918 protein-coding genes, 1 tRNA gene, 1 other RNA gene, 4 pseudogenes, 12 riboswitches and 10 other annotated features (2 of these 946 only partly in view) are annotated in these 922,746 nt (G+C 41.0%); of the genes and pseudogenes, 201 read left to right on the plus strand and 723 right to left on the minus strand.

Annotation, left to right across the window (positions count from 1 at the left end; all coding sequences use genetic code 11):
• The 18 genes from aroC to NYE63_RS18190 form a co-directional block, all read right to left on the minus strand.
• Positions 1–274, minus strand: partial view of a chorismate synthase gene (gene aroC, locus NYE63_RS18105; protein ID WP_283897137.1) — the beginning only. Its footprint begins 899 nt before the window's first position; only the first 274 of its 1,173 coding nucleotides appear in the window; the start codon lies at positions 272–274; the stop codon falls past the left edge of the window.
• Positions 275–529: 255 nt separating this feature from the next.
• Positions 530–1,303, minus strand: coding sequence for a protein-glutamate O-methyltransferase CheR (locus NYE63_RS18110; RefSeq protein WP_342602169.1), 774 nt, complete (start codon positions 1,301–1,303; stop codon positions 530–532).
• A gap of 188 nt (positions 1,304–1,491) precedes the next feature.
• Positions 1,492–1,938: a nucleoside-diphosphate kinase gene (gene ndk / locus NYE63_RS18115; RefSeq protein ID WP_034308008.1), complete on the minus strand. Its 447-nt coding sequence runs from the start codon at positions 1,936–1,938 to the stop codon at positions 1,492–1,494.
• Between the two features lie 96 nt (positions 1,939–2,034).
• Positions 2,035–2,997, minus strand: coding sequence for a heptaprenyl diphosphate synthase component II (hepT, locus tag NYE63_RS18120; RefSeq protein WP_342602170.1), 963 nt, complete (start codon positions 2,995–2,997; stop codon positions 2,035–2,037).
• A 34-nt stretch (positions 2,998–3,031) separates the two neighbouring features.
• Positions 3,032–3,742 carry a demethylmenaquinone methyltransferase gene (locus NYE63_RS18125; RefSeq protein WP_063233212.1) on the minus strand — a complete coding sequence of 237 codons (711 nt, stop codon included), beginning with the start codon at positions 3,740–3,742 and terminating at the stop codon, positions 3,032–3,034.
• A gap of 3 nt (positions 3,743–3,745) precedes the next feature.
• A complete protein-coding gene (locus tag NYE63_RS18130) occupies positions 3,746–4,576 on the minus strand; it encodes a heptaprenyl diphosphate synthase component 1 (RefSeq protein WP_342602171.1) in 831 nt (276 codons plus the stop codon).
• Positions 4,577–4,823: 247 nt separating this feature from the next.
• Positions 4,824–5,072: a trp RNA-binding attenuation protein MtrB gene (gene mtrB, locus NYE63_RS18135; RefSeq protein ID WP_063233210.1), complete on the minus strand. Its 249-nt coding sequence runs from the start codon at positions 5,070–5,072 to the stop codon at positions 4,824–4,826.
• A 20-nt stretch (positions 5,073–5,092) separates the two neighbouring features.
• The gene (gene folE, locus NYE63_RS18140) at positions 5,093–5,659 is read right to left on the minus strand and encodes a GTP cyclohydrolase I FolE (protein WP_063233209.1); all 567 of its coding nucleotides are present in this window, start codon (positions 5,657–5,659) and stop codon (positions 5,093–5,095) included.
• 305 nt (positions 5,660–5,964) lie between these two features.
• Positions 5,965–6,237 carry an HU family DNA-binding protein gene (locus NYE63_RS18145; protein ID WP_034308023.1) on the minus strand — a complete coding sequence of 91 codons (273 nt, stop codon included), beginning with the start codon at positions 6,235–6,237 and terminating at the stop codon, positions 5,965–5,967.
• A 505-nt stretch (positions 6,238–6,742) separates the two neighbouring features.
• Complete coding sequence (spoIVA, locus tag NYE63_RS18150) at positions 6,743–8,221, minus strand: stage IV sporulation protein A (RefSeq protein WP_034308024.1); 1,479 nt, start codon at positions 8,219–8,221, stop codon at positions 6,743–6,745.
• Positions 8,222–8,453: 232 nt separating this feature from the next.
• A complete protein-coding gene (locus tag NYE63_RS18155) occupies positions 8,454–9,176 on the minus strand; it encodes a hypothetical protein (protein ID WP_342605818.1) in 723 nt (240 codons plus the stop codon).
• A gap of 16 nt (positions 9,177–9,192) precedes the next feature.
• The gene (locus NYE63_RS18160) at positions 9,193–9,390 is read right to left on the minus strand and encodes a DUF2768 domain-containing protein (RefSeq protein ID WP_048681698.1); all 198 of its coding nucleotides are present in this window, start codon (positions 9,388–9,390) and stop codon (positions 9,193–9,195) included.
• A 218-nt stretch (positions 9,391–9,608) separates the two neighbouring features.
• Positions 9,609–10,982, minus strand: coding sequence for a putrescine aminotransferase (locus NYE63_RS18165; RefSeq protein ID WP_342602172.1), 1,374 nt, complete (start codon positions 10,980–10,982; stop codon positions 9,609–9,611).
• Between the two features lie 302 nt (positions 10,983–11,284).
• Positions 11,285–13,390, minus strand: coding sequence for a sigma 54-interacting transcriptional regulator (locus NYE63_RS18170; protein ID WP_342602173.1), 2,106 nt, complete (start codon positions 13,388–13,390; stop codon positions 11,285–11,287).
• A gap of 933 nt (positions 13,391–14,323) precedes the next feature.
• The gene (locus tag NYE63_RS18175; protein WP_342602174.1) at positions 14,324–15,661 is read right to left on the minus strand and encodes an APC family permease; all 1,338 of its coding nucleotides are present in this window, start codon (positions 15,659–15,661) and stop codon (positions 14,324–14,326) included.
• A 386-nt stretch (positions 15,662–16,047) separates the two neighbouring features.
• Positions 16,048–17,100, minus strand: a complete 1,053-nt coding sequence (locus NYE63_RS18180) for an NAD(P)H-dependent glycerol-3-phosphate dehydrogenase (RefSeq protein WP_342602175.1) — start codon at positions 17,098–17,100, stop codon at positions 16,048–16,050.
• Positions 17,101–17,116: 16 nt separating this feature from the next.
• On the minus strand, positions 17,117–18,427 hold the full coding sequence (der, locus tag NYE63_RS18185) for a ribosome biogenesis GTPase Der (protein WP_342602176.1): 1,311 nt from the start codon (positions 18,425–18,427) through the stop codon (positions 17,117–17,119).
• 500 nt (positions 18,428–18,927) lie between these two features.
• Positions 18,928–19,548, minus strand: coding sequence for a hypothetical protein (locus NYE63_RS18190; protein ID WP_342602177.1), 621 nt, complete (start codon positions 19,546–19,548; stop codon positions 18,928–18,930).
• Between the two features lie 113 nt (positions 19,549–19,661).
• Between NYE63_RS18190 and NYE63_RS18195 the strand changes: the two genes are divergently transcribed.
• Positions 19,662–19,793 carry a YpzI family protein gene (locus NYE63_RS18195; protein WP_069981702.1) on the plus strand — a complete coding sequence of 44 codons (132 nt, stop codon included), beginning with the start codon at positions 19,662–19,664 and terminating at the stop codon, positions 19,791–19,793.
• Positions 19,794–19,858: 65 nt separating this feature from the next.
• Here the strand turns inward: NYE63_RS18195 and fni are convergent, their stop codons facing one another.
• The 19 genes from fni to NYE63_RS18290 all read right to left on the minus strand — a co-directional run bounded on the left by fni (position 19,859) and on the right by NYE63_RS18290 (position 38,485).
• Positions 19,859–20,905 carry a type 2 isopentenyl-diphosphate Delta-isomerase gene (fni, locus tag NYE63_RS18200; RefSeq protein ID WP_342602178.1) on the minus strand — a complete coding sequence of 349 codons (1,047 nt, stop codon included), beginning with the start codon at positions 20,903–20,905 and terminating at the stop codon, positions 19,859–19,861.
• A 19-nt stretch (positions 20,906–20,924) separates the two neighbouring features.
• A complete protein-coding gene (gene rpsA, locus NYE63_RS18205) occupies positions 20,925–22,064 on the minus strand; it encodes a 30S ribosomal protein S1 (RefSeq protein WP_342602179.1) in 1,140 nt (379 codons plus the stop codon).
• 215 nt (positions 22,065–22,279) lie between these two features.
• Complete coding sequence (locus tag NYE63_RS18210) at positions 22,280–22,861, minus strand: lysophospholipid acyltransferase family protein (RefSeq protein WP_342602180.1); 582 nt, start codon at positions 22,859–22,861, stop codon at positions 22,280–22,282.
• Positions 22,862–22,863: 2 nt separating this feature from the next.
• Positions 22,864–23,538: a (d)CMP kinase gene (gene cmk, locus NYE63_RS18215; RefSeq protein ID WP_342602181.1), complete on the minus strand. Its 675-nt coding sequence runs from the start codon at positions 23,536–23,538 to the stop codon at positions 22,864–22,866.
• 193 nt (positions 23,539–23,731) lie between these two features.
• Positions 23,732–23,917, minus strand: coding sequence for a YpfB family protein (locus NYE63_RS18220; RefSeq protein WP_342602182.1), 186 nt, complete (start codon positions 23,915–23,917; stop codon positions 23,732–23,734).
• 633 nt (positions 23,918–24,550) lie between these two features.
• Positions 24,551–25,906 (minus strand): germination protein YpeB, encoded by a 1,356-nt coding sequence (gene ypeB, locus NYE63_RS18225; protein ID WP_342602183.1) that lies wholly within the window; start codon positions 25,904–25,906, stop codon positions 24,551–24,553.
• Between the two features lie 14 nt (positions 25,907–25,920).
• Entirely contained in the window at positions 25,921–26,760 is an 840-nt protein-coding gene (sleB, locus tag NYE63_RS18230; RefSeq protein WP_342602184.1) for a spore cortex-lytic enzyme, read from the minus strand.
• Between the two features lie 125 nt (positions 26,761–26,885).
• Positions 26,886–27,572 (minus strand): glutamic-type intramembrane protease PrsW, encoded by a 687-nt coding sequence (prsW, locus tag NYE63_RS18235; RefSeq protein ID WP_095389678.1) that lies wholly within the window; start codon positions 27,570–27,572, stop codon positions 26,886–26,888.
• Between the two features lie 97 nt (positions 27,573–27,669).
• Positions 27,670–28,635 carry an asparaginase gene (locus tag NYE63_RS18240; protein WP_342602185.1) on the minus strand — a complete coding sequence of 322 codons (966 nt, stop codon included), beginning with the start codon at positions 28,633–28,635 and terminating at the stop codon, positions 27,670–27,672.
• 28 nt (positions 28,636–28,663) lie between these two features.
• On the minus strand, positions 28,664–29,632 hold the full coding sequence (locus NYE63_RS18245; RefSeq protein ID WP_342602186.1) for a YpdA family putative bacillithiol disulfide reductase: 969 nt from the start codon (positions 29,630–29,632) through the stop codon (positions 28,664–28,666).
• A gap of 152 nt (positions 29,633–29,784) precedes the next feature.
• Positions 29,785–31,062 (minus strand): Glu/Leu/Phe/Val dehydrogenase, encoded by a 1,278-nt coding sequence (locus NYE63_RS18250; protein ID WP_148358742.1) that lies wholly within the window; start codon positions 31,060–31,062, stop codon positions 29,785–29,787.
• 268 nt (positions 31,063–31,330) lie between these two features.
• Positions 31,331–31,906 carry a genetic competence negative regulator gene (locus NYE63_RS18255; protein ID WP_342602187.1) on the minus strand — a complete coding sequence of 192 codons (576 nt, stop codon included), beginning with the start codon at positions 31,904–31,906 and terminating at the stop codon, positions 31,331–31,333.
• 91 nt (positions 31,907–31,997) lie between these two features.
• Positions 31,998–32,891 (minus strand): MerR family transcriptional regulator, encoded by an 894-nt coding sequence (locus tag NYE63_RS18260; RefSeq protein ID WP_342602188.1) that lies wholly within the window; start codon positions 32,889–32,891, stop codon positions 31,998–32,000.
• A gap of 98 nt (positions 32,892–32,989) precedes the next feature.
• A complete protein-coding gene (locus NYE63_RS18265) occupies positions 32,990–33,805 on the minus strand; it encodes a metallophosphoesterase (protein ID WP_342602189.1) in 816 nt (271 codons plus the stop codon).
• A 95-nt stretch (positions 33,806–33,900) separates the two neighbouring features.
• Positions 33,901–34,359 carry a YpbF family protein gene (locus NYE63_RS18270; RefSeq protein WP_342602190.1) on the minus strand — a complete coding sequence of 153 codons (459 nt, stop codon included), beginning with the start codon at positions 34,357–34,359 and terminating at the stop codon, positions 33,901–33,903.
• A 144-nt stretch (positions 34,360–34,503) separates the two neighbouring features.
• The gene (locus NYE63_RS18275; RefSeq protein WP_342602191.1) at positions 34,504–35,322 is read right to left on the minus strand and encodes a LysM peptidoglycan-binding domain-containing protein; all 819 of its coding nucleotides are present in this window, start codon (positions 35,320–35,322) and stop codon (positions 34,504–34,506) included.
• Positions 35,300–35,926 (minus strand): CPBP family intramembrane glutamic endopeptidase, encoded by a 627-nt coding sequence (locus NYE63_RS18280; protein WP_342602192.1) that lies wholly within the window; start codon positions 35,924–35,926, stop codon positions 35,300–35,302. Before NYE63_RS18280 ends, NYE63_RS18275 begins: the two co-directional genes overlap by 23 nt.
• Positions 35,916–37,421 (minus strand): ATP-dependent DNA helicase RecQ, encoded by a 1,506-nt coding sequence (locus tag NYE63_RS18285; protein WP_342602193.1) that lies wholly within the window; start codon positions 37,419–37,421, stop codon positions 35,916–35,918. Before NYE63_RS18285 ends, NYE63_RS18280 begins: the two co-directional genes overlap by 11 nt.
• Positions 37,421–38,485 (minus strand): helix-turn-helix domain-containing protein, encoded by a 1,065-nt coding sequence (locus NYE63_RS18290; RefSeq protein ID WP_342602194.1) that lies wholly within the window; start codon positions 38,483–38,485, stop codon positions 37,421–37,423. Before NYE63_RS18290 ends, NYE63_RS18285 begins: the two co-directional genes overlap by 1 nt.
• A gap of 289 nt (positions 38,486–38,774) precedes the next feature.
• Here NYE63_RS18290 and NYE63_RS18295 point away from each other — a divergent pair, with 289 nt between their 5' ends.
• Positions 38,775–39,023: a ferredoxin gene (locus tag NYE63_RS18295; protein ID WP_034308087.1), complete on the plus strand. Its 249-nt coding sequence runs from the start codon at positions 38,775–38,777 to the stop codon at positions 39,021–39,023.
• A 140-nt stretch (positions 39,024–39,163) separates the two neighbouring features.
• On the opposite strand, the gene NYE63_RS18300 is transcribed toward NYE63_RS18295, so the two are convergent.
• Positions 39,164–39,745 carry an ECF transporter S component gene (locus tag NYE63_RS18300; RefSeq protein ID WP_063233170.1) on the minus strand — a complete coding sequence of 194 codons (582 nt, stop codon included), beginning with the start codon at positions 39,743–39,745 and terminating at the stop codon, positions 39,164–39,166.
• Positions 39,746–39,909: 164 nt separating this feature from the next.
• Positions 39,910–40,046: riboswitch (FMN riboswitch) on the minus strand.
• 339 nt (positions 40,047–40,385) lie between these two features.
• On the opposite strand from NYE63_RS18300, the gene serA reads away from it, so the two are divergent.
• Complete coding sequence (gene serA / locus NYE63_RS18305) at positions 40,386–41,960, plus strand: phosphoglycerate dehydrogenase (RefSeq protein ID WP_342602195.1); 1,575 nt, start codon at positions 40,386–40,388, stop codon at positions 41,958–41,960.
• 102 nt (positions 41,961–42,062) lie between these two features.
• Here the strand turns inward: serA and NYE63_RS18310 are convergent, their stop codons facing one another.
• From NYE63_RS18310 to NYE63_RS18395, 18 genes are all read right to left on the minus strand, one after another.
• The gene (locus tag NYE63_RS18310) at positions 42,063–43,286 is read right to left on the minus strand and encodes a hypothetical protein (RefSeq protein WP_342602196.1); all 1,224 of its coding nucleotides are present in this window, start codon (positions 43,284–43,286) and stop codon (positions 42,063–42,065) included.
• Positions 43,252–43,812 (minus strand): RNA polymerase sigma factor SigX, encoded by a 561-nt coding sequence (sigX, locus tag NYE63_RS18315; RefSeq protein ID WP_342605819.1) that lies wholly within the window; start codon positions 43,810–43,812, stop codon positions 43,252–43,254. The genes NYE63_RS18310 and sigX overlap by 35 nt, the downstream gene beginning before the upstream one ends.
• A 217-nt stretch (positions 43,813–44,029) precedes the next feature.
• Positions 44,030–45,823, minus strand: coding sequence for an ATP-binding protein (locus tag NYE63_RS18320; protein WP_342605820.1), 1,794 nt, complete (start codon positions 45,821–45,823; stop codon positions 44,030–44,032).
• Positions 45,820–46,536 carry a response regulator transcription factor gene (locus NYE63_RS18325; protein WP_342602197.1) on the minus strand — a complete coding sequence of 239 codons (717 nt, stop codon included), beginning with the start codon at positions 46,534–46,536 and terminating at the stop codon, positions 45,820–45,822. The genes NYE63_RS18320 and NYE63_RS18325 overlap by 4 nt, the downstream gene beginning before the upstream one ends.
• Positions 46,537–46,831: 295 nt before the next feature.
• Complete coding sequence (gene ccsB / locus NYE63_RS18330) at positions 46,832–48,010, minus strand: c-type cytochrome biogenesis protein CcsB (protein ID WP_342602198.1); 1,179 nt, start codon at positions 48,008–48,010, stop codon at positions 46,832–46,834.
• On the minus strand, positions 48,003–49,652 hold the full coding sequence (locus tag NYE63_RS18335) for a cytochrome c biogenesis protein ResB (protein WP_342602199.1): 1,650 nt from the start codon (positions 49,650–49,652) through the stop codon (positions 48,003–48,005). Before NYE63_RS18335 ends, ccsB begins: the two co-directional genes overlap by 8 nt.
• A gap of 18 nt (positions 49,653–49,670) precedes the next feature.
• Complete coding sequence (gene resA, locus NYE63_RS18340) at positions 49,671–50,201, minus strand: thiol-disulfide oxidoreductase ResA (protein WP_144478468.1); 531 nt, start codon at positions 50,199–50,201, stop codon at positions 49,671–49,673.
• A 208-nt stretch (positions 50,202–50,409) separates the two neighbouring features.
• A complete protein-coding gene (gene rluB / locus NYE63_RS18345) occupies positions 50,410–51,150 on the minus strand; it encodes a 23S rRNA pseudouridine(2605) synthase RluB (protein WP_342602200.1) in 741 nt (246 codons plus the stop codon).
• A 313-nt stretch (positions 51,151–51,463) separates the two neighbouring features.
• Positions 51,464–52,000: a spore maturation protein gene (locus NYE63_RS18350; RefSeq protein ID WP_342605821.1), complete on the minus strand. Its 537-nt coding sequence runs from the start codon at positions 51,998–52,000 to the stop codon at positions 51,464–51,466.
• A gap of 4 nt (positions 52,001–52,004) precedes the next feature.
• The gene (locus NYE63_RS18355) at positions 52,005–52,598 is read right to left on the minus strand and encodes a nucleoside recognition domain-containing protein (protein WP_342602201.1); all 594 of its coding nucleotides are present in this window, start codon (positions 52,596–52,598) and stop codon (positions 52,005–52,007) included.
• On the minus strand, positions 52,591–53,751 hold the full coding sequence (locus tag NYE63_RS18360; RefSeq protein ID WP_342602202.1) for a D-alanyl-D-alanine carboxypeptidase family protein: 1,161 nt from the start codon (positions 53,749–53,751) through the stop codon (positions 52,591–52,593). The genes NYE63_RS18355 and NYE63_RS18360 overlap by 8 nt, the downstream gene beginning before the upstream one ends.
• A 155-nt stretch (positions 53,752–53,906) precedes the next feature.
• Positions 53,907–55,553, minus strand: coding sequence for an FAD-dependent oxidoreductase (locus tag NYE63_RS18365; RefSeq protein ID WP_342602203.1), 1,647 nt, complete (start codon positions 55,551–55,553; stop codon positions 53,907–53,909).
• 177 nt (positions 55,554–55,730) lie between these two features.
• Positions 55,731–56,294: an alkyl hydroperoxide reductase subunit C gene (gene ahpC, locus NYE63_RS18370; protein ID WP_063233159.1), complete on the minus strand. Its 564-nt coding sequence runs from the start codon at positions 56,292–56,294 to the stop codon at positions 55,731–55,733.
• 708 nt (positions 56,295–57,002) lie between these two features.
• The gene (locus NYE63_RS18375; protein WP_342602204.1) at positions 57,003–57,878 is read right to left on the minus strand and encodes a superoxide dismutase; all 876 of its coding nucleotides are present in this window, start codon (positions 57,876–57,878) and stop codon (positions 57,003–57,005) included.
• Positions 57,879–57,999: 121 nt separating this feature from the next.
• On the minus strand, positions 58,000–58,488 hold the full coding sequence (locus tag NYE63_RS18380) for a YpuI family protein (protein WP_034308117.1): 489 nt from the start codon (positions 58,486–58,488) through the stop codon (positions 58,000–58,002).
• A gap of 22 nt (positions 58,489–58,510) precedes the next feature.
• Positions 58,511–58,927, minus strand: a complete 417-nt coding sequence (locus NYE63_RS18385; RefSeq protein WP_342602205.1) for a hypothetical protein — start codon at positions 58,925–58,927, stop codon at positions 58,511–58,513.
• 55 nt (positions 58,928–58,982) lie between these two features.
• Complete coding sequence (gene scpB, locus NYE63_RS18390; RefSeq protein WP_076365560.1) at positions 58,983–59,564, minus strand: SMC-Scp complex subunit ScpB; 582 nt, start codon at positions 59,562–59,564, stop codon at positions 58,983–58,985.
• Positions 59,551–60,318, minus strand: a complete 768-nt coding sequence (locus NYE63_RS18395; protein ID WP_063233155.1) for a segregation/condensation protein A — start codon at positions 60,316–60,318, stop codon at positions 59,551–59,553. The genes scpB and NYE63_RS18395 overlap by 14 nt, the downstream gene beginning before the upstream one ends.
• 215 nt (positions 60,319–60,533) lie before the next feature.
• On the opposite strand from NYE63_RS18395, the gene NYE63_RS18400 reads away from it, so the two are divergent.
• Together NYE63_RS18400 and NYE63_RS18405 are read left to right on the plus strand one after the other, a co-directional pair.
• A complete protein-coding gene (locus NYE63_RS18400; RefSeq protein WP_081108854.1) occupies positions 60,534–60,626 on the plus strand; it encodes a YjcZ family sporulation protein in 93 nt (30 codons plus the stop codon).
• A gap of 158 nt (positions 60,627–60,784) precedes the next feature.
• On the plus strand, positions 60,785–61,321 hold the full coding sequence (locus NYE63_RS18405; protein WP_342602206.1) for a DUF309 domain-containing protein: 537 nt from the start codon (positions 60,785–60,787) through the stop codon (positions 61,319–61,321).
• A 33-nt stretch (positions 61,322–61,354) separates the two neighbouring features.
• Here the strand turns inward: NYE63_RS18405 and NYE63_RS18410 are convergent, their stop codons facing one another.
• Positions 61,355–61,693 carry a GNAT family N-acetyltransferase gene (locus NYE63_RS18410; protein ID WP_342602207.1) on the minus strand — a complete coding sequence of 113 codons (339 nt, stop codon included), beginning with the start codon at positions 61,691–61,693 and terminating at the stop codon, positions 61,355–61,357.
• 581 nt (positions 61,694–62,274) lie between these two features.
• On the opposite strand from NYE63_RS18410, the gene NYE63_RS18415 reads away from it, so the two are divergent.
• Positions 62,275–63,144 (plus strand): DUF1002 domain-containing protein, encoded by an 870-nt coding sequence (locus NYE63_RS18415; protein ID WP_342602208.1) that lies wholly within the window; start codon positions 62,275–62,277, stop codon positions 63,142–63,144.
• Positions 63,145–63,181: 37 nt separating this feature from the next.
• Here NYE63_RS18415 and lysA read toward each other — a convergent pair whose 3' ends face one another.
• From lysA to spoIIM, 17 genes are all read right to left on the minus strand, one after another.
• The gene (gene lysA, locus NYE63_RS18420; RefSeq protein WP_342602209.1) at positions 63,182–64,510 is read right to left on the minus strand and encodes a diaminopimelate decarboxylase; all 1,329 of its coding nucleotides are present in this window, start codon (positions 64,508–64,510) and stop codon (positions 63,182–63,184) included.
• Between the two features lie 270 nt (positions 64,511–64,780).
• A complete protein-coding gene (locus NYE63_RS18425; protein ID WP_342602210.1) occupies positions 64,781–66,271 on the minus strand; it encodes a spore germination protein in 1,491 nt (496 codons plus the stop codon).
• A complete protein-coding gene (locus NYE63_RS18430; protein ID WP_098370826.1) occupies positions 66,252–66,833 on the minus strand; it encodes a stage V sporulation protein AE in 582 nt (193 codons plus the stop codon). The genes NYE63_RS18425 and NYE63_RS18430 overlap by 20 nt, the downstream gene beginning before the upstream one ends.
• 43 nt (positions 66,834–66,876) lie before the next feature.
• Positions 66,877–67,299, minus strand: a complete 423-nt coding sequence (locus tag NYE63_RS18435; RefSeq protein ID WP_148358836.1) for a stage V sporulation protein AB — start codon at positions 67,297–67,299, stop codon at positions 66,877–66,879.
• Entirely contained in the window at positions 67,289–67,912 is a 624-nt protein-coding gene (locus tag NYE63_RS18440) for a stage V sporulation protein AA (protein WP_342602211.1), read from the minus strand. Before NYE63_RS18440 ends, NYE63_RS18435 begins: the two co-directional genes overlap by 11 nt.
• A 152-nt stretch (positions 67,913–68,064) precedes the next feature.
• Positions 68,065–69,354 (minus strand): NCS2 family permease, encoded by a 1,290-nt coding sequence (locus NYE63_RS18445; RefSeq protein ID WP_342605822.1) that lies wholly within the window; start codon positions 69,352–69,354, stop codon positions 68,065–68,067.
• 294 nt (positions 69,355–69,648) lie between these two features.
• Positions 69,649–70,416: an RNA polymerase sporulation sigma factor SigF gene (sigF, locus tag NYE63_RS18450; RefSeq protein ID WP_342602212.1), complete on the minus strand. Its 768-nt coding sequence runs from the start codon at positions 70,414–70,416 to the stop codon at positions 69,649–69,651.
• 13 nt (positions 70,417–70,429) lie between these two features.
• On the minus strand, positions 70,430–70,870 hold the full coding sequence (spoIIAB, locus tag NYE63_RS18455; RefSeq protein ID WP_034308139.1) for an anti-sigma F factor: 441 nt from the start codon (positions 70,868–70,870) through the stop codon (positions 70,430–70,432).
• Between the two features lies 1 nt (position 70,871).
• On the minus strand, positions 70,872–71,222 hold the full coding sequence (gene spoIIAA, locus NYE63_RS18460; protein WP_251540867.1) for an anti-sigma F factor antagonist: 351 nt from the start codon (positions 71,220–71,222) through the stop codon (positions 70,872–70,874).
• A 131-nt stretch (positions 71,223–71,353) separates the two neighbouring features.
• Entirely contained in the window at positions 71,354–72,520 is a 1,167-nt protein-coding gene (locus tag NYE63_RS18465; RefSeq protein WP_342602213.1) for a D-alanyl-D-alanine carboxypeptidase family protein, read from the minus strand.
• Positions 72,521–72,727: 207 nt separating this feature from the next.
• On the minus strand, positions 72,728–74,032 hold the full coding sequence (locus NYE63_RS18470) for a pyrimidine-nucleoside phosphorylase (RefSeq protein ID WP_342602214.1): 1,305 nt from the start codon (positions 74,030–74,032) through the stop codon (positions 72,728–72,730).
• Between the two features lie 68 nt (positions 74,033–74,100).
• Positions 74,101–74,913, minus strand: a complete 813-nt coding sequence (locus NYE63_RS18475; protein ID WP_342602215.1) for a purine-nucleoside phosphorylase — start codon at positions 74,911–74,913, stop codon at positions 74,101–74,103.
• Positions 74,914–76,116, minus strand: coding sequence for a phosphopentomutase (gene deoB, locus NYE63_RS18480; protein WP_063233143.1), 1,203 nt, complete (start codon positions 76,114–76,116; stop codon positions 74,914–74,916).
• A gap of 297 nt (positions 76,117–76,413) precedes the next feature.
• The gene (xerD, locus tag NYE63_RS18485; protein ID WP_342602216.1) at positions 76,414–77,307 is read right to left on the minus strand and encodes a site-specific tyrosine recombinase XerD; all 894 of its coding nucleotides are present in this window, start codon (positions 77,305–77,307) and stop codon (positions 76,414–76,416) included.
• A 5-nt stretch (positions 77,308–77,312) separates the two neighbouring features.
• Positions 77,313–77,540 carry a YqzK family protein gene (locus NYE63_RS18490; protein WP_342605823.1) on the minus strand — a complete coding sequence of 76 codons (228 nt, stop codon included), beginning with the start codon at positions 77,538–77,540 and terminating at the stop codon, positions 77,313–77,315.
• A gap of 168 nt (positions 77,541–77,708) precedes the next feature.
• Entirely contained in the window at positions 77,709–78,158 is a 450-nt protein-coding gene (locus tag NYE63_RS18495) for a Fur family transcriptional regulator (protein ID WP_034311309.1), read from the minus strand.
• 119 nt (positions 78,159–78,277) lie between these two features.
• Positions 78,278–78,925 (minus strand): stage II sporulation protein M, encoded by a 648-nt coding sequence (gene spoIIM, locus NYE63_RS18500; protein ID WP_034308157.1) that lies wholly within the window; start codon positions 78,923–78,925, stop codon positions 78,278–78,280.
• Between the two features lie 138 nt (positions 78,926–79,063).
• Here spoIIM and NYE63_RS18505 point away from each other — a divergent pair, with 138 nt between their 5' ends.
• Positions 79,064–79,627 (plus strand): GNAT family N-acetyltransferase, encoded by a 564-nt coding sequence (locus tag NYE63_RS18505; RefSeq protein ID WP_342602217.1) that lies wholly within the window; start codon positions 79,064–79,066, stop codon positions 79,625–79,627.
• 37 nt (positions 79,628–79,664) lie between these two features.
• Here NYE63_RS18505 and NYE63_RS18510 read toward each other — a convergent pair whose 3' ends face one another.
• Both NYE63_RS18510 and NYE63_RS18515 read right to left on the minus strand, forming a co-directional pair.
• A complete protein-coding gene (locus NYE63_RS18510) occupies positions 79,665–80,846 on the minus strand; it encodes an endonuclease Q family protein (RefSeq protein ID WP_342602218.1) in 1,182 nt (393 codons plus the stop codon).
• Positions 80,847–81,398, minus strand: coding sequence for an NUDIX hydrolase (locus NYE63_RS18515; RefSeq protein WP_305162652.1), 552 nt, complete (start codon positions 81,396–81,398; stop codon positions 80,847–80,849).
• 75 nt (positions 81,399–81,473) lie between these two features.
• Here NYE63_RS18515 and mciZ point away from each other — a divergent pair, with 75 nt between their 5' ends.
• The 3 genes from mciZ to NYE63_RS18530 all read left to right on the plus strand — a co-directional run bounded on the left by mciZ (position 81,474) and on the right by NYE63_RS18530 (position 83,305).
• A complete protein-coding gene (gene mciZ / locus NYE63_RS18520) occupies positions 81,474–81,635 on the plus strand; it encodes a Z-ring formation inhibitor MciZ (protein ID WP_207439406.1) in 162 nt (53 codons plus the stop codon).
• A 56-nt stretch (positions 81,636–81,691) separates the two neighbouring features.
• Positions 81,692–82,600 (plus strand): aldo/keto reductase, encoded by a 909-nt coding sequence (locus tag NYE63_RS18525; RefSeq protein WP_342602219.1) that lies wholly within the window; start codon positions 81,692–81,694, stop codon positions 82,598–82,600.
• A 279-nt stretch (positions 82,601–82,879) separates the two neighbouring features.
• Entirely contained in the window at positions 82,880–83,305 is a 426-nt protein-coding gene (locus NYE63_RS18530; protein ID WP_342602220.1) for an Ohr family peroxiredoxin, read from the plus strand.
• 978 nt (positions 83,306–84,283) lie between these two features.
• Here the strand turns inward: NYE63_RS18530 and NYE63_RS18535 are convergent.
• Together NYE63_RS18535 and NYE63_RS18540 are read right to left on the minus strand one after the other, a co-directional pair.
• A complete protein-coding gene (locus NYE63_RS18535) occupies positions 84,284–84,721 on the minus strand; it encodes a MarR family transcriptional regulator (protein ID WP_342602221.1) in 438 nt (145 codons plus the stop codon).
• A 163-nt stretch (positions 84,722–84,884) separates the two neighbouring features.
• Complete coding sequence (locus tag NYE63_RS18540) at positions 84,885–85,145, minus strand: YqkE family protein (RefSeq protein WP_063233136.1); 261 nt, start codon at positions 85,143–85,145, stop codon at positions 84,885–84,887.
• 130 nt (positions 85,146–85,275) lie between these two features.
• Between NYE63_RS18540 and NYE63_RS18545 the strand changes: the two genes are divergently transcribed.
• Entirely contained in the window at positions 85,276–86,175 is a 900-nt protein-coding gene (locus NYE63_RS18545; RefSeq protein WP_342602222.1) for an alpha/beta hydrolase, read from the plus strand.
• A 44-nt stretch (positions 86,176–86,219) separates the two neighbouring features.
• Here the strand turns inward: NYE63_RS18545 and NYE63_RS18550 are convergent, their stop codons facing one another.
• The 3 genes from NYE63_RS18550 to NYE63_RS18560 form a co-directional block, all read right to left on the minus strand.
• Positions 86,220–86,543, minus strand: a complete 324-nt coding sequence (locus NYE63_RS18550; protein ID WP_342602223.1) for an iron-sulfur cluster biosynthesis family protein — start codon at positions 86,541–86,543, stop codon at positions 86,220–86,222.
• Between the two features lie 219 nt (positions 86,544–86,762).
• Positions 86,763–87,095, minus strand: coding sequence for a YolD-like family protein (locus tag NYE63_RS18555; RefSeq protein WP_342602224.1), 333 nt, complete (start codon positions 87,093–87,095; stop codon positions 86,763–86,765).
• A gap of 28 nt (positions 87,096–87,123) precedes the next feature.
• Complete coding sequence (locus tag NYE63_RS18560; protein WP_342602225.1) at positions 87,124–88,383, minus strand: UV damage repair protein UvrX; 1,260 nt, start codon at positions 88,381–88,383, stop codon at positions 87,124–87,126.
• 415 nt (positions 88,384–88,798) lie between these two features.
• Between NYE63_RS18560 and NYE63_RS18565 the strand changes: the two genes are divergently transcribed.
• Positions 88,799–89,458 carry an NlpC/P60 family protein gene (locus NYE63_RS18565; protein ID WP_057278768.1) on the plus strand — a complete coding sequence of 220 codons (660 nt, stop codon included), beginning with the start codon at positions 88,799–88,801 and terminating at the stop codon, positions 89,456–89,458.
• A gap of 87 nt (positions 89,459–89,545) precedes the next feature.
• On the opposite strand, the gene NYE63_RS18570 is transcribed toward NYE63_RS18565, so the two are convergent.
• From NYE63_RS18570 to NYE63_RS18580, 3 genes are all read right to left on the minus strand, one after another.
• Complete coding sequence (locus NYE63_RS18570; RefSeq protein WP_342602226.1) at positions 89,546–90,073, minus strand: DUF3221 domain-containing protein; 528 nt, start codon at positions 90,071–90,073, stop codon at positions 89,546–89,548.
• A 150-nt stretch (positions 90,074–90,223) separates the two neighbouring features.
• Positions 90,224–91,015: an SDR family oxidoreductase gene (locus tag NYE63_RS18575; protein WP_342602227.1), complete on the minus strand. Its 792-nt coding sequence runs from the start codon at positions 91,013–91,015 to the stop codon at positions 90,224–90,226.
• A 22-nt stretch (positions 91,016–91,037) separates the two neighbouring features.
• On the minus strand, positions 91,038–92,006 hold the full coding sequence (locus tag NYE63_RS18580; protein ID WP_342602228.1) for an MBL fold metallo-hydrolase: 969 nt from the start codon (positions 92,004–92,006) through the stop codon (positions 91,038–91,040).
• A gap of 509 nt (positions 92,007–92,515) precedes the next feature.
• On the opposite strand from NYE63_RS18580, the gene proC reads away from it, so the two are divergent.
• Positions 92,516–93,361: a pyrroline-5-carboxylate reductase gene (gene proC / locus NYE63_RS18585; RefSeq protein ID WP_063233182.1), complete on the plus strand. Its 846-nt coding sequence runs from the start codon at positions 92,516–92,518 to the stop codon at positions 93,359–93,361.
• 103 nt (positions 93,362–93,464) lie between these two features.
• Here the strand turns inward: proC and NYE63_RS18590 are convergent, their stop codons facing one another.
• Entirely contained in the window at positions 93,465–93,896 is a 432-nt protein-coding gene (locus NYE63_RS18590) for a VOC family protein (RefSeq protein WP_342602229.1), read from the minus strand.
• Between the two features lie 285 nt (positions 93,897–94,181).
• Between NYE63_RS18590 and NYE63_RS18595 the strand changes: the two genes are divergently transcribed.
• Entirely contained in the window at positions 94,182–94,733 is a 552-nt protein-coding gene (locus tag NYE63_RS18595) for a MerR family transcriptional regulator (RefSeq protein WP_342602230.1), read from the plus strand.
• A gap of 151 nt (positions 94,734–94,884) precedes the next feature.
• Here the strand turns inward: NYE63_RS18595 and NYE63_RS18600 are convergent, their stop codons facing one another.
• The 5 genes from NYE63_RS18600 to rnz form a co-directional block, all read right to left on the minus strand.
• Complete coding sequence (locus tag NYE63_RS18600; RefSeq protein WP_239858464.1) at positions 94,885–95,679, minus strand: ABC transporter ATP-binding protein; 795 nt, start codon at positions 95,677–95,679, stop codon at positions 94,885–94,887.
• Entirely contained in the window at positions 95,654–96,685 is a 1,032-nt protein-coding gene (locus NYE63_RS18605; protein ID WP_063233126.1) for an ABC transporter permease, read from the minus strand. Before NYE63_RS18605 ends, NYE63_RS18600 begins: the two co-directional genes overlap by 26 nt.
• Positions 96,686–96,718: 33 nt before the next feature.
• Positions 96,719–97,714: an ABC transporter substrate-binding protein gene (locus tag NYE63_RS18610; protein ID WP_076365486.1), complete on the minus strand. Its 996-nt coding sequence runs from the start codon at positions 97,712–97,714 to the stop codon at positions 96,719–96,721.
• Positions 97,715–97,921: 207 nt separating this feature from the next.
• Positions 97,922–98,740, minus strand: coding sequence for a phytoene/squalene synthase family protein (locus NYE63_RS18615; RefSeq protein WP_342602231.1), 819 nt, complete (start codon positions 98,738–98,740; stop codon positions 97,922–97,924).
• Positions 98,741–98,804: 64 nt separating this feature from the next.
• Positions 98,805–99,746: a ribonuclease Z gene (gene rnz / locus NYE63_RS18620; protein WP_342602232.1), complete on the minus strand. Its 942-nt coding sequence runs from the start codon at positions 99,744–99,746 to the stop codon at positions 98,805–98,807.
• 229 nt (positions 99,747–99,975) lie between these two features.
• Between rnz and zwf the strand changes: the two genes are divergently transcribed.
• A complete protein-coding gene (gene zwf / locus NYE63_RS18625) occupies positions 99,976–101,475 on the plus strand; it encodes a glucose-6-phosphate dehydrogenase (RefSeq protein ID WP_342602233.1) in 1,500 nt (499 codons plus the stop codon).
• A 44-nt stretch (positions 101,476–101,519) separates the two neighbouring features.
• Here zwf and NYE63_RS18630 read toward each other — a convergent pair whose 3' ends face one another.
• Entirely contained in the window at positions 101,520–101,681 is a 162-nt protein-coding gene (locus tag NYE63_RS18630; protein WP_342602234.1) for a hypothetical protein, read from the minus strand.
• Between the two features lie 303 nt (positions 101,682–101,984).
• Between NYE63_RS18630 and NYE63_RS18635 the strand changes: the two genes are divergently transcribed.
• Positions 101,985–102,158, plus strand: coding sequence for an asparagine synthase (locus NYE63_RS18635; RefSeq protein ID WP_342602235.1), 174 nt, complete (start codon positions 101,985–101,987; stop codon positions 102,156–102,158).
• A gap of 498 nt (positions 102,159–102,656) precedes the next feature.
• Here the strand turns inward: NYE63_RS18635 and NYE63_RS18640 are convergent, their stop codons facing one another.
• From NYE63_RS18640 to mce, 8 genes are all read right to left on the minus strand, one after another.
• Positions 102,657–103,109 (minus strand): nucleoside deaminase, encoded by a 453-nt coding sequence (locus NYE63_RS18640; RefSeq protein WP_342602236.1) that lies wholly within the window; start codon positions 103,107–103,109, stop codon positions 102,657–102,659.
• 121 nt (positions 103,110–103,230) lie between these two features.
• Entirely contained in the window at positions 103,231–104,706 is a 1,476-nt protein-coding gene (locus tag NYE63_RS18645) for a sodium:solute symporter (RefSeq protein WP_342602237.1), read from the minus strand.
• On the minus strand, positions 104,706–104,903 hold the full coding sequence (locus NYE63_RS18650) for a DUF3311 domain-containing protein (protein WP_342602238.1): 198 nt from the start codon (positions 104,901–104,903) through the stop codon (positions 104,706–104,708). Before NYE63_RS18650 ends, NYE63_RS18645 begins: the two co-directional genes overlap by 1 nt.
• A 359-nt stretch (positions 104,904–105,262) precedes the next feature.
• On the minus strand, positions 105,263–106,675 hold the full coding sequence (gene gndA, locus NYE63_RS18655) for an NADP-dependent phosphogluconate dehydrogenase (protein WP_342602239.1): 1,413 nt from the start codon (positions 106,673–106,675) through the stop codon (positions 105,263–105,265).
• A gap of 42 nt (positions 106,676–106,717) precedes the next feature.
• Entirely contained in the window at positions 106,718–107,992 is a 1,275-nt protein-coding gene (locus NYE63_RS18660) for a DNA polymerase IV (RefSeq protein ID WP_063233120.1), read from the minus strand.
• Positions 107,993–108,472: 480 nt separating this feature from the next.
• Positions 108,473–109,594, minus strand: coding sequence for a tripeptidase T (locus NYE63_RS18665; protein ID WP_342602240.1), 1,122 nt, complete (start codon positions 109,592–109,594; stop codon positions 108,473–108,475).
• Between the two features lie 235 nt (positions 109,595–109,829).
• A complete protein-coding gene (locus tag NYE63_RS18670; RefSeq protein ID WP_063233117.1) occupies positions 109,830–111,380 on the minus strand; it encodes a carboxyl transferase domain-containing protein in 1,551 nt (516 codons plus the stop codon).
• A complete protein-coding gene (mce, locus tag NYE63_RS18675; protein ID WP_342602241.1) occupies positions 111,377–111,802 on the minus strand; it encodes a methylmalonyl-CoA epimerase in 426 nt (141 codons plus the stop codon). The genes NYE63_RS18670 and mce overlap by 4 nt, the downstream gene beginning before the upstream one ends.
• Before the next feature lie 169 nt (positions 111,803–111,971).
• Here mce and prli42 point away from each other — a divergent pair, with 169 nt between their 5' ends.
• Positions 111,972–112,067 carry a stressosome-associated protein Prli42 gene (gene prli42 / locus NYE63_RS18680; protein ID WP_155726463.1) on the plus strand — a complete coding sequence of 32 codons (96 nt, stop codon included), beginning with the start codon at positions 111,972–111,974 and terminating at the stop codon, positions 112,065–112,067.
• A gap of 41 nt (positions 112,068–112,108) precedes the next feature.
• Here prli42 and NYE63_RS18685 read toward each other — a convergent pair whose 3' ends face one another.
• The 15 genes from NYE63_RS18685 to NYE63_RS18755 form a co-directional block, all read right to left on the minus strand.
• The gene (locus NYE63_RS18685) at positions 112,109–112,624 is read right to left on the minus strand and encodes a L,D-transpeptidase (protein WP_342602242.1); all 516 of its coding nucleotides are present in this window, start codon (positions 112,622–112,624) and stop codon (positions 112,109–112,111) included.
• Positions 112,625–112,656: 32 nt separating this feature from the next.
• Complete coding sequence (locus NYE63_RS18690) at positions 112,657–113,646, minus strand: aromatic acid exporter family protein (protein WP_342602243.1); 990 nt, start codon at positions 113,644–113,646, stop codon at positions 112,657–112,659.
• 191 nt (positions 113,647–113,837) lie between these two features.
• Positions 113,838–114,560 (minus strand): amino acid ABC transporter ATP-binding protein, encoded by a 723-nt coding sequence (locus tag NYE63_RS18695; protein WP_342602244.1) that lies wholly within the window; start codon positions 114,558–114,560, stop codon positions 113,838–113,840.
• A complete protein-coding gene (locus tag NYE63_RS18700) occupies positions 114,553–115,212 on the minus strand; it encodes an amino acid ABC transporter permease (RefSeq protein WP_342602245.1) in 660 nt (219 codons plus the stop codon). The genes NYE63_RS18695 and NYE63_RS18700 overlap by 8 nt, the downstream gene beginning before the upstream one ends.
• A 131-nt stretch (positions 115,213–115,343) precedes the next feature.
• Entirely contained in the window at positions 115,344–116,153 is an 810-nt protein-coding gene (locus NYE63_RS18705; RefSeq protein ID WP_342602246.1) for a transporter substrate-binding domain-containing protein, read from the minus strand.
• 596 nt (positions 116,154–116,749) lie between these two features.
• Positions 116,750–117,187 carry a BrxA/BrxB family bacilliredoxin gene (locus tag NYE63_RS18710; RefSeq protein WP_034308239.1) on the minus strand — a complete coding sequence of 146 codons (438 nt, stop codon included), beginning with the start codon at positions 117,185–117,187 and terminating at the stop codon, positions 116,750–116,752.
• Positions 117,188–117,404: 217 nt separating this feature from the next.
• Complete coding sequence (gene meaB / locus NYE63_RS18715) at positions 117,405–118,526, minus strand: methylmalonyl Co-A mutase-associated GTPase MeaB (protein WP_342602247.1); 1,122 nt, start codon at positions 118,524–118,526, stop codon at positions 117,405–117,407.
• Positions 118,526–120,718 (minus strand): methylmalonyl-CoA mutase, encoded by a 2,193-nt coding sequence (scpA, locus tag NYE63_RS18720; protein WP_342602248.1) that lies wholly within the window; start codon positions 120,716–120,718, stop codon positions 118,526–118,528. Before scpA ends, meaB begins: the two co-directional genes overlap by 1 nt.
• Position 120,719: 1 nt before the next feature.
• Positions 120,720–122,597 (minus strand): methylmalonyl-CoA mutase family protein, encoded by a 1,878-nt coding sequence (locus tag NYE63_RS18725; protein WP_342602249.1) that lies wholly within the window; start codon positions 122,595–122,597, stop codon positions 120,720–120,722.
• Positions 122,598–122,951: 354 nt separating this feature from the next.
• Positions 122,952–124,235: a dihydrolipoamide acetyltransferase family protein gene (locus tag NYE63_RS18730; protein WP_342602250.1), complete on the minus strand. Its 1,284-nt coding sequence runs from the start codon at positions 124,233–124,235 to the stop codon at positions 122,952–122,954.
• 26 nt (positions 124,236–124,261) lie between these two features.
• The gene (locus tag NYE63_RS18735) at positions 124,262–125,245 is read right to left on the minus strand and encodes an alpha-ketoacid dehydrogenase subunit beta (protein WP_063233107.1); all 984 of its coding nucleotides are present in this window, start codon (positions 125,243–125,245) and stop codon (positions 124,262–124,264) included.
• Positions 125,246–125,257: 12 nt separating this feature from the next.
• Positions 125,258–126,253 carry a thiamine pyrophosphate-dependent dehydrogenase E1 component subunit alpha gene (locus tag NYE63_RS18740; protein WP_342602251.1) on the minus strand — a complete coding sequence of 332 codons (996 nt, stop codon included), beginning with the start codon at positions 126,251–126,253 and terminating at the stop codon, positions 125,258–125,260.
• 24 nt (positions 126,254–126,277) lie between these two features.
• Complete coding sequence (gene lpdA / locus NYE63_RS18745; protein ID WP_342602252.1) at positions 126,278–127,699, minus strand: dihydrolipoyl dehydrogenase; 1,422 nt, start codon at positions 127,697–127,699, stop codon at positions 126,278–126,280.
• 131 nt (positions 127,700–127,830) lie between these two features.
• Positions 127,831–128,928 (minus strand): branched-chain amino acid dehydrogenase, encoded by a 1,098-nt coding sequence (gene bcd, locus NYE63_RS18750; RefSeq protein ID WP_063233104.1) that lies wholly within the window; start codon positions 128,926–128,928, stop codon positions 127,831–127,833.
• Between the two features lie 368 nt (positions 128,929–129,296).
• Entirely contained in the window at positions 129,297–131,354 is a 2,058-nt protein-coding gene (locus NYE63_RS18755; protein ID WP_342602253.1) for a sigma-54-dependent Fis family transcriptional regulator, read from the minus strand.
• Between the two features lie 205 nt (positions 131,355–131,559).
• Here NYE63_RS18755 and NYE63_RS18760 point away from each other — a divergent pair, with 205 nt between their 5' ends.
• Positions 131,560–131,796 (plus strand): DUF2627 domain-containing protein, encoded by a 237-nt coding sequence (locus NYE63_RS18760; RefSeq protein WP_101222519.1) that lies wholly within the window; start codon positions 131,560–131,562, stop codon positions 131,794–131,796.
• A 496-nt stretch (positions 131,797–132,292) separates the two neighbouring features.
• Here the strand turns inward: NYE63_RS18760 and spo0A are convergent, their stop codons facing one another.
• From spo0A to NYE63_RS18890, 26 genes are all read right to left on the minus strand, one after another.
• Positions 132,293–133,084: a sporulation transcription factor Spo0A gene (spo0A, locus tag NYE63_RS18765; RefSeq protein ID WP_342602254.1), complete on the minus strand. Its 792-nt coding sequence runs from the start codon at positions 133,082–133,084 to the stop codon at positions 132,293–132,295.
• A 329-nt stretch (positions 133,085–133,413) separates the two neighbouring features.
• A complete protein-coding gene (gene spoIVB / locus NYE63_RS18770) occupies positions 133,414–134,706 on the minus strand; it encodes a SpoIVB peptidase (RefSeq protein ID WP_063233098.1) in 1,293 nt (430 codons plus the stop codon).
• A gap of 162 nt (positions 134,707–134,868) precedes the next feature.
• Entirely contained in the window at positions 134,869–136,584 is a 1,716-nt protein-coding gene (gene recN, locus NYE63_RS18775) for a DNA repair protein RecN (protein WP_148358711.1), read from the minus strand.
• 22 nt (positions 136,585–136,606) lie between these two features.
• A complete protein-coding gene (gene argR / locus NYE63_RS18780) occupies positions 136,607–137,056 on the minus strand; it encodes a transcriptional regulator ArgR (protein WP_034308279.1) in 450 nt (149 codons plus the stop codon).
• A gap of 314 nt (positions 137,057–137,370) precedes the next feature.
• Entirely contained in the window at positions 137,371–138,198 is an 828-nt protein-coding gene (locus NYE63_RS18785) for a TlyA family RNA methyltransferase (protein WP_251431023.1), read from the minus strand.
• A 4-nt stretch (positions 138,199–138,202) separates the two neighbouring features.
• Positions 138,203–140,095 (minus strand): 1-deoxy-D-xylulose-5-phosphate synthase, encoded by a 1,893-nt coding sequence (gene dxs, locus NYE63_RS18790; RefSeq protein WP_063233180.1) that lies wholly within the window; start codon positions 140,093–140,095, stop codon positions 138,203–138,205.
• A gap of 249 nt (positions 140,096–140,344) precedes the next feature.
• Positions 140,345–141,238 (minus strand): polyprenyl synthetase family protein, encoded by an 894-nt coding sequence (locus NYE63_RS18795; RefSeq protein WP_342602255.1) that lies wholly within the window; start codon positions 141,236–141,238, stop codon positions 140,345–140,347.
• Position 141,239: 1 nt separating this feature from the next.
• Positions 141,240–141,473 carry an exodeoxyribonuclease VII small subunit gene (locus NYE63_RS18800; RefSeq protein ID WP_342602256.1) on the minus strand — a complete coding sequence of 78 codons (234 nt, stop codon included), beginning with the start codon at positions 141,471–141,473 and terminating at the stop codon, positions 141,240–141,242.
• The gene (gene xseA, locus NYE63_RS18805; protein ID WP_342602257.1) at positions 141,470–142,822 is read right to left on the minus strand and encodes an exodeoxyribonuclease VII large subunit; all 1,353 of its coding nucleotides are present in this window, start codon (positions 142,820–142,822) and stop codon (positions 141,470–141,472) included. The genes NYE63_RS18800 and xseA overlap by 4 nt, the downstream gene beginning before the upstream one ends.
• A gap of 150 nt (positions 142,823–142,972) precedes the next feature.
• Positions 142,973–143,848, minus strand: a complete 876-nt coding sequence (gene folD, locus NYE63_RS18810) for a bifunctional methylenetetrahydrofolate dehydrogenase/methenyltetrahydrofolate cyclohydrolase FolD (RefSeq protein ID WP_342602258.1) — start codon at positions 143,846–143,848, stop codon at positions 142,973–142,975.
• A 70-nt stretch (positions 143,849–143,918) separates the two neighbouring features.
• A complete protein-coding gene (gene nusB, locus NYE63_RS18815) occupies positions 143,919–144,311 on the minus strand; it encodes a transcription antitermination factor NusB (protein WP_342602259.1) in 393 nt (130 codons plus the stop codon).
• Positions 144,312–144,760: 449 nt separating this feature from the next.
• Positions 144,761–145,174, minus strand: a complete 414-nt coding sequence (locus NYE63_RS18820; RefSeq protein WP_034308298.1) for an Asp23/Gls24 family envelope stress response protein — start codon at positions 145,172–145,174, stop codon at positions 144,761–144,763.
• 28 nt (positions 145,175–145,202) lie between these two features.
• Complete coding sequence (gene accC / locus NYE63_RS18825; RefSeq protein WP_342602260.1) at positions 145,203–146,555, minus strand: acetyl-CoA carboxylase biotin carboxylase subunit; 1,353 nt, start codon at positions 146,553–146,555, stop codon at positions 145,203–145,205.
• Between the two features lie 14 nt (positions 146,556–146,569).
• Entirely contained in the window at positions 146,570–147,067 is a 498-nt protein-coding gene (gene accB, locus NYE63_RS18830; protein WP_342602261.1) for an acetyl-CoA carboxylase biotin carboxyl carrier protein, read from the minus strand.
• Positions 147,068–147,689: 622 nt separating this feature from the next.
• A complete protein-coding gene (locus tag NYE63_RS18835) occupies positions 147,690–148,283 on the minus strand; it encodes a SpoIIIAH-like family protein (protein WP_342602262.1) in 594 nt (197 codons plus the stop codon).
• Positions 148,284–148,297: 14 nt separating this feature from the next.
• Positions 148,298–148,969, minus strand: coding sequence for a stage III sporulation protein AG (gene spoIIIAG, locus NYE63_RS18840; protein WP_342602263.1), 672 nt, complete (start codon positions 148,967–148,969; stop codon positions 148,298–148,300).
• A gap of 7 nt (positions 148,970–148,976) precedes the next feature.
• Positions 148,977–149,585 (minus strand): stage III sporulation protein AF, encoded by a 609-nt coding sequence (spoIIIAF, locus tag NYE63_RS18845; protein WP_342602264.1) that lies wholly within the window; start codon positions 149,583–149,585, stop codon positions 148,977–148,979.
• A gap of 16 nt (positions 149,586–149,601) precedes the next feature.
• Positions 149,602–150,810, minus strand: coding sequence for a stage III sporulation protein AE (gene spoIIIAE / locus NYE63_RS18850; protein WP_342602265.1), 1,209 nt, complete (start codon positions 150,808–150,810; stop codon positions 149,602–149,604).
• A gap of 33 nt (positions 150,811–150,843) precedes the next feature.
• The gene (gene spoIIIAD / locus NYE63_RS18855) at positions 150,844–151,233 is read right to left on the minus strand and encodes a stage III sporulation protein AD (RefSeq protein ID WP_094246647.1); all 390 of its coding nucleotides are present in this window, start codon (positions 151,231–151,233) and stop codon (positions 150,844–150,846) included.
• A 14-nt stretch (positions 151,234–151,247) separates the two neighbouring features.
• Entirely contained in the window at positions 151,248–151,451 is a 204-nt protein-coding gene (spoIIIAC, locus tag NYE63_RS18860) for a stage III sporulation protein AC (protein WP_034308319.1), read from the minus strand.
• Between the two features lie 21 nt (positions 151,452–151,472).
• A complete protein-coding gene (gene spoIIIAB / locus NYE63_RS18865; protein ID WP_063233084.1) occupies positions 151,473–151,988 on the minus strand; it encodes a stage III sporulation protein SpoIIIAB in 516 nt (171 codons plus the stop codon).
• On the minus strand, positions 151,981–152,913 hold the full coding sequence (spoIIIAA, locus tag NYE63_RS18870; protein ID WP_342602266.1) for a stage III sporulation protein AA: 933 nt from the start codon (positions 152,911–152,913) through the stop codon (positions 151,981–151,983). Before spoIIIAA ends, spoIIIAB begins: the two co-directional genes overlap by 8 nt.
• Positions 152,914–153,081: 168 nt before the next feature.
• Positions 153,082–153,639: an elongation factor P gene (gene efp / locus NYE63_RS18875; RefSeq protein WP_034308328.1), complete on the minus strand. Its 558-nt coding sequence runs from the start codon at positions 153,637–153,639 to the stop codon at positions 153,082–153,084.
• A gap of 26 nt (positions 153,640–153,665) precedes the next feature.
• On the minus strand, positions 153,666–154,727 hold the full coding sequence (locus tag NYE63_RS18880) for an aminopeptidase P family protein (RefSeq protein ID WP_342602267.1): 1,062 nt from the start codon (positions 154,725–154,727) through the stop codon (positions 153,666–153,668).
• Positions 154,728–155,174 (minus strand): type II 3-dehydroquinate dehydratase, encoded by a 447-nt coding sequence (gene aroQ, locus NYE63_RS18885; RefSeq protein ID WP_342602268.1) that lies wholly within the window; start codon positions 155,172–155,174, stop codon positions 154,728–154,730.
• A 94-nt stretch (positions 155,175–155,268) separates the two neighbouring features.
• Complete coding sequence (locus NYE63_RS18890) at positions 155,269–155,781, minus strand: YqhR family membrane protein (protein WP_342602269.1); 513 nt, start codon at positions 155,779–155,781, stop codon at positions 155,269–155,271.
• A gap of 334 nt (positions 155,782–156,115) precedes the next feature.
• Between NYE63_RS18890 and NYE63_RS18895 the strand changes: the two genes are divergently transcribed.
• Together NYE63_RS18895 and NYE63_RS18900 are read left to right on the plus strand one after the other, a co-directional pair.
• Complete coding sequence (locus tag NYE63_RS18895; RefSeq protein ID WP_342602270.1) at positions 156,116–157,066, plus strand: DUF1385 domain-containing protein; 951 nt, start codon at positions 156,116–156,118, stop codon at positions 157,064–157,066.
• A gap of 136 nt (positions 157,067–157,202) precedes the next feature.
• Positions 157,203–157,577, plus strand: coding sequence for an SA1362 family protein (locus NYE63_RS18900; RefSeq protein WP_063233078.1), 375 nt, complete (start codon positions 157,203–157,205; stop codon positions 157,575–157,577).
• A gap of 22 nt (positions 157,578–157,599) precedes the next feature.
• On the opposite strand, the gene NYE63_RS18905 is transcribed toward NYE63_RS18900, so the two are convergent.
• The gene (locus tag NYE63_RS18905; protein ID WP_342602271.1) at positions 157,600–158,481 is read right to left on the minus strand and encodes a patatin-like phospholipase family protein; all 882 of its coding nucleotides are present in this window, start codon (positions 158,479–158,481) and stop codon (positions 157,600–157,602) included.
• Between the two features lie 85 nt (positions 158,482–158,566).
• Positions 158,567–159,592, minus strand: coding sequence for a spore photoproduct lyase (splB, locus tag NYE63_RS18910; RefSeq protein ID WP_034308346.1), 1,026 nt, complete (start codon positions 159,590–159,592; stop codon positions 158,567–158,569).
• A 137-nt stretch (positions 159,593–159,729) separates the two neighbouring features.
• Between splB and NYE63_RS18915 the strand changes: the two genes are divergently transcribed.
• Positions 159,730–159,915, plus strand: coding sequence for a hypothetical protein (locus NYE63_RS18915; RefSeq protein WP_342602272.1), 186 nt, complete (start codon positions 159,730–159,732; stop codon positions 159,913–159,915).
• 146 nt (positions 159,916–160,061) lie between these two features.
• Here NYE63_RS18915 and NYE63_RS18920 read toward each other — a convergent pair whose 3' ends face one another.
• Positions 160,062–162,632, minus strand: a complete 2,571-nt coding sequence (locus tag NYE63_RS18920; protein ID WP_342602273.1) for a vitamin B12-dependent ribonucleotide reductase — start codon at positions 162,630–162,632, stop codon at positions 160,062–160,064.
• A 378-nt stretch (positions 162,633–163,010) separates the two neighbouring features.
• A complete protein-coding gene (locus NYE63_RS18925; protein WP_342602274.1) occupies positions 163,011–163,847 on the minus strand; it encodes a biotin/lipoate A/B protein ligase family protein in 837 nt (278 codons plus the stop codon).
• 203 nt (positions 163,848–164,050) lie between these two features.
• Between NYE63_RS18925 and NYE63_RS18930 the strand changes: the two genes are divergently transcribed.
• Positions 164,051–164,434 carry a rhodanese-like domain-containing protein gene (locus NYE63_RS18930; RefSeq protein ID WP_076365383.1) on the plus strand — a complete coding sequence of 128 codons (384 nt, stop codon included), beginning with the start codon at positions 164,051–164,053 and terminating at the stop codon, positions 164,432–164,434.
• Positions 164,435–164,592: 158 nt separating this feature from the next.
• Here NYE63_RS18930 and gcvPB read toward each other — a convergent pair whose 3' ends face one another.
• Genes gcvPB through gcvT form a run of 3 tightly spaced genes read right to left on the minus strand, consistent with a single transcriptional unit; the run spans position 164,593 to position 168,555 of the window.
• Positions 164,593–166,050, minus strand: a complete 1,458-nt coding sequence (gene gcvPB / locus NYE63_RS18935; RefSeq protein ID WP_076365381.1) for an aminomethyl-transferring glycine dehydrogenase subunit GcvPB — start codon at positions 166,048–166,050, stop codon at positions 164,593–164,595.
• Positions 166,043–167,389, minus strand: coding sequence for an aminomethyl-transferring glycine dehydrogenase subunit GcvPA (gene gcvPA, locus NYE63_RS18940; RefSeq protein WP_342602275.1), 1,347 nt, complete (start codon positions 167,387–167,389; stop codon positions 166,043–166,045). The genes gcvPB and gcvPA overlap by 8 nt, the downstream gene beginning before the upstream one ends.
• Before the next feature lie 17 nt (positions 167,390–167,406).
• On the minus strand, positions 167,407–168,555 hold the full coding sequence (gene gcvT, locus NYE63_RS18945; protein ID WP_342602276.1) for a glycine cleavage system aminomethyltransferase GcvT: 1,149 nt from the start codon (positions 168,553–168,555) through the stop codon (positions 167,407–167,409).
• Between the two features lie 183 nt (positions 168,556–168,738).
• A riboswitch (glycine riboswitch) is annotated at positions 168,739–168,826 on the minus strand.
• A gap of 375 nt (positions 168,827–169,201) precedes the next feature.
• Between gcvT and NYE63_RS18950 the strand changes: the two genes are divergently transcribed.
• Both NYE63_RS18950 and NYE63_RS18955 read left to right on the plus strand, forming a co-directional pair.
• Positions 169,202–170,890 carry an SNF2-related protein gene (locus NYE63_RS18950; RefSeq protein ID WP_342602277.1) on the plus strand — a complete coding sequence of 563 codons (1,689 nt, stop codon included), beginning with the start codon at positions 169,202–169,204 and terminating at the stop codon, positions 170,888–170,890.
• Positions 170,868–171,665, plus strand: a complete 798-nt coding sequence (locus tag NYE63_RS18955) for a YqhG family protein (protein WP_342602278.1) — start codon at positions 170,868–170,870, stop codon at positions 171,663–171,665. The genes NYE63_RS18950 and NYE63_RS18955 overlap by 23 nt, the downstream gene beginning before the upstream one ends.
• Positions 171,666–171,711: 46 nt before the next feature.
• Here NYE63_RS18955 and NYE63_RS18960 read toward each other — a convergent pair whose 3' ends face one another.
• From NYE63_RS18960 to NYE63_RS19000, 9 genes are all read right to left on the minus strand, one after another.
• On the minus strand, positions 171,712–171,897 hold the full coding sequence (locus tag NYE63_RS18960) for a YqzE family protein (RefSeq protein WP_063233067.1): 186 nt from the start codon (positions 171,895–171,897) through the stop codon (positions 171,712–171,714).
• A gap of 118 nt (positions 171,898–172,015) precedes the next feature.
• On the minus strand, positions 172,016–172,402 hold the full coding sequence (gene comGG / locus NYE63_RS18965; RefSeq protein WP_342602279.1) for a competence type IV pilus minor pilin ComGG: 387 nt from the start codon (positions 172,400–172,402) through the stop codon (positions 172,016–172,018).
• On the minus strand, positions 172,395–172,874 hold the full coding sequence (comGF, locus tag NYE63_RS18970) for a competence type IV pilus minor pilin ComGF (protein ID WP_342602280.1): 480 nt from the start codon (positions 172,872–172,874) through the stop codon (positions 172,395–172,397). Before comGF ends, comGG begins: the two co-directional genes overlap by 8 nt.
• Positions 172,822–173,160 (minus strand): hypothetical protein, encoded by a 339-nt coding sequence (locus NYE63_RS18975; RefSeq protein ID WP_342602281.1) that lies wholly within the window; start codon positions 173,158–173,160, stop codon positions 172,822–172,824. Before NYE63_RS18975 ends, comGF begins: the two co-directional genes overlap by 53 nt.
• Entirely contained in the window at positions 173,147–173,590 is a 444-nt protein-coding gene (gene comGD, locus NYE63_RS18980; RefSeq protein WP_342602282.1) for a competence type IV pilus minor pilin ComGD, read from the minus strand. Before comGD ends, NYE63_RS18975 begins: the two co-directional genes overlap by 14 nt.
• A gap of 7 nt (positions 173,591–173,597) precedes the next feature.
• Positions 173,598–173,909: a competence type IV pilus major pilin ComGC gene (gene comGC, locus NYE63_RS18985; RefSeq protein WP_342605824.1), complete on the minus strand. Its 312-nt coding sequence runs from the start codon at positions 173,907–173,909 to the stop codon at positions 173,598–173,600.
• A gap of 77 nt (positions 173,910–173,986) precedes the next feature.
• The gene (gene comGB, locus NYE63_RS18990) at positions 173,987–175,021 is read right to left on the minus strand and encodes a competence type IV pilus assembly protein ComGB (protein WP_342602283.1); all 1,035 of its coding nucleotides are present in this window, start codon (positions 175,019–175,021) and stop codon (positions 173,987–173,989) included.
• Positions 175,005–176,081, minus strand: a complete 1,077-nt coding sequence (gene comGA / locus NYE63_RS18995) for a competence type IV pilus ATPase ComGA (protein WP_342605825.1) — start codon at positions 176,079–176,081, stop codon at positions 175,005–175,007. The genes comGB and comGA overlap by 17 nt, the downstream gene beginning before the upstream one ends.
• A gap of 104 nt (positions 176,082–176,185) precedes the next feature.
• Entirely contained in the window at positions 176,186–176,566 is a 381-nt protein-coding gene (locus NYE63_RS19000; protein WP_342602284.1) for a Spx/MgsR family RNA polymerase-binding regulatory protein, read from the minus strand.
• Positions 176,567–176,781: 215 nt separating this feature from the next.
• Here NYE63_RS19000 and NYE63_RS19005 point away from each other — a divergent pair, with 215 nt between their 5' ends.
• Positions 176,782–177,483 (plus strand): helix-turn-helix domain-containing protein, encoded by a 702-nt coding sequence (locus NYE63_RS19005; RefSeq protein WP_342602285.1) that lies wholly within the window; start codon positions 176,782–176,784, stop codon positions 177,481–177,483.
• An 85-nt stretch (positions 177,484–177,568) separates the two neighbouring features.
• Positions 177,569–177,811: a DUF2626 domain-containing protein gene (locus NYE63_RS19010; RefSeq protein ID WP_034308393.1), complete on the plus strand. Its 243-nt coding sequence runs from the start codon at positions 177,569–177,571 to the stop codon at positions 177,809–177,811.
• Positions 177,812–177,864: 53 nt separating this feature from the next.
• Here NYE63_RS19010 and NYE63_RS19015 read toward each other — a convergent pair whose 3' ends face one another.
• Complete coding sequence (locus tag NYE63_RS19015) at positions 177,865–178,965, minus strand: SAM-dependent methyltransferase (RefSeq protein WP_342602286.1); 1,101 nt, start codon at positions 178,963–178,965, stop codon at positions 177,865–177,867.
• Positions 178,966–179,320: 355 nt separating this feature from the next.
• Positions 179,321–179,947, minus strand: coding sequence for an MBL fold metallo-hydrolase (locus NYE63_RS19020; protein WP_342602287.1), 627 nt, complete (start codon positions 179,945–179,947; stop codon positions 179,321–179,323).
• 232 nt (positions 179,948–180,179) lie between these two features.
• Between NYE63_RS19020 and NYE63_RS19025 the strand changes: the two genes are divergently transcribed.
• Positions 180,180–180,353 (plus strand): DUF2759 domain-containing protein, encoded by a 174-nt coding sequence (locus tag NYE63_RS19025; protein ID WP_342602288.1) that lies wholly within the window; start codon positions 180,180–180,182, stop codon positions 180,351–180,353.
• A gap of 41 nt (positions 180,354–180,394) precedes the next feature.
• Here NYE63_RS19025 and NYE63_RS19030 read toward each other — a convergent pair whose 3' ends face one another.
• The 5 genes from NYE63_RS19030 to NYE63_RS19050 all read right to left on the minus strand — a co-directional run bounded on the left by NYE63_RS19030 (position 180,395) and on the right by NYE63_RS19050 (position 186,285).
• Positions 180,395–181,567, minus strand: coding sequence for a hypothetical protein (locus NYE63_RS19030; protein WP_342602289.1), 1,173 nt, complete (start codon positions 181,565–181,567; stop codon positions 180,395–180,397).
• Positions 181,568–181,742: 175 nt separating this feature from the next.
• A complete protein-coding gene (locus NYE63_RS19035; RefSeq protein WP_342602290.1) occupies positions 181,743–182,909 on the minus strand; it encodes a M14 family metallocarboxypeptidase in 1,167 nt (388 codons plus the stop codon).
• 142 nt (positions 182,910–183,051) lie between these two features.
• A complete protein-coding gene (locus NYE63_RS19040; protein WP_342605826.1) occupies positions 183,052–184,923 on the minus strand; it encodes an LTA synthase family protein in 1,872 nt (623 codons plus the stop codon).
• 166 nt (positions 184,924–185,089) lie between these two features.
• On the minus strand, positions 185,090–186,061 hold the full coding sequence (locus tag NYE63_RS19045; RefSeq protein ID WP_342602291.1) for an ROK family glucokinase: 972 nt from the start codon (positions 186,059–186,061) through the stop codon (positions 185,090–185,092).
• Positions 186,062–186,075: 14 nt separating this feature from the next.
• Complete coding sequence (locus NYE63_RS19050; protein WP_342602292.1) at positions 186,076–186,285, minus strand: YqgQ family protein; 210 nt, start codon at positions 186,283–186,285, stop codon at positions 186,076–186,078.
• 214 nt (positions 186,286–186,499) lie between these two features.
• Here NYE63_RS19050 and NYE63_RS19055 point away from each other — a divergent pair, with 214 nt between their 5' ends.
• Positions 186,500–187,357: a hypothetical protein gene (locus NYE63_RS19055; protein WP_342602293.1), complete on the plus strand. Its 858-nt coding sequence runs from the start codon at positions 186,500–186,502 to the stop codon at positions 187,355–187,357.
• Here NYE63_RS19055 and NYE63_RS19060 read toward each other — a convergent pair.
• The 5 genes from NYE63_RS19060 to NYE63_RS19080 all read right to left on the minus strand — a co-directional run bounded on the left by NYE63_RS19060 (position 187,352) and on the right by NYE63_RS19080 (position 190,967).
• A complete protein-coding gene (locus NYE63_RS19060; protein WP_342602294.1) occupies positions 187,352–188,890 on the minus strand; it encodes a rhomboid family intramembrane serine protease in 1,539 nt (512 codons plus the stop codon). The genes NYE63_RS19055 and NYE63_RS19060 overlap by 6 nt on opposite strands.
• Before the next feature lie 176 nt (positions 188,891–189,066).
• A complete protein-coding gene (locus NYE63_RS19065) occupies positions 189,067–189,255 on the minus strand; it encodes a hypothetical protein (protein ID WP_230303033.1) in 189 nt (62 codons plus the stop codon).
• Between the two features lie 76 nt (positions 189,256–189,331).
• Positions 189,332–189,904, minus strand: coding sequence for a 5-formyltetrahydrofolate cyclo-ligase (locus tag NYE63_RS19070; protein ID WP_342602295.1), 573 nt, complete (start codon positions 189,902–189,904; stop codon positions 189,332–189,334).
• A 177-nt stretch (positions 189,905–190,081) separates the two neighbouring features.
• Complete coding sequence (gene rpmG, locus NYE63_RS19075; protein ID WP_028391797.1) at positions 190,082–190,231, minus strand: 50S ribosomal protein L33; 150 nt, start codon at positions 190,229–190,231, stop codon at positions 190,082–190,084.
• A gap of 118 nt (positions 190,232–190,349) precedes the next feature.
• Positions 190,350–190,967, minus strand: coding sequence for a hypothetical protein (locus tag NYE63_RS19080; protein WP_148358701.1), 618 nt, complete (start codon positions 190,965–190,967; stop codon positions 190,350–190,352).
• Positions 190,968–191,373: 406 nt separating this feature from the next.
• Between NYE63_RS19080 and NYE63_RS19085 the strand changes: the two genes are divergently transcribed.
• Positions 191,374–191,754, plus strand: coding sequence for a hypothetical protein (locus tag NYE63_RS19085; protein WP_342602296.1), 381 nt, complete (start codon positions 191,374–191,376; stop codon positions 191,752–191,754).
• 2 nt (positions 191,755–191,756) lie between these two features.
• Positions 191,757–192,209, plus strand: a complete 453-nt coding sequence (locus NYE63_RS19090) for a hypothetical protein (RefSeq protein WP_342602297.1) — start codon at positions 191,757–191,759, stop codon at positions 192,207–192,209.
• A gap of 63 nt (positions 192,210–192,272) precedes the next feature.
• Here the strand turns inward: NYE63_RS19090 and phoU are convergent, their stop codons facing one another.
• The 9 genes from phoU to NYE63_RS19135 all read right to left on the minus strand — a co-directional run bounded on the left by phoU (position 192,273) and on the right by NYE63_RS19135 (position 202,407).
• Complete coding sequence (gene phoU / locus NYE63_RS19095; RefSeq protein ID WP_098187187.1) at positions 192,273–192,926, minus strand: phosphate signaling complex protein PhoU; 654 nt, start codon at positions 192,924–192,926, stop codon at positions 192,273–192,275.
• Between the two features lie 18 nt (positions 192,927–192,944).
• Entirely contained in the window at positions 192,945–193,772 is an 828-nt protein-coding gene (gene pstB / locus NYE63_RS19100; protein WP_342602298.1) for a phosphate ABC transporter ATP-binding protein PstB, read from the minus strand.
• Between the two features lie 15 nt (positions 193,773–193,787).
• The gene (pstA, locus tag NYE63_RS19105; RefSeq protein ID WP_148358697.1) at positions 193,788–194,666 is read right to left on the minus strand and encodes a phosphate ABC transporter permease PstA; all 879 of its coding nucleotides are present in this window, start codon (positions 194,664–194,666) and stop codon (positions 193,788–193,790) included.
• 3 nt (positions 194,667–194,669) lie between these two features.
• Positions 194,670–195,569, minus strand: a complete 900-nt coding sequence (gene pstC / locus NYE63_RS19110; RefSeq protein ID WP_342605827.1) for a phosphate ABC transporter permease subunit PstC — start codon at positions 195,567–195,569, stop codon at positions 194,670–194,672.
• A 138-nt stretch (positions 195,570–195,707) separates the two neighbouring features.
• Positions 195,708–196,673, minus strand: a complete 966-nt coding sequence (locus tag NYE63_RS19115; protein ID WP_342602299.1) for a PstS family phosphate ABC transporter substrate-binding protein — start codon at positions 196,671–196,673, stop codon at positions 195,708–195,710.
• 207 nt (positions 196,674–196,880) lie between these two features.
• Positions 196,881–199,049, minus strand: coding sequence for a penicillin-binding protein 2 (locus tag NYE63_RS19120; RefSeq protein ID WP_342602300.1), 2,169 nt, complete (start codon positions 199,047–199,049; stop codon positions 196,881–196,883).
• A gap of 193 nt (positions 199,050–199,242) precedes the next feature.
• On the minus strand, positions 199,243–200,463 hold the full coding sequence (locus tag NYE63_RS19125; RefSeq protein WP_342602301.1) for an MFS transporter: 1,221 nt from the start codon (positions 200,461–200,463) through the stop codon (positions 199,243–199,245).
• A 706-nt stretch (positions 200,464–201,169) separates the two neighbouring features.
• A complete protein-coding gene (sodA, locus tag NYE63_RS19130) occupies positions 201,170–201,778 on the minus strand; it encodes a superoxide dismutase SodA (protein WP_034308436.1) in 609 nt (202 codons plus the stop codon).
• Positions 201,779–201,921: 143 nt separating this feature from the next.
• The gene (locus NYE63_RS19135) at positions 201,922–202,407 is read right to left on the minus strand and encodes a DUF456 domain-containing protein (protein WP_342602302.1); all 486 of its coding nucleotides are present in this window, start codon (positions 202,405–202,407) and stop codon (positions 201,922–201,924) included.
• Positions 202,408–202,570: 163 nt separating this feature from the next.
• Between NYE63_RS19135 and NYE63_RS19140 the strand changes: the two genes are divergently transcribed.
• The 4 genes from NYE63_RS19140 to ispG all read left to right on the plus strand — a co-directional run bounded on the left by NYE63_RS19140 (position 202,571) and on the right by ispG (position 205,432).
• On the plus strand, positions 202,571–203,338 hold the full coding sequence (locus NYE63_RS19140) for a DUF1189 domain-containing protein (protein ID WP_342602303.1): 768 nt from the start codon (positions 202,571–202,573) through the stop codon (positions 203,336–203,338).
• A 187-nt stretch (positions 203,339–203,525) separates the two neighbouring features.
• Complete coding sequence (locus NYE63_RS19145) at positions 203,526–203,660, plus strand: anti-repressor SinI family protein (protein ID WP_342602304.1); 135 nt, start codon at positions 203,526–203,528, stop codon at positions 203,658–203,660.
• Between the two features lie 113 nt (positions 203,661–203,773).
• Complete coding sequence (locus NYE63_RS19150; protein WP_342602305.1) at positions 203,774–204,106, plus strand: hypothetical protein; 333 nt, start codon at positions 203,774–203,776, stop codon at positions 204,104–204,106.
• A 213-nt stretch (positions 204,107–204,319) separates the two neighbouring features.
• Positions 204,320–205,432 carry a flavodoxin-dependent (E)-4-hydroxy-3-methylbut-2-enyl-diphosphate synthase gene (gene ispG, locus NYE63_RS19155; protein ID WP_185116202.1) on the plus strand — a complete coding sequence of 371 codons (1,113 nt, stop codon included), beginning with the start codon at positions 204,320–204,322 and terminating at the stop codon, positions 205,430–205,432.
• A gap of 102 nt (positions 205,433–205,534) precedes the next feature.
• Here ispG and NYE63_RS19160 read toward each other — a convergent pair whose 3' ends face one another.
• Positions 205,535–206,002, minus strand: a complete 468-nt coding sequence (locus NYE63_RS19160; protein ID WP_342602306.1) for a DUF4190 domain-containing protein — start codon at positions 206,000–206,002, stop codon at positions 205,535–205,537.
• 167 nt (positions 206,003–206,169) lie between these two features.
• On the opposite strand from NYE63_RS19160, the gene NYE63_RS19165 reads away from it, so the two are divergent.
• On the plus strand, positions 206,170–206,754 hold the full coding sequence (locus NYE63_RS19165) for a hypothetical protein (protein WP_342602307.1): 585 nt from the start codon (positions 206,170–206,172) through the stop codon (positions 206,752–206,754).
• A 36-nt stretch (positions 206,755–206,790) separates the two neighbouring features.
• Here NYE63_RS19165 and NYE63_RS19170 read toward each other — a convergent pair whose 3' ends face one another.
• Genes NYE63_RS19170 through NYE63_RS19180 form a run of 3 tightly spaced genes read right to left on the minus strand, consistent with a single transcriptional unit; the run spans position 206,791 to position 208,851 of the window.
• Entirely contained in the window at positions 206,791–207,216 is a 426-nt protein-coding gene (locus NYE63_RS19170; RefSeq protein WP_342602308.1) for a Fur family transcriptional regulator, read from the minus strand.
• Positions 207,217–207,231: 15 nt separating this feature from the next.
• On the minus strand, positions 207,232–208,065 hold the full coding sequence (locus NYE63_RS19175) for a metal ABC transporter permease (RefSeq protein ID WP_342602309.1): 834 nt from the start codon (positions 208,063–208,065) through the stop codon (positions 207,232–207,234).
• 21 nt (positions 208,066–208,086) lie between these two features.
• On the minus strand, positions 208,087–208,851 hold the full coding sequence (locus NYE63_RS19180; RefSeq protein WP_342602310.1) for a metal ABC transporter ATP-binding protein: 765 nt from the start codon (positions 208,849–208,851) through the stop codon (positions 208,087–208,089).
• Between the two features lie 214 nt (positions 208,852–209,065).
• Here NYE63_RS19180 and NYE63_RS19185 point away from each other — a divergent pair, with 214 nt between their 5' ends.
• Positions 209,066–209,326 carry a DUF2624 family protein gene (locus tag NYE63_RS19185; RefSeq protein WP_342602311.1) on the plus strand — a complete coding sequence of 87 codons (261 nt, stop codon included), beginning with the start codon at positions 209,066–209,068 and terminating at the stop codon, positions 209,324–209,326.
• A 108-nt stretch (positions 209,327–209,434) separates the two neighbouring features.
• On the opposite strand, the gene NYE63_RS19190 is transcribed toward NYE63_RS19185, so the two are convergent.
• Positions 209,435–210,331 carry a deoxyribonuclease IV gene (locus NYE63_RS19190; protein ID WP_342602312.1) on the minus strand — a complete coding sequence of 299 codons (897 nt, stop codon included), beginning with the start codon at positions 210,329–210,331 and terminating at the stop codon, positions 209,435–209,437.
• Positions 210,332–210,343: 12 nt separating this feature from the next.
• Positions 210,344–211,657 carry a DEAD/DEAH box helicase gene (locus NYE63_RS19195; protein ID WP_137024001.1) on the minus strand — a complete coding sequence of 438 codons (1,314 nt, stop codon included), beginning with the start codon at positions 211,655–211,657 and terminating at the stop codon, positions 210,344–210,346.
• A gap of 401 nt (positions 211,658–212,058) precedes the next feature.
• Between NYE63_RS19195 and vrrA the strand changes: the two genes are divergently transcribed.
• A complete protein-coding gene (vrrA, locus tag NYE63_RS19200) occupies positions 212,059–212,745 on the plus strand; it encodes a VrrA/YqfQ family protein (protein WP_342602313.1) in 687 nt (228 codons plus the stop codon).
• 125 nt (positions 212,746–212,870) lie between these two features.
• Positions 212,871–213,815, plus strand: coding sequence for a 4-hydroxy-3-methylbut-2-enyl diphosphate reductase (locus tag NYE63_RS19205; protein ID WP_063233021.1), 945 nt, complete (start codon positions 212,871–212,873; stop codon positions 213,813–213,815).
• 48 nt (positions 213,816–213,863) lie between these two features.
• On the opposite strand, the gene NYE63_RS19210 is transcribed toward NYE63_RS19205, so the two are convergent.
• From NYE63_RS19210 to NYE63_RS19315, 22 genes are all read right to left on the minus strand, one after another.
• Entirely contained in the window at positions 213,864–214,982 is a 1,119-nt protein-coding gene (locus tag NYE63_RS19210) for a Nif3-like dinuclear metal center hexameric protein (RefSeq protein ID WP_342602314.1), read from the minus strand.
• On the minus strand, positions 214,979–215,686 hold the full coding sequence (locus NYE63_RS19215) for a tRNA (adenine(22)-N(1))-methyltransferase TrmK (RefSeq protein ID WP_342602315.1): 708 nt from the start codon (positions 215,684–215,686) through the stop codon (positions 214,979–214,981). The genes NYE63_RS19210 and NYE63_RS19215 overlap by 4 nt, the downstream gene beginning before the upstream one ends.
• A gap of 214 nt (positions 215,687–215,900) precedes the next feature.
• Positions 215,901–216,269 carry a cytochrome c550 gene (cccA, locus tag NYE63_RS19220; protein WP_342602316.1) on the minus strand — a complete coding sequence of 123 codons (369 nt, stop codon included), beginning with the start codon at positions 216,267–216,269 and terminating at the stop codon, positions 215,901–215,903.
• A gap of 338 nt (positions 216,270–216,607) precedes the next feature.
• Positions 216,608–217,030, minus strand: coding sequence for a hypothetical protein (locus NYE63_RS19225; protein WP_342602317.1), 423 nt, complete (start codon positions 217,028–217,030; stop codon positions 216,608–216,610).
• Positions 217,031–217,231: 201 nt separating this feature from the next.
• Entirely contained in the window at positions 217,232–218,365 is a 1,134-nt protein-coding gene (gene rpoD / locus NYE63_RS19230) for an RNA polymerase sigma factor RpoD (protein WP_034308477.1), read from the minus strand.
• A 35-nt stretch (positions 218,366–218,400) separates the two neighbouring features.
• The gene (gene dnaG, locus NYE63_RS19235; RefSeq protein WP_342605828.1) at positions 218,401–220,206 is read right to left on the minus strand and encodes a DNA primase; all 1,806 of its coding nucleotides are present in this window, start codon (positions 220,204–220,206) and stop codon (positions 218,401–218,403) included.
• A gap of 51 nt (positions 220,207–220,257) precedes the next feature.
• A complete protein-coding gene (locus NYE63_RS19240; protein ID WP_342605829.1) occupies positions 220,258–220,713 on the minus strand; it encodes a YaiI/YqxD family protein in 456 nt (151 codons plus the stop codon).
• Positions 220,714–221,226: 513 nt separating this feature from the next.
• Positions 221,227–222,036 carry a pyruvate, water dikinase regulatory protein gene (locus NYE63_RS19245; RefSeq protein WP_076366287.1) on the minus strand — a complete coding sequence of 270 codons (810 nt, stop codon included), beginning with the start codon at positions 222,034–222,036 and terminating at the stop codon, positions 221,227–221,229.
• A gap of 28 nt (positions 222,037–222,064) precedes the next feature.
• Positions 222,065–222,703, minus strand: coding sequence for a helix-turn-helix transcriptional regulator (locus NYE63_RS19250; RefSeq protein ID WP_063233015.1), 639 nt, complete (start codon positions 222,701–222,703; stop codon positions 222,065–222,067).
• Positions 222,704–222,865: 162 nt separating this feature from the next.
• The gene (gene glyS / locus NYE63_RS19255; RefSeq protein ID WP_342602318.1) at positions 222,866–224,935 is read right to left on the minus strand and encodes a glycine--tRNA ligase subunit beta; all 2,070 of its coding nucleotides are present in this window, start codon (positions 224,933–224,935) and stop codon (positions 222,866–222,868) included.
• Positions 224,922–225,818, minus strand: a complete 897-nt coding sequence (glyQ, locus tag NYE63_RS19260) for a glycine--tRNA ligase subunit alpha (protein WP_342602319.1) — start codon at positions 225,816–225,818, stop codon at positions 224,922–224,924. Before glyQ ends, glyS begins: the two co-directional genes overlap by 14 nt.
• 99 nt (positions 225,819–225,917) lie before the next feature.
• Positions 225,918–226,094, minus strand: a binding site (T-box leader).
• Positions 226,095–226,152: 58 nt separating this feature from the next.
• Entirely contained in the window at positions 226,153–226,905 is a 753-nt protein-coding gene (gene recO / locus NYE63_RS19265) for a DNA repair protein RecO (protein WP_063233013.1), read from the minus strand.
• Between the two features lie 33 nt (positions 226,906–226,938).
• Positions 226,939–227,082 carry a YqzL family protein gene (locus NYE63_RS19270; RefSeq protein ID WP_342602320.1) on the minus strand — a complete coding sequence of 48 codons (144 nt, stop codon included), beginning with the start codon at positions 227,080–227,082 and terminating at the stop codon, positions 226,939–226,941.
• A gap of 100 nt (positions 227,083–227,182) precedes the next feature.
• Entirely contained in the window at positions 227,183–228,112 is a 930-nt protein-coding gene (gene era, locus NYE63_RS19275; protein WP_262869625.1) for a GTPase Era, read from the minus strand.
• Complete coding sequence (locus tag NYE63_RS19280) at positions 228,105–228,503, minus strand: cytidine deaminase (protein WP_144479374.1); 399 nt, start codon at positions 228,501–228,503, stop codon at positions 228,105–228,107. The genes era and NYE63_RS19280 overlap by 8 nt, the downstream gene beginning before the upstream one ends.
• 39 nt (positions 228,504–228,542) lie before the next feature.
• Positions 228,543–228,920 carry a diacylglycerol kinase family protein gene (locus NYE63_RS19285; protein WP_063233011.1) on the minus strand — a complete coding sequence of 126 codons (378 nt, stop codon included), beginning with the start codon at positions 228,918–228,920 and terminating at the stop codon, positions 228,543–228,545.
• On the minus strand, positions 228,898–229,374 hold the full coding sequence (gene ybeY / locus NYE63_RS19290; RefSeq protein WP_342602321.1) for an rRNA maturation RNase YbeY: 477 nt from the start codon (positions 229,372–229,374) through the stop codon (positions 228,898–228,900). The genes NYE63_RS19285 and ybeY overlap by 23 nt, the downstream gene beginning before the upstream one ends.
• Positions 229,371–231,545, minus strand: coding sequence for an HD family phosphohydrolase (locus NYE63_RS19295; protein ID WP_342602322.1), 2,175 nt, complete (start codon positions 231,543–231,545; stop codon positions 229,371–229,373). Before NYE63_RS19295 ends, ybeY begins: the two co-directional genes overlap by 4 nt.
• A gap of 191 nt (positions 231,546–231,736) precedes the next feature.
• Positions 231,737–232,699, minus strand: a complete 963-nt coding sequence (locus NYE63_RS19300; RefSeq protein ID WP_342602323.1) for a PhoH family protein — start codon at positions 232,697–232,699, stop codon at positions 231,737–231,739.
• 3 nt (positions 232,700–232,702) lie between these two features.
• Positions 232,703–233,890 carry a sporulation protein YqfD gene (gene yqfD / locus NYE63_RS19305; RefSeq protein ID WP_342602324.1) on the minus strand — a complete coding sequence of 396 codons (1,188 nt, stop codon included), beginning with the start codon at positions 233,888–233,890 and terminating at the stop codon, positions 232,703–232,705.
• 15 nt (positions 233,891–233,905) lie between these two features.
• Positions 233,906–234,190 (minus strand): sporulation protein YqfC, encoded by a 285-nt coding sequence (gene yqfC, locus NYE63_RS19310; protein WP_034308511.1) that lies wholly within the window; start codon positions 234,188–234,190, stop codon positions 233,906–233,908.
• A 176-nt stretch (positions 234,191–234,366) separates the two neighbouring features.
• Positions 234,367–234,765 (minus strand): recombinase family protein, encoded by a 399-nt coding sequence (locus NYE63_RS19315; RefSeq protein WP_342602325.1) that lies wholly within the window; start codon positions 234,763–234,765, stop codon positions 234,367–234,369.
• A 160-nt stretch (positions 234,766–234,925) separates the two neighbouring features.
• On the opposite strand from NYE63_RS19315, the gene NYE63_RS19320 reads away from it, so the two are divergent.
• On the plus strand, positions 234,926–235,399 hold the full coding sequence (locus NYE63_RS19320) for a hypothetical protein (RefSeq protein WP_342602326.1): 474 nt from the start codon (positions 234,926–234,928) through the stop codon (positions 235,397–235,399).
• A gap of 379 nt (positions 235,400–235,778) precedes the next feature.
• Here NYE63_RS19320 and NYE63_RS19325 read toward each other — a convergent pair whose 3' ends face one another.
• Entirely contained in the window at positions 235,779–236,030 is a 252-nt protein-coding gene (locus tag NYE63_RS19325; protein ID WP_342602327.1) for a hypothetical protein, read from the minus strand.
• On the opposite strand from NYE63_RS19325, the gene NYE63_RS19330 reads away from it, so the two are divergent.
• Entirely contained in the window at positions 236,015–236,500 is a 486-nt protein-coding gene (locus NYE63_RS19330; RefSeq protein WP_342602328.1) for a hypothetical protein, read from the plus strand. The two genes, NYE63_RS19325 and NYE63_RS19330, sit on opposite strands and share 16 nt — an antisense overlap.
• Before the next feature lie 706 nt (positions 236,501–237,206).
• Here the strand turns inward: NYE63_RS19330 and NYE63_RS19335 are convergent.
• From NYE63_RS19335 to rpsU, 5 genes are all read right to left on the minus strand, one after another.
• Positions 237,207–237,704, minus strand: a complete 498-nt coding sequence (locus NYE63_RS19335; RefSeq protein WP_342602329.1) for a hypothetical protein — start codon at positions 237,702–237,704, stop codon at positions 237,207–237,209.
• A 22-nt stretch (positions 237,705–237,726) separates the two neighbouring features.
• Complete coding sequence (gene floA, locus NYE63_RS19340; protein WP_289327353.1) at positions 237,727–238,746, minus strand: flotillin-like protein FloA; 1,020 nt, start codon at positions 238,744–238,746, stop codon at positions 237,727–237,729.
• Between the two features lie 35 nt (positions 238,747–238,781).
• On the minus strand, positions 238,782–240,107 hold the full coding sequence (locus tag NYE63_RS19345) for a nodulation protein NfeD (protein ID WP_342602330.1): 1,326 nt from the start codon (positions 240,105–240,107) through the stop codon (positions 238,782–238,784).
• A 299-nt stretch (positions 240,108–240,406) separates the two neighbouring features.
• Entirely contained in the window at positions 240,407–240,850 is a 444-nt protein-coding gene (locus NYE63_RS19350; RefSeq protein WP_342602331.1) for a GatB/YqeY domain-containing protein, read from the minus strand.
• Positions 240,851–240,864: 14 nt separating this feature from the next.
• Positions 240,865–241,038, minus strand: coding sequence for a 30S ribosomal protein S21 (gene rpsU / locus NYE63_RS19355; RefSeq protein ID WP_028391853.1), 174 nt, complete (start codon positions 241,036–241,038; stop codon positions 240,865–240,867).
• Positions 241,039–241,274: 236 nt separating this feature from the next.
• Here rpsU and NYE63_RS19360 point away from each other — a divergent pair, with 236 nt between their 5' ends.
• On the plus strand, positions 241,275–242,207 hold the full coding sequence (locus NYE63_RS19360) for a Na/Pi symporter (RefSeq protein WP_342602332.1): 933 nt from the start codon (positions 241,275–241,277) through the stop codon (positions 242,205–242,207).
• 278 nt (positions 242,208–242,485) lie between these two features.
• Here the strand turns inward: NYE63_RS19360 and NYE63_RS19365 are convergent, their stop codons facing one another.
• The 14 genes from NYE63_RS19365 to gpr form a co-directional block, all read right to left on the minus strand.
• Positions 242,486–242,896, minus strand: a complete 411-nt coding sequence (locus NYE63_RS19365) for a hypothetical protein (protein WP_342602333.1) — start codon at positions 242,894–242,896, stop codon at positions 242,486–242,488.
• 312 nt (positions 242,897–243,208) lie between these two features.
• Positions 243,209–243,880 (minus strand): deoxyribose-phosphate aldolase, encoded by a 672-nt coding sequence (gene deoC / locus NYE63_RS19370; RefSeq protein ID WP_063233000.1) that lies wholly within the window; start codon positions 243,878–243,880, stop codon positions 243,209–243,211.
• A gap of 157 nt (positions 243,881–244,037) precedes the next feature.
• The gene (gene mtaB, locus NYE63_RS19375; protein WP_063232999.1) at positions 244,038–245,375 is read right to left on the minus strand and encodes a tRNA (N(6)-L-threonylcarbamoyladenosine(37)-C(2))-methylthiotransferase MtaB; all 1,338 of its coding nucleotides are present in this window, start codon (positions 245,373–245,375) and stop codon (positions 244,038–244,040) included.
• Between the two features lie 6 nt (positions 245,376–245,381).
• A complete protein-coding gene (locus NYE63_RS19380; protein ID WP_342602334.1) occupies positions 245,382–246,134 on the minus strand; it encodes a 16S rRNA (uracil(1498)-N(3))-methyltransferase in 753 nt (250 codons plus the stop codon).
• A gap of 139 nt (positions 246,135–246,273) precedes the next feature.
• Entirely contained in the window at positions 246,274–247,215 is a 942-nt protein-coding gene (gene prmA / locus NYE63_RS19385; protein ID WP_342602335.1) for a 50S ribosomal protein L11 methyltransferase, read from the minus strand.
• Between the two features lie 36 nt (positions 247,216–247,251).
• The gene (gene dnaJ / locus NYE63_RS19390) at positions 247,252–248,367 is read right to left on the minus strand and encodes a molecular chaperone DnaJ (protein ID WP_063232996.1); all 1,116 of its coding nucleotides are present in this window, start codon (positions 248,365–248,367) and stop codon (positions 247,252–247,254) included.
• Positions 248,368–248,666: 299 nt separating this feature from the next.
• Entirely contained in the window at positions 248,667–250,499 is a 1,833-nt protein-coding gene (dnaK, locus tag NYE63_RS19395; RefSeq protein WP_342602336.1) for a molecular chaperone DnaK, read from the minus strand.
• Positions 250,500–250,536: 37 nt separating this feature from the next.
• Positions 250,537–251,127 (minus strand): nucleotide exchange factor GrpE, encoded by a 591-nt coding sequence (gene grpE, locus NYE63_RS19400; RefSeq protein WP_342602337.1) that lies wholly within the window; start codon positions 251,125–251,127, stop codon positions 250,537–250,539.
• A gap of 99 nt (positions 251,128–251,226) precedes the next feature.
• Positions 251,227–252,255, minus strand: a complete 1,029-nt coding sequence (gene hrcA / locus NYE63_RS19405) for a heat-inducible transcriptional repressor HrcA (protein WP_342602338.1) — start codon at positions 252,253–252,255, stop codon at positions 251,227–251,229.
• Positions 252,256–252,379: 124 nt separating this feature from the next.
• Complete coding sequence (hemW, locus tag NYE63_RS19410; RefSeq protein ID WP_342602339.1) at positions 252,380–253,531, minus strand: radical SAM family heme chaperone HemW; 1,152 nt, start codon at positions 253,529–253,531, stop codon at positions 252,380–252,382.
• A gap of 89 nt (positions 253,532–253,620) precedes the next feature.
• Positions 253,621–255,456, minus strand: a complete 1,836-nt coding sequence (lepA, locus tag NYE63_RS19415; protein WP_148359206.1) for a translation elongation factor 4 — start codon at positions 255,454–255,456, stop codon at positions 253,621–253,623.
• Positions 255,457–255,631: 175 nt separating this feature from the next.
• Complete coding sequence (locus tag NYE63_RS19420; protein WP_342602340.1) at positions 255,632–255,955, minus strand: YqxA family protein; 324 nt, start codon at positions 255,953–255,955, stop codon at positions 255,632–255,634.
• A 21-nt stretch (positions 255,956–255,976) separates the two neighbouring features.
• The gene (locus tag NYE63_RS19425) at positions 255,977–257,176 is read right to left on the minus strand and encodes a stage II sporulation protein P (protein WP_342602341.1); all 1,200 of its coding nucleotides are present in this window, start codon (positions 257,174–257,176) and stop codon (positions 255,977–255,979) included.
• 86 nt (positions 257,177–257,262) lie between these two features.
• Positions 257,263–258,381, minus strand: coding sequence for a GPR endopeptidase (gene gpr / locus NYE63_RS19430; protein WP_342602342.1), 1,119 nt, complete (start codon positions 258,379–258,381; stop codon positions 257,263–257,265).
• A 274-nt stretch (positions 258,382–258,655) separates the two neighbouring features.
• Here gpr and rpsT point away from each other — a divergent pair, with 274 nt between their 5' ends.
• Positions 258,656–258,922 (plus strand): 30S ribosomal protein S20, encoded by a 267-nt coding sequence (rpsT, locus tag NYE63_RS19435; RefSeq protein ID WP_342602343.1) that lies wholly within the window; start codon positions 258,656–258,658, stop codon positions 258,920–258,922.
• 88 nt (positions 258,923–259,010) lie between these two features.
• On the opposite strand, the gene holA is transcribed toward rpsT, so the two are convergent.
• Positions 259,011–260,024, minus strand: a complete 1,014-nt coding sequence (gene holA / locus NYE63_RS19440) for a DNA polymerase III subunit delta (protein ID WP_342602344.1) — start codon at positions 260,022–260,024, stop codon at positions 259,011–259,013.
• A gap of 343 nt (positions 260,025–260,367) precedes the next feature.
• On the opposite strand from holA, the gene NYE63_RS19445 reads away from it, so the two are divergent.
• Positions 260,368–260,502 carry a YqzM family protein gene (locus NYE63_RS19445; RefSeq protein ID WP_034308559.1) on the plus strand — a complete coding sequence of 45 codons (135 nt, stop codon included), beginning with the start codon at positions 260,368–260,370 and terminating at the stop codon, positions 260,500–260,502.
• A gap of 76 nt (positions 260,503–260,578) precedes the next feature.
• Here the strand turns inward: NYE63_RS19445 and NYE63_RS19450 are convergent, their stop codons facing one another.
• The 3 genes from NYE63_RS19450 to NYE63_RS19460 form a co-directional block, all read right to left on the minus strand.
• On the minus strand, positions 260,579–262,885 hold the full coding sequence (locus tag NYE63_RS19450; protein WP_342602345.1) for a DNA internalization-related competence protein ComEC/Rec2: 2,307 nt from the start codon (positions 262,883–262,885) through the stop codon (positions 260,579–260,581).
• 17 nt (positions 262,886–262,902) lie between these two features.
• Complete coding sequence (locus NYE63_RS19455; RefSeq protein WP_342602346.1) at positions 262,903–263,463, minus strand: ComE operon protein 2; 561 nt, start codon at positions 263,461–263,463, stop codon at positions 262,903–262,905.
• A 78-nt stretch (positions 263,464–263,541) separates the two neighbouring features.
• Positions 263,542–264,177 (minus strand): helix-hairpin-helix domain-containing protein, encoded by a 636-nt coding sequence (locus tag NYE63_RS19460; protein ID WP_342602347.1) that lies wholly within the window; start codon positions 264,175–264,177, stop codon positions 263,542–263,544.
• A 110-nt stretch (positions 264,178–264,287) separates the two neighbouring features.
• Here NYE63_RS19460 and comER point away from each other — a divergent pair, with 110 nt between their 5' ends.
• Entirely contained in the window at positions 264,288–265,118 is an 831-nt protein-coding gene (comER, locus tag NYE63_RS19465) for a late competence protein ComER (RefSeq protein WP_342602348.1), read from the plus strand.
• Positions 265,119–265,221: 103 nt separating this feature from the next.
• On the opposite strand, the gene NYE63_RS19470 is transcribed toward comER, so the two are convergent.
• From NYE63_RS19470 to NYE63_RS19505, 8 genes are read right to left on the minus strand one after another with little or no spacing between them, the layout of a single operon-like run.
• Positions 265,222–265,965 carry a class I SAM-dependent methyltransferase gene (locus NYE63_RS19470; protein ID WP_342602349.1) on the minus strand — a complete coding sequence of 248 codons (744 nt, stop codon included), beginning with the start codon at positions 265,963–265,965 and terminating at the stop codon, positions 265,222–265,224.
• A complete protein-coding gene (rsfS, locus tag NYE63_RS19475; RefSeq protein ID WP_063232984.1) occupies positions 265,962–266,318 on the minus strand; it encodes a ribosome silencing factor in 357 nt (118 codons plus the stop codon). Before rsfS ends, NYE63_RS19470 begins: the two co-directional genes overlap by 4 nt.
• Positions 266,318–266,890 (minus strand): bis(5'-nucleosyl)-tetraphosphatase (symmetrical) YqeK, encoded by a 573-nt coding sequence (gene yqeK / locus NYE63_RS19480; protein ID WP_342602350.1) that lies wholly within the window; start codon positions 266,888–266,890, stop codon positions 266,318–266,320. Before yqeK ends, rsfS begins: the two co-directional genes overlap by 1 nt.
• Entirely contained in the window at positions 266,880–267,449 is a 570-nt protein-coding gene (locus NYE63_RS19485) for a nicotinate-nucleotide adenylyltransferase (RefSeq protein ID WP_063232982.1), read from the minus strand. The genes yqeK and NYE63_RS19485 overlap by 11 nt, the downstream gene beginning before the upstream one ends.
• Positions 267,450–267,460: 11 nt before the next feature.
• Entirely contained in the window at positions 267,461–267,751 is a 291-nt protein-coding gene (gene yhbY, locus NYE63_RS19490) for a ribosome assembly RNA-binding protein YhbY (RefSeq protein WP_098369748.1), read from the minus strand.
• The gene (gene aroE, locus NYE63_RS19495) at positions 267,745–268,587 is read right to left on the minus strand and encodes a shikimate dehydrogenase (protein WP_342602351.1); all 843 of its coding nucleotides are present in this window, start codon (positions 268,585–268,587) and stop codon (positions 267,745–267,747) included. The genes yhbY and aroE overlap by 7 nt, the downstream gene beginning before the upstream one ends.
• Before the next feature lie 20 nt (positions 268,588–268,607).
• The gene (gene yqeH / locus NYE63_RS19500; protein WP_061464132.1) at positions 268,608–269,732 is read right to left on the minus strand and encodes a ribosome biogenesis GTPase YqeH; all 1,125 of its coding nucleotides are present in this window, start codon (positions 269,730–269,732) and stop codon (positions 268,608–268,610) included.
• A complete protein-coding gene (locus tag NYE63_RS19505; RefSeq protein ID WP_342602352.1) occupies positions 269,714–270,235 on the minus strand; it encodes a YqeG family HAD IIIA-type phosphatase in 522 nt (173 codons plus the stop codon). Before NYE63_RS19505 ends, yqeH begins: the two co-directional genes overlap by 19 nt.
• A 465-nt stretch (positions 270,236–270,700) precedes the next feature.
• Here NYE63_RS19505 and NYE63_RS19510 point away from each other — a divergent pair, with 465 nt between their 5' ends.
• Positions 270,701–270,841 (plus strand): sporulation histidine kinase inhibitor Sda, encoded by a 141-nt coding sequence (locus tag NYE63_RS19510; RefSeq protein ID WP_342602353.1) that lies wholly within the window; start codon positions 270,701–270,703, stop codon positions 270,839–270,841.
• 52 nt (positions 270,842–270,893) lie between these two features.
• On the opposite strand, the gene NYE63_RS19515 is transcribed toward NYE63_RS19510, so the two are convergent.
• Positions 270,894–271,679 (minus strand): phosphatidylserine decarboxylase, encoded by a 786-nt coding sequence (locus NYE63_RS19515; RefSeq protein ID WP_342602354.1) that lies wholly within the window; start codon positions 271,677–271,679, stop codon positions 270,894–270,896.
• A gap of 136 nt (positions 271,680–271,815) precedes the next feature.
• On the opposite strand from NYE63_RS19515, the gene pssA reads away from it, so the two are divergent.
• Positions 271,816–272,355, plus strand: coding sequence for a CDP-diacylglycerol--serine O-phosphatidyltransferase (gene pssA, locus NYE63_RS19520; protein WP_342602355.1), 540 nt, complete (start codon positions 271,816–271,818; stop codon positions 272,353–272,355).
• Positions 272,356–272,421: 66 nt separating this feature from the next.
• On the opposite strand, the gene NYE63_RS19525 is transcribed toward pssA, so the two are convergent.
• Positions 272,422–274,212 (minus strand): M3 family oligoendopeptidase, encoded by a 1,791-nt coding sequence (locus NYE63_RS19525; RefSeq protein WP_342602356.1) that lies wholly within the window; start codon positions 274,210–274,212, stop codon positions 272,422–272,424.
• A 661-nt stretch (positions 274,213–274,873) separates the two neighbouring features.
• A complete protein-coding gene (gene sigK, locus NYE63_RS19530) occupies positions 274,874–275,596 on the minus strand; it encodes an RNA polymerase sporulation sigma factor SigK (RefSeq protein ID WP_034308596.1) in 723 nt (240 codons plus the stop codon).
• A gap of 190 nt (positions 275,597–275,786) precedes the next feature.
• Here sigK and NYE63_RS19535 point away from each other — a divergent pair, with 190 nt between their 5' ends.
• A complete protein-coding gene (locus NYE63_RS19535) occupies positions 275,787–275,975 on the plus strand; it encodes a sporulation protein YjcZ (protein ID WP_342602357.1) in 189 nt (62 codons plus the stop codon).
• 313 nt (positions 275,976–276,288) lie between these two features.
• On the opposite strand, the gene NYE63_RS19540 is transcribed toward NYE63_RS19535, so the two are convergent.
• From NYE63_RS19540 to NYE63_RS19565, 6 genes are all read right to left on the minus strand, one after another.
• Positions 276,289–276,429 carry a YrzI family small protein gene (locus NYE63_RS19540; protein WP_072273247.1) on the minus strand — a complete coding sequence of 47 codons (141 nt, stop codon included), beginning with the start codon at positions 276,427–276,429 and terminating at the stop codon, positions 276,289–276,291.
• Between the two features lie 487 nt (positions 276,430–276,916).
• Positions 276,917–277,183, minus strand: coding sequence for a YrhC family protein (locus NYE63_RS19545; protein WP_342602358.1), 267 nt, complete (start codon positions 277,181–277,183; stop codon positions 276,917–276,919).
• 113 nt (positions 277,184–277,296) lie between these two features.
• Positions 277,297–278,433 (minus strand): bifunctional cystathionine gamma-lyase/homocysteine desulfhydrase, encoded by a 1,137-nt coding sequence (locus tag NYE63_RS19550; protein ID WP_342602359.1) that lies wholly within the window; start codon positions 278,431–278,433, stop codon positions 277,297–277,299.
• Position 278,434: 1 nt separating this feature from the next.
• Positions 278,435–279,358 (minus strand): cysteine synthase family protein, encoded by a 924-nt coding sequence (locus NYE63_RS19555; protein WP_342602360.1) that lies wholly within the window; start codon positions 279,356–279,358, stop codon positions 278,435–278,437.
• A gap of 94 nt (positions 279,359–279,452) precedes the next feature.
• On the minus strand, positions 279,453–280,148 hold the full coding sequence (gene mtnN / locus NYE63_RS19560) for a 5'-methylthioadenosine/S-adenosylhomocysteine nucleosidase (protein ID WP_342602361.1): 696 nt from the start codon (positions 280,146–280,148) through the stop codon (positions 279,453–279,455).
• 16 nt (positions 280,149–280,164) lie between these two features.
• The gene (locus NYE63_RS19565) at positions 280,165–280,803 is read right to left on the minus strand and encodes a class I SAM-dependent methyltransferase (protein WP_063232971.1); all 639 of its coding nucleotides are present in this window, start codon (positions 280,801–280,803) and stop codon (positions 280,165–280,167) included.
• 154 nt (positions 280,804–280,957) lie between these two features.
• Here NYE63_RS19565 and NYE63_RS19570 point away from each other — a divergent pair, with 154 nt between their 5' ends.
• Entirely contained in the window at positions 280,958–281,170 is a 213-nt protein-coding gene (locus tag NYE63_RS19570) for a DUF2536 family protein (RefSeq protein WP_048682770.1), read from the plus strand.
• A gap of 67 nt (positions 281,171–281,237) precedes the next feature.
• Here NYE63_RS19570 and NYE63_RS19575 read toward each other — a convergent pair whose 3' ends face one another.
• From NYE63_RS19575 to mltG, 8 genes are all read right to left on the minus strand, one after another.
• A complete protein-coding gene (locus NYE63_RS19575) occupies positions 281,238–281,963 on the minus strand; it encodes a YrrS family protein (protein WP_342602362.1) in 726 nt (241 codons plus the stop codon).
• A gap of 87 nt (positions 281,964–282,050) precedes the next feature.
• Positions 282,051–283,802, minus strand: a complete 1,752-nt coding sequence (locus tag NYE63_RS19580; RefSeq protein ID WP_342602363.1) for a penicillin-binding transpeptidase domain-containing protein — start codon at positions 283,800–283,802, stop codon at positions 282,051–282,053.
• Positions 283,803–283,923: 121 nt separating this feature from the next.
• Positions 283,924–284,400, minus strand: coding sequence for a transcription elongation factor GreA (gene greA / locus NYE63_RS19585; protein ID WP_063232968.1), 477 nt, complete (start codon positions 284,398–284,400; stop codon positions 283,924–283,926).
• Between the two features lie 304 nt (positions 284,401–284,704).
• Positions 284,705–285,343 (minus strand): uridine kinase, encoded by a 639-nt coding sequence (udk, locus tag NYE63_RS19590; protein ID WP_144479404.1) that lies wholly within the window; start codon positions 285,341–285,343, stop codon positions 284,705–284,707.
• Between the two features lies 1 nt (position 285,344).
• A complete protein-coding gene (locus tag NYE63_RS19595) occupies positions 285,345–286,616 on the minus strand; it encodes a U32 family peptidase (protein WP_144479406.1) in 1,272 nt (423 codons plus the stop codon).
• A 32-nt stretch (positions 286,617–286,648) separates the two neighbouring features.
• A complete protein-coding gene (locus NYE63_RS19600) occupies positions 286,649–287,578 on the minus strand; it encodes a peptidase U32 family protein (protein WP_342602364.1) in 930 nt (309 codons plus the stop codon).
• The gene (locus NYE63_RS19605; protein WP_081395487.1) at positions 287,565–288,230 is read right to left on the minus strand and encodes an O-methyltransferase; all 666 of its coding nucleotides are present in this window, start codon (positions 288,228–288,230) and stop codon (positions 287,565–287,567) included. Before NYE63_RS19605 ends, NYE63_RS19600 begins: the two co-directional genes overlap by 14 nt.
• A 261-nt stretch (positions 288,231–288,491) precedes the next feature.
• Complete coding sequence (mltG, locus tag NYE63_RS19610; protein ID WP_342602365.1) at positions 288,492–289,628, minus strand: endolytic transglycosylase MltG; 1,137 nt, start codon at positions 289,626–289,628, stop codon at positions 288,492–288,494.
• Between the two features lie 336 nt (positions 289,629–289,964).
• Here mltG and NYE63_RS19615 point away from each other — a divergent pair, with 336 nt between their 5' ends.
• Entirely contained in the window at positions 289,965–290,120 is a 156-nt protein-coding gene (locus tag NYE63_RS19615) for a hypothetical protein (RefSeq protein ID WP_169803977.1), read from the plus strand.
• Between the two features lie 58 nt (positions 290,121–290,178).
• Here NYE63_RS19615 and NYE63_RS19620 read toward each other — a convergent pair whose 3' ends face one another.
• The 14 genes from NYE63_RS19620 to NYE63_RS19685 all read right to left on the minus strand — a co-directional run bounded on the left by NYE63_RS19620 (position 290,179) and on the right by NYE63_RS19685 (position 303,735).
• Positions 290,179–290,469 carry a DUF1292 domain-containing protein gene (locus NYE63_RS19620; RefSeq protein WP_063232962.1) on the minus strand — a complete coding sequence of 97 codons (291 nt, stop codon included), beginning with the start codon at positions 290,467–290,469 and terminating at the stop codon, positions 290,179–290,181.
• An 11-nt stretch (positions 290,470–290,480) separates the two neighbouring features.
• Entirely contained in the window at positions 290,481–290,906 is a 426-nt protein-coding gene (ruvX, locus tag NYE63_RS19625; protein ID WP_063232961.1) for a Holliday junction resolvase RuvX, read from the minus strand.
• Positions 290,906–291,175, minus strand: coding sequence for an IreB family regulatory phosphoprotein (locus NYE63_RS19630; RefSeq protein WP_034311358.1), 270 nt, complete (start codon positions 291,173–291,175; stop codon positions 290,906–290,908). Before NYE63_RS19630 ends, ruvX begins: the two co-directional genes overlap by 1 nt.
• A gap of 66 nt (positions 291,176–291,241) precedes the next feature.
• Entirely contained in the window at positions 291,242–293,878 is a 2,637-nt protein-coding gene (alaS, locus tag NYE63_RS19635; protein WP_342602366.1) for an alanine--tRNA ligase, read from the minus strand.
• 310 nt (positions 293,879–294,188) lie between these two features.
• Complete coding sequence (locus NYE63_RS19640; protein WP_144479414.1) at positions 294,189–295,265, minus strand: AI-2E family transporter; 1,077 nt, start codon at positions 295,263–295,265, stop codon at positions 294,189–294,191.
• A gap of 227 nt (positions 295,266–295,492) precedes the next feature.
• Complete coding sequence (locus NYE63_RS19645) at positions 295,493–295,708, minus strand: hypothetical protein (RefSeq protein ID WP_063233024.1); 216 nt, start codon at positions 295,706–295,708, stop codon at positions 295,493–295,495.
• Positions 295,698–296,162, minus strand: coding sequence for a PRC-barrel domain-containing protein (locus tag NYE63_RS19650; protein ID WP_342602367.1), 465 nt, complete (start codon positions 296,160–296,162; stop codon positions 295,698–295,700). The genes NYE63_RS19645 and NYE63_RS19650 overlap by 11 nt, the downstream gene beginning before the upstream one ends.
• A 141-nt stretch (positions 296,163–296,303) precedes the next feature.
• Positions 296,304–297,077, minus strand: a complete 774-nt coding sequence (locus tag NYE63_RS19655) for a TPM domain-containing protein (RefSeq protein WP_342602368.1) — start codon at positions 297,075–297,077, stop codon at positions 296,304–296,306.
• The gene (locus NYE63_RS19660; RefSeq protein WP_342602369.1) at positions 297,077–297,643 is read right to left on the minus strand and encodes a LemA family protein; all 567 of its coding nucleotides are present in this window, start codon (positions 297,641–297,643) and stop codon (positions 297,077–297,079) included. Before NYE63_RS19660 ends, NYE63_RS19655 begins: the two co-directional genes overlap by 1 nt.
• 90 nt (positions 297,644–297,733) lie before the next feature.
• Positions 297,734–300,139 (minus strand): ATP-dependent RecD-like DNA helicase, encoded by a 2,406-nt coding sequence (locus NYE63_RS19665; RefSeq protein ID WP_342602370.1) that lies wholly within the window; start codon positions 300,137–300,139, stop codon positions 297,734–297,736.
• A 36-nt stretch (positions 300,140–300,175) separates the two neighbouring features.
• Positions 300,176–300,841 carry a tetratricopeptide repeat protein gene (locus tag NYE63_RS19670; protein ID WP_144479424.1) on the minus strand — a complete coding sequence of 222 codons (666 nt, stop codon included), beginning with the start codon at positions 300,839–300,841 and terminating at the stop codon, positions 300,176–300,178.
• Between the two features lie 123 nt (positions 300,842–300,964).
• A complete protein-coding gene (gene mnmA, locus NYE63_RS19675; protein WP_063232954.1) occupies positions 300,965–302,080 on the minus strand; it encodes a tRNA 2-thiouridine(34) synthase MnmA in 1,116 nt (371 codons plus the stop codon).
• 29 nt (positions 302,081–302,109) lie between these two features.
• Entirely contained in the window at positions 302,110–303,255 is a 1,146-nt protein-coding gene (locus NYE63_RS19680) for a cysteine desulfurase family protein (protein WP_342602371.1), read from the minus strand.
• A gap of 60 nt (positions 303,256–303,315) precedes the next feature.
• Positions 303,316–303,735: an Rrf2 family transcriptional regulator gene (locus NYE63_RS19685; RefSeq protein WP_034308657.1), complete on the minus strand. Its 420-nt coding sequence runs from the start codon at positions 303,733–303,735 to the stop codon at positions 303,316–303,318.
• 400 nt (positions 303,736–304,135) lie between these two features.
• On the opposite strand from NYE63_RS19685, the gene NYE63_RS19690 reads away from it, so the two are divergent.
• A complete protein-coding gene (locus NYE63_RS19690; protein WP_342602372.1) occupies positions 304,136–305,407 on the plus strand; it encodes a replication-associated recombination protein A in 1,272 nt (423 codons plus the stop codon).
• Positions 305,408–305,913: 506 nt separating this feature from the next.
• Here the strand turns inward: NYE63_RS19690 and NYE63_RS19695 are convergent.
• Both NYE63_RS19695 and NYE63_RS19700 read right to left on the minus strand, forming a co-directional pair.
• Entirely contained in the window at positions 305,914–306,342 is a 429-nt protein-coding gene (locus NYE63_RS19695) for a hypothetical protein (protein ID WP_342602373.1), read from the minus strand.
• Between the two features lie 132 nt (positions 306,343–306,474).
• Positions 306,475–306,642 (minus strand): hypothetical protein, encoded by a 168-nt coding sequence (locus NYE63_RS19700; protein ID WP_342602374.1) that lies wholly within the window; start codon positions 306,640–306,642, stop codon positions 306,475–306,477.
• A 774-nt stretch (positions 306,643–307,416) separates the two neighbouring features.
• Here NYE63_RS19700 and NYE63_RS19705 point away from each other — a divergent pair.
• A complete protein-coding gene (locus NYE63_RS19705; protein ID WP_342602375.1) occupies positions 307,417–308,346 on the plus strand; it encodes a LytR family transcriptional regulator in 930 nt (309 codons plus the stop codon).
• Positions 308,347–308,953: 607 nt separating this feature from the next.
• Here NYE63_RS19705 and NYE63_RS19710 read toward each other — a convergent pair.
• From NYE63_RS19710 to NYE63_RS19730, 5 genes are all read right to left on the minus strand, one after another.
• Positions 308,954–309,262 carry a hypothetical protein gene (locus tag NYE63_RS19710; protein ID WP_342602376.1) on the minus strand — a complete coding sequence of 103 codons (309 nt, stop codon included), beginning with the start codon at positions 309,260–309,262 and terminating at the stop codon, positions 308,954–308,956.
• A gap of 113 nt (positions 309,263–309,375) precedes the next feature.
• Positions 309,376–309,858: a VanZ family protein gene (locus NYE63_RS19715; RefSeq protein WP_342602377.1), complete on the minus strand. Its 483-nt coding sequence runs from the start codon at positions 309,856–309,858 to the stop codon at positions 309,376–309,378.
• Complete coding sequence (locus NYE63_RS19720; RefSeq protein ID WP_286201242.1) at positions 309,855–309,986, minus strand: hypothetical protein; 132 nt, start codon at positions 309,984–309,986, stop codon at positions 309,855–309,857. Before NYE63_RS19720 ends, NYE63_RS19715 begins: the two co-directional genes overlap by 4 nt.
• Positions 309,987–310,905: 919 nt before the next feature.
• Positions 310,906–311,010, minus strand: a complete 105-nt coding sequence (locus tag NYE63_RS19725) for an anti-repressor SinI family protein (protein ID WP_082162823.1) — start codon at positions 311,008–311,010, stop codon at positions 310,906–310,908.
• Positions 311,011–311,028: 18 nt separating this feature from the next.
• Positions 311,029–311,112: riboswitch (cyclic di-GMP riboswitch) on the minus strand.
• A 538-nt stretch (positions 311,113–311,650) separates the two neighbouring features.
• Positions 311,651–311,788 carry a hypothetical protein gene (locus tag NYE63_RS19730; protein ID WP_328166278.1) on the minus strand — a complete coding sequence of 46 codons (138 nt, stop codon included), beginning with the start codon at positions 311,786–311,788 and terminating at the stop codon, positions 311,651–311,653.
• 400 nt (positions 311,789–312,188) lie between these two features.
• Here NYE63_RS19730 and purF point away from each other — a divergent pair, with 400 nt between their 5' ends.
• From purF to NYE63_RS19785, 11 genes are all read left to right on the plus strand, one after another.
• On the plus strand, positions 312,189–313,559 hold the full coding sequence (purF, locus tag NYE63_RS19735; RefSeq protein ID WP_342602378.1) for an amidophosphoribosyltransferase: 1,371 nt from the start codon (positions 312,189–312,191) through the stop codon (positions 313,557–313,559).
• A gap of 337 nt (positions 313,560–313,896) precedes the next feature.
• A riboswitch (cyclic di-GMP riboswitch) is annotated at positions 313,897–313,978 on the minus strand.
• A gap of 866 nt (positions 313,979–314,844) precedes the next feature.
• Complete coding sequence (locus NYE63_RS19740; RefSeq protein ID WP_342602379.1) at positions 314,845–316,020, plus strand: acyltransferase; 1,176 nt, start codon at positions 314,845–314,847, stop codon at positions 316,018–316,020.
• Positions 316,021–316,096: 76 nt separating this feature from the next.
• Positions 316,097–316,837 (plus strand): Wzz/FepE/Etk N-terminal domain-containing protein, encoded by a 741-nt coding sequence (locus NYE63_RS19745; RefSeq protein WP_342602380.1) that lies wholly within the window; start codon positions 316,097–316,099, stop codon positions 316,835–316,837.
• Complete coding sequence (locus tag NYE63_RS19750; protein ID WP_342602381.1) at positions 316,827–317,450, plus strand: CpsD/CapB family tyrosine-protein kinase; 624 nt, start codon at positions 316,827–316,829, stop codon at positions 317,448–317,450. Before NYE63_RS19745 ends, NYE63_RS19750 begins: the two co-directional genes overlap by 11 nt.
• A gap of 17 nt (positions 317,451–317,467) precedes the next feature.
• Positions 317,468–318,106 carry a sugar transferase gene (locus NYE63_RS19755; RefSeq protein WP_342602382.1) on the plus strand — a complete coding sequence of 213 codons (639 nt, stop codon included), beginning with the start codon at positions 317,468–317,470 and terminating at the stop codon, positions 318,104–318,106.
• Between the two features lie 21 nt (positions 318,107–318,127).
• Complete coding sequence (locus NYE63_RS19760) at positions 318,128–319,120, plus strand: NAD-dependent epimerase/dehydratase family protein (protein ID WP_342602383.1); 993 nt, start codon at positions 318,128–318,130, stop codon at positions 319,118–319,120.
• Positions 319,121–319,137: 17 nt separating this feature from the next.
• Positions 319,138–320,604 (plus strand): oligosaccharide flippase family protein, encoded by a 1,467-nt coding sequence (locus NYE63_RS19765; RefSeq protein ID WP_342602384.1) that lies wholly within the window; start codon positions 319,138–319,140, stop codon positions 320,602–320,604.
• On the plus strand, positions 320,585–321,805 hold the full coding sequence (locus tag NYE63_RS19770) for an O-antigen ligase family protein (RefSeq protein WP_342602385.1): 1,221 nt from the start codon (positions 320,585–320,587) through the stop codon (positions 321,803–321,805). The genes NYE63_RS19765 and NYE63_RS19770 overlap by 20 nt, the downstream gene beginning before the upstream one ends.
• Positions 321,783–322,586 carry a glycosyltransferase family 2 protein gene (locus NYE63_RS19775; RefSeq protein ID WP_342602386.1) on the plus strand — a complete coding sequence of 268 codons (804 nt, stop codon included), beginning with the start codon at positions 321,783–321,785 and terminating at the stop codon, positions 322,584–322,586. Before NYE63_RS19770 ends, NYE63_RS19775 begins: the two co-directional genes overlap by 23 nt.
• Before the next feature lie 5 nt (positions 322,587–322,591).
• Positions 322,592–323,638 (plus strand): glycosyltransferase family 4 protein, encoded by a 1,047-nt coding sequence (locus tag NYE63_RS19780; RefSeq protein WP_342602387.1) that lies wholly within the window; start codon positions 322,592–322,594, stop codon positions 323,636–323,638.
• A gap of 106 nt (positions 323,639–323,744) precedes the next feature.
• Complete coding sequence (locus NYE63_RS19785) at positions 323,745–325,286, plus strand: hypothetical protein (RefSeq protein ID WP_342602388.1); 1,542 nt, start codon at positions 323,745–323,747, stop codon at positions 325,284–325,286.
• Positions 325,287–325,456: 170 nt separating this feature from the next.
• Here the strand turns inward: NYE63_RS19785 and NYE63_RS19790 are convergent, their stop codons facing one another.
• The 15 genes from NYE63_RS19790 to NYE63_RS19860 form a co-directional block, all read right to left on the minus strand.
• Positions 325,457–326,380 carry a hypothetical protein gene (locus NYE63_RS19790; protein WP_342602389.1) on the minus strand — a complete coding sequence of 308 codons (924 nt, stop codon included), beginning with the start codon at positions 326,378–326,380 and terminating at the stop codon, positions 325,457–325,459.
• A 1,760-nt stretch (positions 326,381–328,140) separates the two neighbouring features.
• On the minus strand, positions 328,141–329,421 hold the full coding sequence (locus NYE63_RS19795; protein ID WP_230177075.1) for a nucleotide sugar dehydrogenase: 1,281 nt from the start codon (positions 329,419–329,421) through the stop codon (positions 328,141–328,143).
• A gap of 20 nt (positions 329,422–329,441) precedes the next feature.
• Positions 329,442–330,452, minus strand: a complete 1,011-nt coding sequence (locus NYE63_RS19800) for an NAD-dependent epimerase (RefSeq protein ID WP_342602390.1) — start codon at positions 330,450–330,452, stop codon at positions 329,442–329,444.
• Positions 330,453–330,464: 12 nt separating this feature from the next.
• Complete coding sequence (locus tag NYE63_RS19805; RefSeq protein WP_342602391.1) at positions 330,465–331,592, minus strand: glycosyltransferase; 1,128 nt, start codon at positions 331,590–331,592, stop codon at positions 330,465–330,467.
• A 223-nt stretch (positions 331,593–331,815) separates the two neighbouring features.
• Entirely contained in the window at positions 331,816–332,943 is a 1,128-nt protein-coding gene (locus tag NYE63_RS19810; protein WP_342602392.1) for a glycosyltransferase family 4 protein, read from the minus strand.
• Between the two features lies 1 nt (position 332,944).
• Positions 332,945–333,442, minus strand: coding sequence for an acyltransferase (locus NYE63_RS19815; protein WP_230176834.1), 498 nt, complete (start codon positions 333,440–333,442; stop codon positions 332,945–332,947).
• A 387-nt stretch (positions 333,443–333,829) separates the two neighbouring features.
• Positions 333,830–334,408: an acyltransferase gene (locus tag NYE63_RS19820; protein WP_342602393.1), complete on the minus strand. Its 579-nt coding sequence runs from the start codon at positions 334,406–334,408 to the stop codon at positions 333,830–333,832.
• Positions 334,408–335,916: a murein biosynthesis integral membrane protein MurJ gene (gene murJ / locus NYE63_RS19825; protein WP_342602394.1), complete on the minus strand. Its 1,509-nt coding sequence runs from the start codon at positions 335,914–335,916 to the stop codon at positions 334,408–334,410. Before murJ ends, NYE63_RS19820 begins: the two co-directional genes overlap by 1 nt.
• Positions 335,917–336,001: 85 nt before the next feature.
• On the minus strand, positions 336,002–337,099 hold the full coding sequence (locus NYE63_RS19830; RefSeq protein WP_342602395.1) for a glycosyltransferase family 4 protein: 1,098 nt from the start codon (positions 337,097–337,099) through the stop codon (positions 336,002–336,004).
• Positions 337,096–337,983, minus strand: coding sequence for an NAD-dependent epimerase/dehydratase family protein (locus tag NYE63_RS19835; RefSeq protein WP_342602396.1), 888 nt, complete (start codon positions 337,981–337,983; stop codon positions 337,096–337,098). The genes NYE63_RS19830 and NYE63_RS19835 overlap by 4 nt, the downstream gene beginning before the upstream one ends.
• Positions 337,984–338,026: 43 nt before the next feature.
• On the minus strand, positions 338,027–338,620 hold the full coding sequence (locus NYE63_RS19840) for a sugar transferase (RefSeq protein ID WP_342602397.1): 594 nt from the start codon (positions 338,618–338,620) through the stop codon (positions 338,027–338,029).
• Between the two features lie 52 nt (positions 338,621–338,672).
• Positions 338,673–340,496 carry a nucleoside-diphosphate sugar epimerase/dehydratase gene (locus NYE63_RS19845; RefSeq protein WP_342602398.1) on the minus strand — a complete coding sequence of 608 codons (1,824 nt, stop codon included), beginning with the start codon at positions 340,494–340,496 and terminating at the stop codon, positions 338,673–338,675.
• Between the two features lie 297 nt (positions 340,497–340,793).
• Positions 340,794–341,558: a CpsB/CapC family capsule biosynthesis tyrosine phosphatase gene (locus NYE63_RS19850; protein ID WP_342602399.1), complete on the minus strand. Its 765-nt coding sequence runs from the start codon at positions 341,556–341,558 to the stop codon at positions 340,794–340,796.
• Between the two features lie 137 nt (positions 341,559–341,695).
• Complete coding sequence (locus NYE63_RS19855; RefSeq protein WP_342602400.1) at positions 341,696–342,373, minus strand: CpsD/CapB family tyrosine-protein kinase; 678 nt, start codon at positions 342,371–342,373, stop codon at positions 341,696–341,698.
• 36 nt (positions 342,374–342,409) lie between these two features.
• Entirely contained in the window at positions 342,410–343,099 is a 690-nt protein-coding gene (locus NYE63_RS19860; RefSeq protein WP_342602401.1) for a Wzz/FepE/Etk N-terminal domain-containing protein, read from the minus strand.
• 475 nt (positions 343,100–343,574) lie between these two features.
• Between NYE63_RS19860 and NYE63_RS19865 the strand changes: the two genes are divergently transcribed.
• On the plus strand, positions 343,575–343,901 hold the full coding sequence (locus NYE63_RS19865; RefSeq protein ID WP_342602402.1) for a helix-turn-helix domain-containing protein: 327 nt from the start codon (positions 343,575–343,577) through the stop codon (positions 343,899–343,901).
• A gap of 214 nt (positions 343,902–344,115) precedes the next feature.
• On the opposite strand, the gene NYE63_RS19870 is transcribed toward NYE63_RS19865, so the two are convergent.
• From NYE63_RS19870 to NYE63_RS19880, 3 genes are all read right to left on the minus strand, one after another.
• The gene (locus NYE63_RS19870; protein ID WP_342602403.1) at positions 344,116–344,292 is read right to left on the minus strand and encodes a hypothetical protein; all 177 of its coding nucleotides are present in this window, start codon (positions 344,290–344,292) and stop codon (positions 344,116–344,118) included.
• Positions 344,293–344,636: 344 nt separating this feature from the next.
• A complete protein-coding gene (locus NYE63_RS19875; RefSeq protein WP_342602404.1) occupies positions 344,637–344,780 on the minus strand; it encodes a D-alanyl-D-alanine carboxypeptidase family protein in 144 nt (47 codons plus the stop codon).
• 99 nt (positions 344,781–344,879) lie between these two features.
• Positions 344,880–345,083: a hypothetical protein gene (locus tag NYE63_RS19880; RefSeq protein ID WP_342602405.1), complete on the minus strand. Its 204-nt coding sequence runs from the start codon at positions 345,081–345,083 to the stop codon at positions 344,880–344,882.
• Between the two features lie 221 nt (positions 345,084–345,304).
• Between NYE63_RS19880 and NYE63_RS19885 the strand changes: the two genes are divergently transcribed.
• Positions 345,305–346,528 carry a hypothetical protein gene (locus tag NYE63_RS19885; RefSeq protein WP_342602406.1) on the plus strand — a complete coding sequence of 408 codons (1,224 nt, stop codon included), beginning with the start codon at positions 345,305–345,307 and terminating at the stop codon, positions 346,526–346,528.
• Between the two features lie 41 nt (positions 346,529–346,569).
• Here NYE63_RS19885 and NYE63_RS19890 read toward each other — a convergent pair whose 3' ends face one another.
• Positions 346,570–346,761 (minus strand): hypothetical protein, encoded by a 192-nt coding sequence (locus tag NYE63_RS19890; RefSeq protein ID WP_342602407.1) that lies wholly within the window; start codon positions 346,759–346,761, stop codon positions 346,570–346,572.
• 759 nt (positions 346,762–347,520) lie between these two features.
• On the opposite strand from NYE63_RS19890, the gene NYE63_RS19895 reads away from it, so the two are divergent.
• From NYE63_RS19895 to NYE63_RS19905, 3 genes are all read left to right on the plus strand, one after another.
• Positions 347,521–348,699 (plus strand): MFS transporter, encoded by a 1,179-nt coding sequence (locus NYE63_RS19895; protein ID WP_342602408.1) that lies wholly within the window; start codon positions 347,521–347,523, stop codon positions 348,697–348,699.
• Positions 348,700–348,900: 201 nt separating this feature from the next.
• Positions 348,901–349,092 carry a hypothetical protein gene (locus NYE63_RS19900; RefSeq protein ID WP_048681418.1) on the plus strand — a complete coding sequence of 64 codons (192 nt, stop codon included), beginning with the start codon at positions 348,901–348,903 and terminating at the stop codon, positions 349,090–349,092.
• 483 nt (positions 349,093–349,575) lie between these two features.
• Positions 349,576–350,778, plus strand: coding sequence for a hypothetical protein (locus NYE63_RS19905; RefSeq protein ID WP_342602409.1), 1,203 nt, complete (start codon positions 349,576–349,578; stop codon positions 350,776–350,778).
• Positions 350,779–350,871: 93 nt separating this feature from the next.
• Here the strand turns inward: NYE63_RS19905 and NYE63_RS19910 are convergent, their stop codons facing one another.
• From NYE63_RS19910 to galU, 3 genes are all read right to left on the minus strand, one after another.
• Positions 350,872–353,838 (minus strand): CDP-glycerol glycerophosphotransferase family protein, encoded by a 2,967-nt coding sequence (locus NYE63_RS19910; RefSeq protein ID WP_342602410.1) that lies wholly within the window; start codon positions 353,836–353,838, stop codon positions 350,872–350,874.
• Positions 353,839–353,990: 152 nt separating this feature from the next.
• Positions 353,991–354,587: a DapH/DapD/GlmU-related protein gene (locus NYE63_RS19915; RefSeq protein WP_342602411.1), complete on the minus strand. Its 597-nt coding sequence runs from the start codon at positions 354,585–354,587 to the stop codon at positions 353,991–353,993.
• 144 nt (positions 354,588–354,731) lie between these two features.
• Positions 354,732–355,616, minus strand: coding sequence for a UTP--glucose-1-phosphate uridylyltransferase GalU (gene galU, locus NYE63_RS19920; protein WP_342602412.1), 885 nt, complete (start codon positions 355,614–355,616; stop codon positions 354,732–354,734).
• Positions 355,617–356,890: 1,274 nt separating this feature from the next.
• Between galU and NYE63_RS19925 the strand changes: the two genes are divergently transcribed.
• Positions 356,891–357,271 (plus strand): helix-turn-helix domain-containing protein, encoded by a 381-nt coding sequence (locus NYE63_RS19925; protein WP_342605830.1) that lies wholly within the window; start codon positions 356,891–356,893, stop codon positions 357,269–357,271.
• A 239-nt stretch (positions 357,272–357,510) separates the two neighbouring features.
• Here NYE63_RS19925 and NYE63_RS19930 read toward each other — a convergent pair whose 3' ends face one another.
• On the minus strand, positions 357,511–357,735 hold the full coding sequence (locus tag NYE63_RS19930; protein ID WP_342602413.1) for a peptidoglycan-binding protein: 225 nt from the start codon (positions 357,733–357,735) through the stop codon (positions 357,511–357,513).
• Positions 357,736–358,082: 347 nt separating this feature from the next.
• On the opposite strand from NYE63_RS19930, the gene NYE63_RS19935 reads away from it, so the two are divergent.
• The 3 genes from NYE63_RS19935 (at position 358,083) to NYE63_RS19945 (ending at position 360,256) form a co-directional block, all read left to right on the plus strand.
• Positions 358,083–359,261, plus strand: coding sequence for an MFS transporter (locus NYE63_RS19935; RefSeq protein WP_342602414.1), 1,179 nt, complete (start codon positions 358,083–358,085; stop codon positions 359,259–359,261).
• A gap of 204 nt (positions 359,262–359,465) precedes the next feature.
• On the plus strand, positions 359,466–359,669 hold the full coding sequence (locus tag NYE63_RS19940; protein WP_342602415.1) for a hypothetical protein: 204 nt from the start codon (positions 359,466–359,468) through the stop codon (positions 359,667–359,669).
• A gap of 116 nt (positions 359,670–359,785) precedes the next feature.
• Positions 359,786–360,256, plus strand: coding sequence for a VOC family protein (locus NYE63_RS19945; RefSeq protein ID WP_342602416.1), 471 nt, complete (start codon positions 359,786–359,788; stop codon positions 360,254–360,256).
• 44 nt (positions 360,257–360,300) lie between these two features.
• Here NYE63_RS19945 and NYE63_RS19950 read toward each other — a convergent pair whose 3' ends face one another.
• From NYE63_RS19950 to NYE63_RS20035, 18 genes are all read right to left on the minus strand, one after another.
• Positions 360,301–362,184 (minus strand): S8 family serine peptidase, encoded by a 1,884-nt coding sequence (locus NYE63_RS19950; protein WP_342602417.1) that lies wholly within the window; start codon positions 362,182–362,184, stop codon positions 360,301–360,303.
• A gap of 714 nt (positions 362,185–362,898) precedes the next feature.
• Positions 362,899–363,606 carry an ABC transporter ATP-binding protein gene (locus tag NYE63_RS19955; RefSeq protein WP_063232914.1) on the minus strand — a complete coding sequence of 236 codons (708 nt, stop codon included), beginning with the start codon at positions 363,604–363,606 and terminating at the stop codon, positions 362,899–362,901.
• A complete protein-coding gene (locus NYE63_RS19960; protein WP_034308746.1) occupies positions 363,606–364,388 on the minus strand; it encodes an ABC transporter ATP-binding protein in 783 nt (260 codons plus the stop codon). Before NYE63_RS19960 ends, NYE63_RS19955 begins: the two co-directional genes overlap by 1 nt.
• Positions 364,360–365,325, minus strand: a complete 966-nt coding sequence (locus NYE63_RS19965) for a branched-chain amino acid ABC transporter permease (RefSeq protein WP_251428924.1) — start codon at positions 365,323–365,325, stop codon at positions 364,360–364,362. The genes NYE63_RS19960 and NYE63_RS19965 overlap by 29 nt, the downstream gene beginning before the upstream one ends.
• 13 nt (positions 365,326–365,338) lie before the next feature.
• Positions 365,339–366,217, minus strand: a complete 879-nt coding sequence (locus NYE63_RS19970) for a branched-chain amino acid ABC transporter permease (protein ID WP_063232912.1) — start codon at positions 366,215–366,217, stop codon at positions 365,339–365,341.
• A 164-nt stretch (positions 366,218–366,381) separates the two neighbouring features.
• Positions 366,382–367,560, minus strand: a complete 1,179-nt coding sequence (locus tag NYE63_RS19975) for an ABC transporter substrate-binding protein (RefSeq protein ID WP_342602418.1) — start codon at positions 367,558–367,560, stop codon at positions 366,382–366,384.
• A 547-nt stretch (positions 367,561–368,107) separates the two neighbouring features.
• On the minus strand, positions 368,108–368,815 hold the full coding sequence (locus NYE63_RS19980; protein ID WP_063232910.1) for an ABC transporter ATP-binding protein: 708 nt from the start codon (positions 368,813–368,815) through the stop codon (positions 368,108–368,110).
• The gene (locus tag NYE63_RS19985) at positions 368,815–369,594 is read right to left on the minus strand and encodes an ABC transporter ATP-binding protein (RefSeq protein ID WP_048684384.1); all 780 of its coding nucleotides are present in this window, start codon (positions 369,592–369,594) and stop codon (positions 368,815–368,817) included. The genes NYE63_RS19980 and NYE63_RS19985 overlap by 1 nt, the downstream gene beginning before the upstream one ends.
• Positions 369,569–370,540: a branched-chain amino acid ABC transporter permease gene (locus NYE63_RS19990; RefSeq protein WP_342602419.1), complete on the minus strand. Its 972-nt coding sequence runs from the start codon at positions 370,538–370,540 to the stop codon at positions 369,569–369,571. The genes NYE63_RS19985 and NYE63_RS19990 overlap by 26 nt, the downstream gene beginning before the upstream one ends.
• Positions 370,541–370,553: 13 nt before the next feature.
• On the minus strand, positions 370,554–371,432 hold the full coding sequence (locus NYE63_RS19995) for a branched-chain amino acid ABC transporter permease (RefSeq protein WP_342602420.1): 879 nt from the start codon (positions 371,430–371,432) through the stop codon (positions 370,554–370,556).
• A 76-nt stretch (positions 371,433–371,508) separates the two neighbouring features.
• The gene (locus NYE63_RS20000; RefSeq protein WP_342602421.1) at positions 371,509–372,696 is read right to left on the minus strand and encodes an ABC transporter substrate-binding protein; all 1,188 of its coding nucleotides are present in this window, start codon (positions 372,694–372,696) and stop codon (positions 371,509–371,511) included.
• A 186-nt stretch (positions 372,697–372,882) separates the two neighbouring features.
• Positions 372,883–373,644: a tRNA threonylcarbamoyladenosine dehydratase gene (locus NYE63_RS20005; protein WP_328167945.1), complete on the minus strand. Its 762-nt coding sequence runs from the start codon at positions 373,642–373,644 to the stop codon at positions 372,883–372,885.
• Between the two features lie 111 nt (positions 373,645–373,755).
• Entirely contained in the window at positions 373,756–374,904 is a 1,149-nt protein-coding gene (locus NYE63_RS20010) for a M20 family metallopeptidase (protein WP_342602422.1), read from the minus strand.
• Between the two features lie 217 nt (positions 374,905–375,121).
• Positions 375,122–376,093 carry an NERD domain-containing protein gene (locus NYE63_RS20015; protein ID WP_342602423.1) on the minus strand — a complete coding sequence of 324 codons (972 nt, stop codon included), beginning with the start codon at positions 376,091–376,093 and terminating at the stop codon, positions 375,122–375,124.
• 334 nt (positions 376,094–376,427) lie between these two features.
• Positions 376,428–376,613, minus strand: a non-coding RNA gene (ssrS, locus tag NYE63_RS20020) — 6S RNA.
• An 86-nt stretch (positions 376,614–376,699) separates the two neighbouring features.
• Positions 376,700–378,469: an aspartate--tRNA ligase gene (aspS, locus tag NYE63_RS20025; RefSeq protein ID WP_342602424.1), complete on the minus strand. Its 1,770-nt coding sequence runs from the start codon at positions 378,467–378,469 to the stop codon at positions 376,700–376,702.
• Between the two features lie 12 nt (positions 378,470–378,481).
• The gene (gene hisS / locus NYE63_RS20030; protein ID WP_342602425.1) at positions 378,482–379,753 is read right to left on the minus strand and encodes a histidine--tRNA ligase; all 1,272 of its coding nucleotides are present in this window, start codon (positions 379,751–379,753) and stop codon (positions 378,482–378,484) included.
• A 97-nt stretch (positions 379,754–379,850) separates the two neighbouring features.
• Positions 379,851–380,087: a binding site (T-box leader), on the minus strand.
• A gap of 78 nt (positions 380,088–380,165) precedes the next feature.
• Positions 380,166–380,339 (minus strand): hypothetical protein, encoded by a 174-nt coding sequence (locus NYE63_RS20035; RefSeq protein ID WP_342602426.1) that lies wholly within the window; start codon positions 380,337–380,339, stop codon positions 380,166–380,168.
• A gap of 129 nt (positions 380,340–380,468) precedes the next feature.
• On the opposite strand from NYE63_RS20035, the gene NYE63_RS20040 reads away from it, so the two are divergent.
• Positions 380,469–382,238: an SH3 domain-containing protein gene (locus tag NYE63_RS20040; RefSeq protein ID WP_342602427.1), complete on the plus strand. Its 1,770-nt coding sequence runs from the start codon at positions 380,469–380,471 to the stop codon at positions 382,236–382,238.
• Positions 382,239–382,312: 74 nt separating this feature from the next.
• On the opposite strand, the gene dtd is transcribed toward NYE63_RS20040, so the two are convergent.
• The 6 genes from dtd to NYE63_RS20070 all read right to left on the minus strand — a co-directional run bounded on the left by dtd (position 382,313) and on the right by NYE63_RS20070 (position 391,076).
• The gene (gene dtd, locus NYE63_RS20045) at positions 382,313–382,756 is read right to left on the minus strand and encodes a D-aminoacyl-tRNA deacylase (RefSeq protein WP_342602428.1); all 444 of its coding nucleotides are present in this window, start codon (positions 382,754–382,756) and stop codon (positions 382,313–382,315) included.
• A gap of 15 nt (positions 382,757–382,771) precedes the next feature.
• Positions 382,772–384,970: a bifunctional (p)ppGpp synthetase/guanosine-3',5'-bis(diphosphate) 3'-pyrophosphohydrolase gene (locus tag NYE63_RS20050; RefSeq protein WP_342602429.1), complete on the minus strand. Its 2,199-nt coding sequence runs from the start codon at positions 384,968–384,970 to the stop codon at positions 382,772–382,774.
• 316 nt (positions 384,971–385,286) lie between these two features.
• On the minus strand, positions 385,287–385,799 hold the full coding sequence (locus tag NYE63_RS20055; RefSeq protein ID WP_061464220.1) for an adenine phosphoribosyltransferase: 513 nt from the start codon (positions 385,797–385,799) through the stop codon (positions 385,287–385,289).
• The gene (gene recJ / locus NYE63_RS20060; protein ID WP_342602430.1) at positions 385,790–388,165 is read right to left on the minus strand and encodes a single-stranded-DNA-specific exonuclease RecJ; all 2,376 of its coding nucleotides are present in this window, start codon (positions 388,163–388,165) and stop codon (positions 385,790–385,792) included. Before recJ ends, NYE63_RS20055 begins: the two co-directional genes overlap by 10 nt.
• A gap of 146 nt (positions 388,166–388,311) precedes the next feature.
• Positions 388,312–390,573, minus strand: coding sequence for a protein translocase subunit SecDF (gene secDF / locus NYE63_RS20065; RefSeq protein WP_342602431.1), 2,262 nt, complete (start codon positions 390,571–390,573; stop codon positions 388,312–388,314).
• A 197-nt stretch (positions 390,574–390,770) separates the two neighbouring features.
• Positions 390,771–391,076 (minus strand): post-transcriptional regulator, encoded by a 306-nt coding sequence (locus NYE63_RS20070; protein ID WP_063232895.1) that lies wholly within the window; start codon positions 391,074–391,076, stop codon positions 390,771–390,773.
• 170 nt (positions 391,077–391,246) lie between these two features.
• Here NYE63_RS20070 and spoVB point away from each other — a divergent pair, with 170 nt between their 5' ends.
• Positions 391,247–392,809: a stage V sporulation protein B gene (gene spoVB, locus NYE63_RS20075; protein WP_101222766.1), complete on the plus strand. Its 1,563-nt coding sequence runs from the start codon at positions 391,247–391,249 to the stop codon at positions 392,807–392,809.
• Positions 392,810–392,837: 28 nt separating this feature from the next.
• On the opposite strand, the gene NYE63_RS20080 is transcribed toward spoVB, so the two are convergent.
• A complete protein-coding gene (locus NYE63_RS20080) occupies positions 392,838–393,494 on the minus strand; it encodes a DUF421 domain-containing protein (RefSeq protein WP_342602432.1) in 657 nt (218 codons plus the stop codon).
• A gap of 193 nt (positions 393,495–393,687) precedes the next feature.
• Here NYE63_RS20080 and NYE63_RS20085 point away from each other — a divergent pair, with 193 nt between their 5' ends.
• Positions 393,688–394,059, plus strand: coding sequence for a TIGR04086 family membrane protein (locus tag NYE63_RS20085; RefSeq protein ID WP_174524159.1), 372 nt, complete (start codon positions 393,688–393,690; stop codon positions 394,057–394,059).
• A gap of 45 nt (positions 394,060–394,104) precedes the next feature.
• Here NYE63_RS20085 and yajC read toward each other — a convergent pair whose 3' ends face one another.
• The 11 genes from yajC to safA form a co-directional block, all read right to left on the minus strand.
• Positions 394,105–394,389: a preprotein translocase subunit YajC gene (gene yajC, locus NYE63_RS20090; RefSeq protein ID WP_342602433.1), complete on the minus strand. Its 285-nt coding sequence runs from the start codon at positions 394,387–394,389 to the stop codon at positions 394,105–394,107.
• Between the two features lie 42 nt (positions 394,390–394,431).
• On the minus strand, positions 394,432–395,571 hold the full coding sequence (tgt, locus tag NYE63_RS20095) for a tRNA guanosine(34) transglycosylase Tgt (RefSeq protein ID WP_251428974.1): 1,140 nt from the start codon (positions 395,569–395,571) through the stop codon (positions 394,432–394,434).
• Between the two features lie 38 nt (positions 395,572–395,609).
• Positions 395,610–396,638, minus strand: a complete 1,029-nt coding sequence (gene queA / locus NYE63_RS20100; RefSeq protein ID WP_072273319.1) for a tRNA preQ1(34) S-adenosylmethionine ribosyltransferase-isomerase QueA — start codon at positions 396,636–396,638, stop codon at positions 395,610–395,612.
• 38 nt (positions 396,639–396,676) lie between these two features.
• A complete protein-coding gene (locus tag NYE63_RS20105) occupies positions 396,677–396,883 on the minus strand; it encodes a DUF2905 domain-containing protein (protein WP_342602434.1) in 207 nt (68 codons plus the stop codon).
• The gene (ruvB, locus tag NYE63_RS20110; RefSeq protein ID WP_034308811.1) at positions 396,880–397,878 is read right to left on the minus strand and encodes a Holliday junction branch migration DNA helicase RuvB; all 999 of its coding nucleotides are present in this window, start codon (positions 397,876–397,878) and stop codon (positions 396,880–396,882) included. Before ruvB ends, NYE63_RS20105 begins: the two co-directional genes overlap by 4 nt.
• A gap of 11 nt (positions 397,879–397,889) precedes the next feature.
• Positions 397,890–398,504, minus strand: coding sequence for a Holliday junction branch migration protein RuvA (gene ruvA / locus NYE63_RS20115; protein ID WP_342602435.1), 615 nt, complete (start codon positions 398,502–398,504; stop codon positions 397,890–397,892).
• A gap of 174 nt (positions 398,505–398,678) precedes the next feature.
• Positions 398,679–399,179, minus strand: coding sequence for an intercompartmental signaling factor BofC (locus NYE63_RS20120; protein WP_342602436.1), 501 nt, complete (start codon positions 399,177–399,179; stop codon positions 398,679–398,681).
• A gap of 110 nt (positions 399,180–399,289) precedes the next feature.
• On the minus strand, positions 399,290–399,889 hold the full coding sequence (locus NYE63_RS20125; protein ID WP_342602437.1) for a YhcN/YlaJ family sporulation lipoprotein: 600 nt from the start codon (positions 399,887–399,889) through the stop codon (positions 399,290–399,292).
• Positions 399,890–399,991: 102 nt separating this feature from the next.
• Entirely contained in the window at positions 399,992–400,954 is a 963-nt protein-coding gene (locus tag NYE63_RS20130; RefSeq protein ID WP_342602438.1) for a phosphotransferase, read from the minus strand.
• Entirely contained in the window at positions 400,929–401,831 is a 903-nt protein-coding gene (locus NYE63_RS20135) for a hypothetical protein (protein ID WP_342602439.1), read from the minus strand. The genes NYE63_RS20130 and NYE63_RS20135 overlap by 26 nt, the downstream gene beginning before the upstream one ends.
• Positions 401,828–403,459 carry a SafA/ExsA family spore coat assembly protein gene (gene safA / locus NYE63_RS20140; protein WP_342602440.1) on the minus strand — a complete coding sequence of 544 codons (1,632 nt, stop codon included), beginning with the start codon at positions 403,457–403,459 and terminating at the stop codon, positions 401,828–401,830. Before safA ends, NYE63_RS20135 begins: the two co-directional genes overlap by 4 nt.
• 357 nt (positions 403,460–403,816) lie before the next feature.
• Here safA and NYE63_RS20145 point away from each other — a divergent pair, with 357 nt between their 5' ends.
• A complete protein-coding gene (locus NYE63_RS20145) occupies positions 403,817–404,662 on the plus strand; it encodes a neutral zinc metallopeptidase (RefSeq protein WP_342602441.1) in 846 nt (281 codons plus the stop codon).
• Positions 404,663–404,759: 97 nt separating this feature from the next.
• Here the strand turns inward: NYE63_RS20145 and nadA are convergent, their stop codons facing one another.
• From nadA to nadB, 3 genes are read right to left on the minus strand one after another with little or no spacing between them, the layout of a single operon-like run.
• On the minus strand, positions 404,760–405,866 hold the full coding sequence (nadA, locus tag NYE63_RS20150) for a quinolinate synthase NadA (RefSeq protein ID WP_342602442.1): 1,107 nt from the start codon (positions 405,864–405,866) through the stop codon (positions 404,760–404,762).
• Positions 405,863–406,714 carry a carboxylating nicotinate-nucleotide diphosphorylase gene (nadC, locus tag NYE63_RS20155; protein WP_342602443.1) on the minus strand — a complete coding sequence of 284 codons (852 nt, stop codon included), beginning with the start codon at positions 406,712–406,714 and terminating at the stop codon, positions 405,863–405,865. The genes nadA and nadC overlap by 4 nt, the downstream gene beginning before the upstream one ends.
• Positions 406,695–408,278 (minus strand): L-aspartate oxidase, encoded by a 1,584-nt coding sequence (gene nadB, locus NYE63_RS20160; protein WP_342602444.1) that lies wholly within the window; start codon positions 408,276–408,278, stop codon positions 406,695–406,697. The genes nadC and nadB overlap by 20 nt, the downstream gene beginning before the upstream one ends.
• A 103-nt stretch (positions 408,279–408,381) precedes the next feature.
• On the opposite strand from nadB, the gene NYE63_RS20165 reads away from it, so the two are divergent.
• On the plus strand, positions 408,382–409,509 hold the full coding sequence (locus NYE63_RS20165) for an IscS subfamily cysteine desulfurase (RefSeq protein ID WP_342602445.1): 1,128 nt from the start codon (positions 408,382–408,384) through the stop codon (positions 409,507–409,509).
• Positions 409,510–409,558: 49 nt separating this feature from the next.
• On the plus strand, positions 409,559–410,089 hold the full coding sequence (locus NYE63_RS20170; protein WP_101222780.1) for a transcription repressor NadR: 531 nt from the start codon (positions 409,559–409,561) through the stop codon (positions 410,087–410,089).
• A gap of 108 nt (positions 410,090–410,197) precedes the next feature.
• Here NYE63_RS20170 and NYE63_RS20175 read toward each other — a convergent pair whose 3' ends face one another.
• From NYE63_RS20175 to NYE63_RS20225, 11 genes are all read right to left on the minus strand, one after another.
• Entirely contained in the window at positions 410,198–410,839 is a 642-nt protein-coding gene (locus tag NYE63_RS20175; protein WP_342602446.1) for a hypothetical protein, read from the minus strand.
• A 390-nt stretch (positions 410,840–411,229) separates the two neighbouring features.
• The gene (gene pheA, locus NYE63_RS20180) at positions 411,230–412,105 is read right to left on the minus strand and encodes a prephenate dehydratase (RefSeq protein WP_342602447.1); all 876 of its coding nucleotides are present in this window, start codon (positions 412,103–412,105) and stop codon (positions 411,230–411,232) included.
• 130 nt (positions 412,106–412,235) lie between these two features.
• Positions 412,236–412,685: an ACT domain-containing protein gene (locus NYE63_RS20185; protein ID WP_063232841.1), complete on the minus strand. Its 450-nt coding sequence runs from the start codon at positions 412,683–412,685 to the stop codon at positions 412,236–412,238.
• A 40-nt stretch (positions 412,686–412,725) separates the two neighbouring features.
• A complete protein-coding gene (gene obgE / locus NYE63_RS20190) occupies positions 412,726–414,015 on the minus strand; it encodes a GTPase ObgE (RefSeq protein ID WP_342602448.1) in 1,290 nt (429 codons plus the stop codon).
• Between the two features lie 48 nt (positions 414,016–414,063).
• Entirely contained in the window at positions 414,064–414,603 is a 540-nt protein-coding gene (locus NYE63_RS20195) for a Spo0B domain-containing protein (RefSeq protein WP_342602449.1), read from the minus strand.
• A 539-nt stretch (positions 414,604–415,142) separates the two neighbouring features.
• The gene (rpmA, locus tag NYE63_RS20200; RefSeq protein WP_034308845.1) at positions 415,143–415,433 is read right to left on the minus strand and encodes a 50S ribosomal protein L27; all 291 of its coding nucleotides are present in this window, start codon (positions 415,431–415,433) and stop codon (positions 415,143–415,145) included.
• 12 nt (positions 415,434–415,445) lie between these two features.
• Positions 415,446–415,778 (minus strand): ribosomal-processing cysteine protease Prp, encoded by a 333-nt coding sequence (locus NYE63_RS20205; protein ID WP_101222784.1) that lies wholly within the window; start codon positions 415,776–415,778, stop codon positions 415,446–415,448.
• Between the two features lie 13 nt (positions 415,779–415,791).
• Positions 415,792–416,100, minus strand: a complete 309-nt coding sequence (rplU, locus tag NYE63_RS20210; protein WP_034308849.1) for a 50S ribosomal protein L21 — start codon at positions 416,098–416,100, stop codon at positions 415,792–415,794.
• 13 nt (positions 416,101–416,113) lie between these two features.
• Positions 416,114–416,197, minus strand: a sequence feature (ribosomal protein L21 leader region).
• Positions 416,198–416,272: 75 nt separating this feature from the next.
• Positions 416,273–417,745, minus strand: coding sequence for an Rne/Rng family ribonuclease (locus tag NYE63_RS20215; protein WP_342605831.1), 1,473 nt, complete (start codon positions 417,743–417,745; stop codon positions 416,273–416,275).
• 42 nt (positions 417,746–417,787) lie between these two features.
• A complete protein-coding gene (locus tag NYE63_RS20220; RefSeq protein ID WP_063232836.1) occupies positions 417,788–418,654 on the minus strand; it encodes a M50 family metallopeptidase in 867 nt (288 codons plus the stop codon).
• The gene (locus tag NYE63_RS20225; protein ID WP_342602450.1) at positions 418,647–419,396 is read right to left on the minus strand and encodes a M23 family metallopeptidase; all 750 of its coding nucleotides are present in this window, start codon (positions 419,394–419,396) and stop codon (positions 418,647–418,649) included. Before NYE63_RS20225 ends, NYE63_RS20220 begins: the two co-directional genes overlap by 8 nt.
• Before the next feature lie 257 nt (positions 419,397–419,653).
• On the opposite strand from NYE63_RS20225, the gene NYE63_RS20230 reads away from it, so the two are divergent.
• A complete protein-coding gene (locus NYE63_RS20230) occupies positions 419,654–420,097 on the plus strand; it encodes a S1 domain-containing RNA-binding protein (protein WP_034308861.1) in 444 nt (147 codons plus the stop codon).
• Positions 420,098–420,228: 131 nt separating this feature from the next.
• On the opposite strand, the gene minD is transcribed toward NYE63_RS20230, so the two are convergent.
• The 10 genes from minD to NYE63_RS20280 all read right to left on the minus strand — a co-directional run bounded on the left by minD (position 420,229) and on the right by NYE63_RS20280 (position 429,723).
• Positions 420,229–421,032 carry a septum site-determining protein MinD gene (minD, locus tag NYE63_RS20235; RefSeq protein ID WP_034308862.1) on the minus strand — a complete coding sequence of 268 codons (804 nt, stop codon included), beginning with the start codon at positions 421,030–421,032 and terminating at the stop codon, positions 420,229–420,231.
• 2 nt (positions 421,033–421,034) lie between these two features.
• A complete protein-coding gene (minC, locus tag NYE63_RS20240; RefSeq protein WP_342602451.1) occupies positions 421,035–421,718 on the minus strand; it encodes a septum site-determining protein MinC in 684 nt (227 codons plus the stop codon).
• 116 nt (positions 421,719–421,834) lie between these two features.
• Positions 421,835–422,353: a rod shape-determining protein MreD gene (gene mreD, locus NYE63_RS20245; RefSeq protein ID WP_342602452.1), complete on the minus strand. Its 519-nt coding sequence runs from the start codon at positions 422,351–422,353 to the stop codon at positions 421,835–421,837.
• Complete coding sequence (gene mreC / locus NYE63_RS20250) at positions 422,350–423,222, minus strand: rod shape-determining protein MreC (protein WP_309078061.1); 873 nt, start codon at positions 423,220–423,222, stop codon at positions 422,350–422,352. The genes mreD and mreC overlap by 4 nt, the downstream gene beginning before the upstream one ends.
• A gap of 136 nt (positions 423,223–423,358) precedes the next feature.
• Positions 423,359–424,378: a rod shape-determining protein gene (locus tag NYE63_RS20255; protein WP_034308871.1), complete on the minus strand. Its 1,020-nt coding sequence runs from the start codon at positions 424,376–424,378 to the stop codon at positions 423,359–423,361.
• A 149-nt stretch (positions 424,379–424,527) separates the two neighbouring features.
• Positions 424,528–425,202, minus strand: coding sequence for a DNA repair protein RadC (gene radC / locus NYE63_RS20260; RefSeq protein ID WP_053537324.1), 675 nt, complete (start codon positions 425,200–425,202; stop codon positions 424,528–424,530).
• A gap of 59 nt (positions 425,203–425,261) precedes the next feature.
• The gene (locus NYE63_RS20265) at positions 425,262–425,831 is read right to left on the minus strand and encodes a Maf family protein (RefSeq protein WP_342602453.1); all 570 of its coding nucleotides are present in this window, start codon (positions 425,829–425,831) and stop codon (positions 425,262–425,264) included.
• Positions 425,832–426,024: 193 nt separating this feature from the next.
• Complete coding sequence (locus NYE63_RS20270; protein ID WP_342602454.1) at positions 426,025–426,999, minus strand: hypothetical protein; 975 nt, start codon at positions 426,997–426,999, stop codon at positions 426,025–426,027.
• Positions 427,000–427,306: 307 nt separating this feature from the next.
• Complete coding sequence (locus NYE63_RS20275; protein WP_342602455.1) at positions 427,307–428,059, minus strand: A24 family peptidase; 753 nt, start codon at positions 428,057–428,059, stop codon at positions 427,307–427,309.
• Positions 428,060–428,433: 374 nt separating this feature from the next.
• On the minus strand, positions 428,434–429,723 hold the full coding sequence (locus NYE63_RS20280; protein WP_342602456.1) for a folylpolyglutamate synthase/dihydrofolate synthase family protein: 1,290 nt from the start codon (positions 429,721–429,723) through the stop codon (positions 428,434–428,436).
• Positions 429,724–429,821: 98 nt separating this feature from the next.
• On the opposite strand from NYE63_RS20280, the gene NYE63_RS20285 reads away from it, so the two are divergent.
• Together NYE63_RS20285 and NYE63_RS20290 are read left to right on the plus strand one after the other, a co-directional pair.
• The gene (locus tag NYE63_RS20285; RefSeq protein ID WP_342602457.1) at positions 429,822–430,763 is read left to right on the plus strand and encodes a RimK family alpha-L-glutamate ligase; all 942 of its coding nucleotides are present in this window, start codon (positions 429,822–429,824) and stop codon (positions 430,761–430,763) included.
• Positions 430,732–431,574 carry an ATP-grasp domain-containing protein gene (locus NYE63_RS20290; RefSeq protein WP_342602458.1) on the plus strand — a complete coding sequence of 281 codons (843 nt, stop codon included), beginning with the start codon at positions 430,732–430,734 and terminating at the stop codon, positions 431,572–431,574. The genes NYE63_RS20285 and NYE63_RS20290 overlap by 32 nt, the downstream gene beginning before the upstream one ends.
• A gap of 73 nt (positions 431,575–431,647) precedes the next feature.
• Here the strand turns inward: NYE63_RS20290 and NYE63_RS20295 are convergent, their stop codons facing one another.
• Positions 431,648–434,299, minus strand: coding sequence for a valine--tRNA ligase (locus NYE63_RS20295; RefSeq protein WP_342602459.1), 2,652 nt, complete (start codon positions 434,297–434,299; stop codon positions 431,648–431,650).
• 43 nt (positions 434,300–434,342) lie between these two features.
• Positions 434,343–434,571: a binding site (T-box leader), on the minus strand.
• Between the two features lie 226 nt (positions 434,572–434,797).
• On the opposite strand from NYE63_RS20295, the gene NYE63_RS20300 reads away from it, so the two are divergent.
• The gene (locus tag NYE63_RS20300) at positions 434,798–434,992 is read left to right on the plus strand and encodes a hypothetical protein (RefSeq protein ID WP_063232823.1); all 195 of its coding nucleotides are present in this window, start codon (positions 434,798–434,800) and stop codon (positions 434,990–434,992) included.
• A gap of 57 nt (positions 434,993–435,049) precedes the next feature.
• Here NYE63_RS20300 and ysxE read toward each other — a convergent pair whose 3' ends face one another.
• The 8 genes from ysxE to hemA form a co-directional block, all read right to left on the minus strand.
• Positions 435,050–436,120 carry a spore coat protein YsxE gene (gene ysxE, locus NYE63_RS20305; RefSeq protein WP_342602460.1) on the minus strand — a complete coding sequence of 357 codons (1,071 nt, stop codon included), beginning with the start codon at positions 436,118–436,120 and terminating at the stop codon, positions 435,050–435,052.
• 95 nt (positions 436,121–436,215) lie between these two features.
• A complete protein-coding gene (gene spoVID / locus NYE63_RS20310; RefSeq protein WP_342602461.1) occupies positions 436,216–437,625 on the minus strand; it encodes a stage VI sporulation protein D in 1,410 nt (469 codons plus the stop codon).
• Between the two features lie 390 nt (positions 437,626–438,015).
• Complete coding sequence (gene hemL, locus NYE63_RS20315; protein ID WP_342602462.1) at positions 438,016–439,305, minus strand: glutamate-1-semialdehyde 2,1-aminomutase; 1,290 nt, start codon at positions 439,303–439,305, stop codon at positions 438,016–438,018.
• A 42-nt stretch (positions 439,306–439,347) separates the two neighbouring features.
• Positions 439,348–440,340: a porphobilinogen synthase gene (gene hemB / locus NYE63_RS20320; RefSeq protein WP_072273336.1), complete on the minus strand. Its 993-nt coding sequence runs from the start codon at positions 440,338–440,340 to the stop codon at positions 439,348–439,350.
• Positions 440,337–441,134: a uroporphyrinogen-III synthase gene (locus tag NYE63_RS20325; protein WP_342602463.1), complete on the minus strand. Its 798-nt coding sequence runs from the start codon at positions 441,132–441,134 to the stop codon at positions 440,337–440,339. The genes hemB and NYE63_RS20325 overlap by 4 nt, the downstream gene beginning before the upstream one ends.
• Positions 441,134–442,066 carry a hydroxymethylbilane synthase gene (gene hemC, locus NYE63_RS20330; RefSeq protein ID WP_342602464.1) on the minus strand — a complete coding sequence of 311 codons (933 nt, stop codon included), beginning with the start codon at positions 442,064–442,066 and terminating at the stop codon, positions 441,134–441,136. The genes NYE63_RS20325 and hemC overlap by 1 nt, the downstream gene beginning before the upstream one ends.
• Positions 442,067–442,075: 9 nt before the next feature.
• Entirely contained in the window at positions 442,076–442,906 is an 831-nt protein-coding gene (locus tag NYE63_RS20335; RefSeq protein WP_342602465.1) for a cytochrome c biogenesis protein, read from the minus strand.
• A gap of 10 nt (positions 442,907–442,916) precedes the next feature.
• A complete protein-coding gene (gene hemA / locus NYE63_RS20340) occupies positions 442,917–444,263 on the minus strand; it encodes a glutamyl-tRNA reductase (protein WP_207436962.1) in 1,347 nt (448 codons plus the stop codon).
• A 253-nt stretch (positions 444,264–444,516) separates the two neighbouring features.
• Between hemA and NYE63_RS20345 the strand changes: the two genes are divergently transcribed.
• Complete coding sequence (locus NYE63_RS20345) at positions 444,517–444,999, plus strand: DUF5668 domain-containing protein (RefSeq protein WP_342602466.1); 483 nt, start codon at positions 444,517–444,519, stop codon at positions 444,997–444,999.
• A gap of 74 nt (positions 445,000–445,073) precedes the next feature.
• Here the strand turns inward: NYE63_RS20345 and yihA are convergent, their stop codons facing one another.
• The 20 genes from yihA to NYE63_RS20445 form a co-directional block, all read right to left on the minus strand.
• Positions 445,074–445,655, minus strand: a complete 582-nt coding sequence (gene yihA / locus NYE63_RS20350) for a ribosome biogenesis GTP-binding protein YihA/YsxC (protein ID WP_063232814.1) — start codon at positions 445,653–445,655, stop codon at positions 445,074–445,076.
• Positions 445,652–447,973: an endopeptidase La gene (gene lon / locus NYE63_RS20355; RefSeq protein WP_063232813.1), complete on the minus strand. Its 2,322-nt coding sequence runs from the start codon at positions 447,971–447,973 to the stop codon at positions 445,652–445,654. The genes yihA and lon overlap by 4 nt, the downstream gene beginning before the upstream one ends.
• Positions 447,974–448,226: 253 nt before the next feature.
• Positions 448,227–449,897 carry an ATP-dependent protease LonB gene (lonB, locus tag NYE63_RS20360; protein ID WP_342602467.1) on the minus strand — a complete coding sequence of 557 codons (1,671 nt, stop codon included), beginning with the start codon at positions 449,895–449,897 and terminating at the stop codon, positions 448,227–448,229.
• A gap of 183 nt (positions 449,898–450,080) precedes the next feature.
• Entirely contained in the window at positions 450,081–451,349 is a 1,269-nt protein-coding gene (clpX, locus tag NYE63_RS20365; protein ID WP_134782382.1) for an ATP-dependent protease ATP-binding subunit ClpX, read from the minus strand.
• Positions 451,350–451,777: 428 nt separating this feature from the next.
• The gene (gene tig / locus NYE63_RS20370; RefSeq protein ID WP_207437180.1) at positions 451,778–453,070 is read right to left on the minus strand and encodes a trigger factor; all 1,293 of its coding nucleotides are present in this window, start codon (positions 453,068–453,070) and stop codon (positions 451,778–451,780) included.
• 185 nt (positions 453,071–453,255) lie between these two features.
• Positions 453,256–454,290 (minus strand): tetratricopeptide repeat protein, encoded by a 1,035-nt coding sequence (locus NYE63_RS20375; RefSeq protein ID WP_342602468.1) that lies wholly within the window; start codon positions 454,288–454,290, stop codon positions 453,256–453,258.
• A 166-nt stretch (positions 454,291–454,456) separates the two neighbouring features.
• On the minus strand, positions 454,457–455,056 hold the full coding sequence (leuD, locus tag NYE63_RS20380; protein WP_342602469.1) for a 3-isopropylmalate dehydratase small subunit: 600 nt from the start codon (positions 455,054–455,056) through the stop codon (positions 454,457–454,459).
• Between the two features lie 28 nt (positions 455,057–455,084).
• Positions 455,085–456,494, minus strand: a complete 1,410-nt coding sequence (leuC, locus tag NYE63_RS20385) for a 3-isopropylmalate dehydratase large subunit (RefSeq protein ID WP_342602470.1) — start codon at positions 456,492–456,494, stop codon at positions 455,085–455,087.
• A 70-nt stretch (positions 456,495–456,564) separates the two neighbouring features.
• Positions 456,565–457,677, minus strand: coding sequence for a 3-isopropylmalate dehydrogenase (leuB, locus tag NYE63_RS20390; protein ID WP_144480413.1), 1,113 nt, complete (start codon positions 457,675–457,677; stop codon positions 456,565–456,567).
• A gap of 15 nt (positions 457,678–457,692) precedes the next feature.
• Entirely contained in the window at positions 457,693–459,228 is a 1,536-nt protein-coding gene (locus NYE63_RS20395) for a 2-isopropylmalate synthase (RefSeq protein WP_063232806.1), read from the minus strand.
• Positions 459,215–460,243: a ketol-acid reductoisomerase gene (ilvC, locus tag NYE63_RS20400; protein ID WP_342602471.1), complete on the minus strand. Its 1,029-nt coding sequence runs from the start codon at positions 460,241–460,243 to the stop codon at positions 459,215–459,217. Before ilvC ends, NYE63_RS20395 begins: the two co-directional genes overlap by 14 nt.
• Positions 460,244–460,298: 55 nt before the next feature.
• Positions 460,299–460,811 (minus strand): acetolactate synthase small subunit, encoded by a 513-nt coding sequence (gene ilvN / locus NYE63_RS20405; protein WP_342602472.1) that lies wholly within the window; start codon positions 460,809–460,811, stop codon positions 460,299–460,301.
• A 3-nt stretch (positions 460,812–460,814) separates the two neighbouring features.
• Entirely contained in the window at positions 460,815–462,530 is a 1,716-nt protein-coding gene (gene ilvB, locus NYE63_RS20410; protein ID WP_342602473.1) for an acetolactate synthase large subunit, read from the minus strand.
• Between the two features lie 114 nt (positions 462,531–462,644).
• Positions 462,645–462,903, minus strand: a binding site (T-box leader).
• A 314-nt stretch (positions 462,904–463,217) separates the two neighbouring features.
• Positions 463,218–463,400, minus strand: coding sequence for a hypothetical protein (locus NYE63_RS20415; RefSeq protein ID WP_342602474.1), 183 nt, complete (start codon positions 463,398–463,400; stop codon positions 463,218–463,220).
• 233 nt (positions 463,401–463,633) lie between these two features.
• The gene (locus tag NYE63_RS20420; RefSeq protein WP_342602475.1) at positions 463,634–463,909 is read right to left on the minus strand and encodes a GNAT family N-acetyltransferase; all 276 of its coding nucleotides are present in this window, start codon (positions 463,907–463,909) and stop codon (positions 463,634–463,636) included.
• A gap of 451 nt (positions 463,910–464,360) precedes the next feature.
• Positions 464,361–464,720, minus strand: coding sequence for a DUF202 domain-containing protein (locus tag NYE63_RS20425; RefSeq protein WP_342602476.1), 360 nt, complete (start codon positions 464,718–464,720; stop codon positions 464,361–464,363).
• Between the two features lie 43 nt (positions 464,721–464,763).
• The gene (locus NYE63_RS20430) at positions 464,764–464,937 is read right to left on the minus strand and encodes a hypothetical protein (protein WP_185152103.1); all 174 of its coding nucleotides are present in this window, start codon (positions 464,935–464,937) and stop codon (positions 464,764–464,766) included.
• Positions 464,938–465,224: 287 nt separating this feature from the next.
• Positions 465,225–465,347 (minus strand): 2TM domain-containing protein, encoded by a 123-nt coding sequence (locus tag NYE63_RS20435; protein WP_342602477.1) that lies wholly within the window; start codon positions 465,345–465,347, stop codon positions 465,225–465,227.
• A gap of 108 nt (positions 465,348–465,455) precedes the next feature.
• Positions 465,456–465,812 carry a GIY-YIG nuclease family protein gene (locus tag NYE63_RS20440; RefSeq protein WP_342602478.1) on the minus strand — a complete coding sequence of 119 codons (357 nt, stop codon included), beginning with the start codon at positions 465,810–465,812 and terminating at the stop codon, positions 465,456–465,458.
• An 18-nt stretch (positions 465,813–465,830) separates the two neighbouring features.
• Positions 465,831–466,586: a DUF2087 domain-containing protein gene (locus NYE63_RS20445; RefSeq protein ID WP_342602479.1), complete on the minus strand. Its 756-nt coding sequence runs from the start codon at positions 466,584–466,586 to the stop codon at positions 465,831–465,833.
• A gap of 319 nt (positions 466,587–466,905) precedes the next feature.
• Between NYE63_RS20445 and NYE63_RS20450 the strand changes: the two genes are divergently transcribed.
• A complete protein-coding gene (locus NYE63_RS20450) occupies positions 466,906–467,169 on the plus strand; it encodes a hypothetical protein (protein ID WP_342602480.1) in 264 nt (87 codons plus the stop codon).
• Between the two features lie 239 nt (positions 467,170–467,408).
• Here the strand turns inward: NYE63_RS20450 and NYE63_RS20455 are convergent, their stop codons facing one another.
• From NYE63_RS20455 to NYE63_RS20530, 16 genes are all read right to left on the minus strand, one after another.
• On the minus strand, positions 467,409–467,609 hold the full coding sequence (locus NYE63_RS20455) for a hypothetical protein (protein ID WP_342602481.1): 201 nt from the start codon (positions 467,607–467,609) through the stop codon (positions 467,409–467,411).
• A 199-nt stretch (positions 467,610–467,808) separates the two neighbouring features.
• Positions 467,809–467,882: transfer RNA gene (locus tag NYE63_RS20460), tRNA-Arg, on the minus strand.
• A 174-nt stretch (positions 467,883–468,056) separates the two neighbouring features.
• On the minus strand, positions 468,057–468,569 hold the full coding sequence (locus NYE63_RS20465) for a metallophosphoesterase (RefSeq protein WP_342602482.1): 513 nt from the start codon (positions 468,567–468,569) through the stop codon (positions 468,057–468,059).
• Positions 468,570–468,571: 2 nt separating this feature from the next.
• Entirely contained in the window at positions 468,572–469,183 is a 612-nt protein-coding gene (locus NYE63_RS20470) for an XTP/dITP diphosphatase (protein WP_342602483.1), read from the minus strand.
• Positions 469,184–469,399: 216 nt separating this feature from the next.
• Positions 469,400–470,521 carry a Ger(x)C family spore germination protein gene (locus NYE63_RS20475; RefSeq protein WP_342602484.1) on the minus strand — a complete coding sequence of 374 codons (1,122 nt, stop codon included), beginning with the start codon at positions 470,519–470,521 and terminating at the stop codon, positions 469,400–469,402.
• Complete coding sequence (locus tag NYE63_RS20480; RefSeq protein WP_342602485.1) at positions 470,518–471,993, minus strand: spore germination protein; 1,476 nt, start codon at positions 471,991–471,993, stop codon at positions 470,518–470,520. Before NYE63_RS20480 ends, NYE63_RS20475 begins: the two co-directional genes overlap by 4 nt.
• Positions 471,990–473,078 (minus strand): endospore germination permease, encoded by a 1,089-nt coding sequence (locus NYE63_RS20485; RefSeq protein WP_342602486.1) that lies wholly within the window; start codon positions 473,076–473,078, stop codon positions 471,990–471,992. The genes NYE63_RS20480 and NYE63_RS20485 overlap by 4 nt, the downstream gene beginning before the upstream one ends.
• A 191-nt stretch (positions 473,079–473,269) precedes the next feature.
• Entirely contained in the window at positions 473,270–474,349 is a 1,080-nt protein-coding gene (locus NYE63_RS20490; RefSeq protein WP_342602487.1) for a GerMN domain-containing protein, read from the minus strand.
• 101 nt (positions 474,350–474,450) lie between these two features.
• Positions 474,451–474,600, minus strand: a complete 150-nt coding sequence (locus NYE63_RS20495; RefSeq protein ID WP_342602488.1) for a hypothetical protein — start codon at positions 474,598–474,600, stop codon at positions 474,451–474,453.
• A gap of 282 nt (positions 474,601–474,882) precedes the next feature.
• Entirely contained in the window at positions 474,883–475,686 is an 804-nt protein-coding gene (gene racE / locus NYE63_RS20500; protein WP_063232784.1) for a glutamate racemase, read from the minus strand.
• 10 nt (positions 475,687–475,696) lie between these two features.
• Entirely contained in the window at positions 475,697–476,140 is a 444-nt protein-coding gene (locus NYE63_RS20505) for a MarR family transcriptional regulator (protein ID WP_063232783.1), read from the minus strand.
• Between the two features lie 222 nt (positions 476,141–476,362).
• Positions 476,363–476,587: a response regulator transcription factor gene (locus NYE63_RS20510; protein ID WP_028392149.1), complete on the minus strand. Its 225-nt coding sequence runs from the start codon at positions 476,585–476,587 to the stop codon at positions 476,363–476,365.
• A 122-nt stretch (positions 476,588–476,709) separates the two neighbouring features.
• On the minus strand, positions 476,710–477,174 hold the full coding sequence (locus NYE63_RS20515) for a thioesterase family protein (protein ID WP_342602489.1): 465 nt from the start codon (positions 477,172–477,174) through the stop codon (positions 476,710–476,712).
• A gap of 262 nt (positions 477,175–477,436) precedes the next feature.
• Positions 477,437–478,210: a succinate dehydrogenase iron-sulfur subunit gene (gene sdhB, locus NYE63_RS20520; protein WP_048689018.1), complete on the minus strand. Its 774-nt coding sequence runs from the start codon at positions 478,208–478,210 to the stop codon at positions 477,437–477,439.
• 17 nt (positions 478,211–478,227) lie between these two features.
• Positions 478,228–479,979, minus strand: coding sequence for a succinate dehydrogenase flavoprotein subunit (sdhA, locus tag NYE63_RS20525; protein WP_342605832.1), 1,752 nt, complete (start codon positions 479,977–479,979; stop codon positions 478,228–478,230).
• A 70-nt stretch (positions 479,980–480,049) separates the two neighbouring features.
• Positions 480,050–480,658 (minus strand): succinate dehydrogenase cytochrome b558 subunit, encoded by a 609-nt coding sequence (locus NYE63_RS20530; RefSeq protein WP_283897758.1) that lies wholly within the window; start codon positions 480,656–480,658, stop codon positions 480,050–480,052.
• A gap of 383 nt (positions 480,659–481,041) precedes the next feature.
• On the opposite strand from NYE63_RS20530, the gene NYE63_RS20535 reads away from it, so the two are divergent.
• The gene (locus tag NYE63_RS20535; protein WP_342602490.1) at positions 481,042–481,512 is read left to right on the plus strand and encodes a YslB family protein; all 471 of its coding nucleotides are present in this window, start codon (positions 481,042–481,044) and stop codon (positions 481,510–481,512) included.
• Positions 481,513–481,575: 63 nt separating this feature from the next.
• Here the strand turns inward: NYE63_RS20535 and NYE63_RS20540 are convergent, their stop codons facing one another.
• The 13 genes from NYE63_RS20540 to zapA all read right to left on the minus strand — a co-directional run bounded on the left by NYE63_RS20540 (position 481,576) and on the right by zapA (position 496,840).
• Entirely contained in the window at positions 481,576–482,808 is a 1,233-nt protein-coding gene (locus NYE63_RS20540; protein WP_342602491.1) for an aspartate kinase, read from the minus strand.
• Between the two features lie 88 nt (positions 482,809–482,896).
• Positions 482,897–483,073, minus strand: a riboswitch (Lysine riboswitch).
• Between the two features lie 61 nt (positions 483,074–483,134).
• Positions 483,135–484,907 (minus strand): excinuclease ABC subunit UvrC, encoded by a 1,773-nt coding sequence (uvrC, locus tag NYE63_RS20545; protein WP_342602492.1) that lies wholly within the window; start codon positions 484,905–484,907, stop codon positions 483,135–483,137.
• A gap of 107 nt (positions 484,908–485,014) precedes the next feature.
• Positions 485,015–485,329 (minus strand): thioredoxin, encoded by a 315-nt coding sequence (trxA, locus tag NYE63_RS20550; RefSeq protein ID WP_034308995.1) that lies wholly within the window; start codon positions 485,327–485,329, stop codon positions 485,015–485,017.
• A gap of 203 nt (positions 485,330–485,532) precedes the next feature.
• On the minus strand, positions 485,533–486,510 hold the full coding sequence (locus NYE63_RS20555) for an electron transfer flavoprotein subunit alpha/FixB family protein (RefSeq protein ID WP_342602493.1): 978 nt from the start codon (positions 486,508–486,510) through the stop codon (positions 485,533–485,535).
• Between the two features lie 69 nt (positions 486,511–486,579).
• Positions 486,580–487,353 carry an electron transfer flavoprotein subunit beta/FixA family protein gene (locus tag NYE63_RS20560; protein WP_342602494.1) on the minus strand — a complete coding sequence of 258 codons (774 nt, stop codon included), beginning with the start codon at positions 487,351–487,353 and terminating at the stop codon, positions 486,580–486,582.
• 122 nt (positions 487,354–487,475) lie between these two features.
• A complete protein-coding gene (locus tag NYE63_RS20565; protein ID WP_342602495.1) occupies positions 487,476–488,249 on the minus strand; it encodes an enoyl-CoA hydratase in 774 nt (257 codons plus the stop codon).
• Positions 488,250–488,374: 125 nt separating this feature from the next.
• Positions 488,375–488,962 (minus strand): TetR/AcrR family transcriptional regulator, encoded by a 588-nt coding sequence (locus tag NYE63_RS20570; RefSeq protein ID WP_342602496.1) that lies wholly within the window; start codon positions 488,960–488,962, stop codon positions 488,375–488,377.
• A gap of 198 nt (positions 488,963–489,160) precedes the next feature.
• Positions 489,161–490,858, minus strand: coding sequence for a long-chain-fatty-acid--CoA ligase (locus NYE63_RS20575; protein ID WP_342602497.1), 1,698 nt, complete (start codon positions 490,856–490,858; stop codon positions 489,161–489,163).
• A gap of 379 nt (positions 490,859–491,237) precedes the next feature.
• Positions 491,238–491,645 carry a DUF350 domain-containing protein gene (locus tag NYE63_RS20580; RefSeq protein WP_342602498.1) on the minus strand — a complete coding sequence of 136 codons (408 nt, stop codon included), beginning with the start codon at positions 491,643–491,645 and terminating at the stop codon, positions 491,238–491,240.
• A gap of 65 nt (positions 491,646–491,710) precedes the next feature.
• Positions 491,711–494,065 (minus strand): endonuclease MutS2, encoded by a 2,355-nt coding sequence (locus NYE63_RS20585; RefSeq protein ID WP_342602499.1) that lies wholly within the window; start codon positions 494,063–494,065, stop codon positions 491,711–491,713.
• 35 nt (positions 494,066–494,100) lie between these two features.
• On the minus strand, positions 494,101–495,819 hold the full coding sequence (polX, locus tag NYE63_RS20590) for a DNA polymerase/3'-5' exonuclease PolX (RefSeq protein WP_342602500.1): 1,719 nt from the start codon (positions 495,817–495,819) through the stop codon (positions 494,101–494,103).
• A 210-nt stretch (positions 495,820–496,029) separates the two neighbouring features.
• Positions 496,030–496,575 (minus strand): CvpA family protein, encoded by a 546-nt coding sequence (locus tag NYE63_RS20595; RefSeq protein WP_144480482.1) that lies wholly within the window; start codon positions 496,573–496,575, stop codon positions 496,030–496,032.
• A 4-nt stretch (positions 496,576–496,579) separates the two neighbouring features.
• Positions 496,580–496,840 (minus strand): cell division protein ZapA, encoded by a 261-nt coding sequence (gene zapA / locus NYE63_RS20600; protein ID WP_342602501.1) that lies wholly within the window; start codon positions 496,838–496,840, stop codon positions 496,580–496,582.
• 172 nt (positions 496,841–497,012) lie between these two features.
• Between zapA and rnhC the strand changes: the two genes are divergently transcribed.
• Positions 497,013–497,972: a ribonuclease HIII gene (gene rnhC, locus NYE63_RS20605; RefSeq protein ID WP_342602502.1), complete on the plus strand. Its 960-nt coding sequence runs from the start codon at positions 497,013–497,015 to the stop codon at positions 497,970–497,972.
• A gap of 111 nt (positions 497,973–498,083) precedes the next feature.
• Here rnhC and pheT read toward each other — a convergent pair whose 3' ends face one another.
• The 3 genes from pheT to NYE63_RS20620 all read right to left on the minus strand — a co-directional run bounded on the left by pheT (position 498,084) and on the right by NYE63_RS20620 (position 502,670).
• On the minus strand, positions 498,084–500,498 hold the full coding sequence (pheT, locus tag NYE63_RS20610) for a phenylalanine--tRNA ligase subunit beta (protein ID WP_342602503.1): 2,415 nt from the start codon (positions 500,496–500,498) through the stop codon (positions 498,084–498,086).
• A 28-nt stretch (positions 500,499–500,526) separates the two neighbouring features.
• Positions 500,527–501,567, minus strand: a complete 1,041-nt coding sequence (gene pheS / locus NYE63_RS20615) for a phenylalanine--tRNA ligase subunit alpha (RefSeq protein WP_342602504.1) — start codon at positions 501,565–501,567, stop codon at positions 500,527–500,529.
• A gap of 58 nt (positions 501,568–501,625) precedes the next feature.
• Positions 501,626–501,867, minus strand: a binding site (T-box leader).
• A gap of 44 nt (positions 501,868–501,911) precedes the next feature.
• Positions 501,912–502,670, minus strand: a complete 759-nt coding sequence (locus NYE63_RS20620; RefSeq protein ID WP_342602505.1) for an RNA methyltransferase — start codon at positions 502,668–502,670, stop codon at positions 501,912–501,914.
• Positions 502,671–502,792: 122 nt separating this feature from the next.
• Here NYE63_RS20620 and sspI point away from each other — a divergent pair, with 122 nt between their 5' ends.
• Positions 502,793–503,002 (plus strand): small acid-soluble spore protein SspI, encoded by a 210-nt coding sequence (gene sspI, locus NYE63_RS20625; protein ID WP_061464325.1) that lies wholly within the window; start codon positions 502,793–502,795, stop codon positions 503,000–503,002.
• 6 nt (positions 503,003–503,008) lie between these two features.
• On the opposite strand, the gene NYE63_RS20630 is transcribed toward sspI, so the two are convergent.
• From NYE63_RS20630 to NYE63_RS20660, 7 genes are all read right to left on the minus strand, one after another.
• The gene (locus NYE63_RS20630) at positions 503,009–503,401 is read right to left on the minus strand and encodes a general stress protein (protein WP_342602506.1); all 393 of its coding nucleotides are present in this window, start codon (positions 503,399–503,401) and stop codon (positions 503,009–503,011) included.
• A 508-nt stretch (positions 503,402–503,909) separates the two neighbouring features.
• Positions 503,910–504,728, minus strand: a complete 819-nt coding sequence (locus tag NYE63_RS20635; RefSeq protein WP_342602507.1) for a general stress protein — start codon at positions 504,726–504,728, stop codon at positions 503,910–503,912.
• Between the two features lie 181 nt (positions 504,729–504,909).
• On the minus strand, positions 504,910–505,839 hold the full coding sequence (locus tag NYE63_RS20640) for a YsnF/AvaK domain-containing protein (RefSeq protein WP_342602508.1): 930 nt from the start codon (positions 505,837–505,839) through the stop codon (positions 504,910–504,912).
• 256 nt (positions 505,840–506,095) lie between these two features.
• Positions 506,096–507,421, minus strand: a complete 1,326-nt coding sequence (locus NYE63_RS20645) for a (Fe-S)-binding protein (protein ID WP_342602509.1) — start codon at positions 507,419–507,421, stop codon at positions 506,096–506,098.
• Entirely contained in the window at positions 507,418–508,830 is a 1,413-nt protein-coding gene (gene glcD / locus NYE63_RS20650) for a glycolate oxidase subunit GlcD (protein WP_148357417.1), read from the minus strand. The genes NYE63_RS20645 and glcD overlap by 4 nt, the downstream gene beginning before the upstream one ends.
• Positions 508,831–508,948: 118 nt before the next feature.
• Positions 508,949–510,061 carry a sugar diacid recognition domain-containing protein gene (locus NYE63_RS20655; RefSeq protein ID WP_342602510.1) on the minus strand — a complete coding sequence of 371 codons (1,113 nt, stop codon included), beginning with the start codon at positions 510,059–510,061 and terminating at the stop codon, positions 508,949–508,951.
• Between the two features lie 73 nt (positions 510,062–510,134).
• Positions 510,135–511,823: a lactate permease LctP family transporter gene (locus NYE63_RS20660; RefSeq protein WP_342602511.1), complete on the minus strand. Its 1,689-nt coding sequence runs from the start codon at positions 511,821–511,823 to the stop codon at positions 510,135–510,137.
• A 255-nt stretch (positions 511,824–512,078) separates the two neighbouring features.
• On the opposite strand from NYE63_RS20660, the gene NYE63_RS20665 reads away from it, so the two are divergent.
• The 4 genes from NYE63_RS20665 to NYE63_RS20680 all read left to right on the plus strand — a co-directional run bounded on the left by NYE63_RS20665 (position 512,079) and on the right by NYE63_RS20680 (position 515,854).
• Positions 512,079–512,810, plus strand: coding sequence for a FadR/GntR family transcriptional regulator (locus NYE63_RS20665; RefSeq protein WP_342602512.1), 732 nt, complete (start codon positions 512,079–512,081; stop codon positions 512,808–512,810).
• Between the two features lie 175 nt (positions 512,811–512,985).
• Complete coding sequence (locus NYE63_RS20670; RefSeq protein WP_342602513.1) at positions 512,986–513,702, plus strand: (Fe-S)-binding protein; 717 nt, start codon at positions 512,986–512,988, stop codon at positions 513,700–513,702.
• A gap of 23 nt (positions 513,703–513,725) precedes the next feature.
• Complete coding sequence (locus tag NYE63_RS20675; protein WP_063232752.1) at positions 513,726–515,156, plus strand: LutB/LldF family L-lactate oxidation iron-sulfur protein; 1,431 nt, start codon at positions 513,726–513,728, stop codon at positions 515,154–515,156.
• Positions 515,150–515,854, plus strand: a complete 705-nt coding sequence (locus NYE63_RS20680; RefSeq protein WP_342605833.1) for a lactate utilization protein C — start codon at positions 515,150–515,152, stop codon at positions 515,852–515,854. The genes NYE63_RS20675 and NYE63_RS20680 overlap by 7 nt, the downstream gene beginning before the upstream one ends.
• A gap of 55 nt (positions 515,855–515,909) precedes the next feature.
• Here NYE63_RS20680 and NYE63_RS20685 read toward each other — a convergent pair whose 3' ends face one another.
• The gene (locus tag NYE63_RS20685) at positions 515,910–516,995 is read right to left on the minus strand and encodes a M42 family metallopeptidase (protein ID WP_342602514.1); all 1,086 of its coding nucleotides are present in this window, start codon (positions 516,993–516,995) and stop codon (positions 515,910–515,912) included.
• Between the two features lie 71 nt (positions 516,996–517,066).
• Positions 517,067–517,555: a dUTP diphosphatase gene (locus NYE63_RS20690; protein WP_342602515.1), complete on the minus strand. Its 489-nt coding sequence runs from the start codon at positions 517,553–517,555 to the stop codon at positions 517,067–517,069.
• Between the two features lie 109 nt (positions 517,556–517,664).
• Here NYE63_RS20690 and NYE63_RS20695 point away from each other — a divergent pair, with 109 nt between their 5' ends.
• Positions 517,665–518,045 carry a sigma-w pathway protein ysdB gene (locus tag NYE63_RS20695; RefSeq protein WP_342602516.1) on the plus strand — a complete coding sequence of 127 codons (381 nt, stop codon included), beginning with the start codon at positions 517,665–517,667 and terminating at the stop codon, positions 518,043–518,045.
• A gap of 54 nt (positions 518,046–518,099) precedes the next feature.
• On the opposite strand, the gene NYE63_RS20700 is transcribed toward NYE63_RS20695, so the two are convergent.
• From NYE63_RS20700 to NYE63_RS20825, 26 genes are all read right to left on the minus strand, one after another.
• Positions 518,100–518,669 carry a VTT domain-containing protein gene (locus NYE63_RS20700; protein WP_101222877.1) on the minus strand — a complete coding sequence of 190 codons (570 nt, stop codon included), beginning with the start codon at positions 518,667–518,669 and terminating at the stop codon, positions 518,100–518,102.
• A 60-nt stretch (positions 518,670–518,729) separates the two neighbouring features.
• On the minus strand, positions 518,730–519,005 hold the full coding sequence (locus NYE63_RS20705; RefSeq protein WP_307269333.1) for a DUF1294 domain-containing protein: 276 nt from the start codon (positions 519,003–519,005) through the stop codon (positions 518,730–518,732).
• Positions 519,006–519,073: 68 nt separating this feature from the next.
• Positions 519,074–519,433 carry a 50S ribosomal protein L20 gene (gene rplT, locus NYE63_RS20710; RefSeq protein ID WP_034309067.1) on the minus strand — a complete coding sequence of 120 codons (360 nt, stop codon included), beginning with the start codon at positions 519,431–519,433 and terminating at the stop codon, positions 519,074–519,076.
• 35 nt (positions 519,434–519,468) lie between these two features.
• Positions 519,469–519,669, minus strand: a complete 201-nt coding sequence (rpmI, locus tag NYE63_RS20715) for a 50S ribosomal protein L35 (RefSeq protein ID WP_034309070.1) — start codon at positions 519,667–519,669, stop codon at positions 519,469–519,471.
• 34 nt (positions 519,670–519,703) lie between these two features.
• Positions 519,704–520,204 carry a translation initiation factor IF-3 gene (gene infC / locus NYE63_RS20720; RefSeq protein ID WP_034309072.1) on the minus strand — a complete coding sequence of 167 codons (501 nt, stop codon included), beginning with the start codon at positions 520,202–520,204 and terminating at the stop codon, positions 519,704–519,706.
• Positions 520,205–520,302: 98 nt separating this feature from the next.
• Positions 520,303–520,439: a sequence feature (ribosomal protein L20 leader region), on the minus strand.
• Positions 520,440–520,567: 128 nt separating this feature from the next.
• On the minus strand, positions 520,568–521,062 hold the full coding sequence (locus tag NYE63_RS20725; RefSeq protein ID WP_342602517.1) for a GNAT family protein: 495 nt from the start codon (positions 521,060–521,062) through the stop codon (positions 520,568–520,570).
• A 53-nt stretch (positions 521,063–521,115) separates the two neighbouring features.
• Positions 521,116–521,289, minus strand: coding sequence for a hypothetical protein (locus tag NYE63_RS20730; RefSeq protein WP_342602518.1), 174 nt, complete (start codon positions 521,287–521,289; stop codon positions 521,116–521,118).
• 106 nt (positions 521,290–521,395) lie between these two features.
• A complete protein-coding gene (thrS, locus tag NYE63_RS20735) occupies positions 521,396–523,327 on the minus strand; it encodes a threonine--tRNA ligase (protein ID WP_063232745.1) in 1,932 nt (643 codons plus the stop codon).
• Positions 523,328–523,716: 389 nt separating this feature from the next.
• Positions 523,717–524,577, minus strand: coding sequence for a sporulation protein YtxC (gene ytxC, locus NYE63_RS20740; RefSeq protein ID WP_342602519.1), 861 nt, complete (start codon positions 524,575–524,577; stop codon positions 523,717–523,719).
• A 121-nt stretch (positions 524,578–524,698) separates the two neighbouring features.
• The gene (gene dnaI / locus NYE63_RS20745) at positions 524,699–525,637 is read right to left on the minus strand and encodes a primosomal protein DnaI (protein WP_342602520.1); all 939 of its coding nucleotides are present in this window, start codon (positions 525,635–525,637) and stop codon (positions 524,699–524,701) included.
• Entirely contained in the window at positions 525,624–527,033 is a 1,410-nt protein-coding gene (locus NYE63_RS20750) for a replication initiation and membrane attachment family protein (protein ID WP_342602521.1), read from the minus strand. Before NYE63_RS20750 ends, dnaI begins: the two co-directional genes overlap by 14 nt.
• 64 nt (positions 527,034–527,097) lie before the next feature.
• Positions 527,098–527,559, minus strand: a complete 462-nt coding sequence (nrdR, locus tag NYE63_RS20755) for a transcriptional regulator NrdR (protein ID WP_034309080.1) — start codon at positions 527,557–527,559, stop codon at positions 527,098–527,100.
• A 270-nt stretch (positions 527,560–527,829) separates the two neighbouring features.
• Positions 527,830–528,210 (minus strand): adenosylmethionine decarboxylase, encoded by a 381-nt coding sequence (gene speD / locus NYE63_RS20760; protein WP_034311443.1) that lies wholly within the window; start codon positions 528,208–528,210, stop codon positions 527,830–527,832.
• Positions 528,211–528,565: 355 nt separating this feature from the next.
• Positions 528,566–529,603 carry a glyceraldehyde-3-phosphate dehydrogenase gene (locus tag NYE63_RS20765; protein WP_342602522.1) on the minus strand — a complete coding sequence of 346 codons (1,038 nt, stop codon included), beginning with the start codon at positions 529,601–529,603 and terminating at the stop codon, positions 528,566–528,568.
• A 159-nt stretch (positions 529,604–529,762) separates the two neighbouring features.
• Positions 529,763–530,362: a dephospho-CoA kinase gene (gene coaE, locus NYE63_RS20770; protein ID WP_342602523.1), complete on the minus strand. Its 600-nt coding sequence runs from the start codon at positions 530,360–530,362 to the stop codon at positions 529,763–529,765.
• Between the two features lie 23 nt (positions 530,363–530,385).
• Positions 530,386–531,018 carry a sporulation membrane protein YtaF gene (gene ytaF, locus NYE63_RS20775; protein ID WP_063232739.1) on the minus strand — a complete coding sequence of 211 codons (633 nt, stop codon included), beginning with the start codon at positions 531,016–531,018 and terminating at the stop codon, positions 530,386–530,388.
• Between the two features lie 79 nt (positions 531,019–531,097).
• A complete protein-coding gene (gene mutM / locus NYE63_RS20780; RefSeq protein ID WP_342602524.1) occupies positions 531,098–531,928 on the minus strand; it encodes a DNA-formamidopyrimidine glycosylase in 831 nt (276 codons plus the stop codon).
• A gap of 19 nt (positions 531,929–531,947) precedes the next feature.
• A complete protein-coding gene (gene polA, locus NYE63_RS20785; protein WP_342602525.1) occupies positions 531,948–534,572 on the minus strand; it encodes a DNA polymerase I in 2,625 nt (874 codons plus the stop codon).
• A 128-nt stretch (positions 534,573–534,700) separates the two neighbouring features.
• A complete protein-coding gene (locus NYE63_RS20790) occupies positions 534,701–535,633 on the minus strand; it encodes a protease modulator HflC (protein WP_133349630.1) in 933 nt (310 codons plus the stop codon).
• Positions 535,630–536,664, minus strand: a complete 1,035-nt coding sequence (gene hflK / locus NYE63_RS20795) for an FtsH protease activity modulator HflK (protein ID WP_251429494.1) — start codon at positions 536,662–536,664, stop codon at positions 535,630–535,632. Before hflK ends, NYE63_RS20790 begins: the two co-directional genes overlap by 4 nt.
• Before the next feature lie 251 nt (positions 536,665–536,915).
• Positions 536,916–538,694: an ATP-binding protein gene (locus NYE63_RS20800; protein ID WP_342602526.1), complete on the minus strand. Its 1,779-nt coding sequence runs from the start codon at positions 538,692–538,694 to the stop codon at positions 536,916–536,918.
• The gene (locus tag NYE63_RS20805) at positions 538,691–539,410 is read right to left on the minus strand and encodes a response regulator transcription factor (protein ID WP_342602527.1); all 720 of its coding nucleotides are present in this window, start codon (positions 539,408–539,410) and stop codon (positions 538,691–538,693) included. Before NYE63_RS20805 ends, NYE63_RS20800 begins: the two co-directional genes overlap by 4 nt.
• 240 nt (positions 539,411–539,650) lie before the next feature.
• Positions 539,651–540,586 carry a malate dehydrogenase gene (gene mdh, locus NYE63_RS20810; protein ID WP_063232733.1) on the minus strand — a complete coding sequence of 312 codons (936 nt, stop codon included), beginning with the start codon at positions 540,584–540,586 and terminating at the stop codon, positions 539,651–539,653.
• 122 nt (positions 540,587–540,708) lie between these two features.
• Positions 540,709–542,025 (minus strand): NADP-dependent isocitrate dehydrogenase, encoded by a 1,317-nt coding sequence (gene icd, locus NYE63_RS20815; RefSeq protein WP_342605834.1) that lies wholly within the window; start codon positions 542,023–542,025, stop codon positions 540,709–540,711.
• Positions 542,026–542,120: 95 nt separating this feature from the next.
• Positions 542,121–543,236 carry a citrate synthase gene (gene citZ, locus NYE63_RS20820; protein ID WP_076364762.1) on the minus strand — a complete coding sequence of 372 codons (1,116 nt, stop codon included), beginning with the start codon at positions 543,234–543,236 and terminating at the stop codon, positions 542,121–542,123.
• A gap of 539 nt (positions 543,237–543,775) precedes the next feature.
• Positions 543,776–544,237 (minus strand): DUF441 domain-containing protein, encoded by a 462-nt coding sequence (locus tag NYE63_RS20825; RefSeq protein WP_034309113.1) that lies wholly within the window; start codon positions 544,235–544,237, stop codon positions 543,776–543,778.
• A 193-nt stretch (positions 544,238–544,430) separates the two neighbouring features.
• Between NYE63_RS20825 and ytvI the strand changes: the two genes are divergently transcribed.
• Entirely contained in the window at positions 544,431–545,555 is a 1,125-nt protein-coding gene (gene ytvI / locus NYE63_RS20830; RefSeq protein WP_342602528.1) for a sporulation integral membrane protein YtvI, read from the plus strand.
• A gap of 86 nt (positions 545,556–545,641) precedes the next feature.
• On the opposite strand, the gene aceA is transcribed toward ytvI, so the two are convergent.
• From aceA to dnaE, 10 genes are all read right to left on the minus strand, one after another.
• Entirely contained in the window at positions 545,642–546,925 is a 1,284-nt protein-coding gene (gene aceA, locus NYE63_RS20835; RefSeq protein ID WP_063232729.1) for an isocitrate lyase, read from the minus strand.
• Positions 546,926–546,971: 46 nt separating this feature from the next.
• A complete protein-coding gene (gene aceB / locus NYE63_RS20840) occupies positions 546,972–548,564 on the minus strand; it encodes a malate synthase A (protein WP_342602529.1) in 1,593 nt (530 codons plus the stop codon).
• 380 nt (positions 548,565–548,944) lie between these two features.
• Positions 548,945–549,337, minus strand: a complete 393-nt coding sequence (locus tag NYE63_RS20845) for an FxsA family protein (RefSeq protein ID WP_034309123.1) — start codon at positions 549,335–549,337, stop codon at positions 548,945–548,947.
• 81 nt (positions 549,338–549,418) lie between these two features.
• Complete coding sequence (gene pyk / locus NYE63_RS20850; protein ID WP_342602530.1) at positions 549,419–551,179, minus strand: pyruvate kinase; 1,761 nt, start codon at positions 551,177–551,179, stop codon at positions 549,419–549,421.
• Between the two features lie 122 nt (positions 551,180–551,301).
• Positions 551,302–552,261 (minus strand): 6-phosphofructokinase, encoded by a 960-nt coding sequence (pfkA, locus tag NYE63_RS20855; protein WP_342602531.1) that lies wholly within the window; start codon positions 552,259–552,261, stop codon positions 551,302–551,304.
• Between the two features lie 279 nt (positions 552,262–552,540).
• Positions 552,541–553,539, minus strand: coding sequence for an acetyl-CoA carboxylase carboxyl transferase subunit alpha (accA, locus tag NYE63_RS20860; protein ID WP_342602532.1), 999 nt, complete (start codon positions 553,537–553,539; stop codon positions 552,541–552,543).
• The gene (accD, locus tag NYE63_RS20865) at positions 553,536–554,399 is read right to left on the minus strand and encodes an acetyl-CoA carboxylase, carboxyltransferase subunit beta (protein WP_063232724.1); all 864 of its coding nucleotides are present in this window, start codon (positions 554,397–554,399) and stop codon (positions 553,536–553,538) included. Before accD ends, accA begins: the two co-directional genes overlap by 4 nt.
• Positions 554,400–554,489: 90 nt before the next feature.
• Positions 554,490–555,119, minus strand: coding sequence for a GntR family transcriptional regulator (locus tag NYE63_RS20870; RefSeq protein ID WP_342602533.1), 630 nt, complete (start codon positions 555,117–555,119; stop codon positions 554,490–554,492).
• Between the two features lie 5 nt (positions 555,120–555,124).
• The gene (locus NYE63_RS20875; protein WP_342602534.1) at positions 555,125–556,366 is read right to left on the minus strand and encodes a malic enzyme-like NAD(P)-binding protein; all 1,242 of its coding nucleotides are present in this window, start codon (positions 556,364–556,366) and stop codon (positions 555,125–555,127) included.
• Positions 556,367–556,478: 112 nt separating this feature from the next.
• The gene (gene dnaE / locus NYE63_RS20880) at positions 556,479–559,838 is read right to left on the minus strand and encodes a DNA polymerase III subunit alpha (protein WP_342602535.1); all 3,360 of its coding nucleotides are present in this window, start codon (positions 559,836–559,838) and stop codon (positions 556,479–556,481) included.
• Between the two features lie 182 nt (positions 559,839–560,020).
• Here dnaE and NYE63_RS20885 point away from each other — a divergent pair, with 182 nt between their 5' ends.
• Positions 560,021–560,356, plus strand: a complete 336-nt coding sequence (locus tag NYE63_RS20885; protein ID WP_063232721.1) for a YtrH family sporulation protein — start codon at positions 560,021–560,023, stop codon at positions 560,354–560,356.
• Entirely contained in the window at positions 560,353–560,856 is a 504-nt protein-coding gene (gene ytrI, locus NYE63_RS20890) for a sporulation membrane protein YtrI (protein ID WP_342602536.1), read from the plus strand. Before NYE63_RS20885 ends, ytrI begins: the two co-directional genes overlap by 4 nt.
• A 56-nt stretch (positions 560,857–560,912) precedes the next feature.
• Here ytrI and NYE63_RS20895 read toward each other — a convergent pair whose 3' ends face one another.
• Complete coding sequence (locus NYE63_RS20895) at positions 560,913–561,851, minus strand: bifunctional oligoribonuclease/PAP phosphatase NrnA (protein ID WP_342602537.1); 939 nt, start codon at positions 561,849–561,851, stop codon at positions 560,913–560,915.
• Positions 561,852–562,019: 168 nt separating this feature from the next.
• On the opposite strand from NYE63_RS20895, the gene NYE63_RS20900 reads away from it, so the two are divergent.
• Positions 562,020–562,322 carry a YtpI family protein gene (locus NYE63_RS20900; protein WP_034309143.1) on the plus strand — a complete coding sequence of 101 codons (303 nt, stop codon included), beginning with the start codon at positions 562,020–562,022 and terminating at the stop codon, positions 562,320–562,322.
• A 27-nt stretch (positions 562,323–562,349) separates the two neighbouring features.
• Here the strand turns inward: NYE63_RS20900 and NYE63_RS20905 are convergent, their stop codons facing one another.
• The 3 genes from NYE63_RS20905 to NYE63_RS20915 all read right to left on the minus strand — a co-directional run bounded on the left by NYE63_RS20905 (position 562,350) and on the right by NYE63_RS20915 (position 564,846).
• Positions 562,350–563,669 (minus strand): DRTGG domain-containing protein, encoded by a 1,320-nt coding sequence (locus NYE63_RS20905; protein WP_137018167.1) that lies wholly within the window; start codon positions 563,667–563,669, stop codon positions 562,350–562,352.
• A gap of 71 nt (positions 563,670–563,740) precedes the next feature.
• A complete protein-coding gene (locus NYE63_RS20910) occupies positions 563,741–563,965 on the minus strand; it encodes a hypothetical protein (protein WP_283897852.1) in 225 nt (74 codons plus the stop codon).
• 200 nt (positions 563,966–564,165) lie between these two features.
• Positions 564,166–564,846 (minus strand): metal-dependent hydrolase, encoded by a 681-nt coding sequence (locus tag NYE63_RS20915; protein WP_342602538.1) that lies wholly within the window; start codon positions 564,844–564,846, stop codon positions 564,166–564,168.
• A 118-nt stretch (positions 564,847–564,964) separates the two neighbouring features.
• On the opposite strand from NYE63_RS20915, the gene NYE63_RS20920 reads away from it, so the two are divergent.
• A complete protein-coding gene (locus NYE63_RS20920) occupies positions 564,965–566,062 on the plus strand; it encodes a Xaa-Pro peptidase family protein (RefSeq protein WP_342602539.1) in 1,098 nt (365 codons plus the stop codon).
• A 202-nt stretch (positions 566,063–566,264) separates the two neighbouring features.
• Here the strand turns inward: NYE63_RS20920 and NYE63_RS20925 are convergent, their stop codons facing one another.
• The gene (locus NYE63_RS20925) at positions 566,265–566,717 is read right to left on the minus strand and encodes a hypothetical protein (RefSeq protein ID WP_342602540.1); all 453 of its coding nucleotides are present in this window, start codon (positions 566,715–566,717) and stop codon (positions 566,265–566,267) included.
• A 250-nt stretch (positions 566,718–566,967) separates the two neighbouring features.
• Here NYE63_RS20925 and NYE63_RS20930 point away from each other — a divergent pair, with 250 nt between their 5' ends.
• Positions 566,968–567,402, plus strand: coding sequence for a universal stress protein (locus NYE63_RS20930; RefSeq protein WP_144480588.1), 435 nt, complete (start codon positions 566,968–566,970; stop codon positions 567,400–567,402).
• A 55-nt stretch (positions 567,403–567,457) separates the two neighbouring features.
• Here NYE63_RS20930 and argH read toward each other — a convergent pair whose 3' ends face one another.
• Together argH and NYE63_RS20940 are read right to left on the minus strand one after the other, a co-directional pair.
• Positions 567,458–568,837 (minus strand): argininosuccinate lyase, encoded by a 1,380-nt coding sequence (argH, locus tag NYE63_RS20935; protein WP_342602541.1) that lies wholly within the window; start codon positions 568,835–568,837, stop codon positions 567,458–567,460.
• Positions 568,834–570,039, minus strand: a complete 1,206-nt coding sequence (locus NYE63_RS20940) for an argininosuccinate synthase (protein WP_192206055.1) — start codon at positions 570,037–570,039, stop codon at positions 568,834–568,836. The genes argH and NYE63_RS20940 overlap by 4 nt, the downstream gene beginning before the upstream one ends.
• Positions 570,040–570,252: 213 nt before the next feature.
• Between NYE63_RS20940 and NYE63_RS20945 the strand changes: the two genes are divergently transcribed.
• A complete protein-coding gene (locus NYE63_RS20945) occupies positions 570,253–570,567 on the plus strand; it encodes a hypothetical protein (RefSeq protein ID WP_342602542.1) in 315 nt (104 codons plus the stop codon).
• A gap of 58 nt (positions 570,568–570,625) precedes the next feature.
• On the opposite strand, the gene NYE63_RS20950 is transcribed toward NYE63_RS20945, so the two are convergent.
• The 4 genes from NYE63_RS20950 to NYE63_RS20965 all read right to left on the minus strand — a co-directional run bounded on the left by NYE63_RS20950 (position 570,626) and on the right by NYE63_RS20965 (position 574,571).
• Positions 570,626–571,138 carry a MogA/MoaB family molybdenum cofactor biosynthesis protein gene (locus tag NYE63_RS20950; protein ID WP_342602543.1) on the minus strand — a complete coding sequence of 171 codons (513 nt, stop codon included), beginning with the start codon at positions 571,136–571,138 and terminating at the stop codon, positions 570,626–570,628.
• Positions 571,135–571,977, minus strand: coding sequence for an EcsC family protein (locus tag NYE63_RS20955; RefSeq protein ID WP_342602544.1), 843 nt, complete (start codon positions 571,975–571,977; stop codon positions 571,135–571,137). The genes NYE63_RS20950 and NYE63_RS20955 overlap by 4 nt, the downstream gene beginning before the upstream one ends.
• Positions 571,978–572,201: 224 nt before the next feature.
• The gene (locus NYE63_RS20960; protein ID WP_342602545.1) at positions 572,202–573,407 is read right to left on the minus strand and encodes an acetate kinase; all 1,206 of its coding nucleotides are present in this window, start codon (positions 573,405–573,407) and stop codon (positions 572,202–572,204) included.
• A 177-nt stretch (positions 573,408–573,584) separates the two neighbouring features.
• The gene (locus NYE63_RS20965) at positions 573,585–574,571 is read right to left on the minus strand and encodes a class I SAM-dependent methyltransferase (protein WP_342602546.1); all 987 of its coding nucleotides are present in this window, start codon (positions 574,569–574,571) and stop codon (positions 573,585–573,587) included.
• Between the two features lie 278 nt (positions 574,572–574,849).
• Here NYE63_RS20965 and NYE63_RS20970 point away from each other — a divergent pair, with 278 nt between their 5' ends.
• A complete protein-coding gene (locus tag NYE63_RS20970; protein WP_342602547.1) occupies positions 574,850–575,206 on the plus strand; it encodes a hypothetical protein in 357 nt (118 codons plus the stop codon).
• 161 nt (positions 575,207–575,367) lie between these two features.
• Here the strand turns inward: NYE63_RS20970 and tpx are convergent, their stop codons facing one another.
• The 5 genes from tpx to sppA form a co-directional block, all read right to left on the minus strand.
• A complete protein-coding gene (gene tpx / locus NYE63_RS20975) occupies positions 575,368–575,868 on the minus strand; it encodes a thiol peroxidase (protein ID WP_034309176.1) in 501 nt (166 codons plus the stop codon).
• Positions 575,869–576,044: 176 nt separating this feature from the next.
• The gene (gene ytfJ / locus NYE63_RS20980; RefSeq protein ID WP_342602548.1) at positions 576,045–576,545 is read right to left on the minus strand and encodes a GerW family sporulation protein; all 501 of its coding nucleotides are present in this window, start codon (positions 576,543–576,545) and stop codon (positions 576,045–576,047) included.
• A 15-nt stretch (positions 576,546–576,560) separates the two neighbouring features.
• On the minus strand, positions 576,561–577,253 hold the full coding sequence (locus NYE63_RS20985; protein WP_342602549.1) for a DUF2953 domain-containing protein: 693 nt from the start codon (positions 577,251–577,253) through the stop codon (positions 576,561–576,563).
• A 99-nt stretch (positions 577,254–577,352) separates the two neighbouring features.
• Positions 577,353–577,895 (minus strand): RDD family protein, encoded by a 543-nt coding sequence (locus tag NYE63_RS20990; RefSeq protein ID WP_342602550.1) that lies wholly within the window; start codon positions 577,893–577,895, stop codon positions 577,353–577,355.
• 11 nt (positions 577,896–577,906) lie between these two features.
• Positions 577,907–578,908: a signal peptide peptidase SppA gene (gene sppA, locus NYE63_RS20995; RefSeq protein ID WP_342602551.1), complete on the minus strand. Its 1,002-nt coding sequence runs from the start codon at positions 578,906–578,908 to the stop codon at positions 577,907–577,909.
• Between the two features lie 739 nt (positions 578,909–579,647).
• Between sppA and NYE63_RS21000 the strand changes: the two genes are divergently transcribed.
• Positions 579,648–580,448: an NAD kinase gene (locus NYE63_RS21000; protein WP_342602552.1), complete on the plus strand. Its 801-nt coding sequence runs from the start codon at positions 579,648–579,650 to the stop codon at positions 580,446–580,448.
• A 35-nt stretch (positions 580,449–580,483) separates the two neighbouring features.
• Here NYE63_RS21000 and NYE63_RS21005 read toward each other — a convergent pair whose 3' ends face one another.
• Genes NYE63_RS21005 through NYE63_RS21025 form a run of 5 tightly spaced genes read right to left on the minus strand, consistent with a single transcriptional unit; the run spans position 580,484 to position 584,075 of the window.
• Positions 580,484–581,254 (minus strand): TatD family hydrolase, encoded by a 771-nt coding sequence (locus tag NYE63_RS21005; protein ID WP_342602553.1) that lies wholly within the window; start codon positions 581,252–581,254, stop codon positions 580,484–580,486.
• A 14-nt stretch (positions 581,255–581,268) separates the two neighbouring features.
• On the minus strand, positions 581,269–582,012 hold the full coding sequence (locus NYE63_RS21010) for an ABC transporter ATP-binding protein (RefSeq protein ID WP_342602554.1): 744 nt from the start codon (positions 582,010–582,012) through the stop codon (positions 581,269–581,271).
• Positions 581,996–582,778 (minus strand): ABC transporter permease, encoded by a 783-nt coding sequence (locus NYE63_RS21015; protein WP_342602555.1) that lies wholly within the window; start codon positions 582,776–582,778, stop codon positions 581,996–581,998. The genes NYE63_RS21010 and NYE63_RS21015 overlap by 17 nt, the downstream gene beginning before the upstream one ends.
• Positions 582,775–583,059, minus strand: coding sequence for a thiamine-binding protein (locus tag NYE63_RS21020; RefSeq protein WP_034309193.1), 285 nt, complete (start codon positions 583,057–583,059; stop codon positions 582,775–582,777). The genes NYE63_RS21015 and NYE63_RS21020 overlap by 4 nt, the downstream gene beginning before the upstream one ends.
• Before the next feature lie 11 nt (positions 583,060–583,070).
• On the minus strand, positions 583,071–584,075 hold the full coding sequence (locus tag NYE63_RS21025; RefSeq protein ID WP_342602556.1) for an ABC transporter substrate-binding protein: 1,005 nt from the start codon (positions 584,073–584,075) through the stop codon (positions 583,071–583,073).
• Positions 584,076–584,209: 134 nt separating this feature from the next.
• A riboswitch (TPP riboswitch) is annotated at positions 584,210–584,319 on the minus strand.
• A 301-nt stretch (positions 584,320–584,620) separates the two neighbouring features.
• On the opposite strand from NYE63_RS21025, the gene NYE63_RS21030 reads away from it, so the two are divergent.
• Positions 584,621–585,448, plus strand: coding sequence for a protein-glutamine gamma-glutamyltransferase (locus NYE63_RS21030; protein WP_342602557.1), 828 nt, complete (start codon positions 584,621–584,623; stop codon positions 585,446–585,448).
• Between the two features lie 92 nt (positions 585,449–585,540).
• On the opposite strand, the gene rarD is transcribed toward NYE63_RS21030, so the two are convergent.
• The 7 genes from rarD to ezrA form a co-directional block, all read right to left on the minus strand.
• Positions 585,541–586,470, minus strand: a complete 930-nt coding sequence (gene rarD / locus NYE63_RS21035; RefSeq protein ID WP_207436851.1) for an EamA family transporter RarD — start codon at positions 586,468–586,470, stop codon at positions 585,541–585,543.
• 80 nt (positions 586,471–586,550) lie between these two features.
• Entirely contained in the window at positions 586,551–588,152 is a 1,602-nt protein-coding gene (locus tag NYE63_RS21040; protein ID WP_342602558.1) for an amidohydrolase, read from the minus strand.
• A 153-nt stretch (positions 588,153–588,305) separates the two neighbouring features.
• Positions 588,306–589,889: an acyl--CoA ligase gene (locus NYE63_RS21045; protein WP_342602559.1), complete on the minus strand. Its 1,584-nt coding sequence runs from the start codon at positions 589,887–589,889 to the stop codon at positions 588,306–588,308.
• Between the two features lie 135 nt (positions 589,890–590,024).
• Positions 590,025–590,231 carry an alpha/beta-type small acid-soluble spore protein gene (locus NYE63_RS21050; protein ID WP_207436848.1) on the minus strand — a complete coding sequence of 69 codons (207 nt, stop codon included), beginning with the start codon at positions 590,229–590,231 and terminating at the stop codon, positions 590,025–590,027.
• 82 nt (positions 590,232–590,313) lie between these two features.
• Entirely contained in the window at positions 590,314–591,525 is a 1,212-nt protein-coding gene (gene thiI / locus NYE63_RS21055; RefSeq protein WP_342602560.1) for a tRNA uracil 4-sulfurtransferase ThiI, read from the minus strand.
• On the minus strand, positions 591,522–592,670 hold the full coding sequence (locus NYE63_RS21060) for a cysteine desulfurase family protein (protein ID WP_342602561.1): 1,149 nt from the start codon (positions 592,668–592,670) through the stop codon (positions 591,522–591,524). Before NYE63_RS21060 ends, thiI begins: the two co-directional genes overlap by 4 nt.
• 229 nt (positions 592,671–592,899) lie before the next feature.
• Positions 592,900–594,594, minus strand: coding sequence for a septation ring formation regulator EzrA (gene ezrA, locus NYE63_RS21065; protein ID WP_342602562.1), 1,695 nt, complete (start codon positions 594,592–594,594; stop codon positions 592,900–592,902).
• A 169-nt stretch (positions 594,595–594,763) separates the two neighbouring features.
• Between ezrA and hisJ the strand changes: the two genes are divergently transcribed.
• The gene (gene hisJ, locus NYE63_RS21070) at positions 594,764–595,567 is read left to right on the plus strand and encodes a histidinol-phosphatase HisJ (RefSeq protein ID WP_342602563.1); all 804 of its coding nucleotides are present in this window, start codon (positions 594,764–594,766) and stop codon (positions 595,565–595,567) included.
• Position 595,568: 1 nt separating this feature from the next.
• Here the strand turns inward: hisJ and refZ are convergent, their stop codons facing one another.
• Positions 595,569–596,225: a forespore capture DNA-binding protein RefZ gene (gene refZ / locus NYE63_RS21075; protein WP_342602564.1), complete on the minus strand. Its 657-nt coding sequence runs from the start codon at positions 596,223–596,225 to the stop codon at positions 595,569–595,571.
• 154 nt (positions 596,226–596,379) lie between these two features.
• Between refZ and NYE63_RS21080 the strand changes: the two genes are divergently transcribed.
• A complete protein-coding gene (locus NYE63_RS21080; RefSeq protein WP_342602565.1) occupies positions 596,380–596,859 on the plus strand; it encodes a GAF domain-containing protein in 480 nt (159 codons plus the stop codon).
• A gap of 554 nt (positions 596,860–597,413) precedes the next feature.
• Positions 597,414–598,016, plus strand: coding sequence for a 30S ribosomal protein S4 (gene rpsD, locus NYE63_RS21085; protein ID WP_063232686.1), 603 nt, complete (start codon positions 597,414–597,416; stop codon positions 598,014–598,016).
• A gap of 96 nt (positions 598,017–598,112) precedes the next feature.
• Here the strand turns inward: rpsD and tyrS are convergent, their stop codons facing one another.
• Positions 598,113–599,369, minus strand: a complete 1,257-nt coding sequence (gene tyrS / locus NYE63_RS21090) for a tyrosine--tRNA ligase (protein WP_342602566.1) — start codon at positions 599,367–599,369, stop codon at positions 598,113–598,115.
• Between the two features lie 66 nt (positions 599,370–599,435).
• Positions 599,436–599,652: a binding site (T-box leader), on the minus strand.
• Between the two features lie 149 nt (positions 599,653–599,801).
• On the opposite strand from tyrS, the gene NYE63_RS21095 reads away from it, so the two are divergent.
• Entirely contained in the window at positions 599,802–602,843 is a 3,042-nt protein-coding gene (locus NYE63_RS21095; protein ID WP_342602567.1) for a transglycosylase domain-containing protein, read from the plus strand.
• A 129-nt stretch (positions 602,844–602,972) separates the two neighbouring features.
• Here NYE63_RS21095 and acsA read toward each other — a convergent pair whose 3' ends face one another.
• On the minus strand, positions 602,973–604,691 hold the full coding sequence (gene acsA, locus NYE63_RS21100; RefSeq protein ID WP_342602568.1) for an acetate--CoA ligase: 1,719 nt from the start codon (positions 604,689–604,691) through the stop codon (positions 602,973–602,975).
• 325 nt (positions 604,692–605,016) lie between these two features.
• Between acsA and NYE63_RS21105 the strand changes: the two genes are divergently transcribed.
• Genes NYE63_RS21105 through NYE63_RS21115 form a run of 3 tightly spaced genes read left to right on the plus strand, consistent with a single transcriptional unit; the run spans position 605,017 to position 607,500 of the window.
• Complete coding sequence (locus NYE63_RS21105) at positions 605,017–605,649, plus strand: GNAT family N-acetyltransferase (protein ID WP_342602569.1); 633 nt, start codon at positions 605,017–605,019, stop codon at positions 605,647–605,649.
• A 26-nt stretch (positions 605,650–605,675) separates the two neighbouring features.
• Entirely contained in the window at positions 605,676–606,326 is a 651-nt protein-coding gene (locus NYE63_RS21110) for an acetoin utilization AcuB family protein (RefSeq protein ID WP_063232682.1), read from the plus strand.
• Positions 606,319–607,500 carry an acetoin utilization protein AcuC gene (locus NYE63_RS21115; protein WP_342602570.1) on the plus strand — a complete coding sequence of 394 codons (1,182 nt, stop codon included), beginning with the start codon at positions 606,319–606,321 and terminating at the stop codon, positions 607,498–607,500. The genes NYE63_RS21110 and NYE63_RS21115 overlap by 8 nt, the downstream gene beginning before the upstream one ends.
• A gap of 90 nt (positions 607,501–607,590) precedes the next feature.
• Here NYE63_RS21115 and ccpA read toward each other — a convergent pair whose 3' ends face one another.
• From ccpA to NYE63_RS21140, 5 genes are all read right to left on the minus strand, one after another.
• The gene (gene ccpA, locus NYE63_RS21120; RefSeq protein ID WP_063232680.1) at positions 607,591–608,595 is read right to left on the minus strand and encodes a catabolite control protein A; all 1,005 of its coding nucleotides are present in this window, start codon (positions 608,593–608,595) and stop codon (positions 607,591–607,593) included.
• Positions 608,596–608,975: 380 nt separating this feature from the next.
• Positions 608,976–610,052 (minus strand): bifunctional 3-deoxy-7-phosphoheptulonate synthase/chorismate mutase, encoded by a 1,077-nt coding sequence (locus tag NYE63_RS21125; protein ID WP_063232679.1) that lies wholly within the window; start codon positions 610,050–610,052, stop codon positions 608,976–608,978.
• A gap of 559 nt (positions 610,053–610,611) precedes the next feature.
• The gene (gene ytxJ / locus NYE63_RS21130) at positions 610,612–611,043 is read right to left on the minus strand and encodes a bacillithiol system redox-active protein YtxJ (RefSeq protein ID WP_342602571.1); all 432 of its coding nucleotides are present in this window, start codon (positions 611,041–611,043) and stop codon (positions 610,612–610,614) included.
• 24 nt (positions 611,044–611,067) lie between these two features.
• Positions 611,068–611,640, minus strand: a complete 573-nt coding sequence (locus NYE63_RS21135) for a YtxH domain-containing protein (protein WP_342602572.1) — start codon at positions 611,638–611,640, stop codon at positions 611,068–611,070.
• Positions 611,641–611,687: 47 nt separating this feature from the next.
• Positions 611,688–612,197, minus strand: a complete 510-nt coding sequence (locus NYE63_RS21140; protein WP_034309251.1) for a DUF948 domain-containing protein — start codon at positions 612,195–612,197, stop codon at positions 611,688–611,690.
• A 229-nt stretch (positions 612,198–612,426) separates the two neighbouring features.
• Here NYE63_RS21140 and NYE63_RS21145 point away from each other — a divergent pair, with 229 nt between their 5' ends.
• A complete protein-coding gene (locus NYE63_RS21145; protein ID WP_342602573.1) occupies positions 612,427–613,539 on the plus strand; it encodes an aminopeptidase in 1,113 nt (370 codons plus the stop codon).
• Positions 613,540–613,594: 55 nt separating this feature from the next.
• Here the strand turns inward: NYE63_RS21145 and murC are convergent, their stop codons facing one another.
• From murC to NYE63_RS21180, 7 genes are all read right to left on the minus strand, one after another.
• Positions 613,595–614,899, minus strand: coding sequence for a UDP-N-acetylmuramate--L-alanine ligase (murC, locus tag NYE63_RS21150; RefSeq protein ID WP_342602574.1), 1,305 nt, complete (start codon positions 614,897–614,899; stop codon positions 613,595–613,597).
• Positions 614,900–615,183: 284 nt separating this feature from the next.
• Positions 615,184–618,030 carry a DNA translocase FtsK gene (locus NYE63_RS21155; protein WP_342602575.1) on the minus strand — a complete coding sequence of 949 codons (2,847 nt, stop codon included), beginning with the start codon at positions 618,028–618,030 and terminating at the stop codon, positions 615,184–615,186.
• A 424-nt stretch (positions 618,031–618,454) separates the two neighbouring features.
• Entirely contained in the window at positions 618,455–619,642 is a 1,188-nt protein-coding gene (locus tag NYE63_RS21160) for an amidohydrolase (protein WP_342605835.1), read from the minus strand.
• Between the two features lie 188 nt (positions 619,643–619,830).
• Positions 619,831–620,547, minus strand: a complete 717-nt coding sequence (locus NYE63_RS21165; protein ID WP_342602576.1) for a hypothetical protein — start codon at positions 620,545–620,547, stop codon at positions 619,831–619,833.
• 256 nt (positions 620,548–620,803) lie between these two features.
• Positions 620,804–620,907, minus strand: a riboswitch (glycine riboswitch).
• 179 nt (positions 620,908–621,086) lie between these two features.
• On the minus strand, positions 621,087–621,893 hold the full coding sequence (locus tag NYE63_RS21170; RefSeq protein ID WP_063232673.1) for a DUF1444 domain-containing protein: 807 nt from the start codon (positions 621,891–621,893) through the stop codon (positions 621,087–621,089).
• Positions 621,894–621,943: 50 nt separating this feature from the next.
• Positions 621,944–622,255 (minus strand): thioredoxin family protein, encoded by a 312-nt coding sequence (locus tag NYE63_RS21175; RefSeq protein WP_342602577.1) that lies wholly within the window; start codon positions 622,253–622,255, stop codon positions 621,944–621,946.
• A 108-nt stretch (positions 622,256–622,363) separates the two neighbouring features.
• Positions 622,364–622,870, minus strand: coding sequence for a hypothetical protein (locus tag NYE63_RS21180; protein ID WP_342602578.1), 507 nt, complete (start codon positions 622,868–622,870; stop codon positions 622,364–622,366).
• A gap of 122 nt (positions 622,871–622,992) precedes the next feature.
• Between NYE63_RS21180 and NYE63_RS21185 the strand changes: the two genes are divergently transcribed.
• Positions 622,993–623,442 (plus strand): YtoQ family protein, encoded by a 450-nt coding sequence (locus NYE63_RS21185; RefSeq protein WP_342602579.1) that lies wholly within the window; start codon positions 622,993–622,995, stop codon positions 623,440–623,442.
• Between the two features lie 139 nt (positions 623,443–623,581).
• Here NYE63_RS21185 and NYE63_RS21190 read toward each other — a convergent pair whose 3' ends face one another.
• The 3 genes from NYE63_RS21190 to NYE63_RS21200 form a co-directional block, all read right to left on the minus strand.
• Positions 623,582–624,445, minus strand: a complete 864-nt coding sequence (locus NYE63_RS21190) for an AraC family transcriptional regulator (RefSeq protein WP_342602580.1) — start codon at positions 624,443–624,445, stop codon at positions 623,582–623,584.
• A gap of 127 nt (positions 624,446–624,572) precedes the next feature.
• Complete coding sequence (locus NYE63_RS21195) at positions 624,573–625,085, minus strand: DUF84 family protein (protein ID WP_342605836.1); 513 nt, start codon at positions 625,083–625,085, stop codon at positions 624,573–624,575.
• A gap of 81 nt (positions 625,086–625,166) precedes the next feature.
• Positions 625,167–626,240: a M42 family metallopeptidase gene (locus NYE63_RS21200; RefSeq protein WP_342602581.1), complete on the minus strand. Its 1,074-nt coding sequence runs from the start codon at positions 626,238–626,240 to the stop codon at positions 625,167–625,169.
• Between the two features lie 178 nt (positions 626,241–626,418).
• Between NYE63_RS21200 and NYE63_RS21205 the strand changes: the two genes are divergently transcribed.
• Positions 626,419–626,736: a hypothetical protein gene (locus NYE63_RS21205; protein WP_342602582.1), complete on the plus strand. Its 318-nt coding sequence runs from the start codon at positions 626,419–626,421 to the stop codon at positions 626,734–626,736.
• 50 nt (positions 626,737–626,786) lie between these two features.
• Here the strand turns inward: NYE63_RS21205 and NYE63_RS21210 are convergent, their stop codons facing one another.
• Together NYE63_RS21210 and trmB are read right to left on the minus strand one after the other, a co-directional pair.
• Entirely contained in the window at positions 626,787–627,632 is an 846-nt protein-coding gene (locus NYE63_RS21210; RefSeq protein WP_342602583.1) for an MBL fold metallo-hydrolase, read from the minus strand.
• Between the two features lie 141 nt (positions 627,633–627,773).
• Complete coding sequence (gene trmB / locus NYE63_RS21215; RefSeq protein WP_207436817.1) at positions 627,774–628,412, minus strand: tRNA (guanosine(46)-N7)-methyltransferase TrmB; 639 nt, start codon at positions 628,410–628,412, stop codon at positions 627,774–627,776.
• 251 nt (positions 628,413–628,663) lie between these two features.
• Here trmB and NYE63_RS21220 point away from each other — a divergent pair, with 251 nt between their 5' ends.
• Positions 628,664–628,942, plus strand: coding sequence for a YtzH-like family protein (locus NYE63_RS21220; RefSeq protein WP_148357453.1), 279 nt, complete (start codon positions 628,664–628,666; stop codon positions 628,940–628,942).
• Here NYE63_RS21220 and NYE63_RS21225 read toward each other — a convergent pair whose 3' ends face one another.
• From NYE63_RS21225 to NYE63_RS21260, 8 genes are all read right to left on the minus strand, one after another.
• Positions 628,943–629,725, minus strand: coding sequence for a phosphotransferase family protein (locus NYE63_RS21225; protein WP_342602584.1), 783 nt, complete (start codon positions 629,723–629,725; stop codon positions 628,943–628,945).
• A 292-nt stretch (positions 629,726–630,017) separates the two neighbouring features.
• Entirely contained in the window at positions 630,018–631,049 is a 1,032-nt protein-coding gene (locus NYE63_RS21230; protein WP_342602585.1) for a diacylglycerol kinase family protein, read from the minus strand.
• Positions 630,961–631,968: an NERD domain-containing protein gene (locus NYE63_RS21235; protein WP_342602586.1), complete on the minus strand. Its 1,008-nt coding sequence runs from the start codon at positions 631,966–631,968 to the stop codon at positions 630,961–630,963. The genes NYE63_RS21230 and NYE63_RS21235 overlap by 89 nt, the downstream gene beginning before the upstream one ends.
• Positions 631,969–631,989: 21 nt before the next feature.
• Complete coding sequence (gene thpR, locus NYE63_RS21240) at positions 631,990–632,547, minus strand: RNA 2',3'-cyclic phosphodiesterase (protein ID WP_342605837.1); 558 nt, start codon at positions 632,545–632,547, stop codon at positions 631,990–631,992.
• A gap of 250 nt (positions 632,548–632,797) precedes the next feature.
• Positions 632,798–634,036 carry an Nramp family divalent metal transporter gene (locus NYE63_RS21245; protein ID WP_342602587.1) on the minus strand — a complete coding sequence of 413 codons (1,239 nt, stop codon included), beginning with the start codon at positions 634,034–634,036 and terminating at the stop codon, positions 632,798–632,800.
• A 214-nt stretch (positions 634,037–634,250) separates the two neighbouring features.
• Positions 634,251–635,105, minus strand: coding sequence for a D-amino-acid transaminase (dat, locus tag NYE63_RS21250; protein WP_342602588.1), 855 nt, complete (start codon positions 635,103–635,105; stop codon positions 634,251–634,253).
• 21 nt (positions 635,106–635,126) lie between these two features.
• Positions 635,127–636,539, minus strand: coding sequence for a dipeptidase PepV (gene pepV / locus NYE63_RS21255; RefSeq protein ID WP_342602589.1), 1,413 nt, complete (start codon positions 636,537–636,539; stop codon positions 635,127–635,129).
• A 155-nt stretch (positions 636,540–636,694) separates the two neighbouring features.
• Positions 636,695–638,032, minus strand: a complete 1,338-nt coding sequence (locus NYE63_RS21260; protein WP_342602590.1) for an MATE family efflux transporter — start codon at positions 638,030–638,032, stop codon at positions 636,695–636,697.
• A 459-nt stretch (positions 638,033–638,491) separates the two neighbouring features.
• On the opposite strand from NYE63_RS21260, the gene NYE63_RS21265 reads away from it, so the two are divergent.
• On the plus strand, positions 638,492–639,226 hold the full coding sequence (locus tag NYE63_RS21265; RefSeq protein WP_342602591.1) for an SDR family oxidoreductase: 735 nt from the start codon (positions 638,492–638,494) through the stop codon (positions 639,224–639,226).
• Between the two features lie 86 nt (positions 639,227–639,312).
• Here NYE63_RS21265 and NYE63_RS21270 read toward each other — a convergent pair whose 3' ends face one another.
• The 10 genes from NYE63_RS21270 to NYE63_RS21315 all read right to left on the minus strand — a co-directional run bounded on the left by NYE63_RS21270 (position 639,313) and on the right by NYE63_RS21315 (position 646,475).
• Positions 639,313–639,798, minus strand: a complete 486-nt coding sequence (locus NYE63_RS21270) for a DedA family protein (protein ID WP_034309313.1) — start codon at positions 639,796–639,798, stop codon at positions 639,313–639,315.
• Positions 639,799–640,058: 260 nt separating this feature from the next.
• The gene (lepB, locus tag NYE63_RS21275) at positions 640,059–640,610 is read right to left on the minus strand and encodes a signal peptidase I (RefSeq protein WP_342602592.1); all 552 of its coding nucleotides are present in this window, start codon (positions 640,608–640,610) and stop codon (positions 640,059–640,061) included.
• A gap of 90 nt (positions 640,611–640,700) precedes the next feature.
• The gene (locus NYE63_RS21280; RefSeq protein ID WP_342602593.1) at positions 640,701–640,859 is read right to left on the minus strand and encodes a hypothetical protein; all 159 of its coding nucleotides are present in this window, start codon (positions 640,857–640,859) and stop codon (positions 640,701–640,703) included.
• Positions 640,860–640,919: 60 nt separating this feature from the next.
• Entirely contained in the window at positions 640,920–641,087 is a 168-nt protein-coding gene (locus tag NYE63_RS21285) for a hypothetical protein (RefSeq protein ID WP_342602594.1), read from the minus strand.
• 189 nt (positions 641,088–641,276) lie between these two features.
• Positions 641,277–641,867, minus strand: coding sequence for an immunoglobulin-like domain-containing protein (locus NYE63_RS21290; RefSeq protein WP_342602595.1), 591 nt, complete (start codon positions 641,865–641,867; stop codon positions 641,277–641,279).
• Between the two features lie 309 nt (positions 641,868–642,176).
• Positions 642,177–643,631: a uroporphyrinogen-III C-methyltransferase gene (gene cobA / locus NYE63_RS21295; RefSeq protein WP_342602596.1), complete on the minus strand. Its 1,455-nt coding sequence runs from the start codon at positions 643,629–643,631 to the stop codon at positions 642,177–642,179.
• 13 nt (positions 643,632–643,644) lie between these two features.
• Positions 643,645–644,460 (minus strand): uroporphyrinogen-III synthase, encoded by an 816-nt coding sequence (locus NYE63_RS21300; protein ID WP_342602597.1) that lies wholly within the window; start codon positions 644,458–644,460, stop codon positions 643,645–643,647.
• 362 nt (positions 644,461–644,822) lie between these two features.
• Complete coding sequence (locus NYE63_RS21305) at positions 644,823–645,104, minus strand: hypothetical protein (RefSeq protein ID WP_342602598.1); 282 nt, start codon at positions 645,102–645,104, stop codon at positions 644,823–644,825.
• A gap of 130 nt (positions 645,105–645,234) precedes the next feature.
• Positions 645,235–645,945, minus strand: a complete 711-nt coding sequence (locus NYE63_RS21310) for a DsbA family oxidoreductase (protein ID WP_342602599.1) — start codon at positions 645,943–645,945, stop codon at positions 645,235–645,237.
• A 74-nt stretch (positions 645,946–646,019) separates the two neighbouring features.
• Positions 646,020–646,475 carry an Rrf2 family transcriptional regulator gene (locus NYE63_RS21315; RefSeq protein WP_063232644.1) on the minus strand — a complete coding sequence of 152 codons (456 nt, stop codon included), beginning with the start codon at positions 646,473–646,475 and terminating at the stop codon, positions 646,020–646,022.
• Positions 646,476–646,612: 137 nt separating this feature from the next.
• Here NYE63_RS21315 and NYE63_RS21320 point away from each other — a divergent pair, with 137 nt between their 5' ends.
• Positions 646,613–647,509: an EamA family transporter gene (locus NYE63_RS21320; protein WP_342602600.1), complete on the plus strand. Its 897-nt coding sequence runs from the start codon at positions 646,613–646,615 to the stop codon at positions 647,507–647,509.
• 58 nt (positions 647,510–647,567) lie between these two features.
• On the opposite strand, the gene NYE63_RS21325 is transcribed toward NYE63_RS21320, so the two are convergent.
• Positions 647,568–648,008, minus strand: a complete 441-nt coding sequence (locus tag NYE63_RS21325) for a ferritin-like domain-containing protein (protein WP_342602601.1) — start codon at positions 648,006–648,008, stop codon at positions 647,568–647,570.
• Positions 648,009–648,129: 121 nt separating this feature from the next.
• Between NYE63_RS21325 and NYE63_RS21330 the strand changes: the two are divergent.
• Positions 648,130–648,222, plus strand: a pseudogene (locus NYE63_RS21330) (hypothetical protein); the annotation flags it as partial.
• A 70-nt stretch (positions 648,223–648,292) separates the two neighbouring features.
• On the opposite strand, the gene NYE63_RS21335 reads toward NYE63_RS21330, so the two are convergent.
• From NYE63_RS21335 to NYE63_RS21345, 3 genes are all read right to left on the minus strand, one after another.
• Positions 648,293–649,057: a TIGR03943 family protein gene (locus tag NYE63_RS21335; RefSeq protein ID WP_342602602.1), complete on the minus strand. Its 765-nt coding sequence runs from the start codon at positions 649,055–649,057 to the stop codon at positions 648,293–648,295.
• On the minus strand, positions 649,057–650,073 hold the full coding sequence (locus NYE63_RS21340; protein WP_342602603.1) for a permease: 1,017 nt from the start codon (positions 650,071–650,073) through the stop codon (positions 649,057–649,059). The genes NYE63_RS21335 and NYE63_RS21340 overlap by 1 nt, the downstream gene beginning before the upstream one ends.
• Positions 650,074–650,188: 115 nt before the next feature.
• Positions 650,189–650,857 carry a YdeI/OmpD-associated family protein gene (locus tag NYE63_RS21345; RefSeq protein WP_342602604.1) on the minus strand — a complete coding sequence of 223 codons (669 nt, stop codon included), beginning with the start codon at positions 650,855–650,857 and terminating at the stop codon, positions 650,189–650,191.
• A gap of 700 nt (positions 650,858–651,557) precedes the next feature.
• Here NYE63_RS21345 and NYE63_RS21350 point away from each other — a divergent pair.
• The gene (locus NYE63_RS21350) at positions 651,558–652,061 is read left to right on the plus strand and encodes a DinB family protein (RefSeq protein WP_144526513.1); all 504 of its coding nucleotides are present in this window, start codon (positions 651,558–651,560) and stop codon (positions 652,059–652,061) included.
• Between the two features lie 159 nt (positions 652,062–652,220).
• Here the strand turns inward: NYE63_RS21350 and NYE63_RS21355 are convergent, their stop codons facing one another.
• The 13 genes from NYE63_RS21355 to NYE63_RS21415 form a co-directional block, all read right to left on the minus strand.
• On the minus strand, positions 652,221–653,033 hold the full coding sequence (locus tag NYE63_RS21355) for an ABC transporter permease subunit (protein ID WP_342605838.1): 813 nt from the start codon (positions 653,031–653,033) through the stop codon (positions 652,221–652,223).
• A 59-nt stretch (positions 653,034–653,092) separates the two neighbouring features.
• Positions 653,093–653,878 carry an ABC transporter permease subunit gene (locus NYE63_RS21360; RefSeq protein WP_342602605.1) on the minus strand — a complete coding sequence of 262 codons (786 nt, stop codon included), beginning with the start codon at positions 653,876–653,878 and terminating at the stop codon, positions 653,093–653,095.
• Positions 653,868–654,656 carry a phosphonate ABC transporter ATP-binding protein gene (gene phnC, locus NYE63_RS21365; RefSeq protein ID WP_141993957.1) on the minus strand — a complete coding sequence of 263 codons (789 nt, stop codon included), beginning with the start codon at positions 654,654–654,656 and terminating at the stop codon, positions 653,868–653,870. The genes NYE63_RS21360 and phnC overlap by 11 nt, the downstream gene beginning before the upstream one ends.
• Before the next feature lie 27 nt (positions 654,657–654,683).
• Positions 654,684–655,718 carry a phosphate/phosphite/phosphonate ABC transporter substrate-binding protein gene (gene phnD, locus NYE63_RS21370; protein ID WP_342605839.1) on the minus strand — a complete coding sequence of 345 codons (1,035 nt, stop codon included), beginning with the start codon at positions 655,716–655,718 and terminating at the stop codon, positions 654,684–654,686.
• A gap of 126 nt (positions 655,719–655,844) precedes the next feature.
• The gene (locus NYE63_RS21375) at positions 655,845–656,558 is read right to left on the minus strand and encodes an ATP-binding cassette domain-containing protein (RefSeq protein ID WP_342602606.1); all 714 of its coding nucleotides are present in this window, start codon (positions 656,556–656,558) and stop codon (positions 655,845–655,847) included.
• A 22-nt stretch (positions 656,559–656,580) separates the two neighbouring features.
• Complete coding sequence (phnM, locus tag NYE63_RS21380; RefSeq protein WP_342602607.1) at positions 656,581–657,759, minus strand: phosphonate metabolism protein PhnM; 1,179 nt, start codon at positions 657,757–657,759, stop codon at positions 656,581–656,583.
• Between the two features lie 31 nt (positions 657,760–657,790).
• Complete coding sequence (locus NYE63_RS21385; protein WP_342602608.1) at positions 657,791–658,636, minus strand: ATP-binding cassette domain-containing protein; 846 nt, start codon at positions 658,634–658,636, stop codon at positions 657,791–657,793.
• Positions 658,637–659,491 carry an alpha-D-ribose 1-methylphosphonate 5-phosphate C-P-lyase PhnJ gene (locus NYE63_RS21390; RefSeq protein WP_342602609.1) on the minus strand — a complete coding sequence of 285 codons (855 nt, stop codon included), beginning with the start codon at positions 659,489–659,491 and terminating at the stop codon, positions 658,637–658,639.
• Positions 659,484–660,620, minus strand: a complete 1,137-nt coding sequence (locus NYE63_RS21395) for a carbon-phosphorus lyase complex subunit PhnI (RefSeq protein ID WP_342602610.1) — start codon at positions 660,618–660,620, stop codon at positions 659,484–659,486. The genes NYE63_RS21390 and NYE63_RS21395 overlap by 8 nt, the downstream gene beginning before the upstream one ends.
• The gene (phnH, locus tag NYE63_RS21400) at positions 660,602–661,222 is read right to left on the minus strand and encodes a phosphonate C-P lyase system protein PhnH (RefSeq protein ID WP_342602611.1); all 621 of its coding nucleotides are present in this window, start codon (positions 661,220–661,222) and stop codon (positions 660,602–660,604) included. The genes NYE63_RS21395 and phnH overlap by 19 nt, the downstream gene beginning before the upstream one ends.
• A 14-nt stretch (positions 661,223–661,236) precedes the next feature.
• On the minus strand, positions 661,237–661,662 hold the full coding sequence (phnG, locus tag NYE63_RS21405; RefSeq protein WP_342602612.1) for a phosphonate C-P lyase system protein PhnG: 426 nt from the start codon (positions 661,660–661,662) through the stop codon (positions 661,237–661,239).
• A 278-nt stretch (positions 661,663–661,940) separates the two neighbouring features.
• Entirely contained in the window at positions 661,941–662,642 is a 702-nt protein-coding gene (locus NYE63_RS21410) for a GntR family transcriptional regulator (RefSeq protein ID WP_342602613.1), read from the minus strand.
• 250 nt (positions 662,643–662,892) lie between these two features.
• Positions 662,893–663,750: a PHP domain-containing protein gene (locus NYE63_RS21415; protein ID WP_342602614.1), complete on the minus strand. Its 858-nt coding sequence runs from the start codon at positions 663,748–663,750 to the stop codon at positions 662,893–662,895.
• 1,425 nt (positions 663,751–665,175) lie between these two features.
• On the opposite strand from NYE63_RS21415, the gene guaC reads away from it, so the two are divergent.
• Positions 665,176–666,159 (plus strand): GMP reductase, encoded by a 984-nt coding sequence (gene guaC / locus NYE63_RS21420; RefSeq protein ID WP_342602615.1) that lies wholly within the window; start codon positions 665,176–665,178, stop codon positions 666,157–666,159.
• A gap of 52 nt (positions 666,160–666,211) precedes the next feature.
• Here the strand turns inward: guaC and NYE63_RS21425 are convergent, their stop codons facing one another.
• A complete protein-coding gene (locus tag NYE63_RS21425) occupies positions 666,212–666,553 on the minus strand; it encodes a zinc ribbon domain-containing protein YjdM (protein WP_144477162.1) in 342 nt (113 codons plus the stop codon).
• A gap of 157 nt (positions 666,554–666,710) precedes the next feature.
• On the opposite strand from NYE63_RS21425, the gene NYE63_RS21430 reads away from it, so the two are divergent.
• The 4 genes from NYE63_RS21430 to NYE63_RS21445 all read left to right on the plus strand — a co-directional run bounded on the left by NYE63_RS21430 (position 666,711) and on the right by NYE63_RS21445 (position 671,199).
• Positions 666,711–667,400 (plus strand): response regulator transcription factor, encoded by a 690-nt coding sequence (locus tag NYE63_RS21430; RefSeq protein ID WP_342602616.1) that lies wholly within the window; start codon positions 666,711–666,713, stop codon positions 667,398–667,400.
• Positions 667,397–668,401 (plus strand): sensor histidine kinase, encoded by a 1,005-nt coding sequence (locus tag NYE63_RS21435; protein ID WP_342602617.1) that lies wholly within the window; start codon positions 667,397–667,399, stop codon positions 668,399–668,401. The genes NYE63_RS21430 and NYE63_RS21435 overlap by 4 nt, the downstream gene beginning before the upstream one ends.
• Before the next feature lie 100 nt (positions 668,402–668,501).
• The gene (locus NYE63_RS21440; RefSeq protein ID WP_342602618.1) at positions 668,502–669,263 is read left to right on the plus strand and encodes an ABC transporter ATP-binding protein; all 762 of its coding nucleotides are present in this window, start codon (positions 668,502–668,504) and stop codon (positions 669,261–669,263) included.
• The gene (locus tag NYE63_RS21445) at positions 669,253–671,199 is read left to right on the plus strand and encodes an ABC transporter permease (RefSeq protein ID WP_342602619.1); all 1,947 of its coding nucleotides are present in this window, start codon (positions 669,253–669,255) and stop codon (positions 671,197–671,199) included. Before NYE63_RS21440 ends, NYE63_RS21445 begins: the two co-directional genes overlap by 11 nt.
• A 108-nt stretch (positions 671,200–671,307) precedes the next feature.
• Here the strand turns inward: NYE63_RS21445 and NYE63_RS21450 are convergent, their stop codons facing one another.
• The 3 genes from NYE63_RS21450 to NYE63_RS21460 form a co-directional block, all read right to left on the minus strand.
• A complete protein-coding gene (locus tag NYE63_RS21450) occupies positions 671,308–672,372 on the minus strand; it encodes an NAD(P)/FAD-dependent oxidoreductase (protein WP_342602620.1) in 1,065 nt (354 codons plus the stop codon).
• 327 nt (positions 672,373–672,699) lie between these two features.
• Positions 672,700–673,011, minus strand: coding sequence for a helix-turn-helix domain-containing protein (locus NYE63_RS21455; protein ID WP_342602621.1), 312 nt, complete (start codon positions 673,009–673,011; stop codon positions 672,700–672,702).
• Positions 673,008–674,138, minus strand: a complete 1,131-nt coding sequence (locus NYE63_RS21460) for a PucR family transcriptional regulator ligand-binding domain-containing protein (RefSeq protein ID WP_342602622.1) — start codon at positions 674,136–674,138, stop codon at positions 673,008–673,010. Before NYE63_RS21460 ends, NYE63_RS21455 begins: the two co-directional genes overlap by 4 nt.
• 423 nt (positions 674,139–674,561) lie before the next feature.
• On the opposite strand from NYE63_RS21460, the gene NYE63_RS21465 reads away from it, so the two are divergent.
• Complete coding sequence (locus NYE63_RS21465) at positions 674,562–675,683, plus strand: alanine dehydrogenase (protein ID WP_342602623.1); 1,122 nt, start codon at positions 674,562–674,564, stop codon at positions 675,681–675,683.
• Between the two features lie 349 nt (positions 675,684–676,032).
• On the plus strand, positions 676,033–677,388 hold the full coding sequence (locus NYE63_RS21470; RefSeq protein WP_342602624.1) for an APC family permease: 1,356 nt from the start codon (positions 676,033–676,035) through the stop codon (positions 677,386–677,388).
• Between the two features lie 256 nt (positions 677,389–677,644).
• On the opposite strand, the pseudogene phnX reads toward NYE63_RS21470, so the two are convergent.
• A pseudogene (gene phnX, locus NYE63_RS21475) lies at positions 677,645–678,247 on the minus strand (phosphonoacetaldehyde hydrolase); the annotation flags it as partial.
• A 383-nt stretch (positions 678,248–678,630) separates the two neighbouring features.
• On the minus strand, positions 678,631–678,981 hold the full coding sequence (locus NYE63_RS21480) for a hypothetical protein (protein WP_207440067.1): 351 nt from the start codon (positions 678,979–678,981) through the stop codon (positions 678,631–678,633).
• Between the two features lie 533 nt (positions 678,982–679,514).
• On the opposite strand from NYE63_RS21480, the gene NYE63_RS21485 reads away from it, so the two are divergent.
• Positions 679,515–679,736 (plus strand): DeoR family transcriptional regulator, encoded by a 222-nt coding sequence (locus NYE63_RS21485; protein WP_034309346.1) that lies wholly within the window; start codon positions 679,515–679,517, stop codon positions 679,734–679,736.
• Positions 679,737–679,820: 84 nt separating this feature from the next.
• On the opposite strand, the gene NYE63_RS21490 is transcribed toward NYE63_RS21485, so the two are convergent.
• Entirely contained in the window at positions 679,821–680,543 is a 723-nt protein-coding gene (locus tag NYE63_RS21490; RefSeq protein ID WP_305162063.1) for a pseudouridine synthase, read from the minus strand.
• 121 nt (positions 680,544–680,664) lie between these two features.
• Positions 680,665–682,266 (minus strand): polysaccharide biosynthesis protein, encoded by a 1,602-nt coding sequence (locus NYE63_RS21495; RefSeq protein WP_342602625.1) that lies wholly within the window; start codon positions 682,264–682,266, stop codon positions 680,665–680,667.
• 205 nt (positions 682,267–682,471) lie between these two features.
• Here NYE63_RS21495 and NYE63_RS21500 point away from each other — a divergent pair, with 205 nt between their 5' ends.
• A complete protein-coding gene (locus tag NYE63_RS21500) occupies positions 682,472–683,737 on the plus strand; it encodes an NAD(P)/FAD-dependent oxidoreductase (RefSeq protein ID WP_342602626.1) in 1,266 nt (421 codons plus the stop codon).
• Between the two features lie 214 nt (positions 683,738–683,951).
• On the opposite strand, the gene NYE63_RS21505 is transcribed toward NYE63_RS21500, so the two are convergent.
• From NYE63_RS21505 to NYE63_RS21515, 3 genes are all read right to left on the minus strand, one after another.
• Positions 683,952–684,266, minus strand: coding sequence for an MGMT family protein (locus tag NYE63_RS21505; RefSeq protein ID WP_342602627.1), 315 nt, complete (start codon positions 684,264–684,266; stop codon positions 683,952–683,954).
• Between the two features lie 19 nt (positions 684,267–684,285).
• Entirely contained in the window at positions 684,286–684,846 is a 561-nt protein-coding gene (locus tag NYE63_RS21510; RefSeq protein WP_342602628.1) for an MEDS domain-containing protein, read from the minus strand.
• 235 nt (positions 684,847–685,081) lie between these two features.
• Entirely contained in the window at positions 685,082–685,252 is a 171-nt protein-coding gene (locus NYE63_RS21515) for a hypothetical protein (RefSeq protein WP_169803975.1), read from the minus strand.
• Between the two features lie 117 nt (positions 685,253–685,369).
• Between NYE63_RS21515 and NYE63_RS21520 the strand changes: the two are divergent.
• A pseudogene (locus tag NYE63_RS21520) lies at positions 685,370–685,600 on the plus strand (SDR family oxidoreductase); the annotation flags it as partial.
• Positions 685,601–685,715: 115 nt separating this feature from the next.
• On the opposite strand, the gene NYE63_RS21525 reads toward NYE63_RS21520, so the two are convergent.
• The 6 genes from NYE63_RS21525 to NYE63_RS21550 all read right to left on the minus strand — a co-directional run bounded on the left by NYE63_RS21525 (position 685,716) and on the right by NYE63_RS21550 (position 691,383).
• The gene (locus NYE63_RS21525) at positions 685,716–685,901 is read right to left on the minus strand and encodes a sporulation protein Cse60 (protein ID WP_048682016.1); all 186 of its coding nucleotides are present in this window, start codon (positions 685,899–685,901) and stop codon (positions 685,716–685,718) included.
• 64 nt (positions 685,902–685,965) lie between these two features.
• A complete protein-coding gene (locus NYE63_RS21530; protein WP_342602629.1) occupies positions 685,966–687,048 on the minus strand; it encodes a tartrate dehydrogenase in 1,083 nt (360 codons plus the stop codon).
• 268 nt (positions 687,049–687,316) lie between these two features.
• Positions 687,317–687,628 (minus strand): rhodanese-like domain-containing protein, encoded by a 312-nt coding sequence (locus NYE63_RS21535; protein WP_034309364.1) that lies wholly within the window; start codon positions 687,626–687,628, stop codon positions 687,317–687,319.
• Between the two features lie 295 nt (positions 687,629–687,923).
• Positions 687,924–688,952 carry an NADH:flavin oxidoreductase/NADH oxidase gene (locus NYE63_RS21540; RefSeq protein WP_342602630.1) on the minus strand — a complete coding sequence of 343 codons (1,029 nt, stop codon included), beginning with the start codon at positions 688,950–688,952 and terminating at the stop codon, positions 687,924–687,926.
• 198 nt (positions 688,953–689,150) lie between these two features.
• A complete protein-coding gene (locus NYE63_RS21545) occupies positions 689,151–689,993 on the minus strand; it encodes an aldo/keto reductase (protein ID WP_342602631.1) in 843 nt (280 codons plus the stop codon).
• 184 nt (positions 689,994–690,177) lie between these two features.
• Positions 690,178–691,383 (minus strand): MFS transporter, encoded by a 1,206-nt coding sequence (locus tag NYE63_RS21550; RefSeq protein WP_342602632.1) that lies wholly within the window; start codon positions 691,381–691,383, stop codon positions 690,178–690,180.
• 188 nt (positions 691,384–691,571) lie between these two features.
• On the opposite strand from NYE63_RS21550, the gene NYE63_RS21555 reads away from it, so the two are divergent.
• From NYE63_RS21555 to NYE63_RS21565, 3 genes are all read left to right on the plus strand, one after another.
• On the plus strand, positions 691,572–691,943 hold the full coding sequence (locus NYE63_RS21555; protein WP_063232600.1) for a winged helix-turn-helix transcriptional regulator: 372 nt from the start codon (positions 691,572–691,574) through the stop codon (positions 691,941–691,943).
• A 173-nt stretch (positions 691,944–692,116) separates the two neighbouring features.
• Complete coding sequence (locus NYE63_RS21560) at positions 692,117–692,428, plus strand: hypothetical protein (RefSeq protein WP_342602633.1); 312 nt, start codon at positions 692,117–692,119, stop codon at positions 692,426–692,428.
• A 30-nt stretch (positions 692,429–692,458) separates the two neighbouring features.
• Positions 692,459–693,610 (plus strand): CAP domain-containing protein, encoded by a 1,152-nt coding sequence (locus NYE63_RS21565; protein ID WP_342602634.1) that lies wholly within the window; start codon positions 692,459–692,461, stop codon positions 693,608–693,610.
• 90 nt (positions 693,611–693,700) lie between these two features.
• On the opposite strand, the gene NYE63_RS21570 is transcribed toward NYE63_RS21565, so the two are convergent.
• Complete coding sequence (locus NYE63_RS21570; protein WP_144477206.1) at positions 693,701–694,894, minus strand: nucleoside transporter C-terminal domain-containing protein; 1,194 nt, start codon at positions 694,892–694,894, stop codon at positions 693,701–693,703.
• A gap of 170 nt (positions 694,895–695,064) precedes the next feature.
• Positions 695,065–695,165, minus strand: a riboswitch (purine riboswitch).
• A 266-nt stretch (positions 695,166–695,431) separates the two neighbouring features.
• Here NYE63_RS21570 and NYE63_RS21575 point away from each other — a divergent pair.
• Entirely contained in the window at positions 695,432–696,136 is a 705-nt protein-coding gene (locus tag NYE63_RS21575) for a YetF domain-containing protein (protein ID WP_342602635.1), read from the plus strand.
• A gap of 152 nt (positions 696,137–696,288) precedes the next feature.
• Here NYE63_RS21575 and NYE63_RS21580 read toward each other — a convergent pair whose 3' ends face one another.
• Complete coding sequence (locus tag NYE63_RS21580; RefSeq protein WP_342602636.1) at positions 696,289–697,035, minus strand: alpha/beta fold hydrolase; 747 nt, start codon at positions 697,033–697,035, stop codon at positions 696,289–696,291.
• A gap of 311 nt (positions 697,036–697,346) precedes the next feature.
• Here NYE63_RS21580 and NYE63_RS21585 point away from each other — a divergent pair, with 311 nt between their 5' ends.
• Positions 697,347–697,667: a PadR family transcriptional regulator gene (locus NYE63_RS21585; protein ID WP_342602637.1), complete on the plus strand. Its 321-nt coding sequence runs from the start codon at positions 697,347–697,349 to the stop codon at positions 697,665–697,667.
• Positions 697,668–697,793: 126 nt separating this feature from the next.
• Here NYE63_RS21585 and NYE63_RS21590 read toward each other — a convergent pair whose 3' ends face one another.
• Together NYE63_RS21590 and NYE63_RS21595 are read right to left on the minus strand one after the other, a co-directional pair.
• Positions 697,794–697,943: a hypothetical protein gene (locus NYE63_RS21590; protein WP_155726451.1), complete on the minus strand. Its 150-nt coding sequence runs from the start codon at positions 697,941–697,943 to the stop codon at positions 697,794–697,796.
• A 21-nt stretch (positions 697,944–697,964) separates the two neighbouring features.
• Complete coding sequence (locus NYE63_RS21595) at positions 697,965–698,507, minus strand: VUT family protein (protein ID WP_342602638.1); 543 nt, start codon at positions 698,505–698,507, stop codon at positions 697,965–697,967.
• Between the two features lie 50 nt (positions 698,508–698,557).
• Positions 698,558–698,600: riboswitch (PreQ1 riboswitch) on the minus strand.
• Between the two features lie 241 nt (positions 698,601–698,841).
• Between NYE63_RS21595 and NYE63_RS21600 the strand changes: the two genes are divergently transcribed.
• Positions 698,842–699,315, plus strand: coding sequence for an SRPBCC family protein (locus NYE63_RS21600; protein ID WP_342602639.1), 474 nt, complete (start codon positions 698,842–698,844; stop codon positions 699,313–699,315).
• A 46-nt stretch (positions 699,316–699,361) separates the two neighbouring features.
• Positions 699,362–699,802 (plus strand): SRPBCC family protein, encoded by a 441-nt coding sequence (locus NYE63_RS21605; protein WP_342602640.1) that lies wholly within the window; start codon positions 699,362–699,364, stop codon positions 699,800–699,802.
• Positions 699,803–700,015: 213 nt separating this feature from the next.
• On the opposite strand, the gene NYE63_RS21610 is transcribed toward NYE63_RS21605, so the two are convergent.
• Positions 700,016–700,990, minus strand: coding sequence for an HD domain-containing protein (locus NYE63_RS21610; protein ID WP_342602641.1), 975 nt, complete (start codon positions 700,988–700,990; stop codon positions 700,016–700,018).
• Positions 700,991–701,036: 46 nt separating this feature from the next.
• Positions 701,037–701,321: a hypothetical protein gene (locus NYE63_RS21615; RefSeq protein ID WP_342602642.1), complete on the minus strand. Its 285-nt coding sequence runs from the start codon at positions 701,319–701,321 to the stop codon at positions 701,037–701,039.
• Positions 701,322–701,577: 256 nt separating this feature from the next.
• On the opposite strand from NYE63_RS21615, the gene NYE63_RS21620 reads away from it, so the two are divergent.
• The gene (locus tag NYE63_RS21620; protein ID WP_098373642.1) at positions 701,578–702,147 is read left to right on the plus strand and encodes a TetR/AcrR family transcriptional regulator; all 570 of its coding nucleotides are present in this window, start codon (positions 701,578–701,580) and stop codon (positions 702,145–702,147) included.
• A gap of 52 nt (positions 702,148–702,199) precedes the next feature.
• Positions 702,200–702,547: a DUF4260 domain-containing protein gene (locus NYE63_RS21625; protein ID WP_098373641.1), complete on the plus strand. Its 348-nt coding sequence runs from the start codon at positions 702,200–702,202 to the stop codon at positions 702,545–702,547.
• A gap of 54 nt (positions 702,548–702,601) precedes the next feature.
• Here the strand turns inward: NYE63_RS21625 and queE are convergent, their stop codons facing one another.
• The 3 genes from queE to queC are packed head-to-tail and all read right to left on the minus strand — an operon-like array spanning position 702,602 to position 704,458.
• Positions 702,602–703,330, minus strand: coding sequence for a 7-carboxy-7-deazaguanine synthase QueE (queE, locus tag NYE63_RS21630; RefSeq protein ID WP_342602643.1), 729 nt, complete (start codon positions 703,328–703,330; stop codon positions 702,602–702,604).
• Entirely contained in the window at positions 703,323–703,793 is a 471-nt protein-coding gene (gene queD / locus NYE63_RS21635) for a 6-carboxytetrahydropterin synthase QueD (protein WP_342602644.1), read from the minus strand. The genes queE and queD overlap by 8 nt, the downstream gene beginning before the upstream one ends.
• Positions 703,793–704,458 carry a 7-cyano-7-deazaguanine synthase QueC gene (queC, locus tag NYE63_RS21640; protein ID WP_141992897.1) on the minus strand — a complete coding sequence of 222 codons (666 nt, stop codon included), beginning with the start codon at positions 704,456–704,458 and terminating at the stop codon, positions 703,793–703,795. The genes queD and queC overlap by 1 nt, the downstream gene beginning before the upstream one ends.
• Positions 704,459–704,513: 55 nt before the next feature.
• A riboswitch (PreQ1 riboswitch) is annotated at positions 704,514–704,556 on the minus strand.
• 183 nt (positions 704,557–704,739) lie between these two features.
• Between queC and NYE63_RS21645 the strand changes: the two genes are divergently transcribed.
• The 8 genes from NYE63_RS21645 to NYE63_RS21680 all read left to right on the plus strand — a co-directional run bounded on the left by NYE63_RS21645 (position 704,740) and on the right by NYE63_RS21680 (position 712,750).
• Positions 704,740–705,771 (plus strand): methyl-accepting chemotaxis protein, encoded by a 1,032-nt coding sequence (locus tag NYE63_RS21645; protein WP_342602645.1) that lies wholly within the window; start codon positions 704,740–704,742, stop codon positions 705,769–705,771.
• 454 nt (positions 705,772–706,225) lie between these two features.
• A complete protein-coding gene (locus tag NYE63_RS21650; RefSeq protein WP_342602646.1) occupies positions 706,226–706,441 on the plus strand; it encodes a hypothetical protein in 216 nt (71 codons plus the stop codon).
• Between the two features lie 788 nt (positions 706,442–707,229).
• A complete protein-coding gene (gene pgsB, locus NYE63_RS21655) occupies positions 707,230–708,411 on the plus strand; it encodes a poly-gamma-glutamate synthase PgsB (RefSeq protein ID WP_342602647.1) in 1,182 nt (393 codons plus the stop codon).
• Between the two features lie 15 nt (positions 708,412–708,426).
• Positions 708,427–708,876: a poly-gamma-glutamate biosynthesis protein PgsC gene (pgsC, locus tag NYE63_RS21660; RefSeq protein ID WP_063232582.1), complete on the plus strand. Its 450-nt coding sequence runs from the start codon at positions 708,427–708,429 to the stop codon at positions 708,874–708,876.
• A 10-nt stretch (positions 708,877–708,886) separates the two neighbouring features.
• The gene (locus NYE63_RS21665) at positions 708,887–710,161 is read left to right on the plus strand and encodes a CapA family protein (RefSeq protein WP_342602648.1); all 1,275 of its coding nucleotides are present in this window, start codon (positions 708,887–708,889) and stop codon (positions 710,159–710,161) included.
• Between the two features lie 73 nt (positions 710,162–710,234).
• On the plus strand, positions 710,235–711,815 hold the full coding sequence (locus NYE63_RS21670; protein ID WP_342602649.1) for a gamma-glutamyltransferase: 1,581 nt from the start codon (positions 710,235–710,237) through the stop codon (positions 711,813–711,815).
• A 69-nt stretch (positions 711,816–711,884) separates the two neighbouring features.
• Positions 711,885–712,034, plus strand: a complete 150-nt coding sequence (locus tag NYE63_RS21675) for a CapE family protein (protein ID WP_342602650.1) — start codon at positions 711,885–711,887, stop codon at positions 712,032–712,034.
• A gap of 86 nt (positions 712,035–712,120) precedes the next feature.
• Positions 712,121–712,750: a poly-gamma-glutamate hydrolase family protein gene (locus NYE63_RS21680; RefSeq protein WP_342602651.1), complete on the plus strand. Its 630-nt coding sequence runs from the start codon at positions 712,121–712,123 to the stop codon at positions 712,748–712,750.
• A 5-nt stretch (positions 712,751–712,755) separates the two neighbouring features.
• Here the strand turns inward: NYE63_RS21680 and NYE63_RS21685 are convergent, their stop codons facing one another.
• The gene (locus NYE63_RS21685) at positions 712,756–713,958 is read right to left on the minus strand and encodes an NlpC/P60 family protein (protein ID WP_342602652.1); all 1,203 of its coding nucleotides are present in this window, start codon (positions 713,956–713,958) and stop codon (positions 712,756–712,758) included.
• 417 nt (positions 713,959–714,375) lie between these two features.
• Here NYE63_RS21685 and NYE63_RS21690 point away from each other — a divergent pair, with 417 nt between their 5' ends.
• Positions 714,376–714,657 (plus strand): iron-sulfur cluster biosynthesis family protein, encoded by a 282-nt coding sequence (locus NYE63_RS21690; protein ID WP_342605840.1) that lies wholly within the window; start codon positions 714,376–714,378, stop codon positions 714,655–714,657.
• Between the two features lie 489 nt (positions 714,658–715,146).
• A complete protein-coding gene (locus tag NYE63_RS21695) occupies positions 715,147–715,311 on the plus strand; it encodes a hypothetical protein (RefSeq protein ID WP_342602653.1) in 165 nt (54 codons plus the stop codon).
• A 90-nt stretch (positions 715,312–715,401) separates the two neighbouring features.
• Here the strand turns inward: NYE63_RS21695 and NYE63_RS21700 are convergent, their stop codons facing one another.
• From NYE63_RS21700 to NYE63_RS21720, 5 genes are all read right to left on the minus strand, one after another.
• Positions 715,402–715,599 (minus strand): hypothetical protein, encoded by a 198-nt coding sequence (locus NYE63_RS21700; protein WP_148357506.1) that lies wholly within the window; start codon positions 715,597–715,599, stop codon positions 715,402–715,404.
• Between the two features lie 177 nt (positions 715,600–715,776).
• Positions 715,777–717,027 carry an MFS transporter gene (locus tag NYE63_RS21705; RefSeq protein ID WP_342602654.1) on the minus strand — a complete coding sequence of 417 codons (1,251 nt, stop codon included), beginning with the start codon at positions 717,025–717,027 and terminating at the stop codon, positions 715,777–715,779.
• 589 nt (positions 717,028–717,616) lie between these two features.
• Positions 717,617–718,102: an SRPBCC family protein gene (locus tag NYE63_RS21710; protein ID WP_342602655.1), complete on the minus strand. Its 486-nt coding sequence runs from the start codon at positions 718,100–718,102 to the stop codon at positions 717,617–717,619.
• A gap of 24 nt (positions 718,103–718,126) precedes the next feature.
• Positions 718,127–718,639, minus strand: a complete 513-nt coding sequence (locus NYE63_RS21715; RefSeq protein WP_342602656.1) for a GNAT family N-acetyltransferase — start codon at positions 718,637–718,639, stop codon at positions 718,127–718,129.
• 34 nt (positions 718,640–718,673) lie between these two features.
• A complete protein-coding gene (locus tag NYE63_RS21720; RefSeq protein ID WP_342602657.1) occupies positions 718,674–719,198 on the minus strand; it encodes a YfiT family bacillithiol transferase in 525 nt (174 codons plus the stop codon).
• Between the two features lie 180 nt (positions 719,199–719,378).
• Between NYE63_RS21720 and NYE63_RS21725 the strand changes: the two genes are divergently transcribed.
• From NYE63_RS21725 to NYE63_RS21740, 4 genes are all read left to right on the plus strand, one after another.
• The gene (locus tag NYE63_RS21725; RefSeq protein ID WP_342602658.1) at positions 719,379–720,533 is read left to right on the plus strand and encodes an endospore germination permease; all 1,155 of its coding nucleotides are present in this window, start codon (positions 719,379–719,381) and stop codon (positions 720,531–720,533) included.
• Positions 720,508–721,992, plus strand: a complete 1,485-nt coding sequence (locus NYE63_RS21730; protein WP_342602659.1) for a spore germination protein — start codon at positions 720,508–720,510, stop codon at positions 721,990–721,992. The genes NYE63_RS21725 and NYE63_RS21730 overlap by 26 nt, the downstream gene beginning before the upstream one ends.
• A gap of 4 nt (positions 721,993–721,996) precedes the next feature.
• Positions 721,997–723,142, plus strand: a complete 1,146-nt coding sequence (locus tag NYE63_RS21735) for a Ger(x)C family spore germination protein (RefSeq protein WP_342602660.1) — start codon at positions 721,997–721,999, stop codon at positions 723,140–723,142.
• A gap of 317 nt (positions 723,143–723,459) precedes the next feature.
• Entirely contained in the window at positions 723,460–723,897 is a 438-nt protein-coding gene (locus NYE63_RS21740; RefSeq protein WP_342602661.1) for a GNAT family N-acetyltransferase, read from the plus strand.
• 59 nt (positions 723,898–723,956) lie between these two features.
• Here NYE63_RS21740 and NYE63_RS21745 read toward each other — a convergent pair whose 3' ends face one another.
• A complete protein-coding gene (locus tag NYE63_RS21745) occupies positions 723,957–724,241 on the minus strand; it encodes an AbrB/MazE/SpoVT family DNA-binding domain-containing protein (protein WP_318290458.1) in 285 nt (94 codons plus the stop codon).
• Between the two features lie 502 nt (positions 724,242–724,743).
• Here NYE63_RS21745 and NYE63_RS21750 point away from each other — a divergent pair.
• The 3 genes from NYE63_RS21750 to NYE63_RS21760 all read left to right on the plus strand — a co-directional run bounded on the left by NYE63_RS21750 (position 724,744) and on the right by NYE63_RS21760 (position 726,751).
• On the plus strand, positions 724,744–725,715 hold the full coding sequence (locus tag NYE63_RS21750) for a multidrug resistance efflux transporter family protein (protein WP_342602662.1): 972 nt from the start codon (positions 724,744–724,746) through the stop codon (positions 725,713–725,715).
• Between the two features lie 206 nt (positions 725,716–725,921).
• Positions 725,922–726,023: riboswitch (guanidine-I (ykkC/yxkD leader) on the plus strand.
• Between the two features lie 72 nt (positions 726,024–726,095).
• Positions 726,096–726,437, plus strand: coding sequence for a multidrug efflux SMR transporter (locus NYE63_RS21755; RefSeq protein WP_342602663.1), 342 nt, complete (start codon positions 726,096–726,098; stop codon positions 726,435–726,437).
• Entirely contained in the window at positions 726,437–726,751 is a 315-nt protein-coding gene (locus NYE63_RS21760) for a multidrug efflux SMR transporter (protein ID WP_063232560.1), read from the plus strand. Before NYE63_RS21755 ends, NYE63_RS21760 begins: the two co-directional genes overlap by 1 nt.
• A 190-nt stretch (positions 726,752–726,941) precedes the next feature.
• Here NYE63_RS21760 and NYE63_RS21765 read toward each other — a convergent pair whose 3' ends face one another.
• From NYE63_RS21765 to NYE63_RS21815, 11 genes are all read right to left on the minus strand, one after another.
• On the minus strand, positions 726,942–727,733 hold the full coding sequence (locus tag NYE63_RS21765) for a DUF817 domain-containing protein (protein ID WP_342605841.1): 792 nt from the start codon (positions 727,731–727,733) through the stop codon (positions 726,942–726,944).
• Between the two features lie 80 nt (positions 727,734–727,813).
• Positions 727,814–728,035, minus strand: a complete 222-nt coding sequence (locus NYE63_RS21770) for a helix-turn-helix transcriptional regulator (protein WP_063232556.1) — start codon at positions 728,033–728,035, stop codon at positions 727,814–727,816.
• 10 nt (positions 728,036–728,045) lie between these two features.
• Positions 728,046–728,528 (minus strand): DUF2975 domain-containing protein, encoded by a 483-nt coding sequence (locus NYE63_RS21775; RefSeq protein ID WP_148357512.1) that lies wholly within the window; start codon positions 728,526–728,528, stop codon positions 728,046–728,048.
• 253 nt (positions 728,529–728,781) lie between these two features.
• Positions 728,782–732,003 (minus strand): DEAD/DEAH box helicase, encoded by a 3,222-nt coding sequence (locus NYE63_RS21780; protein WP_342602664.1) that lies wholly within the window; start codon positions 732,001–732,003, stop codon positions 728,782–728,784.
• Positions 732,004–732,174: 171 nt separating this feature from the next.
• Positions 732,175–732,405, minus strand: coding sequence for a hypothetical protein (locus tag NYE63_RS21785; RefSeq protein WP_342602665.1), 231 nt, complete (start codon positions 732,403–732,405; stop codon positions 732,175–732,177).
• Positions 732,406–732,424: 19 nt separating this feature from the next.
• Positions 732,425–733,543: a GerAB/ArcD/ProY family transporter gene (locus NYE63_RS21790; protein ID WP_342602666.1), complete on the minus strand. Its 1,119-nt coding sequence runs from the start codon at positions 733,541–733,543 to the stop codon at positions 732,425–732,427.
• Between the two features lie 21 nt (positions 733,544–733,564).
• Positions 733,565–734,788, minus strand: a complete 1,224-nt coding sequence (locus tag NYE63_RS21795) for a Ger(x)C family spore germination protein (RefSeq protein ID WP_342602667.1) — start codon at positions 734,786–734,788, stop codon at positions 733,565–733,567.
• A complete protein-coding gene (locus tag NYE63_RS21800; RefSeq protein WP_342602668.1) occupies positions 734,778–736,415 on the minus strand; it encodes a spore germination protein in 1,638 nt (545 codons plus the stop codon). The genes NYE63_RS21795 and NYE63_RS21800 overlap by 11 nt, the downstream gene beginning before the upstream one ends.
• Positions 736,416–736,595: 180 nt before the next feature.
• Positions 736,596–737,207, minus strand: a complete 612-nt coding sequence (locus NYE63_RS21805; protein ID WP_342602669.1) for a DedA family protein — start codon at positions 737,205–737,207, stop codon at positions 736,596–736,598.
• Positions 737,208–737,290: 83 nt separating this feature from the next.
• Entirely contained in the window at positions 737,291–737,941 is a 651-nt protein-coding gene (locus NYE63_RS21810) for a phosphatase PAP2 family protein (protein ID WP_342602670.1), read from the minus strand.
• A gap of 292 nt (positions 737,942–738,233) precedes the next feature.
• Positions 738,234–739,472, minus strand: a complete 1,239-nt coding sequence (locus tag NYE63_RS21815; protein ID WP_342605842.1) for a cytochrome P450 — start codon at positions 739,470–739,472, stop codon at positions 738,234–738,236.
• Positions 739,473–739,858: 386 nt separating this feature from the next.
• Between NYE63_RS21815 and NYE63_RS21820 the strand changes: the two genes are divergently transcribed.
• Positions 739,859–740,092 (plus strand): hypothetical protein, encoded by a 234-nt coding sequence (locus NYE63_RS21820; protein ID WP_342602671.1) that lies wholly within the window; start codon positions 739,859–739,861, stop codon positions 740,090–740,092.
• 90 nt (positions 740,093–740,182) lie between these two features.
• Here the strand turns inward: NYE63_RS21820 and NYE63_RS21825 are convergent, their stop codons facing one another.
• From NYE63_RS21825 to pruA, 7 genes and pseudogenes are all read right to left on the minus strand, one after another.
• On the minus strand, positions 740,183–740,362 hold the full coding sequence (locus tag NYE63_RS21825; RefSeq protein WP_342602672.1) for a DUF4083 domain-containing protein: 180 nt from the start codon (positions 740,360–740,362) through the stop codon (positions 740,183–740,185).
• 132 nt (positions 740,363–740,494) lie between these two features.
• Positions 740,495–741,172 (minus strand): DUF975 family protein, encoded by a 678-nt coding sequence (locus NYE63_RS21830; protein ID WP_342602673.1) that lies wholly within the window; start codon positions 741,170–741,172, stop codon positions 740,495–740,497.
• Positions 741,173–741,562: 390 nt separating this feature from the next.
• Positions 741,563–741,745: pseudogene (locus NYE63_RS21835) on the minus strand (amidohydrolase); the annotation flags it as partial.
• 121 nt (positions 741,746–741,866) lie between these two features.
• Positions 741,867–742,121, minus strand: a complete 255-nt coding sequence (locus tag NYE63_RS21840; RefSeq protein ID WP_076364404.1) for a hypothetical protein — start codon at positions 742,119–742,121, stop codon at positions 741,867–741,869.
• A gap of 37 nt (positions 742,122–742,158) precedes the next feature.
• Complete coding sequence (locus tag NYE63_RS21845; RefSeq protein ID WP_342602674.1) at positions 742,159–743,424, minus strand: Glu/Leu/Phe/Val dehydrogenase; 1,266 nt, start codon at positions 743,422–743,424, stop codon at positions 742,159–742,161.
• A 22-nt stretch (positions 743,425–743,446) separates the two neighbouring features.
• Positions 743,447–744,640, minus strand: a complete 1,194-nt coding sequence (locus NYE63_RS21850) for an ornithine--oxo-acid transaminase (protein ID WP_251429775.1) — start codon at positions 744,638–744,640, stop codon at positions 743,447–743,449.
• Between the two features lie 18 nt (positions 744,641–744,658).
• A complete protein-coding gene (gene pruA / locus NYE63_RS21855) occupies positions 744,659–746,206 on the minus strand; it encodes an L-glutamate gamma-semialdehyde dehydrogenase (protein ID WP_342602675.1) in 1,548 nt (515 codons plus the stop codon).
• Between the two features lie 382 nt (positions 746,207–746,588).
• Here pruA and NYE63_RS21860 point away from each other — a divergent pair, with 382 nt between their 5' ends.
• Complete coding sequence (locus tag NYE63_RS21860) at positions 746,589–748,001, plus strand: sigma 54-interacting transcriptional regulator (protein ID WP_342602676.1); 1,413 nt, start codon at positions 746,589–746,591, stop codon at positions 747,999–748,001.
• Positions 748,002–748,074: 73 nt separating this feature from the next.
• On the opposite strand, the gene NYE63_RS21865 is transcribed toward NYE63_RS21860, so the two are convergent.
• The 16 genes from NYE63_RS21865 to NYE63_RS21940 form a co-directional block, all read right to left on the minus strand.
• Positions 748,075–748,761, minus strand: a complete 687-nt coding sequence (locus NYE63_RS21865; RefSeq protein ID WP_342602677.1) for an FMN-dependent NADH-azoreductase — start codon at positions 748,759–748,761, stop codon at positions 748,075–748,077.
• Positions 748,762–748,790: 29 nt separating this feature from the next.
• Complete coding sequence (locus NYE63_RS21870; protein ID WP_342602678.1) at positions 748,791–749,639, minus strand: VOC family protein; 849 nt, start codon at positions 749,637–749,639, stop codon at positions 748,791–748,793.
• 4 nt (positions 749,640–749,643) lie between these two features.
• A complete protein-coding gene (locus tag NYE63_RS21875) occupies positions 749,644–750,048 on the minus strand; it encodes a DoxX family protein (protein WP_342602679.1) in 405 nt (134 codons plus the stop codon).
• A gap of 141 nt (positions 750,049–750,189) precedes the next feature.
• The gene (locus tag NYE63_RS21880) at positions 750,190–751,008 is read right to left on the minus strand and encodes a nicotianamine synthase family protein (protein ID WP_342602680.1); all 819 of its coding nucleotides are present in this window, start codon (positions 751,006–751,008) and stop codon (positions 750,190–750,192) included.
• Complete coding sequence (locus NYE63_RS21885) at positions 750,986–752,323, minus strand: MATE family efflux transporter (RefSeq protein WP_342602681.1); 1,338 nt, start codon at positions 752,321–752,323, stop codon at positions 750,986–750,988. Before NYE63_RS21885 ends, NYE63_RS21880 begins: the two co-directional genes overlap by 23 nt.
• Before the next feature lie 73 nt (positions 752,324–752,396).
• Positions 752,397–753,161, minus strand: coding sequence for a dipeptide/oligopeptide/nickel ABC transporter ATP-binding protein (locus tag NYE63_RS21890; RefSeq protein WP_342602682.1), 765 nt, complete (start codon positions 753,159–753,161; stop codon positions 752,397–752,399).
• On the minus strand, positions 753,158–753,955 hold the full coding sequence (locus NYE63_RS21895; protein WP_342602683.1) for an ABC transporter ATP-binding protein: 798 nt from the start codon (positions 753,953–753,955) through the stop codon (positions 753,158–753,160). Before NYE63_RS21895 ends, NYE63_RS21890 begins: the two co-directional genes overlap by 4 nt.
• Positions 753,952–754,728, minus strand: a complete 777-nt coding sequence (gene nikC, locus NYE63_RS21900) for a nickel transporter permease (RefSeq protein ID WP_342605843.1) — start codon at positions 754,726–754,728, stop codon at positions 753,952–753,954. The genes NYE63_RS21895 and nikC overlap by 4 nt, the downstream gene beginning before the upstream one ends.
• 53 nt (positions 754,729–754,781) lie before the next feature.
• The gene (gene nikB / locus NYE63_RS21905) at positions 754,782–755,735 is read right to left on the minus strand and encodes a nickel ABC transporter permease (RefSeq protein ID WP_342602684.1); all 954 of its coding nucleotides are present in this window, start codon (positions 755,733–755,735) and stop codon (positions 754,782–754,784) included.
• Positions 755,736–757,265: a nickel ABC transporter substrate-binding protein gene (gene nikA / locus NYE63_RS21910; RefSeq protein ID WP_342602685.1), complete on the minus strand. Its 1,530-nt coding sequence runs from the start codon at positions 757,263–757,265 to the stop codon at positions 755,736–755,738.
• Positions 757,266–757,866: 601 nt separating this feature from the next.
• Positions 757,867–759,009 (minus strand): mannitol-1-phosphate 5-dehydrogenase, encoded by a 1,143-nt coding sequence (locus NYE63_RS21915; RefSeq protein ID WP_342602686.1) that lies wholly within the window; start codon positions 759,007–759,009, stop codon positions 757,867–757,869.
• 5 nt (positions 759,010–759,014) lie between these two features.
• Entirely contained in the window at positions 759,015–761,105 is a 2,091-nt protein-coding gene (locus NYE63_RS21920; RefSeq protein ID WP_342602687.1) for a BglG family transcription antiterminator, read from the minus strand.
• Between the two features lie 86 nt (positions 761,106–761,191).
• Complete coding sequence (locus tag NYE63_RS21925; protein WP_342602688.1) at positions 761,192–763,135, minus strand: PTS mannitol transporter subunit IICBA; 1,944 nt, start codon at positions 763,133–763,135, stop codon at positions 761,192–761,194.
• Between the two features lie 208 nt (positions 763,136–763,343).
• Complete coding sequence (locus NYE63_RS21930) at positions 763,344–764,636, minus strand: citrate:proton symporter (protein ID WP_342602689.1); 1,293 nt, start codon at positions 764,634–764,636, stop codon at positions 763,344–763,346.
• Positions 764,637–764,987: 351 nt separating this feature from the next.
• On the minus strand, positions 764,988–765,677 hold the full coding sequence (locus NYE63_RS21935; RefSeq protein WP_342602690.1) for a response regulator: 690 nt from the start codon (positions 765,675–765,677) through the stop codon (positions 764,988–764,990).
• Positions 765,677–767,275 (minus strand): sensor histidine kinase, encoded by a 1,599-nt coding sequence (locus NYE63_RS21940; RefSeq protein WP_342602691.1) that lies wholly within the window; start codon positions 767,273–767,275, stop codon positions 765,677–765,679. Before NYE63_RS21940 ends, NYE63_RS21935 begins: the two co-directional genes overlap by 1 nt.
• A gap of 178 nt (positions 767,276–767,453) precedes the next feature.
• Between NYE63_RS21940 and NYE63_RS21945 the strand changes: the two genes are divergently transcribed.
• Positions 767,454–767,795, plus strand: a complete 342-nt coding sequence (locus NYE63_RS21945; protein WP_342602692.1) for a hypothetical protein — start codon at positions 767,454–767,456, stop codon at positions 767,793–767,795.
• Positions 767,796–767,830: 35 nt separating this feature from the next.
• Here the strand turns inward: NYE63_RS21945 and NYE63_RS21950 are convergent, their stop codons facing one another.
• Both NYE63_RS21950 and NYE63_RS21955 read right to left on the minus strand, forming a co-directional pair.
• Positions 767,831–768,214, minus strand: coding sequence for a collagen-like protein (locus NYE63_RS21950; RefSeq protein WP_342602693.1), 384 nt, complete (start codon positions 768,212–768,214; stop codon positions 767,831–767,833).
• 674 nt (positions 768,215–768,888) lie between these two features.
• Positions 768,889–769,785 carry a DNA-3-methyladenine glycosylase gene (locus NYE63_RS21955; protein WP_342605844.1) on the minus strand — a complete coding sequence of 299 codons (897 nt, stop codon included), beginning with the start codon at positions 769,783–769,785 and terminating at the stop codon, positions 768,889–768,891.
• A 218-nt stretch (positions 769,786–770,003) separates the two neighbouring features.
• Between NYE63_RS21955 and NYE63_RS21960 the strand changes: the two genes are divergently transcribed.
• A complete protein-coding gene (locus NYE63_RS21960) occupies positions 770,004–770,600 on the plus strand; it encodes a bifunctional transcriptional activator/DNA repair enzyme AdaA (protein ID WP_342602694.1) in 597 nt (198 codons plus the stop codon).
• Positions 770,590–771,114, plus strand: coding sequence for a methylated-DNA--[protein]-cysteine S-methyltransferase (locus NYE63_RS21965; protein ID WP_342602695.1), 525 nt, complete (start codon positions 770,590–770,592; stop codon positions 771,112–771,114). The genes NYE63_RS21960 and NYE63_RS21965 overlap by 11 nt, the downstream gene beginning before the upstream one ends.
• Before the next feature lie 62 nt (positions 771,115–771,176).
• Here NYE63_RS21965 and NYE63_RS21970 read toward each other — a convergent pair whose 3' ends face one another.
• The 4 genes from NYE63_RS21970 to NYE63_RS21985 form a co-directional block, all read right to left on the minus strand.
• Complete coding sequence (locus NYE63_RS21970; RefSeq protein WP_342605845.1) at positions 771,177–771,620, minus strand: DUF2690 domain-containing protein; 444 nt, start codon at positions 771,618–771,620, stop codon at positions 771,177–771,179.
• Positions 771,621–771,704: 84 nt separating this feature from the next.
• Entirely contained in the window at positions 771,705–772,178 is a 474-nt protein-coding gene (locus tag NYE63_RS21975; protein ID WP_144477269.1) for a DUF2690 domain-containing protein, read from the minus strand.
• 325 nt (positions 772,179–772,503) lie between these two features.
• Entirely contained in the window at positions 772,504–773,130 is a 627-nt protein-coding gene (locus NYE63_RS21980; RefSeq protein WP_342602696.1) for an NUDIX domain-containing protein, read from the minus strand.
• Between the two features lie 38 nt (positions 773,131–773,168).
• On the minus strand, positions 773,169–773,435 hold the full coding sequence (locus NYE63_RS21985; RefSeq protein WP_286197555.1) for a transporter suffix domain-containing protein: 267 nt from the start codon (positions 773,433–773,435) through the stop codon (positions 773,169–773,171).
• Positions 773,436–773,724: 289 nt separating this feature from the next.
• Here NYE63_RS21985 and NYE63_RS21990 point away from each other — a divergent pair, with 289 nt between their 5' ends.
• Complete coding sequence (locus NYE63_RS21990; protein ID WP_342602697.1) at positions 773,725–774,405, plus strand: copper homeostasis protein CutC; 681 nt, start codon at positions 773,725–773,727, stop codon at positions 774,403–774,405.
• 729 nt (positions 774,406–775,134) lie between these two features.
• On the opposite strand, the gene NYE63_RS21995 is transcribed toward NYE63_RS21990, so the two are convergent.
• Together NYE63_RS21995 and NYE63_RS22000 are read right to left on the minus strand one after the other, a co-directional pair.
• Entirely contained in the window at positions 775,135–775,872 is a 738-nt protein-coding gene (locus tag NYE63_RS21995) for a MerR family transcriptional regulator (RefSeq protein WP_342602698.1), read from the minus strand.
• Between the two features lie 316 nt (positions 775,873–776,188).
• Positions 776,189–777,037: a pentapeptide repeat-containing protein gene (locus tag NYE63_RS22000; RefSeq protein WP_342602699.1), complete on the minus strand. Its 849-nt coding sequence runs from the start codon at positions 777,035–777,037 to the stop codon at positions 776,189–776,191.
• Between the two features lie 279 nt (positions 777,038–777,316).
• Here NYE63_RS22000 and yyaC point away from each other — a divergent pair, with 279 nt between their 5' ends.
• Positions 777,317–777,883 carry a spore protease YyaC gene (gene yyaC / locus NYE63_RS22005; RefSeq protein WP_342602700.1) on the plus strand — a complete coding sequence of 189 codons (567 nt, stop codon included), beginning with the start codon at positions 777,317–777,319 and terminating at the stop codon, positions 777,881–777,883.
• Between the two features lie 144 nt (positions 777,884–778,027).
• Here the strand turns inward: yyaC and NYE63_RS22010 are convergent, their stop codons facing one another.
• The 6 genes from NYE63_RS22010 to NYE63_RS22035 form a co-directional block, all read right to left on the minus strand.
• Positions 778,028–778,195 carry a hypothetical protein gene (locus NYE63_RS22010; RefSeq protein ID WP_342602701.1) on the minus strand — a complete coding sequence of 56 codons (168 nt, stop codon included), beginning with the start codon at positions 778,193–778,195 and terminating at the stop codon, positions 778,028–778,030.
• A gap of 58 nt (positions 778,196–778,253) precedes the next feature.
• A complete protein-coding gene (locus NYE63_RS22015) occupies positions 778,254–779,564 on the minus strand; it encodes a citrate:proton symporter (protein ID WP_342602702.1) in 1,311 nt (436 codons plus the stop codon).
• A gap of 182 nt (positions 779,565–779,746) precedes the next feature.
• Positions 779,747–780,451 carry a response regulator gene (locus NYE63_RS22020; RefSeq protein ID WP_342602703.1) on the minus strand — a complete coding sequence of 235 codons (705 nt, stop codon included), beginning with the start codon at positions 780,449–780,451 and terminating at the stop codon, positions 779,747–779,749.
• Between the two features lie 2 nt (positions 780,452–780,453).
• Positions 780,454–782,058: a sensor histidine kinase gene (locus NYE63_RS22025; RefSeq protein WP_283898152.1), complete on the minus strand. Its 1,605-nt coding sequence runs from the start codon at positions 782,056–782,058 to the stop codon at positions 780,454–780,456.
• Positions 782,059–782,250: 192 nt separating this feature from the next.
• Entirely contained in the window at positions 782,251–782,709 is a 459-nt protein-coding gene (locus NYE63_RS22030; RefSeq protein ID WP_342602704.1) for a VOC family protein, read from the minus strand.
• A gap of 144 nt (positions 782,710–782,853) precedes the next feature.
• Entirely contained in the window at positions 782,854–783,363 is a 510-nt protein-coding gene (locus NYE63_RS22035) for a GNAT family N-acetyltransferase (RefSeq protein ID WP_342602705.1), read from the minus strand.
• 295 nt (positions 783,364–783,658) lie between these two features.
• Between NYE63_RS22035 and NYE63_RS22040 the strand changes: the two genes are divergently transcribed.
• On the plus strand, positions 783,659–785,047 hold the full coding sequence (locus NYE63_RS22040; protein ID WP_072273439.1) for an L-cystine transporter: 1,389 nt from the start codon (positions 783,659–783,661) through the stop codon (positions 785,045–785,047).
• A gap of 53 nt (positions 785,048–785,100) precedes the next feature.
• Here NYE63_RS22040 and NYE63_RS22045 read toward each other — a convergent pair whose 3' ends face one another.
• The 3 genes from NYE63_RS22045 to NYE63_RS22055 all read right to left on the minus strand — a co-directional run bounded on the left by NYE63_RS22045 (position 785,101) and on the right by NYE63_RS22055 (position 788,156).
• The gene (locus tag NYE63_RS22045; protein ID WP_342602706.1) at positions 785,101–785,757 is read right to left on the minus strand and encodes a phosphatase PAP2 family protein; all 657 of its coding nucleotides are present in this window, start codon (positions 785,755–785,757) and stop codon (positions 785,101–785,103) included.
• Between the two features lie 230 nt (positions 785,758–785,987).
• Positions 785,988–787,337 carry an amino acid permease gene (locus tag NYE63_RS22050; protein WP_342602707.1) on the minus strand — a complete coding sequence of 450 codons (1,350 nt, stop codon included), beginning with the start codon at positions 787,335–787,337 and terminating at the stop codon, positions 785,988–785,990.
• Between the two features lie 59 nt (positions 787,338–787,396).
• Positions 787,397–787,633, minus strand: a binding site (T-box leader).
• 289 nt (positions 787,634–787,922) lie between these two features.
• The gene (locus tag NYE63_RS22055) at positions 787,923–788,156 is read right to left on the minus strand and encodes a hypothetical protein (protein WP_342602708.1); all 234 of its coding nucleotides are present in this window, start codon (positions 788,154–788,156) and stop codon (positions 787,923–787,925) included.
• 186 nt (positions 788,157–788,342) lie between these two features.
• Here NYE63_RS22055 and NYE63_RS22060 point away from each other — a divergent pair, with 186 nt between their 5' ends.
• On the plus strand, positions 788,343–789,506 hold the full coding sequence (locus NYE63_RS22060; RefSeq protein ID WP_063232496.1) for an MFS transporter: 1,164 nt from the start codon (positions 788,343–788,345) through the stop codon (positions 789,504–789,506).
• Positions 789,507–789,566: 60 nt separating this feature from the next.
• Here the strand turns inward: NYE63_RS22060 and NYE63_RS22065 are convergent, their stop codons facing one another.
• From NYE63_RS22065 to NYE63_RS22095, 7 genes are all read right to left on the minus strand, one after another.
• A complete protein-coding gene (locus NYE63_RS22065; RefSeq protein WP_342602709.1) occupies positions 789,567–789,866 on the minus strand; it encodes a hypothetical protein in 300 nt (99 codons plus the stop codon).
• A 148-nt stretch (positions 789,867–790,014) separates the two neighbouring features.
• Positions 790,015–790,644, minus strand: a complete 630-nt coding sequence (locus tag NYE63_RS22070) for a response regulator transcription factor (RefSeq protein WP_342602710.1) — start codon at positions 790,642–790,644, stop codon at positions 790,015–790,017.
• Positions 790,637–791,683, minus strand: a complete 1,047-nt coding sequence (locus tag NYE63_RS22075; protein ID WP_342602711.1) for a sensor histidine kinase — start codon at positions 791,681–791,683, stop codon at positions 790,637–790,639. The genes NYE63_RS22070 and NYE63_RS22075 overlap by 8 nt, the downstream gene beginning before the upstream one ends.
• Positions 791,680–792,426, minus strand: a complete 747-nt coding sequence (liaF, locus tag NYE63_RS22080; RefSeq protein ID WP_148357542.1) for a cell wall-active antibiotics response protein LiaF — start codon at positions 792,424–792,426, stop codon at positions 791,680–791,682. Before liaF ends, NYE63_RS22075 begins: the two co-directional genes overlap by 4 nt.
• 157 nt (positions 792,427–792,583) lie before the next feature.
• On the minus strand, positions 792,584–793,219 hold the full coding sequence (locus tag NYE63_RS22085) for a PspA/IM30 family protein (RefSeq protein ID WP_342602712.1): 636 nt from the start codon (positions 793,217–793,219) through the stop codon (positions 792,584–792,586).
• Between the two features lie 19 nt (positions 793,220–793,238).
• Positions 793,239–793,586 (minus strand): hypothetical protein, encoded by a 348-nt coding sequence (locus tag NYE63_RS22090; RefSeq protein WP_063232490.1) that lies wholly within the window; start codon positions 793,584–793,586, stop codon positions 793,239–793,241.
• A gap of 223 nt (positions 793,587–793,809) precedes the next feature.
• The gene (locus tag NYE63_RS22095) at positions 793,810–794,424 is read right to left on the minus strand and encodes a TetR/AcrR family transcriptional regulator (RefSeq protein ID WP_342602713.1); all 615 of its coding nucleotides are present in this window, start codon (positions 794,422–794,424) and stop codon (positions 793,810–793,812) included.
• Positions 794,425–794,597: 173 nt separating this feature from the next.
• Here NYE63_RS22095 and kynU point away from each other — a divergent pair, with 173 nt between their 5' ends.
• The 6 genes from kynU (at position 794,598) to NYE63_RS22125 (ending at position 800,314) form a co-directional block, all read left to right on the plus strand.
• Complete coding sequence (kynU, locus tag NYE63_RS22100) at positions 794,598–795,875, plus strand: kynureninase (RefSeq protein WP_342602714.1); 1,278 nt, start codon at positions 794,598–794,600, stop codon at positions 795,873–795,875.
• An 88-nt stretch (positions 795,876–795,963) separates the two neighbouring features.
• On the plus strand, positions 795,964–797,385 hold the full coding sequence (locus NYE63_RS22105; RefSeq protein WP_342602715.1) for an amino acid permease: 1,422 nt from the start codon (positions 795,964–795,966) through the stop codon (positions 797,383–797,385).
• A 50-nt stretch (positions 797,386–797,435) separates the two neighbouring features.
• Positions 797,436–798,290 carry a tryptophan 2,3-dioxygenase gene (gene kynA / locus NYE63_RS22110; protein ID WP_342602716.1) on the plus strand — a complete coding sequence of 285 codons (855 nt, stop codon included), beginning with the start codon at positions 797,436–797,438 and terminating at the stop codon, positions 798,288–798,290.
• Positions 798,291–798,339: 49 nt separating this feature from the next.
• The gene (gene kynB, locus NYE63_RS22115; protein ID WP_342602717.1) at positions 798,340–798,966 is read left to right on the plus strand and encodes an arylformamidase; all 627 of its coding nucleotides are present in this window, start codon (positions 798,340–798,342) and stop codon (positions 798,964–798,966) included.
• 223 nt (positions 798,967–799,189) lie between these two features.
• Complete coding sequence (locus NYE63_RS22120; RefSeq protein WP_305159617.1) at positions 799,190–799,822, plus strand: LysE family translocator; 633 nt, start codon at positions 799,190–799,192, stop codon at positions 799,820–799,822.
• 156 nt (positions 799,823–799,978) lie between these two features.
• Positions 799,979–800,314 carry a hypothetical protein gene (locus NYE63_RS22125; protein ID WP_342602718.1) on the plus strand — a complete coding sequence of 112 codons (336 nt, stop codon included), beginning with the start codon at positions 799,979–799,981 and terminating at the stop codon, positions 800,312–800,314.
• Between the two features lie 114 nt (positions 800,315–800,428).
• On the opposite strand, the gene NYE63_RS22130 is transcribed toward NYE63_RS22125, so the two are convergent.
• Together NYE63_RS22130 and NYE63_RS22135 are read right to left on the minus strand one after the other, a co-directional pair.
• The gene (locus NYE63_RS22130) at positions 800,429–801,280 is read right to left on the minus strand and encodes an MBL fold metallo-hydrolase (RefSeq protein ID WP_342602719.1); all 852 of its coding nucleotides are present in this window, start codon (positions 801,278–801,280) and stop codon (positions 800,429–800,431) included.
• Between the two features lie 131 nt (positions 801,281–801,411).
• Positions 801,412–802,839, minus strand: a complete 1,428-nt coding sequence (locus NYE63_RS22135) for a phospholipase D family protein (RefSeq protein WP_342602720.1) — start codon at positions 802,837–802,839, stop codon at positions 801,412–801,414.
• A gap of 221 nt (positions 802,840–803,060) precedes the next feature.
• Here NYE63_RS22135 and NYE63_RS22140 point away from each other — a divergent pair, with 221 nt between their 5' ends.
• On the plus strand, positions 803,061–803,507 hold the full coding sequence (locus NYE63_RS22140) for a hypothetical protein (protein WP_342602721.1): 447 nt from the start codon (positions 803,061–803,063) through the stop codon (positions 803,505–803,507).
• Between the two features lie 565 nt (positions 803,508–804,072).
• Here the strand turns inward: NYE63_RS22140 and NYE63_RS22145 are convergent.
• Positions 804,073–804,633 (minus strand): peptidoglycan-binding domain-containing protein, encoded by a 561-nt coding sequence (locus tag NYE63_RS22145; RefSeq protein ID WP_342602722.1) that lies wholly within the window; start codon positions 804,631–804,633, stop codon positions 804,073–804,075.
• A gap of 236 nt (positions 804,634–804,869) precedes the next feature.
• Positions 804,870–804,992 carry a hypothetical protein gene (locus NYE63_RS22150; RefSeq protein WP_342602723.1) on the minus strand — a complete coding sequence of 41 codons (123 nt, stop codon included), beginning with the start codon at positions 804,990–804,992 and terminating at the stop codon, positions 804,870–804,872.
• A 276-nt stretch (positions 804,993–805,268) separates the two neighbouring features.
• Here NYE63_RS22150 and NYE63_RS22155 point away from each other — a divergent pair, with 276 nt between their 5' ends.
• Positions 805,269–806,042 carry an alpha/beta hydrolase gene (locus NYE63_RS22155; protein ID WP_342602724.1) on the plus strand — a complete coding sequence of 258 codons (774 nt, stop codon included), beginning with the start codon at positions 805,269–805,271 and terminating at the stop codon, positions 806,040–806,042.
• A 74-nt stretch (positions 806,043–806,116) separates the two neighbouring features.
• On the plus strand, positions 806,117–806,740 hold the full coding sequence (locus tag NYE63_RS22160; RefSeq protein WP_342602725.1) for a DUF2238 domain-containing protein: 624 nt from the start codon (positions 806,117–806,119) through the stop codon (positions 806,738–806,740).
• A 141-nt stretch (positions 806,741–806,881) separates the two neighbouring features.
• Here the strand turns inward: NYE63_RS22160 and NYE63_RS22165 are convergent, their stop codons facing one another.
• From NYE63_RS22165 to NYE63_RS22180, 4 genes are all read right to left on the minus strand, one after another.
• Complete coding sequence (locus NYE63_RS22165) at positions 806,882–807,328, minus strand: DinB family protein (protein ID WP_342602726.1); 447 nt, start codon at positions 807,326–807,328, stop codon at positions 806,882–806,884.
• Between the two features lie 146 nt (positions 807,329–807,474).
• Entirely contained in the window at positions 807,475–807,624 is a 150-nt protein-coding gene (locus tag NYE63_RS22170; RefSeq protein ID WP_342602727.1) for an FbpB family small basic protein, read from the minus strand.
• Positions 807,617–807,784 (minus strand): Fur-regulated basic protein FbpA, encoded by a 168-nt coding sequence (locus NYE63_RS22175; protein ID WP_081112861.1) that lies wholly within the window; start codon positions 807,782–807,784, stop codon positions 807,617–807,619. The genes NYE63_RS22170 and NYE63_RS22175 overlap by 8 nt, the downstream gene beginning before the upstream one ends.
• Complete coding sequence (locus NYE63_RS22180; protein ID WP_342602728.1) at positions 807,705–808,316, minus strand: flavodoxin domain-containing protein; 612 nt, start codon at positions 808,314–808,316, stop codon at positions 807,705–807,707. The genes NYE63_RS22175 and NYE63_RS22180 overlap by 80 nt, the downstream gene beginning before the upstream one ends.
• A gap of 386 nt (positions 808,317–808,702) precedes the next feature.
• On the opposite strand from NYE63_RS22180, the gene NYE63_RS22185 reads away from it, so the two are divergent.
• Positions 808,703–809,341, plus strand: a complete 639-nt coding sequence (locus NYE63_RS22185; protein ID WP_342602729.1) for a hypothetical protein — start codon at positions 808,703–808,705, stop codon at positions 809,339–809,341.
• A gap of 165 nt (positions 809,342–809,506) precedes the next feature.
• Here NYE63_RS22185 and NYE63_RS22190 read toward each other — a convergent pair whose 3' ends face one another.
• The 12 genes from NYE63_RS22190 to kdgD form a co-directional block, all read right to left on the minus strand.
• Positions 809,507–810,157, minus strand: coding sequence for a DsbA family oxidoreductase (locus NYE63_RS22190; protein WP_342605846.1), 651 nt, complete (start codon positions 810,155–810,157; stop codon positions 809,507–809,509).
• Between the two features lie 224 nt (positions 810,158–810,381).
• Complete coding sequence (locus tag NYE63_RS22195) at positions 810,382–813,417, minus strand: efflux RND transporter permease subunit (RefSeq protein WP_342602730.1); 3,036 nt, start codon at positions 813,415–813,417, stop codon at positions 810,382–810,384.
• 726 nt (positions 813,418–814,143) lie between these two features.
• The gene (locus NYE63_RS22200; protein ID WP_342602731.1) at positions 814,144–814,842 is read right to left on the minus strand and encodes a polysaccharide deacetylase family protein; all 699 of its coding nucleotides are present in this window, start codon (positions 814,840–814,842) and stop codon (positions 814,144–814,146) included.
• 87 nt (positions 814,843–814,929) lie between these two features.
• The gene (locus NYE63_RS22205; RefSeq protein WP_342602732.1) at positions 814,930–815,379 is read right to left on the minus strand and encodes an ASCH domain-containing protein; all 450 of its coding nucleotides are present in this window, start codon (positions 815,377–815,379) and stop codon (positions 814,930–814,932) included.
• Between the two features lie 44 nt (positions 815,380–815,423).
• Positions 815,424–815,894 carry a VOC family protein gene (locus tag NYE63_RS22210; protein ID WP_342602733.1) on the minus strand — a complete coding sequence of 157 codons (471 nt, stop codon included), beginning with the start codon at positions 815,892–815,894 and terminating at the stop codon, positions 815,424–815,426.
• 66 nt (positions 815,895–815,960) lie between these two features.
• The gene (locus tag NYE63_RS22215; protein WP_342602734.1) at positions 815,961–816,284 is read right to left on the minus strand and encodes a hypothetical protein; all 324 of its coding nucleotides are present in this window, start codon (positions 816,282–816,284) and stop codon (positions 815,961–815,963) included.
• A gap of 122 nt (positions 816,285–816,406) precedes the next feature.
• Positions 816,407–816,859, minus strand: coding sequence for a GNAT family N-acetyltransferase (locus tag NYE63_RS22220; protein WP_144477365.1), 453 nt, complete (start codon positions 816,857–816,859; stop codon positions 816,407–816,409).
• Between the two features lie 156 nt (positions 816,860–817,015).
• A complete protein-coding gene (gene garD / locus NYE63_RS22225; protein WP_342602735.1) occupies positions 817,016–818,551 on the minus strand; it encodes a galactarate dehydratase in 1,536 nt (511 codons plus the stop codon).
• Positions 818,552–818,687: 136 nt separating this feature from the next.
• Positions 818,688–820,007: an MFS transporter gene (locus tag NYE63_RS22230; protein WP_342602736.1), complete on the minus strand. Its 1,320-nt coding sequence runs from the start codon at positions 820,005–820,007 to the stop codon at positions 818,688–818,690.
• Between the two features lie 239 nt (positions 820,008–820,246).
• Positions 820,247–821,596 (minus strand): glucarate dehydratase family protein, encoded by a 1,350-nt coding sequence (locus tag NYE63_RS22235; protein WP_342602737.1) that lies wholly within the window; start codon positions 821,594–821,596, stop codon positions 820,247–820,249.
• Positions 821,597–821,684: 88 nt separating this feature from the next.
• Positions 821,685–823,148, minus strand: a complete 1,464-nt coding sequence (gene gucD / locus NYE63_RS22240; protein WP_342602738.1) for an alpha-ketoglutaric semialdehyde dehydrogenase GucD — start codon at positions 823,146–823,148, stop codon at positions 821,685–821,687.
• Positions 823,149–823,165: 17 nt separating this feature from the next.
• Positions 823,166–824,098 (minus strand): 5-dehydro-4-deoxyglucarate dehydratase, encoded by a 933-nt coding sequence (kdgD, locus tag NYE63_RS22245; RefSeq protein ID WP_342602739.1) that lies wholly within the window; start codon positions 824,096–824,098, stop codon positions 823,166–823,168.
• Between the two features lie 320 nt (positions 824,099–824,418).
• On the opposite strand from kdgD, the gene NYE63_RS22250 reads away from it, so the two are divergent.
• The 3 genes from NYE63_RS22250 (at position 824,419) to NYE63_RS22260 (ending at position 828,032) form a co-directional block, all read left to right on the plus strand.
• On the plus strand, positions 824,419–825,780 hold the full coding sequence (locus tag NYE63_RS22250; protein WP_342602740.1) for an MFS transporter: 1,362 nt from the start codon (positions 824,419–824,421) through the stop codon (positions 825,778–825,780).
• Positions 825,781–825,811: 31 nt separating this feature from the next.
• Positions 825,812–827,170, plus strand: coding sequence for a glucarate dehydratase (gene gudD, locus NYE63_RS22255; RefSeq protein ID WP_342602741.1), 1,359 nt, complete (start codon positions 825,812–825,814; stop codon positions 827,168–827,170).
• 160 nt (positions 827,171–827,330) lie between these two features.
• Positions 827,331–828,032: a FadR/GntR family transcriptional regulator gene (locus tag NYE63_RS22260; protein ID WP_063232459.1), complete on the plus strand. Its 702-nt coding sequence runs from the start codon at positions 827,331–827,333 to the stop codon at positions 828,030–828,032.
• Between the two features lie 75 nt (positions 828,033–828,107).
• Here the strand turns inward: NYE63_RS22260 and NYE63_RS22265 are convergent, their stop codons facing one another.
• Both NYE63_RS22265 and NYE63_RS22270 read right to left on the minus strand, forming a co-directional pair.
• The gene (locus tag NYE63_RS22265) at positions 828,108–828,311 is read right to left on the minus strand and encodes a hypothetical protein (protein WP_342602742.1); all 204 of its coding nucleotides are present in this window, start codon (positions 828,309–828,311) and stop codon (positions 828,108–828,110) included.
• Between the two features lie 107 nt (positions 828,312–828,418).
• Complete coding sequence (locus NYE63_RS22270; protein ID WP_342602743.1) at positions 828,419–829,177, minus strand: SDR family oxidoreductase; 759 nt, start codon at positions 829,175–829,177, stop codon at positions 828,419–828,421.
• Between the two features lie 190 nt (positions 829,178–829,367).
• On the opposite strand from NYE63_RS22270, the gene NYE63_RS22275 reads away from it, so the two are divergent.
• Positions 829,368–829,991 (plus strand): TetR/AcrR family transcriptional regulator, encoded by a 624-nt coding sequence (locus NYE63_RS22275; RefSeq protein ID WP_342602744.1) that lies wholly within the window; start codon positions 829,368–829,370, stop codon positions 829,989–829,991.
• A gap of 52 nt (positions 829,992–830,043) precedes the next feature.
• On the opposite strand, the gene NYE63_RS22280 is transcribed toward NYE63_RS22275, so the two are convergent.
• Together NYE63_RS22280 and NYE63_RS22285 are read right to left on the minus strand one after the other, a co-directional pair.
• Positions 830,044–830,733 carry an alpha/beta hydrolase gene (locus NYE63_RS22280; RefSeq protein WP_342602745.1) on the minus strand — a complete coding sequence of 230 codons (690 nt, stop codon included), beginning with the start codon at positions 830,731–830,733 and terminating at the stop codon, positions 830,044–830,046.
• 135 nt (positions 830,734–830,868) lie between these two features.
• Positions 830,869–831,771 carry a LysR family transcriptional regulator gene (locus NYE63_RS22285; protein ID WP_342602746.1) on the minus strand — a complete coding sequence of 301 codons (903 nt, stop codon included), beginning with the start codon at positions 831,769–831,771 and terminating at the stop codon, positions 830,869–830,871.
• 121 nt (positions 831,772–831,892) lie between these two features.
• Between NYE63_RS22285 and NYE63_RS22290 the strand changes: the two genes are divergently transcribed.
• A complete protein-coding gene (locus tag NYE63_RS22290) occupies positions 831,893–833,896 on the plus strand; it encodes a YhgE/Pip domain-containing protein (RefSeq protein WP_342602747.1) in 2,004 nt (667 codons plus the stop codon).
• Positions 833,897–834,120: 224 nt separating this feature from the next.
• Here the strand turns inward: NYE63_RS22290 and NYE63_RS22295 are convergent, their stop codons facing one another.
• Positions 834,121–835,569, minus strand: a complete 1,449-nt coding sequence (locus NYE63_RS22295) for a DHA2 family efflux MFS transporter permease subunit (RefSeq protein ID WP_342605847.1) — start codon at positions 835,567–835,569, stop codon at positions 834,121–834,123.
• 254 nt (positions 835,570–835,823) lie between these two features.
• Between NYE63_RS22295 and NYE63_RS22300 the strand changes: the two genes are divergently transcribed.
• Positions 835,824–836,720, plus strand: a complete 897-nt coding sequence (locus NYE63_RS22300) for a TetR/AcrR family transcriptional regulator (protein ID WP_342602748.1) — start codon at positions 835,824–835,826, stop codon at positions 836,718–836,720.
• A 147-nt stretch (positions 836,721–836,867) separates the two neighbouring features.
• Positions 836,868–838,541 (plus strand): ribonuclease J, encoded by a 1,674-nt coding sequence (locus NYE63_RS22305; protein ID WP_342602749.1) that lies wholly within the window; start codon positions 836,868–836,870, stop codon positions 838,539–838,541.
• 46 nt (positions 838,542–838,587) lie between these two features.
• Here NYE63_RS22305 and NYE63_RS22310 read toward each other — a convergent pair whose 3' ends face one another.
• The 3 genes from NYE63_RS22310 to NYE63_RS22320 form a co-directional block, all read right to left on the minus strand.
• A complete protein-coding gene (locus NYE63_RS22310) occupies positions 838,588–839,925 on the minus strand; it encodes an amino acid permease (protein ID WP_342605848.1) in 1,338 nt (445 codons plus the stop codon).
• A 411-nt stretch (positions 839,926–840,336) separates the two neighbouring features.
• Positions 840,337–841,569 (minus strand): MFS transporter, encoded by a 1,233-nt coding sequence (locus NYE63_RS22315; RefSeq protein ID WP_342602750.1) that lies wholly within the window; start codon positions 841,567–841,569, stop codon positions 840,337–840,339.
• 199 nt (positions 841,570–841,768) lie between these two features.
• Positions 841,769–841,999 (minus strand): hypothetical protein, encoded by a 231-nt coding sequence (locus tag NYE63_RS22320; RefSeq protein ID WP_342602751.1) that lies wholly within the window; start codon positions 841,997–841,999, stop codon positions 841,769–841,771.
• A 262-nt stretch (positions 842,000–842,261) separates the two neighbouring features.
• Here NYE63_RS22320 and NYE63_RS22325 point away from each other — a divergent pair, with 262 nt between their 5' ends.
• Entirely contained in the window at positions 842,262–842,888 is a 627-nt protein-coding gene (locus NYE63_RS22325) for a LysE family transporter (RefSeq protein WP_342602752.1), read from the plus strand.
• Between the two features lie 233 nt (positions 842,889–843,121).
• Here NYE63_RS22325 and thrS (NYE63_RS22330) read toward each other — a convergent pair whose 3' ends face one another.
• Positions 843,122–845,041: a threonine--tRNA ligase gene (thrS, locus tag NYE63_RS22330; protein ID WP_342602753.1), complete on the minus strand. Its 1,920-nt coding sequence runs from the start codon at positions 845,039–845,041 to the stop codon at positions 843,122–843,124.
• A gap of 300 nt (positions 845,042–845,341) precedes the next feature.
• Positions 845,342–845,563: a binding site (T-box leader), on the minus strand.
• 122 nt (positions 845,564–845,685) lie between these two features.
• Here thrS (NYE63_RS22330) and NYE63_RS22335 point away from each other — a divergent pair.
• On the plus strand, positions 845,686–845,961 hold the full coding sequence (locus NYE63_RS22335; RefSeq protein ID WP_342602754.1) for a hypothetical protein: 276 nt from the start codon (positions 845,686–845,688) through the stop codon (positions 845,959–845,961).
• Positions 845,962–846,005: 44 nt separating this feature from the next.
• Here the strand turns inward: NYE63_RS22335 and NYE63_RS22340 are convergent, their stop codons facing one another.
• From NYE63_RS22340 to NYE63_RS22395, 12 genes are all read right to left on the minus strand, one after another.
• Complete coding sequence (locus NYE63_RS22340; RefSeq protein ID WP_342602755.1) at positions 846,006–846,605, minus strand: hypothetical protein; 600 nt, start codon at positions 846,603–846,605, stop codon at positions 846,006–846,008.
• A gap of 384 nt (positions 846,606–846,989) precedes the next feature.
• The gene (locus NYE63_RS22345; RefSeq protein WP_342605849.1) at positions 846,990–848,480 is read right to left on the minus strand and encodes an amino acid permease; all 1,491 of its coding nucleotides are present in this window, start codon (positions 848,478–848,480) and stop codon (positions 846,990–846,992) included.
• 121 nt (positions 848,481–848,601) lie between these two features.
• Positions 848,602–849,927 (minus strand): peptidase, encoded by a 1,326-nt coding sequence (locus NYE63_RS22350; RefSeq protein WP_342602756.1) that lies wholly within the window; start codon positions 849,925–849,927, stop codon positions 848,602–848,604.
• A gap of 11 nt (positions 849,928–849,938) precedes the next feature.
• Complete coding sequence (locus tag NYE63_RS22355) at positions 849,939–851,120, minus strand: thiolase family protein (RefSeq protein WP_342602757.1); 1,182 nt, start codon at positions 851,118–851,120, stop codon at positions 849,939–849,941.
• A gap of 19 nt (positions 851,121–851,139) precedes the next feature.
• Positions 851,140–851,802, minus strand: a complete 663-nt coding sequence (locus NYE63_RS22360; protein ID WP_342602758.1) for a 3-oxoacid CoA-transferase subunit B — start codon at positions 851,800–851,802, stop codon at positions 851,140–851,142.
• Positions 851,787–852,485, minus strand: a complete 699-nt coding sequence (locus tag NYE63_RS22365; RefSeq protein ID WP_342602759.1) for a CoA transferase subunit A — start codon at positions 852,483–852,485, stop codon at positions 851,787–851,789. The genes NYE63_RS22360 and NYE63_RS22365 overlap by 16 nt, the downstream gene beginning before the upstream one ends.
• Positions 852,486–852,495: 10 nt before the next feature.
• Entirely contained in the window at positions 852,496–853,863 is a 1,368-nt protein-coding gene (locus NYE63_RS22370) for an aspartate aminotransferase family protein (RefSeq protein ID WP_342602760.1), read from the minus strand.
• 70 nt (positions 853,864–853,933) lie between these two features.
• Positions 853,934–854,164, minus strand: a complete 231-nt coding sequence (locus tag NYE63_RS22375; protein WP_342602761.1) for a ferredoxin — start codon at positions 854,162–854,164, stop codon at positions 853,934–853,936.
• A 13-nt stretch (positions 854,165–854,177) separates the two neighbouring features.
• Positions 854,178–855,041 carry a putative beta-lysine N-acetyltransferase gene (gene ablB / locus NYE63_RS22380; protein ID WP_342602762.1) on the minus strand — a complete coding sequence of 288 codons (864 nt, stop codon included), beginning with the start codon at positions 855,039–855,041 and terminating at the stop codon, positions 854,178–854,180.
• A gap of 65 nt (positions 855,042–855,106) precedes the next feature.
• Positions 855,107–855,373, minus strand: a complete 267-nt coding sequence (locus NYE63_RS22385; protein WP_179891117.1) for a YokU family protein — start codon at positions 855,371–855,373, stop codon at positions 855,107–855,109.
• Positions 855,374–855,375: 2 nt separating this feature from the next.
• Positions 855,376–856,818, minus strand: a complete 1,443-nt coding sequence (gene ablA, locus NYE63_RS22390; RefSeq protein WP_342605850.1) for a lysine 2,3-aminomutase — start codon at positions 856,816–856,818, stop codon at positions 855,376–855,378.
• Positions 856,819–857,081: 263 nt separating this feature from the next.
• Positions 857,082–858,563 carry a sigma 54-interacting transcriptional regulator gene (locus NYE63_RS22395; RefSeq protein WP_342602763.1) on the minus strand — a complete coding sequence of 494 codons (1,482 nt, stop codon included), beginning with the start codon at positions 858,561–858,563 and terminating at the stop codon, positions 857,082–857,084.
• A 162-nt stretch (positions 858,564–858,725) separates the two neighbouring features.
• Here NYE63_RS22395 and NYE63_RS22400 point away from each other — a divergent pair, with 162 nt between their 5' ends.
• The gene (locus NYE63_RS22400) at positions 858,726–859,247 is read left to right on the plus strand and encodes a GNAT family N-acetyltransferase (protein WP_342602764.1); all 522 of its coding nucleotides are present in this window, start codon (positions 858,726–858,728) and stop codon (positions 859,245–859,247) included.
• Between the two features lie 146 nt (positions 859,248–859,393).
• On the opposite strand, the gene NYE63_RS22405 is transcribed toward NYE63_RS22400, so the two are convergent.
• The 7 genes from NYE63_RS22405 to NYE63_RS22435 all read right to left on the minus strand — a co-directional run bounded on the left by NYE63_RS22405 (position 859,394) and on the right by NYE63_RS22435 (position 868,268).
• Positions 859,394–860,332, minus strand: coding sequence for a peptidoglycan-binding protein (locus NYE63_RS22405; protein WP_342602765.1), 939 nt, complete (start codon positions 860,330–860,332; stop codon positions 859,394–859,396).
• Positions 860,333–860,851: 519 nt separating this feature from the next.
• Positions 860,852–861,505 (minus strand): 3-oxoacid CoA-transferase subunit B, encoded by a 654-nt coding sequence (locus NYE63_RS22410; protein WP_342605851.1) that lies wholly within the window; start codon positions 861,503–861,505, stop codon positions 860,852–860,854.
• An 11-nt stretch (positions 861,506–861,516) separates the two neighbouring features.
• Complete coding sequence (locus tag NYE63_RS22415) at positions 861,517–862,212, minus strand: CoA transferase subunit A (protein WP_342602766.1); 696 nt, start codon at positions 862,210–862,212, stop codon at positions 861,517–861,519.
• Between the two features lie 32 nt (positions 862,213–862,244).
• Entirely contained in the window at positions 862,245–863,630 is a 1,386-nt protein-coding gene (locus NYE63_RS22420; protein ID WP_063232438.1) for a GntP family permease, read from the minus strand.
• Between the two features lie 783 nt (positions 863,631–864,413).
• Positions 864,414–866,084 carry a sigma 54-interacting transcriptional regulator gene (locus tag NYE63_RS22425; RefSeq protein WP_342602767.1) on the minus strand — a complete coding sequence of 557 codons (1,671 nt, stop codon included), beginning with the start codon at positions 866,082–866,084 and terminating at the stop codon, positions 864,414–864,416.
• 64 nt (positions 866,085–866,148) lie between these two features.
• Positions 866,149–867,324 (minus strand): acetyl-CoA C-acetyltransferase, encoded by a 1,176-nt coding sequence (locus NYE63_RS22430; RefSeq protein ID WP_342602768.1) that lies wholly within the window; start codon positions 867,322–867,324, stop codon positions 866,149–866,151.
• The gene (locus NYE63_RS22435; protein ID WP_342602769.1) at positions 867,321–868,268 is read right to left on the minus strand and encodes a 3-hydroxyacyl-CoA dehydrogenase family protein; all 948 of its coding nucleotides are present in this window, start codon (positions 868,266–868,268) and stop codon (positions 867,321–867,323) included. The genes NYE63_RS22430 and NYE63_RS22435 overlap by 4 nt, the downstream gene beginning before the upstream one ends.
• A 255-nt stretch (positions 868,269–868,523) precedes the next feature.
• On the opposite strand from NYE63_RS22435, the gene NYE63_RS22440 reads away from it, so the two are divergent.
• Both NYE63_RS22440 and NYE63_RS22445 read left to right on the plus strand, forming a co-directional pair.
• On the plus strand, positions 868,524–869,300 hold the full coding sequence (locus tag NYE63_RS22440) for a 3-hydroxybutyrate dehydrogenase (protein ID WP_061464627.1): 777 nt from the start codon (positions 868,524–868,526) through the stop codon (positions 869,298–869,300).
• A gap of 316 nt (positions 869,301–869,616) precedes the next feature.
• Complete coding sequence (locus NYE63_RS22445; protein WP_342602770.1) at positions 869,617–870,459, plus strand: alpha/beta hydrolase; 843 nt, start codon at positions 869,617–869,619, stop codon at positions 870,457–870,459.
• Between the two features lie 54 nt (positions 870,460–870,513).
• Here the strand turns inward: NYE63_RS22445 and NYE63_RS22450 are convergent, their stop codons facing one another.
• Positions 870,514–870,693, minus strand: coding sequence for a YjcZ family sporulation protein (locus tag NYE63_RS22450; RefSeq protein WP_342602771.1), 180 nt, complete (start codon positions 870,691–870,693; stop codon positions 870,514–870,516).
• 342 nt (positions 870,694–871,035) lie between these two features.
• On the opposite strand from NYE63_RS22450, the gene NYE63_RS22455 reads away from it, so the two are divergent.
• Entirely contained in the window at positions 871,036–871,557 is a 522-nt protein-coding gene (locus NYE63_RS22455) for a hypothetical protein (RefSeq protein ID WP_342602772.1), read from the plus strand.
• Between the two features lie 130 nt (positions 871,558–871,687).
• Here NYE63_RS22455 and NYE63_RS22460 read toward each other — a convergent pair whose 3' ends face one another.
• From NYE63_RS22460 to NYE63_RS22480, 5 genes are all read right to left on the minus strand, one after another.
• A complete protein-coding gene (locus NYE63_RS22460; RefSeq protein WP_342602773.1) occupies positions 871,688–871,876 on the minus strand; it encodes a DUF4083 domain-containing protein in 189 nt (62 codons plus the stop codon).
• 401 nt (positions 871,877–872,277) lie between these two features.
• Positions 872,278–872,982 carry a hypothetical protein gene (locus NYE63_RS22465; protein WP_342602774.1) on the minus strand — a complete coding sequence of 235 codons (705 nt, stop codon included), beginning with the start codon at positions 872,980–872,982 and terminating at the stop codon, positions 872,278–872,280.
• Between the two features lie 782 nt (positions 872,983–873,764).
• Positions 873,765–874,220, minus strand: coding sequence for an SRPBCC family protein (locus NYE63_RS22470; protein WP_342602775.1), 456 nt, complete (start codon positions 874,218–874,220; stop codon positions 873,765–873,767).
• 153 nt (positions 874,221–874,373) lie between these two features.
• Positions 874,374–875,246, minus strand: coding sequence for an AraC family transcriptional regulator (locus NYE63_RS22475; protein WP_342602776.1), 873 nt, complete (start codon positions 875,244–875,246; stop codon positions 874,374–874,376).
• A 118-nt stretch (positions 875,247–875,364) separates the two neighbouring features.
• Complete coding sequence (locus NYE63_RS22480; RefSeq protein WP_342602777.1) at positions 875,365–875,811, minus strand: GNAT family N-acetyltransferase; 447 nt, start codon at positions 875,809–875,811, stop codon at positions 875,365–875,367.
• Positions 875,812–876,063: 252 nt separating this feature from the next.
• On the opposite strand from NYE63_RS22480, the gene NYE63_RS22485 reads away from it, so the two are divergent.
• The 3 genes from NYE63_RS22485 to NYE63_RS22495 all read left to right on the plus strand — a co-directional run bounded on the left by NYE63_RS22485 (position 876,064) and on the right by NYE63_RS22495 (position 877,876).
• Positions 876,064–876,243 carry a small acid-soluble spore protein H gene (locus tag NYE63_RS22485; protein WP_342602778.1) on the plus strand — a complete coding sequence of 60 codons (180 nt, stop codon included), beginning with the start codon at positions 876,064–876,066 and terminating at the stop codon, positions 876,241–876,243.
• A gap of 401 nt (positions 876,244–876,644) precedes the next feature.
• Positions 876,645–877,592: an IS110 family transposase gene (locus NYE63_RS22490; protein WP_342602057.1), complete on the plus strand. Its 948-nt coding sequence runs from the start codon at positions 876,645–876,647 to the stop codon at positions 877,590–877,592.
• A 5-nt stretch (positions 877,593–877,597) separates the two neighbouring features.
• Positions 877,598–877,876 carry a hypothetical protein gene (locus NYE63_RS22495; RefSeq protein ID WP_255264142.1) on the plus strand — a complete coding sequence of 93 codons (279 nt, stop codon included), beginning with the start codon at positions 877,598–877,600 and terminating at the stop codon, positions 877,874–877,876.
• Positions 877,877–878,206: 330 nt separating this feature from the next.
• Here NYE63_RS22495 and NYE63_RS22500 read toward each other — a convergent pair whose 3' ends face one another.
• From NYE63_RS22500 to NYE63_RS22545, 10 genes are all read right to left on the minus strand, one after another.
• Positions 878,207–878,731, minus strand: coding sequence for a hypothetical protein (locus tag NYE63_RS22500; protein ID WP_342602779.1), 525 nt, complete (start codon positions 878,729–878,731; stop codon positions 878,207–878,209).
• A gap of 55 nt (positions 878,732–878,786) precedes the next feature.
• Positions 878,787–879,425: a hypothetical protein gene (locus NYE63_RS22505; RefSeq protein WP_342602780.1), complete on the minus strand. Its 639-nt coding sequence runs from the start codon at positions 879,423–879,425 to the stop codon at positions 878,787–878,789.
• Positions 879,422–880,039 (minus strand): phosphate starvation-inducible protein PhoH, encoded by a 618-nt coding sequence (locus tag NYE63_RS22510; RefSeq protein ID WP_342602781.1) that lies wholly within the window; start codon positions 880,037–880,039, stop codon positions 879,422–879,424. The genes NYE63_RS22505 and NYE63_RS22510 overlap by 4 nt, the downstream gene beginning before the upstream one ends.
• Positions 880,040–880,051: 12 nt before the next feature.
• Positions 880,052–880,780 (minus strand): ATP-binding cassette domain-containing protein, encoded by a 729-nt coding sequence (locus NYE63_RS22515; protein WP_342602782.1) that lies wholly within the window; start codon positions 880,778–880,780, stop codon positions 880,052–880,054.
• Positions 880,755–882,269: an ATP-binding cassette domain-containing protein gene (locus NYE63_RS22520; RefSeq protein ID WP_342602783.1), complete on the minus strand. Its 1,515-nt coding sequence runs from the start codon at positions 882,267–882,269 to the stop codon at positions 880,755–880,757. Before NYE63_RS22520 ends, NYE63_RS22515 begins: the two co-directional genes overlap by 26 nt.
• Positions 882,253–883,242 (minus strand): ABC transporter permease, encoded by a 990-nt coding sequence (locus NYE63_RS22525; RefSeq protein ID WP_342602784.1) that lies wholly within the window; start codon positions 883,240–883,242, stop codon positions 882,253–882,255. Before NYE63_RS22525 ends, NYE63_RS22520 begins: the two co-directional genes overlap by 17 nt.
• Positions 883,239–884,822: an ABC transporter substrate-binding protein gene (locus NYE63_RS22530; protein WP_342602785.1), complete on the minus strand. Its 1,584-nt coding sequence runs from the start codon at positions 884,820–884,822 to the stop codon at positions 883,239–883,241. Before NYE63_RS22530 ends, NYE63_RS22525 begins: the two co-directional genes overlap by 4 nt.
• Positions 884,823–885,275: 453 nt before the next feature.
• Positions 885,276–885,788, minus strand: coding sequence for a DUF3189 family protein (locus NYE63_RS22535; RefSeq protein WP_342605852.1), 513 nt, complete (start codon positions 885,786–885,788; stop codon positions 885,276–885,278).
• Between the two features lie 345 nt (positions 885,789–886,133).
• Complete coding sequence (locus NYE63_RS22540; RefSeq protein ID WP_342602786.1) at positions 886,134–887,246, minus strand: D-alanyl-D-alanine carboxypeptidase family protein; 1,113 nt, start codon at positions 887,244–887,246, stop codon at positions 886,134–886,136.
• A gap of 440 nt (positions 887,247–887,686) precedes the next feature.
• Positions 887,687–888,658, minus strand: a complete 972-nt coding sequence (locus NYE63_RS22545; RefSeq protein WP_342602787.1) for an acyltransferase family protein — start codon at positions 888,656–888,658, stop codon at positions 887,687–887,689.
• Positions 888,659–889,049: 391 nt separating this feature from the next.
• Here NYE63_RS22545 and NYE63_RS22550 point away from each other — a divergent pair, with 391 nt between their 5' ends.
• Positions 889,050–889,442, plus strand: coding sequence for a thiol-disulfide oxidoreductase DCC family protein (locus tag NYE63_RS22550; RefSeq protein WP_342602788.1), 393 nt, complete (start codon positions 889,050–889,052; stop codon positions 889,440–889,442).
• Between the two features lie 91 nt (positions 889,443–889,533).
• Here the strand turns inward: NYE63_RS22550 and NYE63_RS22555 are convergent, their stop codons facing one another.
• The 6 genes from NYE63_RS22555 to NYE63_RS22580 form a co-directional block, all read right to left on the minus strand.
• Entirely contained in the window at positions 889,534–890,880 is a 1,347-nt protein-coding gene (locus NYE63_RS22555; protein WP_342602789.1) for a DUF3238 domain-containing protein, read from the minus strand.
• A gap of 164 nt (positions 890,881–891,044) precedes the next feature.
• Positions 891,045–891,389 carry a general stress protein gene (locus tag NYE63_RS22560; RefSeq protein WP_342602790.1) on the minus strand — a complete coding sequence of 115 codons (345 nt, stop codon included), beginning with the start codon at positions 891,387–891,389 and terminating at the stop codon, positions 891,045–891,047.
• A 156-nt stretch (positions 891,390–891,545) separates the two neighbouring features.
• Positions 891,546–891,701, minus strand: coding sequence for a YvrJ family protein (locus NYE63_RS22565; protein WP_057913045.1), 156 nt, complete (start codon positions 891,699–891,701; stop codon positions 891,546–891,548).
• A 52-nt stretch (positions 891,702–891,753) separates the two neighbouring features.
• Entirely contained in the window at positions 891,754–891,972 is a 219-nt protein-coding gene (locus NYE63_RS22570; protein ID WP_063235182.1) for a DUF2922 domain-containing protein, read from the minus strand.
• A 44-nt stretch (positions 891,973–892,016) separates the two neighbouring features.
• Positions 892,017–892,235, minus strand: coding sequence for a DUF1659 domain-containing protein (locus tag NYE63_RS22575; RefSeq protein WP_063235183.1), 219 nt, complete (start codon positions 892,233–892,235; stop codon positions 892,017–892,019).
• 205 nt (positions 892,236–892,440) lie between these two features.
• Complete coding sequence (locus NYE63_RS22580; RefSeq protein ID WP_063235184.1) at positions 892,441–892,722, minus strand: DUF2798 domain-containing protein; 282 nt, start codon at positions 892,720–892,722, stop codon at positions 892,441–892,443.
• A 209-nt stretch (positions 892,723–892,931) separates the two neighbouring features.
• Between NYE63_RS22580 and NYE63_RS22585 the strand changes: the two genes are divergently transcribed.
• Positions 892,932–893,798 (plus strand): LysR family transcriptional regulator, encoded by an 867-nt coding sequence (locus tag NYE63_RS22585; RefSeq protein ID WP_342602791.1) that lies wholly within the window; start codon positions 892,932–892,934, stop codon positions 893,796–893,798.
• Positions 893,799–894,266: 468 nt separating this feature from the next.
• Positions 894,267–894,914 carry a hypothetical protein gene (locus NYE63_RS22590; protein WP_342602792.1) on the plus strand — a complete coding sequence of 216 codons (648 nt, stop codon included), beginning with the start codon at positions 894,267–894,269 and terminating at the stop codon, positions 894,912–894,914.
• A gap of 45 nt (positions 894,915–894,959) precedes the next feature.
• On the opposite strand, the gene NYE63_RS22595 is transcribed toward NYE63_RS22590, so the two are convergent.
• From NYE63_RS22595 to NYE63_RS22605, 3 genes are all read right to left on the minus strand, one after another.
• Positions 894,960–895,217, minus strand: coding sequence for a sigma-G-dependent sporulation-specific acid-soluble spore protein CsgA (locus NYE63_RS22595; protein WP_342602793.1), 258 nt, complete (start codon positions 895,215–895,217; stop codon positions 894,960–894,962).
• Positions 895,218–895,323: 106 nt separating this feature from the next.
• The gene (locus NYE63_RS22600; protein ID WP_342602794.1) at positions 895,324–895,521 is read right to left on the minus strand and encodes a helix-turn-helix transcriptional regulator; all 198 of its coding nucleotides are present in this window, start codon (positions 895,519–895,521) and stop codon (positions 895,324–895,326) included.
• A gap of 28 nt (positions 895,522–895,549) precedes the next feature.
• Positions 895,550–896,044: a DUF6773 family protein gene (locus NYE63_RS22605; protein WP_342602795.1), complete on the minus strand. Its 495-nt coding sequence runs from the start codon at positions 896,042–896,044 to the stop codon at positions 895,550–895,552.
• 572 nt (positions 896,045–896,616) lie between these two features.
• Here NYE63_RS22605 and NYE63_RS22610 point away from each other — a divergent pair.
• From NYE63_RS22610 to NYE63_RS22630, 5 genes are all read left to right on the plus strand, one after another.
• On the plus strand, positions 896,617–897,987 hold the full coding sequence (locus NYE63_RS22610) for an MFS transporter (RefSeq protein ID WP_342602796.1): 1,371 nt from the start codon (positions 896,617–896,619) through the stop codon (positions 897,985–897,987).
• 73 nt (positions 897,988–898,060) lie between these two features.
• On the plus strand, positions 898,061–898,912 hold the full coding sequence (locus NYE63_RS22615; protein ID WP_342602797.1) for an aldo/keto reductase: 852 nt from the start codon (positions 898,061–898,063) through the stop codon (positions 898,910–898,912).
• A gap of 18 nt (positions 898,913–898,930) precedes the next feature.
• Positions 898,931–899,677 carry an SDR family oxidoreductase gene (locus tag NYE63_RS22620; RefSeq protein ID WP_342602798.1) on the plus strand — a complete coding sequence of 249 codons (747 nt, stop codon included), beginning with the start codon at positions 898,931–898,933 and terminating at the stop codon, positions 899,675–899,677.
• Between the two features lie 27 nt (positions 899,678–899,704).
• Positions 899,705–900,094, plus strand: coding sequence for a MerR family transcriptional regulator (locus NYE63_RS22625; RefSeq protein WP_342602799.1), 390 nt, complete (start codon positions 899,705–899,707; stop codon positions 900,092–900,094).
• Positions 900,095–900,156: 62 nt separating this feature from the next.
• Entirely contained in the window at positions 900,157–900,789 is a 633-nt protein-coding gene (locus NYE63_RS22630; RefSeq protein ID WP_342602800.1) for an NAD(P)H-binding protein, read from the plus strand.
• 214 nt (positions 900,790–901,003) lie between these two features.
• Here the strand turns inward: NYE63_RS22630 and NYE63_RS22635 are convergent, their stop codons facing one another.
• Entirely contained in the window at positions 901,004–901,573 is a 570-nt protein-coding gene (locus NYE63_RS22635) for a dihydrofolate reductase family protein (RefSeq protein WP_342602801.1), read from the minus strand.
• Positions 901,574–901,913: 340 nt separating this feature from the next.
• Between NYE63_RS22635 and NYE63_RS22640 the strand changes: the two genes are divergently transcribed.
• The 3 genes from NYE63_RS22640 (at position 901,914) to NYE63_RS22650 (ending at position 905,279) form a co-directional block, all read left to right on the plus strand.
• Positions 901,914–902,840: an NAD(P)-dependent alcohol dehydrogenase gene (locus NYE63_RS22640; protein WP_342602802.1), complete on the plus strand. Its 927-nt coding sequence runs from the start codon at positions 901,914–901,916 to the stop codon at positions 902,838–902,840.
• Between the two features lie 259 nt (positions 902,841–903,099).
• Entirely contained in the window at positions 903,100–903,567 is a 468-nt protein-coding gene (locus NYE63_RS22645) for a hypothetical protein (protein WP_342602803.1), read from the plus strand.
• A gap of 553 nt (positions 903,568–904,120) precedes the next feature.
• A riboswitch (purine riboswitch) is annotated at positions 904,121–904,224 on the plus strand.
• Between the two features lie 173 nt (positions 904,225–904,397).
• Positions 904,398–905,279, plus strand: a complete 882-nt coding sequence (locus tag NYE63_RS22650) for a 5'-methylthioadenosine/S-adenosylhomocysteine nucleosidase (RefSeq protein ID WP_283898345.1) — start codon at positions 904,398–904,400, stop codon at positions 905,277–905,279.
• Between the two features lie 181 nt (positions 905,280–905,460).
• On the opposite strand, the gene NYE63_RS22655 is transcribed toward NYE63_RS22650, so the two are convergent.
• From NYE63_RS22655 to NYE63_RS22665, 3 genes are all read right to left on the minus strand, one after another.
• On the minus strand, positions 905,461–905,850 hold the full coding sequence (locus tag NYE63_RS22655; RefSeq protein ID WP_342602804.1) for a hypothetical protein: 390 nt from the start codon (positions 905,848–905,850) through the stop codon (positions 905,461–905,463).
• Positions 905,851–906,062: 212 nt separating this feature from the next.
• Positions 906,063–906,788, minus strand: a complete 726-nt coding sequence (locus tag NYE63_RS22660) for a ZIP family metal transporter (RefSeq protein ID WP_207438902.1) — start codon at positions 906,786–906,788, stop codon at positions 906,063–906,065.
• 165 nt (positions 906,789–906,953) lie between these two features.
• Positions 906,954–907,292: a hypothetical protein gene (locus NYE63_RS22665; protein WP_057276953.1), complete on the minus strand. Its 339-nt coding sequence runs from the start codon at positions 907,290–907,292 to the stop codon at positions 906,954–906,956.
• 205 nt (positions 907,293–907,497) lie between these two features.
• Between NYE63_RS22665 and NYE63_RS22670 the strand changes: the two genes are divergently transcribed.
• Positions 907,498–907,992 carry a L,D-transpeptidase family protein gene (locus tag NYE63_RS22670; RefSeq protein ID WP_342605853.1) on the plus strand — a complete coding sequence of 165 codons (495 nt, stop codon included), beginning with the start codon at positions 907,498–907,500 and terminating at the stop codon, positions 907,990–907,992.
• 85 nt (positions 907,993–908,077) lie between these two features.
• Here the strand turns inward: NYE63_RS22670 and NYE63_RS22675 are convergent, their stop codons facing one another.
• The 3 genes from NYE63_RS22675 to NYE63_RS22685 all read right to left on the minus strand — a co-directional run bounded on the left by NYE63_RS22675 (position 908,078) and on the right by NYE63_RS22685 (position 911,685).
• Positions 908,078–909,679, minus strand: coding sequence for a sodium:solute symporter family protein (locus NYE63_RS22675; protein WP_342602805.1), 1,602 nt, complete (start codon positions 909,677–909,679; stop codon positions 908,078–908,080).
• Positions 909,680–909,820: a hypothetical protein gene (locus NYE63_RS22680; RefSeq protein ID WP_179085980.1), complete on the minus strand. Its 141-nt coding sequence runs from the start codon at positions 909,818–909,820 to the stop codon at positions 909,680–909,682.
• Positions 909,821–909,921: 101 nt separating this feature from the next.
• Entirely contained in the window at positions 909,922–911,685 is a 1,764-nt protein-coding gene (locus tag NYE63_RS22685; RefSeq protein ID WP_342602806.1) for a sigma 54-interacting transcriptional regulator, read from the minus strand.
• A gap of 337 nt (positions 911,686–912,022) precedes the next feature.
• Here NYE63_RS22685 and NYE63_RS22690 point away from each other — a divergent pair, with 337 nt between their 5' ends.
• Positions 912,023–913,981 (plus strand): FAD-dependent oxidoreductase, encoded by a 1,959-nt coding sequence (locus NYE63_RS22690; protein WP_342602807.1) that lies wholly within the window; start codon positions 912,023–912,025, stop codon positions 913,979–913,981.
• Between the two features lie 774 nt (positions 913,982–914,755).
• Positions 914,756–914,992 (plus strand): hypothetical protein, encoded by a 237-nt coding sequence (locus NYE63_RS22695; RefSeq protein WP_342602808.1) that lies wholly within the window; start codon positions 914,756–914,758, stop codon positions 914,990–914,992.
• A gap of 347 nt (positions 914,993–915,339) precedes the next feature.
• Here NYE63_RS22695 and NYE63_RS22700 read toward each other — a convergent pair whose 3' ends face one another.
• The 5 genes from NYE63_RS22700 to NYE63_RS22720 form a co-directional block, all read right to left on the minus strand.
• The gene (locus NYE63_RS22700) at positions 915,340–917,793 is read right to left on the minus strand and encodes a restriction endonuclease-like protein (RefSeq protein ID WP_342605854.1); all 2,454 of its coding nucleotides are present in this window, start codon (positions 917,791–917,793) and stop codon (positions 915,340–915,342) included.
• Positions 917,765–919,495, minus strand: a complete 1,731-nt coding sequence (locus NYE63_RS22705; RefSeq protein WP_342602809.1) for a DUF3578 domain-containing protein — start codon at positions 919,493–919,495, stop codon at positions 917,765–917,767. The genes NYE63_RS22700 and NYE63_RS22705 overlap by 29 nt, the downstream gene beginning before the upstream one ends.
• A 370-nt stretch (positions 919,496–919,865) precedes the next feature.
• Positions 919,866–920,738, minus strand: coding sequence for a hypothetical protein (locus tag NYE63_RS22710; protein ID WP_342602810.1), 873 nt, complete (start codon positions 920,736–920,738; stop codon positions 919,866–919,868).
• Positions 920,739–921,171: 433 nt separating this feature from the next.
• Entirely contained in the window at positions 921,172–921,795 is a 624-nt protein-coding gene (locus NYE63_RS22715) for a hypothetical protein (protein ID WP_342602811.1), read from the minus strand.
• A protein-coding gene (locus tag NYE63_RS22720) for an AAA family ATPase (protein ID WP_342602812.1) crosses the window boundary here: on the minus strand, positions 921,776–922,746 show its 3' portion. 517 nt of this gene lie beyond the right edge of the window; only the last 971 of its 1,488 coding nucleotides appear in the window; its start codon lies off the right edge, out of view; it ends in the stop codon at positions 921,776–921,778. Before NYE63_RS22720 ends, NYE63_RS22715 begins: the two co-directional genes overlap by 20 nt.

Raw genomic sequence — 922,746 nt, forward strand, 5'->3', positions numbered from 1 at the left:
CTTCACTTCCCATAATCTTAGTCCAATGCTTCCAGTCATCGTTCTCAACCACCAAAGCAACCGGTGAACCGAGTGTGTAGCCATGTCTGATTCCCGAAGAAATAAAAGCCTGATCTTTCTCGATCTGCATCCTTCTTCCACGTCCATGCCCTTTTTGCCGGCGTCCTAATTCTTGATTAATATCCTCATTCGAAATCGGCATTCCTGCCGGTAATCCTTCAATGATAGTAGTCAGTTGCGGACCATGTGATTCTCCCGCTGTTAAATATCTCATCTTCCAGCCCCCTTTTAGCACTTTAAAGTGTATATGTATCAATATACCACAATTTTATGAAATGTGGGTATATGTAAAACGTAAAAACCATATTGTTTGAATTTAATCACTTTTCATTCAATTTTACAAGTACTTAAACATTTTCGATATAGTTTAATCTTTCAAATTGAAGTTCTACTGTATTTGCTATTTACACGTCAAACGAAAAGGGACTGAATGCTCATGTGCAGAATCAGTCCCTTTTTTCAAAAGTATTTACTTTTTCTTATAAAAAAATGTGTCAATCGTTTCAAATTGATATTTTCCTGGTGTGAATATTTGCTCAGTACTTCCTACAAAAAAAACACCGCCGCTTCTTAGTGATGCACTGAATTTTTCATATAATAAATTTTTGGCTTCTTCAGTGAAATAAATTAAAACATTGCGGCAAACGATTAAATCGAGCCCCTGTTCGAATCGGTCTGCGAGAAGGTTTTGCTTTTTAAATGTCACCCTTCTCTTGATTTCATCATCGACACGATAAATATCCGCTTTTTTTTCAAAGTATTTCCTTTTGATTTCTTCAGGAACTTCATTTAAGGAGCGTTCAGGATAAATCCCCAATTTTGCTCGCGCCAATACAATTTCATCCAGATCCGTCGCCAATATCTCTATCTGGTTAAGTGGAACCAGATTGGATAATATCATTGCAATCGTATAAGGTTCCTCGCCAGTTGAACAGGCCGCACTCCAAATTTTCAACTTTTTTTTGCTTGCTAATAACCCAGGAAGGATTTTCCGCTCCAACACTTCCCATCTTTTCGCATTTCTATAAAATTCGGAAACATTGATTGTCATTCTATCCAAAAACTCATTTAAAACTCCGGGATTGGTTTGAATATCTTTATAGTATTCACCAAATGAGTGATATCCTCTTTTTTCATAAAGAGATGTTAGTCGCCTTTTCATTTGCCCTTCCTTATATAAGGCTAAATCAATGCCTGTCAACATTTTAATATTACGAATAAACTCTTCATATTCTTGAGGCATTCCTACGACTCCCCTGCACATAATTATTTTAAGTTGATCCTTCTCTTTATATATCGGAGAGTGCCATATTTTCTTTAAACTAAAATAATTCCTTACGTTGCTGCCCGAAACTAAAAAAGCAATACAAAAAAGCGGGTTCCATCGCATATTGACGATGGAACCCGCTTTTTATAAAGTGATCGTATTAATTAATAAACCCACTCGTTTACAAGTTTAGAATACTCAACAAGCTCTTCTTCTTTGAAGAATAAACCGATTTCACGTACAGCGCTTTCAGCTGAATCAGATCCGTGAATGATGTTTTTGCCAACAGTTACGGCAAAATCGCCACGAATTGTTGCTGCTGCTGCATCTTTAGGGTTTGTGGCACCCATCATTTGACGTGCAGTAGCGATTACGTTTTCACCTTCCCAAACCATTGCGAAGACAGGACCTGAAGTAATGAAGTCCACTAATTCGCCAAAGAAAGGACGTTCTTTGTGCTCACCATAATGTTGTTCAGCCAATTCCTGAGAAATGACCATTAATTTTGCTCCTGCAAGAAGGAAGCCTTTCTTTTCAAAACGGGAAACGATTTCACCGATTAAATTGCGTTGAACGCCGTCAGGCTTAACCATTAAAAATGTTCTTTCCATGAATGTCACTCCTAATATGTATCATTGTTATTTGCCTATATAAGGCAATACTTTTAGAATATTACCATTGTTTGATGAGTTTCGCAACTCCCATTATCAAAACTTTCTTTTTCCGATATTTTTCGCGATATCCGATAAAGTTTTTCTTGCTTTAATGGCCGGAAGACCTTTCAACTCAGTAAAAGCCTTTTCTAAATACATATCACTGATCCTCGCTGCTTGTTCAATGGCACCGGAAGTTTTTATCGCATTGATTATATGGGACATTTCGTCTTTTGGCGTATCTTCCTGAACTGTTTCGATAAGTTTTTTTAACTTTGGATCTTCCATAGCAATCAAAACGGGTAAAGTGATATTACCTTGAATCAAATCACTACCGGCTGGTTTCCCAAGCTCTTCTTCCGAAGCCGTAAAGTCCAATATGTCATCGGTGATTTGATAGGACATACCGACATAATATCCGAATTTAAATAGCTTTTGGTGAATCCTCTCTTCAACACCTGCTGAAATGGCTCCCAACTGGCAGCTGGATGCAATGAGCAAAGCCGTTTTCCGTTTGATCCTTCTAAAATATATCCGCCAATTCTGTTCGAAATTGTACTTATCTTTTATTTGTTCAATTTCCCCAAGACATAGTTCAACCATGGTATCAGCGAGAATTTGATGCGCAAGCGGAGACTCGATAACCGCCATCATTTCCAGTGCACGAGCAAAAATGAAGTCGCCTGTGTACATGGCGACACGATTATCCCATTTTGACTTAATGGTAGCAGATCCCCTGCGTAAATCCGCATCATCCACAACATCATCATGTACAAGGGAAGCCGTATGGATCAGTTCCAAAGTCGCTGCGACGTGCTTTACGACATGAATATCATAGTTGCCAAACTTCGCGCCCAATAGGACGAATACCGGACGGATCCGTTTTCCACCGGATTGCAGTAAATGCAGGGAAGCTTCCCTTAAAACCGTGGAATCCGCTTCAATTGCGGCTTCCAGTTCTTTTTCTATTAATTGCAAATCTGCATTCAAAAATGAATACATCATTTTAAATTTCATACATTCCACCCAGCTTTGTCCATTGCTATTATGCTTATTTTGAAGGCTTGTACCCGAAATGTGTTGCTGCTACACCACCGAAATGGGCCTTGTAACTGACATTTTCCATTCCTGCCTGCTTGAACATGTTTTCAAGCTTTTTCATGCCAGGGAAATCTCGAGCTGATTCCTGTAGCCATGAGTATTCGCTATAGCTTTTTGCGAATAATTTGCCGAACATGGGCATGATGAAACGGAAATAAAAATAATAGCCCTGTTTAAAGCCAAGCATCGTTGGCTGTGAAGTATCCAGGCAAACGACCATTCCACCCGGCTTGGCTACCCGGTTTAACTCTTTAAGCACTTTCATGTAATCGGGGACATTCCGCAGCCCGAAACCGATCGTGACATAGTCAAAGCTATTATCCTCAAAAGGAAGCTCCATTGCATTCCCGTGCATTAGGGACACTTGATCTAGATTGAGTTCAGTCACCTTTTGTTCGCCGATTTTCAGCATGTTCTTACTAAAATCCAGACCAACAACTTTTCCTTCTGGTCCTACTTCATTAGCAAGGGCAATGGTCCAGTCCGCTGTTCCACAGCATACATCCAGTGCATGGGCGCCTTTTGGGACATTCATGATGGCCATTGTAGCCTTCCGCCATTTAAGATGCTGTTTAAAGCTGATGAGGGAATTCATCTTGTCATAATTTCCATAGATCTTTTCAAAGACATGATGAACTTTTTGCTCTTTAGACTGCTCCATGATTTACCCTTCTTTCACATATGAATTTGCTATACTCTCTGTTTGTTCCAAGATGGCCTTCACTCTTTCCAGAAGTTCATCATCCAACTTTGCCAACTTCCGCATCGAGCGCTCTACGGATTGCCTTGCATCCCTCAGGCACTTGTCGAATTGGGTGCGTACCTGTTCTTCTTTTTCCGAAATGGGGACTTCCTCACTAATCAAGTCATCAAAAGGCATTTCCCTTAGGACATCAAAAACTATCGATTGCCCCGACTTCATATAACTGCTCTTCTCGGCATGCAACCGTTTTAAAAGCAGCAGATCTTCCGATATTTCTATCCAGGCAGGCTCATTATAGTAATCCGCCAGTTTATGAATTAGCGAAGCCTCGATTGCTTTTATCGTCATTAAAAGCGTTGGTACATCATTAATGGACCCTTGTTGGTAAAGAATGATTTTATTATCATTTATTTTTTTTATCGCGCTTGAAAGTATACGGATCATATCAACATTACCTACACTGGCAAGCCCTTGATAATATAAGCCACTATAGTAATCACCGGCAAGCACTTGTAATTGACGATTTTTCAATACCTCGGGCAACTCGATTCCTTCACCTGAATTCGAGACGATTTCATGGGTATCCAGAGCTACTTGCACTAACATGGTGGAAATGATGTATTGATTCCGTTTCTCGCTTGTAACGTCCAAATCGTTAAACAATCCCCAAAGCAATATCAGTTTATCTTCGTCCAAGCTTGGCTTTTGTATATGCTTCAATAAATATGGATGTTGAGCTTTCGTTTCTATTAATCGTTTTAATTGCCTTATGTCGTCCGTTATGTTTAACAATTGAGATCACCCTTGCATCCCCGAAAGATAATTTTTTTCATACATATTGGTTTCTGTCTGTGTATAATACACATTATTATACCATAAAAACAATCAGATGAAATGGTCAACGTTTATAAAATGAAACTTCCAAAAATAAGGAAACCATCGTCTTTTGCACTTCAAAAAATGGATGCGGGAAATTTACAGCTTGTTAAACGCGATATCAGATGATTGATTTACTAATTAACCATGCATTGAGAAGCTATCATTTATCAGGTGAATTCTTTTTGGAATCACTTTCTATCTCTCCGAATGGAGTATAGACTTTTGCATGGCCCCTGATTTTAATTGCCGAGGTATGCTCCGTGAATTGTGCGATCATCACTTCACCTGAGTCAAGTTTTTCGGAGTGATGAAACTTGGTGTCCGTTCCCCTTGTCAACCCGATAACATTCACACTATCCTCAATGGCTTTGATTACGACAAAATCATTCTGAATCTTTTTTTCATTCATTTTTTCCTGCCCCCATGTCCTTAGTCTTTAATGAATGCCAGCACTTCAGCTCTAGTGCGGTGATCCTTCGCAAACGTTCCCCTTACAGCTGAAGTCACTGTTTTTGATCCAGGTTTTTTTACACCCCGCATGGTCATGCACATATGTTCAGCCTCTACTACAACCATTACACCATGAGGCTCGAGCTTTTCCATTATCGAGTCAGCAACTGTAGAAGTGATGCGCTCTTGAAGTTGCGGACGCTTCGAAACAGCCTCAACCGCCCGTGCCAATTTACTTAAGCCAGTCACTTTCCCGTTTTTCGGAATATATGCTACATGGGCTTTCCCGTAAAAAGGGACTAAATGATGTTCACATACTGAGTAAAACGGAATATCCTTTACAAGTACGAGTTCTTCATGGTCCTCTCCAAAAACAGTATCGAAATATTCCTTTGGATCCTGATTAAGTCCGGAAAAAATTTCTTCATACATTCTGGCTACACGGCCAGGAGTATCCAGCAGTCCTTCCCTCGTTGGGTCTTCCCCTACAGCCTCAAGAAGCATTTTAACCGCTTCTTCTAATTTGGCATGATCAACATTAGCCATTTTTTGTACCTCCTAAAAGTCAATAATATTATGTATTCAGATAAAAAATCCAAGGCGTTGCACCCGGATATCCTTAATTGCAATTATTAAAGAAGACCCATTCCCCCATACATGACGCCTCTGAAAGTCAGTTTCGTCGGAAGCGGTTTTCGGATGGGTATTTCCTTGTGACGGATTTACCATCTGCAGCGTTTCTAAAATATTCACTGTCTTTTATATTATCACAGATGGAAATTAAGAAGCAAAAAAAGGGCCGCGTTTTCACGCGGCCCTTTTCGGTTAAGCACCCGTATGTAATGGTAGAATTACTTCACTGCATCTTTCAGCGCTTTACCGGGTTTGAAAGCTGGCACTTTGCTAGCTGCAATTTCGATTTCGTCACCAGTTTGTGGGTTACGGCCTTTACGTGCCGCACGTTCACGAACTTCAAAGTTACCAAAACCAATCAATTGTACTTTATCACCGTTTTTTAGAGCTTCTAAGATTGTATCAAAAACAGCATCAACAGCTTTTGTAGCGTCTTTCTTAGAAATTTCAGTTGCTGTAACAACTTCATTAATCAATTCTGTTTTGTTCATGCCATTCACCTCCTCCCAAAAGGAATCTTTATAAAAAATCATTATTACAACACTATAATAGTGATTTGATATTAGCTTCGGTTCAAAAAATTTCATTCCCTGGCAATCAAGGTTTACCAAGCCGAATTAATTTCCAAATAATTCATCCAGAAATTTATAAATAGGTTGAAATCGCTGATATAACGCGTTTTCTGTATGTAGATTATCACAAATCCTATTAGCTTAGCAAGGGAATTCAAAAAATAATGGGAATCTTTTCATTAATAATTGTATATATTATAAATTTTGTCTTTCGCTATTCATCATTTCCCTTTTTTATAGAAATTAAACTTATTATATTGCTGAAAATCGCTTAACCACAGGGTTTTTTCAAGATTATACTAAAAAACAGCAGATTATTTCAAATATTAGCGTTCATAAATGATATTTTTCTTGCGAACCTGACGTCAGTTGCATGCAAAAAGACCAATCCATAAATGGAGTTGGTCCAGCTTGTAAACGTTTTTTATAAGATGATGGCAATCAATCCGCCACTGCCCTCATTAATAATCCTCTCCAGTGTTTCTTTCAATTTATAGCGCGCATTGTCTGGCATCATCGCTAATTTTACCTGTATGCCTTCCCTTACGTAGGAACTTAGGCTTCTGCCAAAAATATCGGAGTTCCAAATGGAAAGTGGATTGTCTTCGAAATCCTGCATCAGATACCGGACTAATTCCTCACTTTGCTTTTCCGTACCGATGATTGGCGAAAACTCGGATTCGACATCGACTTTGATCATATGGATGGAAGGAGCTACGGCTTTTAGCCTGACACCGAACCTGGCTCCCTGACGGATGATTTCCGGTTCATCAAGACTCATATCGTTAAGGGATGGGGCTGCGACACCATATCCAGTTTGTTTGACCATTCTCAATGCATCGGCCACCTGATCATATTCTGCTTTCGCATACGCAAAGTCCTGCATCAAAGATAACAGATGATCCTTGCCCCGAATCTCCACACCGACAATTTCCTTCAGAATATCATCATAGAGTTCATCTGGGGCGTATAGGTCGATTTCTGCAACCCCCTGCCCCATCTCAATGCCTGCAAGCGCGGCACGGTCAATGAACTCGAATTCATTGAAATGACCGACTACACGATCAACATCCCTCAGGCGTTTAATATCCTTAACGGTCTCTTTGACCGCTTCCTGGTAACTTTCCCTTAACCAATGATCCTCGCGAAGAACCATTACCCAGCTCGGGAGATTAACATTGACCTCGAGAACAGGAAATTCGTACAGGGCCTCGCGAAGTACGCTGTAAACATCCGATTCTCGCATTCCTTCGACACTCATGGCCAATACAGGGATATCATACTTTTCCTGCAGGGATTCCCTTAGTGCTACCGTATTCGGGTGATGAGGCTGAACGGAATTGACAATCATGATAAATGGCTTGCCAACCTCCTTCAATTCTTCGACAACCCTTTCCTCGGCCTCTAAATAATCACTTCGCGGAATTTCTCCAATTGATCCATCCGTCGTAACGACTACGCCTAATGTGGAATGATCCTGAATTACTTTGCGAGTACCGATCTCAGCCGCTTCATTGAACGGAATCGGCTCTTCATACCAAGGCGTGTGAATCATGCGTGGACCATTTTCATCTTCATACCCTTTAGCTCCAGGTATTGTATAACCAACACAATCGACTAAACGGATGTTCACGTCGAGACCTTCAGCTACTTGAATCGATGCTGCCTGGTTCGGTACGAATTTGGGTTCCGTTGTCATGATCGTCTTTCCAGCTGCACTTTGAGGCAATTCATCCTGTGCTCTGGCACGGTCCGCCTCTGAAGGAATATTCGGAATGACAACTAGCTCCATGAATTTTTTAATAAATGTGGATTTTCCAGTCCTGACGGCACCGACCACCCCCAAGTATATATCGCCACCGGTCCGTTCAGCTATATCTTTAAAAATATCTACCTTTTCCAAGGTATCCCCTCCCGAATTAGAGTTTTGGGATTTCGTTTATCCATTTGCATTTATTTAGGACATTATATATCTATGATGTTGTCCTAAAAATTTATTCCAATTATTTCCCTGGTTCAATCCCTTCCTCCACCAGAAATTTTATATAAGGGTTGTTATTTTAAAAGTAAGATGAAATAAAGATAAAAGAAATAACCCTTCCCCTACAATATATTTTGCAGAAGAAGGGTTATGCCTATTTTGTAAGAAATATTGGATTATTTGTTTTTTCATCAATTGTATATGGTAATGAATAGGCAGGGACGAACTCCGAACCCTGAACCAGCAGTTCCCGGATATCTTCACCTGGCTTGATTTTCCCCTCATGCTTCTTCAATGCCTCAAGTAAGTCTGGGGTATAATCAACAAAAATGCTGCCTTGACCATCGACTACAAGATATAAGTCTTTTTGTGAAAATGGGCTCGTGACCGTCGGAGCTTCCTTCAGGCCCATTTTCTCATAATCAAGCGTGAAGACATTATCAGATAACCTTTCCTTAAATGGCGGGTATCCGTTGCTTTGCTGATAAGCAGTCAATCTCAAGGAAACATCCTGAATCTTCTGCGCCATCCTGACATCCAACAGCTTTACAGTCGGATCCTTTTCCACATTAACGAGGATGTATTGAAAGACACCTCCTGATTCAAAGGCATTGTCAGGTGGTTCAGCCATATACCTCGGTGAAATCTTAGAAAATTTTATGACATATTTTTGATAAATCGGTGTAACTGCATCTTTTGTAACGATGGGCAGTATGCCGCCTTCATCTTTCTGAAATTGGTCCACTGCACTTTGGACAGATTGTATTTGCTCTTTATAAGGCAGTTGGTTTTGCATTTTTTGCTTCTCCGGATATAAACAGCCAGATAATGATACAGAGATGCATAATAAACATAATATTTTGAAAAAATTTCTCATCATTTCTCCTCACCTATCAAGTGGTTGGCCCGCTAAGAACAACGATAAGGATGATCAAGCCGGCTAGAATCATAAGTATGTATGCGATAATTGCTGTCAAGACTCTCCAAAAACCTTTTAATTTATAACGGCTTAAGTAGATTAGAAATATAGAGATAACCATAAAGCCCATAGCTATAAAGGATATCCACATTTTTTGCAGAGCAGGTGTCATATCTTCATCACTCCTTTTTCCAGAAATTATTATAACATACCAAATTACGTTAAAGGAATTAAATCCTTGTCCAATCTGTGTAATTCCCGTTTTTCATGACTCATTTTCGCGAAAAAAATTTTTGAGGTACAGGTATATAACAAGAAATATGTATAGTAATTTCCATACCTTCAATCAACAAAAAAACAGCCCAAAGGCTGTTTTTCTGCTTACTTAAATTAAGATTGAAGCGTCGGCAAGACCTCTTTGAACGCTTTAATGACTGTATCGACTTCATCCAACTGAATAGTCAAAGACGGCTCAATCCTGATTGTTTTGGAATTTATAAGCGTACCTGCTACCAAGATGCCTTTATCAAAGAGGGCTTTTGAGAATTCATAACCCACTTCGTCTTTATGGAACTCAATACCAATCATCAAACCTTGGCCGCGAATCTCCAAAACCTTATCTTTGTGCTCATCAGCCACTTCCTTTAACCCATTTAAGAAGTATTCACCAACTTGTGCAGCACGCTGCGGTAAGTTTTCTTCCAAAAGAACATCGATAGTAGCAATGGCCGCAGCACAAGCTAGTGGATTTCCTCCAAAAGTGGTAGTATGCATGAATGGATTGTCGAACCAGCTTTTAAACACTTTCTCATTGGCTACGACAGCCCCTGCAGGCATTACTCCGCCACCAAATGCTTTCGCTAAACAAATAATGTCCGGAACAACATCATATAGCTCAGAAGCGAACATTTTACCTGTACGGCCCATTCCTGTTTGCACTTCATCCAAGATCAATAACGCATCATATTCATCACATAATGCCCTAACCTGCTTTAAATAACCTTGCGGAGGAAGGATGACCCCACCTTCGCCCTGGATAGGCTCCAACAGCACAGCAGCAACATCTTCACCGACCAACGCACAACTTTCAAACGTTTTTCTCATCATATCCAAATCACCGAAAGGTACATGACGCACACCTGGTATCAATGGAATGAACGGTTTTCTGAACATGCCCTTTGCCGTTGCCGACAGTGAACCAAGGCTTTTCCCATGAAATGATTTTGTCGTGGAAATGATCGTGTAACGGTCACTGTACATTTTAGCAAGCTTAAGTGCAGCCTCCACACTCTCTGTACCGCTATTCGTAAAGAACGAGTATTTTAGATCTCCCGGCGTGATTTCGGCAAGGATCTTGGCAAGCATTGCACGTAATGGATCAAGTAAGTCCTGGCTATGAAGGGCTTGTCTTTGCAATTGATCGGTTACAGCCTTTACTACTTTAGGGTTACGATGGCCAACATTATAAATACCAAAGCCACCTAAACAATCAATATATTTTTTTCCATTTACATCCGTAAAACAGGAATCTTGATCAGACCACTCCACCGAAGCGAATTGTGTGTCTTTAGTGACCGTCTTCCGGTATTCCAAAAACCCTGGGTTTACATGGTTACGGAAATTCTCGACCGTTTCTTTTGTTACCCACTGCGCATCTTCTTTTGAAATTTCTTTTTGTTCGATTAATTGAAGCACTTTTTTAATATAATCTTGAGTTGCTGATTGGTTAGCTTGAGTGTTTTTACTCTCTACGTTAATTGACATTTTAAAATCTCCTTTTTTTATAACTTTAGTTGATGGTTAATTTAAATTGCTTCTTTATGAAACTTTGATGCTTACCTCCCTTTTTTCTTATACTTACTATTCAAGCAAGAACCATGCCAAGTTAATTGACCAATAAAATCGCATTTTTTTTGAAAAATCACTCTAAAACTATGCAAATATGCATATCACTATTTCCCTTTGCATAATCATCCTTGGAATATCATAAAAAAAGCTTCCCAAATGCTTGCATAAAAACAAAAGCCGTTGACAAGTGAATTTCATCACTCGGCAACGGCTTTTATTCAATATGCATTTTTTTCGATTTTCTTACTCTGTTCAGCTAACACTTTTTGATACTTCCTGCTCACTGACGATTGACTTATCCCAAGCGCTTTTGCCGCTTTGGTCGTAGTTTTATACTGTTTCATGGCAAGCATGATCAATTGTTCTTCGACATGATCCTGTGCTTCCTGCAGTGGAAGGATTCTCGTAATGATTGGTTTCGTTTGTTTAAAGTCACTGCCCACAGGTATGAACCTTTGAATGAAGTCAGCATCGATCATCTCTTCATCTGCAGAAACAACCAATCTTTCAATCATGTTCTGTAACTCACGAATGTTCCCCGGCCAGGTATAGACTTCCAGTATATTTAACGCATCGGGGGAAAAGTGGTAATTCCGCTGATACCTTTCATTCAATTTTTGCAGGAAATGAAAGGCTAGCGGTGGTATATCCTCCGGCCTTTCCCTTAAAGGGGGCACATGTATGGGTATGACGTTCAATCGATAGAATAAATCTTCTCTGAACGTCCCCATCTCGACCATTTTTTCCAGACTCTTATTCGTGGCCGCAACAATTTGAACATCAATAGAAATGGGTGTAGTGCTGCCAATCGGAATCACTTCCTGTTCCTGGAGGACCCGCAGCAGCTTGACTTGCAGATGTATAGGCATGTCACCCACTTCATCAAGGAATAAAACACCTTTATTGGCCTGTTGAAAGTATCCTACCTTCCCATTTTTATCCGCTCCTGTAAAGGAACCCTTCGTATAACCAAACAATTCACTTTCGAGGAGGTTTTCGGGAATCGCCCCGCAATTTATCTTCAGGAAAGGTTGCTTGGATCGCCTGCCCATTTTATGAATGGCTTCGGCTATCACTTCTTTACCTACTCCCGACTCCCCGTTGATTAACACAGTAGATGAAAAATGTGCGATTTTCTTGACTTGGCTGATTATCTGCTCCATTTTAGGACTTGCAAAAACCAACTCTTTATAAAACTGATCCTGTTTTTTGAAAGAGTCCAGCTCTTTCCTCATTTCATTTAATTCCGTTTTCAATTGTGTCGTTTCCGTTATATCCCGTGATGCAATGACTATTCGATCTATATCCCCTTTTTCATTGAACACAGGGGTGCCGACGGAAAGGACTTTCTTATTCATTTTCGTATCTTGTACAATCGATACTTTCTTTTTTTGTTCAAGGACTAACCGGGTGACCGAAGGATTAAATATCCCTTCATCTTCTAATTGCAAGAGATTCTTCCCGATATAATCTTTTAAATCCTTCCCCCAGAATCCTGAGATGATGCTGTCACTATAGCGCAGCAGCTCTCCTTTTTGATTGACTACAAGTATTTCATCATAGATATTCGCTAAAATGGCATTCAAGTCTTTATTCGAACTTTTTATCAATTCTATTTCCATGGCCATTTCCTCAACCATCGGTAAATCCTGAACGATGATGATCAGGCCTTCGACTTCTTTTTCATGGTTCAGAATCGGGCTATAGTCGACAAGCACACTCATGACATCAGTAATCTCCAGCTGATTCAAAATACTGCTCCCGCTGGCAAACACGCTATGTATATGCTGCTTATTAAAGATGTTCGCAGCAGGTTCATTAAGGACTTGTTCTGAAGGCTTTTTTATCATCTTCAAGCCTGATTCATTGAAATTCACGATATTTTTATCTTTATCAGCCACAAAAATCCCCATAGGAATGGAGGTTAAAATAACATTTAGCAGGTCTAAATTTTGTTTGCTGTCCTGTTTGAATAATTCAGCTAACACATCTTCCCTTTTTACATAACCGGTAAGCAGGCCATCATCCATTTTTATCAGTACGATAGGTTCACCGATAATTTGAAACAGAAGCGGCAAGGAAATGTTAGGAGTTAATTTACAGACATTATCAATCGAAAAAGCATACTGTAAAAGCTGATCGACTGTCGTTATTTTTTCATTTAACGGGAGGTCATCCATGCGGATATACGCAAACACTTGATTTTCCTTCATAAGAAAGAAGAAAGGTTCCTGTATCTCATGAATTTTTTTGTCTGATAATGTAGGCTGATCAATTGTTATAGTTATGAATGGTCTTATTTTATCATCCGGAATAGATAACATAGTTTCACTCTCCTTTTGTAACCTAACCTATATTTTATCACAATTCTGAATTGCTAGATAAAAAATAACATGCACCATTATCCATATCCAGCATTTACCTTTATTCGATCCACAACAAAAGGGTCCTTTAACGGACCCTTTTAACCTAAAAACCAGATATGCACCTTATTATAGAGGACCGTTAACCTTTTCTTATAAATTCTAATCAGGTTAGCCTTTGCTTAACCTGATTGTTATGATTCGTGGATGGTCTTTAGTACTCGTCGCCCTAGGCTTTTTATTAAAGATAAGTCAGCTTTAACCATCAATACAGTTCCATACCTGTTTGCTATCCATAAAGGTTAATAAAACACTTTAAGGACCCAAGGGTACATGCCTTCAAAGCTTCTGCTACCGTCACTTTTACTTCTTCATTCATGTAATTTCATTGATAGATAAAACAATGAATATGACCATGAAAAGCAAGGCGACGAGCTTTAGTACAGCATTTGTTTTCGTAGCTATTCTCACCCTCATGACATAGATAAACGTCACAATAATCAGTAAACTCAATATCCATGCATTAGCCGGTACCGAAGGCAAAGCTACTGAAAAGAAAATGCTGAAAAATAAGGAATTGACCATTGGAATGAATAATTAATCCATCAGACTCGATTAACCTACAAGAAAACCGGTATATGTATTAATAGACTCTTTGCGTATACGCATTTACCTGCCATCAGTCCATAACTGTATGCAGTGAAAAGCATCACCATTATATCCGAGCTCGCAGTCTCCCGGAACCATTCCATGTGACATCTATGCGCAATCCCATAAACGTTAAACATCCTTACTAACGCCAGTACGATAGAACAACAGGCATGAGCATTATCGACCTCTTCACTTTCTCATCAGCCATATAACAACCTCCTTCGTTTCATGAATCGAGTACATTCACTGTGCTTCTTCAAAACGGAATAGCGGAGGGGATTCCGTAAACCATTTTGTTCGATACAGAAGATAACCAATCCCAATTACCGCCCAGACAATTCCTAAAATCAAGGAATTTATCTCGAGATTAAGCCAAAGGATGAACACCGAAGCCGCGCCTAAAACCGGGGACAGAATAGTTGAAAGAAATCCTTTAATCGTTCTGAAGCTTTTGTTTCTTATTGCATGGACGATTACGCAAATATTCACGAAGGTAAAAGCGATTAAAGCCCCAAAGTTTATGAGGGAAGTGGCCGTAACCAAATCAAGGAATAAGGCAACCAATGATATGGACCCAACAAATATGACATTAAAAAACGGCGTGTTGTATTTGGGGTGGACAAACCCAAATAGTTTTTTCGGGATCATTTGGTCACGCCCCATGACATATAGCAACCTAGAAACACTAGCATGAGATGCAAGACCGGAGGCAAGGGTACCGCATAAGGTTCCTGCAAGGAAGAAAGACTGAAATAACTTCCCGCCCACGAAAAGGGCAATTTCCGGAGAAGCTGCTTCAGGATCGCTAAAACGGGAAACATCCGGAAAAAATAACTGTGTAAAGAATGATGCCGTCACAAATAAAACCCCTCCGATAAGGGCAGTCAAAAAGATGGCCCGGGGAACCGTTTTGGATGGATTCGGTGTTTCTTCCGATAAAGTAGTGACTGCGTCAAACCCCAAGAAAGAAAAACAAAGGATTGTAGCACCAGCTATGAGCGTCGACATTTCCATATGAGGCCCGATGAATGGCTGAACCGATAAGACATCTCCAGTCCCTTCTCCACCCATGACTCCTTTAACGACAAGTGCCACAAAAATTACGATGACCAACATTTGAAAAAAAACAAGGAAGCTATTAAAGTTGGCTGCAAAATTAACATTGAATAAGTTAATGACTGTCATTAAAAGGACAAATGCCACCACCCATATCCACGGGTATACTTCCGGAAAAAGAGCAGTTAAGTATATTTTTGTTAAAATGCCATTCACCATAGGTAAAAATAAATAATCAAGTAAGGAAGACCACCCGACAAGGAAGCCTAAATGTGGATTGATCGTTTTTTGTGTGTAAGTATAGGATGAACCTGCCTGAGGATAAATTTTCACCATTTTCCCATAACTGGCTGCAGTAAATAACATCGCTAAAAGAGCGATGACATATGCGGTTGGCACATGCCCCCCTGTTTTTCCGGAAACTATCCCGAATGTATCAAAAACGACCATCGGAGTCATATATCCAACACCAAGCAATACGATATGCCATAATTTTAAAGACCTTTTCAGTTTACCTGTTTGCATGTATCATTCCCCTTCCTTTTTTAACGAGAAAAGTTAACCAACTTTTCTCGCCTCCCATATATTTTTTTGGTCATATTACACTACGCAATTTTCATACCAAAAAAAATAGTCGATTTTTAACAAAAAGCAAGGAAATATGTAGAATGCTTTATGCAATTTTGAATAACTTATTCAATTATTCATAAATCAAAAGAGAACAGATGATTTTTTGCCCATAAAAAAAAGCAGAAGATATCTAGATATCTTCTGCTCATTTGACTAAATCCCCCGTGCCGAGGTCAAATTACTAGTTTACTTTCGTTGCATTGTATGCTGATACACGGCAAGGCGCATCATCAAATGCCTAATTTAATGAAATTCTTTTATGAAAATCAACAGATTGGAGGTTAATCTTGCTGCCTGCTATCCAATATGTTAAAAAGTTCTTCCATCTCATTCGTTTTTGAACGATTCATCAAAAGGTCAACTGCCTTTTTCACTTCTTCCCCATTGAATAAAACATCGTACAAGGCTTCAGTGATCGGCATGTTCACTTCGTACTTTTGAGCTAGTTGATAGGCGGCTTTAGTGGTTCTGACACCTTCAACGACCATACCCATGTTTTCCAAAACTTCTTCAAGCTTTTGCCCTTTACCAAGCATATTCCCAGCTCTCCAATTACGGGAATGGACGCTTGTACAAGTGACGATCAAGTCGCCAATTCCAGCTAAACCTGAAAACGTTAGTGGGTTAGCCCCCATGGCCACCCCTAGACGGGATATTTCAGCCAATCCTCGTGTCATTAATGCAGCTTTGGCATTATCCCCGTAGCCTAAACCATCCGTAATGCCGGCAGCCAAAGCAATGATGTTCTTTAATGCCCCTCCGATTTCAACACCAATCAAATCCGGATTTGTATAAACACGGAAATTATTATTGATAAAGATGTCCTGAACCCTTTCGGCAGCTTTCATATTCTTTGAAGAAACGGCAACTGTTGTCGGGTGACGTAGACTGACTTCTTCTGCATGACTCGGTCCTGAAAGAACCACTATATCTTTCAGCCAATCCGCCGAGGAGACTTCTTCAATCATCTCCGATATACGAAGCAGGGAATCAGGTTCAATCCCCTTACTCACATGAACGATTGTCAATGGCTTATCATGAGCCTCTTCAATCTGACCAAGCACTTCCCGGTAGGCTTTGGTCGGCACAGCCAAAATTATTATTTCAATCCCGACCAATGCTTCCTTAATCGAAGAATAGCCTTTAATCCCCAAAGGTAATTCAATCCCAGGCAAGTATTTTTCATTCGTATGATTTTGATTTATTTCATTGATTTGTTTCTGATTATGTCCCCATAATCTCACTTCATGCTGGTTATCAGCGATTACGAGCGCTAAAGCAGTTCCCCAGCTCCCAGCTCCAATCACTGCGATACTTTCTTTATCTTTCACCATGTTATAACCACCTTTACTATTTCCTCTGGCGTCCAAAAATTCGTATTGGTGTTCCTTCAAAACCAAAGGCATCCCTAATTCGATTTTCTAAAAATCTCTCATATGAGAAATGCAATAACTCCGGATCGTTAACGAATACAACGAAAGTTGGCGGCTTGATCGCTACCTGAGTCGTATAATAAATTTTCAAACGGTTGCCATTATGTGTCGGTGTCGGATTCATCGCCACGGCATCCATGACCACTTCATTCAATACATTTGTCTGAACCCGGATAGCATGATTCTCACTAGCCTGATCAATGACCGGTATTAAGGTATGTGTCCGTTTTTTCGTTAAGGCAGAAAGATAAATGATTGGCGCATAATCCAAGAATAGGAAATGGGCACGGATCTTATCTTCAAAATCCTTCATCGTTTTTTCATCTTTCTCGATGGCATCCCACTTATTGACGACGATGATGACCGCCCTACCCGCTTCATGGGCATATCCGGCAATTTTTTTATCCTGCTCACGAATACCTTCTTCAGCGTTCAGGACCACAAGAACAACGTCTGAACGTTCAATTGCCCTTAATGCACGAAGTACGCTATATTTTTCCGTGCTTTCATACACTTTACCTTTTTTCCGCATCCCTGCTGTATCAATAATGACATATTCTTTGCCATTGTATTTATAAGGAGAGTCAATCGCGTCGCGAGTCGTACCTTCAATATCACTTACAATGACACGTTCTTCACCTAACAATGCATTGACCAGAGATGATTTACCTACGTTAGGTCTTCCAATCAAACTGAATTTAATGACATCATCACCATAATCCTGGCCGCTGAATTTAGGGAAATGTTTGGCCGCTTCATCCAGAAGATCACCAAGACCAAGTCCATGAGACCCAGAGATCGGGAATGGATCGCCAAAACCTAACGCATAGAAATCATAAATTTGATCTTTCATTTCTGGGTTATCGACTTTATTTACTGCAAGGACAACTGGCTTCCTCGATTTATAGAGTATCTTAGCGACTTCTTCATCAGCAGCCGTTACCCCTTCACGACCATTCGTCATAAAAATTATCACATCGGCTTCGTCGATGGCAATTTCAGCCTGCTGGCGAATTTGTTCTAGAAACGGCTCGTCACCGATATCAATTCCACCTGTATCAATAATGTTAAAATCATGTGTCAACCATTCACCAGAACTATAAATCCTGTCCCGAGTTACTCCAGGAACGTCTTCGACAATCGAAACCCGTTCTCCAACTATCCTATTAAAGATTGTCGATTTTCCCACGTTCGGACGACCGACTATCGCAATTACCGGTTTTGGCATTGCTATTCACCCTTTCTGCTACTATATCTCTGTCAAAGTCACGAAATTCATGAATGCATTTATTACGGTTGCTTTGCATTATTGATTTTCATTATTTCCTTTAAAAGGAAAAGGCTGTATCCATCATCATTTAAAGGAATCTTTCATCAGTATGAAAATCCCAACTGATGTTCAGTTAATCTCATCTAGTATTCACGGGCAGTTTGTCCACTTGACGCCCCAGTTCCTGAGGTGACGTGAAGCTGAACCCTCTGCATGCTCAAACTTGATTATAATCAGCCCAAAAAAATGAAGAAAGCTTCGACATACGGCTTCCTTTTTAATTGTTTAGAGCATTTTACGATTTATCTACAGACCTCTAACTATCCTATAGTAACAAATTTCTCGCCAATCAACAATGATTGTATGAATAAAAGCCTTCCAATTCCAATTGGTTCCATTTATACTTCTGCCTTTTGATAAAGCGGCTAATACCCCATACTTATTTTTCAGCATACACTTCATTGATTAAAATTCTCTTTTCCCTGTTTTGATAAAAATCTCGATTGGGATATTAAATAAATGTATTGGCCAACCAGTTCCAACATTCTCCACAGTATGTTTGCGCCCAATACCAGCACTGCATTATCATGCCATGCGTAAGCAAGGGCCACATAAGGTAAAGAGTGGTAAGCAAGCAATCCAGAATATATGATATCTCCCATCATCATCCCAATTAAAAGGACGAATAATCGATGTTTCCAATTTTTAAAAAGTAGTAGGATAAGATAATTCAGGAAAATACACAAAAGATAAGAGGGTTTCATAATAAGCCATATCGGATCAAGCAAAGAAAAAAGTTGAAAGCTTGCATAAGCGAGAGTGATAATAAGACTTCCGCTGATCAGTTCCATTATCTTGATGATTGATTTCTTCCTAATATACACAAACAGTATAAAGAAAAGATACGGACCGCTCAAATGCACGGAAACCAAAGGAGCCTCCAGTTTATAGCCCGCTAAAACCATTACGGCTAATAGATGAAAAATAAAATCAAAACGAAAGGGAACCGTTTTCGGAATAAAAAACATGACAATGACCCAAACTATCCATGAAATCCAATAAAATATAATTCCATCCATGCTGCCGTCCCCCTTTTAGGAACATTATGGCTTGTTTATTCAAAGTATAAACGTAAAGCACGGCATTTGATGAGGAAAACCTTCCCCTTACCATTTAAAAAGGAGGTGTGAACATGGGAAAAGATCGGCAAGAGAAGAAATTGAAAGAAAGTAAACGGGTGGAGTCCGACAGGGACCAATCACTGGATCATAAAGGGGCAACAAGAATGGAAAGCCCTGAAGAGGCACGAAAAAGGAATAGTTAAGTCTATTCCTGAACAAAAAGAAGCATCTCAATTCGTTTCAAATGAGATGCTTCTTTTGTAGTCATTCATTTAGCATAAGCCGAACAATCAATGCCTCTTTGAGACAACCAATGATAGGTATTTCCTTTGATGACTAATTTCGATTTCCTTAGCTCTGAGATATTAGCGCACCCGAGTGCAGTCATGATGACCTTCAAGTCTTCATGTATGTAATTTATTTCTTTAATCAATTTTTCCAGGCCCAGCTCTTTATAGAGCTTGAGGAAATGTCCGGCCAATCCGACACCTTTCGCTCCTAATGCTAGGCTTTTTGTAATTTCCAAAGGGCTTTGGATGCCACCCGACCCAATGACTGATAACTGTGGTGAAACATTAACTGCTTCGACAATCGAAGCGGCTGTCGGTATGCCCCATTCATTAAAATATCCGAGTATTTTTGCTCGTCTTTCATTCTCGATTTTAGCAAAATTCGTTCCGCCAAACCCGCCTACATCAATAATCGAAACACCCACGGAATGTAATTGCTGCACCGTTTCCATACTCATCCCAAATCCAACCTCTTTTACGATGACAGGAATTCCGATCGTTCTGCTGATTTTTTCTATTCTCGAAAGGGTACCCGCAAAATCCCTGTCCCCTTCAGGCATCGTCAATTCTTGGATGACGTTAATATGAATCTGAAGGGCATTGGCCCCGATCATTTCGATGGCCCGCTTAGCCTGTTCGACTGTTGCTTCACCACCTAGATTACCAATCAACACACCATCAGGATTTTCCCTCCTTACAACTTTAAAAGAAGCTTGCTGGCTAGAATCCTTGATGGCTGCCATTTGCGATCCTACCGCCATGGCGATTCCTGTTTCCCGTGCAGCAATGGCTAGGTCACCATTCAATTTTTCGGTTTCAGGGCCTCCGCCTCCGGTCATGGCATTTATAAAAATTGGCGAACTTAATTCAAGTTCGCCAACTTCTGATGTGAGGTTCACATTATTCAAGGAAATACCTGGTAAGCTTTGGTGAATAAACGAAATATCTTCTAGTCCGGTTTTATGCTGCTGTCCTGTCTTTAGCGCAAATTCTATATGATCTAATTTTCGTTGTTTTCTCTCCAAGGCCATCACCATTATAATCTTATTTTAGTTTTTTCAATTGATCACCGATCATTTCACCTAGCTGAAATCCCTTCGATTCTTCAGGGAGCTCATAATCTGATGTGTTGTAATTGGATTGAGGTTCTTCAAGTTCCTTAATGCTCAATGATAGACGTTGATCCGTTTCATTGACTTCCAGCACTTTCACTTCCACAGACTGGCCTTCTTTAAGTACTTCTTGCGGTGTGGCAATATGCTTGTGCGAAATCTGAGAAATATGGACAAGCCCTTCTACTCCTGGAAAAATCTCCACGAATGCACCGAAAGAAACAAGGCGTTTAACGATACCTTCCAGTGTTGAGCCTTTGGCCGCTTTTTCTGCAATGCCTGCCCAAGGTCCCGGAAGGGTATCCTTAATGGAAAGTGAAATCCTTTCATTGTCACGATCGATGGATAGTACTTTCACCTGCACCTTATCCCCTTCGGAAACGACGTCGGATGCCTTGTCGACATGCTGATGGGAAAGCTGGGAAATGTGGACAAGGCCGTCTACTCCTCCAATATCCACGAAGGCACCAAAATCGGTAATCCTTTGGACCACGCCCTCAAGCAATTGCCCGCTTTCAATCTTATCCAAAACGTTTGCTTTTTGCTTTTCCTTTTGGTCTTGGACCACTGCCCGATGTGAGAGGATTAAGCGATTCTTGTCTTTCTCAAGCTCAACGATCTTGAATGTTAAAGTTTTGTTTTTGTAATCAGAAAAGTCTTCAACGAAATAGTCTTCTACTAGAGAAGCTGGAACAAAACCACGTACGCCTAGATCTACAACAAGCCCGCCTTTGACGACATCTTTAACTTCAGCCTCAAATACGTCTCCATTTTCAAATTTCAATTCCAGGTCATCCCATGCTTTAAGAGCGTCAATTTTACGTTTTGATAGAATGAGAGCTTCTTCTTCGACTTTAATTACTTCCAGCTCCAATGCATCACCTTCCGAAACGGCATCTGACGCCTTTTCGACATGCAGGCTTGAAAGCTCGCTGATGGGTATGATTCCATCAGTCTTGCTGTTTTCCACATCGACAATGACCTGTTTTTCTTCTACCTTTGAAACGGTTGCTTTAACTTGATCCCCAACTTTGTAATTGTTCACTTCTACCTGGTTCATATCTTCTGTCATTACTAACTCCTCCTTAACCCATGACTGATCAGCAAACTTCCTCTTCATCGGCCACATATTTTATTTAAAGTGGTTCAATAAAAACACTTTCCTACTAAAGATAAAAACAGTTTTTTTAGAGTAATAAAAGTTATATTCCCATTCATCCGCAATAAGGAACAATACCCTTATTTTATAAATTCTAACAAAATCAGAAAATTGTCAAGTATGAACGACTATTTATGCTTGGAAATCAATTTCCCAATTTGGTCCATGATGATTTTTGTAGCTTCATCGGCTGATACTTTCTGTTCGCGATATTCGGTAAAATTTATCGGTGGACCGTAAACGACTTTCAACGGACGCAAAAATTTATATGGGCCGATGATTGCACAGGGTATGATAACGGCATCAGACCGCAACGCGAAAAATCCAGCACCCGCCAAACCTTCTCCCAATTCACCAGTCTTGCTTCTGGTTCCCTCGGGAAACAGACCAATCGCCTTGCCCTCCTTCAAAAGCTTTAAACCTTTTCTAAGGGATTCACGATCGCTATTGCCCCGCTTAACCGGAAAAGCATTCACTCTGGGTAATATCCCCTTTAAAACAGGTGCTTGAAACAACTCTTCCTTCGCCATGAAATGAATATCCCTTGGAGATGTCATGCCAACTACAGGCGGATCCAAATTATCAATGTGATTGGCACAGATCAATACTCCGCCATCTTTAGGGATATGTTCCTTTCCGAGCGTCTTAACCCTATACGCAGGCGTTAAAACGCCTTTTACGACGTTTTTGGCAAATGTGTAAAAATCCAATTTTATCTTTTCCTCTCTTCTATTAAAGACATGATACTTTCTGCAACTTCCTGAATCGATAAAGAAGTCGTATCAATTTCGATAGCATCTGCCGCCTTTTTCAGGGGCGATACCTCGCGTTCCGAGTCCAGCTTGTCCCTCGTTGCAATTTCTTCCCTTAATTTTTCGATATCTGATGGAAAACCTTTCAATATATTTTCCTGATGCCTCCGCTGTGCCCTTTCATCCACAGAAGCGATTAGAAATACCTTTACTTCGGCGTTTGGTAAAACATGCGTACCGATGTCCCTGCCATCCATGACGACACCGCCATTTTCACCAAAGATTTGCTGCCTGCGAACCAATTCTTCCCTGATGCTCCGGTGCTTTGCCACTTCCGAAACGGAACCAGTCACTTCATTGTTCCTGATTTGGGCTGTCACGTCCTCATTATCCAAGAACACCAACTGTCCATTTTCACTTGGTCTTAATTCGATTTCCGTATTGATGAGAACTTCTGATAATGCTTGTTCATCATCCAGGCGAATCTCTTGATTAAGGGCCTTATAGGTAAGTGCCCTGTACATTGCACCTGTATCCACATATATGTAATTGAACTTTTCTGCAACAATTTTAGCAACCGTGCTTTTTCCAGCAGCAGCTGGTCCATCGATTGCGACTGATAATTTTTTTTCCATAAATCCTCCCAAAAATCCTACAATCATGCTGATTATTTAGTACCCTTTCATTTTATCACAACTAGCGGGAAAATCATTAATAAAAGGGATGTGTACGTTCAAAATCACTTTTGTTCTTTTTTTTGATCACTACAGCCATCAAAAGTTATCCTTTACCTGAAAATCTTCATACAAAAAAAGCGGAACACCGCTTTTACTTATCGGTCCCATTGAATGTTTCAATGATTTTCGTATAATTATTGCTAGTGACACCTTCATACCTCGAGAGCTTGGTCAAATCAAAGATTTGATCCTCCATGCTCAAAAGGAACTGGAAAAAAAATAAGCAGGCCAATTGGATGATGATCACTTTAATTAATAGTCTTTCAAATGTTTTCAAAAGCCGCACCCTCCATCTGTTTATATTAGCAGTATGGATGGAATCGCTATTTTTCATTCAATCATGTTAAACATACAAGCCTTTTTTCTTTAAATCGACCTGCTTTTCAAATATAAATCTCATTAATGACTGTACATCATTTTTTGTAGGTTCAAGAAATTGGACGTGCAGAAGCATATCTCCATGTTCTTTCTCCGTTACGCGAATGACTTTGCTTTTTAACTTTTAATAATGAATCTCACCTGATTTTTAGCGTAAGCGCCATCCACAGGTATAATTGCGAAACCGATTGTAGATTAGTTCCTTTTATAAGCCTTATGGAAGCTCCGCCTGCACTGATATCCTCCGTTAATGCGCAAAAGGGGTAAACTCGGAATGTTCTGGATGATGGCAGTATCCAAGGTTACATGCAGTCCTTCTGTGATGGATATTTCGGTTCGAGCATTAATATATCACCAATTTTGAACATCGTCGTCCACGTCCTTTTTGATAGGAAGGAAAACACATAATATTACCCATGAATTTTCCCATATAATCCAATAATCATTTAAGGTATTATTTCATGAAATAAGAAAAAGGGAAAGTGACTAAGCACATTTCCCTACAATTAATGATTCGTGATAAAAATTTAAATTAAATTAAATTCTCGTATACAGGTTCGGAATTCTTTAATTTATCCACCTTTTCTTCTTGACCGGTATCTGCATTAATGAAAATACGGTAGGTATCATCTTTAATCGTACCGAGAAATTCATAACAAAGAACTTCTTCACCAATATCATTGGTGATTAACGCCTTTCCTTCTTCCATTATTTTTACATTACTGTTTATTTTGTCCTTGGCTTCTTTCTCGGATATGTTTGGATTCCCTATTTCCCTGGTTTTATGTGATTTTAAATACTCGTCGGCTGAAAACCCTATAACGGATCCATCATCCAAGGCGATTTTGACCTTGACTGAATCAGGATAAATCTTGACGCCATTTTCTGATGTCACGAAATTCAATAATGCGATATTATCGTACTGAGCACTTTCAAATAACTCAAGTGAACTGAAATCATGTTCCTTTAAAAAATCTTCGGCTTTTGTATAGGCTTGATTCAAATCAATATTTGTTTTGTTCACGTCCCTATTATTTATATACCAAATAGGATAACCGCCTTTTTTTGTCAAATCCATATTCAATTCGGTATTGGAATCTTTATCGAGGATGCTCACACTATAAAATCCATAATCGGAACCTTTTCCATTCTCTTCAACATTCACCTGCAAATTTTTGCTTTTTGAGTGTGCATAGTTTTTTGCCGTCGCAATTGCTTCTTCCTTTGTAATGGTTTCACCTTGCAAATTTTTGAAGTTCTCATCCCTCTGTTGTGCAGAAGTAAAAGTCGGATTCATCTCATTCGTTTCCCCGTACCCAGATACTTTTTTCTCTACCGTCTTTAATCCGTCGATGATCGTGTTATCCGAACTTTCTTTCCCTGATGCAAGAGCCATTTCGACATCCATCCATCTTAAATTGTTTTTAAGGACCAGATACTGCACTTTTCTTAACTCGCCCTGGATGTCCCCTGCCTGTGTGTACAAGGATTGTAGAGTCGCATATTCCTTATCATTCAGTGGTTCTTTTTCAAGGTCACGTACCGCTGTTTTATAACTGAAGTCCGCAATTTTTGATAAGAATTCCTCTGTCTTATTAAAAGGAAGCAATGTCAATGGCAACTGCCCGACATCACTTTGGGCTTCGGAAGTGATACGCCAAACATCTGTTAAAGCCGGACTTAATGAATAACGTGAATTCATAGCCAAAGTACTGCCGACCTTATCGTGCAATAAATCCACTTGATAGCTTAAATCATGAAAGGCTCGCTGATACGTATTTTCCGCGTTGATTAATACAGCATTTTTTTCCTTATGTTCTTGATAGCCCCAGAATGCAGTTCCCGCAACAACTACAACAAGCAGGGCAATCACTATATTCCTGATCATTTTCCTTCACCTCTTTACTTACAAAAGATATGTTTTCCGATTCTTTTAATTTGTTGTCTTGACCAGATCCATTTGCTTGTTGCCGTATCGGGATTAAAATAATATTCTGCATTACCGCTTGGATCCCACCCATTAATAGCATCCACCACGGCTTCTTTCGCCCTTTCGTTCGGTGTCAGCCAAATCTGTCCATCCGCAACAGCCGTAAAGGCCCCAGGTTCAAAAATCACTCCCGAAATGGTATTAGGAAAGGCAGCACTTTCCACCCTATTCAGTATTACTGCTGCGACGGCAACCTGACCTGTATACGGCTCCCCTCGTGACTCTCCATAAACGGCATTCGCCATCAGCTGTATATCGTTTTGAGAATATCCTCCTGGAAGATTGGCTGATGTCGTTGTTTTGGAAGGGGCCTTACCGGAAGTTGTCCCTCCAGACGAAGATCCCTTTCCTTTCGCTTTTACCTGTTTCTCAATGGGGACTCCCCCATAATAGGTGAACTCGTTCCCTTTATTGATCTGTTCATGAACAAATTGTTTATTGAAATTAGAGGCATTCGCCAACTTCTGTTTTGTTGTGGTCCCTGCCAAACCATCGATTGGAAGACCGAAATCTTGTTGAAAGTTTCGAAGAGCCCAATAGGTGCCCCACCCATAGACTCCATCAATCTTTCCATTATAGTAACCGATGTTTTGTAGGCGTGCCTGCATTTCAATTACATCATCACCAACCGCACCCTTTTGAATAACTTGGCTCGAAAAGGCATTTGTTCTTGTTTCCGGGTAAATTCCGAAACAAATAGTTATACACGAAAACAGCAAAAGCCATTTCCATTTTGACGAAATTCCTTTCATCAAAAACACTCCTCTTTTTCTTGAATTAATGTAATTCTATTTTCTTCTTTACTGGCTTTTTTATTCCAAACATAAAAAAAACGGAGCGGGCAAAATATGCCAGCACTCCGTTTTGATAATATTCGTCATTTACTAAGGTAATGATTTTGTGAAAGTTTTTCTGCGTGAAAGTCAGACAACAAACGTGCTTTCTTTACTTTTTTCATACCTAGCCACCATAGATAAATCATGAATGGCATGATAAAGTACACCCAAAATTTTTGGGAAACTAAAATATAATCGTAAACCCCATGTAAAGAAATTGGTATGATCAATGCCAATAATAAATAGACCCTATTATTCGAAGCCGAAAATTTCGCCTTGCCCAAATAATATCCCATGATCACACCGAACAAAGCGTGACTGGATACTGGGAGAACGGCCCTGAGAAAAGCGTGTTCCACCCCGTTGGCCAGCAGGTACAAAATATTCTCCATTGTAGCGAATCCAAGGGAGACTGCAGCTCCGTAAACGATACCATCATATGGCTCATCGAATGCCACATGCTGATAAATTACATATATGAGTATGAACCACTTGAAGAATTCCTCAAGAAGTGCAGCCCATAAAAAAGCATTTGCTAAATCAGTATTCAAGATATGTTCGGTTTCGAGCACATACTGTATGAACATAATCGGCAATACAAGAAATACACCGAATAAAAATGTTTTGACCACAACCGATATCGGTTCGGTTTCATATTGATCTTTCAAATAGAAATAGCTCAGTAGCGCCAATCCTGGCGCAATGGCCGCTGACAACATGACCAGCATTAGCTGACCCTCTTTTCATCTTCTTTTCCTTAATCGTACCATGGAATGAAGAAAAACTGAATCCAAGAATCAAGTCTTCCAAATTTTATTTAATCCTTCAGTACTTAAAGAAGGTCTCATCCATAGGGTTTTCGCTTGCCAGCATGACAGCTAATTTAATTCTAGCCTTCTTGCTGTCATAATCCGCGCCTAATATCACACCGCGTTGTTTTAAATCAAATGCACTGCCTTCATAATCGTAAGCTGGGTAAACTTTTCCTTCTTCTGCACTTGTAGTCATGATGATCGTTATGCCTTTATCGATTGCAGCTTGTATGGAATTTACCATTACAGGGGTAACTTGTCCCCTTCCTACACCCTCGAGCACGATACCTTTCGCTCCGTTTGCAACCGCAGCATCAATAAAGAGGCCATCAGCGCCTGTATGGCACTTGATGATATCCACCCTGGGGATGCTTTTCTGAATATCATAACACTCCCTATGTAAAGGTTTTTGATAGATGCTGACTACATCATTATCAATTATCCCCAAATATCCATAGCCAAAAGATTCGAACCCCTGCAAATTGGAAGCATGCACTTTTTTGACATACTTTGCTGAATAGATCCGCTCATTAAAAACGACCACTACGCCAACATCCCTAATAAGATCACTCGCAGCGCATAATATCGAATTCCTTAGATTGGAATATACATCAGTACCCACCTCTTGAGGAGACCGTTGGGAGCCGGTTACTACGATTGGACGTTGATCCTTACTCGTGACATCAAGGAAATATGCCGTTTCCTCAAGTGTATCCGTACCGTGGGTCACGACGATTCCCGTAACTTCAGGATCCTCCAGTTCCTTTTGAATGGCTGATTTAAGCTGTTGCATTTTCTCAAAGGACATGGACATGCTTGAAATCTGGAAAATATCAACCACTTTAACCTCGATATCGTTGGGCAATTCGCAAAGTGATGCCAACTCATGGCCAGTCAATGCACCAGAGGCCAACATACCATTCGCAGTTTCTTTACTGGCAATAGTCCCCCCAGTCGTTATTAATGATATTTTTTCCATACGGTCCCAGCTCCTCATTTATATAAAATTATTTTTCTTTAACAGCCAAATGATAAGCAATCAATCCACCATGAAACCTGCCGTTCTCGATGAAGATTTCGTTCGCATTATTTCCGGCTGCCAGAACTCCTGCAATATAAAGACCTTTAACGTTCGTCTCCATCGTTTCCTCGTTATATGCAGGCCTTCCAGTCTCCTTATCAATAGTAATGCCCATTGAAGCTAAAAAGGAATGGTCAGGATGGTAACCAGTCATTGCAAATACAAAATCATTTTTAATAACTTTTTCCTCATCACCTACATGATAGATGACACTGTCTTCCGTTATCCTGTCAACATTCGCATTAAATTCCATCTTGATCGTTCCATTGCGGACTAATGATTCAAATTCCGGAAGGATCCAAGGTTTGATACTTGAAGAGTAATCCGATCCTCTATAAAGGACTGAAACCCTTGCTCCTGATTTGACTAATTCCAGAGCTGCATCCACACTTGAGTTTTTGCCACCGATGACTGCAACATCACAATTAAAGTAGGGATGGCCCTCCTTGAAGTAATGAAACACTTTAGGGAGCTGTTCACCCGGTATGCACATATAGTTAGGATGATCATAGTACCCGGTCGATATGATCACATGTAGAGCTGTATAGTCACCTTTCGATGTTTTGACTAAAAACTTCCCGTCTTCCCGTTTTTCCACCTTTTCCACTTTTTCGAATTTATTGACCCGTAATTCTTTCCTTCTGACTACCTCCCTATAATAGGCTAGCGCCTGATTGCGGACCGGTTTACGGTTTTCGATTATAAAAGCGATATCACCAATCTCCAGTTTTTCACTCGAACTGAAAAATGTTTGATGTGTCGGATAACGGTAAATGGAATCAACCACATTGCCTTTTTCAATGATCAGGGACTGTATTCCCACTTCTTTAAGAGCGATTGCAGCAGCCAATCCACAAGGGCCCCCACCTATGATAATGACTTCTTCAACATTCATCTTTATTCCACTGCCTTTCCATGCACTATGTAATTCGTTCGTCTAAAAAATAAAAACTCCTATCAATACATGATAGGAGTTTTTACAAATCATTTCAATGATAATGCAATGAACATGATTTTAACTATAAATTTATACACGATTTGAATCTTTTAGATCCAACCACGGAAGCGAGAAGCTTCAGCCATTTTTCTTACGCCAATCATATAAGCCGCTAGGCGCATATCAACACGTCTTGATTGTGCAAGTTCATAGATATTATTAAAAGATTTAACAAGAATTTTTTCCAGCTTTTCGTCCACTTCTTCTTCAGACCAGTAATACCCTTGATTGTTTTGTACCCATTCGAAGTAAGAAACCGTTACACCGCCAGCAGAAGCAAGGACATCAGGAACAAGAAGGATTCCGCGATCCGTTAGGATTTGTGTCGCTTCAATTGTTGTAGGTCCGTTTGCTGCCTCGACAACGATCGATGCTTTGATATCAGCAGCATTTTCTTCAGTGATTTGGTTTTCAATTGCCGCCGGAACTAAAATATCACATTCCAATTCAAGCAGTTCTTTATTTGAAATTGTGCTTTTAAACAATTTCGTTACGGTTCCGAAACTATCTCTCCGATCGAGAAGATAATCGATATCCAATCCTTCAGGATCATGAAGAGCACCATATGCATCCGAAATCCCAATGACTTTAGCACCTGCGTCATGCATGAATTTAGCCAAGAAACTACCTGCGTTACCAAAACCTTGAATGACGACCCGTGCCCCTTTAATGTCGATGCCGCGTTTCTTGGCAGCTTCATTGATACAAATGGTTACACCTTTAGCAGTGGCTGATTCACGGCCATGAGAACCACCAAGCACTAGCGGTTTACCCGTAATGAAACCTGGCGAATTGAATTCATCCATACGGCTGTATTCATCCATCATCCAAGCCATGATTTGAGAATTTGTAAATACATCAGGTGCCGGGATATCTTTAGTCGGCCCCACGATTTGACTAATTGCGCGAACATAGCCCCGGCTCAGCCTTTCAAGCTCACGGAATGACATATTACGAGGATCACAAACGATACCGCCTTTTCCCCCGCCGTATGGCAAATCAACGATGCCGCATTTCAAACTCATCCAAATGGATAATGCCTTCACTTCACGTTCCGTTACATTAGGGTGAAAACGGATACCACCTTTTGTAGGCCCAACAGCATCGTTATGCTGTGCACGGTAACCTGTGAAAATTTTAACCGAGCCATCATCCATACGAACCGGTATCTTCACCGTTAATAAACGCAATGGTTCCTTCAACAGCTCAAAAACTTCTTCCGGGTAACCCAGCTTATCCAAAGCTTTATGTATTACAGTTTGGGTAGACCTCAGTACGTCGTGTTTTTCTTCTTCATTTACATGGCTATTGTCTTTTGCCGATTCCATTAAAAGTACCTCCTAGAAAATCTCATCCATATATAAAATTATAATGTACAAATAGTCCTCTTCATGTGCTAGTATACACCTTCGTTACATTTATGCAAGAGTAAAAATGGGAATTTAAAAGTTGGAAATATTCTAAAAATGAAAACGTTATCATATCAACTGTTTTCTTACTCTTTTACCGTTTATCTTCTTCGTCCGAAAGTTGAGACAAATAAGGCAAACCGCATTGTTTTACCATAATGTGGCTGCCTTGTCTCATTTGTTTTACTCAGCTAAAGTGTGTGAGCAAAACATGTATCGCTTCATTTTCGATTATACATGTTCCATATTCATTGATGCGGCTGAGTGTCAATGTAGATGCATGGCCATACTCAGCCGCTAAAGATATGACCGTGTCATAGGTCGTTTCTTTAACATTTTCGATAAGTAAATAGTATCTTCCCTCAAAATGATAAAGAGTACTCTTAAGCAAGCCTTGAAAAGATAATCTAAGAGATAATTGGACGATATCTTCAAAGTCATTGAAAACATACAGAATATGGGGGAAGTCATCAATTTTCACTTGTAAATCCAAGAATTCCTCTTCGTCAGTCAATAATTCCTCTTCATCCTTTGTCACAATGATTATCAACCCTTGAGCAGGCAAGGAGAAAATTTCGATTGCAATGGAACCACTCATTTTAAAGCTGAGTTCTTCGCACGCTTCTTCGACCATATCCTGAAATAGCTTGTGGACCTTTAAGGAATTACCTAAAATATCTTCTTTTGTTATACCTCTATCAATTAAATCATCAAGGGTCAAAAAAATCTTGATTTTATTATTAGTTAATCGCTCCAGCTTCATAAAAAAATGCCCCCTGGTTACCATCTTCATACATCATATGAAGCCTTGGTCGCAGGGTGCATATCCATTATTTCGCCTAAGCAGCGGGCCGCTAACCTTTCAGCCATTCCTCCCATTTAGATTGCGTGTCCCCCATTAAAACTCCGCTGAAGGCCGTACGGTATTCTTCGGAAATAAGGCTCAGCGCCGCACCGCCAAGACCCACCTTCAAATCCGGGAAATCCTTTATTAACGCTTCAACCAGCCTAAATGTTCCATCAAGATTCTCTTTCAGTGAACATGACATGAATAGGTAAGAGGGCTTTATGATGTTTAATACGGTGAAAAGGTCCTTATCAGCAATAGATTCACCTAAATAAATGGTTTCATACCCTTTTCGCTTCAAAAAAATGGTGAAGACCAACAGTCCAAATTCATGTTTTTCACCGGGAGCACAAACGGTAAGGGCTTTCGGAAGAAAACCATTAGTCGGAATCGTATGCATAACTGAACTGATCCGGGATTTTAGGATGTTTGACGCAAAGTGTTCATGAGCGGAAGTAATTTCGCCTCTTTCCCATTTATCCCCAATCTGAATCAATATTGAACCGAGGACATCAACTATGGTTTGTTCGATTGTATACATGCTGAATGCTTGGCTTATCAGCATATGGGCTTTATTTTCATTGAAATTCAATAGGGCTTCAATTAATTCATCCGATAACTTAATCGCTTGTTCATACTTACGGTTCGTTTCAGAAACTTCAGGCGCTAGAGTGCCGGTACTTTCGAGAAGTGAAACAGCTTGGCTTATTGTAAAACCTTGCTTTGTTTTATTAATGAGCCACTTAAGGATTTGCAGATGTTTTTCAGTATACAGCCGGTGCCCTGATTCATTCCTGACAGGTTCGATAAATTTATAGCGCCTTTCCCATGCCCTAAGGGTTCCCGACTGAATGTCTAGCAGTTTTGAAACTGCCTTTATATTATATTTACCTTCTTGCATGGTTTTACAAGGCCTCCAATAACTGTACGATCATTTGTTGAAATTATAGTGGATTTTTCAAAGTCTGTAAAATCCCGATATGCTCGATTAAAAGCAGCCTAATAGGTTTTTACCACTGCTTCGCCTATTTCAGTGTCTGTCCCCCTTTTCAGGGTGAAGAGGTGCGTTTCCGGCTTAGCCTCAAGCCTTAAAGGCACTGCGCTTGTCCCATAGCCGTTACTCGTCATATATAAACAGTTCCCCTCTTTTTTAATGCTGCCGATCTGATAGGGCCCGAATCCGAATATGCGAATCTGCCCGCCATGGGTGTGACCTGACAGGACGAGACTAATATGGTGTTCCGGAGTCAACTGTTTCTTGACCAATGGATTATGGCTCACCAAAATCCGAAAATCTTCATTCCCGCAATCCGACAGGGCAAGGTCAAGTCTATCACGTTCTTCCGATATATCATCAATGCCCAGAAGAGCGATTTTGCTGCCATTTTGAGACTCAAAAGAAACAGCTGTATTATCAAGGATTTTCACACCGTGTTTCAAAAGAGCCGCATCCAGTTCATGGAAGTCTCCTTCATAATCATTATTACCCCAAACAAAATATAGGGGACCAAGTTCTTTTAGTTTCAATATATTTTTTTCCACGCGTTCCAAGGGAACCCCGCTTTCCCTAATGTCACCGCCGATTATCACCAAATCTGCCTTGTCACGAGCTTCCTCAATTAATTTGTCCGTAACGATCCGTCGATGAAGATCGGATATGAAAAAAATCCGAACATCGCCAAAGCCTTCAGGAAAGTCTTTGAAATATAAGTCTTGAAAAATAACTCTATCTTGCATTGCCGTACGCCACATGTAAATGATCGTGGCAAATGACAGCAGAATGATGACTAAAAATAATCCAGATAACCATAACATCTTAGTTAAACCTTCTTTCCATCCTTATCCCAAACGTACTTTCATATAACCATAAATCCATATTACCCGCAATTAAATATGATTTAACGCGATCATCATTTATTTTCATGATATAAGTTAATATCATAATTCTTCTTCATCATTTCAAAAATCTTATGGCGACTTTTCCACTCTTCCTCTTTTTCCCATAACTGCTTGCTTTTATTAATGATTTCACAGCGTAGCAATTGAAACTCCTTTTCAGCCTTATCAAGCTTTTTTTTAATTAAAACCATATATCCATATAGACCAATTGCTGCCGCCAAAAAAAGGAAATGGCTAAAATGGTCGACGAAAACACTAAACATACTGAAAAAGGAATAGGAATAAGGTACAACGATATAAAAATAAAGATAAATCATAAAAAAGGCAGCAACAATCATGGTCGCCCATAAGCTTTGAAGGTGTTTCTTTTTAAGTGCCTCGAATTTTTTCTTTCGATCCACGACATTCTGCAGCATTTGTTTTGTTGCTTGATCCGTTTTCTCATCCAATAAAATGATTGTCGGTTCCATCGCATTTCCTCCTCTACTCTTTCAAATCATGATATGAAAGAGTAGAGGAAAAAATGATAAAGTACATATCACGTTTGCCTTGATACTGAACCAAGTCAAACAATTAAAAAACACCCTGCCTATAATAAAGACAGAGTGCCATCGTTATTTCTTGATCGGAATTTTCAATACCTGACCTTTGGAAATTTCATTGCCATTCAGCCCATTCCACTCCCTGATCAGAGCAATCCCTTCCTGTGATTTGTAGTAATTCATGGAAATGCGAAATAATGTTTCTTCACCTTGAACAGTATGTAAGACAACTTTATAACTCTCTTTATCCGATTTCGCTGTTTGAACATTCTCGGCAGCCTTTTTCTTTTCTGCTGCTGCCTTCTTTGCTTTTTCGTCAGCTATTTGCTGTGCTTTGGCTTTTTCCTCAGCTTCTTGCTCCGCTTTGGCCTTTTCTTCAGCTTCTTGCTCCGCTTTGGCCTTTTCTTCAGCTTCTCGCTCCGCTTTGGCCTTTTCCTCAGCTTCTTGCTCCGCTTTGGCCTTTTCTTCAGCTTCTTGCTCCGCTTTGGCCTTTTCTTCAGCTTCTTGCTCCGCTTTAGCTTTAGCCTCAGCTTCTTCTTTTTCTTTCTCAGTTCCAGCCTTTACCGATTCTTTTTCCTTTAAATCATCTGCCGTTGCTGTAGTTGGAATCGATTCTTTATCTTCAAAGACGACTTGGTCACTTTTCGTATTAGGTACAGGCCTATCCTGCAGATATGTATAAAGAGTGTAAAATCCAATTGGAAGTAAAATAAAAAATAACGCTAATAATTGTATCATCGGGAACTTAATCTTCACTTTACTTTTTTTCTTTTTATTCTGGTGGACTTTGCTCCGCTTGGGCAATGATGACTTAGCCTTCTGACGTTCAATTCGCGAACGAAGTTCACCAGCCTGATCGTTTTCTTTTTCATTCTTTTGTACTCGGCTCATTCAAGTCACCCCCTTTCTTGCTAAACCCTCTTTGTTTTTTGTTCCTGATTAAAATACCAAGGATAAAGTCAATCAAAAAGTGGGCCGTTATCGTCACGATGATATTATTAGTCATTTCAAATAGAAAACCGATAAAGAAGCTCAAAACCAAAACATTTAAAAATAAAAACCAATTAAAAAGGTAACGATAATGAACGGCTGCAAAAATGAGGCTGGTAAGTAGCAAACCAAAATGTGTTTGCAACACTCCACGGAATAATACTTCTTCACTTATCGCTACCACTAAAGCTACGACAAAAATCATCGGGTATGACAAATTACTGAAAATGCGTTCGTTAATTCCACCATCATCCTGATAGGAAGATGGCGTCACTTTCATAAGCAATAAGTCAATTAACACGACAATGACTCCAGCGGGAATTCCAATCAGTAAAATGTTCAGGTCATCAAAGATAAATAAGTCGAAAAAAGCAGAACGGTCTTTAAATAAAATAATACCTAAAAAGATGGCTAACGTTAAGAGAATAATTTGTGTAAGAAATAAATTATATAGCAACTGTTTATTTGTAAGTTGTTTAATTATTTCAGCTTGTTTATTTTTCATTGCCATTTTCCTTTTTTAATAAGATATAAGCCAATTCCTTTTTCCACGTGGTAAAGGAATTGACCGGATCCACCTTGACCTCCGGCCATACATCAGCCATTTTTTCGGCATTCATCCCACAGATATCACAGCAGATGGGGTTTACTTCCCGATGCTTTTCTCCAAAGTAGTCCAGTATCCCTAAACGGCGACATTCCTGTGCATATATCCAGTGAAGGAATTTATGTAGCTTTTCTTGATTCCTGGATTTTCTCTCTTGACAATACTCTTTCATCTCTGCCACTTGTTGTAAGTTATTGCCCGTAATAAATTGAGTAAAAAAACGTAGCTGGATTTCGTTCAACGAAAAGGATTGAGACAGCTGTTCTTTTTCTGAGAGGGTCAAATTCACCGGAATTTTTTGTGATGCATTAAGGAAAGTACATACACCTTCTATTTGCGAATCCGTAGGCAGCTGTTGCTCCATCAAATGAAGGGGGAGTCCTTCATCCCCTTCGCTATATAATAAGACAGCCACACTTTGCTTCCGATCCCGTCCCGCCCTGCCTATCTCCTGAAGATATGCTTCCATCGTCGATGGGAGGTGAAAATGTATAACATATCTGACATCAGATTTATTCACACCCATTCCAAAAGCACTTGTTGCACATATAATTTTTAACTGGCCGGAAATGAATTGCTGCTGAATGAGCATTCTTTGTTCCTGTTCCATTCCACCGTGATAATAATTGACACTATCGATCCCGTTTTCCTGTAAAAACCCAGTGACCGATTCAGCCACTTTTTTAGAGGAAAAATAAATAATCCCGCTTCCGGTAAATTTCCTGACAAGCTCCAGCACACGGGCTAGCTTCTCATCATAGCTGAACATTCGCTCGACAATAATTGCAATATTTTCCCGATCAACAGATGAAACTGTTTCCTTGACCTGCCCAATGTTAAGTTTACCAACGATGTCCCTCCGGACCTCATCGGTTGCAGTTGCTGTCAAGGCAAGAGTCAACGGATTGTTCAATTCACGCCTCACTTCTCCTAAATTCAAATAATCCGGTCGGAAGTCATACCCCCATTGTGAGATGCAGTGTGCTTCATCTATGACGAACAAACCTATTTCTATGGATTTTAAGGATTTTATCACACCATCCAGGCTTAGCATTTCAGGAGATAAAAAGATAAAACGATAACTATTTAACCGGTCGAAAGCTTTCCTTTTTTGATTTAGCGTCAAAAAAGAGTTGAGCGTCAATACACTTTTTTCGCCACTCATCTTCAGTTGATCTGCCTGATCCTGCATTAATGATAATAACGGGGAGACAATTAAGACGGTCTTATTTAAAAGATAAGCCGGCAGCTGGTAACATAATGATTTACCTGATCCGGTCGGTAGCATCGCTAAAGTATGACGGCCGGACATCAATGATTCAACCACTTCCTTTTGTCCAGGACGGAATTCATCAAATCCGAATTTTTCTTTGAGGACTCTTTCTATATTCATCATCCATCACCTATTTTCGCAAGTACAAGTCTTATTTGGAAAAAGCTTATCTGTTTATTATCGACCATCTGCTTGATTGCTTTAAGCTTTTTCGTTCCAAGTTCCTTAATAGCTACATCAATTTCCCTCTCATCCTCGATAGTCACATAATCTGAAATCGGAAAACTCTTGTCCGATAAAACAATTTCTACGAGGTGATCTTCAATGGTGTTGACTTTCAATCTACGGATTTCAGATATTTCGCCCAAATTTTTCCCTTCCTGGATGTATCGTAAAGTAGTCTGTGTAGATTGTGTCAAATGAGGATTCCCGCTTCTTTTCCAATCATTGGTTAATGTGGACAAGAGAGGGTAATCCTTTCCCGTTTCCATTTCTGCAAGCATTTGATGCAATGAGTCAAGGAATGTATAGCGAACATACTCTTCTTCTACATCTTTCCTTTTTGCAATCTGTTCAAATGTAAGTCCAATCCTGTTTATTCCGGTTAATTTCAAAATGAAAATGTCTCGTTTCATTTCACTTTGATTTTCTAAAAGGGATATCAGTTCATCATATAGATGTTGAGCAATCAAGGCTCGATCCTGACGATTAGCATGTAAAAATTCCTTTACGAAGATTTGGATTTTGGGATTTCGTTGTATCGGATAAAAACGTCTTTCATTGTGGACAATATGGGATATGGTTTGAATGAGTAAGTTTAACCTCCCCCAGAAAACCGGGGTGATATTGTGATACTTCCAACCATTTATATACGTCGGAAATGGATTATTATTAAAGTAATCGACTAACATTCCCTCACCTTGCATACTAATTTCATATGCATCTGATTTATCCGTTAAATTAATCAAGTCATGCTTAAGTAAATGTTCAATGTTTTGATTTAATTGCTGACGGGTAAATCGAGGTATTGTCCCAAAAATATCCGTTAACCCGAATAAATGGGCATCCTGGATTGTTTGTGACGATTTCTTTCCCTGCAGCATATGGTATATAGCATAAATGGAACGTTCGCCTTGAAATTTTTTTATTGCATATAGAATGATGGCCTGTAGATAATTATTCATGGGACTCACATCCTTGTTTCATTTAACCAATAAACCCATTGTAACAAAAAACTGCAAAAATCGCCGTTATTATTGCTGAATACAAGGGCAATTATGTGACTAAATGACGAATCAAGGAAAGAACAAAGTTAATTATTTCAATGTTTTTTGTTGACATTCCGCTACTGATAGTCATTATCAATACAATTTCTATTGAAAAGTTTGGCATTCGGTCTTACAATAAGAAAGAGATAATAATCTGAAATAAAAAGATTATCAGTTGTTAATCAACTTAGGAGGGGTTATATTCATGGCTAAATTTACTATTGTGGATAAAGAAACATGCATAGCTTGTGGAGCTTGCGGAGCAGCGGCACCAGATATATATGATTACGATGACGAAGGGATTGCATTTGTTACCCTTGACGATAATGAAGGAATCGTTGAAATTCCAGATGTACTTATAGATGACATGATGGATGCATTTGAAGGATGCCCAACGGATTCTATTAAAGTTGCTGACGAGGCATTTGATGGAGATGCACTAAAGTTCGAATAGAGGTACAAGCCATTTTCAATCGAGAATGGCTTTTCTTTTTGCCAAAGTCGCATTACATGCTCTCATACCAAAATTAATTAGAAATAAAAAACAACCGAATATGAATATCCGGTTGTTTTTTATTTCTATCGTAAATGCCATTAAGCATTTTTATATAATGTTTGCTTATTGATCCATGTCTGTAATTTAATGAACAGCAACATGAATACAGATGTGATGAGCACGCCTTTTATCACGTTGAAAGGCAATATTGCCGTCGTAACGAACTTTCTTGACTCGGGTGCCGACATTGCATCCCATCCCATAAAGAAGGTATAAGCCGGTAAGAAGACAAAATAGTTTAAAACACTCATAAATACTGCCATGGAAACTGTCCCCGCAAGTAAAGCGAACGTCATCCCTTTTTTTGAATTGATTTTCTGAAATACATAATAAGTTGGCAAGACAAACAGTATTCCGGCTATAAAGTTAGCGATATGCCCCACAGGTACAGCAGTCAAGGTCCCTGTCATGACTAAATCCAATAGGTTTTTAATGAACTCGACTAGAATTCCTGCCATCGGACCGAAAATCAATGCCGCCATCAGTGCTGGTATGTCGCTAAAATCAACATTGAGAAAAGGCGGGAATCCTGGAAACGGGAAATTTAAAAGCATCAATAAATAAGAAATGCTTCCCATCATGGCAAGTGTGACCGTTTTTTTCACTTTGTTCTTTTTCATAGTTCTCTCTCCTTCTTTTCCGATCTACCTGAAAAAGAGGTTAGGGTTCCAAAATATGTTGATGCTCAATAAAAAACCTTTAATTCCAATAGAATTAAAGGGATAAATTAAAGGTTACATCAAACAAACGTTCAGCAAATAACTGTTGAAACGCACTCAGGAACCTCCATCTTCTCCCATCCAGACTATACTGTCGGCTTTGGAATCACACCAAATCCTGCCTTGTAAGGCTCGCGGGCTTAGAAGAAGAAATTCCTTCATCACCGCCGGTGGGGAATTGCGCCCCGCCCCGAAGATAGACCTATAAAATTTTTTATACTTCCCATTATATCTGAAATTCCTTTTTTTTGATAGCATTTTTTCTCAGTTGATGCTTTTAGGATGAATATCGATCGTCACAGTGAATGGCTTAAAACACATAGCGGTATACTAATTGACAATTCTAAATAATGAAAATTATTTTTTGTATTACGTAAACGAAGACGAATCCTTTTATATCACGGCATTAAACAATTGATATGATGATAATTATTTTATTAAGCGCTTACATCCAGATAAGCCAAATTGACATAACAAGCTTTCCAATTGTAAAATTAACTGAAATTTAAGATAATTCTTTTCCCTAGGAAGGTGTTTAGACGTGTATCGGATTTTAGTAGCAGACGCCATTAAACCAGAAGGACTTGGACCGCTATCAGAGGCATCCAATATTCATCTCATTCAGAAGACCGTAGAGGAAGCTGCAAACGAACTTGATCAAATCGATGCAATTCTTGTGAGAAGTGCGACGAAGGTTTCGGAAGATTTAATGAATCGTATGCCGCAGTTAAAAATTATAGCACGCGCTGGTGTCGGTGTTGATAACATAGACATCCCTGCGGCAACAAAACGCGGGGTTGTCGTGGTTAATGCACCTGACGGCAATACTATTTCAACAGCTGAACATACATTCGCCATGATGGCTTCATTAATGCGCCACATTCCGCAAGCTTATGCTTCACTGAAAAATGGGGAGTGGAAACGTTCTTCATATACGGGAACTGAACTTCGTGGTAAAACATTAGGTATAGTTGGCTTTGGACGTATTGGAGGGGAAATTGCCAAACGTGCTAAAGTGTTTGGCATGAATGTCATTGTCTATGATCCGTTCCTGACTGTCGATCGTGCAAAGAAAATGTCCGTAACGGCCCTGCCATTAGATGAATTGCTTCCTAAAGCAGACATCATTACTGTTCATACACCACTAACGAATGAAACTAGAGGATTAATCAATAAAGAAAAACTGCTTACCTGTAAAAAAGGGGTTTATGTACTGAACTGCGCCCGTGGTGGAATTCTAGACGAAGATGATTTATATGAAATGTTAGTTGAAGGACATGTTGCAGGGGCTGCACTGGACGTTTTCGTCGAAGAACCTCCAATTGGCCATAAACTCCTTGAACTGGATAGCGTCATTGCTACACCGCATCTAGGTGCTTCCACAAAAGAAGCCCAATTAAATGTTGCCGTACAGGTTGCCCAAGAAGTATTGACCTATTTCGAAGGGAATCCAGTCTCAAGTTCAATCAACCTTCCAGCCATATCTAAAGAAGTGTTTGAAAAATTACAGCCATTCTATCAACTTGTTCAGCAAATGGGATCCATTGCTTCTCAGTGCATGAATGAAGGTATTCAGGAAATCTCCGTTACGTATGCAGGGGAATCATTGGATTTCGATACAGCGATTCTTACAAAAAGTCTAATCTCTGGCTTTTTCAGATCAAGAGTTGATGCATCAGTCAATGAAGTGAACGCCTTGTTGATCGCAAAAGAGCGTGGCATAACCGTTGGTGAAAAAATCTCTGCGGACTCTTTAGGTTACTCGAATTTGATCAGCCTTAAAGTAAAAGGTGACAACCGTGAATTAACAATCAGTGGGACCTATATCGAAAATTACGGTTCTCGGATTGTAAGTTTGAATGGTTTCAAAATCGACTTTCATCCAGAATCGAATTTACTTTATATCCAGCATACCGATAAACCTGGTGTAATCGGTAACGTAGGTAAGGTCTTAGGTGATCACGGAGTGAATATCGCCACCATGCAGGTTGGCCGAAAAGAAGCTGGCGGGGAAGCCATCATGGTTTTGAGCTTTGATTTACCATTAGAAGACAACATGAAACAATTTTTAATGGAAACAGAAGAAATTACATTCATGGCCCGTATTTCATTATAAGAAGAAAAAAGTGCCCGTAAGCGCGGGCACTTTTTCTATGAATGCAAGGGGCTTTTTCCAACCATTGACAGGGTGTTTACAACGCACCATCATATAGTTGCATCAATTCACTTGGTTCGGTGCTTTGGGCACCAATATATCTTCTGTTAAATTCAGCTGGCCAACCTCTTCAATAGGAGCATTTTCAAACTTCACTTTTTCAAAACCAAAATCCTTAGCTATGAAGAGTATGGCTTCTAATGCTTGAAGGGATTCCTCATTATTTTCAATGGCAGCTTGATCTGATAATTGAATGATCACAAGATCTCCATCAGAGCTTATCCTTTTCCATTTCAGGTCATGCGGGATTGCAGGTGAAATCCCCTCGATGTCCGCCTCCCCTTTTCCAGCTTGCAGCGCCTCCTCAAAGTCCTGATAACCCATATTGCTTGGAACAAGGAAACTTGGGGAAGTCTCATCCCTTTGGTATAGAAGGTATGTGCGATTTTTTTGATGAGGTATATCCTCTTCCTTTAAATATCCCGCATGCGCAAACATGGCACCCTGCTTACCACCTGTAGAAAATGTCATTTTCTCTATATTGGTATAGGAAAGCGTTTCCTCCATCGAATGGAGAAAAAGGGTATCTTCGTCCAATAATTGGCTTTTTTCTTGAAAATCAATATTAGCAGTGGTCATATCGTTTCCTTGGCTAATCTTTATATCAAGCGGAAAATAATCAGATAGCCCATATTGCTCCTCATCGATTTCGGACATTTGATTAACTAACTGATTCAGTGTATCACTTTCGTCATAATGTTTGAGTTTAATTGAAATGGGAACGATGAAATTCATTTGATCATCTGGGACACCCATCGTAATGATTGATGCATTTTTAAGGTCATCTTGATAGATTGCTTGTGCAAATGTTTTTTCCTTTCCCCTTTTTCGAGGTTCCATTTCTGTAACCTTGTCTTTAGATTCGATTTCTGCTTGCTTACTCGAAAACTCTTGATTATACTGTTTATCTTCTGAAGGATTTTCTTTCTTACTTGCATCCTGCCGTTCAAAATCTGCCATTTCCTTATTTTCAGATATGGATAATTTCCCACTACTGCCGCTGCCCTCTTGACTTGTCGTTCCTTTTTTTTCAATAATTATCGAAGATCCCAAAACAACCATTAAGAATAAGGAGGCAACACCCGCAATTAGAGGTATCCAGTGTTTCTTTCTCTTCTTTTCATGTATTCTCGCAAACACCTCTGCTCTGGTTCGGTCATCTTTTAATTTCGGAAGCTCGCGTAGCATGTCTTCAATTTCGTTTTCTTTCCAACGGGTTCTTCTCAATGCGGTGGCCCTCCTTTCCTGATAATTCTTCCATCAACTTTTTGATAGCCTTCAAAGCACGGTGCTGGGTCGTTTTCACCTTACTTTCACTCCAATTCAATACTTCAGCAGTTTCCGTAATGGACAATCCCTGAATATATCGTAAAATGATGACGGATCTTTGATCGACGGTGCACCGGTTTAAGCATTGATAAATATCTTGGATTTCATCGTTCATGATAGCCACTTCTTCGGGAATGGGCTCTTTATCTATTATCAATTGCCTATCCCAATCAAAGTTAGGAAAGATTTTGTCTTTCCACCCTTTTTGTTTCCGAAAGTAATCTATCGTCACATTTCTTGCAATCGAATACATCCACGTTTTTTCACTGCTTTTTCCTTCGAAGCGTTCATAGGCCTTCATCACCCGGATATAGACCTCCTGAACAAGGTCTTCAGCCGTTTCTCGATTTTTAGTCATATAAAAAATGAATTGATATATTTCCTGATGATATTTTTCATAAAGATCGTGGAAAACGGAATCCATCATTTCCCCACATCCGTTCATAAATATAGTCGTCAATCCTAAATAAAAGTTACATACCTCGGCTTCAATCTTATTATAACATTCCGTTAATTTCCACTTAACAAAGACTTCGTATCTTGTATCCTAAAAAAAACAAAGACAAGTTGGAAAGAAATCCAATTGCCTTTGTCTTCTCAGTTCCTTATGAAACAAGATTTTTTGGCATGCCACCCGTCATTCATTCAGCATTTTCCATAATTCGAGGCAGAATAAAACTGAACGTCGTCCCTTTATTAGGTAAACTGTTTACCGAAATGTAGCCATCATGGGCATTGATTATATTTTTTACGATTGCCAAACCCAATCCGGTACCCGAACGGCCGCGGGTCCTTGCTTTATCCGCTTTATAAAACCTCTCGAATACAAAAGGTAAATCTTCTTCGGGAATTCCAGATCCTGAATCCCTCACATCAATGATCAGACCCCTTCGATCACTTGTCCTCTGAATGACATCAATGTTACCGCCTGGAGGTGTATGACGAATCGCATTATCAATTAAATTGGTCAAAACCTGTTCGATACGGTCGGGATCGAAATGCCATTCGATTTGATTGTCTTGCAGACTGGCTGATATTGTAATCCCTTTTTCTTTGGCTAACCCGGAAAACTTACTTGTAATCCTCTTTAAATAAGGCGAAATAGGTACACATTCATAGCTAAGGTTCATTTTACCCGATTCCAATTTAGCTAGATCGAGGAGATCATTGACTAAACGTCCCATTCTCAAAGACTCATCATAGATGATGCGGGCCATTTCCACCTTTTCCTCTTCACTGCTCGCAATGTCATCCACGATCGCTTCACTATAACCTTGTAACATTGAAATCGGCGTTCTTAACTCATGAGAGACATTCGCTATGAAATCCGTCCTAAGTTTGTCCATACGCCGTTCATCACTCATATCCCGTATGATGGCCACCGCTCCGCGAATATTGTCGGCATTTGTATATAGCGGACTGACAATAAATCCCCAATCACGGCCCTGCAAGGTGATTTCACCGACTTGCTCCTTATCGAAGGACTCTGATTCATCAAATAGATTCATCAAAACCAAGGGGACATTCACGTCATCTTCCCGGTTAAAGCCCTTTTCAAAGTACCAGGATTGCAGAAACCTTTCCGCTGGCGGATTCGTTTCCAGAATTGTGCCATCTTTATTGAAGGTAATGACCCCATCAGCCATACTGCTAAGGATGCTTGAGAGATGTTCCTTTTCCTGACTAAGTGCATTCATATTGAATTTCAGTTGCTTCCTCATCTGATTAAACGCTATGGCCAGCTCACCGATCTCATCTTGAGTCAGAATCGGGACCTTCGTATCAAATTTCCCCCGGGCAATCGCTAGTGCTGCTTCCCTCATCTTCACCAATGGGGCATTGATTCTTGTAGATAAAAAGAAAGCAAAAATCGTTGTCAAAATAATGGCGATGCCCGCTGCCAATAAAATGAACTGTGTAGTGGATTTTGTGGTTTCTTCCATGGACTCCAACGATTGAAATAGGAAAACTTCATCCTGTTCCCCGTTCAATTCAAGTGGAATGCCTACAACGATTGCGGATAATTCCCCGTTACCTGCATCATCGGATAGTGCCATTTCCTTTTTTACAGTCTTTCTTTCCGTAAAAACCTTGAGCAATTCAGAATCATTTTTAATGGATTCCGGCGTGATTTCAAACTCATTATCTCCCCCGATGGATGAGAATACCATTTTGTCATCATTAAGAATGATCATTTTTGTTTCGTTGCCTATTAATTCCGAAGCTATTTGTAAAACCTCGTTGCTGGATCCCTGATGTTCATTGGTTACCTTAATGATTTGTTCAGCCGTTTTGGTTAAATCATTTTCAATATTTTCAATTTGGAAATTCTCAAAGAATTCGACCAGCAGTACGGTTAAAACGATTAATACAAACGACACGAGCAAAAGGATCGTTGCCCATAGCTTCCCTACAACACTACCCCATAGCATCAGTCATTAATGACTTCGAACTTGTAACCTACACCCCAAACGGTGACAATCATCTTGGCTGCGTTTTCGGATATGCGGTTTAATTTTTCACGTAAGCGTTTAACATGCGTGTCAACAGTTCGAAGATCTCCAAAGAATTCATAGTGCCAAACTTCTTTTAACAATTGCTCCCGATCGAAAACCTTATCTGGGGATTTCGCCAAGAAATATAATAATTCATATTCTTTTGGTGTTAATGAAACTTCTTTGTTATCAGCAAGTACACGGTGTGCATCATTATCTATGGTTAGATGCGAGAAGACGATCACATCTTTTGCCGTCGTTTCCGTCTGCATGTAACTTGTGCTTGAAGATCGACGTAATAAAGCTTTAACCCTTAATACGACTTCACGAGGACTGAACGGCTTCACGATATAATCATCGGTCCCCACTTCGAACCCTTGTACGCGGTTCACTTCTTCCCCTTTAGCAGTCAGCATGATAATCGGTGTCGTTTTCTTTTCCCTTAATTCACGGCAAACTTCGATTCCATCTTTACCAGGCATCATAATATCCAATAAAATTAAATCATAATCATTTTCAAGGGCTTTCGATAAAGCCATATCTCCATTTTCAGCTTCATCGATTATGTATTCTTCCCTTTCCAAATACATTTTTAGCAGCCGGCGGATTCTTTCTTCATCATCCACCACGAGAATTTTAATAGCATTATACATTATGTAATCAGCCTCCTATCATATATTCTACAAAATGAAAACTTCCATGACTAATAATTTTTCCTTACAAAGTACGATAAAGGGCCATTTTCACATAGCTTCCATGAACCTTTCACCATTTTGTCACAAAAAAAGACTTCGACCGTTCACTAAGAGTTCATACATGCTATTTCACCTAAATATTATTATTAAAGGGAGTGACGGAAAAAGGGATCATTCTCTAGAAAAATCGATAAACCAACTCCTCGACGTTTCTATCAAAAGACCCCCTTCATCTAAATATTACAATACAGAATCAAGCATATGAATGCAAACCAGCAATAACAAGATTAACGAATATCAAGTTAAACATTATGATGGCAAAACCGATGACGGCAAGCCAAGCTGATTTTTCCCCTTGCCACCCCTTTGACATGCGCAGATGCAAGAAAGCCGCATAAAACAGCCAAGTAACCAGTGCCCAGACCTCTTTCGGATCCCAGCCCCAGAATCGTGTCCAGGCCACTTGAGCCCAGATCATTGCAAAAATGAGAGCACCGAGTGTAAAGATCGGAAAACCGATAAGGACAGAACGATAACTAATCTCGTCCAATAAATTCAAATTCACATTTTTAACGATCGGTTTAATCAATGCTGCCACTCTTTTGCGAGCAATCAACCTTATTAGACCATACAGGACGAGTCCCATACCGACTGACCAAAGTACAGTATTCAGTTTCTTGGCATTGATCAGTGCAGGCATGTCCACCAGTGGTTCAAATCGATCCGTCTCGATAAGTTTCCCTTCATTGGGACCTACCAATGCCGGTAGGTTGAATTCCTGTTTGACCTCGGCACCTTTTTTATCGACCCAATCAAAATTCGCCTTATAATCCATGGCAGCAAAAGAAGAAGTGCTGATGACGAAACCGATGGTGCAGACTAATATGAACATAATGACTTCAAGCCAGAACGTTCTTTTGCTTGATTGTGTCTGATCGACAAATTTGATTAAATAAATGATGGCAGTAACGAAACTTATGGCAAGGATCGACTGTCCTGCCGCTGCAGTCGTTACATGAATATGAAGCCAATCACTCTGCAAAGCAGGAATGAGTGGCGAAATTTCTGTAGGGAACATACTTGCGTATGCGATTATCAATAACGCAATCGGTAAAGCGAATAGCCCAAGGGCAGGTGTTTTATAAAGAAAATAAATTAATATGAAAGCACCGACCAGCATCATTCCGAAAAAGGTCGTAAATTCAAACAGGTTACTTACCGGGGCATGGCCCGCAGCAATCCATCTAGTGATGAAATACCCAATTTGCGCCGCAAAACCGAGAATGGTGATCAAAATGCCCAGTTTAGCCCATCTGTTTTGTTTCTTTTCCTCCTCTCCGCGTTTATCCTTGATCGATCCCCCAAATAAAAAGGTAGCGATCAGATATAATAAGAAAGCTGCATATAAAAAGTTACTGCTTAATTCAGCCATTTAAAACTTCCCCCTTACTAGAAGATTTCTCCTCTTCAAGTTGATCCATTGGTTCGGAAAGTGATGTTGATTCTATCGCTTGTTTTATATCTCTTTTAATACCGTGCCAGTTTTTGTTTGTATGGCCGGCCATTAATATCTCATCATCTTTCCTCTTAATCCATATACGCCGGTGATTCCAATAAGACCCTTGGACAACGCCGATCATGAAAATGATACCACCCGTGAATAGGATCCAAAGCGTTAAATCCTTCCTGACGGTCAAAGCCGTGACATCTTGGGTTTCCACACCATTAAAAGCCATTTTATAAGTGTTTTCCCCTAAAGGCTCCACAGTCTCCTTAATCGCTACGAAACTGACTTCACCCTCTGGCTTATCCGGAGTATGCATTTTAAAGATAAATGCTGGATTATTCGGAATTTTCGATATCGTTCTAGGTTCGCCTTTTTCATCGAACTCGAAATCGGGGAAGTAACTGATCAAGTCAACGGAATATCCTTCTTTCAACTCGTATTTCTTTTGAGGATTATTCAAATCAACCTTTAAGCTTCCATATTTCTCTTCGGTTTTTTTATTTATCAAATTAAAAGACATCGTACTGAGCTCATCTAGTTTATAGTCTACTTGGTAGAGGGCATAATGATCATGTTTCAGAGGTTCATTGACTTTGATTTTATAATCTTTAAGCTTATCAAGGTCCACTTTTTCCCCTGGTAAGGTTTCTCCCTTGCGCTCATACAACGTAACATCGGATTGATAGGTTTTTGCGATCGTTCCGGTTTTATCAATTGCAGCACTGTACTGCTCATCTTCTTCATTCTCTTTGTCATACACTTCTAAGGTAAATTCATTATTCTGGAGGTAATATTCACCATTTGTACCCGGGATTTCTTTTCTCTCGCCTTCACGCAGCCAAAGTACTTTGTCGATATACATCCCAGGGACGGAACGCAATAATGCTCCAATTAAGAAAATGATAAGTCCAATATGGTTTACATAGGGTCCCCAACGTGAAAAACGACCCTTTTCGGCAAGTATATGACCGTTTTCCTCACGTATATGATAACGCTGCCTTTTTAGGCTATCCTTTACTTCTTCAAGGTTTATATCTTGGTCTTCAAGCTTTGTCACCCCATAAATCCGCTGACGTTTCATGAAACCGTCATGACGTGTGACCCCTTGTTTTTTTAACGATCGATATAATGGAAAGAACCGATCGATACTGGCAATCAATAGTGATATGCCAAGCATGCCTATGATAATCAAATACCACCATGAACTATACAAGTTATGAAACCCAAGTTCATAATACAACGTACCGAACCAGCCGTATTCCTGTTCATAATGCTCTGCAGGCGTCGCTGTTGAAGGGATGTACATTTCCTGAGGTAAAATCGTCCCGATAGCTGAAGCGATCAAAGCAATGACAATAAGCGTCACCCCTACCTTAACGGAAGAAAAGAAGTTCCATATTTTATCGATGATCGTTTTTTTATATGTTTGTGAACGCCTGGCACTTCCTTCATATCTCATATCAATAAGCTTGTTTTCTTTTTCGTTACCAAGCACCATCCCGCATTTCCCACAAATCTTTGTGCCAAACGGATTTATATGACCACAATCGCATTTTACTTCTTTCATGTCAAAAACTCCCCAATATTATGGTTTAATTCTCTCCATATGCTTTTGGATGCTCTCTTCTGTCAAAGCCCCGGTGATGATATCTATCACTTTCCCCTCTTTATCAACCAAAAAGGTGACAGGCAATATATCCACGCGATAAGCATTTTCCACTTCCCTACCTTTATCAATCATGACAGGAAAGGTTAGATCATGCTTTGTAATGAAATTATTGACAGCATAGTCAGATTCCCCGACATTAACCGCCAATATCTCAACGCCCTGATCTTTAAAGTTTTTATATTGATTTTCCATATAAGGCATTTCATATTCACACGGCTTGCAATATGTACCCCAAAAATTCAGGAAGACGCCTTTTCCCTTGTAATCGGAAAGTTTATGCTCTTTGCCTTCCATATCAGTCAAGACGAAATTGGGTGCATCGGATCCTTTTCTCAGGCTTTCATTCTTATCTTTAGTGAAGTTTGTATAAAGGGCAAACACTAAAGCTGCACCTAAAAGCAGGAGAATGATGGTTCTGCTAATTAGGCGTCGCTTCTTTTTATCCATAGAAATCCTCCTAATGCCACACTAAATTTAACCATACCATTATACCATTTAACGCCATGTCCTTTTTATTTACATTTCTGAAGGTTTTGTGACATTCTTTCCCGATTCATGAAAGAAAAGGTATTTACAGGTTGTTTTCCACCACCTATTCTTCCAGGGGAAGAATGGGGTAGTGGTTTCAACCTATTAATACAGGAAAAATTCTTACTTACATTCTCCGCTGTTTAGGTTCAGTCGTTGCTAAAGTCCGCATTAATTTAACTTCATGTGGAGTCAGCTCCCGGGAATCTCCTGCTGTTAAACCGTCCAAGGTCAAGAAACCATATTGTTCCCTCTTCAATTTAATGACGGGATGGCCAATTGCTTCGAACATCCGGCGGACTTGCCTGTTCCTGCCTTCATGTATTGTGATCTCAACTATCGCCGTTTCCTTTTTTTTGTCGGTAGACAATACCCTTGTCTTGGCTGGTGCAGTCTTGCCATCCTCCAACTTGATACCTTTATCCAACTTTTTCAAACTTTCACGCAAAGGCATCCCTTTCACTTTTGCCACATACACTTTATCCACTTCATGCTTCGGATGCATTAACGTGTTTGCAAATTCCCCGTCATTGGTTAAAATCAACAAGCCCGAAGTATCGTAATCCAAGCGGCCAACCGGATAAATCCGTTCATTAATGTAAGGGAAAAAGTCCGTTACGACTTTTCTATTCTTATCATCAGAAACTGCCGAAATGACGCCACGCGGTTTATAAAATACGAAATAAACCGGGGCTTCTTTTTCAAGCGGGACTTCATTAACCTCAACCTTATCATTAGGCCCAACTTTCACACCTAATTCCTTCACTACTTTGCCGTTCACTTTTACCTTACCTTCTAAAATCAACTCTTCTGCTTTACGGCGGGAAGCCAGTCCAGCATGTGCTATAACCTTTTGTAATCGTTCCATCTATCTTCACCCCATAGTATAATCATTCGTTTGTTATTGTCTATACATACACAATCATACAATTATTACATATTGAGAGGCAAAAACAAAAGGTTTTTCGCGATTAAGAGCTTTTCTTTTATTATTACACCAATAATGGGACGGTTAAATGGGTTGGTTTCCATAATGAGTGTAACATAGCTTATTTTTCCATACAAAAAAATGTTTCTTTTAGATGAAAGTTTGAATCCGCTTAAAAATGGAGAGCTTAACATAGCGATTGTTTAAGAAAAAAGACAAAAAAAAAGAAATGGAATCGCCCATTTCCCTACCTTTAATTCATGCCGAAAACCAGTGTGACGACGATAACGGCAGCTATGATTCCGATCAAGTCCGCCAAAAGACCGACCTTAAGGGCATCTCCCATTTTTTTGATCCCGACTGCTCCAAAATAAACGGTCAATACATAGAAGGTGGTATCCGTACTTCCCTGAATCGTGGCAGCCAAGCGCCCAATAAAGGAATCCGGCCCATAAACAGATATCAGGTCGCTGGTTATTCCTAAAGCGGCTGTTCCGGATATTGGTCTAATAATCGCAAGGGGTAAAACCTCAGACGGAAAATGAAGAAGGGAAAGCAAGGGGTTCAGTGATTGTACAATGAAATCCAAGGCCCCTGATGCCCTAAATACTGAAATCGCCACAAGCATCCCTACCAGGAAAGGGATGAGTGAAAAAGACATGCTGATTCCCTCTTTCCCCCCCTCAACGAAGGTCTCATAGGTGGGGACTCTTTTCAATGTGCCGTACAGTAATATACAGAGGATCAAAATCGGTATCATCCAAATTGAAATGGTGGTCATCCAGTGCAACATCCTATTCCCTCCCGTTCCTCTTTCTCCTGTAATAAAAATATCGATCTATCGCGATTCCTCCAACGGCAGAAATGGCCGTTGCTATAATGGTCGGAAAAACGATGTCCGTCGGGGAGTGGGAATCGTAATTCATCCGAATCGCAATGACAGTAGTTGGAATCAACGTTACGCTTGATGTATTGATTGCTAAAAAAGTGACCATCGAGCGGCTGACCGTTGCTTTTCCTCCATTTAGTTTCTTTAGCTGTTCCATGGCTTTTATACCAAGAGGCGTAGCTGCATTCCCCAATCCAAATGTGTTTGCCATCATATTGGAAAGTATATAACCCATAGCGGGATGATTAGCAGGCACTTCAGGGAATAGCCATCTCATGAACGGTTTAAACAAGTTGGATAGTTTATCTAACAGCCCCGATTCCTCCGCTATTTTCATCAAACCTAACCAAAAGACAAGTATGCTCATCAGTCCCAGGCAAAGAGTGACCGCTTCCTTTGCGCTGACAAATAGAGCTTCATTCACCTGATCCATCGTCCCATTAATCATGCCAAAGACAATACCGATCACAAACATACCGACCCAAATGTAATTAACCATTGCGTCCGATTCCCAATACCGCTTCAAATACATCAGCCCATGAAGATTGGAATGATTGTTGCTTGAAGCTTTCTTTTGATTCCCCATAAAAAATCGAACGCGTACCTATTTTCTTACCATCGAGATATATGGATGCTCTGCCGACCACTTCCGGGATCTTCCTTTTATCTTTCCAAGCCTTCTGGGGCTTCAACAATTTCATTTTCACATTGACCAATTCTCTCTCTTCTTTTGTTAGTGGGTACGAAAAATCATTTTTAATGTAAACATGTCCTTTATATATTTTATTTTCCATATTTTTCACCATGCCTTCAGGTAAAATTTCTGTCGGCTTGTAATCCTTAAAGGCTGATTCGTACATTTGTATATGATCATTCCAATCATCCGGACCATTCAATGTCACAGCAATCAGGTCATGCTCGTTTTTTGTTGCCGTCGTGACCAAGGTCCGTTTTGCTAGTTTGGTATACCCTGTTTTCCCCCCTGTGCAATACTCATATAATTGTGTAAGCAGGCGATTTTTGTTTTTCCATACATAATCCCATTGTTCTGTGGAATTAGGTGCCCTGTGTTCCTTTGTGCCGGAAATCTTTACATACGTTTCATTTTGCATGGCATAACGAGTGAGTATGGCCATATCATATGCGGTTGAATAATGGTTCTTCGTATTATCCAAACCATGTGGATTTGAAAAATGGGTATTTTTCATCCCGATTTCTTCCGCCTTTTGATTCATCATCCAGACGAACCCATCCAGGCTTCCGCCAACCTTTTCACTGATTGCGACTGCTGCATCATTACCTGAACGAAGCATCAAGCCATAAACCAAATCTTCGAGCTTAATTCTTTCTCCTTCTTTTAAATAAAGGGAAGAGCCCTCCGTCCCGAAGGCATTGCTGCTTACCTTCACTGTTTCATCCATTTGTCCCGATTCAATAGCCAAGATAGCCGTCATTATTTTCGTAATGCTTGCTATGCGATTCTTTTCATGGGCATTCACTTCATAAATGACCCTTCCGCTATCCTCATCCATTAAAATTGCACTATGGGCACTTACGGATACATTTGCTTTGGCGCTTTGTACAGGTGCCATAAAAGACAACAGGAGAATGACGATACACAAACTTGATAACCCTTTATATGGAAAACGCATGAGTGCCCCCTCGTCTCTATACTTGTTTTTGTACAAGTTTATGCAAAGGGACAAGGGTTATGAATAAAAGAATGTAACCCTCCATGATATCTACTGATTTTCATGGGCATAAAAAAATCGATAGGAGGACATGCCCCTATCGATTTAGTGTTCTATCATACTAATAATGCAGCGATTTCATCAATTTTCTTAGCTCCGAATACCACTTCTTCATCATTGATGATCATGGCCGGCACGCTCATGACTTTATATTTCTTCTTGATTTCCTGGAAATTGCTTATATCGACCATTTCAGCTTCAACGTTAGGGTTTTCAATCGCTATGCGCTGCGCACCCACTACAACATCTGGACAGTAGTGGCATGCCAATGAAACCATAACCTTAATGTTCGCTTTTTTACTGATTCCCTTAATTGAATTCAGTACGACTGAATCCAATGCTTGACCAGGTCCCGCCAGGTTATAGATAGCCAAAATGAAGGAATTCAACTCATGGCCGCCTGGTACACCGTGGTATTTGACGCCACTGTATTCACCATTCGCATTTAAGAGGGAAACGACAGGGAACTTATCTGCATTGATTTTTTCTTCAATTTCCGTATTTTCCCCCTTGTTGTATAACTCAAGATGAAGCTTATCTCCTAATTCCGCAACATCCAACAAGAAGTCTCGCAATTCGACTGATTTTGGCAAACTTTCATCGACGATGGACACCAATGTAACGTCGCTCTCCATCTTGCCGAAGATTCCCTTTAATTGGCCACGTAACGCATCACTTAATAAAGCGCTCTTGCCTGCTGGGACAGCGGCCTGTTCTTTTTTCGCCGGTTTTTCAACTTCAGGTTCATCTTTGATTCCTAGGCGATCTTTTTCTTCTTCAATATATTTACCGGCATCCGTTGCTGCAATCGCTCCATCAGATACAGCTGTGATAATCTGGCGTAAGGATTTTGGCCTTAGGTCGCCCGCCGCATATACACCATTCACATTAGTCTTCATATCATCATCGGTTAAAATGTAACCTGCATGATCCATTTCGATATGGCCCTTGAAAATCTCTGTTTTCGGCTCGTAACCTATGAAAACGAATACTCCAAACGTATTGTCTTCTTCCTTAGCCTTATATTCAAATTCTTCTTTAGTCGCGTTATTGATGAAACGTGCACTTTGAATCATCCCGTCCCCATATACCCCAAGGATTTCCGTATTGAATTTCACTTCAATCTTATCATTTGCCATTACTTTATCAACAATGGACGGGGCACACGAGAAGTTTGATTCTCGGGCGATGATTGTAACTTTTGTAGCAAAGCGTGTCAGGAATATTGCTTCTTCAGCGGCTGCATATCCTGCCCCGATAACGAAAACTTCCAATCCTTCAAAGAATTCACCATCACATGTTGAACAATAAGCTACACCGCGGCCAGTAAATTCCTCTTCACCTGGAAATCCTAGTGTTCTTGGAGAAGCACCCGTTGCAATGATGACCGCGCGTGCATGGTAGGCCCCGCCAAGGGTTTTAACGACTTTCACCTCACCGGAGAAATCCACGCCCGTTACATCTGCTTTGGCGAATTCAACGCCAAAATCTTCGTTTTGAAGCTTCATTTCTTCAACCAACCTAGGGCCCGATATATGACGGATACCAGGATAATTGGCTATTTCCGACGTAGTTGCAGCTTGTCCGCCGCCAGTTCCTTTTTCAAGAATTATTGTTTTTAACTTAGCTCTTCCTGCATAAACGCCGGCTGAGAGGCCAGCAGGTCCGCCACCAATAATTAATAAATCATATATTTTTTTCATCTTTTGTGCTCCTTGCTGAATGATAATACGTGCTAAACTGATTATTTTTGAAAAACAAAAGGCACTTATTTTAGTAAGTGCCTTTTGTCATAAGATCTTGTAGTAGGAATTGTCCCAGTAATCGTAATCAATGCTGGGTATGTCCATTACCTGTGGAAATGGACCATCCCATTAAAATTAAAGTTTACCTACAAGGTCTAGGCTTGGTTCAAGAGTAGCTTCACCTGGAGTCCATTTTGCAGGGCAAACTTTATCTCCATGTTCCGCTACGAATTGTGCAGCTTGAACTTTTCTTACAAGTTCTTCAGCATTACGGCCAATTCCTAGGTCATTAATTTCGTATGCTTTAATTTGTCCTTCTGGATTTACGATGAAAGTTCCACGTAGAGCCAATCCATCTTCTTCAATCAATACACCGAATTGACGGGATAAAACGTTTGCTGGGTCAGCTAACATTGGATATTGGATTTTACCGATTGTATCAGTAGCATCAGCCCATCCTTTGTGGCTGAAATGAGTATCTGTTGAAACTGAGTAAACTTCACAACCAATTTCCTTGAATGTTTCATAGTTATCTTGAAGATCAGCTAATTCAGTTGGACATACGAAAGAGAAGTCAGCTGGGTAGAAAAAGAATACTGCCCATTTTCCTTTAACATCTTCAAGTGTAACTTCTTTGAATTCTCCTGCATGGTAAGCTTGTACTTTAAAATCTTCAACTTGTTTATTGATCAATGACATAATAAATTCCTCCAATAGCTATTTTTTTATCTGCTCCTGTTTATAATAATTATTAAATAGAAACTAGTCAATAAATATACCTTAATAATTTTTAAGTTCACAAATTGGTCACAGTTTTTATATTGATATAAATTAATTATTTTTAAAAACCCATAGTACTTAAAAGTAGCATTTTTAAAACATTTCCAATGTTATTTCAAGGATTTAAATAAGACACATGCTCATTATTTCGTGAGATGATATCATCTCCTTTTCAATCTAATTATAATATCCAAATGAGAATCATAAGTCGCTTTCAAATAAAATTTGCTGCTCCCTCTTCATACCTTTCCCATATTTTGCCTAAAAAATTCTTGATACAAAATTTCAGGCAAAAAAAAACGAAACTTCACGGCTCGTGTCAGACTGTAGACAAATTCGATGAAAATCAACTTTGTTTTAACATTTTGATAAAACTCCTTTCACCTACACTTATTTGTTTTGAAATACAAGTATTAAGGTGATAAAGATACTTTTTTCAACGAGATCAACTTGAAATGATTAGTTTAGATCAACTGGTACCATCGTCGTAAAATGGAGGGCGCCATTGATTTCAAAAGGGTTTCGGAATGAAACAGTTCCGAAACCCTTGTCTACAAACTGAAACTAACCTTCACGGCTCGTATTTTTGTAATTGGCACTCCCAAAGACTTTCCTATATTTTATCAATTATTGCTTTTTCCAAATAAGCTTTTTCGCTTCGGTGAACCTTACGGCTGTTTTTGGCCAGTTTACAATGTCCCACCATTTGTCCACATATGCTGCCCGATTATTTTTATATTGCAGGTAATAAGCATGTTCCCATACATCAAGAACAAGGATTGGGATCGTATCCCACTGGGTCAAAACCATATGCAATTCCGATTGAAGTATTTCTAGCCGCCGCGCACGCGGAACCCAGACTAAAATCGCCCAGCCAACACCTTCTACTTGCTTGGCAGCTTCACTAAAATGACTTTTAAAAGCTGCAAAGCTTCCAAAATCCATCTCAATCTGTTTAAGTAAATCCCCTCTTGGCTGTCCGCCCCCTCCCGGAATCATAACTTCCCAGAACAGCGTATGGAGATAATGGCCTGATCCATGAAAGGCTGCTTCCTTTTCCCAATGTTTCAATAAGGAAAAATCATTCGTTTCCCTCGCTTTTTTCATCATCAATTCCGCTTTATTCAGACCATCGACATATGCTTGATGATGCTTATCATGGTGCAGATACATGATTTCCCTTGAAATCGTCGGTTCCAACGCATCATAGGCATAAGGTAACGGCGGTAGCGTATGTTTCCCAATCGGAACTGATTGCCTTTCCTGTATATTGAATTCCCTAGCAAGTTCTTCAATTTCCTCGTAGACCCGAGCCATCTCTTCTTCAATCAGGACCATATCCTCATAATCCATTTCTTCCTCATCCATATCTTTTGTCAACTCGGAAAGCCGTTCAATATTTGACAGCAATGGCGAATCGGTGATATCGATCTTCTCAAGATATTCCATCACTCCATCAACCCAATCACTTACCTCTTTAGCATAATCTCTTACTTCAGACATCTTGCAACCTCCTCTTAACCTTTATGCACATAAATCATCAAAGTATTTTATGTTTCGATTAAGCGGAGATTCCATTTATAGCTAAAAAAAACAGCAAGGCCTATTAAGCCTAGCTGTTTCATTATCTTGACTGTAACATTTTCGTCCGGTAATCCGTTTCATAAAACTCCAATTCTTCACGCATGGTCTGGAATCCACTTTCCACGGCCTTCAGAATGGATATTATGCTGTCAGGTACACTTTGGTGAAATTTAATCGAGTTTTTTCCTGTATAGGCAGATCTGCTGTCCTCAAACCACCGATCTGATTTTGGGGAAAAGTATTCTTCGATACATTGATGATAAACTCTATAAAGCGTCTTTTCAGCTGCTGCTTTATTGAAAACATCATTTTTCAGAACGATTTGGCAAGCCTCCAAGCCCTCTTCACAACTTACAAGCATTCTTCTTAAACTAGAAAGGATCCCTTTATAATAGGTTTCATCCCCGCTTTTTTCCTCTTGCAGCTTAGAATAGGTCGTCTCATTTATAAATTCTTCTAACTGAGCCACTGTCGTTTCTAAAAAGCCTTTTACATCCTCAAGCTGAGATTTTACCAATGTATTCCCCAACCGTGAACCCTCCTCAAAATGATTAAGATTGAATAAAATAGTCAACATGTGATTCTATATCATATGGTTTAGCTTGGTCAATAGATATAAACACTTTCTCCAATTTTTCAAAATCTATATTTTCGAAATAACCAGCCAGCTCTTTTTCTGCATTTATATATATACGTTTTCGGTTAACCAGGCTCGGGTCCTTGAGTAGACAGACCATGGCAATGATATCAGCCATATAAATATCTCTGTTAGGGCTTTTGAATATAGGATTGGCGGGATATGGGGTCCAACTAGTGACCATCTCATCAAAATAGCGAAGATACAGTACATTCAGCGTCTTTTCTTCTCCATCCTTTATGTATTGTATAACGGATCGATTAAAGAAGTCCTCAGGTGAATTTGACTTTTCCTTTTCAAGCCCAAATCCATTGCATGCTACAATTTGCACCCGCAATCCCCCCGCATTCATTTTTTTCTATATTATCACAATTTAATGAAAAATGTTATTCGATTGTTTGCTGAAATTTTTCAAAAAACAGATCGGCTTCACCATTTTCAAAGCTATCATCCGAATTATCGGCGAGAGGCGGTAATTCATCTATGGAATTCAGGCCGAAGTAATCCAAAAACTCTTTTGTTGTCCCATATAAATAAGCCCGGCCGGAGCCTTCAGCACGTCCGACCTCTTTGATTAAGACTTTTGTGACAAGTGTATGAATGGGGCGTTCCGTTTTCACTCCGCGAATTTCATCAATTTCAGCTCTAGTAATTGGCTGCTTATAGGCAATGATTGCGAGTGTTTCCAAAGCCGCCTGGGACAAGCCTTGAGTGCTTGATGTTTCCACTAATCTTTTCAAGTAATCCGAGTGCTCTTTCTTTGTTGTCATTTGATAAACACCCGCTATTTCAATCACCTGAATCCCGCGTACATCCGATATATATTCTTCCTTTAAACTTTCAACGATGTCCGTTGCTTGATATTCCGTAATTTCCAGGACAGAGGCAATTTGTTTGACGGAGAGCCCTTCATCTCCGGCAGCAAACAATAATGCCTCAAGAATCCCTTTCCAATTAATAACTTCCAACTGGTTCTACACCTTCCTTAGCAGCAATCATGATCTCCGAAAAATTATCTTCCTGTTCAACGATGATTTCATTCAATTTCATCAGTTCCAACACCGCCATAAAAGTGATGACGATATGCTCTTTAACCGGGAGCGAAAACAGTTCAAAAAAACTTTTCTTCCCTTTAATTGATTGTAACTCAATCATGATTTCATCCATTCGTTTCTCTATCGATATCTCTTGTTTCGTTACTTTTGTGTAAAGCGGCTTTTGAATTTTTTGCCTTCGCAGCAGTTTTTGCAGAGCTCCTAACATATCGTATAGACTTACGTTCAACTCTTGTTTATCACTTTCCGCTTCTTTAACATAAACAGATAAATCACTTGGAGGTTTAGTGAACATCAAGCTGCGCTCTTCTTCCATCCCTTTTAATTCTTCAGCTGCAAATTTATACTTTTTATATTCTAATAGTTTTTCCACAAGCTCATCCCGTGGATCTTCCTCAAATATTTCACCATCTTCATCAATCAATTGTTCATCCTCATGCTTTGGCAGCAACATTTTACTCTTGATGGCAAGCAGTGTTGCAGCCATCACCAGATATTCGCTGGCTACATCCAATTCCAGATGCTGCATCGTATGGATGTACCCTAGGTATTGATCTGTTATATCAGCCATCGGAATATCATATATGTCTATTTCCAGGCGATTAATCAAATGCAGGAGTAAATCCATCGGACCTTCGAAAGCGTCAATTTTTATATTATAACCCATTAAATTACCTCATTTAAATCTAATTGGCCGATAAAGGCCTATTTCTTTTACTTATCAAGTATAGTGGATTGCCGCCCTTTATCCAAATAATAATTTATTGTCCTCAGAAAAGTTATTTAAATGGATTTCCGACAAATGGGTTGATGCCCAATCACATTCCCAAATCCAACATAACCTAGAATTGTAAGAATAGCAGAACAAAGGAGGTACTCATTATGGGTGCAGGTGGTTTTGGACACGGCGGTGGATTCGCGTTTATTGTAGTATTGTTCATTTTATTAGTTATCGTCGGTGCTTCTTGGTGTTAATTGAAGACTGATGAATCAAGCTGATTGCCTTGCAATCGGCTTTCTTTATTTTCCAAGAAAAAATTCTATGCTAAACTTATTGAGTATACACAGCGTGTGTTAAGCTATGAAAAATTGCTTTTTGCCTTAGATTCCATCAAACAAAAGGGGTGCTCCTATTGAATTACGCGGAAGACTACCTTTCTTTCCTTTTCCATTTCCATGGGACAAGGGATTACTTCGAATGTCATGAAATTCTTGAAGAATATTGGAAGGAAACTGCACCAAAAGAGCGTGACTCTCATTGGGTCGGGCTCATTCAAATTGCGGTTGGCCTGTATCATGACCGCAGGGGAAACAAAAAAGGGGCTGCAAGGACCCTGTCTAAAGCCCTGGCAAATCTCCGTTCTAAAAAGACCGAGCTCCTGAAGTTGGGACTCGATCCAGAACGACTGTTCAAATTGCTCGAAACCACCCATGAGCGAATGTTATCACAAAAGCCATATGAAAGCATTAATCTGCCGATAGCGGATGAAAGCTTGATCGAAAAATGCCAGTCAATGTGTTTGCATGACGGGTACATATGGGGTGCAGATAGCGACATGGCTAATTCATCAATAGTCGATAAGCATCTAATGCGTGATCGTTCGGATGTCATTTCTGAAAGGGCTCGGCAGCTATCCCTTCGAAAAACAAGAATGGAGGACCGCCCTTAAAGGTGGTCCTCCATTCAAGCTTCATATTCAGAATTATTCACACCTGTCAAGAAAGCTTTCCGTAAACTCATTCGCTTTTAAATCTTTGTCAGGATATTGTTCCTTGATGGCCCTGACCATCGTTTTACCGATACCTTGCTTCCGAAAGGATGGATTTACAGATATATGTTGTATCTCAATGTGGTTTGGAGAGACTTCTATCCCGATCAAGCCAGTAATCTCTTCATCTTTCCATAAGAACAGCTGTAGATTTTCATCCGTTTCATAATTCTTCATCGTATTTCGAAGCGTTTTTATCTCTTTTTCATTTGGCATGAAAGATAATAATCCCATGGCAAACTTCTCATAACTTTTCTTATACTTAATCAACATAATATCCCTCGTTACTAAATAACGTTTTTATTATCTTCCTGTTTCCAATTAATTTGCTTTGAATAATAATCCTCACATATAACATTTACATCATACATAAAAACCTCGTTCGTTTCAACATCACTTTCAGCACTTGATTTATCGATGTGCTATGTGCTAAGCGATAAATAGCCAGTATACGATTCCCCACATCAAAGCGATAATAAGCATCATAAGTAAAAGAGCCTTATTACTTTTCCTCATCCCATACTCCCTTTATGAATGGTCCAAATATTTAAATAACGAATTCATTCTACTATAACTTAACACAATCTGACAAATATCCTTGCAATCTTGCTTCGATTTTACTACATTGGTAAAGTGATATAGGTTCATAGAGTGCCCTCTTAGGTATAAAAGACAAAGATACACCCAACTTCTTCGTTAAAAAAACGTAGCTTTCTTGGGCTATATAAATTTTTTTCAGGAAAATATGTATCTTTTTTATCCTTTGTTTCGTCAAATACTATGAATCTGATATAAAGTGCCGCCCTTTTATTGAAAGATTCCCAATTCAGCAGGAAAAGTTAAGGAGGATTATCATGAAAAAAATGAATAAATGGGTCATTGTAACCATTTTATTATGTCTATTATTGCCATATAAGGCTTTTGCAGATGCAGCTGTTGGTGAAATGATCGTCACACTTGGTGAGAATTTGACAAATGAACAAAAAAATATGATTTTATCAGAAATGAAAGCACCTAGTGATGTTGAGGTTCTAACGGTTACAAATGCGGAGGAACATGAATACTTAGGAGACTATATCGCTAGCCGTCTGATCGGTACAAAAGCGATTTCATCTTCTGCCATTACTTTGGAGGAAAAAGGTACCGGACTTAAACTGGAGTCGAAAAACATTAACTGGGTTTCCGATGAAATGTATATCAATGCACTGGCAACTGCTGGAGTAAAAGATGCTACCATTTATGTCACTGCACCTATACCCGTTTCCGGTACAGCGGCTTTGACAGGGGTCATTAAAGCCTATGAAATCTCTGCCGACAAGAAGATTCCCGAAGATGTGAAACAGGCAGCGAATGAAGAAATGGTGAAAACAGCAAAATTGGGTGACGAAATCGGTACAGAGGAAGCCTCTGCACTGGTTACGAAAATCAAAGAGGAAATGGCTGCAAATCCACCAGCCAATACTGAAGAGGTCCGCGAGGTTGTCGAGTCTTCAGCAAAAGACCTTGGAATCGCCTTAAATGATGATCAAGTCCAAAGCTTAATTGATTTATTCAATAAGTTAAAAGAGTTGGATATTGATTGGAACGCTGTCGGTGATCAGCTTACTGCAGCTAAAGATAAGCTTTCCAATTTTCTTGAATCCGAAGAGGGTCAATCGTTTCTTGATAAATTGAAAGAAGTCTTCAGTAGTTTAATAGACGCGATCAAATCACTTTTCAGCTGAATCAAATAAAAAAAGGATGGCCAATGCCATCCTTTTTTTATTCTTTATTGACGACTGCCGCTTCATGAAGGGCCAAATCCAAATGGATAAGATCTTCGTACGTCTCGCGCTTGATGACCAACCTGGCTTCTCCATTTTCCGCAAAGACTACAGCGGGTCTCGGAATCCGATTGTAATTATTAGACATGGAATATCCATATGCCCCTGTACAAAATACCGCCAAGACATCACCGCGGCCGGCTTTTGGCAATGGTAAATCCCAAATCAACATATCTCCGCTTTCACAGCATTTCCCGGCAATGGACACTGTCTCTTCTACAGGGTCAAGCGGCCGGTTTGCAAGAATGGCATCATACTTCGCTTCGTAAAGAGCGGGACGTATATTATCACTCATGCCCCCATCAACGGCAATATATTTACGGACATTAGGCACTTCCTTTTCAGACCCTACCTTGTACAGTGTCACCCCGGCGTCTCCGACTAATGAACGGCCTGGTTCAATCCAGATTTCTGGCATCACTAAATCAGAATCAGCAATCAGGTTCTGCACTTCCCTGACGATTTCCTCGACATATTGAGACGCAGGTAGCGGGTCATCCTCTTGTGTATACCGGATCCCGAATCCTCCTCCGAGATTCAATACCTTTGGTTGAAACCCTATCGAGCCATGCCAATCATTCAGCTTACCGATAATTTTTTGGGCTGCAAGAAGGAAACCTGTCGTTTGAAAGATCTGTGAACCGATATGACAGTGCAGTCCCAGAACTTCCAGAAATTCACTTTGGAGTGCTTGTCTAAGGGCTCCTTCGGCCTGGCCGTTAATAAGATCAAAACCAAATTTCGAATCTTCTTGCCCTGTCAAGATATAATCATGCGTATGGGCTTCGATACCTGGTGTTACACGAAGTAGGATTTTCACCTTTTGTTCACGGTTTGTACAAATTTCCTCCAACAGTGTCAACTCTGAAAAATTATCGACTACTATACAGCCAATGTCATTATCCAAAGCCATATGTAGCTCTTCTTCACTTTTGTTATTTCCATGAAAGTGAATCCGTTCAGTTGGGAAATTTGCCTTAATTGCCGTATACAATTCCCCCGCCGATACAACATCGAGAGAAAGTCCTTCTTGTTCAGCCAACTGGATCATGGCTATCGAAGAAAAGGCCTTACTTGCGTAAGCAACTTGAGCTGGGATCCCCAATTCCTCAAAAGTTCTCTTGAACCCTCTTGCCCGTTCACGAATTAGCTCTACATCATAAACATATAATGGTGTACCAAATTTTTCGATCAGTTCGATCGTGTCCACTCCGCCAATCTCCAGATGTCCACGTTCATTGACACCACCGGTTCCGTACAAATGCATATAGCCTCACCTTCCTGACTTAAAACTAAAGATTAATAAGAAATGAGGCAGCCTCAAATAAAGAAACCCTGCTGTAAGTGAAAAAGGGTCCTCTATATGAACAAGCCTCATCCGAATCCTAAATATTGTTCTCTATGACTGCTTAGTAGTTCGAAGGGAAAGACAGATTGGTTTAAACTCCAAAGAGTCATAGTAGCTCTATCTCTTTGTGAAGCCTAACATTACCGCTTTATCCGAATAAAATTAAATTACCACAACTTTTCGACAACATCAACCTTTAGATTTTCTCGGCTGCCTATATATATCCTGGGGATGTACAATACTCGGACGTTCTATAGTACCTGGATAAGGTCTTCTAAATATTATATGTGACAAGGCCTTCGGCTGAAATGGGAGAAGCGGCCATAAATAAGGTGTATTCAACGTTTTTATACTAGTAAGCATAATAATGTAGAGTGTGATGCCTATAATTAAGCCAGGCACTTTAAATAAAGCAACCAACACTAGCAGGACTAAACGGGAAATTTTATTTGCAACCCCTAATTCCAAACTTGGAGTGACAAATGTACCGATTGTCGCTACGGAAGCGTAGAGAACCACCTCAGGAACAAATAGGCCAACATCTATCGCTATCTGTCCTATCAAAACTGCCGCAACCAAGCCCATTGCCGTAGAAAGCGGGGTCGGGGTATGAACGGCTGCCATCCTTAAAAATTCTATCCCAATATCGGAAATGAAGATTTGGATCACAATGGGTATATGCGTTTTTTCATTCGGCCCGATATACTCGAACTTCTCCGGCAGGAGGGAAGGCTCTAAACAAAACAATAACCAAATCGGCAGTAAGAATAACGAAACGAAAATCCCCAAAAAACGTACCCAGCGCACCAAGGTTCCAACAGCAGGCGCCTGCCGATACTCCTCAGCATGTTGCATGTGATGGAAAAGAGTGGACGGGGTAATGATGACACTCGGTGACGTATCCACATAAATAAGGACATGCCCCTCAAGTAAATGTGTTGCAGCTACATCTGCCCGTTCCGTGTACCTGACAAGCGGGTATGGGTTATATTTTTGCTTGACGACGAACTCTTCGATCGTTTTATCAGACATCGTTATGCCATCAACCTCAATACTATTCAATTCCTTTCGAACGATATCTATCAAATCGGGATCGGCAATATCTTTAATGTAGCCGATGGATATATCCGTTTTCGATCGTTCCCCTACATGCAACATTTCGAAACGTAATCTTTCATCACGGATCCTCCGTCTTGTTATCGCTGTGTTAACGATGATATTCTCAACAAAACCATCCCTTGATCCACGGACGACTTTTTCCGTATCAGGCTCTACTGGCTGTCTCCCGGGATAACTCCTGACATCAACAACCAATCCTATTGGTTTACCATCAACAACAATGACGATTAAACCGGATAATACCTGATCAACAAGCTCATCCATCGTCTTTATTTCCTCAACGGATTGGTGTACGAGCAAGCCTTTGACTGCATCAAAAACTTTAGTAGTCACGATTTCAGCATTTTTGTTATGAATAAGAGATTCGAGGATTTCCATGATGAACTCTGTATCCGTCAGCCCGTTTATATAGTAAAGATGCACATCTTTTCTAAGGACCTTTATCCTTCTTACCCCTAAGTCGAAGCTGACGCCCAGACCTACTTTCTCTTTCATGTACGCGTCAACTTCCGCTACCCTATCCGGAATCGGTTTCATGTTTTCAGGTTTTTCTGAAGTCATCATGACCACTCCTTTCCAAAATGATTTCCACCGCTAGCTTCGTTATCGGTGCTCCTCTTTTAAAATCGTCCTGATGGGACATTTTTCCGATATCCCCTATCCCCACTACTATGGGAACATGTAATTGATCAATGCAATACACCGTGTCTCCTGTAATCTTACCCAGTTCGAATTCCTCGGCGCCGTATTTATCAACCCCGTTCGGTGTCAAATTACCATCACGGTCAATACAGATATCCACCTTGGTCCATTCTTCCCTTCTAGTCTTTGAAGCGACCGCTATCACTCCAAGGACATTAATATCAGGGTGACCGGCAACTACCTTCATTGCCTGTTCGCCGGATCCTTCACCGATAAAACCGCTATCATCAAACATGACCAATACAGGATCATACTTCGCCTTTTTTATTAATTCAACTAGCTCCAAGCCCGTATATCGTGATGGATTACCCTGGGACATGGAGATACATCTTCCCCCAATTTCCTTGGCTACATGCTCGACAGCCCGTTTCGCATACTCATCTCCATCCGTAATCAATATCACTTTTCGTTTGGTCACCATCTTGGGCCTACCTTTCATCATCAGGATTAGTTACCACATAAACCTATAAATCGACAAAATATATCCATTGGAATAATGATCCGGCTATTTTCCCCAATACGAGTGCCATTAACAGATAAATGATTTTCTCTTGAATTCCGATTCGCTTTGAAAGAACCGGAAATACATTCAGGACTTCAGTTAAGGCAGCAGCAAGCATCCCATTAAAGATCCCGTCAGCCAAACCGATCGGAATTAATAAAAAATGCGGAAGGGAAAATTCCGTTTCCTGTAATCCTAACCATGTTCCTGCGACAACGCCGGCAATGATAGCTCCTTCGTAGTAATGTATCATTTTCATTGTTTTTGTCAGCTGAGTCAGTCTCGGAATCACCCCAAGTACAGTTAAAAACGCTACAAAACCGGCACCTGTCGCAAAACCCCCGGCTAAACCGACAAAGATTCCGAAGATGATTTTACCGGTCATCAAGGCGGCGCACGTTCTCCTTATTTTCATTCATGATTACATAACGGTCCAAATCCTGCTGATAGTTGAACATTTCAACCTCGAGCGGACTAGGTTCCTCATTGAAGCGTTTTTTAAAGAAGTGATTAAAAAATAGAATCATGCCTATACCAAGACCGAAGCTGTATGGGATTTGGATCAATAACGGCTTATCTTCCACTTTTCCCGTTATTATAGTAAAGATTTTTTGATGCACTTCCCCCATGCTGACATCCACATGAAAATTCATGATCGTCATCCCGCCTCCGACAAATAACAAAAACCAAACTAAGGCGAATGTCAGGTATGACATTTTCTTTTTCGAGAGGATGATTTCGATGATCGTTTGGGAGGGCCCGAATGTCTCCACTTCAATAGTCTGATCCATCTTGCGGATGGCCATGATAACTTGAGCCAAATCAATGACAATAATATTCTTATCTTCCTTCTTGACCGTTAATAATATGATTTCTTCAATTGTGGTAATCACTTCTTCAGGTCCAATTATCCTTGCAATATCTTTTATCCTCACCGTTTGATTTCCCTTTACTTGTACACGGTTCCTCATCCTGATATATACAACTGCCACTATCATCACATCCCGACCTTTTATTTCCTTATGCTAGTAGTATGGATTGGAAACCAATTGAAAATGCAGGAAGTGAACCATGTCCAAATATTACTAAATTGAAAACAAAAAAAGACACGCTGCAATGACAGCATGTCTTTTTGATTTACATTCATACATTAATGAGTCGGGAAGAAAATCAGCTGAACCAAAAATATCAATCCAAAAATATAAATGAGCGGATGTACCGATTTTCCTTTTCCACTGAATACCTTCATAAGGGGATATGTAATGAACCCAATTGCAATCCCTGTAGATATACTTGAAGTAAGCGGCATCGTTAAAATGATCGCAAATGCCGGAAATGCTTCATCAAAAATTTTCCAATTGACTTTAGCCAGTCCTTCCATCATGAAACATCCTACGATAATCAAGACGGGAGCTGTAATTGCTTGAACTGAAGAAATTGCCGATATCAATGGAGAAAAGAAAATCGATGCAGCAAACAAGATTGCCACGACAGTAGCGGTTAATCCCGTACGTCCGCCTGCGGCCACTCCCGTGCTTGATTCAACATAGGCCGTTGAAGGGCTTGTACCAAACATCGAGCCGACTGTCGTCGCAATCGCATCACCTAAAAAGGCTTTCTTGGCACGAGGGATTTTCCCATCTTTCGTTAGTCCTGCCTGTTCCGTCACGCCAATCAAGGTTCCTGTCGTATCAAAGATCGTCACAAGTAAAAAGGCGAAAACAATTGAATATAAAGAATTCGTGAAGACTCCAGCAATATCGATATCGAAAAATACCGGTGTTGGAGGTACAGATAAGACCCCATCGAAGTTGAGCAAACCGATAAAGTAGCCAATGATTGCCGTAATGATCATACCAATGAAAATTGCCCCTTTAATATTACGGGCCATAAAAACCAAGGTAATAAATAAGCCTGCTAACGCTAAAACGGTTCCAGGCTGATGCAAATCGCCAAGCGTCACCATCGTTGATTCATTAGGCACTACGATTCCAGCATTTTTCAACCCGATAAACGCAATGAATAAACCAATTCCGGATGTGATGCCATATTTTAATGAGTTAGGAATCGCATCAATTATCATTTTACGCAAGCTCGTCACACTAATTAATAGAAATAGCAAACCAGCAATGAAAACCGTACCGAATACAGTCTGGTATGAGAGGCCCTGTGCCCCCACCACGCTGGCAAAATAAGCATTCAAACCCATACCTGGTGCTATCGCAATCGGGTATTTTGCAACGAGCCCCATGATAAGGGTACCAATCACCGCTGATATGACCGTTGCCATGAAAACTTGTTCAAATGGAATTCCGATTGAAGACAATAAAGCCGGATTCACAATAAGGATATAAACCATAGTTAAAAATGTCGTAACACCCGCCATGACTTCTGTACGGACATCCGTCCCATTTTCTTTCAGGGAGAAAAACTTTTCCATAAACATATTTTAGACCTCCAGATCTAAAGGAAACACCGACAACCGTTTGCACGAAAAGGCAAGGTGTCCTAAAATTGTACTGCATCGACGCTTTTCGTGATCATTATTCGTTGATAGTATGATAAAAAAAAACGAATGAAAAACGCGACCTTTACTATAATATTCGTTTTTAATCCTAAATTCAACTAAAAAATTTGGATCCCACCCATATTTTTATCCTGCCTGATAAGGAATCACTTTTACTTTTTCCTAAAATCAAGATTTATTTTCAGCTCAATAAAAAAACCACATGAATCACTGATTCATGTGGTTTTTCATTTGCTGAAGAATCTTCTTTTCCAGCCTTGACACCTGGACTTGGGAAATGCCAAGCCTTGCCGCCACTTCCGATTGCGTCTGATCTTTATAATACCTTAGGAAAACAATCAGCCTTTCACGTTCATTCAATTCATGTATGGCTTCTTTCAAAGCGATTTGATCGAACCAGGATGTTTCATTATGGTCGGCAATCTGGTCAAGAAGAGTAATCGGATCTCCATCATTTTCGTAAACCGTTTCATGGATCGATGAAGGGCTCCTGCTAGCTTCTTGGGCCATGATGATTTCCTCTGGCGACAGCTCAAGGTGTTCCGCCAATTCATTGACGGTCGGAACACGGCCATACGTCTTTGAAAGTTCCTCTTTGGCCCTGCGAATTTTATTCGCCATTTCCTTTATTGACCGGCTCACTTTAACCGTTCCGTCATCACGGATAAAACGTTGGATTTCACCAATGATCATAGGCACAGCATACGTTGAGAATTTCACTTCAAACGATAAGTCAAATTTATCCACGGACTTCAACAGACCAATACAGCCTATTTGATAAAGGTCATCCGGTTCGTAACCTCGATTGAGGAATCTTTGCACTACTGACCATACAAGCCTCAGATTGCTATTGACAATCAGATTTCTCGCATCTTGGTCACCGCTCTGGCTGCGTTGGATTAAATTCCGCAATTCCTCATCTTTTAAATGGGGCTGGCCTTTCTTGCTCTTCTCGTTTTTAACCTCCACATCCATATGCAAGTCTCCCTTAATTGCACAAAGCTCTGCTTGTAGTTAAGTGCTTTTTTAATCGAATGATCGTGCCTTCACCCTTATGAGAAATTATATTGATTTCATCCATGAAGTTTTCCATGATGGTGAATCCCATACCGGAACGTTCAAGTTCGGGTTTTGTCGTAAATAACGGCTGTTTAGCCTCCTCGACATCTTCAATGCCCAGTCCCTCATCTCGGATGGTCAATTCCACAGTATCTCCTTCGATGACCACTGAAATGTAGACCCAGCCTTCCGGGTCACTCTCATACCCATGAATAATCGAATTCGTAACGGCCTCCGACACGACAGTCTTGATCTCTGTCAATTCATCCATTGTCGGGTCCAGTTGGGCGATGAAAGCCGCAACAGTTACCCTGGCAAAAGATTCATTTTGGCTAAGTGCAGAAAATTTCGTTTCCATTTTATTTTTCATCTTAGGCAACCCCCAGTCTTTGCAAAGCGTTTTTTTCGGATAGTTCCATTTTAACAATTTTAAACAACCCTGACATCTCAAATAACCGCTTTACTGCTGGAGAAATTGCACAGACCACCATTTCACCTTGCTTTTTGTTTACCTGCTTGTATCGCCCTAAAATAACTCCGAGTCCTGAACTGTCCATAAAATCCAATTCTTTCATGTTAAGGATAATATGCTTGATATTATGCTTTTGAATGGCTGCCTCTGCCTGGTTTTTCAATTTTTCTGCTGTATGATGATCTAAATCACCTTTGAGACGAATGCACAATACGCGATTTTTCGCCTCCATATTAATCGTAAGACTCATTATATACAGCCTCCTTCACTGTCTTATAAAGAGTCAAATTCTCTTTTTCACCTGCCGATTCCTCCTTACTAGCAAAACTAGTGGAGTTTCGCCTAAATTAGTACGATTAACAGGCATTGCGACAATTTATTCTATTTCGCCTGGGTAAACATGCCGAAAGCCCGTTTATACAATTGCCACCAGCTGGCATTTTCAACAGTTTCCTTCGCAACAATCGGAGATTCGACATACACCTTACCATTTTTCTTCAATTCAAGCGTACCAATTTCATCACCTTTTTTAATCGGGGCATCCAAATCTTTATCAAGCGTGATTTTTTTTGTGAAGTCCTTTGCCGTTCCATTTTTGGCTGTCAAAACTGAAATAGGTTCACTTGTCACTCCAACCACGGTTTTCTTTTGACCTTTACTTACCTTGGCTTCACCTAACACCTCGCCGCGTTTATAAATCGGGTATGTGATGTATTGTGAAAATGCATAATCCAGCATCTTGGTGACCTGAGCGTTTCGTTCCTTTGGAGAAACAGCTCCGAAAACGACGGCAATGACGCGCATATTCCCTTTTTTGGCAGTCGCTGTCAAACAATATTTCGCTTCATTTGTGAATCCTGTCTTCAGTCCATCGACCCCAGGATAAAATTTCACCAATCTGTTCGTATTGACAAGCCAGAATTTCTTTTCGGTATTTTCACGGAGATAATCTTCATATGTACCCGTGAACCTTGTAATCGTATCGTATTTCAATAATTCCTTCGACATGATCGACATATCATGTGCAGAACTGTAATGATCTTTAACAGGAAGGCCTGTTGCGTTTTGGAACTTTGTATTTTTCAACCCGAGCTCTTTCGCCTTGTTGTTCATTTTCCTAACAAACTCTTCTTCCGATCCTTCAAGACGTTCAGCCATCGCTACCGATGCATCATTCGCTGAACCAATCGAGATGCCCTTGAGCATTTGTTCTGTGGTCATTTCTTCACCAGGCTCGAGAAAGATCTGGGAACCGCCCATCGATGCTGCATACTCACTAGTCCTGATTTTCTCCTTCATGCTAAGTTCGCCTTTATCGATTGCCTCCATGATCAGCAGCATCGTCATGATTTTCGTCATGCTAGCCGGTGAAAGACGAACATCTGCATTTTTATCATAGAGAACAGTACCTGTATCCCGTTCAATCAAAATAGCGGATTTAGCATTTGCCGCCAATTCGACTCCTTTTTCTTCAGCTGCTTTTGTATGCGGGATGCTAAAACCCATTGCTACCAATACGGTTAAAAATAGAGAAAGAATCCGCTTCATCTCCATACCCTCCAATCTTTATAGGTTTTATTTTTTCCATTAAACCCATTTTTATACAAATAAAGATGAATTTTGAACATATACTGGATAACAAGTAACAAAAGTTAACCAAATTAAAAGAGGATGCGCATGGGCATCCTCTTTTAAACATTCAATGAGATAGACGTAAAAAGGCCGCTCAAAAGCGCGGCCTTTTTTGGAAAATGTTTATTCCATGATCTCTTTATAGATCAATGTAGGTTTTTCTATTTTCTCTTTTGAAATCGCAATGCTCTCATACAATTTTTCTTTTACTTTTGAAACATCTTCAAAATTGCTGTAAATCGTCACAAGGGATTCACCTTTTGTCACGGTTTCCCCGATTTTTTTACGAAGTACCAGTCCGACTGCCAAATCAATCTCTGATTCTTTTGTCGCCCGCCCGGCACCTAACAGCATGGCTGCCGTTCCTACTTCATCAGCGATGATTTCCGATACATATCCGTCCTCTTTCGCTTCCAGCTCGAAAGTATGAGCAGCCTGTGGTAGTTTTTCCGGCTGATCTACAACCGAACCATCGCCTCCCTGCGCTTCCAGGAAAACTTTGAATGAGTTAAGTGCAGAACCATCCTTAATCGCATTTTCCAGCAAGGTTCTTGCTTCTTCCAGCGAGCTTGCCTTTTTGGCAAGGTATACCATATGGCTTCCCAGTGTTAAAGAAAGTTCCGTTAAATCTTCCGGTCCCTCTCCTTTAAGCGTATCGATGGCTTCCTTCACTTCTAAAGCATTTCCGATTGCATAACCCAACGGTTGGCTCATATCGGAAATGACAGCCATCGTGTTTCGCCCCACATTGTTTCCAATGCTAACCATTGCATGCGCCAACTCTTCGGAATCTTCGAGAGTTTTCATGAAAGCGCCTGCTCCCGTTTTAACATCAAGTACGATTGCATCAGCACCAGCGGCGATTTTCTTACTCATGATCGAGCCAGCAATCAGGCCGATACTGTTAACGGTAGCCGTAACATCGCGCAATGCATATAACTTTTTGTCGGCTGGAGTCAGGTTACCACTTTGTCCAATGACAGCTATCTTATTTTTATTAACAAGTCGAATGAACTCGTCATTTTCTATTTCGACATGAAATCCTTTTACAGACTCCAACTTATCGATCGTTCCGCCTGTATGGCCAAGACCGCGTCCTGACATTTTTGCCACTGGAACACCTACAGCAGCAACCAATGGTCCAAGCACCAGAGTTGTGGTATCGCCAACACCGCCTGTAGAATGTTTATCGACCTTAATTCCTTCAATCATCGATAAATCAATTTGATCTCCTGATTCGACCATTGCCATGGTTAGATCAGCACGTTCCTGCTCATTCATGCCTTTGAAATAAACAGCCATTGACCAAGCGCTCATTTGGTAATCCGGAATCGTTCCATTGGTAAACCCTTTGATGATGAACTGTATTTCTTCTGTAGTAAGAGCCTTTCCATCACGCTTTTTCTCGATTAAATCTACCATTCTCATATTAGAATCCCCACTTTTTTAAAGACACCGCTTCTCTTTAGGTGTACTTATATTTTTTTTGGTTCGTTTTATATGTCTTTAACGATATTCTTAACAAATTCCAGAAAACTGCTTTTCACTTTTTCCGTCGTTTCAATTACCTCTTCATGCGACAAAGGCTGATCCAGAATGCCTGCGGCCATATTGGTAAGGCATGAGATCCCGAGCACCTTCATATCACTATGCCTTGCTACGATAACTTCCGGAACTGTCGACATACCAACTGCATCCCCGCCAAGGATCCTTGCCATTTTCACTTCTGCCGGTGTCTCATAGGTCGGTCCTGTATTTCCGATATAGACACCTTCTTTAATATCCAATCCTAGTGAAGCTGCTATTTTTTTTGCTTGCGCCCGAAGGTCTTTATTATAAGCCTCCGACATATCAGGGAATCTAGGGCCGAAACGCTCTTCATTAGGACCAATCAATGGGTTTGCCCCCATTAAATTAATATGATCTGTAATGAGCATCAAGTCGCCTGGTTCATAGCTTTCATTAACGCTTCCGGCAGCATTCGTTACAATTAGCTGCTCAACACCAAGAAGTTTCATTACACGTACAGGAAAAGTGACCTTCTCCATGGAGTAACCCTCATAAAAGTGGAAACGTCCTTGCATCGCTACAACTTTTTTGCCACTTAAATGACCAATGACAAGTTGTCCAGCGTGTCCTTCAACAGTCGATACCGGGAATTCCGGAATTTCGTGGTATGGAATCGTTATGGGATTTTCAATTTCATCCGCCAATACTCCAAGTCCGGAACCAAGGATCAGGCCTATCTCCGGAGTGCCTTCAATTTTACTTTTTATAAATGACGCAGCAGTCTCTATTTTATTAAACATCTATTTAATCTCCCCTAAATTTAGATCGCCCAATATATTTTTCCCGAAGGCAGGCATTTTCACATCAAAATTAGCAGCGACCGTCGCCCCAATATCAGCAAATGTATCTCTTATCGGGAGTTCGGCACCTTCTGTAAATCGTTTGGAATAGACTAATAATGGTACATATTCACGTGTGTGATCGGTTCCTTCATGGACCGGATCATTCCCGTGATCTGCAGTGATGATCAATAAATCATCCTCTTTCAGTTTATCAAGGACTTCCGGCATCCTAGCATCGAATTCTTCCAATGCCTTACCGTATCCCTCGGGATCGCGACGGTGACCGTATAAAGCATCGAAGTCGACCAGATTAAGGAAACTTAACCCTTTGAAATCCTGTTCTACCGTTTGGATTAATTTATCCATTCCATCCATATTGGATACGGTCCTTAATGATTCAGTGACGCCTTCCCCATCAAAGATATCCGAAATCTTCCCGATTGCGAGCACATCATATCCAGAATCTTTCAATTCATCCATTACTGTCCGGTTAAAAGGCTTCAATGCATAATCATGACGGTTTGGCGTTCTTTTGAAGTTGCCTGGCTCACCTGTGAAAGGTCTGGCAATCACGCGTCCAACCTTGAACTCATCAGCCATTGTTACTTCACGGGCAATTTCACAAATCTTGTATAATTCGTCTATCGGGACGATATCTTCATGTGCAGCAATTTGTAATACGGAATCAGCTGATGTATAAACGATCAGCGCACCCGTTTTCATATGTTCCTCGCCAAGTCTTTCAATGATTTCCGTGCCGCTTGCCGGGACGTTCCCAATAATTCCCCGACCCATCTTTGCCTCGAGTTCATTGACTAATAATTCCGGAAAACCATCTGGAAATACACGGAATGGAGTCGATATATTCAATCCCATGATTTCCCAATGTCCAGTCATCGTATCTTTTCCTGTAGAGGCTTCCTTCATTTTCGTATAGTATGCGAGAGGTTGCTGAGCTTTATCAATTCCCTTGATTTCACGGATATTGCCTAAACCCAATTTTGCGAGGGTCGGCATGTTCAATCCATTCATTTTTTCTGCGATATGGCCGAGTGTATCCGCCCCTTTATCACCGAATAAATCAGCATCAGGTGCTTCGCCAATTCCAACTGAATCCATAACTATTACAAATATTCGTTTAAATGCTGAATTCCCTTTCATGAGTCATTCCTCCTAAAATAGTAAATCACTTTTTATACCCTCTATAATACCCTTATTCTGCTCAGTTACTCTTCATTTAAATGAAATCGCGAGAACGTCAGAAGTCTGACCTCTCTACATTGTAAACGATTACCATGATAGAGACAAATAATATATTTCGGAATGAATCAAAGTGCAATTAGACGTGGCAAGAATCATCGGCAGCCATTATAGCAGGAAAGTCCACAATGAAAAAAGGCTACTCCTTCAACTGCCTCGCAGTTAAATTCACAACCTCTCTATCATTCTACTATTCTTTTAAGCTCGCGGATGGAATTTTGAATATACATCCTTGATCCGTACGTTCGTAATATGTGTATAAATTTGAGTTGTCGAAATATCCGCATGACCAAGCATTTCTTGGACGGCACGTAAATCAGCCCCATTCATCAATAGATGTGTCGCGAAAGAATGTCTTAGTGTATGCGGTGTTATTTCTTTTTCTATTTGTGCCGATTTTACAAGTTTTTTTAGAATCTTCCAAAATCCCTGCCTTGTCAGCCTGTTTCCATGATGATTCAAAAAAAGTGAATCTGTCCTGTGCTTAGGGCTAGCCATTTTCCCCCGGGAACTTTCCATATAATGTTGAATCGCACCCAATGCAGTTTGTCCAATCGGAATGATCCTCTCTTTATTCCCTTTCCCTACACAACGGACAAAACCCATCGATGCATGGACATCACTCATATCCATGGATATCAACTCACTGACACGCATACCCGTCGCATACATCAGTTCTAGCATCGCCTTATCGCGTAAACCGAATTCATCCATTTTCTTCGGTGCTTCCAATAGTGCTTCAACCTCTTCCATGCTTAATACCTTTGGAAGGCTTCGTTCCGGTTTTGGCGTTTCTATATGTATGGACGGATCCTGATCGGTTACTTTTTCCCTTAGAAGAAATTGATGAAAAGACCGAATGGAGGCTATATGACGTGCCACCGTCTTTGATGATTTCCCTTGATCCTTCAAATGCACGAGAAAATGCAGGATGTTAACCCGGCGTGAATCATTCCATTCGTCAATGGTTTCAACATCTTTCAGATAGCTCCAATATGATCTTAAGTCACGCTCATACGAGACGAGCGTGTTCTTGGCAAGTCCTTTTTCGATGGTTAAAAAATGAATGAAATCCCTAATTTGATTCTCCATATCCATTACTCCCCGTTTAAATAAAACAACATTAAGCGTTCAAGCCATGCATCTTCACCCGTATCAACAGCCTTCGATACTTTTACAGCCATGCCTTTCGGTTCATCATAACGATGATAACTTTGATATTCCTGATTTAACCATACCATTCCTATATAAAAAAGAACAGTAAAGCTAACAAAGAGAACCATCACTTTAGCCGTGTGCAAAACAAGCGATAATGATGTTTTCATCATCTTTCCCCTCCCATTCGATCCTTTGTATCAATCTATGCCCAACAGGACAAGTTTTATACGTGTTTCGGAAAGGAGAAAACAAAAACAGCTCTTACTTGAGAAAATAGGCTTTTAAAATGCAGAAAACCTTCTCCATTAAATGGAAAAGGTCCAACTTCATTCACCTTAATTTTCTTCTTTGTCATGACATCGATGACAAATGCCATGAAAGGTTAATCTATGGTCTTTTATCTTGAAGTTCCAGTCGCGTTCCACAATGTCTTCTACGTCTTCAAGTAGGTCTTCCTGGATCTCATCTACCGCACCACATTCCACACAAACAAGATGATGATGGAAATGCGCAGCTCCTTCTTGTCTTAAATCATAACGGGAAACCCCGTCTCCAAAGTTAATTTTATCTACTATCTTCAATTCAGTCAGCAACTCTAGCGTACGGTAAACTGTTGCCAATCCTATTTCCGGCGACTTTTCTTTGACAAGGAGGTAAACGTCTTCTGCGCTTAAATGATCCTCTTCATGCTCAAGTAAAACGCGGACGGTCGCTTCTCGCTGAGGCGTTAATTTGTAGCTGGACGAGTGTAACTGCTTTTTTATCCTATCAATTCTGTTTTCTATTTCCATACCTAATATTCCCTCCCGCGCCGCTATCCTATCCATTATATCAAAAGAGGGAAAACTGTCAAAATAGATTTCTTGTTAATGATAAAAAAATTTCCACGAACGGTAAATTTTCATCAATGACCCAATAAACTTACGACATTTTTCATTAAAGAAGGGGATAGGTACGCTTCAAATGCAGCAGCTGTAATCAAAAATAACCCCGACAAAACCAATGAGAAAATATACCGTGAAATTATCGGCTTCAGCGGTTCACGAACCTGCTTAAGGAAAATCCGGCTGATCATTTTCATTGATAGCGAGACGGCAAGGACGGTTATTACGATGAATATCGGGACGATGAATATATTTTGGGGCAGAATAGCGACAAACGATAATAAGAACCCGCTCCACCCCATTTGATTGACTAAAAAGCCGACTGTGAATCCAACAACCATCCCTTTTATAAATAACAAAACTAGGATGACAGGCAAACCGATGACCGATATTCCGAGAATCCAGATGACCCCAATATACTTTATATTATGCATAATACTTTGGCTGAACATATCATGCGAAGATGCAAATTCACCTTTGGATACTTGTCCGAAAAATTGCGATAAATAATAGAACAAGTCTTCCTTTTGGGTAAAGCTCAAACTATTCACCAATATTGCCCCAAAAATGACACCCATCAAAAAAAGCACAGTGATAAAGACATATAATGAGGAATGTTCGTTAATATGTTTCATTACGGCATTTTGTACGACAGATTTTTTTTTCATCTTTCATCCTCCCAACTCCGCTTACTAGAATCTATGTTTTCACTCTCTCGTTTATGCTAAGAAAACTTACCCATCAGCCGAACACCTTGAACCTAATTCATGTTATAATTTTCCATACTGATGATATGGAGGCAGGATATGAAAGCTATATTAATGGATTTCCCCGAAAAAATTGAAACCCCACGATTATTTCTAAGACCTTGCCAGCCTGGCGATGGCCTGGACGTTCACGAAGCCATTGTCCATTCTAAACCTGAATTGAAACAGTGGCTGCCGTTTGCCCATCAAGATGTTTCTTTGGAAACTTCTGAACAGAACGTCCTTAAGTCCTTTGCGGACTTTATTTTAAAAGAGGATATTAGACTCCATATTTATAGGAAAGAAGACGATCAATTCATCGGTTCCACTGGTCTGCACCGAATTAACTGGGATATTCCTAAATTCGAAATTGGCTATTGGATTGATACGAGATACAGTAAACTAGGCTACATAACGGAGGCAGTGGAAAAGTTAACTAAATTTGCCTTTTACCATTATGGCGCAAAACGAGTCGAAATCCGCTGTGACCCTAATAATATTGCCAGCAAAAGTATTCCCGAGAAGCTGGGGTATACCCTTGAAGGAATTTTGCGTAATGACTGCCTTAGTGCAGACGGCAAGGAAGTACGGGACACCTCCATTTATGCAAAAACAACAAACTAAAAAAGCCCTGACAGATCTCATCTGTCAGGGCTTTTTTTCAGGTTAATTCCTTTTTGACCTTTCCGTACTTTCCTCCGCCCCCCACTTCAAAAGAAAGCGTTCCTTTTCTGGCAGAATCGATGTAGACCGCCAATTTTTCAGGAACGATTTCCATGAGCTGTTCAAGCGTAACTTCATGAAGGATATTCATCTCTGTTCCAAATGCCACCAGCAGTTTTTCCATGGATTTAGGTCCGAGTCCTGGAATGAAATCGAGTGGTACTTGATGGATATATGGCGGCCTTTCCCTTCCGTATCTTCCTTCTATCTCGGAAATGGAGAGTTCTTCGATCCTGGACGATACCCCTTTAATAATGGATTTATTACCACATTCGGGACATTGTTCACTTTCCCTCAATACCTGATGTAAACACCCTGAACATACGGTTTGATGATACTTTCCCAATAAGGGGTTCAATCCATAATTAACGGTCACCTTACGATTCCCTTTTTCTTTAAGGGCTTTTGCCAGCTCATTGAAACTTGGTTCTTCAAGCAGGACTTTTTGATATTCACGAGCGATTTTCCCAAGCGAATGCGCATCGGAATTTGTCACGAATACATAGGAGTCCAACTCCTCGATATCCTTGACCATTTCTGTATCTGAACTTAAACCAAGTTCGATGGCATCAATTAGCTTCGGATCGAATACTTCTGTCAGACTGGATCGCACCCCTTTTCCATACAAGCTTTTAAATGGGGTGAAAACATGTGCCGGGATAAATAGGCCGCCCAGTGACTTCACGATCTTTTGCAGCGTTCTTCCATCACAATAAATCCTTTGGGAGCTCAAGGTGATATTTTTAACATGTCTGCTCATCCATGAGGAGAATTCTTTCATCGCTTTTAAAGTGGGAAAATAGGCGAGGACATGGATAGGTCCATTACAATTCTGATCATAAATTTCAATCTCCGAGCCTGGAATGATGGTTGTATTCTTGTATTGAAGTCCGCCTTCAATCTTTTCCGTAATTTCGCCAACCAGAATCCCCGCTTCGATCTCTTCGATAACTTCAGGAGAATGGCAATCGATTATCCCGATTAGATCAAGACCCTTCCTTTCACTTGCCACTTGCAGCACATTGCTGAAGGTTAACGTTTTAGCACCTGTTATTTTCACGGCCCTTCCGCTTCTCGTTCTGCCTATATGGATATGAAGGTCAGCGTAAAACTCCTTCATTTATGATGTCATCGCCTTTTTCAACTGCAGATACTGAACTGCATATGCCGTTTTGGCATCCTGGATCTTCCCTTCATCCATGTAAGTTTGAGCTTCCTCCAACGTGAGTTCAAGCATCTCAACAAATTCATCTTCATCCAGTGGGGCCGCGTTTTCTTTCTTTTTCAAATTGTGGGCCACATACAGGTGGACCAATTCATCGGCGAAACCTGGGGATGTATAGAAGGATATGATATGCTCCATTTTTTCACATTCATAACCTGTCTCCTCTTCTAGCTCCCGTTCAGCAGACAGAACCGGTTCTTCGCCTTTTTCCAGCTTTCCTGCAGGAATTTCCACCAAGCTTCTCTCCAGCGCTTTACGGTACTGTTCAACCATAATGATTTTATTTTCTGCCGTGAGAGCTATGATGGCAACCGCTCCCGGATGTTTGATTATTTCACGTTTACCCGTTTTCCCATCAGGAAGCTCTACATCATCCACTTGCAGGCTGATTACCTTTCCTGTGAAGATTTTTTCCGAAGACAGCGTTTTTTCTTCAAATTTTTTCATCCTGACCACTCCTCTGTTCTAATTGCAGCATGATTCCTCATACATTTTACCATAATAGAGATGGAGGGCGATTTAATGAAAGTTTACGTATTGGAAAAAAGCGTTACTTTATCCGGAAAGAGTTGGGAAATTCTTCAAAAACTAAAACAATTACAAAATCAATATGTCTATATCAATGATTGGATTGCCGACATACACGATCAGGTGCCATCCACTCCTTTAAAACGGATCAAGTGAATTCTTTGAGTGAAATGGATTTCTCCTTTACAATGAATGTAAAGGGAGTGGATAACATGAAAAAACGCAGACTAGGAAATTCAGACTTGCTAGTTTCTGAAATCGGGCTCGGATGCATGTCATTGGGGACTGTTGAAAATCAGGCATCCGAAATCATACAGGCCGCTTTAGATGAAGGAATCAATTATTTTGATACTGCTGACTTATATGATTTCGGTATGAATGAAGAAATCGTCGGAAAGAATTTAAAATCTGTCCGCGATAAGGTATACATAGCCACCAAGGTCGGAAACCGCTGGAATGAAAGTAAAGATGCCTGGAGCTGGGATCCATCCGGCGCTTATATTAAAACGGCAGTAAAAGATAGCTTAAAAAGATTGGGGACTGATTATATTGATCTTTATCAGTTACATGGCGGCACCATTTCAGACAATATCGGAGAAACGGTAGAAGCATTTGAAGATTTGAAAAAAGAAGGCTATATCCGATATTATGGAATTTCCTCGATTCGTCCGAATGTAATCAAGGAATTTACTGAAAAGTCGGAGCTCGATTCCGTGATGATGCAGTTTAATCTACTTGACCGCCGCCCAGAAGAGTGGATGCCCCTTTTGGGCAACAAACAGATCAGCATCATCGCCCGTGGCCCCCTTGCCAAAGGGCTGCTCAGTGAAAAAATGCTTGAAAAGGCAAATGAGGATGGATACCTTGATTATAGCTATCACGAACTTAAAGATTTGCTTCCGCAAATAAAGGACAAACTTTCTGATAGGAAGTTGAATGAAACGGCACTTCAATATGTATTGTCCCATCCTAGCGTTGCTACAGTTGTACCAGGAGCAAGCTCAGTACAGCAGCTCCGTGAGAACTGCCAGGCCGCTAACAGCCCTTCACTGTCCAAAACCGAGTTGGATATCTTGAAGCAGTTGACCAAAGCGAACAAATATGAAAGTCACCGGGATTAAAAAGAATAGAACATAACTGAATAATGTCAGGACGACCTTTAGGCTGCACTATCTCCGTTTAACCAACGTGATAGGCAGCCTTTTTCCGTTCCATTTTTTCGCCATACTGCTTCTGTACCGCTTTCGAGTTTCCTATCATTCCAATCCCTCTCCAAACCAATTTTGATTGATAACTTCATACAAATGTTTTTTCAACTTTTTCATTGGACAATCTAAAGTTAATGTTGTACAATTCAGTTGTGCACAATTCAAAAATAAAAAGGTAAGGGAGAATAAATGATGACAAAAACATTATTTACAACGTCTGTAACAGTTGATGGCGGAAGAGAAGGAACGGCAATTTCTGCTGATGGCAACTTCACGGTTGATATTGTGATGCCTGGAACACCAAGGGCTAAACAGATGCCTGAAGCATCTAATCCGGAACAGCTTTTTGCAGCTGGATATGCTGCATGTTTTGATAGTGCTTTGCAATCAGTTGGTAAAATTGAACGCATTTCTTTCGATTCCAAAGTCACCGCAAGCGTCAGCCTATTGATGGGTGAGATGCATCAGTACAGCTTGGCTGTAACTTTGGCCGTGAAGGGATCCGGGGTCGACAAGGAGACATTCGAAACCCTTGTTCATAAAGCACATCAAATGTGCCCTTATTCAAAAGCAATCAACGGCAATGTTGACGTCGCATTTGAAATAGATGTAGATTAACGACCTTCTTCGTGAATATCCGACAAAAAGACGCTTGGGCTTACCAAGCGTCTCAAACTGTAGACAAACTCGAAGAAAAGCGAGTTTGCCTGCAGTTTTTTATTTGAAAAAGTTGCAGTTGATTTCAGCTGAGACAGGCATGTTCTATTGTCGGTCTACAGTTTTTTTAGGGTTATTCGTGTTCTATCTAAAAGAAAAACAAAGTTGATTGGAATGGAAGGTACGAGACTCCTGCGGGAAAAGCGCGTCCAGGGGAGACCCCGCAGGCGCAAAGGCGCCGAGGAGGCTCCCGGACCGCCCGCGGAAAGCGAGTGCCTGGAGTGGAAATCATTTCACAAACCCTCTTACGGAAATCCCCTTTCCACCGATTGTCTGCCAAGCCTCATCAAAGCAAGCGCCTTTGATGTCTCGGCTAGCCAGTTATTCGGCAGGAGTGTCGCAAATAATAAATCACGGAATATAACCAAGTCTGGGTTTAATGATTTGGTTATAATTACTTCAAACTGAGACTGACATGCTATTGTCGGTCTACAGTTTTTTTAGGGTTGGTTATTCGTGTTCTATCTAAAAGAAAAACAAAGTTGATTGGACTGGAAGGTACGAGACTCCTGCGGGAAAAGCACGTCCAGGGGAGACCCCGCAGGCGCAAAGGCGCCGAGGAGGCTCCCGGACCGCCCGCGGAAAGCGAGTGCCTTGAGTTAATCATTTCACAAACCCTCTTTCCTTTCAGAAATCCCCTTTCCGCCGACTGTCTGCCAAGCCTCATCAAAGCAAGCGCCTTTGATGTCTCGGCTAGCCAGTTATTCGGCAGGAATGTCGCAAATTTCTTCAATCCAACAAGGTCATTTCATATAGAAAGGTAAAAATTCTGAAGGATAACCAAGTCTTCTTTTATAGTCATGGTTCGGGGTACAGACCATTCAAAATCTCCTTTTGTCGACAAAAAGACGCTTGGGGTTACCAAGCGTCTTTTCTTTGCTAAAATTCCTGTAATGTTTTCAATAGTTGGATCAGTGAAGCCTTTAAATCCTCAACAACCTTCTTATCCTCACCCGACATAGCTGAAATGCGATCGGGAATGAAACAGGCCTCTTCCTGTAATCCAAGTCCCTTTTCCGTCAACTTAATCATGACAGACCGTTCATCTTCAGTCGAACGTTCACGAACAATCAAGCCATTCTGCTCCATTCGTTTCAACATGGGGGTAAGCGTTCCTGAGTCGAGGGCAAGGAGCTCCCCTAGTTTTTTTACTGTAAGTGTATCCTGTTCCCATAATAGAAGAAGAACAAGATATTGAGGATATGTCACTTCGAGTTTATCAAGGAGCGGTTTATATTTCTTCGTCATTTCCCTTGAACTTGCATAAAGCAGGAAACATAATTGGTCTTCCAGTACTTTTTCTATTTTACTTTGCATCATATCACCAGCTAATAGTAGTCCATCCGATATGAAAGCATATCGAACTTATCTTTAATATAATCGTTATACTTTATAAAATAAAGGAATATCAGCAAGGAATGGTCTTCCTGAACAGAAAAAGGGAGCCAGCCCTCTTAAAACTTAAACTGCTCCCTATTCTTCATTTATAGTTCTTCCAGTTCAGATTGCTTTCACCCAATAGCTCTTCGAATGATTTATTCTTCTCCCGCCGCTTTCTTTCTTCGCGTTTTTTTTCTTCTTCCGCTGCCCTTTTTTCTTGTTCAGCCTCATTAAGTTCCTTTTGCTTTTGACGAAGCTGGGACATGATATCTTGATTGATCATATCACCAAGTTTCAATGAAGATGAATCTTTATCTTGGCTTTTGCTTTGATTTTGATTTCGCTGCTGTTTCTTTTTCATCCTTAAAACCCCCTGGCCATTTATGAAATTATTATATCACGACTGCCGTTTTCCTCGTCATGGTTTTCAAACAGTGTTTTCCCATTTCCCTCATGGTAAAATAAAGAAAATCAACCGAGGAGGACCTTTCATGAAGAAATGGTGGTTTACACTGGCTGGAATCCTATCGTATATTATCGGCGTCGGCATTTATTTTTCCAATCGGATCATGTACATGAAAAAGAAGGAAGATGATTTTATCCAGAATCGTGAAATCATGGCTAAACGCCTGATCACGGAGGATTTTGATAATCTGCCTAAAACGGAAATTTGGGTATCGTCTCCATCCGGATATTCCTTGAAATGCTTGTTTATCGAACCGCATGATACCAATAAGTGGGTGGTCATTTCTCATGGTGTGACGGAGAACAAAGTCAATTCGATTAAGTACATGAATATTTTTCTTAAGCGGGGCTTCAATGCAATCATTTATGACCACCGCCGGCATGGGGATTCCGGTGGCAAGACGAGCAGTTATGGACATTATGAAAAATTCGACCTGAAGGCCGTAATCGATGAATTGAAAAGACGTAAAGGTCCCGACCTTCATATTGGCATTCATGGAGAATCCATGGGGGCCGTAACCCTGCTTTTATATGCCGGAATGCTTGAAGATGGTGCTGATTTTTACATTGCCGACTGTCCATTTTCGAATTTCGAGGATCAGATCAAACACCAGCTTAAGCATGTAGTCCCACTTCCCTCTTGGACCGTGTTTCCGCTTGGGCGTACGTTCATCAAACTCCGTGATGGATATTGGACCAATGAAGTGTCCCCAATCGATTATATGAAAAATATCCTAAACCCCGTGCTCTTCATCCATAGTGAAAATGACAGTTTCATTCCCGCTTCCATGACAGCGGAATTATATGCAGCAAAAGAGGGCCCAAAGCAGCTGTACATCGCTAAAAAAGGGGCCCACGCTCAATCTTATAATGAAAATCCAAAAGAATATGAAGATCAAATCGATCAGTTTCTAAAACTTGTCTGAGAAGAAAAGAGAGAGGGTATCCCAGATTCCCTCTTTGGCTTCATTTAGATTTTATTAAAATAGCTCATCCTCGGATTTAAGATTTGATTCGGACTTTTTAACTGAAAGCTGTTCGCTTCCGGAACAAAGTCTATTTTCATGACTTCATCAAGAAAAATCATTTTTGATTTCTCCACATATAGAGGAATTCCGTTTGTTTCCACTTTTTCGGCACCTTCTTCAGGTTCGTTGACCCACCATAGCGCCGTCACACCACTTACCACGCAGCCACAGCCATCAGTATCATATTTCAACTGTAAATATCCTTCTTGTCCCTGTACCTTATCGGCTATTTTCTCAGCCGCTGTTTCCGTCCATTCAATATACATGATTGCACGCCTCCCGATGTCTTTGCATTCCCCCATTATAAACGATAAAAACGCTTCTGTTAAAGAAACTGCTTCCTTTTGCAAGATCAGCCCATACGAATATCACATTCTTCATGGACTGTGCTAACAAATGCTGATTCTCTTATGTCACGTGATTCCTCCTTCACGATGTCGTTTCGAAAATGAAAGGCTGTTCCTTGGGAACAGCCCTTCCGCCCATCATTCCATTATCCTTACATCCGCTATATCGGAAAGCCTGATATAGTGAGCCTGATCAAACCGATCAACGATGTGAAGCTTTTGGTTAAGCTCATTATAATAATGGATCCTGCCGATTAACAGCTGATACCGGTTTCCTTCATAATGAGCAATCGTGACATCCTTTCTTTCCTCCATCGCTTCCCCCATTACCGCATTCATTTCTTCCAGTTGCTGCTCATCCAGGATGCGCTTCGTTTCATAGCCATCTTCCACCACCCAATCCCGAAGCATCTTCACATGCTCCGGCAACATCATCGATGTCCATTTGATACGGCCGCGATCACGAATCATTCTTTTTTCCCTCCCTTCAAAGTCACCCTTACGCCTTATGCCCACCAAGCAGCCTGCTTCGGTAAACGGCTGTACCCGCTTCCGTATATGAAACTGCACGTAATAACGATTTGGCTCCATATTTATGGCGGATTCGATCAACCGTGTAACTCAATTCCCGCTTCTTCCAGCGCGAAGCATCAAATAAAGTCAGCTGCATTTCGTTATCATCCACAATATTCGAGAGTCTGACCTCTATGCTCCGAACCGTTTTTTGCTTATAGTTCTCATGAAAAAGCTCCAGGCACACTTTATATAACTCCATCGTAATGTTGGTCGATTCGCTAATCGAACGCGAACGATGGAAACCTCCGCCAAACTCATCCTTGCTGTAACCAATGCTTAGGCTCACCGTCCTTCCTGCCTTACGATGGGTGCGTGCCCTTCTTCCAACTTCTTCGCAAATTTCCAGCATGACCTGCTTTACCTCATGCTCCTCCTTATAATCCCGCAGCAGGATTTGACTTTTGCCGAAGCTGACCTGCCCTTCGATGATCGCTGCCCCCATATCAGATAAATCTATTCCCCACGCATGGTGGTAAAGCTGATTGCCCATAATTCCAAACTTCTCTTCAAGTAATTCAAGATCATAATTGGCAAGCTGCCCAACCGTAAATATTCCCATTCCATGAAGGGTTTTTTCTACGCGCCTGCCGATCCCCCACATTTCACGAAGCGGGGAAATCGGCCAAAGTTTGCTTGGCACATCCTCATACTTCCATTCGGCAATCCCTTTATGTTTGGCTTCCAAATCAAGGCAAAGTTTTGCCATAAGCATGTTCGGTCCAATTCCAATGGCACAGGGGAGCTGTAATTCCCGTTCGATTTCATCTTTTATCTTTTCAGCTATCATCCGGGCATCTCCCCATAAAGAAGCGGCACCATCGACTTTCACAAAACTTTCGTCCACACTATATACGTGAATCGCTTCTTTGGGCACATAACGGTTGAACAAGCGGGTGATTTCCGTCGAGACCCTTAAATAGGTCGCCATTTTAGGTTCAACGACCACAATCCTTGGATCATTCGGAATCTCAAACATCCGCGAACCTGTCTTGATGCCAAATTCCTTCTTCATCTTTGGAGAAGCCGCAAGCACAATGCTCCCTGTCCTCTTCAAATCACCAACCACCGCCAGATAACAATCAAGCGGGTCCAGACCAAGCATGACCGCTGAACAGCTTGCATAAAAACTTTTCATATCGATACACATAATTGATTGTTTCGGCATCGTCCCATAATCCATCATTTCTTCACCCTAACAAGAATATACGTTCGCTTTTATTATATTCATAACTTTAACCGAATATACGTTCTTATTCAATGGAAGTTTTCATACAAATTTCTACTTTTTATCGTAATTCCCTTGAAAAATATAATAAATACTAAAAATGGGTATAATACCAAATTTATACTATAATTCCAAATAGTTTTTTTGGAAAAGAATCAATTGGTAGCTTGAATAATTCTTAATGAGTCCTTATGCTTAGTTTTTTTAATTTTTTTCACCATTTTCAACAGGCTTTCGTCTACTTAAACTTTAGTCTTAATACTCATTTTTTGTAATGAAACTGTAACCAAAATTATGTCTAATTGTCATAATGGTATTGTAGGATAATATTGTTAAGAATAATAGAGAGATAGATAGAGAGGAAATGAAAATTATGAAGAAATGGATCGCTTCAGCTGCTGTTGCATCTGCCATGATGCTAACCCCACTGCAAGCCTTTGCCAATATTGGAGACCAAACCCTCAGACCCGGAATGACACATAGTGATGTCAAACAACTACAACAACTTTTAAAAACCAAAGGTTATTTCACATATTCAGGTTCACTGACTACATATTACGGCACCTATTCTGTATCCGCAGTAAAAAAATTCCAAAAAGCTAAAGGGTTAACTGCCGATGGAATTGCCGGCCGTGGCACATTTAATGCGCTTGGTGTTTATAAGGTCAATAATACAAGCTTGATCAGCTATGCAAAGACGTTAATAGGCAAACCCTACAAATGGGGCGGAACAACACCAACTGGATTCGACTGCTCAGGCTTCGTCTATTACGTATTCCAGAAATCACAAGGAATTACCTTACCGCGTACAACATCCTTGCTATATTCCAATACAGGATTAAAAGTATCTTCACCAGCTAAAGGTGATCTTGTATTCTTTGATACTTCTTCTGGAAGAACAGGAGTATCCCATGTTGGGATTTATATCGGAAATGGTCAATTCATTAGTGCTACGTCTTCTAAAGGAATAACCATCACGGATATGGATAATTCTTATTGGAAACCAAAATACTTAGGTGCGAAAACTTTATAAAATCCAGGACATGAGCTCATCCTTGTGAGCGAAATCCCATAAAAAAAGCGGACTGAATTCATAATGATTCAGTCCGCTTTTTTTGATTTATTTTATAAATAATATTTCATCCGTTAAATCCTCTACAGTCACCATAAATGATGAATCCAAGTTGGAACGATTCATCATTTCGATATTATAAACATGCTCTGAGGGTAAATGGACGACATCGAGAACCATGAATCGCTGACTATCCGCTTTGCTGACATGATCGAGGGCAGCAGTGACCGCCCTTTGTTCGGCTAAGCTTTTTTCATCCGTCAAAACAAGAATCAATTCCGCTTCCGCTTTCCCAGGAAATGATTTTTTCACCCCGCCCCGATGCCATGGTTTCACTTTCATCCCGATCTCCAGGTCAGAGAAATCGAGGTCATTACCATGTTGATCTTGAATATATGTATTATTGGTCACCTTATAGTACGTCCCTTTAATCAAAATCCTTTTATCGTCAAGATCCGTAATGAAACCTTCTTCCCCCTTATCTATGGCTTCACGCATTTTCCAATCAGAGGATTGACAGCTAGCCAGAATAAAGGCAACAATTATATATATAAAAAGGTTTACAATCATCTTCATGAAAATCCCTCCTAAGAAATAGACGGATTCCCTATGAAATAGTTACCAATTTATTCAGAATAAAACTTCCGTTATTTCATAAAAAAGGGGAATGTCATCGACATTCCCCTTTGCCTATTATAGATCATCTTTCGCCTTTTTGAAACTAGCCTACTTTTTAAAAAATGCTTTTTTCCCTAATTTTTCGGTGATCTTTGGGAACATGTTATACCATTTCCCAGCTAAATTCATCCAGCCAGGGAGATTGATTTCCCTCTTATTGGTCAGCATCGCCGCTACGATTTTTGTAGCGACATCTCCAGGCTTAAGCATGAATTTTTCAACGTTCTTTAAGTATGTACCTGATTCATCTGCAATGTTAAAGAAATTCGTTTCTATGGGGCCAGGATTGACGGTGGTCACAAAAACATGATCTTCCATCAGCTCGAGCCGAAGTGCGTTTGAATATCCAAGAACTGCGAACTTGGTCGAAGAGTACAATGTTGATTTAGGAGTGGCGATTTTACCGGCCTGTGAAGCGATATTGATGATATGTCCCGATTTTCTCTGCTTCATATACGGAAGAACCAGTTTAGTGCAGGCCATTAATCCAATGACGTTGACAGCAAACATTGCTTTCGTTTCATTCAATTCCGTATCCTGCGCTTCTTTAAACGTGCCGAAACCAGCATTGTTAACCAACACATCCACTTCACCTATTTGCGCATGGATGTCATTAAATACATTTGTCACCTGATCAGTGTCCGCAACGTCAAGCTTATAGGCATATGCATCAATCCCATATTGGGTGATCAGTTCATTCTTTAGCAGCAATAATTTATCCATGCTTCTGGCCAAGAGGACGAGACGGCCTCCCTGCTTTGCACTTTGGATGGCAACTTCCTTGCCAATCCCTCCGGAAGCACCGGTAATAACAATAACTTTGCCTTGCAACTTATTCAAAAAAGTGGCCTCCTTGCGAACATTAAGCGATTGAATACAGAATGACCCCTGATTGGATTTCTGTTTGGACTTCACCCAAGTCTTCTAAATAGTCCAGCTGACCGACCGTTTCCGAAAGTGTCAGGCCCACTTCCTGAAGGTATACTTTCGGAAACAGCTGCTGACACACTTCAAAGGCCGATAAAGGCTTATCTTGAAGCATGCTTTTCACCTGCATGGCACGGTTATGCTGCCGCTCGAATCTATATTGAATCAAGTCGGCAACCGCATCTCCTTCCACTTCAGATCCATGTCCGGAGTAAACAGTGGATATGGAAAAATCCAATAATTTCTGAAGTGATGCATTATATTGCAGTAACGGACGAGGCCTCATCCCTCCGGGAAGTAAAGGTGGTTCCATTAATGGATTAGGTGAAATCTTGGCAAGCAAGTGATCGCCAGCGATCATGACCCCGTCACTTTCCCGGTAAAAGGATAAATGGCTTTGCGCATGACCTGGAGTCTCAATCACTTTCCAGCCTGGAAGACCAGGAAGCTCATCTCCCTCAGCCAAATATCCATGCAGCTCCCGTTCACTAAGGAAACTGATTTCGTCGCGGTTATGGATCAGTTTATTTTTCAGCTCTTCTGCCACTCCGAACTTTTTGGCATAATCAAGGAAAAAACGATTATGGGTTTCAAGGAAATCATCACTAATAGTCAGCCAGCGCTGATTATTTTTGTGTCCATAAACCGGGATTTCCTTTTCAAAGAAATCGAGTGCACCAGCATGATCAGGATGATGATGGGTTAAAATGATTTGTTCGATATCAGTCAGTTTCAGACCCAAATCCCCAAGTCCGTTAGTCAAGGCTTCCTTTGATCGTTTTGTTTTCACTCCGGTATCGATTAACGTTAAAGCATCCCCTTTAACTACATAAACATTCACATCACCCACTGCAAACGGTGTGGGCAAAGCAATTTTTGCAATATCTCCATTCCAATTCGCCATAATCTTTTCCACCTTAGAAAATTATATTTATATAAATCTTTTTATACACTAAACAGGATTCTAAGTATACTTATCATGTATAATTACCATTTTACATGTATTTTTAATTACTGTCATTATTTTCACATAATTCATGTCTATTTTTTATCGTTCGTGCATATATTATCATTGACAGAGTACTGATATATCCTTCATAATCACAAGTAATTAAAGACGGCGTGGCTTTGATTAAGGCCAAGTAAATTATTGATGGCGTAAAGAGAGTGAAGCTCGGAATGTGCTGAAAGGCTTCATCGCCCCCTCATTATTGAACCTACCTTATGAGCCTTCAGGAAAACCTGACGTAATTCCCGCGTTAGAGGAATCAAGTGCAGCTTTTCTGTTTTTATAATGGAAAAAGTTGAACAAAGGTGGTACCACGGAAGCAGACCTTTCGTCCTTTATTGGATGAGGGGTCTTTTTTGTTTTTCAAAAAAGGCCGAAATTTAAAAAAACAAGGAGCGGAAAATATGAAAAAAATCGCGTTTATCGGAGCTGGATCGATGGCAGAAGCAATTATTTCGGGGCTGGTGACCCAACAGGTAATTGAACCAGCAAATATTTTTGTAACAAATAAATCAAATGATGATCGGTTCGATTATTTAAAGAACCAATATGGTGTAACTGCCACAAGATCGCTGCAGCTATTGGTACAGGATGCAAACCTTGTCGTACTGGCTGTGAAACCGAAAGATATTTTAGAAACGATGCAATCAATAAAAGAATACATTCGTGAAGAAATGCTGTTCATTTCCGTTGTTGCCGGGGTTCATACAACAAGCTTGGAGGGAATCGCCAACAAGCGGTTCTCGATCGTCCGTGCCATGCCTAATACATCGGCAGCGGTAGGAAAATCAGCAACGGCCCTTGCAGCTAACTGTCATACGAAAGAATCGCAATTACAAACGGCGATTACCCTTTTCGAAACGGTAGGTACGGTGGCAGTCGTCGACGAAACCCAGCTAGATGCAGTAACAGGCTTATCAGGCAGCGGTCCGGCTTATATTTATTACTTGGTCGAGGCATTGGAAAAATCAGCAGAAAAAATAGGTCTCGATTCCGAAACCGCTAAGCAATTGATTCTTCAGACACTGATGGGTGCGGCCGATATGTTACAGAAATCACCTAAAACACCTGCCGTACTAAGAAAGGAAGTAACTTCACCAGGCGGAACGACTGAAGCAGGTCTGAAAGCACTTCAAGCACATCAAGTGGAAGAAGCATTCATTGCCTGTGTACAAGAAGCGACGGAGCAATCGAAGCGAATGGGCGATCAAATAAGTAAAGAACTAGCCAAATATGTAGTTTCACAGTAAGAGCGCATGCTGTTGCCTGGCCACTCCCGTACGGCTGTGGCCAGGCAACAGCCCTTTTTATGATCCGGACTTCTTATAAGGGGTAATCCTTCCGGCGTGAGCATTACTTTATAATCAGCATATCATTTTTATCGAAACTCCAATCCTTCGAATACGCAACTTCCCAATAATAACCATCGGGATCTGAAAAATATCCGCTGTATCCTCCCCAAAAAACACCCTGAGGAGATTTCTCGATTGTCCCTCCGGCCTTTTCAGCCTTGTTGATCACATCATCCACTTCTTCAATGGATTTAGCATTATAAGCGAGCGTAAGACCCGGAAAACCATTTTTCTTAGGCGGTTCTTTCTCATTGATGTCTTTTGCTAGCTCCTCTAAAGGATACAAAGCAAGTTTCGTTCCGGCATTATTAAAAAAAACGATTGCGGGTTCGTCCTCTTTAATCGATGTATGGAATCCCAACCCGTCCCGGTAAAACCTTAATGATTCAGTAATATCTCTGACACCTAAAGTTATAATGTTGATCCTGTTCATACTAGTCCTCCTTTTTCCATGTTTTAAGGGTAATTCGACATCTGGATCACTTTTCCCTTTTTAGCTTGATTGACCGTCAGCCACATCATCACAAATGCTTCTTAAAGTTCCTAACAACGCTCACCATTTGCAAAAAACGGCTCCAAGGGTCATTCCACCTTCGATTGCTCTCTATGCAAATTACGTAGGAATTCCACTTTCTTTGCCGAATGAATACATGTTTTGTCATCTGTAAAGGAATTCCCTCGTACTTATCGAATTCAACAACCAAAAGGGGGAATTTCGATGAATACAAGTGCAGTTGCCCGGTTACTGAATGTTTCCCATAGTACGATTCAACGCTGGGTCACCCAATTGAACATGGAAGTAGAACGGAATCAACTTGGCCACTACCAGTTTTCGGATGAAGACATTGCATTATTGAGAAAAATCCAAGATCAGCTGAACGAGGGCATCATTCTCCAAAAGGTCAGCATCTCAGAGAAAAAGATTAGAAAAGCAACCATCCAGAAACACTCCGAACCGAATAAAGAACATGATCAACTGCTTGAACGGATCCTCAGGCTTGAAAATGGACTGAAAACAAAAGCGGACGATGTTGTATCCTATCAGATTTTACAGCACAGAAGTGAAATGGAAGAAATGCACAAACTCGTTAAGCAGCTCGAAGCCCGTATCGAAGCGTTAGAAACACCAATGGGTCAGCCATTTGATTATTTCCTCGCGGCTGAAGAAGCTGCTGCCACTAAAAAGACGAAGAAAAGGCCATTCATAAAAATGATTTTTGGAAACAAAAAGAACGATAGTTCATCATGGAGTACAGCCGACAGCGATTAACATTCAAGATCGTTCAAGAGCACCCCACGAAAGCCATTTTTCTTATGCCAAGCATTTCTTCAGTAATAGAACCTGACCTGATTAATTACCCCAAAATAAAAAAGGCCCTGACCCAAGATTAATCTCAACTGGGTCGGGCCTTTTCATCATCTTAAATTAACACTGCACGGTCATTGAGCATTTTTTCGCCTTTGATGCGCTGGAATTCGTTAAGCAGTTTTTCAACGGTTAGCTTCTGCTTTTCAGCGCCTCTAGCTTCAAAAATGATCTGTCCCTTATCCATCATGATCAAGGAATTTCCAAGATCGATTGCCTGCTGCATATTATGAGTCACCATCAACGTCGTTAACTGGTTCTTTTCGACGATTTCCTTCGTCAGATTTGTAACGAGCTCTGCCCGTGAAGGATCAAGTGCTGCTGTATGTTCATCAAGAAGCAGGATTTTAGGGTCGGTGAAGGTCGCCATCAGCAATGATAGTGCCTGGCGCTCCCCTCCTGATAATAATCCCACTTTTGCAGTCATCCGGTTTTCCAAGCCTAAATGCAGGGTACCCAAACATTCTTTAAAAAGTTCTTTACGTTTTTTTGTCACCCCAAAGCCTAATCCTCTTCTATTGGTTCTGCCATAGGCAATCGCCATATTTTCTTCAATCGTCATATGTGGTGCCGTACCCAGCATGGGATCCTGAAAAACGCGTCCAATCATTTTAGCACGGGCATGTTCTTCAATTGCCGATACGTTTTCACCATCAATGATGACTTCACCGGCATCAGGGAGAATCTTACCGGAAATCATATTCATCAACGTCGATTTACCTGCTCCATTACTTCCAATGACTGTTACGAATTCACCTTTTGTCATCTGCAGTTCCAGATTTCCAAGGGCTAGCTTTTCATCTGGTGTTCCCTCATTGAAGACCTTATAAATCTGATTTAATCGAAGCATATTCTTCCCCCCCTTTCGATAAAGTCCCATCATGACGCATCTGTATTTCTTTAAGCCGCCTTTTCTTACGGCCTTTTTCCTTTTGTTTATCGGAAATTTTAGGAATGACAAGTGCCCCGACCACAATAAGTGCCGTAATTAATTTAACATCACCTGTTTCAAGGAATTCTACGCGAAGTGCCAAAGTTACGACGATTCGGTAAATGATCGCCCCTCCAATGACCGCAAGCGTCGCACGCGCAATCGTTTTTGCACCAAATAAAGCCTCACCGATAATGACGGAAGCCAACCCGATTACAATGATTCCAATCCCCATGCCTATATCGCTAAAACCGTTATATTGGGCAACCAAGGATCCCGAGAAAGCCACTAGTGCATTTCCGATTGCAAGTCCCAGGATCTTCATGTTGCCGGTATGGGCGGAAAAACTCTTGACCATGGCTTCATTATCACCAGTCGCCCGTAAAGCAAGACCAATTTCCGTTTTTAAAAAAGCTGACATTCCAGCTTGGATGACTACAGCCACAATCAGCATAACGATTAATATTGCCCACGTTTTTGGCAGGCTGTCACCGAGACCCACGAATGATAAAAGACCATTCAACAAATTGTCCAGCCCAGTGGCAGCCCAGGCATCCTGGATATTCGTGATAATGGTTGTTTGAGAAAGCAACGGAATGTTGGATGCACCCATGATCCTCAAATTGATCGAGTAGAGCGCAATCATCATTAAGATACCTGCCAAAAGAGGATTGATTTTCCCTTTCGTATGCAGGAACCCCGTTATCGTCCCAGCGATGAACCCGGCCACCATTGCACTTAACGTGGCAACGATCGGCGAGAAACCGTTAACGATCATAATGGCAGCAACAGACGCCCCTGTCACAAAACTGCCTTCCACTGTCATATCCGGGAAGTCGAGAATCCTGAATGTTAAATAGACACCAAGTGCCATGATCGCATAAATCATTCCCGACTCAAAAGAGTTGAATAAAGCTGAGAACATTTTTTTTCTTCCTTCCCCGAACAAAAGCAGAGTTTATTTTACAAACTCAGCATCTGCTTTCCATTCTTCTTTTATTTCAACACCCATATCTTTTGCTGCCTTTTCATTGATGACCAATTTCAGTTTTTGTGGATATTGAACTGCGATATCTCCAGGCTTTTTGCCATCCTTCAAGATTTCAACCGCTTTTTGCCCCGCTTCATAACCAATATCATAGTAACTGAAGCCATATGCCGCAAAACCACCAGCATTCACGGAATCAAGCTCACCAACAAACAATGGAATATCTTTATCATTTGCCACCGAAATGACCGATTCCAGTGCAGAGACAACGGTATTATCCGTAATGATATAGAAAGCATCGGCTTTTCCGATTAATGATTCCGTTGCCTGTTTAACCTCGGCTGAAGTGGAGACGGATGCTTCCACGACTTTCAATCCCGCTTTTTTCGCTTCCGCTTTCACGTTTTTTATTTGGACGACGGAATTTTGCTCCCCTGTATTATAAACGGTCCCAATTGTCTTGGCGCCAAGTTCTTCTGCCAGGAATTTCATTGATTTGGCAATGGCCTCAGGATGGGAATCCGTCGTACCCGTAACATTTCCGCCTGGCTTATCCAAAGATGTAACGAGCTCCGCCGCTACAGGATCGGTAACCGATGTAAAAACGATTGGTATATCCTTTGTCGCATTCAAAGCGCTAAGAGCACTAGGAGTAGAATTGGCAAAGATTAAATCCACTTTATCCCCAACAAAGTTATTGGCGATCGTTTGACTGTTATTTTGGTCACCCTGTGCAATTTGAAGATCATATTTGGCATTGATGTCACTATCCTTCAATGCCGCCTGGAAGCCTTCATAAGCCTGATCCAGCGAATCATGCTGAACGATTTGTGTCACCCCAATGTTGAAGGTATCCTTTTTGCTTTCATCCTTCGCCGTATCTTTTTCCTTGTCATTTCCACAGCCAGCCAATAATAATCCTGCGACCAATGTCATAGCTGCAGTTGAATATAATTTCTTTTTCATATTTTCCCCCCGCTTTTTTCTTATTTAAGATTAGGTTTTTTCTAGCGACGTCAACTTTTTCGCTTTTATTTCCTAAATTATAATCGTTTAGTCCCAATTATTCCAATATATTTTTTAACTTTTTAGAATTTTTTGAGTTCTGAATGTAAAACATGAAAAAAGCTGCTGTGAAAGGTATGGTAACTTTCACAGCAGCTTTATGAAAAATCAGTGTTCGACAACCTGGCTGACAATTTCGGTAACTGTAGCACGATCAATTTTTTCTTTGCCTTCTTTTAGGGCCTTCAATGTGGCTTTTGCCAATTCCAAGGGTATTTTACAGAATTGGATGATCTCTTTCGTTTCAATTTCTCCAATGTACGCATCCGCTAATGCAAGATTATGTTCCGTATGGGCAAGCATCTCGTCGAAACCCCAGCCATCCGGATAAAAGTTCACACCACGTTCTGCATCTTCCTCACGGTTACGCAGGATATTGACTGTTTGGAGTCCACGGCCAAATGCGATGGCAAGTTCACGGTCCGTTTCGGTTCCATCGTACCAGTTCCACATATCAGACAGCATGACTCCCACTAAACCTGCAACATAATATGTGTAATCATCGAGCTCTTCTTCATTATGGATTTGCCAGTCCTTAGTAACCCATTTTGCCATGCCTTCGGCCATTTCCTTTGTCGACTCCAAGACTTTGGCTTTTGCACCGGGAGGACAAAATTCAATCCAATCCGAAAGAAGCAGGGTCACTTCGGGCAGATCATCCTTATACGGTTCAAATAACGATTGAAGATCTTCTTCCCTGTAATCCGCATCAAGCATCCCACTAAGAGCTTGTAACAGGGAAACCTTATTATCTGCAGGTAGACCGGGGTGATCCTCGATTTCATCGATGGCTCGCATGCAAAGGTATGCAGCTCCAATGGCCTCTTGTAATCCCTTTGGAAGATAGCTGATTGGAATGAAAAAAGTCCGGCTAGTTTTTAAGAGAAAATCCATTGCTTTAGTATGTAGGGCGCTATTATCAGTCATATTTACACTCCTTTAAGTCTCCAATGAAACAATTGATTAATTATATCAAACATCGGCTTTGATTTCAGCTGCCCGATTCCTCTGAATATAAAGGAACTTTAATTGCCATTAGATCTTCACCCATTATCGTGTTTGAAAAGATCGCTTCGCTTTCCTTTCTTAACCTCTCAGCATCCTCCGGAGTATACCGTGAGCTGATATGGGTAAGGATTAGATGCTTGGCTCCCGCATTCAAAGCCGTTTCTGCAGCCTGAACGGTGGTCGAATGATAATAGGCTGAAGCCAATTCAGATTCTTCCGCCGAAAAAGTAGCTTCATGAACAAGGTAATCCGCCGATTCAGCAAGAATGAGAGCATTGCTGCACATTCTTGTATCACCAAGAATCGTGATGATCCGGCCTTTTTGCGGAGCACTGAGGTAGTCCTTCCCATTTAAGACACGGCCATCGTCGAGACAGACCGTTTGTCCATTTTTCAATGCTTTAAAAAGCGGCCCCGGCTTCACACCTTCGGACCGTAGCCGATCAACCAGTAAGCTTCCCGGACGATCTTTTTCCACAATCCGGTAACCGATGCTGTAAATGCCATGATCAAGCGACATGGCCGTCACTGTGAATTGGTCGTCCTCAAACACTGTGCCTTCCTCTATTTCGATGATTTCCAAGGGATATTTTAAATGAGTTCCACTCACCTGTAAGCTCGTCTTAATAAATGCATCTATGCCTTGTGGACCATATACGGTCAATTTCTCCACCCCGCCCTGAAAAGATCTGCTGCTTAAAAATCCAGGGAGTCCAAAGATGTGGTCACCGTGTAAATGGGTGATGAAGATTTTTTCAACCTTTCGCGGTTTGACCGCCGTTTTTAAAATTTGATGCTGTGTTGCTTCCCCACAATCGAATAACCAAACCGTCCCTCGCTCTTCCAATAATTGAAGGGCGATTGATGTCACATTACGCGCTTTAGCCGGAACGCCAGCGCCTGTACCCAATAAAACGAAATCCACGATACTACCTCCGTTGCAAATACTTTATGACTTAACTATAGCATAACCAAGGTGCTCTTTCATTTATGACCCGTTAAAACCAAAACCCAATTTAAACTTTTAATGAAATATGAGAAAAAATGCGCAAATTGATTGCTTTGAGGGAAAGCTAAACGTAAAATTAGAAATTGGTACACATAGGGGAATTCCAACTTTATAGACAGATTTAACGGAAAGTTGAGGTTTTAACATGACAGAAAATAATAAACCCACAGCATTGATCATGATTTTTGGTGCTACCGGAGATCTAGCGAAAAGGAAATTGTTTCCTTCCATATATCGACTATTTCAAAAAGAGAAAATCAATAAGTTCGCCGTCGTTGGAGTGGCAAGGAGGCCATTGACGAACGAGGAGTTCCAAGCAAGTGTAAAGGACTCGATACTTACGTTCGGACATGCGGAAGAAAGGGTCGATGAATTCATTTCCCATTTCCATTATCACTCCCATGACGTCTCCAGTTCGGAATCATACCTGCAATTAAAAGACATTGCCAAAAAATTAGACGGACAATATCAATTAGAAGGAAACCGGATCTTCTATTTGGCGATGGCACCTGAGTTTTTCGGAACGATTGCCGAACAGATTAAAGCTCAAGGCCTGACTGACACGAATGGATATAAGCGCCTGGTCATAGAAAAGCCATTTGGACACAGTTTCGAAACAGCGCAAAAATTGAATGAGCAGATTCGAACTGCATTCGCCGAAGATGAAATCTACCGTATCGATCATTATTTAGGTAAAGAGATGGTACAAAATATTGAGGTAATACGTTTTTCCAATGCCCTATTCGAGCCGCTTTGGAATAACAGATATATATCTAACATCCAGGTTACTTCAAGTGAGACACTTGGCGTTGAAGAACGTGGCCGTTATTACGAAACCAGCGGTGCCCTAAGAGATATGGTCCAAAACCATCTGCTGCAAATGGTGGCCTTGCTTGCCATGGAACCCCCGATCGCTTTGACGACAGAAGAGATTCGAAGCGAAAAAGTGCGGGCATTGCGTTCACTTCGACCAATGGAAGTGGACGATGTCAATCAATACTTCGTCCGTGGCCAGTATGGTGAAGGAACGATAGGCGGTCAAACACTTCCGGCCTACCGCAATGAACATAACGTAAATCCCGAATCCAACACAGAGACCTATGTTGCGGGTAAACTGATGATTGATAACTTCCGATGGGCCGGTGTTCCTTTTTATATCCGTACCGGTAAGAGAATGGATGTCAAATCAACGAATATCGTTGTTCAATTCAAAGATATCCCAATGAATCTGTATTATAAAACGGAAGAAACGCTGAACCCGAATCTTCTCGTTATCAATATCCAGCCTGACGAAGGTATCACACTGTATTTAAATGTTAAGAAATCCGGGACGACATCCAATACAAAGCCAATGAAGCTGACCGTCTCAAACAAAGGGATCGAACACATCAATTCTCCCGAGGCATATGAAAAGCTGTTATTTGACAGTATGCGCGGGGATGCTACAAACTTTACGCACTGGGACGAGGTTGCCCTCTCATGGAAGTTCGTCGATACCATTTCCAATGCATGGGAAAACACTAAAGACGAGTCTTTCCCTAACTATGAAGCGGGATCCACAGGTCCACTTGCATCCGATGAACTCCTGGCAGAAGATGGACATATTTGGTGGCAAGTCAAGAAAAACGAAAATAATGATGATTGAAATGAAGAAGGGACGCAGATTTGAATCTGCATCCCTTTTTTCATTCATGAAACACTCTTCCTCAGCAATTTATCAAGGATAATATCAAACATTTCCTTGGGCTTAGACTTTTCTTCCTCTTTTTCTGAATTAAGCCAAAATGAAACACCAGATTCTAAGGCAATGAAAAATATAAAAATGGCTACAGCCCACCAGACGATGAACATAAGTCATCCGCTCCTTCTCTCTTCTTTCTGCCTACTGTATCCTACAGTCCGTCCATCTCATTCAATGTTTATATTCCTTTTTCCGGAGGTGTTTAAACCTAAAAAGCAAGTATTAAGACATACATCATACTACATTTTCCCTAAAAAAGGTAAATTAATTGGCACTATTTACTACTAGTTCGTTTTTACCATTTTCACCCTTTTGATTTCTTTATTGAAAAAGAATGGTAAGGCCTGGCTGAGGTTACACTAGAAAAGGCGCTCGTGACGGCACCACTAACTTCGATGTGGAGGGATTAAACGATGGACATTCGTGAAGGATTAATTCCAACAGCGTTGGGCACAGCCGTGACAGTTGCGGGTTATGCAATGAAGCAGACCCGGGGCTCAAACAAAATGGTAGCTAATACGGTTTTTGGTTTCGGTTTGGCACATGTTGTATTAGGGGTCATTGACCTCGTAGAGCATCGGAGATAGTACAAAAGAGGGCGCATGGGAGCGCCCTCTCAGTTTGTAGACAAAAGGGTTTCGGAATGGCCTTGTTCCGAAATCTTTTGATTTTTTATCGAATTTGAGGCAGTTATAGAGAATAGTTGATTGTGTTTCCAAAAATCGGTATTGCTCTACAATATAGTCCTTACTCAACTAAGTAGCTCCACAGTAAATCCGCCTGGGCTTAAACATAGCATGTCCATCGATGAGCCTTTTGGGCAGTTTCACATCAAATCCATCATCCTTCAAAAAAGTAGATTCAGAAATCAATAAATGGAATGAAGTTCCCTTGCTTTAGATTGATGTTAAGACCTCGGTTATTGATCGAATTGTAGATTAAAAATAACCTAATTTACTGTTAAGGCTACCCTTATATGCAAAACGGGCTCTTATCTTTATTCAGAAAATGCGCCCGTTTGCTAAGAGAATCAATAAACTTATATTAACTTGTATTCTGATTCATAAACCTACAGTTTCCAAAGACTACGTTCTCTCCTTCCAAAGCTTCATTGGATTTTCTTGCCCTTCATCTAATGGCATTTGTATCATCGAAAGTGAGCGTTCTGCTTTTGTTTTTTGTAAATCCTCATATATAATTTTAGATTTACCTAATCCCACTTCAACCGCATTCTCAACTGAAGCACAATAAAAAACCTTTTCGATTCCAGCAAGGTACATTGCCGTTAGACACATCGGACAAGGCTCCCCACTTGCATACATTGTATAGCCTGATAGGTCATTCGTCTGTAAATGCTCTTGCGCGCGTCGGATAGCCAGTAATTCCGCATGTCCACTAACATCATAAGTTTTGTGCAGCTCATTAACACCTTCAGCTACAACATTGTTATTCTTCACAAGTACTGCACCAAAAGGTTGTCCACCCTCACGAACATTTTCTACCGCCAGTTCTACTGCTCGTTCCATGAATTTATCCATTTCAAACCTCCATTAATGATTAAAATAAATACTGTTAATGTAATTATAAGACATTAACAATGGCCTTTCTGAATCGTTGTTCACCTAAACACTGGTGCTCTTAAGAAATGGCTTATCAACATCACGATGCAACTTGTTCAGTCTTCTTAAAAGAAACACTATAATTCTTTGTGACCATGCTTACAACGGTCATAACTATTACATTTAAAGTAAGTGCTATTATCCCCACATTTATATCCTTCACCCACTGAGGAAATAAAGGAAACAGGGTTCCTATAGTGGTTTTCGAAAGCGTAATGTATGCTACCGTTGCTTCCCCCATGATGATTCCCGCGAATGCCCCATGCTTTGTCACGAAATTATTCCTCATTAAGCTAAATATCATAGCTGGAAACAACTGTGTTACCAAACTAGACCCCATTAATAATAAAGCCACAATCGTACCACTTTTAAACGTAAAATATAATGATACAAGAGCAATGACAGGTACTAAATACTTAGCTAAACTTACAATTTGCTTATCAGTAGCAGAAGGAACAAATACACCATATACATTTTTGGCCAGCAAGGTAGCAGCAGACATTAAAAGCATCGAACCCGGCACTAAGGCTGTGAGCACTCCTGCAGCACCAATCACTCCCATTACCCATGGATCGAATGCTAGTTTCGATAGACGTAATAAAGATAAATCAACCTCATCCCCCTTCAAACCGGGAATTTGAAGAATAGCGGCAAAACCGGTAAAGAATACAAAGAGTAAAATAAGTTGATATATCGGCATAATGATTGTATTTTTGCGGAACGATTTTTCGCTTTTTCCTGAATAAATAGCACCAAATACATGCGGATACATATAAAAACCAAGAGAAGTTAGCAAAACAGTTGAGATAAACCATGATATGCTTAATCCCTGACTAGGCAAAGTTAAAAAATCAGGCTTCACTTTATCGATCGCTTCAAACATGGGCTGATACCCACCATAATAATGGAACGGTAAATATATACCTAAAAATACGGTAACTCCCAGGATCAGAATATCTTTGACGACCGCTGTCCAAGCAGAACCATGAATTCCTGAGATCATCACATAAATTGTAATAACAATAACCGCAATCCATATCGCTATTGTAGGCGAAATCGCTCCGTAAGATGCCTCTGAAACAATACTCCCCAAACCTTTCAATTGAAGAACTAGATAGGGGATGACAGCGACTACACCCACAATCGACACAAGGACACCTAAATATGGACTATTATATTTACTAACGAAGAAGTCCGATTGTGACATTAGCTTCTTTTCTTTTGCATATCGCCATATAGCCGGAACATACCAATACGACATAATCATTGCCAATGTACCATATATTAATATATAAAAAGTAGGGCCGCCTTTGCCATATGCCCAACCGCTTCCTCCTAAAAAGGTAAAAGTAGAATACGTTTCACCTGCCATTAACAAAAATATAAAAAACGTGCCAAAACCGCGGCCTCCAACTGTCCACTGTTCAAGGTTCATATCTTTACCTTTACGCGCTCGAATACCAATGGTAAGTGCAAAAATTATAGTGGCAATTATTATAAGGAGTGATACATTCATTATTCATTTCCCCTCCTATTTTTAGGATCTAGTTTAAATATAATAGCCATAATTCCCGATGTAATAATCACCCATAATACAATCCAAAAAAGAAAAAAGGGCAATCCAAAAATATAAGGGTTAACTTTATTCACAAAGGGAATTCCTCCGATAAATCCAATAAAAGGGATTATCGCCAAAATACCAATAAACCTCAAAATTATTCCTCCTTCTATTTTCTAAAAAAAATAGATTCCTCTCATTAATTTACAAATCTTCTTATCGAAAGATATGAACCTTTCATTAAAAGGTTTTTTAAAAAATTTCATACTATTGATAGACTTAATAATAAGCAAGAGGTTCTCATTTTTCTCATTATAAAAAATATTAAGATAATTCACTTTAAAAATATTTACTAGTATTTAAATTATCTTTACTATATTGGAATCCTTTCCTTCCAAGTACTGCAAAACCACTTACTTTATTTCAAAAAATCTCCCCATAAAAAATACACCTCCAATTGCTAGACTTTTGTCTAACAATTAGGGTGCAGTTCACTTTTAAGCCGGATTGCTTTTTATTTTTCCATCCATTCGGTATGGAATGTTCCTTCTTTATCAATGCGTTGATAAGTATGAGCTCCAAAATAGTCACGCTGAGCTTGAATCAGGTTAGCTGGCAGCGTTTCTGTACGATAGCTGTCGAAATAGGCAAGTGCAGATGACAAGCAAGGAACCGGGATTCCGTTCATCACAGCCGTTGACACTACCTCACGTAAAGCTCCTTGATAGCTTTCGACGATTCCTTGGAAGTAAGGATCTAGAAGAAGGTTGTTCAAGTTCGCTTCACGATCGTACGCTTCCTTGATTTTTTGGAGGAATTGTGCACGAATGATACAGCCGCCACGGAAAATCATCGCGATTTCCCCATATTGCAAGTTCCAGTCATTTTCTTCTGATGCTGCTTTCATTTGTGCAAATCCCTGTGCATATGAACAGATTTTGCTCATATAAAGTGCTTTACGGATACTTTCAATCAATGCCTTTTTATCGCCTGTAAATGATTCGGCCTTTGGACCACGAAGGATTTTACTCGCTTCAACACGCTCGTCCTTAATTGCTGAAATAAACCGGGCGAATACGGATTCCGTAATGATTGGAAGCGGAACACCAAGATCAAGCGCACTTTGACTTGTCCATTTCCCAGTACCTTTTTGGCCAGCTTTATCTAAAATGACATCGACCATCGGCTTGCCGGTTTCTTCATCATATTTCTTGAAAATATCAGCAGTGATTTCAATTAAATAGCTATCAAGTTCCCCTTCATTCCATTCAGTAAAGACTTCATGGAATTCTTCAGCAGATAGTCCAAGGAGATTTTTCAGAAGGAAATAAGATTCGGAAATCAATTGCATGTCCCCGTATTCAATACCATTATGTACCATTTTAACATAATGACCTGCCCCATCCGGTCCGATATACGTGCAGCAAGCATCACCATCGACCTTAGCTGAAATATCCTTCAAGATCGGTGCAACCAGTTCATATGCTTCTTTTTGACCTCCAGGCATGATGGATGGACCTGTCAGAGCTCCTTCTTCCCCTCCTGACACGCCTGTACCGATGAAATGGATGCCAAGCTTGCTTAATTCATCATTGCGGCGCTGAGTGTCCTTGAAGAAGGTATTCCCCCCATCAATAACGATATCACCTTTTTCAAGTAACGGTTTTAATTGCTCGATTGTTGCATCTGTTGCTGCTCCGGCTTTAACCATCAATAAAATTTTACGTGGTGTTTCCAAAGAATTGACGAATTCTTCAAGCGTATAAGCAGCTGTTACGTTTTTGCCTTCCGCTTCCTTCATCATTTCGTCCGTTTTTGATCCTGAGCGATTATAAACGGAAATTGAATATCCCCTGCTTTCAATATTAAATGCAAGGTTCTTGCCCATTACGGCTAGTCCGATAACGCCAATCTGTTGTTTTGTCATGATTCATCTTTCCCTTCTCTATATCTTTACACAGCTTGTACGCTATTCTTTGTCAAAAGAAGAATCATTCCTCCTGGATTGCTCAAAGAAATCTTTACTGAAGCTAGTGTCTGTTCCAATAGAACGGTTTTTCAAGGGTAATCCCTTTTTAATAATATTTTCTCCGTACTTATTTTGCAAGTGTTCCATCGCTTCATACAGAGGTTCTTTTTCCGCATCCTCTTGAAAGGAGAAAATATCCAGTTGCTTGAAGGCCGACTCTTTTTCGATGACATCATAGGCAGTGACACCAAGAAGCCTGATTCCTTCCCCATTCCAATTTTTCATAAAGAGATCGATAGCTCCATCCAAAATATCCTTTTTTTCAAAAACTGGATTAGGAACCGTTCTGCTTCTCGTTATTGTGCGGCGGTCTTTGTAACGGATCGTCACACCTATTTTTTGACCAAGCAGGCGTTTATTTCTCAAACGGACGGCTACCTTCCCGGAAAGCTTTTCCAATACACCGATCAGTTCTTTTTGATTGGTGGAGTCATGCGGGAGAGTTGTCGAGTTCCCAATGCTCTTATGCTCAAAAATCGCTTCGGGATCCACTACCCTTGGGTCGATTCCATTAGCCCTATCTTTCAAACGGATGCCATTGATCCCAAGAAGCTGTTTAAGTTGACTATCATTGGCGTGTGCAAGATCCCTTATCGTCATTATCCCGATGGTTTGAAGCTTTTCCGAGGTCTTATCCCCGATGCCATGCATCTCACCCACTTGTAAAGGCCAGAGCTTTTCTGAAATGTCCCGTTTCCTTAACACGGTGATTCCCATGGGCTTCTTCATATCTGAAGCAGTTTTGGCCAAAAATTTATTAGGGGCAATCCCGATGCTGCAAGGGAGATCCATCGTATTAAAAATTCTTTCCTGAATGCTGTTGGCTATATCTAAAGGCGAACCCAATTCGGCGCATTCACTAATATCCAGATACCCCTCATCTATCGAAACCGGTTCAACCATCTCTGTATATTGCCTCAAAACATCGAAAATAGCCAGTGATGCCTTTCGATAGCGCTCGAAATTCGGTTTCTGAATGACTAATTGAGGACATAGTTTTTTCGCCTGCCAAATCGGCATGGTCGTTTTAACCCCGAACTTCCTCGCCTCATAGCTGCAGGTGACGATTATTCCCCTTCTCTCTTCAACATTGCCTGCAATGGCAAGAGGTTTGCCTTTCAATGAAACATCATATGACATTTCCACTGAAGCATAGAAACTATTCATGTCTACATGGAGAATGACCCTGCCATTTTTGGGATACATGTCCTTCATGTTTGACCGTCACATCCTTGTAAAAATAAAAAGCACCGGATAATAGGGCCAACAAAAAACCATTTCTATTAAGGTACCCCTATTTATCTTTGGTAACCACGGTGAAAGATGCTTCCACTCCAAGAAAAACAGCCATCATGTCATTGATGACTGTACATAAATTCCTTCAATACTTTGAACACCTTGGCAAATATATACGAGTTTTATTGCTGATCAATAATCAGTAATAAAACGGCAACACATTGAATATATTTTGTTTTTTTATAGCTTAATAAGACTCCGTTCAAAGGGTATTACAGTAAAAATCAAGGATTTCACGGGTTCCTGGACAATGGTCTGATGGAGAGGTTATCCGTCGTTTTTCGATGGAAGCACGGATTGAATCGGCAAGGCATATTCCTCGTCCTCTACAAGAAATACGACAACCTTTTGGATTTACTCAGGAAACTCCCCTCCATCTCCCTGTCATATTACGGGTGATTATTCCCCTGATACTTCTTTGATGATACTGACAACCATTTCAGCTAGCTTCGTTAATTCCTCAACTGGAATTCTTTCATTCGTAGTATGGATATCTTCATAGCCCACTGCGAGATTGACAGTAGGGATGCCAAAGCCCGCAATGACATTCGCATCGCTTCCTCCGCCGCTTTTAACCAGCTCGCATGGACGGCCGATTTTCTCTGCTGCTTTTCTTGCGATTTCGACTACATGATCACCAGCACCATATTTAAAACCAGGATACATCACGTTAACTTCAACTTCAGCACGTCCGCCCATTTCAATTGCTGCAGTCTCGAATGCCTCTTTCATTTTCGCTACCTGTATTTCCATTTTTTCAGGAATCAAAGATCTTGCTTCTGCAAGGATTTCAACATGGTCACAAACAATATTGGTTTGCTGTCCACCCTGGAAACGTCCGATATTTGCTGTAGTTTCATCGTCGATTCTGCCTAATGGCATTCTAGAGATTGCTTTGGCAGCGATCGTAATGGCCGAAACGCCTTTTTCAGGAGCGACACCAGCGTGAGCAGTCTTGCCTAAAATGGTTGCAGACACTTTCGCCTGAGTAGGTGCAGCAACAACCACATTGCCCACTTTTCCATCACTATCAAGAGCAAAACCGAATTTAGCCGTTACAAGGGAGCGATCCAATGCCTTTGCCCCCACCAAGCCAGACTCTTCACCGACGGTAATGATGAATTCGATTGTACCATGTTCGATGTTCTGTTCTTTTAACACTTTAAGCGTTTCTAACATGACCGCTAATCCAGCTTTGTCATCCGCCCCTAAAATGGTCGTTCCGTCTGACACTATGTATCCATCTTTGATGGAAGGCTTGATTCCATTACCTGGTACAACCGTATCCATATGGGAGGTGAAATAAATGGTATCCACGCCTTCTTTCGTACCTTTTAAAGTACATACTAAATTCCCTGCACCATGACCGGTAACTGCTGTTGTATCATCTTCAAAAACCTCTACACCCAGTGCCCCGAATTTTTCTTTCAGCACTTTGGCGATGGCTGCTTCATTTTTCGTTTCGGAATCAATCTGCACCAATTCCATAAATTCATTAACTAAACGTTCTTCATTAATCATAAAATAAAACCTCCAAAAAAGTTTTCCTCTTTAATTATACTTCTAAAAGCGGCGCCCCGGCAAATAATGTGAAAAGGAAGACCCCAGCTTTAAAAAGCGTGCTAGTCATTTCCCTGCCAGAAGGCCATTTTAAAAAGGTGAATGATGACTTATAAATGGTTTTCTTTAAAATGATATCTTCCCCAGTATGGAAAAGAGCCCAAAACAGATAGTTTGGGCTCCTTGCAATGTTGAATCACAACGGGATATTTCCGTGTTTTTTCCATGGTCGAGTTTCTTTTTTGTTGCGTAGCATATCAAGAGATTGAATGATCTTAATCCTGGTTTCACGGGGATCAATAACATCATCCACCATTCCAAGACTTGCGGCAACATATGGATTGGCGAACTTCTCACGGTATTCTTCAATTTTTGCTGCACGAGTCGCTTCCGGATTTTCGCTATTTTGAATTTCACGGGCAAAAATGATATTTGCCGCTCCAGCAGAACCCATTACCGCGATTTCAGCATTTGGCCATGCAAACGTAAGATCCGCGCCGATGGATTTACTATTAAGAGCCACGTAAGCTCCCCCGTATGCTTTACGCAGAATGATCGTCAATTTTGGCACTGTTGCCTCCGAATAAGCGTATAGCAGCTTTGCACCATGGCGAATGATACCGCCATGTTCTTGTTTAACACCCGGGAAAAACCCTGAAACGTCTTCAAACGTAATTAGCGGAATGTTAAACGAGTCACAGAAACGAATAAAACGGGCAGCCTTATCTGATGAATCAATATCAAGTCCCCCTGCCAACACCTTTGGCTGGTTACAGACAAGACCCACTGATTTCCCTTTGATCCGCGCCAAGCCGACCACTATATTTTTCGCAAAGCCCTCTTGAACTTCCATAAAGGAATCCTCATCAACAACCTGCTTCAATACTTTCCGAACATCATATGGACGGATCCCTTCATAAGGGACTACATCCGTTAAGTCCGGACGGTAGTCATCTCCATCATCGGCTTCCAAAACTGGCGGCTTCTCTTCATTATTTTGTGGAAGATAGCTCAGGAGACGTCTAACGTCCGCCAATACTTGCTCCTCAGATGCTCCCTTGAAATGGGCATTACCGCTTATGGTATTATGTACAGTCGCTCCGCCCAATCCTTCAGATGAAATCTTTTCACCCGTAACCGTTTCAATGACTTTAGGACCTGTTATGAACATTTGGCTCGTTTTTTCAACCATGAAGACAAAGTCGGTTATGGCTGGGGAATATACGGCTCCGCCTGCACAAGGTCCCATAATAACCGAAATCTGTGGAATGACCCCTGAATAAATGGAATTCCGGTAAAATATTTGGCCATATCCGTCAAGCGAAACCACGCCTTCTTGAATACGCGCACCACCGGAATCGTTCAAACCTATGAAAGGGGCTCCATTTTCTGCTGCCAAATCCATAACATTGGCAATTTTCAGAGCATGCATTTCACCGAGTGCACCGCCAAAAACAGTAAAATCCTGTGAAAACAGATAAATGTCGCGGCCGTTGACCTTTCCGTAACCGGTGACGACGCCTTCTCCCGGCCCTTCTTCCTTTTCCATGCCAAAATTGGTATTACGGTGTTTGATAAAAGGATTAAGCTCTATGAAGGTACCTGGATCAACTAAAAGTTCAATTCTTTCCCTTGCAGTAAGTTTTCCCTTTTCATGCTGCTTATCAATTCTTTCTTCACCGCCGCCCATTTCCACTTTGCGGCGTCTGTCATATAGGTCATTGATCGTATCATATATGTCTGTCATTCCTGCTCCTCCTTTGATAATGCTTGTTCACATAGCTCATATAATACACCCGCGGTAGACTTGGGATGAACGAACGCAACATCCGCATTGTGCGCTCCCTTTCTTGATGAATCATCAATCATGCGCAACCCAGCTTCTTTAATTTCTTTTATTCTATCCTCGATGTCATTGACGCCAAGTGCCACATGATGAATCCCTTCACCGCGTTTTTCGATGAATTTGGCGATTGGGCTTGCAGGTGATAACGCTTCCAACAACTCCAAACGGGTATTGCCTGCCAAGATGAAGGCCACTTTCACTCCTTGGCTCTCCACTGTCTCGATTCCTTCAAGTTTCAATTTCAACGTTTCCGTGTAAAGCGGCAAGGCTTCATCTAGTGACTTTACGGCAATACCGATATGATCGATATTTTTAATCATCATAAAAACCCCCATGCTATGTATTATTGGATGACTCCATTAAAATACTACTAATCTTGCATTAAAGCCTTTTAAGATTCGGAATAATATGAACATTATACTTTTACTTGTTTCTACTAAATGTTCAAGTTAAAATAAAATCAATTAAACTGTATTAAGGGAGAGAGAGCATATGGGAAACAAGAAAATCAGAAAGATCGTCGTGTATTTAATGCTTATCTCAATGTTATTAACTAGCTTATTATCAGGTATCGCATTTCTTCTGTAATAGACACCGTACTGGGGAGGGGAGCAAAAGCTTCCCTCTCTTTATTTTATCGCTCCGTTTTTCTTTGCCAACGTTTTGAAATCCTCGTTCGATATGGTGATCAACACCTTAGTGCCGATGGGGACTTTTTCGTACAAGCGCTCTACATCGGATTTATGCATCCGTACACAGCCATTTGAAATATATTTACCAATTGATGATGGCTGATTCGTACCATGTATGCCGTAAATCCTCCCATCGGTATTTCGTGCATCGAATCCAATCCACCGCGACCCCAGAGGGTTTCTGGGATCGCCGCCAGGAATATTTTTTTTCCGGTAATATGGATTGACCGCTTTTACTTTGACAGTGAAAATCCCTTCAGGTGTCAGTTCCTGACTTTTACCCGTACCGACCGGCATAATCTCCTTGACCTCGTTATCATCAATGAACGCCAATTTATTGTTGGCTTTATTGATGATGATAAACGGATCGCCTGGCTTAACCGATTGAGGTTGGGCTTGTACCTGCAATGGCCACAAAGATAGCATAAGCAACAAAGAAAGGATCCATTTCATTTGTATCAATTCCTTTTACTTTTTTGCTTAGTTTAAGCCAAGTGCCTCTTTTTCATTCGGTTGCTGGTTTGCTTGGGTAATCCCTTGAAGGAATGCTTCAACAATAAATAGCGCTCCATTTCCTTCATGAGCTGCAGTAATGCAGCCCTAGATTCGAACTCTTCCCGTGTCTGCGGCAGTGCCATTCCCCTAAAATGAATCTCCATTTCTTCAAGCTTCTTCAGATAAAGGATAGCCGTATTTTGTGGGTGGACGTTTTCTGCCAAATCTTCTATAAAATCAGCAACTATCCCGCTTTGCTTGACGACCAATGGAATATTCGTGACCAGGGGAAGAATTCGTTCAATTATTTCAAATTGCTTTTCACGCATTTTAAAATAATGGTAATACAGGTCTTCTTCCCTTAAAAAATGATTTTCCACGTCCCTGAAGGCAAGGCTTTTGGCTTGATTAAGAAGATTGGCTGTTTCGGTGATTTCCTTACCATCCCATGTGTGATCATTATCCCTTAAATAGCGGACAATTCCCATCAGGATCGCACTAAAGTTCGTTTCGATACTTTCCTGATAGGCCAGCAGTTTGTCATCGACACTGGGCATGTACAGATTCATGACAAGCGCCACTCCAACTCCAACTGCAATTAATATCGTTTCATTGATCAGCAGGGACAAAGTGATGTCACCCGCCCCGTATAAGTGCATGATTATGACGCTGCTCGTCACAATCCCCTCATTAATCTTCAAGGCAACTGTCGTTGGAATGAAAATCAAGAGGATCAAACCTATTATCAGCGGATGAAATGCGATGAACTGAAACAATAGGGATGCATAGGCCATAGCGATCAAACAAGCTAAAAACCGGTGCCAGGAGGCATACACCGACTTCTTTTTTGTAACTTGAATGCATAAGATCGCAATGATTCCCGCAGCAGAGAAATATTCGAGATTAAGCATTTGTGCAATAATAATTGCCAGGGTGGCCCCCAAAGCAGTTTTAATCGTCCTGTATCCGATTTTAAACATTGTTATGTATCACCTGGCTCTTTCTCTATCTATTATAATACTATCAGGAAATCAGATATTTTCACAGTCCTTTACGAGTTAAATTTCCAATTTTTCTACATACATTCACGCAAAAATACGTTATAGGAAAAAAATAAAAAAGGCAACCTAAACGTTACCTTTTTTCACAATTATATACTATTTTCTTTAGCTTATAAAACTTTTTCCAAGAAGTCTTTTGCACGCTGGCTTTTTGGATTGGAAAAGAATTCTTTCGGAGCACTTTCCTCAACGAGCAGACCCCCGTCCAGGAATAGTACCCGATCGGCCACTTCTTTTGCAAATCCCATTTCATGCGTTACGATCAGCATGGTCATCCCTGTATGTGCCAGTGACTTCATAACCTCGAGCACTTCTTTTACCATCTCAGGATCAAGCGCTGAAGTGGGCTCATCGAAAAGCATTACTTCCGGGTTCATTGCCAATGCCCGTGCAATCGCGACCCTTTGTTTTTGCCCGCCTGACAGACGATTCGGATAAGACGATTCTTTATCGGCCAAACCGACTTTATTCAAGAGCTCACGAGCTTGTTTTACAGCCTCAGCCTTTGATAATTTTTTCACCTTCATAGGTGCATATGTCAGATTCTCCAGAACTGTTTTATGTGGAAATAAATGAAAATGCTGAAATACCATTCCGACATTTTCACGCACTTTCATGATATTGGTCTTTTTTTCAGTGATGATTTGATCCTTAAACCTGATTTGACCATCAGTTGGAGTTTCAAGCATATTGATGCAGCGTAAGAAAGTTGATTTTCCCGAACCGGATGGACCGATGATCGCTAACACTTCACCCTGCCCTATCTCGGTGCTGATTCCTTTTAATACCTCGAGCTTACCATAATTTTTTTTGAGTCCATCAATTTTAATCACTGCGTCTCATTCTCCTTTCAATCACTTTGCCTATGATGGTGAGAACCATGACCATCACATAATAAATGAGGCCGGCAAATAATATCGGCTCGAAGAATTTATATGTCTCACCGCCGACAATATAAGAACGGCGCATGATATCCCCTAATCCAATAATTGTGACAACGGCTGATTCCTTCGTTAAGGAAATCAATTCGTTCACAAGGGACGGCAGGATATTCTTGATGGCCTGCGGAAGGATAATATTAAGCATCATCCCTGAATAGGGAACCCCAAGTGCAAGCGAAGCCTCTCGTTGGCCTTTATCGACAGCTAAAATGCCTCCCCTGATAATTTCAGAGATGTAAGCCGCTGAATTTAGCCCGAATGCTAAAAATGCTGCTTGGAACGCTTCGATTTGAATCCCTAATATTTGTGGTGAACCAAAATAAATCAGCATTAATTGCAGTACCAAAGGGGTACCGCGAAAAATGGATGTATAAAAGTCAGCAATCCAATTTAAGGGCTTGATTCTGCTGATTTTAAGTATAGATAATAATATTCCCAAAACAAATCCGATTACTGCCGCTACCGCTACAACCTTTAATGTAGTCGGTATTCCCTCCAGGATATATGGAAGGGAAGGTATAATCCTTTCAAATTCCAGATTCACTCCATTCATCCTCTCTTATGAAGGCCGTTATCTCAGGTCCTTCCTCCTGCTTTATTTTACTAACAATAAAGCGCGGAAAAACGTTCAGAAGGCACACTAAATCTCTTCTGAACGCTTTTCATCTCTCTGTATTATTCAGTTTCACTGCCACCGAACCATTTAATTATTAATTTTTCCATTTCACCATTCTCTAACATTTTTTTCAACTCGGCATTGAATTCTTCAGTTAACTTGCTTCCTTTTTGGAAAGCGATTGCCGAACCGGCATCTTGTTCACCTGACTCGATTAAATGGCCCACCAATTCTTTATTATCTTTCATGTAGCCTTTTGCCACAGTATCTTCCATGATCACGGCATCAAAACGTCCTGTTGACATTTCTTGAACAACCTCAGGAATACGATTCCGTTTTTCAACTTTCATCCCGATATCTTGGGATTTATTCAAGTCATTTGCCAATGTCTCCTGAATGGATGCAAGCTGTACGCCTACCGTTTTCCCTTTTAAATCTTCAACAGTTTTGATTTTACTGTCCTTTGTCGTGATGATCATGTTTTTAGCTGTATAGTAAATATCACTGAAATCGACTGATTGCTCACGTTTTTCTGTCGGAGTCATTCCAGAGATAACGAAATCGACCGATTTATTCTCCAGAGCAGGCACAAGACTATTAAAGTCAATGTCCTTCACTTGGACCTCATAACCTAATTTTTTTCCGATTGCTTTAGCGATATCAATGTCAAATCCTTTAATTTCATCACTTTTAGATGTTTCAACAAATTCAAATGGCGGATAATCCGCAGATGTTCCCATTACCAGGACCTTTTTGTCTTCTTTTTCAGCTGTGTTCTTATCTTCTTTTTCTGATGTTCCGCATGCCGCTAAAATACCTACTAATAAAACAGAAGTAAGCAACAATGCTAACTGCTTTTTCAACTTCATTATTATTCCTCCAAAATGATATTTTCAATTCTCTTGTTAATAAATTTGGTTTAGTTAAATTTCGAATAACTAATATTCATACACTAATGTGTATTTTAACACACTCTAATAATTATTCAATAACGTAAATAATAGATTTATTTTTCAGAATATTGCTATAATTTTATTTCTGAGATTCGCGCTTTTTCACCAAAGGGAATATTTCGACATCCTTATCTATCTTCTTTCCCAAATGTTCCTGACTTATACAATTTCATGAATAAAAAAAACCGCCGATTGGGCGGGTTTCAGACTGGACAAACTAGAAGAAAAGCTAGTTTGCATACGGTTTTTTTCTTGAAAAAATTCCAGTTGATTTCAGAAATCCACTCCCTTGCCGCAAACATCTAGCGGGGTCTTTGCTAGCCAGGTTATTCGGCAGGAGTGTCGCAAATTTCTTCAATCAAGTGAGGGTTTCATTCCATTTAAAAAGTAAAAATCATGAAGGATAACCAAGTCTTCTTTTATATTCTTGGTTCGGGATGTGACCCTTCCGAGCCCCTTTTTGTCGTCAAACTAAAACCCGCCGAATGGGCGGGTTTACTTATCGCTATAGGTTACACTTCTTCGCAATATTGATCGAAGTAGTCTTGTAATTTTTCTACTACAGACATCGGGTGGTGCCCTTCAATTTCATGGCGTTCTATCATGGTGATGATTTTGCCATCCTTCAGCAATGCAAATGATGGGGATGATGGCGGATATCCTTCGAAATAATCACGGGCCTTCTCCGTCGCCTCTTTATCTTGCCCAGCAAAAACGGTTACAAGCTGATCTGGACGTTTATCATTATGGATTGCATGAGCCGCTGCAGGTCTAGCTATTCCCCCAGCACAGCCACAAACGGAGTTTACCATAACAAGTGTCGTTCCTTTTTGTGCAAATACTTCCTCTACTTCCTCGGGAGTAGTCAATTCTGTATATCCAGCAGTCTTTATCTCATCGCGAGCCTGTTTGACTACGTCGTTCATTAAAAAATTAAAATCCATATTCATGGCATTTGCTCCTTCCAAGTTTTCTCTTCAATCCTATCATAACAATTGCCACTTCGTGATTCAATAAATTTACCTGTTAAAACCGCATAAACCGTTTCCGAACATGTTTAAAACGAAATGGAAGCGGGAATTATGTGTGTAACAACAAGACTTACAAAAGGATGGGGCATGTTTGGGAGACAATCCACGCATGCCCCATCCTATTTCTTTTTTATTCTTACTTAAAAGTATCGGTAAAAGATTGAAAGACCTGCTTAACAGCAGCAGTAACCGTTTTATTCCCTGACATCACTTGATTTTCGAGTATTGGGAGAAGACTCTTGACGGTTTCATTTTTATAAAACATCGTTTTAAGCTGGTGATCCATCAATGAATAAAGCCATTCCTTAGATTGCATTCTTCTCCGTTCTTGAAAAACACCTGATTCCTTGGTCATATCGGAAAATTCATTCAATACATCCCAAAGCTCAGGAATTCCTTTACCGGTTATGGCGGAACAAGTATATGCCTTTCCTGCCCATCCCTTTGTTGCTGGCTGAAGGAAGTGCAAGATTCTACTATATTCGGACTTAGTTCGATTGGCCAGCGGAATGTTCTCTCCATCGGCTTTATTGACCACAATTCCATCCACAAGTTCCAGAATCCCTTTTTTCATCCCTTGTAATTCATCTCCGGCACCTGTAAGGACAAGGAGCATGAAGAAGTCTACCATACTTCGAACTATAGCCTCACTCTGACCGACCCCTACAGTTTCTATCAGTATCACATCAAATCCTGCAGCCTCACAAAGCAACATCGTTTCCCTCGTTTTGCGGTGAACTCCTCCCAGAGTGCCTTCCGATGGTGAGGGTCTTATGAAGGCATGGGGGTTTTTTGCCAGCTCCTCCATCCTTGTCTTATCGCCTAGTATACTTCCGCCATTGATCGAAGAGCTTGGATCGACGGCTAAAACAGCAACCTTATGGCCCCTGTCACATAAGTAGGTTCCGAACGTCTCGATGAAGGTACTTTTTCCGGCACCGGGCACTCCAGAAATCCCGATGCGAATCGAGTTCCCTGTATGAGGAAGGATGGCATGCAATAATTCCTGTGCATGATCTAAGTGTTGGGATGCATTGCTTTCAACCAATGTAATCCCTTTAGCTAGCTTGGCCCTGTCCCCTTTCATGATTCCCTCTTTAAGTTCATGGACCGGTATGTTTACATTATGTTTTTTGACGAATTTGCTTTTAGAAGGTTTGTTATGGTTTGCTGCTAATTCCACACCTGGCTTTAATGAAGAAGCAAAACCTTCCTGATTGTTAAGATCGACCCATTCGGGCTTCTTGTCTTCACTCATTATTGGGCCACTTCCTCATATCCGAGGCGATTGTATATTTCCTGAAGCACTTTCTTTGCTGCCTGTGGAATGACCGTACCAGGTCCAAAAATGGCTGTAGCGCCATTTTCCATTAGGTAATCATAATCCTGTGCAGGGATGACGCCGCCTACGATCACTATAATGTCCTCACGGCCCAAGTTCTTCAGTTCCGTCATTAGCTGCGGCAACAATGTTTTATGACCGGCAGCAAGCGAACTCATTCCGACTACATGCACATCATTTTCCACGGCCTGGATGGCGGTTTCCTTCGGTGTTTGGAATAATGGACCGATATCGACATCATAGCCTAAATCCGCAAACCCCGTTCCTACTACTTTAGCTCCACGATCATGACCGTCCTGACCCATTTTAGCCATTAACAAACGCGGTCTTCTTCCTTCATTTTCAAGGAACTCTTCCGTCATGCGGACGACTTCCTCAATTTCCGCTTCTTTTGAGTATGCGGAGCTATATACGCCGCTGATAGAACGGATCGTTGCTTTGTGACGTCCAGCCACCTCTTCGATCGCATCGGAGATTTCACCTAATGAAGCCCGTACTCTTGCAGCTTGCACAGCCAGTTCAAGAAGGTTACCTTCGCCAGTTTTGGCAGCCATGGATAGCGCTTGAAGAGCTTCATCCACCATTGCCTGATCACGTTTCGCTTTTAATTCGCTCAAACGCTTAAGCTGACTTTCGCGAACTGCTGTATTATCAATCTCCAGTATTTCAATCGGATCTTCTTTTTTCAAACGATATTTATTGACGCCAACGATCGTTTCATCTTGAGAATCGATTTTAGCCTGACGCTTTGCAGCCGCTTCCTCGATCCTCATTTTTGGAAGGCCAGTTTCAATTGCCTTCGCCATTCCTCCAAGACCTTCGATTTCTTCTATGTGAGCCCAAGCCCGATCGATCAATTCATTTGTAAGCGATTCTACATAGTATGAACCCGCCCATGGATCGATTACTTTCGTGATCCCGGTTTCCTCCTGCAGATATAGCTGTGTGTTACGTGCAATGCGTGCCGAGAAATCCGTTGGCAGGGCAATGGCCTCATCCAATGCGTTCGTATGCAGGGACTGTGTATGCCCAAGGGCAGCCGCATGCGCTTCAATAAGGGTCCTTGCGACATTGTTAAACGGATCCTGTTCGGAGAGGCTCCAGCCGGAGGTTTGGGAATGAGTCCTCAATGCCATCGCTTTATTATTTTTCGGTTCGAACTGTTTCATCAGTTTTGACCAAATGAAACGAGCCGCCCTCATTTTCGCCACTTCCATGAAATAGTTCATTCCTACAGCCCAGAAGAATGACAGGCGAGGTGCAAATTTATCGATATCAATACCTGCTTTCATTCCGGTACGTGCATACTCAAGCCCATCCGCCAACGTATAGGCAAGTTCGATATCAGCCGGCGCCCCCGCTTCTTGCAGATGATAACCGGAGATGGAAATGGAATTGAACTTGGGCATATATTTGGATGTATACTCGAATATATCAGCTATGATTTTCATGGACATTTCAGGTGGGTAGATATACGTATTCCGAACCATGTATTCCTTTAAGATGTCATTTTGAATCGTGCCTGATAGCTTATCCTGTGTTACGCCCTGTTCTTCAGCTGTAACGATATAGAATGCAAGGATGGGTAATACAGCACCGTTCATCGTCATTGACACGGACATCTGATCAAGCGGAATGCCGTCGAACAAGATTTTCATGTCAAGAATGGAATCAATGGCAACTCCCGCCTTCCCCACATCACCTACAACGCGTGGATGATCGGAGTCATAACCGCGGTGTGTAGCTAAATCAAAGGCAACTGAGAGCCCTTTTTGCCCCATCGCCAGGTTACGTCTGTAAAATGCATTGGATTCCTCAGCAGTCGAAAAACCTGCATACTGACGTACCGTCCAAGGACGATTGACATACATCGAAGGATAGGGCCCTCTTGTAAAAGGAGCGATGCCTGGCACACTTTCCATATGCTCCAAGTCACGATTATCTTCCTCAATATAAAGCGGTTTGATTTTTATTTGTTCATTGGTTTCAAACAGAAGATCCTCAATGTTTTTCCCAACTGCTTTTTCAGCTTCCTTTTTCCATGCTTCCACCGTACCTTTAATCTCAGACTTAGCAGGATTTATAGCAGAAAAATTCGGTTTTTTCATTTTAGTTCACCCCCAGCTTCTGCAATAATTCCAGTAAAATGGCTATTGCATTCGTTTTAACATGGATAAAATCTTGGACTCCGGCTTCACTTAGTGTAATCTCCAATTCTTCTTCCTGCTTGCCGGCACTATAAATAGTGATTTCAGGGAATTGCTTTTTAATTTCTTTAATGGTGATTGGCGCTAATTCCGAGTAGTCACCATCACTGCCGCAGACACAATAGATCGGGAGCCTGGTCGCAGCTACATAATCGACTGCTTCCTCAACCGTTTGACACCCCTTACTGCCGATTGTTTCAATACCACCTGCTGCAGCAAGACTTTTAACGAAATCTGCACGAGGTTTATAGGATTTGAGATTTTTCAAATTAATCAAACCAATAGTTGGGGCCGTTCCACTTATTTCTTTATACTTTTCACTGCGAAGTCTTATCTGTTCAAACTGAATGGATACCCGATTCCTAGCAAGTGGGGTAATGCCAACCGGCTTATCAACTTTCATATATGACACATGGTTATCCTGTGTCGGGGTTTTAATCTTATCAGCCGGATTCGGATATACATTCGTTCCGATGATACTTTCTTTTCTGAAAGCCGCATTTTGAACTCTTCCTTGGTAAACTTCAGCTATTTCTTTCTGAAGGGTGCCTTGTTTAATTAGCTCTAAAATCCCTCCGGCTGCATCGATTTCAAGGAATTTCGCCCAAGCCTTTTCAGCCAATTCATCCGTTAATTGCTCCACATACCATGAACCGCCAGCAGGATCGACCACTGATGTGATATTTGTTTCTTCTTTTAAAATCAAGTGAGTATTACGGGCAATTCTTTCTGAAAAATCATTGGTTTCACCACTTGCATGTGTAAATGAATGAATTTGAAGATATTGAATGCCTCCAATAGCTGCAGCGAAAGCTTGGTTTGTGGTCCGAAGAATATTTACATGCTGATCATATAGCGTTTCAGTCAATTCGGACGTAACGGCGTGAATGGCCATTTTAAAATAGTCCGGAGCTGTATCAAAGGCTTCAGCTAGACCGGCCCATAGCCTCCTGGCAGCCCGCAGTTTAGCGATGGACATGAAGTAATTGGAATCCACAGCAAAAGAGAAAACTATTTTTTTGGAAACCGAATCAATAGAAAGCCCTTGTTTTTGCCCTTCCAATAGATATTGGACGGCTGCCGACAATCCGTACGCTATTTCTTGTACAGCATTGGCTCCTCCATTATGATAGACTGCCGTATTAATCAAAATAGTCTTTAAATCCCTGCCTACCTTCTGATAACCTTGGATCGTCTTCAGCCAGTCCGCAAAATAGTTATCCGTATCTTCTGGCAGCTGACCGCAAATGAGCCATTCTGCAATGGGATCCTCAGCAATAACACCTGTCAATTGAGTATTTTGTGCTTCGGCAACAGCTTTGAATTGAGGGAATGATCCTTTTTGTTTCCCCTTAAGGTCCATGAAAACCGGGATTTCTTTTAATGGGATATCCTTAAACAATTTTTCAGCCCTTGCTCCCTCAGCAAGCAAACGTGCAGGGTATGCCACGACATTTTGACCGCGCTTGAATGTTGCCTTCATCTTTTCATTTGCTTCTTCTGCCGTGATACCGCTTACAGGTTGAACGGCAAGCCAAGGTTTTTCATGATAACCCGTTGGGAACGTTCCTCTGGTGAAAGGGAAGAATCCTGGCAATTCAGCCACTTTTTCCGTTGAATCCGCCTTTTCTGTATAGAGCGGATATAAAGTGATGTCCTCATATGTATTCGTTTTTAATTTTTCTACACTTTTCCCTTTTAAACTTGCTTCCGCAGCTTCTTTCCACTCTTCAAAAGAAGGCTTAGGAAAGGTTATGTTTTTTACATCTTTCAGTTCCATCTGTAATCGCTTTCTTATCTTCTGCCGCCTCATACGCCCTGTCCTTTCATTGGGAGAACGAACGCTCAGTCAGTTTTGGATAAGAAAACCACCCTCCCGTCAATTTGATCTGGATTATACTAACATTCTACCATAATTTTCTTGAAATTTAAGACAATAGAAATTAGTAAACCTGTTATTAGGGAAACCACTAGCCTATTTCGCCTCTTTAGAAATCAAGTACAGCCCCTGATCTGTATTAGAACAGTTCTTAATAAAATAATAGCAAAAATAAAATTTTTGTCGATGTTTTTCTATGTAAAAGTGAAGTACAAAACAAAAAGGAAGGACCTACCGGCCTTCCTTTTCTTCATTTTAGTATATGGAAGTGTTATCTTTGGAAATCTTTTCGATGATTTCTTTAACCCTCGCGAGGAATCGGCCGCATACCAGTCCGTCCAAAACACGATGATCAAGTGATAAACAGAGATTCACCATATCTCGTACTGCAATCATGTCATTTATGACAACTGGGCGTTTTACAATCGTTTCAACTTGTAAAATGGCCGCCTGTGGGTAATTGATGATTCCCATGGATTGGACAGAACCGAATGAACCGGTGTTATTAACAGTGAACGTACCACCTTGCATATCCTCTGCTTTTAACTTACCCGCTTTCACTTTGGATGCGAGTTCCTGTATCTCCCTTGCTATACCTTTGATTGATTTTTCATCTGCATTTTTAATGACCGGTACAAATAAGGCATCTTCAGTTGCAACGGCTATTGATATATTAATTTCTTTCTTTTGTATGATTTTTTCGCCTGCCCACATTGAATTGATCTCTGGAAATTCCGTAAGGGCTTGAGCAACCGCTTTTACGAAAAAGGCAAAGTACGTTAAATTATAGCCTTCTTTTTGTTTAAAGTCGGATTTTAGATTATCACGCAACTTCACCATATTGCTTGCGTCAACTTCCACCATCGTCCAGGCATGTGGGATTTCGTGCTTACTTTTCAACATATTGGACGCAATTGCCTTTCGGATACCGGTAACAGGTATTTCCTTATCACCAGCCGCAGTAGTCACGTTTGTTACTGGACTGGTTTGTCGATTAACTTGAGGAGCAATCTCTTCAGTAGCCGAGTTGGATATTGCGGAAGGCTCATCCGCCTTAGGAAGATTCCCTGATTCAACAAGTTTCAGTAAATCTTTACGGGTGATCCGTCCTTCATTCCCCGTCCCTTTAACTTTTGAAAGATCGATTCCATGCTCCTGGGAAAGTTTTAACACAGCTGGCGAATAGCGAGCTTTCCTTGATGGTTCGGCCGCTTGCTGCACATCTCTTGTAACAGGTGCATCAACATTTTCCTCACTACGAGAAACTTGCCCAGCATTTTCGTTATCCGTCTTTGCCGTTTCAACTTCAATCGAGCAAATGACTTCCCCGACTGCCAATGTTTGATTCTCATCCGCTTTCAATTCCTTGATGATGCCGGTGAAGGAAGAAGGAACCTCAGCATTTACTTTATCCGTCATCACTTCAGCTAGCGGGTCGTATTTCGTGACATGATCTCCAGGCTTTACAAGCCATTTACTGATGGTTCCCTCTGTGACACTTTCGCCTAGTTGAGGCATCTTCATTAATTCCATAGCCATTATTCGTTCCTCCTTCTTAACAGTCATTAATACTCGGCCAATTCCCTCATAGCTTTTTCCACCTTATCAGGATTCACCATAAAATGTTTTTCCATCGTAGGCGCATATGGCATGGCAGGTACATCAGGTCCGGCCAATCGTTTTACAGGGGCATCCAAATCAAAAAGGCAATGCTCGGCAATGATTGCCGCGACCTCACTCATGATGCTTCCTTCTTTATTATCTTCCGTAACCAGTAATACTTTCCCCGTTTTAGAAGCTGCTTCTATGATGGCATCCTTATCCAAAGGGTAGACGGTACGCAAGTCAAGAACATGTGCAGATATTCCATCTGCAGCTAATTTTTCTGCTGCCTGAAGGGCAAAATGCACACAAAGGCCATAGGAGATGACAGTAATGTCTTCCCCTTCCCTTTTCACATCCGCCTTACCGATTGGAAGTACATAATCTTCAGTGGGTACCTCACCCTTGATCAAACGGTATGCGCGTTTATGTTCAAAGAAAAGCACTGGGTCTTCATCGCGAATGGCAGCTTTAAGCAAACCCTTTACATCATACGGAGTGGAAGGCATCACAATTTTCAAGCCCGGCTGATTAGCAAAGATTGCTTCAACCGATTGTGAATGATAAAGAGCTCCATGAATCCCTCCTCCATATGGAGCACGGATTACCATAGGACAGCTCCAATCATTATTAGAACGGTATCTAATCTTGGCTGCCTCTGAAACTATTTGGTTAATGGCAGGCATGATGAAATCGGCAAATTGCATCTCAGCTATCGGCCGAAGCCCATACATGGCTGCTCCAATTCCCACTCCTGCAATTGCAGATTCAGCGAGCGGGGTATCGATGACCCTGGCTTCACCGAATTGGTCGTATAAACCATTAGTGGCTTTAAAGACCCCACCTTTTTTTCCTACATCTTCTCCCAATACGAATACACGGGAATCTCGTTCCATCTCTTCCCTCATTGCCATTGTCACAGCATCTATATAAGAAATCACTGGCATTCTATTACCCCCTTACTTTTGTGCATACACATGATTCATAGCACTTTCAGCCTTCGGATATGGAGCATTTTCAGCATAATCGGTTGCTTCGTTGACTATCTTCATGACTTCATCATTCATTTGTTTCTCAAGGTCCTCACCCATGATTCCCACTTCTTTTAAATACGCTCCAAATGTCATTATGGAATCTTTCGTTTTGGCTTCGGCCACTTCGTCCGCTGTCCGGTAGCTTCGGTCATCATCATCACTTGAATGAGGTGTAAGCCTGTATGAAACGGTTTCTACTAGTGTAGGGCCTTCTCCCCTTCGTGCACGGTCAGCTGCTTCTTTCACCGCTGCATACACTGCCAATGGATCATTGCCATCCACCGTTATTCCAGGCATCCCATAGCCAATCGCCCTGTCGGAAACATTTTCACACGATAGCTGTTTCGAAATAGGAACGGAAATCGCATATTTATTATTTTCACACATAAAAATGACCGGTAGCTTATGCACACCTGCAAAGTTGGCCCCTTCATGAAAATCGCCCTGATTGGATGAACCTTCTCCAAACGTTACGAATGTTACCAAATCCTTACCTTCCATCTTCCCTGCAAGGGCAATTCCAACAGCATGAGGGACCTGTGTCGTTACAGGCGATGAACCAGTGACGATCCTATTTTTCTTTTGCCCAAAATGACCAGGCATTTGGCGCCCGCCGGAATTGGGATCTTCCTCTTTCGCGAAACCTGAAAGCATCAAGTCTTTTGCGGTCATTCCGAAGGTAAGCACCACACCTACATCCCGATAATATGGCAGTACATAATCCTTTTGCCGATCAAGCGCAAACGCTGCCCCAACCTGTGCAGCTTCTTGCCCCTGGCAGGAAATCACGAAGGGAATTTTCCCGGATCGGTTTAAAAGCCACATGCGCTCATCAATTCTGCGGGACAAAAGCATTGTCCGGTACATATCTAAAACCGTTTCCTCATTTAAGCCTAATTGTTCATGACGATTCTCTACCATCATAAAACCTCCTGACCTTATTCTTTATGAATGAATGGCACGTCCATCGACAGCAAGGGCTGCCTCTCCGATTGCTTCAGAAAGACTTGGGTGCGGATGAATTGTCTTGCCTATCTCCCAAGGTGTCGCATCAAGCACTTTTGCAAGTCCCGCTTCTGAAATCATATCCGTAACATGTGGCCCGATCATATGAACGCCCAGTATATCATCCGTTTTCTTATCGGCGATGATCTTGACAAAACCATCCGCTTCCCCGAAAACAAGGGCCTTACCAACTGCACGGAATGGGAATTTCCCTATTTTAAGGTCATAGCCTTCTTTATTTGCCTGTTCTTCCGTCAAACCGACACTTGCAGCTTCAGGGCTTGAATACACACATTTTGAAATGAGCGAATAATCCAGCCGTTCCGGTTTTTGGCCTGCTAAATGTTCAACGGCCGTAATACCTTCATGGGAGGCAACGTGAGCCAATTGCAGACCGCCGATACAATCACCGATCGCATAGATATGTGATTCCTTCGTTTGGAAGAAGTCATTGGTTTCAATAAAACCTTTTTCTTTCACAATTTCCGTATTTTCAAGGCCGATCCCTTCAACATTTGCTGATCTGCCTACGGAAACCAGCATTTTTTCAGCTGTGAATTCCTCTACCGAACCTTTGACTTCAGCAGAAATGTATACTGAAACATCCGTTTTCAGGGTTTCAGGCAATACCTTGGCACCTGTAACGAATTTGACTCCTTTTTTCGTTAGGAGACGAAGCATTTCACTGGAAATATCATCGTCCTCAGTCGGGATGATTCTATCTGCATATTCAAGTACTGTCACTTCCACGCCAAAATCATTAAGCATCGAAGCCCATTCAATACCGATAACTCCCCCGCCTACAATAATCATTGATTTTGGCAGGCTCTCTAGCTTTAGAGCTTCATCCGATGTAAGCACAAATTCCCCATCAATCGTCAAACCAGGCAGTGTCCTCGGACGTGAACCGGTGGCAATGATGACATTCTGAGGAATGAGCATTTCATTTTCACTGCCATTATTCATTTCCACGGAAATTGTTCCAGGCATCGGTGAAAATATAGATGGACCAAGTATACGTCCTAACCCTTCATAAACCGTTATCTTCCCTTGTTTCATCAAGTGCTGGACACCTTTATAGAGTTGATCGACCACTTTATTCTTTCTTTCCTGCACCTTAAGGAAATCTACCTTTACATCCCCGGTAACAACACCGAATTCCTCACTTTTCACTGCAGTCTGATAAACTTCCGCACTCCTTAAAAGTGCTTTTGAAGGGATACAGCCTTTATGTAGACACGTTCCGCCGAGCTTGCCTTTCTCCACGACAGCCGTTTTCAATCCTAATTGAGCAGCCCTTATCGCTGCCACATACCCGCCTGTTCCTCCGCCGAGGATAACGAGGTCAAATTCTTCAGCCAAAACCGCTCCTCCTCACAAATACATACTATTGTCACCATTTTTACTTGCCCTATGTTTATTACGTTATCCATGTTGAAAATTCCTGTGTTTATTAAAAAAAACACAGGAATCTATATCTTGTAAAACTACATTCATTTTCTTCCATTCAAGATATGTTTTTCATTTTGCAAGAATTGGCTCCTTGAATTCCTCATGCGAGCAATGCGCTCCTCTGCCATCCTATCCGCTGCTTTATAAGTTGGGATTTGATCACGTTTTGCAATCTCGATGACTCGTTCAATTGTATCATAAACCGTTTCCACTTTCTTAAGGGCTCTTTCCCGATTATACCCTAGAAGCTCATCGGCTACATTTATGACTCCACCTGCATTAATTACATAATCAGGTGCATATATAATACCTTTTTCATGAATTTGATCGCCATGAACAGGTTCCTTTAATTGATTATTGGCTGCACCTGCAATGACCTTCGCCCTGATTTGATTGATTGTATGATCATTAATGACCGCCCCTAACGCACATGGTGCATAGATATCACAGTCAACTCCATAAATTTCATCAGGATTCACTGCAGTCGCCCCAAAGGATTCAACCGCACGGGCCACGCTTTCTTTATTGATATCCGTAACGATCAGCTTGGCGCCTTCCTCATGAAGGTGACGGCATAAGTTATAAGAAACATTCCCGACGCCTTGGACTGCAATTACCTTGCCTTCTAAAGAATCAGTTCCGAATGCTTCTTTTGCAGCAGCCTTCATACCGCGATACACCCCATAAGCAGTTACTGGGGAAGGGTTACCCGAAGAACCGAATGCAGGGGAAATCCCAGTGACAAAATCCGTCTCCTCATGAATGAGATCCATATCCTCAACCGTTGTACCTACATCTTCAGCTGTTATATAACGCCCATTCAGCCCTTGGATATACCTTCCGAATGCACGGAACATTTCTTCATTTTTATCCTTACGCGGATCGCCGATGATGACGGTTTTCCCCCCGCCTAAATTCAAGCCGGCAGCTGCATTCTTATATGTCATACCTCTCGAAAGCCTTAATGCATCTTCAATGGCTTCTTCTTCAGATGCATACGTCCACATCCTTGTGCCTCCAAGCGCAGGCCCTAATGTTGTATCATGAATGGCAATAATCGCTTTCAAACCCGATTGTTTATCCTGACAGAATAGCAGTTGCTCGTAATCATACTTCTCAAGATATTTAAAAATTTCCATAAAGGAATCCTCCCTAGATGTTTTAATACATGTCAGATATGAGGACACTAAATTACTCCTCATTCTTACTTGTTCCTACGTTCATTTTAAATGAAATCCGCTACTCACATGATATTTTCCCCATGGGGAATGGTCCCTTGAAAAATCCATGCACTTTCTAAATATGCAAATAACATGCCAATAAAATACATTATGAGAGCCTTTTTATCCAAAAAAAGGAGATGCTGGTTAATATGTTGGGCAACTATAGCCTATAACAAATTCAAAAAAATTTCATGTTAGAAGTGGAGTCTCGCTTAAATTAAAATAAATCAGAAAATTCCGTGCAGTTTTTTTCATAGCGTGCAATTGTTTGCGTGCAACAATTTTCACAGTTTTAGTTTTTCCATTTTGTAATATAGATTTCTAACTGAAATCCCTAGTGCTTTTGCCGTAAGTGTTTTATTTCCCTTGTGGGTATGGAACGCTTGCTGAATGATTTCGGCTTCATACTGGTCTATTATCTCCGAGAGCGGTTTCCCCGATACGTAGCCAGAAGGCTTCATTACTAATTTCTCCTGTTTTAAAGGAACCTCTTCGATAAAATCCGGAATATGATGTATATCAATGATGGTCTCGTTCAATTTCATGAAAATGATTGCCCGTCCTAAGATATTTTCCAGTTCCCTCACATTACCTGGCCAGTTGTATATTTGCATCTTATGTATAGCTGCTGCTGTAATTCCCTCTATGCTCCGTCCATACTCTTGATTGATTTTATTAATCAAATGCTCCGCCAATTCTCTCAAATCTTCTTTTCGCTTTCTTAGTGGAGCAATAAAAATAGGCATGCGGTTCAGCCTGAAATACAAGTCTTCCCTGAATGATCCGGTTGCGATGGCCTGTTCAAGATTGATATTCGTAGCGGCTATGACCCGGACATTGATGGGAATCGGCTTCGTCCCACCCACTCTGATGATTTCCTTTTCTTGTAAAACCCGAAGCAATTTAGCTTGGATGTTTGCTGGTAATTCTCCAATTTCGTCCAAAAAGATACTCCCTTGATTTGCCTCTTCAAAAAAACCGACCTTTCCGCCCCTGCTTGCCCCTGTAAAGGCTCCTTCATCATAACCGAACAGTTCACTTTCAAGTAATGATTCCGAGATGGCCGCACAATTTACACGTACGAATTTATTGAATTTCCTATCGCTCGCATTATGTATGGCGTGTGCAAATAACTCTTTGCCAGTCCCTGATTCCCCTCTTAATAAGACAGTAGCAGGTGTTTTTGCCGATAACTTCGCCTGTTCAATTGGAAGCTTCATCTCTTCGGAAGCCCCAATAATATCATCAAAGGAATATTTAGCCTGTAATGTACGAATAATCTGTCTTGCCCGATTCAGTTCATGTGTCAAGGCTTGAATTTCCGATACATCATGAATGACGCCAACGCTCCCTTTCAGGCACCCATCCACGATGATTGGGGCAACATTCACGATCACTTCCTTATGTTTTGGGCCGACACGCATATTGACACCCCGAACAGGCTTTTTAGTCTGAAGCACTTTCATATGCATACTTTCACCTTCGTAAATATCGATGGAAGCCGGCTTACCAATCACTTGGGTCTTTGTTAAGCCAGTGATTCTTGTATATGCCGGATTGATCAAAAGCCCCCTGCCTTGATCATCGACAACAGATATGGCTTCATCACTGGATTGAATGATGGCCTGGAGCATCGTCTGTATCTCTTTTAAATCAGTGATCTGCTCCGCCAATTGTACAGCCTCCGTTTTATTCCTAAACACGGAAAAAGCCCCTATGATTTCCTTATCGGCATTCACCAGAGGTATCCTTGTCGTTATGAGTTCCATCCCATTGCTAAGGGTGATTTCCTGATTTACTTCTTTTTGGTTCGTCTGCATCACTCGCAGCAATCCAGTTGAAGGGATGAAATCTTTGATATGTCTGCCTATCACATCCTCGCGCTTTGTGTCAGAGGCACGTTCCGCACTATCATTGAACATGATGATGAATCCTTCATGATCAATCACCACCATCCCTTCACTGGTCGTATTAAGGATCAAGTCCATTTTTGCCGAGGTATTCTCCAATTTACTAATTAAGCGATTTTTCTCTTCAAACAACTTAGCCATAATGAGGGCGACACTTCCAGGAATAAGAATCGTTTGTTCGCCCATGTCCCTTTTTATCTTATTATAGACAGACGAGTCACCGGTCGTATCAAAAATGATGTCCAAATCCCGCTCCAATCCCATGCTCCAATTGGTCACTGTAGGAATCTTTCGTTCCTTTGCAGCAAGCATCCCTTCAGCGGATTCATTCGTATCAGCCATACAAACAATGGAGAATACTTCACTTTCCGATAGGAGTTTCAACACTGTTGTCCCTCCCACTCCTCCCCCTACTATCATGACCTTTTGCATGAGCCATCCCCCTTAAAATATAATTACCCCTTTTAATTGATCATTCCCTGCAATTTTTTTCATACTCCACACCATTTTACCATATCGGTACCCTTGAAAAACAGCCACCAACTCCCAGTCATTATCTAGATTCCCGAAACTTGACAAATAATTTATATCCTTTATCATTTTTTAAAGACGGAATTTTCAGAAGGGATTTGACCGCATGAAACGTTTAATCGCTTTTTTGATTCTTTTTATACCCGGTGCCTTTGCTGCCTATGGCATAAAAATAATGAGGGACATGGTGTTCGGTATTTTACAGCCTCCCTATCCAGTCCTTTGGCTGCAATTTTTAATCGGACTGCTCATTACGATTGGCGGAATAGCCTTTATCGCCGGCTTCGTCCTTCATCGAGATCGAAAACAAAATAAGGTCCAAAGCAGGTTCAATAAATTTTAAACGCAAAAAAGAAGGTGCCATGTATCATATGGCACCTTCTTTCTTTATCTGATCCTTACGGATGCCTCGGGAAAATCGGTTATGATGCCACTGCATCCCAATTCGAATAAACGCTTCATCTCGTCTTCTTTATTAATGGTAAATGGCCGTACTGGAACACCCATACTCACCGTATACCTATAATTATAATCTGAAAATTAAGAAAAGGAGCTATATAGCACAAAACTTCGTCTAAAATAATTTTGTGGCGCTGTTCAATCAAACAAAAACGCCTTTTATTTATGGGATTTCCTGCAAAATCCAATAAATAAAAGGCGTTTAATTTTTTTACCCGCAGCGTAAAAAATTTTGAAGTTGCCGATTAGAAAAAATCACGAAGCAACTTCTTCCTGTCCTTTACCTCCAGATGGAGAATTCCTATTTATATTTAGCGGCTCTAGCCTTTATATGGTCAATTGTTCCCCTAAATCTTAACAACCGGTGACCCCTACCCCTGTCAAGAAGCTTTATGTTCGAGACGCAGCTTATCAGCAACCATGGCAATGAATTCGGAATTTGTAGGTTTTGCCTTAGTCATGCTTACGGTATATCCGAAAAGTGATGAAATGGATTCTATATTTCCACGGCTCCAGGCCACTTCAATCGCATGCCGGATAGCACGTTCAACACGGCTGGCCGTAGTATTGTATTTTTTTGCGATATCCGGATATAAAACTTTGGTGATAGAACCCAATAGTTCGATATCATTATATACCATGGATATGGCTTCCCTTAAATACAAATAGCCCTTAATATGTGCTGGCACTCCAATCTCGTGAATGATGCTTGTGATGCTGGCATCAAGGTTCTTCGGTTTGGATTCATTTTGGGGACGATAGCTAAATTGACTATGATTTTTTAAAACCGCCTGCCCTTTACCGCTTACCTGACGTATGTGATTGGCCAGATTTTCCATATCAAATGGTTTCAGTATAAAGTAAGACGCGCCCAAATCAACAGCTTTTTTCGTTACATCTTCTTGACCAAAGGCAGTAAGCATTATCACATTAGGCATAGAACCCCGTTTTACTTCACGAAGTTTTTCAAGTACACCTAACCCATCTAAATGAGGCATGATAATATCGAGGATTAATATATCCGGATCAACGCTTTCAAGCATACCCAGGCAATCTTGACCGTTATGTGCCACCCCAATTACTTCCATGTCTTCCTGTGCAGAAATGTATTCTTCCAGAAGGCCAACAAGTTCTCTATTATCATCTACAACGCACACCTTAATTTTTTTCACGCTTGATTTCCTCCTCAACTACAATTGGTCTTTTTTTCTATATGACTAAATTCTATTGTAATTGAACTTTTCGACAATGGAAACTAAATTCCTTTTATTTTTGAAAAAATATAAGGAATTCAATATTATTCTCCGGATATCTCTTGTTTTCGACTTCGTTTGCTATTCAAATAAACCGTTTGTCGAAAAATCTTCATATCGTTTTCATTTTATCACATCGTTTCAAAAAAACCTCTATTTTTTGAAGAAATCAAATTTAATTCCTACCCAAACCTACGCTATTTATTAATTCCCATTAAAAAGGGGCATCCAAAAGGATACCCAGATTCTTAGCTTGCCTTTTCATAATTATCTTTGTCGTATATATTTATACCGGCTTCGTTTAACATCCATTCGATATGGACTCCATACCCACTTGTAGGATCATTAACGAATACATGGGTGACTGCACCGATTAATTTCCCATTTTGTATGATAGGACTGCCGCTCATACCTTGAACGATCCCACCCGTTTTTTGAAGCAATTCTTTATCCGTCACTTTTAAGACCATTCCTTTAATTGCAGGAAACTTCTGTGGGATGGAACTGACGATTTCGACATCGAATTCCTCCACTTCAGAACCATCCACCACTGTAAGGATTTTTGCTGGTCCTTCCTTTACCTCATGGGAAAGGGTGATGGGGAGTGGCTTTTCGTTAATTCCATTTTTAAAATCCTGATTTAATTTCCCAAAAATTCCAAAGGGGCTATTGCGATTGATATTTCCTATTTTTTCTTTATTGGAAGAAAAGCGTGCCAATTTTTCTCCCGGATCACCATTACTTCCCTTTTCAATGGATGTAACTGTCGATTGAACAATCTGTCCGTCCTTAACAACAATCGGCTTTTTTGTATCCATATCGGATATGACATGTCCCAACGCCCCATATTTTTTCGAATCCGGGTGATAAAACGTCATCGTTCCTATGCCAGCTGCCGAATCACGGATATACAAACCTAATTTGTAAGTTCCTTCATTCTTATCTTTTAGAGGTAATAGGGTACTATGAAGCACTTCATTATCACGGTTAATGACAAGATTCAACGCCTCACCCTTTTCGCCTGCCTGCTGAACAAAAGGGGTTACATCCCCCATCTTCTTTATCGTCTGACCATTGATTTCTGTAATAATATCACCGATTTCAATTTTCGCCTTTTCTCCCGGTGATTTTTTCCCCTGCGCAGTATCAATAAGATGATGACCTACTACAAGAACCCCAAGAGTATTAAGCTTTACTCCAATGGATTGGCCTCCAGGCATGACTTTAAAGTCTTTTAACACCCTGATGTCGACCTTTTTGGCAGGTAAGCCTGCTACATCGAGTAACACTTCATTCGTACCTGGTTTCTCAGCACCAAGCGTAATCGAAGCTTGTTCATCATGAAGTGAAATTCCATCACTAGATCCCGAAGTTTTTGCAGAAACAGGCAATGATTTGGAAATACTATATTGACTTCCTTCAAATAGTACAAGATGATTTGGAATTAAAAAATATTCACGAGATGGCTGGTATAACCCTAATGTTAATAGCGAAACAAGGAGAATTCCACCGATGATCCTGTTTATCCATACAAATTTCAATCCATTCACTCTCCTCGCTCTCTGAAACTTTATGGCTACACCTTTAATTTAGCCCTCATGACAGTCATTTATAACAGGTGCAAAAAATAAAAGCTATCCGTTTTTGGATAGCTTTACAATGAATGCTTATGATAATTTTAAATAATCTTTCTTACCGGCCCATCAAGATGTAATCTTCAGCCGTTTGGCCAGCTGGATTAATTCATTGGCATGCTGCTTCGTCAAATCCGTTATCTCTACTCCTGAAATCATCCTGCCAATTTCTTTTACTTTTTCAGTTTCAATGAGCGGCTTGACCGAGGTATTCGTGCGTCCAGCCCTTACATTTTTAGCTATGAAAAGGTGAGTATCCGCCATAGCTGCCACCTGTGGCAAATGGGATATGCACAGTACTTGTGATCCAGTTGCCACTTTATAGATCTTTTCGGCAATGGATTGTGCAACCCGTCCGCTCACACCTGTGTCCACTTCATCAAATATAATGGACGTTATGCCTTGGTGCTTGGAGAAAATGCTTTTCAAAGCCAGCATGATCCTCGACAGTTCTCCGCCAGATGCGATTTTAGAAAGAGGTTTTAACGGTTCACCTGGATTGGTGGAAATATAAAATTCCATTGAATCCAGACCTGACTGATTAATGCCCCTATCTGACAATTCATCGAAGGTATAGGCCGTTTGAAGGAAATGCGGTTCGAAAATTGTCTTTTCCATGTATAAATCTTTTAATTCCTGATGGATCTTTTTGGTTAACTGCTGAGCGAATTTCTGCCGAAGTTCAGAAAGATTCTTTGCTTCGACAATTAAATCTGCCTTGATGGATTTCATTTCCTTTTCAAGCTTCGCTATATGGGTTTCCCTATTTTGCAGTTTTTCTACTTCTTCTTCTATAGCGGCTCCATATTCCAGGATTTCCTCGATGGTCCTCCCGTATTTACGCTTTAATTGATTTATTTCATTAAGGCGACTTTCAATGAATTCCACACGTTCAGTATCATAATCCAAAGAGTCTAATTGGTCTCGGATGTTTGACACGGCCTCTTCAAGCAGGAAGTAGCTATTTGAAACGGTCTCAGAGCTGTTCTTTAAACCTTCATCTAGCCCTGCTGCTTCCTCCAAATTATTCATGGCTACAGAAAGCCAATCAATTGCATGCTGCTCACCATTTAAAGCATTATAACTGGTCTGCAGCGCTTCATGGATTTTTTCGAAATTATTAATTTTCTTCCGCTCTTCCATCAATTCTTCATCTTCGCGTAATTTCAAATCAGCTTTTTGGATTTCATCGAATTGAAATTGGATCAAATCAAGGCGGTGGACCATTTGCTGTTCATTTTGGCTCAAACCATTCAATTGTTTAGAAGCGGTTTCATAACGTTTATATAGCTTTTGGTATTCAGTGAGTGCAGATGCGATTTTTTCACCGCCGAATTGATCGAGTAGCGGGAGATGGAGTCGTTCATCCATTAATTCCTGATGTTCATGCTGACCATGGATATCTATCAATGTCCGTCCTATCTCTCGTAAAGTGGAAATCGTTACAAGCTTTCCATTTACCCTGCAAACGCTTTTGCCGCTCTGTGAGATGTCCCTTCGAAGTATCGCCATCCCATCATTCATATCCAGGCCAAATTCTTCCGCTTTGGCAAAGACCGGGTGTTTTTCATCTTCAATTTGGAATAATCCTTCTATTTCGGCCTTAGACTCACCATGCCGAATGAACTCTGCAGAACCACGCCCCCCAACCAAAAGATGAACGGCATCTATTATGATTGACTTCCCTGCCCCTGTTTCCCCTGTCAAGACCGTCAAGCCTTTCTCAAATGAAACGGACAGGCTGTCTATGATCGCAAAATTCCTAATCGATAGTTCTGTTAACAAGCTAGGTCACCTCACAAAATTATTAGAGCATGTCCAAGAATTTGCCGGAAATGATCTTTGCATCTTCCTCAGAACGGCAGATGATTAAACAAGTATCATCGCCGCCGATCGTCCCGAGTATTTCTTGCCAATTTAAATTATCGATCAATGCACAGATTGCCTGGGCATTACCTGGGAGCATCTTCATAACCAGTAAATTGTTGGCTGAGTCAATGCGTACAAATGCATCGACAAGGATTCTCTTTAATTTTTGAAGTGGGTTGAAACGTTGGTCGGCCGGCAGACTGTATTTATACCTTCCATCCGTTAAAGGAACTTTTACAAGGTGAAGCTCTTTAATATCCCTTGAAACAGTAGCTTGCGTTACATTGTATCCAGCTAATTTCAATTCTTCAACTAGCTCATCCTGAGTTTCGATATCATTATTCGTTATAATGTCCCTTATTTTTATATGTCGTTGTCCTTTATTCATAAGTAGAAGCACCTCTTCTCAACTGTTGCACATTTAATGGTAACGTATCACTTTCATTCCTTACTTAAGCAAGCTGCCCAAATATGGGATTGCTTCGGTATCATCAGTACGTGCAAATAGGCCGCTTTAGAAAGTGGCTAATATTAATGTTATCGGATTTTTATGCAATTGTACAACTTTTTCTCTAAAATGAATGAATACAAGTCTATTTTATGTATCCACCTATATATGATTCAAGTGCATGCCGCACAATGTATAGTTAAAAAGCTCCTTTAGCCAACCATTCAGCCAAAGGAGCCCATACAAATTTCTAGCTATTCTTTTTTAAATTGGGCATGAGCCTCTCCAACGATGTCATCAACCGTTTTCGAAAGCAATATCGCTCCATCTTCCTTCGACCCTTGCCAGTGTAAATGAAGTAAGAATTCAATATTTCCATCACCGCCGGTAATCGGTGAGAAGGAGGCATCCTTAATATCATAGCCTTCCTTTATGGAAAAAGAAATGATCTTATCCAACACTTGTTTATGGATTTTGGGATCACGAACAATCCCCTTTTTACCCACTTGATCCTTCCCAGCTTCGAATTGCGGTTTAACCAATGCAACCACATCACTATTCGGGACGAGCAATGTCTTTAGCACCGGTAAAATTAATGTAAGCGAGATGAAAGAAACATCAATGCTTGCAAAGTTTGGCATCTCCCCATCGAGATCGGCAGGTGTAACATAACGGAAATTGGTCCGTTCCATTACTTTAACCCGCTCATCCTGCCTAAGCTTCCAAGCAAGTTGATTATAACCCACATCAAGCGCATAAGACATTGTGGCACCATTTTGCAAAGCACAATCCGTGAACCCACCAGTTGATGAACCGATATCAAGCAGTATTTTTCCATTCACTTGCAAATCGAATTCCCTTAATGCCTTCTCAAGTTTAAGACCGCCCCTTGAAACGTAAGGCATGACTTTTCCTTTGATCGTAAATTCAAGATCGACCGGCACTTTTTCCCCCGGTTTTTCGTACCTCTCTTCATTCGCGTAGACAAGGCCAGCCATAACCATACGCTTCGCTTTTTCACGTGTATCGGCCAAGCCTTGTTCTACAAGTAATACATCTACTCTTTCTTTCATCACTTTCATATTGTCAGGCCCTTTTTTCTTTTTTGGGTGTTATCATTTTAATCTTTTTGATGGCTGTCTCAGTCGTTAAACCGATTTCTTCAAGAAGTTCATCGACACTTCCATGTTCAATGAAATAATCAGGTATTCCCATTCGATCTATAGTTGCCCCATAAAACCCTTGATCATGAGCATATTCAAGAACAGAACTACCAAAACCACCTTGAAGAACCGCTTCTTCTATTGTCAAGATAGGCATTTTTTCACCTAGGAGACTGCTTAGCATGTTCTCATCCAAAGGCTTAATGAACCGGGCATTGATCACCTTGACTGAATAATCCTCTTTCTCCAGCAGTTCTGCGGCTTCAAGAGCCATGGGAATCGTAGTACCGAACGTTAAGATGGCCGCATCCGTTCCTTCTTTAAGAACTTCCCACGAACCGATTGGAATTTGCTGTAATTCGGTATCCATCACAACTCCCCAACCATTCCCACGAGGGAAACGCATAGCAATCGGACCATCATTATATTTCAAGGCCGTATTGACCATATGCTGACCTTCGTTTTCATCTTTCGGCATCATCAACACCATATTCGGAACGTGGCGTAAGAAAGCAATATCGAAAACGCCTTGATGCGTTTCACCATCGGAACCAACCAAACCGGCACGATCGATCCCTATGAATACATTCAAATTCTGACGGCAGATATCATGCACCACCTGGTCATAAGCCCTTTGCAGGAAGGTTGAATAAATAGCCAGAAAAGGTTTCATTTTTTGCGTTGCCAATCCGGCTGCAAAAGTTGCAGCATGCTGCTCGGCGATCCCTACATCATAGAAACGCTCTGGGAACTCTCGGGAAAAGCCCACCAATTTCGAACCTACGGGCATTGCAGGTGTAATTGCGACAATCCGCTCATCGTCACGTGCTAGCCTGCTGACAGTATCACTTACAAGAGCGCTCCAAGCAGGACCTTTACTAGGCGATTTCACGAAATCACCTGTCTCGATCTTGTATGGGCCTGTCCCATGCCAGTTTCCTGTTGTATCCAACTCGGCAGGTGAATATCCCTTGCCTTTTTTCGTGATGACATGCAGCAGTACAGGTCCTTTCGTTTTCTTGGCATATCTTAAATTCTCCAGCAATTCCTCATAATTATGACCATCTACTGGTCCAAGGTATGTGAAACCGAGCTCTTCGAAAAAGATACCTGAGACCAATAAATATTTCATGCTATCCTTCAAGCGTTCAGCTGTAGCCGCAAGTTTACCACCGACTGCAGGAATTTTTTTCAAAAGCAACTCCAATTCATCTTTTGCCCAGTTATATTTACCTGCTGTCCGCAATCTTCCCAATATCGTGTGTAAAGCACCTACGTTAGGGGCTATGGACATTTCATTATCATTCAGGATAACGATCATGTCCTTTTTTTCATCACCGATATGATTCAACGCTTCAAGCGCCATTCCGCCTGTTAGGGCACCGTCCCCGATTACAGGCAAAATAAAACTGCTTTCACCTTTGATATCACGGGCAGCCGCCATTCCCATTGCAGCTGAAAGGGAAGTCGAACTATGACCCGTTTCCCAAACATCATGGGGGCTTTCAATCATTTTAGGAAAACCGCAAAGACCTTTATATTTCTTTAAGGTGTCGAACTCTCCTGCTCTGCCAGTCAGGATTTTATGGACATAGGATTGGTGTCCGACATCCCATAAAATTTTATCATTCGGACTGTCGAATTCTTTATGCAAAGCTATAGTCAATTCGACGACACCTAAATTGGGACCAATATGCCCACCGGTCACCGATAATTTTTCCACAAGGAATTTACGTACTTCCACACTTAACTCGACAAGCTCTTCATTATTCATCTTCTTCAAAAAAGAAGGGTCTTTTATAGATAGAAGATCCAAACAGGACCACTCACTTTCTGTCATCTTCGGTTGTAAGCATAAACAAAGCCTCATAAAAGAGGGCTATGGAAGACTTGACCGAAAAATTGGTTTTAAGTTAAAAAATAGCCGCCAACACCCAGGTGATTTCGGCGGCTTATTATACCTATTTTATCACGTTTCTCAATTAAAAAATTCATTTTGATTTTCACATATTTTTGCACAATGAGTATACCATAAAACCTCAATTGATAACAAATTTAGCCACAATCAATGGTTACGGTTCGCTATTAAATCAGTAAGTTCATTCAACAAACCCGTTTGTAAGTTTGTTTTTCCTAAAGCGGCATGGGCAAGTTCTATATGATGTTCCAACTTTTCCTTTGCCCCTTGAAGTGTAAGTAAAGAGGGATATGTGCTTTTATGATTCCCCACATCACTACCAACCGGCTTGCCGATCAACTCGACGGACCCTTCAATATCCAGAATATCATCGCGAATTTGAAAAGCAAGCCCCAGGTGGTATGCAAAGTCACGTAAATGCAGTTGCTGTTCTTCATTCGCTCCAGCTAATATAGCTCCAGAAAGGATGCTAGCAGTCAATAACTTCCCTGTTTTATGTTCATGGACATACTCCAATTCCTGAAGTGTCAACTGTTTATTTTCCCCTTCCATATCGGCAACTTGACCGCCAACCATTCCTTCGGCTCCGGCAGACTTCGCAATTTCACTTACAAGGTTCAGCTTCATTTCAGCCGTCACCTCGGGATCGATCATTTCCGTCACCAATTGAAAGCTATATGTAAGAAGCGCATCACCTGCCAGTATTGCTACCGCTTCACCGAACACTTTATGGTTCGTCGGTTTTCCGCGGCGGAGATCATCATCATCCATCGCCGGAAGATCATCATGAATCAAAGAATATGTATGAATCATTTCAATGGCAGCCGCTGCAGGAATCCCCATCCTCAAGCTTTTTCCAAAGGCCTCCAGAACCGCAAAGACCAATAACGGGCGAATCCGTTTACCTCCTGCCTCCAGTGAATAGATCATGGCTTCTTTGACCACTGCCGGGGCTTTAAGTTTATTGACATATTCCACGATTTCCCGTTCTATTACCGCCTTATATTCTTGAGAAAACATTTCAAAGGACGCCGTACCCATGTCATTCTTCCTCCTTTACAGCGAAGTTTTCAAGTTCCCCATCTTCGCGTAAAATTTGAGTCAACTGATCTTCAACAGCCTTAAGCTTTGAATGGCAAAGCCTTGATAAATCCATTCCTTGTTTATATATGGAGATGGCTTCTTCCAAGGGCACATCGCCTTCTTCCAACTGTTCTACAATTTTTTCGAGATTCTCCATCGCTTCTTCAAATGTAGCTTCCTGTTTTTTTGTCATGGTTCAATCCGCTCCTTTATTCCTTTAATTTCACATTCAAGGGTTCCATCTTTAATCGAAACCGCTATCTTATCCCCTTTGGATACTTGCTGTGTACTTTTCACTAATGTCTCATCCTCAGTAAAAACCAATCCATAGCCCCGTTCCATGATTTTTAGTGGACTGAGGGCAGACAAAGTGGCTGTAATATGGACGAACTGCTGTGATTTTTGCCGATAGATGGCTTCCATGGCCCTCCGTAAAACCTTTACATGCTGCTGCCATTCATCTTTCGCATTTTTCACCGCTTGTTCAGGATGCTGCTTTTTCAGAATATCGGTCAGCTGATTCAGCCCATCTCTCTTTTTCATGAAATATCGCGTGCTGGTCCTCCCTAGCCTGTCCATCGTCTTGTCTAGCTGTTCAAGCTTCTGTTCATACATTTTATGTGGGTAACGGAAAGCATAAGACCTCTCCATCCTGGTCAAACGGGTTCGTTCAAAATTGACCGCTTCTTGAATGGAGCGGGTCAATCGATTCTTGCGGTTCATAAGGCGTTCGAGTATTTCATTCAAGTGAGGAACCGCTAACTCTGCTGCACCAGTCGGTGTAGGAGCACGCATATCGGCGACAAAATCAGCAATTGTAAAATCGGTTTCGTGACCGACAGCAGAAATAACCGGTATATCGGAATCATAAATCGATTCAGCCACTATCTCCTCATTAAAGGCCCATAGCTCCTCGATCGACCCGCCGCCCCTTCCGACAATGAGAACATCACTTTCCGCCCTTGCGTTAGCCATGGAAATTGCCTTGGCAATCGATTTAGCGGCATTATTCCCTTGTACAAGTGCTGGATAAACGATGATCCTAGCGATTGGATATCTCCGCTTGATGGTTATCAGGATATCTCTTAGTGCAGCTCCGGTCGGCGATGTTATGACACCTACAGATTTAGGGTACTGGGGAATCGGCTTCTTATGTTCGGCCAAAAACAAACCTGCCTCCTCCAGCTTTTTCTTCAGCTGTTCATAAGCAAGATACAAATCCCCCACACCATCAGGGGCCATGCTTTTCACATAAAGCTGATACTGTCCCCCCGCTTCATATAATGATATATCGCCCTTAACAAGTACCTTCATACCACTCTCGGGCAGGAATTTCATCCCTTTATTATTGGCGGCAAACATAACGGAGAGGAGTCGGGCCTTCTCATCCTTTAAAGTAAAATACATATGTCCGCTTGTATGTTGTTTAAAATTTGAAATTTCACCTTTTATGTATACATTTTGCAAATGGGGGTCGGCATCGAACTTCCTTTTGATGTACTTTGTTAAAGCCGACACACTCAAATATTGTTGGTTGCTCATATAATGTCTCCTTCCGATGGAAATCGGATATAAAGAAAACTCGCCTATAGATTACACTTAAAACTTGATTAATCCATGAATGGAAAAAAAGCGGTCTCCCGTTATTATAAAACAAGAGGTCCGCTTCTTTAAAATAATTTAACGTTTTTTTCAGCTTTTTAATGCTTGCTTGTTTTGTTCAAGTGCTTTTTGAGCAGATTTGACCGTATTCTTCATAAGCATCGTAATCGTCATGGGACCAACGCCTTTAGGAACAGGTGTAATGTATGAAGCCTTATTTTTCACTTCATCAAACGCCACATCACCGCAAAGCTTCCCTTCATCATTCCTGTTCATTCCGACGTCAATGACGACTGCGCCTTCTTTAATATGGTCACTCGTGATCGTGTCCCTCTTTCCGACAGCTGCCACAACGACATCGGCTTGCTTGGTATAATATGCAAGATCCTTTGTCCGTGAATGACAGTAAGTAACGGTTGCATTTGCATTTAAAAACAATTGTCCGGCTGGTTTTCCGACGATATTACTTCTCCCAACGATGACAACATGCTTACCTTCAAGGTCATAGTCGATATACTCAAGCATCACCATGACGCCGTATGGAGTACAAGGTAAATATGCATCCTGTCCTGTCATCATCCGCCCAATATTAATCGGGTGGAATCCATCTACATCCTTTTCAGGGGAAATCGCTTCAATGATCGCTTTTTCCTGAATATGTCCAGGCAATGGCAGCTGCACCAATATACCATGAATGCTGTCATCCTGGTTTAATTCAGCAATGCTCTGAATTAATTCCTCCTGAGAGAGTTCCGCAGGCTTTTTAATTAATACGGAATGCATGCCCAAGTCCTCACAGGCCTTTTGCTTATTGCGCACATAAGTTTGTGATGCTTGATTGTCACCCACCAGGATTACAGCCAAACCCGGAACGATATTTTTTTCACGTAACTGTTGAACTTCCTTACTGATTTCCTGCCTAACTGACTCTGCAATTTCTTTACCATTAATGATTTGAGCTGACATGTGTTTATTCCTCCCAAGTTAATTTTTGCTAAAGAAATTGCTGAGAGAATCCTTGTTCAAGGCCGCAGCTTCAGCTGCCGCTTTTCACCTTTATTTTGGATAAAACGGCATTTACAAAGCTGCTCGATTGATCATCACCGAATTTCTTAGCAATTTCAATAGCTTCATTCATTGCAACACTTACAGGAACACCTTCACTGTGAACCATTTCATAAACCGCGATCCGCAGTAAATTCCGATCAATGTTCGCCAGTCTTTCCAACGTCCAATTCTCTAAATTGTCCCTGATCATTCCATCAATTTGTTCTCGATTTTCCGTTATCCCCATTACTAATTTCTTGAAATATTCATCAGTAGGAGCACCATCCAGTACGCTTTCCATTGCTTCTTCTGCATTCGAGTTGGCAATATCTATCTGATATAGTGCTTGAAGGGATTTTTCACGGGCTTCTCTTCTTTTCATAATCTTACTCCTTTAACATCTACTATTATATATGAAAATGCTAGAACAAACGAACATTAAATAACATTTTTTCAAAAATATTAAGATTTTCGCTATATTATTTAAAAAACAAGCTAAATCCCACTAAAATTAAGGCCAAAAGACTCAATATCTTGATTCAAGATAACATCTCAAGATTACTTTCCAATTAAACGGCCAACACAGTCCCATACTTTTTGAAAGTGTCAAAAAGCTCATGCCTAGCTTTCATGCTCATATTTCACCTTTTACACTCTAACAGAAATCACCCTTGAATTAAAGGGAAACTTCCAGACACCGCCTTATTATGTTCATTTAAATTTAATATTATAAGCAGGCTCCAAAAGCGGGGTATCATGAGGTATACATTCAAAAAAACAAAAACCCGGCTTTTTGCCGGGTTTTTGCAGGTGTGAATCGAATGAAGCCACTTACACTTCTTGTTCGTAATCCGCTTCTTGTTTAGCGTTTTCAAACGCAATGCCCACTACATGAATGTTCACTTCGCCAGCGTCGATAGCGGTCATATTCAACAAAGCTTCACGAATGTTATCTTGCACTTCCTGAGCAACTTTCGGAATTGAAACACCAAACTTCATGACACAATAAAGTTCGACCTTGATGGATTCTCCCGTTAAGTCCACTTTAACACCTTTGCCGTGGTTCTTTTTACCAAGCTTTTCAACAACACCAGTAGCGAAATTCCCGCGCATATGTGCAACACCTTCAACTTCCGATGCAGCGATACCCGCAATCACCTCTATCACCTCAGGCGCGATCTCCACTTTGCCAAGCCCACTATTATAATCATTCATTTCGAGTAATTGGCCTTCCATTTCACTCATTCAAAAGCACCTCCTGTCTTCCTTTACATTATGAGTTCATTACATCATATATTTCAAGGAATTTGGTATTAAATTCCCCGGAAACAAATTGTTCATGCTGAAGTAACTTAATATGGAAAGGAATTGTGGTACTGATCCCTTCAATGACAAACTCACCTAAGGCGCGTTTCATCTTCTCGATCGCCTCTTCTCTAGTCGGTGCATGGACGATCAATTTAGCGATCATGGAATCGTAATATGGCGGTATCGAGTACCCAGGGTATGCCGCGGAATCCACACGAACTCCGTAGCCGCCTGGCGGTAAATACATTTGAATCTTACCTGCGGAAGGCATGAAATTCTTTTCTGGATTTTCCGCATTGATCCGGCATTCGATAGACCATCCGTTAAAAGTGACATCCTCTTGCGAAAGCGATAGTTTGTTACCTGAAGCAACTTTGATCTGTTCTTTAATCAAATCCACGCCCGTTACCATTTCTGTAACTGGGTGTTCAACCTGGATACGTGTATTCATTTCCATAAAGTAGTATTTTCTATTCACATAGTCATAAATAAATTCTACTGTTCCGGCACCTGAATAGTTAACGGCAAGTGCAGCCGTTACTGCAGCCTGCCCCATTTCCGCACGTGTTTCACCATCCAATGCTGGTGACGGGGTTTCTTCAACAAGTTTTTGCAAACGTCGCTGAACCGTACAATCACGCTCACCTAAATGGATGGCGTTGCCATGATTATCTGCCATGACCTGTATTTCAACGTGACGGAAGTCCTCGATGAACTTTTCAATATACACGCCAGGATTCCCAAATGCCGTAGCGGCTTCCTGCTGCGTGATGTTAATGCCTTTAATGAGATCTTCTTCCGTCCTTGCGACTCGGATACCTTTACCGCCTCCGCCGGCAGTAGCTTTGATGATGACTGGATAGCCCATTTCATTAGCCAGGGCTACACCCTCATCCGTATCTTTAATTATGCCTTTAGAACCTGGAACGATCGGTACATCAGCTTTGCGCATGGTTTCCCTTGCTACGTCCTTTGTTCCCATTTTATTGATCGCTTCGGGGCTAGGACCGATGAAAATGATATTGCATTCACGGCATAACTCAGCAAAGTCGGCATTTTCAGCTAGGAATCCATATCCTGGATGAATAGCATCGGATCCCGTTTTCTTGGCTGTGCTGATAATGTTCGTTGTATTTAAATAACTGTCTTTTGATAATTTAGGACCGATGCAATATGCTTCATCCGCAATTTGAACATGTAATGCTTCTTTATCTGCTTCTGAATAGACCGCAACAGTCTCGATTCCTAATTCCTTGCATGCCCGGATGATTCGGACAGCAATTTCCCCACGATTGGCAATTAATACCTTTTTAATCATTTAGAAACAGCTCCTCATTCCGGCTTTACTAAAAATAATGGTTGACCATATTCTACAAGCTGACCCTCTTTTACAAGGACTTCAACGATTTCACCGCTTACTTCGGCTTCGATTTCATTGAAAAGTTTCATGGCTTCCACGATGCAGACGATGGAGTCCCCCGTTACTTTATCACCTGTTTTTACGTATGCAGGTGAATCCGGTGCAGGTGATTGGTAGAATGTCCCTACCATCGGAGAAGTGATTTTATGTAAATTTTCCTGTTCAATGACGGCAGCAGCCGGTTTTGCAGGTTCAACAGCTTTCGGCACTGCAGGCGCTGGGGCTGCTGCGGGCTTGACCTCTACAGCTGCATTGGCTTGAACAACTTCTGGAGCAGCTGCTGGGTGTAATACTGTACCCGTTTCAGTTTTTTTCAATTTAATTTTCGTTCCTTCATTTTCAAAAACGAATTCATTGATATTTGATTGATCGACTAGCTTAATAATTTCACGAATTTCTTGCACTTTCATTTTGTGGCACCCCTTGTCTAATTTAATATGAGTTTGTGAGGCAATAATATTTTATGTAACCTTACCCTTAGCTTATCCTACTTTGTCCAATACTGCACAAAGTAGCCGCTTTCTTTATGGGAATGCGAATAAACCGAATACAAACCTCATCTGTATTATAACAGATATTTCACTTTCTCAAAATATTGTTTCCCTTAGAGAATTGAAAAGTTTATGACCAGCTTCTAACATCATACAATATTAGCTTATACAAATTCAATGATAGATTAGTTGTGACTTATTATCCATACTTCTATCTTACACCTTTATTATAATATTGTGAATATTTTTCAACTGGGGCAGCATAACGCTTACTCTTGTATTTTGCATTTTACTAGTAGAAAAACTGCAATAATATCCATTATAAATACTTTTCTAGAATATTACGGTTAATCATGATCGCCATTTCTATTTGAGTTCCTGATACCAATTTACATAAAAAAACTTTTCCTCTAAAGTTTCCCGGTTGTAAGATGGTTAAAAAAATCATAATAAAAAGCCCCTCTTTTTTTATTAAGGGGGGCTTTCAAATTTTTATGATGTTGAACTGTTCTGTATCAGTACTTTTTTTCAGTATGTGTATTTACTTTTCCGGTTGGAAATCGACCACTACATTTTGTGCATCGCTCACTTCTTTCCTTACGAGGCGGATAATGTTATTGGCCTCTGTTTTCGTTTGTTTATCGGCCTTGACACTCACCTTTACATCCGTTCCGTCCACCCGGACCAGTGCAGCATTGTAATCCATGGCAACAATTAAGTTTTCGATGATATTTTCTTTTACTTTCGTTTCACTTAATTGTTCGATTTTTGCATAAGCCTCGTCTCTTTCTTCAGCTGATAGTTCTGTGTTGCCCATCTTTGCAGTCAATTCTTCATTCAGCTTCGCCCGTTCATCTTCAATCTGCATCCTTAACGATTCGAACTCATCTCCAGATGCAATGGTTACAGAGGAACCTTCTGTATTTTTGGACGTTTCTTTTTCACTTTTATTTTCACCTTTTGTATCCGCTTTGTTCTCTGTTTTACTTTCTGTTTTATTTTCTTCCTTTTCCATTTGCTCTGTTGCCGTCATATCGGCGGCATTTTCTTCAGGAGCGGTTAAATAATAGACTGAAAGCACAACGACCAGACTTAGCATAGTCAATAACCAAACGGTTTGTTTTTTTAATAACATGTAGATTTTCCCCCTTATTTTTTAGGCATGACAGAAACCCTGTGACTCGGTACATCAAGTGAGCGTGTGACAGCCTCGATGATCCACTTCTTTATTTGAATGTTTTCGGCCCCTTTAGCGACTACCAGGACTCCTCGTACACTAGGTTTTTTCGTTTCCGAAATGATCGGTCCTTCTTTTTCACCGCTCTTGACCAAAACTAGCTGTTCATCAACAGACGTGTCTTCGACCGTCCTTTTGCCGCCTTCCTGGTCGGTTTCTTCAGTGACTTGTTTTTGGGTGACTTTGTTTCTTTCATATACTTTTTTCTCGGATGCATCGACGTAAATTACGACTTTTACATCCTGGACGCCTGCGATGGACTCAAGCGCCTCCTTCATTTCATTTTGAAGATATATTTCATAGTCTTTTGTTGTCTTGAATTCAGATTTCTTCTGGCCGAATGTTTCAACATCCCCTTCATCATCCTGCTGTTTATCATTATTGAATACAGACTTCACTTCAGGTGTTTGTCCCGTCTGGTTGGTGGTTAACAAATTCCCGGCCATCATGATTCCCGCTCCCAAAAGGACAACTATTAGAGCATAGACATACAGGGAAGGTTTTTTTTCCTTAGGCTCTTTTTGGTCAGGGTCTTTATTTAATAGTTTTTGCAGCCAGGATAATGGACCTTTGTCTTTGTTCAATACTCAGTCACTTCCTTTCCCCGGCGATTTCAATGATCTCTTCATCTACAGACCAACTTGTTGCCAGAAACCTTTTGACAGCATCCAGATCGGCATCATTCGAAGTGGATGGGCTATCTGCATTGATATCAACCTTCGCTACTGCCTCTATCTCCGAGTTTTCTTCCCCTTCTGCTTTTTCCAATGAGATGGTTATGTTCTGCAGATCATCAACACCCGGTTCTTCCTCATCCTTGACCCCTACATCAATTGAACTAATCTTCATGTTATAGTCCACCATCAGCTCCTCTTCCACTTCTGCCTGTAAGTCAACAGCCATTTGTTTTAAAATATATGCACCCTGGGTAGCTTGTATTTCTTTTTTCTTCATTTCTGTCAAATTTCCTAAATCTTTTTTTTTCTGATCCTCAAATTCACTAGTGGCCGCAGAGAGGATATCGTCGAAATCCTTATTGAATAATCCCAATATAGGAGTGATGATGATCGCAATCAGTAAAAGTCCGATGACCATTTTGGCATACTTCTGTAAAGCTGAATTCGGAAGAAGCATATCGATCACAGTAGCCAGCAATACAAATATGATGATGTTGGATACCCAGCCAGCTAAAAAACTCACCAAGCCCTCCTCCTTTCTAACGAACCATCAGGGTAATGTTTCCAGAGGCGATAATTACCGTGATACTTAAAAAAAACATGAGTGAGACAATGGCCAATGCAGCGAAAATATAAATCATGCTTTTACTTATTATGTCAAGGCATTTTATTACAGGTCCTCCGCCCAGCGGCTGCAAAAGACTCGCTGCCAATTTATAGACAAAAGAAATCATCAAGATCTTTATGGCAGGAAATGTGGTGATGAGCAAAAGAATGATAACGCCTGACAAGCCCACTGTATTTTTCAAAAGGACAGAGGCACTAATGACCGTATCCGTTGCATCAGTAAACATGCGCCCTATTACCGGTATAAAGTTACCTGTCACGAATTTGGCTGTCCTGATCGTCACTCCGTCAGCTACAGCTGAGGATGCTCCCTGAACGGAGATCACACCAAGGAAAATGGTCATGAATGCTCCCAGGATACCGATGGCAAAATTACGGAGAAGTTGTGCCATCTGTGTCACTTTGTAATGTTCGGTCAGCGTGCTGACTATGCTTAAAATCGCTGCAAAGAATAATAAGGGAAGGACGACAAACTGGATCAAGATGCCGCTTGTATTCATCAAAAACATCAATACCGGATGAAAGAAGGCTGCTGATACAAGTCCGCCTGAAGCAGCTATCAAAGCCAAGAGTAAAGGGATTAGCGCCATTAAAAAGGAAATCATCAAATCTATCGTATCTTTTGTATATTCTATCGCCACATGAAAACTGTTAAGTGCCAAAATGATCAGCACCATATAAACGATTGCATAAGCGACCTTACTTACGGAGCTTTGCTCGAACGCATTCTGCAAAGACTGGAGGAACATGCTAAAAACGGTTAACAAAATGAGAGATCCCAGCAGCTTCCCATTCACGAGCAGTTCATGAAAAATGAATTTTGTCATTCCCTTCATCCATTGTTCAAAGGAAAATTTCTTATCACCGCTTACAAAATCCATGAAGCTCCCTTTCTGGCTTTCCGGTAAAAATCCTCCATATTCCGTAACGATGTCATCCCAATATTGTTTGAGCTCATCGACACCCAGCCTTTCTATTTGGGCTTGTACCAGTTCGGACTGCATGATCGGCTCTTGATCGATTTCACCATTTTCGGGATTTTCGGCAGCTTGTCCAATAGATGCATGCAAAAAAAAGAGTAAAACGAATAGAATGGATAAGTAAGGCATCCGCTGCTTCATACATTCACCTCATTGACTAGTAGGAGTAATCCGTTAACTTGGGAGCATCTGTAAAATCGTTTCGATAATGACCGTCAAAATCGGAATCGCCATGGCAAGAATCAAGATTTTCCCGCTCAATTCTATTTTGGAAGCGAGCGAACCTTGCCCTGCATCTTTTGTAATTTGAGACGCGAATTCTGCAATATAGGCAATTCCGATTATTTTTAAGATGGTCTCTAGATACACGGTATTTACATTCGCATTTACCGCAATTTTTTCTAACATTAAAATAATTTCGTATATTTTGTCAGCTAAAAAAAGAAAAATGGAGCATCCTACAAAAACGACAAGCAGGAATGCGAAATTTGGTTTTTGCTCTTTGACGATCAGTGCCAAAAAGGTGGCAACTAGGGCAATGGCCACGATTTTTATGATTTCAATCGCGAATCCCTCCCTTATTGAAATAGAAATACAGATTTAATTTTTTGAAATAAATCCTCTACTACAGAAGCTACCATGAATAAAATATAGATAAATCCGAAAAGTGTCACCCACTGGGCATATTCCTTCTTCCCAACCTGATCGAGTATCGTGTGAAGAAATGCCACAACTAGCCCCACACCCGCTATTTTAAATATGATGTCCACATCAATGCCCATTTTCATTCCCCCCACATATTCCTACATCAGCAATATGATCAATAATAGCCCTGATAAAAAACCAAGACTTTTCATCATTTTTTCATATTTCCCCTGTCGGTCGAGTGCATCGCTCTCTTCCCGTTCCAAGTGTGCCATGGTTAGCATGATTTGCTTTTGCTGATGATATTTATCGCTTTTTCCAAGCGTCTCCCCAAACTGTGAAAGAATCTCGAATTCTCCCTGTTTTAAAGCAAGGGATTGCCATATTTTCTTCAAACTATCATCCCATGCTTCTTTGACGGTGGTCTCTCCTGACTCGAGTCGATTCGCAAAAGTTTCGAAAAAGATGGATAAAGGTTTGGCCATCTGTTTAGAAAGTTTCCTTGCCGCTTCTTTCAATGGTGTATGACCATACATGATTTCAGCTTCAAGCGATTGCATGGCGACTTTCAGCTGTCTCAGTTGACGAGGCCTCATACTTAATTTTTTCGCGGCTTCGAAACCTGCCCATGTCGTTGCAATAATAATTATCGCTGCTCCTATTAACTTAAACATGCCGGGTCACACTTTCTCCCAAGAAAATGGGAACCCCTGCTGCATCAAGGACTTTGAAGCTCCTCTTACCGGATTTACTTTTCTGTAATTCTATAAAACGCTCAAAGATGTTTTGCTTTAATATTTCCGCGATAAAAGGTCGTTTCTTAACCTCATCCAGTGTATGGCCATGAGTAGTTATCATGAGTTTAATACCTGCGTTCACTGCTTCTAGCACAGCCTGTGTATCCGCTGCACGGCCTATTTCATCCACGATCAATACATCCGGGGACATCGAACGGATCATCATCATCATCCCTTCCGCTTTAGGACATCCATCGAGCACATCAACCCTTGTTCCAAATTCGAGCTGCGGCACTCCATGAACACATCCGGCAATTTCCGAGCGCTCGTCCACTATCCCCACCTTTTGAGGGGCAATGCCGCGTTTTTCATTACCACTGGATATCATTCTTGCGATATCACGTAATATGGTCGTTTTTCCCGTTTGCGGAGCACCGATCAACATTGTATGTTGCCATTCCCCGTCATATAAATATGAAGTGAGCGGTTCAGCTGCACCTATTTTTTCACGTGCAACCCGAATATTGAATGAGGAAACATCCCTGATCGCTTTGACTGCCCCATTTTCCAGGATCACCTTGCCAGCAAGCCCCACACGATGTCCGCCCGCTATGGTTATATATCCCCGCTTTAATTCTTCCTCAAGTGTATATAACGAAAATTGACCTATTTGATTCAATAATTGATCTGCATCCGAATGGGTCACTTCATAGGAAAAGAAAAATGGTTCCCCTCCTACAATGACCTCAAGCGGCCTTCCAACCCGAATTCGCAGCTCTTCCATCTTATCGATCATCATCGGTGTCATACCCCGGAGTTGCTCGTATAATTTTTTCGGTAAAAAAGAAAGAATCGTTTCCATTTTGACAATCCTCCTGTATACACCACTTTCAATAAAATATATGCCGACCAGCCCGCAATGATGACAGGCTATTAAAGAAACCGACCATTTATTGATTTTTTTTATAACTTCCTGGATCTAAAAAAGACAAAAAAAAAGACCGAGAAATTAATCTCGGTCTTCTTTCATTTATGCACGTGATACGTAAGAGCCTTCATTTGTATTGATCAATAGTTTGTCACCTTGGTTGATGAAGAATGGAACTTGAACCGAAAGGCCCGTCTCAAGTACGGCTGATTTCGTGCCGCCTGAAGATGTATCGCCTTTAATTCCCGGCTCAGTCTCCGCCACTTCAAGTTCCACTGTGTTTGGAAGCTCGACACCAAGTGTTTCCGCTTGGAAGGTCATGATATGCACTTCCATATTTTCCTTAAGGAATTTAAGTTCACGTTCAATACTTGAAGCAGGCAGTTCGATTTGGTCATACGTTTCGTTATCCATGAATACATGGCTATCTCCACTTGCATAAAGGTACTGCATCTTGCGGTTTTCGATATGTGCTTTTGCAACTTTTTCACCAGCACGGAATGTTTTCTCTTGGATTGAACCCGTACGAAGGTTACGAAGTTTAGAACGCACAAAAGCTGCACCTTTACCAGGTTTAACGTGTTGGAACTCGATAACCTGCCAAATTCCATTATCTACTTCAATCGTAACACCCGTGCGAAAATCGTTTACAGAAATCATAAATTTGTCCTCCTACATGTACATGTTTACAGAATGATTAACTCTTTGGTTGAATGAGTAAGTGCTTCGTTACCTTCAATTGTAACGATTGTATCATCTTCAATCCGCACTCCGCCTACCCCAGGTAAATAAATGCCCGGTTCAACGGTTACAGCCATACCTGGTTCTAAAATGATATCAGACCTAAAGGATAATGCTGGACCTTCATGAACTTCAAGACCGATTCCATGTCCGGTCGAATGTCCAAAATACTGCCCATACCCCTTTTCTTCAATTAGATTACGAGTTAGTGCATCCGCTTCCCTGCCAGTCATACCGGGTTTGATCCCAGCCATTCCTCGCAGTTGAGCTTCTAAAACAATGTCATAAATATTAATAAGTTCTTCACTCGGCTTGCCAACTGCTAATGTCCGAGTGATGTCAGACACATACCCGTTATAATATGCCCCGTAATCCAATGTAACAAAATCGCCTTTTTCGATGATTTTATCCGTAGCCACTCCATGCGGAAGTGCGGACCTTATACCGGATGCTACAATAATATCGAATGAAGAAGAAGTTGCCCCTTGTTTCCTCATAAAGAATTCAAGTTCATTGGATACATCCAGTTCAGAGATCCCTGGACGCAGGAAATCCAGAATATGTGTAAACGCAGCATCAGCAATAGCAGCCGCTTCCTTTAATATCTTAATCTCTGATGAAGTCTTTATCAAGCGTAAATTCTCAATAACCCCGGACACCGGCAAAAGTTGCCCATCAATGGCCGCTTCGTATGCCTTATATGTAGCATAAGTCAGGTGTTCTTGCTCAAAGCCTAGCTTGCCGATATTCATCGCTTCAGCCTGCTTACCGACTTCTTCGATGATGGTTCCTTTGTGCTGAACGATCTCATAGTCCGGTGCCTGCTTGCCCGCTTGTTCCACGTATCTGAAATCAGTGATGAATTTAGCTTCTTTTTGGGAAATAAGGACAACGCCTGCACTTCCTGTAAAGTTGGTCATGAATCGGCGGTTATATGTACTGGTGATCAAAAAACCGTCAATGCCCACCTTTTCCATTGAGGCTCTTAAGCGCATTAGTTTATTCATTTAATTTCTCCCCTTTGCAATCTTTGTGATCGCCTGCAAAGCCAATTCATATCCGTGTATCCCCAAGCCGACAATCTGTCCCGCCGATACCGCTGCGGTCACTGATTCATGCCGAAAGCTTTCACGGGCATGTATGTTCGAAATATGCACTTCCACCACTGGAACATCAATTCCGGCTATTGCATCACGAATCGCATAGCTATAATGAGTAAAAGCTCCAGGATTAATGATAATCCCGTCGATCCCATAATCCTCTGACCAATGGAGCTTGTCGATAATCGCTCCTTCATGGTTAGTTTGAAAAGAGGTTAATTCCACATTTAACCCTTCAGCTTGCTGCATTAATTGCGCTTCCACATCCGCAAGCGTCGAGGATCCATAATGCGTAGGTTCCCGCTTCCCCAAGCGATTTAAATTCGGACCATTGATTAGTAAGATTTTTGTCATCATAAAACACCTGCTCATGTTAAAAGAATGCTTTCCAAGAACATTCTATCATAATTACAAATTGTCTTACTACTTTTTTACAACCAAGAAGCAATCAGCTTTCCGATTGCTTCTCGGTTTTGTCTTTTTGACGTATATATTCCTGATGATCGTATGATATAGAAAACCCTACAAAAAGACCGTATATAATAAAAATGCATAAACTTGATACAACCGTATTTGCTGACATTTTAGAAAAGGTTGGCAAATCGATGAACATCGGTTTTAGGACAAATACCAGCAAAGCCCAGCAAACCACTCCCAAAAAAATACCCGTAAAAATACTCTTCATCCTTTTAAAAAGACTATAGTATATAAAAGCGATCCCCACGGATAGAATTCCGAATAAAATTATGGTCATTATCGTACCTAGCCAATGGTCGATCCAGGTCATATTTGACCATGAAGTTAGTATGAATTTTGGGCTAAAATCCATAAAGTTAAGATAATGGGCTATGATTCCGATAAAACTGGCTAAAGCCCCCCCAACAAAACCGACAGCAAGTACATTGTAGATCAACATGTTTTGATATTCCTGTTGAATTTGTCCATTTTCATTAGAAGACATATCAAACACCTCCGTTACGTAGTATGCCCTTTGTTAAATAGAACTATTTTTTTTTATTGTTAGGGAGGAGAATCACTAGAGGTTTTGTGATTTATTCTGTATGATTAAATCATAAATAATCTACTTTTTTCAGAGGAAAATACCCATCCTCTGTTGAAATTTATAATGTACACAGGATAATACCTTCCTGTGATTCAACATTCATAAAGTAATTACAGGGTTAAAGTCGCCATTCAACTTTGGAGGACCGCGTTTTAACCCTTGTGATGCTTGATAATAAACATGTTAGCACCCTTGAGAGAGCTACGTGAATAACTATTAGGTTGGTGTAGAAATGTCTGAGGTTCAAAAACCCGTTTATGGAGGGCAGGCTGTAGTGGAAGGCGTCATGTTCGGCGGCAAACATCACACAGTCACAGCGGTACGCCGCAAAGATTCGACGATTGTATATTATCATCTGCCGCGTGAATCGAAACCTGTTGTCAACCGCTTAAAAAAAGTACCGTTTCTACGGGGTATCGTTTCACTGATTCAGTCAAGTGCAACCGGCTCGAAACATCTAAACTTTTCAACTGAACAATATGAAGAAGAAGGGGAAAAGCAGGAAGAAAAGAAAAAAGAAACGAAGGAACCTTCTAAAATAAGTGTATGGCTTGGAGTTGCCGTAATCGGTGTTCTTTCCTTCCTATTCGGGAAGCTGCTTTTCACTTTGATTCCAGTCTTTCTTGCCGAATTGACAAGACCCTTCTTCAGCGGCCATATGGCCCAGGTTTTAATAGAAAGCTTGTTCAAGTTGATATTATTGCTGGTATACATTTATGCAGTATCCATGACGCCATTGATCAAGCGGGTCTTTCAGTATCACGGGGCAGAGCATAAAGTGATCAATTGCTTTGAAAGCGGAAAAGAATTGACCGTAGCAAATGTGCAGGCAAGTTCACGCCTTCATTATCGCTGTGGCAGCAGCTTTATTTTATTTACAGTCATTGTAGGTATGTTCGTCTATATGGTTGTTCCGACCGATCCATTATGGCTCCGTGTCGTGGATCGCATTTTGCTTATCCCCGTAGTGCTTGGCATAGCCTTCGAGGTATTGCAGTTGACCAACAAAGTAAGAGATACTCCACTGCTTCGTTACCTTGGCTATCCCGGCCTTTGGCTTCAGTTATTGACAACCAAAGCCCCTACAGATGATCAAGTCGAAGTCGCATTGGCATCCTTCCAAGAACTGTTAAGGATGGAAAAAGAGACTGAAAAAAGTTTAGAATCGGATGTAATTGTGTAAAACATCTATACACATTTTGATGATGAATAATCATATACTAACTAAGGGAATGATCTTCATTTTTTCAAATATTTTACATGAAGAATGTTTAAAATAAGCAAAAACTGCTTATGATGCTCTTAAGGAGGTGTCTTTGTTGAAACGTTTCATATCTTTCATGATATACGGAATCATCGCCCTCGGAGTCCTCGGACTAATGAGCCGACTATTTAATGACCCGATTGGCTTTTTTAGAAACATTCTCATAATAGCCATTGTCGCAGGGATTATTTATATGATTTATACCGGATTAACAAAGGGAAAACCAGTTAAAAAAGAGCAGCAAGCATTCCGAAAGGCTGCCCGCCAATCGAAAAAAAGGCTAAAAAACCGAACTTCGAAAAAAGATAATGTGGCTAGCTTCTCTGCAGCAAAATCATCAAAGAAAATAAAATTGAGAAAGAAAACCGATAGTCACTTAACCGTCATCGAAGGGAAAAAGAATAAAAAGAAAAATCGGGCTTCTTTTTAAGAGCCCGATTTTTTATTTATCATTAATAAGTCCATTTTTTCAGGAATTCTTTAGTGCACTGCCTGCCCCTATTCATCAATTCACCCTTTTTTTCATCATTCAGATTGAAATCCATTGCAGAAATTCCCTTCATCGGGATAAATACGATATTATGGACGTGTTTCTTGGAAATATACCGTGCATCATGGGAATCTTTCATCGTTTTGAATAGTGCGGAGAACAATTCAACCGCATTATCCACCTCATGCGGTTTCCATATCTCATCTACACTTAGCCGCAAGCCTATAACCGGCCTTTCCTTTCTTACATGATCTGAATTGAATAACCACATTGGAAAATTGCTTAACACACCACCATCAACAAAAAGGATTTTGCTTTTTCCGACATCTAGTTTGACTGGCTCAAAGAAATAAGGAATGCTACAACTCATTCTTACTGCCTTTGCCACTGGAAAAGTGCTCGGATCAATTCCATAGTTCGGTAAATCATCAGGCAGTACCACCAATTTCCCATTTGTAATGTCAGAGGTTATGATACGGAGGGATTTCGGTCGAACATCCTTAAAGGTGACAACATTCCTTACGGCTAGTTTACTGGCTACCCAGGCTTCCAAAGCGTCGCCTTTATAAAGACCAAGTTTCCAGTATAAAAGGAGCCATTTGGCAAACGGAATAGGCAAAAGACCACGCCTTTTGTCCAGCAGGCCGCTTAAATCTATATCAAGAAAAAGCTTTTCCATTTCTTTACCTGTGTACCCAGCTGCTACGAATGCTGCAATTATGGATCCTGCACTTGTACCGGCTGTTCGATGGAATACAAATCCCCGTTCTTCTAATTCCTGCAGGGCTCCCACTAAACCATAGCCTTTAATCCCGCCTCCGGAAAAAACGCCGTCAATAATCATAGCTGCCCTCCCCTAATCCGGTCTTTACATTTCTAAGCAGGATTAGAGCGATTTATGACAGTTTTAAATAGAAAATTGCCTTGATTCAGGTAAAATACTGAATTTCCGCTTTCGGGAAGAATTCCGCTATATACCCACGAATGGTCGTTTCCAGTTCTGCGGCTTCCTCGTTTTGATATACATATTTACCGATTCCGTATCGGCCCCATTTATATTTACGCTTCGTTTCGTCTAGTTCCAATTTTGTTTTTGGGTAGTTTTTTTGAATCACTTTTTTTGCTGGACCAGTAAACCGATGCTGGATTAATTCAAAAGTCAAGTCAGGGATATCCACCCCTTTTAACGCCTCACTCAACCGTTCGAATAATTCATGGTAGCCCTCCTTCCATGCTTCATGACGATATATGGGAGCTACGATAAAACCGAGGGGATATCCGGCACCTGCCACTTTACGTGCCGCTTCCATCCTTTCTTCGAAGCTCGAAGTGCCGGGCTCGAAATTCTTTATCACATAACGTGAATTTATACTGAAGCGAAATCTTGTTTTTCCATTATGTTCAGCATCCAATAGATGGTCGACATGATGAAATTTAGTTACGAACCTTAGAACCCCATATTCACTTTTGCCAAAATATTCTATGGCCCTTTTTAACGAATGTGTCAAATGGTCAATTCCGACGATATCCGATGTACAGGCTGCCTCAAAACGGGTAATTTCAGGCTTTCTCTCATTTATATATTTTTCGGCTGCTTCGAAAATCTCATCAAGATTCACATATGTCCTAATATATGGTTTTGATCCGAGTGTGGTCTGTAAATAACAATAGTGACAATGCCCCATACACCCTGTAGCAAGAGGTATGGCATATTCAGCAGATGGCTTTGAGGAATCGAATTTCAATGTTTTTCTGATTCCTACCACAAGCGTCGATTTGGCGACACGATATTTTTGCAGATCATTTTCTCCAGGAAGATCCCTAATTTGGTTATGCGATGTGGTCTCACGGATTTCAATGTTCAAATCTTCGAATTTCTTTTTTAACTCCCGGCCAAGCGGGTATTCCAGTGCCCTTGGCTCAATATATACTAACTGTGGCATAAATGGTTTCATTTCGATCTCCATTCTTTTATCGATTTGTTCATATTTTCAATCGAACTACACAATCTATTTTATAAGGATAGTTTTTCTTTATTCTGTTAGCCTCATGATTGTTTTTACTTGGAAATTCAAAATGAAGGAGATGCGATATGGTTAATAAACGAGATTTCTTGACAAATGGAATGGGGAAACAAACGATTACCGTCCAAACAGATAATAAATATCCAAATCCCAGGAATATACCTGGAGACTCGGTCGATGAATTTTCGGTATTGAAGGACGGAAATCAATATCTAGCCGAAAAGGAAATAAGGCAGCAAAATGAAAATGGTTGATTGAACGCAAAAAGAAGACCGATCTTCATGATTCGGTCTTCTCTAATCGTATATAATTGAACAGACTGTCACTAACCACTTTTAAGACACTAAAAAAGCCGTTAAGATAGCTTTGCAGCATACTTAACGACTTCCCTTACATCAGCTTATAGCCCGCATTTTAATTGCGCTCCGCAATTCGTGCAAGTATTGCATCCGCCCATTTCCTGGACTTCACCCTTACGGCAGACCGGGCAAGTGTTACCCACTTCCGACCCAATCGTAACATTCGTCGAACGCAGTTCATTTATGGTATCAACCAATACAACTTTTTTCTTTACTTCAACATCTGTCAATTCATCCATTTCAAGCTGCTCGTCCATTTGGTTTTCTTCCGCTTTGAGCGTAAGAACCTGACTGTCACGGCTGCCATCCACATATACAGTACCGCCTTTTGCTCCGCCTTTATATAGACGTTCATATACTTTTTCAACTTGTTCGACAGTATATCCTTTTGGAGCATTGACCGTCTTACTGATCGAGCTGTCAATCCAGCGTTGAATGATGCATTGAACATCAGCATGTGCTTCTGGAGCTAATTCCATAGCGGAAATGAACCATTTTGGAAGCTCTTCTGTATCGGCCTCTGGATGACGGTCCAAGTATTCCTGTACAATGTCAGCCTTAACTTCAATGAATTTACCCAGACGGCCGCTGCGGAAATACGTGAAGGAGAAATATGGTTCAAGACCTGTTGACACCCCAACCATCGTTCCTGTGCTTCCTGTAGGAGCCACTGTCAATAAATGAGAGTTACGGATGCCATGTGCAGCAACACTTTCCCTGATATCTTCCGGCATTTTTTCCATAAATCCGGTTTGTGTGAAGCGCGTTCTAAGCTCATCGGTTTCTTTGTCGGTTGACCCGTTCAAGAACGGGAAACTGCCTTTTTCTTTAGCAAGTTCCACGGAAGCCCTGTAAGCTGTAGTCGCAATCGTTTCAAACACCTTGTCAACCAGGATATTTCCTTCTTCAGAGCCATATTCCGTTTCACAGTAGATCAACAGGTCATGCAGACCCATTACACCTAGTCCAACCCGTCGCTCGCCCAGTGCCTGTTTTTTGTTTTCATCCAAGAAATAAGGAGTTGCGTCAATGACATTGTCCTGCATACGCACACCGACTTCGACGGTCTGCTTAAGTTTCTCGAAATTAACCGTTTTGCTATCTTTATCAGCCATTTCAGCCAGATTGACTGCCGCAAGGTTACATACTGAATATGGGGCCAATGGCTGTTCGCCACAAGGGTTCGTGGCTACGACTTGTTGACCGTATGCTTTGGCATTCGTCATTTCATTAGCATTATCGATAAAGAAAATACCTGGTTCAGCAGAATATGTTGCACAAATGTTTATTAAGTTCCAAAGCTCTTTAGCTCGGATTTTACGGTAAACACGGACTTTGTGACCCATTTTCTCCCATTCACGAACATCACCGACTTTATGCCATTCTTCATTGTAAATGGCCATTTCTTCGGCATTATAGCTTTCAACATCAGGAAAACGCAATTCGTATTCAGCATCTTGTTCCGCCGCTTCCATAAATTCCTTAGTCAGGCAAATCGAAATGTTGGCTCCAGTCAGGAAATCCGAATTATGGACACTGTATGTTCCCCCTGTACGGATCTTTTCCTCTGCATCCCTAATGATTTTCTCGCTGAATCCACCTTGGCCAGGAATCTCCTTATAATTGATGATCCCTTGATACATAGCAGTTTCCTGTTCAGTGTGCGGCGTGAATTTCAATTTATCCGTCGCATATTTCTTGATGGCTTCATCTTTAGTGTTTTCCACTAGGTAACGCAGAATCCTTGGATTTTGCATTTTAGAAATGATGAACTCTGCAATATCAGGATGCCAATCAGCAAGCATGATCATTTGCGCGCCCCGTCTGCTACCGCCCTGTTCAACAAGATGCGTCAATTTCGCAATATCGTCAAGCCATGACACTGAACCCGAGGATTTTCCATTTACGCCTTTTGCCAGAGTGTTTCTTGGACGCAGTGTCGATCCGTTCGTACCCACTCCGCCGCCGCGGCTCATGATTTCCATCACTTGTTTCCTATGTTCTGAAATCCCTTCACGTGAATCCGGTACGAATGGCATTACATAGCAGTTGAAATAAGTAACATCCGTATTGGAACCCGCACCGTATAATACTCGACCTGCCGGGACAAAATTAAGGTTCTTTAATTCTTCATAGAATTTATTGAACCATTCCGTTCTTTTTTCTTCCGTGGTTTCCACTGATGCCAAGCCCGTTGCATTACGTTTCGCAATTTGTTCATAGTATATTTCAAGCGGCTTTTCGATTATATCCAACGGACGGTTTACAATCCCCGTCTCCACTTCTTCCGGATTATCCAATACGCCACGGAATTCTTCATCCACCAATACCTTGGCTTTTTTTGTTTCCCAATCTATTTCAACGATGTAACCGAGACCCCTTGCCGGGAATTTCGGATCTTCCTTAATCGTCAACACGACGAAATCGCCTGCCGAGAGTGTGATTTTTTCAGTATCCTTAAAAGAGTAGCGGTCAAGCATGACTAGACGGGACACTCCCTTATGCGCCATTTTCATATCAGCAGTTACAGGGTGAACCTGGGGAAATAAAGAAATATCCTTATTCAACCTTTCTAGATCAACCTTTAAAGCTTCTTTTATTACAACCGACATAATTCCCTCTCCTTTATATGTTTCAAGATCCGTTCTTGCTGCCGCAAAAATCCTTATGTAGCCTTACATGTCCGTTTCGCTTAACAAGTACCCTAAATTTATCATAGCGAAACTCAAAAATCAATATATAGTGTCGTATTAAATATTTCAACTACTATATATTGTGTTTGTTTTGAATAACTTTTAATTTTGTCAAACGGTAAATCAATTAATATAGTTAGCAAAAGGGAGGAAAATGTCGATTTACAATAATTTTTCATCAGATTTCAATTAATTTGGACCTTGCTTTTTCCCCATCCCTTTCAGGGCTTATCCCTGCAAGGGATAGCTTATTTGGTCAAACAAATCTGAAAAATCTTTTTTATTATCCCGCTTCGTCTATCTCATGAAATTCCATTCATCGCTTTCATATTTGCTTTCTGCAATGGCTTTCACTTCCTGCAATTGCTTTTCGGTGAGGACGTATGGCTCTAAATCGATCGAGAGTCCTTCGGCAAAACCTTTTTCAAAAGCTTCTTTCGCTTCAGGGATGGTAACCTTTCTTCCGGCAACGTCATTTATGGCCACAGCTTTATTTTTTAAGCTTTTTTGCATTCTCTCTTTAACCCTGTCATTTGAGAATTTAAATACGCTAAAGAGCTTTTCATCATCAAGTTCAAGCAAAATGGCCCCGTGCTGAAGGATGACGCCTTTTTGCCTGGTTTGAGCGCTGCCAGCGACCTTTCTGCCCTCAACGACCAGTTCATACCAGCTTGGAGCATCAAAGCAGACGGAAGACTTGGGCACTTTTAAAGCCGCTTTTTCCTGCTCGGTTCGAGGCACGGCAAAATAAGCATCCAATCCAAGATTCCTGAACCCCATTAATATCCCTTCAGAAATGACACGATATGCTTCAGTAACGGTAGTTGGCATTCCCGGATAGGATTCTGGAACGATTACGCTATAAGTCAATTCATGCTCGTGCAGTACCGCTCGTCCTCCTGTTGGTCTGCGAACAAAACCAAGACCCTGCCTTTTGACCTCTTCCATATCAATTTCCGCTTCTGCCTTTTGAAAATAACCAATCGACAATGTCGCTGGATCCCAGCCGTAAAAGCGTATGATTGGCGGAATCTCCCCTTTGCTTTGCCAGTTTAACAGTGCTTCGTCCAGCGCCATATTAAAAGCCGGTGAACAATACCCCGAATCTATAAAACCCCATTTTTCTTTAGTCATCCTTACCCCTCGTTTCAATAAACTGTTTTTTAATACCCCACAAAAAACTCACATGTAGTAGTTTAACAGACTTTAACACTCTAAAAAAGAAAGTGCTATCAAGTCGATGAAGAATTTGATGAAAATTCTTTTTGATTATTAGGTAAAGCAATTATATAATAAAGATTGTCTGTATTCGTTAAGGTAGAAGGGAGTTTTTATGTTTGGAAATATTATATACACTGCTCATCATCTTAGGAGTGGTTATTGCGTATTCACTTTTTAATTGGTACCGCCAGCGTAAAATCGTTAAAACATTAACACAGGACGAATTTATCGCTAACTACAGAAAAGTGCAGCTAATCGATGTGCGGGAACCGAATGATTTCGATAATGGTCATATCTTAGGCGCAAGAAACATCCCTATGACTCAAATGAAAACCCGCTTGGTCGAAATTAGGCCGGACAAGCCTGTATATTTGTACGCTCAAAGCGAAATCATCAGCGGCAGAGCTGCAGCCATGCTATACAAAAAGGGCTACAGGGAACTTTTTCACCTAAAGGGCGGTTTCAAAATGTGGACCGGGAAAATCAAAGCAAAGAAATAAGACCCCATCTCCGCATGGGCTCTTTTTAATTAAAAAGCCTTCATGTACATCATGCGGGCTCTAGGAAAATGAAAGTTAATTGTTGGACTTAAATGAATTCTTACATAAAGAAAAATCCCCGCCGGCAGGCAGGGATTTTTTTCGTGTAAGCTATCAATCTAGGCTTGATAACGCAGAACAGGTTTTCTTGCAGCAAGAGTTTCATCAAGCCTCTTTATAACAGTTGTATGCGGAGCTTCCTGAACGATTTCCGGGGTTTCTTCCGCTTCCTTGGCAATCTGGATCATCGCATCGATGAACGCATCCAGAGTTTCTTTTGACTCGGTTTCAGTCGGTTCTATCATCATTCCTTCTTCCACGTTCAACGGGAAGTAAATGGTTGGAGGATGATACCCGAAATCCAGCAATCTTTTGGCTATATCGAGAGTCCTTACCCCCAATTTCTTTTGCCGACGGCCGCTTAATACGAATTCGTGCTTACAATGACGATTATATGGTAAGTCAAAATAAGGTTCCAACCTACGCATCATATAATTGGCATTGATGACCGCATTCTCGGTGACGGCTTTAAGGCCATCAGGACCCATTGAACGAATGTACGTATATGCCCTCACGTTTATCCCGAAATTACCATAATAAGGTTTTACCCTACCAATGGATTGCGGACGATCATAATCAAGAACGAATTGCTCACCTTGTTTGACCACAAGCGGTTTAGGCAAGTAAGGAATCAAGTCCGACTTCACCCCTACAGGACCAGAACCCGGACCGCCGCCGCCATGCGGGCCTGTGAATGTTTTATGGAGATTTAAGTGAACCACATCAAAGCCCATGTCACCCGGACGTGCTTTTGATAGTACTGCATTCAAATTGGCTCCATCATAATAAAGCTTCCCGCCTGCGTCATGGACAAGTTGTGCCATTTCCAAAATATTTTCTTCAAACAATCCCAATGTATTAGGGTTCGTCAGCATCAAAGCCGCCGTATCAGGTCCGACAACTCGCTTTAAGTCTTCAAGGTCTACTAACCCATTTTCATCGGATTTCACTGTAATCGTTTCAAGTCCGGCAACAGTGGCCGAGGCAGGATTCGTACCATGTGCAGAATCAGGTACAATCACTTTCGTCCGTTCTGTATCGCCATTGGCTTCGTGAAAAGCGCGAATCATCATCAATCCTGTCCATTCACCGTGAGCACCTGCTGCAGGCTGTAATGTCACTTGGTCCATCCCGGTGATTTCCGTTAAGTGCTCCTGCAAATCAAATAATAGTCCCAATGCTCCCTGAACAGTAGCTGGATCTTGATATGGATGGATATGGGCGAAACCGTTGAAACGTGCCACATTTTCATTTATTTTCGGATTATATTTCATCGTGCATGAACCCAGCGGATAAAAACCCGAATCCACCCCATGATTCCGTTTGGAAAGTGCTGTATAGTGACGCATGATATCCAGTTCGGACACCTCAGGAAGCTCTGCCTCTTCTTCACGGATGTAGTCGGCAGGAAGAATTTCTTCGAGCGGAATAGTTGCAACATCCATTTCTGGCAGACTGTATCCGATTCGACCGGAAGTACTGATTTCAAAAATGAGTGATTGATCTTGATTATTCATGTTGATCCCCCAATTCCTGCGCAAGTGCATCAATTTCTTCTTTTGTTCTAAGTTCAGTCACCGCAACCAGCATATGGTCTTTCAGCTCAGGATAAACCGTCCCTAAATCGAATCCGCCGATCATCCCTTTTTCAAAAAGGTTTTTATTGATTTCTGAAAACGAAGCAGGCAGTTTAATGACAAATTCATTAAACGAAGGACCGTCGAATATCACTTCCACCCCTTTTGCCATAATTGCTTTTTTCGCATAATGCGCTTTTTGAATATTTTGCACGGCCATTTCTTTGACACCCTTTTTCCCAAGCGCGGTCATTGCAACAGAAGCTGCCAAGGCATTCAAAGCTTGATTGGAACAAATGTTGGATGTGGCTTTGTCACGGCGAATGTGCTGTTCACGAGCTTGAAGCGTCAGCACAAATCCCCTTTTTCCATTTTCATCCACAGTTTGACCGACGAGTCGGCCCGGGACTTTCCGAACAAGTTTATTAGTAACGGCAAAATATCCACAATGAGGTCCACCAAATGCCGCTGGTATGCCGAACGGCTGAGCATCCCCCGTTACGATATCTGCACCGAGTGCACCAGGCGATGTCAAAGCTCCCAATGCAAGCGGATTACTTGAAACGATAAACATGGACTTGACGCCATGAATGATTTCTTCCATTTCCTTCAATGGCTCGATACGGCCAAAAAAGTTCGGATATTGCACGATCACCCCTGCAATGTCATCATTCGCCAATTCCCTTAAAGCAGCTAAGTCCGTCACACCGTCTTTAAATGGAATTTCGATTACTTCTACACGTTGCCCTTTTGCATATGTCTTGACAACTTCTCTTGATTCAGGATGAACCGCTCCTGAAATGAGAATCTTCTTGCGTCGTGTCTGGCCTGAAGCAAGCATGGCTGCTTCAGCTAGCGCCGTCCCGCCGTCATACATGGAGGAGTTAGCCACATCCATGCCCGTCAATTCACAAATCATTGTTTGATATTCAAAAATTGCCTGAAGCTCGCCCTGTGAAATTTCAGGCTGATAGGGTGTATAAGCCGTATAAAACTCAGAACGCGATAGAACATGATCGACGATGACCGGTGCATAATGGTCATAGACACCCGCACCAAGGAAGGAAGCATAGTTTTTAAGATCCGCATTCTTGGCAGCAAGCCTTGATAATTCTTTCATTAATGCAGGTTCTGATTTAGCAGGCTTGATATCGTATTCTCCTTGAAAACGAACGCTTTCAGGGATATCGTTGAAAAGTTCTTCTGCAGTAGATGCCCCTATAACTTTCAGCATTTCTTGTTTATCTTGCTCAGTCATGGGTAAATAACGATGTTTCATCTAATGACCATTCCCCTCTATTTACGTGGTTTTTTATAAAAAGGTGTTTGTATTATAACGGCTTTCAAACGTTTGGAACGGATTTCCACTTCGACTTCCGCATCCAGCACCGAAAATTCCTTATCGATAAGTACCAATCCCACGTTTTTCTTCAACGTTGGTGATTGGGTACCAGTCGTGACCTCACCAATGACTTTGTCACCGCTGTAGACCTTATACCCATGACGTGGAATGCCACGGTCAATCATTTCAATTCCCACAAGCTTGCGGGGAGCCCCTTTCTCCTTTTGCTCAGCAAGAACGGCCTTCCCGAAAAAATCAACTTCCTTATCCACTTTTACCGCAAAACCAATACCGGCTTCTATTGGGGTGATGTCCGCTGAAAGCTCCTGCCCATACAGCGGCAGTTTCGCTTCAAAACGCAGGGTATCACGAGCACCTAAACCAATCGGCTGAACCCCCTCATCCTTTCCGGCATCCATAATCGCCTTCCAAAGGGCAGGACCATTTTTACTGTCGCTATATATCTCAAAACCATCTTCACCAGTGTATCCAGTACGGGATACCATCGTGGAGATACCGCTTATCATGACATTTTCCTTGAACTTGAAAAATCCAATGTCACTTAGGGCAGTATTTTCCGATAGTTTTTGTAATATCTTCTCTGCAGATGGTCCTTGAAGTGCCAGCTGTGTATAGTCACTCGATACATTCGTAATTTGGACATCTTCCGTTAAATTAGCTTGCAGCCAATTGAAATCTTTTTCTGTATTCGCTGCATTGACCACGAGCAGGTAATCGTCCTCAGCCCTTTTATACACAATAAGATCATCAACCGTGCCTCCGTTTTCATAACACATGGCTGTATATTGGGCACCGCCCTGTTGCAACTTTGAAATATCATTAGTCAGCATCTTCTGTAAAAAGGAAAGGCTCCCAGGACCCTTAACATCGACTTCCCCCATATGGGAAACATCGAATAACCCCGCTTTTGTACGTACGGCTTCATGTTCGTCCTTTATACCCGAAAATTGGACAGGAAGTTCCCAGCCGCCAAAATCAATCGTTTTACCTCCGTATTCACGATAAACCTCAAATAGTGGTGTTCTTTTTAAATTGGTCAAAAAATGACCCCCTTCAGATTTTTTTAAATTAATTGGCTTCATTATCAAAAGCTTCTTGTCATTACGCATCAGATATTTCCTGATTCATGATGTGAAAAAAGCACAAAAAAGGACAGAGAAAGCCCGTTTGAGCTTTTTCTCTGTCCTGAAACCTGAAAGTTTACCTATATAATAGGTTTTCCCCTTTGGTGGCCGTCCCAAAACGGGCGGCGCTCTCCAGAGTTGCGTCCAATAAGAGTTCTTTTGCCTGAGAGATTCACTGCTAAGTTTGCTCCTTCGGCGCTACATCCGTAGTCTCTCCCCTTATCTTCACCCGCATATAAATGGTCTACCAATGAAAGTAACCGAATAAGCCCCAAGCATCGGTAAAACCTTTGAGCAACATGGAATGCATTCTCTGCCAATTCTCCTAAAACTCCAGAAACCGTTTGAGTGATCTCCTTCAGTAATCTTGGATAAATTAGGAGCCTATAGCCCATACTAAGAAAACGCGAACTGCAAAATCGATGTACAAAGATTCTTTGTAGCTTTTGGAAATTGGAATTTTCTAAATATACTTATATCCTACCCTAAGAAACTTAACTCTGCAATATCTTTTGAAGAGAAATATTTTTCTTACTTCACATATGAAATGTTCGGGTTTTGACCTTTTATTAAGGAATTTATGATTTAAGAGGGAGTTATTTCTATGAAAATCAATATATCCTTCAATTCTGAATGGAATGACGAGTTTCTGCAAAAGATGGAAAATGACGGTCCATGGGGAAATTGGGAGCTTTATAAATTGGCGGTTCAAATGGAGGAAAATCTTATCATCCCTGATTTTGAAGGTTTACAGGCGCCTAAACACCTTCCGCAGTTAACCCCGCTTCCCCATCAATTGGAAGCAGCCAAGCAAGTGGTGGAAAAGATGAATGGAAAGGCCATTTTAGCTGATGAGGTAGGTCTCGGAAAAACAATTGAAGCAGGCTTGATCCTAAAAGAGTATATGATTAGAGGCCTTGTAAAAAAAGTATTGATCCTTGTTCCGGCTTCCCTTGTCACACAATGGGCTTTTGAATTGAATACCAAGTTTCATATTCCGGCAGTCGTTCAGAGAAAAAGTTATGTTTGGGAATCCTGTGATGTGGTCATTTCATCCATTGATACAGCGAAACGCGCCCCACATCGAGATATCATTTTCAATCAGGAATATGATTTCATCATTATTGATGAAGCTCATAAACTTAAAAATAATAAGACGAAGAACTATGAATTCGTCCAAAATCTGAAAAAGAAATTTTGTTTACTCCTGACAGCGACTCCGATTCAAAATAAAGTCGAGGAAATCTTTCACCTCGTTTCATTATTGAAACCAGGTCACTTGGGAAATGCCTCACTCTTTTCTGAAAAGTATAAAGGGAAAGGCCGGAACATAATTGAAGATGAACACCTAAAGGAACTGGTCAACACTGTCATGATTCGAAACCGGCGGGCCGATACTGGTATTGAATGGACAAAACGACATGTGGAAACCATCACCATTGAATTTTCTCCAACGGAACAAGCATTGTACGATGCTGTTTCAAAATTCAAGCCTATTTCGGACGGATCAAAAGGAAGCGCCTTTTCTGCTCTCACTCTCCAAAGGGAAGCATGCAGCAGCAGAGAGGCGGTCTTTTATACATTAAAGAATATGAGAAATAAATATGATCAGCCTTCCCCTGACTTTTTGGCGAAGCTTGATGATTTATTTTCTAAAGTGAATGAAACCGTTCAGAACTCCAAGGCTGAAAAAGCTTTGGAACTGATCAAGAAGATTGATGACAAAGTAATTATCTTTACCGAATACCGGGCGACTCAGCTATATCTTCAATGGTATCTACAGCAGAATGGAATTTCTTCAGTTCCTTTCCGAGGCGGTTTTAAGCGCGGAAAGAAAGACTGGATGCGAGAATTATTCCAAAAGAATATACAGGTTTTAATTGCAACCGAAGCTGGCGGGGAAGGGATAAACCTTCAGTTTTGCCATCACTTGATAAATTTTGACCTGCCATGGAACCCCATGAGGCTCGAACAGAGAATTGGACGGATTCACCGCCTTGGTCAGGAAGAAGATGTGATGATTTATAACTTTGCCACGAAAAATACAGTAGAAGAACATATTCTGAAGTTGCTATACGAAAAAATTAATTTATTTGAAAAAGTAATTGGTGAATTGGATGATATTCTAACCAAACTGGATATTAACAACATTGAAGAATATTTAATTGATGTGGTCGGCGAGTCCAAAACAGAGGGAGAAATGAAAATCAAGATGGATAATTTTTCATCGTTAATCCAATTCGCACAATCAATGAAGGAAGGTGAGGTACATGCAGCAACAGGAAATTCATGATTTTTTATTAACTTACTTTAAAGCCAATGATTGTGAAATACTGGATAATACACCAAACCACCTTACAGTCCAATTGACAATCGAAATGGATAAAGAATTAATGAACAGACCCTTTTATTGGCACTATCTCGAAAAAACAGGTGGCGTTCCGAACCCGGCCCAGATGACGTTCATTACCGATCCCGAACAAGCTCCATCCGACTTAAAGGGAGAAATGATTCATTTTGGCTCCCCCCGCCTTCATCAAATTGTACAATCAACCAAAAAGCTTGCAGGGTATACTAGACTTTTTGAGGATACTCCTCCATCAAAAGGCGGAAATAATCCTTTGTTTCCTTGGCTGACCCTGAATGTGAAAATATCCTATCAATGCGACCGTAAAAAAGATACCTTCATGTCGATCGGATTGAATTTAATCTCGGGTGAAATCATGGAAGGGTTTCACCGTCGGGTTTTACCGATTAAGGTCACCCCAAAAATACCGGATTACTCCTTTACGCTTTCACCGCTCATCATGCCCAAGAGTGGATTGGCAAGACTGGATACATACATAAGAACCAGTTTCGAGGATGATGATCATACCTGGGCGGAGGAAGCAATGCTGCGCTGGCAGAATGACTTAAATTTATTGGAGCATTTTTACAAGGATATGGACGAAAAAAGTGAGAGCTATTTTACCGAAAAAGAAGCCTTAAAAGCTCAATATGAACCCAACATCCGAATATCCATCATCAACGGAGGATTATTTTACCTTTCAGATAGGGCGTTGGGATAAGTAAAGAACGATAAAAAAACAGATGTCCTAAGTTCGGACATCTGTTTTACTTTTTGATATTTTTCCTTACGAACATCGACAAAGCAAAAGGGACAATGCCAAACCAATGGGACATTCCATGATTTTTATCCTCTTTTCTATGACGGCGCTTTTCTTTTCGTTCTTTTTTCGTCAGATTAAAATACTCGACAAGCTGCTGCGTCAGATATTTAATATAAGCGTTTGTAGACATATAAAATCATCACCCTATGCAAAGTATGCCCGGTTTACGCTACTTTTATTCCTGCGCTTTTTCCCTAAACACACGTAAACCTGTCGTTTTCCGTTTAAAAGAGTGTTGATTTTTCGTTTTACACAGCCTGCTTTTCCAACCATTCTTTCACTTTCCCCGCTTCTTTATCGTATTGAATGATGACCCTGCCCTCACGGTCATTTTTAGTCGTGGCAGAAAACTCGATATAGACATAAGGACCTTCTTGCTTCATTAAGGAATACCGCACCTCACCATTGGGATATGAAATTTCCCCCTCGATGATTTTTGGGATCTCGTCGCCCCACTCTGCCGTCACATCCTTGATGGCCAGATGGACAAGATGGTCGGCCACAAGCGATTCTTCCACTTCTTTATAAAACTTTTTATCAATGATAAACTGATCGATCATTAGTATCGTGAACATGATGAAAACACTCGCTACAATCATGACCATCGGGAAAACGACTCCTTTTTGATTATTCATCGACTTTCGTAACATTCCTAAAGAAAGGATGAAATCTTCGACTGAAAGTAGTCCCTGCTTTATCCGTAATATTTATAACAATGACACTGCCATCCTTCTCAACCCGGAATTTCGAAATGTTCTGCAAGATGACCTCATGCCCCATACCATTCACTCGTCTTCGGACCTTATCTTCATATTGTTCAAACGATGATAATTGTTCACCTGTAAGCAAATATAATTTATTTTCCATTACATCCTGAACTTTGGAACTCCGGACCTCCTGCTTCATTTGCATGGTAAAGACCTCCCACTCTTTAGGATGCAATTTATCAACGGACCCCATCTGGGTGTTAATGATTGAAAAAAGCTGTAGAACAAAAAGGGACGTCGTCATTAAAATCATTAAAGAAAAAAGCATTTCGATCATCGTAAAGCCATCATTTTTTCGCAGCATCACAAATGGATTCCAGATTGCCCGATTCATCTTCATAACGTACACACCCTTCAATCATTCCCGGAAAATCCCCATGGTCCTTCCAAACCAATTCATAGGATCTTTTTTTGTATATGATTTCCTGACCAACTGCTTGTATCTCCCCTTCCATGAACGCCGTCAATCTTTCATATAATAAATGGTGGGCTTCTGTCCTTACGGCAATATCTTTCCGATGCGTCAATAACTCTTCAAGAATTGGTAAAATGGCAAGGACCAGGAATATACAAACGGAAAATGCGGCTATCAGCTCAAGGTAAACGTAACCTTTACAATTTCTCAATCCTGAACCTCCCTTTACCGATATTGAGGACCAACTTGTACTTTCCCTTTGAGGTGTCAATCATAATCGTTCCGGCTTTTGAAGCATTTCCATACTGATTAAAATGAAAGCTGAACCCCAAAGTACCACTTAAAAACTGTATATCCTTTGGGATGCTTCTCTCTAGAACGATCCCCTCCTTATAAGACGAAACGGTATAAACCTTTTTGGTATTATCAATATGGAGGTAAATCAAACTCTCATGACTGATGGCATACTGTTGTGCATAGAAAAGATCTTCATGGAATTGAGAAAGGAATAGCCTATTTTCCATTCCTTTAGTGAAGCTAGGATATAGATTAGGGCCGATGGAAATCAGAAGTACAAAAATAACGAGGACAATAAGGGTTTCAGATAGTGTATACCCCCCATTGGAATGCCGTATATTCACTTCTCTCCTACTCAACGACCGTTATCTTTCCTTTACTATCCAAACTAATATCATCCCCATTAGGACAGGATGTCTGTTTGAGGTAGCCTTGACTTTCCAATTCACTGATACTTCCGGGCAGTTTAGCATTGTCGATCTCATAAGCCTGTACCTGTGCTTGGGCCATCTTCACGAATGCTTCACATCCTTTAGACTGGATTGTGGATTGGTTCTTCGTAATATTGGGGATTGTTATAATCAAAAGGATGGAAATTACCAGTAAAACAATAAGCATTTCAATTAGTGTAAAACCACGTTCATTCATCACTTTCTTCAACATATCTTCATGCTCCTGAAACCATCTGAATACCAGATGAATTTCGAGCATTTTCACCTCCAGAATACAAAAGTAAAATCCTATATACCTTCGAGCAGTGAGAACATCGGCAGCAAAACTGCCAAATAAATGGATACAATCAAAAGACCTATAAATGAGAACATAAGAGGCTGAATGATTTTCAAGATTGCATTCATTCTCTCTTCAATTTTCTCCAGTAAAAAACGACTGTAATGAAGCAGCTCCGCATCAAGTCTGCCGTATTTTTGACCATTTGCAGCGACCACCGGTAAATTCCCATCAAAATATGGGAGCTCCCGAAAAATCATTTCAAGTGATCTGCCCTCGATCAAATCATCCTTAATGATATTGCATAGTTTTTGGTAAAAAGGCTGCTGTTGATTTATCGAGAATAATTTGATGCTATCGTTTATCGATAGCCCTCCGGAAAGTAAGCCACTGAATTGGCTAGCAAAAAAATAAGTTTCGTATAATTTGATGAAGGTCCCGAATATCGGAATTCTCATCAAAATCCTTCGCTGCCTTAATGGGCACAATCCGTTAAACCAAAATCGTTTGAGTATATACAAGAATAGGAGCAACCCGAGTAAAAAGAAGGGGAGTGCTGGAAGAATGAATGTGGAGGCTGCCATTAATTTTAAGAGTGTGTGCTGATCGACATCCATCGTGAAATAGATTGTCTGGAATTTGGGCAGAAGAACACTCTGAAGAATATAAAAAACGATGCTTACAAAAAAGACTAAGAATACGGGATACACCATTAACTTTTTTACTTTATCCATATCCTCGGTTCTTTTCTTCCAATATCGCCCTCCTTCTTTCAACGCCCGTTCCAGGTCGCCATATTGTTCTCCATAAAATATATAACTTACAAGCTGTGGATGAAAACCAAGATGGGTCAGCACCATGTGCAACGGGTAACCGTTCCTTAAATCGGCTTTAGCCTGAGTGAAGTCTTCCGCTTTCTTCTTTGATTCCTGAAACTCAAGAAAATGTAAAGCGTCCGCCAAAGGATAACCATGATTCAATAATTCACCTAGCTTCGAAATAAAGACCGCCTGCTCTTTTACCTTCCATTTACTTTTTGGTTTCATGGTATACCAGCCGTTCATATTCCCCGGAATCCACATAGCCCATCGCAACCGCTTTTCCGATTTCATCCTTCAATTGGCGGTAGCTGACCGTTGCCTTTCCTTTTTCATCTCCCATTATCCGGAGAACATCAGCCAGGCTTTTTCCATATAGCAATTCATATACACTTGCCCTTTTATTCCTGGCAGTCATTTTGCAACCTAAATCACAGTCCCCTTTACATGGAAGACATCGCAACTCAACCAGCCGCTGTGCTGTCACGCCAATTAAACTCTGTTCAACCTCAAGCAAGCTGACACCAAACTCCAGTAACCTGGAGATGGCGCCCTGGGCGTCCCTTGTATGCATGGTTGTTAGTATCAAATGACCGGTTAATGCGGCACGCACTGCGATTTTTGCAGTTTCTGCATCCCTGATTTCCCCAACCATGATCACGTCAGGGTCATGCCTCAGGACAGCTTTTAGACCAACAGAATACGTAATCCCCGCCTTTTCATTGATTTGGACTTGCAATACCTTTTGGGATACATTTTCAATGGGATCTTCAAGTGTAATAATATTTCGATTGATCATCTCATGCGCATGGTGAAGCAGGGAATATAGTGTCGTGGTTTTTCCACTGCCGGTCGGGCCGGTAAATATGAGCATGCCATGGGAATGCTTCAGGAGAGCAATCAATTTTTGAACGGTGCTTGGAAATAAGGATAACTGTTCGAGAGGAAGGATATTCTGTTGGGGTATTAAGCGGATGACCAAACTTTCGAGATGGGCAGTCGGTAAAGTGGAAAGGCGGAGTCCGACCACCTGGTTGGCCAAATTGATGGTGATGGCACCACTCTGGGGCCTCCTTTTCTCCCCTATATCCATCGAGGCAAGGAACTTCAAATGAGCGATCAGCCTCTCTGCTTCAAAGAATGATAATGTTTCTTTTGGAACAAGCTTATTATCTATCCTGAATTGGATGAGAGGACCCTCCTTGCGAAAAAAAATGTGGATATCCGATGCCGATTCCTGTACAGCACGGGTCAGTATTTTTTCTGCGGTCTTTTCAATCGATATCAATTCATTCATCACCTCCTATGATTCTTGTTGTATGGATTCGACAATCCACGACAAATTCCTGCTTCAGAATAAAAAAAATTCCCGAAAAAACTTCGAGAATCGTCTCACATGCTCATTTTCAAATCAATCTTATGGGAAACCAAATTCCTTAATGCGTCTACATTATGACCAATCACCAGTTTTTCCCCGTCTATGAGGATGGGTCTTCTTAATAACTTCGGTTCCTTTGTTAATAATTGGATTACATCAGAAAGCATCATTTCGTCAATATTAACTTGTAAGTCTTTGTAAGCTTCACTTCTTGTTGCTAAGACTTCATCAAGGCCTTCCGATGTCAATTCAAGAATTCTTTTTAACTCTGCTACAGTTGGAGTTTCTCTGAATAAATGCCGCTCATCGAAGGAAACTTGATTGGCCCTTAACCATTTTTTTGTTTTGCGGCAAGATGTACAACTTGGATACGAAAAGAAAGTTAACTGTGCCATACTAATCACTCCCCGTTCACATTTTGTATACATTAATAACCTATATAACTATTGTATAATATTTGTACAATCATTGTATAGATTTTTGCTTTATTAAACGGTTTTAATTGTGAACTTTTTTTAAACTAAAGGGAGTTTGCCCTTTCTCTTATTCCATTTTTTTATGCCTGCATTATAATGAACATAGGAAAACTATGGAATAGCAGGAGGGTGTAATGGAACAAACGTTAAAAATAACAAACGTGTTAGCTGATCCCACCAGATATTATATATATCAGCATATTGTGAACAACCATGGTGATGTATCGGTACAGCAAATCGCCGATTCATTTAACATCCATCCAAATGTTGCCCGTCTACATTTGTCAAAACTTGAGGATATCGATATGTTGACATCGGATGCCCGAAAGACCGGGAAAGGCGGTCGCCCCAGCAGACTTTATCGACTATCCGATAAAGTCATTCAGCTTCATTTTCCATATAGGAATTATCAGCTGCTTTCAAGGATCGCTATCCAGACGATGATGACATTAGGGGAACAAGGAAAACAGGCTCTTTACGAAACGGGAAAAGTATTCGGGGAGGAATTGATCAATCAGCAACTAGCCCTGAACTCGACGACGATCGATCGACTTGCTTTTGCGGAAAAAGTCAACATGCTTAAAAATGCGGCTACCATCGCAGGGTTATCTCCTGAAATACAAGCAAGCGAAGAAGAAAATAAAATATACTTCCGTATCTTCAATTGCCCGTTTAAGGAAGTTACTGAAGTGGAGCCAGGAACAATCTGCTCCATGCATAATTCATTTTTAAAAGGTATGTTCGAAGCCTTGTTTGAGAATGTCAATATTGTGGAATTAGAAAATATGATGTCCAATTGTGCAACATGCTCTTACCAGGCTTCGGTTCTCACATAGAAACAAAAGGCATCCTTTACATTACCTTACAATTTCATTTATAATTATTTAGAATGTACACGTCTAGACATAAGGAGGGATTCGGGTGGAACGCATGTTCAGAGTATGTGGATTTTGGACAGGAATTATGGCAATTTTCTTTTATCTTGGCCATATGCATCAAACGTCTTTGCTTTTCTTTGCACAAACGATCTTTTTTGTACTTTTAAGTTATTTGAAATTATCTGAGCGCATGTATATTTATGTTTTCGGCGCCTATCTTACCGTTTTCTTTGCAGGATTTTCCTACTGGAGCGTATTTATGATGACTCCGGGTGCTGCGCATTAAGAACAAGCAATATTACATAACCCATGAATTTTGGATTCATGGGTTTTTACTTGTCACCATTCAGGAAATATTCTTACATCTTCTGCTAAATTCCTCGATTGAAGCAACACTTTGAAATGTTCACTAAATCCCCCTGGAACGATTAGCCCTCGAATTGCACGATTACGCTTTGCCGTTTTCGAGAATGGATCAGTTCCTTGATGATCCTTCAATTCCTCTAATATCCCTGCTTTAAGCAAAAATTCATTTTGAAGAAAAAGCCCCTGATTGGAAAGATCCTTTCTTTTTCCAATCTCGATTAATGTGTCAAAATGGATATGTGTCGTCAAATCCATATCACCAGGATACATAAGTGCATCTTTAATCATTTGATGCTGATAATAGCCCCTCAAGCTCCCTTGAAGATGAGCTGGCTCCTTCCATTCCCTATCGGTATAGCCATAATCAATTGTAAGGAGAATGCCCGATTCGATACTGGAAACGATCTTCTCATATTCACGGACCATTTTTAATGGAACTTCATATCGTTGTTTTTCATTTAAGGTGATAGATCGTTCAGTAAGGTAAGATAGAATGTCAGGGTTGTCCAAAGGTTCCCTCTCTTCTACCAAATCGCCTTCCTTTTCAGTGACGAATACCTCTACCAGGGCCCCCTTATACTTTTCAATGACATGTACAGGCAACGCGTCGAAAAGTTCATTTGAAAAGACGATTCCATTTACATTCGTCCATTTTTCTAAACTGGCAGCAGAAACTGCCTGTTTGAACATCCCTATACGTTCCTGCTGAATCTTTCTATGAAATGGACTGCCATCCACAAGGATATAAGTCAGAGAGTCCCATATCTGCGGTTCCATTTCTTTTATGAAAACGAGGATGTCATAAGCCAGCTTACCGTCCCCTGCACCGACCTCGATGATTCGTGGTGATACTCCACACCTTTTTATCAAATAAACGAACCATCTGGCCAGTGATCTCCCAAATGCATCCCCAACATTGCCAGACGTATAAAAATCCCCTCTTGAGCCAATCTTCTCTTTTGCGCGTGCATAGTAGCCTATATTTGGCGTATATAAAACAGCATCCATATAGTCATGATAGGAGATTCTTTTTTGGTGGCTTCCTGCAATCAATTCCTTCAAGTGATTTTCCAACACAATGCCTCCGTCTCCATGATCTTCCATCATATTGAAAAATTAAGCTATCCTTTTTCTTTATAAAACTAGGTGCGCTGACATGAATAAGTTTTTTTTTCGCCAATCATACTCAAAACCAAATTTTAAAGATCACAAAAAATTTTCAACTTACAGTCATAAGAGTGCATCCTTACAAAATGAATATTTCCAACAAGTGTTAATATATGCCACTTAACTTCAGAGCAGAATCAGAAAAGTCATGCACACTAGGGAAGACCCCGGTTTTTTATATTCAGTATAGTTCCGGAAATGAATCATTTCAATATTTTTACATAATTAAGAAGCAGGTGCCATATGGCACCTGCAAAAGTCATTATCTCAAAAAGGGATTGGTATTCTTTTCATCTAGAATGGTCGTGACAGGCCCATGACCAGGAAAAACGATAGCATCATCAGTAAGTGTCAGCAACTTCGTTTCAATGCTATTTAACAGCACTGCCTCGCTTCCGCCTATTAAATCGGTTCTGCCAACGCTTCCTTGGAACAAGACGTCCCCTGAAAAGAGAAGACGTTGCTCCTTCGCATAATACGAAACGCTCCCTGGTGAGTGTCCGGGGGTTTCGAATACTTCGAAAGTGAATCCTCCAATAGTAAGTTCTTGCTCATTTGCTAGGATGTGATCGGCAGGCTTCATGCGCATTGGATTTTCAGGGAACCAGTTTTGGGAACCATTCAATGCGGGATCAAGTAGCCACTTGGCCTCTTTTTCATGAATATATGCCGGTATCCCATAATGATCCCGAATAGCATCAAGAGCACCGATGTGGTCAAAATGTGCATGTGTTAATAAAATCGCCAAAGGCTTTAATTTTTTTGTTTGTATGTACTGTATGATTTTCTGAGGCTCTTCACCCGGATCGAAAATGATGCAATCCTGTCCATCGGAAACTACATAACAATTCGTTTGCAGCGGGCCTAGAGGAATTTGTGTCCATTTCATTTCCATCAACTCCAATATGATTTTCTATCTTCATCTTACACTAATTAAGCTGCTAATGTTAATCCAGATTACTCAAGTCATAGAAGTGTCACCTTTTAAACCTCGACAAATAATTGAAAAAATATTAAGATATTAACAAATGCAATCTTTTCTACATATTTTTGGTAGTTGCTTTATTCTCTGGGTATATTATTAGGGATTAGGTATTCATTACGAAAAAGGGGGTTTTGACATGATATTAATGGTTGTTTTCGGACTTGTGGCTATTTTAGCAGTAGCAGCTGTGTTTACCTCATTAAAAAAGAGAAACTTCTTAGGATTCATTTTTGCAGCCGGCAGTGCAGTCGTGTTTGGCTGGTTCACTGTAATGACTGTCATCAACAGCGGTTTTCCTGTTGCCCATTGAAGAAAAAAGCTCGCCATCTGGCGAGCTTTTGTTTTAGGTCATCATGTTTGTTTGAACAATCTTTGTATTTGATGGGTTTTCATATCAATGATTTTCTCAAATTGATATCCATATAAGCAGAAGTTGCCATCAAGCGAACAGCTTAATGGTTCATTTTCCATGTCCTTCATCAATTCTTCTTGTGTGCCTTTTTCCCAATTAAATTTAGTTAAGGTAAACCTTCCCTCATATTGGTCCGCATCTTTTGATTCATTAGGAATAAACGTTATGAATTCCTTGTTTTTTTCAATGAAATCATAGGATGGAATCACCCAATCTGAAAAGCTTTTCAATAGTGGCACGGAAAAAGAGTGGATCGGCTTGTTTGTTTGATCATAAAATGCATATGTACCCCGATCTTGTTTTTCTGTCTCCACTTGAATCGTCATCAGCGCTTGTTTCATTTTTTTAAAGTGAATGACATCGAGCATAAGGCTGTCAGCTCCATCCTCATTCAGCGCTTTTTTTTCTAGGGGAGCCGTCAAAGCAGGTTCTTCCCTGTCCCAATCGAGAAACATCAATTCATTTTCACTTGCCCATTGAGCAAAGGGCTGCGGAAAGTCCAATGTTTCCATTGTTTGTTCATCTGGGTTCAACATATAACTGTTGTATGTCCAATCTTCATAAAAACTCGATAAAAACAACCGGCCATCTTTATATGAATTCCACTCATAAGCTAATTCATAGGCTGGTATCGCCACTGAATACAGTGGATTTCCCGTTTTATCAAGTATGGTGATTGATGCTTTACCCGAAGAGGTGAAGGACGATAACAAAATATGCGTACCAGACGGACTGATCGATACTTCAGAAAACGCAAAAGCCGGCTGATAGAATACGGAAGTATCATTCGTTTCCAAATTCCATGCCATCAACTGGGATAATTCATTACCATCCCGCTTAACAGAATATAAAATGGTTTTAGAATCCAGCCATCCAAAAATGGCTTCGATTTTTTCCAATTCTGCAGTCGGGACCTTTAAATTGCTTACTGAAGTTTCCAGGTTAGATTGGGAGTGTTCTTTTTCCGTATCATTTACGGGTTTACTAAGGTCCTTGGAAGGCTCACAAGCCGAGATAAGAAGGATAGTGGAGATAAATAATGGGACGAAACACAACATCTTACAAATGGAAAGCCGCATACAAAGTGCCGCTTTGGATACTTTAATCCCCACACACCTCCCACTTCAAAACTAAAAAACGCCTGGCATTTGTGAGCAAGACATTAGAAAGAGAGTAAGGAATAAACCAATCGAATCCTTACTCTCTTTCATTATAAAGTAAAAAAGAGAAAATGTGGCGGATAATTATCTTATATTTTTTTGGAAGTATATTCCTTATGGGGATGCATCACATATATAGACCTGCCATCAAAATCTTGACAGAATCTTTATATATACCAGGCAAATGGGATAGCGGAAGCGGATTGATGCCTTTTCCCAGTTCGATTGTGAATCCGCCGCGTTTGAATTCCTGAATGAACCAATCTTTATACCCAGCATGGCTGTCAACGTATTGTACGGCCCGATATCCGCTGCGCTCCTCAAACTCCCTCGCAACATTGGCTGCCTGTTCAGGTTCATGTCCCTCATATCCCCAATAGAATTCTTTTCCCTGGGTGTGAAGTGCAAGCACTCTTTCAAAATTCCGTCTTATTGCCAGCTCCTTCATGGCCAATGCTTCTGGTTCTGATAACGCGGTCTCTCCTGGAAAATCTCTCGGGGCAGGCGTTTTTGGAATCTTTCTACGCTTTTCTATCTCCCAATTGGCAGGATATTGATTATTCAGATCTACACCGCGGATATTGGCTTTCCAAGCATAAAAGGCAGGATTACCATTATTTATTTTTAAAACATCAACCTTCCCCTCTGCCGCCTCCTCCCCCTTTAGGACAAGCTCGACTCCATCCGGATTCACCATTGGAACTATCGAAATGGTCATATCCCGATAGAAGGGCATACAATCCATTCCGCATAGTGTACGATCATTCGTTACTGCCAGCAGAAAATCATTCAGCCATTTCATCAAAACCGTCGAAGTGATCCATTCATTGGCATGGAATGAACCGTTATAATGTATGATCTTTTCACCTTGACCGATTCTTACCTCAAGGAGTTCTTTTCCCAACACACTCCTCCCGATCGATTCAACCTTAATAAAGGGATAATGAAAAGATAGAATATCAAGATCGTCAAGAAGTGATTGATATCCATAGGGCTTGTCGGTGACAATCATGGGATTCATCACCCGGACAGGTACAGAAAAAGGTTTTTGTCCATCTTGATTCAACAATAATATCCCATCGATGGGCAGGTGATATTGTAAAGCGATTTCGGAAAAATCGATATCTAACCGGGACTCTTCCTGAACAATGTATCCAGGTATCTGTACTTCCACGCCAATTGGAAAAACACCGCCAGTAATGGCGGGATTGGCATCCTCTATCAAAACCCGAGGAATTTGGAACAATTGACTGTAATATGCCAAATCATCCCCGCTTCTGCTTACAACTTTCATTCTGCTCCGCCCCTTTCATTGTTTTATCTTTATGAATCGAAAGACAGAAAGATGTTCAGGAAGTCTCACGTGTTTCATAATTGTATGGGTACTGATTCTCCTGAAATAAACAAAAAAACCTGGATTGCGCCAGGTTTCTTTTTCAATGTTGCTCATAAAATCGGAGCAAATCCCCGTAAATGATTTTGTCGGAGTAATCAAGCTCCTGCTTTGCCTTTTCCAAATACTTCTCACATGAATCCTTTTCAGTCGCCACTCCGGTCTTTTTATCATAGCAGGTATCCATCGTATATAGATATTCCTTCGTGATGAAACTGCTATCGCGAAGAACGGTGAATTCTAATTTCTCTTCAGAAAATAGATCTTTGCCGAATTCGATATAATCATCATTTTCAATTCCCAATAAATGAAGGAGAGTCGGCCTTACATCAATTTGGCCGGAAACGGTGGAAATCGTTTTTCCTTCCTGCCCTGGGACATGTATGATGAGCGGGACACGCTGTAGTTGGATGGATTCGAAAGGCGTGATTTCCTTCCCAAGGAACTGGCTCATGGCAGAGTTGTGATTTTCCGAAATTCCATAATGGTCTCCATATAGTACAATAATGGAATCCTCATATAATCCATCACGTTTCAAATCGCCGATAAATCGTTCCAAGGCTTCATCCGTATAACGCACGGTCGGAAAATACTGATTCAATGTTTTGGAATTCGAACCGTATGGTTCCAATGTTCGGTCTTCTTCATTCAAAGTGAATGGAAAATGATTGGTTAGCGTTATGAACTTGGCATAAAAAGGCTCAGGCATCCTCTTCAAGTGAGAGATTGATTGCTTGAAGAACGATTTATCATTCAAACCCCAATTGATGGAGTTCCCTTCAGAGATTTTGTATTCATCACTATCATAAAACCGTTGGTACCCAAGAGAATCGTACATTATGTCACGATTCCAAAAGCTCTTATTATTGGCATGCAAGGAGGCCGTATAGTAACCTTTTTCCGTTAAGATTTCGGGGGTGGCTTTGTATTCATTTTGCGCATGAGTGAAAAATACTGCACCTCTACCTAAAGGATAGAGAGAATTCTCAATAATGAATTCTGAATCAGATGTTTTCCCCTGACCAGTTTGGTGATAAAAGTTATTGAAATAATAGCTCTCTTTAATGAATTGGTTCAGAAAAGGAGTGATTTCTTCACCGTTGACCGTTTTATTGATGACAAAGCTTTGAGTGGATTCCAATGAAACAAGAATCACATTTTTGCCTTTTGCCAGACCATAAAGGTCATCATTAGCCTCTTTTTGATTGGCACGGACATAATTTTCAATTTCCGACAATTCACTGCCATCCGCAAGGGCACGTTGAGCTGATGATTTCGTCTGTAATATTGCATCATAGAGGTGATAATGGTATGTACCGATATTCTTAACGAGGATTTCACGGTCAAACGTTCTTGTCAGGAGTTCAGGACGCGCCGCTTCCGCTAAAGCTAAGTTAAAAAATGTCACTCCTAAAGCCATTAACAAAAAGAATTTACGGTCTTGGGGATTGTATCGACTTTCTTGGAATGTTTTTGGTTTATATTTCAGCAGAAGCATCAAGAACAGGATATCGGCAAAATACAAAAGGTCACTCGGATTGATCAATTCATGTACACTGCTTCCAAGGTCGTTCATATTGCTCGTTTGAAACAGAACGGGAATGGTTAAAAAGTCATTGAAAAAGCGAAAAAAAACAAGGTTGGCAAAGAGAACGAAGGTGATGAAAAAACTCATGATCAATAAGTATGCAGTCCTTCTATTTTCTTTTAAAAATATATTAACGCCAAGAGTAAGTAAAAGGAAACTGACAGGATTAATGAATAGTATGAACTCCTGGATCCAATTATCAATATCTATCTCAAAACTTGTTTTATAAGCAATATATGTTTTAAGCCAAAGTGAAATTAATACGACCCAAAACAATGAATATCCCTGTTTTTTGAAGACCCTTTTCAAATCCTGGTCCCTCCTCATCGAAGAAGCGCTGGAGCTATTGATCCAGAGCGCCTCAATCATGGGTCATGGTTCTCTCCCCCTATACAAAAGCAGGAACGATAGCCCCCACCCCTCAAAACGGGGAACTTTTTGAAGATTCCATCTTTTTTTCTTATACCCCTGTTTGCCACAGGGCAGCAAGGGATTACGTATTCAGTTGGCTTTTAATGAGCCAGGCTGCACCTATTACCCCTGCATCATTGCCTAGTGTGGCCAGGCTGATTTTCGTTGATTTACTAACCCGTTTGAATGCATACTTTCCGAAGGCAGAACGGACAGGATCAAGCAAAATGTCTCCCGCTTGTGAAACGCCCCCACCAATGACTATTTTATCTGGATTCATGACATTCCCAACATGTGATAGTGCCAGCCCCAAGTAATTGCCTACCTTATCTACCACAGCTTTGGATAAAGGATCACCTGCTGCAGCGCATTGGAATAACAGTTTGGAAGTAACCGAATTTCCCTCTTCGACTTTCTGCTGAAGCATTGACTTTTCATCGGCGGCATTCAAGGCTTCTAAAGCCATACGGACGATTCCCGTTGCCGAAGCAACCGTTTCCAAACAACCAGTCTTGCCGCAATTGCATGGTGCCCCTCCGTCCGTTACGACCGTTATATGCCCTACTTCTCCAGCAGCCCCACTGGTACCATGCACGATTTGCCCATTATGGATGATCCCGCCGCCTACACCCGTTCCTAGAGTTATACAAACGAGGTCTTTGGCACCATTACCGGCACCTTTCCACATTTCTCCCAAAGCTGCCATATTGGCATCATTATCGATAACTGCTGGAAGAGATGTCTCCACCTCCAATAAATCTTTTAACGGATAGTCCTTCCAGCCAAGATTGACGGCTTCATATATGGAACCGTTAACAAATTTCACAGGGCCGGGAGCCCCCATACCTATCCCTACTATCTTACTCTTCGGTTCATTAAGTTCAACGAGCTTCGCATCAATTGCTTTGGCTATGTTAATCGTAATGAATTTTCCCTTTTCGGAGATGTCCGTGCTGATTTCCCATTTATGAATAATCTCTCCGTATAAATTGATCAGAGCAAGTTTGGTAGTTGTACCGCCTAAATCCACACCCATTAGCCACTTTTCCATCATTCTCACCCTTTTTATCAATTTTTTTTCTGTTTTTCCCTTTCAAGTGACAATTGCTGCCTAATTAAAAGGAGTGCCATTTGATAATCTTTCGTATCCATCATCTGCATACGGTGGATTTCCCTTATTTCGGCTTCCATCAGTTCAAGCTCGGCTAAGCGATCACCAATATAGATAAATGTACCGAATCTTTTCAAGTATTGTTGAAGATCATAATATGTTTTCATAGTAAACCTCTTTACTCTTTTCTATATGAAAGTATATCGAATCAGCCTCTTTGTAACAAGCGCCCATTACCTCTTTTGATAATTTCCCCCATCCCCCTCATACATGTCCAACTGTATTCATATGATGAAATATCAAGATTGTGGACTCTTTCGATTTGATTTAGCAGCTTAATGTTTTTAAACCATTCATCACGCGTGAAAACGGAGGGGAAAAATGAAAGTACAATTGAAGTATACCGTCTTTTTGGTCTTAACCACCATTTTTGTCATCCTTTATTTATCAAATCATAAACAGACAGAGGAAACCATCATTTTTTTTCCCATCGATTCCTCGCTCCATTTTGAACATGCTTCCACCCGCCTGACTCCGAAGGCTATCGGGGATTCCACCTATACCATCACTTGGAGGGTGGATTCTTCGTTGGACCGGCCTGCTTACTTACGTCAGGACGTATCGCTTTTATACAAAAATGGAAAATTGACAGGAGCTTTAAAAAATTGGCGCCAAAATAAACAAGACCTCTCTCAAAAAGCGAAATCTAAAGAATCCGAGAGTGGGCGCTATGAAGCGGTAACGTTTCATTATGCCGAGGTTCATCCGAGTGACACAATTTTCACCAGTGCCCAGCAGCTCAGTAAAGATAAACTCTATACAGTTACGACACCGGTTTTTCAATTTTTCCACCGTCCCCTTTCAGAAGAACAGATTCAATGGAAAAAAACGCTGGACGGTTTGACAGATCAAACGGTTCGAAATGGTTTGGAAAAAGCCGGTCAAGCATTTCAGCTTGATCTGGATCAGTACAAAATCATCTCTTTAACAGATTTGCCCGCAAAGAAAAATCAATGGCTTGCTGCCTTCCCCCAATTCAAACGGGAAGAAATTGTGGGAAAACTGTGGGAAGGACTTTACAAAAATTATGTGTTGGGAATAAAAAAGGAGGATGGATCCACTGTGAGTCCACAAGGTAGCACCATCCCCCTATTGCTTATGGCGAAGAATCAAAGTGAAATACTTGTCTTGTTTACCCTGAAAGACGGTACCCCAATCATGCTGCGTCAAAAGTTATAGTTGCTTGTCAATTTCCGCCAGCAGTTTAGTGTAAGACTTATTATCCGGGGCAAGCTCAATAGCCTTATCAGCTTGCTCCTTAGCTTGATCGAGTGAATCTAGATTCATGTAAACTAAGGCAAGGTTGTAATGGGCTTCATGCAAGTCCGGATTACTTTCAATCGCTTTTTCATAATAATCCCTAGCTTTGTAAATGTCCTTTTTATCATAAGATAAATTTCCTAGCATAAAAAGCGATAGCGGTGCATCAGGATTTGCATCAACATAATTGAGTAACATCTCTTCCGCTTTATCCTCTTCATCATCATCAATATACTTTTGGGCCACCATGGCCATGGTATTATCATCTATGGCTGCACTTTCCTGATGATTGAAACCAAATTGAAGCAGGGCATTGGTCAGTATTGCCGTCCCTAACAGAAAAGCTAGCTGCCGAAAGATATTCTTGGATTTTGGCAGATGTACCACTCCTGCAGCCAAGAACCCTCCGATCAAACCTCCGATATGCCCTGCATTGTCAATTCCCGAAACGGTGAAACCGTATATTAAGTTAATGATGATCAATACGATCACCGATGAACCCATCGAGCGCATGAATAATTTCGGATAGACGATGCCAAAGTACAGAAGTGCCCCAAAACAGCCAAAAATGGCTCCGCTCGCTCCTGCGGAAAGATTCGGGGTCATGATGAAGCTGCCTAGAGTTCCAGCGAAACCAGCGAATATATAGATGAAAAGGAACCTGGCATTACCGTAAATCCTTTCAACTTCAGCACCGATCAAATACAATGAAAATGTATTCATCAGTAAATGAATGAACCCAATATGGACGATCATCGGTGTAAAGAACCGCCACCATTCCCCTTGTATGATATAAGGGGAAAATTTAGCGCCAAACTCAATCAAAGTTTTGGAATTGGTGCTGCCCCCGTTAAACTCCATCAAGATGAACACAGCTATTTGTATCGCCATGAATATATATGTAAAAAATGGCTTATTGGCATTTTGAAATACCTTCTGCTCAGCCTTAGCCTTTTTGACTGACTCCGAGATGGCGTCCTTCTTTACTGCGAGAACCTTTTCCTCATCTATTTCATTTTCTTCAAGAATTTGAATTGAAAGTGGTTTTTTCAACACATGTTCAAGTTTTTGCAACGAATCATGAACGTTTTCACAAGTTAGAAGAAACGTGTTAACATTCGTTTTATTAAAAGAGGCCACCCGTGAACTAAAGTCATGATCATCCACCGGGGCGAATTTACTAACATAGATACTTAATATGTTTATGGGCTTTTTGTATAATTTCCTTCTGATTCTTTCCCCATTCTGCAATGTTCGTTCGATATCGCGTTTCAGCCAATTAGCCCAATCCAAATCATGCCGAATGAGCCTTATGACTGGAAACTCTTTATTCTTATCACTCTCAAGCCAAATCTCCTGATGGTTTTCCGTGACAGTGATCATTCGATAATCATAATGGGCAGACAGCTCCCTTATGGTTTCCCAAAACAAATAATCCTCTTTAAATCCCAATGCCTTCCCTACTTTCCAATGAAACTTAAGCTTCTAATTCCTGTTTCTTTAATTAAAACTATAGACGAAATCATGTAAAAAGTAAAAAAGGAGACAGTTTAAAATCCACTCTCCCCCTATCCTTATAAATAAAAAAGGAACCCCTGATCAGGTTCCTTTTTAAGATGCCGGCAGCCTCATTTGGTCTGAGTGAACATGCTTTGCATCATTTTATCCCTGAACATTGGCATATCCAAGGATTTAGTCACTAGAAATCTTCTCAGTATGCCGTTGGACAGCACAACATTTATCAGGCGGTACCGGTTTTGGTAACCTGCATAAACAACTAAACCAACCAAGAAGATTTGAATAATTAATCGAAGCATAACAATCCCTCCTATCAATAGTTTGATACAGGGCAGGATTTTTATGAGCTAAAAGTGATAAATAATTAACTTCTTCTTAATGGGCGTACGTGCGTATAACCCTGGATGGGGTAATGAGCTTGCCGACCGCTATATCATGTACCTCTATCGGGAGTTCATCCATTAATTGAAGCTCGTATGTAAGGGCCAATGTATATCCTCGGTAATAAGATAGGAAACGGTCATAATAGCCCCCTCCAAAGCCTAGGCGATACCCTTCCTTGGTAAAAGCAAGACCGGGTACGATCAATGCATCCAATTCCTCTTTGCGAGCCTTGGCTGCTTCAGCCACTGGTTCTAGCAATCCGTAATAAACAGACTCCAGCTGATTGAAGGACGAAATTTTTTTGAATTCCATTGTCTTTTTTTCAGGATCACATTTTGGTACAGCCACTTCTTTTCCTTCACTCCATGCTTGTTCGATGATTCGTACCGTTGGAACTTCAGGAGGAATGGAGATGGTGATGCCAATTGTTTCAGCTTTTTTCCATTCCTCAAGTGAAAATAAGTTTTCAGCGATTCTGTTCGATAGTTCTTCATGTTCTTTTTTAGTCAGCTCCATTAAACGGGACTTAACTTCTTGGCGGAGCTTATTCTTGTTTTCTCTCATCTTTTCCGACTCCTTTAGTCAACTTCTATCATTATCTCATAATATTTGTTCATTTACGAAAATACGGTGCGGAAATCGCTGAATTATTAGTGCATTCTGAAAATATTCACTAAAGGAAAGAGAGAACGAGGAATTAAAAAAAATGCATAAAAAAAACAACAGGAAAAATCCTGTTGCTTACTTTGTTTCACGGTGAGTCGTGCTGCGTTTTTCTCTTGAGCAGTATTTTTTAAGCTCAAGACGGTCTGGATTGTTACGTTTATTTTTTTTAGAAATATAGTTACGGTCTCCACATTCAGTGCAAGCTAATGTAATATTCACGCGCATTGTGTATTTCCCTCCAAACATATTGACTTTTTCACATAGGACTTTTCTATAATAGCATTATTCAATGCGAATTGCTAGTATGTTTTTTGGGAAATCCAACATTAACTTTTTTGAATTCTTAATTGTTCACGTTTTGCATCGTCAGAAGGAGCTGATTATTTATAACTTTCGCTTCTTCTTTCGTTTCAGCATGAATGACCCAAGCCACAGCTTCCACACATTCTTTCGGTAAAATTTCCGTCTCTAACGTAAACACGCTAGTAACTTCCCCTTTGGCCAGCGGTGAATAAGCCAGGAGCCCTTCTTTCAATGATTTGAAGCATCCCTCTTGATAAAGGCTTCCCTTTCCTTGAATGCAATATTGAGCGATGCTCTTTCCTTTCACCAATCCACCCAATAAGGCAATCGATTGAGGGGCTACATGTAAAATCGCCCGTTCATTCGGGCTGTAAAAAGCGACCGCTTGCCTTTCGAAAGCGTTTTCATAGTGAAAAAACACTTTAGGGCGCTTAGTCTCGAATGAGGTATTCCTAATCGTGAACTTCGAAAAGGTCACCTGTCCTTGGGTATATGTTTGTGAAAGTGTCCGGATCTCTCCATTAGGATGACTCATCATATCTTCCTCAGGATACCAATCAAAACTCTCATCCATCCATAACCCAGCCTTTAATCCTTTACGAAATATATCCTGGTTATCCTGCGGCATATACGCGAATAGCGAATTCATAATAATCATCCCTTCCCCTTCTTTATCCTTATATAACTTATCGTTAGGCGCTGACAGTGAAACTATCCACTTTAGAATCTGCACACCATTTTCTTATAGGTTCATCAATTTTTAACTATTCAAAATATTTCGTTTTTTCGATTTATTCTATCTTTATGTTAGCACTGAATTGGCCGATGGACAATAAACACTTTTTGTCGAATTTTATGTATGTTATCTCCCAAAGGTTTTTTTCCCATTTTAATACCTAATTTTTTTTCTTCAACGACGGTCATAAGGCTTTTCGACAATATTTTTAAAAAAACAGACAACAAATGAAATATACGGCCCACTTTGAATATGAAAATCTCCATTTTTTTAAAAATATGTGTAAAATATAAATATATTGTCGAAATTTATCTTTTGAGGTGAAAACATGGAAACACTTATCATCCTCCTTTTTTCATTAGCGATCGTCCTTCTCATCATTTCCTTTTTCGGTAAAGATAAAGTTACCAAATTAGAAGAAGATTTAGAACAGATGACACTAACGTATATGCAGGATATCTACCAATTAAAGAAGAAGGTGAAAATTCTTGAAGAGGAATTCGTTATCCAGGACGACCCTGTTCCCCCTGTAAAGAATAAATCAACTGTCAATTCCAATGATATCGAACCTATTCATGAAATTCTAAAAAGCCAGGTTCTATCTTTATATAGTCAAGGTCTTTCTTTAGACCAGATCGCTAGACAATCCTCATTAACGAAGGAACAAACCATTTCAGTGATCGAGCAGCAAAGATTGCGGGGTGAATGAGAATGAACAAAGCAAGACTGCAAGGTCTTTCCGCCGGTATCATTTTTACAACAACAATCTTTGCAGGCTTTTATTATGGCAGCGGATTATTCGAAGGCACCACTCCTACTACAGAGGAAGCTAAGGAATTGCTCGTGAAGCAGGGATTCGTCGTTACTCTTCCTATGAAGGAAGCTAAAAAGACCGTCCAACCTGAGGATCCGGATAAAGATTTAATGGAGGAAGAGGCTTCAAAAAAAGATCCCTCTATTCTCTCCTATACAATTAAAGTGAAAGCTAATATGACCACAACCGAAATTGTCGATAGCCTTTCCAAGGAAAAAATCATCGATGATTCTGCTGAATTTGAAGCTTACATGAATGACCATGATTTCTCAAAAAAAATACAAATCGGCGAGTTTGTTGTTACTAATAATATGACATATAGACAATTGGCCAATACTTTGACCCATTAATGAAAAGAGAGACTTTTTCTCGGACATGGTCCATTTAAAAGCCTCTCTTTTTTCAGGATGGGTTCATTCATTCCTGCCAATATATCTCCCTCTTACTAGAAAATAAATGTTTTCAGCTATATTCGTTGTATGGTCAGCCGTTCTTTCTAAATAACGGGCAATTAAAGAAAGTTGTGTGATCTGCTGAAGGTTTTTTTCATCTGAAAGTCGAAGGAGACTTCGAATCATCTCTCCATAAAAGCGATCGACCTCATCATCCATTTCAATGATTTCTCTTGAAAGAACAACATCTTCCTTCTCGAATGCATCTATCGAAAGTTCAATCATCTTTAATGTAATATCATGCATCTGCTTTAATGGCGTTAAAGGCAGAATAAATGGCTGGTCACCGATTCGGATGGCTGATTTAGCGATATTGACGCCAAAATCCGCCATCCTTTCAATATCTGAAGCTATTTTTATGGCAGCAATGATACGCCTTAAATCAATCGCAACCGGCTGTTGCTTAGCAATCAGTAAAATTGCAAAGTCATTAATTTCCTCTTCTAGTAAATCAGCTATTGTATCATCATCAATAACTTCAAGAGCCTCTTCAACATTCTTGTTTTCCAGTGCGGTAAATGATTTTGATATCGCACCTGAAGCTAAATTAGCCAACTTCACTATTTTCTCTTGCAATTCTTTTAATTGAAGCTCAAAATTTTCACGAACAACCATTGTCGCATCTCCTTTTCATTAGCCAAAACGTCCGGTAATATAATCTTCTGTTCTCTTATCATTCGGGTTCGAAAAGATGGTGTTAGTGTCGGAATATTCGATGACTTCCCCATTTAAGAAGAAGGCCGTTTTATCAGAGATACGTGCAGCCTGCTGCATGTTATGGGTAACGATGATGATGCTGAAATCCTTTTTCAGTTCTTGGACCAGTTCTTCTATTTTCAAAGTGGATATCGGATCAAGGGCAGAAGTCGGTTCATCCATTAAAATGACATCTGGTTCGATTGCCAAACATCTGGCAATACAAAGGCGCTGTTGCTGTCCACCTGAAAGTCCATATGCATTTTCATGAAGACGGTCTTTCACTTCATCCCAAATGGCTGCCCCTTTTAAACTCTTTTCAACGATCTCATCAAGAATTTTTTTATTTTTAATTCCATGGATCTTTGGTCCGTATACAACATTTTCATAAATTGATTTAGGAAAAGGATTAGGCTTTTGGAAGACCATCCCCACCTGTGTCCTTAAATCTTCCACCTTATAGGACTGATCGAGGATATTCCTGTTCCTATATTTGATCTGGCCTGTCGTTTTAACATCCGGGACTAGTTCTATCATTCGGTTCAATGTTTTGATGTAGGTGGATTTCCCACATCCTGAAGGCCCTATGATGGCCGTCACTTCATTTTGATGCATATCCAGATTAATATTTTTCAAAGCATGGTTTTCTCCATACCATAAATTGAGATTGGATGTTTCATACACCTTTTCCGTCAAGGCTGCTGATCCGACATGATCGATCCCGATTGCCGGTGACTCTTGTTCTCTCGTTAAGGTCATATTCATGCTTCCTTCCTCCTATCAGTATCTTTTCTGGAATTTATTTCGAATTATAACCGCTATTGAATTCATGAAGATTAACAGGAAGAGTAAAACGATGATTCCCGCGGCAGCCACCTGCTGGAATTCCTCCTGCGGACGAGATGTCCAGTTATAGATTTGCATTGGCAGTACTGTAAATGTATCCATGACCGTTTGAGGTAAAAAGGCGATGAACATTGGTATGCCAACAACCACTAATGGCGCCGTTTCACCGATTGCCCGTGACAAAGCAAGTATGCCCCCAGTTAAAATTCCAGGTATCGCAGCAGGTAGAACCACTTTCAAAATCGTTTGCCACTTTGTAGCACCCATTCCAAATGAAGCTTCCCTTAAATCACGAGGAACTGCACGTATGGCCTCTTGGGCAGCAACTATGATGACCGGGAGAACCAGTAGGCTCATGGTCAAGCCTGCTGCCAATATGGACCGGTCCAAGGCTAGAGCACGAACGAAAACCGTTAAGCCCAGCAGTCCAAATACTATTGACGGGACACCAGCCAAATTGGAAATATTCACTTTGATAAAAGTGGTGATCCAATTCTTCCTGGCATATTCCTCTAAATAAATGGCCGTTCCAACACCTAGCAGCAGGGAAACTGGAGCCACCACTACCATCAACCATATTGAACCGATCAGCGCTGCCTTTATACCAGCTTCTTCAGGTTTCCTGGAAGCGAAATTCTGAAGGAAATCCCCATTCAGACTACCAATTCCTTGAGTGAATATCCGATAAAATAAGATGGCCAATACAATGAGGCCAACCAATGTTGCCAAGAAGAATAATCCTTTACAAATCGTGTTAACAGCCAGCCTAACGGGCATTTTTTTTGCAACATGACTTTTGTTAATCAGTTTCATGTCTTAATATTCCTCCCTGAACCTGCGAGAGATGAACTGCGCCAGTAAATTCATGATAAGCGTAAAGACGAACAGTGTCATTCCAACCGCATATATGCTGTAGTAAATCGTTGTCCCGTACCCTGCATCCCCCGAACTGACCTGAACGATATAAGCGGTCATCGTTTGAATCGATGATGTTACATCCATGTTCATATTTGGTGTCGAGCCACCGGCAACACTCACAATCATGGTTTCCCCGATCGCTCTGGATAAAGCAAGAACGATGGATGCCACAATACCTGAAATGGCTGCTGGCAATACCACTTTAATTGTCGTTTCGAGTTTCGTTGCTCCTAAAGCATACGCACCTTCGCGAATCGACTTCGGTACCGATACAAGGGCATCTTCCGACAAAGAGGCTATCATCGGCATGATCATGATACCTACAACGATCCCAGGACTTAAGGCATTGAACATGTCAAGGAAAGGAAATAAATCCCGCAAAACCGGTGTTACAAAAGTTAAGGCAAAGAAGCCGTAAACGATAGTAGGAATCCCAGCTAAAACTTCTAAAATCGGCTTGATGATTCTCCGTGTTTTCTCAGATGCATATTCACTCAAGAAAATGGCTGTTGCAAGCCCGACTGGAACTGCAACCACCGCTGCTATGACTGTTATCTTCAACGTTCCAACAATAAGGGGCATAATCCCAAAGGAAGGTGTAGATGCAAATGGCAGCCATTTAGCTTCTGTAAAAAACTCGACGATAGATACTCTGTCAAAAAAGATAAATGTTTCAAATATAAGCGTCAGGATGATCCCGATTGTAGTGAAAACGGAAATTGCCGCCGTAAGGAACAAAAGCTTAGGTATGACTTTTTCCATATTCATTTTTTTCTTACTTTTCTTTTCCAGGATCATTTGCTGTACAGAATAGGTTTCTGTTTTTCTAAGTTCCAACTTGCATCCTCCATTTCAGACACGCAATATTTGGATTTACAAGCTGTTACCCCCGCCTTAATCGAGTCAAGGCGGGATATCAGTAGCCTGTAATATCGTTTATTTTTCCAGTTCTTTTAATTTATCAAGATCTTTCTTGTACTCTTCTTCCGGCAGGCTGATATAACCCACTTCTTCAGCAAGCTCTCCTGCATTTTCAATGACGAATTGAGTATAATCTGCAACTTGTTCTTTTTCAGCTACCGACTTATTAGCTACATATGTGTAAAGTGGACGTGACAATGGTGCATACTCCCCACTCTTAATCGTTTCATGCGTTGGCTCTACTGCACCTTTTCCGTTGTCGATGGAAATGATCTTTAACTTATCTTTATTTTCAGAGTAGTAGGCATAACCGAAGAATCCAATCGCATTCTTATCACCTTCTACACCTTGTACAAGAACGTTATCATCTTCTGAAAGCGTAGCATTTTCCACCATTGGTTTTTCTTCAAGGATCACTTCATTGAAATAATCATATGTGCCTGAATCTGTTCCCGGAGAGTAGAATTTAATTTCTTCCTTCGGCCATTCAGGACGTATATCAGACCATTTCTTCACCTTTCCATTATCAACCCAAAGTTTTTGAAGCTCTTCGACTGTTAGTGAATCGATGAATTCATTATCTTTATTGGCGACGATTGAAATACCGTCAAATGCCAGTTTCAATTCTGTATATTTAACTCCATTTTCATCAAGTAAGGCACTTTCTTCTTCTTTGACCGGGCGGGATGCATTGGCTAGGTCCGTATCACCAGCGATGAATTTCTTGAATCCCCCACCTGTTCCTGACGATCCCACTGAAACCTTCACATCAGGCTGTGTAGCCATATATTCTTCGGCAACTGCCTCCATGATCGGAAAGACCGTTGAAGAACCATCCGTAATAACTTCGCCCTGCAGTTGATCTGAAGCCGCTTCATTTCCTTTACCGCTGTTTGAAGTATCATTAGATCCACATCCAGCTGCCACTGCGATTACTCCACCCATTACTGCGGTCATAGCCATAAATTTGAAACGTCTCATTTGTAAATCCCCCTAAGAATTTTATATGAATATTTTGTCCTACTCTCACATCATACGTTCAGACTGTAAATTCCGTTTAAAGCGTTTGTAAATATTCAGTAAACAATTGTGTGTTAATTGTAAAGACGAAAGAACTGTACTGATCCAGTCCTATAAAATGCAAAAAAAACACGCTTTCGGTTTTACCCAAAAACGTGTTTTAACCTTTTATTCATTTTCTTGACTTTCCCTAACTTCAGCCTGGTCCTTTTGAACGTCTTTACCATTCTCCACTTTCAAATCAGTCGAGGTTTCGGTATTTTCCTTCTTAGCCCGTTCTTTTTTCAGTTCGAAATAAGTATCCATAATTTCTTCACCTATCTCTTTACTCATGCTGTGGCCCGAATGTCCTTGATAAGCCCACGGGACAACAACAGCAAAAGCAACTTCCGGATTTTTAGCAGGGGCATAGCCGACCAACGTGATATTCATCGTATCTTGAGGTTCGCTATAATCCGCTCGGTTCGGACCATCATAGAACGCTTGCGCCGTTCCGGTTTTAGCCGCTACCGTATATGACTTATTCCCAAAGTAAGTATAAGCTGTTCCGCCTTGTTCCATCGAAACTTTCTCGAAACCGCTCTGCACACGTTCTATCCATTCTTCCTTCATCTCAAGACGATTAAGGACAGTTGGTGAAACGTCTTCCGCAACAGGACCCAATTCCTCATTATTATCAACAGGATCACGGATTTCCTTAACCATATGCGGCTTCATGCGGTTACCGCCATTTGCAATGGCTGAAACATACTGCACAAGCTGCATCGGTGTGTACGTATCGTACTGTCCGATAGCGAGGTCAAGCAGCTTACCTGGTGACGTTTCCGAACCTTTGAATCCACTCATTTCATTCGGGAGGTCGATCCCCGTTCGGACACCCAAGCCAAACTGGGCAAATGAATTACGCATGGTTGAAAAGGCGCTTGAACTTATATTTAATGGTTCGTTCGGAACATATTTTGCACCTGCAATATTAATTGCCGTTCTGAACATATAAACGTTCGAGGATACTTTCAATGCGGTCAAATCATTAATGTTCCCGAAGTTACTATATGAGCCTTTTTCCTTTGTACCCTTAATCTTCAGCTTCGTATCATAAAAGTATGTACCTGGCTGAATGGCTCCTTGCTGATAACCAGTCAAAACAGTTGCGCCTTTTACTGAGGAGCCCATTGTATAGGAAGTCGTGATATTTCCTAATGCGAAGTCCTCAATCGAGGATTTCCCCGTTTTTGGGTCCTTCTCATATTTCTTCCCAGCCATCGTTAATACTTCCCCTGTATCGGGATCCATCATGACGACAAAGGCCCTGTCCAAGAATTTGGTGTTACCCATTTTTTTCTTGGCAATCAATTGCTTTTCAATGATTTCCTCTGTTGCAAGCTGTAAATCCATATCAACTGTCAATATAAGATCTTTTCCTCGCGAACCTTCAGTAATCACTTCGGAATCGACAACATTTCCTGATTTATCGGTCACATTCCTTACTTTCGCTTTCTGCCCTTGGAGGATATCCTCATATTGCGCCTCAATATAACTCTTACCTACACGGTCATTCCGGCTGTAATCACGTGCAAGGTAGTAGTTCAGGCTTTCACTAGGCAACCCCTCTTCAGATGAAGAAACTTTACCCAATACAGATTTAAGTGTTTTATTATATGTATAAAAACGATCCCAATCTGTAGATATATCGACCCCAGGGAGAGAATCAAGGTTTTCACTCACCTTGGCGAATTCTTCTTTTGTTACTTTCTTGTTTTTTACAATTTGCGGGGTAAGGGCATATCCGCTTGCAAATTCCCTATAGATGGCAAGGACTTCCAGATCTTTTTCCGAAAGCTTCATTTCATCTAAAGTAATCCGATCAAGCTGAAGCTTATACAAATCACTTTCTTCCATCTCGCCCTCTTCCACTTTTTTCCGCTCTTTATCCGTGATCTTTTTCTCGGCCAACTTTGGATTATTTAAAATCCAAAAATCCTTTTTATCTCGCTCAGTCACTTTTTTTGTGTCCTTTTCAATCAACTTCGCGAGTTTCTCAGCCGTTTCCACCATTTCCGTTTGTTTCGTACCTTGCTTTCGTGTATATGTAATTGCATCCAGTGGTTGGTTATCGACCATCAGTTTTAAATTACGGTCATACATTTTCCCACGGGGCACCGAATTATTCACGGTCACTTCCTCTGTTCTTTCAATCTCACGCCGGTAATCATCACCATAAACAATCTGTACAACACCCAAGCGTAAAATTAAAGCGGAAAACAAAACAAACACTAAAAAGAAAAGAATATTCAATCTGAAAGGCACATGCGTCTTTTTCTTTTTCTTTTTATTCACACTAAGCCACACATCCTTTTTACATAGTCATAATAGTCCTATACTATTCTATAGAACATTTATATTTTTTTCTACCTTAGTGTTCTAGAAATATTAAACATCTAACGAACTTTACATAAAAAGTGACTTACGGCTCATAAATCCTAAAACCATAAGTCATGTATATTGAAAAGAGGCCGCTAAGGCCTCTTTTTCAATCTTGGTCAATGATATCGATTTTCCGTACAAACCAATATATCACGGTATGCCCTGCACCGACGATTAACAGATAAATCGGCAGTAATTGCTTTAGGTCGAAAAACATGACGGAAAGTATGAATCCTGATATGGATACAATCCTTCCAATATGAACGAACAGTTCCCGGACAACGATATATTCAATCCTCATTTCCGCTGCTTTCCAAGCGCGGCCTATAATGTCATAAGTCAATGATATATAAGGTACCAAAAGAATAGGATAAGCGGTAGCGACAATTGCCCCATAAATGAGAAGCTTCCCGAATGTGATATCAAATGCAATCAATAAGACCCCTGCATACAACAGGATTCCTCCAATAAGAATCGCTTTTTTTCGCATCGGCTGTTTTATATATCGTGAAGCAAAAAAATACGCAACGAATGATATAGCCGAATTTAACAGACCATAGCTCCCTAAGGCAAGTTCACTATCCGTCTGAATGAAAACAGTAATCGAAATGATGAACATGAATGTACCTTCTCGTATCCCTTGAAAAAAGTGAGCACGAGTGATCAAAAGCCAATTCCGATTGTTTTTCCTTTCCTGCAATATCCTAAGGAAACAGTATCTGCCATGCGCTGGACGTCTTTTTAACGAAAAGCTAAGAAACACCGCAACGGAAAACAATAGTAAAGACAATCCGAATACAATAGAATATCCCGTGAATTTTTCAAGCCTCGAAATGATGAACCCTGAAAGAATCGGACCGACCATTCCCCCAAGTGATGATAAAATCCCTAAAAAACCATTGAAGAAATCCCTTGTTTCCGGTTCAGTTATCTCAAAAGTCAATACATTATAGGCAAGCCAATAAAACCCATAACCGATTCCTAATAGTCCTCCAAGCAACCAAAGGAAATCTGTTGCCCGTGTGCCGACCAATAGGACTGATAAATAAAATAGGGCCAAAAAGATAACACCTAGACGCAAAACAATAATTCGATCAACCTTTTTCGCCAGCCTGCCAGCAAAGACAAAAGTAAGCGGTTGAAAAAGCACCACGGTTAGATTATATACGGCAATATCAACAATTTGACCGGATTGTTTCCACAAGTACACATTAACGAATGTATTGGATAAAGCAATACTTAGGCTGTACAGCCCGCCAATAAACAAAAGGAGGTGCAGATCCTTCTTCCCTCCCGCTTCACCCAACCATCTCTCTAAAATACCCATTGTTTTAACTCTCCTTTAAATTCCACTCTAGTGTTTGAAAAAACAAAAGAATTTATGTAAAAAAAGGTAAAGAAAACTCTTCGATTGGCGAAGACAGAGAAGTAGTTGCCCTTATACTGGTTTCCTTAAAAGCTCTTCCTTTTATATCAAGAACAGTATAAAGAAAACTCTTCGATTGGCGAGACAGGATGGCGAAGACAGAGAAGTAGTTGCCCTTATACTGGTTTCCTTAAAAGCTCTTCCTTTTATACAAAACAGTATAAAGAAAACTCTTCGATTGGCGAGACAGAGAAGTAGTTGCCCTTATACTGGTTTCCTTAAAACCTCTTCCTTTTATATCAAGAACAGTATACAGAAAACTCTTCGATTGGAGAGACAGGATGGCGAAGACAGAGAAGTAGTTGCCCTTATACTGGTTTCCTTTAAGCTCTTCCTTTTATATTAAGAACAGTATAAAGAAAACTCTTCGATTGGAGAGACAGGATGGCGAAGACAGAGAAGTAGTTGCCCTTATACTGGTTTCCTTTAAGCTCTTCCTTTTATATTAAGAACAGTATAAAGAAAACTCTTCGATTGGCGAGACAGGATGGCGAAGACAGAGAAGTAGTTCCACTTACACTGGTTTCATAAAAGCCATATAAAAGAAACAAAAAAAGACGGGCTCCCCTGAAAAGGGGATTCCCGTCTTTTGTTAACTAATTACAAATTATTTTGCAGCGCTGTAACGTTTTGCAACTTCATCCCAGTTTACAACATTCCAGAAAGAATTGATGTATTCAGGACGGCGGTTTTGGTAGTTTAGGTAGTAAGCATGTTCCCAAACGTCCAATCCAAGAAGCGGTGTTTTACCTTCTGATAATGGATTGTCTTGGTTCGGTGTACTTGTTACTTCCAACTCGCCATTGTTGACTGCAAGCCAAGCCCAGCCAGATCCAAAACGAGTAGTAGCCGCTTTAGCGAACTCTTCTTTAAAGCTGTCAAAGCTTCCGAATTTTGAAGTGATAGCATCCGCTAATTCACCAGTTGGTTGTCCGCCGCCGTTAGGTGAAAGGATTTCCCAGAATAAAGTGTGGTTAGCATGTCCGCCACCATTGTTGCGTACAGCTGTACGAACAGCTTCAGGTACTGCGTCAAGGTTAGCGACGATTTCTTCAACGCTTTTGCTTAGAAGTTCTTGGTTGCCTTCTAGCGCATTGTTCAGGTTTGTCACATATGTGTTGTGATGTTTAGTGTGGTGAATGTTCATTGTTTCTTTGTCGATGTGTGGTTCTAATGCATCATATGCATACGGTAATTGTGGAAGTTCAAAAGCCATAATAAAATTCCTCCCTATGTAAGCTGTTTTTTTGAGGGCTTCAGTTCTCGAAAGATACCTAAAGCTCGCTAGCAATAGAGTATCAAATTTTTGTAACCGTTTCAAACCTTATGCCTCAATTTTTCATTTTTCGATTATATTTCCTATGAGAATACCACGAATATAAAATATGCAATCATCAGAAGTTGAATGATGCCTTTTGTAATTACGCTGCTTATAAAGCCTACAACGGAACCAAGGCCGATTTTGGAAGCAGTGACCGGGTCTTTTTTATGTACTAGGATCTCTGCCAGGAATGCCCCGATGAATGGACCTATTAGTATTCCGACGAACGGAATCACGAATGGCCCGACCAGAAGCCCAATCGTACTTCCCCAAATTCCCGCTTTCGTGCCGCCATATTTTTTGACCCCGACCATGTTCGCAATGTAATCAGCTGCGAATAAAAGGATGACGAATAAAATTTGGACCGTCCAGAAAAACCAACCAAATGGTTCAAATGAATAAAATAGTCCATATAACAATATTCCGCCGAAAATGAATAAAACACTTGGGATGATCGGAAAAATCAGACCGACAAAGCCCATTATGAACATGAGGATAATTATTATCCAAAATAGTGTATCCATAACTAAAACGCCCCTTTCTCATTTCATTTATAATTTGCCTTTATCTCTCCATAATTGCCTCTTTACTTATGGTTGAAACCAATGAAGCAGAATACAGGTTGTTTTATTTTTCCCATATAGTTAAAATTGGTTAGGAATCTTATATAGTTAGGTGCTGAAAACATTGAACATATTCAAACAACTGTGGGTAAGCTTATATTCTCCTAAAGATATCGCTTCCTTTCAAAACCAAGGTATCGGGAAAACGATTTTATTCGTATTCTTTATAAGTCTCATCGCCTTTCTCCCTTCAGCTTTTTATTTCGGTACAATGATAGTTGACGGGATAGATACCATGCATGAAACAGTATCTGAGGACTTACCGGCATTTGAAATCAAAAATGGCACGTTGACGACTGAAAAAGATGAGCCATTTAGCCTGAATAAAAACGGATATCAAATTTTTGTAGATGGTACGGGGACCTTGACCCCGGAAGAAGTAGCTGCAAAAGCTGATGAGGCTGTCGCGCTTTTAAAGTCTGATCTGGTTTTCGTATCTGGAGGCAACGTACAATCCTCTCCATATTCCGTTCTGGAGGGAGATAATCAGGAAATATCCACTTGGCTTGATTCAGTTGAATCTGTGCTGCCGATCATCCTTCCATTGCTTCTACTTATATTATACCTGTTTACCGCTAGCGGTATCTTCATTAAAGTGACAATCCTTGCCGCTTTCGGCCTTCTTTTCAAAAATGCTCTCGGCCGTTCTCTTTCCTATAGGCATCTTTGGAGAATTGCTGCTTACAGCATTACGCTTGCCACCATATTCTTCGCCATCATGGATGCTTTTCAAGCTATTGTACCATTCGCTTCAATCATTAGCTGGTTTGTGACATTGATGATGTTATATTTATCCATTAAAGAAACATCTGCCGATAAAATCGGAAATTGACCCTAAAATGCAAAAAAGATCCGGACTCACCTGGGCCGGATCTTTTTGCTTGCTTAAAATCGGGTAATCCATCCTTTTTCCTGCATATGACTATAGTCATCATTTTTTATATCTACTTAATTCGACAAAATACTCACCAAGTTATTCCTATAATTATGGTTGAAATAGTATTTAAGAGGTGATTGACGTGAAGGAGAATAATATTGATATACAGTGGTTGTTGCTCATAATGGAGGCAAGAGAGATTGGTCTGACTCCAAAGGAAATTCGCTCCTTTCTTAGCATCCATTCAAATGATAAGGAAGTTACTCAACTGAAATAGAAAATTTGAATGGTCACTTTTACATCCCATTTGAAAAATCGCCCATTTTTAGGCATATTTTCAGCCCCCTCCAAGTATAGATGAATTAAAGACAAGCTTGGGAGGATGGAAAATTGAAACGGCTACTGCTTTTTATCTCATTCTGTTTCACTTTATTTATTATTTATTTCGATCTGACTACGGGTACCCTGCCGGCTTCCCATCCACCTGCCTCTTCAGGCGAACCGGCCATGCCGGCCAGCCAGCCTGCATCCGCACCATCTGCTGCTTATAAAGAAATCACCATGAAACCCGGGGATACCTTACTCTCCATTGTTGAAACGGAAAAAGGCGCATCCAATCAGCCAATCGAAACGATCATCTCTGACTTTCAAAGTTTGAATGAAGGATTGAATCCCGAAAATATGCAGATTGGCAAATCATATAAGATTCCCGTTTATAAATGACTGTCAAATGGAGTTCTGCGCCTTCACAAGAACCATTAAGAGGGATTTCTAAGCCTTGGATATAACTAAAAATTAGGAAATGATTCGTATCGAAAAAAGAATAGCGTCCTATTTCCTTGTCAACTGGTATGTACATTGATACAATATTTCAGAGAAGCAAATTAAAAATCAAAACTGATTTTTTCCTAAAGGAGAGAATTCCACTTGAGTGAAATCATACATCGCACCAAGACGCGGCCAATTAAAGTTGGAAACTTAACGATTGGCGGCAATAATGAAGTTATAGTACAAAGCATGACAACTACAAAAACACATGATGTTGAAGCAACGGTAGCAGAAATCCTTCGTCTTGAAGAAGCGGGATGTCAAATCGTACGTGTCGCCTGTCCGGATGAAAGAGCAGCTGACGCAATCTCTGAGATAAAAAAACGGATAAACATCCCTCTTGTAGTCGATATTCATTTCGATTATAAACTTGCTCTGAAGGCAATTGAAGGCGGAGCGGATAAGATCAGGATAAATCCTGGTAACATCGGACGCCGTGAAAAGGTTGAAGCAGTGGTGAAAGCTGCGAAGGCTAAAGGAATCCCAATCCGTATCGGGGTCAATGCTGGTTCTCTCGAGAAGAAAATCATCGAGAAATACGGCTTCCCTACTGCTGATGGAATGGTGGAAAGTGCTTTACACCATATCAAGATCCTGGAAGATCTCGATTTTCATGACATTATCGTTTCCATGAAGGCTTCCGATGTGAATTTAGCCATCGAAGCATATGAAAAAGCTTCAAAAGCATTCGATTATCCTTTACATCTCGGGATAACAGAATCAGGTACACTGTTCTCCGGGACCGTAAAAAGCGCTGCCGGACTAGGTGCCATCCTAAGTCAGGGTATCGGAAGCACGATGCGTGTTTCCTTAAGTGCTGATCCTGTCGAAGAAGTGAAGGTGGCAAGGGAACTTCTAAAAGTATTTGGCCTTGCTTCTAACATGGCCACTTTAATTTCCTGCCCTACTTGCGGTCGAATCGAGATTGATTTGATTTCCATCGCCAATGAAGTTGAAGAGTACATCCAGACGGTTAAAGCACCAATCAAGGTATCAGTGCTTGGTTGTGCGGTAAACGGCCCTGGAGAAGCCCGTGAGGCTGATATCGGCATAGCCGGTGCCCGTGGTGAAGGTTTACTGTTTAGAAAAGGTCAAATCGTACGTAAAGTGCCTGAAGAGACGATGGTCGAGGAACTGAAAAAGGAAATTGACAAAATCGCTGAAGAGTACTATGAAAAACAAAGAGCGGAAGCTGCTGCTGCAGCTTTACTAAATAAATAAAACAAAAAATCCCGAATTTTCATTATCGGGATTTTTTGTTTTTTTCATTTGAAAAACCCTTTGATGCATTTTGGAAAATGACATCAAAGGGTTTAATGATGCTTAAAAGAACGGCAGGATGAATATGCCAACGATGATGGAGACTGCACCAATGCCGATGGCCCAAGTACCCAAGTTCGATCCCCGGCTTCTGGCCACTATCCCTACAATGATACCCACAATCCCTAAAAGGAAAGGCATCATAAATAAAGATAAAATGGAGATGATCAAAGCTATGACACCAATCGCTTTCCCTCTTGATGCCACATCCCCGGAACCATCAGCCTCTGCAGGCTCATCCTTATAAGACCTGATTAGCTGAGGCGGTGTTGAAATTTCAGCAGACGTTTCTTCCTGATATCGGTTATCCATATTGGTTATGGTCCCACGACTTTCATATCGTCTGTCATCTTCAGGTGTATCTTCATTATAATACCGCTCATGAAGCTGATCATCCACAACGTTTGGTTCACTGCCCTCTTTCGCCAATTGCATTTCATCGTCAATACTGGAGTATTGATCTTTTTCCATTCGTGCATCCCTCACTTTCGTTTGTGAAGCATTTATAGTGTATGTAAAAATTGCAGGAACCACCGTGAAAAAGGTTTCATGTCTTGGAAATAAATATGGGTTCTTGCCAAAGCTATGATGGGATATGTTACACTATTACAAGTATTGAAAATGAGGAGAGATTCATCATGAAAAAACGTTTTGGCATCGATATAGACGGGACTGTTACAAGACCTGATTCCATGGTCCCCTTTTTAAATAAAGCTTTTCAGCTGAATTTAGCTTATGAAGACATTACCGAATATGACTTATTCCCCTTCGTGAATGTTCCAAAAGAGGATTTCACTAAATGGTTCATTGAGAGCGAGCCACTCATCTATTCCGAATCATTATTGGCTGAGGGTGCGAAAGATGTATTGGAAAAATGGACAGAACAAGCTAACCTTTATTTCATCAGTGCCAGGAGCAACCGTTTATTGGATGTAACCAAAAATTGGTTCACAATGAATGAAGTTCTATATGATCATATAGAGCTTGTAGGTTCACACGATAAAGTGGCTGCAGCCAAAAAATTCGAAGTCGATCTCTTTTTAGAGGACAAGCACGATAATGCAGTGGCGATTTCAGAAGAGTGTAAAATACCCGTGATTTTATTTAATACCCCCTATAACCAAGATCCCGTGCCTGAAAGGGTGATTCGGGTCAACAATTGGCAAGAAGCCTCTGCCTGGGTGAATAATTGGATGTCAGGGAAACCAGTAACTATAAAATGAGACAAGAAAAAACCATTGACTGAAGGTCAATGGTTTTTATGCTTCCAAAGATACGCTACATGCGGGACAGCGTCCGTAAATTTCGAATTTATGCCCCGAAACATCGTAGTCCTTCAAGCTTTCCTCAAGTTCCTGCATCGGGCACAATTCGATTTCTTTCGTTTTTCCACAATTCAAACAGATGAAGTGGTGATGGTGGGAAGAATGACCGCATGTAAAACGAAAATGCTTCTCCCCTTCCAACTCGGTCGTTTCAAAGATGCCCAGGTCGACAAATAAGGAAAGATTTCTGTAAATCGTATCGAAGCTTAAACCAGGATAATCCTGTTTCATATTCTCCAATACATCTTTTGCCGTTAAATATTTATCGCTGGAAGAGAAAAGCTGAAGCATTTCTTCCCTCTTTCCTGTATGTTTAAAACCTTTATCTTTTAATAGTTGCATGGCTGTAGTTACGTTCAAAATACATCACCCCATCTATCGATTTTTCCACTTATCAAACAAAATTGACAAGATGAGAATTAGCACAGCTATTATTACAATGGTCCCACCAGGAGCGAGATCAAGGTTGTATGATAAAAATAATCCGCCTATGACAGAAACTTCACCGAATAATACCGAATAACCAATCATCTGCTTAAAGCCCTTCGCAAAACGGAGACTAGCAGCTACCGGGAGCGTCATGAGCGAAGAAACAAGTAATATGCCAATGATTTTCATGGAAGCGGCAATGACCAATGCGACCATGACAATAAAAATAAAATGAATCGCTTTATAAGGTATTCCAGACGCTTTGGCGTGCTCTTCATCAAAAGATAACAGAAATAATTCTTTATACAATAAGGTGAGCATCAAGGCAACGACTATCCCCACTGCCATAATGACATACAAGTCCGCCCGGCTGACGGCACTGACACTGCCGAATAAATAACCATATAAATCGGTATTGAAACCATCTGCAATGGATATGAAAATGACACTAAGTCCCATGCCGCCGGACATTATGATCGGGATTGCAAGCTCTTGGTAATGCTTGTACACCCCTCTTAATTTTTCAATGAATAATGAACCACCTACAGAAAACGCCATTCCTATATAAAGTGGATTCAATCCTGCTAGAGATAGAAAGCTCTTCTGCAGCAATAAACTAAACGCTATACCAGCAAGCGCTACATGACTGAGCGCATCGGAAATCATCGACATCCGCCTTACCACGACAAAAACGCCCACTAATGGCGCAATCGCTCCGATGATGATTCCGGTCAAGAATGCGTTCTGCAAAAATTCAAATTGCAATATCCCCGATATCATTGGGCTATCCTCCAAAACATATTAATGATCATGATTTAAAAATTGGACTCCATGTCCATAAATGGACGAGAGTTCACCTTCATCCAACCCATTATATTCACAGGCATCCCCGTGAAAATGAAGCTTTTTATTTAAGCAGGCGACATGTGTGACTTTATCGGTCACAGTACCAACATCATGAGTTACTAAAATCAGGGTTATTCCTAATTTTTTATTCAACATCTCAAGCATTTCATAAAATTGGTGGACGTTTTTTGAATCAACGCCAACCGTGGGCTCATCCAATATCATCAATTCCGGCTCGCTTACCAGTGAACGGGCAATGAATACCCTCTGCTGCTGGCCTCCGGACAATTCCCCGATATTACGGTTCTGATATTCAAGCATGTCCACAGATTCCAGAGCCTTCTTCACCTTTTGCTTATCCTCTTTGCCAGCGAACTTGAATAAGCCTATTTTTTTGGTCAAACCGCTCTGAACCACCTCAAATACAGTGGCGGGGAATCCTGAGTTGAAAGAATTCGCCTTTTGGGAAACAAACCCGACCTTTTGCCAATCTTTAAAGCGTCGAATGTCTTCCCCGAATATTTCAATTTTCCCCTTTTGGAGCTTGAACAGACCAAGCAACAACTTCAAAAGCGTTGATTTACCGGATCCATTCGGCCCGACGATAGCTAGGAAGGCCCCTCTGGGAATATCAAGCGAAACATGTTCCAGCACTAGATCTTTTGTATATTTGTAAGATATATCTTCAAATTTAACTATGGGGTTTACTACATTATCCAAAGAGATCACCTATTTTTTAAGAATCATTACGATTAACAATCGTTAGTATAAATCAAAGAAGTCCAGATGTAAAGAATCCGGTCCTTTGAACAAGTGCCGATCCACCCTGAACCAAAAAAAAAATGTTAGCTTAAACAATTTCCCAAAAATCAAATAAAGTTCATGTTCACATACGTCTTCCCCCTTCATATGTATTAACAAAGGAGGAGATCGTTTGAAATTATTTGAAATGATGGTCAATCATAAAATCAACAGTATACGCCCTGATGAATTGCTTTCCCTTGCTAAACAGCATAAGGTTGCACTTACCCAAAAACAAGCACAGGATATTACTGCACTTCTAGCAGGTAAAAATATTAACATCTTTGATATACGTCAAAGACAGAATGTACTTGGTCAAATTACAAAAGTTGCCGGAGCAAGCACAGCCAGGGAAATAGAAGCCCTTTTTAACAACCTTACTTCCACTTTTTAAAGGATCTTAGCCTACTTTCCGCAGTCTTTGAATGGGCATACTTAAACCAAATGCAAAATGAAAGGACGATTCATCTTTATTTCGATGAATCGTCCCTTTCTATTATGATTATTGTTGGAATTTGATCTTTTCCAATAAATCTTCTTCGAATTGATTATTCTTGAACATATCAATTTCAAATTTATATGGTGCCTTTTTGTCTTTTTTGTCTTCCCCTACATAAGGTGTTTCCAGGATTTTCGGAACGGTGCTTAATTGCGGATGGTGGACAATATCATTTAACGCCTTAAACCCGATATGACCAAATCCAATGTTCTCATGGCGGTCCTTACGCATGCCGCGTTCGTTTTTGCTATCGTTAATATGAAGGACTTTGATGCGGTCAACACCAACCAATTTATCAAATTCATTCAGTACGCCATCAAAATCATCAATGATATTATATCCGGCATCGTGAGTATGGCAAGTATCGAAGCATACCGATAATTTTTCATTATGGGTTACACCATCAATGATCATCGCCAGCTCTTCGAAAGACCTGCCACATTCAGTACCTTTACCCGCCATCGTTTCAAGGGCAATCTGAACTTTATCGTCGGCTGTCAGCACTTCATTCAAACCCTCGATGATCCTCTTGATTCCCAGTTCACTGCCTCCACCAACATGCGCACCTGGATGAAGTACGATCTGCCTTGCGCCAATCGCTTCGGTCCGATCGATTTCGGTGCGTAAGAAGTTGACTCCAAGCTCGTATGTGGCCGGATTCGTGGTATTTCCTATATTAATGATATACGGGGCATGAACAACGATATCGCTGATTCCATTCTCCTCCATATGCAGTCTTCCGGCTTCGATATTTAAATCCTCGATTTTTTTACGTCTTGTGTTTTGAGGGGCCCCTGTATAGATCATGAATGTGTTGGAGCCATACGAAGCCGCTTCTTGACTCGCAGCAAGAAGCATACCTTTCCCGCTCATTGAAACATGCGATCCAATCTTCAGCATCTGATTTCTCCCCTATTTCTTTCTCTGTATACGACGTTCGCGTTTTTTAAAGTTTTCCACATCTCGTTGAATTTTCTTCTTGTATCCTGGTTTGACTTTAGTCGGCTTCTTGACGTGCCTGCTCGCTTTAACATCGATATCAGATTTTTGTTTTTTACGGTTTTTCCGTTTATTACGCTCATCGATATCAACCCAATCACCGTTTTGGATATCGGCATCACGGAATTCAATGCCCATTTTTTCAAGGCGGTTCAATGAATCTTCATCAGATGTATCGTAAATGGTAGTGGCAATGCCTGAATATCCGGCACGAGCCGTCCTTCCCGTCCTATGGATGTAAAAATCCAAATCTGAAGGTAATTCATAGTTAATGATATGACTTACACCTTCAATATCGATTCCACGGGAAGCCAGATCTGTCGCAACGATGAATTGATACTCCAAATCATTGATTTGCTTCATCATTTTTTTACGCTCACGAGGCGATAAATCACCATGAATACGGCCGACATTCAACCCTTTTTCGATCAAGGAGTTAGCCACATGATCCGCCATTTTCTTTGTGTTCGTGAAAACAATCGCCAAATATGGATTATAACGAACGATGATATCATGAAGTAACTGCTCTCTGTTACGGTGGCGAAGCGGTACAAGAACATGTTCAATTTTCGAAGCGGTCGCCTGCTTTGGATTCACTTGAACATACTTTGGATTCTCCATATATTTATTTAAAAACGGCTTCAATTTTTCTGGGATGGTTGCCGAAAAGACAAGCATTTGAATTTTTTCAGCCATACGTGATGCAAATAAATCGACATCTTCAATGAATCCCATGTCTAGCATAAGGTCCGCTTCATCGACTACAAGCATTTTTGCTGTATACACCTGTAGTGCCTGAGCTTCTACCAAATCCTTGATCCGGCCCGGCGTACCGATTACCAGTTGCGGCTGTGTCTTCAATTTATCTATCATTCGCTGTTTATCAGTACCACCGATGAAACAACGGACTTGAATCTGCTCATCCTCAGGGAAATGGTCAGCAATTTTCAAAGCTTCTTTGTAGATTTGGTTCGCTAACTCACGGGTTGGTGCGGAAATAATCGCTTGAACCTCATTTTTACCGGCATCAAGCCTGTTCATGATCGGCAGCAAATAGGAATGTGTCTTTCCTGTACCTGTCTGCGACTGTCCAATTAAGCTACTTCCCTTTAAAAGCGACGGAAGCACGCGCTCTTGAATTTCCGTCGGCTTATCGAACCCTAAAGTACGAACCGCATCTAGAATGTAGCTTTTCAAATTAAATCGTTCAAATTGATTTTGTTTCATCAAAAAACTCCTTTATCCTGTCAGTCATTAGACATGTCCTGTTATTATAATAAATTTTACACAAAAAGCGCAAGCGCCTGGGTTGCTCGTGAAGAAAATAGGGATTGTCCCAAAATGGGCAGGCAATCAACTTTTCTCACTGTGACCCATTTACTTAAATCACAAAAGCGCATGCGCTGAGGCTAGTTCTCTTAAAATGGACTCCTGCAAATGAAAAGCCCCTGTCCTGGTCATAGCGTATCCCCCGCAGACATGGAGCTAAAAGACTACCGTTACCATCTTACCTTCTTTCCGGTTACTTCACAACTGCCCAGTCACTCTTTCCTCAAACCTTTTTTGTCGAGTTGCATAATTTATATAGAAGATTACACCAGCATATAAAATTTGAGGAGGTGAAACCTATGTTCCCAAATAATAATCGTCAACCCGGACCCGGTTTTCAGCCACCCAATGGTCGAAGGATGCAGCAGCACCCTGCTCCATTCAGACAGTCACCGCAAATCCCCCACCCTTATCAGCAGATGCAGCGGCCGATGGTTCCAAACAGACGGCAGGGGCCACAGGGACCACAAGGATTCCGAGGACCTTTCATCCAACCCCAGCGGCAGGAAATGCCGCCAGCAAAGAAAGAAGGGTTATTGTCAAAAATACTTGGTAAGTCAAAAAAAAATGCGGCTTCACCCAATTTGTTTGCGCCAGCTGCTTCCACTAACCAAAGTTCTTCAAGAAGCAGCGGAGGCGGTATCTTAGAAACATTAAAAAATCCCGATTCACTTAATAATATGCTTTCTAACACGCAAAAAGTGTTGCAAGCAGCAGAACAATTCACGCCTATGGTGGAACAATACGGACCGGTGATTAAAAACCTGCCTTCCATGTGGAAAGTTTTCCGGAGCATATCATCAGCCGGTGATACCGAGGACCAGGGAGCTTCCGTTGAAAGCGGGCCAAATGTTGAGGCACAAAAAAACAATGATGTAAAAACGGATTCGAAGAAAAAAGAAAAAGCTAAAGAAGCTAACCCCATCACACAAGTTCATACCGAAACCAAAAGGAAAAGATCATCCGGTCCCAAGCTTTATATTTAAAGTCTACAAAAAATTCACCATAACTGATTTTATGTAAATATGATGTTTTGTAATATCATCTATGGTCTTATATAATAGAAAGGTATAAAAAGTGAGAGTTTCTTGCCTTGAAGGAGGACACATAGATGAAAGTAATTAAAATTTCCCCGCGCGGCTATTGTTATGGCGTTGTCGATGCCATGGTCATCGCCCGAAATGCGGCTTTAGATAAAACCTTGCCACGTCCCATTTACATTTTAGGAATGATCGTTCATAACAAACATGTGACGGATGCGTTTGAAGAAGAAGGCATCATCACATTGGACGGCAGCAACCGCAACGATATCATCGAACAAGTGGACAGCGGAACCGTCATCTTTACTGCTCACGGCGTTTCACCTGAGATTAGGAAGATCGCTGAGAAAAAAGGTCTTGTCACCCTCGATGCAACATGTCCCGATGTTACCGCAACACATGACTTAATTCGGGAGAAAGAAGCGGAAGGCTATCAAATCATTTATATTGGCAAAAAAGGCCATCCGGAACCAGAGGGTGCTGTCGGAGTTGCTCCCGATGTCGTTCACCTGGTTCAAAAAGATGAAGATGTGGAAGCTTTGACTTTGAATAGTGATAAGATCATTGTCACCAATCAAACAACGATGAGCCAATGGGATGTTTTGGATATCATGGATAAGGTCAAGGAAAAGTTCCCACATGCCGAAGTCCATAAGGAAATTTGTTTAGCTACACAGGTTCGCCAAGAAGCGGTTGCCGAGCAAGCTGGCGAAGCTGATGTTTTAATCGTTGTCGGTGACCCCAAGAGTAATAATTCAAATCGCCTTGCACAAGTTTCCAAAGAGATTGCCGGCACGAGAGCTTATCGGATAGCTGACATTTCCGAGCTGAACCTTGAATGGCTAAAAGATGCAGAAACGGTTGCCGTCACTTCGGGGGCTTCTACACCAACACCGATTACCAAAGAAGTTATCGCATTTCTAGAGCAATATGAAGCAAATGATGAATCGACTTGGAATACCGAAAAGAAAACGCCATTGCATAAGATTTTACCTAAGATTAAAGTGAAGAAATGATTGAACAAAAACAAAGGCAGCCACTAAGGGCTGCCTTTTTCGTGTTATTTAAATGAAGCGGAAAGGGTCTGTATTCAGTCGGGATGGAATGAATTCCACATCATAGTTCCTTTCGCGGCACATTTTTTCAAGGATTCGTGCTACACCTTTTTTCATCACCTTTTCAACATTGTGGCCTGGATCCACGATATTCAATCCAATCATCATCGCGTCATGGGCTGTATGGTAATACATGTCACCTGTAACGTATACATCTGCTCCCTTGAATTTCGCTGTCGTAAAGTATTTATTGCCGTCCCCGCCCAAAACGGCTACTTTTTTTATTGGACTTTGCAAATCTCCAACGACACGCACCTTTTCAACATCGAGTGTCCGCTTCACATGTTCGGAAAATTGTTCAAGTGTCATTTCTTCAGCAAGTACACCAATCTTCCCTAACCCAAGAGACTCCCCTTTATTCTCCAGCTTATATATATCGTGTGCAACTTCTTCATATGGATGGGCTTTAATCATCGCAGCTAGCATTTTCTTCTCGATATTTTCCGGAAATATCGTTTCAACCCGCATTTCAGCTACTTCTTCAAGCTTTCCTTTAGAGCCAATTACCGGTTCACTGCCTTCACCTGGCAAGAAGCGTCCGGTACCTTCCCCCGAAAACGAACAATTGCTGTAATTCCCAATCGCTCCCGCCCCTGCCTTACCTAGGGCTTCCCTCACCTTCTGTTCGTCGGTCTTTGGAACATATACGACCAATTTCTTTAGAGCTGTCTCGTAAGTTGGAATCAATACCTCTGTGTCCTGCAATTGTAGCGCTTCGGCAAGTAAATCATTCACCCCGCCCTTAGCAACATCCAAATTGGTATGTGCAGCATAAACAGCGATATCATGTTTGATCAGCTTTTCGATGATGCGGCCTCCAGCTACGTTTGTATCGATCCTTTTCAATGGTCGGTAAATAAGCGGATGGTGGGCGATGATCAATTCCACGCCATATTCTATCGCTTCGTCTACAACCTCTTCCAGCACATCAAGGGCAATCAGCACTTTAGTAACCGGCTTATTGAGCTGACCGACATGCAGCCCGATCGGATCTCCCTCCATTGCATAATGCTTTGGGGAAAATTGTTCAAACGTTTCAATGATTTTGTGACCATTCACTGTCTTCAACCTTTAAGCACCTCCTCAATTACTGAAATTTGGGATTTTAATTCATTGCGCTTCGTTTCCAGCCCGCTTCTTCCGCTTTCATCCAATTGTTCGATGATTCTTTCCAAATGTTTTTTCTCAAGCTGCCATTTTTTTATGAAAATGTCACTGAATTGCTCTCTTAGGTATGGACCGAAAGTGAGGCCGGCTTGCTTGTTTACCCCATAAGGCCTGAGCGGGTCTCCTTTTTCGGCAATTAAGATCTCGTAGATTTTCCCATCTTCCTCAAGGATTTCCTCTCCACTAAGTTCCCAGCCGTTATCGATTAGCCAGCTGCGAACATTCGCAGCACCGACATTAGGCTGAAGGATAAGCCTTTTTGCCTTGCCGAGTTTCCCTTTTCCGCTTTCCAATATACTTGATATTAAAGTCCCTCCCATGCCGGCAATCGTAATGCATGTCGCTTCATCGGGATTCAATACTTCAAGCCCATCTCCTTTACGGACCTCTATCTTGTCCCCAAGCCCCGTCATTGCCACTTGCTTGCGTGCTGACTGATAGGGCCCTTCTACAACCTCACCAGCTATAGCGCTGTCACACAAGCCGTTAGTCACCGCATAGCAAGGCAAGTAAGCATGGTCTGAGCCTATATCTGCAAGGATGCTTCCTTTTGGTATATGTATGGCAACACGTTCTAATCTCATCGATAGTTTTTCATGATTCATATTTATCAACTCTCTTAATTCAAATAATGTCTTACTATAATTAGTTTCCCATTCGATTATACCAAGTTCAATCGAAAAATTACAGAAAGGAGAAATAGGCTCTTTCTATCAGTGGGCAATAGAAACCATCCATCCGGAATCTTCCTTTTCTGAATAAATGAAAAACTGACTCAAAAAGTCGCCTTCCAACGATTTCTTGAGTCAGTTTCATGAATTATTTCAGTCCATGAATATATTCGGCCATGGCGTCAATGTTCTGTTCTTCGACTAAACCTGGTGGCATTCCACCTCGTCCATTAGTGATCACGTCTTTAACCTCGTCAACCGACAGACGGTCGCCAACTCCTTTTAGAGCAGGTCCGACACCGCCTTGATAGGCGTCACCATGACATGAGATACAAGTTTGCTTATAGATGTCCTCAGGTGATGCCGAAGCGCTTTCTTTTTCCTCTGTCTTTTCGCCGCCCTCTTTTTCCTTAGCAAGATCTTTGGCATCACCCAAACCTTTAAACGAAAGTAAAAACATAAGTCCAATACCAAAAACCATGATAATAATAAAAGGCATTACTGGATTGCGATTCATAGTATTTCCTCCCCTATGTAGAACCTTAACTTACCATATTTAATATTATATACAAACAGCTATATATTATTTTACTTGAAAAGAGTTTCAAGTAAAAGCCCAAAAATAGAAGATATTATATAATTTCTTAAATTTGTCAAAAACTTATGTATATTTCCAAACAATTTTACTTTTTCTTACATATGTTTCATACTACCCTAAAATCATTATTTAAAACCGCTGAAATCTCATGAATTTATATTAATAAAAAATAAAGAGTGACCAGTGCTCCCAGGCCTCCCGCTATGGAAAAATGGAGCAGCTTCAGTTTATTGCCCATTAGAATCCAGAGCCCGCAATTAATGGACAAGAAAATATAAAGGATACTCACTTTGCCGGGTACCATGAATTCCGCCAAACTGACAGTTAATAAAAGCAATGATAGCGCCATTCCCATCAACGCCATTTGAAAAATGATTTTCCTGCCGTTTACGGCGGACCGCCAGCCCAAAGACAAGCATTGAAATTGTTGTCATAAGCATTTGCATTCTTATGGGTATTTCAGTAAAATAATTCAAAAATACAATTAATGCAAAAAGGGTCCCAATCAACACCCCAGAAAAGACGTTTTTTTTGCTCCGGGTTTTATTCGATTTTGATGGCGGAAGTTCGCCTTGACAGGATAGTGCAAGCAGGTAATTACAATATTGCTCCGGAATCATACGACTTTCCTTCCAGGAGTTTATTTCTTGAATGATGATTTTCTTTCTCATCTCATACATGAATCTCACATCCCCATGATGATCATTTCTTTTAACGGCTTAGCTTTTTGTGTAAATTGTTTCTTTTGTAAAATTAATTTCCATTACACATAAAAATTGATAAGTATTGTTCTTCCAAGGATATTTTTACATCGGAGCAAAAAAAGAGCCGCTCCCGAACGCTGGGCATTCAAAGAGGGCTCTGTTAAGGGCATATATATTCTATTCCAGGAAATCTTTCAAGCGTTTGCTGCGGCTCGGGTGTCTCAGTTTACGTAGCGCCTTCGCTTCGATTTGACGGATACGCTCGCGGGTGACCCCAAACACTTTACCTACCTCTTCAAGAGTACGGGTGCGGCCATCATCAAGTCCAAAGCGGAGTCTCAAGACGTTCTCTTCACGGTCTGTAAGAGTATCCAATACGTCTTCAAGCTGTTCTTTCAATAGTTCATATGCTGCATGTTCCGATGGGGAAGTCGCATCCTGATCTTCAATGAAATCACCTAAATGTGAATCGTCTTCTTCACCTATTGGCGTTTCCAATGAAACAGGCTCCTGAGCTATTTTCAAGATTTCACGAACTTTTTCCGGAGTTAAGTCCATATCCTCCGCAATTTCTTCCGGAGAAGGTTCACGTCCTAAATCTTGAAGAAGCTGTCTTTGGACACGGATCAATTTATTAATGGTTTCCACCATATGCACCGGTATCCGGATCGTTCTTGCTTGGTCGGCAATGGCACGGGTTATCGCTTGGCGAATCCACCATGTTGCATACGTACTGAATTTGAATCCCTTGCGGTAATCAAATTTTTCCACTGCTTTGATAAGTCCCATATTACCTTCCTGAATCAGATCAAGGAAAAGCATTCCGCGTCCGACATAGCGCTTGGCTATACTAACAACAAGACGAAGGTTAGCTTCTGCCAAACGGCGTTTCGCTTCTTCATCTCCATCTTCAATTCTCGTCGCCAAAGAGATTTCCTCTTCTGCAGATAAAAGGTCGACCCGACCAATTTCCTTTAAATACATGCGTACCGGGTCATTAATTTTAACGCCAGGAGGAACACTTAAATCATTTAAGTCAAACTCTTCTTCTTTTGCAAGTTTCTTCTCATCTGGATCATCTTCATCCTCGTCTTCCTCACCATCAGTGAGTATTTCGACGCCGTTTTCTGCTAACACCTCATAGAACTCATCCATTTGATCGGAATCCAACTCAAAACCGCCAATCATTTCAGCGATTTTTTCTAAAGTCAAAGAGCCTCGTTTTTTACCTAGCTCTAGTAATTTTTCTTTCACCTGTTCAAGGCTAAATTCATTATCAACTTGTTTGGAACGTGCTGGTTTTTCAGCCATTAGTTCCCCTCCTTCCAGGACTTACACCTAAACGACTACAACATTTTACGCAATTTAATGATTTCCATGGCAATTTGTGCAGCAGTGACATAATCACTTCGTCTAACTGCATCTTTTTCTTCAACTTGTTTTTCTTTTATCTTTAACAACTTTTCATATTTCAACACTTGATTTATACAATCGGTCAGTTCTTTATCGGTAACTTCCTCATTCACTGACATCATTTCTATTTCCGAAACGATCCTTCTCAAGTTTGGATCCGGTAAATAAGTAAGGAAAAAGCTTGTATCCGGTTCGTGTCCATCTTCATAGAACGCATATAAATAGGTGATGATTGCCTGATGTTCATCTACATGAAAGACCGTTTGCCCAAGCAACTGCTGAATTTTGAAAGTCATATCCCGGCTTTTTAGCATATGGGCAATCAACTTCGTTTCAGCATTATGGTGAGCAGGCTTTAACTTATGCTCATATTGAAGGGCCATTTTCTTTTGGGCTGCTGGCTGCGGCAGTGTCCCCTTCTTGCGTTCCGTAAAGAACACCTGACGCTGCTGCTGTTCCAGCGCATCCAATGAAAGGGAAAATTCAGAGGATAGCTGCCGAAGATAATGATCCCTCTCCACTGCATTAGGCAATCGCGAAATTTCTTTAAGGACTTCTTCGATATATTGAATTCGATCTCCTTCATTATTTACATTTTTCCCTCGACGCAAATAATGCATTTTGAATGCCATGTAGGTTAAACTGGCCCCTATTACTTCAGAAACAAAGCTTTTTTCACCGAATTCCTTTATGTAGTCATCGGGGTCCAAGTTATCAGGCATAAGAGCGACTTTCACGGAAAACTCATGGTCCTGTAGCATATTAACTGCACGATTGGCAGCGTTCAATCCCGCAGAGTCCGAATCGTAGCAAATAAGTATCTGGTCAGTATTTCTTTTTAAAAGCTGGATATGCTGGTCCGTCAGGGCAGTACCCATTGTAGCGACCGCATTCTCTACACCTGCGCCAACTGCCGAAATGCAATCGGCAAAGCCTTCAAAAATGACTACTTGTTCTTTCTTTCGTATGTGTGGTCTTGCATGATGGAAATTATATAAAGTTTTACTTTTATTAAAGATTGGCGTTTCAGGACTATTCAAATATTTGGGCTCATCGTCCCCCATCGCTCTTCCTGAAAACGCAATCGTATTTCCTTGATGATCCATAATTGGAAACATGACTCTATTTCTGAAACGGTCAAAATATGACTCGTCTTTTTCCCTGTAAATAATAAGCCCTGCCTGCTCCATGTATTCCGCTGGAAACCCGCGTTTTAAAAGAAACTTGGACACGAAGTCCCATGAATCCAAAGAGTAGCCAATTTGAAACTTTTCTATCGTCTCTTCAGTAAACCCGCGTTTAAGTAAATATTCGAGAGCATCCTGCCCCTCTTTTGTATTCACGAGGAGATGATGATAAAACTTCCTCAGCAGGTCATGGGCTTCAACCATTTGCTGTGAGCCTGCCGGCATGTTAGAACGCTTGGAATCCTTATTGATTTCAACATCCAAAGGAACATTCCCTTTTTCAGCTAAAACTTTTGCAGATTCCACAAAGCTGTAGCCTTCTATATCCATTAAGAAGGTAAAAATATTTCCGCCTGCCCCGCAACCAAAACAGTGAAAGATTTGTTTTTCCGTTGAAACGGAAAACGAGGGCGAGTTTTCACCATGAAAAGGACATAGGCCAAAGTAATTGCGTCCCTGCTTCTTCAGCTGGACATACTCCCCAATTAAATCAACAATGTCAACAGCTTCACGAATTTGATTAATTTTCTCATCTTCTATACGGCCATTTATCATTTTTCCACCTTGCAATATTGGTGATAGTTTCTAATTCGATACTGTTTCCTAATCCCCTGCAAAGTTCGACAATGTTTTCAAAAGTTTATTTGTAAAACTTGCACGATCTTCCTTTGTGAATGCTTTCGGCCCTTTCGTATGCTTGCCCTGCCTGCGGAGTTTCGCCGACTGATAACGCATATCCAAGAGCATGAAAATATTCTCGTCTGTGTATTCTTTTCCCCTTGGGGAAAGGACATAAACGTTTTTAGGAAGCAGGGTCCCAGCCAAACCAATATCTGCAGTAACGACAATATCACCCTTTTTTACTGAGTTTACTATATAAAGATCTGCCGCTTCTTTGTCTGCATCGACATAAACCCATTTACCTTCAGGGTTATTCATCATATTTTTATATGATGCAACAAAACAGACTTCAACATCGTGCAAACTTGCACAATGAAGGATTTCGTCTTTCACCGGGCATGCATCGGCATCGACGTGTATCGTAGGTTTATTATTCATACCTTCTAATTCTACATCTTTCTGCATAATCCTTTTTCTCCCCTAAACTTTATGAAGTTATGGTGAATTTCAGCATCGATTCAGAGGGTTCCCTCTAAAAGAGCACACATTATTCTTCAAAGAATACCTGGTTATTTAAGTGAAAGCGCCTCTTTTGCCTTGAAAAAAGACCAACCCCTCCTGAATTATACGGAACATGTCGAATTATTTTTATGATAAAAACCTTGACATCTCATTAACCTTTAGTTTATTCCTTATTAATTAAGTCTAAACCTTAAGATTACTTTTTTCTCACAATTTTTTATTATAGTCTATTTGATTAGAAGATGCCAACATTTAAATTCCGAATGTGTTTCCATGCAAATCAATGGATTTACATTTGGAAACCAAGAGGAATTTTATGTAATTATTTTGAACTTATTCTTATTATTCCCTTATTTGACCTTGGCATTAAAATGTGAGCTGACACATAAAGTGTCTAGCTCACATTTTGATTTGCCTTAATTATAGGGATCAACGATTTTTGTTTTGAAGGATATTGATTATCAAATTGGCTGTTTCTTCAACAGCTTTATTGGTTACATCAATGATAGGACAGTTCAATCTTGATATGATTGTATCAAAGTATGTCAATTCTTCTTTTATGCGCTCCACATTTGCGTAAATGGCATGATCATTAAGCCCAAGTGACTTTAATCGTTCTTTACGAATATGGTTCAGCTTTTCCGGGCTGATCTTTAAACCAATGCATTTTTCAGGAGGTACCAGGAACAGCTCTTCTGGAGGTTCCACTTCAGGCACTAAAGGTACGTTCGCAACTTTATAGCGTTTGTGGGCTAAATACTGTGATAATGGCGTTTTGGAAGTGCGTGAAACACCCACAAGGACGATATCTGCACGTAAAATACCCCGAGGGTCTCGTCCATCATCATATTTTACAGCAAATTCAATGGCTTCCACACGCTTGAAATAATCATCATCCAGCTTTCTTACAAGACCAGGTTCATTAAGCGGCCCTTTTGGCGCCCTTTCCTGAAGGATGTCCATGAGCGGCCCTAAAATGTCATAAGCAGACAGATTTTCTTTCTCGACCTGTGCTTTCATATACGCTCTAATAGCTGGCTTCACAAGAGTGTAAGCAATGATTGCCCCATCCAACTTAGCCAATGATATCACTTCATCCACGTTTTGTTCATCTTCAATATACGGAATTCTCTTTATGGAAAATGCAGATCCCGAGAACTGACTTGCAGCGGCTTTTGTAACCAATTCCGCTGTCTCCCCTACCGAATCCGATACAACATATATAATAGAACCGTTCATATTCTCCGTCATTCCTTTTGCAAGCCCCCTAATAGCCTTCATCAGCCAAAGCTACGAATGCTTTCGTAATATTGGTTTTTGTAATCCTTCCAATCACTTCATAGCCTTTTTCTGTGTCTTTGACGACCGGTAATGAGTCGATTTGTTTATCAATCAATTTTTTGGCAACATCAATCAAAAGGTCTTCTTTTGAACACATTGTAATATTGGGCATCCTAGTCATGATGATATTGACTGGAATGGAGTTAAGCTCTTGTTTCCCAATACTCGCACGCAACAAGTCTTTCCTTGATAAGACACCAACAAGCAATGCATGCTTATCGACTACGAACATTGTTCCGACATCTTCTAAAAACATCATGACGATTGCATCATATACGGAAATGCCCTCGTCAACAACGACAGGTATCGATTGGTAGTCTCGTACATAAAGATGGTTAAGGCTATCTGTCAAGAGCTGTGTTCCTGACCTGCCTGTATAGAAATACCCCACTCGGGGCCTGGCATCAAGAAAACCTGCCATCGTTAAAATCGCTAGATCTGGACGAAGTGTCGCCCTGGTAAGGTTCAATCTATCCGCAATATGTTCTCCAGTAATCGGTCCGTTTTCTTTTACAATTTGTAAAATTAGTTCCTGACGCTTATTCAATTGGATTATAATCACCACCCCACTGCTTTCGCAGAGTAAAGTAACAAAAGTTATTCATTTAATAATTATATACTAAATTATTTAATTAGGGCATTTTTGTCCTATTTATTGACCATTTATCTTTTTAAGAAATCGGAAACCCTTATTTAAAGGGTTTCCGATTTCCATACATCCTTTCGATCATGAAAGGATGATTTTATTCATGGCAGCAAAACCTGCAACTAAATCACTGATTTCCTTCATTAAGGATAAACGGTTATTACGGATTGCTTCATCATCTGCCATGACCATTGTATTCTCGAAATATGCCTCTATTTCCGATTGAAGCGAAACAAGCTGTTCAAATCGCTCATTCTCATCTTTAGATTCATTATAACGCATTGCCACTTTTTGATAGTTTACGTATAACGCATTTTCTTGATCATTTTCAAAGGCACTAGGGTCAACTGTCACCTTATTGTCACATTTTACGGCAATATTCATGACCCGACTTAAAGCTTCCAGGCTTTCTTTAAAGCCTGCTTCGTCTTTTTTCGCATCCAAGACGTGTGCACGTTCCACGATAGAGTGGATATAACCGATCTCATTGAAAAGGACTGCATCAATCAAATCGTAACGGATTTGCTGTTCTTGAAGCAGATGTTTGACACGGGCTTTAAAGAATGTGAACATATCTGCTTTAACTTCTTCAAGATCACGTTTTAAAATGTCTTTTGATTCCAGTCCTTTAAGGCCTAAAACAATAAGCTCCTCTAAAGAAATATTCCATTTCTTCTCAGCTAGAATTTGGACGACACCGCTCGCCTGCCTTCTTAAAGCGTAAGGATCCTGGGAACCTGTCGGAATGATGCCGATAGCGAAGAATGAAGACAAAGTATCAATTTTTTCAGCCAAACTCACAACCGCTCCAATGACTGAAGGCGGTACATTGTCATCCGCATGTCTTGGCATATAATGTTCATTGATAGCCGCGGCCACTTCTTTTGCTTCCCCTTTTAAGAGCGCATATTTTTCACCCATATACCCTTGCAATTCAGGGAATTCATAAACCATATGACTCACCAAATCGAATTTGGCAATTGCCGCTGTACGAAGCGCCATTTCTTTTTCCGCCTTTAAATTCAAAGCATCCGCCAGGGCACCGGTCACTGCAGTTACCCGGGCAGTTTTCTCGGCCAATGTACCAATTTCTTCATGATAAACGATGCTGTCAAGCTTTTTCAAAGCATCCGAAATCTCTTTTTTCTGATCTTCTTTATAGAAGAATGCTGCATCCGATAAGCGGGCACGCAATACTTTTTCATTACCTTTAGAAACCTTATCCAAATGGCGGTCATCGCCGTTCCGCACGGTTACGAAGTAAGCAAGCAGTTTCCCGTCCTGATCTTTAACAGGGAAATAACGTTGGTGTTCCTTCATTGATGTGATAAGTACCTCGGCAGGAAGCTCAAGGAATTCTTCTTCAAAATGTCCGAATAACACCGTTGGATACTCTACCAAATTATTGACTTCTTCAAGCAGATCTTCATCGACTGGGATGATCCAGCCTTTCTCCTGCTCAAGCTCTTTAATCTGGTCCAATATAACTTGTCGGCGTTTATCTGGATTCGCCATTACAAATTGTTCTTTTAGCGTATCTTCATACCGTTCCGGCTGCTCGATGATAGCACTATCGCCCAAGAAACGGTGTCCTTTTGTTTCACGGCCCGTTTCCACATCAGCAATGCTAAAAGGCACAATGTCATTGCCGAATAAGGCAATCAGCCATTTAATCGGACGGACGAAGCGGAGCTCCTGATTGGCCCAGCGCATATTTTTCGGGAACGTCATGCCGCTGATGATTTCCTGCAGCTCAGATAAAAGCTGAACGGTCTGCTGTCCTTTTATGAATTTATTAACATGGGCATATTCCACACCCTTGAGTTCTTTAAAATAAATGTCCTCTGAAGTCATGCCTTGACCCCTGACGAATCCCAATGCGGCTTTAGACCAGTTGCCTTCGCTGTCCAAAGCGATTTTCTTAGCCGGACCTTTTGCTTCTTCTTCGATATCCTTTTGGGATTCTTCCACGTCTTTCACCAATACGGCCAAACGTCTTGGTGTGGAAAAAGCTTCAACCGTTCCGAATTCAATCGCTTTTTCCGTTAGCCATTGCTGCACTTTATCTGACAACTGTTTCATTGATGCTGTCACAAAACGGGCAGGCAGCTCTTCCAATCCAATCTCCAATAACAAATCACTCTTGCTCATTTGTGTTCTCCCCTTTCACTTTCAGGATCGGGAAGCCTAATTTTTCCCGCTCTTCATAGAAAGTTTTAGCAACCTTACGCGCTAAGTTACGGCACCGGGCAATATATCCCGTTCTTTCCGTCACCGAGATGGCACCTTTTGCATCCAAAAGGTTAAATGTATGTGAACATTTCAAAACATAATCATATGCAGGATGTACAAGTCCTTCTTCCATTTGGCGATGCGCTTCCTTTTCATACATCGTGAAAAGCTGAAACAGCATATCAAGGTCGGAGGTTTCGAAAGTATATTTCGAATGTTCGTATTCCGGCTGTCCAAATATATCCCGAACTGTGAATCCATCTGTCCATTCTAGGTCAAATACGTTCTCCTTATCTTGAATGTAAGAGGCGAGACGTTCGATCCCGTATGTAATTTCCACGGAAACCGGCTTACACTCAAGGCCGCCCACTTGTTGGAAATATGTAAATTGCGTGATTTCCATTCCATCAAGCCACACTTCCCAACCGAGACCAGCACACCCTAGTGATGGATTTTCCCAGTTGTCCTCCACAAAGCGAATATCATGCTCAAGCGGATTTATCCCTAAAGCGCGTAATGAATCCAGATATAACTCTTGGATATTGTCAGGCGATGGCTTCATGATCACTTGGAACTGATGATGCTGATACAGTCGATTAGGGTTCTCACCATAACGACCGTCAGCAGGACGGCGGGAAGGCTCTACGTAAGCAACGCTCCAAGGCTCCGGTCCAATGGCTCTCAGGAACGTGTATGGGCTCATCGTTCCAGCCCCTTTCTCTACATCATAAGCATTCATTAATATGCAGCCTTGTTCAGACCAATGCTTTTGTAACGTTAAAATCATATTTTGAATATTCATCGTACACCTCCAGGTTATTTAAAAAGGCTCTTATTAAAATTAAAGGTCGGAACCCAATACATTTTGGCAAACAAAAAACTCCCGTCCCTATGCGAAATGCATAGGGACGAGAGTATACCCGCGGTTCCACCCTAATTGCCGTTTATAAAACGGCCTCTTTTCAAAGCAACATGCTCCGGAAACGCCCTTCCCTGTAAATCCATATCCCGGCTTTCACCGTCCCGGGTTCGCTTTTTATGGAGAATGACAGATACTCTTTTCCATCAACGCAATCTTCTTATTTTGATGATTAGAATTTTATACAAACTAGCATGGAATGTCAATAGGTCGAATCCTAAAACATATCTTTCATCGTATCAATCTGTTTCAGGAACTTTTTTGATTTCAAATGCAGACCAGAATATTCCTCATAATAAGCATCGATGATCTTCTGCAATTCTCTTTTCGTTTCAGGCTTGACGGAAATGTTACCGAGCCTTGATAAATCGAAATAATAAAAGATCCGCAGCAATTTGACGGCAGCAGGTGAAATTTTATAATGATAAGGGTCTTTCCCCAGACAGCGGTGACAGATAAAGCCCGCTTCCCGAAGCGAGAAGGAGAATTCCCCTTCCGTTTCACCACATACAGCACACTGATTCAGCACTGGGTTAATCCCATTGACGGGCAGCATCTTCATTTCAAAAATGAATTTCAAAACCTCTGCGTCATATTCTTCGTTTATGTAATGCAAGGTTTGCGAAAGTAATTCATACAAATATGGATTCGGTTTCTTATCCTCGACGCTTTTATCAAGCAATTCAACAATATATGAAGCATAAGCAGTGGCAAAAAGATCTTCCCTTATGAAACGGAGTGAATCGACCATTTCGCCTTGCTGAAGACTTCCGAGTCCGGTTGATGTGGTTACAAGAAAATACCCGGAGCAAAAAAGCTGTGTGACGGCAGAAAGCCTGCTGTTAGGTTTACTGGCTCCTCTAGCCATAACGCCAATTTTTCCTAGCTCACGGGTATATATAGTAATGATTTTGTTATTTTCTCCATATGCAGTTCGCCTTATGACAATGCCCTCACATTTTTGGAGCATACCAAGACACCACCCATGCTCGCCAAGACTAACCTATGAAACAGGAAAATCAATTTCTGCTAGCTCATTATTCAATACCAAGTGTCTTTCCTGTCTCTCGACTTCTATCTCCTTAAACAGCAAATAGGTGTCCACATTACCTGTTTCACTAAATAATTCCCAGGTAAAATCCAACATATAAAGCCCACCTTTCATTTTTAACTAGCAATTATGAATATCCGACCATATGATTAGCTTGACCGTTTTCCAAGCTTTCATGACGCGTAAATTTTGTTAATTAATACTCGCTCTCATTGAAACCATAATCGCGGAGCTGGCTTGCTTTGTTACGCCAATCCTTCTGCACCTTCACCCACAGTTCCAAGAAAACTTTCGAGCCCAATAAGTTTTCGATATCAACTCTGGCACGGCTACCGACTTCTTTAAGCATTTTCCCTTGCTTTCCGATGACAATGCCTTTTTGCGAATCACGTTCGACAACGATCGTCGCCATGACATTAATGGTGTCGCTGTTGTCCATTTTTTTAATTGAATCGATGACAACAGCCACCGAATGCGGAATTTCTTCCCGTGTCAGGTGCAGTACCTTCTCGCGAACCAATTCGGAAATGATAAAACGCTCCGGATGGTCGGTCACTTGGTCAGCTGGATAAAACTGGGGACCTTCAGGCAGATGTTCCTTAATTTGTTCAAGCAGTGTATCAACGTTATTCCCTTCAAGCGCTGAAATCGGAACGACTGCCGCAAAAGGATAAAGCTGTTGGTATTTTTCAATGATCGGAAGTAACTCATCTGGATGCATCGCATCGATTTTGTTTACAACTAGGAAAACAGGCGTTTTTACGGATTGAAGTTTTTCGATGATAAACTCGTCACCGCGTCCGTATCCTTCAGTCGCATTGATCATGAAGAGAATCAAATCGACTTCTTTCAATGTATTCGTTGCCACTTTCATCATGAAGTCACCAAGCTTATGCTTTGGTTTATGAATTCCGGGTGTATCGATGAAAATCATTTGTGAATCGTTTTGCGTAAGTACTCCCTGGACTTTATTTCTTGTAGTTTGCGGTTTATCGCTCATAATGGCAATCTTTTGACCGATGACCCGATTCAGAAATGTACTCTTTCCAACATTAGGTCGTCCAATAATTGAAATGAAACCTGATTTGTAACCTTTTACTTGTGTATCATCAAATAGTTTATCCATTTAAATCCTCCGGTGAAAAAGCTCCTGGAAGCAATTCCTGTACTGTTAGTTCTTTTATATCTCCATTTAAGTTGGTCAAAACGACCGGCATATCCTTTTCGCACAGTTCTGAAATAACCTGCCTGCATGCCCCGCATGGAGAAACGGGACCATCAGTATCTGCCACGACTGCAAGTTTAGTGAATTTTTTATCGTTATGGGCATAAGCGCTGAATAAAGCTGTCCTTTCGGCGCAATTACACATGCTGTATGCAGCATTTTCTATATTACAACCATGATAGACCTTTCCATCAGCTGTTAAAAGGGCTGCCCCCACCTTAAATTTGGAGTAAGGCACATAAGCTTTATCCCTTGCTTTTTTAGCTTCCTCAATCAATTCTTTTGTATTCAATTCACATCTTCCTTTCAAATTGAGTACCATTTCGGCAACCTACAGGCCAAACTTAGGCAAAAAGATAATCAATCCAACTATTATAGAAAATATAGCATATATGAATACAGCTCCGGCTGCAATATCTTTTGCCTGCTTGGCAAGCGGATGGATTTGATCCGTGACCAGGTCCACTACCCTTTCAATCGCTGAATTAACGAGCTCCAACGTGATCGTACCGGCTATGGCTGCCAAAATGAAAAGCCACTCCATCCCATTCAATGAGAAGTACCAACCAAAGAATACGACGATTGCCGTTAACGCGAAATGAATCTTGATATTGCGTTCAGTCCGAACAGCCTCCAAAATTCCCTGACAGGCAAAAGAGAAACTTTTTAATAAAGGATACCTTTTTTTATCCTTCTCTTGAAAGTCCATATTCTTCCAAGATCTCCTTTTGTTTTGTGAACATCTCTTTTTCATCTTCTTCATTCATGTGGTCGAATCCCAATAAATGAAGAAACCCATGCAGCGCTAAAAATCCAAGTTCCCGGTCAAAAGAATGACCATATTCTTCAGCCTGTTCTTTCGTACGTTCAATGGAAATGATGATATCCCCTAACATGCGGGGCATTTCCGCTCCGACAATTTCCACTTCATTTTCTCCCATTTCTTCAAGTGCAAAAGAAATGACATCTGTAGCTGAATCTTTATTACGATATTCTTTATTGATTTCCCTAATCCTATCATTGTCTACAAATGTAACGGACAACTCGGTGTCTTTTTCAATGTTTTCTTTTCTTGCCGCAAATTGCAGAATGCTTTCAACAAGCTGCTGAGCTTCCTCCGTTACTTCATTCGTTTCATCCATTAAATCGATAGCCAAAATCATTCTTTCACCTTCTGTCCTAATTTATCCGGCTCCGGATATTCAATCCTGGAGTGGAAGATACCATTCAGCGATTCACATAAGGAATGCTTCACGATACTCAATTCTCTCATAGTAATGTCACATTCATCAAATTGACCATCTTGAATCCTGTCCTGAATGATGAAACTTACCAGCTCTTCAATCTTCTCCGGAGTTGGGTGCTTCATCGATCTCACTGCAGCTTCAACACTATCGGCTATGCCGATGACGGCTACTTCCTTCATTATCGCCCTCGGACCTGGATATCTGTAAGCCGTTTCGAGTGTGGCCTCATCCTGTTTTTTTGCCTTATGGAAGAAAAACTTCAATAAAGTGGTCCCATGATGCTGCTCTGCAATATCCACAATCTCTTTCGGGAATTTGTGATTGCGCAGCATCTCCCCGCCATCTACGGCATGGGCAATGATAATATCCCTGCTCGTTTCCGGCTGCAGCCGATCATGCGGGTTCTCTTCACTCATCTGATTTTCGATGAAGAAGTGCGGCCGCTTCGTTTTACCGATATCATGATAATAACTGCCGACCCTTGCCAGCAATCCATTCGACCCGATGGCTTCACAAGCCGATTCCGCCAAATTGGCGACCATTACACTGTGATGATATGTTCCCGGAGCCTCAATCAAGATCCTCCGCAGTAACGGATGATTGGGATTTGCGAGCTCGATAAGCTTAATCGATGATAAAATCCCGAAACCAGCCTCGAAAAACGGTAACAGGCCCATTGTCAAAACGGCTGAACCCACTCCAGAACCTATGGCAGCAGCAGCATAATACAAGTACTCCATTCTAGTATAATGGCTGTCCATAATAAAAATGAGCGAAAAAACAAATGCCATATTGATTAAAGACAATAGCAGACCCGCTACCAGCACCTTTGATTTGAAATTGGGCCTAGATAGAATGATGATCGCCGTCAATCCCCCGAAAATGATATAAAGCCCCATCGAGAAATCCAGATTTCCAGGTGTATCACCATTAAATATAATCGTACCATACGAACCTAACAATATGATCATTGCTACCGCTAACTTATCATTCAATAATATCTTGATGAGCATCGCCGCCATGGCACCCGGGAAAATGTATTCCAAATTCGAGTTTTTCAGGTCTGCCAGAATGCTGACCGTTTTCATGGTAGCCATTGAAAGGATAAAGACAAGACTGAATATCAATAACTGATTGTACTTGTTATCCTTTTTGGAAATGGAATAGTAGAAAAAGTAATAAAAAGCGGCAAAGGTCAGGAATATGAATAACAGCAGGCCGATATACGGATAAATGGTAGACTCCGTATTTAGGAAGCCTGCCAGTTCAAGCTGCCTATATACATCCCTGTCCACTAATTGATTTTCTTCAACGATGATCTGACCTTGAAGGATCCTGATTGGCTCCACGCTTTCAACCGCTTTCCTTCGCTGTTCCTCGGTTTTGTCCTTATCGAAAAATACATTTTGAATGATTGCCGTACGCGCAAGGGAAGTGGAGGCTTTTTTCATATCGCCACTAATGCTCATATAATCCAATTCCTCTACAACCTTTTTCTTGGCATTTTCGACGTCACTTGCAGCGATTCGGGAACTCATCACATTATTCACGGCTGTAATGGTTGAATCCTTCGCTATTTTCAACTCATCTTCATCCGCCTGAACTAAAGCAAGGAAAACGGACTCCTCGATATTTTTATTGACTTCATCGGTCAATTTTTCTTTTAAAATGGAAACTTTTTGAGCATCCGTCTTAACGACCTCTTTTTTATCCTCTTTTCCCTCATCTTCTTTATGATCTTCATTGGGGTCCGTTTCTTTATTCACCTCTATCGCTGAATCGAAAATGGATGAAATCAGATCGACTTTATTTTTGGCATATTCTTTTTTTAAAGAATAAACATCCGCCACCTGTTTTGAAATCTCTTCTTTTTCCTGTTCAGTCTTATAGGTATCTTCCACTGTCTTGGTTGAACGGATCGTTTGTTCCGCAGGCTTAAAAAGCTCTACCTGGACCCTTTCCGGCTTAACATTGGAGAACATTAACCCATAAGCAAACAACCCAAGTATGATAAACAATAGCACTTGAAAAAAGCGATGGACCAACAGCCCTTTTATTTGAGTGAAGAATTTCTGGATACGATTCAAGGAAGGTCCTCCTAAAAAAAATGATGTTTAATATTCTAGATATGTAAAATCATAACAGTTTTCATGTAAATTTTCACCTTCGTATTGATAAATGTAAAGCTTCTTTCGTTCCTTATCCACCTTTTAACCAAAAAGTTTGTCATTTAGACACATCACGAAAAATCCGCCGATTGAAATGGCGGATTTTTTTCTTATGACTTCGCCTGCTCGTAAGCAGTAATGATTTTGGCGACAAGCGGATGTCTCACAACATCACTTTGTTCAAAATAAACAAAGGAAAGGCCTTTAACATTCTTCAAGATCTCTTCTACCCGAACCAGACCTGACTTCATACCTTTTGGAAGGTCAATCTGGGTCCGGTCTCCCGTAATGACCATTTTCGATCCGAAACCAAGCCGGGTCAAGAACATCTTCATTTGAGCTTCCGTCGTATTCTGGGCTTCATCCAATATGACAAAGGCATCTTCAAGCGTACGGCCCCTCATATAAGCCAGAGGAGCTATTTCAATCGTTCCGCGCTCTATCATCCTTAGCGTCTGTTCCAACCCTAGGAGGTCATGGAGAGCGTCATACAGCGGCCTTAGATACGGATCTACCTTTTCCTTCAGATCACCCGGCAGAAAACCGAGGCTCTCCCCTGCTTCGACGGCAGGCCGTGTCAGGATAATCCGTTTAACATGTCCATTTTTCAATGCATTGATGGCCATCACTACAGCAAGATATGTCTTTCCGGTTCCAGCAGGCCCTATTCCAAATACAAGGTCCTGTTTCTTTATTGCCTGGATATAGTACCTCTGCCCGATTGTTTTGACTTTAATGGATTTTCCCTTAGCCGTTTTAGCGATTTCCTCATCATATAATTCACCGAAATACTCCAATGTGCCTTTTTTTGCCAATTCAATTGCATAAAGCACATCTCTGGAACTGATTGCAATTCCTTTTCTGATAACTGTCAATAATGCCTTAAGGATTTCCTCCCCCATCGTTACCCGCTCGATATCCCCGGCAACACTCACCGCTTCACCTCGGGTTATGACGGAGATGCCAAGCTCCTCTTCAAGCACTTTTACATTTGAATCCCCATTGCCCAATAACGCGATCGCTTCATTGGGTGATTGTATTTCGAGCTTAATTACTTTCACATCATCTGCCATTCGTTAGTCTCCTTGAATGATTGGTTGTCCAATCGCTATATCTTCAATAACTTGGTAATGTATAGATAATTTAACTTTACCATTCTCCATGCTTTCGTGCAAAATTTTTTCTTCGACTATTTCATCTTCCTCATCCAAATGCTTTTTCAATTCTGCTTTAGCCATTTTCCTGCCTTCCTTCACCGCTTCTTCCTCCGTATAACTTCGTACAATATCTTCTTTGCTCCTTAAGGTCACTTGTTTATAGTAAATGGGCAGTTCCCATTGAAGAAAGTGAAACGGCCTCACTGTCGTTTCTTTTTCTTGTTTTTCGTATCCCGGATCCTTGAACCCCCATACCGGCAGGGAAAAACCTCCCATTTTCAAAAAATGCCTGCTCGTTTCATTTCCGTTAAAAACGGAAAACTTGGTTTTTAATGGAACCTCCACCTTTGCTTTATACCAAGTTTTCCCTTTTATTACTCCCTGTGCGGATACGATTTCCTGTTTATCCTCTTTTCCGATCAGTCCTGAAACAAGAAGTTGTCCTTTTCCTACATAATCATTCACATTAACAATAGATTGTCCCTTTTCAACGAACATATCAGTGATGATCGCCTTTTTTGACGCTACCAGATTCTGTGGAGATGTTTTCTCAACTTCTTTTGGCTGCCGCTTTTCTACAACCCGAAAATGGTATGTCGTTCCCTTCAGCTCAACCCCTACCCATGTCAATGCACCAATCCGGTCCGACAGCTTTCGCTGAATCGTATCCACATCATCAACAAAGAATTGCACTTTACCGATTTTCACGCCCATCTTGTCCAATTCTTTCCGGATGGCATGCTCGGTTGCCGGTTTGGCATCTTGAACCTCGATGCCCCATACCATATTGGAAAGTACAAATATGCAAAGCAGGAAAGCGATCATCCCCGCTAAAAACCCGCTGTTTTTCATGACTCTCTTCATTAGGAAAGGGAAACCCTTTCCTTGCATGAACTTTACTTTACAATCGCTCTTACGCATGACCTGACGGAGTTTGGGGATATCCCTGACATCCATATGGAAAATCAGGGATTCGCTTCCGACACGCTTCACATCCCATATATGAAGCCCCCTTCTCGTCAGCATATTAATCAGCCGTTCTGCACCTTTTCCATAAGCCTTCACCTTTACATAGCCTGTATAATAGTTTGTCCATTGGTTTTTCATGGAGACCTCCCGGGATCATTCATTGATAAAATAAACCTTGTCAATTTTGCCTTCGAGCATGATTTCTTCCGGCAAAATCGTCTTTATGACAAAGGCATTTCCCTTTATCAGCAATTGCCCATTTTTCAGCATCAATCGCACTTCGCTGTCTGTAAAAGCCAATAAGCCACGATGGTTTTCAATATAAATATGTAATTGTCCGATCATTGTAATTCGCGGCAGGTCCATCATGACATCTTGCGGAAGGTCCATTGTTTTGGTCATAAGCTGTTTCACTTTTTTTCCCCAATTGCGAGCCATAAAAAAGAACCCCCTTTCATCTCAACGCATGAGATTACTTACAGACTGTAGCTATGATATAAGTTAATCTTAATACCATACTATTCTATAGGAGTTCATAACATGCTAATTAAAACAGTAGCCATCTATAATCGAATCTCAAGTGATAATAATGAATCTGAAGCTGTTCTACTCAATCACAGGACAATCACTACAAGATTATGCGAATCAAAATCATATAAGTACTCATAGTTATATATCTGTTGGACAAGTATAGCTTCAGATTCAACGATAACGAGTTTCTTATCATCATTCCGCTTGTATCCTATTGGCGGAGTACCCTGAATCCATTCGCCACGTTTAGCACCCTCTATCTTGCCGTTCTTCATTCTGCGAGTGATAGCCTTTAGCTCTTTACTTGATATCATCGATGCCACATCAAACATAAAACGGTCTGATTCATCGTTCAGGTTGAATAATTTGCTTGGAGTGATGATAGGAACATCATTCTCTTCTAATACCTTTGCAATCATTTGTGAATAGAGATTATCACGATCAATCCTACTGAGTTCAACTACAACTATTCCATCATACAAGCCTTGTGCAATATCTTTAAGTAATTGTAATAGGACTTTTCTCTCTTCAACCTGCCTCCCGATTCAACCTCTTCATATAACTGCTCATAAACTAATTGATACCTTTATAAATGAATTCCATTTCATTAAATCATTTAGTTATGAAAAGTGGCAAAAGGCATTGGAGTCTACTGAGACGGTTTCTAAAAGTAGTCTTGCTCAACAAGTCGAAGAAATGAAAAAGACTCTAGAAAAGCTGAATGCGAAACTAAAGCGCATCCGCTCAGCATATCTTGACGAGGTGTTTTCCAAGGAAGAATATTTGACCGAGAAATCCAATACTGAATCAGAACTGAAGAGGATCTCTAATACAATAGATAATTTGCTTAAAGATATCGAATCAACCGATAAAGTATCAATCACATCTCAATATGAAGCTTTGATTGAGAAGATTGATCAATTCTACTATCTATATAATACGGAAGCTTCTCCACACCATATAGCAGAATGTAATCGATTATTGAAGCTTATAATCAATAAGGTGCTTTATGCAAAAGGTGATGCAGAGAGTATAATCATAAGTCCTGTAGAGAGATATAAAGCTAGCCAAGGCATAATCAAGGATTATTTTGTGGTGTTTATAGAACCTAAATGAGGATACTCCAAGTAGGGGTATCCTTTTCTTTACTAAGTGGTTTTAATATTACTTTTAAGCATTCTTGATAATTCTTTTGAAAATAGATCTCATTCATTGATTCTTACTACTCAATTGAGAGAGTGGTTAAAAATGGATGAAGATTTCGAATTGGATAAATCAGAGAAACAACTTGGAGGGGGCTATATCCGATGGCCACCTTTTAATGGCTAAAAGGCATACGAAATAAGATTTTTTTACTGTAATAAGCAATGCGTACAAGCCAATTCCTTCTATTTTAAATATATTGATAACATAATTTGAAAGGAGATGATATATTTGGATCCAATTAATAAGAGATGCTCATGCATACATTGCAACTCATGTATTCCGTGCGGACCTAAGGGGCCTCCAGGGAAAACAGGTCCTCAGGGGCCTCCAGGGAAAACAGGTCCTCAAGGTCCTGAGGGACCACAAGGGGCAACAGGCCCTCAAGGTCCTCAAGGACCACAAGGTCCTCAAGGACCACAAGGTCCTCAGGGACCACAAGGTCCTCAGGGACCACAAGGTCCTCAGGGACCTCAGGGACCTCAAGGTCCTCAGGGACCTCAAGGTCCTCAGGGACCAGGCGGTGCTTTGGCTTATGGATCATTGTACGATCCATCTGGAACTTTTGTCCCAGTGTCTCAGGTAAGTCCACCTGCTTTAGGGCAGAAGGTTGTATTCACTACTCCTGGGCCGTTATTAGGAACAGCTCCATTTCCTCCTGGTCCTGGCCCTTATACTGACCTTGAGGTTTTAACTGCTGGGGTATATGAGATCAGCATGGATTTAACAGCTAGGCTTATTAATGCTTCTAACTTGGCGTTTAATACCGAAGTGCAGTTCAGGTTATTCATAAACGATACAACTCCAGTTCTTGGAAGCACTTTTGAATCCTTTAATCGTATTACAGGCGGACCAGGCGGTAACCCATCGCAAGTTGAAATTAGAAACACGATAGGAAAAACAATCCAACTGCAATTAGCCGCAAACGATAGGCTAAGTATTAGGGTAATATCTGCATCTCTCAATGTAATGTATAGGTATCCTTCAATAGTGGTTACAAAAATTGCCAACTAATTGCCTAAATGGGACAAGACAAAGTCCGTAAATAGGAGAATGAAGAGTCCCAACCCCAAGGTTGTGGGCTTTTTCTGTTTTACAACTTTCAGATGCTTATTGAACGTGGTGGTTTTTAGTTTCACAGGTAAATTAAACGAAGTCTCCCCCTTCTTCACCTAAACTCCCCCGTTAGTCCATAAAAAAAACCGCCGAAAATGGCAGCTGTAACTGAAGTAATTTTTCTAAACTTAGGCTATAGGTGCAGTTAGTATACATCTTCTTCAGGTTTATAAAGACGGAATCCTACTTCAGAAAGCCTATCCTCATATTCCTTTTTCCAAACCACATTTCTTTTATTTATATGAGCTTGAGTAATCACTCTTTCATCTGAATCTGTTGGTTGATAAAATTCATCAAAGATGTTCTCAAAATAACTACCTAAAGTTTCTATTGTTTTATCAAGGTCATATAACAATATTTTGTATGTTACTGAATGCTTGAATAACCTTATCCATTTGGATAGCTAAAAAAGTACTGTCGTCTACAACTGTTCTTAGTTTGTTTAAAGACTCCCTTGCTCTACATCTGTAGTTAGACTGCATATAAAAAGAACCCTCTTTAAAACATCTCAATGTATGAAATGAAAGAGGGTTCTAGCACAAAATTATAAGGGATTGAAAGTCTATTTTTTCAGGATGTACTGAAAAAAGTTAGGGATTCCGAATTACCTTCTGGACCTCTGAAGACTTCGCTTCGCCCTTGGCGGTCCCAGCACTTCTGACATGATGATGCCATCAATCAGCTGCTTTTTGCCAAAAGACGGCCCTTTGCGATAGACCGGACTGTTATTATCAGAAATCGCTGATGTAATTTGATCCGCTTTCGCTTTTTGATATAAACGCTCTTGATCGTACTTCTGCTGAAGCCGTCTAAGCTCCGCAATCCTTTTGTTCGCTTCGTTCTTCGTCTCATCGATTACTTCAAAAGCCTGTGTTGCCTGCTGATCGACTTTCCTTACGGGAGCAGGGGCAGGCCTTTGCTGCTGTTCCCCTTGCGACATTTCGCCCTGAAGCTCCCGCATGACCTCCTGCCATTTCTTTTTCGGAGGCGTGTTTGGATCAACATTTTGCTGCTTTTTCTTTCCTAACATGGACGTTAAGATACCGATCAAGACAATGATAAGGAATGGGTTCTTGAGAAAGAAATCAATAAAATCTCCCATTTAAAGACCTCCCTTCCCTGACCTAATTATTATTGTTATTGTTATTGTTGTTGATATTATTGTTATCCTTTGGATTTTCGGATATTTTACTGATGGAGCCGCGCATATCCGTATCGGCCGTGATATTTTGGATATTCATATAATCCATCACTCCAAGATTTCCGCTTTTCAGTGCATCGGCCATGGCCAACGGAACTTCGGCTTCGGATTGAACAACCTTCGCTCGCATTTCCTGAACACGGGCAACCATTTCCTGTTCAAGTGCAACAGCCATTGCACGCCGTTCTTCGGCCTTCGCCTGGGCTATTTTCTTATCTGCCTCGGCTTGATCCGTCTGTAATATGGCCCCGATATTTTTCCCGATATCCACTTCAGCGATGTCAATGGAAAGAATTTCGAATGCCGTTCCAGAATCCAACCCTTTTGATAAAACCGTTCTAGAAATCAAATCGGGATGTTCCAGTACATCTGTATGCATTTTAGAAGCACCGATCGTCGATACGATCCCTTCACCTACACGGGCAATGATCGTCTCTTCACCGGCACCACCGACTAGACGTTCAATATTGGCACGGACCGTAATCCTTGCCTTCGCTTTCACTTCAATCCCATTCATCGCTACACCAGAGATGAACGGAGTTTCGATCACTTTCGGGTTAACGCTCATTTGAACGGCTTGAAGAACATCACGACCTGCCAGGTCAATAGCTGCACCCCGTTCGAAAGGTAAGACGATATTGGCACGTTCTGCAGCAATTAAAGCATTCACTACGCGATCAACATTACCCCCTGCAAGGTAATGGCTCTCCAATTGATTCGTTGAAACATTGATTCCAGCCTTATGGGCCTTGATAAGGGGATTAACAACCCTGCTTGGTATAACACGGCGAAGCCTCATCCCAACTAATGTAAATATACTGATTTTGACTCCTGCCGCCAAAGCGGAAATCCATAACATTACTGGTACGAATGTGAAAAACACTGCCAATACGATGATGGCAGCAATCACTGCCAGTACAATAAATATCGTTCCTGAAGTTATCACTTAATGATTCATCCTTCCTGTATCTCTTAATTTTAATTTGAATCCGGAATTTCCCGGACGACTACCCTTGATCCTTCAACTTTAATGATAATGATTGACGAACCTTTGGAAATAAAGCTTCCTTCGGTCACGACATCCACTCTTTCTTCTTTGACCAAGGCCGTTCCTGAAGGCCTCAAATCTGTAAGGGCCTTCCCTTCTACACCTAATAAATCCAAACGATTCGGATTGCTGACATATCCTTGTTCCGTTTTTGTTGCATCGGTTAATATCATTTTCTTGAAAAATTTCATCTGTTTTCCAAACACCTTTACAAGTAGGATGAATACCAAAATGGATACGGTGACCGCAATTAGCAAGGAGATCGTCATATGGACCGGATCACCTGTCGCAAGGAACAGACTCCCCACTATCGCTGTAAACCCGAGCAGCCCGATAATCCCCCCTGGGATAAAAAATTCAACTAGTACGAGAATGACCCCAATGATGAACATCGCTAACGATTCGTATCCGGTGATACCGGCGACAAGATGACCATAGAAGAATAAGACAAGACTGGTGATTCCAATGACCCCCGGAATACCAAAACCGGGTGAAAATAATTCCATCACAATCCCGATTCCCGCTATCGTTAATAAAATTGGGACGACGATCGGGTTGGTCAAAAAGCGGGCAAGTTTCTCAGGAAAGCTTTCTTCGATTGACCGAATATCAGCATCCTCAACTCCAAGTATACTATACAACTCCGCTTTCCCAGAGACGGTGCCTTCACTATATCCAGCCTTTTTTGCCTGTTCAGCTGTAAATGTCAGCAACTTCCCTTTTTCCGCTCCATATTCGGGTAGATCGATGTCAACATCCGCCATTGCCTGGGCGTATATGGGATCACGTCCATTTTGTTCTGCAGCTGTCTTCATGGCAGCTAACCAATAAGATTGCGCTTTCTTACTTGCAGCGTTCCCTGTTGAATCAATCACAGCGGCAGATCCCATAGTGGCACTCGGAACCATATAGATCTCATCTGCACTTAGAGAAATGTATGCCCCTGCAGATAAAGCCCTGTTATTGACGTAGGCAACAGTCTTGATTGGTGAATCCGACAGTAACTTTGCAATTTCCCCTGCTGCATCCACAGCACCTCCAGGGGTATTCACCTCGAAAACGACAAGATCTGCATCAGCTGCTTCAGCAGTGGTCAGCGCGCGTTCCAAAAAGGCCGAGAGTCCCTTTTCCACCGTTTCTTCAATTGGTACATGGTAAACGATCTTCTCGTTTGCAGATACCGTAGATCCCCCAAAAGAAGACATGGTGAACAGCAATCCAAATAAGAGTACAGATAAATAACGCCAAATTTTCAACGGAACGCCCCCTTTCCCGTATTAAACGCGGTAAGTGCCTCCAGTATTCAGGAGGAAAACCTACCAGTAAATTCAGCACACAACTAAAATTCGAATAAGGAGCAAATGAAGCAACCCTTTACTCTGTTCTTTAGTTATTACGTATGTATATGAAAAAGGTTTCAAAAAAAGCTAATAAAATTAAAAGTGCCCCTATTATCTTGGGCTTCGTTTGAATAATATACGCATAAAAATCATGAAATACACAAAAACCACAGGCAATTTGCCTGCGGTTAGGTTTCGAGTTTTAAGTTTAGAGTTTAAGATAGATGTTGTTGTACTAATTTGTTTACTAGAGAACCATCCGCTTTACCTTTAACTTTAGGCATTAAAGCTCCCATAACTCGGCCCATATCTGCTTTGGATGTTGCATTGACTTCTTCAATCGTTTGTTTAACGATTTTAGAAATGTCTTCTTCTGAAAGTTGCTCAGGCATATATGCCTCTACGTATACTAGTTCGGTGCGGACTTTATCCACGAGATCTGAACGACCTGCGTTTTCAAACTCCTGGAGGGAGTCTTTGCGTTGTTTTAATTCGCGAGAGAGCACTGTCAATTCTTCATTATCTGTTAAATCTTGTCTCTGCTTCAGAGCTTCGTTTTGAATAGAAGCTTTCAGCATCCGAATAACAGATAGTTTGTCCTTTTCCTTGTTCTTCATCGCTTGTTTCATATCATTATTTAAACGCTCGAGAAGACTCATCTTTCCACCCTCTCTTAGAATTTACGTTTTCTTGCAGCTTCAGACTTTTTCTTACGTTTTACGCTTGGTTTTTCATAAAATTCACGCTTCCTAGCTTCCTGAAGCGATCCTGCTTTAGATACAGTACGTTTGAAACGACGAAGAGCATCTTCAAGCGATTCGTTTTTACGAACGACGGTTTTAGACATCTCTTTCCCTCCCTCCGAAAACAACACACTAACTCAAGTTGTCAACATGTTATACATGTACTAAACAATTATAATATATCATCTTTATCAGGTCAACCAATAAAATCAAACTTATTTTGAATATCATCACGTTATTATCATAATTTTTCACTAAACAATTATGCAACTTGCATGAAAATCCAATTTATAGCATGTCTCCCGTTAATGGGCCATAAGCTTACTAAGGGGTGACAGTCATGCATGAGCTATTTTTATTCCTTTTATTCATTGCGATATTTTTGGCAGGTATGTCAGTTTTACGAATCGGACTGTTCAATATGTCCGGTGCAGCATTAAAAACTTTTCTTTCAAAGGTTACGGATAAGCCCTGGAAAGGCTTCTTGGCCGGAACCATCTTTACGGGGATCCTGCAGAGCAGCTCGGCGGTCATGGTCATGACGGTCGGCCTCGTTTCCGCAGGAAGCTTAACGTTCCCGCAAACAATCGGGATTATTCTTGGAACGAATATCGGATCCACCTTTACAGCAGAGTTCATGACCTTCTCTTTGGATCGTTGGATCATTCCCGGTGTCTTAAGCGGCGCTTTCCTTTGCTTCATGCCAAAAGCATTACCGAGAAGCTTAGGGATGTCCCTGATCGGAATCTCGGCCATCTTCGCGGCGATGAGTGGTTTTAAAACGCTTTCGACACCGATTGCAGCCTATCCATCCATTCAGACGATCATCCATTACATAGAGGGCCATATGAGTTATGCCCTATTAGCAGGGATATTATTGACAGCACTCATTCACTCCAGTTCGGTAACCATCGGGATAGCCATGAGCTTTTTGATGAATGGGGAGTTATCCGTCTCCTCCGCAATCATCATCATGCTCGGATCGAATATAGGCACTTGCATCACCGGATACATGGCCAGCATCGGTTCTGGTAGACAAGCCGCCTTCACAGCTTATGCACATATTTGGCTAAACGTCATCGGGGTTGCCGCATTCCTGCCTTTTGTGGACATCCTGGAAAGCACAGCTGCCTTTTTCACCGAAAACAAGGGGACACAGCTCGCTCATGCCAGTGTCATTTTCAATATCTTGAATTCTTTGGCCGTCTTGCCATTCGCACGGCAATTCTCCAACCTCATTCTTATGGTGCATCGGCCACACTTAAAAAAATAAGGAGCTGTCCAAAAGTCGTTGGCAACTGACTATGGGACAGCCATAAATAAGATATACATAACCTAAACGCATAGATATTAAGGGCGGTAAACGATTTCAGCTAATCTTTTTATAATTAGTTTTATGGTTTAATAAGCTCAAACCACTCAATATAACAGCAGCTACTATCAAAACGATCATACCTTTACTAGAGAAAGAAGTTAGATAAAAAAACGTTACTGCCATTATAAATAGAACGGTTATTAAAGTGTTATATACCCAAAATTTCACCATATATTTCACCACTCATCGTAAGTAGTTTTAGTTTTACCTTTATAATTTTTTTCCTTATAGTGCACTGTTTTAATTATACCAATCTTACCAGATTTCGTATTCCTTTTCACGTAAGATTTATAAGAAGCGTATCCGTATAATTCTTTCACACCTAATGCAGTTGCTGAAAGGAAGGAAGGTATCCCAACTCCAGGAATAAGACCACCAGCACTAACGGCCGTTATACCAATGAATACCCCTTTTGATCTATCTTTATTACTAAACATTAATTTATAACTTGTAGGTAAAGTAGATCTGGACATACATTTGTATGCTGGATAACATGCTTCTGCTTTTTTAGGTACAGCCATTGAAACGCTAATTAAAGAAAAAGCTAATGTTATTGATAAAAGTAAATTAAAAACCCGTTTTTTCATTTTCCTCCCCCTGTTTATGTATTTAATATAAGCACGTTTACTCCCCTCTTTTCCCCCTACTATCTATTAAATCCACAATAAGCTTATTTTTGAATTTATGGGTTCCAAAAATGACAAGTACAAATCCAGAAATGATACGAGGCCACCTTTTTCAGGAAGAAATAGGGGCAATGCACAAAGGCATGGGATATAACCAGTTCAATTACAATCCGATTAACTTATGGAAGTAATAATAAAAAAGGCGGAGAAAAATATTTTATTTTTCTCCGCCTTTTTTATTTTCAGGGACTTATTATACGTCCCTTTTTAAAATCAATAATCGGAATCAGCCGTTAAGCCCTTTACGATGGAGACACCTGCACTCGCTCCAATTCTTGTTGCACCAGCTTCAATCACTTTCTGGGCATCGCTCGTGTTGCGGACTCCGCCTGAAGCTTTGACACCGATATCCGGGCCAACCGTTTTTCTCATAAGCGTGATATCTTCAACAGTCGCTCCGCCGGTCGAAAAACCAGTTGATGTTTTCACATAATCCGTTCCGGCTTTTACGGCCAATTCACATGCACGGACTTTTTCTTCATCAGTCAATAAAGAAGTTTCAATGATCACTTTTGAAAGAGCCTTACCAGTGGATGCCGCTACAACAGCACGAATATCCCGCTCTACCAACTCATCATCCTTGTCCTTCAATGCGCCGATATTGATCACCATATCGACTTCGTGAGCGCCATTGGAGATGGCGTCTTTCGTTTCAAAAGCTTTGGTTTCCGGTGTGGTTGCACCTAGAGGGAAGCCGATAACCGTACAAACTTTCACTTCTGAACCTTCCAAAAGTTCGCTTGCATATTTCACCCAAGTTGGGTTTACGCATACGGAAGCAAAGTTATACTCTCTCGCTTCTTCGCATAATACCTTTATTTGCTCTTTGGTTGCATCTGCTTTTAATAACGTGTGGTCAATTAAACCTGCTACATTTTGTGACATTAATAAATCCTCCTCAAAAACAATCTATAACTAGTTGTACGTACCTCTCATGATACCATAGTTTATCCACTTTGACGATATATATAGTCTTTACCCGAATGTACCAAGATAACACATCTAAAAGAGGATAAAAAAAAGACAGCGGTTTACCGCTGTCTTAGATATTGGATGCTTGTTGCAACGGAAAATCCTTCACGACCGTCACGAACTGTCCTTCACTAAATGGATAGCCAGACTTTGTAATTTTCACTTTGACGATTTCGCCAACCATTTCTTCCGAAGCAGGGAAGACGACTTTCATGTAATTATCGGAATAACCCTCATAAAGTCCATTTTCCAACTTCGTTTCAGGAATGACTTCAAGAACTTCCCCCTCGAATCGGGAGGCGTACTCTTTTGCCAGCTGATCCGACAAAGTGATAAGGCGGTGGACACGTTCATTTTTGACCTCTTCATCCACTTGATCTTCCATACGGGCAGCCGGAGTCCCTGTCCGTTTTGAATAAGGGAAAACATGAAGTTCGGAGAATTTATATTTTTCTATAAAGTTATATGTCTCCATGAATTCATCTTCGGTTTCACCTGGGAAACCTACGATGACATCAGAGGTAACTGCAAGACCCGGAAGTGCAATTTTCAACTTTTCGATTCGATCACCGAAGAAATCCATCGTATATTTACGTCTCATCCGTTTTAGCACTGTATCGGAACCCGATTGGATTGGTATATGCAAATGACGTACCACTTTTTTCGAATTCGTCAGCACTTCAATGATCTCATCTGTAATTTGGCTGGCTTCAATGGATGAAATTCGGATACGCTTCAGCCCATCGACTTTTTCCAAGTCCCGCAGCAGCATCGCCAAATTATAGTCTTTTAAATCGTCTCCGTAGCCGCCAGTATGAATTCCGGTGAGGACTAGCTCTTTATAGCCTGCCTCGACAAGCTGTTCAGCCTGGTGAACGACTTCTTTTGGATCGCGGGAACGCATCAAGCCACGAGCCCAAGGGATGATGCAGAAAGTGCAGAAATTATTGCAACCTTCCTGAATCTTAAGTGAAGCGCGCGTACGGTCTGTAAAAGCAGGTACATCCAACTCTTCGTAGACACGGTTTTTCATGATATTTCCTACGGCATTGATTGGTTCACGTTCAACCTTGAATTGCTCAATGTAATCAAGGAGTTTAACCCTATCTTGTGTTCCTACAACAATATCCACACCTGGTATGGCCATGATTTCTGCCGGCGATGTCTGTGCGTAACAACCCGTTACCGCTATGACGGCATTCGGATTTTTACGAATGGCACGACGGATGACCTGACGGCTTTTCTTATCGCCAGTGTTTGTCACCGTGCATGTGTTGATGACATATACATCTGATGTATTTTCAAACTCAACACGATCATATCCCCCAGTTTTGAATAATTGCCATATAGCCTCTGTTTCATAATGATTCACTTTACAGCCTAATGTATGGAAAGCGACCGTTGCCATTTTTCATCACCTCAAAAGTTCTACATGATAAGAAACAGCGGATAGTGCATATAAAGGTGCTGTTTCAGTTCTTAATATTCTTGGTCCAAGACCGCAAGCCATAAAACCGGCATCAGTCAGTTTTTCAATTTCCTTATCTGCTAAACCACCTTCAGGCCCAAATACGAATAGGATGGATTGCCCAGCGGTAATATCATTCAAGACAGAAGCGAGTACAGAAGTTTCCCCCCGTTTTGCTTCTTCCTCAAAAGCGATTAATTTATGATCGAATCCAGAAGCATACCCAGCAAGCTGATCTACCGTCATCGGTTCCTTGATGGTAGGCATAACCGTACGGTGGGATTGCTCAGCCGCCTCTTTTGAAATCTTCTGGAGCCTCTCCAATTTCTTACCTACCTTTTTGTGGTCCCATTTTACCACCGAACGAGCAGCAATAAAAGGGATAAATTCAACGGCACCCAGTTCAGTACCCTTTTGAACGATATATTCCAACTTATCCCCTTTAGGCAGACCGCTCGCTATCACTACCCTCACAGGAAGTTCCTTTTCTTCATTCTTCCATTCGGTAACGGTCCCTATAACAGCATCATCAGTAATTTCCGAAATTTCCGCGACCGCCGTCATACCATTACCTTTCACCGTGATGATCCGCTCCCCTGGTCCCATTCTCATCACCCTGGAGATATGGTGAAAATCATCGCCTGATATCGTCACCGTGTTTCCATTGATGTCTACTTCGTTAAGAAAATACCGTTGCACACTGCCACCTACTTCGTCTAGTCTAAAAAAACTCACAGGCTAACAGTCAGGAATCCAGAATGCAAGCCGTGCAAAGATTCAAGCTAAAAAAAGGTACTCTGACTATCCAAATACCCGATAATCAGAGTAACTTTTTCAATTAATTATTTCTTTTCGCGATTATTGCCACCCAATCTTCCATCAAGATCGTTTCTTCAACGGTGAAACCAGATGCTATAATCGCATCCTTCACATCTTGTTTCTTAGTTTGAATGATTCCTGAGGCGATGAAATATCCGCCAGGTTTAACCACTTTCGCTACATCATCCGTAAAACGCATGATCACTTCGGCAAGAATATTAGCCACGACGATATCCGCTTGTTCATTCACACCATCCAGCAAATTGCCTTGTGAAACGGTCACTTTATCCTGCACGTTATTTAGTTCCACATTTTGTATGGCTGACTGTACTGCCACTTCATCCAAATCAAGGGACTGAATTCGTTTTGCGTCCAATAATGCAGCTGCAATGCTTAGAACACCGGAACCCGTTCCAACATCAACGACTAAATCCCCAGGCCGTACTGTACGTTCCAGCGCTTGGATGCACATGACCGTCGTCGGGTGTGTTCCCGTTCCGAAGGCCATGCCTGGATCAAGTTCAATGATCAATTCGTCGCTGCTTACTGGAGTGTAGTCTTCCCATGTTGGCACGATGGTAAAACGTTCGGATATTTTGACGGGGTTATAATATTTTTTCCAAGCCGTCGCCCACTCTTCTTCATTCACTTCGCTAATTGAAACAACATTTTTCCCAAGGTCTATATCAAAAAGGAGGAGAGTATTGATTGATTCCTTAATAGCATCAATGGTATCGCCAAGAAAGCTGTTAACGGGCAGATAAGCCTTAATAACTACACCTTCATTCGGATAATCATCTGGGTTTAAGTGGTAGATTTCGCCAAAAACGTTTTCACGTTCCTTGACTAATTCTAGAGGATCCTCAATGACAACACCACTCGCACCTGCCTCATGAAGAATATTCGAAACAGGTTCAACCGCTTCATTCGTTGTTTGGATTGCAAATTCAGACCACTTCATAATCTACCAACTCCCAATTTGTTCTTTTACTTTTATTCACCTATCTTTAAAAGCACGCTTTACTTTTGAGAAAAAGCCATCTTCTTGTTCATCAACACCTTGCCCGCTGATATCACTGAACTCACGTAGCAGGTCCTTTTGTTTTTCCGTTAATTTCTTAGGGGTGACCACTAATACGACCACATGCTGATCTCCTTGGCCATATCCTCTGACATTCGGAACACCTTTCCCTTTTAAACGGAAACGAGTGCTTGTTTGTGTACCTGCTGGAATCTTCAGCTTCACTTTACCATGCAGCGTCGGAACTTCTATTTCATCCCCTAATGCTGCCTGGGCAAAAGTAACCGGCATTTCACAATAAATATCATCGCCATCCCGCTCAAAGAATTCATGGCTGCGCACATGGAAGACTACATACAGGTCTCCTGCCGGACCGCCATTGATTCCTGGCTCACCTTGGCCGGTTACACGCAACTGCTGGCCATCATCAATTCCTGCTGGCACCTTGACTTGAATCTTTTTACGTTTTTGGACTTTCCCGTCGCCGCCGCATGTTGAACATTTATTAGGAATGATTTTTCCTGTTCCTTGACAATGGTGACATGCTCTCCGGTTCACAATCCTTCCGAACGCTGTGTTTTGTTCAACATTCAATTGACCGGTTCCATGACAATGTGAACAGTTTTCCACTTTTGTACCTGGTTTAGCACCGGATCCTTTACATGTATCACAATTCTCTTCACGCGGAATTTCGATCTCAGTATCTTTTCCGAATGCAGCTTCTTCAAAAGAAAGTGTCATCGTATACTGTAAATCCGCACCTTGACGCGGCGCATTAGGATCTCTTCTGCGTCCGCCGCCACCAAAGAAGCTACTGAAAATATCTTCAAAACCGCCGAAACCGCCAAAGTCCTGACCGCCAAAGCCCTGATTGGGATCTGTATGCCCGAATTGGTCATAATGTGCCTTTTTCTGCTCGTCACTCAACACTTCGTAAGCTTCCTTGATTTCCTTGAATTTATCCGCAGCATCGTCAGCTTTATTAATATCAGGGTGATATTGTTTTGAGAGCTTTCGATACGCTTTTTTGATTTCATCCTTCGAAGCACTCTTCGAAAGGCCTAACACCTCATAATAATCGCGTTTACTCATATCTAAAATCCACTCCCGATTCGATTCACATAAAGGTAATATTATCACTGAACGAAGATAATAATCAACTAGAAAAGTACAAACGGCTTTAACACATTTTTGTAAATGCTATTGCCAGCCCCAATTTGCACATATTTTTCTCTAAAATCCACGATTCCCCATCAGTGATTGTAGCACTTCCCGACAATGATTCAATCCACTGTAAAAAAAGCCAAAGTCAAGATAACCTGACTTTGACTTTTTTACAATGGCAGGCAGAAATACTGCCCAATATATCAGTGGCCCGATTGGGCCACTTTTTATTTTTTCTCTTCTTCGTTAACTTCAGTGTATTCAGCATCCACCACATTATCGTCTTGAGCAGACTCTCCAGCACCGGCTTCGCCAGCTTGCTGAGCTTTTGCCGCTTCTTCATAAAGCTTCATTGTCAAAGCTTGAACGATTTCGTTTAGCGCATCTTTTTTCACGCGGATTTCTTCAAGCTCATTTTTCTCGATTGCAGCTTTCAGTTCATCCTTCGCTTCATTCGCTTTTATTACTTCCGCTTCGTCCACTTTGCCTTCTAGATCTTTTAGCGTTTTTTCCGTTTGGAAAACTAACTGATCAGCTTCGTTACGAAGTTCAACTTCTTCTTTACGTTGCTTATCGCTATCGGCATTTTCTTCCGCTTCACGTACCATGCGTTCGATCTCTTCATCAGAAAGTCCTGAAGATGATTTGATAGTGATCGCTTGTTCTTTGTTCGTACCAAGATCTTTCGCACGAACATTCACGATACCATTTTTATCAATATCGAATGTTACTTCAACTTGTGGAACTCCACGCGGTGCCGGCGGAATGTCACTCAATTGGAAACGACCAAGAGTTTTGTTATCCGCTGACATTGGACGCTCACCTTGAAGGACATGGATATCAACTGCCGTTTGATTATCAGCCGCCGTCGAGAATACTTGTGATTTACTTGTCGGAATCGTAGTATTACGGTCAATCAGTTTCGTGAATACTCCGCCCATCGTTTCAATTCCAAGTGAAAGTGGAGTTACATCAAGAAGGACAACGTCTTTAACATCCCCTGTTAATACGCCACCTTGAATTGCAGCACCCATAGCAACAACTTCATCAGGGTTTACACCTTTGCTTGGTTCTTGACCGATTTCCTTTTTGATTGCTTCAACAACCGCAGGAATACGAGTAGATCCACCAACAAGGATTACTTTGTCGATTTCAGATGCTGAAAGACCAGCATCTTTCAATGCTTGACGAGTTGGTCCCATAGTACGTTCCACAAGCCCTGTAGAAAGCTCATCGAATTTAGCTCTAGTCATCGTTACATCCAAGTGAAGCGGACCAGCGTCTCCAGCTGTGATGAATGGTAAAGAAATTTGAGTTGACGTTACGCCGGAAAGATCTTTTTTCGCTTTTTCAGCTGCATCTTTCAAACGTTGAACCGCCATTTTATCTTTTGAAAGGTCGATTCCGTTTTCTTTCTTGAATGCTTCAACTAGGTAATCGATGATGACTTGGTCGAAATCATCCCCACCTAGACGGTTGTCACCAGCTGTGGACTTAACTTCGAAAACGCCGTCTCCAAGTTCCATGATCGACACGTCAAATGTACCGCCGCCAAGGTCGAATACAAGGATCGTTTGATCTTCTTCCGTTTTATCCAAACCGTATGCAAGTGCTGCAGCTGTTGGTTCATTGATGATACGTTCCACTTCAAGACCGGCAATTTGACCAGCATCCTTAGTTGCTTGACGTTCTGCATCATTGAAGTAAGCAGGTACTGTGATAACCGCTTTAGTAACTTTCTCGCCAAGATACTCTTCAGCGTATGATTTCAAGTATTGAAGGATGATTGCAGAAACTTCTTGAGGTGAGTATTCTTTTCCTTCAATTACTTCTTTATGATTGGTACCCATATGACGTTTAATGGAAATGATCGTGTTAGGGTTTGTAATCGCTTGGCGTTTTGCCACTTCCCCTACTTGCCTTTCTCCATTTTTGAATGCCACTACGGATGGTGTTGTACGGTTTCCTTCTGGATTCGGGATTACTTTTGGTTCCCCGCCTTCAAGTACAGATACACAAGAGTTTGTTGTACCTAAGTCAATACCAATAATCTTGCTCATAGTTTCACTACCTCCCAATTATTTATATGTAAAAATCCTATTCGTTCACTTTTACCATTGCAGGTCGAATCACACGGTCTTTAAGAAGGTATCCTTTTTGGAATTCCTCGACGACGATGTTCGAACCGAAGTTTTCATCTTGAACTTGCATGACCGCTTGATGCAAACGCGGATCGAACTCTTCGCCAACCGAACTGATCGGTTCGATGCCTTCTTTAGTCAATGCATCAGTAATCGCTTTATAGACCATTTCCATGCCTTGAAGCAAGGATTTCGTCTGTTCATTTTCCGCTTCGATTTTTGTAGCTCTTTCAAAATTATCAAGAGCCTCCACTAAATCACTAGCAATACTTTGAACTCTATATTTTTGAGCCGCCTCCATATCAAGCTTGGCACGGCGTCTTGAATTATCAAAATCGGCCTGCAGACGAAGATAACGGTTATCCATTTCTTCGATTTTCGCCTCAAGTTCAGCAATCTTTTCATGAGCCAATTGAAGTTCATCTTTTTCAACCGGACCATGGTTTTCTTCCGCTGGAATTTCTTCTTCAGCGAAAACTGCTTCTGCAGCGCTTTCCTCGATTGTTTCATTTTCCAATGTTTGTTTTTCGTTTTTATTTTCTGTCACAATCTCACCTCCCTAAAAGGGTTATACAATTTATGCTAAAGTAATATGCCAGGCCACGGAATATGCTCCTCCGCCACCTTAACAATATTACCTTTGCTACTATTTTTGATACAGTTTTGTCATCAGGGCCGTTAAATCCTTCGAAAAGAACGAAAGCAAACTGATCACTCTCGAATATTCCATTCTCGTTGGACCCAATATGGCCAATGTGCCCACTTGCTCCTGCCCGATTGAGTATGTTGCCGTTATCAAACTGCAGTCATCGAGCACTGTGTTTTGATTTTCACGGCCAATCTTGACGTGGATGCCCGATGGATTTTGAGTAATGAGTTCATAAAACCCCTGTTCCTGCTCAATCATCGATAAAAGCGTGCTTACTTTAGCAATATCATGGAACTCCGGCTGCCTCAGCATATTCGTTTTCCCGCCGAAAAATATTTTTTCGGGCTTTGTGTCCGTCAGCGTCTCCGCAAGGACGGAGACCATCGATCCATAGTTATGGATATGGCGGCTCAACAGAACTGCCACTTCCTTATAGATCTTATCCTTTAGATCAACTAGCGGAACATCGACCAAACGGGAATTCAATATGTTCACCATCTTTTCAATTTCGTTTATATCAAAAGAAGGCGGTAAGGAAATCATTCGATTTTCCACATGACCTGTATCCGTAATAATGATGGCTATTGCCGTTTCGGAACTTAAAGGAATGATCTGGATTTTTTTCAGCTTATGCTCATTCACTTTTGGCCCGAGTACAATCGCCGTATAATTCGTCAGTTCCGAAAGTATTTTCGCTGACTTCTGAACGATCTTTTCCAATTCATAAATTCGTTCAACAAAAACTGATTTTAATATCTTCATTTCATTCTTTTTCGGAGCTTGAGGAGAAAGTAAATGATCCACATAATATCTATACCCTTTTTCAGAAGGGATCCTACCGGAAGAAGTATGGGTTTTTTCTAAAAATCCCATTTCTTCAAGATCAGACATTTCGTTGCGAATTGTGGCAGAGCTGAACGTAATTTCATCTTTCTTCGACAAGCTTCGTGACCCGACTGGCTGGGCAGAATGGATGAAATCCTCGATTATCACTTGTAGAATCAATAATTGACGATCAGTTAGCATGTATGATCACCTCTGTTAGCACTCTGTCTCATCGAGTGCTAATATACTAATAAATTATCAAATGAAGCTTATGATGTCAACAATGAAAACCGCTAATTCATCGTTAAAATAACATAGATTTCTTTCAGTCGGAATCAATAACGCCTAAAAATGATTGGAACACTTCATTTCCTAGCAGTTTGCCCCGCTCAGTCAAGCGCACGAACCCGCCTTCCACCTTAAGCAGACCCTTTGCCGATCCTTCTTCGAGCGGTTTCCTGAAAATCTCCGTCATTTCAACAAAAAATTTATTCTTGAAGATTTCCAATGAAACACCTTCTGTTTTTCGGAGCCCCAAAAACATCTCCTCTTCCATCCGTTCATGAAGAGGTACCTGATGTTCCTCCAGTACAGGCAGCTCGTTCGCCAGCAATGGTTTAATATATTTCTTCACAGGCCCATGATTGGCCACCCTTTTACCTCCAGTATATCCATGTGCACCGGCACCAATTCCATAATACTCCACATTATCCCAATATGTCAGGTTGTGCCTGCTTTCAAACCCAGCTCGGGCAAAATTACTGATTTCATATTGATGCAGACCATGCTTCTCCATCTCTTCCATCAGCCTCTCATACATCGAAGCCTCGAGCTCCTGCGGCGGCAGATTTAATTTACCCCTTCGCATCTGATTATAAAAAACCGTCTTCGGCTCAACGATCAATGAGTAGCTGGAATAGTGCGGCAATTGAAGGGCAATCGCCTTATCCAGCGTATCTTGGAAATCCTCCATCGTTTGGCCCGGCAATCCATAAATCAAGTCGATGCTGATATTCGTAAAGCCCACATCTTGTGCCAAATGAATCGTTTCATATACTTCAGATGCCCGGTGAGTCCGGCCGATTCGTTTTAATAATTCATCATTGAAGCTTTGCACTCCAAAGCTTAATCTATTGACACCTGACTGATAAAGTATCTCGAGTTTTTCCCTCGAAAGATCCCCTGGATTGGCTTCGAATGTATATTCAGCCTTTTTTGGATCAAAAGGCAAGGTTTCATTGATTGCTTCACATAAAAATGCAAGCTGCTTTTCATCTAGAGAGGTCGGTGTCCCCCCACCTACGAAAACCGTATCTAATCCGGCAGTCGGGTATTTGGAAAGCTGCATACCCATTTCCCTTTTCATCATCTGTAAATATTCGTCAACCGGCTGTCCCTGCAAAAATACTTTATTGAAATCACAATAGTGACAAATATGTTCACAAAATGGGATATGGAGGTAGGCGCTTTTAATCATTGTGTTCACAACCTTTTAATCGAATGAGTCGATAGAAAAAGAGGCTAGATCTCCTCTACCCTCTTTTTTCTATCTATCGTTTATTTTATTTATTTCTTGGGTGTCGTATCATCCATTTTCAAAACAGCCATGAAAGCTTCTTGCGGAACTTCAACGGAACCTACCTGTTTCATCCGCTTTTTACCTTCTTTCTGTTTTTCGAGCAACTTACGTTTACGGGAAATATCGCCGCCGTAACATTTAGCCAATACGTTTTTGCGCATTGCACTAATCGAGGAACGAGCCACGATTTTTTGCCCGATTGCTGCTTGGATCGGCACTTCAAATTGTTGTCTCGGAATCAGTTTCTTCAATTTTTCAACAATCACTTTACCGCGTTCATAAGCAAAGTCCTTGTGAACGATGAAACTTAAAGCATCGACAGTTTCAGAATTCAGCAAGATATCCATCTTCACAAGCTTGGACGGTTTATAGCCGATCATCTCATAATCGAATGAAGCATAGCCTCTTGTATTGGATTTCAATTGATCGAAGAAATCATACACGATTTCCGATAATGGTATTTCGTAATGAATGCTTACACGAGTCTCATCAATATATTCCATATCAATGAAGTTACCGCGTTTATTTTGACAGATTTCCATGATCGCCCCGACAAACTCCGTAGGTGCCATCATCGTTGCTTTGACATATGGCTCCTCGACCCGTTCGATCTTTTGAGCATCCGGCATATTCGACGGGTTATCCACTTTCAGGACCGTTCCGTCTGTTTGGACCACATCATAAATAACACTCGGTGCAGTGGTGATCAGATCGATTTTGAATTCACGTTCAATCCGTTCCTGGATAATTTCCATATGAAGAAGTCCAAGGAATCCACAACGGAAACCGAAGCCCAATGCTTGCGATGATTCCGCTTCGAACTGCAGCGCTGAATCGTTCAATTCCAATTTCTCCAACGCATCCCGTAAATCATTGAATTTCGATGCGTCAATTGGGTATAAACCGCAATATACCATCGGATTCATCTTCCTGTAACCCGGCAATGGTTCTGTCGCACTATTCACAGCGCTGGTAATCGTATCACCAACAGTCGTATCACCAACGTTTTTAATGGCTGCAGTAAGGAAACCTACATCACCGACGTTCAGTTCATCCAACAGCTGGGTCTTAGGGTTGAAGACACCCAATTCGGTAACATCGAATTCCTTGCCAGTGGACATCATTTTGATTTTGTCGCCCACTTTAATGGAACCCTCAACAACACGGATATAGGCAACTACACCGCGGTACGCATCAAACAGTGAATCGAAAATAAGCGCCTTGAAAGGAGCATCGGGATCACCTTGTGGAGCTGGAACCAATTCAACTACCTGTTCCAAAATCTCCTCGATTCCGATTCCCGCTTTAGCCGAAGCCAAGACTGCATCGGAAGCATCCAATCCGATCACTTCCTCGATTTCTCCACGTACCCGTTCCGGATCCGCACTCGGCAAATCAATTTTATTGATGACCGGTAGGATTTCCAGATTGTTGTCCAATGCTAAATACACGTTTGCAAGCGTTTGGGCCTCAATCCCCTGTGCCGCATCGACAACAAGGACAGCACCTTCACACGCTGCAAGGCTTCGTGACACTTCATACGTAAAATCGACATGTCCCGGTGTATCAATAAGATGGAAAATATATTCTTCGCCATCTTTTGCGTTATATTTCAGTTGAATCGCATTCAATTTAATCGTAATTCCACGCTCACGCTCTAAATCCATGGAATCCAACAGCTGACTCTTCATTTCACGCTGAGTCATGGCGTTCGTTTTTTCAATGATACGATCCGCCAATGTAGATTTACCATGATCAATATGAGCGATGATGGAAAAGTTACGAATCTTTGATTGTCTTTTTAATTTTTCTTCTCTATTCATGACGTTCACTCCCACTAGTCGACACAATACACTATTTTTTATTATATCAATAGAAAATGCAAGATTCAACAGAATAGTTACAAAAGAAGCATCATTGCAGGGCCTTGGATAAAAAAAGGCTGCATTCCGGATTCGGATGCAGCCTTTTGGCAGGGCACACTCAACTTATTTCATACTAAATCATATCAATAAGTGCTTGAAAGGCACTTGATATGGTCTCTCCAAGCGTTTTGCCGATCGATGAGAAAAAGTTGAAGGCTTTCATTTCTTCAAGCTTTTCTTTTTTCGTCTCCAAATCATGACTCGTTACTTTTTCGCCAAGGATATCCGCTTCCATCTCCCCTTGGTCCGTTTGGTTAATAATGAATGCACTATTCAAAGAGGGATCTTCATACCCCTTCATTTTTTTCATCCCGTCGTTCGCTTGCTGCATCCCGATTAGAACACCTAAAAATAATACGAGCACAATCCCTGTACATTTCAACCAAAATCGAACCATGATAAGAGAACTCCTTTCAAATTACTTCGCTTCCGAATCCCCGGTTGTGTTATCCACTGCTTTGGCATCCCAGTAAAATTCACTGAAAACATCGGTAAAGGCATCAACGGTCAAGTACATTTCCTCGAAAGTATTATCAACACCGCCAATTTCAATAAGCATGGCATTGCCTGATAAATCCTGATTATATATACCATTATGGCTAGATCCGCCCTGTTTCATAACCCCTCGTGAAATACCTGGGTATTTTTTCTCCAATGCTTTATGAATCTTATTGGCAAGCGCCGCATTTTTTTCAAAGTTCGGGTTATTCCCCCCGATCACGAAGGCGATCTTGGCATACTCTTTACCTTGGATCGTAATTGTCGTATGTTTTTTCCGCTTTGAGTCGCGGTGAATATCGATCAGGTATTCTAAATCTTTATTATTGGCCAATGCCGTCTCGACTGACTTTCGGGATTCTTGATAGGATTTGGCATAATTCAATCCTTTATTATTCAGATTTCCCATGATATCCGTTTTATCGAGCGAGGAGCCAATCCCCTTATCAGCCAAATCTTCAACCATCCGTTCCCCGAGTTTCGTAATATTGATTTTCGAATGGTAGGCTAGGTCGGGATTGGTCACTCCTTTTAAATAGGGAAGATATGACTCCCGGTTATGGCTATGGTATATCTCGACCACTTTCCGTCCATTGGTCGTTTGTTTCGGCTGATCGGCCACTCCTTTTTCCGGTTCTTCAATCTCATCCAGGTTTTGCAGGGATGCATCCCTTTCTTCATTCAGGACGTCTACTGGCGGTGAGGATTCGTATGGCATATTCGTATAATTCGTTCCTTCCCCAGCAACGAGGATTTCATTATCAAAAATCGAAAAGCCAGGAAGTTCCCTGCCAAGTAAACTTCGCGGGTCCTCAAGTGAAATGTTGGTCGAGACTTTTATCAATTGATTCGTGATCATCGATTCCTGTTTACCTTCCGGCAGGGCATTAAAAAGATAATGATTTTCATTGGCCAGCATCGAGAACAGCATTTTTCCCGAGAATTGGTTGGCTACAGTATGTACGGAATTAGAAGATATCCGATACTCCGGTCTTAGGGAAGTCATGACCCCACTGACTGAAAAAACAAAAAGAAGCAAGGCGAGAATACCTAGAAAAGTTTTTATTATTGTTGATCCGTGAATGGCTGTTATGATTCCTGGGGAATTTCTTCTTTTCATCTTTCCACCCTCTCTATAGCTTGTCTATTAATACCTATGACTTTGCTAGAAAGGGTAGAACACCATTTTTGGGCACTGAAAGTGATTTAACGGGTATAGTAGCCGGTATTATCTTGATTTATTGAATGATGCAAGGCTGCATTTAACCCATTGGCTATCAAATTGGCCATATCCTCAATGAAAACATCGACTTCTTTCGGTGTAACCATTAAATTTTGACCAAGCGGTGACAGTACCTCATAAATCAATTTCCGTTTCTCTTCATCAGGGAGGACACCTATCATTCCCAAGAAGGTTTGGCGCTCCTTTTCACCTGGCATATCCTCTTCCGTCAGCTTTGTACGCTTCCCAAAACTGAATCCAGCGGGTGCCAACGAACGTGATGGTCTGTCCCCTTCATTCAGTTCCTTGCCAAAGTGCTTCAAAATATAATCTATCGTATCGCTGGCAATTGATACGGCATCCACGACAGTAGGTATTCCAATTGCTATAACAGGAACTCCCAGTGTAGCCTGGCTCAATTCTTTTCGTTTATTTCCAACACCAGACCCTGGATGGATGCCTGTATCCGTAATTTGAATCGTGGAATTCACCCGTTCGATCGAACGGGCAGCCAATGCGTCAACGACGATCAGGAAATCAGGATTACTTTTTTCGATGACTCCTTTTATGATGTCACTCGTCTCGATTCCCGTAATCCCCATTACCCCGGGGGAAATCGCACTGACCGGCCGATAGCCTTCCTTAACGGACTCCGGCTGCAATTCGAACAAATGTCTTGTGACTACAAGGTTCTCAACGACTGCAGGCCCAAGAGCATCGGGAGTTACATTCCAATTACCAAGACCGACAACCAAACAACTGCTTTCTTTGGTTATTTTATTCCGTTTCAAGAAGTAAGCCAGTTCGTTGGCGAACACCTTTTCCACCCGTTGCTGCGTATCCGTGTCCTGCTGGCGGATCCCCTGCACTTCGATGGTCAAATAGCTTCCCTGCTTCTTGCCGATTTCTTTTTCACCCTCAGCCGTGACCTCGACTAAGGATACCTTGAGATCATCCACATCTTTTTCCTTAATAATGACCCCTTCGATACGGGATACATCCACTTCCTCTACAACACCTTTATGTTCAAGGGCAATTTCCTTTGCTTCAATCGCCAAATCTGTACGAATTCCGTATTCACTAAGGTCCAAATTATTTTCCATAACGGCCTCCTGATGTTTGAATTGTATCTAATCTAGTATTTTCAATAGTCTCTCTTAAACATTCTGTCATTTTTGCTTTTTTATTATTCATTTTTTTGGTACAATGAGTAATGACGAGATGAATTTATTCCCGAAATTATAATTCCTTTTCGATTCTCAATCTGAAGTATTGCATATTTATGAGCAGTCTGATAGAATATCACTTGTGCTATTTGATATGGATTTGAAAAGTCGAGTTCATATAATCTCGATTTCTTTGTAGGAGGTGAACGGAATGCCAAACATTAAATCTGCTATTAAACGTGTAAAAATTAACGACAAAAAACGCGTTCATAACATTACTGTTAGATCAACTATGCGTACTACAGTGAAAAACGCTGAAGTTGCATTAGCTGGTGAAAACGTTGAAGCTGCTAAAGAAGCTCTTTTATCAGCTGCTGTGAAATTAGACAAAGCTGCATCTAAAGGATTAATCCATAAAAATGCGGCAGCCCGTAAAAAATCTCGTTTAGCGAAAAGACTTAACGCTCTTAACGCATAATGACAAAAAATTAAACGATCCAATCGGATCGTTTTTTTTGTGCCGTTTTTTCATAAAAAAGGTGACAGGATACCTGCCACCTTTTTTATCATCTAATTTTTAAAAGCAACAGCTCAAGCGTGATCGCCTTATCGGCTTGGCCGGTCTTCATTTTATAATCCGCTTCCGCTAAGTCGTTCATGATGCTCAACAGCTCGCGTTCCTGGAATTTCCCAGTCTTTTCAAGTGCCAGCTTTACCCTGTAAGGATGCACCTTCAGTTGACCTGCAATTTTTTGCTGGCTATACCCCTGACGGGAAAGCTCCTTCACTTGATACATGAGCCTGACCTGACCTGCCATGACACTCAAGATCTTGATCGGCTCTTCATTCTGCCTGAGAAGATCATGCAGTATCGTCATGGCACTCTCCATCTTTCGCTGTAACACATGATCAACAAGCGTGAAGATATTCTGTTCAAGGGATTTAGCGACCAGCTTTTCCACTACCTCGACCGTAATGTGTTTATCAGCTTCTGCATAAAGCACCATTTTATCTAGTTCATTCGTCAGCATCATCAGATTCGTTCCTGCAAGTTCAAGTAAAAGCTCTGTAGCCTGTTCATCTATTTGGACTGAAGAAGCTTCGACCCTCTCCTTCACCCACCCCTTTAACTCATGATCACCAAGCTTCTTCGCTTCAACGAGAACTGCCTTACGCTTCAGTTCCTTGGTGATTTTTTTCCGTTCATCCAGTTTCTCATAAGGTGCAGTCAATACGACAATAGAATAAGGAACCGGGTCAGCCAAATACGCTTCCAGTCTTTTAACATTATGTTCAACTTTTGACTTCGTCTTTTCAGCTGTCAAAAAAAATGGGTTTTGCATGAAAACAAGGCGCCTTTCCCCGATAAATGGGAGGGTTTCGACATCATCAAGCGCAGTTTCAACAGGCGTCTCTTCTAAATCAAATTGAGAAAAGTTAAAATCCATCTCATCTTCGTGAAGGATATTCTCGATCAATAGCTGCTTCGTTTCATTAATTAGATAGGCTTCCGTCCCATATAACAAGTATACTGGCGCGAATTGCCCTTTTTTTATGCTTTTCCAAACGTCTAATACCAATAGAATCCGCCTCTTTACTATGTATTCTTCTCTAATGGTATAGGTGGATGGACCATTTGACAAGCTATAAAGGGAACTAGCCCTTTAAAAGGGCTAGTTCCGGATCTATATGAACACTTTCAAGAAAGGCCCGGGTAATCTTCCTTAAAAGCGGGTAGAGTATTCATGTAGAACAAAAAATGAGCTTTTCTTTTTCGCTTGCTTTGTTTGTACTTTTATTTTGACCTCAAAGTCCCAAACTATTTGTGACAACTCTTGTCAGTAAAGGAAATGAAGGAATGTAGCCTGTAGATTTTTTTTTGGTAATGTTTTATACTATTAGCAGAAATAGGAGGGGTAAATAATGAACGAATTCGAAAAGAATGTTCAATCAAAGACAGATGACGTCGCTGATTCCGCTATAGGATTCATCGGTTCTTTTGTATTTTTCGCTGCCATGTTCACCATAGCTGTCGTCATTAAAGCTGTCGGATCCTGATTTCATTAACTACATGCACTTATTTTTCCTGATGGAGGCTGCCGCTGCAGTCTCTTTCTTTTTGATTTTCTACATACTATGGGAGAGTCTTCCGAAAGGTTCCACTGCTTTTGTAATACTTGTAAATAATAGAACCATCCTCGTCAGTCCTGAACACCTTTATGCCATTTCCCTCCAGATTCCCAATTACGTCTCCATGAGGGTGACCGTAGCCATTATCTTTTCCAACTGAAATAAGCGCCGCTTTCGGCTGTAGCTGTTCAAGGAAGGGCATGGAAGAAGACGTTTTACTGCCATGGTGTCCAACCTTCAAGATATCTACCTGCAACTGCGGAAATGTGCTCAATAGTTCCTTTTCCCCCTCTTCTCCCATATCGCCAGTAAATAACCATGACAATCCCCCAAGCTCCGTGAATAGAACTATGGATGAATCATTCTTATTCTCTTCTTTCTCATATGGACTTAACACAGCAAACGGCGCTCCACCCGCCACCCAATGGTCCCCCCTTTTCAGGACGGTCATTTTCATTTTTTTATCTCTTGCAATGGACACAAAATCCATATCCCTGTATTGCTCTTCACTCCAGCCTCCAATGATGATCTCTCCAACTTTAAAATTTACAATTAATTCTTTTGCACTTCCCATATGATCTGCATCAGGATGGGTTAAAATGAGTTTGTCCAATTGGTGGATTCCCTTACTTTTCAATAATGGAATAATGATATCATCCGCGGTGTTGAACTTCTTTCGCTTTTTTGCCCACGTGTCGATTGGAAATGTAATTTGCCCACCCGTATCAATCAAATAATTACCGCGATTGAACGGAAGGACAATTAAAATGGAGTCACCTTGTCCAACGTCGATGATCTGCACTTCACCAAAAGGTGAGAACCTTTGTAAATTATATTGCAAAAGTAAAAGGACAATTAATATACCGCACCAGAATTTACTTTTTTCAAAAGATACATCCCAAGTCAGGTATAACCCTAAAAGGGAAATAACAAGTAATGCCATCATGATGAAAGATGGTTTACCAAACGGAATGGAGGCCAGCGGCAAATCCGATGCTGCATCCGCGGCTTTATTGCAGAGTACGAAGGTGAAATTCAATAATGATATGAGGGGTTGCCCCAAGGAAGGCAGTAATAAATGAATAAGGAGGGAAATCAGTGAAAATGGCAGCAATATGATGGAATAAAGCGGAACATACAATACGTTCAGAAACACGCCAAGAAAGGATACTTCAAAAAAGTGAAAAAGCAAAATCGGAAGGGCTGTCAATTGGCAGATGGAACTGATGATGAATAGCTGCGTTATTTTCTTCGGGTATTGCAAGAAAATGCTTGAAGACATGATAATGGAGAAAGTGACTGCGAATGAAAGCTGAAAACCTATATCATAGAGCATATTAGGCCGAAAAAACAATAGTGCCATATAAACCGATCCGATTGCGGCACCCGCCGAGATCCGCTTCTTGAATAGCAGGAGTAGAAAGAAAAGCATAGCCATTAAACAGGATCTCACCACTGATGGACTGGCACCTGAAAGTAACATGTAAACAGGAAGGAAGATTAAAATGGCCACTATCATTCTTTCCCGTGTAATCCCAACCCTGATGCCGAAGTAAAATAACATCCCCGTTAAAAAACTGACATGAAGACCGGAAATAGCTAGTAAATGAACCAAACCCAACCGCTGATAATTAGTAAGGTCGCCTTCATCTATATATGTCTGGTCACCGAATATAAGAGCTGTGACAAAACCGCTCGACTCTTCCGGAAAGTGTTCTCTAATATACGTAATTCCCTTCAGGCGCAGATTACGAATCGAAACTAGAATAGAGTTTCCACCCTCTTTGCATTCTTGAAATGAAATGGAATCCGCTTTGAATATCCATTGGATGCCTTGACGCAAAAGATAACCCTGGTAATCGAAACTGTTTTCATTCCTGTTTTTATCGGGAACTTGCAATGTCCCTTCAGCCGGACATGATAAACCGATTCGCAGAAACTGACTCAGCTTTTCCTGTTCCAGTTCGGAGGTGATTTTATAACGAAGCACTAGCCGTTCGCCTTTCTCACTGCCCACGAATCCTTTTAATGAATTTCCATCTATATTCGGTTGGTCGGTAAATGTGATGATAAATTGGCTCTCCGTGCCATGATAGGCAGTTTTGATTCGGTGATCGGAGAAGGAGGCGGCCCCTAAAAATATCCCCATGATCACCAAATGAAAACTAAGGGCCTTCACACTTAACCCCACCAAAAAATAAAGGAAACAGAGAAAAATAAGGATAATGATCAGCAGCATTACATTTAAATAAGAATGGGCCGTAACACCATATGTGGCCGAAACGGCTAGTAAGATAAGATGTCTAGCCATGCCTGCCCCCGTCCTATTTAATTTTCAAATATCTGATTGGCCTGCTTTTCCAGCTCCACTAAATCTTCTTTTCCCATGCCTGTTCGTTCAAGTTGAGCTAGCAATGAGAATACAAAGTCCTTTTTTTGCTTTCCATTAACATCGATGGTCCCTTTTGCTTCAACCTTCTCGGTCTTTACACCAGCCTGTTTAAATAATTCCAGAGCATATGGATGATTTTTGTAATCCTCCGCATAATAAACAGCCTTGATGCCAGCTTGGATGAGTGATTTACAGCACTGAAGACACGGAAAGTGCGTCACATATATTTCCGCCCCATCCGTAGGCACCCCAAATTTCGCGCATTGTAAAAGTGCATTCATTTCTGCATGGATCGTTCTGACACAATGATTATCAATTACATAACAGCCGTCATCAATACAATGCGTCCCTCCCGCAATGGACCCATTATACCCCCCTGCAATGATTCGGTTGTCCCTGACGATCGTCGCCCCTACAGTGAGGCGTGTACATGTGCTTCTTAAAGCTAATAAATGGCTTTGCGCCATGAAATATTGGTCCCAACTAATTCTGTTCATGTTGTATCCCCTTACCACTAGAATGATTTTCTTCAATTTTACCCTCTTCCTGTCCATTTGTGTAGCATATTCAATCATTCATTTCACCGAAATGGAATCCCGTAACCTTTCAAACGTCTTATCGCCGATTCCCGTTACCTTCTTCAATTCATCGACTTCCTTGAATTTCCCTACCGTTTCCCTATATTCCAGGATCGCATTCGCTTTGGATGGCCCAATTCCCGTCAATGTTTCCAAATCTTCCTGTGTAGCAGTATTCAAGTTCACCAGTCCTCCTGACGTCCCCCCAGAAACGGCATCCCCAGACGACCCGACTTGCATATTCTCCAAGTACCCCTTGTCTTCTTCACCTATTTCCGGAACATAAATGACCATTTGGTCTTCGACAATTTGGGCAAAATTCACTTTATCCTTATCAGCCTTGTCCGTAAAACTGCCCGCAGCCGAGATCAAATCAATCACCCGGTCACCTGCCTGTGCTGTAAATATGCCTGGGGACTTGACCGCTCCTTTAACGTCTACTTTAATGATCACAGGTTCGGTATTCGTTTGATTTTCACTTTGTTCAATTTCAGCTTCTTTTGCAGCAATGGAAAATATATCTTCCGGATCAGCCGGATTATCCCCTTGTTGCAAAAAAAAGTAAATGCCCGCTGCCACAAATGCCACGGCAACGGTAATCATCGCCATTTTCTTTTTTGAAATCCCTTCCATTTCTTTACCTCCTTGTTGGGTTTCGCACAATACATTGTCATAGGACAGATTAAAAATACATAGTGTTTTTAGGAGTATCAATCGCTTTAAGTGAGAGGAGTTGATCGGAATTGAAGAAAATCGGTGTTATCGGAACCGGAAATATGGGTACCATTCTAATCGAGGCATGGCTGGAGGCAAAAATATTGAATCCGGCAGATCTAATCATTACAAATCGCACACTTTCCAAAGCATTGGTGTTGAAAGAGAAACACCCTGGTATCAAGGTTGCGGAAAGCGCAGCCGAAATCGTCCAACAAGCGGACTTTATCTTTCTTTGTGTAAAACCATTACAAATTAACAGCCTATTACAAGGCATCAAACATCATATAAAAAGGGATCAGCTGGTTATTTCCATAACAAGCCCGGTTTCAGTCTCCCAGCTTGAATCGGCAGTGAATGCCCCCTGTGCCCGTTTTATACCGAGCATAACGAACCGTGTGGGTTCAGGGGTATCGTTACTGAGTTTCAGCAAGAGCTGCAGTAAGGAGAAAATGTCAGCTTTATATGAATTGGCCTCCGCCATATCGGCACCGGTCATCATTGAAAATGATATCACCCGGGTAGCTTCCGATATCGTCAGCTGCGGTCCTGCCTTCTTCAGCTATTTAGCGCAAGCTTTTATTGACGCGGCTTGCCAAACGACGAAGATCGATAAAGAAACCGCTACGACTTTGACTGAAAACATGCTGGTTGGCTTAGGGGAACTGCTTGGTAAAGGAGTTTATACATTGCCGACCTTACAGGAAAAGGTTTGTGTAAAGGGTGGAATAACGGGTGAGGGGATTAAGGTTTTGGAAGCTGAAACCGGGGAAATGTTCCATCATCTTTTTCAAGCGACACATGAAAAGTTTGCAGAGGATCTATTCGAAGTTGAAAAGCAGTTCGGCCATCCTTATTAGTATTCGTAATCTATATCTCATTTCCTTCTAAAAATAAAAAAAAAGAAGAGGTCAGACCACCACTCGTACGTGTGTTGTACGACGGAGATCCTTGACCTCTTCATTATTTACTGGCTACAAACAAGATTCTTTCGGTTTCCTTTGCAAGCGGTGCTTCTTCAAGATCCGCCATAATTTCTGAAACCGTAAAACCTGCTTGCTCCAACCACTTTTTATATTGTTCAACCGGATAGGTCCGTTGATAATGCAACTCATCAAAACGGTCATACAGACCGCTTTCATCGTCCCTTACGAAAAAACTTAAATCATGTTCCACACTGTATGGTTCTTCCCCCGGGAAGCAGTCCCATATATAGGATACTTCTTCACCATTGACAGCAAACGTATTATCACGAAAGATTTCTTCCATTTTATAAATGGAATGGATATCAAACAAGAATAATCCGCCATCCTTCAAATGCTCATGAACCCGGTTGAACGTCTTGATTATATCCTCCTCATCGCGAAGGTAGTTCAGCGAATCACAAAAAATCGTGACACAATCAAATTGGCCAAGTCCCTCGAGTTCTGCCATATTCTGCTGGAAAAGCGGAATCGATAATCCAAGCTTAACCGCTTTTTCATTAGCAACAAGAAGCATTTCATCAGATAAATCCACGCCGGTGACTTCGAATCCGTGTTGTGCCAATTCAACGGTCATTTCCCCGGTTCCACACGCTAAATCCAGGACTTTCCTTCCAACAATTCCGTACTGTTCCAGCTTCGCCGTAAGGATCATCAGCCATTTTTCATAAGGTGCGTCCTTCATCAATTCATCGTATACATAGGCAAAGCGTTCGTAAGTCATGAAGTCAGTTCACTCTCTAGATCTTCAAAAGGTGCATCTCCCCATAAACGTTCGAGGTTATAGTAGTTTCTTTCATCCTTATGGAATATGTGGGCCACTACATCGCCAAGATCCACAAGAACCCATTTCGCCTCGTCAAAACCTTCAAGACGCTTTATATTGATTCCTGATTCATCAGCTTTGCTCTTCATTTCACGAGCGATTGCTTGTACTTGTTTTTCAGAATTACCGTGGCAAATCAAAAAGTAATCCGCTACAAGAGAAATACCTTGCATGTTCAATGCCACGATATCCTCCGCTCTTTTATCATCTGCCGCTTTTGCTGCAATTACAAGAAGTTCACGTTCAGTCATTACATCTTCTCCTTCAAATTCATGATCAAATCATTATATGTCTTAAATGTGTCAGGGTAAATTGCCTGATTTCTTTTCATTAAAAAAACAACTGTATTCCTTAAAGCCTGGATGACAGCATGATCCAAATTTATCTTTGCTGTCTGCCTGACTTCGTCGACACCGGGAAAAGAACGTCCCGGCTCAATATAGTCAGCAAGGTATACGACTTTATCCAAAAGGCTCATGCCAACCCTGCCAGACGTGTGATAGGCAATCGCATCCAAGACTTCAGCGTCCTGAATGCCAGCTTCCTTTTTCACCAGATAAGCCCCGACAGGAGCGTGCCACAGCTCCATACTGTATTCAAGTAACGCCGGGTCCATTTTTTCAGCGATTATAATTTGCTCCATTTCCTCTTTTGGGCGAAATTTAGCATAATCATGGAAAATGGCTGCCAGTTCCGCTTTTTTGACGTCGGCACCATACCGTTCAGCAAGTTCAATCGCTGACTCGACCACACCCAAGGTATGAATGTACCTGCGCTCGGTAATTTGTTCTTTGACCAGCGCCAATGCTTTCTCACGATTCATATAAACCATTCCCTTTAATATACTTCACCACTGGATCTGCTATTAAATATTTCACGGTTTTTCCCGTTCTTAACTTCCTTCGTATCATGGAAGACGAAATGAACATCTGGGGGACTTTCACCATCGTGATTGGGTATACGGTATTTTCATTATATCCAGGGCGCTTCACCCCGACGAAATTAACCATATGCACCAGCTCGTCGATACGGTGCCAATTCGGTAAGTACTCAATCATATCTGCGCCAATTATGAAATAGTACTCATTGGTTGGCTCAAGTTCTTTCAGCAATTTTATTGTGTCATACGTATAAGATGTGCCTTTTCTTTCTATTTCAATACCCTCAATATAAAAAGATGGGTTTCCGGCTATCGCGTTTTCCAACATGGCAAGCCTGTCCATATCGGTTACTTCCTCCGACTTTTCCTTATGTGGAGGAACGTGATTTGGCATGAACCTGATTTCATCTAACTCAAGGGCATCCAGCACTTCATTCGCTATAATTAAATGCCCGATATGCGGAGGATTGAATGTACCACCAAGAATTCCAATTTTTTTCATAGATAGGTTCCTTAAGGTAATTTAAGTTGTTTGTTTTCTTTTGATTCTTTATACAGCACAATTGTGTTGCCGATAATCTGAACCAATTCCGCCCGTGCACCTTTAGATAAAGAAAGTCCCACATCATTGCGGTCCTCTTCACAGTTTTGTAAGATGCTGACCTTGATTAATTCACGTACTTCAAGCGCCTCACCAATTTGCTTGATGAGATTATCATTGACGCCGCCTTTACCAACTTGAAAAATTGGATTGAGGTGATGGGCCTTTGATCGTAAAAATCTTTTCTGTTTTCCTGTTAACATGTGTTACCTCCTAGTTTGTTCAAGACAATATCTGTCATTCTTGCTGTATCCGGCATAATGCCTGTCCATATCTCAAATGCAAGCGCGGCCTGGTTGATGAACATACCCAGACCATTTTGCGTTTCCGCCCCTTTTTCCCCAGCTTCACGCAGCAGCTTGGTTTGCAGAGGGTTATAGATGATATCACTGACAATTGCACCGGTTTTAAGCTGGTCGACCTTTAACGGTGAATGATCCAATTCCGGACTCATTCCAGAAGAAGTCGTTTGGATGATTAAATCATATTGTGATAAGCTTTCTTCCGCTTCGATAATCGAGAGTGCCTTCGATACTTTATCATATGGGCAATCAGAAACAAGCTGGGCCGCTCTTTCCTTTGTCCGGTTTGCAATATCAACTTGCTTTACCCCTTCTTTTACGAGGGTAAAATAAATCGCACGCGCAGCACCGCCCGCTCCGATCACTAACGTTTTTTTAGCCTTGATGTCACCTGATATTTCATCGCATAAAGATTTAAAAAATCCTTTTCCGTCTGTATTATACCCTATAAACCGACCATTTTTGTTAACAACCGTATTTACAGCCCCGATTGCAAGGGCAAGTTCATCCACTTCATCAAGGAAAGGGATGATTGAAGTCTTATGAGGAATCGTGATGTTAAACCCTTCTATACCAAGGGCTTTCATGCCTTTCACAGCATCGTTCAAACCTTCTTTCGTCACATGAAAATGATGATAAACCGCGTCTATATTTTCTTTTTCAAATGCATCATTATGAATGTCCGGTGACATCGAATGTGCAATTGGATCTCCCATTACCCCATATATCTTTTTCATAGACTAGACGACCCCTATATTTAGATTAATGATTTGCGAACGATCACATTGACGCCCTTTGGAACATGTGCAACGATTTTCGCTCCTGGCTCATTGACCGTCACCCAGCCAAGACCAGAAAACACAATATCCATTTTACCATCTTTCAAGGAAAATTCATGTGGAATCAGCTTCGGAAACTCCTCGATTTGTTCAGGCCGTGGGGGCGTCAGTAATTCCCCGGCATGGTTTTTATATAATTCATCGGCATTTTCCAGTTTCGTACGGTGAATATTCAATTCATTAGAAAGGTAGCAAGTCAGTGAACGCCTTCCGCCTGAGACATAGTCCAACCGGGCCAATCCTCCGAAAAATAGCGTCTGCCCTTCATTCAGTTGGTACACTCTCGGCTTGATTTCCTTTTTCGGCATAATCACCTTGAAGTCCCGTTTGTCGACATAGTGAGCCATTTGATGATGATTAATGATTCCTGGTGTATCGATCAATGCCTGTCCATCATCCAAAGGAATTTCGATCATATCCAACGTAGTACCAGGGAAGTGGGAAGTAGTGATGATATCACCTTCACCGCTCACTTCTTTTATAAGACGGTTGATGAAAGTCGATTTCCCTACATTCGTACAGCCCACCACATAGACATCTTTACCTTTTCGATACCGCTCAATCGCATCAGCAGCTTCAAGGATGTGCTTTCCCTTTTCCGCACTGACAAGCAGGACATCGATCGGGTTAAGACCCAATTCCTTGGACGATTGCTTCATCCAATTGATCAACTTGTTCGGTTTTACGGATTTAGGCAATAAATCAACCTTATTTCCAATCAGAAGAACATCATTTCTTCCTACAAATCGATGCAGGCCAGGCAGCCAGCTTCCATTGAAATCAAAAATATCGACGATTTTGACGATTAAAGAGTCGGTTTCGCCTACTTTATTCAAGATTTTCAAGAAGTCATCGTCTGTTAAGGATACATCCTGAACTTCGTTATAATGTTTCAATTTAAAGCAGCGCTGACAAACGATGCTCTCTTTCTCCAGAGCCGATTTAGGGGCAAAACCCAACTCCTTAGGATCTTCAGTCTGGACCTTGACACCGCAGCCGATGCACACTAATTCTTGATGATTGTTCAATTGTGATCCTCCCATTCTATCATTCCTTTTCGTTTAAAAAACGCCATGATCTTTCTTTCAAAATAACGATTGATTCTTGTTCTGAATTCGTCGGTTTGTGCCACAGGGACCACTAAGATCGTATGAAACCCGCCTCGGTTCCCTCCCAATACATCCGTCAATAACTGATCGCCGATTACCACCGTTTCTTCTAACTTCAATCCCATTGTCTTACGGGCTTTATGAAAAGCTTTTGCCATCGGTTTTCTAGCCTGGAAGATAAATGGAATTTGAAGTGGATCGGAAAAAGCCCGAACCCGATTTTCATTATTATTGGACACAATCGTCACTAAAATCCCATGATCCCGCATATTGTCGAACCATTTGATTAAATCGGGAGTGGCAGTTGGCCTGTCCCATTCAACGAGAGTATTATCCAAATCGGTAATGACTCCCTTAATCCCTCTTTTTTTCAATTCTTGAGGATCTATATTAAAAATGCTTTTAACATGTTCACTCGGCAAAAATAATTTAAGCATATTGGCACCTCTATATTTTCATTAAAATTTACCGTCTCCATCATATCGAATTTTCAGCTCACTTTCAAAAAAAATTAGGAAAGAAGGGCTGACGGTAAAAAAACATCATAATGTATGTTTTCAGATATGGAAAGGCATTTTTTATTAAAGAATGGGAAATTTGCAGGCAGACCAGAACCAAAGAACTAATTATTCATAAAAGATTTCGACAAAAATTTCATATATTCAACCTGTGGATAACTTTACTAACATTTTCCATACTGATGTGCACCATTTCGTTCACCTTGTAAACAACTTAACCACAGGTTATCCACTTTCAACTGTGGATAAGAGAACGATTGTTCTCCACGTTTATTTCTGATACAGTAGGGGTACATCAAGGAAGACTTATCAATATATGCAAGTAAACACCAAATTATTCCTCGCAATCCCTACTGGAGGTGAGCAGCCGTAAATGGCGTTCTGATGCAAAAACTATCTGATGACCTGTTGCTTGAATCCTATTTTAAAGCGCAGACCTTAAAGTTGAGTACCGATTTCATCCGCCTCATAGAAACGGAAATTCATCGAAGATCCTTAACGCATAAAATCCGATCAATATTTTAATATGAAATACATAGGCTGACATCAAATGTCAGCCTCTTATTTTCATTTGAAGTTAGACGGCTCTCATGAATCCGATTGTTTCACCCACACGGACATCTGCGGGAATGGAAATGTTTCCTTCAAGTTCAAAACTGCCTTTTTCAAAAAGAAGCACCACTGTAGACCCAAAGCTGAAATAAGAAAATTCCTGTCCTTTTTCCAATTCATCCGATTCATCAGTGATGACGATCGAATTTATGAACATGGCCCCGACTTTCACCATTGCCAGACTTCCCGCTTCATTTTGAAGTTCAGTTATTGTCCGATAATTTTTTGATAATGGCTCTTTTCCATATTTCATACCCCATTTATTAACAGGGTATGATTTCCTTCCAAGGGTCCAACGTTTGACTACAGAACCCTTGATTGGTGCATGGATCCGATGGTAATGACTCGGGCTTAAGTATAACACGAGATATTTGCCGCCTAAGTACTTTTCCAAAAAAAGCTCATCCCCTAGCATTTCCTCCATTGAATATACCTTTCCCTTAACGACGATCTTTTTATCAGCGCGTATCTCCCCTGAATCCTCGAGAACACCGTCCACAGGACAAGCTACCGCAGAAGGAACTGCCGTTATTGGCCTGGCGTCCGCCTTTAACTGCCTTGTAAATAGCTCGTGAAGATTGGTATAAGCTTTTAACTCCTTACCAAATTCCTGTTGATTAAGGTTGAATGTTCTTACATAAAATAAAATTAAGGGCCTGCTCCAACGAGATTGGCTAAAATGCTTTAATAAACCTGATGAATACTGACCATTCGTCAGTTCAATAAGAATGCGATACAAAGACTGAAACAAATAAAACCACTCCAAATTGTAAAATTATTCTAAAATTCCCTTGCATAAATTGTGTTAAATAAAATATTATTATATAATAAATACTTATGTTTAATATACTTTGTTTTAATTTGTTTCATTTGAAAGGAGTGAAAAGATGTTTTTATTACACGCCCTAGATCAAACCATTAAAAAATTGAAAGCACAAACAGCAAATATACTTACTTTAATGAACTTATCCCTTGGTGGATTTGCAATAATTGCCGTGATGCACGGCCAATTGAATTTAAGCCTGCTTTTAATCTTCCTGGCTGCCCTTGCAGATCGCTTTGACGGTATGGTTGCACGGAAGTTCAACATTGAATCGGAATTGGGTAAGCAACTTGATTCCATGTGTGACATCATATCCTTTGGCGTCGCACCAGCTCTATTATTATACCAAGGAATATTAATAGAATTCGGAGCACCTGGCACACTCTTCACGGTTTTCTATATTGGCTGTGGCGCATTTCGTCTCGCCCGCTTCAATATCAGTGAAAGCAATGGATATTTTACAGGAGTGCCCATTACGGTTGCAGGCTGCATCGCTACGTTAAGTTATCTAGCCATCCCGTATTTCCATCCGGTCTTTTTCTTATCCCTCATGATTATATTATCATTACTTATGGTCAGTCCATTTAAAATGAAGAAAGTTTAAATAAGAAAGCGGATGTCCTTAACCGGACATCCGCTTTTTTCGTTCATATTCCAGCTAAACTCCTTCTTATGCTTTTCGGACTAGGGGATCGGTCAAACGCATGAATTCTTCTACATCCTCCATACAGGCATTGACCGCTTCTTCCCAAAAATCCCTGGTCTTTAAATCGACGCCTAAATGTTTCTCTGCCAAATCCTCGACCTTCATGGAACCGGTATCCTTTAATAGAGCGATATATTTTTCTTCGAATCCTGCAGGTTCCCTCAGGGCATTCGCGTATATGCCTAATGAGAATAAGTATCCGAATGTGTACGGAAAATTATAAAATGGTACACCTGAAATATAAAAATGGAGCTTTGAAGCCCAGAACGTTGGATTATAATCACTTAAAGCATCGCCATAAGCTTCTTTTTGTGCATCGACCATCAGTTCATTCAACCGTTCGGCACTTACATATCCTTGTTTCCTTTCATCATAAAACCTTGTTTCGAATAAGTAGCGGGCATGGATATTCATCAATAATGCCACGGAACGCTGAATCTTATCTTCTAAAAGCACCAGCTTTTCTTCCTCACTGGCCGCTTCCTTCACAGCTGCATCCGCTACGACCATTTCAGCAAATGTAGAGGCGGTTTCAGCCACATTCATTGCATATGACCGATTCAATGGATGGATATCCCTCATCGCATAAGAATGGAATGCATGTCCCAATTCATGAGCCAATGTCGATACATTGGATGGGGTGCCCGAATACGTCATGAAAATTCTTGACTGCTTATTTAATGGAAAGCCGGTGCAAAAACCGCCTGGTCTCTTACCTGGTCTGTCCTCAGCTTCAATCCAGCTGTCTTCAAAAGCTTTTTGGGTGAAGTTTGCTAATTGAGAGCCGAACTTAGAGAATTGCTGTATGATGAAGTCTGCACCTTCTTGATAATCCATTACTTTGGACTCTGCTGTAACAGCGAGCGGTGCATCCAAATCCGCCCAACTTAATTTATCCAAATCCAGTAACTCCGCTTTCCTTTGTAAAAACTTCACAAGCGGCTCCTTATGATCGGCGATTACATTCCACATGCTTTCGAGGGTTTCTTTTTTCATCCTCCCTATTTCAAGAGGCTCTTTCAAAATATCATCCCAGCCCCTTTTTTCATTCACACTGAGACGGAATCCTGCCAAGTGGTTCAAAGTCCGGGCAAAAAGGTCACTTTTTTCCTCCCAAGCCTGTTCCCACGCAGTAAATAATTCTTTCCGTGCCCTTTCATCAGGATCAGAAAATTTATTCGCCGCTTGACCTACTGAAAGCTTTTCACCCTTATAAGGAATGGTCATTGATCCGACGATCGTATCATACATTTGGCTCCAACCTTCGAAACCGTCCATGGCCAATTGGGTGATTAATGATTCTTCCTTCACGGAAAGCTTTTCCTTTGCCTTTTCCCGACGTTCATTCAATACGAATTTCAATTCATTCAATGGTTCTTTTTCGAGGATTTTTTTAAAAAACGCATCATCAAGCTGTATCAACTTTTCATCCAGCTTGCTTAACACCATTTTTAGTGAAGCGACTATCTTCATTTGTTTGATCCGCAGCTGACCAGCCTTTTTATCCTGCGCATTTTGAGCTTCCAGGCATCCAATGAAAGCACTTGCCTGTGAAGATTTCATATTTGTATTTTTAAAAAGATCAAATGCCTGGATTAAACTGATTTCATCATTTCCTTCTGGATTGATATTGCTTACAAGTCGGTCTAATTCTTTTACCTCATCGTTAATTTCATCTAAAAAAGTCAGGAACTCCTTAGAAGAGCTTCCTCCTTTAAAAAAGATATCCAAATCCCACGTCAAAGAATATCCCATCCTGCATTGCCCCCTTTTTATCACTAATCCCATTATAGAGGTTATTTCAATATTTTTCTAATTAAAAGGAATTTTCAGTATTTTTGTCAGAACATTTTTCTATATCCCGAATTAAAAGCATGTTATGATGAATATATTCTTGGGAAAGGGGTGGTTGATTCATATGAAATTCTTTATTCACATGTCTGCCATCATCCTGCTCCTTTGGACACTACCCATACAGTTCCATCATCATGCACAGCAGCTAACCATTGAAGAACATACCGATGTTCATCATTGGGATAAGGCAGACAAGAAACAGCCTTTCGTGCCTTCCTTTAGTTCCTGGCAGTCACTAATCATTATTCTCATTTTCGAATTTTCCATTTTAAGTTTTCTATATTTTCACTCAAATCTTCGCCAACGATATCTCAATCCGGTTTTTTTTCAGGCGAATTACGTAGCCTTACGCTCTGACATTTTATAAATAAATAAAATGGAGGAGTGATTCATATGTGGTTTCGACTAATTATGGTAGGTGTCTTTTCTTTAACCGCTTCACGTCTGTTCCTTTTTCAGGGAATCGAGATTTATCATGCATTTGCAGATTTGATCAGAAATAAATATTAAAAATAAAGAGTGCGGGGAAATTTCCCCGCACTCTCTTTAACTTTTACCATTCCTATCCTTTAGCTTTCTTTTCCTTCTCTTTTTCTGCTCTGTAAAATTCGTGGAACATCTTCATCAAGGCACGTTTTTCGATCCTTGATACATAACTGCGGGAAATACCAAGCTCTTTAGCGATTTCCCTCTGGGTTTTTTCCTTTTTCAAATCCAGTCCGAACCTGCCTACAATGACTTCCTTTTCGCGTTCATCCAAAATATCAATATACTTTTTCACTTTTTCAATTTCCATATTGAGCTGAATCGTATCGATGACATCTTCCGATTCCGATTTCAGTACATCGATTAAACTGATTTCATTTCCTTCTTTATCTTGACCGATCGGATCATGCAGGGAAATATCTTTCTTCGTTTTCTTTGTCGCTCGTAAATGCATCAAGATCTCATTCTCAATGCATCGCGCCGCATATGTGGCCAGCTTCGTACCCTTCCCATCCGAATAACTCTCAATGGCCTTTATCAAACCAATTGTCCCAATCGAAATCAAATCCTCTGTATCTTCGCCCGTATTCTCGAACTTCTTGACGATATGGGCAACAAGCCTGAGATTATGCTCGATCAGGATGTTACGGGCATCACCGTCTCCCTCACTCATAAGCTTCAGATATTTCTTTTCATCCTGAGATGACAAGGGCTGGGGAAAAGCGTTGTTTTTCACATAGGAAACGAATAAGTAAAATTCTTTGATAATATAACCGACAACTGTAAGTATTCCGGGCATTGGTTTCATCCCCCGTTTCTTTGGCTTCCCTATTCATACCTATGCAACATTGGGCTTGTTCGTGTCTGTCCCACTAAAAGAAATCATGAAAGTGTAAAATGTTCAAACCAGCTTGGATGAATTCCCAAACGAACGAAGGGAAATGTTCATATAATGATAGGGAAATTTTTAGGGAAAGGGGGTTTTTACAATGGGATATAACTATGGACCATACGGATGCAGCTATGGTTATCCGGCTCCTGCTCCTTGTTATGCAGGGGCCGGTTACGGCTTTGGTTATGGCCTGTTTATTGTCCTCTTGATTTTATTGCTCATTTTCGGGTTTTGGTGGTTGCCAGGATGTGGATTTGGTTATGGAGGATCAGGTCCGTGCTGCTAATTCAGGCAAAGAAAAAACTCGGCCTGAGTGCCGAGTTTTCCATTTTACATATTCATTTCTTATGTTGCAGTTCCGAGTTAATCTGCGTCATGACCATTAATCAACATACCTTCAATTTTTCATGTTTCCAATGGCCTTTTCCGCTGTATATAAACATACAAACCATGGCAATGCACCGGAAAATCCGTTAGCCGGTATCCTTCTCCTGCCAATAGCAACGCTTCTCTCCTTTTACGTATAACAATTTCATCATATTAACCTCCACCTTTCTTGAATACATTTTTATGAAACGGGATACCAACCTCGTATATTTTTAGAAAAAAGGACGATGCTTCATCGCTTTATCTAGATGTTCTTCTCGAATCTTGTGGATTCTCTCCTGTTGCAAACATTCCTCGGCAGTCATTTTTTTCATTTTAATCGTGATTGTGAAAAAAAGCATATTTAGTGTCATAATATCACCTCCTTTAAGGGAGCGGCCCAACAAAAAGGCATAAAAAGGCCGCAGAAAGTTACGTCCTCCTGCGGGATTTTTTAGAAAATATAAAAAGGCCGCAGGATAAAACACTTCTCCCTGCGGCCGCTATGTCTGAATGATTAATAAAGCCAAATTGCTTTAGAAATATTCCGCTTGGCACAGGTCGAATGGTATGTGATTGTCATTTGAAACGGACCGGCTAGTAGTGGCGACTCCATATAGATACAATGTCATTTTCTTCGACCTCCTTTGGAATATTTTTTATTACTTGGTAAGTATATCCATAAATTCAATATTTGTAAACGGCTTTTGCCCATTTTTTTGAAACTTCTATCTTTTTACCCATTTCCAAGAGCAATTATTACCTTAAAGGAGGCAAGTAGTATGATAAATCTGCCCCTATACTGGCAACAACGTCTGAAAAACAAAAAAACCTGATTCTTTTAAAGAATCAGGTTTGCTTCTATTGTTGTAAAGAGTCCTGGTCATCCATTTCGGCCAAGATCTTTTTATATTTTTTGGATAATCGGAAAAATACTATGGATATGCCCAGGAACATTATTGTCGCTCCCATATAGACATATGTGTCAATCATCGTTTTGTCGCCAGAGGGAAGGATGGTTCCTAAATAGAAGAACGAACCCACACATAACAAAGTGATCGCAAATTGTTTAAAATCGACCATTTTCGAACGCAGCATTGCCGCCGTTTGTTTTTTGCGGTTTTTCATGCCATTCCACCTTCTTTCAAGCTAATAAGATATCGATATCTCATTCTACCATATTTATTCCAAATGACAGGGTGTAAATAATGGCAGTCAGCTTTGAAGCGGTCCCTCCCCGATTATCCTTGTAGCGCTTGTTCCAAGTCTTCCAATAAGTCTTCTACGTCTTCCAGACCAACTGAAATGCGAATCAACCCATCGGTTATTCCAAGGTCTGCACGGCGCTCAGCTGGAATGGAAGCATGTGTCATCAAGGCTGGAATGGAAATTAAGCTCTCCACCGCCCCCAGACTTTCCGCAAGTGTAAAGAATCTCACTTTATTCAAAACGGACTCGGCTTTTTCGGCACTGCCGACATCAAATGAAACCATACCGCCGAATCCACGTGATTGTTTTTTGGCAATATCATGATTTGGGTGGTTTTCAAGACCTGGGTAATAGATTTTCGAAACATCTTTATGCCCGGATAGGAAACGTACGATTTCAGATGTATTTTTTTCATGTTCTTCCATCCTGATTCCGAGCGTTTTAATGCCTCGCATCAACAACCATGAATCCTGGGGCCCTAGCACGCCTCCTGTAGAGTTTTGGATGAAATGAAGGTCATTGCCAAGTTTATCATCATTCACCACGACAAGACCCGCTACAACATCGCTGTGTCCCCCCAGGTACTTCGTAGCGCTATGAAGTACGATGTCGGCTCCAAGTGTAAGTGGATTTTGCCAATATGGCGTACTGAAGGTATTATCCACAATGGTGAGGATGCCGTTTTCTTTAGCTATTTTTGATACTTCTTCCAGATCGGTTATTTTCAATAATGGATTCGTCGGGGTTTCAATGAACAGTGCCTTCGTATTGTCCCTTATCTCTTTTTCGATCGAGTCTATGTCACTCGTATTGATGAACGTAGCTTCCACCCCGAAGCGGTTAAGCACTTTAGTGATGACCCGGAAAGACCCTCCATACACGTCATCGGTCATCAATACATGATCACCTTGACTGAACAGCATCATGACCGCGGTCATCGCTGCCATTCCTGATCCGAAGGCGAAACCTCTTTTTCCTTCTTCGAGATCCTTGATCAACTCTTCGAGGGCATGGCGGGTTGGGTTGCCCGTACGTGAATATTCATATCCCCGATGATTCCCCGGACCATCCTGTTTATAGGTGCTCACTTGATAAATCGGCACCGAAACCGCTCCTGTTTTTTCATCACCAAAAATGCCGCCATGGATCAATTGTGTTTTTTTTCTCATTTTACATACCTCCCTGATAAATTTTTTTGCTTAAGTATCGTTCACTGGAATCCGGAAATATGACGACGATATTCGACCCCCGGGAAGCTCTGGCTGCTTCTTTCATGGCCGCTGCAAATGCCGCGCCGGAAGAACTTCCGACAAGCAGGCCTTCTTTAATCGCCAATTCCTTTACCATATGGAAAGCGTCACGATCGCTTATCGTATGGATTTGATCAAAATACGTTTCATCCATATAGGCAGGTAAAAATTCCATCCCGATCCCCTCTGTTTTATGGGGTCCTGCTTTGCCGCCATTTAAAATCGATCCTTCTGGTTCGACAATGACCGTTTTGACAGCAGCGTTCTTTTCTTTTATATATCGCGATGTTCCCATGAATGTTCCGCCCGTCCCGGCACCGGCAACAAACACATCCACATCGCCTTCCATCTGTTCCCATATTTCAGGTCCCAGCGTTTTATAATATGCATCAGGATTGGATGGGTTGGCGAACTGCTGGGGACAATAAGATCCCGGAATTTCAGCCAGCAGTGCCTTAGCCTTGGCGATTGCTCCTGTCATCCCTTCCTCTGTCGGGGTCTGGATCACATTCGCTCCAAGGGCACGCATCAATTCCTGTTTCTCGGCACTGAATTTCTCCGGAACGCAAAATATCACGTCCACTCCACTGTTTATCGCAGCCAACGCCAAGCCAATTCCAGTATTTCCGGCAGTCGGTTCGATGATCGTCCCGCCCTTTTTCACCTTCCCTGTCTTTAATGCTTGGGCTAACAGTTCTTGACCAAGCCGATCCTTCACACTGCCCCCCGGATTAAAGTATTCCAGTTTGGCAAATATACGAACTTCATCCTGAAGCGGGAAATGGGTGATTTCCATCATCGGCGTTTCCCCTATCAACTCATGAATGTTTTGAAAGACTTTCATATTCGGACATCCTTTCATAGTTATCCTACCAATTTAATAAGGATTATGCAATAAATAATGATCAGCAGAAAGGCTTCCGCTGATCACTTACCATTCATTTCATTTTTTCAACCATTTTCAAAATCAGTGCCGCTGAATGAAGAGCCGCTGTTTCCAGGAATTTATCAAAGGAAATATTCGACTCCTTACCTGCGATATCCGAAAGGGAACGAATGATGACAAACGGTGTTTTGAATTGGAAGGCTACCTGTGCAATGGCTGCGGCTTCCATTTCCACCGCGTATAAATCAGAGAATTTCCCTCTGACGAATTCAACCCTTACAGGATCATTCATGAAAGAATCCCCCGTCACGATCAACCCTTTCGCCACTTGTATATCCTCGATTTCTTTTGCTGCTTCTTCTGCGATTGCGAAAAGCTTTTCATCCGGGATGAAAGCTGCAGGCAGCTGAGGGACTTGACCGTACTCATATCCAAAAATCGTCACATCGACATCATGGTGCCGTACTTCCGTGGATATGACCACATCTCCTACATTAAGTGCTGGATGATAACCGCCGGCTGAGCCAGTATTGATGACAGCATCCGGTTTGAATTTTTCTAACAGGATCGCAGTGGACATTGCCGCGTTCACTTTACCGATTCCCGATTTAAGCAAAATGACCTCGACACCATTCAGTGTGCCTGTATTGAACTCGGAACCGGCAATGCTCACCTGCTCCAAACCTTCCAATTTATCACGTAAAATCGTAACTTCTTCTTCCATTGCTCCGATTATGGCTACTTTCATTAGTAAAAACCTCTTCCTATAATTTTTCCGCCTCCATAATCCAGACAAATTGATTGCAGCGCTCGAAGTTCACTTTATATCCATTTTCTTCAAGCACTTTTCCCAAAAAAGGAATCGTAGTATAATATTCCGTTTGCAAATCGTTCGCCAAATTATGAAAGCCTGCCTGCCTTGCATCTTGAATCGCTCGTTCATGCGCTTCCCTTGATTGATACATCGTATCCGCAAACACTATTTTACCACCAGTATTCAGTAACTTTCCATAGTTGACTATCGCTTTTTCTTTTTCTTCATCGGTTAAATGATGAAACGCGTACGTACTTACGATCGAATCAACCTGTTCCGGCTTCGGAAAATCAATAAAATCGCCATCTACAATTTCTGTTTTTCCGCGCAGCTTGCTTACCGCTATTTCCCTCATCGCGGGTGAAGGTTCTATTCCCGATACCTTTAGACCTTTATTCAAGAGCCTTTCCGTCAAATTCCCGGTACCTACTCCAAACTCCAGCACATGACCATGAGCCCGATCCGTGACGCTGTCCAATATGCTATCATAATGTTTAAAAACCTCTTGATACTCAATATCGTGTCCACCAACAGTATCATCATACGATTTCGACCATTCTTCAAATAAATCTATAAACTCTCTGCCCATTTTTAATCACCTTTTATTATAAGATAATAAAACCTATAAGCATACTATGAAATGAACACAGAAAAAGTTCTTGTTTTTAGGCAAATTCATTAGGTTCAGATTCGGTCAAAATGGTGTTAAACTAACAGTATCTGAATGTTGGAGGGGAACAGTCATGAGTTTTCAACTCGACTTAAACTTATTCGAAGATAAAATAGAATTTTTCGAGGCAGAAAGCATTAAAAATCTTGAAGAAAAAATTCAATCACAAATTGAAATCAATAAAGCGATCATGCTTCAAGTGGAATCCGTATCACACCAAATGTATGTAAGTGAAGAAGGCAGACGTTTTTATAGTGCCGTCGTCCACTTTAAAGCAAAAAAATGATCACCATGAAAAACCCCCGAAAAGTGGAATTCCTTTCGGGGGTTTTTCATTTATAAATTTTCAACCATTACCTTTTATCGTTTGTCTTCAGCTCTTCGACTTTTACAGGTTTCCAACCTGATCCGTCCACCCATTCAATATAAACGCGGAAGGTTTTAGGATTATCTCCTTCAGAAACGGTACCGATTGCCGTGGTAGGCGAACCGCCGTTTTGCAGCCACCATATCTTCATGCTGCCTTCATCGATTCCAGCTCCACTTGCTATGGCTTTACTCATTTCATTCCAATCGACCGAGCCCTTGTCAAAGCTTGTAGTGTGCTCTCCTGATTGCTCAGTTCCTACTGGTTTCCAGCCCTCACTTGTATATGTAGCCGCAACATTGCCATCACTGCTGCCTTCCACTTCCACAAGTTCGGCATCTCCTGCTTTTTCTGGATCTGCATCATCTTCAGCCTTCTCTTCTGCATCTTCCTCTGTTGCTTTACTATCTTCTTTTTCTGCATCTTCTTCTTTTTCTGCATTTTCTTCTGTTGCTTCACTATCTCCTACTGCGTCTTCCTTCTCTGAATCCGTTTCTTCCTCTTTGCCAGCAGGTTTGTCCACTTCTTTCCCCTTATCTGTCTCGGCGATTTGCTTTGGTTCAGTCGTGGCTTTTTTTGATTCGGTGCCATCATCACTTAAGAAAATCGTGACTGCGACAATGACGATTAAAATGGAAACGATGGTGATTGCAATATTATATATTTTATTTACTTTTCTTTTTTGATCTCTCTGATTGAAACGTGAGCCCAAGGTCCATTCCTCCCTTACCATTTCTTACTGCCTCATTTTAACATGATTTAGCCAGATATAGAAGGGAAGGGTTTCCTACTCTTTTCGTCAATTCTCGCTATTGTCCTGGTCCTTGGAGTACAGGACTTTTACAATATCTGAAAAAAGAGGCGTCATGCTGGAACTGTTTTCCTTCGTTTCAAAACTTACGGTAACAAGAGCATATTTCGGATTTTTATATGGAAAATAGCCCGCAAACCATTTATTGAGCTCCCCTTTTTCGATATTGGTCTGAGCTGTTCCAGACTTGCCAGCAACCTCAACAGGCAAATCTCTCAAGGATGCGCCCGTCCCTTTCTCTTCCGTCACGACCTTCCTAAGAAGATGCTGCATCTTCATCGTTGTATATGGAGACAATGTTTCGCCGCCAATTCTTTGATTGGGAAAGTCGACTACGGTCGTACTATTGTTAAATTCAACCTTGGAAACGGCTTTGACCTGTTCCTTCTTGCCGCCACGGGCAATCGTTGCCATCATATTCGCTATCGCTAATGGTGTCGTTTGGACATCCTGCTGGCCAATTGCTGTTTTGGCAATCATTTTGGGATCTTTTTTTAAATCGTCATCATGCCAGACCTTCCCGGTTTGTTCATGATGCAATTGAGTAACTTCGGTGTGATAGACGTCCCCTTGCCAGCCCGTTTCACCAACCAACCCTAACATTTTTGCATATTTATCCAAAAATTCCGGATCCTTTTCAGCTATTTCCTGTGACAACTCGGCAAATGTCCTGTTGCAGCTTTGGGCAAAGCTATTTTCAAAATTAAGCATGCCCAGTTCCCTCTGTTTATCCGTTTTGCCGTCTATCGTCAAATTACAATTAAATGTCCGGGTGGGACTAGCCACTTCATAATCGATGGCCGCTGCTGCCGTGACCGTTTTAAAGACGGAACCCGGCGTTTTTTGAGTCAGCATCATATTGACGGCCCCTTCGCCATTTGGATCTTTTATATTAAGCGCCGGACGTGATACCATGGCGACGATTTCACTTTTTTCAATATCGATCAGTACGAGACCGCCTTTTTTTACCCCGCGTTCATCGACGAGCTTCTCCGCTTTCTCCTGAATTTCTTTATCGATCGTCGTCACGACCTTCACCGGGTAAAGCGGATTCGCAGGTTCAACATATTTAACATCGACACCGAACATTGGGCCTCCACTGGCGTCCACGTGAAAAACGAGCTTTGATTCACCTGCGGAAAGCAAGAACTCATCGAAGGTCCTTTGCAGCCCCGTATTGCCTATTTTCGTTTCAGGAGATAAATTCATGTCCGGATAACGTTTTTTCTTTTCCGCATCAGATATATTCGTCGTTCCGATCAATTGCGCTGCAGGGGTTTGATCAGGATATAATTTCTCGTTCACGGCAAAGACCCCTGGAATCTTCAATTCATTGATTGCCTTCGATTGGCTGGACGTCAACTCTATCGGATCATCCCCGCCAAAGACGAATGGTTCATCCGCTTGTTCTATCGCCCGTTTTAACTCCACTTCCGATTTGCCTATAATCGAGGCCACTTCATCTATAGGCCATGTCATTTTTTTTAAAAATGGAAATAGGACGAGCGTTGGGATTTCTTCATGTGCAAGCGGTTCCCCATTTCTGTCATAAAACTTTCCGCGTCCATCATCAATCTTTAATATCTGTGAACGCTGATTCACGCTTGCTTCTAACAGGTTCACATCATGCTTTGAAAAAGATTCTGTCGATACAAGTTGGATGTAGGCAAGCCTGCCTATGAGCATCAGCATAAAAGTGGTCAAAAAAAGAGCCAGCAACCTCATTCGTTTCTTTTTCATAAAATACACCTCGTAACCATTGTTGACGAGGTGCGAATTTTTAAACAATTATGAACAAATTAACGCGGCATTTTTCCGATAAAAAAGAGGATGCCCCATGGACATCCTCTTTTGCATTTAATTAGCTGATGGAAACAATCTTGACGCTCATTTCGCCGCCAGGTGTCATGATCGATACCTTGTCGCCGACCCTTTTCCCTATCAGGCTTTTCGCGATTGGGGAATCATTGGAGATTTTCCCTTCGAATGGATCCGCTTCAACGCTTCCTACGATGGAATATGTTTCTTCGTCACCATTTGGAAGTTCCACGAATGTTACTGACTTACCAAGTGAAACTGTATCTGTATTCGTATCATTGCCTTCAATGATTTTTGCATTACGGATCATGTTTTCGATTGTTGTAATGCGTCCTTCAACGAAAGCCTGCTCTTCTTTTGCGGAATCGTACTCTGAGTTCTCGGAAAGGTCCCCAAAACTGCGGGCAATTTTGATTCTTTCCACCACTTCTTTACGTTTAACCGTTTTTAACTGTTCCAGTTCCTGTTCAAGCTTCAACTTACCTTCTTTAGTCATTGGATATTCTTTTTCAATTGCCAAAACCCTTCACTCCTTCAAATTCTTACAGCAAGCATTCGCTGTGACAAGTTTATGTACTATATAGTGCTTAACCCTGAAATCGAGTCAAAATATATAATTGCGCGACTTAAAAAGTACGCGCTTCGATACTAAGAAACAATCCGTTCCTTAGTATATAAACCGACTGCGATGAGCAGCCGGTTCGTTCTGTATCAAGAATAGAGTATTGCGTTTTCCAACATTTGTCCAGTCTTTCCCAACAAATAAATGGGATTATTTAAATAAACGATGGAAAATGGCACCTATCATTATTTATGCTATGTTATTACAAAAAAGACTTTTGTTCAAGGATTGTTTGAATTTTTGTCACCATAAGGTCAATCGCCACATGGTTCTGACCGCCTTCTGGAATGATGATGTCGGCATAACGCTTCGTCGGTTCTATGAACTGATTATGCATCGGACGGACTACACTGATGTATTGTTCGATGACGGAATCTATGGAACGGCCGCGTTCTTTAATATCACGGGTCATCCGACGAAGAATCCGCAAGTCTGCGTCAGTATCGACATATAGCTTCATATCCATCAGGTCTCGGAGGCGCTCATCCTCCAGCACAAGAATCCCTTCAAGGATGATGACATCCTGGGGCTCAACTGTGATTACTTCTTCTGAACGCGTATGGATCGAATAATCATAAACGGGTTTTTCTATCGTTTCATAACGCAGCAATGCGTTAAGATGATCGATTAGCAAATCATTATCAAATGCAAGCGGATGATCATAGTTCGTTTTCAAGCGCTCTTCAAAAGGCAGATGACTTTGATCTTTATAGTAATAATCTTGTTCGATCATCAAGATGGAATGTCCTTGAAAGAATTCAAAAATGGAACGGGTAACACTAGTTTTACCTGATCCCGACCCTCCTGTAACTCCGATGACCACTGGTTTCTTTCTTGTCATGTCAATTCTCCTTCCGCATCATATTGTTCACATAAACTCTATTATCTACTTGAATGCGGACAATTTGAAGCGGATGGCGGGCTGCCTCCAGCTCCTTACCTGACTCATCCCAGATCGTACCGATTTTTTGAGTGAAGTTTTCGATTTCCGGTCCAAAAAACTCCACTTCATCCCCAGGCTTGAAGAAGTTACGTTGCTGCATGGTAACGATTTTAGTTTCCTCGTCGTAATCAAGCACCAATCCAGCGAAGTCGAAGCGAGTCTTTACGGTATGATTCCCGAACATTTGCTGTTTATACCCAGGAATTTCCCCTTCCATGAACGATGATGCCGTCTCACGGTTCGCACACTTATCAAGCTCTTCCAGCCATTCTTGTTTAATCTTGAAATTATCCGGATCGGCACAATACGCATCAATCACTTTACGATAGACGCTGACAACTGTAGCGATATAGTGAATGGACTTCATTCTTCCTTCGACTTTCAAGCTGTCTATGCCAATTTCAATCATGCCTGGCAGTGATTCAATCAGCTTCAAGTCTTTTGGACTCATTGCAAATGGAGCATCTTCTTTATCGAATAAAGCCTTTTCCCCGTCTTGATCCAACTCATATAAATCATAATCCCAGCGGCAAGACTGACAGCAGCCGCCGCGGTTCGAATCACGTGCCGTCATATGGTTCGAAAGGGTGCAGCGTCCAGAATAGGCAATGCACATGGCCCCGTGAACGAAAGCCTCGATTTCGATATCGACCTTCTCCTTCATTTCACGGATTTCATCAGCACTCGTCTCACGTGCCAAAACAACACGCTCCAAGCCTTCCTCTTTCCAATACTGAACAGCCTTCCAGTTCGATAGCGACTGCTGCGTGCTTAAATGGATCTCGACGTTCGGAGCGACCCGTTTACAGGTTTCGATGATTAATGGATCGGCGACGATGATACCATGAACCCCAGCCTCCTGAAGTCCTTCCAGATATTCATCCAGACCATCTATATTTTCATTATGTGCGAAGATATTTGTGGTTACATATACTTTAGCACCATACTTTTTAGCGAATTCGACGCCTTCCTTCATTTCCTCAAACGTGAAGTTGCCGGCATTGGAACGAAGACCATATTCCTGACCGCCAATAAAAACGGCATCCGCGCCGTAATGAACGGCAATTTTTAATTTTTCCAGATTGCCGGCAGGAGCCAGCAATTCCGGTTTTTTTACAATGACTCTCTTTCCATCAACGATCTTGGAAATTTTATCAGCAATAGCATTCAAGGCTATTCCTCCTCTTTCTCTTACCCTTTTCTTTAATAAACCGATTCTTTAAAGAAGAACCCGGTATCCAACTCACGGCTATCCGGCTGAATCGCTTTGACTTTTTCAAAAAGTTCCGATTTCATATCATCATACCGGTCAGGGTCTTCAGCACATACGTCAATCGCTTCCCGATATAACTTTGTCATTTCCACGATATATTCCGGTGTTTGTAATAACCCTTCGATTTTCAGCGAATCAATTTCCGCTTCAATCAATTCTTGAAGTTCATCAATCATGCACATATCATTCGGACTCATGATATGTGTACCATTTTCATCTTCATAAATCGGGTATTTATTTTCACGTTCCTTATCATGCAAGAACATATTTCTATGTTCCTTCCGATTTTCCACTTCCAATGCCTTGCCTTGGTATTCAAAGTAATTACCTAGGAGAGTACGCTTCGATTGGAACATGCATGTCATGCCGTGCACTTGCACTTCAATCTCCACTTCGGCATTTCCCTTCATTTCCACAATCTCGTCCAGACTTATCTCACGGGCAGCCACGGCACGGACAGCACCGCGTTTCCCCCAATAATTACATGTATACCAGTTCGTTACCGTCATCTCTGTATTCCAGTGCAGGGGCATATCAGGTGCCACGGCACGGACAGCCATTAAGACTGCGGGATCTCCAAATATGATCCGGTCGGCACCAGCCTGCTTAAGGAAAGTGACATACCCTTCAAGCTCGTCCACTTTTTCATTATGAAAAATGGCGTTCATGGATACGTATACTTTCTTTCCCGCGGCATGTGCAAGCTCAATCGCCTTCTCTACATCTTCACGTTTGAACTCCCCTGCCAGCCTAAGCGCATAACGTTGTTCGCCAATGACGAAGGCGTCAGCGCCAGCATCGATGAGTTCTCTTATATGATCGACACTTGTCGGAGTCACGAGTAATTCAGGCTTTTTCATTTTTGTCACCTCTATGTTTACTAATGGCCACACCATCACCAATCGGCAAAATTACCGTATCGAAATTTGGATGGTCATGTAACCAGATGTTAAAGTCTCTGATTTTTTTGATGAGAGCTCGCTTTCTTCTCGTCATTTCCATTTCTTCAATGTTTTCGGCAACCAGGCCTTTGAATAAAACATTATCTGTAATGATAATGCCAGCACCAGCAAGGAATGGTTCAAACAGTTCAAAGAATCGCTTGTACTGCCCTTTAGCTGCATCAACGAAGATGATATCAAACGGACCATGTTCCATCACTTTCGGCCCCGCTTCAAGGGCATCCCCTTCAATGAGGGTGATCCTTTCCGACAGTCCCGCCTTCTTGAAGTTAGCTCTTGCCTGCTCAATACGGGCTTCATTCCGTTCAAGTGTGACGATTCGAGCTTCCGGAAGGGTCTCGGCCATCCTTATGGCTGAATAGCCAATCGCCGAACCTACTTCCAATATCGCCTTTGGCTGATGAAGCCTTAAAATCTGAAGCAGCACCTCAATGCCTTCAGGCTCCATGATCGGCACATTATTTTCCATCGCAAAATCTTCCAACTCCTTAAGTAAACCCGTACGCTCCGGAATTAAGGAATGAAGATATTGTTCTATTTTTCCGTTCAAAACGTTTCCTCCATTTATAAGGAAAACAAAAGCGCTTGGTCAGTAACATGAAAAAATTGATTGAACAATTTCTTCACAAGGAGCTGAAACAAGTATGCTTGACGATCTACATTTCCTTATCTTTCAAAATAAAACCCGGCATTCGCCGAGTTACGTCACCGATAAAAATCGGATCAAAAATTCACTTGTACTATTCTATCATAAAAACAAGGGGAAAGTAATATCTCTCCCCCCTCAGTCTCATTGCATTTTTTTATTTATTTATTTATTGGAAATATGCTCTGCCTTTTTGTTATTGTGGTCATCCAAGGTCTTGGAGTAGAGGACTTCCCCTTCAGGTGTTGCCAAAAAGTACAGATATTCCGTTTTCTCAGGTTTCAGTACCGCATCGATCGATGTCGTTCCGGCATTGGCAATCGGCCCTGGCGGCAGCCCCTTGTTCTTATACGTATTATAAGGGGATTTCACCTCAAGGTCTTTATAATACACCCTGCTCTTATGTGAACCCTTCGCATACAAAACGGTCGGATCCGTTTGCAGCGGCATGTCTTCCTCAATACGATTATAAAAGACGGATGCTATCTTTCCGCGATCGACTTGCGCCGTCGCCTCTTCTTCAACAAGCGAAGCGAAGGTTAGCATCTGATGTACGGAATAATCGTTCTTTTCCATTTGGCTCTCGTAAGCCTGCAATGTCTCTTCCGTTTTCTTCAGCATCTCGATGACGATCGATTCCAGGGTCGGCTTTTCCTCATAAAAGTCATAAGTAGCTGGGAAAAGGTACCCTTCAAGCGGATATAAAACCTTTTCATTTTCAATTTCCGAGGTCAAGAGCTGCGGAAATTTCTCTTGCATGGAATTTACGAACTTCTTATCATTCAATTTCTTAAAGACCTTTTTCGGGTCTTCACCTGTCTTCACTGCGATGATATCGGCAATTTGGATAAGCTGCTTTCCTTCAGGAATCGTTATCTTCATTGCAGCTTCCTTCATGAGTTTTCCGGTTTTGATGCTTGTGACGATATCTTCAATTGGCATGGAAGGTGATAATTTATACTCCCCTGCCTGAAAACCGGATTCATTGCGGAATTTAATATAATATTTGAATACGCGTGCGTCCTTGATTATTCCCTGCTCTTCAAGCAGTGTTGAAATTCCGTTAACGGTAGAACCGATTGGGATTTTCACTTTCTTGATGGTGTCATCATCTGGATCGACTGGTTTCATGGCTGAGTTGATATATAAAAAGCCCACAAGACCAACTATCCCAATTAGTAAAATAAGCGAAGCTATCGTAATCATGATGATTTTACGAACCAGCTTGGCTTCTCCTTGCTGTTCTAACAATTTCATTTGGATATGTTCCTTTTTAGATAATTTTTTATCTTTTTCATCCATTTTCATTCCCCCTGCAAACTCACACCAACTACAGAACGGTTTCTAGGTGATGCTTTCTCTAATTAATCTTTGCTTCGAACATTATACTAAAATCAACAAATAATTACATGTTTTTTGCAAAACTACATTCATCAATACTCTATTTATGGCAAAAACGCACTAGTTTTGTCAATATACAGGTATTATTTAATAGGAAAATAGTGATATCTTATTTCTTCAGATTAAAAAAATGCACTCAAATTTGTTTCCTGCAAGTGTTAGGCATTTCAGGCAATGACAGGAATATCCATGTAGGAATGGTATTATTAATTTAAGATGAAGAAAGGTGTGAAGGAGTTGGATAATTCTTATTTTGTAGGTTGGGGGACATTGGCACTCATAAACGCCGGACTTGCTCAAGGTAAAAATAGAACGGCGTTGAATTGGTTCTTGTTATCATTATTTTTGGGTCCGCTCGCTACATTTATACTTTTATTCGCAGAGAAAAGATAAGGGCGTACTGGTACATAAATGAAAAAACCGGCCTTTAGGGGCCGGTTTTTTTCTAATCTTATTCTTCTTCTGCTTCTTCTTGGTCAAGGAATGTATTTAACATTTCTTCGACAAGATCCCATTCTTCTTCTGTTTCGATCGGTGTAAGTTCACCATCTTTATTATCTTCGCTTGGTACGAATGATGAAGCGTGGATTTCAATTTCTTCCTCATCATCTTCTGCAGACATCGGATAGTAAAGTACATAAGATTTGTTGAATTTATCTGAGTCGAATGTGAAAAGGATTTCGCAAAGCTGCTCGTTTCCGTTTTCATCTACTACTGTAATGTTGTTTTCGCCGTGTTCCATTTGTATTCACCTCATAAAGAATTTGTTTGTCTGTCCAAGAATCCTTGCAGAATCATGACAGCTGCCATTTTATCAATGACTTTCTTGCGTTTGCTTCGGCTCACGTCCGCCTCAAGAAGGACACGTTCAGCCGCCATAGTTGTCAACCGTTCATCCCAGAGAAACACCGGCAGCTTGAATTTGTTTTCTAATCGTTTAGCGAAATCTTGGCTGATCTCGCCTCGCGGTCCAACAGTCCCATTCATGTTTTTAGGTAAACCGAGGACAATTTTAGAAACATCATGCTCTTTTATAATTTCATTGAGACGTTTAAAGCCGAAGTCATTTCCAGCTTCGTTAATTTTGATCGTTTCCAATCCTTGTGCAGTCCAACCCATCGCGTCACTCACGGCAACGCCGATGGTTTTTGAACCTAAATCAAGTCCCATTGTGCGCATTAGTATTCCTCTCGATGGTTCTTAAGATACGACTTAACCAATTCTTCGATGATTTCATCGCGTTCAAGCTTACGAATAATGTTTCGAGCATCCATATGGCGCGGGATGTAGGCCGGGTCACCAGATAATAAATATCCGACAATCTGGTTTATCGGGTTATACCCTTTTTCCTGAAGTGCAACATAAACTTGAGACAATACTTCTTGTACATCTCTTTCGAATGGTTCTTCGGGAAAATTAAATTTCATCGTTTTATCAAAGGAACTCATTAACATGCACCTCTCCTCAGCGTCCAGAATCCACTATTACCTACATTGTACAACACTTTCCATTGATTATGAAATCGATAAGACCCATTCTTCAACAAAATTAAGTGCTGCATCCAATTTTTCAGGGTCTTTTCCGCCGGCTTGGGCCATATCTGGACGTCCGCCACCGCCACCGCCGCAACGGGAAGCAACTTCTTTGACCAATTTACCAGCATGGAAACCGCGGTCGATGTAATCCTTAGTCACCCCGGCAATCAAATTGACTTTATCACCTTGGGCCGAACCTAATACGATAATGACAGAATCAAGCTTTTGTTTCAAATCATCCGCCATGGCACGCAGATTATTCATATCGGTAGCTTGAACCTTTGCCACCAATACTTGAACGCCATTTACGTCTTTAACGTTAGAAACAAGGCTGCTTGCTTCGATATTACTTAACTTTGCAGTAAGGCTTTCATTCTCACGATGAAGATCCTTCACTTCAGCTAGAACCGTTTCAATTCTTGAAGGTACATCTTTCAAGTTCGTTTTCAATTTAGCAGCCGCGTCTTTCAAGACACCGATTTGATCAGTCATCAATTTGTATGCCCCGGCACCCGTTACCGCTTCTATACGGCGAGTCCCTGCACCGATGCCGCTTTCGGAAACGATTTTGAACAAGCCGATTACCGCTGTATTCGGAACGTGGACACCGCCGCATAGTTCAAGACTGTAATCGCCTATTTGAACGACACGGACAATCTTGCCGTATTTTTCGCCGAACAAGGCCATTGCGCCCATAGCTTTGGCTTCTTCGATGTTTTTATAGTCCGTATTCACTTGTAAGCTTTGCCAAATCTTTTCATTCACAATCGTTTCGATTTGTTCAATCTCTTCCGCCGTTATCTGACCAAAATGAGAGAAATCGAAGCGAAGGCGCTCAGCCTGTACAAGTGAACCAGCTTGGTTGACATGTGTACCAAGCACATCTTTCAACGCTTGATGCAGAAGATGCGTCGCTGTATGGTTTTTCGTAATATGGATACGATTTTCTTGATTTACTGTAGCAACGATATTGGAATCTGATGTTAAAGTGCCGGCTGTAACTGTTACACGGTGTAGATTTTGGCCATTCGGAGCTTTTTGGACATCATGGACATCAACCTTCACGGATTCACTGGCCATCGTTCCGATATCGGCTATTTGTCCGCCGCTTTCCGCGTAGAAAGGAGTCTTGTTCAGTATCACTTGAACTTCTTCTCCTTCTTCTGCCTCCGTTACAAGCTCGCCATTTTTTATGATGGCAGCAATTTTGGCTTCGACAGCAACTTGATCATAGCCGACAAATTCACTTTCAACTTTAATATCGCCCAATACCCCGCCTTGAATTTGCATGGAATCAACATCTTGACGCGCTGAACGGGCACGTTCACGCTGTGCATCCATCTCTTTTTCAAATCCAGCTTGATCGACCGTCATGCCTTCTTCTTCTGCATATTCTTCCGTTAACTCAATCGGGAAACCATATGTGTCATATAAACGGAATGCATCACTGCCCGGAATAGTCGTACCGCCTTTTTCCTTTTCCTTTTTAATGACTTCAGAAAGGATGGACAGTCCGTCATTTAGAGTTTCATGGAAGCGTTCCTCTTCATTTTTGATTACTTTTGCAATGAACTCTTTATTCTTGAGGACTTCAGGGTAGAAGTCTTTCATGATTTCACCGACGACCGTCACAAGCTCGAACATGAATGGTCGATTGATGTTGATTTGCTTAGCATATCGAACCGCTCTGCGGAGTAAACGGCGCAGTACATAACCACGGCCTTCGTTGGATGGAAGAGCCCCGTCACCTACTGCAAAGGCTACCGTACGAATATGGTCGGCAATGACCTTGAATGCAACATCTTTTTCTGAATCAACACCATACTTCACATCGGAAATCTCTTCGACTGCCCGGATGATTGGCATGAATAAATCTGTATCATAGTTCGTAGCCACATCTTGAACGACGGATGCCATACGTTCAAGGCCCATTCCTGTATCGATATTTTTCTTTGGAAGCGGTGTGTAAGAACCGTCTGGATTATGGTTGAATTGAGAAAACACAAGATTCCAGACTTCCAGATGCCGTTCATTTTCCCCGCCTGGATATAGTTCAGGATCATTCGGATCATCGCCATATGCTGGTCCGCGGTCATAGAAAATCTCTGTATTCGGGCCGCTTGGACCCTCACCGATATCCCAGAAGTTTTCTTCCAGGCGAATGATCCTTTCAGCAGGAACACCGATTTTCTTATTCCAGAGTTCGAATGCTTCATCATCTTCAGGATGAATCGTCACAGCTAATTTCTCTTTGTCGAACCCAATCCATTTTTCATCCGTCAAAAATTCCCATGCCCATGTAATGGCTTCTTCTTTGAAATATTCACCAATGGAGAAGTTTCCGAGCATTTCGAAAAACGTATGATGACGTGCCGTTTTCCCTACGTTTTCAATATCGTTTGTACGGATGGCCTTTTGAGCATTTGTAATCCTTGGATTTTCAGGAATCACCCGTCCATCAAAATATTTCTTTAACGTCGCCACCCCGGAATTGATCCATAGCAATGATGGATCTTCATGAGGAACCAATGACGCACTTGGTTCGATGTTATGGCCTTTTTCACTAAAAAAATCTAAATACATTTGGCGGATTTGAGCACCAGTTAAATACTTCATATATATATCCTCCTTTTAAAATTATGTAATTTTGAGCACACAAAAAACCCCCATCCCAAAAACAGGGACGAGAGTTGACTCGCGGTACCACCCTGATTACGGACGCAGGAATTCATCCCAGGCCCATCACCTTCATAAAAGCCTTAACGCGGCATGACGGCAGGTATTAGCTGCTCTCAGGACTAGCTTTCTGCTGCTCTTCACCTGGCAGTCCCTTTCAGCCTGGGGGACACCTCTCTTTTAGATGGACTTCAGCATACTTCATCCTTCAACGAATTATCTTATGTAATGGATTATATTCACAAGACTTTTATTTGTCAATAAGGGGCGGCTTCTTTCTAAAGTGAACGCGGGCATGAAGGACAAATACTTTCAACACAGCCAAGATGGGAATCGAAAGGACCATGCCTGTGATACCGCCTATTTCACCTCCGGCCAATAATGCGAGCATGATAAACAGCGGATGCATATGGAGGCTTTTACCGACTATTAGCGGCGACAGGATATTCCCCTCAAGAAATTGAAGTACAAGCACGATTACAGCGATGATCAACACCATTTTAACTGACATTGTCGCGGCGATAATCACTGCGGGAATGGCCCCAATAATCGGTCCGAAATACGGAATGACATTCGTTATTCCGATTATCGCCCCCAATAGAAGCGGATATTGCATTCCGACTACCCAGAAGAGCAGCGAGGAAATCAAACCGATCACGGCACAGACGATGATTTGTCCGCGGATATATCCGCCAAGCGACGCATCCACATCACGAACGAATGCCCGTCCCTGCTTGCGCCACTTCTTCGGAGTCATATACCATGCCATTTTTTTTAAAGCTGTGAAATCTTTCAGGATATAAAAAGCAATGAATGGTATCAACGCAATCAGGAGTATGAAATCAATCATCCTCATTGCATACTCCATCGCCTTTTCAGGTATACGCTTCAGCCAATTTTCGAAAAGGGTGACACCTTCTTCGAATCTTTCATGAATTCCGAACGGCCAGGCCGCCGTCTGATGGTTGAGTTTATCAATTCTGCCCCGGTACTGTTCAACCAGTTCCGGTACGCTTTCTGACAGCTCGCGTACTTGGCTGACCATCACTGGAATACCTTTATACACAGCAAAGCCGATCCCTCCGAAAAACAACAAATAGATGATCGTAATCGAAAGCCAGCGACGCATCCCTTTCTCATTTAAATATTCCACAACAGGATGCAGCAAGTAACTGATGAACGCACCAATCAAAAAAGGCAGCAGTACCGTCACACATACAGTAAAGGCAGGTCCCCACATGGGCTTAAGTTTCATAAAAATATAGATAACGAAAAATAAGAGCAATAAAAAACCCAGGCGATAAAACCACTTAAGACGAATACTCACTATAAACACCTCCCGCTCATTTATTCTTCGAAAGGCGGAAGGTTTTCATACATAAAAAAGAGTGTCCTCATTATCAGGACACCCATTCCCGCTATAATAATGACTTTAATCTTTTGCGTATTTTCTTCATGTTCCGCTTGATCATCTTCGAGTTCATCAAGTCCGAACCCATATTCATTAGAGTATTCCGTGAACGTCTAGCCATTGTAAACACCTCTTCCGTTAAATTACATACTGAAGCGGCGGTCATTTTCCTCAAACAAATCGTCCAATGAGCTTAAACTTCCATCTTCCTCGACTTGGTGCGTATTAATTAGGCCTTCGGATAAGGTCATTTCAATAAAGCAATTCCAACAATAATATTGATTCACGCCAATCTTCCCAACATCTTTACTGCGGCAATTCGGACATTTAATTTCCAAAATGGACACCTCACTGTTCATAAACTGAAACAATGATGGTATCCTTCCCTAATGCAGGCGGCTGTTTTGATTCTATCACTGTCGACTCCGAGAAAAACCCATCCGTTGTTTCATACGCTATAATCGTGCCCATTTTCTCCTTGAAATATACATCCTGCAGTAAACCCAGTTCTTCGCCCATTTCTGAAAAAAGCATGCGTCCCAATATTTCGTCCTTCGAAAGGCATATGGAATCCGCAGGCACTTTCCTTAAGCTTGAATCCTGTTGCAAGATGACGATCCCATCTGGACCGAATGAAGAAATATCGTCAAGTTTCAAATGAAAAGCTCTTTTGAACAATGCTTGCTGATGAACGACCAAGCCTGTTACTTGACCCATTTCAGATAATGATAAATCGTGGACCGTGCCGACTCTTTCTCCCTTGATTGTAAAAACCGGCATCCCTTTCAATAATGAAAACGTCCGCAAGGTCATCCCGCCTTTCCGAACATTCTTATTATCTCTTTTCTGCTGAAAATAGATGTGCTGAAAGGTTTTCCATTGTTGCTCGATCTTCCGGAAATACAGGGAACAGGCATAAAAAAAAGACCGGTTTCCCGGTCAGATCCACCTGTTTTACCATCCCCTGCTGGCACCTCCGCCACCGGAACTTCCTCCGCCGCCGCCCCGTGGACCGCCGCTGCCGCCTCCACGGCCACCGCCGCCTCCGCGACTGATGATTATCAAAAGGATATTGATTAGCATTTGCAAGAAAAATCCTTTAAAGAACTTGGCATCGAGGATGAATACGATGATGACTACGATGATAATGAGGAAAATCTGTAAACCTGATGGCTGAAAGTTTTCTGACTCAGGCTGAACGGAGAGATCTTGATAAAATTCATCACCTAGGTTGTATTCTTTCGTGACATCGTTATATACGGCTTTATAGGTTTCCGTCAGAGCAACATCATATTTACCCTCTTTCAGCGCAGGGATAGCCACATTGTCCAAAATCTGTCCAGATTTTATATCGGTAATGGCCCCTTCCAAACCGTAACCCACTTCAATACGGATTTTTTGTTCTTCCATGGCCAGAACAATGAGGACTCCATTGTTCAACTCGGCATCACCAAGCTTGAATGATCTCAATGCCTCGACCGAGTACTCCTCGATCTCGGATCCTTCCATCGAATCAACCGTCAAAACGGAAATTTGTGCTTTTGTGGCATCATCCAAGCGTTTTCCAAGTTCGATGAGTTCGGATTTCTCCTGATCATCCAGGACTCCGGCGAAGTCCTGAACATATATATCCCCAACTGGTTCAGGGATGTTAGGTTGTGCTGCGACCACGTTTGCTAAACTGCACGTGAGAATGAAGAATAGCGCAAACACAGCGAGTTTTTTCATTATTTATCGCTCCCGAAATCTACCTTTGGCGTTTCTTTTTCTTGATTGGTCACTTCAAAATATGGTTTGGCATCGAACCCGAATGCTCCTGCCATCATATTCTTCGGAAATCGTTTAATCATCTTATTATAATTGGTAACTTCATCATTATAGTCTTTTCGTGCTACCGTCAGCCGATTTTCCGTTCCTTCCAAACTATCCATGAGACCCTTAAAGTTCTCATTGGCCTTTAAATCCGGATAGTTCTCGACAACCACCAAAAGACGGCTCAAGGCCCCACTCATTTCTTGATCGGCTTCAATCGCATCTTCAGTCGAATTGGCACCGGCCAGCTTCGAGCGTGCATCACTCACCGCTTTAATGGCTTCCGTTTCATGCGAAGCATAACCCTTCACCGTTTCAACAAGATTCGGAATCAAATCCGCTCTTCGTTTTAATTGGTTATCCACCTGTGACCATTTATTGTCGACGTCTTCATTGGCACTTACAAGGCCGTTGTACGAAGATGCCCCATAAATGACAAGTAAAACGACAACGACTATCCCTATTATCCAACCTTTTTTCATCAAATCCCCCCTGCTCTTTCACATTTAAGTTATATTCTATAGTTCCACCAAAACTATGAAATTTAAACAAAATTCATCAAATAGAACCAGCTACATAAAATCATATGGCGTGACATTCTCCATCCCGATCATCGGATCAGCATGCATGAGAATATCAAGATAACTTGATTGTTGATGTGCCTTTTCCTTTTCCACCGGCATTTCTTCTTCACTCAAAATCTCCCGCAGCTTTTCACGCAAAGTCGTTTTCCGGCGCATTTCATCATTACGCTCGATCCCTAGACGGAATGCATCTTCTTCACCACAAAGGATCAAGAAATTTTTACTGCGGGTAATCGCCGTATACAATAAATTCCGGCGGAGCATCCGATAATAACTTTTCACTACAGGTAAAATGACAATCGGGAATTCGCTTCCCTGCGACTTATGAATGGAGCAGCAATAGGCATGTGTAATCTGGTTCAAGTCCTGTTTCGTGTATGTCACTTCGATGCCTTCGAACGATATGATTACTTTATCGACATGATCGGTATTTTCTTTAGCGAACAATATGGACACGATTTCACCCATATCGCCATTAAAGACACCCTCCTCTGGCTGGTTCACCAGCTGAAGAACCTTATCTCCCGTTCTATATATCACATCTCCGAATTTTATTTCACGCCGCTTTTCATTCGCATTGCTATTGAACACTTCCTGAAGCATTTTATTCAGGGCATCAATCCCTGCAGGCCCTCTATACATGGGAGCCAGCACCTGTATATCCTTGGCCGTGAAGCCTTTCGTCCTGGCGTTGGCAACCACCTTCTCGATTACTTGGGGGATTTGACCTGTTTGGCAGCGGATGAACGATCGATCTTCTTGCTGTTTCGTGACATCATCCGGAAGCCTTCCTTTTTTGATTTCATGGGCCAATTCAATGATCGATGAGCCATCAGCTTGACGATAAATATGTTCCAGACTGACAGTCGGTACACAATTCGATGCAAGCAAATCCTTTAAAACCTGCCCAGGGCCAACAGATGGCAGCTGATCTTCATCACCAACCAATATCACTTGGACATTTTCCGGCAGAGCTTTAAACAATTGATGGGCCAGCCAAGTATCCACCATGGAAACCTCATCGATAATTACGATACGGCCATCCAGCTGATTATCCTCATCATGGGAAAAGCCTTCACTCCCGTTCCACCCAAGCAAACGATGGATCGTAACAGCTGGGAGCCCAGTGGATTCGGCCATGCGTTTCGCTGCACGGCCGGTAGGGGCCGCAAGTACGAATGGAAATGGATCGCTTCCTTCTTTTTTATAATCGTTAATATCCATGGATACACCATGCAGCTCTGCATATAGCTCAACGATGCCTTTGATGACTGTCGTCTTACCAGTACCAGGTCCGCCCGTCAAGATTAACATGGGTGATTGCAGGGCTGTTTGGATCGCTTCCTTTTGGGCCGGGGCATAGGAAACATCCAGCCGCTCTTCCAGCTCCCCAAGTGCCAGCAAGAACTCCGATTCCGGGAACTGGTCCTCATACTCGGTTTGAGCAAGCAGCCTCTTGATGTTCATCACGATTCCCTTTTCCGAATAGAATAGCGAAGGCGGATAAATTCGTTGATCCTCGACAACTATTTTCCCCTCTTGCGTCAATTCGATTATTTCCGAGGAAATGTTAGTGAACTCAATGCGATCCCGTTTATTTTCCTCCAGCAGACGTTTGACAGCCTCCAATAGCTGCTCGGCTTCTATGTAGATATTCCCGTCCTGGAGGCATTGTGATTCAAGCGTATACAAGCACGCCGCCTTGATTCGGTCGGGATGACTGCCGGAAATACCAAGATGATGCCCAAGCTCATCCGCCCGTCCAAAACCAATCCCTTCAATATCCTCCACGAGCTTATACGGATTTCCCTGAACCATCGTGATCGTATCCTGTTTATACATTTGATAGATCTTCATCGACAGCTGCGGACCGAAGCCATATTGATTCAGGGCGATCATCACCTGCTCCAGACCTTGATGCTCTACCAATGTATCATAAAGGCCCTTTGCCTTTTCCCCGGATAGCTTCGGGATATCATCAAGTAGCGAAGGCTGAGCCAGAATTTTTGAAATTGCCTTTTCACCCAGTGTCTCAACAATGCTTTCGGCTGTTTTTTTCCCAATGCCCTTGAAAAGGTCACCTGATAAATAACTGACGATACCTTCCTTGGATTGAGGCAAATCCTTGCGAAAATGCTCTACATGATATTGAAGGCCAAAACGCGGATGTTCCTTCATGGCCCCATAAAAAATATAGATCTCATCCTCATGCATCCTTGGAAAATAACCTGTTACGACCGCTTCCTTCTCTTCATAATTCAGATTCGTTTCATGCACGCGAATTCTTACAACCGAGTACATATTTTCTTCATTATGAAAGATCGTCACTAAATGACTTCCTTTCATGAACATTTTCTCTTCTGAAAATAAATCCAACGAATCTTGCTGGCTCAACGCTTCTCCCCACCTTTCCATGCATATGCCGTTTATTTACTCAGCATTCATTTCTTCCAACAGTTTCTTACCGTGCGCAGCAAGCATATGGTCAGGCTGTGCTTCCAAAGCCTTATCAAAATAAACCATCGCTGCTTTCGCATCCTCACGATACCCTGCAAACGCAACGCCTAAATTATAATAAGCATCGGCATGGCCCGGATCCTGTTCGACAACTAAATTCAGTTGATTGATCAATTCATCATATAATTCTGCATTAGCAAGACATAGTGCATATTGGAATCTCGCATCAACATCCTCAGGGCTCAGCTCCACCGTTCTCTGTAAATAAGGCATCGCCAATTTCGGTTGATCCAACGCCATCAAAGTCAATCCAAGCATGAAGAAAGCATCGCTATTATCCAGCCCCAATCGGATTGCCTTTTCAAACATATCCTTCGCTTCGATTAGTTTAGAATCTGATTCATAATATAAGTTTCCTAATGAATAGTAAGCCGCTGCTGCATTTTCATCCAGCTCGATCGCCTTTTTGTAAAACTTGACCGCTTTATCCGTTTCACCCACGGCAGTCAATACATTCCCAAAGTTTATGTAAGCAACAGGCTCATTCGGATTTTCCTCGATCGCCTCATTAAAAACTTTCGCCGCTTCTTCGTATTTCCCTTGCTGCATAAATTCAATTCCTTGTTGATTCTTATCCATATCCAATCACACTCCATTTTTATATTAAAAAATTATAGCATAAGCCAGTGGTCGATTTCAGGCGGTACACCCGCAATCCAAAAGAAGTCCCCAACCGCAAACACAGCTGGGGACATGCTTATTTTACCCTACGTAAGTCAGTTTTTCACCTTTTTTAAATACTTCATCAATCGTACCGCCACCAAGGCACACTTCACCATCATAGAATACGACTGCTTGTCCAGGTGTGATCGCGCGGACTGGCTCGTCAAAGATGACCTCGACATCACCATTTTCCAAGACCTTCACTTTAACACCACTATCCTCTTGACGGTACCTGAACTTTGCCGTACATGTAAATTCACCAGCTGGTATATGTTCCGCTACCCAGCTGACATTAACTGCACGAAGGGAATTGGAATACAGCACATCATTATCAAAGCCTTGACACACGTATAAAACATTGCGTTTCAAGTCTTTTCCCGCAACAAACCAAGGTTCGCCGCTGCCGCCAATCCCTAGACCATGACGCTGACCGATGGTGTAATACATCAATCCGTCATGCTTGCCCATTACTTTGCCATCCATCGTGACCATATCACCGGGCTGAGCTGGGAGGTAATTGCTTAAAAACTCTTTGAAATTGCGTTCACCGATAAAACAGATCCCTGTAGAATCTTTTTTCGTTGCCGTGGCAAGACCCGCTTCTTTCGCAATTTCACGGACTTCCTTCTTATCAATGTGTCCAAGCGGAAACATGACTTTTTCCAACTGTTCTTGAGTAAGCTGGTTCAAGAAGTACGTTTGATCTTTATTATTATCGACACCGCGAAGCATTTTGTATTCGCCATCCCGGTATTCAACCTGTGCGTAATGACCTGTAGCCACATAATCGGCACCAAGGCTTACGGCATGTTCAAGAAAGGCCTTGAACTTGATTTCCTTATTGCACATTACATCCGGATTCGGGGTACGGCCCGCTTTATACTCATCCAAGAAATAAGTGAAAACTTTATCCCAATACTGCTTCTCGAAATTGACCGCATAATAAGGGATGCCGATTTGATTACAAACGGCAATTACATCATTATAATCTTCCGTTGCCGTACAGACTCCGTTTTCATCTGTATCATCCCAGTTCTTCATGAAAATCCCGACCACATCATAGCCTTGATTCTTCAATAGCAGGGCTGACACAGAAGAATCCACGCCTCCTGACATACCCACGACGACGCGGGTGTCCTGTGGTGCTTTTCTCATTCTGTCACCTCATTTATTTAAAGCAGGAATTATCTTCCCACTAATCTATTAACGATTTTAACGGTAGTTTCAGCCGCCTGCCTTACTTCCTCTTCCGTGTTATTCAGACCGAAGCTGAAACGAATCGAATTCTTCGTCCGCTCCGAATCTTTCCCGAACATCGCCACAAGCACATGCGACGGATCGATTGACCCAGCAGTACAAGCGGATCCGCTCGATACCGCAACACCTGCCAAGTCCATATTAACGAGCATCGATTCCACATTCGTACCCGGAAAACTAACATTCAGCAAATGCGGCAGCGACTGTTCCATAGATCCGTTAATTTCATATTGTACATCCGCCTCATCAAAGACGGCAAGCAATACGTCTTTAAAACGCATGTATTGCTCCTTTTTCTTTTCCATCGTGCTTTGCGCAATTAAAACAGCTTCTGAAAAACCGGCAATTGCCGGTACGCTCTCCGTACCAGCACGGCGTTTGCGTTCTTGTTCCCCGCCATATAAATGCGGATTCAGCTTCAAGCCTTCACGAATATAAAGAAAGCCGATTCCCTTGGGACCGTTAATTTTATGCGCGGATACACTCAGCAAATCCACACCCAACTCACGGACGTCGATAGAGATCAAACCATATGCCTGAACCGCATCCGTATGGAAAAAGGCTTGATGACCCTTGAGCAGCTGTCCAATTTCAGCAATCGGCTGGATCGTACCAACCTCATTATTGCCGAACATGATCGAAACCAAAATCGTGTCGTCCCGCAATGCCGCCTTTAAATCGGCAATTGAAATAAGCCCCGCTTCATTCACAGGTAAATATGTGACCTCAAAGCCAGACTTCTCAAGGTATTGGCATGTATGCAAAACCGCATGATGCTCAATCTCCGTTGTAATGATGTGCTTACCTTGTTCTTTATAAGCATTCGCAACACCAATGATCGCCGTATTATCAGCCTCGGTTCCACCGCTCGTGAAAATGATTTCATTCCGCCCCGCACCGATGCTCGCTGCAATACTCGAACGTGCCTCATCCAAAACATGGCGCGCCTCCCGCCCGAAAGCATGAATGCTCGACGGATTTCCGAAGTCATGACTCATGACTGTCATCATCCTATCGACCACATTTGGATGCATCGGTGAAGTCGCAGCATGATCTAAATATATTCTGTCCACTTTTTTGTCGCCTCCATTAAAAAACGCAAGCGCCTACATAATAGGCGCATTGCTAATCACTTAAATATAGTACATATAAGAATCGATTTCACCCGTATCCTTGTAGCTCGCCAAATCCATAAGCGTCGTATTATCCAATACATCCTTCACAGCATCGCGAATCCGGATCCAAAGCTGGCGCTTCACCGGCTCCTCATCCTCAATTCCTTCAACAGGGGTAATCGGCCCTTCCAATACACGAATGACATCACCCGAAGTAATCTCCTGAGGATCTTTAGATAGTACATACCCGCCATACGCACCGCGGACACTCTTCACCAACCCAGCATTACGAAGCGGCGCAATCAACTGCTCCAAATAATGCTCCGACAGATTATGCGTCTGGGCAATCGATTTCAAACTCTTCGGGCCTTCTCCATAATGTTTAGCAAGCTCGATCATAATCGTTAAACCATAACGGCCTTTAGTAGATATCTTCATACATATACACCTCAAATTATTTATCCGTTTCTAAATTCTTTTGAAATTATAGCATATTCCCGCTGGAAATGCATTCACCCGCCCTTCATTTGTCAAATTATCCTAATTGGAAAGGTAGGAAAAATAAAAATAAAGAATGGAAGGCAACTAATTGGATGACGAATTTTTATCGGTTGGGGTCGGATTTTAAGGTTAGGACGATCGATTTTTTGCGCGGACGAGCGGATTATTGTGGCGCTTGGTCATATTATTCCGCTAGGTAGGTGGATTTATCAACCTTTACATCACAAATTAAATCCCCAAACGGACTACCATAATACGAATTCGCCCTCTTTTACAGCATAATCAGCGCATTTCCCCCATCAGTTGTGATACCTTATATAAAAAGGAGAGGTGCGCAATGAATATAAAACCGCTTGCTTTCCGGATGCGGCCTCGATCGATTGATGAGATCATCGGGCAGGAGCATCTGGTCGGTGAAGGAAAAATTATCGCTAGGATGGTGAAAGCCAAACAGCTTTCTTCCATGATACTGTATGGTCCGCCGGGAATTGGCAAGACTTCAATTGCAAGTGCGATTGCCGGAAGCACGAAGTTTGCTTTCCGGACGCTGAACGCGGTGACCAATAATAAAAAGGATATGGAAATCGTGGCAGCCGAGGCTAAGATGTCCGGGAAAGTGATACTGTTGCTTGATGAGGTTCATCGACTAGATAAGGCGAAGCAGGATTTCCTATTGCCTTATCTTGAAAATGGGATGATCACCTTGATCGGTGCAACGACCAGCAACCCGTATCATGCAATCAATCCGGCCATCCGAAGCAGGTGCCAGATTTTCGAGCTCAAATCCTTGGAAACCAATGATATAACCAAAGCTCTAGAACGGGCACTTCATGATGAAGAGCGGGGGCTTGGTGCGTATAAAACCGATGTCAACTTTGATGCCCTTACCCATTTCGCGACTGCTTCGAACGGAGATGTCCGCAGTGCCCTTAACGCTCTTGAGCTCGCCGTCATTTCCACCGAACCCGATGAGTCCGGAACGATTCATATAGATCTGCAAATTGCCGAGGAATGCATGCAGAAAAAAAGCTTCTCGCATGACAAGGATGGAGATGCCCATTATGATGTTTTGTCGGCTTTCCAAAAATCAATTCGCGGCAGTGATGTGAATGCAGCCCTTCATTATTTAGGGCGCTTGGTCGAAGCCGGCGATCTTGTCAGCATTGCCCGCCGCTTAGTAGTCATCGCTTACGAAGACATAGCACTTGCCAATCCCCAAGCTGGTCCTAGGGCACTCGCTGCAGTCGAAGCCGCTGAACGACTCGGTTTTCCTGAAGCGCGGATTCCACTTGCCAACTCGGTAATCGAGTTATGCCTATCACCTAAATCGAACACGGCCATTGTCGCAATCGATGCAGCTCTGTCCGACATTCGCAGCGGCCATAGTGGAGATGTACCAGATCACCTTAAGGATGCCCATTACAAAGGAGCCACCGATCTCGGACGCGGCATCGGCTACCTTTATCCGCATGACTACGAGAATGGCTGGGTGAAGCAGCAATACTTACCGGACAAACTGCGCAGCAAAAAATATTACAAACCGAAAAAGAGCGGGAAATTTGAACAAGCCCTTGCCTCGGTCTATGAAAATATCGAGAAAAAGAAATAACTCCGGATCAATTCAGACCCGGAGTTTCTTTATGGTGGAAATGAAAGCTTTTAACTTGCCTTACGCTGACAAAAATCGCCTCCCCTTGAACATTTGGTGACCGCCATTCTGTAAAAAACAACTTATATCCACCAGTAAGCCATTGTGTCCAAATCAAACACAGGCAGTATGTACAATTGTCATCCAAACGCTCCGGCTAGGCTTTCTTAGGTTGAAACCCGAATGTTCCATTTTAATCGCCTAGCTTGGCTAGTTCCCCCGGAAATCGTACGCAATCTGTTAGGGTTTCATCAAGGGCAGAAACAACCTATCAATATATGATTCTAGCCCGCTAACTTTTACAACATTTAAATTTAGATTAGTACAGATTGCAATCCGCGTACTTTTAGCTGCAGAAAAATCAGGCTCCTCGTATCCAGTAAGAGAATATGTCAATACGAGTGCTAGGAGCATGTCCACTCTTCATATGAAGGCACAACAACTTTTTAGTTGCTGTACCTGTATGGTCAATCTTCTTTATAAATACCCTTCGATGCTTTAATCATATTATCCAGCCACATTTTCTTAAATACATTCACACGACGAGGACTGGCAGTCTCTTCACCCTCAGTTGAATTTTCAACTTCTTCTGCGGTGTCGGAAAGGATTTCATTTGAATTGCCTTCATATGATGAGCTTTCCGTTGAGCTGCTTTCATCCGATGAGCTTTCCGTTGAACTGCTTTCATCTGATGAGCTTTCTGTTAAACTGCTTTCATCTGATGAGCTTTCCGTTGAACTGCTCTCGTACGACGAGCTTTCTGTTGATTCACTCTCGGTCGATGAGCTTTCCGTTGATTCACTCTCGGTCGATGAGCTTTCCGTTGAATTACTTTCGTATGGTGAGTTTTCCGTTGAATTACTTTCGTGCTCTGAACTTTCAGTTGAATATTCCATTTTTTCTTTAGCCTCCCATATTTATTAATCCTTTAGGGATATCCGTACTGCATATATACGCGCCTGCTTTTTAATAGTGACTTTGCTTATCACCCATTTTAAAGTAAACCCTCGTTATAATTTAAATATTAGTTAGTCTGTTGAACTTTCTGTTCCATCACTTTCATCTGATGAGCTTTCAGTTGAATCACTCTCGGTCGATGAGCTTTCTGTTGATTCACTCTCCGTCGATGAGCTTTCCGTCGATGAGCTTTCCGTTGAATTACTTTCGTACTCTGAGCTTTCAGTTAAATATTCCATATATTCATTAGCCTCCAATAATTATTTATTCTTTTGGGATATCCGTATAGCAATATATGCGCTTTCTTACTATTAGGGACTTTGCTTATCACCCATTTTAAAGTAATACATCATTCACATGGAAATATTTAGAAAAATATATTTTACCTGGTCAAATTCATTAGATTCAAAGGCTTTTCTCCTTGCAAACAAAAAAAGAACCTCGGAATCCTTTCCGAAGCTACTTTATTATTTTTCCTTCATATTAGCCATGATGTCCCATTAGCCAACCGACCACCGATTTCCCACTACTTACACGAAGTACCTCGACATTTTCCTTGGAGATGATCTCGCCATCCTTAAATCAGAATGACTTCATTAATTTTGTTCTGGATTTCCTCGATTTCATAAGTGGCCATTATAACCCTTTGCTCTTCAAAATTGAAATAAGACAGCAAGCTCCGTACAATCCACTCCGACTGCACACTTGTGTCACACACCATCAAGTGCAGCAATGCTGACATGATTACCAATGTGCAATATAAAAAAGACCTGCAACCTCTAAATATCTGGATGCTAAAAAAGAAATAAACACTAGGCCAAATTGCACAACCAAAGTGTGGATTTTCCGATCAGCCAATCCTTTAGCATTAAACCTTTAAATGAAGAATTGTTCTTGTTAAATCACACTAAAATATGCCAAAGGTATTATAAAATAGTAAAATATACTATTATTTTATTATGAAATTAAATATAATGGATGAAGTGGTTAAAAATAGAGGAAGGAAGTAAAATATGAGACATGAAAAAAAGAAGAAAAAGAAACGGACATGGCTGAAGGTAGTTGGTATTATTGTCCTACTTTTTATATTAGCAGGCGGAGCCTTTGCCTACTCCGTATGGAATTCACTGACAAAAACCGTTGACACGATGCATACACCAATAGACCGTACCACAGATAAACGAACGAAAGACCTCGCACTATCAGATCAGGAGCCATTCTCGATGCTCATGCTCGGTGTCGATGAACGTGATGGCGACAAAGGCCGTTCAGATACTATGATCGTCTTGACAGTCAATCCACAAAAGAAATCGGTCAAAATGCTAAGCATTCCGCGTGATACACGGACTGAGATTGTCGGTCATGGTACACAGGATAAAATCAACCATGCATTTGCCTTCGGCGGCGCGAAAATGTCCATGGATACCGTTGAAAATTTCCTTGATATCCCAATCGACTATTATATGAAGATCAATATGGAAGGCTTTAAGGATATCGTTGACGCAGTCGGCGGTGTGACCGTACAAAACGATCTGGATTTCACTTATGAAGGTGTCCATTTCGCAAAGGGAAGTATTAATCTAAATGGAGAAGATGCGCTTAAATATTCGCGAATGAGATATGAAGATCCGAATGGTGATTATGGCCGTCAATCCAGGCAACGTGCCATCATCGAGGCAGTCATCAAGGAGGGCGCTAGCCTTTCATCATTGACGAAATACGATGATGTATTCGATGCCTTAAGTAAAAATATCCAGACGAATTTGACGTTTGATGACATGATGGACATCCAAAAGAACTACAAGGACGCAAGCAAAAGCATAACCCAAGCAACCATTCCAGGAAATGGAACGAAAATCGACGGAGTCTACTATAATATCGTGTCGGATGAAGAAAAAGAAAAGGTCCAATCCGAATTAAAAGAACAATTATCCATAAAATAAGAAAAAATGAAAGAGCTGTCCGGACCCGCATCCTGACAGCTTTTTCATTTTTCCCGTCCAATATTCTGACAAAAAACGAACACCAATTGTAGAGATTTGTTGGAATTTTTGTTGTTTACTAGGCATAAAAAGACGGTATAATCTAATATGAGCTGACAATCCATCTTCCCCTTGCCCCTTTCATCACTTGACACTATTATTCTTTGGACCCGGAATTCCATCAACCACCATTCATCAACTATAATAAATAATCCTAAACAAAAGGAGTGGATTTAAATGAAAATCAAAGCAGGCAGCTGGGCTATGCTAAGCAAACAGGACAAAATGTTTATTCTGAAAGCCATCAGTGACCGTTCAAGAATGAAATATGTTTCATGAGAAGTAAAACTATTCGGCATTGCATGAGAGCATCGCCTCTCCCTTTTCAATAAAACGAACTTGAGCCTGAAAAAGGAGAGGAATCTATTTAAACTGATTTCCATAACAAACGCCATTCGCCTTTTTCTCTTACGACATAGCAATTTTGTTCCAAAGTAAACATTCCATAGCGAGAATTGAAGACCTGTGTAACTGGAATTTCATAGGCGATTTATGCTGCCTCCCAACCTTATCCAGACCAGTTCTTCACTATCTTAGTGCGGCCAACATCATACTGAAAAGTCTCCACATCAATATGCTGTAAAAATACGTGTGACCGATTTTGCACATAATCTGCCCGATTCGGAAACCGCTGCTTCATTTCAGAACTTAACAATTCCCAGGACTTCCCGAACTCCGCTTCACTTTCATACTCATAGAAATCTTCAACCACGCTTTTTGATCCGCTCGGAAAAAGAAAAATGATACACGCTCCTGCAGCTAAAACCATGAGAATAGCCGTCAATACTCCTATTGGAATCTTACCTTGTCTCCTCACCCTCATCACCCTCACAGGTTATCTTTCATTTATATATAATGGAAAACGATAAAAAAGAAGCATGTTGTTAAACATGCTCCTTAAGTATATGTACTTGAAATAATTTCTTAGATTCATTGACGCCTTCTCCATCGATACCAGAAAAGAGAAAAGAAGATTCCCAGCAAACCGCCAAACGTGTCCAGCATGACATCCTGCCACAAGGGAGTTCGGCCACCGGTTAGTTTTTGATGCAGCTCATCTGCACTCGCATAAAAAAGGACACATAAAAGAGCTCCTGAAAACGAAAGAATAGCATTTTTCACAAAACGGCCCCAAACCCGATACGTCAATAATCCAAACACAAAAAAGATAAAAAGATGGGCACTCTTCCTAAGGAAAAACTCCAGAAAGCCATTTACTCCAGCTGTATGAACACTCACCTCAAGCCCACCAAACGTGAATGAAATGCCACTTAGCTTATCATACCAATATGGCGTATTGAACTTCGCTAAAAAAGGGGTAATGCTTTGCTCCTCATACGTCTGCGAGGAAAAAAAGAAGATGACCATCGCCCATGAAACGAGCAAAATGAGGACGAGATATCTACGGATCATATACTATCAGGTTGTTCAATGATTCCGCTTAATTTCTCCTTAATCTCTTCCACAAGTTCATTTACAGAAACATCTTGTCCAGACTCACCCTTGGCAAAAGTGTCTTTTAAAATATCAAAAAAATCCATTCGAAATTTCCACTCCAATATATAATTGAGCCACCATTTCATACTGTTGTCCTAATCCTTTTTTCAAAAATAAGGAATATAGCTCATTTATTTGATAATCACATATATAGTAGGGTTTGGCAAGCAGAATTTAATATATTATCAGAAAAGTAACTAAAAATTAACATTTCCTTAATATTCAAGGGATTGAATACTACTAGTCAATATGTGTGGATAAAAAACAAAAAAGGCCGATTCCTCAGCCCCTTCGATACCCCATATTATGCTTGTCCCATAAAATAAGTCATTAATGAAATTAAAACTAATGTAATAGTAATATAAGTCCCAATAAAAATTTTCTTGCTTCTTTGTTTCTTTTCATAAACTTCCTCGAACGTTATGAATTTATTTTTTGTCATCAAATAATCTCCTTCTATTTTGATGGCAGCTATCTGACATCGCCTTAAGCGAAGTCCCTTTGCTTGTTCTCTATAGTGTAATATCGGCACATAATCAAAAATATTTAAGTATTATTAACTAGGCTATATTTCTTAAATCTAGTAGAATGTCGCGACTAACGCATTATGTACATTAACTAAATTCTATGATTATCATGTTAAATCCTACCTAGGTATTTTTATTATAATCTAAATATTAAGCGCTTACTTAATAAAATTCATGATTATTTTTATCCAACCAAAAAATGACAACCATAACGGTACACTGAATAAGGTCCCCCATATTAAGCCCTTCATAAAAGCATTAAGTACATCCAAAATAAAAATCCCTCTCATTTAGGTTTCATTTTTATTATTGTGCACATGTACTTTATTCTAGATACCTTTTACGGTAATTTTCCCGATAATGAAAATAAAAAAAGAAGACTGTATAACAGCCTTCCCTAACGTAATGTTTATCCCCTGATTTGCTTTTTTCCCGTTCATTTTCCCTTGATGAACTCCCGCACATCTTCAATAGATAATCCTAAATTTTTAGCTTCCAAAATTAGATATACCCATTCTTCCCGTTCATTGTTAGCTTCCATGATAAATCCCACCCAACTTGTGGTAACATAGCCGTCTTAGTATTTAGCCTTAGACCTGTAATTTTGCGTCCCTACTTTTCAATAGGTTTGCCTTTCTCAAGAATATTTCACATTAATTATTCTCCAAGATTAATAAATCCCTTGAATTCCCTGTTTCCATGGGGCTAAATAAACCATCATGCCCTCAAAAAATTCCCCTTAATTAAAACTATATTAATGTTAATTATACTTAAAAACGTAATAATAGCTCTTAATACTATTCGTTTTTTTCTGTCATTTTTCAACATCATTCATCAAAAAGTGACATTACAATGTAAAAACACTGGTATAATGCGCTTTCTTTACAGCTCTTTTATTAAAAGTAGATTTATAATAGCATATATAAGCTCGAATTTACTATTCCACAAAAATAATATTTCGAAATAAGTGGACTAAGTGATTCAGTTTTAATTTATTTTCCCTAAGAAAAAAAGCCAGCTTTACAAACCATAATATGGCTGTAACCTGACTGTTCAAGAACTTCAATAAATATTTATCCTCTTGATTCCATTTGGATACCTAAGGAGAGCTCCCTGCATACTTCATCATTCACCTTCTTAACACAAAAAAGGACTGATTTCTCAGCCCTGTTTAACACCCGTTATGATTTACCAAGAAAAAAAGTCAATAATGAAATCAATATTAAAATAATAGTAATATAAGACCCAATAAAAATTTTCTTACTTCTTTCTTTCTTTTCATAAGCTTCCTCGAAAGTAATAAATTTGTTTTTTGTCATCAAATATTCTCCTTATATTTTGATGGCAGCTTTCTGACAGCGCTTTCTGTGAAGTCCCTTTGCTTGATCTTCATATTAAAGTATCTTCAATTTGGAAAAATATTAACTGTATTATTCACTATTTTTATACTGAGCTAGATTTTATAAATTAATATCTGTTCTTTACTATATAGTTTACTATAAATCATACAAAATACACTTATTAAAATATTCCATTATACCCAAAAGTCTTTTATACCAAGATAATAATGTTAAGCAATAATACCTACTGTTCCATAGAACTGTTTTATGGCTGCAATTTGATTAATCCCTATCGATTTACTGATTAGTAAATAATAAGGATATAAATTCACCTTTTGCCAAAAATAACAAAAAGGATATCAACGGGAGGAAGAGAAAAATGGATTCAGAAATGCAAGAGAAATGCGGGGTATTTGGAGTATTTAATCACCCCAAAGCAGCCGAATTAACTTATTACGGACTTCATGCACTTCAACACCGTGGTCAGGAGAGTGCAGGAATTGTGGCTAGTGATGGGAAATCATTCAGGAATCACAGGGGAATGGGATTAGTTACCCAAGTATTTTCACGGGACATCCTTGATGGACTAAGCGGAAATATGGCTATTGGTCATGTACGATATTCAACTTCTGGTGAAAGTTTACTGCAAAACGCACAACCCCTCGTTTTTAAATATAGCGAGGGGGACCTGGCTGTTGCTCATAATGGCAACCTCGTAAATGCAAGGATAGAACGGGATGTGTTACAACAGCAAGGAAGCATATTTCAAACAACAACCGATACTGAAATTATTGCTCACTTAATAGCTCGTTCAAGTAAAAAGCATTTCGCAGAAAGCGCACCTGATATGCTTAAACGTATCGACGGTTCATTTGCCTTGATTATAATGACTGAAAAACAAATGCTAATTGCCCTGGATCGTCATGGGTTACGTCCGCTTAGCCTTGGAAAAATTGGTGAATCAATCATCGCCTCCTCAGAAACATGCGCTTTAAATGCGGTTGATGCTAAGTTCTGGCGGGAAGTTGAACCGGGTGAATGGCTTCTTATAGATGAAAATGGAATTCAAACTGGAAGATTTGCGGAAAAAGGTAAGGTTTCCCTTTGTTCCTTTGAATTTGTCTATTTTGCCCGTCCGGATAGCGTTATTCAAGGGAGAAGTGTCTTAACAATCCGGAAGGAATTAGGTAAAATTCTGTCAAAAGAACATCCGACACAAGCTGATGTTGTCGTTGCAGTTCCCGAATCAAGCGTCCCTGCCGCCATTGGTTTTTCCCAACAATCAGGAATTCCATATGAAATGGGGATTATTAAAAATCCTTATGCTGGTCGTTCGTTTATTGAGCCCACGCAAGAATTGCGCGACTTAGCTGTTCGACTGAAATTAAGCGCTGTTCAAGAAATCTTGGAAGGAAAAAGGGTGGTTTTAGTCGATGATTCGATTGTTAGGGGAACGACAAGCAAGCGCATTATCCAATTGATTAGACAAGCAGGTGCCAAGGAAGTCCATGTAAGAATTAGTTCACCTATGGTTAGAAACCCTTGTTTTTATGGAGTGGACATGCCAACTAAGGAAGAACTATTTGCCAACAAACACGAACACGAACGAGCCATGGGACAGGTTATCGGGGCAGATTCATTAGCCTTTTTAAGCACCGAAGGGTTATTAGAGGCTGTAGATGTGGATCTTGGAGAAACTAGCAGTCGCTGTGTAGCCTGTTTTAGTGGTGCATACCCAACTAATATTTGAAGTGATACAACTTAAGTAGGATAAAAATGGCAGGCACCGCACAAAAACAACCGTCTTTGTGTGATGCCTGCCATTTTCCTACTATTAAACCTTGGAATTTGTCACTGTTTTCTCTTACCACTTACAATTACTTACCGCTCTCTTTCTTTCTCTCTACAAATGGATAGGCTACACTTATCTAGACAACTTATTTAAGGTGTTCAAGTTTATGCTGAACTGGGATTTAAGAGATTCATGTTACTAGGCTTCTTCTCCCTACTCCAAAACCAATACTGATCCGCATTACGAATCGTCTATAACCGATGAGCAATACAATAATGGCCAAGGTTCCATTGAGTCTTTTAACACAGCCGTCTTAGCATAGCCTTAGACCTGTAATTTTGCGTCCCTACTTTTCAATAGGTTTGCGTTTCTCAAGAATTTTTAACATTATGATTTTCAATTTAGTTTCATGGCACAAGCCATCATTCTACAATATTCTTCAAAAAAACAACTAATTATTAGGAATTTTTGATTCATCACAAACAAGCTTAACGCGCAATAATATTAAGTAATGCATTACTTTAACTTTCTTCGACGTTTATTAAAAACTTTCATAAAAATACTTCCTTCTTCTGTTTTAAAAAACTTAACTCCAACTAATTTTAAAGGTGTCCATATTTCTCTCATTTGGTATAAAGGCATTAAAAATCATCCTTTCTTCTATAACTTATTAATTGAGCTTTTGCTTTTAATAGGTATATATATAAATAGTAGAATTTTTTTACATTTTTTGTATTTCATTTTATATTCTGTGATAGAATTTTTATATGTTACTTCATAACCCTTAACGAACAAAGCGTTCTTTATAAAGAATAAACAAATTGAACTTACCATCTTTATATTATTATGTCAATTGGTTTCATTATTAAAACTATTTGCATATCTAGTAATTTGTTTCCCTCATTACAGGAATAATAAACATCACCTGTATGTCTAATCCTTAACTTGCTAGAATCCCCAAACTTCCATATCTTAAGTAAATTTAGGGAAGTGGGAACAGGATTTATTCATTGGCCAAAGGTCTGAAATTTCTTATTAGAGCATGATGTGTTCCGACTTTCAACTATTCTCCTTTTTATTAATGGCCAAAAGTTTTTATTCGCCCATAAAACATCTCAAAAACGAGCATCAAAAATAGGATGTAATGTTAACTTTATATTTTTTGTTTGTTTTAAAGAACTAACTATACTTTATTGAGAACAAGTGCTATATTATAAAAAAAACGGTTCACATGGAGGAGGATATGACTAGATATGAGGAATTCGACTCATTAAGGGGTTTAGCCGCTCTAATTGTATTAATCGGGCATTATTTGATGGTATATCCTTCATATGCTAATTATCAGTATGATTCAAACAGCTCCTACTTGATTTATTTGTTCAAGGAAACTCCTCTACGCCTTTTTTTCAGTAGTGGAAATGAGTCTGTCATTCTATTCTTTGTATTGAGTGGTTTTGTTTTGTATTTATCAGTTAATAGTGCTAAATTCCACTATTCTACATACTTAATAAAACGAGTGTTTCGGATTTATATACCATACCTAGTAGCAATAAGTGTGGCTATATTGGCTAAAATGCTTTTAAGCCATATTGATTTGCCCTTTATCACCAACTGGTTTAGTAAATCTTGGACAGGCCTGGATACTCCTTCCTTATTAATAGAACATCTTTTGTTTATTGGGCAGTACAATACAGACGCCTATAACAATGTTATATGGTCCCTTGTACACGAGATGAGAATTTCGATTATATTTCCTGTACTGATTTTTTTGTTTGTACGAAAAAAGCTTAAATACTCTTTATTATGGCTTTTTGTTTTAATTTTTTCATCGACTTTTTGTTTATATTTAGTTGGTTCCAGTGTGGATATAACCAACATTCTTCTAAGTTTCCACTATAGTACTCTTTTTTTAATGGGAGCTATATTGGCGAAATATCGGCATGAACTTTTTGCGTATACTTTGAAAATGAAAAAACCTGTAAAAATTGTATTGTTGTTGGGGGCAATTATCTGTTTTATGTACGAAGGCATCATTGGCGAAGTGGATTTATTAAACAATTATATTTTCAGGGATTATGTGGTCTCGTGCGGTGTTTGCATGTTTATCATCATGAGCGTATGTTCTCAAAAGGTTTCAACCGTCTTAAGGTCTAGATTGCTGACTCTTCTCGGGAACATTTCATATAGCCTTTATTTGTATCATCTCATATCCTTATTCTCATTGATGTACTTATTCTATAACAAGCTGCCTACCGGTTTAATATTGATTTTTTCCTTTTTCTTTTCATTTTTACTCTCTACAGTATCCTATCAATTTGTGGAAAAACCATGCATAAGGCTCGGATCGTATTTCACGAGAAACAAACAAAAAACAGTAATAACCAAAGATCCGATAGCTCTAAAACGCAAAATAGGATAATTGCTTACTATTCTATAAAAATTCTCAGCAAGTTTTGAACATATTCTTACTATCTCTAAAAAAAGTGGTGAAATCGATGAATGAAAAGTTAAAAATAAAAGATTTTATACGAATCTTAAAGAAGCGAATATTTATCATTATTCTTTCTACACTTTGTATTACTGGTTTCATTATTTTTTCTTCCATGTACCTTATGAAACCAACTTATCAGTATTCCACTCAAGTTCTGGCAGGATCTTTAAGCATGGATGAAAAGGAAGCTTCGATAAACAAAGTTCAAGAAAACAGACAGCTTGCCCTTTCATATATGGACATCATTAAAAGTCCGCAGATAATGATAGGGGTTAAAGAGGAATTGAACCTTAAGGTTTCAAGCTATGACTTACTTAAGCAAGTTTCCATTACAAATAGAGATAATTCCCAAATCATCACGATTACCGTCAAGGATTCGAATCCTGAATCTGCTAAGGACATTGCCCAGACTGTCGCGAGGCATTCCATATCTAATTTTAAAGACCTTACAAACGTTAAACAGATTAGTATTCTCAATGATAATAAAATGGGACAAGCAGAACTTCTTTTCCCAAAACCGAAATTCATCATAGCCATTTCAATCGTAATAGGCTTTTTCGCTGGAATAGGTTTAGCACTTCTTAGAGAACATTTTGATGATTCGACCTATTCCGATAGAGAACTTGAACTTCTTGGAATTCCATTATTAGGAAGGTTGGATTTAAATAAGAAGAAAAACAGAAAAAGTAAAACAGCTTATAAAACCTTACCTTCCACAAAACGGGGTGAATATAGTGAATATTAAATTCACAAAGAAACAATCCTTTTTCTTAAATGAAATCAATAAAGAGCAATTTTATTCAATATGTAACAATATCGAGTCCACCCTTCATAAAGACGATTCGATATTAATGATTACATCACTTTCTCAATCACAGAATATTTCCAATGCTACCGCGTACTTAGCACTTGCCTTTTCTGAGCATCGTAAACGAGTGCTGGTAGTGGATGCTAATCTGCGTCAACCTTCGCTGCATCAAGTGTTTAATATTGATAATTCATTCGGTTTGACCAACTTGCTTTTAAATGAGAAGCCCAATATTAACGAACATGCTATACATATAAAGGGTCATTTATTCTGTATACCTACAAGCGAAGTCATTTATGAACCTGCAACATTATTAACTTTAGAAACCCTTCCCACTCTGATTGAAGAGTGGAAGAAGGATTTTGACATCATTTTATTTCATACATCAGACAGTTTAAATAAACCTGATGCAAATATTGTTGCTAAATATTGTGATGGCATAATTTTAGCGATACAAGAGGGAAGAGATAAGTTAGAGAAAATTGCAGATGTGAAAATGCAATTTGAACGGGCAAATCTTGAAATTTCAGGATCAATGATCATTACTTAATTCAGGGAGGATAACCAGTGGATTCGAAAGTCAGAGTCGATAGGCAGGAAGAAACCCTGACAAAACCACTATCGACACCATCTAATTTTACTATAAAGCGCGCTATGGATTTAATCATCTCGTTTTTTATGCTGATACTTACAGCACCTATTTTACTTTTATTCTGCAGTCTTATCCCTATTGATTCAACTGGCTCACCTTTTTTTTATCAACAAAGACTAGGCCTTGATGGGAAGCCCTTCAATATGATTAAACTGCGTTCCATGGGCATCGACGCCGAAAAAAATGGGCCTAAGTGGGCAAGTGCAAATGATTCAAGGGTTACCAGAATAGGAGCCTTTATACGAAAAACACGGATTGATGAAATCCCACAGCTTATTAATGTTTTAAAAGGAGATATGTCGCTCATCGGCCCTAGACCTGAAAGGGAATATTTCTATAAAGAATTCGAAAAGTTTTTGCCAGGCTTTAAAAACCGTTTATATGTGAGACCTGGAATAACAGGGTGGGCACAAGTAAATGGGGGTTATGATTTATCACCAAAAGAAAAGCTGGATTTTGACCTATATTATATTCAACACCGCTCATTTGCTATGGAAATCAAGATTTTGTTCCGAACATTGACCATAGTCTTTACTGGTAATGGAGCTAGATAACTAAAAAAGGGGTAGTGAAAAATGAATAAAGTACTAGTAACTGGGGGCTTTGGATTTATTGGCTCTCATATTGTAGATACATTAATCCGTAATAATTATGAAGTGGCTATATATGATAACCTCTCTACCGGCTCTATCGGGAATGTCCAAGCCAAAGTCACTCCCTTCTTTGGGAATGTTGAAGATGAGGTCCAGCTTGAAAATGCGATGGAGACATTCAGGCCTGACTATGTCATTCATCAAGCTGCACAAGTGAGTGTACAACAATCCATTTCGGATATTACGAATGATGCAAGGATCAATATCATGGGAACGATAAACATCGCTAAGCTCTCTCAAAAGTATGCCGTAAAAAAGATCGTGTTTGCTTCATCTGCGGCTGTATATGGAAATGCTGATATCATGCCAATCACCGTATCCCATATTACTTCTCCATTATCACCCTATGGTGCATCAAAAAAAACGGCTGAGGATTATCTAAAGCTTGCAAAAGAATTATACGATTTAAATTATGTGAATCTTCGATACAGTAATGTATATGGACCAAGACAGACAGCAAGCGGCGAAGGCGGTGTAATATCGATCTTCACTAATCTTGTGATTAATAATAAGCGGCCCGTTATTTATGGAGACGGTACTCAAACGAGAGATTTCATCTACGTAAAAGATGTGGCAGATGCCAATCTGAAAGCGCTGGAATCTGAAGGAAGCGGCACATTCAATATATCTTCAACCACTAGTACAAGCATCAATCAATTACTCTCCATTATTCAATCATTTGGCAGCCATGATTTATCTCCTATTTATCAGCCAGCGAAAAATGGTGACATCAAAGAAAGCTTACTATGTAATAAAACGACCATTCAAAAATTGGGTTGGCACCCCGTTCATTCACTTGATAGCGGTCTTGCAAGCACATATGAATATTATTCAAATCAAAATCAGCCTTCTTTAACCACAACGGCACTTCATTCACCTGCACCACTACTCAAGTCAACGACTTTATCGTCATAAAATCAGGAGCGAAAAAAGTGAATACAAAGAAGAACTCTATTTTTAAAAATATTGTCCACTTATTTTACAGTACAATTCTTTCCAATGTTCTAAATGCGACGACTCTCATTTTATTAGCTAATTATTTTAACTCAAAGAACTATGGGATTTTCAGTGTGGCATTAGCTCTTGCCATGGTCATGAACTTTTTCACGGACCTCGGGACAAGTAATACTTTTCTAAGGGAAGGATCAAAAAAGGAAAACTTAGGAAGAACGTTTTCTTCCTATATTAAGATTCGGATTGTTTGCTCCCTTTTGATCTTTTTTGTTTTTTTTGCCGGCATTCACATTCTTTATCAAGAACAACAAATTCTTTATATGATTTATAGTCTAATGATCCCGATGGTCATTGGCCTGGCGATGCAAAGTATTGGAATAACCTATTTTCAATTAACTGAAAGGATGCAATTCATCGCGTCGATAAAAATCTTCTCTTCTTTTGCGTTAATACTTTCAACCACGGTGAGTATGGGCTTAAAAGTGGATGTTCACCTAGCAGCCTTTTTATATGGATTCTCGTATTTAGCCGGTGGATTTTACAGCCTTTATTTACTGCTGAAAAAAGCGGAAATAAAATGGAAATCTCCTTTTGAAAAACAATTATTAATGAATCTCAGTCCGTTTTTAATCAGTGGGTTATTTATTATGCTAACGCCACAATTGGGTCCATTGGTGTTAGAAAAAACACTGCCTTTAGCGCTTGTCGGCCTCTTTGCAGTAGCCTATCGGATTCCTTCTGCTTTATACCAAATTCCAGGAGTAATCGCAGGTGCTTTTTTTCCACTTTTATTTAAGCGATACAACCAAGGGGAGCTTGCAGAACACACAAGATTGAATATCCTGCAAATGAAAATCATGTCCTATATCGGCATGTGCATGACTATAACCTTATTCTACTTGGCCACTTATCTCGTTACCATTTTATTTGGACCCGAGTGGGGATCTGCGGTTCAGCCTTTAAAAATATTGGCTTTTATAATCGTTCTGCAAGGCTTTAACATTGCCATTGCTGACGGTCTCACAACAAGGGGATTACAGAACCGGCGTACAATTGTCCAGTTCATAACCATCACCGTTGGTTTGGTTTCCTTCTATTTTATGAGCGTTAACTATTCAGTGGCTGGCTCAGCTTTTGCCGTCCTTACCATGGAAATCGTCTCATTCATTGGCTATGTCGCTGCCAACCCAGAAAAAAGAGCGGTGCTTTTCAAGGTCATCCTGCCGTATGGTACCTTCTTTTTCATTAGTTTCATCCTAGTTTACAACTTATTATCCAAGTATCCTTTTATAGCCATGATTTCTACCATCATTTTCGTCACTGCTCTAATTTTGCTGCTCGATAAGAGCATCAAGCAATTAATCGTTGGCTTTATTAAAAAGAAACCTGCTACCGAACATTTACAAGATGGGAGACAAAAAGAGAATGGAAAGATTGCTAATTAATAAAAACACCTCTATATGGTCAGTCTTTCTCTTGTTATTTTTTATTACGCTCAGTAAATATAATATCTCCATCGGTTTCTCATTAAAAATTTACATGATTTTTCTAGCCATTTTCTTTTGCATTCATTTTCGGGATTTTTATTTCCATACCCTTTATCATTATGAAATTTTATTGCTCTTATTTTATTTCACCTATTGTCTGAGCGGCGCTTTTTCTCAGTATCCTGAATCGAGCATTCGGGTCATTCTAGGAGTGATACTCGTACTCGGCTGTTATTTCATCATGAGATATGTATTGGAGCTAACTTCGTTAAGTGCGATTGAGAAATCGATTGCAAATGTCGGAATCATCTTTAACGTTATAAGCCTATTATTATACATCATAGGTATACAGGTGACAGGAAGATTTCCGACAGGTGTTGAGATTACCTCTTATGGATTATTATTAGACCGGGATTATCCAAGATTAATCGGTTTGCTGGATGATCCAAATATATTCATTTTTTTTAACACAATCTTTTTTTCCTTTTATTTAACTAATTTAAAGGGATTCAAGCATTCAATTGGATTCCTCCTATGTATGATTACTTCCCTTCTTACTTTTTCTAGAGGTGGTATTTTATCGCTTGTACTGGTGGTCTTTTTGTACATGCTGTTAGCTAATTTCTCAAAAAAAATCAAAATGTTAGCTGTTTCCTTATTATTTCTATCGGTAATATATTTTGCTGGATCTCTTATCAAAATAGATTTTAATGAAATCCTCACGAGCCGCATTACTGACTTTTCAACTGATGGGGGCAGCGGCAGGTTTGAATTATGGGGGCAGGCGATTAACTACTTTATGGCAAATCCCCTTTTTGGCATTGGCGCTTTTAACTTTTCCGATTATTACGCATTTGATTATAATGAAAAGCTATATGTTCACAATACGTATCTAGAAGTCTTAGTAGAGTCAGGAATCATTGGTTTTCTTTTTTACCTTTCCTTTATATCGATGCTCGTTATCACCTTATTCAAGACTAAATTACATAAGGAAAAACCGTTCATTGTGCTTACACTTTTTGCTTTCTTAATACAAATGATGTCCCTTTCTCTCATGATTAATGAAGCATTTTTTTCCTTTTTAGCACTAACTCTAAAATATATATCCGTATATGAGAGAAAAGAGGGGGAATATAATGACCTACAGGAAAAAGGATGACCGACTTTTAGTTTCCGTGATAACTCCTTCGTATAATAGCACGTCTTTTATTACAGAAACGATAAAAACTGTCCAAAATCAAACCTACTATAACTGGGAGATGATCATTGTTGATGATCAATCAAAGGATGACTCGGTTTCTGTCATTAAATCCTATGCAGAGAACGATTCACGGATAAGGCTTATCCCTTTATCCAAGAATGTCGGAGCTGCCAGGGCAAGGAATATAGCCATTAAAGAAGCACATGGAGATTATATCGCGTTTCTTGATAGTGATGATTTGTGGCTTCCAACTAAATTGGAGGAACAAGTCGCATTTATGCAAAAGGGAAATCTCGCTTTCTCTTTCACCTCTTATTCTTTAATAGATGAAGAAGGAAATTCTCTTGATGTTGAAGTAAAGGCACCTAAAGCTGTGGATTATAAGCATCTGATTGGAAATACAACGATTGGCTGTTTAACAGTGATGCTGGATAGGCTGCAAATCAAGCATATCGAAATGCCCGATATTCAGCCTGAAGATACTGCATTATGGCTGTTACTATTACGACAAGGATATATAGCTCACGGCTTACCGAAAGTCTTATCCAAGTATCGAATTGTAAGTAACTCTACCTCAAGAAATAAATTTAAGGCTGCTTACCGATATTGGAAGCTGTTACGAAGCCAGGAAAAATTAAGCTTTGTAAAAGCTAACTTCTATTTTAGCAAATACGCCTATAATGCATACAACAAAAACAGAGGTTCACAGCCTGCCTCTTTACTAAATGGAGGGAAATAAGGTATATGAACAATGTCCTTTTACTTACAGATAAACTCATAACAGGCGGAGCTGAGATGTATTTCTGTAAATTAGAAAACCATCTTCAGGATGAAAACATGACGTTTTACTCTGCTGCTGCGACGGGTGAATTGTACAAGCAAATTCATAACAAACAACAATTCATTCCTTTAAGTTTAAAGAACCACCTCGCCAATCTTAAAATACTGAGTAAACAAGTTAGCTTAAAACACATTGATGTCATTCATGCCAATAGTTTACGAATGCTTTTATATTCAATCGCCATCAAGAAACTGACCAGAAAAAATATCAAACTGGTGTATACCAAGCATAATGTAACCATTCTAGAAAAAAAGGTGCCCTTTCTATTTAAAAGGGTGCTGAATAAGCATGTTGAGCAAATCATTGCGGTCAGTAATTTTGAAAGAGATAACTTACTTCAGCTGGGTGTTAGGAATGAGCTTATTCAGACGATTTACAACGGCGTGGATGTTGAACACTTTTCTTTTAAACAACTACAGCCTAAAGAAACCTTCAATGTGGGAATTTTAGCCCGCTTATCAAAAGAGAAAAATCATGAACTTTTCTTGAAAATCGTTAATGAGTTAAAAGATGTACCTAATGTGATGTTTTATATTGCTGGAGATGGACCGGAGCGAGAATTTGTAGAAAAAATGATTAAAGACTTAAAGTTACGCCATAAAGTGATGCTCCTAGGCAATGCCTCCAATCCATATGAATTTATATGCAATATGGACTTACTTCTTTTAACATCACTTAGAGAAGTCTTTCCAATGGTCGTCCTGGAAGCAATGGCAGCAGGAACGCCAATCATGTCAGTGGATGTAGGCGGCATTAAAGAAGCGGTTGTGGACCATGAAACCGGGATTCTCATTTCACAACATTCAGAACAGGAATTTGCCAAACAAATTAAAACGCTTCAAGATAATGTGGATTTAAGACAACGCTTGGGAAGCAAAGCAAGACAAAAAGTAGAAGAATCCTTCTCCCTCTCGAATATGATTCATTCTACACTGAAAACCTATCAATGAACAAAAAAACAAACGATGACCTCGTTTGTTTTTATTTTTTATACCTATACATACTTTTTTGGACAAGCATATGCTATATAACATCACCATAAAAGGAGTGTTATATATGGCAGACCCACTCAACCTCTCTGAGGATTGCCAGAACAGGGATGTTGCTAATATTGATTGTTTTGGCGCCAATCCGAATCTAGCGGATAATTCACCAGCCATTCAAGCAGCGATTGATTTTTGTGTAGATAATAACTACTCTAAAGTTGTCATTACAGGGAAGAAACAATATACCCTTTCCTCCCCCATTGTCATTAAGCAAAACGTCCATCTTGAAATTGATCCGACGATAACATTAATAGTTAAAGGTAATTTCCAGGTTTTTGAGCTACAAAAGGATGCTTCCTTCTCTGGCGGGACAATTGAAGTTGTGGATGATAGCTTCAATTCATCCGTCATTTTTCTTTCCGGGGCGCAGCAAATAGAAATCCATAATCATACAGCTATATCCAATATCAATATTATTAATCGTACAACAACGTATCAAGGTATAGCCATCCATTTATACTGTAACAAAGCATGGGATTTCATCAGTTTCTTTAAGGCAAGCTACCTCCAAATCACAAACTTCCATACAGCACTTTATTTAAAAACCGAAAAACTTTTAAATGTAGATACCCCGTGTTGGATTAATGCCAACTCCTTTGAGTCCATTTTTATAGATGGCTGTCAGTACGGTATCGAGATTGTAGGAAACAGTGATCTACCTTACGAAATTTCCGGCAACACCTTTACTGGAATTCAAGTTCAAAGCCGAAAACAAACGAAAAAAGTCATTCGATGCTCGGGTGCTTATAATATATTTGAAGGCATCATATGGGATACCTACCGTATGGATGATCCCCCGCTCGTCATTGAATTCTCCTCCACTTCCCATCACAACTACCTAAGCTCAAATCAGGTATCCACCTCCATCCTTGATCGCGGCCAATACAATCGATGCACATCTCCTCATGAAGAATCGCTCCAAGTATATCCACCTCTTGCCTTAGGAAAAGCACATCTGGTCGGGAATCAAGACGATATCTTAGTAAATGCAAACGTCCGCTATGCTGTACGTCAGCTTTCTGGAAAGGCTCCTTATGGAGGAAATATCAATAATTGCTTCAATTTACTCGATGAGCAAAGTGTAAATTACCTCGATGTTCCCAGTTACCAACCAGTTGTGATTGAATTGGATTTTACCAAACAGCCTATTAAAATGCTAAATTGCTTTGGTATTTATTTTGGTTGGAATGAAAGTCCCAGTCGAGTATTGATTGAATATCAACAAAGCTTAAATGGACCTTGGACAGTTGCAAAAAATCTCCCATTTAACGCCGGTAACACTGTTATCTCGGAAGCAAGAGCAGAAACACTGTATAAAATTAGACTAACGTTAAGCGGCTATACACAAGAGCACAAACGATTCCGAATTAATCGGATCTTCGCAAGTTCATCCTTACAGCAAGGTGCAGCTTGGTTGCCGACTACAGGCGGAACATTATATGGAGATTTAGAACTTCAAAAAGGGAAAGCTGTGACAATGACATCACCAAACGGAACAAGGTGGAAAGTAAGTATTAATGATCTAGGCCAAATTATTACTACAAAGCTATAACTTTTAAAATTAAAAAAACTGGTATATATACTCGTTATCCATAGTGGAAAGGATTATTCCCCATAGATAAAGATCAATAGTACCAGTTCATTAATGGTTATTAATGTTATCTCCAAATTATATTACAGGGTGTGTGCCTATCTATTAGCTAATCACCCTTTTCACTTTTATTATTGATTCAAGATATTGGCTTGGCCTCTGTCAGCGATTCGACTTTCAGGCAGAGATGGGATCTCGATGCTAGTACCCATGCTATTATCCTTAAGTTCAATAACATCGTTTTGAAGTGTGATTTTGTCCAAATCCCAAACCATGCCCTCAAACTTATTGTATTGCCCACTTACCTTCAAAATGCTCTTTGTTTTGCCTGAAGGCTGTATCTGTAAGTTGGTAAATTGATTACCACTAACCTCATTCGGTATAGTAGAATGACTATCTATGTAAATCATATTCACACAATCTTCTAATGAAAGATTCAAAAAACGATTAGCATTGATCCAGGCCTTACCAGAAGACGGTTCTTCAGCTATTAACTTTACTCCAGTCTCCATCCCAGCAACCTTGACATTTTCAAAGTTCACGAAAGAAATCTCATGTTCCTTACCGCCAGCATATAAAGATATCGCTGTACCCTGATTACTCTCAGACCAATTAATGATATTTACATCCTTCACATGCGTTTTGTTCCAGGTATTATAATATTTATACTTACCATCTAAGTATATAACCTCTGAATCAAAATCAGCATCATTTATCACTACATAAGCACCTTCAATGGAAGCATTCTGCTCAAGCTCAAGCACCCTAAAATTCCCCTCAACAATAAACTTCGTCCCGTATCCAAATAGCAGCTTAACACCTTTCCTAACTTTGATCGGTGATGAAATCGAATACTCCCTATCATCCAGCATTACTGTTTTTAATTTATTGGCCTTTGCATGATCAATGGCAGCCTGAATCTTCGCAGAATCATTAGTCCCTTTAAAATCTTCAGCGAATATCTTTTCTTTATGATTAGATAGAGAATGTCTCTGCTGAAAAATGAAGAAAACAATCAGCAAAAAACATATGAAAAAACCAATAATTTTTCTCATAAAATACTTCCTTATTTCGATATTTTTGTTTTTCTACTTGTTAATGCTCTATTATCAATGTATCCTTTCTGCATACAATCATGTCTTTCACCTATAGGAGATAAGATCAAGATGTCCCATTACATTTTCGAGCATTATCAGTATTAGTGAAACGGATCGTTTACGTTAACAAGGCCAACATAATCTAAGAAATCACAAAACAATATTGAATTAGGACTATTTGTTTCAGCAATTCCAGTTCTTATACAAACTCTATACTACAATACGTTTTTTCTATCAATACATAAATTTTTTTTAAAAATAAAAAAGCAACATATTGTGTTACTTAATAAAAAATGACTGAGACCTTTTTTGTACATCAATAATAGAATTATTTTACCAGAAGAGAGCCAGTTACTTACAAGTGTAGAGGATAATACCCGAGGTATGTATATAATAATAATAGAAAAACCCTTCACGGCCATGAAATTCGACTCTCTAAAATGTTCTTTAATAGGAAGGTTTGACTGAATATTTCGCTTATTAAAATTTAGTAGCAAAGGCTCAAAAAGTACGCATTTCCGGGAAAGGAACAATGTGACGCATTAAACATGCCAAGTTTTATCGGACTACTTTAAAAGAAAATATGATGCCCTGTTTTAATGTCACATCCCACTCTATTTACAACAACTCATTTGTTTAATTTTATTAACTGGAATGTTAAATATTTCATATCATTTCGGTTGTTTTTTCAAACAATGGTCCTGCAACATTTCAAAAAAATGCCGGATTAGTTTTTTTGGTGTTAAAACTAACATCCTTTCTACCCTTCAATTAAAACCTGAAGTGCTAATGTTATTCCAAAATGAAAAATCATATTGATAACCCACCAAATATACATTAGACATCGTAAATCTACCTTCATGGTTTAAGCCCAAAACAATTAAAAAGTCGGAGTTCAGACTTGAATAGTAAAAAACCGTTTTGATTATTTTAGATAATGTTAGATCAAGATTACATACTTTTAGATAAGCTTTGATTTTAGAGGAAGCGCCTTTAATTATTTGTTCTAAAAAATCGATTATACGACTTCTCATGTCTTTATCATTCAACGCAAGATCAATCGTAGTTTTCACGAACCCTAACTTTTCTCAAACATCATATCTTTCCCCTTCGAATTCATAGGCAAAAACGTGATGTATTGCTTTTAATTTTTTGTATAACATCTGTCTGCTGAACTCTCCCCCTGCCCCTGGTTCTAGATTTTCTAAAACCTAAATATTTCTGGCGTCAAAATTCAAGTCCCATAATCGCTAAGTTGGATGGTATCATTCCATTTTATGGATTTGTGCAAAATTGTTTACCTAATAACGCCATATTGATCAAATAGGTTTAATAATTCCGTAACGGTGTGCTTCACTTTCTGGAACTGTTTAAACTCCTGTGACAAAGATTTCGTTTTATCAATAAGAATTAGGCCATTTTGTCATAAAAAAACTACACATCCAATTGTTAGATGATGTCTAACAATTGGGGTGCAGTTCATTGATAGTCTTCTTCTCAGTTATTTATTCTATGCCTTTTCTTATTACTAAACATTTACTCTAAATCTTTAGTAATAATTTCTGGCTAAATATGCTATCACTATATCATCAATAGATAGATAATCATAAATCTCTGACTGCAAGGTTTATATGTAGTAGATTTTATATGGGATAGACTAAGAATATATAATAACGAAACATCTAATATTTTTTAAACTAAATTTTATTTCTGTGGAATTAAAGTCTCCATAAATCAATAGATTCTGGACATTCTAATTTATTGAGAGTACTCTTGATATCTACTACTATACCTTTTCCATGTTTCAATAGTTGATCAAACTGTCCCCAACCGCGTTCTAAATATTCTCTATGTGAAACTGCAACAACAACTGCATCTGCAGGTAGGAGGTCATTATAGTTCGTAAGGCTAACACCATATTCGCGTTCAGCTTCTTTGTTGTCTGCTTCAGCATCTGTAACCTGTACATCCATTCCAAATTCTTGTAATTCACGGATAACATCAATTACCTTTGAATTTCGTAAATCTGGTACGTTTTCTTTAAATGTTAAGCCCAGAACCGTTACCCTTGCCCCTTGTACAGGCATATTTCGCTTTATCATTTTTTTAACTAAGGATGTTGCAACAAAACCTCCCATATTATCGTTAATTCTTCTGCCGGCTAAGATTACTTCCGGATGATGTCCTACTGCTTCAGCCTTATGTGTTAGATAATAAGGATCTACTCCGATACAGTGTCCACCAACAAGACCAGGTGAGAAATTCAGGAAATTCCACTTTGTTCCTGCAGCTTGTAAAACTTCTGAAGTATCGATATCTAAGCGGTCAAAAATAAGCGCAAGTTCGTTCATTAATGCGATATTTACATCGCGTTGAGTATTCTCAATAACTTTTGCAGCTTCTGCTACTTTAATCGAACTTGCTTTAAAAACACCCGCAGTTACTACACTACTATATACATCTGCCACTATATCTAATGTTTCTTTATTTTGGCCAGAAACAACTTTTGTAATTGTTGTAAATGTATGCTCTTTATCACCGGGATTAATACGTTCTGGTGAGTATCCAACAAAAAAGTCTTTACCGTATACCAATCCAGAAACTTCTTCTAAGATAGGAACACATACTTCTTCCGTTGCTCCTGGATAAACCGTAGACTCATATACAACAATCGTTCCATTTTTCATATGTGAAGCAACTGTTTCAGATGCTTTAATCAATGGGGTTAAGTCTGGTTGTTTGAACTCATTTATTGGTGTAGGAACAGCAACAATTATAAAGTCTGACTCAGCTAATTTCTGACCTTCAACTGTAAATTCAATAGATGAAGAAGTCAGTTCTTCATTACTTACTTCGTTTGTATAATCAATTCCTTGCTTAAGAGTAGAAATCCTATGCTCATTAACATCAAAGCCAATAATATTTTTTGATTTACCAAATGCTACTGCAACTGGCAATCCCACATATCCTAATCCTACAACTGCTATTTTTCTATTCATAATATCCAACTCCCTAGTTGTTATAATTTAATTTTGTAATAATCAAGGTACCAATCAATAAATTTATTTACACCATCTTTAATCGATGTTTGTGGTTTAAAATCAATGTCTCTAAATAAATCTTCAACATTCGCGTACGTTTGAGGAACATCCCCTGCTTGAAGTGGCATGAAATTCTTTTTAGCTTCAATTCCAAGCTTTTCTTCGATTGCTGTAATAAATTCCATTAATTTAACAGGACTATTATTACCGATATTATAAATCTTATAAGGCGCTTTACTTGTTCCAGGGTCTGGTTTCATACCACTCCATTCAGGGTTAGATTTTGCTTTTTTGTGAGCTAGACGATAAATACTCTCAACAATATCATCTACATAGGTAAAATCACGCATCATATCGCCGTTATTAAAGACATTGATTGGTTCACCATTAATAATTGCCTTGGTAAATAAAAATAACGCCATATCTGGTCTACCCCACGGACCATAAACTGTAAAAAATCTTAAACCCGTCGTAGGTAAATTGAACAAATGACTATATGTGTGAGCCATTAATTCATTTGATTTCTTTGTTGCCGCATATAAGCTAATAGGGTGATCCACATTATCATGAACTGAAAACGGCAAAGATTCATTTGCACCATATACTGAACTAGAAGATGCATAAATAAGTTGATCGACTTTGTTATGTCGACTAGCTTCAAGGATATTCGTAAACCCTACAATATTAGAATTAATATAGGCGAGTGGATTTTCAAGACTATATCTAACCCCTGCTTGTGCTGCTAGGTTAACTACTACTTCCGGTTTATGATTTGTAAACACATCATTTACACCATTATGATCCTCTAAATCTAACTTATAGAATGTAAAATTTTCATCTTTTAACAATGCTAAACGAGATTCCTTTAATGTTGGATCATAATAGTCATTTACATTGTCGATACCTATAACCTCATGGCCTTCATTTAAAAATTTTCTTGATAAATGGCTCCCTATAAATCCTGCAGAACCAGTAATTAGAATTTTCATATTACATTCTCCTTATATTAGTTTTCTATATATATGGTCGTACATTTTTACAATTGCGCTTATACTATAATTATCTAAAATTCTTTTACGAGCGTTTATACTCAAACTATTCTTGGTATCTTTTGAGAGTTCAATATACTTCAATAACGCATTTGTCAAATTAATAGTTTCAATTTCTTCGATGATATACCCAGTATTTGAAATAATCTCTCTGCAATCACCAACATCACTAGTAATGCAAGGAACACCTATTGCCATGGCTTCTCCAATTACGTTTGGAAATCCTTCACTTTTCGAAGGAAGTAATAACGCATCAAAACACTGCATGAGGTTAGGTATATCCCTTCTTTCACCTAGTAAAAAAATATTTTTTAAATCATATTTATTCACTAAAAAAGACAATCTTTCATTAGACATATCGACATTTTTCCCACATAACACTAAGTAACAGTTCTCATTTATTTCTCTTAATTTGTAAAAACTTTTTAAGATGAGATCATGATTCTTTAAAGGATGATACCTTCCTACATGTCCAAACACTATTGCATCTATTGGGATATTTAGATATTCTCTTATATCCTTTCTAACCTTGGAATTTGGGAAATAAAGATTTGTATCAAATCCATTAGGTATAACAAACATTTTTCTTTCTTTGTAGTAAATTTTTTTATGGTATTTCTTAGCTGAATTTGATCCGCATATAATGGCGTTGGGAATAAAAGATAATAAACCGCATATTTTTGCAATAATCACAGTCCTTCTTTTATCTATTCCCTTTACAAAGTTACTGTGTCTAATGTTCCAAAGTAGTTTAACTTTTGGAAACAAAATCTTAATAAATATACCTATAAAATCAGCATGATACATCCAAGTCTGTAGAATATCAGGTTTTTCATCTCTAAATATTTTGTAAAGCTTTTTTAGCTTAATCAGTAAACTACCTTTTGAACCCATATTTAGTGTATATATTTTTATACCTTTCTTTTCTATCGTTTCTCCCATCACGCCCTTATCTAATAATGATATAACCAGTAATTCATATTTATCCGCATCAGTATTGGAAATTAATTTTACGAGCATATTTTCTGCTCCGCCGTTTCCTAATCCTGTGATTAAGTGAACTAACTTTATCCGTTTCATTTTATGTAGTTCTCACTATTTGAAATGTCATAAAACTCCTCCACCTATCGATCAATTAATAGTGCGTACTATTATTTTCAAATAATATTCCATAGTTAATTATCCTAAAAAGAAATTTTAATGTAACATAAATATTTATAAAAATTGCCAATAAGGCTATTATTACATAAAAGGGAATATCATAATTAGTATTACTATTAATAATCTTTATAATTAATACTAATTATGCATTTTTTTTTTGGGTTAATTCATTATAAATATGCCTATATTTACTTTGGATTTCTGATAAATCAAAACCATTTTTAACAAGTGTTGCTCTTGCCTCTTTTCCTACTCCATTTAATTCTATAATGTTTTCACTTGTATACTTAAATAATTTTCTTAATTGGTCAATATTCTCATTTTCAAATAAATATCCGTTTAGATTATTTATTAATAAATCAGGATTGCCTCCAACTTCACTTGCAATTATTATTTTTTCAGTTGCCATTGCTTCAAGTAAGGAATTAGAAATCCCTTCATATCTTGAAGGTAAAATAAAAATATCTATTTCATTGAGCAATTTTAAAACATCATCTACTTTCCCTAAATGTTCAATTGAGGAATCCATATTCTCTAAAAAATGTTTTTCTCTTCCGTCACCTGCAATGAGAAGTTTATTTTTAGACAGAAATTCTTTACTCATACTTTCCCATGTATTAAGTAAAACATCTATCCCTTTAATCTTTTCTAACCTTCCAATAAAAGCGAATTTATTTATTTTTTCATTATCTATATTATTATTTTTTATTGGTGCAAACTTATCCAAATCTATTCCATTTGGAAGAAATACAATCTTTGATTCAGGAACCTTAACTTTCAATAAATCTTTTTCAATTAATTTACTTATAGCAATGAATTTTGAAATATTCTTTTTCATAAAAATGACTTTTAATTTGCCCAAAATTCCCGAACGACTTATTCTAATAATTTCACAACCATCTTTATTCCCACCACCAGCAATTTTTGCAATTGATGGGATTTTAAATAGACGAGAAGCAACAGCAGCAGTCAAACCCGGTGCACTTAGAGCGTGAGCATGAATGATATCTATATCATTTTTATTCTCGCGAATGAATTTAAGAGTTTTGATTAAAAATATAACCGGTGCTAATTTAGGATTTTTTGAAACCTTAATTCTATTAACATTTACCCCATTTATCTTTTCTTCTTTTCTTAATCCTTCATGCCATCTTGTTAAAACGGTAACTCTAATTCCACTATCTACTAACTTCTCACTTAATCTTAGTGCTTGTCTTTCCGCCCCACCTATCAAAGGATGAAAACTAGAAATTAACATGACTATATGCATCTCATTCCCCCCAAAATAAATTGGTTAAATATTCCCTTTTTGAAGTTTCTAGAACTTCGGGGAATATTGTCCGATTCTTTTCGCTCTTTTGTATATACTCCTCTAAAGACATTATTACTTTAGCAGGGCTACCTACAGCAACACAATTGTCTGGTATATCTTTTGTAACAATAGATCCCGCTCCTACAACACAATTATTTCCAATTTTTACATTTGGCATTATAATTGAATTAATGCCAATAAAACAATTACTACCTATTTCAATTCTTCCATACTTCTTTATGTGATTATATTGAGGCTCTCTTCTAAAGACCCAAGTCCCTCCATCATGATTTACAAATTTAACTCCACTAGTAATAGTACATCTATCTCCTATTTTTATTAAATAAGGTTCACTCCCAAAATTAGGAACCCCTAATATTCGACAATCACTTCCCAATTTTAATCCTTTTTTTATAGACTTGTTCAATAAATATTTTAACATTATTTTTCTTATCACAGTGCACCTCATCCTTAACTACCATTTTTAAATCTCGGTATTTCAATATTCGTAATATATAAAGCAAGAAAAAAATAGTACACACTAATATTAATTATGTTGTGAGTAAAAAATCCATTTAACAAGATAAAAAAAAAGAATACTGTTAAATTTAAAATTATTTTATTTTTCATACCTTGTTTAATCTCTTTGAAACTAAGATATATCAAAATAGAAACAACAACAGGAAATATTAAATAAATCAAAATGCCTGCTTCAGAAAGTATATGAATATAAAAATTATGAGAAGATAAACCTAGTATATTCTCATTAGTATTGCCAATACCTACCCCAAACAGAGAAGAAAATCCCAACTCAATTCATTTATTTAATGCGGCAATACGATCATCAATTTTCATATTTTTTATAAAAATCACCTTGTTCTTTTTTATAGTTCTGATAGAAGTGTTTTACTAAGAAACTTTTTTTTTCACCATAATTTAATTTTTTGGTATGAAAGGCATTACGTAATACTTTTTCTTCATAATCAGCCGTTTTCCTTATTAATCTCGCTGGTACACCCGCAACAATAGAATTCGCTTCAATATTCTTGGTAACTATTGAACCGGCAGCAACTACAGAGTTTTCACCTATCTTTACATTCGGCATAATTATAGAGTTAATACCTATAAAACAATTATCACCAATTTCTATAGGACCAAAAACATCAATATCTGGATACTTTTCACGAAGGATCCATACACCACCATCATGAGTAACGAATTGAACGTTAGCTCCCACAGTTACATGATTACCAATCGTTATTAAGTAAGGTTCTGAACCAAACTTTGCATTTTCAATTCTACAATCCTCCCCAATTTTCACACCTAAAGTTTTCAATTGTTTTTCTCTTAATTTATAAACTTTTTGAGCATATTTCTTTCTGTTGATTTTTTTTAACAATACTAGATATATTTTTATTAACATTATCTTTTCACCCTTAATAATTTAAGATCGATACCAAGTTTTTTATGGAATGATATATAAATAATAAAAATCATTCCTAAACCAAATAATAAGTTCAACCTATCACTAAAATTAATTAAAATTGTATTTTTTAAAGAGTATATACTTACCAGTGTAATTAGTAACATTAATGAATATTTAAAGGTAATTACTAAGATTAATTTTACATTTTCAATTACATTAAATTTATTTAAATAATATAACAACACAAAACAATTTATTATAACACTTATTGTTGTCGCTATTGCAATACCGATATGATAAAAATAATAACTTAGTATGAAATTGAAAACTAAATTAATAATTAGAGATAAAATTGAAACCAATAATGGAAGCTTAGTATTTTTTGCAGCATAGCATACCTTTGTAAGTACTTCTTTGATTACAATGAAAAATAGGCCCGCTGAATATGCCATTAAAGCCTGAGATGTCATTTCTACACCTCTTTCAGTAAAAGCTCCTCTAAAATACAATAATCTTACTATTTCTTCACTATATACAAACATCATAATAAAAATTGGAGAAATAAGGAAAAGTAAGTATTTTATTTGTTCTGTTATAAAAAAGTTGAATTTTTCTTTATTTTTTACATAGTAAATTGACAAATTAGTAAAAAGTATGTTGGTAACTACTAATACTATTATATTCAAAGGTAAATTTTTCAAAACATTTGAATAATGTAAAGCAGTGATACTTCCTTGATTTAAAAAAGATGCTACAAACTTGTCCGATAAAACAGTTAGCTGAGAAACCATACTACCAAATAAAATATATTGAGAATTTTTTATGAATTGCTTTATTTTATGGTAATTAAATAAGTTTTTTTCATTTTTAACTTTGTATCTTTTTATTCTTTTATGTAATCTTAATTGACCATACAATGCCTGGATAAAAGCACCAAATAGTAAACCAAAAATTACAGAATTAATTCCCATATGTTTATAGAATAAAAAAATAAAAGTTACAATAACCATGTTATTAAACAAATTTCCGTACTCAACTGTTTGAAATATATTCATAGACTGTAAAAAACCCGTAGAGATAAAAAAGACACCATATAAAAATATTATAAAAGACAAATATTTTAGAAATATTAATGCATAGGTTAGAGTTTCCCCACTTAATCCTGGAGTAATAATTTTTATAAAAATTCCAGGGAAAAAGAAAACTAATAAACTAGTCACAAACATAACAAGAATTAAAAATCGTCTAATTTCTTTGTATTCTCTAATTACAGTTATTGGATCTTGCAAAAAATTTGCAGAAAACATTGGAGCGAATGTTGTTCTAATTGTGGTGTTAAATATTGAGAATAAAAGGGTACAGATTGAAATTGCAACAAATATTGCATCGGTTTTTTCATTGAAACCAACATAATTTGTAATGAGAATATCCCTGAAGAATCCTAAACCTTTACTACTTAGTGATAATATTAAAACCACAATTAATGTTATTTTTAATTTAGCCATGCTTAGTTCCTTTTGTGTATATTTTTTAAAAATAAAAAAGTATACCACTATTTTTCTATATTTAATGCATTCACTTTTTAGTTATTTATCTTGTTAATATATTTTCAATTGCTCTCAAATACTCATCTATAATTTTAACCCTGTTAAACTCGACTTCAATTTTTCTTCTGGATTTTCCTCCCATTTCTTCTTTTTCTTTAGAATCAAGCCCCAAAAATTGAATGAGTTTTTCTTCTAATGAAGATACTGACTTAACTTCAAATAAATACCCATTATAACCATCTTCCACAATTTCCTTACAACCAGATATATTGGAAGCTATTAGTGGTTTACCCATAGCTGCTGACTCTAGCAACACATTAGACATTCCTTCATGATACGATGGATTAACTATACAATCAGCTTCTCTGATTTCATTTCTAACATCATTAGAAACACCTAAATAGTTTATTCTTTTATTGTTAGAAATAATATTTTTATAATTTTCTTCTTCAATAAGACCTAAAACCTGAAATTCTATATTAGGGTATTTTTCAGTTAGATTCCCCGCTGCTTCAAGATATTCATCGATACCTTTTTCCTTCATCACTCTTCCAATAAATAAGAACTTTATTTTATTATCATCACCTATTTTTTTTTGTGGTGTAAATCTTGTTATATTTACACCGGAACCAGGGATTAAAATCGCCTTATCTGGATGAAATATTTTTTGAGAGATAAAAACCCGAAAATTTTCTTGGTTTTGAAAGAAAATCGTATTTACATCTTTACAGGCAAATTTATATAAATTAATAACTATATGCTTTAATTTGGATGTGGTTAAAGACGTACCTACTCCAGTTATATTCATAATTACTGGTTTTTTAAGTTTTTTAGCCGCATATGCTCCATATATATTAGGTTTTATTGTATAAGTTAAAATGATATCCGGATTTATTTTTTTTATTAATTTATAGTATTTAGCAAATAAGATTAATTCATTTAGGGGATTTTTCCCACGTCTTTGGTAATTAATAAACTCAATCTCTACACCCATATCTTTAAAATATTTTAATTTGAATTCAGCTCCACTCACAGGCACACAAAGTACTACTTTATAAGATTTATTTAATTCTTCTATAAGTTCTTTTCTTAATGAATATACCCAATCAAGATGATTTGCTAAAATCAATACTTTTTTCATGACTTAACACCTTTTACTTTGTTTTGTTCCGAATTTTCAATGGAATTTTTTAAATTTACAACAGAGTATGATAAATTTTTATAATTGGATAAGCTCGGATCAATAATCAAACTACCAAAAACTTTATTCAATAATTTTATTCGATTTCCAATTAATTTTATACTGATACCGAGAATTACTGATAAATAGATTTTCCTTGAATTTTCTTGCGCAATTAGTTTTACCATAGTTGAAGTATTAACCAACTCTTTGTTTTGTGGAAAAAACAAACCAGAATCTTGCTTTTCTATTAATATTTTTATAAACTCCGATAAATTATCAATAAAAATCATACTTCTTAAATTATTCACTAATGGAAATATAGGTACTTTTATCGCTAGCTTTCTTAATCTTACATAATTACCTGGACATTTCGGACCATAAATCATTGGTGCCCTAATAATAGCGACCTTAAATTGCAAATCATTTAATTCATTTAACGCTATTTCGGCTTCAAGTTTGCTCTTTCCATATAAAGAATTAGGAATACATGGAGTTGAATTATTAATTATTACCTTTTGATTCATTTTACCTTCTATTCCATAAACAGATAACGTACTCATAAAGATAAATTGCTTGACTCCTGATTTTTTTGCTTTTTCCGCTAACTCAATTGTTAATTCTTTATTAACCTTGTAATATATATTTTCGGAATCAGGCTTTTCTTTCTTATGTACAATTGCTGCTACATGAAAAATCACATCATAAGTAGATAAATCAATACTTCTCCAATTTTCATTCCTTAAACTTACAACGTCTATATTATATGGTTCATATGAATGCATTAACCAATCTTTTAAACGCAAGCCAACATAACTTTTTTCACCAGTGATTAATATATTCATAGTAACCCCCTCAACTCTAGATTATTAGACTTAAATCCTTTTATTATTGGCTGCTTCCTTCTTTGACTCCCTCACTTTTAAGAACCGAGAAAACCGTTTTAATGAATACTTCTAAATCGAAAAGAATCCCCATTCTTTTAACATATTCTCCATCAAGTCTTGCTTTAATTTTAATAGGCAATTCATCTCTGCCATTTATTTGTGCCCAACCTGTTAGACCCGGGAAAATATAGTTTGCTCCATATTTATCCCTTTCTTCAATTAAATCATATTGATTCCACAATGCAGGGCGTGGACCAACAAAACTCATATCCCCTTTAAGAATATTTATTAGCTGTGGTAATTCATCTAAACTTGTTTTTCTAAGGAATTTCCCGATACTTGTAATAAAGGTAGATGGATCCTGTAATAAATGTGTTGGCATGTCTTTTGGAGCTTCAATTCTCATGGTTCTAAACTTCAATATATAAAATACACGCTTATGTCTTCCAATACGTTTTTGCTTAAAAAGAACTGGGCCATTAGAACTTAATTTAATCATGATTGCTATTATTAAAAAAAATGGCCACAATACAAATATTGCAAAAAAAGATAATAAAAAATCAAATCCACGTTTAACTTTAGGGTATACTTTCATCTAATCACCTTTTCACAAACATTAGTTTGCACAGATTTTTTCTACTAGAAGTTTAATTTAAAATAGGTATTTTAATATACTCATTTTTATTGTTTGCAATTTTTAAAACACAATCTCTTATCTCTTCGACTGTTAAATCACCCCAGTTTTCTAACAACTTCTCAACCATATCAAAATTACGAACTATCGCGTTTCCAATAAAGATCATTGGAAATACAGCCTCATTATGAATCTCATCTTCATTCAATAATTCCTCAAACAACTTCTCCCCTGGTCGAATACCAGAAAATTCAATTCCAATTTCATCAATAGAATAACCTGATAATTGAATGAGGTTTGTAGCTAAATCTACAATCTTAACTGGTTCACCCATATCAAGAACGAAAATTTCTCCACCTCTAGCCAAAGAACTTGCCTGAATGACTAACCTGGATGCTTCAGGTATAGTCATAAAATATCTTGTCATATCTGGATGGGTGACCGTTACTGGTCCACCGGCTTGAATTTGTTTTTTAAATAAAGGAATAACACTTCCTCTGCTGCCTAAAACATTTCCGAAACGAACCGCTACAAATTTTGTTGAGCTATTTTTTGCTAACTGCTGGATGATCATTTCAGCAATGCGCTTGGTCGATCCCATAACGTTTGTTGGGTTAACAGCTTTATCGGATGAAATCATCACAAACGCACCTACACCAAAAGTATCTGCAGCTTCTGCAACATTCTTTGTACCAAAAACGTTATTCTTAATTGCTTCACGTGGATTGTATTCCATTAGTGGAACATGTTTGTGTGCAGCTGCATGGTAAACAACATCGGGTCGGTGGGTGTCCATCACTTCAAAAATTCTATCTCGATCTTGAATATCTGCAATGACAGGTATGATCTCAATTTGATAGCCATATAGCTTTTTCAGTTCCATGTCAATCTGATAAATGCTATTTTCTCCATGTCCTAGTATTATAAGAGTTCCCGGAGAGAATCTGCATATCTGACGGCAAATCTCCGAACCAATAGATCCTCCAGCTCCAGTTACTAATATGGTCTTACCAGTTACATATTCAGAAATACTATTAATATCTAATTCGACTGGTTCTCTTCCTAATAAATCTTCTACTTCCACTTCTTTAAACTGATTAACAGCTACTTTCCCTAACATAATATCTTCAAGCATCGGCATGATTTGTGTTTTTGCATTCGTTTTCACACATTCATCAAAGATGACCTTCAATTCTTTCTTACTTAATGAAGGAATCGCAATGACAATATTATCTATATGATACTTTCCAACCATTTCGGGGATATGTTTTGAGTTACCGACAACGGGTATTCCTAATATGTCTAGCTTATCTTTTTTCGGATCATCATCAATGAATGCCACTGGTTTAAGTTCGGTATCATGATTATTGAGGAGCTGACGTACAACCATGGTTCCAGCAGATCCCGCACCAATAACCAATGTATTCCGTGTTTCCTTTTGATTATTTATTAAGCGGTCACGCAGCATTCTCCACGAAAAACGGGAACCGCCAATTAGGATGACATGCATCATCCACGTCAATGCCATAGCTCTTACATAAACATCTTGAAAAACCATTAATTGGACGGCAATAACTGTAATAACTGACAAACTAACTGCTTTAACAATGGACAGTAACTCTCCAATACTCGCATATTCCCAGGCCTTCTTATACAGTTTATAAATAGAAGCAAAAAAATGATGGCTGATTAATAAAGAGACTGATGTGACTAAGAGCGTTGGCAATTTAAATATTACCAAATAGGGATACAAGAATAAATAACTTACATAAATGGCCGATAATACTATTAATGAGTCTAATAGGGCCAGAAGTGTTAATCGTTTTCGGTAGGCCAACCACATTTCCCCCTTTAATATTGTTTGATTTCTCACTATTAAATACAGTATTTAAAGCATTGTATTCTATTTCACATGTATAACTTTTTGATATAAGAATGACTTATGCTGTATATCTCCTTTGCAACTTTTTAAAATGTCTAACCTAGGGGCTATTTGTCGTTTAACTAGTCACAACCAAAATGAATGTAATTTATCAACCTATATTGTCATCCCAATAAACTATACAACTTAGAACTTTACATGAAGACAAATTTTTTTTATAATATTGTAAGCGTTTCCTAGTTTTCTATCATTCTAAAAGATCCCTAAGATTTTCTTTTTGAATGGCACTGGTTTTTCAACAGCAGGACTTTGGTTCTTTAATAGTTGTTCAGCGTTTTCTTTGAAATAAAATGTACGTTCTATCCCATATACTTTTGTAATTGTTTCAAAGGCATGCTGTAACGTGAACCCTCTAGTGCCTATATTATGAGCATCTGTTGCAATAAAATGAGTCAGATTATGTTCGATTATTTTTTTTGAAAATGATTGAATACTTTTACCGAAGTTCCCGATGATACTGCCAGAGGTAATTTGAGTTAACGCGCCCTCCTGGACCAATTCAAATAATAGTTTATGATTCGCTATCAATTCCTTATTTCTTTCCGGATGTACGATAATCGGTGTTATTCCTTTCAGCAGCAGTTCATAAATTACTTCTTGTGTGTATGTAGGAACCCTTCCTGAAGGAAGCTCTAGCAGCAAATACCTACCGTTATCGTCTAGAGTTAGGATTTCATCCTTTTCAAGTGAAGTAAATATGTCCCGGTGTATTCTTACTTCTTGTCCGAGATGAAGGGTAAGAGGAATATTGTTTAGTAGAAAACTCTCATTTAACCTCAAAACACGATCCATGATGTCACTCTTAACATTTACATATTTCTCATTTAAGTGATGTGGCGTGGCAAAAACATGGGTAATTCCTGCTTCTACCGCTTTCTTTGCCATGTTCAAACTATCCTCAATGTTAGCGGATCCATCATCAACTCCTGGAATAATGTGACAATGTATGTCGATCAAATTTCATACACTTCCTTTATAAAACGAATAGGAAAAAGACCCGAATTCTGAAAATAGGAATTAATACCCTGACTAATAGTAGCATATTAAACTGCCATTAAACAGGGTGTTATTTTGTCGAAAATTGTTTTATTTCATTAAGATTGATAGTAATAATAATTGCTGTTATCCGTTTCAACGCCATTCAAAACAACTCCAAGCAAGGATGTGTTAGCTTTCATTAAAAGGTCCTTTGCTTTTACTGCACTTTGTTTGTTTGTCTTGCCGCTTGCCACTACCATGATCACGCCATCACATTTATTGGCTACAATCTGGGAATCCGGCACTACCAGAACGGGCGGTGTATCCAAAATGATATAATCATAGATTTCTTTTAGTTCATCAATAGCTGTTTCTATCGCTTTGGAATTTAATAACTCTGAAGGATTAGGTGGTATCGGTCCACTTGTTAAAATGTCTAAATTTGAAACATTTGAATTCAAGATAGTTTTTCTTAAGTCCATTTTCTTTGTCAATACGCTAGTAAGTCCATGTATATTACTAAGGCTAAAAGCATAATGAACCGATGGTTTTCTTAAGTCCGCATCCACAAGTAATACTTTTTTCTCTTCTTGAGCAAGCACAATCGCTAGGTTGGCAGCTGTAGTCGATTTCCCATCATTAGGCTCCGATGAAGTAACCACAATGGTTTTGATTTCTTTATCTACTGAAGAGAATTGTATGTTTGTCCTAATTAATCGATATTGTTCAGCAATAGGCGATTTTGGATTAGTCTGCGCAATTAAATTCACTTGTTTTTCATCTTTACTTCTCAAAAATCCCGCTTCCTTTCATACTGCATCTTATCCGGATTATCCTTTATTATGTACCTTTGTAATCTTTTGAATCGAACCAAGTATAGGTAATTCTAGAAGTTTCTCAATATCATCCTCGTCCTTAATCGTATTGTCCATATACTCCAGGAGGAATGCTAAGCCGACTCCAGCCATCAATCCGACCACCACCGCAATAGCTATATTTAATACTGGATTAGGTTTTACAGGCGAAGGATTCTCCTTTATTTCTGCCTTGGCAAGAACACTAACATTATCGACGTTCATGATATCCTTGATTTCCTTTTGAAAAGTTTCAGAAACAGTGTTTGCTATTTTTACTGCTTGAGACGGATTACTATCTTGAACTGTTAAAGAGAAGACCTGTGAATTTTCTTGACTGTTAATCGTGATTTTTTGACTAAGTTTATCTACGCTTTGGTCCAGTTTAAGCTCATCAATGACCTTCTCCAAAATCGCTGGACTTTTTATGATCACACTGTATGTATTGATCATATCGATATTAGACCTTATTTGTGTCGAGTCCAATTGGTTCTCCGATTGTTTTTGATTAACCAGGATCTGTGTTGAAGATTGGTATACGGGTGTTAATAAGAAATAAGAAATTGATCCACTAATCAAAGCGGCAATCAATGTCAGCAGCATGATTAGCTTCCAACGTTTCTTTAATGTTTTAAAAATATCTTTAATACTAATAGTTTCTTCCATTTCATCCTCCTGATATGTTAAAAATGACCTATTGCATTATACCATAATATTACCTATATTAATGTTTTTTTAAGGGAATTTACATGAAATTTACATTGAATGAATACTTTTCAAGTGCCAAAGTAATTTTACAAAAAAGAAAATGGTAATACAAAGGAAATAATTTCTAATTTTTAAATATTGCATTAATCACATATAAATAACGCATTTTCCAGAATATTTTTGTCTTAAATTTAATTAAACCTAAGTATAAACTCATTCCCATATTTCTTAGATGTTTCATCAGTTTTATAATATTTTCTTGAAATAGACCTAACTAAATGCCTACCAAAACAGGAAAATCCTTTTATACATATAATTTTGTCAAGTATTTTAGTGCCTAGTTATCATTAAAAGTGATAGGAAAATGTGTAAACTGAAAGTAATAGTTTAAAACAGTATATAATTTTCATATTAATGGTTAGGTGTGGTCAAAATGATAGGTTACCGAGTTAAGTCGCTTAGGGAAGAAAGGAAAATGTCCATTAGTGAACTCTCCACAAAATCCGGCGTTGCCAAATCCTATATAAGCTCACTGGAAAGAAACCTTCAAACAAACCCTACTATATTAGTTTTAGAAAAAATATCCAGAATCCTTTGTATTAAGGTCGATACTCTGTTGAATGAGCAAGCAGACAAGGGCATGGATGAAGAGTGGATGGAAATCATGCAGGATGTTATGGGGTCAGGAATATCGAAAGAGGAAATGCGTGAATTTATTCAAGAAAGAAAATTGATGTCTTTAAGGATTGAGAAACTATGATACCGCTTTCTTTCAGTGCAACGAGTAAAATTAAAGGGGGAAAAGTGGATATAGCCACTTTTCCCCCTTTTACTACTTCTTCAACTTAAAATATTCCTGTAAAACCTCGAACCATATGTAATGACCTTGGTCATTGGGATGGATGTTATCGTTTGTCAGTATATCAGCCAATCTCATATTCTTTTTACTTAGCCTCTTCTCTATTTCTTCTTTGCTATTTCAGATAAGTCCATTTATTCGTTTTGATGACCTGCTCGGAAGCTTGAATATAATTCAAATAATTCAAACCTAAACTATTCTCTGTTTTACCATTTGCGACTGGGTTTGGTGAAATGATAAGAATTTTTGCATTCGGCAGCTCATTTTGTAACTTTGTTATGATGCTTTCCAAATCTTTTCCGTCTGTTCTAAAGCTAAGTGTTTGCTAGAAAATCCAGCATCATATCAAGATCCTTGTAAGAAATATTTAAGTTTATTTTAATTTCATGAGAAAGCTGACTGATTCAACTTGTCGGCTTTCTCTTAAGGATTACATTGTAAAGTAATTGCCTCAAATGCCTCATATAAAAGGAAATCGTTTATATTTATAATTATCACAAGAAAACCTAGCCGAGAGCTGTGTTCAATATGTTAGGTGAAAAAATGAGGGAATTTCTTTAAAGGACTTTTGTTTGGTACATCTTATACGACGTGCCGCCTTTTGCGTTGGTTACTTTTCGGGCCCACCGTCGTCCGTCACTTCGCGTACAATGCGTTCTGTTCCGCAATGGAACGGTAAGCCTGCGCCATAATGATGTCGATCCCTTTCTCCTTACATACTTCGATTAGTTTCTCCGTGGCTTCGCGAACAATCGGGTGCAATCCGTCTAAATTTGCCATTTTAACATTCCCCTTTCGAATTGTACGTGCTATACTTACTTCAAGGTCGGCGCCCTAATTTGATTCGTGTCCAGCGAAGAGCTACGGCATGCCGACGTCCTATTGAAAAAGGATCGTAACCAATAGCCCAGCGATGGTTAAAATCGCCAGCACTATTAGCCCGGTCGCACATATTGTCAACTTCTTTATCCCATCGATAACCTTCTCCAATTCGGCCGTTTTGACCAGCGCCAAATCCGCCTTTGCCTCCGCACGTTCCGCAGTTTTCTTCGAATCCATTACGAAATCCATTTTCGTGTTCATTACGCCGACATCTACGCGCATTTGATTATAATATCGTACAGTTCACGAGTTGTAGGTTCCGCCATATGCCACACCTCCCTTCGATGAATTTAAGACAACGCCAAAAAGCCGCTCCGTGTTAGTGGGTAGCTCTTTCTTCCTATTGAAAGTTTGATTTACAATATTTATTTTTGACGATACAATAGTACAAAAACACTAAAAATAGAGAGTGGTATCGTTATATGATTAAAAGAAAACTTTTTTTAAGTTCATCAATTATTTTAATAGTTTCAGCTTTTCTTTTATTAGGTTATTCATTAATAAGTTCAATTGGGTCAGAGGAACTTATCTCATTTTTTCTAATCCTTATTTTATTGTGCGGTTTTTTGTTCTTTTTCTCCTTAGAAAAAGAACAACCTGTACCGAAAACAATTTTATTTTTAATCTTTTTTGGGTTTATACTCAGGTCTTACTATGCATATACTTTATACACGTCTATGTTTTCCCCTTTTCCAGACAGCTTTAGATACATTTCAAATTTAAAAGACCTTGTAACTGTTGGTAACTTGGATTTTTATACGATGGAATCAGTAACAGGAACTTCTCAATTTTTTTATTATTATTTGTTGTATTTTGCGAAACACATTTTCGAAACAAATTTTTCGCTTTACTTAGTTAATATTTTTCTTTTTAGTTTGTCTGCATTACTTTTTTACAGGATTATTTACAGTGAATTCGGCAAAAGAATTTCATATGTTTCGACAATATTAGTTATCCTAAGCGCTAATTTTTTATTGTTTACTAGTAACATTCTAAAGGATAGCCTAGTCTTATTCTTAATGATTTTGATTTTCCATATCTATAAATTCGGAAACAAAAAACACATATTATTAATTACTTTATTAATTGGGTGTTTAATACTTACGAGAATTTATGCTGGGTTCTCTGTACTAGCAGCAATTAGTTTTGATGTAATATTTAACAGAATTCATTTCAAGAATGTATTAAATAAAGTTATATCAACTTTATTTTTGATTGCAGTTGTATTAATTGTGTTCAATTTTACTTTCTTGTCAAATTACCTCACTCTCAGCCAAGAATTTTTATCAAACCAATCTTTACTCGGATCTATATTAACTATCCCGTACGGATTAATTAATATGTTTTTTGCGCCATTTCCTTGGGGAGTTTTCTCTGGTGAAAAAACAACCTATAGTTACGTTCAAATTGATTCTGGATTTGCTTTATTATTCAGTTTTACATTACTGATGTTTGCTTATAAATTCATTAAATTCAAATCATTAAGAAAAAAAATGTATTTATATTTAATTCCTATAATAATTCATGCTTTAGCATTGGGTATTGCCTATGAAGGAGGATCCACTCGCCAAAGAATTGGTGTTTACTGTTTTATAATATTAATATTTGTTGTCGGTCTTTTTTATAAACCAAATAAGAACAAGTAACATAGAACCCGAGAACTTATTCTCGGGTTTATTCTTATACTTTAAACGATATTCCCCATAACATCCCGCCATTGAGCACTGTCGTACCAAATTTGCTTGTTGATCGTATCAATAAAAACCTGACCTTTGAACGGTGCACTAGGACGAGCAGTTCCATTTTCTATTCCTACGTTCCTTAATGCTCCGGTTACTCCATCATACATGAAATATTCCCCGTTGTTATAAAGATACAATTTTGTTCCGCTTTTAACTATCCTGTTATTGTTATCCAAAAACGACATCACTAAAGTTCGCATCTTTTAAATATATATTCCCGATAACAATCGGTGCATATTGCAATGGCTGGTAATTGTATGTTTTTGTTTGTATAAAAGAGACCGCTTCACCGTTGAGGTATTTTTCCGTAAATGAGAGGTTGATTTTCTTGCATGACATTTAAACGTCATTTGAGTTATCAGAGTCAATGATAATATTATTCGCTCTAATTTTTGAAGTTGATGATATTAATAGCTGTGTTATATAAGAAAAAATACTGCCATGTTACGGTACCGTCTGTAGCAGTTCCACTAGTATGAGAAGGTGCAACGGTTCCACCTACTGTGACCTTATATGTGTTCTGCCCAACCATTACATAGTCGCCAACATTATAGACAGTTGAAGCTACCCATGCTGGTCTTTTTACTTGGTTTTCTATATAAAGGTTGTTTTTGAAACTATTCCTTGTTTTAAAGTTACTAAAATATATATAAGTTGTGGGTTTAGTTTCGGACGTAAGGTAAACGTTATGCCCCTGAGCATACCGCTATGGATTTCTTTTATTGGATGGATAAATTTCTCATTAATAGTTTATTTTAGAGCCCTAGGGCTCTTTTTATTTTGTTGTAGTCAATATTACTTAGATTTATAGTGATCTCTTAATTTTTATAGATTGTTCTCTATAACTTTAGTAAAATGAGAATGATAATTACTATCAATTAAGGAGAATGGCTGTTATGGGTGTACCTTTGCTAAAAGAAGAACTTCCGGTTGTAAATAAAATCTGGACTCGTGATTTTATTATGATTTTCTTGGCTAACTTTTTTGTTTTTTTATCCTTTCAGATGACTTCCCCTACCCTTCCGCTTTTTGTAAAGGAGCTTGGCGGAAATGAACGGTATATTGGGTTAGTTGCTGGCATGTTTTTATTTTCTGCCCTGATTGTCCGACCTTTTGCTGGACAGGCCTTGGAAACAAAAGGAAGACGTTTTGTTTTTCTATTCGGTCTAGCCCTTTTGGCTGTATCGATTGGTTCGTTTGGATTTATGATGAGTATTTTCCTTCTATGCGCCATAAGGATTGTACAAGGGATTGGCTGGGGATATACGACCACGGCATCAGGTACGATTGCCTCCGATCTTATTCCAGCAAGGCGTCGGGGTGAGGGAATGGGATACTTCACTTTATCGGGTAATTTGGCGATGGCTTTTGGTCCTTCATTCGGGCTGTTCTTAGCGGATGTTTTAACCTTTCAACATTTGTTTTTATTTTGCGGAGTATTAAGCCTTGCAGCTTGGATCATGGCTTCAACAATTACTTATAAAAAAGTAGATCATGCTTCTGTCCCAGTAAAAACTAATAGGTTTGACATTTATGAAAAAAGCGCTGTTGCTCCGTCCGTTCTTGTTTTTTTCATTACGGTAACTTTTGGCGGGACTGCTACCTTCTTACCGCTTTATACAATCGAAAAAGGTCTGACAGGTATTCAAGGATACTTTTTTCTTTACGCTTTAGCTCTTATTTTCACACGTATGTTTGCTGGAAAGATCTATGATCAAAAAGGACATCAAGCTGTCTTCATTCCATCTACTCTTTTTATCCTAGTGGCGATGCTATTGCTAGCCTGGATGCCAAGTAACATGATTCTCTATATGGCAGCTATTTTTTATGGCATTGGATTCGGTGCTGTCCAACCGGCTCTTCAAGCGTGGTCTCTTGAACACGCTGCCCGAAACAGAAAAGGCATGGCCAATGCCACTTTCTATTCCTTCTTTGATCTTGGAATCGGTTTCGGGGCCATCCTCTTCGGACAAATCGGCTATCTTTTCGGGTATATAAGCATTTACATAATGGCAGCAGTTTCTGTGGGGATTTCAATAGTGGCTTACCTATGGATTTTAAGAAAAATGAAGTAATTACACATTATAGGACATCTTTATGGATGTTCTTTTTTTCTGAAAATAGAAGTGCAGAACAGTTTATCGCATTTGAATCAGCACATTTTTTAACCCTATGTAAACTATGTTATGGTTTTATTTGTTTTAAGTAATGTTATTGTATTCCCTGTTTCCTTCTCTCTTTTTCGTTGTATGATAGAAAAAAAAGGAGTTTTGGGAATGATTATTCTGCAGTATATTGGAAAAGTTTTTTCATTCATGCATAAGGATATACCGGAAACTCATGTTAAATGCCATGTTTGTGCAGGTACAGGTGCTTACGATATTTATACAGATTGTCTTACCTGTAATGCAAAGGGATTAATTAGTAAAGTTGAGTATAATAGGAGGCTTGAAGAGGGTGAGATTTAAAAAATTTCATGAGGTCGATATATGTAAAAAAGAAGCAATATTGGCTATTGCTTCTTTTTTTTGTCCAAAACGGTGCCGTTTGCCCCATAACCTGTATTATTAAGGAATAAGTATTTCTCAAAATTGGAATTTATGGTTAAAGTAACCACATTCAAAAATATTAGTCGCAATACATGGTGCATGCTGCAACATTATTTTTTTATCAGTTGAAAGAACTTTTTTCTTTATTATTAAGTAATCGTTATCGTACAATCGGAGTTTAAAATCAATATAAAGCCATTGTTCGGGTAATATCTTGTTATAATAGACCAACGAAGGGAAGATGGTCGAAGAACTCTATCCAATTTGGAAATAAAACGATACCGTATACACTCACGAGAAGCTAACGTCGCAAAGTAAAGAAAAGCAATAAACCATGCGTCTCCAAGCCTGTATGATGCAAGGAATTACCGGTGAAAACCCCAAGAATGAAGGTTGAAAAAATTGAAGAAAATATCAGTCATCTTAGTTATTATTGTAGGCTCCATAGTGCTGTTCAAATTATGGAATCCTTTTTCACCTTCCACCCCGGATAGGTCTTCGGGAAAGAAAATAGAGCACTCTACAATTCAGAAACCTTTTACGGAGGAGATACTGCACCTTTTGCAAAAAGACTATAAGACAATCCCAGTATCAATCCCACACGGAAGTGATGCAAGTAAACAGATTCAAAAGGCATTGAATACTGCAAGAGAATCGGATACACCTATTAAAGTAATATTGCCTAAAGGAAAATACATACTGAAGAAATCATTACACATTTATAGTAATACATGGCTTAAAATTCCATCTAAAACAATTCTGCAAAAAGCTGACTCAAATAATGACATTATGCTGTTGAATGGAGATTTTAAAGCTACTTACCATGGTTATAATGGAAATTCCAACATTATTATAGATGGCGGGATTTGGGACGCTGGGGGAGCGGATATAAAACTACGTACTCCTTCTGTGTTTGGTTTTGCTCATGGTCATAATATCCTTATCCGGGATACCGTGTTAAAGAACATAGTAGGTGGCCATGCAATAGATTTAGCAGGTAATAAAAATGTTCTCATACGAAATAGTAAGTTTTTAGGATCTCGTTCGAGTAATGATGATTACACAGAGGCCATTCAGATTGATGGGATGATATCTGATAAAGCATTTCGACGATTTGGGAGTGTAGACTTTACTGTAACTAAAAACGTTAGGATAGAACATAACTATTTTGGGAATTCGCACGTAAGAAATATGAATCCGTGGGGGGTTGGCGTAGGCAGTCATTCAGCGTCCCATAATAGACCATACACAAACATTCAAATTATAGACAATACCTTTGAAAAAATGACATATGCAGCTATACGAGGACATAATTGGAAAGACATTCTTATAAAAGAAAATCAATTCATAGAATGTGCACAAGGAATTCAGATTGATAGTCTAGGTAACTATTACTATACGAAGAATGGAAAGGATAAAAGCTCAAAAGGGGCATTAGTGATTGCTAGGTTTGAAATACACAATAATGAATTCGTAGATACATTAGGTTCCCCAATAGTTCTATATGGGAAAACTATAGAATTTAGAAAGAACGTGAATGCTTCTTCAAACTCATTTATTAATTCACCCTCAAAATCATTAGAAACAAATACTGCAGCTGATTAGCCGGTACCTAATCCATAGGTAAAAGCCCCTAGTTCAAATACTAGGGGCTTTATTTTTACCGTTAAAATTTTAAACTAACGGCATTTCAAGTTTTCACCTTAATATATTTAACATGCTCATGCCAATCCGGCCAACAATTGGATTTTGCTTGTACTTTCTCCAAACATATTTAAGAAGGTAACTTTTTTTCAAGATTTTTAGAATTCCATCCGATTTAACAAGTGATTTTTCACGTTCACTGATATACTTATAAATCCTAGAGCTGTTATCGTGATCAACATGTTTAAAATAATTGTTTCTAATTGAACTGAATTCTTCTTTTTCTTTAAATCCATTGTTTATATAAACTCTTAATTTATCAACTAACTCTGAAGAGTTGTAAGCAACCTCTCCAAAAACATCATTTCTTAAATCCATGTAGCTACCCTGATTCTCTAAATACTTATCCAAATCAAAATGAAAGAAGAGAACGGGTTTCTTTTGATAATATGTCTCCCAAGCTACACTAGAGTAATCAGTAATCAGTAAACTTGAACGCATAATTAAATCATTAATTTTTGCCTCGCCAAATTGTATAACATTAATATGATCATGAAAACTAGTGAAATTTGCAACGTACGGCATAAATTTTGGATGGACATAGAAGTTTAATGTGATATCATTTTCCTTTAATAATTGGGAGAGCTTTTCTGATTGTATTAAACTGTTATATTCATGATAATAATCTGATAAAACAAATTTATCATCCTCTACCTCTTCAAGCCAATTTCTCCATGTAGGCATTAAGAAAATCTCTTTTTTTGTATTTTGAAGTGATTTATCCTCTAATGCATCCCATCTTGACAGGCCTGTAACAATGACGTTTTCTTCATTATATCCAAAATAGCTTTTTACGATTTCTTTTTCAAAATCAGAGGATACTACAAATAGGTCTGCACCGTTGGATGAATTTGCTTTAAATGTATTATCGACTCTTTTCAAACCTAGTACTCCATGTTGTAAAAACACATATTTCTTCTCATTTAAAAATTCACGGATAGCTCCTTGGGAAACCCTCCATGCATACCCGTGACCTTTTGTCTCCGAAGATACAATCAACTTTGATCCAAGTAATAGTAAGAGGTGTTTGACACTCATAAAATAAACGATGCGCTTTTTATAGGGGGCTAAATTTTTTTCATCAGCTGATCCCTTTTTAATCACATAGTAAATCTTTTTATTATAATGATTTTCATAACAATATTTGAAGAAATAGAAACTATTATCTTGAGCCGTCTCGGAATATTTTTCATGAATAATCCAAATTGGCTTCCATGCAAAGTACCCAGCCAATAAAATGTATAGGAAATAGGCCGTATACTCGTTAATCTTATGCTTGAAAGACTCAAATTCACCTATTTGTCGATAGGTTAAACTCAGACAATCATTCATAGTAATGTAGGGATAAATCATATATTCATCCGGGGTATTTATAGTATATTTAAACATACCATGTTTCAATTTTTTACTAATTAAATAATTATCATTGTTAAGACGTACATGGCGTTTATCACCATTACTTAGAGTAATTGTAATGAAAAAATCCCAATAAAATTGCTCTAGTTCTAACTGACTAATATTTAATTCTGCTTTAATCTTTCTACTATACTTGTCCTGTGACATCTCTTCAGCACAAGCAATCTGAATTACCTGGCTCTTATCATGTCGTAACCTTAGTGTTACATGATCTACTACAAAATCACTTGTTTCTTTTACATGAATAGAGGCAGTAAGTTGTAGTAATCCTTCCTTATTCATAGATACTTCATGGAGTTTTGTCTTTGCAGGATACTTTGAATTCATATACTGTTCTTCAGTACAAAAATAGAATGAGAACTCGTTATCTTTTGTCAGATATGGTGATATACCTACTGCTTCATTTAACATTAAGTAACCTACACGCTTATCTTTCTCTAACAAAGACATAACGTTGTAGTTTCCTATCCGTCTGTTTACCTTCACATGATCATGGGATAGTTTCATATACAAATCCCAACGGCTTATAACTGCAATCTTATCTTTCAACTGTGAAGCCGGAATGATGATCTGTTCTTTCCCCCCAGATACGGTCCTTTTTACATCAAGTGTTATTATTTCAGGCTCTTGTCTTTTCTTTAGATAAAATTCAACCTTATTTGCATGCTTCAATTCTTTTGACGATATATCAAATGTTATATATCCATCCTCAACCCTTAGATTTTCTGCATCCACTTGCCCTTTAATATGTTGAATAATCGTGGACATTTGTTTTACTTGTTTTCTTACAAGAAACTTCATTTCATCATCTTGGTATTTCACTTGAACATTTAAACCATAGCGTTCTAATATATGGCCTTTGGTAATTTGTAAATATAAGTTCCATTTTCCTTTTTGTGAAACCGTATGAAGGTCTTTTTTACTGACTATAAGAGTTTTTCCATCAGTATCTATATTCATGGGAAGAACAAAAACACTGTCTCCACTTTTCATAACAAGTCTCGTATCTGTTATTTTATTATTTATAGTCTCAGAAAAGTTGAGGAATATTTTTGTATCTGTCTCTTTTACACTCAATACTTGTTTAGAAAGACGTATAACATTATAACTAATGTCTTCCAGTTGCAGCATATTAGCACAGTGAATAGATAAACCATTTTTTTCTGTTAGATAAGGAATAAGAGCCTGAGTTCCATTATTAATAATGGGCTTTAAATAGCGTATCAATTCAGATGCTGGACGTGAAACATATAGGCCTATTCTCTTCTTATGAACACCTTTATTGCTTTCAACTTCAATAAAGAAGTCCCACCGTCCCTTGTCTAACCCTTCTAGTTCCTTTAAAGGAACTAGAATTATGTGCTCCTTTAAAAACGTTTTACGATTGTAAGATACAATTCTTTTCTTATTACTATACCGACTTTGAATTTGAAGTTGAAATGTATCTATATTATCTAAAATTTCTTTAGCAAAAGTAATTTGTAGATTTACCCCATCCCAGGTGACATTATTAAATGCCAGTTCATTTTCTTTTCTCTCACGCATTTTGATACTCCTACTCCTCTTTATTTTCCCCATAGCCATACACTCATTATCTTTTGTGTCATTAGCACTAATTGTTAAGGGAAGCACTGCACGTTGATTGAATTTTCTGATATGATTAGCACTGGCTCATATGAAGAGATAGCAAAAATTGATTATTTGTTATTCATGTATTTCTTTTTCACTTTGTCATATGCTTTTACAACTTGAGTTTCTGTATTGCTAGAAATTATTTTAGCTGGAATACCTACAACAGTGACATTATCAGGTATGTCTTTGGTTACTACTGAATTAGCACCAATTGCAACATTGTTGCCAATTTTGATACCCCCAAATATCTTTGCGCCAGGTCCTATGTACACATTATTTCCGATTTTAGGAACCTGACCTTTATGAACTCCAATATTAACTCCAGAATGAATTTCACAATTCTTACCGATCCGAGCCTTCTTATTAACAATAACAGAACCATTGTGAGGTATCTTTAACCCTGGACCGAAGGACACTGGATGTATTGAAATTCCTAGCCTAGATCCTACCTTTTTAAGTTTTCTCAATGACCTGTTATATCTCCACATTGAAAATGAACTGTTTAATTTCTTAGTCTTTAAATACTCTGATTTTCTAAGTAGACGTTGGAAATAAAGTTCTGGATGCATTACTTTATAGCCGTACTTCCACTTTTTCAATTTTCTTGCTACTAAATCAGATTCTAGATAAATGTAATAATCGTCGCGATTCTTAATTGCCAAAATGCTCTCTCCTTGATGATAGGTTACTTTTTCACTTTACTCTTTACGTTTTTTCTCTAATTCCCACACGAAGAAAAAGCCAGTAGTAACTAGCCTAATACCTCTAGAAAGTCTCCGTGCGGGGACAGAAAAATATAAATTAATTTAGTTAATCTGTAACAGTTCTTCTTTTTCTAAAATGCCTTTTAAATATCCAAGAAGTTCTTTCTTTAACTCTTCATTTTGCAATGCAAATTCTATAGTAGTTTGAATAAATCCTAATTTCTCTCCAACATCATATCTTGTACCTTCGAAATCGTAAGCGAAAACTCTTTGAATTTGGTTTAACTGTTGTATTGCATCAGTTAACTGGATTTCTCCACCAGCTCCAACCTCTTGTTGTTCTAAAAACATGAAGATTTCAGGTGTTAATATATATCGTCCCATGATTGCTAGGTTAGATGGTGCTGTACCTGGTGAAGGCTTTTCTACAAAGTTAAGGACCTGGTAACAATTACCTTCTTTTATTAGAGGATCAACAATTCCATAACGATGTGTCTCATTTTCAGATACTGTTTGTACACCAATTACAGATGAAGAAGTTCTTTCATACTCATTTATGAGTTGTTCCAAACAAGGTGTTTCAGCCTGGACAATATCATCTCCTAGTAGGACTGCAAATGGCTCATTTCCAATAAATTTACGAGCACACCATACTGCATGACCAAGACCACGTGGTTCTTTTTGTCTTATATAGTGAATATTCACCTTGGAAGATTCTTGAACCTTATCAAGTAAGTCATTTTTACCTTTTTCTAATAGATTCTGTTCCAATTCGACAGCGTGATCAAAATGATCTTCAATAGACCGCTTTCCTTTACCAGTTACAATAATTATATCTTCAATTCCAGATGCAATTGCCTCTTCCACTATATATTGAATGGTAGGCTTATCTACAATTGGCAACATCTCTTTTGGAATGGCTTTGGTTGCAGGTAAAAATCTTGTTCCGAGACCTGCAGCTGGAATAATAGCTTTTTTAACTCTCATCTTTTGGTTCTCCCTCTCTATTCTATAAGTAAAATCGTAACTTTTTTTATCTTTTGCTTGGAAGACCCATATGTTGTTCAGCTGTTATATAAACTTCGAATATGATGGTATATAACTTTAGAATCTTGTTTTAGATTTCAAAAGTATCCCCGGTATCTTAAACAAGATTTTTTATTTTGAGTATGGAAGCTACAAAATATCTCGAATTTGAGATAGGTAACTCAACTTTTCTCACCAAATCAAGCAGGCAAGTCCTGAGGTAGCTAGGTAAACCTGCAATCATTATAATAGTTAACTTTTCAGTAGTTTCTGTGTTTGCTTATTCGTTCTTCAAGGCATCTTAAAGAAGCTCGATCAATTGCTACAATGAACAGCAAAATCGAGTTCGTTGACTTCTTCACAAAGGTGATTATTCGTGTTTAAAAATTATTGTCAAGCGACGAATTTTCTATATCTGAGAGCATTGGTAAACTTCTGTAGATTTCAAGTTTTCAAGGTGAGAAACTTGAGTATATAATATAAACTGCAAAATTTTTATAGTATTTCACTATCATGATAATGCAATTTTTATTACCGTTCCTTATTAAGAATCATCAGCCCCTAGTGATAATGCCCGATGTACTAGTAGTTACAACTTAATAAAAAAAACAAGTGTCTTTTTAAGCATAAAATTTATTTTAACACACTTTTTACAATTAGTAACATTATTTTAATAATTGTCATAAATGTATTGTTAATTTCCTTGGAATATGAGTGAAAATCCTCCTTTTTTATTTGTTATTAGGTATTGGGACGTTAACAAAACTCGTTCAAATCTCATTTTCAGTCATTCTAGGAATGCTGCCCCGTTAATTCATCCAGAAAACAACAACGGCTATTTAGGTGCCTCTTTCCTAAGATCGTCTGTTAAAACTACATTAATCTTAATATCATCATCTATATATACGGATTAGCCCAGGGCTTCTTCCAATGATTAAAGTCATGAACTCATCCTCTTTGATGTTATATAGGGAATATAGACCATTCAGATTTTAAATAATTACTGATATAAATAAATATATTAGAAATACAAAAGAATTTTTAATTTATACAAACAATAATTAAGCCCCTCTCTATTTAGAGAAGGGCTTTAACAATGGAGGAGTACCTTCGGGGTAGCACAATAATAGAAGCGTGATTTGTGAAAAGCGCTTAAGCCTATCACATATCAGATTGGCTACTTATAGATTTTGTTAGTTTAAAAAATGATAAGTCAAGGAGTGTTAAATTTGAAAGTGGAAGGTGTATATACTTATTTATGTGAAAATTGTCAAACATTGTTTGGCGTAGTATCTCGTCTTTCTGTTATGGAAGATAGAGTTGATACTCTGACTTGTCCTAAGTGTTCTAAGAAAGTAGCAGTATGTATTGGAGAAGGGCATATAAATTACGTAACTCATGAAAGAAGGGAAAAAATAATAACGAACGAAACGGATGAGTTATCACAACTACCAGAATTATTAACTGTAGAGCATTTGGCAGATTATTTAAATGTTAGTGAAAGAACTGCTGATGAATATATGGGAAATCCCGATTTTCCTTTAATTCGTTTAAAAAGGTCCAAGAGGGTTTTCAGGGATGACTTTTTAGACTGGTTACAATCAAAGAAGGAATAACACAGGAAGAAGTCGTTTGGAACTTGTATGGCTAATAGAAATTCGTAAAAAAGCTGAGGTGCTACGAAATGGCAGCACCTTATTTGTATTTTTCTATTGAAAAGAAAGCAATTTCGGTAAGTTCTGATTTATTGAATTTCTGTTGGTTTTGAAGCTATGCAGCAAAGCCCGATCCTCCTGATTTATGGCAATTGTCTACCGCTTTTTACCTTATTGATACAAATCATTTCTACATGAGATTATGCATCGAACAATTCATTGAATGTTGCTTTACCTGGCTTCTTATCTGCAGTAATCTTATTAGCTTTCTGAAACTTATATAAATCAAACTTTGTAGCTTTACCAAAGTCCGAATCAAAAGAACTGGGTGTATAGTGTAGCTTCCTTGAAGAATCCAAGTAAGATTGCCTTTTACAACCTTTATCTAAAGTGACGACGATGGTAGCCTTTGTCTTAGTACCCATTTTCCATCTACAACTAGCTTTTTAATGAATTGTTTATTTAGTTTGAGTATTAGGACCATTAATTCCATTCGTTTCAAGGCCAGCATTATAACGGTATGTTTAACTTTTACTTGGTTTTTTCTTAGATACATAAGTAAGTTTTGTAGGTTACAGTGGTAACGTTTTGTGTAACATTATTCTTACCACACATAACAGTAATTAAATCAGCGTCACATTAGATTATTTCGGGCTATCTATTAGTCAATATTACTTAGATTTATAGTGATCACTTAATTTTTATAGATTGTTCTCTATAACTTTAGTAAAATGAGAATGATAATTACTATCAATTAAGGAGAATGGCTGTTATGGGTGTACCCTTGTTAAAAGAAGAACTTCCTGTAGTAAATAAAATCTGGTCACGTGATTTTATTATGATTTTTTTGGCTAACTTTTTTGTTTTTTTATCCTTTCAGATGACTTCCCCGACCCTTCCGCTTTTTGTAAAAGAGCTTGGCGGAAATGAACGGTATATTGGATTAGTTGCTGGCATGTTTTTATTTTCTGCCCTGATTGTCCGCCCTTTTGCTGGACAAGCCTTGGAAACAAAAGGTAGACGTTTTGTTTTCCTGTTCGGTCTAGCTCTTTTGGCTGTAGCGATTGGCTCGTTTGGATTTATGATGAGTATTTTCCTTCTATGCACTATGCGGATTGTACAAGGGATTGGCTGGGGATATGCGACCACGGCATCAGGTACGATTGCCTCCGATCTTATCCCAGCAAAGCGTCGGGGTGAGGGAATGGGATACTTCACTTTATCGGGTAATTTGGCGATGGCTTTTGGTCCTTCATTTGGCCTTCTCTTAGCGGATGTTTTAACCTTTCAACATTTGTTTTTATTTTGCGGAGTATTAAGCCTGGCAGCTTGGATCATGGCTTCAACAATTACCTATAAAAAAGTAGAACTTGCTTCTGCCCCAGCTAAAACTAATAGGTTTGACATTTATGAAAAAAGCGCTGTTGCTCCGTCCGTTCTTGTTTTTTTCATTACGGTAACTTTTGGCGGGACTGCTACCTTCTTACCGCTTTATACAATCGAAAAAGGTCTGTCAGGTATTCAAGGATACTTTTTTCTTTACGCTTTAGCACTTATTTTCACACGTATGTTTGCTGGAAAAGTCTATGATCAAAAAGGACATCAAGCTGTCTTCATTCCATCTACTCTTTTTATCGTAGTGGCGATGCTATTGCTAGCCTGGATGCCAAGTAACATGATTCTGTATTTGGCAGCTATTTTTTATGGCATTGGATTCGGTGCTGTCCAACCGGCTCTTCAAGCATGGTCTCTTGAACACGCTGCCCGAAACCGAAAAGGCATGGCCAATGCCACTTTCTATTCCTTCTTTGATCTTGGAATCGGTTTCGGTGCCATCCTCTTCGGACAAATCGGCTATCTTTTCGGGTATATAAGCATTTACATAATGGCAGCAGTCTCTGTGGGGATTTCAATATTGGCTTACCTATGGATTTTAAGAAAAATGAAGTAATTACACATTAAAGGACATCTTTGTGGATGTTCTTTTTTTCTGGAAAAAGTGATTTTGTAGAACAGTTTATCGCATTTGCATCAACACATTTTTTAACTCCATGTAAACTATGTTATGGTTTTATTTGTTTTAAGTAATGTTATTGTATTTCCTGTTTCCTTCTCTCTTTTTCGTTGTATGATAGAAAAAAAAGGAGTTTTGGGAATGATTATTCTGCAGTATATTGGAAAAGTTTTTTCATTCATGCATAAGGATATACCGGAAACTCATGTTAAATGCCATGTTTGTGCAGGTACAGGTGCTTACGATATTTATACAGATTGTCTTACCTGTAATGCAAAAGGATTAATCAGTAAAGTTGAGTATAATAGGAGGCTTGAAGAGGGTGAGATTAAAAGAATTTCATGAGGTCGATAGATGTAATCTAAGAAGCAATATTGGCTATTGCTTCTTTTTTTTGTCCCAAAACGGTATCGTTTGTCCCTCACCTTAAAAGGGTATTTTAGTTACCAGGGGGGATACATATGACAGCAATTACTCATGTTGGTTTGGCTGTACCTGATTTGGATGCGGCGATTAAGTGGTATGAGCAGGTGTTGGGATTCAGGTTATTGGCGGGTCCCTATTCGTTTGATGCAAGTAAGGAGAATAAACATAATATGACGAATGATCTTCTTGGTGATACTGTTAAAAAGATGCGAAATGCTCATTTGATGGCGGATAACGGAGTGGGGATTGAGCTTTTTGAGTTTGTGGAGCCGAGAATTAAAGGTGAGAGTCGCGGTTATGAGGGCTTTTTTCATATTTGCTTGATATCGGATGATATTGAAAAGCTGGCTGATGATATTGCTGCTTCTGGCGGAAAAAGGCGTAGCGATTTATGGAATACATGGGAGAATAAGCCCTATTATTTAATTTATTGTGAGGATCCTTTCGGCAATATCATTGAGCTTTACAGCCGAAGCACGGAATTGATGTATGGAAATAAAGATTGATACAATAACAGCCCCCAATTTGAGTATTGGGGGCTGTCCTTGTATCACTTTTTAACTGTTACTTTTCTTGATTCACTCACGTTTTTCGCTTTGTCTTTGGCATAGGTATATAAGTTCTTCCCGGCTTTTTGCTTGGGGATTTTAACCGAGAATGTGCCTTTAGTCGTTGCTGTGGCAGAGCCGATCACTTTTCCTGATGCTTTGATGGAGACAGTGGAGCTGGCTTCTGCTTTGCCGGTTACTTTTGTTGTTTTTGTCGTTACTGTGTTGACTGTCGGTTTACTTGGTGCTGTTTTGTCTGCGACGGTCACGGTTTTGATTGAGCTTATATTTCCTGCTTTATCGGTTGCTGTAACGGATAGGACTTTTCCGGCTTTTTGTTTTTTTGACATCGTTACGGTGAAATTCCCTGCACTGTTGGAATTTGCTTTGCCAAGAACCGTACTGCCGGTTTTGACGGTGACGGAAGATCCCGCTTCCGCTTTGCCGGTTACTTTAACGGTATTGTCACCTACCGTATTAACTGACGGTCTTGCAGGAGCCGTTTTATCTGCTACTTTAAATGAAACTGGGATACTTTTATTTCCCGATTTATCGATGAGCCTAGTCGAGATGGTCGTGCCGGCTATTTGTTTTGCGATAGTCGCTGTAAACGTTTTTTCGCCGTTGATCTTCACTGTGGCGAGTTGTTTTTTATCGGTATAAATGGAGACGGTCCCCGTTTTGAAATCAGTCGGGATTTTCCCATTGATCTTAGTGTCCTTATCGGAAATCGCGGTCACGGCCGGTTTGGTCAGCGTCTTCATCTCAAGTGCTTTTTTGGCATTGACCCGCCCGTTTCCATAGTATATGTCTTTCCCTTTTGTACCTAGATCCACCGCTGAATCGTAGAGGCGGTATTCGACCTCAGTTTTGTTAAGTTTAGGCTCATGGGACCAAATCAGTGCAGCTACACCCGCCACCATCGGCGTGGCCATTGATGTCCCGCTCATCCAGCCGTATTTACCATATGGCAAGGTTGAAAGGATATCATCTCCAGGGGCCGCAATATCGACTGTTGAATGGTAGTTGGAATAACTGGGACGCTTGTCCCTAGAGTCAGTGGCAGCAACGGAAATGACGTGGCTAAATGCCGCTGGGTATACACGCTGTACATTTTTCCCCATATCCCCTTCATTCCCGGCAGCCGCGACGATTAGTACGCCTTTTTTATAGGCTTCCTGGACGGCCTTGTTCAAGGCTTCCGAATAACTGGTGTCTCCTAAACTCATATTGATGATGTTTGCCTTTTGCTGAACGGCATAATGTATTGCCTCAATGATATCGGCAGTATCGGCATACTCTCCATCAAATACGTTAATAGGCAGTAGTTTAATGTTCGGAGCAACACCTGTTCCGCCTATGCCGTTGTTAGCAGAACCGGCAATGATGCCAGCGATATGGGTTCCATGCGCCCCTTTTGGTATGATGTGCTTCCGATTGTTTATCGTATCATAGGCATTTACGATTTTCCCTTTTAAATCTTCGTGGTTGCGATCGATGCCGTCGTCAATGATGGCCACCTTGATTTCTTGTGATCCCATTGATTTTGTCCACGCTGCATTCGTACCAAGCTTTTTATGATGCCACTGGTCTATGTAGGCTGGATCGTTCGGGCTTTCCATCTTCTTGAAAAGATAGTTTGGTTCTGCATATTCAACATTCTTCTGTTCTTCAAGTTCCTCGATTAGGTTGTCGGTTGTTTCCCCTTTAGGGACCTCCACCTTTTCTATCAACTCTTTGATCGGCTCATCGTTCGTCTCTTTATACTTGACGATAACACCATCGGATTGCGGTATATCTTCTGCAGAAGCAGAATCTGGCTTGTAGATTGGAAGAATCATAAACAGCAATAATACCGGCAGTAAAACCTGAATAAGCTTGTGCATGCAATCACTCCAAAAAATATGATTAAGAATAGCTATGGATGAATTTTGATCATGAACCCATTCTACTATTATCCTTAACTAGATTGTATACCGTCTGATTTGGTTTTACTAACCTTTTTATCTAGTTAAAATAGCTTATTTAAAAAACAAAAAACCGCAATAAAGCGGACTCAGTTTGTCGACAAAAATGGGTTCTTTCTAATTTTAAAACAAAGCGGTTGACTGTAGACAAACTTGATAATAATTGATTACTTTAAAATTTGTACTTTGATTTCCACTCCAGGCACTCGCTTTCCGCGGGCGGTCCGGGAGCCTCCTCGACGCTTCGCGCCTGTGGGGTCTCCCCTGGACTCGCTTTTCCCGCAGGAGTCTCGTACCTTCCGTTCCAATCAACTTATTCAGATAAAAACACTTTTGTCTAAAAAAGGGGGGCGAAGTATCTCACCCGAATCCTTTTTTAAAAGAAGACTTGTTTATCCTTCAAGTTTTTTACTTTTTATATGGATGAAACACTAGATCGAAGAAATTTGCGACACTCCTGCCGAATTACTGGCTTGCCGAGACCCCACAGCCGCTTGCTTTGATGAGGCTTGGCAGACAGTCGGCGGAAAGGGAGTGGATTTCTGAAATCAATTGGAACTTTTTAAAATAAAAAAACTGCAGGCACACTCGCTTTTCCTCGAGTTTGCCTGCAGTCCATCGCTATAAAACAGTTTAATGTCCACCTAAATAGGCATTCTTGATTTCTTCGCTTGCGGTCAGTTCCTCTGATTTTCCTGATAGGACGATTCTGCCGGTTTCGACAACATAGGCTCTGTCCGCGATGGATAGTGCTAAGTTGGCATTTTGTTCGACCAGCAGAATCGTTGTACCCGTTTTGTTGATTTCTTCGATGATATGAAAGATTTGCTTCACCAATAATGGAGCAAGTCCCATGGAAGGCTCGTCCAATAACAGAAGCCGGGGCTTGGCCATGAGTGCCCTTCCCATTGCTAGCATTTGCTGTTCCCCGCCGGAAAGGGTTCCGGATTGTTGTTTCAGGCGCTCAAGCAAACGTGGGAATAATTCATAGACTTTCTCCATATCCTGCTTGATGCCTGCCTTATCTTTGCGTAAATAAGCACCAAGCTGAAGGTTTTCTTCAACGGTCATGTTAGCAAATACCCGCCGTCCTTCAGGGACATGGGAGATCCCCATTTTCACGATGGATTGTGCTGCCTTTCCGCCGATTGATTGCCCTTCGTATATGATCTTCCCTTGTTTTGGTTTTAATAGGCCGGAAATGGTCTTCAGCATCGTACTTTTCCCGGCTCCGTTCGCCCCGATCAGGGTTACGATTTCGCCTTCATTAATAGAAAGCGAGATTCCTTTCAAGGCTTGAATGTTTCCGTAATAGACGTTGATGTCCTCGATTTTTAACATTATGAAACCTCCTCGCCCAGATAGGCCTCGATGACTTTTGGATTGTTACGGATTTCCTCTGGCTTCCCTTGAGCGATCAGTTGTCCGTGATCGAGTACGTATATGCGTTCGCAAACACCCATGACGAGCGGCATATCATGTTCTATCAATAATACGGTCAAATCAAATTTCTCACGGATAAGGGCAATCAGGTTCATGAGCTCATGCGTTTCCTGAGGGTTCATCCCCGCAGCCGGTTCATCCAGCAAAAGCAGTTTCGGGTTGGCTGCAAGTGCACGGGCGATTTCCAAACGTCTTTGTTTACCATATGGCAGGTTCTTCGCCTTTTCATCCTTGTATTGATCAAGGTTGAAGATCTTCAGGAATTCAATCGCCTTTTCATCCATTTCCTTTTCGCCTTTAAAATGGATCGGCATGCGGAAGATCGAACTTAAAATGCCATGCTTCGAAAGCGAATGGTAGGCAACTTTTACATTATCGATCACGGATAGTTCACTGAATAAGCGAATGTTCTGGAATGTCCGGCTGATCCCTTTTTGGGTGATTTTATATGGAGGCAGTTTTCTTAAGTTCTCACCTTCCAAAGAAATCGTGCCCTCTGTCGGGACGTAAACTCCTGTCAGCAAGTTAAAGAAAGTTGTTTTTCCAGCGCCGTTCGGCCCAATTAAGCCAATTAGTTCTCCTGGATATAATTCGACGTTAACATCAGAAACGGCTTTGAGCCCTCCGAACTGGATGCCGACCGAATCGACTTTAAGCAGCGGTGTTTTTATTTTTTTCATGGCTGCTTCCTCCTTTACGTTTGAACATGGATGTTATTTCTTTTGTCCCCATTAAACCTTGTGGACGATAGAGCATCATCACGATAAGCACAAGACTGTAGATGATCATTCGTGTTTCCGGATAATCTTGCAGGAAAGTCGTGACAACCGTCAGTAAAATCGCGGCCAATACGGCACCGGAAAGACTTCCAAGACCGCCAAGTACAACTAGGATCAAAATGTCAAATGATTTCAGGAATCCGAAGTTTGATGGCTGGATGATATAGAAGTTATGAGCGTAAAGCCCTCCAGCAATACCGGCAAAAAAAGCACCGATCGCAAACGCGACAACTTTGTAATAGGTCGTATTGATTCCCATCGAATCGGCAGCCGTCTCGTCCTCGCGGATCGATATGCAGGCCCTGCCATGGGTCGAGCTAGTAAAGTTTCGGATGACGATGATCGTAACGATGACGGAAGCGAATACCCACGGCCAAGTGGTCAAATGGGAAACCTGCATGCCGCTCGCCCCGCCGACATAATCAATATTCAAAAGCATGATCCGGACGATTTCCCCAAAACCCAGGGTCGCAATCGCCAGGTAGTCACCTTTTAAGCGTAAGCTTGGAATTCCGATGATCAAACCTGCCACCGCTGACGCCAAACCGCCAACTATCAATGCCGCATAAAATGGCATTTCCAGCTTCATCGTCATAACGGCTGAAGCATAGGCACCGACTGCCAGGAATCCGGCATGTCCGATCGAGAATTGCCCGGTTATCCCGATGATCAAGTGCAGGCTCGCTGCCAGAATGATATTGATCCCGATGAACATGAGCGTATTTTGATAAAAAGGATTTAGCGATCCGCCGCCGATTAACACTTGAACTACGGCGAAAAAGATCAATGATAGTGAAATCGAGAGCCAAAAACCTTTTGCTCGCTTAATTGTAGTCATTGCTTTGTCTCCCCTATACTTTTTCTTTTTTGTTTTTACCGAATAAGCCTTGTGGCATGAAAATCAAGATAAGAATCAGTACGACGAAGGCTACAGCATCACGCCATAATGAGTAACCGGCGGCACTGACCAAAGCTTCGATGACACCTAGCAATAGTCCACCGACCATCGCGCCCGGTATAATCCCGATCCCTCCAAGTACGGCGGCAACGAATGCCTTCAATCCCGGAAGCACACCCATGAGCGGCTCGATCTTAATATAGTAAATACCGAAAATGACGCCTGCTGCCCCAGCCAAAGCGGAACCGATTGCAAAGGTGGCAGAAATCGTGTTATCGACATTTATCCCCATCAGCTTAGCAGCATCCGCGTCGAAGGAAACGGCACGCATCGCTTTTCCTATTTTTGATTTATGAACGATGATTTGAAGGATGATCATCAGGACTACAGCCACTCCAAAAATCAAAACCGATTGACTATTGATGGAAACTCCAAAAATATTGAACTTGTCTGTCGGCAATACATCATTCGGATAAGCTTCCGGCTGTGCACCGCGGACGTAGATGAATCCGTATTCGATCAATAGGGAAACACCGATGGCAGTGATAAGTGCAGCAATACGTGTTGCGTTACGTAATGGCTTGTACGCGATACGCTCGATCAATACCCCAAACAGCGCACAGACCGTCATCGAGATTAATAGGGCTGGCACGAATGACAGATCCAGAACCGTTATCGAGTAAAACCCAACGAATGAGCCGACCATGAATACATCGCCATGTGCGAAGTTTATTAATTTAACAATCCCGTAAACCATCGTATATCCGAGAGCGATAAGGGCATAAATACTTCCTAGTGAAACCCCGTTTATTAACTGCTGTATCAATTCCATGTTCGACTCTCCTTGAAAATCTAAATTTTATAAGTGATAAGTCCAGGCGCTTTGCATTCCTCTTAGGGGATGTTCAGCGAGCTGGTATGCTTGAAAAATGAGAATTCGCCAGCACCTTCTTTTTAATGAAGGGCCGGCGAAAGGGTTGGAGTTGTTCTCCGAAATTAAGGATTGATTTTTGTGTTAAATACTTGTTTTCCTTCTTTAAATTCAAGGATGGTAGCAGATTTGATTGGATTATGTTTTTCATCCAATGTGAATGTACCCGTTACAAGCTCAAGGTCAGCTGTTTTTTCCAACGCTTCTTTGATTTTTTCTGAATCCGCTGAACCAGCGCGTTTAATCGCGTCTGCAAGGAAGTATCCTGTGTCATATCCTAGAGCGTTAAATGCATCCGGGGATTTATCTTTGTACTTCGCTTTAAACGCTGACACAAAATTCTGAATTTTCTCATCAGGATCACCTGAAGAATAATGGTTCGTGATGAACGTATTATTTAGAGCTTTTGCACCGGCAATTTCAACTAGCTTAGGAGAATCCCAGCCGTCGCCGCCCATGAACGGAACGTCAAGTCCAGTTTCCCGTGCCTGCTTCACGATCAGACCAGCTTCCTCATAGTAACCAGGAAGGAAAATGAAATCAGGTTTTGCCGATTTCAAACGAGTCAATGTGGAACGGAAATCAGTATCCTTCGCAATGTAAGCTTCCTCAGCTACGATCTTTCCGCCATTTTTTTCGAATTGTTCTTTAAAGGCTGCGGCTAACCCTTTTGAATAATCACTTGCGCTGTCAATATAGATGGCTGCACTTTTCGCTTTGATTTCTTTAGTGGCAAAGTTCGCAGCTACCGTCCCTTGGAAAGGATCGATGAAGCTTGTCCTGAAAATGTAATCATTCAATTTATCCTTGCTGAAAGTGATTTCAGGGCTTGTACCAGAAGGTGAGATGACTGGCACTTTATTATCTTGTGCAATCTGTACTTGTGCAATCGAGTTCGTGCTTGTCGCTGCCCCTACGATCGCAGCAACCTGATCTTGTGATGTCAGCTTGATCGCTCCGCTTGTCGCTTCGGACGCTTCAGATTTATTATCGACTTTAATTAGTTTGATTTTTTTACCGTCAATGCCTTCTTTATTGATTTCTGCAGTAGCAAGCTCTAGGCCTTCTGCAATCGATTGTCCATATGAAGCGACACCGCCTGATAATTCAAGGTTGACACCGATCTTGATCGTATCTCCATCCCCGCTTGATTTTTCAGATGAACCAGAGCCGGAACAACCCGCTAGCACTCCTGCAGCAAGTGTTAGAGAAAGGAATGCACTTGCTAATTTTTTCTTTTTCATAAATAATCCCCCCATTTTGTAATCAAGCTCTGATGCATGAATATTTATTCATAATGCTTCAGAAAAAAATTGATTAGATGAAATGTTTCAAATTAAATTAATATTTCGAAAAATAGTTTACCGCATAATTTTCATTCCGTCTATACAATAATTGCGAGAAGATTCCGCTAAATAGGATATTTTTCACAGGGAGTCTATATCATTTTTATCTTTATATATTTTAAATATTGCGAAAATAGGCGGTATAATCAAAAAAAACTGATAATTAAATTATATTGATATTTTAAACTCCTTATTTACTGATCAAAAAATTTTATTCATTCTCTTATTTTTTTCATCCTATTAATTACATTTTTGCCAAAATACAAGTATATTGATAGGGAATTAAACCCAGTTTTTTCGTGCTTTTTTAGTCTTAATTCCTATATCAAAATTGAATAATACTATATTGGATGTATAAAATCATGCATGAATCTCCTGAGCTTTTTTATCTTCCTGTATATTTTGCATATATCATTATCAAATAAAAAAACCGCCAAACGGCGGTTCAGTGGCCTCCTAAATAGGCCATTTTTATTTCTTCACTTGATGTTAGTTCCTCGGCATTGCCCGACAGGACGATTCGGCCCGTTTCAACGACATAGGCCCGATCTGCAATGGATAAAGCGAGGTTGGCGTTTTGCTCGACCAAAAGGATCGTTGTGCCGGACTCACTGATTTCCTGAATGATGTTGAATATTTGCTTCACCAGAAGTGGTGCAAGGCCCATCGAAGGTTCATCGAGCAGTAATAAACGCGGTTTCGCCATTAAAGCCCGGCCCATTGCAAGCATCTGCTGTTCTCCGCCGGATAGGGTGCCGGCCTGCTGTTTGATTCTCTCCAGCAGCCTCGGAAATAACTCATGGACCTTTTCCATATCTTTATTGATGCCCTCTTTGTCTTTTCGCAAATATGCCCCAAGCTCCAGGTTTTCGGCAACCGTCATGTTGGCGAAGACACGCCGCCCTTCAGGTACATGGGATATGCCCATTTTCACGATGGACTGTGCAGCTTTTCCTCCGATCGGATTGCCTTCGAACAGGACTTTTCCTTGCTTTGGTTTTAACAGTCCGGAAATCGTTTTGAGCAGTGTGCTTTTTCCCGCTCCGTTCGCCCCGATCAAAGTCACGATCTCCCCTTCGTTTATCTCCATGGAAACCCCTTTTAACGCTTGGATATTGCCATAATAAACATTGATGTCCTCTATTTTCAGCATCAGGAAACCTCCTCCCCTAGATATGCCTCGATAACCTTTGGATCGTTGCGGATTTCTTCCGGCTTTCCGTGTGCGATAAGCTGTCCATGATCAAGGACATAAATCCGTTCGCATACCCCCATTACCAGTGACATATCATGTTCGATGAGCAAAACGGTAAGGTTGAATTCCTTCCGGATAAAAGCAATGAGGTTCATCAATTCTTTCGTTTCATGCGGGTTCATCCCAGCTGCGGGTTCGTCCAGTAAAAGAAGTTTCGGATTGGCGGCAAGGGCACGGGCGATTTCCAGCCGCCTTTGCTGTCCGTATGGGAGATTCTTCGCCTTTTCATCCTTAAAATGATCGAGGTTAAATATCCTCAAGAATTCCAACGCCTTTTCATCCATTTCCTTTTCCCCGGAAAAATATCCCGGCAGACGGAATATGGAGCTTGGAATTCCATGCTTGGCAAGTGAGTGGTAAGCAACCTTCACGTTATCGATTACGGATAGCTCACTGAAAAGGCGGATATTTTGAAAGGTCCTCGATATCCCTTTTCTCGTAATTTTATAAGGCGGCTGCTTATTTAAATTTTCCCCGTTCAAGGCAATCGTCCCTTCTGTAGGGACATACACACCCGTCAATAAATTGAAGAAGGTCGTTTTTCCTGCCCCATTCGGTCCAATCAGGCCTACAAGTTCCCCTGGAAATAATTCCACGTTCACATCGGAAACGGCTTTCAATCCGCCAAAACGGATACCCACCGAATCTACTTTAAGCAACGGTATTGTGGCTTCCATCCTTTGGGCCCCCTTTCGTTTTTTTATGTGTGAACAATGATGTGATTTCTCTTGTTCCCATTAAACCCTGTGGGCGGAAAATCATCATCAAGATCAGAACAAGACTGTAGATGATCATCCTCGTTTCCGGATAATCCTGAAGGAATGTCGTCACGATCGTCAGTAAAATGGCAGCCAATACCGAACCTGAAAGACTTCCAAGACCGCCAAGTACGACGAAAATCAGTATATCGAAGGACTTCAGGAAACCGAAATTCGATGGTTGGATAATATAAAAATTATGGGCATAAAGCGATCCGGCAATTCCAGCAAAAAATGCTCCGATGACAAAAGCCGCCACTTTATAATAGGTCGTATTGATTCCCATCGCATCAGCCGCCGTTTCATCTTCCCTTACGGATATGCAAGCACGGCCGTGAGTCGAATTGGTGAAATTCCTGATGACTAAGACGGTGATCATGACACAGGCAAAAACCCATGGCCAAGTTGTCAGGTGGGATACTTGCATCCCGCTTGCCCCGCCTACATATTCAATATTCAAAAGGACGATCCGGACAATTTCCCCAAATCCAAGGGTAGCTATTGCCAGGTAATCCCCCTTCAGACGCAAGCTGGGTATCCCGATCACCATACCCGCAACAGCGGCTATTACGCCCCCAGCCAATACAGCTATGATGAAAGGAAGTTCCAGCTTCATTGTCATGACTGCGGAAGCATAGGCCCCTACCGCTAAAAAACCTGCATGCCCAATCGAGAACTGGCCGGTTATTCCAATGATTAAATGAAGGCTCGTCGCCAGCATGATATTGATGCCGATGAACATGAGCGTGTTGATATAAAATGGATTGAGCATACCGTTTGAAATGGTGTACTGCATGATTCCGAAAAAAATAAGTGCGAGCACGATCGAGAGCCAAAAACCCTTTGAATTCTTTAAAGTAGTCATCGCCATGTCTCCCCTATACTTTTTCTCTTTTATTTTTACCGAACAGTCCCTGCGGCAAGAAAATCAAAATCAAGATAAGTACGACGAAAGCCACACCATCGCGCCATAATGAGTAACCGGCTGCACTGACTAATGCCTCGATCACTCCAAGCAGAAGACCGCCGACCATCGCTCCCGGAATGATGCCGATGCCGCCCAAGACGGCAGCAACAAATGCTTTAAGGCCAGGAAGGACACCCATCAACGGCTCGATTTTAATATAGTAGATTCCAAAAATGACACCAGCCGCCCCTGCGAGGGCCGAACCTATGGCGAACGTAGCTGAAATCGTATTATTCACATTGATTCCCATAAGCTTAGCGGCTTCAGAATCGAATGAAACGGCACGCATCGCTTTGCCGATTTTGGTTTTATGGACAACGAATTGTAGGATGATCATTAAAATGACGGAAACCGATAAGATCAATATCGATTGACTGCTGATGGAAACTCCCAATATATCGAGTTTATCCATCGGAAGGACATTATTTGGATAGGCTTCCGGCTGGGCGCCCCGGATGTAAATCAGCCCATTTTCTATCAGAAGGGAAACACCGATGGCCGTTATCAAGGCCGCAATCCGTGTTGCATTACGAAGGGGTTTATAAGCAATGCGTTCAATTAAAACGCCAAAGATGGCACATGTGACCATCGAAATCAATAAAGCTGGGATGAAGGATAAGTCCATTACGGTAATGGCGTAAAACCCTACAAATGAACCGACCATGAATACGTCGCCATGGGCGAAGTTTATGAGCTTAACGATTCCGTATACCATCGTATAACCAAGCGCGATCAAAGCATAAATGCTTCCGAGTGAAATGCCATTTACCAATTGCTGAATCAGTTCCATATTGCACTCTCCCCGTTAAGGTGTTTTTTAAGTGAATATAGAATAGGGGGGACTTGCCCCCTATCCACGTAAGGTATTATGGATTGATTTTTGTTTTGAATTTTTGTTTGCCATCTACATATTCCAAGATGGTCGCCGATTTAATCGGATCATGATTTTCATCAAGGTTCAGCGTTCCGGAAACTAATTGAAGATCTTTGACATCTTCCAACGCTTGTCTGATTTTTTCGGGGGAAGCATCTCCAGATCTCTTGATGGCATCAGCCAGGTAGTACCCAGTGTCATAGCCAAGTGCGGCAAAGGCATCCGGTGTTTTATCGTATTCCTTTTCGAAGGCTGCAACGAAATCCTGGATTTTTGCATCTTCATCTTCCGGTGAATAGTGATTTGTGATATAAGTATTTTTTAAAGCCTCCGCTCCGGCAATTTCAACGACCTTCGGGGAATCCCAGCCGTCGCCGCCCATGAATGGAAGGTCTATGCCGTCTTCACGTGCCTGTTTTAAGATCAATCCGACTTCTTCATAATAACCAGGAAGGAATACGAACTCTGGTTTTGCGGATTTGATACGTGTCAATGTAGAGCGGAAATCAGTATCTTTAGTTACATAAGCTTCTTCCGCCACGATTTTACCGCCCTTTGCAGTGAACGCTTCTTTAAAAGCTGCGGCCAGTCCTTTAGAATAATCACTTGCGCTATCCACATAGATCGCAGCTGTCTTCGCCCCTATTTCATCAGATGCGAAATTGGCTGCCACCGTACCTTGGAATGGATCGATAAAGCAAGTTCTGAATACATAATCATTTAATTTTCCAGCTTTGTTGGTAATGTCGGGATTTGTTGCAGTTGGTGTAAGAAGAGGAACTTGATTATCCTGTGCGACCTGAACCTGTGCCAATGTATTCGTGCTTGTCGCAGATCCGACTACAGCCACAACCTTGTCCTGGCTGACTAACTTGATAGAACCGCTTGTAGCTTCTGCTGCATCTGATTTATTATCAACCTTGACGATTTCCAGTTTTTTACCGTCGATGCCTTCTTTATTAATTTCATCGATGGCCAGTTTTAAACCATCGGCAGCCGATTGGCCGAATGATGCCGTACCTCCGGACAATTCAAGGTTTGCCCCAATTTTTATCGTGTCACCCGATTTTGATGAGCCCCCGCCTGAACTGCTAGTTTTTGAGTCGCCGCTACAACCTGCCAGCGCCCCTGCAACCAATGAAAGTGATAGAAACACTCCTGCTAGCTTTTTCTTCTTCATTTGAAACCCCCTTGTTTTATATGTTCTTTTAAACAAATAGAATATCAGAATAAAAATAATATTCTGAAAACAGTTTATCTCATTCTTTCGACCCCGTCTATATGATATGGATAAAAAAGTTATTAAAAGGGAATATCTACTATTCGACAAAAAAAACTGACCCTTTATAGAGTCAGTTACTTTTTATCAATCGTTTACACGGCGAACTTCAATGTCTTTTAATATATCATTGATCACCCAGCTTGCTGCAATTAAGCCAGCTACGGATGGTACGAAAGCATTCGAAGACGGAGGCATTTGGGCTTTGCGGATTTTAGCCTCATCATTGCCGACCTCTTTTCGGACATCCTCACGAATGACAATAGGGCTCTCGTCGGAGAAAACAACGGGAATTCCCTTTGTTATGCCCTCTTTACGCAATCTAGTACGAATGACCTTGGCAAGCGGATCTGTATGCGTTTTGGAGATATCGGCAATTTGAAAACGCGTCGGGTCCATCTTATTAGCGGCTCCCATGCTTGAAATCACCTTGATATTCCGTTTCAGGCATTCCTTCATCACATGCATCTTATAAATGACCGTATCCGACGCATCTATGACATAGTCCAGGCCATAACTGAAGAATTCCTCAAACGTTTCTTCTGTATAGAACATTTTGAGAGAAATCACTTCGCAGTCTGGATTGATGTCGTGAATGCGATTTTTCATCAATTCCGCTTTCGGTTGACCGACTGTTGATAAGAGAGCATGGATCTGCCTGTTTACATTAGTGATGTCGACATCGTCTTTATCCACTAGAATAATACGGCCTACCCCCGTACGTGCCAATGCTTCGGCTGAAAAAGAACCAACGCCTCCTACTCCCAGGACAGCAACGGTCGTGTTTTTCAGTATATCGATTCCTTCCTTGCCAATTGCCAATTCATTTCGTGAAAACTGATGCAGCATATATATTCAACTCCAATAAATTCTGTTCTTATTTAGCTTCCCAATAAACAATATATCATAAACATCATTTATGACAAGCGAAATATGAGCAGTCTAATCGGAATTAGTGTACTAAGTCATTTTTGATAATTTTTGAATGACGGTTGCCAATAGGAGGGTCCTTTCAGTCAGGCTTGGTATTTCCAAATACTCCTCTTCACTATGCGCATTCCCTCCAATGGGCCCGAGTCCATCCACTGTCGCAATTCCCAAATCAGAAGTGATGGAAGCATCCGAACCCCCACCCGTGGCCGTATCCGTGATTTCGATGCCGATTTCCTTCCCAGCCTGACGGATCGTCTCTAAAAGCGAGTTCGTCTTCTCATTCTTTTCCATGGGAGACCGGTCCATTTTCCCGCTTAATGTCGTTTTCGTTCCTGAAATATAGGTTTCAGCACAGATTTTTTTCAGCTGCTTGAGGATGATGTCTTCCTGCTTTTTTTCCGAAATCCGCACATCCACAAAAGCAGCCGCATGGGAAGCTATCGTATTGACAGCGGAACCTCCTTCAATAATACCGACATTAACGCTGATTCCAGTCTTTTGATCATTCAATCGGTGTAAGGCGATGATCTTATGGGCCAATTCTTCAATTGCACTTCGTCCCTTTTCCGGTTCGATCCCTGAATGGGCGGCCACCCCCACGATATCCACTTTAAACTGACCGCAGCCCCTTCTTGCCGTTACAAGTGAACCGTCCGTCCTTGCCGGTTCAAGAATTAACGCGATCTTCTTATCGGCCGCTTTTTCCGATATGAGTGAAGCGGACGAAGGAGACCCGATCTCCTCATCACTATTAAGAATGATTTGGACATGCTTATAGCCTGTCTGCCCCGTCTGTTTCAAACAATAGATCGCATAAAAAAGCTCAACCAAACTAGCCTTCATATCAGCTACACCAGGACCGTATGCCCGATTTCCATTCACTTTAAAAGGACGTTTTTGTGCTGTCCCTTCCGGAAAAACCGTATCCATATGGGCGACGACCAGAATATGCGGTTGAAGCGCCTCACGATGCTGGATGACCAGTTGATTGCCATAATTCTGCTGCTCAACGGTATTCACAATAAAATCCAGGCTTTCAAATTTCGTTTTTAAAATCGAACCAATTTCATCAATACCCTTTTTCGTATGAGAACCACTATCTATATTCACTAGCCGCTCCACTAATTGAAGCATTTCCATCCTCTTTGCATACAATAAATCTTTCAAAGCCCTCACTACTTTCTATCCTTGGCTGACTATTGCTCAGCCTTACTATAATTTACGAATCTATATTGAGGAATGTTACTTAAATGGGGATATTTGAAGTTCATTCAAGGGTTTTTTTAATTTTTTCGTGAGTCTGGGGTCTTTATTCGTGAGTTCGCGGCATTTACTCGTCAGTTTGTGCCGTTTACTCGTGAGTTTGGCTCATTTACTCGTGAGTTCACGGCATTTACTCGTGAATTAATTCATCCAGTCTATAAGCTCTATTTTTAAATTGCCCCGAATAAGGCAAATCCAGTGCAGATAGCATCCGTTGCATGATATCAATTGAATCTATTTGTAAGAAGAGCCGTGCTTGTTTATTTGTTATATTGGGTTTTATGAGGAGAGCGAAATCACGAAGAGCTTGAATATGGGCATCTTTGGAAGTGTAAGAACACTGACCGCATGACCATTTGCCCCAGTGATATTGCATATGGAGAGTAGAACATTCAGGACATTGAACGCTGTTGAGCAGATCTTGTTCATCGATTTGGTACAATTCGAGTATATCAGGATTATGCGGAGTGTTTTTTTGCAGAATCGTGTTCGAAAGTCTATTGCTCTGCCTTTGGGTTAATTGCTCAGAAGGATACTTTTCTTCAAGGGTGTTAATTTTGGAGATTAGGGTTTCTTTTCCCGTGATTTTGTTAAAAATTGGGGTAAAACCTGGGGTAGTCCTTATTATGGTATTTGAGTTTGCATTGGCAATGAGTGTTTCAATCGGCAGCGAGGGGAATTTGTTAAAAGTAAGCCAATCATTTAATCGGGATTTTTGTACGTCAACCTGGATTAGCGGATCTAGATATGCCTGTTCCTGTCCATCTTTTGTCCGAATCAATTGGGGATAGTTGCGGTCAAAATAGAGCATTCCCGCAAAGTTTTTCACTTCAATGATGATACAGTAATTACGGGTGATTATTAGGAAATCCATTTGAAAATACCGGCTCCCATTGTAGCTTAACCTCAAATCATGTAACACTCGATATTCCTTTGTAAGATCCTTCAACTCTCTTCCGATACTCCGCTCCCCATTAAATCCTGTACGAATTTTCCGGAAATCGTTCCTTATTCTTTCCTGTTTTGGATGATTTGCTGATAGCCTCCTGCTTAATGCCTCCAGTTTGAGCATTTTCATAGGCTTTTCACACGGTTTTAGCACCCACACATCAACTCCTTCTCCTCTAGCTTCTTTGTTAATGCCCTTTTTTCCTGCTGGAACACTGAAATCAGGCGTTTTACCTGTTTAATTCATGAGATTTGTAGCTTATTCGAAAGTTCTCGTCATTTACTCGTGAGTTCTCGCCTTTTACTCGTGAATTTTGCTCGTTTACTCGTGAATTATCGCCTTTTACTCGTGAATTTGCACCATTTACTCGTGATTTCTCACCATTTACTCGTGAATTCGCGCTATTCACCCATCTTCGCTCGTAAGTTCACTATTTTTACGCACAAAAAAACCCATGTTATTTAACATGAGTTGCTTTGTAAGGTGTAAGAGTCCCAATTGTGCCGTTTACGCCTTTGTTTTGAACCCGCTCTCCGCAGGTGGGTGCTCGGTTCCTCGCGTTTGTAAGTCCTCTTCGAGGGAGGCTTTTACGCGGCCAGGAAACTAGTGCTCCCGGTAACTATAAGTGTTCGGTCAAAACTTATAGGTTAAAGAACGAACACATCAGGACTCTTACTTATTGAAGATATCATATCATAATGCTTAACTCTATTTCAAGAGAAAGCACCTAGGTATTTTTTCATATTTTTCCCAAATAAATTATTTTTTAAATGCTGCAAGTCTTAGGTTAAGTTCGGCCAATTGCTTGTCACTTACAGTACTCGGTGCGTCAACGAGCAGGTCGCTTGCGCTTGCTGTTTTCGGGAACGCGATGGTGTCGCGAAGGTTCGTGCGGCCTGCAAGCAGCATGACCATGCGGTCCAGTCCAAGGGCGATTCCGCCGTGTGGAGGCGTTCCGTATTCGAATGCATCCATTAGGAAGCCGAATTGTGCGTTTGCTTCTTCTTCGGAGAATCCAAGTACTTTGAACATTTTTTCTTGAACGTCACGTTCGAATATGCGAAGTGATCCACCGCCAAGTTCGTAGCCGTTCAAGACAAGGTCATATGCTTGTGCACGGACGCTTGCTGGGTCTGATTCCAATTTGTCCATGTCTTCACGGAATGGCATTGTGAACGGATGGTGTGCTGCATAGTAGCGTCCTTCTTCTTCGTCATATTCAAGTAATGGCCAGTCCGTCACCCATAGGAAGTTGAATTTGCTTTGATCGATCAAGCCTCTTTCTTTACCAAGCTTGTTGCGAAGTGCTCCAAGTGCATCAGCGACTATGCCTTTCTTATCCGCCACGAATAAGATTAGATCGCCTACTTCAGCTTCCAATACAGATACTAATTGCTCTTGACCTTCTGCGAAGAATTTGGCGATCGGCCCTTTTACGCCGTCTTCTTCAACTTTCAGCCATGCAAGGCCTTTTGCACCGTAAATCGCTGCAAATTCAGCCAATCCATCAATATCTTTACGGGAATAATCCGCATTTCCGTCCTTAACGACGATTGCCTTAACTTGTCCGCCGTTTGCAACAGCGCCGGTGAACACTTTGAAATCACTGTCTTTAACGATTTCGGAAACATCTTTAAGTTCCATTCCGAAGCGTGTATCCGGTTTGTCGGAACCGTAACGGCTCATTGCTTCATTGTATGTCATTCTAGGGAATGGAAGTGTTACGTCCAGTCCTTTAACGTCTTTCATCACTTTAGCCATCATGTTTTCAGCTGTGTTGATGATATCTTCTTGGCTCATGAAGCTTGTTTCAATATCGATTTGCGTGAATTCAGGCTGTCTGTCAGCACGTAAGTCTTCATCACGGAAACAGCGGGCAATTTGATAATAACGTTCGAAACCGGATACCATCAATAGCTGCTTGAAGATTTGCGGTGACTGCGGAAGTGCATAGAACTCACCTTCGTGTACACGGCTAGGCACTAAATAATCACGTGCTCCTTCAGGTGTACTTTTTGTTAAGATAGGTGTTTCGATATCAAGGAAGCCTTCACCGTCCAGGTAATCACGGATCGCTTTTGTTGTTTGGTTACGCATTTTCAACGTTTCGAACATCGCCGGACGACGCAGGTCCAAATAACGATATTTCAAGCGGATGTCTTCTGAAACATCCGTTCTTTCATCAATGATGAAAGGAGGGGTCTTTGCTTCGTTTAAAATTGTTACGTTTTCGGCTTGAACTTCGACGGTCCCTGTTGTTACGTTAGGATTGAAGTTGGCTTCATCACGTTTGATGACTGTGCCTTGAATATCCAGGACGTATTCATTACGGATTTTTTCGGCTGTTGCCAGCGCGTCCGCCGAAATGTCCGGATTGAAAACGACTTGGACGACTCCGCTTCTGTCACGTAGGTCGATAAAGATGACCCCGCCCAAATCCCGTCGTTTTTGTACCCATCCTTTTAATGTTACTTTTTCACCAATAGCTGCTTCTGTCACTTCACCATTGAAGTATGTTCTGCCAAACATGGTATTTCCCCCTTAAGCCTGTAGCTTTTTAAATTGTTCAACGAATGTCGCAAGTTCCATTTGGACTTGTTCACCGGTTTGCATGAACTTCACATTGATTTTATTATTTGCCAATTCATCATCCCCGAGTGTCGCCACATATCTTGCTTCGAGACGGTCGGCTGATTTGAATTGTGCTTTCACTTTACGGTCTTGATAGTCTTTTTCGACGGTAAAACCGGCATTCCGCAATTGATGGGCAAGTTTGACGGTATAATCCTTAGCTGTTTCGCCTAATGAGACAAGATAGCAGTCAATTCCCTTTTTGATCGGAAGCTCGATGTTTTCTGCTTGGAGGGCTGCAATCAGGCGTTCAATGCTAAGTGCAAAGCCGATTCCGGGTGTTTCCGGTCCGCCAAGTTCTTCAGCCAGCCCGTTATAACGGCCGCCTCCGCAAAGGGTAGTGATGGCGCCAAAACCTTCTGCATCACTCATGATTTCAAAGGCGGTATGATTATAATAATCCAAGCCCCGCACTAGAGTCGGATCTTCGACGAAATCGATTTCCAAATCGGTTAAATGCTGTTTCACCTTTTCGAAATAAATGCGGGATTCATCATTTAAATATTCAATGATGGAAGGAGCCGTGTTCATCAATTCGTGATCGTGATCCTTTTTGCAATCCAAGATACGCAAAGGATTTTTTTCCAGACGGTTTTGACAATCGCCGCAAAACTCGCCGATGCGGGGTTCGAAATGTTTGATTAACGCATTGCGATGCGCTGTCCGGCTTTCCTTATCACCAAGGCTGTTGATCACAAGTTTCAACTTTTTCAAGCCAAGTTCCTTGTACAGGTTCATCGCAAGTGACAGAACCTCTGCATCGATTCCGGGATCCTTACTTCCTAAAGCTTCGATGCCGAATTGAACGAACTGGCGGAACCGACCTGCTTGCGGACGTTCGTAACGGAACATCGGCCCGATATAATAAAGCTTGACCGGTTGATTGGCCCATCCGAACATTTTGTTCTCGATATATGACCGTACAACCGATGCAGTGCCTTCCGGACGAAGGGTTAAGTTCCTTTCACCGCGATCTTGAAATGAATACATTTCTTTTTGTACGATATCGGTTGTATCCCCTACACCACGTAAAAATAATTCCGTGTGCTCAAAAATCGGAGTGCGGATTTCTTTATATTGGTAACGGTGACAAATCTCACGCGCTGTGTTTTCGATATACTGCCAAATTTCCGTTTGGCCAGGCAATAAATCCTGGGTACCTCTAGGAATCTGAATAGACATGTGTGTTTCCTCCTTTAAAGCAAGGCGCCCTTTCTGATACGGCGCTATACTGATTTTTTCCAAACAAAAAACTCCCGCCCCTTGTAACTTATATGTTACAAGGGACGAGAGTTTGGATATCCCGTGGTGCCACCCTAGTTGAAGCACAAAAAAAGTGCCCCCGCTCAAAAACAGTTAACGCCTGTTTTACGTCCATCTCCTATTAAGTAAATCCGTTCGGAGTGAAGCCTACGGAGGGTTCTTTCATTAAGTCATCATGTGGAATGCTTTCAGCCTCGGCATTTCCTCTCTTTTCATGTGTTTCTTAATTACTCTTCTCCATCATTGGTTATTGCAGTAATAAGTCTGATATTTTATAATCATACGGACGTTAACTTCAAATGTCAAGGCAGACTGAGGATTTTGTCGCATTTTATTGGTTCAAATGTTTTTTCAGATTTTTGATCGCCCGGACATTGACTCCGAATTCGGATGCCAATTCAACAAGGTTTGCGCTTTGTTCCTTTTGGATGAAATCGTGAAAATCGACACCCAATACTTGATTGCCTCCGCTTAAGCTCGTTTGATCTTTTTCGCTGAATTTCATGTGGTTTCCCTCCTAGAGTTATATAACCTTTATTCTTTCCTAAAAAAAATGTTTTTTGCACATGGAAAGAGGGAAATTTTCATTGAACGAGAATACATACATATAGACATTAAAAGGGAGAGACAACTTATGAAGAAGAAATCGGGTTTATTCGGCCTGACACTGATGCTGATATTATCAGCGATTTTCCCCATCAATCACGCTTTTGGAAAAGATGAAGGGGAAAATATCGTGACAACCCAAGTGGTCAATGTCCGAGAAGGTGCAGGTCTCAGTTTCCCTATCGTAAAAAAACTGGCAAAAGGGGAATCGTATCCCATCCTGGATGAAAATGGCGACTGGATCGAAATCCGGATTGGCTCCGGCAAAACGGGATGGGTTGCCAATTGGTTAGTGGAGAGACAAACGGGGTCTGATACCAATCAGGTCAAAAAGGAATCCGGACAAGGTATGATAACAGGAAGCTCGGTCCGCGTCCGTACAGGTCCCGGCACTACATTTCAAACGGTTGGGTCCTTAAGTAAAGGAACGGCTGTTGACATCATTGAAAAGAATGAAAATTGGATAAAGGTCAAAATGGCGGATATCGAAGGCTGGGTTTCTTCTGACTACCTTAAACTTCCCGCCGCATCAGGAAATGCAGCGAAGAAAGATTCAACTAAGAAAAAAGAAACGAATCAATCCGTAAAAACCGGAGTAACTTTGGTGGACCGGCTCAATGTTCGTTCGGAACCATCGAAAAGCAGTGCCACGCTCGGAAAGCTGAATAAAAATACGTCAGTGACCGTTTACAGGGTTGAAAATGAATGGGCTGAAATTGATTTCCAAGGAGTCCGCGGTTGGGTAGCTGAACCTTACATACAAGTAAGCGAAGATAAAGATGATATAAAAAATACGCCGGCAGGCGCCACTGCAAGGGTGACCGCTACGGGTTTAAATGTCAGGAAAGAAGCCTCTCTCTCAAGCAAGGTCATCGGTTCGGTGAACAAGGATGAGACTTACGCCGTGCTGCAAACAAAGGGAAATATGACACAGATAAAGCTCTCCAGTTCAAAAAAGGGCTGGGTCGTGAGTTGGTACCTGGAAAAAGAGAATGTTGAACAAACGACGAAGGAAAAAAAGGTTGATGCAAAAGGAAACAAGATTACCATCATTCATGATGGTACGATCCTTAGAAGTGAGCCTGATGGCAACTCGGAGATTGTAGAGCAGGCCAATGCAGGTGAAACGTTCTCCGCATCAGGTATGGAAGGCGACTGGTATTCCATTAAACTAAAGAGCGGAAAAACAGCTTATGTGGCCGGATGGATCGTGACGATCGAAGGGAATTCAGAGCAGATCCAACGACCTGGCGTCGAGAAATACTTAAAGGATAAAACCATTGTGATCGATCCCGGCCATGGCGGCAGGGACAGCGGTACAATCGGCGTCGGAGGAACACTTGAGAAAAACCTGACGATGCGGACGGCAGAATTGCTGCGGGACAAACTTCAGGCGGCAGGAGCTAAAGTGATCCTGACCAGAAGCGGGAATACCTATGTTCCGCTCCCTTCCCGGGTCAGCACTTCACATATACATAACGCGGATGCTTTCATCAGCCTCCATTATGATAGCACCAAGGACCAGATCACCAGTGGGATAACCACATACTACTATCATGACTACCAGCATGCATTGGCGGCAACACTGGCCAATTCACTCGGTTCGACCATGCAGGTGCCCAATCGCGGATCACGATACGGGAATTTTCATGTTACCCGTGAAAATAAACGGGTAGCTACACTTATTGAACTAGGTTATTTAAGTAATCCAGTGGAAGAATTAACGTTAACATCGAATGAGTATCAAGAAAAAGTCACATCGGCCATCTATAATGGATTGGCGCGGTATTTTAAATAAGAACTAGAAAAGCCAGCTTCGCATCGAAGCTGGCTTTTCTAGTTTTTCCCAAACAAAAAACCTGCCGGAGCAGGTCACTTTTTGCTTTCAAGTATTAATGTAACGGGACCGTCATTAGTAAGCTGAACATCCATCATGGCACCGAATTGACCTGTTTCCGTATGGACGCCTTTCTTGCGGAGTTCCTCGTTAAATACTTCATATAATTCATTCGCCTCTTCTGGACGGGCGGCGTCCATGAAGTTGGGTCGACGGCCTTTACGGCAATCGCCGTATAAGGTGAATTGTGAAACTGATAAAATCGAACCTCCCACATCCAATAGTGAATGGTTCATCTTTTCATTTTCATCTTCAAATATTCTTAGATTGACAATCTTATCGGCCAAATAGGCGGCGTCATCGATGGTATCCCCATGGGTGATACCAACCAACAGGACGAGACCGCTGTCGATTTGCCCGATTATTTGGTCTGCGACAACGACTTTTGCCGCTTTGGAACGTTGTAAAACAACACGCATGGCAATAAAAACTCCTTAGTTCATTATCCTTCTGACGGAATAAACATCTGAAATTTGTTTTATGCGGTCGACGACCTTTTGTAAATGGGCAATGTTATGAATATAAATCGACATGTGAATGGTCGCCACCTTATTCCTGTCGGATTTACCCGAGACCGCTGAAATGTTGGTCTTGGTTTCATTGACGGCTTGCAGCACTTCGTTTAATAAGCCGCGACGGTCATAGCCGCTGATTTCAATTTCAACGATGTATTCCTTGCGTTCGTTAATCGTACTTTCCCATTCAACCGGTACAAGGCGATGATCGGCATCCCCGCTATCCAGGTTCGGACAATCTTGTCTATGAACTGAAACTCCACGGCCTTTGGTTATATAACCAACGATTTCGTCCCCTGGAACTGGGTTGCAACAGCGTGATAAACGGATAAGCAGGTTATCAATCCCCGGTACCTGTACGCCTGAGTCACGTTTTTTAGATGTATTGGAGAAGGTTTTCAGATCGGCTACCGCTTCAGAAATATCTGCTTCTTGCTCGACCATCTTCTGCTTACGCCATTTTTCGGTAAGGCGGTTAGCTACCTGAAGGGCTGTTATTCCGTTATATCCGACTGCTGCATACATATCCTCTTCATTCAGGAAGTTGAATTTATCCGCAACACGCCTGATATTCTCGGCAGCCAGGATTTCCTTCAGGTCGAACTCCATATCCTTGATTTCCTTTTCAACAAGCTCTTTGCCTTTTTCGATATTTTCTTCCCGGCGCTGCTTCTTGAAAAATTGGCGGATTTTATTTTTCGCTTGAGATGTTTGCGTTAGCTTAAGCCAATCCTGACTTGGACCATATGAATGCTTCGATGTTAAGATTTCTATGATGTCGCCAGTTTTCAGTTTATAATCCAGCGGTACCATTTTCCCGTTCACTTTGGAACCAATCGTTTTATTTCCGATTTCCGAGTGAATCCGGTAAGCGAAATCAATCGGGTTGGATCCTGATGGCAGTTCGATGACATCGCCTTTTGGAGTGAAAATGAATACCATATCAGAAAAAAGATCTATTTTAAGGGATTCCATGAATTCCTCGGCATTAGTCGCATCATCCTGGAATTCAAGAATTTCCCGGAACCATGTCAATTTTTCTTCCAGTGAAGGCTGTTCACCGACATCTTTTCCCTCTTTATAAGCCCAGTGCGCGGCAACCCCGAACTCGGCAATGCGATGCATATCGGAAGTACGGATCTGCACTTCCAGCGGATCGCCTTTCGGTCCGATCACCGTCGTATGGAGCGATTGATACATATTTGGCTTCGGCATCGCGATATAGTCTTTGAATCGGCCAGGCATCGGCTTCCAGCATGTATGGATGATCCCTAAAACGGCATAGCAATCTTTTATGCTATTGACGACGATCCGAACTGCAAGCAAATCATAAATTTCGCTGAACTGCTTATTCTGCAAAGCCATTTTGCGATAAATGCTGTATATATGTTTCGGCCTGCCGGATAGGTCAGCCTTAATGTTGACTTCCTCAACGTTTTTACGCACTTCATCAATGACTTCTTCTAGATAGTTTTCACGTTCTGCACGCTTTTTCTTCATCAGGTTGACGATTCGGTAATATTGCTGAGGATTCAGATACCTTAGTGCAGTATCTTCAAGTTCCCATTTAATCGTGCTGATACCAAGACGATGAGCAAGCGGTGCGAAGATTTCCAACGTCTCGTTCGATATCCTTCTCTGCTTTTCCTGCGGCAGATGCTTCAAGGTCCGCATATTATGCAGTCTGTCCGCAAGCTTGATCAAGATGACCCGTATATCCTGAGCCATCGCCACGAACATTTTCCGATGGTTTTCCGCCTGTTGCTCCTGCTGTGATTTATACTTGATTTTCCCTAACTTGGTCACGCCATCCACAAGCATGGCGACTTCAGGACTGAAATTTTCTTCAATATCCTTCAGAGTGATCTCCGTGTCTTCAACAACATCATGTAAAAAACCTGCCGCAATGGTTGCAGGGTCCATTTCAAGATCAGCCAAAATGCCCGCCACTTGAATCGGATGAATAATATACGGCTCTCCCGATTTACGGAATTGTTCTCGGTGAGCAAACTCCGCATACTTAAACGCTCTATGAATAAATTCAGCTTCTTCCGGCTGAAGATATAAGCTGGCCCGTTCTACAACCTGCTCGGCAGTCAATATTTGATCATTAGCCATTTAATCACCTTAACCCCACTTTAACTGCCACCGGATATCATCCGGATTGAGTATGATTGGTAGCACTTCCCTTTATTCTGCAAAACGTGACAATTTTTGCGAAAAAAAATAAATCCGCTTAAACGGATACAAGTGCAAATAAACTTATTAGCAGAAAAACTCTTTATTATTACTATTATCGAAAAAAAAGGCAAGGATGTAAAGAGTAAAACGTGTATTTTATTAAGAATAGTGCATTTTTTCACTGGAAATTCGACAAAATCCAGTTAAAACGAGTAAAACAGAAAGAGCACCCTAGTCAGAGTGCTCTTCTTTATTAAAAGCTCATTAATGTCAAAACATCATAGCCGTCTAATTTATCTTTTCCATCCAAGTCAGTCAATTCAATAAGGAATGCAATCCCGGCTACAATTCCGCCTAGCTGTTCAACCAATTTGATTGTCGCTTCGATTGTTCCCCCGGTAGCAAGCAAATCATCCGTAATCAGGATACGCTGTCCCGGTTTAATGGCATCTTTATGGATTGTCAATACATCCTTGCCATATTCTAATCCATATTCTACTTTTATCGTTTCACGTGGAAGTTTTCCTTCTTTTCTCACTGGCGCAAAGCCCACTTCCAATGAGTATGCGACTGGACATCCGATAATGAATCCGCGTGCTTCCGGCCCGACCACCAAGTCGATATTTTTATCGCGAGCGTACTCGACGATTTGGTCTGTTGCGTATTTATAAGCTGCGCCGTTATCCATTAATGTTGTAATATCTTTGAAGACAATACCCGGTTTTGGCCAGTCTTGCACAATTGTTACATATTGCTTTAAATCCATTGCTTTGTTTCCTCCTCAAGGTCTGTTGCCTCATGAACTAAATAATGATTGAACCAATCGAATAATTGCTGATAGGAAGAATAAACAAGCTCTTGTTCAAGCTCAAATTGCTCTTTCTTTCTTGTATACGATTCAGATTCACTGAGATCGCGTTTTTTCGCATTGGTTGTGAGCATAATTAACCCATTCTCTATTGTAACAAAATCAAGCTCAAAAAACACCTTAGAAATGAAATCCACGGTATCTCTAGACCAGCCGCGATATTTGGCTAGGTTATCACCATATCTTTTCACGTCGAGCGGCCCCTTTTTGGCAAGGAAGGCATAAAACCATTTAAAATGATCCCTTGTTGGCATCGTACTTAAGAAATGGTCCTGTTCATGGGAAAGGTGAGCGTAGATACGCGAAGGGTTCTTATTGGCAATCACCCGTTTCAAATATTCTCTGGACGGCGGCATGTCCATTAATACCAAATGACCTTCGAAGCAGTCGAGCTGCTCTGCATCCAGTTCATTCTTGATATGAACGAGATCTGGATGGTTTTGCAAAAATGGATATCTGCTATAAATACCTTCCGAGAAAATGACGATCTTCCGGGTTTGTACAGGAATTTCGGCAAGCCACTTCTCTGCCTGTCCCTTGCCGCGGTAATCGAATAACTGCCAATGGTTTACCGAGACATCCTGGACAAAGATCTGGGGCTTTTTCATATTATTCCATTCATTGATGGAAAGCTCACCAATAACCGAGACTTCAGCGTGCGGAGCTATTTCATCGACAAAATGACCGAGACCGAAGCCCACACCGTCAAGTTTGTGATTTTCACCATCTTCCAGCTGGACCTTCAAGTGATTTTGGTTGGCACCAATTTTGCGGACACTTGAAAGCTGGACGGAATCTATCAAAATCTTCGGCTTAGGATTCGTAACCCCAAATGGCGCCAGCAAGCTCATTTCCTGAATCGTTTGAATGGAAATTTCTGCTAAAGTCGTTGCTCCGTCCAAGTTTGTAATGGGTTTGAAGTCCTCTTCATTCAGTTGTTCCTTCGCAATCAAGTTCATGCGGTCCCTAAGCTCCTGAACATCTTCAATTTTCAATGTCATTCCAGCAGCCATCGGATGTCCACCGAAATGAGGCAGCATTTCACGGCAGGCGGAAAGACTTTGAAAAAGATCGAAACCGGCGATGCTCCGAGCAGAACCTTTAGCTAATCCCTTTTCCCGGTCATAGCTCAATACAATCGTGGGCCGGTAAAAGCGTTCAACAAGTTTAGAGGCCACAATCCCCACAACTCCGGCGTTCCAGCCTTCCCTTCCGATGATGAGCACGCCATTGGACTCCGGAGGGAAGTTTTCCTCGACTTCAGCAATCGCTTCTTCCGCCATTGCTGCAACCATTTCCTGCCGCTCTTTATTGATATCATTGATTTCATTGGCAAGTTCCGTTGCTTCTTCCAGGTTTGTGGACATCAATAAATCCACAGCGGGGTCGGCATCTCCAAGGCGCCCGACAGCATTGATCCGCGGTGCCATCGCAAAGCCGATCGATTCTTCATTCAATGCTTCCTGCTGAACATTCGCCACTTTCATTAAGGCAACAAGTCCCGGGCGGCGCGTCAAACGTAACTGCTCGATGCCTTTCGCAGCAATGACACGGTTTTCCCCTTGTAAAGGCACTAAATCCGCTATCGTGCCGATTGCCGCTATTTCAAGCAAATCCTCAGGCAATTCCCCAAGCAGGGCGTGTGCCAGCTTAAATGCAACCCCTACTCCGGCAAGGTCTTTAAATGGATAGGAACTGTCCTCAAGTTTAGGATGGATGATTGCCAATGCCTCAGGCAGTTCCGGTCCCGGTTCATGGTGGTCGGTCAAAATATAATCCATGCCAAGCTCGCCGGCAAGTTTCGCTTCATCGACTGCAGAAATTCCGGTATCAACGGTTATTAATACCTTCACCCCTTGCTCAGCTGCAAGGCGGAATGCCATCGGATTCGGACCATATCCTTCTGTAAACCGATTCGGGATATAAAAATCAACATCGGCACCCAATCTCGTCAGCGCCGTCATCATCACTGTGGTCGATGTCACGCCATCCGCATCATAATCACCGAATATACGTATTTTTTCTCCATTTTGAATGGCTTCTCTTATTCTATATACCGCTTTATCCATATCCTTCAATAAAAATGGATCATGAAAAGTTTGATTTTTTACAAATAAAAATGATCGGGCACTTTCAATCGTATCCAAGCCTCGATTCACAAGCAGGGCTGCAACCAAAGGTGTGATATGAAGCTCTTCAGCTAGTACAGCAACTTTGTTTTCATCGGCAGTTCGTAAGTTCCACCGGGTTTTTGGCTTTAACATTTATTCACCCCTCAACTTACTCATTATACAAAACGAATATACCAGATTCAATTTTATTTTAAACTCATAATTGGCTGTAATTCCCTATTCAATAAACTAGGTTCAACAAAAAGAAGGCTGGCATCATGCCAGCCCTCTCTCACCTTTTAAACTTGTCCTTCAAGACTTTGTTTCTTTTCTTTTGCGGTATTCAGCGGACCTTTCTTCTTCAATTCCCTGATTTTCAGATCAAGCCAGAATTGGGAAGCGATCAATAGCGATGAATACACGCCGCATATTAAACCGATAAACAGCGCAATGGAGAAGTTACGGATAGCTTCACTACCGAAGATCATCAACCCGATAACCGTAATGAGAACGGTCAGAACCGTGTTAATGGATCTCGTCAAAGTTTGCCTGATACTGATGTTCACAATGTTCTCAAGTTCTTCGACGGTTTTGATTTTACGGCTGAAGCGCAGGTTTTCACGAATACGGTCAAAGGTTACGATCGTATCATTGATCGAATAACCGACGATCGTCAGAACCGCAGCAATGAAGGTGATATCCACTTCGAGCCTGAGTAAGCTAAAAATCGTGATGATGAAGAATGCATCATGTATAAGCGCGACCACGGCAGGAACAGCCATTCGCCATTCAAATCGTATCGATACATACAAAATGATCCCGATTGATGCAATCGCTAACGCAAACATGGCATTTTTCGCAAGCTCTTTTCCTACAGTCGGTGATACGGTGCTCACATTCGGTTCTGCTCCGTAATCCTCCTTGAAATGGTCCTTCAATTCAGCGATTTCCTGTTTATCGAGGACACCGACTGTCCGAACGACAGCATTTTTATTTTCTTTTCCAGCGAGCCTGACATCCTTGATATCCTTCTCATCAATACCGACCTTGCCCATTTCGGTTTTGACTTGCTGAGTCGTCAAGACATCTTTGGACGCAATCTCGATTCGGGTACCGCTCGTGAAATCAATCCCTAGATTCAATCTGAAGACGAGCAGGAAAATGATCCCGATAATGGTGACACCGATTGAAATGCCATAAAAGACTTTCCGATGTTTGACGAAATCGATTTTATCAAAGCGTGTTGGCAATGACATTAAATCAATTTTCTCGGATAAATCGTGAATGTATTTCTTCTTCACGCCAAACCATGTTGTACGTTTGTCAAGGAACCCGCTATTCACCCACAGGCTCATGAAGAGGCGTGTACCATAGACGGCTGTTATGAAACTCATTAAAATCGAAATGATCAAAGTGGTGGCAAACCCTTTAACCGAGCTTGTTCCATAATAGAACAGAACGGCTGCAGCAAGTAAGGTCGTTAAGTTCGCATCCGTAATTGTAGAAAGTGAATTTTTCGTACCTTCTTTATATGCCGCTTTAACAGATCTACCGAGTTTCAATTCATCCCTGATTCGCTCGTAGGTTATGATATTGGCGTCGACAGCCATTCCGACCCCGAGTACCAATGCCGCAATACCAGGCAGCGTAAGGACCGCATTCATCCAATCGAACACTAATAGCGTCAAGAAAATGTATATGCTTAAAGTGACGACTGCAATGAATCCCGGGAAGCGGTAATACACAAGCATGAAGATAAAAACAAGTGCAATTCCGATGATTCCCGCAAAAATAGTATCATTCAGTGCACCTGCACCAAACTGGGCACCTACAGAAGTGGAATACTTTTCTTTTAAATCTACAGGCAAGGCACCTGCATTCAGAAGGGCTGCAAGCTCTTTCGCTTCTTCAACCGTGAATTGACCGGTAATATACACCTTCTTCGTATTGAAAACCTCACTTACAGCTGGTGCGGATATCATATTGTCCTGTGAGGCTGTATCCTTAATGGAATCTTTTCCTTCCTCGAAATCCAGCCAGATTGCAAGTACATTAGTCGGACTTTCCATCGAGGATATTTTTTGGGTGATATTCTTAAACTTATTTACATCTTTCAATGTGACTTCGACAACCGGTTTATTATCTTGGAACGTTTGTTTCGCGCCGCCTTCTTTCAGGTCGGCACCGGTCATCATTTCCTTATCGTTGTAGTCACGGAAAGATAATTTTGCTTGTGTCGAGAGAATCTCACGAGCATTGTTTTGGTCTTTGACTCCAGCCAATTGAACGCGGATCCGGTCTTTCCCTTCGATTTGAATGTTAGGTTCGCTAACGCCCAAAACATTGACACGCCGCTCAAGTGAGCTTACTGTAGCCCGTAAAACATCCGGGGTGATCTTTTCCCCAGACAGAGGTTTTACTTCATACAACACTTCAAAACCGCCTTGAAGATCAAGACCCAGCTTGATATCCTTTAGGATTCCTTTTGAAGTCGTCCCCATCGCTGCGAAAATCAATAGTGCGATTAGAAAAAACGCAACGATCCTGCTTCTTTTTACCATTATGTAGTAGGCCCCTTTCTATAATACGCCTGTTCCTGAAGTTAAAAAAACTGTCATTTTTAGTTTATATGATTACTGCATACCCTTTGTTTCTTGAGAAAAAAAGACACAGCTTCCCATGCTTTTTCCAAAAAAAGCATAACCATATCTATTATGAGACATATACAAACAGCTGTCAATTTTAGTATATCTTTGCATCATTCTTTCAAAAGTTCCTTCAGTTCCTCTTCAGAAAGCGGCTCAAATAGGTTTGGTGATTTATAAGCTTCGACCATTTGGAAGGTCATAAACTGGTTGCTTGAAAATGTCACGATATCTGCGACAAGTTCATGAAGGTGAATGTTTTCCTGCGGACGCTTCCATTTATTTTTGGTTAAGGTTCCCCATATGTCTTCCTCTGTTACGGCATTCAATCCGATCATTTGAAATTCCTCACGCTTGCTCTTCAAAAATGGACGTACCTTTAAATAATACCTTTGATAGGGATGATTCTTTTTTACCATCACTTTGCCTCCAGTAAAAATGATTCTCAAATGAATGCGCATTTTCTTAGAAGGATTTCGATCATTTGTAAGAACGCAAACAAACACTTTTGTCATGCTTTGTCCAAGTACAAGCATATAGATAATTGTATAGCATAACCGCTTTTTTGAGAAGGCAGGGAGGGAGTTCAATGTCCAAATTTTTAAAAGGGACGCTGATTTTATTAATCGCAAGCCTGATTACAAGGGTTCTTGGTTTCATTAACCGCATTGTCATCGCCCGCTTCATCGGCGAAGAAGGCGTTGGTTTATATATGATGGCTTTACCGACCCTCTTTCTCGTCGTGAACATAACCCAGTTAGGCCTGCCAATCGCCATTTCGAAATACGTGGCTGAGGCCAATGCCAGAGGCGATGAGCGGAAAATCAAGAAAATCCTTGTCGTCTCTTTGGCCTGCACCTTTACTCTATCGATGATTTTCACTCCTGCTATGCTGCTTTTCGCACCGGCTCTCTCAGAATACCTATTCACTGACAAACGGACGGTATGGCCTCTAATGGCGATTGCCCCTATCGTACCGATCATCGCCATTTCATCCGTACTGCGAGGTTATTTCCAAGGCAAGCAAAATATGAAACCCTTCGCTTTCTCACAAGTTATCGAACAGGTGGCCCGAATCACTTTCATAGCCGTCCTGACGAAGGCCTTTTTGCCATATGGAATCGAATATGCTGCAGCTGGGGCGATGTTCGCATCGATTATCGGTGAGCTTGTATCTCTCATCTACTTATTGACCAGCTTTAAATTAAAGAAACATTTTAAGTTCAGAAAGGGTTTCTTCAAGAATGTCAAATCCGGAAAAGGAACGTTCACCGAATTGATGGGGATTGCCCTTCCTTCCACCGGGAGCAGGATGATTGGATCGGTTTCGTGGTTTTTCGAACCGATAGTGGTCGCCCAGAGTTTGGCACTTGCCGGAGTCACCGCGGCCGCAGCCACAAGTCAATACGGGGAGTTAACAGGGTACGCCTTGCCTTTACTCATGCTTCCTTCCTTCGTTACATCTTCATTGGCGACGGCACTTGTCCCGGCAGTGAGTGAAGCCCGTACGACCGGAAACTTTTCACTCGTTGAACACAGGCTTCAGCAGGCCCTGAAAATCACCTTCATCACAGGCTGTTTAGCTATCGTCATTCTGTTCATCTTTGCCGAACCGATTTTACAAGTCATGTATGGCTCTTCGCATGCTGCTGTTTTCATTAAATTCCTGGCACCTTTTTTCATCCTTTATTACTTTCAATATCCGCTGCAATCCATGCTGCAAGCACTGGATCTTGCAAAGGCCGCAATGTTCAACAGCCTGGCTGGGAACATCCTTAAAATCGGTGTGATCTGGCTGCTGGCGTCCAAGGAAAGTTTCGGGATCATGGGAGCCGCAATCGGGATAGCTGTCGGTACGATGCTCGTTACCTTCCTGCATTTTTCAACCGTGCTGAAGGTCGTCCCTTTCACGCTTCATTTCCGCAGCTATATGTCAGCATTGGTCCTTGCTTTAATTTCCGGATGGGGCGGTTATTATCTTTATCAATTCCCGCTCTCCTCACAGCCTCTGGGCATACGGCTTTTGCTTTCCGTGACGGTCGTTATCCTGCTGTTCACATTTTTCCTGCTCATGACCGGCAGCATAAAAAAAGCGGATCTGATCAGGATTCCTGTAGTGGGCGGTTTTTTATCAAAATTCGCTTGGAAATAAAATGAACCGAAGCATTAAAAGGCTTCGGTCATTTCTTCGTTTCATTTTTATCAATGTAAAATTGGCCATCTATGTACCCGCAAATCGAAATCTCTTTAATATTCGTTTCTCCCAATTTTTTCAACTGGTGCCGGAGCCAAAAATGATTTTTCCCAATTTTATCAAGATTTTCTTCCTGTATCTCTCCGTCGACAATTAGCGGGAATGGAACCTGACTTTCCGACCTTTCTTCGTCGCATTTTTTAATCACTGAGAGCCTTCCTGAAGTTTCAAGGATGGCAAATTGAACTTCGTTTAAATCAATAATTCCTTGTTCACGAAGCTGGGTCAATAAGTCATCAAAATTATATCGTTGTCTGCGCATTGCTTTTTCATCTATTTTCCCCTGATTAATGATGATCTGCGGCTTACCGTCCATGAAATAGCGAAGTTTGACACTTTTCAATGAGGCAAATGCCAATGTAATTTGGAGGATCGCGAGGACAAACATTGGGATAGTCTGTCGGATAAACGGTTTTTCCAAATCTTCAAAGGATAGCACAGCAATGTCCCCTATCATGATGGATACCACTAAATCAAGAACGCTCAGTTCCCCAACTTCCCGCTTACCCATCATTCGAAAAAGGAACCAGATGACTAGATAGATTACCGTCGTTCGAAAAATAATCCCTATATAGATATCCACTTCAATAACACTTCCTTCATCCATAGCATGGCTTGGGAACTGAAAAATTACTCCATAATCTTTGCTAATTTTGCGGGAAGCTTCTTAAACCTGGTCTAAAGGTTAGATACGGGGAATATGCTTGTACAAACACATAAACAGGCTAAACGTATCAGCCTTTTAAAAAGGAGGAATACCCATCGAAACTAAAAAAATGAGTGTCGCCGTAATTTATGGCGTAGGCTCCATCTTTGCCATAGCGATGATTGCAAGTTTAATCGTTTCCATCCTTCTTCGTTTTACTTCACTGACGGAATCATCCCTGACATACGTGATCATGATCGTGTCCTTTTTATCGCTGTTCATTGGTGGATTCATTTCAGGCGGCAAAGGGAAAAAGCAAGGATTATTCTTGGGCGGAAGCACTGGGCTGCTTTATCTGTTGGTCGTGTTCCTTTTTCAATATTTAGGTCACGATGCACTTTTCACCATCAAGCAATGGATATACTATGGCTGTTTCGTGATTACGGCCATGATGGGCGGCGTACTTGGGGTCAACATGAGTTCCGACTCCCGCACCGATTAAAAAACACAGCAAAAAACCGGGCACATGGCCCGGTTTTCGTTTGTCTTATAGAGTTGCTTCTTTATTTGGTGCGCTTTCAGTAATTTCACGGATTGCAGCACGGTCAAAAGTTAGTTTTGAACCGTCTGATGATTTAATGACGATTTGCAGTTCATCGATTGCATCGATTGTTCCGTGCATGCCGCCGATAGTCGCAACCTTATCACCTTTTTTCAAGCTGCTTTGCATGTTTCGCGTAGCTTTTTGGCGTTTTTGCTGAGGGCGGATCAATAAGAAATAGAACAATACGAACATTAAAATCAACGGAAGTATTTGTGTTAAAGAACCCATTTTGTATATTCACTCCTTTCGTTCATTAAAATATTTATGGAATTAGAAGTTTCTCGCATTTGGTTCATTGAAACCATACTGCTCAAAAAACTCTTCCCTAAAGTCTCCAAGACGATCTTCTCGAATAGCTTGTCTGACCTGTTCCATCAAGTTTAACAGAAAATGAAGATTATGGTAAGTCGTAAGACGAATCCCAAAGGTTTCTTCACATTTAATCAAATGGCGGATATATGCCCGGCTATAATTCTTGCAAACATGGCAATCGCAATTTTCATCGATTGGACCGAAATCGCGTGCATACTTCGCATTTTTCACAACCAGCCGCCCATTGCTCGTCATGAGCGTACCATTACGCGCAATTCGCGTCGGCAGTACACAGTCAAACATATCGACACCGCGGAGTGCCCCATCGATCAATGAGTCCGGTGAACCGACCCCCATCAGATAACGCGGTTTGTCAGTTGGCAGCAGCGGACTTGTAAATTCAAGGACGCGGTTCATGATATCCTTCGGTTCCCCTACGGATAGTCCTCCAATAGCATAACCCGGGAAGTCAAGGGAGACAAGGTCTTTTGCACTTTGTTTGCGAAGATTTTCAAACTCCCCGCCTTGAACGATTCCGAACAGCCCTTGGTCATTTGGACGCTCATGTGCATTTAAACAGCGTTCCGCCCAGCGCGATGTCCGTTCAACCGACTTCTTCATATACTCTTCAGTCGCCGGAAATGGCGGACATTCATCAAATGCCATCATAATATCAGAGCCAAGCGCATTTTGTATTTCCATCGCTTTTTCCGGAGATAAAAATAATTTATCGCCATTCAGATGGTTCCTGAAATGTACGCCCTCTTCTTCAATTTTGCGGAACTCGCTTAAACTGAAGACTTGAAAACCGCCTGAGTCGGTCAAAATCGCCCGATCCCAGTTCATGAACTTATGCAATCCGCCAGCTTCCTTGATGATTTCATGCCCCGGGCGCAGCCATAGGTGGTATGTATTGCTCAGGATGATACCTGCCCCCATTTGTTTCAAATCTTCCGGGGACATCGTTTTGACAGTAGCCATCGTTCCAACCGGCATAAATGCCGGCGTTTCAAAAGAACCATGCGGCGTATGGACCCGGCCTAGCCGTGCCCCTGTCTGTTTACATGTTTTGATTAACTCATATCGTATTGCAGTCAACGCAATAACTCCCTTCAAGAGCTTCTCACTCTTATATATTACTTAATTAACATTGCATCTCCAAAACTAAAGAACCTGTATTTTTCTTCCACTGCCGTTTCATATGCATGAAGGACATGCTCCCTGCCTGCAAGTGCAGAAATAAGCATGATTAAAGTCGATTTAGGCAAATGGAAGTTCGTTATCATCGCATCTATCCCTTTGAATTCATAACCAGGATAAATGAAGATGCTCGTCCAGCCATTCTCTTCCTTGAAAACCCCATCATTTCGGGACGCAATCGTTTCCAAAGTCCTTGTGGACGTAGTGCCGACCGTAATGATTTTCCCGCCTTTTTCTTTCACATCGTTCAGTAATCTGGCAGTGCCTTCCGTCATTTGATAAAATTCCGAATGCATTTCGTGGCTGTCAATATCGTCGACACTTACTGGACGGAACGTACCAAGCCCAACATGCAGCGTGATGAAAGCGATGTGGACACCCATCCCTTTAAGTTTCTCGAGCAAATCCTCCGTAAAATGCAGGCCAGCGGTAGGTGCCGCTGCAGATCCCCGTTCACGCGCATAAACTGTTTGATAACGGTCCTGGTCGTCGAGTTGTTCCTTGATATATGGAGGTAATGGCATTTCGCCAAGCTTCTCTAGTATTTCATAAAATATGCCTTCATATTTAAATTCAAGGATACGGCCGCCATGCTCGAGTACACCTGTACAGACGGCACTCAGCTTACCATCGCCAAAAACGATTGTCGAGCCTTCTTTAATCCTTTTGGCTGGCTTCACAAGCGTTTCCCATACATCATCATGCTCTTGCTTAAGCAGCAATACTTCGATTTTTGCACCCGTTCCTTCTTTACTGCCGTATAGTCGTGCCGGCAGCACCTTCGTATCATTCAACACCAGGCAATCTCCTGGTTTGATATATTCCGTGATATGGCTGAATACATCATGCTGGAGCTTACCAGTTTCTTTGTCCAGCACCATCAATCTACTCGCTTCTCTATCCTCCAAAGGAACTTGGGCAATCAGTTCCTCCGGTAAATGAAAATCAAACATATCCAATTTCATCTGTTCCACTTCCTTACGTGTCTATCAAGCTGTAATCATTATTTAAAACGGCCGATCAAATAAAAAATCGCGGACAACACAACACTGACGATGATTGATGTAACGATAGGGAAGTAAAACGTCGTATTCCCCTTTTTCAGTAATATATCTCCCGGCAGCCTGCCGAGATGAATATATTTCATCGCAAAACCAATCACGAATATAATCACACCCAGAATCATGACTATCTTTGGTATATTCATCATTCAGGCATCTCCATGCCGAAATGCTCATAAACCAGCTGTGTTGCCATCCGGCCTCTTGGGGTCCGCTGAAGAAAACCGACCTGTAACAGATATGGTTCATACACATCTTCGATTGTATGTGCCTCTTCGCCAATCGTTGCAGCAATCGTTTCCAGTCCCACGGGTCCGCCACGGAATTTTTCAATGATCCCTTTAAGTAATTTATGGTCAATATGATCGAGTCCTAAACGGTCGACCTGCATTAATTCAAGCGCATAATCGGCAAGTTCGGCCGTTATCGTACCATCACCGCGTACCTGGGCGAAATCCCTGACCCTCCGTAAAAGCCGATTAGCAATTCTCGGGGTGCCCCTAGACCTTCTTGCCAGCTCAGCCGCTGCTTGGTCATCCATTTCCGTATCCATGATTCTTGCTGTACGGATGATGATATCGGTCAAATGATTTTCCGTATAATATTCAAGACGGCTCAAGACGCCAAAACGGTCCCTGAGCGGTGCAGACAATGAGCCTGCACGTGTCGTGGCACCTACGAGTGTGAACGGCGGCAAGTCGATCCTGATCGAACGGGCTTCCGGCCCTTTACCGACTACAATATCCAGACAGAAGTCCTCCATAGCCGGGTATAGCACTTCTTCAACGACACGAGGAAGACGGTGAATCTCATCAATGAACAATACATCACCCGGTTCAAGTGCACTCAAAATGGCCGCCAGATCTCCCGGCCGCTCAATGGCGGGACCGGAAGTCGTGCGGATATTCACACCCATTTCATTGGCGATGATGACGGCAAGCGTCGTCTTTCCAAGGCCAGGAGGTCCATATAAAAGTACATGATCGAGCGTTTCTTCACGCATCCTTGCCGCTTCGATGTATACACTCAAATTCGCTTTCACTTTATCCTGTCCGATATATTGCTTTAAGTTTTGCGGCCGCAGGCTTTGTTCAAAGGACAGTTCGTTCAAATCGGCTTCCTGATTGAATATTCTCTCCTCCATTGCGCCACTCCTTATCTTAACATCATTTGCAATGCTTTCTTAATATATTGCTCGGTCGTCATATCTTCAGCTTGCAATTTCTTGGCAACCTTTTGGACTTCCTTTTCAGAATAACCAAGAGCCTTCAAGGCAAGAATGGCTTCAGCCAATTCCTCCGAATAACCATTTGGACTGAGTGCAGCCGTGACGCCTTCGTTAAACAAGCTTGGAAACGCATCCGGAATAATATTCTCAAGTTTCCCTTTTAAATCGAGAATCATCTGCCGTGCCGTTTTCTTTCCGACTCCCGGGAATTTCACCAAGAACGATTCATCTTCATTTTCGATTGCCTGCACCACCTGATCAACTTGGCCTGATGCCAATATGGCTAGAGCACCCTTCGGCCCGATTCCGGTTACATTCAATAATTTTGTGAATAACGCTTTTTCTTGACGAGTCTGAAATCCGTATAATGCAGCCATATCCTCACGAACATAATGATACAAAAAAACTTGGACTTCCTTCTGGTATTGAGCGGAAAAAATAAAAGGATTCGGCGTCATCACTTGATATCCGATCCCCCCATTTTCCACAACTATGTATTCAGGCCCAATATAATCGACCTTGCCTTTTATATAATCATACAAATTAATTCTCTCCCTGATTTTGCTGTACCTCTCATTTTATCATAAAAAGGGTGGGTTGTTCATTAAAAGTTATTTAGTTGGCGCAATGACTTTTACAATGGAGGATATCCTGTTTTGCATATGGGGATTTTGGTTTTCCGTTGAAAAACAAAAGAGGACGGGTGTCATCCCATCCTAGTTTACCGAATATGGCTCATATTCTTTAATGAGCTGTTTATATTGGTCTTTATTCATGATCGGAATCCCTTTTTGGAGTTCCTCCTGCTTGTATACTTCAAGTTTACCAATGTCTATTTGGTAGAAAGTATGAATGATCTTGGCGTGTTCTGGCCTTCCGATAAAAATGGATAACGTACCATCTTCCCTCATCCCAAGGTAACCATTCGCTTTTAAAAGCGGAGATATGTCATTTTCAATTTTCTTCATGACAATCTGCTCTTCATTTTGATCAACTACTTTCCATCCTTCATATTTTGACCAAAAGTCCTCCATCGACCAAATTGTTTCTGTCAATTTCTCTTCACTTAACTCGCCATCAAGATACATACGCTGAAGAATGACCTTCCTTTCAATTGGATCATTTTCCTTTTGAACGGTTTCTTCGGCAAAAACGGTTAAGCAAAATGGCAATATGAAAAGTGTCATGAAAAATTGGATTCTAAGTTTATTAGTCAATATACTCACCTCTTAAGGCGTTTACTTTTTAAGTAGTTTGACCCCAAATAAGGATTATTAACCAGAAAAAAATCAAAAAGAGCTGACACCATATCGCGTCAGCCCACTAATTATTTTAAGTGATTTTCGTGAATGTTAAGGTTATCGAACATGTCATTGGCATCCAAAATGATTAATTCCCTCGTATCGCCATCCCGAAGATCGTTATCCAGTGTCATCGTCCTGAAATAGACACCTTCATCGGTGGTGACATATAGGGTCCGGCCATTGGTAAGCGGCCCGATTTCATTCTTGATTCTTTCTTTAACATCTTTTGCTTGACTGTAATCATCAAGCAGCAAGGCTACCAGCATTTCGTCTTTCATGATAATTGTCCTGGCATCGGTAACCGGCTCGACTTTATTGGCGACACCATTGACTTTGTCGGCTAAATCGCCTTCATAAGAATTATAATAAGATGATCGTGCCTTAAGCGGTTTACTTTCATGTCCATGGTAGTTACGGTCACTCTTACTGTACGAACCATCTTTATCGTATAGACCTTGCACCATATTCTCATAATTGATGTTGCGTACCAATGCATCTTTTTCATGGTACCCTGTTTCATTCGTGATATTTTCATTTTCCGCTGTATCATTATTAGCACATCCAACCAAACTGACGGCGGCCAATACCGTACAAAGCGGCAGTGCCCATTTTATTTTCTGCACCAATGACCCTCCCATTGCAATAGAATGAGCTATATTCCGCTCATAATTAGCATGGGTGTCGAACGGGAAATGTACTCTGTAAGTTATGGCCAGAAACCCGTTTTAATTCCTATTTAGGGAAGAAATCCTTTTCGCCAATTTTTCATTCATCTCCATCCGCTCCGAAAATCCATCCACTGACATTTTCCAGACCGAATGAAGCTGAGAAGAACTTTTATTAAGACGATTCCATTCACGGAAAATATCGGTAGGATAAGTTAAAGCATATAAAAAGGCCAGGTCTGACTGATACCTTTGCAATTGCGGCACTTCCCACAGCTCGTTGGCCGCATCTTCCAAATGATTCAAAATTCGATTTGCATATTGTAAATAATCAATGCACCTCGGGGCATTTGCCATTAAGTCAAAATCGATTAAAGTCAAAGTGCCGTCCGCTCTCCGCAAGAAATTGTGGTGGGCACAATCACCATGAATGATGACTTTCTTTTCCTTATTCCATAAAGACTGATTTTTATCAAACCCCTCTAGCGACCATTCACCCCATCTGATCCATTCCTTGATAATATCCTCGGAAACATATTGGCGAACATAAGAAAAGTTCTTTTTAAATAGTGATAAGCGTTCTTTCCACTTTTTTGATTGATTGAACGCAGGCGCGTTAATGGAGAGATGTTCCGACACATCATGGAAGCTTTCCAGTAACTGAATACCCTCTAAGCGGTCCTTATGATTGGAAAATCTAAATTTTTTCTTATTCGGCGGAAAATAGTCCATACTGCCATACCATTTCCCTTTAAATTGAAAGGGCATTAAATTCTGATGAATATAATACGTTTGATGAAATCCCTTTTGTTTTAACAAAGAAGTCAATTCTCTTTGCCGATCCCATTTTTCAAAACTGTCGAATCCTTTAAGGATCATTGGATGACCCTTTTCAAAAGTTATTAAATAGACACTGCTTTGAATATGGTGGACTTTCTTTGGCTTACGATTTAAATAAGAGAGGAGACGAGTGTTAAAAACACTGTCTCCTTGATAATTAGTAGTCATCGCTTTCATCTGCATATGTCGGTATCCCAAATGTTTCAGGCGCACGTACGCCCCCGAATTGGCCTGGCTGGCCTCCCATTTGTCCTGGTAACATAGCTTCCGGCTGACCACCAAACTGTCCCGGCATCATCCACGGCTGACCACCGAACTGCCCCGGCATCATGCCCCGCTGACCACCAAATTGTTCCGGCATCATACCCCGCTGACCACCAAACTGTTCCGGTATCATACCTGGCTGACCTCCGTTTTGACCACCCATCATCATACCTGGCTGGCCTCCGTTTTGACCGCCCATCATACCTGGCTGGCCTCCGTTTTGGCCGCCCATCATCATACCTGGCTGGCCTCCATTTTGACCGCCCATCATCATACCTGGCTGGCCTCCGTTTTGACCGCCCATCATACCTGGCTGACCTCCGTTTTGACCACCCATCATCATACCTGGCTGGCCTCCGTTTTGACCGCCCATCATACCTGGCTGACCTCCGTTTTGGCCACCCATCATCATACCTGGCTGGCCTCCGTTTTGACCGCCCATCATACCTGGCTGACCTCCGTTTTGACCACCCATCATCATACCTGGCTGGCCTCCGTTTTGGCCCCCCATCATCATACCTGGCTGACCTCCGTTTTGGCCACCCATCATCATACCTGGCTGACCTCCGTTTTGGCCCCCCATCATCATACCTGGCTGGCCTCCGTTTTGGCCGCCCATCATACCTGGCTGACCTCCGTTTTGGCCGCCCATCATCCACGGCTGGCCTCCGTTTTGACCGCCCATCATCCACGGCTGGCCTCCGTTTTGGCCGCCCATCATCATGCCTGGCTGGCCTCCGTTTTGACTGCCCATCATCATGCCTGGCTGGCCTCCGTTTTGACTGCCCATCATCATGCCTGGTTGGCCTCCGTTTTGCCGCCCATCATACCTGGCTGACCTCCGTTTTGGCCGCCCATCATCCACGGCTGGCCTCCGTTTTGACCGCCCATCATCCACGGCTGGCCTCCGTTTTGGCCGCCCATCATCATGCCTGGCTGGCCTCCGTTTTGACTGCCCATCATCATGCCTGGCTGGCCTCCGTTTTGACCGCCCATCATCATGCCTGGCTGACCTCCGTTTTGACTGCCCATCATCATGCCTGGCTGGCCTCCGTTTTGACCGCCCATCATCATGAATTCATCATATGATTCTACTGACTCATCATCATATTGATATGGCATCTGAGACTCTTTAGGTGACATCCCTGGGTATGAGGCCTGTTGTTGCTGCTGTGATTGTACGGATTGATATTCGTGATAGTCTGGATGGTGTTGTGCCTTTGCATCCATTTTTTGGTTTCCTTGATACTGCCCCTTCACTTCCGGCCCATAAGTTCCAAGTAGCCCCTTATTACAGCCGCAATCTTCTTCTTCTTCACCGGCAGCCTGGTTATACTGCTGAGGGAAGTTATTGTTATTGTATAAAGATGGCGATTCGTCTGGTGACTCAAAATCTTGTGGCATATATGAACCTGCCACTTGAGCTTGTTGATTCATCCCTCCATAATAATGGTGCGGAACCGGTGCGGAGGCTTGATATGGATAATGTTGCTGGCTTGGTGTATTCATGCTCGCCCCTTGAACGAATCCTTGATCCATCATTTGCATGTCAGGAGATTCTCCCCAAAGACCCGAGCTCTCTTCCATCATTTGATAACCATGTGTTTCCGGAGCCGCCTGATACCCTTGAGCGCCTTGATAAGGGGCTTGCATGTGCATATGCGCCCACGGTGGCGGCTGAATACAATAACCGCTTCCTGGCAAAATTGGCGTTACTGGAATACAATCATCCACCGGCTCAAACTCTTCCTGAGCTGGCTGTACAGCTGGCTTTTTCTTCTTCTTTTTAGTGACTGCAGGCTCTTCTTTTTTCTTAGGTAAAGGTGGTGGTGCAGGTGGCTTTTGCACACTCATATTGGTCATGTTGACCATATAATAATTATTGATATCGATTTCCGGTATCACTGGCATGGGCACCGGCACTTCTTTAGGAACGATTATTTGCTTTTCTTTAATGATTGGCTTTGGCTGAACGATCTGCTGCTCTTTCTTAGGCTGTTTAACAATCTGCTGCTCTTTGACTGGTTTCTGAACAATTGGCTGTTCTTTTACCGGTTGTTGAAATTTCGGTTGCTCTTTTATCGGCTGTTGAAATTTCGGTTGCTCTTTTACCGGCTGTTGAAATTTCGGCTGTTCTTTAATAGCCGGTTTTTGCATAACTTGCTGCTCTTTCATAGGTGCAGGCTGAACCTGGTACGGTAGAATTTGGGATTCTTTCATTCCCGGCTGAATATTCACGTTTGGTTTACCCGTTTCTTTTATTACAGCTCCGGATGTCCCTGGTATTTTAATTTTCATTCCGGGCATCATCATGTCCGGGTTGCTCAATTGCGTGTTAACTTTTTTAAGTTCTTCAAAACTGACGCCGTATTTTTTGGCGAGTTTCCAAAGTGTATCGCCTTTTTGGACTATATGAATTTTCACGCTGTTAACCCCTCCTGTGCATATGTCCATATATTCTATGAAGCAGTGGGTGAATTGCTATTATTTTTATCATGAAAACTTATGCGTGAAAAATGACTTTTATGATTGGATCAATGATTTAGGGAAATGGAAAGTACTTTTTTGGAGAGGAAATTAACGATTTGACATCTCTCTACCACAACTAAAACCATTGCATTCATCTAAGAAAAAGAAGCAATGGTTTATAGGTTAGGAAGCCATCATGTATGACGCTCCTTTTATGCTCCTGTCTAAACCAAGGGAAATCCGGGTATAAGAAAGTAAATGACCTAAGGCTTTGTCTTCAGGTACTTATCTTTTATCCTGGGAGGAATAATAATGAAATGGAAAGGTAGACAGAGCAGCTCGAATGTCGAGGACAAAAGAGGCATGAGCGGAAAAGGCATGGCCGGAATCGGCGGAGGGGTAGGATTGGTAATCGTATTGATCGTGACACTCCTTGGCGGTAATCCAAGCGAATTGCTAGGCAGCTTGAATTCTACTGAATCTAACAATGGCAGCACTTATGTCGAAACTGATGAAGAGAAGGAACTTGCGCAGTTCGTTTCTGTCGTCCTTGCAGAAACGGAGCAGGTCTGGACTGAAGAGTTCCGTAAAAATGGCCTGGAATATAAGGAACCGACCCTTGTCCTGTACTCAGGTAGTGTCGAATCAGCTTGCGGGATGGCAGCTTCTTCGGTAGGGCCATTTTATTGTCCGGGTGACATGAAACTATATATTGATCTCAGCTTTTATCAAGAGTTGAAGCAAGAATTCCAGGCACCCGGGGATTTCGCCATGGCCTATGTCATTGCCCACGAAGTCGGACATCACGTTCAGACACTTATCGGGACAACGGAAAAGGAAATGCCCGATCGTTCAAAGGTCAGTGAGACCGAATATAATAGGTACTCTGTCCGTCTTGAATTACAGGCCGATTATTTGGCTGGAGTTTGGGCACATCATGTGCAAGGAGAGAATTTGCTTGAAGAAGGCGATCTTGATGAGGCCTTGAATGCAGCAAGTGGTGTGGGGGATGACCGTATCCAAGAAAAGGCACAGGGGTACGTGGTGCCAGACAGCTTCACGCATGGTACTTCCGAACAAAGGAAACGGTGGTTCAATAAAGGATTTAAATCCGGGGATATGAATGAAGGAAATACTTTTAAAGCGAATAATCTTTAAAAGTTCTTACCTGCTTCGATTACATAAGGAAAAGGGGAGGCTTGCCCTCCCCTTTTCCTTATGATCCCAAAGTCTTTTTAAGATGGAAGGAACTTACTCAAACGCGTTCCAGCATTCTGTTTAAAGCTAGGATGGCATTATCCGCAATGCTCTTCTCCACTTTTATCGGATTGATGATTATACCTTCTTCAATTGATTCAAGCGCCCACAGCAGGTGAGGCAGATCAATCCGGTTCATTGTAAGACATGGACACATATTCGGATTTAACGAGATGATGTTCTTATCAGGATTATTGGCGATAAGTCGCTTGACAAGGTTCATTTCCGTGCCGATTGCCCAAGAACTACCTGGTTCGGCTCTTTCGATCATATTTATGATGTACGATGTCGAACCCGCATAATCTGACAGTGCGACTACCTCACGGCGACATTCGGGATGAACGATGATATTCATTTCAGGCTGCTCCGCTCTAAGCGTTTCAATATTCGCCGTTGTGAAATTTTCATGGACTGAACAATGTCCTTTCCAAAGAAGTACCTTCAGATCTTCGAGTTCCCCTTCATAGATCAATTCATCCTTATGCGGATCCCAGACAGCCATTTCATTCAATGGGATTCCAAGGTCAAAGGCTGTATTCCTCCCAAGATGCTGATCGGGAAGAAAAAGGATCCTTTCTTTTTGCGAGAGGGCCCATGAGACCATCCCTTGTGCATTGGAAGAAGTCACCGTCGCCCCGCCATTTTTCCCTACAAAAGCTTTGATGGCCGCGGTGGAATTAACATAAGTTAGCGGAAGGATCGTATCGCCAAATAAATCCTGCAGCTTTGTCCACGCCCGTTCCGTTTGTTCAATATCCGCCATATCTGCCATGGAGCAGCCTGCACGCATGTCAGGAAGGATAACCGTCTGCCCTTCTTCCGTCAGTATATCGGCTGTTTCAGCCATGAAATGCACGCCACAAAACACGATATAATCCGCTTCGCGATTTTGCGCGGATAGCTGAGCCAATTGAAGTGAATCCCCCGTTGAATCCGAAAATTGAATGACTTCCTCCCGTTGATAATGATGACCTGGGATGTAAAGACGGTTCCCCATTCGTTTCTTGATATCTCGGACCCGATTCTCCATATCTTCCTTTGTCATCGTTTTATACTTTTCAGGCAATGCATTTCCTGCTGTACTAGCCATCTCCAATATGTTCATTTTATTATCCCCTCACATTCTTTAACCTTTGCGCTAATATCAAGTGCCCTGACACTGTGCGTCAAGCTGCCCAACGAAATATAATCTACCCCTGTTTCCCGAAATGAGGCTAGATTTCCTAAATGGATCCCTCCAGAAGCTTCGGTTATGATGTGGGCGGGAACCAATTTAATCAGTTGCTTGATTTCTTCGGGGCTCCGGTTATCGAACATGATGATATCTGCACCGGCTTCCACTGCTTCAAGCACCTGTTGTATTGATTCCGTTTCCACTTCCACTTTAGTGGTATGTCCCAGTTTTGATTTTACCGTTTGAACCGCTTTCGTTATGGACCCAGCGAAAGAAATATGGTTGTCCTTTATCATAACTGCGTCATACAGACCATATCGGTGATTGAATGCCCCGCCGGAACGGACCGCATATTTTTCAAGCATCCGCAGGCCTGGTGTAGTTTTCCTCGTATCACAAGCTCTCGTCTTCGTACCCGCTAAAATCATGGCAGCTTTATGAGCCTGTGTAGCGATGCTGGACATACGCTGCACTAAATTCAAAACGACCCGTTCCCCTTTTAAAAGAGAGGCCATATCGCCGGTCATTTTCGCAAGCTGCTGTCCTTCTTCGAAAACTTCGCCATCTTGAACAAAAAGGAAAACCTCGATTTGCTCATCCAACAATGCAAATCCCGTCTTGATGACGTCCCCTCCACTAAAGACCCCACCTTCTTTTGCGATGAATGTCAAAGTTCCTTGTTCACCTTGATCAAAAATCGTATCACTCGTTACATCGCATTCCCCTATATCTTCCATTAAAAATTGTTGCAGCATCTGCTTAAGCTTCAATATATTCATATAGTCGTCTCCCTTTCACTCGGTTTTTTACATCCGTGCAAGCAAGGATAACCGAATTTTCAAGCCATTGGGTGTCATCCTCGTTTGGATAGTCACTGCGGAAATGACCGCCCCTGCTTTCCGTTCTGGTCAATGCGGATTCGGCAATCAGCCACGCCACGATTATGGCATTGATTTTCGTTATTTCTTGTATCGATAATGCCGTTACTTCCATATGCAGCAATTTTTCGATATTAAATGTCTCAAGATAATCCTTCAGTCGAGTTAAACCCGCTTCATTTCGAACGATTCCCGCTTCATTCATTAATTTTTCCTGTAATGTCGTGAGATCAGGTAAAAAGGAAATTTGACTGGAACTCTTGGACTGCTCTTTCTCTTCCGGTATCGACCTTGCCGGGGCTTTAGCTAGGAAACGGCCAAGCGTATTTCCAAAAACCAATCCTTCGAGAAGGGAGTTGCTTGCCAATCTGTTCGCACCATGTACACCCGTGCATGCCACTTCACCAACTGCATACAAAGAGGGTACAGAGGTTTGCCCCGATTCATCCACTTCAATCCCTCCCATTAGAAAATGGTTTCCTGGTGCAACCGGGATTTTCCCCAATTGAAGGTCCAGCCCGCTTTTTTCACACAATGAGCTCACTGTCGGAAAACGATTTTTAAAATCCTTAATCATCGAAATATCCAAAAATACCTTTTCACCGCGCTGCAAATAAGAAAAAATCGTCTGTGCAACAATATGCCTTGGTGCTAGATCTTTTAAGCTATGGACATCCTCCATGATCGGCCTTCCCATTTCCGTCACTAATCTCGCACCATCCCCGCGAACCGCTTCTGAAACAAGCCCTTTCGCTTTGCCATTCACAAAAAGCAGGGTCGGATGGAACTGTATGAATTCCATGTCACGAACTTTTGCACCGGCCTTGAATGCAAGTGCGATTCCATCACCTGAAACCGTTTGTGAATTTGAAGTAAAATGGTATAGGGAACCACAGCCGCCTGTAGCCAAAACCGTATGTTCCGCATGATAGGCAACAAGATCCCCTGCCTTATCAAGTGTTTTGACTCCTATGCAAGAATCATCTTGCCCTATGATCAACTCCACTGCAGCAACATTCTCCATCACAGTAATCGATGATTTTTTCAAGCGCCCTATAAGATGTTCCATCATGTACTTTCCTGTAGCATCCCCGTGACTATGAAGGATTCTTCGTTCACTGTGGGCGCCCTCCATGCCAAGCAATAGAGTTCCGTCATCATCATGGTCAAATCGCATACCCGATTCAATAAGTTCAGCTATAACCGAAGGTGCCTCTTCGACGAGTTTTTCCACTGCCTTCACCTTGTTATATCGCTGACCAGCCGCCAGCGTATCTTTTTTATGAAAGGATACTCGGTCACGATCAGATATTGCAGCAGCAATCCCGCCCTGTGCTAAATAAGAATTACCATGACGGATATTTGATTTTGTGATGAGTATCACATGCTTATGTTCACTTGCTTCCAATGCCGTTTTCAAGGCAGCAATCCCGCTGCCTATCACGATGATTTCCGCTTTTACCATTATTTCATTCCTCCTGTTTATGACAGGTGTCTTGACAACTATATTTACATATTATTAAACTATAATCAAGAGTTTTTTAAGATTAAAGGATGGAAGTGATTTCTTGATTTATTTGGATTACGCCGCTACAACTCCGATTGATGAGGAAGCTCTTGACGTATTCAGCCAAGCATCCCGGAAGTTTTTCGGGAATGCGAGCAGTTTGCATGATATTGGCTCTGAAGCGGCACGTTTATTGGATATGTCACGGCAGCAACTAGCAGAAATGCTGGACATAAAAAAGGAAGGAATCATCTTTACGAGCGGTGGATCAGAAAGCAACATGCTTGCCATCGATACATTCATCGCTTCGAAACCATCCTGGCAGAACCACTTGATTGTAAGCCGAACTGAACATGCATCACTTGGAAATTTCGTGGAAAAGCTTGAACAAAAAGGCTTCGAGGTTACTTATTTACGGCATTTGGAAGATGGACGTGTTGATATTGAACATCTGCAGGAATGTATGTCGGAGAAAACATGCTTGGTCATTGTCCAGCATGTGAATTCGGAAATCGGGGTCATTCAACCCATTGAGCAAATAAGTGAAATCGTTCGAAAACACCAGGCTTTCTTTCATGTGGATTGTGTCCAATCATTTGCTAAATTACCGCTTGGGAAGATTGCTGCCTCATGTGATGGACTATCCATTTCCAGTCATAAAGTTTATGGACCGAAAGGGACTGGGGCCGTCATTTTCCCGGCCATCCATCAGTTGAAGCCTTCGGTACCTAATATCACTCATGAATATGGTTTCCGACCAGGAACAGTGGACGTCCCCGGAATAGCTTCCTTCGTAACCGCTGCTAAGAAATTGGGGGATATCATGGAAGATGAACGAAAAAGGATTTCCACACTTAGGTTGCAATTGATTCAACGGCTAACGGAAAGGAAAATCGATTTTCAAATCATCGAAGCAAAAAGCGAGCAATTGCCTCATATTCTGGCTCTGACCTTCGCTGGATTGCAAGGACAGTACATCATGCTGGAATTAAACCAGAAAGGATTCGCTGTATCGACGGGAAGCGCCTGTCAAATCGGTAAACAGGATCCTTCAAAAACGATGATGGCCATTGGGAAGAGCGAAGATGAAGCCCATCAATTCGTCCGCTTTTCCTTTGGCAAAAACACGACGGCCGACGACATTCACAAGTTGGCAGACTGCATCGAAGGAATAGCTGCCATTCGATAAAACCGTCCATTCTGTGTTAGAATGATTGTAATTAAAGAGGTGAATGTTTATGGAAAGAAAGAAATTACTCGGGGAAGAAAGACGGACGAAACTCTTACATTTATTGCAAACAAGCGCGGAGCCAGTAACAGGCAGCGAGCTTTCGCAGATAACGAATGTAAGCCGGCAGGTTATCGTTGGTGACATAACCCTCCTGAAAGCGCGGAATGAACCTATCATTGCCACGAGCCAAGGCTATCTGTACTTACAAACGGGGAGCACTCAAAAGCCGGAAAGGATCATTGCTTGCCAGCACGATCCTTCCCGGACCCAGGAAGAGCTATATTTACTAGTGGATATCGGCATCACGGTGAAGGATGTCAAAATCGAGCACCCCGTTTACGGCGACCTAACTGCTTCCATCATGGTCAGCAGTCGTAAAGAAGTCCAGCAATTCCTTTCAAGGGTGACGGCAACGAACGCATCTTTTTTATCGGAACTAACGAGCGGCATCCATCTTCATACACTGAGCGCATCATCTGAAGAACTGCTCGACGAAGCGGAGTGTGCTTTGAGGGATGCAGGCATTTTAGTCGATTGAAATAACGAAAAACCCTCAAAAGCCTAAATTTTGAGGGTTTTTTTATTGGCCTTATGCTCTCTCATCATTGGCATTGCTATCATTTGAGCTGTCATCCCCGGCGTTTTCTTAGTTACTTCTCAACTGCCCTATAAGACTAATGACGGAGCCGACTGCCTGAATCCAGCCTCCCATCACTTGAACCAACTCAGCATCAGATGGCTTCTCTTCCAAATCAGGATATTGATATTTTTGTACTTCCTGCTCCTCCTTATCTTGTTCTTCTTGCTCTTGATCCTTTTCTTGGTCTTTATCTTGAACACTATTTTTAAGTTCGGCAATTCCACCTATCGCTTGCATCGAATTCCCAATCGCATGCAACAAATTTCCCGTAACATTGAAGGCCTGCTCCGGTTCATCTGGATTTTCGAATGCCCCCGCCAAAGCGGTACCGCCGCCCAACGCTTGAATCAGATTGCCTTTAATGATCAATTCCTGTTTGGTTACTTCATCGAAATCAATGACTAATCCTAAGATAACCGTCGAATTCCCGATCGCCTGTAATACATTACCCAATTTATCCAGTGACCAGGTTTCTTCTGCGTCCGCCAATAGGGCATTTCCTGTTGCTTGAAGTTCATTTCCAATCAAATCCAACTTTTCACGAAATTCTTCGTCCAAGACATTGGATGGTGTACCCGCAACAGCAGAAATGACAGTTCCTATCGCTTGAGTCCAAGAACCGAAAGTTTCTTTGAATTGACTATCCATCTCTGCTGACCACCACCCTCTCTCTCCATTTTTGATTAAAAAAAGGTGCATCCACTGTTTTAGTCATCACCGTATGTATTACTGTTCCTATTTCCACAGGTGGCCTACCGGGATTTACTTATTGTATTTGCGTTCATTACAATCGGTGTTTGTTTTTCATCCAGAATCATGTGCTCTATTTATAATGAAAAACTTTCGCCCATCATCCTCAAAATTAATGCCTTCCTGCCCTTTACCTGCCTATTTCTATATTCATAAAATGACAGCCAACCGTTTTAGGAACTTGTACAAGGTAAATATAAACCATCATAAAAAAATGCCCCGGAAATACTCCCGGGGCACTCTTCTTATTCATTGTACAAAACTCAGCTGAAGTTCAAAAATGATAAATCATCGTTGCGGTACTCCAGTTTGGACTTTAAAGCATGAATAGCTTCCCATGATCGAAACCGTACATCCTAAGGCCTCAAGCTCAGATATCGCTCCTGGGATGAGAACATCATCAAGGGACATTTCAATGTCGATGATGAAAAAGTAATTGCCTAATCCTGTTTTCATGGGTCTTGATTCAATCTTGGAAAGGTTAAGTTTCCTCCAGGAAAACGCGGAAAGGACTTGGTGCAGCTGCCCTGAGTGGTCGGCAGGCAGCTGAATCATCAAGGTCGTTTTCTTGTCCCCTTCAACGGTCAAATGCCCTTCATAGTCGACTTCACTGTTGGATACGACGATAAACTTGGTGTGATTATGTTCGTAATCATGAATATTTTGTTTTGTAATCGTCAAACCGTACTCTTCTGCAGCCATATCATTTGCAATCGCAGCAATATTGATATCAGGATTCTCCATCACCATCTTCGCAGCCGCTGCAGTGGATGTGACATACTCATACGGAATGCCCCTTAGCTCATTATGTAGAAATTTGCGGCATTGAGCGATGGCATGGGAATGCGAATAAACCATGTCAGGTTTGAAACCAGGATATGCATGATCCGGATGCACCATATAATGCTGTTGGATGGGAATCGTCACTTCGCCTTTCATCGGTAATGTGACTTCATGAACTAAGTAATCCATCGTTATATTTACCGAACCCTCCAAAGCATTCTCGATCGGCACGAGCGCGTGATTCACTTCCCCGTCCCGAACAGCATCAAGGCAGTCCGGAATCGTGTTCATCGGTATTTTTATATCATTAGGAAATAGTCGCGATACAGCTAAATCCGTGAACGTTGCTTTTGGTCCAAGAAATGCAATTTTTGATGTCATATTATAAACTCCTTCTCACGGAAAATCTACTGTTTATGTTATGCCATTTTCTGATTTTTTACAATAGTTAATCGTTAATTTCCTCTTACAAATGAAAACAGCCTGTACATGTGAAATGTACAGGCTGTTTTCATGCGCCGTTACCAATGATTTCGACTTTTTCGACGAACTCCATTTTACGCAGTTTAGTAAGCAGTTCATCAATATTCATCGTCATCCCACCTGTATTCAGGGATAGGGTAACATTTGCACGTCCTTGCAAAGGAATCGTTTGGTGGATGGTCATGATGTTGCATCCGGATGAGGCGACGAGCCGTAAGAGCTCCGATAGAGTACCAGAACGATCTTCGAGATAGAAGAACAGTGTAATCAGCTTTTCCTTAACAACTGTATGAAACGGAAAAACCGTGTCACGGTATTTGTAAAAAGCACTCCTGCTTAGGTCCACTCGCTGTACCGCTTCCCAAACTGATTCTGCTTTTCCCCGTTCAATCATTTCTTTTGCATCCAGTGTTTTTTTCATCGCTTCGGGAAGGACATCCTCTCGAACGAGGAAAAACTTCTGATCGGCCTTATTCAAACTCCGCACGCCTCCTTTTGCCTGCCATCATGGTTTACAATCAATCAACAAATTCAAATTCATATTCAAGGATACGGACGATATCGCCATTTGTCGCACCTTTTTGGCGAAGGCCTTCGTCGACTCCGAATGAACGAAGCTGTCTGGCGAAACGACGTATTGACTCTTCACGGGTGAAGTCAGTCATTTTGAATAGACGCTCGATCTTGAATCCTGATACGGCAAAGCTGCCATCGGATTCGCGTTCAATGTTAAATTCATCAGACTGTGATGTATGTTTATATAGAACCCGGTGGATTCCAGTATTCTCTTCTTCATGTTCAAGAGGGAACTCAGGCGTCTCTTCGATTTTATCGGCAATTGCATAAAGAAGCTCACGGATCCCTTCACGCGTCACGGCAGAAATCGGGAAGACAGGATAGTCCTCTTCAAGCTTTTCTTTGAATGCCGCTAAGTTATCTTCTGAGTCCGGCATATCCATTTTACTTGCTACAATGATTTGCGGACGTTCAGTCAAGCGCAGGTTATACTCTTCCAACTCTTTATTGATTGTTTGATAGTCTTCATATGGATCCCGGCCTTCAAGACCCGACATATCGATTACATGAACGATTACCCTCGTTCTTTCAATATGGCGCAGGAATTGATGTCCAAGGCCCACACCTTCTGAAGCGCCTTCGATCAGACCAGGTAAATCGGCCATGACGAAGCTGCGGTGATCTTCCGTTTCCACCATTCCCAGGTTCGGTACGATCGTCGTAAAATGGTATTCGGCAATTTTAGGCCTTGCTGCTGATACGACAGAAAGCAACGTGGATTTCCCTACACTTGGGAAACCAACCAAACCGACATCAGCCAATAGTTTCAATTCCATGACTATATCGCGATCTTGGCCCGGTTCGCCATTCTCTGCGATTTCAGGTGCAGGATTGGCAGGTGTGGCAAAACGTGAATTTCCCCGGCCTCCGCGTCCACCCTTGGCGATAATGGCGCGTTGCCCGTGCTCAACTAAATCAGCAATGACTTCCTTCGTTTTATCATCAATGACAACCGTGCCAGGTGGAACCTTGATGACCATATCCTTTGCGGCCGCACCATGCATGTTTTTGGACATGCCATGTTCTCCGCGAGGTGCCTTAAAGTGACGTTGATAACGGAAATCCATTAATGTACGCAAGCCCTCTTCCACTTCAAAAACGACATTGGCCCCATTACCGCCATCTCCGCCGGCAGGTCCGCCTTTAGGTATGAATTTCTCACGACGATAAGCAACTATCCCGTTACCACCGTCTCCGCCTTTTACATAGACTTTCGTTTGATCGACAAACATGCTATCACTTCCTTGTTTTCTGCAAGTCATTTCTTGCTGTATACTTCTCTAAAAGTTAATATCCATCTTAAAAAATATTTCATCCTCATTACATTCAAGAATTTCAATTGATTGCTCGGCCGTTAATGAACTTTCCAAAAACTCGATCACTGGGGATTGGTCAATGAACCTGCCTTGCATATGAAAAGAGCAGTGCATATCGCTCACTGCGTTTTTACACATGGAAACAGCCAGTACATTTTCAAAAAACGGGTCCAGATTCTTATCCAGCATTTTGAAGAAATCGTTTGTCCAGCGATACATCAGCCCGTCCATTTCAGTTGAGCCTTCAAAAACATCAATGATTTCATATTCGCAATAAAATGATCCATTATTCCAATTCGACGTCAACAACATCTCGGTGAACTTAGGTAAATTCAAACTGGAGAGGCGTGCTTCATTCTGGGTTTCAACAATGATTTCATCAATGATGCCCTTGACACGATCGATTCTGTTCAACTCCAGATTCCCTTTGATGATTTGAATTTTATTCAGCCAGTCATGCCTGGTTTGACGCAGAGTTTCAATAGTCGTCCAATTTTTATCCATTATTAACACCTTCAATTATGATAAAGAAACTTTTTTCAGCTCTATCATGTTGAATACTTCCATTTGTACAGTATATCAAAAAAACAACAAACAGGAAATGAAGCTCGATTCACATGCCTTCACATGAAAGCCCCCGTCCAAAAAATACAGCCGCACACCCTGTGTTCTTTGGACGATGGTAGAGCCATTTGAACAAAAAAAGAGAATGGGCCTTATTTATGCACCAATTGGAGATATTATAGTTGAATTGGAGTGTCTATTTGGTTTAACCAAATCGGATGGATGAGTAATCTTGGATTTCCCCCCCTGAAAGTTTAAGAAAGCCCGCCGATTGGCGAGCCTTTTGTAAGTCAGAGGTTGTTTTCCTTATACTAATGACTAAAGTCTCCTGCAAACTGCTGGTTCGTTCTTATAGTATAAATAAAGGGCCGGACCCCTTCATCACTATATAGCATACCATTATTAAAAATGACGCGGTATATAGTGTCTTGTAGAAGGAATCAGACCCTTTTGAGTCAGCCTCTGTTCAAAGATGCCAATTATGCTTCTTGTGCAACTGGATATACGCTTACTTTTTTACGGTCACGTCCGAAACGTTCGAATTTAACAACACCGTCTACTTTAGCGTATAGAGTATCGTCTCCACCACGGCCTACGTTCTCACCTGGATAGATTTTTGTTCCGCGTTGACGGTAAAGGATAGAACCACCAGAAACGAATTGACCATCTGCACGTTTAGCGCCAAGACGCTTAGATTGAGAGTCACGTCCGTTCTTTGTAGAACCTACTCCTTTTTTCGAAGCGAAGAACTGAAGATTTAATCTTAACATTTGTTCCACCTCCTATTGGTTGAGGATAATTTTCATGTATTTACCATAATCACGTTCGATGGTTTGCAGCGATATGAGCATGCCGTTCAAAAGCAGCTGAACCTTCTCTTCCGATTCCGGCGAAAGATTCCCCGGAATGACGCAGCGAAGATAGCCGCCTTCTCTCCCTTGCTCAATCTCAGGCTCCACGTCCGTTAAGGACATGATCGCATTGACTGCTCCGAAGGAAACAGCCGATACACCTGCACAAACGATATCAGAACCTTTTTTAGCAAAATTAGCATGTCCGCTTAAGGTGAACGAAGCAATCCGTTCCTGCGGAGCATCAAATACAACTTTAATCATCTAGAATCAGCCCTTACGCGTTGATTGCTTCGATAACAACTTTTGTGTATGGTTGACGATGACCTTGTTTTTTACGATTGTTCTTTTTCGCTTTGTATTTGAAAACAGTGATTTTCTTTTGCTTACCTTGTTTTTCGACAGTACCTGTTACAGTAGCGCCTTCAACTAGTGGAGCACCGACTTTCACGTCTTCGCCACCTACGAATAAAACTTTGTCAAATGTAACAGTTTCGCCTGCTTCTGCGTTTAATTTTTCAATGTAAACCGCTTCGCCAGCTGCTACTTTAATTTGTTTACCGCCAGTTTCGATAATTGCGTACATACTTGCACCTCCTTAAATGTCTCAGACTCGCCAATCACAGGCGTTTTACCAGAAAGGCAAAAGCTTAAAACCTGTTGTTGAGCGGTTGTAGCACGGGTGCTACAAACATAACATTAAAATCCTAACATGAAACAGGAAAGGCTGTCAATATATTTATAAGAATTCCTGCTCTTCATCCGAAAGCCCGCCCGATTTCCTGAATGCTCCCGAAGCGCTTGATGGAATAGGTATTCCTCGTACCTGGGATAAAAGATAGGAATATCTTTTTAGCGATCAATTCCTCCAGTGTCTGCCGATATGATTCCTTTTCACCCAGCAGCACGTCCGCCACCGCTTTACTGACCTCCACCCAGACTGCTTCTTCATCCGTCTTCCTGTGTTCCAGCAGTTCCCGTTCCAACCGGAAGGCCACCGTTTCCGGGCTCTCGATTTTACCGCTTCCACTGCACACGGGGCAAGGCACCGACATCATTTCACTTAAAGATGGGGAGGTTCGCTTTCTCGTCATTTGTAAAATGCCCAATTCCGTAAAGCCGATGACCTGGATTCGCTTCTCATCCCTCACCGCTTCCTTTTTCACGATTTCGATGATTTCCTGCTCATGCCGTGAATTGTCCATATTGATGAAATCTATCAAGATGATTCCGCTGATATTCCTCAATCTCAGTTGACGGGCGACCTCTTTCGCCGCAGCCTGATTAACCGCAAACAATGTTGCTTCCTTCGCCACCTTGCCGGTGAACTTACCTGAATTGACATCGATTACGGTGAAAGCTTCCGTTTCTTCAAAAATTAAATATCCGCCATTCTCAAGCCAAACGATTTTCTTGGCCATTTTCTCAACTTGCGCTTCTACATTCCATTCGGAAAAAATATTCTTCGGACCAGATACATGGGATATTACCCACTCCTTACGGTTTTCCTGTATCCACTTTTTCAACTCCCGATAAGCCTCGAAATCATCGATGGCAAGTTCCCCGGTTGCGGTTCCCGACATTTCTGAAATGATCATGTCAAGGTATGCGTCCCTCTCATAGAGAAGCGACGGGGCCTTGAGGGAAGCAGCCTTTACTTCAAACCCTTTATAGAGCTCCCGCAATCCAGTTAGCCTGTCAAGGAAGACCGATTCACTTTCGTTCTCCATCGAGGTGCGGACAATCAATCCCTCATCAGGATTTTTATATTGCAAGGCCGTTTCCCGCCACTGCTTATGAAGTTCATCGTTTTTGAATTTCTTTGAAACACCAACATAATCTATTCCATGTATGTATACGAGGGAATCTGTTGAAAGCTCGATCAACCCAGTCAATTTAGCTCCTTTGGTGCCCGTTTCATCCCGAGTCACCTGAACTAGCAGCTTTTCTCCTTGATGGACAAATTGACCGATGGATGCTTTCCCATCACTTTTTTTTGTCAGCTGGAAAGAGGGAATCTCGTCACGGTGTAAAAAACCATTCTTCTCTGCACCATAATCTATGAAGACCGCATCCATTCCCGGTAACACCTTCGTCACCTTCCCAAGATAAATATTACCGACCGTACTGCGCTTTTGAGGCGGCATGATTTCAAGTTTACGTAAAACACCATTCTCAAGTACGGCCACTCTTTTTTCGCGTGAAGCTAGGTTCGCGATCATTTTTTTCATCAAAAAAAATCCTCTCCTCAATTTGAAGAAAGGATAACATATTTAATAAGAATATAATAGGTCGCCGATTTTCCCGTTTGTCATTTTCTCTGAAAAATAAGCATGAAGGATTTCCGTTTCATCCAACGAGCCGCTCTCTTTCCCGTTTTTCATGATGATGACGGGGTGTTTACAGCCGCGTTGAAACAGTTCCAGCACTTTATAAATCGGTTCTTGTGAATCCACCGAAATCGGCTTCAGTTTCGCCAAATCATTCGTATGCCCGTAATGGCGCTGCAAAAGAAAGCGGATGAACGCATAGTATCTCTGCCGCCATTCCATGACGAGTGAGAGACTTATGAAAAAGATGATGAGCCAGATGTTCAAATTGAGCGGATCCAGAATGAGCCAGGTCAAAAAAGCCAGGACAGCGAATACTGCAGAAAAGTGAAGTGTATGTTTCTGCGCTTCCAGAAAGGTGCAGTATAGGGATACACCGATGAATAGCAGCCGTCCCCCGTCCAAGGGCCAAATTGGCAGCAGATTAAAAATCAGCAGCATAAGATTCATATACAAAAAGGGCTGATACAGCTCATATGGGATAATAGTAAAGAAATAGAGCAAAAAAGCTGCACCAATGAGCCAAACATGTTGAAGCGGACCGGCAAGCACCACCGCCAAATCCTCCTTCAAACTCTTATTTCCGTACTCCTCGGTCTCGACAGCCCCACCAAAAGGAAGCAGCTGGATTGACTTTATCCGCCATTTGAAGTGCTGGGCACAGACTGCATGCCCCATTTCATGAATGAAGACGATGAGCAACAGCATCATCACTTCAATGAAATGGGCAGTGAGGATGGCGATACCAATTACAAACCACAATGTCGGGTGCACCCTGATTTTAAACAGCAATTTCCCATATTCACTCAAAGGAAATCACCTTTTTGGGATCAACGAAAGCATCATTTTCTTTTATCGCTAAATAAAATCTGCCCTTGGATCCATCTTCACTTAGTGTAACCTGTCCGACTTCATTGCCCTTTTTAACGAACTCATACAATTTCACATCAATTCCTTCCAGCTGCCCATACCAAGATTCACTTTTATTGGCATGCTGAATGACGACAGTCTTTCCAATCCCCTCCTTTTCACCAGCAAAAATGACTACCCCTTCATTGACGGCCTCGACCTTTGAGCCTTTGCTCGTTTCTAATATGATTCCCTCACCGTTCGTCTCGAAGGTTTGGGTAATCTTCGCAGAAGCTGGCATTGCATATTCTTCATTCGAATCAACAGTTTCCTTATTGGCTTCATTCGGTAAAAAAGCGATCGGTTTACCAAACGCACTTTCATACCAGTTGGAGATTGAAGCGAACTGAAATTCCTTGTTCATGTTCTCCGTGACAAAACTTCTGGCAGGGTCCAGCCGCACAGAAGGGTGTTTGAACATCACCGCGATAATCAGGAACAGGCATACACTGGCAAGGATTTTAAAGAAAAAATATTCTTTCTTGAAGAGCGGATGATCTTTCTCGGAATACCCGTTATATGAATCAATCCCATATGGTTCCTCATTGTTGATCTCCGTCCAACTACTGCTTCCTGCCGGTTTATCATTAAACTTACGTCTCTTGGCAATACGATTGCGGATATCTTTCCTGCGATCATCCATTCCAGATTTCCCCCCTGCTCATGTCAAAGCGCTATATTACAACGTATGAGCAACTTGTCCGGACTATGACGGAGAAAATATTTTCTTTCTGCACATCCCTGAAAAAATTTTTTCAATGAAAAATTCACCGGAAACTTATGAATTTCCAAGGAGATTCGGGCATCGATTCAGAAAATCGAATAATTGAGATTGATATTGTTCCTCTGAATTTGTTATAATAAAGTGGTTTTAACATTATTGAGGGGGAACATTTTTTTATGTCAATCGAAATAGGCAGCAAAGTACAAGGTAAAGTAACAGGTATCACTAATTTTGGAGCATTCGTAGAATTACCAGGAGGCTCAACAGGTCTTGTGCATATCAGTGAGGTAGCAGATAGCTATGTAAAAGACGTAAATGACCATCTTAAAGTAGGCGACCAAATTGAAGTAAAAGTGATTAGTGAGAAAGACGGAAAAACTGCCTTGTCCATCAAAAAGGCTATAGATAGACCCGAAGGGCAAACCTCTTCTTATACCAAACGCCCACCACGCCAAGGGGATAGCCGTTCTAAAGATTTTCGTTCAAAAGGTAATTTCCAACCAAAGGAAAATTTCGAAGATAAAATGGTTCGCTTTTTAAAGACTAGTGAAGAAAATTTATCGACTCTTAAACGCAGCACTGAATCAAAACGCGGTGGCAGAGGCGGAAGACGCGGATAACCCGCTGGATTTTAGCATATTGAACAGGCAAGCCAATATATGGCTTGCCTTTTTTTATTTACATGAAGTTCCGTGCGCAAAAAAAAGCGAGGGCATCAAATGCTCCCCGCTTCTTGACATGAAATATAGATTTACCGCACGCTAAAGAATTTTTTCAATTTGGACATGAATCCCTTTGGTTCGCTGCCAATTGGAGTCAAGGGCACAGATTCACCAAGGATCCTTCTGGCAATGTTCCGATAGGCAAGCGAAACTCTATTGTCCGGATTATAGGCAATGGGTTCCTTTTTATTCGCTGCCACTATGACTTGGTCATCATCAGGAATGACGCCGATCAAATCAATCTTAAGAAAATCGGCAACTCCATCGATATCCATTTCTTCATCCTCATGAAGCAAATGGCCGCGTATCCGGTTAATGATCAATTGAGGCGGTTCAATATGCTCTTCTTTTTCAAGCAGGCCAATAATACGGTCAGCATCCCTTACAGCCGGTCTCTCTGCAGTCGTAACGATGATCGCCTTGTCTGCCCCAGCTATGGCATTCCTGAAGCCCTGTTCAATGCCTGCAGGGCAATCAATTATGACATAATCATAGTCAGGCTTCATATCGCTTATGAGTTTCCTCATCTGCTCTTCATTCACCACTGTTTTATCACTATTTTGCGGAGCTGGAAGCAGATAAAGCAAATCCTCGAAATGCTTATCTTTAATAAGTGCTTGATGTATCTTACAGCGCCCTTCGACCACATCGACCAAATCATAGATGATGCGATTCTCCAATCCCATGATCACATCCAAATTCCGAAGACCAATATCCGTATCAATCAAGCAAACCTTTTTGCCTAGAAGAGCTAAAGATGTTCCTAAATTGGCGGAGGTGGTCGTTTTCCCGACACCACCCTTACCGGATGTTATAACTATTGCCTCTCCCACGATTAGAGACCCCCTTCTAATCTATTTAAATTAGGTCTATATTTCTTTAAGACTTGCAGTTTTTCTATTATGATATTTTCATCTTCATCCATGAAGGCACATTCCAGGTCATGTCCCCATTTCGTATATTGGTCAGGAGATAAATTCACTTGTCCGGCAATGCGCAGCTGTGCAGGCTTCATGACGGAGGCAGCTATAATTGCCTCATTATTCCCTTTATATCCGGCATGGGCTATTCCCTTGAGCTGTCCCATGATATATATGTTGCCACCCGCACGAACCGTTCCGTCGGGGTTGACATCCCCAATTAGAAGTAAGTCTCCGGGAACTTCAAAAACCTGTCCCGACCTTATCACCTTGGTCACGGTCGTCACTTGGTTTTCATCTTTCCATCGTTTCGCTTCATCCTTCGTCAGGACATTCGAAATCATCTCATCTACGGAAAGCTTCTTCTTTTTATGGATGACCTCTTTAATCTTTTCTTCTTGTTGTTCATCAAGATAGCGGTTCCCTGTATGTACTTTTACGGAAATGGACGGGTCATTTTCTTGAAACTGATAGTTTGCCGAAAGCTTCACTTCTAACTCTTTCAATAATTCGGAAAATGAGCAAGAATCATCGAGATGAAGCATAAACCCGTCTTTTGTTCCCTTAATCATGACATTTTGCTGAATTCTTTTATTCATGACGTTTGTTTCACCTCAATGAAATATAATTCGACATAGGAAAACAAATTTCCTTTTTCTACGTACACGGAAAAGAGAAAATACATTTCTCACCTGCTTCTTAAGACACAGGAACGTTATTCCGTTTCACCTTGCAAATCAAGCTTTTCAATCATTCTCTTTAAAGGATAGCAGCTGATAATAATGAATGCGAGATTCAATAATAATGTCGGAATCAATCTCCGTTCCGCAAATTCACCAAATCCCATATCTGCAAATGATAGGATGATATTCATCTGAAAGATGACAACCTCTAAAACTGCCGTGGATAAAAGCGCAGTAAGGCAGGCAATCAATATATTATTTTGCAGGATTTTCATGCTTTTCGAAATCAGATAGGCAAGAAAAGGCAGCAGGAACATGTAAATCCCAAGGATTTCGGTATATACAACATCATAAGTCAATCCAAGAATCGCCCCATAAAGCATACCCATTTTCCTGGACCCGTACATGGTCAGGAAAAAAACGAAAATCATCATGAAATGGGGCACGAGGATTTTATCGGCCCCGAATGCATCGCCAGCGAACATCTGGGCGAAGATGCTTTCAAAAACAAAAAAAACCAAGGCTATAAAAGAAAGGATGAAATATCTCACTCAGCTTCATCCTCCCCTTCACTTTCTTTCGATACACCGTCCACTTCGCGCTGAACGACCATAACATTATTAATATCATAAAAATCCGTCGAAGGTTCAATATATGCGGTCTGGTTCAATCCATATTGATCCACTTTGACATCGACAACTTTACCGATCAGCAGACCTTTCGGAAAGATCCCTCCATAACCGGAAGTGATGACCAATGAATTTTTCTTGATCTTTTTATCATATGGAATCCGTTTCATCAGTAAAAGGTTCTTCTTATCATCGAATCCTTCAATCAAGCCATATGCTTTATCATCACCTTGAACGATCGCCGAGACACGGTTAGCTTTATCGATCGAACTTAAAAGTTGAACCGAGGCCGTGAAATCCGTCGCTGATTTCACCTTACCGACTAGCCCATTGGACGTGATGACAGCCATGTTTTTTTCTACCCCATTACGTTTCCCTTTATTAATCGTCAGCATTTCATGCCAGCGGTCGGGATTACGTCCAATGACCGTCGCCTGAGTGGGCGAATACTTCCGCAGGTCATCTTCTTTTTTGAGGTTATCGCGAAGTTCTTCATTTTCTTCCTTTAAATCTTGGACTTGGGTTTTCAATAATACATATTCATCCAAGCGGGCTTTTAATTTTTTGTTTTCATCGTATGTATGTTGAAGGTCTTTTAAGCCCCCTACAAAACCTGTTATACCCGATACTGGCTTATTAAACACATTTCCGACCCAGCCTGTCGTATCTTTCAGGAATTGCTCCGGCCAAGTCAACTCTTCTCTCTCCCTTAATGAAAAACCGATCAATGCCACGAGAACGATAATACTAACGAGCAAGAGAAGGAGCTTTTTATTAAAAAACTGTGGCATGGTGATTACACCTCTATCTAAAATTTACTCTATGGTCTTAAACTTACACTATGGATTTAATTAAACAGCAAAACATAAGAAAAACCGGCTCAAAATTGCACCTTTTGTTGAGCCGGCCCTATTTGAGAAGTATTGCTTATCGCGAATCTCTTGATTTAGTCTTGAATAAATGAATGTGATCCAGCGCTTTTCCCGTTCCGATTGCAACACAATCCAGTGGATTTTCAGCGATGATCACCGGCATTTGCGTTTCTTCACTGATCACTTTATCCAAATTGCGCAGCAAAGCACCCCCGCCTGTCAATACAATGCCTCTGTCCATGATGTCAGCGGCTAATTCAGGTGGTGTTTTCTCTAAAGTGTTTTTCACGGAATCCACAATTGCAGAAACTGTGTCGCTTAATGCTTTGGATATTTCCTCAGCTGTAATTTCGATCGTTTTCGGTAATCCAGTCAATAGGTCACGGCCGCGAATTTCCATGTTTTCTACGCCTTCCGTGTCTCCAGCAGAACCAATTTCCATCTTGATCGCTTCAGCAGTACGCTCACCGATCATCAAATTGTAGTTCTTACGGATGTAAACGATAATGGCATCATCCATTTCGTCACCGGCAATACGGATCGATTGGCTTGTAACGATACCGCCAAGGGAAATGATTGCCACTTCCGTCGTTCCTCCGCCGATATCAACGACCATGCTGCCTGTAGGCTCCCAAACAGGAAGGTCCGCACCGATCGCTGCTGCAAACGGTTCTTCGATAGGATATGCGTCACGGGCTCCAGCTTGTCTAGCTGCATCGATGACTGCACGCTGCTCAACTGCCGTAATTCCAGAAGGCACACAAATCATGACATATGGCTTGTTGCCGAATACGCCCTTCTTTTGAGCTTCCTTCATATAATACTTCATCATGGTAGCCGTCGTTTCATAATCGGCAATTACTCCATCCTTCATCGGGCGAAGGGCAACCACGTTACCAGGTGTACGGCCGATCATGTTTTTCGCATCGTTTCCGACTGCAACGATTTGCTTTGTATCTGTTTGCACAGCTACAACCGATGGTTCACGTACTGCGATACCTTTCCCTTTCACATAAACAAGCGTATTCGCCGTTCCTAAATCAATCCCTATATCTCTAGCGCCAATTCCAAACATTATGGTATCTCCCTTTCGTAAACAAAAATGCCTTTTTTATAAGTTCAAATAATAATTTGTCGTTTTTTGACAATAAGAGTTTTGAAAAAGTTTCCTCTTTTAAAAATCATAAACAATATTATATCGTATCGTCAAAAATTTTGATAGTGTCATAAATAACCTTTTTCCTTCAAACTAACATATTTATGTTCCCCGATGATGATATGGTCCAATACTTCAATCCCGATTATTTTACCACATTCGACCAACCTTTTTGTCACTTCAATATCTTCTCTGCTGGGAGAGGGGTCTCCGGAGGGGTGGTTATGAAGACAGATGATAGAGGCAGCGGACCTTTTGAAAGCCTCTTTAAAGACCTCGCGCGGATGCACGATCGAGGCATTGAGGCTGCCGATGAATACCGTAGTTTTTTGAAGCACTTGATTTTTCGTATTTAAATAGAGACAGACGAAATGTTCCTGGGATAAAAACCGCATTTCTTCCATGCAATAATTGGCTCCATCTTCAGGAGATCGAATCACATAACGGTCTTGATCATTCAAATTGTTAATTCTCCTGCCAAGTTCGACAGAGGCCAGGATTTGAATCGCTTTTGCTTCACCAATCCCTTTAATAACGGTCAGTTCTTCCACTGAGGCTTCTTTTAGCAGGCGCAGGCCCTTGAAGGAATTGATGAGCCTGCCGGATAATTGCAGGACTGATTCTTCCCTTGATCCCGTTCTCAATAGCAAAGCGAGCAATTCCTGATTGGAAAGACTTTGCGGTCCGTCCTGCAGAAACCTTTCGCGCGGCCTCTCTTCTTTCGGGTAATCCCGTATTAACATTTTTTCGCTCAAAAAATCAACCCTTCCTTAGAAAAGGGAAGATGCCAGAGGAAATCAGATTATCCTAACTCTTCCTGCATCGCTTTAAGTTCCCGGGCCAGTCTTGAGACCGGAAGCCCGACGACTGAGAAATAGTCCCCTTTGATTTGTTCGACAAGAAGAGACCCGTATCCTTGAATCCCATACCCGCCAGCTTTATCAAAAGGTTCACCGCTATCCAGATAACGTTCGATTTCAGTTTCTGGCAGCTCCCAAAATGTCACTTCCGTTTTTTCTGCGAATACTCTGCGATGCTTGCCGAATAGGATGGCGACACCTGTGTATACTTCATGTGTCCGTCCTGATAACATTTCCAGCATTCTTTTTCCATCCGTCCGGCTTGTCGGCTTACCCAATATCTCACCATCAAGGACAACAACGGTATCCGAGCCGATTACCCAGCTTTCCTGAAATTTTGCTGCGATGGCTTCCGCTTTACGGGAGGCCAGTTCTTTCACCGCTGCATCAGGCAACATGTTTTCATCAATACTTTCATCGACATTGGAATTCATGCTTTCAAAGGGGATTTGAAGAAATTGTAGAAGTTCTTTACGACGTGGTGATGAAGAAGCTAAAATCAATGGCTGCATAATATAAAAGTCACCTTTCTTTACATAGGGAGATACATATCTATCCTATCAAATTATGATGCAATCCACAATTATTCTTTACTAGGAATCGACAAATGCCTGTAAGTATTTCCCGGAAAATAAAAAAGGTGTCACAGATGATTTCATATTGGGGAGCTTGTCCCATTAGGCAGCCCCCCCTTTTTTTCTCTACTTAACTCGATATATTTTGGAAATTCAATAAAAAATCAAGCAGACTTTCCTGAGCCTGGAATAGCTTTTCTTCATTTTTGGAAGTCTCATATTCCTCAATTGACTTAGCGGCAGCAGTAAGGTCATCGTTCATATTCGAAAACTCCGGCGATAATTTCCCCGCCTTCAGTTCATCCATATTTTTTTTCAGGGTTTCTTCGCTTACCGTCCCTTCCTTTCCACGAAGCTTTGTTGCGGATGCTTCTGCCAACGAAGCATATACTGTCTTCATCTTGTCGAGGGTTTTCTCATCTTCTTCGCTTGTCCCAGCAGCTTCAAAATTGATTTCCTTCCAATATACGTCCACATCATAGGACTTTAAGAACAAGGCCAGCTCCTTACTTGCAACTAGACTCTCTGCCGATCCCAAGAATAGATAATAGCTGTCTTCCAATTTAAAAATTTCAGCAGGAACCTGCTTTTCAATGATTTTCTTTTGTATTTGCCTTGCCGCATCCTCGCTGCTGAATACTCCTCCCTGTACAAGGAATGTCTTCAGCTGGTTTCCTGGTTCAGTCACTGCCGCTTTTTTATCCTCAACAGTGGCTTCCGTTGGAATCGAGGGCTCGACCGAAGATACTTCGGCTTTTTCCTTTGTTATTGTTTTAACGGCGATCAAGCCAAGAATCGACCCGAAAAAAACAGCACAAATGACAGCGATCATGAATGTCTTGATCGGTCTTTTATCCAAACTTTTCAGCGAACTGGTACTAAAACCGATGAGCTTAGGCATTTTCTTCTTTGGAGGTGTGGGAACCAATACGATTTTGTTTTCGTTTGAATCCTCAGGGAGTATCCATTCGAAACTCTCATCTGCGTGTTCCTGCTCCTGCTCCTTACTCGCCGCCTCTTGACTTTCAATCTTTTTATCGTCAAATACTTTTTCTTCCCCATTTATTTTAATCGTTAGACCCTTGCTTTGTTCCGGCTTGCCCAATTTTTTTCCTCCCCTCCAGATCATTTTTTTCATCCTAACATAGAGGTAAAAAAAAATAACAAGACTTTTGTCGTCTTGTCATTAATAGGTTTCGTCAAATTTCCCTATTCATATATGGGTAACCAAAAAAGAATTCCAGGTACTGGTACTTCTGGTTCATAAACCATTCAATATCGCCTCTCACCAATTACATGCATTCCTCTATCATGTCATCTTCACTTGCGGCCAATTGGGGATAGTTCCCTACTGCGCTATTGTTCAGGTGATTTGTGACAAATTCCTCTTGGATCAGGATGGTCCTTTAAGCTCATCTTAAAAAAGTTACATACCAATGTAAAAGGGAATCGCCCCAAAAATAAGCAGTCAATGTCCCAAAAACGATATACGGTCCGAAAGGAATAAGTGTTTTCTTTTTTAGGATTCCGGTCAGCAACCCGATGATGCCAAAGAACGCCCCATAAAAGCACGCAAAAAGGAACGATAACAGCACCATCTTCATTCCCAGTACAAAGCCAATCACTGCAAATAGCTTGATATCACCGCCACCCATGCCACCCTTACTCACGACAGCGATTAATAACAGCAGGCTAAAGCCAACCGCTGCCCCGAAAATTGAATCCCACCAGGGTGACAGCGGAAATGAGACTCTTAAAACGATAAAAATCACCGTAAAGAAAAGCAGGATTTTATCAGGTATGAGCATATAGGTGACATCAGTCACGAAGATGATCATAAATAATGAAATCAATGTCCAGCCAATCAAGAGTTCGTTCGACCAGCCAATGAATATGGGAGCAGAGGCAAACAACACACCGGTCAGCATTTCCACTACCGGATAAAGGGGGGAAATCCTTGTTTTACAGCCCCGGCATTTTCCGTCTTGCAACATGTAAGAAATAACCGGTATCAACTCGAAGAATGTTAATGTTCGCCCGCAAGAAGGGCAGGCGGAGCGACGATTCGCAAATGAATGACTGGCTGGAACACTTAATCCGACAACGTTAAAGAATGAGCCTAAAATTAAGCCCAAGACGAAGAGATAGATATGGATAACCATCATTTATACAAAGTGCTTGAGGATTCGATTGCCTTGCTTTGAAACCCTAATATAAAAGTTCCTTCCACTATGTAATGAACACTTGGGTTCTTCATGATTATTCATTCCTCCCGTCTTTTTATTAAGTAGATCCTACTATTCATCCGTCATATAGAATCAATATATAAGCATATTTTAACAAATATACTTGGTGATTTGTTATCAATCACTCTATTAGAGTTTTTTCTTTTCAAGAGAATCTGTTAACAAGAGAAAAGGACCTTTAAAAAGGTCCTTTTCTCTTGTTAAGTTGATCATTCACTAGTTCTCTCTGCATAATAGAAGGAAAGATAATTAATCCGCAAGTAAGGCACATCCCTCACCACTCTAGAAAAACGTCAAACATTTCCTCTGATCAGGAACTCCCTCACAAGTGAAAGGAAATGAAGGGACCCTGTGATGACAAGAATCTCTTTTTCCCCCGTTTTCCTTCTGCCTTCCGTTATCGCCGCCTGCCAATCCTTGTTTAAGCTTTTATTTGGATGACTGCATTTTTCATATAGCGTTTTCGCATCCGCCGCCCGTTCATGGTCGAATTCGGTAATGATGATTTCCATCGCTTCCGTTTCCAATCCATGAAGCATCTCGGAAAAATTTTTATCTTTAAATGAACTGAATACGAATCGGTATTTATAGTCGGGGTAATGCACTTTTAGCGTTTCCTTCAGTACGTCGATGCCGGCAGGATTATGGGCACCATCAATGATCACCAACGGCTCATCCGATATTTTTTCAAAGCGGCCATCCCATTTCGCTTCCCCTATTCCTTTAATTATGCTTTTTTCATCGATATTTTCCATTCCTAGTGTAACAGCAGCAATGGCCAGTGCCGCATTCTCCATTTGATGACGGCCTAACATCCGCATTTCTACATTTTCGATGGATCTGTCGGCAAGCGAAAATGAGAAACTTTGCCCTTGTTCACTTTGCTTTATATTGCCTACATGAAAGTCTTTACCTAATTGGTAATACGGTACGCCTAATGATGACGCTTTTTCTTCAATTACTTTTGCTGGTTCCCCAGCTGTTACTCCGCTGATAATCGGTGCCCCGCTTTTAATGATGCCCGCCTTCTCAAAAGCAATTTCCCCAAGTGTGTTACCCAGGATGTTCGTATGTTCCAAAGAAATCGAGGTAATGATCGAAAGAAACGGCTGGATGACATTCGTTGTATCAAGCCTGCCTCCCAAACCGGTTTCCATCAAAACCAAATCCACTTCCTTTTTGCTAAAATAAGAAAATGCCATCGCAGTCAAAATTTCGAACTGAGTGGGACCATTCCCCTTACTGTCCATCTCTTGGATGATCGGCCAAAGCTCCCGGAAGACAGCGATAAAATCCTTATCGCTGATTTCATCCTCATTTATCTTCAGCTGTTCATTCATCCGTATTAAATAAGGCGAAGTGAAGGAAGCGACCCGAATCCCTTGTGCAAGCAGGATTTCTTTAATATATTGCAGTGTTGATCCTTTCCCGTTGGATCCTGCAATGTGAATATACTTTAGCGCCTTGTGCGGGTCACCTAATTCAGTTAACAATGCTTCCATCCGTGATAGGCCAAAATTCATGCCCAATTGAACTTGGCGCCGTTCAAAAAAATGATTGATTTCTTTCATGGTTGTTACCATTATCGTTGAGCCTCCTCTTTCTTTATACCGCTCTTATGCGTTAAGATTATTTTATCAATATATGAACGATTAACCTAGATGAAAGGTAGTGTTTTACCATGAAACCTTCAGATTTCCACTGTTGGATTGTCGTTAACGGCTATTTACAGCATGATAAGTTTTCCAGTTTAGCTTTGTTCATTAAAGAGGCGGCTGAAAGGAAAGATATCACGGCAACCCTTATCCGTAATTCAGATCTTATTCCCATAATCGAAAAAGGAGTGCCACTGCTTAAAGGAGCCTATGATAAGCTGCCTGATTTTGTTCTGTTCATGGATAAAGACATTCATTTGGCACGCCATTTGGAATTGCTCGGCATCCCCGTATATAACAGCAGTACAGCGATTGATATTTGCGACAGCAAAGCAAAAACACATCAAGCATTAACCGGACATGGCATACCGATGCCGAAAACCTTATTTCCCCCTTTTACGTACGAAGGGATTGAAAGGGTCAATATGGATGCTTTTATACAAATCGGCAATGAACTTGGTTATCCTCTTATCGTTAAGGAAGCATACGGTTCTTTTGGGGAACAAGTGTATTTAATCGAAACAGAGGATGAGTTACTAAAGACGATCCGTAATCTTGGCCACAAACCATTTATCATCCAGGAATTCATCGAGCACAGTAAAGGTCGGGATATTCGTGTGAATGTCGTGGGCAATCAAGTCATAGCAGCGATGCAACGCCATTCCGAACAAGACTTCCGAGCTAATATGACTGCCGGGGGGCATGCTGCACCATATATCCCCACCAGTGAAGAAGCACAACTTGCCATCCGATGTGCGCAAATTTTGGGTGCCGACTTCGCAGGCGTCGATTTGTTGTTCGGTGAAGAAGGTCCGCTTTTGTGCGAAGTGAATTCGAATTCGCATTTACTGAATATTTATGAATGTACAGGCATCAACATCGCTGATAGCATGTTCGATTATATCTTGAAAGAATTAGGAAAAGGAAGTGCATCTGATGAAAAAACAAGCAGGCTGGTTGATTTATAACCGTGAGGATGCCTTGAAAAATAAGGGATACATAGATTGGATGCTTGACGAAGCCAGTAAGCTTGAGCTTGATTTACACTTTCACTTTCGGGAAGACCTTAGGATCGGTCATCGTTTCAACGAGTTGTACGTGGAACATGGGACACAGCCAATTGCATTGCCAGACTTTGCTATCGTCCGGACAATCGACCCTTTTTTCACAAAGCAACTGGAGCAACTGGGGATTGCTTGCTTTAACTCCTCCTTCGTATCGGAAATCGCGAATGACAAAGCAAAGACGCATCAATATTTGTCCTCGCTGGGGATTCCAATGGCCGATACGGTATATTGTAACGGAAGGCCGAGTGCCGATGACATGGAGTTCCCTTTCATTGCTAAAGAAACTCGTGGCCGCGGCGGGAAACAAGTATATCTAATCGAGCATGCCGATGATCTTGCCGAACTGAATGATGGAAATTGGATAGTCCAAAAACCTGGCTTATTCGGAAGGGATATCCGCGTCTTTGTGGTTGGTAAAAAAGTGAAGGCTGCTGTACTTAGGGAATCCGCTTCCAGTTTCAAGGCAAATTATACGCTGGGCGGATCGGCTTCTCTATATGAGCTGAATGCATCCGAATTAGCCCTTGTTGAAAGAGTAATGAGGTCGTTTGATTTTGGCCTGGTCGGTATCGATTTCATATTTGCCGAAGATGGCAGCCTCATGCTCAACGAAATCGAGGATGTCGTCGGCAGCCGGACATTAAGTGCACTAAGTGATATGAATATCGTATGGGAGTACCTTACATTCATAAAAGAAAGAATATCTTCCTGACTGAGTATTTTTCTTGAATAGCGTTTAAACACAAAAAGGATGAACCGGCTTAAAGCTGGTTCATCCTTTTGTTTTACAGTTGTTTCAGTTCGCTGATCCTGTGGATTACAGAGTCGCGTTTTTCGCTATAGTCTTTTTCCTTGGCACGTTCTTCTTCGATGACGCTTGCCGGCGCCTTTTTAACGAAGCCCTCGTTGCCTAATTTTTTCTGTACGCGCTCAACTTCTTTATTAAGTTTGTCGAGTTCTTTTTCAAGACGTTTCACTTCTTCGTCAATATTGATCAGTCCTGTAAGCGGAAGGATTAGTTCTACGCCAGTTACGACAGCTGTCATGGCTTGAGCAGGTTCTTCGACTTCGATTCCGATCGTCAATTGTTCAGGATTACAGAAACGCTCGATATAGCTGCTGTTTTTCTGTAATGTCCCTAAGATGGACTCATCTTTCGCTTTTAAAATCAAATTGATTTTTTTACTTAGCGGTGTGTTCACCTCAGCACGGATATTACGAACGGAGCGGATGATTTCAACAAGCAGCTTCATTTCCTCGGCTGCAGCTGTATCTGTCAGCTCTTCATTCACTTCCGGCCAAGCGGCAACAGTGATGGACTCACCTTGATGCGGGAGATTCTGCCAGATTTCTTCGGTAATGAATGGCATGAACGGGTGTAACAATCTCATCGTGTTATCCAGTACATAAGCCAAGATCGAGCGCGTCGTTTTCTTAGCTGCTTCGTCTTCGCCATATAGCGGAAGCTTCGCCATTTCAATATACCAGTCACAGAAATCATCCCAAATGAAGTTGTAAAGCACACGGCCCACTTCACCAAACTCATAACGGTCCGCAAGTCTGGTTACGTTTGAAATCGTTTCATTCAAACGAGTCAAGATCCATTTATCGGCTACAGACTTCTCACCGCTTAAATCGATTTCGTCATAAGTCATGCCATTCATGTTCATCAAAGCAAAACGGGAGGCGTTCCAAATCTTATTGGAGAAGTTCCAAACCGCTTCCACTTTTTCCGTACTATAACGAAGGTCCTGGCCTGGCGAGCTACCCGTAGATAAGAAGTAACGCAGGGAGTCGGCACCGTATTGATCGATGACATCCATCGGATCGACACCATTGCCAAGCGATTTACTCATCTTGCGCCCCTGTTCGTCACGAACCAGACCATGGATCAGCACATCTTCAAATGGTCGTTCACCTGTGAACTCAAGAGCTTGGAAAATCATCCGCGATACCCAGAAGAAAATGATATCATAGCCTGTCACAAGTGCCCCGGTTGGATAGTAACGTTGGAAATCGACACTGTCCTTGTCAGGCCAGCCCATAGTCGAGAACGGCCATAATGCCGAGCTGAACCATGTATCCAGAACATCTGTATCTTGTTCCCAGTTTTCAGCGTCCGCAGGCTCTTCGTGACCTACATACACTTCACCTGTTTCTTTATGGTACCAGGCTGGAATGCGGTGACCCCACCAAAGCTGACGGGAAATGCACCAGTCACGGATATTTTCCATCCAATGCAGGTACGTTTTTTCGAAACGGTCCGGTACGAAATGAACTTTTTCCTCATCGGTTCCTTTTTGAAGTTCAACGGATGCATCAGCCAACGGCTGCATTTTAACGAACCATTGAGTCGAAAGATATGGTTCAACAACAGCACCGCTTCTCTCTGAATGGCCTACTGAGTGAAGGTGATCTTCGATTTTGAAGAGTACTCCTTCTTCCTGAAGGTCCTTGACGATCTGTTTACGGCATTCAAAACGGTCCATGCCTTCATATTTACCGGCCTTTTCATTCATCGAGCCATCTTCATGCATGACAAGGATGCGCTCCAAATCGTGACGGTTCCCGATTTCGAAGTCATTCGGATCATGAGCCGGAGTAATTTTGACCGCGCCTGAACCAAATTCCATATCGACATAATCATCACCGACAATCGGGATTTCCCGGCCTGTAATTGGCAGGCGGACCATTTTGCCGATCAAGTGTTTATAACGGTCATCTTCAGGGTGTACAGCAACAGCAGTATCACCAAGCATCGTTTCTGGACGGGTGGTGGCAATTTCAATTTCACCTGATCCGTCAACCAACGGATATTTCATATGGTAAAATGCGCCCTGCACATCTTTGTAAATAACCTCGATATCGGATAACGCCGTTTTCGTTGATGGATCCCAGTTGATGATGTATTCGCCGCGATAAATCAAGCCCTTGTTATAAAGCGAAACGAACACTTCGCGCACAGCTTTTGAAAGCCCTTCATCAAGAGTGAAGCGTTCACGTGTATAATCAAGTCCAAGACCCAGTTTTGACCATTGTTCACGGATATGGCTCGCATATTCCTCTTTCCATTTCCATGTCTCTTCTACGAATTTTTCACGTCCAAGGTCATAACGGCTCACGCCTTCCGCACGAAGCTTCTGTTCTACTTTCGCTTGAGTGGCGATACCGGCATGGTCCATGCCTGGTAACCATAAAACATCATAGCCTTGCATCCTTTTCATGCGTGTCAATATATCTTGAAGTGTCGTATCCCAAGCGTGGCCAAGATGAAGCTTACCTGTTACATTTGGCGGCGGGATGACAATCGTATATGGTTCTTTTTTATCGTCAACCGTCGTTTCGAAAAACTTTCCATCAAGCCACCATTTGTAGCGGCCTTTCTCTATCGTCTGCGGATCATATTTAGTCGGCATAGAAATTTGGTTCTCTTCCATATCATTTCCTCCTTTTTGGGCATAAAAAAAACTTCCATCATCACAAAAGGACGAAGGAAGTTGTTCGCGGTGCCACCTTTTTTCCGAAAAAGAAAAAAATCTCTTTCGGCTCTCAAATCGGATAACGGCTCTTCACCGGCCTTCGCTACTACGAGGTTCACGAAAACTGCTCGCGGACGACTTCGGATGCTGCTGCCTGGAAACCTCGCACCAATTTGGTTTCCTCTCTGAAAAGTGCATTTCATCTTACTATTTCCGGTCTTTGCATTGATTTATATTCATATGTAAAATCATTGAATGCATATAGTATATAGTACAAAAAATATGGGGCTCCAGTCAATCATCTTTTCGCTTACTTTCTCAGGAACCATCCCATTTCATACATTCAAGGTCATTTTCTTTATTTTATCCACCTAGAACAATGAATGTGACGGCTTTTTCACCTTTTCCACTACCCACCCATAGAATATAAGAAGTCCTATAAAGGAAGGTAATAATATGAAAAAGCGAAGATATACTCCCTACACTTTACCGCCTTGGATGAAGAAATTCCGCGGGGTCTGCCAGCAGTTCATCGTCCCCTTTATCGTATTCCAAGGATTACGTACGCTGATTTTCCCGACTTTCTTCGATATGCTCCTGCTAATCGCATTTATTTTTCTGGCCATGTCTTTATATTTCGAATGGATTTAATTATTCCCTTACAGCAAAAAAAATATACATGACTGGAGATAATCCAATCATGTATATTTAGCTTGGGGGTGATTGTTCTTCTTTGGCAGCCTCGGCAGCCGCCTTTTTCTGCTGTTCGATTTCTTCGATTTTCATCACCATATATTCAATATTTTTCAGCATCCAATATTGCCGCTGCAGTTGAGTGACATTATCAAGCTCTGAACGATGGCCCCTGCCATCGGAATAACCCTTCACTAATTCCAATGCTGATCCAGGGAAAGCCAGATAACTTTGCATGAGCAGCAATTCATCTTCTTTCAACGGAAAATAACGAAAATAGTTATAGAGCCAGTCAACGCAGTCATCACATTGGACAGGATAGGTCCTGGCCGATTTAACGAGAAATGGCAGTAAATCGAAATGCGGCGGTGCCGTATTCGAATTCTCAAAATTGATGAAGTAGCCATATCCCCGCTCATCATAAACGAAATGCTTCAAAGAAAACTTTCCGTGCGTGACCACGGTTCGAACCTTTTCACTTTCCTTCGTCTTTTCATACCAGGTTTCAAACTTCTTGATCGAGTACTTCAGCGCCTGTGAAATATCATTGTAGAAAGAACAGACCGTCAGTTCAAATGGAGACATATACCACTTCTTTTCACAGCTGACAATATACTCATCCATAAATTCCTTCTCGTTATTCCAGGCATCAAGCGTCCGCTCATAATGGGCTTCCCGTTCCTCAATATCCACTTGTATTTCCTTAACGGAAAGTGTATGCATCCGAGCAAGCTCCCTGAACATTTGCTTATGTTTTTCATCGCGCTCCCCGTCCCTTTCATTATTGAGCCAGGGCATCAAGTAATACAAACGTCCATTATGAAGAACGGCGTAACGCTGATCCATCGTTTGATAAATCGGAACGATCCGATTATAACCGCGATGGTACAGTTTTTGAACATTTTTGATAAAATCCATGCCGTTCTGCGGTAACATGGATTTCAAGGCAAATGTACCGCGATCACTGTATACTTTTTTTACACGACCGAAGTCCTCGATATATTGTACATACATGGCATATTCCTTCAATACGGTCTCCGTGTCCCGATCCCGATTGGCAGGCTGTTGATTCTCGTTTTCCCTCACGAGACTCACTCACTTTCTCTAAAAAAACTAAACAATCCGATTCCTCTAGCACCTAAAAAACAGGAGCAGACCATATGCTCTGCTCTCTGTCCTCGTCAATTCTTATATGCAACCGCCTTCGGTATATAGATAACTTGCCCTTCATGGACGTTCTGATTCGACTCCAATTCATTGCTGAAAAGTATCGATTGAACCGTGACATCATATCGTTGAGCCAAGTCATCAAGCGTTTCCCCTTGCTGAACAATGCAAACCTTCATCCTTACCAGTTCTTCTTCTTGTTTCCGTCCGAATAAATCCATGATGGAAGTCTGCTTTTCATCATGACCGGCCGTTTCTTTATCATCACGTTCCGCGGCTTGTTTCCTGCCTTTGAAATTCTTACTCTCCTTAGCCGGAGGCGCAGGTCTTTCCCTCTTCTTGAATAGATCGCTTATGGACGAATTGGATTCCTCTTCCTGCTCCACCTTCACATTCTCATTAAGGATAGGACCCGCTGCAACTTCATCTTCTTCCTGCCGGATGACATCCTCGGTTTCTAAATTTGAAATTGGGCTATTTTGATGATTGGTTACATGACTTGGCTTTTCTACTACTTCCTCTCTCATTGTCACTCTAGGAATCTCCATCTTTTCCATGGAATCCTGCCTGCTTGGTTCTTCCTCCAGTTTCTCCTCACCCATGGAAGGTACCTTTTCCGTGGAGTCAGGCGGATCACCAATCACATCTTCCTCTACAGCTTCAGCTTCTTCCTGTCTATGCACTTCCGTTTCCCACTCCTCCTCTTCAGGATATGGTGAAACGGGAATTTCAAAAACTGGGGCATTATGCTGATTGCTTAAATAAATCGGTTCCTCTTCTTCTTCTTCGTTTGCTTCAGAAACTCGTTTTGCCTCTGCAGAAAAAGGCGCGTATAACTCTTCTTCCTCCTCATCACGGAAAACAGGCTGAAAATCCGGGATTGGCGGTACTGCAGCTGCATAAGGAATATATGACTCATTTTCCCCATCCGTTTCTTCCTGTTCCTCTGCTTCCCCAACCTCCTGCTCAGTATCGAACCGTTCTTCCACATATGAATCATTATAGATTCCGGTTATCAAAAGGTCCGCCTGCAATTTCAAACAGTTATGTTCTGGCAGGGCATAATCAAAGCTTTGAATCGAGACATCGACCTCATCCAATGAGGCAATCCGATTATTCGGAATCGTTATATCAACCGGAAAACGGTGTGTGAACTCATTAAGTCCATTGAGATGCCTCTCGACCTTTTGAACCGCTTTTGGCAAAAAGGTCTGCGAAAACTCCTCTTCTTCACCATTTTGCGAGTCTTTGTATTCACCGCTTAAATCTAACGAGCCTCGTATAAAAACATATTGATCACTTTCTTGAATCGACACATTTGGATCAAGGGAAATAGAATATAGCTCAGCCACTTCCTGTCCCTTCTGGAACCAAACGGATTCCTCTAAAGTAAATCGTAAATACGATTCATTTTCTTGCGACAAGACAACTCCTCCTTTCAGCTTCAGGAAACGGTACCTATACCAATATCAATCTATGAGGGAAGGAAGCTGATTATTCCTTAATTTCATTTGCAACACTCCAGACCTTATATTTCATGAACCTATTAAAAAGAAGAAGATTCAATTCTTTCAGGCTAAAATTAATGCTGGATTGAATCAATCGTCCTGAAAAATCCGGCATGAAACCAATTATTCGGTCTACCGTCTTATTAATTGACCTAGCTTCATATCCTTCAACGTTTGATTCGGTTCTTCCACGTACTGATTGAATTCAAAAAAAACTGGCTACCTTTCTCCAAAAGTTTTTGGAAAAATTGTAGCCAGTTCAAATTTATTATTATCGAATATAGCAGTCGCTCATGAAGCCTTGCATCATTTTTTTAATTTTGCAAAAGCCTGTTCTGCCGCTGCAATGGTCTTTTCGATATCTTCATCACTATGTGCAGTGGAAAGGAATAAACCTTCAAACTGTGACGGCGGCAAGTAGATGCCTTGATTCGCCATTTCCCTATAGTAAGAAGCAAAGAACTCTAAATCGGATGTTTTTGCTGTTTCATAGTTTACGACTTCTTCATTAGTAAAGAAAAGTCCAATCATGGAACCGGCACGGTTGAATGTATGGGGAACTCCGTACTTTTCCGCTAATTCTCCTATTCCTTTTTCGAGCATATCCCCTTTTCGGGTGAACTCATCATAAGATTCTGGAGTCAATTGGCTCAGCGTTTCAAGGCCGGCCGTCATGGCAAGAGGGTTACCAGACAATGTTCCTGCTTGATAGATTGTCCCACTTGGTGCAATTTGTTCCATGAATTCGCGCTTGCCTCCGAATGCTCCGACAGGCAAGCCGCCGCCAATTACTTTCCCAAGGCAAGTCAGGTCCGGTACGATGCCAAAATAGCCTTGTGCACAATTATAGCCGACACGGAACCCTGTCATTACTTCGTCAAAGATCAATAGCGCTCCGTATTGGGTCGTCACTTCACGTAAGCCTTCAAGGAAACCAGGTTGCGGCGGAACCACGCCCATGTTCCCTGCAACAGGTTCTACGATGATACAGGCGATGTCTTCGCCAAATTGTTCAAACGCATATTTGGTTGCAGCAAGATCATTATATGCTACGGTAATCGTATTTTTTGCAATGCCTTCCGGTACTCCAGGGCTATCCGGTAATCCTAATGTTGCAACGCCGGAACCCGCTTTGATTAGCAATGAATCGCCATGGCCATGATAGGAACCTTCAAATTTCAGGATTTTATCACGGCCTGTAATGCCTCGTGCCAGCCTTAGTGCACTCATCGTCGCTTCGGTTCCTGAAGATACCATACGGATCATCTCAATCGAAGGCACCCGTTCAATGACCAGCTTAGCCAGTTCATTCTCAATCAGCGTAGAGGTACCAAAGCTTGTACCGGATTCCGCTACCTTTTTCAATGATTCCACGACACGGTCATTCGTGTGACCCAGGATTAGCGGTCCCCATGAAAGAACATAGTCGATATATTCATTTCCATCGATATCATACATTTTTGAGCCTTTTCCTCGCTCCATGAAAATGGGATCCATGTCCACAGATTTGAAGGCACGTACCGGGCTGTTCACGCCGCCTGGCATCAAATTTTTTGCTTCGGCAAACGCTTTTTTCGAGTTTTCATATGACCGCATGATTCAATCCCCTTTTTCCATTACAGGTTATATTTTTTATCATCATTGATTATCTTCGTTTATCCAGCGTGCTACCTCTTTTGAAAAATACGTAATGATCAAGTCGGAACCTGCGCGTTTCAAGCCTGTCAGCATTTCCATCACTATCGCTTTTTCATCAATCCAGCCATTTTGGGCAGCCGCCTTAACCATTGAATATTCACCGCTGACATTATATGAAACAATCGGAAGATTAAAGTTATTCTTAACGTCCCTGATGATGTCCATGTAGGAAAGGGCTGGTTTCACGATTAGGAAGTCCGCACCTTCAGCAACATCGGATTCAGCTTCACGAAACGCTTCAAGGCGATTGGCGGGATCCATTTGATAAGTTTTCCTGTCGCCAAATTGTGGCGCACCATTCGCAGCATCACGGAATGGGCCGTAAAAAGCCGAAGCATATTTCACCGCATAGGACATGATCGGAATATCTTCATACCCCGCTTCATCCAGACCTGCACGGATGGCCGCAACGAAACCGTCCATCATATTGGAAGGGGCAATGATATCAGCACCGGCCTCTGCCTGGCTGATTGCCGTTTTGGCAAGAAGGTCAAGAGAGGCGTCATTAAGGATTTTTTCCCCTTCAACGACCCCGCAATGGCCATGGCTTGTATACTCACAAAGGCAAGTATCCGCAATGACAATGACTTCAGGATATTGTTTTTTAATAAAACGGGTGGCCTCTTGCACAAGTCCGTTGTGATGAAATGCACCTGTGCCCTGTTCGTCTTTATCATGATCAAAAGGAACACCGAATAAAATGACTGACTTAATGCCCAGACTCACGACTTCATCCATTTCGGCACCCAGATTATCCATGGATAACTGATATATGCCTGGCATAGAGTTGATTTCATTTTTCACATTTTCCCCGTCGATGACGAAGATCGGATAGATCAAATCCTCTTTATGTAATTGTGTTTCACGGACTAAAGCCCTCATGCCAGCACTTGCACGCAAGCGACGGTGGCGATTGAATGGAATGTTTTTCATTTTAAAGTTCCTCCCTTTTTACTTCTTTTCAAAATAAAGCGTATTAACTCCGCAACCATGGCATCCGTCGTATAAACATCTGGACAGACATCGACGAATAGCCCATGTTTTTCAGCGGTTTTAGCGGCAATCGGCCCGATGCATGCGATGATGATCCGGTCTATGTATGTATCCAATTCATGACGTTTCATGATCTGTAAAAAATGATTGACTGTCGATGAACTCGTAAAGGTTATGATGTCGATATCATGGTTCTTTATAAGCTGAACCAGTTTTTTTTCACTGCTTCCAGGAAGCACGGTATGATAAATAATCACTTCATCGCAGGATGCACCAGCTTCATTGATAGCCTCCGCAATAACCGCCCTCGCGAGATTTCCTTTTGCCAGCAACACGCGGGACCCCGGATCAAGCAGGGTAATGAACTCAGCAACGAACCCTTCGGCAACAAACTGAGCTGGAACGAAATCCGCCTTATATCCATGTCGTCTTAGGGCCGCTTCTGTTTTGGAGCCGATTACGGCTATTTTCGGAAGCTTTAAAGGCTGTTTACCAAGAAGCTTAAAGAAGAAGTCCACCCCATTTTGGCTGGTCAGAATGATCCAGTCATATGTAAGCAACTCATCTAACCGCTGTTGTACATCTTCCATATGATCAGGAAGAGTGAACTCAAGCAATGGCACAAGAAGCGGCGTTCCGCCATTTTTCTCGATCGACTCTTTTAAACCATCTGCCTGTCCTTTCCCTCTGGTGATTAATACCTGATAATCCTTAAGAGGTTGAACGGGATTCATTACTGATCAAGCTCTTCTTTTACGCGATCGATCAATTCTTTACCGCCCATTTCACTAATCTGTTTGGCAGCAGCATGCCCAACCGCCTCGGGATCAGCTCCCTCAACCATTTCTTTATAAATCACCTTTCCATCCGGCGCAGCGACCAACGCCGTCAAGGAAACGGATCCATTATCTTTTGCCACCGCAAATCCGGCAATCGGCACCTGGCATCCGCCTTCCATTTTATCCAAAAAGGCACGTTCCGCTTCAACCGTTCTTTTCGTTTTTTCACAGGTCAATTTCGCAAGTTCCGCCAGCAGATCTTTGTCGTCTTCGCGGCATTCAATGGAAAGTGCTCCCTGTCCAACTGCGGGAATGCAAATATCTTCATCTAAAAATTCCGTTACGATGTCCTTCTCCCATCCCATTCTTGATAGTCCGGCTGCTGCTAAAATGATAGCATCATAATCTTCCGTTTTCAGCTTATTCAGACGGGTATCGATATTACCGCGAATCCATTTAATTTCAAGGTCCGGCCTTCTAGCCAAAATTTGGGCGCCACGGCGCAAGCTGCTTGTACCTATGATGGAACCGGGCTTCAGTTCGGAAAGGGTTTCATGGTTCTTTGAAATCAAGGCATCCCGATGGTCCTCCCTCGGTGGTATGCAGCCAATCGTCAAGCCTGGAGGCAGCACTGCAGGCATATCTTTCATACTATGTACTGCCATATCAATTTCTTTATCCAGCATCGCTTGTTCGATTTCTTTAACAAATAAGCCCTTTCCGCCTACCTTGGAAAGTGTAACATCAAGGATTTGGTCACCCTTTGTGACAATTTCCTTCACCTCGAACTCGTAAGGGACCCCAAGTTCTTTAAGTTGATTGATAACCCAGTTCGTTTGGGTGATCGCTAATTTACTACGTCTAGAACCGACAATTATTTTTCTCATAGTTTCCTCCTATGTATTCCAAAAGTGGAATGTTGAAAGGCTTCCGAAAAGGAAAAAGTTAATTAACACAATCATGAAAGATCCAATATTCAGAAAGGCTAGCGTCCTTCCATACATTTGTTTCCGAATTTTCAAGTATAAAAACACACTGTATCCGATAAGCAATATAAATGAGCCGATGATCTTCATGTCCAGCCAGGAAACCCCAGGAACTTTTATATAAGCCCATTGAATCCCCAGGATGAGGGAGACCACTAATAATGGAACGCCTATTACTGCGAGGACATAAGACATATGCTCGAGCTTTGTTAAATCGCCGAGTCGAAGCAGGCGTTTTCCCCACTTCTTCCGTTTCAATAAATCATATTGAATTAAGTATAAAAGAGAAAAAACAAAAGAAAGCGTGAATGCCCCATATGATAGGATGGCAAAAGTGATATGTATGAGCAATAGCTCTGAAACCAGTCGCTGGGCAAGCACTTGAGATTCTATCTGTACAGGAGCAAAGGTATGGATGGCCATAACCATGAAACCTAATACATTCGTAAAAAAGACCGTAAAATCGACTCTTAGCAATCGATTAATGATTAAAGATAACGATATGAGGACCCATGCATAAAAATATAAGCCTTCAAAAATCGTCAATACCGGGAACCTTCCCGTTTTCAACACATACAGAAACAAAAAAATTGTTTGCAGTACCCAAACAATAGAAAGCAACCAGAAGGCGACCCTGTTCGCCTTCTGGTTATTATTAAGGAAATCAATAAAATATAAAAGCATACTGATGGCATACAACAACACAGTGGCTTCATGCAATCTTGTCATTAGTAATTCCATATCTACCTCGTTACTGGACAGGAACTGGATTCAATAGGGATGCCTTGGAGCTGTTCCGTTCTTTTTCATCCGCAACCAGCTGGTCTTCAATCAATTCCTCTAAATTGAAGATTTTCACGAAATTATTTAATTGCTCTTTAGCATTCGGTTCATCTGCCAGCTCTTTTGCATAAAGAATCGGATCTTTCAGCATTTGGTTGATGATGCTTTTCGTATGCTTGTTCAGGACTTTTTTGTCGCGTTCGCTCAAATGTGGAAGCTTTCTTTCGATGCTTTCCATCGTTTCCTTTTGTATCGATAGGGATTTTTCCCGTAAGGAAGAAATGACCGGAACCACACCAAGTAAATTAATCCATTGGTTGAAGTCCACTATTTCAGATTCAATCATCAATTCTATTTTCTCGGCAGCTTTTTTACGTTCTTCGATATTGGCTTGCACGATCCCTTCAAGATCGTCAATGTCATACAAGAAGACATTTTCCAGCTCGGCCAATGTTGGATCGAGGTCACGCGGCACTGCGATATCGACCATGAAAATAGGACGGCCTTTACGAAGCTTATTGACGAAAGACATCATTTCTTTAGTTACAAGAAGATCTTTTGATCCAGTGGAAGTAATCAGGATATCAGCTTCCACTAAAGCGCATTGCAGCTCTTGAAGCTGTTTCGCCGTACCATTGAATCTCTCAGCCAGGTCGACCGCTTTCTGAAAGGTGCGGTTAATGACTGTAATGCTGTCGGCGCCATTGCTATGCAGATTTTGAATGGCCAGCTCACCCATCTTACCGGCCCCAAGAATCAAGACATTCTTGCCGTTCAGGCCTCCAAAGATTTTTTTTGCAAGCTCGACTGCCGCATAGCTGACGGAAACGGCATTGGTATTGATTTCGGTTTCCGAATGAGCTTTTTTAGCTAATGTAAGTGCTTGCTTGAAGAGATGGTTAAAAACGGTACCGATCGTATCTTCCTTCTGCCCTAACAGATAGCTTGAACGTACTTGTCCCAAAATCTGTGTTTCTCCCAGTATCATGGAATTCAAGCCGCAGGTAACTGAAAATAAATGCTCGACCGCCCCATCGCCTTCATAAATGAACAGATATTTAGAAAATTCTTCTTTATCGATATTAAACCATTCCGAAAGAAATTCCTTTATATAATACCTGCTAGTATGAAGCTGATCACCGACCGCATATATTTCCGTTCTGTTACATGTTGAAATGATAATATTTTCCAAGATGCTTTTTTTATTTTTAAGAGCTTTCATTGCCTCGGCAAGTTCGGCTTCGTTAAACGATAGTTTTTCCCGAATTTCTACAGGGGCAGTTTTGTAATTTATACCAACCGCTAGAATATGCATCCTTTTGTTTTGCACCCCCAAAATTTTTCATGTAAATTTATTATACCATGTACTAAAATGGTTTCACGCAAATAATATGAACAGTTTATGAAAACGTATGCTACCATGAAAAGACAGCCAAAACGCCTGAATTGCTACAAAAGGTGCCTAAGCGGGATTTCTATGTTACATACATATTTCGACATTGTGTACAAAAGTACCATATCAAAAATGGCAAAAAACTTCAAGTAATCGAATTGCATAGGAGGATAAAATGAAAACGCAGCGTATTTTCCCAGGAATCGTTTTAATCGGTTTCGGCCTTTATTTTTTTCTTGAACGCTCCCAAATCGAAATCTTTCCAGGCTTTTTCAGCTGGCCCACTTTATTATGTATAGTTGGTACCGCCTTCCTGATTCAGGCATATAGCGGTAATGAATATGAGTCCATTCTGCCAGGCGTCATCTTACTGGGGTTCGGGGCTCACTTCCACATCGTCGAGAATCTGGATATTTGGCCAGATAATATAGGTATCTTTATTTTAATCATCTCGCTGGGATTTATTCTCCGGGCACGTAAAACAAATTCTGGAATGTTTCACGGAATAGTCATCCTGATCATCTCGATCCTTTTCTTATTCTATGATAAAATCACTACGTCTTTCGGGATTGTTGAAACAAGCACTGCGAACATCGAAAGGTTTTGGCCATTTGCCTTGATGGCAATCGGCATTTATTTTTTGGTTCGAAAAAAATGAAAATTGCCGATCCGAAATGTATTACGAATTCCATAAGGAAAAAGGGTATTCCAGATGCGGAATACCCTTTTCTTTTACATATATTTCTTAAGGACTCCCCATGCTTGTTCCTTACCTTCGCCTGTTTCACCAGAGAATAGAAGCAATTCATCTTCTTTTTCCATATTTAACGTTTGGCGTGTGATTTTCAAATGTTTCTGCCATTTGCCTTTTGGAATTTTATCCGCTTTGGTGGCAATAACGATCCGGGGCAAATCATAATGCTTCAGGAATTCATACATTGCGATATCATCCTTTGTCGGCGGATGACGCAAGTCGACGATCAGAAGCGCAGCGCGGAGCTGGTCACGGGAAGTGAAGTACGTTTCGATCATTCTTCCCCAAGCGTCACGCTCCGTCTTAGATACTTTTGCATAACCATAACCCGGTACATCCACAAAATGGAGTGCTTCATTTATGATATAAAAATTCAAGGTCTGCGTCTTACCCGGTTTAGAGGATGTACGCGCCAAGTTTTTTCGATTGATCATTTTGTTGATGAAACTGGATTTCCCAACGTTGGAACGGCCTGCCAAGGCAAATTCCGGTATTGGAGTATTGGGATACTGTTCAGGCTTCACAGCACTGATGACAATATCTGAACTTGTCACTTTCATTCGTTCACACCTACCAATGCATGCTCAAGGACTTCATCGACGTGTGAAACTGGAACAAATGTTAATGCTTTACGGACACTTTCCGGGATATCATCAATATCCTTTTCGTTATTTTGCGGGATGATGATTTTCGTAAGTCCTGCGCGATGGGCCGCTAAAGATTTTTCTTTAAGCCCGCCGATCGGAAGAACCCGTCCGCGTAATGTAATTTCGCCTGTCATGCCTACCTCTTTTCTGATCGGCCTATTTGTAAGGGCCGATATTAACGCTGTTGCAATCGTGATGCCTGCAGAAGGACCATCTTTTGGGACCGCACCTTCGGGGACATGAATATGAATATCATATTTTTCATGGAAGTTCGCATCAATCTGAAGTTTCTCGGTTTTTGAACGGACATAACTGAAAGCAGCCTGGGCTGACTCTTTCATTACATCGCCAAGCTTTCCTGTCAGGATCAGCTTGCCTTTACCTGGTGATAAGGAAACCTCGATTTGCAGCGTATCGCCGCCTACCGACGTGTATGCTAAACCATTAGCCACACCGACTTGGTTCTCGACTTCAGCCTGTCCATAATGGAACATGGTTTTCCCTAAAAACTCCTCGACATTCTTTTCGGAAATGACGACCCGCTTTTTATCTCCGGACACGATGATTTTTGCAGTCTTCCGACAGATGCTTGCAAGCTGTCGCTCCAGACTCCGAACACCGGCTTCCCGAGTATAGTAACGGATGATTTTGGTAAGAGCTTCCTCACGGATTTGCAGTTGTGTCTTCAATAAACCATGGTTTTCCAGCTGTCTAGGCAGCAAGTGATCCTTGGCTATATGAAGTTTCTCTATCTCAGTATAACCTGCAATCGAAATGATTTCCATACGATCACGAAGCGGACCGGGAATCGATCCCAAATTATTCGCCGTAGCCACGAACATGACTTTGGAAAGATTGTAAGTTTCTTCAATATAATGATCACTGAAATTATGATTTTGCTCTGGATCGAGCACCTCCAGCATCGCTGCAGATGGATCCCCTCTAAAGTCATTGGACATCTTATCCACTTCGTCCAGTAAAAAGACTGGATTGATCGTTCCAGCTTTTTTCATGCCTTGAATGATCCGTCCCGGCATCGCCCCTACATATGTGCGGCGATGTCCGCGGATTTCTGATTCATCGCGCACTCCACCTAAAGATATACGGACGAAATTCCTATTCAGGGATGAAGCGATCGATTTAGCCAAGCTGGTTTTACCGACCCCTGGTGGTCCCACCAAGCAAAGTATCGGTCCCTTCAATGAATTGGTCAATTGCTGTACGGCCAAATACTCAAGCACCCGCTCCTTCACCTTTTCCAAACCATGGTGGTCCCGGTTCAAGATTTTTTCGGCTTTATGAATATTCAAGTCATCTTTGGTCGCTTTGCTCCAAGGAAGCGAGATCAACCATTCGATATAATTGCGGATGACAGAACTCTCGGCTGAGCTGGAAGGAACTTTTTCATAACGATCCAATTCCTTTAATGCCGTTTCTTTGATATGCTCAGGCATATCCGCTTCTTCTATCTTTTCGTTGAGGACCTCAATTTCCCCTGTTTTTCCTTCTTTATCGCCCAATTCCTTTTGGATCGCTTTCATTTGTTCTCGTAAATAATATTCCTTTTGAGTCCGTTCCATTGAACGCTTAACACGCTGGCCGATTTTTTTCTCAAGAAAAAGAACTTCTTTCTCGTTATTGATGATCTCGATTACACGGCTTAAACGCTCTTTCATGTCAATGGTCTCAAGCACTTCTTGCTTCTCCTTCAATTTCAAAGGCAAATGGGAAGCGATTATATCTGCCAATCGTCCAGGCTCTTCAATATCCGAAGTGGACGAAAACGTTTCACCGGTTATTTTCTTGGACATTTTTATGTATTGTTCAAAATAATCCAGTAGGGTGCGCATTAATGCTTGATGTTCAGCATCCTTTTCATCACTGTCTTCATATATTTTAATCTTGGCACCATAATGTGTCTCATAATCGTAAAATTCAATGACCTCTGCGCGGTTCAACCCTTCAACCAACACCCGGATTGTACCATTCGGAAGCTTCAACATCTGTTTTACCTTTGTTAAAGTTCCCATTGTAAATAAATCTTCTTCACCTGGTTCGTCCAACGAAACATCTTGTTGTGTCGTCAAAAATATAAGATGGTCTTCCACCATTGCTTTCTCAAGGGCTTGTACCGATTTATCTCGGCCTACATCTAAATGAAGTACCATCGTTGGATATACAAGCAGTCCTCTAAGCGGCAGGAGGGGGACGATGATTTCTTTATCAGTCATTTCCTGACACCTCCATCTAATTAGTATCGTCGTTGTAAACTATTTACCCATGTTCTCAACCTTTTAACAATTCTATCCTATTTATATAGAAGTGTCTATTCGTTTACCTTAACACGTTTCGACTGCTATTATTATCTCCAATATTAGATAAAAAAGCACGTCTGAATGCGTGTTTATTTTACGTCAGGTTTGTCGGGAACGCCATTATGGTCCTTAAAATGCCCCGGTTCTGTTTTTAGCCGGGGCACTTCCTTTATACACTTTCTTTTTTTGATAGGTCCAAGGTTGTGAGGATTTGTTCCGACATCAATTCTTTTTTCAGTGCCTGATCCAACACTTCTTTCACATTCGAAACGGGAATGATTTCTATATCCTTGATTTCAGATAGAAGTGGCTGCATGTTTTCGGCTGGGATGATCACTTTCTTTGCCCCGGCAAGTTTAGCTGCCTTGATTTTCGGAATGACTCCGCCAATCGGTTTAACGCCTCCATGAATGCTTATTTCTCCAGTCATCGCCACGGTGTGATCAACAGGGATTTTATATATGGCCGAGTATATGCCTGTGGCCATTGCAATTCCTGCAGAAGGGCCATCTACTGGACTTCCGCCTGGAAAGTTCACATGGATATCGAATTGACCGGCAGGCACTCCCATCGACCGTAAAACCGTAATGACATTTTCAATCGAACCTTTTGCCATGCTCTTGCGGCGAACCGATTTGCCACTCCCGCCGCCGATACTTTCTTCTTCAACGATGCCGGTAATGTTTATCGAACCTTTTTCATCAGAGGCGGCCATGACCGTAACCTCGATTTCCAGTATTGCCCCGCTGTTAGGACCATAGACTGCAAGACCGTTGACAAGGCCTATTTTAGAATTCGATTCTATTTTCCTGTCCATTCTTTGGGTCAGCTGGCTGCTATGGGCCATCCAATCTATATCTTCTTCTCTGATAAAAGTCCTGTTTTCATTAATGGATATTCCTGCAAGTGTCTGAATCATGTTGACAGCTTCCCTGCCATTTCGGGCATAATCCGAAATCGACTGCAAGCCTTTGTCACTGATGGTGATCCCCACTTTATCTGAGGCATTCTTAGCGACGGTGATTATTTCTTCCCGGTCAAGTTCACGGAAAAACACTTCTATGCATCTTGAGCGTATCGCAGGCGCGATTTCATTTGGCGTTCTTGTTGTGGCTCCAATCAATCGAAAGTCAGCCGGTAGTCCATTTTTAAAAATATCATGGATGTGAGTGGGAATATTTTGATTTTCCTCTTGATAATAAGCACTTTCCAGAAAGACCTTACGATCCTCCAATACCTTTAACAGTTTATTCATCTGTATTGGATGAAGCTCCCCTATTTCATCTATGAACAGTACACCTCCATGAGCATTGCTGACTGCACCCTGCTTTGGCTGCGGAATGCCAGCTTGTCCCATTGCCCCGGCTCCTTGGTAGATTGGATCGTGCACAGAACCAATGAGCGGATCGGCAATTCCTCGTTCATCGAACCTGGCTGTGGTAGCGTCCAATTCAACGAAAACGGCCGAATTCTTAAAAGGAGACTTGCCATTTTTCTTCGCCTCTTCTAAAACAAGTCTGGCCGCTGCCGTTTTCCCTACCCCTGGAGGACCGTAAATTATCACATGCTGGGGATTCGGCCCACATAAAGCAGCTTTTAAAGATTTAATCCCATCTTCTTGACCGATGATTTCATTAAAAGTGCTTGGTCTAACCTTTTCTGCCAATGGCTCTGTTAACGAAATCGATCTCATCTTCCGTAATTGGTCCATCTCCTTACGTGAATCACGGTCAATGGAAACTTTTTGTGTCCGCTGGCCTTTCAATAAGTTCAAAAAATACAATCCGATAATAATCCCAAAAAACAGCTGGATAAACAACGCCAATCCTGTCCAATTCATCGTATTCCCTCCTGCACTCTCCTAGTTTGTCATTTCTGTTAGTATCTCCTTTGGAAGGGCGAAATTATCCAAGAAATTCGTGTTGAAAATTTTGGCGTTTTTATCGTAAATAACAACAATTTTAAAAAAGGACAAAGAAAAAGACTGCCAGGATGAACTGGCAGTCTTGCTTTTCCTTATTAATCAAGCAGATGTTTTCTTTTCTTGTCCTTTGATGGTAGTACCGTCTTTAAGGACGAGCTTTGGAGATTCATTTTTCGAAATCGTGCTGCCTGTGATTACACATTTTGCAACATCATCACGGGAAGGAAGATCGAACATCACTTCAAGAATGATGCCTTCGATGATGGATCGCAGACCACGTGCACCAGTTTTACGTTCAATTGCCTTTTTAGCAATTTCACTTAGCGCTTCCTGTTCGAATTCCAATTCCACATCGTCAAGCTCAAGCAATTTTTGATATTGTTTAACAAGGGCATTTTTCGGCTTTGTAAGGATTTCAATCAAAGCAGCTTCATCCAATTGCTCAAGAGTCGCAATTACCGGAAGACGTCCGATGAATTCCGGAATTAATCCGAAACGAAGCAAGTCTTCAGGTAGGACTTTGGAAAGCAATTCTTTTTCTGCAATATCATCCTTTTTCACGTCAGAACCAAAGCCAATGACTTTTTGGCCAAGACGGCGTTTGATGATCGGTTCGATGCCATCAAAGGCACCGCCACAGATGAACAAAATATTGGTCGTATCGATTTGGATGAATTCCTGATGTGGATGTTTACGTCCACCTTGAGGCGGAACGCTTGCAACCGTTCCTTCAAGAATTTTCAATAAAGCTTGTTGCACACCTTCACCAGACACGTCACGTGTAATAGAAGGATTTTCCGATTTACGGGCAACTTTATCGATTTCATCAATATAAATGATGCCTTTTTCCGCTTTTTCCACATCATAATCAGCTGCTTGGATCAATTTTAGAAGGATGTTTTCGACATCTTCCCCAACATATCCAGCTTCCGTCAATGAAGTGGCATCAGCAATGGCAAAAGGAACATTCAGTAATCGCGCCAATGTTTGCGCAAGAAGCGTTTTCCCGCTTCCCGTCGGTCCAATTAGGGCGATGTTACTTTTAGAAAGCTCCACATCGTCGACTTTGCTATTGGAATTGATACGTTTATAATGGTTGTAAACAGCAACAGCCAAAGATTTCTTTGCCTGTTCTTGTCCAATCACATATTCGTCAAGAATTTCACGTATTTCCATAGGTTTAGGAACATCTCTGAATTCTACTTCTTCATCAGTGCCCAGCTCTTCTTCGACGATCTCCGTACAAAGTTCTATACACTCGTCACAAATGTAGACACCTGGACCAGCAACCAGTTTACGGACTTGTTCTTGTGTTTTACCGCAAAAAGAACATTTTAACTGTCCTTTTTCATCATTAAATTTAAACATGTACGTTCACCCCTTTAAATACTCTTCCAACTCTATTACATAGCGGTACCCAATCGTAATGAAAAAACTAGGCACACATCTACTTAAACATTCCAAAATCCCTAGTATGTTTTGCATTTTATCATGTTCTTGGAAGTTTAGTAACAAAAATGCTCACGGTCCGAGTTGTTAAATAAGTACAATAATCAATCAATATGTATTTGCCCTTTACCAGTATGCCCAAAACTTTGGATTTTTAAAAGCAGGATTTGCTGTATAAATATGTATATGCGGTATTAGAACTAATCTACACCGAAATCCAAAAAAAATCAATCAGGAAATAACCGATATTTGAAATTTACCTAATTCTCGATATGTATAAAACAAGGCACGATTACTCGCGCCTTGTTTTTTTAAAGAAAATATTTAAATCTACTTATTTATAAAAATTATTTTGCGTCAACAGTTTTGCTGTTTTCTACCAAGAAGTCAATCGCTTTCTTAATTTTAAGATCGCCTTTGATTCCTTCTAAGTTTCCAAGAGCTTGTTTGATCGCGTCAACTTCCATATTGTACATAGTAGCCATTTGTGCAAGTTCAGCTTCTACATCTTCGTCAGTCGCTTCAAGTTTTTCAACTTCAGCGATCGCTTCTAGAGTTAGGCTCGTACGAACTTGTCCTTCAGCTTCTTCTTTCATTTGCGCTTTTAAAGCTTCTTCGTCTTGACCTGAGAATTGGTAGTAAAGTTCCAAATTAAGACCTTGAGATTGAATGCGTTGAGAGAACTCATTCATCATGCGGTCAACTTCGTTTGAAATCATTGCTTCAGGAACGTCCATTTCTGCACCTTCAACAGCTTTACCAATTACAGTGTTTTGAATGAAGTTTTCTTCTTCATGTTTTTTGTCATGCTCTAATTTATGTTTTGTTTTTTCTTTAAGTTCAGCCAAAGTTTCCACTTCGTCGTCGACATCTTTCGCGAACTCATCATCCAACTCAGGAAGTTGTTTTGTTTTGATTTCGTGAATTTTCACTTTGAATACTGCTGGTTTACCAGCAAGTTCAGCAGCATGGTATTCTTCAGGGAATGTAACTTCGATATCTTTTTCAGCGCCAGTTTCAAGACCAACAAGTTGCTCTTCAAATCCTGGAATGAAAGAGTTTGAACCGATTTCCAATGAATGGTTTTCTGAAGCTCCGCCTTCGAATGCTTCACCATCAACGAATCCTTCAAAGTCAAGAACGACTGTATCGCCTTCAGCAGCTTGTCCTTCTTCTTTAACGACAAGCTCAGCTTGACGCTCTTGCAAAGTTTTCAATTCGTTTTCAACATCTTCGTCAGTTACTTCAGTATTGAATTTTTCAACTTCAACACCTTTGTAATCTCCCAATTTAACTTCAGGCTTAACTGTTACAGTTGCAGTGAAGATCAAGTTTTCGCCTTTTTCCATTTTCTCGATGTCGATTTCTGGACGATCTACAGGCTGAATTCCAGCTTCTTCGACAGCATTTGCATAAGCATCCGGAAGAATGATATCAAGCGCATCTTGGTAAAGCGATTCTACACCGAATTTTTTTTCGAACATTTGACGTGGCATTTTACCTTTACGGAAGCCAGGTACATTTACTTGTTTCACTACTTTTTTGAAAGCTGCGTCTAAACCTTCGTTTACTTTTGCAGCGTCAACTTCAATTGTTAGTACGCCTTGATTACCTTCTTGTTTTTCCCATTTTACAGACATGTGTTTCCCTCCAAAAAATCTATATACTTCAATAATAAGCATTGGATGAATATGCTTTGCAAGTGTTAACAAGTCATCCTTCAAATATACCCAAAAAAATATTGGGGAAATCGTCAAAATTAGACGATTATACATTACAACCACTACATTATACCACAGGTTTAATCTGTTACAACAGCAATAGCTTAAATAATGGGATAAGAAATTTCTTCAATTTCTTTTATAAAGGAAAGAATATCAGCCAAGCTTTCCTCATCAGCCTGGTAAAGGTCGGCTAAGTCCCTCCCGAAAACTTCCCCTGTCATGTATTCTTCCGCCAAGGCATGGTAGGCAGCTGCCCATGCAGGCAAGCTTTCAGGTCCGGGTTCAAAAGGAAACAATAAAAAAGAATGGCGTTCAATCAAACTATGAACCATTTCAAATAAGGTCGGGTTATCCTGACTGATTTCCTCTTCGGTCAGTCCGGTTACCTTCTTATAGAAGTCCGTCTCCTTCAAACTTTTCAATTCCCTTGGTATGACCGACTTCGATTGATTGAATTTCCTCAGAGTCAATTCCTTGTTATATTCCTGGTCGATAAGGATGTTAAGGAGCATCGTTTTAAAGAAAGGGTGTCCCTCATCTTTTTGTAGAAATTCTTCGATTTGAGGGATAAATGGTCGAATATTGATATTCGTGAGTTTTGAGATGACCAAAAGCATTTCATTATCCGTTTTCCCGTCAAAAAGTTCATCCTCCTGCAATTCCTCTGAGAGCTGCTGATTTTGCCTTTCCTTCTCCTCTTTTTTATCCTCAAGGGCCCTTTTACTGAACTGAAGCATCTTTTCGAAATGTTCCTCTTTATCAAAGGGAATTTGGCTTTCTTCAAATAACAGTTCGATCGTCGTGACCATTTCCTGATGCTCGCCTAATTGCAGCAGTACCATCAAATAAATATTGATCAGTTGAAAATAGTCGCCGATGCCTTTATTCAGCATCTCTATGCACAACTCTTTTGACTCCTCATAATACTCAAGTTCGACTAGTGAGACCACTAGCCCCATGCAAACTTCATCATTTTCGGGCTCATACTCCCTGGCTTGGCTGAAAAGCTGTGCAGCCGCTTTAAAGTTTCTGTTTCCAAGCTCATCCAGTCCTTTTACAATCAGCCTTTCACCGAGATTTGGAAAGGCGATAATTTTGGTTTCTCCGGCCTTCTTTTGGTTGTTCTCATCATCCATCCTATTTTCCGCCTCACCGTTCGCTTTTTGAGAAACAGTTTAGCATGTAATAACAGGAAACACAAAAATTTATACGGGCGGATGAACATCTTTCCTTCTTTCCCCGATAAAAAAAATCCCGCATCCTTTCAAATAAAAAAGGAGAACGGGAAATGACCTTCTTCTATTAAATACTCGATACAGCCTTTTTTTGAGATTCATATGCAGAAATCTCTTTATCATATTGAAGCGTTATCGAAATTTCATCCCAGCCTTTGATGAGCATTTCCTTCCAATATGGATGAATTTCAAAGCTTGTTTCAAACCCTTGACCATCATTCAATGTCTGATTGGGAAGGTCGATCGTCAACTCATAATCAGGTGCCGACACTCTCTCCATTAAATAGTTTACTTCAGTCTGGGTTAAAGCAATGGGGACCATGCCATTTTTCATGCAATTACTTTTAAAGATATCAGCATAAGACGGAGCGATGATGATATCGAATCCATAGTCTTTCAATGACCAAGGGGCATGCTCACGCGAAGAACCGCAGCCAAAATTTTCACCTGCTATTAAAATGGACGTGTTTTGATTATGTGGCTGATTCAATTCAAAATCCGGACGTTTCTTTCCATTTTCATCAAAACGCCAGTTATAGAATAAAAATTCGCCAAATCCGCTTCGCTCAATCCGTTTTAAAAATTGCTTTGGAATGATCTGGTCCGTATCCACGTTTTTACGGTCAAGTGCCGCCGCTCTTCCTTTATATATAGTAATGGGTTCCATTTTCTGCACCTCCGGTTAATTCGTATCCTTAATGGACTTGTTCAGTACTTTTCAAATTCCTAATATCGACAAATTTCCCATAAATGGCGGCCGCAGCAGCCATAGCCGGACTAACCAGGTGTGTTCTCGCTCCAGCTCCTTGCCTGCCTTCAAAGTTCCGATTACTTGTGGAGGCACAATGCTCACCGGCCGGAACCACGTCAGGGTTCATGCTCAGGCACATGCTGCAGCCCGATTCGCGCCATTCGAAGCCCGCAGATTTAAAAATCTCATCCAACCCTTCATCTTCCGCTTGCCTTTTGACGCTTTGTGAACCGGGAACGACCATCGCCCGAACCCCTTTTTGAACAGTTTGGCCTTCGATCATTTCTGCGGCTTGCCGTAAGTCCTCAATGCGTGAATTGGTACACGATCCTATGAATACATGTTGTACGGGAATTTCCGTGATCGGCATGCCTTCCTCAAGACCCATATACTCAATGGCTCGATTCAGTTCCTTAGGATCCATGATATCTTCTGCGAAGGTAGGTACTTTTCCATCCACTCCACTAGCCATTCCAGGATTTGTCCCCCAGCTGACCATTGGTGAAATCAGACTGCCATCAAGAATGATTTCTTGGTCATATACAGCATCCTCATCACTGGAAAGCGACTTCCAGTCCTGAACACATTGCTCGAACTCTTCTCCTTTCGACAAATATTTACGACCTTTCAAATAAGAGAACGTTGTTTCATCGGGAGCTACCAGCCCCGCTCTTGCCCCGCCTTCGATTGACATATTGCAAACCGTCATTCTCTCTTCCATTGACATATCCCGGAAAACTTCCCCACAATACTCAATGATATGTCCTGTACCGAAATCGACACCGAATTTAGAAATCACATATAAAATGACATCTTTCGCCATCACGCCATGACCAAGCTTGCCATTAACCTCAAGCTTTAATGTTTTGGGTTTTGTTTGCCATAGGGTTTGTGTGGCCAAAACATGCTCGACCTCACTCGTACCGATTCCAAACGCAATCGAGCCAAACGCACCATGTGTGGAAGTATGACTGTCTCCGCAGACAATCGTCATCCCTGGCTGTGTAAGCCCTAATTCCGGCCCGATAACGTGAACGATACCTTGTTCCGGGCTGTCTAAATCAGCAAGACGGATACCGAACTCCTTACAGTTTTGCTCAAGTGCCTCTAATTGTTTCCTTGCAATATCATCCTCGATGAAATAGCGATTAACTGTTGGCACATTATGATCCATTGTCGCGAAAGTACGGTCGGGTCTCCTGACTTTGCGTCCTTTTAATCTCAATCCTTCAAATGCTTGCGGAGAGGTCACTTCATGAATATATTGAAGGTCTATATAAATTAAATCCGGTTTATTCTCCTCTTCATTCACAATATGACGATTCCATATTTTCTCTATTATCGACTTTCCCATCTTTATCCCACCTCGATCAATCTTATATTTTTTTAAAAAACACGGCCTAATGTTAGGCCGTGAAAGAAGTTTATGCGTAAGCTCCCATGATGTTGGAAATTGCTTCCTGGTCTAAAAGATTTGCCTTTATTTCCGCAATCATCTCTGAAGTAGACGTAATATTTGGTTGGCCATTTGCGATATCGCCTGTTCTCAAGCCATATTCAAGAACTCTTTCCACCGCCTGCTCAACAGCTTGCGCCTCATCTTCCAAACCAAAGGATAGACGCAGCATGGAAGCTGCTGATAAAATCGTCCCAATCGGATTAGCCAGGTTTTTGCCCGCAATATCCGGGGCAGAGCCATGAATCGGTTCATATAGATTAGGCCCTTTTGTTGATATAGAGGCGGAAGGAAGCATTCCAAGCGAGCCAGTCAATACCGACGCTTCATCGCTTAAAATATCACCGAACATATTCTCCGTCACGATAATATCAAATTGTTTCGGGTTTTTGATCAATTGCATAGCTGCATTATCAACAAGCATATGTTCAAGAATTACATCCGGATAGTCCTTGGCAATTTCTTCAGCCGTCTCACGCCACATCCTGCTGGATTCAAGAACATTCGCTTTATCCACGGATGTTACCTTTTTCTTGCGATCCGATGCTAATGCAAAAGCAAGTTCAATGATGCGCTTCATTTCGCTTTTCTGATAGAAAAGTGTATCGACGACCGCCTCTTTCCCTTCTCTTTCAACGCGCTCACTTGGCTTTCCGAAATAAAGGCCGCCAGTTAGTTCCCTGACAATCACGAAATCCACATCTTCAATGAATTCCTTTTTAAGAGGAGAAGATTCCGACAAGCTGGAATAATAGCTGATTGGACGGATGTTAGCATAAAGATCCAAATCTTTTCGGATTTTCAATAAACCTCGTTCCGGTCTTAGGTGCGCAGGCTGGTCATCCCACTTAGGTCCTCCAACGGCCCCTAATAATACCGCATCGCTGTTTTTACAAATCTCCACTGTTTCATCCGGCAGGGGCGAACCTGTGTTATCGATGGCCCCGCCTCCAATCTCACCATATTGAAATTCAAAATCGTGTCCATATCTTTGGGCAACGGCTTCGAGGATTTCTACAGCGCCTCTTGTTACTTCTTTCCCGATGCCATCTCCTTGAAGCACCGCAATATTCCTTTTCATCGAAATCTCCCCTTCCTATAGTAATACTGCTTTTTCTTCCAGTTCCTTCATGATGATCACACGGTTCACAGCATTCAAATATGCTTTGGCGGATGCTTCCAAGACGTCCTGATCAAGACCGCGGCCGCTAGTTTCCACACCGTTATAATTAATTTTCACAAAGACCTGAGCAAGGGCATCCATTCCGCCACCTACTGATTGAATTCGATAGTCCAGTAAGTTGATCTCGCTGCCCAAACATCTTTCTAGCGTGTTATATAGGGCTTCAACACTACCTGCACCTGTAGCCGCTTCCTGAATCTCTTCATTATCGCCTTTTTTCAGTGTAACCGTCGCGGTCGCCGTTTGATGTGTACCGTGGGAAATCTGTAAGGAAATCATGTCATAAAAACTGATATCCGTCGCTTTCTCTTCAAGCACCAGCGCAACGATATCTTCATCCGTCATGGTCTTTTTATTATCGGCCAATTCCTTGAATTGGACGAATAATGAGTTCATTTCCTCATCCGTTACCGTAAAATTCAACTCTTGTAATCTTTCTTTGAAAGCATGCCGTCCTGAATGTTTCCCTAATACGAGTGAATTGGACGAAACCCCGACGAGTTCAGGTGATATGATTTCGTATGTCGTTTTTTCTTTTAACACGCCATCCTGGTGAATGCCAGATTCATGTGCGTATGCATTGGCACCAATTATGGCTTTATTAGCAGGAACTTGCATTCCCGTTAGGCGGCTAACCAAATCACTGGTCCTTTTAATTTCATTCAATACAAGATCCGTTCCCGCTTGATAGAAATCTTTACGGATGTAAAGGGCCATAGCCACTTCTTCAAGCGCCACATTGCCGGCACGTTCACCAATTCCGTTGATTGTGCCTTCGACTTGCGTAGCCCCGCCTTCGATGGCAGCCAATGAATTGGCCGTTGCCATTCCAAGATCGTCGTGGCAGTGTGCAGATAAACTGACTTTATCAATAGAAGGAACATGTTCACGAAGGTATCTGAAAATGTTTCCGTATTCGATTGGAGCTGCATACCCTACTGTATCAGGAATATTAATGACCTTGGCACCAGCTTGAATGACCGCTTCAACGATTTCAGCCAAGTAGTCAAGTTCTGTACGACTTGCATCTTCTGCAGACCATTGCACGATTGGAAAACGCGCTGCCCCGTACTTGACCATTTCAACAGACCTTTCAATCACTTGCTGCTTCGACATTTTTAACTTATATTCACGATGAATAGGTGAAGTGGCGATGAACGTATGCAATCTTGGTTCTGCGCCGCCCCTTAATGAATCCCAAGCTGCATCAATATCTCCTTTTACAGCGCGCGCCAGCCCTGTTACAGAGCTGTTTTTAATTTTGCGCGCGATTTCCTGTACGGAGTTAAAATCCCCTTTGGATGCTGCCGGAAAACCGGCTTCGATAATATCAACACCCAATCTTTCAAGCTGATAAGCAATTTCAAGTTTTTCGGTAAAATTCAAATTTACACCGGCTGATTGCTCTCCATCTCGAAGTGTAGTTTCAAATATATTAATTTTTCGCAACGGCTACCACTTCTTTCTCTTTTTGTTGAGGTTTTACAAATGGCATCATTTTTCTTAATTCACGGCCAACCACTTCAATTTGATGTTGGTTTTCACGATTATTGATAGCATTGAAGACTGGACGATTCGCTTGGTTCTCCAAGATCCATCCTTTAGCGAACTCACCGTCTTGGATGTCTTTCAAGATCGCTTTCATTGCCTCTTTCGTAGTTTCAGTCACAACGCGTGGTCCCGAAACGAAATCTCCCCATTGAGCTGTGTCAGAAATGGAATAGCGCATGTTTTCCATACCGCCTTCATACATAAGGTCGATGATTAATTTAAGTTCATGTAAACACTCGAAATATGCTACTTCCGGCTGATATCCAGCTTCTGTCAAGGTTTCGAATCCAGCTTTCACAAGGGCAGTCAATCCGCCGCAAAGTACGGCCTGCTCTCCGAATAAATCCGTTTCCGTTTCTTCCTGGAAAGTAGTTTCCAAACCACCAGCTCTTAAAGAACCGATTCCCCGAGCATACGCAAGGGCCAATTCTCTTGCTTCACCCGTTACATTTTGATGGATGGCGAATAATGCCGGCACCCCTGCACCTTGTTCATATGTACGGCGAACAAGATGTCCCGGACCTTTTGGAGCGACTAATAATACATCTACGTCTGCCGGAGGAACGATTTGATTGAAATGGACGTTAAATCCGTGTGCGAACATTAACGCTTGACCTGCACGCAATACCGGTTTGATTTCTTCTTGGTATACTTTCGGCTGAGTTTCATCCGGTAATAGGTTCATGATTACGTCTGCCTGTTCAGCAGCTTCTTTCACTGTGAAAACATTAAAGCCGTCTTCCACCGCTTTATCGAAAGATTTACCTTTCCTGATTCCGATGATTACATCTACACCGCTGTCACGTAGGTTTTGTGCGTGTGCGTGTCCTTGTGAACCATATCCGATGACCGCTACCTTTTTATTGTTGAAAAAATTCTCGTTTGCCTCTGCGTTATAATATACTTTTGCCATAATAATTACATCTCCCTTTTCATCATTGTTTTTGTTTTTTTGTTTGATTTTGGTTTTATACGATTGTCGCACTCTTAGCGTGTGCAATTTGCATTCCACGCGGGATGGCGGCTGTCCCTGTCCTTGCCAATTCCTTGATGCCATATGGCTTGATCAGTTCAATGAAGGCTTCGATTTTTTCCGACTCCCCAGTGATTTGAACTGTCAGGCTATCTTTACTGACATCAATAACTGACGCACGGAAGGGTTCGATGACTGAATAAATCTCGGCTCGGGTTTGTGTGGTCACCAATATTTTAATGAGTGCAAGTTCCCTCGCCACAATCGATTGATTCGTAATATCATATACTTTCAAAACATCGATCTGCTTATTCAATTGCTTGGTGATCTGTTCAACGACAGCTTCGTCATCAACATCGACCACGAAGGTCATCCTTGAAATGCCATCCTGTTCGGAGGGTCCGACAGTCATGCCTTCAATGTTATAATTTCTTTTCGTGAACAGGTTCGTAATCCGATTCAGGACGCCTGGCCGGTTGTTCACGGTGAGGCTAAGAATTCCCTTCATTGATTAAACTCCTTCCATTTCATCAAGCCCTTTTCCTTGTGCTACCATCGGAAAGACATTTTCGTTTTGTTTTACTCGGAAATCAATCAATACTGGACCATCAGTCTTTAACGCTACATCCAAGCAGTTGCTTGCTTCTTCCTCCGTCGTCACTTTGTATCCCGGAATTCCATAAGCATCGGCCAATTTCACGAAATCCGGATGCGATTGAAAAATACTGTGTGAGAAACGGTTATCATGAAAGAGTTCCTGCCACTGTCTTACCATCCCGAGTGCTCCGTTGTTGACGATGATGATTTTGATTGGCAGATTCATTTCGGCAATGACTGAAAGTTCCTGCAGACACATCTGGAATCCACCATCCCCCGAAATGGAAAGCACCATCGCTTTCGGATTCGCCAGTTGCGCTCCGAGAGCCGAAGGTAAGCCAAAGCCCATCGTCCCCAATCCACCGGAAGTGACCCATGAATTCGGTTTGTTAAACGGATAGTATTGTGCTGCCCACATTTGATGCTGCCCAACATCCGTCGTAACAATGGCCTCCCCATTCGTTTTTTCATGAAGCATCTGGATGACCCGCTGAGGTTTCAGTACACCTTCTTCATGGGTATAACGCAATGGGAACTCTTCATTCCAAGCAGTCAGCTGTGTTGTCCATTCATCAATTTCCGGTTTCTTGCCATTTTGCGCAATCAACTCCGCCAGTGCTTCCTTGGCACTTCCAACGACCGGAATTTTTGTCGGTACATTTTTACCGATTTCCGCTGGATCAATATCGATATGGGCCACCGTTGCACGCTGTGCGAACTTCGCTAGATTCCCAGTCAATCGATCATCGAACCTGGCACCGATATTGATTAATAAATCACATTTCGATAACGCCATGTTTGCTGCATAGCAGCCATGCATACCACCCATTCCGGTAAAGAGAGGATGTTCCGCCGGAAAGCCCCCAAGACCCAATAAAGTGTGGACGACGGGAATGCCTTGCTGCTCGACATATTCCTTTAATAGATGGGAGGCCTTTGCATGCAGGACTCCTGCCCCTGCAAGAATGACCGGTCTTTTCGCTCCGCTTACTGCTTCAACAAGCTTTCTGATCTGTAAGTAATTCGGCTTGGTCGTCGGCTGATAGCCAGGGAGATTCATTTCTGGCTCCTTATCCGGCGATACACCTTCTATAATGGCCATATCCTTAGGTATATCGATTAATACTGGACCGGGCCGGCCGCTGGAAGCGATATAAAAAGCTTCTTTTATAATGCGCGGAAGGTCTTCCGGCTTCCTTACCTGATAGTTATGTTTCGTGATCGGGGTAGTAATCCCCAGTACATCAGCTTCCTGGAAAGCATCCGTACCAATTACACTGGTAGCTACCTGACCCGAAATTACCACAAGCGGTAATGAGTCAATCATTGCATCGGCCAAACCGGTGACAATGTTCGTTGCCCCTGGACCGGATGTGACTATGACCACCCCCGGCTTGCCGGTAATTCTGGCGTATCCTTCCGCTGCATGAATCGCACCTTGTTCGTGCCTTGTCAAGATATGGAAAAGTTCTGAACTGTAAAGCTTGTCATAAATCGGCAATACAGAACCCCCCGGATAACCAAAGATGACTTCAACATTTTCCTTTTTCAATGCATCCAGCAGAAATTCGGCACCACTATAATGTGTCTTTCCACTTTTCCGATCAGCAACAACTGACTTTTGTGTCATTTCGTAAAAACCTCCTTCGCTTTTCCGTTAAATATTTCTTAACATTCAGAATTTTCAGCTTTTTAAGCATACAAAAAAGCCTTTTCACCCCAAATGTACTTGCACTCGGCAAGATAAAGGGGTGAAAAGGCTTGATGAGCCACTCCACGGTACCACCCTTTTTCGCATGAGACTCCATGCGCACTTTGAATAGCCTACACTATTCTCTGTTTTGGTAACGGGTACTGGTACGCACCCGTTCAGCCCTACTAGTCTGACGTTCAAGCTGAAACTCCAAGGTGAGTTCATCTTTCGGGACAATACCGGCTCTCAGCTACCCGGCTCTCTGTGACTGCCTTTTTAAAAGACTACTTATCCTCTTCAATGCTTTTCGCATTATTCATATTTTTCGAAACGCTTATGTTTGTTGTCTTGTATTTGTGATTATCTTACGTGTATTTCAGGTAGTAGTCAACAGGTTTTTTGAAATTTTTTGATAATTCTAAATTGAAAGATTTGTTGTATACGCTTACATACCTATCATGACCACATTCTACAAAAAAAGTTTTTTCAATTTTTAATTTTTAAAAACATCAGATATCCCATTAAAATTATTAAAATAATAACAAACTAAATATCCTTGCATTACCCACATGATGCCAGTCAATAGTAATGGTTTTCTCAAATAGCGGATGATCCATTTTCCCTTTAAGCTCCTTTTTCACTGTTCGCTGACGCCACTCTTGATACAAGATTCGTCCTCAATTCCTTTTGAATACCCCTCGTTGATAAACCTCCTGACATTCCAAGATCCGGAAAATCACGGAACAATTCAAAATCCCCTCCCCTAACAAATCCCAGGGATTTTGCTATGACTCCTACCCTTGTCAACTTTTCGCCCTCTGTCCACAATGCCGCTTGCCTTCATCACTAACAATGACAAAATCTACAGCAAGTCCATAGTTATGCAGGATTGGCCCCTCTGGCAAAAGTCACGATTGGCTTTGATTTATTCTTTCTGCTCGTTCATATTGGAGAATTGAAGGGGTAAAGAAAATATCTAAAAAAATGACAAAGGGCTGAACACAGGTGATATTACTCATCTCCTGGTCCAGCCCTATGGTTCATTTAGCCAATACATCCTCGTATGCTGCATTTTTTTCAAATTGTTTTTGAACGAACGAACATACCGGAACAATTTTCAGTTTTTCCTCCCTCGCGAACCCTATTACCTTTTCAACAAGGGCATTTCCTACCTTTTGTCCGCGAAGCTTGTCAGAAACAACGGTATGATCGACCGTGATTTCATCATCACCTGATTTAAAGAATGTGATTTCCGCTAGTTTCTCACCAGATTCTTCGACAAAAAAAGATCTTTCACCTTTTTTGATATCCACCATCTTGATGACCTCCTTTTAGTTCCTCTTTATCATATCTCACAAAATGGAAATTAAACAAATAATTAAAACGTGATCGAATTGAATGAAGTAAAGTACTTCCAAGAGTTTTAAAGCTAGCATTACCCATGTGAAGTTTACTTACAAACTGAAGACGGCTGATAAATAATTTTTCAAGGAAGGCAAAAGACAAAACTTGATCGATCTTTTCCCGGCCGCTGATATACCCTTCCGGTAAAGCGTAAGTTTTACTATGGCTGACGTGTACAATACTGAATGAAATGTTTTAAAAGGTTTAAATTACTCTTTCATAACCAAAATGAAATTCAGTGTTTTTCAAGCTTTCGTTTTTTAATTGAATTTAATTAATGGAAGAAATCTTTCCGTAACGATGTTAGAATAAGTATATAATAGTAGAAACTAAAAAAACTGCCCTATATTGGTTAGGGCAGTTTTAAACTTTTATGAAAACAAAATATAAAATGATCATCGATAACAATATGACCATGAAAACAGCGATTAGAATTACGTGCGCACTTGATGCCTGGAACGTCCCTTCATCGATTTGCCGCTTCTTCTGAAGATAACCGAACGTCGCCAGCACTGTAATCACAAGGCCCAACGCACACGCAAACATCCCCAGCACGATACTGATCAAGTCAATCCGGGCATCCCGATGCACACCAATCGTAAAATGCAGGCTTGTCGCAAGAAAACCAACCCCCACTATCGCAATCACCGTTCTAATCCACGCTAAGAAGGTGCGTTCATTAGCCAGATGCTGCTGGGCATATTTCAATTGGTTTTTCTCCATGATATCACCTTAATCAAATGTTTTTGATCAACCTTAAAATCAGTCATCTTTTCAGGAGTAAAAAAGCCCTGAACATAGACCCGACGAACATTAACCCTGCACCGCCAAGCAATAAATATATACATAGTGTTTTATCAATAACATTCAAAGGATAAAGCAAGGCCCCCAGCGCAATGATTGCTCCTATCCCCGTTATGGCCCATCCTATTTTTTTCATCCGCAACTCCTAAAATTAATTATTTATTGAAGGTCCTCCACGGGTCCCCCCTATTTACAAACAGGTCCCTCATTACTAGCTTAAACCATTTAAAAACTAACAACAAGTGAGATCCCTGATTATCTTCCCACAAAAAAAGAGCCATAAATGACTCCCGGTTTTGAATACGCCCAAATTCAGCCGTTCTTTTTATCCTTTTCCATGTATTCTTTTATACTTCTTTCTCCCCACTAAGATCCGTAGTTTCCTTGCCTTGCGCAAGGGTAGTAATTCCGTGTATCAGAACATCAATCCCCCACCCTCCAAGGGGATAAAGGAACCACCAATACATATACGATTATATGAATGTAGAATGCCTTCAGATTTTCGGCCCTTTTTTTCGCCCGTAGATATCCATCTCCATTTTCCATCCTAGCACCTCCTAATCATAAACATTAAGATATATCACCATCTTCTTCCATAGAATGAAATGCATTAAGATAAATCGGAGTTGGGAATCTCTAAAGGCTACGTACAAGTCAGTTGGATTTCATTCTATTGTATCCCCGTTCTTCATATGGCTGTATTTTTTCCATCCACTTTTCTTCAAGTTTTTTCAATTCCCGTTTAACATCAAAAAATCCTGTTTCTTTCAGCTTCAATACCTCCAGTACCTCAAAAGAAAAAGCATCTTTCCCATATTGGTTCCACTCACCCTGCAGCACTTTATTGGTGTTTGTTCCCATTTCCAATTCAAATTGTTTCCCCTTCAACGTCTTTAAATTCCTAGTGCTTCCGATAAAGACTTTATTATTTACTGTATTTCTGATTTGGTAAACCCCTGCTTCAACTTTCGTTTCTTTATATAATTGCTTCAATTCTTTTTTACGATCCATCTTCCTTGCCCCCAGTCATCATTTCTTCAGCCAATATTGGCTCCCATCAGGCTTTCTATCCAAGAATCCATATTCTATTAAATATCTTCTCAAAAGAACATGATCATGATAAACGGCACCCAATATTTGATTGATTTCTTTTTCTTCGTATTTCCGCTCATTTTCAAAACGGTTCATAATTTCTTGGAGAATGATCAGCCTTTGTTTTTCCTTTGGGGGGAAAGACTTTAATACATCCTGACTGCCTTTAGGGAAGTATTTTTTCAATACAGTCACCTTTTCATCCTCGGTAACGTTATAACGATCATCGACCATCCTTGCTTTTTGATGAAGCGGGATAAATGCCGGCGCATGTTCATCTTTATCTTTCAAAAGTTCCATCAGGGCTAAAAACAACTTAGCCTGGCGCTCTTTCTCTTTCAACACAAAGCGATGGTTCCGAATGGTGGAAGGACTGCCAATTCCCATTTCCTCCTGAACCTCAGCATCATTCTTCCCTTGGTAAAAAAGGCGAAGAAGGCGATTTTGATGGTCCGTGAGACCTGTAAGTTTTTTATCGAGATCAATCAAGTATTCAAAAACAGAGCGGTGTGCCTGTTCAATATGAATTCGCATATACCTCTTCGCTTCATAAAGAACCCCATCTTTCGGGTATACTATCCCCTTTTCAATTGCATTTCCGCACAGCAAACAAACATATTGATTCTCACTTTCGATATACCCTTGTTTAAGTTCATCCTGGGATGCGCTCCAAAACATTTCAGCGTTCTTCATAAAACAAACACTTCCCTATAAAGTTTATAATATAATAAACATAATATTAATTTGTTTGCATTGTGTCAATATTTTTTCTGATTTATTTATAATTCCAGCAAAGTACCCAAAAATGACCTTGATAGTCAGAGGGGCTTCATATCAAACAGCTGTCAGGCGAATTCACCATCCATTAAACGATTCCCATGGCACTATGCCAATATTGTATATAGAATAACAAGCGTAATTTCCCCTGTCGAAATAGAGCCTTCTTTGTATAATTATCATCGCTCAATAATATGCTAAATAAGCGTGAATAAGCTTTAGAGGAGGATATATATTGAAAGATGAAAACGATGAGATTGTTCCTTCAGTCCATAACACCGATTTACACAAGGCATTACATCATTTATCTGAACAATACAAGGTATCACTGCCAGAATTACGCGATACGATCGATATACTTATACAAAACCAACCAAGCGCGATGATGCAACTTAATGAAGATGATGATAAAAGTTCAACCGTCGAAGAATTGAAGACTGCAATAATCAAAAACCGTGAAATCATCAAAAAAAATCTCCAAACATTAAATAGAATTTGATATAGAAAAAAGGCATCCGATTATGGATGCCTTAGTTTGTAGACAAAGGGGTTCTATCTAGAATTTATAATAATATTGATTGGAACATAAGGTGCGAGACTCCCGGAACACCCGCGGAAAGCGAGTACCTGGAGGCAACGTTTTACAAACCCTCAAAAAAAATGCAGGCATCCAATCATGGATGCTTGCATTTTTTTTGGAGCATACAAATATAAATCTACATTGGAGCTCATTAAGTATTAACTAGGAACAAACTTAAGTATTCCTTCCAGATAAACGCCTTGTTCTTTTCGTTTGCATTCCCTCAACTTGATTCTTCCTTCTTTTTCTAACTCTTTGGCTAATTGGACCACTTCAGTTCCATCTTCGGATATTTCGACTGAGAAGAAATTACCCCGAGTGGAAGTTTGAATGAACTTGAATAATCTATCTTTATTCATTTAAACATCTCCTTATTTATAACAAGTTCGACATAAAAGGCCATCCACCTGCGATAAATATGAAATAAAAAACTTCTTATCGTCATTCGAACATTAATGGTTAATAGGATGCAAATCGAAATTACCCTCGTTAACTTAACCAGCTCAAAAAAAAGTAAAAAAGCCAAAACCTTAGAAGGTTTTGGCTTTTTAAAGTTAGTGTCCCAGGAGAGATTCGAACTCCCGACCGACGCCTTAGAAGGGCGTTGCTCTATCCAGCTGAGCTACTGAGACGTTTATGATATAAGTTGCGGTAAAACTTATGTATTACCTTAACTGTTCCCTTAGGACACTTCTTATTATAGTAGGATATCAAAAGAAAGTCAACGGGTTTTTTAAAAAAGTTTTTTTCTTTTTTTATGAACTAGGAAGCGGGAAAAAAACGCTTCCTGTTCATTATACATGAAGTCATTCCATTTGATAAGCATTTCTTAGTTCTTCAACGATTTTTCCTTCAAGGTCATAATAGATGATTTCTAGTTGGTCATTTCCGATATCCAAAATGGCATAGGTTTTCTCTTTTCGTCCACGCGGCTGACGTATGCTTCCCGGGTTGATGAAGAGTTTGCCGTCTATCAATTCTGAACCTGCAGCGTGGGAGTGACCAAAGCAAATGATATCCGACCCAGTCTCTTCACTTTTATAAGATAGGTTCATCAGTGTCATATTTATGTTATAGAGGTGTCCGTGTGTAAGGAAGAAACGTTTGCCTGCGATGCTCTCCACAATGTCATTCGGATATGCCGGATCATAGTCACAATTTCCGCGTACAGCTAAGAACTCCGACATGTGGGGATCATTACTTCCCAACTCTGAATCACCGCAATGGATCATGGCAGCCACCTCATGTTTATGACGGTCGGTAATCATGCTGATTTCATGAGTTAAGCCATGACTGTCACTCATTATTAGCACTTTCATCGTCACATTCCTTCTTCCCTTTTTAGAAATAGATCAAGTTTTTCATCTAGAGCCCTCAATGCGTTGGCACGGTGGCTGATTTTGTTTTTTTCCTCTTTTGTCAATTCGGCATTTGTTTTGCCCAGTTCCTCAACAAAAAAGATGGGATCATAACCAAATCCATTCGTTCCTGAGGGCTGTTCTGTAATCAAGCCTTCCATCGTTCCTGATACCTTAATCGTTTCCTGGTTGGGTGACGCTAGTGCCAAAGCGCAATAAAATCTCGCCGTTCTATCCTCTTTTGGCACACCTTCAAGTTCACGGAGGACTTTTTCCGTGTTTGCTTCATCACTCTTGGACTCTCCAGCGTAGCGCGCAGAATATACGCCTGGACGGCCCTCCAATGCATCTACAATCAATCCGGAATCATCAGCAATGACAAAGTGGCCCAGCTGATGGGCAATGGCCTCTGCCTTCAGGATCGCATTTTCTTCAAAAGTTGTGCCTGTTTCTTCAACATCCGGAGCATCCGGAACATCGAGAAGTGTTTTGACTTCATATCCTTTAGCAGAGAATAAGCTTTCGAACTCCTTGGCTTTCCCTTTATTTTTCGTTGCAATGATTACTGTCTTCATTTTTCATTTCACCCTTTTTTATTTAATCGGCATGAGAGCACTTTTGGGGCTAAGAAAGAATTTGCTGTAACTCGTTATATGTAAAAGCCGCTACTTCTCCAGTGCCAAACGGACGAATTCAGCGCTGCCTTTCTTGATCAACAACGGCCGCTGAATTTTCCATATAAGTTAAGTCTAACACAACCCACTCATCTGCAATAACCCGAAACTTGTAATCTAACGTTTGTAATTTTCACTTTGTTCAATATGGATATTAACTTTTATGTTATTTATTGAAGACTTATCAAAGGAATTAATAATTTTATTATCCCACTTATTGACATGGTATCTGTATGCCTTTTCACTTATGTTAAAAACGTCTGTATTGATTCCCCCCCCAGTCTCCAATGTCTTCAAAATATCTTCCTTAACTTTTATTTCTACCTTTTTTTCGATTTTTTCCATATCCAAGTTATCTATATTTTGTTTCAATATTCCATTTGCTCTAACCTTTAAATCATACAAAGGTTTTTTTTCTTGTTCCAATACCTTGATGTTTGTTTTGGGATCCATGATTTCAACACTGACCTTTTGTTTGTTCAGGGAAAAAAACAATACTGTCGCCTTGTTTTCAACCCATTTTAAACCGATCAAATCTTGTTTGCTAACGAACCCTTTATACTGTTGTTTTGATAAAACATAGCCGCCATTTAACGTCGGTATCTTTTTTTCTTTTCCCTTCTCTGAGTAATGATGCTCATTTATGACCATAGAAGGAATTAAAATGGAACCAACCGGCTGATAAAATTTCGAAACCAGTTCACTGAATTTTAACGGGGAAATGAAATAGTTCTCATTAATAACGGTCTCTGGCCTTTGAATGATCGTGAATAAGTTTGGAAGATTAAAGAAACTATCACTGTCAAAAACTTTTTTAATATCCTCGTTTGTAGCAAACACCCATGAATTGTATCGCAACAAAGGCTCTGTCCCCACATACTCAATGAAATCCTTCACTTTCTTTTTGATTACATTCTCACTTAAAACGAAGGAGTTAATATGCCCGATATAAAGCGGTAATGCTGAATTTTGTTCTAATTCAGTATATGCTTCCTCGATACTTTCCCCTTTACCTTCCCCAATGACAACAGAAGATTTTTGTTGTAATACAGCGGCCCCCTCTTGTTTTGCTATATCCGCAAAATTTATCGCTTGAAAGTATAAGATGAATTCACCCTCTTTATAATCGATCCCTAAAGCTGATCCATATGTTTGAGCTTGAATTTCCTTCATTCCCCAGCATCCTGTCGTCAGTAAAAGTTGACAGCCAATAACGGTAACTGCAATTAACTTCCTCATTTGTTTGACTCCTTTTGCGGTTCATTATCACTGGACTGTATAGCTTGATTCCGCTGCCTTAACATCCCATACGGAAGCTTGAATAAGACTTTTAACATATCCGATTTATTTGGTTTGGAAAATGGATTCACAAAAGGCTGGCCGAAACTTTCCAAGGAAACCACAGCAATCAAGATAAGGAAGATTCCCATAAAGAATCCAAACAAGCCTAAAAACGCTGAACATGCAAATATGAATAACCTTATAATAACGATATTCCCAGCAATATTCTGATTGATTAAGGTATAGCTCGAGAGAACTGTAACAGCTACTATTACAAGCATGGAAGGTGAAGTAAGCCCTGCCCGAATCGCTGCATCACCTATAATCAATCCACCCAACACAGAAACCGTAGGACCTACAGCTTTTGGCAGGCGAAGGCCAGCTTCTTTAAATAGTTCAAACAATATGATCATCATGAATGCCTCCAAAGAAGCAGGTATGGGTAATCCCTGTCTAGTGATTGAAATCGTCGCAAGAAGCGAAAAGGGAATTTGATCGAATTGATAGGAAACTAACGCTATAAAAAAACCCGGTAACGTAACCGTTACAAATAAGGCGACTACACGAATGATGCGCATGAAACTAATATAAAAAAAGCTTGCATGTGCGTCATCTGCAGAATACAGTAACTGATTAATACTGGTTGGTCCGATTAAGCATGTGGGATTCCCGTCTACCAGGATGGCAAAGCGCCCTTGATTCAAGGATTCAACAACAAAATCCGGCCGACCAACATAATCCATTAAGGGGAAGATGGAAAATTGATTATCATATAGGAGTTCTTCAACTTGGTAACTGCTGACTATGATATCAACCTTTAATGAATCCAAGCGTTTTTTAATATCCAAAAGAATCGAGGGATTAATGATGTCATCTATATAAAGTAGCAATATTTTAGTTTTGCTTCTTTTCCCGATTGTATATTCTATACATTTAAGTGATGCCGTTTTAAGCCTTTGGCGAATTAAAGACATGTTATCCGATATATTCTCAACAAATCCATCTCTAGGTCCCCGAATGGAAGATTCTATATTGGATTCTTCCGGACTACGCTTAGGGGAATTAGCTAATGGTGTATAGTAAATTTCATTAGAAGATTCATTAATAATGATTAGGTCTCCTGAAAAAAGAATGCTTTCTACTCCCTCTTTTACATCGGAGCCCTTTTTAAGCATACTGATCTCCATAATATTGCTTAATTGATCAATTGTTAATTCCCCATTTTCTTGAACCGCTTTTGATATTGTAGGCAATATCACTTCATTGATAAATTGCATATCCACTAAGTTTGGCGCATATAAAAACCCCAACAAATAACGACCTTCATTATCAAAAGTTTTTGTTCTTAAAACAACATCAGAAGAATGTTCGAACCATTTTTGGATTTGGTCAATGCAAGAAGGAGCTCCATTCCATTTTCCCTTCTTCATAATGTTTCACCTTTTCCTTTTCCTTTTCCCTTTTTTATAATAAGAAATAACAGTATAATTGCGGAACTTAAAAGAAACAGACTACTGATTGGAAAGAAATATTTGTATATAAAATAAAAAAATGAAGTAGCATCCCAATGGATTAGCGTCCCAAAAACAACTAAAAAATATAAGGAAAGCAGTATCCACTTCTGATGTTTTGAATTCGAGATTAATTTATGTCCTATAAATAAACATAAACTTATTCGAATCAAGGCTCCTGAAAGCCATTGGAAAATGGAAAGGAAATCGAGTCGAGTAATATAATAGCCAAACCTTAACAACTTCCACTGTTCATAAGCCGGATTCCTCATTTTCACCGCTTCCACAGAACCGAATTCTGCAATCGCTCCCATGAGGGGCCCTAGCGTCAGCATGATTAAAATTACACCAACCAGTAAAAGCCACTTGGCTTTTAACTTATTTTTCAGGTAAGGAGTCAAAAATAAAAAAACGATAATTTCTAAATATCCTGCACTCGTATACAAAATTCCATTTAGAGTATTGCGATAACCGCTTTCAAATATCGGGAACAATAATTCGTAATTCTTATTACTCGTATTCCCCAGCCCCACAAATATCCCGAAAAAAGTGACGAACGGAAGAAACAAGAGAGCCAAAGTACTTATGGTGCGTATCCCTTTATAAGTTGCAAAAATACAAATAAAAGTGAATAGGCTGACGACTACGATGTTTGGTATGTCATGAGTATAATTAGCTTTTGCCCAAATCAAAGTAAATTTGACGGTAATGAAGGCGTTAATTATAAAGTACAATCCAAATGCTATAGTGAAAATATATGTAACAAAAGGTGTAGACCATCTTTTTAGAAAAGCGATGATATCTTCTTTATCTAGTTTTTTATAAATATAAAAAATAAATAGAGTCCAAACGATACAGGGAACAACACTTATTAAGACACTTATCCATGCGTCGCGTTGAGATGCACTTAAGATGTTGGGAAGGAGCAGGACATGTACCATGAATCCAGTATTCATAATGATTAAGACATATATGTGTAAAGCCTGAATTACCTTTTGATCCATAATATCCCCCCCATTAATTACATTATTAAAAGTAATTTCCCCTTTTAAAAATATATTTATGTAAAAACTTTCTCACGATACGAGAAATTGCTTGGCGGGGGTATTAGTTTTTTGATTCATTGTATGGTGGGTGGAGGTAAAAAAATAAGAGGCAGCTGTTGGCTGCCTCATTGTGCTTTTTCTAAATATACTTAAAAACTACCCGTGTTGACTTTCTCTGGGCGGACCACTGGTTCGGATAATTTCTTACCTTCTTCATTAAGAACATCGGCGCTGCCCTGCACTTGTACTTCGACGCTTTTAATTCCTTTCTGTTCCGTTAAAGACAGGACCAATGCATCAAGGACTTCCTGTGATACCTTTTTCTCTTTAAAGCTTCCAAGGATATTTTCGTTAAAATTGAGGCTGACCTTACCTTCTGCCACTTTAGGCTCGTCAAGTAAAGCTACATCACTCATGAACCCTGTTTGCAGGCTAGAACCCGAAGGACTCTTCGTTAATTCCTGAATGACGGCTGTTACATTATCAGACACCGTTTCGCTGATCCTGCGCGTCACCGGAACATAATAGGTGTACTCCTCGTCACCGCCTACATAATAAACGGTCAGTGCTTTGGTATTCGAAATGTCGACCACGTCACTCGTATCGATATTGATTCCTGACGACCTTGAGATATTCTCATCTATCGGTGTGCCATTGACCGGCATTTCGGAAATATCTTCCCCATTAATTCTCATTTGGATTTTATCGACAGAGTCGAATTGTGTCAGGGTCCATGTAATGGCTTGAAGGATTTTAAGTTCATCCTCTTTCTGATAGTTTTTGAACTCCGGCGAAAAGTCCGCCACAGCCACTCCGTCTTTAATGTTCACGCTTATTTGGGTATCGGCAGGAATGACGGCTCTGAACCCATTTGGAAGTTTATCCGTGACAGGTCCATTATCGACAAGGTAATCAAGGGCCTGTTTAGCCACAGCTTCCGATTTGGGAAGTTCCATTGTCTGTGGTACCACATATCCGCTTTTATCGATTAAATATAACTCCGTCTTCACTGTTTTCGTTTCAACAGCGCCTTCCTCTCCATCAGTCGCTGGCTTTTCTTCACCATTCGTCTCTGTTTCTTTTAATGAAGATTCATCCTCGACTAATGATACATCCTTTGGTGGATCTATTTCCTTTTTCTCTTCACCGCCAAATAATCCGCAGCCTGAAAGCCAAAAAGAAGATGCCAGAATGGTCACAACCATTGTTACTTTTGATTTATTGGACATAAAATCACTCCTAGGACAGTTTGTACTCCTATTTATACGAGCCCTAGGAGAAAATAGACCAATTATTTTTCTATCTGATAATGGATCTGGGCTATTTGCCCTCACTGCTGCACCTTTGTCAGCTTCTTTGGGATTTCGGGACTTCCTGATTGGAACAATCGAATCCCATCCCCCAGTATAATCGGAATGATGAACAGGATCATTTCATCCACCTGCGTTCCCCTCATGAAATCACCCACATCTTCGTTCACAAACCCCACATATCCGTCTTTCCCTTTCGCACTTCTTGAAAAGACATGGCATGTTTATCTTGATAGGGAAATTCTTCTGCCAAAGTATGAATCTGTTGATATGTCTAATATCCCATAATCACCATATCGATACTATTATAGAAATCGCCGTATCCATTGTCCCCTTCCCCTTCTGTCTCTCCAGGCCATCTATGCTTCCATCTTCTCTAGCGTAGCTATATACATAACAATATGCCTTTTCATATTTTCCCCTCCTAAAAAAAAGACTTCCAAATGGAAGCCTTATAAGTGATCAATTTTAATTGTTTCGATGGTATTGACATGTATACCGAGCCAGCTCGACGCGATGGAACCAAACATATCTCTTGAACCGGTCGTATAAAAGCGATGAACTGGACGGAGCTTGCTTCTATTAATTAACTTATAGTAATCCAAAATGACACTTGCCTCACGTGCCGTCTCTTCCCCAGAGGAAATGACTTGTACTTTATCCCCCATATAGGAAGAGATTACAGGCCCCAGCAGTGGATAATGGGTACAGCCAAGGATCAATGTATCAATCTTCGTTTTCTTCAACGGGTTCAAGGTTTGTGCCACGACCCTATTGACGATACCCCCTTGAAACTCCCCGCTTTCTACGATAGGGACAAATTTCGGGCATGCTAAACTATCTACCTTCACATCGGAATTGATGGAGGCAAGTGCATCGTCATAAGCTTTGCTTTTTACCGTTCCTTCCGTACCAATAACGCCAATATGCAATGAATCAGAAACTTTCAATGCCGCCCTTGCCCCTGGATGAATGACACCCAACACAGGAATCGGAAGTGTTGCCCTGATTTCATCCAGTACAGCTGCAGTCGCTGTATTGCAAGCGATGATCAGCATTTTTATTTCCTTCTTCATCAAAAACCTCGTCATTTGCCATGTGAAGGTTTGAACATCCTTTTTGGTCCTCGGCCCATAAGGGCATCTTGCTGTATCACCTAAGTAAATTATATTTTCATTTGGAAGCTGACGCATGACTTCTTTAGCTACTGTCAAGCCGCCTACCCCTGAATCAATGATGCCTATCGGTTGTTTCAAAAAACTCGCCTCATTTTTCTTTCATTTCTTGATGTAGTTTTGCTAGAATCCCTTTGAGGGACATGATGTCAGATTCGTTAAAATTGACTAACACGCCACTCAAGTATTGCTGCCGTTTATTAATCACTTCTTCGATAATCCGTTCACCTTCTTCAAGAAGGTGAATTCGAACCACACGTCGGTCCTTTTCATCCCTGACACGCTGGACAAGCTGATGTTTCTCCATGCGGTCAATCAGATCCGTCGTTGTGCTGAAGGCGAGAAACATCTTCGTGGACAATTCGCCAATCGTCATGTCGCCCGATTCAAAAAGCCATTGCAAAGCCACGAATTGAGGAATGGTAATTTTATAATCATGGAGAATTTCTCTTCCCCTTTGCTTAAGCCATGTCGATACATAGCGCAATTCCCTTTCGATATCGGCTACATATGCCGTCTGCTTCTCTTCATCCATACACACAGCTCCCCACTTCATGAAACTTATCATACTACCATTTTGGATGAAAGTGAAATGATTTTCAAGAATGATTGTCTGGAATCATATTGAAATCATCCACATAAAAATAAGCAGCATCCAAAGAAGTCAAAACAACCAAATTGTTTTGCCCTTCCTTATATGCTGCCAATGAACGGGAGAGAAATTATTTATAAGGCTTACGTATTAAGAGTTAACACATTAAAGCTTAAGTTCTCCCATACGAAGGAGTTCTATGACTGCCTGCGAACGTCCTTTAACTCCAAGCTTCTGCATCGCATTCGAAATATGGTTTCGAACTGTTTTTTCGCTTATAAACAATTCACCTGCGATTTCTTTTGTTGTTTTGTCTTGTACTAGTAACTCAAATACTTCTTTTTCTCTTTTGGTGAGTAGTGGCTTATGAGTGAATTCGTTCTCCTTCAAGTAATGTTACCCTCCTTGCCTTCACCAGCATAAAACCCGGAGTGGGTGTCTATTTAGTCAAGATATAGTATGTCGGCTGGGGCAATGGAGTGACTCTTTTACTTGTCTAAATGGAAATATTTTTAGGTATGTTCCAGCTCAGTATGCCACATCGATCGCTTCATCTCTTCCGTCCAAGGGATCGGCTTGCCGGTGGCTTTGGAGACTTGTACAATCGTCCCCCTGCCCGTTAAACAAAGTGAACCATCTTGTTTGGTCCCCATATAATGTAAGTCCACTGAAGAATTCCCGATATGGTCAGCTTTCACATGGATCGTCAATATATCATTGAAAAACACCTGCTTCAGGTAATCACACTGTAAATTGGCAACAACCGGCATCTCACCGCATTCAGCCGAGGTCCAATCCTTCATAAACCCCATACTGTTGAAATACTCAATCCGAGCTTCCTCAAAATAAGTAAAAGGAATCGTGTTATTCAAGTGCCCAAACATATCAGTTTCTGAAAAGCGGACCTTAATCTCATGTTTAAAAGAAAAATCATTGATCCACTCCGTTATATTATCGATATATGATATTCTGCCCAACTTGTGCACACCCTTTCTGAATTGAATGACTATTCACTCATTTTATAAGAAAACAACGATAATGAAAAGGATTTTCTATTGGAAGCAGGTTAATTTGCTTATTGCTCACTTTATTAATCTAATCCTCCAGCCGTTGCTGGGTGCCGTAAGTCATTTACACTTTGCTCCTAGTTATCATCGATTCCCAACCAAGTCTGCGTATGTAAAACAATGAGAAAAAAAGAACCCATATCATAAGATACAGGTTCTTTCATGTTCATTATTAAACTTCGTCGCTGCCGAAGAAGTTACGGAATTGTTGGATCGTAGTATCACGGTTCAACGCTGCAATCGAAGTCGTTAATGGAATGCCTTTAGGGCAAGACTGCACACAGTTTTGTGAGTTACCGCAGTTTGCAAGTCCTCCATCACCCATGATCGTATTTAAACGTTCAGCTTTGTTCATTGCACCCGTTGGATGTGCATTGAATAAACGAACTTGTGATAATGGCTGTGGCCCCATGAAGTCTGAATTGCTGTTTACGTTCGGACAAGCTTCCAAACAAACACCGCAAGTCATACATTTAGATAACTCATAAGCCCATTGACGTTTCTTTTCTGGCATACGCGGTCCTGGTCCAAGATTGTACGTTCCATCGATTGGAATCCATGCTTTTACCTTTTTCAAGGAGTCGAACATACGGCTACGATCGACTTGTAGGTCACGAACTACAGGGAATGTACGCATTGGAGCTAGACGAACCGGCTGCTCCAACTGATCGATAAGAGCTGTACATGATTGTCTTGGTTTACCATTGATAACCATTGAACAAGCACCACATACCTCTTCAAGACAGTTCATGTCCCATGCGATTGCTGTAGTGTGCTTGCCTTGTACAGTTACTGGATTACGACGAATTTCCATTAGAGCGGAAATAACGTTCATATTCGGACGGTACGCTAATTCGAATTCCTCATCATAAGGAGCTGAATCCGGTGTATCTTGACGAGTGATTATAAAACGGACTGTTTTAGTCTCAGATTTAGTTTCAACCATTTTTTTGCTCCCCCTCTTTAGTGTTTCGTAGTGTAGTCACGTTTACGCGGTGCGATCAGTGATACATCAATATCTTCATAATGGAATTCAGGTGCTTTATCCATGCCTTTGAATGTTGCCATAGTAGTTTTCATGAATTCCTCATCATTACGTTCTGGGAAATCAGGTTTGTAATGCGCTCCACGGCTTTCGTCACGGTTTAACGCACCAATTGTGATTACACGAGCCAATTGCATCATGTTTTGCAGCTGTCTAGTGAATGCCGCTCCTTGGTTACTCCATTTTGCCGTGTCATTGATGTTAATTTTCTTGTAACGTTCCATCAGTTCAAGAATCTTGTTATCCGTTTCTTTCAGCTTGTCATTGTAACGAACTACAGTAACATGCTGTGTCATCCACTCACCAAGTTCCTTGTGAAGGACGTACGCATTTTCGTTACCATCAAGAGACATAACTTCATTCCATTTTTCCTGTTCTTGTTTCTCGTACCCTTCATACAATGAAGATGGAATGGATTCTGAAGTTTTATCAAGGCCTTCAATATATTTAACGGCATTCGGTCCAGCTACTGAACCGCCATAGATTGCAGAAAGAAGTGAGTTCGCACCAAGTCGGTTACCGCCATGTTGAGAGTAGTCACACTCACCTGCAGCGAATAAACCTTTGATGTTAGTCATTTGGTCATAATCCACCCAAAGTCCGCCCATAGAATAGTGAACGGCAGGGAAAATTTTCATTGGAACTTTACGAGGATCTTCACCCATGAATTTCTCGTAAATTTCAATGATTCCGCCAAGTTTTATATCAAGTAATTTAGGATCTTTATGTGATAGATCCAGGTAAACCATGTTTTCTCCATTAATGCCAAGCTTCATGTTCATGCATACGTCGAAGATTTCACGAGTCGCGATATCACGAGGTACTAGATTACCATAAGCAGGGTATTTTTCTTCAAGGAAATACCAAGGTTTTCCGTCTTTATATGTCCAGATACGTCCACCTTCACCACGAGCGGATTCACTCATTAGACGAAGTTTGTCATCTCCAGGGATTGCTGTCGGGTGAATTTGAATGAACTCACCATTTGCATAATTTACACCTTGTTGATAAACGATGGATGCTGCTGATCCTGTATTGATCATTGAGTTAGTCGATTTACCGAAAATGATTCCAGGGCCGCCGCTCGCCATGATGACTGCGTCGCCAGGGAATGATTTGATTTCCATTGTAGTCAGGTTTTGAGCTACGATACCGCGTGCTGTTTGCTCATCATCGATAACAGCTCCAAGGAATTCCCAGCCTTCATATTTCGTTACAAGGCCTTCAACTTCATAACGGCGAACCTGCTCGTCCAATGCGTAAAGTAATTGCTGACCAGTTGTTGCACCAGCGAATGCTGTACGGCTATGTTGAGTACCACCGAAACGACGGAAATCAAGAAGACCTTCCGGAGTACGGTTGAACATAACACCCATACGGTCAAACATGTGGATGATCGATGGTGCTGCTTCGCACATCGCTTTAACCGGCGGTTGGTTAGCCAAGAAATCTCCGCCATAAACTGTATCGTCGAAGTGGATGTATGGAGAATCCCCTTCACCTTTTGTATTTACTGCCCCGTTGATTCCGCCTTGGGCACAAACTGAGTGAGAGCGTTTAACAGGCACTAAAGAAAATAAATCAACCTGTTGTCCCAGCTCTGCTGCTTTGATCGTAGCCATTAATCCAGCTAGACCTCCACCAACGATAACTATTTTACCTTTACCCAATTCTGTCACTCCCTTATTTCCATTAGCCAAGCTATGTTTTTCCTAATACTTATAAATGAACTCTATCTTCTTATACGAAAGCGAAAATTGCGCTAACTCCGATATAAGAAAGAAGAACGAAAACGATCAATGTAAAGTAAGTCATGATTCTTTGCGATCTTGGTGAAACTGTCAGACCCCAGCTCACTGCAAATGACCATAATCCATTAGCAAAGTGGAAAATTGCTGAGATAATACCGACAATATAGAATCCAATCATGAATGGATTAGAGAAAATTTCCGCCATCATATCGAAATCAACTGTTGCCCCTAGAGCTGCTTGAACTCTAGTTTGCCAAATATGCCAAACAAGAAAGATCAAAGTTATGATTCCAGTCAAGCGTTGCAGCATGAACATCCAGTTACGGAAGAATCCAAATCTTCCTAAATTGTTTTTTGCTGTAAAGGCAATGTAAATTCCGTACACAGCATGGAAAAGGATTGGTAGATAGATGACGACCCATTCAACCAAAATCTTTACGGGCGTAAATTCAATCAAATGAACTGCCCCATTAAAAGTCTCTTCTCCTTTTGTTGCCATAAAGTTTACCGATAAATGAAAAATTAGGAATAGACCAATTGGAATTACTCCTAGAAGTGAATGAAGCCTGCGATTCCCAAACTCACGATTCTTTGCCACTAAGTGCCCCCCCTTAATTTGTGAAAAATCATGCAAAGATAATCTGGTGGCTACCTTTTATCTCCGCGTGAAAATATAGTATAGAGTCAAAAAACTCCTCTATACTCCCTTTACAATTATGTGACATGTCCATTTTACTCCTGACTTCTATGTGCGTCAAGAAAACGGATACAAGAAATCTCTTTTTCAGAATAGATTTTATTGGATTAAATTGCCTATTTTTTATCTGTCAAGTATATATTTTGGAGAAATTACTAATTAATCTATTAATATCCCGGAATAATTTCTCATTTTTTTCCAATTGTTATTTAAATAAATAAAAAACAGTATAATTTGCAAAAGAAATACGTTTATAATAGATTTACAGAAAGAGGCGATAAATTATGAAAAAAAATATTGCTGCTGCGATAGAAGAAGAGATTCATACTGAAGAAATTCAAACTGAAGAATTCAAAGTTCCAGCTTTCGGGTACGAATTAATCAGAGAAGTTCTATTGAACGATATTCTCGGAAAAGACTCTAATCAAATCCTCTATTGGGCAGGTAAACAATTAGCAAGAAAATTCCCACTGAATGGCGATCAGGAAGTTATTGAATTTTTCCAAAGCGCGGGATGGGGCAATCTGGAAATCTTGAAGTATACGAAACACGAAATGGAATTATCCCTGACGGGTGAAATAATCAGCCGCCGCTTGGATTTACACCCTGATTGTCACTTCCAGCTTGAAGCCGGTTTCCTTGCCGAGCAGTTTACACTGCAAAAAAAATTCCTCAGCGAATCAACGGAAGAAATCAAACGCCGCGCAAAAAAAGTGATATTCACCATCCAATGGGATCCCAGAGATCCAATCTAATAAGCCCTTAAAACAGACTTACCCTTTTTACCGGAAGTCTGTTTTTTATTGGACTCCTTACACTTAAGCTAGCACATTTGCATGCTGACCAAGTTTAAATGCTTCATGAAGAGATTCAACCGCCTTCACCATTTCCTTTTCATTGACGACAGTCGAAACTTTAATTTCCGATGTGCTGACCATTTTCACCTGGATGCCTGTATTGGCCATCACTTCAAACATCTCGGCAGCCACTCCTGGGTTGGATACCATACCAGAACCGACGATCGACACTTTGGCCAACCCGCTTTCCGTTTCGACTCGATCGAATCCCAATTGTTCTTTATTATTTTCCAGCACGATCAAGGCCGCTTCTGTATCTTCGCTTTTTGTGGAAAAAGATAGATTGGTCGTATCCTCGGCAGTCATGCTTTGAATGATGATGTCTACATTAATCCGGTTTTTCGCAAGTGTCGTGAAAATTGTGGATAGTGCACCAAGTGACTGGGGCAAACCATATATTGTGACCCTCGTAATACTGTCTTCAAAAGCAATGCCTCGTACAATTAAGTTTTCTTCCATAGTTGCTTCCTCCTCAATGATCGTTCCTGATTCTCTCTCCATGCTTGAACGGACTTCAAGCGGAATTTGATAATTTTTTGCATATTCGACTGCCCTTGGATGAAGGACGCCCGCCCCCAGGTTGGCAAGTTCCAGCATTTCATCGTAAGAAATGGATTGGAGTTTTCGCGCGCCTTCTATGTAGCGTGGGTCTGTTGTGAAAACACCCGTTACATCCGTATATATATCGCATCTATCCGCATTCAGCGCTGCAGCGATGGCGACCGCCGTCGTATCGGAACCACCTCGCCCTAAGGTAGTGATTTCCCCATTTACATCGTTCCCCTGGAAACCGGCTACGACCACTATTTTCTTCTCCTGAAGCTGAGCTTGGATCCTTGAAGCATCGATGTTTAAAATCCGGGCATTCCCATGAACGGATTCCGTTTGCATGCCAGCCTGCCAGCCCGTATACGAAATGGCTTCATATCCTTCTTCAATCAATGCCATCGTTAAGAGGGAAATCGTTACCTGTTCCCCAGTAGTCAATAGCATATCCATTTCCCTCTTGCTCGGGGTTCCGGAAATATCCCGGGCCATGGAAACCAATTGATCCGTTGTTTTCCCCATAGCTGAAACAACGACGACTACCTCATTTCCATTCTCCGCTTCCTCGATTACCCGATTGGCAACATTTTTGATTTTTTCTACGCTACCGACGGATGTTCCGCCGAATTTTTGAACGATTAATGCCATCCTCATGCACCCTCTCTAGTTTTTAGGCAATAAAAAAAGCAATGAGAAATATCTCATTGCTGTGGTCACATATCTAATACTGTAAACACAGTGAGATAGCTCTCCAGGGTATAAACCCTGACAATCCGCCATTTATTAAATGTCGGACCAGGAGAACAAGGTATGAGTCTTGTCTTCCTTCGGCGTTATCCCCTTTCAAAACCTTTCATGGAAGCTCATACTTCTCCAGGTTTTTACTCTTGAATTCCGCACCTCTATCAGCACTTTTAAGTTGTCTAGTTAAAAATTCTTTTTAATCATAGCATAGAGATTTATCGGTAGCAAGATTATTCTTGTAATTTTCTAACGATTCCCTCGGCTACCCCTTTTGGCATGCCAGCTTCCATGATCTCCTCGGCTGTTGCCTCTTTGATTTTCTTCAATGATCCAAAATGCCTTAATAATTGCTTCCTTCGTTTTTCCCCGACTCCTGGAATATCATCAAGCTGTGAGTGAACCGCATTTTTCCCGCGCAGCTGGCGATGAAACGTTATCGCGAACCGATGCACTTCATCCTGAATTCTTTGCAATAGGTAAAATTCCTGGCTCCGTGAATCAAGAGGTACGAGTTCAAGAGGATTTCCGATCATCAATTGCGATGTCCTATGCTTTTCATCCTTAATGAGGCCTGAAAGTGGTATATCAAGGCCCAATTCATTTTCCAGAATATCCCGAACGGCTTCCACATGTCCCTTTCCGCCATCAATGATGATTAAGTCCGGAAGCGGCAGTCCTTCTTTCAATACTCGGGAATACCTTCTTCTGACCACTTCACGCATCGATTCATAATCATCAGGCCCCTGGACAGTCTTGATCTTATATTTGCGGTACTCCCTTTTTTCCGGCTTCCCATCAATGAACACGACTAAAGCGGAAACAGGGTCACTTCCCTGGATATTGGAGTTATCGAAAGCTTCAATTCGATGCGGGGTGTAGATACCCAGTTGGTTCCCGAGGTTTTCCACCGCATTGATCGTTCTTTCTTCATCCCTTTCAATCAAAGAGAATTTTTCCTGAAGGGCGATGGAGGCATTTTTATTCGCCAATTTAAGCATGTCTTTTTTCGCTCCCCGTTTCGGGTGAATCGTTTTGACACCAAGCAGCCCTTCGGCCATTTCGGCATCCACTGATTCAGGCAGCAAGATTTCCTTTGGTTTAAAGTGGTTCGTAATCTCATAAAACTGACCGAGGAATGTAAGAAGTTCCTGTTCGGGTTCATCGTAGACCGGAAAAAGTGAAACATCCCTTTCTATTAATTTACCCTGCCGCACAAAAAATACCTGAACGCACATCCAGCCTTTATCATAGGCAAAGCCAAATACATCCCTGTCGATGAAATCGGTCGTCATCATTTTTTGCTTTTCCATCGTAATATCGATGTGGGCAATCTTGTCACGGAACTCCTTGGCCCTCTCGAAATCGAGCTCTTCTGATGCCTCCAGCATTTTTTCAGTCAGTTCTTTTTTTATTTCAGTATGCCCGCCGTTCAAGAACCGGTTGATATCATCCACCATTTTTTTATATTCCTGTTCCTCTACTTCATATACACATGGGGCCAGGCACTGGCCAAGGTGATAGTATAGACAAACACGATCCGGTAAAGTATTGCATTTTCTTAGGGGATAGATGCGGTCGAGCAATTTTTTCGTTTCGTTAGCTGCAAAAGCATTCGGATAAGGACCGAAATATTTCCCTTTGTCTTTTTTGACTTTTCGCGTAATGATTAAACGTGGGTGGCGTTCCGCAGTCAGCTTGATGAAAGGATACGTCTTATCATCCTTTAGCATGACATTATATTTTGGGTCATGTTTTTTGATTAAGTTCAACTCTAAAATAAGAGCCTCGATATTGGAAGAGGTGACGATGTATTCGAAATCCTCAATCTCATTCACGAGCCGAAATGTTTTTCCATCATGGGATCCCGTAAAATAAGAACGGACACGATTTTTCAACACCTTCGCTTTGCCTACATATATGATCGTTCCCTGACGATCTTTCATTAAATAGCAACCAGGTTGATCGGGAAGAAGGGCAAGTTTATTCTTTATTTGTTGATTCATGCATTCAGCCTCCTGTTCTCCCATTTTTACAATCATTATATATCAAGATAGCGAAAAAAGCTTCAAGTCCGCAGACTTGAAGCTTTTTTTAGCTAACTTACTATTTATTACGCGTGTTTTGCAATAAGTTCAGCAAGTGCTTCTTTAGGTTGGAAACCAACAACCTTGTCAACCACTTCACCGTCTTTAAGGACGATTAATGTCGGGATGCTCATCACACCGAATTTTCCAGCTGTTTCTTGGTTTTCATCTACATCCACTTTTACGATTTTTGCTGTATCGCCAATTTCAGTATCAAGCTCTTGAAGAACAGGAGCGATCATTTTACAAGGTCCACACCATGGAGCCCAAAAATCTACAAGAACGACACCTTCGCTAGTATCTGTTGTGAAAGTTTGGTCAGTTGCATTTACAATAGCCATATATAATTCCTCCTCAAATTTACTCAAATAACTAAAGACAGTATATCATTGTTGTTAGAATCGATGCTAATATTTTGCTTCAGTGGTAGGATGTCCAAAAAAAGAATTAACATGCAGGCCAAAACCCTTGCCTCGCCCAAAGAAAGGGGCAAGACATGTAACGGCTTATGCCGCATGTCTTGCCCTCATCTGTATTATTTCTCTTACGCGTTAACTTTAAGTTTTTTGAATTCTTCCGTAAGTAATGGAACGACTTCGAAAAGGTCTCCGACGATTCCATAATCAGCCACATTGAATATGTTAGCTTCCGGGTCTTTGTTGATGGCAACGATGACCTTTGAGTTGGACATCCCCGCTAAATGCTGGATCGCACCGGAAATTCCGCAGGCGATATAAAGGTCAGGTGTTACGACTTTACCCGTTTGCCCGATTTGCAAAGAGTAATCGCAATAGTCTGCATCACATGCTCCGCGGGAAGCTCCTACCGCACCGCCAAGAACTTGTGCCAGTTCCTTTAATGGTTCAAAACCATCTTCACTTTTCACGCCGCGGCCACCTGCGATGACTACTTTCGCTTCTGAAAGGTCGACCCCTTCACTAGCTTTTCTAACAACATCTTTAATGATTGTGCGTAAATCCTTAATATCCACACTTAATGTAGAAACATCACCAGAGCGGGACTCATCTTTTGCTAATGGTTCAATATTGTTCGGACGGATTGTCGCGAATATCACGCCTTCTGTAACAATTTTCTTTTCAAATGCTTTACCGGAATATATCGGGCGGGTGAAAACGATATTTCCGCCTTCTTCTTCAATGGATGTAACGTCGGAAATCAAACCTGATTCAAGCTTTCCAGCCAATTTAGGTGCAAGGTCTTTTCCTAGGGCCGTATGTCCAAAGAAAATCCCTTCTGGCTTTTCCTGCTCGATGACGGCAAGCAAGCTTTGCGCATATCCATCTGAAGTATATTGTTTCAATTGATCATTTTCGACTGCAACAACCCGGTCTGCGCCATACTGGATCAATTCATTCCCAAAATTTTGAACACTGTCACCAACTAAAACACCTACGATTTCCCCGCCATCTGCAGCAAGTTTAGCCGCACCGATAGCTTCAAATGATACATTTCTTAGTGAACCGTCACGAACTTCGCCCAATACAAGAAACTTTCTAGCCATTTATAAAAACCTCCTGTGCTCTATTTTTCATTTTGTCGTGTTTTGTTGTTTTGAAAAGTGCCGTTTCGATTAAATCACTTTTGCTTCACTGCGTAATAATTGAACAAGTTCGCTAACTTGATCACCGATTTCGCCGTCCAATACTTTTCCAGCTTCTTTTTTAGCAGGAAGGTATATTTCAATCGTTTTTGTTTTTGCTTCAACGTCTTCTTCTTCCAAATCCAGGTCATCCAATTCCAATTCTTCAAGCGGTTTTTTCTTCGCTTTCATGATTCCTGGCAATGAAGGATAACGTGGCTCATTTAGCCCTTGTTGAGCTGTCACCAACAATGGAAGGGATGCTTCAATCGTTTCAGAATCCCCTTCGACATCACGGATAACGCTTACATTTCCATTTTCGATGTCCAGTTTAGTAATGGTTGTAATATAAGGAATTTCTAAAATTTCGGCAACGCGTGGTCCCACTTGACCAGAACCGCCATCGATTGCAACGTTCCCTGCAATGATTAAATCGGCATTTTTACCTTTTAAGTATTCGCCTATAATTTTGGCAGTCGTGAATTGGTCGCCATTTTCTATGTCGTCTTCTATATTTATCAATACCGCTTTGTCAGCACCCATTGCCAGCGCTGTGCGTAATTGCTTTTCAGCCTCTTCGGTTCCGACAGAAATAACCGTTACTTCGCCGCCTTGTGCATCACGCACCTGGATTGCTTCTTCAACTGCATACTCATCGTATGGATTAATGATGAATTCTGCTCCATCCTCATTAATTTTCCCGTTGGATAGTGTAATTTTTTCTTCTGTATCAAATGTTCTTTTCAGCAGTACATAAATGTTCACGATAATACCTCCCGAATAATTTGAGTTTTGAAGATTATGAATTTTATTGATATATAGTATTGTTCTTCATGTTTCATCAAAATCCTGCATGATATATAAAAATAGTTATTTATACCGTATCGTCATTTCCCTTTGAATACAGCTTCCCTTTTTTCAATGAAAGCGGCGATTCCTTCTTGTGCATCAGCAGTATCGAAAGCTTGGCCAAAGAGGGCTGCTTCCCTTTCCACACCTTTATGGTAGGAATCATGCTTGGAATAATTTAATAACTCAATGGCCGACTTTAAAGCCAGTGGGCTTTTCTTGGCAATTTTATTGGCTAGTTCCTTCGCTTTAGGAATCAGTTCTTCATCCGTGAAGGCATGATTCGCCAATCCGCATTGCACAGCTTGGGTTCCTGAAATAGGTTCACTTGTAAACAGCATTTCAGCTGCCTTTGCCATGCCCACATAACGAGGAAGACGTTGGGTCCCAGCAAACCCAGGAATTAAGCCCAACTGCAGCTCAGGCAAACCTAGTTTAGCCCTTTCGGTTACCAAACGGATGTGACAGGCCATAGCCAGCTCCAATCCTCCGCCAAGCGCCGCTCCATGGATGGCTGCAATAACCGGTTTTGGAAAGGATTCGATTTTCTCAAATACAGATTGCCCATTTTTGGTCAGCTTCTCGAAAGCTTTCCCGTTTTCCACTTCTGTAAATTCTTTAATGTCTGCTCCTGCAGAGAAGAATCTTCCTTCACCATGAAGAAGGACAACCCGTACGGCTTCGTCTTTCTCAATTTGATCGAAGGCCTGTGACAGCTCTCCGATGATAGCCGAGGAAAGCGCATTTGCAGGTGCATGATCAATCGTTATAAAAGCCACATGATTTTCGACAGAAAGCTTAAGGTATTCCATATCAATCCCTCCTGGCATGCTAGTCAAACTTTTTTGAAAATTCAATATGTATCACTTCCTGATAAAGCTGGAAGCAGGATTAACCGATTCTTTCGAGGATGGCTAGCCATCCTCTATTTAAATCGTTAACTTTTCAGGCCACAGCCGCCAATTAGAAGGCGGTGAACGTCTGGTGCAAGGTCAGGAAGCGAGTACTTTTGCTCATTCATGACCCAAGTCGTCACTGTTTCGTCAATCGTTCCAAAAATCATCTGCCTGGTAAGTAAATTATTTAAATCAGGCAGGAATTCGCCGTTCTCTTTTCCTTCTATAATGATCTGATCGATTAAATTTAAATACCCTCTTAACACATCATTAATTCTTAGGCGCAATTCTTTATTCGACTGTCTTAATTCCAACTGAGTGACAATTGCTAAATTCACGTCTTCTGAAAGGTTTTGAAAATGTTTTTGGATAAGCACATGAAGTTTATCCGAAGCAGTTTTCTTTCCTTTTAGTTCTTCTTCGATCTGTTCCACAAAATAGCCCATCTTTTCATGGAATAATGATATTAAGATATCTTCTTTATTTTTAAAATAAAGATATATGGTGCCATCCGCTACGCCTGCCTGCTTGGCGATTTTGGATACTTGGGCTTGATAGTAACCATTTTGGGCAATGACGATAACTGCCGCATCAATAATTTGATTATACTTAGGTCTGTTGCTTTTCACTGGATGTCCCCTTTCAGAAAATGAATGAACCATCATTCATATTTCTATCATAAAATGACGACCCTTTACTGTCAAGCAAAAACTTCTAAGAGTGACATTCCGCTAGTGTTCATTGTACAGCCCCCATCCATAGGTTGTCCAGTCGTTCTGCAAAACACGGAGCTCTCTTCCGCTGCTCCGTTAAAAGGGGGGGCTTGTTTAAGCTTCTTTTCTTTCCTCGGATATTTTTTTCTTTTCTTCCTCGATAAGGACTCTTCTCAGGATCTTTCCTATCGTCGTTTTAGGAAGTTCATCCCTGAATTCATAGCTGCGGGGCACCTTATAGGAAGCCAGGTGCTTTCTGGCAAATTCATTCAATTCCTCTTCAGTGGCCCTGGCATTTTTTTTCAGTACGACATAGGCCTTGACGGTCTCACCTCGATAAGGGTCAGGGATACCTGCCACAACTACTTCCTGTATGGCCTCATGCTCGTATAGCACCTCTTCCACCTCACGTGGATATATATTGAAACCGCCTGCAATGATTGTATCCTTTTTCCTCTCGACCACATAAAAGAACCCCTGCTCATCCATGTAACCCAGATCTCCAGTAAGCAGCCAGCCATTTTTAAAGGTTTTTTCCGTTTCATCCGGACGGTTCCAATATCCTTGCATTACCTGTGGTCCTTTTATGGCAATTTCGCCTATTTCATTCGGAGGAAGCTCTTCAAAGTTTTCCAGGGACAGAATCACCGAGTCAGTGTCTGGCCACGGCAGTCCAATGCTTCCTTTTACACGCGGCTGATCCCAAATGAAATTAGCATGGGTCACCGGTGAGGTTTCAGAAAGTCCATAGCCTTCAACAAGCTTCCCGCCGGTAATTTTCTCAAACTGCTCCTGGACCTCTAAGGGCAATGATGCAGAACCGCTTATACAGGCATTGATGGAAGAAAGGTCATATTTAGCGATATCCGGATGGTTCAAGAGGCCGATATACATCGTTGGCGCTCCTGGAAACATGGTCGGTTTCTGTTTTTGGATGGTTTTAAGCGTCGCTTCGACATCAAACTTTGGCATGATGATCATGGTGTTCCCTTCCATGACGGAAAGGACCAAGACCGTAGTCATACCGTACACATGGAAGAAAGGCAGAATCGCAAGGATCCTTTCCTCACCGCGCTTATTTTTATAAAGCCATGCATTACACATTTTCGTATTTGCCAGCAGGTTCTTATGGGTAAGCATGACCCCTTTGGGAAAACCTGTTGTCCCACCTGTATATTGCAAAAGTGCAAGGTCATTATGCACATCGATCGGCACTGTGACTTCTTCAGTGATCTTTCGTTTCATGATTTCGGAAAATAAATGATGATTGCCTGCGTGCTCCACATTGATGACAATTCCGTATTGCTTTTTTTGAATAAAAGGGTAGATAAGGTTTTTCGGAAATGGCAAATATTCCTTGATAGCGGTTACAATTATATGTTCTATATCCGTTCTTGATGCGACTGCAGTGACACGGGGAAATAAAATATCCATTGCTAAAATTATTTTCGCTCCGGAATCTTTCATTTGATATTCTAATTCACGTTCAGTATAGGTTGGATTCGTTTGAACCACGACTCCGCCGGCCATCAATATCCCAAAAAAGCTTATTACGCCTTGAGGGCAATTAGGAAGCATGACGGCAACGCGTTCACCTTTTTGAAGACCGATACTTTTTAAATAGGCTGCAAACTTTAAAGCAGATTCATGCACTTCCCGGAAGGTTAATTCTTTTCCCTGGAAATGAATCGATACTTTATCAGGGAATTCTTCGGCTGATTCCTTCAAAAAAGAATAAAGAGGTTTATCTTCGTACGACAAGACAGCAGGTATCTGTTCCGGATAAATAGCTTGCCATGGCTTATAGCTCATTTGCCCCCTCCTTCTGAATATTCTCAATACTCTTTATCATTATAATACAATCGGGATTTTCTTACAATTGCCGAATTTCAGAGTTTAAGGACCTTATGACGAGAAGCAGACCAGTAGATATGTCCTATACGAACCACAGAGAATATTGGATGAAACAATTAAAAAGGGAAACAAAAAAAGGAGTGGTTCTACTCCTTAGTTATAATTCTATACCCCCCCACTCTTTTTAATAGAAACCAAATAAAAGAAGCGGCATGATGGCCGCTTCTTTCAAGTGAAGAATATCATATAAATGATTCCTAACAGAAAAAAGATTCCGCAACAAACAATTAAGACTTTTGCAAGTTTCTCCACAGCTTACTCCCTCTCATGAAGGGCATTAAGAAATTCCGGCGCCGATGACAAAAGATAATGCGATTGATATGATCATCGATAGGAATCCAACTGCCCGATTATCTTTTTGTATCTCTTCATCTATTTTAAATCCAGGAGTCATAAATTCAAAAATGAAATAACCGACCAACAGCAGGACAAATCCGTAAACGCCCCAGCCAATCATGGTAATAAGCGAATTCTGATGGAGGATGGATTGTTGGAATACATAGGCGATTCCAAATATTTTACCACCTGTTGCCAACGCGACAGAAAGGTTTCCCTGTTTGATTTCCTCCCAGTTCTTGTACTTTGTGACAAGTTCAAAAATGGATAAAAAAACAATAATGCACAGAATAACGACACTGTAACGAGCAGCTATATATACATATTCATTTTCCCACATGTTCACCATGGTCCAACTCCCGAATGGTAACTAGCCACCCGGCTTGGCTGAATAGCCGGAGTGACCACTTTCCTTTATTTAAATTCCACCACCGTAACACCTGTTCCGCCTTCACCGGCTTCACCGAAGCGAATCCTTTTGACAGAGCGGTGATTTTTCAAGTATTCCTGGACCCCGGACCTAAGAGCGCCCGTTCCTTTACCATGAATGATGGAGACACTCGAATAACCGGCCAAAAGAGCATCATCAATATACTTTTCCACTCTTGATATTGCATTTTCAAAGCGTTCTCCACGAAGATCAAGTTCCACGCTAACGTGATAATCGCGGCCTTTGATCGTGGTCAGAGGCTTTGTTTCCTTAACTTTTGTGGCCTTGATGAATTCCAGGTCAGACTCCTTCACCTTCATTTTCATGATGCCGATTTGAACCTGCCATTCATTATTCGAGACCTTCTCTATCAAGTGACCTTTTTGACCAAAGCTTACGACCTTTACTTCATCTCCGGGTTTCAAGCTTTTATCCAGCGGCCTTGCAGCTTTATTTGATGTTTTTTTCACTTTAGGCGCTGCTTCTTCAAGCCGCTTTTTGGCATCTATCAGTTCATGCTCTTTAACATCGGCATGCTTTTCGAGTCGCAGTTTACGTAAGTCGGAAATGATCGCTTCCGCTTCCTTTTGTGCGATTTCAACGATTGCCGCTGCCTCTTTTGCTGCCTTTTCGACCATAGCATCCCGTTCTTCATGGTATTCACCAATTTGCCTTTGAAGGTCTTTATGAAGAATTTCCGCCTGTTCCAGGTGATTCTTGGCTTCCAGCTCCTCTTCTTCGGCCTTCTTTCGGCTGTCTTCAAGGGATGCTATCATATTCTCAACTTTATTCGTATCCTCACCAATATGACTGCGGGCGTTGCTTATCACGCTTTCTTCCAAACCAAGGCGCTTGGAAATTTCAAACGCATTACTCCGCCCTGGTACACCGATCAAAAGTTTATAGGTGGGACTCAAGGTTTCCACATTAAATTCGACGCTTGCATTAATGACCCCTTCCCGATCATATCCATACGCTTTTAATTCTGGATAATGTGTCGTTGCAATCACACGTGCTCCGCGCTTATACACTTCATCCAAAATGGAAATGGCCAAAGCGGCACCTTCCTGTGGGTCAGTTCCCGCTCCAAGCTCATCGAATAAAACAAGACTGTCATAATCGACATGCTTAAGGATATCGACAATATTGACCATATGCGATGAGAATGTACTTAAGCTTTGTTCTATCGACTGTTCATCGCCAATATCGGCATAAACAGAGGAAAACACAGCCGTTTCGGAACCATCCAGCGCAGGGATCTGCAGACCGGACTGGGCCATTAACGTACAGAGCCCAATCGTTTTGAGGGTAACCGTCTTACCACCTGTATTCGGACCGGTGATGACGATTGTCGTAAATTCATCTCCAAGAAAAATATCATTGGCCACGACAACATCACTCGGAATGAGGGGGTGTTTCGCTTTGAATAATTTTACGCGTCCCTCATTATTCAGAATCGGCTTGGATCCTTTTATCGCTTTTGCATACTTTGCCTTGGCGACAAGGAAATCGATTTGTGCAAGCACTTTGACATTATGAAGCAATTCAGGGGTGAACGCACCGACTTTTTCCGATAGTTCGACCAATATCCGTTCTATTTCCTGCGTTTCCTTCACTCGGGTTTCCTGCAGGACATTATTCAGTTGAACGATTGCTTGCGGTTCAATGAACAACGTCTGCCCTGATGAGGATTGATCATGAATGATTCCGCCATATACACTGCGGTATTCCTGTTTTACTGGGATGACGAATCGGTCATTACGGATGGTGATGATGGCATCGGATAACATTGTTGATGCATTGGAAGAACGGATCATGCTTTCTAGTTTTTCCCTGACACGGCTTTCGTTCGTCCGAATCTGGTTTCTTAAGGTACGAAGCTTGTCGCTAGCAGAATCCATCACTTCACCATGTTCGCTTACTGCATACGTAATTTCCTGTTGCAAATCAATCAATGGATGAAGGGAATCGATATATTCTGCTAAAAGCGGAACATCAATTTCCTGTTCTGCGAGTTCTTCGAAGAAACGGCTGAGGATCCTGCCGGCACGAATCGTACTCGCAAGTTCCATCAACTCCATCGGTGAGAGCATTCCGCCAATCTGTGCCCTTTTTGCATGTGGACGGATATCAAAAATCCCGCCCAATGGCAAGTTGCCTTTCAAACGGACGATTTTGGCTGACTCATCTGTTTCTTCCTGCCATCTCGACACTTCTTCAAAATCCGTGGAAGGCATCAATTGCTCTGCCTTCTCTTTTCCTATGGATGAGGATGCGTGTGAGATTAATTGTTCTTTTATTTTATGAAATTCCAATGTCTTTAAAGCTTTATTATGCATGGAGTTAAAGCTCCTCCTTATTTATGGGCAAATAGTTAATCATTTCTCTTTAAAAACGCTAATAATCCGTCTGTATCCCTTGCATTAAGAACCGTTGATTCTTTAATCCAGCCCTTTTTGGCCGAAGAGACCCCAACAGGCATATGTTCAAGCATGTCGATGCTGTGGGCATCCGTATTGATTACGACCGGAACACCTGCTTCCTGCGCCTTGCGCAGATGGGGAGGTGCCAAATCCAATCGGTTCGGATTCGCATTCAATTCCAAGGCAGTATTCGTTTCACGAGCCAGTTCGATCAGCATCTCTATATCAACATCATATCCGGTACGTCTGCCGATGATCCTTCCCGTTGGATGGGCAATGATATCGACATGGGGATTATTCAGAGCCGTTTTTAAGCGCTCCATGATCGTTTCCCGAGGCTGTGAAAAGCTTGAGTGAATCGATGCGATCACCAAATCCATCTCTGCAAGCAGCTCATCGTCATAATCAAGTGTTCCATCAGGAAGTATATCCATTTCAATCCCTGAAAGAACGGTAAAGTCAGCGTATTTTTCATTTAGTTCATGGATGATCCGCTTTTGTTCACGTAAACGTTCCACGGTCAAGCCGTTTGCCACTTTCAAATATTGCGAATGATCGGTAATGGCCATATATCGATACCCTTTTGCACGGCATGCTTCAATCATTTCTTCAATCGTATGGGCACCGTCACTCCATGTCGTATGCATGTGCAGGTCACCTTTGATGGCTTCTAAAGATATGAGAGGTTCCTTTGCATCATAATGCTCCACTTCCGTTCCGTCTTCACGCAGTTCTGGCGGAATGAAAGGAAGGCCAAAATGATTATAAAATTGTTCTTCCGTTTCAAAAGTTAATACATCACCGGTTTCAGTCACTTCCACCCCATATTCGCTGATTTTCTCTCCACGATCTTTAGCCAGCTGACGCATCCGCACATTGTGATCTTTCGAACCTGTAAAATGATGGAGTGTCGTGATGAATTCCTTATCCTTCACGATTCGGAAATCAACAGAAATATCATATTCATAATCAAGGACGACCGATACTTTTGTATCACCGGCCGCAATCACCTGCTTTATTCCCTTTAATGCAAGCAGTTGATTCTTAACCTCTTCAGGATGATCTGTCGAGATGATGAAATCGAGGTCCTTGATGGTTTCCCTCATACGCCGGATGCTGCCTGCCCTGGAAGAACGGATTATGTATTCCATGTTAACAAGTGCCGTTTCAATATCATCCGCAATCGGCCTCATGAAGGCAAGGGGCAGCCGATCGGGCCTTGAGCCCGCCTCGGCAATTGCAGACAGGATCTTCTCTTCCGTTTTTTTGCCGAAACCGGCAAGCGCCGCGACCCTGCCTTCCTCACAGGCGAGTTTAAGATCATTCACATCATTGACATGCAGCTCTTTATGAAGCTTGGCAATTTTCTTCCCGCCCAAACCTTGAAGCTGAAGGAGCGGAATCAATCCTTTTGGCACCTGCTCCTGAAGCTCTTCAAGTACAGTCGATTTTCCCTCATTTATATACTCTTCGATGACCGATGCCGTTCCTTTCCCGATTCCATTTAAAGCGGTAAAGTCTTCGATGGCCGACAGGCTCCGGTCATCCGTTTCCAAGGCGCCCGCTGCCTTTCGGAAAGCTGAAACCTTGAACGGGTTCTCTCCTTTTAGTTCCATATATATTGCAATTTTTTCTAATAATTTAATGATATCTTTCTTATTAATTGTCATTTAATTCACCGCCGGAAAAATTAGTAGGGTGTCCCATGTTCACTTTCTTAAAGATACCTTTCTTGGAGGTAAAGTACAAGCAGTCCGATTCCTACCTTTTGAATCAAATAGAAGGAAGTTACATGCTGCTACATAAAAAGGGGCCTCCCCCGTTCAAAGTATAGGAATCCAGGACTTTGAGAAAGGGAGGCAGGCCCACTTATACTGACATTAAGATTGTTTTACATCATGAAACCAAAGCTCCTTCACTTGCTCGGAAAGGAACGGCGTATGTTTCACGATCGATTCTGCCAGAAATGATCCCGTTAATGGTTTCTGGATGGAATCCATTGGCAGCATGGCAGCTATATATAATATAATAAACATGATAAGATAGACTTCTAGAAAACCTAGTATCCCTCCACCCCAGCGATTCAGCTGCTTTAATATCGGAAGATGGGTAATGAAGTTGAGCATGGATCCTATCATTTGCCAAAGAATCTTGGCAGCAAAGAAAATGATTGCAAAGGCAATAGCATTGTAATAAGCCGTATCAAGCCCGACTGTATCGAAAAACATATTAAGGGTCGAGGAATCACCCATCGTTGGAAACGGGATCCACAATTTCAAATTGGGAGCAAGATCTCCGTAAAATACATATGCGACGATGAAGGCCACTATGAACCCTGTCATATGAACCAATTGTAAAATGAAGCCACGCTTTAAACCGATTAATAAACCGATTAAAAGAATGGCCAGTATTGCTAAATCAAGCATGTACTCAGTCCTTCTCTCTCTTTAATTCCAGTTGAAGCTGGTCTAATTCATCTTTTAATTTAATATATTCGTGGACGGTATTTACGGCCGTTAGCACTGCTAGCTTACTTGTTTCCAAGTATGGATTTTTCATCCTGATCTCTCTCATTTTTTCGTCAACCATTGAAGCGACCAGGCGCATATGACTTGCGCTTTCTGTGCCGACGATTGTATATGGTTGTCCGTATATATCAACTGTTGTTTTATTTCGTTTATCGTCTGACAAAATGATGCCCCCAATCTAAACAATCCTAATTCTATCATATCATGAAGTTTTTCGTCACGAAAGAGAGTACATCGTCATTTCTTGCATAAAAATTTCAATAATTTGTCAAACGAAATCGGATTTAGGAAGAAGATTACCCAATAAACAAAATGAAGTTAGGAGCTTACCCATTATGTCCCATGTTGTTTTACTTATCAGTCCTGAACAAATAAAGGCGATGAAGTCCCATTATTCTTCATCCTTGGCCGCCAAGCTTCCCCCGGGGAGCATCTTTTCCGCCAAACCGCCGCTATGTACGGTGACCGCCTATAAATCCGGTAAGGTACTTTTTCAGGGTAAGAATGCCGAACTAGAAGCGGTAAAGTGGCAAAAGGGCACCACTGCTGCGGCTCCAAAGAAAAAAACGGCATCATCTGCATCAGTAAACGTCCATCGCTATTCGCCACCTGCAAATATCGGAGTCATGTCAGTGATTGGTTCCGATGAGGTCGGAACAGGAGACTATTTCGGCCCGATGACCGTCGTAGCCGTCTATGCAAAAAAGGAGCAACTAGCCCTATTGAAAGAGCTTGGTGTCCAGGATTCCAAAAATCTGAAAGATCCACAGATCATCGAAATTGCCAAACAGATTAAGGATGTAGTGCCATTCAGCCTGCTTACATGCGACAACCCGAAATATAATGCGCTGCAGGCAAAGGGAATGTCACAAGGAAAAATGAAGGCACTCCTCCATAACCAAGCAATCAAGAATCTCATGCAAAAAATCCAGCCGGAACAAGCGGAAGCGGTCCTTATTGATCAATTCGCTCAACCAGAGGTATTTTTCAATTACCTAAAAGGTCAAGAACTATTCCAAGCTAATGCCACCTATCTATGCACAAAAGCGGAAGGAATTCACCTTGGAGTAGCAGCCGCATCCATCCTGGCCCGATATGCATTCGTCAAACGCTTTGACTTGCTGAGTGAAAAAGCCGGATTCAAAATCCCAAAAGGTGCCGGATTTGCAGTTGATGAAGCCGCCGCAAGATTGATTCATGAAAAAGGAATCGAATCCTTACACGAATTCACGAAAACCCACTTCGCCAACACAGAAAAAGCGAAGCGTCTATATCAGCAGAAATATCATAAATAGAAGAAAGCGGCTGATCTTCCGGAACAGCCGCCTTTTACTCGTGAGTTTGCTCCGTTTTCTCGTAAATCCAAAAAGACAGCTCCCCAAGATTCAGGGAGCTGTCTTTTGGTTTTATCCTCTTAGTTCTGCGCCAGCTTTTTCCTTAACAGCTTCAAGAACTTTATCATGTGCTTTTGTAATGTCCTCGTCCGTTAGAGTACGTTCCGGATCGAAGTATTTCAGTGAGTAGGCAATGGATTTCTTGCCTTCCTCCATTCTTTCACCTTCGTATAAGTCGAAGATACTTACTTCCTTCAGCAGTTTGCCACCGGCTTCTTCAATAATAACCTGAATGTCACCGGCTTTCGTAGCTTGATCCACAACGAGCGCGATATCGCGTGTTGTTGATGGATAGCGCGGAATGGTTTGGTAAGCAATCGGCGCGACTTCGGCTTCAGCCAATGCTTTTAAGGAAAGTTCGAAAATGTATGTTTCTTTAATATCCAAGTCTTTTTGGACAGTTGGGTGCACTTGGCCGATAAAGCCAATTACTTCACCATTCAATAGTACTTCCGCTGTCCGTCCTGGATGCATGTCGTTGATTTCCGCTTGGCGATAACTGATTTGATCAGCTAATCCAAGTGTGTCGAATAATGCTTCGATCACGCCTTTGGCTACAAAGAAATCCACTGGTTTCTTTTCACCTTGCCATAGATGTGACTCCCATAAGCCAGTGATTGCTCCAGCAATATGTTCTTTTTCTTCAGGCAGTTCTTGTTCGTCACGCTTAAAGAATACCGAACCGATTTCATACAGTGCCAGTGAATCAATTTGGCGGGCATTGTTATATTTCACGACTTCCAGCAATTGAGGCACGATGCTTAAACGCAGCTGGCTTCTTTCTTCACTCATTGGCATTGCTAATCGTATGGATTCTCTTGCTTCCAATGCGAATTGGGACGCTTTTTCCTGGCTAGTCAGTGAATAGGTCACCGCTTGATAAAGGCCTGCGCCTTCAAGTGTACGGCGTGCCTTCCTCCGTTTAATTTGATAGTCAGTCAATTGGCCTGGGGTAGCAGAACCGATTGGCAGTGTAGCGGGAATGTTATCATATCCATATAAACGTGCAGCCTCTTCGACTAAATCAGCCTCAATCGTAATATCACCACGGCGCGTCGGGACTGTGATTGTGAACGTTTCATTGTCAAGTTCCACGCCGAATTGCAGACGCTTGAAGATCGATTCCACAACTGATACGGTCATGCTTGTTCCAAGAAGTGTGTTGATTTTTTCAAGAGTGATGCTAATGACCGCAGGTTCCATTGTCAATTCGTCAACTTCTGCTGCTCCTTGTAAGACTGTTCCGCCTGCATATTGTGCAATCAATTGTGCAGCACGTTCTCCAGCTTCACGAACACGGGCCGGGTCGACGCCTTTTTCAAAACGGGCACTAGCTTCACTGCGTAATCCATGGTCCTTTGAAGCTTTACGAACTACTGTACCTGCAAAATATGCACTTTCAATAATGATGTTTGTCGTATCATTTTTCACTTCAGAATCCGCTCCGCCCATCACACCAGCTATCGCAACAGGTTCGCTGCCATTTGTGATCACTAAATGGTCAGGTGTCAAAGCGCGTTCCGTTTCATCCAAAGTTACGATTTTTTCAGCATCCTTCGCTCTGCGGATGACGATTTCCTTTGAACCAAAGCGGTCATAATCAAAGGCATGAAGCGGTTGACCGTATTCAAGTAAAATGTAGTTCGTGATATCAACCACATTATTATGAGGACGGATACCTGCAGACATCAATCGAGTCTGCATCCAAAGCGGTGAGGGTCCTACCTTAACATCCTTGATGATTTTAGCAATGTATATCGGGTTATCTTCTTTCGCTTCCACTTTGACACTGATATAATCTGATGCTTTTTCAGCTGCCTCTGCTTTCTCGACAACCGGCCATTTCACTTCCCGGCCCAGAATGGCTCCCACTTCGTATGCAACACCAAGCATGCTCAATGCGTCAGAGCGGTTTGGAGTCAGCCCAAGTTCCAGCACTTCATCACTTAAACCAAGTTCCTCCAATGCATCTTTCCCTACTTCCACATCATTTGGGAAGACGAAGATACCTGTAGCATAATCCTTGGAAACGAGCTTGGATTCGAAGCCCAATTCTTGAAGCGAGCAAATCATCCCGTGCGATTCCTCTCCGCGAAGTTTCGCTTTCTTGATTTTGAAATTACCTGGAAGGACTGCGCCAACAGTAGCGACTGCGACTTTTTGGCCTTTATCGACATTCGGTGCTCCACAGATGATCTGAACGGGATTTTCGGCCCCGATATCAACTTGGCATTTATTCAATTTATCCGCATTTGGATGCTGTTCACGTTCAATGACATGCCCGATGACGACTCCTTTTAGCCCTTCACTTTTCTTTTCTACCCCTTCAACCTCAATGCCGCTTTTCGTGATTTTGTCAGCTAGCTCCGTCGCATTGATGCCTGAAAGGTCAACATAATCTTGTAACCATTTATATGACACAAACATGGTAGGTCCTCCTTTTTAAAATAAAAATTTATGCTTCGTGATGGTTGAATTGTTTTAAGAATCGAACATCATTCGTATAGAAATGACGGATATCGTCCACACCGTATTTCAACATGGCAATCCGTTCCACGCCGATTCCAAATGCGAATCCAGAGTATTTCTTGGAATCGAAGCCAGCCATTTCAAGGACATTCGGATGAACGATCCCGCCGCCAAGCACTTCGATCCAGCCTGTTTGCTTACATACGCTGCAGCCTTTACCACCGCAGATTTTACAAGAAATATCCACTTCGACGGAAGGCTCCGTAAATGGGAAGAAACTTGGACGAAGACGGATTTCACGGTCTTGCCCGAATACTTTTTTCGCAAATACGTCAAGCGTTCCTTTCAGGTCGCTCATGCTGATGTTCTCATCGATGACCAAGCCCTCAATTTGCTGGAATTGATGAGAGTGTGTCGCATCATCGTTATCACGGCGATATACTTTTCCTGGGCAAATGATTTTAACAGGACCTTGACCTTTATGTTTTTCCATCGTTCTGGCTTGAACAGGTGAAGTGTGCGTACGCATAAGGATTTCATCCGTGATGTAGAAGGAATCCTGCATATCACGTGCCGGATGGCTTTTTGGCAAGTTAAGTGCCTCGAAGTTGTAGTAGTCACTTTCGACTTCAGGACCTTCCGCAACGGTATAACCCATACCGATGAATAAGTCTTCGATTTCTTCCACGACACGTGTTAATGGGTGAAGATTTCCCTTGTTTATCGGACGTCCTGGAAGTGTGACGTCAATCGTTTCAGTTGCTAGCTTTGCATTGACTGCCGCAGTTTCAAGTGCTTTTTGTTTCTCCTCGATCTTTGTTGCGATCGCTTCCCGTACATCATTGGCTAGTGCCCCGATTTTCGGGCGTTCTTCGGCAGATAATTTACCCATGCCGCGCAATACCTCTGTGATTGGCCCTTTTTTCCCTAAATAAGCAACACGGACATCATTCAGTTCTTTTAATTCGGAAGCGGCGGCAACTTTTTGCAACGCTTCTTCCTGCAGTTCTAGTAATCGTTCCTGCATCATGTCTTCCTCCTTTATTTTCCTTTTGTAAAAATGAACACAAAAAAACCCCGATCCCTAAAGGGACGAGGTTTATGTATCGCGGTACCACCCTTATTAGTGCACAAACAAAAAAACTTATGCACTCACTTCATTAAAAATAACGGCTCTTCACCGGAACATTTTTCGGACATCCTGTCTTCCCAATGCCAACTCGAAAGGTGAATTCCCTTAAGCAGTGCCATAAAAATGCTTTCAGTCAAGGCATTTTTTCCCTGGATATGGTTAACTTAAGCTACTACTCTTTGTCATCGTTGTTTTCATTATAAAATTCTGTTTTATTATATTATAATTCTTCGGCCGTTTCAAATCGATTTTCGTAAATGGTACATTAAAATCCCGGCAGCGATCCCCACATTCAATGATTCGCTTTTTCCGTAGATGGGAATATAAAGGTTTTTAGTCGTTTTCTCCAGTAATTCCTTCGATACTCCTTGGCCTTCATTACCAACCAGCAGGGCAAAACGGGAAGACTTTTCCACTTCTTCAAATGGTGATGCGCCTTCTAATGCCGTGCCATAAACCGGTGTGCCGCTTTGCTTCAGCTCATCGATGATTTCGGAAAGGTTCCCTTTAATGACAGGCATATGGAAGAGGCTCCCTTGCGTCGAACGGACCACTTTGGGATTATACAAGTCAGCACACCCTTCGCCAAGTATGACCGCATCGATTCCAGCTGCATCCGCTGTCCTGATCATCGTTCCAATATTCCCCGGATCTTGGACGGCATCGATCAACAATAGTTTATTTGGATTGATGGACGCCATGCTCGTTGATTTCTGTTCACAAACCGCGGCAATTCCCTGCGGGGCTTCGGTATCGCAAATCGCCTTCATAATATCATTTTTCACATATATGAGTTCTGTGCCTTCCACCTTAAAATGTGCAGGCATTTCAGTTTCTTCATTGATGATAACTTCCAAGACGATTTCTTCTTTTAGGGCTTCTTCAACTAGATGAAAACCCTCGACTAAATATTTACCTGTTTTATCTCGTTCTTTTTTCGTCAAAAGTTTTTTCCATTGCTTAACTTGAGGGTTTTTTACGGATTCGATATATTTCAAGGGTAAACGCTCCTTTAACTTCACACTGATTTTCCTATTATAACGCAATTTATATACATATTGCATGCAAGTTTGTGAAATGCTATTACTGTCAGTCATTATGTGTTAGAGGAGGAATAATTATGAATTTAAACTTACGTAATGCGATCATCCAAAATGTATCTGGAAATTCGCAAGATCAGCTGGAAGATACGATTGTCGATGCCATACAAAATGGCGAGGAAAAAATGCTTCCTGGATTGGGAGTATTATTCGAGGTCATCTGGCAAAATTCATCTGAGCAGGAAAAACAGGAAATGATCACTGCCCTCGAAGCAGGATTAAAAAAATAACAGCCTTCAAAGGCTGTTATTTTTTGATTTCGCTTCGCCAGCCTTCAGTTCTTCGATGGAGACTTCTTCATCAAGCAGCAAGAAGAATTTTTTTGCACTCACTTCTTGAAGCATCACTTTTGTCTCAGCAAAAGAGTAGCCGTATTTCGTGAAAAAGCTGCGTAAATCTCCAGATCCTTCATCGGTGAAGTAGTGGAAGATTCTTAAAAAAAGAGTGTCCTCCTTATCCTGATTGGCGATTATCAGTATATCCGTATGTTCATTTCCAAGCTGCACATCTCTTTTTATATCAGCTGCCACTGTCATTTGGGTGCCAGACACGCCTTTAGCTTTTAAGTCTTGAATTGCAGCAAGTAGTTCCGGATTAGAGTCAAAAACACCATATACGTTTTTTTCCATGGTTCTCCCCCTCCTTGTTCCTTGTTACTCTACTTAAAATAAAATTCCTTTGTCATTATACCTTGCCGCTTTATCAATAAACAAGCAAATAGTCTATTGATAATTCCTGATAATGAATGAGGGAACCCTTTTCCTAAAGGGTTTCTTAAAAAATAACAGCCTGGTTCAGAAAGTTCGTTTTGCAGATAAAAGGGGGGCGAAAATATACCTATCAACAAATGATGTCTCCGAACCAACTGACCCAAAGCAAAAATCTTCAACTCCTCAGGTATGGATTTCTATTTAAATGTTATAACAAAGTTGGAGAAGTAGGTGTAAGACTCCTGCGGGACAAGCGTGAGGAGACCCCACAGGTGCAAGTCGGGGGCGGACCGCCCGCGGAAAGCGGTGCATGAAATGGAAATCAACGTCCAAATTGTACAGGCCATAAAGAAACTGTAGACAAACTCGATTTTCATCGAGTTTGTCTACAGTTTGAACTGCCTTGTTCAGGCTGTAATTTTTGTTCTTACAGATTATCGGTATTAATACGATTGTTGATGTATTCATCCTTCAGGCCTTCCTCTTGCTGACCACTTAGAGCATTCGTGCTCACGCTCCGATCCAGTGATCCTTGAGCATCCAGGTCTTTGTCAGTATCGGCAGAAAACGGTTCTGAATGAGGGTAGCTTGCTAATGTCCCTTCATAATTCCCTGGCTTTTGCTCCTTATATTTCTCGGTGGAGTTCCCCCTGATTTCCCTTTCTTGAGCTCGCTTCATATCCGGCTCTTCATTTTCAAAGATGTTGGCAGAATTTCCGTGAAGTTCTTCGCTTCTTCCTGGCTGTGCTTCGACTTCCCTTGTTTGATAGGCATTCGCTGTTGTTTCAGGAAAAAGGTTCGGGTCCGGATTATTCACCACTCCTGTTTTAAGCGGGTTCTCTACTGGTAGTTCGTCCGTATCCTGCGTGCGATTGGAAGTTACCCTTTCTCGTGCTGATACAGTTTCCGATTCTTCTAAAAGAATCAAGAATTTTCCAGACTCCACTTCATTTATATAAGCGGTGGCTTCACTATCGGCAAGCCCTAAGTCACCTAGTCGGTTCCTTATATCTTCAGAACCCTCGTTCAGGAAGAAGTGTTTCATCTTATCAATGAAGGAATCATCGTTCGAGTTAGTAACGACGTCGACATCGCCATCACGTTTTTCATTGACGAAATCCAAATCTTCTTTCTTATCAGCCATCACGGTTATTTCTCCTTCATGGACCCCCTTTTCCTTGAGGGATTGTATAGCCTGGATTACTTCTCTTTCCGTATTAAAAACACCATATAATGTTTTTCCCATGCATCTTCCTCCTCCTATTATTCCGCTATTTCTTCTTATGTGTATTTATACCCTTATGGGTGCTAATTAAACAAAAAATGGTCCATTCATAGATTTGCCTTCGCTAGATTCGAACCTTTAATCAGTCTTTAAATCAAAAGAAGCCTGCAGTTTTTAAAACTGCAGGCCATTTCCTTCACTCTTAGAAGCGGTCGGTTCTACGTTCAGTTTCCTTTTTCTCATTCACGATCGATTCATCTGTACTATCAAGCTGGATATCTTCCTTTTTAAGAGTATCCTGAACTTGTTCCGTTTCTTGTACAGCATGTTTCTTGATGACAATTTCATCTGTGACAACCGGTTTTTTCGAAACTTCCAATTTTTCTTCAACAACTGGGATTCGTAATGTTTCCCCATCTTCAATGCTTCCGGTTTCCAGATTCGCTTCACGTCCTGAAACTGATCTATGCTCGACTGTCACTTCTTCGTGTTCAACAGGGACATTAATCGTTTTATGTTGTTCATTGACTTCTTTGTTAATGACGACTTCATCTGTCTGAACTCTTTCTTTGTCAATGTTCAGCTGTTCTTCCCGAAGTGTAAGCGTCCTTTCATCCTCTGGCAATTCACGGCCTTGTCCGTTGACTCCATAAACATCTTCTTTGTTTAATGGATCGGTTTTTTCAGTACCGTTATAGAGTTGGTTGGTGGAGTTTGTATCAAGCCTTGTACCGGCAGTGTCCATTTTCCCGGTCGTGAATTTATCTCTTGCCGTTCCAAGGTGGCCTTCACCTTCTTCAACCAGAACCAGGACTTTTCCATTTTCTACATCAAAGACATGTTCAGCCGCTTCACTGTTCGAAAGGCCTGCATTCGCCAATCTTGTTGAAAGGTCTGCCGTATCTTCCGGCATGAAGAAACGTGCCACCTTGTCCATAAATGATTCATCGTTAGGAACGTTCGTCATTGTATGAACATCCGTTTCGCGTTGTTCGTTCGTGAAATCCAATGTTTCTTCCTTATCTGCGACGACCGTAATATCGTCCCCTTCAAAGCCCTTTGCCTTAAGTGCATTTATTGCTTGGATCACTTCTGCATTTGATTCATATACTCCATATACTGTTTTATTCATTTTACATTCCTCCTTAGGTTTTGTTGTATCGTTTAGTGGATGCTATATATAAACTCTACCCGCCATGTTCCTAAGTAAACGAGGAATCAATATTTCATTTATGTTATATCATTACAATTCGTTCTCAGCACAGAACGATTTTTCAATTGAAATACAGGCTTTACAAGGGTTTCCGCCTTTTTTTAAAATGTAATGTTTAATCAAATAATGCTATTTTCATTTTTTTCAAATACTTCCTATAATCCTTTTTCTTCTATTATAATGCCACAGCCTTTATTAGCAGGTCCGCTATATGCACCGCTTTCGTACATTCCCCCAAGTTTTCCCTCTCGATTCCCAGTTGCATTTGCAACAGACAGCCAGGGTTTGCCGTGACAACAATATCGGCCTGTGTCGATTTCGTATGCTCCATTTTAGAGTCGAGAATATTCATGGACATCTCTGATTCGACAATATTATAAATACCAGCGGAGCCGCAGCACCGATCCGCATCCTTCATTTCCCTGAATTCGATTCCATCTATCGATTGAAGGAGAATTCGCGGAGCTAAGGAGGTGTTCATCACATTCCGTAAGTGACAGGAATCCTGGAAAGTTACGGATTGAGCTGGCAGTTTCAAGCGAACTTTTTCCTGAAAACGCAAATCAACAAGAATCTGGCTGATATCTTTCAACTTATTTTTAAATGCGATTGCACGATCGTGCCATTCCGGTTCATCTTGGAGCAGATGGTCATAATCTATGAGAAAAGCTCCACAGCCGCCGGCATTCGTAATGATATAATCAACTTCCTCCGCTTCAAAAGCTTCTATATTACGCTTGGCCAGTTGCTTTGCACCTGCTTTTTCACCGCTGTGTCCATGCAGCGCCCCGCAGCACGCCTGGGATTTCGGAATCACGATTTCACATCCGGCCAGCTGAAGAAGCTTTAGTGTGGCTTTGTTCGTTTCCAAAAACATCGTATCCATCAAGCAGCCTGAAAAGAAAGCCACCTTTTTGAATGGCGTACCGATTGCAGGCAGCTCGGTTGGCCTATTTTTCATTTCTGATTTTTTCGGGACTTTCGGCAGCACTTTTTCCATTGTTGCCAAATTATCCGGAAGCATGTTGAGTACTCCCGTTTTACGGGCCATGTATTGCAGGCCTGATCTCTGATAGAAGCCAAGCAAACTTGTCATGGCCTGCATTCGCTCCTGGTGCGGGAATAATCCACTGAAAACGGCCTTGCGGATTGTTTTTACTGGGTAACTGTGCTTTTTATTCTGATGGATGATATCCCTTGCCTCTTCAAGAAGGTGTCCATATTTCACACCTGAAGGACACACAGGTTCACAAGCCCTGCAGCCGAGGCAAAGACTCAACGAACGTTCTACATCCTCATCGGGCTCAATCACACCATCCGCCACCGCTTTCATAAGTGCAATCCGGCCCCTTGGTGAATGGGATTCCTTTAGCCCCGATTCTATGTATGTCGGGCAGTGGGGTAAGCAAAAGCCGCAGCGCATACAATTCAACAATTCATCTTCATTCATTTTTTCCGCGAATTGAATGGCAATGGTTTCCCTTTCCTGAACTGTTGTCATGAAGAAACCACCACCCTTTTCCTTGTTTCCTTGGCAAATACTTTGCCGGGATTCATGATGTTATTGGGATCGAAAGCTTGTTTAATCGCTCTCATGGCATCAATCCCTTCTTTCTTCAGCTTCCATTCAAGATAAGGGGCCTTCATCGCTCCTACACCATGTTCACCGGTAATCGTCCCGCCAAGGTCGATAGCCGCGGCAAAAATGTCAGCAAAAGCGAGCTCCACTCTCTCCATTTCCTCATGATCACGAGCATCGGTAATGCACGTTGGATGCAGGTTCCCATCCCCAGCATGACCGAAAGTGCAAATGTCCACGTTATGCTTGCCAGCGATCTCATTAATCGCCCTGACCATTTTGGCAATTTCCGACCGGGGTACGGTGGCATCTTCCAAAATGGTCGTCGGCTTGAGGCGTGCCAGTGCGGAAAGGGCGGTCCGTCTTGCCGTTTTCAAGGCGACAGCGTCAGATTCCGTTTCGGCAATTTCCACGGAAACCGCCTTTTCCTCTAGACAGATATCGGCCATCCTTTTCATATCACGTTCAACCACTTCAGGCGGACCATCCTGTTCAATCAGCAGGACAGCTTCCACATTGGTGGGCAAACCGATTTTCGCGAAGTCCTCAACCACGATCAACGTCGGCCGATCAAGAAATTCCAATGTAACAGGAATGATTTTATTTGAAATGATTTTGGCCACTGACTGGGCTGCAGCATCCAGATCTTGATATAAGGCAAGCATCGTCTTTGTCGTTTCCGGCATTGGGATCAGCTTTAAGATCGCTTCCGTAACGATGCCCAAGGTCCCTTCCGATCCGACAAAAAGCTTCGTTAAATCATATCCGGCTACATCTTTGGCAAGCTTGCCCCCTGTTCGAATGATATCTCCATTCGGAAGGACAACTTCAAGCCCAATGACATAATCACGGGTGACTCCGTACTTTAATCCTCGCAGTCCACCAGAGTTCTCATTAATGTTGCCGCCAATCGTGGAGATTTTCATCGAACTTGGATCCGGCGGATAAAACAATCCCTTCTCTTCAACTGCCGAAATCAAGTCCAATGTGATGAGCCCGGGCTGTACGGTCGCCGTTAAGTTTTCCTCATCTATTTCAAGTAATGAATTCATTCGATTGAATAAAAGGACAAGCCCCCCCTCTGTCGGGCAGGTGCCTCCACTTAAATTCGTCCCAGAACCGCGTGGAACGATCGGAACATTGTATTCGTTGCAAACTTTGACGATGGCTGCTACTTCAGCTGTGCAGCCCGGTTTAATGACAGCATCCGGCATCGCTTGAAACCCTGGCGTTGCATCATATGAATAGACTAGACATTCCACTTTCGAGTCGTCGTAATTCTCCTGACCGACGATGGTAAGAAGTAGCTGCTTAACCTGCTTTGTTAACATGTATATCCTCCTCATATAAACAGATGGAATTCGAAATTTTTTATATGATTTAAGTATAAGAAAAAAAACATTCAACCTTCTATGTATGAACATATAGAATTTAGAGCTTTCCATAGAATTAATTTGTATGTTTATCCAATACACTTAATGCTAGATACATAGTGACTAAATCGGCTAGCTTTCTAGGATTCAGTTGGGTCAAATCTTCTATGCGCTTGAGCCTGTAATGGAGGGTATTGATGTGGATATGCAGGGCTCTGGCTGTCTCCTTCAATGAAAGATCACATGCAAAATACATGGAAAGGGTTTTAAGCAGCTCCTCATTAGGAAGCAGATCCTGAATAGTCCGGGATAAATATTCCTGTTTTGTCTCAGCGGTAACTTCATCAAGCAGGACCTCAAGCTTCAAGTCCTCGTCAAATATAATCCCCGATGAAGGAAACGCGATCTTCAAGGAACGCTCCGCTTTAAAAAAAGCTGACCTGAAAGCGGATCCTGATGCACGCGAACTAACTCCTGCACACACTTTATAACCCGAACTCTCTTCCAGCTTTTTTTGCAGTTCACTTAATTTCTTTAATTGTTGGTTTTTTGAACCATTGAAATCGGCTATTGAAAGAATGACGAATTGGTTCCTCCCCCAACGGACTGCGATGTCATTGGGATGCTGCTGACTTATGTATATCTGAAGCGTTCTCCACACATGAGGCTCAATGATTTCCTCAGTCTTAAATTCACCAAGGGTGATGATCCGGTCTGCATGAACATCGACCCCAAGCAACTTGGCCTTCTGAAGGAAAAGCTCATTGAAAGTCTGCAGCTGATGCCATTCAAATACAAAGAATTCCATCAGACGTGATTTGGATTCTGCTTGTTCGATGTGATAGCTTTCCTGAATGAACATCTCTGTCATCTTTTTTAAAAGTTCCGCATAGGGGGAAACATGTTTGGGGTCGCCCGTAATTCCAATGACACAAACGGCTTCCTGATTGAAGAAAATAGGTAGATTTATTCCTGCCTTCACTCCTTTCCAACTTCGTTCATCCTGTTTATTGATGATCAATTTCTCACGATTGTTGAAAGCGTGGATGGCTCCTTCATGATAAGATCCAATACGGCTGCTATCGGTGCTGGCGATAATCGTGCCAGCATGATCAATAATGATGATTTCCTCATCAATCAGTTTTCGAACCTCATGAACCAATTTTACTGCCACAGCTGCCAATTGCATGGTATGTCCTCCTTTTTGTAATGGATTTGGAAAATATTTCGAGGCTCCCTTTCAAAAGGGAGCCTCATTTTACTTATGGAATCATCCAGGAAAGGACGCCATTTTGCAAGAAGGTAATCACACAAACAAGCAGCAATAAGAAAATACTATGTTTGAGCGTGAATCTCAATAATTCTGATTCCCTGCCCGCCAATCCAACGGCGGCACAAGCAATCGCTATCGATTGGGGGGAAATCATCTTTCCCGTGACCCCTCCGGAAGAGTTCGCCGCTAGTGCCAGGACCGGTTCCATCCCAACTTTAAGAGCGGTCACTTTCTGCAGACTGCCAAATAAGAGGTTGGCTGATGTATCCGATCCGGTAATGAACACACCCAACCAGCCGAGAACCGGTGCGAAGAACGGAAATAGATCACCCGATTTTGCAAGGGTCATCCCTAATGTTGTCGACATGCCTGAAGCATTCGTTACATAGGCAAAAGCCACTACGGTAGAAATCATCAAGATTGGTTTTGCCAACTCTTTCATCGCTTCAACAAAAGTGCTATAAAAATCTTTTGCAGTCATGTGGGCGATGAACTTCGTCACGATGGCAGCTAATAAAATGGCGGTCCCGGCTGCTCCGAGCAGTTCTATTTTATAGAAAGCCGCAATCGGCAATCCATTGCTTCCGATTATCTCATTATGCAGACCTGGGACTTCGATTTGGAAGGTTAATAGTTTCCCGATTTCATTGATTCCGCCAAGCAACACATTGTTGCCTTCATAATGTCCTGAGAGTGCCGGCTTTATTGGGTTCATCCCCCATATTGTTATGAAAAGCGTTAACAGAAGAAATGGTGACCAGGCATGGAATATCTGCCATTTCGTGTATTTTGTTTCCGCTTCGGCTGTAGATAAAGGTTCAACAGCTGCTGCCGTTTCCTCGGATGCAAAGCGAAAGATCGTTTTGGGTTTCCAGAATTTAAGGAAGATCGCCAATGCAAATAGTGACACTAATGCTGAAAGGATGTCCGGTAATTCGGGCCCAAGAAAATTTGAACTTAAGTACTGTGTGATGGCAAAGGAAAATCCGGAAACCAAAATTGCCGGCAAGACTTCAAGCGACCTTTTCCACCCAGTCATTATTAAAATGAGATAAAGCGGAATGAAAGCCGAAAGGAATGGCAATTGGCGGCCGACCATTTTTGAAATCTCCATGGCGGCTATGCCAGTAGGGCCTTCCATGGCGATGATCGGTATTCCAACCGCCCCGAATGCTACCGGAGCGGTATTCGCGATCAAACAAATCCCAGCTGCATATAGCGGGTTAAATCCGAGACCGACCAAAAGCGCGGCTGAAATGGCGACCGGTGCTCCAAATCCAGCGGCACCTTCTAAAAATGCCCCGAAAGAAAATGCCACCAATAATGCCTGAAGGCGGCGGTCTTCCGTAAGCGAAAGCACCGAAGAACGAATGATATTGAATTGTCCGCTTTTAACGGTCATTTTGTACAAAAATACGGAAGTGATGATTATCCATCCGATAGGGAGCAGCCCATATACGGCTCCTTGTGAAGCAGACATCACTGCTTTTCCTGCAGGCATTCCATATATCAATACAGCCACTGCAAGAGCTACAAGTAACGTGGTTATACCAGCAATGTAACCTTTCATCCGTTTGATGGTAAGTGCCCAAAAAAAGTAAAGAATTGGAATGAGTGCGGCAAGAGATGATAAAACTAAATTATCGGTGATCGGCGTAAAGTTTTGTGTCCATGTCATTCATTTCGACTCCATTTTCTATAAATTTTTTAAAAAATTCAGAAATTAACCGCTAATTGAAACCCCTTACATATCCAAATATTCAAAGTCATCAGATGACTTGATGAGTACTCATTAAAATTAAATGATTGAAAATATAAAATCAAGATTTTTTTTATTTTCCGGTGATTTTTTTAACCTTCTGGAAGTGTCAAAGATCATTTGTGTTATATAATATTAACCAGAGAAACTCATAGAAAATAGAGGTGCTACTACTTGGTATATAAAAAAATAAAGCCGAAAAAAATTTATGAAGAAGTCAGCGATGAACTTTATGAAATGATTCGGTCAGGCAGCCTGAAACCAGGTGAACAATTGGATTCCATTCAGCAGCTTGCGGAAAATTTCCAAGTCGGGCGCCCGGCCATCCGCGAAGCTTTAAGTGCATTGAGTTCAATGGGTCTTATTGAAATAAAACAAGGTGAAGGAACATTCGTTAAAACCTTCGACCCTACCATCATGAACCATCCCTTGTCTGCCGCTCTTTTGATGGATCAAGACAATATCAAGCATTTACTGGAAGTTCGGAAAATACTTGAGTCCGGTACGGCAGAGGTGGCAGCGATAAAGAGAACGGAAGAAAACCTTATCGAACTGAAGGAAAGGCTTTTTGATATGGAAAAGGTATCCGATGATGAAGAGCTAAGTGATAAAGCGGATATCGCCTTCCATGTTGCAGTGGCAAACGCATCACAAAATGAGCTGCTTATTACATTGATGAACCACGTTTCAGAATTAATGACGGAAAAGATGCGTGATATCCGTCGGATTGCACTTTATTCCGAAGAGATGACACTTAAGCAGCTTTACCAGCAGCATGTCAGGATTTATGATGCAATCGTGGCACAGGATGAAGACGGAGCCCGCAGTGCCATGCTGTTTCACCTTCAAAGCGTCGAGGAATCACTGGACCGGGTCATCCAAAAAAATCAGCAAAAGCGTAGTTGAACTTCCTTTAAATTTCAAAAATACCCTATACAAAAAAGGATTAAATTGATATATTATTTTGAAAACGATTACTTCATTATAAAAAAATCTTGGAAATTGGTCTTAACCATTTCCTTTTTCCATTTTTTAGTCATCAGATGACCTGTTAACCTATTTGAAAAAGGAGGAGTTCAGATTGAAAGTTACTCTCTTTGCAACATGTTTAGTGGATTTGTTTCAATCCAATGTCGGCAAAGCGACAGTGGAGCTACTCGAGAGATTAGGCTGTGAGATCGATTTCCCGGAGTCCCAGATATGCTGCGGACAGCCCGCATATAATAGCGGGTATACAAAGGAATCGAAGGAAGCTATGAAAAAGATGATTAAAACGTTCGCGGGTGCTGAATACATCGTAACCCCTTCCGGTTCCTGCGCAGCGATGTTCAAAGAATATCCGGTCATTTTCAAAGGCGATGCCGAATGGGAAAAGAAAGCAGTATCATTAGCGGCTAAAACATATGAATTGACCCAATTCATCGTGGATGTCTTAAAAGTGACTGACGTCGGGGCGACCCTTAAGGGTAAGGCCACTTATCATACCTCATGCCATATGACACGACTGCTTAAGGTGAAGGAAGCCCCTGCCATATTGTTAAGCCATGTCAGGGGGCTGGAAATGACACCACTTCCGGATGCCCAAAACTGCTGCGGGTTCGGGGGGACCTTTTCGGTTAAGATGGGTGACATTTCCGGGCAAATGGTCGAGGAGAAAGTCTGCAATATTGAAGATACCGGGGCCGATTTTTTAATCGGCGGGGATGCAGGATGTTTGATGAATATCGGCGGACGGATTCAAAGGAAGGGGCAGCCGGTGAAAGTGCTTCATATTGCGGAAGTCCTGAATAGTATTTAAAGAAAGCGAGGAGGGAAAAACTTATGGCTATGAAAACCAGCTCTGCCAAATTTAAAGACCGGGTGGATGAAGGAATACATAATGATTTTATGCGTTTGGCCGTATCGAGTGCCCAAGAACGATTACACGGACGGCGGCTGACTGCCGTTGATGAATTGGGAAGCTGGGAGGATTGGCGGTCCCTTGGGGAAGAAATCCGGCAGCATGTGCTTAGTAACCTTGATTTCTATTTGCACCAGCTTGCAGAAAACGTTTCGAAAAGGGGCGGTCATGTCTTCTTCGCTGAAACGGCTGAAGAAGCAAGCGGATACATTAAGGATGTCATTTTAAAAAAGAATGCCAAAAAGGTCGTGAAATCAAAATCGATGGTCACGGAAGAGATCAATTTGAATGCAACTCTTGAAGGAGTTGGACTCGATGTCGTTGAAACGGACCTTGGTGAATACATTTTACAAGTGGATGATCATGATCCCCCTTCCCATATCGTCGCACCTGCTCTCCATAAAAATAAAGAGCAGATTAGGGATGTTTTTAAAGAAAAGCTTGCATATACGCAAACCGAAAAACCGGAAGAGCTTACCGCCCATGTGCGGGGCATTCTGCGGAAAGATTTCTTAAGCGCCGATGTTGGAATTACCGGATGTAATTTTGCAATTGCAGAAACGGGCTCGATCGGTTTGGTGACGAATGAAGGAAATGCCGATTTGGTCACTGCCCTTCCAAAAACACAAATTACCGTGATGGGAATGGAACGGCTTGTGCCTACATTCGATGAATTCGAAGTCCTTGTCAGCTTATTGACAAGAAGCGCTGTCGGCCAAAGATTGACCAGTTACATCACTGCACTTACCGGTCCGCGTGATGAAGGCGATATAGACGGGCCAGAGGAATTTCACCTTGTGATCGTAGATAATGGACGCTCCTCCATTTTAGGAACTGAATTTCAATCCGTTCTTCAATGCATCCGCTGTGCTGCCTGTATAAATGTCTGCCCGGTCTATCGCCAGGTTGGCGGTCATTCATACGGTTCAATATATCCGGGACCAATCGGTGCTGTGCTTTCACCCTTACTTGGAGGATATGATGATTTCAAGGAATTACCATATGCATCCACTCTTTGTGCAGCCTGTACTGATGCTTGTCCGGTAAAGATTCCTCTCCATGATTTACTGAGGAAGCATCGTGAAGTCATCGTGGAAAAGGAAAAAATGGCGCCATTTTCAGAAAAGATGGCCATGAAGGCCTTCGGTATCGGTGCTGCCTCGCCTATGCTTTATAAGTTCGGCTCCAAAATGGCCCCATCAGCGATGTCACCTTTTAAAACGGGGGATATCATCTCGAAAGGACCGGGACCACTCAAAACTTGGACAGAAAGCCGCGAGTTCCCTGCTCCTGGGAAAGAGAGCTTTCGGGACTGGTTCAAAAATCGGGAAAAAGGAGGGAAACCATCATGAATGGAACCATCCACAATGAAGGGACATTTTTAAACAAAATAGCCAAAAACCTGGGAAGGGCTCCTATTACGGAAGGCATCTCCGTTCCGGAATGGAAGCACGCCCCCCAAAAAGAAGTTTTGAAAAATGCGACACCAAATGATCTTGTCGCGGAATTGGAGGAGCAATGTAAACGGGTGCATACCCAGTTTCACGTTACCGACTCCAAGCAAGTGATGCATTGTTTAAAACAGGTGATCGAGGAACTTGGAAACGGACCCTTGATCATCCCTAAGGACGATCGATTTTTCGACTATGGGTTAGAGGGTATCTTAAAGGAAAAAGATGTCCATATATGGGATCACCAAGCCGGGAAGGAAAATATCGAAAAGGCAGAAAGTGCTAACATCGGAATCACATTCAGTGAGATGACACTAGCAGAATCAGCGACCGTCGTCTTGTTCAGCGACAAGGACCACGGCCGTTCCATCAGCTTCCTTCCTTCCTGCCATGTTTCCATCATTCCAAAAAGCACCATCGTCCCGCGAATGACCCAGGCTGCTGCGGCCATCCGTTCAAAAGTTACCCGGGGCGAAGTCGTTCCTTCCTGCATCAATTTCATAACAGGGCCGAGCAATTCTGCTGATATCGAAATGGACCTTGTCGTCGGCGTCCATGGACCCATCAAAGCGGTCTATATAATCGTCGAAGATAAGTAGAAATAGAAAATGGAGAGGACCTGATTAGGCCTCTCCATTTTTAACTTTCACTATATTACTCGTAAATGATCCGATCAACCGCTTCACGATCGAGGCGTTTAATCACTTCAACAATGAGCTTAACTGCATTCTCATAATCATCCCGGTGAAGCATTGCTGCGTGTGAATGAATATAGCGTGTGGCAATCGTGATCGCCAGTGCAGGCACACCATTTGCCGTTAAATGGATGGAGCCAGCATCCGTTCCGCCGCCTGGAATCGATTCATATTGATAAGGAATATTCATTTCATCAGCCGTGTCGGTGACGAAATCGCGTAATCCCTTATGTGCCACCATCGATGAATCATATATGACGATTTGCGGGCCTTCCCCCATCTTACTCATCGCTTCTTTTTCGGTAACCCCCGGTGTATCACCAGCAATGCCGACATCAACGGCAAAACCGATATCCGGCTGGATTTTGAATGTGGATGTTTTGGAGCCACGCAGGCCGACCTCTTCTTGCACAGCACCAATTCCATAAACTACATTAGGATGGTCGCTGTCTTTCAGCTGTTTAAGCACATCAATGGCGATTGCACAGCCAATTCGATTGTCCCAAGCTTTGGCGAGCAGCATCTTTTCATTATTCATGACCGTGAATTCAAAATATGGCACAACCATATCTCCTGGCTTGACGCCCCATTCCTTAACATCTTCTTTGCTGGATGCACCAATATCAATAAACATATCCTTAATATCAATCGGCTTCTTCCGCGCCTCCGCTGACAGGATATGAGGCGGCTTGGAACCGATAATGCCAGTTATATCACCTTTACTTGTAACGATCGTCACGCGCTGGGCCAGCATTACCTGTGACCACCAGCCCCCTACCGGCTGAAAACGCAAAAATCCTTTATCATCAATCTGGGTGATCATGAAACCAACTTCGTCCATATGCCCCGTAACGACGATTTTCGGTCCGTTTTCATCACCCGTTTTCTTGGCAATTAAACTTCCCAGGCCATCTGCCGATATTTCATCGGCAAATGGTGTTATGTATTCGGTCATCACTTTTCTTACTTCACTTTCATTTCCTGCAATGCCTTTAGCATCCGTTAAGTCCCGCAGCATCCTTAACGTTTCATCCAATTGAGCCATTCCTTTACCTCCCTATAACTTACATTACAAGAATAATTATACAGATAATCGATTGCATAAACAATCAGCAATCAATAGCCTTGCTTTTGCCTTTCGTAGTTCACTTCATTTTTGCTTACATATGCTTTTTCCACATCCATTGCTGAAAATCCAAGCAACTCTCCTAAATATAAATACGCAGCAAAAACCTTTTGGAAAGATGACTCTGTCAACTGTGTGCGAAATTCACTGATGTAGCCGTAAATAGCAGTAAATTGAACCGTCAAATCCTCCTGATGCATCTTGAGGGCGGATGGAACTTCCGGTACAAAACCCCGTTCAATCCCGAGTGACAAAATAAAATGAATGCCATCCACGTATTCAGCCAAAATCGTTTCCTTATCGGAGGGGCCTTTAAGACTCCAGAATTTAAAACATCTTGTTTCATTGGCAAGCTCTCCAAGCTCCACTAACAGAGCGAGTATCTTCCGTTCCACCAAGTCTTCAGCACCCAAATCATGCTTTGATTGTATATGCTCATCCAAAGCTGCCTGCATTTCCATTAATTTACCTATGTTCATTTTCATCACTTCTTTCCATCGTCTTCCCCTAAATTATATCAAATAAATGAAACTTATTAAAAACCCATACGTAAATGAAGGGAATCACTCTGTTTAAGGAGGTAGCTCCATGGTATTGATCATGCGGTTCATTCTTTTGGCTTTCATCATTTTCTTAATATATACAGTCATCAAATACCTATTTAATCCGAAAAGAAAATTAGAGCTGGCACATGAACAGAAAAAGTTCTTTCTGCTCGACGATACAGCCAATATACGAAAGAATTTTTTATTGACGTACAACGGGGTGATGTTTGAAGGGGAAAAGTATTTAGGGACGACGGAACGCTCCTTTGAGGTCATCTCCATCTTCATATGGCCTAAAAAAGTGGCCGGCCTGAAAGGCTTAAAGCGAAATGACTTCTTAAAAATCGAGGCAGCCATTAAAAAACATTATCCGGAAGCCGTTATCGATTGGAAGAGCCCGGTTAAGGAGTTTTTACAAAAATGAAAAAAAATCACGCGTAATGAAGAGCCTTGAGGAAAATGGACTCAAGGCTCTATATTAATCATCTGAACGAAAAAATTCCTTCCAGGGGACGACCGTCTGCTTCTCTCTCAATAAATATAGCAATAAGGTTAAGGATAATAAAATAATGACGATCAGCGTTGGACTGAAATCTGCAATATAGTGGCCAAAAACCGTGTATACGAATGCTACAGGAAGATTGGTCATGAAGGATAGATAAAAATAATTTTTCAGCCCTTTATTAGATTCCAATAAGCAAAGCGACAGTAAGTAAAAGTGTATGAATGGTATTAGCCTCAGTACTGCAATTTGCCTGCTGTTTAGCTTTCGGTTTCCAAACAGCTTATTCTTAAGCCGCAGCAGCCTATCCTTTGTTTTCGGAAATTTGCCTATCACGAAATAAAAGGCCATACTGGACAACGTCAAACCGATTACGGAATAGATGGTTCCAAAAGCTGCCCCGAATAATACTCCTCCAGACATGCAAACCACTATGACGGGAATGAATAAAAATTGCCTTAATAAATGAAAGGTGATAAAAATCAACGGTGCAAACACGCTTCCTGATTGAACGTAGCTCATCACAAGTGTCAGTTTATCATTCATGCTCTCCCTCCAGCTACTCTTTGCTGCTTCTACAAGCATATACATTATACGGGCTACATATTACAATTGAATGAATATCTTAATCAATAAGGCTATCTGAAGAATCATCAATATAGGCAGGCCCCACTTAAAAGCGGCATGCTTCGTCTTATGGCGGAATTGCTTCATCCCCAAAAAGGTCCCAGTCCCTCCGCCTATGACCGCCCAAAACCAAAGTGTCTTTTCGCTGATCCGGTACTCCCCATTACGCGCTTTCCTTTTGTCGATTCCCATTAAGGCAAACCCGATGATGTTTGTGATGATCATATAAGCAGCAATGAACCATACTCCTTGCATCCTCATTCCCTCCTTTAAATATGTAAAAAGCCACCCTCTTGAAAAGAGAGTGGCTGTATCAGTCAGACTTATTTGTCTAATTGTTGTTTAGCAGCAGTTGCTAATTGAGCAAAAGCTTGTTCGTCAGCAACAGCAAGATCAGCAAGCATTTTGCGGTTCACTTCGATACCAGCAAGCTTTAGACCATGCATTAAACGGCTGTAAGAAAGACCGTTGATGCGTGCTGCAGCGTTGATACGAGTGATCCAAAGTTTGCGGAAATCACGTTTCTTTTGACGACGGTCACGGAAAGCATAGTTTCCTGACTTCATTACTTGTTGGTTAGCTACTTTGAAAAGAATATGTTTCGCGCCATAGTAACCTTTAGCTAATTTTATTACCTTTTTACGACGTTTGCGAGTAACAGTACCGCCTTTTACACGTGGCATGTTATTTCCCTCCTATTTAACTCGATAAATCGAACTTATTTAATGTTGTCTAGCATATGACGAATACGTTTGAAGTCACCTTTGCTTACAAGGCTAGCTTTGCGAAGCTTACGCTTTTGCTTAGTAGATTTGTTAGCAAATAAATGGCTTGTGTAAGCGTTAGAACGCTTAAGTTTGCCGGATCCAGTCTTTTTGAAACGTTTAGCAGATCCGCGGTGAGTTTTCATTTTAGGCATAAGGTATTCCTCCTCATTACAAATTACTTTACAATTACTTTTCGTTTTTCGGTGCTAAGATAATGAACATGCTGCGCCCGTCCATTTTTGGGTGTTGCTCGATTGTAGCCACTTCTTTACATGCTTCAGAAAAACGAACGAGTACACGTTGACCAATTTCCTTATGCGTAATGGCACGTCCTTTGAATCGGATAGAAGCTTTTACTTTATCGCCTTTTTCAAGGAATTTAATACCGTTGCGAAGCTTCGTATTGAAATCATGTTCTTCAATCGTCGGGCTCAAACGAACCTCTTTCAGACTGATGACTTTTTGATTTTTACGTGCTTCCTTGTCTTTCTTTTGCTGCTCGAAGCGGTGTTTTCCGTAGTCCATAATCCGGGCTACCGGAGGCTTTGCATTTGCAGCAACTAAAACTAGATCAAGATTTACACGAGCGGCAATTTCCAATGCTTCGAATTTCGTTTTAATTCCAAGTTGTTCTCCGTTTTGGTCAATAAGACGAACTTCACGGGCTCGGATGCCCTCGTTTACCATCGCGTCTTTACTAATAGTTAGCCACCTCCAAAGATATTGGCGAATACGAATATTTGAATAAATTCGGTCACGCTCACAACTCGCTTACAGGATATAATCATAATAAAAAAGTGTGGATGCATGCTGCACCCACACTGATAGACTCATTCAGAAAGATCCAAATAATCAAATCATGACCTGTTAACTGCATTGTTTGCGTCAACCAGGTGAGAAGCGGGTGCTTCTTCTTTTCATCAAACACGTATTCAATTCACTTTAGAAATATATCATAAACACTGATGACTTGTCAAATGCTAAATTTTATTCGTTTTTCACAACAAAATTAATATTATCAGACATTCTGTTATTTGACAATACGTTTTTTTAAAGTAATTTGGACAAAAAATATTCATCATGATACTTTCCATCAAAAAACAGTGATTCCCGCTTTATTCCTTCCTTTTCAAACCCCATCTTTCGATATAAGGATAGCGCAGGGGAGTTGTTTGCAATTACGGACAATTCCAGGCGCCGGATTTCGTTCGTCCGTGCATGCTCCTCCATTTTCTGAAATAGCTCCGTACCGATGCCTTTTCCTCTGTCCTGTTCGGCGATGCCGATGACGATTTTGGCCGAATGCCTCGTTCGGCCCAGTTGATTGCCCAATAATATTAAGTAACCATTCAACTCATGCCCGCTCGCAGCAACGAGGATAACTGAAAGGGGATTTTTTTCGATTTGCTCCATTTGCTTTTCCACTTGGTTCCCGGTCGCTTTTCTTTCTCCAGGGTTGAACAGCATATACCCGGAATCTTCAACATGATTGAATAGTGCTGCCAAGTTACCCGCGTCTTCCCTTGAAGCCTTTCTAATCTCCATTTATCCCCACTCCCCCTTTGGTTACAGTCCATACTGATCGAAGCCATCAAATGTTAAGAGTTGTTCTCTTTTGCCTTTTTCTTTTTCTCAATGCTTTCCCAAGAAAATAGGGCTATCCAAAAAAGCAGGACCGGGACAATGGCATATTGTCGATAATCATCTAATAACAATAAGATGATGATGACAAGGAATGTCGGTCCGAATAGATAAGAAAATTTCTTTTTCATGCTGACCCTCCTTTTCATTGCTGTACAAATATTCACATGATGGTTTCATTTTATCATGCATTAAATGAAAAGAGGGACACAACTATATGTGCCCCTCTTTTTGCTGTTAACGGCTTACTTCCGCCTTAATCGCTGAAACGAAATCTTCAAAAGCAATCGTTTCGGATTTTTGTTCACCGTATTTACGTACATTCACGCTGCCTTCTTTGACTTCATTGTCTCCAACAACCAGCATGTACGGGATTTTTTGCATTTGCGCTTCACGGATTTTGTAACCGATTTTCTCGTCACGTGTATCCAGATCGACACGAATGCCCTGCGCTTTAAGTTTTTCCTGTACTTCTTTCGCATAATCCAAGTGCACTTCAGGTGAAACTGGGATCACTTGTGCTTGGATAGGTGCAAGCCAAGTCGGGAATGCCCCCTTGTATTCTTCAATCAAGTAAGCGACAAAACGTTCCATTGTGGAAACGACGCCGCGGTGAATAACAACCGGACGGTGCTGCTTGCCGTCCTCTCCGACGTAATTAAGATCAAAACGTTCAGGAAGCAAGAAATCAAGTTGAACAGTGGAAAGCGTTTCATCTTTCCCTAAGGCAGTACGCACCTGAACATCAAGCTTAGGACCGTAGAATGCCGCTTCACCTTCCGCTTCAAAGTAATCCAGGCCAAGTTCATCCATAGCGCCTTTTAACATGCTTTGTGCCTTTTCCCACATGTTATCATCATCGAAATATTTTTCTGTATCCTGCGGATCACGATAAGACAGACGGAATGAATAATCCTTGATATCGAAATCTTTATATACTTCCAGAACCAAGTTCACAACGCGCTTGAACTCTTCTTTGATTTGGTCAGGACGGACGAAAATGTGCGCATCATTCAATGTCATCCCACGTACACGCTGAAGGCCGGAAAGGGCACCTGACATTTCATAGCGGTGCATCAAGCCTAGCTCGGCAATCCGAATTGGCAGTTCGCGGTAGCTATGGATACTGTTTTTATAGACCATCATGTGATGCGGACAGTTCATCGGACGCAGTACAAGCTGTTCGTTTTCCATCTCCATGACAGGGAACATGCCGTCCTGGTAATGATCCCAGTGACCAGATGTTTTATAAAGGTCCACGCTTCCCATTACAGGTGTGTAGACATGGTCATAACCCAAACGTTCTTCCTTGTCCACGATATACCTTTCGATTGTCCGGCGGATGGTCGCACCTTTTGGCAACCACATCGGCAGCCCTTGCCCCACTTTCTGTGAGCTCATGAACAAGTTCAATTCTTTGCCGATTTTACGGTGGTCACGTTCCTTGGCTTCTTCAAGGAAACGCAGGTGTTCGGCTAACTCTTCTTTTTTATAGAAAGCCGTACCGTAAATGCGTTGAAGCATTTTGTTTTTGCTATCGCCTCTCCAGTATGCTCCAGCGATGCTCAATAGCTTAAATTCTTTGATTTTCCCCGTTGATGGGACATGAATTCCACGGCAAAGGTCAAAGAATTCACCCTGCTCATAAAGCGTTACCTGCTGATCGGCAGGAATCGCATCGATCAACTCCAATTTATACTCGTCGCCGATTTCTTTAAAACGGGAAATCGCTTCATCACGGCTCACTTCGATGCGGGAAATTTCCAAGTTTTCATTGACGATTTTCTTCATTTCCTTTTCAATCAAGGGAAGGTCTTCGGGAGTCAATGATTCCTCCATATCCATATCATAGTAAAAGCCGCCCTCGATGACTGGCCCTACGCCGAATTTAGCGTTTTTGTACAAACGCTTGATCGCTTGTGCCATCAAGTGCGCTGTACTGTGACGCAATACTTCAAGAGCATCCGCTGCGTCCTGTGTGACGATTTCGATTGTACCATCTTGTTCAATCGGGCGTTTCAAATCATATAATTCACCATTGAATTTTCCGGCAATGGATTTTTTCCTTAAACCAGGACTGATGGATGCAGCGATGTCTTCAGTTGTTGTGCCTTTAGCAAACTCCTTAACCGCTCCGTCAGGAAAAGATATTTTCAGTAATTCAGACATTCAGTTTCACTCCTTTTTATTGTTCAAACAAATTACAGGTTTTTGATTCCATTACAACACAAAAAAGCCCGCCCCTGTATAAAACAGGGACGAGCTTAGTAATAAATATCAATAACCCGCGGTTCCACCCTCGTTCCAGCTTGCTTTTCACGGCAAAATGGCACTTGTAACTTGGTAACGGCAGCTTCCCGTCAGCTCATATTCGCAGAATGCCTGCTTTCCGAGCCGAAGTTTAAAGGTGGTAAGTGTTCCATGCGAATAGGAAGCTTACAGCCTGTTGGCTCCCCTCTCTGATAATCGGCGACTAGAATACCCTTGTCCTCATCATAACTTTTAGTTTTTTAATAGTATGTAGGAAATTATAATTTGTTATACGGGGAAAATCAAGGTTAATTTTCTTTTTTCAATGAAAGATCATTCAAATGCATAGAAAATGACGAAAGTGGCAGGACAGTCGCCCGTTCTTCGAAAATCCTTGAAATGGTCTGGATCAGCCCCTCTTCCTTGTCATCGGTATAGATACACAAGTTTTCAGGAGCAATCGATAAAAGCGGGGCAAGTATCACCGTATCGAGAAAAAGTGAACTTTTGGCAAGAAGCCTCCTGTCGATCATACTATTGATTTTTGGACGGTCGAGTTTGCTGAATTTCTGATCATAGAAATGAAAACCATCCCGGTTGACCAGGTGCAGCTTTCTTAATTTCGACTCCTGCCCATGAAGGCAATCACGGAGCGTAGCAATGAAATTTTGATAGTCCTGTTCCAGCTTGTATTCATCAATCGCCTTGACGACATACTTTTCCAAAGTGTGCTGAAATGATTTTAAACGGAAGGTCGTAAAAGAATCGAATGAAAAAGATACCTTTCCAGCCAAGATGCTTTGAAGTCCTTCCTCAATCAATCGTTTTTCCGTACTGAATGCTTCATCTTGATTCCTGGCTCTTTCCACCTCGATGATTGATGATGCAATTTCAATGATGGCTTCAATTTCTTCCCGTTCCCTATAAAAAAATTTACCGACTATTATTTGCTCCAGAACAGGAAGCGTCTTTTCTTCCAATAAAAAAGAATGAAATGCATCACGAAGCAGAATTAGCCATTTATCACCTGAAGACTTCGTCATATCCACATGCATGCCTTGTTGCGGAAGAATTCGAATATATGCTTGAAATTCTGCCCCCAGTGGATGGACAGAAACGAAATTCAGTAATTTCAATGCCTCTGAATCGTTTTGAAACGAAATTTGCACTACGACATCCCCCCTTCCCCCTTGCTTCTTTTTTCATGTATATGGGGATGGGGACGTGTTTAGAAGTAGGATGGGCCTTGTAAGAAGAAAAAAGTGACCTCCATTAAGAGACCACTTTTCTTCATCTTCTCCGATTCACGCCATCAAGCTTGACCGGCTCCGCTAAATATTGAATTCTTTCCAGTACTCTGGCCGCCTTCACTTCTTCCTTCTCACCACGCTGTGAAAAGGTTAGGTGGTTCTCCAGGCCATTCAAGTCAAAATTCGAAGTGAAAAATGTCGGCAGGTTTTCCAGCATCCTAAATTGCAAAATCGGACCAAAAACCTCATCGCGTCCCCAGCTCGTCATGGACTCCGCTCCAATATCATCCAGCATGAGGACAGGTGCCGTTTTCACCATCTCGATTTTTTCATTGACCGTATTATCACCTATCGACCCCTTAAGTTCCCTCAAGTAGTCAGGGACATAGACAATAAGGGAGGAAATTTGCCTTTCTGCAAGTTCATTGGCAATCGCACCTAATAAGTACGTTTTCCCAACTCCGAATTTCCCATATATATATAAGCCTTTTTGCCTTTTACCTGGCTCATATTCCATAATGAACGAAATCGCCTTACTTAAAACACCCAAGCGTTTGTTTTCATTATCCGTTTGGGTAAAGTCCTCAATGGTCGCCTTTAAAATATCCTTCGGTACATATAGGCTGCGGATCAACTTTTCCCGTTTCCGCTTTTCATCCTCTGCCAATTTCCGTGGGCATATTTCATAATTCAGGTTCAGGGCCTTCCCTTGAACCACCAATTTGGGATAATACCCTTGCATCATATTGATGCAGCCATTCAAGCTTGGACATTTATCACACTTATTGCTTTGTGAAGTGAACTCATAAAGCTTCCCCAAATTTTTATCAATCATTTCCTTCGTAACCGTCGAACTGTTGGCATTCAAAAATAACCGCACTTGCTCGTCTTCAAAAATCTCCTGTTTCAGCTTTTCATAACGCTGTTGAAATTGGTTTGTATTGGCCAATTTATTAAGGGATCTATTAATCTTTTCCATCGTTCATTTCACCTCCTGCTTTCCACTGCTTCCATCTCTCCTGAAGCTCGAGTTTCTGGGCGTTCAATTCAGGCTGATCTACATTCTGCTCCTGCTGTGCTTCTTCTTTTTTCTCAAGCCACTCCGGAACCACTTCTTCCCGTATCGCCTTTTTCCGGCTGCCCTTAGCATTCCTGCTTCCTTGAGCCCAGTCCTGATATTTCCTATGTTCATTTTTAGCTAGTTCCATCGCCTCGACGACCGTAGAGACCTTTAGCCGTGCCCAATGGCCCGCCAGCTTTTCCACATAGCCCTTCGTAAACTTCATATCCGTTTTGAGCATGACATATTCAATCAAGACATTGACGACACCCGGATTCAGCTTTTGATTGATCATCACGCCCTCAACCACTTTCAAATCACCGCTTGATGGCTCTGCACCGCCAGACAATTGCATCAGCCGCTCCCTAGGAGAAATCGTCTCCAAATGACGGATTAACTCTTGTTCCTGTGTTTTCGGTTCTTCCTTTTGTGTCCGTTCACGAATAGGCTGCACCCGATTGACAAGTGAAGGCATATCAGCCTGCCGTTCGATCTGATACCAGTCCCTTGCCGCCTTTCTAAGCACTTCCTCATCGATCTCATCATCCAATGAAACGGCATCCATTACTAGTTTTTGCATTTCCAGCGGATCAATGCCATATAAAAAAGCAAGTTTGGCAATCGTACTTTTTATTTTCGGAGTAAAGGCCTTTTTCGGTACGATCGAGGATTTCATTCCAGCAAATAACAGGTCAAAATCAAATAAGTCATCAAATCCCGATGGCTCGACGCCTTCCGTCCGATCGATGAATTGCTGTTCAGGCATCGGTTTCCATTCGTTTTTGGCTTCATCCGTTACATATAAAGAGTCCAAATGATCTGATGAGAATACTTCCGCAAAAGATTTAGTCACACCTTCATATTGATCGGTTAAGATATGGTCATCACAAAAGAATCTTTTTAACCGATTGAATTGCGCTTTACCGATTTTTTTGTATAAGTAAATATTCAGCATTCCATCCGTGAAAAACTGCTGGGGGGAAAGCGGCGGGTTTATCTCATAGATAAATTCCTTCGTTTCATTTTTCGATTTCTTATATACATTCAACAGGCCGATTCCCTCAAGTAAAAGGCGCGCTTCGTAAATATCACCTAACTTAAGGCCGATGGTATTCATTAATTGATAATGCGAGGAGGTTTCCGACCATAGCCTGTTTTCCTCCAACTCACTCCATAACGTCATATATAGGCTTATGCAGATAGGTCCAATAAGAGGTTGATATAGTCGGGTAAGTATTTTCCGATCATAATCATGAAGCAGCCCCGCAGATGAGACCAAATATGAATCCGCTGGGAGCAATTCTTGCCAATGCATTGACATCTCCATTCAAACCTTTCAAAAGATGTAGTGAAAAAAGAGCCAAAGTAAATCTTCAGCTCTACTTTCTTTCTTTATTTATTAAATCTTTCAATTCATCAATAAAGACATTGATATCTTTAAATTGCCGATAGACGGATGCGAACCTTACATAGGCAACCTCATCGACTTCTGCCAGCTTGTCCATTACCATTTCGCCGACACTGTCGCTTTTCACTTCCGATATGCCCTGGTTGCGTAGTTCTTTTTCTACATAACTGGTAATTTGCTCTAGTTCTTTCAAGGGAACCGGACGTTTTTCACAAGCCCTGATTAAGCCACGCAGGATTTTATCACGACTGAACTCTTCCCGTGTCCCGCCCTTTTTCACTACAATAAGCGGTGTTTCCTCCACCTTTTCAAATGTCGTGAATCGAAAACCACATGCCTCACATTCACGGCGTCGTCGAATCGATTTACTTTCATCGACTGGCCTGGAATCGAGCACTCTTGTTCCGTTATATTGACATGATGGGCATTTCATCATTATCAGCTCCGTATTTTATGTAGGACTCCCCTATCTAAATGTTCCCCAAGGAATTACTTTTCTATCTTAATCTTATATTAAAAGGAACGGCCAGTACAAGTAAAAAGTGTAACTTCCAGCAGCAGGCACTTTTTGTTCTGCCCTTGAAGCACCGTTGCCTAGGTCTTTGTGCTACAAGGCAATCCTCTCCTATAAAGTGAAGCAGACTGCCGATTCATTGCATTAAAAAAGAGATGCACCCATGGCATCTCTGTGTATACGTGTTTTTTATAGGGCACTTATATTAGCTTTTTTCATTTGTACAGGACCTAATCCACGTGGTAATTCTATGTTTTCACGTGTTTGCGCATTCAAAGCTTCTGCAATATAATCTGCCGCAATATTCGGATCCAAGTTACCGCATGTATAGACATCAATGCTCGCATAGCCGTGTTCTGGAAAACTGTGAATCGTTAAATGTGATTCAGAAATGATGACAACCCCGCTGACCCCTTGTGGAGCAAATTTGTGAAAGGCAACTTCTCGTACCTCTGCACCTGATTTCAAAGCAGCATCAACAAAAATCTTTTCAATTAAATCGATATTGTTCAGTTTTTCAAAGTCACAACCCCAAAGTTCAGAAATGACATGTCTACCCATTGTTTCCATAGTGTAAGCTGTTTCCATATTAAGCTTCCCCCTTACCATGATTTAAAAATAAGTTCTGATAACTACCACGGGGGAAAGTTAGTCCAAAGAGGTCCTAACCCTTTAAGTAGCCATCATGCAAACCGCTTTTGAAGAAGTTCACGATTCATAGTATATATGGTTTGAATTTTTTTTGCAACTCCAAATTGAATTTTTGGAAAGATAAACTTTATATGTAATAGGGATATAGCGAAGGTTCCAAAGAAGAGCAAATTCTGTTTTCTTGTTTATTCAGCGCCATGAGTCAGCCAGAAATTGATTAATCACTGAATTAAAAATAGCCCGCTAAAAAATTTTAGCAGGCTCGATTTTTTCATTATTTTACTGATAATTCGACTTCGGAAGCTTTTTTCAACTCGGATCCAACCAATTTCACAAGGTCCACTACCCGGTTGGAGTAACCCCACTCATTATCATACCATGCAAGGACTTTCACTTTCCTGTCCCCAATCATCATCGTCGTCAAACCATCGATGATTGCAGAGTGAGGATTCGTTTTGAAATCACTGGAAACTAAAGGTTCCATCGTGAATTCCATAATTCCTTTGAGTTCATTTTCTGATGCATCAATGAAGGCTTGGTTCACTTCATCAATCGTGACATCACAGTTTAAATCCACAACAAGATCGACTAGAGATACGTTAGGTGTCGGTACGCGTAATGCCATTCCGTGAAGCTTGCCTTTTAATTGCGGCAACACTAGTGAGATGGCTTTTGCAGCTCCTGTAGTCGTAGGAATGATGCTTTCCGCAGCGGCACGGGCACGTCTTAAGTCTTTATGCGGGTTATCGATATTATTTTGATCATTTGTATAAGAATGTATCGTTGTCATTAAACCGTTGTTTATGCCGAATTTTTCATCAAGCACTTTTGCAACCGGTCCAAGACAGTTGGTTGTACAAGATGCATTGGATATGACGAAATGCTTGTCAATTTCCAGCACTTCCTGATTTACTCCCATTACAATGGTAACGTCTTCATTTTTACCCGGCGCTGATAAAATAACTCTTTTTGCTCCTGCATCTAAATGAAGAGCCGCTTTAGAACGATCATTGAATTTGCCCGTGGCTTCAATTACAATATCTATGTTCATCTCTTTCCAAGGCAATAGCTTTGGATCGCGGTTATTTATTAGTTTTACTCGGCGGCCATTCACTACTAGTGAATCATCTTCCGCAATAATGATACCGTCGAATTTACCATGTATCGTATCATATTTTAGTAAGTGTGCTAAAGTTTCAGCTGGATAGCTTGCATTAATGGCAACAATGTCCAAACTCTCATCTAATATGGCTTTTCGGAAAACCATTCTTCCAATTCTCCCAAATCCGTTAATCGCTATTCTTGAATTCATTGTTCGGACCCTCCAGAAAATATTAATGTTATACTTATTACCCTTCTCATGTAATTAGTATAACATAATTCAATGGAATTGTGCTAATAAAAATGCGGATTGTTCTTATTTTTTAACATAAAAAGAAGAAACCGGGTGGTTTCTTCTTTTTTATCATACTTATATGACATGCCATTCGCTAAGTACGGACTTCACTTGCCTCTTCGTTTCATTAATGTCTCCATTATTATCGATGACGGCATCCGCTAAAGCCTTTTTATCTGCCAAGGGCATTTGCGAATTGATCCTGGCAAGTGCCTCTGTCTCCGAAAGACCATTCCTGTTCATTAATCGTTGCAATTGAACTTGCTCATCAACATATACCAAAAGCGTCTTTTCCACCATGAATGTCAGCTTGCTTTCGAATAAGAGCGGAATATCCATAAACACCGTTTCTTCCCCTGATGATAGTGCCTCTTCCGTTTTGAGGCGCATCCAATTCCTGACGGCAGGATGCACGATGCCATTCAATAGCAATCTCTTTTCCTCATCATGAAATATGATCGATCCGAGCTTTACGCGATCTATATTCCCATCTGTCAATAAGATATCTTCACCAAATGCCTTCACAACTTGATGATAGGCTTCCTCGCCTGGCTCAACGACAGCACGGGAAGCCAGATCTGCATCGACAATCGTGAATCCGAGTTCCTGTAGATAGAGGCTGACACTGCTTTTCCCACTGGCGATGCCTCCGGTGATTCCGATGATTTGTCCCATAAGCTCCCCCCTTTAACCATGTTTCATAATTTGAATAAACCGATGAGAATCAATAGTACACCTGGAAGAAAGGTCAAATGCTGGACAAGTTTATTATTTGAAAGTAATTTCCCGCTTTGAAGCCCGCTCCAAATGAAAATCGAACTCATAATAGCGATACACCCTGCGAGGATAATCGGTGAAATCCCGATCATAGCCGCACCAACTCCAGCCCCGAACGCATCCAGCGAAAGTGCAAACCCCAGAACAAGCGCTTCAACACCCGTTATCGTACCTGATTTATCAAAATCGGCATTCAATGGTTTTTGTAAAATATTAATGACTACCCCAAGTGATTTAATTTCAAAATTAAAGATGATCTTTTCATGGTATCTATCATCTTTCAGATCTTTTTCAGGCTTAAAATACTGGTACACCATCCAGGCACCAAGAAAAATGAGGATGATGCCTCCCGTTTTTTCAGCCGCCCCGATAGATATGAGCTGACTGATGAATTGTCCGATGACCATCGCTATACCTAAACTCAATGCAGAACAAACCGAAATGACCGCTATTGACCTTAAGGGGATTTTCATCTTCCGCATACCAAATGTCAAACCTACACCAAATCCGTCAATACTAACTGCAAAAGCGAGAAAAATAATTTGTAGCCACATCGGAATATTACTCCTTCCCTTCACGTTGCTACCCTAGTATATGGAAGGAGCCCATCCGATGTGTTTGAAAAAACATTACCTATTTTAGCGGCTGGCATAACGGGCAAATATGTGTGCCGCGACCTGCAACAACCAGTTTTTCAAGGGGCGTGCCGCATGTTTTGCAGCTCTCGCCTTTCCGTCCATAAACATTCAGTTCCAACTGAAACATGCCGATTCGCCCCTGGGAATTAATGTATGAACGAATCGTACTACCGCCTTTTTCCACAGCTTCACCTAACGTTGCGATGATTTCTGCATGCAACGTTTTGATTTCCTGCAAAGAGAGTGAAGATGCGATTCTCTCAGGATGGATACCGGAACGGAATAACGACTCGTCCACATATATATTCCCAATCCCAACGACAACCGTTTGATCAAGGAGAACGGGCTTGATTTTCCTGTTGGTTTTAGCCAACTTCGCACTAAGCCCCTCGACAGTAAAATCTTCAGATAAAGGTTCAGGCCCTAAGTGCAACAAGGGTAACCGCTCAAGTTCTTCCCCTTTGGCAAATAGATGCATCGTTCCGAATTTCCGGACATCCCTGTACCGAAGTTCGCTGCCATCCGTGAAAGTGAAGATCACATGAGTATGTTTATCATACGGCTCCTCTTTTGGATGGACGCCGTATTTCCCCTCCATCCTTAAATGCGAAACCATCGAATAATCATCCAAGGTAAAAATGAGGAACTTGCCCCGACGGCCTATTCCCTGGATCGTCTGCCCTCTTAAAGCATCCTGAAACTGTTCGACAGGCTCAGGCGCTTTAATGATCTTTGGCCAGAAGACGGACACTTCCTTGATCTCTTTTCCGAGTACGAGCTGCTCTAACGTTCTTCTGACTGTTTCCACTTCTGGAAGTTCTGGCATTGCAATCACCTATCTTTTATTATTTGGCATCAAACCATGTTGGCCCGAAAGCATAATCCACTTTAAGGGGCACGTTCAATTCAATGGCATTTTCCATTTCCTCCGGAACGATCACTTTAAGGATCTCGAGTTCCTCAGGAGGAGTTTCAAAAATCAATTCATCATGCACCTGAAGTAGCATTCTCGTTTTAAGCCCTTCCCTTGTCAGGCGCTTATTCATGTTTATCATGGCAAGCTTAATGATATCCGCGGCGCTGCCTTGTATCGGCGTATTCATTGCTGTCCGTTCGGCAAAGCTCCTGATGTTGAAATTCCTGCTTGTTATCTCAGGTATATAGCGCCTTCTTTGCATTAAAGTCGTGCTATATCCTTTTTGACGGGCCTCATGTATGCTTTCTTCCATATATTCCTGAACACCAGGAAAGCTTCTTAAATACTTCTCGATGAACTCTCCAGCTTCTTTTCTCGTGATGCCAAGACTTTGCGATAGCCCGTAGTCGCTTATACCATAAACGATTCCGAAGTTGACCGCTTTGGCATGGCGCCTCATGTTCGAAGTGACTTGCTCTGCCGATACATGGAATACATCCATAGCTGTCCTCGTATGGATGTCCATCCCGGCCCTGAATGCTTCCACCAATCCGCTGTCATTGGCGATATGCGCCAGGACGCGTAACTCGATTTGGGAGTAGTCGGCAGCAAAAATGATCCAATCCTTTTCGGAAGGAATGAAGGCCTGCCTGATTTTCCTGCCTTCTTCCAGTCTGATCGGGATATTCTGAAGATTGGGATCTGTAGAACTTAACCGTCCGGTCTGGGTCAATGCTTGGTTGAACCGGGTGTGCACCTTGTCCGTTTGGCCATTGACCACTTTAAGCAACCCTTCAATATAAGTGGATTGCAGCTTACCAAGCTGGCGATACAGTAGTATTTCCTTAACGATATCATGCTTGCTCTCCAGTTTTTCCAGCACATCGGCTGAAGTCGAATAACCTGTTTTGGTTTTCTTCATGACCGGAAGCTCCAGCTTTTCAAATAGGATGGCCCCAAGCTGTTTAGGTGAATTGATATTGAAAGCCTCTCCAGCCAAATCAAAGATTCGAGCTTCGATGTTTCTTAAGCGAATGGCCAATTCCTGTCCCATGTTTTTCAGTCGGCCTATATCCACCTTGATTCCCTGCCATTCCATATTGGCCAGGATGATCGACAGTGGCAGCTCCAGTTCCGTAAATAGGTGAAGTTGCTCGAACTCTTGCAGCTTATCAATCATCGGTTCTTTCAGAGAAAGGATCGCCTTCGATTTTCTGGCAATATGCTCCCTCAATTCCGCTTCCTCAGGTATCTTGCGTTTTGCACCTTTTCCATAAAAAACATCATCCGTTTCAAGCCGGATAGCACCTTGAGTTTTCGTGATTTCTGCGACTTCGTCCACTGACTCTGCCGGATCCAGGATATAGGATGCCAAAAACACATCAAAATCGATGCCTTTTATTTCGACTCCTCGATGACGCAGTGCCACAACCGTACGCTTCGCATCGAAAACCGTTTTCTTTTTTGTTTCATCCTCTGCCCAGGATTTAAATGCCCCGGAATTCAGAGCATCATCTCCATGGAAGTAAAAATGACCTTGTTCATTACTGATGGCGACCCCAATTATATCTGCACGATGATAATTATCTTCTAAAATTTCAATATACAATGCACTTTCATCTGCAAACATTCCTTCTGTCATTTCAGCCGTGTGCACCTCTATTTTCTCCTGTTCAAGCGGTGCACTTTCCGTTACATCCAATTTATCGAGCAAAGTCGAAAAGCCAAGCTCTTTATAGAACGAGATGACTCGATCCTGATCCATGCCAGTGTACTCTGTCTCGTTCACGGAAACTTCAAGCGGCGCTTCCCTCGTTATTGTAGCCAGCTCTTTGCTTAATAGGGCCAGGTCTTTATGTTCTTCTATTTTCTCCTTCAATTTTTGTCCGCTTACCTCATCAATCGACTGCAGAAGGTTTTCTACCGTTTCAAATTGATGCAATAATTTAAGGGCAGTCTTTTCACCAACACCTGGTATACCGGGAATATTGTCGGAGGCATCTCCCATCAGACCTTTTAAATCAATGATCTGCAAGGGGGATAGACCGTATTTTTCATGTATATGCTTTGGAGTATATTCCTCAATTTCAGTAATCCCCTTTTTCGTTATGGAAACCGTCGTACTAGGGGAGGATAATTGTGTTAAATCCTTATCACCGGAAATGACCTTCACTTCAAAACCATCTTTTTCCGCTTGTAAAGACAGCGTACCGATAATATCATCGGCTTCGTAGTTCTCCAGTTCATACCTTTTTATTTGAAAACAATCAAGCAGCTCGCGAATGAAAGGGAATTGCTCGGATAATTCTGGCGGCGTTTTTTGGCGCCCTCCCTTATATTCTTTAAATGATGCATGTCTGAATGTCGTTTTACCCGCATCGAATGCCACAAGTATGTGCGTTGGCTTTTCTTCTTCAAGAATGCGGTTGAGCATCATGGTGAATCCGTACACGGAATTCGTATGGACCCCCTTATCATTATTCAAGAGCGGCAGTGCAAAAAACGCACGGTATGCAATGCTGTTTCCATCTATGAGTACTAACTTTTTATCCAAATCCGTCTTCCTCCAGTCATACAGGTTTATGTAGTTATAGCTTCTATATAAAAACGCAAAAAAGCCGTTCATTTTCTTTCTCTATTCTACCATGAGTAGAAGCGGAAAGAAAAATGACGGCATCAAGGTTATTTAGTATTTCCCATTAACAAGCTGGCATAAGGGGAATCCGAAGGAAGAACGATGACCGTTTGATCTCCAATCGTTTTTTTGTAGGATTCAAGAGTCCGGTATAGTTTATAGAATTCGGGGTCTTTGGAAAATGACTTATTATAGATTTTCGCTGCTTCCCCTTCTCCTTCAGCCCTGATCACTTCTGCATCAGCCTCTGCAGTAGAGAGCAATTCTTTCACTTTCCGATCAGTATCCGCAATGATACGGTTCTTCTTCGCATCACCTTTGGATAGGTATTCTTGAGCTTTCGATTCCCGCTCGGAAATCATCCTCTTGAAGACGGATGCTTCGTTTTCGGCGGGCAGGTCCGTCCGCTTTATCCGGACATCCGTCAAGCTGATGCCATAACTGTCCTTTTGCAGCAGATCGTTGACTTTTTCGGTTATGCGGTCGTTTAAACTTCCTCTGGATGACTTCTCATCATTGATGATCTCATCATAATTCAGCTGGCCCAGCTCTGAACGAACTGCCGAATAGATGAACTCTTCCATTTTCGTTTCGGCATTCTCAAGTGTCCTTGCATTTGTAATCAATTTCTTCGGATCTTCTATTCTCCAAACTGCATAGTTATCGATCAGCATCCGCTTTTTATCTTTCGTATTGATTTCCGCTTCGGAAACATCAGAAGTCATCTGATACTTCGGCAAGGTCATGATACTCTGAATGAATGGCACCTTCGCCTTCAATCCCGGGGTCTTATCGATCCTTACCACCTCACCGAATTGGCGGACGACTTTGTATTCGCCCTCTTTAACGATATATACATTGGTGAAGATGATTAGCAGCAACGCGATGAATATAATCAGGAAAATGCCGATTCTCACATATCCCCTCCAATGAAAATCCCCTTTTTTCAACTCAGAAAAATCTATTATTTTTCCGCTCATTGTTTAGTGCCCCCTTCCCCTGTCGCTTTTTCTTCCGATGCATTCCCTTTTTTCGTTTCTTCTTCAGGTATAGTGGCTTCATCAGGGGCAGGAGTTTTTTTCGTTTCCTCCTTTTCAAGAGAGCGAAGCGGCAAGTACTTCATTGTGTTTCCATCATCATTCATTATATAAATCTCTGCATTCGGCAATACTTCCTCAAGGGTCTCAATAATAAGGCGGTCCTTCGTAATTCCTTTATTGCCCTTATACTCACTGAGTAATTTTTCAAATACCGCTACATCCCCGCGGGCAGCTTCCGTACGGGCAGCTTTATCCCCATTAGCCTGTGAAATGAGGGCATCTTTCTCCCCTTCCGCTTCATTCATACGCTTATTTTCATATTTATCCGCTTCGTTGATTTTCGTATTCGCCGTTTCCCGGGCATCCGTTACATTGGTAAATGCTTTCCGCACTTCTTCATTCGGCAACTCCACGTCCTGGAGTTTAACCGCAGATATGGAAATCCCGACATCATATTTCTCCATTAGCTGTGACAATAAATCGCGTACATCCGCTTCGATTTGCGCTTTACCAGATGTAAGGGCATCATCGATTTTCGTGCTGCCGATAATGCTCCGTAATGCAGCTGAAGTCGTATCGTATAATATTTTTTCTGGATCATCCGCATTGTATAAATATTTTGGAGGGTCGGTGATTTTCCACTGAACCACTAGGTCGGCCAGCACAATATTTTCATCACCCGTAATCATTTTGGTCTCACTCGGGTAATCCGTCACCTCTCCATCCTCTTCCTTATATCCAAATTTAAGACTGAATGTTTCTTTGGATAATTTCTCGACCGATTGAATGGGCCAAGGCAGTTTAAAGTGAAGTCCTGGTTCCGTTATCGTCTGCTCCACTTTTCCAAACGTCATTATGACAGCTTGATCGGATTCATCAACCGTGTACCAGGTCGATATCGCAACTACACCTAAAATTAAAATAAGAAAGACAAGTCCTGTGATCGTATATATCCTTTTTAAGCTAACGATATGTATCACCCCTTCTTTGCAGTTATATCTTATTTACGCAAGAAAGGGCCTAAAGTTTCATAAAAATCAAATATTTTCCTAAAAAAATAGGATAGAGGAATGGTTCCCGGGGAATATAGCCAAAATTAAAGACAGAGACTATGTCTCTGTCAATGTTTAACTCCTTGGATGAGGGGTTGTACAACCATTGTACCCCTGCATTATGAAGTCCGTTTTAAGAAATTGTAAAGGACATGTAAATAAGAAACCCGCTACATTTTTCCTTTTAAGCTTTTATTTAAAGTGACTGTAAAAGTCGTCCCGGTTCCAGGTGTGCTCTCCACATTGATTTTACCTTTATGGACTTCTATTATATGCTTGACGATTGCCAGTCCAATGCCCGTTCCTCCTGAATCGCGGCTCCTCGCCTTATCGATCCGGTAAAACCGTTCAAAGATCCTCGGCAGTTCTTTTTCTTCAATGCCGATCCCGCTGTCTTGAACTGCAATATCGACTGTCTGTTCATTTTCAATGATATCAACGGTGACCCTGCCGCCATTGGGTGTATAGGTCAATGCGTTCGTAATCAAATTGATGAAAACCTGTTTGATCCTGTCAGATTCCCCTTCAATGAATACTGGTTCCAGTGATGTCTTAATTTCAAGGGATACTTCTTTTTCCTTCAGCTTGCCTATAAGCATCTCTTGTATTTCGCCAAGTACTTTCGTAATATCCACGACGCTTGCGTTTAATACGAATTCCTGTTGCTCCATTTTGGATAAATTCAGAAGCTCCTGAATGAGTTCTTGCAGCCGATCACTTTCTTTCAGGATAATCGATAAAAAGTGCTTTAAGGTCTTTTCGTCTTTTAAGGCGCCATCTAACAATGTTTCAGAAAAGCCTTTAATAGAAGTGATCGGGGTTCTCAATTCATGGGAAACATTAGCCACGAAATCCTTTCGCATCTGCTCGAGCCTTTTCAATTCGGTGATATCATGGAAAATGAGGAGGATCCCCTTCCATTCATCATGATTCCCGATAATGGGAGCTCCGTAAATCTCAAAATGCTTACGTTCTATGGCAAGCGGTATCTTCACCTGTCGTTTTATCGTTTTCTCCGTTCGAAATATCTCTTCGATGATGGCTATCACTTGCTGATCTTTAATGACTGAATAATATTCCTGAAACAAAAACGTAGCGGCGTTCACATGGAAGCTTTTCTTGAATTCCCGGTTGATTAAAGTGGTATACCCTTTACTGTCTATCAGCAAGACACCACTACCGATATTCTCAACAAGTGTTTCCAAACGATCCTGATTCATTTCCCTCGCTATCTCTGTTTCCTGAAGATTCCTCGCCAATATGTTCAAGGAAGTTGTCAGCATTCCCGTTTCATCGGAATGCCGCCCGAATGTCCGGGTTCCATAATTCCCTTTTGCCAGTTCAATGGCTGCCATCGTCGCCTCTTCGATCGGACGGGTATAATATGAAGTGATTTTGCTCGCAAGCATGAGAATGATGATCAAGGCAACCCCTAAACAAATGATCAATATTTGCCACATTTGTTTATTCACTTGATGGATGGCCTCTATTTCATTGCTATGAACGACAAAGCCTTCGATCTCTCCATCCTTTTCAACCGTCTTCCAATAATAATGGACATCCGATTCCCCTTCGACCACTTCATACCCTTCCCCATGCTTAAGCCCTTTTTCCAAAGTTATTTTACGAAGGACATTGGCATGGCTTTTAAGTATTTCATTGGATGATGTCGAATCGTATAATATTTCCCCATTCGTGGAGAGAATGGTTAAATTCGAATCTAAAAGCGGTGTAAGTTTTGCCGTCTTCCCTTTTTCCAAAAAGGACTCGATCCCGCCATGCTCCTGAATATATGTAGAAATGAAAAATGTTTCGTTCTGTATACGCTCATTGAAAGTTTTAATATAATAACTTTTGAACAAGTGCCCTAATAAAAAGCCCACGGCCATCAGGACGACCATCACCAATGTGATGAGGGTATATAAGAGCTTTTTACGATAGGTTGTCATTCTTTTTTAGGCTCCTCAAGCTTATACCCCAAGCCCCTTATCGTTTTAATATAGAGAGGTTTTTTTGTATCTTTCTCTATTTTTTCACGAAGATGACTAATATGGACATCGACGATTCGTGAGTCACCCGCGAAATCATAATTCCATACCGCACTGAGCAGTTGATCCCTGGTCAGCACTCTTCCTTTATTCTTCGCCAAGTATAAAAGTAATTCAAATTCCTTTGGAGTCAATTCTAATTGCTGTTCATCAAAGAATGCTTCGTATCGTTCCGGGAACACTTTCAATTCCCCTAATTTCAAGAGACCATCTTCCTGATCCTGACTTGAATCACTGCCGTTAGCTTGCAACTGGGATCTTCTTAAAATGGCTTTAATCCGAGCCACTACCTCCCTAGGACTAAATGGCTTGGTCAAGTAATCATCCGCCCCTAGTTCAAGTCCCAGCACCTTATCAAATTCATCGTCCTTAGCTGTCAGCATCAAGATCGGTATATTGATTTTTTGCTGGCGAAGCTGTTTACATACTTCTAGCCCGTCCATTTTAGGCAGCATCAAATCCAATACCACTAAATCGGGGCGTATGTCCACGGCAGCCTCCAGCCCTTGTTCTCCATCCGAAGCTGTGATTACCGAATAGCCTGATTGTTCTAAATTGTACTGAAGTAAGGTAACTATTGATTGTTCATCATCCACTACGAGAATTTTCTTTGACATTAGATCCTCCTGAATTATGTATTACCCAAAAGACCAATTTCTTGGTCTACTCATCCAATTCCATTATAAAGAATATTATATGAAATTTACACATAAAAAAACGGAAAGAAAGTTATTCTTATCTTCTGCAGGGAGATTATAAGTTCCAGCGGTCTTTTGAAGTCGATTAAAAAACTGCCCGGAGTTGGAAAAAGGCCTTGGCCTTTTCTTCCAATATCCGGGCAGTCTGATCATGATCTCTTATTGAAGGACTTGCATTACGGCTTTAACTGATTCAACTGATTTTGAAAGTGCCGCTTTTTCATCTTCAGTCAATTCAAGTTCGATGATTTGTTCAATACCGTTCGCACCTAGTACAGTCGGCACTCCAAGATAGATACCTTCAAATCCGTATTCGCCTTCAAGATACGCGATGGATGGAAGAACGCGACGTTGATCTTTAAGGATCGCTTCTGCCATTTCAACTAGAGATGCAGCTGGTGCATAATATGCGCTTCCGTTTCCAAGAAGGTTTACGATTTCTCCGCCGCCAGTGCGGGTACGAGCCACTATTGCTTCTAAACGATCTTGAGGGATCAATGTTTCCAAAGGAATTCCGCCTGCATAAGAGTAACGCACTAGAGGAACCATATCGTCTCCGTGTCCGCCAAGTACGAAACCAGTTACATCTTTAACGGATAAGTTTAATTCTTGAGCTACGAAAGTGCGGAAACGAGCTGTATCAAGAACACCCGATTGTCCGATAACGCGTTCTTTAGGGAAACCTGATTCTTTGTATACAGTGTAAGTCATTGCATCTACAGGGTTAGTCAAAACGATGATTGTTGTATTAGGGGAATATTTAACTACTTCTTTAGTTACTGATTTCATAACTTTTTGGTTAGTTTGAACTAAGTCATCACGGCTCATGCCGGGCTTACGGGCAATTCCGGCAGTGATGATCACTACGTCGGAATCAGCTGTTTCTGCATAGTCGGATGTACCGATGATGTTAGCATCGAAACCAAGAACAGGTCCTGCTTCCGCCATATCAAGAGCTTTACCTTTTGTAGGGTTTTCAGCTTGCGGGATATCAACTAAAACGATATCACCAAGTTCTTTTTGAGCTGCTAGGAATGCTGCTGTAGCACCAGTGAATCCAGCACCTACCACTGTGATTTTTTTACGTTTAGACATGTTATTTCCTCCTTAAAATATATACATACTTTTGGAATACTTTTAACATCCTCATGAAAATATATATAAGCCTCCTGGAAAAGCAGCCCGTTCAGGCACTTTTCCAGAAAGCATATAATGAATTATTTAAGGTTTTTGATAAGCTCGTCAGCGAACTCAGAACATTTAACTTCTGTTGCACCTTCCATTAGGCGGGCAAAGTCGTATGTAACAACTTTAGAAGCGATTGTTTGTTCCACTGATTTAGTGATGCTGTTTGCAGCTTCGTTCCAGCCAAGGTGCTCAAGTAAAAGAACGCCTGAAAGAAGGACTGAAGATGGGTTAACTTTATCAAGACCAGCATATTTAGGAGCCGTTCCGTGAGTTGCTTCGAAGATGGCATGTCCAGTTTCGTAGTTGATGTTTGCTCCTGGAGCGATACCGATTCCGCCAACTTGTGCAGCTAATGCATCAGAAATGTAATCTCCGTTCAAGTTCATTGTTGCAACAACATCAAACTCTTTAGGACGAGTCAGGATTTGTTGTAAGAAGATATCAGCAATGGAATCTTTAACGATGATTTTGCCTTCAGCTTCAGCAGCAGATTGTGCTTTGTTAGCAGCTTCAGTGCCTTCAGCATCTTTAATTTTGTCATATTGGTTCCATGTGAACACTTTATCGGCGAATTCTTGTTCTGCAACTTCATAACCCCAAGTTTTGAATGCACCTTCCGTGAATTTCATGATGTTACCTTTATGAACAAGCGTTAATGACTTACGGCCTTCTTTGATCGCATAGTTAAGTGCAGAGCGAACAAGACGTTTTGTTCCTTCTTCTGAAATCGGTTTGATTCCGATACCTGAAGTTTCAGGGAAACGGATGTTTGTAACACCGAATTCATTTTGTAGGAAGTCGATTAATTTCTTAGCTTCGTCAGAACCTTTTGCATATTCGATACCAGCATAGATGTCTTCAGTGTTTTCACGGAAGATGACCATGTCAGTGTCTTCTGGACGTTTAACTGGTGAAGGTACACCATCAAAGTAACGTACTGGACGAAGACATACGAATAAGTCCAATACTTGACGCAATGCAACGTTCAATGAGCGGATACCGCCACCGATTGGAGTTGTAAGAGGTCCTTTAATAGCGATTAGATATTCGTTAATGACATCAAGAGTTTCTTGTGGAAGCCATTCGCCCGTTTGGTCAAATGCTTTTTGTCCAGCTAAAACTTCTTTCCATTCGATTTTCTTTTCGCCATTGTAAGCTTTTTCAACTGCTGCGTCTAAAACGCGGGATGCTGCAGCCCAGATATCAGGACCGATTCCGTCTCCCTCAATATAAGGAACGATTGGGTTGTTTGGTACGTTAAGAGCACCATTAGTAACTGTGATTTTTTGGCTTTGTGTCATGTCTCTTACCTCCGATTCAAATTCAAAGGTTAGATGGCCTGCCATTAAATGAGGCAGAACCACTAACCTTTTTTACTCACATCTATTAATTTACTACAAATTCGATGAAATAAAAAATGATTTTTAGAAAAAACTTTTAATTAGCGTTTTTCAATCGGTACGTATTTTTGCATACCTGGTCCAACATACTCTGCACGCGGACGGATAAGGCGGTTGTTTGAATATTGCTCAAGGATATGAGCGATCCAGCCTGAAGCACGGCTTACAGCAAAGATTGGTGTGAATAGGTCATGCTCGATACCTAAACTGTGGTATACGGAAGCAGAATAGAAATCCACGTTTGGCGGAAGATTTTTTTGACCGGTTACGATTTCATGAATTTTGATGGACATATCATAATATTGCGGTTGTCCAGTAAGTTCAGTCAGTTTTTGTGACATTTCTTTAAGGTGTTTAGCACGAGGATCACCTTTACGGTATACACGGTGGCCAAAGCCCATGATTTTTTCTTTATTGGCTAATTTTTCGTTGATATATGGCTCAACGTTTTCAACTGAACCAATGTCTGTAAGCATTTTCATGACTTGTTCGTTAGCTCCGCCGTGAAGTGGGCCTTTTAAAGCGCCGATGGCAGAAGTAACACCAGAATAGATATCAGATAATGTAGCCACACAAACGCGTGCAGTGAATGTAGAAGCGTTTAATTCATGGTCAGCATGAAGAACCAATGCTTTGTTGAATGCTTCTTCTTCGATTGCCGTTGGTTCGTTACCGCTTAACATATATAAGAAGTTAGCAGCAAAGCTTAAATCTGTACGCGGAGCAACAGCTTCTTTCCCTTGACGGATGCGAGCGAAAGTTGTTACCAATGTAGGGATTTTTGCTTGGATGCGGATGGCTTTACGATAGTTAGCGTCTTCACTCATCACATCTGCTTCTTCATCATAAAGACCAAGAAGAGATACTGCAGTGCGAAGAGCTCCCATTGGATGTACTTTATCAATTGGGTATGTTTTGAAGTGATTAACCACTTCAGCTGGAATTTCAGCATTTTCAGCAAGTTGTTTAGTTAATTCTTCTAATTGGCTTTTGTTCGGAAGAGCTCCGTGCCATAAAAGATAGATTACTTCCTCGAATGTTGCGTTTGAAGCCAAATCATCGATGTCATAACCTACATACGTTAATGTGTCATCGATAATGGAGCTAACTGATGAAGTTGTTGCTACCACACCTTCAAGACCTTTTGTTGCTGTCATACTAAATCTCTCCTTTTCCTAAATATTCCCCTATGCCCTTGCTTTTAGCGTATAAATATAGCGCTTCCAAGAAATTAGCTATTGTAAACAACCATCTATTTTTTAGCAGAAGACATACATCTTGTATTGGAAGCGTTCACAGAATATGACCCCAACAATAGTAAAATGTACGATAATCTTTAATAAGAAATTCTAAAAATAATGCTTGTAGCTATTCCTAGTGAGCGCTTGCTCAATAACTACATCTTTTTTTTAAGATTCCTCAAAAATATCAATGATATTCTGAATCCCAATTTTAATAAATCAGAGCAGTTACATGATTATTATAAACAATAAACACTTTTTTGGGAATGAAAAGCACTTAAAATGTGAAAAAATTATTATTTTATTAGAAAAATTAGCTACATCTTCTCTTGCTTTTTTTAATGCGATCCAAAACGTTTTTTTGAAAATTTGCCTCCAAGCAGAATAAACGAAACATTAAATAGAAAATTTACATTCCCGTTACTGACAGACTTTTCTACCCTTTGCGACTCACTTCATTTAAAAAAATTGAAGATCTGCATGCATAAATAAGCAATTCCCGCCCCGATTAACGGACCGACAGCCACACCTTTGAATAATGCGACCGCCAGAATCGTCCCAAAAACAAGAGCCGTGGTAATGTGCGGATCATGTGATAGGAGCGTAATCCCATTTTTTGCTATGAGCGCAACCGCTATTCCAGATGCCAGCGCAATCCAGGCATAAGGAGATTTTATCGCGTCTCCGAGTTCCTTGAAACCTATCGCCCCGTTTGCTATGGGTATGAGTACGGAAATCGTAATGATCGTAACGCCCAGGTTGATTCCTTTCGCTTCCAGGTATGGAAAAACTTTAGCGTCGAGGCCAATCAGTTTCATGCTTAAAAGAAAACCCGCAGCCATGATCAGTGAGGTATTTTTCCCAAACCAACCGATTGCAGCAAGCAGAATTAAAAATACGACAGGACCGTTGATCAATATCCCTTCACCTTCTTCCTTCTGTTTTTGTTATTTTAACATAACAAACTCTCCTGTTTCCTAGGAGAAATATGATTTATGGAACGATGCATCGGCGGAAAAAAGTTAAGCCGAAAGATGAAAGAATCTTTCCTTTCTTTTCCATCATCGTTACAATTATAATACAAACTTTATGATTGAAGGAGGATATGACTTGAATCCGGTATATATGTATCGTTTCATTCGCTCTTTACTGGTCGTCGGAGGGATAATTTTAGGTGGAATTGCCTTGTTTTATTTATCTAAATATACATATCCATTCATCATTGCCTTGATAATCGCTTTCTTGATGAATCCTCTGGTCACTTTTTTCGAAAGGAAAGGAAGGCTGCCACGGGGTTTGGCTGTATTCGTTTCCCTTTTACTCATTTTCCTTTTATTTGCGGGTCTTATCACCTTACTGGTTACCGAAATCATTTCAGGGACCAATTACCTTGCCGGAGTCATCCCGAAACACATTGAAACCATCGTGGATTATATAGAAACATACATCGCTTCCACCGTCATCCCTTTATATAAACAAATAGCTGCCATGTTCAATAATTTAGATATCGAACAGCAAGACACAGTCCTCAAGAACATCCAAAATATCGGTGAATCCATCACAACCGGAGTAAGCGGCTTCATTCAAGCTTTCTTGAAGAACATTCCCACAATCATCGGATGGTTCCCAACTACAGCAACAGCACTCCTTTTTACCCTGCTGGGCACTTTCTTCATCAGCAAAGATTGGGATACCTTTGGCCGCATGACCGGAAAAGTGTTGCCTGATAAGATTTTTGCGGGTGCCAAGCGTTTATTCAGGGACTTAAAACGGGCTTTGTTCGGGTTTATCCGTGCACAATTCACTCTTGTTTCATTGACGACTGTCACGATTTTAATCGGATTTCTCATTTTGGGGGTGAATTATTCAATTACCATTGCCCTGATATGCGGACTGGTCGATATCATTCCCTATTTAGGGACAGGTACGATTTTCATTCCTTGGATCATCTTTGAATTCATCGCCGGGAATACAAGTCTTGCAGTCGGTTTATCCGTCCTTTACATAATCGTCGTTGTCCAGCGTCAGTTAATAGAGCCAAAAGTACTTTCTTCCAGTATTGGTTTGGATCCGCTTGCCACTCTCATCGCCTTGTTCATCGGCTTCAAATTGATCGGTTTCCTAGGGCTGATTGCAGGACCTGTCGTACTTGTCATATTCAATACACTTCAGCGTGCAAATGTCTTCAAGGCCATATGGACTTTCATCATCGGGGATACAAAGAAAACCACTTAAGTTAATCCAGACATCTATTAGCATTTACCCATTTCCATTTAAAAATCCGCCTTGGGTAAAAGGCGGATCTTTGGTTTTAGCTAAAATTATTTTGAAGTCTCGAATTGTTCTGTTTCAGTAGAACCTGCAAGTGCTGTTGTGGATGATGTTCCACCAGAAACGACTTGTGCCACTTCATCAAAGTAACCAGTTCCCACTTCACGCTGATGACGTGTTGCTGTATAGCCGTCAGGCTCACTAGCGAACTCCGCTTGTTGAAGTTCTGAGTATGCAGCCATGCCGCGGTCTTTATAACCAAGAGCAAGGTTGAACATGCTGTGATTCAATGAGTGGAAGCCTGCAAGTGTAACGAATTGGAATTTATAACCCAATTTACCCAATTCCACTTGATAATTGGCAATCTCTTCATCACTTAATTTCGCTTTCCAGTTAAATGATGGAGAACAATTGTAAGCAAGCAGTTTGCCCGGGAACTCTGCATGGATTGCTTCGGCAAAGCGGCGAGCATCCGCTAGATTAGGTTCAGAAGTCTCACACCAGATAAGGTCGGCATACGGCGCATAAGCAAGGCCTCTTGCAATTGCTTGGTCAAGACCTGCATTCGTGCGGTAGAATCCTTCTGGGGTCCTTTCACCAGTGATGAATGGTGCATCGACGGGATCAATATCATCGGTGATCAAATCTGCGGCATCAGCATCCGTACGGGCAATCAAGATGGTCGGTGTACCCATTACGTCGGCTGCCAATCGGGCGGAAACTAAATTACGTACTGCCGTTTGGGTTGGAAGAAGGACTTTACCGCCTAAGTGACCACATTTTTTCTCGGAAGAAAGCTGGTCTTCAAAATGAACGCCTGCCGCTCCAGCTTCGATCATGCCTTTCATTAATTCGAAAACGTTAAGGGAACCACCAAAGCCTGCTTCAGCATCCGCCACGATTGGAGCGAACCAATCGATATCATTTTTTCCCTCAGCAAAGCTGATTTGGTCTGCACGCTGAAGTGTCTGATTAATGCGTTTAACCACTTGCGGCACGGAGTTGGCTGGATATAAACTTTGGTCAGGGTACATTTGCCCTGCAATGTTAGCATCTGCCGCCACTTGCCAGCCGCTTAAGTAGATTGCTTTTAAACCAGCTTTCACCTGCTGCATGGCTTGGTTACCAGTCAATGCTCCTAATGCGTTGATGAAATCTTCTGTATTCAATAGATTCCATAGTTTTTCAGAACCACGGCGTGCCAATGTTTGTTCAATATCGATGGAACCTCTTAGTTTAATAACTTCTTCTGCCGTATAAGGACGTTTAATACCAGTCCACCGTGAGTCATTTTCCCAGCTTTGTTGTAATTTTTGCGCTCTCTCATTCATCATCATTATTTCCTCCTAATTTATAATATATATATATATATTTTGAATATTAAGATAATTTTTCGTATGCCGCGTTGGTTAAGAAATCTGCAAAGTCATCTGCTTCAATCAATTGTTCAAATAGTTTAGTAGACTCTTCAAACTTTCCTGATTTGAAAGTTTCTTCCCCTACTTCCGATTTAATGACCGCCAATTCTTCTTCTTTGATTTGATGGAATAATTCCTCGTTTATTTTCCTGCCATCTTCGAGAATGCCCTTTGGATGACGGATCCATTGCCAGACTTGAGCCCTTGAAATTTCAGCGGTTGCAGCATCTTCCATTAAGTTATTGATGGGTGCCGCCCCTCTGCCGCTTAGCCAAGAGGCGATATATTGGATGCCTACGTTAATATTCGTCCTTAATCCTGCCTCTGTGATCGTTCCTTCCGGTACAGTCAGCAATTCTTGAGCTGTTACATGGACATCTTCCCGTTTTCGGAAAATTTGATTCGGTTTTGGGACGAGCAGGTCAAAAACCTCTTTTGCCGTGCTCACCATACCCGGGTGGGCAACCCATGTTCCATCATGACCGTCTCTTGCTTCGCGTTCTTTATCTGCCCGGACTTTCGCAAAAGCCTCATCGTTCTTAACCGGGTCATTTTTAACAGGAATTTGCGCGGCCATCCCGCCAATTGCAGGAGCATTACGAGTGTGACATGTTTTGATTGCTAGTAAGGAATACGCCCTCATGTTCGGGACGGTCATCGTGACCTGCTGCCGGTCTGGGAAGATAACATCTTCCGAGTGACGGAATTTTTTCAGGAAACTAAAGATATAATCCCAGCGTCCACAGTTCAGGCCTGCCGAATGTTCTTTCAGCTCGTACAGAATTTCGTCCATTTCGAATGCAGCAAGAATCGTTTCTATCAAGACCGTTGCCTTGATGGTTCCTTGCGGAATTCTTAGATCGTTCTGAGCATATACGAATATTTCATTCCATAATCTTGCTTCGAGATGGCTTTCCATTTTTGGTAAGTAAAAGTATGGGCCGCTTTGTTTTTCGACCAATGCTTTTGCATTGTGGTAAAAGTACAGTCCAAAGTCAAAAATGCTGGCTGATATAGGCTGTCCATCCAAAAGGACATGTTTTTCCTCCAAATGCCAGCCGCGTGGCCTTACCTTTAGGACAGCTGTTCTTTCATTTAACTCATACACTTTGCCATTTGGATTTTTAAATGAAATGGTTCCGCGGATTGCATCGCGCAAATTCAATTGACCATCAATGCAATTCTCCCAAGTGGGTGAATTGGCATCTTCAAAGTCCGCCATGAATACATTGGCACCTGAGTTCATGGCATTAATGATCATTTTACGATCGACAGGTCCAGTGATTTCAACCCTGCGGTCTTGCAAATCATTCGGGAGGGGCTCAATCGTCCAATCACTTTCACGAATATGCTTCGTTTCTTCAAGGAAATCAGGAAGCTTGCCTTGATTCAGTTCTTCCTGAACGCTTTTCCGCCGTTCTAGAAGTTCTGCCCTTCTTCCACTGAAGTGCCGTTCAATCCTTTCGATGAATTGAAGAGCTTCCGCTGTAAGTATTTGATCATATCCTGGCTTAATGTTGCCTGTAATTTGTAAGCCTTTTGCTTCCGTAATCATGTTGCCTCTCCACATCCTTTCCAACTTTTATATGTTATAATACAGTTGTTTTATTTCCTGTTTGTATTATATAACACGTTGTATAAATTTGTCACCAGTTTTTTCTAAAAAATCTAAAAAAAAGATTTTCAAGCATGGAAAAGCCTGATTTACCAATGTTTTCAAGGGGTTAATAATTTAAAAATCCTGTTATTGTACACTTTTTCACTCTCGTGGAATTCATCATTTAATGGTGAAACAGGCAAAATCCGATTTACATTGAAAATCCCATTTCAATGAAAAGCAAAAAAGCACCCTATAAAAACTTGGATGCTTTTGTTTGACCTTTTTTCCAGACCAAAAAGGCTGCCTAAAAGCTTGAGCCTTTAGACAGCTTTATATTATTTATGCCTAATGATAGTAACTTTCCCTTTATTCATTCTGTTCATGATAAATCGGATAACAATCGGTTTGAGGAGATTCCGGGTTGGCGGAAACACAAGGATCAATCCCATGATATCCGATATGAGCCCAGGGGACAGCAACAGTGCAGCTCCGATAAAGATACAGATTCCATCAATGATTTCATTTCCTGGCATCATTCCGTAACGAATCTGTTCCTGTGCCTTTTTCCATGTTTCCATCCCTTGCCGTTTAGCCAAATAGGCTCCGATCAAACCTGTGGCTACAATCAGGAACAGCGTTGGCCAAAAACCAATCAGATTGCCTGACAGCAAAAGGACAATAATTTCAACGACCGGCATCGCAATGATAAACATTAAAAAATATTTCATCTACATTCCTCCTGCACAGCCCATTTCTGGTGCGGTACATCCATCTTACCTCATTGGCACGGAATCAGCCAAAATTTCGTTTTACAGTACGTTGGCATGTCCATCATAAATGACTCCACGACCTGCATCGACTGTTATTCTTTGACCATCCTTGAAAACCTTGGTCGCGTCCTCCGCCCCAACGATGACCGGTATGCCCAATGTGACTCCTACAACAGCTGCATGGCTTGTCAAACCGCCTTCTTCCGTAATCAAGGCCGCACACTTTTCAATCGCCGGCATCATTTCGCGGTCCGAACCGATCGTAACCAATACAGAGCCTTCCGTCACTTTTTCCAAAGCTTCCTTGGCATTCTTAGCGATAACCACTTCACCTTTAGCTGATTTCCTGCCGATTCCTTGAGCCTTCAAAAGAACCTCTCCTAACACATGAATTTTCATCAAGTTAGTCGTACCTGTTTCACCTACAGGCACACCGGCTGTAATGACGACTAAATCCCCATGGGAAACTAAGCCAGAATGCAAGCTTTCATCTATTGCGGTTTGAAGCATTTCATCGGTAGTCGTTGCTTTTGGACCAATCTGCGGATAGACTCCCCAAACCAATGCAAGCCCTCTTGTAACATGATCATTGGATGTAACCGCAATGATCGGTGCTTTAGGGCGGTATTTGGAAATCATCCTGGCCGTATGACCGCTTTCAGTAGGGGTGATGATTGCCCCTGCATTAAGATTAAGCGCGGTGTGGGCAACGGATTGGCCAATAGCATCAGTGACATTATGACGGTTCACTTTGCTTCTGACTGATAATATATCCCGATAATCGAGGGCAGTTTCAGCACGTGAAGCAATGTTATGCATCGTTTGCACCGCTTCGACAGGATAGGTTCCAGCAGCTGTTTCACCAGAAAGCATGATTGCATCCGTTCCATCAAATATGGCATTGGCCACGTCACTTGCTTCTGCACGGGTCGGTCTTGGGTTACGCTGCATCGAATCGAGCATTTGTGTAGCCGTTATGACTGGTTTCCCTGCATTATTACATTTTTTGATCATTTGTTTTTGGACTAATGGCACTTCTTCTGCAGGAATTTCCACTCCCAAGTCTCCACGTGCTACCATCAAACCATCTGAAACTTCCAAAATTTCATCAAGACGGTCTACGCCCTCTTGATTTTCGATTTTAGGGATGATTTGAATATGTTCCGCTCCATTTTGCTGTAATAATTCACTAACTTCAAGCACGTCGGAAGCCCTACGTACAAATGAGGCAGCAATGAAGTCGATACCCTGTTCGATTCCAAAAAGGATATCCTGTTCATCTTTCTCCGTTATGCCAGGCAGGTTTACCGAAACCCCAGGAACATTCACGCCTTTTTTGTTCTTAAGTGTACCGCTATTCAAGATCTTGGTATGGATTTCTTTTCTTACCTGATCTATCTTCAACACTTCAAGCCCGATCAATCCATCATCCAAAAGGATTTTAGATCCTGGGTGGACATCATGCAGAAGCCCTTCATAGGTAATGGAGAATTTTTCAGGTGTTCCCAGGACTTCATTCATGGAAATAATGACTTCATTGCCGGCTACAAGCTCCATAGAATCATTTTCCATATTATTCGTCCGTATTTCAGGCCCTTTTGTATCTAACAGGATGGCAACCTGTTTACCCACTTTTTCACTCGCTTCTCTGATATTGCGGATTCTAGCGGCATGTTCTTCATGATTTCCGTGAGAAAAATTAAGCCGTGCTACATTCATCCCCGCTTCTATTAATTGAACCAGCTTTTCTATACTTTCACTTGCGGGGCCAATCGTACAAACAATCTTGGTTTTACGCATGGTGTCATCCTCCTTTAAGGAAAACTCGCCGCCTGTCCACCTTTTGAAGACAGGGGCGCAGTGTTTTATGTCTTCTTTTAATACCCAATTCTTTGAAAAGCAATTCCTATCGGTCAATATGATTAAATGGATAGCTCAGAGGATAAATCATACATCTTCTTGTCAATTGTATGCGGTTTAGCAAGAGCTTCGATGATATCATAATCAACAAGTTGATTTTGTTCTATCCCGACAGCCCTGCCTCCTTTTCCTTCAAGAAGCAATTCAACGGCTTTTGCTCCAAGCCGGCTTGCCAATACCCTGTCATTTGCCGATGGAGATCCTCCGCGCTGAACATGGCCCAGGACCGTTACACGGGTTTCAAATCCTGCTTTCGCCTCAATTTTCCTGGAAATATCAACGGCACTTCCAACACCTTCAGCCACAATGATGATACTGTGCTTTTTCCCACGGTCATGTCCGCGGTTCAGCTTCCCAATCAGTTCTTCTATATCATATTCATATTCAGGACAAAGAATCGTTTCAGCTCCGCCAGCCAATCCAGCCCAAAGCGCGATATCGCCGGCATCTCTTCCCATCACTTCAACCACATAAGTCCTTTCATGAGAAGTGGCCGTATCCCGAATTTTATCGATAGCATCGATGACTGTATTCAGGGCCGTATCGAAACCAATCGTGAAGTCCGTACCCGGTATGTCATTATCAATCGTTCCAGGAACTCCGATACAAGGGAAACCCCTTTCCGTTAAAGCTTTCGCTCCGCGGTAAGAACCATCGCCACCAATTATGACGATGCCCTCGATACCAAGTTTATTCAATTGTTCAATCGCTTTCAGCTGGCCTTCTTCCGTCTTAAATTCCGGACAGCGAGCCGTATGTAACATCGTGCCACCTCTATGGATGATATCCCCGACCGACCCAAGTTCAAGCTTCTTTATATTTCCATTTATCAGACCTTGATAGCCATGATAAATTCCGAAAACCTCCATTTCATGAAAAATTGCTTTCCGGACAACTGCTCGGACTGCCGCATTCATTCCTGGAGAATCTCCTCCACTTGTCAATACACCTATTCTTTTCATAAATGTCACCTCTCTACAGCACTAATCAATTTTAAGCTTCGTTATATCATTGTACCCTTTTTCAAGCTTCAATAAGCAGTAACTGTTTCACTTATGCACACTTGATGTTATAAGCCTAACCGATTATCTTCAGAAATTGAAGTAAAATGGCGTAAAAGTTTACAATCTACACACAAACCATATTCTTTACTCGTTTCGATAATGAATACATATGCGCCCATGAAAGGATGAAAAAACGTGTTGCCACAGGCAGCACGTTTTTCCTTTTGCAAAATGTGTTTATGAATGCTGTTCCACTTCCTTAGGTTCTCCCTCAGGTTGTTTTGCAAATTCATATTCACCGATTTTCTTGAATTTCATATAGCGCTGGTTGATAAGATCATCACTATTCAATGGTAGAAGTTCATTGAATGAACGTTTCAGGATTTCCTTGATGGCTTCAGCCTGTAAATTTGAATCCCGGTGGGCGCCGCCCCTCACTTCAGGAATGATCTCATCGATTACTCCTAAGCGGTTTAAGTCGGGAGCCGTGATTTTCATCGATTCCGCTGCCCTCTTAGCCTGAGAAGCATCCTTCCAAAGCAAGGCTGCAGCCCCTTCAGGGGAAATTACCGAATATGTTGAGTTCTCAAGCATGAAAATTCGGTCTCCGACGCCAAGTGCCAATGCACCGCCGCTTCCGCCTTCACCGATGACAATACTGATGACCGGCACCTTCAGCCCTGCCATTTCGAAAAGGTTTTTCGCAATGGCTTCACTTTGCCCGCGCTCTTCAGCAGCTTTACCAGGGAAAGCTCCCTTCGTATCAATGAAACAGATAATCGGCCGGTTGAATTTTTCCGCCTGTTTCATCAGACGCAAAGCTTTTCGATAGCCTTCAGGATGGGGCATACCAAAGTTTCGACGGATGTTTTCCTTCGTATCTTTACCTCGTTGATGACCGATGACAGTCACGGCAAGTCCATCAAATTCTGCGATTCCAGCGACAATCGCTTCATCATCCCCATAATAACGGTCACCATGAAACTCGATGAAGTCATTGAATAATAGGGGAATGTAATCAAGCGTCGTCGGACGGGCTGGATGCCGGGCAATCTGAACACGATCCCACGGTTTTAGATGGTTATAAATATCCACTTCCAGCTTCTCTAAACGTTTTTCCAATGTTTCGATTTCAGCTGTAAGGTCTACATCAGCATCCTTCGAAATTGCCTTTAGCTCTTTAATCTTATTTCTAAGGTCCGTAACGGGACGCTCAAACTCTAATTCATAAATCATAACCATTCACCGCCCGGGGCATGGATTTTAAGGATCGTCGTCAATGTTTCCTTCATTTCCGTACGTTTGACGACCGCATCCAATTGGCCGTGCTTCATCAAGAATTCAGCGGTTTGGAAATCTTCAGGAAGCTCTTCATGGATCGTCTGTTCAATGATTCTTCGGCCCGCAAAACCAATTAGGGCTCCAGGTTCGGCTAGATTAATATCGCCAAGTGACGCGAAACTTGCCGAAACCCCACCTGTGGTAGGATGGGTCATCATTGAAATGATCAGTCCGCCTTCATTGCTGAACATCTTGAGTGCCGCACTTGTCTTTGCCATCTGCATCAAGCTTAATACACCCTCCTGCATCCGAGCGCCGCCTGATGCCGTAAATATGATGAACGGTATCTTCAATTCAGCTGCACGTTCAATGGCACGGGTAATTTTTTCCCCAACAACGGATCCCATGCTTCCCATCCGGAAATTCGAATCCATGATGGCTGATGAAACTTGGTACCCATTGATGCTTCCCACTCCTGTGACAACAGCCTCATTAATCTTGGCTTTCTTCTTATCTTTTTCCAATTTATCCAAGTAATCCGGAAATTCAAGCGGGTTAACTGAAATCATTTCTTTATCAAACTCATTAAAACTGCCCGCGTCGAATAAAAATTCGATGCGCTCATGGGAAGACATCGGATGATGGTACCCGCAATGCAGACAGACTTTCTTGTTTTTCACCAATTCTTTTGTATACATGATTTTTTTACAGCCGGTGCACTTTGTCATGATTCCTTCTGGTACATCTTGTTTCTCCCGATCTAAAGGAACCGTTGCATATTTCTTCTTAGACTTCGCAAATAGCTCTTTAAGCAAGCTTAATCCTCCCTTTACCACCAATTATCTATTTTATGATACTTGGTACAAACTATATCAGAAATAAAATTAGTATCGTGTAAAAAGGTGTCACTCGTCCTTCGACATATTTCTAATTCTAATAAGATACGTTTCGATGGCTTTTTCTTCATCACGTTCGAGCAAATATGTAAGAAGTGCCAGATAATCTTCTTTTTTCACATTACCCTGTACCATCTCTGATGTTCTAGCATAGCTGTTGACAATGCGCCAAATTCTTTCCAGCAAACGATTGCGATTCATAATGGCAATTCTTAAGAAGAAATCATCATCATGAAACTCATCCGCTTTGACCCACGCCATTAATCTTTTGATATCCTCAGCCGTAGCGAAAAAAGCGACGATCCGCAAACAGTCAATTTCAATCAGCCTTTTCGTCTCAGACAAATCTTCTTGTACTTTTTTATCTTGCAAAAAAAAGGTTCCCAGAAGCTCGACTAGCTTATGCTCCTGGAAATCCCTGATAAACGTCCCTTCACCACGCCTTGTTTCTATTAATCCTAATAGCTCTAAGGCACGCAATGCTTCACGGACAGAGGAACGGCCAACATTAAAACGATCCGATAACTCCCGTTCGGATGGGATTTTATCTCCCGGCAGGAGGCTGTCCGCTTCAATCATGCTACGTAGGCTCTCAACGACATCGAGATAAATTTTGGATGAAGAAGTACGACCTGCCAAATTAATTATTCCTCACTTTTTCCAATGATCGCTAATTTCCTTGTTTTTTCTTTAATTTCCTCGGGATCCACATTAATTCTAGCCACTCCCGTTTCCATCGCTGCCTTGGCAACAGCAGCCGCAACGGCAGGTGCTACTCTCTCATCAAATGGAGCAGGGATAACGTAGTCTTCGTTTAATTCATTTTCCTGTATTAAACCGGCAATGGCTTGTACTGCAGCAACCTTCATTTTTTCATTGATATGAGTCGCACGTACATCTAAGGCCCCACGGAAAATCCCAGGGAAAGCAAGGACGTTATTGACCTGATTCGGGAAATCCGAACGGCCTGTTCCAACAACCTTGGCACCCGCTGCTTTCGCATCTTCCGGCATGATTTCCGGATCTGGATTAGCCATCGCGAAAATGATCGCATCCCGATTCATCGAAGAAACCATTTCTTTTGTCAATGCACCTGCGGCAGAAACACCTATAAATACATCAGCGTTTTGAATGACAGTTTCCAATGGTCCTGAAACCTTATTTCGATTGGTCACTTTCGCCACTTGTTCTTTTGTATCATTCATACCTGTCGAACGGCCCTCATAAATGGCACCCTTCGTATCACACATGATAATGTCACGAACTCCATAGCTATAAAGCAATTTAATGATGGCAATGCCCGCAGCTCCTGCTCCATTCGCTACCACTTTAATTTCCGACATTGATTTATTCACAAGTCGTAACGCGTTTACAAGTCCGGCAACAGTAACAATGGCTGTACCGTGCTGATCATCATGAAAAACAGGAATATTCATTTCTTTCTTGAGGCGTTCTTCAATTTCAAAACAATTTGGTGCGGCAATGTCCTCTAAGTTCACTCCACCGAAAGTCGGTTCGAGTAATTTAACGGTCTCTACAATTTTGTCCACATCCGTCGTTTTTAAACAGATTGGGAAAGCGTCCACTCCAGCGAAGCTTTTAAATAAAACGGCTTTTCCTTCCATAACCGGCATAGCGGCTTCCGGGCCGATGTTTCCAAGTCCCAACACAGCCGTTCCATCAGAAATAACGGCAACAGTATTCCCCTTCATTGTATAGTCATAAACGGTTTCCGGCTTATCGTAAATATCTTTACACGGTTCTGCGACACCAGGAGAATAAGCCAGGCTTAAATCTACTGCATTCCTTACCGGTACTTTCGATACTGTTTCTAATTTTCCTTGATTCAAGCGGTGCATATGTAATGCTTCTTCTCTTAATGTCATAGTTTCACTCCTAAAACAAATTGGGTAAACCAAATCTTATATGCTGAAATCTAGTGGTCAGACCACAGCGGCCTGTTTTCAATATAACATAACTATTAAAGTTGTAAAACAGTTATTCTTTCTTGTAAACCACATTCCCTTTTCCGACCAAGTCAAATAGTGACTGCATTAGACTATCTGTAGGATTGACCCAATCCCAATAAGATAGCTGTACATAGCGGTTTTCCCTCTCGTAAAAAAGCATGACCTTGGTTTCACCGCTATGCTGCATTAAAATTTTTTTTATTTTTTGCAGTGTATCCTTCGTTTGCTTGCCAGCCTCTATTTTCAGGAATATTGTTCCGTTTTTTTCTTCTTTCATCTGCTTCACTTTTTCTAGCGGGTATACGTTCCTGATCAGGAGCTGTGTTTTTCCATCCCGTTCTTCCAATGTCCCTTGCAGCATAACGAGTTGTCCGTGATTCAAGTCGGCAGAGTGGTTTTTATAAACATTTGGAAATACGACCGCTTCAATATCCCCCTCTTCATCACTGACGCTCAAGAAAGCCATCACATCGCCCTTTTTTGTCCTTATGGTTTTAACCGACGTAATGTATGCGCCAAGTAAGACTTTTGATTCCTTTTTATTAGTAGCTTCATCTATGGTCAAACAGCCGAAGTGCTGAAAAAGTTCTCTGTAGCTTGTCACCGGATGATTCGATAGATAAAGCCCCAATGCGCTTTTTTCCAATGAGAGTTTGTGCTCGATAGGGATCGGCTCGACCCGGTTGTATTTCGGTTTGAGTGAAAATTCGCCATCCGAAAACATATCGAATAGGTCATCATCCGGATTAACCAATTCCGTATGATTGATCGCTACATCCAAGCTCGCCAACAATGTTGCCCGGTCTTCACCAAATTCATCAAATGCACCTGAATGCACAAGTGCCTCCAACACTTTTCTATTTACGATTTTTCCCGAAACGCGCAAACAGAAATCGAATAAATCAGCGAACTTCTTCTGCCGCCTCGCAGCAAAGATTTCTTTTAGGACCGTCCCGCCTATCCCTTTTATAGCTCCAAGGCTATAACGGATCCCTTCCTTTTCCGGTAAAAATGGGTAACCGCTCCGGTTAATCGAGGGAGGCAGAACCATTATCCCTTTCTTTTTTGCTTCGCGGATATATTGCGAAATCTTTTCATCATTCCCGACGACCGATGTCAGGAGTGCTGCCATGAAATATTCCGGATGGTGGGTTTTCAAGTAACCCAGCTGATAAGCGATGAAACTATACGCCACCGCATGGCTTCGGTTGAATCCATAGTTAGCGAAGCGGACAATCAGGGAATATATCTCATCTGCCGTTTTTTCGGAGTATCCTTGTTTCAATGAGCCGCTCACAAAATGCTGCCGCTCTTGATCCAGAACATCCTTCTTCTTCTTCGAAACTGCACGACGGAGCAGGTCAGCCTCCCCTAATGAAAAACCGGCTAAGCGGGAGGCAATTTGCATAATTTGTTCTTGATAAACGATGACCCCGTATGTAGGCTCGAGGATATCCTTCAAATCCTCGTGCAGGTAATCAATCGGAGCCAGTCCATGTTTTCGCTCGATGAACAGCGGTATATTTTCCATCGGACCTGGACGGTATAGTGCATTGACCGCGACGATATCCTCGAATCGGTTCGGTTTCAGTTTGATCAAAACCTTCCGGATGCCATCCGATTCAAATTGAAACACTCCGGTGGTTTCACCTCTCCCTAAAAGGGCCAGCGTCTCGGGGTCATCCATCGGAATATGGGACAAGTCGAGCTTTTTCCCCGTTCCCTTTTTGATGTTATTTAAAATATTATCGATGAGCGTTAAATTGCGGAGTCCAAGAAAATCCATTTTAAGAAGTCCCAGTTCTTCGAGAAGGTCCATTGGATATTGAGTCAGATGGATGCCTTCATGCCCTCCTTGAATCGGGATATGTTCGGTCAGTGCCTGGTCGCTGATGACGACGCCGGCAGCATGTGTCGAAGCATGGCGAGGCAGACCTTCTAGCAATAATGCGGTTTGAAAAAGTTTTTGGTTCAGGTCACTCTCATTAACGAATTCCCTGAGCTTTTTCGATTCCTTGAAAGCCTCGGGAAGCGTGATGCCCAATCGGCCTGGAATCATTTTCGATACCGCTTCCTGTTCCTTTGAATTCAAGCCGAAAACACGTCCTGTGTCCCTTAACGCAGCCTTGGCAGCCAATGTTCCGAAGGTTATGATTTGTGCTACATGAAGTTCCCCGTATTTCTTCGCGACATAGGCAATCACTTCTTCACGGCGGTTATCCGGAAAGTCAATGTCGATATCCGGCATCGAGACACGTTCCGGATTCAGGAAACGCTCGAACAGCAAGGAATGTTCGAGTGGATCGACATCCGTTATCGACAGCACATAAGCGACCATCGATCCAGCGGCCGATCCCCTTCCAGGTCCAGTCAGGATTTGATGGTCCTTAGCGAATTTCATGAAATCCCAAACGATTAAAAAGTAATCGCTGAATTTCATCTTGGTGATGATATCCAATTCATATCGTAGGCGCTCTTCATATTGAATGGATGGCTCCGGCAATCTTTTCTTCAGCCCTTGGAAACAGATGGCTTCGAGCATTTCCTCGGCTGTGACTCCATCTTCAGTAGGGTACTTAGGAAGCAGTGAACGATGAAATGGAATTTCCAGATTGCATTGCGCGTCAATATGTAGTGTATTTTCAAGTGCATCCGGTCTGTCATGGAATAGTTCTGCCATCTGAGCCCGGCTTTTCAAATAAAATTGATCGGATTCAAGAACCGTATGCGTCTCATCCGCCAGCTTGTCGCCATTTCCAATCGCCAATAAGACTTCATGAGCGAGTGCATCGCTTTCGTTCAAATAATAGACCGGATTCGTCGCGACAATCTTTATCTCTAAATCTCTCGCCAGCTGACTTATGGCTTCGTTACCTTTTTCCTCATCGGCAATCGAAAGTCTCTGTATGGATACATAAAAGTTATCATGACCAAAAATTTGAAGAAATCGTCCTGCTGCCTGTTTGGCTTCTTCAGGATTTTCTTCTCTCAATAGCGTTTCTATTTGCCCCTCCGCACCCGGTGTGATTGCAATCAAGCCCTGGGAATAGGCTTTAAGCCAATTCATTGGAATGCCTGACGGGGATTTAGTTTTTATTGCACTGCTTATTTTAAGCAGGTTTTGATATCCTTGGAGACTTTTTGCCAATAAAAGAAGTCCATGTGCAGATTCCCGTTCATCAAGGACTTCCGCAAGTATGCCGACGATCGGCTTTATCCCCTGTCTCTTGCATTCTTTATAAAAATAGACCGAACCGTACATAACATTTCGATCGGTTAAGGCAAGACTTTTACAGCCATCAGCTTTCGCTTTGGCCACAAGTTCAGTGATCTTGACCGTACTTGTCAGCAGGCTGTATCCGCTCTGAATATGGAGATGAGTATACACGTTTTTTCTCCCACCTTTGTAAGGCATGTTTCTTTTCATTATAGTGTTTATTTCAAAAAAAGAAAATATGTTCTCATTACCAATGCCATTTAACTTCCTGATTTCCGGCGACTATCATATTACCTCTGAACTTCCCATATAAATGGAATAGAAGAATATCAAGCAAAAAAGGATGATGATATATGAATGAAGCATTTGTTCCAGCCTTTCTCAACAGCTTTTTCATAGCGCTTGGCGTATTGCTTGGCGGCTCGATAATCGGGGGCCTCGCCGCTTTTTTTACTGGACAAGCCCCGATGACGACTGTATTCCGGCTGTCGGACAGCCTTCGTATTTGGGCGATTGTCGCTGCAATCGGGGGTACTTTCGATATGGTCTATAATTTCGAACGCGGTATTTTCCACGGAGAAACGAAAGATATAGTCAAGCAGGTCCTATTGATTCTATCTGCACTTGGCGGAGCACAGACAGGAGCTCTGATCATAAACTGGTTCACCCAGGAGCATATTTCATCATGAGGATTCCTCCTTATCACCGGTCTCCCACTTGGCAGCGTTTTTTTGCCGGAGCCGCACTTGGCGGATTGATCAGCTGGGGGATTTTCTTTTATATGCATGGTGTCCAGCAGGAGAAGCAGATCCTGACCCTTCACGAACAAAGAGAAAAGATCAAGGATTTAAACGGAAAAATCGCAATTTGGGAGCAGGATTATAAAAAATTGAACCAGAAAAACGAGGAGATCCTGACGATTCAGGAAGTGGAAGTAACCATTACGAATGAAAAATACAGTCTGGATCGGCTGAGTATTGCAGAAGCTGAGGATGTGATTGAGGACGACCTTTCCTCTCTTCTCGCCAAAGATGTCGCCAGTGTCTATGACGGAAAGGTGCTTTTGAAAAAATCCATAGAAAATAAGATCGTGACCATCAATAAAAAGCGCTATCAACTTGAAGTCGTTGAAATCATGTTTTATACGAAAATGAATATTGAAATCAAACTAAAAAGAACTACTTCTTAATAATATCCACTAAATTTAAAGACCAAATCATATGCGATTTGGTCTTTAAATTTTTTTCATTCCGCTTTATTCAACTCTTCCATGTCGGCAAGGATATTATCCACTTCATCCCAAGAATGAATCGAAGCCCCTGCTGCAAGCGGGTGGCCTCCGCCGTTATATTTACGGGCAATCGTATTGATGATTGGTCCTTTAGAACGGAAACGGACTCTGATTTCTTTATCTTCTTCAATGAAAAATACCCATGACTTAACATTTTTAATCGAACCGAGCGAGGAAACGAGCTGGGATGCCTCAGATGTAGAAGCATGGAATTTTTCAAGTATATCTTTTGTGATGATCATTTTCCCCGTTCCATATGGAAGGATTTCAAAATGCTGCAGCACATAGCCATTCAACCGTACTATGCTTTCCTCGACGTCATACATCTCCTGATATAACTGCGGGCGGGAGAACGAATAGTGAATCAATTCACTGGCATAGGCAAATGTCTTTTCAGTCGTACTTTGGAATAGGAAACGACCTGTATCTCCAACAATTCCTGCATATAGAAGGCGTGCCGCTTCATCACTCATCTTCAAGCCCTGTTCTTTACCGAACTGGTAAAACTCATAAATCATTTCACTTGTGGAACTTGCGGATGTATCGACCCAACGCATATCCCCATATGGATCTTCATTAGGATGATGATCGATCTTAATCAGTTTATCCCCCGTCGTGTACCGTGCATCACAAATCCGGTCCGTATTTGCGGTATCACAAACGATGACCAAAGCACCTTGATATGTTTCATCCGAAATCTCATCGAGCCTTCTTAAGTAATTCAATGACGGTTCTTCTTTCCCGACCGTAAAAATTCGCTTTTCGGGGAAAGATGCTTTCAGGATTTCCGCCAATCCCCCCTGTGAACCATAAGCGTCCGGATCTGGACGGACATGACGATGGAGAATGATAGTATCATAACGCTTTATATCTGCTAATATTTCAGCTTTCATATTGATCTCCCCTTCACATATGTATCATCGAGCCTAATTAAGATGATATATTTCATTTAATCAAAAAATTGGGGAAATAGGAAGACTCATCTTGTTTACTGTGGCATTCTCTTTCATTTCCCGCTACAATAAAAAGGTACATATGTTAAATTGGGGGAATTTCAAACGATGCCTATTCTTGTCACCTTGATCGTTCTTTCACTAGGGGTCTATCTGTTTTATAAAATCAAATCGGTCCGAACCAGAATGCCGATGGAGAAAAAGTGGATTTCAGGGAAGTCATCCATTGCCCTTGGTGCCTTTGTCGCACTATTCGGAATCAATCAGCTTTTTCTATTCCACACGACCATCACTTATATCATTGCTGCCGTTTTCATCTTCGTTGGCCTATTCAGTATTTGGGGCGGCTATAAAATGTATAAATTTTACCTGCCGCATGCAATCGAAGAAGCTGCAAATCAAAAAGGATAATCGAATTTCGATTATCCTTTTTATTTTTCATGATCGGTCCAGCAATTGGCAAGTCAACATCGCCTTGCCGACAAGTTTGCCTTGGTTAAACACCTCGACATCCACTTTTCCGAATTTACGTCCTACATCAAGGACACGCGGATGGATTTCAAGCGTACTGTCGATCTGTACTGGTTTGATGAAGTAGATAGTCATGTTTTCCACGACCAAGTCACCGCGCTTATAGCTTCGAAGTGCACGGTTTGCCGAGTCGGTGACCAATGTCGTGAACACACCGCTTGAAATGGTCCCAAGGTAATTGGTCATCTGCGGAGTGACGCCATAGTTATACACTTCCTCGCCCTTGCCTCGATTCGAAGTCATCACTAGCTGGCTGGTGATCGTATCGTCGATCGTTTCGCCGACCTGAGGCTGCCTTTGACTCATTTGCAGTGCCTTCAGCACATCCTGCCTGCTCACGATACCCTTTAGGATATGACTGTCATTCACGACCGGGATTAACTCTATCCCTTCCCAAACCATCATATGTGCAGAAGATGCCACACTCATTTTATCACCTACGGTCATCGGGTTTTTCGTCATCACCTTATCAATGAGAGTCAGCTCTTCCTGTCCGATGATATCTTTTGATGTGACCATTCCTTGAACCTTCATATTGTCATCGACAACAGGGAAACGGCTATGCCCGGATTCCTGATTCAGTTCATGCCAAGTCTGAACCCGGTCACCGACTGTTAAAAAGGTCGTTTCCTGTACGGGTGTCAAAATATCCTCCACCAGCAAGATTTCCTTTTTGATCAATTGGTCATAGATCGCCCGATTGATCATCGTTGCGACGGTAAACGTATCGTAACTCGTTGAGATGACTGGCATCTCCAATTCATCGGCTAACCTTTTAACGGGCTCTTCCGTATCGAATCCCCCGGTGATCAGTACCGCTGCACCAGCTTTTAACGCATGCTCGTGGGCCTGTGTACGGTTCCCGACTATCAGCAGGTTTCCTGCACCTGTATATCTCATCATGGCATCCAGCTTCATTGCCCCGATGACGAATTTATTTAATGTCTTATGAAGTCCCGTTTTCCCACCAAGAACTTGTCCGTCAACAATATTGACTACCTCTGCGAAAGTGAGCTTTTCAATATTCTCTTTTTTCTTTTTCTCAATACGGATCGTGCCTACCCGCTCAATCGAGCTCACGTAGCCCTGGTTCTCCGCCTCTTTAATTGCCCGGTATGCCGTACCTTCACTAACATTCAATGCTTTCGCAATTTGACGGACGGAAATCTTTTCGCCAACAGGGAGCCCATCGATATGTTTTAATATTTGTTCATGCTTTGTAGCCAAGCGCTTCACCCTTTTCACGGTATTCCTATTCCCCATTATAAGGTCAAAGAGCCTAGTTTATCAAACAACTACTAGTATTGACGCAACCTTTTGTATTCCTGCTGGCGTTTTACCTTTTGTTTCTTAGGAGAATATAGTATGCCCGTCAAGTTTCCAGCTACCGCCAACAATGCAAACAACAGCCAGGATCCAGCAAACAGACTCTCCAGACCGCCACTTTCCAACGACAAACGCGGCACGGCATAATACAGCATCACACCGCATAAAAGCAAACACAGTAATAACCTCTGTTTCATCCAATCCCCCCCTTTTTTCATCTATTCATTTTATGCCTGAGAAAGGAAAAAAGACTTGGCTGCTGAACGAGACTTTACTTTCCTATCGCTGGAAACATCTGCGTAAAAGGCAAATGCTAAAGGGAAATCCATCAATTCGGTCGGCTATCCCCATTCAATCCACATAAAAAAACGGAAGCCCCTGCAGGCTCCCGCTCTTATTAAAATTCTATTTCATCCCCGGCTTCCATGATCAATCCATTTCCCTCTTCAAGCAAGTCGATGAATTTGTCAGGATCCTGTTTGATGACAGGGAAAGTATTGTAATGAATCGGCACGACTTGTTTGGCTTGAAGGAATTTCGCTGCAAGTGCTGCATCTTCCGGGCCCATGGTGTAATTGTCACCGATTGGCAAGAATGCCAAGTCAATCGGATGTCGCTCCCCGATCAGTTTCATATCGGAAAATACCGCTGTATCCCCTGCATGATAGATCGTTTTCCCTTCTATCGTAAGCAATATGCCAGCAGGCATTCCCAGATAAATGATTTGCCCCTCTCCGTTATTGAATCCCGTTCCATGAAAAGCTGGCGTCAGTTTCACTTTTCCAAAGTCGAACTCGAAAGCTCCGCCGATGCTCATCCCGTGGGTCTTAACCCCTTGAGCACCCAGGTAGTCGGCAATCTCTGCAATGCCGATGACAAGTGCATCATGCCTTTTGGCCAATTCAACCGTATCACCGACGTGGTCATTATGGCCATGTGTTAAGATGATCACATCCGGTTTCACATCTTCTACCTTCAAATCGGTCAATTCGTTTCCAGTAATGAATGGATCGATTACAATCGTTTTACCATTCGTTTCGACTTTTACAACTGCATGTCCATGAAAAGATACTTTCATTTTTGATGCTCCCTTCCCATACCCACTAATTTTTTAAGTAGCTTTCTTAGGCCTTTCCCATTTACTATACTTTTAAATATTGCTAAGGTAATTATATCTTATTAATGGAGGTACCGTCATGAATGAACGTTTGACAGAACTACAAAATTGGCTACAGGCCAATGAGACTGAAGCCGCTTTACTTACATCTACAGAGAGCATCTTCTATTTGAGCGGTTTTTTTAGTGATCCTCACGAAAGACTGCTGGCACTTGCCATTTTTGAAAATGCCGACCCATTCCTTGTCTGCCCGCAGATGGAAGTTCCGGATGCTAAACAGGCTGGATGGGCTGGAGATATCATCGGTTACACCGACATTGAAAATCCATGGGAAAAAGTTAGGCAAGCAGTGGAGAATCGCGGGTTAACCATTAATACAATGGCCATTGAAAAAGAGCATATGAATGTAGAACGTTATGAAAAGGTCCAACAATACTTCGGAGCACCAAAGCTCGTTTCCGCAGAAGAAAAACTTCAAAGGATGCGAATGATCAAATCGGAAGATGAAATGGTCAAAATCCGTGAAGCATGCCGCCTTGCCGACTTCGCGATTGAAGTGGGTGTCAGTGAAATTCATGAAGGTAAAACGGAAATGGAAATCCTTGCAGCGATAGAATACGAATTGAAAAAAGCCGGAGTTAGCCAAATGTCTTTTTCCACCATGGTCCTGACTGGTAAAAATGGCGCTTCCCCACATGGCACACCCGGGAATACGAAGGTTCAGCGCGGCGACCTTGTCCTCTTTGACCTGGGCGTCGTTCATGAAGGGTACTGCTCTGACATCACTAGAACGGTTGCTTACGGAGATATCAATGATAAACAGGCAGAGATATATGAAACTGTACTTAAAGCACAAGAAGCTGCCGTTGCAGCCAGTAAACCTGGTGTATCCTGTTCCGAGATAGACTTGACTGCCAGAAACATCATCAGGAATAAAGGATATGGTGAATTCTTCCCGCACAGGCTCGGCCACGGACTTGGGATCAGCGTCCATGAGTATCCATCCTTGACTGAAACGAATTCCCTCGAACTTCAATCCGGAATGGTTTATACCATCGAACCTGGCATATATGTTCCAAATGTTGCAGGCGTCAGGATTGAAGACGATCTACTGATCACCGATACCGGCTGTGAGGTTTTGACCAAATTCCCGAAGAGCCTGCAAATCATAAAGTGATAATCTATTGACCATTTAATATAACGTAACCCAGATACCCCCGCCTTCATTTAAGACGGGGGTATCTATTAATCAAAATTCATTTTACTAATCGGTCCGCAGTTCATACTTCACTGCTTTATCACGGCCGTCAAACCAAATGACCAGCCATTCACTATCTATTCTTATGATTCCCCTCTCAGCACCAAGAAAATAAACAACATTATCTTTCTCTAAAATATTCCGTTTCTGTTGGGGACCCCAAAAGCGTGATCACTTCTTCTTTTGTCATGCCTATCAATTCATGTTCATTCATTAAGTCATCAACCAGATATACTCTTCCTTCATCATCATTTAACCATCTTTCAGTGGTGAACCTTGATTCATTTTCATTTACCCCTAACAAAAAAACACAATAAAATAAAAGAGAAAAGCCAAGGATCGATATGACTATTAATCTAATTTTGATTTTCCTTTTATTATGCTGATCGGTATATTTCCATGAAATCCATTGAAAAAATAGTAAAAGAACAAATGGAAGCAGCATTGCTGATATACTCATTAAACTGATCGAAGCATGTACAGCATTGATGTAAAAAATATAAATGAAATATATCAAAGCATACAAAAGCACGTATAAATATAATGCATAGTTTAATATTCTTGAGACACTCAAATAAAAAACTCCCCTCCTCCATTAAATTTACCATAAATGAACAAATAAGGTAAAAAAGTCGAGAGTTTCGTTCATGCAATGATTGTGCTTATCTTTTCATCATAATAAGGTTAGAATCTTTTTTTTCATTTTGCGATTTCCAGATCATTGGCTAAAACATTCGCTAATTTGTTACAATTGAAATCAGATCCATTAGGTAAATAATTGTATAATAGGAATGAAATAGAAGGAGGAGATTCACTTGAATAGTATAGATTATAAAAATATTCTTGTAGCAGTGGACGGCTCGGAAGAAGCAGAGTGGGCCCTAAAAAAGGCAATCTATTTAGCAAAACTCAGTGACGCTACCCTTGTGCTCACACATATCGTGGATACAAGGAATTTCCCTACTGTCGAAGCTTATGATATGACTATCCGTGATCACTCTGAAACCTTTGCAAATGAGCTATTAGACAAGTATAAAACGGAAGCCATTGCATCCGGGATTGCAAAGGTCCAAACAGAAGTTGCATATGGTTCTCCTAAAGTTCAAATTCCAAGGGATTTAGCGAAAAAGCATTCGATCGATTTAATTGTATGCGGTGCAACGGGCCTTAACGCAGTCGAACGTTTCCTTATCGGCAGCGTGTCGGAAGGCATCGTTCGCCATTCTAACTGTGATGTAATGATCGTGCGTACGAATTGATAAAAGAAAATGATAAAAAGCTCGTTCACCAAATGGGTGAACGAGCTTTTTCCTGTTATTCACTTACCAGTTTTTCCGCTTTTTCTATCGCCAGCAAGACTTGGGCAAAACCTGTACCGCCCGCACTGTTACGGCGTTTAACTGCTTCATAAGGATTTAATGCATCATAAATATCCTGTTCAAACAACGCGGAAGCTTCCTGGAATTGTTCAATGCTTAGGTCCACTAAATAGCAGCCATTCTGGACACAGAACAATACAAGCTTCCCGACCACTTCGTGCGCCTTACGGAAAGGCATTCCCTTTGAAGCTAGGTAATCAGCTAATTCCGTTGCATTCGAGAAGTCATTTCTTGTTGCTTTTTCCATTACGTCCGTTTTCACTTTCATCGTTGAAATCATGCCGGCAAATATTTTAAGTGAACCAACAATGGTCTTAACCGTATCAAAAACGCCTTCTTTATCTTCTTGCATATCTTTGTTATAAGCAAGCGGCAGTCCTTTCAAAACAGTCAATAACCCCGTTAGGTTCCCATAAACCCGTCCTGTTTTACCACGGATCAATTCCGCCATATCAGGGTTTTTCTTTTGCGGCATAATGCTGCTTCCCGTGGAAAACGCATCATCCAATTCAATGAATTGGAATTCCTGGCTTGACCAAAGTATGATTTCTTCGCTGAAACGGGATAAATGCATCATCATTGTCGCACTGTTGCTCATGAATTCAATGGCAAAATCACGATCACTTACCGCATCAAGGCTGTTTTCGTAAATTCCGTCAAACCCCAATAGCTCGGCACTGAGGGCACGGTCAATCGGGAAAGTCGTCCCAGCTAATGCCCCAGCACCCAATGGAGAAACATTGATCCTTTTGAAACTCTCGGTGAAGCGCTGCTTATCACGCTCAAGCATCCAAAAATAAGCCATTAAGTGATGGGCAAATGAAATGGGCTGTGCACGCTGCAAATGTGTATAACCTGGAATTAGTGTTTCCACATTTTTCTTGGATTGTCCCAAAATCGCTATTTGCAAATCATTGATGAGTTCCAGAATTACTTTCGTTTGGTTCCGCATATACAGATGAAGGTCGGTCGCAACTTGGTCATTACGGCTTCTTCCTGTATGAAGCTTTCCGCCAACTGGACCGATTTCGCTTATTAGCATACTTTCCAGATTAAGATGGATATCTTCCATCTCAACCTTAAAAGTCAATTCACCCTTCTCAGCTTTTTCCTGTAAACTTTTCAGACCCACAATGATCTGATCCGCATCTTCTTCAGGTAAAATGCTGCATTGCTTTAACATGGTTACATGAGCTAAACTGCCTTGAATATCTTCAAGCACAAGTTCCTGGTCAAAGGAAATGGAAGCTCCAAACTCATCTACCCATTCTTCTGCAGATTTCGTGAATCTTCCTCCCCAAAGCTTGCTGCTCACACTGTCACCTTCTTGTTATTGACCATGCTGTTCACTTTCGTTGGAAGTCCCCATAACTTAATGAATCCAACTGCTGCATCATGATCGAATTCGTCTGCTTTTGTATAGGTAGCCAATTTTTCGTCATATAGGGAGTACTCGGATTTTCTTCCTTCAACAATCGCATGACCTTTGAATAGTTTCACACGGACCGTACCCGTTACATTCACTTGTGTTTCTTTCAGGAATGCAGCCAAAGCTTTTTGAAGCGGAGAGAACCAAAGTCCTTCATAAATCAATTCAGTCATTTTCTTCTCGATCACTGGTTTGAAGTGAGCCAATTCTTTTACAAGCGTGATATCTTCAAGTTCTTTGTGTGCAGCTATCAATGTCATCGCACCAGGAGCTTCATAGACTTCACGTGATTTGATTCCTACTAATCTATTTTCAACGTGATCGATACGTCCAACTCCGTGTTTGCCGGCAATTTGATTCAACTCGACAATCAGGTCAGCCAATTTATAGTTTTTATCATTCAATGTAACTGGAACACCTTGTTCAAAACCAATTTCAATGATATCAGCAGTATCTGGCGTACATTCAAGGCTTGCAGTCAAATCATATGCATCTTCCGGTGGAGCTGCCCAAGGATCTTCCAGGATTCCACATTCGTTACTTCTTCCCCAAAGGTTTTGGTCAATCGAGAACGGACTCGCCATGCCAATCGGAACGGGAATGCCATTTTTCGCTGCATATTCAATCTCCTCTTCACGAGACCATTTCCAGTCACGAACAGGTGCAAGAACTTGCAAATTAGGGTTCAAGGCTGAGATGGATACTTCGAAACGCACTTGGTCATTTCCTTTTCCCGTACAACCGTGTGCAACGGCTACCGCGTTTTCCGCTTCAGCCACTTCCACTAATTTCTTCGCGATCAGCGGACGTGATAATGCTGATACCAATGGATATTTCCCTTCATACAAAGTATGTGCCTGAAGAGCAGTCAATGCGAATTCATCAGCGAATTCGTCCTTCGCATCAATGACATAGGAACTTACCGCACCAACAGTGATCGCTTTTTCTTTAATGAAATCCAAATCTTTCCCTTCACCGACATCCAAGCAGCATGCCACAACTTCGTACCCTTGATCTTGTAACCATTTAATTGCAACGGAAGTATCCAAACCTCCGGAATATGCTAAAACAACTTTTTGATTTTTCATTTTCATCGTCCTTTCATGTGAATAAAAATTCATCGTTTGTTATTTTTATTCAATCTATGATTAGTACTTTATCATCTTTATTAAAGGAATACAAGGGGTATTTTAAAGATTTTGCTAAATAATCCGCTAATATTTTCAGGGAATTTACACATTGGATGCTTCCGCGAGAATATAGTAAACTAGTAGTATGAAAAATCGAAAAGCGGAGGGCATATGAAAAAGCTATTTACCTATGATGAACGGCTTGGCATCTCAATTCCCGATTTGAATCTGGAGTGGGATGAATATACAAAAGGCGAGCAACAGCAAATACTCGTACACTGGGAGAATATCCGGGGAAGCATCCCGGACCGCATCAAGGAACTGGAATCCACCATTAACCGAAAGCAGTTTCGGCTCTCCGATGAGAGTAATTTCGCCAAATCATGCCAGCTCAATTCCGAAATTGCGGAACTTGCTTCCATCATTAATGATTTATGGCTTTGGTATCGTGCCAATCAAGCCGTGAGTGAAAAGATGCATAATTAAGGCCATTTCCATGCAAAAAAAGCCACAGTTTAAAACTGTGGCTTTTTTTGCATCCCTCTTATAAATCCTTGCGAAGTTCACCAACGACATGTCCCAATTCCGGGAGAATCAATTTATTCATCGCAAGCCGAACCGCCCCTGATGAGCCTGGGGTGGAAAAAACCGCTTTGTTGTTCACGACTCCGGCAATCGCCCTTGATAGGATGGCGGCAGACCCGATATCCTCTTGATAGCTGAGCATTCGAAAAATCTCGCCAAAACCGGGAATCTCCTTGGTCATCAACTCTTTGACCGCCTCGATCGTTACATCCCTATTGGCGATGCCAGTGCCTCCATTTGTTAATATGACATCAACCATGCTGCTTTGGCTTCCAAAAGTGACCGCATCCTGAATCGCTTTCCGCTCATCTTTAACGATTACATATTCCGTAACTTCCTGACCATTCGATTTCAGCAATTCCATCATCAGTGCTCCACTTTTATCCGTTTCTTCATTACGCGTATCGCTGACGGTTATCACCATGCAGCGAACTGCCTCCGTGATGGCTTTTTTATGATTCTTGACACTCATTCTTCATCAGCCTTCTTCTTCAGCAAATAACGATATTGATAAAACTTCTGGGCAAATTCACTGACACTCCGGGTCATTTGATAATTGGATCCAGCCCCGATGGCCATGCTGATGAATGGTATGCCCCGAACCAGTTTTTTTCGAAAAACAGTAATGGATAATGCTTTCAACAGCTGCTTCAGCGGCTGTTCCATCCAGGTAGGGTTCGTCAGTTCTTCGATCCCCAAATAAAAATAGTCATCTTCTGCGGTCTGGACCTCGCGGATCAATTCTTCCCAGGCTATTCCTTGGAGCCTTTTTGGCATCGCTCCTGCATTGAATACCTTAAGGGCCAACATCATTTCAAACGGCGTATTCACCTCAACACCATAAGACATCGCAATCAGCTGTACGATCCTTACATTGATGACCGTCATGGCCGGAATATCGCTCCCTAGCAGAAGCAGACCTCCTGATCCGCTCATCCCGCCTTGTGCAAATGAATATAAGCGATGCTTAGCGATATGCTGATTGGCTATGTAATTCAACTGATCGATCGATAAGTGATTCAAATCACTCAACGTTTCTATTTCTTCATTAAACACGCGCGCAGATGCTAAAATCCGCTCTCTTGCATCTATTTGAACTTGTGAGCTCTGAACCATGGCATGCAAATGAAAAAGCCAGGTATCAAGCTTTTCAAAAAACTGTTGTTGGACGTTTTCCGGAAGCAGGGCGAACCCCTGCTCCAACCATTTATCATATAATGCAGCAAGGTCCGTTGGTTCATATTGATAAAGTTTTTCCTGCCATTCCCTAATTTCATTCCAAACTTTTATTTCCCGGTTCGTGAATTCCATGCATAAAGCCTCCTATGTACAGAATTGGTGGATTCTCCCTTAAGTATACCATAGAGGGAAGCTTTTCAAGAACAGATGATGGGAATCCAGGGTTTAAAGGGATGGGGTGCATGGTCGTATAATCCATGAGAAGGCGGATTCAAAGGATGAAATTTGATATCCTGCATTCACGGGAAAGACCCCTTACCAGAGAGGTAAGGGGATTAGTAAAAAAAAACAGGAAGTCATGTTTTCCAAGTTTCGCTCAAAGCTATTTTCACGGTATCCCTGACGATCATGATTTCTTCATTAGTTGGGATGACCATGACTTTCACAGGGGAATAGGGAGCATTGATGAAAGCTTCCTTACCCGAGGTGCGATTGAGATCCTTATCCCCATATACCCCCATGAATTCAAGTCCCTCCAAGATTCGCCCCCTAATGGTTTGACTGTTTTCACCGATGCCCGCTGTAAAAATGATGCCGTCCACGCCTCCCATTTTAGCTGAATAGGAGCCTATGTACTTGTGAATACGGTCTGCAAAAACTTTAAGTGCAAGTTCAGCCCGCTCATTGCCTTTATCCGCTTCAACTTGAATATCGCGCAGGTCGCTGGAAAATCCGGAAAGAGCCAGAATGCCGCTTTTCTTATTCAGGACATCCAGAACTTCATCTGCTGTTTTCCCCGTCTTCTCCATGATATAAGGAATCAATGCAGGGTCGATGTTCCCTGAACGCGTTCCCATAGTAACACCGGCCAATGGTGTAAATCCCATTGATGTATCAATTGATTTGCCGCCCTTAATGGCCGTAATGCTTGCACCATTCCCTAAATGGCACGATATCAATCGAAGCTGTTCAATTGGACGGCCAATCATTTCGGCAGCCCGCTGCGATACATATTTATGTGAAGTACCATGAAACCCATACTTCCTTATTCCGTAATTTTCATAATATTCAAGAGGTAAGCTGTACAAATAGGAACCTGCTGCCATCGTTTGATGGAAGGCCGTGTCGAATACCGCAACCGCTGGCACATCATCCAGAACTTGCCTAAAGGCTTTGATCCCGGTGATATTGGCGGGATTATGAAGGGGCGCCAACTCGGAAAGCTTTTCGATTTCCTCTATTACGTCCTCCGTAATCAAGACCGAGTCGCTGAATATCTCACCGCCATGCACAACCCGATGCCCTACGCCATCTATCTCTTCAAAGGAGTCAAGGATGCGATGGACAATCAGCTTTTCCAATAAAAGCCCTACAGCTACTTCATGATTGGGTATATCCATCGTTTCAGAAACCTTTTCGCCTTCGACGCTTAAGGTAAATACGGAATTTTTCAAGCCGATTCTTTCTACAAGACCTTTTGTAATTACTTTTTCACTTGGCATCTCAAAAAGCTGAAACTTCAAAGAAGAACTGCCCGCATTAATAGCCATGATTTTTGACATCCATTCTGCTCCTTTACTCTAAGCTAGTTCTTCCAATGTTCATCTCAACGAAACGTGCAGTGTATTGTACAATCTTATCATGGTAAGCAGATTCAACCAAATAATAATGAAAAATTGCAAATAATCACTCTTTCAAAAAAAATGAAAGCCAATGCCTGCGGCATCAGCTTTCATTGACTATTTTTCCTCTTTAAACCAATCGTCCATCTGTTGCATGACAGATCTGGTCGCTTCGAAATCCGACAACTTCGGAAGTTGTACGAGCAATGCCTTCTTCGGTGCTTCGATACCCTCTTTTTTCTTTTGGAGGATCAGGATGCTTTTCGCAGCCGCTTCACTCTTAAACATGGAAAGCGGCAGTTGCACCATCCCTTGGATATGTGTATGCTTCTTCAGGAAATCATTGAGTTTCGGAGCTTCCTCCGAGACGAACAGATTATTCGGGACAATGAAGAATAGGTGTCCGCCATCCTTCGCGTGTTTAACACCTTGTTCAATAAACAAATGGTGTGCATACGAATGTCCCTTATCGGCCTTCAATTCATATTCAGCTGCCCGCACATCATTCGGATAATAACCAATCGGCAAATCACTGACCACAACATCTGAAGGATCAATGAAAAGCGGCTCCAAGCTGTCCTGGTTAAAAAATTGCAGCGGGTGTTCTTGCAGGTTGGCACCTGCATAAGCAAGCTTAATCAAGGTTTCATCAATCTCGACACCATATGAAGCGATGTTTTTATCAGTAAGTTGATTCAAGATCGCAAATAGTAAGTTCCCCGTTCCGATGGCTGGATCGAGCATGACTATCTCTTTTTGGTCCTTGGTGAATTTACCGACTAAATAGCTGACGAACATGCCGACTGCATCAGGGGTCATATGATGGTTCGGCTGAACGCTCTGCTGCATGCCTTTTAAAATAGCAAGCTGGTACGCTTTACGGATTGCTTCCTTCTCATATTTCTCTGGTGAAAAATCTGCATAATGCTTCCCTAACCTTTTCTTCGATACTTCACTTATTTCCTCCTGCAGGACTTTCCCTTCGAAGAAATTCTCGCCCGTTTCACCCAGGGCATCCAGATACGTACATGATAGTTCACTTTGCAATATTTGGGCTGTTTCATCAAATTCATAAAATAATTGTTCAACTGGGGTAGACTTCACTTATTAATTCCTCCTGTTTGCTTCTGTCCCTATTTTAAAGGTAAGAACAAAGAGATACAAGCCGTACGTCCTGCATAACATTCTTCGTTTGTTTAACGTACTGTTTTCCTATTTGAAAGTTACATATATGGAAACTCTCGCACGCCACTCTTTTTCAAAATTTTTAACCATGTGTAATTAAAAGGTAAAAAAAATACAGGGTTATTGCCCTGTATTTTTTTATTTGGAAAGGCTCAATGAATGCCCAAACAGAATAACATACATGAGGTGGTGATCTTATGGATAATGAATATCAATACTATCATGGGCCGGTTAATCCGATAAATCAGCAACATGGTATACAGTCAGCAGAAGAACTTAACAGGCAGCAACATGGTACACAGTCAGCAGATGAATTTAACAGGCAGCAACAAGGGTTTCAACAAGGTTTTCGACAAGGATTTCGACAAGGGTATCGACAAGGGTATCGAGAAGGATTTCGAGCAGGGCAACAAGCGGGGTTTTTTCCAGGACCCCATCAAAGACAAATGCCGTCGTGGCCTAATGAAATTGACATAAAAGTTGGTACACCTAATGGTCAAGAGTGGTCTGGCAAGATTGTTTTACCACTGAATGGTCCGACTTTGGAGCCTTAACTAAATCCAGCATATAATAATTGAAACTCGTCAAAAATCATAAAAAACCAGTGTATTAGAAACGAATGCCCTGCCCACTTCAACGACAAGGTGTTTATCAACAAAAAAAAATTAAAACAAAAAACCGGGCACTTTGTGCCCGGTTTCTTAGAGTTCGCATCTTATTTTGCCGCTTTAGCCGCTTCGATTGCACCTTCGTAATTTGGATGGTTGGTACCTTCACTCACATATTCTACATATGTGATTTCATCAGAGCTGTTCACTACGAATACAGAGCGAGCCAATAGACGAAGTTCCTGCATGACGACACCATATGCTTCACCGAATGAAAGGTCACGGTGATCGGAAAGAACTTGAACATTGTCCAAGCCACTAGCAGCACACCAGCGTTTTTGCGCGAAAGGAAGATCGTTACTGATCGTCAGTACTTTCACATTATCTAATTTTGCCGCTTCTTCATTGAATTTACGTGTCTGTGCATCACATACACCTGTATCCACGGATGGAACCACGCTGATAATGCGGACAGAACCTTTGGAGTCGCTTAATGTAACCGGTGATAAGTCATTAGCCAATACTGTAAAATCAGGTGCTTTGTCCCCAACTTTTAGTTCTTGTCCCACTAAAGTGATCGGGTTGTTTTTAAATGTAACTGAAGCCATTAATAATTCCTCCCTTTTCTGCTATATGTACAAGCATAATAATATTTGTTTTGCCGGAATTTTGCAATTAATTGAATTAGGAAATGTGAATGGTGCCTGCACATGTCTGACATCCTAGCTTTTTATGTTGATGCAGACTGCAGCAAAAAGAAAACTCGGCGGATGCCGAGTCACAGTTAGAAATCTATATCCTGTTTAGGTTCTTGGTACCTCTTTACAGCCGGCTGACTGCCGCCTTGATTACTTCCTTGATTACTTCCTTGATTACTGCCTTGCTTTTGATTACTGCCTTTCTTGGATAGCATGGACTGAATCTTATCGACGACTTGTGGAGCTAAATCCATCATTTTTTCGAGAAGGTGCGTCCCTTCATCCAGATGAATCATTTTCACCCCATGGGAACCGACAATCAAAAAGGCAATTGGTGTTATGGAAACCCCACCTCCGCTACCGCCTCCAAAAGGCTGCTTGGAATCACCTTGCTGTCCTTGATGGTTACCGTCCATAACAAATTCGCTGCCACCGGCTGCAAAACCAAATCCAACTTTGGATACGGTTAAAATGACACTTCCATCCGGAGTTTCCACCGGATCTCCGATGATCGTATTCACATCGACCATTTCTTTCAGATTTTCCATAGCTTCTTTCATTAAACCTTGGATCGGATGATCTGACATTTAAATTCCTCCACTCTAGAACGATTGTTTATTGGAATCACCTGATAGCTTCGCTAGTTTCCTGGACTTGAAATGCGGCTTTCCGCCTTTCCAATAACGAAGCAGTTTTATTCCAGTCACCATAGCTTGCCCGATTCTAAATTGTAATATGCAGGAAATCGACGTGTTTGCCTGCCATCTCTGAAAGTCTGGTGTAATGGAATAGGAGGGCATGATCCGGAAGTTGAAATAGGTTGTCAGCAAACCGATGATTGAACCTTTAAGTGCCCAGCATGCTCCAGTTAAAACACCGGTGTGTGCAGCGTTTTTAGTACCGACCATACTATGCCAGGTGAATTTTCTGACTTGGACTTTCCCTGTGAATTGACGGACGATCCTATGAAATCCGATTATATGCTGAAGCATCTCCAGACTGTCTGCGAATCCGTCACGCAAATCTTCGGCTGTGAATTTTTTCTTTTCTTCCTTTTCGGTTTTTCCGGTCATTTCTTTCTCTTCCTTTACTACTATAGCTGCCGAGTCATCATCCATTTTGATGACCGGAACCTTGAATGTATAGTGAAAAAGCCCATACCAAGCTGATAATTTAATATGTATTAGGTCATTCGTTTGGACACGTTTGTAGTCGATCGACACTCTTACTTTAGTGAAAATAACAATTAGCAGCACCAAAATGAGGATACCCACAATCAACAAAAGCCACTTCATGCACCCACACCCCTTCAGCCTATCATTATCGGCATATGCAAAAAAAATAAACCTGCAAAAGCGAAAATACCGCTCTTACAGATTTATGAATGGAAGAAATCATCTTCTGATCAACACAACGCCCGTGTCTGCAAAGACATCATGCAAAGCTTGTTTCTTCGGTAATAGGCCTGCCAAGAGATAGCCAATCCAAGTGACTTTTGAAATATAGCGGCCAATCAGCTCCCTGAACAATATCGTACCCCATGAAATGTTTTTTTTCTCATCCTTCAATGCAACGACTTTCAGTCCAAAAATCATCTTGCCAAGGGTTTGGTTCAAGAATTTGGTCATCAAAACAAAGTATAAGAAGAATACGACTCCTGTTAAGAAGCCCTCTGCGGAAAACCAGAGATCATCTGTCCCTTCATAAAATTTGAAGATGGGATGAATCAAAATCCGGTTCAAACTTCCGATAACCAATAGATCGGCTAAATATGCCCAAAACCTCATCCAAAAACCAGCAAAATGCACTTTCTTGACTTCGTCATCATCCACGGCCTTCTTGGCTGGTGTAAATTCCTGCTGCTGAACGAGAACCTCTTGATCTGCCATTAGATTGGATGAAGCGATTTGTTCATTGTTTTCATTTCTTTCCGTCATCTTCAGCCCCCCTATTCCGCATACAAATACATTAAGCGTGGAGAATTTGAAGAGGAAAGGATTTTTGTCAAGACTGCCGTTTCCACATCATTTCCCAACATTTTTTGCGCACCCATACTGAATAATGAACCGAAACCTGCCTCATCTGTATAACGGATAACTTGAGCATCCTCTTTACCGATATCAGTTTTCATCGCGGCAATTACATCATCCAAATGGCCGAAATCATCGATAAGATGGTTTTCTTTAGCCTGACGTCCATCATAAATGCGGCCATCGGCTATTTCCCTTACTTCCTTCTCTGTCATGCCGCGTCCGTCTGCAATGACTTTTACAAATTGATCATAAGAATTATTAATCATATTTTGCAGTATTTCACGTTCTTCTCCAGTCATTTCCCGGGTCGGGCTCATAATATCTTTGTGTGGTCCGCTTTTGATGGTTTCGAACTCAACACCATACTTCTCGGCCAGCTTCTCGTAATTATACCCATGCATGATGACACCAAGCGAACCCGTCATCGTTTCTGGGCTGGCGTATATCTTATCGGCAGGTGCAGAAATATAATATCCGCCGGAAGCCGCCATGGACCCCATGGAAACATAGACAGGTTTTTTCACTTTCTTGATATCAAGGATCTTGTCATAGATCTCTGCACTTTCGACGACACCGCCGCCTGGAGAATTCACCCGAAGGATGATTCCTTTGATATCATCATTTTCCTCTGCCATCTTCAGCTTATCCATGAAGGCACGGTGATTATATGTTGCTGAACTAAGTAATGAGGCTTCTCCTGTATCTTGAATCGTGCCCTCTACATCAAATACGGCAATAACATTTGAATAATCATCACCTTCTATGACTTCCTCGTAAAATGCACTTTCGGAAGCAAATAATTCATCAATAATATTTTCCGTATCCGCTGTAAATAGAGTCGTAGCCGCCCCTACAGCAATAGAGACAAAAAATAAAACGGCTGCGATTCCAAGTGCCGCCCAACGCTTTCCATTCATCTGTTTTCCCCCTTAAGATATATGTATCCTTCTTACCATACGAACTAATGACGAAAATGTTTCATTCCATGATAAACTAAGACATTTAAAATTGTAGCAAATAATCCTCTAATTGGAAATGTATAGGTGCATTTTGCACAATTTCCATTTATCTTTCATCTCTATTTATACAAATAAGCGATCAGGATATACATGGAAATAAATATTTTTATTCCCCAAGTTATTCTTAGCCGGAGAAGTAAATGCCTTAAACGGAAAATCAACCAAACTAAAAAGCTGCCGGGATTCATCCCGGCAGCTTCTATATTTATTGCTTTGGAGCTAATTCAATTGCTGACTGAATGGCCGCAAGCATGCTTTTTTCATCAGCGATGTTCTTCCCAGCGATATCAAAGGCTTCATACGGGGCAATGATATGTACTTTCATACACATAACCTACTTTCTTATATATCCCAACCCTATTCACCATTTGGTCATATACCCTTTGTATGGCAGGGATTGAAAGAGCCCTTATTGAGAATTAATTATACCATCATTCGCTTTTCACTTCCTAAAAGGAACTGCTCGCTATCCAGTTAATACTGCTTCCACAAACGAATAACAAAAATGCTTCATTCCATGATAAACTATGTCATATAAAAGTGTACGAAATGTGCAGCTGCATTTTGTACTGGCGGCTTTCCCTTATCGAAAGAAAAGAAAGCCCTTTCATCATCATACATATTAGGGGGGAACATGATGAACACTCGAAGGAATATTTATTTTTTCCATGCACCGAATGCAGAGATGCTTAGCAAGGTTGAATACTTGTCAGACTTGGCGAAGCAACATTCGTATGAAGTCATCCAGGATTTCACAAAAGCAAACATCATTGTGAGCATCGGTGATGACGGCACATTCCTGCAGGCAGCCCGTAAAACCGGGTTCAGGGATGACTGTTTATATGCGGGCATTTCCATAACAGGTAACTTGAATATGTATTGCGATTTCCACTTGGAAGACAGTGATAAAATGATCGATGCCATGACAAGAGAGCAAATCGAGGTGCGTAAATATCCAACCATCGATATCCAATTGGACGATCAGCCCTCCTTTTATGCCCTTAATGAACTCAGTATCCGGTCTTCCATCACCAAAACGTTCATCATGGATATTTTCATTGATGAACTCCATTTTGAAACTTTTCGCGGGGACGGAATCATCATTGCGACTCCGACAGGAAGCACCGCCTATAATAAATCGGTCAATGGGGCCGTTGTCGATCCCCTTCTCCCTTGCTTTCAAGTGAGCGAGCTTGCTTCCATCAATAATAATACCTATCGGACCTTAGGTTCCTCATTCATCCTAAGCGGTGATAAGACGTTGACCGTCCACCTTGAACAAAACGGACCAAGCTATCCGATCATCGGAATGGACAATGAAGCCTTAAGCATCGACCATGTCGAAAAGATAAAGGTCCGGTTAAGCGGTAAAGTCATCAAGACCGTTAAGCTAAAAGACAATTCCTTTTGGGAAAAGGTTAAAAGGACCTTTCTATAACGAACTAAAGGTACCGGGTATGATAACCGGTACCTTTATATATGATAAAAATCTTTCGTATTTCGATAAAGGATTTCATAGACATCCTCAATCGGCAATCCTTTAATCGAAGCAATTTGACGCACACTGTCATGCATCATGCCGGGATGGGTCCATTCCCCATCGAAAACCCCTTCAAACGGCCATGGGCCATCCGTTTCAATCATCATCAACTTAAGTGGATATGCCGAAACTAATTCCTGTATTTCCCTTTCATAACAAACATCAGGTGTAATCGAAATGCTGTAGCCCTTTTCGACCATTCTTTCGACTGTCCGGATATCGCCTTTAAACCAATGAAAGTGTGCCTTTTTGATTTGATGCTTATCCAAAAGGTCGCAAACGATAGGTGCATCGTCATGAACGGCATGAAGGATAACCGGCTTTTCAACCTCTTTAGCTAAGGCCAGGAACTTCTCCAGTATCAATATATACGCTGAGTTATCAATATCGGGATTTTCCTGCCTTAAGTAATAGGGCAGCCCAACCTCACCTATGGCAACCATATCTTGCCGATGCTCCCGCATCCAGTTCAATAATTCGTTCACTTCTCCATCACTTGGGAGGGGCTGCTCTGGATGAAAGCCAAAGGCAGGTTTAATTCGTGCATCTTTGAGTGAAAGCTGATAATTGTTAATCGAAGAAGCCAAATTCATGGAAACAGTCAGCAAGGATTCCAAATGAACCTTTTCCATGTCTGTCAGAATCTGCTTCCGCTTAACAACATCATACCGATCCAAATGGATATGACTGTCGATGATTCTCAAGTTTATCGCCTCCCTTAAGTAGAAACAGTTGGCTTTAGTGCTGCATATAATTCTCTCTTCATATGAAAAAATTCATCACTAAGAAGCTGTTCTTCTCTTCTTGGCCGTGGAAATGGAACCTCCACTTCTTTGATGACAGCAGCCGGTTTTACTGATAACACATAAATTCTATCTGATAGGAAAACCGCTTCATCTATGCTATGAGTAACAAAAAGCACCGACCTCCGATTTTCTTCCCAAACCGACAACAGCCATTTTTGCATTTGCAATCTTGTCAGTTCATCCAAGGCAGAAAAGGGTTCGTCCAGGCACATCAAGTCCTGTGGACTTAAGATACTCCGAATGAATGCGGCCCTTTGCTTCATGCCTCCAGATAATTCATGCGGATATGCTTTCTCGTACTCTTCCAGTCCAGCTTTCATCAAAAGGGCTTTTGCCTTTTCTTTATCTCTTATCCCAGCAAGTTCACTTCCAAGCAAAACATTTTCCAATACCGTTCTCCAAGGTAAAAGGGAAGGCTGCTGAGGCATATAGCTGATATGGCCCTTTAAGCCATTTATCTTTTTACCATCCAGTGAAATGATGCCATGATCCGGCTTCAAAATACCGCCGATCAAGTGGAACAATGTACTTTTACCGCTGCCCGATGGCCCAAGGATTGTGACAAATTCCCCATCATCCACATGGAAATTCATATTCTCTAATATATTCTGTTTACCATCGAAAGAATAGGAGACGTCATTAATTTCCAGTTTCATCCTTTTCGCCCTCCTTTCTCTTCCAAGAAATTAAGTATTTCTCCAGGAAGGTGATGATTCCAAAAAAGATCAGACTCATTCCCATAATGATGAAAATGGCAACAAACACCCGATCTGTCCTGAACGCAGAGGAAGCGAGAGTCATATAAACACCAATCCCCGATTTTGCCCCAAGCCATTCCGAAATAACCGCACCCATTACACTATAGGTGGCCGAAATTTTCAGGCCGGAGAAAATGAACGGGATCGAGTGAGGAAGTTCCAGCTTCCAAAATAACTGGTTTTTTCCCGCTCCCATCATCTTGAAATAATGCTTAAGTTCATATGGTGTCTGGCGAAAACCGTCCAATGATGCAACCGCAACCGGAAAAAAACATACAAGCGAAATCACTATTAACTTAGGCAGCATGCCAAACCCAAACCAGATCACCAACAGCGGCGCCAAAACTATGATAGGTATATTTTGTGATAGTATGAGCAGAGGATAAACCGCGTCCTTCACACCTGGAAATAGGTGTAACATTGCCGCTATTAATAAGCCGATGCAGCTTCCAATAAAAAAACCCGACAACGCAAGCTCGGTTGTGGATATTAGGTGTCCGTAAAGATTGCGGGACGACTCAATTCCTTCCATGAAAATGGCCGATGGAGCGGGAAGCAGCCATTCTTCAACTTTCAATAAGACTGTCACTGACTCCCATACTATCAGCAACAATAATAAAAGAAAGAAGGGAGCCCCCTTCTTCCAAATTCCCCTTCCGATCATGCCCGATATTTCTCCGTTAACGTATCCATCGTAATCCCGCTTGGCTGATATAATATTTTCACTTGGGAAATGACATTCGGTGATCCAATCTCAATCATTCTTACATTCATTTTTTCTATCACGGCAAAAAGTTCGGAAAGCTCACCCTCCATTGTCGTTTCAAGCGGGTGAACCTCATACTTGACACCTGATTCTTCAATGATCTTGATTGCTTCATCCACCATAGGGATGACATTTTCCCCTTTAGGAATAATTTGTATGCTAATTAATGAATTGGCCATTGTATTTCCTCCTATTTTGGTAAAAATTCATTGGTAAATGCCTTTTCAGGATCGAAATCACCTTCAAGAAGCTTATTTTCTGTCATCCAATCACTGTAATTCTTCCAGATTTCAAGCTTTTGTTCACCCCATCGCGGAGCATCATCCTGATACTTGGCTGCAAGCCACTCCTGGCTTTTCTTCACTAGTTTTGCATCAAGATCCGGTGCAGACTTAACTAAGATGTCTGCTGCATCATCAGGATTCTTAATCGCAAACTGGTACCCTTTCGATGCTGCATGAACGAATGCTTTAACCGTCTCGGGATCCTCTTTTATCATCTTTTCATTTGTTGTCAAAACAGGCGTATAGTAATCAAGCTTATCAGAGTATTCGGTTAAGTAAACCATATTAAGCTTTTCATTTCGCAGCTCAGCCTCAATGCCTGTCCATCCATAATAAATCCAGGCAAAATCTATATCCCTTTTAACCGAAGTGAAAAAGTCCGTGTCTCCTGTATTGACTATGTCCACTTTATTTACATCCGCATTCTCTTTTTTCATGAGTGAATCTATAATGGCCTTTTCAACTGGAGACCCCCAGCCACCATACGTTTTCCCTTCAAAATCCTTCGGAGTCTTAATGTTCTTCGCTTCAGGGGAAGCGAATCCAGAGGTATTATGCTGGATGACGGCAGCTACCGAAACAATCGGTACGCCTTGCACGCGGGCCTGCGTAATGCCCTCCTGGTAACTCACGCCAAATTCAGATTTCCCTGAAGCGACAAGCTTATCAGCTCCAGCTTCACCTGGCATGATAATTTCCACATCAAGACCTTGTTCTTTAAAATAACCTTTTTCCTTGGCTACATACAATCCTGTATGGTTTGTATTCGGTGTCCAATCAAGCACGACCGATACCTTTTTTAATTCTTCATTTCCTTCATTTTTAGATACTTCTTCTTTTTCATTAGTTCCGCCTGCACCGCATCCAGCCAAAAGGAACAACGAAGTTAACAGTGGTAAGAATTTATTCAAGTTATTATCCTCCTACACATCATATAAGATCCATATGACGGAACCATAATGGGGCTCCAGGGTCTATTCAAATACTGGATGAAAAAGCAAAAAACGCCCGAAGATGAATTCGGACGTTAACATATAAAACAGAAAGTCAGTAATAATATGTTCCCTCCGCTGGCATCATCCAGATCAGGTTCAAAGAGTCAGCATCTAAAGGATGCAATCTCAGCCAGCAGTACTGGCCCCCCTACATTTCTCGCACATATGAACTTTTCTCTCTCATTATATCAATTCATGGGGAAAAAGGAATACTAATTTGCTCTTCTCACTAATTGGAAAGGTATTCCTTGCACTTTAGGATATCTAGCAAAACATCTTTTGGAATGAAAGAAAAAAATTCTGCAGCTTTTCATTCCAATCTTTCTTGACTGCAACGGTGGCAGACAAGTTCCAAATAGTCATTTCCTTGCTGGCATTCATATAATGAGCATTACCTGTAGACATTTTTGTTTACTGGTTTTATAAACCCTTAATTTCATAAGTAAAAGGTGGATATGATCATGATAAAGATTAATCACAAATGGTTAGATGTCAGTCAAATCCAGCCAGGAATAACATCTGCTAAATCGCTTGAAATTGTCCAATTGCTGGCGGAAGATTCTAACGTTCTTGAATACCGGAATTTTGGAGAGTTTAATTTCGAGATACAACTGAGGAACCGAGTCATTGCGGCAGCTATTGCGTTGGATAAAAGTGAACCAGAGTTTTCCACACTCGAGGAATCGGAAAGCAATAAACAATATTGGCGCCTTTCAAAGGATGGCACCTTTACCCTTCAGCCAGGGATTCTCCCTCATGCTGCACTCGTTGACATTTTCATAAATGGAAGGCTTTATGCTTTCGAATGCGGGACAGCGATAGTCGTCACTTTTTTAAAGGCCATTTTGGATTTAATCGGCCCGAGGAATTTCGACGACCTTTTTTCAAACCTAGTTTTATATGACTGGCACCCTCCACAAAATATGGCTCTCATCATTCATCAAGGAAGGGATTATTTACCAGGTGATTGCGTTTACTTCAAAAACCCTGATCACGACGAGGCAACTCCTGAGTGGCAAGGTGAAAATGCCATATTATTAGGAAGAAACCTCTATTATGGCCATGGGATCGGGATTACCAGTGCACAGGGAATCATCGATGAATTAAATAGCAATAGAAGGCCAAACCCCTCCATATCGGCCTTCCTGACAGATCATATCATTTTCCTGGATAGTTCCTTCTATAGCCAATTCCAACTAAATATCCCCCGTGCAAAGCCCGATCACAGTCCTGTCAGCCTTTCCAATTGTATTGTTTCTGAAATAGGTCCGAAGATTTACCTTACATGACCCCGGCATTCCCCCTATGCCGTAAAACCGTTTTATTAAATACTGGCATAAAAAAATGCTTGGGAGAGCCCTCCCAAGCATTTTTTTCTTATTCATGCACCAATATTCCCTTTGCCTTTGAACCTGCGGGCACTTGCCTGACCCCATTTCGTTATGGATAGTGTATAGACTGCCAAGGCTGACCATATGAACAAAAAGGCTAAAAGATGTGCTTTGGTAAAACTTTCATGATAGACGAATACCCCGATCAATAAAGATAAGGTCGGAGCGATATACTGAAAAATGCCAAGCATCGATAACGGGATCTTCTCCGCCCCTTTTGCAAAATATAAAAGAGGCAACGCCGTGACAATCCCGCCGCCCACCAACAGCAAGCTAGTGCTTCCCGCTGTAAAGAACTGCATTTCCGATCGGTTCATCAAGTATATCAGGTAACCCAGCGCCAAAGGCGTTACCATCATCGTTTCGAGCGTCAGCCCGATCGCCGACTCGGCCTTGATCATTTTTTTTGCCAGACCGTATAATCCAAAGGTCATGGCCAAAACAAGTGAGATCCACGGGATCGTGCCGAAATGAATGCCAAGGATCAAGACTCCGATTCCTGCAAGCAGGAATGAAATGATTTGCGCCCCGCTCAATTTTTCTTTTAAGACTATCACTCCCAATAGTACACTGACTAGCGGATTGATATAATATCCAAGGCTCGTGTCTAGGATCCGTCCAGAGTTAACGGCCCAGATGAACACTCCCCAATTAGCTGTAACAAGCAGTGAAGCCGTCAGTAATGCCGCAAAGAGTTTGGGGTTTCCCATTATGTTTTTGACATAATCAAGAAACGCTTGCCACTTTTTCATGAACATCAATAAAACCAGCATGAACACGAAAGACCATAATACCCTCTGAGCTAAAATTTCCGTTGCACCGACTCCCTGAAGGAACTTCCAGTAAATCGGCACGACTCCCCACATCATGTAAGAAAGGGCTGCATAGATCGCCCCTTCTTTTTGTTCATCGACTTTCATAACCTGCCTTCTTTCCATTTACATTCCTTTATCTGATTCCATCTAACAATCTTGTATGTCCATTTCTTTTTTTGCAACTGTTATTTTTTATCATACATGATTTTATCATCGATGACCGTCATGACAGCCTCGGCTTTTAGGAGATCATCCGGCGCAGCAGCAAAGACATCCAGATTAAACACGGTAAAATCGGCATCGAACCCTTTAATGATCACACCGCGACGTTTTTCGTGGCCGATTGCTGCAGCACTCCCTTTTGTATACAGTGCGAAGGCCTCGTAAACGGAAAGCCTTTCACCCAAGCCATATACGGTACTGTCCTCACTGTTGATTTTCATCCTTGTGACAGCTGCATGAATGCCCAAAATTGGATTCAATGGCTCAATGGGGGCATCAGACCCACCCGCACAAATGATGCCCAAATTCAAATAGGTTTTCCAGGCATAAGAGGATTCCAATAGACCGGCTGGAACCTTTTCTTCCACCCACGGAAAATCGGAAGGGACGAAACCCGGTTGGATATCAAAGATAACCGGCAGCTTTGCCGCCCGCTTCAACAGCTCCGGCCGGACAATCTGCGCATGGATGAGCCGGTCCCTCTGTCCCTTTTTCGGGGGGAGGGCTTCAATTGCGTTCATGACGTATTCAAAAGCGAGATCGCCAATCGCATGGACAGCAATCGGCATTCCGGCATCCCTTGCTTTTTTCACCCATTCCCGAAGCTCGTTTTCAGTGAATATCGCGACTCCATTCGTATTCTTTTGATCTACATAAGGCTCGCTCAACAGGGCTGTGCGCCCGCCTAAGGAGCCATCGGTAAATATCTTCATGCTGTCGAATTTGATATATCGCGTACCTTTCTGATAGCCGCCGCCTGCTGCCAGCATTTCTTCAAACGCTTCGTGATGGACGAGCAAATTGGCACGAAAGGCCATTCCCCGGTCCTCAATCACCGATTTAAACGCCTGATAAGTCGGCATGAAGCCATTGTAATAATGGAGGTCCTCAGTATGTCCGCCAGTCAAACCTAGCTTATATGCGTCTTCTATGGCCTCTGTGAGCGCGTTTTCGATATACTCCTGATCAATGCCGGGAAGACTGTCTAAAATAAGGTTCTGCGCCTGACTTTCTTTAAATAAACCATTTAAACGTCCGTCAGGATAACGACAGATCACCCCGCCTGAAGGTTCTTTAATATCTTCTTTAATATCCGCTTCCAAAAGGGCACGGGAATTGACCACCAAGGCATGACGGCAGATCCTTTTCAATACGATGGGATGTTCTGTCGATATCGCGTCAAGCTCATCCCGTAATATCAATTCAGGACTCGGCCATTCGTTTTCATTCCACCCTTCGGCAACAATCCATTTACCAGCCGGGGTCTTTGAGCATTTATCCTTCAAGGATTTCATGATGGACTCCCTGCTATCCATCAAAGAGAGATCTAAACGAAGCAGCCTTTCACCATGCCCGACCAAATGAAGGTGACTATCCACTAACCCTGGCAGCATCGTTTGTCCTTTTAAGTCGATTTCCCTGGAAATATTGCCAGCATATTCGTTTTTCAAATAGTCCATGCTGCCGGTATCAACAATTACCCCCTTTTCAGTGAAGACTGCCTCCACTTGATCGTTTTCTTTAACCATCGTATAAATCGACCCATTGAACCATAACGTTCCCATTCTGGCTTTACACTCCTTATTAAATGATTGTTACTGTGCAGATATGCAGTAAGTGTACCATCTCATATCACGAATTCCCATATTTATGCTTTTATCCAAACCTCTGTTATATAAAAAAACGCCAGCCGGGTGGGCTGACGGTAATGCTTTCAATCAATTGTTAAGGAGTGCTTCTTCCCTTTTCCGTAAATCCACCCGTTTGATTTTACCTGATGTCGTTTTGGGCAGCTCTTCTAAAAATTCGATTTTCCTTGGATATTTATATGGGGCAGTCAATTCTTTCACGTGCGTTTGGAGCGTCTTGATCAAGTCTTGGCTGTTCGGATCGATATCATCCATCAAGACTACATATGCCTTGACCACATTTCCCCTTATTTCATCTGGACTTGCTATAACGGCACACTCTTTAACATACGGATGCTTAACGAGTGCATCTTCCACTTCAAACGGTCCAATCGTATATCCCGAGCTGATGATGATATCATCTGAACGACCCTCAAACCAGAAATAACCATCCTCGTCCTTTTTCGCTTGGTCGCCGGTGATATAATAGTCCCCCCGGAATTGCTGCGATGTTCGCTCGGGATCTTTAAAATATTCTTTAAAGAGAGCAGGTGTATCGACATGTACGGCAATATCCCCCACTACGCCAGGAGAACAAGGTTTACCGGAATCATCAATGATTTCCACATGGTTGCCCGGAGTCGGTTTGCCCATAGAGCCCAATTTAATTTCCATGCCTTTCGTTACACCTACCAACAGGGTATTTTCGGTCTGTCCATATCCATCACGAACCTCAATATGGAAATGGTTTTTAAAGACCTCGAACACTTTTTGATTTAAAGGCTCTCCCGCTGATACAGCACTATGAAGATGGGATAAATCATAGTCATCAAGGTTATCCACCTTTGCAATCAATCGATACTCGGTCGGTGTGCAGCATAATGCATTCACTTTGTAGTCCTGAAGCAGCTGAAGATATTTTTTTGCTTCGAACTTCCCATGATAGGCAAGGCCGGTCGCTCCTGTTCCTAGAACCGCAAGGAAAGGACTCCAGATCCACTTTTGCCAACCTGGGCCTGCAGTGGCCCAAACCACATCCGTTTCGCTGATGCCGAGCCAGTTTGCAGCAGACGTTTTCAAATGGGCATAAGCCCATCCATGTGTATGGACGACCCCTTTTGGATTTCCTGTCGTTCCGGAAGTATACGATAAGAATGCCATATCCGCACTCTTCGTGTCGGCCATGGCCAGTTGATCGGATTCCTCATCGGCAAGCTCATTCAAATTCAGCCAATTTTCGATTCGTTTTCCGATTGAAAATTTCAGGAGGCTATCCGCTCCTTCTATTTCATTCAATTCATGAGTATATTCATGATAACTGATGATTCCTTTGACATCACCATGATTGACTCGATACTGCAAGTCCTTCGCACGAAGCATTTCAGAACAAGGTATGACAATCATGCCAATTTTCAATGCGGCTAAATACACTTGATAAGCTTCCACTAAACGAGGGATTATGATAAGGACCGTATCACCTTTACCCAGTCCTTTTTTCTTGAAGGCATTTCCAATTTTATTTGCACTTTTTAATAAATTCTCATATGTAAGTTGTTTTTTATCTCCGGTTTCGTTCTCCCAAAGTACGGCAACTTTTTCTGGATCTTTTGCATAACGTTCCATTTCACTCACTAAGTTGTAATGTTCCGGAGCCAATAAGTCTTCACGCTTCATATTCTTCCCCTCCAATTATGAACTCTTAGTACCTACTCATTATACAAGATACTTCTCTAATATTTCTATGTATTTTTACAAATAAATAAAGAGAGCGGGTGTTAGAACCCGCTCTCTGTAGCCATATTTATTAAATTATCTTTTGAATCCTCCGCCTAATTGTTGTTCAGCCATTTGAACAAGGCGTTTTGTGATTTCTCCACCAACTGAACCGTTAGCGCGAGATGTTGTGTCGGCACCAAGTTGTACGCCGAATTCTGTAGCGATTTCATATTTCATTTGTTGTAGAGCTTGTTCAACTCCAGGTACCAATAATTCGTTTGAGCTGTTGTTGTTTGCCATGTGTTTTTCACCTCCTTGTGATTATAGAGTGTGTTAAAACACATGGCTTCATTCGCACTATTTTATTGGTAATTACAGGATATTAAAATAAGTCTTCCATCGCTTCTTCCTTATCGAAAGTTTGACCAGGTTTAACCGTCAATACTTCTGTTTCGGAGACCGCTTTTTCAATCAAGGATTCAAAGTCGACGAAGCTTTCATAGTAATTGACTTTTTCACGTTTCGGTTTCGTTTTTGGGCTTGCCGGCGTAAAGACCGTACAGCAATCCTCGTACGGCAGATTGGATATTTCAAAAGTCTCAAGCTCTCTTGCAATTTTGATGATTTCCGTTTTATCCATCGTAATCAGCGGACGCAGGATCGGTGTATTCGTCACCTCATTGATTGCAAACATGCTGCTCATCGTCTGGCTCGCAACCTGTCCAAGGCTTTCACCGGTAATCAGTGCCATGGCTTCTTCCTTTTCACGGATTCGATCGGCGACCCGCATCATTAAACGACGGGTTGTAGTCATTGAGTAGTTTTCCGGGATTTGTTTTTGAATCAATAATTGGATTTCCGTAAATGGAACGATATGCACTTTCATGCTTCCATTTATTTCTGCCAGCTTGCCCGCCAAATCAATGACCTTTTGACGTGAACGTTCGCTTGTGAACGGTGGGCTGTAAAAATGGATCGCTTCCACGTCCAATCCCCGTTTCATCGAAAGGAATCCCGCAACGGGGCTATCAATCCCGCCTGAAAGCATCAGCATCGCCTTTCCGCTTGACCCGAATGGAAGACCGCCTGCCCCCTGGATGATTTCACCTGTCAAATACACGGCTTCGCGTCTCACTTCCACTAGCAGGTTCAAATCAGGGTTCTTTACATCCACTTTTAAATCTTCTGTATTTCGAAGCAAATGCCCGCCGATTGCCCTGTTAATTTCATCTGTGTTATATGGGAAATCCTTATCCGCGCGTTTTGTCGTGATTTTGAACGTGTTTACCTCTTCAAGAGTATGATTAAGGTAATACAATGCTGCCGTTTTCATCACTTCCAGATCACGCTCTATTTTTATCGCAGGGCTTAATGACTGAATTCCAAAAATGCCTTTCAATCGGTCAATGACAGGCTTATGGTCCGCACCGTTCAGGAGAACGTACATCCGCTCCCGGTTGGCTGTAAGCACTACGCCTTCTATATCTTTTAAACTCCAGCGGATATGTGCCTTCATTTTGTCTACAAAGCCTTTACGGTTTCTTTTTTTCGTGGAGATTTCTCCATAACGGATAATTATATGATCAAATTTCATTTTGCAACCCTCATTATTTTTTCTAAATTAGCGACTATTTTCTGTATCGCCGCCAGAACTTGCTTTGCTTCTTCCATTTCATTGCCATAGGTAGTACTGATTCGGATGACGCTTTCGGAACGAGCTGAATTATGGAACATCGCATCCACCGTTTTGCTTACCGTCCTTTTTTTCGAAGAACAGGCACTAGTCGTCGAAACATATATTCCTTCCGATTCAAGTGCATGCAGCAATACCTCGGATTTAAGTCCCGGAACGGAAAAATTCACAATATGGGGTGCACCCTCTTCAGGACTGTTAACCAACACCCCGTCCATTTCCTTCAAACCTTTATATAAATAAGTTTTGATTTGCTGCAGCTTATCATGATACAGCAATTGATTGTTCATACTAATACGCAAAGCCTTCGATAAGGCAACAATTCCCGCGACATTCTCGGTTCCGCTCCTGATTTTCGTTTCTTGATTGCCACCATGGAAAAGCGGATCGACCCGAACGCCTTCACGAACATAAAGGATGCCCGTCCCCTTCAAGCCGTGCACCTTGTGGCCGGAGATTGTACATAAATCCACATTGGCATCACGCAATGATAACGTAACTTTGCCTGTACCCTGAACATTATCGACATGAAAGAGCACGTTTGGGTATTGTTTTAACAATTTGCCCACTTCAGCAATCGGCTGTATCGAGCCAACTTCATTATTAACATGCATGATAGAAACCAAAATGGTATCTTCCCTCAATGCATGCTTAAGATTCGTTACATTAATTTGCCCAAATTCGTTAACGGGAAGATATGTGATCTCATAACCCATTTTCGTCAATGATTGGCATGCATCTTCTACAGAAGGATGTTCAATCGCTGTCGTGATTATGTGTTTGCCGCGATTTCCCTGAGAGTGGGCGGCCCCTTTAATGGCAAGATTATTTCCTTCCGTCCCTCCGGAAGTGAAATATATTTCCGAACTCTTCACCTTCAATAAATCAGCGATCTGCTTTCTTGCAGCGGAAAGCAGTTTTTCGGATTGCACCCCAAGTCCATGAAGCGAAGAGGGGTTCCCGAAATAGTCCGAAGTTACCTTCATGAATGATTCGATTACTTCGGGATATGGTTTTGTTGTTGCACTATTGTCAAAATAAATCATGGGTTCACCTTCCATGTTTTTGTATCTATGATGGTCACTCTACTAAATATAAGTTTCAATGTTGCTGTTGCAACTTCTAATATTAACATAATTGAATTTGAAAGAGAATGTAAAACACTGGTCCATGAATGATAGGAGACGTGCTACTTTTTATTCCAGCTGAATGATTTAACTTCCCACCTATCTATTCAGGGTCCGGTAAAAGAAAAAAACCCGCCATGGCGGGTTTTCAGGAAAGGACTTCTTCGATGTTCGCCCCGATTTTTTGTAAACTGCCTGGGTCGACCTTTTCTATGGCCGTGGCTGCGGTTTCCAATGCGGCTTGATATTCATAGCTTCGGAATTTGGCTTCGGCTTCCCTAAGGCTCTCGGCAACCATATCGTGACTGCTTCGATAGCGATTTCCGAATTGGATCACCTTTTCGGCCAAATACATATGTTCGATCAATTCTTGCGCTTTTTCGTGGACCCTATTCACCTGTTGAACCGCTTTTTCCAAATAAATATAAACAGCGGCCATCTCAAGCGGCTTTTCTTCAAGTTTCCCCTGAACGTCATCCATGCATTCTTTAGCGTCCTGAAGCACCACTTTATACTCTTCTGGAAGACCTGGAATATTACTTTTTGTAATTAAGCGTCCAGTATCGACCATTTTGCGTTTCAATTCGGCCAGTGAATCCCTGGCATCCATTTCATCTTTTCGTAAAGCCTGTAATTTAACGGTAAAGTCCTTTTGATTTTCCTGTAATTCCTTCAACTGTACAGCCAGCCCCTGCATCTCTTCGCTGATAAGGGAACTTGCCATCACATTATCCTCCATTTTCAAGACGAGCAATTGATGGCGTTTCGAAATCTGGGTAATCTGCTTTTCCATTTTCCGTTGTGCATCGAGCTCATTTTCCGTCAGATGATATGTGTGTTGAACATGTATGGTTTCAACTTTAAGTTTATCGTTTTCATATTCTAGGTCACTTATCGTTTTCCTGAGAACTTCATCATTTTTCAAGATATACTGTTTTGAAAGTACTTCTTTTTCCAAAAGGTCATAAAGCACCTCAATGCTTTCGCGCATTTCTTTAATGCCTTTTTCCACAGCTTCTGTTTCGGCATTTTCCAATTGTGTTTTATATAGTTCCAGTTCCTCCTCAAGCCGTGATATTTCCTGCTCGAATTGGATATGACTCAACAGATACCCTTGTCCTGACATCTCCTCATAACCATCCTTCAATTCATGAAGCTGGGAATGCAGCTCGGATTGGCTATCTACCAATAATTTAGGGAGCATTTCCATTTTAACTGACAGAACCGCCAATTTTTCCTTAATGGATAGGACAAGCTCCCTCGCATTCAAATAATTGCCGTTCACGGTCTCTTCTTCATACTTCTGAAGGATCTGCAATACTTCATCCAAGGAACTTTCCAGCTTATCAGCCGCTTTACCGTAATTATGCCTGTGTGCAAGCAAGGATTTCTTCAATTGACGGTAGGATTCTTTGATATCCTCAATTTCCAATCGATTCTTTTCCTCACTGCCTACGAGTTCATTCAGTTCGTATAAGATCTTTTTGATCATTTCCTCGATTTCATTCAGCTTGACTGTAATTTTGCGCTGTACCTCTTTTGAACGGCTGAAACGGTATTTATCGACGAATTCCTCGGCATCGAATAAAAGTTCTTCGACTTCTGGCATATGATCCGTAATGATGGCGTCCCATTCAATGCGCCAGTTTTCGAACATTTCCTCTGTTTCACCTGTCATGTTCAATTGTTTGACTTTAGAAAGCTCTTCCAGCACGGGGCGGTGCGTGATGCTTATTTTCCAGGATTCCAGTCGATCGATTTCTTTAAAATATCTCTTTTTGAAAAAATAACCCCAAATGATGAAAATCAAAATTAATACAATTACCCCAATTATGTAATCCATGGTAAGCCCCCTGTTCTAGTCCTTACAGTCTTGCTCGTTTATATATCAATTTTAAAAAATGTTAAATTTAATGCTTTTATGATACCATGTTAGCAATAATTTTTGACGAGAAAAATGATTTTTTTGTAGAAAATTGCTACAAATACCTGTTTTTTGGGAGGGAAGGACTATGAAAGCTGACGGTCATGTGCACACTCCGTTTTGCCCTCACGGCTCTACGGATAAATTCGATGAATATATTACGCGGGGAATCGAGCTAGGATTAAAGGAAATCACATTTACGGAACATGCTCCATTGCCACGAGATTTTCAAGATCCTACGCCTGAAAAAGACAGCGGCATGGACGCTGCCCTGCTCCTGGATTACTTTCAAGAGCTCCGCGTACTGAAAAAACGCTATAAAGACAAAATCCTGATCAAAACAGGTCTGGAGGTTGACTTTATAGAGGGGTATGAAAAAGAAACAAAAGAATTCCTCGACGAAATCGGAGAATTCCTTGATGATAGTATACTTTCCGTCCACTTCATCAAGCATCAAGACAGTTGGCATTGCATCGATTTCAGCGAAAATGGGTTTGGTGAGATTGCCAATGAACTAGGTTCAGTGGAATCGGTGTATGCCAAATATTACGATACACTGGAAAAATCAATAGAAGCGGATTTAGGCATATATAAACCAAAACGGATTGGACATATTACGCTTGTCCATAAATTCCAGCATCGATATCCGCCGGCATCAAGTTTTGACGAGCGGGTTTACAAGGTTCTCGATATGATCAAGGCTCAAAGGTATGAACTAGATTATAATGGGGCCGGTCTTGTAAAGCCGCTATGCGGTGAACCCTACCCTCCTGAACGATTTGCAAAGCGTGCTTTAGATCTCGGCATTCCGCTTATTTACGGTTCCGATGCCCATCAGGCTAAAGATTTGGGTCAGGGCCATCAGGCACTGATTGCAGGGTTCAATGGTTAACTCATGTATACACTTCAGGCCGGCCGGCTAACAGTGGCTGTAGGTCTTCGGCGATGAAAAGGGTATCTTGCAGAAAACGTCCGACTTCATTGGCATAAATATTCGTGTAATAGGCTTCCTGCGGGAAGACATGAAGCACATCCATCGCATAATGGGTATGCAGGACAGGGGCCGTCAATAAACCCTTCAACTGCAGCATATACATGGGTACGGAGACCTGCTGGAAACTCCTGCTCTTGATCCCTTGTTCCAAAACATATTGAAAATAAGACTTTTCCTTTGTAAAATAAGTCGAATGAATTTCGCGGTTTAAATTGGAATCGAGTGATGATTCTCCATATATGAACCGTGCAGCTAGGAAGTTTTCCCTCTGGAAAGCGAGAATACCCTTTACAAGATTCATCAAGCAATGCTGCGGGCCTTTAAGTTCCAGCAGTGTCATGTTCGTCTCAAGTACCAGGATATATTCTTCTAAATAGGAAGTGAAACAGAATTCCAGCAACCCCTGCTTATTCTTGAAATAGTAGGCAATATTTGCAGCATTCACTTTCGCTTTATTCGCAATATCCCGTATGGATGTAGCATGATAGCCTTTTAAATGAAATAAATGCAATGCAGCTTCCACAATGGCTTGTTTCGTTGGCGTCTGGCGATTCATTCAGGCAATCCCTCGCTTTCTTTGAGACAAGTCTTGTGGACTACTTCTTCACGGAAGAGCCTGAATCCTTTAGTAAGTTCTCGACAATTTCCCAACAATAAAGCATCATGATTAGAAAGTGCTGTAAAAATATGCGGAAGACAGGTGAACGCTTTTGTTTAATGTCGAAATGTATCAAGGAAAAAAAGAAAAAAACTATGAACTGGTCCAAAAACAACTTCTTGCCTTAATCGAAGATGAAACGAACCAGTTAGCCAATTTAAGCAATGCGGCAGCTTTACTTAATCAGTTTCTCGATGAGATTAACTGGGTCGGCTTTTATTTATACGAAGAAGGCCAATTAATACTAGGACCCTTCCAGGGCCTACCAGCCTGTGTCCGCATTCCAATGGGCAAGGGCGTATGCGGAACTTCAGCGGCAACTGAAAAAACCCTGCGCATAGAGGATGTCCATCAATTCCCTGGACATATCGCCTGCGATGCGGCATCAAGATCGGAAATTGTCATACCGCTCATGAAGGATGGAAAATTGTACGGTGTCCTCGATATCGACAGCCCGGTCACGGACCGTTTTGACGAAATGGATCAGCAAGGATTGGAGAAGTTCGCTGAAATCCTTTCCAATCATCTATAAAGTTAAAGGGAGCGGCAATCCTTGCCTGCTCCCTTTTCCATTACAGGAGCCCACATACATGTATCCGGTCCTTTCCTGAATTCTTCGCAATATATAATGCCTCATGACATTTTTAGAGAACCTTTATTTCACTTTGAAATGATGCAAAAGAAACAGGATTGAACCACATCCATCGCAAGGGCTCCAAAGAAATGTCGGAAACCATCCATAATTCTGTATTCATATTTCATTAAGGCTTACAATTGAAAAAAACTCCCTAAAAATTGTATTTTTTAAATATATTGTATTTCCTGCTGCGATTCTCTTTATCTATTCCTTAATTAATCACAACTGTCCTTGACTCATTGAGCAGAATATTATACAATACTCCTTGTGTAAAATATTGCAGCCTATGTGACAGCCTTTATGTTCTCATTTTGTTCCTCAATACAGAGGTGTATCTCGTAACTCTCTGCTGCTAGGGCGAAGGTACATGAAAACAAAATGGTCATGATCGTACATTCACACGGTTTTTATTTTACCAAAATAAAAACATTTAAAGGAGGAGTCATCCTATGGCTCGTTATACTGGCCCAAGCTGGAAACTATCCCGTCGTTTAGGAATTTCCCTAACAGGTACTGGTAAAGAATTAGAAAAACGCCCTTATGCTCCAGGACAACATGGTCCTAACCAACGTAGAAAAATTTCTGAATACGGAATGCAACTACAAGAGAAACAAAAACTTCGTCACATGTACGGAATCACTGAACGTCAATTCCGTTCAATGTTCGACCGCGCTGGCAAACTTAAAGGTGTTCATGGTGAAAACTTCATGATTCTTCTTGAATCACGTCTTGACAACCTAGTTTACCGTCTTGGTTTAGCTCGTACACGTCGTCAAGCACGTCAACTTGTTAACCACGGTCACATCACTGTAGACGGAAGCCGCGTAGACATTCCATCTTACAAAGTGTCTCTTGGACAAACAATCGCAGTTCGTGAAAAATCACGCAACTTCTCAATCATCAAAGAATCAGTTGAAGCAACTAACTTCGTTCCTGATTTCCTTACTTTCGATGCTGAGAAATTAGAAGGTACTTTCACTCGTTTACCAGAACGTTCTGAATTGCCTGCTGAAATTAACGAAGCTCTTATCGTTGAGTTCTACTCTCGTTAATAACTTCAAAAACCCCATCCTTGGATGGGGTTTTTTTTGCACCTAAACACCCTTGCATGACAAAGCCCGGCTGGGATTCAGCCGGGCTTTGAACAATCATTTCACTAATGTGTATTTCTTCTTGCCGCGACGAACGAGGATGAACTCCCCTTCAATCTTGGCAGCTTCCGTCACTACATATTGCAGATCTGTCACTTTCTCCCCATTTATGGAGATTGCCCCATTCTGAATATCTTCACGGGCTTGACGCTTTGATGGTGAAATTTTCGCTTCAACGATTAAATCGACCAAACCGATATCTTCCTTGCTTTCGCGTTCGAAGCTAGGGACATCTTTAAAGCCCAATTTGATTTCCGCTGCACTTAAATTCTTCACCTCGCCGCTGAATAGGGCGGCAGAGATTTTGATTGCTTGGTCAAGAGCATCCTGACCATGAATCAAACGGGTCATTTCTTCCCCTAAAGCTTTTTGCGCTTTACGCAAATGCGGTTCGGACTGTACGGATTGCTCTAACTCTTCAATCACCTCACGAGATAGGAATGTGAAGAATTTCAAGTATTTCACTACATCAGCATCGGCTGTATTGATCCAGAATTGGTAAAATTCATACGGAGTCGTCTTTTCCGGGTCAAGCCAAATCGCTCCACCTTCCGTTTTACCGAATTTCGTTCCATCCGCTTTCGTTACGAGCGGGATCGTCATACCGAATGCTTTAGCATTCTCATCATTGGATTTTCTGATCATTTCAAGCCCGGTCGTAATGTTGCCCCATTGATCACTGCCGCCAATTTGCAATTTACAGTCGTAATTACTGTATAAATGACCGAAATCAATTCCTTGTAAGATCGTGTACGCAAATTCAGTAAAGGAAATTCCCGTATCCAAGCGGGAAGCAACCGTATCTTTTGCCAGCATGTAGTTAATGCCGATGTATTTCCCGTAATCACGCAAGAACGTAACCATATCGATTTTACCTATCCAGTCATAGTTATTGACCATGACCGCACCATTTTCACCGTCGAATTCAAAGATGTGGGATAGCTGCCCTTTTATGCAGTCTGCATTATAAAGTACTTTTTCCAGCGTTTGCAGCTGGCGTTCCTCTTTTTTACCGCTTGGATCACCAATAAGTCCAGTCGCACCGCCTACTAGCACAAGTGGACGATGACCGTGCTGCTGGAAACGGCGCAATGTCAAGAATGGCAATAGATGTCCGATGTGCATACTATCCGCAGTTGGATCTACACCACAGTATAAAGAAATTTTCTCTTTTTCTAAAAGGTCCTTAAAACCCTCTTCATCCGTTTGTTGATAAATAATCCCTCTCCACTCGAGGTCTTTAAGCAATTCCATTAAATATTCCTCCTCTAACTTAGAAAAACCCGCAAAAAGCACACAAAAACGCCCCTTCATAAAATATGAAGGGACGAATGAATTCGCGGTACCACCCAACTTGAGGACATAATATGCCCTCCGCTCAAGACGAATAACGGCCGTCAACCGTTTCCTGCTACTAATCATTTCACAGCAAATGCTCAAGGAAGTAATTCATCATACCATTTGTACCGATTTCCACTAACCACCGGCTCTCTGAAACAGGGATAGTCTGACTACTGGGTCCTATCATCGCGATCATTTAATCATTTTATTATTGTTAATAAACTTTTATCATACATAAGAATCATTGTCAACATCACCCTTACAGATTCTAGAAAAATAAGAAAGATGCCCTTTCCCCTACCTGTTATATGCTATAATATATGTGATTTCAGGGGGTATGATACGATGAATAATAATCAAAAAGATAGATTTCTAACAATCTGGAAGCAGCTGACCCGTTTTTTTCAAAATGAAAAAACACAAAAGAACGCGCGGGTTACATACCAAGTCATTTGGAATTTAACGCTGATCCTCATTATTGTCGGGATTCTAGGATTCTCATTCGCCGGCGGCGTCGGGGCCGGCTATTTCGCTGCCCTCGTCAATGATGAGCCGGTACGCTCAAAAGAGGATTTGAAAAAAGACATTTACAATTATGAAGAGACCTCTGAAGTATACTTTGCTGATAACGTATACTTGGGCAAGCTTAAGAGTGACCTTGAGCGTGAAGAAGTGTCCATCGATAAAGTTTCCGAGCATCTAAAAAATGCAGTCATCGCTACAGAGGATGAGTATTTTTATGAGCATGACGGAGTTGTCCCGAAAGCCATCCTGCGTGCCGTTTACCAGGAATTTTCGAATGCAACCGTCCAATCGGGAGGAAGTACATTAACACAGCAGCTCATTAAAAACCAGGTCCTCACCAACGAAGTATCATTTGACCGGAAAGCAAAAGAAATCCTTCTAGCGCTCCGGGTCGAAAAGTTCTTTGAAAAAGAAGAGATTTTGGAAACCTACTTAAACGTCTCCACTTTGGGACGAAACTCTTCAGGCCGCAACATCGCTGGTGTCGAGTCCGCCGCTGAAGGTATTTTTGGCGTGGAGGCCAAAGATCTGACACTGCCCCAATCAGCCTTTATTGCTGGATTGCCGCAAAGTCCTTTCGGTTATACGCCATATACCCAGAAAGGAAAACTGAAAGAAAATCAAGAGCCCGGCATCAACCGGATGAAAACCGTTTTAAAGCGGATGTATAGTAACGGATACATAACAAAAGAAGAATATGATAAAGCAAACGCATACGACATAACAAAAGACTTTATCGGTAAAACGGAGATGCCATCCGAGAAATATCCATGGCTCACCTATGAAATCGAAAAACGCTCCATCGAAATCCTATCTGTCAGTCTGGCAAAAGAAGATGGATATGAAGAGAAAGATTTAAAGAATGATGATTTAAAAGATCAATATTTAGCACTTGCCGATCGTAAGCTGCGTCAAAACGGCTATCAGATTTATACGACAATCAATAAAAAGATTTATGACAAGATGCAGGAAGTAACGAAAAACTATCCGAATTACGGATACGATAAGACGGCACAAGTCGTCGATCCTGATACAAAAGAAATGAAAACCGTGAGTGAGCCCGTTGAAGCCGGGGCCATTCTAATCGAAAATAAAACAGGAAGAATCATCAGTTTCGTAGGTGGCCGTGATTTCAAGCGGGAACAGACGAACCATGCAACCGCATCACTGCGATCGAACGGATCAACGATGAAGCCGCTGCTCGTATATGGCCCAGGAATAGAGTTAGGAAAGATCTCACCTGGAAGCGTATCGGCCAACGTACCCATTTCCATTCCAGCAGGAAAAATGTGGCGTCCAGGAAACTATGGCGGCGGTAGCTATACGGGAGTAACGACAGCGCGTGAGGCACTGAAGAATTCCTATAATATCCCGGCAGCGCTCTTTTACATGAAAATAATCAACCAAGGTCCAGCTTCCTATTTGGAAAAAATGGGCTTTACAACAGTGACGAAAGCGGATTACTCTAATCCTTCCATGTCATTGGGAGCTATGTCAAACGGTGTAACAGTTGAAGAAAACGTCAATGCATTTGGTACATTTGCCAATTCAGGGGAGTTCGTCGATGCCTATATGATCGATAAAATCATATCGAAAGATGGCGAGGTCATCTATGAACATAAAGCGAAGCCAGTGGAAGTATTTTCTCCGCAAGCCGCTTACCTGACACTTGATATGATGCGTGATGTCGTAAACAGCGGGACAGCCGCTTCGGTCAGGAACCGACTTGCTTTCTCGAGTGATTGGGCAGGTAAGACCGGAACTTCACAAAACTATTGGGACGCTTGGTTCGTCGCCACCAATCCTAATGTATCATTCGGTACATGGCTGGGATATGACACACCGAAATCCTTGCAAGGGACCTATAATGGTCTTGAATATAATAAACGTAATATGTATTATTGGGCAGATCTGATCAATGCCGCATATAAAGTCGACCCTAAACTCATCGACCCCGATAAGCGATTTGAAATGCCGGGCGGAATTGTAAGCCGTTCCTTCTGTGGCGTTTCAGGGCTGCTGCCTTCAAGTTCATGCCAAAAGGCCGGGCTTGTCAAATCGGATTTATTCATCGCCAAATATGCTCCATCCAAGGCGGATGATAGTTTCATAGATGGACGATATGTATCAGTCGGAAGCAAACGCTATGGAGCCCTTCCGCAAACGCCTGGCGAATTCACAAGCGGCGGGTTCATGTTGAATCCCGATTCATTTGCAGATATCGGATTGAAATATGTCGATGACCCGGGATCCGTGATTCCTGGAGGCGAAAAATCAGGAAATGTCGTCGGGGCGAAAGCGAAATTGAATGATAATGGCAAAGCACCCGATCCCCTATCCATAACGATCAGTAACGATAAGATTACATGGGGCCTGCATCATGAAGGAGATGTCGTCGGTTATCGTGTCTATAAAGACGGCAAAAAAGTGGCGAGCATCAATGCTGGGGAGAGTCTTGTTTACAAAGTCGGCTCAGGCGGTTCCTATTATGTAACGGCAGTAGACATAGTCGGTAAAGAATCATCCCCTTCTCAACATGTTGAAAGCGGCGCTAAAAAGACTGGTTCAAAAGAAGAATCCACAAAAAATAAAGATGATCGTGGAAAAGATAAAATAGCTAACGAGGATAAAAAATCAGATTCTAAAGAAGAGAACGGTTCAGATAAAGAAACAGATAAAGAAGCAGAAGCAGATAAAGAAACAGAAAAAGAAACGGATATAGATAAAAATAAAGAGCCAGCTCAAGACAAAGATCAGAACAAAGAGAATACAGATAAAGAAAATCCAGAGACCGACAAAGTTCAAGACACAGTAAATGATAAAGAGCAAGACACGGATAAAGCCGAAGAAGAGGAAGAATGACACTCTTTTTTGAACTAAAACAGGCTGTCGGTAACCCGACAGCCTGTTTTCCTATAATCACCCAAAAAGGCATCCATGCAATGAACATGGATGCCTTTTCTTTCTCAATAATCAGTATGACTCAGTTTCTCAATCCTCCATCGAGGATAAATCACCAGTTGGCAGATCAAGCTCCCAAGCTTTCAAGACACGGCGCATTATTTTACCGCTTCTTGTTTTAGGAAGTTTATCCCTGAATTCAATTTCACGAGGTGCGGCATGTGCTGCTAGACCATGCTTAACAAATGTACGAATTTCCTCAATCAACTCATCGTTTGCATCGTATCCGTCACGAAGGGCGATAAACGCTTTGATAATTTCCCCCCGAACTGGATCTGGCTTACCGATGACCCCCGCTTCAGCTACGGCTGGATGCTCGACCAACTTGCTTTCCACTTCGAAAGGTCCTACTCTCTCCCCTGCCGTCATGATGACATCATCAACCCGGCCTTGGAACCAGAAATAACCATCTTCATCCATATATGCGGAATCTCCGGAAACATACCAATCACCTGGCATAAAGTAAGATTCATATTTCGCTTCATTCTTCCAGACGGTCTTCATCATCGAAGGCCATCCTTTCTTAATGGCAAGGTTCCCCATTCTATGCGGCGGAAGCTCGTTGCCTTGATCATCCACTATTGCCGCTTTCACACCAGGAATCGGTTTACCCATCGAACCCGGTTTGATTTCCAGGCAAGGATAATTACAGATGACCTGGGCCCCGGTCTCCGTCATCCACCATGTATCATGGATCCGGTGATTGAATACCTTCATTCCCCAACGCACCACTTCCGGGTTCAGCGGTTCACCGACACTTAAAATATGGCGGAGAGAACTCAAATCGAACCGCTTAACGATTTCATCGCCTGCGCCCATCAACATCCTGAAGGCAGTCGGGGCACTATACCATACCGTGACGCCAAAATCCTCCAAGGTCTTGTACCAGGATTCAGGCTTGAATCGCCCGCCTACAATGACATTCGATGTTCCTGTCAGCCAGGGTCCAAAGATCCCGTATGACGTCCCTGTCACCCATCCAGGGTCCGCTGTGCACCAATACACATCTTCATCCTGCAAATCAAGGACCCATCTTGCCGTTTGATAATGCTGGATCATCGCGTTATGAACGTGAAGCACTCCTTTTGGTTTGCCCGTGGAACCGGAGGTATAGTGAAGAATCAGACCGTCGTTTCGATCCACCCATTCAATTTCGAATTTTTTGTCGGCTTCTTTTAACTTTTTATTGAAGTGATGGTACTTTCCTTCTTCTTTTATGTTTTCCCCCACCAAGAATATATGCTTTAAATGGGGTAATTCATCCACTGGGACGCGCGGCAAGAGTTCAGGTGTCGTCACAATCACACTTGCCTCACTATCTTCAAGACGATCCCTTATGGCGCCTTCCATGAAGGCTTCGAACAACGGCCCTACGACCGCTCCAGTTTTAATCGCACCCAACAATGCAAAATAAAGCTCCGGGGAGCGAGGCATGAAGATGAAAACACGATCACCTTTTTCAACATTGGCAATGTTCTTGAACACATTGGCCGCTTGGTTCGTATAATCTTTCATTTCCTTGAATGTATACTTTTCATTTCTATTATCATCTTTGTAATAAAGGGCTACTTTATTCTTTTTGTATGTTTCGACATGGCGATCAATGGCTTCATATGCAAGATTCACTTTACCGGTTTCAGACCAGGAGAATTCCTTTTCCGTCTCAGACCAGTCAAACTTCTTGTATTTTTCATCATAATTCTTTAAATTAAAATTACCTTCCACTACTGGTAACGCTTTCACATTCATACGACAAACTCCCCCTTCATTCGGCTCTATATTTTTATTATAGTATAAAGATAGAATTATCTCAATTTTTAAAATATTGAATACTTCCATATTAGGGAAAATCCCGTTTGCTGAATTTTGAAAATTCCTAGTATAGTGTTATATAGTTAATTTAAATCATATTGATGGCCGGGAAAGAAGAAGCACTGTAACAAAAGATTCAAATATGCCTTGAACTTTCTGAATTATGCCCCTTGTTTTCAAGTATAATTTATGTAAGCTTTCCATTCGGTCAAACTAGACATGCGAGAGTGTAAGATTACTATATAACAAGGGTGGTGAAAGAATGGAATATAATAAGACCTTTTATACTAAGGAACTGCAGACATTAAGCGGAACGCTCATCATCGAGGGGCCGTTAAGCGGCGAAAGAATGTCGGCTTATGAGTTTCACGAAGACTTGGTCGCCTTTCGCCCGCCTGCTTTGCAGCATAAAGCGTTAATAGAGATTGCAGACTTACCTGAGGGCAGGATCTTTATCGCCCGTGAAAATGAAACAATCGTGGGTTATGTAACTTACTTATATCCCGATCCCTTGGAGCGCTGGTCGGAAATCGAGATGGAGGACCTGATTGAACTTGGAGCAATCGAGGTCATCCCTAAATACCGGGGTGCCTCCGTCGGGAAGAACCTAATTCGCCTTTCAATGGAAGACGATTCGGTTGAAGACTTCATCATCATCACCACTGAATACTATTGGCATTGGGATTTGAAAGGGACAGGGCTGAATATTTGGGAATATCGCAAGATCATGGAAAAAATGATGAGTGCGGGTGGCTTGGTCTACTTTGCAACAGATGATCCTGAAATCAGTTCCCACCCGGCCAACTGCCTGATGGCTCGTATTGGCAAAAGAGTCCCGCCGGAATCCATCCAGAAGTTCGACCAATTACGTTTTATGAATCGGTTTATGTATTAAAGAGGCGAGTAAGAGGAGGAAGGAAAATGATTGTTGAAACAATAATGAATGAGGATATTATCACCCTCACTCCAACGGATACAATCCATAGCGCTGTCTTGATCATCAAGGAGAAGCGAATTCGCCATATACCCATTGTCGATGACAGCTTTCAACTTGTCGGATTAGTCAGCGACCGTGATATTCGGGATGCTGCCCCTTCTATATTCCGTACCGAAGAATACAAAAATGATTTACAAAAACCACTATCAAGCATCATGAAAACGGAAATAATCACGGGGCACCCGTTGGATTTCGTGGAAGAAATCGGGGCTGTTTTTTGTGACAACAATATCAGCTGCCTTCCAATTGTAAAGGGAAGGAAGTTAGTGGGCATCATAACCGGTTCTGATTTACTTCATTCATACGTTGAGTTGACTGGAGTCAATCAGCCCGGTTCCCAAATCGAAATCAGAATCCCGGATAAGGCAGGTTCACTTCATGATATTGCCCATATTTTCAAAAGGCGCAATACGAATATCCTGAGCACCCTTGTTTATCCTGAAAAAAATGGAACCGATTATAAAATTCTTGTGATTCGTGTACAGACGATGAATCCATTTATGGTGGTGGAGGATTTGAAGAAAGAAGGCTATACCATTTTATGGCCTAGTCTACCGGGGATTTCACATGAATGATACATCCCTTTTCGTCTATTCGGATGAACTCCTTACCTACAAATTCAACGATGAGCATCCATTCAATCAAAAACGGCTTAAACTCACGCTTGATTTATTAAAAAAACACCATGCCATCAATGATGACCAAATTATCAAGCCCAGAATGGCTACCGATGCAGAATTGGAACTGATCCATGATCACCATTATGTAAACGCTGTCAGATTGGCAGGCCAGGGAAATCTCCCTCCTGAAAAGGCAGTAAATTATGGGCTAGGAACAGAGGATACCCCTATATTCCCCAAAATGCACGAAGCAAGCGCCTTGCTTGTAGGCGGTACCTTGACGGCTGTTGATGCTGTCATGACCGGTCAGTCCCTGCACGCACTTAATCTTGGCGGTGGCCTGCATCACGGTTTCCGTGGGAAAGCCTCGGGCTTTTGCATTTACAACGATAGTTCGGTCGCGATTAAATACCTGCAAAAAAAATATGGGGCGCGTGTCTTGTATGTCGATACCGATGCACATCATGGTGACGGAGTCCAATGGTCATTTTATGATGATCCGGATGTATGCACCCTATCCATTCATGAAACGGGGCGCTACTTATTTCCCGGCACCGGCAATATTAACGAGCGGGGCCAAGGAAAAGGCTACGGCTATTCATTCAACATCCCGGTCGATGCGTTCACTGAAGATGAATCCTGGCTCGATTGCTATAGGGCTTCCTTTAAAGAGGTCATTGAGTTCTTCAAACCGGATGTCATATTAACGCAAAACGGAGCCGACTCCCATTATTACGATCCGCTCACCCATTTATCTGCCACCATGAAGATTTATAGGGAAATACCAAAGTTGGCCCACGAAATGGCCCATAAGTATTGCGAAGGACGGTGGATTGCAGTAGGCGGCGGCGGATATGATATATGGCGCGTTGTCCCGAGGGCTTGGGCGAGGGTCTGGCTTGAAATGACGAATAATGATATCTCAGGTCCCCTATCAAAGGAATGGCTCGATTGCTGGCAGTCTGAGTCCCCTGTTCCCCTACCGGATGAATGGGATGACATGGAGGATATATACGAACCCATTCCGAGGAAGCCTGAAATTACCGAGAAGAATGCCCTGACGCTTGAAAAGGTCCTTTATCCCCTCAGGTCTTCCAAGCAAACGTCGAGAAGCAATGAACAAAGTTAACCAAAAGATCGTTGAAAAACGATCTTTTTTGTTCGGGAATACATTTGAGAAACAAAAAGAGAGTGCCCTCGGGACACTCTCCAAACCAGTTTATTTCGTTGATTGACGGTTTTCAATCCGATGTGGCAGGATTACTTTTTCAAGACCTTCCTCCACTTGCTCTTTATTCATCAACTTTGTAAGAAGCCTCATCGCAACCGCACCTATATCATATAAAGGTTGAACGATCGTCGTGATTTGAGGACGCACCATCAATGTCAATCTCGTGTTATCGAAGCTGATAACTTCAAAGTCTTCCGGAACATTATACCCTTTGTCCTGTGCGGCATGGACAATTCCAAGCGCCATTTCATCAGCACCGGCGATGAATGCCGTCGGTCTGTTTTCAGCTTCCAGGTACTTTTCAAAAGACTCAATTCCTGAATCATATGTATAATCACCTTCAACTATATAACTTTCATCAAATGAAAGCCCAGCTTCTTTCAACCCTCGTTTATAACCAGTCAATTTCATTTCATTTATCAGCGCGGAAGGGTTTCCGCTTACAAAAGCGATATGCTTGTGGCCTTTTTTAGCGAAGAAGGTCACTGCGTCGAATGCCGCGGCCTCATAATCAATATTAACCGATGGAACTTGTCCGCTTTCATCCACCGAACCTGCCAGAACGATTGGAACCGGTGAATTCTTAAACTCTTTGACATGCTCATCAGAAATGTTGCCGCCCATGAATACGATACCATCCACTTGTTTTCCAAGCATCGTATTCAACAAATGGAATTCCTTATCTATATTCTCATCAGAACTGCTTAGAATGATATTGTATTTATACATGGTGGCTATATCTTCTATGCCCCGTGCCAATTCGGCAAAAAAGATGCTCGAGATATCCGGGATGATGACCCCGACTGTAGTCGTTTTCTTTGAAGCAAGTCCCCTTGCCACTGCATTGGGACGGTACCCTAACTTCTCAATCACATCGGAAACTTTCTTCCTTGTTGCAGGCTTTACATTAGGATTCCCGTTAACTACGCGGGAAACGGTGGCCATAGAAACATTCGCCTCACGCGCCACATCATAAATGGTTATATTATTCATTCATCCATTCCTCCATTTCTTTCATTTTCCCCATAAAAGACCCGAATTATTTCGAAAATAAATCTTTTATGCGTTTTCCTCTATAAGGAAGATTATTTTAGGAACGATCTGCCTAACAAAAAATGCAGTCCTACTCTCTTCTCAGTCAAATATTCAATACCCTATTCAAGTATAAAATTCACATAGAAATCACTTTATGTATGACTCAATCTTCCGAACAGTTCTCATTCTTGTTATTTATCATACGATAGTCGAATCTTTCCTGCAATCCAATAGTGCTTATTTCGAAGCTTTTTCTGCAAAAATAGGTATTTTACCATTAAAAAAAGCCCTTGCCAAGTTGGTAAGGGCCGTAAGTAGTTCATTTAAAGACTTTCCAGTTATACAGTTACCCAGTTCAAACGTTTAATTTCATCGTAGAATTCATCAAATTGTTTGAAGTCCATTTGCTGTGCAGAATCCGATAAAGCAACGGAAGGATCCGGATGCACTTCAGCCATAACACCGTCAGCACCGATTGCAAGAGCCGCTTTAGCCGTAGGAAGCAGGAGATCGCGACGTCCAGTTGAATGCGTTACATCAACCATGACCGGTAAATGAGTTTCTTGTTTTAAAATCGGTACAGCAGAGATATCAAGTGTATTTCTTGTTGCTTTTTCGTAAGTACGGATACCGCGTTCACAAAGGATGATGTTGCCATTGCCCTGCGACATGATGTATTCCGCTGCATGAATGAACTCTTCAATCGTTGCAGCCAATCCGCGTTTTAAAAGAACTGGTTTATTTACGGCACCTGCCGCTTTTAGCAAGTCGAAGTTTTGCATGTTGCGCGCCCCGATTTGGATGACATCGATATGATCGATCGCAGCTTCGATATCGTTGGCACTCACGATTTCACTGATGACAGCCAAGCCGTATTCATCAGCAACGCGTTTAAGTATTTGTAAACCTTCCAAACCAAGCCCTTGGAAGTCATATGGAGATGTACGTGGCTTAAATGCACCGCCGCGCATCAATTTCAGACCTTTAGCTTTAATGACCTCCGCCACCGCAGCTGTCTGTTCATAAGATTCAACGGCACATGGTCCGAAAACGAAGCTAGGGATCCCGTTACCGATCAATTCACCCTTAATGTCGATGATAGTGTCTTCAGCCTTTTGTTTTCTTGATACAAGAAGCGTTTTCTTCTGATCATCTTTTTGTAGCTCCAAGCCCAATTTAAAGATTTCTTTGAAAATATGTTTAATCGAACCAAGATCAAGCGGTCCTTGATTATTGGCTTCGATAAGATCCAGCATTGTTCTTTCACGGACCGGATCGTAACGGTTTACACCTTGTTTTTCTTTAACGCGACCAATTTCCTGTACAAGTTCAGCACGTTGATTAATAAGATGTAATAACTGAAGGTTCACATCATCCAGTTGATTACGAAGTCCATCAAGCTCTTTGTTGCTCATTACAAATCCATCCCTTCGTTTTTTAAAATAGAAATCGGTTCAGCGGACTCAAACTAAAAAAATCCCATCTGGATCCTCGAACATCCATCCCGATTGTTTTATCAATGAAAAATTTAGAATATTTCATGTATGATAAAATCAATTATAAATGAAGTGTCCATAAATGTCACTATATTTTTCTTTAATAATTAAACGCTTTTAAGCATTAAAGTTATAAATGCATAAATGCAGGTGCTGCTCATGCATGAAAAACGATTTGCACTGGATATTGGAACACGATCCGTTGTAGGAATTATATTGGAAATAGAACAGGAAAGCTATAATTTATTGATATTTTATCTCAAGAGCATTTGGACCATGATCAAATCGTCTGCCACTTGCCTGGAGCCATCCAGAAATGATTAAAGAGTTGCAGCTGCCTGAACTCTTTGCGCAGCTAAATGAACAGGCAACACCTTTCAAGAAAAGGTTTCCCCTGGAGACCGTTTAATAATCCTATGCCCACCAGATGGAATAATAAAAGGCCGGACCCCTTTTAAAAGGATCCGGCCTTCATAAATCATTCAGTAATGGCCTTGCTCAATGAATCATATGTAATCCGCCAATGAGATTCATTCCAGGCAGGTTTTCCACTTTTAAACAGGATGGCCTGAGGTGATTGATGTTTGACATCAAATGTTTCTGCCACATAATTGGATAGTGGACGAGCTTCCTGAACGGCTAAATAGGCCGTTTTAAGTTGTTCGTTCTCTAAAATGTACCTCTCATATTGTTCAAAAGCTTCAGCACTGACCGGGCATGTTACACTATGCTTGAAAAGCAGGAATGTATCCTCTTTTATAAGCTCATTGAATTGTTCTTCTGTTTCGATTTTACTCATGACCATAAAACCGTCTCCTTTCCTTGTCCATATAAATTTTACCATCAAAAAGGCGATGAAGCCATCGAAGCGCTTCACCGCCTTATTCTTCGTCCCTTTATGCCTCTTCATCCCCCTTAAAGGAATCCAAGGAGTTTATTTCTTTAGACTACTCTCTGTTTCATCAAATGCCTTTTTCGCTTCATCAAGTTTTAATTTTGCCGCATTCTTGTTTCCGCTTGTAGGATCTGCAGGATTATTTTCCAAGTCATTACCGTTAGCAAAGTTCGTTTCGACGGATACGATAGGAGAATCGGAAGTTCCGGTTACATCTATATCCTTATTGCTAGAATTCGTAGTATTATCAGCCGCGTCGCCGTTTTCTTTTCCCGTTTTTAAGCTTTTCACTTTATTGACGATATTTGAAGATTTGTTGGAAACGATTTCCGTTACGGAACTTGTTTTTTCTTTTGCAGTATCAGCAAGGACTGTACCTTTTTCCATCGCCGTTAGTCTTAATCTTTCTGTTTTCTCTGAAATGTTTTTAGCTTGTTCATTGAAGTCATTCCTTAATTCCTTGCCTGTTTTCGGGGCCATGAACAAAGCTGTAGCCGCTCCGATCATCCCGCCGATCAGGGCGCCAATCATAAAGTCCTTCGAATTGATCGAGTCGCGTTCGTCCTCATAAGATTTCTGATAGTCCTTTGCCGCAAATTCTTTTTGAGTCATAATACATTCCCCTTTCAATTTTCAGTTCATTTTTATTTAACTAGATTTTAAGATCTAGAACGTAAAAACCTTTTTTTAGGTAGGTTATCTGTTTCCAGTGCTTCCCTTTCTAACTCCGCCCTTTCGGTTGGGGTCGGGGCAGCCTGTTTGCTTCTGGATTTCCATTTGTCCCTGATTTCCATGGCGACATTGCTCCATTGTACAATTTGTGAGATTCGTTCTTGATTATTATCAATCTCAGCCTGCACTTTATGGGAAACCTTTTGGATGGAAGAATTAAAACTAGAGATGGATGTGCCCACATCCTTCACGGCATCCACCACCGTGTTCAGGTTTTCTGACTTTTGCTGCAAATCTTCAGCCAACGTATTCGTTTTATGTAATAACTGAGTAGTTTCGAGCGTTATGCCCTGCATTTGGCTCTCTAATCCTGTCAGCGTCCGGGCCACACTGTCCAGGGTAGTTTGAAGTGATGTCAGTACCTTTGTTAGGAAAATAACAAGTACCAAAAAAGCTATCGCTGCAACAGCAGCACTTACGTATAAAATAATCTCCATTGGAACACCTCCGAAAAAAATCGACTTATTTAATAGCTGTTAGATATTAATTACCCCTTCCCTATTATTATAAACTTATTTTTTTTTTGAATATACCCTATCAAACCCTAATCTGGAAATATTGTTGTCTACATCCAGTTCCTCCGTGAAATTCATGGGTGACACTTATGTCGGGAAATCGGGTATGATAGAAAAGATAAGTCGAATTTAAACAATGGAGGTATTTTTTATGAAAGATCCCAGAATTGGTACATTGGCCAAAAACTTAATCAATTATTCCGTGAAGCTTCAAAAAGGTGAAAGAATCTTGATCGAAAACTTTGGATTACAGCGTGAACTTGTTAATGCACTTGTGAATGAAGCCTATGCAGCTGGTGGTTACCCATTCGTCCTGTTAAAGGATCACCAAGTGGATCGTGCCTTGCTGATGGGTGCCAAAGAAGAACAGTACAAGATGATGGGTGAGTTTGAAGCTAACGTAATGAACCAGATGGATGCTTATATCGGGCTTCGTGCCGGGGATAATATCAATGAACAATCCGATGTCCCTTCAGAGAAGATGGCGATTCATGGACAGACAGTCGGTAAAGTACATAGAAATATCCGCGTGCCAAAAACAAAATGGGTCGTACTTCGCTACCCGACAAATTCCATGGCCCAATTAGCCAAAATGAGCACAGAAGCATTCGAAGACTTTTATTTCGAAGTCTGCAACCTCGACTATGGCAAAATGAGCTCAGCAATGGACAACCTTGTTGAATTGATGGATAAAACGGATAAGGTCCGCATAACTGGGCCCGGTACGGACCTAACCTTCTCCATCAAAGACATTAAAGCCATCAAATGTGCGGGTGAGCTGAACATTCCTGACGGTGAAGTATATACGGCTCCAGTTAAAGATTCCATCAATGGAGTGATTTCGTATAATACTCCGTCCCCTTATCAGGGTTTTACTTTTGAAAACGTGAAGTTAACATTCAAGGATGGAAAAATCGTTGAAGCGGTTGCGAATGATACGGAACGCATCAACAAAATTTTTGATACTGATGAAGGCGCACGATATGTCGGTGAATTTGCAATTGGTGTAAATCCTTATATTCTACACCCGATGCAAGATATCCTCTTTGATGAAAAAATTGATGGAAGTTTTCATTTCACTCCCGGACAATGCTATGATGATGCCTTTAACGGAAACCATTCAGACATTCACTGGGACCTGGTCAATATTCAGCGACCTGAATATGGCGGCGGGGAAATCCATTTTGATGACGTCTTGATACGTAAGGACGGACGCTTCGTTTTACCGGAACTGGAAAATTTAAATCCAGAAAATTTAAAATAACATAAAAACCAATAAAAAAAACGACCGACCCGCTACTAACGGATGGTCGTTTTTTTTATTTTACCTGCAGTGAATGCTCATAGGCTGCTTGGAACTTTTGAATGTCCCCCGCACCCATGAATAACACGACACTGTTTTCATGATGTTGCAATATTGATGTTGTGTTCTCCGTAATCAGCTCGGCACCGGGAATCTTATCTTGAAGGTCTTCAATCGATAACTTCCCTTGATGTTCACGAGCAGATCCAAAAATTTCACATAAGTATACTTTGTCGGCCAAATTCAAGCTGTCGGCGAATTCATCCAGGAATGCCTGCGTTCTCGAGAAAGTATGTGGCTGGAATACCGCAACAACTTCACGCTCTGGATATTTCTGACGCGCCGAGTCAACAGTTGCAGAAATCTCGGTCGGATGGTGTGCATAATCATCAATGATGATCTGACTTCCGATTTCCTTTTCGGAGAACCTGCGTTTAACTCCGCCAAAAGTCCGCAATTGGGCTTTCACAGCTTCCGTATCCAAGTTTTCATATTTACAAAGTGCAATGACACCAAGTGCATTCAACACATTATGCTTTCCAAAAGTAGGAATAGTGAATGTATCATAGTAATTGTTCCTTACATGCACATCAAAAGTCGTGCCATCCGGAGTGACGGAAACATTTTTCGCTTGAAAATCATTTCCTTCTGCAAATCCGTAAAAAATAACCGGTACTTTCGCCTGAATATGTGGTAAATGCTCATCATCCCCGCACGCAATGATGCCTTTGTTGACTTGAAGGGCCATCGTTTGGAATGCCTCGAACACGTCTTCGACATTGGCGTAATAATCAGGATGATCAAAATCGATATTCGTCATGATTGCATAATCCGGATAATAAGAAAGGAAATGACGGCGATATTCACATGCTTCGAATACGAAGTAATCAGAATTCGCGATTCCTTTACCCGTTCCATCCCCAATCAAGAAGGATGTCGGTTTAGCTCCCCCCATTACATGGGCAAGTAAGCCGGTCGTCGATGTTTTACCATGCGCTCCCGTAACGGCCACGCTGATGAAGTTTTTCATGAAATCACCTAGGAAACGGTGATAACGGATAATCGGCAAATCAAGTTCTTTTGCCTTCACGATTTCCGGATGACTATCCGGAAACGCATTTCCTGCAATGATGGTCATTCCAGGTTGAATATTTTCCTCGTTGAAAGGAAGGATTTTAATCCCGGCTTTTTCTAATGCCAATTGTGTAAAAAATTCTTTTTCGTAATCGGAACCCTGCACTTCAATATTCATATCATGCAGTATTTGTGCAAGAGCACTCATACCCGACCCTTTAATTCCCACAAAATGGTAAGCAGTCATAAAGCGAACCTCCACCAATCGTCTACCTGTATGACAGTATATGACGTCATCTTTTATTTGTTTTTCCATTACGAGACTTGTTAGTAACGCAATTTCTTCATAGGTTTTCAAGCTTATATTTTCAATCATTCATCAACAAAAAACTATTATATCACTTTTTTATTCATACATCCATGTCAGGCAGATGCCAATTTATCAAATCATTGGCTTTTCCCTCAATTAAGGTGATAAAAAAGGGTTTTCACCCTTTCACATTATATACAATTTCCTTTTATTAGGTTCTCTTAATTAACATGTAAAAATTCCAGTTCTTCTTCTGTAATCAATACATCCCTGGGCCTTGAGCCCCTGGATTCGGAAACGACTCCCTGTTGCTCCATCATTTCTATTAGACGCGCTGCACGGTTGTAACCTACTCGGAAACGCCTTTGGACACTCGATGCAGATGCAGCCTGTTGGCTCACGACAAATTCACAGGCCTCGAAAAACAGTTCATCCGCTTCTTCCGTGACCTGGGCCCTGTTCAGCAAGTCTTCTTGTTCAAACAGGTATTTCGGCTGCTGCTCCAGTTTAACATGGTTGACGACTTGATCAATTTCTTCATCACTCACAAAAGTCCCTTGCAGTCGCACCGTTTTTGAAGAGCCGTTTTCAGCGAATAACATATCTCCTCTTCCCAATAATTTTTCTGCACCGCCACTATCGATGATAGTACGGGAGTCGACTTGTGAAGAAACCGAAAAAGCGATCCTTGTCGGGATATTTGCCTTGATCAATCCAGTTATAACATCTACTGAAGGTCTTTGAGTGGCTACAATCAAATGGATGCCGCAGGCACGGGCCTTTTGAGCAATCCGGCAAATCGCTTCCTCTACATCAGCCGGGGACATCATCATTAGATCCGCAAGCTCATCGATGATCACCAGGATATAAGGCAGCTTGCTTGAATATTGACCGGCTTTTTCCGCTTGGTCATTAAAGCGGGTGATATCACGTACACCGGCATGTACAAACAATTCATAACGCCGTTCCATCTCCTCTACAGCCCATTTCAGCGCAGCCGTAGCGGCTTTTACATCGGTTATTACTGGACTGACCAAATGCGGGATCCGGTTATATGGGGCAAGCTCGACCATTTTCGGATCGATCAACAGTAATTTCAACTCCTGCGGCGTCGCTTTATACAGCAAGCTGACCAGCATGGTGTTGATACAGACACTTTTCCCCGATCCCGTTTGCCCGGCTATCAATCCATGAGGCATCTTTCTCAAATCCGTGATAATCGGCTGACCGGATATATCGAGTCCTAAAGCCACAGCAAGCGGTGATTCATGCTCTTGAAACTCAGTACTTTCCAAAACCTCCCGCAAAAATACCGGTTTGCTTTTCCTGTTCGGAATCTCAATGCCAATTGTATGTTTACCCGGAATAGGCGCTTCCATCCGCATATCCTGAGCAGCAAGGCTTAATTTGATGTCATCCATCAGGTTCGTCACTTTATTCACCTTCACTCCCGGCTCCGGATGCACCTCGAAACGAGTTACTGCAGGTCCTTGAGTGACATTGACGACCTTTGCACGGACATTGAAATTTTTCAATGTCTCATCAAGTAATAAAGTCTGTTCCTCGAGCCACTCATCATCATGCACAGCATAAGTGGGAGGTGTCAGCAATTCGATATTCGGAAACACATAGTATGGATTATCATCCACTTCCACGGAGCCAAAAACTGCCGGGTTATCGCCCTGGCCACTTTCTGCTGCCGCCTCTGTATAAACTGCTTCTTGATACCCATTTCCAGAAATGGGGGATTCCTGTTTCAATATCGGCTCAGGATTTGAACCGATATTGGTTTCAACTGTGTTTTCAGGCACGGCGGCGGTTTCGGAACCAACGTTAGTGTCCAAAAAGGCTGGTATTGGTGTAATGACCGGAGTCTCCTCTTTTGACATAACTCTGCCTTCCTCCGGTTCCCGTTCAGGAATTGAGTGTGGTTTCGCTTGTCCTGCCTCCGTTTCAGCATCACCATACATTGGTCGCTTATCAGATGAAACTACTTCCCTTTCCGAATTAGGGCTTTTTTTTTCCGGCATCATTTTATTCATGAACCGATTTTTTTCCCGATCTTGCTTAAGCATCATCACATTAAATGGGATATGTTTTTTCGGACGTTTAGGCTCTACTTCCGTTATTGCCTCCGATGGATCACTTTCAGGCAGTGTCCCTTGACTGACGGATGGTTCAGTTGATTGTACAGCAACCTTCCTAGGAACCGATACAGCTTCAGGCGGTGTGTCTTCCGCCTGTTCCATTATGGATACAGCGACTTCGCGTCCATAATCAACTTGGTCCAGTTCGATAGCTTCTTTTTCTACCTCAGGCTCAATTATGTTAGGCTCGCTTACCGCTTCTTCTGGCAGTGATTCAATGGAATTCCTCCGAAAGAAAGCGGGTATCTCCGAATCTTCCCTTTTTTCTTCCGCTTGTTCCGGTATAAGAACGGATGGCTCTACCGTCAATTCTTCATGTGGCACTTCTTTTGAGATTTCAGGAATCGATACTGGAATCTCAATATCGGGTTCTGTTTTTTTTAGGCCGGGCATTTTGCTTTCCAATTCATATTCGACAATTTCTTCAGAAGGGACTATTTTTTTTTCCGGACGACGGAACCCATAAATGGGTGAAGGGATTTCCGTTGGGCGGAATGGAGTTTTTGACGGTACTATTTTTGAGGTTTCCTCCCGGTCGAAGCTTCTCCGTTTTGGTTCTGGATCCCTTACAGGCCTTCTCGTCGTTTCTTTGGTCACATTCTTCCCCTGTTTGGGTTCGTGTTCTTCCCTGTTTCTTTCCCTAGGCTTTCGTTTATTCTGCTCCCGATCTGGAATGAGCGGAAACTTGAACTGTCCTTTTGGATATTGAAACAGGATTTTCGTATCCGGGTCCGGCGTCTGGGACATTTTTTCCACTTTTTGATTATAAACCTTTATTTCTTCTTCCTTTGACTTCGAAAGCTTCGAAAAATCCATTTTCCTTAATGTCTCTTCATCAAGCGGTTCATCTATAATAATTTCTTCGATTTCGATAATTTCCTCTGCTTGGAACCATTTTTTCATCTTATTTAGCCATTTCAAAACTATCACTCTTTCTACATCTGTAGTTATGTAACTAATTCTACCAGTTATTTTTAAAATATCGAGAAAATTTAAGCTAAATTGGGATTAGTACCTATTTTTTTATCGCAATCTTACTAACTTAACGTATTTCGCAGAACTCCTACCCTATTAAACCCCTTCTGGAATGAGTTTAAACCTAACCATCGCGAAATAACATTAACCCCTAGTCTACTATTTAAATAAAACACCGCTGTTAAATCGCGTTTACAAAGAGATTAAGTTTTCATGCAGCCGAGGAAGCAGACTGGTAATTCATTGCATCATCCTTCACGAAACCTCCGTTGGCATCCAATACCTGCCGAAACCCATAAAACACCGTTCGTTAATACCGAACGGTGTTTTGTGGGTTCCAGCGTTTTTTTGCAAACAAAGACCAAAGGGACTATTTCCATTCATAAAAACTGCATACAACCTGCGCCACTGATTTGGAAGCGATCAAAAGGGCATCTTCATCAATGTCGAATTTAGGATGGTGATTGAAATATGCCTTATCCACCCCTTTCGGTTTACAGCCAATGTAAAAGAAGCAGCCAGGAATCTTTTCTGCATAATATGAAAAATCCTCTGAACCTGAGAAAACCGGAAATTCCACGACCTTCTTAATATCTTTGTCATTCATGCTTTCCAGGCTATTTTTCACGAATCCAGTCAGTTCAGGATCATTATATAACGGAGGATAATCGGGAACATATGTAAGTTCGCACTGAACATCAAATTCCGTTTCTATTCCTTTGACGATCCGGTGGATTTCCTTATCGATCAGCTGTTGGGTCTCTGCTGTCATGTAACGGACATCCCCTTCAATTTCTATACGATCTTTAATGACATTAAAGCTTCCTTTTCCATCGAAGGAGCCGATTGTGACTACGCCCATATCAAAAGGGTTCAAGCGACGGCTGACTACGGTTTGTACGGCTGTCACGAAATGGGCGCCTGCCACAATGGCATCATTAGCCATATGCGGGGAGGATCCATGGCCACCTACACCCTTTATCCCTAACTTGAAATAGGTCCTTCCGGCCATCGAATAGCCGCCGCGATACCCGACAACCCCTGCTGGATGCGACGGAAATAAATGGATTCCAAAAACAGCATCCAGTTCATCCAAAAACCCTGATTCCAAAATGCTTTTTGCTCCACCTGGGGGTGTTTCTTCTGCATGTTGATGGATTATTTTGATCGTACCTGATAGGGAATCTTTCAGCTCATTGATGCAGTCTGCCAGTACCAATAAATAAGCGGTATGCCCATCGTGTCCGCAAGCATGCATGACACCTTCATTTTTTGACCGGAACGGGACCTCCGCTTCTTCTGTAATCGGCAATGCATCGAAATCCGCCCGAAGACCTATCGTTTTCCCTGGTTTTCCGCCTTCAATCGTTACGATGATCCCTAATCCGTTTCCTACATTCGTTTGAATCGACACATCTTTTCCCTTATAAAAATCAATGATATATTGTGCGGTTTTCTCTTCTTTAAAGGATAGCTCCGGATTCTCGTGTAAATGACGGCGGATTTGAACCATTTCCCCTTCACGGGCTTCCAGCATGTTGATTAATTTGCTTTTCACGTTCACGATTATTCCTCCCCCTTATTTGATTATAATTTGTTGGTCAGGTATGCCTTTCGTGTCCCTGTATAGCATGTATCATCTTGCTCTGTTAAATATCATTGTTGATATAGCGTAATAGTAAAGGACCCTGCTTGTTGGCTCTTACTTAGTTGCTTAACTAACCCTTCGGATATTTAAAAAGGATTCTATTGGAATATTTGCTGTTCATATTTCCAATATAAGCTCTCGGAGCTATTCTTTTCTAAGAAGGTGACTATAAATTTAGTTTTATAATCTGGATCTGAAAATGAAACTTTATGATTGTGAGTCCATCCTATTTTTCCTAATTTACTGAAAAGATGCTGTTCATCGGTATCAGTTTCTCTCATAATCCGTTCTCTTCCTATAACTTCACCATTCCTCTTTTTGATTTCGAGAAACACATCTATATAAGAAACTTCTTGTTCACAGACAATACTGCAAGAATATTTTCTGTTAGGGCTGCTTTTCTTCGCATAAATCCACTTGTTCTCAAAGTCCAGGTTTATTATTTTTTGATGGATATCCTTAAAAAGGCTAATATCACAATTAAGTTCCTTTGCTACCTGTTCTAAAGGTTTTTGCATAACTTCAAGGGTATATTCTTTTTTCCTTTGGTCCGTAGGCAAAGAGAAAAACTCTTTCATATTAATCTCAGCGAAAACGGATTTATAATTAAACATAATAAACGAATCAGCCTCTAATTTGTTTATTACGTCCAAGCCTGATACACAATTAATCAATATTCCCTTATATTCATCCGTTTTGATTTCTGAAAGTAATCGACTGTATAAAGAAGCGATACATCTTGTTTCCCTATAAAAGTTTAAATTTGCCTGTCTATCCTCTGGAAAGAATAATTCAATATTTCTTATAATCGGCATAGCTACCTCCGGAAAACCAATGAAAATCTTTTTATAATGCCGGAACTACATTAACCTCGTCTAAGCAAAAGCCACTTCTGCTCAATTAAAAAAATTGCAATGGACCCATTTTTATATTGGACGACAAAAAGGACAGAGAAGGGTCGCATAAACTAACTGCTCCCTTCTCTGTCCTTTTACCTGAGAGTTTAGCTCCATTTTTGGTCATGGAGATTTCCCCGTTGGTGGCACACTTCCTGCGCGCTCTCCAGAGTTGCGTCCAGCTGTGGTTCCATTTACCTGAGAGATTTGCTCCAAGGGATATTTTTGGAACTTGCTCCTTCGGTGGCTCAATGCTTTGCACTCTCCCACAACGTTCATCCGCTTGTTCTATTGTTTTGTTTTTATATATTCAAAATATTCCAATTATATTATCGGCCATCAAAAAACAAATATCAACTATTTTTCCTTAGATTACCTTGTTGAAATTCAGGAGACTCTACTAAACTTTAAAAGGACCGCTGCCAGATGCTGACACGGTCCTTATGTGATTCAATATATTATTGTTCACGCTTTTTGTTTTTACCCATAATGAAGATGGGCTCCAACTCATTTTCTTCATAAAGGAATGATAGAGCCGTTATCGGAACATGACCGCTGGCAAAGAAGCTCATCGCCATTTGCGCAAGAATATCATAGCCCGTATCATTCTTCACATCGGCAATGATGATGACATCCTGATGCGGTATGGCCACAGCCATGGTTCCCTCGATCTTGTCCTTCATTTCCCGAAGCCAGGATTCATTCAGGATCCTGCTGGCATCATATCCATCATTCGTGTTCAAAAAATAAAATGCATTACCTGCAACGATATCCGACTTCATTTCAGTGGATAGGGAACGGGCATTGAAAAGGGCAATTTCACGGATCCTGTCACCCTGCCAATTTTCCCGTTGAATCATCTTTTCATCTATGAGACGGTAGGTTTTCCCTAAATCAAGGGCATAAAAAATCCGTGTTTCAGCCGTATGCTCATCGAATAAAAATGGATTTCCTTCTTCCGATTCCATTGGAAAGGAGGTCGAGCGAATGACAGGGAAAATGAATTTCTCCTTGCCTTCCATGCTGTGTTCTTCCCCCATCACATTCAGGGCCTCTTCCACGTAATAGGTAATTTCATCGATGGCTTTTTCCTGTACGTTTTCATAGTTAGCAAGCACAGGGGGCAACTCGATGGTGATCCCTTTCCCTGTCTTCACATTTTCCACTCGTAACGTATCTTGCTTGCTATCGAATTTGAATGTGCGATTCTCATCTTTTAAGCGTTCCTTCAAGATATTTTTCAGCTTCGTGCTGTCCATTTTCATGACTGACCCTCCTCTTCATTGAAAAATCCCCAGCGAGAAGGGGAAATTGATTATAGTGATTGTATGAATTCCTCAATTTGTTCTTGTGTTTTGCGATCCTTGCTTACGAATCTGCCTAGCTCTTTGCCATTATCATACGCAATGAAACTTGGTATTCCGAATACATCATTAGCTGCACACACATCGATGAATTCATCACGGTCAACATGAATGAATGTAAATTCAGGAAATTTCGTTTCTATCTCGGGCATTATCGGTTCGATTACACGGCAATCTCCACACCATGTTGCTGAAAAAAGAAAGATATGTTTACCTTCATTTTTCAATGCATCATATTGCTCAACGGTTTGTAAATTTTCCATTTGAATATTCCTCCTGCTCTAAATGACACCTTATTTTTTATAATCCCATCATACCAGACTCTCCGCGAATCAACCATTAATTCGGATCGGTTGAACGGCCGGGTCATCTTATTTCTGGGGCACGGATGAAACGATTTCCATCATTTGTTTCGCATCGGTTTTTAAATGATCTTTATCCGTTTCAGTTGTCAGCTTGACCCCGCCTATTCCCACTGCAAGCTCATACTTTTCTTTCGGTATCTCTTTGATCGATATAAAGCCGAATTTATCATCAGTTTGAAAAGAATGCAGCACTACATATTGATCCTTTTGTTCCTTTATCGCCAAATATAAAACGGAGCTGTCTTCTTTTTCATTTGGATTGACAAATAATATATAAATCTTATCACCTTTTTGTAAAATCAAATTATTATCATGTTCTTCTACTACCTTAAAATCCTTTGGCAGATAGACCTGAATAAGTCCCGCCTCGAGATTGGGCTGTTTTTCGTCGTCACGAAAAGCCAATTCTGCGGCCTTCATTGCCTTTTCGGTTTGCCTCTCAATACCTGAGCATCCCACAATCAAACTGCTTATTAACAGGAAAACAAGAATTTTTTTATTCGATAAAGCCATCGTCATTCCTCCAGCCATCTCTTTTACTCACTTAAGAATACTATTATCCTTATTTATGAAATTCATCCATTTTCTCAAAACATGATACAATGAAAGCAATTTAAATACCGAGGAGGAAAACAATGAAATTAACCGTGTATCTTGCTGGGGAGATCCATTCAAATTGGAGAAGCGAGTTGAGGGATAAGGCCGTTGCACTGAAACTTCCTTTAGAATTCGTCGGCCCGATGGAAAATCATGAACGCTCCGATAATATCGGTGAAGATATTATCGGGGAACAGCCTAATCCCATTCTGAAGGATGCGGCCGCATCACAAATCAATAATTTGCGGACAGGTCTTTTGATGAAAAAAGCTGATCTTGTCGTCGCTCTGTTTGGGGAGAAATATAAACAGTGGAATACGGCCATGGACGCAAGCACCGCCGTTTCCCTGGGTAAACCGCTTATTTTGATTCGCCCGGAATCCCATCACCATGCCTTAAAGGAATTATCGGAAAAAGCGAGTGTCACGGTCGAATCCGTGAACCAAGCCATGAAGGTGCTTGCTTATATTTTTGAAGAAGGGCTGTAAATCTCCCTTGCCATGGGCACAAGTATGAAGGACTGATCATTTCATATTTACCCAAATAAAAAGCTTGCAGGGGAAAATTAGATGCCTAATCTCCCCTGCAAGCGAAAAACGAATAAATTGTTATGGTTGAATCTTATCCCTATTTAATGGGAATCCAAATTTCTGAGTAATAGTCAGGGTTTGAAGCGTCGTCATTCGCGTATACTTCCAATTCGGGAGTTCCTGCATGTTCATAACCGCTGGTAGGGAACCATTCGGAAAAAATTTGCTTCCATGCTTGCTGGATGGCATCAGGCATAGGACCATGAACTTCAAATACAACCCACTTGGAAGCCGGTATCGTAAGGGCTGAAAACTCTTCAGGCACTTTCCCTGCATACTCTGCACCTATCCAATAATCCATCGTTTCATTTTTTTCCACACCCCGCTTATCGACACATACACCAAGCAAGCCATCTATTTGGCCATTATTTAACTTCGCTAACCTATTGCCGGTTCCATCCGAATTCACTTTCTCCCACAACTTCGGAATCCCAATCAAATTCTCATTATTAACCAAGGAAAACTCTTGCTTGATTCCAATCAATTGAAAGGAATCCCTTTCAAGGATATTGTATTTCATCGGTTTTGCCCCTTTCAAAATCACCTGTATCACCAGGCGTTCATAGAATTTCAGCTTCCCCATATACTTTCGGGCTTCGCTTGGAGATACCCCATGCTGCCTTCGAAAAGCTTTTGAGAATGCCTCGGGGGTGTCATAGCCATACTTGTAGGCTAAATCAATGACCTTGCCATTTGTGGATGAAATCTCCTGGGCGGCTAAGGTCAGTCTTCGACGCCGGATATATTCACCAATGGTAATATCCGTTAAAATGGTGAATGTCCGTTGAAAATGAAAAGCTGAGGCATTCGCCTGCCTGGAAATGCTCTCGATCGTCAGGTCCTCCAATAAGTGCTCCTCGATATATTCGATGGCCTTTTGGATTGATTCAACCCACCCCATTCCGCTCCCCCCTTGTCACTATACTAGCAAGCCCGCTCAATAAAATCCTGTCTGATTCTGCTCTGTTTTGGCAGTGTTCGTTTCTAGCATTCGAAACCCGCCATTCCATGACAGTGATTCAAATATCCTACTTTTTCATTTTCTGCTTATACTCGTGTTGACCGGCTAGCATCCTCATGATATGAAGGAACATTTCCCCCCTGGTGATTCGCTCATTTGTAAACACGCCGATCGCTCCTTCCTTTTTGCTAATATTCTCTTGCCTTGTAAAGGCGTCCATCACAGGTCCCAGCTCTTCATCATCAAGCAGCTTCTCAGCAACAATTCCCGGTAGTGGGATTCTCGCTCCGCCAGCTACAAAGACCTCACCGTCCCTTGTAGCCATCGCACCCCAATTACACAGAAACAGGCCTTGTCCCATTTTCACGACACCGCCTTCAAGTCCGATGCCCAATTCGACATCACTGTGAATCAAGCAATTCCGGGCACGTGTCATTGCCCCCTCCATCGTTTCTTCATCTGAAAAAGGCTGTTCCGGGACCCCGCTCTCCACTTGAAGCGAAATGATTTCTGCATCTTCATATACGCCAAGCACGGCACTTACTTTCGCCGGATTCTTACTGCCTACTGCTATTTTCAATATCATTACCTTCCTTCTATGTAAAAAAAGCTGATGGAAAAGGATTCATGACAGCATCCCTTTCCATTTCAGCTTCCTTCATCAACCGTTTTTTATCAAGGTCTCGAATGTCGATTTATCACAGGAGCGAACCAATTTCCCAATCAGTTCACGTGCAGCGGCATAATCATCAATATGAATCATCGAGGCATGTGTATGAATATAGCGGGAACAAATGCCAATCACCCCGCTTGGAATGCCTTCATTTGCAATATGGACCTGCCCTGCATCCGTGCCGCCTTGGGATACGAAATATTGATACGGAATATCATTCGACTCGGCCGTATCAAGGATGAATTCCCTCATGCCGCGATGTGTAACCATCGAACGATCAAAAATGCGGAGCAGCGCCCCTTTCCCCAGCTGGCCAAATTCACTTTTACTGCCGGACATATCGTTCGCCGGACTTGCATCCAAAGCGAAAAAAAGATCAGGTTTGATCATATGAGCTGCCGTTTGCGCACCCCGTAATCCCACTTCCTCCTGAACGGTTGCTCCGGAATATAAGATATTCGGTAATGTTTCACCTTTTAGATCTTTTAACAATTCAATCGCAAGTCCGCAACCGTAACGATTATCCCACGCTTTTGCGAGGATTTTTTTCTCATTGGACATCGGCGTGAATGGACAAATCGGTACAATCTGCTGACCTGGCTTAATACCGATTCTCTTCACATCTTCCTTATCATCCGCCCCGATATCAATCAGCATATTTTTGATATCCATTGGTTTCGAGCGTTGCGATTCATCAAGCAAATGGGGCGGAATCGACCCGATGACACCAATGACCGGACCGTTATCGGTTATGATTTCCACTCTTTGGGCCAAAAGCACTTGACTCCACCAGCCTCCAAGGGTCTGAAAGCGAATCATTCCATTTTCCGTTATGGAGGTGACCATGAATCCCACTTCATCCATGTGCCCGGCAACTAGTACAGTCGGCCCATCCTCATTGCCTCTTTTTACACCAAATATTCCTCCAAGGCGATCTTGGACGATTTCATCCGAATACTTTTCCAGCTCACTCTTCATGAAACTCCGAACTGCATGTTCATTTCCCGAGGCTCCCGGTAATTCCGTCAATGTTTTAAAAAGCTCCAAAGTCTCATGATTCATTTTTTCTACCCCTAACCTATGTATTGTTTCTTACTATTTTACAAAACTTAGCAACGTGTTACACTAGAAAGTTCTAATTTATCAGTTAATGGGTAAAATTTCAAATTATTAGTCAAATAAAGCGTACTTCTGTATACTAGAAGAAGTTATTTTAAAAAATGCAATGGAGGAGAAATCAATGAATTGGAAAACGTTTTTATTAGGTACTGCAGCTGGGTTTGCTGCTGGCTTTGCAACAAAACAACTATTGGATCAATCAAGTAAACCTTCTCCGGATAAAGTCTTGGCCCAAGTGAAGGAAACAGTCAAAAAGGATGGAAATATATATGGCTCATGGATCTTGATGAAGCCGGAGAACTATTCAAAAAATGATTTGGACTATGAAGTGTACAAAGGCGGGATCACCAGAAACACAGAGGGTAAACGCGAGCAATTCGAATTTGTTGCAGATGCCTCGACAGGAACGATATTGGAGCTTAATGCGCAAAATGATTGAAACAAAAAAGGAGGGCCGTCTAAATGACGTCCTTCCTTTTGTTTTCCCGCTTACCGCTTCCGTTTCAATTCGGCTATTATCTCCTTACCCGTTACATCCCATTTGATGGCACAGTAATGGGCATCATGGTAAAAGCTATACCAGGACCCATTTTCCAGTCCGGACTTCATCCACTTTTCCTTCGCCTCGATGGAAGTCATGGGATAATCGTCATAAGCAAGGACCCAGAGAACATTAGCATGCGCGTGCGTCGGCATGATATCTGCCATGTGAATCAATCTATCCCCACCATCCTCAATGATGATGATTGCATGACCATCACTATGACCCCCAGTATGGATCATTTTAATGCCGTCCGTAATTTCCTGTTCACCTTCAAAAGGACGTACAAGAGAAGCGACAGCCTCCCAGTTTTCTGCCCAATATGTACTTTTTGAACGAATATTCGGGTTTTTCATTTCCTCCCATTCAGTTTGGGCCGTAATGATTTCTGCACGCTCGAAAACAGGCACCCAAGTTTCACCTTCGCGTTTCGTCAAACCGCAGGCATGGTCGAAATGTAGATGGGTCATTAAAATGTAATCGATATCATTTGGCTGAATCCCAAGTCTGCCAAGATCTTCGACAAGATTGGATTCCTCCGTGACCCCAAAATTCCGTTTTTGCTTGTCATTCATCTTTCCATTACCAATACCGGAATCTATAAGCATGTTCAAACCATTTGCCTGCACCAAAATCGGATCCGTACGTAACTCGATTTGGTTATTTTCGTTAACAGGATACTTCTTGGACCAAAGCGGTTTCGGTACAACACCAAACATCGCACCACCATCCAAGTGAGTCACACCGCCATTCAACCACGTTAATTTAATTTCCCCTATTTGCATCGTTTCCATTTTACCCCTCCTCTCCCTTTAGTTTAACACCCACTTCCATATATTGAAATTGATAACAATCAAGTCATCCTCGTGTATGAATCATACCGGCTTAAACAAAGTAAAAAACCAGATGCTGTGCACCTGGTTTCTGCTCGATAATTATTGGAACATAGCTTCCAATCTGTATATCCGGTTGCCTTTACTCGAGAACTTTTCTTCATATTCAGTCATGATGTTGCCTTCAAAATTGCTGTTATGCAGATCAAGGCTTACATATTTCAAGAGCATGCCGTATTCGGAAATACTCTTCAAGGAAGATTCGAATAACCCTTGGTTATCCGTCTTGAAGTGAATCTCGCCTTTGTCTGGCAGGATACCTTCATATACTTCGAGGAAGGTCTTATACGTTAACCGACGTTTAGCATGACGCGATTTCGGCCATGGATCAGAGAAATTCAAGTAGACGCGATCCACATCACCTTTTGCAAAATAGTCCCCTAAGTTCGCTGCGTCAACATTCAACAGCTTTAAATTTGGAACATCTGCTTCAATCAGCAAGTCCAATGCAGCTACTATGACGCTTCTATATACTTCAATTCCAATGAAATTCACTTCAGGATGGGCTTTTGCCATTTCTGTGATGAATCGGCCTTTTCCCGTACCCACTTCAATATATAACGGATTATCGTTACCGAAAACTTCATGCCATTTACCTTTATGGCTCACTGGCTGCTGAATTACATATTGTGGAAAATCATTCAAACGGTCTTCAGCCCAAGGTTTATTTCTTAAACGCATGATGACACCCCTATTTATAATATAATCGTTCAAACCATAACACGAGTGGATGGATTCCTGCAAGCTGATTTTTTCAGGAAAGGCCTGCATGCACCCACTGATACAATAAAAAAACTGCCGGCCATCCAGGCGGCAGTCTCTGTAGTTTTCATGTATAAAACTTTCCGCAAAACACACCATAAATAAGTGAAGGGCAGGCGAGAACCACCTGGGAATCCCTTGAATCCATATTTAAGAAGGAGAGGTACTATATGCCGCTTTCCCATGAACATCAAATGTCACTATTAAAAGATATATTGACCAATCATCAAACAGACTGCTGCGGATCCGTTTCTGAATGTGAACAGGTTGAAAGGCTCGTCAAATCCTTAATGATCAATATGGAAATTGACAGCAATGTTAAAACGATACTGACGGAGATTTACGAATACAGTCAGACAGGCATCGGTACCGCCGATTTAGATGCACATATTTCAACCCACCAGAACGACTTGTCCCAGTGGGTGGATGATATAGATCAACAATTCTGATCAGCCAACCATCAATAATGCTTCCAGTTTTTGCAGTAATTCATTTCTTTCCTCGTACCGCTTTCTACGATGATGCCATTGGATGGAAAGCACAAGTTGTGAAACCGTGTGCCATTTCATCCTCATCTCCAGGCCTGCGTCAAGCTTCTTGCCGTAACGGGCAAGCCATTGATTCCATTCTTCCCTTGGGACATATGAATACAGGAGTATGCCGAGGTCAATGGCCGGATCGCCAATGACCGCTCCGTCCCAATCAATCAGGAACAATCCGTCGGTTTCGGTCATGAGCCAATTATTATGGTTCACATCACAATGACAGACGACTTTTTCGTCGCATTCAATCAACAGGAGATTATTCTGTAAAAAATGGATGGCCTGCTTGATAATTGGAATATCCGTAACATCCGAAGATAACCCGGTTTCTATGTCTGTAAGTATACTTTCAGGTCGTAAAGGGGATTTCCCAAGCCTTTTGAGCATGCTTAACAAAGGATCGGATTGATGAATTTTTTGAAGCAGCTTTGCGACTCTTATATTGTTCATTTCCTGCTGAGATAGCTCCCTGCCTTCCATCCAATGCTGGGCCGTAATTACATCCCCATTTTCCAGGCGTTTTGTCCACATTAACTTTGGAACAATGCCCTCAGCTGAAAGAACAGCTAAAAATGGCGATGAATTTCGTTTAAGGAAGAGCTTCTGCCCCTCTTTCTCGGCAAAAAAGGCTTCTCCCGTAGCACCTCCAGCAGGGGATATATCCCACTCCTGACCTAATAAATGTTCCAACTGGTTCACCTTCGATTTCCTCGCTTAATCATACAAATGTGGGTACGTTCACCTAGTGTATGTATTACCACTACTTTGAGTCCATGTTTTATAAAAAATCCGCCTGTTGGCGAAGCTGCATATATACTTGCATCGGGATGATACCCGCAATTAAAAACATCCTCATTTTAGAGAAATAAAAAAATAGCTATTGAGCAATTAAACAATAGCCATAAATTAAATTTTAGTTGAAAAATGGTTTCTTCGTCAAGTACTATAAAACGATTATACTCATAAAACAAAAACAAATAAATCATTTCATATTTTTGTATGGGTCATCACCCTTGAACATGACGCGAATTTTCTCTTTCAGAACCACTGCAGCTACTTCATTCGTACCAACAATTTCCCCATCAGACTGAACTTTTACTGACCCTTGATTCCTCATTTTTATCATTTTACCAGAAAAAGAATCAACATTTTTAATGTTTAGGTGACCGCCCCAAAAAACGGTGATGAAGACGGTCAATAATTTCAACAAAGTAATATCATGGACCGCAATCACATTCAACCTGCCATCATCCAGCTTCGACATCGGTGAAATTTTCATCCCACCGCCAAAGTAGGGCTGGTTCGCAATGACGATGAACCAAACCTTTTTCAAAAGATGCCGATCTCCATCAACGATCAATTCCATGCAGCTGGGCTTGTAAGTAAATAACTTTTTTATAAAAATGAACAGATATATTAATTTACCCGCACTGACAAAATTAAACCATTTTTTCAGAGGGGAACGGTCTGCTTCATCGGAAATTTCAGCATCAATGCCCATTCCCAGGCTGTTAACGAAATAACCCACCTTGCCATTCGTCTCGAACTGCCCAATATCAATGGCACTAAAGGAATTATCCTGAAATAAAGAAAGGGCGTCTTCCACACTCTCAGTTTTTTGAATGCCCCTTACATAATCATTGCCGGATCCAGCCGCAAGGGAGCCGATAATAGCGTGAGGGAAACCAATGGCGCCATTTATCATTTCATTAATCGTGCCATCTCCCCCGACAGCGATCATCCGGGTATCCAGATTCGTCCCTGATAGAATTTCCTTCGTTAATCTTAGCGCATGCCCCTTTTCCCGTGTAAAAAACACCTCATGGGGAACAGCTTTTGATTTCAGTATTTCCTCGGCTTTTTTCCAAATCTTCAAACTCTCTTCATTTCCAGCCATTGGATTGACAATGAAATACACCGTTTCATTAAGGTGCGGCATGCTCATTTCCTTCTGTTTGGTTATATTCGGCTTCCCATTCAGGCCGCAGGCTGGATGTAGTTTGGCAATATTCAAGCAAAGCCTGCGCCCCTTTTAACTGCTGTGCCTTAAGAGGAGACGATATTGCCCGCATCCTTTCAAACCATTCCGGGAAGGTCCGTTTATCCAATATCGTAATATCATAAGGGGCTTCGGGATAATCGACATATCCATTCCGGGATAAAATCACCTTTTTAATCGGCATGTTCACTTCATATAGCTCAAATAACTGGGAGACGATGTTCGTCATCCGATTTGCACCCAACAAAGGATTGAGCACTTTTTTATCAAGATGCTTATGATGCCTGCGGACCCAGAACCGATCACTCGAACCGATGAAAGCAGCGTCTTCTTCCGCTTCCAGAAAAGTGATGCACCAAGCATCAACAGGGGTCAATAAAATGACTTCTACTTCAACAGGCGCATTTTTCAATATAAAGATAGGTTTATATAATACGAGAAACGTATCCGGAAAACGCTGCAGAAAAAAGCGGAGCCTTTCATCCAAAAAGAATGATTGTTCCACAAATGACTTTTCACGAAGCGTAGAACTCCCCCATTTCATTTGAAAACGGAGCAATTGATTTAAAAAATTTTGCTTTAATTCATCGAGACTGGCCGGACGGAACGGAAATCTTAATGAAAAAACATTAGTATCTTCAACCTGGTTCGGTATTAGCAGTTCTTCTGCCACTGCCTCCTGTTTACCTGTCCGGTGGAATATGCCTTTCACCTTTTTAAACAGGCCCTTTGACTCTTCCTGAGACGGATCAAATTTGACCTGTTTTTCACTTTCAGTATGTTCGCTGTACAACAGATCTAGCTCGCCCGCATTATAAGCAGCCTTCAGTTTATCCCATTGCTGTTTTTTCAACCGTGCAAATTGTGTTGGATAACGATAAATATCCTGCTCATACCGGGAAATATAATCCTGCATCTTTATGAGCTGTGCCATTCGACCACCACCCATCTCTCTCTATTTTTGAAGGTTTATCGTGAAAATCTTCTCGTATGAAGGGGAAGCTCCAAGATGTGTTTGATATAACGCAACCTGATCTGCTTCAAAATGCTTATCCTCCAAATTCGCTATCAGGCGAACTCTCTCCAACGAAAAGGGACTATCCCCCTCGAATTTTCTTGCCAGCGTTATATGAGGCTTAAACGGCTTTTTATCAAGTTCAAAACCCGCTTCGATACAAGAATTATAGACTTTCCTTTGAATGGCAAAAAGCCTTTCTTGCTGATTGACGCCTGCCCATAGAATCCTTGGACTCTCACTCCTGCCAAAACCGCCAATATCGCCGAGTTCCAAGTCGAATGAGGCCTCATTGGCAAGCTCGCTTTTCACACGCACCAAAGCATCCTCTTTCAATGTATCGGGAGCATTGCCCAAAAATGCCATCGTAATATGATAATCGGCTGGATGCAGCCATTTCTTAAATGGAAAGTCTGGCTTTATTTCTTCCGTAACAGCATTTAAATAAGCCTTAATATCATCAGGCAATACTAAAGCAAAGAAAAAATGAGTATTCATGATCACTTAAATCCCTTCCTATTTTCCCTTTAATTTTACCATAATCCCCATTGCATATACCTTTTCCTGGACTTCCTTATAAATATTCCCTTCCTAGGAATATTCCCAATCTTCCTCTGAACGAAGCCCGTGACGGATAATACACGGACGGGTCCAGGACGTATTTTTTAGTTGGGCGAATCAACAAAAAATACAGCATAAATCAAAGAAAAAAGGACCAAAGATTGGTCCTATTCTTCATTTTCTTCTTTTAGCTGAACAGCGTTTCGTAAAGCAGGAACAAGTTCAGTCCGATGATAAGTACAGCTATAAGCCAAGCGACACTCGAGGTGAGTTTATGGTTTACCAGGTTGCCCATGATTTTTTTGTTGCTTGTAAACATGATCAATGGCACTAGGGCAAACGCGATGCCAAACGAGAGAACAACTTGACTCACTACAAGTGCTTTGGATGGATTCACTCCCCATAATATTATGAGCAGGGGGGGAACGGTGGTTATGACCCTTCTTAAATAAATCGGTATATGTCTTTTAATGAATCCCTGCATGACTACATCACCTGTCATTACACCAACGGATGAGCTGGATAAACCTGCAAATAACAATCCTATTCCAAAAAACATCGCGACTGATGGTCCAAGCATGTCACCGAATTGTTGATAAGCAACATCCAAGTCCTCTACAAGTATTCCATTCTTATAAAATAAGGCAGCTGAAACAATGACCATTGCGGCATTGATCGCACCTGCAATCAACATGGCGATGACAATATCAATTAGCTCAAAACGATATATCCTTTTTCTTTCCAAATCGTTTATACCGACTATTCTCTTTTGAGTTAAAGAGGAATGAAGGTAAATCGCATGTGGCATAACGGTAGCTCCAAGCATACCGGCCGATAGCAAAATACTGTCCACTCCCTCGAATTTTGGAGTGAAGAGTCCTAAAACAATGGCTGAAGTGTCAGGTTTTGCATAAAAAACTTGAGCACCAAAAGCAATCACTACTACAAATATCATGACCGTGATCAGAGCTTCGAATGTTCGATAACCTCTGCGCTGGATTTCCAAAATGGCAAATGATCCAACCGCTGCAATTATTGCCGATGTGATAAGCGGTAAGTCAAATAGCAAATAAATTCCTAGCGCCGCTCCTATGAATTCAGCTAGGTCGGTTGCCATTATAACGGCTTCGGCTTGAATCCATAATAAGAACGATGTTTTTTTTGAAAATTTTTCCCTGCATAACTCTGGAAGATTCTTTCCCGTGGCTATCCCCAATTTGGCTGATAGTGATTGAATTAGCACGGCCATTAAATTGGATGCGAAGATAACCCATAATAACGCATAGCCATATTTAGATCCAGCTGTAATATTGGTCGCATAATTCCCTGGATCAATATAGGCCACAGCTGCTATAAAGGCAGGCCCTAGATAGGGAAGCAGTTTTTTGATTCCTCTCGAAGAAGATTGATGCAACACATCGGACATATCTATTTCAACTCCTTTTTACATGCAACTCAAATTGTTGCAACAGGTAAACTTTTTAGGTTATTAGCAAGTATATTCCTGGTTCTTGAAAATGTCAAAAAGGGAGGATGGCATAAGGATGTTATAAACGTGAACGGGGATTCGGAAATGGCCATCTCGCTACCGACTACACAGATAAAAGCCCCTTTGCCATTAGTGGCAAAGGGGCTTTTATCTATTTAACGGAACCGCATTGCTTCTCGATTTCCTCAGAAAACAGTTTCTGCAGTCTTTGGGTTATCGGACCGGGTTCCCCGGCTGCAATCGATTGGCCATCGATATTAACAATCGGTGTCACTTCGACGCTTGTGCTGGTATAAAGGACTTCGTCGGCTGCCATCATGTCCTCGACCGTGAAGGCTTCTTCGACATAGGGAATCCCATGATCAGCGCAAAGTTTCAGCATCACCTGACGGGTAATTCCATTCAGGATCAAGTTTGTGGCCGGATGCGTTTTAAGTAGCCCATCCACCACGATTGAGACATTTGACGAACTTCCCTCCGTCACCGTACCATCACGATGCTGGATTGCTTCATCACAACCGGCATCGACCGCTTGCTGTTTAGCCATTATATTACCCAGTAGATTTAAACTTTTGATATTACAGCGCAGCCAGCGTATATCGTCGGTGGTAACAGCCTTGACCCCTGGCTTCATTTTTCCTTTATAAGGAATTTCCTTGGTATAGGCAACAAAGACCGGTTCCACCTCTGCAGTTGGAAAAGAGTGTGTACGCGGCGATGCTCCCCTTGTCAGCTGCATATAGACGATACCGTCCTTCAGTTGATCTTCAGTAATCAGTTCTTTCATGCGGGTTTTGATTTCCGCTGCAGAATAGGGAACTTTCATTTGTATCAACTTCGCACTGTCCATCAGCCGGTTCAGATGCATGTCCCCCGCAAATAATTCGCCATTATAAACCCGGATGACTTCATAGACGCCATCACCGAATTGATATCCCCGGTCTTCAATATCTACCTTTACTTCGGACCTGCTTTTAAGGTCGCCGTTAAAAATGATTTTTCCCATGTCTTTCTCCCTCTTTGCCTCTTATTTAGCCAATTCATGAATGGCACGTGCATAAATGGACGTAGCCTTAAGCATATCTTCAATATCAATATATTCATCTTTCTGATGCGCAATGTCTTCGCTGCCAGGGAAAAGCGGGCCGAATGCAACGCCTTCTTTCAATGAACGGGCATATGTGCCGCCGCCAATCGAAAGGAGTTCAGCTTTATCACCTGTCTCCGCTTCATAAACTTCCTGCAACGTCTTAATCAAGAAGCTTTCACTGTCCACATAATGTGGAGTTGAATGCGAATTGGTCTTCACTTTCAAATTATATGCCGCAAGTCTTTCTTCCAATGCCGCCTTTTGCTGTTCCCACTCGAACGTCACCGGATAACGCATACTGAAACCAATCGAGCTGTCCCCTTGTTTAGAATAATTGAAAACGCCGGCATTGACCGTCAATTCTCCTGTTTGCTCATCCGAATAAGCCACACCTAAATTATTTCCGCGGGAATCTTCAAACAAACGATCCTTAATGAAAGTGAAGTAGGCTTTCGCATGCGGATCAAGAGTAAGATCAGCTAAAAATACAGCTAAATGGAGACCTGCATTCTTTCCATTTTTCGGTTCCATCGCGTGTGCCGAGACACCATTCATTTCAAGCAGCACTTGATTTTTTTGCGGTACCGCTTGCCCCTTCAATGAGTATTTTTGCAAATAATCCTGATAGTTCGCAGCCACTTCAGCAGGGTTAGCCGCTTCCACAATAGCCGTAGCAAAATCCGGTACCATATTCGTCCTTCGACCTGAAGAAAATTCCATAACATTCACGTTTGAGTTCGTGCCATTTCCTACATCGGCAGGGTGTATAACTGAGAAATCCCAGATTCCTTTTTCCGCACTGATGATCGGGAAGTCAGCATCTGGTGCGAAGCCGATCGAGGGCATTTCCTCCACTTCAAAGTACCGGTCAACGCAGCGCCAGTTCGATTCTTCATCGGTTCCAATGATCATCCTCACACGTTTGTTCAAAGGTTGTCCGAGCTCCCGGACCAGCTTCATCGCATGATAGGCAGCCATCGTCGGCCCCTTATCATCGATCGCCCCACGTGCATATATGCGGCCATTGCGGATTTCAGCGCCGAACGGATCCGAACTCCAGCCATCTCCCTCAGGTACCACGTCGACATGGCATAATATCCCGATTAACTCCTCGCCTTCCCCCATTTCGATATGACCAGCGACATTATCGACATTTTTCACAGTAAAACCGTCTTTTTCGCCTAATTGAAGCATGAAATCAAGCGCTTCCTTTACCCCTTTACCGAATGGGGCCTCCTCGGTCGGATGTTCTTCTTCCAGTACACTTTTTATTTTCAATAAGTTTTGTGTGTCCAGCAATAAGTCCATTTTTCGTTTTTCAACTTCTTCTCGCCAATTCAATTCACTCAAAATATGACAACTCCTCTTTTATATATATTTTTCATTTTATCACTTTTACTATCTGATTCGCCAAGCGTTGCTACCTTTTCTTCATATTCCCGTATTATCGCTAACATCAAACTACCGATAAAATTCCTTACACAAATAAAAAACACCCTCTTTTATTAAAAAGAAGATGATTTCTTTAGACTATCGTCATTCATAAGCACTGTTACTTTTCGGTTTAGCCTTGGGATGTATAAAGCTAAAAACACGGAACGTCCTAAACTGAAAGCCAGGAATGCAAGCCATAATCCATGATTGCTATGATGCGGGACTGCTGTGAATTGGACAAATAGAAAAGCCAATAGTGCAAGGAGCATTGAGTTCCTAACAGGAACGGCTTCAGTCGCACCGGTAAACACTCCATAAAAAATGAGTCCGATAAAGGCACTGAATGGGAATAGGACTATCCAAAGTCCATATTCATGGGCCAGTTCGATGACCCCGGGAATATTCGTGAATAGGAGAATGACCTTATCGCTAAATAGATAGTAAGATGCGGCAAGTATGAACGAAGCATACAAGCCCCACCGCGCCGATAGTGAGAGTGTTTTTTTATAAAGGTTTATATCTCTCGAACCAATCGCCTTTCCGACCAGAAGACTCGACGCGTTCGCGAAGCCATCAAAGCAATAGGCCATCAAGTAATGGATTTGAATGAGTACGGCATTGGCCGCCAGTGTCTCTGTCCCGAAAGTGGCTCCCTTGGCTGTAAAAAGATTGAAAACCGTGATCAGGCAAATGGTCCTGATGAATAAATCCCTGTTGACCACCATCATTTTTTTCAGGGAAACCCGATCGAACCCCTCCCGGAATGAAAATGACTCCGGTACGTTAACCGCTTTCCGGATCACCCACAAGCCCAGTAATAAAGCGGAAATCTCTGATATCAATGAAGCGGCAGCAACCCCTGATACAGACCATGAAAAGCCATTTACAAAAACGAGGCATAAGACTATATTGATCACGTTCATGAAAACTTGAATGAACAAAGATGTTTTTATCCTGGATTTCCCGATTAACCAACCTAAGATGACATAGTTCAATAATGCAAAAGGTGCACCCCATATCCGGATGCTGAAATAATCTGCAGCAAAGGCTGATACGTCCGATTCCGGACCGATTGCACCTAACGAGACATTCAAAATGGGCTTTTGGATCACGATAAAAAGAAGACCAATGATCGCTGCAATGAAAAAAGGCCGAATCAAAGCCATCAGGCTTTGCTTTTCATCTCTTGCCCCCTCTGCTTGTGCAGCGAAGGCAGATGTACTGACCCGAAGAAAACCAAAAAGCCAATACATCGTATTAAAAATAATGGTTCCGACAGCCACCCCGCCAATATAAGCGGGATCACTCAACCTTCCAACCACAGCCGTATCGACCGCACCGAGCAAGGGCGTACTCATCGTCGAAATCGTAAGCGGTATGGCCAAGGAAAGATACATTCTGTTATTCATAAAATGATGACCTCCTATGTACATAAAAGTTCTGAAAAGTTAGAATTGGAATGGCGTTATAAAAATTTGTATTTAAAGTATAAAAAGATTGCAGTATTCAATTTTAATCACTAGAATTGAACATATGGTACTCCCAATCCTGCATGCGCTGCCTCTACAAGATTACTTATGAATCGTTTCAAATAGAACAAAGCTATTTTAGATATTGATAATCTAAGGTATCAAATTTTGAAGATTAAAAGATTGATACCGCTTTCAACCTGCAGCGGTTATGGGAAGTATTTTTTACAGACATACATGTACTTTTTTATCCAGTTGGATTAAGGAAATTCGCAAGCCGGAAAATAAAATGCTTGACGGATTCTTGAAGGAGTTATAGTATTGCTCGTTGATAATATCACTTTTGAACTATGCTTGAACATATATTCATCGTTATAACAACAAATAGGAGTGATCATGATGGGAAGATTGACTAATAAAGTAGCCATTATCACTGGCGGAGCATCTGGTATGGGCAGGGAAATGGTAGACCTATTCACAAAAGAAGGAGCACAAGTCATTGCTGCTGATATCAATGAAAAAGCTGTAGCTGTTGTGAATGAACTGGATAACGTCCATGGAACTGTACTTGATGTATCTTCAGATGAAAGCTGGAAAAAGATGACGGATGAGGTTATCGCTAAATTTGGCAAAATCGACATTTTGGTTAACAATGCCGGTATCTCAACGGAAAAAGGCATTAATGATACGACATTGGCCGATTGGCAGCTAATGTTAAGCATCAATGGATTTGGACCATTCCTTGGAATGAAACACGTTGTTCCTCACATGGCTAAAGAAGGTAAAGGCGCAGTTGTGAACATTTCTTCCTTTACAGCTCAAATCGGAATGGGCTTAAATTCTTATTCAGCTTCAAAAGGTGCCGTTCGTGCCATTTCCAAGGCTGCCGCAACGCAATATGGCCGCATGGGCGTCCGTGTCAATGCCGTATTCCCTGGTATCATCGAAACACCAATGACACAAAAATTAGAAGAGTCAAAAGAGTTAGTCAACCAAATGATCAAGGCAACTCCATTACAACGTTTGGGTCAGCCGGCGGATATTGCAAATGCCGTACTTTATCTAGCATCCGATGACGCTTCATACGTAACTGGTGCCGAGCTTGTTATCGACGGTGGATACTCAGCTCAATAAATATAGGCAGAAATGGAAAACCCGTTTCTGGAATCCAGAAACGGGTTTTTCTGATTCAATAAAGAAATTTTGTAAGTTGTAATGAGTTAAGTTAACACACCAATGAAATAGCCAAAAGTCGTAAATACCAAACACCAGCTGAAAGCCCCTGCTCCTGCAAAGATAAAGTACTTTCGTTTCCCCATTCCATTCATACCGGAAATATAACTGGCGAAGTGACGGACTCCTGGGATGAAATAGGCTATGATAATGGTCCAAGGACCGTATTTATTGAACCATTTCTCCAATTTTTCCAACCTCGCGGGGGTCATTTTGATCCACTTACCATGCTTCCTCAAAAAAGGCTTCCCCACCTTTTTCCCGATGAAATAACTGACAAGCATCCCGGATATCGATCCAAGGAAACTGACAAGGAATGCTCCCTGGACATTCAAAACGGAAATGGATGACAAATAGCCGACAAAAGTCATCATGAACTCATCAGGTACCGGCAAGCCAATAATCCCAATGGCCAACAGTCCATATATCGCAAAATAACCATAGTTTGATATTAAATCTTTTACTATATCCATCTAAAGTACTCCATCTCAGCACCCTTTTTTAAAGTAATCCATTTTCTTATTCGGGCCTGGGTTACGTGATTACTTCTTTTTAATAGGATAACCTAATTTAACCCAGATGAGTTGATTTTCATAAAAAAAAGAGAAAAAAAAGAAGAACGGACACGTTTTTTGTTGAAAACACCTGTATGACAATGCAAAGCAAAGTTTCCCTTTACGGAAATGAAAAACGGCAACAATAAAGCGGACTCTATACCTGAGTCCGCTTCTCCTTATTTCACAAGCTTTATTTCGTTGATTGGCCAATACACTAGATTCGCCTTGCCTACAATTTCATCGACTGAAATCGTTCCGATTTCACGGCTATCCAAACTATTTTGACGATTGTCCCCCATAAGGAACAGCTGGCCTTCCGGTACTGTCATGCTGCCTGAAATATCTTCGAGTTTGAAGGATTCAGTCAGTGGCACTCCTGCTTCCATCTGATTCTTATATTTGTCCAAGTATGGTTCTTCATAAGCTTTCCCATTAATATAAAGCGTATCGTCTTTATATTCAATATGGTCACCTGGAAGACCAATAACCCTTTTTATATAGTCTTTATCTACCGTTGCATGAAAAACGACAATATCAAACCGGTCTATATTATCGATATTCGTTCCAAACTTGGTAAGAACAATTCTTTCGTGGTCTTGCAGAGTCGGCATCATTGACTCACCGTCCACCACAATCGGTGCAAAAATATACGTTCGAATTAAAAAAGCTAGAATGACTGCAATCAATATCGCTTTTATCCATGAAAAAACTTCTTTTCTTTTTTCCAATCGAAGTCCCTCTCTCTGTTTTTTATTCATGCCATTATATCATAATCCTTTAATGATCACGTCATACAAATACCCACATTTTAAACATTATCAATTACTTCCTTTTTCATACTGGATTTCGATGCTTTCCAACTCTATTTCCCTGCGCTGCATTTGGGCTGGACAAATCGCATTATATGTACGGACTTTCTCATTTATTTCATCAATTCGTTTCATTAATTCAGATTCGGGTCCATTCATTTTTTTCAAAGAAACCAACCCGGATAGCTCTTCCCGTATTTCTTTTTGCCATTTTATCCAAAGAGGAACCTAGCCGGCATCCTTGGCCTTCATCAAGAAATTATCATATATATTTCCCGATGGCGCCGACTCCGGAAGCGGTTTTCCAAAGCCAGGATTATTCTTCAGCCCGCCGTCTCTTTCATATTCCTTAAAAATCTGATCCATCCAGTTTACATGCCCGTGTTCTTTGCCCATAAACAATCCCCCTTCAGATCATTCACCATTACATCCATTTACAATTATAACATTTTTATCAATATCCACTCCACCCTGGAGGATCAATCCATGAACACTTTCTACTATTATATATGCATATCTTTCAGCCAAACACATTCATGCATCAAAAAAAGGGATTCCCCTATTGCGAGAATCCCTTTTTGCCTTCTATTTAACTGTGATTTTCCTTTTTACTTCTGCCTTGTTCTTCGATTTATCCGTAACTGTGTAAGTCAATGTATAGGAGCCTTTTTTCTTCGTATTCACAGTCCCTGTTATTTTGATCTTACTTGTTAAACTTCCATCAAGATTATCTTTCGCGGATACACCTGATTTAGGATTGAATGTCGAGTTATAGGCAACGGTTTTGCTTTTGGCACCGGAAATGACCGGTTTGGTGCTGTCTACCGTAATCTTTCTTGTGACTGTCGCATTATTTTTCGATGAATCAGTGATTGTATACTTTAATGTATACGTTCCCTTTTTCTTTGTATTCACCGTACCTGTCACTTTGATTTTACTAGTCATGTTGCCATCCAAGTTATCTTTCGCAGATACGCCTGATTTAGGATTGAATGTCGAATAATAGCCAACGGTTTTGCTATTGGCTCCCGAGATGACTGGCTTGGTACCATCTATCGTAATCTTTCTTGTGACTGTCGCTGCATTTTTCGATGAATCGGTGACCGTATACTTCAATGTATAGGTCCCCTTCTTCTTCGTATTCACTGTACCCGTCACTTTGATTTTACTAGTCATTTAATTCATCTCTTTATATTCCAGGTCATTCATTTTTGTCATATGTTTTATAAAGAAACGACCGCCTTCACAACCATTACAAATTACAGAACAAGTAGGGCAAGTAGAGTGATTGACATATAATTTGTTAAATATAAAGTCACCCCCTGTCATTGCATGTTAAACATCCTTCAATTCCGGAAATCCCCAATAACAGAACAAACAAACCGAAGAACCTTGATGTCCAGTAATTAAATGATAATACGATAGGCCATAACACTGAACGCCAACAGCATGGATAGCCTCCAAAGGAAAAAGACTCTGTTTTTATCAGAGCCTAAAATCATTCCTATTCACGATCAACTCCACCAATTGTTCGACAGACGGTTCATTCGGCATCATATCCAATGTAAATCCATAGTCTTTAAGTCTATTGCCGGTACTTTCCCCGATTACCCCGATGGAGGCTTGCTTTAACAAACCTTCAATATCCACGTCGGCCTTGTTCCCATATTGCATCAGCATATCGACTGAATGCCGATTCGAAAATAGTACTGTTCCGACAGCTATCCCGTCCAGCATTCTCGGAAGGATTTCAAGGAATCTTCCATCGACAAATTTATCGATTGATTGAAAATAGTCTCCGTCCCCATGAGCTGGATCTCTTTGATCGCTGTTTCGATCTCCAACAACCAACAGGGTTCCGGCTTCCGACATCTCGGATTTGAGCTCGGCCATCAGTCCCCGTTGCTGTAAAGCCTTTTTCGATTTCCTTGATAACACATAAAGTTTAGAAGTAATCCGGCGGAAATCAATAGCATGTTCAATGAGTGAATCCAAGAATCCATCGGCACTTTCAGGCGAAGTGAAGAGAATTCGATCATACATAAGAAAAGAGAGCAGCTGACTTTCTTCTATTTTCACTTTTGCCGCATGCCATTTAGGAAACTCGATGACTTCGCCTCCAAGTTCATGCAGGGCTTCTGCCAAGGAACTCTTTGCCGTCCCGGTCCGGGACACTAAAAACCGTTGCCCATATAGTGGCTTCTTTTCGAACCATTGCAGTTTTCCCCTTAGTGAAATGATATCTCCGACCAAGGTGATCGCAGGATTGCCAAGCGACCTTTCACTTACCCTTTCGACGATATCATCCAAGGTCCCCTCGACACTTTCCTGTCTTCCATAAGTGCCCCATTGTATGACGAGTGCCGGCGTATTCCCCGGCTTTCCATGGTTGATCAAGTTTTCGCGGATATACGGAAGGTTGGCCACACCCATATAAAAGGCAACCGTATCTATACTATTTACAAGCCCGTTCCAATCTATATCCTTCTTCGTTCGGTCATGGCCCGTCACCATCGCAAAGGAACGTCCGTAATCCCGATGCGTGACGGGAACTCCTGCGTATATGGATGCGGCAATGCTGGAAGTAACCCCCGGAATGATTTCGAAAGGGATCCCCTCATCATTCAACGCTTCCGCTTCCTCTCCGACTCTTCCAAAAACGGCAGGATCACCGCCTTTCAAGCGGACGACCCTTTGCCCTGCCAGTGCTTTGGAAACAAGCAGCTCATTGATTTCCCCTTGACTGATGCCATTCGTATAAGGTGTCTTGCCACAATATATCAATTCACAATCGAGGGTGGCAGCCTCCAACAGTTTGGGATTTAGCAATCTGTCATATAAAATGACGTCCGCCTTTTCAATCGCTTTTTGACCTTTTACGGTAATCAGGCCCACATCACCCGGACCTGCACCTACAAAATAGACCTTGCCCTTGGTCATGCCGCATTCACCCCTATCTGCTTGCAATTCCCTGATAGTATTTCACCAGCTCCACCATTGCACTGCCCATCCGTTGATCTTCAGGATAAATGACCCGCTCGATCCCTTCATCGATTACAACCTGCGCCGTTACCTTTCCGACCGCAAGAGCAATTACATCTGATGCAAACAGGTCGATTATCTTATCCTCCACACCTTGTTCACGGACAAATCTCATTAAATTTCTCGGCTGCGGTGCACTCGTGAACACAACCGAATCGATTTTGCCTTCAAGGATTTCTTGGATCAGCCGCTGCATCGTTTCTTTTTCAGGCGGTATATGTTCATATGGCAGGATTTCTTTATGTTCCACTTTTTGTTCATCCAACCAGTTCATCAAAAGAGGCGCCGGATCGCCGTGAAGCTGCAAAGCGGCCTTTACACCTTCAGACAGATGGCCTTCCAGATTGCGAACAAGCCCTGCCGTACTGCCATCATCATCACGGATTAATGGCTGCAGACCAAGCTTTTTCAGCATATTCACCGTTTTATAGCCCCTAGCTGCAATTTTCATAGACTGCAAGGCTTCTATGAAGCGATCTCCCGCTTCCATCTTCACTGCCGTTTTATATAATAATTCCGTCCCCACTCCCGTCGTGAGGATGATCCAATCGAACTCCCCTGCCATCAACCGGGTAACATCCTCTTCCAAATGGGAATCATCAAGGAAAACCGTCCCCTGTGCCGGGCGAACGAGCGGGACTCCCCCAAGATTTTGAACGATTTTACTAAGTTCTTCCGTCTTCCTCGCTCCCAATAAAGCAACGGTCCTGCCATTAAGCTTACTCATCCATGCCCCTCCTATATGTACATTCAATTAAATCCATCTCACCCATTATACAAATTTTCAGTCTTTGAAACTATAAAAAACGAATTCCAAATCAAAATCAACGCTTTTTCTTTCTTTTATCCTATATGAAATCAATGGAAAATTGGTTTAGCAGCACTTTGCTTTTTATAAGTCCCACCCTCGTGAATTTGGATCAAATACTCGAGAATTTCGGGCTTTTACTCGTGAGTTTGGAGCAAATACTCTACAACAACAATAATAAATATAACCGCATTTCCTCCATTTATCTTCAATTCATTCATCTTACCTTTCCAGCCAGTAAAAATAGCAGCCCGAGGACAGCCGTTTCTATTTACCCTTTGTTAATTCTTGTTTAGTGCCCTTTGGGCAATTTGCTTCTGTTCTTTTTTTACAAAAATATCATATTGACTAGTTTCATGGCGATTTTGAAAGTTTTCGGAGCCTAAATTCATAGGCGTTTTCGTTTTGAATTGTATCCCTTCCCTTTCCAATTTCGCAATCACCTTAAAATAACTTTCATTCCCGAATGCCGTATAAATACATGTCCAATATTTATAGGAAATTATTTTAGCAGTTAATATACATGCAAGCAGGAAAGCTAGTATTCCAATTATTATATACACCCTTTTGCTTCCTTTCATCTCGGACTTTTTGAAAAGCCATCCTGTACACTATATTCTTTGCCATACATAACATTTCCTTTTTAAGTAAAAAAGGAGACCCCAGTTTCGGATCTCCTTCTTCATATCTTCATTATTTTTCCGGGACGTTACAAGAACCGTCCGTACAAGCGTCGCCTGTTGCTGGATCATTCACCATTGTAAGCGGGTTTTCCTCAGCCCATACTTTTTTTAGCGTATCCAAGAACGCTTCTGTTGGCTGGGCGCCGGAGATTCCATACTTGCGGTTAATGACAAAGAATGGCACACCTGTAATACCAAGCAGGCTTCCTTCTTGCTCATTTCCCCTAACCTCCGCCGTGAATGCCGTTCCTGCCAGCATGGCTTCCGCCTCTGACTTTTCAAGGCCGGCCTCTTCAGCCAAACTAGCCAACGTAGCGTGATCGCCAATATGTTTGCCTTCCGTAAAGTATGCTTTAAATAGGCGTTCATTCATTTCTTTCTCTTTACCTTTTGATTCAGCAAAATGCATCAAGCGGTGAGCATCGAACGAATTCGTTAATACCACTTTGTCCAAATGATAATCGAGTCCCAATTCTTTAGCCTGTTGAGTCAGGTTTTGGCTGTTCGCTTCCACCTGCGCTTGAGACATGCCGTATTTCTGAGCCAGCATTTCATTTTGAGTCATATTGATATCCCGCTCAGCCTCTGGGTTCAACTCGAAACTGCGAAATGAAACCTCAACCTGATCTTTATTTTCAAACTGCTTTAAAGCCTCTTCGAATCGACGCTTTCCAATATAACAGAACGGACATTGATAATCCGACCAAATTTCCACCTTCATGAAAATACCTCCTTATTCTAAATGCAATCGCATTAAGCACATTATATAATCCTGGGTATCCTCTTGCAAGGATATTACCCTAGACACTCATTTTCAAAATTGGTGAAGTCGACTTTTTTCATGAATTCTTCCAATGTATAGCCCTTCAGCAGGCGCAATGTTTCCTTTTCGGCTTCGTTCATGATCTCCTCCAATGCCGTATCCAGCTGCTTCCCGACTTCACCGCATTCGCTCGTTTCCATACAAACAAGACATTCCGGCCGTACCGCTTGATACACATCGGCCAAAGTCAGCTGAGAGGCAGGCACCTTCAAGCTATATCCGCCTTCCCGTCCTTCCTTTGTTTCGACGATCCCCGCAGCTGCAAGCTGTGCCATCACTCTTCTTAAAAAAGTCGCATGTGACTTCACCTTTAAGGCGATTGCCGAACTTGTCAGGAGCTTTTCGCTTTGTGCAAGCCAAACCAGAGAGTGAATGGCAATAGCGAACCGCGGCGGTCCAATTTGATTGTTTCGATTACCTGAAGACATGATTATCCCCCCTTACACCTCTATCCATGGTAAGGCCATTATACTATGTTACGTTCTCCCGAACAAATAGGCCCCTTTGACTTAATCGGCACAATCATATAGTCTGAATAGTAAATCTTTATTACAGGAGAACTTCCATGAAGGAAAAATACCCCTATTTACTCGTCATCCTTGGGGCAATGCTGTGGGGAACGACCGGAACGGCCCAGTCATTCGCCCCCGATGGAGCCCATCCCATCGCAATAGGTGCCGTCCGCTTGGCAGTCGGCGGGGCCGCTTTATTGCTCATTGCAATCTGGCAAAAAAAATTAACGCTGTACAACTGGCCAATGAAAGAAACCATCTTAGCTACGTTAGGCATGGCCTGTTACCAGCCGCTATTTTTCATGGCTGTCAGCATGACCGGAATTGCCATAGGCACGATCATTACACTTAGCAGCGCCCCCATCATCGCAGGATTCCTTGAATGGCTGTTCAGTAAAAAACGTCCATCAACAAGCTGGTGGATCGCTACAGGTTTATCGATTGCCGGATGTTTACTGCTTTTTTCAAATCAAGGATCAGTTACCATCGATCCAGTAGGTGCGCTGCTTGCGCTGGGGGCCGGAGCTTCCTTTACGGTATACACTCTGGTTAGTAAAAGGATCTTGGATAAACAACCTCCAGAAGCAACTGCCGCTGTCATCTTCAGTTTTAGCGCCCTGCTGTTGGCACCCGCTTTATTCATACTGGATATCAGCTGGATCGGCACAACGAATGGGCTGGCCGTCAGCCTTCACCTTGGACTTCTTGCTACAGCAGTCGCCTATCTATTTTTTAATAAAGGGCTAATATCCGTTCCTTCATCAACAGCGGTCTCGTTATCACTCGCCGAACCGCTGACAGCCGCTCTTCTCGGTGTTTTCCTTGTCGGCGAGAGCCTGGCCCCCATGTCATGGATCGGGGTCGGATTGCTCTTATGCGGAATCATCTCTTTGACGATTTCACCAGAGCTACGAAAAAATCCTACATTGATGAACCAGGAGCTGTCCTAAAGTGAAAAAAAAGTCAGGAGAATTTCCTGGCTTTTCTTCAACTTTCCTTACTAATGAATCAGCCTTTGAGTTTTACTAAGTAAAACAAAAACCAGACGGCATGGTTTTGTTCATCGGCAGCAGCACGCCGGAACGCCTTTCGAATGTTTCTATCAGCCGCACCATCTGCGACATCCAGATAAAAATCCACTGTTTCCTGTTCATCTTGAACGGCAAATTCCAATCCAGCTACATAGGAGTCCGGGCATGGTTCCGTCACTTTAGGCTGTGGCTGCATCCCGGTCAAGCTGTTGTATATCCGGGTGAATGCTTGAAAATGTTTTATTTCATCTTCCCTTATTTCAATGATTTGTTTCCTCTGCTTTTCATCCGGCGCTAGTGCTGCCAATTTCTCATAACACTGGATGGCACTATACTCGCCATTTATCGCCTTTTCAAGCTGAATCAACATATCCTGCTGTCTGTTCCAATCACCTTCATACATATCATGCCCATACATGGCATAACCCCTCCCTGTTCTTTATCCCATATAGTATGAATAACAGAGAACCAGGTGCCCATCAAATCAATGTATGCCTTCAAAATATGAATGTGAAGAGAATTCTCGCCGCCCACGTTTTCTGCCATTCGGCGGTGTATATACGAGCGGAATGGAATCTTATGATGGAATTTATGGGTTTAAGGACTTTTTACATGAAAAAGGTGTCTTCGTACTGGTGAAATACCCCTTTCGGCACCAGTTGAAAACCCGGCAAAAGCATCCTTTTGCCGGGTTTTCCAATACTACTGAATGATTTGTACATTCTCATATAAATAAGCTTCTTCCGGTGCCTTTATTTTCTTCGACTCTTTTAAATTGATCACCGGAACTGGTTCCCCTTTATAACTTCCTTTTTTTAATGTCCCTGTAATCGTATACCAATCATTCGTCTTCATTCCTTCCACATTCCCGTTGACCATATATCCGTATAACGTCGCATCGACCACACAGCAGGACATGGAGAGGCGGGAGATGGCCATTTGTTTTTTCGTAAATGTATCCTCACGGTATATGAACCCCGAAATCTCTATTTCCTTTCCCTCGATCGTATCGAGGTTGTTCAGTAAATCATCCAGTACTTCAAAATAATTATCATCGGTTACGGAGATTTTCTCCCCATTCGCATGTTTACCTGAATCATATGAACCTACCATCTGTGCCTGCTGCTTCGCCATCCCTCTTTTCGCTAGCACTTCCCCGCTTAATGTAAAATCGGTCAAGATGAAGCCCAGAAGAATCGGAATGAAGAACAAACTATATTTCAGGACCAGTGCGGACGAGGAAGACTCTCCTTTCGATCCGCAATCACAATGTTGTTCACCCTGTTTTTGTTTTTTCATTCGGAGAAGACTGATCACTAAAAAAGCAAAAAGAGCCGCCAATGCATATGGAACCATTTTGGGTGCAATCAATTTCGTTAAATATCCCGAAACATACAATTTAAAGATCATGAGGCCCAGTCCAAGCAGCAGCAATCCTTCAAGTCTTTGGATAAAAAAACGTTTCATCAGAAGCCCCCCTTACTGATCAATCCGCCTGCAATCAGACATAGGCTGAAGACGACTGCGAAAATAAGCAGGACATACGTGAAGACGAAGCTTCGTTTAAAACAGGACATCATGATCAGAACATTTTTCAAATCCAGCATGGGACCAAATACAAGGAAACCCAGTATGGAGCCTGGCAAAAAACTATGAGAAAAGGATGCGGCAACGAATGCATCAGCTGATGAACAGAGTGAAAGTACAAACGCAATTCCCATCATCAATGCCGTGCCTTTTATTGGCGCCTGACCAATATCGGCCATTACGGTCCGATCCATAAACACTTGAAATACACTGGCAAACAAGGCCCCGACGATAAAGTATCTGCCGACCATAAAAAATTCCTGTGAAGTATGTTCAATGAAGCTTGTCCATTTACTGGACTGAATATCATGTTCATGCCCGTGTACCAGTACCAGTTCCACCTTCTCCTCTTTCACCACATCTTTAGTGCTGAATATATGAATGAATAAACCGACGATTATGGCCGTCAGGACACAAAGAATGATTCTTCCATATAGAATGGCCGGATTATTTTGGAACGCATAATAAGTTGAGCCAAACACGATGACATTCAATATTGGGGCTGTTACGAGCAAGACAACACCTGCATGGACCGGAACACCCTTTTGAATCAATCTCCTGACGACCGGGATGATTGCGCATTCGCAAACCGGAATGATCAGCGCCGCCACTATCGCAGCAAAAATGGCCGTCAGGGGTCTTTTGGGTATCATCCGTTGAATGATTTCCTCACTGATGAACAACTGGATGAACGACGAGGCAATGGCCCCAAGGAACAGGAAAGGAATCGATTCTAAAAATAATCCCAAAAAAACGACGAACACGGAGTGAAGCATCGGGTAGCTCGAGAAATCAATCGCTTTGGGAAGGAACACATCGCCTAGAAAAAAGAATGCCAGCAGCAAAAACAGCAGAATCAATAACAGCAAATTTCCCGCGTAGCGTTTCAAAAGCATATTTAACCACCTCGCAAATCATAATTATTACGATTTAAGTTTGGATTCGGTCTAGTATATGCTTTTGATAGGATGAACAGAACAAAAAAAAGAGAATGGAAGACATTCCCCACCCTCATTTATTTTTTCGATATAGATCCCTGCTCTTGTAACCTTCTCCTAAAATCGTTTTCATTTCCTGGCGCCGTTTCACTTGGGTCTCCTCTTGTTTTGCACTATACACGTAACGTGCCCAATCCTTGCGATACCCTGGGGTAAGTGATTGATAGAACGCAAGCAAATTAGGAGAATCCTGCAAATCTTTCTCAATTTCAGAAATCATTTCGATATAATCATCTACTGATTGGCTTGCTTTGGTAGATGGACGGTTTCTACTTTTCGAATCTTCTTTCAGTCCGACTACCGTAAAGACATCATCCAATCCAACCATACGTGCAAACTTCAGGTCACTCGACCCAACATAACCGTCTTCATCCGCACCAAGGCCTTGCATCAAATCATCACGATGAATATATGTGGCATATTCTTTATTCCCCTTCTTGGGATATGCCAAATAGATATAGCCGTTTTTACTCAAATGATTTTTCTCGATCACCTTATCCACGATTCCTTTTAAAGAATCCATATCCAAAACAAAGGCAAATATAAGATCATAGGCACTTTCATTAAGCTCTGTATCGTAACCCGGCAGCTCTGCTAAATAATCTATCCCGGCTGGCAGATTCAAGACTGCAACCCGTTCATATTTATGTAAATTCAGTTTTTCGACTATTGTTTTAGCCATTGCATTCACCATCCTAGTTCATTTTGTCTATCTTCAGTTTAAAAGCTCCCCATTCGGTTCGCAACTTTTCTCTTGATAGTCTATCCAATAAAAAGACGATGTGTAAACCTTCCGTCTTTTTTCATATAATCATTTCTAGGAAAATATTAACTGTGCTATAATTCAGATATAATCAATTCCAATGTCCAACTTCTTTTATTGAATGCCAGCATACATTATCCGGATCAGAGGAAGCCCTAGACGTCGCATTCTTGTATGGGAGCGCGTAGGCATAAACTTAACTTTTTTGCATAGGCATGATAGGGTATCAAAGCTCCAGAAAAAATGTAGTCCCTGGAAGTCCTGACCTGACTTCAGCTCTGCATATCTTCCTCAAGACAACATAAAAGCCAATCTTTGAGGCAAGGTCTTACACATGAAACATGCTTTTTTTATACAATGCGAGATATCTTTGACGATCTTTCCCAAATAGAACCTTCCTTATATGCATAGTGTCACACCCCTGCAATCATTAGACATTCATATTCCATCAATGAATAAAAATCATAATCCTTTTGAGATCAATGCGTTTTTTTATAAGTACCACATCGTTTCACCTTAGTTTTATTGCATTTGTCATGCAGTCGATATCCCTTTTTTTCCTATATCAAAAAATTCCGTGATGCTTTCAAATGGAGGTGTCACAAAAGGGGGAGTTCTCATGAATTATATCGAGTATGATTTGCTATTCGAATCAAGAAACCAGTTAATAGAGGAAATTACGGAGTTGGATGAAACAATGCTCCACCATAGGCCTGCATCTGAAGTATGGAGCATCGCCCAAATTTGCCATCATTTATATCTTACGGAACAGGTGTTTACAGAAGCTATAGCAAATGGCATTCGGGAAAGGGACTTTAATAATATCATTCAAAAAAACATTTACCTGGTTACTAATAGAACAAAGAAATTCGTATCCCCTGACATCGTTTCACCCTCTTCAACCCCATTTCAATTATCGGGCCTTATGGATTTTCTGGCAGAATCAAGGGATCGTTTATTACAGGTTCTTTATGATATGGATTCAGATATCTTGTTAAGCAGAAAGAAAGCCAAGCATCCCCTGTTCGGGGACCTCTCATTGGATCAATGGATTGAATTATTATCGTTACATGAACAAAGGCATATCAAACAGATACAAGAAATAAAGTCCGCCCTAATATAAGCCTTTCATGGCAATGACATCATTTAAATCGATTCCCAAATAAAGAGGAGACCACTTCATTTTTGTGGTCTTCTTTCATGCATTCTATGAAACGAACGGACTGTCGGGTGCTGCACCAAATTGATAGATGGGCAGAACTCATATTTCCCTCTTCTAGCATCAAGATGATACTTTTAGTTTCCTTTTGATTTGTGTTGCGAAGATTTCAAGACAGATTGCAATGATCAGGATAAAATAAGTGATTGCGCCGATTTCACTCAAGTCAAAGTAGAATCCACTTGCCATGAACATATCGAAGCCGATTCCTCCTGCGCCTGCCGCTGCGCCCATTGCGACCGCCACTGCAAAATTGATTTCAAAGCGCATGAATGTCCATGAAATGATATAAGTGATCGAAGATGGAATGATGACTTGGAACACGATCTGCCACCAATTCGCTCCGCTTGCTTGCAGGGCTTCTATAGCACCTTTATCAATTTCCTCGAAGGATTCCGAGTAGGCCTTTACAAGGTAACTTATGGAGTGGAACGTCATCCCTATAACTGCCGCTACACTGCCCAATCCTGCTGCGACTGCAAAAATGAGGACCCATAACACGGTAGGAACGGCTCTAATCAGGGCAACCGATCCCTTTATGATAACCGATAATGGCTTGGACGAGATATTTCCAGCCGCTAAAAGTCCCAACATCAGTGCAATAATTGCACCAAATATCGTCGTTAAGAAAGCTAAACCTAATGTAATCGACACCTGATAAAGCGCTTGAGTAAAGGTAAAGTGCTTCAGATGCGGCTCAAAAAACATGGTCTTCAAATTGTCGACGGTCAATAATAGCGCGTCCCACAGTTTAACATCCTTATAATCAAAACTGGCAAATGCATAAATAGTCAAAACTGCAAGTACCAGCATACTCAACCTAATCGCGAATGAAGATTTCGAGAAGGGCTTTTTGGATAGTCGTTCAAGTAGCATTTTATCTAACTCCTGGCCAGTAGGAGAAGGAAATGGTTTGATTGGACCCTCTGCCTGCATTATAAAATCACCCTCCTCACATAATTTGAGATCAATTCAATACTTAATATCGAAATGATGATCGTAATGACGACAAGACTGGCAATGTCATAACTCAAGTTTTTATAATACAGATTAAACGTAAAACCAATTCCCGATCCTGTAAGCAGTCCCACCAATGTTGCATTCCTGATATTCGTTTCAATCATGAAAAGTACCCAGCTGATCATTTGCGGAATTGTTGAAGGAATAACAGACTGCGAAATGACGGTTAGATAACTTGCACCAGTTGTCTGCAAAGCTTCTACGGAACTGCTGCTCACTTCATCGATCGTTTCAATAAAAGCTCTTGTTAAAAAACCGAAAGATCCGAAAAACAAGGCAAAATAACCGGTCAAGGAACTTTGTCCAAATGAAAATAATAGAACCAACGCCCATATTGAGACATCAATATTCCTAAATAAAACTGCTATCCCACGGCTAAATCCTCCGAAAAATGCATTGACTCTTGTCGTATTGGAGCCCAATATTGCAAATACAAAGGCCAATATTCCCGCGAATGTCGTTGCAGCAACGGATATTAATAGTGTTTCTTTCAGCTTTATCAAAATGTCCGGCAGTTTGGTAAACGATTCCTTTGTTGGATAAAAATTCGACAACGACCATTGTATGGCCTTAGGAACGGAGCTAACCCCTTTTGCGATGCTGAATTCTGTAATGATAATGGAAACAGCCGTCGCAGCCCCAATAAGCAAAAACAATACAAGTGAATTTCTTCTCTTTTTTGCAAAAACATCAGCCGACATGGGAACCTCCCAAATCAAAAATCAACTTTCCTTCATCTGATCCATAAATCTGATGGATATCATTTGAGGTTATATTTTGAGTTGTGCCATTGAAAACTACCTTGCCACTATTCACACCGATGATTCGATCCGAATATTTCAGGGCAACATCGACTTGATGAAGGTTGACTACTACTGTGATTCCCATGGAAGTGCAGATATTCCTTAAATGATCCATGATCACTTTGGAAGAATTCGGGTCAAGAGAGGCAATCGGTTCATCGCACAATAGCAATTTAGGATTTTGGATAAGCGCCCGCGCAATACCCACCCGCTGTTTCTGGCCTCCGCTCAACTGATCGGACCTTTTATAAATTTGATCTTCCAGACCGAGAATTTGGAGAACTTTAGCAGCCTGAAGCTTCTCCTCTTCACTATAAAGGCCAAGGATTCCAGCCAGTGTAGATTTATAGCCTAATCGTCCATGCAGGGTATTTTCAATCACACTTAGTCGATTTACCAGATTGTAATGCTGAAAAACCATCCCTATTTTCCTGCGTACCTTCTTTAACTCCCTTTTATTCACCTTGTATACATGATCATTATCAAAAATGATTTCTCCGCTAGAAGCATCGATCATCCTATTGATGCATCGAAGAAGAGTTGATTTCCCTGCTCCAGATGGTCCTATTATAGAAACGAACTCTCCTTCTTTCACCGTGAAGTCAATATTGGATAACGCCTTTGTACCATTTCCAAAATGTTTTGAGACATTTTTCACTTCCAATAATGTTTTCATGTATGATCCTCCTACATTTTACTGCCTTTATTTAGATAATTCCCGAATTGGATTGAACCAGTCATCCTCAACTTCCACCAATCTTTCTTTTCCGCTCACCCGTTTAAATAGACCTGATAACTTAGAGTCTTCTGGTACAAAAACTTTCTCGTTATTTGCTATTTCATCAGACATCAACGTTTCAAGAATTTTTTCACGTGTGTCCTCACTGACTAACTCGGTGTTAACAACGAAAGGTGCATTCAAAACTGGAGTCACTGAAATGAGTGAGAATGTCTTATCTACAACTGTGTTGAAGGGTTCAGCTGCATCCTTCTTTACCTTATACACGGCACCTGCTTTATTCTCTTCCCCATCAGCCAGCTCCACATAATTATTGACACATGTGTCACAAAAAGCTGCCACTTCCGCTTTCCCGGTTAAAAGATTTACAGCGGATCCTTGGTGTGAACCTCCGTAAAGCACTTCACTGAAGAATTTATCTTTTCCGCCTTCCAATAAATCCTCGGCCTTTAATTCCTTAAACTTATCTTGCTGCGAAAAATAATCAACGATTCCTGTGGAAGGAACTTTGAAGCCAGATGTAGAGCTATTTGATACGAAAGAGAACTTTTTCCCTTGGATACCGTCTATCTTATATTCGCCGTTAATTTTATAGTCATCTGCATTTTGAACAGCCAGCCAGCTATTATAGACTGCATCATCCAACGTACCTGATTCACCGCTTGGAACGACTAAAGGTTGAACCTTATCGTTTTTGTTGTTTGCTTCAATATATCCTTGTGCTCCCAGGAATGCTAAATCTGCGTTTCCATTAGCAATTGCCTCGATTGCAATGTTATAATCCGTAGTTGTCTTATGTTCGACTTTCTTTCCTGTGGCATCCTCTAAGATTTTCCCGATTTCATCGCGGGCTTCCCCTAAATCTTCCCCCGATTCATTTGGCAGCCATGCTATGGTTAATGTATCATCTTCATTTGCACCTGTTGAACTGCTAGAAGAACAACCTGTAAACACCAGCAAAATAACTAACATCAATATGGACATCATCGATTTTTTCACGTTAAATCTCCCTTCCAATTTGAAAGACTTTTTCATTTCAGTCACTTCCCATATAACAATACCGGTACAATACTAACCTGCCGTTAAGGAGGCTGAATATTCAGTAAAATTTATGTGAATCAATCGTTAAATTTTTTGAATAGCTTGAGTAAAACATCCATTCTGCATGCTATATTCTTTATCTACTAACCGATTCATGAACTCCAAGTCATGAAAAATGCCCAGCATTGTCGTTCCTTCGTTCATTAGCTGTTCCAGCAGGGTTTTCACCTTCACTTTAGAATCGTGATCCAGACTTGCTGTCGGTTCATCCAGCAGGAGGAGCCGCGGCCTTTTCACCATTGCTCTTGCTATATTTAACCTTAGCTTCTCTCCTCCTGAAAATGTAGCAGGGTAACTGTCCCATAGCTCTTTTCCTATTTCAAAGTGGTCGAAGATTTTTTCTGTTTCGATATTGGCCATTTCCCTGCTTTGTCCCATTTCAAGTATGGCTCCGGTAACGAGCTGCCTTGCCGTAGTTCTTGGCATGACATTTAAAAATTGGGATACATAGCCTATCTCATGCTTACGCAGGTAAATCATTTCCCTTTCTGTAGCTTTTGCTAGATTAATCGCACCATAGTGGGAAGATTCGTACCAGATGTCTCCTTTTTGAACCCGATAGGTACCATAAATCGATTTTAGGATCGTTGATTTTCCGCTGCCGCTCTTGCCTGTAATGCCAATAAATTGGCCTTTTTTCACTGTGATCGTAATATTGCTAACCGCATGGATATTCTTGCGTTGATTATGTAAAATAAAAGACTTGGATAAATCATTGATCTCCAATATGTTCTCCACTTTGCCACCCGCTCTCTAAAATTTATATCCTGTAATTCGTTTTTTGAATCAATTTTCCATCTACAATCACAGTTGTTATGACAGGGAAATCACCAGAAATTTTTTCAATAATAAGTATGTCAGCCTTTTTCCCTTCGTGAATCGATCCTATTTCGTCCTCCATCTTGACTGCCTTTGCGGGATTAATCGTAACTAGCTTAAACATATCGACAAGATCCATTCCATGGTTTTCGACTAATTCAAACATTGAATGCAGAAGGGCTGCAGGGTAATAATCACTGCATAATACGTCTATGCTCCCATCCTGAATGGCCTCAGAGGCACTTAAGTTCCCGCTGTGAGAACCTCCCAAAAGAACATTTGGTGCACCCGCTATGGTATACATCCCCATATCATGGGCCTTACGGGCAATCTCAAGTGTGATTGGAAATTCACTTATACTCGTTCCAAAGCTGTGAACCAATTCAAGCTTCTCTATTGAATCATCATCATGTGAGGCAACGGCAATATTATTTTCCCTTGCTAGAAGTGCAATTTCCTTCATTCTTCCAATCGTCAGCTTTTCTTTCACTTGATGAGTCCGGATCATCACATCAATGGCTTCATCACTATAATTGTTATACCCCCTTAAAGTGTTTCGATATATCTCTAGATGCCGATACTGCCCTTGTCCTGGAGTGTGGTCCATGAATGAGACCAGATGCACTTTCTTTTCGGAAACATATTCTTTTAAACTATCAATATCCTCCAAATTATCGATTTCATACCGGGCATGAAACCGATGACGGACCAGGTGCTTCATCGTATGTGTTTGATCAATTAAGTCAATAAGCTTCCTTACATTCTCAGGCTCCCGAATTGGCTTATATGCGTATTCAGTGGATTTATAGAGTGATAGAGAGTGAAACATGGTCGTAATCCCGTGCGTAATCAGTTCCTTTTCCGTTTCTCTTAAGCTCAAATGAAAATTCATTAATGAAGTCGGGCGCGGCGCAGTCATATGTTCAATATAATCCGAATGGAGATCAATAAAACCGGGTGAAACATATCCACCCAAGGCGTCCAGCACTTCCATTTCAGGACTCGTTTCGATTTCTCCCACAGGTGCAATCCGGCAAATTCTATCATCCTTAATTAAGAGATCATGTTCCATCAGGATCGAGTCTTCCGTTATTATTTTTCCATTTTTAATCAGCAACAATGTCTCTTCCCCCATTTTCCTTTAGTTTCTTTTACAGCAGCGAGTGTACTAATTGCTGGGTATAAGGATGCTGTGGATCTTCGAGTATTTGATCTGTCAAACCTTGCTCGATTACTTTACCCTCCAGCATAACGAGCGTACGGTCCGCAAGCATTCGGATTACGCCCAAATCATGGGATACCAATACAATGCTAATATTCAAATCTCTTTGGAGACCTTTAATTAAATCCAATACACTTGCTTGAACTGATAAATCCAAACCCGTGGTGACCTCATCCAAAAGCAGTATGGGTGGATTGTTGGACAATGCTTTGGCTATCTGGACCCTTTGCTGCATTCCGCCTGAGAAATTCCTTGGTTCTTCTTTCATTCGATGAATGGGAATATTGACTGCTTTAAGGAGCTCGGCGCCTCTTGTTTCCATGCTGCCAACATGTCTGTTCCCAGCTGAAATTAACTTCTCAGCAATATTGCCTATCGAGGAGAAATCCATTTTCAACCCTAGAATCGGGTTTTGATAAACCTTCCCCATCAGGTGGTTTCGAACGAATCTTTTTTTCTGGGCTGACTCCATGAATAAATTCTTTTTTCCATCCTCAAAGCCAGCCACATACATTTCTCCATCGGTTACTTCTTCGTCAAAATATAAACTTTTCATTAAAGTGGATTTACCGCTGCCGCTTTCCCCTACAATTCCGAGAACTTCACCGTGATACAAATCGAACGTCACATCTTTACAGGCATATACCGTCCCGCATTCGTGACAATAGTTTTTCGCCACTTTTCCTAATTTCATATGTTTACAAATTGAACATCCGTTACCGTACTGTTTGTTCATTTGTTTAACCGATAATACGGGTACCTCTAGCACAGACATTTAATTCACTCCCAATGATTGTTTTTGATTGACCATTTCAAGGCAATTGCTTGTATCATTGCATAGGAAATACGTTTCCCCTGATTCCTCATCAACAAGTTCATCCAAAAACACATCATTGGACCCGCAGAGAATGCAAGCGTGATTTGTAAAGGACTCGATTTCAAATTCGTAATCATCAAATGCCAAAGATGATACATTTGTATAAGGAGGTACTGCATATACCTTTTTCTCCCTGCCTGCACCTAACAAAATGAGCGCTTCACTTTCGTCCAGCTTGGCATTATCGAATCTTGGTATTGGACTTGGTGCCATGACATACCTGTCGTGGACCATCACTGGATGGTCTGCATCCGTCGCCATTATTCCGTACTTCATGATTTGTTCAAATAACATAAGCCATGCACCGCTATACTCTTTCTCAGCATGAAGCTTTTTCGTTTCAAGTTCGCTCGGCTCGAAATTCCTTAAGGGTTCCGGTAATGGAACTTGAAGAATTAAAATCTGGTCACGTTGCAACGGCACTTCCGGCACCCTGTGCCTAGACTGGATTAAAGTGGCATCTTTTGTGCTATCCGTCGTCCTTACCCCAGTGGTGTCAGATACGAGTTTTTTTATGTTAACGGCATTAACGGATTCATCCGAGCCTTGGTCGATCACCTTAAGGACGTCTTCCTTTCCGATCAATGACAATGTCAACTGCAGGCCGCCCGTGCCCCAACCACGCCCAATCGGCATTTCCCTTGAAGCGAATGGGACTTGATAACCGGGAATGGCAATCGCCTTCAGTGTTGCCCTTCTAATCTCCCGTTTCGACCCTTCATCAAAGAATGCAAAATTATAGGTTTTATTCATGCCATCCAACCTCCTGCTCTGTGGTCTTATCTTTTGACTTCCGGATGCTATCAAGCTTGGATTGGAACGTAACATAATGAGGCATCTTCAAATGGGAGATGAAACCCGTTGATTCCACTGAATCTATATGATAAAGGACGAATTCCTCGTTGTGACTTGGAAACTCCTTGTTGGGTTTTTCCAGGCAATTATCCAGGATGCCCATTGCGATTGCTTTTGTTTCATTTTGTCCCATGCACATGCCATAGCCAACTTCAAACTCTATTTCTTTTTTGCCTTGTTCTTTCTCTACCGTAAGCGGAATGAGCATCTCTACCTCCGTTGCTGTGAAGTCCCCAATATAATAGCTATCTTCCTCTCGCCCTTCGTCCAGCAGCGGGTGATCGAGATGGACGGGCAGCTGACCTACGCGTAGCTCTCCTACTGTCGGATGCAGTGCACCATATCCACGAATGACTGCATAAGCAAGTGAAGTCACTGCACCGGTTTGGCCTCTTGTTAAAATTTGCAGGCGTTCACTCCGCATTGAAGGAAACTCCAGGCTTTTCCTTGTAACATCCCCAGGCTGCAAATCATTATTTTCACAGCTTGCTAATAAGCCTTCACTTCTTAAATAGTCCAAAACTTTAGGTAGAGAGTTTAAATCAGCCATATGGTTCTGATATTCTGTTGAATGATTTTCTTCTTGAAAAGCCCGTAACCAATCTTGAATGCTTATATCCGATTCATTTTCCAACTCCGAATCTAGTAACCGATGTGTATAATCGGTCGTGGCACCTAAAATCTGTCCGCCGGGTACATCCTTGAAACTAGCTGAAATCCGCCGTTCCACTTTCATATTTTCAGAACTGATCACTCGTGAAACATGTTTTCGCGGCAAAGTGGATCGAAAGGCCCTCAAGAGGAAAACAGCTTCTTCCGGATTGCCTTCAGCCTGTTTGATGGCAAGTGCTGCCAGTGATTGATCATACAAACTGCTTTCTGACATAACCTGATCAATTAGCCCTCTCATCCCAGCTTCTATCTTATGCAGCTCTATAACCGTTCCTTTTTTTACCCGTTCATACTTTAAGCGTTTGATCGATTCCTCAATCGCCTTTGTTCCGCCCTTTACTGCAACATATCCCATATAACCTCACCCCCATTTTCGTTGATTTGAGTCGTTCTCGGTAAAGCGATTAAACGATCCTGTTGATCCACAAAATACATATCGATTCCTAACGGGAATTCTATGTTTTTTTCGTTCCTTGCACCAAGCCAGGCGGATACATTCGGGAGGCTTATGAATGATTCCTGTTGAATTCCTGGTCCTGAAAGGATCATGGAGTCCCCTTTCGTTACATCCGGCACTTCTAGAATGATCATTGCCGATTCATGAGGGTTCAACAGATTTCCTACCTTTGCTTTATTCAAAGCTTCCTTAATTTGCTCGTCGGAGGCATTATGTAAAATAAAGATAAAATCCGCTTCCGGCAAATCGACAGGCTTTGAATAAGTAAGCTGATTAATCTTTCTTGACACCGTCTCCTCCTCCTCCTTTGCAATGACCTTAAAAGTCACTTCAGGATCGAGTACAGTAAGTGCAAGCAGGATGGTAGAAGATAAGCATTCCATTTGAACATCCAAAGTCTTGGCTTCCCTCTCCAAAACCACTAAAGTTCCAGGTCTTGAAGTCGCCGTTACAAGCTTTCTATAAACAGTTTGTATATCATGAACTACATCCAAATTCATTGCTTTCCCCCCTCTTATTGAACATCCATTGTTTCAAAGTTTACCTTGGTTCTTAAGATTGATCGATTCAGCTCTTGAAGATTTTTCTGTATGATCTTCTTCTCATTTTCTAAAATAGGTGACCATAATCTTGTTTCGCCAAGATCAGCCTGATAAGCAGCATCAATGATAGCTAAACGATGTGCCAGCTCTTCCCGATGTCCCTTAACGATACCAATCCCGATTGAATCCTGGATTTGGACCGTGCATTCAGTCACCAGCATTTCCCCTATATAAAACAAGCTCTTTTTTGCCGTTTCCCTTGTCTTTAGCAACACAAGGGCACTCTCTGGCTTTTGAGTGACGGTAACTTTATATTTCATGGCTATTTCCTTGGCAAATTCCTTCGCAATGTCCTCAGAGCCTTGAATCAAAATCTCGGTTCTTTCCCTTCTTCTCATTCCATTGGCCTCCAATGTTTTAGTTTCCCGCTACATCTTCAATGTATCTTGTTGCCAAGTGAACGTACGTTAAGAAAGAGTAAATCTTGTATGAAATTTGTTAAAGCCGGACCTGCACTATTCAAAATTTCGTGCCATTACTCGTGAATTCGAGCTTTACTCGTGAGTTTCGTACTTTTACTCGTGAATTCGAAGCATTTACTCGTGAGTTTCGTACTTTTACTCGTGAATTCAGAGCATTTACTTGTGAATTCGAGCGATATCTCGAATGGAAGTTTTTATATAACATATGTGAAACAATCGCTTCGATAGATTATGACCGTGTGCTCAAGGACTTGATTGCTCCGCTTATCCCGGCATAATGATTCCACTTGCAAAAGTGGAATTAAACTTGAACACTGCAAAATATCCCGTTCGAAAAGAGTAGGAAAAATCACGTTCAGTGTACTGCTGCTGGATCCGAATTCCACAAAGCCACGCTGCCTATAATATTGAAACATAGAGGTAATATCCGGACCGTCCTTTTCAATTTCAGGAAATGTTGATTTTGCTACAAAAGATGTATGAAGAGCAATCGGGAAATCGTCCATTAACCTAAGCCTGCCAATTTTAAAGACCTTGTCATCCCTTTCCGCCTCGAGGCTTTGAAAAATCTTCTGATCATAAGAAATTTCTTCGCAAAAAATAGTACTCGTTTGAAAGGAAAACTGGAATTCTTTCATTTTCTCGGTGAAACTGACATCTCCGGATAGAATTAACGGAATTTGCTTTTTGCTTTCCTGGACATAACTTCCCTTACCTTGCTTTGAATAGATAAAGCCTAAATCTTGAAGCTGCTCGTATGCCTTCCTGACAACCATTCTTGGAACATTAAATTGATCAGCGAGTATATGCTCTGAAGGTAACTTTTTATCCAATTGAAAGGTCCCGCTCTTAATTTCTGATATCAAATGATCCACTAAAAAGTTTTTTTCCCCCAACAGAAATCCCCCTTTAAATATTCGATCTGCCCAATACCTATTTTTCCTTGTTAAAGTCAGTGTAATGAGAAAATATGAAGCTACCATGACTTTCTTGTAAAAAAAAAGTCCTGGTCAAATACCAGAACGAAGGGACTGCTTATTTTATGAATCTTTTCCATACATCATCCTGCATTGTTCAGTCTTTCAAATGGCTCATCCAACATATGAGCAGGTAGCTTTCACAGCAAAATTCCTGGTTTAATGAACATCATTTAATGGCCATGCTTTTTTTCCTTAATTTCAAAGCATTCACACATTCCGTTCCAGGGCTCATACTGCCAAGCCGAATCGGCCTCTCCCCATAGTCCCCATGAAAATCCGAGCCTCCTGTCTTAACGAGATTAAATTGATCTGCATATGAAATCGCTCTTTCCTCTTCTGCATAACCATGATGCGGATGAAGAACTTCAATCCCTTCAAGCCCTGCTTCTACAAGATCAGGAATAATTTCGAAACTCCCGTATTGGCCAGGATGGGCAAGGATCGGAACTCCTCCGGCAGCACGAATCGCTTTCACAGCCAGAATGGCATCCACATACTCCATAGGAATAAAGGCAATGCCCGGCTCTTCTCCATTTTGGCCGCGACTGAAGATCTTCTTATACAAATCTCCATAGATAGAATCCGTATACCCCGATTCCCGCAGCGCCAGCATAATATGCTGTTTATAAACACCGGTTCCTCCCCTGAATTTAGAAACCTGATCCCAAGTTATTCGATATCCTGCATCAATTAGCCGTTCCACCATTTTTTCAGAAGCTGCATTCCTCTTTTCAATCAATGGATTACATAGCTCTTCAAGTGCCTTATGACCAGGCTCAACAAAATAGCCCAAAATATGTACACGCCTGCCCCTGGCAAAGTCATAACCAGAAACTTCTATACCAGGGATGATTTCAATTCCTATTTCCTTTCCCCTTTCAACCATCTCTTGCAATCTCATCGTTGTATCATGATTCGTAATCGCCAAATGGCCAATGCTCTCCCTTTTTGCAACCTCCAATAGTTCTTCAAAAGAACTGGAACCATCTGAAATGTTCGTATGACAATGTAATTCAACCTTCATGCCAATCCCCCCATTCTTATTCGTTACCATTTTCATTTTAACTTAGTGCCATGTCGGTCAACGTTAAGATGATGTAAAAAAACGTAAAGGTGTAAAAGTCGTTCAGATTGGTGAAAATACTTAAGTATTTTAGGCTGTAGACAAAAAATTCCAGCTGATTTCAGAAATCCACTCCCTTTCCGCCGACTGTCTGCCAAGCCGCGGCAAAGTAAACGTCTCCAGGGTCTCAGCTAGCCAGTTATTCGGCAGGAGTGTCGCAAATTTCTTCCATCCATTAAGATAAAACATGAAGGATAAACTAGTCTTAAACATGGTTTAGATGAGCCCGGCCTGCAGTTTTTTCTTTTAAAACACAAAGGTGATTGGAACGGAAGGCGCGAGACTCCTGCGGGAAAAGCGTGGCATGGGAGACCCCGCAGGCGCGCCGAGGAGGCTCCCGCCCGCCCGCGGAAAGCGAGTGCCTGAAGTGGAAATCAACGTTCCCATTTTACAAACCCACAAAAAAATGTTGGCAAACAATTATTATCTAGTTTGTAGACAAAGAAGACCTATCTTTTTACACAAAGTTGATTGGAACGGAAGGCGCGAGACTCCTGCGGGAAAAGCGTGGCATGGGAGACCCCGCAGGCGCACCGAGGAGGCTCCCGCCCGCCCGCGGAAAGCGAGTGCCTGGAGTGGAAATCAACGTTCCCATTTTACAAACCCACAAAAAATGTTGGCAAACAATTATTATCTAGTTTTTAGACAAAGAAGACCTATCTTTTTACACAAAGTTGTTAGAACGGAAGGTACGAGACTCCTGCGGGAAAAGCGTGGCATGGGAGACCCCGCAGGCGCGCCGAGGAGGCTCCCGCCCGCCCGCGGAAAGCGAGTGCCTGGAGTGGAAATCAACGTTCCCATTTTACAAACCCACAAAAAAATGTTGGCAAACAATTATTATCTAGTTTGTAGACAAAGAAGACCTATCTTTTTACACAAAGTTGATTAGAACGGAAGGTACGAGACTCCTGCGGGAAAAGCGTGGCATGGGAGACCCCGCAGGCGCGCCGAGGAGGCTCCCGCCCGCCCGCGGAAAGCGAGTGCCTGGAGTGGAAATCAACGTTCCCATTTTACAAACCCACAAAAAAATGTTGGCAAACAATTATTATCTAGTTTGTAGACAAAGAAGACCTATCTTTTTACACAAAGTTGATTGGAACGTAAGGTACGAGACTCCCGCCCGCGGAAAGCGAGTGCCGGAGTGGAAATCATTTTCGTTGTCTATTTCGCTTCCTATCCTGTTACGGATTTTCCATCTAGCTGAAATAAAATCAAAATAAAACCAATAAAAATTTTGACTTACTGTCAAAAATGATGTACATTACCTAATGGGCGAACAATTTTAATATAAAAAGACAAAAATATTCGTATATAGAGGTGCATAACATGGAAAACGTGTTTGATTATGAAGATATTCAATTAATTCCTGCAAAATGTGTAGTAAATAGCCGTTCTGAGTGTGATACATCCGTTACTTTAGGTAAACATACATTCAAGTTACCTGTAGTACCTGCCAATATGCAAACGATCATTGATGAAAAGATTGCCATTTACTTGGCTGAAAACGGTTACTTTTATGTAATGCATCGTTTTGAGCCAGAAAAACGACTGACTTTCATTAAAGATATGCATTCAAAAGAATTGATTGCATCCATCAGTGTCGGTGTAAAAGAAGAAGAATACGGATTCATTGAACAATTATCGGAAGACAACATTGTGCCTGAATACATTACGATAGATATTGCACACGGCCATTCCAATGCCGTGATAAAGATGATACAGCATATTAAAAAGCATTTACCTGAAAGTTTTGTCATTGCAGGAAATGTGGGAACTCCTGAAGCGGTACGGGAATTGGAACATGCCGGTGCCGATGCTACAAAGGTGGGCATTGGACCTGGGAAAGTATGCATCACTAAAATCAAGACTGGATTTGGAACTGGCGGCTGGCAACTAGCTGCACTTCGCTGGTGTGCAAAAGCGGCAAGCAAGCCAATCATAGCTGACGGGGGCATTCGCACGAACGGTGATATTGCTAAATCAGTTAGATTTGGAGCTTCGATGGTCATGATCGGTTCACTATTTGCCGGACATGAGGAATCTCCAGGTCAAACGATCGAGAAAGATGGAAAGGCCTTTAAAGAATACTTTGGTTCAGCTTCAGAATTCCAAAAAGGTGAAAAGAAAAACGTTGAAGGCAAAAAGATGTTTGTCGAGCACAAAGGATCTTTGGAAGATACGTTGAAGGAAATGGAACAAGATCTTCAGTCTTCCATTTCATATGCCGGCGGAACCAAGTTGGAATCCATCCGTAATGTGGATTATGTGGTCGTAAAAAATTCAATCTTTAACGGTGACAAAGTTTATTAAGAAGTAACGTAAAAAGAACGGCCTAATCAATGGATTAGGCCGTTTTTTATTATTATACCTTTTTAACAAATTGGGATTTTAATTTCATTGCACCAAAACCATCAATCTTGCAATCAATATCATGATCACCATCAACTAGACGGATGCTTTTGACTTTAGTGCCCATCTTTAAGACGGATGAGCTCCCTTTCACTTTAAGATCCTTGATTACCGTAACGGTATCACCATCGTTCAAGGCATTTCCATTAGCATCTTTGATCGTCTTCTTTTGATCACCATTTTCCGTTTCCGCTTCCACCGTCCACTCATGGGCGCATTCCGGGCAAACAAAAAGACTACCGTCTTCGTATGTATATTCTGAATCACATGCAGGGCAATTAGGAAAATCAGACATAATTTCACTTCCTCCATTCGTTATTCCCAATTTTAATATAATAATGGTTTACATACAACCGGTAGGCGATTACAGCTCCAGTTCCTCCCTTCCTCTAGAACCTATAAAGGTTTTACTATATACTTTTAAGAAAAAGCTGGAAAGTACGGTGAACCCATTGTTTAAACTACTATTGATAGAAGATGATACGACGTTATTCAATGAAATTAAAGATAGATTGGCGCAATGGTCTTATGATATTTACGGAATCGGCGATTTTAGTAAAGTGGTTCAGGAATTCACGGACATAAAACCTGATTTGGTCATCATTGATATACAGTTACCGAAGTTTGATGGGTTTCATTGGTGCAGAATGATCCGGACCCATTCCAATGTTCCCATCATCTTTTTATCATCACGTGATCATCCTACCGACATGGTGATGTCCATGCAGCTTGGAGCTGATGATTTTATCCAGAAGCCTTTTCATTTTGATGTACTCATCGCAAAGATACAGGCCACCCTTCGCCGTGTTTATAATTACAATACCGAAAAGGTCGAATTGAAAACCTGGTGCGGCGCAACTGTGGATTACGAGAAGAACACGGTATCGGCCGAGACTGGCACAATCGAATTGACGAAAAATGAAATTTTCATCTTGAAAAAGCTCATTGAACAGAAAAACAAGATCGTAAGCCGTGAAGAATTGATCAACAGCTTATGGGATGACAAACGTTTCATAAGCGATAACACCCTTACAGTGAATGTGAACCGTTTACGAAAGAGGTTGGATGAACTGGGTTTAGGGCATTTTATCGAAACGAAGGTCGGACAGGGCTATATCGCCGTGGAAGAGGCAAATGCATGATCAGAAAATATCTCGTGGAAAGGTTCAGCTGGATCACATTCTACATACTTCTTCATCTATTCATTATCTTTGTCGCTTTTCTTGATTCGGCCATTCCGCTAAAGCCCATACTGTATATTGTTTTTTTATCATTGCTCATATTCAGTATGTTTTTGATATTCCGCTATAAAAAAGAAACATATTTTTATAAAAGTTTAGAAGCGCGGGAAGACAACCTGGATATAACGAATATAGCCGAACCGGAAAGCCCTTTCGAAAAAATCATAGAAAACAGCATCATTAACCAAACGGAAATTTTGAAGCAATCCGCATCAATTGGCCAAATGACTTTAGAGCAGGAGAAGGATGAATTATTATCTTGGATTCATGAAGTGAAGACACCATTGACCGCGATGCATTTAATGATTGACCGCTTGGATGATGAATTGCTGAAATCCCATTTGACTTATGAGTGGCTGCGCATTCACCTGCTTCTTGATCAGCAGCTCCACCAAAGGCGCATGCCCTTCATCAAAAATGATTTGTATATAGAGAAAACCGATTTGGAAACAATAATCTTTGATGAGATTAAAACCCTGCAATCATGGTGCATTCAAAAAGGGATCGGCTTCGACATACAATTGGATGTAACCGAAGTGCTTACTGATGCCAAATGGCTGGCCTTCATCATGAGGCAGCTCTTGACCAACTCCATTAAATACAGTGAAAACTCAGATATCACGATATATATCCATGAACAAGCTGAACAAACGGTTCTTGAAGTGAAGGATTCTGGACGGGGCATCGACCCAAAGGATTTATCCCGCATATTTGATAAAGGATTTACTTCCACGACAAATCATCGTGACAATGCGGCAACTGGCATGGGTTTATATTTAACCAAGAATGCAGCCGAGTCCCTATTCATCTCCATTGACGTGAAATCAGAACTTGGAACCGGAACGACCGTTACCTTGACCTTTCCAAAAAGAAATGATTTCGTGAATATCACAAGCATGTGACAAAAGTGTCACATGCTTTTATTCTTTGTTCGTCCAAACGAAGGAAAAGAAATACATGGCCTTTTATAATGAGGATATAGAAAAAAAGGAGTGTATCCAAATGAATATATTAGAAGCGAAAAAAATCCATAAAAGCTATGGTAATAAATTCAATAAACAAGAAGTATTAAAGGGTCTCGATATAAGCATACAAGAAGGTGAATTCGTAAGTATCATGGGTGCATCCGGTTCAGGAAAAACGACTTTGCTTAATGTCCTTTCCTCAATCGATAAAATCAGCAACGGCACCATTACGATTGATGGAAAAGTGATTTCAGGGATGAAGGAAAAGAAGTTGGCCGAATTCCGGAAGAACCATCTGGGCTTCATCTTCCAGGAATATAACTTATTGGACACACTGACTGTCAAAGAAAATATCCTTCTGCCCTTATCCATTACCAAAACGCCTAATAATGAAGCGGCACAAAAGTTTGATAACGTGGCGAAAGAACTGGGCATATATGAAGTGAAGGATAAATATCCAAATGAAATTTCCGGTGGTCAAAAACAGCGTACGTCTGCAGCACGGGCTTTCATCCATGATCCAAGCATCATTTTTGCGGATGAACCGACTGGGGCGCTTGACTCCAAATCAGCTTCCGATTTACTGAACAAACTGAGTGAAATGAATCAAAAGCGCAAAGCGACCATCATCATGGTAACCCATGATCCAGTGGCGGCCAGTTATTGCAGCCGAGTCATTTTCATTAAAGATGGACAAATATATACACAATTGAATAAAGGTGAAGAAACCAGACAAACCTTCTTCAAGGACATCATGAAAACACAAGGTGTATTGGGAGGGGTTCAAAATGAGCATTAATCAACTCATCTTTCGAAATTTGAAGAAGAATCTGAAGAACTATTATCTGTATGTATTTGCCCTGGTCTTCAGCGCTTCCCTTTACTTTGCTTTTGTCACCTTGCAATATGACCCATCGCTGGATGAAGCGGAGGGTACGGTGAAAGGGGCCGCCTCCATCAAGGCTGCATCGATCCTGCTTGTTGCGATTGTTTCCATATTCCTTTTATATGCCAATAGCATTTTCATAAAAAGACGCAGTAAAGAAATTGGCTTATTCCAATTGATAGGCATGACCAAGAACAGGATATTCCGGATTCTGAGTGTGGAAAACCTGATCCTGTACTTCTGTTCCGTATTCCTGGGAATCTTTGTTGGGTTTGCCGCTTCAAAATTGATCATCATGATACTATTTAAAATAATGGGTGTCCAGGCAATCGCGACCCTTAAATTTTCTTTTCAGCCGCTTGTGCAAACCATTCTCGTTTTTAGCGCCATCTATCTTTTCATCATGTTGATGAATTATACCTTCATTAAAAGGCAGACCATTCTATCATTATTTAGAGTGACTTCAATGACGGAAGGAAAAGTGAAAAAGGTTTCGATGTTCGAAATGATCATCGGGATATTCGGAATCATCCTGATCATTGCCGGCTATGTCGTCTCATCCAAATTATTCGATGGAGCTTTTACAGAGATGACCGAGCTTTTTATGGCCATGGTCTTCATTCTGGCAACCGTCATCATCGGGACCTACCTATTCTATAAAGGATCTGTAAGCTTCATCTTTAATATCGTCCGTAAAAAGAAAAATGGCTATTTGAACATTAATGAAGTATTGTCCCTTTCATCCATCATGTTCCGGATGAAATCGAATGCGATATTATTGACGATCATCACGACCGTTTCCGCTTTGGCGATCGGGTTATTATCATTAAGCTATATCTCCTACTACTCAGCAGAGAAAATGGCACAAAGCAGTATCCCCACCGATTTTTCAATGACGGATATGGAAGATGCAGCTGCATTCAAAAAAGCTTTATCCGACAGTAAAATTGATTATGACGAAAAGGTGATCGATGTCATTCAAGTGGATGTCAATGTAAAGGAAATAATGGAAACCAGCCTGGAAGGAGTGAACTTTGATCCTGACATCATGACCGTTCCCGTCATCAGTGATGAATCCGTTAAAGGAATCAACCTCGCTGAAGATGAGACCCTCTTCAGCGGATACAGTAATATGATGGAGAAGGTCATGTCCTTGAAGGATTCCGGAAAGATTGAACTGAAGGGCAAACACGAAGTGATTCCGCAAACATATATGGGATTGAATGATGATACCTTCGTGTCCTATTACTTCACGAACGGCGGATTGCCCGTTGCCATTGTAGACCAAACGATATTCGACCGTTTGAAAAAAGATGTCGACCCGAAAATCCAAAAAGTTTCATCTGTAAATATCGGCATTGATGTGAAGGATGAAGCTGAAGTTGAAAAAGCGAATGATCTATTCAATAAAATGAGTTTTAAAGAAGAGCATGTGAATGATTCCCAATTTGAAATGTTCAACACCCAGAAGAAGAACATGGGGCTTATCATGTTCATCGTCGGATTCTTGGGGTTAACCTTCCTCATCACATCCGGCTGTATCCTATATTTCAAACAAATGGATGAAAGTGAAGGTGAAAAATCCAATTATACCATCTTAAGAAAACTGGGATTCACGCGTGGTGACTTACTAAGAGGAATCCAAGCAAAACAAGTTTTCAATTTCGGCATTCCTTTAGTCGTCGGACTGCTTCACAGTTATTTCGCAGTCCAATCAGGATGGTTCTTATTCGGGACCGAAGTTTGGACACCGATGATCATCGTAATGGCATTATACACGGCATTGTATTCGATCTTCGGAATCCTATCCGTATTTCATTACAAGAAGGTCATTAAAGAATCTCTATAAACTGCTAAAAGCTCCAGGGCCCATGAGGCCCTGGAGCTTTTTAGACTGTAGAATTTCAACATGGTTCGTGGTGAGACATTTCGAACCTGCTTCCAGTTTCCGTTTCCTTTAAAGTACCCCAGCCGGTTTCATCATTTCCTTGATCAATTCCCTATTGCGCTTTTTAAAGATTTCATTATGGGAAGAAACCATCCCCACTCCGTGAGCGTCAGGTTGGATATATTGCTTTGCCTTGTTTACGGCATTTGCTGCATCTTGAAAAGTACCTGCTATCAGGTTCAATTTACCTTCATGCTTTAAGATATCACCGGCAGCGTATATTCCATCCATCGAGGATTCACTTGAAGGAGTACCTTCAATATAATAATTGTCGGCTATGGCAATATCCACTTTACTATTTCGAAGCAGCGATGTATCACGCTCATAGCCATGATTGATGATGACTTCATCGATCGGCAAGTAAGAAACCTCTCCCGTTGCATGATTTGTCAGTTCAACATGTTCAATTGATTCATGATCAGCGCAGGCGATCAGTTTTGTAATCGTCGTATTCAAGAAACAAACAGCAGAGCTTTCCATCAATTGCCTTGCTTGTGATTCATGACCTGCTAAACTATCTTTCCTGTATGTCAGATACACCTTTTTGGCGATGGGCTCCAATTCATTTGCCCAGTCTATTGCAGAATTCCCGCCGCCTGAAATGATCACCGTCTTATCCTTGAAACGATTGAAAGACTTAACAGTATAGTTTAAATTGGAAACTTCAAACCTTTCAGCCCCGTCTATTTCCAGCTTTTGCGGATTCAGAATTCCGCCGCCAACCGCGACAATGATCGTTTTGGAAAAGTGAACTTGACCTGAAGCCGTATGTAAAACGAAGATACCTTCTTCATTACGAATGATTGATTCCACTTTTTCATTCAAGACGACTGTTGGATTGAATGTTAAACCTTGCTCCACCAACTGCTCAATTAATTTTTCCCCAGTAGTTGGTGTCAGCCCTCCTACATCCCAAATCATTTTCTCCGGATAGACATGAATTTTCCCGCCTAGCCGTGGCTGGTATTCAATCAGTTTAACTTTCATTTCTCTAAGTCCGCTATAAAAAGTGGAGTATAGGCCTGCTGGCCCTCCCCCAATAACCGTTACATCAAATAAATCTTGCTGTTCCATTTACGTCCACTCCTCGGTAACCAAATGTAATTGATTATCATTCTCATTTAATCGTACACTCTTTTCTCACTTTTTACAATATGGATTTATTAAAAAACTCTGTTCATTTAAAAAATCAACAGAGTTTTTTATTTCCATTCACTAAAAACTTACCATTCATTAAGTCCGTATGAATGATAAATGGAGTATTACCATTAGTATGAAAAATTAGCTTGAAAATGGAGTATAGAGAGTTTTTTCTTTTCGTCTCATTACTCTTAGAAAGTAGACGGAGAGGTATTGCGGAACACAATGTTACCTATGCGCCCCGTGGTTGACGGTTGATAACTACTTCGTAGGTACTCCCACTTGCTGTATGAGTTGATATGCTTTCAAAGCCATTTCAACGTTTAATCTGTTCTCCGGCATATCAAAATCAAGATCAAGAATCTTTTTAATTTTTTCCAGCCGATGATAGAGTGTTTGTCTTACAACATGTAATTTTTGAGCAGTAAGCTTCTTTGAGCGATCAAGCTCAAAGTATTTTGCTAAAGTCAGAAGCAATTCCGTTCCATATTCCTTATCATAGGATATTAAAGGAGATAGATAGTCTTCAATAAAATGGGCTGTATCTTGATCATGCTGAATTAATTGTATCAACCGAAAGATGCCAAGGTCTTCGCTAATACAATAATCTGATTTCTTACTGATGTGATATAGGGTGTAAAAGAATATTTTGCGAACCCAGATCGAATTTTCAAAGAATAATGATAAATAGCAGATTCATTTTCTTCATCCGATAAACTTAATGAAGACGGATGAAAAACATCTTCGATATCAACGATTGCAATTCGATAATGTATAGAGGCTCGCTTAGATTTTAACGAAATAAATCCCCTTGCTTGTTCCTCATTATTGATGCGTCTATAAAGTAAATCATTTAGCCATGTAGATTCTAAACGTAATCGTTTTTCATCCAAATAATGTTTGCGCAATAAGTCTTGTGAGATTGCTAGAGAAGCACGATCAAGGATTAGGAAATCAAATTCATCAGATTCACGATCTAAAACCATAACAAGGTACGCCCAGATTTGATCCATTGCTCCGATCGGTTGGAGAAGAATAGTATGGTTTAATGCCTTCCATTCAACGGGCGAATCATTTGTAATTCGGTCTTGCCAGTGTTCTTTATCTTCATAAATGGTTTGAAGTATCTGTTCCATAAATTCATTTTTCAACCCTGGAATCGAAAAAGGTGTTCCTTCTATTGGAAGATAGATAATTGGTGCTTCTGTCTTCTGCTGCAACAACTTTAAAATATTTGATAACCCATGAGTAGTGAGTGACAATGAATGGAACTTTCTTGAAATCGAATCTAATGTAACCAACTTCTCATGATGAGCATTAATGATAAACGCATGTAGATCCTGTGCTATTTCGACGAAATTTATGAATTCTTTGAAAATAATAATCGGAAAGTTATACTCATTTGCCATCTCGATCATTTCTTTAGGTACCTTTTCGAAGTAGTGTCCAAGTTCTATACATAAACATGAAGCGTTGCGTTCGATAAGATTTAATAAAAACGATGTATTAGAGGAGTCTCTCCATTCAAACCCAAATCCGGTGGAGAGTATCAGTTCTCCTCCCTGAAAGATGGTATCATCAAAAAACGGAATTTCAAGGACATGTGTCCATTTGACTTGACGGTGCAACCCGTTTGCCCCCGCAACTACCTCCGTCTTTGAAAAGAGTGGGCGCTTAAGAACATCTTGTACTGTAAGCATATGTACCTCCTCATTTAATAATTGTTAGCTGTATCATTTTATTATAACTATACTAGAAAGTCTAAGCCCATAAAATATGGATCCCTTTCTCTGTTTAACCCCAAGTAATGCGTTCTTTTACGTGCTTTGATGAAATACCTTAATCAACCTGATAATCTTTCATAATTCACACCATTTTTCATCAGTTATCGCATGAACGATGGAGTACGAAAACTTAAAACGACTAAAACATTAGATAAACAATGGAAAAATTATCACTTTTCCACCAATGCTGTATTCATAAAAGTTCAAGATGACCAAAAGTGCTTGGTTAAAAAAAAACTAATATAAATTTAACCCCGTGTCTAATGAAAGGGCTATCATTTCCCTGTAAGATTTTAGAATGTTCAATAAATTAAATGCAATTAAAAAGGAGAATGAACAATGATAGTAGGAGTTCCTAAAGAATTAAAAACTGCAGAGACTAGAGTGGGATTAAATCCAACATGGGTGAAAAAATTAACAGCTTACGGTCATGAAGTACTAATACAAAGCATGGCAGGTGAAGCAAGTGGTTTTTGTGACGAAAAATATGTTTCGGCTGGAGCAAAAATAGTAAACACGATTGACGAAATTTATGAGAACGCAGAATTTGTTGTTAAAGTGAAGGAACTTCAACCCTATGAATACGGCCTTCTTAAAGAAAATCAAATGATTATGGCATGGTTTCATTTGGCGGAAGATGTTAATCATGAAATGACACAGGCATTACTAGATAAAAAAGCAATTTCATTATCAATGGAATTAATCGTTTTACCTGATGGGACAAGACCTACGATTAAACCAATGAGTGAAATTGCAGGAACATTAGCAATGCTTGAAGCAGTCAAATATGCTCAATATGGTTATGGTGGAAAAGGAATACTTCTCCGGAAACTGGCCGGTTTACCGTCGAGCAATGTACTCATTCTTGGTGGTGGCAATGCTGGACTCAATACAGCGCAAGTTGCTGTGGGTCTTGGATTGAATGTAACAATCATGGAAGCATCGATGAAACGCATTGATTATTTGAACAATCAATTGCCACAGGTGGACATTTTGTGTTGGGATAAAGATATGATGTTCGAAGAACTTATTCAAAGTGATGTTTTAATTAATACAATTTATCCGATGCCAGGGGTAACCGAGCCTCTCATTACACGAGAGATGGTCAGTAAGATGAAACCTCATTCTATTATTATTGATATTGCAGGCACGGGTATAATTGAAACCTCACGTTATACGACTTTAGAGGATCCAGTTTACTACGAACAAGAAGTCCTACATTACTGTGTCCCGAATATGCCGGCTCTATGTCCACAAACCTCGACAAACATGATGTTGATGACAACCGGCCCATATATTATGAACATTGCGAATAATGGTTTGAAAGAGGTTGTAGAAAATGATGTAATAGTAAGAAATTGTATCAGCACTTTGAACGGTGAAATTGTTCATCACGAAGTTGGGATCAATCATAACATGCCTTATACAGATATAAAAAATGAGTTACTATTGTCAAAATAATAAAGCGTCTTTAGAGTTATCTCATATTCTACGTATCATTTCTATTGATTAGAAATTAGTATACACGTTATTGAACAAGTCGCTACTAAAGAAATTGCAAGAGTCAGTAAAGATGCCAGCGAGAAGATTTTTGCAGGAATTATCTTTGTTATTCTGCAGACGGAATTCCTTACGAGGAATGGGGAAATAAGACAACAAATTCATGGATCATTCCAAGTAGGCTCCCTAGCATCTTTCTGACTTTTTTATAATTTCTAGAAAACCACGTATTAAAAAAGCCATGGAAGTAATAATATTGTTCCTATTTCTTACAAAAGGTTAAATCAGGTAAAAGAGGAGAGTGTTTTACATGTCAAATTTAAGGAAAACGGATAGAACACTGACACTCATTCCAGTTGTATTGTTTGGTTTTTCATTTATGGGGTTAACCACAGCTTTTACTACGTATGGTATTGCGGCCAATATTTCCCACGGCACTGTTCCAGGGGCAATGATAGTTGCTCTAGTGGTAATGATGTTTACTGCTTACAGTTATGGGAAAATGGCAATTGCGTTTCCATCTTCCGGTTCTGCCTATGTTTATACGCAAAAATCGCTCAATCCCTCTGTTGGATTTCTTGTCGGATGGGTGATCTTAATGGATTATTTATTTATGCCAATGGTGAATTATTTAGTATTTGGCATTTTTTTCTCAGCTGCCTTTCCTACAATTCCAAGTTACATCTGGATTGCAGGTATGCTGATTCTCGTCACTTTTATTAATATTAAAGGATTAAAGATTGCCACAAATGTAAACGCATTCATTACGATTTTTGCCTTTCTTTTTATCCTTATCTTTATAGGTTTTTCTATTAAGGAAATTTTTATGGGAGAAAGCACGGCAACTCTTTTATCTCTTGAGCCATTCTATAATTCGAAAGAACCTTTTTCTTATACAATAGCCGGAGCAGCATTATTATGCTTTTGTTTCCTTGGGTTTGAATCAGTTACAGCGTTTGCGGAAGAGACAGTGAACCCTAAGAAAACAATTCCCCGAGCTGTTATTTTAATTACTCTTGGTGGCGGTTTAATTTTTACAAGTGTTTCATATTTCTCGTATCTTGTATGGCCAGAGTATAGCACATTTACTAATCCTGATTCGGCTGCCTACGAAATTATTAAACTTGTTGGTGGAAAGGCGATGTACTCCATATATCTTGCGCTTTACGCATTAGCTGTATTGGGTAGTGCCATGTCGTCCCAGGCAAGTGCATCACGAGTCCTCTATACGATGGGGCGAGACGGACAGTTTCCTAAAAAGTTCTTTGGCACCCTGCATCCGAGATATAAAACACCCGTAAATAATATACTGATCATCAGTTTTGTCTCTTTGCTTGCTTTATTTTTAAGTTTAGATCTTGTAGCATCATTTATTAATTTCGGGGCGTTTCTTGCGTACACTTGTGTTAATATTTCCGTAATTGCTCATTATTATATTAGAAATAGAGAACGTTCGGTAAAAGGAACTGTCTTATATTTATTTGTTCCTATCATTGGAGCTGCTCTTGATATTTTACTGCTTGTGAATCTTGATGCGCACTCAAAAGTACTTGGAGTAAGTTGGTTAATAATAGGCTTCATTTATTTACTTGTATTGACAAAAGGACTTAAAAAACAGCCGCCAGTACTAAAAATCGAAGAAAATTATAGTGTAGATTTAAAATAAAGTCACGATGTTTATAAAAAAGATGAAAAACGGTTTAGACACAAACTATTGTCGCTATGAGACCTACAGGTCATTACTGGATTAATCCATCGAATGGTTATCTAAAGAAAAGATTGATGGCGTAGGTCTATCCTCACCTTGTAAAAAGAAATTAAGAGAATCGAGATAACAACCAGTCCAAAAGTGAAAAAGTGCAGTCATATCTTATTCCCAATCAAGAATGAAGGATATGCTGCACTTTTTCTGGCACTGAATGTTAGCTTGAACGAGGTCTTTTCCCTTCTGCTATAAGAAGGTTGATGCGATCTATGAGTTCAGGTAAATCCTCCATCGTTTTGATGGTAAAGTCTGCTCCGTTTTCAATAAAGGTTTCTGCCGTTTTAGAGATGAGATTTTGTTTATCTCGTTCTGGTAAACTTGTATACTCATTCATACTCAATCCCATCTCGGAGCTTCCGACAATGATTCCGACCGACCATACCCCAGCATTGACTCCCTCTTGCATATCGGAAATAGTATCGCCTACCTTCACTACCTTCCATGATGCGGTTAACTTCAATTCTTCCATATTCCGATATATCATGTAAGGATAAGGCCTTCCAAGCGAATGGGTTGCATCTGGGGTTACATGGAAATCCGGACGATACCCTTTTTTCAAAGCATTTGCCACTACAACCTCCATCATTGTATCCGTATAACCCGTTGTCGACCCAATCTTCAGGCCGCGATTTCTTAATGCTTCCACCGTCTCGATAACCCCTGGTATTGGATCTGTATAATCCGCCAATGACATCATCAGTGCCGGTTCGAATTCAGCATATAGTTTTTCAACGTCTTCCTCATTGAATGGCCTTCCGTATTGTGTACTCGCTTTCCGCGGGCGGTCCGCCCTCGGCGCTCTTTGCGCCTGCGGTGTCTCCCCTGGACGCGCATTTCCCGCAGGAGTCTCGTACCTTCCGTTCCAATCAACTGAATGTTTGTTTTTAAAAAAACAGTAGGAAAAAGGGGCTTCGGAATGGTTTCCTCCCGAACCATGAGAAGACTAGTTTACTTTTTCACTGTTTTATAAAACTCTTACTAAAATTTGCGACACTCCTGCCGAATCACTGACTAGCCGAGACCCCGCTAGGTGCTTGCGGCGAGGAGGCTGGAGAGGAATGATGGTGCTGGATTCCCGTTTAACGGTTCCGGACAAATAAAAAAATGCCCTTTCATACCGAGGGCATTTTTATGATCCATTTATTAATTTACGAATAGATATAACTTTCTATGATATTTCACAAATGCCTGCTGGTCCTTTTCCGTGTAGTCCATCCACTTCACTTTCTTGCATCTTTCCTCTAATCTCTCATTCAGTTCATCTTCTATTTCATTCATGAAACGAATGATTTCTCCATAAGGCATATTGAAATGACGGGCTGCGAGCCGGGGCGGAGAATGCTTTACCAGCAATCTCATGAATTGATCGACCGTGTCCGACTTCGAAGCAAGATAATCTTCTTCGTTCACGATGAATTCATACACTTGTTTTTTCACGCCAGAAAGTCTGGTCACTTCGTCGCGCAATAAAAACTCCATTAATCTTTCGTTCATATGGCTCTACCTCGAATTGGTTTATATTTAAATCCTTTTAGATATGTATGAAAAGTCTATACTGCCCGATACCTCATTATGACATCATAACCGCAAGCCATCAAGCACCTATTAATACGTAAAGCGTAATAATTACGATTTATGATACTTTTAAGTAAAATAACATGTATATGCCTTAAAAGTCAACGTTCGTGTTGTGTGACATCTTGGGGTGCATATTAAGCATTCTTTATTGGAAAAATATGTTCGTGAACGAGTGGATCAACTCTTTATTAATTTTTGTATATGTAAAGAGAATAAATTTGTTAAAATTTGATATAATAAATGTAATATTTAGTCAATTAGCATCTTTTCCTAGAATTTGCTTTTGCAAAGGGGTAGAATGAAGCTAATGACATCTTATTTTTTCTAAATGTTTCCGAGGAGTTATAGGGTGGGTATAGCAAGTACATAGTGACAGCTGAAATGCTGTCCGACATATCGGTTGTTTTCATTTGTTCAAAATAACAATGAAAAGAATAAGGAGTGATTTTTTGAAACCTTCAACAAATCGCATGTTAACCCGTATTAAATCCGTTTATATGTTCATTAGTAATAACGGTACGGTTTCTACTCAAGAGCTTGTAGAAGAATTTGGCATCACTCCTCGAACTGTGCAGCGCGATTTAAATGTCTTAGCATACAATGACCTTGTTCAAAGCCCAAGCCGAGGCCTTTGGACGACAACAAGTAAAAAGGTGAAGATGTCATCGTAAAAAGAACGACCACCCGAACAAGATCGATATGTAAAATACTTTGAGGCGGACAATATTGTCCGCCTCATTTTTTGCGTCCAGCTATCATTCAGTCGGTTGGCCCGCCTTTAACTGTTCAAGCTCCTCCGCCGTTAATTCACGGTATTCACCAAGCTCAAGTTCCTCATCAAGCTGTAAACTCCCCATGGAAAGACGTTTTAGGTAGACGACACGTTTGCCAACGGCCTCAAACATCCGCTTCACCTGATGGAACTTCCCTTCCATGATCGTCAGCTCGATATCCGATGTCAGACCTGATTTTAAAATATTCAATTCACCTGGTTTTGTTTCGTATCCATCATCCAAGGTCACGCCGTTGCGGAATGCCTCGATATCCCGTTCCGTTACTTCGCCATCAATGACCGCAAAATATGTTTTAGGGACATGTTTCTTCGGGGAAAGCAGTTGGTGGGCAAGCTTTCCGTCATTCGTGATCAGCAATAGACCTTCTGTGTCCTTATCAAGGCGGCCTACAGGAAATGGCTCGAAAACCGAATCTTCTGGCTCCAAGATGTCTATGACCGTTTCTTGGTGTTTGTCTTCCGTTGCCGACAATACGCCTGGTGGTTTATTCATCATTAAATAGATGAATTCCCTGTATTCAACCCGTTCACCATGAACCGTCACGATTTCCGTATCAGGGTCCACTTGTTCTTTCGGGTCCTTAAGCAGCCTTTCATTGACCTTGACGGCGCCGGACTTCAGGAGCTTTTTCACTTCTTTCCTGCTGCCATAACCAATATTGGATAAAATTTTATCTATTCTCATCGTTTCCTCCTAAAGCCTTTTTCAGTAAAAAGCCTTGCCCACTTTATGACAGGCAAGGCCAATATATTTTAATCTAGGGATTACCATTCAATACCCTTTTTTTACATTTCAAACTTCCAGCTTATAATCCTAATTTAGCTTTTAAACGATCGATCCGGGCACCGAACAAACGATGGGCAAGTTTGCTTTTCAAGGAAAGCGCCGCATAAATGAGAGCTCCAAAAATTGCACAAACGGCCACGATCAAAATCGCTTGGAAGCGCCCTTCCGTTGTAAGCCACAGTGATAATAAACTGAACATGCCCCATGCAGCCAGTCCCATTATGATTGAAAAAACACTTATCAAAACAGATCTTCTGATGGTAAGGCTGTAACGATATCCAGTAAAGTAGGTAATGACATACAAATTCAGCAGCACAGCAGCCAAGTAGCCGAATGCCGTCGCATAAACGGATCCTTCCGTTTCAAACAACTTGATCATCGGGATATTCAAGCTCAATTTGATTAAAAAGCCAACAAGCAGGCTGAGCACCGTATATTTTTGCTGATTGATCCCTTGTAAAATGGCCGCCGAAACGGAAAAAAGCGCAAACAAGATGGAAACGGGCGCATATGCCTTCAGGACACTGATTCCAAGTGGATCATGGCTGTAAAAGGCACTATAGATTGGATCGGCTAGCACCGACATGCCAACGACCGCTGGAATCGTAATGAACAACAAAATTTGGAAGGCTTGATTCAGCTGGCGGTTTAACTCTTCCGAATCCTCGCTTACATATGCCTTCGTCACCGAGGGAAGAAGCGCCATTGAAAACCCGGTTGCAAGCGTCATCGGAATCAAGACAAGCTTCTGGGCATATACATTCAAAACCCCAAGGGCATCTTCTGCGACATGCTGCAACCCGATGGACGACATCGCCTTATTGAAAGACAATAGGTCCGCAAACTGAAACAATGGCATCGCGATTCCGACAAATATGAAAGGAATCGACGAAAGAAATATTTCTTTATAGATCTCCTTCAGGGAAATTTCCATCGTCCCCCGGTCTTTCTTCATCAAGCTGTCCAGATGGGGTTTTTGTTTTTTCCAATACCAAAATAACACCACTAAACCGCCGACAGCCCCGACCGTAGCCGCGAAGGTAGCTACTTGGATGGCTCTCACTAACTCTCCATCCAGGACATTCAAAACAACATACACACCAGCCAGAAGGAACACGATGCGGACAATTTGTTCGATAACCTGAGATATGGCCGTTGGTTCCATTGCTTCATGACCTTGAAAGAAGCCGCGGATGATGCTCATGAACGGTACAAAAATCAAGGCGAAGCTGACTGCCCGTATGATCTCCGTGACATCCCTGACATCTTCCTGCCTGACCCCAAAGACTCCAGTAAACAGCGGGGCCATCGTATAGAGAATCAAAAAGGCGAGAAAACCGGTGACAACCATTAATTTCAGGCTCGATTTAAATAACTTCTCACCGACGGCGTATTCCTCGAGCGCATTATACTTTGAAATGAATTTAGAAACAGCAAGCGGCATGCCTGCCGTTGCAAAGCTAATGAAAATGGTATATGGAACGTACCCATATTGATAGAGGGTAGCCCCTTTATTCCCAACCATATGTTCAAATGGGATGACGTAAAATAAACCAAGTATCTTGGAAATGATCGCTCCCAGCGTTAATATAAAAGCCCCTTTTAAAAACTTAGATGACATCTAATCCCTTCCTGCCTCTGTCAGTTACGTTTCACACGCTCTTTATCTTATCATATTAAAGTATTTTTTCTATAGAAAACTACACTCAAGTTTATCGTTTTCGAAGATAATACACAAACAAATAATTCCTTTTCTTCTACATTCGCAATCTGACGGGCTCTTGCTATATAATGAAGGGACTGAAAATGATAAAGTGGTGATCAATTTGAAATATGATGTAGTGGTAATTGGCGGCGGTCCTTCCGGATTGATGGCAGCAATTGCAGCCGGGGAAAAAGGTGCCAATGTCTTGTTAGTGGATAAAGGCGAGAAGCTTGGCAGGAAACTTGCAATCTCGGGCGGCGGACGCTGCAACGTGACGAACAGGCTCTCAATCGATGAAATCATTCAGCATATCCCTGGAAACGGGCGATTTCTATACAGTGCATTCTCAGAGTTCAATAATGAAGACATTATTCAATTCTTTGAAAAATTGGGCGTGGCTCTTAAAGAAGAGGACCATGGCCGGATGTTCCCCGTCAACGATAAAGCGCAAAGTGTCGTGGATGCCCTTCTGACGCGCCTGTCGAATTTAAAAGTAACGATTTATAAGAACTCTCCAGTTGCGGAAGTTCTCTATGAACATGGAAAAACAAGCGGTATCCGGTTAAAAGATGGACAGACTATTGACACAGATGCAGTCGTGATTGCAGTCGGCGGGAAGTCAGTTCCTCACACCGGTTCAACCGGTGACGGCTACGCATGGGCTAAAAAGGCGGGGCACACGATTACCGAACTGTTCCCAACTGAAGTTCCCGTACTCAGCCATGAAACATTCATTAAAGATCGAACACTTCAAGGCCTCGCACTTCGCGATGTTTCATTGAGTGTCCTTAACCCAAAAGGCAAGGCCCTGATCACACACCGAATGGACATGCTCTTCACCCATTTTGGCGTCTCCGGTCCTGCTGTTCTAAGATGCAGCCAATTCGTCGTGAAAGCGATGAAAAAATGGAACCTATCGGAAGTGATCATGAAACTCGATGCCCTGCCGGACCGAAACAAGGAAGAGGTTTTTCAAGACATCATGAAGGAAATCAAAGCCGAACCGAAAAAAGCCATTAAAAATACCTTAAAAGGTTTAGTTCCAGAACGATACCTTAACTTCCTGCTTGAGCGAAGCGGCATCGACCTTCAAGAACAAGGAGCGACGATATCAAATGAAAAAATCCGCCGTTTTGCAGAATTATGCAAGGACTTCCAATTCGGAGTACATGGCACCCAGCCGCTAGAAAAAGCCTTCGTCACGGGCGGAGGCGTAACCGTCAAAGAAATACATCCAAAAGAAATGGCATCCAAACTAATGGACGGACTATATTTCTGCGGTGAAATTCTGGATATACACGGATACACAGGCGGCTATAATATCACATCGGCATTAGTAACCGGAAGGCTTGCCGGAATGAATGCTGCCATGTATGCCCGTTCATAATTCCTAAAAAGAGGCTGATCCGCTTGGATCAGCCTCTTTTAGATACGATTTTGTAAGCCTATCATCCATTCATGGTTTGTAAGGCATCAATTCCTGCATAGGCACCGTTATTTCAGCCTTCATCGTACTTTTTTGGCATCCGGAGCAGTATTTTCGACGGTTCACGCACTTTATTCGTCCGCACTCGCGCCGCTTCTTATATCAGGCTTTCCGCTTAAAATATTTCTGGATGATAGCGAAAAGCTTCGAGGTCAATGGTATTCCGTTCCGTGAATCTAATGCCTTCACTCTCCAGCATCCCCTTCTGGTGTTCTGCGGCGCCCTCCGCTTTTATGCCGATTTCTCCCTTGGCATTGATTACCCGGTGCCAAGGAAGGTCATGTTTTTTGCTGCTTGAATGAAGGATTCTTACGACCTGCCGTGCACCGCGAGGACTTCCGGCGAGCTGTCCAATTTGACCATATGTCATCACCTTACCGGAAGGGATATGTTGTATGATATTAATCACCCGTTCAGTAAAACTGTCCAAATAACTCGCTCCTTTTTTTCTATCCGTTTGCTAATATCGTAATTTTTTCATCGGTTATCAGGACGCCATGATGCTTGATCAAGTTTGTTTTAAGTTCGGCAGGCACTCTGCAGTCATCGTATGCACAAACTGAAATCAATCCTCTTTCCTTGATCAGTTTGTCGATTCCTTTTTCATAGTCGCCTATCGCTAAGTTGACTTGATCGTCATGCCCCCATTCAACATGGCCCCATGTCCGCACGTGCTGATTACGTTTAGTGTATGTATCGATATTTTCCAAGAAATAATTAACCATCGTCGAAGGATGGAAGTCTCCATGAAAACAATAAAAATCAAAATTATTCATAAGATGCACTTGCTCCAACTGCTCCTCATTTAAATGAAGCTGCAATTTCTTGTACACGAAAGGAAAGATACGGTCATTTTCGACGACCAGGATATGGTCTCCCTGTTCAACACCGGCAATGATGAAAGTCGCCTCATTTTCAATGTAGGCTTCCAATTCATTAAAACAGTATAAAATATGGCCACCATCCGATTGCTGTATATTTTCTATTAGTTGTTTCATATTTTTATCCAAAATGGATCTCTCCCTTAAATACACCAGTCCGCTCAATGTATTATGTATAACTTTACCCATTATCTCCGTGTTTGTAAAATCCAGAAAAGAATATAATCAGTTTTTCCTAATGTCATCTGTTATGATTTGGAATTTTATTGAGTCGAATTGAGGCTGCTTTTAGTCCACTCATTGAAAGACCAAGGCAGCCATTTCAGCAGATTTCTTCATGCATTTTCCCTTTTCATGTTCACCTTTAAATCACAGGATAATACGGCACATAACGCGGGTTATAATAATAGGGCGGTCTTGGTCCTATGAGCGGCAATTCAAAGGTATTTGGGTTGGAATCATATAACAACTCCACTTTTTCATCCGATTGTTCGACCAATAATAACTTCACTTCTTCGCTATAATAATAGGGCATATAGAGGCCTCCAAAAACTTTTTTCTACCCTTCAGCATATTCGAGCTGCACGGCAACGAGCCCGTCCCCCTACATGTTCTTCATGCACGGCATATACCTGATCATCATAAAGTAACCCTACTAGGTCAAGGCATCCGTGTGAACGCCGTTGCGCCCGGAAGGTTTTGGACACCCCTCATCCCGGCAAGTTTCTCGGCAGACGAAGTGACACAAGTCGATAACCCGATGGAGCTTCAAGGTCCGCCATTTGAACTGGCTCCCACCTTTGTCTATCTCGCTTCTGATGATTCCCGTTTTGTGACAGGACAAACACTTCATGTCAACGGCGGGGAAGCGACATCATCCTAATTTCCACATCGAATTCGCCCCCTTCCCAGGAAGTCAAGACGAAAAAAAGACTACCTTGGATTGCCCGCGTTGCAGCAATAGATAGTCTAATATTGATTATAGGGCCAGCCGGCCTTTATTTTTTTTTATAGATGATCATCGCACTGAAACAGTAGATTTGTTCCTCTTCCTCTTCACCTGTAGTGGCGACATTGTATTTGATATCGACGATTTGATTATCACGAATGTCTTCCAGGAAAAAGTTCATTTCATCCTCTAGATCCTTTTCATGCTCATAATCAAATAATTTGACTTGTATCATCGGCTCTCCCCGCCCTTTTACTATAATGATAGTTATTGTGCAGGATGCCCATTTTTCATGATAATTATACTTGATTTGTATGTAAAGCGGATAATATTGCAACCACTTCATTCCCGACTTCTTCTGTAGAAGCAGCCCCGCCCATATCAGGAGTCAGCGCCTTTTTATCAATCATCAACTGTTCGATCACGTCCAACACTTTTGCACCCCAAACCTCGTGCCCAAAGAAATCGAGAATCTGGCTGGCGGACCATATGGCCGCAAGTGGATTGGCGATGCCTTGATGTGCTATATCCGGGGCTGAACCATGAATGGGTTCGAACATCGAAGGATAAATCCGTTCCGGGTTTAAATTGGCACCGGCCGCCAGTCCCATCCCGCCTGCAATGGCAGCACCTAAATCCGTGATGATGTCACCAAACAAATTGGAGGTGACAACGATTTGAAACCGTTCGGGCTGTTTGACAAAATACATGCTCGCCGCATCGACCAGATAGGAATTCGTTTCTACTTCCGGATACTCCTGTCCAATTTCTTCAAAAACCTGATCCCAAAAAACCATTGAATAATTCAATGCGTTCGCCTTGCTTATGCTCGTTAGCGTCCTTCCCGTCTTACGCGCCAGTTCATACGCATAACGGATGATCCTCTCCGTTCCTTTTCGTGAAAAAACCCCAGTCTGCAGTACCACTTCTTCCGGCTTGCCTTTAAAAAGCCAATCACCGGCACCGGAATATTCCCCTTCACTGTTTTCACGGATGACAACCATATCGATTTGGTCACGAGTCACGTCTTTTAATGGACAGGGTGCACCTTGAAGCAATTTAACGGGTCGAACATTCACATATTGGTCAAATCCCTTTCTGATTTTCAGCAGAAGTTCACGTAAGGAAATATGGTCCGGGACACCAGGATAACCGACCGCTCCAAGATACACGGCGTCAAACTTCATCAGTTGTTCCAGTCCGTCGTCGGGCAGCATTTTGCCGTGCTCAAGATAATATTCACAGCCCCATGGAAAATAGGTGAACTGGAAAGAAAAATCCCCGGCAATTGCAGCCACTTCTTTAAGTACCTTTACACCCTCATTAATCACCTCAGGGCCTATCCCGTCACCAGCAATAACCGCTATTTTATGAACATTCATGCTTCAACTCTCCTTTTTCTATATTTTCTGATTTCAGCACCCTAATTTTAACATATAACTTTTGCATCCCCGTTAGGAAAGGTTCATACAGAAAAAAGAGCCCTTTCATGATGAAAGGACTCTTTTTTTCACGCCTTCAAATATGCGCGTCTTTCCGCATATTCACGGCATTGTGAACAAACCATGATCTTTTTTCTTTCTTCATTCAAATAAGCCGTCACATTCTTGGATTTACGCTTACAAAAGTAACAGGTTTTTTTGAAGAACTTCACTTAACGATGACTTCGCCGTCCCATTCAAGCATTCCGCCGACCATGTTTGCCACTTTATATCCTTGTTCCTGAAGATAATGGCATACATTTTCACTGCGGCGTCCTGAACGGCAGATAAAAATATATTCTTTTTCTTTATCAAAATAGTCAAGGTTCGCCGGGATATCATTCATGCGAATATGTTTCGCGCCTTCGATCATTCCCTCTTGCACTTCTTCGTCTTCACGAACATCGACAAGTTCCATCGCTTCGCCTGCCTCAAGCTTAGCTTCTACTTCTTCAGTTGTAATGATTTTGATTTCTTCCATAATTAGCACCTCGAATTATCGTTTGATTTATCTTTTTCATTATAACAAAATTTCCAGTTAAACATCACGTAATGGTTCGGCTTATGAAATTTAACTATCAGCCAACACTCAAATTTTTATTGCTTCAAAGACCATCCTGGTTAAAAGGGCTCCTAACAAGGCAGCCACTATCAGAATACCGAAAGGATCGAATAATTTGCGATGATCCCTATCCCTACTATAGTCACGACGGGTCCTGAATGTAAAAACGCCAGCGAATATAATATTCGCCAGCGTTTTAAGGAAAAAATTTGAATCAATGCTTGAATCCCAGTTGGTATTGTTTAGGGATCTCCGTTTTTTTATTCAAAGCTTTAGATGCTTCCAGTGCCCAATAAGGGTTTCGCAGCATTCCTCTGCCGACGGCAACCAATTCCGCTTCTTCATTACCAATGATCGAATTTGCAAGAATCGGATCATCTAATCGACCTACAGCAATCACCGGAATATCCAAAGCTTTTTTGATTTCCCTGGCCAACGGCGTTTGATAGTTAGCATGCGTACCCGGTCTTCCGTCTGCTCCAATCGGGCCTTCTCCTCCAGAGCTTACATGGAACATATCGACGCCTGCTTCTTTAAAGACTTGTGAAAATGCAATGCTTTCTTCAATACCATAACCGCCTTCAACGTATTCTCTTGCAGAAATGCGCATGATCAAAGGCATGTCGGCAGGCATTTCGCTTTTCACAGCTTTAATGACTTCCACTCCGAATTTGGTCAGGTCCCTTCCATATTCGTCATCCCGTTTATTCGTAAGCGGTGATGTGAATTGGTGGATTAGATACCCGTGTGCACCGTGTAATTCGATTACGTCAAAACCTGCTTGAACAGCCCTTCTGGCCGATGCCCGGAATTTATCGACCATTTCCTTCACTTCTTCCGTTTCTAAAGCTCTTGGTGTTTTAAACGACTCATCAAAAGCGATGGCTGATGGTGCCACCGGAGTTTCGGCATCCTCCGCTTTACGGCCTGCATGGGCGATCTGTATCCCAATTTTTGCACCGTATTGATGAACTTCCTTAACGATGTTGGAGAAAGCTCCAATTTGATCGTCGGACCATAATCCAAGATCGCGATTCGAAATGCGCCCATCAGGCTCCACATCGGTCATTTCAACTATAATTAACCCTGTGCCTCCAACTGCCCTGCTTACATAATGCTGCTGATGCCAGTTTGTTGGTATACCATCTTCCGCTTCGACGGAATATTGGCACATCGGCGGCATGACGATCCTATTTTTAAGTTCAAGTTCTTTTATGCGATAAGGTGAAAATAAATCATTCATATTTTTTATCTCCTTTTTCATATAATGCATGCACATGCATTTATATCATCTCAGTAATAACGTGTCAACTAATCAGGTTCCCGAAGCTGTCATTGTCAACGCCATCGAATGTTAGTACAGCATTTCCATCCCCAACAATGTGGAGATCCAAAAAAAAAAGAGAAAGACGGATATCCCGTCCCTCTTCTTCATACGTGATTAAAAGTCGAAATTATCAGGATCTGGACCAACACGGTGATTCTGATTCAATCCATCAATTTGGTTCATTTCTTCTTCCGTCAATTCGAAATCGAATACAGATGAGTTTTCTACAATACGATGTTCTTTTGTGGATTTTGGAATGGTTACAATCCCATTTTGTAAATCCCAGCGTAAAATGACTTGTGCGACTGATTTACCGTGCTTGGTCGCAATTGCTTGTAAAACGTCATTATCCAGAAGTTCACCTTGCATCAATGGTGACCATGCTTCAAGTTGTATTCCTTGTTCCTTACAAAATGCCTGAACTTCTTTTTGAGTTAACCGCGGATGGCATTCTACTTGATTGACCATCGGCTTCACTTCTGCATCTTCCATTAAATCTTTTAGGTGGTGAATCTGGAAATTGCTCACACCGATTGCTTTCACTTTTCCTTCTTTATAGAGAGTTTCCAAAGCTCTCCAAGCTTCTTTATATTTTCCTTCCACTGGCCAATGGATAAGATATAAATCCAAGTACTCCAAGCCAAGTTTCTTTAAGCTTTTTTCGTAAGCCGCAATTGTCGATTCATATCCCAAATCGGCATTCCAGACTTTTGATGTTACGAATAAGTCTTCCCTGGAGATTCCAGCTTCTTTTAAGCCCTCGCGAATCCCTTGTCCAACCCCTTCTTCATTTTCATAAATGGCAGCAGTATCGATACTGCGATAACCGTGTTTAATGGCCACTTTAACTGCATTTACCAGCTCCGGTCCTTCTTCCACCTTAAATACGCCCAATCCGAACCAAGGCATTTTAACGCCGTTATGCAATGTTGTTGTATCTTGTAAATTTTTCACCATTATCATTCTACCTCCAAATTTTTTTCATTGTTTTTATCAAAGATTGTAATGCGCTTAAGTATCAGTATCATTACATCCCTTCAAGGAACCTTCCACCATTCGCTGAAGGGATGCAATGATACTTGTTTTATTGATACTCTAAACGCATAGCATGCTTTTTCTAACATGCATCACTTTTTTAATCCTATGCTGGTTTGTCCATTCCCTTGGAACGGTCTCTACTTTCCAAGGCCCGGCTCCACCCTGTTAAAATCACTGCTGCAAACACCATGACTCCACCTATCCACGCTGTATGGATCAGTCCGATCGAATCCGTAATCACCCCTCCTAAGTAGGCACCAATGGCGATTCCTGCATTGAAGGCGGCAATATTGATGGCTGACGCAACATCCACTGCACTCGGCACGAAACGCTCCGCTAACATGACGACATACACTTGAAGACCCGGAACATTCATGAATGCAAACAATCCCATTAAAATGATCGTAATTAAACCTGCGATCTTAAACGGTGCCGTGAAAGTCAAGACCACAAGTACAATGGCCTGTATAAGAAACATATAGAATAGGGCATTAATAGGATTGCGATTGGCTAATTTCCCGCCAAGGGTATTTCCTATTGCTATCGCTACTCCATATACTAGCAAAATCAAGGCCACAGTTCCTTCTTTAAACCCTGTCACTTCCTGAAGTAATGGCGACAGGTACGTGAAGACAACGAATGTTCCTCCATACCCTAACGCTGTAATGATGAATACTAGCAGCAATCGGCCATTCGTCACCAATTTGACTTGGTCACGGAACGTGGTCTTTGCAGCTTTTCTTAAATCGGATGGGACCAGGATGCCGTTCCCTATGAAAGCAATCAAGCCGATTGCCACAATGATGATGAAAGCGAATCTCCAGCCGAATTGCTGACCGATGAAGGTTCCAAAAGGAACTCCGGTCACCGTTGCCACCGTCAGACCTGTAAACATGATGGCGATGGCACTCGCCCTGCGGTTTTCAGGGACCAAATCAGCCGCAATCGTAGCGCCGATTGACATGAAGACACCATGTGCAAGCGCTGAAATAACACGTGCGATCAATAATACACCTACCGTTGTCGCAGATGCCGCTAATGCATTTCCGGCAATGAACACGACCATTATCCAAAGCAATAAAGTCTTTCGCGACATATTCGATGTCAGGGATGTCAGGATAGGTGCCCCGAACATGACCCCCAATGCGTATAAGGATACCGTCAACCCCGCCGTCGTTACTGTAATGTGTAAATCTTTAGAAATGAGTGGTAATAATCCCACGCTGATGAACTCAGTTGTTCCTATCGCAAAGGCACTGATCGCTAAAGCCAGCAATGCCCATGTACTTCTATTTTTACTTGAAATCATATCCTCTTCTCCTTCTCGTCGTTTTGTACTATCATTGAAATTGCCTAAGCAACTTTTTTATATATGGTACAGTGGAATTCGGTGTGCAAATGTTATTATGAGATATAATATAAATAAAAACCAGTACGTACTTTAAAGTAATATAGGTACCTTAAAGTTCCTATAAAAATAAGGAGAGTATGCAAATCATGCAAAAAAAGAAGTACAATATATCAGTTGAAGCAACTCTGGAAGTACTGGGCGGGAAGTGGAAATGCGTAATCCTCTGCCATCTGACCCACGGAAAAAAGCGGACTAGTGAATTGAAGCGCCTTATGCCAAACATCACCCAAAAAATGTTGACCCAACAATTGCGGGAGCTTGAACAGGACGGTGTCATCAATCGGATCGTTTACAACCAAGTCCCCCCAAAAGTGGAATATGAACTAAGTGAGTATGGACAAAGCCTGGAAAGTATCCTTTCCGCACTATGTACGTGGGGGGAAAATCACATAACCAGAGTGTATGGAGATAAGTTTTCCGTTCTCGAGGAAAGTGTATTGAATGATCAATTGAAGTAATTCCAAACAAAAAAAGATTAGCTCGAAGTGGCTAATCTTTTTTTGTATATAATTTACCTTCGTACCATCCGTTTTATTCCCCTCCTTCTTTTTGGTATAATATGTAATACCACACCATTAAAGTTTTTATTTTTTTAACCAAGAAGTATAATGGTGAAACCAAGGAGTGACAGATGAGAGTTTTATTAGAATTGATACGCATCATACTAATTTTCGGGATATCCGGAACAATCATTTCGACCATTGTAAACGGCATATATATAAACATAGGAGTTAATATGAATCAGTATGGCTGGCTAGGCTCGATTGCGATCCTGATTTTATTATTCGTCTGGTATAGAAATAAACTTCAGTTCAGTGGCTGGTATTCGGGAAAAGGGAAGGAAAAGCTTCCAAAAATGGCCTCACAAATACTCATTCTGTGTTCACTGTTTTTGTTATGTGCCCCACCTGTCTTAAGTATGCTGCAGATGATCTTTCAATAATCGGGATTCTATATCCTAGATAGAGCAGGAGTGAACGATTTGCGGAAATTGTTTAATATTGTGGTCCTCATACTCCTACTCAGTGGACTTTGGTATGGATATGGTAGAGATATTCAGGAGTCTGGGTTCAAAGCGGGGGTTAGTGCCTTTGCATCCGATGTTCGTTCCTTTATAAACGGGCCAGAGGTTTCGACTGCCTTGGAAAAACTGAGTACTGGAGTCAGCAGCCTGATTGGATCGCTGACGGAAACATTGGATACCGCTTCTGAAAAAGAATCACAGGAAACGGAAAAAGTGAAAAAACCAGCACTGGAAGCACCTGCTGATGCATCATTTTCAGTCCGTAATATCGAAATGGGCGATACGAAAGCTGATGTAGAAAAAATGGCTGGTGAGGCTAAGCGGAATACGCGGAATGAATATGGTGTAGACTGGTTTGCCTATCACGAAAATTATCAAAATTTCTTCATGGTTGCCTACGATAACAACAATAAAGTTGTTGGTTTATATACGAACCAAGATTTGATTTCCTCAAAGGAAGGCATAAAACGCGGCACTCCCAAAGAAACCGTGACTGGGAAAATGGGGGAGCCTGTAACAAAACTGCTTAAAGGAAACGTCTATTACCAGATTCGAAGTGACAGCGGCGAATACGATATGTTTGAAATGGATAATAGCTATGTGACCATTTTTTATGACAAACATGAGCAAAATACAGTCACGGCAATTCAAATCATCGACGCAAAACTCGAACAGCAAAAAAGCGGCTATTTTGCAGAGGCCGGCCCCGGATTAAAGAAGGGCTTTGAATATCAATTATTCGATTTGACCAATGCATCACGGGTCAATCATAATCTCTCAGTGCTTACATGGGATAAACAAGTGAAGGTCACTGCACAGGATCATAGTGAAGATATGGCCGTGAATCAATACTTCAACCATACAAATCTTGAAGGAGAATCCCCTTTCGACCGGATGGAAGATGACAAAATCAATTTTCGAATGGCGGGGGAAAATCTGGCTGCCGGTCAGAATAGCAGTATCTTTGCCCATGAAGGCCTAATGAATTCCATTGGACACAGGGAAAACAAATTACAGAAGGATTTTGAATCACTCGGTGTCGGAGTTGCCTTCGATGAGGAAAATAAACCATATTATACAGAGAACTATTTGACGAAATAAAGAAAAAAGCTGTGCATGGGAAAATCCAGCACAGCTTTTTTCTTGCAAAAGAGGGCATCCATTTATAAAAATGGATGCCCATGTTTTAAATCACCAAACGAATAATCCAACGACCATGGCACTTAGCAAGGAAACAGCCATCCCGCTAACCAAAAGCTTCCAAACATTTCTTCCGATAATGTTCGATTTCTCATCATTGAGGATGGAATTGAATGTTCCATAAATCATGCCCACTGTACTGAAGTTGGCAAATGACGTCAGATAAGTGACAGCCACAGCAACTGTATGCGGAGACAGTGTACTGACTTTATCTTTTAAATCGAGCAAAGCAACGAACTCATTTGTGGCAAGCTTGATTCCCATCAATTGAGCGACGTACATGGCATCATGTCCAGATAATCCAAGCAGGAATGCAAATGGACTAAAAATGACAGAGAAAATCTTTTGAATGGTTAATCCATCCACGAAGAAACCGAAAATGCCGTTTACGCTGGCCGTTAACGCCACATAGCCGATAACCATTGCCATGATGACGAAGACCATTTTGGCCCCAACCAACATACTGTTGGAAATGGTGGAAAAGAAATCTTTACGTTCCTCTTTAGAAGGTACATAAACGACGTCTTCTTCTTTACTGACATCGACTGGATTCAGCATGTTAGCTATCAGCAAGGCATTTAAGCAGTTCAAAGGTATCGCTACGAAAACATAGGTTGCCGGTACCATGGACAGGTAGGCTCCAATGATTGAACCACTGATGCTACTCATGCTCATGATTCCAAATGTCAAAAGACGCTGATCCTTAATCGCACTGAGTTGAAGGCGGAGTACGGCAAGTGCCTCGGTATTTCCTAGGAACATCATCTGAATCGAAAAGAAACTCTCAAGTTTTGGCAAACCGGATACTTTTGAGATGAGCCATCCCACTTTATCAATGATCCAGGTAAGTATACCGAAATACGATAAGACATCAAAAAACGTGATAATGAAGATAATTGGCATCAATGCGCTGAAAAAGAAATCCACTTGTTCATTTGCCATAAGTGAAGGAAAGACAAAAGAAATCCCTTCATTTGCACATTCAATCAACCAGGTGAAGAATGAAGCGATCAGATTGATGACCCATGCCCCAATTTTAGTCGATAACATGAACCATGTGATAAGAAATTCAAGAACCAGCAAGGTAAGAATGGCTTTCCACTTAACGTTCCTTTTATTAGGTGAACATAGGTAAACGATTCCCATTACAACTAAAACACCTAGTATATTCAATAAGAAATACATGATTTCATCCCCTTTGGATATATTATTTCCCATTCATATTTTTTATATAAAAAGCCCTCACCTTTTCACACTTTCAGCCGCAGGAAGAAAGTGTGAAAAAGTAAGAGCCTTCATTGAAACATGTTATGTGGATCAAGCTTTTTCAAGCGAACATAAACCTGTTCATCTCTTCTATTTTCATACTTCCTTGTAGTCCGGCATTACGGCTGCCAGGTAGAAACTATCAGACCATCATCACTGATATTATACAAGGATATTTTTTAAATAAATTTCTCAGGAAAGATATCATTTTAAATCAGTTTATTTTTAATTACAATACGATTTAAAGTTGTTATATTAATATAAATTTTTAGAAAACAGCTAAGAATGTCTCCTAGGGTCCAATGTTGGGTAATACTGATGAAGGAGTCTGCTTAAATATAAACGGCCCCATCTTTAGAGGTCTTTAAATAACCTTCACAGTCGTGATAATCCTTGCTTCAATTCATCATACTAACTATTACATCTCCTTTATAGGAAATAAGGACGTGAATTTTTGTGGATTTTTTTAATAGCCAGGAAACTCTTACTGCAATTCAGTGGACTTTAAGAGCCATCATATCCTTCTTCTTCTTACTTTTTTCGGTTAAATTGATGGGGCAACGGTCCATTTCCCAGTTAAGATTACTTGATTTCATAATGGCATTAATTATTGGAAACATTCTTGCCCACCCTTTGTCTGATGAACAGTTAGGTTTGAAGGGCTCAATGATTACGACCTTTGTTTTAGTGATTTTATATATAATTAGTGTGTTTACGGGTCTTAAGTGGGGCAAACTCCGAAGGTTTTTTGACTCCGCCCCCTTTCCACTTATCGAAAATGGACAAATCATTTACAAAAGCTTAGCAAGGGCCCGAATCTCCATCGATTTTTTATTATCGGAATTAAGAAAAGAAAAAGTCGAAGATATTCAAAAAGTGGCCCTCGCACTATGGGAACCTGGTGGTACCATTTCATTGTTTTTATACCCTCAATATGAAGCAGTAACCCCAGCAGATATGCACCTAGCAACAAATGCTTTCACTTTTCCTAAAACGATCATTAAAGAGGGAAAGATTGATTCTAAAGAAATAAATCGTAGCGGTAAAGACGACGCATGGCTGAAAAACAGAATTAAGATAACATATAATGCCGACGTGAACGATATTTTATTAGCAACTCTTGATAATAACGATAACTTAAAGGTTTTTTTCTACAAATAGATACGTAAGAACACTTCCAAAATCACTTTTGCAGCCAAACTAAAATCCCCTCAAGTATAGTGAAAAACCCACATAAGAATGTGGGCTTTTACACGTTCAACTTTAAGGGGATAATATGATAACCGGCGGTCTTCTTCAAGAAAACTCGCTTATTACTCCGACCAATTCAGTGTATTCAAGAACTTATAAACATCTTCATACACTTGATCACGTTCCTTACCCAATGTGATGATATGACCTGATTTTTCATACCATATCAAGTGTTTATGCTGCGTATCGACTTCATTGAAAATCGCTGTAGCACTCTCCGTATAGTCGGGATCATCCAAACGTCCTTGTAAAACAAGAGTTGGTGATGTGATTAAATCTAAATCTTCACCTGTCTCATTTATAATATTCAACACATCTTTTAGTTGAGGCATAGGCTCTTCTTCAAGCAGCTTCACTTCTGCAGCAATTTGGTCTGCATCTTTGCCCTCAAACTTCTTATAAGCCTGTGCATAATTGAGCAAGCGGTTCTTTTGTCGATCGATACTTTTTCCTTGCGTCGGAGCGCACATTGAAACCACCCCTGTTACAGGCAATTCAATTCCCACTTTTAATGAGAAAACTCCTCCTAAAGAAATTCCTACAACAGCAATTTCCTCATAGCCTTCATCTTTAAGGAATTGATAACCATCAACTACGTCTTTCCACCATTCCTTTGGACCTGTTTTTGCAAGTTCCTCGGCTGATACTCCGTGCCCACTATAAAGAGGTCCGTGGCAAGTATAGTCGAGATCATTCAAGTATTTTCCCAATTTCTTCATATCTCCTGTACTTCCGGTAAACCCGTGAAGTAAAAGAACAGCTCTTTTTCCACCTCTATAAGTGAATGACTCAGGTGCTTTCACTTTCATCTATCTAGGACCTTCTTTCTTTGCTCTTGTTGATAAATAGAATCTAAATGATTTTCGAAAAAAAATCAATTAATACCCCTTGAGTAGGGAATCTTCTATCCTATTCCGAATTTTCATTAAAACAAGTAAATCATGTATATAGTATCCTTACCACACTCTTCACAACTCATCCGTTCCGAAGCACATTTTACTATGGATAAAATTATTTAGCAATCGTCATTTAACCATTTTTTTTAAGAAAAGTAAAATGCACCTTGTGATACGATGTACAAACGTATTACACTTTAAAAATGAAAAGGGGGAGAATTTATTTGGATAAAGAATTAATGAAGGGAAGCATTGACCTCCTTTTGCTTTCACTTCTCTCACAAAAAAGGCTATACGGCTATGAAATCACGAAGATCTTGAAGGAAATGAGCATGGGCAAATATCAAATAAGTGAAGGCACACTCTACTCCGCCCTTAAACGGTTAGAAAAAAAAGAATTCATAAAAGGCCATTGGAAAGAGTCAGAGTCAGGCCGCAGGAAATATTATCATGTCACCGAAAATGGACAAACCGAACTTGAGCGGAAACGAGAATGCTTTTTCTTTCTGGAAAACTTAGTTCGTAAAAGCGCAGAGCAATTCTAAACTAAATAAAAAGCTCCCCGCACCCATTATTGGAAAGGGGCAGGAAGCATTTTTTGCTGAGTTTGGGCTACTCATGAGTTTTGCAATTTTACTCGTGAGTTACTCCGTTCACGCAAAAAAAAGGACCTAATTAGGTCCTTTTTTGTCTATTCCTTTATGCTTGCGATAATTGGCGCAGGAGAGCTTCATACATTCCCCTTGAACATGTGGGCCATATTTTTCACGAAAGGCCTCGAGGCAATAGCATTTGTCTTCTTCTTTTTTGGTTCCATCCATCGAGTGCATCCCTCCTAGCATTTAACTGGAGACTACACGTTTCTCCAGTTCTACGTTGATTCGTCCCAACAGTACGGCACCGATTGACTGAATGATAGTTTTAACGATGATTTGTCCGATAACCGCAGCGGGTACTGCTTCCCATGGTAATATATTGGCACCCAGTGGACTTAGGCCAATCACGACAAATATCACCGAATCGAAAAATCCTCCAACGATCCCGCTGTAAAACACCCTCCAACTCATCGGGAGCTTTAAACGGGTATAAATTTCCGTATCCGCTGTTTCTGCGACCACGAACGATAAAGCGGAAGCAAATACGATCAGTAACGTATCCCCTAATAAGAATGATACACACGCAGATAAAATAAGTGCAGTGACGATACATATATAGGTCTTGGCGCGGCCGAATTTATTCTGGACCAGATCTCGAAAGATGAAGGTTCCCCCAATGAACAATGTACCCATCGGAATGATGAACATGCCAAAATGTATTGGCGCAAAAGCTGCTGTAACCACATTCGCCGTGATGATGGATACTAAATACAATAAAATTCTTAACATTTCTTAATTCTCCTTATACAGAAAAAACAGCACCCTAAGAAAGAGCACTGTTCTCCTTAGTTTTTTTGAGAGGGTAGCTAGAACCTCTTCCGCCCAAGCGGATTATCATTTTCCTTATTTATCGTAGCTTGAAAGCGATTGGAAATCAAGAAGTTTCAATACGGCAGATTTTATGCAACGAGTATGGTATGAATCCGATATTAGCTATGCAATGACTCTGCCGATTTTTGTCGCAGAAAACTACTTGACCGGCTGTATATGAAAAGCCGACAATGATTGATAGAATAATGTTACGATCTTGATATGAGGTATAAACGCGAGGAGGAAAAGAATAATGAAAAAATCAATGTTTGTCTATCCTATTTATATCGCAACCACTCCAGAGAAGCTTTGGGAAGCCCTGACGAGCGGTGAGGTCACGAAGAAATATCACTTTGGATGCCAAGTCCAGTCTGACTGGCAAGAAGGCTCAAGCGTTAAATATTTGCTCGAAGATGGGCGTATAACTGATCATGGTAATGTCCTTAAGTGTGAGCCGCTACACCTGCTCTCGTTCACTTGGAACATGGCAGGAGACGAAACACCTCGCGAACATCCTACTCGGGTCACTTTTGTCCTGCAGCCAATGGATGATTCCACAGTGAAGTTAACGCTAAAGCATGAGGAGCTTGTGGAGACAGATTTCGTATATGATGACAATACCTTTGAAGGCTTGAATAATGGATGGCCAGCAATTCTAAGTAACCTGAAGAGCTTGCTTGAAACTGGACGGACCCTGCCGCCAATATCAGTAGATTGGGATAATTAAGTGGTAGTGGAAAACTATAAAAACAAAACGAAGGAGTTGATTTAGTATGGATACCCAAATAATTACGAAATTTAAGATAGTTAAACCTACTAATGAAGTGTTTGAAGCCATAGTGAACCCTGAAAAAATCGGGAACTTTTGGTTCTCATCTAGTTCTGAAAGATGGGAACAAGGCAGGACGCTTACATTAAGATACAACGAATATGATGCTGAAGTGGCTATTAATGTATTAGAAGTCGAGGAAAATAGGAAAATCGTGTTTTCATGGGGAGAAGTTGATCAAGAAACGGTTGTTACCATTACACTAACAGAGTTGGATAAAACGAGTACAATTATTGAAGTGAACGAATCGGGTTTGAAAGAGGACGACCCCGAATTGATAAACAAAATGATCGGACAAAAAGAAGGTTGGGTATATACATTAACCTGTTTAAAGGGTTATTTAGAAAATGGCGTTAATACTTTGAGAGCATCCATAATTTTTTAATTCTTAAAGGGTGCTGGTTCAGATTTAGAAAGATCACTAATTTTTAAGCATGTTGTGTCCTTTTTATAATACTTACCTTCTTTCCTAATTCTGCATTTGTTAATCAAGGTCAAAGAAAGCATACGGGAAGAGACTTTAAATGTTTCCGAGAAAAAACTCAAGGATGAATATCACCCTTGAGTTTTTTACTTTCCGTACTCTTTAACATGAAATTCAATCGGAAATCACTTTTAGATATATGCCCTTCGCAGCTTTTTTATAGGCTTCAATTCCCATTTTCTTTACTTTTTCTGATAAACTGGATGCTCTTACTAATTGGGTTCCTTGAATAACGGAAGGATCCATCAGGCGCATTTTATTTTTCCGATGTATATCGTAGTCCAATTGATCTTCTTTCACCTTTACGTTACCATGGATCCGTTTTAAAAGGTTTTGCACTTCATGGTCTTTAGTGAAGCTTAACAAGGACAAGACTTCTTCATCTGTACCAAGTAAGTCATCAAGGCTGATCAGTTTTTTAGCTAAAGCCAATTTTAAGGTCTTTGCCAAGATATCATAGCCATATATATTAAGTGGGTTCATGAAAAAATCAATAACTTCGCTGTAATACGTTTTTACAAACCATTCCGCAGATTCAATATTATCCAGATACATCCTTCCATTTTTTATTATGATTATATGGTCTAAAAATTCATTAACGTATTCCATTGTGATATGTCCATATTGATACATATCCCGGAGAGTATAATCTACCCGATCGGCGCATAACTCAGGTGCTGGCTGTTCAAGCAATTCCCATTTTGATTGAACAATGACTTCACAATCATATCCATACTTCTTCAGTATAAATGGGATTTCGGATTCCATAATGACCTGATCATATATCTTTTCATGATAATCTTCATCCTTACAATCCAGAACGAAATCAATAACATGTGAGAATGCAGTGTGGGATACGTCATGCAGCAAGCCCGCGATTTGTTCCTCCAATGAACCTCCAAGCGCTTTAATTAAAAGCATCACACCAAGTGAATGGTCAAATCTTGTGACATCCCACTTCTCATTAACTAAATAACTTGCCCCGCCTTGATGTATACCCTTCAATCTTTGGACGGGTTTGCTTAGAATTAGCTCTTCAAGAACTCCCTCTACAATGTGTTTCCCATAGATACTATCCAAAACTACCAATAACCGACACCTCTCCCATTAGTTTACTCATTACAGGTAGGTGATCTCACTGATTTTTTTCTGTAAAAATTATTTCCCCCATTTCATTTTGTTCATATTGCTTTTTTGCCAATTTTATTATATCTTCTTCATCATTCACATCGATATCACCTGGATTGACCTCATCAATACCTTCTATCGTTATCATTTCATTTATTATTACTTGGTCTGGTTGATTCACTTTAAAAATATCTTCTACAGGTTTTGTTTTTTCTTTATACGGTTTAGTGAATAAAAAATAGCCGGTCAAAACTATGATAATTGAAGCCAAAATACCGAATTTCTTTTTCATTTATTCGTCCCCTCCAACGCCTAAAGATACCCTTATAATAACATATAAGGGTATTAATGGTACGTATATAAACCAAGCGCATATATAGTTGGTTCCTTTTATCTGTTACAGGACTTGATATTTCATCCATTTCATTAAATGGAAAATTCCCACTAAAAAAACAGTAATTTATAATATAATCTAATAATTGACAATTATAAACCAGTGAGTTATCATCGTTATTAACCAGTGGTCAATAAACAAGGGGGGTGTTAAGATGTCGCCAAGGAAATCGGCAGGTAAAGAATTGTCCAGGGACATGGTGTTGAATGAAGCTAGAAACCTTTTTGCAACGTTAGGGTATTCGAATGTCTCAATGAGGCAATTGGCTAAATCATTGGATTGCAGCCATGGAGCCATTTATTATCATTTTAAAAATAAGGCAGAAATATTTTATAGTTTGGTGAAAACGGATTTTTCCGTTTTAAATACTTTAATCGATGATATCACCATTTCGGAAAATGACCCTTCTGTAAAAATGGAAAAGATTTTATTGTGCTTCTTGGAGTTCGGTTTAACCCAACAGAATCATTATTCCATCATGTTTTTATCGAAGGAAAAAGAAATTCAGCAGTTACTTCAATTCGATTCTAATAAAACATACGAAAAGCTAATCCAGTCCCTGACGGACCTAACGGACAACAAACTGAATCCTGCATCAATTTGGTCGATTTTTCTTTCTCTTCACGGATTCATCACTTTTTATATTAATTCTGAACTATCTTATGAAGATGTAAAAGGCTTAGCTTATTTTCATGTAAAAAATATCATCGGAAACATCATATAATTTTTTCGAACGTTATTGACCATTGGTCAAATATACATTAGGGGGTTTTAAAATGGTAAAGAAATTCCTTCATATTGAAGGACTCATGGTTCTTTTAGCGGTGATTTACATCTATTCGTTAAATGAATTCAGCTGGTGGATTTTCCTGTTATTGATTTTGTCTCCTGATGTTTCCATGCTGGCCTATCTGATCAATGATCGAATTGGAGCAAAGGTTTATAACCTATTTCACACTTATACCCTGTCCATCTTCATGATATTGCTTGCCATTTTTCTAAACTCTGATGCATTGTTGATGATTGGTTTAATTTGGACCGCACATATTGGAATGGATCGCTTATTTGGGTATGGCCTCAAATACACATCATCCTTCAAAGCTACACACATTCAAAGGCTGTAAAAAGCATAAAAGGCAGTGTGATTAAACATCACACTGCCTCCTGCTCTCTCTTCTTTATACGCCCCGCTTGTTACCCCATATATAGGTATGCAGCTGGGGAAGAACTTTCACATCATTTAATTCATCATCTGCTATCACTTTATCAATTAACTCTTCGTACTTTTTCAATAGACCGCTGATCAATTGACGATCATCCGCCGTCCTGCTGTCGTCATTGCCGACCTGCAGATAAAAAGGAATATCCGGGTAACGCCCATGTACATGTTTGGCATATTGATAGTCTTCCTCGTTAAAGACGACGATCTTCAATGAGACATGGTTTTCAGGATTTCGATTGGCAAGGTTCGAGATGATTTGGTCGAGCACCGTAAAGTCCGTGTTCATTCTAGAGCTCGGCGGCTTAGGTGAAATCGTCAGTTCATCAATATCGAGAAACCAATCCTGCCATCGGCTCCCTTGTGTTTCGACACCTATTTTCATTTTATTTTCATGTAAAATCGCTATCAAGCCGTTTAGGTTTTTCAGCAGAGCCGGATTTCCGCCTGATATCGTCACGAAGGAAAAACCGGAACCCCCAATTCGCTTCAGCTCATCCCATATTTCTCTAGCAGTCATTTGGACTGTATCTTCCTTACCGGTGCCATCCCAAGTAAATGCGGAATCACACCAAGCACAGGAATAATCGCAGCCGGCAGTCCGTACGAACATGGTTTTTTGACCAATGACCATTCCCTCTCCTTGGATGGTCGGCCCGAAGATTTCCAAAACCGGGAGTTTACTCACTTTCCATCCACTCCCGTCTGGCTTCGGCATAGCTTGTCGGCGTTTCGTATAGTCGAACAAATTCGACTCTAGCACCCTCATATTCTTTTAATGAAAGGGCTTCGGCCATTTTTTCATAAATCCAGACAACCATATTTTCAGCCGTTGTATTCATGAGCGGCAGGGTTTCATTCAAATAACGATGATCCAGGTGGATTTCAATTTCATTTTTCCATATATCCTTGATGTCCCCAAAATCTATCATCAACCCGCGTGAATCTGTATACCCGCTCAATCCGAAAATGACCTTATACGTGTGGCCATGCAGGTTCTTGCATTTTCCTTCATAGTCATGCAGATGGTGCGCCGCGTCAAAGGTGAATTCCTTACTCACGAGAACCCTCTTGTTTGTATACTTCAATTGGCTGCGCTGAATATCTTTATCTATTTTTTGGAGTTTATCCACTATAGTAAAACCGTACATCATGAAAGCACCTTCCGTCTGCTTACATAGTCATCCAGTCCTTTTTTCCGCAGATTACATGCCGGACAATCTCCACAACCGTCGGAGATGATTCCGTTATAGCAAGTCAGGGTCTTTTCGCGGACAAAGTCGAATGCGCCAAGCTGATCCGCAAGCTCCCATGTTTCCTCTTTATTAAGCCACATTAGCGGCGTATCAATCACGAATGACTGGTCCATCGACAAGTTCAGTGTCACATTCAACGATTTAATGAATACATCACGGCAGTCAGGATATCCGCTGAAATCCGTTTCACAGACACCGGTGACAATATGTTTAGCGCCAATCTGACTCGCCAGCACTCCGGCAAACGAAAGGAACAGCAAATTCCTCCCCGGTACGAACGTCGACGGCAATTCCCCGTCTTCTCCGTCCGCCACTGCAATATCACTTCTCGTCAATGCATTCGGTGCCAGTTGGTTCAGCAGCGACATGTCAAGGATATGATGATTCACACCCAATTCCTTGGCAATGTTTTGAGCGCATTCGATTTCCAAGCTATGCCGCTGATTATAATCGAACGTCACCGCTTCCACTTCCTCAAATCTCTCCAATGCCCAGAACAGGCACGTCGTACTGTCCTGACCTCCGCTAAACACAACCACTGCTTTTTCTTTCTTCTTCATTTCTATAAAACTCCTTTTTACGGAAAAAAACAGCACCCTAAGAATAGAGCACTGTTTCTCCTTAGTTTTTTTGAGAGGGTAGCTAGAACCTCTTCCGCCTTAACGCGGAATATTATATTTTTCCAAGTCAATAGTAACTTGAAAACGAATAGAAATCAAGATGTTTATATTTAGTGAATATTAAACCTGATGGAAAATTTGGTTATCCTTTCATTGCTTAAACATCCCATTTTTACCGATAAAAAAGAGTGAATAAATTATCGATAAAGGGGTCCATTAATTTGAAAAGCATTAAAGCAAAGGTATTGGTGGCATTTTCACTCATTATATCTTTATGCGTCATCTTAGGAGCTTTCAACATTTATAGCAGCAACAACCTTCGGGATACGATCGAAAAAATGCTCGTTGTATCGCAATCCGTTTTCAATCAAAGCGAGGATCTGACTCAATCAGCAAATGAAGTGCAGCAGGGCAGCAAACAAATAGCAACTACGATGTATGAACTTTCGGAGGGTTCGGAGTCACAAGCCAACCGGGCAGCTGATATGGTTCGCATGATGGATGATTTCAGCGACAGGATCGAGCTGGCCCACTTAGAAGGAGTAGATGTAGCTAAAAGTTCAACCGAAATCCTTTCCTTGACCAAGGAGGGCACCACTTTAATGCGCAATTCGGTCCAACAGATGCAATGTATTGATGGGATTGTCAAAAATGCCGTAGAGCAAGTGAAAGGGCTCGATTCTCAATCACAGCAAATTTCGCAGCTTGTGCAGGTCATCAAAGATATATCAAATCAAACCAATCTATTGGCGCTGAATGCTGCCATAGATGCTGCTCGTGCTGGTGAACATGGCAAGGGCTTTGCCGTCGTCGCCGATGAAGTGCGGAAACTCGCTGAAGAGGTCACACACTCCGTTGGGGATTTCACCAATATTGTCTCCGCCATTCAAACGGATTCAAAAACAGTCGTCCACTCTCTGGAAGATGGTTATACACAAGTGGATGAAGGCACGAAACAGATTACGCTCACAGGCCGAACCTTTGAAACAATCAATCACTCTGTCGGAAATATGGAAATGAAAATACAGCATATAACAGACGAATTGAACTATATCTCTACAAATAGCAAAAAAATCAATCAGGCTATCGAAGATATCGCAGCGGTTTCTGAAGAGTCCGCGGCTGGAATCGAACAAGTCTCCGCCTCCGCTCAGCAATCCAGTTCTTCAATGGATGAAATCACGAATCATGCCAGTGAACTTGCATCTTCGGCAGAACTGTTAACTGAACAGGTCAAGAAGTTCCATTTATGACACTAGCAATTTCCCGTCACATGAATTCTGGAAATTGCTTTTTTTCTTCCATTATAAGGGTTGTTTCATTTTCGTATATTCGGGGAATAAATAACTATACACAATAATAAACCATTAAAAAGCAAATCTATCAAAAGCGGCTGGAAGTGAATATTTTCCTTTGTTTTCAGAATATTTAGTGTATAATATATATAACTAAAGGAATATTTTAACTGAAATAATCATAGCTTCCAATACCTGCTACTGCAAATCCCAACATTTCCTTTCAACACCATGCACGGGCACTTATGCTCAGTAAGGATCCATTGCATGCTTTCTCTCGAATCAAACCATTCACAACTTTATTCACAAAAAAACACGATTCTAACTCCAAATCTGTAAAAAAAGGTTAAATTTCACTCACGGCACGTTACTATTAAACTAAGACCTTTTAACCCCATAAGGAGGAATTCATATGAAACGTTTTTTCAAATTCATAACAGATTTTAACGAAAGAAAAGCACTGGAACGGGAAACCGAAGAGTTCTTTCGCAAAGAATACGAAAATTATATGAAGATGAATCCTGACAATCAAGGAGAAAGAAGGAGATTAGCTCCTAGACTTTATGTGATTGATGGCGGTAAAAAGGGCTCCAACCTTGAGATTTCTGACAGAAAGAAATCAAGTTAACCAGATTCCTTCCATAATCAGCTAACCATGCTGTTGCTCAAGACCCACAAACGTTAAATCTCCATAATAAACGGAGATTCGTGACCATTCCATTCATTTACAATAGATAAGCCGAAAGCTCAGATATGCTTCTGAGCTTTTTTATTTTTCATTCTTCTATAAACACTATATTTATAGAAGAAACTAGGTATTTTTTTAAAAAAATGGGTTAACTTTAGTTTATTTCATGTTTCAGGTAAAAGATCAATTATAGACCCATGGGTATCCCCTAAGGAAAAAACCGGAAAATATTTTAAAAAAGAGATGTGTTCTTTTACTCATCTTTGTCTGTATTCAAAAGAGTCCAACTAATTGAGTCAATAGATGCAATATCTTACATTGAATGACAATTCCATAAATAATGTTACGTTTATGACAACTAATGGGTATAAACAATTAATAAACTGTAATAAACCTCACTTTTAAAAACAATTCATTATTCAAATATAGCCATTAAGAATTGGGTTCAAATGCTCATGGAACCTTTTTGATTCTGACCAAAATAGCTCTTTATTAAACTTTCCATAATTTAGTGTGAATAATCAAAGGAATTACGTGTTTTTCAGCCATATCTTTGTACTCATAAAACAATTTATCCCATTAGATACTATTACACTCCTATATACATTTATTTGAAAAAGATGATAATAACTATATTACGATAGAATAATTGACTCTTGCCTATTAAGTTTAAAATCATGTAGTGTGTATTCAGTAAATCAAATATTTAAAAAAAGAGAGGTTAAAAAATGGCACCAATATTTATTTGTGCGATCTTTTTACTTGGCTATGGCATTTTCGAACAAAAACGCCATCAGAAGCGTCTCGACTCCATCCCGGTACGTGTGAATGTGAATGGGATTCGAGGGAAATCGACGGTAACGCGCCTGATTACAGGTGTGATCCAGGAAGCTAAGTACAAAACAGTAGGTAAAACAACCGGAACATCAGCAAGAATGATCTATTGGTTTACCGACAAGGAAAAACCGATTGTACGCCGCCCGGAAGGACCCAACATAGGAGAACAACGGCGTGTAGTTAAAGAAGTTGCCGACTTAGGCACTGAAGCACTGGTTTGTGAGTGCATGGCCGTACAGCCTGACTATCAACTAATCTTCCAAAACAAAATGATCCAAGCAAACATTGGGGTCATCGTGAATGTATTGGAAGATCATATGGATGTCATGGGACCGACTTTGGATGAGGTTGCTGAAGCTTTCACTGCTACCATTCCCTATAATGGTCACTTAATAACCATAGAAAGTGAATATTTGGAATTTTTCAAGCAAATTGCCAAAGAACGCAACACAAAAGTGATCGTTGCAGACAATTCAAGAATTTCGGAAGAATTCCTACGCGAATTCGATTATATGGTATTTCCCGATAATGCATCACTGGCCTTGGCCGTTGCGGAGGCTTTGGGCATTGATGAAAAAACAGCTTTTCGCGGCATGTTGAATGCACATCCCGATCCAGGTGCCATGCGGATCACCAAATTCGGAGATCCCATCCAGCCAACTTTCTTTGTCAATGGCTTTGCAGCAAATGACGCGTCATCGACGCTGAACATCTGGGAACGTGTCAATACGTTCGGATACAGCACAGAACCTCCTATCGTCATCATGAATTGCCGTCCCGACCGTGTGGATCGTACCGAGCAGTTTGCTAGAGATGTATTGCCTTACATAAAATCTGAAATCGTCATTTCCATAGGTGAAACCACATCACCGATCACTCGGGCATTCGAGCAAGGTCAATTGGATACAAAAGAATATTGGGATTTAGAAAACTGGTCAACTGAAGAAATCGTGGCCCGCCTCCGCCCATTGATGAAAAATCGCATCGTCTACGGTGTCGGGAATATTCACGGTGCTGCGGAACCATTAATTGAAGCATTCATGAAATCTAAAACGAAGCAAAAAGCGAGTTAAGTAGGAGGAACCTTAATGTTTGGATCGGATTTATATGTAGCCCTAGTACTAGGAGTTACGCTTAGCCTTATATTTTCAGAAAAAACGGGTGTCGTACCCGCAGGACTTATCGTGCCAGGTTATTTGGCATTAGTATTTGACCAATGGGAAATCATGCTTACCATCCTGATCATTAGTGTCGTAACTTATTTGATCGTCACTCACGGCCTTTCAAGATGGGTGATTTTATATGGAAGAAGAAAATTCGCAGCCATGATGGTGACAGGGATTTGCTTGAAGCTCCTATTGGACTTTGTCTACCCCGTCATGCCATTTGAAATATTCGAGTTTCGGGGAATCGGTATAATCGTACCTGGATTGATAGCGAATACGATTCAAAGACAAGGAATGCCATTGACACTTGGCAGCACGCTTTTATTATCCGGCTTGACTTTCGGTTTAATGAACGTGTACTACCTATTCTGAGGTGCAAAAAATGAAACGGACTTTAAATGCAAAAGAAAAAACACTTATCTTTATTAAACGCACGAAGAAAAATAATCTTAAATACACTGGAATCATACTACCTATATTACTAATCGCTTTAGTCATTACCACTTGGATGGGACGGGCTGAGGAAGTGAAAACAACTGCTTCAAAATCCGATCAACCATTTACGATGACAATGGTCGGTGATGTGATGATGGGACGGTATGTTAAAGAAGTGACGGATAAGCACGGGTATGAATACCTCTTCCGTTATATGAAGCCCTATTTTTCCAATTCAGACTATGTCAGTGGAAATTATGAACATACCGCTTTAAAAGAAGAGGTATCTAACTACAAGGGAGCAGATACTCCCATCCGGTTAAACTCCAATACTAGTGGTGTTCAAGCCGTTAAAGATGCTGGCTTCTCTGTGATGTCTTTGGCCAATAACCATATGATGGACTATGAAGAACAAGGACTTCTTGACACGATTGATGAATTCAAAAGTACGGATATGCATTATGTCGGTGTTGGATCGAACACTACAGAAGCTAAAAATAGCATCGACTATGCAGATGTTAATGGCGTACGTGTCGCAACACTTGGCTTCACGGATGTTTACGGTAAGGATGCCGTGTCAAAAAATGATAAAGCCGGACTATTGAACTCCAACCCTGATTTATTATTTGAAATGATCGGCAAAGCAAGGGATGCCAAGCAAGGCAACGCAGACTTGGTTGTGGTGAATATGCACTGGGGACAAGAGTATTCAACATCTACAACCGCCCGTCAAAAGGACCTGGCTAAAGCTATCATCGATGCGGGGGCTGACATCATCATCGGCCATCACCCCCACGTGCTTCAATCGTTTGATGTGTATAAAGATGGAATCATTTTCTATAGCTTAGGAAATTTCATATTCGATCAAGGCTGGACACGCACAAAGGATTCAGCCATGGTTCAATACCATTTAGCGGAAGACGGAAAAGCTACAATCGATGTCGTTCCATTGCAAATTGAAGAAGCAACACCAAGGCCAGCTACCTCTTCAATCGACAAATCACGTGTTTACCGTCAGTTGACGAAGGAAACGAGTGAAAAAGCCCAATGGTCGAAAAAAGAGGATCGCATCGAGATTACCTTGGATCACAAGAAGATAATCGACCACAAGGCACAACGTGAGCAAGAAGAAAAAGCAGCGAAAGCAGCAATGGAAAAGAAAGCTGCACAAGAGAAAAAAGCTGCACAAGCTAAACAACAGGACATGCAACCCATTCAGTAAGGATCGCTTTGTACGACTACGTGAAGAAAAAAGACACACAACTTAGAAGTTCAACGAAAAGGGGGACCAACTGATGATTAACCGTATGACGAGAAAAGTGCTCATTTCCCTTAGCATGCTCATTTATATTGCTGGATGCTCGAAGACACCCCCTATTTCTGACACGAATGAACCGATAGATAGTAAAAGTGCACAATCATATGGGGTCAGTTCTTCAAACCCAATCGCAATAGATGTCGGGATGGATATATTGGATAACGGCGGTACGGCGGCGGATGCCGCCATTGCGGTATCTTATGTATTAGGTGTAGTCGAACCTTATGGATCTGGCGTGGGTGGCGGAGGCGGTATGCTGATTGACCCGGAATCCGGCGATCCCAATTTTATCGATTATCGTGAATCTTCTCCGGAAGACCCAAGTTCAAGACACGATACGGGGATTCCTGGTTTAGTGGCCGGCATGCAGGTTGTCCATGATAAGTATGGGAGTGTACCGATGGAGGATCTTCTTCAGCCGGCGATTGATTTGGCTGATGACGGGTTTAAAGTGGATGAGATTTTATCATCGCGCTTAGCCGCAGCTCAACCAAGGGTTTCTTCCGATACCTCATTATTTTATCCTGATGGCGATGCCATCGAACCAGGCAAAACCCTCATTCAAGAAAACCTTGCTGAAACATTAAAATTGGTTCAGAAGGAAGGTCCTGATGGTTTTTATAAAGGGGAAATTGCACGGGATATTAAAAGAGAAACAGACATCGACTTGAAGGATTTAAAGCGCTATGAGGTGAAAGAACGTAGGCCGGTTCAAGGAACATTTGCCGGTTATGACGTTTTAACCGCCCCTCCGCCCTTTTCCGGTATTACAGTTCTTGAAATGTTAAGGCTCGCCGAGGAAACGAACCTCGGTGAATCTTCAAGCAGATCTGCTTATTTGAAAGTCCTGGGGGGCATCTCAAATACAGCCTATCAAGATCGGTCCGCCCATATCGGGGATGGAATAAGCCACTCTAAAGCGGAACAATTGCTCTCCCCCATTCACTTGAACAATCTTAAAAGTAAGATCAAAAGTGGCAATTGGGAAAATAAGGAATCAAATGATTCCGAAGAACATGAAAGTACGACACACTTTGTCATCATGGACAAGTACGGCACTGTCGTTTCCGCAACAAATACGCTCAGCAACTTTTTCGGATCTGGTGACTATACGAATGGTTTTTTCCTTAACGATCAATTGAAAAATTTCCGGTCCGGTTTGAACTCTCAAGAGGCATATAAACGGTCAAGAACTTTCACCGCTCCGACCATTCTCAAGAAACCAGGGAAGGAAACGATCGGGATCGGCTCACCAGGCGGTGATAGGATTCCGCAAGTATTGATGCAGGTCCTTTATTCTTATACAGAGAATGAAGGCACATTTCAGGATATCGTCGACCGTAATCGGTTCGTCTTTGATGGAAAGAAGATTTATACGGAATCCAGGCTTTCGAATGAAATAATTTCCAAATTGGAAGATTCAGGATATGAAGTCATCCAGAAGATCTCCCCCATGTATTATGGCGGGGTTCAAGTACTCGTTAAAAACGAGAAAAATGGACAATTATCCGGAGCTGGGGATAAAAGAAGAAATGGAAGCTGGAAAGCTCAGCAATAAAAGTGCAATCCAGCCCCTTCTTTTCTAATAATCAAAAGAATTCTAGCGATGTATAAGGGGACTTAGAATATGAATACCGTAAAAAAAATAACAAGCTGGGTTATACCCGTTTTTCTAATAGCAGCCCTGCTTGTGACCATGAATACATTTAAACGGACAGAAACCTTAACACCCGAAGAGCAAAAGAAAATAGAACAATATACGACTGTCGAAGAATAAAAAAAAGCTGGGGCATCCCCGCTTTTTTTATTTTTGCCGTCAACGGATATGGAAGATGAAATACGCTACAGATACGGAGGATAACCATGAATGAAAATAGCTATATTGATTTTATTGAACTGCAGAAAAATGAACAAGAAGGCCTCGATTACCGAATCATCGTTCATCAAAGGAATCCTGATATCGCAGTTCTAGCCATACATGGCGGGAACATCGAACCGGGGACTAGCGAGATTGCAGCCGCACTCGGAGAGAGACTTTGTGCAAGCACATATCTATTTGAAGGTCTTAAACCAAGGGGTAACCAGGTCCTCCATATAACATCCCGATTGTTCAATGAACCGGTCGGCGTTTCAATGGCAGCGAATGCTCAGACCACCCTTTCGATCCATGGCCACTACGACGTACATAATGCACTAGTTTACATTGGCGGAAAGAACGAACCCTATAAGAACCTTATTCAGCAATGCCTCAACAAAGCTGGATTTCAAACTGATCATGCACCGCAGCACCTTTCAGGCATGAAAGGAAACAACATCACCAACACAACCAAAACCGGTGCAGGCGTGCAATTGGAACTTTCCACAAAGCTTAGAAAAAGCTTTTTCAAAGGTGATGACTTTACCAGTAAGAACCGGATCAATCACTGTGATCTTTTTAAACGGTTCGTTACTGCCATTGAAAAGGCGACTCTAGCATATAAACAGCTTGAATGATCTTCTTATTCGATGAGGCTTTCAACTTGACCGAAGCTTTCGAATTTCTCGGCAAAATAACCTGACGAAAGATTGGAGATATGAACTCCGGTGTTTTCCGTTGTATTGAGAAAACGGCCATCACCTAGATAAATACCTACATGGGTCACACCTAGCCTTGTTCCTGTGTCCCTAAAAAACACTAAATCCCCTGCCTTTGGATTCTCGATTTTGGGCACCAATGAGAAGTAATCCGCTGCAGAATCTCGTTTTACTGAAAGGCCCTGCTCCTTCATGACCCAATAAATGAAGCCGCTGCAATCCATTCCGATCATCGGATCTTCCCCCCCGAAAACATAGGTGAATCCGCGTAAAGTGTATGCATACTTGATGACATCATATGCTTTATCATAAGCAGCCTCCTGGTTTACATAAAACGGATATAACGGGTTGCTGTATAGTTGAAGATACTGCCCTTGCATCAACGCATCAGTTTTTAACGCGTTACGGCTTTTGATCGTACTCATGGAAATGCTATATTTCTCAGATATACTTTTAAGCGTTTCCCCCGTTTGGACGATATGCTCTCCTTTAGGCGTGTATGTTTTGTACGCCACTTGGTATTTTGCAAAGTAATCTTCTGTAGTGGATCTCACCTGAACCGTTTCTGCACCATATCCAGAATTGACAAATTGGTTTTTGCCGATATAAATACCCGCAGTCACGACTTTTAAGCTGTCTTTTTCCAGAAAGAATATAATATCCCCAGTTTTCGGAGTAGCTGTATCCATCCCTTGTTTATAAAAACCATCCACTGTCAAACGGTCGACCGGTATACTTTGCTGGGAAAGCACCCAATGAATCAATCCGCTCGAATCAAACCCTTTTTCAGGCGTCTCCTCACCAGCTGTCTTTTTAAACCCTATAAAAGATTTCGCATAGTTCGCAATTTTTTTTCCTCTCTCCGACCATTGGTAATTGAAAGGAGTATACGCCGTCTGAATGATTGCCAACTTTTGGCCCGCAAATAACTTATCATCCGGTAAACCATTCGTTTTCATTAATTGCTCAGCCGATATATCATATGTCTTGGCAATCGATTCTACCGTTTCACCAGATATTACAGTATGCGTACGATCTGCAGCCTCGGCCTTTAAGCCAGGTAAAAAAGTGAAACTAATCATGAATACCAATGTAAGTATCATACAGCTTATTTTTCCATTAAGCATTTTAACCCTTCCTTTATACGCTGAAATATTTTTAAATTTACGATGTCCAAGTAAATTCCATCATAAGAATCCGAACAACTTCCATATAAATCTTTTATCCTATCATTCACCTAAATTAATGAATCTTAATGCCCATTCCAACAATATTATCGACGAACACAGAGAAACCTTTAGCCTATTTTTTCAAAAAAATTGGTCACGTTTAATGAAACACCTAAAAATAAATCAATATTCCTATACTGTAAAATTTCACCTCATCGGGATAAGTTGGAAATCGAAGAATTCCTAAAGGGTTTTATTTTTTTATGCAAAATGGGTAAAGTTGGATTATAGGAATCCCGTCATGATAAAGTCGTGCATACGGCTTGCCCTATTTATGAAGAGGTTAACGATATAGGAGTGAACATTTTGATAAAAATGACAGAGAAAGCCCAACAGGCATTTAAAAATATGCAACATAGTTTGGGAGGGGAAACGTATTTGAGGTTTGGCATAAACAGACCTTGCTGTAACCAGTTGAACTACACATTAAGCTTGGCAATCTCTAAAAAGGAGCATGAGGAAATACTCGTTTTACATGATATAAAAATGTTGATCGACCCATCGGACTCCCATTTTACAGATCAAACGGAAATTGATTATGAAGGCGATGGATTTTTGATCAGGAACCCGAATCCATTGGTATCACCCATCATCTAGCAGAAGTAAATAAGGGGAAAGCATAAATGGCCTTCCCCTCGTTTCTATGAATCTATGGCCTATACACCGTTTTACTATAAAGCTTCAAATCGTTAACTCAACCAAGTTGTTTTCCGCCTTTTATGGACATCATGTTTACATCATCCTGGGAAGCACCATAGGATTTTTAATCTAGTAATCTATCTCTGTACTCAGATTAAATCTTGGATATGCAGGAATGGAAAATGAGGAGATAGTGATGAGTGATGCGAGTGCATTACTGGGTGGAGCATTGTCACTATCGTCGTTATTGGTATGACCTGCTTTTTTGGCCTTGAGCCATTGAATCCTACTTGTCCGATTCCTATATATTATTCCCCTTTGTAAAAAAAGCATGGATACTTGACCAGCCCCTCTAAATTGTACTTTTGTACTCTAGTGTGATTTTGTCCACTAAAGAGAGATGCCCCGTTGTAAAATGGCAATACAACAAAAAGGGGAAACCACTTAGTGGCCTCCCCCGTTCCTAAAACCCTCATTAGATTGAAGAAATTTGCGACACTCCTGCCGAATAACTGGCTAGCCGAGACCCCACAGACGCTTGCTTTGATGAGGCTTGGCAGACAGTCGGCGGTAAGGGAGCGAATTTCTGAAATCAACTGGAACGTTTCTTAAATATAAAAAACTGTAGACCGACAATAGAATATGTCGGTCTTTTGGATTCGAAACTGATCATTTCCATGAAAAGGAAAGGTGATAACTCATTTACTTTTTATCCGGCTTGGTGAATTGCTGACCAATTGCACCTATTATTAAAATGATGATCGAAATGAGACTGTAGTCCTTAAAAAAGGTCGTAAATGGAATATCCAGAAATAAAAACGCCATCGTAAGCAGTCGTCCTAACAGTAGAATCATTCCGATAACTACCATCCAATTAAATACTTTTCCCAAAAATTCCATCTTTTCCTCCTTAGCCAATCTATGATGACCTTAATGGTATAACCATTCTACAAAAATAAATAACTGGAGGGATGCCAAATATCCAATACCTTTTGATATTCATAATATACTACTTATCAGCTGGAACACCGGCCAGGCTCCCAGTCCTTCATCTTGACATGGGCGTTCTGTGTACCATTACTCGGGGGCATCTTTCGAGATGGGTTTTCCGGCTTCGATCAACACTTTGCTGCCCAGTAGGAAAAAACCTTGAATGAACAGCAATAAACCAGTTCCTATAAGCAGCCATTCTATCTTAATGATGTCGGATATCGGTCCAAATACAAGCATTCCCAGCGGCATCATCGAAGTCGAGATCATTCCTAAAACACCAAATACCCTACCGAGAAGATCACCATCGACCTTCTCCTGTAACAAGACAGTGGACGGCGTATTAAAGATCGGCATCGCCACCCCGACTACCCCCATGATGATCAAGTAAATCCAGAAAACGGGGATGATTCCAAGAGCGAAAGTACAGGCACCAATTATAAGGCTCGCAAGTGTCATCGTATGGATCTTGTTTTTAAAGCCTCCCCAGGAAGCCATGAAAATCCCGCCTAGCATCATACCGATGGCAAAAGTTATTTCTATCGCAGTCAACCGCCAAACATCATTCCCGAAAGAGCGTGTGACCTGAAGCGGTGTAAGAAATGCAACAGGTGCAGCAAGCACGAAGAAAAATGCGAAAAACATAAAAAACTTCTTAAGAAATTCGTGATTCCTGATATAGCTGAATCCTTCTTGCAAATCGGCGAAATAGCTGGTTGTTTGCTCTTTTAATGCCTTCGCATGTGCTGGAATTTTCAAAAATGCCAGCAATGTGAAGATGGCAATTGCAGCTGTAATCACATCAATGAAGAAAATGGTTTCGATTGAAGCCATCGTAAGCAGCGCGCCGCTCACCATGGGTGAAACGAGCATCACTAGCGCTTGAATGCTTCCATTTGTCCCGTTCACCTTCGTAAGCTTATCTTCTGGCACAAGCTGCGGAAGAATGGCCCCGACTGCAGGAGTCTGGATCCCAGTTCCGATCGCCCGGACAGCGGACATGACGAAAAGCAGCCAAAGCTCATCGTAGCCGATTAAAAACAAGATGGCCAATATCAGCGTTGAAATGGCAATCAATGAATCCGAAAGGATGATCAGCATCTTCCGATTATAGCGGTCTGCCCATACCCCCGCGATTGGGGAGAGTATAAAGGTAGGCACGAAACCACAAACGATGGATATCGTCATCATGACACCCGACTGTGTATTCAACGTGATATACCACATGATGGCATACTGAACCAAGGAAGAACCAAAGAGCGATATGGTCTGACTGCCTAGAAAAAGAGTGATATTCTTTTTCCAATTGTCCGTTACTTGTTCATTTAATGATTTCATCTCTCAAACACCTCATTCTATTTTTAGTATTTTTTTCTTAATGCCCTAAAAAAAACACAGGCTATCTGCCTGTGTTTAGAGTAAATGGATCAGAACCTATCTAAAGAAACCCGAGAGGATGATTATTTTCACGATAAAAATAATCTCCCACTGGCCTTCGTTTGGTCATACAACGGAGGATCCAACCTTTTACATGTATCCAAAATGAACACCTTGGATGCGTATTTATAAGATTAACTGGATTAGCGAAAACCTTTGATCCACAAAGGTTGCCGCAGCTTCAGCTGGACAGCAAAAAAAGAGGTTGAATGTCTCCTCTTTTTTCACAAAAGCGTAAAATGAAGGTTTCCTTAAAAATAGACAGACCATTCCCATTTACCCTGCGGACATGCAGAGCCCTTGAACGTATTCAATTAACGGTTCAAAGATTGGAAACGCAGTCTGATAAATGTCACAAGGAAAACCTCCATTTCTGATAAGTTAAAGTCATCTTAACATGGTACCAACTGGTATATCAACAAAAAAACTTCCTTCATAGCAGTAGCATCACTTCGGTTTTAGGCCGTCTTCTGTATCCACCGCATTCCATTCATCCATCCAATCGTTTGACGGCTGCCGTATATTCCATATGCCATTTTTCCCATTCACCCATTGGAAAGTCCTGGTGATGACCATCAAGTAAATCACTCAACATATCGAGGCAAACATGCCAGCCTGCCAAATCCTTTGGTGTATGATCATTAACCGGCTGGATGGATTCCTTCAATACTAATGAGCATTCATCCTTTTCAGGGGATACCTCGAAACGAACCCAGCCGTCCCCCCATTCAAAATCTAAAACGGCAGATTCCTGGAAATCCCTTATCTTCATATCAAAAGATTTCCCTGACCCATCATTGAAATTGAATTTTATGTTCCCGTCTTTTCGAAGGTCCTTTATTTCCAGATTGGACATCCACTTTTCCAACTTATCATTCTCCGTTAAAGCACCCCATACCTTTTCCACTGAATGATTAAGCAGGCGATCGAATCTTGCGATAATCCCATTACCTTCTTTTTCGATTACAGCTTTCATTTAGATTCCCCCCCATTCGATTCGTTACCCGATCTTATTTTTAAAATAAAAAATGGTCGGATGGAATTCACCATTTGCCGATTTCGCATAATCAGGAATCCTTCCTGCCTGAATATACTCCAATGAAGTATACAAGGAGTTAGAAGGATCACCTTCCCTTGTATCCAGGACCAATAATGTCCGTCCCTCCTGCTTGGCCCTCTTCTCAGCCTCTAGCATGAGTGAACGTCCTATGCCTTTTCGTCGATAACCAGTATGAGTCATTAATTTTGCGATTTCCGCACGATGGCCGCCGTTTTGCTTTGAACATAAATGTAACTGTACGCTCCCGACTATCTCACCCTGTAATTTCGCGACAAACAAAATCACATCAGGATTTAGGGCACTCCCCCAATAATCTTTAGCCTCAGACTGTTTCATGGGTGGTAAAAAACCAATGGACGCGCCATCATTCACAACATGCACCAAAAGGTCGGAAAGTTCATTATGATGGTTTTCGATTGATGTTAATTGTTCGACTTTCACCTCAGCATTCAAAGTAATCACAACCTTTCAGGAGAAATAGTTATATTCACCATCCCTGGCGCTTTGATAAAGAAGTAATATGAGCCAGATGATGGCGTCCGTGCCATGAATAAATGCCAACATTTTCACCGACAGTCACCTCTCCTGAATCAGGATGGATGAATGTTCGGCTCAGGTCGTCTGCATGAAGACCCGATAAAAGTTTGCACATTCGGATATGTACATTTTCGATTAGTGATAGAGAAACCTCAATCGGCAAATCATAATCAGGCAGCTCTGCCCATTGCCCCTCCTCGTACGGTTTAATGACCGGACTTTCTTCCGTAAGGGCCAATTTAAAGCGAATAAACGCATTCATATGACTATCAGCAACATGATGCACCACTTGGCGCACCGTCCATCCTCCAGGCCGATAAGCCGTATCAAGCTGTTCATCATCCATTTTACCAACTGCCTCCCGCAGCATCCCAGGCAAAGCTTCAATCTCGTTGATCCACCCCTCAGCCACACCACCAGTAATTTCCCCATCAAACTGAAACTTACCAATCGGGTATCTTAAATCCATCTTCATTCCCCCTTGATGTTCGATAGAAGTAGCATCCAGTATATATTCTTTATCGGTGCTGGCAAATCCTTTTTACCGGCATTCCTGGCTTTGCAATCCTGCTTATGTTTTCATTAACCCGCAGGAATATTAATCCACATCATTAGCACGTATACTATTTCCACATTTAGCAACCATAACAAAAGAATGTCAAATGCATCAATCCAATCTTTAAACAATGGAAATGGGGATAGGATTATCTTGAAGAAAATAAGTTCGATACAAACCCTTAGCATCTTCTTTTTGTCAATCGGCCTTCTTAATCACGTTATTTTGATCCCTTTCCTCCTATCCATCGGCGGAAGGGATGCTTGGTTTTTTTCTATCCTAACTATTGGATTGATCCCGATTTGGGTCTACATATTATCGAGGATAATCAAGAATATGAATAATCAATCCCTGACGGATTGGCTTGAAAATAGATTTGGGAAACACATTAAAAATATCGCTTTATTCTTTATCGTGATTTATCTGATCAGCCTTGTATTGGCAACAACCAAGGAAACGATTGATTGGATCACTACAAGCTTTCTTTTTGAAACCCCAAGTTTAGCCATTATCATTCCGTTTACACTGCTTTGCATATTTCTTGCCCATTCAGGTATGCGCTCCATCGCCATTTGTTCTTCTGTATTACTGCCAATAGTCGTCATTCTTGGCATATTCGTTGCGACCGGAAATATACCGACAAAAGATTATAGTCACCTCCTTCCCCTTTTCGAGAATGGCTATTTTCATGGCGTTAAAACCCTTAAATATTCTGGTTATGGCCTTTCAGAACTGATTTTAATCGTTTTTTTTCAGGAAAAGCTTTCTGATAAGATCAGTCGGAAAGTATTAGTTTTCTTATGTCTCGGATTATTGTTTTTACTTCTTGGCCCATTAACAGCTGCACTCGCTGAATTCGGCCCGACCTTAGCCGAAGCCATGAGGTACCCCGCCTATGAACAGTGGCGTCTGCTGACAATTGGAAAATATATCGAACATACAGACTTCTTTTCCATTTATCAATGGCTTGCAGGAGCCTATATCCGTGTTTCACTGGCGTTATTCTTAATAACGGAAGTCTTTAAAGGAAAAACTAATAATATGAAGCTCGGAATCCTTTTCGCTGTGGGCTTTCTTATGGTCGTCATCTCCATCGTACCATTTAGTAATTTCAAGTTTTTGCATGTAAGTCAGACATTCTACTATCCTGGCGCTTTTTATTTCTTGTTAGTTTTGTCCGCCTTTTTGTTTATCGGCACTTTCATTAGTTCGAAGGAGGGTAAACGACATGAGAATGAAACGATCCAAAAATGAGCCAACCGTGCCTGAATTAAGGGAGGAGACATTTCGAGAGTTATTCAGTTCAAGCTCAGATATCAAGTTTGACACGATATATATCGGAGAAACCGAAAGACTCATTCCTGTCCTTATTTTTTATTGCTCGGGTATGGCCGATATCAGTTTACTGAACGAGGGGATTTTGGAAAAGTTAAACAAGATGATGGAATTGGATGAGAGAATCGATGAAGAAAAAGCAATCAATAAGCTAAAACCCTTGATAGATCTGACGAAAGTAACCATTGATAGCGAATTCAATAACGTCCAACAGCTTATTTTCTCTGGGTATGCCTTATTATTCATACCATCAACCCAAGATTTATTTTCAATAAATTTGTCCAATGTTCCGAACCGGCAGCCTGAGGAGTCTTCCTTCGAGGTCTCGGTAAGAGGTCCAAGAGATGGGTTTGTCGAGGACATATCCATCAATACCGCTTTAATCAGAAAGCGGCTAAAAACCAAATCGCTTGCCTATGAAGACTTTATCGTCGGCAAGCGCAGTCAAACGAAAGTCGCACTGATGTACATGGATGATATCATCAATAAAGAACTGGTTAGAAATGTAAGGTCGAAAATTAATAACATTGATATTGATATATTGGTTAGCAGCCAACAATTGGAGGAATTGATCACAAACAGTAAATATAGTATTTTTCCACTCACTCATTATACGAGTCGCCCTGATTTTGTAGTGGAAGCACTCAATCAAGGAAGATTCATTCTAATCGTGGACGGTATGCCAACGATAATCGTTGCTCCTTCTACATTACTATTGCAAATAAAAACAGCAGAAGATTCGAATCTCCCTTATCTATTTGTAAGCCTTGAGCGACTGCTTCGCTTTATGGGGCTTGGCATCACCATATTATTGCCGGGGTTTTGGATATCCATCTCCGCTTTCAACATTGAACAGGTGCCGTTCCCGTTACTAGCCACCATAACCCTTTCAAGGCTGGGGCTTCCCTTATCCGCCACCATGGAATTCATTCTCATGCTCATTTTATTTGAATTATTCCGTGAATCCGGAGTTAGGTTACCTAAAGCGGTTGGGCAGACAGTTGCCGTTGTAGGCGGACTCATTGTCGGTGATGCCGCGATAAGGGCCGGACTGACCTCACAAACCATGCTAGTGGTTACTGCCGTAACCTCTGTCGCATCTTATACTCTTGTAAACCAGTCTTTAACAGGGGCCGTAACGATTCTGCGTATGTTTGTGCTGTTACTAAGCTGTATTTATGGAATCTATGGCTTGATAATCGGTTTCCTTTCCATTGTCACTTTACTATCCAGGCTTGATTCATTCGGGGTTTCCTATATTGGCGGACTGAACCCACCAAGAATCACAAAAATCCTGGATTCATTCATAAAGAGGCCATGGGACTCCAATAGCAAACGATCCTTGGCAGCTAATGATAAGACTAGAAAGGGGCAGTAAGGCCATGTTCCGCATCTACAAAATATTATTAACCATCCCTCTATTCCTTTTACTTTCAGGCTGCTGGGATGAAAAAACGATCCAGGACTTTCATTATATAACGGCCATCGGGATAGATTTCCAAGATGGGGAATACATTGTTTATACGCAACTTGTGGACTTCTCTGCGGTAGCTAAAACGGAGGCAAAGCCCACTCAAGCCCCGCCCGTATATGTAGGGAAACAAAAAGCGCGTTCCATCTCGATCGCCATTAATAAACTAATGCGCAATACTCAACAGTCTCTATATATAGGGCATGTTTCCACATTTGTCATCAGTGAAAATGTTTTGAAGCAGCAAAGTACAGAAATAGTGGATTATATTTACAGAAACCAATTACTTAGGTACTCAGCCAATATCTTTGCCACAAAAAGTTCCATGGAGGAGCTTTTCTCCATTAATGGTTATTTTAATTTATCGCCTTTATACACGACATTATATTTACCAGAAGATGTCTACCGGAATCGATCATTCATCCAACCCATTACGGTCCAAAGGTATTATTCTAACCAGCGGGAAAAAGCATCCACAACCATCCTACCCTCCATTTCCTGGAACGATAAAGTATGGAAAGAAAAAGATAAAAAAAGAAAAAGTCTCTTTATGGATGGTGCATTTGTCATTTATTATAAAGTGTCCCAGCCCTGGTTCTCTGAAAAAGATTTAAGCGGTTTACGCTGGCTCAATAAAAGGACCAACAAAACTCCCTTAAATATTAACATGAATAAACAAGACATCTATGCCTCTTTCTCCCATCCACATTATCAAGTAAAGCCTGTTCTCAAGGATGGAAAGTACAAATTTGATATTGACGTGGACGTATCAGGTAAAATACTGGGGCTTGATACACAAATGGATATTGATAAAATTAAACGAAAATTCGAAAATGAAATAAAAAAAGACATCCAAACAACCTTCAAGAGCGGGATTCAAAAGAATGCAGACCCTTTAAGCTTAGGTAAAATCCTTTATATCAAAGAGACAAAGTACTGGCAAAAAAATCATATAAAAGAGCCGAAGGATTACTTAGAAAAGGATTCACTACATGATATAAACGTAAAGGTACACATCCTTAACACAGGCGGTTTAGAAGCTAAACCACTCGAGTAAGGAAGAAAAGAGGATTTGGTTTGTGATTTTAGTGCCCAATTTAATTAATGCTCCATTCACGAGTAAATCGGCCAAACTCACGAGTAAACGCTGATATCACATGAGTTTGCTGCTACATTCTACGAGAAAACGCTGATAATCCATGAGTTTACTGCTCAACTTGGGTTTTAATAGCCCTCTTCATGATGAAAAAAGTCAGGATGGTGGCATTTTGAGCTCCATCCTGATTTTTGGCGTTGGAAAATGAGGTCCTGAATTTGTCGGATAGCATAATCAAGTGGTAAATTGAGAGTATTCTAACAATTGGGGGTCCATTTATGAGCATAAAGAAGGCTACATTACATGAGCTAGAATCACTGACCGAACTTTTTGATTTATACAGAGTGTTTTATGAGCAAACATCCGATCCCGGTCGCGCTAGGGAGTTTTTGAGAGAAAGGCTGACAAATGGGGAGTCTGTGGTTTTTATGGCCTATGATGAAGGAAATCCTATTGGTTTTGTACAATTATACCCTTCTTTTTCATCTGTGAGTATGATGCGGTCATGGGTATTGAATGATTTATTCGTGAAGGAGTCCGCCCGCAAAAAGGGATTTGGCGAGGAGTTATTGAACACGGCCATCACTTTTGCACGTGAAACAGGTGCCAAAGGAGTTTTACTGGAGACAGGCAAGGATAATGTAAAAGCACAGAAACTTTATGAAAAATTTGGTTTCATCCGTGAATTGAACCATTTCTATTATTTCACCATTTAATATAAAAAAGTGTAGGGAAACATTCCCTACACTTGGATGCTATTTATCTAGTATATTAATTATTTAGCAGTTTCCATGCTGGCTTGAATTTCTTTAATTAGAAGTTCGGCACCTTCAGAGCTAAGTATTAATTTACCGTCAGCAAGTTTCATATTGTCATCGGAAACTTCACCTGTAACCTGACATGTCATGTTTGGTTTATATTTTTGAAGGATGATGCGCTCTTGTTCTACATAAATCTCCAGAGCGTCTTTCTCATTAATTCCTAATGTTCGGCGTAGTTCAATTGGAATGACTACCCGTCCTAATTCGTCAACTTTACGTACAATACCTGTAGATTTCATTTAATTTACCCCACTAACTTTCTTGCGAATGTTGCATTTATATATTTCGTCACCATTCGACATTATTTGCACTTCTATAAAGATACCACTACCTACCATATTCGTCAATTCTCGTATCTTCGTATATTATCTGCCTCTATATGATTTTTATATAAAATATTAGTAATCCCTTCATAACAGGCGTCATAACAACGTTTCCCGCTTGTTTTTTGGTACATTTTGTTAATTTAATTATTAAAATGAAAACGTCTTCATATCATTTCAACAGCCATTATCCATCATTCCATGTCGAATGATGGATAATGAATTTAGCTAGCCTAATAGAATCCTGTTGATTTTCTTTTGCTTTTGAAGGACAATTTAAATTGATTGCTTATAATATTTCGAAAATTCATTCTGCTTTTGACACAGTGAATATTTCTGAAAAATCTTTCGTAAAGCCGAAACGATTGCCATACTTCGAGAGTCTTACTGACTCATAAAACAGATTGAGGTGAGTCAATTGCGTCCGATTATATTAGGTATTTGTTCCGCTTTCTTTTTTGCATTTACGTTTGTTTTAAATCAAGCCATGGAGTTGTCTGGCGGAAGTTGGATATGGAGTGCTTCGCTGCGTTATATCTTTATGGTGCCTTTTCTGTTGTGTATCGTATTAAGCAGAAAAAATCTGCGTCCCCTTTTACGGGTGATGAGAGAGAAGCCGGGTCCTTGGCTGCTTTGGAGTTTTGTCGGATTTGGGTTATTTTATGCTCCTTTATGCTTTGCATCCGCCTACTCACCCGGCTGGCTTATCGCCGGCACTTGGCAAATCACGATCATTTCGGGTGCGTTACTTGCGCCGCTGTTTTTTGAAAGTGTCCAAACGAATGATGGGCTTGAAAGGCAAAGAGGAAAGGTTTCTGTGAAGGGCCTCCTCATGTCCATGATCATTTTGCTTGGAATCATCCTTATGCAACTGGAACACACCAAGCACATTTCAATGGCCAATCTTTGGTTGGGAGTGATTCCAATCGTCATCGCCTCGTTTGCATACCCTTTGGGAAATCGCAAAATGATGGAAGTATCCGAAGGACGTTTGGATGCTTATCAGCGGGTTTTGGGAATGACTTTGGCGAGTCTGCCATTCTGGTTTCTGCTTTCATTGTACGGTTTCTTTACAGTAGGGGCGCCAACGAAGATGCAGAGTTTCCAATCCCTATTGGTAGCACTATTTTCTGGAGTCATTGCCACGGTCCTTTTTTTCAAGGCGACCGATTTGGTACGCGGAAATATGCAGAAATTAGCTTCAGTTGAAGCTACACAATCGATGGAGGTCCTTTTTGCCCTAGCTGGCGAATTATTATTCCTATCTTTACCGATCCCTTCTCCGTTATCGTGGTTCGGCATCTTTATCGTCATCATAGGAATGATCCTGCATAGCTATGTATCCCATAAAAAAGAAGGTTCATCCCGGAAACGGACAGTGAGTGCATAAAAAGCAACTCAAAAAAGCCCCGAATAAGATTTCGGGGCTTTTTCGACCTGAAAACAGAACTGACTACGTTCTTTTTTTCCATTGACAGGTCATGATAAATTGATGATTTTTTAGAGTGGCAAAAAGCTCACCATCCCATTTTTTTCATTAAACTTTTACCTTGAGTAAGTTCAAAAAGTATGTATAATGAAAGGTAATTGCATATGTCAAAGGTTTTCTAGGGTTCCGCAGCGCGTCTTATTGCTGGTCTGGTCCGAGAGAAAACTCACAGCATAGCTGTGTCACGGAAGGATAAAAGCCTGGGAGAAACTGTTTAACGGTTATCTCTTGGGCTTTTTTTGTTTTTTTGGTAAAGAATAAAATCGGAGGTGTGATATTTCATGAGCACAAACTGGATTAAAGTATTCATTGCGGCTTTTTTTGAAGTATTTTGGGTAATTGGTTTAAAACATGCAGATGACTTTTGGACTTGGTCTGGAACGGTCATTTCGATCATCATCAGTTTTTACTTGATGATAATGGCTGGCAGGAAGCTTCCTGTCGGAACGGTATATGCCGTGTTTGTCGGTATGGGTACGGCCGGGACCGTTTTTTCCGAAATCATTTTCTTTGGGGAATCCTTCAAGCTAAGCAAAACGCTATTGATCCTCCTCTTATTATCAGGGGTGATCGGCTTGAAGCTAGTGACTGATGATAAGACTGAGAAAGGGGATGAATCTTAATGGCTTGGGTCTCTTTAATCTTGGCGGGGCTATTTGAAATGTTTGGGGTTGCGATGATAAATAAATTGCACAAAGACCGTAATTGGCAATCCTTGCTGCTGTTATTCATCGGATTTGGAGCAAGTTTCCTATTTCTTGCTTTTGCCATGCAAACCTTGCCGATGGGGACGGCTTATGCTATCTGGACAGGGATCGGCGCATCTGGAGGAGCGATAATCGGGATGCTCTTATACGGGGAATCCAAAGATTGGCGAAGGGTCGTTTTTATAGCCATGGTCCTTGGCGCAGCAGTGGGATTAAAACTTGTTTCATAGGAATGTCCCACTTTAGGAGAAACTAGGAAGAAAAAAAGGAATATGGCACTACATTACAACCACCATCCTGATATTACGTTATCAGGATCTATATTATATAAAAGTATAGAAAATCAAAGACGACACATATATATGTGCCGTCTTTTCACCTAACTTGAATTAAGTAGAATTTTTCGCGCGTGAAGTCATTTTATAAAAAATGACCAGCATCCATCTCGGTGGAACCTTTCCCCTTAACCTGTTTTAGCGTCGCTACTATAAGAAAGCTAACAATCACTAATAATAGCCATGAGCTTACCTTTCCTAGATGAACGAGACTCCATGCATCAGTTTGGTTTGGATATTCCCAAGCTCCAAAGAACGTTGCGATATTTTCAGCTATCCATATAAAAAATCCGATGAGCACAAAAGAAAGTGCGATTGGCATACGATAACGAGTTCCACCAACCTCGTATGTGACCCATGATCGCCAAAATACGATGATGACAAGTCCAGATAACCACCAACGAACATCAATCCAATAATGATGGGTGAAAAAATTCAAATAAATTGCAGCTGCAAGAGATACAACGACCAAAAAAGGTGGCCACTTGACCAGTTCAACCTTTAACCTCCTCCACGCCTGGCACAAATAACTCGCTACACTTGCGTACATGAATCCGCTATACAGAGGCACTCCAAAAATTTTGAAATATCCTTCCTCTGGATAAGTCCAGGAGCCCATATGTACCTTGAAAAGTTCAAGAGCAAGTCCAATAAGGTGGAACAATGTGATAACCTTTAGTTCATCCTTTGTTTCAAGTCCAGAACGTACCATCCACCACTGCATCAGAAGGCAGATGATGAGCAGCCAGTCATACCGCGGCAGGAAGGGAAGCGGTATGAATTTTGTAATAGCCAAAGAGGCAAAAATAACGGCAGGAAACAAACATGACAGGGCCTGCTCCCAACCAAAACGAACGAGTTGTTTTAATGCTCTCATGATTGGTGCCTCCATTTTTTTAATGGTTAAATTCATGAGTAACTCCCCTTTGATGAAATCTTTCCTTTTCTTCCACTTTTTTAATCTTGGGTGTCTTCATCATTCCGGTATTCTAAAATATCTCCGGGTTGACATTCTAAAGCCTTACAAATCGCCTCTAAAGTTGTTAATCGAATCGCTTTTGCCTTACCGTTTTTCAATATGGAAAGGTTAGCCATCGTTATTCCAACCCTCTCAGAAAGTTCTGTAACACTCATTTTCCTTTTAGCCAGCATCACATCAATATTGATTATAATTGCCAAGTTATTCACCTCAGACTATTAAGTCATTTTCTGATTTTATATCGATGGCTTCTTGTAAAAGCCTTTGAAGAACAGCAGCAAAGACTGCAATCACCATTGAAGCAAAAATAACGACCATGCCGATTAATATGATACCTGGGGCGTCGTCCATTTCCGCCATGAGATAAAAGAGCGGCATGCCTGCCACATACAAGACACTGATTGTGATTGCACAATTTTTTATAGTCTTTAAAGCTCTTACAGATAATTCCGAGAAAGCTTTGTTCTTGTCAATATAGCTTAAAAGTTTAAAGGCTTGATATAGAGCAAAGTAAAAAGGTATCGCCGATGCATACAAATCGATTAAAATAAGATATTTCAAATAAGTCATATCCGGATATAATTCTGCTGCAAAATTCGCTATCTCAGGCACCACAAAGATGCACAAAGCAAGAACTGGAATTCCAATAAGAATAACAGCTATCTTTAAAAAGAGTGTTGTTCCTAGTTTCATAAAAAAGCACCTCACTTATTTATTGTCCATTTAATTTAACACACGATTTATCGTTTCACAATAAAACATTGTTGTTTTTTATTATATTATTATTGTTACTGAAATATCCTTTCATTTAAAAAAATTAAAAAAGCATTCCTCATTACAAAGAAATGCTCCATAACTAACTATACAATTCATCACTTGTTCCCTTATGTTTAATAACTATGGTTACCTTTAGCTCTACTCGTCTGCGTAACCGTATTCCCCCTCCTTATATCATCAGGATTTCCCTGATATCTTCTTCTGTAAGTGCAGATGACGACTTGTCTCCAGGGTCGATGATTTCTTCAATAAGGTGTCTCTTTTTCTCTTGCAGTTCATTCATTTTTTCTTCGATTGTGCCACGGGCAATAAGTTTGATGACTTGAACCGCATTCTTCTGCCCCATTCGATGGGCACGGTCCGCAGCTTGTTCTTCAACTGCCGGATTCCACCAAAGGTCATATAGAATGACTGTATCGGCACCCGTCAGATTGAGACCCGTACCGCCCGCTTTCAATGAAATGAGGAATATATCCCGTTCTCCTGCATTAAACCGATTGCAGATTTCCACACGTTCCTTTGATGGGGTTTGTCCATCCAGATAGAAAAAGGGTTGTCCCTTCATGGCCAAATCCCTGCCGATAATTTGAAGCATTTTTGTAAATTGCGAGAAAATCAGCACCCGTCTTCCAGAATGCTTCGATTCCTCGAGTATTTGCATCAGTTGCTCATATTTTGCTGAACTGCCTTTATATCCGGCCACAAACAAGGCGGGGTGACAGCATATTTGCCGAAGCCGGGTCAAGCCAGCGAGGATCCTGATCCGATTTTTCCGGAGGGTGTCCTTGTCCAGGTGTTTCAGCGTATCATGCCGCAGCTTCGCCAGATAGGCGCCGTACAGTTTCTTCTGATCAGGGAGCAGTTCCATCGATTCCAGCGACTCGATTTTTTCCGGTAGTTCCGCTAGTACTTCCTCTTTCATTCTCCGCAGCAAAAATGGACGGATCCTGCGGGAAATCTGCTTCCTTGAGAGGTTGCTATATTCCTTTAATCCCATGAATAGTTCAGGGAATACGACGTGGAAAAGGGACCAGAGCTCTTCTAGTGAATTCTCGATGGGCGTACCAGTCAACGCGAAGCGATGTGCCGCTTTTATCCTCTTGGCTGCTCGTGCCGTTTGTGTCACTGGGTTCTTAAAGGCCTGTGCCTCATCGAAAAACACCGTATGGAAGTCCTCTTTTTCAAACGACGTGATGTCTTTCCGAAGCAATGGATAAGAGGTAATCACTACGTCCACGTCCTTCACTTCCTTAAGCAGCTTTGACCTTTCCGTCTTGTCGCCATCTACGACGACGGCTTGTATATCAGGAGCGAATTTAGTGAATTCACTCAGCCAATTGTAGGTCAATGATGATGGGCAAACAATAAGCGCCGGAACCCTATTCTTACGGATGTCAGGTAGCTCGGATAAAATGAACGTGATGCTTTGCAGTGTTTTTCCCAGACCCATATCATCAGCAAGAATCCCGCCAAAACCGTATTGGGCAAGTATTTTCATCCATTTGTAGCCGTTTTTTTGATATTCGCGCAAGATCGGACTTAGACTATTTGGCACCACGAACTCCAAGGCGCCCGGATTCCTGATATTATCCAAAAACTGACGGAATGATTCCTCCATCGTGAATGTCTGGCTGTCATTCACGGAATCAAGGAGCTGCAGCCCTTTTACGATTGGCATGTTCAGCGTGCTTTCCAGGTCTTCATCCTGTACGGGCAGTGCATTCAGAAAACGATTGATTTCCTCGTATTCCCTTGTTTCAAGGGAAAGCAGCGATCCATTCCTTAAACGAAAGTACTTCCTTTTTTCTTCAAGCGCTGCTAAGACCTCACGTATTTGTTTATCTGGGATATCATCCATTTCAAATTTGAATTCGAGCCAATTAGTCCGTTCTTTTTTAATTTTCACCCTAATCCGTGGTGCAGTATTCCCACGGGAAATCCGGTTTCTCACAGCGGTCGTGGCATAGATTTGTACAAGCTTCTGGAGTTTCGGAACGTTGTGGTACAAAAACTCATACTCCAACTCTTCGTTATGCAAGAAATAGCCGCCGTCCGTCTTGGCAAACTGGCTATCCTCCATCACCTTTAGTATCTCTGCCTCCTTCTCAACATCCCTTATAATCATCGAGACTGCCTTGGATTCCTGTTTTTCCAAAGGGTTGATCACGATATTTTCATAAATGAATTCCAGCCCCGCAAGCAGCCTGTTTTTCACTCGATCCAAGTATAGCTTAGCAATCAGCGGTGTCTTCAAAAACAATTCGGTGATGCATCTTGCTATATGGACTTCACCGAGTCTTTTCAAACCTGGTACCACTTTGTCCAGGAATAATTCCAGCTGGTCATGATGGATTGGAATTTGATTCATCCCCGAATCCTCCATCATTTGCTTTAACTCTGAAAGGCGCTGGAAATCCTCATTTTCGAGCTGAACCAATTTCCCTTCAAATAGAACCAATGTGTATGCATTCATGACAATCATCTCGTGCAGCCTTTTAATATTCAGTTGATAACCTTTGCCCTCGCTTTCGGTAAAGTTAAACTGTAAAGGAAGCGGTCCGTTTGATAAACGAAAGCCATTGAATGTAAGGCCACCATAGGCAAGCTTTACCAATGGCGCTCTTTCAAGGACGGGGACAAGCCTTCGAAAAGAAGATGGAGGCAAAAGTAATAAGTGATTGTCCAATGTATATTCAACTTTATCCGTCAGGGCGTCAACATAGACTTTTTCATCCGATATCACTGTAATGAGCTCCTGAAGCACGGAATCATTTTCATTCTGAAAACAATGCAATAACGGGTCATATATAAATGAAAGGGACACTTCGGCAGGCTTTCCTTCTTTAACTCGCATCAGGAAATCCCGGACATTCGCCACATGGAAAGAACCGATTTTCATTTCCAGTCCTAACATATATTGTTCCGTTCCCATCCATACTGGTTTACACGTAAATTCCGCGTCAAGCATCTTTCTTTTTTCAAAGTGGCGCTGATGACCGCTTTTGCGAACAGGCTGATTATTGAAAAGGGTCAGCAAGCCCTCCGACAACTTCTTATTGGCTGAAGCAGCAGAACTGTGTGCATGCAGGCCCTCAGGAATCGTTCCATCTCGCTGATGGTCGTAAACCGACAGCAGGACGGCTGCAATATGCTGGCAATCCCTTTGGTAGGAAGCTAGCGAAGGACAGCTGCATTTCGTCTGAAATCCACCGACAGCATCCACTTCAATCATGACATGGAAGTCTTCCTTCCCTTTAACCGTTGCTTCACAACCATCAGGACGGTAACTTTCAAATGTCACTTTATTGGCACGATGAAAAGCTTCCCCTCTTTTGAAGGAGACGGCCCCGCACATGTCTTTTATGATTTTTTGATTTATTTTGATATCCAAAATTGCCGTCCTCCTCCCGGGGTTTTGTTGTTGAGTGATTTTACATTCCGTTGAACAATAAGCTCATTTTATCATCATACTATGAAATGGGTTTTCGGGGTTGTAAAAAAGCAAAAAGACAAACTCCCATATTCGGAGTTCATCTCTATTTCAGCAAGGGGAATTGCTCCATCATTGTTGTCCTTTGGTGTTGCCTTTCTTTTTTTTTCGATAAAAGAAGCTGAACACAAGGAAAACAAGAAGAATGAGAAAAAGGATAAGTTCAGCGGGGTCCTTCACCAAAAATGGGTTAAAGGCATGCTTGATTGAATTATCCAAATCAAATCCCATTAATATATCCATACCTAAAGATATGACCACTAAAGGGGCTAGGATCAAAACTGTAATACCAAAGATTTTCATTTCTCATCAATTCCACCTTTTAGGAACTTTTTTTGGTGCTTGTCTTCCCTTTTTTTCGATTCTTAAAAAAGGCAATGATCAAGAGAAGCAACGGAATGATCACCTGAAATGGCAGATGGATGTAATTTGGTACGGCATCTAGCCCTTCATAGATATGTTCCGTATAGCTGCTTGCCATAATAATCGAAATCAATAAAATGACCATGCCAATAGGGTAAGCAAGTCTGGAGGGCTGTTTAACATTGAAAACATTCGCCGTACCCGTTACCGCTACATAAGTAAATACACTTATCTTGATGAACCCGCCAATCATCAACAAAAACAAGAAGTACACATCGAGACGTTCAAGAAAGCCAGCGACCTCTATTGACTGAATGAGGGTAAGAAGAGGGTATTGCGAACGTGTTGTAAGGTCCACACCAAGTACAGCAATATTCACAGCCATTATTATCGCGAGAAAAATACCGCTTGTCGCCAAGCTCCCTATCCCAATTTTTTTCAGTCGCTGAGGTTCGTTCAAATAAGGAAAAATCATTAAAAACACTATGATCTCGCCAAATGGAAAGAAAACGGTTTTAGTGAAACCCATTTTCAACATCTCTGTCCCGCTGATTTCAAAAATGGGTTTTAAGTTGTTTAAATGGATCATGCCTGAAGAAATAATTAGAAGAAAGAAGGTCATTAAAAGTAAATTCTCCAAGACAAAGAATAGTTCCCCCGTCCTCGTCAATACTTCTATCCCTTTACGGACCGTATACACCACGACTAAAATTAATACAGCGTTCGCAACAAATAACGGAATATGAGGATAGGCAAAAGTAAGCAGTGTATCTCCGAAATCCCTCAGCACCCTTGCAGCAAGATAGATGAAATAAAGGATGTATAGAAAAGCTACGATCCTGCCTAGAAAATTCCCCAATATATGTTTTACAAACTCTGTTAACAGCTGATCAGGGTAGTATTGAAAAAGACCATAATAAATGAAAAATAATAAAAATCCGCCTATCATCGCAATAAGGATGACTAGCCAAGCAGCCTGCTTGGCTTCACCTGCAAGCGGAACCAAAAGTGCACTGCCCATTTCAAACAGGAAAATAAGGACGAACAGCTGGTAACCGCTGATTTTGGCCTTTTCCATGAGGATGCCACTTCCTTTCCATTATTGATCTTTCTTTTTTAAATTTGAAAGAAATGGCTTATTACGTAATCCGGTACGGCGAATGAAAGTCTCTACCTGCACATCTACTTCGAGCTTAGGAAAAGAAACCTCGTCCCAGTTATTTTCGATTTTCTTCCATTCTTTAGGGTGGTTTTCGTGCATGATTTCACCAAAGCCAAAAATATCGGCTTTATTTTTCTGTGCCCGAACGACCGCATCTTCCATCTCCTTCTTCAAGTCTTTCGCTAACTTCTTTTCAATATCTATCAGAACATGCGTATCGGTTAGATTCAATGGAACACTCACCTCCCGGATATCTCCTTCTGCACGGACCTTTATCGATATTTTCGGTTTGCCGTTTACCACTTTTACTCCGATGTTGGTTTTTTGGCGAATAACTGAATAGGTGATTGCGTCTTTTTTACCCTCCCAATCAACGTTTAAATGGGTATTTTCGATCCTATCCAATACCCACATTGATCCCATTGCCTTATCACCATCCAACCAGTCAATCAATTTGCCATCTTTAAAAACACCTATCCCTGCTGCATTAGGGTTCGCCTCAATATCCGAGGACATGGTATTCTCCATTTTATCCTCTTTACCTGTGTTTCCTTTCACGGTAAAACCACTTATTATCGGTTCTTTTCCGGTACTAAGCAGATTCTTGATCACTTCTTGGAGATTGATGCTAATACTTTTCCCTTGGGTTTTTTCAGTGGTTTCAATCGTCCTAATGACTTTTTCAGCAGATACCTTATCGATTGCAGTTAACGCTTCGACAATATCCCTTGCTTTCACACCCCGGGCAATCACGATCCTCGTAGTTGCCCTGAATTCCGGTGAGCGCTCAAATGCGTCGAAAATATCGTTGAGGCCCTCTTCTTTTGCTAGTTCCTCACCTATGACAATCAGGTTGGCATGGGCAAAATACATATCTCGCGAGATTTTAGTTGAAGTGCCACTATCCAGTTCAAGCACATTATCTCCAGTGGCCCTATAAATGGATATCGGTGGATTTGTTCCGCCGCCGCCCTGAAGAGCTCCCGCTACATTGCTTGGATTAATGATTTGGAAAGTTCCCACTAACTTTCCTTCTTTATTTCTATCGAGTCCAACTGCCGAGACGATGGCCATTTCGTTTAACTCTGTTTTATCCCAACAGCCGGTGGTGAATGTGGTACAGATCAACATCAAGAACAGAATTAGCTTTTTACGATTCATTGCCTTCACCTTTTTTCTCGTCAGCAGTTTTCATTCCACGCGATTCAGGAGGCAGGGGTCTTTGATTTTCGCCTTCCCTTATCAGATTATTTTCGTTGGTTAAAAATTTTGGCCTTTCCTTAAAGGCCCACATAGGTCTTCTGAAGAATGTGTCGCCCAACCCTTCCGGATGCAGAGGGGCGAGCGGTGTCATATAAGGAACTCCAAGTGAACGCAAGCTGCATAAATGGACAATAAGGACGATAAAGGCTAAAATCATCCCATAAAAACCTAAAGTGCCGGCACAAATGATGAATCCGAACCGCACAATGCGGGCAGATATGGCTATGGAATAAGAAGGAGTTGCAAAACTGGCAATCGCCGTGATCGAGACGATGATGACCATTGCCGGCGATACGATACCAGCCTGGACAGCCGCCTGCCCGATGACCAATGCTCCGACAATGGACATGGTCGAACCAACAGCCTTTGGCATCCGAAGGCTTGCTTCCCGTAATATTTCAAAGGTCATTTCCATGAGAAGCGCTTCAATGACGGCAGGCAAAGGAACCGTTTCCCTTTGGGCCGCTACAATGACCAACAACTTCGTTGGGATCATTTCCTGATGAAAAGTCGTGGCTGCAACATAGACAGCTGGTCCGACTATAGAAATAATGAAAACGATGATCCGTAAAAAACGTGTGGCAGAAGCAATGTCGAAGCGATTATAGTAGTCTTCGACAGATTGAAAAAACTGTACGAATATTGCCGGGGCCACCAAGACGAAAGGCGTTCCATTAACGAATATCGCCACTCTTCCTTCCAGTAGGTTTCCTGCGACCATATCCGGTCTTTCTGTATGGTTAAGGGTTGGGAATGGGGTCATGACCTGGTCTTCTATCAATTGTTCAATATATCCTGATTCAAGAATGCTATCGATGTTAATTCGATTTAAGCGCTTCTTGACCTCCTCGACAATTCCTTCTTTAACAATTCCATTTATATACATGATGGAAACGTCCGTTTTTGTCACCGTGCCTATTTTCATCGACTCTATCCATAAATCCGGTGTATTGATGATCCGGCGTAACATGGCGATGTTCGTTCCATTCGATTCCGTAAACCCTTCTCTTGATCCCCGGACAGTCAAATGCGTGCTTGGTTCCTGAATCGAGCGCTTTTCTCCTCCTCTTGTACTGGCAACCAGGGCTTTGTTGATTCCATCAACAAAAATGATGCTGTCCCCTGATAATAATGACAAAAACAATTTTTCCCAATCCTTGACAGTTTCTACACCACCGAGGGAAACCACGTCTTCAGAGATTATATCCAATGCTTCTTGTGGAAGCATTTTTTCTGATAGATGAGGATTTTTCATGATTGACTCAATTAAAAAGTCCGTAACGCTTGGATTATCAATCAGACCCTGCACATACAGAATAGTCGTTTTCATCTCCGGATTTTGACCGATTTTCAACGTTCGGATAATGATGTCCGGACTGTTTCCCGTCTTTTTCTTCACGTTTTCCAGATTTGCTGCAATGGAATTTTCTATATAATCGGGCGTTTTGCTTTTGGATTGACTTTCATCTTCCTTTTTCTTTTCATGTTGCTTCACTTGTCTCTTTTGTTTGAAAAAAGAAGCCATAGCACCGAACCTCATTCCTTTTTCGTTTCACTCATTTTGTCCAAAGCATTCCCCCTTTATTCTGAGTTTTGCCTTCTTCCTTCCATAAGAAAAAGGCTGTCACAATGACAGCCTTTGGTGTTCATATTCGGTTATGTAATGAAAGTGCCGATTCGAACGGCCCAATCAACTAAACTGAGATTATACTTTGCCTTTATTCCTTCTAAAAATCAAAACAACGAAAGTAATGAATAGCAAGGCCAATATCGCATAAACGATGTTTGAATAAATGTCCATATACCCTACAATATCTTCCCACGAAGATCCAACAGCTGCCCCGATATTCACTAAGATGATGTTCCAAATTAATGTTCCGGATGTTGTGTAAAGCAGAAAGAGCCAAAAGCTCATATGGGACATGCCTGCTGGAATCGAGATCAAGCTTCTGATCAGCGGAACCAGTCTACAGAAAAACACGGTCCATGACCCATACTTGTCAAACCATGAATTCGCCTTATGGACGTCCGATACCGTTAACCGAAGAAAATGGCCCCATCTTTCCACAAACTTTTCAATGACCTTCACATCAAGAAGTAAACCAATACCATAAAGGACGACTGCCCCTGCCACTGACCCTATAGTCGATGCGATCACGACGCCCATAATCGTCATATTCGCTGTTGTCGTCATGAAACCGCCAAAAGTAAGAATGACCTCAGACGGGATCGGCGGGAAAATATTTTCCAATGCTATTAATAGAAAGATTCCCATATACCCAAAATCATTCATGAATTCCGTAATCCAGTTTTCCATTTAATACTCTCCTAACTTTCTTGAATCAACAGCTAACTTGTTACCTGCCGACTGCTTATCTTGCAATAACCTTGCTCCCTTTATTAACGATCTTTGTTCTTCCGCCGGTCTTGATACCTTTGGAAAAACCAAATGGAAATCGTAATCCAACAACCACCCGCCAAATATCCGGCAATGATATCACTAGGATAATGGACACCTAAATATATTCGGCTTATACCTATCGAGAGGATCATCATCATGCTGAACAGAATCAATAGAATCCTTGCCCACCTAGCCCTAATGTGACGCCATAGCAGAAATGTAAGAATACCGTATAAAGAGAATGCATTCATGGCATGTCCACTAGGGAAACTGTACCCCCCTATTTCGATGAGTCGATGTAAATCAGGCCGGGCACGTTGAAAGAATAGCTTAACCATCAAATTGAGAAGAGGTGAACCAACCATGACTGCAGTGAATAGGACTAGTTCCAAACGATGCTTCAAAACCCTATATAAGAAAAACAAAATGACCAAGGAAATGATGATCAGAGAACCGGTAGAACCTATGTAGGTAAAGAACTTCATGATGTCCGTCAGAAGAGGAGACTCCCATCCCTGCACCAAGGAAATGACATCTTCATCAAATTTCAGGTATTCATTTGCACTTATGGTAAATGCCATGAAACTGAACCCGATTAAAGAAAGTACACTTATTATAAAGGCAATGGTTAATTGCTGCTTTAATTTCATAATAACATCCTTTCACTTTTTAAAACCGTTTCATATGGAAATTTCTATTTTATCATATCTTCTTCATCGTATGGTGAGTGTAATTGTTTCATCGCCCGCCAACCTAATTCAGGGAACATGCCTTGGCACAAAATTTTCTACTTTATCATACTACTCTATTCGTCATTGCCTCCTCAACTTCGGGTTACTATAGATTTCCTATTTAACGCAAACCATTCAACATGTATGCCATGCTTCCCTACTAAAAAGAAAAAAACCTTATGCAGGTTAGTGCACAAGGTTTTTTCGATTTTTAAACTGTACGGAATGCCTTAAGCGGTAATGATGTCAATGTTTGCCCGGTCGCTGAATCGGTAAGATTCTCTTCTAACTGGAACGATGGCACTGCTTCAATATGCTTGAATTTCTTCAGGAATGTAGTAAGCGCAATCTTTGCTTCCAGCCTTGCTAGCGGAGCTCCCAGGCAGAAATGAGGGCCATTTCCGAAGGTTAGATGTTTCTTATTGTTAGGGCGGTGGATATTAAGGGTGAAGGCGTCTTCAAACATCTCTTCGTCCAAATTTGCTGCACTCATCCAAACAACCACGCTATCCCCTTCTTTCAATTCCACTCCCAATAGATCGTTATCTTCCTTTACGGTGCGATCTAATTTAATAAGATTGAATCGGAAACGAAGCATTTCTTCGACCGCCTGCGGAACCAAATCCAGGTTTTCATGTAACTCTTGATAAACTTCTTTGTCATCATATAGCAGGGAATAAAAGCTATTGGCCAGTAGATGACTTGTTGTCTCGACACCCGCTCCTAAAATCAGCATGGTCGTCCGGACAACCTCATCATCCGTAAACATTTCCCCATCCACTTCTGACTTCAATAGATCTGAGATGATATCATCTGCCGGGTTTAATCGTTTTTGTACAACAATCGGATACAAATACTGATAGTATTCTTTTGCTGCCACTTGTTTCAATTCATTTACTTCTTCTTGTTTTTCTTTATCAAAAGGAAGGAATAAGATATCCACCCATTTCTTAAACAATAAACGATCTTTCGAGGGAACGCCCATCAAATCCGACATGACAATGATCGGAAGCGGACTCGCCAATGATTGCACAATATCGATTTCCGTTTCCTCATCCATTTCTCCAATCAATTCATCTGCAATTTCCTGAATGCGAGGTTCCCAGTTTTGAAGACTTCTAGGTGTGAATGCTGCGGCCAGCAGTGAACGGCGTTTTCTATGCTCAGGTGGATCCGCTTCAGTGATTTGGATCTTTTCAGGCACAGAACCTTCATCACTGTTCGTTCCAACCGATATGGTAGTCCGTTTCCGAACACTCGAAAAATGTTTATAATCACTGAGAACCCGCTTCACATCTTCATATTTAAAAACATTCCACGTATCCGTTTCTTCGTGATAACTCACCGGGTCATTTTCTAGCATCTGTTTACACCAAGCGTACGGACTAAATTCCTCCGTCCGTGTTTTAAACTTAGTAATTTCTTTTACTGCAATAATTTCTTTCATGATACCGACTCCTCCCACTTCTCAAAAGTTACCTAACAAAAGGATCGAATGTTCAGCATTCCCATCTCAGTCGATTTGTTATAGGGTCGAGCATTCCTGATAGACTTTTTCACCAAATCCTTAAATACACATCTATTCCATTATAGGGTAAAATCCCGTAACAAACCATGCATCTTCCATACCAGCAGCCAAACATGAAATTTGCCCCACAATCCCAACAACCCTATGTAAAACTGCTTATTTTTGACAATTCCCTTTCTTTTTCTATTTTTTTATGTCTCTCAAATGATGCTAAAAATACAATCCTCTTTTTCAAATTCGGAGACAATGCTTTTTACTAAGTTATTTCAGTATAGATAATTTTTATAATTGCCGGAGTTTGAATCGGAATGACTCCACTGCATAGAAAAACGGCTGCACGATGCAGCCGTCCAGTTTTTAGACAAAATGGGGTTCGGAATGACCCCACCCCGATGATTATAAAAGAAGACTTGGTTATCTTTCATGATTTTTTTTACTTTTATATATATAATGAAATCCTTAAACTGGCTAGCCGAAACACCACAGACGCTTGCTTTGATGAGGCTTGGCAGACAGTCGGCGGAAAGGGAGCGGATTTCTGAAATCAGATGGAACGTTTTTCAAAAAAAAACTGCAGGCAAACTCGCTTTTCTTCGAGTGTGTCTACAGTCTGAACGGCTGCACTGTACCCGTCAATTTTTGCCCCTTTTAATCAGTTCATGTAAATCATCCATTTTCTTTTCCATTATATCCAGTCTGGTTTTACGATGCTTCATGGAACGGAAAAGAGATACGGTCCCCACGATGATCAGGATTAGAAATACAAGACAAAACAATTGGTATATCAGATCCGCAAGATTAAAACCACTCACTATGTAATCCCCCTAATTGGCATTCTCAGTATTCTATTATACACCAGGAAAAATGAACAATTTAACCTTTTTAAGGTTAATCCGGAATTAAAGGATAAAAAAACCGATAGCCATTTGCTATCGGTGGATCTTTTATACCTCTATTTGTTGATCGTCAATATCTTCTTGAGGCACAATTAATTCGTTATAGAATGCGGCCATTGTTGTCCCACAATAAGGAATCAACCATAGTAAACCAATTCCCAGCGTGAACATACAAAGGATGCCCCACCCGATGAAGCTTAGGTGCAAAAGGAAATACTTCCATTTCAAGCCCTTCATTCTTTTACTGCTTTCTTTAATGGCTTCAAGCACCGTGTATTCAGGATGATCCTTCAATAAGAAAAACAGCTGCGAATAGGCGATGCATTTGATGATACCCGGAATGATTAATAATAATGACCATAAAAAAATGAAAATTGCTTGTAAGATGGATGCCCCAATAAGCTTGAAAGAGGTTTTTCCATCTTTATAGATTGCGAATACTTCTGGAATATCAGGGTTTCCTTCCCTAACCAAATTCAGGTAGAACCAAGTGGTTGAAATGGTAAGCGGGATTAGGGCAATGGAAAAGACCATGCTGAAGATATCAGTCCATAATGGTGTTTCTTCCTGCATGAGCCATTGTGAAAACCCACCGCTTCCGATCACTTCGACAATTAAAGGGAAAATGAGGTTGATCAAGAACAAGAGCAACATAAGCGAAACAGTTACTCCCCATTTACCTCCCAACGACTGAAGGGCTTTCCTTTTTAATTCTGAGATTCTCATAAGCTGATTTAACTCCCCTTTTTTAAATGGCGGAATTCTGAATTAAATTTGGATCCATTCAGAAAAACCACTATTTATTTAATGTCTATCTCACGTCGTTTTCAAACCGCGGGCTTAAATTCCTAGAAAGCACACACAGATAGAGTCAAGCGGTTTACCGGTTTCGAGCAGCCATGATCAACTCCTTTCTGGCCCTTGGTCTATTGGCTTGTTTGTTCATAACATTTTATGAAAGGGAATATGGCAATATACCCTTCCAAATGAAAAATACCTTCGCGAAACCCTACCCTGTTAAGGTGTACGGTCAGCGAAGGCGCGTTAATAATGTTGGGTCAGTACTTTTTAGTTCTATTTTCCTTCTCCCAGATAGACCGGGCCACTCATTTAATTCTATCTTAAAATTTTTCGAACAGCATGGATAAAAATGTTAACACCGTACTCCATGGCTTCTTCGTCAAAAGTAAAACGCGGATGATGGTGGGGATAGGTTATTCCCTTTTCCTTATTCCCAGCTCCTATCAAGAAATAATTGCTAGGTGCCTTCTGTTGGAAAGCGGAAAATTCTCAGCCCCCATCGTTTTTTCTTTTCAAACTTTTTCCTGGCTTTGTCATCACCATTTATTTGATCACAACAAAAAAAGAGCATCCCAAAGCAGAAATCATCTCCGCCTTTGGAATACCCTCTTTCCTATAATCAATCAGAGCCAGTTATAACAAAATCGTCTTGGAGCAAAGCTAAAGGAAGCTTTCTATTAATAGGATCCCCTGCCGAAACATTAATTTCAGTAATGTGACCGCTGGCACCTATTGAAACATCAATCAATTTCCCATCCTCCGTTTTCACTAAAAAGAGCCTCTCCCATTCATAAACATAGGAATTCTTTTGAACGTAAACTTGTTCGACGGTCCCATCCTGAGCACACTCGATGGTATGAATCGGTTTTAACACGGAATCACTCCTCCACTCTCCATTATTTGACTAAAGCTTATACCCAGCCACGGAATATTGAGGCTTCTGCCATTTTTCTGACACCCACCATATACGCTGCCAGCCTCATATCCACTTTTCTTGTCTCGGACATTTCATATACTTGATTAAATGAATTGACCAATAACTCTTTTAATTTAGTTTGGACTTCAGCATCTTCCCAATAATAACCTTGATTATTTTGAACCCATTCAAAGTAAGAAACTGTCACACCGCCTGAACTTGCCAATACATCAGGTACGAGAAGCACATTGCGTTCCGTCAAGATCTTGGTTGCCTCTAATGTGGTAGGTCCATTCGCTGCCTCCACGACAATTTGGGCCTTGATAAGATGTGCATTTTCCTTGGTGATTTGATTGGAAATGGCAGCAGGCACTAAAATATCACAATCTTGTTCCAGAAGTTCCTGATTGGTGATTGTATTATCGAATAGTGTCGTTACCGTTCCAAAGCTATCCCTTTTATCAAGTAAGTAATCGATATCCAGACCATCCGGTTTATATATGGCACCATATGCGTCCGATATGCCAATCACTTTCGCACCTGCATCATGCATGAATTTGGCCAAAAAGCTTCCTGCGTTCCCAAACCCTTGGACGATGATGCGTGCACCTTTCAATTCTATGCCCTTACGTTTTGCCGCTTCCTCGATACAGATGGTGACACCTTGTGCAGTCGCCTTTTCCCTACCGTGCGAACCGCCCAGTACCAGTGGCTTACCTGTAATGAAACCAGGAGAATCGTGCTCTCTTATTCTACTGTACTCGTCCATCATCCATGCCATGATTTGTGAATTCGTATAAACATCCGGGGCCGGAATATCTTTAGTCGGCCCCACTATTTGGCTGATTGCCCGAACGTATCCACGGCTAAGCCTTTCCAATTCACCAATGGACATTTGGCGCGGATCACAGATGATGCCTCCTTTTCCTCCGCCATATGGCAGATTCACGATTCCGCATTTCAAACTCATCCACATTGAAAGTGCTTTTACTTCTTCCTCATCGACTTCGGGATGAAAACGGATTCCGCCTTTCGTCGGACCGACAGCATCGTTGTGCTGGGCACGGTATCCAGTGAAAATCTTCGTCGTATTGTCATCCATCTTAATTGGAATCCGGACGGTCAGCATCCGAAGAGGTTCCTTCAAAAGCTCGAACACTTCTTCAGAATAGCCAAGCTTATCCAGCGCCTCCTTGATTACGACCTGTGTTGAATCAAGCAAGCTGGCAGTTTCTTTTTCTTCTTTGACAGTTGTACTCAATGGAATTCACCTCATAGGTATATTAGGATAAAACTCTTTTTATGCGTTCGATTGCCCAATCCAAGTCTTCTTTTGTAATCACTAACGGCGGAGCAAAACGAATGACTGTATCATGTGTTTCTTTACATAGCAGTTTTTCTTCTTTAAGCTGCTCACAATAAGGTCTTGCTGCTTCTGTTAATTCGACTCCGATGAATAAGCCCCTTCCACGGATATCTTTAATCATTGGATTCTTGATTTCTTTTAAACTATCCATAAAGTATTGTCCAAGCTCCAATGAACGTTCCGCTAGCTTCTCTTCTTCAAGGACTTCCAATGAAGCGATTGAAACCGCACATGCCAATGGATTGCCGCCGAATGTAGAACCATGGGAACCAGGATTGAATACGCCAAGGATTTCACGGTTTGCAGCTACGCAAGAGATTGGGAAAACCCCGCCGCCCAACGCCTTACCTAAAATGTACATATCCGGAACTACCCCATCCCAGTCAGAGGCGAACATTTTTCCTGAACGTCCAAGTCCTGACTGAATTTCATCAGAAACGAATAGGACATTATTTTCTTTACATAAGTCGTAAGCTTCTTTTAGGAATCCTTGTGGCGGTATGATGATTCCTGCTTCACCTTGAATCGGTTCGATTAAAAATCCAGCAGTTTGCGGTGTAATCGCTTCTTTCAATGCATTAAGATCGCCGTAAGGGATAAGCTTGATCCCTGGTAGCATCGGTCCAAAGCCTCTTCTATATTCCTCATCGGATGACAAGGACACTGCTGCCATCGTACGACCATGGAAGTTCCCGATACAAGCAATGATTTCAGCTTGGTTTTCTGCGATTCCCTTAACATCATAACCCCAGCGTCTAACAGCTTTGATTGCTGTTTCAACGGCTTCAGCACCCGTATTCATAGGCAGCGCCATGTCTTTTTGCGTAATGCGTGAAACCATTTCGTACCATGGTCCTAATTTATCACTATGGAATGCACGGGACGTTAATGTTACGCGATCAGCTTGTTTTTTTAATTCGTCGATGATTTTCGGATGCCTGTGGCCTTGGTTCACTGCTGAATAGGCACTAAGCATATCCATATATTTGTTGCCTTCAGGATCTTCCACCCAAACTCCTTCAGCCTTCGAAATGACGATTGGAAGTGGATTATAATTGTTGGCACCATATTGTTCTGTTTGCTCGATTAATTTTTCCGTTAATGTTGTCATGTTGATTCCCCCTAAAATTTATAGCGTTTCAGATGTTGTTTTTCCTTGAAGATGAAGAACTAAATAATCAGGACCGCCCGCTTTTGAATCTGTACCTGACATATTGAATCCGCCAAATGGCTGGTATCCTACAATGGCACCAGTACAGCCGCGATTGAAGTACAAGTTACCTACGTGGAAATCCTCACGCGCTTGTTCGATATGTTCAATATTGTTCGAGATAACCGCACCCGTTAATCCATAATCCGTGTTATTGGCAATCTCGATTGCATGATTGAAATCTTTTGCCTTACAGAACGCAACCACTGGTCCGAAGATCTCCTCTTTCATGACTCGTGCGTTCTCATCCACATCGGCAATGATCGTTGGCTGGATGAAGAAACCTTTTGAATTGTCTCCTTCTCCCCCTGCAACAACTTTCCCTTCATTTTTACCGATTTCAACGTAGCTCATGACTTTATCGTAAGCTGCTTGATCGATAACCGGACCCATGAAGTTGTTTACATCCGTTGGTTCGCCAACTGTTTTTTCTTTCGTTAATTCAATGACACGATTCAAGACTTGGTCATATACATCTTCCACTACGACGGTACGTGAACAAGCAGAACATTTTTGACCGGAGAATCCGAATGCAGAAGCGACGATTGATTGTGCCGCCAATTCCAGATCAGCCTCTTTATCAACAACGATCGTATCTTTACCGCCCATTTCAGCGATGACACGTTTTAACCAGATTTGGCCTTCATGAACTTTTGACGCACGCTCATAAATACGGATTCCAACATCACGAGATCCGGTAAAGCTGATGAAACGTGTACGAGGATGATCTACCAAATAATCACCAACTTCAGCACCGCTTCCTGGAATGAAGTTCACAACTCCTGCAGGCAAGCCCGCTTCTTCCAACACTTCAATGAATTTAGCTGCAATGACCGGTGTTGTACTGGCCGGTTTCAATAAAACCGTATTACCTGAAACAAGAGCCGCCGTCGTCATGCCTGCCATGATCGCAAACGGGAAGTTCCAAGGTGAGATGATGACACCGACACCAAGTGGGATATAATTAAAAGCATTGTGTTCAATCGGACGGCTTTCTACTGGCATGCCGTCTTTAAGCTTAAGCATTTGACGTGCATAGTATTCCATGAAGTCGATTGCTTCCGCTGTATCTGCATCAGCTTCATTCCAAGGCTTTCCTGCTTCTTTAACCAATAGAGCCGAGAAATAGTGTTTTCTTCTACGAACGATGGCTGCAGCCCTGAATAAAATATTTGCACGCACTTCCGCTTTCGTTTTTCTCCAAGTTTGGAATGTCTTATCTGCCGCTTGCATCGCTTGCTCAGCAAGATCCTTATTCGCTTTGGATACAGTTCCAATAACTTCTTCTTTATTTGCTGGGTTTACAGAGGTAATGACTTCATCAGTAAACACTTTTTCACCATTAATGATCAGCGGATATTTCTTCCCTAAATCATTAGCTACATCATTCAATGCCGCTTGAAAAGCTTTATTATTTTCTTCGATTTTAAAATTAGTAAATGGTTCGTGTTTATATGGTTGGACCATTATGGCTCATCTCCCTAAAGTTTATGTTTTTTACTTATCCCTTATTTAACAAGCAAGTTCCGTGCCAACTTTTCATTTTTTCGAAAAAATAAAGTTTTTTCTTGAAATATGCAATGAAATTCAGCACTTTCGGGGCAAAATTGACATAGTATGCCATTATTTTTTGCTCTATTCCCTATTTTTGTCGCTTAAACTGACACTTTTTATTAATGCAAGTTTCATGCCAACTAGAAAAAACATAAAAAACAGCGTTTTTTCACTTTTTCCGCAAAATATTTTTGCACTTCAATGCAAAATAATCTTGCTGTGCAAATTTTATTTGCGCCTTTTCTTTAATTCCACTACAATAGCTCTAAGAAAAGAATAAAAACGGGAGGCATTCATGTATTTAGATCAAATCATTAAAATAGAAGGTTTCCAAACCATCCTCCATTCGCTTGTGGATGTAATCGATATTGGGATACATATAATCGATATAAAAGGACGGACCATTGTATATAACAAGAAAATGGCAGAAATTGAAGGAATGGATTCAGAAGAAGTATTAGGGAAGAAGATTCACGATATCTTTAAATTCAAGGAAGAAACGGAGAGTACATTAATAAGGGCACTTCATTCGGGTAGGGCAACCGAGAACTCGAAGCAGACCTACTTCAATAATCTTGGACAGGAAATTACCACAATCAATAATACGTTTCCGATTTTGGATCAGAAGCAAAATATCATCGGAGCAATTGAAGTGGCAAAGGATATAACGAATCTTGAAAGAATCATTAAGGATAATATCTTAAATAAAGGCGATACCAAATATACGTTTGACAGCATCATCGGAACGAGTGAAAATTTCTTGGAAGTCATAGAAAAGAGCAAGCGCTCGACCAGAACGGCATCCTCCATCCTAATCGTAGGGGAAACGGGCACCGGAAAAGAGCTCTTCGCCCAAAGCATCCATAATGGGAGCAGCCGTTCGACACATCCTTTCATCAGCCAAAACTGTGCTGCCCTGCCAGATAGTCTTATTGAAGGAATACTCTTCGGCACAAAGAAAGGCGCCTTCACCGGATCGATTGAAAGGCCTGGATTATTCGAACAGGCACAGGGCGGTACCATCCTGCTAGATGAAATCAACTCATTAAATCCGAACATGCAAGCGAAATTATTACGGGCCCTTCAAGAAAGGACGATTCGCCGTGTTGGGGATACAAAAGATAAAAAAATTGACGTTAGGGTCATTGCAACGATAAATGAAGATCCAATAGATGCCATTGCAAATGATCATTTACGAAAGGATTTATATTATCGATTAAGTGTCGTTTCGTTATTCATCCCGCCTCTTCGTGAACGGAAAGAGGATATTCCTTTGCTGGCGCAATCCTTTATCGAGAAATTCAATGCGCTGTTCGAATTGAATATTGAAGGGATCAGCGAAGAGGTCTACTCGCTTTTTTATGATTACGACTGGCCCGGGAACGTAAGGGAACTTGAACATATCATCGAGGGGGCCATGAATTTAATGGAACCTGGCGATACAAAAATTGCCATCACCCACCTTCCGACTTTATTTAGGAAGAAAGCCCATTTGGAAGACATTCATCCCGAAAGAAAAGAGAATCATGCAAATGGAGATGTACAGGAGTCAACCTTATCTCTTGATGATTATATCGCCAATACTGAAAAGCAATATTTGGAGAAAATCTTAAAAGAACATGGCATGAATATCTCCCAAGCTGCCAAGGCATTGAATATTAGCCGCCAAAGCCTTCAATACCGCTTGAAAAAGTATCAGGTCAAATAACATCATTCCCGCACAAAAAAGGCCCCCATTAATATGGAGGGCCTTCTTTGCCTGCTATTCATTCCACTCGCAACTAGAATGTTTCAGCCGCTTTTGCAACGTTTTCCAAACCATCCGCGATGATTTTTTGTGTCCGATCCGGATACTGATTATGGCCTTCAATGACCACGACCTCAGGATTGTTGATTCCCCATAGTCCAATGATATTTTTCACTAAATTCACGGCCATTTCAGCAGAAGCCATTCCTTCTAATGCATAATCAGAACCGCGGGCATTCAATAGCATGACTTTTTTATCACCAGCATACCCGACAGGACCTTCCGCCGTATAATTGAACATTTTACCGGCTTGTGCCAAATAAGAAAGATATGTGATTAGCGGTGCAGGAACCGTTGAGTTCCATAGAGGGAAAGCGAATACCACTTTATCCATCTCCAGGAATTGATTTAAATATTGGTCAACCAGTTTGGCCGCATTTTCCTCTTCGGCTGTCAGTTCATGACCTTGGTTGCGTTTATACAACCCAGTAATCGCCGTATTTCCATAGTAAGGAAGTTCTTCTTTAAATAAATCCAGCTCAGTCACTTCATCTGTACGGTGTGTCTCTTTATATGCTTTTAAGAATGTGTCATACATTTTCGAGCTGATTGCCTGATCTGCTGGACGATCATTCACTTTAACGAATAATACTTTTGTCATTTTTTCATTCTCCCCTGCCGCGGTTTCTTTATTTCCAAATAATCTACTTAAGAATCCCATTATCCTCACCCTTGCTTTCTGCTTTAAATTCAGACGACTAAATGAATCTCATTACCAGATGGATCTTTTACGGCGAAAAACCCTTCTTTTTCCGTGACGACAGCCCCGATTCCTTTCAGTTGTTCCGTTACTTTGTTTCTCGCTTCTTCATCTGCAAAAACGAGAGTATACCAGTTTAGCCCCACACTATTTTCCTTTGGAGCAGGGGCGCCAACGCCATTCCAAGTGTTCAACCCGATGTGATGGTGATATCCACCGGTTGAAGTAAAGAGCGCTCCTCCATATCGATTCACAACGGTAAACCCAAGACCTTGCATGTAAAACTCCTCGGTTTTACGTAAATCAGCTACATGCAGATGTATATGCCCCATTAAGGTTCCTGCAGGCAGTTTGCTCCACTCACCATTGCTTTCATTCAGAAGGTCATTCCCATCCAACGGATCCGTGCCCATTGCGACTTCCCCATCGGCCCATCTCCAATCAGTGGATGGCCGGTCAGAGTATACTTCAATGCCATTGCCATCTGGATCGGTAATGTACAGCGCTTCACTCACTTCATGATCCCCCGCTCCAAATGGATATTTCGTTTGAAGTAAATGGCGCAAAAAAATCGATAAATCGGCACGGCTTGGCAGTAATAGGGCAAAGTGATATAAGCCCGTCGTCCGCCCTTCTTTCGGAATCACATCAGCAGGCTGCTCAAGTGTCAGCAACGGGGTTTTTCCGTCTGTCGTTAAAACAGCTTGCCGGTCGTTTTTCTTCAATACTTGAAGACCGATGATTTCTTGATAAAACAGAATGGCATTATTTAAATCCAAAACATTTATACTGACTTCGCCAACAAAAGTAATTGGTTTTTGATGAAAATTTTTATCCATATTGTCACTTCCCTTTTTTATTGAAAATCACATGATCCAAAGAAAGAACCGTGCGGTTTGCACACGCTAGATAGACAGACATGGCTAGCAGTGCCAAGTCCAGTTCGTAGCCCGCTGCTTGCCCGTTTCCTAGAAAACCTGCAGGTAATTTAGCCGTGAAAATCGCTCCCGCCATAATGACCGCAAATAGGACGGAAACGATTCGTGTTCCCAAACCCAGTATAACCGCAAGTCCTCCGATCAATTCGATTCCAGCAACGATATACGCCAAGAACCCTGGAATGCCAAGGCTATCGAAAAATCCCGCCGTATTTCCTATTCCCCCTTGAAACTTTGAAACGCCGTGAATGAAAAAAGTAAGACCTAAAATTACCCTTAACAAAACTTGACCTGCATCATTTTTATTCATGTATGAATTCTCCTTTTTGTTGGTTACTTTATGTAAGTAATTATATTTTCATAAGTTTATAATGTCAAGTAAGTTTATTGGAATTTCTTTTTTTCCATAAAATAAAAACGAATTGCCGAAGCAACTCGTTCCATGGTGTCACTATTTAAATGTGTAATAAATGGTTGAATTGATGATGAAAGAATCCGCAATCGTTCTTCCGACTTCCTGACATGCCACCTTACTGAACTTTGTCGCATCAACGGGCTCATATAATAATTTATGAATGCCGTCCACGGACCGTATTGCGACGGTTGCGCCTGGGTTCGTCTGAAATATCCGTTCCAGTATTTCTTCTTTATTAGGAACCAGACTGGCAATCCATACAAGATCAAACTCCGTGTAGTCATGAAGGGCGCCATCATTCAGGATATATTCTGACTTCCCTTCGTTATCCAGCTCTTGGATGATGCGCCATCCAAGTGAATGGGCTTGTTCATCTATATCGAGACATGTCATTTTCGCACCCAACTCCCGTTGAAGCAGCAATGGACTTAATGGCAGAGGCCCCGTCCCTACAAATGCGAATGATTGAATATCATTCTTCACCTTTTTCAATTCATTGATTTCCGTTTTGATCAGTTCCTTGTAGTTATCCCAATAAATGAAAGAACGGAAGTCATCCAGGGAGTTCACCTTGCCAACAAATAATCTGGCATAATGATCCTCCATCAATGTTTCAGCAATCGTCAGCTTATCAAGCATGGTACCCCGAATCGATCCGATTTCATCATGGTTGAGAATTTCTTCTGCCATGTGCTGGTCCAACGGTTTCGAAATCATCGAAACCAGTTCAGTTAAAACGCGATTGATGATTTCATTTTTTGGTGATAAATCATCTTCTTCTAGTAAGATTTTATAAGTATCTATATATGTACGAATGATTTTTTCCTGTTTTCTAGACCATTTGATCGTTTTCAAGGCGAACACTCCTATTAGGAAATAATTTTTTACTTAACCGTGGTATATACATTGCCAAAAATACCGAACGTCCTAGGCTGAATACAGTAAAGGCCAGCCATAATGCATGGTTTTGATAGGCCGGTACAAAAATATAAAGTGTTATCACAAAGGCAATCAAGGAATAGATCATCGAGTTACGAATCGGGGCAGCTTCTGTTGCCCCAGTAAACACACCGTAGAAAACGATACCTACACTGGCCGATAGAGGAAACAAAATAAGCCAGATCCCATAAATGTTTGCCAATTCAATGACACTTGGTATCTGTGTGAAAAGCGACAGGATGGAATCACCGAATAAATAGTAACTGACCGCAATCATCAGGGAGGAAAGAACACCCCACTGCAACGCCAGGATCAGGGTCCTCTTATATAAGTGCTTATCTCTAGCGCCAATCGCTTTTCCAACAAGTATGCTTGAAGCATTTGCGAACCCGTCAAAGAAGTAAGCCATCATATAATGAATTTGGATGAGTACGGCATTCGCCGCCAATATCTCCGTTCCATATGAGGCCCCCTTTGCCGTGAAGATATTAAAAACGGCCAACAGGCAAAGCGTCCTGATCAATAAATCCCGATTCACCGACATCATTTTCTTAATGGATGACGGATCGAACATCTCTTTCAAAGGAGGCATTTCCATTCGATGCGGCGACGCTTTCACAATAATGATCAATCCAATGAAAAAGGCCGTCACTTCCGAAAGGAGGGTCGCTATGGCTACTCCTGGCACACCCCATTCGAATACATGGACAAACAGCAAATCCAGGACGATGTTCATCAGGTTCATGAACATCTGTAAAACTAGCGAAACCTTGATCTTGGACATCCCCATCAGCCATCCCAATATGACATAATTCATCAAAGTGAATGGGATTCCCCATATTCGAATGCTGAAGTATTCAGTTGCATACCTTCGAACGTCAGCATCCGGATTCATCAGTGTTAAGGAAACATGTTCAATTGGCCCCTGAAGCAGGATGAATCCTATCCCGGCAACAATCGCCAGTATAAATGGCCTTAAAAAGGCTAAAATGCCTTGCTTTTCGTCGTTTGCCCCAAGTGCTTGTGCAGCAAATCCCGAAGTGCTCACCCGCAAAAATCCAAACAGCCAATACAAGGTATTGAAAATAACCGTACCTATAGCCACGCCGCCCAAATAAGCAGGGTTTGGTAACTGACCCACAACAGCGGTGTCCACCGCACCTATCAACGGCGTCGTTATCGTCGATATGGTCAGAGGAATGGCCAAGGCCAAATATGATCGGTGGTTCACCTTACTTCCTCCTTAATCAAGTTTCACTTTAATCGAAATCATTACGATTTAAACCCCAAATAAACACAACCTCTTATTCAAACATCGAAATCAGTTCTTTTGTGTATGAATGGCGATCGCTGCAAAAAAGCTTTTCGTTTTCGAAAGAATCCACAATAACACCCCCTTTCATCACCATGATCCGTTGGCTCATCTCCTGTACTGCCGACAGATCATGAGAAATAAAAAGGTAAGAAATGTCCAAAGTCTCCCGCAGCCCGCCTAACAATTTCAGTACCGCCGCTTGTGACAGTACGTCCAGGCTTGAAGCCGGTTCATCCAATATAATGAGGGCCGGTTCAATGCTGATTGCGCGTGCAATGGTCACACGCTGCTTTTGTCCGCCGCTTAGCTCATGCGGGTAACGTTCAGCAAAACTCTTTGGAAGCTCCACGGTATCCAGGAGCTTTCCGATAAAGTTCACTTCACTTGTATATGTAAAATGTTTCAGATTGACCTCGCTGCCAAATTGAAGATATGGATCCATTAGTGAATCTTTTATCCTTAGTTTTGGATTCAAAGCCGATGCAGGATTTTGCAAAACGGCCTGGATGTTCTTGCGGTACGGTTTTAGACTTCGTTCGCTTTTGTTTTGCAGCGCAGTTCCTTCAAATAGGATGCTACCTTGGTCAAAGGATTCAATCTGAAGAATGCACCTGGCCAGTGTGCTTTTTCCGCAACCGCTCTCTCCCACTAATCCGAGGCATGCCTTCCTTTCGATGCTAAAATTCACGTCCCTTAGTATTTCTACTCCGTTATCATAGGTTTTATGGACATTTCGTACGTCTAATAAACTCATCCTGACACTCCTTCAAGCTTGAATGGATTTCTGCTCAATGATGGCGATGATTGAATCAGTTTATTTGTATAAGCATGCTGCGGATGATTCAATACCTGATTTTTATCACCGGTCTCAATGATCGCCCCGTCTTTCATGACCGCAATGCGATCCGCATACTTCCTGACATGACGTAAATCATGGGTAATGAACAAAACTGCACATCCGGTTTCTTTTTGGAGCTTTGATAACAGCTGTAAGACCTTAAAGGAAGATACACTGTCCAAGGCTGTGGTCGGCTCATCCGCTATCAGGATATCCGGTTCAAGCAGCAGGGCTATTGAAATGGATACCCGTTGAAGCTGCCCACCGCTTAATTGAAAAGGGTATCTGCTATACATATCTTCATTCAGGCCCACCGATATGAGCGCCTTTACCGCTTGCTCCCGCCTTGCCTTTTTGGAAAGGGTCGAATGTGTCCGCTGATATTCGTCGAAATGCTGACCGATTGTAAGGAACGGTGTGAATGAACCCTGGTAATCTTGAAAAATATAAGCCAGGCGATTTCCGCGAATCTTCCTTATTTCAGAGGAAGTAAGCGTTAATAGATTTTTTTCCCCGTACCATATTTCCCCCTTCGCTTGGAGATTGGGTGCAAGCAGCTGACATATTGCCATGGCCGTCATGCTTTTGCCGCTCCCACTTTGTCCGACAAGCGCGAACCATTCACCTTCATGCACATCTAATGAAAGATCTTTGACGATATGATTTTGCTTTCCCATGATATGTAGCTGCCTCACGGATAAAATGCTCATGATTCCACCTCCTTTTTCACATCGAATGCATCGCGCAAATAATCACCGAGTATGTTGGATAATAGAACGACAAATACGATGGCGAGCCCCGGGTAAATCATCAGCAACATATTGGATTGAAAGTATGGCCGGGCATCATTCAGCATGGCTCCCCACTCTGGTGCCGGCGGCTGCGCCCCGAGCCCGATATATGATAAGGAAGATATGAGCAAAATGATTTTTCCTAAATCGAGGCTAGCCAATACAAGCACATTCCCGATAAGGTGCGGAAATAGATGCTTCCGCATAATCCCAAATGAACTTAATCCATTGATTTTAGCAGCTGTGACATAATCCTTTTGACGTTCGGTGATTACCGTACTTCGCACAAGCCGGGCATAATTCACCCATTTCACTAGAACGATCGCCAACAGGAGATTTTCGATTCCTGGTCCTAATAAGCCACTAAGCACAATGGCAACAATCGTATCAGGGAATGAGAGAAACGCGTCTGCAATGCGCATGAAGATCCGATCGATCAGCCCTCCTTTAAAACCGGCAATCACCCCGAACGGGACGCCGATGATAACCGCGGCAAACAGAGATAAAAAACCGTAGCCAACCGTCAGCTGTGCGCCAAGCAGAAGACGCGTCAATACATCACGCCCTAGATGATCCGTCCCTAACGGATGTTCCATGCTTACCGGCCATAGCCTTTCTCCCAGATTGACCAGTGCCGGATCATGTTTCAGAATAAGAAAGGTGTAAGCCGCAACGGCCAGGACTGTAGCCATCACCGTAAAAAGGACGGTCATTCTCCAGCGCCTTTTGGATTTTTTTTTGATAACTAACTCCATTTTCCATGCTTCCTTTCCTTCAGTCTTAGCTCTGGATTTAAATAGCGATAAGATAAATCCACGGCACTATTAACCATGAATACAATGATGGCCATAACCAACAGATACCCTTGGATGACTGGATAATCCCGCGACCGAATCGAGTCCACGACCATCTTACCTATGCCTGGATAGGCAAAAATCACTTCGATCACCACTACACCGCCGATCAGGCTGCCAAGGCTGACACCGAATACGGTAATGACCGGGGGCAAGCTATAACGAAATGCATGGGCAAAGAATATCCGCATCTCTGAAATCCCCCTTGATCGGGCGGCCCTGATGAAATCATGACTAAGGGAATCTATTAAACTTGAACGCAGCAAACGGACGTACACACTTGTGATGGCGAGCCCCAAAGTGACTGACGGCAGAATCAAAGAACGAAATCCGTCCTTGCCCATTGTTGGAAGGGCCCCCCATCTCACCGCAAATAAATCGATTAAGAGCAACCCCAGCCAAAAGCTAGGAATGGCTGCGCCTAACAAAGACACGGCACGGCTTATCTGATCAATCCAGCTTCCCCTGTACAATGCAGCAAGCGAACCTAATGGAATGGCTATACCAAGCATCACAAGCAATGCCCCAACCGCGAGCTCAATTGTTGCAGGCAGCCCGCTCATGATCATCTCCATCACTGGCTGATTGGTCAGATAGGAGTTTCCGAAATCCAATTGGATAAAGTCCGTAAACCAATCTCCATACTGCACTAACAGCGGATCATTGAACCCCAATTCTTCACGAAGCTCATTGACTTGCTCGTTTGTGATCGACACATCATCCACTTGAAGTATCGAGAGAACCGGGTCCCCTGGAGCAAGCCGAACAAAAAGGAAAGAGATGAATGTAATCACAAGGACAAAAATTACGACCTCAATGAATCGCCGGACTAAGATGCGGAACATTCACTTCACATCCAATTCATTCGTCAGCATGTAGTATTCGCTTCTTGAAGTGATCCAGTTTTCAACTTTATCGGCATCATAAGCAACAAGTGTATTCGGATGTAAAATGAATGAATTATACACCTGTTCATCCACATACATCGCAATCTCCTCAGCTAAATCCGAGCGCTTCTCCTGTCCGACCGTTACGTTCAGCTTATCAATCAGGGACGTCAGGTTATCATCATCGGCCCCACTGAAGTTCAAGGCTCCCTTTGGATGATAAGTAGCATTTAAATAATAACCGGCATCCCCGCGAGGAGCCGTTAAATTGCTGTAGGTCGTTAAATCCCAATCCCGATTGGCAGCCATATACTCTTCAGGGATTTCTATTTGCTTGATTTTCACATCAATCCCCAACTGGCCGGCATCCGATTGAAAAACTTGGGCAATTAACGGCAGGTCGGCACGTGAACTATATGTAAGAAGTGTAAACGTTAACGGTTTGCCGTCTTTTTGCATGACACCATTCACTTTCTTATATCCCGCCTGATCAAGAAACCCCTTGGCCGCTTCCATTCCATTCTCTTTTTTCGGATAGTCCGGAGCAAAAGAGAATGTGGATGGAAAAGGCCCTGTTGCCACTTCTGCATGACCATGTAAAATCGTATCCACAATGGATGAACGGTCGATCAAGGCATCTATCGCCTTTCGGACGTCTATATCCTGCAATGCTTTACGTTCCAAATTCATCGTCATTTGATGTACGCGGAAAGTGGAAGTCGATTCAACCTTCACACCATCTCTCGCCTCTAAATTTTCCAGGCTTTCCACTTCCGGACGGAAAACTATATCGGCGTCTCCCGATTCAAGGGCAAGAGACCGTGCATTGGCATCTTCATTAAACGAAAACCTGGCTCTCTTAAGCTTTGCGGCTCCATCCCAGTAAGACTCATACCGGATTAAATCAACTGCCGTACCTGGTATGAACTTCGAAACCGCAAATGGCCCCGTTCCTATCGGCTTGTTTATATAGTCACTTTCCTTTACGTCAATAATCGATGTATTTGGATGGACCAACTCAGAAGGAAACTCAGGAAAAGGAACCTCCGTCTTAATGGTAAGCGCATTTCCGTCCGCTTCTATCGATTCGATGCGCAAAGCATTCTTGATCGCCGGACTATCTTTCATCGCCCTCTCCAAGGATGCCTTCACCGCATTGCCATCCATCGGCTTTCCATTCTGAAAAGTCACACCCTCCCTTAACTCGAAATTCCATAACTGACCATCCTTGCTATCCCAGCTTTTCGCCAGCCAAGGTTCGATGGTCAAATTCTCATCATTGAGATGCACCAATGTCTCGGTGATCCCAGCCCTTAGTGACACATAACTAGTATCAACATTCGGATCAAGCGAGCTAGTCGCAAAATTAAAAAGCAAGTTCACTTCCTTCTCCCCTCCCCCTTGATCTTTCGCAGACTCTGTGGAACAAGCAGCCAAAAGAAAGAATGATAAACATATAATAAAAATCAATTTACATTTTCTGAACACGATATATTTCCCCCATTACCTCAACTATTTTTTATTGGCCGCTGTATAATCGTATTGATTACGATTTATAATGCAGCATTACTATCATGACAAACCAGGTAACGTATTGCCGAATACTCATTCGAAATCAAACTATGTAAATGCTTCTCGAGATTAAGTATCCATTCACGAGTAATTGTGTCAAACTCACGAGTATTTGCTCCAAATTCACGAGTATTTGCCCTAAATTCACGAGTATTTGCTCAAAACTCGTGAGCAACAGCTCTAAATCTCGTGCAATAGCTGCAAATCCTTAAGTAAATGCACCAAACTAACGATTTACTGCACTAAATGGCCTTTTGTAAAACCTAAACTCAAGCAATTCCCTATATTTACAACATAAATACCCCTTTCACTACATTAAATCAAAACGATTACGATTTATACTTTAAAAAAATCTAAATGTCACTCCTGTCTTGACTGTCTTCCATTATAAAACGTAACGATTACTATTTACAAGGTTTTTTTAAGCTTTCAAGGTTATGTTACGATATCGGATGTTAGGTTCCTTCTTTGATTAAGAAAAAACTCCTGAAAAAGTTTCAGGAGATTTTCGGTTTTATTATTTCAACTGGTTGTAGTGGTTGATAACTTCTTTTGTTATTTCGCTATTTTCGTCCAATCCGCTAACTTCCTTAAGTGCGGTAGCTACACCGTGTTCTTTGATCATCGTTTGCAGTTTAAGGGCTTCTTCATCTTCGTTAAAATCAAAGAGTAATGCGGCCGCTATCGCTTTCGCCAGATTAGTATAGGAAAGTCCGGCTTTCTTAGCTTCTATGGCAGGGCGCACGAGACGGTCATTTGGCCCGAGCTTACGCAGCGGTGAACGCCCGACTCTATTCACCGAGTCATTGAGGTAGGAGTTTTTAAATCGATTAATGATTTTTTCGATATACTGCTGATGCTCATCTGGGTCCAAACCGTATTGCTTTATTAAATAAGCGCCCGTTTCCCCTAGGGTTTTCTTGACTTGCTCTACAATACCTGCGTCCTCCAATGACTGGTCAATCGTCGATTTCTTATTTTTGAGATAACCGAGGTAAGCAATGACGGCATGTCCTGTATTAACGGTAAACAGTTTTCTCTCAATAAATGGAGCGAGTTCTTTTACAATGGTCATCCCTTCAACGGCAGGAATGTTTTCATTCGTTTCAACGACCCATTCATAATAAGGTTCCACCAAAACATCGAGTGATCCTTCGTTATTTTGTATAGGAACGATACGATCGACAGCTGAGTTAAAGAAGTATACTTTATCGGCTAGGCTTTCCTTTGTATCTTGATCCAAGTTTTCTAGAATATAGCCTTCTAAAAGGTCTGTTGCCGATATTTGGTTTTCACAAGCAATCACATATAGTTTTTCATCGGTTTCCTTCACTCTTGAAGCTAATCCTTTTGCAATTAAAGGAGCGATATGTGGCAAAATATTAGGACCGATAGCAGTGGTAAGGTAGGTTGCTTCGGAAATTGCTTTTATGATTTCCTCTTCCTGCTTTAAGCTGTTTAATCCCGAAACATTTTCTACCGTGACGGATTCTTGTTGATCAGTGGCCAGTTTGACTTGATATTGCTTTTTATCATTTAACTGATCGATGATTTGATCCGCTATGTCTACAAATGTCACATGATATCCAGATTGTGAAAAGAGTGCTCCGATAAATCCTCTTCCAATGTTTCCTGCACCGAAATGTACTGCTTGTTTCATTACAATCATCCCTTTATCAAGTTAGTATATAAATAGTCCAAAAATATGGCTTCCAGCCTTCTGCTAATCATTTCTTCGTCCGAAGATGAAAAAATCATGATGGCTTCATTGCTTTCGATTAAGCTTGAACTTATTAAGCTGACGATTTCCTGCTGCTTCACACTCAATTCTTCAGGTGCCAGCATCAGCAGCAAATTTTTCATATGGACGTCATTTCCGTCCATCCCTTTGACCAGACGATATTCCTCGAGGTGGGCCACCTGGAATATCAGTTCTTTCACATTTTTATGTCTCGTATGAAAAAGGCCCATTCCAGTGCCAGGAATGCCTAAACCACCTTTTTTTTCCCGTTCCTTCAAGGATCCGACCACATCATCCGTACCCACTAGCAGTTCTTCCGTTTCAGCGATCCTGACCATTTCTTCAAGGATTTCTGGATGTCCTTTCAGATGCGGCAGCCGATAAAACCGGAAATTATCCATGATCGACTCGATGCTCTGCTGGGCATCTTTCAATTCCTGCAGCACATCTTTCAATTCGCCATCCTCTTTTTTGGTCACGGTATCCTTATGGGCTGAATGACTGCCATAGCGCTTATTCTTCGTGAAGTTTTCGATATTCTTCCTTAAATAATTCCTGATGTTCAATATATTCTCTTCACTCAAAAGAGGGGATACAAGGATATAATCACTATCGATATACGGAAGCCGGACGGTAGAAATGATCACATCATAGTTTTTCAGGCTGCCCTGCTGCTGGATGTCTTTGATCGTCTTGATTTCTACAGTCTCGATTTCGATGATTTCTTTTTTGATCCTGCTTGCCAGCATCTTCGACGTACCGATACCTGTCGGGCAAACGATGAGTGCCCTTATTGATATTTCTTCCTCCCGCAGCACTAATGCAGATCCGAAATGAAGGACGATGAAGGCTATTTCATCTTCAGGAAATTCTTTTATTTCTTTGAATCCCTTTTCCAGACTGGTCTTTACTGCCAAAAAGAGAACCGGATACTTTCGTTTAATATCCTCGGTTAAGGGGTTGTACAATCCCATTTCCTGTTTGATCCGGAAAAGCGATGGTTCCATATGGGCAAGGAGCCCTTGATACAATGGGAAATCCTTGGTCAAATCGATTTGCAGTTGTGCCGAAACATCTTTTATCAGGTTTCTTATCAGCTGGCCAAGCAACACACTGTCATATGGAACGGCATCCGCTGCATGAAGCTTGGAACCTTTAAGGATGGCGGCGAGATAGCTTATATCATCGATAGTAAAAGAGACTTCCAGCATGGTGCTGAGTTCCTTACCTATTTTATTCATGAGATTATTCTCATCGGAAAGTTCGCTTATTTTCTTGAAGTCCTTCTCCAAAAAAAATTGGCTTTCATTCCTTTGCAGGGTTACATAAATATGTACAATTAACCCTATATACCCGCTATCCGCCAAACGAGAATGGACACTGTTAAAAGTTGAGTTCAGCACCCCATCAATTGCTAGAAGATATTCTGGATCAAAATAGTCGAGGATTTTGGTTTCTGAGAATTTTCCTTCTTGCAACAAAAATAAACTTTCAATCAGCTCTTCATTAAAGAAGTGCAAAAAATAGGCTGCCTGGGCTTTCCGTTTATTTTCTTCTGTGCCTGCAAGCTCTATTCCGACTCCCCTTTTTCTGGTAATCACAATATTGAAATTCTTTAACCATTCAGTCAGTTCGTCCAAATAGGTTGTAAGAGTCGTAATGCTTATACCGAGATCACCTGCAAGAACTTGAGTTTTATATGATTCTTCCTGTAGTAAAGCTAAAAGAAGATGCAACTTTCTTTCTTGTGGCGTTTGATCGATCGGATGATTGCCCATCAGGTGCTGTACAAGCCGAAAGACTTGTTCATTCTTCCCGTCGATGGACAGGCCTTCATGTGTATTACGTGTTAAATGCAACTCAAATGATTGCAGGATTTTTTCTATAGACTTCAGATCACGTTGAACCGTCCGGACACTAACATTCAATTGTGTCGCAATGGATAAGGCTGTATGTTTTCCTGAAGTTCTTATGATCAATTCTATAATTGATTTTTCCCTTGAAGTAATATACATGCTACCAACTCATTTCAGGTGGAGTAACACGAGAAAATACTGAATAGAAAAGCGTAAAACGCTTTTCTATTCTTGGTTAAGTGTATTTAATTATTTTCAACTTTTATAATATCCATCAATTCCCTGGCTGATGTGGCTTTAACCATCTTTTCGATATTCTCCATCTCAGAGCAGGTAACTGCAATGCCAGATAGAATTTCAAGATGTGTCCCGTCCTTGCCGGCAATGCCGAATATTAATCGAGCCTTTTGGCCGTCAAAGTCGACACCATCAGGAATTTGTAAAACGGTAAATCCAGATTTAAGGACATCTTTCTTAGCTTCTTCGGTTCCGTGCGGAATGGCTACATCATTCCCCATATAGGTTGAAGTCAATTCATCACGGGCAATCATTGCTTCAATATAGCTTTCCTTTACGTAACCTGCATTGACCAAAGCTCTTCCCGCAAAGCGGATTGCTTCTTCCTTATTGGCGAATTGCTGATTAAGGAAGACGTTTTCTTCACGAAGCAATTCATTATCATCCTGCTCATCCTCGTTGATGCCAGGCTCGATTGAATGTTCACGAACACCGGGAACCTTCTCTTCAGCATCTTCGACGATTTCATGCAGTTCATCGGTACCGTCATCCTGAAGACGTGCAAGCAATGAATCGTATTCAGGGCTCGATAGGAAATTATCGACGGATACATGATAAGCATTCGGCACTTTATTCTGTGCCCTCGGAGTTAACTCTTCCTGTGTTATGACGATTTGGGCATCAGCAGGAATGTTAGAGATCGCCGTATTGGTAACAGCGATATTCAATCCGGCTTCCTTCACCTTCTTGCGAAGCAGCGAAGCCCCCATTGCACTTGATCCCATCCCAGCATCGCAGGCAAATATTATTTTGCTGACGTTTGTTGGCATCGTTCCCGGATCTGAAGCGAATACATTGGCAACAGAGCTTTTCTTGCCTTTCATTTCTTGCATTTTTTTCGCGGCATCTTCAATATTCTCTTCGGATTGCTTTCCTGTTTTCAAGATGAATGCACCGACTATGAATGAAACAAGGGCCGCTACGATCACGCCTGCAAAGTTAGCAATATATGCCCCCGCATTATGCGGAGTTACTGCTGTAATGGCAAGTATGCTGCCTGGAGAAGCTGGAGCGAACAATCCTCCGCCTAGTAGGACCAATGTGAAAACCCCACTCATGCCTCCAAGAATGACGGCTAAGAATAACATCGGCTTCATTAGGATATAAGGGAAATAAATTTCATGGATCCCGCCGAAGAAATGAATGATGGCAGCTCCTGGCGCCGATTTCTTCGCCGTTCCCTTTCCAAAAAAGCAATAGGCAAGCAATACGCCGATACCAGGTCCAGGATTCGATTCCAGAAGGAACAGGATGGAAGCCCCAGTTTGTTTAACTTGCTCTACACCGATTGGTGATAGTACACCATGATTGATGGCATTGTTCAAGAACAATACCTTGGCAGGCTCGATCAGGATACTTGTCAACGGCAGTAAACCTGTACCGACAAGCCAATCTACTCCTGCTACAAGCCAGCCTGTAAATACGTCTACAGCAGGCCCGATGGCCAAGAAGGATAGAATGGACAATAAGCCGCCAATTATCCCCGCTGAGAAATTATTAACAAGCATTTCAAAACCGGCTTTTATTTTCCCTTCAATCAATTGATCGAATTTCTTGATGACATATCCGCCGAACGGCCCCATTATCATGGCTCCAAGGAACATCGGGATGTCAGATCCAACGATGACGCCCATTGTCGCAATGGCACCGACTACGCCGCCACGGTGGTCATGGATTAGTTTACCACCCGTATACCCAATTAAAAGCGGCAGTAAAAACGTAACCATTGGTGTAACCATTTTGGCAAGGCTTTCATTTGGCAGGAAACCAGATGGGATGAATAGGGCAGTGATTAGCCCCCATGCTATGAAAGCTGATATATTCGGCATGACCATTGAACTTAGAAAGTTACCGAACTTTTGAACTGCAACTTTTATATTAAAGTGAGCCATTTTGCACTCTTCCCTTCATATTAATATAGTTGCCTTTAATCTTAAGGTACGTACCTTCCGCATTCAATAAAAGAAAAAGCTAACTTTGTCGCGAAAGAGAAGACAAACATAATGTATCTCACTTTACCAGATTTATTCAGCGCTTGATGCAGACAGAAAAGAGTCCCGTTCGCATCTTGACGAACGGGACTCTTTTATAAATGGAGCTTTATAGTGGGATGATTCCCAATAGAACAGATACCACTATCATGACAAGCGTCGATCCGCATGCCCATTTCAGGAAGGTGCGCTGCAAAGCACCGAAATCTTCCCCTACCATTCCAACCAATAGATAGGTGGATGGAACAAGCGGGCTTAATAGATGGACGGGCAACCCTAATAGTGAAGCTCTGCCGATCAAGGCAGGGTCAATTCCATAAGCAGCTCCCGCTTTAGCAAGTAATGGGAGCACACCATAATAAAATGCGTCATTAGACATGAAGAACGTGAAAGGTGCAGAGATGACGGCCGTGATTACAGCAAAATGTGCACCCATTTGATCTGGAATATGTTGAATCAAAGAGTTTGCCATGGCATCGACCATTTCCGTACCTGCAAGGATTCCAGTGAAGACACCTGCAGCAAAAATCATCGAAATGACAGATAGAGCATTGTCTGCATAATTTGCCACACGTTCTTTTTGATCTTTGAGTTTTGGATAATTAACCGTAATGGCAATCGCAAAACCTATCATGAACAGGACTGCTGAAGGCATAAGTTCCATGATCAGCGCAACCAATAGTGTAAGAGTCAATGCGTAATTGAATATTATCAATTTAGGACGTTTAAGATAAGCATCTTCCGTTGCAGCCGCATGCTGTGCCACTGCACGATAATCGACTTCAATGATCCCAATTCTCTTTCTTTCTTTTTTACCCAGGCAATATGCCATGAAAAGGACGAATAGGACTCCGCCAATCATCGCAGGAATGACAGGTGTGAAAACATCGGACATTTCAAGTTTTAAAGCGGTCATCACCCGTGCTGTCGGGCCTCCCCAAGGAAGTAGATTCATGACTCCAGATGACGAAACAGCAATACCGGCCAATACTAGCGGTCTCATTCCAATCCGTTTATATAGCGGAAGCATGGCTGAAATCGTTATCATATATGTTGTCGTACCATCTCCATCCAAGGAAATTAGCAAAGCCAGTACTGCCGTGCCGATTGCAATTTTGACTGGATCTCCTTTTACAACCTTAAGGATTGTATTGATGATCGGGTCAAAAACGCCAGCATCGATCAAAATGCCAAAGAAAAGGATCGCAAACAATATCATGATGCCCGTTGGCGCCACATCTTTGATTCCTTCCAAAGCCATTTCGCCCATTTTACCGCCAAACCCACCAATAAGTGCAAAGGCACTTGGTACTGCAATCAAAGCTATCATGGCTGTAAGTCGCCCTGTCATAATTAAAATCATAAACACTACTATCATCAAGTATCCTAATAAAGCGAGCATATGATCACTCCTCAATTTCTAATTTTCTAATTTTCTAAATTGTATATGAAATCACTTTGTCTGTAAGCGTTTTCAATTTATTGTGTTTTAAAACTATTAAATTAATTGTGTTCATTGTGTTCACGGAGGCGATTTTTCAGAGTGAACCAGACTCCATTCCCCGGGTTGAATGGCGGGTTCTTTAAGGAAAAGATACGATTATTCAGCAAACAGTGACTAAATCTTTATGCATTGCAGAGGATTTCTAAACTAACTCACATTGCTATTTTTTAAATCTTTCAAACCATTTTAACCGTTGTACAGCATGCATAAAAAAACACCTCCAATCTTGAAGGTGCTCCACATTTAATTCTATTGAATTTTATAATATCTTCGTTCAGGTCTTCCCACCACCCCGTATACGACTTCCGCTTTACATTTCTTAACGGATATCAAGTATTCCAGATAGCGTCTCGCGGTTGTCCTGGAAGCACCGATCTGACCGCTCACTTGCTCAGCCGACAAACCGATATCGCTTGCTTCGAGTACCTCGATCACTTTCGCCAAAGTAATTTCGTCGACCCCTTTCGGTAAGGACGGCCCATCATTCGTTTCCGAAACGGAAGATCCCTTTTTCAAAATGAGATCAACAAAATCCTGATCTATTTCTTGTTTGGATTTCATCAGATGGACTTTCTTCAGATACTCTTCGATAACTTGGTTGAAGCGCTTCATTTCCACTGGTTTAATTAAATAATTCTCTACACCATAGTGAAGCGCCTTTTCAAGTTGTTCTTTATCCGTTGCCGCGGTAATCATGATAATATCCACATTCGGGAATTTTTTACGTATGTCCGGAAGGAGGTCTGTACCAAGCTGATCTGGCATATAAACATCAAGCAAAAGCAGATCCGGCCTTTTTTGTTCCAAGATACGAAGCGCTTTTTTGGCATTGACAGCTTTTCCGACCACTTCTATTTCATCAAAGTTTTTTAAGAATTTTTCATGGATATCCGCTACACGAAAATCATCTTCTGCGATGACTGCTCTTATCTTCAGCATCATTTCCCTCCTCTCTGTTCTTTAGGAAGATACACGGTGAATATGGTGTTTCCATCCTCGCTTTGAACTTCGATGATGCCGCCCAGCTCTTTTACGACATGATCAGCATTCGAAAGTCCATAACCACTCGGACTTCCGCTGTTTTTCGAAGTGAAACCCCGATCGAAAATATGGGCGATGGCATCCTCAGGTATTCCTTTTCCGTTATCACTCACTTCAAATACCATATCATTTCCGATATCTGTGGCGAAAAATTTCACGCGCGGCTCTTCCATGCTTGAAACCGCTTCAAGTGCATTATCGATAATGTTGCCTAGAATCAATGTTAGTTGTGACAATTTTATATGATCCGGCAGTTTCTCTAGGTAACTTTGTGCGTCTATTTCAAAGATGATCTTCTTCTCTGATGCTTTCCCTATCTTACCAAGTAACAGGGCTTGTACTTTTGTATCCTTTATCTGTTCGAACACGACACGGTTCAGGGAATGCAATTCGGATGTTTCGCTTTGAATCATTTCTATCGCTTCATCGTATTCCCCTAATTGTATCAATCCTGAAAGGACGTATAGTTTATTGGTAAATTCATGGGTTTGTGCCCTTAAATCCTCTGAATGCATCTTCACTTCAGATAATGTGTTGACCATTTCCTCAATTTCCGTTCGATCACGGAACGAAGCGACAACACCGCTTACCCCTTCACTATCGAAGATTGGCGTACAATTAACGATAACCGATTTGTCTTTCCATGAAATCTCCTTATCCACTTGCGGTTCACCGGACTTCAGCACTTCGAATAAATATTTCGAAGGAAATAGGCCATCCACGTTATCCACGTTCAAATGGCGAACCGACTCTTTAATATCCAGCAATTTTTTCGCCGGCTGATTCATCGAGGTAATCGACCCATTTTGGTCAATGGCCAGAATCCCTTCTTTCACCGAATGCAGCACTGCATTTTTTTCTTTATATAAATTGGCGATTTCAAATGGTTCCAGCCCCAATGTATCTTTACGTATGCTCCTTGCCAGCATATAACTGCCAATGATCGATATCATGATGGCCGCTAAAGATACAATCATCTCTTTGGACAAATCCTTGAAAATTTGGGCGCGGACATCGTCCACTAAAAAACCGACGGAGACGATTCCAATTATTTTTCCAGCCTCATTGAATACCGGTGACTTCCCCCGAATGGAAAGTCCGAGTGATCCTGCCGCTTCGGAGACATAATATTCGCCTTCCCGAATGGCCCTGCTATTATCCCCGCCTTCCATCCGCTTCCCAATTTCGGAAGCCAGCGGATGGGAATAGCGAATTCCCTCTGCATTCCCTACAACGATGAACTCAGCCCCTGTTTCCTTGCGGATCTTTTCGACAATCGGCTGGATTATGCGAGCGGGATCATCCGTTTCAAAGGCCTCTGTAACTGTAGGCATGAAGCTAACCGTCTTTGAAAGTTCCAACGCCAATTGACCTTTATCCTTCGCTATTTGCCTTCCTTCCATATAGGAAAAAGAAGTCGTCAATAAGATAATCAAAAAAAGGCTCAACGATAAGACTAACCCGAGAATCTTGGTTTCCAGCGATACTTTCCTCATATTCAACAGCATCCTCTATTTTCATTTTCATTCACTAAATTTTATAGGAGCATAATGATTTTACCATTTCTATTAAATATTGAACATTGTTGGCCGTTTATTTCGCCACATTCAAAAATGAAAGGATTTAAGTAACAAAATAAGGTATAATTTAACAAAAAAAAGAGAGGGCGACCAAATGATTTATATGATCATCATCACCCTTTTGCTGATTTATGATTTTTTTCCAGTCTTTTTTCTTTCTGATATCGTTTCACCCGAGGTACTTCTTGGGGTTATGATAGGATTATTTCTCAGTGCCCTATTTAAGAAAGATGGTCACGCCAATCATGGTGCGAGAATCAAGGAGCAGGTGTTTTCCACCTTGTATCTCCTTTCCGTAGTGGGAGTGTTGACCGCTTTAGGAGGACGATCAGCGATAGGCATTTCTCTTAATGATGTATTTCTTTGGATAGCACTGCTTCTGTCTGGCTACCATACCTTTTCGTATTGGAAGAAAGCAAAACAATCTGAAACATAAAATGCTCAAAGGAAGCATCTCCTTTGAGCATTTTTTCAAAAACAGCTAAAAGAATTGATTTGTCTTGTATCGATACCAAAAAACGTCCAGAACCTGCCATTCCACCTGAAACCGGCAACAGAACGCGGACCGACGAAAATGGGATAATACCAGAAACTCGCACCATTATTTAGCCATATAAAAGTATTCCTGAACAGACAAAACGAAATGGCACCTGGATCTACGGCAAATGTTGAAGCCGATTGCTGGTGGGGGATAAACGTTGGCGGGGGAGCTGTTGGTGCTTGCGAACCCGGCGGCGGTCCTGGTTGACCTGGAAATTGAGGCATACCAGGGATGCCCGGAAAGCCGGATAGACCGGGAAACTGCCGTTCAAGAAAAGCTTGATCTTCATAATGGTACATTGGGTACATATACATGGTCATTCACCTCTATAAGATTGAATGTAATAAGTTATGATATATGGACTCAAGGTGTTTGGGCTGGAAATGCAATTTATCGACGATACTAAAGTTTTATCTCCGAATTTAGAGATATATCGACGTAATCTATAGTTTTATCTCCGAATTTAGGGATATATCGACGCATTCTACTGTTTTATCTCCGAATTTAGGGATATATCGACGCATTCTACTGTTTTATCTCCGAATTTAGAGATATATCGACGTAATCTACTGTTTTATCTCCGAATAGGGATATATCGACGCATTCTACTGTTTTATCTCCGAATTTAGGGATATAGCGACGCATTCTATAGTTTTATCTCCGAATTTAGAGATATATCGACGCATTCTACTGTTTTATCTCCGAATTTAGAGATATATCGACGCATTCTACTGTTTTATCTCCGAATTTAGAGATATATCGACGCATACTATTTTATCTTCAAATTTAGGGATATATCGACGTAATCTATAGTTTTATCTCCGAATTTAGGGATATATCGACGCATTCTACTGTTTTATCTCCGAATTTAGGGATATATCGACGCATTCTACTGTTTTATCTCCGAATTTAGGGATATATCGACGCATTCTACTGTTTTATCTCCGAATTTAGGGATATATCGACGAAAAGAAAAATATACACTAAGTCAATATAGCAATCTCCATAAATAGAAGGTCGCATAGGATTCCCAATCAGCCCACGCTTCCGATAGTTTACGGATTTCCGCTTTCGTTGGTTTTGCTTCCGTTTGCATGACCAGTTTCATGGAATTATGCAGTCCGACGTCATCGATGGGAAAAGCTGCTGGAAAACGTAAACAGCGCATCAGGACATAGTTCGCTGTCCACGGACCGATTCCCCGTATTTTGGTCAGCATTTTTTCAGCCTCTTTTACATCCTTTGCATTCAACAGCTTTTCTTTTGTAAGTTCTCCTTCTGCAATCAGTTGAGCAACACCTATTAAATATTCACACTTCTTCACCGTCATCCTCAAATCGACAAAATCTTCGACCGCCAATTTCGCGATCACCTCAGGCTTCGGAAACAGCCAATACTGCTTTCCTTGGAATTCAACAAAATCACCAAATCCCTCCACAAGCCTCCGTTTCAAGGTATAGGCATAAGTCAAGTTAATCTGCTGTCCAAGTATTCCCCAGGCAATCGCTTCAAATAAATCAGGGATGCCCATATTTCTCAAACCGAAGAATTGGCTTACCGGCTTTTGCAATAAAGGGTCATTTTGGGCCAGCTCATAAAAAGGAAGCAGATTTCTCTCAAGATCGAACCAGTGACGAACGTATTGGGAAACAGCGTTCTTTACCTGATTATCCATCGGTATAGTTCTTCCTGGAAATCGAACGGTCAGCTCCGTTTCATTCATCGCACTGATTTCTACTAAAAGTGTCTCGTTTTCGACAACAAGTGCTCGATAAATCTTTTGATCAACAATATCGAACAGACATTCATTGGAGGATCTTGATAAATATTTAAGATTTTCCGAAAAACTAAACTCTTTTGGTGCACGAATTCTCAATTCAGTCATGCCTTCATCATTTGATAATGTCTCTTTCATCCTGCTCCTCCTTTGGCCTATTCTCTTTATTCTAATGAAAAATGGGTACGTTATCTTGCTCTTTCCTTCAAATAATGATTCATTCAACTCCCTTAAACATATTGAATAATTACGTTATCTTGCTTTTATATTATCAAAATGTTTGTATATCAACCCTTTCTTGTATACTAAAAGCAGAGGTGAATGTAGTGAATCCGAAAAAAGCAGATTTCCCGAATGAATATTGGAAAGCTATTATAGATTGTGATGCAGCATATGATGATCATTTTTTATACGGAGTAATTACGACGGGCATCTTTTGCAGGCCCTCCTGTAAATCCAGGGTGCCGAATAAGGAAAACGTGAAGATTTTCAAAAATGCCATGATGGCTTTGGAAGAAGATTTCCGGCCTTGTAAACGATGTAAACCAGAAGGACTGAATTTGCCGACAGAAGACTGGGTTGAACAAATAGCCGAATGGATCGACACCCATTACAGCGAACCCCTCACATTGAATAAATTGGCGGATATTTCCCACGGCAGCCCCTATCATTTACAACGATCATTCAAGCGTGTTAAGGGGATATCGCCCACTGAATACATTCAACGGCTTCGCCTTGAAAAAGCAACGAGGCTGCTGGAAAACTCCGAACAGCCGGTAACTGAAATAGGCTTGGCTGTCGGGTTCTCGAGCACACCCTATTTCATGACGCTATTCAAAAGTAAAATGGGGAATACCCCTTCAGGATATCGGAAAGCTTATCTTAAAACTCAAGCTTTGGAGCGTGAAGAATATGAAGAATGATAAAGAACAAATCATTGATTGGGCCATATTGCATTATGATAGGTGGCAGTTATATGTGGCCAAAACGGAAAAAGGGCTTTGCTATGTAGGCTCTCCCGGTCAAACGTATGAAGAACTGAAGTCTTGGCTACAAAAACGCTTTCCAATGGCGAGCCTTGTTGAAAATGAAAAGGCATTAACACCCTATCTAACAGAACTCCAAGAATATTTCGAAGGGACCAGGCAGATTTTCTCTCTTCCGACAGATGTAAAAGGCACGCCCTTTCAACAAGAAATTTGGGCAGCGCTGAATCAAATACCCTATGGAAAAACCTGTTCCTATTCCGATATTGCCCAAATCATCCAAAGACCTGCAGCTGTTCGGGCGGTCGGTACGGCCATTGGTGCCAATCCTGTTCTGATCACGGTGCCATGTCACCGGGTTATCGGAAAAAACGGGGCCATTACCGGTTACCGTGGAGGTACGGAGATGAAACAATATTTACTTCAATTGGAATCAGAAATGAAGGCGTGAGTACAATCTGACCGCAAAAAAAGCATCCGACTATGCGGATGCTTTTTTTGCGCCTTTATTTTTTAGTACCAAATGGTCACCGCTTTTTTATATGCATCACTATTAGGGATCGCATGTATCCCCTGGGCCTGTGCTTTGCGCGGGTCATAATCATAAACCATTGGTGTATAGCACGCGGTCTGCCCTTTGTTCACGACACCGTTGCCACCTGAACTGGCGCATGTATAGGCTTTCCCATCAGTACTTCGGACGATTCTGGCATCCGCTTCATGGTTGTATACGGCGGGGCGTGTTACGGTCACTTTTGCCCAGGCGGTTTTACAGACAGTGCTGAATTTCAATTCTACGTACGAATTGGAATCGATCCATTTTTTATCCTTCGTTACCGCCGAACTTGCACAATTATTATAGTATGGACTTTTTCCATCATAAGCATGTGTTTCGGCCAGTGCTTGATTTTTCCCAAATCCAAAATCGACAAGAAACATCGACAGTGTCATCACCATGGCTAAACCTATCATTTTAAGGTTTTTATTCAATTCATTCATCCTTTCTTTGCATAAAAATAGATGAAGGTTTTTCTTTTTTCATTAATACCAGCCGGTTTCACCTGCTGTATATGGCCAAAAAGCGACCGCTTTTGCTTTTCGCGGATCTAAATCATATACCATTGGTGTATAGCAAGTCGTTTGACCTTTATTTATTTCACCATTTCCTCCAGGAGATGCACAGCTGAATTGTTTATTATCAGTATTTCGAACAACCAATGCCGTTGCTTCCCCATCCGTTTTAGCCGGTCTGCTAAGAGTCATCTTTGCCCAAGCCGTTTTGCATGTTGTGCTGAATTTCAACTCCAAATTGGCAGAAGCACCGTTGGCATAAATTTTCACGGACTTCTTCGTGACTGCGCTATTGGCACAGCTATTATAGTAGGGACTTTTTCCGTCATAGGTGTGTGTTTCTGCAGATGCTTTGCTGGCAAAAAAATCAAGGGAGCCAAAAAGGACTAAAGAAGCTACAAAAAATGAAATGCTTAAAACCATTTTTTTCATTATTTCACTCATCCCCTTAACAAAATTTGTACACTGTTCATCTTACAATTTTGTCATATTCTTACAAGTGATAAATTCCCTAGTTCAAGAAAAACTACATTAACCTCTTTTAACTCGAATCCTGCAATCACTATAACAGTCTGGTATGTCTCGCTTTATCAACTGAATCACCACAGAGACAAAGTCATTATCCCTATGAGGAATTCAGGACAAATGCGTATCGAGCTGAGACGAAACGAGCCAATAGACTGCCGTTGACAGGGAAAGACACAGGTCGATATACTTAATGATTAAAAAGCCCCGACAAAACTTGAATCGTTTTGTCGGGGCTTTATTTTCATTTAGCGAGGTTTTCTCTGATCAACCTAATGATGCTTTCATAATAGGAAAGATCATGCGGCACGAACTCATCCCGTCCAACAAATCGATCGATCATCATCCTACGGCCTGCTTGATTCATTTCAAATCCTTTAATATTCACCTTGTCCTTCGTTTCGGTCCAAAGCTCTTCGAAGTCATTCAGCACAACCTTCACAATTCCGGAAACCTCTTCTGGCTGCAGGGTGAAATCATCTAAGCGATGTTCACTTTCATATAGAAAGACGTTTGCCAGTTCTTTGTCGATGAAATCTTCTTTCGTTTGATGGTATTCAATAATCCCTAATGGAGCCAACTCGTCAAAGGAAACGTCAATGCCTATTTCTTCTTTGATCTCCCTGACTCCGTCGTATACCGATTCATGAGCCAGCAAATGACCGGCAGCCGTAATATCCAATAGATTCGGATAATCTTTTTTCATCGCACAACGATGTTGAAGATATAGGTAATCCACGCCCGCTTCCCTACTGACGAACCAGCAATGGAAAACCTCATGCCAATGTCCCAATCTATGTACTTCCTCACGCGAAGCCACGCCGGTTTGATTGCGATCGGAATCGAAAACTTTCAACCACTCAGTTTCCATGGAGCTTCACTCCCAGACCTTTTTTATAAAAAACAGCTTCATCCTTTTTCTTTTCTCCAATTTTTCGGGTTTAAATAACCTTTATATTTAGCAGCCACTTCTTTCCCAACCAAAAGCGCGCCTGCCCAAAACATGACTTCCGCAAAGACGATCGCACCTGTTATGACCCCCGCTTTAACCGCAGTCGAAAATGGCGTAAAAGGAGCTACGACAGGAATGATCCAAGTGAGAAGGGAAATGATCAGGAATCCCATCCCTACTTTGTAAAACTTCGATTTCTTTACTTCCTTACTTTCTTTATCCAATTAAATAACCTCCGTCATGATGATTTTCATTTAATTACTCCGCCAAACATTCCACTTTCAAATATACCATTGAATATATTCCTTTTTTTATACGTTCGAATGTTTATTTCGTTTCATAAATATGAGAAATAAAGAAATCCCACTTGAGGAAAACTAGGGAAAACTAGAGCAGGTATTTAATTAAGAGGTCTTTGTATCTATTAATGAATTGACTTTACTATTCTTAATGGATTTAATAATCTTATACATACTATTCTTATAACACTTGCATGCAGGAAAGGAAAATCCAATGTACATTGAATTCATTGCCACAACGATAGAAGATGCCATTTTAATCGAAGAATCGGGCGCAGACCGAATCGAGCTTGTCAGTTCTTTAGCCGAGGGGGGATTAACTCCCAGCCACGCCCTGATAGAGGCTGTCGTCAATTCAGTAAAGATACCAGTCAACGTGATGGTAAGGCCTCATAGCCAGTCGTTTTGTTATACTCAAAACGACTTGGAAATTATGAAAAAAGATATCCAAATCATTCGTTCACTCGGAGCGAACGGGGTCGTATTGGGTGCATTAAATGAAAAAAATGAAATCAATCGACCATACCTCGAAGAACTATTGACGGTATGTGAAGGTTTGGAGATTACATTCCACCGAGCCATCGATGACACAAACGACCCAGTCGTTTCAGCTGAGATGCTAGCACAATATCCGGAAATCACAACGATATTGACCTCAGGTGGTCATGGGGATTTCCCCAGCCGCATGCAAACCATTCAACAAATGAAAAGAGTCTGCGGCGACATAGCAATACTTGTTGGAAGCGGCTTAAATAAGGATAATATCCTTTCTATCGATTCAGAGTTGCATACCGGTCACTATCATTTCGGTACGGCTGTTCGAAAAAATAACAGTATTATTGAAGGAGTTACATTAGAAAAAGCTAAAGAAATAGTAAACATGCTAAAGAAATAATGTCGAATAGGGACCATTTCCTTGGTCCCTTTTATGATGAAAACCTCTTTTTTTGTAAAAAGACCGAGTCCCAAAACCAAAAAAATATGGCTGCCGAAAGGCTTATTGCATAGTAATTCTTTGTAGTTAATACTTCCATGCTGAAGTCAAAATTAAGCACCGAACTATAAATGAATACAGCCAGCAAAGAGAAAAAAATATAAAGGCAAAAATAAATTAAACTGAATTTTTTAGGATGTTTATTGAAAAGGACCTGTACCGGAACAGCAAATAATAAATAAGGGATAACGACATAAAAAGAAAACACGATAATGGCAAGCACCTCCAAGGAACCCTCGCTCAAAATAACCATCATTGTGGAAAGCGACAGACAGGAAGAGACTATACTAAAAAAATAATAAGGAATCACATCGCTTAGCTCCGATACCTTTTGACTCATTTTCCAAAGTTCCATTTTAACCAGCACCTCGCTATAAGGCAGACGCACAACGCAGCCTACAATAATATAATGGGAATTTTTACATAATCATTATACTATATAAATGGAGGTGTTTTTATTTTGGAACTATACATCGAATTATTCGTGTTTCTTGCCATCATCTTTTTAATAGTCATTTCCAATAGATTCTTACCCTGTTGGGTAAAAGCCGTATATTGCCTGATATTCAGCTCCAAAATAAGAAGGTTGCCGGAGCAACCTTCCATCATGAAGTTTCTTAATCTTGAGATTTAATTTTTGTTAGCACCAGCAAAGTGCCCCATCGCCTCACACATGAATTTTGCTAAACCTTCACCGTATTGGTCGATATTTTTGGTGAAGCGTTGATCATCCACGTACATTTGACCTAATCCTTTGAAAGCATCCAGTGAGTATGTTCCGAAGTTATTGTTCAAACAATCATACCATTCTTTAATTGCCTCTTGGGCCTCCTCCGACTTGGGCGAAGCATTTCGGATTGACGCAAGTTTTATATAGATATCCGATACAATTTTCTGTGCATCTTTGGACATGCCCGCCACTTTAGCCTTCGACTCATCAACAGCTTTATCCCCCCAAAGCTTGCGGGCTTCTTCTTCATATGGATTCTGACTGAAGTCAAATCCTTCAAATTTTTCTTTATTCGTCATTTGAATTTCCCCTTTCATATGCTTAATCGATTTTTCGACCGTCTTAATTAATTTATCGAGCTGACTGCGTTTCTCCCGTAACATTTTTTGATGTTGCTTTAACGCTTCTTGTTTATCAAACGAAGAGCTGTTTATCATTTGTTTTATTTCCTTTAACGGCATGTCAAGTTCCCTGAAAAACAGGATTTGCTGCAGCATCTCAAGATCATCATTCGAATAAAGGCGATAACCTGCATCGGTTATTTCTTCTGGCGATAACAACCCGATCTCATCATAATAATGCAGTGTCCGCACACTAATGCCAACTAAATCGGCCAGCTCTTTCACTTTCATTGCCACTGCTTCTTACCTCCTTTCGATATCAATTACTTTAAGGCATTACGCAACGTCAGAGTCAAATGGATATATGAAAAGTTTCCGCCCAATTTAAAAAGACGATCCTTCCAAATGAAGAATCGCATGTTAGTCAGAATTCACTCTTTGAAAAAAGCTTCGGATTAAAGCCAAAACTAATTTACTTGAAAGATATTTTTCCTGCTCTATTGATGTTCATACACTATGTATTAAAATTTCCCATTACTCGTGAATTAAACAATTTTCTTATTCATGAAGCACTAGCTCTGCATGAAAGTTAGGTCCGATCTTAGCTATACTTCTACTTCCAATGATCGGGAATGCTTAGAGAAGGCGGTAATTTCGTCTTCATATCGCCCTTTGCCGAGTTAATCTGTGCTTGTGTGATAAAGAAACTTCCGGTGAGATCGGCACCGCTTAGATCAGCGTCCCTAAAGTCTGCACCGATAAGATCCGTCACTCTCATGTCAGCTTCTCTGAGGTCAGATGCAATAAACAAGGCTCCTCTTAAGTTTGCTCCCCTAAGGTCAGCACCTCTCAACTTTGCACCGATAAGGTCACTTCCCCTACCTATTTTGTTCTGTTTTTTTTGTTTTTTCTTAAATGAAACCTTTGCACGTACCATTTCACTTGTGCGCAAAAGTAAATCGTTAACGATCGCTCTATGAGCTGGTACATTCAGGTCCATGATAGACTTTGCACTTTGTTTAGTGAGATATTCCGTGTCTTCAAAAGCAGCCTGCAAATCTCGATGAAGAGGTTTCGCATCATCTAAATTCAGTGCTTCATGTAAGTAGCAAAGCATTTCATGAAGTTGTTGCATTATAGGAAATACATCGAACATTTCCTTTGCTGACGCTGGGTTGTTCCGCCAATCGTTTCCATCGTAAGTGAGTTGAGATACCTTTTGACCAGCACCGAAGCATTCATATACCGTACAGCCTCGATATCCTTTTGCTCTGAGATTTTCATGGATGCCGCAACGATAATCTGATTGCAGGTTTGAACATGGTATACCTCCATCTTTATCAAATGCAAAATCAGCAGATTTTGCATAAGGCAAAGCTACACAGCACAAACCGAAACAATTCTCACAGTCTGCACGTAATTGATTAAGAATACTATTGTTATTCGTTAATTGATTAAACAATACTTACACTTCCTTCTATAAAACCAATCATTTCATACTAGTAGATTTTTTTGCTTTCTACTATTTTATCAAAAATCCCAATTAATCTATATATTTACAACATACAAACAATCAAGAATTGATAATCCAATTGATATGGCTGCTGTATTTTTTTGAGATTAATTGCGAAACTGAAAATATGAAATTAATCAGGAAGGCAAGTGATTTCCATAATATTTCGAGGAATTATTAATCATGTTATAATTTCTTCAAGATCATGGAACTCCAGGGGGTGTAGGCATGTATCCTTTTAACGGCAGAAAAAAAGGCGAGACAAAAAAAGAAATGCAGTATTGCAACTATACGTTGGAGGCAGAAGGTGAAATAGACGAAATGTCTTTTCATATCGCGAGAGTTCTTCGGCCAACGTCCAAAGAAGTCATCTTTTTATGTATTGGTTCAGATCGTTCCACGGGTGATTCATTCGGACCTTTAGTAGGGACGATGCTAAGAGAAAACCAAGTCCCTTATCCTGTCTTCGGAACACTTGCAGAACCTGTTCACGCCCTTAATTTGAAAAGTGTTTTTAAAGAAATAAAGAAGCAATTTAAAAATCCCTTTATTTTTGGCATAGATGCCTGTTTGGGAGGTTATCATCAAATAGGTTCTATATTTCTGACAAAAGGTCCTTTTAGCCCTGGTGAAGCCATGAGTAAATCATTACCTGAATTGGGTGATTATCACCTAAAAGCCGTCGTGAATTATTTAGATCCCCTTTTGCCCCAACAATCTTTAAATGGTACGAGACTGGATACTGTCATGAATCTTGCGAAGATTACCACAAAAATCATAGTTAAAGCCGTCTAAAATAATAGTAAAACCCCAATAAAGCCTTAGCTTTTTTGGGGTAAACAATTTGCTGTTTGATTTGCGTTTTAATCATCATATTTTGTAAAGTTACCCTTTATTCTTAACTAGCCCATAAACCACCTCTACGATTCATTGCTATCATTATGCTTCTTGTCCAACCTGATGTGCTAAACCTGGGTCATTATAGTAAATAACTTCTGATAGAATCCTATTGCCCTGAATATTACGGAAAACTTCCCTTGCGGCTTGTTCTGTTTCAAATTCATACATTACAATACCTCTGTTTTTATAGAGTGTGATGATCCACATTGAGAATCCTCCAATTATCAATTTCATGATCGTAAGATAGGGTTACCGTCCCTTTTCACTAAATGACTCCCAAGATTATCGCTGCTATTGTCATGACAGTGACAGTCCCTAATGCCCATTTCACGGCAAACCGTTGTAAATCCCCGAATTCAGTGCCCACTAAGCCTATTAGCAAATGTGCTGCAGCCACCAAAGGACTCAATACGTGTATCGGCTGCCCTATTATCGAGGCGCGTCCTATTTCTGCCGCGCTAATTCCATAGGCATCAGCTGCCTGTGCGATAATGGGAAGTACGCCAAAATAGAATGCATTATTTGACATAAAGAAAGTAAAAGGGGCACTGGCATACGCAACGATTACAGGTAAAAATGGCCCTAAAGATTCTGGGATCAGCGAGACCAACGTAATGGCCATTGCATCAATCATTTTCGTTCCAGACATGATGCCGGTAAAAATCCCGGCTGCAATGACAATGGAAACGACGGCCAATGCATTTTTCGAATGAATGGCGATTCGATCCTGCTGATCCTTTAAATCAGGGTAATTGACCAATAGCGCAATGGCGAAAGCAACCATGAATAAAATGGTTAAAGACATAAAATCAATGATTAATGATGCCATGAGCACAATCGTTAAAATGAAGTTGAACCAAACCAATTTCGGTCGACGATAATCACGGGAGACCGTTGTTGCCGCTAACTCGGAATTAGCCTCCGAATTCATTTCTTTTGTGTGATTATGCTGGATCTCCACAACGCCCAATCTCTTTCGTTCCCCTTTTCCCAATATAAAAGCCACAACAAGAACCCAAATTAGGCCAAATCCCATGACAGGAATCATTGGTAAGAACAATTCCGATGCGTCAATGTTCAACGAGGCCATCGCCATAGCGGAAGCTCCCCCCCACGGTGTCATATTCATTACACCCATGGATAACATGGCTACAGTGGCTAATATTATTTTGTTCATCCCCAGACGCTTATAAAGGGGTAAAAGCGCTGAGACGGTAATGATATAAGTAGTTGTCCCGTCCCCATCTAATGCGACGGTCATTGAGAGAATCGCGGTTCCTAAAACTATTTTTAATGGATCTCCTTTTACTATTTTCAATATTTTAGAAATGAGAGGATCGAATAAACCGGAATCTATCATTATTCCAAAATATAAAATAGCAAATAAGATCATTATGGCTGTGGAAGCTATTCCTTCTACACCATCCTGCATCATGGGTCCCAGTTCTGTAAAGAATCCTCCAATCACTCCAAATACGATTGGAACGAGCATAATGGCCACTAGTGCCGATAGCCGCTTCGACATAATTAAATACATGAATACTGCAATCATGGAAAATCCTAAAATGGATAACATCTTCATGCTCCCTTCCCTATTGATAAAATATTACTATCTTTTTTGATAGCGCTTTCTTTAGAGACTATCATCCATTAAGCCTTATTCACATATAAAGAAAGTAATAAGAGTTTTATTCATTTTTTTCACGCCTGAAAAAGAAAAAACCCCCATTGATGAAAATGAATTTCATCAACAGGGATTTAAAGGTGTTTTATTTTATATTTTCTTTCAGGCCTTCCAACACTACCATACAAAACCTCAACTTCCATTTCATCACAGGAAACTAAATACTCCAGATATCTGCGCATGGTTGAATAACTAATTCCAACGAGTTGGCCTAGTTCATCAGCATTTAAACTTCCATTGACGTTTTGAATCTTACTTCTGACCATTTTCAAGGTATGTTTGTCAATTCCCTTGGGGAGATTACCCATTTGGACATCATTTGCCGTATTTGGATAACTTATGGTCCGAAAAAGAGTATCGACTTTATCTTGGTTTACTAAGTTGTTATTGTGCAGCTGCCGTCTCGTCAGGTCGTATTGGTTGAGCGTCGCAAGAAGCTTATCGATAATGATCGGTTTTATAAGGTAACCAAAAGCCCCTCCCCTAATCGCTTCACTGACTGTTTCGGTATCATTCGCGGCGGTGATCAGAATTACATCAATCCCCCGGTATTCCCTCCTAATTTCCCGAAGAAGGTCAATTCCATTCATATCCGGTAAAAAGATATCCAATAAAATTAAGTCCGGTTGTGCGGCATGCAAAATATTTAATGCTTGCTTGCCTGTGCTAGCTGTAGCAATGACAGTGAATTGATCAAGTTGATTCGTAAATTGTTTATATATATTCACTGCATTTTCGTCATCTTCAACAATGACGACTGTAATCGGTCCTTTGGACATTCTTAAGCCTCCCTTTCTGCTTTTAAATCCTTCGGGATGACGATGGTAAATCTTGCTCCTCCCAAATAACTGCGATCAATATAAATTTCACCGCTTAAAAGACCAATGGAGTTTTTTACAATGGCCAAGCCGATCCCATGATTTTCCCCATTTTTAGTCGTATAACCATCTGTAAAAATAATATTTCCCATGGCATCAGGGATTCCTGGACCGTTATCCTCGATATCAAATATAATTTCGTTTCCTAAATCCGTAAACGAAATTTTAACCTTTCCTTCATTTTTGTTCTTTTGCCGTGCTGCCTCCATCGCATTATCGATGACATTACCAATAACGGAAACCAAGTGATGGGAATCCTCAGGTTTTAATGAACTATTTAAATTGCTTTCCTGTTCTATTTCTAATATAACCTGCAGTTCTTTTGAACGGTTTATCTTTCCAAGTAAACAGGCGGCTATTAAAGGATCTTTAACTGATGACATTAGAAACGAAATGATATCTTGCCTCTCCCTCACTTCTGAAGAGATGATGTCCAATGCCCTATCGTATTGTTTTAAACTAACTAATCCATAAATGGTATTTAATTTGTTTAAAAACTCATGGTTTTGCGCCCGCATATTTTCTGAAAAGGCCTTGATTTCTGAAAATTCATCTGTTAATTGTTCAATTTCGGATACTGTTCTTATTGTTAAAACGATGCCCCTGACGTCATTATGATTTAAGATAGGGGATAAATCCAAAATGTATAGCTGTTGGCCTAAAAGTAACTTACGATTGAACTGTCCCTCTTTTGTGCTGATTACCATTTTGATGAGTTTTTCTAAATGCCCATTTACGATCCGCTTGCCCACCATTAGCTGATGGTCATGAAACATTTCACGTGCTCTTTTATTCATGGAAGTAACCTGTTTTTCAATATTAATCGTAATGGTGGCATATCGGATGGCATCAAGTGTCGCTTCCCTTTCTTGAAAAAGAAAAGAAATTTCCTCCGGCTCTAGACCTAAAATAAGCTTTTTTAAGCGTCGCGCTATAAATATTGCCCATACGATTCCTACACTGATTGGGATAAGTGACAAATGAATAATCTTCATTTTATAATTGGATAGTTGATCTTGCACATTCTCTATCAAAAACCCTACAGATGAAACACCGATAACTTCCCCTTTATCATTCCAGATAGGCGCCTTAGCTTTAATCGCTGGCCCCGATATCCCATTTCCTTGATAAATAATTGATTTGTGTTCATTGAGTACTGCATCATTACTCGTAGCCGTAGGCTTACCGATATAATCTGGATTAGGATGAGAGTAGCGAAGTCCTTTATGATTCGCAATGGTTACATAATCGGCACCCGTTGTTTGACGAATCATTTCTGATGCGGGTTGAATCACCTCTGATGGCTGATCTTCGTTAAATCCCTGGATAATCGTTGGATTTTGAGCCGCTAATTTGGCCACCGTCATTGCTTGCTTACCCATATGGTTTTCCACGATGTCTTCCAGCAGTGTAGAGAATAGGATGCTCACAAGCAAGGTACTGATAAAAACAACGAATATGATAAGTAACGTCATTTGAGTTAATAAGTTCACTCTAATTTTAAACATCTACATTTATGCCCTAAGCCTTTCCGTATTTAATGCTTATACTCGTATAGCAAAATTCTCCACCTTCAAACAAAACAATGATCGTTCCTTAGCACATGGACTTGAATAAAATAATAGCAAATTCCCCTGTAACAAAACAGCTTAGTTTATAGCATGATGGAGACCAGGCGGGAACTTTTTCCTTTACAAAGTTCACCTATTTAATAGTTCTTCCCATTCTTCAAGTGAAAGTTTTTCGGTCATATGCTTATATGCATCAGGGACTTTTATCGAACACATAAGTTCGAGACTATTACCATCAGGATCATTGAAATAGACGGAAGCGTTCCCTTGGTTCGGACGCACAAAAGGTTCAATCGATGTCCTTTTTCCAAAAGGGACGACTTCTATTTTTAGTGATTGGAGCCATGTTAATGCATTTTTCATATTTTCATAAGATACCCGAAATGCGATATGCCTTAGTGAAGGGTGGTATGGAGTTTGAGATTCTATCCCTTCCCATAAGCCGACCCAGCTTTTGTTTTCCTCTATCCAAAAAAAGGCAGTATCTTCATCCCTCCAAGCTAGTTTCAAGCCTATTTTCTTATAAAAATCCATTGAGATATCCAAATTCTTGACAGGTAAATGGGCTTCATATAAACCCTCTATCATATTACATTCTCCTTTCTCCTTTTAAGTAAATGAACTCTTTTGCCGGGAAAATACCTCGCGATCATTTCTTCATTGCTTTACCTCTTGAATCCTTTGCAATTTAAAATATGGTTTAATGCGGTCTATTAATAGAAGAAAATGGATTTATAAGTTCTTACTATAATGATAGAACGTTTGCTTTTGACCCGTATCCGCACTAATTTCCTCATTAATCGAAATCCGTTCAAAACCATTTTTCACCAAAACCTTTTGGGAGGCAATATTGTCGCTTGTCGTTTTGGCTTGTATTTGAGTCACATTCAATTCCGGCGCCAGATTAACCAAAAGCTTTAAAGCTTCATTCGCTATCCCCTTTTGCGTAAACTTTTCACCGATTCTGTAACCGACATGTGCCGTACCATTAATGGGATCGATATCCACAAGGTTAATCCTGCCGACGATTATGCCTGAACCATCCTTAATTAAATAAAAAGAGGAGATGGCATCTTCTTGTTCTTTTAATAATTCCTTATGCCTGATCTCAAACGTTCCAAAACTATAATAATCATCTCCCCGTCCTGGCACCGTTTGCTCGAAAAACCTTCTATTATTGCATTCAAATGCAAATAACGCTTGTGCATCCTGTTCATTAAGCCTGTCAATGTATATATCCATCATTCTTTCATCCTTTCAAAAAAGCTAAGCATATGCAGCCTGATATATCATTCAAGAAAACCAAGGGCTTATCCTTCCTGATACATATATATAATGGAAGATCTTTACTTAACTTGTTCCAGCCCTCCCTTTCTTGTTCCCTCTAATCCTGTACCAGAATAGAGATAAATACATGAATTCATTGAAAAGTCAAAAATAAATTATTTTCTTCTGGTAAAAAAACAATGAATGATGTATTATAGTCTTCAGATATTCATTATTCTCATTTGGTTAATCGGAATTAGGAGGAATATATATGATTGGTTATGTGTTTTTAAATCTTGCCATAATGCTCGTTCTTTTAGGCGTTTTATTTTACATGAATAAGAAGCATATTTCCTTTACAAAAAGGGTCTTTACTGGACTTGGTTTAGGGATTGTATTCGGACTTCTTTTGCAGTATTTCTATGAACCTCAGTCAGAAGCGATCGTTAAATCGGTCGATTGGTTTAACATTGTAGGTTCCGGCTATGTCAAGTTCCTGCAAATGATCGTCATGCCGCTTGTCTTCATTTCAATCTTATCCGCATTCACAAGATTGAAACTGACTAGCAATATTGGAAAGATCAGTGTCCTGATCATCGGAATCCTGCTAGGAACGACTGCGATTGCAGCAGCTGTCGGGATCACCTCGGCAACTGTATTCAATTTGGAAGCCGTTCAAATTGAGCAAGGGGAAGCGGAGTTAAGCCGCGGGGATCAAATATCGGAAACATACGGTACGATTCAGGATAAAACGATGCCGCAGCAAATTCTTGAGTTGATTCCGTCCAATCCGTTCCTTGATTTAACGGGAGCACGTCCGACATCAACCATTTCCGTTGTAATTTTTGCTGCATTCCTTGGGATTGCCTATTTAGGGGTCAAAAGGAAACAGCCTGAACATGCTGAATTTTTTGCTAAAATAGTAGATACATTGCACAGCATCATCATGCGCGTAGTAACATTGATCCTGCGTTTAACACCTTACGGGATCTTGGCGATCATGACGAAGACGGTAGCTACGAGTGATTTGGATGCCATCCTGAAATTGGGGAAATTCGTCGGTGCCTCTTATGTCGCCCTGATTGTCATGTTCCTCATCCATTTGCTATTGCTGATGCTTGCAGGATTGAATCCAATCGTGTATTTGAGAAAAGCTTTCCCGGTATTATCGTTTGCCTTCACTTCAAGAACAAGTGCAGGAGCACTGCCATTGAACATCCAAACACAGAAACAACTAGGCGTGTCCGAAGGTATTGCCAACTTTGCCGGATCCTTCGGCTTGTCGATCGGTCAAAACGGCTGTGCCGGAATCTATCCGGCCATGTTAGCGGTAATGATCGCTCCAACGGTTGGAATCAATCCACTAGATCCTTCATTTATAGCCATGTTGATTGCTATCGTGGCCATTAGCTCTTTCGGGGTTGCAGGTGTAGGCGGAGGAGCAACATTCGCTGCCATCCTGGTATTATCGGCAATGAACTTGCCAATCGCCTTGGCCGGACTGTTGATTTCCGTAGAGCCTTTGATCGATATGGGAAGAACGGCTGTGAATGTCAGCGGAAGCATGACTTCCGGTATTCTGACTAGTAAAATAACGGGTGACCTGGATAAGGAACAGTTCAGCGAAGAATCATCTTTGAAAATTGAAGCTGAAATGTAAAATAAAAGCATCGGACTTCCTGATATGGGAGGTTCGATGCTTTTTTCCTGTGGTCACTTTTTAATTTGCCTCGCTGTGTAATGATTGGCCTGAAAAGCCGATAGGGCTTGGAACGTATACTGGACAGCTGCATAAACCCCACAAGCAAGGAGTATTCCTGCAAGTACATCCAATACAGCATGCTGTTTCGTAAATAGCGTGGAGAGGATGATCAGTGTTCCGAATGCAGTGACACTGGCAAACTCCCATTTATGCTGTTCTTTCCGCTTATGGGCGACGATCATCATGATGAATGTAGTCAGTACATGAATGCTAGGAAGACAGTTGACAGGTTGATCATGACTATAAACGATTCGCATTAAATGGGCAAAGATATCGTTTCCCACCACTTCTGGACGAGGGACTGTCGTTTGCCAAAGGCAATATACAAGAAAACAGAGAAGTTTCCCCGATATCAAACTGCCTAATCCTACGAAATAGTGCTTTCGGTCAACAAAACAGTAGTAAATCAGCAATCCATAGATAAACGGATACCAAAGTAAATAAGGAACGACAAATTCTTTAATAAAGGGAATCTCCCCATCTATTATAGTCGTAACATCGACAGCATGACCTGAAGATTGATTGATGATTGAATAGATGGAACTAGTAATCACCAAAAGTATTAAATAATATAACGGGTGAAAGGATAGTATGGAATTGTTTTTCATGGCTCGCTCCGACATTCAATATATTGGTTTTTTTCCAAAGATTATTATACAACATTTTTCACTAGATTAACTCTTAAATTGCTTAAGTTAATGATTCCCATGAACTAGTAAAATGGATATCTCTTACTTTTAATCAGACTAAGAATACATAACGAAAGCCATGGCATGGATACCACGGCTTGAAACTGAAACTTATATGCGAGAAGGCAAAAGTGCTATCCCTGTTTTCTCTATATTTTGTTATGGCGTTTTTTCCATACAAACGTTAAGGAAATGAAGATGTAGATGCAAAGTGTAATGATTGTAACGATTATGGATGTCGTGAAAATGATTCCGATCAGGATCGTTATTAAAGCGATGATCGCAGCCCAAGTCGTATACGGGAACCATTTTACTGAATAGGCACTTGTTTTTCCGGACTGTTGTTTACGTGATTTCAAATGGGCGAAAGCAATGATCAACCAGATGAATAATACGGTATATCCAAGCGAACCCATAAGGAATTCGAAGGTCTTGCTTCCAGCAAATAAGGAAATCAGTACACCGCCGTATAAAGCGGAAGTACACATTAATATTGCGGGAACAGGTACTTTCTTCTTGGATAACCGGGAAAAGATTTTCGGAATGCGACCATCCACGGCTTGTGTATACAGAACGCGAGATGAACCATACAACCCAGAGTTCATCGATGAAATGATCGCTAATAGAACAACGGCGTTCATAATATGGTCGGCACCTGGAATACCGATCATTTGAAAGACCATTACAAACGGACTTTCCTGCACCCCGTTTACTTCGTTCCAAGGAATTAAGCTAACGATGATGAAAAAAGGAATGATATAGAAAGAAATGATCCTGATCAAAGTACTGCGAACGGCTTTTGGAACCACTTTTTCAGGATTTTTCGTTTCAGCCAATGTGACCCCGATGATTTCCGTACCGCCATATGAATAGATTACTACCAGCATTGCCGTGATCAAACCTGTCGATCCATTCGGAAAGAAACCGCCATGCTCAGTCAAGTTAGAAAAACCGACGGCTGTATGATCACCAAAAGTAACGAGCAGCAACAATAATCCAGCCATGATGAAAACAATGATGACGGTAATTTTAATTAAAGCAAGCCAGTACTCCGTTTCAGCAAAAACCTTTACCGACAGCAAGTTAACCGCAGTAACTAAAACCGAAACAGCTAATGCCAGTATCCAGATTGGATATCCAGGCAGCCAATATTGAATGAAAATCGCCGCAACCACTGATTCCGCCGCGATATTCAATACCCACATTTTCCAATAGATCCAATCCAGGAAATAGGCAGGATATTTTCCTAAAATCGATTGAACCAAATCCCTGAATGTTCGTGCACCGCTATTGCGGACCGCCATTTCAGCTAAACCTTGCATGATGAATAATAGGATGATGCCTCCTATCAAGTACGCAATGATTACGGAAGGTCCTGCCATATCAATGGCTGAACTGCTTCCTTTAAATAAACCTGCCCCGATGGCACCGCCTAATGCCATCATCGTAATATGCCTTGAAGTCATTGTCCTCTGTAAATTCCGTTTGTCCGTTTCCATATCCTTACCTCCCCAAAATCAAAAAAAGCATATCGTCTCTTCCTTCATAATCAAATGAAGAAAGAGACGATATGCCTTAAGCTTACCGCGGTACCACTCTTATTGGCTCTTTTAAGAACCCTGCTTTAAAAACCTTGTAACGAAGGTCAATCGTTAAAACAAAAGAATAGATGACATCTAATCTTCCGCTTTACCACTCCCAGGCAAGTTCAAAGAATCATTGGACTGCGTTGCACCAACCCGCAGCTCTCTTTACCGAATAATATGCTTTTACTACTCCTGATCATTGCGTTTAGAAAATTATATCTGAATATTTTTAATAATATCCAATACTATACGGACTCGAAGTAAATTTGTCAATAACTTTCTTAGGATAATATTTTTAAAAAAACAAATCATGGGAAATCGTGGTGAGGCAGCCAAATGAAAGCAGTAGAATACTATTTGATATAAAGTATGATTCATGGCCTTTGGGAGGGTTATTCAAGATGATTGGCCATGATCCTAAAAAGTTATTAAGAACTCTTCTAAATGGAAAAAACACAACAATTAACAATCTCCTATTTATATAATCAAATCAAACTATTAAAACACCATCCCTAACCATGATGCAGCCACCATCAACACCCCAACGACAACCACCACAATCGGTCCTACAACAATTAATCCAAATAGCAATGAGCCTACTGCGTCCAGGAAGATTCGAAATGGTCCTGCTTTTTCCTTTTTATTGGCTTGCTCCGTTAATAAGTCTTCAAGGTGACCGACTTTTTGCTTCAATTCCTGCAACTCTTGAATCACGTTTGTGTCTTGATCCATTAAATATCACCCTCTTTAATTAACAATAAGTGTTAATTCTATCATTTGCATCCATTTTTAAAAAGTGAAATTTAACCTCAAAACCAACTCTATCATTAAACTTTTTTTCAAATTCTGTCATCAATGTTACAATAACAAGGTTGAAATCAATTCAATCTATAGAACACGTGAGGTATCATACTTTTTATGAAAGCATTACGATTATTAAAGAGTTTTAACTTTTTATATTTTGGACTGCTTGCCATTTTCATTCCGTTTCTCCCAGTCTATCTGGCTGATCAAGGTTTGCGTCCAGCCCAAATCGGATTCATTATCGGTACAGGTGGTTTTGTCACCCTCATCACCCAGCCTTTATGGGGAATGATCAGCGACAAAACACGAACTATACGAAAAGTCCTGTTGTTACTCATCTTTTTCTCGAGCGTCATCGGTTATTTCCTGTATGATTCAAGCAGTTATCTTCAGCTTATCCTGTTTGCCATGCTGCTATATTTCTTTCTGATGCCGATCGATCCCCTGACGGAAAGCCTCAATTTTACGATTGCAGAGAAATCCGGGATCAGTTACGGTTCCATCCGGACATATGGTGCATTGGGTTATGCGGTCATATCGCTGATCACCGGCTATGTGATGTCATATTTCGGAGCGAACAGCCTTGCCTTCCTTTTTGCGGGCATAGGTTTAATCAGTTTCATTGTCAGCTGGATGATGCCTGATGCACCCGTTTCAGGGAAACCTGTCACCTTAAGCAGCCTTAAGCATTTTTTCAGCAATAAAGAGACGCTTCTCTTTCTGTTATTGGTCTTTATCTGTGCTGTTCCAGCAAGGATGAACGATACTTTCCTCGGAGTGTATATCCGGGAACTTGGAGGAAGTGCCAAGCTTGTAGGCTTGACCTGGTTCTTAGCGGCGGGAAGTGAAATCGTTGTATTCGCCCTAAGCTTCTGGTGGTTGCGCAAGGGTAAGGAAATCATCATCATTTCGTTTGCAGCAGCGTTTTTCTTTATCCGTTATTTCGTCTCTGCCTGGATTACCGATCCACAGCTATTAGCTTATTTGCAAGTCATGCAGCTATTGACTTTCCCGATTTTCTACTCGGCAGCCATCCAATATCTGTATCGGATCGTTCCTGTGGAATGGCGGGCCACAGGCCAGACCGTACTGGCGCTGCTATTCTTCGGGGTTTCGGGAATCATTGCTTCTTATATAGGCGGAGCCATATATGGGGCTTTTGGCGGCAAGACCCTTTACCTGTTCATCTCCTCCATCTCCTTCATAGGAATGGTATTCGCTTTGGTTCTTTATCGGATATATGGCAAGAGGCTCGATACTGCAGAGGACGCTGTATAATCCAAAAAACTGTATAAAAAAGAGCATGTTTTAATCAAAACATGCTCTTTTTGCATTCCGTTAGCTAAAGAAAGGGGCAATCGTTAACATTAGCACAGAGAAGCAAAGCAATATAGTAGTTGTCCTGTTTGAGAGTTTTACTTGTCCGCCCTTTTTATAGAACCCAGAAAATTGAAGGCGGTTTTTATAGAGTACATAAAGTAATGGAAAAATTGCCATACCAACAATCCATCCGCCAGTGGTATTCTCTACGGTTATACCAAAAATCGCATAGATTGAATTAATGATGAACCCCATTATCATACCAATAACAAAAATAATGGTGATTATACGAAATAATTCTAAGATAACTCTTAACATCATTTCACCCGCTTTCTGCCTACTTTCCCGTTATCCGTAAAAAAAGGCTGCAATCAGCAACCTTGAAAGAACTTTTACAGGATGGGATAATTCCCTAAATATAACAAACTTTCATCTTTTCGTAAATAGACACTCTTTACTCTTCTTCTTAAACGAGCGAATGCTTAAATGCGTAAATCACTGCTTGCGTGCGGTCCTGCACGGCAAGCTTACTTAAAATATTGCTGACATGTACTTTGGCTGTTTTCAGGGCTATGTATAGTTCATCCGCAATTTCCTGATTCGTTTTTCCTTGTGTCATCAGCAGCAAAATTTCCATTTCGCGGTTTGTCAATTGATCATGAAGCTGGGTAACCTTTGGGCGACGCAGCTTTTCCATCATTTTTCCCGTCACTTCAGGTTCAAGTACGCTTTGTCCCTGGAAAGTTGAACGAACGGCTCTCGCAATCTCGCTGGCCTTTGATGTTTTCAACATATAGCTCGTCGCTCCGGCTTCCAATGCCGGGTACACTTTTTCATCATCCAGGAAGCTTGTCACAATGATGATCTTTGCTTCTGGCCATTTTTCAATAATTCGTTTCGTCGCTTCTATGCCGTCCATTTCCGGCATCACCAAATCCATCAAAATGATATCTGGACGCAATTCCATTGCCAGTTCGACAGCTTTCAAGCCATTGTCCGCTTCCCCGATCACTTCGATATCCGACTGTGCGGATAAATAAGCCGATACCCCTATCCTTACCATTTCATGGTCATCGACAAATAATACTTTAATCATCATGATCACCTCCAGCATTTAATAATGGGATTTTCACTTCAAGTTTCGTTCCTTTATTCGGAACGCTTACAAGTTGCATCGTTCCGCCTAATTCAACAGCCCGTTCATGCATGTTTTGCAAACCATATGATCCCGTTTTCGACTCCTCGACGTTAAAACCGACACCGTCATCCGTTATCCTTAAAATGATCAGCCCATCACGAACGATCAATAGCACTTCAAGCGAGTTCGCTTTTGCATGTCTTAGTGTATTTGAAATCGATTCTTGTAAAATCCGAAACAGATGGTCCTCAATCCCCTTATCCAGAGTGACAGGCTCCATCTTCCAATTTATATCCATCGTCACTTTTTGGGCCAATTCCAAAAGGAGCTCTTTCATTCCTTCATGTAAAGATTTTCCCTTTAATGCGACAGGTCTCAAGTGAAGCAATAACGCCCTCATCTCAAGCTGGGATTGATGGATCATTTCTTCCACTACCTTGAATTGTTTCATTTCCGTTTTTTCCATATCAGATTGAGATTCAGTGATGGCCGACATGAACATCGAAGCGGCAAACAATTGCTGGCTCACCGAATCATGCAGTTCCCGCGCCAAACGGTTTCGTTCCTGGGAAACGATTTCCTGGATCTGTTTCTCCTGATCAATAGCCTTTTCATTCGCCATTTTTTGTGATAATTTTGTCTGCTCATTTATTTGCTTATGGATCAGTTGCATCCGTTCCACCATTTTAGCCATCTCTTGGACCGGATACGTCTCCTGTTGTGAAGGTAAGCGGCCCTGTTCAAGTAAATACAGCCCTTCATCCACCCTTTCCAGCTGCCTCTTCCAAAACATTCCTGAAACGACTCCATAAATCAGCCCTACCGTCATGACAAGGCTTGGCAGGAATATGACGAAGGGTAATCCCATGACCACTTTCTCCCACAATAAGCTCCAGTCGGATAAAGGAAAGATGAAGAAAACCGCCGCCGGCAAGATGAGGGAAATAACGAAAGCAACACCAAGGGCAGTCAATATCTGCCGTGTCAGTATACTCATATCCGCTTCACCTCTAAATCCCCAACTAAGATTGAAGTGACGATATGAACCTTGTGATCCGTTTCATTGAACCCTTCCGTTTGGTAGGAATAAATTTGATTAAAGACCCTGGATTCAAGCTTATTTTCAAAGATCCTCGCTCTGCCTGCAATGACGGAATGATGGACCCTGATTTCGATGCCATACGGTACAAGCACAGTGATATTGCCAATGATATTCCTGATGGAAATGACAGCGTCGCCTTTTGGTAAAATCGTTTTGCTTAAATCGATAACCGTATCACCGACTCCGCCCTGAACATTCACGGAATTCCATTCATATACATGCTCGGCCGTTTGTTGATGACCGAACAACTTATTTTTAAAAAGGTAATCGGTTTTCAGCAATTGTTCCTTATTGATCTTTTCTTCGTCCGAATCATCATTGGTTAAAATCGGACTGACCCAATCAGGATTCTTTTTGGACTGATAATATAAAAGCAAAAGATAAATGAGGATTGCCATTAGGAAAAATCTAAAGACGAACATATTCAAGACAGTGATGATAAGGGAAATCAGCCCTATAAAAAATAGGATTTTCCCGATTGTCCGTTTTGTGAATTTCCTGCCTAAATAGATACATCCTATTGAAAAAGCGAGGGAAAAAAGGAGACCTCCACCCGTAAATGAAATCTCTAAAAAAAGCAGGACGACTCCGATGAGAAGTATCCATCCCATATAGTCCGTCTTCATCTTGTTCAACATCGGTTCGCCTCCCCTATATATGTTCATGATATTCTTAAAAGGCACAGTAACCCGTGCCTTTTAAGAATACCATGAAATTATCACATTCTGACAGCCTGTTATCCCCCGCCCTCCATTCAAAAAGGTCAGGGGATAACAGCGATGCCTTAAAAAACCTTTACGCTTCTTTCTGTTCCAATTCTTTTTCAAGCTGGACAATCCTGGCATCGATCGTATGCCGATTATAATCAGTATGGACCTGGTGCTCGATGCGATCGATATAATGCTCCATTTCTTCAAACATCGGTACCGGTTTGGCTTCCGAACTGCCTCCGTCCAAAACCCGATTGATCCGGTTGTTTGCCCGGGCAATATTTTCCCTGCCCATCAGTTCCAGCCGCTTTAGATGCATATCCTTCAGCTTATGCTTCATTTCTTCATATTTCCGCTCCAGTTCAGCCAGTTGAACCTCTGCACTTTTATGCGCCTCCTTCAAACTTAGCGCCCGATCTTCATAGTGCAGGCTTTCCTTTACAGCAAATTCCATTAACTCTGTCTCTCCCGACTGCTTAGCAATCTCAGCCTGATGCTTACGTTTTTCAGCTAGATGTTGCGCTTGATTATATTCACGCGTAAACTCTTCTTTCAAAAGATATTGACGTTCAAGCAGCTTACCGACCTTTTCTGTCTCCTGCTCACATTGACGCAAATATTGATTTAACATTCCAATTGGATTTTTTTGCTCCTTTTTATCCAACAAATCGTGAAAATCCGCTGAAATCGTTTGTTTCATTCTTGAAAATAAATTACCCATTCCAATTACATCCCTTCTATTAGTTCTTATTCAACTCTTTCCACTCTCTTTCAAAATTTGAGAATGGGTCATTTTCTTTAGATGATGCACTTTCATCATTTTCATTCCATTTTTTATAAACCAGGTAAAGAACATAAGCTGCCACCAGTCCCAATATTGCCGGGATATGGGAAATAGAAACGATCAGCACGATAATGGAGACTGATCCCCACGCAATCTTCGCCCCTGTCGATTCGGACTTCATGAACTGCTTGAATCCGAAGTATAGGATCGCCAAGCAAATCGCCAGGCTGATCAGTGGACCCACGTTCGCCAGTAACAGGAAAAGTGCGATCAGTCCTACAATAAATAAACCAAATTTCTTCATTGTTTTCGTCCTCCTTTCTATGTTTATATCTTATCTACTTTTACAAGTTCGTATAATGAGCCTTAGCTATATTTTCTAGTAAGACTTAAGGCGTAGACGCTGTAAGTCCCAAGCTAAAGAGGGCGTTTTACTCGCGAATTCTGCGGCTTTACTCGTGAGTTTTGAAATAAAAAAAAATCTTCCGATTGTATATAACCGGAAGATTGGTGAACTGCCATTATCATTACAAATACAAGCCTTCGACGTAAACTGAGGTGATGGTTTGAGCAATTTCTTCGACAGAACTTTGATGTTCGTTTCGGACGATTTCCCACAGATACATTTCATTTGTGAAAAACCATCCTCTTGCCACAAGCTCATAGTTTAGTTCAGCTCTTGCCAGCCCATTTTGCTGTGCATAGGCGACGTCCTTTGAAATTCGCTGAATGAACTTCATGCGGATCGCTTTCCATTTATCTGAAATAATGGTTGATATCCCAATGGCCTGTTCGAAAACTTGCATCATATTGCGTTCAGCTTCTGCCATTTTCAAAAAAGCATTAGCTTGACTGTTTATGATATGTTTTGCTTCGTCTTTTGATTTTGGAAAGAAAGAGGTCTCAGCAATTTCATAAAATTGCTCCATTACATTTTCCATTAATACAATTAACAGATCCTCTTTCCCTTTAAAATGAACATAGGCCGTTCCGTAGCCGATGTTTGCCCTTTTGATCATTTGGGAAATAAGCGCAGCTTGATAACCTTCTTCAAGAAATGTTTCCTTTGCAGCTTCTAATAACTTTTGCCGTGTCATGATTGAGCGTAAATGCCGTTTATCCCCTACTTTGCCATTCTCCATGCTTATTCCTCCCCTTATCTTCTAGCATAAAGGATTTCCATAAAATAAAAAACATTTGTTGGAAAGTTCGATTCAATGTTTATAATTTTCTGAATTAACTTATTGACATGATGTCATATTCTTTGGTACGATTCTCCTAGAATTATTTAGAATACTAATATAGGAGGATGATTATGGTTTCTGAATATACATTGGATCACGCTAAACAAATGGATGAGAATGATACGCTAAAAGGTTTTCGAGAAGAGTTTTATTTAAAGCCGGATTCCATCTATATGGATGGGAACTCATTGGGGCTTCTTTCGAAAAGGGCTGAACGCACTCTTCTGGAGTCTTTGGAAGATTGGAAAGAGCATGGGATTGATGGATGGACAAAAGGAAATCACCCATGGTTTTTCATGGCTGAGAAATTGGGCGCGAAGATGTCCCAATTGGTCGGAGCTTCTCCCGAGGAAGTTATTGTAACCGGCTCCACAACTGTAAATCTGCATCAGCTTGTAGCCACTTTTTATAAGCCTGAAGGTACGCGCACAAAAATTTTAGCAGATGAATTAACCTTTCCGACTGATATTTATGCTCTTCAAAGTCAGCTGCGTACACATGGATACGATCCGGAAACCGATCTCATCCGCGTGAAAAGCCGCGATGGCAGATTTCTTGAAGAGGATGACATTATCGAAGCAATGACCGATGACATCGCTTTGATCATCTTGCCAACGGTCCTGTATCGCAGCGGTCAAATACTGGATATGAAACGATTGACTGATGAAGCTCATAAAAGAGGAATTGTAATCGGATTTGACGGATGTCATTCTATCGGTGCCATCCCGCATTCATTCAGCGAATGGGATGTGGATTTTGCGTATTGGTGCAATTATAAACATTTAAATGGCGGCCCTGGTGGTGTTGGCGGTTTATATGTAAATCGAAAACATTTTGGAACGATGCCTGGATTGGCTGGATGGTTCGGCTCCAAAAAAGATAAACAATTCGATATGGAACATACCTTAACACCAGCTGAATCAGCAGGAGCGTATCAAATTGGCACGCCGCATGTGTTAAGTTGTGCACCTTTGATTGGGTCTTTGGATATTTTTATAGAAGCTGGGATTGAGAATATTCGCGAAAAATCCCTGAAAATCAATCAATATTTAATGGATTTAGTAGAATTCGAATTGGAAGACATGGGATTTTTCATTGGAACTCCTAGAGAAGACATACGCCGCGGAGGTCATGTAAGCCTTGAGCATAAAGAAGCTGCACGGATTTGTAAGGCCTTGAAAGAGAACGGTGTCATTCCTGATTTCCGAGCACCTAACATCATTCGTCTCGCTCCAGTTGCACTATATACTTCCTACGCAGAAGTTTGGGAAGTTGTACAAATACTCAAGAAAATCATGTCAGAAAAACAATATGAAAAATTCAAAAATGAGCGTGAAGTGGTCGCATAACATGGAATTCCGCCAGATGGGGCTCATCCCTCAAATGGTTAGTCAATTAGGGCAGGATAAAATCTTTTTTATAAAAAGGGGATGAACTATGGAGAACAAAAATACTCAATTGAACTTTAAAGATGAGCCAGAAAAAGGATTAAAACGCGAGCTGGAAACAAATCAGCTTTCCATGATCGCAATGGGCTGTGCCATCGGGACAGGGCTATTCCTTGGCAGTGGGCTTGCCATTCAAGCGGCAGGACCAAGTGTATTGCTCAGCTATGCACTCGGGGCGTTCATTGTTTTATTGTTGATGGGCTGTTTAGCCGAAATGACGGTTGCCCATCCTACTTCCGGATCTTTTGGGGCCATTGCTGAAAAGTACATGACTCCAATGGCAGGCTATCTTGTCCGCTATTCTTATTGGATTGCCAATGTTTTGGCTGTTGGGGTTGAAGTAAGTGCAGTCAGCGTGTATATGAAGTATTGGTTTCCGACCGTGCCGGGAATCGTATGGATTTTGCTGTTTGCTGGCGCCCTGATTTATGTAAATGCTACTAGTGTGAATACATTCGCTACATTTGAGTATTGGTTCTCCTTTATTAAAATAAGTGCCATTGTTGGTTTTATCCTTCTTGGAGCCTATGTACTATTCGGTTCATCCGATCAGCCGCATATAGGACCTGAGAACTTTGTAAATGAAGGCGGTTTTTTCCCATTTGGTGGGTGGGGAATGTGGGTAGCCGTATTTATTTCTTTATTCAGCTTTCTTGGAACCGAAATGATAGCGGTTACATCAGGGGAAGCAAAAGATCCGGATGCAGCAGTTCCAAAAGCATTAAAAGCGACCGTGTTCCGTTTATCCACCTTCTATGTATTGACAATCGGCATCATGCTGATGATCGTTCCGTGGAAAACGGCTGGGATCGAGGAAAGTCCATTCGTAAAAGTGATGGAAATCTTGAACATTCCTGGTGCATCCGGTATCATGAACTTTATTATTTTAACGGCTGCTTTATCTGCCATGAATGCCCAACTCTATGCTTCAACACGTATGATGTTTTCATTAGCTCGCGGAAAACATGCACCTAGCTTTTTAGGAAAGTTAAACAAAAGGGGCGTTCCGGGAAAAGCACTTGCTGTCTCTACAACTGGGATTTTCATTGCTGCAGGCGTTCATGCGTTACTTCCTGGTTCATCCTATGCATTCATGATGGGGATTTCCATGTTCGGTGCCATGTTCACATGGCTCATGATCTTCATTTCCCATTTGTTTTTCAGGGTGAAATGGGAGAAAACCGGCGGACGCAAATTACCGGTAAGGATGATCGGTTTTCCCTACTTAACGATACTAGGAGCCGTTCTTCTATTCAGCTTAATGATTACAACATGGTTTACAGATTTCAAGATCATGCTTCAATTCGGGATACCTTGGTTACTATTTTTAGCTGTTGCTTATTTTGTTTCAAAAAGAAGAAATATTAACCATAATGTACTGGATGAATCTCTGGAAAAGAAGATAGAATAGAATAACGGAATAAATAGTTTTTTGCATATGAAAAGTGAGGGGATTACGGAATGAAGAATATCGATAACAATGAACAAAAAATAACTGGTCTAGAGAAAGAAATTCAAACCGATTTTCAAAAATCGATGTCTTACGGAGATTATCTCCACCTTGATAAGATTTTAACTAGTCAACATAGATGTTCCGATCATCATGATGAAATGCTATTTATCATTATCCATCAAGCGAGTGAGCTATGGATGAAGCTCATTTTACATGAGTTGACAGCAGCAACTGAGTCTATCCGCCAAAACAAGTTGGAACCTTCGTTTAAAATGCTGTCGCGCGTTTCGAGGATCCAGCAGCAATTGATCCAGTCATGGAATGTCCTTTCAACTTTAACACCGGCTGAATACATGGAGTTCAGGGATAAACTGGGACAATCTTCCGGATTCCAATCCTATCAGAATCGTTTGATTGAATTTGCATTAGGAAACAAAAATGTCCATACGCTTACAGTCTATCAGCACCAAACAGATTTATACGAGCAAATGCAGCAAGCCCTTCATGAGCCAAGTATTTATGACGCGGCGATTAATGCTCTTGTGGCGCGCGGATTACCTATTGATCAAGAAGCCCTCAACAGGGATTGGTCACAAAGATATGAACCAAATGCAAGTGTAGAAGAGGCGTGGCTGACAGTTTACCGCGATGTTGAGCAATATTGGGACTTATATGAGCTAGGCGAAAAGTTAGTGGACATTGGCCATCAACAGCAATTATGGCGTTTTAATCATATGACCACAGTGGAAAGGATTATTGGTAATAAACAAGGTACTGGCGGATCATCAGGTGTAACGTATTTAAAAAGAGCACTGGATCAACACTTTTTCCCAGAACTATGGAGTCTAAGAACGAAGCTATAAGCTGAAAATAAGCAGCAAAGAAACAGCCAGAAGCGATGGAGGTAAATGCATGGGGACATGGATTGATATTTCACAACGTCTGGATGATAACGTTGCAGTCTGGCCTGGAGATACACCTTTCTCTTATAAAGTCAATTGGAGTAAAGAAGAAAGTGGATCTGTCAATGTAGGTCAAATCAATATGAGTATCCACACGGGTACCCATATTGATGCACCTTTTCATTTTGATGATGATGGAAAAAGAGTGATTGATTTGGATCTCGAATTATATATGGGAAATGCCCGAGTTATCCATTTACCAAACAAGACATGCATCGGAGTCGATGAATTATCCAATATAGATCTACAAGGCGTTACCCGTCTGTTAATTCGGACGGATGCATGGAAGGATCGAAGTGTGTTTCCACAAACCATTCCTCATATCCAACCGGAATTGGCGGCATATCTTTCAGAACTCGGCGTTCGTCTTATTGGACTTGATTTACCATCAGTAGATCCACTGGATAGCAAAGAACTGTCTGCCCACCATGAACTTGCCGATCATGGAATTCACATTTTGGAAGGTCTTGTACTAGACCATATAGGACCGGGTAATTATGAGTTGGCAGCCCTCCCTCTTCCATTAGTTGAAGCAGATGGAAGTCCGGTGCGTGCTGTGTTGAAAAAATCACCCTAACATATAACAGTGTTGGGATTGAATTAATAAAAAAACGAGCCAGATCAATAAATGATTTGGCTTGTTTTTTTTCATTAAACACCGCATTTATTATTCAAGCCGATTTCCCTTCTCCTCCATTGTCCTGAGATAATCATAACTATCAAATTTATCTCCCTAAACCAAGTACATCTATGTTATAATTTTCAGAATTCAATTCATCACTAAGAGTGGAGGTCCGAATATGGAAAACTTTTATTTGTTCATCATCATGTGCATTCTTCTCATCATCTTACCTGGTCCAGATACAGCAATAGCCACAAGGAACACCGTTACCGTGGGGACGTCGGGAGGTTTTAAAACGATGTTCGGCACATGCTGTGCCCTGCTTATCCATACATCAGCTGCCGTGTTCGGACTTTCGGCAATCATTGTGAAATCCGCTTTACTATTTTCCATCTTCAAATATGTCGGTGCCGTTTACTTGGTATATCTAGGCTTCAAGACACTATGGGGATTAAGGAATAAGCAAGTTGCCGCAGCGGCGGAAACGTCAGTCAAAAGTAAGTACGAAAACCAGTCCTGCTTTAAGCAAGGGTTCCTTACCAACCTGCTGAACCCTAAAGTGGCCGTCTTCTTTTTAACGTTTCTGCCTCAGTTCGTGAATCCAGGAAATGATACGTTTTTACCGTTCCTGATCATGGGCATAACGTATACCGTTTTAACCGCGTTGTGGTTTGTATTTTATATCTATCTGCTGAACCAAATCAGTGCTTTTATGAAAAAGCCTAGAACCCAAGCGATTTTCGAGGGTATAACCGGGACGGTCTTGATTGGTTTCGGGATAAAGCTAGCTTTGGAAAAAGCTCATAATTAATTAGAATTGCACCCTAATTGTTAGACATCATCTAACAATTGTAGGTGCAGTTTTTATATTTTGGTTCTGATACAGGTGTAGCGATTTTAGTACTAGCTGAGTTATGATGCAATAAAAAAACCATAATTTGGTGTTTTTATACGAGGAGAAAATGACATGCCAACTATCGAGGTTAGGAAAACAAAGAATATCGGTTTAGGTTCACTTTCTTTTGCGCTATGTTTAATCGGAATATTGTTTACCATTCAATTCGGCGATAAACCTTGCATTGGAGATAATATTTTAAATACTATTGGACTTAACTTCTTGTCAAATGGAGATTCAGGCATTCATTATACAATGTTCTATTCGGCTATATTTTTCATCCCCTCCTTTATCATTGGTCATATTCATCCCAATGATAGAGGAGCAAAAGCAGGGAAAATCATATCAGGTTTCCTATCCATTCTTATTGTTTCAGTAATGTTAACGATTATTATCGATTTATTGTAGGACTGTTGCGGAAAAAGGGCAAATTAAAGGGTATGAGCCCCATAATATCGAACTCATACCCACCCAAACCTTTATAATAAAGTGTTTACCTTTTTGTGTTCTTCAGTGCTTAAATCACTCAACATACCCATTCACGAAAAATCCAATCGTTTCGAGCTCGCCCTCCGTTAAATCCCGTTTTAATTCTTTAGCCAATTCCTGCTCCATTAAAGCTCGATTTCCCCGATGTTCGACCACGGTTCTGGCACATTCTTTCATTAGCTTAAGCTCCGCCTCCATCACCTGTCTCGTGCACGGCTGATCATGATGGGAGAGTATATATGTTTCGGCATCATAGGCTTCAATTTTCTTAACGAGCAGCGAAGCCTGTTCAGCCGTATAATTCCATTTTTCAGCATATAGATTGGCATATAGGCAGTCTCCCAGAAATAATGTTTTTTCTTCTGGAACATAAATGATGCAGGAATCTTTGGCATGGTCGCCGCCTACATGTTCAATGACACAGGTTATATTGCCGAGATCGACCGTCATCGTTTTTTCAAAGATGATATCAGGCAGGGGGAAGGCAATCTCTCTATTCGTCCCATGTTCCAACTTGATTGCATCGGCGCAAAAGGGTATCTCCGTCCCTTCTTCAACCCGTTGATCAAGTGCCTGATCTTCCCATGAAAGCTGCTGCATATCTTTAATGTTAGTGTATGTTTTTTCCTGACAAATCACCGGAATCTCGATATTCTCCAGTCCGAATACATGATCCCAGTGTGAATGGGTAAGAACGAGTAAATTCCCGCTTATATCATTCTGAAGCAATTCGTCCTTAAAGAGCTGTGCATGCCGGACAGAGTTACCGGCATCGATAATGAGCGTCTTCTTGTTTCCCGTAACGGCGGCAAGAACTGGGCGATCCGTTTCCTGAACTGGCGGCAGGTAGACAATATGTTTCGATAGGTGCTGTAATGTTTGCATGTTTCTGTTCTCCTTACGTTGTTGTGATTAGCTTGCTCAAGTATAGCAAATTACCCATCTATTCATAAGATAATCTCCGCAAAAGGTTAAAAAGACAACAATCACCGTGATTGCTGTCTTTTCGTCATCATTCAAATGAACCTATTCACATATACCGTAACTTTCGAGAGGGCATTTAAAAAGGTGGCTTTAAAAAAAGACTCTTCCTTTTTCTGATCTTCAGGTGGTTCTATATATTTATTATTGTCCGCAACGAGTGTACTATTTGAGATTTTCGACTCGATGGCTCCTGTCAACTGGGCTGCAAATTTTTCACTATCGATGACCACCATCGATTCTGTATTTAAAAAGGCAGATCGAGAATCCAAATTGTAGGAACCCACTGCACTTAATCGTTGATCATAGACCACCGATTTACCATGCAAAGAATATGGCTTTGCATATTCATAAAGCCTTGCGCCCGTCTCAACGATACTATCCCTAAGCGCCAAGTAGCCGGAAAAAGCGATCACATTCGGGGTTGATTCCACCGAGTTGGTAAGTATGGTCCAATTAGCCTTTGAATCCATCTGCTTCGGTACATATTCATTCAAGGCATTCGCAGGAACAATATAGGGACTTTGGATGAGTACCGATTGTTTGGCATTCGCCGCAATATCCACTAGTGATCTCCACACAATTGGGTATTTATTGAAACGCTCGATTGGGTTATGAATGAAGGAAACTTTTTTAGTTGGTGTTGTAGAATTGCTCCACTCGACGACTGGATTAACGAAATCGGTTTCAGTTTGCAAAGCTTTGCTGTATTGATTCGCTAATGCATCTCTTTCACGTTTTCCTTTTTCCATTTGCCTTTTCGAGAGGTCTGAAAAAACATCGCTCGTATACGGATGGGTCCATAATTCATTCAAATAGTCCTTCATTTCAACGATTACACTATCTTTCTCCTCTTTAGCATTGAAAATGAGTACATCCCTGTCATAGACAAAATTCCTCGGCGGCTTGTCTGCTAAATACTTATCGGCAATATTTCTCCCTCCTATGATGCCTAACTTTCCATCTACAGTGATGACCTTATCATGAAGGCGATTATGCCAGGTCCACGGCTTAAATGGCTTAAAGGTTTCGTAATATCTTAATTCAATGTTTTCATGAGAGGCCAATGCATAACGGGCACTGCTTAATTGACCTCTGAGTCCATGAGATATTCCATCCAGAAGGATTCGGACTTTAACACCTCGGTCAGCAGCTTCGATCAATGCTCCTAGAATAAGTTCGGTTGATTTTCCTTTTCCAAAAGCATAGTAGGCAATATCGATTGAATGCTGGGCTTCCTGGATCATTCGCATTCGGGCGAGTCCCGACTCATAACCGTCTTCGAGAAGAAGGACACGATCCACGGTGGCTTCCTTCTCTCCCATATATGCACTTACTTGATTATTCGGCCTACCTTCTTCTTTTTCAACTTTGGGGAAAAGAACCACTGCCGTCACCACTACATATAGCAAATATATTAGAAGAACGAGCAGAACTCCTTTAATTGCCGTTTTTACAGTCATTGGGCACTCCCCCCTTTTAAGCGATATTTTAATACTATTCGTAATAAGCAAAGACTCTATTCAACATCTGCAGGCTTAATAAATCTGTCTAGTTAGCGAGGGTGCCATTTACCCATCTGCTTGATCCTGGATGGAACTTGGGCATTTATTTTTTCTTTTAAATGTGACAAAGTGGTGAACATGAAAGCAGTTGCATAATATGATATAGAAGGAGGGATTTCATGCTTAAACAACCTGATAGAATAAGTATCTTCAATTATTGTTTTGCATTAGGGGTGTCAGAAGTTTTCTTTTTATCCAGCTTTTATCTTTCCATTCTTGATGTTTCATTATTTGCGCTTGCTTTACCATTTTCCGCTTTATTTCTAATGTTCTCCTTGTACCTATTCCTTCGAACGCACAAAGCAGCAAAGACTTTATCCAACCAAGAGGAACGAAGAAGGGAAATTCACGCATTCTATCATCAATCTTTCGGGATTTTCACGATCATTTTTTTCACTTTACTTTTTGTTGCTTTAGCCTATATTCCCTTGCTGGAAAACGGAGGGCATTTCTATCTTCTTTATTGTTTACCGATGGCCTTGCTTTGTATGATTCCTATGATTGTATCTTATAAAGGAATTAAATTATTCAAACTGGAATCCGGCAGGAATTTAACGAAAATCTAATTGATTTTACCAAAGGCTTCGTTAATCCAAGAGCTCACCCAGGAAACTCTAGAAAAAACGTAAAGAAACGAATCGATGCTCTTTCCATGTTTTTTAGTTGAATGTATAGGTAAAATGAGGATATAATAATGATAACTAACACATAAAAAAAGACACTGGTTAAAACCAGCGTCTTAATGAACAGCAAAACTGCATAAAGAGCAGCGGCTTTCTGTGGTAAGTCAGTAGCTACTCGATCATGAAAGTAACCCTTTTCCTACATACATCTGGCCGGATGGTATGGAGGGGGTTACTTTTTTAATGTAACCGCGATTACTGCGACGATTAAAGAGGCGAATGAAATCATTAGCATCAGTCCGTCCATAATAGAAATCACCAGCGACACCCCCTTTCTGAAAAGGAGTGACCGCTGCCCACTATACCAAATTGCTGTCCACTACTATTATATCTGTATTTACTTGTTATTTATAGCCAAAAATAGATGTATTTAGTCTTCTTATTATATCCATGCTCTACATAAAAAAAATCCCACATAAAGTGAGAACATTTTTTGCATGTATTTCCCTTATTGTTCCACTACACGGCCATCTTTATAAATGTGGAACCACCCAATCGTTCCTGTGCCGCCTTGATCCATCCAATCTTTATTAGCTGCTTTATATTTATAATATGATTTTCCTTTGCCATCTTTCAGCAATCTGCCATCACCGCTGAATACGATCTTGTTACCCAGTTTCTTCGTCCCTAACGCAATCGCGTCTTTCTCCGTGAACTGTTTTCTTTCCACCTTATTTTCATCTAAAGCAGCCCATGTCTGCGATCCGACGATACCATCTGAAGCCAAGTTATGATCCACTTGAAACTCCCTTACCACATTTTGTGTTTGGGTACCGAAAATCCCATCAACACCTACATTATATTTAACATCTTTAAGGCTTTGCTGTAAGTCTCTTACATAACTCGAACGTGAGCCTTTCCTGAGGGTCGGCCGCGTTTCCGCCTTCGTTTCGATTTTCTGGATTTGACTGCCCTTTGATGCTGCGTGGGTAATTGAAGTTCCCATTCCTAGAGGGGCCAACATGAGGGCAACTGTTGGAATAATGACCAATAATTTTTTCTTCAACACATATAACCTCCAATCATATGATCACTCCTGCAGGTTTCTGACACTTACCTTGGAGCCCATTCATTATAACGTATGGAGTTGCTTTATTGGTGTTTTATTACTTTAATTATAAAAAATGGTAAATAGTATCCATAGTGTGCATTTCAAAAAGTCAGCATATGATGGAGGTCCCGTTTTATTGATATTCTGACTGTTGTTGATTCTGCCCTTGCATCCCAGTTCCCATTCCCATCATGTTAGTGGCAAGCGGGACCATATTTTTCATTTTCCCGCCATTTCCACTCAACATTTGATAAAGTGGCAATACCCACTCCGACCGAAGCGACAACTGGTAAAATTTTATCCATGTTTGCCTTCATTTACATCACCTTATTTTATATATTTTCGTTCATTTCCTGAACTCTTATTACTTGTTCAAAAGAACTCAAAAAATTCAATATGTTTGTTACCAACACAATTAGTAATAAAAATATGTTTTAAAGGGAAAATTCTTTTAGGAGGGATATTAGCACTCTTCAAATGAGAGTTTTATTTGTATGTCGCTAAAATCCAAACTCTTATCATCAAGTTGTTTATTCAATAGTATAGCCATTCAATGATTGAAAAATGATTTAAGATTATTGAGGTGAATATTCATGCCAATGTTAGATGTGGACGGTATTAGCTTGTATTATTCTGTTAAGGGAAAAGGGGTTCCTATTGTTTTTATTCATCCTCCAGTACTGACAAGTGTGAATTTCCAATACCAAATGGAGGAATTATCCCAAGAATTCAAAGTTATCACTTTTGATATTAGGGGTCATGGAAGAAGTCAGTATTCAAGACTGCCAGTAACTTATCCCCTGATTATAGAAGATATCAAAAATCTGTTGGATCATTTGAAAATTAAAAAAGCAATCATATGCGGATATTCAACCGGCGGCTCTATCGTATTGGAATATTTGCTGAGTTGTGCCGATAGGGCTCTAGGAGGCATTGTAATAGGTGGAATGTCTGAAGTGAGGGATAAATATTTAAAGCAAAAGATTTCTTTAGGAATATCACTAGCAAATAAAGACGCAGTTCCAATTCTTGCGCTATCCATTTCATGGAGTAATTCAAATACGGAAAATTTGTTCAACAAAATGTTTAATGAAGCCCTAAAAGGAGATGCCAGAAATATCGAACAGTATTACTATTATAGTTTGCATTATAACTGTACCCATCAGCTAGAGAAAATCCTCCTGCCGATTTTACTGATCTATGGTAAAAAAGATAAACCACTTAATCATTATGCTAATTTATTGCATGATAAATTGCCGTGTGCGGAATTAAAATTCATTGATCATGCAAAGCATCAGATCCCTACAAAAGCGTCTAGTGTTTTAAATGAAAGTATTAGGCATTTTGTCCATACTCAAACTGTTTGATTCTTCTTATTTAAAAACGAATAAGCCAATCCATCCAATGAAAATTAATATCATAAATTTTTGGAGTGAAAAAATTGGGAAGAGATAAAAGTATACTGATTCATATAATATTACTATTGCTAGTCACTGCCGTTTTTATTTGGTCAGTTATTAAGCCTGAAGGATACTTGATATGGACAATGGAAGTACTTCCTGCCGTTGTGTTTCTGATTTTTGTAATGGCTACATATAATAAATTCCGCCTCACTACATTATCCTATTTCGTTATTGCCGTTCTTTCAATTACCATGTTCATCGGTGCCCATTATACGTACTCAAAAGTTCCGCTATTTAATTGGATAAAAGATCATTACGATTTAAACCGGAACCACTATGATCGGTTTGGCCATTTCCTAAAAGGTTTATTTGCGATTGTGATTAGAGAAATAGTAATACGTAAAACCCCTCTAACAAAAGGACCCTGGTTATTTGCTGTCACATTAAGTTTTGCGCTTGCCATTGGAGCCTTATATGAAATCATCGAATGGATAGCTGCCATCATTTCAAAAGGCGGAAAAGCTTCAAAAGAATTTTTAGGAACACAAGGTGATATTTGGGACGCACAATGGGATATGTCGTTAACCTTAATCGCCTCTATCCTTGTATTGTTTACCTTGTCCAAACTTCATGACAAGCTGTTACGAAAAGTGAAAAATTGAGAAGAAAAAAGATGTCATTATGTCGGACCTACAAACAAAAACTGTAAAGGCTTAAAGGTATTACAATCTTTCACTTTCCTTTAAAGAAAGGCTCTGAAAAACGATAAATTTAAAAATAGTGATCTATTTAGATCACTATTTTTAAATTAGAATTTGATTGTTAATATGATGTTCCATATGTTCTAGATAATCATTTATTAGCCACTCCAATGATTTTTGTTGATTATTTCCTATATCACAAAGATTAGATAATCTATCATTTGGTGTATTCGTTATTATATATATGATTTGCTTATTTAAGGTGCAAAAAAGGTTAACTATCTCATCCATTGGTCGCTCTTGATAATTCTGGACTAATACCCATTGGTCTTGATTATATGATTGTATAACATATGGCTGTTCTTCGTACTGAATCTTGATAAACCTATTCATATTGTTCAATGCAGAATCGCATAGATGTCCTAAGATCTCTTTTTTTGACCATTTGTGTGGCATTGTTCGATGATTTAATTCTTTTTCTGTCATCCGGTTGAACTCTTCAGGTATAAAGCCTATCCAATGATTGATTCCATCTATTACATTTTTCAAATTGCACTCCCCCTAAGTTTTACCTAAAGGCTTTTTATTCGGCAACCAACTTGAAAATTCCTTCTTCTTCAATCAACAGCATTCAATAACTGAGCCAAAAGAAAAAACCGAAATCAAAAATGGATTTCGGTTTTCATTTTTACCAGTCATGATTGTACTTGCTTACTTTCCTTTTTTTCATTGATAGCTTTTTGATCGATTTTTGTATAGATGCGTTCCAATTCGATTTTGTCATGCAACAGAAGTTCGCGGTTTTCTTTTAGCAGTTCAGTATAAGATTTCTTTCTCCTAGACATTTTTTAATTCACCTCTCAAGTGATTGAATTCCTTTTGCAGGACAACTAACGGAAGCTCGTATAGTTGTTTATTATATTTTTTAAAAATCCCGAATTTCAGAAGTTCTTGTATAAGTTCCTCTTTCTTTGCTTCTCCCTTTGCACTTAATTGGGTAATCATCAAGGGCCCTCCTTAACAAAAATGCTGATTTTTGGTATTTTGGGTTGCCTAGCATCCGATCCCACATGAAGAATCTCCACTTCTTCCTCTTGCTTCCCCATATAAGGGCATGCTCTGCAAAGTCTTCACATTTCCTTAATTGTTCGTATGTACTGCTTTCATGGTGTATTTTCAATACTCGATCATATACATCAAATCCAAATTGCTTCATTTTTTCGGAAAGGATATCTATCGCGGCGCAAGGTTTCGAATGGGTCAAGTCTCCGGCACCAAAGAATGCGACTTTCACTCCACCAAAGTCCACTTGATCAATTTCTTCATAAAACTCGTTTGCTTCATACGGTAAACCTTCAAGATTCCATGTATATAAACCAATAAAGGCCAAATCAAAATCCTTTAAAGCATCAACTTCAACAGTATCCAATCTTTCCATATATACTTCACAGCCGACAGCCTTCATTCTATTCTTTATGTTTATAGCCATTTTCTCGGTATTACCGGATAAACTGACATAACCAATGAATACCTTCATCTATATCACCTTTCTAATTGAGAATTACTTTCATTACACACCTCACTATAAATGAAAATGATTCTCATTGTCAATTATTTACCTCCGCTAATTATATGAAGGATGAATCAGGAACGGATATTTTCGCTTCACTTTCCCTGTATCTGTAATGCTGCTGGAATTGTTCAAATTCATTCTTCCAACAAAAGAGCCCGTTTTACTCATTAAGAGTAAACGGGCTCTTGGTTAATCTTATAAAGAAAATGCATTCTAATATGTATCCATTATATGATAGTACAAACATCCAAATATTCATTCACTATAAACAACTATGATAAAATATGTCATAATCGTTATTCAGCTAAAGCAAATGGTTATGGTAAAAAAACTTACTAGGTGGGCTACTAATGGAATGGTTGAAACCTAATGAAGCTTCTAATCAGTTCGAGGACAATACAGACAGTTTTTCAGATTTCAAGATCAGAGAATTTATCCCCAATTCAAATGTCCCAAAAAAATATTCAATATTAACTCAATTCTTTTTACTGTTGGGTTGCCAAGATGAAAAAAGTGTTACTTCATTATTTGTCGATAATAGAATTGATAATCAAGTAATCGAAGAAATTATTATGCATTTTGACAACACGAAGATTGTATTAGAAAACGAATTACCATCAGAGATAATGTTAAGTAAGCCGAATCAAGAATCTCTCTCCTTGATCAGGTCAAATCATTTAAATCCAATAATAAAAGATCTATATGGGACAATTAGCAAGACACAATATGAATGGAAACCTCAAAAATCATACAAGATAATATCTGAATGTATAGAGAAATACGAAAATATGGAGTTCGATAAGGTGCTAGATTGTTTAAAACACACATCAAAGGGGCCTATAATCTCTCTGTCTTTATACAATTGGATTTTAGAAGATTATTTAAAAGATTCTTTTGCCATTAGATATTTTACGCATAAATGTAAGAATGTTTATTTATGGATTGATGATTCTAATATTGTTACTACAATTCAACTAGAATTACATTAAAATACCCCCTTTATATTAAACAGTAAATGATGGAAAGAATTTATTGTTTTATAAAGGGGGATTTTCTGTAATATATAAGTACTTTAAAATAAATCCCTATTTTAAGGAGTATCCTAAAATGACCTTACCGTTGTATCAGCATTTCCCTGACAGTTCAAAAGGCTTTTAGCAATTCCCCTTACCATCACATTGCAGGCCATCAAATTCATTCTGTTTATTTTTTGCTTCTTCCTTCTCAATGACTTGCGCTAACCTCTCTTTGCTGGCTAGTCCTTGGATAACTTCATCACCAATAATAAACGTTGGGACAGCCCTGATATCTGATTCTTCATAAGCATGTTTGAGTGCTTCTTGGTGCACTTCCCGATACTTTCGAGACACTAATGCTTCTCTAAAAGCATCTATAGGAAGTTCAACTTCACCCGCTAATTTTGTCAATACTTCAATATCTTCAATATTTTGTTCCTCTTGAAAAAACGCTGTAAATACTCTGTTGTGGAACTCATTCCCTTTTCCGTGCTCCTTTGCAAAATGGCAGCCTTCGAACGCCAAATGTGTATATGGATGCGGGGAGACACGGGGTAAACGCATATCCACTCCTAGTTTCTTCGCAGCAGGAAGAATGTAAGAATCCCAGGAATTCAACTTATCGGGTTCATTCCATGGATCAATTTTGGAATATGGACTCGGACGCAATTCAAATGGCATCCATTCCACTTCCACATCCTTTTCCTTCACGATTTCGTCCAAAGGACCTTTACCTAAAAAACAAAATGGACATATAAAATCAGAATACGCTTTAATTTTCACTGTCATCATATATTCCCTCACTTTTCATTATTGGCTAAACTTGTAATCAAACCAGTTACAACACAAACCAAAAAAAATATTTATATAAGAACATTGTCACTCGCTGTAATCATTTTAGTTACAGGTCAAAAGAAAGTCAACCATTATTTTAAATAATCTAAAGAACATGTACTATTTACAGAAAAAAAGTTTGTAAAGAAAGCGTTGCTTTCTCTACAAACTTTTTTTTATTACATCTCGATTTGTTCGTTAACGGGTTCTCTCTTTTTCTTTCTCTGTTTTTTCGATTTTTTAAAGTACAGCAATTCATATATACATGGAATGACGATAAGTGTAAGCAGTGTAGAAACAGCTAGCCCGCCAATAACAACGATTGCTAAACTTTGTGAAACCAAGCTTCCTGTTTCCGCTTTTTTATATAAAAGTGGCAGCATGGCACAAATCGTTGCCACAGCCGTCATTATGATCGGACGGAATCTTGTAGCTGTCGCTTCGACGATCGCATCACGGATAATCATTTTTTCTTCGTTTTGTTTGACTCGATCCAGAAGCACAATCGCGTTTGTCACAACAATTCCAATTAACATGAGAGCACCCAGCAGTGCTGTAATATCCACTGGAATTCGACTGATAACCAATCCTAAAACCGCTCCAATAGCAGCGAATGGCAAGGAAAATAGAATGGCGATCGGTGCTTTAATCGATTTAAATGTTATAACCATGATTAAAAAGACAATACCGATTGATATTAACATCGTAAGAAACAAATCAGAAAAATCATCTGTCTGCTGAGCACTGGCTCCCCCGACTAAAATTTCTACATCATTCGGAATATCAAGGCCTTTGTTCTCCTTATCTCCAAATATCTCAAGATTTATTTTACTTGCAACATCGGAAAGCTTAGTCGGATCGACTGTTGCAGTTAGTTGAAGATACGTTTCTCCATCTTTATGGAACTGTGTTGTTGCACTCTCTTCGCTCTTTAAAGAAGCAACCTTTGACACTGGTGCTAGACCGCCATCTGTCATAATCGGAATACTTTTTAAATCCTCTGGTTTTTTGGGATCTAAGATTGGTTCAAGGACGACAGGTGTCTGCTTATCCTGTAAAGTTATATTGCCGATAGGAGTTTTATTAAGCATGATACCTAATTGTTGACCTATTTGTTCTGTATTGCCTTTAGCTGGATCTACCTTGAATGAATAAATCGTTTTCTTTTCGTCTTGGTTCGTTGTAACATCTTCAATTCCTTTAATATCCTGAATTCCTTCTTTGACCTTATTGGCCGTCTGTTCCAAATCTTCAACATTACTGCCAATCACATCTATCGTAATGTTCGTCTTTGATGCCCCCATCATAAATGAGGAAGCGGTGGCCGTAAGCTTCGCATCAGGATAGTTTTCTTGTTCCTTTTCCACCTTTTTCAGGATTGAATCCACATTTGCTTTATCCTTCACCAGGATTCCGAAAGTAGCTTCAGTGGGTGATGTGACTGCGCCATATTGTGCTGTCTCGGCAGAGTTTCCTAATTGCATGAAAATATTATCCGCTTCGCTCATATCCTGCATCGTTTCTTCGAGTTCAATCGCTTTTTCCTTTACTTTCTCATAAGGCTGATCATTTGGATAAGTTAATGTCACGGAGACATAGTCTGCTGAAGAATTATCAATCGCCCCTTTTGGCATGGCAAAATATGTACCAATGGAACCGACAAACAACAGCATAGCAACAATCAAGACAACCCATTTATGGTTTAGTGACCAAGTAACCAGCTTGGTAAAACGCTTGGCCGGTCGATGTTTTGGCAGCTCCGTCCTTTTCAGCAATCCTGCACTCATTAACGGAACAACCGTTAATGCCACAATTAAAGAAGCCAGCAAAGAATAAGTGACAGTCAAAGCGAATGGAAGAAGAAACTCTTGAAGCCCTCCATTCAATAAAGCAACCGGCAAGAAAACTGCTACAGTAGTAAGGGTTGAAGCTGTTATCGCCACTCCCACCTCTTTAGTTGCACCCATCACCAATTCGATTGAAATCTTCTCCTGCTGCATTTTCCGGAAAATATTTTCAATAACAACAATACTATCGTCCACCAAGCGCCCGATCGCAACAGCGACACCGCCCAGCGTCAAAATATTCAGCGTCACTCCCGACAATGACAGCAAAAATAACGTAAAGCCAAGAGATAACGGTATGGATACGATTGTAATGAATGTAGATCGTACATTCCGTAAAAAGACCATGATTACAATCGTAGCGAATAGCGCACCCAGCAGAACTTCTTTTACCATCGTCTGAACGGAAGTCTCCACCATATCAGCTGTAGATAAATAAATGGTCGATTTCTGGTCACTATACTTTTCATTAATTTCTTTTGCTACTTTTTCAACCTCTTTACTGATTGTGACAGCATTTGATTGACTGTCCTTGATAATGCTTAAATCAATGCTTTCCTTTCCGTTAAAACGACTGATGAGGTTACCATCCTTCGCTTCGTCAACTTTTGCTATTTCTCCAAGTGTGACATTTGGAGTGACCTTTAACGCTTTTAATTTTTCAATACTTGTTAAATCCCCGATAACCTTGATGTTACTTGCCTTCCCATCAATCACCTTTTCGCCTACGGCCAGAGCTGCATTCTGACCGTTAAGGACGCTCATGACATCTTGAATGGAGACTTTCTTTTTAGCCAATTCTTCATTATCCACTTTGACTGAAAGAACGGATTGCGAAACTCCAAATGTCTGTACATCCGAAACCCCTTTAATATCTTTATACAGAGGCTCTAATTCTTTCTTGGTAAAGTCTATATTTTCAGCTGTTAATCCATCCTTAAAAGTAACAGCTACAAATGAAATGGGAATCATTGATGTATTTAACTGTGTAACAGTAGGCTTTGCCATACTTTGTGGCAGCGCTACATTGCCTAAAGCCTCTTGAACATCAAGTTTCGCTTGTTTCATATCCGATCCGGCTTCAAAGAATAGATCTACTTTTGAAAATCCATCTCCAGTGGTGGAGTATATTGAACTCTTTCCTTTAACTCCCGTAACTGCTCTTTCAATCGGATCTGTAACTTGTGTTTCCATCGTTTTTGAATCAGTGCCCTGCCCCATTGTGATAATCGTAACTTGTGGATTATCAGCAGATGGTAAAAATTCCATCGGCAGTTTAAAATAACTGACAACTCCTATCAACAAAATAAATATGGTTACCAATGAAACGGCAGCCTTGTTCTTAAACGCCCACTTAGTAAAAAACTCCACGTACATATCACCCCTGATTATAATTTATAAGAAAATAATCCCATTTCAAATCTTACCATATATTACTAATAGTGGATTGTTAATTTTTTATTGATTTTTAATTTTTTTTATGTCTTCAGCTTCAAAGAACTCTTTCCACATAAAAAAAGGCTGCGCAGCAGCCTCCAGTTTTTAGACAAAAGGAGTTCTTTCTAAATTTTAAAACAAAGTTGATTGGAACGTAAGGTACGAGACTCCAGCGGGAAAAGCGTGTCCAGGGGAGACCCCGCAGGCGCAAAGGCGCCGAGGAGGCTCCCGGACCGCCCGCGGAAAGCGAGTGCCTGGAGAGGAAAGCAACGTTCAAATTGTACAAACCTATTTATATCCTTTGAAAAAAAGCATAACGATAGCCAAGACCATTACCCCGATAAGTAATAACGGGCCGATGCCCGAGCTATACACGAAGTATACCGTGATGTGGCGAAAAATGAGCACGACAAGAAACAGGAATAACAGGAAACACAACAAGATGATCAGAGCGGTATTTTTATTCCGATACAAGTAACCAGCCCCATTTTAGTAGCTATATTCACACTATGGAAAAATCATACGATGCATGCCCTTACAACAACATTCCGTTAAGAAACAATATGCAGCCCATGTTTTGTACTATTCTGTATCTAAAATAAAAAAGGGTTGCCGCAGCAACCCGATTCTTTGAAAATGGTTCAGACGGTATAAATGAAACTACATTTCTTGAAGTTCATTAACCGTTACAAACCTATACCCTTCGTTCGTTAACTCCTGTAAGATCCCTTCAATCGCTTGAAGTTCTTTACCCGTATCATCATACATCGGATGCATCAGGATGATCGAACCTGGTTTTATATTATCCTTCACATACTTCACTTTGTCGGAAGCAGAAGTGTAATAGCTATCTGGTTCTAGATTCCAGGTAATGGTCTCTCTATCATTTTTATTTAAATAATAAGGCATCCCTAAGATTTTTTTCCCATTTGGTGGCCGAACGTCAATTTCACCCTTATATCCGGAGTTCTGAATTAATTTATCCGTTTTCTCGATTTCCTCTTTGATAAAGGAGGGAGATTTAAACACCATTCGCCTGTGGGAATACGTGTGATTCCCAATCTGATGTCCTGCTTCCGCTATTTTCCCAGCTTCCTCTGGATACTTTTCAATTTCGTTACCAATCAGGAAGAATGTAGCTTTTACATCGTATTTATCCAATAACGGAAGGATCTCATTTACATTCTTCGATGGGCCATCATCAAATGTCAATGCGACCACTTTTTCATTCGTCTCGACATTATCCGTTAATCCTCCGAATACCTGATATGTTCTCGAATTCATTAATTTATATGTACCAAACAATAGCAGGAAAACAACCAGGATTCCCAATCCAATGAATATCAGTTTCTTTTTCATGGCAAATACCTATCTTTCTATAAGTTTTTTAATCCAATGACCTATTATAGCAAATCACTGAACGAAAAAACTTATTGCTCTCTCCCGTCACTTTACATGTATCAATACAAAACGCTCACACACAAGCAGCATATCTTCTTTAAAGGTGTGGCCGATTTTGTCCAGTGCTTCTTTAAAAAATTTTTCATGAGCATCCCACCAGTATGTATAGGTTCGATCTCCTTCTCCTTCTGCAATCGCAAACTCTTCACTCACTTCATTCATGGGTAATACTTCGACTTTCACTGTTTGTATGATGGCTAAGGGCTCATCCTCACTGCTCAAAATAATGCTGTAATCACCCACGGATGGTAATGGTTCATTTTCTTCTTCATAAAAAACATACCCAGAGCACGTAGCCGTTTTTTTCCCATCCATCACTAATTGAGCCAAATGATCGGGATCGGCCCCGAATTGCCATGCACTGACTGCCTGGGGTTTTTCTTCGTCTTTCCCCTGCCAAAATTCATTCCAATATAATTCCGCTTTGACATTCATTCTATGATTCTCCCATTCTTATTCTTAAAATTTTCGCCCATTTGTCATTCATATTTTTCACTTCTATATTCATGTTCCCATTCACTTAAATACATACGATTCGTGAGTTTTTTTGGATTCTCAAGTTTACTAATAAACTCCAAACTGTTTCCGTCTGGATCATTGAAGTGAATTTTAGCGTGGGCATATTCCCCGTGCGGCATCACGAAAGGTTCAACTGGTAGAAATCCGAAAGCTTCTCTTGGCGCATAGCCTCTATCTTCAAGCCATGCGACTGAGCTCTTTAGATCTTCCAATGATACTTGAAAAGCGATATGCCGTAGGGAGGGATGATACTCAACCTCCACTTTTTCCGTTTCCCAAAGCCCCAACCAACTTTTATCCTTCTCAATCCATAGAAAAGCCAGGCTGTCTTCAACCTTATGATCCAACTGCAAACCAAGCCCTTCATAAAATTCGATGGAACGATTCAAATTACTAACCGGTAAATGTGCTTCATATAAACCTCTTATCATTGAATAATCCCCTTTTAGTGAGATCTATCTCCCCAGAAGCTTCATAACCATCCTGATTCAATCCCTTTATCTTATTGATCTACTGGGTAATTCTATTTCCCCAGTCAACAACAAAGTGATAACGATAACCCAAAATATAAAGAAAGACGAGGAAAAAACCAAAGAAATGATAGAAATCACTTTTTTCTCCGTTTTCTTCAAAATTCCTATGACAGAGAGGGCGATGCCGGCAATCGTAAGGAAAAATGTTATATAATCACCATTCATGTTCCCGATATTTTCCATTCTAATAGGTGTAATAAAAACAGTAAAAAAGCAAATGATTCCAATGATGAATGAAGTAAAACTAATTACACCGTACCTCTTTTGAATACATGCTTCGGTTTCCATCGAACTCACCCTTTCATCAGTTTTTAAATCCTATATACATCTATTAATATCTCACAAATAATTTTAACATATAATACCAGCCAAGTTGTTGTGCACAAAAAAAAGGGACAAAAGACCGTGAATTAAAGCTTCATTTTCATGCCTTCATGAGTGGCTTTGAATCCTAAACGTTCATAAAAACGCAGCGTTTCTTCCCGCTTTTTATCGGTCGTCAGCTGAATGATATGGCAGCCCCGCTTCCTTGCACGGTCAATCGCATATTGAATCAACTTGCTTCCAATACCTTTCCCTCGTTCTGAAGATGCCGTCCGAACCCCTTCGATCGTAGCTCTCCAACCGCCTTGATGGGTAATATAAGGAGTGAACGTGATTTGCTGCACCCCAACGATTTCCTCACCAAGACATGCTACGATCAATTCATTATTTCCATCTGCATCAATGGATTCAAATGCTTTTAGATAGCTTTCAGGAAGGGGATTTTCATATCGCTCCCTTTCCCTCCCCAATACATCATCCGCAAGCATATGTACTATTTCACTTAAGTCTTTTGCTGTCGCATTCCTGAATGTGACCATGCTATCCCTCCTGATATGTACTTAGTATCACCCTTTTTTCTTCATGATGAAAACCAATCGTTCATTAATAACTTCTGCTAATAGTCCGGCGCTCCTCTTTTCTTGAGGAAAAAAAAAGGACCCCTATTAAAAGGAAGTCCGTCCAGTAAATCATTATTAGGTAATTGGCGCAGGATTGAACAGTGCCAAGTCATTATGTAGGCCCCAATGCTCTGCCCAGGTTTTCTTTTTACCGCTGGCCACTTCCAAAATAAGGTGAAATATTTCCCACCCAACTTCCTCTATGGTTGCTTCACCAGTAGCGATAGTTCCGGCATTTATATCAATCAGATCTTTCCATTGCTCTGTCAATGTATTTCGTGTAGATACTTTGATGACGGAGGCCATTGCGAGATTATAAGGTGTACCTCTTCCAGTTGTAAAAACTTGAAGGTGCATACCGGAAGCGAGCTGTAACGTTCCGCAAACAAAGTCACTAGCTGGTGTAGCTGCAAAAATCAGCCCTTTTTCCGTAGCTTTTTCCCCTGGAGCCAGTACGCCTGAAATGGGACTGCCTCCGGATTTTGCAATGGAGCCTAATGATTTTTCCACTACATTGGCCAATCCGCCTTTTTTGTTTCCTGGCGACGGATTGGCACTTCGATCAGCATCACCTAAAGCAAGGTAGTTATCATACCAATCCATTTCCTTTATTAAAGCTCTCCCTACTTCTTCATTCACCGCTCGAGGCGTCAATAGATGAATCGCATCCCGTACTTCTGTGACTTCAGAAAATAGAACGGTTGCCCCTGCTCTAACTAACAGATCTGTAGCATATCCTACTGCAGGGTTAGCTGTCACACCAGAAAATGCATCACTTCCTCCGCACTGTGTACCGATGACTAATTCGGAAACCGGAAATGTCTCCCGCTGTCTGCGGTTCAACTTGATTAAACGTTCCTCGGCCATTTCCATAATCGATTGGACCATTCCCGCAAATCCCTGCTGATCCTGAAGTGAAATGACATCTGACTCGTTCCCGCTCGGATTTATTCTCATTGGAGACAGTTTTTCACACCCCAAACCGACTACCAAGGCTTCCCCGCCGAAATTTGGGTGTTTCGCAAGGTTCTGTATCGTGCGAATGGGAATAATTGCTTCCGGTGCATTGATTGCGACTCCGCACCCATAGTTGTGATTTATAGCGACAACATCATCAACATTGGGATACTTCGGGAGAAGCTCTTTTTTTATCCGGTTCACGACGAAATCGAGCACGCCCACTACACATTGAACGCTTGTTGTAATCCCTAATATATTCTTGGTTCCAACACTGCCATCTTCATTGCGGAATCCTTGAAATGTATACCCTTCAAGTGGGGGCAAAGTTTCGGGTATATCATTTGCCACCGGTAATTCCTTTAAATCTGGAGATGCCGGCAGCATCACCAATGACTCGTCAATCCAACTGCCCTTACCGATTGATTTAGCTGCATAACCGATCACTTCCCCATAGCGTATGATGGCTTCATTCTCGACTATATCCATTAAAGCTACTTTGTGACCTTGTGGTACTCTTTCTTTCAATTCAAGCCCACAAGGGAAAACCGTTCCTTGATCCAAGCCCCCCGTATTAACAACGATGGCGACATTGTCCATCCCATTTACCTTAATATAAAGCGGTACCTCTGTCAGCTGCGTTTTCGTATCCACTTTACCAACCCTTTCAATATAATAAAGCTAGCATTCTTGTTTGTTATGGATATAAATGTGCTTTTTAAATGGCTTCAATTATTCCTTATGCTATCAGGGATCTTCATTTTTCAAAAGTTTGTTTTAGTTTCTTCTGTTAATTTTTATCTATTAATATGATTCTTTCAGGTTTATTTACTATGAAAATGTAAGATAGAGCTCCTACGAACAATACACTAGCAACAAAGATCAGGGCACCACTAAAGGAATTTGTTTTGGCTAAAATAAATCCAATGACAAGTGGTGTTACAATACCTGCAATATTCCCAATGGTATTAAAAATACCGCCAGTTAAACCAATAAGTTCTTTTGGTGCCATATCACCGACAAGAGACCATGTAAGACCTGCCAAACCTTTTGCGAAAAAGGCAATGGACATGATTAGGATAAGAAGAAAAATATTTGAAGTAAAGTTAGCTAATACGATTGTGCTTGATAGAAGAAACCCAGTGATGATCGGTGTTTTACGTGCAACAGCGAGCGATTTTCCTTTTTTCAATAATCTGTCGGAAATGATCCCGCCAACGATACCTCCAAAAAATGCTCCTATATATGGTACGGATGCTGCAAAACCTGTTTGAATCAGAGATAAACCCTTCTCCGTTACGAGATATGTAGGGAACCACGTTAAGAAAAACCAAACAATTGTATTCAAAGCATACTGACCAATATAAATTCCGACCATTTGTCTGTTTGTCAACAAAAGACGGATATCAGACCATTTCACTTTTCTTTTTTCTTCTTTATTTGCTAACCCTCCACCTGAATTAATATAATCGATTTCTGCTTGATTTACACGTGGATGGTTGTATGGTTCACGTACAAATGCAAACCATAAAATGGCTACAAAGATACCTAATCCTCCTGCAACAAAGAAAACATCGTGCCAGCCAAACTCTTGTAATATCCATGCCATGACTGGCGTGAAAAGTGCTAATCCAAAATATTGTGCAGAGTTATAAATCGATACTGCCCGTCCACGTTCATGTTGCGGAAACCACATCGTTGTCAATCTGCTGTTTCCTGGAAAAGATGGAGCTTCAGTAATACCAACCAAGAATCTTAAAATGAATAGTCCAAGTAAGGTGCTAATAAATCCTTGAAAAAAGGTAAATGTGGACCATAATAATAAAGCAACACCATAAACTTTACGTGCTCCAAATCTATCTAGTAACCAACCTCCTGGAATGTTAAATGCGGTATAAGCCCAGTTAAACGCTGAAAAAGCAACTCCCAATTTCACTGCATCGAAAGCAAGGTCTTCTTTCATTACTGGAGCAGCTATACCCAACGCAGAACGGTCAATATAATTAATAACGGTCACGATAAATAACATTGCAAGTATGGTAAAACGCACATTGGTTTTTTTAGGATGTTCATTCTCAATGCTGATGCGTTGAGCACCGCTACCGTTCATTAAGCTTCCTCCTTTTTAAAAACATGTGTCTCCTTTAACTTTTCAGAAGAATACGGTTTCAGTTTAACATCTTTCATTTTTTCTCATTGAGTTGTGAGTTTAATTAAGTAAGGGCTTACAATCAATGTTTTTTTAGCAACTACCATGAGTAGAATATTAATATTTTCATCTTTATTAGATTGAGATATTAATTAATTCTTTTACTCATGGTAATTACCCATTCATTTAATTCTAAAAGTTTATCTAACCATACATGGTTTTTTAGAGTTATATTTCCACTCTTTAATTAGATATTGCATAGAAGTTGAATCATCTCTGTCATGATAAGGCAGACTACGATATAATTCATTTGCTTTCATCACTTTATCCATATTTATTTCTACACCTAAACCTGGTTTATCAGGCAGTTTAATGACTCCATCCATAATTTGTAATGGATTATCACATAATTCTTGGCCATCTTGCCAAATATAGTGTGTATCAATTGGTGAAATATTTCCTGGCGCAGCAGCAGCTACTTGTGTAAATGCTGCTAATGTAATATCAAAGTGGTTATTGGAATGCGACCCCCATGTCAGGCCCCAATCGTTTAATACATGTGCCATACGGATACTACCATTCAATGTCCAGAAATGAGGATCAGCTAACACAATATCGACTGCTCTAAGTGCTGCTGCATGATGGAATTGACGCCAATTTGTAGCAATCATATTTGTAGCAACAGGTAGACCAGTTGCAATCTTAAATTCAGCCATTATTTCACGGCTAGAGAATCCCGCTTCAGGACCACAAGGATCTTCAATATAAGCAAGTATATCTCCTTTATCTTTGCAAAGCTTAATGGCTTCTTCTAATGACCATGCTCCATTTGGATCAAGATTAATTCTTGAATCAGGGAATGCTTCATGTAAAGCTTGAATCGCTTCCATTTCTTCTTCTCCACGAAGTACTCCACCTTTTAATTTGAAGCTCTTAAATCCATAACGATCTTCAGCTGCTTTTGCTTGAGCAACAATTCCTTCAGCTGTTAATGTTTCAATTCGTCTAACACGATCCCAATCATCCTTAAATTGTGTTTCACGTAAATAATGAAGATCGCATTTTTCCGTATCTGCGATATAGAATAAATATCCTAAGAAAGGAACTTCTGTACGTTGAATACCTCCATCGCCAAGTAATGCTGCAATTGGTTTATTGACAAATTTACCAAGCAAGTCCATCATGGCGCATTCAACAGCTGCTTCTGCTTGAACAACAAATTTTAAATTGGCTAAATTTAATCCTTGTAACCCTTCACCAGAGTCACCTTTTATACTCAAACCACCTTTACGTATGGCAGTAATACATCCTCTATAATTGGCAATCTCTTGTCCTACTACAAATGGACGATAACTTTCTAGCATTTTAGTAATATCATCGCCGCCATGAATCTCACCGATACCTTTATTCCCCGTTTCATCTTCTAAAATAACAATATTACGAGTGAAATAAGGAGCATGACAGCCACTTAGTGTAAGTAGCGCACTATCATAGCCTGCTACTGGAATAACCTTCATATCTGTAATAATTGGCGATCCGTGCGATTTCATTATTTAACTTCCTTCCAGATTTATTAACTTCATAAGTTTTTTAATCATTAATTCGAAAGCGTTATCTATTGATCGCATTCACGTTATATTATTTTACAAACACCGTTTTAATGGATGTAAAAAACTCTTTTGCTGCTTCTCCTTGTTCCCTGGAGTGGGAGCTGGAGTTTTTCATGCCGCCAAATGGCGCCTGTAATTCAACGCCTGCGCTCTCGGCGTTAACCCTAATCAATCCCGCTTCCATATCGTTAACAAATGAAAGCAAATGTTGGATATTGGCGGTGAAAATCGAAGCACTAAGGCCGTATTCCACGCTGTTCGCAAGTTGCAGGGCTTCTTCAACTGAATCAGCTTTCAATAAAGCGATCACCGGACCAAAAATTTCTTCCTGTACAATTGTCATATCTGACGTGCAGTTATCAAAGATCGTAGGCTCTACATAAAAACCATTTGCCTGAGGGCCTTCTTCAGCACGCTTTCCGCCAATTAGAAGTGTAGCGCCTTCCTCCACTCCTTTTTCGATATAGGAAAGAACCGTATTTAATTGATTTTCACTAGCACATGGTCCCATCCATGTCCCGCTGTCCAATCCATCCCCGATGGAAATGCCTTTCGTTTCTTTCACCAGCAACTGCTTGAACTCTTCATAAACTTCAGCTGCAACGATGACACGGCTTGTCGCGGTACATTTTTGTCCCGTTGAGCGAAACGCACCTGTAATGACTGCTTCTACAGCCAGATTAAGATCCGCATCCGCTGCAACGATTACCGGGTTTTTCCCGCCCATTTCAAGCTGGTATTTCGCTCCGCGTGCTAACGCCGCTTGTCCAATCCTTTTTCCAACGCCGTTTGAGCCGGTAAAGGTAATGCCGTTTATATCTTCGTGATCAGCGATGCCCTGACCTATGACACTGCCCGGCCCTGTGACCATATTGATTACACCCGCCGGTAAACCAGCTTCTTCAAAGCATTCCATGATCTTCGCACAGGTAATAGCCGTCTCGGTGGCTGGCTTGACCACAATCGTATTCCCATATACGAGAGCAGGAGCCATCTTCCAGATTGGGATAGCGATTGGGAAATTCCAAGGTGTTATAACGCCGACTACACCAAGCGGGACGCGCGTCGTGAACATAAGCGCTGAACTGTCGGTGGATGGAATGACATCCCCCACTTTACGCATTCCTTCTCCTGCATAGTATTTCAGGATCGCAATACCGCGTGCCGTTTCCCCTTTTGTTTCAGCAAATGTCTTTCCCATTTCCCGTGTTGCACATTCTGCGATTTCATCAATCCGCTTTTCAAGAATATGCGCTACTTTATATAGATACTCCCCGCGCTCTGAACCAGCTAGTTTGCGCCATTTTTCTTTTGCCTTTTTCGCAGCTTCCACAGCCAGGTTCAAGTCATCCTTGGTAGATTTCTGTACATATCCGACAATTGCCTGTTTATCTGCCGGGTTTAAACTTTTTTCAACTTCATTTGAAATAGAAGAAACCCATTCACCGTTAATATAGTTAAGATACGTTTTTGTTTGAACTGTAGTTATCATATATAATCCCACCCTAATTAGATTGATTGAATTGATTTTTCTTTTGGAAAACGATCTAAGGCATGCTCTAATATCGTTTGCATTTCTGCATAATGTTCTTTTTCAACCGGAAGTATTGGTAATCTGACTGTTTGCCCAACCGGCATTCCCATAATCTCCATACCTGCTTTAATGAGAGAGACGGCATATCCTTTTCGCTGACGGCGAATGTTGTTGATTGGCATAATGACCTGTTGGTAAATTTCATTGACCGTTTCTTGATCTCCACTCAAAATGCCATTATAGAATTTTCGTGAGATGTGCGGGATGTAATTTGATATCGCAGACGAGTAAGAGTCAAAGCCAAGTGGAACGTAGGCCGACATGGTCACTTCCGCAAGCGGCATTCCGTTCAGCCAGCCGAAACGTTTTCCGAAGGTTTGTGTTAGGAGTCCATTCAACTCCATATTTCCTAGACCGTCTTTGACGCCGACCACCTGCGGGACCTCTGCGAGCGCTTCCAAAGTTGAAATTGAAAGTGACACATTATCACGCTGATATACTATGGAATTTAAATCAGTACTCTCTGCGATGGCTTTGAAATAAGCCGCCAGACCTGCCTGTTCTCCGGTAACGAGATATGGAGGTAATATTAAATAACCATCTGCCCCTCTATCCGCTGAAATTCTGGCAAGTTCCAGGGAAGTTTGAATATTCCCACCTACCCCTGTGTATACAGGGACTTTTCCAGCCGTAACGGATACGGCTACCTCTATCATCGCTTCATATTCCTCTTTACTTAATGATGGATATTCTGCGGCTGCACATGCCACGAAAATGGCCTCGAGTCCCTCATCTATTAAAAATTGGATATTTTGGGCGAGTGCTTGTTCATCAAGCTTATTACTCGTTGTGAATGGTGCCACGGGAAATCCGAGAATCCCTTTTGGTGCCTTGCGAATTTTATTCATTTTCTATTCCCCCTTGTGTATTATTGTTTTATTGTAAGACAAATACACCGAATGGTCAATTGTATTTTTTTTATTTTCTGAAAAATCAAGCATCACTTGATCCCTCAATAATTTAGCTTCTAATATATACAAAAAAACATGATAATTAAGGAGCTAAAATGAAAAATGATTTATAAAAAAAAGCCGTTGACAAACAATTTCATTTGTCTTACCATTGGACAAAACTAAATATTATGAATTTTCACGAAGGGGGAAGCGGCTACCATTGTAAGCGGTATCAAATGAAAAATATAATTAAATACGTTTAAGGAAGTGAGTATATGAACGCTGAAGAAAAGGTTTTTCAAGCAACTCCTAAACTGCCAAATGCCCAGAAAAAAACACGCACAAGATGGTTCATTGTCTTCATGCTCTTTATGGTTACCGCCCTGAATTATGCGGATCGTGCGACACTATCAATTGCGGGGACGGATATGTCTGGTCAGCTTGGTCTCGATTCAGTCATGATGGGTTATGTTTTCTCCGCCTTCGCTTGGTCTTACGTAGCTGGACAAATTCCAGGTGGATGGCTTTTAGACCGTTTTGGCTCAAAAAGAGTTTACTTTTGGAGTATCACGTTATGGTCTACCTTTACGCTTTTACAAGGATTTCTCGGTCTTTTCGGTTCTGCCGGTACAGCTGTCATGGTATTGTTCGGACTGCGTTTTTTAGTTGGATTGGCAGAAGCCCCTTCCTTCCCGGCCAACAGCCGAATCGTTGCTACCTGGTTCCCCAGCCATGAACGCGGAACTGCGGCTGCCACTTTCAATTCAGCCCAGTATTTTGCAACCGTTCTCTTTGCACCGATCATGGGTTATATTACGTATAAATTGGGTTGGGAATACGTCTTCTTCTTTATGGGCGCTTTGGGAATCATCGTTGCTTTCATCTGGATGAAAACGATTTATGGACCAAAGGAACATCCGCGTATCAACAAAGCTGAGCTTGAATATATCGAAGCAGGCGGCGCTTTGATTAATATGGATCAAACCACTACAAATAAGAAAGAAAAGAAAGGCGTCAACTGGAATCACATTAAGCAGCTATTATCAAACCGTATGCTGCTGGGCGTTTATCTCGGACAATATTGCATTACAACGTTAACTTACTTTTTCCTGACATGGTTTCCTGTTTACCTTGTACAAGAAAGAGGCATGACGATTCTTGAGGTTGGATTAGTCGCTTCCCTTCCAGCCATTTGTGGATTTTTTGGCGGCATTCTCGGAGGGACATTCTCGGACTTCCTTTTACGGAAGGGATTCTCATTGACTGTTGCCCGAAAAGTGCCAATTGTTGTCGGAATGCTTCTATCGATGAGCTTGGTAGCTGCAAACTATATAGATACGGAATGGATTGTTATTTTCGTTATGGCCCTTGCGTTTTTCGGTAAAGGATTTGGGGCACTCGGCTGGGCGGTAGTGGCCGATACCTCACCAAAAGAAATGTCCGGTGTCAGTGGCGGGCTTTTCAACACATTCGGTAACATTGCCGGCATTACAACACCGATTATCATCGGATACATCATTGCCACGACAGGGTCATTCAATGGGGCGCTAGTCTTCGTATGTGCTAATGCTCTTGTCGCGGTTTGCAGCTATTTATTCCTTGTTGGTGAAATTAAACGTGTAGAGTTAAAATCATAGTCAACTAAATATTCTAGTAGGGGGAAAAATTATGAACAATCAATTGCTTAAGGATAATGTAAAAATCGGCACACCGGTAATATCAGAAATGAGCGTTATTCCAGTTGCGGGCCATGACGGCATGCTTCTGAACTTGAGCGGTGCCCATGCTCCTTATTTCACCCGGAACATTGTCATTCTAAAAGACAATGCGGGTAATACGGGGGTAGGTGAAGTTCCTGGAGGCGAAAAAATTCGCCAGACACTCGAAGATGCCAAACAATTGGTTGTCGGCCAGTCCATTGGGACATACAACAACATTCTAAATACCATCCGTAAGCAGTTTGCGGACCGGGATGCAGGAGGGCGCGGCCTTCAAACATTCGATCTCCGTATTGCCATACATGCCGTAACAGCATTGGAAGCAGCACTTCTAGATTTAGTTGGTCAATATTTAGGTGTTCCAGTCGCAGCCCTTCTCGGCGAAGGACAACAGCGAGATAAGGTGGAAATGCTGGGCTACTTATTTTATGTAGGTGACCGCAATAAAACAGATCTTGGTTATATAAGCGAACCTGAAGCGGAAGATGACTGGATTCGCCTCCGTCATGAGGAAGCGCTCACACCCGAATCGATTGTCCGCTTGGCAGAAGCCGCCCACTCTCGCTATGGATTCAATGATTTTAAATTGAAAGGTGGGGTTTTGCGCGGGGAAGAAGAAATCGAAGCGGTGACGGCACTTGCGGAACGCTTCCCTGAAGCTAGGATCACCCTTGACCCAAATGGCGGCTGGCTCCTTGAGGATGCGATTAAACTTTGCCGGGATCAACATCATGTTTTAGCCTATGCGGAAGATCCATGCGGAGCGGAAAATGGTTTTTCCGCCCGGGAAATTATGACGGAATTCAGGCGCGCAACTGGCCTTCCTACCGCTACGAATATGATTGCAACGGACTGGAGGCAAATGGGGCACTCCATTCAACTTCAATCCGTGGACATTCCTCTTGCCGATCCGCATTTTTGGACGATGCAAGGCTCCGTCCGTGTTGCTCAAATGTGCAACGAATGGGGATTGACATGGGGATCACACTCCAATAATCACTTTGACATTTCACTTGCCATGTTTACACACGTTGCAGCAGCAGCACCAGGAAAAATCACTGCAATCGATACCCACTGGATTTGGCAGGATGGGCAGCGTTTGACAAAAGAACCTTTTAAAATTGTCGGCGGAATGGTCGATGTCCCTTCCAAACCCGGACTTGGAATTGAATTGGATATGGAACAAATCGAGAAGGCACATCAGCTTTATAAACGAAAAGGACTTGGTGCCCGTGATGATTCAATGGCTATGCAATACTTGATTTCCGGATGGAATTTCAATCCAAAATCACCTTGCCTTGTCAGATGATTTTTTCCAACAATGCGTGCGCCTCTCTCTTTAGAGCGGCGCATTTTACTTTTTTTGGACATTGACCTTCTCATCCTCACATGCAAATAAATGTATTATATTATATAATTAGTCTTACAGTATGAATACATATAGGATTTCACAGAAAAGGGGTTACACAATGGAAGAATCGTCAAAGAAATTAGGCGTACAATCGGTACATCGCAACACTCTTTCACAACAAGTCGTGGATCAAATTGTCCATCTGCTCGTCAGTGGACAAATGAAAGCGGGCGACAAACTGCCCCCTGAAATGGAACTTATGAAAGAACTTGAAGTAAGCCGACCTGTTTTACGGGAGGCGCTAAGTGCACTTGATACACTAGGGGTCATTACACGGAAAACGCGTGAAGGAACCTTTTTTAACGATAAAATCGGTACCCATCCATTCTCTGTCATGCTGGCGCTGGCCACTGATAATTTACCAGCAATCATCGAAGCACGAATGGCGTTGGAGTTGGGATTAGTAACGATGGCTGCCGAGAAGATCACAGACGAACAACTGGAGAAACTGCAAGTTACGATTGACACGATTGCCAATAGTGAAGACAACGATTATGGAGAGGCCGATAAAGAATTCCACAAGATCATTGCTTTAAGTGCCAACAATCCGATTATTGAAGGCATGATCGATTCCTTATTGATTACCCATAATAAAATAAATAGCCTGATTCAATTCAGAGAACGGGAACTGACTGTAAAGTATCATAAAGCCATCTATGCGGCACTTGCAGCACATGATCCACATGAAGCATTTAGCCAGATGTACAAGCACCTTGATTACGTCCGTCAGAAAGTCCTTCAATATTCTCACGCAAATTAATATATCGTTTGAGAGGTATCACAGCAAACTAATGGATCACTCAATGATCCAATTTCATAGGGAAAGTGGATTTTTTCAGGGAACCAATTTTGCTTCCAAGATTTCAGAGTTCAACTCATCTTTTAAAAATTGATAGCATAATTCTTTTCGAGAAAAACTGGATAGTAGTTGAACTATCCAGCCCCACTTATCCAATTCGATTGAAATGACATTGTCAGGACTCCCGAATGAAGTCGACACCCTCCTCTTGCAAATGGTCTGGCTAACCAAAATCCCCATCCAATGAACCTGCCAAGGATCCACTCAAAAAAATGCATCCCTGCTAACTAGCAGGAATGCATGTATATGTCACCAAGTTTTTGACCATCATCTTTTTAATCTACAGTTTAATATGCACTCCAACCTGCATCTGCCATAATGACAGTACCATTAACAAAACTGGAATCGTCTGAAGCAAGGAACAATGCCACTTTAGCGATTTCTTCAGGTTTGCCGTTGCGTGGATTGATAGCCATACCCAATTGTTGGCGAGAGATGCCAAACTCATTGATATTCGTCATGCTGGAACCAATATTGGTTTCAACTCCACCTGGTGCTATTGCATTACAGCGAATCCCATTATTGGCATACATGAAGCCCGTGTTTTTAGTTAAACCAACCACTGCGTGTTTTGAGGCAGTGTAAGCTGCGCCTGCTCGAGCACCATATAAACCGCCAGCAGAAGCAATATTGATGATGACTCCTTTTTGTTTTTCTAAAAAGATGGGCAATACCTTTCTAGTCGAACGCATGACGCTTGTCGTGTTAATTGCAAATATCCGATCCCATCTAGAATCCTCAACGTCTCCAGCAGGTTCCATACCATCCATGATACCCGCGTTATTCACCAAAATATCCACCGTACCATACGTACTGACTGTGGTATCGATCAAATGTTGAATATCTTCCTCCAACGCTACGTTCGTTTTAATGGCAAAGGCCATTCCGCCATTCGCTTTTATTTCTTCTACCGTCTCGTTCGCGCCATCAAGATTTAAATCCGATACGACGACTTTAGCCCCTTCTCTAGCATAATCTATAGCAATTTGTTTCCCCATGCCTGATGCTGCACCTGTAACTACTGCAACTTTGTCTTGTAATTTCATTTGAACTCCCCCATTCATTCTAGTGAAGTGATACTTATTGTACAGATGTTCATTAACTAACTTCCTTTATAGTATAATTAGTTTCAGTAGGCTTATACAATCAGCAAATGATGACCTCGATGTTGAACAATGAACACGAAGGGATAATTATGTTTATTAAAAGTACAATAACGAACAAAGGGTGAAGAAAATGTCCAATAATAACACTGGGATTGATAGAAGGATCAGGAAATCGAAAATGGCTTTGAAAGAATCCCTCATATCATTAATGCAAAATAAGGATTTCAGGGAGATATCGATTACTGACATTGTAGAACTCGCCGACCTTAATCGGGGTACATTTTATAAACACTATCAGTACAAAGAGGAACTACTCGAAGAAGTCATGGAGGATGTGATTGCCGATTTGATCATATCTTACCGGGAACCTTATAAAAACGTTGAAACTTTCACCATCAATGAACTAACGGCTTCAGTAATCAAAATATTTGAACATGTAGCTAACTATGCAAACATTTATACCCTCATCCTAAAGTCGAATGCATGGCCTACATTACTAGAAAGGATTTGTAATGAATTAAAGAAACTTCCATTAGAGGACCTAGAAGATTACCGGCCGAACCCGAAGATCAATACAGAACTTGCCTCCAGTTACCAAGCATATGCGATATTAGGCATGATCATCGAATGGGTCAACACAGGCTTTAAATACAGCGCAGACTATATGGCTGAACAGTTACTGGAAATCATTAATAATAAATCGGTAAATGCCGTCTATAAAATAAACCATACATTTAAAGATGCCCAGCAGTAATAAGAGGGCTGCTTTGGCAACCCTCCTCCATTTCTATTTTCCCTTTGGAAGCTCATGAAATAAGAAACGTTTTTACGGCAGACAAGAAAGCTGGTAAATTATCTTCATGCACAAAGTGTCCGGCATCCTCTATCGTCACCAATCCGCAATTCGGAATAAGCTCGGAAACCTCCTGCAATTTATTTTGGGGAATATGGCTCGACCCGCCCCCTATAACAAGCGTCGGCATCATAATATCGGTAAGACGCGCCCACCATTCGGGATTGGGTTCATTAAGCTGCTGTAGAATCGAAGGCACAACCTGCCAATCAAATGACAGAGGGCCAGAAGGTCTGGAAGGAACCTCCATTGGTTTATCCGAAAAAGGAGGTGGCGTGTCTTCGACAATCAACCTATCTATCCTCGAAGGAAAAGTTTGCGAAAAAAGATAGGAAACTGTTCCCCCCATGGAATGCCCTATTAGCGAAAACCTTCCCAAATTAAGCGCATCCGCAAACTGAAGCAAATCATCGCACATCAAATCAAAGGTGTATGTATTAGTTCTCGCACTCCCACCATGGCCCCGTTGATCTAAAGCTAAAACACGATAATTTTCTCCTAATGCGGCAGCCACCTGATCCCATGATTCTGCACTTTTCCCCAACGCGTGAAGAACAACAAGCGGTGGTGCAGAAACATCCCCGCTCTCCCGATATTGAAACGTGAGGCCATTCAACTCAATTTGATTTACCCGTATTTCCATCTCCATTCATCTCCTAGGATCGGATTCGTCATTTTGAACCCGATATATTTAATAAAAACCTCCTAAAATACTATGTTCTCTATAATTAAATTATACTTTTTATGACTTCACCCATTTATTCGTCCTAACGGCGATTTATTCATCCTTTAGTCTAGCGGAGTTGGCGGCAGCGAAGTAGTCCATAACAAATAACCGAAATTGCTTGGCTACTGGGGTGAAGTAGCGTTTTTCTGACCACCCGATCCCTATTGTTCTTTGACAAGCAGGTTCCGTTATCCGGATTTTATGGGATAATGACCCTGTTTGATGGAGCCATGTCAATTCGGAAACGAAGGCGACCCCCAATCCCTTCTTGACAAGGTCCGAGATGACAGCTGGTTCATCTCCTTCGAATGCGATGTGCTGGACGAATCCCGCTTCGAGGCAAAATTGGTCGGTTAGGCTGCGGAACCCGAAGCCTGTATTCATACTGATGAATGGTTCATCTTTCACTTCTTGGAGTTGAATGCTTTCCCTGCCTGCCAGCCTGTGATTGGGAGGGACAATCAAGTATATTTCTTCGGTGATCAGCGGTTCCCACTTTAAGTCTGGTCCTTCAATCGGAACGGAAGAAATGCAATAATCGATTTCTCCTTCAATTAGAAGCTGTTTCATAGATGATATGGATTTTAGGAATTGTTGAAAACGGACATCCGGGTATTGAGATAAAAATGTACCCAATAAATCAGGCAGGACCCTGGGAATGGTAACGGCCAAGGTGATGTTCTTTTGGTCTTGATCTGTTAATTCCACTATTTCGCGCCTTCCTTCATTCAGTTCTGCAAAAGCGCGTTCGACCCGGTTCAAGAATATTCGTCCGGCTGCGTTGAGCTTGATTTTCCGGTGTTCCCTATCGAACAGTGAGACTCCCAAATCCTCTTCAAGCCGGGATATGGTTTTACTGAGGGATGGCTGAGCAATCTGAAGTTGTTCCGCAGCCTTCGTCATATGTTCCAGTCGTGCCACGGTTTGAAAGTACTGCAGCTGTAATATTTCCATTTTCCCACTCTTTTCACATAGATTTAAATCTATTATTACATAATCAATTATGTATTATACAGTATCTAAAAAAGCCATTATGATGAAATAATCTCTTAGTTAGAAAGGGCAGGCTCAAATAATGAAAGGTTTACAACTTGTATTTCAAGATATAAAAGCAATGTGGAAACATAAACACGGGAGAATCGCCTTGATTTTCCTTTTGGTCGTTCCATTGATTTACTCAGGTTTCTTCTTAGCAGGATATTGGAACCCTTATGGAAAGTTGGATCAGCTCCCAGTTGCAGTGGTCAATCTCGATAATGGCTCGGAAATGGATGATAAGCCAGTCGAGGCTGGAGATGATTTCGTTAAACAATTGAAGAAGCAGAAGGAATTGGACTTTCACTTTGTAACGGCAAAGGAGGCTAATACGGGTCTTGAAGATGGTACCTATTATATGGTTGTCACGATTCCGGATGATTTTTCGGAAAATGTCACGACTTTAATGGATAAAAAACCGGAAACGGCTAAACTTTTGTATACTGTCAATCCAGGTAAGAACTTCGTAGCTTCACAGATCAGCTCAACTGCTGTTGAAAAAATGACGGCAAAAATCAACGCAAGCATTACGAAAGTCTATTCTGAAGGCATCCTTTCGAAATTCCAGGACGTTTCTAACGGCTTGGCGGATGCCGGGGATGGTGCGGAAAAGCTTCATCAAGGAACGGCGGATGCGAAAAGCGGCAGCGAGAAATTGAATGATGGCATCCAGGATTTGAATGATGGCGTCCAGAAGCTGCAAACAGGAAGCACCAAGCTCTTGGATGGACAAGAAGCCTTAACGGATGGTGCGAAAGGATTATCAACAGGTTCCGAGAACTTGCATTCCGGCATGAAGCAGCTATCTGATGCACATGACTCATTGGAAAATGGGATGAATGAAGTAAGTAAGGGTGTTGAGAACTGGTCAGCCGGAAATGCAAAATTGATGCAAGGGCAAGAACAGGCTGCCGATTCAGCGGATACTCTTAAGAAACAATTGGATGTCTATATGAAAAATCATCCTGATGCAATAAAGGATCAAGACTTCAAGCAAATCGTTTCCCTATCAGAAGGTTTATCCAAAGCAGTCACCACTTTACATGCCGGTCAAAAGCAATTGGGCGAAGGTGCTGCCAAAGTGGCTGATGGACAAGAAACCGTTCAAACCGGGATGAATGCTTTTGGTGATAAAATGGCACAAGCCACCTCAGGTGCTAAGCAATTAAACGAGGGTTCTGAAGAATTGGCGAATGGATTATTTAAATGGAAAAATGGTTTCTCCACTTTACATGCCGGTATCGATTCGCTAGCGGGCGGAAGCAGCCAGCTAGCCAGTGGATCGACGGAACTTCAAGACGGACTGGCTTCACTGGAAACGGGTTCAAGTAAATTATCCACCAAGCTTAATGAAGCTGCCGATAAAACCACCAGTCTTCAGTACGATGATTCGACAACTTCGATGTTCTCTGAACCCGTACAATTGGTCCAATCCAATTTATCTGAAGTACCTAACTACGGAACCGGGATTGCTCCTTATTTTCTGTCATTGGCCTTTTATGTAGGCGGCATCATGGCTTCCAATATCTTGCCGCTTGGCCGCAGGCAGAATCTTAAGGTTACCGGAACCGTTCATTTCACGAATAAATTAATGCTGGTATATGTAATCGGCTTGATACAGGCACTTCTAGTGGATGCAGTCGTCCTTCTTGGATTCCATTTACACGTGGCAAGTGTCCCTGTATTCATTCTATCAAGCATCATCGTTTCATTTACCTTCATGACATTCATTCTTATGTTGGTGACCGTATTCGGAGTGGTCGGCAAATTCGCAGCCGTGACCCTTCTCGTGTTCCAATTAGCGACCTGCGGCGGAACATTCCTAGGCGAACTGGGCATGTCATTATTGACGAAAATCGGTCAATTTTTACCTATGGCCCACTCATTAAAGGAACTTCAAGAGGTCATCTCATTAGGCGGCTGGGATAACTTACGAATGCAGATTTGGATCTTACTTGCCTATCTCGTTTCAGCAGCGGTCATTGGCTGGATAGCCAGTCATATCCAGCATGCAAAAGTAACTTCAGAGGAAGTGACATCTTGATCTAAAAAAGCGCAGTGCAAATGGCACTGCGCTTTTTTTATATACAAGTGAAAATCACCGGGTAAAACATACTGATGGATCGTGGATCGAATTATTCCGTTGTTACCTGGATTAAATTCCGTTCCGGCCTTAAATCGGTGATAAACCGAACTAAATCAGCTGAAGTTAAAAGAAAAAGCCCTATGCTGCCTGAACTATTCAGGTAGCATAGGGCTTTGTGTCTTTTAAGCGGTTTGATCTTTTTTCATAGCTGGTTTTTCTTCAGCCGGCCATGCGCGCTTAATGAATAATGTCAGAATCAGTGCCACAGCAGCAATGAAGGTGGATACAAAGAAGGAGAAGTTAATTCCATCGAGCATCGCCTGCATCCCGATTTGGGCCTGCATTTGTTCCATCATCTCAGCAGTGGGCTGGCTTGTTAATTTGCTCATTGCTTTGGTCATTAAATCCTCACCGGAAGAAGCGGCATGGTTTGACATGACCGTAACAAGCAATGCCGTACCGATTGCACCGGAAATCTGGTTCAGAGTGTTATTCATGGCTGTACCATGCGGGTTCATACGTGCTGGCAGTGAGTTCAATCCATTTGTCATGATCGGCATCATTGCCATGGACAAACCGAATAAACGGACGGAATAAAGAATCACAATATGTGTATAAGAAGTATCCATTATTAATTTACTGAAGAAATACGTCGTCACCACAGTAATAAACAAACCGGTTGAAGCAAGTATGCGGGCACCGAATTTATCGAAGAGCTTACCGGTAATCGGTGACATGAAGGCCATCAATAGTGCACCGGGCAGCATCAGCAACCCTGAATCGAATGGTGAAATGCCACGGACCGTTTGTGTATACATCGGCATTAAGATCATCGCCGAGAACATGGCCATATTAAGCACGATTGAAATCGTTGCAGATAAAGCGAACATCGGATGTTTGAAGATCTTGAATTCAAGCATTGGCGTTTCCATTTTCAGCTGGTGTGTAATGAAAAGGATCAGGGAAATGGCACCGACAATCAATGTTCCATATACCCAAGGGCTATCCCAGCCTTTGCTGCCTGCAGAGCTGAATCCGTAAAGCAGGCCGCCAAAGCCCAAGCTAGATAGGATGACCGATAATTTATCGATTTTAATATCGACTTTTTCCTTTTTGTCTTTAAGTTTAAAGAAGCCGAGAAGAAGCACTAGTAAAGCAAGCGGAGTGATGAAGTGGAATAGCATTCTCCAATCATAATGTTCGATGATCCAGCCTGAAAGCGTCGGCCCGATTGCAGGGGCAAACATCATGACTAAACCGAATAATCCCATTGCCGAGCCCCGTTTTTCAACAGGGAAAGCAGTTAAAAGCACGTTCATTAATAACGGCATCATAATGGCAGAACCTGCAGCCTGAACCATACGTGCGCTCAATAATAGCGGGAAAGTATGCGCTACACCTGCAACGATCGTCCCGATCGAGAATAGGAGCATCGCTGTCAGGAACAGATTACGTACCGAATATTTTCTTATTAAGAAGGCTGTTGTCGGAATCATGATTCCGTTCACAAGCATATAGCCCGTTGTCAGCCATTGAACTGTGGAAGTCTCGATTCCCAGGTCTGTTTTGATTGATGGCAGTGCAATATTTAAAAGGGTTGAATTCAGTATAGCTATAAACGCCCCGACCATCAGTATAGCCAAAATGCCATACGAACCCTTTTTCTCATTTGTTTGTGCAGTACTCACTTTTAATCTATTCCTCCATTCAAACTATTGGTTCATTTAATTAGACGAGCGGTATATTCCAAACTCACAAAATCAATAATATACCCCCAGTTCATTTTTTGCAATAAAAATTTACTGGTTTAAATAAGGGTTTGTGCTGCGATGAAAAATAGAGTACGATTACATTTATACAAGCAGTATAATGAAAATAAGGTGATATGATGAATAATCGAAGGCAGAATGTCATCGATACGGCTCATAAGCTGTTTATTGACAAGGGCTACCAAGCCACGTCCATACAGGACATTTTAGATGGCAGCGGTATATCAAAAGGTACATTTTATAATTATTTCCCTTCGAAGGGTGAATTATTTATAGCCATTTTCCGTTCCTTCTATACAAAGATTCGCCATGACCGGGAAAAACTTTTGATTGGTCAAGATTCCGCCGATATTGAAATTTTCATCCAGCAGCTCGAACTGCAGCTGATGGTGAACAAGCAAAGCAAATTGCTTATCCTGATCGAAGAAGTCCGTGTTTCCAACGATGAAGAATTAAAACAATTCATCAATAACACGCTATTGTTGAGCTTACGCTGGATGTATAATCGTTTTCTCGATATATTCGGGGAAAGCAAAAAACCCTATCTATTAGATAGCGTCATTATCTTTCATTCGATGATGACCCACATGAATCATTTTAATTATCGTGCTAATCCCGTCGGTACACCCGACATACAAATTATCCGCTATTGCATGAACCGCATTGTCCATTTAGTCAATGAAGTGGCTGAAAGCGGGGAACAGATCATTGATCCGGAACTAATGGATACGTGGTTTCCAAACTTTACAAACCATCTTGATCCTTGCCATAATGATTTGCTTCAATCCACCACTGAATTGAAAAGAGCGATAAACAAAGCTTTTCCATGCGATGAAGATCGAACAAGAGCCATTGAATTGGTCGACTTTATCCAAGATGAGCTGATGCAGTCCGACAAACCACGAAAATTCTTGATAGAAAGTTTGCTGCTCACTTTGAAGACATGTTATGCATCACAGGTCCAAGCATATATTGAGCCTTTTGAAGAAAGCATCAATTCTTGCTTGAGCTGATGAAGATTGAAAACACACGCACCTACCGAAAACGGTAGGTGTTTTTTATACCTTTTTGAAATGCCCTGATTTTATAAAAAGAGTTGGTTTTATAAAAGGAACCTAAGGAAACACTATCCTTATCATAATAATGGGAGGTTTATCTACTTGGGTGTGAAAGAGAATGCATTGTCCATACTAGCTCTGGGCGGAGTGAATGAAATCGGAAAAAACATGTATGTGGTTCAATATTCTAACGATATCGTCATTATTGACTGTGGTGCAAAGTTTCCTGATGAAAGTTTATTAGGAGTCGATTTAATCATTCCTGATATTTCCTTTCTTCAGGAGAATAAGGAGAAGATCCGCGCTTTGATTGTGACTCATGGGCATGAAGATCATATTGGCGGTATCCCTTATTTCTTAAAAAAATTGAATGTACCCATTTATGCCACACGTTTAACACTTGGTTTGATTGAATTGAAGTTAAAAGAACATAACCTTTTGGCTAATACGGAATTAATCCAGATCGATTCGGATTCAAGGTTGGAATTTGGGGAGTTGGTTCTGGACTTTTTCAAAACGAATCATAGTATACCCGATTGCCTTGGAGTCACCATGCATACGCCTGAAGGCACAGTCGTTCATACAGGGGACTTTAAGTTTGACTTGACTCCCATGAATGATCAGTATCCCGATATTCATAAAATGGCCAAAATCGGGAGTGAAGGTGTACTGGTTTTATTATCTGAAAGCACGAACGCTGAACGTCCCGGCTCAAGCCCCTCGGAGCATCTGGTTGGCAGCCATATTGAAGAGGCCTTCATGCAGGCAAAACAGAAAGTCATTCTTTCGACCTTCGCTTCAAATGTCAATCGTGTTCAACAAGTTGTGAACGCTGCACAGAAGACAAACCGGAAACTCGCCCTTATTGGACGAAGCATGGTGAACGTCGTATCCGTTGCCATTGAACGCGGCTACCTCCAGGTTCCTGATGGGATGCTTATCCAACCACAAGAAGTGGATAATTATGCTCCTGAAAGGGTCGCGGTTTTATGTACAGGAAGTCAAGGAGAGCCGTTTGCTGCCCTTTCACGCCTTTCCAGTTCGAATTATCGGGATATGAGCATATTACCTGATGATACAGTGATTCTTGCCTCCACTCCAATACCCGGAAATGAACGGGATGTTTCACGTATCATTGACAACCTGTTTCAACTGGGTGCCAAAGTCATTTACGGTTCTGGGACCGTAACCGGCATGCATGTTTCCGGACATGCCTATCAGGAAGAGTTGAAGCTCATGCTTACCCTGATGAAACCTAAGTATTTCATACCGATTCACGGTGAATATCGGATGTTGCACCAGCATCGATTACTAGCTGAGTCTGTCGGGGTGGAGAAGGACCATACTTTCATCATCAATAATGGCGATGTTGTGGATATTGAAAACTCCGTTGCCCGTCAAACGAGAAAGGTCGCTGCCGGCAATACCTTTGTTGACGGTGTGGGCGTTGGTGATGTTGGAGAAATTGTACTGCGGGACCGGAAGCAGCTTTCCGAAGATGGGATGCTCGTTATCGTGATTACATTAAGCAAGACGGAAAGAAAAATAGTATCAGGACCCGATACCATTTCCCGTGGATTTGTATATGTTCAAAATTCAGAGGACCTCCTTAGACATGTTAATCGTCTTGTCACGAAAACAGTCAACGACTTACAAAATGAAAAAATATACCGATGGAACGTCATTAAGCAAACCATAAAGAAGGAAATTGGGCATTATCTCTTTACTCAAACTAAGAAAAAACCAATGATCCTTCCGATCATCATTGAGGTTTAGCGCCAAATCGAAAGGAACTCGACTTCGTATAGTCAAGTTCCTTTTTTCAATCAAGTTCTGATTTACTTGCTTTTGCGGCCATCGCCTTGTTCTTATTCCAAACCTTGAACTTCATGAAAACGGCAGCAAGACCGATGATCACGATGAATAAAAGGCTGATGAAGAACCCTGGTCGTATCTCTTTTTCAAGCAGGGTGCCACTAACGGCGGCTAAAATTAAAAAAAGTCCGAAAACGGCCGTAATCTTACTCCAAATCTTATTTTCCAAGATTTTGAATGAAGAAAGAATGATGAATGCCCAGTTATACAAAAGTAATATACCAGCAGATGTTGTAATGTATTCATAAATCTTGCCTGGCAGGAGCAAGGCAGTGATGATCGATCCTAAAAGTCCTAAGGCTCCAAGACCCAGTGAAGGCAATGGAAGGTCCTTGAACTTCTTGATCTTTTGCATGAATAATGCCGGTGCATTCCCATCATTGGAGAGCGTTACCAATAGATTGGTTACACCAAATAGTGAAGCCGTCATCGTCGAGAAACCGGCAATGATAATCGCACCATTAAAAACGTGAGGGAAAAATGTCAGATGATAACTGTCCAATGCCGAAACGAATGGGCTTTCTTTTTCACTGAATGCCCCTATCGAAATCATGGTTACGGCTAACCCCAATGAAACGACATATATGATGGTAAGAACCAAGAGCATGATTGTCCCTGCCTTTGGCGCATCTTCTTTCTTTTTAAGCTGCATCGCCATCAGTCCAATGACCTCAATGCCGCCAAACGCATAAAAAGCATAGATAAGGGATGTCCAAAACCCTTTTAGCCCTTTTGGGAATAATTCATTGTACGTATTCGGAAATGAGGGAGGTTTCCCTCCATCAAGACCAAACCAGCCGAAAACGGCACATATTGCAATAATGATAAACATTACGATCGCTGCTGTCTTAATTACCGCAAGGATGTTTTCCACTCTGTCGAACCCTTTTGTTCCCAGCAATACCACCACGATTGAAACAATTGCAAAACCGGATGCAAATAGCCACAGCGGTACTTTTGGGAACCAAAATTGCGATAACAGTGAAAGCGCAGTTAGCTGACTTCCCATGATCAATATATTGGAGGACCAATAATTCCAGCCACAGCTAAAGCCAGCCCAGCGTCCAAATGCTTTATTGGCATAATAACAAAAAGAACCCTCTTGAGGATCGGCAGCCGTCATCTTAGCAAGCAGATTATAAACGATGTAGGTACCTAATGCAGCCAATACAAATGAAAATACAATGGATGGCCCCGTCGTTTTAATCCCTATGGTCGATCCAAGGAAATACCCTGTACCGATCGTACAGCCTACACCGACCAATGATAGCTGCCACCAATTCATATCGCCTTGTTGTTCACCTGATGCATTGGAATCTTGAACGGCCTTTCCCTTCGCTGAACTGCAATTGGCTTTTGTTGTCATAACGTACCCCCTCCCATCATTCATAGTGTTAATAAGGCCACAATGAATTATGCAAGGAAGAAGTTTTCCAAATGATCAATCAAAAATCAGAATTAGATTTTAAGTGATATGTAATGTGCTTAAGCATTTTGATACGATGGCAGAAATGCCTTGATAAGCAAAATAAACCCCAAAGCCGATCAGTGTAATGTAAACCCGGATGATCGAAATGGCCATCCGCGATCATCGACCCTGCTCCAACGATCCAGGCATGCCAAAAAATTTGCGAATTACAAACAAAAAAGCCGTGAAAAGACCGGCCTTTTCGGAGAATTTCTATTGAAGCCTACGTTAGGCAGCAGCTTCTTTTTTTTCTGAACTTATGAATTTCAAAACGATCAAGACGATGCCTATGCCCATGATTCCTGAAATGATATAGCTCATATTGATATGATTTTTCATGACCAGGGACATGACCGGGGGGCCTGCTGCAACTCCGATGAACCTTGATGACATGTAGAAGGAAGTAATCGTCCCCCGCTGTTCCTTTTTTATATTTTGAGTGATGATTGCGTCGAGTGTCGGCAATAACGCACCAATTGCTATGCCCACCAAACTCGTTACGAGTAATAAAAGGAAAACTTTGTTTTTTGTAAAACCGACAAATACAAGGCTGATTGAAAGGACAGCTATACTGATCATGATGATCTTTTTCATGATTGGTAATTCACCCTTGATTTTTTTCCCTGCAACATAAGAAGACACACAAAGAAAAAATAGCGGAATCGCTATCACTAAACCTTTTTTGACTCCATGCAAATCATGGATTTTTTCAAGATTGTCAGACAAAAAGAAAAGAACACCGAACAAAACCAACATGACAAATACACCAATCAGGAAAACTGTATATAACCATTTTCCTTCCTGCTTGAATATTTTTTTCGTATCATGCCAGAATTCTTTGAATTTCTTGGGATCATCTTTCTCCTTTGGTACCTTTATAAAGAAAAAAACCAAGACAATAGATATTAAACTGAAAAATGAAATTGAGAAGAATGGTAAAAACCAAATAAATGCAGCAAACAGGGAACCCAATATTGGACTTAGTACTTTCCCAAATGTATTCGAGGTTTCTATGATACCCAAACAAGAACTCGTTTTTTCATCATCATCCTTGTATAGATCCCCCACCAGAGGCAAAATGATCGGCGAGGCCCCAGACGCCCCAATCCCTTGCAATACCCTCCCAATGATGATCCATGTATAGGGATTTTCCATTTTCCATGATGCATAACCAGCGACCAAGCCACCAAGAAGGGCTAGGATCAGGCTTGGCAGGATCACCATTTTCCTTCCAAATCGATCTGATAAATAGCCAGCTATAGGAATTAAAAAAATTGATGCAACGGAATAGCTTGTTATCACCATGCTGGATTGAAATGAAGATATCCCCACCTTTTCCTCAAAAATGGGCAAAACTGGAATAAGCATTGAATTTCCAAGTGTCATCACCAATGGAATCGATGCCATACTGATCAGGCACCACAAGCTTACATTATTATTTTGCTTCTCATGACCTTCCATACTTACACTCCTCATCCATTATAAAAGCAACTAATTGCATAAAAGGTAACCATTTGTGAAACGAAAATGTTTTGCATCATTTTTAAGATGTCTTAAATTATTATGTTATAGCGCAGAAAGATTTATTCAGTAGCGCTTTACCCAAAATTACCCCTTATGTCCATTAAAACGAAAAAACTCATTCTATTTTAAGAATGGGTCAGACTGTAGACAAACTCGATAATAATTCATTTTGCCAACAATGTTTTATTTTTGAGGGTTTGTAAAATTCAACGTTGCTATCCCTTGGATACGCTTTTCCCGCAAGGGTCTCGTACCTTAACGTATTTGAATGTCCTTCTTCAAAATGATCCTTAATTTCATTTATTGCAATATCAGTATGCATGATATCAATTGTTTTGTATTTATTCTGTATCGATAATTCAGGCATAATTACCCTCCAATTCCCCTGGAGTTTTATAGCGCATACATCAAAACTGACGTCTATCCATTTGACTAAATTACATGATGAAGGACTTTTATGTGTGGTTACAAAAACATCCAGGTTCCAGGTCACGGCCAAGTACATCCATAAAGCAAACCGGACCATGATTCACCATATCCACTCAAAAAAGGACTAAAAAGGTGGTACAAGTCCCATTGTTTGAATACATTCAAATAAGCGAAGATGTATCAAACGATGAGGTGATGATTTGGGTGTTTTTTTCAGCTATGTATTATTAGGCTTATCATTAGCGGCTCCTATCGGCCCCATAAACGCTGCTCAATTGGACAAAGGAATCAAAAAGGGTTTTTGGCATGCCTGGATTTTTGGCTGGGGTGCCATTTTAGCGGACTTAGTTTTTATAGCCCTCGTCTTTTTCGGTGTCGTCCACTTTTTGGACAACTCCTTCATGAAGACATTTTTATGGCTTTTTGGATTTTTCGTCCTGACCTATACCGGAATCGAAAGTCTGCTTAGTGCAGGTAAGATTGAAGTGAATGCACGAAATGCGAAAGAATCCCTTTTTTCTTCATTCCTGACTGGATTCATCATGTCACTTTCGAATCCTTTATCCATTTTGTTTTGGCTGGGGATTTATGGATCCATTCTCGCAAACTCCGCTTCAAAATATGATATGGATCATTTACTTTTATACAGTTCAGGAATCCTTATCGGCCTCTTAGTCTGGGATTTCGTTATGGCCATCATCGCCAGCACCTTCAGACGCTTATTATCCAAACCCATTCTAATGGGCATCTCGATCATTTCGGGTATATCCCTTATAGGGATTGGCATTTACTTTGCCATCCAAGCAGCCAAGGTTTTATTTACATAAAGATTTAAGCATTTACTCGTGAGTTTTGGGGATTTACTCGTGAATCCCAGCCATTTACTCGTGAGTATGGGTGCTTTACTCGTGAACTCGCAAAAAATTTCTTACTTTTATATAAAATAGGCAGGGTATGGATTTGTAGATAAAAAGACAGCCGATTTATTCGGCTGTCTCTTTTTATCCAAACCTAATCCAATGGGCATTTACTCGTGAGTTTGGATTAAGCTGCCATCATATTAGATGCTGCGTTCCTTTATTTGCTGGACCATTTTCTTGATGAACGTTTCTATTACGACATTTTCAAATTCTTGTTCCCCGTATTTCCGGACATTCACTTCATTTTCTTTCTCTTCTTTATCTCCAAGGACCAGCATATATGGGATTTTATCCATCTGTGCTTCCCTGACTTTATACCCCAGCTTTTCATTCCGATCATCAATTTTCACTCTAATCCCTTGATTCTTCAGTTCTTTTTGAACCTTTAAACAATAATTCAAATGAACTTGTGAGACAGGGATGATCAGTACTTGCACCGGGGCAAGCCATACCGGAAAAGCACCTGCAAAATGTTCTATCAGGATTCCAAAAAAACGATCAATCGATCCAAAAATGGCACGATGAATGACGACCGGACGAACTTTTTCATTATTTTCATCGATGTAAGTCAGATCAAATTTATCGGGCATTTGAAAATCAAGTTGAATTGTTGCACATTGATGGCTTCGTTTTAATGCATCTTTAATATGAAAATCAATTTTCGGTCCATAAAATGCCCCGTCCCCTTCATTTAATTGATAATCTATCCCAATGCTTTCCAGAACATTTTTCAAGGCTGTTTCAGAAGCTTCCCAAAGGGAATCATCACCCATTGAATCCTCTGGACGAGTCGAGAGCTCAACGGAATACTCGAATCCAAAAGTGCGATACACCTTATCAATCAGATGAAACACTTGTTTAATTTCACCCTCGATTTGATCCTTCCGAACATAAATGTGTGCATCATCCTGACAAAATGTACGGACCCGCAGCATCCCGTTCAATGCACCGCTATATTCATGACGGTGGACTTGACCGAATTCGGCCATCCGGATGGGTAAATCCCTGTAAGAATAAAGACTGTTTTTGAAAATAAGCATATGACCCGGACAGTTCATTGGCTTCATCGCGAATTTTGTTTGATCCACCTCAGTAAAGTACATATTCTCATGGTAATGATCCCAGTGACCCGATTGTTCCCATAACCGCAGGTTCATCATGTAAGGAGTCCGAACTTCGTCGTAATCAGCTTCAGTCTGAAGCTCCCGCGAGAACTTCTCCAATTCATTTCTAACAATTTGTCCTTTCGGTAAATAAAACGGCATTCCAGGGGCTTCCTCCGAGAACATGAATAACTCCAACTGCTTCCCTAATTTACGGTGATCGCGTTTGGCCGCTTCTTCCAGGAATTTAAAATGATCCTGTAAATCCTTTTTCTTTCGGAAAGCCACGCCATACACCCTTTGAAGAACTTCATTTTGATTGTCTCCCCGCCAATATGCACCAGATACACGAGTCAATTTGAACGATTTTACAAATGATGTGGATGGAAGGTGCGGCCCTTTGCATAGATCGACGAATTCCCCCTGTTGATAGAGCGTTAATTTTTCACCCTTAGGGATATTCTTTGCTATATCCAACTTGAATGACTCCCCTCTGCCCTCGAATAACTTCACAGCTTCTTCATAAGACACTTCGATCCTTTTAATTTCCAGATTTTCGCTTATGATATGTTCCATCTCTTTTTCAATAGCTTGAAGATCTTCTGAGCTCAAAGGATGATCTAATTTAAAATCATAGTAAAAACCATCTTCCACGACTGGCCCCATCCCTAATTCCACATTTCGGTATAGTCTTTTCACAGCCTGCGCCAAAACATGCGCCGATGTATGTCGTAAAACTTGTAATCCTTCATCCGAATCCAGTGTCAAGATCGATAGTACGGCATCCTTATTCAACTTGAAACTTAGGTCAACCAGTTGCTTATCCAGTTTTCCTGCTACTGCCTTTTTCCTTAAACTTGAGCTGATGGACCCTGCCACACTTTCCACTGTCATCCCTTGCGGATATTCCTTTTGCTGCCCATCCGGGAATTGAACTTTAATCATTTTTTCACCCATCACATAAACACCCCTTTTTTTGTAATAAAAAAACGCACTCATCCCTATGCAAGGGACGAGCGCGTTTACCCGTGGTTCCACCCAATTTCCCATAAGCAAGAAACACTCATGGCTCTGGAGCTTGTAACGCAGCTTAGACGATATCAGTTACTCTCGTTCACCGATATAGCTCAAAGGCGGTAAATCAGTTTCCTAAGCCAGGAAGTTCGCAGCTGCCCTTCCCTCTCTGCAGACCGTAAAAATGATTCATGTCCTTGTCATGGCAATGATTATAATAATAAAAAACGCACCCATCCCTAAATAAGGGACGAGTGCGTTTACCCGTGGTTCCACCCAATTTCCCATAAGCAAGAAACACTCATGGCTCTGGAGCTTGTAACGCAGCTTAGACGATATCAGTTACTCTTGTTCACCGATATAGCTCAAAGGCGGTAAATCAGTTTCCTAAGCCAGGAAGTTCGCAGCTGCCCTTCCCTCTCTGCAGACCGTAAAAATGATTCATGTCCTTATCAATGCTTCTAAAATGTAAATGGATTTTTATATTGTTATATATATTACAATATATTTCCATAAGTGACAACCTCAAATTTTTTAATTTCATTACAAACACTAAATTGGTATAATTGGTAAAAAAAGGAGTATCTATGAAAAGTTTAAGCAATTGGTCTATCGCATTTGCAGTGATTGGTACACTATCATTTTGCTGTTCCCTTGCTTTACCTAAAGCCTCCGAGTTGCTTATGATCTCAGGATTCGGAGTGTTACTTATTGGTATGTTATGCAGTTTCGGGGCCATGCATAAAAATGAAAAAGGAAAGTCGAAATTTTTGGCTGTGGCTGCATTCTTTCTTTTAAGTTTCATTCTCGTCTGGAATGAACCACTTCAAATTGTCAGGCTCTTGACCTGGATGAAGAATTAATCAAAATGAAAAACCCGTTCACCATGACGGGTTTTTTGATCGATTCAATTTTCATCGGCTATCGTTCCACTAGAATTCTTTATTCTAAGCCATAGCGAAATTCCAGTGGTCCAGAGAATTAGCGCGCATCCAAAGCCTAGCAAGGATAACGGTGCAAGGATTTGATGCTCCCCAACCATGAAGGTGTCTGGCACAATAAGCAATGTGATAAGCGCTAATAAACAGAGAAGCACTCCTGTTGCATAGTAGATCTTGATTTGGAAAAGTGACGCCAAAGGTAAAAAATGAATCCCGACAATAATGGCGATGACTCCCGGTATAAGATCGGTCTGATTGATCAAGTTACAGATGGCAATGGCAATCCCGATCAACAAACCTTCGGCAATGAAGACCATATTAAACAAAAATCCGATACGCTTAAGACGCCTAGCCCCATTTTCTGAAACTTGATTGGACATTTTTTGTGATGCATGAATTAATGAAATGCCGCCGATAACCATTATGATTCCTACGAATATAGCTGCGAGTTCCACGTAGGGAAACCCCCACCCCTGCAATCCCATTACACCAATACCAGCCCACAGTGTACCGAAGAATGCCATGAAAATGACTCCAATTCCAGAACCGCGAAACGCCTCTTTCATCATCAGTTTCCTTTCATCCACAGTAATATCGTACATAGAATAATAGTATTGCACACCCACCCCAATTATTCAGCTATAAAAAATGATTTATTGAAAAAATTACCATACTGCAAATTTTAATAGATAATTGCCGTTTTCGTTGATATATTTCTATTTTCGACGATATAACTGGATTTTCGGATTTCTACTTTCGGAGATATAACTGCCGTTTTCGTTGATATATTTCTACTTTCGGAGATATAACTGGATTTTCGTCGATATATTTCTATTTTCGACGATATAACTGGACTTTCGGAGATATATTCCTATTTTCGGAGATATAACTGGATTTTCATACAAAAAAACCTGAGTCCCCAAAGGGATCTCAGGTTTTTTCCATTGGTATCAGGCCACATCTGATTTATCGAATTGACAATCTTTTAATGATATTAATTTGGTCTTGTGATAAATCTTGTATCCTAACCAGATCACCAGGAATATCGGTAATCCGATATAGGAGACGGCGACGCCATACCAGTCGATGCTGCCGCTTAGGAATGCTTGATAGTTCTGCCCTGCAATGACACCCATGCAAAGGACGAATGATAGGATCGGACCGAGCGGAAACCATTTTGCTTTATATTTCAATTCGTTCAAATCACCGCCCTGTGCAACATATGCACGTCTAAAGCGATAATGGCTGATTGCAATACCAATCCAGGCGATGAAGCCGGTTAGCCCGGATGCATTCAATAGCCATGTAAATACATGGTCCCCTAAAATGGAGGTCAAGAAAGCGAGTCCTCCAATTAAGGATGTCATGATCAAAGCATTCATCGGGATCCCCCTGCGGTTGACTTTGGCCAGGAATTTGGGAGCTTGATGATCTTTTGCCATCGACCATAACATCCGTGTTGATGCATATAGCCCCGAGTTCCCTGCGGATAGTAAGGAGGTTAACACGACTGCATTCATGACGGATGCCGCAAATGCCAGTCCTGCCCGTTCAAAGACAAGCGTGAAAGGGCTTACAGAAATATTATCGACATCTCCGTTCAACAAACTTGGACTTGTATACGGTATTAAGAGGCCGAGTATCAGGATGGCCCCGATGTAAAATAATAGGATGCGCCAAAATACTTGGCGGATCGCATTCGGAACATTTTTTTCGGGTTCTTCACTTTCTCCGGCAGCAATACCAACCAGTTCCGTGCCTTGAAAAGAAAATCCCGCGATTAGAAAGATGCTGATGATCGATAAAAATCCTCCCTTGAATGGTGCCTCATCCATGGTGAAGTTTTCAAATCCGATCACCTTTCCGCCAAAAACCCCCAATATGGTCAATAAACCAATAATGATGAAGCAAATGATGGCAATGACTTTTATTAAGGCAAACCAATATTCAGATTCACCATAGCTTTTAATGGATAGGGCATTGAGGGTGAAGACGATTCCAAGAAATAATGCACTCCATATAAGGCTGGGTACATCGGGGAGCCAGAATTTCATGATGATGGCTGCAGCGGCTATTTCCACGGCAAGGGTGACTGCCCAGTTAAACCAATAATTCCAGCCAAGTGCAAAGCCGAATGCGGGATCAACAAAGCGTGTGGCATAGGTGGAAAATGATCCCGACACAGGCATATATGTCGCCATTTCCCCTAAGCTCGTCATAAGGAAATAAACCATGATTCCAATGCAGGCATATGCAGCCAGGGCACCACCAGGCCCTGCGCTCTGGATGGTTGCCCCGCTTGCCAGGAACAATCCGGTTCCTATTGAACCGCCAATGGCAATCATGGTCATATGCCTTGCTTTCAGTTGCCTTTTAACTGTTGGTTCTTGATTATCGGGATGCCTTTTAACTGTCGGTTCTTGATTATCAATGAGATTCATATCCATATGGTTCCTACCTCATTTTCTTTTATAGTTAAAAGTTCAAGAAATATAAGAGTTTTAACAACCGCTTTGTGAAAGACTGAAATATTTCGCTTTACTTGATGGGATGCTATCCAGTTTAATTGCCATTGCCTGGTATCGTCTCCCTATTCCCGGCCCGTGTGACCCCATCCTGCTCAGTCTCCATTCCGCACCATTGAATTAAAGTAAGGGCAATGATCTCCGCTGTGGAGAATACGTTGTCGAGCAGGATGTATTCATTTGGATAGTGGGCAACCTCGGTTACTCCTGGCCCGAAAACGATTGCAGGCGTTTCACCGACATGTGTCAGCAATCCCCCATCCGTTCCCCAAGGGGATGCTTCAATGACCGGGTCCTGTCCGGCCACTTGCCGATATTGATGAACAAGCGCATTCATCAATTCATGCTCTACATCAATTGCTCCCGGAACCCAGCGTGCCCCGAACCATTCCAACACTGGCGGGTTTTCCTTGAACCATTGGTCCACTTCCCCCAGCTGCAATAACCAGGCAGCCATTTCGTCTTTCGCCTGCTCCATCGTTTCGTCCGGCGCAACGCCCATCCTTCCTTCGATTTTCACAAGGTCGGGAACGGATGACGGCCAATTACCGCCTTCAATGACACCTAGATTGATTGGAATCGGAATAGGCGTGTTCTGATAAAGCGGATCACTGATACGTGCATTTCGCTTGTCTTCCAAGGCACGAATATGATTGATGACGGTCATGCTTTTTTCAATCGCACTAACGCCTTCATACCTTGTTCCGCCATGTGCTGACCGTCCTTTTACATGGATTCGGAACCACATCGATCCCTGCTGTTTCGGGAAGATCCTCATATTCGTCGGTTCAGGGATCAGGGCGGCATCGGCTTTATACCCCCTCAGGACGGCCGCTAATGTTCCGGCTCCGCCGCTCTCTTCTTCAATCACACTTTGAAAAATGACATCTCCCTTTAATTGGATGCCATTTTCCTTCAATGCCTGCATCGCAAGGATCAGCGATACATTTCCACCCTTCATATCGGTTACTCCGCGTCCAAACATTCTTCCATTCTTAATCGCTCCGCTATATGGGTCGTCGTCCCACTGATCCCGGTCTCCATCTGGAACCACATCGATGTGTCCGTTCAAAATGATGGAACGTCCGCCTCCAGTCCCTTTCATGATACCTACCACATTGGGGCTGTTGGAAAATTCACTGCGTGGAGAATAGAAATAAGAATGCTTTTTCAGCTCGCCGCCATCAGGTTCCCAACTATCAATCTTCAAACCCATTTCCTGCAGCTTTTGTGCGACGATGGCCTGTGCCCCTGCTTCATTTCCTTGCGTACTCGGGGCTTGTACCATTTTTTGCAATAGGTTTGTTCCTTCTTCCCGATGATCCTCTATCCATTGGTTTATCCGTTTTTTTATATCCGGCACATTTATCCTCCTTAAATACACATATTCTCATAGATTACTGAAAGTCCCATTCCACCTGCCATACACAACGTTACCATTCCGTACTTAACTTGTGAACGCAACATTTCATGCATCAGTGTGACTGTCAATTTTGCACCTGTTGCTCCTACAGGGTGACCAAGTGCAATTGCCCCTCCATTGACATTGACAATATCCTGATTCAAATCTAACTCCTTGATCACTGCAAGTGCTTGGGCAGCAAAGGCTTCATTAAGTTCAATCAATCCGATATCCTCTAACGATAGACCTGCTTTTGCCAATGCCTTTCGAGTCGCTGGTACGGGTCCAATCCCCATAACTCCAGGTTCAACTCCTGCACTGGCGAACGCCTTTATTTTCAAGAGCGGTTTTAATCCCTTTTCTTCTGCTTGCTGCTTGGACATTAATAGTACAGCTGCAGCTCCATCATTCATAGGACAGGCATTTCCTGCCGTAATGGTTCCTTCATTTTTGAATACTGCTGGAAGACTGGCTAGTTGATCTAGATGAATGTCCCCGCGTACCCCTTCGTCATGGTTGAAGATTTGAAGTCCTTTTCGATCCTTGATTTTAAGCGAAATAATTTCTCTATCAAAGCGACCCTCTACTATAGCTTTCCAAGCCTTCTTGTGGCTTTGATAAGCAAATTGATCCTGTTCTTCACGACGGATACCGTATTTTTCAGCCAAGCGCTCGGCAGTTATTCCCATATGCTCATTTCCCAAGGAACATATTAATCCATCTGCCAGCAGAGCATCCTCCATCGTTATGTTTCCAAATTTACCGCCCCATCTATTTTTCACGATATAAGGCACATTGCTCATGCTCTCCACTCCGCCGGCAATGATTACGTCTTCTTGACCAGCAGCGATAGTTAAAGCGGCGTTGGTAATGGCCTTTAAACCTGATCCACATGCTTTGATTACAACGTGGCCTGGGACACTGTGTGGGAAACAGGCCATCTGCGACGAAATTCGGGCCGAGTTAAGTCCGCCTCCATGGACATAGCCATGTCCGAAAATCACTTCATTTACCTTTTCTTTACCTAACCCGGAATTATCCATTAATCCTTCCAATACTTGACGGCCCAATTCGGTAGCTTTAACATTCCGTAGTGATTTGCCAAAGGATCCAACTGCAGTTCGCGCTCCAGCAACGATGACAACCTCATTCATGCTTTTTTCCTCCTCTTACCTATTCAATGGTGTTGACAGCAGCATGGATTTTCAACGTTGCCTCTGTATTCCTTATCACATCATCCACGGTATATGGCGCCATGACTTCCTTCAGCACCAATCCCTCTTCTGTAACTTCCATGACTGCCATATCCGTGATGATTAAATCCACACTCTCCCTTGCCGTCAATGGAAGCGTACATGTCTTCAATATCTTCGATTCACCCTGCTTATTCACGTGATTCATCAAGACGATCACCTTTTTGGCTTTCTGGGCAAGTTCCATTGCCCCGCCCATCCCCGGCACCCGCTTTCCTGGGACGATCCAATTCGCCAAATCCCCTTTTTCACTGACTTCCAAGGCTCCAAGGATTGTGATGTCGATGTATCCTTTCCTGATCATTCCAAATGCAGTTGCACTGTCAAAGTATGAAGCTCCCATTACAGTGGTGATCGGGAATCCTCCCGCGTTACAGAGGGCAGGATCTTCTTTCCCGGGATCAGGACTTGGACCTGTACCGAGAACTCCGTTTTCCGCATGGAACAGCACATGGATATCTTGAGGTATATGGTCGGCCACCAAGGTAGGGATGCCGATGCCTAAGTTGACTATCAATCCGTCATGAATTTCCTTGGCGGCGCGTTTCGCGATGCGATTTCGTACATCTACTGCCATGCCCATTTCCAATTCACCCCTTTAGTCGGAATCACCATATCTACATAAATGCCTGGTGTGGCAATACATTCCGGATCCAATTCGCCTGCAGGAACAATTTCATCCACTTCCGCAATCGTGAAGGATCCAGCCATCGCTACGAGCGGATTGAAGTTACATGCAGTCTTGTCGTACACTAAATTCCCCAGCGAATCTGCCTTTTTGGCATGGACGATGCTGACTTCAGCCGTCAAAGCGGTTTCCACCAAATATTCTTTTCCTTCTATCATGATCTTGTCCTTGCCTTCTTCGGCTATCGTACCAATCCCGACATCGACAAAAATCCCGCCTAATCCTACACCGCCAGCACGAATCCGTTCGGCTAATGTCCCTTGCGGTGAAAATTCGACTTGCAGCTTTCCTTCAGTCATGAGCCTGCCGGCATTAGGATTGGATCCGATATGTGAGGCGATCACTTTCTTTGCCCTTTCAGCAGTCACAAGCCGGCCAATGCCGATGTCAGGGAATCCAGTATCATTGCCAATCAAGGTCAATTCCTTGACGCCCTTGGCAAGAATACCCTGTACGAGCGTCGGAGGGGTCCCCACCCCGCCAAATCCGCCATACATGAGTGTGCATCCATCGGAAATATGCTCCAATGCTTCTTCCATCGTCACAATTTTGTTTTTCTTCGTAATGACCTGCTTCATACCGCTCCTCCTAAATAGCCTGCATGTCCTCAATCAAACCTTCCGCGTGCAATTCTTGCTGCAACTCTTCGAGGGAAGCTTCGAGTATCTTGACGAGGCGATCGATTTCTTCATTCGTAATGATTAATGGCGGAGATAGGATAACCGCATCGCCAGCGATTCCTTCAATCGCACCGGCGGCAGGATAGATTAACAACCCCTTCGCAAAAGCCTTATTGACAAGCCTTGTAGTCAGGCCTATTTGCAAGTCAAATGGTGTTTTTGAAATCCGATCTGAGACAAACTCAAGCCCAAGGAGCAGCCCTTTCCCTCTTACATCACCAATGATGTCGAATTTCTCAGCCAATCCTTGCAGCTTCTTAAACAGATATTGACCTTTCTCTTCCGCTGCCTGAACCAGGTCATTTCCCTCAATGTAGGAAAGCACTTCCAATGAAACGGCCGCAGATAGAGGGTTTGCACTATATGTGTGTCCAGCCATGATGGATTTCGAGCCTTTTAAAATGGGCTCCATGACACGGTCAGTAACCATTGTGGCTGCCATTGGAGTATAGCCTGCGCTCATTCCTTTACCCAATGCGATGATATCCGGAGTGACTCCCCAGTGTTCCATCGCGAACATTTTTCCTGTCCGTCCGATACCCGTCATTACCTCATCGGCAATAAAAAGAATGTCATAGTTTTCGCAGATTTCCTTAATCCTTTGATAGTAGCCATCCGGCGGTGTTACAGCACCAGCGGATGCCCCGATTATGGGTTCTGCAATGAAGGCAGCGATATTCTCGGAGCCGACCCTTTGAATGGCTGTCTCCAGTTCATTTGCACACTGAAGCTTGCATCCGGAAGTTTCATTATTATAAGGACAGCGATAACAGTAGGGAGCCGAAATGCTAGGGAAATCCTCCAATAGCGGAACAAAACGCTTTCTTCTTGGTACATGGCCGGACATCGATAAAGCACCCATCGTGATCCCGTGATAACTCGTCCACCTGGAGACGATGCGGTTTTTTCGCTCAAACCCCTTTTCTTGCCAATGTTGAATCGCGATCTTCATCGCCGTTTCGGTCGCTTCCGACCCACTATTCACGAAAAATGACCAATTCAAATCCCCTGGAGCCAACTCACTTAGCTTTTTGGCCAAAGCCTCTGCGGCTTCACTCGTAAAATGAGACCTATATGCAAAAGAAACTTTGCGAGCTTGCTCCGTCATTGCCTCGACAACATCTACTACACCATGGCCAATACTTGCTGTGACCGCTCCTGATGATCCATCTATATACTGATTTCCATCAATATCATAAAGATAAATTCCATTCCCATGAGAGATAGTGGGATAGTCATGATCTAAAGTAGGTTTAATCAAATAATTGCGTGTCATGTCATCTCTCCTTTTAACGTTCGTACCCACAGTGCATTATTCTATTAATCAATTAATTTCCAGAACCAGTTTACCAACTAAAAGGCTCATCCTGAATCAGGATGGATTCTGTAGGGCAGCCTTCCATGGCATCTTGCATGTCATCATGCAAGATCTCAGGAACTTCGGCAATTCCCTGATTATCGTCCAAGATGACGAAAGCGATCCCTTGATCATCATAGTCATAAATCTCAGGACCAGTTGCACCGCATGCCCCGCACGCAATACAGGTGTCTTTGTCAACCCATGTGTATTTAGCCATAGAAACAATCCTCCTACTTGATGGATAAATCTTTACCCCAAATATTCATGTCCTCATACTTATCCCAAATATTGCAATTCTTCGTTAACCTGCCTCCATATTCATACCCCAGCTGATGAAAGACTGCGTTCATGCCCATTGACAATGAACGCGCTAATGAATAAGAGCAATAAATGTTTTTCCTGAACAATTCTTGTTCCAATGCGGAGATGAGCACCTTCATGAAACCATGTTTTCGATGTTGGGGAATCGTTGCACAGTCCGTTAATTCAGCATTGTGATACATCTCATTCACTTCAGCGGATGCAGCACTCACGATGGTTCCTTCATATTCGATAACACTAAAGATCGTGCCTTCCTCCATCACTTTCTTGATATATCGCTCATCATTCATCGGTGTAGGATAGGTTTCAAAAATGGCACCATATAAATTCGCCAGCTCTTGTGCATCTTTCTCCGTAGCAAACCGGAGGATATAATCCTCAGGTATTTGCTGAGATTCCATCACCCTAGGAATCCGGCTAACATCTTGGATGACTTTATCTTCCTTGACCCAAAAGTCGCTAGTTCGCCTTTCATCCGTTAAATAGAAGGCCATGCAATAGGCATCATTCCCTTTGAAATACTTGCTCAATATGCCTTCCAGCATGAATCCTTGACCCAATGCCGCTGATAAATCTTCATTTCTGGCTTTAAGTATCACTTTAGTGAAGCCCTGCTCCTTTGCGATGGCAAGGGCCCGATCAATCGCTTTTTTGATATTTCCCCGATAATCATCCATGCGTAAGCGCTGATTGGCATGATCATGATAGAGTTCCATCGTATAACAATCCCCAGTCTCCGCTTGGGTGAAAAAAGGCATCTTTTGAACAGGCATTATGTACCCCCCTTATTTAAAGAATTCGGGAGAAGAGATGCATATCATCCGCTTCTCCCGGCATTCTATTTCCAATTGAATAATTTTTTGATAGGTGCCTGAAGAAGCTGATCATACGTGAACTCGTTAGGATATTCACTCACATCATAGATGGATAAGGCTTCATCCACCTTTTGATTCATCGAATCGGACACATAGATTCCACACTCAGGACAGTTCACGGCCGGAACTTGAAGGACTTTTATTGATCGTTTCCCGTCAGGCATGATCCAGTAACAATCCTTCTTTTCACTTTCTTCCACGTTCGGGGCGTTGCACCACAAGCAATCCATCTTCATTCCTCCTTGCCTTCAGATTTAACAGAACCACTAACGGCCATGGCGTTCTTTTTTTCTTGGGCTAACCTTAATTTTTCCTTCATTTCATCCCGTTTATCACGGCGATCCTTCAAGGAAGCATGTTCGTCAGTGATTTCATACGCTTTTCTCTTGTCCAGACGACGAAGGCCTTCTGGCACCAAGTTGAATTTCTCGTCCGTCATGAGAGCTGAAATCCCGACGGCTTCTTTCCTATCCGCAGTACCATACACTTCATCAAAGTAAGCATCTGCACTGCCGGCAACATAATTCTTCGGCTCCGGATAGCTTGTGATAACTCCTTCAAAGTTCCGTAAAACGACTTTATCCGGACTTTGCGAAAGAAGGTAATTCGGAGTCAAGGCAATCTTTCCGCCTCCGCCAGGGGCATCCACCACAAAGGTAGGCACTGCATATCCTGATGTATGGCCGCGCAGCGCTTCAATGATTTCCAATCCTTTTGAAACTGGCGCCCGGAAATGGCCAATCCCTTCAGATAGATCACATTGATAAATGTAATAAGGTCTTACCCTTGCTTTTACACAGTCATGCATAAGCTTTTTCATGATATGTACACTATCGTTGATTCCAGCCAGGATGACTGCCTGATTACCAAGCGGTACGCCTGCCATCGACAGCATATCACATGCTTTTTTCGCTTCATCCGTCAGTTCAAGTGAATGATTGAAATGTGTATTCAACCAAACCGGATGATACTTTTTCAGAATATTACATAAATTTTCCGTAATCCTCTGCGGGAAAACGACCGGTGCACGTGTTCCGATCCGAATGATTTCCACATGCGGGATGGCACGTAAGTTACTCAATACGTATTCAAGGATCTTATCATTGATCAGCAGGCCGTCTCCGCCAGAGATCAGCACGTCCCTCACTTCCGGAGTGTTCCGGATATATTCAATCGCCCCGTCAAGCTGCTTCTTGGGAACACCCATGCCAACCTGACCTGAGAAACGGCGTCGAGTACAATATCTGCAGTACATGGAGCATTGGTTCGTTACAAGGAATAGAACGCGATCCGGATATCGATGCGTCAATCCTGGAACAGGGGAATCCTCATCCTCATGCAGCGGATCCTCCAAATCATATCTAGTCTTGTTCATTTCTGCCGAAAGCGGTACCGACTGCAAACGAATCGGACAGCGAGGATCATCGGGATTCATCAAAGAAGCATAATAAGGCGTAATGTTCAACGGAATCGTTTGAGTCGAAATCCGGACTCCTTCTTCTTCTTCAGGTGTCAGGTTGACTACCTTTTTCAAATCATCCAGTGTTTTAATCGTATTGGTCAATTGCCAGAGCCAATCATTCCACTGCTCTTCCGTTACATCCTTCCACAATTCGATATCATTATAATGCCTGCGTCCACCTAGGTATTCATTATGTTTTACATCCAATCCCATCAAATTCATTTAAAATGCCCCCTTTATTCTTAGAACTTATATATATACTCTCGCAAGAATGATGCCAACATGAATAACATGTAAAACATAAGCAAAAAGGGACAAATCGAGCTTAAAATCGCAAGAAATTTTTCAATACGCATAATTTTTTGCAGCCAGATTATTTGCGCCAAGCAAAAAAAAAGAGGGCCTCTTTATACAAGAGCCCTCTTTAAGTTACAACCATGATCAAGAAAGTGACAGCGTTTCCAAAAAATCTGAATTTACTTGAATTCCTTCGATCCTGCCGTATAAACTTTTTCAATGCCGTACTTGTTTAACTTATATTGCAGTCCCTGTCTTTTAATATTGAGTGCTTCTGCCGTTTTGCTGATATTCCCGTTATATTTCTCGAACATATTGATGATCATTTCCCTTTCCATTTCTTCAAGAACGACAGGTAAATCAATCTTGTTTTTCAATGGGGAAGGATGGCTCTGCGCATTTGCTGCAGCATAATTTCCTGAAGGGAAAAGATAAGCAGGAAGATGATGTTCATCAATCAAATCTTCCCCTGCGTCCATGACATTAAAGGTTAACTCGATGGCATGTCCCAGTTCACGAATGTTCCCGGGCCATGGATATTGTAGAAGCCGCTGCATCGCCTTTTGGCTGATCCCGCGCACTTCCGAAAAAAATGATTTGTTGAATTTTTGAATAAAGTGATTAACTATTTCCGGAATATCCGTTTTACGCTCCACAAGTGAAGGCATTTGGATTGTCACGACATTCAGGCGAAAGAATAAATCTGAGCGAATGATTCCCCGGTCCAACGCCTCTTCTGGAGAAATGTTCATCGCAGCAATGATTTTCACATTTACCTTTTGCTCCTTCGAACCTCCAACACGGCGCACCTCACCTTCCTGAAGCACTCGGAGCAATTTTGCCTGCAGACCGAGGTCGAGGCTATTCAGCTCATCAAGGAAAAGGGTACCGCCATTTGCTTGCTCAAAAATGCCCATGCGATCCATCGCTCCGGTAAAAGCACCTTTCGTCGTGCCGAATAGCAGCCCCTCCATCAATTCCTTTGGAACAGCCGCACAGTTTTGCGCGATGAAAGGCTGATTTCGTTGAGCACTTACATTATGTATACTTTGCGCGACAAGTTCCTTCCCTGTCCCTGTTGGTCCATAAATCATAACCGGGGAATGTGTACGGGCCGCTTTTTTTGCCAATGAAATGGCTTGCTGAAAAGCAGGGCTATTACCGATCAAATCACTAAAATGATAGGTAGCCGTCCCTTCAGAGAACTTAGTTTTCTTATGTGTCTCGGCCAGCTGGGAACGCAAATCGACAATTTGGTCGTACATATTCATGACCTTCGTAATATCCTTTGCGATTTCCACTGCCCCAATAATTTCACCATCCTCATACAAAGGATACGTACTATTGATGGACGTTATCTTTTTCTCCTTTAAATTGACATATGTTTGAATGGATTCAATTGTTTCATTGCCTTTTTCCAATGCTACATTCAGCGTACTGGATTCATCAGTCAATGAAGGATAAAGCTGAAAAATATTTTCCCCCAGCACCTGTTCACGATCAAGCCCGTCGATATGTGCCATCATTTCATTGTAAAATACCGTGTCCCCATCTTTATTCACAATATGGACACCCACATTGATCACATTCAATATCCATTCAAATTGAGTGGAAAACTGATTTACTGAAGATTTCATTTCTTCATCTCCGTTCTCTGTCATTTGATAGAATCACCTGTAAATTATAGCATTTAATGGGAAACATTCATCTCTTTATTCTTATTAAAATCAAACTTCCATACAAAGGTAATAGAATAATAAGTTCAAAAAAAGGAATCTCGCATTATGCCAAGAAGATTATATTAGAAAATATAAAATTTAGGGGTGAGTCGGATTTCAGAGCGAAGCAAAGAACCTAAAATAGAAATTAAGCCGTGGGAAGATAAAGACCTTGAATTGCTTTTTCAACTAAATGCCCCAGCAATGATGGAACATCTTGGCGGACCAGAAAGTAATGAACAAATCATGAAACGCCATCAACGGTACCTACAGATTGGAGATAAGGGGTGCATGTTTAGCATCAACACGTTTCCAGAGACAGAGGCAGCCGGTTCCGTTGGCTACTGGCAAAAAGTCTGGAACGATGAAAATGTGTACGAAATCGGTTGGAGCGTCCTCCCTTCATTTCAAGGTAAAGGAATCGCATCTCATGCCGTGAAGGCACTGATAGAGAAAATCAAAGCCGAACGAAAATACAAATACATTCACGCATTCCCTTCGATCAATAATCCTGCATCAAACGCAATTTGCCGCAAGCTCAAATTCAACCTCATCTCCGAATGTGAATTCGAATACCCGCCAGGGAGCTTTATGCAATGCAATGATTGGTGCTTGGAACTGGAATGAATTCTTTAGATAAATAGCGGATTTGTGTAGGAAGGATTATTCCGGGATAAGTCGAATTATGCCAGGTTTAGGTGAATTATTTCCCGGGAAAGTCGAATTATTCCCAGAGCAGGACGGATGGCATCCTATCCGCCATCATTTTTCATTCACATTAGATGTTTAGTGTTTCTATCAAGCAATTCATTCCATGTTTCTTGATCTGCAATCTTATCAGCAGAAATCTTACTTGCCTTTTGGTATTGAAATAATGCCGCCTCGGTTTTTCCCCCGAAATCTCCGTCAATGGGCCCGGGGTTAAATCCTTCCATATATAGCGCTGCTTGCAGAATCCATGTGATATTGCCTGCAGCTCCTCTCTTTATCGTTACGATTGCATTCTCGGTTTTAGGTCCCCATTTTCCATCGACAACTAGCTTTTTATTGAATTGCTTATTCAGCTCCGTTTGTAAACCTTTTATAAGGGCCCACCGAGTTTTAAGACCATAAAACCCATCCCCCTCAATATTCGTTTTATATCGGCTATTTAACGTATTTTGTATCGAAATTATATGACTATCTCCTTTGCTGGTCTTCGGCATTTCCATTTTTTCTAATTTGAAGGTAAGGTGAGGTTCTTTTCCTGCTTGTAACTGTGAATAAGATAACCCGCCTGTCATCTCCAAATGGGGATAATCCTTGAATGAACTCCAATCCCCGCCCCATTTAAATCCTAAATCCTTACCTATGGCAGCCACGCGCTTCCACTTTGAATTCACTGTCCATATTGCTCTCTTGCCATCATCACTCACAATGAAAAAATCAATAGCAAGTCCAAAATTATGATAGGATTGCCCTGGCTTAGCTTTCGTCACTATAGGTTTAGCTAGATTACTATAGTTTTTTCCATTATATCTATAAACTCGTCCTTGACCATAAAGCGCGGCTTGTTCTTCCAAAGAGCGATGGCCAGCACTTATCTGTACAGTGATCCCTTCAGTATAAGCATGTTCCACCATTTCCAATGCTGATGCCTTCACCACAGGATTCATCCCTTTGCCCATCTTCTTCACTGATCGATCCAATAATGTTCGTAATGCTACCGACAATGTACTCCCTCCTTTTAAGGTCCCATCAGACTTTATATAAGCCTATTTAATGGAAAAGTAGCATGGTTGGAAAATTTTTATATTGCTGATTTTTAAACCAAATAAAAGAGACCACATTTTGAGGTCTCTTACAGTAGATATACTCGATAAAAATTGATTTTGCCTACAGTTTTTTTTGATGGGCTGTAAATTTCGAATGTTTTCATCGGAACGTAAGGCACTCGCTTTCCGCGGGCAGTCCGGGAGCCTCCTCGGCGCTCTTTACGCCTGCGGGGTCTCCCTTGGACACGCTTTTCCCGCAGGAGTCTCGCACCTTCCGTTCCAATCAACTTTGTTATAATATTGAATAAAACCCCTTTTTTCTATAGTCTGAAACGACATTTTTCGGTCTTGCATAACCCCCCCCTGTTAGAATTTCCCCAACTTATGACATCATTAACAAAAAAATAGACTGCTTCCGTTCGCCCGTTTGCGAATGAAAGTAGTCTAATAATGAATTATTTTATTAATCTCTTTAACTTACGCTCTAATTTCAATAGAGGGGCTTATTGTAAAGTCAGCCTCTGTTTTACTTTTCACTTCATCAAGTGTTATGCCATTTTGCAATTCTATCAATTCCATGCCAGCTTCTGTAAATTGAAAAACAGCCAGTTCGGTAATCAGGCAATGGACGACTTTCTCCCCCGTCAATGGCAAGGTACAGTTCTTTTTCACTTTGGATTCCCCATGCTTGTTCACATGGTCCATAATGACAACAATTCGTTTTGCGCCTTGGACGAGGTCCATCGCTCCTCCCATTCCTTTTACCATCTTCCCTGGAATCATCCAGTTTGCCAAGTCCCCATTTTCGGAAACTTCCATCCCGCCTAAAATGGCTAGATCGATGTGGCCGCCGCGAATCATCGCGAACGATTCAGCGCTATCAAAAAATGATGCCCCCGATTTTGCCGTTACTGTTTCTTTTCCTGCATTAATCAAATCTGGATCGACTTGATCCTTTTGTGGATAAGGTCCGATTCCGAGTAAGCCATTTTCCGATTGAAGCATGACATTAAAGTCATTTGGAATCATGTTGGCAATTAAGGTAGGCATTCCAATCCCTAAATTTACACACATACCATCTTTGATTTCTTTAACGGCCCGTTCTAAAATTAGTTGTCTAGTCATTCGAATACTCCTCCTTTTTATGCGTTAGCAGTTGTAAGTCTTTCGATTCGTTTTTCATAGTCATTTCCTACAAGCACTTTTTGTACATAAACCCCTGAAGTATGAATTTCATCTGGATCGAGCTCACCTGTACCCACAAGCTCCTCCACTTCGACAATCGTGACTTTCCCTGCGGTGGCAACGACAGGGTTAAAATTCCTTGCGGTTTTCCGATATACAAGATTACCGAAATGATCTGCTTTCCAGGCTTTTACAAAGGCAAAATCTCCGACGATTCCTTTTTCCATAATGTATGTTCGGCCATCAAACTCTTTATGTTCTTTACCTTTTGCGACTTCCGTTCCTACTCCTGTAGCTGTATAAAAGGCAGGAATTCCCGCTCCTCCCGCTCTTAACCGCTCGGCCAGCGTTCCTTGGGGAACTAGCTCGACCTCCAGCTCACCACTTAAAAATTGCTGTTCAAATAACTTATTTTCCCCTACATAAGAAGCGATCATTTTTTTGATTTGTTTGTTTTCAAGCAAAAGACCCAGACCCCAATCATCGACACCACAATTGTTGCTGACGATCGTCAAATCCTTTACACCTTTGTTACGCAATGCAAAGATTAGTTTTTCTGGAATTCCACTTAATCCGAACCCGCCAACGATAATGGTTGCTCCATCCTCGATTTGTTGAATAGCGCTATCAAAAGATGTTAATAATTTACTCATTTTCCATCATCTCCATTCTTAATACTATTCTATTAAATAAACAGTGAAGTTGCAAAAGCTATGATGAACACGGTCACTGTTTTCAAAACTGTAATCGCAAAGATATCCTTGTAAGATTGACGATGTGTCAGTCCAGTAATGGCAAGTAAGGTAATGACCGCACCATTATGCGGCAGCGTATCCATTCCGCCAGATGCCATGGATGCAATTCGATGAAGCATTTCCGGAGTGATTCCGACACTTTGGGCCAACTGCAAATAGTGACCTCCCATTACTTCTAACGCAATCGAAAGTCCACCAGATGCAGATCCGGTAATCCCTGCCAGCACATTGACGGCAATAGCTTCGGATACGAGTGGATTTCCGCTTGCATTGAACACCCAGTTTTGAATGACCGAGAATCCAGGAAGCGTTTTCACCACATTCCCAAAACCAACTTCAGATGCGGTATTGAATATGGCAAGCAATGATCCCATTGCAGCAGCTGTTAAGCCACTTGCCAATTTGACCTTGATACGTCCAACATTCAGAAGCATCGCTGCAATAATACCGATAGTCAGTGCAACAATCAAAGACCAGGATGAAGTGACTGTGCTTACATCGGCAATGTTGAAAGTCTCCTTCAACATCGATGCATCATACCAGTGCTTAACCGAAATGGCACTGCGGCTGAAAGCAAAATTAAATGCTACGACAAGGATTAGCGGTACAATGGACAGCCAAAAGTTAGGCAGGTTTTGCTGTTCTGCACTTTCTGGTTCATTAATATGTCCTTCCCCGTAGCCTTCACCATTTGCCAGCGCTTGTTTACGACGACGTTCTAACCAGAGCATTCCTCCAGTGAATACCATGATCGCACCAATAATCCCCATTATTGGAGCAGCATAGGTATCTGTTCCGAAATAATTCGTTGGAATGATATTTTGAATCTGAGGTGTTCCAGGAAGGGCATCCATCGTATAAGTGAAAGCACCCAATGCTATCGTTCCCGGCAATAATCTCTTTGGAATGTCTGCTTCTTTAAAAATTGCCGCTGCGAATGGATAAACGGCGAATGCCACTACAAAGAGTGAAACCCCGCCATATGTCAGCGCCGAACAGGCCAGCACTACAGCAAGTATAGCCTGCTTTGAGCCTAGTGATTTTACGATGGTCTTGGCAATGGATGCAGCTGCACCGCTCATCTCCATGACTTTTCCAAATACGGCCCCTAATAAAAATATCGGGAAAAACGCTTTTATATAGTTAGCCGCAAACGTCATATATGTCTCTGTATAGCTCGGCAGCAAATGTCCACCGGATAAAATGACCGCCAATAAAGTAACAATCGGCGCTATAATAATGACCGGATAGCCCCGGTAGGCTAAAAAGATTAAAAGTCCCAGCGCCACAACAATGGCTAATATTTGAATCACCAACTCAATTCCCCCTTTTCTCCCCTTGCCCCAAAATTATTTCGGAAGCCTTTAAATAGAACTATTACTCTCCTAAATTCCACATTTTTTTATCTTTCCGCTTTTACCATCCAAGCCTGCCTTCCCCAAGTCAAGCTGAATGATCTTCCTAAGCGCTTCCTAATTATTGATAACGCTTTCAACAATTGCTGAATTACGAAATCCCTTCTCATTTTACGTGGAAACACAATCTAAAATGACAGATAGGCCATTCACTAAATTAATTATGCAATTATTGTGCCAACTTAAATAGAATGAAAAATCTCATCTTTTAAAGCCTTTTCAAACATTTTATTTCCCTTACAAAAACTAAAACCCCTTAAAACTGTCAAGGTTTCAGTACATATACGTATAAACTTCAAAAAAGTGTAAGCCTTTTCTTACAACATTTAAATTTCCTCTCGTTTTATGTACGGATTTCCTAACACACTCAAATATTTGCTAGTGAAAAACATGCACTAATGTACCTACTGTTTTTTGGAGGGGGTGTTTAAATTAAACATTGCGTTCGCTTCAGGTACTCGCTTCCCAATCTACTGGACTGTTTTTTATAGAAAAAACTGTAGGTCGGTCTCATCCTAAACCATGATTAAGACAAGGTTTTACTTCATTGTTTTTTTATAAAACCCTCATTGGATTTCTGAAAACACCTTGAACGTTTTTAAAATAAAAAAACTGCAGGCAAACTCGACTTTCTTCGAATTTGTCTACAGTCTGAACCCTATGGCAAAAGGGTACTTTCTACATTTATAAACCATATTTATTCATTTTTTCATACAGTGTTGTTCGACTCACTCCGAGTCTCTTTGCCGTTTCTGATTTATTACCAGAAGTCATTTCCAAACATGAAACGATTGCAGCCCGTTCAGTTTCATCCATTACTTCAGCTAAAGTGCGGATCGATACTGATTCTTTATGACCCGTTATTTCTTTAGGGAGATGCTTGGAACGTATCATTTCCCCTTCTTCAACTATATTCATTGCGCGTTCAATGATATTCTCCAACTCACGAATATTACCCGGCCATTTATAAAGACGCAACAGCCGTAAAGCTTGATCACTCATCCCCGTTACGCGTTTTTTCATGAGGTTCTGGTACTTTTCAACAAAATGATTTACCAGTATTTCAATGTCCTCCTGTCGTTCCCTTAAGGAAGGAACCTGGATTTGCAAGACCTTCAATCGGTAATACATATCAAGTCGGAATTCCCCTTTCGAGACCATTTCCTCCAGATTACGGTTCGTTGCAGCGATTACCCGTACATCAATCGGAATGCTTCCCGTCGAACCGACCCTCTCAATCTCTTTTTCTTGTAAAACACGGAGCAGCTTCACCTGCATATGCAGTGGCAGTTCACCGATTTCATCCAGAAAAATCGTTCCGCCTTCAGCCGCTTCGAACTTCCCTGCTTTTCCGCCTTTTTTTGCACCAGTGAAAGAACCCTCTTCATAGCCAAATAGCTCTGACTCCAGCAGCTCTGCCGGGATGGCGGCACAGTTCACTTTGACAAACACACCCATGGCCCGTCTGCTGTCATTATGAATGGAATGGGCAAATAGCTCCTTACCTGTTCCGCTTTCGCCCAAAATCAACACATTCGAGTCGCTTTTAGCGGCAATTTTGGCTTGTCCTTTTACTTCCATGAAAGCAGGACTTCTTCCCATTAAATGATCAAACGTATATGAGGCCTTGTTTCTCTCACGAAAATCGCCTTTGTACTTTTTCAGCTCTACTTCAAGTGAATTTATCCGCTTGGAAAGAGCGGTAAATTGCCCGACATTCTTAAAAAGAATCTTCCCGACCGCTCCTATTAACTTACCTTGTTTCCTTATCGGGGAGCGGGTCGCAATTATATAATTATCTTTAATTTTTTGTAATTCAGCGACCTCTTGCTTGCCAGTTTTGGCGACCACATGCATACGGGTGTTTTCAATGACCTCCGTTACATGTTTCCCTATGGAGCTTTCCTGATCGACGCCAAGAAAATCCGCATAAGCGTGGCTCAGCATTTGGACATACCCTTCCGTATCGACCATCACCAAGCCGTCATAGGCAAATTCGATAATATCCTTAAACAGAAGTTCTTCATGATTATCGATATTAAGAAAATCACTTTTATTATTTGTAAATAACAGGAGATAAATCTGATACTCCTCATCACCCATTTGAATGATGGCTTTTCTGACAATTCCATTATTATCATTCAAACGGATCGGAGTATTTACAGCTGGCACAAGATTTTTTTCAATAATCAAATTTATTTGCAGATCAAATTCATTCTCAGCAAAAGCCTCGGATAATACGCGATTGCAGAGAACGATTTCTGTTTCGTTTTTCGTTACCAAAACACCGAAAGGCAATTCTTCCAAAATCGCTTTCACTAATTCCAATTGAATAGTTTTATTATCGCTGGCCATCCCTATTCTCCTTAACCCGTCTGAAGTTTCCTCCATTATATCATAGGAAAATGAGCCCAAGTCATTACCGTTCCACAATCAGCGCAGTTCCCTGTCCGCCGCCAATACATAATGTGGCAAGGCCGGTCTTTGCATCCCTGCGCTTCATTTCATACAATAAAGTCACTAAGATCCGGGCACCGGAAGCACCTACCGGATGACCCAGGGCAATCGCACCGCCATTTACATTTACTTTCTCCGGCTTCAGTTCAAGGTCTTTAAGCACGGCTAGTGACTGTGCCGCAAAGGCTTCATTCACTTCCATCAAATCAAGATCATCTATTGTCATGCCCGCTTTTGCCAAAGCTTTTCTTGTCGCAGGCACAGGACCGTATCCCATGATTTTCGGATCAAGCGCGGCATTTGCATATGACTTAATGGTTGCTAAAGCTTCCAGTCCCAGCTCGTCCGCTTTCTCTTTAGACATCAGGACTAACATCGCACCCCCATCATTGATTCCGGATGCATTTCCTGCCGTAACCGTTCCATTTTCCTTAAAAGCAGGACGCAGCTTCGCTAGCTGGTCGATCGTCAGCCCATGACGCGGGTGTTCATCTTGGTCCACCAAGACCGTCTTTCCTCTGCGTTTATATTCAACAGGTACGATTTCATCTGCAAATCGTCCTTCAAGCTGTGCCTTTTCAGCCTTCAGTTGGCTATCTAAAGCAAATTCATCCTGCTTTTCACGGCTGATTTCCCACTGCTCGGCGATATTCTCCGCAGTCACGCCCATATGATATTGGTTAAAAACATCCGTTAAGGCGTCATATGTCATGGAATCGACTGCTTCGGCATTACCCATTTTCTGTCCAAAACGATAATTTGGAAGTAAATATGGAGCATTGCTCATGCTTTCAATCCCCCCGGCAAGAATCACATCAGCATCACCAAGGGCAATGAATTGCGCTCCCATTATTACCGTACGGAGGCCAGATCCGCAAAGTTTATTAATGGCCATGGCCGGCGTTGTTTCCGGAATCCCTGCATGAATCGCAACCTGACGTGCCACATTTTGCCCTAATCCAGCAGATAGAATATTCCCAACCAATACCTCATCGATCATGTCAGCCGAGATATTTGCCCGCTTAATCGCTTCCTTAGCTGCCACAACTCCCAAGTCAACCGCTGAAACATTGGCAAGACTGCCTCCAAACGCACCAACTGGTGTTCTTGCTGCCCCTACAATCACTACTTCTCTCATAATACTTCCTCCTTCTCCATTTTTAATTTTCCCAGTTTAATAAAATTACGGTCCCTCTCATTGATTTTCTGAGAAACGGTAGATTCTTCATACGTAAAAATCCCTTCCCCCGACTTCGTCCCAAGCATTCCCTTAGCCACCAAATCACGAATCAAATCCGGTGCTTCCTTACTCTGATCCAATACCGGTGAAACATTATCAAGTACGCTCTGCCATGTATCCAGTCCGCCAAAATCAGCAATCTCGATCGGCCCAGTAAATGCCCATCGAAAACCTGGTCCAGCCGTTATCGCTGTATCGATATCCTCAGCATCGGCAACGCCCTCTTTTAATAGATAAAAAGCTTCGCGCATCAAGGCAGTCTGGAGACGATTGGCAATGAATCCTGCTATTTCTTTTTTCAAGAGAATCGGTGACTTGCCGATTTTACGCATTAAATCCATTGTCGTCTTGACGATTTCCGGCTTTGTTTCGTCATGCTGAACAATTTCAACCAATGGAACCAAATGGCCAGGATTAAAGAAATGCGTGTTGACCATTCTGTCCGCAAACGAGGCTTTCTCCATCAATTGAGAAATTGGAAAGGTTGATGTATTGGAAGCAACAATGGCATCCGGTTTGATTATTTTCTCCATTTGCTCATATAGATTTAACTTCAACTCGATGACTTCCGGAATGGCCTCAATGATAAAATCTGCATCCCTTACTGCCCCTTTTAAATCTACGCTATATGTAATATTCGCTAAAGCGCCTTGCTTTTCCTGATCAGTCAAAACCCCTTCCTCAATGAGCAGTGATAGATTCTCAGAAATTCGATTTTGGGCATGGTACAGCAACTCTTCCTTTATATCGTTAATGGTGACAAAATACCCGCTAACTGCAAAAGACTGAGCGATCCCACTTCCCATCACACCTGAACCGATAATGGCTATTTTTTTAATCATCCAGCTTCCCCTTTCCGTTTTAATTACCTGTATTTACTCACATTTTATTCATGCAATATCTGTGCCAACGATAAGGGGAAATAAAATTCTTTTTTTATCTTGAAAATCATGATAGACTCTTACTCATTAACCTAAACCATATTTTTAAAACCTTCCCTTTATATTTCCAATGGAGCTTACCTTGTGAAATATTCCCTGATTACGACATAAAATGACAGACCTGGACCATTACATTTTTTATTGGAGGAATGTAATATGGTTAAAGATAAAGTAGCAATAATTACCGGATCTGCTAGAGGAATCGGCTTTGAGATTGGAAAGATATTTGCTGAAAATGGCGCAAAGGTCGTTTTGTCCGACCTTGATCAAAACACAGTTGAAAAAGCTGCTTTAGACCTAAGGAACAAAGGCTTGGAAGTTATCGGCTTAAAAGCAGACGTGACAAGTGAAGAGGATATTATCCAACTAATCAAACAAGCTAAAGACAAATACGGACGAATAGATATTTTCATCAATAACGCAGGCCTTCAGCATGTTGCTCCAATTGAAGAGTTTCCAACTGAAAAATTCGAACTGATGATCAAAATCATGCTGACCGCCCCATTCATTTCAATTAAGAACGTTTTGCCCATCATGAAAGAACAAGGCTTCGGCAGAATCATCAACATCTCTTCCATTAACGGTCTAATTGGATTTGCCAACAAAGCAGCGTACAATAGTGCCAAACACGGTGTAATCGGATTGACGAAAGTCGCCGCCTTGGAAAGCGCCTCTTTTGGCATAACCGTCAATGCCCTTTGCCCAGGATACGTAGACACACCTCTCGTCCGCGGTCAACTGGAGGATCTGGCGAAAACAAGACAAGTACCACTGGAAAGCGTTTTGGAAGAGGTCATCTATCCGCTTGTCCCGCAAAACCGCTTACTTGATGTAAGTGAAATTGCCGACTACGCCATTTTCCTCGCAAGCGACAAAGCACGGGGCATCACAGGCCAGGCAGTCGTGTTAGATGGCGGATATACAGCTCAATAAAAGGAAAATTCATCTGCAAAAACCCCGATTGAATGACACCAAAAATGGTGCTCTTTATTCGGGGTTTTCTGTTTGTAAGGAAGAACATGACAGACGTTTTTTTAAGGTGAGGACGTGGAAAATTTTGGTGGTACAAAGAATTCCCCCATGTTAAAGTAATATAGGGATACTTCCCATTTTACAAATATAAAAGGAGGCCTCGTCATGATTATTAAGTGGGTTAGACTGAGATAATTAACAGGGCAGGCCAATCATGCTCCGGAAAGAATTTATTAATCTGCGCAATTAGATAATATTTAATACGGAGGTAAAAAACATGAGTGAACAGATACTGAAAATAAATAAAGTGGATATATGTACAGAAAGTTTTGGAAACCATAAGGACCCTGCTGTGCTTTTGATCATGGGAGCGATGTCTTCATTAGACTGGTGGGATGATGACTTCTGTCTCCGCCTCGCTGATTCAGGGAGGTTTGTCATTCGGTACGATCATCGGGATTTGGGACGATCGACCGTTTATGAACCCGGTACCTCCAACTATACAATAACGGACATGGCTGACGATGCCGCGGGTGTCCTTGACGCTTATTCCATAGAGCGGGCATCTATAGTCGGAATGTCCCTAGGCGGTTTGATCGGCCAGATTCTTGCATTAAGATATCCGGAACGCGTAACTACGCTTACGCTAATTGCATCCAGTGTGTTCGGGACTGTAATGGAAAAACTGCCTCCAATGGACCAAAGCATATTGGATTATCATGCGAAGAGTGCTTCCATGGATTGGTCAAATCGTGAGGCGGTCATCGCTTTAATTGCGGATGGGTGGAAAACTTTAGCCGGTTCCAAACCTTATGAGCAGGAAAGAATGTATAAACTGGCAAGAAGAGAGGCGGACCGCGCCAAACAGCTACCGAGCAGATTTAATCATGCTTTGCTTGCTGGCGGAGACGAATATTATGATAGAATGGGTGAGATCAGCGTACCTGTCCTCATTCTTCATGGCACAGAAGATCCAGCCTTGCCATACGAGCATGGGCTTGCTCTTGCAAAAGCCATCCCTCATTCAGAATTAGTGACTCTTGATGGATCAGGGCATGAGATTCATAGTGAAGACTGGGATGAAATTATCGATTCAGTCATTAAGCTTACTTCGCGATAAATTAGTCATAAAAGAAGCCGACCAATAAAGGTCGGCTTTTTTTAAATACATTTTTTAGCAGAAGCCGCCATATCCTTGAACGGGGCTAGGACCGCCACCGTAACCTCCATCACCGCCGAAGCAAGCTGCTCCAACAATGATTAAGAGAATAAACAAAACGACTATAAAAGCGAAACCTCCACCAAATCCACCGATATCATTACAACTACTTGATTCATGACCACAATTTGACAATAGAAACATCTCCTTATTTGTTTTAGGAGGAAATAATTAAATGGGTTAATTCAACTTATGTTTTAATTAGGATAATGACACAAAAATCTCCGGAAACTTTTTATAAAATCACCCTCACGACCTGAAATTAACAGTTTAACAGCACATTTTTTCTGTTTGGAGATTTCATGTAGCTTCGCCTGACACAGCGTCGAACTGCCGGACACCTTATTCCTTATCATGCGAACGCACCCGGTAGTTCAACAAGGATTTACTCTGTGAAAATAATTATTGTCTTGTAACGTCCCATTCCTACTAACTTCGGCTTATTGTACAATGAAGCTAAAAAGGTTCGAGGTATCTATGATAAAAGGAAATTCTTATAATCTAGTTTTCTCCGTGCTTGCTCTGTTGACAATAGTACTTGTTTCAACTACACCATTAATAATTAAAACTTTACTTGCTTTTATAACGATTGCGTTTGTATTTCCTGTCATTAGGAAACTTCTATTTAAAGACAAATTCAGAAAAATTAAAGTGGCATTTTATTCATCATTGACCTTTACAATTGGATTATTTCTAGTCTCAATTATTGATGAATCATCCTTTAATTTAGATGGAGATTTCTTTCAGATTATTATTATTGTGCTTTTTTATAGTTTGATTGGAAATTTCTTATATGGCTTACCAGTCTCACTAATTGCTGAATTTATCTCAATGAAGTTTTTCAATATTCGTTTCTGGTTATCTGGATTAATACATATTGGTTTTGGATTGGCTACATACTTTATTGACCCAGGAGGTTTCTTTATCTTTGCGATTATTTGCTCCATAATCTTTTTTGCACTAGATGAAATTACTAAAGTATATTCGACTTCTTATTGACCTCACCTGTGCCGCTAGTTTCATAAGAAGCTCTGATCTTTAGCTAACCTGCCCAGTTTAGTTATATAAGCCTTATTGTAGAGTGACATAAACTATGTAGGCACAAAAAAAATGAAAAGGATAAAAGAAATTAATCTCTTCTATCCTTTTCAAGTAGCTCAATCACTCTATCAAGTTTTTGTTCTATGCTATTGGATTTGTTTGACCTTGTAAAGAGAGAACGAACAAAAAAGTAAACAGCAAAAATGATGCCAAACAACAAAATAAACATAATAAGTTGATATACTATATCACCGGTATTGAAACTCAAAGAACTCAACTCCTTTGCTTTTTTTGGTTATAGCTCATGTCTACTGTACAGAATGTAGAGTAGACATAACTTATTCGTATAGTTTTTTCGATATTACTTTTATTTCTTTATATATTTGTGTAAGTAATATTAAAATATGTATAGGTATCCCAACTGCAAGTCCAACCAATGGAGAATAAGGCCCCGCGAAAGTAAAGAGCGATATAAGTGTAATAGTTATATATACTGAGATAATTATCGTGTTCAAAATAAACTTCTCCTTTTTTGGGTAATTATAACATGGGTTTCTTGCGTAGTTCGAAAACACCCCGCTAACTACCCTGCCACTGTAGTGACATAAGAAAAAGGCTGCCTCAGCAACCTTCCTTATTGAGGTAAAGCACCTGTTAGTGGAAAAGAAAAAAATAAGTCTAATGCCAATAAATGTTGTCGTTATTTTTGCAAACAAGATAAATACCTTTTTTATCCTTTTTTGACAAACAAATGGCCAACTGCTTTATTTTTAAATAATCCTTTTTATCAACTAAACTTAAATCAGGTGAGTTTTGATAACCACCTTGACCAAGATATTCCGATGTTGTAATGATTGTATAATGGTCTCCTTCAGCTTGTTCCGGGATTTCCTCAAAGCTTTTAATAATCTGTCCAATCTTAATGAATACCATCTTCTCATACAAAGTTATAACTTTATAGCCCATTGGAATTTTCCTATGTACCTCGTTATCCCTAACAAGTTCAGAGTCCGAAAGATATTGTGAATATGAGTAAGAGAAGCCATTTGCACTAATAAAAAATTTATCATTACATTCAATGTTTAATGGATTATTGCCATTCTCCTTAGGATAATCATAAACAACTGCTGGTAAAGTGTCGCTATAAATAACTTTTGGAGCTCCTACCCATTCACCCACATTCTCATAAACTATAGATGAAAGTTTTTTTATTTGATCTAAAGTCATAGAATTGTCCTTTCTTATTAATGAAATGGACAAATCATTAATCCAATGATTTATACTGGTTAAGATTTTATTATATGCTTCTTTACAATCATATCCTTTTTCTCTATATTCATAATATTTATCCTTTAAATTAGCTTTTACAATATCTAAATCCAAATATTTTTCCTCCCAATAGCATAAAAGGCTTGCTGCCTTAACCCCTTCTTCAACTCTTGCACCCTTTAGTTCACAAGAAAGGTATACTAAGTCTCCCAGCCTCTCTAATTCAACTATTCTTCTTTTTAACTCTTCATTTACTGAAACAAATACATACCCATCGTCAGTCTAATTCTGCTCAACCTTTTTAAATAACCTTTTAAATTTCTCAAGCAAGTTGTTCCCGCCCATCTTAAGAAAATATAATTTATTGATTCGACTTGCTTCTTCAACTATCCTGCCCCTTCAGTCTTCAAGAGAATCAACAATACCCTTTACCCGATTGATTTTTGAAAAAAAGTAATAATTTTACACATTTATACTGGAACATTTGTTCTACTTGTGTTATTCTTATAAAAACAAATAAAAAGATCTAATCGCTGCCAAACGATTTGATCCGTAATTATAATTAAAGGTCGGTTGTATCCGCGGGCCTAAAACGGTTGTACCGCTGAGCCGAGCCATTTGCTAATCTTTAGGGTGCCGGTTATAAAGACAGCTCCGAACTTCAGCTAAGCACCTATTAGTTCATTAATAACTGGTAATTTTATAACAAGAACAGCTATTAAATCAATCAACCATTACTCCCCATCCTTCTGTGTGTCCATCATAAGTTTTACTAAATCCATCAAGTAGTTTTTGTATATCAATAATGTCTTCGTAATTTAAAAGCATTTATCTCTTCTGCAACAAAAAAAGACAGCAACCCTCTAATATTTAAAGCACCTGTTCGTTAGACAAGATTAGTGCATATTCTCGGCAATCTTTTTCAGAGCCTTTGCACGAGAAACGATAAATTCTCTCATATACTTCTCTAAAAACAACCTATCAGCTAAAACTCCAATTGGACCGAACGGTGACTTATATTGAAATTTATCTATCATTATAGTTCCACCTGTTTTTTCTATAAACTGATGTGTATGTACGAAGGAATGGAAGGCTCCCTTCACCATAATATCTACAAACTTATTTGGTTTTTCCATGAATGTCACTTGGGCTTTCAGCCTTTGTTTAATACCAAAGTGAATGGCTTCCCAAGTAACAGTATCTCCCTCCTCTAATAACCCTTCTGTCACACCATCAACAGCAATTTCCTTTGTTTTCGCTGTCGTTTTGGTATGGATATCCACGCTCCTTGCAAGGTCAAAACATAATTCAACTGGTGCTTTAATAAATTGTTGATACTCAATAACAGGCATTTCCCAATCTCCTTTTATAAGCACTTTCTACCCATCATTATAGCTGGTTATAGCAAATTTTACCTAACCTTTATCCATTATCCTGCCCTGTTTGTTCCATAAGAAAAAGCTGCCTTAAGACAGCTTTTTGGATAAATCTTTCGCCTACTATACTTACTTTTTCATAACGGGAATCCATATTTCACTTCTAAATGTTGGTGAGGTTATATCTTTATTTTCGTTCCAAAGGATTTCTGGCCCTTCTCTTTGTTCATAGTTAGAGGATGGAAACCATTCGGAATAAATACGTCCCCATACATTTTGCAGTGTTTCAGGAAAGGGTCCGACTGCTTCGAATACCGCCCATGTAGACGCATCAACTTTCAGCTGTGTTAAGTTAACTGGACATTCCCTCGTTGTTGCTGCGCCGATATAATGATCAAGCTCCCCTTTTTCCTCCAACCGGCCTTCGGAAAAGTTCGCAGATGCACTAAGCAGCCCTAATGGCTCGACATTCGATAGGTTTTTAAGTTCATTTATCGTTTTCTCGTCTAAACTTTTCCACATAGATGCAATCTCTGGATTAACCCCGTTAAAAATGATTGGTACTCTTTTTTTAATTCCAATTATGTGAAATGCCTCTTTTTCTTCAATTCGATAGTTCATTTCACTGCCTCCTTTAATGGATAATTGGAAGGACATCGGTGGATAGGCTTTAAGTGAATGGCCATTACTTCTCGCTTCTGACGGTGTGATTCCATGCAAATGTTGAAACGCTCTTGCAAAAGAGTCAGGTGAGCTGTACCCGTACTTTATCGCTATATCAATGACCTTTATGTTGTTATCCTTTAGCTCAAACGCTGCAAGTGTAAGTCGTCTTCGGCGGATATATTCGGAAAGTGAAATACCTGCAAGGAAGGAAAACATCCTTTTAAAATGATATTCCGAGCAATAAGCCAGCCTTGCAACTTCTTTAAAGTCAATTTCGTTTGTAAGGTTTTCTTCAATGAATTTAATGGCACCATTCATATTTTTTAGCAAATCCATTCAATGACCTCCTTATATCAAAAGAATAGCAGGAATTGAAACGAATCATCCGACATTCTGTGCACAATTATGCAGGGTCTAATCCCTTTCGCACCTGTTAATGAAAATAGCCTTATTGTTAATATGGAGATTTACGGACTTTTTGCATAAATAGCTCTGGATTATCTATCTGATTAAAACCGTATTTTTTATATAATGAATGTGCATCATTAGTTGCTAACATAAACCTGCGAACCCCTTCGAGTTCGGAATGGTTGGTGATAACATCCATTAACCATTTTGATAATCCTAATTTACGATAGTCAGGTAATATAAACACATCGCAAAGATACGCATGTGTTGCTAAATCGGTTATTACCCTTGCAAATCCAACTTGTTCACTTACTTCATTACCTATTTCACCCTTATAAACCCCAAAACATAAGGGCGTATTTTCAATTGACTTCATTACTGTTTCCTTAGGTATTCCCTTTGACCAGTAAGCTTCTTGATTCAAAAAATTATGTATTAAATCTACATCTAAATACTTTTTATTAGTAGAAATCGAAAATCCTTTAATATTCATTTTTACATCCCCCTAAACTTTTTTAATTTTCTGTAATTATACCAAACACTATTTTAATCTTTTGAACTAGCCTGCCATGTTAGTCGAAATGATTTAAAGCTGCCTTAAATATAACTCGATCTTCAGCTAACGCACCAGGATGTTAAGTAAGAGTGTAAAGGATTCTTGGAAGAATTTTAATTACAACGAGTATATCTAAGTATTTCGGAACAAAATATTATACATGTTGCAACTTCAAAGGAGGTGGCTAAAATGAACGCACAACGAGCAGAAGAAATTGCTTCTTCACCAAGTATGGTTAATGTAACCTATAATGAGGAAAGTATCTACATTGAGCACGTGGATGAACAAAATGGAACAGCTACTATCCATCCCCTTGATGATCCAAATAAAAAACAAAGTGTTTCTGTAACCAGCTTAAAAGAACAGTAATTTCCTCGATTCAATAATAGACCTCCACTTTCGGGTGGTGGTTTATTGTTCAATTAAGTTCATTTACCATCTTCTTAAACAATCCATCCCGTTGTAGAACTATCCCGCTCCTATAGTTCCATAAGAAACTTCTATGGCGGCGATTCTCGCCGCCACCATCTACTACGAAAATCTAAACTCAAAATAGAGTCTAACCCTTTAACTCCTTGACGATAATGGATGATAACAATACAACCAGGCTGAACCTTTTTTGGTGGATCTTAAGGAAGATACCCTGTATAAGAAACTGGTTGTGACAGTATTGAAGAACCATTTAGTGTACTACAAGTACGTATACAAAAATTTTTGTAACAAATCTCCTGTCATATGTATTGTTAATCTTTTATTGAGGTGATTCTCCTATGGAAGCAATGATTGAACGGTGTGCTGGCCTAGATGTACACCAAGAAACAGTAGTAGCCTGTGTATTATTTGGTCCATTAGATAAAAAGCCAAATACCTCTATTGAAACTTTTTCAACTACAACAACAGGACTCTTGGCTTTAAGTGATTGGTTAACTACCCTTCGGGTATCCGATGTTGTGATGGAAAGTACTGGAGTCTACTGGAAACCAATATGGAATATACTCGAAGATTCTTTTCACCTTGTTCTTGCCAATGCCAGACATGTCAAAAATGTTCCAGGGCGTAAAACTGATGTGAAAGATGCCGAATGGCTTGCCAAGCTTCTAAGATGCGGACTTATTGAAAGCAATTTTGTTCCACCGGAGGATATTCGTGATTTACGAGATCTTACTCGTTATCGAAAAAAATTGATTCATCATCGCACCTCAGAGCAGAATCGCATTCACAAAATTCTTCAAGATGCTAATATCAAGCTAACATCCGTACTATCAGACATTTTTGGTGTATCGGGACGCCGTATCCTTGAAGCGATTCTAAACGGTGAAAAAATAGAGACCGATGGTCTTCGAAAAATGGTGGATTGGCGAACAAAAGCAAGTATTACTGACATTGCCAGTGCAATTAATGGTCGTATTCGCCGTCATCATCGTGATATGTTGCGTTACCATTGGGAGCATATGAGTTATTTAGAAAAAGCCATAGAAGAATTGGAAAAACAAATCGATCAACTCCTGTCCCCCTATCGTAAAGAAGTAGAATTATTGGATGGAATACCTGGTGTGAACAAAGCTGCCGCAGCTACTTTTATTGCAGAGATGGGCGTTGATATGTCCGTATTTAAGTCAGCTAAACACCTTGCCTCTTGGGCTGGTGTGAGTCCCGGAAATTACGAAAGTGCTGGTAAAAAAAAACGAGTAAAACCACACAAGGTAACAAAGCTTTAAAAACGATGGCTGTAGAGTGTGTACTAGCGACATCAAGGCAAAATAATCGAATTGCTTCACATCGAAAAAGGATTACCAAACGGCAGGGAAAAATGAAGGGACGAATCGCTTCTGCTCATTTACTATTAACGATTGCTTACAACATCTTAAAAACAGGGGAACCCTATCAAGAACTAGGCTCAAATTACCTTGAAGAAAAACAAATGAACAAAGAATTAAAAATGATCGAATACCTAAAAAAGAAAGGCTATACAATCGCTCCATCTGAACAACAAACTGCATAACCAGTTAAAATAACGACATAGTACATTTACGTCCTTCAAAAAAATTAGAATATGGTGGGCTTATTTTAGTATGGCCTTTCACGAATATGTTTTCATACAAAAAAGGAGCTGCTGATCAGCTCCTGGGAAGAAGTGAAGCTCCTGTTGTTGGTTTAAAATAAAGTTTGAATTTTATAGATAGAAGAAACCTATTCATTTTGATTATAATGAAGAATTTTCTTTTAAATAGACTACTGAGATGTATCACAGGTAAAGAAAAAGCAAGCGAATTCACAAAATTCGCTTACCTTTTGATTTTAAGGTAACGTGTAATTTGCTGACTTTAAAATACTATTTTAAGCGATTAATGATTAGTAAATCTTCAATCGGCATTTCGTATGCACGATTACCAATCTCTTGTTTTAAACGTTCATTATCTTCATACTCTTCGGGAGTGAAGTCATTTTCACGGCCTTTTTTCAAGTAATCATAGAAAATTGATGGTAAGAAGTCTTCTTTTAATAATACTTCTACTGATTCGCCATTTTCTTTTGTGAATACATATGCATAACCTGTTGGACGGTATGGGTCATATTGTGCTTTTGGATAGTTTACATCAACAGTATATACCCCACGAGTTTTTGCACGTGTTACAAATTCAAATACATCACGGAATCCTGGGCCACCATGACCGGAAAGAATCGAAATATCTTTGCGGTTTGGAATTTCATCACCATATAATGCTTCAAATGCTGCTTCAACCACACGGAAACCTACACCGAGTGCCATATATGCTGCGTAGCCATGGTATTTTTTAATGTCTTCGAAAGAAATTTCGATTAGATCATCACGATCATAAATTTTAATTGTTCTCATAAACTTTGTCTCCTAATTGCGTTATTTAATCCTATTGATTAGTGAAGTAGTTTTATTAACGTTCTAACAATGCTCCAGAAATTTCTTTTGTAATATCCCCTTTACTAATCCATTGGAACATACCATCTAAAAAGCGTTCTGTCGCTGGCATGAAATATGAACCAAAGTGATAGTCTGGGTCTAATGTTGTAATGATCCAAGTACCTTTTGTTGATTGCTCATCAATGTATAATACGGACCCACCATCTATTGTTGATACAAGTGTTGTTGCATGAGCTGGAGGCCAAAATACACCGTGCTGGTGCCATGTGCAATCTTCTAGCGTTATGTATTCAAAGAATGGTTGTTCAGCATTTTGAACACGTAATCCACTATCTGTATTTTCTTCAATCCACCACCAGAAATTGGTTGTGCGCTCCTCCCAGTTCTGGTTCGGGAGCCATTCCCAAGGCTGTGGTCCAAAGGCTATAACTGTTTTCCCTTCATCAGCAAAGTCATGAATTTTTTTCGCATTTTGAAGTAATAAGTTCGAGTTTAACTGTGATGGCACAATTAGTACATCATACGGTGATAAATCTGTCTCGCCAAACTCAGGGAAGTAAATTAATTTGTCGATAAATTGCGCATATTTCGGCTCGTGGAATGTACGAAAGTGTGGTGCATGCCCACTATAAATAACTGCAATTTTTCTCATTGTACTTCCTCCTGTGCAACTTCTTGCTCAAGTAGTGCCAACATTTGAATTCTAATTTTACCTGTTGTTTTTCTATCGCTCTTATAACCTAATAAACTACGTCCAGAGTGAACAATAACCGTACCATTTGTTGTATGACGATCAATGTACGTAATGACCTTTCCATCTGTAAACGTTAAACAAACCTCCGCGTCTTTTGGAGCTCGGTAATAGCCGCGTGCAAAGAATCCTGCAACGCCTTTGTTATATACCATATCTTCTACTTCGACACCTTCAAAAAGTGGTGCACCAGGAACTGGTTGTACATAATAATCTTTATAACTATTAATTTTCATTGGCATCATTAATGAACAGCCTGGTAACCAATCGCGGAATAAGTGTCCACAAAAAACAACTACTTTTCCATTATTCAAAAATTCAGAAATAACCTCTTTATGATTTAATAAGTATTCTTGATCAACAAATTCCGTAATATATAAAACGTTATACGGAGATAAATCTGTCGTCTCTAGCTCATATTCATCGATTACAGTTGTGTTCAATGAGTTATCCGCTGGTTCTTTTACGCTAAATGCATGAGACGGGTTCAATTCTAAAATGTTTAATTGACTCATTTATTCTTCCTCCTAAACTATAGATTTTTTCCTTTTTTCGAAATACAGACAAGCTTCCAGAAGATTTTTTGTGTAAGGGTGCTGAGGATTTTTTAATACCTCTACAGCCGTTCCACTTTCAACAATGCTTCCCTTCTCCAACACTAAAACTCGGTCTGCTACATCTTCAATAGCTTGTATACGATGTGTAATGTATAAAACACTCATATGGTAAGAGCTTTGAAATTTTTTTAGCAATTCAATAATCGTTCTTTCTGTTTGTGGATCTAACGCAGATGTTATTTCATCGGCAATTAATAGGCTCGGGTTACATAGTAATGCGCGAATAATGGCCATACGCTGCTTTTGTCCGCCAGAGCATTGACTCGGCTTATTTTTTAGAAGCTCAAGTGGCAATTCTGCATTGTTCATCATTGAAGTAATTTTCTTTAATGCTGATTTCCTTGAATATTTTTGTAATAAAAGCGGCTCCATTAAGCTTTGTTCCATTGACCAAAATGGGTTGAAGGAGCGGTCTGGATTTTGATAAACATATTGTGTGCAGTTAATCGAGTTCTCTGCCCAGCACATCTCGCCTTGACACGGTTCATTTAATCCAATTAACAGCTCAGCAATCGTAGACTTACCAGAACCTGACTCACCAAGTAAACAAATAAATTCTTCTCTGCCTACACAAAAATTCACATCTTCTAACACAACATTATTTCCGAACTTTTTACATAAATTGCGAACCTCGAGCATTGAATAATACCTCCTCTTCCACAAGCCCATCAACGATTGATAGCGTACGATCTGAAATGGCATAGGCTACGTCCATATCATGCGTTATAAATAATAAGCTTATATTGTACGCTCTCACTTTTTCCTCAAGTAAAAGAACAATTTCTTTCTTTAAAATCGGATCAAGTGCGCTCGTACATTCATCCGCAATAATAAATTTTGGCTTATTGGCGAAAGCTAATGCAATTAACGCCCGACTTAGCATCCCGCCCGAACATTCATGCGGATACTTTTCTAAAATATTTTTAGACAGCGATACTTCTTCCACAGCTGCAACTGACTGATCCATCGTTATCCCAATTTCTAAGAACTGATCCTTTAGTTTTAATAATGGGTTAAATGCTGAACGGGCATCTTGATAAATATAAGCACACGTTTTCCAGTAACAATTATTGGCAAAGCGTGGATTTCTAACAGATTGTCCGTCATATTGGATATCTCCTGACCATGCATCAGTAGGTAATAATCCGTACATCGCACGAGCTAAAGTCGTCTTGCCTGAACCTGACGGACCAATCAAGCTCACAATTTCCCCGCTTTTAATTTGGAACGAAACATCCGATACAACTTTTTTCTTCTCAAAGGCAATATTGACATGATAGGCGGCTAAATCATCTACCTCATTCTGAATCGTATCAATTGTTACCTTTTTCAGTTTTGACGGTTTCTTTGTTTTTTCCTCAAGTAAAAACGCTAAGCTCATTGTTAAAATAGTAAGGAATACCACTGGAGGGATAACAATCCAAGTCCAGCTTGAATTCAAGAAAATAGATGGCTGTGAAAATGCTTCATTTAACATGCTTCCCCATGAAATAAAATTCGGGTCACCAAGTCCTAAAAATGCTAGGCCCGCTTCCGTCAATATCGCTGACTTACATGTTAATATAAATTTCGTCTTCACTATTGGTCGTAAATGTGGCAATATGTGTGCACGTAAAATATATAAGGAATTACCGCCGAATAATTGGGAAGCTTTCACAAATTCCCGTTCCTTCAATGTAAGGACAGCCGAACGTACTATACGCATATACGAAGGCCATGACATCAAGCTTAATATAATAACAAGCTGTGCCATACCACCACCAGTGAACGACATAATAATTAAGATTAATAGCAAATTAGGCAGTACTAATAAAACGTTCGCAACGCCATTAATGACTTTATCTAATATAGGAAAATACCCTGCTAGTAAACCTAGTACTACAACTAAAATTGTCGAGCAGGCAGCAATGCATAACCCAATTAAAATACTAGTGCGTGTCCCATAGATTAATTGACTTAAAATATCCTGTCCTAATCTATTTGTTCCAAGCCAGTGATTAGCGGATGGGCTTAAAAAGGAAGCGGCATCATATGAAAAGGGATCATACGGAACAAAAAATGGACCAATAAAAGCTACTATAAATAACATACCCATTACTATAATCGGTAGCTTATAGACCTTGTTCATTTTTATTTCCTCCCTTAACACGTGGGTCTAGCTTCGGATATAGGAAATCTGCTAAAGCATTGAAAAACAGTATGATTGCTGAAAATACAAAAAACAGTCCATGCATTAACGGATAGTCCCTTGATAACACTGCCTCTTTTAACAGCTTTCCTATCCCGGGATAAGAAAACAACGTTTCTACAAAAATAGCGCCAGTAAATAATGTACCTATACGAATCATCATTAATGTAAAAATCGGCAGTAGTGCATTTTTTAAAATATGGCGATACACTAAGCGATTTCGTTTAATGCCTTTCATTTTCGCAAATTCAATAAATGGTGAAGAAATTACTTGAATCGTTTCATTTCTTACTAATAAGTATGTACTTGAAATACTTACAATCGTTAATGTGATAATCGGTAGCGCAGCATGCTGAGCATAGTCGCTAATGACCGTCCACCATGAATCCGAGCTTAAAAATGGTTTACTTGCACCGCTCATGGGCAGAACACCTAAATAAACAGCAAATACTAATAATAAAATCATTCCCATTAAAAATTCAGGTAATGCCCCAACTGCCATCATGGTTAGCATAAAGCGCCGATCACCACGTTTAAAATGGAACCAGCCTGACCATAAACCAAAAAGAATTCCGATGATTAATGAAAGACTTGTTGAAATCCCTACAATCCATAATGTGTACGGTAAATGATTTAATACTATATCAGTAACTGGCTCCTTATAAGAAAACGAATAGCCGAAATCTAAATGCAGGAGACCTCCTAGATAATCGATAAATTGAGCACCTAATGAAGCATTTAGGTTGTAGTATTCAATCATGGAAGCCTTTTGCGCTTCGGTTAGCATCGGCCCACTATCCTGGCCATCCAAATACTCAATCGGCCCCCCCGGCATAAGTCGAGGGAGAAAGAAATTGAGTAATAATAATATGACAAATACTGATCCGTATAGCGTCAATATTTTTTTAATCATTTGTAATCAACAAATACTGCTTTGTTATCAGTTAATGGAATACCATCCGCAATACCACCATAGGTATTGAACCAGCCAGCAAATTTGCTTGAATCATACACGTAGTAGAATGGACGGTGGTATAACACAAGTGTTGGTAATTCTTCTGCTAAAGTATCTTGCATTTCATCAACTGTAGCTTTACGCTCTGCTTCTTTTCCTTGTTTCAATTGAAGACTTGCAAGCTCTTGGAACTCTTCGTTATCGAATACGCCTTTACCAGCTAGAGAGTTACTGGCTTGACCGCTAAACCATAAACGTAAGAAGTCTGGGTCGCCGCTTAAACCGATATGCCCTGTAATTGTCATATCATACTTGCCTTCAGCCATAGCCGTAGAGAATGTTGCTGAGTCGACTGTTTGAATATCAAGTTCAATCCCAACATCAGCAAGCATAGATTTCATTAATTCAGCTTCTTGGGAAGTTGAAGAAACTAGTACGCTTAGATCTAAATCTTCACGAATACCTGCATCATTTTTCTCGTAACCGAGCTTATCCAGGATGGCATTTGCTTGTTTAACATTGTGATCATATTGTTTCACGTCTTCTTTATACCAAGTTGAATCTGGCGGAATAACACCTGCACTACCAACCATTACTTCTGAGTTACCAGTTAATTTTTCAGCAATTGAAGCACGATCTAATGCATAAGCAATCGCTTGACGAAGATTTTTATCACTTAATTGTTCGTTTTCCAAGTTGAATACGATACGAACGGCACTGCCAGTAGGTTCGCTTTTCAGAACGTCATAGCCTAATTCTTTAAGCTGTTGCACTTCTGTATAGTTAAATGTCATACCGCCATCGATTTCTTTGTTTTGTAAAGATAACATACGGTTTTCAGTTGCTAAATATTGAACTTCATCCACTGTCACGTCACCTTTGAAGTAGTTTTCGTTTTTCGCAAATTTATAATTACCTGTTGCTGAATCATAGCTATCAAGTGTAAATGGACCTGAGCCAATTAAAGCTTCATCCTCTTGATACTCTAATGGTTGTTCAACATCTGACCAGATATGTTCTGGAATGATCGGTAACTTACCGGCAATTTCAGAAATGAACGGAACATACGGCTCCGCTAGGGTAATTTTCACTTCATCGTCAGAAACTTTTTCTGCTGAAGCGACTTTTGTCATATCTGCATTCCATTGAAAAGTATTTTCTTTAAAATAGTTATAGGAGAATACAACATCATCTGCTGTTAATGATTCTCCGTCATGGAATGTTACATCTTTTTCTAATGTGAATGTATATTCCAAATTATCTTCTGATACTTTCCAAGATGATGCTAACCAAGGAATAACCCCAGTATCATCCTTCCAAGTTAACGTATCAAATAAAAATGAGTTACGTAAAAATCCACCCGGACCATTTGTGTCAAATGTAAACGGTGATGGGAACCCACTGTTTTGCCACCCGATTCTCACAATTTTCTTACCATCTGATTCTGATTTTGAAGTACTTGAAGATGACTCATTTGATTGTGAGCATCCAGTTACAATTAAAAGAACTGCAACGAATAAAAATAATATTTTCCTCAAAACGATAACTCCCCTTTTCACTCCATTGAGATTGATAATTATTATCAACTAGGCACGGAACTAATTCTAATCCAAATAAATATTATTTTCAAGTATTTAAATAAATTAAAGAAAAATTAAAAGTGCCCAATCTGGGATTGAGAGTCAAAGTAATAAAACAGGTATTCCTGTTCACACCAAAAGAGGTAGAATCAAGATTTTGACATTTTCAACGTTAAGACAGAAACCCTTGTATCAATAGGGTTTAATAAAACGAGGCTTTTGCACCCCTTGTTATGCACTCGTTAAATGAACAAGCAGCACCTCTTCTATAGCACATATCCGTCCAGAAGCGTAACAAAAAAAGCCAACATCAATTGTTGACTTGAATTCCTAATTTTAAGTTACTAGCCTGCACTTTCAAAAACGAATTTCGATGGGCCTTGCAATCTTTTACTAAAACATTTAATAGTATTACTTATATATTTCATTTTCTAATATAATCACTTTTTCCCCATCCGCTGCTTTCCCTATTTGTTTCGTATTTTCAACCAACCGAAAAATATTATCACAGCATTGTTTGGTACCTATAATTAATAATGGTACACCTATAAAATCAATTTTTAATGCTCTTGATAAATATCCCCCTATAGACATGGCAATAGGTACAGTTGGTGATGTATTGGAGAATACTATTTTTTCGTTAAAATGAAATTTCTCTTCTAGTAGTAAAGTCAATTCTTTTAATGCCGGAACAACAAGTTTCTCTCTTTTATGACCAATTGTATAAACTGAGTTGCCCTCTTCATCGGTCCCTCGAAAAATTAGCTTTCCAAATTCTTTTTTCGTTAATTTATTAAAATATTTTACATTTAATATTTCTTCCGAAGTTAGTTTTCTTTCCGATTGAGGTAATTGTTTTAAATGATATGCGGCAGCCAAAGACGTGGTATGTGTACCCCCATAATCATTATAGATATACATCATGAAATCATCCCTAATAGTTTCTTTTAATACTATTATGGTCATATACTCCATTTCCAATTCAGTTGATTATCTTAGGGAAATATAAGGAATATGATCTTGTTTCACATAACCAAGTTGTCCTATCTATAAACACGACCTTTGTGCAGTACGATAAGAATATTCCTGTCCTCGGATCATCAAGACCTATATCATAAAAAGGGATAATAAATAAAAGAGTACACCTATTTCATGTATAATAAGTGCACTCTTTTATTGTTTTTTATAAGCTCCCCTTTAGTGTCTGGGGTATGTATAAGGCAGCAACGCCTCTGATATCCAGTCGGGATGTTTCTTTAGTAACGAGTTCTAAAATCCTCCCCATCCTAGAGATGAGACAGAAAATTTTATTAGCTTATCATCATTGATTGTTTCTTTTTTAATCGGGGCGGGCAATACTGTGTTCCTAACATCAGCGACCGTTTCAAGGTCAAAGGATTCTATTGCGCCCCCTTCTTGGTTCATGATGGAGAGAATTCCATCATTACCCGTTTTTAGAATAGGTTGATCACTAATTAAATGAGTATAGTATAAGTCTTCGTTCAGCGTGTAGGTATTAGAGTAGTCCGCTGAATAAAGCATGCTTTTTTTATCAATTTTGGCTGATGTAAAGTTTTCAAAGCCATAGTTGAATAAAAGCTTAGTATCAGAGTAGGCAACCTTGTCTGAAGGAGCTTTAAGAGTGACGGCAATCAAGTCCTGTTCTCCTCTAGTAGCAGTAGATATCAGGGTGTAGCCGGATTGACTGACGAAACCGGTTTTCCCGCCGGTTATTCCCTTATAGGGGAGTTCGCCTTTTAACATTTTATGATGGGTAATTAGAGTTGTGTCCCATGTTTCCACTTCCCATGGTAAATTCTTCTTCCCAAAATACTCACGGAAAGTTTCATTTTTCATTGCATATTGGGTAATTTTTGCAAGGTCACTGGCTGTCGTTACATGGTCTTTGTCAAACAATCCATGGGGGTTCGTAAAATGAGTATCGGAGACGTTTACTTCTTTACTTAAAAACTCATTCAAATCTTCCATAAACAGTTTTTCACTACCAGACATATGCTCGGCAATTGCGATGGCTGCATCATTTCCGGAGTTAATTAGCATTCCTGCAATTAATTTGGAAAGCTCTATTTCCTCCCCAGGTTCAATAAATACCGAAGATCCGTCTGCCTTCGCTGCTTTCTTGCTAACAGTCACTAGTTCGTTCTGATCGCCGTGTTCTATAGCATATATAGCTGTGGCAATTTTCGTAAGACTGGCTGGATACATACTTTTATCCATGTTTTTTTCGTATAATACTTTTCCACTTTTCGCATCAATAATGATTCCGGCTTCACTATTGAGAGGTAAGTCAGATTCTGCCCTAACAGTCGTAGAGGCGAAAGGGATTAAAGCCAAAATGAAGATGAAGAAAAACTTTTTCATATGCCGCTCCTTTAATGATAGTTAAATCCTATATAGTCATAATAAAATAAATCTGAATGTTTAGAGTTGATTTATTGAAAGTGAAATACAAAAGTAATTACCCCTTAATAATTTTGGAAACATTTCGGGTAATGATCTTCATTTTCTTTCCTGAAATAACTTTATAAGGGTCATCGCCCTTTTAGTGGGAGGCTCCTTTTAAATTAAAAAATATTCCCCTTTTAAATAGATAGATTTTTTTAATCACCAAATTAGGGTATCTGTTCTATCTTGATGGCGATTGAGGTCATCCTGCCTGATCATATCTTTTCATGAAAAAACCCTTCAATTTGAAGGGCTAGTTACTTTTTAGGATTACATCACTTATATGAAATATTCATGTTCATGTATTTCGGACCTGAATTTTTTTTGGACAGTTTACTTCAGAGATTCATCTAGTGTTATGTTTTCATTTTCATTCCTATTAGCACACATTCCATTTTTACAATCGGTTTTCTTGATAATATAAATATAATGGTTACAGGTATGACTAATAAAACATAATATTGACCACTTTCTTTGATCCAATCATAAATAAATGAGTTATATACATATTCCAGAATAAACATATGAAAAAGATAAATAACTAATGTAATGGACCCTATCTCAGTAAAAAATGTATGCTTTTTAGGAACGATACAAAAAAAACAATAAGTTGCTGCTCCCATAATTAAATAAACGATCAACTTATATATAAAACCGAGGGCAATGGAACCTTCCATTAATTCCTTATAACCTAAACGACCATAAAACCATTCCCTCCAAGTAATTTCACCATAGAAATAAATACCGGTGAAGATTACCCCTAGTACAACCCAGCCTATTAGGGCATTCCTTTTCTTTTTAACCCATTCAAAATGATTTTTTTCTAAAAAATGTCCAACTAAAAAGAAAGGAAAGAAAAAGAACGTTCTCGACAAACTTAACCATTCGTTTACTTCACCAATGTAACCAATTATTAGAGATACAATTATTGAAAAAACGATTCCATATTTTCTAGAGGAAAATATAAACAATAATATGTTCCAAAAGAATAAGCTTATTAAGAACCATAAGGCCCATCTTGGAGTCAAAATTGTGAATTCAATTGGTTCATCAAATAACTTCTGATAATAGAAGGTATAAATCACTTGGAATATTACATAGGGAATTAATATTTTCTTTATTAGCACCCAGAGGTCCTTTTTACTTTTTATCTTTCTTGAAAAATAGCCGGAAACTAAAATAAAAGCTGGCATATGGAATGAAAAAACAAACAAGTAAATAGTTAAAATCCATTCGTTTTCTTCCACCATTCTAGCTAATGTGTGTCCCAAAACCACTAGTACGATTAAAACAGCTTTCGCATTATCAAAATAAGGATCACGTTTCATAAAATCTTACCTCCTATAAAGAAACTACTAGTTATATCTCCTAATCCTCAATTATGGTTTGAATGAAAAAACCGGCTTTCCTCTAATAAAGGATTGCCGGCTTTTTACTAAAGGAACTTCTTTGGAGTATCTACCATATCATAGCTTGTTTACAGTATAGTTAATGGAAAATAACAGTTTGATAACAGAGACATAAACCAAAAACTACCTATATCAGGGTCCACCTCCAAATGTGGCCTTCTTATGGCGCTAACACCCTCTTGCTGGAACGAACAATCACTCCAGCATTTCAAAAAACCCCAAACAGTTCCAGACGTTTTCGCGTTACCAAAACGGGTAGTGTATTATATAAGCATGAGTATGATAACGTCTCTCTATAGGAGGAATGTTCATGAATCCGGTCATTTTATTTGATGGTGAATGCAACTTTTGCGATTCGAGTGTCCAGTTCATTATAAAGCGGGATCCGCAGGGGCTTTTTCATTACGCTTCGCTTCAAAGTGAGGCGGGACAAGAGTTGCTGAAGAAGTATGATGTTCCTGCAGATATGGATAGCATGATCCTAATCGAAAGGGATAAGGCCTACTATAAATCGTCTGCAGCCTTGAGGATTTGCCGCCGCTTACAGGGGGCATGGAAATTGCTTTACGGCTTCATCATCGTTCCTAGCTTCATCCGGAACTTCGTTTATGATTTCATTGCCAGAAATCGTTACAAATGGTTCGGAAAGAAAGAAGAAAGCTGTATGCTGCCGGCGCCAAGTATCCGAAAACGTTTTTTATAAAAAAACAATGTATTTGTTGTATTAGAAATGGTCAACTTTTCTAGTATCAACAAAAAAAAGGACGATCAGCGATCATGACTTTTCGTCCTTTTCATTGTGTAAATGTAGAGTATCTCCATAAATGATTGGCCGTAGGGTGCGCCATCATTTCGAGCCCTTTATTTTCCGCTAGGTGCAGGGGTTCCCAGCTTTCGTCATCTGCCTCCTTTAGGTAGACTTCGTGATGCGGTGCCTGATCATGATAGCCGGCTATATTGATTTCGCCATTCCGGTAAAAGGTCCCGATCACTTTATAATCCACGGCTGGGGAAATGATGATTGGGTTGCCCACAGAGTGTGTCAGCTGAATTGTCGTTTTCTCATGATTGGATAATACGCGCTTCACTACAATGTCTTCATCCGAGGCCACTCCTTCCTCGAGAAAATCCCCATCATGGTTGTAGGCCTCACTTTTTCCGACTGCTTTGGAAAATTCAATCTCGGCTTCACTTTCCTTTTCGTGAATGTACACATCGACCCTAGTCCGGTAACGGGGTGATTCAGGATCAAACCCGCGGTTGTCTCCTTTAAAATAAGGAACCTTTGAGGCAAGATTGGGGTTTTTCAGCCACTCTTCCGGTAAAAAGGTGGCATAGCGCAGCTGCAAATTTCTTTTGTTTTTACCATCCACAACGTTTTCAACTGGCTGTAAAAGCTTTTTTACAGGTCCTATCTTTTTTGTATTCGTTATTTCCTCGATCGCTGCCTGTGCTTGGGATGAACCTTTTTTTACAGCTCCGACAATACTCGCTACAAGGGATTTCACTGCATAGGACTCCTGCTCTGAACGTGGAAGTGGCCGCTTAGCTTTAATGGTATATGTGTATTCCTGATCTTCACTAATACTCCGATCACTGAAGGAACATCCGTACACTTGTCCAATATCCACGCCGTTTCGGTAAATCGTATACTCTTTTATTCCTTTGATAGGCTCCCATTCCAGGCTGGCTTGGCCTTTTGCGACAATCGTGGTGAATACCAAATCCAAAAGGATATTATCTTCTTTTTTATTCTCGGCGGTCGTTGATGTCTGTATTTTCATCTTGTTCACTGGCTGTTCTTTTTCATTCAAGCTATCTATCGTGTACGTATAGATGGTTCCTGGAATCAGGCCCCGATCTGCAATCCTTGGCTCCGAGCCGCTGTAAATCTGCTTTTGCCCCCTAAATACCCGATAGAAACCACCTTCATCAGGCCAAATAAGCTTAATGGCATCTTCTTTCCGTTCGACCTTACACATCAATGAAGCCGTTTTGAATACCGCTTGATGCTTCCTCTTATTGGAAATGAGATAAGCGATTCCCGCAAGACCAAGAACAAGCAATGAATGCCTTGCAGTGAATGCAACTCCGCCTGCTTTTAAACGGGGGAATGAATAATGAGCGATCAACTTCTTCATCACCTCTTCCTTTTCTAGGTGTTATTTCTTTACCCACTTTAATCTCCAAACACACTTTGCAATGTGCTGTGAAGGTTATTCCCATGGGACACTTGCTGATGGCATAAAAAAAACGAGGGAATGGTTACTCCCTCGGTCATTTATAAGTTTCACTGGATTATATTTTAACGGCGGCTTTTTTCCCCGCCCTTGCGTCCTGCTTCTTCCCGGCTCATTTTTCCATTACTGGAACCGTCAGAGCTACCGTCACCATCTCGTTGATTGGCCCGTGCCTCTCCGCCCTTTTCGCCGATTTCCTGATAGAATTCCTTGCCATGACTGTCGGATGTTGCTTCTCCGCCTTTTTGGCCAATCTCTTGATAGAATTCCTTATCATGATTTTCGGATGTTGCTTCTCCGCCTTTTTGGCCAATCTCTTGATAGAATTCCTTATCATGATTTTTCGCTGTTGTTTCTCCACCTTTACGGCCCGCTTCTTCACGACTCATTTTATCATTGTTGTTAGTCATTAAAAATTCCTCCTTATTATTTGGATTTTTGATGAACTAGCTACAGTTTTATGTATACCCGATAGTTTTAATATAAAACTAGAATCTATTAAAACTTTTCCATTAAAAAGGAAAAGCATCATGAATGATATCACTCATGATGCTTCCCGCCTATCCTTAACCTGACTTGGGAATACCTTCTCGCAGGCGATCTGGCAGCTCCACAAGGGTTTCATTCAAAGTATCCAATTTCGTTTCAATCCTATGAAGCAAATAAAGGGTAACAATGATCGGGAACCCAATATCACTGACAAATGGCAGGATTTGATCCACTATTCATTCACCTCACTTCAAGTGTGTCTAACAAAGATGACCTTTCCATTCGTTAGATAAGTTCCACTTCCTCGACATTTCGTTCGACAAGGCGCGCCGCCTTCAAATCGACGAAATCCCCTGAAGATGTAACGAACACATTCCCCGCAATCATTTTTTCCATTGCCAGTTTAACCGTATTTACTTCGACCGGCTCCTTCGGGTTATCAACGGAAATCGTCGCTGACTTTCCTTCCTCGGTAACGAAAATCAATTCCAGTACTTTTGCCATATCAAATCACCTCCCCCCTCTTCCGCCATCTTTCCAAATACCTTTTAGCCAATCAATGAATACGTATCCACTCGGGTCACTTCACCCATTGGATGATTCTGCACACTTGTGATTGCAACAGCTGTCGAAAACAACTGATCCGCGGTCGCCTCGACCTTGATGTTCGAAAATGTCCTCCGCTTGAAAACGAGAGCCCCTTTTTCATTTAACCCCGTCTCAAAATCGATCCGCAACGTACTTGATACTGGAATCTGGTTTGCCATGCCACTCACCCCCTTTCACACTCTATATAAACTTTTACGCTATGAAAGTAGCATGGTCTTGAAATTTTTCAGGGAAACGAATAAAAAGCCGCCCATCATTTGGGCAGCTCTATATCAGTATTTATAAAATCCATATTTTTTACTGTTTTTCAGGAAAGCCTTTAAAACAAATTTTATTACCGAAATTTTAATTCTCTACTCGCCATTATCCATTGTCTTCTTCTCTCATTAAAAAATCTTTCTCAATTATTAGCGGTTTTTCTACAAAATTAATTCTTCTCATTATTTGTTGTATTACTCTCGGAAAAAAGTAAGCTCCAAAGAAAGCACAGATAAAAGCCTGTGACCAAGTTTTTAACCATGTAGATAAGAATATATGATCATAACCCCTATTTATTGAGACTAATATAAATGAAATAAAAAAGGACATACTAAAAGCCATTAAAAATGCATAAATAATATTTCTGTATTTAACGTTAATATTCATTATTTTTCTACTTCAACCCCTGATCTAATTATTTTAGGTACCTTGATATTTTTAATTAATTTAATAAGTAAAACATTAATCAATTATGCTTGATTTACGTTGTTCTGCAGGTCTGTTCCCAACTATATTTTATTTCTTCCATTTACATTAGTAAAACCAATTTTTATAATAGATCTATTAGAATTACTAATACAAAGGGGTTAGTGAGGTTGAATTTGTATTATGCTTTTATCAAAACCATAGAAACAGGCAGTTTTACAAAAGCTGCTGAAGAACTTGGCTATACTCAGTCTGCCATTAGCCAAATGGTGCATTCATTAGAGGAAGAACTTTCTACCACTCTTATTTTACGCTCTCGAAAGGGTATTACACTGACACCAGATGGCGAGGAATTTTTGCCATATATCAGGAAGATTTATAATTCACATAGGGAACTGACTGAAAAACATAAAGAGATGGAAGGACTGCAAAGTGGCCTTATTCGAATTGGCACCTTTTCCAGTGTTACATGTCATTGGATACCGGGATTGATCAAAGATTTTAAGGAACTTTACCCAACTGTTCATTTCGAATTACAACAAGGAAATTATACGGAAATCTCAAACTGGATTAAAGAAGGCAGCGTAGACTTTGGCTTTGTAAATTCAAATGTTACGGATCTAACTACGATTCCCTTGCAAGAAGATGAAATGCTGGCTGTAATGCCAGTAGATCATCCTTTAGCATCATCCACAAAAGTCTCATTGAAAGAATTGCTAAAAGACCCTTATATCCTGTTGGATGAGGGAGTTATAAATGAACCATTAATAATTTTTAAACAGTACAATTTTGAACCTGATACACAATACAGAGTATTTGATCCTTATGCGATTATGTCCATGATTGAACAGGAGCTTGGCATTTCGATTTTACCAAAACTGCTCTTAAATAAATGTCCCTATAATATTGTAACGAAGGCTATCTCTCCTTCTATTACTCGAACAATTACTTTGGCATACAAGGATAAAAGAGTATTGCCAATAGCAAGCAGGTATTTTATTGACTTTATTATTGAAAGGTATAGAAATGAAGCTTAGTAAAAAGTCTTTATTCCAAATATAAAGATGCGAGAGATCTTGGTTTCAAACGAACCTGCTCCGTTATTTGTATGAATACCGTACCTTACAGTCTTCTACACCCTAAAAAAACTCCCTTCTAAACTTAATGAAGGGAGTTTTAAATGTGCCTAAAATTAGAATTTACAATGCAGCGGAAGAGGCTCGGCTAATTGTCAGGTTGTACTATACCATCAATTGCAATGCTTTTTGCAAACTGCATTGCTTTACTGAATAAAACCTCTGAAAAACTTATACAACAACCCGCCACAGTTTGCTCCAGCATTATCCGTCCATTAGAATACTGTTTTTGCTTTTCATCTTATTTTTTCCTTTAATTTTTTTTTTATAACTTACATTTTTCAGGTGAAGATATTGCATTTGGCTTTAAATGGCACGTCACGTTCGCCTTTTCTGGGAAATAATAATCACGAAAGGATGTGGATGTTGATGTCATTAGAATGGTTTGACAGAGTTAGCGGGGAATTGCAGGATCATCTTCAATCAATTTGTGAGAAATACGACCGTAATGGCAGTATGATCGTGGAGCGCGGGTCGAAGCATCCACGGATCGAGTTTTATACAGAGCTGGATGACAATGAGAGGGATTATTTTTCCACGCTGTTTTTTGATCCGTATAATGAAGAATTTTATATGGAATCGTTTGAGCCGGATTTAGGTCAGATCAGTAAGGTCATCCTTGCAGACATTGAAGATATCGTCGATGCTGTCCACGAGAGCTTCCATAACTATTTGGAAGAGGATGATGCCGATTACGAATATGCTATGGATATGGATGATGATAATGATGATTTGTATGATCCAGACGGCGCAGATTCCGATATATACGAAATCGATGTAGATTGGGAAACGCCTGAAGTGACTGCCTATATCCAGGATAATGAAGTCGAGGTCACCTATCAATTCGGTATCGTGCAGGAAACAGGTGATGGTGTGCTTAAACGGATCAATCGGATTCGGACAGCGGATGATGATCTGATAAAGGATGAAACGAATTTCATTTTCAGCAAGGAAGAAGCAAGCACGATCATCGCCATGATAGCCAGTCATATGGATTCACTTAGTGAAATGGAATAAAAAAACAACAAAACCTTGTCCATGATCATCATGGACAAGGTTTTATCATATAAGAATCAGTTCATATACCTCTGATAATTGCGTGACCCGTTCCGAATCACTAGCTTCCTTTGCATGCTTAATTTCCTGAGGAAGAATATGGTTAAGGAAGCTAGATTCTTTACCGGAAAGCTTATTGACGAGTTCTTCTTCAGAATGAAAATGTCCGCTTTTGATTTTATTATAAATTTCCTGCGCTTCAGGATATTGGTCCGTATAGTTAGATATTATCTCACGTAAGTAACCAATCGTACGATCCATCATACCATCCCTCTCGAATGTTAGATTTTTTGCTTACATGCTATACCTTCCCCCATTTTTTGATGATAAATTCCTAAAAAAAAGATATCCAAATCAATGGATACCCTTTTCAGTCTACCTCCCAAAACAAATCATCCAATGTACGGGATAATGCTTTACAAATACCGACACACAAACTTAACGAGGGATTATATTTTCCGGATTCAATCAATCCTATCGTTTGCCTGGATACGCCGACAATCTTGGCTAGTTCATCTTGTGACAAGTCCTTTTCTACTCTCGCTAGCTTCAGTTTTATATTTTTCAAGGGAAGGCACCTACTATTTCTTATTATCTTATCTATTTTTCATGCCGATTTTCTTCGCAAGCAAGTATATACCACCAAAAAACAGAAGTAAAATCGGCAGATAGATCATAACGGATACAAACGCTACCAATACAAAATACCATACTCCCTGGGAACTGCTATCCGCATAGGATACAGCACTATTCACCCCCATGAATATAGCGATGATGAGTGCCAAAGCAATCGTACCAAAGACAGTCTTCCTGCTCATCGGTGTTTTGCTGGTGCGGTCATGCATCTCCACTTCATCCCAGAATACACCTAAGAAAATGGAACGGGCTAAGTAATACAACCCTCCTGCAACTATGATCACGAATTCCAGATATAACTCCCCGCTGCCTGCACCATATTTATATAGTTTGAAAAGTGCACTCACCAGGCAAATGGCCAAGACGACGTGATACATTTCTTTATAAATTTTATTTCGTACATTCTCAATCCGCTCATCCGTGATCTTTTTCGTTCGTTTAAATACATTCATCATCTATCGACCTCCATTAATTCCATCGCTTACCCTTATTATATGATTTATCTAACTTTTTGCAACATATATATTACATTTTATAATTTATAAATTACAAAACACAAAAAAAAGGAATCCATACATCAGTATGGATTCCTCACTAGCCTTATTTAGGGTTTTACTCGTAAGTTTTGGGGATTTACTCGTGAGTTTTGGAGTTTTACTCGTGAATTTCAAGGTTTTACTCGTGAAATCATGATTTTAATCATTCTATAAATTTGTTTATGAACTCAATAACAGATAGCAAATGTGTGCTTTTTTAATTTTGTTTAGCAATAGGGCCATTTAATTGAATAGGTGTTAATTATCGAGGTTATGAAGGAATGTACTTAAAGTAACAGGGCAGTATAGGTGAATCAAGGATAATTTATTGGGTTGCTAAGTGTCAAATGCGCTCCATCTCTACAATGGCAAACTTAATTATCTTGGTTTTTTATTTAAGAATTTCTTTTACCTTTTTTAAACTTTTCTCTTGTCTTGAAGTGAACTCCAAGGTTTAAAGTGATACATGTAATTGAAACGGAGGAAAGTAAATGGTAAAGAAGGCGAAAAACAAATCCATTGTTTTAGGTATTATTCTTATTAGTTATTTCGTTATTGTTTTAGATATATCTGTAGTAATTACTGCATTACCTAAAATTCAAGAATCACTTCACTTATCTCAAAGCAATCTAACTTGGGTTCAAAATACTTATACATTAATTTTTGGTGGTTTGTTACTGCTTGGTGGACGTGCCGGAGATATTTTCGGGCGTAGAAGAATGTTTATTCTTGGATTAATTATCTTTGGTTTGGGTTCACTATTAGTTGGTACAGCGCTGAATGCCGTTTGGTTAGTTATTGCACGTGCACTTCAAGGTGCTGGGGCGGCACTTCTTGCTCCATCTACCCTTGCATTATTGATGGATAACTTTGAGGAGGGTGAAGAACGTACGAAGGCTGTTTCTTATTATGGTGCAGTTGCTGGAATCGGTGCAAGTGCCGGTTTAGTTCTAGGTGGTATTTTTGCCAGTTGGTTATCTTGGCGTTACGCATTTTTCATTAATGTACCAATTAGTATCGTCATGTACATTCTAACGAAAAAGCATATCAAGGAATCTGCTACTATTGCAGGAAAATTCGATATAGCAGGGACAGCTACTTCTTTATTGGGCATTGTTGGACTTGTTTATGGAATTGTAACCTTAGAGGAACAATCAATGATTGCTCTCATTTCTATTGCCGCGGGAGGAATTTTACTTATTACTTTTGTATACACGCAAAAACGTGCAGATCAACCAATCATTCCACTCCGTCTATTTAAGAGTGGTGAACGTAATGGTGCGTACTTGGCACGCATGCTATTCTTGGGTGCCATGATGGCATTTTGGTTCTTTATAACTCAATTTTTACAATCTATCTATGGATTTTCACCATTACAAGCCGGTATAGGATTCTTTCCAATGACAGTCGCTAATTTTATTTCAGCTATGCTTGTTCCGCTCTTTACTCGAAGCTTTAACAACGGTCGTGTTCTACTATGCGGTCTAATAATTACAACGATCGGCATGTTCTGGTTAAGTTTTGTTTCCGGTAATAGTAGTTATATTGCTAGCGTTGCACTTCCAATGATTTTCATTGGTTTCGGGCAAGGTTTAACACTTAGTCCTTTAACTGCTGCTGGTATTGCTCATACTGAAGCTAGTGATGCTGGAGCTGCAAGTGGTGTCGTAAACGTAGCACACCAAGTTGGCGGATCACTTGGTCTTGCATTATTAGTAGCAATTTCAAGTCTAGCAGCCAGTAGTGGATTAGTAACTCAAGTAAATGTCGCATTAAAAGGCGGTAGTGTCATGCTGGTTTTAGCAATTATTCTTGTAGTTGCACTTATACTTCCAGTTATGAAGAAAGAAATAAAAAATTAAATATGTTCCCTTGCCTTAGAGTGAACTCCAAGGTTTATACTGAACTTCACTTAAAAGAAAGAAGGTAAAAAATATGGAATATGTGATATTAAATAATGTTGTAAAAATGCCACTTAACGGTTTTGGGGTTTTCCAAATCCCTGATCTTCAACAGGCGGAACAAAGTGTTCTTGCAGCAATTAAAGCTGGTTATCATTTGATTGATACAGCTGCAATTTATATGAACGAATCAGCTGTGGGTAATGCAATCAAGAAAAGCGGTGTACCTCGTGAAGAATTATTTGTCACTTCAAAACTTTGGGTAAATGACACAGGCTATGAAGCGACAAAAACAGCATTTGGAAAAACGCTTGAACTCATGCAGCTCGATTACCTTGATTTGTACTTAATCCACCAACCATATGGAGACATTTATGGCTCATGGCGCGCACTTGAAGAACTTTATAAAGAAGGAAAAATTCGTGCAATCGGTGTTAGTAACTTCCATACTGATCGTTTGGTTGATTTAATTCTTCATAATGAAATAACCCCACAAGTGAACCAAATTGAAGTGAATCCTTTCTTACAGCAAGAAGAAGCTTTAAAAGTCCACCAAGAATACAATGTAGCTGTACAAGCTTGGGCTCCGTTTGCAGAAGGAAAAAACGGTCTCTTCACAAATGAAGTGTTAATTGAAATAGGTAAAAAATATAACAAATCAGTCGCTCAAGTTGTCCTTCGCTGGCTAATCCAGCACGGAATTTCAGCTCTTGCTAAATCCGTTCATGAAGAACGTATCGCTCAAAATTACGATATTTGGGATTTTGAATTAAGCGAAAACGATATAAAGACAATTGCCACACTTGATACAAATAAAAGCAGCTTCTTCTCACACAGAGATCCAGTGATGGTAAAAGCACTTGGTTCAATGAAAGCAGAACGTTAAGAATTGGAGGAAAATAAAATGATAGAACATAACAAAGTAGTCGTTATTACAGGGGCATCCTCAGGTATTGGCGAAGCAACTGCAAAATTATTAACAAAACGCGGAGACAAAGTTGTTCTCGGTGCTCGTCGTGAAGAACGTCTTCAAAAATTGGCAGACGAAATCAAAGCTGAAGGTGGCGAAGTAATTTACGCCAGCACTGACGTAACAAAACGCAGTGACGTTGAAGCTCTCGCGAAACTTGCGGTAGATACTTTTGGACGAATCGACGTTTGGTTAAACAACGCTGGTCTTATGCCCCATTCAACATTCGATAAACTTCATGTGGACGAATGGGAACGAATGGTCGACGTAAATATTAAAGGTGTCCTTTACGGAATCGCAGCTGGTCTTCCAGTAATGCGTGAACAAAAATCTGGTCACTTCATTAATGTTTCTTCTGTTGCCGGTCACCAGACTCACCCAGGTGGTGGTGTATACAGTGGTACGAAATACGCAGTACGTGCGATTTCTGAAGCACTTCGTCAAGAAGAAGCTCAGGCAGGAAGCAATATCCGTGTGACAATTCTTTCACCAGGTGCCGTAGCAACGGAATTACCTAACACAATTACCGATACAGACCTTAAAGGCGGTATCGATTCACTTTACAGTGCAGTGGCCATTCCAGCTGAACGTATTGCTGAAACAGTAGCGTTTGTAATGGATACTCCTGAAGACACTGCAATGAATGAAATCATTATTCGTCCAACTATCCAATTACCTTAATAAAAAACATAAAAAGGTGGATTTTACATGAACATCAAGGTTGTAAGTGAAAAAACTGGTGTGTCTGCTGATACGATTCGTTATTACGAACGTATCGGCTTAATACCACCAGTAAAAAGAGATAAGAACGGTGTACGTAATTTAGACGATGAGGACATCCGTTGGATCGAATTTTCCCGTCATATGCGTGAAGCAGGGGTATCCATTGAAGCACTAATTGAGTACATTGAGTTGTTCAAAAATGGTGACGATGCTAATATCCCAGCTCGTGTAGGAATTTTATGTGACGAACGTGACGAGATGCAAAAACGTATTGATATAATGCAAAGTGCACTCGATCGTTTGAATTATAAGATTGATAACTATGAAAGTCATGTTGTTCCAGCTGAAAAAGGACTTCGTGAATTTGATGAATGATAGTTGCACACGAAAAATTATTTTCGATGCTTCAACTTTATGCGAAACGGAGTGAAGGATAAATGAAAGTTTTGATTTTAGGTGCAGCTGGTCAAGTTTCTCGTATGTTAACTGAACTCTTGCTAAATGAATCAGATACAAAAATCACTTTATATGCGAGACACGCAAATTCTCGTTTAAAAGCAGCTAGTGAACGAGTAAAAATTATCGATGGTGACTTTCATGATAAATCTAAACTTGTCGAAGCAATGTCTGGAGTAGATGTTGTTTATTTAAATGATATGCGTGACGCTCAAGCAACACAATCTATTGTTTCCGCAATGGATGAAGCTGGTGTAAAACGCCTCATTGGTGCAACAGTTTTAGGTATTTATGATGAAGTCATTGGTGCATTTGGTCGCTGGAATGATGCAATGGTTGGATCCAGTGCACCATTATACAAATCTGCAGCCAATGTAGTCGAAGATTCAGAGCTTGATTACACACTACTACGTTTAACTTGGCTTTACGACCAAGAAGGTAATGAAGAATATGAACTGACAGTAAAAGGTGAACCATTTATTGGTGCACAGGTTACACGTCAGGCTGTAGCTCGTTTGATTATGGATTTACTTGCTGATAACACGAAATATATTTGCAAAAGTTTAGGAGTCAGCGAACCAGATACTGATTTGGAAAAACCGTCGTTCTATTAGTTTGTATTCAAAAAAGGGAAATTCTTTATAACAGAAAAGGTTACAGCTTGATATGACCAGCAAGGTAAATTGGTCCAAAATGTAGCTTTAGAATAAAGATTGAATATAAATCCCCTTCCATTAACAGCAAATACAAAAACTCCATTTTTTAAAAATGGAGTTACTCTCTTTTTATCTACATATGAATTTTAAGGCCTATCATCATGCTTTTCAATTACCCTTCATTAAGATGATAGCAAAGTTGAACAACGCCAGAGGAAAATCTTTTTGTATCAACCAGTTTTAGATTCAATCTCTCCTTCATGTCAATAAACAAAGGTTTTCCTTCCCCTAAAACAACAGGGTGAACAGATAACCTAAATTCATCAACCAGCCCAAATCTTATAAAAGTTGTAATAAGACTTGCCCCGCCATAAAGCCAGATGTCTTTACCAGGCTTTTTCTTTAATTTATTTACTTCTTCAACAATATTATCATTTATGATTGTTACTTTATCATCAGTGCTTTTTTTTGTTTTGGAAAACATGAATTTTTCTTTGCCATGAACTAAATTCCACATTTCTTTTTCAGTATCAGATACCTCATTTTCTGGAGTATATTGTCCCCATAAATCATAGCTTTTTCTCCCATAAAAAATAGTATCAATTTGATTTAAGAAATCAATGAACCCCATTTCAGAGTCCATAATGCACCAGTCCACATCCCCTTTCGGCCCTTCAATAAATCCATCTAAAGTAACTGCTAAATCTAAAACTATTCTTCTTGGTCTTTCGTTAATGGCCATACTTTTAGCTCCTTTTGTTCTATAGAAATTCCCTGGTTGATAAAATCATAAGGTTTCGGCCGCTCAACGAGACAATTGCGCCTGACCGATTCAGGACAAATCGTGTACCAGCAAAGCCAAAAGCTTTCGTGCATTATCCGAATTGAACGTACTCTTGGATGACCTCAGGGACATTACAACAGGCGCATTGTGAAAATAGGCATCCCTATTGTCCCCGGAAATCCCCATGAATCTCGCTGCTTTTCACATTTCATCAGAAGTTACTTCAGTTACGTTAGTTTTATCTTACAGTTTCTATCATAGTATTAAAAGATTGAATCAAAAACTAAGGAGACTCGCGATGAAAGCAATGGTATGCACAAAATACGGTTCACCCGATGTACTGGAACTCAAAGAGGTAGCAAAACCAACGCCCAAGGACAACGAAATTCTGGTAAAGGTCCACGCGGCAACAGTGGCTTCAGGGGACATAAGAGTCCGGAGCTTCAAGAGCCCCTTCTTGTTATGGCTGCCGATGCGAATCTTCCTGGGTCTTAGAAAACCGCGAAAATCGATACTCGGAGTGGAGCTGGCCGGGGAAATAGAGGAAACGGGCAGGGATGTGAAAAAATTCAAAAAAGGCGACCAGGTTTTTGCCATGACTGGAATGAACTTCGGGGCTCATGCCGAATACACATGCTTACCTGAAGACGGACCAATCGCAATGAAGCCTGCCAATATGACCTACGAGGAAGCCGCCGCCGTTTCTTTTGGGGGAACGACAGCTCTGCATTTTTTCAGAAAAGCCAATATCCAGGACGGACAAAAAGTCCTCATCTACGGTGCATCCGGTTCAGTAGGGACTTCAGCCGTGCAGCTAGCCAAATACTTTGGAACAGAAGTTACCGGAGTATGCAGTGCCGCTAATTTTGAATTAGTTAAATCATTGGGAGCAGATAAAGTAATTGATTATACAGAAGAGGATTTCACTGAAAGACAAGAGCGATATGACATCATCTTTGATGCAGTCGGGAAAAGCTCGAAAGCCAATTGCAAGAAAGTACTCACCCCGAACGGGCGATACGTGTCCGTTGAGGGACAAGGAATAGCGAAGATACTTACTGAAGATTTACTACTCCTTAAGGAGCTTATCGAAACTGGAACATTAAAATCGGTCATTGATAAACGCTACCCGCTTGAACAGATTCCCGAGGCTCATAGATATGTAGAACTAGGACATAAAAAGGGAAATGTAGTGATAACCTTGGTTGATCATGATAAATCCTGACAGCGCTTTGCACACCGCCGCTTTTTGTGAACTTTTGTAACCCATGTTTCATTTTGCTGATAATTGAAAAACCAACCCTCATACTCCTATGGATTTTTCCGTAGGAGTTTTAGCATTTAATCACAAATTAGAATTAACACTATCTAGGTATTTTTAACTATAAATCTCTTTTATTTTTAATTGTTTTAATATATCATGGTAAACATAACCTTAGTTTCCATGTAAAAATAAAAATTGTGATAGGATATGATGGTAAAATATGGACAAGTTATCCAATAGCGTAGAATTTGAATATGAGTTTACAACTGATAGAAACTCTATTCCCTTTGATTTAAGAACTTCTCCTGCCGTTGCATTAAGGGTTGAGGGGATACTTACAATTAAAATAAATAATGATATATATTTCCAAGCAGATATTGCATTGTTAGAATTTTATCTCTATTTACTAAAATGGGTACAAACAAACAAAAAAGGTAGAGTCGTACAAGAATTCAAATATTATTCTCTGGAATTCGATGAAGATGAAGCAATAATTTCTTTGCTTCCTTTTGGAAATAGAGCAAGACTAGCATCAATTTGGGAAGTGAATAAATTATACAATGTTTTTGAATTAAGCTATATAGTACAAAAGCTAACCCAACTTACAACCAGGCTTGGGAAATATACTGAAAATCATTATGATATTCAAATGAATACTTTCATAGGGAAAGTACCTTTAAAAGGTTAACTATTTTAATAAAGAATTAGAATCTTATTCGCCATCTATCCCTATATTGTTCGGAATGAGACCATTCCGCCCCTCTCCAAACTATAGCCAAATTAGAGGAATAGTCAGTTTGCACATAGTTTTTTTATTTAAAAAACATACCAGTTGATTGGAGCGGAAGGTACGAGACTCCTGCGGGAAAAACGTGTCCAAGGGAGACCCCGCAGGCGAGCGCCGAGGAGGCTCCCGGACCGCCCGCGGAAAGCGAGTGCCCTACGTTCCAATCAACGATCAGATTTACACCCCTCAAAAAAAAACATCAAGAAAACCATAGTCTTGTTTTAAAGTTATAGTTCCGGATGAGACACTCCGCATCCTCTATGACTTGGCCTTTAAATTATACTATTCAAACACATAATGATTGTGTCCATGCCTCCACTAAAACCCCATTTACCTTTTAAGAAATTAGCGATTTTAACGAACTACGCCTCTTTAAACACGAACATTAAATTATATTTATATTTTAATGTTCACTTTCCCATTGATTATCTATCATTAGTTTGTTATATTAGCAAAGTAATAATCGTAATTTACTCGTATATGCTCGGAAATTTGGTCTGAGCGTTTCTACCTGGTTCCCAGTGAAAGAACTAGACTACGAGTTAAAGTATTCGGCTGCCCGCTTTTCTTGAGCAGCTAATGATTTAGCTAATCATTTTGCTTAATCATCTTTACTTTGACTATCGTAGGTCTAGAAGGCAGTAATCATTCTGCCGTTCTGGACCTTTTTCTTTGACCGCAACTGCGAGTGTATCAAACAATCGAATAAATATGTTTTAAGGAGAAATTATATGAGAAAAAACATGTTCAAAAAGTACACTATATTAGGAATCATTACATTACTTTTCGTGTCGGTGATTGCAGCATGCAGTTCTGCTTCCAAAAATGAAACGGTAGAAAAAAAGACTCAAAGGCCTATCATGATCCAAGGTCCAATGCCAATCGAAGCTGAAAATTTCGCGAAAAGATTAAAAAATGTTAAAGAAGAAAAATCAGGGGATTTTGTATTTTACATTGGAACGTTAGACAATTATCCTGTAATCGTTGCAAAAACAGGTAAAGGGATGGAAAACACAGCTGCCGCTACAGCATTGGCCATTGAAAGATATAACCCTATTGCCATCATCAATCAAGGAACATCAGGCGGACATGATCCAAGCTTAAACGTTTTTGATATTGTTTTAGGAAAAAGAACGGTAAACCTAGGTTCATTAAAAACGGCTGATAAAGCTGAAAACCAAGGAATTGATCCAACCATATGGAAACCGATGGACCTAATGGCTTCTGAAGGAAGTGCAGGAGAAGATCCTAACGCTGAAAAACCACGCTTCTACGAGGGAGATAAGGATTTACTCGCAGCTGCTCATGCAGTTAAAGATACTTACACAAAAGGTAAGGTTGTCGATGGCACTATCGGTTCTGCAGACGTTTGGAATAATGAAGTGGATCGGATTAAGTGGTTCCATACGAAATATGGTACATCTGTTGAAGAAATGGAAGGAGCTTCGGCAGCACAAATCGCCAAAGCTTACGATGTTCCCTTCTTAGGTATACGAGTACTATCCAATAATAAAACGAACGGCGGTAAATATAACCCTAATACAGCAGCAGCCAATCAAGAATATGTTTATGAAGTAGTCAAAAAATATATCTCTACGATGCCAAGCAAATAAGATCGGGCTCGGAGCATATAAAAGAATGAGAATCTTTTTGGTCAACTATCCCTATTATGAAATAAAAGAAGAGCACATATTATATGTGCTCTTCTTTTATTCGCGTGGGCTGTGCCCAAATGTACCGGACTATTTTCCACATCAGAAATACTGTCTTCTGATAGGATACTAACCATTCCCATCATTCATGGTGGATTGAACAACTGTTTGTTGATTCTTCCTCCTTGCAAAATGTTAAGCTGAGGCTATTCAATGTGTAAAGTCTAGCGGTAAAAATGAATAAATCGCTGTAGTTATTTTCTACGTACTCTTCAATGATGCCCATCCCTTTTCTGAATCTATCAACTAATAAATGCGTGTAGTTTTCATCCCAGGTAAACCGATTGATTCGTTTAAGTTCATCTGCCAAAACCTGAAACTTAAACTCCTCAACTAGAAGTTTCAATTGATACAATTTATCTCTATTTAAACAAAAGCAATTGTTTTCATTTTCATGATTTTCCCGGACGAATGTAATGAAACCATTTATATTCTTAGCTAACATATTCGCAATTTGCATCTCGAAGTTCATTTCTAACATCTCCTCAATGTCTAAAAATCTATATGAAGAGTGTATGTTTTGAAATGATATTTTAACACCAGCAATTCTTTTTTAGAGATAGCTTTCCTTATTTCGCCTGCGCATTTCCTACTATGATAGATTTATAAAATCCGCCTTGATTAACTTCCCCACAAAAAAATGCCCCCCTTTCTTTCCAAGGGGACAATCTCACTTTTTCGTTATCACATCGAATCCAGAACCAAAGATATAAGCAGGCCGGCTGCGGTGAATATCCCCGTAATCGGTCCTCCGTCTTCATATGCTTCAGGCATCATCGTTGAGGCGATCATGGCGATGATTCCACCGCCTGCAAAGGCTGCCATCGCTGCCAGGACATAGTCCGGGGCATGATCGAGGAATAGATAGCCCGACATCGAGGAAAGTGCCGAAATGAGCAGAACGGAAAACCACAGCAGCATGATTTTCTTCTTGGAATAATCACTTTTGAGCAGACCAGTTGTACTTGAGAGCCCCTCCGGAATATTACTGATGAAGATGGCAATGACCAATAACCAGCTTACCGAGCCACCGCTTATTAAGCTTGCGCCAATCATGATCGACTCCGGTATGGCATCCATAACCGTCCCGATAAAAATGGCTAAGCCCGCTTCCTTCGAAGAGCTATTATTGGACCGTTTCCTTTTATCCGCACCTTTTTTGGAAATAAGAAAATCCAAGGCAGTAAACACGGCCGCCCCTGCGATGAATCCGATTGCCGTCGCCCAGATTCCTCCATCACTCACCGAATCAGCAAGCAGCTCATATGCCGCTGCACCAATCAATACACCCGTACCAAAAGCCATAATATAGCCAATGATGTTTTTCTTTATCGGAATGAAGATGGCGGCTAGTGCGCCAAGCAGGACAGCAGAACCGGAAACCCCTCCCCAAAAGACCGCATTCCACATAGAATTCCCCCATTTCCTTTTATAGGATAGTGTACCCGGGTTGATGTTGGGGTAAACAAGGGGCCGCTTTTTACAAATTCCAGCAAAAAAAGCAGTTATATTTCCTGCCGTAGTAGAAGTATGAAAAGAATAGTAGAGTCTTTCCGATTATGGTGCATCGCTGCCTTATATGACTGATATTTGCGGTTTTCCTTCTTCTCTTTCACTAACCTTTTCAATTTTATCGACAAACATTTGGAAAACCTTTCTCTTTTCTTCTAGCTCTTTTATAGACTCTTTCAATTCGTTCAATTTTTGTTCAAAAGGTTTATGATAGAGCTCGCGGATGTTTCGAATAATTTCATCATTTATAGTGGATTGTACAACTTGCTTGGTAATATTGAATTTATAGGAATAAACCTGAAGGTCACGCTTAACTTCTTCATACTCTTTTTCTATCCCATTTAACACATCACTAATTTCTTCATTCCATTCTACTAAAGCCTTTTTCACATGTTCCTCCACCTTTATTCCCCCTCTTTAACTAACAAAAAAATCTTCTCCATAAAATCTTATTTTATCAAAAGTTCATTTCGGTTTCTTTTCGGCTTAGTTACTTAATATATTAGTTTCATTAAAATCAGTTAACAGATAAAAGCGAGTTACGAAACACTTTTTAAAAATCACATAGAATGTAACATGACAACTATAACCTATGGAGGTGTTCAGTCTGATTCATACAGTTAAACCCGGTGAAACACTGACACAGATATCTAGGGACTATCGGAAACCGCTATCGGCAATCATCAATGCTAACCCGACAATAAATCCAAATGTCATTTATCCTGGTCAACCCATTATGATCCCTGGTTTTCCCCCTCCTGATACCATTCCATTTCAGATCGATGTGTCCGTTAACAATCGTAAGCTAAGGCTGCTAAAAAATGGAGTACTGCAAAAACAATATCCAATCGCTGTTGGAAGAATGCTATTCGGTACACCAGTAGGACAATTCATCATCATTAATAAAGCCCCCAACCCCGGAGGCCCATTTGGTACAATGTGGATGAGTCTATCCAAGGAGCACTACGGCATTCATGGAACGAACGATCCCAGCTCAATTGGTAAAGCCGTCTCTAAAGGCTGTATTCGCATGCATAATCGGGACGTGGAGGAATTATCAAGGATTGTTCCAATCGGGACACCGGTTACAATTCATCCTTAATGTGTTTAGGGAAACCTGGACACTTTTTTTCATTCAAAAAAAGGCAGGGATTTCCCCTGCCAGTAAAATATTATCGTTCTATCAATCAATTCATATTTATCGGCCAATAATAAAACACTAGTGTAACCATGATAATCATGACGCCGCTGATCATTAAATAGGCTGGATATCTGCGGGTGATGGCCATTTCTTTTTGCTCGTTTATTTCAATGGGGGTTTGAAGGATATTTGCTTGAAACTCCCTTTCTTCGATGGTGATCGTTCCATACTTGGAGCCAATGATAAGTGCGCCTATGCTTAAGATTAAACCGATAATTACAGGATTAAAGTATACAGGAAGGCTAATTCCGAACATGCTAAGGCTTTCCCCGAGTATCACTCCAAAGAATCCGAATACGATGCTCCAAAAGGCTCCTTCTTTCGTTACCTTCTTTGAAAATACGCTTGAAATGGCAATCGGTCCCCATGATGCGGCAAATAATGTAGCCGCAAAGTAGCCGATCCACATGACGGCAGGCGGCTGGAATAATCCAATCAATAGAATGATCAAGCTGATCACGACCATGGAAATGCGGCTGGCCCGTAATAGATGTTGATCTGTATATTCCTTTTTCCGTGATTGTTCCATGATATCCCGTGTTATGCTGCTTCCTATTATTTGCAGGAAGCTCGAACAGGAAGATAGTGCCGCAGCCATGATGCCGCTAACGATGATGACACCAAGCCATTTCGGGACTATATTCATCGCTGCCCAAATGAATACCTTTTCCGTCGGGGCGATATCCGCTTTAATGGTCGGTATTGTCGAGATGCTTATATGGAGAAACAAATAGACGGTCAAAATGGATATGGTTGCCCATACGCCGGCCCGGATGGCTACGTGTTCATTCCTAGCCATTAAATACCGGCTGCTTTGCCATGGACTCACTGCAATGACAATGCCCCAGACCAAGCCCATGATGACTGCCCAGGCCAATGCTTCCCATGGAGTTCCCATCGTTGCGGCCGGTCCGGTAATGCCATGCCAGCTTAATAAATCAGGCCGTTCGGCCAGGTTTGCCGCTTTAGTAACGGCATCAGGAAACCCGCCTGCAGATTTGATAATATAAGGAAAACTAAGATACGTCGCGATCGAGAATAAAAAGAACATCACCGTATCATTCACCATGACTCCTTTAGCTCCTGAGAGAATGGTAAAGGATGAATACACGACCCACATGATCACCAAGGCCATTGGATAGGAAACACCCGAAACCTCGGCCAATAAAACGGCTGCCCCTTGAGTAACGGCAACCAAGTATGCAGAGATTCCGAGAATCGTCGTGATGGCAGCTGCCAGTCTTACTTTCTTCGAATGAAAGCGATTACCAAAAAATTCAGGAACCGTCAATGATTTGCTTCTTCTTAAATACCTGCCAAACAGGAATACTCCGAATATATAGCCGCTTGCATTAAATATAACGAGGATAAGCAGCAGGATCGGGTATCCTTCATAGGAAAATCCCGCTTCTCCCATGAAGGATACGGTGCTTAGGAAAGAAGCAACAAGCGTACCAGTTATCATCAAGGTGTTTCCGCTTCGTCCAGAAACATAATACTCCTCTGAGCTTTTCACTTTCCTGAATAAGAAAATGCCGATTGAGACATAAACACAAAAGGATATGATAATACCAAGCAGAAAGGCCACTTACATCCCCACCTTTTCAATCGGATCTTTTGCTTTTATTTCTTCTTGGCTCTTTTTCATTTTCACTAGGAAAACCTTCGTGATCCACCCCATAACAATTAAGGAACCCCCATAGCTTAAAGAGAAAATCAACTCACCCATTTCTTGACCCCCTTATCAAAATAGAAATAATCAATAATTAAATATGCAATATCCATACCATATTTTTGAATATTCAGATTTTAATAGAGGTTAATTTATTATTAATCGTCCTGATAGCTAAATTGGTATTTGCCCAGTTTGCGCATGATCGTCGTTTGGCTGACCTCCAGGGCCTTGGCCATTTTTCTGGTTGATTTATATGTAGAAAGGGCCTGTGACAATAATTGCTTTTCCGTTTCCTCTAACGCTTTTTTCAAGGGAATGATTCCTGTTAAATTAACTAGCGCCGTGTCTTTGTAGGTTAAACCGGAAGGCAAATCCTCTATCGTTACGATAGGTTTTCTAGCCGTCACGACAATTTGTTCAATTACATTTTCCAATTCCCGAACATTACCCGGGTAATCCTGCAGCTGCAGAATTAGCTTGGAATGATCATCGATCGTGATTGACTGACCGTATTTTTCATTGAATTTCTTCAGAAAATAATCGGTTAATAATAAGATATCTTCCTTCCGCTCACGCAGCTGTGGTATTTCCATTGGAACGACATGCAACCGATAATATAGATCTTCGCGAAACTGATTATTCTTGATCATTTGCTTCAAGTCTTTATTCGTAGCGGAGATAATGCGGATATTCACCTTTTTCTCCTTCGTTCCTCCCACCTTCATGAATGTTCTGTCCTGAACCAGATGCAGGATTTTCACTTGAATGTCGAGCGGCATTTCCCCGATTTCATCAAGAAACAACGTGCCACCATCAGCACTCTCAACAAGCCCTTGTTTCCCGTGCTTATTGGCTCCCGTGAATGCACCGCTTTCGTAACCGAACAGCTCGGACTCTATTAATGCGGATGGAATCGCGCCGCAATTAACTTGAATGAATTTCTTATCCTTTCTACTGCTAAGATCATGAATGACCCTTGCTAACACCCCTTTTCCGACTCCGGTTTCTCCATGAATGAAGATCGAAGAATCCATCGGGGCCACCTTTTCAGCTAATTCGAAAACCTTTAACATCTTATCAGAATTTGTAATGAAGTTATTAAACGAAACGGTTCTCGAATTCTCATGCTGGGCCCGCTGATTCCTAAGATTCACTCTGTTCAATTGACTCTTCATCTCAACCAATTCCGTAATATCCCTGGAATTCGAAACGATTCTATATAAGTTCCCCTCCTCATCAAAAATCGGCTTCGCTGTGCTGAATACCGTCAACCCATGCGGATAGGTTTGCTCCGCTGAATGGATCGCTTTCGTTTTCATCGTTTCTAATGTAACCGAATTGACGATCAGCCCTTTTTCAACTAACTCTTTAACGTTCTTATTAATAAAGGCCTCCGGCGGCAGCCCTGTAAGCTTCTTACATGCTTCACTCACGAATAACGTATCACCGTTAGCATCCGTCACGAAAATTTCATCATAGCTGGAATGCAGGATTTGCGTGAGCTCTTTTACCTTCCTTCTTGTCACCTCCAGCTCTTCATTTAGTGATTTATTTAGACTTAGTAAGCTCTTAATCTTCTTTTTAAGCAGTATTTCCCTGACTTCATAGATCGGATAGCATCTATATTGGTTATCATTATGTTGAATCACAAAATCATAGGTGCTCAGATCCTCTTCACTTAGCCTATCTAAATTCTCCACAACGACAAAAGATGTATTAAGATATGCCGTAATCTCCTGATTTTCCCCCTCACTATCTAATCTCTTCAAAAAGAAACCTTCCTCTAAAATGCCGAGGATCTCCAAGTGATTTTTCATGACAATAAAAGGAGAGGAATTGATTTTCAGTAAGGATTTCACATCCAAAATAGAAATATCGGAAAATACAATTAGTGATTCTTTTTTTACTTCCGTATCCACACAATCACCCCATATTTTGATTTCGAACCGATTTTGTTACACTTTTGGGTGCGCAAAAAAATAAGTGACCCTTTTTCATTAGCAACGAATGTCCATCTATCAACCAATATAATGCTGAACCTATAATGAATCACCACTTTCCAAAAAAGGTTCAGTTATTATATATAAAATACTCGATTCATGAGCCATACCCTCTTTATAAAAGTAAAAAAACTATTTTCATCCAGATTCCCGGAACGGCATGGTTATTGCATATTGAACCTATATAGAGATTGGTAGAGGGCGATTGGTGCCTCTATACTCTCATTCTATCTAAAATTAGGGAGTGGTCATGATCATGGCTCAATTCAAGAATCTGTTTACCCATTTAACGATCGGTTCCACTGAATTAAAAAACCGGATCTTAAGTACAGCACATCAAACAAATCATGTCACGGACGGAATCCCCACTTCGGATATGGTGGCCTATCATGAAGCCCGCGCTAAAGGTGGCGTCGGATTGATCATCCTTGAAGCGGCATCCGTACATCCATCGGGCATGCTTACGTCCAAAACGATTGCAGGATATGACCAAAGAATTGTCGATGCCTACAAGGAGCTTTCCGAAACGCTCCATAAATATGGAACGAAGGTTTTCTCGCAGCTATTTCATGGCGGAAGGGAAGTTGTTTCGAGTGACTATCGAAATGCAGCATGGGCGCCATCAGCCGTTCCCAGCCTGCGCTTCGGCGTCATGCCAAAGCCAATGAGTTTAGAGGATATTGAAGGAGTGATTGAAGGATTCGCCCATTCAGCACAGCTGGCAAAGGAGGGCGGACTTGATGGAGTGGAAATTTGCTGTTCACACGGATATCTTCCTGCCCAGTTTTGGTCACTAAATACAAATAAGCGCACCGATCTCTATGGCGGGTCATTTGAAAATCGGATGCGATTCATCGTGGAAATATTGGAGAAAGTATGGGAAAGAGTCGGGGAAGACTTTACTGTTGGCATTCGCATGAGCTCAGATGAACTGACGATGGACGGGACAACGATGAAGGATTCCGTGCAAATCGTCGAATATCTCGCGGAAAAAGTCCGATTGGATTTCATTAATGTCACAGCCGGAGATTCAAGTACCTTCGAGGGATCAACACATATCGTGCCGCCATCACCGATAAAGCACGCTTATCTATCTCCACATGGATTCAAAATCAGGATGGCAGGAGCCGTACCGGTCTTTGTCGGTAATAGAATCGTCGACCCCGTTGAAGCGGAGCAGATCGTATCAACTGGAAAAGCCGATGTCGTAGGAATGACAAGGGCCTTAATCGTCGATCCTGACATGCCCAACAAAGCAAAAAGTGGCGACCTGCAAGCAATCGATGCATGTATAGGCTGTTTACAAGCCTGTATCGGTCACTATCATAAAGGACTGCCAATCGGCTGTGTCCAAAACCCAACAACAGGTAAAGAAGCATGGATATTACCGGAATTAAATAAAACGAGAAACAAACAGAATGTTCTGGTGATTGGAGCCGGACCTGGCGGATTACAGGCCGCCATAACAGCGGACTACCTCGGTCACTCCGTTACATTGATCGACCAAAGCAAATCAATCGGTGGCCTGCTTCGCACCATGCGCAAAGCACCCATGCGACATGAACTCGCAGAATCGATGCTCGATAACTACTCCCGGAAATTAATGAGAAGCAATATAAATGTGCAATTAGGCAAAACGGCCACCGCCCAAGAAATATCCGAATCGAAACCGGATGCCATTATCTGTGCCACCGGCTCCCGGCCCTATACACCAGCCATCGAAGGAATCGATGACCCACGGATCATCATGAGTGATGACCTTTTCAGCTCAACTAAAAAAGTTGGGGAAAACGTATTAGTATTCGACTTTGGCGGCGACTGGCCCGGCATGGAAGCAGCCATTTATCTAGCCGAAAAAGGCCACCACGTCACACTCATATCATCACGACTGCACATCGGTGAAACCGTCCACCAATATCTAAGGAATGAATACCTAAAAAAACTATACAACCTAAACGTCACACTCCTACCCCATTACGATATCGGGGCAATCAAAGAAGATCACGTCATCATCCGGAATCTATTCACCCAACAAAAAGAAGAACTAACCAATTGGGACTCCATCGTCCTCTCCCTTGGCCGCATTCCCAACACAGAGCTATTTGAAGAAATGAAAGGCCATGCTCCCGTTGTGAAGCAGATAGGGGATTGCCTTGGACCGCGTACGATAGAGGAAGCTACGCATGAGGGGATGATGAGTGCTATTAGTTTATAGGGAAAAGAGACATTCCTTGGGGGGATGTCTCTTTTTCTTATAGCTTCCAACTGCCGCTGACCTCTACCTACATAACATCCATTTTTTGCATCGTTTAATTTAAATATCAAGACATCTAAACCCTTTGCTCCTAATGGATTGATAGTTTTACTCCAACTTAATAGGCAACTTATAAATAGCTAGTTCATAATTGAGGCTTACATATTCTTGCATTTACCAGGCACTAATCTCTAATAGAAATTTGTAAACCTGAAGCATTAGTAATGTTCACTTCTTTTATGTAATGTGCCGCTTTATTTCCTTTCTTTCTAAGTCTATATAAATTCAAATAAATATCTTCTTTAACTGCACTATGACGATATAATATATATATTCACTCTAAGTGCTTGAGCGGATAGATATCCTCAATCCCTCCTTCTAAGCTAATAATCTTTACCAAATGTTCACTATTAAACAAGCCTGTATCAATGATGCTAGAGGTGATCCTACAACTGATTTTCAATACAGAAAAAACAGAACAATAACTCATTTGAAAATTGTCCAACGAACTCAAATAAAGAATGATTATGTATACCATGCCCCCTAATTACTTACTATCCTGCCTCTTCCTGTATATTGTCTTAATTTGTTTAAGAGCATCCCTTGAATTAAATGAAAATGTTCATTAAATACCATTATTAATTAAAAGTGTGTTTTTATTGTACATAAAAAAGGTGAAATATAGGATACTGTGGAATTAATAAAAGTTAGGATAATAACTTGGAGGGATTTAAAATGAGATTATTTACTTTTTTTGGGAAGATAAGAAAGTTTGATGAAGAAGAAGCAACTTATACGTCCGGTATAATGGTTTCTGAAAGTGAGCTATCTTTAGAAGAAGATATAGAAGCCCTAAGACAAGACTTGATAAAATCATATAAAGAACAGGGGTATGAGATTAGTAAAGATATGGCGATAAAGGAAGTTACAGTAGAAGGATATGAAATAACATTAAGGAAGCTGGCACAATAAAAAAGAGGGGATTTATTTCCCCCTCTTTTGAGTTAAAATTAAATAAGTTGAAATTCAAATTTTTCTTTACCCTGCACCGTAGTATTCTGATGAGTATTAAATAGTCTTTAGAATTCACAGAGGAACTACTCAGTTGAGCTAGGCAAAAAGTTGTAAGAACTAATAACCCTAAAAGACCCGACACCTCAATTGCAACTACAGAACCTGAAACCCTTTCCCAAAAGACCTATTCCACATCTTTTCCTCATTTCTTTTTATATTCTTTAGTACCCATGTGCTTCTTTGTATTAACAAATGATCGTTGATGCAAAAAAACATAAAAAAACCACCATACAAGGTATAGTGGTTCAAAGCAAACCAAGCACTTCTTTAAATACTTTAGATGGTTGATGTATTAGTAAATCTTTACCCAATACCCGTTCCTGACTATCATTTCTAATGGATAAGGTTTGTTTCTCTTTGTCCAAATGGATTTCGATTCCTTTAAAAGTGAAAGTCCCTATTCCTAAGGCTTCGTCCAAAACCTTGTTATCCAGGTTAATCTCTATCTGATCTGAAATCCTTCTCAGCATCCTCCAAAGAGTGGTTTCCTGTTTGTTTTTCATGTACAGCTCTGGCAGCTCTTTCGCCTCGTTTAGTAAAGATAGAGTTGTCATCATGTACGTTGCTATTCCGTATTTAACAGGTCTAATTACTTGCTTTGTATTCTTCCAAACCTTCACATAGAAACGGACAGTATCTTCTTCAGTAGCAATTCGTATGATTTCTCCATACTCTCTAACACCATTCTCCCCAAGTTCTGAAGTCGTATAAAGTGCTACATATTTTGCTTCTTGCCAGCCCTTTTTTAGGCTATTAATTGGAATCTGATAGTAGCCCTGCTGAATAAATTCTCGATAAACAGCTTCATTCGAAACCGTTCCGACAAGTACTTTTTCTTCTAAAGTCGATTCCCATTCTTCTTTCGTTCCCCTAGGTAAAATACCTTCACGCTGAATTTCCTCAGGACTTTTTTCTATGAGGCACTCTAGGAATCGCTCGACCATATCGGTAACGTTTGGTAAAAATGGCAAACCGCCAATATTGACTTTATCAATACTCTCATAAAAACGGTGATCTTTATAACTTTGCTCATCTGCCCAAGGAAACAACACATACGCTCCAAATGCTGTCCGCTCATATGGACCATTACTCATCGAAACGAGTGAATCCCTATAGCGGTGCATCGTATTAATATCATCCTCCACCGGTCCCGGCGTTTTATAACGGGATTGATAATAGCTTTCTGGTTGAGCGTAATCAATCCGGTATTTGGCATCAAACACATAATTATAGCGGTGATTCTTGCCTTTTTTCTCAATCGTCAACATCGAGTCAGGCTTTTGCGGAATGGTAGGTAAAGTTCCCTCATATTTTTGATAGGTAAGTTCAATCTTTTCCTTTGTCACTGGGTGCTCAAAGACTCGTTTTGCTGTTTGGTTCGCCTCTAAATTCACGAACAGCCCATCTCGGTTCACGCTGACAATATCCTGACTCAACAAGGTATACTTACTGCTCAAAATTTGTCCCAGCTTTAAAAATGTCCAATATTCATATAATGTAGCAACATCCTTTACAGACATTTGATAGAGCTTTCCTTGCAGCATAAGGCCTTTTGAGACCGTTAAATAGATTTGAAAGGCATCTCGATAACCTGGTGCCATTTGCAGGACCAGACTCAATACCGAACGATCAAGTCTGCCAATCGATCGCCAAAAGAAATTGTTCTTCCTTGAATCAAGCTGCTGTTTCATTTGATTCAGCCGTAAAAGAAGTTCCGCATCAGGCTCTTCCTTCCAGCGCTTATTCTTATTCATTAAAGCGCCCAACAAATCATCAAACTTATGAATCAGCCTGTCCATCATCCATTTCACATAACGATTTTCCATCGTATCGTAACGCAGCTCTTTTTTGGGCTTAACCCCTTCTCGCGCCATCATCGTTTTCCCATGAATTCTAATTCCATTCTCCACTTCCATAAAAGACTGACTATGTTTTTGCAAATACTTCCGTGTATAAGAATCAGTCTTGCTTAGCTGATCGCCGCGCGCTTTCACATATGATGTTTCTAATATATGATGCGGCTGCCTCTCGATTCGGTTAACAGCCTGGATTAACTGCTTAAAATGCTTCGTCATCAAACGATAGAATTCAGCCCTGCTTGGCTTGCCTTCAAGTTTGATATTTGACCCTAAATAGGTTTTCCGGATAAAGTGAAAAGCCAAGTTGTAAATCTCATCATTCACTTCCTCAAGCAGCTGTCGATAATCTTTCTGATAGTCCAATTTAACCGGAAAGATTTCAAGTGTGACTTCCAATAAAGTTTGTGCACCTGAACGAACTTCAAAAGTCGTATACCCCACCTCATTTTGAAATTGAAGATTCCCTGTTAAAAGCGACATTCCACTCAATTCCATACGAGATATTGCCTGGCGTAATATAGGATGTTCATGATAAAAGTCCAGATCCTGATTCTGTTTTGAAATGATAAGCACTTGATATGTCCCATTTTCAAAGAAAATCGGCCGCACCTGCTGGGAATCAGTTAACTTTCCTGATTCGATATCATAGACTTCAACACTTTGAACGTCTTCTCCTGAAACAGAAAATTGCATGACATCATGATAATCCATCTTACAATATTGCTTTAACCCCTCATACCGGTGATGATACGGCTTCCCCTTAATCACCAATGAAAATGCCGCTGCCTCTATTTTGACCAAGTCGACATCATCAGGAGATCCAGAAGGATGTGAAGCCATCATCACGTAACCTCCTAAGCATCTCTACTACTTTACCAGCACTTTTCGGATATCTCGCTGTACGCATACTGATTTCATTACTTTCCTCATCATCAATATATTCTTTTGTAGTAAACAAACGATATAAACCCTCTAATAACCTTTCTACCCGGGTATCACTGCCTGAAATACGCGGCAGGATCTTTTGTAATATACAATGATCAAATGCCCTCTCAAAACTCATCAATTCACTGTCTTCGTTATAAGCAAGATAAAAACATATCTCATCCCGAACCCGATAACCGATATGGGCATTGGTTAGCTGCAACGATTTATTGATATCTTCCAATTCTGCGGTAACCTTTTCAACAAGCTCCTGATTCCCCAAATATAGATCCTTCAAGTGCAAATATTTCGACCTGAACATATGATCCTGAACCAATTTTGGTTCCACTTCTACCTGCTCTTCCAAAAAAGCAAGATTCGATAGTTCCACCCGGTTGAACTCTATCGTATTTGCCCGGTCGAGCACCTTCTTACTAAAAGGATGTGTCGTTTCATCCATATTGACCGTTCCAATAACATAAAGGTTCACAGGCAGCCTAATATCCCGCTTTGCCATTTCAGCAGAAAGAAGAGCAGACGTAACCATCTTCCCATCTTTCCACTTACGACTCTCCATCACACTCAACACATCGCTAAAATAATGCTCCACCCGCGCTAGGTTCATCTCATCCAACAAGACAAAATAAGGATCATCCGGATTCTGTTCCGCTTTTTCAATCACGATCGTAAATGGACCTGGCTTAAAGTCTCCCTTAATATCCACATACCCAAGCAAATCCGACCCATCATTCCAATCCGGACGAATCGGAATCAACGTAAATTGCCCATTATCTTCAGTAGCCCCTACACTCTCCGCAAACCACTGAACAATCTTCGTCTTCCCTGTACCAGAAATACCGGAAAGGATTACAAATGGCTTTGTTTTCAGAGAAAGGAACAAATTGGTGACTTCTTCTTTGGTGTAGTAGAAACCTTTTGCAGTAATGTAGGAATGGATGTGATTGATTAGTTCCTTGTTACTCGCTAACCATTTTTCTTTTTCATATGTAATCTCATTACCCGGATCTGGGTTATATAAAGGATCTATAAGTGGATTACTTTTAAATGCTATATACTCTTCATAATAACCGACCATCATTTTAAGATCTTGAACAAGCTCCGTTTCCGAAGGTAGGTCATCTAAGTTATATTCAATATAAGCTGCAGTCGAATCTGCATATTGTTTTGCTTTATTGCTATCTCCTATAAACATGTTATCATCTTTTTTTACTGAAGAATCCATTGTGATATGTCCGCGAATATCCTTTTTTATCCTCAACATATCTTCTTTAGAAGTTTCCGTAACACCCTGACTGAAGGACAAATAAAGCCGTTTCATATCTTCACTAAAAAGGTAAACTAAGTAATACCCTCTTTGTGTAGAATTGGTTACCTCATTATTTAAAATAGAAATCCAAGGAACCGTTGCCCAATTCCCTTTACCAGCAGAAGCTGCAACGGAATAATTTTTTTCATCAAGAAACGATAACTTACTCATCTCCTTTGGTACATCATTCCTTATAAAGCTAGCAAAAGCATTTCCACCAAAACCCCCACTTTTTGCTGTTAGATATTCACTCGATATTTTCAGAAAATACTCTCGAAGTTTACTGTCCACTTTTTGCAACTCCTTGCTAATTGCTCTTAATATGTATATTTTCATTAGAATTTATCTAGTTACATTTTATTCAGTTCCATTAAATCCCTAACCATTATTATCCTATCCTAGTACGATGCATTCCACAAAATTTATAAATTATCTTTAGAAAAATATCAATAATTACTCTGACAAAATCAAAAATCCTGCACAAGTAAATCAAAGCAGGATTAATGAGATATTATTTCATTTCTTTTCAGTAAATTTGTCTTCCTCTCAAAGTGATAAGGCAGCCAATACTTGTAATATCAAATAAAAGCGAGTTAAAAGCTATTCTTTTATAGAAAATGAAATGGAATAGTAACAAATACTAAGACGGGTGGTTTACAACTCAAAGGTTTTTACGTTGATTATACATTTTGGGTATTTCTTTTTTTTTTCTAGATCTAATCACTTTATTATCCCAAAAGTATAAAAAATTTGGAGCAAAACGTTTTCCTAATGTTCTTGGCCAAGAATTCCTTTGGCGTTTTAATCCATTAATATTTACTCCAACTATCAGTAACAATCCATAAAACGAAACGGTTACTAATAATAGAATAACTGCTAGTACAAATGTATTATTTGGGAATCTTCCAACAGAGAAATAATCCCAAAGAGAAAAATAAACAAAAAGAAAACACACTATAATGCTAAATTGCGCAGCTTGAAATAATAAGTGAATTAATTCATACCATATTCTAACAAAAAAATTAGAAGCCAATGTTTTTTGAAACCACCGATATTCTCCATATAAAGAGTCGAAATTTTTCCAATATTCACCTTCGATCAAACCATTAAGATAAGCTAGTTCTTCCCAAAACTTTTGCCAATCCTCGAACTCAGGGCTCTTCTTAAACTGGTAATATAGCTTCTCATAATTAATAAACCAATCAATTATAGATTTATTTCCTACTTTATATAAATTTGAATTTGTAGTAGAAAACTGAAGAAAAAAAGAATCTAATAATTTTTCCCTGACTCTTTCATCCGAAACTTCAAAGATACGCTTTAAGCTAAAGAATATAGGACCACATACTTCATTTAAATTAATATCTGCTTGTTGTAAAAAACGATTAATTTTGCTATTTCTTTGCCCTAGAATATAGCCTAAAGAAGCAGCAATCAATGCTATGATTAACGGTAAATATGGAAGATAAGCTTTTATATTTAATTCCCCCTTTATAAATTGGACATTTTTAAAACTCAATTTTTCACAATACAAATTGGTTCACCGTGACATAACCTAGAAATTAGGGTCATATTGACTTACCAACAATATTTAGTATTTTTTAATCTTGTGGTTTCCCTAATACCATTATGGCTAATAAAATAAATTTCTTTATTTTTCTTAAGCTTCAGGGTTGAACTCTTTTTAGATCTTTCACATTAACACACAGTATTTTTCCTTTTTTCACCTTGCTTCCTTCCTTCAATTGAATCTACGTTGATAAAGGAATATTATTATTTAATCATTCGGGTATTACCTAAGTTTTTTACAACTTAGATTGAACGATCACTTCATCTTTTCCACATGTAACTTCTTCATATGTATAGTAGGTGTGACCTGCTGTATTTCTCCCTTGAGGTCTAGGTTCGAAAAAAGAGTGTGATAATAGCTATTTTCACACTCTATATAACAAATTAAGTTTTTTCGTTTAACCTTTAAAATTTAAGGCTGCTTGAATTAAATCCTCTGATTCTTTTCTATCTCTACTTTTTAAAAGCTTATATACTACCTCTTTAGCTCTGGCTTCAATATGAGCTGTATCATCAAGACCGAACATCTTAATTGAGTTACTGCCCTTCAATGTTTTGTGTTGAATTAATACCCCATAGCCATCAGCTATCCACTCGAAGTGATCACTGGGATTATCAAAATATGGATGGTAAATTTTAAATTCACATTTCTTGTAATCAACATCAAATATAGAAACAGTATCTTTACTTCCTTTTTTTACAGGACTATTACATAAGTGACATGATAAAACAAGATTGTAAGGGGTAAAAGTGAACGTTGTATACTTAGGGCGTTTCTTCCCTCCTTTGGGTGCGATATGTTCTATTTCTGCTCTACTCGTACCATCAAATGCCAAACCACAATAAGCACATTTAGCATCTTGGTGCTTCATTAGCTGCACCCTAATAAGTTTTTTAATATTGCTTATCTCCTCATCATCAAAATCCCATTCTCCTCCTTTTAGTGGTCTAAGTTTATTAATATGTTTCTTTAAAGAACGAGAATATCTTACTTTACTTCCTTTATCTAATATTGGTAGCATTCATTAAGTACCTTTCTGCTTCTTTTAAAATAATATTTAAGGGATCATTTTTATCTATAGTGTGCTGCTTTAGTTTATCAATTAATGATATGATCTGTTGAAGATTTTGAGATTTGTCTTTAACCAAGTCAATTAATTGTCTTAGATCCATTTCGAAATAGTAATTTCTAACCGTTCTCACTCCAAAAATATTATATAAAACATTTTCTGCAGACCATGCATAGGTATCTATGTTTATTAAATTAGCATTTCTAACTGGTTTATCTTCTAATGTGTCAAGTGAAATATGCACAATTGAAGATGAGTTATTTTCTAAATCAGAAACTAAATAATGGGAATGGGTTGCAAGAATAAAATGACTTGAAACATATTCAGAAAATATTTTTTTTAGATTATTAATATAATTTAGTTGCCAATTTGGATGCAGGCTTAACTCAGGTTCATCAATTAAAACTAAAGAATTATTCTCTATTTCTGCAGCAATATTTATTAATGTAAAAATAAGATGCTTTTCTCCTGAACTTGCATCTTCGAATTCAAATTTATCATTCTTAAAAAATTTAAGAATAGGAGAGTTTAATAGTTTCAAATCAACAAGCTTCAGTAAAATTTGGTATTCTTTAATTACGTAATCTCTTCTTGAACTTAAATTAAGTTCCATAGTAAATTCTAATTCGCTACTAGTATTATCTGCTTGATTCCTTTTAATAACTATTTTATTTATGTAATTTTGTAATTGTTTAATATCTTCTTTATTAAACTTACTTATTGTATCAGTTCTAAAATCATTAAGTTTTTTATACTTTGCTACTTTGTCGTTTAAAGCTTTCAAGGTGATTTTCTTAGTAAATAAAGTTTTCCTTGTAGATTCAAATACAAGTGAAATCTTTGGTTTATAGTTTAAAAACTCTAAGATATTAGCTACTTTTAAATAAAAGCTTTCATTTGAGG

This window comes from Peribacillus sp. FSL E2-0159 (genome assembly GCF_038643155.1).
GTDB classification, from domain to species: Bacteria; Bacillota; Bacilli; order Bacillales; family DSM-1321; genus Peribacillus; species Peribacillus simplex.

What these genes read in the sequence shown, in the direction of transcription:
- NYE63_RS18110 (WP_342602169.1), bottom strand. Translation starts at nt 1,303, where the DNA reads ATGCCTCAAGAATATGAAGAGTTTATTCGTAATATTAAAATGTTGACA.
- ndk (WP_034308008.1), bottom strand. Translation starts at nt 1,938, where the DNA reads ATGGAAAGAACATTTTTAATGGTTAAGCCTGACGGCGTTCAACGCAAT.
- hepT (WP_342602170.1), bottom strand. Translation starts at nt 2,997, where the DNA reads ATGAAATTTAAAATGATGTATTCATTTTTGAATGCAGATTTGCAATTA.
- NYE63_RS18125 (WP_063233212.1), bottom strand. Translation starts at nt 3,742, where the DNA reads ATGGAGCAGTCTAAAGAGCAAAAAGTTCATCATGTCTTTGAAAAGATC.
- mtrB (WP_063233210.1), bottom strand. Translation starts at nt 5,072, where the DNA reads ATGAATGAAAAAAAGATTCAGAATGATTTTGTCGTAATCAAAGCCATT.
- folE (WP_063233209.1), bottom strand. Translation starts at nt 5,659, where the DNA reads ATGGCTAATGTTGATCATGCCAAATTAGAAGAAGCGGTTAAAATGCTT.
- NYE63_RS18145 (WP_034308023.1), bottom strand. Translation starts at nt 6,237, where the DNA reads ATGAACAAAACAGAATTGATTAATGAAGTTGTTACAGCAACTGAAATT.
- NYE63_RS18155 (WP_342605818.1), bottom strand. Translation starts at nt 9,176, where the DNA reads ATGAGAAATTTTTTCAAAATATTATGTTTATTATGCATCTCTGTATCA.
- NYE63_RS18160 (WP_048681698.1), bottom strand. Translation starts at nt 9,390, where the DNA reads ATGACACCTGCTCTGCAAAAAATGTGGATATCCTTTATAGCTATGGGC.
- NYE63_RS18165 (WP_342602172.1), bottom strand. Translation starts at nt 10,982, where the DNA reads ATGTCAATTAACGTAGAGAGTAAAAACACTCAAGCTAACCAATCAGCA.
- NYE63_RS18170 (WP_342602173.1), bottom strand. Translation starts at nt 13,390, where the DNA reads ATGTTATCTATTCCGGATGATAAAATAAGACCATTCATAACTATAACA.
- NYE63_RS18175 (WP_342602174.1), bottom strand. Translation starts at nt 15,661, where the DNA reads ATGCAAACAGGTAAACTGAAAAGGTCTTTAAAATTATGGCATATCGTA.
- NYE63_RS18180 (WP_342602175.1), bottom strand. Translation starts at nt 17,100, where the DNA reads ATGGTGAAAGATAAAGAAAGTATCGCAGTGATTGGAGCTGGGAGCTGG.
- der (WP_342602176.1), bottom strand. Translation starts at nt 18,427, where the DNA reads ATGCCAAAACCGGTAATTGCGATAGTCGGTCGTCCGAACGTGGGAAAA.
- NYE63_RS18190 (WP_342602177.1), bottom strand. Translation starts at nt 19,548, where the DNA reads ATGGATGGAATTATATTTTATTGGATTTCATGGATAGTTTGGGTCATT.
- NYE63_RS18195 (WP_069981702.1), top strand. Translation starts at nt 19,662, where the DNA reads ATGGGAAAAGATCGGCAAGAGAAGAAATTGAAAGAAAGTAAACGGGTG.
- rpsA (WP_342602179.1), bottom strand. Translation starts at nt 22,064, where the DNA reads ATGACAGAAGATATGAACCAGGTAGAAGTGAACAATTACAAAGTTGGG.
- cmk (WP_342602181.1), bottom strand. Translation starts at nt 23,538, where the DNA reads ATGGAAAAAAAATTATCAGTCGCAATCGATGGACCAGCTGCTGCTGGA.
- ypeB (WP_342602183.1), bottom strand. Translation starts at nt 25,906, where the DNA reads ATGATCAGGAATATAGTGATTGCCCTGCTTGTTGTAGTTGTTGCGGGA.
- sleB (WP_342602184.1), bottom strand. Translation starts at nt 26,760, where the DNA reads ATGAAAGGAATTTCGTCAAAATGGAAATGGCTTTTGCTGTTTTCGTGT.
- prsW (WP_095389678.1), bottom strand. Translation starts at nt 27,572, where the DNA reads ATGCTGGTCATGTTGTCAGCGGCCATTGCGCCAGGATTGGCGCTACTG.
- NYE63_RS18240 (WP_342602185.1), bottom strand. Translation starts at nt 28,635, where the DNA reads ATGGAAAAAATATCATTAATAACGACTGGGGGGACTATTGCCAGTAAA.
- NYE63_RS18245 (WP_342602186.1), bottom strand. Translation starts at nt 29,632, where the DNA reads ATGAATGTTGAAGAAGTCATTATCATAGGTGGGGGCCCTTGTGGATTG.
- NYE63_RS18250 (WP_148358742.1), bottom strand. Translation starts at nt 31,062, where the DNA reads ATGGAATCGGCAAAAGACAATAGCCATGTAAATGAAGAAGAAAAACAC.
- NYE63_RS18255 (WP_342602187.1), bottom strand. Translation starts at nt 31,906, where the DNA reads ATGAAGCTGGAGCGATTAACTAATAATAAAATCAAGATTTTTTTGACC.
- NYE63_RS18260 (WP_342602188.1), bottom strand. Translation starts at nt 32,891, where the DNA reads ATGCAAGAAGGTAAATATAATATAAAGGCAGTTTCAAAACTGCTAGAC.
- NYE63_RS18265 (WP_342602189.1), bottom strand. Translation starts at nt 33,805, where the DNA reads ATGTTATGGTTATCTGGATTATTTTTAGTCATCATTCTGCTGTCATTT.
- NYE63_RS18270 (WP_342602190.1), bottom strand. Translation starts at nt 34,359, where the DNA reads ATGGAACCGACAATCATTTTATTGGATGAGAAAACGGATCAAGCAACA.
- NYE63_RS18275 (WP_342602191.1), bottom strand. Translation starts at nt 35,322, where the DNA reads ATGAGCCGAGTACAAAAGAATGAAAAAGAAAACGATCAGGCTGGTGAA.
- NYE63_RS18280 (WP_342602192.1), bottom strand. Translation starts at nt 35,926, where the DNA reads ATGAAAAATAAACAAGCTGAAATAATTAAACAACTTACAAATAAACAG.
- NYE63_RS18285 (WP_342602193.1), bottom strand. Translation starts at nt 37,421, where the DNA reads ATGAATATAGAAAGAGTCCTCAAAGAAAAATTCGGATTTGATGAATTC.
- NYE63_RS18290 (WP_342602194.1), bottom strand. Translation starts at nt 38,485, where the DNA reads ATGAATAATTATCTACAGGCCATCATTCTATATGCAATAAAAAAATTT.
- NYE63_RS18295 (WP_034308087.1), top strand. Translation starts at nt 38,775, where the DNA reads ATGGCTAAATTTACTATTGTGGATAAAGAAACATGCATAGCTTGTGGA.
- NYE63_RS18300 (WP_063233170.1), bottom strand. Translation starts at nt 39,745, where the DNA reads ATGAAAAAGAACAAAGTGAAAAAAACGGTCACACTTGCCATGATGGGA.
- sigX (WP_342605819.1), bottom strand. Translation starts at nt 43,812, where the DNA reads ATGGATTCCGTTTTCCACGATCTTTATGAAAAATATCATCAGGAAATA.
- NYE63_RS18325 (WP_342602197.1), bottom strand. Translation starts at nt 46,536, where the DNA reads ATGTATAATGCTATTAAAATTCTCGTGGTGGATGATGAAGAAAGAATC.
- ccsB (WP_342602198.1), bottom strand. Translation starts at nt 48,010, where the DNA reads ATGGCTGAATTAAGCAGTAACTTTTTATATGCAGCTTTCTTATTATAT.
- NYE63_RS18335 (WP_342602199.1), bottom strand. Translation starts at nt 49,652, where the DNA reads ATGAAAGAAGTAAAATGCGATTGTGGTCATATAAATCCGTTTGGCACA.
- resA (WP_144478468.1), bottom strand. Translation starts at nt 50,201, where the DNA reads ATGGATAAAAAGAAGCGACGCCTAATTAGCAGAACCATCATTCTCCTG.
- rluB (WP_342602200.1), bottom strand. Translation starts at nt 51,150, where the DNA reads ATGGAACGATTACAAAAGGTTATAGCACATGCTGGACTGGCTTCCCGC.
- NYE63_RS18355 (WP_342602201.1), bottom strand. Translation starts at nt 52,598, where the DNA reads ATGGTTAATTACATTTGGGTCGGTATGTTTGTGATCGGTATTGTCTTT.
- NYE63_RS18360 (WP_342602202.1), bottom strand. Translation starts at nt 53,751, where the DNA reads ATGCGTTTTCCATATAAAGGGTTATCAAGTTTGTGTATCGTCATTCTC.
- NYE63_RS18365 (WP_342602203.1), bottom strand. Translation starts at nt 55,553, where the DNA reads ATGAAAAAAATATATGATTTATTAATTATTGGTGGCGGACCTGCTGGC.
- ahpC (WP_063233159.1), bottom strand. Translation starts at nt 56,294, where the DNA reads ATGTCATTGATCAATAAACAAGTTGAAGATTTTAAAGTACAAGCTTAC.
- NYE63_RS18375 (WP_342602204.1), bottom strand. Translation starts at nt 57,878, where the DNA reads ATGTCTGAAGTAAGAGATTATGCTAAAGAGGTAAGTGATTGGGTTGAT.
- NYE63_RS18395 (WP_063233155.1), bottom strand. Translation starts at nt 60,318, where the DNA reads ATGGGTTATAATATAAAAATTGACGCTTTCGAAGGTCCGATGGATTTA.
- NYE63_RS18400 (WP_081108854.1), top strand. Translation starts at nt 60,534, where the DNA reads ATGGGTGCAGGTGGTTTTGGACACGGCGGTGGATTCGCGTTTATTGTA.
- NYE63_RS18410 (WP_342602207.1), bottom strand. Translation starts at nt 61,693, where the DNA reads ATGTTGATTAAGTATAAGAAAAGTTATGAGAAGTTTGCCATGGGATTA.
- NYE63_RS18415 (WP_342602208.1), top strand. Translation starts at nt 62,275, where the DNA reads ATGAAAAAAATGAATAAATGGGTCATTGTAACCATTTTATTATGTCTA.
- lysA (WP_342602209.1), bottom strand. Translation starts at nt 64,510, where the DNA reads ATGCATTTGTACGGAACCGGTGGTGTCAATGAACGTGGACATCTGGAG.
- NYE63_RS18425 (WP_342602210.1), bottom strand. Translation starts at nt 66,271, where the DNA reads ATGACTTCAGAAAAACCTGAAAACATGAAACCGATTCCGGATAGGGTA.
- NYE63_RS18430 (WP_098370826.1), bottom strand. Translation starts at nt 66,833, where the DNA reads ATGGTGACCAAACGAAAAGTGATATTGATTACGGATGGAGATGAGTAT.
- NYE63_RS18435 (WP_148358836.1), bottom strand. Translation starts at nt 67,299, where the DNA reads ATGACCGGTAAAATCATCTTCGGAATCTTTGTCGGTTTAGCCGGGGGT.
- NYE63_RS18440 (WP_342602211.1), bottom strand. Translation starts at nt 67,912, where the DNA reads ATGATAGTGGCAGTTGTATATATCAGGATGAGGAACCGTGTACAAGTA.
- NYE63_RS18445 (WP_342605822.1), bottom strand. Translation starts at nt 69,354, where the DNA reads ATGGAAAAGTTTTTCTCCCTGAAAGAAAATGGGACGGATGTCCGTACA.
- sigF (WP_342602212.1), bottom strand. Translation starts at nt 70,416, where the DNA reads ATGGATGTGGAGGTTAAAAACGAGAAGAGCAAGAAAGGCCAGCCCCAT.
- spoIIAB (WP_034308139.1), bottom strand. Translation starts at nt 70,870, where the DNA reads ATGAAAAATAAAATGGAAACGAAATTTTCTGCACTTAGCCAAAATGAA.
- spoIIAA (WP_251540867.1), bottom strand. Translation starts at nt 71,222, where the DNA reads ATGAGTCTTACGATTAATATGGAGGCGAAAAATCGCGTATTGTGCATT.
- NYE63_RS18465 (WP_342602213.1), bottom strand. Translation starts at nt 72,520, where the DNA reads ATGAAGCGGATTCTTTCTCTATTTTTAACCGTATTGGTAGCAATGGGT.
- NYE63_RS18470 (WP_342602214.1), bottom strand. Translation starts at nt 74,032, where the DNA reads ATGAGAATGGTAGATTTAATCGAGAAAAAGCGTGATGGAAAGGCTCTT.
- NYE63_RS18475 (WP_342602215.1), bottom strand. Translation starts at nt 74,913, where the DNA reads ATGTTTAATAAAATAGAGACTGCTGCGTCATTTATAAAAAGTAAAATT.
- deoB (WP_063233143.1), bottom strand. Translation starts at nt 76,116, where the DNA reads ATGAAAGGGAATTCAGCATTTAAACGAATATTTGTAATAGTTATGGAT.
- xerD (WP_342602216.1), bottom strand. Translation starts at nt 77,307, where the DNA reads ATGGAGAATCAAATTAGGGATTTCATTCATTTTTTAACCATCGAAAAA.
- NYE63_RS18490 (WP_342605823.1), bottom strand. Translation starts at nt 77,540, where the DNA reads ATGAAAACATCATTATCGCTTGTTTTGCACACGGCTAAAGTGATGGTT.
- spoIIM (WP_034308157.1), bottom strand. Translation starts at nt 78,925, where the DNA reads ATGAAAAAAAAATCTGTCGTACAAAATGCCGTAATGAAACATATTAAC.
- NYE63_RS18505 (WP_342602217.1), top strand. Translation starts at nt 79,064, where the DNA reads ATGAAAGCTATATTAATGGATTTCCCCGAAAAAATTGAAACCCCACGA.
- NYE63_RS18510 (WP_342602218.1), bottom strand. Translation starts at nt 80,846, where the DNA reads ATGAAGGAGTTTTACGCTGACCTTCATATCCATATAGGCAGAACGAGA.
- NYE63_RS18515 (WP_305162652.1), bottom strand. Translation starts at nt 81,398, where the DNA reads ATGAAAAAATTTGAAGAAAAAACGCTGTCTTCGGAAAAAATCTTCACA.
- mciZ (WP_207439406.1), top strand. Translation starts at nt 81,474, where the DNA reads ATGAAAGTTTACGTATTGGAAAAAAGCGTTACTTTATCCGGAAAGAGT.
- NYE63_RS18525 (WP_342602219.1), top strand. Translation starts at nt 81,692, where the DNA reads ATGAAAAAACGCAGACTAGGAAATTCAGACTTGCTAGTTTCTGAAATC.
- NYE63_RS18530 (WP_342602220.1), top strand. Translation starts at nt 82,880, where the DNA reads ATGACAAAAACATTATTTACAACGTCTGTAACAGTTGATGGCGGAAGA.
- NYE63_RS18535 (WP_342602221.1), bottom strand. Translation starts at nt 84,721, where the DNA reads ATGCAAAGTAAAATAGAAAAAGTACTGGAAGACCAATTATGTTTCCTG.
- NYE63_RS18540 (WP_063233136.1), bottom strand. Translation starts at nt 85,145, where the DNA reads ATGAAAAAGAAACAGCAGCGAAATCAAAATCAAAGCAAAAGCCAAGAT.
- NYE63_RS18545 (WP_342602222.1), top strand. Translation starts at nt 85,276, where the DNA reads ATGAAGAAATGGTGGTTTACACTGGCTGGAATCCTATCGTATATTATC.
- NYE63_RS18550 (WP_342602223.1), bottom strand. Translation starts at nt 86,543, where the DNA reads ATGTATATTGAATGGACGGAAACAGCGGCTGAGAAAATAGCCGATAAG.
- NYE63_RS18555 (WP_342602224.1), bottom strand. Translation starts at nt 87,095, where the DNA reads ATGATTCGTGATCGCGGCCGTATCAAATGGACATCGATGATGTTGCCG.
- NYE63_RS18560 (WP_342602225.1), bottom strand. Translation starts at nt 88,383, where the DNA reads ATGATGGATTATGGGACGATGCCGAAACAATCAATTATGTGTATCGAT.
- NYE63_RS18565 (WP_057278768.1), top strand. Translation starts at nt 88,799, where the DNA reads ATGAAGAAATGGATCGCTTCAGCTGCTGTTGCATCTGCCATGATGCTA.
- NYE63_RS18570 (WP_342602226.1), bottom strand. Translation starts at nt 90,073, where the DNA reads ATGAAGATGATTGTAAACCTTTTTATATATATAATTGTTGCCTTTATT.
- NYE63_RS18580 (WP_342602228.1), bottom strand. Translation starts at nt 92,006, where the DNA reads ATGGCGAATTGGAATGGAGATATTGCAAAAATTGCTTTGCCCACACCG.
- proC (WP_063233182.1), top strand. Translation starts at nt 92,516, where the DNA reads ATGAAAAAAATCGCGTTTATCGGAGCTGGATCGATGGCAGAAGCAATT.
- NYE63_RS18590 (WP_342602229.1), bottom strand. Translation starts at nt 93,896, where the DNA reads ATGAACAGGATCAACATTATAACTTTAGGTGTCAGAGATATTACTGAA.
- NYE63_RS18595 (WP_342602230.1), top strand. Translation starts at nt 94,182, where the DNA reads ATGAATACAAGTGCAGTTGCCCGGTTACTGAATGTTTCCCATAGTACG.
- NYE63_RS18600 (WP_239858464.1), bottom strand. Translation starts at nt 95,679, where the DNA reads ATGCTTCGATTAAATCAGATTTATAAGGTCTTCAATGAGGGAACACCA.
- NYE63_RS18605 (WP_063233126.1), bottom strand. Translation starts at nt 96,685, where the DNA reads ATGTTCTCAGCTTTATTCAACTCTTTTGAGTCGGGAATGATTTATGCG.
- NYE63_RS18610 (WP_076365486.1), bottom strand. Translation starts at nt 97,714, where the DNA reads ATGAAAAAGAAATTATATTCAACTGCAGCTATGACATTGGTCGCAGGA.
- NYE63_RS18615 (WP_342602231.1), bottom strand. Translation starts at nt 98,740, where the DNA reads ATGACTGATAATAGCGCCCTACATACTAAAGCAATGGATTTTCTCTTA.
- zwf (WP_342602233.1), top strand. Translation starts at nt 99,976, where the DNA reads ATGACAGAAAATAATAAACCCACAGCATTGATCATGATTTTTGGTGCT.
- NYE63_RS18630 (WP_342602234.1), bottom strand. Translation starts at nt 101,681, where the DNA reads ATGTTCATCGTCTGGTGGGCTGTAGCCATTTTTATATTTTTCATTGCC.
- NYE63_RS18635 (WP_342602235.1), top strand. Translation starts at nt 101,985, where the DNA reads ATGGACATTCGTGAAGGATTAATTCCAACAGCGTTGGGCACAGCCGTG.
- NYE63_RS18640 (WP_342602236.1), bottom strand. Translation starts at nt 103,109, where the DNA reads ATGGATAAATTCATGGAACGAGCAGTAGAACTGGCGGTAGAAAATGTT.
- NYE63_RS18645 (WP_342602237.1), bottom strand. Translation starts at nt 104,706, where the DNA reads ATGAATGTATCACTCCTTATAATAATTGCCACTATAATTTTTGCACTT.
- gndA (WP_342602239.1), bottom strand. Translation starts at nt 106,675, where the DNA reads ATGACAAAACAACAGATTGGCGTTATCGGACTAGCCGTAATGGGCAAG.
- NYE63_RS18660 (WP_063233120.1), bottom strand. Translation starts at nt 107,992, where the DNA reads ATGAAGGACATGTATCCCAAAAATGGCAGGGTCATTCTCCATGTAGAC.
- NYE63_RS18665 (WP_342602240.1), bottom strand. Translation starts at nt 109,594, where the DNA reads ATGATTAATGAAGAACGTTTAGTTAATGAATTTATGGAATTGGTGCAG.
- NYE63_RS18670 (WP_063233117.1), bottom strand. Translation starts at nt 111,380, where the DNA reads ATGACAGACATATATGATACGATCAATGACCTATATGACAGACGCCGC.
- mce (WP_342602241.1), bottom strand. Translation starts at nt 111,802, where the DNA reads ATGATGATTAAAAATATCGATCATATCGGTATTGCCGTAAAGTCACTA.
- prli42 (WP_155726463.1), top strand. Translation starts at nt 111,972, where the DNA reads ATGGGAAACAAGAAAATCAGAAAGATCGTCGTGTATTTAATGCTTATC.
- NYE63_RS18685 (WP_342602242.1), bottom strand. Translation starts at nt 112,624, where the DNA reads ATGAAATGGATCCTTTCTTTGTTGCTTATGCTATCTTTGTGGCCATTG.
- NYE63_RS18690 (WP_342602243.1), bottom strand. Translation starts at nt 113,646, where the DNA reads ATGTTTAAAATCGGATACAGGACGATTAAAACTGCTTTGGGGGCCACC.
- NYE63_RS18705 (WP_342602246.1), bottom strand. Translation starts at nt 116,153, where the DNA reads ATGAAGTTGAAAAAGCAGTTAGCATTGTTGCTTACTTCTGTTTTATTA.
- NYE63_RS18710 (WP_034308239.1), bottom strand. Translation starts at nt 117,187, where the DNA reads ATGAATATGGATTTTAATTTTTTAATGAACGACGTAGTCAAACAGGCT.
- meaB (WP_342602247.1), bottom strand. Translation starts at nt 118,526, where the DNA reads ATGAGTGAAGACAAGAAGCCCGAATGGGTCGATCTTAACAATCAGGAA.
- scpA (WP_342602248.1), bottom strand. Translation starts at nt 120,718, where the DNA reads ATGAAAAAACCGAATTTTTCTGCTATAAATCCTGCTAAGTCTGAGATT.
- NYE63_RS18725 (WP_342602249.1), bottom strand. Translation starts at nt 122,597, where the DNA reads ATGGAACTGAAAGATGTAAAAAACATAACCTTTCCTAAGCCTTCTTTT.
- NYE63_RS18730 (WP_342602250.1), bottom strand. Translation starts at nt 124,235, where the DNA reads ATGGCTATGGAATTAATGAAGATGCCTCAACTAGGCGAAAGTGTCACA.
- NYE63_RS18735 (WP_063233107.1), bottom strand. Translation starts at nt 125,245, where the DNA reads ATGCCAGTGATTTCTTATATAGATGCTGTGACAATGGCAATGAGGGAA.
- NYE63_RS18740 (WP_342602251.1), bottom strand. Translation starts at nt 126,253, where the DNA reads ATGGTAGAGAATCGTCATGAACAATTAGGCTTAAATGAGGAAACGGTT.
- bcd (WP_063233104.1), bottom strand. Translation starts at nt 128,928, where the DNA reads ATGGAAATTTTTAAATATCTTGAGAAGTATGATTACGAGCAACTGCTA.
- NYE63_RS18755 (WP_342602253.1), bottom strand. Translation starts at nt 131,354, where the DNA reads ATGCAAAAGGTCATGATAGTAGGGGGAGGAGTGGGAGGGACAACAGTG.
- NYE63_RS18760 (WP_101222519.1), top strand. Translation starts at nt 131,560, where the DNA reads ATGAAACGTTTAATCGCTTTTTTGATTCTTTTTATACCCGGTGCCTTT.
- argR (WP_034308279.1), bottom strand. Translation starts at nt 137,056, where the DNA reads ATGAATAAAGGACAACGACATATAAAAATAAGGGACATTATAACGAAT.
- NYE63_RS18785 (WP_251431023.1), bottom strand. Translation starts at nt 138,198, where the DNA reads ATGAAAGTGATGAAAGAAAGAGTAGATGTATTACTTGTAGAACAAGGC.
- NYE63_RS18795 (WP_342602255.1), bottom strand. Translation starts at nt 141,238, where the DNA reads ATGGGTACGGCGTCCTTTGAAATGTTTTCTCAAGAATATAAGGCGGTA.
- NYE63_RS18800 (WP_342602256.1), bottom strand. Translation starts at nt 141,473, where the DNA reads ATGACAAAAAAACAGGAAGCTACATTTGAAGAAGCGATGGAGAATCTC.
- xseA (WP_342602257.1), bottom strand. Translation starts at nt 142,822, where the DNA reads ATGAGCAACCAACAATATTTGAGTGTGTCGGCTTTAACAAAGTACATC.
- folD (WP_342602258.1), bottom strand. Translation starts at nt 143,848, where the DNA reads ATGTCAGCTCAAATCATTAATGGTAAAGAAATTGCAGAGTCAGTTAGG.
- nusB (WP_342602259.1), bottom strand. Translation starts at nt 144,311, where the DNA reads ATGAAAAGAAGAGAAGCCCGTGAAAAATCCCTTCAAGCACTATATCAG.
- NYE63_RS18820 (WP_034308298.1), bottom strand. Translation starts at nt 145,174, where the DNA reads ATGAGTGAAATGGAAGGCCAATTACTCGAAATGAATGATTATAATAGT.
- accC (WP_342602260.1), bottom strand. Translation starts at nt 146,555, where the DNA reads ATGATTAAAAAGGTATTAATTGCCAATCGTGGGGAAATTGCTGTCCGA.
- accB (WP_342602261.1), bottom strand. Translation starts at nt 147,067, where the DNA reads ATGAAAGTGCAAGAAATTCGTGAAATTATTAAGCTAGTCGATCAATCA.
- NYE63_RS18835 (WP_342602262.1), bottom strand. Translation starts at nt 148,283, where the DNA reads ATGTTATTAAAAAAACAAACCGTTTGGTTATTGACTATGCTAAGTCTG.
- spoIIIAE (WP_342602265.1), bottom strand. Translation starts at nt 150,810, where the DNA reads ATGAAGCAGCGGATGCCTTACTTATCCATTCTATTCGTTTTACTCTTT.
- spoIIIAC (WP_034308319.1), bottom strand. Translation starts at nt 151,451, where the DNA reads ATGGGCATTGATGTGGACATCATATTTAAAATAGCGGGTGTGGGGCTA.
- spoIIIAB (WP_063233084.1), bottom strand. Translation starts at nt 151,988, where the DNA reads ATGTTTAAGTTAATAGGAGCAGCGATAATTATTATTGCAACGACATGG.
- spoIIIAA (WP_342602266.1), bottom strand. Translation starts at nt 152,913, where the DNA reads ATGGAAACGATTCTTTCTTTTTTACCGAAAAAATTATACGAGCAACTC.
- efp (WP_034308328.1), bottom strand. Translation starts at nt 153,639, where the DNA reads ATGATTTCTGTAAACGATTTTCGCACGGGTGTTACGATTGAAGTAGAT.
- NYE63_RS18880 (WP_342602267.1), bottom strand. Translation starts at nt 154,727, where the DNA reads ATGAATAAACTAATGCGCTTAAGAGCCTCAATGGAAAAGGTGGGCATT.
- aroQ (WP_342602268.1), bottom strand. Translation starts at nt 155,174, where the DNA reads ATGACAAAAATCTTACTAATCAATGGTCCGAATTTAAATCGCTTGGGG.
- NYE63_RS18890 (WP_342602269.1), bottom strand. Translation starts at nt 155,781, where the DNA reads ATGTCTTCTAATGAAAATGGACAAATTCAACAGGAATATCAAAACATG.
- NYE63_RS18895 (WP_342602270.1), top strand. Translation starts at nt 156,116, where the DNA reads ATGTCTGAGGTTCAAAAACCCGTTTATGGAGGGCAGGCTGTAGTGGAA.
- NYE63_RS18905 (WP_342602271.1), bottom strand. Translation starts at nt 158,481, where the DNA reads ATGATTATTGACGGCGTTTTTTCCGGAGGCGGGATTAAAGGCTATGGT.
- splB (WP_034308346.1), bottom strand. Translation starts at nt 159,592, where the DNA reads ATGAAACCATTTATGCCACAGTTAGTATATATTGAGCCAAGGGCACTG.
- NYE63_RS18915 (WP_342602272.1), top strand. Translation starts at nt 159,730, where the DNA reads ATGGTTAATAAACGAGATTTCTTGACAAATGGAATGGGGAAACAAACG.
- NYE63_RS18920 (WP_342602273.1), bottom strand. Translation starts at nt 162,632, where the DNA reads ATGTCGGTTGTAATAAAAGAAGCTTTAAAGGTTGATCTAGAAAGGTTG.
- NYE63_RS18925 (WP_342602274.1), bottom strand. Translation starts at nt 163,847, where the DNA reads ATGACTAAAGAAAAATGGGGTTTTATAGATTCGGGGTATTGTTCACCG.
- gcvPB (WP_076365381.1), bottom strand. Translation starts at nt 166,050, where the DNA reads ATGAATAATCAAGATCAATCACTCATTTTTGAAATCAGTACTTCCGGT.
- gcvPA (WP_342602275.1), bottom strand. Translation starts at nt 167,389, where the DNA reads ATGAAACATCGTTATTTACCCATGACTGAGCAAGATAAACAAGAAATG.
- gcvT (WP_342602276.1), bottom strand. Translation starts at nt 168,555, where the DNA reads ATGAAGCCAATTAATTTAAAAAAATCTGAAGGGGGTCATTTTTTGACC.
- NYE63_RS18950 (WP_342602277.1), top strand. Translation starts at nt 169,202, where the DNA reads ATGAAAATCAATATATCCTTCAATTCTGAATGGAATGACGAGTTTCTG.
- NYE63_RS18955 (WP_342602278.1), top strand. Translation starts at nt 170,868, where the DNA reads ATGCAGCAACAGGAAATTCATGATTTTTTATTAACTTACTTTAAAGCC.
- NYE63_RS18960 (WP_063233067.1), bottom strand. Translation starts at nt 171,897, where the DNA reads ATGTCTACAAACGCTTATATTAAATATCTGACGCAGCAGCTTGTCGAG.
- comGG (WP_342602279.1), bottom strand. Translation starts at nt 172,402, where the DNA reads ATGAATAATCAAAAAGGAGTCGTTTTCCCGATGGTCATGATTGTAGCG.
- comGF (WP_342602280.1), bottom strand. Translation starts at nt 172,874, where the DNA reads ATGAAGATGAATCGGGCAATCTGGAATCCATTTGTGATGCTGCGAAAA.
- comGC (WP_342605824.1), bottom strand. Translation starts at nt 173,909, where the DNA reads ATGTTGAAGAAAGTGATGAATGAACGTGGTTTTACACTAATTGAAATG.
- comGB (WP_342602283.1), bottom strand. Translation starts at nt 175,021, where the DNA reads ATGAAACCAAAAAGTAAATGGAAGGTAAAAGAGCAGGCGGTCTTTATT.
- NYE63_RS19000 (WP_342602284.1), bottom strand. Translation starts at nt 176,566, where the DNA reads ATGGCACAGTTAACTTTCTTTTCGTATCCAAGTTGTACATCTTGCCGC.
- NYE63_RS19005 (WP_342602285.1), top strand. Translation starts at nt 176,782, where the DNA reads ATGGAACAAACGTTAAAAATAACAAACGTGTTAGCTGATCCCACCAGA.
- NYE63_RS19020 (WP_342602287.1), bottom strand. Translation starts at nt 179,947, where the DNA reads ATGAAATGGACACAAATTCCTCTAGGCCCGCTGCAAACGAATTGTTAT.
- NYE63_RS19025 (WP_342602288.1), top strand. Translation starts at nt 180,180, where the DNA reads ATGATATTAATGGTTGTTTTCGGACTTGTGGCTATTTTAGCAGTAGCA.
- NYE63_RS19035 (WP_342602290.1), bottom strand. Translation starts at nt 182,909, where the DNA reads ATGAAAGTTGTAAGCAGAAGCGGGGATGATTTGGCATATTACAGTCAA.
- NYE63_RS19040 (WP_342605826.1), bottom strand. Translation starts at nt 184,923, where the DNA reads ATGAGGAGGGACCAGGATTTGAAAAGGGTCTTCAAAAAACAGGGATAT.
- NYE63_RS19045 (WP_342602291.1), bottom strand. Translation starts at nt 186,061, where the DNA reads ATGATGGAAAAGTGGCTAATGGGTGTGGATTTAGGCGGTACAACTACC.
- NYE63_RS19050 (WP_342602292.1), bottom strand. Translation starts at nt 186,285, where the DNA reads ATGAAAACATATTATGATCTTCAACAATACTTGAAAAGATTCGGTACA.
- NYE63_RS19055 (WP_342602293.1), top strand. Translation starts at nt 186,500, where the DNA reads ATGAAAGTACAATTGAAGTATACCGTCTTTTTGGTCTTAACCACCATT.
- NYE63_RS19065 (WP_230303033.1), bottom strand. Translation starts at nt 189,255, where the DNA reads ATGCTTCGATTAATTATTCAAATCTTCTTGGTTGGTTTAGTTGTTTAT.
- NYE63_RS19070 (WP_342602295.1), bottom strand. Translation starts at nt 189,904, where the DNA reads ATGAGAGAAAACAAGAATAAGCTCCGCCAAGAAGTTAAGTCCCGTTTA.
- rpmG (WP_028391797.1), bottom strand. Translation starts at nt 190,231, where the DNA reads ATGCGCGTGAATATTACATTAGCTTGCACTGAATGTGGAGACCGTAAC.
- NYE63_RS19080 (WP_148358701.1), bottom strand. Translation starts at nt 190,967, where the DNA reads ATGATTATTATGAATTCGCTATTCGCGTATATGCCGCAGGATAACCAG.
- NYE63_RS19085 (WP_342602296.1), top strand. Translation starts at nt 191,374, where the DNA reads ATGGAAACACTTATCATCCTCCTTTTTTCATTAGCGATCGTCCTTCTC.
- NYE63_RS19090 (WP_342602297.1), top strand. Translation starts at nt 191,757, where the DNA reads ATGAACAAAGCAAGACTGCAAGGTCTTTCCGCCGGTATCATTTTTACA.
- phoU (WP_098187187.1), bottom strand. Translation starts at nt 192,926, where the DNA reads ATGGTTGTTCGTGAAAATTTTGAGCTTCAATTAAAAGAATTGCAAGAG.
- pstB (WP_342602298.1), bottom strand. Translation starts at nt 193,772, where the DNA reads ATGAATATGACCTTAACGAGAGAACAAGAGTCACCGGCAATCGGGATC.
- pstA (WP_148358697.1), bottom strand. Translation starts at nt 194,666, where the DNA reads ATGAAACTGATTAACAAAAGTCATGTTGCAAAAAAAATGCCCGTTAGG.
- pstC (WP_342605827.1), bottom strand. Translation starts at nt 195,569, where the DNA reads ATGATCCTGGAAAAGAAAAGTAAGAAAAAAATGAATATGGAAAAAGTC.
- NYE63_RS19115 (WP_342602299.1), bottom strand. Translation starts at nt 196,673, where the DNA reads ATGAGACGTTTCAAATTTATGGCTATGACCGCAGTAATGGGTGGAGTA.
- NYE63_RS19125 (WP_342602301.1), bottom strand. Translation starts at nt 200,463, where the DNA reads ATGGGTATTTTAGAGAGATGGTTGGGTGAAGCGGGAGGGAAGAAGGAT.
- sodA (WP_034308436.1), bottom strand. Translation starts at nt 201,778, where the DNA reads ATGGCTTTTGAACTTCCACAATTACCGTATGCATATGATGCATTAGAA.
- NYE63_RS19135 (WP_342602302.1), bottom strand. Translation starts at nt 202,407, where the DNA reads ATGGATACACTATTTTGGATAATAATTATCCTCATGTTCATAATGGGC.
- NYE63_RS19160 (WP_342602306.1), bottom strand. Translation starts at nt 206,002, where the DNA reads ATGGAAAAAGATCAATACTCCAGTATTGACGATGAAATGCAATTGGCG.
- NYE63_RS19165 (WP_342602307.1), top strand. Translation starts at nt 206,170, where the DNA reads ATGAAAAAACGTTTTGGCATCGATATAGACGGGACTGTTACAAGACCT.
- NYE63_RS19175 (WP_342602309.1), bottom strand. Translation starts at nt 208,065, where the DNA reads ATGATATCGGGGATATTGCAATTTGAATTTTTGCAGAACGCATTCTTG.
- NYE63_RS19190 (WP_342602312.1), bottom strand. Translation starts at nt 210,331, where the DNA reads ATGCTGAAGATTGGATCGCATGTTTCAATGAGCGGGAAAGGTATGCTT.
- NYE63_RS19195 (WP_137024001.1), bottom strand. Translation starts at nt 211,657, where the DNA reads ATGAAACAAAATCAATTTGAACGATTTAATTTGAAAAGCTACATTCTA.
- vrrA (WP_342602313.1), top strand. Translation starts at nt 212,059, where the DNA reads ATGTTCCCAAATAATAATCGTCAACCCGGACCCGGTTTTCAGCCACCC.
- NYE63_RS19205 (WP_063233021.1), top strand. Translation starts at nt 212,871, where the DNA reads ATGAAAGTAATTAAAATTTCCCCGCGCGGCTATTGTTATGGCGTTGTC.
- NYE63_RS19215 (WP_342602315.1), bottom strand. Translation starts at nt 215,686, where the DNA reads ATGAATCATGAAAAACTATCGATGAGATTAGAACGTGTTGCCATACAT.
- cccA (WP_342602316.1), bottom strand. Translation starts at nt 216,269, where the DNA reads ATGAATCGCAATCCAGTAATGCCTTTTATTATTATCATGGTTTTTGGT.
- NYE63_RS19225 (WP_342602317.1), bottom strand. Translation starts at nt 217,030, where the DNA reads ATGTATGAGATGAGAAAGAAAATCATCATTCAAGAAATAAACTCCTGG.
- rpoD (WP_034308477.1), bottom strand. Translation starts at nt 218,365, where the DNA reads ATGGCTGAAAAACCAGCACGTTCCAAACAAGTTGATAATGAATTTAGC.
- NYE63_RS19240 (WP_342605829.1), bottom strand. Translation starts at nt 220,713, where the DNA reads ATGAATAATAAACCTACGATACACGTCGATGCCGATGCATGCCCGGTG.
- NYE63_RS19245 (WP_076366287.1), bottom strand. Translation starts at nt 222,036, where the DNA reads ATGAACGGTTCTATTATATATGTTGTATCGGATTCGGTAGGGGAGACA.
- glyS (WP_342602318.1), bottom strand. Translation starts at nt 224,935, where the DNA reads ATGAGCAAGAGTGATTTGTTATTGGAGATTGGATTGGAAGAGCTGCCT.
- glyQ (WP_342602319.1), bottom strand. Translation starts at nt 225,818, where the DNA reads ATGAATATTCAAAATATGATTTTAACGTTACAAAAGCATTGGTCTGAA.
- recO (WP_063233013.1), bottom strand. Translation starts at nt 226,905, where the DNA reads ATGCTCCAAAAATGTGAGGGCATTGTCATAAGGCGAACTGCATATGGA.
- NYE63_RS19270 (WP_342602320.1), bottom strand. Translation starts at nt 227,082, where the DNA reads ATGTTGGATTTTACCTGGGAATTATTTAGTGAAACAGGTAATGTGGAC.
- era (WP_262869625.1), bottom strand. Translation starts at nt 228,112, where the DNA reads ATGGATAAACTATTTGATGATACACAAGTAAAAGGTTACAAATCAGGT.
- NYE63_RS19285 (WP_063233011.1), bottom strand. Translation starts at nt 228,920, where the DNA reads ATGGACTTTCAAGAGAAGGATAAAAAAAGGTATCCTTTATTAAAAAGT.
- ybeY (WP_342602321.1), bottom strand. Translation starts at nt 229,374, where the DNA reads ATGATTTTGGCTATCGATTTAATGGATGAAACGAATGAAGTAACGGAG.
- NYE63_RS19300 (WP_342602323.1), bottom strand. Translation starts at nt 232,699, where the DNA reads ATGGCAGATGATGTGAAAGTAATTAAGCTCGAAATACAATCACCCAAT.
- yqfD (WP_342602324.1), bottom strand. Translation starts at nt 233,890, where the DNA reads ATGAAAAACCAATGGACAAACTATTATACAGGCTATGTAAAGGTGAAG.
- yqfC (WP_034308511.1), bottom strand. Translation starts at nt 234,190, where the DNA reads ATGGCTCGCAATTGGGGAAAAAAAGTGAAACAGCTTATGACCAAAACA.
- NYE63_RS19325 (WP_342602327.1), bottom strand. Translation starts at nt 236,030, where the DNA reads ATGATCCATAAGCCAAAGCACCGCCTGGTCCCTGAGGACCTTGAGGTC.
- NYE63_RS19335 (WP_342602329.1), bottom strand. Translation starts at nt 237,704, where the DNA reads ATGGGAGATTTTATTGATTTCTTTCTCAAGAACCCATTCCTTATCATT.
- NYE63_RS19350 (WP_342602331.1), bottom strand. Translation starts at nt 240,850, where the DNA reads ATGAGTCTTCTCGAGCGTTTAAATAATGATATGAAACAAGCGATGAAG.
- rpsU (WP_028391853.1), bottom strand. Translation starts at nt 241,038, where the DNA reads ATGTCTAAAACCGTCGTTCGTAAAAACGAATCGCTTGAAGATGCTCTT.
- NYE63_RS19360 (WP_342602332.1), top strand. Translation starts at nt 241,275, where the DNA reads ATGCATGAGCTATTTTTATTCCTTTTATTCATTGCGATATTTTTGGCA.
- NYE63_RS19365 (WP_342602333.1), bottom strand. Translation starts at nt 242,896, where the DNA reads ATGAAAAAACGGGTTTTTAATTTACTTTTATCAATAACATTAGCTTTT.
- deoC (WP_063233000.1), bottom strand. Translation starts at nt 243,880, where the DNA reads ATGTCACAAAATGTAGCAGGTTTAATTGACCACACGTTATTAAAAGCA.
- mtaB (WP_063232999.1), bottom strand. Translation starts at nt 245,375, where the DNA reads ATGGCAACGGTCGCTTTCCATACATTAGGCTGTAAAGTGAATCATTAT.
- prmA (WP_342602335.1), bottom strand. Translation starts at nt 247,215, where the DNA reads ATGAAGTGGTCTGAATTTGCAATCCAAACAACGAATGAAGCGGTTGAA.
- dnaJ (WP_063232996.1), bottom strand. Translation starts at nt 248,367, where the DNA reads ATGAGTAAACGCGATTATTATGAGGTGTTAGGCCTTTCGAAGAGTGCT.
- dnaK (WP_342602336.1), bottom strand. Translation starts at nt 250,499, where the DNA reads ATGAGCAAGATTATTGGTATTGACTTAGGTACAACAAACTCTTGTGTA.
- hrcA (WP_342602338.1), bottom strand. Translation starts at nt 252,255, where the DNA reads ATGCTAACTGATCGTCAATTATTGATTCTACAAGTGATAATCGAGGAT.
- hemW (WP_342602339.1), bottom strand. Translation starts at nt 253,531, where the DNA reads ATGATTAAAAGCGCCTACCTCCATATCCCATTTTGTGAACATATTTGT.
- lepA (WP_148359206.1), bottom strand. Translation starts at nt 255,456, where the DNA reads ATGAATAGAGAAGAAAAATTAAAAAGACAATCAAAGATTCGTAACTTT.
- NYE63_RS19420 (WP_342602340.1), bottom strand. Translation starts at nt 255,955, where the DNA reads ATGGTTCGATTTTGGTTGAAATGTACAGGGATTGTGCTCGTATTATTT.
- NYE63_RS19425 (WP_342602341.1), bottom strand. Translation starts at nt 257,176, where the DNA reads ATGAAAAGAAGAAATTCCCCAGGAATCATAACAGCCATTCACGGATCA.
- gpr (WP_342602342.1), bottom strand. Translation starts at nt 258,381, where the DNA reads ATGGAAAATAATTTGGACCTTAGTGAATACGGAATTCGTACAGATTTG.
- rpsT (WP_342602343.1), top strand. Translation starts at nt 258,656, where the DNA reads ATGCCAAACATTAAATCTGCTATTAAACGTGTAAAAATTAACGACAAA.
- NYE63_RS19445 (WP_034308559.1), top strand. Translation starts at nt 260,368, where the DNA reads ATGAACGAATTCGAAAAGAATGTTCAATCAAAGACAGATGACGTCGCT.
- NYE63_RS19450 (WP_342602345.1), bottom strand. Translation starts at nt 262,885, where the DNA reads ATGGCTAGACATCTTATCTTACTAGCCGTTTCGGCCACATATGGTGTT.
- NYE63_RS19455 (WP_342602346.1), bottom strand. Translation starts at nt 263,463, where the DNA reads ATGAACAGAATTAGTTGGGACCAATATTTCATGGCGCAAAGCCATTTA.
- NYE63_RS19460 (WP_342602347.1), bottom strand. Translation starts at nt 264,177, where the DNA reads ATGGAAGGGATTTCAAAAAAGAAAATGGCGATGATTACCGTTGCCGTG.
- NYE63_RS19470 (WP_342602349.1), bottom strand. Translation starts at nt 265,965, where the DNA reads ATGACTTACGAACGCTTTGCCTATGTATACGATGAATTGATGAAGGAC.
- rsfS (WP_063232984.1), bottom strand. Translation starts at nt 266,318, where the DNA reads ATGACTGAACGTGAACTTCTTGTAATTGCAGCAAAAGCGGCAGATGAT.
- yqeK (WP_342602350.1), bottom strand. Translation starts at nt 266,890, where the DNA reads ATGAATCGTGAGAAAGCATTGGCGCTGGTCAAAGAACAAATTACCGAG.
- NYE63_RS19485 (WP_063232982.1), bottom strand. Translation starts at nt 267,449, where the DNA reads ATGAAAAAAATTGGAATTCTTGGTGGTACATTCAATCCTCCGCATATC.
- yhbY (WP_098369748.1), bottom strand. Translation starts at nt 267,751, where the DNA reads ATGTTAACAGGAAAACAGAAAAGATTTTTACGATCAAAGGCCCATCAC.
- aroE (WP_342602351.1), bottom strand. Translation starts at nt 268,587, where the DNA reads ATGAAAAAGATATATGGGGTAATGGGAGATCCAATTGCACATTCGATG.
- yqeH (WP_061464132.1), bottom strand. Translation starts at nt 269,732, where the DNA reads ATGGGAGGATCACAATTGAACAATCATCAAGAATTAGTGTGCATCGGC.
- NYE63_RS19505 (WP_342602352.1), bottom strand. Translation starts at nt 270,235, where the DNA reads ATGCTTAAATTATTTTTGCCGAGTGAACATGTTAAAAGCATTTTTAAT.
- NYE63_RS19510 (WP_342602353.1), top strand. Translation starts at nt 270,701, where the DNA reads ATGCAAAAACTATCTGATGACCTGTTGCTTGAATCCTATTTTAAAGCG.
- pssA (WP_342602355.1), top strand. Translation starts at nt 271,816, where the DNA reads ATGTTTTTATTACACGCCCTAGATCAAACCATTAAAAAATTGAAAGCA.
- NYE63_RS19525 (WP_342602356.1), bottom strand. Translation starts at nt 274,212, where the DNA reads ATGGGATATTCTTTGACGTGGGATTTGGATATCTTTTTTAAAGGAGGA.
- sigK (WP_034308596.1), bottom strand. Translation starts at nt 275,596, where the DNA reads ATGCCCGGAATACTTACAGTTGTCGGTTATATTATCAAAGAATTTTAC.
- NYE63_RS19535 (WP_342602357.1), top strand. Translation starts at nt 275,787, where the DNA reads ATGGGATATAACTATGGACCATACGGATGCAGCTATGGTTATCCGGCT.
- NYE63_RS19540 (WP_072273247.1), bottom strand. Translation starts at nt 276,429, where the DNA reads ATGACACTAAATATGCTTTTTTTCACAATCACGATTAAAATGAAAAAA.
- NYE63_RS19545 (WP_342602358.1), bottom strand. Translation starts at nt 277,183, where the DNA reads ATGAAAAACCGCAAAAAACAAACGGCGGCAATGCTGCGTTCGAAAATG.
- NYE63_RS19550 (WP_342602359.1), bottom strand. Translation starts at nt 278,433, where the DNA reads ATGAGAAAAAAAACACAATTGATCCATGGCGGCATTTTTGGTGATGAA.
- NYE63_RS19555 (WP_342602360.1), bottom strand. Translation starts at nt 279,358, where the DNA reads ATGAAAGTCTTTCAAAACATTCATGAGTTGATAGGGGAAACGCCGATG.
- mtnN (WP_342602361.1), bottom strand. Translation starts at nt 280,148, where the DNA reads ATGAAAGTAGCCATAATCGGAGCAATGGAAGAAGAAGTTACGATTTTA.
- NYE63_RS19565 (WP_063232971.1), bottom strand. Translation starts at nt 280,803, where the DNA reads ATGGGCAGAGAGTTTATAGATTTATTTGAAGAATGGTCGAAATCGTAT.
- NYE63_RS19570 (WP_048682770.1), top strand. Translation starts at nt 280,958, where the DNA reads ATGAGTTTTCAACTCGACTTAAACTTATTCGAAGATAAAATAGAATTT.
- NYE63_RS19580 (WP_342602363.1), bottom strand. Translation starts at nt 283,802, where the DNA reads ATGAAAAAGAAACGAATGAGGTTGCTGGCTCTTTTTTTGACCACTTTT.
- udk (WP_144479404.1), bottom strand. Translation starts at nt 285,343, where the DNA reads ATGACAAGAAAGAAACCAGTGGTCATCGGAGTTACAGGAGGGTCGGGA.
- NYE63_RS19600 (WP_342602364.1), bottom strand. Translation starts at nt 287,578, where the DNA reads ATGAAAAAGCCTGAATTACTCGTGACTCCGACAAGTGTCGATCATATA.
- mltG (WP_342602365.1), bottom strand. Translation starts at nt 289,628, where the DNA reads ATGGATGAAAAAGATAAAAAATTATCTAAAAAGGAACATATCCAAATG.
- NYE63_RS19620 (WP_063232962.1), bottom strand. Translation starts at nt 290,469, where the DNA reads ATGGAACACGGCGAAAACAACATTACAGTAGTAGATGAAAACGGAAAC.
- ruvX (WP_063232961.1), bottom strand. Translation starts at nt 290,906, where the DNA reads ATGCGCACAATGGGACTTGATTTAGGTTCAAAAACCATCGGCGTTGCC.
- NYE63_RS19630 (WP_034311358.1), bottom strand. Translation starts at nt 291,175, where the DNA reads ATGAGTTCCTTTGATAAAACGATGAAATTTAATTTTCCCGAAGAACCA.
- alaS (WP_342602366.1), bottom strand. Translation starts at nt 293,878, where the DNA reads ATGAAGTATTTAACTGGTGCTCAAATCCGCCAAATGTATTTAGATTTT.
- NYE63_RS19645 (WP_063233024.1), bottom strand. Translation starts at nt 295,708, where the DNA reads ATGAACAGTGAGGTGTCCATTTTGGAAATTAAATGTCCGAATTGCCGC.
- NYE63_RS19650 (WP_342602367.1), bottom strand. Translation starts at nt 296,162, where the DNA reads ATGACCTTGCGGACGTTTTCATTATTGAAAGGGATGCCGGTTTTTACA.
- NYE63_RS19655 (WP_342602368.1), bottom strand. Translation starts at nt 297,077, where the DNA reads ATGAAAAAACTCGCTGTGTTTGCGCTATTCTTCATTCTCACGTGCAGT.
- NYE63_RS19660 (WP_342602369.1), bottom strand. Translation starts at nt 297,643, where the DNA reads ATGAAAAAAGGTTGGATAATAGGGATAGTCGTTGTCGTTTTACTTGTC.
- NYE63_RS19670 (WP_144479424.1), bottom strand. Translation starts at nt 300,841, where the DNA reads ATGGATAAGAATCAACAAGGAATTGAATTTATGCAGCAAGGGAAATAC.
- mnmA (WP_063232954.1), bottom strand. Translation starts at nt 302,080, where the DNA reads ATGAGAAAAGCACCACAGGACACCCGCGTCGTCGTGGGTATGTCAGGA.
- NYE63_RS19685 (WP_034308657.1), bottom strand. Translation starts at nt 303,735, where the DNA reads ATGAAGATATCTACTAAAGGCCGTTATGGTTTAACGATTATGATCGAG.
- NYE63_RS19690 (WP_342602372.1), top strand. Translation starts at nt 304,136, where the DNA reads ATGAATATAAAACCGCTTGCTTTCCGGATGCGGCCTCGATCGATTGAT.
- NYE63_RS19695 (WP_342602373.1), bottom strand. Translation starts at nt 306,342, where the DNA reads ATGGAATATTCAACTGAAAGTTCAGAGCACGAAAGTAATTCAACGGAA.
- NYE63_RS19700 (WP_342602374.1), bottom strand. Translation starts at nt 306,642, where the DNA reads ATGGAATATTTAACTGAAAGCTCAGAGTACGAAAGTAATTCAACGGAA.
- NYE63_RS19705 (WP_342602375.1), top strand. Translation starts at nt 307,417, where the DNA reads ATGAGACATGAAAAAAAGAAGAAAAAGAAACGGACATGGCTGAAGGTA.
- NYE63_RS19715 (WP_342602377.1), bottom strand. Translation starts at nt 309,858, where the DNA reads ATGATCCGTAGATATCTCGTCCTCATTTTGCTCGTTTCATGGGCGATG.
- NYE63_RS19720 (WP_286201242.1), bottom strand. Translation starts at nt 309,986, where the DNA reads ATGGATTTTTTTGATATTTTAAAAGACACTTTTGCCAAGGGTGAGTCT.
- NYE63_RS19725 (WP_082162823.1), bottom strand. Translation starts at nt 311,010, where the DNA reads ATGGAAGCTAACAATGAACGGGAAGAATGGGTATATCTAATTTTGGAA.
- NYE63_RS19730 (WP_328166278.1), bottom strand. Translation starts at nt 311,788, where the DNA reads ATGACAAAAAACAAATTTATTACTTTCGAGGAAGCTTATGAAAAGAAA.
- purF (WP_342602378.1), top strand. Translation starts at nt 312,189, where the DNA reads ATGGATTCAGAAATGCAAGAGAAATGCGGGGTATTTGGAGTATTTAAT.
- NYE63_RS19740 (WP_342602379.1), top strand. Translation starts at nt 314,845, where the DNA reads ATGACTAGATATGAGGAATTCGACTCATTAAGGGGTTTAGCCGCTCTA.
- NYE63_RS19745 (WP_342602380.1), top strand. Translation starts at nt 316,097, where the DNA reads ATGAATGAAAAGTTAAAAATAAAAGATTTTATACGAATCTTAAAGAAG.
- NYE63_RS19760 (WP_342602383.1), top strand. Translation starts at nt 318,128, where the DNA reads ATGAATAAAGTACTAGTAACTGGGGGCTTTGGATTTATTGGCTCTCAT.
- NYE63_RS19770 (WP_342602385.1), top strand. Translation starts at nt 320,585, where the DNA reads ATGGAAAGATTGCTAATTAATAAAAACACCTCTATATGGTCAGTCTTT.
- NYE63_RS19775 (WP_342602386.1), top strand. Translation starts at nt 321,783, where the DNA reads ATGACCTACAGGAAAAAGGATGACCGACTTTTAGTTTCCGTGATAACT.
- NYE63_RS19780 (WP_342602387.1), top strand. Translation starts at nt 322,592, where the DNA reads ATGAACAATGTCCTTTTACTTACAGATAAACTCATAACAGGCGGAGCT.
- NYE63_RS19785 (WP_342602388.1), top strand. Translation starts at nt 323,745, where the DNA reads ATGGCAGACCCACTCAACCTCTCTGAGGATTGCCAGAACAGGGATGTT.
- NYE63_RS19790 (WP_342602389.1), bottom strand. Translation starts at nt 326,380, where the DNA reads ATGAGAAAAATTATTGGTTTTTTCATATGTTTTTTGCTGATTGTTTTC.
- NYE63_RS19795 (WP_230177075.1), bottom strand. Translation starts at nt 329,421, where the DNA reads ATGAATAGAAAAATAGCAGTTGTAGGATTAGGATATGTGGGATTGCCA.
- NYE63_RS19800 (WP_342602390.1), bottom strand. Translation starts at nt 330,452, where the DNA reads ATGAAAATTCTAATTACTGGTTCTGCAGGATTTATAGGGAGCCATTTA.
- NYE63_RS19805 (WP_342602391.1), bottom strand. Translation starts at nt 331,592, where the DNA reads ATGAAACGGATAAAGTTAGTTCACTTAATCACAGGATTAGGAAACGGC.
- NYE63_RS19810 (WP_342602392.1), bottom strand. Translation starts at nt 332,943, where the DNA reads ATGCATATAGTCATGTTAATTTCTAGTTTTCATCCTTTGATAGGTGGG.
- NYE63_RS19820 (WP_342602393.1), bottom strand. Translation starts at nt 334,408, where the DNA reads ATGTTAATAAAAATATATCTAGTATTGTTAAAAAAAATCAACAGAAAG.
- murJ (WP_342602394.1), bottom strand. Translation starts at nt 335,916, where the DNA reads ATGGCTAAATTAAAAATAACATTAATTGTGGTTTTAATATTATCACTA.
- NYE63_RS19830 (WP_342602395.1), bottom strand. Translation starts at nt 337,099, where the DNA reads ATGAAAAAAGTATTGATTTTAGCAAATCATCTTGATTGGGTATATTCA.
- NYE63_RS19835 (WP_342602396.1), bottom strand. Translation starts at nt 337,983, where the DNA reads ATGAATATATTAATCACTGGTGAAAAAAGTTATGTTGGCTTGCGTTTA.
- NYE63_RS19840 (WP_342602397.1), bottom strand. Translation starts at nt 338,620, where the DNA reads ATGAAAGTATACCCTAAAGTTAAACGTGGATTTGATTTTTTATTATCT.
- NYE63_RS19860 (WP_342602401.1), bottom strand. Translation starts at nt 343,099, where the DNA reads ATGGAAGAAACTATTAGTATTAAAGATATTTTTAAAACATTAAAGAAA.
- NYE63_RS19865 (WP_342602402.1), top strand. Translation starts at nt 343,575, where the DNA reads ATGATAGGTTACCGAGTTAAGTCGCTTAGGGAAGAAAGGAAAATGTCC.
- NYE63_RS19875 (WP_342602404.1), bottom strand. Translation starts at nt 344,780, where the DNA reads ATGGCAAATTTAGACGGATTGCACCCGATTGTTCGCGAAGCCACGGAG.
- NYE63_RS19880 (WP_342602405.1), bottom strand. Translation starts at nt 345,083, where the DNA reads ATGAACACGAAAATGGATTTCGTAATGGATTCGAAGAAAACTGCGGAA.
- NYE63_RS19885 (WP_342602406.1), top strand. Translation starts at nt 345,305, where the DNA reads ATGATTAAAAGAAAACTTTTTTTAAGTTCATCAATTATTTTAATAGTT.
- NYE63_RS19895 (WP_342602408.1), top strand. Translation starts at nt 347,521, where the DNA reads ATGGGTGTACCTTTGCTAAAAGAAGAACTTCCGGTTGTAAATAAAATC.
- NYE63_RS19900 (WP_048681418.1), top strand. Translation starts at nt 348,901, where the DNA reads ATGATTATTCTGCAGTATATTGGAAAAGTTTTTTCATTCATGCATAAG.
- NYE63_RS19910 (WP_342602410.1), bottom strand. Translation starts at nt 353,838, where the DNA reads ATGCGTGAGAGAAAAGAAAATGAACTGGCATTTAATAATGTCACCTGG.
- galU (WP_342602412.1), bottom strand. Translation starts at nt 355,616, where the DNA reads ATGAGAGTTAAAAAAGCTATTATTCCAGCTGCAGGTCTCGGAACAAGA.
- NYE63_RS19930 (WP_342602413.1), bottom strand. Translation starts at nt 357,735, where the DNA reads ATGGGTACTAAGACAAAGGCTACCATCGTCGTCACTTTAGATAAAGGT.
- NYE63_RS19935 (WP_342602414.1), top strand. Translation starts at nt 358,083, where the DNA reads ATGGGTGTACCCTTGTTAAAAGAAGAACTTCCTGTAGTAAATAAAATC.
- NYE63_RS19940 (WP_342602415.1), top strand. Translation starts at nt 359,466, where the DNA reads ATGATTATTCTGCAGTATATTGGAAAAGTTTTTTCATTCATGCATAAG.
- NYE63_RS19945 (WP_342602416.1), top strand. Translation starts at nt 359,786, where the DNA reads ATGACAGCAATTACTCATGTTGGTTTGGCTGTACCTGATTTGGATGCG.
- NYE63_RS19950 (WP_342602417.1), bottom strand. Translation starts at nt 362,184, where the DNA reads ATGCACAAGCTTATTCAGGTTTTACTGCCGGTATTATTGCTGTTTATG.
- NYE63_RS19955 (WP_063232914.1), bottom strand. Translation starts at nt 363,606, where the DNA reads ATGTTAAAAATCGAGGACATCAACGTCTATTACGGAAACATTCAAGCC.
- NYE63_RS19960 (WP_034308746.1), bottom strand. Translation starts at nt 364,388, where the DNA reads ATGAAAAAAATAAAAACACCGCTGCTTAAAGTCGATTCGGTCGGCATC.
- NYE63_RS19965 (WP_251428924.1), bottom strand. Translation starts at nt 365,325, where the DNA reads ATGACTACAATTAAGCGAGCAAAAGGTTTTTGGCTCTCGATTTCACTA.
- NYE63_RS19970 (WP_063232912.1), bottom strand. Translation starts at nt 366,217, where the DNA reads ATGGAATTGATACAGCAGTTAATAAACGGGGTTTCACTAGGAAGTATT.
- NYE63_RS19975 (WP_342602418.1), bottom strand. Translation starts at nt 367,560, where the DNA reads ATGAAAAAGAAAAAATTAGCAAGTGCATTCCTTTCTCTAACACTTGCT.
- NYE63_RS19980 (WP_063232910.1), bottom strand. Translation starts at nt 368,815, where the DNA reads ATGCTGAAAATAGAGGACATCAATGTTTATTATGGCAATATCCAAGCG.
- NYE63_RS19985 (WP_048684384.1), bottom strand. Translation starts at nt 369,594, where the DNA reads ATGGAAGCCACAATACCGTTGCTTAAAGTAGATTCGGTGGGTATCCGT.
- NYE63_RS19990 (WP_342602419.1), bottom strand. Translation starts at nt 370,540, where the DNA reads ATGACTACTTTAAAGAATTCAAAGGGTTTTTGGCTCTCGATCGTGCTC.
- NYE63_RS19995 (WP_342602420.1), bottom strand. Translation starts at nt 371,432, where the DNA reads ATGGAACTGATTCAGCAATTGGTAAATGGCATTTCACTCGGAAGCATT.
- NYE63_RS20000 (WP_342602421.1), bottom strand. Translation starts at nt 372,696, where the DNA reads ATGAAGAAGAAAAAGCTAGCAGGAGTGTTTCTATCACTTTCATTGGTT.
- NYE63_RS20005 (WP_328167945.1), bottom strand. Translation starts at nt 373,644, where the DNA reads ATGCTGCATCAGTTTTCACGAAATGAATTGGCAATTGGCAAGGAAGGA.
- aspS (WP_342602424.1), bottom strand. Translation starts at nt 378,469, where the DNA reads ATGTTTGGCAGAACATACTTCAATGGTGAAGTGACAGAAGCAGCTATT.
- hisS (WP_342602425.1), bottom strand. Translation starts at nt 379,753, where the DNA reads ATGTCTATTCAGATTCCTAGAGGTACCCAGGATTTATTGCCTGGCCAA.
- NYE63_RS20035 (WP_342602426.1), bottom strand. Translation starts at nt 380,339, where the DNA reads ATGAAATTCAGCGAAAAAGATCAAACGAGCTTAAGCGGAGGCAATCAA.
- NYE63_RS20040 (WP_342602427.1), top strand. Translation starts at nt 380,469, where the DNA reads ATGAAGAAGAAATCGGGTTTATTCGGCCTGACACTGATGCTGATATTA.
- dtd (WP_342602428.1), bottom strand. Translation starts at nt 382,756, where the DNA reads ATGCGTGTTGTTTTACAACGTTCCAAAGCGGCAAAAGTCGTTGTCGCA.
- NYE63_RS20050 (WP_342602429.1), bottom strand. Translation starts at nt 384,970, where the DNA reads ATGGCTAATGATCAAATATTGACTGCCGAGCAGGTTGTAGAACGGGCC.
- NYE63_RS20055 (WP_061464220.1), bottom strand. Translation starts at nt 385,799, where the DNA reads ATGGATTTAAAGCAATATGTAACAATTGTGCAAGACTGGCCAAAACCG.
- recJ (WP_342602430.1), bottom strand. Translation starts at nt 388,165, where the DNA reads ATGTTAAAGCCAAAAACCCGGTGGAACTTACGAACTGCCGATGAAAAC.
- secDF (WP_342602431.1), bottom strand. Translation starts at nt 390,573, where the DNA reads ATGGTAAAAAGAAGCAGGATCGTTGCGTTTTTTCTAATCGCACTATTG.
- NYE63_RS20070 (WP_063232895.1), bottom strand. Translation starts at nt 391,076, where the DNA reads ATGGTAAAAAAGAATCATCCCTATCAAAGGTATTATTTAAAGGTACGT.
- spoVB (WP_101222766.1), top strand. Translation starts at nt 391,247, where the DNA reads ATGTCCAAATTTTTAAAAGGGACGCTGATTTTATTAATCGCAAGCCTG.
- NYE63_RS20085 (WP_174524159.1), top strand. Translation starts at nt 393,688, where the DNA reads ATGAGTGTCGCCGTAATTTATGGCGTAGGCTCCATCTTTGCCATAGCG.
- yajC (WP_342602433.1), bottom strand. Translation starts at nt 394,389, where the DNA reads ATGGGTTCTTTAACACAAATACTTCCGTTGATTTTAATGTTCGTATTG.
- queA (WP_072273319.1), bottom strand. Translation starts at nt 396,638, where the DNA reads ATGAAATTGGATATGTTTGATTTTCATTTACCGGAGGAACTGATTGCC.
- NYE63_RS20105 (WP_342602434.1), bottom strand. Translation starts at nt 396,883, where the DNA reads ATGATGAATATACCAAAGATAGTCATGATTCTGGGTGTGATTATATTC.
- ruvB (WP_034308811.1), bottom strand. Translation starts at nt 397,878, where the DNA reads ATGGAGGAGAGAATATTCAATCAGGAAGCCGATTTGAACGAACTGTCC.
- NYE63_RS20130 (WP_342602438.1), bottom strand. Translation starts at nt 400,954, where the DNA reads ATGCAGATGAAAGCGATGACTACTAATTATCAAGGAGACAGTGTTTTT.
- NYE63_RS20135 (WP_342602439.1), bottom strand. Translation starts at nt 401,831, where the DNA reads ATGATGATGGGCAGTCAAAACGGAGGCCAGCCAGGCATGATGATGGGC.
- NYE63_RS20145 (WP_342602441.1), top strand. Translation starts at nt 403,817, where the DNA reads ATGAAATGGAAAGGTAGACAGAGCAGCTCGAATGTCGAGGACAAAAGA.
- nadA (WP_342602442.1), bottom strand. Translation starts at nt 405,866, where the DNA reads ATGAACATATTGGAGATGGCTAGTACAGCAGGAAATGCATTGCCTGAA.
- nadC (WP_342602443.1), bottom strand. Translation starts at nt 406,714, where the DNA reads ATGAATATATTGAAGCTTAAGCAGATGCTGCAACAATTTTTAATGGAA.
- nadB (WP_342602444.1), bottom strand. Translation starts at nt 408,278, where the DNA reads ATGGTAAAAGCGGAAATCATCGTGATAGGCAGCGGGATTGCTGCCTTG.
- NYE63_RS20170 (WP_101222780.1), top strand. Translation starts at nt 409,559, where the DNA reads ATGGAAAGAAAGAAATTACTCGGGGAAGAAAGACGGACGAAACTCTTA.
- NYE63_RS20175 (WP_342602446.1), bottom strand. Translation starts at nt 410,839, where the DNA reads ATGGATAGTCAATTCAAAGAAACTTTCGGTTCTTGGACTCAAGCGATA.
- pheA (WP_342602447.1), bottom strand. Translation starts at nt 412,105, where the DNA reads ATGACATCAAAAATTGCATTTCTTGGACCAAAAGCAACGTTCACGGAT.
- obgE (WP_342602448.1), bottom strand. Translation starts at nt 414,015, where the DNA reads ATGTTTGTCGATCAAACGAAAGTCTATGTAAAAGGCGGAGACGGTGGT.
- NYE63_RS20195 (WP_342602449.1), bottom strand. Translation starts at nt 414,603, where the DNA reads ATGGATAAAAATTGGACGACTATTGAAACTCTGCGTCAAACCAGGCAT.
- rpmA (WP_034308845.1), bottom strand. Translation starts at nt 415,433, where the DNA reads ATGTTAAGATTAAATCTTCAGTTCTTCGCTTCGAAAAAAGGAGTAGGT.
- NYE63_RS20205 (WP_101222784.1), bottom strand. Translation starts at nt 415,778, where the DNA reads ATGATTAAAGTTGTATTTGATGCTCCGCAGGAACGGATTGCTTCGTTC.
- rplU (WP_034308849.1), bottom strand. Translation starts at nt 416,100, where the DNA reads ATGTACGCAATTATCGAAACTGGCGGTAAACAAATTAAAGTAGCAGCT.
- NYE63_RS20215 (WP_342605831.1), bottom strand. Translation starts at nt 417,745, where the DNA reads ATGAAAAAAATGATCGCGAACCTAGCTTCACGCGAAAAAAGAGTGGCC.
- NYE63_RS20225 (WP_342602450.1), bottom strand. Translation starts at nt 419,396, where the DNA reads ATGGATGATCGCAGGAAAGATATCCGCAATCGTATTGCCAAGAGACGT.
- NYE63_RS20230 (WP_034308861.1), top strand. Translation starts at nt 419,654, where the DNA reads ATGTCAATCGAAATAGGCAGCAAAGTACAAGGTAAAGTAACAGGTATC.
- minC (WP_342602451.1), bottom strand. Translation starts at nt 421,718, where the DNA reads ATGAATAAAAGAATTCAGCAAAATGTCATGATTAAGGGAACAAAAGAC.
- mreC (WP_309078061.1), bottom strand. Translation starts at nt 423,222, where the DNA reads ATGCCACAGTTTTTTAATAAAAAGCTCCTTCTCTTGCTCGTTAGTATT.
- NYE63_RS20255 (WP_034308871.1), bottom strand. Translation starts at nt 424,378, where the DNA reads ATGTTTGGAATTGGCGCTAGAGATATAGGGATTGATTTAGGAACGGCG.
- radC (WP_053537324.1), bottom strand. Translation starts at nt 425,202, where the DNA reads ATGTTAATACGGGATTACCCGAAAGAAGAGAGGCCGCGCGAAAGGTTT.
- NYE63_RS20265 (WP_342602453.1), bottom strand. Translation starts at nt 425,831, where the DNA reads ATGCAGCCATTGATTTTAGCTTCTTCATCACCACGTCGTAAAGAACTT.
- NYE63_RS20275 (WP_342602455.1), bottom strand. Translation starts at nt 428,059, where the DNA reads ATGATGGTTATCCATATCTATCTCTTCGTCTTGGGCTTAATTTTAGGC.
- NYE63_RS20280 (WP_342602456.1), bottom strand. Translation starts at nt 429,723, where the DNA reads ATGGTAACAACCATGAAAGAAATCAATCATTTTTTTGAACGGCGCCAA.
- NYE63_RS20285 (WP_342602457.1), top strand. Translation starts at nt 429,822, where the DNA reads ATGAAACCTTCAGATTTCCACTGTTGGATTGTCGTTAACGGCTATTTA.
- NYE63_RS20290 (WP_342602458.1), top strand. Translation starts at nt 430,732, where the DNA reads ATGAAAAAACAAGCAGGCTGGTTGATTTATAACCGTGAGGATGCCTTG.
- NYE63_RS20295 (WP_342602459.1), bottom strand. Translation starts at nt 434,299, where the DNA reads ATGGAAGAGAACCAAATTTCTATGCCGACTAAATATGATCCGCAGACG.
- NYE63_RS20300 (WP_063232823.1), top strand. Translation starts at nt 434,798, where the DNA reads ATGAAAAAGCGAAGATATACTCCCTACACTTTACCGCCTTGGATGAAG.
- hemL (WP_342602462.1), bottom strand. Translation starts at nt 439,305, where the DNA reads ATGCGGTCATATGAAAACTCGAAAAAAGCGTTTGCCGAAGCAAAAAAT.
- hemB (WP_072273336.1), bottom strand. Translation starts at nt 440,340, where the DNA reads ATGAAAAACATTCCATTCAATCGCCACCGTCGCTTGCGTGCAAGTGCT.
- NYE63_RS20325 (WP_342602463.1), bottom strand. Translation starts at nt 441,134, where the DNA reads ATGAATCCCGTTCAACCTCTTAAGGATTATCAGGTATTAATCACCAGA.
- hemC (WP_342602464.1), bottom strand. Translation starts at nt 442,066, where the DNA reads ATGAGAAAAATAATTGTCGGTTCTAGACGTAGTAAATTAGCGATCACC.
- NYE63_RS20335 (WP_342602465.1), bottom strand. Translation starts at nt 442,906, where the DNA reads ATGGAATTACTAATGACAAGATTGCATGAAGCCACTGTGTTGTTGTAT.
- hemA (WP_207436962.1), bottom strand. Translation starts at nt 444,263, where the DNA reads ATGCATATTCTAGCGGTTGGTATAAATTACAAAACTGCCCCTGTAGAA.
- NYE63_RS20345 (WP_342602466.1), top strand. Translation starts at nt 444,517, where the DNA reads ATGAAAACGCAGCGTATTTTCCCAGGAATCGTTTTAATCGGTTTCGGC.
- yihA (WP_063232814.1), bottom strand. Translation starts at nt 445,655, where the DNA reads ATGAAAGTGACAAGTTCAGATATTGTCATCAGTGCTGTGAAGCCTGAA.
- lon (WP_063232813.1), bottom strand. Translation starts at nt 447,973, where the DNA reads ATGACTGATAAAGAAATCATCGTCCCCCTCCTGCCGCTTAGAGGACTG.
- lonB (WP_342602467.1), bottom strand. Translation starts at nt 449,897, where the DNA reads ATGAATTGGACAGGATTGGCGTTGTTTATCCAGCTGTTTTTTGGGATT.
- clpX (WP_134782382.1), bottom strand. Translation starts at nt 451,349, where the DNA reads ATGTTTAAATTTAATGATGAAAAAGGACAGTTAAAATGTTCTTTTTGC.
- tig (WP_207437180.1), bottom strand. Translation starts at nt 453,070, where the DNA reads ATGTCTGTAAAATGGGAAAAACAAGAAGGTAATCAAGGCGTACTAACA.
- NYE63_RS20375 (WP_342602468.1), bottom strand. Translation starts at nt 454,290, where the DNA reads ATGGATGATGAGAACAACCAAAAGAAGGCCGGAGAAACCAAAATTATC.
- leuD (WP_342602469.1), bottom strand. Translation starts at nt 455,056, where the DNA reads ATGGAACCCATTACTATATATAAAGGAAGAGCGGCGGCACTTGACCGT.
- leuC (WP_342602470.1), bottom strand. Translation starts at nt 456,494, where the DNA reads ATGGGAAAGTCGATAATAGAGAAAATATGGAATCGTCATATTGTGAAT.
- leuB (WP_144480413.1), bottom strand. Translation starts at nt 457,677, where the DNA reads ATGAAAAGGAATATTGCGGTGCTTCAAGGAGATGGCATCGGGAAAGAA.
- ilvC (WP_342602471.1), bottom strand. Translation starts at nt 460,243, where the DNA reads ATGGCAAAAGTATATTATAACGCAGAGGCAAACGAGAATTTTTTCAAC.
- ilvN (WP_342602472.1), bottom strand. Translation starts at nt 460,811, where the DNA reads ATGAAGGGAATTCTTAGCCTCACCGTGAACAACCGGCCAGGCGTCCTG.
- ilvB (WP_342602473.1), bottom strand. Translation starts at nt 462,530, where the DNA reads ATGACACAAAAGTCAGTTGTTGCTGATCGGAAAAGTGGAAAGACACAT.
- NYE63_RS20420 (WP_342602475.1), bottom strand. Translation starts at nt 463,909, where the DNA reads ATGGTGGATATCAAAAAAGGTGAAAGATCTTTTTTTGTCGAAGAATCT.
- NYE63_RS20425 (WP_342602476.1), bottom strand. Translation starts at nt 464,720, where the DNA reads ATGGAGAAAAACCAATTGAAATATGCCCAGCAGCATCTGGCTAATGAA.
- NYE63_RS20430 (WP_185152103.1), bottom strand. Translation starts at nt 464,937, where the DNA reads ATGAAAAAAATAGGATGGGCCATAACGGGGATAGGAGCAATCATTGCG.
- NYE63_RS20435 (WP_342602477.1), bottom strand. Translation starts at nt 465,347, where the DNA reads ATGGAAAATGGAGATGGATATCTACGGGCGAAAAAAAGGGCCGAAAAT.
- NYE63_RS20440 (WP_342602478.1), bottom strand. Translation starts at nt 465,812, where the DNA reads ATGGATCGTAAAAAAGAATTGAAGCAATTATATAAAGAAACGAAAGTT.
- NYE63_RS20445 (WP_342602479.1), bottom strand. Translation starts at nt 466,586, where the DNA reads ATGAAGAACGCTGAAATGTTTTGGAGCGCATCCCAGGATGAACTTAAA.
- NYE63_RS20455 (WP_342602481.1), bottom strand. Translation starts at nt 467,609, where the DNA reads ATGAATAAAGATAGATTATTCAAGTTCATTCAAACTTCCACTCGGGGT.
- NYE63_RS20465 (WP_342602482.1), bottom strand. Translation starts at nt 468,569, where the DNA reads ATGAAAGTGCTAATAATGAGTGACAGTCATGGCTTAACTCATGAAATC.
- NYE63_RS20470 (WP_342602483.1), bottom strand. Translation starts at nt 469,183, where the DNA reads ATGAAGACAGTAATCATTGCAACGAAAAATAAAGGGAAAGCCAAGGAG.
- NYE63_RS20475 (WP_342602484.1), bottom strand. Translation starts at nt 470,521, where the DNA reads ATGAGGAAGTTAATTGCAGTTACCGTTATTGGCTGTCAACTTTTACTG.
- NYE63_RS20480 (WP_342602485.1), bottom strand. Translation starts at nt 471,993, where the DNA reads ATGAAGAAGGGAAAATGGAATGGAGCTCCTTCTTGCATTGACCAAATC.
- NYE63_RS20485 (WP_342602486.1), bottom strand. Translation starts at nt 473,078, where the DNA reads ATGGATCAAAAGGTAATTCAGGCTTTACACATATATGTCTTAATCATT.
- NYE63_RS20490 (WP_342602487.1), bottom strand. Translation starts at nt 474,349, where the DNA reads ATGTCCAATAAATCAAAAGTAACAATGGTTGTGACCATTCTGGCATCT.
- NYE63_RS20505 (WP_063232783.1), bottom strand. Translation starts at nt 476,140, where the DNA reads ATGGATGAAGAGAAGCAGACGGCATATGTAGCCGATATCGAAAGGGAA.
- sdhB (WP_048689018.1), bottom strand. Translation starts at nt 478,210, where the DNA reads ATGGTTGAAACTAAATCTGAGACTAAAACAGTCCGTTTTATAATCACT.
- NYE63_RS20535 (WP_342602490.1), top strand. Translation starts at nt 481,042, where the DNA reads ATGAAAAAAAATATTGCTGCTGCGATAGAAGAAGAGATTCATACTGAA.
- NYE63_RS20540 (WP_342602491.1), bottom strand. Translation starts at nt 482,808, where the DNA reads ATGGCATTAATCGTTCAAAAATTCGGCGGAACATCCGTCGGTAGCGTA.
- uvrC (WP_342602492.1), bottom strand. Translation starts at nt 484,907, where the DNA reads ATGAATCAACAAATAAAGAATAAACTTGCCCTTCTTCCCGATCAACCT.
- trxA (WP_034308995.1), bottom strand. Translation starts at nt 485,329, where the DNA reads ATGGCTATTGTAAATGCAACTGACCAAACTTTCACAACAGATACTAGC.
- NYE63_RS20555 (WP_342602493.1), bottom strand. Translation starts at nt 486,510, where the DNA reads ATGGCTAGAAAGTTTCTTGTATTGGGCGAAGTTCGTGACGGTTCACTA.
- NYE63_RS20565 (WP_342602495.1), bottom strand. Translation starts at nt 488,249, where the DNA reads ATGGAATACCTTAAGCTTTCTGTCGAAAATCATGTGGCTTTTATAACG.
- NYE63_RS20575 (WP_342602497.1), bottom strand. Translation starts at nt 490,858, where the DNA reads ATGAGCTATAAGCCATGGCAAGCTATTTATCCGGAACAGATACCTGCT.
- NYE63_RS20580 (WP_342602498.1), bottom strand. Translation starts at nt 491,645, where the DNA reads ATGGTGAACATGTGGGAAAATGAATATGTATATATAGCTGCTCGTTAC.
- NYE63_RS20585 (WP_342602499.1), bottom strand. Translation starts at nt 494,065, where the DNA reads ATGCATAATAAAGCTTTAAAGACATTGGAATTTCATAAAATAAAAGAA.
- polX (WP_342602500.1), bottom strand. Translation starts at nt 495,819, where the DNA reads ATGACAATTAATAAGAAAGATATCATTAAATTATTAGAAAAAATTGCA.
- NYE63_RS20595 (WP_144480482.1), bottom strand. Translation starts at nt 496,575, where the DNA reads ATGCTTGATTTAGCAATACTGGCCATTCTTTTAATCGGTTTATTAATC.
- rnhC (WP_342602502.1), top strand. Translation starts at nt 497,013, where the DNA reads ATGTCCCATGTTGTTTTACTTATCAGTCCTGAACAAATAAAGGCGATG.
- pheT (WP_342602503.1), bottom strand. Translation starts at nt 500,498, where the DNA reads ATGTTTGTGTCATATAAATGGTTACAAGATTATGTTGACCTTTCAGGC.
- pheS (WP_342602504.1), bottom strand. Translation starts at nt 501,567, where the DNA reads ATGCAGGAACGATTACTAGAACTGCAGGAAGAAGCGTTGCAAAAAGTT.
- sspI (WP_061464325.1), top strand. Translation starts at nt 502,793, where the DNA reads ATGAATTTAAACTTACGTAATGCGATCATCCAAAATGTATCTGGAAAT.
- NYE63_RS20630 (WP_342602506.1), bottom strand. Translation starts at nt 503,401, where the DNA reads ATGGAAAAAAACGTATATGGTGTTTTTGACTCTAATCCGGAACTACTT.
- NYE63_RS20635 (WP_342602507.1), bottom strand. Translation starts at nt 504,728, where the DNA reads ATGGGAAAAACATTATATGGTGTTTTTAATACGGAAAGAGAAGTAATC.
- NYE63_RS20640 (WP_342602508.1), bottom strand. Translation starts at nt 505,839, where the DNA reads ATGAATAAAACAGTATATGGAGTATATGAATCAAATGCAGAAGTGATC.
- NYE63_RS20645 (WP_342602509.1), bottom strand. Translation starts at nt 507,421, where the DNA reads ATGACAACAGTTCAGGAAAGGGAAACCATTGCCATTCAATTCGCGGAA.
- glcD (WP_148357417.1), bottom strand. Translation starts at nt 508,830, where the DNA reads ATGTTAACAAAGCAGGTTAAGCAGCTACTTCTTACCATCGTCGGTCAG.
- NYE63_RS20655 (WP_342602510.1), bottom strand. Translation starts at nt 510,061, where the DNA reads ATGCAATTGGCAGCTGTGGCAGTAAAATTGGTTCATGAGGTTCGAAAA.
- NYE63_RS20660 (WP_342602511.1), bottom strand. Translation starts at nt 511,823, where the DNA reads ATGACATGGACACAAAACTTTACGCCGATCACCGATAATTTAGTTTTA.
- NYE63_RS20675 (WP_063232752.1), top strand. Translation starts at nt 513,726, where the DNA reads ATGGCTATGAAAACCAGCTCTGCCAAATTTAAAGACCGGGTGGATGAA.
- NYE63_RS20685 (WP_342602514.1), bottom strand. Translation starts at nt 516,995, where the DNA reads ATGGCTCAATTGGATGAAACGTTAAGGATGCTGCGGGACTTAACGGAT.
- NYE63_RS20690 (WP_342602515.1), bottom strand. Translation starts at nt 517,555, where the DNA reads ATGAACATAGGTAAATTAATGGAAATGCAGGCAGCTTTGGATGAGCAT.
- NYE63_RS20695 (WP_342602516.1), top strand. Translation starts at nt 517,665, where the DNA reads ATGGTATTGATCATGCGGTTCATTCTTTTGGCTTTCATCATTTTCTTA.
- NYE63_RS20700 (WP_101222877.1), bottom strand. Translation starts at nt 518,669, where the DNA reads ATGAATGATAAACTGACACTTGTGATGAGCTACGTTCAATCAGGAAGC.
- NYE63_RS20705 (WP_307269333.1), bottom strand. Translation starts at nt 519,005, where the DNA reads ATGCAAGGAGTATGGTTCATTGCTGCTTATATGATCATCACAAACATC.
- rplT (WP_034309067.1), bottom strand. Translation starts at nt 519,433, where the DNA reads ATGCCACGTGTAAAAGGCGGTACTGTTACTCGCAAACGTCGTAAAAAG.
- rpmI (WP_034309070.1), bottom strand. Translation starts at nt 519,669, where the DNA reads ATGCCTAAAATGAAAACTCACCGCGGATCTGCTAAACGTTTCAAAAAG.
- infC (WP_034309072.1), bottom strand. Translation starts at nt 520,204, where the DNA reads ATGGTAAACGAGGGCATCCGAGCCCGTGAAGTTCGTCTTATTGACCAA.
- NYE63_RS20725 (WP_342602517.1), bottom strand. Translation starts at nt 521,062, where the DNA reads ATGGAGATTAGAAAGGCTTCAAGGGAAGACGCGGGTAACTTGGCAGCA.
- NYE63_RS20730 (WP_342602518.1), bottom strand. Translation starts at nt 521,289, where the DNA reads ATGAAAAAGAAATTTTCTTATCTATTCGGACCGACATTCCTTGTCATC.
- thrS (WP_063232745.1), bottom strand. Translation starts at nt 523,327, where the DNA reads ATGTCTGAATTACTGAAAATATCTTTTCCTGACGGAGCGGTTAAGGAG.
- dnaI (WP_342602520.1), bottom strand. Translation starts at nt 525,637, where the DNA reads ATGGAAAAGATTAATAGATCCCTTAATAAATTGGCCAATACAAACCAA.
- NYE63_RS20750 (WP_342602521.1), bottom strand. Translation starts at nt 527,033, where the DNA reads ATGCATTGGCAAGAATTGCTCCCAGCGGATTCATATTTGGTCTCATCT.
- nrdR (WP_034309080.1), bottom strand. Translation starts at nt 527,559, where the DNA reads ATGAAATGCCCATCATGTCAATATAACGGAACAAGAGTGCTCGATTCC.
- speD (WP_034311443.1), bottom strand. Translation starts at nt 528,210, where the DNA reads ATGGAAACAATGGGTAGACATGTCATTTCTGAACTTTGGGGTTGTGAC.
- NYE63_RS20765 (WP_342602522.1), bottom strand. Translation starts at nt 529,603, where the DNA reads ATGAATTCAAGAATAGCGATTAACGGATTTGGGAGAATTGGAAGAATG.
- coaE (WP_342602523.1), bottom strand. Translation starts at nt 530,362, where the DNA reads ATGGGACAAATCATCGGAATCACCGGAGGCATCGCCAGTGGGAAAAGC.
- ytaF (WP_063232739.1), bottom strand. Translation starts at nt 531,018, where the DNA reads ATGTGGCTACAAATTATTTTTCTCGCTTTTGCAGTTAGTATTGACGGA.
- mutM (WP_342602524.1), bottom strand. Translation starts at nt 531,928, where the DNA reads ATGCCAGAACTTCCAGAAGTGGAAACAGTCAGAAGAACGTTAGAGCAG.
- NYE63_RS20790 (WP_133349630.1), bottom strand. Translation starts at nt 535,633, where the DNA reads ATGAGCGGAAAAATAATAGATTTTTCTGAGTTGAAAAAAGGGGATTTT.
- NYE63_RS20800 (WP_342602526.1), bottom strand. Translation starts at nt 538,694, where the DNA reads ATGACAACCTATCGTAAAAAGCTCTTATATACCCTCATCACATTGGTG.
- NYE63_RS20805 (WP_342602527.1), bottom strand. Translation starts at nt 539,410, where the DNA reads ATGTCAAAGAAAATTCTCGTAGTGGATGATGAACAATCAATAGTTACC.
- mdh (WP_063232733.1), bottom strand. Translation starts at nt 540,586, where the DNA reads ATGTCTAAACGTAAAAAAATCACAGTGGTAGGTGCTGGATTCACTGGT.
- icd (WP_342605834.1), bottom strand. Translation starts at nt 542,025, where the DNA reads ATGGCAGGCCATCTAACCTTTGAATTTGAATCGGAGGTAAGAGACATG.
- citZ (WP_076364762.1), bottom strand. Translation starts at nt 543,236, where the DNA reads ATGACAGCAACAAAAGGTCTTGAAGGTGTGGTAGCAACAACTTCATCA.
- aceA (WP_063232729.1), bottom strand. Translation starts at nt 546,925, where the DNA reads ATGATGAATGAGAGAGCGCAAAAATTACAACAAAGCTGGGAAAATGAC.
- aceB (WP_342602529.1), bottom strand. Translation starts at nt 548,564, where the DNA reads ATGATTACGGAAGCAAAAGGCTTACAAATTACAGGCAACATTAAGCCA.
- NYE63_RS20845 (WP_034309123.1), bottom strand. Translation starts at nt 549,337, where the DNA reads ATGAAATATTTTTTAATGTTTATCATTGCGATGCCGGTCGTTGAAATT.
- pyk (WP_342602530.1), bottom strand. Translation starts at nt 551,179, where the DNA reads ATGCGTAAAACCAAGATTGTTTGTACGATTGGCCCCGCAAGTGAAAGT.
- pfkA (WP_342602531.1), bottom strand. Translation starts at nt 552,261, where the DNA reads ATGAAAAGAATAGGTGTATTGACAAGTGGAGGAGATTCTCCAGGAATG.
- accA (WP_342602532.1), bottom strand. Translation starts at nt 553,539, where the DNA reads ATGATTTATGAATTAGAGTTTGAGCGTCCCGTTACGGACCTTAGAAAT.
- NYE63_RS20875 (WP_342602534.1), bottom strand. Translation starts at nt 556,366, where the DNA reads ATGACATTAAGAGAAGAAGCATTACATATGCACCGCTTGAATCAAGGA.
- NYE63_RS20885 (WP_063232721.1), top strand. Translation starts at nt 560,021, where the DNA reads ATGAATGAAGCATTTGTTCCAGCCTTTCTCAACAGCTTTTTCATAGCG.
- ytrI (WP_342602536.1), top strand. Translation starts at nt 560,353, where the DNA reads ATGAGGATTCCTCCTTATCACCGGTCTCCCACTTGGCAGCGTTTTTTT.
- NYE63_RS20895 (WP_342602537.1), bottom strand. Translation starts at nt 561,851, where the DNA reads ATGAAAGCTGAAATATTAGCAGATATAAAGCGTTATGATACTATCATT.
- NYE63_RS20900 (WP_034309143.1), top strand. Translation starts at nt 562,020, where the DNA reads ATGCCTATTCTTGTCACCTTGATCGTTCTTTCACTAGGGGTCTATCTG.
- NYE63_RS20910 (WP_283897852.1), bottom strand. Translation starts at nt 563,965, where the DNA reads ATGAAACAGAGGTTATTACTGTGTTTGCTTTTATGCGGTGTGATGCTG.
- NYE63_RS20915 (WP_342602538.1), bottom strand. Translation starts at nt 564,846, where the DNA reads ATGAAAGTATCTTTTCATGGACATGCAGTTGTAAAAGTCGAAACGAAT.
- NYE63_RS20920 (WP_342602539.1), top strand. Translation starts at nt 564,965, where the DNA reads ATGAATGAACGTTTGACAGAACTACAAAATTGGCTACAGGCCAATGAG.
- NYE63_RS20940 (WP_192206055.1), bottom strand. Translation starts at nt 570,039, where the DNA reads ATGAAAAATCAAAAAGTTGTTTTAGCATATTCCGGAGGTTTGGATACT.
- NYE63_RS20945 (WP_342602542.1), top strand. Translation starts at nt 570,253, where the DNA reads ATGAAAAAGCTATTTACCTATGATGAACGGCTTGGCATCTCAATTCCC.
- NYE63_RS20950 (WP_342602543.1), bottom strand. Translation starts at nt 571,138, where the DNA reads ATGAGTGTCAAGAATCATAAAAAAGCCATCACGGAGGCAGTTCGCTGC.
- NYE63_RS20955 (WP_342602544.1), bottom strand. Translation starts at nt 571,977, where the DNA reads ATGGAATTCACGAACCGGGAAATAAAAGTTTGGAATGAAATTAGGGAA.
- NYE63_RS20960 (WP_342602545.1), bottom strand. Translation starts at nt 573,407, where the DNA reads ATGTCAAAAATCATGGCTATTAATGCGGGCAGTTCTTCTTTGAAGTTT.
- NYE63_RS20970 (WP_342602547.1), top strand. Translation starts at nt 574,850, where the DNA reads ATGGATAATGAATATCAATACTATCATGGGCCGGTTAATCCGATAAAT.
- tpx (WP_034309176.1), bottom strand. Translation starts at nt 575,868, where the DNA reads ATGGCTTCAGTTACATTTAAAAACAACCCGATCACTTTAGTGGGACAA.
- ytfJ (WP_342602548.1), bottom strand. Translation starts at nt 576,545, where the DNA reads ATGTCAGATCATCCGATCCAAGGTTTAATGAAAGAAGCTATGGAAAAT.
- NYE63_RS20985 (WP_342602549.1), bottom strand. Translation starts at nt 577,253, where the DNA reads ATGAAGTGGCTTTTGTTGATTGTGGGTATCCTCATTTTGGTGCTGCTA.
- NYE63_RS20990 (WP_342602550.1), bottom strand. Translation starts at nt 577,895, where the DNA reads ATGACGGAAAGAAATGAAAACAATGAACAAATCGCTTCATCCAATCTA.
- sppA (WP_342602551.1), bottom strand. Translation starts at nt 578,908, where the DNA reads ATGAATGGAAAGCGTTGGGCGGCACTTGGAATCGCAGCCGTTTTATTT.
- NYE63_RS21000 (WP_342602552.1), top strand. Translation starts at nt 579,648, where the DNA reads ATGAACACTCGAAGGAATATTTATTTTTTCCATGCACCGAATGCAGAG.
- NYE63_RS21010 (WP_342602554.1), bottom strand. Translation starts at nt 582,012, where the DNA reads ATGAAACTGGAAATTAATGACGTCTCCTATTCTTTCGATGGTAAACAG.
- NYE63_RS21015 (WP_342602555.1), bottom strand. Translation starts at nt 582,778, where the DNA reads ATGATCGGAAGGGGAATTTGGAAGAAGGGGGCTCCCTTCTTTCTTTTA.
- NYE63_RS21020 (WP_034309193.1), bottom strand. Translation starts at nt 583,059, where the DNA reads ATGGCCAATTCATTAATTAGCATACAAATTATTCCTAAAGGGGAAAAT.
- NYE63_RS21030 (WP_342602557.1), top strand. Translation starts at nt 584,621, where the DNA reads ATGATAAAGATTAATCACAAATGGTTAGATGTCAGTCAAATCCAGCCA.
- rarD (WP_207436851.1), bottom strand. Translation starts at nt 586,470, where the DNA reads ATGAAAGTCGATGAACAAAAAGAAGGGGCGATCTATGCAGCCCTTTCT.
- NYE63_RS21040 (WP_342602558.1), bottom strand. Translation starts at nt 588,152, where the DNA reads ATGGGAACGTTATGGTTCAATGGGTCGATTTATACGATGGTTAAAGAA.
- NYE63_RS21045 (WP_342602559.1), bottom strand. Translation starts at nt 589,889, where the DNA reads ATGAAGCGTGAAGACTTATTGGCTCCGGAACATTACAACTTAGTGAGT.
- NYE63_RS21050 (WP_207436848.1), bottom strand. Translation starts at nt 590,231, where the DNA reads ATGGCAAACAACAACAGCTCAAACGAATTATTGGTACCTGGAGTTGAA.
- thiI (WP_342602560.1), bottom strand. Translation starts at nt 591,525, where the DNA reads ATGAAATTTGATCATATAATTATCCGTTATGGAGAAATCTCCACGAAA.
- NYE63_RS21060 (WP_342602561.1), bottom strand. Translation starts at nt 592,670, where the DNA reads ATGATTTATTTTGACAATAGTGCAACAACAAAACCATATCCCGAAGTA.
- ezrA (WP_342602562.1), bottom strand. Translation starts at nt 594,594, where the DNA reads ATGGATTACATAATTGGGGTAATTGTATTAATTTTGATTTTCATCATT.
- hisJ (WP_342602563.1), top strand. Translation starts at nt 594,764, where the DNA reads ATGAAAGCTGACGGTCATGTGCACACTCCGTTTTGCCCTCACGGCTCT.
- refZ (WP_342602564.1), bottom strand. Translation starts at nt 596,225, where the DNA reads ATGAATCGCCAGACGCCAACGAAACAAGCCATTGTGGAAGCTGCATTG.
- rpsD (WP_063232686.1), top strand. Translation starts at nt 597,414, where the DNA reads ATGGCTCGTTATACTGGCCCAAGCTGGAAACTATCCCGTCGTTTAGGA.
- tyrS (WP_342602566.1), bottom strand. Translation starts at nt 599,369, where the DNA reads ATGGAATTGCTTAAAGACCTCGAGTGGAGAGGGATTATTTATCAACAA.
- NYE63_RS21095 (WP_342602567.1), top strand. Translation starts at nt 599,802, where the DNA reads ATGAATAATAATCAAAAAGATAGATTTCTAACAATCTGGAAGCAGCTG.
- acsA (WP_342602568.1), bottom strand. Translation starts at nt 604,691, where the DNA reads ATGAATGTGAAAGCGTTACCAGTAGTGGAAGGTAATTTTAATTTAAAG.
- NYE63_RS21105 (WP_342602569.1), top strand. Translation starts at nt 605,017, where the DNA reads ATGGAATATAATAAGACCTTTTATACTAAGGAACTGCAGACATTAAGC.
- NYE63_RS21110 (WP_063232682.1), top strand. Translation starts at nt 605,676, where the DNA reads ATGATTGTTGAAACAATAATGAATGAGGATATTATCACCCTCACTCCA.
- NYE63_RS21115 (WP_342602570.1), top strand. Translation starts at nt 606,319, where the DNA reads ATGAATGATACATCCCTTTTCGTCTATTCGGATGAACTCCTTACCTAC.
- ccpA (WP_063232680.1), bottom strand. Translation starts at nt 608,595, where the DNA reads ATGAATAATATAACCATTTATGATGTGGCGCGTGAGGCGAATGTTTCT.
- NYE63_RS21125 (WP_063232679.1), bottom strand. Translation starts at nt 610,052, where the DNA reads ATGAGCAACAAAGAGCTTGATGGACTTCGTAATCAACTGGATGATGTG.
- ytxJ (WP_342602571.1), bottom strand. Translation starts at nt 611,043, where the DNA reads ATGAAGAGGCATAAAGGGACGAAGAATAAGGCGGTGAAGCGCTTCGAT.
- NYE63_RS21135 (WP_342602572.1), bottom strand. Translation starts at nt 611,640, where the DNA reads ATGACTCAAAAAGAATTTGCGGCAAAGGACTATCAGAAATCTTATGAG.
- NYE63_RS21140 (WP_034309251.1), bottom strand. Translation starts at nt 612,197, where the DNA reads ATGGAGATTATTTTATACGTAAGTGCTGCTGTTGCAGCGATAGCTTTT.
- NYE63_RS21145 (WP_342602573.1), top strand. Translation starts at nt 612,427, where the DNA reads ATGAAAGATCCCAGAATTGGTACATTGGCCAAAAACTTAATCAATTAT.
- murC (WP_342602574.1), bottom strand. Translation starts at nt 614,899, where the DNA reads ATGACTGCTTACCATTTTGTGGGAATTAAAGGGTCGGGTATGAGTGCT.
- NYE63_RS21165 (WP_342602576.1), bottom strand. Translation starts at nt 620,547, where the DNA reads ATGCCGATTATAAGAAATATTGAATTATTCTTTCCAGAGGATAGACAG.
- NYE63_RS21170 (WP_063232673.1), bottom strand. Translation starts at nt 621,893, where the DNA reads ATGAAAATGGACAGCACGAAGCTGAAAAATATCTTGAAGGAACGCTTA.
- NYE63_RS21175 (WP_342602577.1), bottom strand. Translation starts at nt 622,255, where the DNA reads ATGGAAAATTTACAAACCGTTGAGCAATATGATGCATTGAAAAATGAA.
- NYE63_RS21180 (WP_342602578.1), bottom strand. Translation starts at nt 622,870, where the DNA reads ATGGCTTTATCGAATAAAAAAATTCTTGTTTTCCTGTTAATAAGCAGT.
- NYE63_RS21185 (WP_342602579.1), top strand. Translation starts at nt 622,993, where the DNA reads ATGAAATTAACCGTGTATCTTGCTGGGGAGATCCATTCAAATTGGAGA.
- NYE63_RS21190 (WP_342602580.1), bottom strand. Translation starts at nt 624,445, where the DNA reads ATGGGGTGGGTTGAATCAATCCAAAAGGCCATCGAATATATCGAGGAG.
- NYE63_RS21200 (WP_342602581.1), bottom strand. Translation starts at nt 626,240, where the DNA reads ATGAATCATGAGACTTTGGAGCTTTTTAAAACATTGACGGAATTACCG.
- NYE63_RS21205 (WP_342602582.1), top strand. Translation starts at nt 626,419, where the DNA reads ATGAATTGGAAAACGTTTTTATTAGGTACTGCAGCTGGGTTTGCTGCT.
- NYE63_RS21210 (WP_342602583.1), bottom strand. Translation starts at nt 627,632, where the DNA reads ATGGAAACGATGCAAATAGGGGAAATTAAATTAACGTGGTTGAATGGC.
- trmB (WP_207436817.1), bottom strand. Translation starts at nt 628,412, where the DNA reads ATGCGTTTAAGAAATAAACCTTGGGCTGAAGACCGTTTGAATGATTTT.
- NYE63_RS21220 (WP_148357453.1), top strand. Translation starts at nt 628,664, where the DNA reads ATGCCGCTTTCCCATGAACATCAAATGTCACTATTAAAAGATATATTG.
- NYE63_RS21235 (WP_342602586.1), bottom strand. Translation starts at nt 631,968, where the DNA reads ATGGCACAGCTCATAAAGATGCAGGATTATATTTCCCGGTATGAGCAG.
- thpR (WP_342605837.1), bottom strand. Translation starts at nt 632,547, where the DNA reads ATGAATACTCATTTTTTCTTTGCTTTAGTATTGCCTGATGATATTAAG.
- NYE63_RS21245 (WP_342602587.1), bottom strand. Translation starts at nt 634,036, where the DNA reads ATGTCCGATGTGTTGCATCAATCTTCTTCGAGAGGAATCAAAAAACTG.
- dat (WP_342602588.1), bottom strand. Translation starts at nt 635,105, where the DNA reads ATGGGAAAAATCATTTTTAACGGCGACCTTAAAAGCAGGTCCGAAGTA.
- NYE63_RS21260 (WP_342602590.1), bottom strand. Translation starts at nt 638,032, where the DNA reads ATGAATAACAGAATGTATCTTTCCTTGGCCATACCGCTTACGATTTCG.
- NYE63_RS21265 (WP_342602591.1), top strand. Translation starts at nt 638,492, where the DNA reads ATGGGAAGATTGACTAATAAAGTAGCCATTATCACTGGCGGAGCATCT.
- NYE63_RS21270 (WP_034309313.1), bottom strand. Translation starts at nt 639,798, where the DNA reads ATGGATATAGTAAAAGATTTAATATCAAACTATGGTTATTTTGCGATA.
- NYE63_RS21285 (WP_342602594.1), bottom strand. Translation starts at nt 641,087, where the DNA reads ATGGGCAAAGAACACGGGCATGTAAACTGGATGGATCAGATTTTTAAG.
- NYE63_RS21290 (WP_342602595.1), bottom strand. Translation starts at nt 641,867, where the DNA reads ATGACTAGTAAAATCAAAGTGACGGGTACAGTGAATACGAAGAAGAAG.
- cobA (WP_342602596.1), bottom strand. Translation starts at nt 643,631, where the DNA reads ATGACCAAGGGCAAGGTCTATTTTGTAGGTGCAGGTCCGGGTGATGTG.
- NYE63_RS21300 (WP_342602597.1), bottom strand. Translation starts at nt 644,460, where the DNA reads ATGAGTAAGCTTAATGGCAGGACCGTTGCTTTATTGGGAGCGAGGAAG.
- NYE63_RS21310 (WP_342602599.1), bottom strand. Translation starts at nt 645,945, where the DNA reads ATGAAGGTGGAAATTTGGTCGGATTATCAATGTCCGTTCTGTTATATT.
- NYE63_RS21315 (WP_063232644.1), bottom strand. Translation starts at nt 646,475, where the DNA reads ATGTCTTCAGGTAATCGAAACAATCAAATTGGACCGCCGCGGTTCGCT.
- NYE63_RS21320 (WP_342602600.1), top strand. Translation starts at nt 646,613, where the DNA reads ATGAAGGAAAAATACCCCTATTTACTCGTCATCCTTGGGGCAATGCTG.
- NYE63_RS21325 (WP_342602601.1), bottom strand. Translation starts at nt 648,008, where the DNA reads ATGTATGGGCATGATATGTATGAAGGTGATTGGAACAGACAGCAGGAT.
- NYE63_RS21335 (WP_342602602.1), bottom strand. Translation starts at nt 649,057, where the DNA reads ATGAAACGTTTTTTTATCCAAAGACTTGAAGGATTGCTGCTGCTTGGA.
- NYE63_RS21340 (WP_342602603.1), bottom strand. Translation starts at nt 650,073, where the DNA reads ATGCTTTTGAAACGCTACGCGGGAAATTTGCTGTTATTGATTCTGCTG.
- NYE63_RS21345 (WP_342602604.1), bottom strand. Translation starts at nt 650,857, where the DNA reads ATGGCTAAAACAATAGTCGAAAAACTGAATTTACATAAATATGAACGG.
- NYE63_RS21350 (WP_144526513.1), top strand. Translation starts at nt 651,558, where the DNA reads ATGAATTATATCGAGTATGATTTGCTATTCGAATCAAGAAACCAGTTA.
- NYE63_RS21355 (WP_342605838.1), bottom strand. Translation starts at nt 653,033, where the DNA reads ATGCTACTTGAACGACTATCCAAAAAGCCCTTCTCGAAATCTTCATTC.
- NYE63_RS21360 (WP_342602605.1), bottom strand. Translation starts at nt 653,878, where the DNA reads ATGTCGGCTGATGTTTTTGCAAAAAAGAGAAGAAATTCACTTGTATTG.
- phnC (WP_141993957.1), bottom strand. Translation starts at nt 654,656, where the DNA reads ATGAAAACATTATTGGAAGTGAAAAATGTCTCAAAACATTTTGGAAAT.
- NYE63_RS21385 (WP_342602608.1), bottom strand. Translation starts at nt 658,636, where the DNA reads ATGTCTGTGCTAGAGGTACCCGTATTATCGGTTAAACAAATGAACAAA.
- NYE63_RS21390 (WP_342602609.1), bottom strand. Translation starts at nt 659,491, where the DNA reads ATGAATAAAACCTATAATTTTGCATTCTTTGATGAAGGGTCGAAACGG.
- NYE63_RS21395 (WP_342602610.1), bottom strand. Translation starts at nt 660,620, where the DNA reads ATGGGATATGTTGCAGTAAAGGGCGGAACAAAGGCGATTGAGGAATCG.
- phnH (WP_342602611.1), bottom strand. Translation starts at nt 661,222, where the DNA reads ATGAATTTGGATGTAGTTCATGATATACAAACTGTTTATAGAAAGCTT.
- phnG (WP_342602612.1), bottom strand. Translation starts at nt 661,662, where the DNA reads ATGAGAAGAAGGGAAAGAACCGAGATTTTGATTCAAGGCTCTGAGGAC.
- NYE63_RS21415 (WP_342602614.1), bottom strand. Translation starts at nt 663,750, where the DNA reads ATGAAGGTTGAATTACATTGTCATACGAACATTTCAGATGGTTCCAGT.
- guaC (WP_342602615.1), top strand. Translation starts at nt 665,176, where the DNA reads ATGGAAAACGTGTTTGATTATGAAGATATTCAATTAATTCCTGCAAAA.
- NYE63_RS21425 (WP_144477162.1), bottom strand. Translation starts at nt 666,553, where the DNA reads ATGTCTGATTTTCCTAATTGCCCTGCATGTGATTCAGAATATACATAC.
- NYE63_RS21435 (WP_342602617.1), top strand. Translation starts at nt 667,397, where the DNA reads ATGATCAGAAAATATCTCGTGGAAAGGTTCAGCTGGATCACATTCTAC.
- NYE63_RS21440 (WP_342602618.1), top strand. Translation starts at nt 668,502, where the DNA reads ATGAATATATTAGAAGCGAAAAAAATCCATAAAAGCTATGGTAATAAA.
- NYE63_RS21445 (WP_342602619.1), top strand. Translation starts at nt 669,253, where the DNA reads ATGAGCATTAATCAACTCATCTTTCGAAATTTGAAGAAGAATCTGAAG.
- NYE63_RS21450 (WP_342602620.1), bottom strand. Translation starts at nt 672,372, where the DNA reads ATGGAACAGCAAGATTTATTTGATGTAACGGTTATTGGGGGAGGGCCA.
- NYE63_RS21460 (WP_342602622.1), bottom strand. Translation starts at nt 674,138, where the DNA reads ATGCTTACAGTACAAGATGTTCTTAAGCGCCCACTCTTTTCAAAGACG.
- NYE63_RS21465 (WP_342602623.1), top strand. Translation starts at nt 674,562, where the DNA reads ATGATAGTAGGAGTTCCTAAAGAATTAAAAACTGCAGAGACTAGAGTG.
- NYE63_RS21470 (WP_342602624.1), top strand. Translation starts at nt 676,033, where the DNA reads ATGTCAAATTTAAGGAAAACGGATAGAACACTGACACTCATTCCAGTT.
- NYE63_RS21480 (WP_207440067.1), bottom strand. Translation starts at nt 678,981, where the DNA reads ATGAACGAAAGATTAATGGAGTTTTTATTGCGCGACGAAGTGACCAGA.
- NYE63_RS21490 (WP_305162063.1), bottom strand. Translation starts at nt 680,543, where the DNA reads ATGAGAATAGATAAAATTTTATCCAATATTGGTTATGGCAGCAGGAAA.
- NYE63_RS21495 (WP_342602625.1), bottom strand. Translation starts at nt 682,266, where the DNA reads ATGTCATCTAAGTTTTTAAAAGGGGCTTTTATATTAACGCTGGGAGCG.
- NYE63_RS21515 (WP_169803975.1), bottom strand. Translation starts at nt 685,252, where the DNA reads ATGCCCTATTATTATAGCGAAGAAGTGAAGTTATTATTGGTCGAACAA.
- NYE63_RS21525 (WP_048682016.1), bottom strand. Translation starts at nt 685,901, where the DNA reads ATGATACAAGTCAAATTATTTGATTATGAGCATGAAAAGGATCTAGAG.
- NYE63_RS21530 (WP_342602629.1), bottom strand. Translation starts at nt 687,048, where the DNA reads ATGAATGTTCATAAAATAGCGGTTATTGCTGGTGACGGGATAGGCCCT.
- NYE63_RS21535 (WP_034309364.1), bottom strand. Translation starts at nt 687,628, where the DNA reads ATGGAAGAAATCAAAATCATTACAACTGAAGAAGTAGAAGCTAAGCTT.
- NYE63_RS21540 (WP_342602630.1), bottom strand. Translation starts at nt 688,952, where the DNA reads ATGAATGATTTATTTTCACCTTATCGCATAAAAGAACTTGAACTTAAA.
- NYE63_RS21545 (WP_342602631.1), bottom strand. Translation starts at nt 689,993, where the DNA reads ATGGTGAAAAATTTACAAGATACAACAACATTGCATAACGGCGTTAAA.
- NYE63_RS21550 (WP_342602632.1), bottom strand. Translation starts at nt 691,383, where the DNA reads ATGATTTCAAGTAAAAATAGAAGTACATGGGCATTGCTGGCTTTAGCG.
- NYE63_RS21555 (WP_063232600.1), top strand. Translation starts at nt 691,572, where the DNA reads ATGCAAAAAAAGAAGTACAATATATCAGTTGAAGCAACTCTGGAAGTA.
- NYE63_RS21560 (WP_342602633.1), top strand. Translation starts at nt 692,117, where the DNA reads ATGAGAGTTTTATTAGAATTGATACGCATCATACTAATTTTCGGGATA.
- NYE63_RS21570 (WP_144477206.1), bottom strand. Translation starts at nt 694,894, where the DNA reads ATGTATTTCTTATTGAATATACTAGGTGTTTTAGTTGTAATGGGAATC.
- NYE63_RS21580 (WP_342602636.1), bottom strand. Translation starts at nt 697,035, where the DNA reads ATGAAAGTGAAAGCACCTGAGTCATTCACTTATAGAGGTGGAAAAAGA.
- NYE63_RS21590 (WP_155726451.1), bottom strand. Translation starts at nt 697,943, where the DNA reads ATGGATGGAACCAAAAAAGAAGAAGACAAATGCTATTGCCTCGAGGCC.
- NYE63_RS21595 (WP_342602638.1), bottom strand. Translation starts at nt 698,507, where the DNA reads ATGTTAAGAATTTTATTGTATTTAGTATCCATCATCACGGCGAATGTG.
- NYE63_RS21600 (WP_342602639.1), top strand. Translation starts at nt 698,842, where the DNA reads ATGAAAAAATCAATGTTTGTCTATCCTATTTATATCGCAACCACTCCA.
- NYE63_RS21605 (WP_342602640.1), top strand. Translation starts at nt 699,362, where the DNA reads ATGGATACCCAAATAATTACGAAATTTAAGATAGTTAAACCTACTAAT.
- NYE63_RS21615 (WP_342602642.1), bottom strand. Translation starts at nt 701,321, where the DNA reads ATGAAAAAGAAATTCGGTATTTTGGCTTCAATTATCATAGTTTTGACC.
- NYE63_RS21620 (WP_098373642.1), top strand. Translation starts at nt 701,578, where the DNA reads ATGTCGCCAAGGAAATCGGCAGGTAAAGAATTGTCCAGGGACATGGTG.
- NYE63_RS21625 (WP_098373641.1), top strand. Translation starts at nt 702,200, where the DNA reads ATGGTAAAGAAATTCCTTCATATTGAAGGACTCATGGTTCTTTTAGCG.
- queD (WP_342602644.1), bottom strand. Translation starts at nt 703,793, where the DNA reads ATGTACGGTTTTACTATAGTGGATAAACTCCAAAAAATAGATAAAGAT.
- queC (WP_141992897.1), bottom strand. Translation starts at nt 704,458, where the DNA reads ATGAAGAAGAAAGAAAAAGCAGTGGTTGTGTTTAGCGGAGGTCAGGAC.
- NYE63_RS21650 (WP_342602646.1), top strand. Translation starts at nt 706,226, where the DNA reads ATGAAACGTTTTTTCAAATTCATAACAGATTTTAACGAAAGAAAAGCA.
- pgsB (WP_342602647.1), top strand. Translation starts at nt 707,230, where the DNA reads ATGGCACCAATATTTATTTGTGCGATCTTTTTACTTGGCTATGGCATT.
- pgsC (WP_063232582.1), top strand. Translation starts at nt 708,427, where the DNA reads ATGTTTGGATCGGATTTATATGTAGCCCTAGTACTAGGAGTTACGCTT.
- NYE63_RS21665 (WP_342602648.1), top strand. Translation starts at nt 708,887, where the DNA reads ATGAAACGGACTTTAAATGCAAAAGAAAAAACACTTATCTTTATTAAA.
- NYE63_RS21670 (WP_342602649.1), top strand. Translation starts at nt 710,235, where the DNA reads ATGATTAACCGTATGACGAGAAAAGTGCTCATTTCCCTTAGCATGCTC.
- NYE63_RS21675 (WP_342602650.1), top strand. Translation starts at nt 711,885, where the DNA reads ATGAATACCGTAAAAAAAATAACAAGCTGGGTTATACCCGTTTTTCTA.
- NYE63_RS21680 (WP_342602651.1), top strand. Translation starts at nt 712,121, where the DNA reads ATGAATGAAAATAGCTATATTGATTTTATTGAACTGCAGAAAAATGAA.
- NYE63_RS21685 (WP_342602652.1), bottom strand. Translation starts at nt 713,958, where the DNA reads ATGCTTAATGGAAAAATAAGCTGTATGATACTTACATTGGTATTCATG.
- NYE63_RS21690 (WP_342605840.1), top strand. Translation starts at nt 714,376, where the DNA reads ATGACAGAGAAAGCCCAACAGGCATTTAAAAATATGCAACATAGTTTG.
- NYE63_RS21700 (WP_148357506.1), bottom strand. Translation starts at nt 715,599, where the DNA reads ATGGAATTTTTGGGAAAAGTATTTAATTGGATGGTAGTTATCGGAATG.
- NYE63_RS21705 (WP_342602654.1), bottom strand. Translation starts at nt 717,027, where the DNA reads ATGAAATCATTAAATGAACAAGTAACGGACAATTGGAAAAAGAATATC.
- NYE63_RS21710 (WP_342602655.1), bottom strand. Translation starts at nt 718,102, where the DNA reads ATGAAAGCTGTAATCGAAAAAGAAGGTAATGGGATTATCGCAAGATTC.
- NYE63_RS21720 (WP_342602657.1), bottom strand. Translation starts at nt 719,198, where the DNA reads ATGAAGATGGATTTAAGATACCCGATTGGTAAGTTTCAGTTTGATGGG.
- NYE63_RS21725 (WP_342602658.1), top strand. Translation starts at nt 719,379, where the DNA reads ATGTCAAATGCATCAATCCAATCTTTAAACAATGGAAATGGGGATAGG.
- NYE63_RS21730 (WP_342602659.1), top strand. Translation starts at nt 720,508, where the DNA reads ATGAGAATGAAACGATCCAAAAATGAGCCAACCGTGCCTGAATTAAGG.
- NYE63_RS21735 (WP_342602660.1), top strand. Translation starts at nt 721,997, where the DNA reads ATGTTCCGCATCTACAAAATATTATTAACCATCCCTCTATTCCTTTTA.
- NYE63_RS21740 (WP_342602661.1), top strand. Translation starts at nt 723,460, where the DNA reads ATGAGCATAAAGAAGGCTACATTACATGAGCTAGAATCACTGACCGAA.
- NYE63_RS21745 (WP_318290458.1), bottom strand. Translation starts at nt 724,241, where the DNA reads ATGAAATCTACAGGTATTGTACGTAAAGTTGACGAATTAGGACGGGTA.
- NYE63_RS21755 (WP_342602663.1), top strand. Translation starts at nt 726,096, where the DNA reads ATGAGCACAAACTGGATTAAAGTATTCATTGCGGCTTTTTTTGAAGTA.
- NYE63_RS21760 (WP_063232560.1), top strand. Translation starts at nt 726,437, where the DNA reads ATGGCTTGGGTCTCTTTAATCTTGGCGGGGCTATTTGAAATGTTTGGG.
- NYE63_RS21765 (WP_342605841.1), bottom strand. Translation starts at nt 727,733, where the DNA reads ATGAGAGCATTAAAACAACTCGTTCGTTTTGGTTGGGAGCAGGCCCTG.
- NYE63_RS21775 (WP_148357512.1), bottom strand. Translation starts at nt 728,528, where the DNA reads ATGAAACTAGGAACAACACTCTTTTTAAAGATAGCTGTTATTCTTATT.
- NYE63_RS21785 (WP_342602665.1), bottom strand. Translation starts at nt 732,405, where the DNA reads ATGAAAATCTTTGGTATTACAGTTTTGATCCTAGCCCCTTTAGTGGTC.
- NYE63_RS21790 (WP_342602666.1), bottom strand. Translation starts at nt 733,543, where the DNA reads ATGGAAAAGGCCAAAATCAGCGGTTACCAGCTGTTCGTCCTTATTTTC.
- NYE63_RS21795 (WP_342602667.1), bottom strand. Translation starts at nt 734,788, where the DNA reads ATGAATCGTAAAAAGCTAATTCTGTTCTTGATGTTGATCTGTACCACA.
- NYE63_RS21800 (WP_342602668.1), bottom strand. Translation starts at nt 736,415, where the DNA reads ATGGCTTCTTTTTTCAAACAAAAGAGACAAGTGAAGCAACATGAAAAG.
- NYE63_RS21805 (WP_342602669.1), bottom strand. Translation starts at nt 737,207, where the DNA reads ATGGAAAACTGGATTACGGAATTCATGAATGATTTTGGGTATATGGGA.
- NYE63_RS21810 (WP_342602670.1), bottom strand. Translation starts at nt 737,941, where the DNA reads ATGAAATTAAAGCAGCAATTAACCATTGCCTTTATAATAAGTGTACTT.
- NYE63_RS21820 (WP_342602671.1), top strand. Translation starts at nt 739,859, where the DNA reads ATGACTCCACTGCATAGAAAAACGGCTGCACGATGCAGCCGTCCAGTT.
- NYE63_RS21830 (WP_342602673.1), bottom strand. Translation starts at nt 741,172, where the DNA reads ATGAGAATCTCAGAATTAAAAAGGAAAGCCCTTCAGTCGTTGGGAGGT.
- NYE63_RS21850 (WP_251429775.1), bottom strand. Translation starts at nt 744,640, where the DNA reads ATGACAACATTAACGGAAAAATTAATCGAGCAAACAGAACAATATGGT.
- pruA (WP_342602675.1), bottom strand. Translation starts at nt 746,206, where the DNA reads ATGGTCCAACCATATAAACACGAACCATTTACTAATTTTAAAATCGAA.
- NYE63_RS21860 (WP_342602676.1), top strand. Translation starts at nt 746,589, where the DNA reads ATGTATTTAGATCAAATCATTAAAATAGAAGGTTTCCAAACCATCCTC.
- NYE63_RS21865 (WP_342602677.1), bottom strand. Translation starts at nt 748,761, where the DNA reads ATGGGATTCTTAAGTAGATTATTTGGAAATAAAGAAACCGCGGCAGGG.
- NYE63_RS21870 (WP_342602678.1), bottom strand. Translation starts at nt 749,639, where the DNA reads ATGGATAAAAATTTTCATCAAAAACCAATTACTTTTGTTGGCGAAGTC.
- NYE63_RS21875 (WP_342602679.1), bottom strand. Translation starts at nt 750,048, where the DNA reads ATGAATAAAAATGATGCAGGTCAAGTTTTGTTAAGGGTAATTTTAGGT.
- NYE63_RS21890 (WP_342602682.1), bottom strand. Translation starts at nt 753,161, where the DNA reads ATGAGTTTATTAGACGTACGAAATGTCCATAAAACCTATGATAACGGA.
- NYE63_RS21895 (WP_342602683.1), bottom strand. Translation starts at nt 753,955, where the DNA reads ATGAGCATTTTATCCGTGAGGCAGCTACATATCATGGGAAAGCAAAAT.
- nikC (WP_342605843.1), bottom strand. Translation starts at nt 754,728, where the DNA reads ATGGCTACAGTCCTGGCCGTTGCGGCTTACACCTTTCTTATTCTGAAA.
- nikB (WP_342602684.1), bottom strand. Translation starts at nt 755,735, where the DNA reads ATGTTCCGCATCTTAGTCCGGCGATTCATTGAGGTCGTAATTTTTGTC.
- NYE63_RS21915 (WP_342602686.1), bottom strand. Translation starts at nt 759,009, where the DNA reads ATGAAACAAGCAGTACATTTCGGTGCAGGAAACATTGGAAGAGGATTT.
- NYE63_RS21920 (WP_342602687.1), bottom strand. Translation starts at nt 761,105, where the DNA reads ATGTATATTACTTCAAGGGAAAAATCAATTATAGAATTGATCATAAGA.
- NYE63_RS21925 (WP_342602688.1), bottom strand. Translation starts at nt 763,135, where the DNA reads ATGGCTCACTTTAATATAAAAGTTGCAGTTCAAAAGTTCGGTAACTTT.
- NYE63_RS21930 (WP_342602689.1), bottom strand. Translation starts at nt 764,636, where the DNA reads ATGCTCGCTTTATTAGGATACTTGATGATAGTAGTGTTTATGATTTTA.
- NYE63_RS21935 (WP_342602690.1), bottom strand. Translation starts at nt 765,677, where the DNA reads ATGCTGAAGATAAGAGCAGTCATCGCAGAAGATGATTTTCGTGTAGCG.
- NYE63_RS21940 (WP_342602691.1), bottom strand. Translation starts at nt 767,275, where the DNA reads ATGAGGAAAGTATCGCTGGAAACCAAGATTCTCGGGTTAGTCTTATCG.
- NYE63_RS21945 (WP_342602692.1), top strand. Translation starts at nt 767,454, where the DNA reads ATGATTTATATGATCATCATCACCCTTTTGCTGATTTATGATTTTTTT.
- NYE63_RS21950 (WP_342602693.1), bottom strand. Translation starts at nt 768,214, where the DNA reads ATGTATATGTACCCAATGTACCATTATGAAGATCAAGCTTTTCTTGAA.
- NYE63_RS21955 (WP_342605844.1), bottom strand. Translation starts at nt 769,785, where the DNA reads ATGACTGAATTGAGAATTCGTGCACCAAAAGAGTTTAGTTTTTCGGAA.
- NYE63_RS21965 (WP_342602695.1), top strand. Translation starts at nt 770,590, where the DNA reads ATGAAGAATGATAAAGAACAAATCATTGATTGGGCCATATTGCATTAT.
- NYE63_RS21970 (WP_342605845.1), bottom strand. Translation starts at nt 771,620, where the DNA reads ATGGTGATGACACTGTCGATGTTTCTTGTCGATTTTGGATTTGGGAAA.
- NYE63_RS21975 (WP_144477269.1), bottom strand. Translation starts at nt 772,178, where the DNA reads ATGAGTGAAATAATGAAAAAAATGGTTTTAAGCATTTCATTTTTTGTA.
- NYE63_RS21980 (WP_342602696.1), bottom strand. Translation starts at nt 773,130, where the DNA reads ATGGAAACTGAGTGGTTGAAAGTTTTCGATTCCGATCGCAATCAAACC.
- NYE63_RS21990 (WP_342602697.1), top strand. Translation starts at nt 773,725, where the DNA reads ATGTACATTGAATTCATTGCCACAACGATAGAAGATGCCATTTTAATC.
- yyaC (WP_342602700.1), top strand. Translation starts at nt 777,317, where the DNA reads ATGTATCCTTTTAACGGCAGAAAAAAAGGCGAGACAAAAAAAGAAATG.
- NYE63_RS22010 (WP_342602701.1), bottom strand. Translation starts at nt 778,195, where the DNA reads ATGTGGATCATCACACTCTATAAAAACAGAGGTATTGTAATGTATGAA.
- NYE63_RS22015 (WP_342602702.1), bottom strand. Translation starts at nt 779,564, where the DNA reads ATGTTATCCATTTTAGGATTTTCCATGATTGCAGTATTCATGTATTTA.
- NYE63_RS22020 (WP_342602703.1), bottom strand. Translation starts at nt 780,451, where the DNA reads ATGTCCAAAGGACCGATTACAGTCGTCATTGTTGAAGATGACGAAAAT.
- NYE63_RS22025 (WP_283898152.1), bottom strand. Translation starts at nt 782,058, where the DNA reads ATGTTTAAAATTAGAGTGAACTTATTAACTCAAATGACGTTACTTATC.
- NYE63_RS22030 (WP_342602704.1), bottom strand. Translation starts at nt 782,709, where the DNA reads ATGATAGAGGGTTTATATGAAGCCCATTTACCTGTCAAGAATTTGGAT.
- NYE63_RS22035 (WP_342602705.1), bottom strand. Translation starts at nt 783,363, where the DNA reads ATGGATATATACATTGACAGGCTTAATGAACAGGATGCACAAGCGTTA.
- NYE63_RS22040 (WP_072273439.1), top strand. Translation starts at nt 783,659, where the DNA reads ATGATTGGTTATGTGTTTTTAAATCTTGCCATAATGCTCGTTCTTTTA.
- NYE63_RS22045 (WP_342602706.1), bottom strand. Translation starts at nt 785,757, where the DNA reads ATGAAAAACAATTCCATACTATCCTTTCACCCGTTATATTATTTAATA.
- NYE63_RS22050 (WP_342602707.1), bottom strand. Translation starts at nt 787,337, where the DNA reads ATGGAAACGGACAAACGGAATTTACAGAGGACAATGACTTCAAGGCAT.
- NYE63_RS22055 (WP_342602708.1), bottom strand. Translation starts at nt 788,156, where the DNA reads ATGGATCAAGACACAAACGTGATTCAAGAGTTGCAGGAATTGAAGCAA.
- NYE63_RS22060 (WP_063232496.1), top strand. Translation starts at nt 788,343, where the DNA reads ATGAAAGCATTACGATTATTAAAGAGTTTTAACTTTTTATATTTTGGA.
- NYE63_RS22065 (WP_342602709.1), bottom strand. Translation starts at nt 789,866, where the DNA reads ATGTTAAGAGTTATCTTAGAATTATTTCGTATAATCACCATTATTTTT.
- NYE63_RS22070 (WP_342602710.1), bottom strand. Translation starts at nt 790,644, where the DNA reads ATGATTAAAGTATTATTTGTCGATGACCATGAAATGGTAAGGATAGGG.
- NYE63_RS22075 (WP_342602711.1), bottom strand. Translation starts at nt 791,683, where the DNA reads ATGAGTATACTGACACGGCAGATATTGACTGCCCTTGGTGTTGCTTTC.
- liaF (WP_148357542.1), bottom strand. Translation starts at nt 792,426, where the DNA reads ATGTTGAACAAGATGAAGACGGACTATATGGGATGGATACTTCTCATC.
- NYE63_RS22085 (WP_342602712.1), bottom strand. Translation starts at nt 793,219, where the DNA reads ATGGGTAATTTATTTTCAAGAATGAAACAAACGATTTCAGCGGATTTT.
- NYE63_RS22090 (WP_063232490.1), bottom strand. Translation starts at nt 793,586, where the DNA reads ATGAAGAAATTTGGTTTATTTATTGTAGGACTGATCGCACTTTTCCTG.
- NYE63_RS22095 (WP_342602713.1), bottom strand. Translation starts at nt 794,424, where the DNA reads ATGGAGAATGGCAAAGTAGGGGATAAACGGCATTTACGCTCAATCATG.
- kynU (WP_342602714.1), top strand. Translation starts at nt 794,598, where the DNA reads ATGGTTTCTGAATATACATTGGATCACGCTAAACAAATGGATGAGAAT.
- NYE63_RS22105 (WP_342602715.1), top strand. Translation starts at nt 795,964, where the DNA reads ATGGAGAACAAAAATACTCAATTGAACTTTAAAGATGAGCCAGAAAAA.
- kynA (WP_342602716.1), top strand. Translation starts at nt 797,436, where the DNA reads ATGAAGAATATCGATAACAATGAACAAAAAATAACTGGTCTAGAGAAA.
- kynB (WP_342602717.1), top strand. Translation starts at nt 798,340, where the DNA reads ATGGGGACATGGATTGATATTTCACAACGTCTGGATGATAACGTTGCA.
- NYE63_RS22120 (WP_305159617.1), top strand. Translation starts at nt 799,190, where the DNA reads ATGGAAAACTTTTATTTGTTCATCATCATGTGCATTCTTCTCATCATC.
- NYE63_RS22125 (WP_342602718.1), top strand. Translation starts at nt 799,979, where the DNA reads ATGCCAACTATCGAGGTTAGGAAAACAAAGAATATCGGTTTAGGTTCA.
- NYE63_RS22130 (WP_342602719.1), bottom strand. Translation starts at nt 801,280, where the DNA reads ATGCAAACATTACAGCACCTATCGAAACATATTGTCTACCTGCCGCCA.
- NYE63_RS22135 (WP_342602720.1), bottom strand. Translation starts at nt 802,839, where the DNA reads ATGACTGTAAAAACGGCAATTAAAGGAGTTCTGCTCGTTCTTCTAATA.
- NYE63_RS22140 (WP_342602721.1), top strand. Translation starts at nt 803,061, where the DNA reads ATGCTTAAACAACCTGATAGAATAAGTATCTTCAATTATTGTTTTGCA.
- NYE63_RS22150 (WP_342602723.1), bottom strand. Translation starts at nt 804,992, where the DNA reads ATGAAGGCAAACATGGATAAAATTTTACCAGTTGTCGCTTCGGTCGGA.
- NYE63_RS22155 (WP_342602724.1), top strand. Translation starts at nt 805,269, where the DNA reads ATGCCAATGTTAGATGTGGACGGTATTAGCTTGTATTATTCTGTTAAG.
- NYE63_RS22170 (WP_342602727.1), bottom strand. Translation starts at nt 807,624, where the DNA reads ATGTCTAGGAGAAAGAAATCTTATACTGAACTGCTAAAAGAAAACCGC.
- NYE63_RS22175 (WP_081112861.1), bottom strand. Translation starts at nt 807,784, where the DNA reads ATGATTACCCAATTAAGTGCAAAGGGAGAAGCAAAGAAAGAGGAACTT.
- NYE63_RS22180 (WP_342602728.1), bottom strand. Translation starts at nt 808,316, where the DNA reads ATGAAGGTATTCATTGGTTATGTCAGTTTATCCGGTAATACCGAGAAA.
- NYE63_RS22185 (WP_342602729.1), top strand. Translation starts at nt 808,703, where the DNA reads ATGGAATGGTTGAAACCTAATGAAGCTTCTAATCAGTTCGAGGACAAT.
- NYE63_RS22190 (WP_342605846.1), bottom strand. Translation starts at nt 810,157, where the DNA reads ATGACAGTGAAAATTAAAGCGTATTCTGATTTTATATGTCCATTTTGT.
- NYE63_RS22200 (WP_342602731.1), bottom strand. Translation starts at nt 814,842, where the DNA reads ATGAAAAAGAAACTGATATTCATTGGATTGGGAATCCTGGTTGTTTTC.
- NYE63_RS22205 (WP_342602732.1), bottom strand. Translation starts at nt 815,379, where the DNA reads ATGAATGTCAAAGCGGAATTATATTGGAATGAATTTTGGCAGGGGAAA.
- NYE63_RS22210 (WP_342602733.1), bottom strand. Translation starts at nt 815,894, where the DNA reads ATGATAAGAGGTTTATATGAAGCACATTTACCGGTTAGTAATTTGAAT.
- NYE63_RS22215 (WP_342602734.1), bottom strand. Translation starts at nt 816,284, where the DNA reads ATGGAAACCGAAGCATGTATTCAAAAGAGGTACGGTGTAATTAGTTTT.
- NYE63_RS22220 (WP_144477365.1), bottom strand. Translation starts at nt 816,859, where the DNA reads ATGGTCACATTCAGGAATGCGACAGCAAAAGACTTAAGTGAAATAGTA.
- NYE63_RS22230 (WP_342602736.1), bottom strand. Translation starts at nt 820,007, where the DNA reads ATGAACGGTAGCGGTGCTCAACGCATCAGCATTGAGAATGAACATCCT.
- NYE63_RS22235 (WP_342602737.1), bottom strand. Translation starts at nt 821,596, where the DNA reads ATGAAATCGCACGGATCGCCAATTATTACAGATATGAAGGTTATTCCA.
- gucD (WP_342602738.1), bottom strand. Translation starts at nt 823,148, where the DNA reads ATGATAACTACAGTTCAAACAAAAACGTATCTTAACTATATTAACGGT.
- kdgD (WP_342602739.1), bottom strand. Translation starts at nt 824,098, where the DNA reads ATGAATAAAATTCGCAAGGCACCAAAAGGGATTCTCGGATTTCCCGTG.
- NYE63_RS22250 (WP_342602740.1), top strand. Translation starts at nt 824,419, where the DNA reads ATGAACGCTGAAGAAAAGGTTTTTCAAGCAACTCCTAAACTGCCAAAT.
- gudD (WP_342602741.1), top strand. Translation starts at nt 825,812, where the DNA reads ATGAACAATCAATTGCTTAAGGATAATGTAAAAATCGGCACACCGGTA.
- NYE63_RS22260 (WP_063232459.1), top strand. Translation starts at nt 827,331, where the DNA reads ATGGAAGAATCGTCAAAGAAATTAGGCGTACAATCGGTACATCGCAAC.
- NYE63_RS22265 (WP_342602742.1), bottom strand. Translation starts at nt 828,311, where the DNA reads ATGGGGATTTTGGTTAGCCAGACCATTTGCAAGAGGAGGGTGTCGACT.
- NYE63_RS22270 (WP_342602743.1), bottom strand. Translation starts at nt 829,177, where the DNA reads ATGAAATTACAAGACAAAGTTGCAGTAGTTACAGGTGCAGCATCAGGC.
- NYE63_RS22275 (WP_342602744.1), top strand. Translation starts at nt 829,368, where the DNA reads ATGTCCAATAATAACACTGGGATTGATAGAAGGATCAGGAAATCGAAA.
- NYE63_RS22280 (WP_342602745.1), bottom strand. Translation starts at nt 830,733, where the DNA reads ATGGAAATACGGGTAAATCAAATTGAGTTGAATGGCCTCACGTTTCAA.
- NYE63_RS22285 (WP_342602746.1), bottom strand. Translation starts at nt 831,771, where the DNA reads ATGGAAATATTACAGCTGCAGTACTTTCAAACCGTGGCACGACTGGAA.
- NYE63_RS22290 (WP_342602747.1), top strand. Translation starts at nt 831,893, where the DNA reads ATGAAAGGTTTACAACTTGTATTTCAAGATATAAAAGCAATGTGGAAA.
- NYE63_RS22295 (WP_342605847.1), bottom strand. Translation starts at nt 835,569, where the DNA reads ATGGTCGGGGCGTTTATAGCTATACTGAATTCAACCCTTTTAAATATT.
- NYE63_RS22300 (WP_342602748.1), top strand. Translation starts at nt 835,824, where the DNA reads ATGATGAATAATCGAAGGCAGAATGTCATCGATACGGCTCATAAGCTG.
- NYE63_RS22310 (WP_342605848.1), bottom strand. Translation starts at nt 839,925, where the DNA reads ATGAATTGGTGGCAGCTATCATTGGTCGGTGTAGGCTGTACGATCGGT.
- NYE63_RS22315 (WP_342602750.1), bottom strand. Translation starts at nt 841,569, where the DNA reads ATGGAAGGTCATGAGAAGCAAAATAATAATGTAAGCTTGTGGTGCCTG.
- NYE63_RS22320 (WP_342602751.1), bottom strand. Translation starts at nt 841,999, where the DNA reads ATGCCTGAATTATCGATACAGAATAAATACAAAACAATTGATATCATG.
- thrS (WP_342602753.1), bottom strand. Translation starts at nt 845,041, where the DNA reads ATGGGTGAAAAAATGATTAAAGTTCAATTCCCGGATGGGCAGCAAAAG.
- NYE63_RS22335 (WP_342602754.1), top strand. Translation starts at nt 845,686, where the DNA reads ATGAAAAGTTTAAGCAATTGGTCTATCGCATTTGCAGTGATTGGTACA.
- NYE63_RS22340 (WP_342602755.1), bottom strand. Translation starts at nt 846,605, where the DNA reads ATGAAAGAGGCGTTTCGCGGTTCTGGAATTGGAGTCATTTTCATGGCA.
- NYE63_RS22345 (WP_342605849.1), bottom strand. Translation starts at nt 848,480, where the DNA reads ATGAATCTCATTGATAATCAAGAACCGACAGTTAAAAGGCATCCCGAT.
- NYE63_RS22355 (WP_342602757.1), bottom strand. Translation starts at nt 851,120, where the DNA reads ATGAATGAGGTTGTCATCGTTGCTGGAGCGCGAACTGCAGTTGGATCC.
- NYE63_RS22360 (WP_342602758.1), bottom strand. Translation starts at nt 851,802, where the DNA reads ATGGGCATGGCAGTAGATGTACGAAATCGCATCGCGAAACGCGCCGCC.
- NYE63_RS22365 (WP_342602759.1), bottom strand. Translation starts at nt 852,485, where the DNA reads ATGAAGCAGGTCATTACGAAGAAAAACAAAATTGTGACGATGGAAGAA.
- NYE63_RS22370 (WP_342602760.1), bottom strand. Translation starts at nt 853,863, where the DNA reads ATGACACGCAATTATTTGATTAAACCTACTTTAGATCATGACTATCCC.
- NYE63_RS22375 (WP_342602761.1), bottom strand. Translation starts at nt 854,164, where the DNA reads ATGGCTAAATACACATGGGTTGACAAAGACACCTGTATTGCGTGCGGG.
- ablB (WP_342602762.1), bottom strand. Translation starts at nt 855,041, where the DNA reads ATGCCTGTTCAAAAGATGCCTTTTTTCACCCAAGCGGAGACTGGGGAT.
- NYE63_RS22385 (WP_179891117.1), bottom strand. Translation starts at nt 855,373, where the DNA reads ATGGATTGCTTGTGGTGCAACGCCCCGAACGTGGAAGAAAGTGAAAAG.
- ablA (WP_342605850.1), bottom strand. Translation starts at nt 856,818, where the DNA reads ATGGGATTGGATGTAAAACATAATGAATACCTAGGTGGACGCAGGCAT.
- NYE63_RS22395 (WP_342602763.1), bottom strand. Translation starts at nt 858,563, where the DNA reads ATGACAGAGAACGGAGATGAAGAAATGAAATCTTCAGTAAATCAGTTT.
- NYE63_RS22415 (WP_342602766.1), bottom strand. Translation starts at nt 862,212, where the DNA reads ATGAGTAAATTATTAACATCTTTTGATAGCGCTATTCAACAAATCGAG.
- NYE63_RS22425 (WP_342602767.1), bottom strand. Translation starts at nt 866,084, where the DNA reads ATGGCCAGCGATAATAAAACTATTCAATTGGAATTAGTGAAAGCGATT.
- NYE63_RS22430 (WP_342602768.1), bottom strand. Translation starts at nt 867,324, where the DNA reads ATGAGAGAAGTAGTGATTGTAGGGGCAGCAAGAACACCAGTTGGTGCG.
- NYE63_RS22435 (WP_342602769.1), bottom strand. Translation starts at nt 868,268, where the DNA reads ATGATTAAAAAAATAGCCATTATCGGTTCAGGTGTGATGGGAAGTGGG.
- NYE63_RS22440 (WP_061464627.1), top strand. Translation starts at nt 868,524, where the DNA reads ATGGTTAAAGATAAAGTAGCAATAATTACCGGATCTGCTAGAGGAATC.
- NYE63_RS22445 (WP_342602770.1), top strand. Translation starts at nt 869,617, where the DNA reads ATGAGTGAACAGATACTGAAAATAAATAAAGTGGATATATGTACAGAA.
- NYE63_RS22455 (WP_342602772.1), top strand. Translation starts at nt 871,036, where the DNA reads ATGATAAAAGGAAATTCTTATAATCTAGTTTTCTCCGTGCTTGCTCTG.
- NYE63_RS22470 (WP_342602775.1), bottom strand. Translation starts at nt 874,220, where the DNA reads ATGCCTGTTATTGAGTATCAACAATTTATTAAAGCACCAGTTGAATTA.
- NYE63_RS22475 (WP_342602776.1), bottom strand. Translation starts at nt 875,246, where the DNA reads ATGGATTTGCTAAAAAATATGAATGGTGCCATTAAATTCATTGAAGAA.
- NYE63_RS22480 (WP_342602777.1), bottom strand. Translation starts at nt 875,811, where the DNA reads ATGAATATTAAAGGATTTTCGATTTCTACTAATAAAAAGTATTTAGAT.
- NYE63_RS22485 (WP_342602778.1), top strand. Translation starts at nt 876,064, where the DNA reads ATGAACGCACAACGAGCAGAAGAAATTGCTTCTTCACCAAGTATGGTT.
- NYE63_RS22490 (WP_342602057.1), top strand. Translation starts at nt 876,645, where the DNA reads ATGGAAGCAATGATTGAACGGTGTGCTGGCCTAGATGTACACCAAGAA.
- NYE63_RS22495 (WP_255264142.1), top strand. Translation starts at nt 877,598, where the DNA reads ATGGCTGTAGAGTGTGTACTAGCGACATCAAGGCAAAATAATCGAATT.
- NYE63_RS22500 (WP_342602779.1), bottom strand. Translation starts at nt 878,731, where the DNA reads ATGAGAACAATTAAAATTTATGATCGTGATGATCTAATCGAAATTTCT.
- NYE63_RS22505 (WP_342602780.1), bottom strand. Translation starts at nt 879,425, where the DNA reads ATGAGAAAAATTGCAGTTATTTATAGTGGGCATGCACCACACTTTCGT.
- NYE63_RS22510 (WP_342602781.1), bottom strand. Translation starts at nt 880,039, where the DNA reads ATGAGTCAATTAAACATTTTAGAATTGAACCCGTCTCATGCATTTAGC.
- NYE63_RS22515 (WP_342602782.1), bottom strand. Translation starts at nt 880,780, where the DNA reads ATGCTCGAGGTTCGCAATTTATGTAAAAAGTTCGGAAATAATGTTGTG.
- NYE63_RS22520 (WP_342602783.1), bottom strand. Translation starts at nt 882,269, where the DNA reads ATGAACAAGGTCTATAAGCTACCGATTATAGTAATGGGTATGTTATTT.
- NYE63_RS22525 (WP_342602784.1), bottom strand. Translation starts at nt 883,242, where the DNA reads ATGATTAAAAAAATATTGACGCTATACGGATCAGTATTTGTCATATTA.
- NYE63_RS22535 (WP_342605852.1), bottom strand. Translation starts at nt 885,788, where the DNA reads ATGATGTATATCTATAATGATTATGGGGGTACACATACCACGTCTTTG.
- NYE63_RS22540 (WP_342602786.1), bottom strand. Translation starts at nt 887,246, where the DNA reads ATGAAAAAGTTTTTCTTCATCTTCATTTTGGCTTTAATCCCTTTCGCC.
- NYE63_RS22545 (WP_342602787.1), bottom strand. Translation starts at nt 888,658, where the DNA reads ATGAAACGTGATCCTTATTTTGATAATGCGAAAGCTGTTTTAATCGTA.
- NYE63_RS22550 (WP_342602788.1), top strand. Translation starts at nt 889,050, where the DNA reads ATGAATCCGGTCATTTTATTTGATGGTGAATGCAACTTTTGCGATTCG.
- NYE63_RS22555 (WP_342602789.1), bottom strand. Translation starts at nt 890,880, where the DNA reads ATGAAGAAGTTGATCGCTCATTATTCATTCCCCCGTTTAAAAGCAGGC.
- NYE63_RS22560 (WP_342602790.1), bottom strand. Translation starts at nt 891,389, where the DNA reads ATGACTAACAACAATGATAAAATGAGTCGTGAAGAAGCGGGCCGTAAA.
- NYE63_RS22570 (WP_063235182.1), bottom strand. Translation starts at nt 891,972, where the DNA reads ATGGCAAAAGTACTGGAATTGATTTTCGTTACCGAGGAAGGAAAGTCA.
- NYE63_RS22575 (WP_063235183.1), bottom strand. Translation starts at nt 892,235, where the DNA reads ATGGCAAACCAGATTCCAGTATCAAGTACGTTGCGGATCGATTTTGAG.
- NYE63_RS22580 (WP_063235184.1), bottom strand. Translation starts at nt 892,722, where the DNA reads ATGAATATTAACGTTAAATACAGAAATATTATTTATGCATTTTTAATG.
- NYE63_RS22590 (WP_342602792.1), top strand. Translation starts at nt 894,267, where the DNA reads ATGTCATTAGAATGGTTTGACAGAGTTAGCGGGGAATTGCAGGATCAT.
- NYE63_RS22595 (WP_342602793.1), bottom strand. Translation starts at nt 895,217, where the DNA reads ATGATGGATCGTACGATTGGTTACTTACGTGAGATAATATCTAACTAT.
- NYE63_RS22605 (WP_342602795.1), bottom strand. Translation starts at nt 896,044, where the DNA reads ATGATGAATGTATTTAAACGAACGAAAAAGATCACGGATGAGCGGATT.
- NYE63_RS22610 (WP_342602796.1), top strand. Translation starts at nt 896,617, where the DNA reads ATGGTAAAGAAGGCGAAAAACAAATCCATTGTTTTAGGTATTATTCTT.
- NYE63_RS22615 (WP_342602797.1), top strand. Translation starts at nt 898,061, where the DNA reads ATGGAATATGTGATATTAAATAATGTTGTAAAAATGCCACTTAACGGT.
- NYE63_RS22620 (WP_342602798.1), top strand. Translation starts at nt 898,931, where the DNA reads ATGATAGAACATAACAAAGTAGTCGTTATTACAGGGGCATCCTCAGGT.
- NYE63_RS22625 (WP_342602799.1), top strand. Translation starts at nt 899,705, where the DNA reads ATGAACATCAAGGTTGTAAGTGAAAAAACTGGTGTGTCTGCTGATACG.
- NYE63_RS22630 (WP_342602800.1), top strand. Translation starts at nt 900,157, where the DNA reads ATGAAAGTTTTGATTTTAGGTGCAGCTGGTCAAGTTTCTCGTATGTTA.
- NYE63_RS22635 (WP_342602801.1), bottom strand. Translation starts at nt 901,573, where the DNA reads ATGGCCATTAACGAAAGACCAAGAAGAATAGTTTTAGATTTAGCAGTT.
- NYE63_RS22640 (WP_342602802.1), top strand. Translation starts at nt 901,914, where the DNA reads ATGAAAGCAATGGTATGCACAAAATACGGTTCACCCGATGTACTGGAA.
- NYE63_RS22645 (WP_342602803.1), top strand. Translation starts at nt 903,100, where the DNA reads ATGGACAAGTTATCCAATAGCGTAGAATTTGAATATGAGTTTACAACT.
- NYE63_RS22650 (WP_283898345.1), top strand. Translation starts at nt 904,398, where the DNA reads ATGAGAAAAAACATGTTCAAAAAGTACACTATATTAGGAATCATTACA.
- NYE63_RS22655 (WP_342602804.1), bottom strand. Translation starts at nt 905,850, where the DNA reads ATGAACTTCGAGATGCAAATTGCGAATATGTTAGCTAAGAATATAAAT.
- NYE63_RS22660 (WP_207438902.1), bottom strand. Translation starts at nt 906,788, where the DNA reads ATGTGGAATGCGGTCTTTTGGGGAGGGGTTTCCGGTTCTGCTGTCCTG.
- NYE63_RS22680 (WP_179085980.1), bottom strand. Translation starts at nt 909,820, where the DNA reads ATGGGTGAGTTGATTTTCTCTTTAAGCTATGGGGGTTCCTTAATTGTT.
- NYE63_RS22690 (WP_342602807.1), top strand. Translation starts at nt 912,023, where the DNA reads ATGGCTCAATTCAAGAATCTGTTTACCCATTTAACGATCGGTTCCACT.
- NYE63_RS22695 (WP_342602808.1), top strand. Translation starts at nt 914,756, where the DNA reads ATGAGATTATTTACTTTTTTTGGGAAGATAAGAAAGTTTGATGAAGAA.
- NYE63_RS22700 (WP_342605854.1), bottom strand. Translation starts at nt 917,793, where the DNA reads ATGGCTTCACATCCTTCTGGATCTCCTGATGATGTCGACTTGGTCAAA.
- NYE63_RS22715 (WP_342602811.1), bottom strand. Translation starts at nt 921,795, where the DNA reads ATGCTACCAATATTAGATAAAGGAAGTAAAGTAAGATATTCTCGTTCT.